The following is a 693,882-nucleotide window of genomic DNA, read 5'->3' as shown; positions in this document are numbered from 1 at the left end:
ATGGATTTATGGTTTGTTGCTTTTTGCAGTCTTATTAATTAGTTATGTTCCTGCTTTCTTTGGTTTAATGCTTATAGATTCTTCGCTTCGCTCTGAAACTTGAGGTTCGACGTTGTCAATGACATCCTAACTTCGAATTGAATATTTCAATTATTAATTGAAATTCTAAACTGCTCCTCCTTTTAGTTAAAGGGAGGTGGCTAGCTTGACGAAGGAGAGCTAGACGGAGGGTTTGGGGTTAGTGATTAGTGATTGGTGATTAGTGATTGGTGATTAGTGATTGGTGATTAGTGATTGGTGATTAGTGATTGGTGATTAGTTGTTAGTGATTAGTTGTTCGTTGTTAGTGATTAGTAATTAGTTATTAGTGATTAGTTGTTAGTTGGTAGTGGACAGTTAGACGTGAAAGACTAAAAGTGAAAAGCTAAAAGGGCATGGATTTATGGTTTGTTGCTTTTTGCTGCCCTGTTACTTAGTTATGTTCCTGCTTTCTTCGGTCTAATACTTATAGATTCTTTGCTTCGCTCTGAAACTTGAGGTTCGACGTTGTCAATGACATCCTAACTTCGAATTGAATATTTCAATTATTAATTGAACCACTAAACTGCTCCTCCTTTTAGTTAAAGGGAGGTGGCTAGCTTGACGGAGGAGAGCTAGACGGAGGGTTTGGTGTTAGTGATTAGTGATTGGTGATTAGTGATTGGTGATTAGTGATTGGTGATTAGTGATTGGTGATTAGTGATTGGTGATTAGTTGTTAGTTTTTAGTTGGGAGTGGAAAGTTAGAAGTGAAAAGCTAAAAGTGACTGGATTTATGGTTTGTTGCTTTTTGCAGTCTTATTAATTAGTTATGTTCCTGCTTTCTTTGGTTTAATGCTTATAGATTCTTCGCTTCGCTCTGAAATCTTAGGTTCGACGTTGTCAATGACATCCTAACTTCGAATTGAATATTTCAATTATTAATTGAACCACTAAACAGCTCCTCCTTTTAGTTAAAGGGAGGTGGCTAGCTTGACGGAGGAGGGCTAGACGGAGGGTTTGGTGTTAGTTGTTAGTTGTTCGTTGTTAGTTTTTAGGGATTAGGGATTAGTTATTAGTGATTGGTGATTAGTTGTTAGTGATTAGTTGTTCGTTGTTAGTGATTAGTAATTAGTTATTAGTGATTAGTTGTTAGTTGGTAGTGGAGAGTTAGACGTGAAAAACTAAAAGTGAAAAGCTAAGAGTGCATGGATTTATGGTTTGTTTTTTGCAGTCTTATTAATTAGTTATGTTCCTGCTTTCTTTGGTCTAATGTTTATAGATTCTTTGCTTCGCTCTGAAACTTGAGGTTCGACGTTGTCAATGACATCCTAACTTCGAATTGAATTCACCAATTATTAATTGAAATACTAAACTGCTCCTCCTTTTAGTTAAAGGGAGGTGGCTAGCTTGATGGAGGGGTTAGTTGTTAGTTGTTAGGTGTTGGTAACTAGTGATTAGGGATTAGTGATTAGGGATTAGTTGTTAGTAATTAGTTATTAGTGAAAAGTTATTAGTGAAAAGTTTAAAGTGACTGGATTTATGGTTTATTGCTTTTCGCTGTCCTGTTACTTAGTTATGTTCCTGATTTCTTCGGTGTTAGGCTGTAGATTCTTCGCTTCGCTATGAAACCTGAGGTTCGACGTTGGTAATGACATCCTAACTTCGAATTGAATATTCCAATTATTAATTGAACCACTAAACTGCTCCTCCTTTTAGTTAAAGGGAGGTGGCTAGCTTGACGAAGGAGAGCTAGACGGAGGGTTTGTTGTTAGTTGTTAGTTGTTAGGGATTAGGGATTACTAATTAGTTGTTAGTTGTTAGTTGGTAGTGGAGAGTTAGACGTGAAAGACTAAAAGTGAAAAGCTAAAAGTGCATGGATTTATGGTTTGATGCTTTTTGCTGTTCTATTACTTAGTTATGTTCCTGCTTTCTTCGGTCTAATGCTTATAGATTCTTTGCTGCACTCAAAATAACAGTTGTGTTTCAGGTATTTAGACCTTAAGATTAAAAAGGAGACAAACTTCAAGGAACGCTAAAAAACATTTTGAACGGCTAAAAATTAAGTTTGCAAAGTCTTAATCCAGAAGAACATATATACCTAGATATTCTATACTCTAATGTTTTAGTATCTTTATGGAATTACTATATTTACCCAACTAAAAACATGTCTACTCTTGAGTAAAATAGATGACCAAGACTGGTTATACACCATTTCTTCCAAACGAAAATTAATAGATTTTAATTTCCAAGAGATTTGGCGTTATCGTGATTTGTTATTCTTGTTTGTAAAACGAGATGTCGTCACCGTTTATAAGCAAACGATACTTGGACCTTTATGGTATTTGATACAGCCGTTATTTACGGCATTGACCTTTACCTTGATTTTTAATAAAGTTGCTAATATAGAAACTGGAACCGTGCCTCCGTTCTTGTTTAACTTGGCTGGAGTTTCTATATGGAATTACTTTAATACCTGCTTAACTTCTACGAGTGATACTTTTAAAACCAATGCAGCCATATTTGGTAAGGTGTACTTTCCACGTATTATTGTGCCTTTATCTATTATCATTTCGAACTTGATGAAGTTCGGGATTCAATTACTCATATTTATAGCCTTTTATATCTTTTATTATTTCAACGGAGCTGCTATACATTTAACCTCTAGTGTTCTATTTTTTCCACTAATCGTTATGCTCATGGGGCTGCTAGGTTTAGGACTAGGAATGATTATTTCGAGTATGGTGACCAAGTATCGTGATTTGAAATTCTTAGTAGGTTTTGGCGTTCAGTTGCTTATGTATGTGTCGGCCGTTATGTATCCACTAGCCTTAATGCGAGAAAAATTACCAAAGATTGCCTGGGTGGTGGAGTACAATCCTTTAGCTTATATTATAGAAACTGCACGTTATATGTTGTTGGGCACTGGAACCTTTAGTTGGTTTGGGATAGTGTATACGGTGGGAGTTACGATAGCTGTTCTTATGTTGGGAATTGTAATTTTTAATCGGACTGAGAAGACTTTTATTGATACAGTTTGATTAGGTGGTAGATGGTAGTTGGTAGTTGGTAGTTGGTGGTTGGTAGTTGTTAGATGTTAGTTGTTAGATGGTGGTTGGTAGATGGTAGGCGGTAGTTGTTGGTAATTGGAGTTATAAATTTTTATTTATATGGAATCTATAAAAGCACATTTTAGTTTTGAAGATTTAAAGGTTTATCAGAAGTCTTTAGATTTCGTGGATGTGGTTTACGACTTGACTAAAGCATTTCCAACGCATGAACAATACAATTTATGTTCTCAGTTTAATAGAGCAGCGGTTTCTATATCTTTGAATATTGCAGAAGGTCATGGTGACTCGAATGCACAGTTTAACCGCTTTTTACAAATTGCAAGAAACTCGGTAAACGAATGCGTGGTTTGTAGTACTATTGCATTTAGACGTGGTTATATAGATAACGATACGCATGAGGAAAACCGTAATCTACTGTCTGAATTATCAAAAATGATTAGTGGATTAACAAAATATCTAAAGTCCAATAACTAAAAACTAAAGACTAACACCTAAAGACTAACACCTAATGACCATCCTTAAAGCCGAAAACATAAGCAAACAATACCGACTAGGCCTCGTAGGCACTGGTACTCTAAGTCACGATTTGAATAGATGGTGGGCGAGTATTCGTGGGAAGGAAGATCCGTATTTGAAGGTAGGTTCTGTGAATGATAGAAGTACGAAGGCCGATAGTGAGTATGTCTGGGCTTTGCGTGATATCAATTTTGAAGTGAAACAAGGGGAGGTATTAGGGATTATTGGTAAAAACGGCGCAGGGAAATCGACTTTACTGAAGATCTTATCACGTGTGACGATTCCGACTACAGGCGAAATAAAAACCAAAGGCCGTATTGCGTCTTTATTGGAAGTAGGGACTGGGTTTCATCCAGAGCTTACCGGACGTGAGAATATTTATTTGAATGGGGCTATTTTGGGCATGACCAAAGCCGAAATAAAAAGTAAGGAAGCGGAGATTATCGAATTTTCTGGTTGTGAGCGTTATATTGATACACCTGTTAAACGCTATAGCTCCGGTATGCGTGTGCGTTTGGCTTTTGCTGTAGCTGCATTTTTAGAGCCTGATATTTTAGTGATAGATGAGGTGCTTGCCGTTGGGGATGCCGAGTTTCAGAAAAAGGCGATTGGGAAAATGCAGGATATTAGTAGAGGCGATGGGCGAACGGTTTTGTTTGTGAGTCATAATATGGTATCTATTCTTAATTTATGCAGTCGTGTGATTTGTATGGAGCATGGGAAAATTATTGCTGATGGTCCAACAGAAGAAACCATTGATTTTTATTTAAATAATCAGCAAGATAAGATTGCAAATGAAAACTTTAAAAATATAGATTCTAATAAAGAAATAAGTGTTAAAGAATTTAATATTATGTCTAAAGTTAAAACAGGACATGTATTTAATTCTGAAATAATTATTCATTCTAAGATTGAAGTTCTAATACAAATAGCATTCACCATAAGTACAGCTGAGTCACAACCTATATACCAAATCTATTCTGGTCATGTAGGAGAAAGTTTTAAGATGAAAGTTGGGGATAATAAAGTGAAAATTGTAGTTGATTCTTTGCCTTTAGTTCACGGTAGCTATCTTGGAAACCTATGGGTTGGTACTTCTTCTTTAACTTATGATTTTCATAAAGAAGTTATTAACTTTGAAGTCCAAGAAGGAGCAATACGTTGTGATGGTCCTATTTCAAGTAAAAACGGGTATCCAATCATAGAAAATGCAAATTGGGAATTTTATGAATAAAAATATATATTATACACATAAGAGAGAACCGTTTTTTGAAATAGCAAATAGCTATATTTCAAAAGATTCAAGAGTTTTAGATATTGGTCCTGGTGTAGGATCTTTTCCAGAGTATTGCGAACGCGACGATTTTTATTTGTTTGAAGGGAATCCAGACACAGCAGATATACTGAAAAAGAACTATAAAAATGTTTTTTGTGGTTTATTGCCTAAGCTTCCATTTGATTCTAACTTTTTTGACGTTATTCATTGTAGTCATGTTGTAGAACATTTAGAGCCACAGATTTTTTACGAAACACTTGTAGAAATGGATCGTTGTTTGAAGGTTGGAGGATGTTTAGTGATTTCAGCTCCCCTTATGTGGAGTGGGTTTTATAATGATTTGTCACATGTTCGCCCGTATAACCCGAAAGTATATCGCAATTATTTGTGTGGAGAGCAGAAGAATTCTCGAACGCGTAACTTGATTTCTACTTCATATAAGCAGGAGGAATTAGTATACAGGTATATAGCTAGTGATAATGTAATCAATTATTATAACGCTAAAGGAGGTGCGTTAGTTGGGTATCTTGTAAAAGCTATAAATAAAATAAAGAACAAAGGTTTTTTATTTATGGAAAAAACAGGATATACAGTGGTTTTAAAAAAATATTAAAAGAATAAATTTATTATACAGATACTATTGTTTTTTATGTCGTAACTTTTTAAAAGGAAAGTTGCTTAATAATGTAAATTCCAGAAATAAAAACGGACACCAAAGGTGTCCGTTTTTTTGTTAGAGCTCTACTGCTATAACACATTCAGGATTTGTAAGGCATTAAAAGCTCCGTTTTTAAGCGGATACTGTAAATTGTTAATTTCCTGAAAGAAGGCCACTTTTAATAAGTAAAAGCTTTGCCCTGTTCCGGCAGCTGGTGCAGCAGGTGTTAGCGTTATTGTGGTTGATATACCATTAATCGCTAAGTTCTCCACATTGCTTATTTGCATATCCTTTTCTTGCGTCGCCAAATCCAGATTAAGAAAGCCTGCTGTAAACTCTACATGCGTTGCTCCTTCCGGGATAATTAGCTTTTGTGTGGGGATGAAATTGCTAATTACGATTTCTCCCGTAGCTGTGCTTAAGCTGTAATCGGATTGGAATACCTCTGAAAGACTCGATCTTCTGTTGAAATTAAATCCTATCAAAGGTATTTTACCGTCTGGTGTTAGTATGCCAACTGCTGCATTTCGCTGTCCTCTAGGTGAGGTGAGATCGAAGTTTTTAACTTGACTCATTACTTGAGTTACGCGCGATGCGAGTTTGTTGTCTTTTGCATTAGAGACCATGTCAATAATTGCGCGACGCAGTATTTTACCACTGGTTGCTGCATTGCCAAACTCGTTGTTGTTTTCACGAGTTCTTTCGAAGGCTGGATCAGATTTAAGTCGTGCTTTGTCTAAGCTTGATTTGGATCTGATGCCGTATCCATCTTCTGTCTTGTAAAAACTCACATCGTCGATGGAGCCTCTTACTTTAAATAGGCTTTTATATTTTGCCATAATTTTAAAATTTATGTATGCTATTTTGTTTTAATAAGCATACTGGTTCAACACTAAATTTTAATTGCTAAACAGCTGTTTCGAAAAGGTGCACTTAAGCATGAGCTCCTGCTTAAAAATTTCAGATGTCACAGCTGTTGTCACAATCATAAGGCTAAATTATGGCTGATTTTAGAATGCTGTTTTGGTTTTGGTTGTTTTGGGTTGTTATTGTTTAAAGTTGTTTTAAATTTCTGTTTTCTAGTGATTTGAAGGTTTTTGGTGTTATGGTTTAGTATGGTTGTTTTTAATGTTTTTTAATGTTTTTTAATGTTTTTGGCGGTTTTGGTGCTTTTTTATGTTTTTAGTGTTTTCTGTTTTTGTAGAAGTTAGATACGGAGTTAGTACGGAGTTAGTACGGAGTTAGTACGGAGTAAGTACGGAGTAAGTACGGAGTTTGAACACCCCTTTCTTTGCCTTCGTTTCACTATGGCAAATTCTGCCCATGCGCCAGCTCGCTCCTTCGCTAAAATAGTCCACTGGACTATTTTTTAACGCTTGGTCGTCCTTTTTTTTAAAAGAGGGGAGTTGGGAATGGGTTTCGACTGGGTGCAACCCGACGATTGATTACTTTGGTACGCTTCGCTTTATTAATATAATAATCTTCTTATTTTTGTAGGGAAAACCCTGTTAACGTTAATGTTTAAGAAAAACCATCCGTTTTGATATTATAAGCCGTATTACATGTAGATAGTTAGTTTTTTTAACACAAAATGAAACAAATATGCATATACCCTAAAGAAGTCACTATTATTTTAGGTAAGTCCCAATCCGACGCACAAACCCTATTTCGTATCATGAAGGATGTTTATAATAAAAAGAAATATTAGGCTGTTACTATACGTGAGTTTTGTGAGTATATGGCATTACCCTTTGATGATGGTTTTGTTATTAGTAGTTCAACTCATGTTTTATCGATTATATTAAAGCATTTGTCTGATAAAACTGATAATTATTTATATTATAAATCTTACAAATAAAACCGTCTCATCGAATATAAGAGCGCTTTAAGCCTTTTTTGTTAATTTCCTTATAACTTTAAGTCATTAATTAATTTTTCTATAATACCCTCAAAATCATGAAATTAAAACTTTTTATCAATTCTTTAACTGATAACGACATCATCGGATCCTTGCAAGACAAGCACTGCTTGTATTATGGTAAGACAATACTTTTAATGGCACAAGCTATATTGTTATCATTTTATACAATTATTAAATAGTAGTAAAATTGTAAGAAATAAGATATTTATTGTTCAGAACTTTTAATAACGTTTAATGTTTTAGAACTGTTATGGACTGATAACCAGTTAGATTTGTATGAATTAAACTATTAAAATCAGATAATTATGGAAGTATTAACAAGTAAAAATCAGCACAGCGTCTTTAAATTATTATTAACACATGAAACAAATATGCATATACCCTAAAGAGGTTGCCATTATTTTAGGTAAGTCCCAAACCTATGCACAAACCCTACTTCGTACCATGAGGGATGTTTATAAAAAAAAGAAACATCAGGCTGTTACTATACGTGAGTTTTGTGAATATATGGCTCTGCCCTTCGACGATGTTTTTAATATGGTAAATGGCATTGAAAAACGGTCTTAGTGCCGATGATTACCTGCTTAGCTTGCCTAATTACTCTCCATGTATGTCGTTGTAATTTGTCGACTCCTTTTGTTTAACTCCGTTTTGATTGCTTTAATAACGATCAAAGGCCTTGTCTTCTTTCTTTTTTATTCACTTACCACTCTTATTTTATCCTTTCTTTGATTTTATTGGCTGTATTTCTTATGGCTTTGTATCTTAGTAGCGTAAATTCTACTGATGCCAGAACAAACACTTGTTTCTATTATTATCCCTACTTATAACCGCGCGCATTTAATTGGTGAGACGTTGGATTCTGTATTGGCACAAACCTACACCAATTGGGAATGTATTGTGGTGGATGATGGGAGTACAGACTCAACTACTAGCGTTCTAACAGAATACGCTCAAAACGATAAGCGAATAAAACTTTTTAAAAGACCTGACACAAAACCTAAAGGTGCCAACGCCTGTAGAAATATAGGTTTAAATAAAGCACAAGGTGATTATGTTGTTTTTTTTGATAGTGATGACTTAATGACTGAAAATCATTTGGAGATTAAAGTTGATGCTATCCAAAAATTTAATTGTGATTATATTATAACAAAAACACAATATTTTAATTACACTAATGAAGTCATCAATAGGTATTATAAATTTGATGAATTTTCCATTACGCTGCATAATTATTTAACAAAAAAATTAAACTGGTTAACTTTAGATGTTTGTATAAAAAGTTCAATCGCAAAAACTATAACTTTTAACGAGAATTTACAGTCTGGACAAGAGTATAATTATTTTAGTAAATTGATACAGCAATCAAACTGTGCTGAATTTGTTAATAAGGTTGTGTCGTTACGACGACATCATGATAGTTCGATCCGGTCGAACTTGAAAACCAATTTATTAAAGAATGAAAGTTCTTTTAGAGTAAATTGGTTTACCTATATGGATTTAAAGTTTACAGCTGAAAAACAAGAATTGGATTTTCTTTTAGTCAATTGTATTGCGAATGTATATGCTTTGAGACTTATCCCAATTTCGAATACAACTAAATTTTTAAAAGAAATTTTTAGTATGTACGGTTTTCAAGGCTGCTATTTCGTTTTAATGTTACTATTAATGAAATACAGTAATAAAGGCTATTATTTTCGAAATAAATTAGTGCAGAAAAGAGCAGATTAATCTGTTATACATAAAATGATATAATCTTGTGTTTGTTCCAGTAGCTTATAATACCTTATTCCTTATTTTAGTCCATTAAACGGATATTATGTCAACGCAATCTTTAGTTTCTATCATCATGCCAGTTTACAATCGTGCAAACTTAATAGCCGATACTTTAGATTCTATTAAAGCGCAAAGTTATCTTAATTGGGAATGCTTAATTATAGATGATGGTAGTACAGATAAAACCGAGAATGTCGTGGTTAACTATAGACATCTTGACAAAAGAATAAAATTTTATAAAAGATCTGACGCCAAACCCAAAGGTGCCAACGCCTGTAGAAATATAGGTTTAAATAAAGCTCAAGGTGATTATGTTGTTTTTTTTGATAGTGATGATTTAATGACTGAAAACCATTTGGAAGTTAAAGTTAATGCCATTAAGAAATTTAATTGTGATTATGTGATTACTCGAACGGAATACTTCAACCATACGTCAGTAAAACTTAAGGATTATTATAATTTCGAAGATTTCAAAATATCAAAATATAATTATGTCGCTCAGAACATTAATTGGTTGACATTAGATGTTTGTATTAAACGAGATATAGCAACTCGTATAAGATTTAATGAAGCTTTACAATCTGGACAAGAGTATAATTATTTTTCTATTTTAGTGCATTATTCAACCCATGCTTTTTTTGTAGATAAGGTTGTTAGCTTACGGAGACATCACACGGATTCTATACGAGGACGTATAGATAATGAGCAAAAGTTGCTTTCAGGCGCTTTTAAATCAAAATGGTTAACTTATTTGGATTTAAAAGAAATTGCCGAAAAGGAAACACGGATTTTTCTGATAAAAAAGTGTCTTTTTTACATGGCCAAAGGTCGAAATACGAGCTATGCACCTAAAAAAAGTATTTTTATAAAGGCGCTATTTAGTGAGTTACATGTTAAAGCCTTCTATTTTTTTCCCATGTGGTTAAGTTTTAAGGTTAGCGAGGATAAAGGTTATTTTTTCTATAGAAAGCTAATTGGTCATAGTGTTTAAAGTTTGACATAAAATGTTAAATTAGTATCCTTTAAAAAATATAATTTTATAAAAAACACCCATTGCGTTGAAAGAAAATCCATTAGTTTCTATTATTATACCTACCTATAATCGTGCTCAATTGATAGGAGAAACTTTAGATTCAGTAGTTTCTCAATGCTATCAAAACTGGGAGTGCATTGTTGTAGATGATGGTAGTGAAGATAGAACCGAAGCGGTTATAATGGGTTATGTAAACCAAGATAATCGATTCAAGTTCTTTAAACGTCCAGATGCTCATAAGCCTGGCGGCAATGGTGCCAGAAATTATGGGTTTTTAAAAAGCACTGGTGATTTTATAAATTGGTTTGATAGTGATGATGTTATGGCTCCAGACTTTATTGCTACTAAAATGCAGTGTTTTATTAAAGAGGCTGATACAGACGTCGTTTTTTCCGCATTTGAAAATGTTAATAAAATGGGTAAACGAACCCGTATAGCCAATAAGAGTTTTAGCGGTGACATACTTAACGACTTGGTAAATGGAGACGTGTCTTTTGGGCCTTATTCTTATATGTTACGAAGAAACCAAATAGCAAACATTCGCTTTGATGAATCTTTAAAAAAAAACCAAGATCTCGATTTTTTCTTTCGGTTTTTTACAGCATCTAATTCATTAAAAATTGTCCATGTTAACAAGATACTTTTTACTGTAAAAACTCATGACGGTTCCATGAGCTATCGGTCGGATATGGATATTTTAAAAATGGCTTCCATTTATCAAGTATATCTTATGGTTTTGAATTATTTTGCGGCACAAAAGCACACAAAAGGTATTAATAGATATAAAAAACACTGTTTAAATAGTTTAAAAGTAATGCTAAGAAATGGTCACTATCAAGAGGTTGTTAAACGATTGCTTGCTTTTCCATATTTAAGCATAGGCCAAAAGCTTTATTTAATGGGCTGTACTGTTTCTCAATTTTTAATAAAGCGCGGTGCTAACCAATTTGTTGTAATTGATTCGTAAAATATCATAAACCACTTTAAAAGTGATTGACTAAACGAGTATCATTAGATTTTTTTTTTTTAACAAAAACACGCAACCTAAAAACTGAATTGATGTCATTTAATCTCAAAAAAAAACTACAAACCTATATTAAGGATCGCATAAAGGAAATTGGTATAAATCAACAAAAAAGCGAGCAAGTTGTGTTGGATTATGCTCATATAAGCAGATTGTTCCCAGAGCCTAATTTTATTCCATTTACCGACTGGTCTATTTCGCCAAGTGTTATTTTGCACATTTTAAATGATATTGTCATTAATAAACGACAGCATATCATTGAATTTGGGTCTGGAGCGTCAACACTATATATTGCCCAATTAATAAGAACTTTAAATTTACCTGCTCAACTCTATTCCGTAGAATCTAGTGAAGAATGGTTATCTAAGATGTAAATGGATGTTTCACGTCATGGTCTTGAAGATATAGTTACGTTCATTCACGCGCCAATGACGGCTGTTCCAAATGATTTGAAAATTCTGAATCAAGAACTTTGGTATGATTCGGCAAAAATAGCGACTGCCCTACAGGATGAGCAAAAGTTTGATTTGATTATTGTAGATGGTCCTTTTGGAGGCAGCACACCATTTGCGCGTTATTCCGCAATACCTTTTCTTGAAAATAGATTATCCAATACATACGGCGTGTTTCTGGATGACGCACAAAGGGAAGATGAACTTCAAATTTCTGAACGTTGGGCTCAAATACTAAAAATCAAACCTCAATTTATGGAGAGATATACTTATTTTAGGAGTAACAAGTCTTTCGATACGTTACCCTTTATGATTTCAAACTTTTAAATAATTTATTAGAATAGCCGATCAATACTGTTTTTTTTTAAACAATAATATCACTTAATGATATTGACTTCAATTAATAGGTCTCATTTTAAAACCGGTCAGATTTTATTTCTGCTTTAATACAAATTTTCTCTTGTGAATAAATATTTAGTTTCCATAATCATCCCCACGTATAACCGAGCACATATAATTGGTGAAACTCTTGATTCAATTATTGCACAAACCTATAGTAATTGGGAATGTATTATAGTTGATGACGGAAGTACTGATACTACAGAACAACTTCTTAAGGATTATATGGCTAATGAAAGTCGGTTTCAATACTACAAACGTCCAGACACACATTTGCCTGGTGGTAATGGCGCTCGTAATTATGGATTTAAATTAAGTAAAGGTGATTATATTCAGTGGTTTGATAGTGATGATCTGATGGTTCCAGAAAAGTTAGCGTTAGAAGCCAAGGCTTTGGCTGAAAATGATGTTGACTTTGTTGTTAGTAAAACCAAGTACTTCAATAAAAAAAATAATTCTTTTTTTAATTATGACTTTAAAGCTTCAGATGTTACATTTGAAAGATATGCTATAGATTATATTAGATGGCATACCCCAGATTTAATGGTAAAACGATCCGTTATTGAAACTATTCAATTCAATGAACTCATGACAGCAGGACAAGAGCATAACTTTAATTGTAAGCTCTTATTGAAAACTACTAATTTATTTTATTTAGATGTTTTTTTAACCTTAAGAAGATACACGACAAGTTCCATCCAAGGACAGCGTGATCAATCCACTGAAATTCATCTAAAGAAAATGTTCGAATCAAATTGGCATAATTATATGGATATAAAAGATCAAGCCAATTCATCCAAATTTAATAGATACTCCTTATTGCAATGTGTGCATTGTTATTTGCAACTAAACAATAACATAGATTTACCGAAGGGCTTTACGGACGAATTAAAGAGTGTTTTTCCCAAACACTATTATTATTATTATATAGCAAAGATTTCGAATTCTATTTCTGGAAAGTATTATAAGTTTTATGAGTTGATGAAACAAAATGAAGTTTTTAATACTTATGGTTTAAAGAAAATTTAAAACTTTTAATTTTTATTGATGTTATTATGTTTGTTAGAGTTAATTAATTAGAAGAGGTTAGGCGTGTAACGGCATTCGACATGTACAGCATATATTAAAGTATAAGAATAAGCTGAGTATCTTAGTTATTTTGAATATTTTTGAATCTCATTTTTATTCAAGAATCTACTATCACAAAAAGTAATATGATTCATTTCTTATACAACTATTTTTTAACTCGAAAACCTCTAAAGAAGGCTAATCGGGTAAACCATTGGTTACATTGGCAGCTTTATAAATATTTAAAAGTCAATTTAGTTGCTCACTATAAGACCGTGTCTATAAATTCTTTGGAAGTGGATGACGCTAGTACTATTATAGTAAGCTTAACTTCCTTTCCTGGAAGAATAGATGTGGTTTATTTAGCCATACGCAGTATTCTAAATCAAACGCTAAAACCTAAAAAGATTGTATTGTGGCTAGGTAAAGATCAGTTTCCGTTAGGTGAAGAAGAATTGCCACAGGCCTTATTAGAATTGATACCCTTAGGTTTGGATATTGAATTTTGTGAAGATATTGGGGCACATACTAAGTATTATTATGCCTTTCAAAAATATCCAGATAATTTAATTGTGACTGTAGATGATGATATTATCTACCCTACGCAGATGTTGTCCCGATTAATGGAAACCCATCACAAACACCCGCATTGCGTGGTGGCTAATCGCATTCGTTATATGGAAATAAAGGATCATCACATAAAACCTTACCGCCAATGGAAAATTAACATTGTGGGTAGTAGCAATCCTTCAAAAATGTTGTTTGCAACAGGTGTTGGTGGTGTGTTATACCAACCTCGTTTTTTTCAAGATTCATTTTTTGATTTAGAAGGTATAAAAAAGACTAATTGTATAGGTGATGATGTATGGTTAAAAGCAGGCCAAATAGCAAGTGGTATTCCAGTCGTATTTACTGATTTTTATTTCGAACAGTTTCTTGAAATTCCTGAATCTCAAAAAGAAACCTTATTCTCAAAAAATGTCTTTGATAACGATAATGATCGACAAGTTAAAGAAGTTTTTGAGTACTTTGGAATCACAGAAAAATCTTTCGACTAGAGAATGAAATGTGGTCAATTGTATTTAAAACATATGTGAACTAATAAAGTGTAATTGTATGCGACCTTCATTTTATGAATCTAAAATGATAATCGATAGTACAAAAATGAGAATTTAAAGTTTCAATTTTAAACAACCTTTACAAAAGTCCTAAAATATATTATCTTCGATTACTATATAGAATGAAAACAACAAGAGTACCAATTATTCCTAAAAAACAAACCTTTGCTAAGGTGGATGCACCTCATGCGATAGATTTTAAGGCCATTTGTGTTTTTGCAGCCACGGGATTTTTTTTGGAAGACGATAGTTTTTTTAAGGATGAAAAGATCTTGCAACCAGGAACCGAATATGTTTTGAATGCTAATGGACAGATACAAGAGCAAAATTCATTTTTTAAATGGTATTCAAAACCTCGAGATATTTCTTTTAAAACAGCACTAGCCGAGTTCACTGATTTATTTGAAATGATTGTAAAGGAACAAACGGGAAATAACCGAGTTTTATTACCCTTATCTGGTGGTTTGGATAGCAGGACTCAAGCTGTTGCTTTAAAACATTTAAAAGCCGATGTGCACAGTTATTCTTATTCGTTTAAAGATGGCTTTAAAGAACATAAGATAAGCGAGTTGATGGCTAAAGCCTGTGCGTTTCCTTTTGATCCTTTTATTATTCCATCCCATTATTTATGGGAGGTTTTAGATGATGCGGCTGCAATTAATAATTGTTATTCAGAGTTTACACACCCTAGGCAAATGGCAGTTTTAAAAGAGTTTAAAGCTATGGAAGGCGAATTCTCTTTAGGTCATTGGGGCGATGTGTTTTTTGATCGTGGTATTGCGGAGCAAGATGCTCATTTAACGGAATTGGACCTTATTTATAAAAAAGTGATTAAGAAAGGTGGCTTGGCTGTAGCCAGTGCCCTATGGAAGTCCTGGGATTTGGATGGTGATTTTGAAAGTTATTTAAAAATGCGTATTCAAAAGTTATTAAACCAAATAGATATTGATGACAAAGGAGCTAAAATACGTGCCTTTAAGAGTTTGTATTGGGCGCCACGCTGGACTAGTGTTAGTTTGTCGTTTTTTCAGGAAGCCCAGCCTGTTAATTTGCCGTATTATGATGATCGTATGTGTCAGTTTATTTGCGAAATACCGGAGCAGTACTTAGCGGATCGGAAATTACAGATAGAGTATATCAAAAATAGAGATGCAACATTAGCGCGCATTCCTTGGCAAGAACAGATGCCTTTTAATTTGTATAATTATGAAAACAACAAGTTGCCTTATAATTTGCCTTATCGTATTAAAAATAAAATAAGTAGAAAGATGAATGCGATTGCTGGAAAAAAGTATATTCAGCGAAATTGGGAGTTGCAGTTTTTAGGAGAAAGCAATGATGAAAATTTACGCAGTTATTTATACGATGCTTCTTTTTTAGAGTTTGTTGATCAGGAGGTGATCGATAGTATGTATAATAAGTTTAAAGCTGAAGATCCTGTGTTTTATTCCCATGCCGTAAGCATGCTTTTAACCTTATCTGTTTGGAATTCTAAGTTTAATAAGTCTTAAATGGTGAGAAATCCCATTAGCAATAAATGTGTTGATTATATGATAAGCGTTATTATTCCAATTTATAATGGTGCGCCGTTTATTGAGAATGCGTATAAAACTTTAATTGATCAGAATATAGGGGTACTTGAAATAATTTTTGTTGATAATAACTCTCTGGATAACTCTGTAGCTATTATTACGAGTATTCAAGCAAAAGACGACCGCGTACGTTTATATAGAGAACCCGTGCAAGGGGCGGCATCGGCTAGAAATGCGGGGTTAGAACAAGCCAAAGGTGAGTTTGTTTATTTTTTTGATGTGGATGATGAGTTGTTTGAAAATGCCTTAAATAGCTTATTAGAAGTGCTTAAAATAGATTCTAGTTTAGATAGTGTTCATGGTAATACTATCAAATCTAACATGAAGCTAAGGGAGACGAAAGTTAGTCTTAAGGATACTTATAAATTAACGGTACCAGAATATCATTATTGGGGTATTCGATGGATGAATTATGGAACTTTACCTGGTACGCCGAGTTTTTTACACAGAAGATCAGTTTTTGATAAAATAGGTTGTTTCAATCCACTTTTAAAGCTAGGAGAAGATGCTGCATTTCATGTTAAATTGGGGATGGAATGTAAGGTTGCTCATTTAGATAAAAAAATATTACTTTATTACAGACATGACTCTTCTACTGTAAGCGCTCAAAATAAAAAAGCGCTGTCAAGGGAATTTACCTATTGGGAACCTCTAATTCATGAGCATATTCCCTATCTATTAGAAAATGAGGTACCATTAGCATTTAAAAAAGAAGTTCTAATTAGAGCTTATGGTTATATACCTAAAATGCTAAGTGTTACAGTAGGCTATTCTCAAAGAAAATTGCTTAAAAAAAAGCTACTAAAAGACATTCAACCTTTAGGAATCCCAGTTATTACTAGTTTGTTTATTCATTTAACAATAGTAACAGGAAGTAGGAATTTGTATAAATTTTATGCTTACTATGTATTGAAGTATTATATGCGGTATATTGTAAAATGATATAAGGCATGTGCACTGTTTTTGAGAAGAAAAACTTAATAAATACAGCGAAAATTTAAAACCAAGTAAAAGCATATATGTGTGGATTTTTAGTCGAATATAATTTATCAACTCAAACCGACCTAAACAAGGATCACTTCTTAGATTTATTGTCCTTATCACGCAAGCGGGGTCCTGATAGCAGTGGCTATATGTTTATTTCGCCTAATGTGCAAATGGGATTTAATAGATTGGCCATTCAGGATGTTTCAGCCGCTGGAGATCAACCTATGCAAAGTGCTAATAAGAAATTCACGATCGTTTTTAATGGCGAAATATATAACCATTTTGACCTGCGAAAAAGACTCAATTACAACAATTTTAGTGGACATAGCGATACGGAAACTATTGTGGCTTGTTTGGAGGCTTGGGGAGTAGAGAAAACCATAAAAGCTCTAAATGGCATGTTTGCTATGGTCATATTTAATCATCAAACTTTAGAGTTAAGTTTGGTTCGAGATTTTGCAGGCATCAAACCTTTGTTTTATGGATGGGATGGTAAGGCATTAGTAGTAGCAAGTCAGTACGACCAAATAAGAGGACACGCTTTATATTCTAGTAAATCTATTAATTCGCAGGTTTTAAAACTCTATTTAGAACAACACTTTATGCCTGCACCTTTTGGACTTTATGAAGATACGTTTCAAGTTTTGCCAGGTGAGATCATTACGTTTAGTAGTGAAGGTGTAAAAACCCATCAACGCTATTGGGAACTGCCAGTCAACCAATCTTCATTTATAACAGATTCTTCTGAAGCCGAATACTATATTGAAACCGTATTGGATAAGGTTGTAGAACGGCAACTGCTTTCGGATGTTCCTGTAGGTGCTTTTTTGTCGGGAGGTGTTGATTCCACTTTAATAGGAACTTCTATAAAGAAATACCATAAAAACACTCAATTATTCACCATAGGTTCTGATAGTAAGATACATGACGAATCTGAACGCGCTCAACAGTTTGCTGAAGCTTTAGATCTGCAACAAACTGTTTGGAATTTGGACGCTAAAGAGATGCTGTCTTATTGGGATGAGGCTATGAATGCGTTGCATGAGCCCATGGCCGATTTTAGTATTTTACCAACCTATTTAGTTTCTAAATTAGCAAAGAAGCAAGTTTCTGTTGCTTTAAGTGGTGATGGCGGTGACGAATTGTTTTTTGGCTATGAACGGTTTTGGAGTGTTGGTAAAAACATTCGCTTTCAGCATTATCCTAGTTTAATACGTAAGGGCTTATATGGTTTTGATAAGTATGCCAGCGGAAATAAAAACTTAAATGCGGTGCTTTTAGCTTCAAGTCAGGCAAGCGCACAACAAGGCTTACATTCTAGGTTTAGAAAAGAATGGTTGGATGCCTTAGCACCTCAATTAGCAGCTGTATCCTTGCCGGAAAGCTACCAAGTGTATAGTTACGAGAACTCAGGGGATATAAGAACCTTATTGCAGCATATGCGGCATGCTGAGTTTTATGGGATGATGCAAAAAACCTTGAGAAAGGTAGATTTGGCCAGTATGGAAAACAGTTTGGAAGTACGCGTGCCTTTTTTGGATAAACAGATGATTGAGGCGAGTTTACAAATAGATCCCTTGTTGAGTTACGGTAAAAACAAAAGTAAGCAAGTGTTAAAGCAGGTATTACATAAACGGATTCCATCTGTACCAATGGAAACTGTAAAAAAGGGCTTCTCTATACCTTTGAGTGGCTGGCTTCGTGAAGATTTAAAAACGTTATTTACAGAGCGTTTGTTGGATGCAGACTTAACAAGTTTTGGTTTTGAACGCCATGCCATAGAACAGATGCTACAGCGACATGCTGATAAGAAGCAGGATTTTAAATGGCCTTTATTTACTTTATATGCTTTAGTGAAATGATTAAAATTTTATTTACTATTCCCAATTTTGATACTGCTGGTAGTGGTAGAGCCTTATTGCAGGTGGCAAAACGACTAGATCCAAAACGCTTTGAGGTGCATATTGCTTGTATGCACAATCGTGGTACGTTTTTTAAAACGGTAGAAGAGTCTGGTATTCCTATTCATATTATTCAATATACCACGCCCATGAAGCCCTATTTAAAAGGTATAAAGGCCTGTTATGATATTAGTAGGAAATTAAAAGCCATCGCACCAGATATTATCCATAGCATGCATTATGCAGCAGATTACTCAGAACCTTTAGCGGCAAAAATGGCGGGTATTACATGGGTTTATACTAAAAAAAATATGAATTGGGGAGGCGCTTCAAAAAACGCCTGGTTGGTAAGAACATTTTTAGCTAGTGCTATTGCGGTTCAAAATACCGATATGCTTCAGGAGTTTTTTAAGAATTCGAAGAAAACGACTTTAATTCCGCGTGGCGTTGATGTTGCCGTTTTTAAACCTGTAATTCGGAATGAAGATTTAGTTAAGCACTGGCAATTAGATTCCAAACAGCGTATTGTGATGTGTGTGGCTAATTTAGTACCAGTAAAAGGTATTGAAGTACTTTTGCAAGCATTTCAATTGGTTTGTGAACAGCTAGATGATTGGATTTTAATGCTTGTAGGAGATGCTACAAGTGATTATGGTCTTGAAATGATTAAATTAACCCAGACATTAGGTTTGAAAAATCGGGTGTTATTTTGTGGTAAACAAGGGCGTATTCAAGATTATTTAAGTTTAGCTGAACTATTTGTTTTGCCAACATTGGGCAGCGGTGAAGGCTCTCCGGTGTCTTTATTGGAAGCCATGGCTGCGGGTAAAAATGTTTTAGGGGCGGCTGTTTCTGGCATAAAAGATCAATTGCAACCATTTCCAGAGCATTTGGTTGTAGCTGGAAATGTTGCTTCTTGGGGAAAAGCGTTGTTAGCGTGTTGTTCTAAAACAAGAGCGGAAAATATACAAATAGGAAACAGGTTTAGGGATTATGTCGTGCAGAATTACCATATAGACAAAGAAGTAGCTACCTGTCAGGAATTATATCTCAAACTCACCAATTAATCAGATTGTATGCTATTTAACTCCTTAGATTTTGCGGTTTTTCTTCCCATAGTTTTTGTACTGTATTGGTTTGTAGTAAATAAGCAAATAAAGTATCAAAACTTACTAATTGTCATGGCTAGCTACGTGTTTTATGGTTGGTGGGATTGGCGGTTTTTATCTTTAATACTTTTTAGTACCCTTGTAGATTATACTATCGGCTTAGCATTATCAAAACAACGGGATTTAGGAAAACGTAAACTACTACTTTGGGTAAGTGTTATTGTAAATCTTGGATTTCTAGGCTTCTTTAAATATTATAATTTTTTTATAGATAATTTTGTACAGGCTTTTTCATTTTTTGGTAGAGATATACAGCCTAATACCTTAAATATTATATTACCCGTTGGGATTAGTTTTTACACCTTTCAAACGCTAAGTTACACCATTGATGTTTATAAGCGACAATTGGAGCCTACCAAGGACTTTATATCCTTTGCTGCTTTTGTGAGTTTCTTTCCACAATTAGTTGCTGGTCCCATTGAGCGCGCTTCAAATTTATTACCTCAATTTTATGTAAGAAGACAATTCAATTACAATAAAGCGGTTGATGGTTTGCGACAAATACTTTGGGGTTTATTTAAGAAAGTGATTATTGCAGACAATTGTGCAAACGTTGCAAATACCATTTTTAATGGTTATGAAACCTATTCTGCCAGTACTTTAGCATTGGGAGCTGTGTTTTTTGCCTTTCAAATTTATGGAGATTTTTCGGGGTATTCAGATATTGCTATAGGAACTTCTCGTCTTTTCGGATTCGACTTAAAACAGAACTTTGCCACGCCTTATTTTTCTAGAGATATGGCTGAGTTTTGGAGACGTTGGCACATCTCGCTGTCCACTTGGTTTCGTGATTATGTTTATATCCCTTTAGGAGGTTCTAGAGGTTCAAAATGGAATCAAGTCCGTAATGTGTTTATTATTTTTATTGTGAGTGGTTTTTGGCATGGTGCTAACTGGACCTTTATTATTTGGGGGGCATTAAATGCCTTGTATTTCTTACCTTTACTATTGCGGAATAAAAATCGGATGCATACCAATGTTGTAGCTCAATATACTATATTTCCTAATCTTACAGAGTTGCTTCAAATGTTAATAACGTTTGGTTTGACAGTTCTTGCTTGGGTCTTTTTTAGAGCAGAGAATGTCTCTATGGCCATTGATTTTATTTCTAAAATAGCGAATTCATCTTTATTTACATTGCCTCAAATTAGGCCAACTGATGTATTTGTTTTTTTACTAATTTTTGTTTTGATAGAATGGGCCGGAAGACGAAATTTATATGCCATAGAACGTTTGTGGTATGGATACCCTAAATTCATTCGATTATTTATATATTATACCATTGCGATGATTATCTTTTTTTATGGAGGTAAAACCCAAGAGTTTATTTATTTTCAATTTTAATGAAACGATTTATAATACATACAATCCTGTTTTTAGTTGTCTTGATAGCTAGTTTTCTTTTTGTGTTTAGTATGGCAGATGGTACAACCGATGCCTTTTATGGAAAGCTTTCATCACCAAAACAAACATCGCTTATAGTGGGGTCATCTAGAGCTAGTCAGGGTGTACATCCAAATATTATTGATTCTGTATATGGTTCAAAAGGCATATATAATTATGGGTTTACAATTTCAGCATCGCCATACGGTAAAGCATATTATAAAAGTATTTCAAGCAAACTCAAAAGGGATTATAAAAAAAATGTTTTTATAATTTGTGTCACTCCGTGGTCTTTAGCAGAAAATAAATTAACTAATAAAAATGAAATTGAGTATCCTGAAGATGCTGACTTTATTGGAAAAACAAATTTTGTTAATATAAATCCAAATATTGAATATCTTCTAGAATCTTTTATTCCTAAAAATGAGGCTATTATCAGAAACAAAAATCGAAAAGGCATGTATCAAACATTTTATGTGCAGGATAATGGTTGGTTGGAAGTAACTATAGAATCTGATATGATATCTAGGGAGTTTAGAACAAAAAATAAAATTGAAAGTTATAGAAAGAGATTAGTAAAGTACAATGGGATTTCTGAATATAGATTTGATTATTTAATTAAAACAATAAACTTATTTAAAGAACAGGGTGATGTATATTTAGTTAGGATACCTGTAATAGAAGCGATGTTAGAAATAGAAAATGAATTGATACCAGATTTTGATAAAAAAATGAATACGGTTGCAACAGATTATCAAATACCTTATATCAATATGATGCCATTTAAAGATGCTTATGAATATACGGATGGAAATCATTTAACTGTTGATTCAGGTAAAAAGTTTTCATTAGATTTAGCAATTCAAATGAAGAAACTGAAAAGCAATAATAATTAGAATGACAATAGGAATTGTACTTTCCCAAGCCCCAGCGTATTCTGAAACCTTTTTTAATTCAAAAATTAAAGGCTTGCAAGAAAATGGCCATGAGGTTACTTTATTTACTGGGCCTAGTCTAGAGACTTATAAACTTTGTACCCATAAAAAGAGTCGAGCTGTTAATCGGTTTTTAATACTACAAGTTTTTAACATGTTTATAGTTGGGTTTAGCTTGTTTCCAAATATAAGAGCGGTTCGGGAATTTATAAGATTAGAGCGTCAAGACGGTAGTTCTATGAGACGTATTTTGGAAAAAATTTATATTAATGCACAGCTCTTAAAATATAAAGGGGATTGGCTGCATTATGGATTTGGTACATTGGCGATAGACAAAGAATTAGTAGCGCAAGCCATAGGAGCCAAAATGGCGGTTAGTTTTAGAGGGTTTGATATTGGCGTTTATCCTTTAAAACATCCTAATTGTTATCATAAACTCTGGGATAACGTTTCGAAAATTCATGTCATTTCAAATGGTATTGCTGATCTGCTTTATAAAAATGGTTTTAAAGACCAAGCTCCTATTATTAAAATTACACCAGCTATAGATACGCTACACTTTAAAGCATCTACCTCTAATACGACCAATGAACCTATACAACTCATAACTGTAGCGCGTTTACATTGGATAAAAAATTTAGTTACAACTTTAGAAGCATTAGCGATTTTAAAAAAAAAGGGAGTTTCTTTTGAGTATAAGATTATAGGTACAGGCGAGGCCTACGAATCCTTAAAATTTGCTTGTTATCAATTAGAGCTTCTAGGGCAAGTGCAATTTTTAGGGAAATTGGAGCATAGCCAGGTGAAAGAACATTTAAATCGTTCTGATATTTACATACAATACAGTTTGCAGGAAGGTTTTTGCAATGCCGTTTTAGAAGCACAAGCTATGGGCTTACTTTGTGTAGTGAGTGACGCTGAAGGTCTATCAGAAAATGTAAAAGACAGCTATTCAGGCTGGGTAGTTCCCAAAAACAAACCAGAATTGTTAGCCAAAAAGATATTTGAAGTTATTCAATTACCTATGGAAGAAAAACTTAAAATCTCTGAACACGCCATAAAACGTGTGCAAGACCATTTTAATTTGGAGCAGCAAAAGGAGGCTTTTAATGCGTTTTATACAGACTAATTTTAAACTATTAAACAAGACTTTACTAAAATGCTATTTAACTCCATAGATTTTGCTATTTTTTTACCTGTTGTTTTTATTATTTACTGGTTTGTAGTTAACAAAAACCTGAAATTACAAAACTTCTTTATAGTTATTAGTAGTTATGTGTTTTACGGCTGGTGGGACTGGCGTTTCCTCTCTTTAATTCTTTTTAGTACGTTAGTAGATTATGCAGTGGGCGTGGCTTTATCGAAGCAAAATGATTTAAGTAAACGGAAAATTCTCTTATGGATTAGTATTCTTGTGAACTTAGGTTTTCTAGGTTTTTTTAAATACTATAACTTTTTCTTGGATAATTTTGTGACCGCGTTTTCTTTTTTTGGCACTGAGATTCAAGGCCGTTCCCTTAATATTATTTTACCTGTTGGTATTAGTTTTTATACGTTTCAAACTTTAAGTTATACTATTGATGTTTATAGAAGGCAATTAGAACCCACTAAGAATTTTGTATCCTTTGCCGCTTTTGTAAGCTTCTTTCCGCAATTAGTGGCTGGTCCCATTGAACGTGCGTCCAATTTATTGCCTCAGTTTTATGTAAAAAGGCAATTCAACTCTAAATTAGCTATAGATGGCTTACGGCAAATAATATGGGGTTTATTTAAAAAAGTGGTTATTGCTGACAACTGCGCACAATTTGCAAATGATATTTTTAATAATTACACAGACTATTCCTCCTCCACGCTTTTATTGGGTGCTATTTACTTTGCCTTTCAAATTTATGGTGATTTTTCAGGCTATTCAGACATTGCTATTGGAACCTCTAAACTCTTTGGTTTTAATTTAAAGCAGAATTTTGCCACACCTTATTTCTCTAGAGATATTGCCGAGTTTTGGAGGCGTTGGCACATCTCACTTTCTACATGGTTTCGAGATTATTTATATATTCCCTTAGGTGGATCTCGAGGTTCTAAAGGCAATCAAATTCGTAATGTTTTTATTATATTTATCGTTAGTGGCTTTTGGCATGGTGCGAATTGGACTTTTATTATTTGGGGTGCACTAAATGCCGTATATTTTTTGCCTTTGTTATTAAAAAATAAAAATCGGGTGCATACTAATGTTGTAGCAGAAAATAGTTGGTTGCCTAACTTAAAAGAGTTGTTTCAAATGGTTACGACTTTTGGGTTCACCATTTTCGCATGGATATTTTTTAGAGCCGAAAATGTAGAAATAGCATTTTTATACATTAAAAATATTTTTAAGTTTTCCATTGAGTTAAGTGACCGACTGAAATTAAACCGTTTTGCTTTTGAATTATTGCCACTATTAAGCATGCTAATACTGATTGAGTGGTTTTCGAGACAAAAAGAGCACCCTATTAAAAATGTGAAACACCCAACAGTATTTATGCTTTTAATTGTATTATTAATTGTTGTATTTGGTAGTTTTTCTAATATCCAAGAGTTTATTTATTTTCAATTTTAAGATTAAAACGTTTTCACAACTAAAAGTTAATACTCAAGTGCGTGATTATTTAGACATACTATATGACTTTTGAAAAACAACAACTATAACCGCATGAAAACATTTTTCAAACAATTTGTATTTGCTTTAACTGTTTTTTTTATCCTTTTAGTGATTTTGGATTTGGTGTACACCCAAATTTACAGTCATCCAGTATATGCAAGAAACAAAGTGAATTGGCTAATGAATAAGGAGCCCAATCAACAATTCGATTATGCTATTTTTGGATCTTCACGCGTCTTTTTTCATTTAAATCCGCAACAAATTAAATCTGAAACAGGCTTAAGCGGTATCAACCTTGGCTATCCTGGATCTAATAATTTTGAAATTAAATTGATGGTTAAAGAATTTTTAAAGCATCAAAAAACTAAAAAGATATTTATTCAAGTAGATGAACAATATAATAAAGAGCGTTTAGATCCCATAGCAATAATTCCTTGGATGCCATTTATAAAAGACGACTATATTTATAATGAGATTAAAACTGTTGATTCTGCAGCGGTTTATAAAAAGTACATTCCATTTTATCGTTATATGGTTTATGATTCTAAATTAGGATTTCGAGAAATTATGATGAGTTTTATAAACGCCAATAAGTTTGATTCTACTAATGGGTTTGCTGTACCTTCAGGAATCATGCAGAAGCGTAGAGAATTAAGTACTATAAAACTTGAAAACAAAAAAAATAATCAATTACAAATTATTATAGATATTTGTAAAAAAGAAAATATTGATTTATTCTTTTTTACAGCTCCCTATTATAATACTTCAATTAATACTGAAGTTTTAAAGGAGCAATTACCTAATTATCGTGATTTTTCAGGTGTTTTTAGGGAAATGGATTACTTTGGTGACCCTTCGCATTTAAGTAAAAAGGGTGCAGAAGCGTTTACAAGTTTGTTTAGTAATACCTATTTTAAAAACTGACAAGCGTTATTATTTTTGAATATGAAACTATACTATCCACCTGAACATTATAACGCTTCCTACCGTCGCCAAGTATTTCCTTTATTAAAACCCTTTATAAAAGATGCTAATTTTACTGATGTCCAAAGGATAAAAGGCTATGGTGTTAGTGCACGCAATTTTATTATAGTTGAAGCTATAGGTGACGCCGAAGTTGTTATTTTACCTATGTCTTGGAATTATTACGCCAATACTAAACAATTGGCTTTAGCATATGCTTTTATTGAAAAGGCACAAGGGCTGGGTAAACCAATATGGTCTATAAATAATGGTGATTTTGGTGTGAAATTACCGCCAATTAAAAATCTAAAAGTATTCAGACAGAGTGGTTATATCTCCAATAAACAACAAGGTCATGTTGGTTTTCCATCTATTATAGAAGATTATTTAACTAAGAATAAATTAAATAAAACGTATTTAAATATTGACTACAGTGCACAACCAATCGTCGGATTTTGTGGGTTAGCAATTGATTCTAAAAAAAATGCCATTCTAGAAGTTGCCAAACAGGTTTATAGAAATTTAAGAAGCTACTTACGATTTAATAGTCATGAGCCACAGGAAATTTTGTCAACAAGTTATTTACGAGCCTCTTTGTTAAAGCGATTGGAAATTAATGCAGCTATTGATAGTCGCTTTATTAAACGATTAAAATATCGTGCAGGTGTAACTAAGAATAAAGAAACAGATAGCACAACTGCGGATTTTTATAATAATATATTAGACTCGCAATACGTATTATGTGTCCGTGGTGCTGGGAATTTTTCTGTGCGTTTCTATGAAACCCTTATGATGGGACGTATTCCTTTATATGTGCATACTGATGGGTATTTACCCTTGTCCGATATCATTGATTGGAAAGACCATGTTGTTTGGGTGGACTATAAGGATAGACGTAACATATCACAAATTTTATTAGACTTTCATCAACAATTAGATCCGGATGCTTTAAGCGCTTTGTTTAAAAAAAATCGTAAGTTGTGGCGTGAAAAATTAACCTTATCTGGTTTTTTTGAAGCACAAGAGGTGAATATATAATAGAGTGGCTAAAAATAAAAGTGCTTCTGAAAGTTATAAATTATAGGAGTTGTAATATTAGATTTTCTAGACTGTATTTAAAAAAAAAAACAAATAAATGAAAACCTGTTTTCTTTCTTATAATATTATGTCAACTTCCACAGGTGATTATTTTATAACGTTGAGCAATAAATTATCACAGGATTATAAGGTTATAGTAATAGCAGGTAAAATTCGAGATACAAAAATTAAGCTAAATGAAAATATAGTTGTTTTAAAGTGGCCATCAGTACGGCCAACAACATGGAAAGATTTTTGGTTTCTTTTCAAATTAGTCCAAACTTATAAGCCAGACCTAATGATTTCTATGTTTGGTTTTGTTAATATGTTTTTAATTGTTGGTAGGCTGTTTGGTGTTAAAAATAGAGTTGCTTGGATAAGAACTTTAAGCTCTCAATATGCTCAAAAAAGATATAAGGTGCTAAGAAAGTCTTTTATTTATAGCTTAGCTACCACTATTATAACCAACTCCAATGCGACTAAAATAGATGTTGCCAATTTTTTTAAAATACCATCTCGTAAAATAACGGTACTTCCAAATTCAGTTAAAGATTATAGTTCCACATTACAAGGGGTAACCACGGATAATAAGAATTTATTATATGTTGGACGTTTGCATTCTAGCAAAGGCATTGATGTTTTAATCCGTGCGTTTTCTCAAATAGTTAAGAAATTCCCGATTATGCGTTTGGATATCATTGGTCAAGGTCCATTTTTAAATGAATTACTCGATCTTACAATAGCATTAGGTGTTTCTAACCACGTTTCATTTTTAGGTGAAAAAAACAAAGAATCTGTATTGAGCGCTTATAAAAAATCGTATTGCACTATTATTCCAAGTCGTTCTGAAGCCTTTGGCTTTACCGTTATTGAGGCTATGAGTACTGGCACTTGTGTAATAGGTGCGAATAATACAGGTATTAAAGAAATTATTATTCATGAAGAAACAGGATTATTATTTGAAACAGACCGTTCTGATGATTTGGTTAATAAATTAGAAACACTTTTAATGGATGAAAGTTATAGAAATTTCTTAGCAACCTCTGGTTACAAAAGGTTTATAAAATACTATGAAACTTCTTATGCGATAGATCGAGATGCTACTTTTTTCAAGAGCTTATAGAATCAATAAAAATACTATGAATGACGTTAAAAACCATATAACTCTTCTTTTGACCGGTACAATTACCCCTAATAGTTTTGATACTTTGGCATTAAAAGATCCTGATGTAAGAAGGAATCAATATATTGAAGCCATAAAGTTTTATTTGTCAACAACGAATTTAAGTATTGTTTTTACTGAAAATTCAGGATGTTCAATAGAAAATGAGTTTGACAATTTTAAGGACAAAGAGAGATTAGAATTTTTAACATACAAGTCAGAACCAACAACACCAGATAAAGGAAAAGGAGCCAAGGAACTTGAAATTATACACTATGCTATGTATCATTCTGAATTTATATCAGATTCTGATGCTATTATTAAAGTTACTGGTAGATTAAAGATTTTAAATATTCATAAATTACATAAGGATTTTTCATTTTTTAATAAAAACAAAAAAAATTTACTTGCCTGTAATATCTATAAATTAACAAGAATGGATTCACGTTGTTTTTTCTTTACAAAGGATTTTTGGCCATGTTTAGAAACGTTTGGTAAGCTTATTAATCTTAAATATTCATTTGAGCAGGCTCTATGGGACTCTGGATTGCAGTATTTAAGAGATGGAAGTGAATATAAACAGTTTAAAAGACCTTTAAGAGTAAGTGGGATTAGTGGTGGATTTGGAACGCCTTACGATGATAGTCCTTTAATTGCACAGATAAAGTGTGTTAGACATTATTTTAGAGCGCCATATTGTTATTTAAAACTAAAAAAAGACATTTAATTTATAACTAAACTGAATAACACTATAGTTATTAATTCATTAGGCTTAAAACAAAACTCTTTTTATAAAAATTTTTTCAAGAAAAGAACTTATAAGATTTATAAATATGGATATAATTAAAAATAATATAGTTATTCTTATGACCGGTACTATTAATCCCAATAGTTTTGCAACTTTGGCTTTAAAAGATCCTGATACAAGAAGAGCGCAGTATATTGAAGCTATAAAGTTTTATTTGGAAAAAACGAGCTTAAATATTGATTTTACTGAAAACTCAGGAACCTCAATTGAAAGTGAATTTGAACATGACGATAATAAGGATAGATTGGAGTTTTTAACATACAAATCCGAACCATCTATACCAGATAGAGGAAAAGGAGCAAAAGAGCTCGAAATTATAAGTTATTCAATTTTTCATTCTAAATTTATTTCAAAATCTGATGCTATTGTAAAAATTACTGGAAGACTAAAAATATTAAATATCATAGATTTAAATTCAAATTTTTTCGCTTTAACGAAGAGATATAAAAAAGTTTATTCTTGTAATATTTATAAAGTGACTAAAATGGATGCTCGGTGCTTCTTTTTTACCAAAGATTTTTTCCCTTATTTAGAACAGGTAGGACGAGCAATAAATCTCAAATATTCAATAGAGATGGCATTATGGGATTCTGTTTTTGAATATCTAAAATTTAATGGGACTTATAAGCAACTGAAACGTCCTTTAAGGATTGAAGGTGTCAATGCTGGTTTTGGAACATCTTATGAAGATAGCTTTATTTCTGCGACAGCCAAACGGGTAAGACATTTTGTTAAAGCTCCATATTATTATCGTAAAATATCACACAAAATAAAACTCGAACATAAAGGTTAAAACCATAAATTATTGAAAATATTAATTCTTTATACGTACAACAAAAGCCTATTATCTGAGTTTTTTCAAGAGCTTTCGGAAAAACTTTGTGCAGATGGTTTTGAGGTGGTCAATTTTTACTTAAAGCATGAAAAATCTCAATTTAAAATAAACAATGTGAGTTTTTATGGTGAAAAGCGAGGAAATTTAGTTGCAAACTATAGGGAGATCTATAAGATAATTAAACAAATTAAGCCTGATGTGGTCATTTCTAATTTTAGTTATATTAATCCCGCTATTTTATTTGGAAAGCTATTAGGGGTAAAAATAAATATTGCGTGGTTCCATACAGCTTTTGGGCACACCAAACCGAACTTGTTAAAAATATGGAATAAATCGCTCTACTTAAATTTGGCGGATGTTGTACTGACCAATTCAAAATCTTTACAAAGTGAAATGCATACGGTGTACAAGGTTCCAAAAGATAAAACTAGACGCATCCCTTTTTGGACATCTATTGAAAACTATAGCTCTAATCCCAATAATTTAAAAATATCAAAGCAAGAGTCGGTTGTAAACATTGGTTGCCCAGGACGGTTATTTGCCAATAAAAATCATGCTATGGTAATAGAAGCCTTATCTCAGTTAAAGAACAATAGAAAACAAACTGTTAGATTGTTCATTGCAGGAAACGGACCTTATAAAAAGCATTTACAGCAAATGGTAACGGATTTGGATATGGAAGACGATGTAATATTTTTAGGTTTGTTAAATGTAAATGAGATGACTTCGTTTTATAAAGCCATGGATGTGATAGTCTTACCGAGTTTTTATGAAGCTTTTGGGTTGGTCTTTATTGAAGCTATTGCATTGGGCACCTCCGTTTTGGTTTCAAATACTTTTGGAGCTTTGGATTTTATTAATAGGAAAAAATTCTCAATTGACCAATTTAGTTTTAATCCACATGACATTTCAGATTTAATTGATAAATTAGACCCTTATCTAAATTATACAGGATTAGAGTCCAATTATTTTAAAAGGATGTATGAGGAATCTTTTGAAAAGGAACTTATTTATAATCAAATAAAGACAGTCATTTTAAATTAAAACATCCGATTTTAAAATACTTTTCAGCTTTAAAACTATATTAGTAAACGCTATTAATGCCATTTGAATTTCTAAAATACTTACAGCCCACCAATTATTTTCGTTTGTTTATAAAAACAGGAGTCAGTGTATTCCCAAAAATTGAAGTTTTATCAGGTTCAGTTCTAAAACAACTTCATGAAGATTTTGGTTACGAGACAGCACTGGCAAGAGCCTATGATTTATCTTGGCAAGCGATTCAAAAAGGCTACATTGGAACAACCGAAACTTATACAGCGTTTGATAACTTACCTTTAACAGATGATTACCGTTTTATTCGAAAATATTTTCATATAGCCTGGGTTCTTTATGTTCTTTTTATCAGGCTCTTTAGTTTAAAAAACCCATTTAAAGAATTAAAAGCATTTTATGTTACCAGACATACAAAGCGAAGCACTTATTTAAAAACACCAATTCAATATCCTAATTGGGAGAATTTCCAATCTCCACTTATCAAAAGTCAACCGAAAATAACGGTCGTTATTCCAACCCTAAATCGATATATCTATTTAAAAGATGTTTTAAAAGATTTAGAACAACAAGACTATACTAATTTTGAAGTTATTGTAGTCGATCAGTCTGAACCCTTTCAAGAAAATTTTTATACGTCTTTCCAATTAGATTTACAGCTTATTTACCAAGAAGAAAAAGCACTTTGGCTGGCTAGAAACACAGCGATTAAAAAGGCTACAGGTGATTATCTATTACTATTTGATGATGATAGCCGTGTGGATCCCAATTGGATTTCTATGCATTTAAAATGTTTAGATTATTTTAATGCAGCTATTTCTTCTGGTGTTTCCATTTCGAAGCTAGGAGCAAAAGTACCAGAGAATTATGATTTTTTTAGACTTAGCGATCAATTAGATACTGGTAATGTTTTGATTAAAAAAGAGGTTTTTAAACGTATAGGTCTCTTTGATCGGCAATTTGAAAAACAACGTATGGGCGATGGGGAATTTGGATTACGTGCGTATTTACAGGGGTTTTTAAATATTTCCAACCCATATTCTGGCCGTTTGCATTTAAAGGTCGATTCTGGTGGCTTACGGGAGATGGGTAGTTGGGATGCCTTTAGAACTAAAAAATGGTTTGCACCAAGACCCATCCCTAGTGTCTTGTATTTTTATAGACGTTATTTTGGAAACAAAGCGGCTAAATTTGCATTATGTAGAACAGTGCCTTTATCTGTTATGCCTTACCAATTTAAAAAAAACAAACCTATGTTGGTGCTTGGGGGACTTTTGAGTGTCTTGCTGATGCCAATTGTGGTTTTTCAGGTGTTAAAAAGTTGGAGACTTTCTGGTAAGAAGTTGGATGAAGGAGCTATGATAGAAAGGGTTGATTGAAGATTGGAGATTGTTGATTGAAGATTGGAGATTGGAGATTGAAGATTGGAGATTGGAGATTGGAGATTGAAGATTGGAGATTGAAGATTGGAGATTGAGGATTTTTGATTTTTGATTGGAGAAGCGCTAAGTTGTTATATTAATTGACTTTTTAAAAGTGCTTCGCCTTTTAGGTCAAACCTTCCGATTTTTGTTGGCACAAAAACCACCTTCCTTCGGCTGAAGGAAGGAGCTGGGTTGGTATGGAGATTTGGGGTTGGAGGTTGTTGATTGGAGATTGTTGATTGAGGATTTTTGATTTTTGATTGGAGAAGCGCTAAGTTGTTATATTAATTGACTTTTTAAAAGTGCTTCGCCTTTTAGGTCAAACCTTCCGATTTTTGCTGTTGCAAAAACCACCTTCCTTTGGCTGAAGGAAGGAGCTTGGTTGGTATGGAGATTTGGGGTTGGAGATTGTTGATTGAGGATTTTTGATTTTTGATTGGGGAAGCGCTAAGTTGTTATATTAATTGACTTTTTAAAAGTGCTTCGCCTTTTAGGTGAAACCTTCCGATTTTTGCTGTTGCAAAAACCACCTTCCTTTGGCTAAAGGAAGGAGCTTGGTTGGGGTTGGAAAGGTTATGAATGGTTTGTTGTTGGTTGTGGAGGAGTTAAATTGACTTTTTAAAAGTGCTTCGCCTTTTAGGTCAAACCTTCCGATTTTTGCTGGCGCAAAAACCACCTTCCTTTGGCTAAAGGAAGGAGCTGGGTTGGGGTTGAATTTGAAGTTGGGATTGAAGTGATTGATTTGCTTTCAATGATGGTGACATAAAAAAACAAGAAAAATAAATAGTGTTGATTAAGAAGAATATTCTCATTGTGACCTCTGAATTTCCTCCGCAACCTGGGGGGATAGGGAATCATGCTTATAATTTAGCGTTGTACTTGGCTGAGAATGACTATGCAGTGACAGTGATTGCAGATCAGCGGGATGTGGATGCGACTGAGGAAAGGCGTTTTGATGGGAGTTTGCCTTTTAGGGTGAAGCGTATTTCTATGCGATCCTTACGGTTTTTGATGTATATTCAACGGATTATCACCACTTTTAAAGAGTTTAGGAACACAGATGTTGTTATTGCTACAGGGAAGTTCTCCTTATGGAATGTGGCCTTTGGTTCCCTATGTTTTAAACGCAAGACCATGGCGGTGATTCATGGGACGGAAGTCAATTTTAAGTCGGCTTGGCTAAAGAGATCTATAGACCTTTCTTTACAACGGTTTGACCAGATTGTGGCGGTGTCTCATTATACCAAATCCTTAGTCAGCCATTTGAATAAAGACGTTCAGGTTATTCCTAATGGAATTTCGATATCGGATTGGAAGCTACCCCAGTCAAGAACCAAGCTTAAAGGATCTCCAGTTTTAACGACGGTTGGTCGGGTGAGTTCTCGAAAAGGACAGTTGAATGTGATTCAGCAACTTCCCGAATTGCTGAAACATTTTCCAGAGCTTCATTACCATTGTGTGGGGATTCCCACTGAAGCGGATGACTTTATGGTCATAGCCCAATCTTTAGGAGTTGAAGACTATATTACTTTTCATGGAAGTGTGAGTGAGGAACGATTAAAGCAAGTGCTTCAAGCTACGGATATTTTTGTGATGTTAAGCTCAGAAAGCCGTTCTGGAGATGTGGAAGGTTTTGGTATAGCCATTTTAGAGGCGAATGCTATGGGCGTTCCGGCGATTGGTTCTAAAGGCTGTGGTATTGAGGATGCTGTTTTGGATGGCGCATCTGGTTTTCTCATATCCAATGAGAGTGACATTGAGTTTAAAAACGCAATCAATCGGATTATGGCATCTCCAATTAATTTTAAACAGGAGGCTTTAAAATGGGCAAACCAACATTCATGGAGTACTATTATTAAACGCTATGAAGAACTCATCGAAAACTAGTTTATGAACTTAGCAGTCATATCACATACCGAACATTATAAAAGGCCTGATGGCACCATTGTTGGTTGGGGGCCGACAGTAACAGAGCTTAATCATTTATTAGAAGTGTTCGATACTATATATCATGTAGCTATGTTGCATGATGAAGAAGCTCCCGCTAGTGCTCTACCCTATAGCTCAGATAAAATAGTTTTTATATCTCTACCCGCATTGGGAGGTCAATCCGTTGGTGACAAGTTGAAACTTGTATGGAAATCTCCTGAAGTATTAAGAATTATTAGGCAAACTTTAAAGAAGGTTGATTGGTTTCAGTTTAGAAGCCCTACAGGAATAGGGATGTATGTGATTCCTTATTTAACCTTCTGTGCTAAAACTCCTGGATGGTTTAAATATGCAGGGAATTGGAATCAGACAAATCCACCCTTAGGCTATCGTTTGCAACGCTGGATGTTAAAACGACAATCTCGAAAAGTGACTATTAATGGGCACTGGGAAAACCAGCCAGAGCATTGTTTAACTTTTGAAAATCCTTGTTTAACCACTTCAGAGTTGCAGCAAGGGGAGGTATTGAATAAGCAAAAATCATTTGATGGTCAATTAACTTTTTGCTACGTGGGGCGGTTGGAGAAGCCTAAGGGGGTTGAACGCATCATTCAAGCTATTACTGAATTGTCAGATGGAGAAAAGGAACAAATAAAGGTGGTTCACTTAGTGGGGGATGGTCCAGATAAAGCTGCTTTCATGACTTTGGCAGAAAACTCCGGTGTCTCTTTTATATTTCATGGTTTTTTATCAAGAGGACAGGTTTTTGAAATTTATAAAGAAAGTCAGGTGTTTTTAATGCCTACAACGGCTTCAGAAGGTTTTCCTAAGGCCATTGCCGAAGCTATGAACTTTGGATGTATGCCTGTGGTATCTAATATATCGTCTATAGGTCAATATATAAAACATAAGGAAACAGGACTCTGTTTATCTGAAGTAACCGTGGCAGAATTGACCGCTATGATTCGTGTATTAAAGTCGATTGACATGAATCTCTACCATAATATTTTAAATAACCAACGACCAATTGTTGATAAGTTCAGTTTTAAGCACTATAATAATCGTATAATTGCTGAAATAATTAAACTAGCATAGTGCGCTATTTTAGGAATATTTGTTAGAAGCAAAGACTATTTATAAAGAACATTCATGATATTGAACATGAAAATCAGTGAATTTTAAAATAGTTGACAAGAATTAAGAAAAAAATGATATTTTTAACTCAAACTAATTCTATGCTAATTCTTTAATGCTGCTTAAAAAACTTCGCTGGATTATAAAGCGCCATCCTTTCTTATACCTTACTCGATTTCGAATCTTGTCTAAGAATAGTAGTATAGAAGCCATTCAAGACCTATCTTATAATGATTGGAATGCTAAAGAAGATATACCACCCTATTTTTATGAGATAAATACTAAGATTTTTAAGGATGGGAAGCCTGATGCTGATTTGGAGCTTATTAAGCAGTTGGTGACGTGGTTGTATTCTCATTCTAAAGTAGGGCCTGGATTAAGTGAGCCATCGGATAAAGCTTTAGAAACGTTATTATATGGGAAGGGCGGTGTATGTAGTGATATGGCACAGGTATTTAATAATTTCTGTGTGATTAATGATATCAAAGTACGCGAATGGGGAACTACCAGTGCACCTTTTAGCAGAGATAATGGTGGCCACTCCTTTAATGAGGTGTTTATTAAAGAATTGAACAAGTGGGTATTGATTGATCCGTCTTGGGGGATGTTGTTTTTTGAGGAAAATAAAGAGCAGCCATTGTCTGTGCTCAAAGTTTTTGAATTTTCTAGAAAGCGGCAAAAGTTGGTGTTTTCATCCTTTATTCGAAACAAAGACATTACGAAGTCACAAGTCAATAAAAATTATTTAAACCCAGATATAACCCCATTCCTTATATGTGCCTATCGGAATAAAACTTATGACCGTTATTTAAAATTATATCGAGCTTATCTTCCTGTTTTTATTATCCACTTTCTTGTATATCTGACCAATAAAAGTTACCATTATAAATTTCCCTTAGATAATTATAAAAGTATATTTTCTTAAAATTGTTTCTTTAATTCGATATCAATAATCAAATTTTTAGATTTACGCTTTCACTCAAATAAGACCTTAAATAAATCCATTGAAAACCAATATTACCTATATCAGTGCCATCGGTTTACACGCCGTCATAGGTATGTTTATTTATTTTAATGAAAGTTTAGCGAAGCTTTATTTTTTTAGCGCTTTATTTTATTTTCTGTATCGTATTATCATGATTTCAGATGATAAAAAAACTTACGAAGTTTTAAAAGCTTGTGCGTATTTTGTTGGTATTGAAGTTTTTATGAGAACAACTAAAGGGTCTGTGTCTTATGAAGCGTCTAAATATTTAGTGATGCTTTTTGTAATGATAGGCATGTTTTATAAAGGTGTTTCAGGTAGAGCTTATCCCTATCTTTTTTATCTAATGTTCCTCATACCCTCTATTTTTGTGGCCTCTACCACCTTAAGTTTTGATGCCAACTTTAGAACCAATATCGCATTCGTATTGAGTGGGCCGGCTTGCTTAGGGGTTGCAGCACTATTTTGTTATGATAAAAAAGTGAGTCCAAATCAATTACATAAAGTGTTATTATATATGCTTTTGCCTTTAATTGCACATATGGTTTATAACTTCTTTTATACACCAGATCTTAGAGAAGTTATTACCAATACGGCGTCTAATACAGCGGCTTCTGGTGGATTTGGGTCCAACCAAGTGGCTACCGTGTTTGGTTTAGGCATGTTTATTTTAGCGGTGCGGTTTTTTGTAAAATCGCCAAGTATACCCTTGAAAATTTTGAATATTAGCCTTTTTGCCATGCTTAGTTTTAGAGCCTTAGTGACTTTAAGTAGAGGTGGTATTTATGCCGCTGTAATTGCTCTTATTGCATTTTTAGTCATGTATTACGGCTACGTTAACTATAGAAGGCGAAGTGAACTGATTATGTTATTAGGGGTTTTTTGTTTTAGTATTTTTGCAGTGTGGACCTATTCTTCTGTACAAACTAACAATATGCTTGATAAGCGTTATGCTAATAAGGATTCTTTAGGACGCGAAAAAGAGGATATAAGTACTGGGCGTGTCGATTTATTTGTTGAGGAAATTGAAGGATTTATATCAAGTCCATTTTTCGGAATTGGTTCCAGTCGGGCTAAGGATCAGCGGATTGAGGATTCTGGACAAGGGGTTATTTCTCATAATGAAGTAAGTCGTACCTTGGCAGAACATGGCGTCTTAGGCGTGGCTATACTGATTATTTTGATTTTTAAACCCTTATATTATCGGTCACAGAATAAAAATAACATCTATTTCTATGCCTTCTTATGTCTATGGTTTGCAACTATTAACCATTCAGGAATGCGAATCGCTATGCCGGCTTTTATATACGCCTTAGCTTTATTAAATGTCACTAATGAAAAACGTCCTTTACATAGGAAACAACTTAGCAGGTAAGGCTCATAATGTCTCTTATATTAAGATATTAGGTGGTTTATTGGAGCAGGAGGGTTATACCCTTTATTATGCCTCTAGTCAGACTCATAAGTTGTTACGCTTATTGGATATGCTTTTCCATGTTATCCGACTACGGTGTAAAGTTGATGTGGTCCTCATAGATACCTATAGTACTCAAAACTTTTATTATGCTTATGCAGTGAGTCAGCTTTGTCGTTGGCTTCAACTCGATTATATACCTATACTGCATGGTGGCAATTTACCGGCTCGTTTGGAAAGTCATCCTAAATTAAGCAGCGCTCTTTTCAATCATGCGAAACATATAGTATCCCCTTCGTTATACCTCAAAGAAGCCTTTGAAACTAATGGATATAAGCCTATTGTTCATATCCCTAATACGGTTCAGCTCCATAATTATACGTTTCAATCAAGAACTTATGAGACACTTCGATTGCTATGGGTGCGTTCATTTTCAAAAATCTATAATCCCCAATTGGCCATACACGTTTTTCAGGCTATCAAAAAGCGTTACCCAGACGCCACATTATGTATGGTTGGGCCAGATTCTGATGGGAGTTTAGTCGAGGTGCAAGAATTAGCAAAAGAACTTGACGTTGACGTGGAATTTACAGGCAAGCTCTCTAAATCCGAATGGATCTCACGTTCTCAGGATTTTAATATATTTATAAATACGACCAATTTTGACAATACGCCAGTCAGCGTCATAGAAGCTATGGCTTTAGGTTTACCCGTTGTATCCACTAATGTTGGTGGGATGCCTTATTTAATTTCAAACAATGTTGATGGCTTATTAGTGGCACCCAACCAAATTAATGAGATGGTAGATGCTATTGTACGACTTAAGCAAGATGAATCTCTGAGGCAGCAAATAGTCAAGAATGCGCGCTCTAAAGTGGAAAAATTTGATTGGAAAGTGGTTAAACCAAAATGGGATGCGCTGTTATCTTAAATATAAGTTAAAATTCATTTGGACTTATTATCTTTACTTTGTAGTTTTCCCACATAATGGTCAAGAATAAAGGTATACATTTTGAAGTTTCTGAGCGTAAAGTCCTTCTTAGACTTTTGGACTTGGTTATGGTATTCATAGGGGTCTATAGCTTAAGTCTGTATTTTGATTTTGAATATATCGCCGTTAGCTGGAGCAATAGTGTCGCCTTACTATTACTGGGGTTTTATGTAGCTGTTTTCGGAACTATTTTTGAATTGTATGATCTGGAAAGCGCAAGCCGTTTCGATGTGACGTTTAAAAACGTTGTGATAACTGCGTCAACTACCGTATTGTTCTACTTATTTACTCCTATTCTGTCGCCTATACTTCCTAATGAACGTATGCAAATCGTTTATCTGTATTTAAGTATCATTGTATGTATACTTTTATGGCGGATAGTGTATATCAACCTTATTGAGTCTCCTCGGTTTTATAAACGTGTGCTCTTGGTAGGAGACGGTTGTATGATTGAACGACTGATAAAAGCCTTAGGTAAATATGATAAAAACTATAAGATTGTAGGCTATATCAATAGTACAGATACCTGTTCAGCGAATGAAAAGTATGATAAGTTGACAGAATATGATTCTAAGGATTTATTACAAACGGTTAGACAAAAGGGCGTGTCTGAAATTTTGGTGGCCAGTTTTAAAACCGATGATATCAAATCTGAGGTTCATAATGATCTTCTCACCTTATTGCAACGTGGTTTTAAAATTAGAGATTATACGCAGGTGTATGAGGAATTACTGCATAAGGTGCCTATTCAGTTTGTAGGGAAGGACTTCTATAAATATTTTCCGTTTAGTCGAAGTAATGAGAATAAGCTGTATATGCTTTTTCAGCGAACTTTTGATATCGTATTTTCTATCATTGGCTTACTCTTAGGGTCGCTATTATTGCCTTTTATTCTTATAGGAAATGCCATTGGTAATAAAGGGCCTTTGTTTTATTCTCAAGATCGTGTGGGTAAGAACTCCGAGTTGTTTCGCATACTTAAATTACGAACCATGGTGGTTAATGCGGAAAAAGATGGGGCAAAGTGGGCACAGAAAAATGATGCTCGGATTACTAAGTTCGGCATGTTTTTGCGTCGCTCTCGGATTGATGAGATTCCTCAGTTTTATAACGTACTCAAAGGACATATGAGTATTATTGGTCCTCGTCCAGAGCGTCCTTGCTTTGTGCAGGAGTTAGCGGAAGCGATTCCGTTTTACGAAACCAGACATATTATTAAACCGGGCTTAACGGGTTGGGCGCAGGTGAAAACCCGCTATGGGTCTTCGGTTGATGAAAGCTTGACTAAACTTCAGTATGATTTGTATTATATAAAACATCGTAGTGCGTTTTTGGATCTAAATATTGTGATAAAGACTATGAGTACTGTTTTGTATTATCGTGGGCAGTAGGGGTGTTGGAAGCTGGAAGTTGGAGGTTGTTACGCGGAGATTCGCAGAGGAGACGCGGAGAGTCACGGAGGTTTGTTGGAAGTTGGAGGCTCGAAGCTAGAAGTTGGATGCTCGAAGTTGTTACGCGGAGATTCGCAGAGGGCACGCGGAGAGTCACGGAGGTTTGTTGGAAGTTGGAGGCTCGAAGTTGGAAGCTCGTTGCTAGAACTTTCCGACTAAAAACTAACGTCTACAAACTAAAGACTTTTTACTCTTCCCGTTTCACTTCAACTCCCTAATCCTTAATACCTATTTCCTAATACCTAATGCCTAATCCCATTCAAATCACAACAGTCGACACATAACTCAAATTTAGAATCTAGACGATTGGAAGTTGGAAGTTGGAAGCTGTTACGCAGAGAATTATAGAGGAGGCGCGGAGGTTCGCGGAGACTAAGTTTTTATGTAATTGCCTCTCGATACAAAATTCCAGTTGGAATTTCACTCGAGGTGACAGTGGGAAGTCATTAGGTGGTAGTATTTAGTTGGTAGTTGGGAGATACGGGTTCGCGGAGGTTTATTGGAGGTTGGATGCTCGAAGCTGGATGCTAGAAGTTGGAAGCTCGAGGCTAGAAGTTGGATGCTCGAAGTTGTTACGCGGAGATTTATAGAGGAGGCGCGGAGAGTCACGGAGGTTTGTTGGAAGTTGGATGCTGGAGGCTCGAAGTTGGATGCTCGCTGCTAGAACTTTCCGACTAAAAACTAACGTCTACCAACTAAAATTCTTTTCACACCACCTCACTGCATAACCAACTCACCGCATCACCCCCTCACTCCCAATTGACTCCGTATTGACTCCGAAGTGACTTCGAATAAAGGGTATGTTCGTTTTATGAGAAAAATAGCTTGTATTTTACCTTAAAATGAAGGCAAAAGTAAGTTGGCTGAGGGCTATACCACTAGGTTTTTGATATAGACTTCAGAGGGGAGAAAAGGTTAAAGTTGGAAAATGGAATAGGCTTATTTCGATGGTTGGTTATAGAATCGGACTAAGTAGATGTATCTTATCAGTAAAGCGATTAATAATGGCATCAGGCCTATGGCAAAGACTTGAACCCCGATGAGCCAATGCATCGTCATTAGACATAGCATGATGATAAGGAACTTCAAATAGCGGTTGAACCATTGGCTTGCTTTTGGTTTTAGCAACTGACTCATCGCAAAGAGGTTTAATGGAAAGGCCCATAAGACATTATAGTTATGTGCGGTTGCGGTATGGTCTGTAGCGAACCATAGGAATAAAATCAGGAAACCAATGAGGCCTGTTAGGGTGAAGAGCGTTAGGTCTAACCACTTGCTTCGACTGTTGTTTTTGAAGTCCTTATAGGTGATGAATAGGATAAGAATCGCTAATAGCCCCATAATCATCAATGGGCTAAATAAAAAGCTTGCGGAGTCTTGGTTTTCCTTTTTCTTGTAGAGTATGCTTGAACTTTGAACTAATTGCTCTGAACCACCAATAGTGGCATTTTCAAAATAGGTATTAATATAAGCAGGGAGGAACATGTGCTCGTAAGCCGAAGCTGGTCTATCAATCACAGAACCCAAGGCGATATCAATCCCGAAACTGCCCCAAGTGTTTAAGCCTACATGATCGTGAATTAAGGATCTGAAGGTCTTCAGCTCTGCATCGTCAGGCGCGTTGAACTTAATGTCTCTATCCGTTGCTTTTAAAGACACATCGCGGATTCGTGTGGCACAATTATCATAGAAGAAGTCGTATAAATAACGTCTGTTTTCTGGCTTATAATTGTTTTCAAGATAGTTGAATAGCTTTTGTTTTTCTTCCGTAGAAAGATTGAGCACCTGCTCTGTGATGGTTCTGTTAGCGGCTGAATAGTGGTTGTAGATGTTTGAAAAATGGTGTCTGCTAATCAGGTAGTTTAATTTCCCTTGGGCGAATTTAAGGTAGAAGTTAGGCGCATCGAAATCGTATTCGCCATAGCCATAGACCACATCTAAGCCGAGGTTTTTATCTGAAATTCTGAAGCCATTATGTCCGAAGGCATCGTTTAAAGATTCACCTGGTCCCATGGTTAACACCGAAACTTTTGCATCTGGAGATAATTGTATCTGTTGTGCAAATGCTGAAACCACCGTTAAAAGAAGGGTTATAAAAAGTAATTTTATTTTCATAAGGAAACTATCTAAAGACGCTGAAGTCTATGATTAGAGAAAACACATTAGAATATAAAGCCGCACTTTGGTCGCCAATGTCTGTAAAAGCATAGTCGATTTGAATGCCTTTGTATTTAAATCCGACTCCAAAGTTAGGTTGAAAGGTGAGTTGCTCTGAATTATCGATTTGTAGTTCGTTCTGAAAATTCCCTACACCACCTCTTAAAAAGACCAAATCGGTATAACCGAATTCAAAGCCTAAAGCGGGGTCAATACTGGCAAAGGAAGTGGAAATGATATCGTTATTTTCTACAAAACGCATATTTAAGTTGGCGGCCGCTAAAAGGGAGTAGTCGTAATTGAAGATCCATTTCTTCGACATGCCTAATTGCAACTTTGGAATGGTAATTTCGGTAGTTTCAGGTAGCTCCTGATTTTCACCTTCCACCGCGCCACTAATTTGTTCGAATTTTTCTTCGTCGATAGACCAGGCATTAAAGGTGGTTGTGATGTCTCTAGCCATCAAGCCGAACTTCCACCCGTTATTTCCTTCAAACTGAATACCGGCATCTAAACCAAATCCCCATGAAGAGGCAAAGTCTCCAATAATACGACGGATGATTTTTGCATTCACCCCAAAATTCAACCCATCTAAAGGGAGTTTTCTAGCGTAGGAAAAGGTAAGTCCGTAATCGGCTGTAGAAAAAGTACTTATTCGGTCGTAGTTAATATTCCCTTGATCGTCAATAAGCTGTGTGGTATCTAAAATATCATCTACACCAAACCGAATTAATGAGATGCCTACGGCGCTTCTATCATCTAAAGGCATGGCATAGCCGATATAGTTGTAATTGGCGATATTGGCAAAGTAACTGGAATGCATTAGGGAAAGCTGATTGTCTTCTAGGTGCACCAAACCGGCTGGATTCCAATATCCAGCATTTACGTCTGAGGTTTGTGATACAACAGCATTACTCATGCCCAAAGCGGCAGCATCGACCCCAATATTCATAAATTCATTTGAATATTTTCTTGCGGTTTGTGCCGAAGTGAAAAGCGTAGTAAGTGTTAAGAGAATTACATAGTAATTTTTCAACAGCAAAAATTTTTACAAAGATGCATAATATTTTCCTATCTATTTAACTGCAAATGCCTGTTCTTATTGTTTTCTTTTATGTCAAATTGAAAAATATTAAGATTAGACGCAAATACTTTTATATTTTTACAAAAATTAAAATTATGAGTCTTAAACGTCACATTCCTAATATTGTTACTCTTCTGAATTTACTTTCAGGTTGTATTGCTATCATTTTTGCGGTATACGGCAATTTTATCGCCGCTGCTATGTTCGTGTTTTTGGGTATATTTTTCGACTTTTTTGATGGGCTATTAGCTCGTAAACTAAATGTGCAAAGTCCCTTAGGGATTCAGCTGGACTCTCTGGCGGATTTGGTGACGAGTGGTGTTGTGCCCGGCATTGTGATGTTTAAATTAATTTCTTTAACAGTCGATGCTCCGGATTATTCAACCTATAGCGATAGTTGGAATTCTATTTTCCATTGGCAAGGGTTTAAGATGTCGGTATTACCGCTTATAGGCTTGTTTATTGCTTTGGCATCGGCTTATCGCTTGGCTAAGTTTAATTTGGATGAGGATCAGCAAAGTTATTTTAAAGGTTTGCCGGTTCCGGCTAATACGTTGGTGATTATGTCACTGCCTTTGATTTTAGAGTACCAGAATAGTGATTTGATGAATTCTATTATCATCAATAAATGGTTTTTAATCGGCCTGACACTGTTGAGCTGTTATCTACTTAACTCGAACATTAAGTTGTTTGCTTTGAAGTTTAAGAATTATGGGTTTCGAGATAATTCCATTCGTTATATATTTTTGATATTGAGTGTTATATTATTAGTCGTGTTGCAGTTTGCCGCGATTCCTTTAATTATAGCCTTGTATATATTGCTTTCGTTATTAACGGCTTCCAAAATCGCATAATTCCAATTTCAACTTTATACCTCACCTAAACACCTCACTAAATGGCTTCAGGATTTTTTGCATTATTAGACGATATCGCGGTAATTATGGACGATGTTGCTGCAATGACCAAAATAACGACTAAAAAAACTGCTGGGATTTTAGGGGATGATTTGGCGGTAAATGCAGAAAAAGCCTCAGGCTTTGTGTCGTCTCGTGAGATTCCTGTGCTTTGGGCGATTACTAAAGGTTCTTTTATTAACAAGCTGATTATTCTCCCTTTGGCTTTTCTGTTGAGTGCCTTTTTACCGTGGTCGGTGATTGTGATATTAATGATTGGTGGTTTGTACCTAGCTTATGAAGGTGCCGAGAAAATTTATGAATATATAGTGCCTCATGAAAAGGCGGTGGTTACGGATTTAAAAACGGATTACACGCCAGAAGAACGTTTAGAACAAGAGAAGGCGAAGGTGAAGTCGGCCATAATCACCGATTTCATTCTATCTGTTGAAATAGTCATTATTGCTTTAGGCACGGTGGTGAATATTCCATTGTTGAACCAAATTATTGTGGTGACTATTGTGGCCTTAATCGCTACCGTTGGGGTTTATGGGATTGTGGCTTTGATTGTTCGTATGGATGATCTTGGTTTGCGTCTGATAGAAAAGAGTGATGATAATAAAGGGTTTTTATTTAGTATTGGTACTTTTCTTGTTAATGCTTTACCATGGGTGATAAAGAGTTTGTCGGTTATTGGAACCATTGCTCTGATTTTAGTGGCTGGTGGTATTTTTGTTCATAATATTGAATACTTACATCATTTCTTGGAGGGGATTCCTTCGATTTTACGTGATTTTATTGTTGGCTTGGCTGCTGGTGCGGTTTGTTTGGTGGTGGTTAATGGGGTGAAGTGGGTTAGGCGGTGAGTTGTTAGGCGGTGAGTTGGTGATTCGGTGAGTTGGTGAGTTGGTGAGACGGTGATATGGTGAGGTGGTGATATGGTGAGGCGGTGTGAAAAGGGAAAAGTTAAAAGTGAGGAGTTGTTAGTTGTTAGTTGTGAGTTGTCTGTTGTGAGTTGATTAGTTGATAGTTTTTAGTCGAAAAGTTCTAGCTTCGAGCTTAGAGCTTCAAATAAAACTCCGTGAGTCTCTGTGTTCACTCTGTGGATCTCTGAGTAACAACTCCTAGTTTCGAGTTTCCGAGGTCTTTCTAGTTTTTAGGGATTGGGGATTAGGGAATAGTGGAATAGGTATTTGGGATTAGGGATTAGGGAGTGAGGCGGTAATGCAGTGAATCGATGATGCAGTGAATCGGTGATGCAGTGGAGTGGGGCGGTGAGGTGGTGTGAAACGTTAACCGATTTTAGCCATTAATGTTAGTTTTCTATGTCCAACTTCTAGCTTCGAGCATCCAACCTCTAGCTTCGAGCATCGAGCTTCCAACCTCCAACAAACCTCTGCGAAACTTTGTGTTCTTTCTGCGAGTCTCTGAGTAACAACTCCTAGGTTCAAAGATTCTTGATACATTTCTCGCTCAATCGGAGCACTGGGGCTGACATGCATTTACTACGTTCATTTTGCCTTGATGCAAAACGAACCAAAAAATCATATCAATTTGAGGAAATTACTCATATCGCTTATATTTATTTAAGGTATTCGCACCATTCGCTATCGATACTACATGCTTGAAGCTGCGCTTCGCAGTTCCGTTTCTTCGCTCTTTATTTCTGCAAATTGAGCTTTCGACGCTGTCGAAATTTGGGACTTTCTTATTTGCTTGGGTTGGTTTTTCTTCGAGGAGCTATGTGTGATTCTGTGTAACAGCTTGCTTTTAGTATCCGAGGTCTAGATTCTAGTTTGTAGTCATTAGTCATTAGTGATTAGTGATTAGGAATTGGGGATTAGGGATTAGGGAATGGGAGTGAAAAGGGAAAAGTGAAAAGTGAGGAGTTGTTAGTTGTGAGTTGTCTGTTGTGAGTTCTCTGTTGTGAGTTGATTAGTTGATAGTTTTTAGTCGAAAAGTTCTAGCTTCGAGCTTAGAGCTTCAAATAAAACTCCGTGAGTCTCTGTGTTCACTCTGTGGATCTCTGAGTAACAACTCCTAGTTTCGAGTTTCCGAGGTCTTTCTAGTTTTTAGGGATTGGGGATTAGGGAATAGTGGAATAGGTATTAGGTATTTGGGATTAGGGAGTGAGGCGGTAATGCAGTGAATCGGTGATGCAGTGGAGTGGGGCGGTGAGGTGGTGTGAAACGTTAACCGATTTTAGCCATTAATGTTAGTTTTCTATGTCCAACTTCTAGCTTCGAGCTTCCAACCTCCAGCTTCGAGCATCGAGCTTCCAGCTTCAAACAAATCTCCGTGAGACTCTGCGTTCTCTCTGCGAGTCTCTGTGTAACGGCTTAATTCCAATAGTTCTCGATACGAGATTCCTGTTAGAATTTTACTCGAACTGACAATCGGCGATGAGGTATTAGGGATTAGGGAATAGTGGAATAGGTATTTGGGATTAGGGATTAGTGGATTAGTAAAGTGAAAAACTAAAAGTGAAAAGTGAAAAGTGAGGAGTTGTTAGTTGTGAGTTGTCTGTTGTGAGTTGATTAGTTGATAGTTTTTAGTCGAAAAGTTCTAGCTTCGAGGTTCTAGCTTCTAGCTTCCAACAAACCTTCGTGAGTCTCTGCGTTCACACTGTGAATCTCTGAGTAACAACTCCTAGGTTCAATAGTTTTTGATACGAGATTCCTGTTAGAATTTTACTCGAACTGATAATTTTTTTGGTGTTACTTTGGGGGTGAAATGCCTTTAGTTTTTTAAGCTTAAAACTCTAGTTTCTTTTTTCTTAGTTCAAAGTTTTGACCTAAGTAGACTTTTCTAACCATTTCGTCTTCTGCTAGTTCTTCTGGTTTACCAGCTTTTAAAATGCCTCCTTCGAACATGAGGTAGGTTCTGTCGGTAATGGCTAAAGTTTCTTGTACGTTATGATCGGTAATAAGAATACCGATATTTTTCTTGGTGAGTTTGGCAATGATGCGTTGGATATCTTCAACCGCTACTGGGTCGACTCCCGCGAATGGTTCATCTAATAAAATGAAGTTGGGATCGGTAGCTAAAGCACGAGCGATTTCCGTACGACGACGTTCACCTCCAGATAGTAAGTCCCCACGGTTGGTTCTAATATGACCTAAGCTGAACTCTTCGATGAGTGATTCCATCTTTATATGTTGTTCTTTCTTGCTTAACTTCGTCAGCTGAAGAACACTTAGGATATTATCTTCAATACTTAATTTTCTAAACACAGAAGCTTCTTGAGCCAAATAACCAATACCATTTTGTGCACGTTTGTACATTGGAAATTTGGTGATATTGGTGTCGTCTAAGTAAATATTTCCGCCGTTAGGTTTAATAATCCCTACGATCATATAGAAAGATGTGGTTTTACCAGCACCATTAGGCCCTAATAATCCAACAATCTCCCCTTGATTTACCTCTAAAGAGACATCCTTTACCACTTTTCGTCCACCGTAGGACTTCATTAAATGTTCTGCTCTTAACTTCATAGTGTTTCTTAGAAGGCTAAAATTAATAAAATCATATAGATTCTATTCGCTTTGGCTATCATTTATTAAAAGTTTAACCTTAGGATTCTTGTTGTTCTAAGGCCTCCCAATATTCATGAGCGCGTCTTAAATGTGGAATGACAATGGTTCCGCCCACTAAAGTGGCAATGCCTAAAGCTTCACTAACTTCTTCTTTGCTTAACCCTTCATTATAAGATGCTTCAAGGTGGTATTTCACACAGTCGTCACAACGTAAAACTGTAGATGCGACTAAGCCTAAAAGTTCCTTTGTCTTTTTATCTAGTGCGCCCTCTTGATAAGCGTTGGTATCTAGGTTAAAAATTCGCTTTACTATTTTATTGTTATCGGCTAAGATTTTATCATTCATTTTAGCACGATATGCATTGAATTCTTTTACAATATCTGACATAGCTTCTTAGGTTTTAACTTTTAGATTTCTTCTTCGCTTTGGCTTCTTTTCGCTTTTGGTTTCTTACCACAATGGCCGAAATATAGATGCTTATTTGGTACAATAATAATATAGGAATGGCCACAATCACTTGACTCGCGATATCTGGAGGGGTAATGACTGCTGATAATATCAGTACAATTACTAAGGCAAATTTTCTATACTTTCTTAATACCTGTGGTGTTACAAGTCCAACTTTAGTTAAGAAGTAAATAATTATAGGTAATTCGAATACAAATCCTGAGGCAAGAGCGGAGGAACGCACAATGGCGATTACAGAGCTAATGTCGAACTCATTAGAGATTTGATCCGATATTTGATAGTTGGCTAAGAAGTTAATTGATAATGGTGTAATAATATAGTATCCGAAAAGCACGCCTAAAAAGAATAATAAGGATGCAATGATTAGGAAGCCTCTCGAGTTTTTACGTTCATTGGTCTTTAAACCTGGACTTATGAAACTCCACAGTTGGTAGAGAACATAAGGGAAAGCAATTATAAATCCTGCATAAATGGAGGTCCATATATGTGCTGAAAACTGTCCGGCAACGGTTCTGTTTTGAATGATAAATGGGAATTTTTCAGCACAAAAGGTGGTGTCCGACATGCCTAAGAATCGGGACATATTACATAAGGCTTCGTAAGTTGGGAAGCTCATATGTGTTGGGCCGAAAATGATTACATCGAATATAAATTTCTTAAATATAAAAGCTAAGATTCCGGCAATAACAATCCCTAAAGTTGCTCTTATTAAATGCCATCTTAATTCTTCGAGATGGTCTAGGAAAGACATCTCATCCACTTGTTTTTTCGCCATTATATAATGCCTTCTTTTATTAAATCATGAAGATGAACCACGCCTGAGTATTTTCCGTCGTGTTCTACTAATAATTGAGAAATCCCGAATTCTTCCATCACTTCTTTAGCATCCACCGCCATAGCGTCTTCAGAAATTCGTCTTGGATTTTTACTCATGATATCTTTTGCTTTTAAGCTCATGAAGTCGTCACTCTTACTCAACATACGTCTTAAATCACCATCGGTAATGATACCAACAATCTCATCATTGTCTACCACAGCAGTAACGCCTAACATCTTCTCGGTAATCTCTACAATCACTTCTTTTAAAGATGTTTCTAGTCCGACTTGAGGTTTCTGGTTTTGAGAAGACAAATCGTTTACTCTTAAATAAAGGCGTTTTCCCAAAGCACCACCTGGATGGTATTTAGCAAAATCTCTACTCGAGAACCCACGTAGCTCTAATAAACAAATAGCTAAAGCATCTCCCATAACCAATTGGGCTGTTGTGCTTGTTGTAGGTGCTAAGTTATTAGGACAGGCTTCTTGCTCTACGTATGCATTCAAAATATAATCTGCTTGCTGACCTAAAAAGGAGTCGATATTACCCGTTATGGCAATCATTTTGTTTTTTGCATTCTTAATAAGTGGTACTAAAACCTTAATTTCAGGAGTGTTTCCACTTTTTGAAATACAAATCACCACGTCGTTTTCTAGAATTAATCCGAGGTCACCATGAATAGCATCTGCCGCATGCATAAATACCGCAGGCGTTCCTGTTGAATTTAGTGTCGCCACGATTTTATTAGCTATGATAGCGCTCTTTCCAATTCCTGTGATTATCACACGTCCGGAAGAATTATATATCAATTCTACCGCTTTTGCAAAATCTTCTGTAAGTAAATCAGACAAATTTTCTATAGCTTTGCTCTCTAACTTAATGGTACTGTGTGCTGTGTTTAAAATGGATTGCGTAGTGTTCAAAACTTATTATTTATTGAGTTTTTTAGGTCTAAAGAATTTGTTATCTTTAAACTTGTTGCAAATGTATATAAAATACTAATAGGGATTAATGAGTATTGCAATACTAATAGGGATTAATGAGTATTGCAGAAATTGACTTACACTCCGCATTAAAAAAGCACTTTGGGTTTTCACAATTCAAAGGTCTTCAAGAAGAAGTTATAAAGAACGTAGTAGCGGGTAATAACACCTTTGTTATTATGCCTACAGGAGGCGGAAAATCGTTATGTTATCAACTACCAGCGCTAATAAAAGAAGGAACAGCTATTGTGGTTTCTCCTCTTATTGCTTTGATGAAAAATCAGGTAGATGCCATTAGAGCGGTGTCTGAACACGAAGGTGTGGCGCATGTTTTGAATTCGTCTTTGAATAAAACGGAGGTGAAACGTGTGAAGGATGACATTGTAAATGGCATCACGAAATTGTTATATGTGGCGCCCGAATCGCTGACAAAAGAAGAATATGTTGACTTTCTACGGACGGTTAAGGTATCTTTTATGGCTGTAGATGAGGCTCACTGTATCAGTGAATGGGGACACGATTTTAGGCCAGAATATAGAAATCTTAAAACGATTATTAAACGAATTGGTGACGATATTCCGATTGTTGGATTGACCGCAACGGCGACTCCTAAGGTTCAGGAAGATATCTTGAAGAGTTTAGGTATGTCTGATGCCGTTACGTTTAAAGCCTCGTTTAATAGACCGAACCTCTATTATGAGGTGCGTCCGAAAACAAAAAATGTAGATGCTGATATCATTCGTTTTGTGAAGCAGAATGAAGGAAAATCGGGTATCATCTATTGTCTAAGCCGAAAACGTGTTGAAGAATTAGCGCAGGTGCTACAAGTGAACGGGATTAAAGCCGTTCCGTATCACGCTGGACTAGATGCTAAGACACGAGTGAAGCATCAAGATATGTTCTTAATGGAAGATACGGATGTGGTGGTAGCGACCATTGCTTTCGGGATGGGTATTGATAAACCTGATGTTCGCTTTGTGATTCACCACGATATTCCAAAGAGTATAGAAAGTTATTATCAAGAAACCGGACGCGCGGGTCGTGATGGTGGCGAAGGTCATTGTTTGGCTTATTATGCTTATAAAGATATTGAGAAGCTTGAGAAATTCATGTCGGGTAAACCTGTTGCAGAACAGGAAATCGGTCATGCGCTATTACAAGAAGTGGTAGCCTTTGCTGAAACTTCGGTATCTCGACGTAAATTCATTCTTCATTATTTTGGTGAAGAGTTTGATAATGCGACTGGTGAAGGCGGCGATATGGACGATAATATGCGTCACCCTAAAAAACAGGTCGAAGCTCAAGATGATGTTAAAATTCTTCTGGATACGGTTCAGAAAACAAATGAAAAGTATAAGGCTAAGGATTTGGTTCAAGTTCTTATTGGAAATTCTAACGCCCTTATTTCATCACATAAAACTGATACTCAGGACTTTTTTGGAGTCGGTAAAGATAAGGACAAGCGCTATTGGATGGCCTTGATCCGTCAGGTGCTTGTTGCAGGTTACCTTAAAAAAGATATTGAAACTTACGGTGTTTTACGATTGAGCGACAGTGGAACTGAATTTATTAAGTCGCCACAATCTTTCATGATGGCTGAAGACCATGTGTTTGATGAAGAGTCTAATGATGGTATTATCACTGCTGCAAAAGGAGGAACGGCTGTTGCAGATGAGAAATTAATGGGAATGCTTAAAGATTTGCGTAAACGCAATGCTAAAAAATTAGGTGTACCGCCATTTGTGATTTTTCAAGATCCATCTTTAGAAGATATGGCTTTAAAATATCCTATTTCTTTAGAGGAACTATCTAATGTTCACGGCGTAGGCGAAAGTAAAGCTAAAAAATACGGTAAGGATTTTATTGCTATGATTGCTGAGTATGTTGAGGAAAACGACATTATGCGACCAGATGATTTGGTGGTGAAGTCGACAGGAACCAATTCGGCTATCAAATTATACATCATTCAGAACGTAGACCGGAAGTTGCCATTAACAGATATAGCCAGTTCTAAAGGGATGGAAATGCCTGCCTTTATAAAGGAAATGGAATCGATTGTGTTTTCAGGAACTAAGTTGAATATCGATTATTGGATTGATGATATTTTAGATGAAGATCAGCAAGAAGAAATCCATGATTACTTTATGGAGACTGAAAGTGATAAGATTGCCGATGCGATTGAAGAGTTCGATGGGGATTATGATGATGAGGAATTGCGCTTGTATCGTATTAAGTTCATGAGTGAGGTCGCGAATTAAAGTTTTAGTTTGTAGACTATATACTCTTTAATAGATAAGATTATTTGTATCGAGAACATGGTGTTGCATTGGCATCTTATTCTCGATATTTTTTTTGAGGCTATTTTATTTGAAATTCAATTGTGTTGACTATTATTAATAGCCTATTTATTCATTATCAATTGGAGCTGGTTGATTCTCGATTTAAAATTACTAGGGGAGTAGTGGAATAGTAATTAGTTATTAGTGATTAGTGATTAGGGATTTGGAATTAGGGATTAGGGGATTGGTGGGGTAGTGAGGTTAGGTGGGTTATGCATCTTATTACTTTAGTTAATATTGCGGTAACTGAGTTCATCCGTTTGTTATTCTTCCTCGTCGGAAGCATCAAGAACGACGTATTTGCTAAATACGATATCATGCTTTTTCACTATAAGTTGTATGCTTTTAAGTGTAGCTTTCTCTAATTTTTTGACATCAGATTCTTCGATAGCAAAATCGATTTTAGTGACGTGTCTTCCTTTAATATCAGAACCTTCGGATTCAAACTCTGGCATATCTGAATGGAGTTGGAGTTTAAAGTTATCCTCTCCTATAAAATAAAGTTCCGCACCGACCTTAGATTTCACTGAAAGCTGACCAACGATAACCGTTTGGAAAAAGAAATAGCCTCCTAATTCATTCAAACCTGCGTATAGCACATTGGATTCTGAAACCCCAAATGGTTTGTTTTGGACATCGTTTATGATGGCTTCAACGGAATCAGTGGTTTCTGTTTTAGAAGATTTGCCTAAAAGTTTCGATAAAGAAAATGCCATGAAATTTGATTTGTGCGAATTTAGGCTTTATTGTTAGAAGTACAAATTTGTAGGCGGTGGAATTGGGCTCGTGATATGGTGTTTCGACATTCATCTTAGTCTGTCTTAGGTGGGGTTCGTGCTTATTCGTGATCAAAGTGCCTCATTTTTATTCATTTCAAATTCGGCTAATCACTTTTAGTTTCAGACTTATAACTCAGTTCACTATCTTTGCAATCTTAAATAAAAACACAGATATACAATGCAAGACGGTTTATACGCAAAATTCAACACTTCAAAAGGTGAGATATTAGTTAGTTTAGAGTTCGAGAAAACACCTGGTACAGTAGGTAATTTCGTGGCTTTAGCAGAAGGAAATTTAGAAAATTCGGTAAAACCACAAGGAACTCCTTATTATGATGGATTGAAGTTCCACAGAGTTATTCCTGATTTTATGATTCAAGGTGGTTGTCCACAAGGCACAGGAACTGGAAATCCAGGTTATAAGTTTGATGATGAATTTCATCCTGAATTAAAACATGACGGCCCTGGAGTTTTAGCCATGGCTAATGCTGGTCCTGGTACTAATGGAAGTCAGTTTTATATCACTCATGTTGCAACTGATTGGTTAGATAATAAGCACACCGTTTTTGGTAAGGTTGTAGAAGGACAAGATGTGGTTGATTCCGTTGCACAAGGCGATGTAATTGAAACGCTTGAGATTATTAGACAAGGAGAGGCTGCGGAACAATTTAACGCGGTGGAAGCATTTAGAGTTTTTGAAGGATCTCGTGAAAAGCGTATCGCTGCTGAGCGTGAAGCTGCACGAGCTGAATTAGATAAATTAGCTGCAGGTTTTAAAGAAACTGAATCAGGTTTACGTTACCAAATCATTCAGAAAGGTGATGGTAAAAAAGCAGAAAAAGGAAATATGGTTTCTGTACACTATAAAGGACAGTTGGCTGATGGTACCGTTTTCGATTCATCATACAAAAGAAATTCGCCATTAGATTTTCAAGTTGGTGTTGGTCAGGTTATCGCAGGATGGGATGAAGGTATTTGCTTGTTGAACGTTGGTGATAAAGCGCGTTTGGTGATTCCTAGTGATTTAGGATATGGTGCTGCAGGTGCCGGTGGCGTTATTCCTCCAAATGCAACCCTTGTTTTTGACGTGGAGTTGATGGGAGTTAAATAAGACATTCATTTAAAATATATAGAACCTCTTAAATTAATTTTTAAGAGGTTTTTTTGTGGGTAAAATGAAGATGTTAATCTTCAAATATGTATTGGGTATTAAAGTCGATATTATAAGCCTTTAAGAAATCGATATATTCTTCTCTGAATGATTTTACCTTGTGGTGTTCTTCCTGATTCTTTATATAATTTGTGATTTTTTGGAGTTGAGATTGACTTACCGTAAATGCTCCGAATCCATTTTGCCATTGGAATTTCCCGTTGACGAATCGTTTTTCATTGATCCATTTCGAGGCATTGGTTTTAATGTCTCTTACTAAATCTGATAAGTTGCAATTTGGTTTTGTGCTGATGAGGAGGTGGAGGTGATTCGGCATGCCGTTTATGATCATTAATTTTTGATCCTTGTTTGTGATTATTCCTGAAATATATTTGTAGAGTTCGTCTTTTCAATGGGTTTTAATGAGGTTTGCTCTGCCTTTTACGGCAAAAACGATATGGAAATAGAGTTGTGAATAGGTGTTTGCCATGGTTATTTGGAAATATCATTTGTTGATTTCAATTGAGGTTATTAAAATACGAAATATGTGTTTGAAAATCAATAGGTTGTGTGTTGTTGTGGGTTTTGTTAATATATCGCCGCTCTGTGACTTCATGGTTAACGCCATGTTGCACCTGCTATTAATATGTCGCTCCTCTGGAGCTTTTGGTCATGGGGTATCTATATGTTCTATTAATATGTCGCCACTCTTTGGCTGACATTGGGATGCGCAATTGTATCTATGATTAATATTTATTGGTGTGGTTGAATTTGGGTTGTTAATATGTCGCTCCTCTGGAGCTTTTGGTTGTGTGTTATCCATATGATCTATTAATATGTCGCCACTCTGTGGCTGAAATATTGTCGCCGTATTGTATTTGCTATTGATATATCGCCGCTCTGCGGCTGACATTGGGATGCGCAATTGCATGAACGTTATTAATATGTCGCCACCCTGTGGCTTCATGGTTAACGACATGTTACATCTGCTATTAATATGTCGCTCCTCTGGAGCTTTTGGTCATGGGGTATCTATATGTTCTATTAATATGTCGCCACTCTGTGGCTGAAATTGGGATGCGTATTGTATATGTTATTAATATATCGCCGCTCTGCGACTGACATTGGGTTGGGCAATTGCATCTATGATTAATATGTATTGGTGTGGTTGAATTTGGGTTGTTAATATGTCGCTCCTCTGGAGCTTTTGGTTGTTGGTTATCCATATGATCGATTAATATGTCGCCACTCTGTGGCTTATTTGTTAACGACATGTTGCACCTGCTATTAATATATCGCCGCTTTGCGGCTGACATTGGGTTGGGCAATTACACCTATGATTAATATGTATTGTTGTGGTTGAATTTTGGTTGTTAATATGTCCCTCCTCTGGAGCTTTTGGACATGGGGTATCTATATGTTCTATTAATATATCGCCACTCTGTGGCTGACATTGGGATTTGCAATTGCACCTTGCACCTATGATTAATATGAATTGTTGTGGTTGAATTTGGGTTGTTAATATGTCGCTCCTCTGGAGCTTTTGGTTATGGGGTGTCTATATGTTCTATTAATATGTCGCCACTCTGTGGCTGAATTGTTGACGCCGTATTGTATATGTTATTAATATATCGCCGCTCTGCGGTAAACGTTGGGATGGGCAATTGCACCTATGATTAATATTTATTGCTGTGGTTGAATATGGAATTTATATATGTCGCTCCTCTAGAGCTTTTGGACGTGGGGTATTCAAATGTTCTATTAATATGTGGCCACTCTGTGGCTTATTTGTTAACGACATGTTGCACCTGTTATTAATATATCGCCACTCTGTGGCTGAAATGTTGACGCCTTATTGTGTCTGCTATCGATATATCGCCGCTCTGCGGCTGACATTTGGGTGTATTGATGTTAGTCGTAAAAATTGGATCAGAAAAATAGGTTTTAATCATTATCATTTTTTTTATTAATTAAAAGGGGTAATGGTCATGAGAAAATTTAGGGAGTGTTGTTTTTAGCTCCGTAGGAGCGTAATATTCGTAGATACCATGATTGGGTCATATAAAACAGCTCCATAGGAGCGGTATATTTTCATTACCGTCGATTGTTGGGTTTGTGTATTATAGAATTTTTCACAGAATGATGGGGTTTTGTTAAATCGGTTATTATTTCGTCTTGTTGTGCCTAAATTCGGGTTTTATATATGTCGCTCCTCTGGAGCTTTTGGTTGTGGGGTGTTTATATGTTCTATTAATATGTCGCCACTCTGTGGCTTAATTGTTAACGCCATGTTACATCTGTTATTAATATATCGCCGCTCTGCGGCTGACATTTGGGATTTGCAATTGCATGAACGCTATTAATATTCCGCCACTCTGTGGCTTATTTGTTAACGACATGTTGCACCTGCTATTAATATATCGCCGCTCTGTGGCTTAGATTTGGGTTTTGGTGTGAATTGCGATTTGTTTTTAATAGATGAGCTTTCTTATATGTGGCTTCCTAATTTGACCATTTTCCAGAATGTTTTTTCGTCTTTTGGATGGGGTATACTTGGGGTTTTTTGATTTTGATGAATCGTATCTGGGAGTGGTGTTGATTGGATAATTGCAGCTAAATAATTAAAGAGGTCTTGAGGCGTGAAGGTGGTTTTGTAATCATCTCGAAGCTCGTGACTTTTTATAAAGCAGACATTAGGGTCTTGAGATTCATTAGTCTCAAATGAAAGCTGAAATGACTTTTCTATATATAGAATCAAATAATGTAAATCGATATTTGAATCTGGAACTTTTGTTGTTCCAATTTCAGCCATTGCCTGAAGAATCGCTTTAACTTCTCTGCTATTCGAATGAAGTCGCGACTTATCTAGGTGGTAAATCTCTCTTATATATTCGAATATGTTTTCAATATGCATGTCTATTGTTGGCTTATGAGAACCGTAACTATTTATAGCTTACTAATCATATTGACTTTAGAATTTTCGCGTTACGACTTTTTTAATAATAAGGTCAACTGCTTTCCAAAAACTGCTGATATACCAGCTGCTAATCCGCCTACAACTCCCGTAACGATCATTAATAGATATGGATTGCCTCCTAAAGGAAGGAGCACGGCTATACGTTTTGCTAAGGTGAAATCATTCGCGCTGCTTAAGATATAACTGTAAACTATCCAAAATAGTAGAATGGCTAAAAACGGGATAAAAAATACAGCTGTCCTTTTTAAGGGGATGAATAAGGCTGTTGTTAAGGCTGCAGTCATTACCGACCACCAAGGCAGGAATAAGGATAAAAGAACAGCTAATATAATAGTGGCTATAAAATTGATACTATTTTTATTCATTACTTAGATGGTGTTAATATTTGTGTACCGACGATATCTTCTGTCGCTTCCTCTGATTGTAAAAAATTAAGACTATGATACTCGCCCGCAGCCCAATCGTCTATAAAATTATCATAGTATTTACTTCCTGGATTACCTGACTGTCCGCCTGGATAAATACCAAATGCTGTTGGGGGTGAGGTCATCTCTACAATCATTCTCCAAGACGCTCCATGGTTTTCAGAATTAGCATTTACAATATTTCGGTCGCCACCAACAGGAATGTCATATATAGAAAAAGCAGGTAGTTTTTGTAATAGATGACCGGCGTAAGTGGCTTTATATTTCATCCAGGTGTAGTCTCCTTTTTCCTTTTTTATCTCTAGTAGACCTTTGCTAGCTTGTTTAAAAGCTAATAAGAATAAATCTTTTGCTGTTTCAACCTTTGGTGTGTCTACAATATCCATAAAGGCATCATCACCTTTATGCTTTAATAAGTAAATAGTTTGATAAGTGAATGGTTTTTCTAAAGCTGTGTCTTCTACGTCAAATTCGTCCCAAACCATATCATAAAGTTTTTCATACCATAATCGGAATATACTCGGTCCAACTTCATCAATATCATTATTAAATTGCCAATCGCTTATTTCATCGTAGATGGCTTTTTCTTCGGAAGTTAATGTTGAGGTATCCATCTGCTCTAACATATAAGGAACAATTTCAGCCGCTTTTAGATTGTAGTTGTTATTATGCAAATCTTTAAAATCTTGAATACTGAATTTATCTTTAGAATTAAAAAAGTCGTTAATAACACGGTTTCTATAGGTTTCATAACCATCATTAAACACGTAATAAGGATAGGACTCATCTACGGGATGTTGGTTGGCAGAACTCACAAATCCGCGTGCTGGGTTTTTAGTATGTGCGTTAAAGGGTTGCGGAATAAAACTCTGCCAGTCATTTTCTGATTTGCTTCCGTCCATTACAAATTTTCCTTGACCTTCCCATTTATTAGGGAAAAGTCCTTGAATCCAAATCGCAATATCGCCTTCGGTTGAGGCAAACACGAAATTTTGAGCAGGAGCTACCCAATGTTGTAAAGCCTTTACGTAATCGTCATAATTTTTTCCTTTATTTAAATCCAAGAAGGTCTTTTGACCATTACCAGGAATATGTCCTGTCCACTTCATGGCATAACCGGCTAACTCTTCATTCGATTTAAAGTTTTTGTCGTAAACTACAGGGCCATGATGGGTATACAATACTGAGTCTCTATAGGTAGGTTGGCCTTTAATTTTGATTTCTTCAACTCTATGCTTAACATCGTTCCATTCGTTGTCGAACTTGTATTTTGTTCGGTCTTCGTTGAATTCAATTTTATACCAATCGATTACATCTCTTGTAGCATTTGTTTCTCCCCAGGCTATATTTTGGTTAAATCCTGATATAACAGCTAAAGCTCCAGGTAGTGTAGCGCCAAAGGCATTATGTGTAGGCGTACTTAATTGCATCACAAACCAAATGGAAGGGAGGTTGATGCCTAAATGAGGATCGTTGGCTAAGATAGGATGTCCGGAATAAGATCTCTCACCCGAAACCGCCCAGTTATTACTTCCATTATCTGGGTTTGGTTTTTCGATAGTTTCCGAAATAGAATCTAATAGGATTTCATTTTTTGGTGTTGGTGTTTGAGGGACGTCTATAAAACTCCAATCCGTTTCTTTTGGGATTATAGGATCGGTCACATCAAAGAAATCAGGGAAAAGTAAATCATAGCGCTCTTTACCAAATAATCGCAAGGCATTCGTGTTTTCCAAATCGTCATCGCCACCAGCCAACATTTTCGTCATATACATTAATAGTAAGGCTGTTTTTTTCGTTGTCCACTCTTCAGGAGCATAGTCTAACAACTTATATTCTACCGGATAATCCTTCGGATCTAGTTGATTGATATAGCTGTTAACGCCATCGGCATATGCTTGAGCAAGAGCTGTTGTATGTTCGTCTTCGGCCATTTTGTTAATGGTTTGTTCTGCGCCATACACCATGCCTCGTCTTCGTTCTTGCCTATCGTAGTCCAACGCAGCTTCTCCAATAATTTCAGAAATACGACCTCCAGCGGCAAAGGTTTGAAACTCCATTTGCCAAAGCCTGTGTTTGGCGGTTAGGTAACCTTGCGCTCTATATAAGTCCATTTCATTTTGCGCGAAGACATGCGGAATTAACTGTTCATCATAATGTATAGTGACTTTATCTTGCAATTCGGGAATAACAATTTCTCCGGTAATGGCTTCGTCGGTTTCATTTTGCCAGACGCCGGTATAGGGATTTAGGAATTTACCAATGGGTGGAATGGATCCGAATTTGGTGTTTAGAGCGAAAAATATCCCAATAGTGAGTACAAGGGATAGGGTGAATTTGAAATACTTCATGCAAAGACATTATATATGTTCTAAAAATACCAAATTATAAGTAAAACTCTGATACTATTTGCACGAATTTTCCCTAAATTAATAGGATTGTGATTTGTCGGTTGAAAATAAGTAATACGAATAAATAAGGTAGACTATTCGTTTAACGAAGTACTAGTTTTTTGACGACTTCTTTACGAAGGGACTCGTTAAGCATTTTAATGATTTTTTCTGTACCGTAACTCAGTTCTTCTCTTAGAACGCTTGAACTCAGTTGTACATATAAAGTATCATGTTTCAACTCGATTGCTGTGGTGTAATTATTCACACCATTTCCCATAAGGTTGGCCCAAGCTTCTCTCACATCGACCTTATCTAAACCCGATTGCAAGTTATTCACTTGAACAAATTCTTTAAGAATATCTTGAATAGGTTGGTTCTCGTTATTTCTCTTTTTCATGGTTTCTCGTCTGTTTCCAATAGGTGTGTAATTACTTCAATTTAATGCCGGAGTAACATTAAAATAAATTTACGAATTTTAAATCTAAACGTCTTATTCTCCTAAGTCAAGTTTAATGGATTCGTAACGCTTGTACAGGTATATCTTATCGTATTCGTTTATAACGCGAAGTTGGTCTGGAGTGGCTTCAAGAACCGTCTCTTTCCAATTTGCATAAGGAGTCGTATAATAAATGTTTAATTTATTGTCTTCAACTTTCAACTCTATGGATTCGGCATCACCCGAAGTGTAGTAAGTATCATTTATTCCTGGTTTTAATTTTTTTCTGAAGCCTTTTAAACTATCATTCACACTAATATAATCGATCACTTCATTAAACGTGTATTGTTTTTTACTGCCATCGGCCATAGTAACTTCTTCAATTTCCCAATAGCCTTGAACGTGTTCAATATACGATTCTGGATTTTTAGAACAACTTACGATAAGGAGGCCGAAAATTATAAGTAGTGTTGTTTTCATATTGAGGTGGTTTCTATAATCTAATAGGAAGGGAAAGTTATTAAAACTCATAATTTGAAAATTTTATAGGATTGATGGGTTTGTTTAATCACGTCTTCAGTACGTTCGGCATGGGTATCGCTAATGAAAATTTGTCCGAAATGATCATCATCGACCAAATTAATAATCTGTGCGACTCTGTTTTCGTCTAATTTGTCAAAAATATCATCTAATAGTAGGATAGGCGAGACTCCACTTTGTTGTTTTATAAAATCGAATTGCGCCAACTTTAAAGCAATTAAGAATGATTTCTGTTGACCTTGGCTTCCAAATTTCTTAATTGGGAAATCATCAATCAGGAATATCAAGTCGTCCTTATGTGTGCCAACACTTGTGTATTGCAGGGCTTTGTCTTTATTGATATTGTTCTTCAATAAATTGATCAATTCATTTTCAAACAAATCACTCTTATATTGTAAGTCAATTAGCTCTTTACTTTGACTAATGGCTTCGTAACGCGATTTGAAAATTGGAATGAAGGTCTTTAAAAAAGCATCTCGTTTTTTAAATATTTTAGAACCATAATCATGTAACTGTTCATTATATATAGAGAGTGTATCGGCATTAAACGTATTATTCAGGGCGAAGTATTTTAGTAATGCATTGCGTTGTGCTAATACCTTATTATAACTAATTAATTCTGTAAGATACATTTTGTCACTTTGTGAGATAACACTGTCAATGAATTTGCGTCGCGTATCACTACCTTCTATAATCAAATCGCGATCGGCTGGAGAAATAATAACCAGAGGAATAAATCCTATATGCTCACTAAATTTTTCATAGGCCTTACTATTTCGTTTAATTACTTTTTTTTGTCCTCGTTTTAAGGAAACGATGATTTTTTCGGTTTTATCGTTTTTAGTAAAACTCCCATCGACCACAAAAAACTCTGCATCGTGATTTATATTTTGAACCGCGATGGGGTTAAAATAACTTTTTCCGAAAGCGAGGTGGTAAATTGCATCTAAAGCATTGGTTTTTCCGATCCCATTGGCGCCAACAAAACAGTTGATTTTGGCGTCGAAATCGAAAACCTGACTTTCAAAATTTTTGTAATTAACTAAAGATAGCGTGTTTAGATTCATGAAAAGCGTAAGATTTGCTTGATTTTAGTGCTATTGCAGGGCTTTTGAGCTTGATTTTAAATATTCAAAAATAACAAATAAATAGGCTTTAGAATCTCAATAAAAATTTTATTTTTGCAGACGCACAAAATGACAAGTTATGGCAACGTATAAGAAAAGAGGCTACAAACCAAAAACGAAAAAAGAAAAGGAAGAAGTTGTTGAAGAAAACTCAACGACTGCTGAGGTGTTTAATTCCTTAGATGAAGGAGCTTCAAGAACTGAGGAATGGGTTGTAAGGAACCAAAAGTACATTTTAGGTGCTGTTGGTGCTATAGCTTTAATAGTTTTAGGTTACTTAGGCTACAATAAGATAGTAGCAGAACCAAAACAAAAAGAAGCAATGAACGAAATGTACATGGCTAAATCGTATTTTGATGATGCGGTTAATGGGATGTCTTCAGATTCATTATTCAGAATGTCTTTAGAAGGTGGTGAAGGTAAGTTTGGTATGTTAGATATCGTTAGTGAATACAGCGGTACACCTGCAGCTAATTTAGCTAACTATTATGCTGGTATGGCTTATTTAAATCTTAAGGATTACCAAAATGCGGTAACGTATTTAGGAAAGTTTTCTAGTGATGACAAAATGTTAAATCCAATTGCTAAAGGTGGTATTGGTGATGCGTTTGTGCAATTAAACCAAAAAGAAGAGGCTTTAGAGTATTACGAGAAAGCATTCAAAGCTAACGTTAATGACTTTACTACGCCATTATACTTAATGAAAGCGGCTCGCGTGGCTATTGATTTAGGTAAGAACGATAAAGCTTTAGGATATTTAAAGCGAATAAAGTCTGAATTTTCAGCTTCAACAGAAGCGTCTAAAGCAGATGTATTAATAGGAAAAGTAGAAGCAAGCTTATAGAGTATGGCAACTGCAAATCATAATTTATCGGCATACGATAAAGCTACAATCCCAAATGCGAAAGATTTTCGGTTTGGGATTGTTGTTTCAGAATGGAATGAAACTATTACCGAAGGTCTATGGCAAGGTGCTTTTGATGCCTTAATAGACTGCGGCGCAATTAAAGAAAATATTGTTCGTTGGAATGTGCCAGGAGCTTTTGAGCTTACCTATGGTGCTGCAAGAATGAGCAAAAGTTTCTATGCGGAATCAGGAATGTTGGATGCTATTATTGTTATTGGTTGCGTGATTCAAGGAGAAACGAAGCATTTCGACTTTGTCTGCGAGGGCGTTACTCAAGGGATAAAAGATCTAAATCTTAAAGGCGATATTCCTGTAATTTTCTGTGTACTTACCGATAATACGATGCAGCAATCTATTGATCGCTCAGGTGGCATTCATGGGAATAAAGGTACAGAAGCTGCTATTGCTGCTATTAAGATGGCGGAACTCAGGAAGAATAGTAAACTTTAGTTGTCATACTAAGTATTCAGTCTGTATTAATTCGTATTCGTTTAGCTTTTTAGGCTAATCCGATCTTCTCATATCTATCGTTAAATCCAGATCAGAAGTTTTGATGTGGTTTGATTTGAAGGCGGAAATCTTCAATATCATATTCGATTTCACTTTCCAACCTTTAGATTGGCATCCTTATTGTTTATAATTTTAAGGAATCCTTAAGCTATATTTCCTTGTATTTTCAGTACTTTTGAGATTAATATTGATTAATTCAAGGGTCACTTGTTTCAGCAAAGAAAAAATAAACGATTTTCATATAAATCTCGACTGCAGGATTCCGATGCAAGAAAGTCGAAGGACGACTTAGAAACTAAATGGAATGAATTAAGAGCTAGTGGCAAACGCCGTGGAAGTGTGTTTACTACTTTACCTGCTTTAATTGTCTTGTTAGTTTTTATTTTTGTTTTAATTTATATCCTTGAAGGATATATTTAATATAGATATTATGGGACCAATAAAATTTACCTTAATTAAAAAGTTACCTAAAAACAAAAGGTTTAATTATACACCGCGTTATTATAAGGGTAAAGAAGGTACCGATACCTCTCAATATTCTTCGAAGTTTGACGCTTATGCTGACACCTATAATAAAAATGATTTTTCGGGTCAATGGCACGATAGCAGAGTAGGTAATAGGAATAGAGCTAATAGCGGTTTTAACCGAACGATATTAGTTTTAATTGCCATTTTCGTTTTAATTTTTCTTTATATAATAGATTTCGACCTCACTATTTTCTACACTAATTAATGTCAGATATTATTCAACTTTTACCAGACCATGTTGCTAATCAAATCGCAGCAGGTGAAGTGGTGCAACGTCCTGCGTCGGTAGTTAAAGAGCTATTAGAGAATGCCATTGATGCAGATGCTACGGAAATTAAGCTCATTGTTAAAGATGCTGGAAAAACTTTAGTTCAAGTTATAGATAACGGAAAGGGCATGAGTGTGACAGATGCACGTTTGAGTTTTGAACGTCATGCCACCTCAAAAATTAAGGCTGCCGAAGATTTATTTCGCTTAAATACGAAAGGGTTTAGAGGTGAGGCTTTAGCTAGTATTGCGGCTATTGCGCATGTAGAGCTAAAAACAAAACAGGCAGAAGATGATTTAGGAACTTCGATAGAAATAGAAGGCAGTGTTGTGAAATCTCAAGAAGTTGCGGTTACGCCAACAGGAACCTCAGTTTCAGTAAAGCACTTATTTTTTAATATTCCTGCAAGACGGAATTTTTTAAAGTCCGATACCGTCGAGCTTCGTCATATCACCGATGAATTTCATCGTGTAGCATTGGCACATCCTAATATCGCCTTCGCATTTTACCATAATGGAAGTGATTTATTCAATGTGCCACAAGAAAATTACAGACAACGTGTTGTTCATATTTTTGGTACCAAAACGAATGAAAAATTAGTTCCTGTAGAAGAGGAAACGGAAGTATTGAAAATTTCAGGATTCGTTGGAAAGCCAGAATTTTCTAAAAAAACGAAGTCGGAACAGTTTTTCTTTGTCAATAATCGATTTATAAAAAGTCCGTATTTAAATCACGCCATAAATGCAGCGTTTGAAGGCTTATTGAAAGATAGTTACCATCCGAGTTATTTTTTAAATCTTACTGTAGACCCGAAAACTATAGATATCAATATTCATCCGACTAAAACTGAAATTAAGTTTGACGACGAGCATACTTTATACGCTATTTTGCGTTCAGCCGTAAAGCACAGTTTGGGTCAATTTAATATTGCACCTGTTTTAGATTTCGATCAGCAAGGTAATTTTGATACGCCTTATAGTTATAAAAACAAGGTGGCTGCTACTCCGGCTATTGAAGTGGACCGTGATTTTAATCCATTTGCCAATGATTTTGGAGGAGGAAGACAAAGTTCGAGTCGAAATACAGGATTTAAGTCAGCACCGACAGCCTCATGGGAAAGTATGTATGTTGGTTTAGAATCTAAGGGCAATGAATCTTCATCTGACTTTAGTCAAGTAACTTTTGAAAGTGAAACTAAGGATGAATCTATTTTTACAGATTCTTCCATAGAAACACGGAAAACGACTTTTCAATTACAACAGAAGTATATTGTTAGCACCTTGAAATCAGGAATGTTGATTATTGATCAGAATAGAGCACATCAACGAATCTTGTATGAAAACTTTTTAAAACATATCACCATAAAGGAAGCCACGAGTCAGCAATTATTGTTTCCTTTGCATCTACATTTTACGCCTAATGAGTTGAAAATCATTGAAGACCTTAAAACCGATTTAGGACATACAGGTTTTGTGTTTTCAGAAATGAATGCGAAGGAGGTGGTTATCACAGGAGTGCCTGTTGGCGTTCCAGAAAGTGAAGTCTCTATTATTTTAGAACAATTAATTAGCGATGTAGAAAATGATGTTCCAGATGCTAACTTTAGTGCGGCCGATTTATTAGCAAAATCGATGGCGAAGAGTTTAGCGATTAAAACTGGGCAATCATTAAATAGTACCGAGCAAGAACATATGGTAAACAGTTTGTTTGCCTGTAAGGAACCCAATGTATCCCCAACTAATAGACCTACGTTTGTAACTATGGGTGTTGATGATATTGAAAAAAAATTCATGTAAAGTATGAGACAAGGAATAACTGATGCTGTAAAACATTTATTGATATTAAACGTCATTATGTTCATCGGAACTCTGATCATTGGACAAGGTGAGGCATTTTACCAATGGTTTGCCTTATACTTTCCTCAGAATCCAAATTTTCAGCCATGGCAAGTGTTAACTCATATGTTTATGCATGGAAACTTTATGCATATTGCATTTAATATGTTTGCATTATGGATGTTTGGAACTGCCGTAGAACTGGTGTTTGGATGGAAGAAATTTGTTGTATTCTATTTGCTTTCAGGTTTTGGAGCCGCCATAATTCAGGTTGCTTTTTTATATTTTCAATTTAATACAGGCTTAACGACATTAATTGAGAATGGATTTGCCCAAGAAGAGATAGTAAGTATACTTAGCGAAGGCAAATACAATACTGGATGGGTGCCACTTCTAGGTGATGATTGGAAAAGTTTTGTTGGCGCGTTTAATAGTATGATGGTTGGTGCCTCTGGTGCTATAATGGGTGTTTTAGTAGCCTATGGCATGTTATTTCCTAATGCTAAATTGATGATGATATTCTTGCCAATACCTATAAAGGCGAAATATTTTATACCAGGTATTATTGCCTTAGATTTGTTTTCGGCTATATCTGGTAATTCATTTTTTAGTCCGAGTAATACCGCTTATATGGCACACGTTGGTGGTGCTTTAACAGGGTTTCTTTTGATGTATTTCTGGAAAAAGAATGAAAGAGATAAATACCGTTGGAATTAATTATGAGTACGATTCAAGATTTAAAATACAAGTTTAATAATCTCGATGTTTTTGGTAAAATTATAGCCATTAACGTTGTGGTTTTTCTTGTAGGTCTGATATTTAAAAGTCTGTTGAGATTCAATGTGTTTGGTTATTTTGAACTACCGTCAGATATCATGGACTTTGTGTTTCAACCCTGGTCCTTGATTACTTATGGGTTTTTACATAATGGTCTGTTTCACCTGGCTTTTAATATGTTATTCTTGTATTATTTATCACGAATGACAATGAATTTATTCAGACCAAAGATGGTTTTGAATATTTATTTCTTAGGAATTATCTGTGGTGGTGTAGCTTATTTAGCAGCAGCAAATCTACTTCCATTAAGCTTTTCAGGAGCAAAAGGAATACTTATTGGTGCATCGGCAGGTGTAAGTGCTATGTTACTCTTTGTGGCTGCTTATATGCCTAATAGTGAAATTAGACTGTTTGGTTCGTTTAATGTGAAATGGAAGCACATTGCTATGGTTATTGTAGGTCTAGATTTATTTAGAATGATGATGGGGCTTAATCAAGGTGGTTATATAGCTCATTTTGGAGGATATTTATTAGGTTATTTCTATGCGACTAACCTACTTAAGGGTAATGATATTGGGATTGGATTTGAACGTATGATGGATAGTTTTATGAGTTGGTTTAAGCCTAAGTCTCATCTTAAAACCGTTCATAAAACCAAAACTAAAACCAAAACTAAAGGTACAACGAGTACGAAGACTAAAACAGGGTCTGAAGCCTTAGATAAGCAAAAGAAGATAGATGCTATTTTAGATAAGATAAGCAAGAGTGGCTATGAGAGTCTAACCTCAAAAGAGAAGGAATTTTTATTTAAAGTCGGTAAGGACTAAAACCTACCCTTTTCATGGGGTAATATATATGAAAGGATTAAGATTCGGTAGTAAAATTATATTCATTATCAATTCGTTGGTTGCCTTTCTATTGCTTATTTCTTATATTTTGCCTTATATCCCACCGAAGAGTTTTGCTTCCTTATCCGTGTTGAGTTTAGGAGTTCCGCTTCTGATTTTATTTAATGCGCTGTTTTTTCTTTACTGGTTATTAAGAGTACGAAAGCAATTTTTATTATCATTAATTGTATTGCTTTTAGGTTGGAACTATATCAACTCCATGTACAAGTTTTCAAGAACAAAAGCTGTTGAAGATGAGGCTAATTTCACTGTAATGTCATTTAATGTACGGTTATTTAATAGATATGAATGGCTGCCTAGTAAAGAAGTGAAAGAGGATATTATAGAACTTATTTTAAACGAACAACCCGATATTTTAAGTCTTCAGGAGTATAGAACAGGTGATCCTATCGATCTTGAAGGTTATTATAATTTTAATGGTCGACATACCGAAGGTATAAAAGCTGGACAAACTATTTTTTCGAAATTCCCAATTGTAAATTCAGGATCATTAGAGTTTCCAAACACGTATAACAATGCCATATTTGCTGATATTGTGAAAGGAAAAGATACGATTAGAGTGTATTCTTTTCATTTACAATCGTCGGGAATTCAAACAGACGTAGAAAAGTTAAAAGACGAAACCTCAGGCCATTTATTTAAACAAGTACGTTCGACCTTTAGGGCACAACAAGATCAAGTGGAATTATTTTTAGCACATAAATCCAAATCCAATTATAAGACTATAGTGACAGGAGATTTTAATAATACTGCTTACTCCTATATTTATAGAATGATTTTAGGAGATGATTTAAAAGATAGCTTTGAGGAAGCCGGGAATGGCTTTGGGAGGACTTACGACTTTAAATTCTTCCCGCTACGAATCGATTTTATATTAGTCGATAAAGATTTTACCGTAAATGGCTTTAAGCTTTACGAGGAAAAACTATCAGATCATTACCCGATAAAAGCCACTTTAAAATTACATTAAGCCACAATCTGCCATATCTGCGATAATGTGAATGACTAAACCTAAGCCTAAGAGTCTTGTTTTTTTAGGAATTAGCAGCAGCAGATATATAACCATAGCATAATAGGTGTGGAGCGGATGAAAATTAATGCTACAACGGTTGGGGTCGAAAATTGGATTGGCCATTAAGTGGTCTAAATCAATCAACATGCCTAGTATCATAATGCCATAGGCTTTAAGCCAATACTTTTTATAAAACACTAGTGCCACTAGCAAGGGCAACCCGAAGTGTATACCATAATGAGCAGTTGATTGTAACATTTTTAATTTGAATTTAAACTAAAGTTAGATCTTGTCGTTTTAAATACAACTCTGTATTTGGCCCTTCATTAAATAATACATCTAAGATACTAAGATTCGGTATAAAGCCATGTTTTTCAGTAAATACTTGAGTGTATGGTTGAAGAGTAGGTGCTTCGAATTTGCGTTGCGCTAAATGTCTAAAATCTATTTTATTTACCGGCTCCTTTTCAAAAGTTGTAGTGTGTACCGGTGATAAGTCTAGCTGAAGGCTGTTCAATAGTACATCGAAGCATTTCAAATTAAGATCTAGGATATAATTGAATTCTTTTTCAAATAGCGGCATTAATTCATCTAAATAATATTCGAAAAAGGGCGACATACTATAGGCCGACTGCAAAGACTTTAGGTGTTGAATTTGCCATGGCTCTTCGTTCGCTATTTTTACATCCTTATACAATTGTCTATTCTTTTGAGAATAGCTCACAGGAACCGTCAGTGCCAGTTTACCATTGGCCGCATAGATTTCTGTTCGATTTCTAAACGATTGTTTTTGATAGTTATCACAAACCTCAAAATAAACCGAATCAGCATTTACAACCGTCCAAAAATGCGTAATATTTGGAAAGTATGTCGGATAGATGAGACTAGTCATAAGAATTATCTATGTCTATTTAAGACTGCGCTTTTTTCTTCTTTCTCCACTTATTGAATAAGGATAGCCCTAAAACAAGGATTATAAATGGAATAAAATAAGAGGTACGTTCGCCATCACCGCTTACCGTAGTAAATATTCTATCCCAACGGAAACTCCAGTTTTTAAGTCCGTCGTTAATGCCATCAATACTCATCCAGATAAACACTGGTTTTCCTATCACGTGATCGTAAGGTACGAAGCCCCAATTTCTTGCATCGATTGAATTATGACGGTTATCACCCATCATCCAATAGTAATTTTGCTTGAAAGTATAAGAGGTCGCAGGCTTATCATCAATAAATATTTGATTTCCTCGCGTTACCACTTCATGACCTTCATACTCAGAAATTGCACGTTTATATATAGAAATATTATCCATATTTAAATCTAACGTAGCACCAGCCTTCGGAATCCAGATAGGTCCGAAAAAGTTATAATTCCAATTGTGTATTAAATCATGTGGAAAAATTCGGTCATCTCTTATACCTTCATCTTCACCATGAAAGGTGATAGATTCTATATTTGGGTGAACAACAGCTTGTCTAGCGGCTTCTTCAGTAGCTTGTATAATAAACGTTTCACGTTGTTGGTCGTAACCAATACCGTCGGTGATATCATATTTTTTTAAGATCGGTTTTACCTTCTGAGTCAGTTCGTACATATTATTAGCCGAGATATTATTGAAGGCTATATCATATGAAAATTGCACTTTCGCTCTACTTGGTAATTGATTTTGTTTGCCATTAATGAAGACAACTCCATTTCTAATTTCAAGCGTGTCACCAGGAATTCCTACGCAACGCTTAACTAAATTTGTTTTCTTATCAATAGGCTTATAATAATTTCTATCTGGTGTGAAATTATTCATGTCGTATAAAGTGTCGGCAGGCTGCCCGAAAACGACAATATCATTTCTCTCAATTTTTTCGAATCCCGGTAATCTGAAATACGGTAATTGTAGTTTATTTAACCATGACGTATTTCGTTCTTCATATTTATCGCTAAATAAATAAGATTTCTTTCCTAAAACAGGAATCGTATCATGTACCATTGGAGCAGCAACGGTTGTCATCGGTGTACGCGCTCCGTAATGGATTTTACTAACAATTAGGAAATCTCCAACCAATAATGATTTTTCTAAAGATGACGACGGAATAACAAAAGGTTGAAAGAAGTAGGTGTGAACGATTGTGGCGGCAACTATAGCAAATAAGACCGAAGTAATCCATTCGCCCGTAGCGGTTTTTGGTTTTAGCTGTCTATTTTCAATGTAGTTTACATCTGCAGCATAATTGAGATAGTAGAGGTAAAATCCTAGAGTAACGATGCATAGGAGTGCATCTGTTTTAGTGTCTTTCCCAAATGCGCGAGCCGTTTCGACCCAAACAGCAGGAATCATAATAAGATTCACAATAGGTAAGAACATTAAAATAACCCACCACCATGGACGCGTAATAATCTTCATTAGAACTACGGCGTTATATACTGGAACAAAGGCTTCCCAAGCTTGTCTACCTGCTTTGACGTATAGTTTCCAGGTCCCTAAACCATGAATAATTTGTATAATGAGTAAAAAGATAAACCACTGTGTCCAGCTCATAACTTTAGTTTTTGTCTACTGTTGGTTGTAAATTATTTTATTTCGTTTCAAATTTTGGGTAAATTAACCAATGTTTAACACATCTTTCATGCTAAATACACCTTTTTTATCTTTAATCCATTCGGCGGCAATTATAGCTCCCATTGCAAAACCTTGGCGGCTATGTGCTGTATGTTTTATGCTTATTGAATCGATATCCGAGTTATAAGTGATTTCATGCGTGCCAGGAACATTATCTGTGCGAATAGAATTGATATAAAGGCCGTTTGGATTGCCCATTTCTAGAGACCAACTATTATATGCTGAAACATCAATAATTTGATCAGCCAAGGTAATTGCTGTGCCACTTGGTGAGTCTAGTTTTTGAATATGGTGGGTTTCTTCAATTTCTGGTTTGTATTCTGGAAAACCAGACATTAAATCACTTAACTTTTTATTGAGTTCAAAAAATAAATTCACACCTAAACTGAAGTTAGAGGCATATAAGAAGGTCCCGTTTTGTTCTTTACAATAGTCAACCATTGTATCGTATTGATCTAACCAACCTGTTGTGCCAGAAATCACTGGAACACCTGCATCTAAGGCTCGTTTAATATTTGTTACAGCAGTTGTTGGTACACTAAAATCTATAGCCACATCGGTATCTGAAAAATCGAATTCTGAGGTATGACTTGACACTTTTAAGGAAATACTATGATGTCTGTTAACGGCAATAGTTTCAATACTTTTTCCCATTTTTCCATATCCAAGTAATGCGATTCTCATATCTGATTTATTTGTGATTATTTATTATTACTTCAATAGCGATTATTAAAACTTAAGATTAAGGGTTAGTCCCATATCTGAAGTGTTCTCCCATTGGTTGTATTGGTAATGTGGTCTTAAACTTAGATTTTCATCGACATTAAATTGAAGCAGGTGAGCATCAACGTTAGCATCAATTATGTTTAAAGCGTATAATCCGAAGGTCACTAGTAATGACAATTCCTTATTACGTCTCGCCTGTTGTTGAGCTCTTACTAAAGCATCATTAGAAATTAGAGGAGTTGTCCCTGTTCCGTAGAATTCATCGTCTTTGAATCCCGCTAATCGTCTTTTGTAAGCGTCCCTGTACCTGTCTAGTTGTTTGTCGTTTCTAACATAAAAATAAACACCAGTTCCTATAGCTCCCCAAACGATTGGGACTTTCCAATATTTTTTATTGTAAGCTTGACCTAACCCGGGAAGTATCGCAGAATAGAAGGCTGCTTTAGAAGGTCTTAATGGATCAATTTCTTGTTTTACTAAACTTTCATTGACTAAGATAGGACTTTCCTCTATGGCCGTACTTGTGCTGTCTTTAACTTTTTGAGAAAAGGAAAAATGAATAGCAAACAAGCACAGTAAGAGGCTATAGAATCCTTTATTTGTCACGTTGTACTAGTTTTTTAATACGGTTGAAATCCTCTTCAGAATGGAACGGGATGGTAATTTTACCACTTCCATTTTTAGCGACTTTAACATCGATTTTATGACCAAAATATTTTGAAAATTCTTTCACACCTTTTTTAATGTGTTGAGGAATTTCAGGTGTTTTTTCTTCGGTTGGAGTAGGAGTCTCTGAGTTTAAACTTTTTACTAATTGTTCCGTAGCTCTAACTGATAATTTATTGCTGATGATTTTCTCGTAAACATTGAGCTGATCTGCTGGATCATCAATATTAACCATAGCTCTACCATGACCCATGCTAATGAATCCATCGCGCATACCTGTTTGGATTATAGGGTCTAATTTTAGCAAACGAAGGTAGTTTGCAATAGTCGAGCGTTTTTTGCCTACGCGTTCGCTCATCTCTTCTTGAGTTAATTGAATTTCGTCAATTAAACGTTGGTAGGATAAGGCGATTTCTATAGGGTCTAAATCTTGGCGTTGAATGTTTTCGACCAAAGCCATTTCTAACGATTCTTGATCGTTAGCAATTCTGATATAAGCTGGAATGGTTTCTAAGCCAATTAATTTTGAAGCTCTAAAACGTCGCTCACCAGAAACGAGTTGGTATTTGTTAAACTCCAATTTTCTAACCGTTATGGGCTGAATAACGCCAAGCTCACGAATAGAAGACGCTAGTTCTCTTAACGTTTCTTCATTAAAATTGGTTCTTGGTTGAAATGGGTTTACTTCAATACTTTCAATATCAAGCTCTACAATATTACCAACGACTTTATCAGCATTTTTATCTTCCGCTGAATTAATATCGTTTTCAGGGTCTTTCAATAAAGCTGAAAGTCCACGGCCTAATGCTTGTTTTTTAGTTGCTTTCGCCATTATAATTCATTTTTCTTAATCAGCTCTTTAGCTAAGCTTAAATAATTCACTGCACCTTTACTGCTCACATCGTAGTTGATAATGCTTTCGCCATAACTAGGGGCTTCACCTAAACGTACGTTTCTTTGAATAATTGTATCAAAAACCATATCGCTAAAGTGCTTTTGAACCTCTTCTACAACCTGATTAGATAAACGTAATCGCGAGTCGAACATCGTAAGTAACATACCTTCGATATCTAAGGCCTGATTATGGATTTTTTGTACACTTTTAATGGTGTTTAATAATTTACCTAAACCTTCAAGTGCAAAATATTCACATTGTATTGGAATAATTACAGAGTCAGCCGCTGTTAAAGCATTCAAGGTTAATAAACCTAATGATGGTGCGCAATCGATTAGGATATAATCATATTCTGATTTTAAGTCTATAATCGCTTTTTTGAGCATATACTCACGTTGCTCCTTGTCTACAAGCTCAATTTCGATAGCTACAAGGTCTATATGTGCAGGCATGATATCTACATTAGGTGCATTAGAAGCCATAATGGCCTCCTTTGCTTCAGCCGTATGTTCTAATACTTGATACGAGCCTATTTCAACAGCTTCAACATCAATACCCAAACCAGAACTAGCGTTGGCTTGAGGATCGGCATCTATTAATAAGACTTTTTTCTCTAGAGCTCCCAATGAAGCTGCTAAATTTACAGAGGTTGTTGTTTTTCCAACGCCTCCTTTTTGATTTGCTATTGCAATGATTTTACCCATTAAATGATTCTGTTTTTCTAAGGGCTTAAAATTACGATTATTTACGACTTTAGGAAATTGAAGTTGTTAACACTTGTATAAAAAAATAACAGCCTTGACAATGTGAGTGCTAAGGCTGTTATTGAATTTTAAGCTATGATTTATCCCTGTTATTAAAATTAATCGATTAATATTTCTAAGATTTGAATAGCCGCATCGCTAATTTTGGTACCTGGACCAAATACGGCAACGGCGCCGGCATCAAATAAATACTGATAATCTTGCTTTGGAATAACACCTCCAACAATAACCATGATATCCTCACGGCCGTAGTTTTTTAGCTCTTCTATAACTTGGGGTACTAAAGTTTTGTGTCCGGCTGCTAATGAAGACACACCGAGTATGTGAACGTCATTTTCTACTGCTTGTTTAGCCGCTTCTTTAGGTGTTTGGAACAATGGGCCTATATCTACATCAAAGCCAACGTCTGCGTATCCCGTAGCTACAACTTTAGCACCTCGGTCATGTCCATCTTGCCCCATTTTGGCGATCATTATTCGAGGTCTACGACCTTCTTGTTCGGCAAACTTATCAGCGAGGTCTCTCGCTTTTTGAAAACTTTGATCGTTTTTAATTTCTTTACTATACACTCCTGAAAATGATTTTATCTGTGCTTTATAGCGACCGAAAACTTCTTCTAAAGCATCGCTAATTTCACCTAATGTTGCACGTTTTCGTGCAGCATCTACTGCTAAAGCTAATAAATTATCTTCATTTGTTTTAGCCGCTTCGGTTAATTTTGATAAGGCTTCTTTAACGCTAGTGTTATCACGACTCGCCTTGATGCTATTTAATCGGTCAATTTGTTGTAATCTAACTGTTTGGTTGTCCACTTCTAATGTAGAAATTGGATCTTCTTTATCTAATCGGTATTTGTTAACACCTACAATGATATCTTGATTAGAGTCAATACGCGCTTGTTTACGTGCTGCAGCTTCTTCGATTCTCAGTTTTGGAATTCCGGCTTCAATGGCTTTAGTCATTCCACCTAATTCTTCGACTTCTTGAATTAGCTTCCAAGCTTTATGAGCAATCTCATCGGTCAGTTTTTCTACATAATAACTTCCTGCCCAAGGATCGACTGTTTTTGTAATATTGGTTTCTTCTTGTAAATAAATCTGTGTGTTTCTTGCGATACGCGCAGAGAAGTCTGTAGGTAAAGCTATCGCTTCATCTAGAGCATTGGTATGTAAACTTTGTGTACCACCAAAAGCCGCAGCAGCCGCTTCAATACAGGTTCTGGCCACATTATTAAATGGATCTTGCTCCGTTAAACTCCAACCAGATGTTTGAGAGTGTGTTCGTAATGCTAGAGATTTTTGATTTTTAGGGTTGAATTGCTTGACGAGTTTTGCCCATAGCATTCGAGCAGCACGCATTTTAGCAATTTCCATAAAGTGATTCATACCAATAGCCCAAAAGAAAGATAGGCGAGGAGCAAAAGTGTCTATATCCATACCAGCCTCAAGTCCTTTTCTAATATATTCAAGACCATCTGCAAGGGTATAGGCCAATTCAATATCACAGGTGGCTCCAGCTTCTTGCATATGATAGCCTGAAATACTGATACTGTTGAATTTTGGCATATTCTTGCTGGTATATTCAAAAATATCAGATATAATTTTCATTGAAGGTGTTGGTGGGTAGATATAAGTGTTTCGTACCATAAATTCCTTCAGAATATCATTCTGAATGGTCCCTGCTAGTTGTTCAGGCTTTACGCCCTGTTCTTCAGCTGCCACAATATAAAAAGCCATGATAGGAAGAACCGCACCGTTCATAGTCATGGATACCGACATCTTATCTAACGGAATTTGGTCGAAGAGTATTTTCATATCTTCAACGGAGTCGATAGCCACCCCAGCTTTTCCGACATCGCCAACGACGCGGTCGTGGTCAGAATCATAGCCTCTATGCGTTGCTAAATCGAAAGCAACGGATAACCCTTTTTGCCCTGCGGCAAGGTTTCTTCTGTAAAAGGCATTACTCTCTTCTGCAGTTGAAAACCCGGCATATTGTCTAATTGTCCATGGTCTTCGAACATACATGGTTGAGTATGGTCCTCGAAGGTTAGGTGCTATTCCTGCTACGAAATTAAGATGTTCTACATTTTGAATATCCTCTTTCGAATAGGTTGATTTTAAATTGATATCCTCCGCAGTAAGAAAATCGTGCGTTGATTTCGGCTTTTGGGTATTGGCCTTTGTATTTAGGTTTATATGTTGAATATTTTTTCGGCTCATAATATCATTTTTTCTAAGAAAGGATCAAAATTTACTTCAAATGGCGCCATCAGATTAATCATCAGTGTTTTTTGATTCGAAGAGATAAAATAGACGTGCTGATATGCTTGTTGTTTCTTTTTCTTATTTTCTATTTTGAAAATCGCTTTAAAAATTTGCGTCTTCCCATTGTCATTATGTTTCGCGGTAATTTTATGGTAATCGACATCTATTTCTTTGGATAAGGCCTCTTGATTCTGTCTAATCATTCCTAAAATTAACTTCGCATCTTGACGCGAAATTGGGGTATATGGAATTGCATTTACCGAGTAGGTGGCATTAATAGAATTGTCGAAATATAGATAATGATTTCCTTCCATATTTCTAATGGTTCGAAATCTAGCACGCTCTATTTCTAAGTCTTTGTTTTCTGTAATTAAAGAGTCCAATAGGTTTAAATATTCTACAGAAGAATATTTTTCAAAAGTCTTGGGAAGAAAGATTTTTACATTATCTTTCTCAAGTAAATGCATAGTGCTTTCTACCGTTTCTAAGTCCTCAGTCTCGGTCCAGTTGGCCATCTCTTTAGCGACCTCGACACAAGCGGTAGTGCTTAGTACTAAAACCGTTAAAATAGCTACTATAGATTTTCTCAATACCATGTTTTACTCTTTATTTAATCTGTTGAATTCCAGTTCTTGAGATAATCTCTTCTCAATTATAGGTTCAAGTAATGTTTTGCGTTTATTGATTTCTAGAAATGGACTTATTTCTAAGTCGTTTTTCATATTATCCTCCTTATTTGGATGTTTGTTTGTCCCTAAGAGCACTAACTTTCCGTCATTAAAATCAGCTTGTTCCTTAGCAGCACTCTCTTTAATTTTTCTCTGAATTGTGCCTTCTTTTAATTGACTTAAAAAACCTCCATTAGCTTCAATATCCTTAAAAAGTTCTAGAGCTTTTTCTGCTAATTGCTCTGTTAAACTTTCAATATAATAGGTGCCGTCAGCAGGATTATTAACCTTATCTAAATAACTCTCGTGCTTTAAAACCAAGAGTTGATTTCTTGATATTCGTTCGCCAAATTCATTTGGTTTATGAAACAAAGCATCATAAGGTAAGTTATGAATTAGGTCTGCTCCACCGAGAATAGCGCTCATGCATTCTGTTGTGGTGCGTAACATGTTTACGTTGTAATCGTATATCGTCTTATTGCGTTTGCTTGGCGTGGCTACTATTCTACAGGTGGTATTCACCCCATATTCTGTAGCTAATGCCGACCAAAGTTGACGTAAAGCCCTTATTTTAGATATTTCGAAAAAATAGTTTGACCCCACTGCCAAATTAAAAACTACAACCAAGGAAGCCTTATCTTCTTTTGAAAGCTTACCGTCTAAATGGTTTAAATACTCATTTGCATGAGCCATTCCGTAGGCTAATTGTTGAATCATTGTAGCACCTGCATTTTGATACAAGTCTATATGAACACTTAACTGGTTTGTTGTGGCTACAATATTTTCAAACTGCGAATGATCCTCTTTTAAGTTATGGTACCAATTACCAGATTTGGCTAAGTGACCAATGATATCCGTTTGAATATTTATTGAAGATACGTTCTCAGAGTTTAAGGTTGAATTATATAAATTTTCAACAAATGCTTGAGATAGGAACTGACATTTTATGTCGACCGTTGTAGCTTCTAAATCGATGTTTTGAACGAGCTCGTCAATGGAAACCGTTTCTGATTCTATATTGAATATGATGTTTTCTGCACCACGATTGATAGCTTCAATAGCTTTAGAATTAGCTGTTTTAGCATCAGTGACGTTAATTAACTGACCAATTTTCCATTCGGCTGATTTACTTTGTGAAACTTCAAGTAGGCTTTCAAACTCATCGGCGTGATAAAATGGTTTTACGTCAATACCTTCGTTAGAATTCCAGATTAAAGTCTCGTTATAGTCGGCACCTTTAAGGTCTACTTGTATCTTTTGTTTCCATGCTTTTGAAGACACGGGATCAAAGTCATTAAATAATGATTTACTCATTTTGTTTTTGTTTAGCAATACTGTCTTCGTATTCTATGATAAAAATATCTTCATTAGGCTTTTTCATATAGTAGGTTTCACGAGCTGTACGCTCTACACCTTCTTCCGTACTCAGTTCTTTTATTGCTTTTTCGTCTTTTGCAATTTCGTTTTTATAATGTTCTTTTTGATATTCTAATTCATTAATATCCGAATTCAATTCGTGATGAAATAGTAGGGAATGGGCATCAAAAAATAACATCCATATGACAAAGCCAATAAGAATATAGGTGTATAAGTTGAAATACTTAGAATATTTTTTGATGAACTTGAACATTATAAGCGATCGTTTATGATTGTTTTTACAATATCTACAGCAACCGTATTGTATTTATTGTTTGGGATAATGATATCTGCATATTCTTTCATCGGTTCTATAAACTGCTGATGCATTGGTTTTAACGTGGATTGGTAGCGTTGAAGCACTTCATTAATATCTCTTCCACGTTCTGTAATATCGCGTTTTAAACGTCGTATTAAGCGTTCGTCTGAGTCGGCATGAACAAATATCTTTATATCAAAAAGATCACGAATTTCTGGATTTGACAAGATAAGGATTCCTTCAACAATCATTACTTTTCTTGGATGCGTGACAATAACGTCTCCTGTTCGGTTGTGCTTAACGAATGAATAGACCGGTTGATTTATAGCGTTACCTTTTTTTAATTCAAGAAGGTGTTCTTTCAATAAGTCAAAATCTATAGATCTCGGATGATCAAAATTAATTTTAACACGTTCTTCAAAGCTTAGATGTGTTGTGTCTTTATAATAAGAATCTTGAGAGATTACCCCAACCTGACCTTCGGGTAATTCTTGTAAAATTGTATTTACTACTGTTGTTTTTCCGCAGCCTGTTCCACCTGCTATTCCAATAATGAGCATATTAAATCTTAGTTAGTTTGAGTGCTGCAAATTTAATTATTTAAGTATTAATGCACCTTTATAGCTCGGAAACTTTCTCGGGTGTTACAAAATTATCTATAGCATTTCCCCAGCTGTTATTTATATAATTCATAACATCGGCAACTTCAGTGTCTGAAAGCCCTAATGGCGCCATAGCGCTATTGTAAGTTATTCCATTTACTACAATTTCGCCTGACATGCCATGCTTAACTGCCTTAATACTCTCTGTTTGTTTTTCTCTAAGAAAATCAGAATCGGCTAAGGGAGGAAATGCGTTAGGTGTGCCTTTACCATCGGCTAAATGGCAGGTCATGCACATATCGCCATAGACTATTTTTCCACGTTCTACACTCGCTTTTAGTTCTGGGTCAAGTTGATTATTGGCTAAGTCCTTTGTGTTTTTATTGCTGTTATTACATGAAACTAGGGTGAATAAAGCCCCTATTAAGATTATAGCTTTTATCATTTTTTAATCATTTTTACAATTCCTAAATTCTCGACGCCTACATAAATATAACCGTCAGGACCTTGTTTAACGCTTCTCACACGACCGATATCTTCTAATAGCTTTTTTCTTTTTACCACAGTATTGTTTTCTAAAACTAAGCCTTCGAGATAATTGAATTTTAACGAGCCAACAAGTAAGTTGCCATTCCATTCTGGATAAATATCTGAGGTTACAAAGGTCATTCCACTAGGGGCGATAGAAGGTACCCAATAAAACAATGGGTCTTTCATTCCAGGCAGTGTGGTGTTATCTGTAAATGAAGTTCCACTATAGTTGACACCGTAACTCACCAATGGCCAACCGTAATTTTTTCCTTTTGCTATAATATTTATTTCATCACCTCCTTTTGGGCCGTGTTCATGTACCCATATTTCACCGGTTTCCGGATGCATCATCATTCCTTGAGGGTTTCTGTGACCATAACTGTAAATGGCTGTTTTTGCATTCGCTTCGTCAACAAACGGATTGTCGTCTGGAATTGAGCCATCGTCGTTAAGACGGTATATTTTTCCACCATCTCTTGTAATATCTTGCGGATTTTCATCTCTATTACCGCGATCTCCTATAGAGAAATAAAGATAACCGTCGTTATCGAATTCTATACGAGAACCGAAATGTTGCCCTTTTGTTGTATTTAGTTCCCCTTTATACAGTTGTTCTACATTGGTTAAGGTGTTGCCTTCCAATTTGGCTCTAATTAAGGCGGTGTTACCTCCATCGCCAGGTCCATCTGCAGAAGCATGGGTGAGGTATATCCAACCATTATCAGCATAATTAGGGTGAAGTTCAATATCTAATAAGCCACCTTGGCCGCGTACATAGATTTCTGGTAGTCCGCTGATTAATGTTTTAGTACCCTCTTTAAAATGAATGAGTTCTCCTGATTTTTCCGTGATTAGCATTGCACCATCAGGAAGAAAAACAAAGCCCCAAGGAATGCTAAGGTCGCCAACTACCACTTCTGAAACGTAATCATAGGAGGTTGTAGCTTCAGCTTTTACTTCTGATTCTTTTTGTTGAGCACATGCTAAAATTGAAATTGAGCATATAACGAGTAAAGTCTTTAAGTGTTTCATTTTTCAAGTGTTTATGCTATAAAGTTATGCATATTTGTTTATAAAGCATAGTTAATGTTTAATCCAGTGTAAAAATTAATCGGATGACCAGGATAATAATAGCGAGGTGCTCTTCCTCCAAAACCTGAAGCATTGATTAAAATTTGGGAAGCATAGGCTTTATCGAAGAGGTTGTCTAGACCCACATAGAGACTGAGAGTCATCTTTTTTACAAGTTCTGTTTTATAGCCTATTTTCAGGTTAGTTAGGTTATAGCTATCGCTGTAAAGACTGTTGCTGTCTGTGATTGGTTGACTTCCGATATACTGAAAATTGATATTACCATATATGCCGAAATTGGAGGTGATGTCTATTCCTGCATTAAAAATATCAGACGGTACTCCAGTTAAATCGTTGTCTGAAAAATTATCATCTCCATCTATAAATTCTTTAAATGTGAAATCATTTAAGGTATAGTTGATAAAGCTACTTAGTTGAATGGATTGATGATTTAACCAGTTATACTTGAATTCTAATTCCAATCCATCATGTTGTGTTTGGCCGGCGTTAATACCTATGTATTGGTCGGTTGAAACACGTTTAGAGACTACCAAGTTTTTTACATCCAAGCGGTACATCGCTAATTTGAATTGTAGTTTATTATTAAAAGCAGTGCCTCTTGTGCCAATTTCATAATTCCATCCCGTTTCAGGTTTAAGTTCTGTATTGATTTGGCCATCTGGTAATAAGGTTTCAGCCAATGAAATAGGGGAGAAGCCTTGACTTATGGAAGTATAGATATTGATGTATTTAGAAACCGCATATGATAAACCCAATTTAGGTGATAGAATGCCATCAAATTTATAATCTCCAGACTGATCGGGATTGGAGTCAGATACCGGAAAGTTATCCTTTAAGTCGTAAGAAGTTTTATTAAAGTTGATTCCCAATACGAGATTCATTTTTTGAGACAATTCATAATTCGTTTCAAAGAACAGATTATAGTAGTATCTATTCTCTTTAAAGTTGGAAAGTATAGAGCCTTCAACACTACCCGTTCCATCAGGAAAGTCCTGATATAAGTTTTCAAATGTTTTAGAAATATATCTGTCTTTAAAAAATTCAAGGCCCACCGTATAGTTTAGTGGTTGATCAAGTAATTTAGTTTTGCCCAGTAGTCGACTTCGAATGCCGTAGGCAAACGTATTTTCTGTGAGAATGTTAAATGGGCGAGGCTCGTAGGCCTTTGTAAATGACGTAAACACACTAGTGATTTGCTTAAGATTATCCGTGTATTTATGATCCCATTTTAATCCGAAAATACCACGTTTAGAATCCTCGTAACCTTTAGCTTTTCCCCAGGTGAAATCGGCGGCAGTAGGATTGTTTAGGTAAGTGTCTTCATTTAATGAGCTAGGTATATAAGCCATTAGGTCTACGTAACCCAAAAGTAGACTGATTTCGTTTTTTTCATTGAAATAATGATTGGTACTCAGTGTAAAAGTTTGTCTGTTATAAGTGTTGTTATCTCTGTAACCATCAGATTTCGTATTGCTATAAATAGCTCTGTAACTGTTTTTAGTGGTGCCATGATTCAAATTCACAGTTCCTTTTGTGAGTCCAAAGGAGCCGAGTGTTAATTCACTATTAATAGAGGATTGATTTAAATAGGCATTTCTTGGAGTTAAGTGAATGGTTCCGCCTAATCCTGCGCCATAAATACTCGATGCTGCACCTTTTATGACTTCTATCCTTGCTAAGGAGCCTAATTCAAAATCGTCGATATTGGTTTCTCCGCTACCATTGGTTAAGGGGATATCTTTAAAGTAGGCTCTTATATTTGAAGTTCCATAGAGGTTTCGAGACCCGATGCCTCTAATGGTGAATCGGTTTGTGTTTAGTGCTCCACTTTGCACAAAAATACCAGGAGCTCTGTTTAAGGTCTGAGAAATATCGGTACTATTTCCTCTGTCTATATCTTTTCTAGAAAGAATTTCAATGGTTGATGTCGTACTTTTTAGGGCTTTTGGGATTTGATTAGCGGTCACGATGACTTCGTTTAATTCTGAAGTCTTTATGTTTAGTTGAATAATTTGATAATCGAATGATGTTATGTTTAGGGTTTTAGGTTGGTAGCCTTCTCTTTTAAAGGTGTAACGGCCTTGAGATTTAAGCACAAATTGTCCAGAAATGTCAGATGAAAGCACCTCGTTATTCTCTAGATTAGTGATGAGCGTATGTGCTAATGGAAGATTAGTTTCGCTATCTATAACTTTTCCTTTTATCAGGTCTTGAGAATAGAGCAGGTGTGACGATAGCAAATAGAATAGAAAGATAAGTTTTAAAGCTATTTTAGTCATATTATGGATATAATTCTAGTTGGAAAAATAACGCATATATTATGTTGAATCAATTATTTTGAGCAATATTATCTCAGTCTTTGGTTGCTTCTAAATATTTATTAAATATTTAGACAAAGATGTTTGCTATACTGTTTGAAATATCTATATTTGCAGTCGAATAATAAAAACCATTGATTTTTGGTTTATTTTATTTAGAGTTTAAGTTCCCAAATGACTTAAATTTTATACTTATTCGGGGTGTAGCGTAGCCCGGTTATCGCGCCGCGTTTGGGACGCGGAGGTCGCAGGTTCGAATCCTGCCACCCCGACAAAAAAGTGATAACAACAGAAATAAAAACCTTGTAAGTCTTATGATTTACAAGGTTTTCTGGTTTTTAGGATATCGGTAAGATCTAAGATATCTATGGTTGTCTTTGTATTCATTTAGTATTAATCAGAATAAAATAGATCAAAGTGATGGTCGATTGGATCTTCCCCTGTCTTTTGTGGAACAACTCCTGTTTCTTATTCAGTGCGGATACAAATTATTATCTTGCAACCTATTGAAACCAACGTTCTTTAGACTAAAAATAATTAGATTAATTAATAGCATCTTAATTCATAAATTTTATGAGAAACAGTATATATCTACTCCTAGTATTTGTCTTCATTTATAGTTGTAACGAGACTAAGAAACAAGAAAACCAGCAACAGTCGTCCACCATAGAAATTGAAAAGAGCACCGAAGAATTAACAGATGATATTCAGGTAAAGAATATTCAGATAGGATCAGAAAGTTCAGCTGCTCAAGATAGATTTCATACCTCTTATCCAAAAACGACATATGATTTTATTAATGGGCATCAAGAGAAATTTGCTCAGGCTTATTTAGATGAGTTTCAGAATGCCATAGACAAAAATAGTGATCAAAAGAGAGTTGCAGGCTTAGATTTTGGTCAACATTTTGAAATTATAGAAAGCACAACTTCTATTATAGGGTTTTTAATAGAACGGTATACGTCTTATGGTAATAATTATGATACCCAGTATTTTACTCATATTTATGATTTAGAAGTACAAAAACGTTTAGAGTTTTCAGATCTGTTTTCGCCTCAAGAAAATTTCAATCAACTTGCAGAGCTTGTGAAAGCAAAGACTGAAGACGTAATGAAAGCGAAAATCAATGCCATGGAAGGTCTAACATCTCGTGATAGAAGTGCCCTTTGGAAAAGTTCTAAAGAGATGATTGAGGCGGGTACTAAGCCTTCCGACAAAAACTACCATGCTTTTATTTGGGATGACACTGGGAATCTCACTATTTATTTTGATAAGTATCAGGTTGCTTCGGGGAATTATGGAAACATTGAAGTAAGGCTTTCTCCAGCAGACTATAAGCATTTAGTAAGTAAAAAGTATGAACATATGCTGCACCTTCAGTCGGCCATAGAAGATAAAATAGTATCGGAAACACCAACGAGCGAATCAACTTCAAAGACTTTCGACATAGATTGTAGTCAAGTGCCTTGCGTTGCTATAACTTTTGATGATGGTCCGGCGACGCATACGACTCTACTTTTAGATATTTTAAAAGAGCACGATGTAAAAGCTACCTTTTTCGTTTTAGGAAAATCAGCCAAAGTGCAAAACAATACTTTGTTAAGAGCTTTTAAAGAAGGGCATCAAATAGGTAATCACAGTTGGGATCATAAGGATTTGAAAAAATTATCGGAAGACGAAATAATCAATCAAATCAATAAAACCAATGAGGTTATTTCAACGACTATTGGAGAAGATATACATGTGATGCGTCCGCCATACGGTTCTTTTAATGATGTTGTAAAAAACAATGTTGATATGCCTATAATTTTATGGAATTTAGACCCTATGGATTGGAAAGATCGTAATGCGTCTATAGTCGCTGAGCGAATAAGTGCGGCTGATAAAAATGGGATAATTTTAGCTCATGATATACATAAAACGACAGTGGAAGCTATGCCAGAGGTTATTTCAAATTTGAAAGATAAAGGATATCATTTAGTCACTGTAGAAAACTTATTTGCAGGTAAAGAGCTCAGTAATGGAGCGGTATACAACCGAAGAAAATAAATGTAATTACCTTAGTACTGTCCTTTAGCCTCATTGCACTTCATGCCATAAAACCTGATGAAGATATTGTCTTAATAGTATTGCTAGGTCATAGTATTAAGTGGTTGAAAACACACCTATTAATAAAATTCGTACCTTTATAATTAATTGATAACCAATTAAATATAGAGATATGAGAGCAAGGTGGATCATTGTAACGATTATGATTTTCGGAATTGTAATTACAAGTTGCAAACAAAAGGAAGAAAAAAAAGTCGTTGAAGAGGTGGCGGTTGAAGAAGTGACAGTAGATTTAATTCAGGATGAATTTCCTGAAGTAAAACAAGAAGTACTAGCAACTTGGGATGCTATTGTACAAAGTCTTAAGAATGGTGATATGGACCAACTCATTGCTTTTCATGCTTATGGCCCGAAGTTTACCGAATTTAAAAATGGAAAACCGCGCAATGGTAGTGAGGCCAATGAACAATTTGAACGCAATACCTTTGGTGCTGTCACTGAAGTTGTGAAATTTGATACTAATGATATGAAGGTGGCGGTTTATGGCGATGTGGCTAACTTAACCTTTCATTCTGATTTTCATCTCAAGTTTGGTGAAGACCGTGTTGTGGTGAACGACCAAATTTCTTTATTGTTCGTTAAAACAGATTCAGGTTGGAAAATAGTGAGTGAACATCATTCCCCTTTAAAAAAAGTTGAAAGTTGAAGACGTGTTTGAGCTTGAACTGATTTAGTAAGATATAACCTGCTTAACTAAAAATATATTTAAAATAAATGTTAGGTAAGCGGAATGTAGTATATATTGATTGAGGCGCTGTCATAGGGTCTTTATAATGGAAAATTGTAAAGGTGGGAGGGTATATCCGTTATGGGCTCGTTTATTTGAATACGTCTACTTTATCTAATAAGTATAACCGTCAGAAGATATTTTTAAAACCTTCTATAATCATTTTTTTTAAGTATCTATTAACCAATGTGGTTTTTGAGATTCATTCAGCTTAAATCTGGTACTAGTTATTCTTTTTAAGATCTAAGAGATTTTCGGTTTCTAAGAAATCAGTTAACCAAATGCTGAAGTCGGTCAGCATTGAATCCTCTTTTTTATAATGGAAATAGTTGACTACTGATTCAAGTAGCCAGTCCGAATTTGGATCTATATCCTTGAATGAATCCCTATCTAAATAATAGGGCAAGAGGTATTTATTTTCGTCAATTAATTCTAAAATTTTTTTCTTAGCTCGTTCTATTCGATTTGTTTTAAATAAGGTGAGCGCGTACTCAAATAAAAATGCGGCAGTACCTGGATCTTCTGGGAAGTTTTTCTCAAACCAATTAAAGTATCTTAATGCGCCGGTGAAATCTTGAATTTGAATATAAAGTTGAGGTTGTGCATAGCGTAAACCGCCTCCATCGTGATAAAAGCCTCCCCAATGTTTTTTTTCGGCAGCAAGCGCTTTTTTAATCTTTGTAATCTTAGCTTTTGTTCTGTTGATTTGTTTATCGGTCATGGTAGGTTTTATGTAAGTGCTAATCAACGGTCTTGTATATGGTTAGTAGCGTGTAAATTAGAAAATTATTTTCGGTTAAGCACGAGCCGAATTTTTAAATTTTACTATTTATCTTTTTTATTGGAAATCGTAAAATTTAAAAATTTGGCGACTTTCCAAATATGCCTTAACTTCGATTCAGCAACTAATTAGCTATGAGCTATATACGTTGTTACCACAAGTTATTTTTTCTCTTTCCAATTTTTGTCAATGGATTTCAGTTCTTTTAAAATTCCTTTAAAATGTCGAGCTCCATAGATTACGAAAATCTTGTTCGAATTGCTATTCGTTATTAGTTCAGCCAGATTTTCGTTTCTCATTCCCAACGTGAAGTTTTTCTTAAAGTCTTTCTTTAGTTTTTTGTTGAGAGCTTCACAAGAATAATCTGATTCAAGGCTTGTTTTTAGGTCACATTTGTTCAATTTTATAGTTCCATTCTTTTTCTCGAATGCACTAATAAGTTCTTCTAATTTTACATCAGCATTAATTGCTGACAACGAGTCAACACCCATTTCGAAAAATTTTGGTTGATTCATCATTTTGTATTTTTCATCGTATTTTATGCTTCCATAAATCTTATTGTTAATAGTATCTAAATATCCATTTCCAGCACCGAAATCACCGTGAATTTTTCTAAACTTTTTTGCGTAATTAATATATTCTGAACTGTCTTTTAAATCAGTAGTTACCGTTTCGTAAAACACAATATATTTGAGATTTTGTAAAGAGTCAATTTTCTTTGACATATCATCATAATATTCTTCTCGTCCAATGTGATGAAGCGGTAGGTAAGTAACATTTTTCTGTCCGTTTGAAATAACTTTTAATTTGGGTTTTTCATCTAAAACCCCAGAATATTTTAACCAAAGTGAATTGCACGATGTAATGCTAAATATGATTAATAACCCCAAAGTTATTTTGATAAATTTTATACTGTAATTCATTCGTTGAAGTTTGGTTTTAATTGGTGGCAACGGTTTTGTGTATGATTAGTGGCGTGTTTAAGCACCTAATTTAGCAAATAAAAACCGAATAGAAAATCCGCAAGGATTTTCGTAAGTAGGCGATTACCAGCCATTAATTATACACGTTGTTAGCACCAGTTTTTTATGTGTCAGTTGATATGTCGTCCCATTCCTCTTCATAAAAAGTGACCCAATTAATTGCATAGTGTCTTTCCATAACAATACTTGGATGAAATTCCAATGACTTTTCATTATTCAATTCCGCATTTCGAGTCGCCCAGTGAATTCTATAAGTCAAATCAGAAAAGTCCAAAATTTCACTTGTCGGTCTTATTGTTGCTGATTTAATATATTCAGTCGGATTAGACATAAACTTTGGTAATTTTGAAACTATTTCCATAATTTCTACTTGTTCAATTGGAAGTTCAATTTCCTCTACTTTGTTAATTGCCCATAATAATACCCAAATTGCCTCCGAACGCCAAGATATATTAATAAGCTCTTGTTCCGTCAATTCCTCACTTTTGAATAATAGCTTTTCATCAGGTGAAACTTTTTCCCAAAGTCCATTAGATTTTAAAAATTCAATTACCTCAATTTTAGAATCTGGTTCTTCAGCAATATAGTTCAGATAAGTCAATACTAAAATCCTTTTGGTAATTTCTGCGGGTTTTCTAATTCGTACTTCATTTTCCTCTTCAATCATTGGAAGATGTTCAATAAAAGGAACGTTAATTGATTTCAGGAACTTTTCCGTTTCTTTTTTTCTTTTTAGAGCGGTTTTTGGTTTTGAGTTTTCGGATTTGAAAATGTCTAAAATTCCCATTAATAGTTATTGTTTTTTCAAATTGGTGCTAACTAACTTATATAGTTATAAGTAGTGATATATTTGCAATACATACTTACAAATCTAATGGAATTAAGCACATATTAAAACTAGACTTATTAACAATAACCCACTATTAATAAACAAATTAGAGCAGTTTTCGTTTTCGGTGTGATGAGCAATCAGAGGTAGCGTATTGCACTAAATCTTAGAGAAACTTATGGACGTGACCCATATCAGTCATTGGACAATGCCCAAGCTGTTAATTTAATATGGTATTAGTAATTCGATATGTGTTGGTTATTCCTGGTGCGATTTCCGTTTAGAATTATTTTATTTTTTTGCTCAATTTTTCCATTTTATTAGATAATTCAAACAAATCGGTGAGCAACGTGTAGACAGCATCCTCACTTAAAACACCTCTTTTAAGGTCTTGTGGGATTTCATTTCTTTTATCGGCCATAACATCTTTCATATATTGCGATTCATAGTATGTTTTTAAAGTATTTAAATCATTCAAAGATTCTGCAAGTTCATTCATGGCTTTGTCAGATTTCTCAACAACTGTAGTGAGTTCGTCTAATATATTCTCCATTTTTGTAATTCGGTCTATTATATCATTCATAATTGGGTCATTTATCGTTTTTAATATGCAAATCTAAAATATAGATTTGTTGCATTGAATTATTGAATTGGGAATTCATTTCTCAAATTGATATGTAACAGCGTTGTGTATGGTTTGATTTTCTAGTTCGCTGCGCTCGTATGTAGTTTTGTTAAGCGAGAAAATAAGTTAAAAACAAGAAACATAATTAAACGTCGCTTTATGTAGTATTTTCTTATTTGAACCCTGCAAACTTTTTCGTTTCCGATATAATGCAACCTTGAAGAGAACATCTGAAAAAGTGAGTGTCTTTGACTACTTACAGTAATGGTTCTATTCATTTTTTTTAAATGGCATGGGGTTAGCAATTTTGGGAATTTCGGATTTTCGTTCCAATGCAAAATTCGATAAGGGAAATGAGCTATTTGTTAGATGCTTTGACCTTTAACTCATCTTTTTTGTACTTTTTGTGTTCAATTTTCTTTTTTTGTAATATAGCATAGAATTTACGAGGCGATATTTTCAAATCTTTCGTTATATCCCTCACTTTCTTCTTGCCTTTTTTATACAACTTTAAATTATCATTTACTTTTTTATCAAAGTAATAATTTTCGAGTTTCTCAACAATTTGTAATTCAGTTAGATTTGAGTCATTCGCATATTTTTCGATTTCAGACTTGATGTCTTTTAAACTACTCATAATTACCAATTTTAATGGGTGTTATCAATAATGCTAACATACTTATAATATCATAAATAGTTAGATGTTTATAAAATGTGCCTACAAATCTAAAGAATTAGATTACATATTGAAACAGCTCTTATCGTCAAAAGGTACTATTAAAAAATAAGTTAAGTCTGCTTTTGTATTAAATTTGGTAGGACGTACTATTCTTATAACGATTTTATAATTGCTTAAGCACATAATTCGCCTCTTAATTAAAGCATCCTCAGTCATCAATTAATCGGTGAAATTTTAATTCTTCAGGTATAGAATATACATAAAAAACGCCAGGATAATGAACCGGCAAGGCCTAGGTTTTAGAAAGAATCAATACAATTATGAGAGTATCATCTCTAAATGATTTTCCGTTGAATAACTTATATATATGTTAAAAAGATTTATATATCTAAACGATTGTTTAGATTTGTGAATCACTAGTAAATTAACTGGTTTATTGAATAAGAAGATGGCGAGAAAGAAGGAATATATTGAAGCGGAGGTGATAGACAGAGCCTTGTATTTATTTTGGCGTCATGGTTATGAAAATACGTCAATGCAAATGCTTGAAAAAGAAATGGGCATTAATAAGTTTTCTATCTATTCGAGATTTGGAAATAAGCATGGTCTATTTTTAGAGTGTTTAAAGTCTTATAAATTGAAGACAAAGGACCTCTTTGAAAAATTTAAAGCGTCTTCTAATGGTGTTGAGGACATTAAACAATTCTTTAAAGATTCCGTAGCTATATGTTTTAAAGACGGCAACGAAAAAGGCTGTTTATTAACCAATACCTATAATGAGTTTGCCCACCGTGAAGATGCACAGGTGCGTAATTTGTTAGACGATTTTATGCAGCAGCTAAAAGATATATGTATTGAAAAATTAAGAATGCATACCGTGAAGGATGACGAAACTATTCTTAAGGAAGCCAATTATTTAGTTCTTGCGAAGCATGGCTTAGCGGCAGCAACTCGTGTAAATAGTAGAGAAGAAATTGAGGATTATATTGAATTAACCTTCAAAAACATTAGTTAATAATAGATTATTATAAATAGAAGGCTTCGATATAAAAAACGAAGCGAGCATAAATTTTAAATAAATGAAAGAAAAATTAAAAATAGATGTGGTTTCAGATGTGGTTTGTCCATGGTGTACTATTGGTTATAAACGCTTAGAAAAAGCAATTTCAGAATTAGGTCTTCAAGATCAGGTAGATATAGAGTGGCAACCATTTGAATTGAATCCGAATATGCCTGCTGAAGGACAAAATTTACATGAACACCTTGCCGAAAAATACGGGGTAAGTGATGCGCAGCAGAAGGAATCACAGAACCATATGGAAAGGGTTGGTGCTGAGGTTGGATTTAACTTCGATTATTTTGACGATATGCGTATGGTTAACACTTTTGATGCTCATATTTTATTGGATTACGCCAAAGCATTTGGAAAACAAACCGCATTGAAAATGGCGCTGACCAAAGCCTTTTTCAGTGAGCGAAAGGATGTGTCAGATAGAGATGTCTTAAAACAGGTTTTATTAGACCTTCGTTTAAATGCAGAAGAGGCAATTTCAAAGTTAGATGATGAAACCGCGCGCCAAGAGATTCGATCTAAACAAAATTATTGGAAAAACTTAGGCGTAAGTTCAGTACCTACCATTGTTTTTAATAGACAAAGTGCAGTTACTGGAGCTCAGCCTGTAGATGTATTTAAACAATTGTTAACTGAGATTCTTGAACCAAAATAAAACATATATGATATCTTATTCAAAATTAAGTATAGCCATTTTATTAGCTATGTTAGTCGCAGCCTGTGCAAACGGAACCAAAGAGGGGAAATCTGAGGAGATTTCAGCGGTAGAATTGCCAAAGTTTCAGAATAAAGGACACGAATTAGTCTATGAAATGATTGAAAAAACAGGTAGTTATCAAGATCTTTTAGATTTAAAGGATGTTGTTTATGAGTATACCTACCGTACACCAGATCAGAAAGAGGATGTATCTATTGAATCTTATATTTTTGATGGCGAATTGTCTCATGCCAACTATTTAAAACACGAATGAACTTTGCCAAAATTAAAAGGTGAGATGGAGCAAGGGTATAATGGAAAGGATTTTTGGATTAAGATAAACGGACAAGAAGTATCAGAGACTGAAGCAATAGAAGCTGTTACTTTTACACGTAAAACTAATTTCTATTGGTTTGCTATGATGCAGAAATTATTAGACCCTGGAATCAATTACGATTATTTAGGGCAGAAGACGATTGAAGGCGATAACTATGAGGTTGTTAAAGTGAGTTTTGAGTCTCCTGAATCAATAGCTACCGATACTTATCAATTGTATATTAACCCAAAGACGCAATTGGTCGATCAGTTTCTGTTTACGGTAGTTTCAAAAGAAGTAACAGATCCCCTATTAATGCGTGTGAATTATGAACAGATTGATGGTGTCTATTTAACTACATATCGTAAATACACGAAATCGGATTGGGAGGCCAATGTGATTAACGATACATGGGTAGAGGAACTATCTAAAAATATAAAATTCAATCAAAATTTAAATAAGGATTTATTTAATAAATAGACGGAGAATCTTTTAGTTCTGCTGGAGCTTGCTCTAATTCTGACGATATAATATTTTGGAATTAATGGCCACCTTGAGCGTTGAAAAGCTATATTTAGCAGGTGAATTTAAAATTTTAGGACCTAGATTTTGTTCAGGGGATAGATGACCATGTAAAAGCAGAATGAACTTTAAATAGAATAGAGATGAAAAATATACTTTTAATACTCCTTGTAATTATTGCTATTGCAATGATTGGATTAGGTCTACGTGCGGATATTCTTCCTCCTGTGCTTACAGGAATTGGATTTTTAATAATCGCCGTTTTACTGTTTAAAAAAGAGTGAGATTCATCTTTATTTTGGGCGATACCTTAGTTTTGATTTTATTAATCAATCAAGGAGCTGTAGGCCTCATTTATAAATCAAGAATTAATTAATACATGAATATTAAGATTGATAAGTTTGTTCTTGGTATTATAATTACCATTGCTATAGCATACTTATTTCCACAATGGGGAACGGAAGATAGTATTGTACCCATCGATACTATTAGTGCCATAGGTATATCACTTATATTTTTCTTTTACGGACTCAAATTAAATGCTACACAGTTAAAAGAAGGTTTGAAAAACTGGAAACTGCATGTATTAGTGCAGTCGGCGACATTTCTAATTTTTCCCTTATTAGTATTAACGATCCATCCTTTCGTTCAAAATGAAGAACAAGAAACGATTTGGCTCGCGTTTTTCTTTTTAGCTGCATTGCCATCAACCGTTTCATCTTCGGTGGTTATGGTGTCCATGGCAAAAGGGAATATACCTGCCGCCATTTTTAACGCGAGTATATCGGGTATTATAGGAATAGCGATAACCCCATTGTGGATGGGACTGTTTATAAATGAAGCTCAGACCGATTTCGACTTTACAGACATCTATTTGAAACTTATCCTACAAATTTTATTACCCGTTATTTTAGGTCTTTTTCTGCAGCGATTTTTAGGAGGATTGGCACGTAAACATAGCAGCAAGCTAACGGTTTTTGATAAATCAATAATTCTACTTATCATCTATAAGAGTTTCGCAGAATCCTTTGAGAGCAATATCTTCAGCTCAGTTTCAATTTTGGACTTACTATTGTTATTTGTGGGTGTTATACTCTTATTTGTGGTGGCGTTTTATCTCACAGGGTTTCTCTCACGAAAATTACAATTCTCAAGAGAGGATCAGATTACCGCACAGTTTTGTGGTACAAAGAAGTCATTAGTGCATGGTACCGTATTTTCTAAAATACTATTCGGAAACATGGCCACCATAGGTATAGTGCTTCTACCATTAATGCTTTTCCACGCTATACAGATATTAATAATAAGTGTTATAGCCACCAAAAAATCTTAATAATCGATTATAGTCTAAGTTCGTGCTTAGAACCATTTAAAATGAATACCAGATGCTATTACTGCAGCAACCAATATGACTAGTACAATAATGATTATTAAAGCCCCTGATTTAGTCTTGGCATCATCTTGGAATAAATAGTCTTTTCTTTTGTCGTCTTCGTCTTTTACAAATTTCATAGCTTCTATTTTAGTTATTAATATATACTGTTTTTTTATTTACAAAGGCCAACATCCCTTCCTTAGAGAGTTCGCGGCCATAGCCAGAAATTTTTGTTCCTCCGAAAGGTAATCTCGGATCGGACTTTACCATTTCGTTAATGAAAAAGGCGCCGTCTTCTATTTCTGAAATTCGTTTTGAAGCTGCTTCGACATTTGCCGTAAAAACCATAGTGCCTAAGCCAAATTTTGAAAGTGCTGCCATTTTATAAGCTTCATCTTCAGATTTTACTTTAATTACAGCAGCTACCGGACCAAAGGTTTCTTCTTTGAATACAGGCATATCACTAGTCACTTCCGTAAGAATCGTAGGAGCAAAGTAAGCTGCATCCTGCTTATTCCCAACAAGTACTTTAGCACCAAGTTTAACCGATTTTTGAACTTGATCTGCTAGGGTTTCTGCTAAATCTTCACGAGCTAGACAAGACATTTTCGTATCTTCTTCTAATGGATTCCCATACTTTAAGTTCTCAACTTTTGATTTGAATTTGTCTATAAATTCCTCATATATTTTATCAACCACAATAAATCGTTTTGCTGCGATACAGCTTTGTCCCGAATTTTGCATTCGTGCTTTAACAATGGTATCTATATGTTTATCTAAATCGGCATCCTCTAAAATGATACAGGCATTATTACCTCCTAACTCCAATAGAGACGGTTTAAGGTGTTTTCCGGCAAGCTCTGCTATCTTTCGACCTGCTTTGTCACTTCCGGTTAATGAGACCGCTTTAACGATGTCGTTACCGATGATATCTTCAATAGCATTATGATCTGTAATTAACGTTTGAAAACAACCTTTAGGAAATCCAGCTTCTGTAAACAATCGTTCTATGGCAAGTGCACAGCCTGTAACGTTAGAAGCGTGTTTTAATAGGGCTACGTTGCCCGCAGCAAGTGTTGGAACGGCGAATCTTAGGACTTGCCAAAATGGAAAGTTCCATGGCATGACAGCCAATACGCAACCCATAGGATCATAACTTATAAAACTCTCAGAGGCATCAGTTTCAATAATATCGTCTCTTAAAAATTTTTCGGCATTTTTTATATAGAAGTCAATCAGGAAAATACACTTTTCTATTTCTGCATGACTTTCAGAAATAGGTTTCCCCATTTCATTGGTCATAAGTTCGCTTAATGATTTCTTCTCCTGAAATAATTGATCTGCTAATTTTTTGAAAAGAGCTACACGATCTTCGATGTCATCATCTTTCCAAGTTCTGAACGTTTTATCTGCTAATTGTAGTTTTTTATCTAAATCAGCCGGAGAATCTAATTGATAAGTTTCAAGCTGTTTTCCACTGTAAGGATTTGTAGTTTTAATAGTAGAAGTCATAATAAAAGAGTTTATACCAAATATAGCATTTATAAGGGTTTACCATTAGTTCTATCACTCAAAACTTTAACCCGTACACTAAATTGCTTTTCAGCTAAAATTGCTATCTAAAGAGTTAAGTTCTATGCTATAAGATTCGTATCTTTGTAACACAGCAAAACGCTGATAATCAAGTTTAATCATTTAAAACGTATAACAACATGAGTAATAACGGAAATACAGTATTAGGAATTTTAGCAGGAACAGCAGTAGGGGCAGTTTTAGGTATTTTATTTGCACCAGATAAAGGTAGTGAAACGAGAAGAAGAATTGCAGATGAGGCAGCGGCTACTAGAGATCAAGCGGCAAGAAAAGCTACTGAATTAAGAGATTCTTTAGGTCATACTATTGCATCAGGCAAGGAGAGTTTAGATCATCAAGTAGAATCTATCGTTTCTAACGCTAGTTATAAGGCAGAAGATGTTATTTCAACCTTAGAAGCTAAATTAAAAGACTTAAAAGATAGAAATAAAAATCTTCAGAAAAAAGCCTAAGCAATGAGCGTATTTGAAGATATGAGTAGTACAACCGGTAAGGCATCAGATATTGGTGAGCGTTATATTAGAGCGTCTCACCAATATTTGAAATTAAAAGTCTTTCAGCAATTAACTTTGTCGTTAACCTTAATGACTAAGGTTTTGGCTATAGGAAGTTTTCTTTTTGCAGGCTTGGTATTTTTATCCATTGCAGGTGCTTTAAAATTAGGAAACTCTCTAGGAAGTTTTTCGCTAGGATTTTTGCTTGTTGGTTTGATTTATTTAGTATTGGCCATCATCATCTATATGCTGAGGACTAAATTCAATTATTATATTATAAAGAAAGTCGGAAATAAATTTTTTAATTAATATGGAAGAGTACACATCATTCGAAGCTATTGAAAATGATTTAAAGCGCTATAAACTAGAGCGTGATATAGCATGGGAAGAACTCAAGTTAATTAAAAATGAGTACAAGGAAAACTTACAGCCAATGAATTGGCTAAGTACTGCACTCAAATTGACTGGTAAATACAGCTTTATAGCCGTCATAAAAAAATGGTTATTTAGAAGGTAACTACTGTACTTTTACCTTAGTAACGATTTGCTTTTTAAATTCATTAGGAGAAATGCCAAATTTCTCCTTAAATATTTTAGAGAAATAGCTTCGGCTCGTAAATCCTATGGAATAGACTACTTGAGAAATGTTTAGATCGGTAGTCTTCATTAAGTTTCGAGACTGTTCTAGTCGGATATGTCGGATAAACTCGGTAACCGTACGTTTGTAAAGGAATTTGAATCCATCTTGAAGCTTGGCTTGAGATAATCCGTAGTCTTCAGATAGCTGATCTAAGGAATACTGTTTAGCAGGGTCTTTTCGAATGATATCACAAATTTTCTTAACGGTTTTAAGCTCATTTTTGGTAAGTGATGTAGGCAATTTTTTTCCGCTATTTTGTCTGTCGTGTTGCTGAATATGTGAAGATAAGATTTCATAAACTTTAGCTTCGATTTTCAAAATGCGTAGCATGCCTTTAGACCTCACTTTTTGAATGGCCTTAACATCATCGGCGATTCTTAAATTGAGTTCACCAAAATGCATGTATTTATTATCTTGATCTTTATCTACAAAGACTTCATATAATTTTTTATTTAAAGAGGACACATTCGTGGTCCTTTTTTTCATGAACTCCTTTCTGGTAATTTGAATCACATTGATCTGAAGTTTTTCATTCTTTGGAAAATGCATGTAGTTGATACCTTCAGATTTATTAGTGAAAATTACAGATTGAAATTGTTCTGATTTACGTTCTAAATTTTGTTCACCAAAGCGATGATAAAAATAGCCCTTCAAGTTGTATATAAAACGTATGGGATTAAAGTCTTCATTATCTATTCTTAGAATAAAATCCTTATGAAACTCAATGTCGAAATCTAATAAATTTACTCCCCAATCAAATGGGATATAAGTGATTTTTCCCGTAGCATTTTGGTTGTCTATGCGCATTACATATTCTCCCCATTGCTCTTCTATTTGTCCACCTAAAAACTCGTTGATTTGAGTTAAAATATCCCTTGTGTTTGAGGGGTTCAAAGAAATTTCAATCATGCTAAATTAAAGCTGTTTAGATAGTTTAATATTATTGACAAATTGTGATTATAAACTTTTAAAATTGGTATGGGCATATTTTAACTCGCCTATATGCTCATACACTTCGTTACATTGGTTGAGTTCTGACCAGAATAATTTGGTTTCTACATCTTCAGGATCGTACTGATTAAGTAAGGTTTCAGAAAGTAAAATATACTCGTCTTGGTCAATATCGTTTTTAAGTAGCTTATACGCTATAACAACATCTTCACCTATTAATTTGATATGTTTACCTATGGATACAGCCTCTACATCAGAGCCGTAATGTAATATAATTTTTAAACCCAAAGACTTGATATCTGTATCTTCATTGGTTTCATCTTTAAATTTGTGATCCAATGATTTTAATTGTTTATAGAATTCAGAATAGAAAAAATTACACTGATCAATAAGTTTTTTAAGTGGAGGTAAGTCACCTCTTTTAAAAAATAATACCGCATCACCTTCAATCTCAGAAACCCTAAGACCTATTTCATTGGAATAGATGATTTTATTCAACAACGCAGGAATTACTTTAGAGCTTAAGTCTGCTTCTGCATCGCTCATAAATTTGGTGAATCCACTAATATCAGGAATACAGATTAACATATATTAGGTATTAAATTTTAAACAAAGTTGAAATGTAAAAATAACTTAATTTTAATTATATCATTCAATGCTTCAACAAATATGACAATTATTAATGAGTGCAAATTAATTATAATTGAATCCGATTAACCTTTCCACGTATACAGCAAAACTTTGCACCAGCTAAAAGTTATATTTACAATAATTGAAAAGATAAGAAATTATGACTATTTATGAAGCTATACGAAAGGATCACGACATTCAGCGCAATTTATTAGACAAACTCGTAGACACCTCTGGCGATACTAAAACGAGACAAGAATTGTTTAAAGAATTACGAAAAGAACTTACTTTACATGCTAATGCAGAAGAGCGGCATTTTTACAAACCATTAATTCCTACCGATATGATGCAGGAACATGCCCGTCATGGTATTGCAGAGCATCATGAAATAGATGAACTTATCGAGCAGTTGGAAGAAACTGAAATGGATTCTTCTGGATGGCTTAAAATAGCTAAGAATTTAAAAGAAAAAGTAGAGCACCACCTAGAGGATGAGGAGCATACCTTCTTTCAGTTATCCGGGAAAATATTAAGTGAAAAGGAAAAAGAAGATTTGGCGGTGAAATATAATGCCTATATGAAAGAGTATAGGTAGTATTTGAAACGCATATTTTGTAACGAAGAGAGCTATCGATTCAAAATTCTAAGCAGTTATTTAATTACTGGTATAGAGTTTTGGATTGGTAGTTTTTTTATTAACTAATGTGTAATTAGGGGTAAAGGTACTAGTATAAATTGCTTAAAGTCATAGAGTTAATTTCTTCCGTAATCGAACTAATGAAACCATAGAATGTTGATTAATTTTGAGTAGCAAAAGTAAGAGTCTTAACGACTTATAAAGATGTAGAATGGTGAATCATCTCAAAAGAAAATCACCTTAATTTTAAAATTATAATACAATGGGAACATACACAGAAGAAGTAGGAAGTAAATTAAACGGATTACTTGAAAAGAATTACGACGCGGAAAAAGGATACCAAAAAGCTGCTGAAAATGTAGAACACGCAGGTTTAAAAAATTACTTTAACCGTAAAGCGGAACAAAGACGTTCGTTTGGTCATGAATTAAAATCTGAAATCACATCTTTTGGTCAAGAAGTAGATAAAGGAGGAAGTATTAAAGGTGCTGCTCATAGAACTTGGATGGATGTGAAAGCTTTATTTTCTGCGGATGATGCCGAATCTATGTTAGAAGAAGCTATCAGAGGCGAGAAAGCTGCAGTAAGTGAATACAATGAAGTACTGCAAGAAGCTAGTTTACCAAGTAGTACTAAGTCGATTTTAATGTCACAGAAAAATCAAATCGACACGGATTTATCAGAAGTGAAGTCACTTGAGAGTTTGAGATAATAAGAGAACCCTATAGTTCTAATAAGAGCGTATTCTATACTTAATTAGAATGCGCTCTTTTTATTTGCGCTTTAAATGTTAAATATCGAATTCTTTTTGAGCTACTATTTTATGTGTATTCGATAATATAGTAGAACGGAAATGACGACATTGCAAACAAAAAAGAAATGTTTTATAAATTATCAAATACAACAGATCTTATGAGCATCGAGTCTACTTTTGATGCCAAATTTAAATTTCCTTTGCTATATAGAACTTCACCTATTATAAATGGCTTGTCCGAACAATCTTTACCCATAATTACTATGGATCAATCCCAGAGTATCGATTATGCTATTTGGGGTTTATTACCTCAGAATTTTAATGAAGGATGGGAGAGTTTTCAAAACCTAAGTAATACACTGAATATGTCTTTAGACAATGCGCAACAATTAGATTGGATTAACAATTTGTTAATGGATCAGCGCTGTGCTATTATTGTCTCTGGCTTTTTTACTTCTTATTACTATAATGGCGAGATATATCCATTTTATGTTTATGAAAAAGACCATAAACCTTTTGCATTAGCCGGAGTGTATTCCATATTAAATGATGGGTTTTTAACGGTAAGTCTATTGACGTCTTCATTAAAAGATGATTTAAAAGGAGTTCATAATTTAGGAAATGATTTTCCGATTGCTCTAAGTCATCATAATTATGAGGAGTGGTTGTCCCAGGATTTAGACCTATCTGACGAAGGGATAATTAATTTACAAAAGTTAGAATTAAAAGCACATACGATTTCAAAAGAGTTTTACAAAAATGATATTGTTTTTGACTCTATTTTAGAAAGAGCCCAATATAGTAAGGTCCCGGTTTTATCAATCAAGTAAGGTCTTTACTTTAGAGCTTTGTTTTAAATAATTACAATTTTGCTCCTTTTTTTTTTAAAATCTGATCAATTGAGTTAAACATTGATTCTTATGAGCAGAAGAGTGCTAATGAAGTCGGTTATATTTGTATCATAGTTAATAGCAATTTAAGTTTTATTACTTTAATTAGTTTAGTAAGGGTTGGTTACCCAAAAAGCGAATTCTCAACTTGAGGATTCGCTTTTTATTTGTTATAATACCTTAAGATTTAATACGGTTAATAAGCTTTTGGTATGAGCAAATAAGTATCAATCTTTAATCCGACCTTTATAAGGAAGGTTAGAAACTCTAAATAATAACTAAAAACCATTAATTATGTTACGTTGGACAATTACATTCGTTATAATCGCAATAATAGCTGCAATTCTAGGATTCGGTGGAGTAGCTGGAGCAGCAGCAGGAATCGCAAAAATCATATTCTTTATATTTATAGTATTATTTATATTGTCACTTTTAAAGGGTGTGGTTAAGAAATAGGTTTAAATTAGATGAGCTAATATGCAAAATAGCCTTGAAATTTTTAGAAAATTTCGAGGCTATTTTACGTAATGATAAGGTTTGTCTATTCAATTCGTATATAGTTTTCTGAGTAAATACGGTTCCCGTCTTCATCTAATTCAATCTGTTCAAAATTATCGGAACCTAAGGTGAGTTCAAACTTAAATTTTTTCTTTTCCTCAATAACCTTATTCATAACCTCAGAACCAAAATCTAAAACTTCCGTCAATGTATTGTCTTCAAATTTATAGGTACCATAACCGAACCACTCAGAAGAATCTGCCGGTTTAAATTTACACCACATCACTTTACTATCTGTATACATTTTTATTTGTCTGAAATGTGATGAAATATTAAAGGTATCAACAACTTTGTTATCTTTGTAATTATAAAACCCTACTAATTCCCATGTTCCATTTAGACTAGCAGTGTTTTTGTGTGAAGTTTCTTCTACTTCAGTGTTCATTTGTGTTTGATTTTGATTGTCTTTACATGAAGATATAAACACAAAGACAAGGCTTACGAGTAGGATTCTAAATGACATAATAATAGGGTTTAGAGATTAAACACCTATAAATTACGAAATTATAAGCTAAATCAAACTACGATTTAAATAAATTATATCACAATAAACAGTGTTAATAACTTATATGTAAGGTTTTAGTCAAAAAACCTACTTTTGCAATACGTTAAATTACAAGATATGTCGGATACAATAGAAAAATTAAAATGTTTAATTATAGGGTCAGGTCCAGCTGGTTATACAGCAGCAATTTACGCTTCTCGAGCGAATATGGCACCTGTTTTATATCAAGGAGAACAGCCTGGAGGTCAGTTGACTACAACTAATGATGTGGAAAATTTCCCTGGTTATCCAGATGGCGTAACCGGTCCTGAAATGATGATTCAATTACAGAAACAAGCGGAACGTTTTGGTACAGATGTACGTCATGGTTGGATTACTAAAGTTGATTTTTCTGGAGATATCCACAAGGTTTGGGTGAATGACGAGAAAGAAATTCACGCCCAAACAGTAATTATATCTACTGGTGCCTCTGCAAAATATTTAGGTTTACCATCAGAACAAAAATATTTACAGTTAGGAGGCGGTGTTTCTGCCTGTGCCGTTTGTGATGGATTCTTTTACAGAAATCAGGAAGTGGTGATAGTAGGTGCGGGAGATTCGGCATGTGAGGAAGCTCATTATTTATCTAAACTTTGTAAAAAAGTGACCATGTTAGTGCGACGTGATGAGTTTAGAGCTTCGAAAATTATGGCACAGCGTGTTATTAATACTAAAAACATCGAAATCTTATATAATACGGAGACTGATGAGGTTTTAGGAGATGGTCACGTGGTTACAGGCGTAAGAGCTTTTAACAATCAGACAAATGAAAAATTTGTGATTGAAGCGACTGGCTTCTTTGTAGCTATAGGTCATAAACCTAATACAGATATCTTTAAAGGTTACTTAGATTTAGATGAAACAGGATATATTATTAATGCAGTTCCAGGAACCAGTAAGACGAATGTCGAAGGTGTTTTTGTAAGTGGTGACGCGGCAGATCATGTTTACAGACAGGCGATTACTGCAGCAGGAACTGGTTGTATGGCAGCTCTAGACGCTGAACGTTATTTAGCGGCCAAGGATTCTGATTTTGAAGTAGCAACTTCTACATATAATTAGAAGTGGAAATCATATAATATAAAAGCCGAAGTAGATTTACTTCGGCTTTTTATTTAAGTATTAATAGGAATCGCATTCCTAACTAAATTATCTACTTTTCTTTTGAAGTTTAGTAGTACCTTCAAACTTCGTAATTGTAATGGCTGGATTTCCAAATAAATAGATTTCTGAATTACCTGAAGCCGCAATATTAATAGCATTGCTTGCAAATAAAGTTAAGTCACTGCTATCTTCGGTTGTAGCATCTGCAGACTTTACATCAAACTTAGATCCATCAAACTTAGCAGAACTGTTCAATCTAAATACAGAGCTATTGGCAGTTCCTTCTATTACGGCATTAGCTCTTTGGTATAAATCAAAATTGGCAACTTTACTATTTACCAAAGCATCTAACTTACTGTTGTCGCTTAGTTCTATTATTGTAGAATCTGCTGTAAGGTTTAAACGTGTTTTAGACTTTCCAGAACTCTTATAATTGAAGGATTTTGCATTAATATTTAAATAGGCTCTAGAATTATCAGAAGTGACTAAAGTGACATCTTTTAACTCCATAGATGTAAGAGATCTAATTTCTCCATCACCTTTGGTTTCAATATGTTTTAAGCCGTCACTGTAATTAACCGTAATATTAAGTCTCTTTTTAGACGTAATTCTCATAGTTTCTACAAATGTGAGTATACCGTCAACAACTTCAAACTGAATAACTTCATGTAAATTATCGTCAGCTTCAACATTGACAGAAGGCTTACTATTATAAATAACTTCAATAGAAAAATCACCGTCGACGACTATCGAGTGAAAATCGTCAATAAAGGTCTGTTTTATGGTGACATTTCGGTCGCCTTTAATTTTCTCTGCCGACTGAGCTGTTGCCATTGTTATAGCTGCTAGCATAAAAAGCAGAATAAGTAATGTTTTTTTCATATTCTAATATTTAGGGGCGTTTAAAAAATACAAAAGCTTAAAACTAAGTCGTTATTTTAAAGTATATCCGACTTACTCTAAGGCTTAAGATTGTCAATATAAATATTTTCTATTTAATAAGACCTACTTCTAAACGCTTAAACAAAGATATGCAAAAACCATCCCAAACTGTATTTAGAGTTTGAGATGGCTTTTAAATAACTGGTAATGAATGGTTTGTTTTTGGGTAAATAGTGTCTGTTTCTTGTTGACTTTATTGTTTTTTTACACTTCCAGAAGAGCTGTCTGATGCGTTAATTTTTTCAGGATTCCCGGTATAACGTATGTCTGCGCCACTGGTTGCATTTGCTGTTAATTCCTTAGAAACATTAACAGAAATATCCGCACCGCTTGTCGCATTAACCTCAGAAACTTCAGTCTTGAGTTCTGAAGCATCAATCTCACTACCACTCGTCGCTTTGGCAATAAATTCTTTCGTGCTTCCTCTTAATTTAATATCGCTGCCACTTGTAGTTTCGCAGCTTAATTGTTCCGTTTTTACATTCAGGCTCATATCTGCGCCACTAGTACAAGTGAGTTTTAAGTTTTTAACTTCTAGAGTATTTGTAGTGAATACGTCGCTTCCACTTGTTGCTTTAATAGCAGTTATATCGCTTATGCTTAACATAATTTTTCTTGAAGTCGCCGTTTGAATGTTTTCTGTAGTATAGATACGTAATTCGCCATCTTCTACTTCGGTCATAATAATCTCATGGAGATTGGAATCAGCTTCAACGGATAGAGATACGTCGTTGGACTGTGTAATATAAAGATCTAATCCTTGGCTGACTTTAATCGCATTAAAATTGCTTGGAATATTTCGAACTTCGCTGATGACATCGCCATTGCCTTTTATGCCTTTACCCATAACGCAGGAAAGCATTAATAAACTTAGAATACTAGTAACGATAATTTTTGTTAATGTGGTCATGATTTCTGTTGGTTTTTTGATTAATGATTATGTTATAAATTAAATTGACCACATTTTAATATGGTGAATTGGAAACTCACTGACTTCAATTGTCATTTACTTCGATATTTACACCATCTTCTCCGTTAATTTTGATGCTTACTTCTGGCTTGTCTATGGTAGTGTTAATGGTGTCATTTGATAATTTAGACGTATCATCGGACTTTTCTATTGCCTCTTCACAATCTAAACATTCAACCTTATTATTCATGATTTTGAAATAATGATTAGTTTCGGTTTTAGATAAAATATTATTAAGGCTGTTATAGTATTTTCTTTGGAATCGCTTCGTGTTTTTATCGGTATAAAGGATGGCGCCTTCAGGTAAGTAAACAGTAACTCGGACTTCTTGATCGCTGAATTTGTTTTTGGCATCAGTGATATGAAAAGCATCTAACTCTAAAGTGTTTTGAGTTGTATTAAAATTGTAATCAATTGCGCTTGCACGTTTTTTAGCTAATTCATAAGAACTTCCGCTGGCTTCTTTTTCTATGGTGATTTTAGCTAAGCTATCTGTTGTGGAGAATACCATAAGTTTCACGTTAGAGGACACGATACTTTGGCCATTGTCATCCTCTATTAACTTGAAATCGTTACCGTTATTAAAGTAATAATTTTTATAGCGATTCATGCCTGTCATTTGAATTTTTAAGGTGTCATTTGCTTTTATATTAAGTTCATTTTCAGCAATTACTTCAGCATCAAAAGTATATTCTGTAGCCTGCTTTATGCCAATGATAATGATGCCTATAATGGACATTAACCATAATCCTAATAGTGTGAATTTGGCAATTTTACCTATAGATTTAAGGTTGTTTACCAAAATTTTCAGACCTAAATAGAAGACAAAGAAAAACGGAATACTAAAGGCGAAGAACACTAAAGTAGACATGAGCCACATGGGTATGTTTGCGGCATTAGCTACATCGAGGAAATTCATTGGTGGAAAATGTACGGCATTGGTAATGCCAATCGTGAAATACGCGATAATTAACCCAATCAAGGTAGTAATACCAACAATGATTAAAATTATTCCGATAAACTTAGCAATGACCTTTAGAAAAAACATAATTAAAGAACCAATAGATTCAAAAAAGTCTTGAGATCCCGACTTTATTCTGTTTCCTTGTTTTTGAAAATCTACACCTTTTACAGTATCGGAAACCGTATCGAAACCTTCTTTAAGCTTATCTCCATGTTTTTTTAAATCGACATTTTTTACAGTTTCAGAGACGGTATCAATTCCGTCCTTGATTTTTTTTTCAATGTTACTGATGGTCACAGGATCGCCTGTCATGGTAAGTTTTTCAGCTGTTGTTTTAGCTTCAGGTATTAAGGCCCAAAGTAAAATATAAAGCAGAAACCCGGTACCAGCACCAAATATTAAAAAGAACCATACCAAACGAATCCATAAGGGATCAATTCCAAAATAATGACCTAATCCAGCGGAAACACCACCCACATAAGAATTATCTGTATCTCTAAATAAACGTCTAGTCGAGCTTGATTTTTGATTATACTGAGAACTTGGTTCGTCTTCAAAGATTTCGTCATCAACTAAATAATCTTCAGGTTGTCCCATAATGGCAATCACCTCGTCAACTAATTTTAGCCCTACGACTTGTCTGTCATTTTGAATGCGTTCTGAGAATAATTCAGCTATACGAGCTTCAATATCTGCTATGATTTCGGAACGTCCTTGAGAGTCTGTAAATGAACGTTTTATAGCCTCAAGATAGCGTGATAATTTTAGATACGCATCTTCATCTATATGGAAGAATATACCTGCTAAATTTATATTGACTGTTTTATTCATTTTTTTGATGTTTTTGATTGAGTAACTAGGTTAACGGCATTTTGTAATTCACTCCAAGTTGTATTTAATTCGTTAAGAAACAGTTTGCCTGTATCTGTGAGTCCGTAATACTTTCTTGGTGGTCCAGAAGATGATTCTTCCCAACGGTAATGCAATAAGCCGGCATTTTTTAATCTTGTTAGTAGTGGGTATATGGTGCCTTCTACAACAAGCATTTTTGCGTCTTTTAATGTGCTGAGTATTTCAGCAACGTATGCATCTTCTTCCTTTAAAATGGATAAAATGCAATACTCCAAAACACCCTTACGCATCTGTGCTTTTGTGTTTTCTATTTTCATTCTTTGTAATTGTTTGTTAAGGTGTTATGCTTTTTGAGCCAATAACTTAAGTTCTTGACTGTTGAATTGATTAGAGTAACGGTCATAATTTAAGTTTCTTTAATTTGATTAATCTGTTCATTTTTTTGATTGATATAAATAATGATGAATATGTTGATTTACTTTAAAAATTTAATAGTTAGTGGGTAGTTAAACATTTTACCATCTCGCGCAGACAAACTGGCCTTTATAATTAAGGCCAATTCTATGATGAAGGCTAATACGGCTAATACTCCTAAACCACCTCCTATATAAAGTAGAGGAGAAGGTTCTCCGATGTTTATATGGAAATTATGGAATCCATTAAAATCGATAACATCTAATCCTTTAAATAATTTGAATATAAAGAAGGGAACGCTGAGAGTTCCTATAATTATAGCGTATAGTAATACACTAATTTGAAAGTTAATGGCTTGTTTACCATGTTGATCTACAAATTCTGATTTGTCTTTATTTACAGACCATAGCACTATTGGACCTATAAAATTACCAAATGGAATTAGAAATCTTGAAAAGGTTGACAAATGAATAAATGTCGCTAAATTTTTATGGTGATTGTCTATCATTTTAAAAAGGATATAATAGTTGCTTATACAAATATATGTCTTTAGGAAGGTAGTATGTTACACATAGTACCTATAATTAACATTTTATTAACATTAGTTGGGTTAGATATTTTCACTTATTTTAGGCGTGAATTAGAAAATTTACACAAGGTTTAACTCCAATTTTATAACAATCACTAAGGCGTTTAATCTTATAGGAAAGACATAATATCCAATGAAAATATCTCCATCAAAACTCAACATGTTTCTATTATATAAGCTGCCTGCTGCTTATTTTACAGGTGTCCGTACCACACATTTAGATGATACATCCTGTCATGTTTCTGTAAAGCATCGTTGGATTAACCAGAATCCGTTTAATTCCATGTTTTGGGCGGTTCAGGGTATGGCTGCAGAATTAACCACAGGAGCTTTAGTGATGAAGAAAATTAAAGAAAGCGGTAAAAACATATCTATGTTGGTGGCTAACAATAATGCTTCGTTTACAAAAAAGGCAACAGGACGAATTACATTTACCTGTATAGAAGGTCATAAAATAGATGACACGATTAAAAAGGCTATTGAAACAGGAGAGGGGCAAACCGTATGGTTAAATGCTAACGGGGTTAATTCAGAAGGCGTAGAGGTATCTTCCTTTAATTTTGAATGGACGCTTAAAGTTAAGTCTTAGGTGTGGTATTTGATATTAAGTGCTGTGTGTTAATATATTATATAAAAAATATACTTTAAGTAAATTGTGTTTTGTAACAAATTACTAACTTATACTACAAATAAATAAACAACATTTTTAGTATGAAAGCACACGAAATAGACTACCGCATTTATGGGGAAGAAATGCAATATGTAGAAATAGAACTTGATCCTCAAGAAGGCGTTGTTGCCGAGTCCGGAAGTTTTATGATGATGGATGATGGTATTAAAATGGATACGATTTTCGGCGATGGTTCTGAGAAAGATTCAGGGTTTTTAGGAAAAATATTAGGAGCTGGTAAACGTATTTTAACCGGTGAAAGTCTGTTTATGACCGCCTTTTATAATAATCTTACAGGGAAACGAAATATCTCATTTGCCTCACCTTATCCAGGAAAAATAATACCTATTGATTTAACCAATTTTGGCGGAAAGTTCATTTGTCAAAAGGATGCATTTCTATGTGCCGCAAAAGGGGTGAGTATAGGGATTGAGTTTTCTAAGAAATTGGGAAGAGGGCTTTTTGGAGGTGAAGGGTTTATAATGCAAAAATTAGAAGGCGATGGAATGGCCTTTGTACATGCTGGTGGTACGATGGCCGAAAAAACTTTGGCAGCAGGAGAAATTTTACGTGTAGATACAGGCTGTATAGTAGGATTTACGCAAGGCATCGACTACGATATTGAATTTGTAGGTGGAATAAAGAATTCTATTTTTGGAGGCGAAGGTTTATTTTTTGCAAAACTACAAGGACCCGGAAAGGTGTATATACAGTCTTTACCATTTAGTCGATTAGCCGGTCGAGTTTTAGCTTCTGCACCACAAGGAGGAGGGAAGTCTAAAGGTGAAGGAAGTATTTTAGGTGGTATTGGAGATTTATTAGATGGTGATAATAGATTTTAGTCAATTATATAACATATTGAAAATCAGTATTTAAAATTGTAAGAATGCACCCCTGTCGAATATATTGTTCATCGTGTATTTCCTACTTTTAACATAGGAATTTGTTAAACTTCGATAGAAACAAAATTTGGTTAAAATAATTTGCTATCTTAGAGTAATAATTGAAACTATAGCGTATAGAGAAAAACTACTAAACTTTTTTTGTTAACCTAAAAACTTAAAATTATTATCTATGGCGCGAGCAATGTACGAGTACACGAAAACGGTACTTAGCAAAGTGAGTTTTGATGCGACATTATTCTGTAAAGAAGTGCAAAAAGCAGTAAGACGTTTACTGCCTCACGAACTTGAGGAACTTCGAATTTTTATTCAGTCACTTGTCAATCAAAATCCAGATTTAAATCAATGTTTAGTCTATCTTAAAGAATAGAATAAAAAAAAGCGACTCACGAGTCGCTTTTTCATTTGTAAGACTTATTTAGCCCGAGGACTAATAATTTCTACATTTTGAAAGGCAATAGCACCTCTAATTATTCCAGAAATCACATCATGTAATGCTTCAATAATTTGCATTTTTAATTCACTTTTGTGATAAATAATGCTCACTTCTCTTGCAGGAGAGGGCTCTGTGAAATGTTTTAAATTGGATTTGAGTTGGTCGTTAATATCTAAAGTGTGTAGATATGGTAGTAGGGTCATACCTAAACCTTCATTAGATAATTTTATGAGGGTTTCAATACTTCCGCTTTCTATTTGGAAATTTTCGTCCACTTGCTCCTTTAAGGCTTTACATAAATTAATAACACTATCTCTAAAGCAGTGACCATCCTCTAAAAGTAACATATCGTCTATATTTAAATCAGAAGGTTCAATACGCTTACTGTCTTTTAATCTGTGGCTATCTGGGACATAGGCTACGAATGGTTCGTAATAGAGCACTCGTTCTTTAATGTTGTCGCTTTCTAACGGCGTGGCCGCAATAGCAGCATCTAAATGACCCTCACTTAATCTTGCTAAAATATCTTCAGTCGTTAATTCTTCAATTTTTAATTTAACCTTAGGATATCTTTTAATAAAAGTCTTAAGAAACATAGGTAGGAGTGTGGGCATTATCGTTGGGATTATGCCTAATCTAAATTCTCCTCCAATAAATCCTTTTTGCTGATCTACAATATCCTGAATCCTGTCGGCTTCATTAACTATATTTCGAGCTTGATAGACAATTTTACGGCCTACTTCAGTTAATTCAATGGGTTTTTTGCCTCTGTCGAAAATAACGATATCTAATTCTTCCTCTAGTTTTTGAATTTGAGTACTCAAAGTAGGTTGTGTAACAAAACAATGCTCTGCAGCCTTGGTGAAATTCTTATGCTCTGCTATGGCTAAAACATATTTCAGTTGTGTAATTGTCATGTGTATTAATTTTGACTATAAAAGTATTAAAACTATTCATAAAAACTATGCTTTATGAAGCTTAAATGATTCGTAAATTTGAGTAACATTAAAAAACAGTAATCATGACAGTAAATAGTATAGGTTTAGATACCAAAAAGACCAAAATAATAGCAAAAGACTTGAACAAATTATTGGCTAATTTTCAATTGTATTATCAAAATTTAAGAGGTGTACATTGGAATATCCAAGGACCTGCATTTTTCGATTTACATGTGAAGTTTGAAGAACTTTATACCGACGCGAATATAAAGGTCGATGAAATTGCAGAACGTATTTTAACGCTAGGCGAGACACCATTGCACACTTTCGATGATTATACGAAAGCTGGAAAAGTGCCAGTAGGAAAAGATGTTTCTAAAGCAGATAAGGCGGTACAATTAATAGTAGACTCTCTTACAGAATTATTGAAAATTGAACGTAATATCTTAGATGCATCCGCTGATGCTAATGATGAAGGTACTAACTCTATGATGAGTGATTTTATTACTGAACAAGAGAAAACAGTTTGGATGCTAAAAGCTTATTTAGGCGAAACCGTTTAATACGTATTTTATATAAATTAAAAAAAGACTGCATTGAGCAGTCTTTTTTGTTTTAAGTATTATGGTATAGGAGTTTAGAATCGGATATGTAATTCTAAATTCTCATCAGAAACTGTAAATTCTGCATCTTCATAAACCGGAGGACCAAATGACATGGGATTATTAGACATTCCATACGATTCTTTAGGCATTCCGTTGTCAATAAAATCCATTCGTCCATTTTCATTTTCATCGTGTAAGGCCATAATAGCGTAATTACCTGGTTTCACATTGTCAAAAGTAATACTGACTTTTCCATCCTTTATTTCAGATGTACTATTCATTATTCCTGCACTTTTCATAAAGGTGTCTTTAGTATGAAGCCCCATGATCACTTTACCATTGTCGTTATTAACATTATCTATGGTGACGGTTATGCTAAGGCCAGAATCTTGAGAGAATCCAAATAATACAGTTAATAGCAATGCGCCGGTTAAAAACAAATTTTTAAACTGTTGGCTAATTAGTGATTCCATAAGATTTAAGTTTAAAGTGAAATTTAATATCGTTCGCTCAGTCGGGTGAATTAATGATCAGAGCGACAGACACTTTAAGGTACTTAAAAATAATGAATGGTGGATTGCTTCAATTAGATTATTTCAAAATAAATAGGAAATAGGACCGCTATCATAATGGCGGTTGGGAGGCTAAAGTATTATAAAAGCCCTCTCGCTTTAATTTCTAAATACTTATTAATTGTATTGATGGTTAGGTTTTCAGGAGTGGTTAATATAGACTGTATGCCGTGCTTTTGAAGTTCTTTGACCATTAATCGCTTTTCGTAAGCAAACTTTTCTGCGATGGTTTTATGGTAAATGGATTGTAAATCTTCGGCATGCTCTTTTAAGATGGTATCGAGTTCTGTATTCTCGAACAATACCACTACAAGCATATGCTTTTTAGAAATAGCTTGTAAGTAGGGCATTTGTCGCTTCAATGCACTAATATGTTCAAAGTTAGTATATAATAATAGTAAACTGCGATGTGTTACCTTTCGTTTTAATTGCGCATAGAGTAATCCGAAATCGCTATCGTTAAACTGAGTGTCTATATTATATAATGCTTCTAAAATTCGATTGAGATAAGTTAGTTTTTGTACGGCAGGTAAAAGTGTGTCAACCTTTTTTGAGAACGAGATCATTCCAACTTTATCATGTTTTTTAAGGGCAACGTTGCTAAAAGCTAAAGTTGAATTAATAGCATAGTCAAGCAATTTTAAACCGTTAAAAGGCATTTTCATTACTCTACCAGTGTCAATTATCGAATAAATAGGTTGTGATTTTTCATCTTGATACTGATTAACCATTAACTGTCCACGTTTGGCTGTGGCTTTCCAATTCACAGTTCTAAAATCATCGCCATTCACATAATCTTTAATTTGTTCAAATTCTGACGTATTTCCAATCCGCCTTATTTTTTTTAGACCAAATTCCGTAAGTGAATTGCTAATTGCTAAGAAATCATATTTCTGCATTTGAATAATAGAAGGGTATACCATTACCATTTGCTGATTCTGAAACTGATACTTACGTTTTATGATTTTTAATGCAGAAGACACAAATATATTGAGATGGCCAAAATAGTATTCACCACGATCTACAGGTTTCACTAAATAATCAAAGTCATGATTTTCATTTGGTTTTAAAGCAACTTGATATAAAAAATCTCGCCTTTGAAATTGTACTGGTAATTCGTCAATGACATCAATATAAGTTTTAAAACTATATTTATTTGAAATTGTTATAGGTACAGGATTATTATCGCTATTTGAAAATTTATCGGGTAAAATTCGACGCGCATTAATAGCATTTTTGGGTTGGTACAGTAGAAGTAAATCCAAAAATAATACCACGACAATAATACATATTAATATCCAGGCTAAAGGATATAATAAAGGCACCCAATAGGATATTAAGAAGCACACAGCGGTCACAGCTATATAAATATATAGTTGTTTGTGAATATATAATGATTTGATAAAATTCATATTAAATTTCCTTGCTGTGACTGTAAACTACAATTAACGAGGTACTTCTACCGACTGCACTATCATTTCAATTACCTTTTCAGTAGTCATTCCTTCCATTTCACGTTCTGGAGTTAGAATAAGACGATGATTGAGGACAGGGTTTAAGGATTTTTTGACATCTTCTGGTATAACAAAATCACGTCCATTTATGGCTGCAAACGCTTTTGAAGTATTTAGAATGGCGATAGAAGCTCTTGGAGAGCCACCGAGATATAAATGTGGGTGATTTCGAGTTTTTGAAACCACTTCAGCAATATATTTGATAATCTTTTCTTCTACGTGAATAGCCTGTGTTTTGTTTTTATAATCTTCGAGGGAGGCTGTATCTAGAACGGTGTTAATTTTGGTTTGAGGTTTCTCACCCTTACGCTCATGATGTGTAGCAATAATCTTTATTTCATCTTCTAATGATGGATAGTCAACTTTAATTTTAAATATAAATCGGTCTAATTGAGCTTCGGGTAATGCGTAAGTACCTTCTTGTTCTATTGGGTTTTGTGTTGCTAAAACCATAAAAGGATTGCTGAACGAATACGTATTTCCATCTATAGTAGCCTGACGTTCCTCCATGGTTTCAAATAAGGCAGCCTGTGTTTTTGCAGGTGCTCTATTGATTTCGTCAATTAAAACAATATTTGAAAAGATAGGACCTTTTTTAAACTCAAATTCTGAGGTTTTCATGTTTAGAACTGAAGTTCCTAATACATCACTAGGCATTAAATCTGGCGTAAATTGTATTCGGCTGAATTCCGTTTTTAAAACTTTGGCAAAAAGCTTTGCGGTAACCGTTTTTGCAATACCGGGAACACCTTCAATTAAAACGTGACCATCTGCTAACAAGGCTACAATTAATAATTCAACAAAATTATCTTGACCAATTATAACTTTTCGTAATTCGCTTTTAATGCTTTCTACGGCATTTTTTAATTCTTCTAACTGAATTCTATTGTCAAATAATGAATCGTTATTTTCTATATCGTTTTCTTCCATTTTTAAAGGGATTTATATTTTTCTATTAAGCTATTTAGCCTTTCTAATTCGACTTTGCTTATTTCAGTTTTATGATTAATGCTGTCAATAAATTCAAATAATTCTTGTGTGTCTTCAATCGTATTATTGCTTCGGGCTGCTAAGTTTTTAATGAAACTAGTGTTTATTTCCGCTGTTGAAAGATGTAAAGTGTTTCGTATATACTCTTGGAAATGTTGGATTTTATGATTTGAAATATCCTTATGTTTTCCACTTTCATAGTACATATTTGCAATAGTTCTAGTAAAACCTACGGTCTGATTCCTTAATGGTTTTACGACAGGTATAGCTCGTTGCTTCCGTTTTCCTTCAAAAATAATATAAATTACGGCACCTATTAGAACCATATAATATGCCCATTTGAGTGATTTTGTATTTAAGAACAAATACAAGGGTGAGGTATAAAACACCTTGCCTGATTTATGAAATGTATCTACATAAATGGGCTTCGAAGTATCTATATAAGATAAAAATCCGGCTGTATAATTTTGATTCGGCGTCTTAAGTATAAAGTAATTGCTAAAGGCTTGTGGGAAGGTGCTCAGCATAATCTCACCATCACCAAAAGGTTGTTTTATACTGTTGATTAAAGAGTCTTCTATAGGTTTGTTCTCACCTCTATAAGTGTCAATAAAACTCAGAACAGAAGTTTGTAAAGTGTCTATTTTGTTGAAGTGAAAAAAGGTTGTCGGTCTGTCGTATTTATAAGTTTTAGAATCGTCTAACAAAGGGTTCACAAGTTTTACTTGATATTCATTATTAAAGTTTCCAAAAGTATTTACTGATGTGGTCGTTAAGTTTAAAGTATCTAATAATTTCTTTTCAAAATTTGCAGAAGAGACCACGAGCGTATTTCCCTTATTCACCCAGTCTAATAAACTATTAAGTTCTTCCTTTCCGAACTCAATATCACCATTATAAAACAGATAGGTTCCTTCTATATTATTTTCATTTAAGTATTCAAAAGGAGGACGGTCAATAGAGGATACATTATCAGCCAACCGATTGAGTTCTTGATTAAATACATAAGAACCAAAGGGGATTTTATGATGCGTAGCGTATGAAGGAAACCAATTAATCTGTTTTGGTTTACTCATTTCTAATGCAACAATAACAAAAAGAGTTAGTGCCACGAGGATGATATATGTTTTTCCTTTTTTACTCATCGCGTTGTAAATGTTTTATTGAGATTTTCAAAAGGAAGTCTTAAGGTTTCGAACCTATTTGCGTCTACATTAAACTCACCATACCACACATAATCATAAATTCTTGTGATGTTTTTAAAGTCAGTTTTTAAGTGGTCTTTCTTTATTTCATTGATGTAATCGTCATTTGTTTTTTGGGGTTGCCACGAAATAACTTCGCTTTCGGCCATAAGTTTAAGCGAAAGAAGATAATAGTAGCGAATCGCTAACCTGTAATTATTTTGATTGATTGCTTCTTTAATTAATGCGGGAATATCTTCATTTTTAATGATTTGTTCTTCTTCTGAAAATGAAATAGAACCTTGTTCTTTGGCTTTAGAAATTAAGTTGTTAGAATTTACTTTTAAGAAAAAGCGAATTAATAGAAAGACTAATACGCCTAATATAATATAAGGCAACACCCTAAAGACAAAATACAGAAACCCTGACGCTGAGCCCACTCCAAAAATGGCTTCCCAGAATTGTTTTAATAGATTTTGAAACCAACGATAAGCCTTATCTAAGAAGTTTTCTTCAGCTATAGATTCTTCATAGTTAAAATCATCATCCGATTTATACTTGTCTAAATGGTCTTCAGAAATTATTTGCTTTTCAACTTCGGTATCATCAAAGATTACCGAATGCCCTTTTTGCTGCGCAACAGAAAATTGCCCAATACAAATACAAAGAAGTAACCATTTATAAACCAACATTTATTCTTCAGTTTTACCAATTTTGCTAATACGGTCGTAAGTACCTGTGAAGTTGACTTTTTCGTGTAGATGAAAATAAATAACAGCTCCCGCAACCATTAAGATAATATTTAATAGGAATTGAAAGAAGGTGTTTAATACATTTAGAAGAATAAGAATAGGGTCTGCAGAAATGCTACTTAAATTAGCAGGATCCACTTCACCAGAGAAAATACCTGAACTTACCATAGCATATACAACAGAAGGAATTGAAAATACCATTCCTAAAACATAGTATATTATTCCTAGGACAATAAATGCACCAAAGGCCGTCCAAAAGTCGGCATTAGCTAATGTAAAACTTTGGCTGAAGGCATCTGTTGTGGAACGTCTCGGTTCAAACACATAAACACTAAAGAGTATAGCCATGGGTATCATCGCATAAAGCACAGGGACTACGCAAAGCAATACTGCAATAAATAAAGTAGCACCTTTTAGAAAACTTAGTCCTAAAAAGGACCAAAACGACTGGTACACATTGGCTTTTATTTCTGATGCGTCTATTGCGCCTTTATTGTCCACGTAAGATTTGATATAATAAAGAACTGAAGAAACGGTGAAAATATAAGCAGCAATTGCAGACAGGAAGTACAATATTAATGCAGTAAAAATAGCAAAGGGACTACTAGTGTTTAGGCCAGAACCGCTATTAAATCCTGTGAAATTCATGATATCACCAGCAATGTAATTATAAGCGGCAAGAGACAGCATAAAGATGACAATCGCAGGTCCTGCAATATTAAAGACGGTTTTTATAAAAGGTTTAAATTCGTTTCTGATAAAACCAAATGTGTCGGTAAATATACTATTGAAATCGCGTTGTTTTCTAAATTCGATAAAAGTCTTACTCATGATAAATTGGTTAGATGGGGGTTGGTTAGTGTTGTGGTATTTTTAGATTGTTTATTTTGCTTAAGTTTTTTGTTTAATTGGATGGGGTAAATTACGTAGTAAAATATGATTAGCGCCAATGAACTTGAGATTATTAATATAGCTAGCCAATCTGGCATTTCGGTATGTCTCGTAACAAAACCTTCTAGGAATCCAGCAATTATAAAGAATGGTATGGTGCTCATTAAAATCTTTAAGCCATTGATAACCCCTCGCTTAAACGATTCAAGACGAGGGTATGTGCCTGTAAATAACATACTGTTACCCATAACTAGTCCTGCACATCCCGCAATAATAATTACAGAAATTTCAATGGTTCCGTGTATCCATATGGTTCTTGCGGATTCCCATAGTAACCCTTGATCGTAGAAAAAGTATTGGAAACTCCCTAACATAATCGCGTTCCGCATTAGAATATATAAAGTTCCTATACCTAATAAGATTCCATATCCAAAGGCAAAAAGTGCCACCTTTATATTGTTAAGTGTGATGCCAAGAAACATATTAAATTCACCCTGTTGCTTATATACAGCCATAGGATCACCATTGGCTATATTTTGCATCGTCATATTAACATAACCATCACCAAGGAATGAACGCACAAAATCGCCTTCACTTGCCGCTGAAAAAGCACCTACAATTACAAATAGAGAGAAAGTTAAGAAGGTAATAAGGAGTTCCCGGTGATGATTATAAAACATTGTTGGGAATTCAGTCTTAAAGAAAGTGAAAAGTCTGTTCTTGGCTTCTTTTTTTGTTTTATAAATGCGTTGATGGGCGGAAGATGCTATTTGGTTTAAGTAACGTTCGGTATTGCTATTGGCGTAAAAAGTTTGGGCATAACTTAGATGATCTGTGACTTCAATATACAGATCGGAAAGCTCATCGGGATCTATTTGAGTTTTATTTGATAGAATGTTTTCAAATTCTAACCATTTGTCTTTATTTTGCTTAACAAAAGCAGCTTCGCGCATTATAATCCCTTTTAGGTTTTCAAAGAAAAGAAAATATGGATGAATTTCAAATAGAAACAGCCCAAAATGTAGGGGTTAATCAAAATGTAGCTAGTATAGGCGACAGGATGTTAGGCTACCTAATAGATAGTGTTGTTATCATGCTTTATTCTATTTGCGCAATTCTACTTTTAATGCAGCTAAATTTAGATTTGGGAGACGCCTGGGCAATTTATTTGTTAGTTACTTTACCAGCATTTTTATACTATGTATTGCTTGAAACGTTCTGGAATGGCAAAACTGTTGGCAAAATGATAATGAAGACTCGAGTTGTAAAGCTTGATGGTTCTACACCAAGTTTTGCAAATTACTTTGTGAGATGGATATTACGTATAGTTGATGTGGCTTTAACCTCAGGAAGTGTAGCAGCCATTACTATTTTAATAAAAGGAAATGGACAACGACTTGGTGATATTGCTGCCGGAACTACAGTGATTAGTGAAAAGCAAAAATTAACAATTGAAGATACGCTTGTTACAGAGATCCCTGTAAACTATGTACCAACTTATAGTCAAGTAACGCTATTAAATGATAGTGATATGCAAACCGTTAAGAACTTATATGATGAAGCTATAAGAAAGGGGAATCACAATATTATTTTGAATTTGCATCATCGCCTAATAAAAGTTATGGCCATTGAAACCCAAGAAAAACCTATAGACTTTATTGCTACGGTTATAAAAGATTATAATTATTATACCCAAAACATGTAAGCAGATAACCAATTTTCATATTTTTGAAAATTTTACAAATTATTTATATAGAGCTTAGTTATTGTAGTTCTTATAATCGATTGAATATTTAAAAGACCTTCTTATCGCTGCGATAAATAAGGTGTAGATAAGGCAGAAATTAATAAAGAGACATGTTTTTTCAAATTACAGATATTATAGGAACTATTGCCTTTGCCATTTCAGGTGCACTCGTTGCTATGAATAAACGAATGGACCCTTTTGGTGTGCTAATTATTGCTTCGGTTACGGCTGTAGGTGGTGGTACATTACGAGATGTTATGGTTGGTGTGAATCCTGTCGTATGGATGAAAGACATCACCTATATCTACGTGATTGTTGGTTCTACTATTTTCGCCGTAGTATTTAGAAGATGGATTAGCTATTTGAGAAAATCATTGTTTCTATTTGATACTATCGGGATTGGTGTCTTTACAGTAATTGGTATTGAAACTGGTCTTCATGCCAATTTGCACCCAATTATTTGTATTGCCTTAGGAACTATGACCGCTTGTTTTGGAGGTGTTCTTAGAGATATTCTGTGTAATGAAATCCCTGTGATTTTTAGAAAAGAAATATATGCAACAGCCTGTATATTAGGTGGAGCAACCTATTTTCTTCTACGCGAGCATTTAGAGAGTCAAAATTACCTTTTTGTTATTGCTGGTCTTGTAGTTATCCTAGTGAGGATTTTGGCCGTAAAGTTTGAAATTAGTTTACCTAATTTATATAAGAAAGAAGACGTCATAGAGCCTTAAGAGATCCTTTGTTTCAAATTAGTGATATCAGAAACAGCTAGTCATGCCAGTCTGATAATGGTTAATCCGTTCCGTAAACAAGATTCAAAAACTCAGGCTTTTCTAACTTACCAAAATAGTTTTCAATAGCGATATTATCTATAGTTTTTTTGATTTCATCCTTATCGTATCGCACACCTTGAAGTAAATTTTCAAGGTCTTCAATTGGTTGTCTTCCAAAGAAATCGCCAAATATTTTAACTTCGGAAATATGACCTTTTTCAACATAAATACGAAGATCAATTTCGCCAACTGAAAAACGCTTATTACGCTGAATATTAAATTTAGGTGAACGCCCATAGTTCCACTCCCATAAATCGTATTTTTCAGCTTTTAAATCATGAACAGCTTGCCATTCAGCATCAGTTAGTTTGTAGGTTTCAAAAGGTTCACTAGCTTCATATAAACCAATCAGTAATTGCTGTTTAAAGGCCTGCATAGTCATCTTGGCCTTTAAAAACTCACTAATATTTGCAACACGACTCCGTACTGATTTGTGACCTTTCGACTCAATTTTACTCTGTTTCACTTGAAGAGCCTTAGCCACTTCGCTCATATCGGTGTCAAATAGGAGTGTGCCATGGCTTATCATTCGTTTTCCTGTAGAAAACTGTGCGGTTCCAGAAATTTTCTTATCCTCTACTAAAATGTCATTACGACCTTTTAGTTCTGCTGTAACTCCCATTTTGTTTAATACTCGAATAACTGGCGCAGTAAATTTTTTAAAATTGCTGATACTTTTTCCATCGTGATTAGTAATAAAACTAAAATTTAAATTGCCTAAATCATGATACACAGCACCTCCACCGGAAATCCGTCTCACCACATGAATATTATGACGATCTATATAGTCTTGATTAATTTCTTCAATCGTATTTTGATTTCTACCAATGATAATTGAAGGTTCGTTGATATAAAATAGAAGATAATCTGTTGACGTATCAAAATGTCTTAAGGCATACTCTTCTAAAGCAAGATTTAATTTGGGGTTGGTGTGGCCTTCATTGTCAATAAAAATCATAAGTATGTCTGTTAGATGATACACAAAGATAAAGAAATTGAACTAGCGTTTAAATAGGGTTTTCTGATTAATTGGATGGTGATATTTTTAAGGATAGAGTCAAAAAATATTATTTGTGATGGATTGATTTTCAATTAATCGAATATCTTTAGAAGATTAAGGTAATGATTGTCAATTTGTTTGTTGATTCTCAAAACTTGTAATATTGTAAAAATTATGAAGCAACTATTAAAACTAATCTCCATAGGTCTTATTGCTGGTATAGTATTAATGCTAATTCTAAAAATTGTTATTCTTCTAACGGGTAATACCGCGTATATTTTACTGTTTAACTTTGATTATATTCCTATCCTTAATGCTTTAAGGCCGGAATGGTTGTTTGGGTATGTGTTTCACTTTATAACTTGTATTGTAAGTGTAGTTGCCCTTTATCATATTTTAAAATCGTTTAAATTAGAAGAAAGGATTAGGCCTTATATTTTAGTGTATACCATTGGTGGAGGCGCCTTGTTTTTTTTAACAGCTTTGTCTGATCAACCACCAGCAGTTAATGATCTTATGGCTTGGGTGTATTGGACCTTTGCGCATGCGGTTTATGGCTACGTGGTGGGTTATTTAATTAAAAAATGGTTGTAGTCTGAGTCCATCGAAGTTAAGAGTATTGTTTCGAATTAGATATAAAAAAACACCTTAGAGTATCTTCATTAGTAGAAGTAATCTAAGGTGTTTGTAAATGTTATATAGTGTCCATTCAATTTTATCAATTGTATATAGACACGGTCAATGGTGATTATTTCTTTGTCACCGGAAATCCGCGATCGCGCATTAAAGCATCAATCTTAGCATCACGTCCTCTGAATTTTCTATAAGCTTCAGCAGGATCCATAGCATTACGAGGTGCGAACAAATACTTTACTAATTTAGCTGCAACTTCTTTATCATAGAATCCACCTTCAGCTTCTCTAAAAGCTTCAGAGGCATCACTTGTTAACACATCGGCCCACATATAACCGTAATAAGCTGTGGCATAACCTTCGCCAGAAAATACATGACCAAAATGTGGTGTTCTATGACGCATTGGTAATTCTTTAGGCATTCCTAATTCAGCTAATGTCTCACGCTCAAAATTAGCAATATCAATATCCGTTGGATCTGCTAAGTGGAGCTTCATATCAATTAATGCTGAAGCTAAATATTCTGTAGTGCCGAATCCTTGGTTAAAAGTTGAAGCATTTTTAATTTTTTCAACTAATGATGCTGGAATTGGCTCACCAGTTTTATAGTGCACTAAAAATTGATTGATTACTTTATCTGTAGATAACCAACGCTCTAATAATTGCGACTGGAACTCCGTATAATCTCTTACACCACCGTTAAGGGTTGGATACTTTACATCTGCAGAGAAGAAGTGAAGCGCATGTCCGAACTCATGGAAAAAGGTCGTTGCATCATCCCAAGACACTAATACAGCCTCTCCAGGTGCTGGCTTTACAAAGTTAGAGTTATTAGAGGCTAACACATTAGTTTCACCTTCAAACGAGGTATAGCTTCTGTACGTTGTAGCCCAAGCTCCAGAACGTTTTCCTTCACGAGAAAATGGATCTAAATACCAAAGTCCAATATGTTTTCCTGAGTCTTTATCCGTGACTTCCCAAACCTTAACATCTTCATGAAATACAGGTACTGAATCTTCTTCAACCGGTGTGAATTTATAGTTAAATAATTCACCAGCCGTAAAGAACATGGCGTCTGTTAATTTATCTAATTGGAGATACTGCTTAACTTCATCACTATCTAAATCGTATTTCTTTTTACGAACTTTTTCTGCGTAGTATCTGTAATCCCATGGTTCAATAGTAATTTTATCTCCTAATTCATTAGCTACCGTTTGCATATCTGCAACCTCTTCTTTTACTCTAGCTGTTGCCGCAGGCCAAACTTTAAGCATTAAATCCATTGCATTTTCTGGATTCTTTGCCATACGATCTTGCAATCTCCACTCCGCATAATTATCATAACCCATTAAACCAACACGCTCTTTACGCAGTTTTAATATCTCTGCAATAATCTCTTTGTTGTCGTATTCATCATTATTATCTCCTCTAGAGTAATAATTTGTCCATACTTGTTTACGTAATTCACGCTCTGTAGAGTAGGTAAGGAAAGGATCCATTGATGAACGCGTATTTGTGATAGCGTATTTACCTTCCTGACCTTTGTCTGCAGCAATTTTTGCAGCCGACTTGGTAAAGCCATCAGATAAGCCACCGAGCTGATCTTCGTTTAAATAGGTAATGTAATTTTCTTCGTCATGTAAGACATTATTAGAAAATTTCGTGTAAAGTTTAGATAGTTCTTTTTCTATTTCAGCATAACGTTTTTTCTTTTCGGTGTCAAGATTTGCACCATTCATTTCAAAACGCTTATAAATTAAATCGACAACACGTTGCGCTTGTGGCTCTAGAGGTGTCTTTTGAGAGGCGTCATAAACTGATTTTATACGTTGGAATAACTTCTCATTCTGAGATATTTTAGATCTAAATTCAGAAAGCTTTGGTGCTAATTCTGTTTGAACGTCTCTAAATTCTGGAGAAGATACATTGCTGGACATAATACCATAATAGGTAAATACACGATCTAATGTTTTACCTGCGCTCTCCATTGCAACAATAGTGTTTTCGAATGTTGGTGCTTCGGTATTATTAGCGATTTCTTCTATTTCTGCAAGATTAAGCTTCATAGCTTCTTCTACTGCAGGTTTAATAGCCTCAACAGAAATTTTGTCAAAAGCAGGAACCCCTTCGTAAGGACCTGTCCACTCTTGGAGAAGTACATTGTCATTCATGGTTTTTTCGGTTGTTTTGTTCGTCTCTTCATTACAACTTGAAAATAGAACAAGGCTACAGATAATAGTAGCTTTAAGTGATTTTGAAATCATTAGTGTTGGTTTTTAAGGTCTTAAAATTAGTTAATAATCAAGAAAACAAGATACTGAAATTGCAATGGAAGAATCTTAAATATTTTATAATTTATAGGGGGTTCCTCGTATTTCATGTCGGTTTATTATTATAAATATACTAGGGAATTAATACGACCTATTAATAATGAAGAATTTAAAAATTAATGTAGAAAAAAGGTTCATGTGACTTGTAAAACTAGCCTATTCGATCAATTCAATCTTTCTGATGTATACATTTTGTAGAGGCCATTCGCCGTCATCCGTTTTAACTTGAGCTATTTCATCTACAACGTCCATTCCGGAAATCACCTCACCAAAAACGGTATAGTCACCATCTAAGTATGCTGCGCCATTGGGACTTTGAACGATGAAAAACTGGTATGGCGAAGCTAATTTATAAGCGTTTTCAATTTCACTACTTGGCATGGATATGGCACCTCTTTTATGTGTGTAACCACGTTTAGTATCTGGAGGTAATAGGTAATGGCCAATATTTTTACGTCTGGTCATTATATTATAATCATCACTACTTCCTCCTTGTATTACAAAGTCTTTTACTACTCTGTAAAATTGTGTACCATGGAAATATTTCAGTTTAGTAAGATAAATGAAATTAGCTCTGTGGAATTTAGTTTTATCGTATAATTTAATATCTATAACACCAAAATCGGTAGTGATTCTCACCATATCTTCAGGGTTCTCTTTTTCGTATTCTAAAAAGAATTCCATGGCATTTTCATCCGTTAGTTTTGGGTATTTTCGTTCGTTTTTCTTTTTGGCCTTCGTTTTAGTTGTTATTTCAGTTGAATCTTTTATAACAGTATTCTGTGTTTTTTTTGAAGTTTGTTTATCTTCACAATTCAAAAATGTTAAGCTAAATCCAAGGGCAACCAATAACATTAATAAAAATCTCATAAATGCTTTTTAATACGTTTTTAGAATCGGTAGTAAAAATAAAACATCTTGAGCTCTTTGGCGAAGAGTCTCACGCAAAAATGTCTCCACCTTACAGGTTAGAACTTGCTAAAAAGATGAAAGAGAAAGCTAAAACGGCTCGAAAAGCAGGAGTTATGGCTTTATTTTACCCCAATACCGACGATGAAACTTACTTGGTTTTAATTCTGCGTAAAACGTATAAAGGCGTGCACTCGGCACAGGTTGGATTTCCGGGAGGAAAGTATGAAGAGGAGGATGGAGGCGACTTAATGCAAACGGCGATTAGGGAAACAGAAGAAGAAATTGGAGTGTCTAGAGCGCATATTGAAGTTTTAAAACCGATGTCGCCATTGTATATTCCACCTAGTAATTTTGTTGTACATCCTTATATAGGGATTTCTAAAGAGTATTTAATTTTTACAAAACAAGACGAAGAGGTTGAAGCTATAATAGAAGTAAAATTGACGGATTTTTTAAGTGAGGGTAGCACTTTAAACACAACTGTGCCAACATCTTTGGGTAAAGAACTAGAGGTTCCCGCATTTAAATTTAATGGACATATTGTTTGGGGAGCCACCGCAATGATGCTCGGTGAGATAAAAGACTTGCTAAAACAGGTTTTATAGCATTTCTAATTTATTACATTTGTAGTTACAAAAAATTGAAAATACTATGGGATTATTCAAAAAGAATCCTTTCGGACATATACTTTGGGTTAAAAAATGGTTGATTAGATTGTTAGGTGTGTTTACACACAGACGATTTAGAGGTTTTAACGAATTACAGATTGAAGGCTCTGAAATTATAAAGAATCTTCCTGATACTAACGTCTTATTTATTTCCAATCACCAGACCTATTTCGCTGATGTGATTGCGATGTTTCATGTGTTTAATGCCAGTTTAAGTGGGCGATTGGATAACATCAAAAACGTTGGTTATTTATGGAATCCGAAGTTGAATCTCTATTATGTGGCCGCAAAGGAAACGATGAAATCTGGTTTACTTCCTAAAATATTTGCATATACAGGCTCCATTAGTATTGAGCGTACATGGCGAGCAAAAGGAAAGGACGTTAATAGACAAGTGAAAATGAGTGATATTACCATGATTAAGACCGCATTAAATGATGGTTGGGTAATTACTTTTCCACAGGGAACTACAACGCCGTTTAAGCCAATTAGAAAAGGAACAGCTCATATTATAAAAACTTATAAACCTGTTGTTGTTCCTATTGTAATTGATGGATTCAGACGTTCGTTCGATAAAAAAGGTCTTAGAGTTAAAAAGAAAAACATTTTTCAAACTTTTGAAATTAAAGAGCCTTTAGAAATCGATTACGAAAACGAATCTATTGACAGCATAGTTGAAAAAATAGAATATGCTATTGAGCAACATCCTTCATTCTTAAAGGTAATTCCGCAAGAGGAAATTGAAGAAAAAGAGCGTTTGAATAGAGAGTTACGTGAGATGTAGGTTGATTTTTTAGTTGTTAGTCGTTTGTTGTTAGAGTTTAGACGTTTGTTGTTTAGTTGTTAAACTCAATATCAGACTTATGTATTTTCGGAATTAATTTTTACTAGCACTTAAAGGAACTGTCAATGCTAAGCTTTTTTTAAGCTGTGCCAACCTCACCATACATTAAACGCATAAAAACGGTTGGCTTCTCATCATATTATTTAGAATAAAAAATAATTTTCAGTTTCAAAAATTTTACATTTCTCAAAACTTCCAACTTTCAAACCTCAAGTTTCTTTAGTTCGTTATAATTTCTGTTTAAACGCTTTAAGAGAATTCCATATAGAAGTTTATAGAACAACCAGAAGAGTAATAAACATACACCAGTTAGCAAGGTTACGGAAGCATATAAGACAAACATTTGCTTCGTATTAAAAGCATCTATTTGGTCATGGAATACCATATTCTGATTATATTCTAGGTATAATGAAAAAGGAATGGAAATAAAAATCATAACTAAATTATAGATGACGTAATACTTAATTACCTTTCGAGTTCTTAAGATTTTTTCCATTAGTTTTTTTGCGTTATCTGTTACTGAAATAGCTTTGTGAGAAGCATATAATAAGTACACAAAAACAAAAATGATAACGAAACTTAATACAGAAAGCGTAGTGAACCATGGATCCTTATAGCTCTCGGCCATTTGCTCATTAAATTTCGATTTAAATAAATACGGCAGGGTACTTATTAATATCCAAAAACCTAATTCGGCAAGACTTATATAATACAAGGTTCTTACAATCGATGAGGACTTCTTATGTAGCATTGGATAAATATCAGCGTCTGAATAATTTTTATATTCTGTCGTCGCCTTTTTCCAATCTTTCTTTAATAATTCTAATTCATCCATAATATTACGGATTTAGTATGGTTTTTAATTTTTTCTTTACACGATTCATTTTTACTCGTGCATTCACTTCAGTAATACCCAAAGTCGCGCTTATTTCCCTATAGTCTTTGTCTTCTAAATACAAGAAAACTAAGGCTTTTTCAATATCGTTTAGCTGATGTACTGCTTGGTATAACAGTTTAAGTTGTTGTTCTTCGGTATCGTCATAGTCTTCTGCTTTAATCTTAAATTGTACCGTATCAAAAGCTTGGGTATTAATCCGTCGTTTTGATTTTCGATATAAGGTAATGGCCGTATTTAATCCTACTCTGTACATCCACGTACTAAACTTAGCATCTCCTCTAAATTTAGGGTAGGCTCGCCAGAGCTGTATGGTTATTTCCTGAAACAAATCGTTATGAGCATCTGCATTGTTGGTATATAATCGACATACCTTATGTACAATGTTTTGATGCTTTTGCAACTGTTCTACAAAACTATGTTCTAGTTCTTTGTTCAATTGGTAAATAGGTTGGTTGTCTAATTAGTAGTTAGAGTTTCTAATTTGTTACAAATTTATTCAACTATTGTTTTAAAGTAGGATTTTTGTTTTCAGAATCCCTACTTTTGTGGGCCTAACATCAATCTACATTTAATGAATATTCCGCAGACAAACTTACCCAGAGTTGTCATTATAGGAGGAGGTTTTGCTGGTATTAATTTAGTGAAATCTTTAGCGAATAAAAACTTGCAAGTCGTATTAATAGACAAGCATAATTATCATACATTTCAACCTTTATTATATCAAGTGTCGAGTTCGGGTTTGGAGCCAGACTCTATCGCTTACCCTTTACGTAAGATTATAAAGAAGCATAAAACGACATTTTTTAGATTAACTGAGGTTGAACAGATTCTACCAGAACAAAATAAAATTATCACAAGCATTGGTCATTTAAGTTATGATTATTTGATAATGGCTACGGGAACGAAAACCAATTATTTCGGAAATAAGGCTATCAAAAACTTCAGTATGCCAATGAAGACGGTACCACAAGCTTTAAATATTCGTAGCCTTATATTACAGAATTTTGAGAAAGCAGCTATAGCAGACACCGAAGAGGAACGAAAAGCCTTTCTTAATTTTGTAATTGTTGGCGCTGGTCCAACAGGTGTAGAGCTCGCAGGAGCTATTGCAGAGCTGAAAAATAATATTTTACCTAGGGATTATCATGATTTAAACCCTGATGATATGCATATATATTTATTAGAAGGATCAGATCGCGTTTTACCTCCTATGAGCGCCCATGCTTCAAAAAAAGCTGAGAAATTTTTAAAGAAGTTAGGCGTGAAAGTCTATTGTAACACCATTGTAAAACATTATGACGGGTCAACGGTTACGACAGATTCAGATTTAATAATGGAGTCTGAAACTTTAATTTGGGCAGCGGGTGTTACAGGAGCACCAGTTCAAGGTTTAAAAGCAGAAGCTTTAGTAGAAAGGGGCAATCGGTACAAGGTGAATCAATTCAATCAAGTTGAAGAATATAGCAATATTTTTGCTATTGGTGATGTTGCACTAATGTCTACAGATGCCTATCCTAAAGGACATCCACAAGTGGCACAACCGGCTATTCAGCAAGGTAAATTATTGGGTGAAAATCTATTGCGATTAATAGATAATAAACCATTAAAGCCGTTTGTTTATAGGGATAAAGGCTCTATGGCTACAATTGGTCGAAATAAAGCCGTTGTAGATTTAAAGCATTATAAGTTTAGTGGATTTTTCGCTTGGTTCATTTGGATGTTTGTTCACTTAATGTCTTTAGTTGGATTTAGAAATAGGGTGATTATATTATTTAATTGGACTTACAATTATATCAATTTTGATAAGGCAGCCCGACTTATTATTAGACCTTTTAAGAAGTAGTTACCATTGAAATTGAAATTGAAACTGAAATTGAAATTGAACTTGAAATTGAAGTTGAAATAGAAGTTAAAAAAGTGACTTATGACTTCGGTCTAAAAAAAGGTAAGACTGAGTGAGAAAGTTTTCTTTCTTCGGGAAGATGGAAAAGGGGAAACAACAATCAATCTAACTTCAGTTTTAAAATTCCTATTACAATTAAATATTGAGCTAAAGCATAAGTAATCATGATGCTATAGTCCGAAAAGGGGATAGGCTGATAAAACTTATTTAAGGCTAAAATACTGTCCGATACAACAAAAAATAATGCGCCTAAAAAAACAAGTTGGTAACTGATTAGCGAGATAGTTCCTTTTCTTAAATAGGCTGTTGTAGCCATGAATAAAATTACCAACATATACAGAATTACAGGTATAAGCATGGTTCCTAAATGATCGATTAGAAAATAAAATATAGCTAAGGCATATAGCAGCAGTATAGCCAATATGCCTAAAACAGAACGTTGTTTATTCCTGTGTTTTAAAAATGCCAGAATATACATGATATGTGCTGTTAGAAAAGCGATTAGTCCAAAGGTGAAGTAGTGTTCTGACTTATCTACAAACATCAATAAGGTGTCTCCCATAACAGAGAATAACAAACCTAGTACCGTTAAAGTTTTTATACGTTTTGGTATAGATGCTGCTGCTTTTAAGTAAAAAATAATAAGACTGATTACAATAGCAGGTTTGGCAAAATAATGCCAATTTCGCAGTGTATCTGAACTGCCAGTATATAGTTCTACTAGTACAATAATGACGAATAGTATGCTGAATTGTTTTTCGGTTTTGGTTAACATGTTGGTTGTACTTTAATTAATTCTTATTAGTTATAGAGCGATGGTCTGTCTGTGTATCATTTTAATTCTCTTTCAGGAATTTGTATTTATTGGTTTTGTGAATGTTTGCGATACCCGTTCGCTCCGCTCGTGAATGGCTTAGTTAAGAGGGGAGGTTAGCTAAAATAAGCAATTGATTAATCTAGGTGGATTGAGGCATTATTCCTTTACGATTTTTTTTAGCGATTTTTTAGCTTCTTTTTTTAGCCTACTGTTTTTAGCGCTTGTTAATTCAGTTAAACGATCTATAGATTTTTTTGACTTTAATTTTCCAAGAGCACTGATTGCGTGTAGAGCAACTTCATCGTCATGTGTTAAGTCTAGCAATAGTTTTTCTGCTTCAGAATAGTATTTTTTTGTTTTTCCAAGAGCCATAACGAACATCTGTCTTGACACTCCATTACTTTTATTTTTTGAAATTGTACTTATTTGGCCAAAGTAGGTGTCAGAATAGAAGCACTCAAACCAATTGCCAATGCTCCAACCAATAGAATCTTTTTCTAGTTTGGGTTTTAACCTACTATAATATTCTAGTAATATTTTTTCGGAAATTCCTTTGGCGTTTTTAACCGTAATCGCTCTTATAATTCCGCTTTTTATCCAAGTGTCGCTTAACCGATCAGATACCAAAATTTCAAGTAAGCGTTCTATGTAGTGGTAATTGGTTTGATTAAAATTAATTAAATCGAATAGGCTAGAAACTTTAAACCCAGCTTTTCTTAATTCCATAGTTATATACTCATTTTCTTTATTTCGAATCCGTTGCGTTTCGTCGAAATTTGTGGAATCTTGTTCCTCTTTGATTCTAATAATTTGCTCAACCCATTCATCATTATTTTTTTTCATCCTATCCAAATTTTTAGTTTTTCATTTGGTAATTCTTGTTTAAATAATCGAGTGATAAACAAATTCGAATGTTTTACTTTCAATTTCTTTTGATTTTTGAATTCAATATAATAGATTCCACGTTCTGCGTTGTCAAGGGTCATTATTTTTTTTGCCCTTTCCCCAAACTCATATGATTGGAATTTCCATTTCGTAAGTCTTGGCGTTATAGTTTTACCATTTTCTTTGTTCCTAAATTGGATTGAAAAATCACCGACAGAAACACTCCAGCCTCCAAGTACTTTAATGCTATAACTTCCGACAGGTAATTCTATGGCTATATTTGATTCATAAATACCAATTGGGAATCGCATTTCTGTATACCTCAAATCAGTATTTATTATTTCCATTTCTTTTAGAACTTTGCTTCGATGAAGGAAACCTAAAATCTTTTTGTTAGGTGTTAGTTGATTATAACTATTCTTGACGTAAGGTCGTGCTCCATCTGTTGGCTCAAATTCCGTTTGCAAATATTCAATTTCGTCTTTATTTAATTCACGCACTGTTCCGTCATTCTCAACATAGACATATTTAAATTTTTCCTTTCCTGACTTCAATTTTCAGTACTGTGTTAAATATTATACATGGTATTTTTAGTAGAGTTTTATAATTCAGATGTAAATGGATTTTCAGTCACTTTTTTCATAGTGGTAAATTCATTTACAGTCCCATTATCAACTTTAATCCACATCGTGTCCTTTGTTTTATTTAGTTCATATTCATAATTCAAGTTGTTTTTTAAAATTATGTCTTTATGTTGAACCTGTTTGAGATAAATTTTACTTTCATCAACCTTCCATTTAGAATTCGTACGCATTTCTCCTCCGAAAGATTCCGTACTGACTGAATCCTTGTAAAAAGTCAAAGCAACTTTCGTGTGATGAGTTTCGTATGATTCCCAAATTCCGATTAAATTATTTTTCTGGTCATTGGTTCCACACCCAATCAGCGTTATGAATCCAATTGTCAATATAAATATTTTCGTGAGTTTCATCGAGTTACTGTTAACACTCAAATATATTCAATTCAACACAGAATACTTAAATTTTGCTTAAAACTGATTTTTATTTTGGACGGAAATTCAATCGCACTTAATAGATTCAGTTCCATGGCAAAGTTTATTTGTTGCTATATATTTTAAAAAAATGATTTTCAAACAAATATTATGTTGTAAAGTGTTGATTTTGAGTTAAACATGACGGATATCATATCTTTTAAGGCTTATGATGATTAATTTAATAGTAAAAAATAAAGGTCATGGAACTCAAGAAAAATATCAAAGCCAATGTAGGTCGGAATAGCAGTTTATACTTTGCTGTTGGCCTTAACGTTATGTTGCTCTTAACTTATTTAGGGTTAGAACATAAAACTTACGACAGAGGATCCACTAAGATTGATGTCTTAATGATTGATGAAATAGCGGATGAGGATATACCAATCACAACAATTAATATTCCGCCACCACCTCCACCGTCGCCACCACAAACTTTTACAGAGACTATTAAAATTGTAGACGATGTTGAAGATGTGGAAGAAACGGTCATTGAAAGTACAGAAATTAGTCAAGAAGATGTGATTGAAGAACGAGAAATTGAAATTGAAGAAGTAGCTGTTGAAGAAGTTGAAGAGGATATAGAGGTGCCGTTTGCCGTAATTGAAAAAGTACCACAATTTCCTGGCTGTACAGGAGATAATGAAGCCTTAAAAGCTTGCTTTCAAAAGAAAATGACTGAACATTTATTGAAAAATTTTAGATATCCTGAGACCGCTATAGACTTAAATATTCAAGGGAAAGTTTTTGTTTTCTTTTTAATTGACAAGAATGGGTATGTCACCAACGTGAAAAGTAGAGGCCCCGATAAATTATTGGAAAAGGAAGCGGAGCGCATTATAAACCTCTTACCTAAAATGGAGCCAGGGCAACAAAGGAATCGGAATGTAGGCGTCCCTTATAGCGTCCCTATCACTTTTAAGTTAAGAGATCAATAGTTGGCCACCAAAAAAAGCAACGTGTATAATAGTTATATGCTTTAGAGGTATGGATTTTTCTTAACGTACCAATTAAGCCAATCACCATTATATTCGAACGTACTTTCAACCTGCATTCCTATTTTTGTTAAAATAGTATTAGAAGCCATATTTTTGACATTGGCAACGGCGCAAATTTCATTAAGTTTTAGGTTTTTAAAACCGTATTCTAAGGAGGCCATTGCGGCTTCAGAAGCATAGCCTTTTCCCCAATATTGCTCTTTAATTCTAGTGCCTAAGTCGTAGTACGGAGTTGTAGATTTAAGCCCCTTGGCATACTTCAAGCCCGTCCAACCGATAAAGTGGTCCGTTAATTTATCAACAATGGCTAAACGTCCAAATCCCGAAATATTATATTGCTCCATAATGCTTAAGATCATGGCTTGAGATTGTTCAATTCTAGTAATAGGGCGTTGTCCAAGAAATGTATGAACATCAGGATTAGAATCTAATTCAAAGAAGTCAAGTGTATCATGCTCAGTGATGGGTCTTAAATAAAGACGCTCAGTTTCTATAATTTTGGAAGAGGTAATTGTATTATTGTACACTTGGTTATATTTATTTGGGATAATAAAAAAATGATCGGTCAGTACCTGGTAGTAATTTTTAAGCTATACGTTTGTAATCGGTAAGCAGTAATGGGTCTTAAACAATACATTTTGCCGCAACCCAAGCAGCTCGTGATTTGGTAGAGTTTTCAATTTACCCCGAAAACCACACCAAACAAAAAGGGGCTGGCACTCGCCCCGATCATTCCGCCTTTCGGCTTAATCTTTAAGCTCAGTGAGCCAATTAATTTCTTGAATCTTACTATCAATCTCTCTAAAAGCTCGACCTGTTTGATCCATTTCACTTTGTAGCTTTTTTATGTCAATAGTGGTTTTAAGGTTTTTCTCTCCACTATTATTTATTTGTGCTGCAAATCTTATGTTTCTTAACTTTTCCGAAAGCATTTTTAATGAATCGCGTTTAGCTAGCGCTTCCATAAGTGTGCCTTCGCCTTCAACATTAGTTTCGTTATTTGTTTTGTTTATTCGAATGATTAAGGTTTCTAAATCTTGTATGGCCTTTCTTAATTGTGCAAGTAGCTTATCTGGGTCTTCTTGAGGCAGCTTATCGTCAGATACTATTAATATAGGTCTTATTCTATTTTGAAGATGTTCAATTTTCTTCAATAGGTCTGCTCTTAATAAAAGTCCTTCAGCAAGTTTCATTTTTAAAGATTTAGTTTGTTATACTTCGAATAAGTCACATTTGAATTTCAAATCGGAGTCTGTTTAACCTTCGATTAGAAGTTCCACAAATTAAAGGTGTAAAGATACAAGAAATTGAAACTCCAATTACAGAATTGAAAAATGTATCTATAATACTTTGAAATTTTAAAATGTTTAGAGTACTAAAAATCTCTAGTATTTATTCAATAGGCCTAAAGTCTTGATTGCTAAAAGGAGAAGTTTCAGGTGTCTTTACTCTATTAAACTCATAACCTGTGGCTTGATGACATTGATTACAGGTATTAGTAAGAAAAGAAAAACTACTTTCAAACACATCGGTATTTTGCTGTGCAATAGCATTATTCACACTATCTAGAGCAGGTTTTATCATGTTTATCATTTCGATATCTTTTCTTCCAGCATGAAAAGTCTCAATATCTTCAACGGTCTCCATGAGTTCGTGAATTTCAAAATCGGCGAGTTTCCAATTTTCATTTTTTCCAGCAAACCATAGTTTGGAATGGTGGTATTGAAGAGTTTCCATAAAATCACCTAAACCAGGTTTGTAGGTGTCTGCCAATTTAATTTCTAAACTGTCTATTTTGCTTTGTAATGTTTTGATTTGATCCGTTTGTTGATTATTACAAGCGACAAGTCCAAAGCTGAATTAAATTAAAAAAGTGCGTTTCATTTCAGAGATTATTTTATGTTAACACTAATTAGAAAGCAATACATTTATCTATTGCTCACAACGATATCTATCATTTTTTACTAAGTTAACGAATATAATGTGAAAAGAAAATTTACAGGAATACTTAAAGCGTTCTGGGTAAAATAGCTAAAGAAAACAGTTCTTAATTATACGATTTCTAACTTCTGATAATATCGTTATATTCCTCAAAAAAGGCTTCAAATAAAGACATATTATCATTGAAGAATATCATAACATCTTGCCAGGTGTTTTTGTTATGAATGGATACTTTCTGATGTAGTGGTAAATAAATTCGTGATATTTCTTTACCATTTTCTAGAAAGTAAGCTTCTTCATATATCACCTCTGGCAAATATTCACCTTGTAAAATTCCTTTTAAAGCGACTAACTTTTCCCAACAATTAATACGGTTTTCGAGATCATCTTCAAGGTCTAATGCAACTAATGCCGACTTCGTGTCGAAATGAAATTTAAATGAAAGCCCTTTAATTTTAGTGTTATATAGGAGCCATTTCCTTGGAAAAGACTTTCCAAAACTGGTCCAAAATTCTTGTCGTATCTGTCTTGATTCTTCTTTTGAAAACAAAGCTTAAAGTTTTGAATTGATTAGATAAAATAAGCAATTAAAATTCCTAACGAGATGGCTACTAACTTAGATAAATTAAATTTATGACCTTCTCCAGTTTCAAATAAAATAGTTGTAGAGATATGTAGAAAAATACCTATTACAAAAGCATTTATCACATCAACGTAATTGACCATAATTGTAGCATGATGAGAAATATAAGTTCCTAGTGGTGTCATCGCTGCAAATGCTACTAAAAACGCTATAATCTGAAATCTGCTATAACTAGATTGTAATAAAAACGTAGTGATTAAAATGGCGATTGGAATTTTATGAACTAGAACACCATATACCATATCATTGTGTTGATGAATAGGAAAGCCTTCTAAAAAGCTATGAATACACAAGCTTACAAATAGCAACCATGGAAATTCGGTACTATCTTTATGGATGTGTATATGACCGTGTTCGGCTCCTTTGGAGAATAACTCCAAAATAATCTGAAGTAAAATCCCACACATGATATACAAGCCTGTATGTTTAGCATCTAAATGGTGATAAACTTCAGGAAGTAAATCGAAAAAGGTAAGCGCTAATAAAAATGCGCCACTAAAAGACAAGAGTAGTTTGGTATAGGTTGAATTTTGCTTTTTTGTTATTACAGCGATTATAACTCCAATAACAACGGCTAATAATGGTAACAAATAGCTTTTCATTCAGCGTTTACTTAAATATCATAATAAGTCGTTCGGATGTTTGCGGGTGATACTTACGTAATTTATAATCTCCAAAAACATCTAATAAATGTACTCCAGCTTTTTCAAAAAGAGCTTCAAAATCTTCTAAAGTAAACGCTTTTACACGCTCTTGAAATTGAAAAGACTCTCCGTCAGCTTCAAAACTTATATCTTTAATTATATATCCATCTTTATGGCTTCGTTTTTGGTGGAAGTCAATGCCTTCAACTGTTTTAACGTCTTCAGGAACTAAATTATCTATCACATAATTGACGTTCATAAAGTCAATAACTCCGAAACCAAAATCACTTAGTGCATCTCTTATCGACGCAATAGTGCTTAGGTTGCAACTCTCATCTTCAAAATACCCAAAGCTAGTAAATAGGTTAAAAACGGCATCAAAAGTATCAGGATATGGTTTGCTCATATCGTGTACGTCAAACTTTAAGGTTTCGTTCTCAAATTGCTTGGCGTGAGCAATACTTTGTTCAGATAAATCAATTCCAGTTACATTGAAACCTAGAGAATTTAAATAGATGGAATGTCTACCTTTTCCACAAGCTAAATCTAATATTTTACCTTTCTCTGGAATGTTGAGGTAGTTGGTAAGATTGTCCATAAACACTTGTGCTTCGGCGTAATCTCTATCTTTATATAAAATATGGTAGTAAGGTGTATCAAACCATGAAGCGTACCATTGTTGCGTTGATTGTGTCATTATTTATTTCCTACTTATGCAGGAATTCTATTTTTAATTAATTGTTGTTTGTATGAGACCTATAAACTCATCATATTTGATATCGAAACGAATAATTTCTTCATTTAGATTCGTAAAAACCTTGTAAAGGTATGCACAACTTTTAATTAAAGTTGGGTTGCGAGGCATCCAAAGTAAAAAATTAGGATTGCATCCTGCAAAAATACTGTATTTTTGCAATTTATTTAGAGGAACAGATGGACAATAATTTTAAGATGGTCGCCAAAACTTTATTTGGCTTCGAAGATATTTTAGCAAAGGAACTTACACAGCTTGGAGCCATGAATGTGGAGAAGGGTGTTAGGAATGTGAGTTTCGTTGGAGACAAAGGCTTTATGTATAAAGCGAATCTCGGCATTAGAACTGCCATAAAAATCTTAAAACCTATACATTCCTTTAGAGTTAATAGAGAAGAAGACCTCTATAAAAATGTAAAAGCTATTAAATGGGAAGATTATTTAAAACCTACTGGTTCTTTAGCTGTTGATGCTACAGTACATAACAGTGTTTTTACCCATTCACAATACACCGCTTTAAAAACAAAGGATGCGATTGTTGATAGATTTAGAGAAAATGGAGGTGTGCGTCCAGATGTTGATTTACGTTTTCCGGATTTAAAAATTAACGTACATATAGATCGTAGAGTTTGTACAATTTCCTTAGATACATCTGGGGAATCTTTGCATCGACGTGGGTATAAATCAGCTACAAATATTGCACCTATTAACGAGGTTTTAGCAGCTGGTTTAATTATAATGAGTGGTTGGGACGGACAAACGGATTTTATGGATCCTATGTGTGGTAGTGGAACCATGTTGGCCGAAGCCGCTATGATTGCTTGTAATATTCCACCAAACCTAATGCGCAAGGAATTTGCTTTTGAGCGTTGGGAAGATTGGGATGTGGATTTGTTTGAAAAGATCGAGGATTCTTTAATGAAGAAAGTGCGTGATTTTCATCATAAAATTATTGGTTACGACAAGTCGCCGTCGGCAGTAGCTAAGGCAAAAGAAAACATAAAGAATGCACATTTAGATGAATTCATTCATATTCAGCATGAAGATTTCTTTAAAACTCAAAAAGGTGGTGACGAAAAACTTCATATGGTTTTTAATCCTCCATATGGAGAGCGATTAGAAAACTTAAATGTTGAAGAATTTTATGCGAATATTGGTTCGACATTAAAGCACGGTTACCCTAATACGAATGCTTGGTTGATTACATCTAATCTGGAAGCTTTAAAATTTGTTGGACTTAGACCTTCAAGAAAAATAAAAGTATTTAACGCGAAGCTTGAGGCGAGATTAGTGAAATACGAAATGTATGAAGGAAGCCGAAAGGCCAAGAAACAATAGGTAGTATTGAGTTATAGTTGATTTAGTAAAAGTTTTTATAGAATTTCTTGCTTAAAATTGCCTTAAGACTCTAATTCTTCTAATTGCATATTATAATCATACTGCAAGTCTTCATGTAATACGCTTATCTTTTTCTTAATTGAAAGAATTTGGCGTTCATACAAATTACTCAAAGTGATGTTTTTATGTATTGACGGTTTTAATTCATTTAAACGTTCACAGAAATAGAGAAGAAGTTCAACTTCCGTAGTTTTCTTTAGAGAATAGCGACTATAAACCCGTATTTGTCTTAATATCTTTCGAATTGTTTTTTTCATATAGAAATAACTATCGGTATTGATGCCTTCAAACAGTTCGTCTAAACTTAATTTAACGCTTGCAATATAACCGTCTTCATCATGAGCTTCGAACAGTAAATAGGTGAGGAGTGCTTTATTTTCTTTCTTGAATTTTCCTAGACGTAAACACAATTCCAAAAGCTCTTCCTTAGGAAGGTGTTTTAATTCCTTTTTTATAGTAACTATTGATTCAATCTTCATAATATAAAATTAAACTATTTTCTAAGATTTAGAAGTTAGGATAAGCCAAAAATAAAAGCAGTCTATTACCAATGAATAGACTGCTTTTTTATGTTTATTTCACCAAGTGAAAATTATCTCAATTTCGGGAAATTAGTAGGATTTGTTTCGTGCATAACATTGTAAACTGCTTCAAAAATATCTTCTGTAGAAGGTTTTGAGAAGTAATCACCATCAGATCCATAAGCCGGTCTGTGTGGCTTAGCCGCCAATGTTTTAGGTTGACTATCTAAAAACTGATAGGCATTTTGTTTGTTTAATACTTGGTCTAGAATATAGGCTGAAGCACCACCTTCAACATCTTCGTCAATAACCATCACACGATTTGTTTTAGCAATACTCTTTACAATATCATGATTAAGGTCAAATGGTAATAAAGACTGTACATCAATAATTTCAGCATCAATACCAACTTCCTGCAATTCTTTAGCCGCTTCCTCTACTAATCGTAGGGTAGAGCCATAAGAGATTAAAGTAATATCTTCACCTTCTCTAAGTGTTTCAACGACTCCAATAGGTGTTTTAAATTCGCCAATATTATTAGGTAATTTCTCTTTAAGTCTATAACCGTTTAAGCATTCAACTACTAAAGCAGGTTCATCGCTCTCTAATAATGTATTATAAAAACCAGCAGCTTTAGTCATGTCACGTGGTACTAATACGTGTATTCCTCTAACTAGGTTCAATATACCACCCATTTGAGAACCTGAATGCCAAATACCTTCTAAACGGTGTCCGCGAGTTCTTACAATTAATGGTGCTTTTTGACGACCTTTAGTTCTATATTGAACCGTTGCCAAATCATCACTCATAATTTGAAGCGCATACATGATATAATCTAAGTATTGAATTTCAGCAATAGGTCTTAATCCACGCATGGCCATTCCTATTCCTTGACCAACAATAGTCGCTTCTCTAATTCCTGTATCAGAAACTCTTAGTACACCATATTTTTCTTGCAAACCTTCTAAACCTTGGTTCACATCGCCAATATATCCGGCGTCTTCTCCAAAGATTAATGCTTCAGGGTATTTATTGAATAGTGCATCAAAGTTGTCTCTTAAAACAATACGTCCATCTACGACTTCAGCATTTTCATCATAAGTAGGAACAACTTCCGATTGATTTAAAGCATTTAATTCAGATTCACTATGTAAGTGAGAACTGTATTTAGGTTGAATGGTATTTATATAATTCGTAATCCAATTTTGAAGTGCTGTTTTTTCATTTGAATCTTCAGAAATCACATAACGCAGTGCCTTACGCGATATAGAAAGAACATCTTTTCTCAGAGGCTCGCCTATCTGTGCTAAATCATTTCTTAGTTTCGTGATAAACACGGCATTTGCACTTGTGGCGGCTAATTGATCTAATAGAGCAAGTGCTTCTGAACGCTCTTCTATTATTGGGTTGATGAAAGCAGACCAAGCGGATTTTTTGCCATCTCTTACTGCTTTTTTAATTGATTTTTCTAATTCCGTAAGCTCTTCATCCGTAGCAATATTATTTGCAATCATCCACTGACGCATCTGTGCATTACAGTCGTACTCAGTTTCCCAAGCTAAACGCTCTTTAGATTTATAACGCTCATGAGACCCTGATGTTGAATGGCCTTGAGGTTGAGTTAACTCTTGAACATGAATCATAACAGGAACATGTTCTTTACGAGCAATTTTCGCAGCGCGTTGGTAAGTATCAATTAACTCAGGGTAATTCCAACCGTCAACTCTAAAGATTTCATAACCTTTAGCGTTCTCATCACGTTGGAAACCTTTTAATATTTCGGATATATTTTCTTTAGTTGTTTGATGTTTAGCATGTACAGAAATACCGTAGTTATCATCCCAAATACTAATTACCATTGGGACTTGTAGAACACCCGCAGCATTTATAGTTTCAAAAAATAGGCCTTCACTTGTACTGGCATTACCAATAGTTCCCCATGCTATCTCATTTCCTTCTTTGGAAAAATTAGTTGTATCTATACCTTTTACTTTTCGGTATATTTTAGATGCTTGTGCCAATCCTAATAAGCGAGGCATTTGTCCTGCAGTAGGAGAAATATCAGAACTTGAATTCTTTTGTTCGGTCAAGTTTTTCCAATTGCCATTATCGTCTAAACTATGCGTAGAAAAATGGCCACCCATTTGTCTTCCAGCAGACATTGGTTCATCTTTTAAATCGGTATTGGCATAAAGACCAGCGAAAAACTGTTCAATTGTTAACTCGCCAATGGCCATCATAAAGGTTTGATCTCTATAGTATCCAGATCTAAAGTCACCATTTTTAAAAGATTTTGCCCAAGCCAATTGTGGAACCTCTTTACCGTCTCCAAAAATTCCAAATTTCGCTTTACCAGTTAACACTTCTCTACGACCTAAAAGACTACATTCTCGACTGGTTACAGTAAGTTCATAATCCTTTAAAACTTCAGCTTTAAAATCTTCAAAAGTAATCTCAGTTTTTGTGTTAGGGTTTGTTTTCATTTAGGCAGAATTTAAGTGTTAATCTTGATAAACTTCAAAGTAACCGCATAAGTCGATTACTTCTCTTTTAATTTAAATTATAAACAACACTATGGTTAGGGTTGAGCTTTTAGTTTATAAAGCTTAAAAGAATTATATCAGGTTTTAAAAACCTTCATTTTAGAATTTTATTAAGCCCAACAAAAGTACGAAAATTTATAATTTGGTGCAATAGTCTTTGGTGTTATAATATTGTATTATTCGTAAAGAAATTGTTGTTTTATTGATAATTATGCAACTGAGTTAGGTATTTTAACATTTCAGTACGAATCTGTTAATACCACTTTCTTCTGAAAAGACCTAGGAGAACTTGAGGGTCTACTGTAAACATAAAACGTATACTTTGATCGTAGTTAGGTTGACCAATTTCCCAGCCAAGGTTGGAATAGATAGGGAAGTAAACTTCAAAATAATCTTCGACTAAACTTAATCTGATCCCAGAATCATACATGAATTTTGGGTTGCTGAATTTATTTTTCACCATACCTAAATCTCCATATACTTGGATATAGCGCCATATAGATGTGCTAAAATTGGCAGTGGTCATCCATTGATTAGCGAAGGGCGTTTCTAATTTTGATTTAAAACCACCTTCAGCAATGATAATCTGTTGACTAAATATTCCAGCATTTTCAGAACGTCCTAAATAATTTAAATCGAATAAATAATCTGTAGGACGGTCTAAGGCAAAGCTAAAATAATCTGAATTTGGATCTGAGTTATTTCCTAAAAAGACACCTGCAAAAATTCTTAAATTTATATTTCTATTGCTTTTCGTAAGTTTTCTGAATTCATAATTAACGGAAAGCTTACTAAATTTATCAGCTAATTGAAAGTCTGTATTAAACCTGGAGTAATTTATAATTCCAGGATTGGAATGGGTATAACGAAGGTTGAAAACTCCGTAATCTGGTTCATCAATAACCACGGTTGCCAAATCACCAATTTCCCTATCGATACTCACATATCTGGCCATAATTTGATCAACTTTATTTGATCTAAAGTCTGTATCATCTCTAAAGCTAAATGTTATAGATGGTCGTATTCTTGTAAAGTAGGCATCTTTCGCAAAGGATTGATAACCTGCAGAAATCCCATAAGTTATATCAAAGAGATTTCTGTTTTCAAGATTGTGAGTATAATATATAGAGGTTGAACCAGTTAATGATTTTGATCGTGTTCCATATTGTGGTGAAAATCTATAATTTAATTTTTTACGCAATAGCGTCTTGTTATACACTTTAGCTCCTAAAGTTAGTCCATCATAAATATTATTGAACTCTACTAAAGGCATAAAGAAAAGCTGATTGTAGTTAGGGTCTTCAACATCTTTAAATAATCTAACTTGTAATGGTTTATCGTTTAGAAAAGAGCCGTTGACCGCTTTGTAATTATCACGCTGATTATATTCTGGTATCACATTATCGTAGTCTAAGGCAAACTTTTCAGTATCGTCTTTTGGAAGACTAATGGTTTTAGTTCCTATAATGTTCTCAACCCACAAGACATCTGTAACCGTATCATTTTTTAGCTTATAAACAGAAACCGGCATGCTGTTGTTTCTCTTGTTTCTTAATGTGAGTATTATTGAGTCTTCTGTGGTTTCTACAGATTTAATTTTAAAATCAATCTTTTTCCGAGTGTTTACGTAGTCGGTAAAAAACCAATTAATGTCTTTATTTGTCTTTGAACTTATAAATTTTCTAAAATCATTAATAGTAGTGGGTTTCAATTGATTTTTATGAACAAATTCTGTTATAAGATCAGATAAGTTGATGTCTTCTGTAAACTGGTCTAAGTAATTTAACCCAACTCCAGCCTTATATTTACCCGCAATATTGCTATTAAACTTGGTTAAAGAATCTTTTGCCGTTGTTAGCGGTTGGTCTCTATTCTTTCGAGCAATTTCCATGGAATATAAGAAATACTGAAAGTTGAATTTTAAATCGGCCGCATGAAATGAACGTATTCCCCATATATCAGCTAAAGATCCAAATAATTTCATATCGGGATAATATTCTTCAACATATTTGATGAGATAATAGATTTGCAAGCCTTCGCTCAACCAATGTTCATCTCTAGGGTGAAGAAGTAGAACATTGTCTATGTATTTTTTTAAGGCTGTTTTAAGAAGTTTTAACTCGTATTGAAAATCGTCCGGAAAGGGCCTGAAAAAATCAGGTAATTGATTAAGACCGTATAGCGGATTTTTATTGTAATCTATAGCAGTTACCAATAGTTGCTTATGTGGATATTCACCGAGATGTGTGCTGAGATATCGCGTTATTTTGTCTGTTAATATGGCTTTAGCAGTGCTTGTTAATCCTTTTTCACTAATATCTGAAATTAGTATAAAATCATCGGTTTGTACAAAACGATATGGTGGAAATTTGTGTAAAGATAAATAGGTGTCAATACGATCCTTTCCTGATAATATTGTGGTTTGCGCTCTATTATCGTTATTAACTTCCATTGATTTAAAATCCAACTCAGAAGTTACTCTATAATTTCTTGGGTGTGTGATGCTAAGAACGATGTCAGATTTTGGGATAAAGAGATCATCCAAATTTTTATTACTGTAATAATGCCATTTGCCATCATATACAGCAGGTGTGATATACCAATATTTTAGGTCGAAATCTTTTGATTTAGTATAACCGTAACCTGTAAATGATGCATCAGGAATCATAAGTAAGAAGTTGAGACTTATGGTATAAGATTCATTAGGCAATAAAGGAAGGTCTAATTTGACTTTTAATACATCGGGATGCTCTTTTAAGCGTTCAAATTCTAAAGGAATATTGGTGATATTATCTTTCATTGAAGTAACTACGGTGAAACCACGTTCTTCACTTTTAGCTAAATGAAATTTGGTGCTAAATTCTTCTTCAAAGCGCTTTGCTAGAGGTGTGGTTTTGGTCGAATAACTATTATTCCAATCATTTAAATAGATGGTTTTGAGGGTGTCTGAAGTGGTGTTTTTATAAATAATAGACTGCTCAACGGAAATCGTTTTCGTTTCTACTTGAATATTGGCCTTTATCTCCATACGGTTTTGAGCCACAATAGAGCAGCTGAAAAAAAGAAAAAGGACTGCAATAAACTGATAATTATTCAATTAGAAACTATAAATTTAATTGGATTGGTATTGCTGTTAGAGACGTTTAGAAAATACATCCCATCACTCAAATCTGAAACATTAATTTGTTGTGTAACGTCTGAATTTAATTGAACTGATTTCACCATTTGTCCTAAATTATTATAGATAAACAAACCTTGATTGTACAATTCAGAAGCTTCAATAGTGAGTATTAAATTTTCATTTATAATAGTAGATTCTAAAGCGAAACGATTTGATGGAGTAAACTCGTGAACACTTAAAAATGTAGCTTCTGTTTCTAAAGACAAGGTCACTGGAAGATGATCGCTAAAGTTATGAATTGCATTTCTGAGTTCATAAGAAAACGGTGAATCTGCTGTGCCACAATCAGTGGAATTGATCGCTCGATTTCTACAGGATTCTAGTTCGTTATTTCCGTAAGATTGATAAGACTCTGGAACATAAGTTATATTTGAATTATTAATCATGTTTTCGGAGGTTAAGATAAAATCAAAACGATCGTCGAAACCACCTGAAGCACCACCCATTCCAGACTGTGTACGAGTAGATTGTGTAAACACATCAATATAACTAGAATTATTATGCCAGTTTCCAAGTCTGTTGACTGGATCTATTAGTGCAATATTGTTACTATCACTTAGTAATGTTTGGAAAGCGGGTTCCGAAACTGTATAAACATTCAGATCTCCACCTAAAAGGATATTAGTATCTGCAGGTAAGGTGGTTAGAAAGTCTTGTAAGTCTAAAACCATCTCAAAACGTTTTTGAGCGTTATAGGTGCCACTTGAAGCTTTCAAGTGGCAAACTATAACGTAAATCTCAATAGGGTCTGTATCCTGATTAACTGTATTTAATTTAATGCGATAAACATTAAAGTCCCTTAAGTAGGTGGGAACAATAATTTGTTCTTCCAAACTAAATTTCGAGCTATTATAGAAGAACATGTTCTGTAAATCATTTTGATCCCCACTCAAATCATCGGATGAATTCGGAATGAAATTTGCCATTTCAAATTCAGAACTAACTACTGTTTGTGTGATATTTAAAATATCTATCGCTCCTGTCAAATTGTTTAGCTCACAGACTAAAAATAAATCCGGCTGATAAAATAAATCCGGCTGATAGTCAGCTAATATATAAGCTAAATCGACTTCACGATTAGGCACTGCATCTTCTAAAGGGTAGTTTAGTAAATTATAAAACATAACCTTTACTGTTTCTTGTGCAGGAACATGAAAAATAGCACATAAAAACAAAGTAAAGAAAACTAACCTTTTCTTTTTCATAGCAGTGAATTTCAATAAGATAGTTTTCTTAGAAATTTGGACTTAAGTCATATTCTTTATAGAAATCGTTTAGGATATCAATTACCTCATCTGTGGTATCTACTACGTGAATTAAATCTAAATCAGACGCACTAATATTTCCAGCATCTAGTAAAGTTGTTTTAATCCATTCAAATAAACCACCCCAAAATTCTGTACCTACAAGTATGATAGGGAATGTTTCAATTTTATGTGTTTGGATAAGCGTGATAGCTTCGAATAATTCATCTAAAGTACCAAAGCCTCCAGGCATTACAACGAAGCCTTGAGAGTATTTAACAAACATAACCTTACGTACGAAGAAATAGTCAAAGTCTAAGCTTTTATCTGAATCTATATAAGGATTGTCATGTTGTTCAAAAGGAAGTTCTATGTTTAAACCAACAGATGTACCACCTGCGATATGAGCACCTTTATTTCCAGCTTCCATAATTCCAGGTCCGCCACCTGTAATTACACCATAACCATTATCTACTATTTTTTGAGCAACTTCTTCCGCTAGTTTGTAGTATTTATGATCAGGTTTGGTTCTAGCTGACCCAAAAATAGAAACGCAAGGTCCGATTTTGCTTAGTTTTTCATAACCATTGACAAATTCACCCATGATTTTAAAAATCGCCCAAGAGTCATTTGATTTTATTTCGTTCCACCTTTTACTGTTAATTTCTTTATGCATAAAACTTATATGATTTAATATTACACTATAAAAGCCATAAGTTACTATGGCTTTATCTAAAAAATAAGACTTCCAAAGTTAAGGTAAATTGAGCTAATTTGTAGAATAATAGCAAAAAAATAAGCGTACCGAAATAAATCGATACGCTTATAATAAAAATCTTTATGGGTTTATAGTGGTTTTCTACCCGATATAATGTTGTACAAAATAATGATTACTGCAATTACAAGTAAGATGTGGATTAAACTACTAGATCCTAATCCAGGAACAATTCCTAATAATCCTAATAACCATACAATGATTGCGATTACTGCGACTAGCCAAAGAATATTTTTCATAATGTTTAAGGTTTTTGTTGTTAATACCTACAAGGTATGAAATATATCCGTACATTCATGAGTGTTAATCAATTGCGTTAATGATATTAGTAAATCAATTAATAATGATGCCGAAATCTAGAAGAATTGATTTTTTAAACAAATTCTTAGATCTAGTTAATACTTATTTAGCTTCTAATTCTTTTTTCAAGAATTTGGCGGTATAGCTTTTTTTATTCTTTACGATTTCCTCCGGTGTTCCTTTGGCAACAACTTTTCCGCCACCTTTTCCGCCTTCATAACCTATGTCAATAATATAGTCTACCGTTTTAATGACGTCTAAATTGTGTTCAATAATCAATACTGTATTTCCTTTATCCGCTAGCTTATTCAGAACTTTCATTAAGACTCTGATATCTTCAAAATGTAATCCCGTCGTTGGTTCGTCTAATATATAGAAGGTATTACCTGTATCTCTTTTACTTAATTCAGTCGCGAGTTTAATACGCTGAGCTTCTCCACCCGAAAGTGTGGTACTTTGTTGACCTAATGAAATATAGCCTAAGCCAACATCTTTAATAGTTTTGAGTTTTCTGTGGATTTTTGGAATATGTTCAAAAAAGCCTACAGCTTCTTCAATGGTCATATTTAGAACATCACTAATCGATTTTCCTTTATATCGAATTTCTAGAGTTTCACGATTAAAGCGTTTACCTTGACAAGTTTCACATTCTACGTAAACATCTGGTAAGAAATTCATTTCTATTACTCTTAAACCACCACCTTGACAGGTTTCGCAACGACCTCCTTTAACGTTGAAACTAAAACGCCCGGGTTTATAACCTCGAATCATTGCCTCAGGTATCTTGGCAAAAAGGCTTCTGATCTCGTCGAAAGTCTTCGTATAAGTTGCTGGATTACTTCTTGGAGTTCTGCCAATTGGAGATTGATTAATGTCAATCACTTTGTCTAAATGCTCTAAACCTGTTATGCTTTTGTAAGGCATTGGTTTTTTAACGCCATTAAAATAATGTGCATTTAGAATAGGATAGAGGGTTTCGTTGATTAAGGTCGATTTACCACTTCCCGAAACTCCCGTGACGCCAATCATTTTACCTAAAGGAATCTCAATATCTACATTTTTTAAATTGTTTCCTGTGCAGCCTTTTAAAACTAAAGATTTGCCGTTTCCTTCTCGACGCTTTTTAGGGATTTCAATTTCTTTGGTACCGTTTAAATACGCCGCCGTAAGCGTGTTTTCTTTTAGAAGTTCTTTTGGAGTGCCTTGACTAATTATTTCACCACCATGTTTTCCTGCAAATGGTCCAATATCTATCACATGATCGGCACGTTCAATCATATCCTTATCATGTTCAACCACAATGACGGAGTTACCAACATCTCTAAGTGAAATTAAGGAATTGATTAATTTTTCATTATCACGTTGGTGTAAACCAATACTTGGTTCATCTAAAATATAAAGTACGCCTACCAATTGCGAACCAATCTGAGAGGCCAATCGAATACGTTGTGCTTCACCACCTGAAAGTGATTTGGAGCTTCGGTTTAAACTAAGGTAGGTTAAGCCCACACCTAATAGAAACTGAATTCGATTTCGGATTTCTTTAATAATTTCAGCAGATATCTGTTGTTGCTTAGAAGATAATCGATTGGTTAATCCTTCAAACCATTGTTCTAATTCAACAATATCCATATTTACTAAATCGCCGATGTTTTTACCATCTACTTTAAAATAAAGCGATTCTTTTCGCAATCGTGTTCCTTCGCAAACAGGACATTCTATCTTGTCCATATACTCTTTAGCCCATCGGACTAAGGAGGTTGTATTGGAGTTGTATTGATTCTCTATAAAGTTGGCAACACCTTCAAAGTCGATATTGTAATCTCTGGTGACTCCTAATATTTTACTCTCAACTGTAAATTTATCTTTTCCACCGTAGAGAATAATTTGCTTAGCTTCATCCGGAATTTCACTCCAAGGATCACTTAATGAGAAATCAAATCGTTGTGCAATTATTTCAAACTGTTTGAAAATCCAACTTTTCTTTTGTGGACCTTGAGGTGCTAGTGCTCCAGCTTTGATAGAAAGAGATTCATCTGGTACAAGCTTACGTTCGTTTACCACATATAATTCACCAATACCATTACAATTTAAACAAGCGCCTTTGGGTGAATTGAAAGAGAAATTATTAGGTTCCGGGTTGGGATACGAAATGCCAGAAGTTGGACACATTAAGTTTCGACTAAAATAGCGAGGTTCATTGGTGTCATGATCAATTACCATTAACACATCGTCTCCATGATACATGGCGGTGTTTATGGATTCTATTAAGCGTTTTTCGTTATCTTGATTATCATCTATTTTTAGTCGATCAATTACGATTTCAATATCATGAGTCTTGTAGCGGTCGAGCTTCATACCTTTTGTGATATCCACTATTTCGCCATCAGTTCTAACTTTAACAAAACCTTGTTTGGCGATTTGCTCAAATAATTCTCTGTAATGCCCTTTACGAGAACGAATAACAGGCGATAGTATATTAATTCGTTTACCTTTATAAGACTCTAGTATAAGGTCTTTGATTTGCTCATCGTTATAGCTCACCATTTTTTCTCCAGTTTCAAAACTGTAGGCATCAGCAGCTCTTGCGTATAACAATCGCAAAAAGTCGTAAATTTCAGTAATTGTACCTACTGTAGAGCGAGGAGATTTGCTGGTCGTTTTCTGTTCTATAGCAATAACAGGAGAAAGTCCATCGATTTTATCTACATCGGGACGTTCTAAACTCCCTAAAAACTGACGTGCATAGGCCGAAAAAGTTTCAATATAACGACGTTGCCCTTCGGCATAAATGGTGTCGAAAGCCAATGATGATTTACCACTCCCAGATAAACCAGTTATTACCACTAATTTTTCTCTTGGAATAGTTACATCAATATTTTTCAGGTTGTGAACTCTTGCTCCTTTAACCTCAATAGAATCATCGAATTTGCTCATAAATGAATAAACCTCCTGTTTTTTTTTTCAAGAGTGCAAAGGTACAAATTATAGTTGTTAATTTAATGTTAGCGAATATCACATCAACAATGCTCAATTTGTGAAATGAGCACTCTTTTAATCGATTACAGTACATAACTTCAGTAATTCCTGTATAAATTTACCATTGAGTTGAAATAGAAAATAAAAACAGTAATATGGAACGAATTTTAAAATTTATTGGAGCCGCCTGGGGCGCAAAGAAAATTGGAGGAGGAAAGTGTGGTTGTATTGGAACCATTGTTGTTTTCTTGATCCTCTATTGGTTATTAGGTTTTGTGTTTGATATGTTTTAATACTTCAGAAAGATAGGCTTGTAGATGAAATTACATATTGCTTTCATAAAGGATAATAGGTGAGTTTGTATTTATAATGGTCAGATGTTTTGTTTCATCTCATCTTTTTATATTTTACATTCTTTAAATTGAATTTAATTTTATCCTCATTAAAAGAGTGTATTAATATGTCAGATAATAAAAAGCCAGATTCGATAGTTTTTAATGAAGAGACACAAGGTTATGATGCGGCTCTAAAACCTTATGGAACTAATATTGGAGCACCAGCTATACAAGTCACCGATAATTCTACATGGAAAACAAGAAATATCAATAAGGCCAATAAACAGATAAAAGCTAAATATTTAGAATTAAAGGCGGAGTATGAAAAAATGATGAAAGAGCTCGAGTACAATAATCTTGTTTATAATTCGCGCTATAGTTTTGAACCATTAATTGGTGAGACCTATCATTTATATCGGGATAAAAACGACCAGCCATTTTTATCTATTATTGCTCCAAGCAATTGTAACTTTGATTATATAGGTAGTTTTTTATTAAACAGTGAGCTTATTTGGAAGAAGGTTGAGGAATAGTTCATTTGAGTTTGAAATAATTGTATTTCAATAAATGGTATTGAAGACCTTAGAATAAGTTTTGTGCCATTATTTTCACTACATTTAGACTATAATTTAAAGCGTAAGCGTAAAACTTCAACACCATGGCAAAATCACAAGATGCTAAGAAATCAGTAAAAAAAGAGCCAGCGAAAACGGCTAAAGAAAAAAAGGCTGATAAAATTGCTAAAAAAGCGAAACGAACCTAAACACAATACTAAAGATTAATAAAACCACTCGAAATCGAGTGGTTTTTTACTTTAAAGCTACTATATTTAAGGCTTAAACAATATTTTGAAAAATTTATGGATTTAAAATTAGCGGTACTTATTGATGGTGATAATATTCCATCGGCATATGTAAAAGAAATGATGGAGGAAATTGCGAAATACGGCAATCCAACTATAAAACGAATTTATGGCGACTGGACAAAACCTCATTTGTCTAAATGGAAAAATTTATTGTTAGAAAATGCTATTACTCCAATTCAGCAATACGGTTATACCACAGGAAAAAATGCTACCGATTCTGCCATGATTATCGATGCTATGGATATTTTATATTCAGAAAAGGTAGATGGTTTTTGTTTAGTGTCTAGTGATAGCGATTTTACACGTTTAGCCACTCGTTTACGTGAGGCTGGAATGGCAGTTTACGGAATTGGAGAAAAGAAAACACCTAATCCGTTTATCGTTGCTTGTGATAAATTTATTTATATCGAAATTTTAAAATCTTCAAGTGAAGAAAATAATTCCGAGTCAACCGCTAAATCTTCAAATTCTAAAAGTGATGTCGATAAGATAACACCTAAAGAAATCAAATTTATAGCTACTACCATAGATGACGTGGCTGATGATGACGGTTGGGCATTCTTAGGAGATGTTGGAAGTTTACTTCAAAAGAAACAACCTAATTTCGATTCCAGAAATTATGGTTTCCAGAAATTAACCCCCTTGATTAATTCCATTCCTGAGTTTGAAATTGAAAGACGTGAAGATTCAAAAGGACGATTAAAGTTAATCTATGTAAAAATTAAAGAGGAAAAATCAAAAGGAAAGAAAAAGTAGGTATTTTATAAATACAGTCAATATATAGAATTAAACACATGAAATTACTTGGTATAGGTTCAAGAATTAACCATTCAGAATTTGGAAAAGGCGTTGTGACTAATGTGACCTCGAAGCACTATTGGGTAACGTTTATTGAGAACGGATTAGAAACGATAGAAATAGATGCGGAGTTTGAAATTATTGAAGCGGCTGAAGACGAAGTGGATACGGTCAGCTTCTTTGAAGTAGAACGTAGTTTGAAATCAATTTTAAAGAAATGGTCGGATGTTTCTGAAGTAGTAACAATTGCCGACAAATGGAAAGGAGGAAAGCTTATAATGGAGCCAGGAGATACGAGTTTACAAGGTAAGGAGATTCCAATTGATACGTTTTTTCATAAAATTACTATGGTTCGTGATCGTCTGCGCGTTATGGAGCAAAAGATCAACTCGAGTAATTTAGAGGAACAAGAGAAGATTGACCTTCAGCAATATATTACAAGGAGTTATGGGAGCTTAACTAGCTTCAATGTGTTGTTTAAATTAAAGAGTCAGCAATTTGTAGGGCAAAGGTCTAAATAGACTAAACCATTAAATAGATTTAGAAATTAAGGCTTGTAGTTTATAACTGCAAGCCTTTTATATTATCTAGCTCTAATCCGAAGAGTAAGAATTTATGAAAGGTTGGAAGTTCTGCTCCACTTTCTGTGGTTATCCAATTCTCCCATGTTGCCTCAAGTCCTTCAATAGGTAAAATATCTACCCACATTTGAAAGCTTTTCGGTTTTCCTTGATCATCAAAATGCCATAAATAAGAGTCTCCAGGTGTAGTTCCGCCAGACTTATAAGTAACTAGAAGTGCTTCTTTATTATCTTCAGTTTTAACCAAACGACGCTCCGTACCATTATCAAAAGCTTTATATGGAGCTACTAACCAAAAAGAATCGTTGTTAAAGTAGTTTTCAGCTTTTTTAATATAGTCTTGTTTTTCAATCCCGTTGTATTCTTGGTCTGCGACAAAAACTTTCGAGTTTTTGGAGTTTTTTAAATCTAATATAACGGTAAAGTGCTCCCAAGAGACTTCACATGTATGTTCCGACTTATACCATTTATAATGGTGTTTGCCTTTAAATGTCCACTCTAAATAATCCGTGTTTAAATAGGCTTCTTCATTTAAGGCATTTAACATTTGTGTCGCTAATTGATCTGCTTTTGGACCTTGTTGGCCTGTTGGTATATCTTCATCGTACTTTAGGTATAAAAACCCGAAAAACAAGAGTGATGGTAAGGTAAAGAATACGATTAAACCTCCTATTATTTTTAAGGTCTTTTTTAAGGTTGATTTCTTGGCCACTTATGTATGAATTGATTGTTGCAAAACTAAATGAATTATTCCATAGGAGATACCTCAGTTAAATAATTCTCGAATACTCAGTCCTAAGATATTATATAAATGATGCTTCTTTTACGGCTTTAGCTAAAACATTTGCGGCTTCAGGATGTTTTCTAAACCAAAGTTCTGGCTCTATAAGTTCTACTTCTGAAACAGCTAATTGATCGGTATTATCTGTAAACACATCAACTCGCGCATATAAAGGCATTTCCGGACAGGCCTTAACCACTTGTTCTGCAAATTCGATTTCCGCTGCAGTTGGTAAATACTCATAGATAGAACCACCAAAATCATCTTGAACTCTAAAATCACCTGCTTTAGCTTGTTTCAAAATAGCGTGGGTATATTGGCCATTAAAAACCATCATTGAGATTTCACCTTCTGACACGATTTTATGTTGAAATGGCTGTAACATCATGGCCTCAGATTGTATCAACTCTGAAAAGATAGTTTCATGTTCCTCTAAATTTTCTGAATTCAACTTATAGGTATGTCTAGCTGCACCAGATACACAAGGTTTTAAAACCGTATCAGTCCATCCTAATTCTTCATGCAACTTTTGTAGTGAATCGCTTGTGCCAACTTCTAAAAACTTAGTTTCAGGAATGTGAATTCCATTTTTATTTAAATCTAAAAGATAGTGTTTATCAATATTCCAACGAATGAGTTGTTCTGAATTGATTAAGGTGGTTTGGGTTTTAACTTTATTTAGCCATTTTGAAAATTCATCAAAACGATCGAAATAATCCCAAGTACTTCGAAACATTACAGATTTGGTGGTTGACCAATCGAAAGAGGCATCATCCCAAGCTTTTCTATCCACTATTAAACCTTCAGCTTCTAGTGCTTTTAAAACCAAAGAATCTTCGTAGAAGACATTGTGTTTATACGGTTCGTTACTGTCATTGAGGTAGCGATGATCTGTTAGGACGATGACGTCAAATTGTGTCATAAATAATTCAATTTAAGAGTTGTTATAAAGTAGGTATTTATGATTAAAAACCAACGGCAGTATCGTCTCCACGATGATCGGCGCCACCTTCAAGAGTTCCGTCTTCGAGCATTAAAATACCGTTTACAATTCCTATAATCGGTGAGCGCGATTCATTCACATGATAACCAAGTGCGGTTAAATCATCAACTAATTTACGGTCAAAAGAATTTGGTTCCATACGAATTTCATCTGGTAACCACTGGTTATGAAAACGAGGAGCACTTACGGCTTCTTGCATGGTTAATTCAAACTCATGAACATTTAAGATGGTTTGAAGGACAGAAGTAATTATTGTCGATCCACCTGGTGTTCCAAGCGTCATATAAAACTCCCCGTCCTTTTCTAAAATAGTAGGCGTCATAGAGCTCAGCATACGTTTTTCAGGAGCAATACTGTTAGCTTCAGCACCAATTAATCCATAATAATTAGGAGTTCCTGGTTTACTGCTAAAATCATCCATTTCATTATTTAGAAAGAAACCTAATTCATCAACGTATAGCAGAGAGCCATAACCACCATTAATTGTAGTGGTCACCGCAATGGCATTTCCAAAAGAATCTACGATAGAGTAGTGGGTAGTTTCGTCACTTTCGTAGCCTTCAATTTTACCATGCGAAATAGAATCGATAGGAGTCGGACTTTTAAACGAAAAGTTTTGCATTCGCTCTTGAAGATAGACGTCGCTGGTTAAAGTTTCCAAAGGAATTTCAACAAAGTCTGGATCACCTAAATAGTAACCTCTATCGGCATAAGCTCGTTTTTCAGCCTCAACCATCACCTGAATAGTTTTCAGGGAATTATGTCCGTATTCCTTTAGGTTAAATGGTTCAATCATCGTCATGATTTGATTTAAACAAATTCCACCAGACGAAGGTGGCGACATAGAAGTTACCGTTAAATTATCATATTGAAATGAAACAGGATCTCTCCATTTAGCTTCGTATTTGGCTAAATCCTCCATGGTAATTATACTTCCTTTAGCTTGAAAATATTTTACTAGTTTCTTCGCGGTTTCACCTTTATAAAACTCATCACGACCATAGTCTGAAATGCGTTGAAGAGTACTTGCCAACTCTTTATTTGAAATCTTATCGCCAGCTTTTAAACTGTTGTTATATAGAATGGTTTTTCCATTCACGGCTTTAAACAAACTATCATAACTTGCTATACGTTTCTCTTGTTTTTCTGTGATATGATAGCCGTTCTTAGCTAATTCAATAACAGGTTTTAAAATCGTGGCCACCTCAAGTTTTCCAAAACGCTTTTGTGCTTCAAAAATACCAGCTATGGTTCCAGGAATCCCAACGGCCATACTTCCGATTGTACTTTTGTTTTTAATGACTTCACCATCTTCGTCGAGATACATGTTTTTAGTAGCTGCTAATGGTGCTTTTTCTCTATAATCTAATGCGCCTTTTGTTCCATCAGCTAAACGATAAACTAAAAAGCCTCCTCCTCCAAGGTTTCCGGCATAAGGATAAGTAACCGCTAAAGCCATTTCTGTAGCCATCATAGCATCAAATGCATTTCCTCCCATTTTTAAAATGTCAGAGCCAATTTGTGAAGCTTCTTTTCTAGCACTAACTACCATGGCATTTTGAGTAATTATACCTCGTTTGTTCGCTACAGGTTCTGGTGTTGTTACATTCTCTTTACAACTTGTAAAGCATAAAGTACTGAGGAATAATAGGGTAAATAAATGTTTCATAAGTTAAATTGTTTTTCAATCTCTAAACGTTTCTGGGTACTATAATCGATAAGCTCTTCAAAAAACAAAGTAAATTCTTTTTCAAAGTCTTCATAATGTTCTTGGAGTTCTTTTGTGGCTTCATTCATTTTAGAACGCCCTTTTGTTCGACGGTTCATACCATTTAAAACAAGTTGAATACCTTCAATTGTGGCATAACTCAATAACCAATTACCTTCAATCATAATTGGTGTGAGTTGCTGAAATCGTTGTGGTAGAATATCAATATTTTCGTTTAAACTTTTATAAAAATCAGCGACATAATCGGCTAAAGGAATATCGGAGTATGTCTCCCAGTTTTTGGCTAAAAAATGATCGTAAAAAATATCTATGATGACACCGCTATAATGTCCATAAGCGGGATGAAGTCGTTTAGTGCTCTGTCTAAAAATAGGATGCGCATCTGTAAAGGTATCTATATGACGATGTAGAACTATGCCAGCTTGAATTTCGGGAGGATACAATTTGTATTTATTGCCTCTTACTCCATCACTAACAAAGTTGCCGATTGTGACTAATTTATTATCTCCTGAAAGGTATATATGCGCGAGAAAATTCATGCTTCGAATTTACAAATTCATAATCACAAAATAGTTATAAAGCGTATATCTCTTTATATTTGCTAAAAACTAATTATTTATGACACTAATAAAATCTATATCAGGAATCAGAGGTACAATTGGAGGTCCAGTTGACGAGAATTTAACGCCTATAGATGCGGTTAAGTTTGCCGCTGCGTATGGCACTTGGATAAAACAACAACGCAATAAAGATACTTATAGAGTGGTCGTTGGACGTGATGCTCGTATTTCTGGAGAAATGATTCAGAAATTAGTTATGAATACCTTAGTTGGTTTAGGAATTCACGTGATTGATTTAGGGTTGTCGACAACGCCAACGGTTGAAATCGCTGTACCTATGGAATATGCTGATGGTGGTATAATTTTAACAGCAAGTCATAATCCAAAACAATGGAATGCTTTAAAGCTTTTAAATGCGAAAGGAGAGTTTTTGAATGGTGCCGAAGGACAAAAGATTTTAGAAATCGCTGAATCTAATACCATGAATTTCGCTGAGGTGGATGATCTTGGAAAAATCACAAAAAACGACGCTTATATCGATATACATATTGATGAGGTTTTAAAGTTGCCATTAGTAAATACAAAGGCCATTAAAGATGCTAATTTTAAAGTGGTGGTTGATGGTGTCAACTCAACAGGAGGAATCGCTATTCCATTATTATTAGAGCGTTTAGGTGTGGAGCCTGTGAAATTGTATTGTGATCCAACAGGACATTTTCCTCACAACCCGGAACCTTTGAAAGAGCATTTAGGTGACTTAGCAAAAGCAGTGGTTGACGAGCGTGCTGATTTCGGAATTGTTGTAGATCCAGATGTAGATCGTTTGGCATTTATGGACGAAAATGGCGAGATGTTTGGTGAAGAATACACACTTGTAGCCTGTGCAGATTATGTATTGAGTAAAACTCCAGGAAGTACAGTGAGTAATATGAGTTCTACAAGAGCGTTAAGAGATATTACCGAAAAGCATGGTGGCACCTATGAAGCCAGTGCTGTTGGAGAAGTGAATGTAGTTGCTTTAATGAAGAAAAACAATGCCATTATTGGTGGTGAAGGCAACGGAGGAATCATTTATCCAGAATCTCATTATGGACGTGATGCTTTAGTTGGCGTGGCTTTATTTTTAAGTTTACTTGCCGAAAAAGACATGAAAGTTAGTGCGCTTAGAGCAAGCTATCCAAATTACTTTATGAGTAAGAAAAAAATAGAATTGACGCCTGGATTAGATGTTGATGGGATTTTAAAAACTATGGAAGCGAATTACAGTCATGATAACATAAACACGGTAGATGGTGTTAAAATCGACTTCGCTAATAGTTGGGTGCATTTACGTAAGAGTAATACCGAACCAATAATTCGAATCTATACAGAAGCGCCATCACAAGTGGAAGCAGATAATTTGGCCGATAAAATTATAGCTGAAATAAAAGCTGTGGCTAATATTTAGGATTTCGATGTTATAGAGCAGAATTGAACTAACCTTGTACTTTGCTCTATTAGATGATACGAATTCCATAATTTTGAAAGTTATTACATAAAAAAGAAAGCATAATGATTTCTGAAACTATTACAACTGAAAACACTGATTTAGAAGCCTACTTTAAACAGTTCAGAAAACATATTATTGGTCAAGACCAAACCTTTGTGTCCCCTTATGGCGAACAAAAAATTATATATACAGATTGGACAGCTTCAGGTCGTTTATACAGGCCTATTGAAGAACGTTTGACCAATAGTTTTGGTCCTTTTGTGGCAAATACGCATACGGAAACTACGGTTTCTGGGACTGCCATGACCAAAGCATATCATAAGGCTAAGCACATTATTAAAGAGCATGTAAATGCCAATGAAGATGATATTCTGATTGTTTCAGGTAACGGAATGACGGGTGTTGTCAATAAATTTCAACGTATTTTAGGATTAAAAGTTCCTGAAAACTTAAAAGAATTTACCCAAGTTCCTGAAGAATTGCGTCCTGTGGTTTTTATTTCACATATGGAGCATCATTCTAATCAAACCACTTGGTTAGAAACAATAGCGAGAGTTGAGGTAGTGCCACCAGATGAAGATGGTTTATTCTGTTTGAAGAATTTAGAAGTTTTATTAGAGCAATATAAAGAGTGTACCTTGAAAATCGCTTCAATTGTTGGAGGCTCTAATGTTACAGGAATTGAAATTCCGCATCATGATGTCGCAAGATTAATGCACAAGCATGGCGGTGTTTGTTTTGTAGATTTTGCTTGTTCAGCACCTTATGTCAATATCGATATGCATCCTGCTGATGAGGATGCGCAATTAGACGCGATTTTCTTTTCACCTCATAAATTCTTAGGTGGACCAGGAACTTCAGGAGTATTGGTGTTCAATAAGAAACTGTATAAAAATATGATTCCTGATTGTCCGGGAGGAGGAACCGTAAGTTGGACGAATCCTTGGGGCGAACATAAGTATATCGACAATATTGAAGATAGAGAAGATGGAGGAACTCCAGGATTTCTTCAAACTATAAAAACCGCACTTTCCATCCGATTAAAGGAACAAATGGGAGTAAATAATATGTTGAAACGTGAGCATGAACTGCTTCAAATTATATTCAACAAATTAGATGATATTCCTAATATTAATATTCTTGCGGGTCAGCATAAGAATCGTTTAGGTGTAATTTCATTTTATATAGACGATTTACACTATAATTTAGGTGTGAAACTCTTAAATGATAAATTCGGAATTCAAACTCGTGGCGGTTGTAGCTGTGCAGGTACTTATGGTCACTTTTTATTGCATGTAGATCAGCAAACATCCAACGAATTAACAAATGAAATTTCTATTGGAGATTTAGTACGCAAACCAGGTTGGATTCGTATGTCTATTCACCCTACAACGACGAATGAAGAAATTGAATATGTTTGCGATAGTATTATTGAACTAGCAAAGAATCATAAATCTTGGGCAGAAGACTACGAATATTCAAGATCGAACAACGAGTTTATTCATAAGTCACTTGCTAACAAACCTTGCACGGTAACTGATGTTGATGTGTGGTTCGATTTGTAATAGTATACGAGATATTATCACGACATTTTAAGACAAAAAATAACCTTTAGCATTAGTTAAGGGTTGTTTTTTGTTATTATAATTTATTGGAATTCAGCAGGAACTTTGTCTCTATGTTTCCAACGTCTGTGCGTCCATAGATAGTATTGAGGAGCTTCAATAATTTGCTTTTCAACTAATTTGAAATAGGCGTCTGTGATTTCGTAATCTTTTATATCCTTCGGATGTTCGGTAATAGTTGTAAAGGTCGTTTCGTAATAACCACGTTTTAGTCGCTTCACTGCAAAAAACACTACGGCCATATCTAAGCGTTTCGCCATTAATTCGGCACCAGTATACATTGGCACCTTTATGCCCATAAACTCGTTCCAATGATGCGCTTTATTTGGTTTTGGGGATTGGTCTGCTGCAAAGCCGTTAATAGTTAGTTCACCTTTTTTCTTTGATTTGTTTAATACTTCGAAAGTTTCCTTTGTCGTAATTAAATAAGAATTATGTTTTGCTCTAATTCGCTTTACTAATCGATCAAAATATTTATTAGCTAAGCGTTTGTAAACGGCATAACCTTTATGTTTTATTTGTTTCTGTAATATAAATACCCATTCCCAGCTTCCATAATGGCCACACATTAAAATGATACTACGTTGTTTTTTTTCAAGATCGTGGATAAGGTCAACATTGGTAAACGTATAACGTTTTCTTAATTCCGCTTCAGAAATGGTCATCGATTTTATTGCTTCCACCATCATATCACAAAAATGATGATAAAATTGACTCGTAATTTTATTGATTTCTTCCTCAGGTTTATCAGGAAAAACTAGTCTTAAATTCTCTTTTACAGTGGCTTTTCTATAACCAATTAGCCTGAACATGATAAAGTAAACAACATCAGAAAAGGCGTAAAGCAATCTAAAAGGTAGAATAGAGATTAACCAAAGAATAGGATAAGTTATAATATAAGCAATAAGTTGCATCGAAGTATGTTAGCTTTGAAGCACAAATATATATTATATTTGATTTATAAGATTAGAGTTTATGTACAATTTAGGTTTAGTAACCATAGTGATTATTGCAGCCAATGTTATGATGTCCTTTAAAGGATTTAGTGACCGTGGCTTTTTTGAAAAATATAAATTTAATGTAGGAAGCATTAAAGCCGGAGAGCAAATTAGAATGCTGAGTTCAGGATTTTTGCACGCAGATGTCACGCATCTGTTGTTTAATATGTTTACACTTTATTTTTTTGCGGGTTCGGTGGTTAGTGTGTTAGGCTCATTTAAATTTATAGTGATATATTTTGCTAGTCTTATTTTTGGTAACCTTCTATCTCTTTATTTTCATAAAGATGAACCTTGGTATAGTGCGATAGGAGCGAGTGGGGCAGTAACTGGAATATTATATGCAGCGATACTTTTACAGCCAGATATGAGCTTGTATATGTTTTTTATTCCTATACCAATTCCAGGTTATGTTTTTGGTATTGGGTATTTGCTATATTCTATTTACGGAATGAAAAATAAAGTCGGTAATATTGGGCATGATGCTCATTTTGGTGGAGCCATTGGTGGGTATGTCGTGACTTTAATAATGATGCCGAGTTTATTTCAAACAGACCTCGGATATATTGCTTTATTGGCCATTCCAATTGTTATACTCTTCGTTCTACATAAAACAGGAAAATTGAATTAAATAGTAAGGCAAAGTGCAATTGATATATAGATTTCAACTTTAAAATACTCAGGCTTTAAATCTTGGCAATCATATATTTTGCAATACTTTTGCAGTAAAGAATTGAATCATGCATAACGATACTATTGTAGCTTTAGCAACACCATCAGGAAGCGGTGCCATTGCCGTTATACGATTATCAGGGAAAGACGCTATTGCGAAGGCTTCAAAATGCTTTAAATCGGTTTCTAATAAAAATTTAGAGAAGCAAGCAACGCATACGATACACTTAGGGCATATCATTGATAATGATAGAACCGTCGATGAGGTTTTAGTCTCCGTTTTTAAAGATCCTAATTCTTATACCGGTGAAAATGTTGTGGAAATATCCTGTCATGGATCCTCTTATATTCAACAGGAAATTATTCAATTATTTTTAAGACAAGGCTGCCGAATGGCAACTCCTGGAGAGTTCACTTTGCGAGCATTTTTAAACGGTAAACTTGATTTAAGTCAGGCTGAAGCTGTAGCTGATTTAATATCGAGTGATAATGAAGCTTCGCACCAAATAGCTATGCAGCAAATGCGTGGTGGCTTTTCTTCGGAAATCGCCAAGTTACGAGAGGAGTTATTAAATTTTGCGTCTTTAATTGAATTAGAATTAGACTTTGCCGAGGAGGATGTTGAATTTGCAGACCGAACGCAATTTAAAGCATTGATAGAGCGTATCGTTTTTGTTTTGAAGCGCCTGATAGATTCATTTGCTGTTGGAAATGTTATTAAAAATGGAATTCCGGTAGCGATTGTTGGAGAACCTAATGTGGGAAAATCTACTTTACTAAATGCGCTGCTGAATGAAGATAGAGCTATAGTTTCGGATGTCGCCGGAACCACGCGAGATACAATTGAAGATGAAATTTCCATTGGAGGAATTGGTTTCCGATTTATTGATACAGCTGGAATTCGTGAGACCGAAGATGTCGTAGAAAGTATTGGAATTAAGAAGACTTTCGAAAAGATTGAGCAAGCTCAGGTGGTGATGTTTTTAGTTAACAGTCAGTTTTTAGCGCTTGGTGACGAAGCGATAAAGACAGTTTCTATCGAAATTGAAAAAATAAAAAATAGATTTCCTCAAAAACAACTTTTGGTTATTTTAAACAAAATCGATCAAATTACGGATTCAGACTTAGCAGATATTACTTCCGCATTAAGCTCAGAAACGTCTACTTTAATTCCAATATCTGCAAAAACTGGATTTGGAGTAGAACAATTAACAAATAAGCTTCTCAATTTAATAAACACTGGCGCTTTAAGAAATAATGAGACTATCGTTACCAACTCCCGTCATTATGATGCCTTATTAAAAGCTTTTGAAGAAATTCAAAAAGTACAATACGGTCTTGAAACGGATCTTTCGGGCGATTTATTAGCAATTGATATTAGACAAGCATTATATCACTTTGGTGAAATAACAGGTGAGATAACAAATGATGATTTACTGGGGAATATTTTCGCTAATTTCTGTATCGGAAAGTAATCACCCTCCTCTTTCTTAGTCAATCCTTTGGATTATAGGTGTTTATAGGAATTTAACTTCTTTTTCTTGTTGCTAAACATCTCTTTTTTACGTACCTTTCGTTTCTAATTTGTTGTTATAGAAACAAATTTTGTTGCTAACAACAATTTTGCTGTTACAGAAACAACCGTAAAACTTTTGGAGATATGAAGGTGACATTAAGAAAACGCAATCAAGGTGGTAAGACAAGTTTATACTTGGATTACTACCATAAGGGGAAACGTAAAACAGAGTACTTAAGACTCTATTTAGAACCGAATCCAAAATCCAAGGATGAAAAGAAGGTCAACAAGAAAACCCTTCAATTAGCAGAAACAATTAGAGCACAGCGACAAATAGAAATTCAAAATGGAGTTTATGGGTTTCGGGATAATGAAAAACTAAAGGCAAGCTTTATAAATTACATACAGCTACTTACGGAAAAGCGAATAGACAGTAAGGGAAATTATGGTAATTGGGATAGTATGCTTAAACACTTAAAAGCACACATACCTATGGACATCACTTTTGCGGAAGTTGACAGGAAGTTTGTCCAAGGATTTAAAGAGTACCTTGATAAAGATGCTAAAACAAAGAGTAATCAGAACCTATCTCAAAACTCAAAATATTCTTATTTCAACAAACTTAGAGCAGCATTAAAACAAGCGGTAAAAGATGGCTTTATTCCAATCAATCCAGCAGAAGGTGTTGATGGTTTTAAACAAGGAGAACCTCAACGTGAATTTTTAACTCTCGAAGAATTACAAGCCGCGGTTAAAGAAGAATGCGAAATTCCACAACTCAAAACAGCATTTATATTTTCTTGTCTTACGGGGTTACGTTGGTCAGATATAAATAAGTTGCTTTGGTCCGAAGTTCAGCATTCAAATGAAATGGGTTACTATATCCGTTTCAGGCAGAAGAAAACCAAAGGAGCAGAAACGCTTCCTATTTCAGAACAAGCCTTTGGCTTGCTTGGAGAGCGTCAGGATAAGGATGAAAGAGTCTTTAAAGGCTTAAAATATTCCGCTTGGCACAACTTGAAGTTGCAACAATGGATGATGAGAGCAGGAATATCAAAAACGATAACTTTTCATTGCGCAAGACACACTTATGCTACATTACAGCTTTCAGCTGGAACAGATATCTATACAGTTTCAAAATTACTTGGTCACAGAGAATTAAAAACCACTCAGATTTATGCTAAGGTAATCGACCAAAAAAAGCAAGAGGCGGCTAACCGAATAAAACTGGATTTATGAGTAATCAAAATAACACCTTAGATAAAATCCTTCATTATGAGTTAAGACCTTGGCTGCCTCAAAATAGCATTGATGATGTATTTGCTTCTAAATTCAGAAGCTTAAAAGAATATACACCTCAACTGCCTTTGCAGTTTGAAATTGATTTTTACCGACCGTTTAACAACAAGACTAAATATTATTCAAGGCTTATTCTGAATTCTGTTAAAGCTGATTTCGAGAAGTTGTACTATACAATTGATGAAGATAGAAACGAGAACCTGATTCGTTACTATCTAAACGATACCCTTAACAAACGAATAAAAACAAGGCTGAAAGACCTTGGAAGACTTATAAAGGTGAAGGATTATGTACTAACGTACATCAATCCTAAAAACACCTACTATCAATTAGATCAGAATCATAAGTCGAACACCTTTATAATGCAGTTTCTTAAACTTGCCTATATACAATTATACTTAGAGGTTCAGGAGGCTTTTATAGATTGGGTTGATGATGTTTTAATTACGGAGGACTTTTACACGCAACTATTAAACGAGCCAATTCCCGAAAAACTACCGATCAAAAAGCTACAAGTTATTGAAGTTGTTCCAGAACCAATCAAGAAACCTAAACCAAAACAACCATCCAAACCCATTCAGTTTAATTCTTTCACTTACAAACAGTACAACACCAGTCCTCATAAACTTGGTGATTTATGGGATAGCTTAAAGCTCAACAATTTCATAAGTACTGATACTCCATTGGCAACTTTTAAAAAAGTTTTCTCAGGTACAGAAATCAATACTCCTGTTGTTTGGACTGGTAATATCAGTGAACTTTATTACTTCGTAAAGTGCATTCACGGTGATTTAAAACTGGTTGAAGGTTTAAAACAAAAGCAATGGGAAGTAACCTGTATTTGCTTTGTTGATGAAAATGGGGAACCGTTCGACCGTTCAAAATTCAGGTCATTAAAACGTCCAAAACTCACAGGTGATAAAATTGATAACATCGTAAACCTATTAAAATAGGTAACTCTGCACTTTACACTTACTATTCTTTTTCAGTTTTTATTTAGCCCTTGTTCTAACCCAACAAGGGTTTTTGCTTTTGTTTGTCCGCTCTGCACTCTGCACTCTACACTGCGCCCTAAAACAGCACCCTATAACAGCTTGTACATCAGTCTACCTTAGCACTGTATTCGGGAACCGGATATGACTTTTGGCCAAAGGTCTTTTATAAATTTTTAAACACAATATAAGATGGAAGAAATTTTAAAAAGGCTTGAAATTATAGAAAAGCACGTATTAGATCGGAACATCATTCTGAAGAATGTACTCAACTTCAATGAAGCTTGTAAGTACTTGGAATTATCACAGTCACACCTGTATAAACTTACAAGTGCAGGAACTATTCCTTATTACAAACCTAATGGTAAAAAGCTCTATTTCAATAGAGCAGAACTAGACCAGTGGTTATTGCGAAACCGCAACACCACCCAGGAGGAAATTGATAAGAAAGCAGCAGATTATTTAATTAAAAAAGGGAGGGTAAAGTTATGACTGAAATAATCGATTTACTCTTGGCACTCTCCCAAGAGATTAAGGATTTGAAAGCACGTATCGAATTATTAAAAGAATCGAGAGCAGAACGATTAAAAGGTATGTGGATGGATAACCAAGATGTAATGCAATTGCTTCATATAAGCCAACGCACTTTGCAAACATTACGATCTAACGGTACTATTCCTTACAGTAGAATTCGTGGTAAATTCTATTATAAGGTAGATGACATAGATGAGCTTCTTCAAGATAATTATTACAACCAAAACTTTAAGTGCGATGGAAGTAAATAAGGAAGCCATATTAAGCAAAACACATTACGGCCTAAATATTTATGCCTATGTATTACGACAGTACTATTCGGGCGAAACCGAACCTGGAGATTCGCACACACTGAATGGAGAAATCAGAAATAGTGGACAAACAGTTCTTTCCCTTTCGGGAAGGAACTGTAAACCCACTAAAAACCCATTTAATTCGGATAAATCTACATTAATGGTTAAGGTAGTAGATAATTGTGCAGTACATACAGATTGCGAAAAAGCTATTGAAGATGGTAATGTATTTGATTTCGCAGCTCTATATTTTAAGCTTTCTGGTAAAGAACTACTCGATAAGCTGAATGAAGTATTGCATTTGCAGATTGGTGAGAAAAACGGTTTTTATAATCAGGATGAAGTAATATTTACGGAATTAGAACCTGAAATAGTAAAACCGAAAGCGCCAGTATTTAGCTATTATAAAAAACCTGTTACCAATGTAGTGCCCACAAAAGAAATAACCTTGATAGAGGTTTACAACCTCATCCAAGGCAATGAATATGCTTCGAGTACAAGTACACTACGTAGCATTCAAGATGAAAAGGAAGCCCGAAAATATAAAGCGTTCAATTTCGATTATGTAACCTTCTCAGGTGCATTCTCAAAGCGTAACGATAAACATTTAAAAAAGCACTCAGGACTTCTAACCATTGACTTTGATCACATCAGTAATATTTCCGAAATAAAAGAAGAACTACTCAAAGATAATTACTTTGAAACGGAGCTTCTTTTTACATCCCCCTCTGGTGATGGATTAAAATGGATTATTTCTATGGAGCTAACAAAAGTCAAACATCAAGATTATTTCAAGGCGGTTGCCAATTACATCCAGCACACATACAATTTGGAAGTAGATGGTTGCGGTAAAGACATTTCAAGAGCTTGTTTTTTACCTCACGACCCCAATGTGTTTATTAATCCAAAATATTTATAGATGATGGATGAGAAACACAAAACACACCTAATTAAAACCCTTGGCACCATTGTGTTTTGGGTTCGAATACCATAATTTAAAATAGATAAGAGATGAGTAAAACGTTTAATCCGTTGGAATGGATGGAAATCCCAAACCAACAACAGCAAAATACAGAACAGAATTACCAACTAGATACAGACAATAATTCAGAAGTGGAGAAGGTCATTAAAAACATAGAAGCAAAACAAATTGATATTGCTCCTAATTATAACGATTGGATAAGCATAGGCTTTGCATTTGCTGATGAATTTGGAGAGTCTGGAAGAAGTTTGTTTCATAGAGTAAGCCAATATTATTCAGGTTACAATATTAAGGAGTGCAACAAGCAATTTGATAATTGCCTAAAATCTAAAGGTCAAGGTGTATCGCTCAAAACCTTTTTTTTCCTTGCCAAACAAGCAGGTGTTTCAATTATAACGCAGTCAAGTGACCAGTATAATGTTAATAGTAGAAATTTCAAATCATCCAAAGTTCCAGGTGTTCAAGACAACCAAGAAGAAGAATCGATTACGGAGCTTATGCCAACATTCCCAAAATCCTTATATTTTGATATACCCGAATACTTGCAACAAGTGGTTGAGGTAGCAACATCAGATGAAGAAAGAGATATATTACTCTTAGGATCTTTGGCGGCCATTAGTGCGTGTTTTCCCAAGATTTACGGTATTTATGATGGTAAAAAAGTGTTCTCCAATCTATTCCTTTTTGTAACTGCACAAGCATCCGCAGGAAAAGGTCGTTTGGTGCATTGTCGCCAATTGGTTAATCCAATTCATAAGGAATTACGAGAGGAAGCTAAATTGCACAAACAACACTTTGAAATAGAAATGGCCGAATACAATGCTAATAAAGGAAAAGTTGAAGGAATCGAAAAACCCGCTCGACCACCAGAGAAAATGCTCTTTATACCTGCAAACAATAGTTCAACAGGAGCATATCAATTACTGGGCGATAGTGATGGCAAAGGGTTAATTTTTGAAACCGAAGGAGATACATTAGCACACGCATTTAAAAGCGATTACGGAAATTATAGTGATGGTTTCAGAAAAGCATTCCACCACGAAACTATTTCCTATTATCGAAGAACGGATCGTGAATTTGTAGATATAGAAAGTCCTTGTCTTTCTACGGTCCTTTCAGGTACACCAAAACAAGTTTCGGCTTTGATACCAAGTGCAGAAAATGGTTTGTTCAGTCGCTTTATTTTTTACTATATGAATGTGAAACCTGTATGGAAAAACGTATTTGCAAGTACAACAGAAAACGGACTGGATGATTACTTTGAAAACTTAGGCAACCAGTTCTACGAATTATATAAGTTGCTTAAAGTCAATGGAGATTTCCAATTTCACTTAACCGCAGACCAACAAGAACAATTCAATCAGTTCTTTAGTGAAATACAAGTCAAATACCTCAATCTTCAAGGTATGGACTATATGGCTACCATTAGAAGGTTAGGTTTAATTGCATTTCGTTTCTGTATGCTCTTTTCAGCCTTAAGAATTTTAGAAATGCCACACATCCAATTCAATAATAAAGGTGTGGCATTCGATGGCTCCACAGGAGAAATATATAATTTAGGCCATCAAACTGGAGACACTTCTAATAAACTCATTTGTGAGGAAAGGGATTTTCAAGCTTCATTGGCTATGATTAAAGTATTGGTAAAACATTCAAGCAAAGTCTTTGGTGAACTCCCACAAGAAGAAACCAAGCCCACCCGAAAGAACCGTAAAGAAAAATTCTTATATGCTTTACCTAGAAACTTCAATCGTCAGAAATATTTAGAAGTAGCCAAAAAGCTTAACATTCCTGCAAAAACAGCCGAAGGCTATATAACCAGTTTTATTAAGGCAAACCTAATCCACCGTGAACAAAAGGACACTTATATAAATCTAGCTATTGAGGAAGTTGAGGAAATGGAAGATTCCAAGGAGGTGTAAATTATATATTTGTCAGGCCATAGCCTGACAAATCAGTTAGTGCAGTATAGTTTATTAACCCAACTGAGTTTTGCATATTCCATATCCTTCGTATCCGCTGTTTCCTTTAATTCCTGAAAGGTATCACGAACTCCCTTGATATGAAATAGAAAAATCTGTGTGTAAATCCTTAATTCAACAAGCACATTACAAGCAAATTAACCCTCTTTATTTTCTTTTCCTTTTTTACGGTTTTCCTTATTCTTTTTCTACAATTTTTTCTTACATTGGACAATATTTGACAAGTCAAAATTTAAAAGATTAAAAAAATTCCCCCTATGAATTATAAAAAATCATTTATTAAATCTAAAACAATACATCTTACTGTGGAGAAATTAATAAACACTGAAAGATGAAATTAGCCAATCGCATTAAAGAACTTAGAGAAAGTCAAGGGTTACTCCAAAGGCAGCTCTCGGCTCAGTTGGAAATTGACACACCTATGTTTAGCAAGATTGAACGTGGCGAACGCAGAGCAAAACGGGAACAGGTGCTAAAGATAGCAGAAATACTCAACGAAAATAAAGATGTGCTTTTATCGCTTTGGCTTACAGATCAATTATTAGATGTAGTTAATGGTGAAGAACAAGCATTACAAGCCTTAAAAATGGCAGAAAAGGATATTAAAGCAAACAAAAAATAAGAAATACACATATATGGTTATGAAGAAATGAGCTTGCTCATTCACGAATACCGTTGAAAAAACATTAAAATAAATGAGTAAAACCGAAAAAACCAAATCCATAGAAGAAACCCTTTGGCAGTCTTGTGATAAATTAAGAGGTTCTGTTGAGCCCTCAGAATACAAACACGTAGTATTAGGGTTGATTTTTCTGAAATTTACCAGTGATAAATTTGAAGAGCGTAGAGAAGAACTAATTGCTGAAGGCAAAGAGAAATATGTAGAAATGAAAGACTTCTACAATATGAAAAACGTATTCTTCTTAGAGGAAATTTCTCGGTGGTCGTACATCAGTAAAAATGCAAAGCAAAATGATTTAGCCTTAAAAATAGATACGGCACTTCATACCATTGAAAAAGATAACCCTGCTTTACAGGGGGCTTTACCAGATAACTATTTTTCTCGCTTAGGCTTAGACCGCACCAAATTGGCATCATTGGTTGATAAAATCAATGAAATAAACACTTTAGAAGATGAATCTCAAGACATCATAGGTAGAGTTTACGAGTACTTTCTTAGGAAATTCGCCATCAAAGAAGGAAAAGGAAAGGGAGAATTTTATACCCCTAAAACCATCGTAAACCTTATGGCAGAATTAATAGAACCTTACAAAGGGATTATCTATGACCCTGCTTGTGGCTCTGGTGGTATGTTCGTACAGTCTATTAAGTTTATAGAAAGCCACCAAGGAAATAAAAAGGAAGTATCTATCTATGGTCAAGAATCTTCCCCTACTACCTATAAACTGGCTAAGATGAATTTAGCCATTAGAGGTATTTCCGCAAACTTAGGAGACAAGCACGCTGATACATTCTCAAACGACCAACACAAAGATTTAAAAGCCGATTTTATTATGGCAAATCCACCCTTCAATCAAAAAGATTGGAGAGGTGCAGATGAGTTACAAGACGACCCTCGTTGGAGAGGTTATGATGTACCACCAAAAAGCAATGCCAACTATGGTTGGATTTTGAATATGGTAAGTAAACTTTCCGAAAATGGTGTAGCAGGATTTATTTTGGCTAACGGAGCTTTATCTGGTGGTGGTGAAGAATATAAAATCCGAAGAAAGCTGATTGAAAACAACTTGGTTGAAGCTATCATCATCATTCCACGAGATACTTTTTATACTACAGATATAAGTGTAACACTTTGGATTTTAAACCGCAATAAAAAGCAACGTACCATTACAATTAATGATAGAGTTAAAAACTATCGTGACCGTGAAAAGGAAACCCTTTTTATAGATTTAAGACGTTGGGGAAGTGAATATGAAAAGAAGTTTATTGAGCTAACTCCTGGAGATATAGAAAAAGTAGCCGAGAATTATCACAATTGGCAACAAACAGATTGGGAAACGACCTATAAAGATGTTCCTGAATATTGCCAATCGGTACATTTTGACAAAATTGCTGAAAACGATTTTTCTTTAGTTCCAAGCAAATACATCCAGTTTGTAGACGGCGATAGCGGTATTGACTTTGATACTGAAATGAAGCGTATTCAGGGTGATTTTAAAGAGCTATTGCAAGAAGAAAAACAAAGTCAAGAACAACTCATAAACGCATTTAAAACTTTAGGATATGAGTTATAAACCCATTGGTAAATATATACAGCTGGTTGATAACCGCAATAAAAATTTGTCGGTTACCAATTTACTGGGTATAAACATTACCAAGAATTTTATGCCTTCTGTTGCAAATGTTTCAGGAACAGATTTGTCTAAGTACAAGATTATTCAAAAAGGGCAATTTGCTTATTCTGCAATGCAAGTTGGAAGAGACGAAACCATAAGAATAGCTCTTTATACAGATGATGAACCTGCCATTATTTCACCCGCCTATTCTGTAATAGAGGTAATTGATGAAAATGAGTTGTTGCCTGAGTATATGATGATGTGGTTTCAAAGACCCGAATCTGATAGGTATGGATGGTTTATTAGTGATAGTAGTGTTAGAGCAAGTTTAGATTACGAACGCCTTTGCGAAATTGAAATCCCTATTCCCGATATAGATGAGCAACGCAAATATGTAAACCTCTACAAGGGATTGCTTAACAATCAAAAGACCTATGAAAATAGCTTAGAAGATTTACAGCTTATTTGTGATACCTACATTGAAGATTTAATAAAAAAAGGACCTCTTGAAGCCTTAGGTCCGAATATAAAGCCAATTGATACAAGAAATTCGGATGAAAGTATAACCTTATTTCAGGGTATCAGTAACAACAAGCATTTTATGACACCCAAGCAGGTTGGTAAGAACATCAAATCAGCTAAGGTCGTTTTACCAGGTCAATTTGCTTATAATCGTGCAACCACAAGAAATGGAGAGAAAATATCAATTGCCTATAGAGATTTAAGCGATAAAGCTTGTGCAGTTTCATCAGCATATCAAGTTTTTGAAATCACAAAAAAAGAAAAACTTCTACCAGAATATTTACTAATGTTCTTTAAAAGAAGTGAATTTGATAGATATGCAAGGTTTAAATCGGAAGGAAGTGCCCACGAATTTTTTGATTTCGACAATATGTGTAGGGTACAACTACCTATTCCAGACATAAAAGTACAAGAAGCCATTGTTACCATTTACCACACCTTAGAAACCCGTAAACGCATCAATGAGCAGTTAAAAGCCTGCATCAAACCATTATGCCCTGTTTTAATGCGTGGTGTTGTGGAGAATATGAACAATCAAAAAGCACCAGCACATAGCCTATGAAAAATTGGATACCAAAAGCAATAAGCTATTTAGATAAATCTTTAGGTAAAGTACCTTCAGAACTCAATGAAATAGATTGGAAAGAAACCCTTTCGCCAAAAAACGACAAACTATGTCAACATATTTCGGCATTTGCAAATATGCCAGGTGGTGGTTTTTTAGTGTTTGGCATTAACAACAAAACGGCAAGTATTATAGGTATAAAAAGAAATGAAGCAGATAATATAGTAGAGCGTTTGGCATCACTTTGTCGTGATGGAGTTGACCCTTTAGTAAAAATAGACCATAGCATAGAAACCTTTAGAGGCGAAGAATTATTGTTTGTTTACATTACAGAAAGTGCGGTAAAACCTGTGCATCTTTCAGGAAAAACCATAGAAGATAGTTTTATAAGAAGTGGTGGCACAACACGTAAAGCATCAAGAGCAGATGTAGGTGCTTTAATGCTAAACAGTAAAGCCCCAACTTGGGAAGAGTTGCACGCTTCTAAATTACTAAATGAGGTAGAAGTAATTACGCTTTTAGAGTACGATAAAATTTTAGAACTACTTGGTAAACCCATACCATCAGACATTAAAGAAATTCTAAAATGGTTAGAGGATGAAAAGATGTTGGTAAATGTTGATGGTAAAGGCTATTACATCACCAATTTTGGAGCAATTGCAGCAGCTAAAGATTTAAACAAGTTTGACGGTTTAGCAAGAAAAGTTGTTCGGCTAATTAAATATGAAGGAAAAAATAAAGCAGGTGCAAGCAAAGAATATCCAGGAAGAAAAGGATATGCTGTAGGCTTTGAGTCGCTTATTGTCTTTATCCAAGGACTGCTGCAAGATAGTGAGGTGATAAAAAATGCATTAAGAGTAGACACATCCATTTATCCTGAACAGGCACTTAGAGAATTAATTTCAAATATTTTAATTCATCAAGATTTTACAATTAGAGGTTCTGGACCAATGATTGAAATTTTTGACGATAGAATTGTTTTTAGTAATCCTGGAAAGCTATTACCGTCCAAAAAGATAGATAGACTTATTCGCACAACACCTGAATCAAGAAATGAAATATTAGCATCAGCATTTAGAAGATATAACATTTGTGAGGAAAGAGGCTCAGGATTTGAAAAAGCAGTAATTGCTATTGAACTGTTTGGCTTACCACCTTTAAAATTTGAAGAGTTAGAAAATTCATTTAAAGTCACAATGTATGCCCCTAAAAAATATGCAGATATGACTAATGATGAACGTATAGAAGCGTGCTATCAACATAGTATCATAGAATATTTTGGAAATGGAGGCTTTAATAATGCTTCACTAAGAAAGCGTTTTGGTATGCACGATAAACAGGCATCCCAAATTTCATTATTAATAAAAGAGGCAATAGAATCAGGTAAAGTAAAACCGAAAGATGCTGATAATGTGTCTAAAAAATTCAGTTTATATGTTCCTTATTGGGCTTAATAGTTTATTTAATTAGAAAATGGAAAGAGTTATTAACATACTGAAAATCAAGCGTTCCTTATTTAATTCTAATTCGGAAAACAAAAATGGTTTATTTAACTCTAATTCGGAAAAATGCCGTAATATACTGATATACAAGGGTTTTTTATTTAATTCTAATTCGGAAAAGCTATTTATATGAGCAAACAGGAAAATCAAATCATACTAAAAACAATCACCGAGTTATTGGGGCTTCATTTTTATATACCCGATTACCAACGTGGTTACAGATGGACCAGCCACAATGTAAGCCAATTGCTCAATGATATTTGGGAATACAGACAAGACCCTGCAAAGGTCAATTCCTTTTACTGCCTTCAACCCATAGTGGTACGTAAAAAAACGTGGGTTTCAGAAAATGGAGATACTGTTGATGGTTATGAATTAATTGATGGTCAGCAAAGATTAACCACTATTCATAGAATCCTAACGTATCTGAGGATAGAACACTTACGAATAGATAAATTCAGTGATGAATATAAAGAAGACATCTATACCATAGAATACCAAACACGACCAGAAACACGCCAATTCTTAAATCAAACAGAAAGTAATCTCACTAAACCTGATTTGTATTACCTAAGTAAAGCCTATGATACTGTTAAAGATTGGTTTGAAAATAGTGGTAAGATTGAAGGGCGTTCCGATAAAAACAACTTTTTAGATACGCTACTTCCGAGTGTAAAGAAAGATGCAGAAGGTGATACCATAATGCCAGAATGGAGTACGCAAATTATTTGGTACGAAATAAACGATAACTCACAGAAAAGTGAAGAACTATTTACCCGACTTAACAGAGGTAAAATTCCATTGAATAGTGCAGAACTAATCAAGGCAAAGTTTGTAAATCAAGAAAGCTTCAAAGAGTTTGGAGAGCAAGAAAAGGTAAAAAGACGTACCCAACTTATACAGTTATGGGATGAGATTGAAAACCACCTCAACAACCCTAAATTCTGGGCATTCATATCCAATAAAAAGATGGATAGTTATGCTTCCAAAATAGAATACTTGTTTGATATAGCGACTCAGAAAAAAGATAGTAGCAAAGACAATCTATACAGCTTTATACACTTCTTTGATGATAAAGAGAATGCAGAATCCCTTTGGGAAAAGTGGTTAAGTATAGAAGAAATATACCGTTCATTAAGTTACTGGTACACTCATAAAAATTACTATCACAAGGTAGGTTACCTCATTGCTATTGGCACTAACATTATGGATATCATCCAGCTTAAAAAAGAGAATGACAAAGACCTTTTTGAGCAAGAGATAAACCGTTTAATAGCAGAGAGTATTCCTAACGATTGGGACGATTTAAGTTACGACAACCGCAACGACCACAAAAAGCTGATAGAAATTCTGTTATTGGTAAATACAGAGCTTACGCGAAAGAATAATAACAACAACGATTTCTTCCCTTTTGAAATATACAAGAATATCAATAAGAGCTTAGAGCATATTCACGCTCAAAATATCATAGGCATAAATGAGAACAAAAGGGAGCAATGGTTCTCTTGGTTAGATATGCACTTAAACGTGCTTCCCTCAATAACTACCAATACTAAAAAAGCAGCTGAAATCATTGAGCAAGCCAAAACCATTGATAGAGAAAAATACACCTATGCTCAGTTTCAGGATTTAAGTGCATCCATTATAGAAATACTTCCAAAAGATGATGAAGATGAAAACCTGTATCTGCACAATATTAAAAACTTGGCTCTTTTAGGACTAACAGAAAATATCTCATTGAGTAATTCCATTTTCGAAATTAAGCGAAGAAAAATTATAGAGATGGATAAGAAAGGTGCATTTATTCCTATTGCAACCAAAAGAGTATTTCTAAACTATTATCAAAAAGAATCTTATGCTCAATCATCCATCTGGACAAAAGTGGAAAGAGAAAACCACTTAGAAGAAATTGGCGAGTGCTTAAACCATTATTTAAACAAAACACCAGTACTCAATGAAGCTTAAATTTACAAACATACTAGCCGATAAAGTTGAAATACCAATCATTCAACGAGATTTTGCACAAGGCAGAACAGATAAAAACACCAGTAAAATAAGAAGGGATTTCTTAGATGCCATTTTTGATACCATTATTAAAAACAAAGAAGAAGTCACACATAAAAACTTAGAGTTAGATTTTATATATGGTAACAAAACACAAGATGATAATCCAATCTTCTCACCTATTGATGGCCAACAAAGACTAACTGTATTATGGTTGTTGTATTGGTTTGTTACATCAAAGGAAAATGTACCTAAAGAGGAAAAAGAAACGCTACAAAACTTTGTTTACGAGACAAGGCATAGCACCACCATATTTTGCAAAAAGCTAATAGCTTTTAATCCTCAATTCACAAGTAGTAGTATATCAGATGAAATTAAAAACCAATCCTGGTACTTTGAAACTTGGGATTTTGACCCAAGCATTCAAGCAATGCTTGTCGTGTTAGATGATATTGAATTTCGATATGATGATTATGGTCTGGAAGATACTTGGCAGGTTCTAAAAGGCGACAACTGTCCTTTTGAGATGTATCAGTTGGTATTAAGTGAGTTCAAATTATCCGATGATTTGTACATCAAAATGAACTCAAGAGGTAAACCTCTTACCGAGTTTGAATACTTCAAAGCCAATTTTTCTGAGATTATTACAGATGAAGAACTAAAGCAAAAATTTGAAAAGCAAATTGACCAAGATTGGTTTGATTGTATTTGGAATCTACTCTTAGAAACTGAGGAAGCTAAGAATGTGAAAGATATTGCCTTATTAGTGGACAATAGCTTCTTAAACCTCTTCAACTTTATCACCTACGTTATAGGTCTTAAAAATGATATACAATACTCTGATACTGTAGAATCCTCTAAAGAGCTTAAAAGTATCTACGGTAACATAGATAATGTAAAAGAGCTCTTTTCCATATTAGATAACTTGGTACTTAGCAATGAGATAAATCCTGATTTTTGGAGGAATACCTTTTATTTCGATAAAGCCAGTTTTAATGAAGATAAAACAAGATTATTCTTCCCTCATAAAGAGCATAACTTATTAGTTCGCTGTTTACTGTACTTTGATAAGGATAGAGGTTTTAGCTTACCAGAGCAACTGTTACTGCATAGCTATTTATTCCAAAACATCCACCAAACAGAAGACTTTGCTCGGAAATTAAGAATTGTAAGAAACCTTGTTGCAAATTCAGAATTTGAGTTACGTAGAGAAACCTTGGTAGAAAGCATCACAGAATTAGAAACCTTCTTACTGAGTTTTGATTTTGATGCCTTAAAGAGATTTAAAACCGACCAAATACAAGAGGAAAAAGAGAAAGAAGCGTTTTACCAAACCCGAGAATCTCTTGATACTTTCTACCGTATAGAGGATAGCGACATTTTTAGAGGTAACATATCCATATTTGAATTGGACGACCATACAGAGGATAGGGCTTCTCAGTTCTTAAAATACTTTGATGAAGATGTACTAATTCAAGACTTCTCTAATACAGCTAATTTCTTACTCTGCTTTGGTGACTACACCCAACACGATAGCGGTAATGAAGAGAGAAAAGAAGGCTGGTACAATATTCTTTCAGGAAATAAGAAGGTCATTAGAAAGTTTTTCACGACACCAGGTTACGGAAAGAAGAAAGATATTTTTTCACATACTCGGCCAGTACTGATGAAGTGCTTAGACTTCTTAGCAGAAAATCCTAATACAGATATTGCAGAACACATTAGCACAGAACTTGCAGCTTACGAAGAAAAGCCTAAGGATTGGAAATATTACTTTATCAAATATCCTTCATTTAGATGGGAATGCAATAGAGGCTACTACTGGAAAATAAAGGATTATGTGTTTAATAAGATGCGTCAAAAGCAATTCAATGGTTTTAACTGGTGTCCGTTTTTTTATGAAGTAAATCAGCAGATTAAGACCAAAAAACTAACACTTGGAGAATACGACAAGCCACTCTTTCTGAAAATCAAGAAGAACATTTTAAGTATCGTTAGAGATAGCAATCATTTTGTTATTAACAATGAAAACACAGAAGGTGCTGTAAACCCAATTTATGATGATCTTATAGCTAATGAAGTGATTGATAAAGAAGGCATATTAAAAATAGAGCAAAATGCTGAAGGGTTGGATACAGAAGATAGAGTTGTAAGATTAATTGAGTGTATCAAGTATATCATTAATCAATATTAAAAACCCAATTTATAAAAAAACTTATTTTTTATGACAGAAACCAACCGCATAGAATACAAAGCACAACTCACCAAAGATTTAGATTTGGAAAAAGAAGTGGTAGCCTTTTTAAACTACCACGAGGGCGGTTTGGTCTATATCGGTATCGATAAAAACGGCAACACCCTTGGTGTAGCAGACCCGGATGCCGATATGCTTAAAATAAAAGACCGCATTAAAAACAACATCGTTCCTTCCGCTATGGGCTTGTTTGATGTGGTGTCAGAAGAAAAAGACGGTCAGCCTATCATTAAAATCATTGTGGCGAGCGGTAGCGAAAAACCCTATTTCAAGAAAAAATACGGAATGACCGAAAAAGGCTGTTACCTACGTATTGGTACAGCGGCAGAGCCTATGCCTCAAAAAATGATTGAGGAATTGTTCGCTTCTCGTACCCGTAATTCTATCGGTAAAATAAAGGCGAACCGACAAGACCTTAGTTTTGCCCAACTGCGTATTTATTACGAAGAAAAACGCAAACCACTCAACCAACAGTTTAAAAAGAATTTAGAGCTGCTTACCCCACAGGGCGATATTAATTACGCAGGCTATTTGTTGGCAGACGAAAACAATGTATCGGTAAAAGTCGCAAAATACAAAGGCACTACCCGTGCAGATTTAGCTGAAAGCAATGAATACGGTTATGGTTCACTCATTAAAGCCACCAAAAGCGTACTCGATAAAATAGAACTGGAAAACCGTACCCTTACCCAAATTACCAGTAAGGAGCGTTTAGAAAAAAGGCTTTGGAATGGTATTGCCTTACGTGAAGCTATTATCAACGCTTTTGTGCATAACGACTATACGCGAGAAATAGCTCCCAAGTTTGAAATATTCCAGAACCGTATAGAAATTACTTCAGCTGGTGCTTTACCCGAAGGCTTGAGTGAATCTGAGTTTTTTGAAGGCTATTCCGTTCCTCGCAACAAGGAGTTAATGCGAGTTTTCAAAGACGTGGACTTGGTAGAACAATTAGGTTCGGGAATCCCAAGAATACTGGAAACCTATGGTAAAGAATGCTTTCAGTTCTCCGCTAATTTCCTGCGTATGGTCTTTCCATCGGCAGAACCGGTCAACACTACCGAACAAGTACCTGAACAAGAAACCGACCAAGCTATCGACCAAGCTACCGACCAAGCTACCGACCAAGTCAAAGCCTTGTTGTCTGTTATGATAAATGAGCACAACAGAAGTGAATTAATGGATTTCTTGAATTTATCGCATAATCATACATTCAGACAAAACTACTTGCATCCAGCTATTGAAAAAGGGCTTATAGAATTAACCATTCCCGATAAACCCAATAGCAGCAAGCAAAAATACCGTCTTACAGCAAAAGGTAAGCAACTTAAAGAACATATAAAATGAGTTTAATATCTACCAAAATAGCGAACAGAAATATCCAGCAGGGTACATTAATATTCACCTTAATACTAAGGTGGGTAGATAAGTTGGTAGATGGGTTGGTACTAAACTTGGTACAAGATTTGGCTCTACAGAGAAAGCCAGCATTAACCGTTAACCATTAAGAATTAACCATTATTGATGAAATTTACAGAAGCAAAATTAGAGGAAGCATTTATAGAGTTATTGGGTAATGAAGGTTATCCACATTATTTGGGCAATACTATTAGCCGTATGCCCGAAGAAGTGTTGATTGAAGAAGATATAATCGAGTTTCTATTAACACAATACAAAAAAGAAGGACTCACCCTTACCGAGGCTAAATCCATTGTATTGCAGCTAAAAACATTACCTGCTTCTGATTTATATGAAACCAATAAAAAAATAATCCAGTGGCTGTCTGATGGCTTTATTCTAAAGCGAGAAGACCGTAACCAAAAGGATATTTGGGTATCATTAATTGACTATGCAGGCTTAGACCGTCAAATTCAAGGAAAAAACTTAGATACTCTATCAGTAGCCGAACCTCAAGAAAAATATGGCGACAATAACATCTACAAATTTGTTAACCAACTTGAAATTGTAGGCACAGAAAAGCGTATTCCTGATGGTATTATTTACATCAACGGAATACCAGTGGTAGTGTTTGAGTTTAAAACGGCTATTCAAGAGAATTGCACCATCCATAACGCTTATGTACAGTTAACAACACGTTACAAAAGAGATATTCCAGAGCTTTTTAAATACAATGCATTCTGCGTTATAAGTGATGGAGTAAACAACAAAGCAGGTTCATTTTTTGCACCCTATGAATTTTATTATGCGTGGCGTAGAATATCAGGCTTAGCTAAAGACGTAGATGGCATCGATAGTATGTTTACCCTTATTCAGGGAATGCTGCACCAAAACAGATTAAGGGATATTATTCAAAACTTCATTTACATACCCGATACGTCTAAAAAAGATGAGAAAATAGTATGTCGTTATCCACAATACTATGCCGCAAAAGCTTTATACGACAATATTAAAAAAGCTCAAAAACCAGAAGGAGACGGAAAAGGTGGAACATACTTTGGTGCTACTGGTAGCGGTAAGAGTTATACAATGCTCTATCTCACAAGACTATTGATGAAGAGTGAGTATTTTGAAAACCCTACAATCGTTCTAATTACAGACCGTACCGATTTAGATGACCAACTTTCAGGACAGTTTACCAATGCTAAAATTTACATCGGTGATGATACGATAACAAGCGTAGAAAGCAGAGCTGAATTAAGAGAGCTATTACAAGGTCGTGCAAGTGGTGGTGTATTCTTAACCACCATTCACAAGTTTACAGAAGATATTGAGTTATTGACAGAACGCACCAATGTGATTTGTATTTCTGATGAAGCACATAGAAGTCAAACCAACTTAGACCAAAAAGTTAGAGTTACCGAAAAAGGTGTAAAAAAGTCTTATGGCTTTGCCAAGTACTTACACGACTCGTTACCCAATGCAACCTATGTCGGTTTTACAGGAACACCAGTGGATGCGACTTTAGATGTATTTGGTAAGGTAGTAGATGCCTACACAATGACCGAATCGGTTAAGGATGAAATTACTGTTCGTATTGTGTATGAAGGTAGAGCAGCAAAAATAGCTTTACAGAATAGCGAGTTAGAAAAGATTGAGAAATATTACGAAGAAGCTGCGGAAGCTGGAGCCAATGAATACCAGGTAGAAGAAAGTAAAAAGCAATCTGCAAATATGAATGCCATTCTTGGCGACCCGGACAGACTGAAAGAATTGGCAGCCGACTTTGTTCACCATTACGAAAACCGAGTTACAGAGGGAGCTACCATAAAAGGGAAAGCAATGTTTGTAAGTAGTTCTCGCAGTATTGCTTATGAATTTTATAAGAATGTTTTAGAATTAAGACCTGAATGGAACGAAGTAAAAGTTGCAGAAGAAGGTGCAGTGCTTTCAGATAAAGATAAGAGGGAAATCAAACCTATGGAGCGTATCAAAATGATAATGACTCGTGGTAAAGACGACCCCAAAGAATTATATGATTTATTAGGTACTAAAGAATACCGTAAAGAATTAGATAGGCAATTCAAAAACGAAAAATCAAATTTCAAAATAGCTATTGTCGTTGATATGTGGCTAACAGGCTTTGATGTTCCTTTCTTAGATAGTATCTACATAGACAAGCCAATTCAGCAACACAACTTAATACAAACCATTTCTCGTGTAAACCGCAAGTTTAAAGGCAAGAATAAAGGCTTGGTGGTAGATTACATTGGTATTAAAAAGCAAATGAATTTAGCCCTTAAAAAATACTCAGAGGGAGATAAAGATAATTTTGAAGATATACAACAATCCTTAATTGTAGTAAGAAACCATTTAGACCTATTAGCGAAGCTTCTTCACAAATTTGATACCTCAAAATACTTTAACGGTTCTGCGTTAGAACAATTGAATACACTTAATACGGCCGCTGAATTTGTACAGTTGACCAAAGAGATGGAAACTCGATTTATGGGCTTAGTGAAAAGGCTAAAAGCGGCCTATGATATATGCGCAGGTAGTGAAGAACTAACACAGAAAGAAAGAGATTACACGCATTTCTATTTAGCGGTTCGATCCATTGTATTTAAGCTAACCACAGGAGATGCACCAGACACTGCTCAAATGAACGCCAAAGTAAGGGAAATGATTAAAAATGCCTTACAAAGTGATGGTGTAGATGAAATCTTTAAAATGGGCGAAGAAACAGAAAAGGAACAAGACCTTTTTGATGAGGATTACTTAGCTAAAATCGATAAGATCAAACTACCTAACACAAAAATTAAACTACTACAACAGTTACTTGCTCGAGCTATTGGTGAAATGAAAAAAGTCAATAAAGTTAAAGCTGTAGACTTTTCTAAGAAAATGGAATTTCTAGTTCAAAGATATAATCAACGCGATGAAAATGACATCTTAAGAAGTGAGGTTTATGAAGATATGGCAGAACAATTAACTAATCTTATTTGGGATGTATATAAAGAATTTAAATCCGGTGACGATTTAGGGATTGATTTTGAAGAAAAAGCCTTTTATGATATTCTAAAAGAATTATGTACTAAATACGATTTTTCCTATCCAGAAGATAAATTAATAAATCTAGCGAAAGCAGTAAAAGACTTAGTAAATGGCCAAGCCAAGTTTCCAGATTGGAACAAAAGAGAGGATATAAAATCAGCATTAAAAGTGGGTATTATACTTTTGTTAGATGAACACGGCTATCCACCAGTAGAACGAGATGAAGTGTATAAAGAAATCTTCGAACAAGCTGAAAATTTTAAAAAGCATAGCAAAACAAAATAGAAATATAAAACTGATATATGATCTGATAAAACCCAATGAGTAATTATGCAAAATCACTGTTTCAACATATTAGCCTTTGCCCATCCCCAAAATGAACTAACATGCTACTTTACCAATGTAGAAGATGAAAAACTTACAAGAGTTTATCATAGCATAGTTCCTGATGAGGTTATGCAGGAGTTTGGAGAACAGGAACATTATTACACATCATTCACAAAAGCGGTAGAAGGCCTTTATCCAGTTACTAAGGCGGTTAGTCCAAGTTATGAGATAAAGGAAGATGAAAACGGTGAGCAACGCTCATATAGAATACACAATTCAAGTGTGTCAATTTCACTTTTAAAACGTTACTATAACGCACGTATACACGAATATTTCCAAGTTAAAGGCTTTTTAGTTAAGCCTAATTTTATCAGCGATACAGAAATTTGGCTACCAAGTAAGAAGTACGATAAAACAGGACAATTTAATCTATTCGACCGCTATTCGCTAAAAGTGCAGTATAAAACTGTAACCAAACAAATGGAGTTACTTGTAACCTCAGGAGGAACTTCTAAAGTCTATAAACAGTCGGTTGAAGAACTACAAGAGTCTGTTTCTCCTAAGGCTTTTAATTGGGTAATTTTTGAAAATGCTCTGTATAAGTTTGATGAATTGCCAAGTGCAGGTAAAAGAGCTTACCACAAAGTATTTCCTGTTTGGAACTTTGACATTCGGGATGCTTTGGGTGAAACCACGGAAGCACCTGATAAATCCAACAAGTACATAAAGTTTAAAGCAGCTATTGATTTCTTTTACAAAACCTACTTAAACACGGAGGAATTTAAAAAGCTTATTCCTATCCATTCAAATGGATATATACCTGTTGAAGAAATTAGATTGGGTAGAGTTAAAAGCAATAGCAACCAGTTGTTGTTTGGAGAAGGTAAAACCGATATTGTTCCAATGAACGGTATGAAAAATCACGGTCCTTTTGATTTTAGCGATACTTCAAAAATTCATTTCTTCTTCATTTTTCATAAAGATGATGTTAAGGTAGCTAAGAAAATGGATAGTTTTTTTAGAGGTACTGAAAGAGGTTTTGGAGGCTTATCAAAATTCATTCATACACCTTACCACACCGAGAAAGGTTTTAGTATAATGTTTGAGGACAGAGAAAATCCTTATTCTGAAATCTACCAAAAAGTAACGGAAAAGCACTTTGAACCCGATATCCAGTATATAGCCATTTACATTAGTCCTTTTTCTAAAAACACCTCAGATAAGGAAAGTCGAAAAGTCTACTACAAAGTAAAAGAGTTATTACTCAAAAAAGGAATTTCCTCTCAGGTAATAGATGCAGAAAAAGTACTTTCTAACGAAAAATACTTTTACAGCCTTCCTAACATTGCCATAGCCATATTAGCCAAATTAAACGGTATTCCTTGGCGTTTGGACAATACAGTAAAGAAAGAATTAATAGTTGGAGTAGGGGCTTTTAAGAACCCTGAATTTAATATTAAATACATAGGAAGTGCATTCAGTTTTTCTAACAATGGTAGATTTAATCGGTTTGAATGTTTTCAACAAGACCAGATAAAAGAATTGGCGGGTTCCATTATTAAGTCCGTGAAGGATTATGCGGACCTAAATCCTGATATAAAACGCTTGGTAATTCATTTCTATAAGACAATGAATCGAGACGAGTTACAACCCATAGAAATGGGATTAAAACGATTAGGATTAGAAATACCAGTGTTCATTGTTTCAATCAATAAAACAGAATCATTAGATATTGTAGCATTTGATGTAAGTTGGAAAGATTTAATGCCATTAAGCGGAACATACATCAATATTGGTTACAACAAATTCCTATTGTTTAATAACACCAGGTACAGCAATAACAATTTCAATTTTTATGATGGTTTCCCATTCCCAATAAAATTAAAAATTGAGTGTACTCAAAAGGAATTGGTAGACGACATAAAAACAGTTAGAGAACTAATAGACCAAGTATATCAATTCAGTAGAATGTATTGGAAATCGGTACGCCAACAAAACCTACCAGTGACCATAAAGTACCCTGAAATGGTTGCAGAAATGCTCCCACACTTCGAGGGCAACGAAATACCCGAATTTGGAAAAGATAACCTTTGGTTTTTGTGAATACAGGACTTAAATTATCTTAAAAACATCAAAACCTAATCAAATAATTAAGCTGACTTAAAACTTATGATTAAAAATAGAAAGCAAGGAGGGAAAGTGAATTTTATGCAAGATATATGGAAAGTGCATACAGATGTTCAAGAGCAAATGTTACAACTACGTTCTGTTCCTGTAAGTATTATTCCAGAATCAGCAAAAATAGTAGGTGAAAAACTTTTTCTTAAAGTCAATGAGAATGACAAAACGGATAGGTTCTTGGAAAGAATAAAAAAACATTTCAATATTGAGTCAAAGGATATAGATATTATAGGAGGTTTTTTTTGTGTCGATTTAAAACATTCATCTAAAGTCAGTTTCGAGCTAAAAAGTCAATTATCACAGAAGGCCGCGGCAAACTTTATCGAATTCTTGCCAAATCCAATTATTGATGGGTATATAAATAAACTAAAATCCCCTATTAGTGATTTAAAGGATATTTTGGATAAATCAAATTTTGACTATGATTTTGATAGAAATGGCAGGTTGCAAATTTCTATTAACGATTTGAAGTTGTTAAATAAAATGTGTTCAGATGAAAATTTGAATATTCAAATTCCAGAGCAATCGAGTATAATAATGCCCGTTTATCCTAATCCGTTATATTTTATAAAAAAAAGTCTTCCTTCTTTATCAGCAATACATAAATCTAAGGTCTCTATACATAACGATGGTAATGTTACCTGGAATAGAACTATTGAAATATCTAATGTATATTTAAAGGAAGCATTCGTTGAAAGACTTAATAAAGAATTTGGCCTAACATTAATAGGTTATGATTTTATATTTTATATAGATTCAAGTGTGGTTGGAAAATATATTCGAAAAGAATCTCCTTATGTTTTGCCTAAATTAATTAAGGAAAATAATTCATTTGTTTTTCATACCAATCTTAATATTAAAGCAAGCAATAGTTATATGATGGCAGCATATAACGATGAGAAGTGGAATCTAGGTATAAAGTATAAACGTTTAATAAAGTTTTTTAACGCATTTTTTGGTTCAGAGAATGTCCGTTTTGAATCAAAATTCATTTATAGTTATGATATATTTAAGTACACAAAAGAATTCTTACCTTCATTAGAGTATTCGAAAGAGGATTTACGTCAAGAAGTTTTCAATTCCATGATTTCAGAATCAGTTTCTGTAAGTGATAATATGGAGACTATCGGTATTGATTTCGATTGGAGAAATGAAGATTTAAATTCTTTACTAGAAGATACAAGCAACAAATGTCAGTTTTTAAATTTATCTATTTTCAATAATCATAGATGTAATATTGATTTTCAAATACAAGATGTATCGTTAGATGAAACAGAAAACATGTTACGGGAAAAATTCCCATCTATAAAAACGATACGAAACAATAAAAAAGGAACTTTTTATTTTTATCAAGAGTATCAATCACAAGAGCAAGCAATACTTCTAAAAGATATGATTCAATCTGAGCTTGATAAAATAGACTCAAGTAATTTTGAAAAGGGACTGTATAACATTGACAAGGATAAAGAAAAATATAGACTTGATGTAGATATTTCAGCTAAAAAGGATTCGCAAGTATCTGCATTAAAAGAAATTAGAGGGTCTGACTTTAATGTAAATGAAAATTATTTAGGCAGATTAATTCGAGTTAATTTTCCTGAAATGATTTTTGATATTTCAGGTGATTTTTTTGAAAAAAATAAGACATTATTTGAGAGAAAAATTATTGATACGATTGAGCCGAATTTAATAGGGGATATAGAGAAGGTTAATCGTTTAAAGGATTCATTAGATAATATTGTAAATGGGAAGAACCTACAAAACCCTAATTTAAAGGACTTTATTTTTGATGCTTCAAAAGCTAAGATAACTGAAGACATTGAGTCTCATACTCATTGTAATAGTCAGACTTATGCAGATTTAGAAACTCATTTAATGAATAATAGAGTTAATGAACCACAAAAAATAGCAATTATAAAAAGCTTGCTTGCAGAAGATTTAGCACTAATTCAAGGGCCTCCTGGTACTGGTAAATCAACTGCGATAGCTGAAATTATTTGGCAACATATTCGTAAAGATTCTGAAGAAAGGATATTACTTACCTCAGAAACTAATTTAGCTGTTGATAATGCAATAGATAGGATTGTTAATGATTATCACAATTTAGTGAAACCTATTCGATTTGGTAGTGAAGACAAACTAGAAATTGAAGGGCGTCAATTTTCTATTGAAACTATGAAGAGATGGGTGGAGACTAACTCGATTGATATAAATGAAAATGAAGCAACAGAGGATGAAGAATGTTTACCTCAGAAATTAATTTTATTAAATTGGATTGATAATATTAAAAAACGTACTGAAGAAAGCCAAATAGATAAAGATATTAATGAATTGTGGAAAAACTTTTTATCAAACCCTTCCAAAAATACTAGAGAAATATTTTACACTGCTTATGTGAATAACTGTAATGTAATTGGTGCTACCTGTAGCTCCATTGGAGAGAATAATACACGTGCTAATCCTACAAGTTTTTTTAGGAGCTTTTGTGAAATATTTGGTTCTGTAGAGAAAAGGTTTAATAGAGAAGGTAAAGAATATACTTTGTACAATGGAGATTTAAAGTTCTCAACGGTAATACAAGATGAGTCTAGTAAAGCAACTCCAGCTGAACTTTCTTTGCCTCTTATTTATGGTAAGAAAAATATTATTATTGGAGATCATAGACAATTACCTCCTCTGTTAGACAAAGAATCCTTTATGATGTCTTTCGACTTCCTATTAGACAGGGTAGATAGTGATGAACAAAGCAAGCAAATCAATAAGTTAAAAAACTTTGCTAGCAAGCATTTTGATGTATTAGAGATTTCACATTTTGAACGGTTATTTGAAAAAATAGATGACAGTTTAAGAGGGGTGTTTAATATGCAATATAGAATGCACCCTGATATTAATGAAGTCATAAAACAATTCTACATTAGTGATGGTGGTTTACAATGTGGACTAATTGAGCCAATAGATTTAGGGGTTAATGATCCAGATATGTCAAATCCTGCATCTCGATACCACGGGATTGAAGTAGATGGTTTAGTGTCAAAAGATAATCATGTTATATGGATTGATACGGACTCACCAGAGTTATTAGATGGAACTTCAAGAGTTAATTATGGTGAAGTAGAAGCAATAAAGGACATATTAACTAAATTTCGTAATTCTGAAAGTTTTAATAATTATCAAAGATTTTGGAGTAACCCGGAAGACCAGCAAATAGGATTAATAAGTTTTTATGGAAAACAAATTCGTTTATTAAAAGATTTAAGAAAAGAATTTAATGATATCCCTCTACGTGTCAGCACTGTTGATCGTTTTCAGGGTATGGAACGTAATATTATAATTGTATCAATGGTACGTAGTAATCGTATTGCAACTGACAAAAACCAAAAACCAGACAAAGCAATCTATGGAGATTTAGGGTTCCAAGAGCAAAAGGAGTTGGGATTTGCAAAATCGCCAAATAGATTAAATGTAGCCCTTTCGCGTGCTAAACGTTTATTAATTATTGTAGGAAATAGTGAGTTGTTTAGACAAATGGAAATTTACGATAACGTTTACCAATCGATTGTTAGTAACCCTAATGGTAAAATAATAAAATACGAAACTAAATGAATTGGAAAGATATTAAAGATAAAGCAGAATTAATTTATGCTTCAATTGAAGAGGATAAAGGATTTCGTACTTGGAGTTTAAAAAGAACTACCTGTAATATTTTTTTCTATGAAGAATTTCAAATTGAAGATATTGATAAAATAGCTTGTTCAGTTCTTAGTAAGCATGGAGGCATTCTTGATGAGGTACGATTTGCTACGATATTAGGGTTTAATGTGGTAGAGAACTATCAAGTAACTCCTAAGAAATATGCAGATAAAGCAGAGCTTGAAGTTTATAAAGCGCTAATCCAACAAGTTATGAGTTGGGGCTTAGTTAATTATATTGACAATAGTTATGTCTTATCAAAGCTAGGAGAAAAGGCGTTAATTAAAGGGAAGAAATATAGGTTCTACTCAGGAAAAAAAGTATTGTTTGAAAACTCAAATATCAAACCTATTAATTCACTTAAAAATCTGTTTTTCCCATTTAATTCAGCAATAGGTGTATACTCTGATGTGACAAATAAATTAATACTTGATTATAATAACCTAAATGTTGAAGAAGTGTTTTCTGCTAAAGAGACTGACTTGATTAAACGTCATAAATTACAGTCTAAAGAGGAATACTTTATTTACTATTCAGAGGAAACACGTCACTTTAGTTTTGATAGTTGTCAAGTAGATATTCGTTTATATAAAAACGAAGGAAATTATATTCCTATTATTTTTCATAAAGGCATTATAAGCATACCTGCAACGGAATTGTTACATAGTTCTGAAAATAAAGAACAAAAGGAAAAAAAAATAGAATGGGCGTTGTACTTGAAATTAATTAAAGATCCTAATGCTAAATTAGATTATGAAACAATTATTCCATTTGAAGATTTAGTAGAACTAGATTCGCTGATAGAGGATAAACGTTTGGTTTGGAGTGATGGTAAATTATTTGATTTTATTGCTCAAAAAGCTGATGCAAATCAGTGGTATTCTATTTCAAATAGATGCCCAATTGAAACTTTGAAAAATTATTTGACTGAATTTATTACAGAATTAGATTGGACATCTTTATCCTTACGTATAGATGACAGTTATTTAATTCAAAATGCAACCAAGTATCCCTGGAACTTTGAAGTAATAACCTCAAAAGAGGATCTAAATATTGAGGTTATTAAAATGTTATTGCTTATCCCTAGTTTGAAGGATGAAGATTGGGATTGGGATGTAATAATGCCTCAATTAGATTTTGAGTACATAAAGTCTAACATAGATAAGATAAATTTTGAGCTTTCAGAATTAACAATTAACAATATTAGTAGTGTTAAACCTTTAATTAAACAATATCCATCAAAAAAATGGAATTGGACATATATCTCAAAGGAATATGATTTACCATTTATTTTAGTAAATATAAGTAGTTTTAGTAGTTATCTAAATCTTACAATGACTTTAAATCGTGCATTTAAATCAGAAGACCATGTTGTTTCCTTTTGTAACTCTAATGAGGTGCAAAAAGTGCTAACCGATGAGAAAGATAATAAACTCAGCAGTTTCTCTCCAAATCAATTAAATTATGTGTGGTCAACAACCTTAATTGATTTATTAGAAAGCACAGGATATTTGACATGGAAAAGTGGTAAGTATGCTTTAGGCTTTGAATGTAATCCATATTTAGAATGGACTTATGAATTATTTAATAAATATCATACAAAGATTACAACTGATAAAGGTTTAGACTTCTTGTCATCACATGTTTCAAGCACTCAGATAGTTACATCTTTTAGTCAGTTTAATTGGAATTGGCATTTAATATCCTCAAATACTAAGTTAATTAATGATGCATCTTTTGTATTGAAATATAAAGATAGATTAGATTTTAATATTCTGTTAACTGAAATTAATGGGGAATCCTTGGAGTTAATTTTTGAAGAAGCAAATATTTTAAAATTTCTTGAAGACAATCAAAATAAATGGTCAGAAGTAACAGAAAAAATTTCAAAAGAATTTATTCAAAAGAATATTAATTTAAGTTGGGACTGGAAGGTTTTAACAAAACGTTTTTGTTCAACAATAAAAATAGAGTCCTTAGGTAATGAAAATTGGATTGATAAATGGGATTGGAAATATCTTACCCAAAATCTTGATTTTAATGAGGTTTTGGACAGGTTGGATTTATATGTTGACCGATGGGATTGGAATTATATTTCACAAGAAGCTGACAAACATTTTATAATTAGTAATTTATCTGTTTATCCAAGCTATTGGAATTGGCAAATATTATTAAGGGATCGTTTAGAAAAAGAAGATTTAAATGTTTTAATCTTAGCAGAAATAGCTGCATGTATTTCAGTTTATGAAGAAGAAGCTAATGCTTATCTATGGGAACTCATTACAAAAAAGTTTGAATATGAGGAGTTAAGTGCATTGGTTTCTAAAACTTCGAATGAGACAGTTTTTAATTGGGATTACAACTATTTTTACAATTTACCAGATTTTAATCCATTAAATTATCTAGATGAGAATTTTGATATTATAAATTGGGATGCCTTTTCGAGTTCTGATTCTCTAAATAAGTCATTAAGAAGGAATAAAGATTTATTTAGTTATGGTGTTTGGATTGATATAATTTTTAAACTGCTTAAAACAAAAAACTATAAATGGAATTTCAAGTCTTTATCAAAATTAGATAGCATTAATTGGAACACATCTATTTTAAAAGTAAAATCGTCTCGTTGGGATTGGAAATATTTATCAGAAAACAGTAGTTGTTTCAAAAAAGACAGTGGTTTCAGAGAGAGGTTTAATGAGTTTGTTGAATTTATTGATTTTCAATCATTTTCTAAACGTACAGACTCTGATATTTCAGAAGAGTTAATAGATGATTTAATACACAAAAATTGGGATTGGGAATCACTTTCGAATAATCATTCAATTAAGATTTCCCTTGATTTTATATGTAAACATAAAGACAAGAAATGGGATTGGGAAAATTTATCATTTAGAAAAGATATCGTGTTTTCAAACGAACTGTTCATTAAGTTATTTGACAAAGAATGGAATTGGCAAGAAATATCTCAGCGGAAAGATTTAGAATTTAATGAAGATTTAATTAGAAGTTTAAGTAGCAGGTCTTTAGATTGGGAATTGGTTTCCAAAAATAAAACGTTTGTGCCCAATGTAAATGTTTTATCACTATTAAAAAGTAAGAAGTTAGAATGGAACTACATTTCAAAAAATCCTCAATTATCAATCGAGGTACTTTGGGATTATAAAGAGCTTTTAAATTGGGAGTTTGTAACTCAAAATAATGTAGTTGAATTTTCAGATATTTCTTTTTTAAACAAATATAAAGATTACCTAGATTGGGATTATATTTCAGATTCTAAAAAATTTATTTTGTCACATGAAAATCTCACACAATTTAAAAATAAACTTAATTGGGCTAAAATATGTGAGAGAGAGGATTTTGAAATCTCCGAAAAATTATTAGAACCTTTTAAAGATGTATTAAATTGGTCACAGGTATCTAGTTCAATGAATATCCAATTTACAAACGAGTTGATTGGTAGATATCGCGAAATGTGGGATTGGCAAAAATTAAGAAAAAATCCTCTAGTAATTGAACGTCTAGATTCGGTTTTAAGTAAATATAAAGAAGAATTTAATTGTGTAAATTTTTTAGAAAAATTTGATAGAGAGCCGTTTATTTATCATTTTACTCATTTATTCAATGCTGTAAGTATTATCAAAGAGCGAAAAATAATGAGCAGAAACAAAGGAAAAGGGAGCTTTTCGGATGCCGCAGGGAGTCTTGTAGAAAGGAGAAATACGGCACATAATTTTGCTCGATTTTATTTCCGACCTAAAACACCAACTCAATTTTATAATGAATGTTTAGGGTGGGATACCTCACTAACAACACCGTATGGGAAGTCATATTATAATAAGGCAAAGCAAATGGGGTTGCCTAAATGTCCAATTCCAATATTTTTTAAATTCGATTTAAAGGAGGTTTTGATGAAAATGCCTAAAAAATGTTATTATAGCACGGGTAATATGCAATCTAATAGCTCACAAATTAGAAAAGTTTCAGATGACCCTAATTCTTTAAATGTATTGCATTTATATGCTAGAGCTTCTGACTATGAAAACTACAAACAATATGCACAGCAAGAATTTCTAATAAAAGACGAATTTGATTTTTCAACTTTAGATTCATTTCAAATTTTATGTTATGATGATGAACACGTCAAAATTCTTAAATCTCAACTAGGAGATGATCCTATTTCTAAGAAAATAAGTTCAGCAGAATGGGGGGTATTTCACAGGGAAAACCGAGAGTTACACATAACTCAAACTGACTCTGAAATTTCAATTGCTTCAGATTATGGAGGTAGTGCTTATTTTGCGATTAAAGGTGAAGGCTTGACAGAATTACAAATTTTAGAAACAGAATGCATACAAAAAGAAACAAATTCTGAAATTTTAGCATATCCTAAGATTAAGTTTGTTAGAACAATTAAACCTATTGAAGTGTATTTTGTAGATACCTCATTAGGCAAAAAAGATTGGTTAATTTATAAAAATTAAAATATGGCGATAAAATATATAAACGGAAATATTTTTAATTCTAAGTGCCAAACAGTTGTGAATACTGTCAATTGTGTCGGTGTTATGGGTAAGGGAATTGCGCAAGTTTACAAATTGAGATATCCGTTAATGTATAAAGAGTATAAAGCGCATTGTAATAATAAGTTAATTAAGCCAGGAGTCCTTTGGATATATAATAAACAGAACAATGCACCATGGATTTTAAATTTTCCAACAAAGTTCCATTGGAAGTACCCGAGTAAAATAGAATGGATTGTTTTAGGATTAGAAAAATTTGTTGAAACATATGAGAAAAAAGGTATTACTTCAATTGCTTTTCCTTTGTTAGGTACTCATAACGGTGGTTTGGATACGAACGAAGTCAAATCTTTAATGGATAAATATTTAGGAAAGTGTTCAATTGAAATAGAAATCTACAATTATGATCCATACGCAAAGGATGATTTATTCCAAGAATTCAAATCAAAATGGAATAAGTTAAATCCCGAGGCAGTAAAAAAAGAAACTGGTATTCAGCCTCAGTATGCTAGAAAAATTACTGAGATAATAAATTTAGATGAAGTTAATTCTATGATAGCTTTAGCAAACTATAAAGGAATTGGAAATAAAACATTAGAGAAAGCTTTTAATTATGTATTAAATAACTCAGATCGAAACCATGGGCAATAAATTTTTTTTAAGCTAAAATGATTAATATAAAATATTTAAATTAAAATAATGAACGGAGAGATTAGACTTAATAATATTTGTAATAAAGTACCTGCTTTCAAACTTTTATATAATGCTAGAGTAAGACATTATATAATTAAAGAGCATACCTTAAATGTCTATAACCAATTTCAATTGTATTTTATTGAAAAATTCCCAGAAAGTAAAATCGAAGAATTTATTACTTTCTTACTATTACATGATATTGGAAAGTCTATTTCATATAAAAATGGTAACCGATACAACCAATATCATGATTCTTTTAATGAAATACAAAAACATAAAAGTGAATTAAATATCTCCGATGATAATTTAGTTTTTTATAACGCACTTTTACGAACTAGCTCTATAGGCAGGTATATGGAAAATAAGATTCCTTTGGAAGATATATTTTCTTTAATTGTAGAAGAAAGTAAAAAAACTAAAATACAATTAAGAGACTTTTTTTATTTACTATCTGTGTACTATCAATGTGATGTTGCTAGTTATACAAAGGATGCAGGAGGACTTCCATATTTAGAGCATCTTTTTGAATATGAAAATGGTTTAAAATCTTATTGCTCAAAAACTAATTTACTTGTATTTAGTGCTATATTTCAAGAGAGATATAATCGACTCTATTCAAGAATAAGTGAGTATTCCGATAATCATACTGAAAGTAATCATAAGTTGGTGGAGCCAAATAAAACAAAACATGTGGATGTGAAAATTCTTGGTAAAATTGACCTTTCCAAGTTTGAAAAGCCAAAAAAAGAAATCAAAAAAAATAAAGAAAATCTTTATATAATTGATACAAACGTTTTTATAGATTATCCAGATATTATATCCAAAATCAACAAGAAATATCCAGTAATCTTGTCTGCTAAAGTTATAGATGAATTAGATAATTTAAAGTCTAAATTAGATAACGAAGGAAAAAGAAATGTACAGAAAGCATTAAAGTCAATAAACGGACATTTAGATATCAGAAATTTAAGAATGGAAATATCGGATACATCTTTATTACCGATTGATTTTAACAAAAGGTCTCCAGACAATCAAATTTTATCTGTTGCTTTAAAATTCAAATCTGAAAATCCAATTATTTTAACTTCAGATAATGGATTACAGGTAAAAGCAAAAGGCTTAAAAATCACAACTATTACACTCAAGGATTTTCTTAATCAAAAAAGAAAACGTTAAAACTGCAATTGTAAGCTTAAACTTAACAATGAACTCAAACGAATTAACCCTTTATATTCTATGGCAAAAACCACTTTTACAAGACAAGAATTGTATGATTTAGTTTGGAGCAAGCCAGTAAGTCATATCGCAAAGGAATATGGCTTTTCAGATAATGGAATCCGTAAGATTTGTAAAAAGTATAATATTCCATTGCCTAATTCAGGTTATTGGTCAAAGTTGAAATTTAACAAGAAAGTAGTAAAAACAAAACTTCCTAAACAAGATGATAATCCTCAAATATCATTAGAGAAAACCAACCCGCAACTTTATGCTGGAGATAATCCCTTATCAAAATTAGCATTAAGAAAAAAGGAAATTCTACAAGCTGGATTAAACATCACAGTCCCAGAGCAATTATCCAATCCACACCACCTTATTAAATCAACAAAAGAATATTACAAGCAAGTAGAAATTGCAAGAAAAAAAGGAGGTTGGGGCCACGATGTAGACAGTTCAAAGGCGCTAAGTATAAGTGTGGCCAATAATTTATATCCAAGAGCATTTCGGTTTATGGATACTCTATTAAAGCTAATAGAAAAACGAGGCCATAAAATAGAATGTAATAAATACAATACCAAAGTTATCATTAAAGGGCAGAGCTATTCCATAAGATTAATTGAAAAAAGTAAAAGAGTAAAACGAGAAACTTCATATTCCTATGATACCTTCGACCTTGAGCCCACAGGAAATATATGTCTTAAAATCGATCACAGCTATCCAATAAAAGAATGGTCAGATGGCAAAATTAAAAAATTAGAAGATCGTCTAGTCGATATTCTAGCCTGGTTAGAAATCAAAGGAGAAGAAGACGAACAACGCTCTATAGAAAATGCTATCCGACAAAAGAAACGCGATGAAGAAAGAGAAATAGAAGAAGCGCTTCAAAAACAAAAAGATGAAGAATTAGCCAATTTTGAAGGCCTTTTCAAATCAGCAGAGCGTTTTCAAAAATCCCAATATCTTCGGAATTTCATTCAAGAATTTGAAGATTACGCAATCAAATCCAAAACCCTAAATCCTGAAAAACAAGAATGGATCAATTGGGCAAAAGAAAAAGCAGATTGGTATGATCCATTTATTGAAAGAGAAGTCCCGCTTCTTAATGATATTGATAGAGATACCTTAAAACCGAAGAAACGAAGCTATTGGTAAATAATCAAACGCCCCACCTCCGGCACTTACTCATTCTTTCGTTCCGCAGGCTACACTCCTTCAATCGCAAGAGCCTATGGTTCCCCGCAGCATAAGCAATAATTGAATAAGCATTAGGGGTTTCAATTAAAGTAAAATCGCATTATTGCCTATGCTTTTTGCCTTTGCCCTCAGTGCAACAAATCACAACAACTTAGTTAAATCATTAACCTCTAGGAACGCAGGTAAAGCGGCGTTCCGCCTTCGGTCGTCAGCAAATAAAATCGCCAAGCCATTACAGCACATTTTTTGGAAGACTTCAATTTTTTAAATGTCAAAAAAAGAGCTGCAATGCCCTATGGGTGCTTCGCTAAAGCTACGCAGCTTGTCACTTTTATTGCGTTCCTCTGTCAGTTGTCACGGTAGTTCCTTTGTCTTTTTTGCCACTTCCTTACGTTCCTTCAGTCAGTCGCAAAAAATCCAATCACTACCCATAATTTTGCTCGCCTGCAGGTCGCTGCGGGCTGCGGCTTATAGTTGATTATTTTGCCTCCGCTATCGCTCTGGCCATTAAAGCGGTAAGCCTTGTGTAAGTTCCGTTGCGCTCCGCCTTTTTGTGTAAATAAAAATTACAAAAAGGCTACGTTCCACTTCACACATAGCTACAAACCACCCTAAAAAGGGTTGCCTTTTGTACCACCCTTGCTCCACTCGCAGGCGGCTCGCGTTGCTTGTCCAATGTCCGCAAACCGTTCGTGCCTCACTATTTGCAGCCATTGTCCAGCCGATTAGCTCAAGGCTGTTTTTACCTGCGTTTACGCACGATTTGACTAACGTTACAATATGGAATTTTTCATGGAACAGAAAGTTATATAAGTTTCCTTTTTTTAAAGTTTAGCTTCAATTAATATAATCTCATACAGTCAGAATTATACCGAATTACATTTTTAAGTAATAAAAAACTCAAACACAAAACAAAGGTACAGGCGTGCGGATGCGAGAGTCGCAAGGGTGCGCTTTGCCTGTTGGATAAAAAAATCTCCACCTTATAGGTAGTATTTTTTTTCCACAGCCCTTGCACCAATCGCACCGTTCCTGTGATGTGGTATTATGTTTAATTTAATTAGTATCAATATGTATAAAACATTTTTTTCTGTCCGTTGTGGTAACCGGTGGTTATTAGCGGGCGTTCGGTTGTCAGGTAGTCCATTTTTTGTGGGTATTGTCCGTTGTGGTGTTGTAGATTATACAGTTCGCCTATTTTGGTTAGAGCTTACCTTATCAGAGCTTCCATTCTAGGAGGCTCTTTTTTTACTCGTAAACGGTTAAATATAAAAAGAGTACAGCAAAAATAGTCGGGTACGCACCAGCCCACTGCTCTAACGGATTGTAAAGGTCAAGCCCCATGGGTTTTGATGAAAATCTCCACCCTACGGGTAGTATTTTCAACAAAAACCTTGACAACCCTGCCATACCCGCCTTAAAAAGTGCTTTCTTTTTCATTTTTCTTTTCTCTTTTGAAAAAATAAATGAGAAGAAAAGGGAACAAAATTTTGTGGTTAATTAGTTTAAAATATTTCCTGTCATAAGCCACTGACTGCTGAGAACTTATTCTGAAATCCAATACTTTATATTAAATAAAGGATTGAGTAGAGTACAGTCCTTAAATGAAACTTGTCTGAAATGCTTTGTCTGCATTACGATCAATGAAACCGATTAAGAGTTTATATGGTGGCATTCCTTTGAATTATGGAAATCTAAATTATTCCATTTATATCTTAAAGGCTCCCTAATTCAATTTTTTATACTTAGTTAATCTTAAAAATCATTTTCGGGGTACTGAATGTATTACAAAAAAATATCCTTTAGTTATTTAACCAGTCAATTAACTATCTAAAAAAAATTAGTAATCAATTAGTGAAAAAATCTAACCCTCATTGAAGATTATTGATTTTGCCAAAAAGAAATCTTTATATAAGTCGATGAATAAAACAGGAGTGAATTAATTATAGTCAATGTCATAAAATCAAATTTTTATAAGAAATAAAGAGCAAATAAAGGCAACAGAACCCCTGACGAAACTATTGCATATATATTGAAGTATATTATAAATATTAGGACAAAGCCGAGACAAGTCCGTGCCAAGTCCGAACATTTGTTTAACCCTAAAAATATTAGAAAATATGGGAATAATTAATCAAGGTATTCTCGGTGGCGTATCAGGTCAAGTAGGGAATGTAATCGGTGCATCATGGAAGGGCATTGATTACCTAAGAATTAAACCTTCCAGTGTAGCGAACCCAAGAACAGAAGGTCAGGTTGATCAGCGTTCAAAGTTTTCAACCGTGCTTCGCTTCTTGCAAACAATGACAGACTTCTTACGTGTTGGTTTTAAATTGTATGCAAACAAAATGACACAGTTCAACGCTGCTATGTCTTACAATTTGAACAATGGAATAACAGGCGCATACTCTAACTATTCCATTGATTATGCAAATGCATTGGTTACACGTGGTAATCTTACAGGAGCATTTGGAGGAGCAGCTACTTCCCCAAATGCTGCAACAGTAGATGTAACTTGGACAGATAACTCTTCGAGTGGTAGTGCAATGGCTACTGACAGAGCATTAATCTTACTATATAATGCAGTCAGAGGAGAAAGTGTTTTTACAACTGCTGGACCTGCAAGATCAGTTGGTTTAGAAAGTATTACTGTGCCTTCTGAATACACAGGTGAAGATGTACAGGTGTTCTTATCGTTTGTCTCAGAAGATGGTTCTAAAGTGGCGAATAGTACTTATTTAGGTTCAGTAACGGTTGCTTAATAGCGATTTACGTTTTCTTTAAAAACCGTCCTCATTTGAGGGCGGTTTTTTTTATATTTAGATATCTTAAATTTCCTATCATTAGTTCTTAATTAGCTTTAAATCAATGCTTTTTGTTGCTAAGACGTGTCTGGCATTAGTTAAGTGGCTGATAATCAATGACTGATAACATATTGTATCGGAAAGTAAATAAGACCCGTTAGATATCTTCTTATTTTTTCGAGAAAAATAATCTTACAATTTTTGACTGGTGAAGGAATTAATCGATTATATATTGAGTTTTTTGACCATAACATGATATAAAATCTCAATTACTTATAAGAGTCCTTTGATGTGTAGTTTCATTTGTGAATGTTAATCTTTCTCCTCAAGCCGCTTAATCATTTTTTTCATCTCTGCGATTTCCTTTTCTTGAGCTATAATAATCTCATTTGCTAATTCCTTAACTTCAGGATCTTTTAATTCTGCTCTACCACTAGTGAGGATAGCTATAGAATGATGTGGAATCATTGCTCGCATCCATTTGACGTCATCTATTGATATCTGTTTTCTAACTAAATAGGTTGAAATGACCATGAGCAATACACTTCCAACAATGATTGCTGTGTTTTTGAGTTTGTTGCTATACATGTTTCGCATAAATAGGAACATTATAATGGCCATACCTCCAATGCCAATAAGGGTCATGTACATTCTTGTCCAACTAAAAAAGACGTGACTAAATTCGTAGGTGTTAAAATACATGGTCACGTACATCGAAATTGCTGAACATACCAGCATTAAAATAAATTTTGTGTAGTTTGACTTTTTCATACTTTCTAGGATTACGTTAAATAGGGCTAATCGTCCTTTCCTGCTGCACCACGTCTTTTACGATCTTCACCTTGTTTTCCATACTGATTGTAATGGTCTTTCTTTTGAGCTCCTTTTTCATCAGTCGCATTCTGATGTAACTTTTTTTTATGTTCTGTTTTCGGGTTTTCTCTATCTTTTGTCATCATAAAATCTTTTAATTAATATTACTCTAATTTAAGGTGCTCTTCCTTAAGTATGTTGTCCATATAATTTTATATTTAGCTCATTACCATTTGTTTGGTGTCGTCTGTTATAACTAAATCAGCTAGTCAAAAATCCATTCGGGTTAATGAAATGGATTCTGCTTTTATACTTTTAATAAATCAAAACTTAGATATGACACTCACAGAATCCTTATGGTTAATTTCTTCAGTATTTGGAATTTTTTCCATCATAATTATTTTAACTAGGGTTTTTGGATTACGAACATTTGCAAAAATGTCTAGTTTCGATTTTGCATCCACTATTGCTATAGGTTCTGTTTTAGCATCCATTATATTAAATAGTAGTTACTCGCTTTATAAAGGAGGCTTAACATTATTGACGATAATTGTTTTTCAGACCTTATTTTCTTTTTTAGTGAGACGTAGTGCAATTTTTAAAAATTGGTTTACAAATAAGCCGCAGTTAATAATGTGGAAGGGTCAAATTCTATACAAGAAATTACAGAAATGCAATGTGGGAGAAGATGATCTTTTGGCGAAATTACGCGAAGCTAATGTGCATGATTTTGGTGAGGTGAAAGCTGTAATTTTTGAAAGCACGGGTGATGTGTCCGTAATTCATAATAGTGAAAATAAGGATGTGGCGGACCAACTATTAAAAGACGTAGATATAGAAGGATATGATTGAGCTTTTAAAAAATAATAAAAATGCAATTTATGGAGGATTAATTGCTACTCTTTTTACAGGATTAGGAATTTTTCTATTAGGTAATATTTCAGGTTATGAAGCCAAGCATTTAATGAAAGTTTCCCTTGATGGTCTAAATATGTTGTGTAATACGATTGTATTAGCCTCTGCAACAATTCTAGCGTTGTTATTAACGCTTTTAAGTGTTAGTCACGGATCTCAAAATAAAATCAAGAGAAAACATTACCAACAAGTATCCGTTATAGCCAAGTTCGATGTCATTCTATTTATATCAGCGCTAATTTTATTTCAGTTTTTTAACTTACCTATTGCCGAATCAGAAAATGTTCCAACCACATGGTTTAGTATTATTTATTGGGCCACATTAGGATTTACTTCTATTATTAGCGGAATGATGATTACTGTTATGCTTATGCTATATAATGCAGTGACTAATTTAATAGTTATTATTGGATTAGGAGAAGATCACCCAATGATTTCAAAAGAGGACTCTGAAGAAAAAATCGACTAGGATGTTTTTAGTCTAATGGTTGAAATCATATTTATTTAGAATACTGTAAGAGTGAATAAACTAGATAGTATTAGTTTTGCGGATCAATAAAAACCTCAGAAATTACAGGATTGTGGTCTGAAAAATCAGCCTTACCTAAATAGGTATTGGAGACCTTAAATTGATGTGTTGTATAAATATAATCGATTCGAAATGGTAAAACTCCGGCCCAATATCTTGTAGCTCCAGCGCCATTTCCGCCTTCTAACCATGCATCAGATAGTGATTTTCTAAGCGTAACGTGAATAGGTAACTGATTAGTGGAGTTGAAGTCACCTGCAATAATCGTAGGATCTTTAAAACTACTGACGAGCTTGTTTATTTTATCAATTTGCTTATTCTGTTTCTTAGCTTGTAGAACATATCGCTGTAACACTTCTTTAAAAGGTGCTATATCACCATGAAACAATTTTTTAACAGCAATTTCCATATGTAAATCGGTCACTTTTGGTGGAGCGATATGAACTCCCATCACATTAATAGTTTGCCCAGATTCGTGCTGCATTTCTGTAAAAATACATTTCCAAGACGGAGGAAGGTTTGTAATCTGCTTATTAATCAAAGTCCAAGAGGAATTATTTAAAAGTAATACTGCTAAACCACCATACGCACCTTTATAATAGCTTGTCCATTGATAGTTTTCAGGAGACAGGTTAAGGTTTTGACCAAGTTGTTCAATTTGCTTCTTACTGATCTCTTGAAGTATAAGAACATCAGTTTTATTAGAATCAATATTGCTAATTAACTTTTCAATATTGGAAGTTGACGCCTTCGGATTGTCTAGAACTCCTAACCGTTGGAGGTTCCAAGTCATGACTTTAAGATCAATAGCAGTTTCGCTAGGTGTAGCTCCAGAAGAAATCCAATGATTTGTATATTTAAAGGCACAAATAATGAGAACAAGGGAAAATAGGATTACATTTTTCTTTGATCGCTTCATAAGAATTCGCAGCAAGTAAAATCCAAAAATAATTACGGATACGAATGGAATTATTGCAACAATTAACGCGAAAGCCTGATGAAATCGTACTATAAAAGATTCCGTAAGAATAAGAAGTAACCAAATGGAAAATGGAAACGAAATCAGTATTGTTGTTAAAATGGATGTTATTCTTTTCAAAACTTAGTCTAGCTATGATACTGAAATGGGCATAATGCCTTTTGGTATATTCTTTAAAATGTAATTATCGGAATTATTGGTTGAATTTCGAACATAATTCTATGAAAAAATTATGGCGGCCAAATAGTTTCAGATCAGTTTGACTATTATGTTTTCGACCGTAATTCAAACTTAACTTTTCGAATGCCAAATTCTGTATCCCATTGCATCACTTCTGTAAAACCGAAATTCTTATAAAGTTTTATAGCAGGTCCATTATCAACTCCAGTTTCAACGATAAATAAGTCTGATTCAAAAGTTTTAAAAACAAATTCAATAAGAGCACTTGCTATACCTTGCCTGAAAAAAATCGGATCCACAACTAAACTTCTTATTAAGGTATAGTCTTGGTTATTATCAATTTCAACAACGCCTGCTAATCTTTGATTTTTATAATATCCAAAAAATTGAGTTTTGCTATTGATGTAATTTTCTAGAGGTCGATTTAAAGGAGGGAAATCAGAGGCATTTAACAATTTAGCTTCGATGGCGTAAGATGCACGAAACACCTTAAGTATATTTTGAGATATTTCAATATTGGAGTTTTGAAGTTTTTTAATCATATGTGTTATATACCTAATTATACTTCTGCAAGATACATATTCTCTATATTTATAGAGATGCCATTTCTATCTAAATAACTGTTAAACAAAATCAAGTAATATTAAAATTCCCTATCTTTGTTACTTATATGAAACAACTAATCCATAAAATAGTGTCTTTGTCGATGGCGATTGTAGTGTTATTCTCTACAATGTCATTTACTATTGATATGCATTTTTGTGGAGATACATTAATGGATACAGCCATTTTTCAACAAGTGAAAACTTGTGGTATGGACATGGAGAACCCGTTAACGGAAGGTTGTTCTGTTACTAAAAAGAACTGTTGTAGTGATGAGCAGGTTGTTGTAGACGGTCAAGATGAATTACAACTTCATGCGGAGCAAATCACGCTTGAGCAACAAGTTTTTATAGCTTCATTTGTATACAGCTATATCAACCTTTTTGAAAGTGTTGATAAAAAGAAAACGTCTTTCGAGGCCTATAAACCACCCCTCGTCGCCAAAGAGATCTTCAAACTTGACGAGACTTACTTAATTTGATTTTTAAACAATAGACTGTGTTATCCAGTGATTCAATTCATTAGGATGATTTCTTGTATTCGGTGTTTTCTATACGCCAATGTCTAACTGTTTAATTATCAAAACTCATGCTGAATAAAAGCATTAAATTTCTAATAGAGAATAAACTCGTAGCCGTTTTATTACTTGTCCTTTTTATAGGTTGGGGAACAGTAAACGCACCTTTTAATTGGGATACTGGATTTTTACCAAGCAATCCTGTAGCCGTAGATGCTATTCCGGATATTGGTGAAAACCAACAAATTGTATTCACCAAATGGGATGGTATTTCACCTCAAGATATCGAGGACCAAATTACCTATCCTTTAACTACAACCTTGCTTGGAATTCCAGGGGTAAAAACCATTCGTAGCTCGTCTATGTTTGGGTTTTCTAGCATCTATATTATTTTTGAAGAGGATGTAGAATTCTATTGGAGTCGTAGTCGGATTTTAGAAAAACTGAATTCCCTACCTAGCGGATTGCTGCCAGACGGTGTTATGCCAACATTAGGTCCAGATGCAACCGGTTTAGGACAAATCTATTGGTATACCTTAGAAGGTCGTGACGAAAATGGAAATGTAACTGGTGGTTGGGATCTACACGAACTGAGAAGCATTCAAGATTACTATGTAAAATATGCCTTGTCATCTGCAAGTGGTGTTTCTGAAGTAGCGTCTATTGGTGGTTACGTCCAGGAATATCAAATTGATGTGAACCCCGAATTGATGCGTCAATACAATATTGGTTTAAACCAAGTGGTAATAGCAGTCAAGGATAGTAATAAAGATATTGGAGCTCAAACTTTAGAAATTAATCAAGCCGAATATTTAGTCCGTGGTTTAGGCTATGTAAAGTCTGTATCAGATATTGAAAATGCTGTGGTGACTTCGGAAGATTACAAATCTATTCGAATTAAAGATATTGCTAAAGTAGCTTTAGGTCCTGAAGCACGAAGAGGGATCTTAGATAAAGAAGGTGCTGAGGTCGTTGGTGGTGTTGTAGTGGCACGTTATGGAGCCAACCCAATGGAGGTCATTAATAACGTTAAAGAAAAAATTAGTGAATTAAGTACAGGGTTACCTTCTAAAGTTTTAGCCGACGGCAGAACGTCTCAGCTAACCGTTGTTCCTTTTTATGATCGCTCCGAGCTGATTCAAGAAACTTTAGGAACCTTAAACGAAGCGCTAACCTTGGAGATTTTAATTACCATTTTGGTGATTATCATCATGGTGTTCAATCTGCGTGCTTCCATTTTAATTTCCGGACTGCTACCTGTTGCGGTGCTCATGGTATTTATAGCCATGAAACTCTTTAATGTCGACGCCAATATTGTTGCTTTATCAGGTATTGCCATTGCTATTGGTACTATGGTTGATGTGGGGGTGATATTATCCGAAAACATTATTCGACATCTAGATGATGATGACGGTAAAGAGTCTATAAATACTGTCGTTTATAATGCCACAGCAGAAGTTTCTGGAGCTATCGTAACCGCAGTAATGACCACTATTATTAGTTTCATTCCTGTATTTACGATGATTGGTGCCGAAGGAAAATTATTCCGACCATTAGCATTTACAAAGACTTTTGCTTTAGCGGCTTCCATACTTGTGGCTTTATTCTTAATTCCGCCGTTTGCAGCATTTTTATTCAGAAGAAAAAGTATTAAAAAGAGTTTCAGCTATATTTTAAACACAGCTTTAATCCTCGCGGGAATAGCTGGGCTTTTCTACGGCTATTGGTTGGGAATTGTTTTAATAGCATTTGGAGTTACGGGTATTTTAAAACTTCAAGATATTGTTGATGCAAAACGAGCAAACCTGATTAATATTATTATTTCAGCATCCGCTATCGTCTTTCTTTTAGCGGAATACTGGAGACCGTTAGGTGTCGATAAAAGCATCTTCTGGAACCTGATTTTTGTTGGAGTCATTTGCTTCGGACTATTAGGTGCATTTTCACTATTCATTAAATTCTATACTCGGATTTTGAGATGGTGTTTAGATAATAAAGCATTGTTTTTATCTGTTCCAACCGCAATTATTGTGGCAGGATTCTTCATTATGAAAAACACAGGTAAAGAGTTTATGCCATCATTAAATGAAGGTTCCTTTTTACTAATGCCGACATCCATGCCGCATTCTGGAGTGGAAGAAAACAAACGTGTTCTACAACAATTAGACATGGCAGTTGCTAGTATTCCAGAAATCGAAACGGTGGTTGGAAAAGCCGGTAGAACAGAGTCTGCTTTAGATCCAGCGCCACTATCTATGTACGAGAATATTATTCAGTATAAGCCAGAATATATGCTGAATGAAGATAGCGAACGTCAGCGTTATAAAGTGAATGATGATGGATTGTTTGAATTGAAAGATGGACGATTGGTTTATAATGAAAATTTAGTTGAAAGTTCAAATGAAACCATCAACAAATCGGTAATCAATTTCACCTCAACCAAAATCACGAACGCGCAACTCATTCCAGATAAGGATGGTGAATTCTTCCGCAATTGGCGACCAGAAATAAAATCACCTGATGATATTTGGGATGAAATTGTAAGAGTAACTAAATTACCAGGAGTAACGTCTGCACCTAGATTGCAACCTATTGAAACCCGATTGGTAATGCTTCAAACAGGAATGCGAGCACCAATGGGAATAAAAGTAAAAGGTCAAGATTTAAAACAGATTGAAGCTTTTGGAGTGCAATTAGAAGATATTCTTAAACATGCCGAAGGTGTAAAACAAGAAGCTGTTTTTGCCGATAGGATTGTTGGTAAACCGTATTTGTTGATTGATATTGATAGAGAGAAAATTGCGCGTTACGGAATTTCCATTGCCGATGTGCAGGAGGTTTTAAAAGTCGCTGTTGGTGGTATATCGCTTACCCAAACGGTCGAAGGTAGAGAGCGTTACGGAGTTCGTGTACGTTACCCAAGAGAATTACGAGGAAATCCTTCCGATTTAGAGCAAATTTATATTCCTGTTGAAAAAGGAAATCCAGTGCCTTTAAGTGAATTAGCGAGTATTCGTTATGAGCAAGGTCCGCAAGTAATTAAAAGTGAAGACACCTTCTTAGTTGGTTATGTATTGTTTGACAAATTAGAAGGTTTCGCTGAAGTTAATGTGGTTGAAAGTGCGCAAGCGTTGATTCAAGAGCATATTAAATCCGGAAAGTTAATCGTTCCAAAAGGAATTAGTTATGAGTTTACTGGAACTTATGAAAATCAGCTGCGTGCAGAAAAAACACTATCGGTTGTGGTTCCTTTAGCTTTAGCCATTATATTTTTAATTCTGTACTTCCAATTCCGTTCGGTAACCACCTCATTAATGGTGTTTACGGGAATTGCTGTGGCATTTGGTGGCGGATTTATTATGATTTGGCTTTATGGTCAAGACTGGTTTTTAAACTTCAATTTCTTTGGTGAAAACCTGCGAGATTTATTTCAAATGCACGCCATTAATTTAAGTGTGGCTGTTTGGGTTGGGTTTATTGCACTTTTCGGAATTGCTACCGATGATGGTGTGGTTATGGCAACGTATTTAACGCAAACTTTCGATAGAAATTCACCTGATACCAAGAAAGAAATTAGAGCATCGATTGTAGAAGCAGGAGAAAAACGTATCAGACCATGTTTAATGACAACAGCTACAACCATTTTGGCATTACTACCAGTATTAACCTCAACAGGGCGTGGAAGTGATATTATGATCCCAATGGCTATTCCAAGTTTCGGTGGAATGCTTATCGCGCTAATAACTCTGTTTGTTGTACCTGTGTTGTATAGTTGGAGAGCGGAGATGAAAGTGAAAAACGAAAAGTGATTAGTGAAAAATTAGATGTTCGAAGCCCGAAGCTCGACGTTGGATGCTGGAATTTGGTGTATTATAAATTAGAATTTAGAAAAGATTTAGAAATATGATAAAGTCTTATAAAGATTTAGAAGTTCATAAGTTAGCTTTCGATTTGGCCATGGATATTTTTTGGGAAACCCGAAAATTTCCGAAAGAAGAGGTGTATTCCTTGACTTCTCAACTTGTTCGTTCTTCTCGTTCTGTAAGTGCAAACATTAGTGAAGGTTGGGCTAAGAGGAGTTATGATTCTGTTTTTAAGCAACACTTAATTCACTCATTAGGTTCCAATTCTGAAACTGAAGATTGGTTGAATTACGCTCACTCCTGTGGTTATTTGTCTACAGAAAAATATAAAGAGCTTACAGAAAGAAACGATAGAGTAGGTAAAATGTTAACGAAGCTTCATCAAAATTGGAGAAATTATGAGAAATAAAAAATCAAATATTAAAATAAGGAAAGCAATTAGCATGTCTACTAGTTCGTTTTTAATTTCCAAGACCCAAAATTTAGTACGTAGCTTCCAGCTTCCAGTTTCTAGCTTCCAGCCTCGAATTTTGCTATTAATATGTTTTTTACTTTTCACTTTTCACTCTATGAAAGGTCAAGAATTAGGCGTGTTAATTAACGAAGCACTAGAAAACAATCCTGAAATTCAAAAATTCGATTTTCAGCATAAAATTGCTTCAGAGAAAGTTAACGAAGTCAATAGTATTCCAAATACAGAATTTAATTTCGGTTTCATGGCGGTATCACCAGAAATGAACATGCCAATGGAACGTTTTAGAGTATCGGTAATGCAAATGTTGCCTTGGTTTGGAACCATTAACGCAAGAGAAAATTATGCCTCTTCTATGGCCGATGTGCAGTACATAGAAATAACTATAGCGAAACGAAAGTTAGCGCTTTCAGTTTCGCAATTGTATTATCAGCTTTATGAAATTGACGCCAAGCAAAAGGTTTTAGAAAAGAATATTAGCCTTTTGCAATCCTATGAGCAGATTGCATTAACCTCTTTAGAAGTCGGCAAGGCATCGGCAGTAGATGTTTTAAAACTTCAGATTAGACAAAACGAGTTACAAGAACAAAAAGAAGTGTTGACTCAGAAATCCGAAGGCTTACAAGCAGCTTTAAATAGTTTACTGAATCGCGATTATGATAGCAAGGTGTCTGTGCTGTCTACTTTAGAAATTCCGCAAGACGATAGCTATTATAGCTATGATAGCTTACAGGTTAATCCGGAATTACTTAAATACGACAAGTTGTATGAATCGGTAAATCAGTCAGAATTACTGAATAAAAAAGAGGGAGGACCAATGATTGGTTTTGGAGTGGAATATATCAATCAAGAAAACAGTCCGATGATTACCAGTTCTTATAAGGATATGGTCATGCCAATGGTTTCAGTATCAATTCCTATCTTTAATAAAAAGTATAAATCGCAGACCATTCAAAACGATTTGCGAAAACAAGAAATTCAATCGCAAAAAGCTGAACGATTGAATATGTTGAAGTCCGAATTAGCGAAAGCCATTTCTCAACGTAATCAATCGCGAATTTCTTTTGATACGCAAGTTCAAAACTTAAAACGCGCAGAAGATGCAGAAGAAATTCTAATTAAAAATTACGAAACAGGAACAATTGATTTTAATGATGTTTTAGACATTCAAGAATTGCAATTGAGGTTTCAAATGAATCAAGTGGAATCCGTAAAAAACTATTTTGTGCAATCCACTTTAATAAACTATTTGACACAATGAAACACACATATCATATACACGGAATGACCTGCAATGGTTGCCGGAGTCACGTTGAAAAAACGCTTTCCGAAGTGGAAGGTGTTTCAAAAGCAACGGTGAATTTAGAAAAAAAGGAAGCTGTTATTGAAATGGCATCTCATATTCCTTTGGAGACTTTTCAAGAGGCTTTAAAAAAGGAAGGAGACACCTATTCCATTCACAAGCTAAATGAAGGCGCTATGCTACATACGTATCATATACACGGAATGACCTGCAATGGTTGCCGGAGTCACGTTGAAAAAACGCTTTCCGAAGTGGAAGGTGTTTTAAAAGCAACGGTGAATTTAGAAAAGAAGGAAGCGCTTATTGAAATGGCATCTCATATTCCTTTAGAAACTTTTCAAGAGGCCTTAAAAAAAGATGGCGGGAGTTATAGTATTCACCATCCAGGAGAACAACCTAAGCACGAAGAAAAAGCGGCAAAACCAAAGGGAGAAGGAACCGGTACATTTTATTGTCCGATGCATTGTGAAGGTGATAAAACCTATGACAAGCCTGGCGATTGTCCGGTATGTGGAATGGATTTGGTGGAAGAACAAAACTTGTCAGCAATCAATTCCGAACAATGGACCTGCCCAATGCATCCTGAAATAGTTGAAGACGAAGCAGGAGCTTGTCCTATTTGCGGAATGGATTTAGTGCTCATGCAAGCCGATTTGTCTTCTGAAGAAAAGACCTATAATAAGCTGCTGAAAAAGTTTTGGATTGCCTTGGCATTCACACTACCAATTTTCATTATAGCTATGAGTGAGATGGTTCCAAATAATCCGCTGTACGATATTATGGAGCAACAAAACTGGAACTGGATTCAGTTTGCATTATCTATTCCAGTGGTGTTTTACGCCACATGGATGTTCTTTGAACGTGCTTATAGAAGTATCAAAACATGGAATCTAAACATGTTTACACTGATTGGAATTGGAGCAGGAGCTGCGTGGCTGTTTAGTGTATTTGGCATGTTGTTTCCTGGAATTTTTCCGGAGCAATTTGTATCAGAATCAGGAGCTGTTCACGTGTATTTTGAAGCGGCAACGGTTATATTAACCTTGGTGCTTTTAGGTCAGCTTTTGGAAGCTCGTGCCCATAGTAAAACCAATTCGGCAGTAAAAGAGTTGTTAAAACTAGCACCTAATAAGGCAACCAAAGTTGTTGATGGTGAAGATGTTGAGGTGAGTATCGATAAGATAGAATTGGGCGATATTCTTAAAGTAAAACCAGGAGATAAAATTCCTGTAGATGGTTCTATAACTGAAGGTGAAACTACCGTTGATGAATCAATGATTTCTGGAGAGCCAATTCCTGTAAATAAAGCGGAAGGTGATAAGGTGAGTAGTGGAACTATAAATGGGAATCAGGTATTTCTTATGAAAGCTGAAAAAGTAGGTAGCGACACCTTACTGTCTCAAATTATTCATATGGTCAATGATGCGAGTAGAAGTCGTGCGCCAATTCAGAATCTAGCGGATAGAGTATCGGGTTATTTTGTGCCTGCCGTAGTCCTGATTTCTCTAATAACCTTTGGGGTTTGGGCTATTTGGGGACCAGAACCTGTTTATGTTTATGCCTTTGTTAATGCCATTGCGGTGTTAATTATTGCTTGTCCTTGCGCTTTGGGATTAGCAACGCCCATGTCTGTTATGGTTGGTGTTGGAAAGGGTGCTCAAAATGGCGTGCTGATTAAAAATGCGGAAGCTTTAGAGAAATTGGATAAAGTAGATACCCTTATTATTGATAAAACTGGAACGATAACAGAAGGACGACCAACCGTTGAAAAAGTTGGTGCTTTTGGGACCGATTATACCGAAGAGCAAGTGCTTCAATATATAGTGTCTTTAAATAGTAATTCTGAACACCCTTTAGCTGAAGCTACGGTAAAATTCGGAAAGGAAAAGAAAACGGAAGTATTAAAATCAGAGGCTTTTAGTGCGGTTACTGGTAAAGGTGTTGAAGGTAAAGTGAATGGTAAAACCACAGCTTTAGGAAACCCAGAAATGATGAAGTATGCGAACGCTATCATCTCGTCTGAAATGGAGGCTGAAGCTAAAACCTATCAAAAACAAGGAAAGACCGTGTCTTATTTAGCCGTAGACAAAATGGTTGTTGGTTATGTGGTTATTGGCGATAAAATTAAAGCAACTAGTGCGAAGGCAATTAAAGAACTTCAAGATAAAGGTATTGCTGTGATTATGCTTACAGGTGATAATCATGATACCGCTCAAGCCGTTGCTTCTGAATTACATCTTGCCGATTTTAAAGCCAGTATGTTACCGGAAGACAAGTTGAAGGTGGTAGAGAAATTACAGAACGAAGGAAAAGTAGTTGCTATGGCAGGTGACGGGATTAACGATGCGCCTGCATTGGCGAAAAGTGATGTCGGAATTGCTATGGGAACGGGGACTGATGTCGCTATAGAAAGTGCAGAGATTACGCTTGTAAAAGGTGATTTAAATGGCATTGTAAAAGCGAAGAATTTAAGTCACGGTGTGATGAAAAACATCAAACAAAACTTATTTTTCGCGCTAATTTATAACACTTTAGGTGTGCCCGTTGCTGCAGGTGTTTTATTTCCTGTTTTCGGATTGTTATTATCCCCAATGATTGCAGCTTTAGCCATGAGTTTTAGCTCGGTTTCGGTAATTGCTAATGCTTTAAGATTAAGAACTATTAAAATTTAAAACCATGAAAAAATATATAATTTATATTGGAATTTTAGCCGTTGGCCTTCTTTTAGGATGGTTCTTGTTTGGCGGTTCAACCAACACAGAAAACGAGCATAACCACGATGCTGTTGCAGAATCAAATCAAATGTGGACTTGTTCTATGGATCCACAAATTATGCAGCCAGAACCTGGCGATTGTCCTATTTGTGGAATGGATTTAATTCCTGCCGAAGCAGGAGCAGATGGCTTGGCTGCCGATCAATTTAAACTAACAGAAAATGCTATGGCTTTGGCTAATGTGCAAACAGCTGTTGTTGGTAGTGGTAAAGCTGAAGATAATGCCATTAAATTATCTGGAAAAATTGTAGAAAATGAAGAAGCTAACGCTGTGCAAGTGAGTTATTTTTCAGGACGTATAGAACGATTGAATGTGAGTTTCACAGGAGAAGAGGTGCGTAGAGGTCAGTTGTTGGCTACAATATATTCTCCAGAATTGTACGCAGCACAACAAGAGTTGCTTACTGCTTCCTCTTTAAAAGAATCACAACCTGCTTTGTATAAAGCGGTTCGTAATAAACTAAAACTTTGGAAGCTTTCAGAGAATCAAATCAGTCAGATAGAATCTTCAGGAAAAGTGCAAGAAAATGTGCCTATTTATGCTACGGTTTCAGGAACGGTGACTGAAAAACTCATCGAGCAAGGGGATTATGTAAAGCAAGGTCAGCCATTGCTTAAAATCGCTAATCTGTCTACTGTTTGGGCGAATTTTGATGTTTATGAAAATCAAATTGAAGTACTAAAGAAAGGTCAAGAGGTTTCTGTCGTAACAAACGCGTATCCTAATAAAGAATTCACAGGAAAAGTAGATTTTATAGATCCAACTTTAAATACGAAAACACGTACGGTAACTTTAAGAGTGGTGTTGAGTAATAAGGATAATTTGTTTAAGCCAGGCATGTTTGTTTCGGGTAAAATAAAAGGCGTTGCTTCAAACACGAAAGAAGTGCTGACTATTCCGTCGACGGCTGTGTTATGGACTGGAGAGCGTTCGTTGGTGTATTTAAAACCGGATCCCAACGAAACTGTTTTCGAAATGCGTGAAATTACCTTAGGTTCTAAAATGGGTGAAAATTATCAGGTTGTAGACGGATTAGAAAATGGCGATGAAATTGTAACCAATGGAACATTTACCGTTGATGCGGCAGCTCAATTACAAGGTAAAAAGTCTATGATGAATCATAAATCAGATAAAAATGAATCCAAAGAAGCGCACTTCAATTTAAATGAAAGAGTTACGGTTTCAAAAGACTTTCAGAACCAATTAAAAGCAGTTTTTAACGGTTATATTCAACTAAAAGATGCCTTGGTAAAAGATGATGCCAATAACAGTGCAGAGGAAGCTAAAAAGTTATTAAGCCATTTATCAAAAGTAGATATGAAATTGGTAAAAGATAAGGATGCACATGAGCATTGGATGGTTTTAGAAAAAGAAATAAAAGATTCTGCGACATCCATTTCAAATACAAGTGATTTAGTAGATCAAAGGCGACGTTTCAAAAGCCTTTCAACACATTTAACCAATGCTATTGAAGTATTCGGTATAAATGAAAAGATGTATCATCAATATTGCCCAATGGTAGATAATGATACAGGCGCTTACTGGTTGAGTAAGGAAGAAAAAGTTTTAAATCCGTATTTTGGCGACGCTATGTTGCGATGTGGAGAAGTGAAACAAGTTATAGAATAAGTAGAACCAATTATTAATAATTAAATATTTAAACATGAAAAGAGTAATTTTAAGTGTAGCGGTAGTAGCTGCAATGGGCTTAACAAGTTGTAAAGATGAGGCCAAAAAAGAAGTAGAAACAACAGTAACGGAAGTAAGTTCTGAAGTGTCAAAGGAAATCGCTTTGGCAGAGATGTCTTTTGGAGTAAGAGGAAACTGTGGGATGTGTAAAACAACCATTGAAAAAGCTGCAAACAGCGTAGAAGGTGTTGCGGAAGCGAATTGGGATGTAGACAAAAAGAAAGTTGAGGTTTCTTTTGATGAGACTAAAACAGATGTGATGTCTATTCATAAAGCTATTGCTGCTTCAGGATACGATACTGAAAAAGTAGCAGGTGACTTAGCTGCATACGAAAATTTACCTGGATGTTGCAAATACGACCATAACATGCAAATGAATCAGTCAGGTGAAGTAAAAGCTGAAGTACATTAATTAAATGTTCATTCGGTAATAGAAAAAAGAGTCCTTCTAAAGGGCTCTTTTTTTTGTTTGATATTTCGAAAGATGGTTTTGTAAATGATTTGGAATTATAAGGTTTAGTAAGTACATCATCCAACGAGATGTTGAAGAACTTAATTTGTACGTTTTACAAACCCATTGATAGTAGAAATGTTCCGGCAATCCATAATGTAAGTGATAGAATACCACCAATTATCAGAAAGTGTTTGAATTTATAGATGCCTGTTCCATAAATCAACGCGTTAGTTTGATAGCCTACTGGAGTGAAAAAGCTAAAATTTGCACCAAACATGACAGCTAATAAGAACGGTTTAATATCTAATCCTAAACCGCTTGCAACAGCGATAGAAATAGGGGTCATAATAATAGCGGTTGCATTATTAGAAATCACACCAGATAAGAGCATAGTGGTACCAAATAATAATCCTAAAACGATAATGGGTGCTTGGTCGCTAACTAAGGCAAGTAAGTTTTTAGAAAGCCATACATCGGCACCACTATTTGTCATGGCAACCCCTAAAGGAATCATACCTGCCAATAGAAAAATAATCTGCCAATTTACTTTTTGGTAAACACTTTCAAGCTGAATAATATTAGCAAGTAACATGGCACCAACACCGGCAATTGAGGCGGCCAAAATACTTAAAGTTCCACTGGCAGCAAGACCTATGACTCCTAATAAAATTAAGAGTGCTAAGATTCGTTTTTTATTAGAAGCAACAGGTTTAAACTCATGTTCGTTTAATATGGCGATATTTTCCATATCATATAAATTGGAAATTTTATGTTCTTCAATTTCTAGCAGAACACGATCTCCAGGTTTAAGATTGATGTCCTTGATGTTCTTTCGAAGTAAACGTTCTTTAGTGTTTCTTAGGTTTCTTCGTTTTTTTATGGCTATGGGATAGGCTCCTCGAAATGAAATTCGACGTAATACCTTAAGTGTTTTGCCAATGAGGTTGGATCCAGGAAGAATAAGAATTTCAACATAGGTTAACTCCCTTTTTAATTCATCGGTGCTCTCGTCTTCAATATCTTTTTGTCTTTTTCGTTTTTCATTTAGAATAAGACCGTTTTTCTTCATTAATGATTGAAAATTTTCCAAGTTACTCATCAAAATCAAGTCGTCATGAGCCATTAATTTAATATACTTTCCAGGATCGTTAATGACTTGTTTAGCTCTTATGAGTTTCAATAACTTCACTTCTTCGTTATCAAAAATATCAATGGAACCGAATGTTTTTCCAATTAAGGGTGAATCTTCAGATACTTTAATGGAAAAAACATAAGATTCTATATCATAAGATTTTCTTAAGTCGCTATGTTTACTGGTCGGTAAAAAGCGTGTGGCAATGGTCATAATCACCAATCCTATAATAAAGAATATGATTCCATACTTCGTAAACTCAAAAAAGCTAAACGATTCAACACCATGATTTTTCGCAACCGCGTTCACAATAAGGTTGGTAGATGTACCCATCAATGTACAGCTTCCACCTAAAATACCCGCAAATGAAATCGGCATTAATAAGCGAGAAGAAGAAAAGTTATATTTTTCGGATAACTGGGTAACAATTTTAATGAATATGATCACAACAGCTGTGGTGCTAATAAAAGCTGAAATACTTGCTGAAATTAACATGAAAGCTGGTGTGATTAATATAAGTGGTAATGTCTTTAGTTTTTTCACATTATCGGAAAGCAGTTGAATGACTCCATTTTCTTCTAATCCAACAGCTAATATCATTAAGGCAAGAATAGTTATGGTAGCCGGATTAGCGAAGCCACTAATAGCCTCTTCAGGAGATGTTAATTGTAATAAAACAAGAGCAACAATAATGAAGAAGGCAATCTTATCAATAGGAAATAACTCAGTTATAAACAGAACAATACTAATACCAATAATTATAAAAACTAAAAGAATAGAGAGTTCCATATTTGCAATAGTATTGGGTTAATCCTGAAATCTTACCTCAATTTACGGAATAATGACTGATGTATTAACTTATTATAATATTGTTTTAACTCTGATAAATTGATATTTCGAATTGCGAGCCTTTTGATATTCTTTATGAACACGTATACAATGGCTGAAGCTTATTTAAATAGTGTTCGGGTCTGTTGTATTAAAAATGTTTTATCATTTTTGCATTTTATAATTTTATAGACCAGCCATTATGAAAGATTTTAAAATGAGCACATTTAAATTCACTACACTACTCATGTTTTTAGGTTTTTTCTCCTATAATTCGTTGTATTCACAAGCTTATACGCGCGAACAATTACAGGATTCTATGGCTCAAATGCCCTATTTTTCTATACATAAGGATAATTATTTTATAACAGGAGTTCCAGCAAATACAGCCATTAATAGCTCCACGGCCAATGCTAAATATCAGATAAGTTTTAAGCAGATACTTACAAGAAGTAGACTTCCTTTAGACACCTATTTATTCATGACGTACACGCAAAAGTCATTCTGGAACATTTACAAAGAATCTTTACCTTTTAGTGATATTAATTTCAATCCATCCATAGCAATAGGGAAAGCCATTTACGATAAAGAGGATCGCTTAAGTGGATTGGCAACCGTCTCCTTTGAACACGAATCTAACGGAAGAGATAGTATAGCTTCAAGGAGTTGGAATCGCTTTAGTTTAGAATATACCACTAATATTTTTAAAAGAACAACCGCAAGTTTTAAGGTGTGGTTACCATTCGGTTATAAAGAAGGAAATCCAGATCTCTTGGAATATGTTGGATTAGGCCAAGTTAATATGTCACATATATTTAAACAAGATAAGCTTGTTTTTGATTTAAGAGTTAGGAAAGGACTCAATTTTGATGGCAAAGGCTCAATTAGAACTCGTATTTATTTTAATCCGTTTGATAATAATATCTCTAACCAATATGTGATGTTTGAATGGTTTGTTGGTCAAGCTGAAGGTTTACTTAATTATCAAGAATCAAAAAGTATGATACGCATTGGTTATGTTATAAGAACTAATGAATTTAGATGGTTTAAGGGGAAAAAATAATGATGCAATGAGCAGATAACTTTTGGTGATTAAATTCCTTTTAAGCGATTCCACAAATCACTTATCAGTTTTTTACCATCCCGTTTCGATTTTTCTTGCTCTACAAAGTTCACGTTCCCATTTTCATCCACATCTATGCGGTATTGAAAAACAAATTCTTGTGATTGAGGTTCCATACTTAGCAGGCCAAAACGTAAATCGTTATAATATAGTTTACCATCCTTCTTTATTATGGTGTGCCATCCTTCAGAAATTGAAATCATTCGTTGTACTTTCTCATTTTCGATGAGGTCACCTAATAATTGATGGTTTTTCGGAAAGGCTTCAAATCGAGTTTGTTGCGTGTCAAAAAATGAATAGTAACCTAAAAGATAAGCGTCTTTAGTATCTACATTCGCACTCCAAAGAATAGTATTAAGTGGAGCAGGTCGGGTATCTATTTGCTCGTAAATAATATTTTGGTCGAGTAGGGCATCTTCAAATTGTGTTAGTGCAAGGTGTTTTAGCACAAAAGTTAAAGCTAAATATGCCGTACTAATGGTAAGTCCAAGACCATTGTAAAAACGACGTTTTTCCGAAGTTCTTTTTTGAAACATGGTCAGAATCAGACAAATTAAAAATGGAAGTGTGTATAATGGATCAATAACAAAAATAGTTTTAAAGGCTAATCTTAAATCGAAAGGCCAAAAAAACTGAGTTCCCCATGTGGTATGTGCATCTAATATAGGATGTGTTATCAATGCCCAAAAAAATAACCAGGACCATCCTTTCCAATCTTTATAAGATTCAAACCGTGAGACGAGCCAACCAAATAAGGGGGCAAACAATACGCAAAATACAATGGAATGCGTAAATCCACGATGAATAGCTAAAGCCGTAACCGTATCGGTAAAATGTGAGGCAAAAATATCTAAGTCGGGAATAGTGCCTGCAATAGCTCCATATAATATAGCTTTATTGCCAACCTTTTTACCTAAAACAGCTTCGCCAACGGCAGCTCCTAAAACGATTTGAGTAAGTGAATCCATATTGTTTTCAAAAGTAAGGTTTCGCTAATAATGAATCAATAGATTCTATTCTAAAATGAGAAAATGAAAGAATTTAATGGAATTTTTAAAAATTTAATAGTAAATTACACAACCTAATCATTTTAAAATCATTAGTATAAAGTATCTTTATGAGTGAAAAATTGAAAAAACTGGCATATAATTTTCTCGTCTTGCCGGTTGGTAATATGCTCGTTCTTCTTCAACCAGAAAAAGCACGCCAACTATCAGAAAATAGAATTACACTAGTCCATAAACCTAAAAGAGATATGAGTTTGTCGGATAGAGTAATGCGAAGTTCCCTTTTGCACAAGCTTGATAAAATACAAGATTATAGCGCTATAGCTGAACAAAATCGAAATTTTTGGGTTAATAGTAAAGCTACTGAATTGTTTTCAGATCTAGAGGATACCTTTAAAACCGATTTTATACCACATTGCACATTTATATTTGATTTGCTTAAAAAAGAGTTATCTGAGACGTCAGTAGAATTTAATACATTGGTTGAAATCGGAACTGGGAATGGAGATGTTCTCAATTATCTCAGTGCTGAGTTCCCCAATATTAGTCGTTTCGTGGGTATCGATCTTAGTCCGGATCAAATAGAATTAAATAAGGACAGATTTTCAAATAATGAAAAACTTGAGTTTGTAGCTGCTGATGCTTTTGATTGGGTGAAAGAAAATGGTCATGGAAATACTGTTTTTGTTACATCAAGAGGTGTATTAGAATACTTTTTACAGCCTCGACTTCAGGAACTATTTAATATGATTAATGGCTTAGGTAAAACTATTTTTATAGCAATAGAACCTAATGGAGCTGACCATGATTTTGATGCCCATCCGGAGACTCAACTTTATGGACATGAACCTTCGTTTTCACATAATTACCCTTTGCTATTTAAAAACGCTGGTTTTGATATTTGGCATTTTTCCCAAAAAGTTTGGTATAAAGCTTCAGATATGCAGACGTTTGTTGGTGCTAAAAATTAAAAATTTAAGAGACCAAAAGCACTCTCATCAAAGTATTGGTTTCAATATATATTATGAAAGAGTTTATTAGAAAATATGAAATTTGGGTGTTTCTTGCCCTAGGTCCAGTGTTAAACGTCTTTTTTGTATATTTCAGGTCTATTGGATTAATTCCTAAACCGTTATATAATACGGGCCGATTTACATTTCTTCTCATATTCTTAATTATATTAGTTTTTTATACTAGAGGATTCGCTGGAGTGAAAGACATATTTAAACCTATGCTTAATTGGAAGGTTCATCCTAAATGGTATATTTTTAGTTTTGTATTTGCATTTGGTGTTGGCGTTACAACACTACTATTAAAAGGCATTTATTCGGGAGGAGAACTCACCGCATATTTAAAAACGAATTTTGGAGTTTTAACCTTTAGAGGGATTGTAGCTCTATTTGTTTGGGCTTTTTTAGGAGAGGTGGTATGGGTTAGCTATTGCATTCGAGAACTCTCAAAAATCACCAAACCGTTCTATGCTAGCCAAATTGTAGGCTTTGTTTGGACTTTATGGTGGATTCCCATTATCATTCGCGGGGAAGGAGTGCTTCCTGGGATTCCAATAGTCTCTTTAGGAATATTTATGCTGGGAATTGCAGGTATGTGTACCATAGTATATGGTCATTCCAAAAGTGGATTATGCGTATTGGTTTTGCAGTTTATGGTAAACATTTCTCTAAATGCATTATCAGTATCTCCAAGTACCGGAGGTGTTAATACATTCACAGCATTTTCAATTGTTTATTTTATTACAATGCTATGTTTTATGTATTTTATGAATCCCGCAAAAAAGTTTAAAAGCTATAATCAAAGTATTAGAAGTTAAGTCCGTATCCGAAATCATTACACCATATCTAAATAAGGTTTGTTTGCTTAGATCTATGACATGCTTTATCTACCATAAATAAGCGTGGATATTGATGATTAGATGAACTACTCTTCGTTAATCTTAATTATTCTACTTCTGTAGGTCACCAACTTTGTGACTATTAATAATTGTTTTTTTTCTAATTAATAGTAAGAAGTCTAAATCCAATACAATTTATCGAAGGAAAAAAGATACTTCACCACAAACAGTATTGCCACTAATTTGTCTCTAAGATCATATTTTTTCGACAGATTAAGAATTTTAAAAACAGTGATATAGTGGTTTTGAAAGATGAAAGGAACAATTTGTCATAAATTTTGAATCAATATCAATTTTTTTTCTAAATTGGTTTAAAAATCCCCCCTTATAAGCTTTTGTAACCAATTCGTTTTTGAGCTTATTCAGTTTTTTTGTATTAAATTAGGATAAACCTCATTTCTAGTGGTTTAGTCTTTAATAATTCATGGAAATTGAATAGGTTTGAAAGCACATTTAATTAAATTAGAGGAAAATGTATAGCCCAAATCAAATTTATTTGCTATTCAAGGAGGCTGTGAAATTATATCCAGACGAAGATTGTATTATTACTGAAACAAAAAGTCTTACTTATAAACAAACAGAGCAGGAGGTTTCTAAAGTTTATGCCGAGATTGTAAGGAGTGCTAAGGATGAAAAAAATATCGGGGTACCAACCACTAGGTGTGCCGAGCAGATAATTTTTTTATTAGCAACATTAAAAGCTGGTAAAGCTTATGTCCCTATCGATTTTAGTTATCCAAAACAGAGACTTGCAAGAATTATTAGTAATTCTAATCTCAAATATTGTCTCACAACAAATAACGATGAAGAAAAGCTTACCGAAAATGGTCTGAAACCACTAAAAGGTAGAGAGTTTGAACAGTCCTTAAATGGTGAATTTATAGAATCTTCTTCACAAAATTTGCCGACTTACATTTTATATACTTCAGGATCCACAGGTGAACCAAAAGGTGTCTGTATGGGTGAGAAGGCAATGTTAAATCTCCTAAAATGGCAGAGTGAAAAATCAATTTGTAAAAATGGTTCAAGGACCTTACAATTTGCACCTTTAAGTTTCGATGTTTCTTTTCAAGAAATTATGTCTACTCTAAGTACGGGAGGAACACTTGTATTAATAACGGAAGATCAGCGTTTAGATATGTTCGCGCTAATTAGACTGATTGAGAAGCATTCTATAAATAGATTATTTCTTCCATTTGTAGCACTACAGGCCCTAGCCGAAGCTGCTATTAGTTTAGATGTTTTTCCTTCGAGTTTAAAGGAGGTTATGACGGCAGGAGAACAGTTAAAAACGACGAATCAATTACGAACATTTTTCAAAACTCTGAAGGCTTGTAATTTATATAATCAATATGGACCTACAGAATGTCATGTAGTGACAGAATTAAGACTTGAAGGCGATCCGGATAATTGGCCAGCTTTACCAACCATAGGAAAACCTATTGATAACGTAAAGATGCATATTCTTGATAAGGATCAGAAACCAGTACCTGAAGGCGAACTTGGAGAACTGTGTATTTCTGGTTTATGCCTTGCTGAAGGTTATGTAGGAAACGAGGAATTGACCAAGGAAAAGTTTACATTTATACAATTACCAAACCTTGGAGCTATTAGAATGTATCGCACTGGTGATATCGCTCGAATTTTGCCTGATGGTAATATCGAATTTTTAGGAAGAGAAGATGATCAGGTTAAAATTAGCGGCCATAGAATTGAATTAGGTGAAGTTGAATTAGCACTTAATAAGTTACCTAATATTCAACAAGCTGTGGTTATAGCAAGTAAGCATTTTTCTGATCAAGCTCAGTTAATTGCGTATTTACAATCAGATAAGCCACCAATAGACAACTCAGAATTTAGAGTACAAGTTAGTGCTGTTCTTCCTGAATATATGGTGCCTTCACATTATGTATGGGTTAAGGACTTTTCAAAAACAACGAGTGGTAAAATTGATAAGAAAAACTTACCACTTCCAGAATATAGTAGACCAAGTAATGCACCATTATTAAAAAAGCCTACCACTAAAATTCAGAAGGATTTAGCCAAAGTTTGGGCCGAATTATTACGTGTACCTGAAATAGGTGTTTTAGATAACTTTTTTGAAATGGGAGGTACGTCATTATTGGCACAAAAAACGGTGGCCACTTTACGACGAACTTACAATTATGAGATACCAATTATAAAACTATATCAGCATCCAACAATTTCAGAATTGTCGAGCTATTTAGAACCCAAAAAAGAAAATAAATCAAAAGTTAATGTTGCTCGTAAAAGAAGTAATTCCTCTTCAGATGTAGCCGTAATAGGAATGGCTGGCCGTTTTCCGGGAGCTAAATCCATACAAGAATTATGGAGTGTTTTAAGAGAAGGTAAAGAGACAATTTCTTTTTTTACACCTGAAGAATTAGACCCTGCAATCCCTGAAAGTTTACGTAACGATCCTTTATATGTGGGAGCACGAGGAGTGGTGCCTTCTGTTAAAGAATTTGATGCTTCTTTTTTCGGATTAAATCCTAAGGTCGCAGAAGCTATGGATCCCCAACAGAGGCTATTTTTAGAAATAGCATGGGAAGCCTTAGAGCATTCCGGACACCTTCCTACGCATTATGATGGAACTATTGGGGTATATGCAGGAACAGGTACCAACACGTATTATAAAAACAATATTCTTCCAAATAAAGATATAATAGATCGAATTGGTGGTTTTCAAGCGAATACGGTTAACGAAAAAGATTATATATCCTCTAGAACCGCTTATCATTTAAATCTTAACGGACCCGCTGTTAGTGTTCATTCGGCATGTTCTACGTCACTACTTGCAATAGCCGAAGCAACTGATGCTATTAGACAAGGCCGTTGCGATGTTGCTTTGGCTGGTGGCTCTAGTATAACGACACCTATATTCAGTGGTCATTTATACCAAGAAGGTTCAATGATGAGTCCTGATGGTCATTGTAGATCATTTGACGAAAACGGAAAAGGAACTGTTTTTAGTGATGGAGCGGGCGTCGTGCTTCTTAAGAATTTAGAAGATGCGAAGGCAGATGGAGATATTATTTATGGGGTTATTAAAGGAATTGGTATTAATAATGATGGCGGGAATAAAGGTAGTTTTACGGCTCCAAGTGCTGAAGGGCAAGCTGGTGCTATCGCCAATGCCTTATTTGATGCGAATATTGATCCTTCAGAGATTAGTTATATAGAAACGCATGGTACGGCAACGCCTGTTGGTGATCCAATTGAGCTTGAGGGTTTGCAAATGGCTTTTGGAAAGCAGGCTGAAAATGGCTATTGTGCCATAGGTTCTATAAAAAGTAATATGGGACATTTAACCGCAGCGGCTGGTGTAACAGGATTCATAAAAACTATATTGTCACTAAAAAATCGAGAGATTCCAGCGTCATTAGGTTATGAGCGACCAAATCCATCTATAGATTTTGAAAATAGCCCATTCTACGTTAATAATAAATTATCGCCGTGGAACTCAAAAGGAACGAGAAAAGCCGGAATCAGTTCTTTTGGTGTTGGTGGAACAAACGTTCATATTATTGTCGAAGAATACGAAAATAAACAACTTAAGTCTGATGAAGGCCGTCCAGTTCAACTTCTAACCTGGTCTGCTAAAAAGGAAAATAGTTTAGTCGGTTATCAAGCGGCATTAGGGGATTTCTTAAAATCGTCTAACGCATATAATTTGGCCGATGTTGCACATTCATTAATTAAGACTAGAGATTTATTTACACATAGAGGGTTTGTAATCGCTGGCAATACACCTGAGGCAAGTGAGAAGTTGTTGTCTTCAGAAAATAAAGGTGTTAAAACAAATTCATTAAAAATTGTACCAGGCGAATTAGCTTTTTTATTTCCAGGACAGGGTTCTCAGTATTTACAGATGGGTAAATCCCTTTATGATGGAGAAAAAGTATTTAGAGATGCTGTAGATCATTGTGCTGAGTTTTTAACTTCAATTTTAAAAAAGGATATTAGACAAATAATTTTTCCTGATGAAAATTCACCTGAAACTGAGCTTCAATTAAAAGATACCAAATACACACAACCGTCATTATTTGTAATTGAGTACGCTTTATCTCAACTATGGATGAGTTGGGGAATAAAACCGACTTTAGTATGTGGACATAGTATTGGTGAATTTGTAGCAGCACATCTAGCTGGAGTATTTACATTAGAAGATGCTTTACGTCTCATTACAATTAGAGGACAACTTGTGAGTGACTTACCTGGGGGCAGTATGTTATCGGTAAGAACCACAATCGATGAGCTTCAAAAGTTAATTCCTGAAAATCTTTCAATTGCAGCAATTAATTCTGATAATTTGATTGTTGTTTCAGGTACTGATCAGGATGTTGAACGTTTCGCTAAAGAATTAGAGGCTGCAGGCATTGCAAATAAGCTTTTACTAACAAGTCATGCGTTTCATTCTACGATGATGGATCCTGTATTAGATATCTTTGAAACCGAAGTAAAAAAACTGCAACTAAATATTCCACGATTACCAATTGTTTCTACGGTGACGGGAGATTATTTGACTGATGCGGAATCGACTAGTTCTACATATTGGGCAAACCATTTAAGAGCTACTGTGAATTTTTCGGGAGCGATGGATACCGTTTTAGGTTTAGAAGACCCTGTATTATTGGAGGTAGGGCCAGGTAGAGCTCTAACAACCTTGTCAATGCAAAAGAAAGGTTTAAAATCACTAGCCTCAATTTCTAGTTTAACTTTTCCTAAAGACAATGAAAATGCCTATCACACTATTTTGACTGCGTTAGGAGACTTATGGTTGCATGGTGTTGAACCTGATTGGGACTCTTTTTATGGTGATCAAAAACGTCAAAGGCTGTGGTTGCCATCTTATGTTTTTGATCGCAAACCTTGTTGGGTAGACCCAATTAATAAAAAACTTATTCAAAATAATCAGGAAATTAATAAAACACAAATTGCAGGTCAAAGCACCGATCCTGTACTAAATACCAATACAAAATTTATGAGAAAGCCTATTATTCTTAATAAAATATCAGAGATAATTGAAGAGAACTCCGGAGTAGAAATAGAAGCTAGTGATTATGGTCAAAGTTTTCTAGAACTTGGCTTAGATTCATTAGTCTTAACACAAATGGCCATTACTTTTAAAAAAGAATTTAATACACCAATCACATTTAGACAGTTAAATGATGAGTTTGGGTCACCTAACTTATTAGCGGACCATATTGATAAGGTATTGCCTAAAGAGGTCTATGCACCGGAACCAGCTGTAAATCATGTTCAGACTCAGAACCCTATTCAAAATACAGTGACGAGTACGTCAAACCAACAACTAGTTCAACCATCCGTAAATACTGTAAATAATCCTAATCAAAATACCGCTTTAGGTCTAATTGCACAGCAATTACAGCTTTTAGGAAAACAAATGGAATTGTTGCAAGGAACGAGTAATACAGCGGCTCCTACTGTGACGGCTCAAGAGCATCAGCCCATAATGACACAAGCTCCTGTGAATTCAGTAACAGATGATTTATCTGAAGATGAAAAAAAGGAGCATCAAAAACCCTTTGGAGCATCACCTCGTATTGAAAAAAAGGCCACAGGGTTAAATACGAATCAAAAAGAGTTTTTAGATAATCTTGTCCTTAATTATAATAAGAAGACAGCAGGAAGTAAGGCATATACACAAAAACACCGTAAACACATGTCGGACCCAAGAGTAGTTTCGGGATTCAAACCTGAAACAAAAGAACTTATTTACCCGATTGTAGTTGAAAAATCCTCGGGCAATCGCCTTTGGGATATAGATGGGAACGAATACCTTGATACTTTAAATGGATTTGGTGCCTGTTTATTTGGGCATCAGCCTGATTTTATTAAAGAAGCAATACATAAGCAAGTAGAGCTAGGTTTTGAAGTTGGACCTCAACATCCATTGGCGGGAGAGGTTTGTGAATTACTTTGTGAGTTCACTGGTCACGAGAGAGCTGCATTGTGTAATACAGGGTCAGAAGCCGTGCTAGGAGCAATGCGTATTGCGCGAACAGTCACAGGACGATCATTAATTGTGGCATTCTCGAGATCTTATCACGGTATTAATGATGAGGTTATTGTAAGAGGGTCACGAAAATTAAAGTCTTTTCCAGCTGCTTCAGGTATTTTACCAGAAGCCGTTCAGAATATGCTCATATTAGATTATGGAACTGAAGAAAGTTTAGCAATTATAAAGGAGCGAGCCAATGATATAGCAGCCGTTCTTGTGGAACCTGTTCAAAGTAGACGACCAGAGTTTAGACCAATAGAGTTTTTAAAAGAGGTTAGGAAAATTACTAAAGCATCTGAGTCTGTATTAATTTTTGATGAAATTATTACTGGTTTTAGAATGCATCCTGGCGGAGCACAGGCTTTGTTTGGTGTTAAAGCAGATTTAGCAACTTACGGAAAAGTTATAGGAGGTGGAATTTCTATCGGAGCAATTATAGGTAATAAGAAATGTATGGATGCCTTAGATGGCGGATTTTGGCAGTATGGTGATGATTCTTTCCCAGAAGCAGGAGTTACTTATTTTGCAGGGACATTCGTTCGTCATCCATTAGCCTTAGCTTCAACTAAAGCATCACTCTTATATATGAAAGAAAAAGGGGTGAAACTTCAAGATGAGTTGGCAAAAAAAACAGATCGTTTTGCGTCTGAATTAACGGCGTACTTCAAATCTAAAAATCTTCCATTAGAAATTGCCTATTATAGATCGTTATGGCGATTAAAAGTACTAGAAGACATTCATTATTCAGAATTGTTTTTCGTGCTTATGCGCCATAAAGGAATTCATGTTTGGGATGGCTTTCCATGCTATATGACAGAAGCCTATTCAGAAGATGATGTTACTCATTTAATTAAAACCTTTATTGACTGTGTAGAAGAACTTGTTCAGGTTGGGATATTCGGAAATGAATTGATTGACGTATCAAATGGTAATGGGAGTGTGCCAAATTCGAAAGCATTGAATCAACCACCCGTTCCGGGAGCACGATTAGGTATGGATGAGCAAGGTAATCCCGCTTGGTATATAGCAGATGAAAAGAGCGACGGAGCTTATAAAAAAATAGAATTATAGGTCTTCGTTAATAATGGCGAATGTTTAATTTATAAAAAAATGATTATAAATTGATGAATGAATCAACCATCAAATCAGAAAGTAAACCTACTTTAAATCCCTTTGCAGGTCCAGAGCTAGAAAAGGTCATCTTAACAACACCTTCTCAGGCAGAAATTTGGATTTCCTGTAAAATAGGAGATATAGATGCTAATAGAGCTTATAATGAATCTGTTACATTAGTATTAAAAGGACGTCTTAATAAAGAGGCCCTACTTAAAGCTGTAGTGGGGTTGGTAGAGCGACATGAATCTTTACGCTCAGTTTTTAGTACAGATGGTCGCTTTATGTCTATTTTTAAACATCTTCATATAGATGTTGATCAACAAGATTTATCTCATTTAAACCAGTCGGAACAAAATGAAGCTATAAAAGATTATATATCAGGTGAGGCCAATCATGTTTTTGATTTAGTTAAAGGACCACTTTTTAAAGTGGGACTAATTAAATTGTCAGAGACTGAGCATCATTTAGTTCTTACAGCGCATCATATTATTTGTGACGGCTGGTCTTTAGGCATCATGCTTGAAGAACTTGGTAATATGTATTCTGCAATTATTAATAATAGCGATCATACGCTTCCTAAAGCAGAGAGTTTTGGGGATTATGCAGATGAACAACAGCTGTATTTAAATAGTAGTGATTATAAAGTTAATGAAGCTTATTGGTTAAATCAATTTGCCGATTCTGTACCACAATTAACTTTACCCACAGATTTTTCAAGACCTAAGCTTAGAACCTACAAAAGTGAGCGATTAGATCTGCCAATGGGAATTGATTTAGTAAATGCTCTTAAAAAAACAGGGATAAAAGCAGGGTGTAGTTTGGTGACCACACTATTATCTGCCTTTGAGGTATTTATTTATACACAAACCGGTCAGGATGATGTGGTTTTAGGTCTTCCTTCAGCCGACCAAGCGGCAAGTGGAAAAACCCAAATGATAGGTCATTGTGTGAATTTATTACCGCTTCGAAGTAAAATAAATGCCAATATTAGCTTTAATGACTATTTAAAAAAACGCAAGTCTGAGCTGTTTGATGCTTATGATCATCAACAGTTAAGTTTTGGTCAATTATTGCAAAAATTAGCAATTGCTAGAGACCCATCGCGAGTACCATTGGTGCCAGTGGTATTTAACATAGACATGGGCATGTCTTCTGCAGTGTCATTTTCAGGATTAGATTATGAATTGAGGAGTAATCCGAGGGCCTATGAATCTTTTGAAATATTTATGAACGCTACGGGATCGGATAAGGATCTCATCTTAGAATGGTCTTATAACTCAAATTTATTTAAGCCAAGTACCATCAAGCAAATGATGCGTACTTTTCAGGTAATTTTAGATACCATAGTAGCAAATCCTGATGTGAAGATTGGGGAAATCATAAAAGTTGATATTTCTGATTATTCAGAGTTAAATACTACTGAAAAATCTTATCCAAAAGAACCATTGCATGAATTACTATTTAAACAAGCTCAAATTAATCCATCAAAGAATGCAATTAAGTTTGGGGAAGATCAAATAGCCTATAGTGATTTAGCAAAGCAAGTTCATCAAGTAGCACATTACTTGAAAGCTCATGGTGTTAAGAATGGTGATTTTGTAGCCGTTTCATTACCGAGATCCACCGAAATGATAATTACCTTAATCGCAATTATGGAATGTGGTGCGGCCTACCTGCCTTTAGATCCAACTTATCCTTCTAAGCGTTTGGAATTTATGTTAGAAGACTCTGAGTCGAAATGCATGATTACAACTAAAGCATTATCTACGTCATTAGAAGCAGGTATTAATATCATACATTTACAAGATCTCTTTTCAAAACTTGAAGATTATCCAGAATCGCCACTTAATGAAACTATAGACATCAATAACACCGCTTATTTGCTCTATACATCTGGTTCGACAGGGAAACCTAAAGGTGTTCCTATTTCACATAAAAACTTGGTAAATCTATTATTTAGTGTATTAGATAAACCGAGCATCAAAGCTAGTGATGTATTAATTTCAATCACGACGATTTCATTTGATATCGCCATGGTAGAACTATTTGCTCCTCTTTTAGCAGGTGCTAAATTGATAGTTACTAATGAGGAAACATCAAAAGATACACGTTTGCTGCTCAATGTGATGAAGGAAGAGGCCGTAACAGTGATGCAGGCTACGCCAGGAACTTGGCAGATGTTAATGTATTCAGGATGGAAGGAACACCTTCCAATTAGAGCTATATCTACCGGAGAAGCACTTCCAATAGTATTAGCTAAAAATATCTTGGACAGGGTAGATGTACTATGGAACATGTATGGGCCAACAGAAACGACAATTTGGTCTGCTATGAAAGAAATTTCTAAGTCAGATGATTTAATAACCATTGGTCGTCCAATGGCCAACACCCAATTTTATATTGTAAATGAACAAGGTAAATTGGTTGAATCAGGAAAAACTGGGGAGCTTTGTATTGCGGGAGATGGCGTTGCAAAGGGCTATTGGAAAAGAGATGATTTAACCACCGAGAAATTTATTAAAAATCCATTTGAATCGAGGCTAGGGCCAGTTTTATATCGAACCGGAGATTTAGCCAAGTTGCTTCCTTCGGGTGATGTCCATTGTTTGGGACGCATAGATCAACAGGTTAAAATACGAGGTCATCGTATCGAGTTGGGCGAAATAGAGCAGGCTTTAGATTCATTAAAGGGAGTGGATTCATCAGTAGTATTAGTTAATGATGATCAATTAATAGCTCATGTGATTGCACAAAATATAGGTAACGATAATTCAAATCAAGGGCGTTTTTGGAAGGAAGAACTAAAAAATTATCTACCTACACACATGATTCCTAATCAGTTTATTTTTGTTGATGAATTTCCTAAAACATTAAGTGGGAAAATCGATAGAAAAGCGCTCTTACAAAATGTTCCAACTAAGAAAACTAAGCAGGAATTTGCAGCACCTACTACTGAATCCGAAAAGATAATAGCTTCTATTTGGGAAGATTGTTTAGATATAGAAAAAATAGATGTAAATAGTGATTTTTTTGAGATTGGAGGACATTCCATTGTAGGGGTTCAGGTGATGGCTCGACTTGAGAGTGAAACTGGAAATAGAGTACCTCTTGTTGCACTGCTTAAGCACCCAACTGTAAAAGGATTAGCCGCATACATGGATAGTGAGTTTTTTGTTTGGGACTCTTTAATTCCATTAAAGCCTGAAGGCTCAAAGCCTCCGTTATATATTGTTCATGGAGCTAATCATCATGTATTAATGTTTAATGATTTAGCACAAAAACTTGATAAAGAACAACCTGTTTATGGGCTTCAATCAAGGGGAATAGATGGCGTGTCTGAACCTCATGATTCTATTCATCAAATGGCTGCAGATTATATATCTGAAATTGAAGCATCAAATCCTACAGGACCTTATGCCTTAGGAGGTTTTTCTTATGGAGGTATTGTGGCTTTTGAAATGGCAAGACAATTAATAGCTAAAGGTAAAGAGGTCACACTACTCGCTCAATTTGATACCTATGTTTTCCCATCGTATTACTATAAAAATCCGATTAAGAAAAAAGTGCTTTCATCCTTATATCTTATTGGAAAAGTTGGTTATGTTATCTTAAATATGTTCAGTAATAAGAAGAACTTTTTAAGAAGAAAGGAATTGATCAAATTACAACTTTCAGGATTCTATTTACGACTAAAACATGGCCACGCGAAACAATATGAAATACAGTTCAATGTCCCTATTAAGCTGTTGAAAAATCACAATAAGGCTACCGAGAGATATACTATTATTCCTCAGGATATTGTTATAGATTTATTTAGGGCCAAAGAAGAAGTTAACTTTGTTCATGATCACAAATATCTTGGATGGCGAAAGATGAGTACAAAAGGTATAAGAAGGCATATGGTACCAGGTAACCATGTAGATATGTTTGAAAAACCTCATGTTGATGAGCTTGCCAAGAGTCTCCAAGAAGTGTTGAATACTAAGAATATACATCGTGTCTAGTAAATTATATTGCGGAAATTCGGAAGTCATTCAGGAAGGAGAGTCGGCAGGGAATTTGTTGAATTCGGACGTGAAATTATTTAAAATTGTACTGTCCGATTATTACAAAGTTATTGATGCCCTTAGTAATTCATTAACGATTGCCGAAAAAGAGCGCGCTGAGAGGTATAGGCAAACTAAAGATAAAAATAGATTTATCGTTAGTCGTAGCCTTTTGAAACACCTATTAGCGGAAGAATCAGGTGCAGATATTGCAAAAATTACCTTGGAAAAACATACCAATCATAAGCCATATTTGCCATCCGATAAGTCCTTACATTTTAACGTGTCTCATGCGGGAGATATTGCACTAATTGCGATTAGTAAATATGAAATTGGTGTAGATATCGAGTTTATAGATAACGAATTCAATTATACTGAAATTTTACCAACTGTTTTTTCTAAGGAAGAGATAAAACTTATTCATGAATCAAAAAATAAACGACACTCATTTTATAAATTCTGGACAAGAAAGGAAGCAATCGTAAAGGCTATAGGGCGAGGGATTGACGATGCTTTGATTAAAATTCCGGTGATAAATCAACTCCATACAGTTCCATTAAATCTAATGGCTGGTTATGATATTGTACGAGTCCTCAGCTTCGATATTAGCGAGAATTATGTAGCTTCATTGGCAGTGTGTGCTCCTATTTATGATTTTCATAATTTACATATCCACGAAGCACCTATCGCTGAAGAATTCCTTGTTTAAATTAATGGTTTCCTGCGCAATAAGCCATTGTAACATAAGTTACTTATTATAATATATCTGATTGGTATCTTTATAGAAATCAAATTTCTAATGAGAAAGACAGTAATAATTTATTTTATTATAGCAATCGTTTTTACCAGCTGCACATTAGGTAAGAAAAATAACGATTCTTATAGTAGTGTTGACAACTTAAGTGTTGTAGACAATAAAAATCATCCAGGTAAAAAGTTAATGGAAACCAACTGTTATGTATGTCATAGTCCAACAGCCGACCATCAGGATAGAATAGGGCCTCCTATGATTGCGATTAAAAAACATTATATAGGTGAGAATACAACCAAAGAAGAATTTGTAAAAGCGATGCAAGCATGGATAAAAAATCCAGTTGAATCGAATGCAAAAATGCATGGAGCTGTAAAACGTTTTGGTATCATGCCAAAACAACATTATCCAGAAGAAACTATTGCGCAAATTGCTGAATATATGTATGATTACGACATTGAACAACCAGAATGGTTCGAAGGTCATTTTAATGAAAAAAAAGGGAATCATAAAGGAAATGGGAAAGGAAGTGGAAAGGAGAATGGTCAAGGTAAAAAACATGGCATGCAACAAGCCCAAAATGATTTTCAAGATTTACCTTATGGAGAGCGTGGTTTAAAATATACATTATCTACAAAAAAGGTTTTAGGTAAAAATTTAATGGAAACTATTCAAAAAAAAGGAATATTGGAAGCTTTGGATTTTTGTAATGTACAAGCTTATCCATTAACAGATAGTATGTCCGTAGTGCATAATGCATCAATAAAACGAGTTACGGATAAGCCTAGGAATCCCAACAATAAAGCGAATGCTGATGAGCTAGTTTATATGGAGAACTTTAAGAAAGTTGTTGCAAATGGAGAAGAAGCAAAACCAATAGTGAAAGAATTAGACAACAAAGTGAAAGTTTATTACCCAATTACGACCAATGCCATGTGTTTACAATGTCATGGTAATCCTAATGATGGAATAAACCCTTCAACATTAGCACGAATTAAAAGGTTGTATCCTATGGATAAAGCCATTGGTTACGATATTAATGAAGTGAGAGGTATATGGAGTATAACTTTCAATAAATAAAAAATAATATCAAGTATGAGTAAATTTTCAGAACTAATAAATCAAGATAAACCTGTTTTAGTTGATTTTTTTGCAGAATGGTGTGGACCATGTAAAATGATGAGTCCTATTTTAAAAGATGTAAAAGATAAATTAGGCGACGATGTGTCGATTATAAAAATTGACGTTGATAAGAATCAGTCTTTGGCTTCTAAGTATCAAGTTAGAGGAGTTCCAACGATGATTTTATTTAAAAATGGAAAACAAGTTTGGAGACAATCTGGAGTGCTTCAAAAAGATGATATCATTTCTATTATAAACACCCATTAATTTATATAAATAATAGAGGTTTCTCTGTGTTTAGTAGATTAAGGTTATAAAATGCTGATAAATATCATATGTGTTTGTAATCACGCATATTATATTTACATTTATTAAACACAAACATTTTTATTATGATGATACTAAACAGCATTGCATTATATAGTTGGACAAACGGAGTGATTATGATTGTCATCTTTGCCTTAGTTTGTATAACCTTAGTGGGTATTTTGATTAACTTTATGATGAGCGGCAAAAAAGAAGCCTCCGAAGAACATAGTGATCTGACTGATAGTCTTAATAAAAATAATGAAGAGAAATAGAGATAATAAATTATAGATAAATAGAGGATGTTTTAATTCAAAGCGTCCTCTTTTTTTATGCTGTAAAACGAAATAAGTAATACTCAGCATTATTGAAATTGTTTCTCCATCGAAGTTACTCGATTTGGTTTTTATGGATTATTACTGATTATAAAAATTTTAAAAATTGGTTTCGTATATTTATAAAGGTCAACTGAACTGAAAAATCATCGCTCTTCTAAAGACTTGTTTCATTTCTACCGTTAGACTTAAATTAATTGATTTAAAGAATATAATCATGACAATTAAACAATTTAAAGACGAACCCTTAGCACATTATTCTTACGCTATAATAAGCGACGGCAAAATGGCCTTAGTGGATCCTTCGAGAAGTGTACAGCCTTATTACGAATTGGCAGAAAAGCATAATGTACAAATTGTGGCCGTTTTTGAAACCCATCCTCATGCCGATTTTGTAAGTAGTCATTTGCAAATACACAAAGAAACAGGAGCAGATATTTATGTAAGTAAACTTGTAGGAGCAAGCTATCCGCATAAGACTTTTGATGATGGCGATACATTTAAAATGGGTAAGATCTCGTTTAAAGCCATAAATACGCCGGGTCATTCTCCTGATAGTATTACAATAATTGCGAAAGATGATAAGGATAAGCACGTGATGTTTTCTGGTGACACCTTATTTATTGGAGATGTTGGTAGACCAGACTTGAGAGAAAAAGCTGGTAATATGAAAGCTAAGCGAGAAGAATTGGCAAAAAGCATGTACCACACTGTTAAAAATAAATTTAATGATTTGCCAGATAGTACAATTATTTATCCAGCTCATGGAGCAGGCTCGTTATGTGGAAAAAATTTAAGTACCGACCCTTCCAGTACCTTAGGGAGAGAAAGAAAAGAAAATTGGGTGTTTAAAAATTTATCGGAAGCAGATTTTATAGAACATATTTTAAAAGACCAACCTTTTATACCATCTTACTTTGGCTATAATGTAGATATAAATAAGGAAGGCGCCGATAATTTTGAAATAAGTATTGCAAAACCAAGTTTCCAATTTCAGGTAGATAAACTAGAAGTAAGTGAAACTTTAATAGTAGATATTAGAAATCAAGACGACTATAATAAAAATCATTTACCAAAAAGCATCAATATTATTGCAGAAACAGAAGACGATAAATTTGAAACCTGGTTAGGTGCTATTGTAAAACCAGAAGAGCCTTTCTATGTAGTTTTAAACTCTGTAAAAGACAGAGAGAAAGTCTTAAGCCGAATAGCCAAAATAGGCTACGAAAAGCAATTAAAAGGCATGATGACCTTAGGAAAAGCAACTTTTGCAGATTCAAAACCTTTTAATCTAGAAGATTTTAAAAATAACAAGAATAAATACACCATAGTAGATGTTAGAAATAAAAGTGAAGTAGAAGAGCAAATGTTTTTTAAGGATGCCATCACTATTCCATTAGATCAATTAAGAGATTCGGAAGCTAACATACCAACAGATAAGCCTATCGTGGTACACTGTGCAGGAGGTTATAGAAGTGCTACTGGTAGTAGTATTATTTCCAATTTAACAAATAAAGTTCCTGTTTATGATTTAAGCGATGCTGTAGAAAACTTTAAATAAACACCAATATAAAGTGGAGGTTTTATTTTTAATTTTCTGTAATATATGTTACATAGTAAGAGATTAGTACTGTGTATTTTTATATAATAAAATTTACAGATGGAAGACATGCTATTTTATGATAGAATGCAGTTTGCATTTACTATCACATTTCACTATTTATTTCCGCAATTAACAATGGGATTATCTTTAATGATAGTCTATTTTAAGTGGAAATTCCTCCGAACAAAAATCGATAAGTACAACGATGCAGCAAGATTCTGGATGAAAATTTTTGCACTCAATTTTGCCATGGGAGTCGTTACCGGAATACCCATGGAGTTTCAATTTGGTACAAACTGGGCAAAGTTCTCGGAGCTTACGGGAGGAATTATTGGTCAAACTCTAGCCATGGAAGGCATGTTTTCCTTTTTTCTAGAATCTTCCTTTTTAGGACTCTTTCTGTTTGGTGAAAAACTACTTGGGCAAAAATTACATTTCTTAACTGGTTTTTTAGTCTTTTTAGGCTCTTGGGCTAGTGGTTATCTAATTATTGCCACACATTCCTGGATGCAATATCCAGTAGGATACGAAATATTAGAAAATGGCAGATTTGTACTCAACAATTTTGGAGCATTATTTTCTAACCCTTGGTTAATGCCAGCATTTTTACATAACCAAATGGGTTCTGTAATTACATCTTCCTTTGTGGTTGCTGCGGTTGGTGCTTTTTACTTATTAAATAATAAACATAGTGAATTTGGAAAACTCTTTGTAAAAACAGGTGTTATCTTCGGATTGATATCTAGTATTTTAGTTGCTTTTCCTACAGGAGATTGGATGGCAAAAAATGTAGCAGAACATCAACCTGTAACTTTTGCAGCCATGGAAGGAATTTTTGAAACAGAAGAAGGTGGTTCTGAAATTATCTTAATAGGACAACCAGATGTTGAAAATAAAAAACTAGATAATAAAATTGCAGTTCCTAATATATTAAGCTTTTTAACCTATCAAAGTTGGGATGCAGAAATAAAAGGACTTAATGAGTTTGATGAAAGTGTTTATCCTACAAATATTCCTGGTCTATACTACGCATACCACATTATGGTAGGCTTGGGAACTATTTTTATAGCTCTGATGCTAATTGCAAGTATCCAATTATTCCGAAAAAAACTATATAAAACAAAGTGGATTTTATGGATACTTATGCTCATGTTGCCATTTCCATATATTGCTAATACAACCGGATGGTATACTGCAGAACTTGGTAGACAGCCTTGGCTAGTTTATGATCTCTTACGAACTGCTGACGGAATTTCACCAACTGTTTCCTCTGGAAATACACTTTTCACTTTGCTTGGCTTTATTGGTCTTTATCTTTTATTAGGACTGTTATTTTTAATGCTTGCAGGAAAAATTATAAATAAAGGACCTGAAACAACTAAACTCAACTAACTATGGAATTATTTTGGTATATCGTATTAATGACCATGCTAACTATTTATGTAATTTTAGATGGTTACGATTTTGGAGCAGGGATTATTCATCTGTTTTTTGCAAAAACAGAAAAAGATAAAAAAGCTATTACAAATGCCATTGGTCCATTTTGGGACGCAAATGAAGTTTGGCTAATTGCAGTAGGAGGTGTGTTGTTTTTTGCGTTTCCAACACTATATGCATCTTCCTTTAGTGGCTTTTATTTACCATTAATAATGATTTTATGGTTGCTTATTTTTAGGGCTATTGGTTTAGAGTTACGCGGACAAGTACAAAATAAAATGTGGGAAGCTATTTGGGACAAAGCCTTTGGAATAGCAAGTTTACTTCTAGCCTTGTTTTTTGGAATAGCTTTAGGAAATGTAGTAAGAGGCGTTAATCTAGGTATGGTAACAGATGGCGTTTCGGCACACGAGCCACATTATTTTTTTCTGCCTCTTTGGAATCCAACTTTTAGCCCACAAGCCGAACATTTAGGAATTATAGATTGGTTTACCTTATTACTAGGGGTTATTGGAGTGGTAGCTTTGGCAATTCATGGTGCTAATTGGATTATTTTCAAAACCAATTCTAAATTAAATGCCAAACTAAAAAAAGTGGTGTTTAATCTAAATTTTGTCCTATTAGCTTTGGTAATAATTTCCTTGTTAATTTGGCATATAATCGAACCAAAACCGTTTCATAATTTTATACAATATCCTTGGCTCTGGGTTTTTCCAATAATTACCTTTATTGGTATATTTGGTTTGTTTAAAGTAAAATCTTTCCAAAAAGATGGTAAAGGATTTTTATTTTCATCCTTGTTCTTATTTGGCGGATTAACCTCTACCGTTGCATCTATTTTCCCTAAAATGTTGCCTTCAACTAATACAATAAATCCAGATTTAACTATTTATAATGTTGCAGCACATGAATACGGATTACAGGTAGGCGTGTACTGGTTTGTTATAGCTGCAGTTTTGGTTGCCGCTTATATGGTGATTCAATATAAAGTTTTTAAAGGAAAAATGGACGATGTTGGCTATGGCGAACATTAAACCAATTTAAAACGCATGACAGGAACATTAATTTCTTTAATTAGTATTTTTATAGGAATAATTGCTGCAAACCTATTTGGGCTTTTTAAGAACAAATATTCTTTTGGATTTACAGGAAATACATTAATTGGTGTTTTTGGAAGTATTTTATTAATTAAATCTTTCGGAAGATTGGGTTTTAATCCTTGGTCTATTATGAATAATGGAGATTTTAATAGTCTTTTATTAACAATAAATTTAATAGTTTCTGCTTTAGGTGGTGTTTTAGGACTTGTTTTTACTAGATTTATATATAATAAAATGAATAAATAATATAAAAATAATCAAACCAGATTGGAGTTTGATTATTTTTTGTACATTTGTTAACCAAATGGTTAAACCGCATAGTTGAAAATGAAGAAAACAAAAGACGAAAATACCGAAGAGCAAATTTTAGATGCCGCAAAAGATATATTTCAATCGAAAGGAATGGATGGCGCACGAATGCAAGAAATAGCAGATAAAGCAGGAATTAACAAAGCCATGCTTCATTATTATTATAGAAGTAAACAATTACTTTTTGAAGCTGTTTTTAAAAATGCATTTTCCTTATTAGCTCCACAATTAAATGCAATTTTAAATGATGATTCTTCCTTAGAGGATAAAATTAAAAACTTCACAAAAGATTATACTTCTTTTATGATGAAACATCCTTATTTACCAAATTTTATCATTCAAGAATTAAACAGAAATGAAGATTTTATTCTGAAAATAAAAGAGAACACAGCATTTCCTAATCTTAAAAAATTCAAAGAAAAGGTTGATGATGAAATTAGTAAAGGACTAATAAAACCAATTGATGCCGATCAATTGTTTGTAAATATTATTGCGCTTAATATTTTTCCTTTCTTAGGAAAACCATTAATAAAAGCGTTTACAGACAAGGACGACAAAACTTATAAAACATTTGTGGAACAACGGAAAACAGAAGTTTCTAGTTTTATTATTAATTCTATAAAGAACGCATAAAATGAAGAATATATTTATCATTCTTATTGCAATGGTTACATTTTCAAGTGTTGCCCAGCAAAGCATTACACTAGAGGAATGTTATCGTTTAGTAACAGAAAATTATCCTTTAGCAAAACAAATACAGCTATTAGAAGATCAAAATAAATTAGACTCAGAGGTTCTTGCAAATACAAAAATGCCACAATTATATGTAGATGCGCAAGCTACTTATCAATCGGATGTGATAGAAGTTCCTATTCCTAATTCTAATATAGAAGGCTTAAACAAAGACCAATATCGTGCAACACTTTCTGTAAACCAATTAATTTATAATGGCGGTATTACAGATGCTTCCATAAAAGTAAAATCTGCTCAATTACAAACTAAACAAAAGCAAGTTGAGGTAAACCTGTATCAGCTAAAACAACAAATTAATCAACTGTATTTTTCTATTTTATTATCGCAAGAATCGGAGTTGTTATTACAAAGTAAAAAAGCACAATTACAATCTAAATTAAGTGAAGTGCAATCTGGAATTAAACATGGAGTACTTTTACCTGCTTCCGATAAAGTTTTAGAAGCCGAATTATTAAAAATTAAACAACAGTCTCAAGAGTTACTAAGCAATAAAATAGTGTTAATAGAAACGCTTTCCGATTTAGTAAATAAACCATTAGATCTTTCTACGCAATTTGAAAGTCCATTATTAAAAGTTCCTCTAGAAAGTCAATTAAACAGACCAGAATTAGAATTATTTCAATTTAAAAAAGAAGAAATAGCAAGTTCAGAAAGCTTAATAGCAAAGCAAAATGCACCTAAATTATTAGGTTTTGCAACAGGAGGTTATGGTAACCCTGGTTTAAATATGCTAGATAACTCTTTTCAAACTTTTTATACGGTGGGTATTAAATTGAATTGGAATGTATTCGATTGGAATTCGAATAAAAAACAACGACAATCCTTAGCAATTCATAAAGATATTATTGATACAGAAGCCGAAACTTTTAAGTTAAATACAAATATAAAATTAAATCAACAACAAAAGGAAATCGATAAAATTGAAGGCTTTATTCTTTCCGATTTAGAGATTATTAATCTTAGAAAAGAAGTGCTTCAGTCAGCAGATTCGCAACTTAAGAACGGCGTGATAACTTCTTCGGCATATATTACAGAGCTCACTAATTTATACGAAGACGAAAACACTTTGCTGAAACATAAAATTCAGTTACAATTAGCAAAAGCAAATTATAATATTATTAAAGGGCAATAAAATAATTCAACAAATTTTACAGTTACGAGCAGTAAATTACGAGTAAATAATAATCTGCGGAAAAATAAATAGAATATGAAAAAACACAAGTATATATTAGGATTAAGCATCCTTGCAACCAGCTTTTTCTCCTGCGGAAATGACAATGGAAAAGCGGATGGTTACGGTAATTTTGAAGCAACAGAAATTACTGTTTCAGCCGAAAATAGCGGAAAACTTTTACAGTTTGATCTTAAAGAAGGAGATTTGCTTACCAAAGAACAATTTATAGGCTATATTGATACTATTCCACTTGCTTTAAAAAGAGAGCAACTAGAAGTTTCTAAAGCCGTGATTAGTTCTAAATCTAAAGGAGTGCTGTCTCAAATTAATGTTTTAAACGCTAAATTAAAAACAGCGAACACGAATAAAAACCGAATTCAAAACTTGATAAAAGACAATGCTGGCACTCAAAAGCAACTAGACGATATTTCTGGAGAAATAGATGTTATTAAAAATCAAATAACCAGTGTAGAAATTCAAAATGCACCAGTTGTAAATGAATTAAAGTCTATTGATGTACAATTAAAACAAATAGATGACCAAATCCAAAAAAGCAAAATTGTAAATCCTATAAAAGGAACGGTTTTAACTAAATACGCCGAGCCAAATGAAATTACCGCTTTTGGAAAACCACTGTATAAAATTGCCGATTTAAGTACTATGCAATTACGAGTTTATATTAGTGAAACACAGTTAGCTAGTATAAAAATAGGGCAGGAGGTTACTATTAAAATCGATGATGCAGATGCAATGAAAACCTATAAAGGAAGGGTAAGCTGGATTGCTTCGGAAGCAGAATTCACACCAAAAATAATTCAAACAAAAGAAGAACGAGTTGCTTTAGTGTATGCAGCAAAAATAGATGTTACCAATGATGGAAGTCTAAAAATAGGAATGCCTGCAGAATTATGGATAAATAACTCAGAAAACAATAATAATTAATAAATAAAAACCAAAAACAATGAAACATCTAATTTTAACTTTTAGCCTTTTGGCTATAGTAAGCTGTAAAGACAATAAACAGCAAGACACAAAAACAGAAACAGTAGAACATGCTACAGAAACACATAATGAACATCATGAGCATGAAGCTTCTAGTGTTTATGCAAATGCTTGGACAAACGACATACTATTAAATAATGGTAGCAAATGGCAAGCAGATAAAACTACTAATGAAGGTGTTCAAAAAATTCAAAACACTATTAATACTCATACTGCAAGTACCTTAGAAGAGTTTCACAAATTAGCACAACAGCTAAATGATGAAAAAAACTATGTGGTTAAAAACTGCTCTATGGAAGGTCCGTCACACGATAATTTACACGTTTGGTTACATCCATTAATTGAGAAAATTAATGCACTTTTAAAAGTAGAAACTGTTGAAGATGCTTCTAGATTAGAAAAAAGTATCAAAGAGAATGTGAATGCATATAGCACTTATTTTCAGTAATCTATATAATATAATATCATGGAAAAACACACGTATAATGTTAATATTAGTTGGACACAAGACCGTAAAGGTGTAATGTGTTCACCAGAACTTCATAATAAAGAAACCAATGAGTCTAATTGCTTAGAAGTTGCAACACCTCCAGAATTTCCAGGAGGTATGCCAAATATTTGGTCGCCAGAACATTTATTTACAGCAGCGGTAAGCAGTTGTTTAATGACTACTTTTTTAGCAATTGCAGAGTATTCAAAGCTAGATTATGTAAGCTTTAAATGTGATTCAAAAGGTGTTTTAGAAAAAGTAGATGGCAAATTTGTAATGAGTGAAATTTTACTGTTTCCAGAAGTTGTAATTACAGACGAGTCTAAAAGAGATCGTACAGAACGTATTGTAGAAAAATCTGAAAAAGCCTGTTTAATTTCAAATTCCATAAAGTCGAAAGTTACAATGGAAACTAAAATAATTGTTCAAAACTAAAGACACGTGGGTATTTCTGTTAAACATATCAGTAAATCTTATAAAAATGTAAAAGCCTTACAGGATATTTCTTTTGAGGTAAAACCAGGTGAGCTTTTTGGACTAATTGGGCCTGATGGCGCTGGAAAAACAACTTTGTTTAGAATTTTAACCACGCTATTAATAGCAAATGAAGGCACAGCAACTGTTGCCGGATTTGATGTGCTGCATGATTATAAAAGTATTAGAAAACATGTGGGGTACATGCCTGGGAAGTTTTCACTTTATCAAGATTTAACAATAGAAGAAAATTTAGAGTTTTTTGCTACTATTTTTGGAACTACTATTGAAGAAAACTATGATTTAATTAAAGATATCTATGTACAGATAGAACCTTTTAAAGACCGTAGAGCAGGAAAGCTATCTGGAGGAATGAAGCAAAAGTTGGCATTATGCTGTGCTTTAATACATAAACCCAAAGTTTTGTTTTTAGATGAACCAACAACAGGAGTAGACCCAGTTTCTAGAAAGGAGTTCTGGGAAATGCTAAAAAGATTGCAAGAAAAAGACATCACTATACTAGTTTCAACACCATATATGGATGAAGCTGCTTTATGTGATAGAATAGCACTGATTCAAGATGGAGAAATTCTGCAGATTGATACACCAGAAGCAATTGTAAAGCATTACCCAAAACAAATTTATAATGTGCGTGCAAACAATATGTATCAGCTAATTAATAACTTAAATGCATACAAGTATAATCATAGTGTGTATCCTTTTGGCGAGTTTATTCATTATACAGACAGTAGAGAAGATTTTGAGCCTGCAGATTTGGTTGCCTATTTAGAATCTAAAAATCTATTGCATATAGAAATTGAAAAAACAGAAGCAACCATTGAAGATACCTTTATGGAATTGGCTAAATAAGAATGTAACCTAACAGATTTTATCCCGAAACGTCGGGACTGTTAGGTTTAAAAATTTCCAGATGGTTTCAATCACGAAATTTTGGGAATTGGTAATAATAAGTATGTTACTTCGAGTGATTTTAGATAGAAAACCGTATCGAGAAGTTTTCAATATTTCGGCTTAAGCCGCAACTCGAACTCACAAAACAGCAATATAGAAATGAGCAACAACAAAGTAATACAAGTAGAAGGATTAACCAAAATGTTTGGAGATTTTGCAGCAGTAAATGCTATTACTTTTGAAGTAGAAAAAGGTGAAATTTTTGGCTTTCTTGGAGCAAACGGAGCAGGTAAAACAACCGCTATGAAAATGCTAATTGGTATTTCTAATCCAACATCTGGTAAAGCTACGGTTGCAGGTTTTGATGTGTATACACATCCCGAAGAAATCAAAAAAAACATTGGTTATATGAGTCAGAAATTTGCTTTGTATGACGATTTAACCGTTAAAGAAAATATTGCTTTTTTTGGTGGAATTTATGGCTTATCCAGAAAACGAATAAAGGAGAAATCAGCAGTTTTAATTGAAGAATTAGGCTTAGAAAAAGTGGCTAATAAATTAGTTGGCGCTTTACCATTAGGTTGGAAACAAAAACTATCCTTTTCTGTGTCTTTGCTTCATGATCCTAAAATTGTGTTTTTAGATGAACCAACAGGAGGCGTAGATCCTATTACGAGACGACAGTTTTGGGAAATGATTTATAAAGCTGCCAATCAAGGAACAACCGTTTTTGTAACCACGCATTATATGGACGAAGCAGAATATTGCGACAGAGTTTCTATTATGGTTCATGGTAAAATTGAGGCATTAGATACCCCTAAAATGCTGAAAAAGCAGTTTAAAGTGGAGAATATGAATGATGTGTTTTTGAAATTGGCTCGTGGATGAGAAAAGAGTTTACAGTTGCAGTCACACAGTTTGCAGTTTAAAAACTCTGTGTTTTCTATGTGCAGCTCTGTGTAACAGTACAAAAGAATCAGGGGAAATCAGCATGATAATAATTTATAACTTAAAATGAGATTCCTGCCTTTGCAGGCACTAAAGATGAAAAGATTTATAGGCTTCATAAAAAAAGAGTTTTACCATATCTTTAGAGATAGACGTTCGTTGTTTATCCTCTTCGGAATGCCAATTGCTCAAATTTTACTCTTTGGTTTCGCTATTACCAATGAAATCAATAATGTAGATATTGCCATTTTAGATCATTCAAAAGATGCAACTACTAAAGAAATCATCAATAAAATAGCCGCTTCCGAATACTTCAGTATTAAACAAATTATTGAAAAAGAATCTGATATTGAATCTATCTTTAAAAAAGGCAAAGTAAAAGCAGTTCTAAATTTCGAAAAAGACTTCAGTAAAAATCTCATTAAGGATAGTAAAGCAACTGTTCAAATTATTACAGATGCTACAGATCCAAATACAGCAAATACCATTAGTAATTTTATAAATGCGATTCTTCAAAAATATCAAAAAGAATTAAATAAAGACATCACTTTTGTATACCAAATAGTTCCAGAAACGCGCATGGTTTACAATCCAGAATTAAAGAGTGTTTATATGTTTGTTCCTGGGGTAATGACTATTATTTTAATGTTGGTTTCTGCCATGATGACCTCTATTTCTATTACTAGAGAAAAAGAATTAGGCACTATGGAAATCCTTCTAGTTTCGCCAATCAAACCCTTTCAAGTAATTGTAGGTAAAGTGTTTCCATATATCTTTTTGTCTATTATTAACGCTATTGTAATTGTAGTTTTAAGTATTTTCATATTTAACATGCCAGTACAAGGAAGCTTACTGTTATTGGGATTAGAAAGTGTATTATTTATTATTACATCTTTGGCTTTGGGAATCTTAATTTCAACAATTTCGGCAACCCAACAAACCGCTATGATGATTTCTTTAATGGGACTTATGCTGCCTGTAATTTTATTATCAGGATTTATTTTTCCAATATCAAGTATGCCTATTCCATTACAAGTGATTAGTAATATCATTCCAGCAAAGTGGTTTATCATTATCATTAAGGGAATTATGTTGAAAGGTGTAGGAATACAATTTATTTGGAAAGAAACGTTGATTTTATTAGGAATGACCGTGTTTTTTATAGGATTAAGTGTGAAGAAATATAAAATACGATTAGAATAAAACAGAATAGAAAAAGATGAAAGAAAAAAGACCAAATAGTACTTAAAGCGTCTTTATTTTCGGTTCTATTCTCTTAATAATATGAAAAATAAAACGTAAAACACACCCCTAAAGTCCCCTCAAGGGGACCAATCGTCCGATTTAAACGAATGCGTTGTCCCCTTTAGGGGACTTTTGGGGTGTAAAATATAATAAAGCAAAGGTTACTTTTTATGGAGCTATGTTCTAATTAAAAAAAGATTCCTGCTGAAGTTTAGGTTGAGCGGAGTCGAAAGACAGGAAGTTATATGAAAACAATATTCTACATCATACAAAAAGAGTTCAAGCAAATCTTTAGAAATAAAGGCATGCTTCCTATTATATTTGTGCTACCATTACTGCAACTCATTATTCTATCTAATGCAGCAACTTTTGAAGTAAAAAACATTAAGTTTGGTTATATAGATAATGATCATACTTCAACATCAAGAGCATTAGTAGAACAATTTAACGCCTCCACTTATTTTAAAGTATTAACAGATTTTCCTTCGGAAGCATTAGCAAGTTCTGCCATGTTAGAAGGCGAAGTAGATGTTGTTTTAGAAATTCCGCACTATTTTGAACGCGATCTTCAAAAAGAAAAACACAATAGTTTAGGTGTAACCATTAATGCGATTGATGGTGCAGCAGCTGGTGTTGAAAATGTATATGTTACGCAAATCATTCAACGTTTTAATCAACAATTGAAGGTCGATTTATTTCAAGTTTCAGATAAGCAAATTCAGCCATTAACTATCGAAACAATTCCGCTTTTTTGGTACAATGAAACCTTAAACTATAAAACCTTTATGGTGCCTGGAATATTGGTTTTATTGGTAACCATGATTACTTTATTCTTATCAGGAATGAATATTGTGAGAGAAAAAGAAATTGGCACTTTAGAGCAAATCAACGTAACCCCAATTAAGAAAAGTCAATTTATCATTGGTAAACTCTTTCCGTTTTGGGTGATAGGAATGGGCTTATTAACCATTGGTTTAATTATAGCCAAACTCATTTTTGATGTTCCCATGTTAGGCAGTTTATCGCTCATGTATTTATACACTTCTATTTATATTTTAGTGGTTTTGGGAATAGGTTTATTCATTTCTAATTTTACAGATACCCAACAACAAGCCATGTTTATTGCTTGGTTTTTTACCGTGATTTTCATTTTAATGAGTGGTTTATTCACACCCATTGAAAGCATGCCAGAATGGGCTCAGCTCCTTACAGAATTTAACCCGATTAAATACTTTGTAGAAGTAATGCGAATGGTGATGTTGAAAGGTTCAGGATTTATGGATATATTACCACAACTATTAAAAACATTTCTATTCGCATTAATTATGAATGGATTAGCAGTTTGGAGTTATAAGAAAACGAATTAGATATGCGTTTTAAAAGAGTCTGAGCCATTAAAACATATAGACGATGTCACAAAATGAAATATTTGTAAAGAAAAGTTCCGAAGGAATGGAACCATTTTCAATCGAAAAATTAAAGAATTCACTGAAGTCTTGTAGTACTACAGATGAGCAAGTTGATGCTATTATTGCTCAAATACGTCCTTCTATATACGATGGTATTTCATCAAATGAAATCTATAAGAAAGCCTTTGCATTATTAAAAAAACAGAATAAGATATCAGCCTCTCGCTACAGTTTAAAGCGGGCTATTTTCGAATTAGGCCCTACGGGCTATCCATTTGAACGTATGATTGCGGCTTTATTAAAAGAAAATGGGTATAAAACGAAAGTCAGCATTATTTTAGAAGGAGCGTGTGTTACTCATGAAATAGATGTCTTGGCTGAAAAAGAGGGCAATGTTTACGCAATAGAATGTAAGTTTCATTCCGATGCTCGAGGGTCGAGTAGTGTGCAAGTCCCATTGTACATTAATTCAAGATTCTTAGATATTCAGAAGCAATGGAATTCAAATCCTAAAAACAAAACCCATTTAAAACAAGGCTGGTTGGTCACTAATACAAGGTTTTCAAAAGATGCTTTAAATTATGGCAGATGTGTTGGATTAACCATGTTAGGTTGGGATTATCCTAAAAACAATGGTTTAAAAGCTAATATAGACTCTTTGGCTTTGTACCCTGTAACCACCTTAACCTCATTATCTAAAAAAGAAAAGCACTTACTTATTAAAAAGGACGTTATTTTGGTGAAAGAGTTACTAGATGCCACTCATGAAATGAAAAGCATAGGGATTTCAGAAAAACGCATTAATCGTGCTTTAGATGAAGTGAAACGACTATGCAATTTTTCAAAACATGCTTCCTTAGATGATTAAATAGAATCCGAAGTTACAATTTGGATACCCATATTAATTAATTCCTTCTTTTGTTTTTCAAAGCCTTCAAGGTCTAATGCCTTGGAAGCGTCTTCGATAAAATAACATTTGAAGCCTTCCTTTTTTGCATCGTAAGCAGAAAAATAAACACAGATGTCCGCCGCTAATCCACATAGGTAAAGTTCCGTAGTTCCTTTTTCTTTTAAATAACCGGTTAATCCGGTGGACTTTAAATGGCCATTGTCAAAGAAGGCACTGTAACTATCTATCTCTTTGTCTGTTCCCTTTCTAAAAATAGTTTCAAATTTATCTGTTATTAAGTCAGGATGAAATTCAGCACCTTTTGTCCCTTGAACACAATGATCAGGCCATAAAGTTTGTGGTTTTCCATGAAGTTGAATTTCTTCAAAAGTAGATTTCCCATCGTGATTACTGGCAAAACTCACATGATCTTGAGGGTGCCAATCTTGTGAAGCGATTACTAAATCAAATTTATCTTGAAGATCATTAATTATAGGAACAATTTTTTCACCATCTGGTACAGAAAGTGATCCGCCAGGTATAAAATCGTTCTGAACATCAACTATTAAAAGAGTTTTCATAAAAAAGAATTATTAGTAAATCTATGCTTTAGGTTTTGTGTTGACGAACTAAGGTATCACGTTCTTGTTTAAGTTTATTGCTAAGTCCAATTTTGTAAATATGTGGATTTTGAAAACGTTTGTATTCCTCAGGGAGTTTAGCCATTCTCGATTTTGAATACTCAGCGATTTCACTAACTGTTCTAAAAGGAACTACGCGTTTGCCATTTTCCATTACACTTTCTAGAAGCGGTTCATGCTTAAGAGCACTTATGTCTAAATTTTTAGTTGAATCAAAAGGATGGACCATTTCGTTCACTTTGTCCTCAGAATAAATACCTACAGCATCGGCACCATAGAACAAGCCATTCTGATCTATCATTCGATAAACTTGCTTTTTATAAGGAAGAGAGACCTTAATGATGTTTTCAGAAAGTTTAATTCTAGGTTCTCCTTTATATTCAGATAATTTGTAAACTCCACCTAATGACGCATCCGGTTTACCTGTAACTAGATTGGTACCTACTCCAAAAATATCAATCTTCGCACCTTGTTCTTTTAAACTTTTTATGACGTATTCGTCCAATTGATTAGAAGCCACAATTTTCACATAACCCAATCCTGCTTCATCTAAAATAGTTCGCGTTCTTTTTGATAAATAAGCCAAATCACCACTGTCTAATCGAACTCCCATTAACTGCTCTCCTCGGCTTTCCATTTCTTTAGCTACAGTTATAGCGTTTGGTAGTCCAATTTTAAGCGTGTTGTACGTATCAATTAATAGAACACAGTTCTTAGGTCTGACTTTTGCAAAATCTCGAAAAGCCTCTAGTTCATCACCATAGCTTTGTATAAAAGAATGTGCCATGGTTCCTGAGGCAGGAATATTATAAGCCTCCGCAGCCTTGACATTACTTGTTCCATCAAAACCACCAATAATAGCAGCTCGTGAAGCATAATAACCTCCTGTTGCATGCGCTCGACGTAAGCCCATGTCTAATAACACGCCATCTTTTGCACTATGTCTAATTCGACTAGCTTTTGTGGCTATCAGAGTCTGGAAATTAAGAATATTGAGCAAAAGGGTTTCTATAATTTGTGCTTCAATAATATTAGCTTCAACTTGTAAAATAGGACGTGTTGGGAAAACTACATCACCTTCTTTACTCGAACGAATATTACCTTGGAATCGGAAATCTCTTAGGTAGTCCAAAAACGCTCTTTCAAATCCGTGCTGTTCTAAAAAAAGCAAGTCAGAAGATGAAAATTTTAAGTTTTCAAGAATATCTAATAAATCTTCTAACCCTGCAAAAATTGAATAACCACCATCAAATGGATTATTCCTATAGTAATAATCAAAGACCACACGACCATCGTGCTTTGTGCTAAAATAGACTTGCGCCATGGTGAGTTGATAGAGGTCGGTATATGCTGCAGTAATATTCATAAGACTTTAATTTAAAAGACCAAGATATTTAAAATTTGAAAGATTTATGTTAAAGAATCCGAAAGATATTGTAGGAAACAGCGTCTTATTGTTCTTAGAATTTTTATATAGAAGCTAATAATCAGTTATTTCAGTCTAATACATGGTCAATGTGCCATATTTAGTAACATTAGTTACTTAATATTAACTCAAATGGTCTTAACTTTGCAACGTCAATGATGTAAATTATTGGATTCAATAGTTCAGTTTTCTTAAAACATGGAGTATTGGGACATAATGCTGATGTGGTTATCAGTGTTTTTGGTTGGTTGTTAAAAGGCACATATATGTATTTATAGGTGCCTTTTTTCTTAGGTAACCTTTGTTACTAACCGTGGCTTTTCTTAGGTCTACATTTGTACTACTAAATAGAATACAAATGAAAAGAACCTATTACTTACTTATAATTTTTTTGACTTTGGGCTTTTCACTCCAAGCGCAAGATTTGGTGCCTATCACTAAAGAAGAAGTTTTAGCCAAAGTTTCAGAAAAAAACACAAGTATTAAGATTTCTCAGGAAGAGTTTAAACAAGCAAAAGCAGATTACAGTCAGACTAACGCTATTTTTTTACCAAACATTAGTGCTAGTCATACAGGAATTGCAACAACCAATCCGTTAATGGCATTTGGTTCTAAATTGAATCAAGAAATACTAACGCAAAACGATTTTAATCCTGCCTTATTAAATAACCCTTCGCAGATTGAAAACTATACTACAAAGTTTGAAATCTTACAGCCACTAATCAATTTAGATGGTATTTACCAACGCAAAGCAGCCAAGTCTAAAATGGAAGCCATGTCTTTAAAAACTGAGCGCACACAAGATTATTTGGCTTTTGAAGTAGAAAAAGCTTATATGCAATTACAACTAGCTTATAAAGCAGTTGCGGTTTTAGAAAAAGCGCATGAAGCAGCAAATGCCAATAAAGAGTTAGCTGATAATAGTTTTAAACAAGGCTATTTACAACGTGCAGATGTTTTGAATGTGGAAGTGCGAGTGACTGAAGTTCAAAACCAATTACAAGCAGCAAAAAGTAATGTGCAAAATGCATCTAACTATTTATCTTTTTTAATGAATGATGAATCGTATGTGCTTTATACACCAACCGATAGTTTAACGGTAGCAACTTTTAATGTTGCAGATAAATCTATTTCTGAAAACCGTTCAGATATTAAAGCAATGCAGTTAGCAACAAATGCTTATGAAGCAATGAATAAAGCAGATAGAATGGCTTTTTTACCAAGATTAAATGCTTTTGGAAGCTATGAGTTACATGACGATCAAATTTTTCAAGGAGATGCAAATGGGTATCTATTTGGAGCGCAGTTGAGTTGGGATATCTTTCAAGGATCTAAACGTTTTGGGAAAGCTAAAAAAAGTAAATCCGAATTGGAGCAATCTAAATTAGAATATACACAATATGTATCACAAAGTAATTTAGAATTAAACAAAGCAAAACGAGCATTTTTAGATGCAGATAATAAATTAAAGCTAACAACTTTAGCATTAGAACAGTCGGAAGAATCTTTAAGAATTCGTACCAACAGATTTAAAGAAGGTTTAGAAAAAACATCCGATTTATTGTTAGCTGAAACGCAATACGCACAAAAGCAATTGGAATATTATCAAACCATATTTGAATACAATTACGCACAAGCTTATTTACAATTTTTAACTAAGGGCTAAAACTTCTCGACTGTGCTTGAGGAGACGAATATTGACTAATCTATTTTAGACGAAAACACATTGCGAAGCAAACAGGACCTAAATAATAAACAATTTTAAAAATGAAAAAAATATATACCATCTTAACATTATCTATAGCATTGCTATTAGCCAGTTGCGGTAGTGAAGACAAAAAAGCGGTTGCAGATAATTCACCTGCAATTGTTGTAAAAACGAGTCAGGTAGAAGCAAATTCTAATTCGCCGTTTTTATCGGTAAGCGGAAAAATTCAGGCCACTAATAGTGCAGATTTAAGTACTAGAATGATGGGTTATGTAAACAAAGTACACGTTAATGTTGGTGATAAAGTGCGTAAAGGACAATTATTGGTGTCTATTAATAATACCGATTTACAAGCTAAACGTGCACAAGTAAATGCTGGAATTACAGAAGCAACAGCTGCTTTTAATAACGCACAAAAAGATTACAACCGTTTTAAAAATTTATTTGCAGAAAACAGTGCATCTCAAAAAGAAATGGATGACATGACGGCTAATTTTGAAATGGCAAAAGCACGATTAGAATCGGCCAAACAAATGAAGAACGAAGTGAATGCTCAATTTACGTACAGTAATATTACAGCACCTTTTAACGGCACTATTACTAGTAAAAATGTAGAAGCTGGTAATATGGCAAATCCAGGAGTGCCGCTAATTAGCATAGAAACACCAGGACATTTTGAAGTGATGGCTATGGTACCAGAATCTGAAATTTCTGAAATTAAAAAAGGAACTACGGTTGACGTATTGGTAAAATCTATTAACCAAACCATCAAAGGAAAAGTAACAGAAGTAAGTACGTCAGCAAAAAATACAGGCGGACAATATTTAGTGAAAATAAATTTAGATAAAACAGATGCCAACATTTTATCTGGCATGTTTACAACGGTTCAATTTCCTGTAGAACGTAAAGCTAAATCAGAAATGGTTTTAGTACCAACAGAAGCTATTATAACTAACGGCCAATTATCTGGTGTGTATACCGTAAGCCAAAGTAATACAGCATTATTGCGTTGGTTACGTTTAGGAAGAACTTTTGGAGACCAAGTAGAAGTATTATCGGGTTTAAATGCCAATGAAGCTTATATCGTTTCTGCTGAAGGAAAGCTTTATAATGGTGCTAAGGTAAGTGTACAGTAGGTAGTATTTAGATTATAGTCGCAGTATTCAGTATTCTGCAAGGCGAAGTGCTGAATTCATTTCAGTATCTAAAAACCTTGTAGGTATTATAAAGAAGAGTAAATCACATAAGAGTAAGCGCGTTAAGGATAGAAGTAGAAATCCTTTTTTTGCTGCCATATATGGCAAAAAAAGATTGTAACGGATAGCCTGTTAAAACGCCCAAAATAAATAAACAAAATGAAAGAAGGAATCGCAGGTAAAATCGCCAAAGTCTTTATGCAATCGAAGCTCACCGTGCTTTTAATGATTGTATTTATGGTGATTGGTGTATATAGTTCGTTTTTAATTCCGCGTGAGGAAGAACCACAAATTGATGTGCCAATGGCAGACATTTTTGTAGGATATCCTGGAGCAAGTCCTACGGAAGTAGAGTCGCGCGTAATTAAGCCGTTAGAGCAATTAATCTCAAATATTAAAGGTGTAGAATATGTGTATTCAACGTCGATGAAAGAGCAAGGTATGGTTATCGTGCAATTTTATGTAGGCGAAGATATTGAGCGTTCGTTTGTGAAATTATACAACGAAATCAATAAGCACATGGACCAAATGCCTGATGGTGTAACGTTTCCTTTAGTAAAAACACGTGCTATTGACGATGTGCCAATGTTGGGATTAACCTTATGGAGCGAAAATTACGATGATTACCAATTAAGCCAAATGGCATTAGAGCTGGAAGCCGAAATTAAAAAGGTACATGATGTTTCAACAACGCATAAAATTGGTGGAAGAGACCGTCAGTTACGTGTGGTTTTAGATAAAGATAAATTAGCGGCAAGTGGATTGGACTTCTTGTCTGTCTCTGAAATGATTAAGGCAAACAACAGCCAATTAAGCGCTGGAAGTTTTGATAAAAGCGATACGGAATTCCTTGTAAATACTGGGACGTTCTTAGAATCTGTAACAGATGTTGAAAACTTAGTGGTTGGTGTACAGCAAAATCAACCTATTTATTTGAAGCAGGTGGCTAAGATTATTGATGGTCCAGAAGTACCACAGAATTACGTGAGTTTAGGTTTTGGAGCAGGAAGTGAAAAGGCTTCAGATTATAAATCAGAATATCCTGCTGTGACCATTTCGGTTGCTAAAAGAAAGGGTGCAGATGCTATGAAAATTGCTGAAGTTATTATAGATAAGGTAGATCATTTACGAGCGACTTTAATTCCGGATGATGTACAAGTAGAAATCACTAGAAATTATGGAGAAACTGCATCGCATAAAGTTTCAGAGTTATTGTTACACCTTATAGGATCTATTGTTGCAGTTACTATTGTTGTAATGTTGGCGATGGGTTGGCGTGGTGGATTAGTGGTGTTTTTATCAGTACCAATTACGTTTGCATTAACGTTATTGAGTTACTATATGATGGATTACACGCTTAATCGAATCACACTTTTCGCATTAGTATTTGTTACAGGTATCGTCGTCGATGATTCCATTATTATTGCCGAAAATATGCATAGGCATTTCAAAATGAAACGCTTGCCATTTAAACAAGCGGCTTTATATGCGATTAATGAAGTTGGAAACCCGACCATTTTAGCTACGTTTACAGTAATTGCTTCGGTATTACCAATGGCTTTCGTATCTGGATTAATGGGACCATATATGGCACCAATGCCAATTGGAGCGTCTATCGCCATGATTTTGTCCTTATTTGTAGCCCTAACGATTACACCTTATTTAGGTTATATTTTCTTGAGAGAAAAAGATAAAAAGGGTGCTGAAGAAAAACCAGAAAAAGCAATAGAAGATACGCGTATTTATAAGATCTATAATAAGATTGAGAGACCTCTTTTAGAAAATAGTGGAAAACGTTGGTTATTTTTACTAGGAACTTTTGCCGTATTACTTGGCACGTTTGCTTTGTTTTTTACCAATTCGGTAGCTGTGAAAATGTTGCCATTTGATAACAAGAATGAATTTCAAGTTGTCATTGATATGCCTGAAGGAACAACGCTAGAGCGAACTGGAGTTGTGGCACAAGAGATTTCACAGTATTTATCTACACGACCAGAAGTAGTGAATTATCAAAACTATGTTGGTACGTCTGCACCAATTACGTTTAATGGTTTGGTGCGTCATTATGATTTACGTGGTGGATCTAATATGGCAGATATTCAAGTGAATTTATTGGCTAAAGATGATCGATCATTGCAAAGTCATGATATCGCTAAATTATTACGACCAGATATTCAGAAGATTGCTTCAAAGTATAATGCCAATGTGAAGTTGGTTGAAGTGCCACCAGGACCACCTGTATTATCGACTATTGTTGCCGAAGTTTATGGACCTGATTATGATGAGCAAATGAAAATTGCAAATCATATTCAAGGTATACTTAGAAATACAGACGATGTGGTAGATGTCGATTGGATGGTTGAAGATGATCAAATTGAATATCAGTTTGACATCAATAAAGAAAAAGCTATGTTATATGGTGTTGCTCCACAGCAAATTGCTTATACCATGAATATGGCATTGTCTAATAGAGCTGTTACACATTTGTATGATGAAGATGCTGTTAACCAGATTGGTTTAGTATTAGCTTTAGATGAAAAGGAAAAATCGACTATTACAGATATTTCACAATTAAAAGTAAAATCGAAACAAGGTAATATGGTGCCTATTGCAGATTTGGTATCTATTAGTGAGACTACTGCAGCGAAGAGTATCTATCGTAAAAATCAAAAACGTGTGGTTCATGTTTTGGCTGATATGGCTGGGGAGTTAGAGAGTCCTGCGTATGCGATTTTAGGAATGGAGAAGAAGTTAAAAGAAATTCCATTACCAGCAGGATATGAGATTAACGAAATGTATTTAGGTCAACCTGAATTTGAAGATGATTACACCGTAAAATGGGATGGAGAATGGCAAATTACTTTAGAAGTCTTTAGAGATTTAGGAATAGCTTTTTTAGGTGCTATTATCTTAATTTATATTTTAATTGTAGGTTGGTTCCAAAACTTTAAAGCACCAATCGTTATGATGGTTGCGATTCCATTATCCTTAATCGGAATTATCCTTGGACACTGGTTAATGGGAGCATTCTTTACTGCCACCTCATTTATAGGCATGATTGCTTTAGCAGGAATCATGGTTAGAAACTCAGTATTGTTGATTGACTTTATCAATTTAAGAACTGCTGAAGGAGTACCGTTAAAACAAGCTGCCATTGAAGCAGGAGCCGTTAGAACCACACCTATTTTATTAACCGCAGGAACCGTTGTTATTGGAGCTTTTGTTATATTATTTGACCCAATTTTCCAAGGTTTAGCCATTTCATTAATGGGTGGTACAATAGTTTCAACAGTGTTAACATTATTGGTAGTGCCATTAGTGTATTACATGATAGAGAAGAAGAATTATAAATACTAACAAATCGTCACTTCGAGTGATTTTTGAGGGACGAAAAAATTGTATCGAGAAGGTTTATAGGTTCTCAATACAATTCCGAAAGTATTCGGAATCACTCGAACTGACGCCGTTAAAACCAAAAGACATGAAATTAGTCATAGTTACAGCAGTAGAAGAATTTCAAAATGACGTTTTGAAACTTTTCAAAAAAGCAAATATCGAAAACTTTAGTAGTTCGGAAATTGATGGATATAAAAATGGTTCATCTGTATTAATGACATCAAGTTGGTTTGCAGGTCAAAAATCGGGTAATGAGTCCAGTTTATTTTTCTCATTTACGGAAGAGGAAAACATTGATACATTATTCGATGTTATAACAGAATTTAATTCAAATTTAGAAACTAACAATCCTATAAAAGTGGTTGTAGTTCCTATTGAAAGATGCATATAAGCGCATTTACTAACAGGTTTTTAAAACCTATTAAATACAAAAGCAATAATCAAAACTACAGGGCATGTGCTGAACTCGATTCAGTATCTAAAACCTTGTAGGATAACAATAGAAATTAAAAAATTAAACAAAATGTTAAATACATATTTTAGAGTTATAGTTGGTACAATGGTATTATTGAGTGTCGTATTAACCGTTTACGTAAACCCAAATTGGATGTGGTTTACGGTTTTTATTGGAGTTAACTTAATACAATCGGCATTTACTAAATGGTGTTTGTTAGAAACAATTTTGGTGAAGTTGGGTGTTAAGAAAGAAGGTGGAAGTTGTAAAACGTGTTAATTGAGTGTAATAGTGTAACATTTTATCACAATTTGCGTCCTATAAGTATAAAATCATTAATCATGGAATCAAATTATCACACGCTTAAACGTTCGGACAACCAATTATTGGTAATCACACATTTATCTCAATTACTGACTTATGTTACAGGATTTGGTGGACTAATGGCTCCACTTATTATCTGGGCAACACAAAAAGAGCAAGTTGATGGTATGGACGCTCATGGAAAATCAATATTAAATTTTCAAATTAGTATACTTTTATATTCACTTATAAGTATACCGTTAATTTTTATAGTTGGTTTAGGAATTTTAACGTTAATATTAGTTGCAATTTTGGCATTTGTAATGCCTATTGTAAACGCTATAAAAGCTAGTAATGGCGAATTACCTAGCTATCCATTATCTCTTAATTTTATTAGTTAGTAAAGTCCTTTTTGGAAAGAATTTTTAAGAGACAAAGAAAAACGCTTACAGAAATGTAGGCGTTTTTTGTTTTTTAGAAAAAAATTACATTGTTACAGAAAAAATGACGGCTACAAAATGATTAAATATTTAAGTTTGTGAATCCTGTACCACTTTATGTCTCATTATAAAACATATATAGTTGCAATGGCTTTATTTTTAATGGAGTGCATTGTATATGCTCAAAATCCAGTATATGAAAATATGTCTGAGGTGTCCACATTACCCGATGTAGAATTTTATGATATACTCGAAGATAAGGATAACTATATATGGTTAGCGGCGGATAAAGGCTTGTTCCGGTACAACGGCAAATCATATCAACGTTTTAGTCACCCTGATCAAAAATCTAATTCTCTATTTCAATTAAAGTTTGATGTTGATAACATCGTATGGTGTAATAACATCTATGGCCAAATTTTCTATGCGGAAAATAATAAACTAAAGTTGTTTTATGACGCAAGCGATTTAGTAAAGGGACAGTTAGCTGCTTATACAATTTTAAAAAATCATATCCGATTGTTTACCGTTAAGGGTATTTATGATATTCATAAAAGCACTAAAAAAATTACGAAAGTGTTTGATGGCTTTTGCATAAGTAATGCTAATAGTAAAGACAGCGATTATGTATTTGTGGTGAATAATGAGAACCAAATTACAAATCACAGAGTCTATAAAATTAATGGCACTGAGACTAAATTGTTATTTAATATTGAGGGTTTAGAATATATACAATCTCCTAAGTTATTTGCCTTTAAAACCCATGTGTTTTTAACTTATAAAAGAGACAATCGTAATTTATTATATCTAATAAATAAATCAGATGATTCCCTAAAGAAACTAATCACACCCAAGCACTTAAAGTCCCAAACCATTTATAATCTTTTAAGTTTTAATAATGAGTATTGGTTTTTAACAACGGCTGGTGTCTTTGTATATAAGTATGAGGAGGGACAATTACATTTTAAAGAACAATTTTTTAAGTCGGAATCTATTACAGATGTAGTGGAAGATTTTAATCAGAATTATTGGTTCGCAACCTTAAATAATGGTGTATTAGTTTCGCCTAATCTTAATATTAGGCAAGTAAATTTAGATTATATAAATGCTAAAGTTACAGCATCAATAGGATTAGATGGTAATAGGTTTGTACTAGGAACTAATAATGGAAAATTACTATTTTATAATAAAAATCAACTCGAAAAAACACTACAATTACCGAGTAAAAACATTATTGGAAAACTTTTTTATGATACTAATAAAGCACAATTAGTAGTGAGTGTTAATGCTTCAGGATCTATTATTGTCGATTTAAAATCCTATCAATTCACTCATGTAGACAATAGGTTTTCAGTCGCTAAAGCATTGTCTAAAATAGATAATAGTACCCTGTTTTATGGTAATTATCGACAAGGTATAGTATATAAAGATCCCTTTAATAACCCTGTAGAAAAGATATTAAAAGAAAGTCGGGTAAAAGCTTCAGCAGTTTTAGGCAAGCAATTATTTGTCTCTTATATAGAAGGGTTATATGTATACGATACTAATAATTTTGATTCCTTAGAATTAAAATACAAATCCAAAAGTCTATTAGTAAATACTATAACCAAAAGTGAATCTGCGGTTTGGTTCGCTACACAACATAATGGTTTACTTAAATTTGAGAACGATCAATTAGAAAAATTTGAAATAAATCTGCCAGACGGTCTTCAAATTAACAACATGTACCACGATGGTAACATATTATGGATTTCTACAGATGGAGGCTTATTTCAATATCAATTAACAGACAAGTCTCTTAAACTACTTAGTGCTCAAGATGGATTAAATCTAGCAGTAAACGATTTTTTGATACTAGAAGATCAAGTTGTAGTTACGCTACCCAAATTAATTTATTTGCTTCCTAAGTCGAAAAATTTATTTAAAACCTATAAAACATCAGATATTAGCATAGGGTCGGTTACAATAAATGATCGGGATACTTTAGTGCAAAGCCATTATAAATTGCCTTATAATTTTAATAAAATAGGACTGACATTCAATTCTAATGGTTTTCAATCTAACCGACATGTCAATTATCGCTACCGTGTAAAGCAGATCGATTCCAATTGGCAAAGTATACCATTAAATACGCACTTTATTAATTTCAATAGTTTAGCTAGTGGCACATACACATTAGAACTTAAGGCGCAAAATATCAGTGCTAAAAATCCGGTGTATGCCGCACCAATTACCTTTAGTATTGCAAAACCATTTTGGGAAACCTACTGGTTTTATGGTTTAGTTGTACTCACAATTTTTGGGTTAATTTGGCTGTACTTTAGATGGAGATTGCAACAAAAAGAAGCTCAACGTATTACAGAAATTGATAAAATTTTAATGGATAAAAAAATCACGAACTTAAGATTGGAAAATCTACGTTCGCAAATGAATCCGCATTTTATATTCAATGCTTTAAATTCCATTCAAGATTATATTGTATCGAATGAAAAGGTATTAGCAAGCTCGTATTTAGTAAAGTTTAGCCGATTAATCCGCATGTATTTAGATTACAGTCAGCAAAACGAAATTACTTTAGAAGAGGAATTAAACGCTTTAAAACTATATTTAGAATTAGAAAAAGTGCGTTTTGAAGACGAATTGGAATATACTATTTCGGTTGATAATCAATTGAAGACAAAACAGATAAAAGTACCGTCGTTATTTATTCAACCTTATGTTGAAAATGCTTTAAAACACGGATTATTACACAAATTAAACGACCGAAAATTACATATTGAAGCGAAAATTATTCAACAAAATAAATTAGAAATTACGGTTGAAGATAACGGAATTGGTCGCGCACAATCCGAAAAATTAAAACGACCAAACCAACAACACAAACCGTTTGCTACTAAAGCTAATGAAGAACGTGTGCATCTTTATAAAAACAAATTAAAACGTGATATAGCCATAACTACAACCGATTTGTATGACGAGAACGACGTCCCTGCAGGTACAAAAGTGGTCATCACCATGCCAATACATTAAGATATGAAAGCGATAATTATAGACGACGAAAAACGCGCTAGACATTTACTATCAAACTTGCTAACCGAACATTGCGCAAGTATTACTAGCATTGAAGAAGCGCAAGATTTAGCATCTGGTGTCGATTTGATTAAAACCAGTAAACCTGATGTTGTCTTTTTAGATATTGAAATGCCAAATCAGTCTGGATTAGACATTTTAGAATACTTTCCAAATCAGATTGATTTTAAAATCATTTTCGTTACGGCATACAACCAATATGCGATTGAAGCTTTCAAATTATCAGCAGTAGATTATTTGTTAAAACCAGTAGATACAAATGAGTTAAAAGAAGCAGTAACAAAAGCTGAAGAAGCCATAAAAGCCAACAATTTAAACGACCAACTTAACAAGTTACGCGACTCGTTAAAGCAACTATCCATGGATAAAATTGCTTTAGAAATTCCTAAAGGAATTATGTTCGCATCGCATAATAATATCGTCTATTTTGAAGCTGATGGTATGTATACCAACGTGCAACTTATTGATGGCAAACAAAAAACCATTTGTAAACCCTTAAAGCATTTTGTAGAGCAACTTGAGCACAACACCATGTTCTTTAAATGTCATCGTTCCTATTTAATCAACCTAAAATACGTGGACGAATTGGTAAAAGATGATGGCGATTATCTATTGATGACGAATACAAAAAGAATACCTATTTCAAAATCTAAACGCGATCAGTTTTTAGAAGTCATTAGGGAAACGTTTTTGTGATATTAGCTTAAAATTTGGTTTTCATTCAGAAAAAAAATCTACAGCTTTAGAAAAATCACTATTAAGAATGGTAGTTGAATTACTTCTTTTGAAGTCTATATAAACACAATTCTTATGAAAAAAATAATTCTATTATTCGTTTTAGCATTATGCTACAATACATCTAATGCCCAATTTGGTAAAATGCTAAAGAAGAAAGCCAAAGCTGCGGTAGAGAAGAAGTTAGATAAAAAAGAAAGTAGCAGTTCATCTTCAAAATCTGAAAATGCTTCAGGAATGGTTGGCAGTTCTTCAACTGAAAATTCATCAAAAACAGAATATACCGATGAAGAATTTAAAGCAGAATTAGCCAAAAAATATCCAAACGACCAGGCAAAGCAAGATTTATACTATCAAAAGTATCTTGAAAAAAAACAACAAGAAGCCGAAGCAAATAAGCCTAAACCAGCTAATACAGTAAGTGATGAGTTTTTATACATGTCATATCCATTTGCAATGACAAAAGGTATGAGTGCAGTTGGTGTTGATCGTGTAAAAATAAGACGTCAGATGACAGACAGGGGTGATAATGTAGATATATTACCAGCGCAGGATCCAGAATATTCATGGTTACGCTTTTTAACAACACCAGAACTAGTCGCCATGTCACCAGAAGGTTACATAGGTTACGAGTTGGTTTCAGGAATGTTTACAACCAAAGTAGGTGCAGACCGATCGCAAACTTTAGGGCTTGGTACAGGTATGCCAATTTTAGTAAGAGGCATGTTAATTGCAGACGATATATTTGTTATTTATGCCGCATCGCATCAAGGCGGACATGCATTTAACGTACCATCGTATATGCATGAAAAAGATATTACTATTCTAAACGTAATAGGTAAAGGCGATCAACAATTTCATTTAGAGTGGTTAGAAAAAGCGAAGCCAATTGTAAAAGAATTTGAAGCCACGTTAAAAGCAAATTATGATGCTGCTGCAAAATCAACCATGGATGCTATAAAGATGCCAAAAGCAGGTAGCATGAATAGTAATGCTTCATTAGTGAGTTTTGCTAAAGAAAATGTATCTAAAACCATTGCAAAAGATGGTGCAAAACTTCTAAAACTAAACATAGAATCTAACGACTGGAGTATTGTAAAAAACAAGTATACAGGTCGTATTTTATACCGTTGGATTAAAGGGGCTTTTACGGAGAAAAATAAAAATAACGACTGCTATTTACAAGGTTTTTTAATCAAGCAACAGTACAATGGAAGTGGTTATGGCAGTTCACAATTTGGAGGTGTTATTCACGGACAAATGCCTTACGGACAAAAAATGAACTGCGAATAATTAATATACGCTATTAATCATAATTTTTAAAGTCTGCTTATTTAAGCAGGCTTTTTTATTTGATTTAAAAAGTAAGAATAATCTTTATTATTTATTCAGAAAGAAATTAGACCTATTCAGAAAAAAGCACATTGAAAACCTTTAAAAATGAAGTTATTTTGTTGTTGAATATTAATCTCAACTACAATGAAAAAAAAATTACTCTTATTTTCCACCTACTTGTGTTTAGGTTTGTTTTCGGCGATGGCCCAAAACGTGAACATTCCAGATGCAAATTTTAAAAGCTATTTATTAGCAGACGCAGCCATTAACACCAATAACGACTCAGAAATTTCTGTAGCTGAAGCACAGGCTTTTACAGGAACTATATCGGCAACAGGACTTGGAATTACAGATTTAACAGGAATTGAAGCCTTTATAAATATTACCATTTTAGAGGTGTATTCAAATAGCCTAACATCTTTAGACGTTAGTAATAACACTAATTTAACACGATTACATTGTGCAGATAACCAAATAACCCAATTAGATGTTAGTAACATTCCAACATTAAATCAAGTTCATTGCCAAAACAATCAGTTGGTAGAGTTAAACATAGCCAATGGTCGAGGTGCTGCGTTTACATACATGAAATCTTATAATAACCCTAGTCTAACTTGTATTCAAGTTGATGCAGGTACTGTGCCACCGGATAACGTAGGTTTGTATGATTTTGGTTGGACTAGAGATCTAGAAACTAGAGTTGTAGAAGACTGTAGTTCAAGTATTTCTTATGTAACTATACCAGATGCAAATTTTAAATCTTATTTAGTTAACAGTGCAATTAACGTAGATTATGATCAAGAAATATCTGTTGCAGAAGCTCAGGCGATTACCGGAACATTAGATGTAAGTAGTTTGGCAATTTCAGATTTAACTGGTATTGAAGCTTTTATTAATCTAACCGCTTTAGATTGTAGTGATAACACAATCGCCGCTTTAGATGTGTCCAATATTACCGGGCTTACTAATTTAAATTGTAAAGAAAATAATATTGCTAATTTAAATGTACAAGGGACTTCTTTAGTAACTTTAGATGCTGAAGATAACAGTTTAACGAGTTTAGATGTATCAAATTTAGTAACCTTAACAACTTTAAATACCAGATCAAATAATATTTCAAATTTAAATCTTCAAGGTGCAACAGCTCTCGAAGTTTTAGATTGTAGCGATAATAGCTTATCTACCTTAAATGTAAGTTTAAATACAAACCTTATTGATTTAAATTGCAGTGGTAATAACTTAACGACTTTAGATGTTACTAACTTAACGTCGTTAACAGATTTAAATTTTGGTGATAATACCATCTCATCAATTATACTTATCACGAATTCAAATTTAAATACATTAATAGCAAACGATAATAATTTAGCTAGTATTGATGTTTCTAATAATACAATGTTAACTGATTTAATTGTGGCAAGTAATAGCTTAACAAGTATAGATATTACTAATAACACAATGCTTACGGCTGTAGATTTTCAAGATAATTCAATTAGCAGCCTAGATATTAGTAACAACCCTAATTTAACTAGGATTCACGCTGCTTTTAACCAATTTACAACTTTTGATATTAGCGCTTATCCTCAAATTAATCAATTGTTAATATATAACAATCAGCTTACTAGCTTAAACGTGGCTAATGGTAATAATTCTAATTTTGTATATATGAAGGTATACAACAATCCTGATTTAACATGTGTACAAATAGATTCAGGATTTACACCAAACCAAGTAAATATATATGATTACGGTTGGACTAAAGATGCAACTACAAATTATAGTGAGAATTGTACTCCTACAGTGTATTATGTTAATGCAAATGCTTCTGGAAATAATGACGGAAGCTCTTGGACAGATGCGTTTACTAGCATTGAAGATGCACTTAATAATGCATTATTAAATGATGAAATTTGGGTGTCTAGTGGTGTTTATACGCCGGCAACAGCCGCTTCCGTATTAACATTAGATTTAGAAAACTTTGAAATCTATGGTGGTTTTGATGGTACTGAGTTAACCTTAGCAGACCGAGATTTAACTAAGGTATTTACGGATAATGCTACTATTATTTCTGGAGATATTAATGGTGATGATATTGAAGGTAATTTCACAACTAATAAAACCGATAACGCCACTACATTAGTAAGTGTTGAGGCGGATAACGTAATTTTTGATGGTTTTGTACTTCAGAATGCGTATACCTCTGGTTCTAGTCCAGTAATAGCGGCTAATACCGATGTTACCAATTTTACATTAAGAAACACATGGATTGCAGAGAATTATAGTAATGGATTGCTTTTAGATTGGAGAGATTTTTCTGGAGACTTGGTGGTTGAAAATGTAGCAATAACCAACAATGCTACCAATAATGGTGTTATTTTATTAGAGCATAGCGCTACAAATTCAGATGAGTTAACATCTCATTGGTCAAATATTTTATTTACAGATAATACCTATAATTCAGATTTTGGTGCAATTTGGTTTAGAAGAAGTACGTCTTCAAATGGTAACAGAAGTATAGTTCACTTTTTAAATAATGCTACCATTGTAAATAACGTGAACAACCACGCAACCGCTGAACACGTTATTAATGTTAGTGGAAGTGGTTGGATACGTCTAGAAACAAGAAATAGTATTTTTTGGCAAAATAAATATAATGGAAGCCAATTCAGTACGGTAGATATTGAAAACAGTAAAACAAGTGAAGGTGATAGCCAAACAATCAATGTATATAACTCAGTTATACAGGTAACTTCAGCTGCTACTTCAGGCACTTATAATGCTTTAGATATTACACAATTAGATCCATCTACAGATAACTTAAATTTAGATAGTAATTACAAACCAACATCAGCTTCAAATTATATCATAGACCAAGGAGATAATGCGTATTATGATACAGCAATTTTTGCAAGCTTGGATTTATCTGGAAACGACAGATTTTTCAATACTACGATAGATTTAGGTGCTTATGAGTATAATTCTACATTAGGATTCGAGGATGAAACTTTCACCTCAAATACTGTAAAATTATATCCAAATCCTGTAACTGATAAATTATATATTAAATCGACTGCACAGATTGAGAGTGTAACCATTTATACCATAAATGGGCAATTTGTTAAACAATCTCAGGGTACAGATAATGGTATCAATGTGTCTAATTTACCAGCAGGATTATATCTTATTCAAATGCAAACTGCTACAAAAACTGTAAACCAGAAGTTTCTTAAAAACTAGGTTGTTAGCTTATTAATAGTATTAAGCGCTCACTACTGTGGGCGCTTTTGTTTACCAAATCACATAAAATATATAATATGAAATCACTTAAATATTTTGCAATAGCGTTATTTGCCTTAGTAATGACGGCTTGTACTTCAGATGATAGTTCAGATGCTAATTCTTATGAAAATAATATTACAATAGAAGCTTCTACATACCCAATGAACTCTGCTCTTGTAGAGACTTCATTTAATAGTGTGTTTTTGAGTTTAACTAACATCACAGAGGGACAAATAGAAGACTCTTTTACTGGAGCTACAATTAATAATGTCGATTTGTTTTCACTTCAAATTAATGATTCTGATTTCACACCTAATAGAACTTATGATTTTTCTGAAATTACGAGTTTAGAATTCATAGTAAATGGAAGTATTGTCAATGGAGAGTATGAAGAAGGTTTTTTTCAGTTTTATAAAAGCGGAAGCAATTCAAACTTAGAAATAACAGACGGAAGTCTCACCATTATAGATTATGATGTAGATAATATTCTGTTAACGTTTACGTTTACAAGGGCAGATGGTGAAGCAATTACCGGAGCTTATGAAGGTGCGTTTATTTATATAAATAACACAGATTTAGATTAATAATAGCAAAGTCATGATACAAAAAAAGCTCACTAATCTAGTGAGCTTTTTTTATAAGTAAATATAATGAGTAATTGAAATTTTAGCTATTAAGCATCACTGGCATCACAAGCATAGTTACATGCTCACCTTCATCTAAACCATCTATTGGTGTTAGAATTCCAGCTCTGTTTGGTAAACTCATTTCTAACTGTACATTATCTGAGTTTAAATTATTGATCATCTCTGTTAAGAATCGAGAGTTAAAGCCGATTTGCATATCGTCTCCTTGATAATCACAAGTTAAACGCTCTTCAGCTTTATTTGAGTAATCTATATCTTCAGCAGAAATATTTAATTCAGCACCAGCAATTTTTAAACGAATTTGGTGCGTTGTTTTATTAGAGAAAATACTAACACGACGTACAGAGTTTAAAAACTGCGTTCTATCAATTACTAACTTATTTGGATTTTCTTTAGGGATTACTGCTTCATAATTTGGATATTTTCCATCGATTAATCGACAAATCAATACAGAATTTTCAAAGGTAAATTTCGCATTAGATTCATTGTATTCTACTAAAACGTCATCATCACTTCCTGCTAAAATACCCTTTAAAAGATTTAAAGGTTTTTTCGGCATAATAAATTCGGCAGTCTCAGTTGCGCTTACATCGTTTCTTGTATATTTTACCAATTTGTGAGCATCAGTTGCTACAAAGGTTAAATTCTCTTGAGTAAACTGAAAAAACACACCACTCATTACAGGTCTTAAGTCATCATTACCAGCTGCGAATATCGTTTTGCTAATCGCTGTCGCTAAGATATCGCCCATGATTGTTGTTTTGCTGGCATCGTCAATAGATACTGCATTTGGAAACTCCGCTCCATCGGCATAAGCTAATGCGTATTTACCGTGGTTAGAGCTAATTTCAACCGTGTTATTATCTTCAACAACAAAAGTTAAGGGTTGCTCAGGAAATGTCTTTAAAGTGTCTAAAAGTAATCTTGCAGGCAAAGCAATGCTTCCTTCTGAATCGCTTTCGACATCTATTGTAGATGACATAGTGGTTTCTAAATCACTTGCCGAAATCGTTAATTTTGATTCGCTAAGTTCAAATAAGAAATTATCTAAAATCGGTAGAGTATTGCTGTTATTAATAACCCCTCCTAAAACTTGAAGTTGCTTTAATAAATAGGTACTTGAAACAATGAATTTCATACTGAATATATGTGTTTTATACTTTTAATTGGTCTTACAAATATATCCTAATAGAAGGGTTTTATAAAACAAACTTATTAACAAATTAACCTATAGTAGGCCTAAATTCAATACGGAAGATTTTGGGGGCTACGATGCGTATTTGCGTTTTCTAAAATAGTTGAACACAAATCCAAAGAGCGCTAACACAATGAGAGGCAGGGCAATATTGATAAATTGCCAAGTCCCTTTTTCTTCTTTAATTTTTTCAGCATCTAAAAATGCGACAGAAATTTCCTTTGCTCTTATGTTTATAAGTCCATTATCGTCCAAAAGGTAATTGACCGAATTAAGCAAAAACTCTTTGTTTCCAAACGATTTTCCTGTAAGCTGATCGAAGCCTAATTCTTGAGGACGATTTCTTATGACTGCGTTTTTTATAACATCACCATCAGAGATAACAATCATTTTCGTTGCCTTACTTTTTGGTTGATAATTGTCGACTTTAAATGGTAAAACGCGTTGGTCGTAAACCGATGAGAATTCACCTTCTAATAATACGGCTAAGTTTTGCGGACCTGCATTATAGGTAGCTTCGTCCGGTGATTTTGTAACGTCAGCTAAAGAAATTGAAGTTGGTGCGCCTTCCGTTTTTGATCGTGGAGAACTCTGTAATAAAATTGATTTTTTAATTCCGTTTTTCAAGGTATCGATTGGGGATGCAAAATCAAATTTCACCAAATTCAAATTTTTTGTGATTGGATGATTAGGATTGGAAGCCGCCAATGGAGAGTACTGCCATTGAATAGGCTGCATTTGTGCTTGGCTGCCTTCTCCTATGGCTAACATAATAGGCGCAGAGAATAAATCTTTCACTAATGTCGGATTTACTCTAACACCGTATTTGAAGAAAAAATCATTCAAATGTAAGTCGCGCATAATTGAAACTCCTGAACCTGTATCGTTATATAAACTGTCCTTGTCCATGATTACAGATTCTGTGAGCCAAAGACTTTTACCACCACTCATAGTGTATTGATCTAAAACTAACTTTTCGTTTTCTGTAAATGGTTCACTCGGCTTCGCGACAACAATTAAATCGTAGTCCCTTAATGAGTCTAAGGTGCCTCGTGGATTGGTGGCCACACTATCTAAAGTAAAAGGTGCAATATTATAATATGGTTGTACGGTTTTTAAAAAGTCGGCCATATACATATCACCTAACTGACCGTTTCCTTTTAAAATTGCAATTTTCTTTTCTTTAGCTTTTACTAATTTACTGAATCCATCTGCAAAAGCATATTCTAAAGATTGAATTGAATTGGCAATCTGTTCTTGTAATCCTTGAGTAATGCTACGCTTTAAAAGTGGAATTTTTACGGTTTGGTCTTTATAACTTGCAAAAGCCCAAGGGAAAATAATGTCTTGGGTGACTTTACCTGTGCTGTTATCTGTGTTAATATATGGTTCTAATCCTGATTTAGTTAATTCTTCAATATTTCGTTGACGCGTAGTTTCATCCTCAATAGGATTGATATAGTTAATGAAAATTTGATTGCTGCTTAGTTTAAATTCATCTATAATTTGTTTGACTTCCGTTTGAAGTAACCTGAATTCCGAAGGGAAATCGCCCTCTAAGAACACGTCAATGACTAATGGTGAATCTAATTCGCTGATCAAAGATTTCGATACCTCAGAAAGCGTGTAGCGCTTGTCTTTTGTCAAGTCGAAACGTTGGTAGACAGAACTTGAAATGGCATTCACAAGAATGAGCCCAACAACAATAACAACAATATATATAATGGATTTCTTATTTTTCATTTTCGTATGTTAGTTCTTCTTGATACGTTTTCAATGCAATGACTTTATCGTTTTCAAAAGTAATTTCTACACATTCTTTATTCGTGGTGAAAGCACCAGGTTTTATGCCAAGAGCGTAATTCCATTTATTAGTATCGTGTGCTTTCTTAGCGTCATCCCAAGTTAACCATTCTTCTTTTCCTAAAAGTGATGTTATTTGTTCTTTACTAACTCCAATCAAGGTATCAGAAGCTATAGTGTTATCTATCATCTCGTATCGTAAAGCAGGATTTTCTGTCCAAGCTTCACTGTCAAAATACTTCTGATGATGATAATTGCTAATGATATTTAGAATGGGATAAAATAAAAAGAAATACACAAACGGCGTTAATACGACGCTGATTAATGCAGATAGCCATTTGCGATGATCTACTGTATTTAAAAACAAAAACAGAAGGACAAATACTATAACTAAGAATATAACTAATAAAGGGGTAATAATCATTTTATTGGTTTTGGATTCTAAGTTTTGTAAAAAATAAAAACGCTAAGGCAATACTTATAAAATACACTAAATCTCTTGTGTCAATAACACCACGACTCATACTATTATAATGCGCAGACATTCCAAGGTTTTCCATATATACGAGGTCGCCTAAAATATTGTAGTTTGAAAGTCCTTCAAATCCAAAATAGAAAAAGAAACAAATAAATATAGCAATGATAAAAGCCACAATTTGATTATCGGAAAGGGTAGAGGCAAACACGCCAATTGCCGTATAAGCACCAATTAAGAATAATAAGCCAAAATAGGAACCAATAGTACTTCCCATATCGAGATTGCCTTCAGGATTCCCTAATTGTGAAACCGTATAAACATATAATAGCGTAGGGATTAAAGCCATTAAAATGAGTGCAAAAGCACCAAAATACTTCCCTAATACGATTTGGAAGTGAGAAATTGGTTTGGTTACTAATAATTCTAAAGTACCTTGTTTCTTTTCATCACTAAAACTCCGCATCGTTACTGCTGGAACTAGAAAAATAAGAATCCATGGCGCTAATAGGAAAAACGAGGATAAACTGGCTTGGCCACTATCGAGAATATTAAACTCTCCTTTAAATACCCATAGAAACAGGCCGTTGAGTAATAGAAATACACCAATAACCAAATAACCTATAGGAGAGGCGAAGAAGGTGTTTATTTCTTTTTTTAGAATGGCTAGCATAGTTGTTTTGTTTCAATTTTTACTTTAATGAAGCTATTTTGTCAACGCTCCATGCTTCGGGTTTGGCGTTAAACTTAGGTTTGGTGTTTGCCCAAACACTTTTAAACAGTTCAGAATGTCTGTAGTTATTTAAATCGGCTTCTGAATTCCAATAACTATAGGTAAAAAAGATATTGGTATTATTTTGATCCCGATAAAGTTCTAAAAACTTACAGCCTTCAAAATTGCGTATCTTTTCTTTAATAGTCTCAAAATTAGCTAAGAATTCTTCAATTTTAGACGGCTCAAAACTCATTTTTACAATTCTTACTAACACAATTTAAGGTTTTAAAAAATTAACGGTTACGGTATCCATGGTGTTTAGTCCCATTAGGGTAGATGCACTTCCGACCGTGCTATTGTTACTCTTATAAACAGCAATTTCTAAATAGCCAGACGAATTAAAGACCACCATGCCTTTACCTTCAACATTACGTTTAGAGTCTTCATCGTCGTCATAATTTAAAATATCACTGTATTTATTAAATATAGTTTTAAATTTATGACTTCGTGCCGAAACCTCAAAAGGTCGGCCTTTCTGAGTCGCTTCAAAAAACTTTCGCTTAATATTTGTAATCACATTTCCGTAGTTATCGATGTAAATAACACTACCAATTATTTGTGTATTTTCATCATTTACGAATGGATTTAAATTTTTAATTGGCTTAATAGTGTTAATAACTTTTCCAATGACTTCTAAAGTTCCACCTCTTGCAATATGGCAAGCCACTTTCACAAAAATGTCTAAAACAGGAAAACTAGTTTCAACTCTATCGTGAATATTAATTTCAACAATTTTATCTGGAGAGATCTCAGAACAAATCATACTCATAATTCCATTATTTGCACATATAAAGTAATGCTCGTTCAAATAGACTGCAACATGCTTGTTTTCAGGACTTAACTCGGAATCAATACCGATAACATGTATGGTTCCTTTAGGAAAACTAGAATAGGCATTTTGAATCACGTAAGCCGCTTCAGATATGTTAAATGGTGAAATGGAATGTGATATATCTACAATGTTTATCTCATCAAGTTCGCTATAAATAGCTCCTTTTATGGCTCCTGCAGAGTGGTCTTTTTCCCCAAAATCAGTCGTTAAAGTGATTATCGCCATGGATTGATTGTTGATATTTTTTTAAGATTTATGATTGTAAAATTGTTAGATTTGTGTGTGCACAACAGAATCACAAAATTAAGAAAAGAAAACAGATTAACGCACTAAATAAAGCACGCTTTTGAACGAACTTATCCTTGAACTTGAAGAAATTACTCCTAAAGAATTCTTTGGAGCGCAAAACGCTAATATTGATATACTAAAAAAATATTATCCCAAACTTAAAATTGTAGCTAGAGGCAATAAAATTAAGGCCTATGGCGATGAAGATATGTTAGAGCAGTTTGAGCAACGAATGACTATGCTCATGCAACATTTTGTGAAGTATAATAAGTTAGATGAGAATGTCATAGAGCGTGTACTCACCAGTACTAGTAGCGATGATTATAATGCTTCAGATAAAAGTTCAGAAGTTTTAGTACACGGAGTTGGAGGAAAATTAATCAAGGCACAAACTGCAAATCAACGTAAGTTGGTTGAAAGTATGCGCAAAAACGATATGGTTTTTGCTATTGGTCCTGCAGGAACAGGTAAAACTTATACAGGAGTAGCTTTGGCAGTTCAAGCTCTAAAAAACAAAGAGGTAAAACGTATTATTTTAACCCGTCCTGCGGTAGAAGCTGGTGAGAATTTAGGATTTCTTCCAGGCGATTTAAAAGAAAAGTTAGATCCTTATATGCAACCTTTGTACGACGCGCTTCGCGATATGATTCCTCATGAAAAATTAGAGAGTTATATAGAAAAAGGCGTGATACAAATTGCTCCTTTGGCTTTTATGAGAGGTCGTACGCTAGATAACGCTTTTGTGATTTTAGATGAAGGCCAGAATACAACGCATGCGCAAATGAAGATGTTCCTAACTCGAATGGGTAAAAATGCCAAGTTTCTTTTGACTGGAGATCCTGGTCAAGTAGATTTACCAAGACGAACTATTTCAGGATTGAAAGAAGCATTATTAGTATTACAAAATGTTGAAGGTATTGGAATGATTTATTTAGATGATAAAGATGTGATTCGTCATAAATTAGTGAAGAAGGTCATTGCAGCCTATAAGAGCATAGAAAACAATTTATAAAATTATACAACCAACAATTTCCCCAAAATAAAAACATACGTAATGTCAAAAACCATAATAGATACCAACTTTAATTTTCCGAATCAGAAAAGTGTTTACAAAGGAAAAGTAAGAGAAGTTTATAATATCAACGATGAGCAATTAGTTATGATTGCAACGGATAGATTATCTGCTTTTGATGTGGTGATGCCTAAAGGAATTCCTTATAAAGGTCAAATCTTAAATCAGATTGCCACTAAGATGATGAAGGAAACCGAAGACTTAGTCCCTAATTGGTTGGTTGCTACTCCAGATCCTAACGTTGCAGTTGGTGATTTATGTGAACCATTTAAGGTTGAAATGGTGATTAGAGGTTATATGTCTGGACATGCAGCAAGAGAGTACAAAGCAGGAAGACGTATGTTGTGCGGTGTTGCTATGCCTGAAGGGATGAAGGAAAACGATAAATTTCCAGAGCCGATAATCACGCCGGCGACAAAAGCTGAAATGGGAGACCATGACGAAGATATTTCAAGAGAAGATATTTTGAAAAGAGGCATTGTATCTGAAGAAGATTATCTTGTCCTTGAAGATTATACAAGAAAACTTTACCAACGTGGGACTGAAATCGCGGCAAAGCGAGGTTTAATTTTAGTAGATACTAAATACGAATTTGGTAAAACTAAAGATGGCAAAATAGTATTAATTGATGAAATTCATACACCTGATTCTTCACGTTATTTTTATGCTGATGGTTACCAGGAACGTCAAGATAGAGGAGAAGAGCAAAAGCAATTGTCGAAGGAGTTTGTAAGACAATGGTTAATTGCTAATAATTTTCAAGGACTAGAAGGACAAACGGTTCCCTTTATGACTGATGAGTATATTGATTCTGTAAGCGAACGCTATATTGAACTTTACGAAAATATTACCGGAGAGAAATTCATTAAAGCTGATGTGTCAAATATTCAAAATCGAATTGAAACGAATGTGTTGGCGTATTTGAGTTAGGATCTGTTAAGTCATATTAAATAGAAACGAGATTATTTCTTGCTCACTATTTGCTCTGTCGAAATGACAAATGCTAAGCGCTTTTTTAATATAGAATTAAGGATATGACACGTAGGTTATGTCGAATAGGAGAGAGACATCTCCACGACTCTGACATCTTAAATATTTTGCTGAAAAATCAGATTTAGCTTAATAAGGATAATCACGTTTTAATATGCGAGTATGATGTTCTGCATGATGTGCTGTCCACATAATAATTTCTCGAACAGGCATTTTACCCAAAATAGGATGTGGCAATACTACAGTGTCCAAATTAACCTCACTGATTCTTTTAACCTTGTATTGAAGCTTTTTATGCTCGGTTTGAAGTCGATTTAATAAGTAATGCTTATCTAAAAGTGTTGGCACTTTCATATTCCGAGAGGGCTTATATATAAATCCTTTTTTTTCTTTTAGTTGCTTTTGGTAGTCTGCGACAAGCACATCATAATCTTTAAATACTCTTTTCGCTTTACCATATTTTAAACGCAATAACCATTTAGGCATAGACAAGGCATCGTTAAGCGGTTTGATGCTTTGAAGTAAATGAAGTGCTTGCTGACCTGTAGTCCATTTATTTTTTGGTCCTTTTGTCCAATATTCGTCTGGTTGATTCTCAAGCCAAGTCATTAACTCTGAGTACTTTTCTTCTATTAAATCGGCAATATCATTTTTATGCATAATATTAGATTTGAATAAGAAAAGATAGCAATTTATTTCAACAGCGTCAATACTTTTTAGAGCTAAACGTGAGATTTTACAAAGAATTAATCTTCCACTTCTCGCTCTTGGACTACAATCTTATCTTTCTTGAAAATAGGGATTAAATAGGATAAATTAAAACCATAACCTGCACCAAAAGCACTACTATCGTAGGTTCTATTAAAGCCTGGGACATAAAGGTTTTCATAACCATTAGGTTCGGTTTCAGATAGCAAAACTTTTAGTTGAACATTTATTCCAGCGAATAAATTATTGAAAATTTCGGCTTTTATACCAACTTTTAGTTCTGTCCAAAGTGCTGTTAAGCCACTAAATTCGGTGCCAGCTTCTACAGCGTATTGTTGATCCCAATATTGGTTATTTACATTATAAATACTGTAAGAATTTAATGTTTGACTAAAAGTAGCTGCACCAACACGGAAACCGGCATATATCATATTTTCCATATCGAGCCAATTCTTGTAAAAGTTGATGTCAATTCCACCTTTAAAATAACTTCCTTTTGTGGAGTTGCTTAATACTTCGTTCTCTAGTGTTCGTTCTTCATTGCCAATTTCTCCAGCAATATAGATGCGTTTTGTGAGTCGGTAATCACCTAAAATTTCAAAACCAGTATAGTTATCGTCAAGGAATGAACGGCCTAGCTTACTTAGGTCGGCGCCAATTCTAAGTCCATATTTTTGTTTGTAGACTAAAGTATCGTTAACCTTTTTCTTTTCTTCTTGTGCGAATGCCATTGCTGAAAACAACAGCACTATTAAAACGCTTCTAGTGCAAGATGCGAACATGTGTTGTAAATTCATTTTCTACAGTGGTTTCTAAAGTTTCTATATTGCTTATCCATGTTTCAGAATCATCCGGATCAACTACTACACCAATATTATTAAAGTGACTTTTGTATCCACATGCTCTTGATACATAGATAAATTCAGTATTGTATGTGATTTCAATTATATCAACATTGGAAGTTTCGGGTGTGTCTGTATCTAATCGTAAGTTAGTGTCTCTTTCTAAAATGAAGCGTGTTGTTATAAGATCCCCTTCAGGACCTATTAAAAGAGGTAATTCTACTTTGTTTTTATTGTCATTAAAAATAAGAGTTTCATTACTGAAATTTTCTGGAGCTTCGTCGAGTAAGCCCTCACCATAGACGGTAAGTCGTGGTACGTTTTTTAATTCTGTTGGATTATCAACATCATAAAATTCAATAACTAAACGTGCAGTAGTTTGAGTGGTTTCGGCACAAATGTCATCGCGTTCGCAACTAATTAATGCAATGGCTATAAATAGGATTAAGAATTTGATGTTTTTCATTTAACTCTTTTCAAATAACACAACAGTTTCAATATGTGCAGTATGTGGAAATTGATCGACTAAGCTTAGCTTTTTGATCTCGTAACCAGCTTGCATTAATTGCTCTGTATCCCTTGCTTGGGTTGCTGGATTACAAGATACATAAACCAAACGTTCTGCATTGAGGTTTATTATTTTATTCAGTGTTTTCGGAGAAATTCCCGCTCTTGCTGGATCTAAAATAATAGTTCTAATTTTATTGGTGTACTCTGGGTGCTCATTTAAAAATTTACCAACATCTGCAGCGTAAAATTTTAAGCCTTCTATATTGTTTCGTTTAGCATTCTCCTTTGCGTCATTAATTGCTGAAGCAACAATATCGACACCTACAATTTTGGCGTTTTCCGATTTGCTTGCAATTATCTGACCTATAGTTCCTGTTCCGCAGAATAAATCTAATACCACAGTATTGTCAATAGCTTCCTTGTTTTCTAAAGCATAATCAACGACTTTAGAATATAGTTTTTCAGCGCATTTTGGATTGGTTTGAAAAAAGCTTTTCATACTGATTTCAAAGTTCAATCCTAAAAGCTCTTCAACAATTTTATCATCACCATAGACTAAGGAAATACTTCCTGTGGTGGCAATAGTTCTATCGCCGATCTCATCATTAATAGTATGAAGTAGACCTGCAACGCGATCACCAAATAATTCAACTAAATAATTCGCAAATTTATCTAAATCGAATTTAGGTAAATCGGCAGATGTGGTTACTAAATTGAATAAAAGTTTATTCGTTTTATAAGATTTTCGAACGACGAAATATCTGAAAAAGCCTTCCTTTTTAGGAGCATGCCAAGGATCTAAACCGGTTTCGATACAGTATTGCCTAATATCTTTTAGCTGATTCTCAAATTCGGCATCAAATAATCCTGAATCCTGATTTAAGTTATCGCCACACCACCATGTGCCACGTTTTTTAAAACCAAGGGTAAACTCATCTACATCGGTTTTTAATTCGTGATTATAGCCAATGGCAGAAAAGCCGTATTCCATTTTGTTTCGGTAATGGAAGGTGTTTGGAGAGCTAACAAACTCATCAAACTTATCTTCAATATCGGCAACTTTACCTATACGTTTAAATAACTCTAATGTACTTTGAGTTTTGTATTCGTGTTGTTTTTCAATAGGTAGATTGATGTATGGCGCACCAGGAATACTTTGGTAGGGCATATCTACTTCATCTTCAGAGCGCTCTAAGACTTCAAAAAGCTTGCATTCTGCATACTTTTTACTGCTCTTTTTTACCTGTGCCTTTACAAATTGTCCGGGTAGTGTATTAGGAACAAAAACAACAAATTCGCCATGTTCATTTCTAATTCGGCCAATGCCTTTACCACCAAAAGCGTAGTCTTCAATTAATATGTCAATGACTTGTCCGCGTTTCACAAATTTATTTCGTTCTCTTTTTGGCATTTTTTTCAGATCGTTTGGCTGCAAAGATATCTTTATTTTATAAATAGTTTGGTAGAAATTGGGCCTTAAGCGTTCGGGCTGTTTTTATTTTTTTTTCTTAACTTGCAACTCTTCAGGGATGATTTCTCTCCCACGCTGCTTTTTCGAAGATTTCCGAAAGAATAAAGGTACAGAAGGAATAGTTTTTTATTCATTTATTAAATTATTTAAAATGGCTGTTTTAGACCAAGTAACATCGCAACAAGCGATAGATTTAGAAGACAAATATGGAGCGCATAATTACCATCCACTACCTGTTGTATTAAGTAGAGGAGAAGGTGTACATGTCTGGGATGTAGAAGGTAAACAATATTACGATTTCCTTTCTGCTTATTCTGCTGTAAACCAAGGGCATTGTCACCCGAAAATTGTAGAAGCAATGACTGCACAAGCAAAAACATTAACCTTAACCTCTCGTGCTTTTTATAACGATATGTTAGGTAAGTTTGAAAAATATGCTTCAGAAACATTCAATTTCGATAAACTTTTACCTATGAACACAGGAGCAGAAGCTGTTGAGACGGCTTTGAAAATCTGTAGAAAGTGGGCATATGAAGTTAAAGGTTTGGATGAAAACGAAGCAGAAATTATTGTTTGTGAAAACAACTTCCACGGAAGAACTACAACGATTATTTCGTTTAGTAATGATCCTGTTGCTCGTAAAAACTTTGGACCTTATACCAAAGGTTTTATAAAAATAGAATACGATAATTTAGAAGCTTTAGAACAAGCACTTGAAAATAATAAAAATGTAGCAGGATTTTTAGTGGAGCCTATTCAAGGTGAAGCTGGAGTTTTTGTGCCAAGTGAAGGTTATCTTACAAAAGCAAAAGCTTTATGTGAAAAGCATAATGTATTGTTTATTGCAGACGAAGTGCAAACAGGTATTGCAAGAACAGGTAAGATGTTAGCCGTAGATCATGAAAATGTAAAACCAGATATCTTAATCTTAGGTAAGGCATTGTCAGGTGGAGCCTATCCAGTATCGGCAGTTTTGGCGAATGATCACATTATGAATGTAATTAGACCTGGAAATCATGGGAGTACTTTTGGAGGAAATCCAGTGGCTGCTGCAGTAGCTATTGCTGCTTTAGATGTAATAAAAGATGAAGATTTAGCAAATAACGCACAAAAATTAGGTGAATTATTTAGAGCTGAATTAACAAAATTTATTGAAACATCTTCTATCGTTAGTGCCGTTCGTGGTAAAGGTTTATTGAATGCGATTTTAATAAACGATTCTGAAGATAGTGATACAGCTTGGAATATTTGCTTGAAACTAAGAGATAACGGTTTGTTGGCAAAACCAACACATGGGAATATTATCCGTTTTGCTCCACCTTTAGTAATGACTAAAGAGCAGTTACTAGACTGTGTGTCAATTATTACAAAGACTTTAAAAGAGTTTGAAAAATAAATTCAATTAGAATTTTGAACATAAAAAAAAGCGATTTTCTTAATTGAAAATCGCTTTTTTAGTTGGTATGAATATGATTATTGTTGGTTCTTCTGCATTTCTTCGATCATTTCCATGTACTGCTCCATCATTTGTTCATATTGTCCAGTTGATAGCATATAAATGTAAACAGCTAAAATTATTAAACTCAACACTAATGAAATAATAGCAATAATTTTAGCTGTTTTTACTTGGCTAAAATTTGTATACCACTCCGGATTTTCAGCATATTTCTTCTCATCTTTATTTGCCAGGAATAGAGCAATCCCTGAAAGAATAACTCCACCAATTCCACTTGTACAACAACAAGCAATTAAAGATAGTATGGCAAGGACCAAACTAATAGTTGCATTAGGTAATTTCTGATTTTCCATAATAGTGTTTATTTAAAATATAGTTTTAGAAAGTAGCTACCTATAATGATAGCAACGTTGGTTATGGCCAATATAATAATAATTTTAGAGCCGGATTTATAATTTTTAAAATGATTGACAGCGATAAAACCAAAAAGCAAGATAATTGTATAAATAGCAGGATACATAAAAAAGGCTTCAATAAATTCTCCTTTTAGTATCAAGGACGTGGAGCGTTGAAGTCCACAACCCATACATTCAAAGCCAAACAGCTTTTTATTAAAGCATGGCAACATATAGTCCTCTATTCCATTAACGAAGTTTAGCATGATGCTAATTTAAGAATTTGCTAATTACTTTACTTATTGCGCGGTTTAATTTTTCTAAACCTTATTTTTGTTCCTGTATATTATTTATCAAAATTATGAACGTATCAAGAATTATAAATATAATTAGCATTGTTGCTGGTGGAGTAGTAGCTATTTATGCACAAGCTCAAGAGCGACAAAACACCTATATATTAATGGCGGGGATTATGTTGTTGATGTTTGGTATTTATCGAACCTCTAGAAATACACCGAGTAAGTTCGAAAAAGAAGAAGAATCTTTTATAAAAACTGAAAAAGAAAATGAAGTTTAAAGTTGGCGATAGAGTAGAAACCATTGATGATGCCATTTCAGGAACTATATCTAAAATTACTGGTACGTCAATAACCGTTGAGGATAAGGATGGTTTCGGATTAGAGTTTGAAGAAAATGAATTAATGTTATCTGCTTCAGGCAGAACCTTAAGAAGTGCTATTTATGATGCCGATATTGAAGCCGTAAAAAGTGAAAAGGAGATTAAAAAACGACGATCAGCCCCTTCGGTAAAACCGAAAGAAAGGAATGCTCCCAAGTTTGAAGTCGATTTACATATTCATCACCTAACAAAATCAATAAAGCATATGTCGAGTTTCGACATGTTAAACCTTCAGCTTGATACAGCAAGAGGACAATTAGAGTTTGCCATTAGAAAACGAATACCAAAAGTTGTTTTTATTCACGGTGTAGGTGAAGGTGTGCTTCGTCAAGAATTAGAAACACTCTTTTCTCGTTATAGAAATGTAACTTATTATGATGCCGACTTTAAAACCTACGGATTAGGTGCTACTGAAGTAAAAATCTTTCAGAATGTAGAGCCTTAATCGCCATCCGATTAATTTTGTTCTACTTCTATGATTGTAGTTAAGGTTCCTAAGTCTATATAATCCGTTCTTAAAATTTCCAAATCAATATCTTTAACAATAAAGTGCGTCCTTACTGTTTTCGTATAGGTATTATCATTAGTATATCCAGGGAAGTCATAAGGTGTGGTTTCATCTGGGTTAAGATAGTGTGGAACTAGTTCTCCTGCAGCATTATTAGCCATATCATTTCTAGGATTTTTATCACCATTCGCATCTTCAAGGCGTGTTAAAACACCGTCTCCATCGTCATCTTCATCTAAATAATCAGGAATACCATCACCATCTGAATCTAATGGGTTATTCGCTGGATTTCCGTCACCAACAGGGTCGTTAATTTCGAATTTCGTCTTTACATTGTCATTATCATCATCCTCATCTAAATAATCAGGTATTCCATCGCCATCCGAATCTTTTGGGTTTTCAATTCCTCCAGGACCATATTCAAATATATTAGGAATCCCATCATTGTCGTCATCTTCAATAGTAACAGTTACTTCTACAGTTCCTTGATTAGCAGGGTAATCTTCTCTAATAATCAAGTCGGAGTTAGGTAAGACATCGCATAAGAGTCCATCCGGATTAATATTGTACGTTCGATAGTTAAATCGCGCTTGAGTTGGAGAAATATCAATGATAACGGGCTCGCCTTCCGGTGTTGGATTTAAAAATAAATCTTCATATTGGGGTTTTGGAAGAACTAAAGTCAGGGACTCGTTGGGATCGGTTCTCGTATCGAAAATTAAGTATGAGTTTTCAAAATCATCGCAAATACCTAATTCTTGGTCGAAATCTAAATCAACGGTCAAAATATCACCATCATCACAAGCGACTAAAAACACAGCACAAATAAGAATATAAAAACGACGTATCATAGTTTCAATTTTGAACAAAAATAAAGGATTTGTTAATTTATAACGATGCATTAACTAAATAATTTTATTTGCAATATTTTTGCCGGATGACACAAGTATATTTAGATAACGCAGCAACGACAGCCCTACGACCAGAAGTTGTAGAACGGATGACGAAAGTATTAAATGAAAATTACGGGAACGCATCGTCCACACATAGTTTTGGACGTTCTTCTAAGGCTCTTTTAGAACAATGTAGAAAAAGTATAGCCTCTTATTTTAATGTGTCTGCTTCAGAAATTGTATTTACTTCAGGCGGCACTGAAGCGGATAATTTAGCTTTGCGTAGCGCAGTTAGAGATTTAGGCGTCACAGAAATTATCACCTCTAAAATTGAACATCACGCCGTATTACATACTGCTGAACAATTACAGAAGGAATACGGGATTACCATCACTTATGTGAATTTAGAGAAAGATGGCTCTATTAATAAGTCTCATCTTGAAAGTTTGCTGACTAATTCAAATAAAAAGCAGTTAGTCTCATTAATGCATGTGAATAATGAAATTGGTAATGTTTTAGATTTAGAACGCGTTGCTCAACTTGTGAAATCGAATAATGCCTTATTTCATTCGGATATGGTGCAATCAGTTGGACATTTTAAAGTGGATTTGAAAGAAATTCCAGTGGATTTTATGGCGGCAAGCGCACATAAATTTCATGGGCCAAAGGGTGTTGGTTTCTGTTTTATAAGAAAAGAATCAGGATTGAAACCTTTGATATTTGGAGGAGAGCAGGAGAGAGGTTATAGAGCAGGAACAGAATCGACGCATAATATTGTAGGTATGGATGAGGCTTTGAAAATAGCCTATACTAACCTTAAAGAAGAGAAAGCCTATATTTCTGAATTGAAAGCTTATTTCATCCAAGAGATAAAGACACATTTACCAAACTCAAGCTTTAATGGTTGTTGTGGACACAGTGAAAATAGCACGTATACTTTAGTGAATGTATGTTTACCTATAGCTCCATCTAAAGCGCCAATGTTACAATTTCAATTGGATTTAAAAGGAATTGCTTGTTCGAGAGGTAGCGCCTGCCAAAGTGGAAGCAGTCAGCAGTCACACGTGCTCACGGAAGTTTTAGACGAAGATAAATTGAAGCAACCTTCTGTTCGTTTCTCTTTTAGTAAGTTTAATACTAAGGCTGAATTGGATTACGTGGTAAACGTTTTAAAGGAATTTGTAAATTCTTAAAAACGAGCAGATAACCTAACATTAAAAACGCGAGGTGTTAAGTAGTTAGGAATAGCAAACTGACGTTTTGAGTACACATCTCTAACCCAAGTATTTGTGATAGCGTTTTGATTATTAAACATATTGTAGATTTCAAAACCAATAGCCAATTCTCTGAAAGATTTTTTCCATTTCGAGTTGTAAGTCTTTTCAGAATTAATTATTTGGTACGAAATTCCTAAATCGGCACGTCTATAATCTCTTAAACGAAGTTGATAAATATAAGGATCGGCATAACTAGGTGATCCTCCTGGAACTCCTGTATTGTAAACTAAGTTTAAATACATTTTTAAGTCCGGCATATTTGGTACATAATCTTGAAACAAAGCACCAAATTTTAAACGTTGATCCGTTGGTCTAGCAATAAAACCACGATTGTCAATGTTTTCTTCTGTTTTTAAATATCCAAAGCTAAACCACGATTCTGTTCCTGGTACAAACTCACCATTTAATCTTAAATCTAAACCATAAGCATAAGCTTCGGCATTGTTTTTAGCACTGTAACGCACTCGTACATTTTCTAAGGTGTATGGATTTACATCAGTCATTCCTTTATAATAGGCTTCAGTAACCAACTTAAATGGTCTTTCCCACATTTCGAAACTGTATTCGTTACCTAATACCACGTGAAATGATTTCTGTGCCTTAACATTAGGCTGAACTGTACCTGAAGAATCTCTTAATTCTCTATAAAAAGGAGGTTGATAATATATACCAGCTGCTACTCTAAATAGCATATCCTTATCCCAATTAGGTTTTATTGCAAATTGTCCTCTTGGACTCACAACCGTCTGTGTTTTGCTATTTGAGATATTATCTCCACTAACATTCCAACTATGGGATCTCACACCAGCGTTGTAAAACACTTCATGACCATTCCAGTCTGTGCGTCTACTGTATTGAGCAAAGGCTTGCATTCTATTAATTTGCACGCGGTTAAGAGCTCTAATATTTTCAAAAGCTGTAATGGGACCTGAAAAAGATTCGTATGGTTGGTAATTAGGTTGATTAAATCGTGGAGGTCTAATAGAGAAACCAGCGGAATCAATCATTTCGTATTCCATCAATCGGTCTCTGATATCCTCGTTAGTGTATTTTACAGACCACTCAATTGTACTCTCTTTATCAATTTTATAATCACCTCTGTGTTCTGCATTTACAATAAAAGCATCTAAATCGTTACGAGCGTGAGTTAATTGTGAGCCAATACCTTCACTAAATTCTACATCACCTAAATTTTCGTCACCAATATTAGTGTTTATTTCACCTAATCTGTATTGCGCCAATATATCGAAGTATTCCTGCTCTGTGGTATGATATGCTGAAGTGACGAGTTTAAGAGTTAAATCATCGTTCACAAAATAATTGGCTTTGAAGGCTCCGAAATAAGTTTTATACTGGTCTTTTTCTTGACCTTCATAAAATACTAATAAGGCTACCGGATCTTCTAAAGTACCGAAATTGGTTTGTCTATTATTAGGTTGAAAGTTGTATTTGTTTAAGGAAATATTTCCTAAGAAGTTCAAATGAAACTTACTTGAAAAGCGATACGTTAAATAGGTTTGCGCATCGGCAAAAACAGGTTCAACATTACCTTCAGTCTCTAAGCTATTCAATAACAGACTATTATCTCTATATCGAACACCTGCTATTCCAGAGAACTTACCATCTTTCGAAATGGTTTCAGCTGTTACACTACCTCCTAATAAACTTAAATCGGCTCTGATTCCAAAATCAACAGGATTTCTATAGGTGATATCTAAAACCGAAGCCAATTTGTCGCCATATTTAGCTTGAAATCCCCCAGCTGAGAAATCGACATTATGAACCATATCAGTGTTTACAAAACTTAAGCCTTCTTGATTTCCTGAGCGAATTAGAAAAGGTCTATACACTTCTATTTCATTAACATACACGAGGTTTTCATCAAAATTACCACCTCTTACTGAATACTGCGTACTTAATTCATTAGAAATGTTGACTCCAGGTAAGGTTTTTAAAATGTTTTCAACTCCAGGTTGTGCGCCCTTGATAGTTCTAATCATTTGGGGTGAAATTGAAGTCACACCATCTACAGACTGTCTTGTATTGGTATTAATTACAACTGTGGCGATTTGCTCAAATTCAATTAACATCACAGGATTATATTCTATTTCCTGACCGTTTTTTAGGTTAAATTTTTGTTCTATGCGTTTGTGGGAAACGTGTGTGAATACAACTGTGACTTCAACATCATAAGGCACCTTAAGTTCATAAAAACCATTTTTATTGGTTGCTGTTCCTTCTCCTGTATTGGTTGTTATATTTACACCTTCAATTGGACTATGCCCTTCGTCTAAGATGACTCCTCTAATAATTGCAGACTGTGAAAAGGAAAGCGCACTAAAAAGTAAGCTTAGTACGACTGTAAAATGGATGCGTTTCAAATGATATTGTTTTTTATATAGGATGAAATATGGTCTTATAATTCTATCTTAATACGTGTAAACGGCTCGTGTATATTCAGTAAAACGATCATTGACCTTATATTAAAAAATAAATAACTAATGAGTCGTAGGCTGAATTTTAAGTCTAAAATAAATTATTTTCTGAAAAACGTTGCTTCAAATGTAGAACTATTTCCAACATTATCTGTTACAATTATTTTTAATTCGTTCTTAGTGTCTTTAACGATATTGTCGTTAAAGTCGTGAACCAGCATGTTGGTTTTATAATCGTACTCCATTAAAATCCACTTACCATTAACAGTTGCTCGGTATTTACTTATACCAGATAAGTCATCTTCAATCTTCACCTTGAGATAACGATATTTACTCATCCATTTTTTATTTTGAAAGTTAACCGGAGTTATTTTAGGTGGAATGGTATCTACGGCCAAAGCAAAACGGCCTAGAGCTCTTGAAGTTCCTGTTAAAACATTTCCCTTTCGTGACGAAGAGACGTAATAAGGTTTTTTGTAATCACCATAAAATCTCGCTACAAAAAGTTTGCTTTGGTCTTCATCTTTATAATGACTCAAATCGTAGTTGATATAAAAGTTCTTTTGTAAGGGAATATTGTCTTCGTGCAAGAAAATGGTGTCGGCACTTACTCTATAATCTATAAAAGCATCTTCATATAAAGTGTTTTTATAAAAATTAACAGTAGTGTAACCAGAAGTTAATGTCGTTGCTTTATCAGCGTAAAGACGCGTTTTATTAGAAAGGTCTTCGACTTGCTCATTTAGAATAGTTTCACTTTTTCCATTGATTGGAATCGTGACCCAAGTTTCGTTTTGGTGATAATCGCTAATTCTGATTTTATAAACGGAAGCTGTACTGTCTTCAACTCTAACATAACCTTTATTGTTAGCATCTTTAAAGAGACTTAAAGGATTATTTTTCTCTATAAAAAGTTTTTGAATTTTAGCTTTTTGAGTTTTATAGTGTTCATAATCTACATAGCGTTTTATATGTTTTGTTTCAGAAAAACTAAAGCGTTTGAAATCGACTTCTAAACTTTTATTTCCATTAAAAAAGGTTTGAATATTGCTTACACCATTATTATTAGGTGCTAAATCTTGTTTGTCGTTTGAAACCACACCAAAACCAATTTCGCCATGTGCTGTTATTTGTTCAACTTCGTAATCTCCCGATTTTTGAGGAATCAAGCGTAATTGCAGTCGTTTGTTTTTCCCATTGATAGTAGCGTCTTTGTTTTTCGGGTAAGCAAAAACTCCAGATACGTAAGGCGCGGTGGTGTCTTGAACTTCTAAACCAAAAAGCAAAGGGTTCATTGGACGTTCTTGATTGTCTCTAATTTCGAAATGTAAATGAGGACCACCTGAACCTCCAGTATTACCTGAATAAGCGATCACTTCATTCGGTGCAATAAGCAGTTCTTCATTATGAGGGAAAACTTCCACCTCAAAACTTTCTCTATCGTATTGGCAGTATTTAATATATTCTTCTAGTCGTTTGGAAAATTTCTGAAGATGCCCGTAAACCGTAGTGTATCCATTTGGATGAGTTATATAAATGGCTTTGCCATAGCCATAGTGAGAAATTTTAATTCTACTAATATAACCTTCAGCTGCGGCATAAACCTTTAAGCCTTCACGCTGCTGCGTTTTAATATCTAAACCGCCATGGAAATGAGATGATCGCAACTCAGCAAATGTCCCAGAAAGTACCAAGGAAATATCTAAAGGATTTCTAAAGTAATCTTGTGGATAATCGGTTTGTGAATAAACAGAACAACTAAGTAAAAAAAGAAGCAAAAAATGTTTCATAGCAATGGACAATTGGGGCTAAATTATTAAATAGAAATCAATTTCCAAACCTAATGAAACTTAATCTTTTTTATTGTAAAGACTTAAGGTGAATAAAGAAGTTTTATTAACACTAATCTAAACATTATCGCATTATTGAGAAACTCAGATTTCTGAAACTAATAGGTTCTTTTCTGAAAGAAAACGAGTTGATAAATAAAAATTTACGAAATGAAATTTTGATGAATTAGCTGTTGAATTTGGTTGAATGCAATCGCATGTTTAGAATGAGGTTGAGATATTTAAAGTAGGATGAAATCCTATGGCTGAAAATAGGTTCTAAATGAAAGCTTTAGCATTGGATATAAAATTTGAAAAATAATCGGAAAAGAATTGTATTTTTTCAATTGGTATGTTAACTTTGTTTCAATAGTATTGAATTGCTTTAATGAGTAAAATAGAAGACATTGTTGATGCGTTAGAGAATAAAATCAGTAAGATTTTACACAAGCAGGAGGTTTTGAAACAAACGAACGCTAGGCTCTCTGAACAATTAGAGCAACAACAACAAAAGCTTTTGGAACAACAGGAAGAAATTGCTAGTTGGATAGAAAAACACGACACTCTTAAAATGGCTAATTCAATGCTTGGTAGTGACGAAAATAAACGAGAAACGAAGCTCAAAATAAATGCACTTATAAGAGATATTGACCATTGTATAGGCCAACTCTCGGAATAAAGTTGTAAATTAAGACGTATATGTCAGAACAATTAAAAATTAAACTTTCTATTGCAAATAGGGTCTATCCGTTAACGATAAATCCAAGTCAAGAGGAAGGTTTACGTAAAGCCACAAAAAAAATTGAGGCTATGATTGGGCAATTTGAGCAGAATTACTCTGTAAGAGATAAGCAAGATGTTTTAGCGATGTGCGCTTTGCAATTTGCGGCTCAAGTAGAGCAAAAGTCAATAGAAAAAGAGTATGTTAATGAAGAAGTTCAGGAAAAGTTAGAAGCTTTAAATGACCTTTTACAGCAACATATTTAACTCGTACGTTCTTTAAAATAAAAAGGTTACTGCCTACATTAGTTATATTTTTTGATAAACTCAACGATCAATTCTTTAAAAAGGGTGAGTTGAAGTTGTAAAATCGTGCTGTTAGTACTGAACTTGTTTCAGTGTCTTAGACAGATTTTTGATCAGCTTGTTAGCCCTAAACTTGTTTTAAGGAGTTTATACAGAATCCAAAACTGATGTAGGCTTTTTTTTTAGCATAACTTTAGTTCTAGCAAAACTAATTAGTTGACATACTTCAACTTTAAGTTGGAGTTTTTATAAAATTACCTAACATATAATAACTAAATAATTAACATGGACACTAACACAATTTTTTATATTGTTGGAGGAGTAGTAATAGGAGTAGTACTCGGATATATCATAGCAAAAGCCTTAGAAAAAGGTAAAGCTTCTAAAATAATTGAAAATGCAGAAAAGGAATCTCAGTCGATTTTAAGACAAGCAAAAGCTGATGGAGAATCCATAAAGAAAGATAAAATACTTCAAGCCAAAGAAAAGTTTATAGAGCTAAAGTCAGAACATGAAAAAGTGATTTTGTCTCGCGACAAAAAAATGGCTGAAGCCGAAAAACGAATTAGAGATAAAGAGTCTCAAATTTCAAATGAATTATCTAGAACTAAAAAATCGAATCAGTCTTTAGAGGATAAGATTAAAGACTACGAGTTTAGATTAGAATTCTTAGATAAAAAACAAGAAGAAGTTGAAAAAGCGCATAAGAGCCAAATTAAACAACTAGAAGTTATTTCTGCATTATCAGCAGAAGAAGCTAAAGCGCAACTTGTAGAGTCTCTTAGAGAAGAAGCTAAGGCAGATGCCATGGCTTATGTTCAAGATCGCGTGGAGGAAGCGAAACTTACTGCGCAGCAAGAAGCTAAGAAGATTATTATAAATACAATTCAACGCATTGGAACAGAGGAAGCAGTAGACAACTGTGTGTCTGTATTCAATATTGAATCTGATGATGTCAAAGGACGTATCATTGGTAGAGAAGGTAGAAATATTAGAGCTATTGAAGCGGCTACAGGCGTAGAAATTATTGTCGATGATACTCCTGAAGCAATTATTCTTTCTTGTTTTGATTCAGTAAGACGTGAAATAGCACGCTTGTCTTTACACAAATTGGTAACAGATGGTCGAATTCACCCAGCTAGAATTGAAGAAGTTGTTAGAAAGACTGAAAAACAAATCGAGCAAGAAATTATTGAGGTTGGTAAGCGTACGGTGATTGATTTAGGTATTCACGGATTACATCCTGAGCTTATCAAAATGGTAGGTCGAATGAAATACCGTTCGTCTTATGGACAAAACTTATTACAGCATTCACGTGAAGTAGCGAAACTTTGTGGGGTGATGGCCGCAGAACTTGGATTGAATCCAAAATTAGCGAAACGCGCAGGTTTACTGCACGATATTGGTAAAGTGCCTTCGTCTGAAGTAGATGTTGAAACACCTCATGCTATTTTAGGGATGCAATGGGCAGAAAAACACGGTGAAAAACCAGAAGTTTGTAATGCAATTGGAGCCCACCACGATGAAATTGAAATGACTACATTGCTAGCGCCGATTATACAAGTTTGTGATGCAATATCGGGAGCAAGACCAGGGGCAAGACGTCAAGTGTTAGATTCGTACATTCAACGACTTAAAGATCTTGAGGATGTTGCCTTTGGATTTACAGGTGTAAAGAAAGCCTATGCTATTCAGGCAGGTAGAGAATTAAGAGTTATTGTTGAGAGCGAAAAAGTATCGGATGATAAAGCGGCTAGCTTATCGTTTGAAATCTCACAAAAGATTCAAACAGATATGACTTATCCAGGACAAGTTAAAGTCACTGTGATTAGAGAAACTAGAGCTGTTAATATTGCGAAGTAATACTTAACAAAATAAAATATACTAAAAAGGCAATTCCGAAACGAATTGCCTTTTTCTATTTTCTAGGGTGATATTTGTTTAAAACCTCACTGAGGTGAGAGCGATCGACATGCATATAAATTTCCGTTGTAGTTATACTCTCGTGACCAAGCATCATTTGTATGGCTCTAAGGTCGGCTCCGTTCTCTAGTAGATGCGTCGCAAATGAATGTCTAAAGGTATGTGGAGATACGTTTTTTTTGAGGCCCGTTTTTTCAACTAATTGCTTAATAATGGTAAAAACCATGGCTCTAGTTAGCTTCTTACCTTTGAAGTTTAAGAAGAGAATATCTTTTGATTCAGATTGTACATCTATATGGTTTCTTATACCCATCCAGATAGTGATATACTTTTGAGTAGATGCTCCTATGGGGACAAAGCGTTGTTTATCACCTTTTCCCGTAACCTTTATAAATCCTTCTTCAAAGAATAAATCTGATACTTTTAATTCTATTAGTTCACTTACCCGTAAACCACAACTGTATAAAGTTTCAAGAATCGCTCTGTTGCGTTCACCAAGGTTAACACCATTGTATTGGTAACTTAAATCAATAGCATTGATTAGTAAATCAATATCGGAAAGTGATAAGGTGTCAGGTAACTTTCTACCAATTCTTGGAGACTCAATTAAATCTAAGGGATTTGTAGTTCTATAATTTTCAAATATTAGATAATCGAAAAAATTACGTAACCCCGAAATTAATCGTGCTTGTGAGCGCGGGTTAATGGTTTTTGAAATAGAATAAATAAAATCCTTTACAGTACTTGTTTCTATGGAAATTGGAGTCGCCTTTATATCATGGCTCTCAATATATAACATGAGTTTCTTAATGTCGTAACTATAGTTCTCAATAGAGTTTTGAGACAATCCACGTTCGATTTGAAGGTAGTGTTTATAGTCGGAAAGTGCTTGTTGCCAATTCATGGTTAAAAATAGGAATTAATAGTTTAAAATTATATAAAAAAGACTTCTCTGAATAAGTATAAGTAAGTTGAAATTGTTAATAACTTTGTTTGGTAAAAGATTAAAAACAAGAGGCTTAAAATTTATTTGTGTATAAAATTGTTAATAACTCTAGGCTAAAATTTACATAATAGCAAATAAAACCTTAGATTCGATTAATCAATTTTTAAAAACTTAATGATTATGAGAAAATTAATTTTATGTGCATTTGCAGTAATTGCATTTGCAACTGTTGAAGCGCAAGATTTTAAATTAGGTGTAAGTGCTGCACTGCCGATGGGTGATTCAGGAGATATTTCTTCTTTTGGTATTAACCTAGATGCCAATTATTTATGGGGTGTGTCAGATGAATTTAGTGTTGGTCTAGCAGCTGGATATCATCATTATTTTGGTAAGGATTATGAGGATTCCTTTGGTGGAGTGACATACACCTATGAAGCTGAAGATGCTGGGTTCCTGCCTATTGGAGCTGCGGCACGTTTTAATGCCTCAGAAGAATTTACAATAGGATTAGATTTAGGTTATGGTATTGGAATTAGCCCAGATGGAAATGATGGAGGTTTTTATTATGCTCCAAAAGTACAATATAGCGTTAGTGAAAGCTTAGATATTGTTCTTGCTTATAAAGGTGTAAGTTTAGATGGCGGTAGTTTCGATGCTTTATCTTTAGGCCTTGAGTTTGGGTTGTAATTTAATGTTAAGAAATATTAGTGAAAAGAGGTCATTTATGGCCTCTTTTTTTATTAGATAAGATGTTTATCACTAGAATGATTTTGCGTTGAGCTAATCAAATAGAAATAGGTAAAAGAATTTTTGAAAGTTAAAAAAAACATAAAATATCGATGAAACGCATAATATTTTAACCAAGTGTAGATTTACGATATGACTGTAATGTATACATTTGCCGACCAATTTAAATATAAAATAAATTCAAATTATGAAAAAATTATTGTTTATGGCTGCTGTTGCAGTTTTCGGATTTACAAATGTTAATGCACAAGAGAATGACCACGGTGGTATCCAAGAAGGCAAATGGTTAATTGAAATTAATACAGGCTCTTGGACTACAGGTAGTACGGCATTCTCTTTAACGTCTTCGGATGGGGAGACAATGTGGTCTGCAGGTTTAGAAGGTGGATACTTTCTAAAAGAAAATTTAGCTATCAAAGCGGGATTAGGATATTCAGATAACGGTAATGACGGAATTGGTTCTTCAGCATTTAATTACAAAATTGGTGCTAAGTACTACATCGCTAACGAATTCCCTGTAGGCATTGATTATACTGGCTCTAGCATTAAAGATTTCGATGAAAATCCGTCTTATATTGGTTTAGAGGGTGGATACGCTTGGTTTATTTCTCCAAAAGTAAGTATTGAGCCTAAACTTAGATATAATGTATCTATGAATAGCGATTTTTATGATGATGCATTTCAATTCTTAGTTGGATTTGCGATACACTTATAGTATTTTATAATTCAATATACTAGAAACCGAAGCGAACGCTTCGGTTTTTTTATACACTTAATTTAATATATTTACTCCTTGACGCGAACAACACTCAAAACCTATATATTTAGGTGCAATTTTATAGAGTTCAGTGTGAGTCGACTTAGTTAAAAGTAATACATGAAGAAGCTTATCATCATCAACGGACCTAATCTAAATTTATTAGGTAAACGTGAACCAGAGATTTATGGTCATCAAAGTTTTGAGGATTATCTGGACCTATTAAAAGTTAAATTCCCAGACGTTAAAATCGATTATTATCAGTCTAACGTAGAGGGGGAGCTAATCAATAAACTTCAGGAAGTAGGTTTTTCCTATGATGGTATTATTTTAAATGCCGCGGCTTATACACATACTTCAGTGGGTATTGGTGATGCTGTAAAAGCAATAGAAACGCCTGTAGTGGAAGTTCATATCTCTAATACCTTTTCGAGAGAAGCCTATAGGCATCAATCATATATTTCTTCAAATGCCGCAGGTGTTATTTTAGGTTTTGGCCTAATGAGCTACGATTTGGCCATCCATAGTTTTAGTTAATTTTTATCTATTTTAATTGATTGGATTAGTTTTTAATTGAATAGAGCATAGCGATGTTCTATAGATTATATATAATTTTTTGTAATATTTTCTTACATCGTTAAATCCTTGTTAAGCCTTTGTTTATGGGGAAAATCTCATGTTAACTTTGTGGTATTAACCCAAAAAAAACATAAAATAACATGAGAAATTTAATTCTATTTATGGCAGTATTTTGTTCTGCTTTAACAACGATTAATGCACAGTCAGATTCAAAAGCTTTACAATTAGGAGTAAAAGGTGGTGTGAATTTATCGACTATAGGAGGTGATGATTTTGATGATGCCGATTCTAGAACAAGTTTTAATGTTGGACTCTTCGCGGAATTACCAATTTCTGAGCGCTTCTCTTTTCAACCAGAGGTTTTGTATTCAGGACAAGGTTTTGATATCAAAGAAATAGATCAAGACAATATCTTTGATACTGGAGATAACGTAGAATATCAGTTAGATTATCTACAAGTTCCTTTAATGTTTAAAGTTTATTTAATTGAAGGATTAAGCATTGAAGCCGGTCCGCAATTAGGTTTTAAAATCAATGAAGAGATTGATTATAAGCCAAATTCTGACGGTGGAGATATAGACATTAATAGTGATGATTCTTATATCAAAGATTTTGATACAAGTGTAGCATTTGGTGCCGCCTATAAGTTTGATGGTGGATTCTTTATCAACGCTCGTTATACTTACGGTTTGTCAACAATTTTCAAGGATGATACTATTTTTGAAGGTGTAGATGCAAAGAATAGAGTTTTACAATTTGGTGTCGGTTTTGCTTTCTAATATTAAAGCCATCAATTTTTATATAAGTATATAAAACAAAAAAAATGCGATTCAATATTGAATCGCATTTTTTTTTATCATTTACCTTTACTGTTTAATTATAGGTGAATCACTTCATCATAAGCAGCTGCTACAGCTTCCATAACCGCTTCACTCATTGTTGGGTGAGGGTGAACTGCTTTTAATACTTCATGCCCCGTAGTTTCTAATTTACGGCCTAATACAGCTTCAGCAATCATATCAGTAACACCTGCACCAATCATATGGCATCCTAACCATTCACCGTATTTAGCGTCAAATATTACCTTTACAAAACCGTCTTTAGCACCACTAGCACTTGCTTTTCCAGAAGCAGAGAATGGGAATTTCCCAACTTTAATATCGTAGCCTTGTTCCTTTGCTTGTGCTTCGGTTAAACCTACACTTGCAATTTCAGGAGAAGCATAAGTACAACCAGGAATATTTCCGTAGTCTAATGCTTCAACATTCTGACCTGCGATTTTTTCAACACAAAGAATTCCTTCAGCAGAAGCTACGTGAGCTAAAGCTTGTCCAGGTGTTACATCTCCAATCGCGTAGTAGCCAGGAATATTTGTTTGGTAGTAATCGTTAACCAAGATTTTATCTCTATCTACAGCGATACCTACATCTTCTAATCCAATGTTTTCGATATTAGATTTAATACCAACTGCAGATAATACGATATCGGCTTCTAGTACTTCTTCGCCTTTTTTTGTTTTTACCGTTGCTTTAACGCCATCGCCAGATGTATCAACAGAAGTGACTTCCGAAGAGGTCATTATCTTGATACCTGATTTTTTAAAGCTACGCTCTAATTGTTTTGAAACTTCTTCATCTTCAACAGGAACAATTCGATCTAAATACTCCACAATAGTCACTTCAGTGCCTAAAGCATTGTAGAAATATGCAAATTCAACGCCAATAGCTCCAGAACCAACAACCACCATTTTTTTAGGTTGCTTCTCTAAAGACATCGCCTCTCTGTAACCAATAACTTTCTTCCCATCTTGAGGTAAGCTAGGTAATTCGCGCGAGCGAGCTCCAGTAGCAATAATGATATGGTCTGCAGAATACTCTTTGCCATCTACATCTACTTTCTTTCCAGTTTTAAGTGTTCCATAACCTTCGATAACGTCAATTTTGTTCTTTTTCATTAGGAACTTAACACCACCACTCATGCCTTCAGCAACACCACGACTACGCTTAACAACAGCATCAAAATCATAATCCGCATCCTTAACCTTCAGACCGTAATCTTCAGCGTGCTTAAGGTATTCGAATACTTGAGCAGATTTTAAAAGGGCTTTTGTTGGGATACAACCCCAATTTAAACACACGCCACCAAGACTTTCTTTTTCTATAACAGCGGTTTTAAAACCTAATTGGGACGCTCTAATTGCAGTAACGTAGCCACCAGGACCACTACCTAAAACTATAATATCGTATTTACTCATGAGTAAGTTTTTATAATTGATTTTTTTGAAGTTACAAAAATAGGAAATTCAAATAACAATAATGAAATAAGAAAATGCAAATTAGAACTTCAAGTTTAACCTCAGAAAAACTGAGGTTTTTAATATAAAGAGCAGCGCGAAGTCCTAAAGTAATCGCCTAATTGAAAAATTCGGTTTAAGTATTAAATCCTTTAATTATTCTTCGGCGGGTACAAATACTAAAGCTGCGCCATTTATGCAGTGGCGTTTTCCGGTGGTTTCTTTTGGGCCATCATTAAAGACATGACCTAAGTGACCTCCGCAATTAGCACAATGTTCTTCATCTCTTACATAACCTATTTTTGTGTCGGTACCAAAGGCTACATTACCTTCAATCACCCTATCAAAACTTGGCCAGCCTGTTCCGGAATCAAATTTATGTTCACTTTTAAAAAGAGGCGAATCACAAGCCGCACAATGATAGGTTCCTTTTTTGTGATTTTTATTTAATGGACTTGAAAAAGGACGTTCTGTTCCTGCTTCTCTTAAAATATGATATTGTTCTTTTGTGAGTTCTGCTTTCCATTCAGCTTCACTTTTAGTGATAGGGAAACTTTCTTTCACTTCAGTCGTTTTTTTTTGTGCTGATGAGTCACAGCTAAAAGAAAGGCTTAGAAGGGCTAATATTAAGAGCTTTTTCATGATATTACTTTTAGGTAAAGTTAAGAAATATGTATTTGTACTGACGAGATTTAACGCAATCTTATAAGAATGGCATTTGGGATTAATGAATGGGATGAAAGGTCTTTATAGTGTCTTATTTATAAATCTATTTATAAAGTAAAACGACTTTATTATTTTTGGCACGATATTTACAGAGTTACAGATTATAGGAATAAAGTCAAAGGGTCAGTGACCAAAAGACTATTTTAGTGTCCTAAATAAATACAAGCTTAGTATTGTATTTATATTATAACAAATAAAAACTAATAGATATGAAAATTAATAAAATAGCGACAAGCGTTGCCATAGGTGCTATGGTCTTTTCATGTGCTACAAATCCATTCACAGGTAAAAAAACTATGGCATTTGTAAGTAATGACCAGTTGTTCCCTTCGGCTTTTGCGCAGTATAATCAAGTATTATCAGAGAATAAAGTGATAACAGGTACTAAAGACGCTGAAATGATTACTCGTGTTGGTCAGCGAATAGCAGTGGCTGCTGAACGTTATTTAGATGCCAATGGATTTCAAGGGTATTTAGAGGATTATCAATGGGAATATAAACTTATTGAATCAGAGCAAGTAAACGCGTGGTGTATGCCAGGTGGTAAAATTGCTTTCTATACAGGCATCTTGCCTATAGCAGCAAACGAAACAGGAATTGCTGCAATTATGGGGCATGAGGTGGCCCATGCTTTAGCAAATCACGGACAACAACGTATGAGTTCAGGTATTTTGCAACAAGCAGGGGGCGTTGCAGTAGCAGTAGCTACTGGTAATGAAAGTCCAGAAAAGCAACAAATGTGGATGCAAGCTTACGGATTAGGAACCACTTTAGGAGGGGTCTTACCATTTAGTAGATCTCACGAAACCGAAGCAGATGAAATTGGACTTTACTTAATGGCTATTGCAGGATATAATCCAGAAGAAGCTGCGGAATTGTGGAAACGTATGAAAGCGAATAGTGGAGGCGAAGCACCACCAGAATTTATGAGTACCCACCCAAGTAATGATTCAAGAATTAAAAACTTACAGTCCTTAGCGCCTAGAGCTAAGGCTGAAGCGAAGAAATTTGGTGTGACCTCATTTAGACCTATATAAATTAAGAAGTCAGATAATAATATTAATTATATTTGTTTACTTTCGAAGCTGCTCAATTAGAGCAGCTTTTTTATTTATTTGTTAGCGCATTGAAAATGATTTATTTGCGTATAAACAGCGTATAATTTAGATAGTAAAAGACAAGACAATTCACCTAATTTTATGAGTGAGATTCAAAAAGGAAGTAAAAAACTTCTTAATGCTTGGGCGTTTTATGACTGGGCAAATTCGGTATACACCTTAACTATTGCATCATCCATTTTCCCTATTTTTTATTCGGCACTATTCATTTCTCAAACTGAAAAAACAGTTGCTGCATTTGGAATCGTTTTTAAAAGTACGGCGTTAATTACTTATGTAACAGCATTTACATTTTTGGTAGTTGCTTGCATGTCTCCACTTCTCTCCGGAATTGCTGATTATATTGGAAATAAAAAGAATTTTATGAAATTCTTTTGCTACGTTGGAGGTTTGGGATGTATCGGGTTGTATTGGTTTAACCTTGAAAGTATCCATATTAGTCTCTTGTTTTATTTTATGGGGTTGATTGGTTATTGGGGCAGTTTGGTGTTCTATAATTCATACTTGCCAGATATTGCTTTTCCCGAACAACAAGATCGCGTAAGTGCTAAAGGTTTTAGTTTAGGCTATTTAGGTTCTGTTCTTTTATTGGTGGTGAATTTGGCTATGGTGATGTACCCGGATACTTTTTATATTAAAGAAAATATAGACGAATCTGGAAAGGTTATTGAAACAGCAGCACAAGTGGGGATGCGATATTCATTTGTTATGGTTGGGCTATGGTGGATTTTATTTAGTCAATACACCTTCGCTATTCTTCCAAAGGGAACGTCACAGGGCAAAGAAGTCACAAAAGATGTGGTTTTTAATGGAATTAGGGAATTGAAACAAGTTTGGATTCAGTTAAAACAAAATCTCCGACTTAAGCGTTACCTATTGGCGTTTTTCGTATTTAGTATGGCCGTTCAAACCATCATGTTAGTTGCTGTTTATTTCGGAGAAGAAGAAATCAATTGGGGTGGTGACGACGCTAAAACTTTTGGACTAATTACTAGTATTTTAGTGATTCAATTAGTCGCTATTATTGGTGCGCTTTTAACGTCGCGTTCCTCTGAGAAATTTGGGAATATAAAAACACTTATTGTAATTAATTTCTTTTGGATGGCCCTGTGTTTTTATGCTTATTTTATGGAATCTCCTTTCCAATTCTATGTCGCAGCTGGTTTGGTTGGTTTAGTAATGGGAGGTGTTCAGTCTTTAGCGCGATCTACCTATTCAAAGTTCTTACCAGAAACCGAAGACACAACATCTTATTTTAGTTTTTACGATGTCGCAGAAAAGATAGGTATTGTTATAGGAATGGTCATTTTTGCTACCATTGATCAAGTGACTGGAAGTATGAGAAACGCTATACTGTTTTTGGTTATTTTCTTTATAATGGGAATCGTACTTTTATTTAGAGTGCCTAAGAATTAACGTTATCAATCACAGGAGAAAACACACGGACTTTGGCACTATGATATTTTTGTTAAACAGGGTAAATACTTGGCATTGCGTCTATCTCGGTATTGTTTTTGTATTGACAATGCTGTAATGTTCAGTCTAAATAGGTGTTAATCACAACATGTGTAAAAGCAAAACTGTCATTTTATGCTAATGGCACAACAATTGAAATTAGATGAATGTGAATAACTTTGAATACTCTATAACTACGTGGTATTCAGCGTGAAGTTAATTATTAATGCATTTAAACAAATGCTATTCTGTTGAAATTAATGACAGAATGGCTAAAAAATATATATGGGAAAATCAAATTTTTTAAATTTTGACAATTTGTCATTTCAGGATTTTGATGAGAATTCAGAATTAATTCCGTTAATGACGCCAGAAGATGAAGAGTTAATCAACAACGAATCTTTACCGGAATCGTTGCCAATACTACCGTTGCGAAATACGGTATTATTTCCTGGGGTAGTTATTCCAATTACGGCAGGAAGAGATACATCTATCAAGTTAATCAATGACGCTAATAAAGGCGGAAAAGTGATTGGTGTAGTGGCGCAAATGGACGAAGCTGTTGAAAATCCAACGGCTGCGGATATCTATAAAACCGGAACAGTGGCAAGAATTTTAAAGGTTCTTAAGATGCCTGATGGTAATACTACGGTAATTATTCAAGGAAAGAAACGTTTTGCTATTGATAAAGTGATTTCAGAAAAGCCTTATTTAACAGCGACCATTTCTGATATTACTGAGGCTAAGCCTGCTCCAGATAATGTGGAGTTTAGAGCGATTATTGATTCAATTAAAGATCTGTCTTTAGAAATCATCAAGCAAAGTCCTAATATTCCTTCGGAAGCGAGTTTCGCGATTAAGAATATTGAAAGTGATTCGTTCTTAATCAACTTTGTTTCTGCAAATATGAATCTAAGAGTCGATGAAAAGCAGGAGTTGTTAAAGATAAATGATCTTAAGGAGCGAGCGCTTCAAACTTTGAAATTCATGAATCTTGAATATCAAAAGCTTGAGCTTAAAAATGATATTCAGTCGAAGGTTCAAAGTGATATGAGTCAGCAACAACGCGAGTATTTCTTACACCAACAGATGAAAACCATTCAAGAAGAATTAGGTGGAGGTGTGTCTTCTGGGGAAGAGATTGAAGAAATGAAAGCTCGTGCGAAGAAAAAGAAGTGGGACGATAAAGTAAAAGAGCATTTTGATAAGGAATTATCTAAGATGCAACGAATGAATCCACAGGTTGCGGAGTATTCAATTCAACGTAACTATTTAGATTTGTTCTTGGATTTGCCTTGGAATGAATTTAGTAAGGATAAATTCGACCTTAAGCGAGCCATGAAAATTTTAGATCGTGACCATTTTGGATTAGACGATGTAAAAAAACGAATTATAGAATATTTAGCGGTATTGAAACTTCGTAATGATATGAAATCGCCAATTCTATGTTTATATGGACCTCCAGGAGTTGGTAAAACCTCTTTAGGGAAATCAATTGCTGAAGCCTTAGGTAGAGAGTATGTAAGAATTTCTTTAGGTGGCTTACGCGACGAAGCTGAAATACGTGGACATAGAAAGACCTATATTGGAGCTATGCCAGGACGTATCATTCAGAGTTTAAAAAAGGCGGGTACATCGAATCCTGTATTTGTTTTAGATGAGATTGATAAGTTGTCTACAGGTAACCAAGGTGATCCATCATCGGCGATGCTTGAAGTTTTAGATCCAGAACAAAACAATGAATTCTACGATAATTTCTTGGAGATGGGGTATGACTTGTCTAAGGTGATGTTTATTGCAACATCAAATAGTTTGAATACCATTCAGCCTGCATTGAGAGATCGAATGGAAATCATTAATGTTACAGGTTATACTATTGAAGAAAAAGTAGAAATCGCAAAGCGTCATTTATTGCCAAAGCAATTAAAAGAACATGGCTTAGATAGCAGCGCATTAAAAATAGCTAAACCACAACTTGAAAAAATAGTTGAGGGATATACACGTGAATCTGGAGTTCGTGGACTGGAAAAGCAAATCGCGAAAATGGTGCGCTATGCGGCTAAGAATATCGCAATGGAAGAGGATTATAATATCAAAATCACTAATGACGATGTGGTTGAGATTTTAGGTAGTCCAAGAATGGAACGCGATAAATATGAAAATAATAATGTTGCAGGTGTCGTTACTGGATTAGCGTGGACTAGTGTTGGTGGAGATATTTTATTTATAGAATCTATTTTGTCTAAGGGTAAAGGTACCTTGAGTATTACAGGGAACTTAGGTAAGGTTATGAAGGAATCTGCAACCATTGCTATGGAATATATTAAGTCCAATGCGGAAGAGTTTAGTATCAATCCAGAAGTTTTTGACAAGTATAATGTTCATATCCATGTGCCAGAAGGAGCAACTCCAAAAGATGGACCAAGTGCAGGTGTAACTATGTTAACTTCTTTAGTATCTTTGTTTACACAACGTAAAGTGAAAAAGAGCTTAGCGATGACAGGTGAGATTACCTTACGCGGTAAAGTGTTGCCAGTTGGCGGAATAAAAGAAAAGATTCTAGCGGCTAAACGAGCACGTATTAAAGAAATTTTACTTTGCGAAGATAACAGAAGAGATATTGAAGAAATTAAACCTGAATATCTAAAAGGGCTAACATTTCATTACGTAACTGAAATGAGCGATGTATTAAAAATAGCTATTACAAAACAAAAAGTAGATAATGCTAAAAAGCTTTAAACTAATAATCACAACTTTGTTAACTCTGTTCTTGAGCATAGTATTATATGCTCAAGAACAAACAGAGTTTAAAGATGTGGTGTTAGACGGGAAGCCTGCTAAGTTAAATATTTCTACAGGAGAAGTTACAATTGTAGAAGTAGATAAAAAAGATGAGGATAAAGTAGAGCCGACGAAGTCGGCCATCGAAAAAGATATAGTTGCTGTAAAATCGCCATCAGAAGCTGAAGTTGAATTTGAGTCTGATTTTCACATAGTTAAAGAGGGAGAAAATCTCTTTCAGATTTCAATAAAATACGAAACAACTTTAGCTGCATTGCAAAAGGCCAACAAACTCGAAACTACTTTAATTCAAACAGGTCAAAAGTTAAGAATTAGAAATTTTGATACCGATTCAGCAGAGATTGATAAACTAATTTGGACGGTTAGAAAAGGAGATACCTTGTATCGCATTGCATTAAATAATGATTTAACAGTCGAAGAACTCAAACGCTTAAATGGATTAACTAGTAATACCATTAAAATAGGTCAAGAACTTAGATTGAAATAGAAAACAACTTCACTTAAAAAATAAAAAAATCATATCATCGTTTTAAGATAGATTTAGTTATTTTGCAAAATCTATGATTAAGCGGATTTCCACCTTTTATTTCCTATTAATAGCAATTCCGGCGTTCGCGCAATTAGGTGGGGAAGCAACCTATCAATTCTTGAATTTAGTGTCATCGCCAAGACAAGCTGCTTTGGGCGGAAAGATTATTACTAATTTCGATTACGACGTTACGGAAGCTCTATATAATCCAGCTTCCATCAATCATGATATGCATAATCAGTTAGCCGTTAATTACTCTAGCTATTTAGGTGGGGTTAGTTATGGAACTGCAGCCTATGCTTATACTTGGGACAGGCATATTCAAACCTTTCATTTTGGGGTTACCTACGTTAATTACGGTTCTTTCGATGGCTATGATTTAGATGGGAATTCCACAGGGGCCTTTAATGGTAATGAAACAGCAATTTCAGCGGGTTATAATTATTATATCGCAGGGACCGATTTTTATGTAGGTGTAAATGCTAAGTTGATAACGTCTGCATTGGAACAGTATAATTCTTTTGGTGGAGCTCTAGATTTTGGAGTAATGTACATTAATATGGATTTAGATTTTCATGCTGCCCTAACGGTTAGAAACGTTGGAACACAATTTTCTACCTACGCAGGGCAACATGAACCTTTACCCTTGGAGGTCAATTTTGGGATGTCTCAAACTCTAGAAAATGTGCCAATTCGTTGGCATTTAACTTTAGAGAATTTACAGAAATGGCCTATTGGAGTTTCTAATCCTGCAAGAGCAACCACAGATTTAGAAGGAAATCAAACACAAGAAAAAGTCAGTTTCTTTAACAAAGGTTTACGCCATCTCATATTAGGAGCAGAATTATTTCCAGGTAGAGGTTTTAATGTCCGTTTAGGTTATAATTTTAGACGAGCGGAAGAATTGCGAATTGTTGATCAACGAAATTTTTCAGGACTCTCAGTGGGTGTAGGAATTAAATTGAATAAATTACGATTTAGTTATACGCATGCAAGATATACCAGTGCTTCGAACACTAGTTTTTTTGGACTGCAAATTGATTTGGATGGTAGATAATGGGGCGTCAGAAAGTATCTTAATGCTCAACATAAAATTATCTTTATTTTAGTAAGGTAGATTCAATAGTAAAGTCGCCCATTTAAGAGTTAAAAGTGATGCATAAAAGTGTATTCTTTTAATTGAACTTACAATTAATAAATTAAAAAGATCCCCGATTTAACGGGACATTCATATGAAAAAAATTGTCATTGCTATAGACGGATTTTCTTCCACAGGAAAAAGCACAGTTGCTAAATTATTAGCAAAAAAACTCAACTATATATATGTAGATACTGGAGCCATGTATAGAGCAGTTACATATTTTGCTTTAGAAAACGAATATATAGGAGAAGGGTTTTTTAAGGAGGAAGAACTAGTTGGCAGATTAAAAGAGATTACAATTACTTTTAAGTTGAATGAGGACTTAGGTTTTGCTGAAGTGTATCTAAATGGGAAGAATATTGAATCAGATATTAGAACACTTAAAGTTTCGAAATATGTGAGTCCTGTAGCCACTTTGTCTGAAGTGCGACGTAAATTGGTAGAGCAACAGCAGCTCATGGGTAAAGATAAAGGCATAGTGATGGATGGAAGAGATATTGGAACTGTAGTATTTCCCGAAGCCGAATTAAAAATATTTATGACCGCATCTGCAGAAACACGAGCTAAACGTCGTTATAAAGAATTATTAGATAGAGGTCACGAGTTAAGCTACGACGATGTATTAGAGAATGTGACAACGAGGGATCATATAGACTCCACAAGGGAAGATTCACCGTTAATTAAGGCCGATGATGCTGTTGAAATTGATAATTCTCATCTCACTATCGAAGAACAGTTAGAAACTATAGTGGATATGGCAGAGGAATTAATTGCTAAAGCATAAAGTTCTAAATTATTTAAAACTAAAAAAGCGACCATTGGTCGCTTTTTCTGTATGTCTTTATAATCTCAATTATAAGTTAGGAATAATCAACTCCTGACCTGGATGGATTAAATCTGGGTTCTTTAATATATCAGTATTGGCTTGAAATATTTTTTGGTATTTTCCAGGTTCACCGTAATATTGTTTAGCAATTTTACCTAAGGTTTCACCAGAAGCAACGGTATGTCTTGCATAAACTGATTCGTCTTCAACTTTAATGTCAGCCATAATATCAGTTGGGTTTTCGCCACCGATTCTTTTGATTTCATCCCAAAGTAAGTTTTTTTCGTATTGCGTAGATGCAGTTCCCCAAACTTTAAGTTTTCCGTTTTCTTCTTCTACTTTACCTTCTTTTATGTTTAATTTCTCACCTAAGTCTAAAACATCTTGATATTTAGCTCTAACCATAATTTTAAATTTTTAATTTGTTAATGAATAATGTAAAGATACCAAAATATGTGCCATTTCAATAGCTCTATCGAGCAGAATCTTAATGCATATTAAAGGAATGAGTGTCAATACCTTATTTTTTTAAAGTTTTTGGTAAAACTATAAATATGTTGTACTTTTGCACACCTTTTAGCGGTTAAGGAAAATTAAAAGGAAATAATAAATAAACAAACGCTTCTATAGCTGGTACTGCAATATTTTCTAATCAAGTCTGTAGAATACAAATTATTATTCAGCACATGTCTGATAAACAAACAAAACAAGCTGAGGTTGAGGCAACTGAAGCAAAACAAGTTGATGCTCCAGTTATTTCTGAGGCTCAAGCAAACCCAGAAAAATTCTTAAAAGAGTTCGATTGGCACAATTACGAAGAAGGAATTGAGCAAGTAGCGGACAAAAAATTAGAAGAATTTGAAAAATTAGTATCTGAAAATTTCGTTGATACTTTAGATGACGAAGTTGTAGAAGGTACTGTTATCACTATCACAGATCGTGATGCTATTATTGACATTAACGCTAAGTCTGAAGGTGTAATCTCTCTTAATGAGTTCCGTTACAACCCAGATCTTAAAGTTGGTGACAAAGTTGAAGTATTAATTGATGTTCGTGAAGACGCAACTGGTCAATTAGTATTATCACATAGAAAGGCACGTGTTATTAAAGCTTGGGATCGTGTGAATAATGCACATGATACTGGTGAAATCGTAAATGGTTTTGTAAAATGCAGAACTAAAGGTGGTATGATCGTTGACGTATTTGGTATTGAAGCATTCTTACCAGGTTCTCAAATCGATGTGAAGCCTATTAGAGATTACGATCAATATGTAAACAAAACTATGGAATTTAAAGTGGTGAAAATCAATCACGAATTCAAAAACATAGTGGTTTCTCATAAAGCGTTAATTGAAGCTGATATTGAAGAACAAAAGAAAGAAATCATTGGCCAATTAGAAAAAGGACAAGTATTAGAAGGTATTGTGAAAAACATTACTTCTTATGGTGTGTTCATCGATTTAGGTGGTGTAGATGGTTTAGTTCATATTACAGATTTATCTTGGTCTCGTATCAACCATCCAAATGAGATTGTTGAGTTAGATCAAAAATTAAATGTGGTAATCCTTGATTTTGATGAAAACAAATCAAGAATCCAATTAGGTCTTAAGCAATTATCTAAGCACCCTTGGGAAGCTTTAGGTGAGAACGTAAAAGTTGGAGATAAAGTAAAAGGTAAAGTTGTTGTAATCGCTGATTACGGTGCTTTTGTTGAAGTAGAAGAAGGTGTTGAAGGATTAGTTCACGTTAGTGAAATGTCATGGTCTACACACTTACGCTCAGCTCAAGATTTCGTATCTGTAGGTGATGAAATCGATGCGGTTATCTTAACTTTAGATAGAGAAGACAGAAAAATGTCTCTTGGTATTAAGCAATTAACGCCAGATCCATGGACTGATATTACATCTAAATATCCTGTAGGTTCTAAGCATTCAGGTATTGTACGTAACTTTACAAACTTTGGTGTATTTGTTGAATTAGAAGAAGGTATCGACGGATTAATTTATATCTCTGATTTATCTTGGACTAAGAAAATCAAGCATCCATCTGAATTCTGTAACGTAGGTGATACTTTAGACGTAGTTGTATTAGAGTTAGACGTAGAAGGACGTAAATTATCTTTAGGTCATAAACAAACTACTGAAAACCCTTGGGATAAGTACGAAACTGAGTTCGCTTTAGATACAGTTCATAAAGCAGCTATTACAGAGATGGTAGATAAAGGAGCAACTATTGAGTTTAACGAAGATATCGTTGCCTTTGTACCAGCACGTCATTTAGAGAAAGAAGATGGTTCTAAACTTGCTAAAGGTGAAGAAGCAGAATTCAAAATCATTGAATTTAATAAAGAATTCAAACGTGTTGTAGCATCTCATACAGCAGTATTTAGAGAAGAAGAAGCGAAAATCGTTAAGCAAGCTGTTAGAAAACAGGAAGCTCAAGCGGCAGAAGCTAAACCAACTTTAGGTGATGCAAATGATGCTTTACAAGCTCTTAAAGATAAAATGGACGGGAAAAATTAATTCCTAACTCCTGCGAAAGTAGGAACTTCATTAATCTATATAAAAAGCCTCTCGATTTTCGGGAGGCTTTTTTTATGCGTTCTAATTTTGAGAGTTTTGAGATTGAATTAGGCATACCGATGCCTGCATTTTACTTATTAAAATTATATCAATTTCTAAAAGTTTGACTCCTCTTTCCGTGATTCTCAGTGCTTAAAAATACATTATCTTAACAATTTAAAATATACATTGCAATCAAATAATTTTATCCTAACTTTGTAAACCAACCAGGTTTGGAAACACTATGAGTCACAAAGTACTACTTAACTCTAAAGAAGTCAATATTACCCTACACAGATTGGCTTGTCAACTCATTGAAAACCACGATGATTTTTCAGAAACAGTGCTTATTGGTATTCAACCAAGAGGCGTATTTTTAGCCGATCGCTTAGCACAAATGTTAAGGGAAGATTATGGTATTAATAATATTCAATTAGGGCATTTAGATATCACCTTTTTTAGAGATGATTTTAGACGAGGTGAAAAACCTTTAGAAGCTAATAAAACAACTATAGATTTTATCGTTGAAGATAAGAACGTAGTCTTCATTGATGATGTTTTATATACAGGACGAAGCATAAGGTCTGCTTTAACAGCTATTCAATCTTTCGGAAGACCCAAGAATGTTGAATTACTAACATTAATTGACCGACGATTTAGTAGACATTTACCAATTCAACCTAATTATAGAGGTCGACAAGTAGATGCTATAGATAAACAGAAGGTGAAGGTGAATTGGATAGAGAATGATGGCGAAGACTCTGTTTATTTGGTAGATAAATAGCACGTATTCGGTATACTATATAATTCGAATATATAGTTGAAATTATAATAGAAATAAAGTGAATCGCTAAAAGCCACGAGCTAATAGCTAAAAGCGAAAAAGAATGAGCGAATTAAGTGTCAATCACTTATTAGGAATTAAATATCTCAGTAAGGAAGATATCGATCTTATTTTTGAAACTGCAGACCAGTTTAAAGAGGTTATTAATAGACCTATTAAAAAAGTGCCTTCACTACGTGATATTACCATTGCGAATCTGTTTTTTGAAAATTCTACTCGAACTAAATTATCTTTTGAGTTAGCCGAAAAACGACTTTCTGCAGATGTTATTAATTTTTCAGCATCTCAGTCTTCGGTTAAAAAAGGAGAAACCTTAATAGATACTGTAAATAATATTTTATCCATGAAAGTGGATATGGTAGTTATGCGCCACCCGAATCCAGGAGCTGGCGTGTTTTTATCTAAACATGTTAACGCAAGTATTATAAATGCAGGAGATGGTGCCCACGAGCATCCGACACAGGCGTTATTGGATTCGTATTCCATACGAGAAAAACTGGGTAGTGTAGAAGGAAAAAATGTAGTAATTGTTGGAGATATTCTACATAGTAGAGTCGCACTTTCAAATATTTATGCCTTACAATTACAAGGTGCTAATGTAATGGTGTGCGGTCCAAAAACATTACTGCCTAAATACATCAAAGAATTAGGAGTTAAAGTAGAAACCAATCTAAAAAAGGCTTTAGAATGGTGTGATGTTGCTAATATGCTTCGAGTTCAAAATGAACGTATGGATATCAGTTATTTTCCTTCAACAAGAGAATATACACAACAATTTGGAGTTAATAAAGAACTTTTGGATAGCTTAGACAAAGAGATTGTAATTATGCACCCTGGACCAATTAATAGGGGAGTGGAAATTACAAGCGACGTTGCCGATTCTAAACAAGCCATTATTCTAAATCAAGTAGAAAATGGAGTTGCAGTTAGGATGGCAGTGATTTATCTTTTAGCTTCTAAAATAAAACAATAGATTATGATTATAGATAGAGACGGTAATATTACTGTAATTACACAAGAGCATCCTTCAATCAAAGATTTTGTTAAGGATATTGAAAAATCGTATGATAAGTTTAAAAACAATCATCTTGTCGTGAAGTTATCTAGTTTAGGTAAAATTGCATTAGAAGATGTTGTGGAATTTTTGTTATTAAGCAATAATCATCGCGCTGAAAAAAAGAGTTTCGTCTTAGTGTCTGAAAAAGTAGATTTAGACAAAGTGCCAGTTGAAATTGTTGTGGTCCCAACAATGCAAGAAGCTTTGGATATCATTGAAATGGAAGATATTGAGCGCGACTTAGGAATTTAAAATCTTAAGCTGATTGTCGCTGGTTGTTTAATTGAAGATTCATCTTTAATAACACAACGAGCGACGTCATGCTTTAAAGATAAGTTATAATGAAACTCACCATATTAGGTTGCCATAGTGCAACACCCCGTACCAATACCAATCCTACATCACAAGTCTTAGAGATAAAAAATCACATGTTTTTAATAGATTGTGGTGAGGGAACACAGGTGGAGTTGAGACGAAATAAGATAAAGTTTGCTAGAATTAAGCATATTTTTATCTCTCATCTTCACGGTGACCATTACTTTGGTCTGGTGGGACTAGTCAGTACCTTTAGGCTTTTAACACGAGAAACAGAACTTCATATTTACGGACCCAAAGGTTTGAAAGAGGTTATTACTCTTCAATTGAAATTATCAGATAGTTGGACCAATTATCCCCTAATTTTTCATGAGTTGTCATCTAAAGAGTCAGAACTGATTTTTGAAGATGATAAAGTGGAAGTATATACAATTCCATTAAAGCACCGTATTTATACCAATGGGTTTTTATTTAAAGAAAAGGAAAATGAACGTAAATTAGATATCAACGCGATTACCGAAGCTAATATTAATAAAGCATATTTTCGAAAACTAAAACAAGGCTTCGATGTTGAAAATGAAGATGGTGTTTTAATTAGTAATGAAAAAGTAACTAAGGATGCCATACCAGCTAAAAGCTATGCCTTTTGTAGCGATACAGTTTATAATGAAGCCATTGTACCTATAATTAAAAATAGTACAGTATTGTATCACGAGTCTACTTTCTTAGATAAAAATGAAGCACTTTGTATCCCAACCAAACACAGTACCGCACGACAAGCTGCTACAATTGCCAAAAAAGCCAATGTAGGCACGTTAATATTGGGCCATTATTCAACAAGGTATAACGGTTATGACCAATTTAAGCAGGAGGCTAAAACTGTTTTTGATAATGTACTATTGGCAAAAGATGGTAAAGAATTTAGTTTTGACTAAACTCTTTTTTGAATTCTTTTAAATTGAGCATCCACTCAATGGCTTCCTCTAAGCTTCTGCAACGCTTTAAGCTTTTGCTAAAAAATTGTTTTTCTAATGAAGCACTGAGATAGCTGAAATTTGAATAAGAAACAATGGCACAGGCTACTAGAAAATCATATTCGTCGTTAAACTCTACCCATAGTTGAGGGTCAAAAGAATAAGAATTAAGTCGATTAGCAATATAGCCTACCTTTCTTCCCGAAGGTAAATTCTTTAAATATAGGGATACTAGTTCGCTCGCAATATGATGGTCAACATGCACACCTTCATTTAATTCCGATAGGATAAATTGTTTTGTTATGTATAAATTTCCAAATGGAAATTCCTTTTTTACGTAAGGAATTTCTTCGGAATATTTACTGTCTTCAAATTTCATTTAAGTTTATTATTGCTTAAATTTATGAGTATTAAAACAATTGAAAAAATAATTTTACATTAAAAATTTTAAATTATAGCTAATGAATTCAGACCTAAGTGATTATAGGAAATCATATGAAAAAGGGGAGTTGCTTTTAAGTAACGTACCAGATAATCCGATGGAGTTGTTTAGAAATTGGTTTGTGGAAGTGGATACGCATTTCAATATAGAAGAAACTAATGCTATGACTGTTTCAACAATTGGAGTAGACGGTTATCCTAGAAGTAGGGTGGTACTTTTAAAAAAGTATACGGATGAAGGATTCATTTTTTACACCAATTATAAAAGTGAAAAGGGTAGAGCAATTGAAGCTAATCCAAATATTTGCCTGTCTTTTTTTTGGCATTCTGCAGAGCGACAAATAATTATTAAGGGTAAGGCCGAAAAAATTGCAAAGAATTTAAGCGATGGTTATTTTGAGTCTCGACCTCGAGGGAGTCAGTTAGGTGCAATTGTATCTAATCAAAGTGAAGTGATTAAGGATAGAGAGGAGTTAGAGGCTAAATTAAAGGCTTTAGAAACTGAGTTTGAAGGTCGGGAAATAGAACGCCCAGATTATTGGGGAGGATACATAGTAAAGCCTGTAGAGATGGAGTTCTGGCAAGGCAGACCAAATCGACTTCATGATAGAGTGAGATATCAGTTACAAGAAGATTATAACTGGAGAATTGAACGATTAGCTCCTTAATTTAGAGTGTTGACCTTATATATATAAATGAATTACACTTAAAATGGTTAGAAATTGAATGCTATAAAATCAGAATTTCACACGTATTTTTAACGCTTGATAAACATATTTGTAAAAAACCATTTACCATTGGTGTTTTGCTCCGCTGAAATTTCAAAATCGGAGTAATCACCTTCAATATTGTCTTTATGACTAGGACTCGCTAGCCAGGCATTGACTACGGATTCTGCTGAGTTAAAACCATAAGCTACATTTTCAGATACAATGCTAGCACTAGTATTAGCTTGCAACGTTTGTTTTCTTATAAAGAAATTATCATGAGAAACACTATTAGTTTCAATCATATATTCAGTATGGGAATGAGAGACCGCTTTTACAGTGTCATGATTTAATAATGGATTTAAACCTTTGTTAATTCTGTATTCGTTGATCAACTCCATAATTTCAATTTCAATTTGTTTGGCTGGAGGTGTTTCAAGCAGATCAATTGAACTTGTATCTACTTCTTCAATATTATCCTTAGTACAGGACGTAAAACTAAAAACGGCAACAAAAGCCATTAAGAAGAGGGACTTTGGTATTCTCATAATGTAGGTTAATAAGGTTTGGGACTACTAAATTAACTGTACGATTGGCTCAGAATGTTAATAAAATGTTAAAATCGACAAACAACATGTAGTTTGTCGGTAATTACCGCAAATAATCGATGAAATGCACTGAATTTTGAAAAATTATTGAAGTTCAGCGTCAAAATATTACATTTGGTCGAAGATTAAGTTGTGGTGTTTTGAGTATTTATTAGGTCGGTAAATTGTTATAATGAACAATATATTATCGGAAATATTAGTATTCGAATTTTAGAACAATGGCACTAAGATTAAGACTAAGAAAATAACATTAGCTGAAGCTAAAGTTTATAAGACAGCCAAAAAAAAAGCAAGCTCAATTTGAGCTTGCTTTTTCTATTATTTAAGTTGTTAGGGTAACTATTTTTCTGTTTGATCTAATATATAGAAGTACGAACGTCTATTAAGTTGATGTTCCTCTTCTGAGCATTTTACGCCATTAGAGCATTTATTTAAGAGTTGTGTTTCACCAAAACCTAAGGCACTTTCAATTCTACTTGGATGAATTCCTCGGGATAAGATGTAATCCCTGGTAGACTTCGCACGTCTATCGGACAGTTTTAAATTGTATTTATCACGACCTCTACTATCTGTATGAGATTCAATTTTTATGACCATATCAGGGTGTTTTCGCATCACATCAACAATATTTTCTAATTCATATTGGGCATCAGTTCTAATATTCCATTTATCGAAATCAAAGAATATTGGATTGATTACAATTTGATTATCCTTAATTAAAGGTGTTAAAAGGAGATCAACAACATGTGCTTTTTCATTTTCATCCGTTGTTTTAATAGATTTTTGATCCTCTTTATAATCAGGTTTAGTGCCAACAATAGTATAAGTTTTGTTACAATCAACATCAAAGGTGTATGAGCCATCTTCTAAAGTGACAACTTCCTCAATGACTTTCCCTGTTACATCAATTAGTTGAACTTTCACATCTGCTAGTATGTTGTTTGTTTTAAATTCTCTAGCTGTACCATTAAGTTTTTGACTACATTCATTCATATTGAAAGCATAGATATCATCGCCACCTTTACCACCTGGTCTATTAGAAGAGAAGTAGCCAATACCAGTTACATTATCAATGTAAAAAGCAAAATCATCATATCCACTGTTAAATGGTGTTCCTAAGTTTTCAACGGCACCTGGAACATCATACTTTAAAATGTCTGACTTAAAAATATCAAGTAAGCCTAGGTTTAAATGGCCGTCTGACGAGAAGTATAGGGTATTATCCTTACTTACAAATGGAAACATTTCACGCCCTTCTGTGTTAATTTCTGGCCCGAGATTTTCAGGTGTGCCATAAGTGCCATCTTCATTTATGGAAACAGAATAGATGTCCGTTTGTCCAATACCACCTTCACGATCAGATACAAAATAAAGTGTAGTATTATCTGGACTTAAGGCTGGATGTCCCGTAGAAAATTTATCATCGTTAAATGGTAATTCGGTAGCTTCAGTCCACTGGCCATCAATTAAGATCGCTTTATAAATTTTAAGGTGTGTTGTACCTTCTTTATCATAATTCAATCTATTACGTTTATTCACGTTATCTCTTGTAAAGTATAAAGTCTTACCGTCGTTAGTAATGGCAACAGAGGCTTCATGATAATCAGTATTCACTTTATAGCTTGCAAGTTCTGTTGGAGAGCCAAAAGACATTTTAGGACCTTCTTCAATAATTTCAACTTGGAATAGATCTAAAAAAGGTTCTTTATTCCAACTATATAATTTTTTATCGTCGGCTTTCGCGGAAGCATAGTAAAGGATATTATTACTAACATAACCTCCAAAATCTGAATTCTCTGTATTAAATGGTACATTCTCAAGTGTCACAACGATACCGTCGTTCTTTGATGTGAACTTTTCTAATAGGTCCACTTCATCAGGGTTGTACCCCTTGAGTCTGCTATCACCTTTTTGAGCATCACTTAATTCTTTAAACCATTTATCAGCTTCTTCATAGTTACCAATACTTCTCAAAGATTGAATATATTTATAGATATATTCTGCCTCAATGTTCTTATGTTCTTTTAAAGCTTCACCGTACCAATAAACAGCTTTGTCAGATATCGAATTATTATAATATGCGTCACCTAATCGAGTAAGGACATGTGCACTTTTATCACCATTTTCTACGGCTTTCTCATATAATTCTATTGCTTTTACATAGCCGTAATTTTCGAAAAATTTGTCAGCCAATTTCGTTTGTGAATAAGACAACGAACTGCTTAATAATAATATGAATGTTATAAATTTGATTTTCATAATGCGCTGCTGTTTTAGAAATATCTTGGCGATTTAATTCGTTTACTTTTAAAAACTTCAAACATGAGTAATACTTCATGAGTACCACTGGTGTAAGGTCTTATATCCGATAGCGGATATTCGTAGGCATAACCAACTCTGAGTTGCTTAGATACTTGGAAGTCGGCAATACCACCAATTGCGGCTGCATGTTGATTAACTCTATACGCTCCTCCAATCCAAAATTTTTCATTGAATAGAAAATTAGCAGATGCATCAAATGATAAAGGAGCACCGTTTGTTGCCTTAAGTAATACTGATGGTTTTAATTTTGTTGTTTCACTCAAATCGAATACATACCCACCGGTTACATAGTAACTAATTCTTTCTAAAGCAACATAGTCTACACTACCATTGCGACCTTTATTATAATCTGTATTTAATATTCTTGGTGTTGAAAGTCCAACATACCAACGATTAGAATGTAAATAAAGTCCTGCACCAACATTTGGGCTCCAACGATTTGAAACATCGTTAAAAAATGGGTCATTTACTACAGACGGATCATTTAATAAGTCTTCATCTAAAGTGTAATGTGTAAACCCTCCTTTTAAACCGAAAGCTAGTTTTGTGGTTTCATCTACCTTAATGGTATAAGAATAATCAGCATAGAGATATGAGAAATTTTCATACCCTAATTTGTCATTAATAAATGAAATTCCTAAGCCCATATTTTCATTTCTTAATGGTGTATGGACAGACAATGTTTGCGTTTCTGGTCCACCTTCTAATCCAACCCATTGGCTTCGATGTAAACCTACAATACTTAATGTTTCTCTACTTCCGGCGTATGCAGGATTAATAGAAATGGTGTTAAACATGTATTGCGTGAATTGTGGTAACTGCTGTGCGAAAGCAGTAGAAACACTCATAAAGAGTATAGCAATAGTTATAAATTTTGATAACTTCATAGGTCAAGTTTTAATTTGTTGCTACGTAGATAGGACCAGCGATTGGTGCTAAACCACTATTTCTTAAATTAATAATATAATAATAAGTACCGGTTGGGACTTTTCCAGAACTTCCTACAGAAGAACGGTGAGCTTCTCCATTCCAATCATTCTTATAATTGTTAGATTTATAAATCTCAGCACCCCAGCGGTTGAAGATTTGAAGTTCGATAACAAAACCACAATCTTCAATTCCAGTGATCTCAAAAGTGTCATTGAATCCGTCACCATTAGCTGTTACGGTTTTAGAAATTACAACATCATCCTCACCACAAGCTAACACGACACAATCATCATCTAAGGTTAAAGTTACCTCGACTTGTGTTGGACAAGCTCCTTCCGTAATATTATACATGAATGTGTAAACACCAACCTCAGCAGTAGCAGGATTGAATAAGCTACCGTCAAGTGAAACTTCACCTGAAGTCACAGTCCAAGTACCATTCATATCATAATCACCTGACAACAATTCAAATAAATCAAGCTCAGGATCTAATACACATCGGTTTGCGTTAGTTGGCGTAATTACATTAGCCATTGTAACAAATATTGTCTGTGTGAATACGGCCTGATTACCACAGTCATCTGTAACAGTCCAGGTTCTAATTAAACTGTAGTCTTCAAATCCAGTGGTCTGAGTAGACTCTTCATTATATATAACATCTATATTATCTGAACATGAATCCTCAAAAACTAAGTTTGGTACCTCAGGAATATCGTCACATAAAACGGTGATTTCTGCTTCTAAAGGTGTTAAGATGGTTGGTGCCGTATTGTCTTCAACTGTAATTAGTTGTGTGTGCACCGAATTATTACCACATTCATCAGTCGCCGTCCAGGTGCGTTGGATAATATAGTCTCCATTGCAGCTTCCATTAATGATTTCCTCATCAAAAACTACTTCTGAAGTACTACAGTTATCAGTTGCTGTTAAAACTTCAGCAGAAGGAACATCATTACATTCTACATTAATGTCCACAGGTAAATTTTCATTAAAAGATGGTGCAGTGGTGTCTTCAATTGTAATAGTTTGAACAAAAGAAGTTGTATTGTCACAATCATCTGTTAAAGACCATGTACGTGTAATTACTGATGTCCCAGGACAAGTTCCTTCCATTATACTATCGGTAAATACAGCTTCTAATTCCGTAGAACAGTTATCAGCTTCGTCTGTTACGTTTCCAGTAATACTTAAGTCGCTTGGATCCTCTCCGCATTCTATAGTAATATCCGAAGGAACTGAGAATGTTGGAGGAGTTGTATCTATTACTGTGATGATTTGATTTGCGGTTACTGTATTGCCGCAAGCGTCAACAGCTGTCCATGTTCTTGTGATGGTTTCAGTATTTCCACAAGCGCTCACTGTTGCATCTTCATAAGTAATTGAAGTATCACCACAAGTATCAAACGCTGTTGCAACTCCAGTTTCAGATGGTTCAGTGCTTTCTCCACATTCAACAATAATTTCATTTGGTATTGTTAAAGAAGGAGGAGTGGTATCTGCAACCGTTATAGTTTGGTTTGCAGAAACTGTATTTCCACATGTATCCGTTGCTGTCCAAATCCTTGTAATGATCTCTGTATTTCCACACTCGGTAACCGTTGAATCCTCAAAAGTAATAGTAACATCACCACACGTATCAATTGCTGTTGCGTTACCTGTAAAAGAAGGCTCAATACTCTCTCCACATTCAACAGTTTGTGAGTTAGGCACTGTTAGAGTAGGAGGTGTTGTATCTTGAATTGTGATAGTCTGGTTTGCAGAAACAGTATTCCCACAAGTATCGGTTGCCGTCCAAGTTCTTGTAATAGTTTCTGTATTTCCACACTCAGTAACCGTTGAATCCTCGAAAGTAATTGTGACATCACCACAAGTATCTGTAGCGGTAGCTATACCTGTTTCTATAGGGTCAATACTTGAACCACATTCTACAGTTTGTGCATTAGGAACTGTAAGAACAGGAGCAGTGGTATCTTCAGCAGTGATAATTTGATCTGCAGAAACTGAATTTCCACAGGCATCAGTAGCGGTCCATGTTCTTGTGATTGACTCGGCATTTCCACAAGTGGTAATTGATGAATCTTCAAAAGTAATTGTTACATCACCACATGTGTCAATCGCTGTTGCTTGTCCAGTTTCAGAAGGTTCAATACTAGCACCACATTCAATAGATACATCATTTGGAACCATTAAAGTTGGTGGTGTTGTATCTTGAACTATAATGGTTTGATCAGCAGTAGCTGAATTTCCACAGGCGTCTATAGCTGTCCAAGTTCTAATAATTGTTTTTGCGTTACCACACGACGAAGTCTCTGTATCAGTATAGGTGATATTTGGCGTTGCACAATCATCCGTAGCTTGAGCCATTCCTGTATTGGAAGGATCTGTTGATTCGTTACACTCGATAGTAATATCAGCAGGTACAGTTACTATTGGAGCAACTGTGTCAATTATAGAATATGATGCTGTTGTTGAAGCTGTATTTCCACATTCATCAGTTGCGGTAAATGTAACGGTGATTGCTCCGTTTTCGCAATTGAGATCAGTTTGAGCTCCAAAATCATTTGTCCAAGAAACAGTACCACATGTGTCATGTGCTGTAGCTCCAGCGTTGCTATTTAACCAATTTTCAAGAGTACCATCTGGTGTTACTCCACATTCAATTGTTATGTTTTCTACAGCTGAGTCATTGATTATAGGAGCGACTGTATCTTGTATAGTTATAATTTGGTCTGCAGAAGTGGTATTACCACATTCATCTGTAGCCGTCCATGTTCTAGTAATAATTTCGGTATTACCACAAGTACTAACAGCTGAATCTTCAAATGAGATTGAAACAGCACCACAACTGTCAGTTGCCGTTGCGTTACCAGTATTCATTGGATCTGTACTATCATTACATTCGATAGTAATATTTTCAGGTACTGATAATATAGGAGCTGTCTTGTCGTAAACGGTTATAGTTTGGGTGCCACTTACAGAATTCCCACAATTATCTGTTACTGTCCATGTTCTAAAAATTGTCATAGCATTTCCACAAGATTCTCTTATGTCATCATGTTCAGATATTGTTACTCCACCGCAAGTATCCTCACCTTTAGCCAAGCCAGTATTAGCACTTGATGTGTCTTCTGAACACTCTAAATATAGATCGTTTGGTAAGGTTAGTATTGGAGGTGTGGTGTCTTCTACAGTGATTATTTGTTCTGCGCTAGTAACGTTTCCACATTCATCTGTTGCAGTCCATGTTCTCAAAATAGTTTTGGTATATCCGCAATTACCAGGAATTATCGAATCAGATTGACTAATCACAACTTCACCGCAACCATCGTTAGCGGTAGCGATACCTGTGTTTGCACTAGATTCGTCATCATTACATTCAATGGTAATGTCTGCTGGCACATTTAAAATTGGTGCCGTAGTGTCTTGAATTGTTATGGTTTGATTATCAGAAACTGAATTACCACAAGCATCAGTTACGGTCCATGTTCTCGTAATAATTTGAGTATTACCGCAAGCTTCAACAGAAGCGTCTGCATAAGTGATTGTAACATCACCACAAGTATCCGTTGCAGTAGCTTCACCAGTTGCTGAAGGATCAATGCTCGCACCACATTCTACAGTTGCATTAGCAGGAACTGTTAAAGTAGGAGGCGTTGTATCTCCAACTGTAATGATTTGATCGTTAGAAACCGTGTTTCCACAAGCGTCAGTTGCTGTCCAAGTTCTGGTAATAACTTGAGTGTTACCGCAAGCTTCTACAGAAGAGTCTTCAAAAGTAATTGTAACATCGCCACAAGTATCCGTTGCAGTAGCTTCACCAGTTGCAGAAGGCTCAGTACTCGCACCACACTCTACAATTACATTAGTAGGAACTGTTAAAGTAGGAGGCGTTGTATCTTCTATTGTAATGATTTGATCGTTAGAAACCGTGTTTCCACAAGCGTCAGTCGCCGTCCAAGTTCTAGTGATGACTTGAGTGTTCCCACAAGCTTCAACAGAAGAGTCGTTATAAGTGATTGTAACATCACCACAAGTATCCGTTGCAGTAGCTTCACCAGTTGCAGCAGGATCAAAACTAGCATCACATTCTACAGTTGCATTAGCAGGAACTGTTAAAGTAGGAGGTGTTGTATCTCCAACTGTAATGATTTGATCGTTAGAAACCGTGTTTCCACAAGCGTCAGTTGCTGTCCAAGTTCTGGTAATAACTTGAGTGTTACCACAAGCTTCAACAGAAGCGTCGTTATAAGTGATTGTAACATCACCACAAGTATCTGTTGCAGTAGCTTCACCAGTTGTAGAAGGCTCAGTACTCGCACCACATTCTACCGTTGCATTAGCAGGAACTGTTAAGGTAGGAGGTGTTGTGTCTTCAATCGTAATAATTTGATTCGCAGAAGTTGTGTTTCCACAGGCGTCAGTCGCGGTCCACGTTCTCGTAATAATTTGTGTGTTTCCACAAGAGTCCACATTACTATCCGTATACGAGATGTTAGGTGTTGCACAGTTATCTGTCGCTGTTGCCATTCCTGTAGAAGCAGGGTCAGTAGATTCTCCACATTCAATAGTGGCATTTTCTGGTACAGAAATTTCAGGAGCAATAGTATCAACAATAGCATAAGTTGCCGTTATTGAAGCATTATTTCCACATTCATCAGTAGCAGTAAATGTTACCGTAATAGCACCATTATCACAATCTAAATCAGTTTGGGTTCCAAAGTCATTAGACCAGGTAACATTCCCACAAGAATCTGTTGCAGTTGCGCCAGCGTTATTAGCTAACCAATCTTCAAGAGTTCCATCAGGAGTAATTCCGCATTGTATAACAATGTTTTCTACATTAGTAGTATCAATAATAGGATCAGTTGTATCATCCACTGTAATCACTTGATCAGCAGAAGCTGTGTTTCCACAGGCGTCAGTTGCTGTCCAAGTTCTAGTAATAACTTGGGTGTTACCGCAAGCTTCTACAGAAGAGTCTTCATAAGTAATTGTAACATCGCCACAAGTATCAGTTGCAGTAGCTTGACCAGTTGCAGAAGGATCAAAACTAGCATCACATTTTACAGTTGCATTAGCTGGCACTATTAAAGCAGGAGGTGTTGTATCTTCCACCGTAATGATTTGATCGTTAGAAACCGTGTTTCCACAAGCGTCAGTTGCTGTCCAAATTCTAGTGATGACTTGAGTGTTACCACAAGTTTCAACTACAGAGTCTTCAAAAGAAACTGTAACATCACCACAAGTATCCGTTGCAGTAGCTTCACCAGTTACAGAAGGTTCAATGCTCGTACCACATTCAACAGTTACACTAGTTGGAATTGTTAAATTAGGAAGCGTTGTATCTTCCACTGTAATCACTTGATCAGCAGAAGCTGTGTTTCCACAAGCGTCAGTCGCAGTCCAAGTTCTAGTGATGACTTGAGTATCACCACAAGCTTCAACAGAGGAGTCGGTATAAGTGATTGTAACATCACCACAAGTATCCATTGCAGTAGCTTCACCAGTTACAGAAGGTTCAATGCTCGTTCCACATTCTACAGTTTCATTAGCTGGTGCAGTTAAAATTGGCGGTGTAGTATCTTCAATTCTAATGACTTGTTCTGCAGAAACTGTATTGCCACAAGCGTCAGTTGCTGTCCAAGTTCTAATGATTGATTCAGTATTACCACAGGTAGCGGTTGTTGAATCTAGGTACGTAACTGTTACGTCTCCACAAGTATCTGTCGCTGTAGCAAGTCCGGTATTAGTTGGATCAATTTCTTCACCACATTCTATCGTTTTATTATCAGGAATAGATAAAGTAGGTGCTTTAGTATCTTCAATTGTAATGATTTGATCTCCAGAAACCGTATTACCACAATCGTCAGTAACCACCCAAGTTCTTGTGATTACACCTGTATTTCCACAAGCCGAATCTAAGGAATCTTGATATGTTATAGTTGCATTTCCACATTGAGCTGTAGCACTTGCCTCCCCAGTATTTGAAGGGTCAGTACTATCATCACATTCTAAAGTTGTATCTGCAGGAATAGTTAGTACAGGAGGATTCGCAGCTACAAATATAGTTTGAGTTGCTGTAGTTGAATTACCACATGCATCAGTGGCAGTCCATGTTCTAATAATTGATTCAGTTACACCGCATTCTATTAGTGCTGAATCTTCATAAGATATTACAACGCTACTACATGTATCGGTTGCTGTTGCCGTACCCGTGTTTGGAGGATCGATGCTTTCATTACATTGAACAGTAACATCGTTAGGTACAGTAATATTAGGAGTGATATCATCTACAATAGATATAGTTTGAGTATTTGAGATAGAGTTACCACAGTCATCAGTTGCAGTCCATGTTCTTGTAATAGTCTCTGTATCTCCACAATTAGTTTCTGTCGTGTCAACATAAGTAATCGTTGTATTTCCACAAGAATCTGTTGCTGTTGCTGTCCCTGTGTTTTCAGGTTCTATACTATCTCCACATTTTAAAATTTTCGAAGTTGGAACATTAATAACAGGATCGGTACTATCTATAACGGTGATAATTTGTATGTGCTCATTCGTGTTGTTGCATTGGTCTGTTGCTGTCCATACACGCTCTAATTGGAATTCATTTGCACAATTACCATTTGTTTTTATTTCGTTATAAGAAACTGTCGACGTACCACAATTAACCGAAGCAGATAAAGTTGGAGCCACAGGAATGGCATCACACTGAACAGTTATATTATCTGGTAGAGTTTCGTTAAAATCAGGGCCATTTGGGTTTCCTATGGTTATAACTTGAACGTATTCCTCGCTTGTTCTTCCACAGGCATCCGTAAAAGTCCAGGTATTAGTATACGTTCCTGTATTTGCACAATTAGGATTAGCTACGAATTCTCCTGAGACTTTATTGTATTCAAAGTCGCACTTATCTGCAACTGGTTCTAAACTTTGAGCAGCTGCTAATGCATCAGGATCATTACAATCAATTGATCTGTCTAGTTCATTTATTGCTGTTACCCAAACGGCTTGATCCGGTTGCTTAACTCTAATTTCAGTGGGCTTCTGATTTCCAATACTACATTCGCTTGATGCTGATGAACTGATTGTGCTTTGCGCGGAAGGGTTATTAATACCATTATAAGTAGCTTCGAACTGCAGTGGTATTACTAGATCACAATTTTCTTCTAGAAAGTAACACTCTTCTTTAACCTTCAAATTAAAATCCACATTTAGAAGGGGGCTTCCAACACTTACTAAGTTGTCATCAATAGAAAAAGTAAGTTTTCTAGTAGTACTATCGTATGTGGCTACTACTCCATTCGGTAAATTTCCAGGAAAGTATTCCAATTGAGATGGCAAAGTTGTTGAGAACTCTAGGTTTACAGCACTATCATTTCCAGTATTATGTAAACTAAAAGTGAACCCAATATTTGAACCAGGATTAACAGGATTGGAAATGGTATTAGAGACAACATTAATTGGGTCAAAATTAGGTGCCCATACATCTACAGACATACCTAATAAATACAGACCATATGTTTCTTGATTAGAAGTTAATCTTACTGTTGCGGAAGTTTGATTATTTCCTATAATGGAATTGTTTATGTTATTTAAGTTAAAAACTGCTGCATCGAAACCTAAAGTATTTGTACTCGCAGGAGATCTGTCTGTAAAATTATTACCGTCAATAGTGATTTTACTATTAAAAAAGTTATACGATGATCTTTGAGAGGTGCTGATATTTACAAAATTTCCATTAGTGTTTTTTATTTGTAATCTATCACCACTTAAGTCTCTATCTCCTTCTAATGCTCCTATAACAAGTCGAGTACTTACAGGGCCGGAAGGAATGGTTTGGAACCCACTGAACTCTATATTAAAATCTTTATCTACACCAGAAACACCATTTCTGACATGAGCGTACCCATCAAAAACACTCACATTCTTAGAAGGTAGTGTTGGGCTTTCATAGACAAAAACAATTTGCCATCCGCCTGAAGTTCCAGTGTTTAAACCGTCATGATCAGTTAATCGGCCAGTCTTTGCCTCCACATTGGCCACTTGATATTTTCCATAAGGATTTGTAATAGCAGTTACTTGATCAGTAATATCCTTAATACAGATATAAGGATCATTACTAAAGTGCGTATCTCTTCCTCTAAATATAACTTCATCGGCTGTTAAAGTGGAGTAAGTTGTTTCTCCAGGAAGCATCAGTTTTACATCATTAAAGTTCCAATCTGGTTCATTTTCAGAATTTGGATTAAGGGAGTTAGGTTCTTTATCGGCTGCGGCCCAGTATAGATATGCTTTTCTAATAGTTAGACAAGAGACATCTGGCTCTGGATTAGAAAAATTAGCACTACTTGAATTGAATGTAGTGTTGTCCTCATCTATATCAACATATACGTTATTTGAGTAATCATGGTTTCCCCAAGAGCCATTGTAATTTCCTGTGGCGCTTCGCGAAATCATATTATTTGCTATTATAGTAAAGTCACCCTTTATATTACTGTTGAATCGTGGTGAAAAAGGCTGTTTGACCTGTGCAAAAGTAGAAATACACAAGACTAGGGAAAGCCCTAATATTATGTTTTGAAACTGGAAGAGTGGAGTAATTTTTTTCATAAACCCGTAAGCTTAGTTACTATTAAGTAGGATTAATTAAAATCTTTTGGATCTGGTATAAATGAAACAATAGTTAAGGCATTGCTCAGTACTTTATTATCATTGGAGGTCGCTATAATTTCAGTACAATTCCAAGTATTGAGTTGTGTGTTATTTGCTCTTGATAATTTTACGTAAACTTCAATAGTCTCACCAGGTTTGATATTTAATGGTTTAGGTTGAATGCTTTTATTCTTAGATAGCACGTCATGGGAAAAGTCAATTTGAGGTGAGTTTTCTTTAGCGCAAAGCTTGTTATTAGCAGTTATTGAAAACGATGAGTTCTTTTTACTGCTGTTTGTGACTCCTATTACATAGAAGTGCTCGGTCATAGAATCTGGTTGATCAGTTTCTTTAATTATAGAGAGATTCAAGTCTTGTCCATAGGTGGAAACTAAACTGAACCCTACAATGATGATTGTAATAATTGTTTTCATACTTAAAAGTGTTTAATAAATTAAAGCTCGCTTCGCGATGTCATATTATTTCAGTAATTTAATATATTAACCGGATGTTAAGTACAGCTTACTTAACGACATAATCAAAATATTTTGAGGGAGGGAAATTGGTGGTATTGCACCAAAAATGGATTTATTTAAATTTATAATTTGGGGTATTTACATTAAATTTATACTTCAAATTAAACTCAACCAAAATTCTTACACAAACTTTTGTGTCGAAGAGCTAAAATACTCGTTAAAACGGATATTTGCAACATTTAATCGATAAAAAGTGTATTTAAACGATAGTGTATGAGAACAATAGTACTAATGAGACATGGAAAATCCTCGAGGAAGCATGATGTTGAAGATCGTGAAAGACCTTTAAAATCAAGGGGTTTAAGAGATTCTGAGCTGGTCGCAAAACAACTTATAAGAAAAGTTAATTTACCTGAAAGAATTTTCTTTAGTCCAGCAAAAAGAGCATTGAATACCTGCAAAAATGTCTTAAAAACGATTCAAACTTCTGATAAACATGTGGTTGTAGACGAAGATTTATATGATTTTCATGGTGAGAGTGTCATAAATTTCTTAAAAAAATTACCAGACGATTATCATGAGGTAATGATTTTTGGTCACAATCATGCTTTCACATCTATTTCTAATATATTTGGTGATCGATTAATTGAAAATCTTCCTACAAGTGGATTGGTAAAAATTAATATAGATATTCAGAATTGGAAAGACTCAAAGCAAGGAACTACTGAATTTATAATTATACCGAAGGAGTTAAAATAATGGCAAAAAACAAAAATATTTATATAAATAGAGAATTAAGCTGGTTAAAGTTTAATGAACGTGTTCTACAGGAGGCCTCGGACAAGAATGTTCCTCTTATTGAGCGGTTGAGGTTTTTAGGGATTTTCTCAAATAACTTAGATGAGTTTTTTAAAGTCAGATATGCTACTGTCAAGCGAATTTATGAAGCAGGGAAGGGCGGTAAGAGTGAGCTAGGTGGTATTAAAGCTGGTGATCTTTTAGAAGAAATCACTCAAATTGTTATAGAACAACAGAGCTTGAGTTTAGAGATTCTTGAAGAGATTGATAAAGAATTAGAAAGAGAAAATATTTTTATTATTGACGAAACGGAAATAGATGAAGATCAGCATGAGTTCATTAAAAACTATTTCTATCAAGAAGTTAGTCCGGCGTTGGTTGTAATCATGTTAAATGAAGATGTTGCCTTACCGGAACTTATGGATATCTCCGCTTACTTAGCAGTAAGAATGTCTAATTCAAAATCTAAAGACCAAGTCGCACTTATTGAAATTACCTCTACAATGGATCGCTTCGTCGTGCTACCAAGTAAAGATGATAAGCACTATATTATTATGATAGACGATATCCTGAGGTATTGTTTAAATGATATATTCAATATATTTCATTATGACAAGATTAGTGCACATATGATTAAGATTACTAGAGATGGTGAACTTGATTTTGACAGTGATTTGAGTAAGAGTTTTATTGAAAAATTGTCAGAGAGTGTTAAGGATAGACAGAGTGGAGCTCCCGTTCGATTTGTATATGATATGAATATTGATAATTCTACCTTGAATTTCCTACTAAAACGAATGTCTATAGAAGAGAAGGAAAGTATCATACCTGGAGGACGCTATCATAATCGACGAGACTATATGAGCTTCCCTAGTTTAGGGAGAACAGATTTACTTTATAAAAAAATCGATCCTCTACCGGTTAAAGGACTTAGTTTAGAAGAAAGTATATTTAAAACCATAGCAAAAAAAGACTATTTAGTCTATACGCCATATCATACCTTTTCATATATCGTTAAATTTCTAAGGGAAGCTGCTTTAGACCCTCAAGTCAAAACGATTAAAATTACCATATATAGATTGGCTCAAATTTCGCATGTAGCTAGTTCACTGATTAATGCGGCAAAGAATGGCAAAAAGGTGACGGTTTGTATTGAGTTAAGAGCAAGGTTTGATGAGGCTGCAAATATTAATTATGCAGAGGAGATGCAGGACGAAGGTGTTAATATGCTCTTTGGTGTTGATGGGTTAAAAGTACATAGTAAAATCTGTGTCATTGAACGTGAAGAGAAAAATAAGCTTGTACGTTATGGTTTCATTAGTACCGGAAACTTTAATGAATCTACGGCTAAAATATATACCGATTTCACCTTAATGACAGCAAATGCAAAAATCCTGAAGGATATTAATAAGGTGTTCGACTTTTTTGAAGTCAATTATAAAGTAAATAGGTATAAACATATCATAACCTCCCCGCATTACACGAAATCAAAACTATTCGCACTTATAGATGCTGAAATTGAAAATGCTAAGCAAGGAAAACCGGCTTATATCAAACTAAAAATGAATAGTATCAGCAGCTATAAGATGATTGATAAACTTTATGAGGCGAGCCGAGCAGGTGTGAAAATCAAAATGATTGTAAGAGGGCTTTGTAGTTTAGTTCCTGGTGTTGAAGGGATGAGTGAAAATATAGAAATCATTAGTATTATAGATAAGTTTTTAGAGCATACCCGATTGTATATTTTTGGAAATCAAGGTAATCCGAAAATTTATATATCTTCTGCAGATTGGATGACGCGAAATATTGAACATAGAGTTGAAGTGAGTTGCCCTATCTACGATGAGGAGATTAAAACTGAATTACAAGATTTATTTGATATTTGCTGGAACGATAATGTGAAAGCGCGTATAATCAATGAAGTACAAGATAATACGTATCGTAGAAATGATAAACCTAAGGTTAGGGCTCAATTTGATACCTATAAGTATTACTTGAACAAATTAGAAAGTTAATTTATGTTGAAAATTCAAAAATATGCCGCTATAGATATTGGGTCGAATGCTGTGAGATTATTAATATCGAACATCATCGAAGAAGAAGGACAGTCTGTTATATTTAAAAAAAACTCATTGGTTCGTGTGCCCATTAGGTTAGGGGCTGATGTGTTTTTGAAAGGTGAAATATCAGATTATAACCAAGAACGTATGATAGACACTATGAAGGCGTTTAGTCTTATTATAAAATCTCATGGTGTAACGCGATATAAGGCTTGTGCAACCTCGGCAATGAGAGAGGCACGTAATAGTGCTGAATTATCAGAAAAAGTAGCAGAATCTAGCGGAATCAATATTGAAATTATAGATGGTGAAGAAGAGGCTGCCATTATTGCTGCAACCGATTTGCATTCCTTTATAAACCCCAATAAAACATATTTGTATGTTGATGTAGGAGGTGGTAGTACAGAATTTTCAATTATTCATAACGGAACTAAAATCAAATCAAAATCTTTTAAAATTGGGACCGTCCGATTACTAAATGATATTGTTAGTAACGATACTTGGCGGGAAGTTGAGGCGTGGATTAAAGAAAACACCAAATATTACGAAAAAATAGCCCTTTTAGGTTCTGGGGGGAATATTAATAAGATATTTAAAATTTCAGGAAAGAATATAAATAAACCGTTGACCTATTTTTACCTTACTAACTATTATAAAATGCTTCAAAATTATTCCTATGAGGAGCGTATTACAAAGTTAAATCTTAATCAAGATAGGGCTGATGTTATCATACCTGCCACACGAGTTTATTTATCTGCGATGAAATGGAGTGGAGCAAAAGATATTTATGTTCCAAAAATTGGATTATCGGATGGCATTATAAAAAGTATGTATTACGAAACTGTTTCAAGTGTTAATGTATAAGATTTAATTTTGTATTCGTCTAATTTTTCGCTCTAAACATCTATTTTTTGACGCGAACTTTAAGATTTACCATATCTTCGTTATCTCAAATCAAGAACTATGAAAAATTATGTATTGGCTTTGTTATTGGTCTCATTTACAACACTTAGTTTAGCGCAAGATGTTAAATATGGGGTCAGAGGAGCACTGAATGTATCGAACTTAGATTTTGAACCTGATGCCGGCTTTGATAATCAACATCGAAACGGATTTGCTTTTGGTGGATTTGCCGATATAGGGCTGTCTGAAAGTTTATACCTATTGACAGAGTTGCAATGGTCTGCAGAGGGAGGACGTGATGAATCTATTCGCGCTGATTATATTAAATTGCCGATTCTTTTACGTTATGCCTTGTCCGAGAACTTTACTTTTGGATTAGGTCCTCAAGCCGCATTGAAAACTTGGGGACATAACGATGGTTTTGCTACGTTTGCGTTTGCTGGTGTAGCAGGCTTAGAATATATGATTACAGATGATTTGTTTTTTGATATAAGATATACCTATGGTTTATCAGATATTTTAGACGATCAAGCGGGAGACCTAGAAGCGAAAAACCATGTAATGCAATTTGGATTTGGAATTAAAATTTAAATAGCTGAGAAACAACAGAAAAAAAGCCTCAATTTTTATTGAGGCCTTTTTTATCCGTGGATTGTTTCTTTGTTTCCGAGATTTTTCATAATCTCAGCTTCATAATCTAAAAGTGCGTTCCACTTTTCATCAACTTCTTGACGATCACCATATTTTCTGGCGAAATTCAAAAACATCGTATAATGTCCAGCTTCGCTAATCATTAATTTTCGGTAAAACTTAGCTAATTTTTTATCTTCTAGTTGTTCTGAAAGTAAGCGAAAACGTTCACAACTACGTGCTTCAATTAAGGCAGCGTATAATAGCCTATGTACTAATTGTGTTGTTCTGCTTCCTCCTTTAGGGAAGAATTTCAACAATGCAATGACGTAATCGTCTTTACGATCTCTGCCAAGTGTCCATCCTTTTTCCAAAATTTTATCATGTACCATTTTAAAATGGCTCATCTCTTCGTTCGCTAATTCAATCATTTCCTGAACAAGCTCTGTATATTCAGGGAAACCTACTATTAATGAAATTGCTGTACTTGCTGCTTTTTGTTCGCAGTAAGCATGATCAGTTAAAATTTCTTCAATATTCTTTTCAACTATATTAACCCATCTTGGGTCTGTTGGTAATTTAAGTCCTAACATAATTATTTTACTTCAACTTGAATAATATTCGATTGACCGTCTTCGTCGATATTTAACCTATATAATGCATAACGGTCAGTTTCTGGTACGCCATACATAATATCTATTCCAACCCTATCACTTTCAGAAGATTCCTGATTCACCTGAATCGACTTCAGAACAGCTAAGGTATCAAAATTATATAATGATGAATCATGTGGTAAGTTAGCCTTGAATTGAAATGCTTCATTCACGGATTGCTTATTAAAACTCTGATTGTATAGCTCCTCTTCATTTCTTGTGACGGTGATATCAAATTTAAAATTTCGATAATGTGTTTGATGATTAATGGTGTCTTTAATTTTTGAAAAACGAACACTATTCATCATGTCAGAATAGGTTTTAATCGTTACACGAAAATCATTCGACATTAAGGTGTCAACCTCGCGTTCAAGATAGGTTTCAGGAATATAGACATTGGTTTCAAAATCAACGTTCTTTTTGAATTTTTCAATGCTTTCTGCTAGAGATTGTTGGACTGTTTTTCTGTTATCGCAACTTGTAAAACAAATGACTAAGATGACTAATATTCCGAATATAGGTTTCATAAGATTAAATATCTAATCCGAAGGTTTGTCGAAGTAATTCAATATTCGGGTTTTTCTCCTTTAGTTTTTCGTATTTTTCTAATGGAGTAAAAGCGTATTTCTTGGCTACTTCCTCATTAACGGTAATATGCAAATGCAAATCATAATTAAGAAGTTTTTTCTTAAGAAATGCCATTAAGGGGAATTCTGCGCGCTCTAATTCAATCTTATTGGTATTATTAGAGTAAGTGAGATGAATAGTGGTGCCTTCTAATTTAGGCTGATCCATTTGAAGTATAGAAGCCATAATTTTTTCACCCTTCCTATCCATTTGATCTGTATAAATTTTCCAAGCTTCATTTAAGGCTTCTTGCGTTACAGGCTCTGTAGGTAGGTCGTCTTCATCAATAACAACATCCATTTGTCTTAATTGATGCTCTTTCTTCTCTCTGATGCTTTTTAGAGATAAACCAGAGGTTGAAGTTTTGGGTTTGTTAATGGATATTTTTGGAATACTTACAGGTTTTTCACTTCTTGAAACCGTCTTTTTAGCTTCTAATTTTACTTCAGGTTTATTCGATGATTCAGCAGATTGTGAAGGCTGTGTTTTCGGCTTTTCAACCGGAATAGGAGTAATACCTCTTGATTTAAAATAAGATGGTGGAATTATGAAATATCTACCTTTTTTTTTTTCTCCATCGAAAGTGATAGAGGCAAGTTGCATAAGCGTTAATTCAACGAGTAATCGTTGATTTTTACTCGTTTTATATTTGAGATCACAATCATTAGCAAGTCGAATCCCTTCCATAAGAAAACTATGAGACGTTTTCTGCGATTGAGCCATGTATTTCTGACTGGTTTCTTCACCAACTTCTAGCAAAGGAATTGTTGAAGGATTCTTACAAACCATCAAATCTCTAAAGTGAGATGCCAGGCCGGCAATATAATGGTGCCCATCAAATCCTTTTGAAAGAATAGTGTTGAACTGTATTAATAAGTCAGGAATTTTATTCTCTAAGATTAAATCGGTACTTGTAAAATAGGTTTCGTAATCAAGAACGTTTAGGTTCTCTGTAACTGCTTGTCTTGTTAGATTTTTTCCTGAAAAACTAACAACACGATCAAAAATAGACAAGGCATCACGCATGGCACCATCGGCTTTTTGAGCAATGATATGAAGTGCATCATCCTCAGCATCGATTCCTTGTTCTTGTGCAATATATTTTAAGTACTCCTTAGCATCTGAAACTGTGATTCGTTTAAAATCAAAAATCTGACAACGTGATAAGATCGTTGGAATGATTTTGTGTTTTTCAGTTGTTGCTAAAATGAAAATACAGTGTTTAGGTGGTTCTTCTAATGTCTTTAAAAAAGCATTAAAAGCAGATGAAGATAACATATGTACCTCATCAATAATATAAACCTTATACTTTCCAACTTGAGGTGGAATTCTAACCTGATCCGTTAAATTTCTAATATCATCTACTGAGTTATTAGAAGCAGCATCAAGTTCAAAAATATTAAAAGCAAAATCTTCATCTTCCTTAGTATTGCCATCACTGTTAATCATTTTTGCAAGGATACGCGCACAAGTTGTTTTACCTACACCACGAGGTCCTGTGAATAATAGAGCTTGCGCCAAGTGATTATTTTCAATAGCATTAAGTAGCGTATTGGTAATAGCCTGCTGGCCTACAACATCCTTAAAGGTTTGTGGTCTGTACTTACGAGCCGATACTACGAAATGTTCCAACTTTTGCCGAACTAGATTTAGCATCATAGGATGCTATTAAACTTATAATTGAAAAATGAATTACAAATTTAGCAATAACCTATGAATTGCCATTTTTTATCGTTTAAATTTAAGATGAGTTATTAACAATTTATGTACTTTTGCACGAAGTAGATCGCCTTATCGATTCTAAATTTATTTAGAGTAGGAAAGTCCGAACACCGTAGTGCAATCATAGTGGTTAACAGCCACCAGTCGAAAGGCTAGGAAAAGTGCAACAGAAAGTATGTACAGGTTATGCTGTAGTGAAACCAGGTAAACTCTATGTGGTGCAATGTCATGTATACCAACGTTTGAGGGCTGCACGCTCGATTGTTGGAGGGTAGACAGCTAAAGTTTGCTAGTAATAGTAAACGCAGATAAATGATAAGGGCTCTTCGGAGTACAGAATTCGGCTTATAGATTTGCTTAAATAAACAAGCTCTTTGCATTTGCAAAGAGCTTTGTTATTATCTGCTAAAGTATAAATGTTTTATTCCTTCTTATAATAGTAGCTTAAGTCTGGTCGAGATCGTCCATTAACTTGATCATATTTTGTAGTCAAATTAATAAGATTACTAATCACTTCATTTCTATCGTCACCTAAAATCTCATCATTCTCTTTACTCATTTGTGCTAAATCTAACTCATCTGTACCTGCAATGGAAACCATATAATAACTTTCTAAATTTCCAAAACCGCTGTGATAAATTTTATAACCGGTCTTAACCCCTTTGGTTTTATATAAGTTTTTAATGGCTTCGATGCTTTCTCTCATGGCTTTTGCATTTTTTGGTGAATAATAAAGGAAATGAAATTCCCGAGCGTTTTTACCATCTGTGCTATAACCTTCAGGCATATAAGATAGATTTTGGCTGTAATAAATTACAGAGTCACTATGCGAATCATAGCAAGTATTCATCTCATCTATTAATTTCTTAAAGGCTTCTTTTCCTACGTTATCATCTAAATCTCCTAAGGTGCTTTTATCTAAATCAGCCATTTTTTCTATGGAAGAAACATAAATATAACGTCCATCTTCAATGGTGTAGGTGGCGTAATCAATTCCTTGAATATTGTACTTTTCACAGTAAGTTTTGAATTCCTTGGAAAGGTCTTCGTATTTTTTAAGCATGTCAAAATTGACATTATCTGTGTGTAAAGCGAACATTTTAGGCTGTTCGTCTTGTGCTATTGCTGTGTTGAAAGCAAATAACAACATCACTAAAACTAAAATACTGGTTTTGAAATTTCTCATAATTGTTTGGTTTAAATTAGTATTTAACCAAAAACAACTGTAGAATTCGAATGTAGAAGTGAAAACAGATAAAATCTGTTAAGGCCTATAAAGGTAGTGATTATAATTGATTAGGAATTGCACTACAATACAGATAGTCAGTTAATACTCGAAAAAACTGAACATATTTCCTCCGTAATTTTTCGAATGAGAATAATGATCTAATTCGCTTAAATCGGTGTGTTTTGAGTGTTCCACAATTAGTACGCCTTCATCTTCTAATAGGGCATTTTGAAATACTAATTCTGGTAGTTTAGAAAACGCGTTTTCATCAAAATTATAAGGAGGATCTGCAAAAATAATGGTGTATTTCTGTGCTGATTTTTCCAAAAATTTAAAGACATCACTTTTTATAGTGGTGATAGACATATCAAAAGCTTCAGCCGTTTCGTTCACAAATTTAATACAGCCAAAGTTAGCATCTACAGCGGTAATTTGATCGGTTCCTCTCGATGCAAATTCGTAACTGATGTTTCCCGTTCCCGTGAATAAGTCTAATACCGAAATATCTTCAAAATAATACTGATTATTTATAATATTAAACAAAGCTTCCTTAGCCATATCTGTAGTTGGTCTTACAGGTAACTTTTTTGGAGCAGTAATTCGTCTGCCTTTGTACAAACCGGAGATAATACGCATTAAAAGGAGTTTAGGATTAAAAAATCTTGATATAAGTATCGGTTATCTATGCTGCTATTAAAGGCGAAATTGTATTCTTTTTCAATAAAATCAACATGTCTTATATATCTGTATAAGATAATATAAAGTTCATCACCTAAAGTGATTTTCCCAGCCAATTCAATAGGAACCGTTTCAACATCCAACTGTAATTGTTCAAATACGAATAAGACGTAATATATGAAGTCTTCCTTGCTGTGAAATTCGAATACATTAAACAATTGTAGTTTTTTGTCTGCAACAACTATGACTTCTAGACTATCTTTATTGACATTAATAAAAACTTTTGTGTCTTCTGTGTGTTCTATAAGCTCTAGGTAAGCAGTGATTAGTATGCTTGATGAATGCTTATAGACAAACGCTCCAAACGTATCGAAAATGTAATTATTTATATTGACGTATGGTACATATACGTTTATACTTTTATTAATAGGAATGGCATCTTCTGTAATAAAGTCATTTCTTAGAATTTTAGAATTAAATTTCAAGTAATCGGCTTTGTGTTCAGCGTTATATAAGGCTTCAGGAACTAAAGTAGATAACTCATTTTGGTGTATTACTGTAACCTCATTAAAATCTTCCGAGAAGGCCGTATTACTACTTAACTCTAATTTTAATTCTTCTAAAACTTCAATAGGCGTTAAGTCCTGTTTAAAATAGTAAGACTTCAGAAACTCAATTTCGTTTTGCGTTCTATTTAGTATACAAAAAGAAAGCCCATTCAAATGAATTTGAATGGACAGTTCTTTAATATCGTTTGTTCTCAAACTATTCTTTATTTGTATAGCTCTTTGGCCAGTTTCCTTTTGTGAAGACTTCGTCCATAGAACCTACTTTTAAAGTAGGGCCATTAACACCATCTACAGAAACTACTTGGTTTTCTTTTTCAATTAAGTATGGTTCTTCACCATCTAAAATAACAGCTTTATCTACACTTGCTTCAAAGACTGGGATATTATCAATTTTTCCAGCTTTCATTACAAATTTAGCACCTTCTTTTCCTACACCAACATTCATCATGTTTTTATAACGATCACTTCCTTTAAAAACAGAATCTTTAACTGAATAGAAGCTTAAGGTGTCAATTAGAGTAAGTGTTTTCATTGTTTCAACACCACCGAATGCACGTGTACGCTCTTCGTCTAATACTAATGTATCACGTCTTTGAGTAATTGGCACTTTTCCATTTTCAACAAAATCAATAAGTTTTGCGAAATCATCAGTGTACTCTCCATTAACATCTTTATAAGCTAACTGTGAATCTCTAATATCTATAAGACGATCAATTACTACTTTGTAGCGGTCTACTTTAAGTTTGTTGAATTGTATTTCTTTGTATACAGACATATATGTGATGTACCCTAAGAAAATAATTAATCCCCATAGTAATATATTAAGAACAGGCTTTAACTTCTTAGGAACAAATTTATCTATTACCCATACAATTCCTATGGTCAATAGTATAATAACTACAATAGCAATAATTACGTCTAACATATTTTTATTTATTAATTAGGTCTATCGCAAATCTACAATTTTTTTTTGTTCACAAAAACTATCTAAAATAAAAAACACTATTTTTAGTGAACTTCATGAAATTAGGGCATAAAAATAGAGATTATTGCTATCTTGCTCCTAATTAATATTCCTTATGATTACTAATGCTTCTGCATTCTATTCGCTGTTAAAATCCAAGTTTCCACATACGCCAACCTCCAAGCAGGACATGGTGTTAATGCAATTATCTCAGTTTATATTCGATGGTAATAAAAATTCGATTTATCTTCTTAAAGGATATGCCGGAACTGGTAAAACAAGTATAATTGGCACAATTGTTACAAACTTATGGCAGGCTAAAAAAAGTGCTGTTTTATTGGCTCCAACAGGTAGAGCTGCTAAGGTTATCTCCAATTATTCAAAGAAAGAAGCTTTTACGATACATAAAAAGATCTATTTTCCTAAAAAAGATAAGGGTGGAGGCGTCAACTTTGTAATGCAACCTAATAAACATAGAAATACTATTTTTATTGTAGATGAGGCTTCCATGATATCGGACGCGCCTACAGACTCAAAGTCTTTTGAATCTAATTCGTTATTGGATGATTTAATGCAGTTTGTCTATTCGGGTCATGAGTGTAAACTCTTATTAATAGGAGATAAAGCGCAATTACCACCTGTAAAGTCTGATTTAAGTCCGGCTTTAGACGAAAACAAATTAAGTCTTAATTATAATAAAGATGTTATTGGCATTGAATTAGATGAAGTGGTGCGGCAAGAACAAGACTCAGGAATTTTGAGTAACGCCACAGAACTGCGTGCCGTATTGGAATCGGAATTTTACGAGAGTTTTAAATTCAATGTAAAAGGGTTTGCAGATATTGTTAGGTTGATAGACGGATACGAAATAATGGATGCTATTAATGATGCCTATAGTGCAGACGGCTATGAAGAAACGGCAATTATTGTACGAAGTAATAAACGTGCTAATATGTATAATCAGCAAATTAGACAACGTATATTATTTAATGAGACAGAACTATCTGCAGGTGATTACTTAATGGTGGTTAAGAATAATTATTTCTGGCTAAAAGCTACAAGTGAAGCAGGGTTTATAGCTAATGGTGATATTATTGAAGTATTAGAAATTTTTAGCATAAAAGAACTGTATGGATTTAGGTTTGCTGAGGTGAAAATAAGAATGGTCGATTATCCCAATATGAAACCTATTGAAACTGTTCTACTTTTAGATACCATTGAAGTAGAAAGTGCCTCTTTGAGCTATGAAGAGTCCAATCGTTTATATCAAGAAGTTTCGAAGGATTATGAAGGCGAGACCAAATACAAACGCTTTTTAGGAGTTAAGAACAATAAATTCTTTAATGCCTTACAAGTGAAATTTTCTTACGCGATTACTTGTCATAAATCTCAAGGAGGTCAGTGGAACACTATATTTGTTGAGCAACCTTATTTGCCTAATGGAATGGATAGAGATTATATCAGATGGTTATACACAGCCATAACGAGAGCGAAAGAAAAACTTTACCTTATAGGCTTTAAAGATGAAATGTTTGTTGAAAATGAATTATAAGACAATGCTTTACCTTTAAAGGTGTCATGACAAATACAATGAAATGATGATAGAAACTATTCTTAGTATTTTTTTAGGTATCGGACTTTCCGCATCTGTAGGTTTTAGGGTATTTTTACCATTGTTCGCTTTAAGTTTAGCGGCTTACTTTAATGTGTGGGAACTCAATGAATCTTGGCTTTGGATAGGGAGTACCACCGCAGTTGTTACTTTAGGGATTGCCACAGTTGTAGAAATTATAGCCTATTATATTCCTTTAGTTGATAATGCTTTAGATACCATAGCAATACCGTTGGCCACAATAGCAGGAACCGCCGTCATGGTTTCTACGGTTGCAGATTTAAGTCCCGTAATCACTTGGGCTTTAGCCATCATCGCAGGAGGAGGAACGGCAGCTGCTGTGAAAAGCACAACAAGTGCAACAAGATTAGGCTCAACAGTTTCAACAGCAGGCTTTGGTAATGCTGTGGTGTCTACTATTGAAACGGGAACATCGGTAGTCATGTCTATAGTATCTATCTTTCTGCCAATTTTAGCTATTATACTCGTCTTCTTAATATTTTACATGATATTTAAAGTCTATAAAAAGTTAAGGCGAAATTGACCTAAATCATCTTTTAAATCTTATTTTTGAATTCACACAAATCACAGAGATGAAAATTATTTCCATGATTCCAGCACGCTATAGTGCATCGCGTTTTCCAGGCAAGCTTATGCAGAATTTAGCCGGAAAATCAGTAATTCTAAGAACTTACGAAGCTACGGTAGCTACTAATTTGTTTAGTGATGTTTACGTGGTAACGGATAGTGAAATTATCTACGACGAAATTGTCTCTAATGGAGGTAAAGCCATTATGAGTATAAAAGAACACGAGTCTGGCAGTGACAGAATTGCAGAAGCTGTGGCTAATGTAGATTGCGATATTGTGGTAAATGTGCAAGGCGATGAGCCATTTACAGAGCGTGAAAGCTTAACTAAAGTGTTAGAGGTTTTTAATGATGATGTCGATAAAAATATTGATTTGGCCTCTTTAATGGTTGAAATTAAAGACTTGGAAGAAATCAATAATCCTAATACGGTTAAGGTCATTGTGGATCAGAATAATTTTGCATTGTATTTTTCAAGAAGTCCAATTCCTTACTCAAGAGATAAAAATGTAGGAGTTCGATATTTTAAACATAAAGGAATTTATGCTTTTAGAAAACAGGCATTGTTAGACTTTACCATATTACCAATGCAGTTTCTTGAAGCTTCTGAGAAAATAGAATGTATCAGATATTTAGAATATGGCAAACGCATTAAAATGGTTGAAACTGAAGTTCAGGGCGTTGAAATTGATACTCCAGAGGATTTAGAGAGAGCAAAACGTTTATGGAAATAGAATATGCTGAAATGTTTCAGTATATCACAAATTAATAATAATTGAATAAATCATATCAAGATATAAAAGTAATAGGCTTCGATGCCGATGATACGCTATGGGTTAATGAAACCTATTTTAGAGAAGCAGAAGAAAAGGTAGGACTCTTATTATCGCATTACGAAACACCTAATAAAATAGATCAAGAACTTTTCAAAATTGAAATTAAAAATCTTGCGACCTATGGTTATGGTGTAAAAGGTTTTATTCTTTCAATGATTGAGTTAGCCGTTGATATTTCCAATGGAACTGTTTCTAATAAAGTCATAGCTCAAATTTTGGAGATAGGTAAAGATATGATCAATAAACCTATTGAATTGTTAGAGGGTGTAGAAGACGTGCTTAAAACCTTGTCTAAAGATTATAAATTAATCGTAGCGACCAAGGGAGATTTATTAGATCAAGAACGGAAATTAGAAAAGTCAGGATTACTGAAATATTTCCATCATATTGAGGTTTTAAGTGAAAAGCATGAAGAAAATTATAAACAAGTTTTAAAACGCTTAGATATAGAACCTGAAGCTTTTTTAATGATTGGAAACTCATTAAAATCAGATGTATTACCATTAGTGAATTTAGGGTGTAAAGCTGTACATGTGCCATTTCATACGACCTGGCAACATGAAAGAGTTTCTAAGAAAGAGGCAAACGGTGCTAATTACGACACGGTGAGTGACCTAACAGAGGTTTTAAATTTGTTCAGTTGAAAGCTCGAGGGTTCTCGATATATAGACTAAGATTAAATTAAATTTGATAATCAAATTACAATGAATGCTTATCAATTTAGACGGTTTAAGGTGAAACTATAATTTCATTTGAATCGTCAAGAATTATAAACTAAGTTGTTATTTTTGTTAAAGATATTAAGTAAATGATATACAAGAATTATCCAATGGTGTCCCGAGTTGTTTTTGGACGTGGAAGTTTCAATCAACTCGATGAAATTCTAAGTCCAAAGCGAAAGGGCCGAAATGCACCATTTATTTTCTATGTCGATGATGTTTTTAAAGGCAATCATTGGTTGACTTCAAGAATTACGTTATCCTATAAGGATAAGATTATTTATATACCAACTAAAGAAGAGCCAAAAACCGATCAAATAGATCAATTAGTAGAAGATATTATATTAGAATATAGTGAGTTGCCTTCTGGAATTATTGGTATTGGAGGTGGAATTGTTTTAGATACCGCAAAAGCCGTATCTCTAATGTTAACCAATAAAGGCGAATCTAAAGATTATCAAGGATGGGATTTAGTGAAAAATCCTGCTATTTATCATGTTGGTATACCGACTCTATCCGGAACTGGCGCTGAGGTTTCTAGAACTACTATTCTTACTGGCCCTGTTCGTAAACTAGGTATTAACAGTGATTATACACCTTTCGATCAGGTTATATTAGATCCAGAATTAACAAAAGACGTTCCTAAAGATCAATGGTTTTATACAGGTATGGATTGCTTTATTCATTGTGTAGAATCTTTAACAGGAACTTATTTAAATGCGTTTAGTCAAAGCTATGGTGAAAAGGCTTACGAACTTTGTAAAGAAATCTTTTTAGAAGATACCCTTACTAAAGAAGAAGCGCAAGACAAGTTAATGATGGCTTCTTGGCATGGTGGAATGAGTATCGCTTACTCTCAAGTGGGAGTGGCACATGCTATGAGCTATGGCTTAGGTTATCTTTTAGGAGTTAAACATGGTATTGGAAACTGTATTGTATTCGATCACCTAGAGGAGTATTATCCAGAAGGAGTGGCGATTTTCAAACAGATGAAAGCCAAGCATAATATTGAATTGCCACAAGGTATTTGTGCTAATTTAGCACCTGATGAATTTGATAAAATGATTGATGTCGCATTAAGCTTAGAGCCACTTTGGGAAAATGCCATTGGTAAGAATTGGAAAAATATAATCACTCGTGAAAAGCTATTAGAGCTTTACAAAAAGATGTAATATGCGCTGGTTAGCTAAATTTATATATTTCAAGCTCTTAGGTTGGAAAATAGTAGGGAATACGAATTTTTCCAAGGATACCATTAAAAAGTCGGTGCTTATTGCTTTTCCACATACGAGCTGGCATGACTTTTATATAGGGATTATGCTGCGTAAAATTGTAGGCGTAAAAACCAACTTTGTAGCCAAGAAAGAACTGTTTAAATGGCCATTCGGTTATTACTTCAAAGCTGTTGGAGGTAAAGCCTTAGATAGAACTTCAGGACAGAACAAAGTTCAAGCTATTGCAAAATTATATGAAGAGGCCGACGAGTTTCGTTTAATGTTGGCACCAGAAGGGACACGTAAAAAAGTGGAGGAGTGGAAGACAGGATTCTACTATATCGCTAAAGCGGCTAATGTGCCCATTATAATGTTCACCATGGACTTCAAGAATAAACAGAATAAGGTGTCAGAACCTTTTTATCCTACAGATGACATTGAGGCCGATTTTAAGTTTATGAAAGGCTTTTTTGAAGGCGTTGAAGGAAAAGTGAAAGAAAATAGTTAATAAAAATCCTATTTATAACTTATTAAATATTATTGAGTTGTTTGGCATACAATTTGACTTTGTGATAATGCAGTGAAACATAAAGTAAACATCGTCGTTTTGTCGTGTCCCTAAAAAGAAACATTGCCCCAAAAGCTATCTGATATGATCTGATAGCTTTTTTCTTTTTAACAATTTAACCAAAGAGCTTTACTCCGTTACTAAGTTTTTAGCCGATTTCTTAATCTTCAATTGAAGTAATAAAACCATTGCTACAAATGATACAAGAATAATTAAAACCAGAGTATTTATTTCACCTTGAATTGAGGCCAAGTCTCCGCCATAGAAAGCAATTCTTCTAAATCCACTTAAAAACTGTGTCACCGGAATAAACTGCGCTACATTAGTAATGAATGAAGGGATTGCCTCAGTTGGCCATGTAAATCCACTTAAAATAAATGCTGGCGTAGAAATAACCATTAATAATTCTGTAGCTTTTAATTGGCTAGGTATGGCAATAGAGAATAGCATACCAATTCCCATTGAAGCTAAGGTTAATAGAATAGTTAAAACTAACATCGGGAAATTAAAGATATCTGCTGTAATATTAAAGTAAACGAATATCAGACAGATAAATAGCCAAATAAACGGAAGCATTAATAAAAACGGTGTAGCTTTTAAGAATATATGATAAAATGAGGATTTGCTCTTTTGAACAAGTGTATTAAAATAGCCATCTTCAAAATCTCTTGAAAACACTAATGCCATAGCTAAAAATATAATCTGCTGCATAATGGCAGCGAGAATTCCTGGTAGCATAAAGTTGACATAGTTTCCTGCAGAATTGTAGAGCTTATTAAAATTGATTTTAAAACTTTCATAAGACATAGCGGCTTGAGCAGGATGAAGTCCTTGTTTTTGCAATCCTTGTATTTCCATCCCAGCATTCAAGGTCATTAAAACCGTATTAATATTATTGCTAGCGGTGTTGGCATTTAGAATATTTGCCATATTCAAATCCACACGTATTTCAGGATGTTTTTTCTGTAGTAGATTCTTTTCAAATCCAGAAGGAAATGTGATTACCGCAACGTACTGCTCTCGAGGCATTTCATGAATGATATTCACATCCATTGACCTTACATCAACAACTTTTAGACCTTCGTTATCCTCAAAAGCATCGATGATTAGATCGGTTGTAGGACTTCTATCTTCATCTATAATTACAATCGGAAGATCTACAACTTTTCCTTGTTGATACACAAATCCAAAGAGAATTCCATAGCCAATTGGAGCGCCAAAAAAGATGGCGAGTAAAACGCTATTCGAAAATATACGTTTAAATTCTACCTTAAGTAAGCTTATAAAATTCTTCATTATTTAATAAGTATAGTAGCGTTGATATAAAACTTCTGATCAGATACGTCTGAAGTAGGAACTACTTTTAATTCATAAATAGATTCAGATAACTTGTATAACGGTGCTGTACTCGTAATGTTTGCATATTGTGCTAATTGTTTTATGGATACGATTTTTGAAGAGGATTCCTCTTTGGTGTATGGGTTAACTAAGGTTAGTTCTTGACCAACTTCAAAGTCATAAATCTTTGATTCAGGAATTGTAAATCTAAAATACAAACTATCCGATTTATAACCATTGAACAACGTAAAACCAGGCGTTAGCAATTCGCCTTCTTCCAAAGTAATTGTTTCTATAGACATATCGGCAGGAGCAATTAAATACTGTTCGTTTGAAGCAGATAAGACTTCCTCTTTTGCACCAAGGGCTCTATCTAATTGACCTTTCGCCTGCTCAATTTGTTCAGATCTTGCACCTTTTTTCACCTCAAGACGCTTCGCTTCTAAGCCGTCAACTTGTGCTTGAGCCATATTAAGTTTCATTTTAACTTCATCAAATTGTTGTTGACTAATCAATGAATCTTGATACATGTTCTTTAATCGGTTATAAGATTCTTGCGCAAATTGTAACTGAGCTTTTCCTGCGTTTAATTGCCCTTCAATCTGACTTAATTGTTCAGCAGTTGCACCATTGTACGCCATGTTTAGTTGACCTTTTGCTGCAGTAATTGCACCTTCAGCTTGCATCATTTTTGCAGTAACTTCAGGAATATCTAATTCGGCAAGAGTATCTCCTTTTTTTACGGTTTGCCCTTCTTTAACGAATATTTTCTGTACTCTTCCTGGAACTTTTCCACTTACAGAAATCGTTTCAAATTTTACTTTTCCTCTGTTTGTAGTTATTTTATCGTCTTGACAAGAGTTTAAAGCCAGTAGAGCAAAACAGCCTAATATTAAGTTTGTATATGTGTTCATTGTAATGTTTTTTGTTGAATTAGTAAGACAATATTCCTTTAGCGTGAAGTAATTCTGATACTGCTCGACGCTCATTATAGAATGATTCTTGTAATTTGAAATTTGCTTTTTCTACATCGTTTAAGGCATCGAGAACATCAGTAATAGATGCTAAATTATTTTTGTATTGCTTGTTTACCAAATCGTATGTGTCGTTAGCAATTTCAATTTCTTTTAAAACTATTTCCTTGTTTTGTTGTGCCGATTGATAATTCAACTCAGCTTTTGTGATACTTAAAGCAATCATTTCTTTTGCCTCTTCAATTTGCTCTCGATACTTTTCACTTTCAAGTTGTGCTTTTTTACTTTTTAATATAGAGTTATTCCCATCAAAAATATTCCATTGTACACCTGCACCAATAAACCATTTTGGATCTAAAAGCGATAAATCATCTTCAATAAACTCATAATGTCCCTTTACTGCCACCTTCGGAATAAAATTACTTTTTTCCATTTTCACCTGATATTGAGTTGCTTTTTCAGCTTCCTCTAAGGCTTTAATTTCATTTCGGGTTTCATTAGAAGTTGAAGGTGACCAATTAAATGGATCTAATTGTGGGTTAAGCAACCTTAAGTTTTCTCTGGTTTCACCTGTCAACTGATGAAGCACTTCTATTAATAGCGTACTATTCTGTTCAAACTCTAATTGCTTAGCTTCTAGTTGATGTTGTGCGAGTTCAATTTTTTTTCTACTAATAGGTGTAGCTAAACCGTTTTCAATCGCTTTCCTTACATAAAACTCTTGTTCTTTTAAGTAATTTTCTGTGGTAGTTAATACTTGTTTAGACGCGTTAACTAGGGCCAATTTATCGTAGGCTTCAATAATTTTTAGAGCGAGTTTATCTTGCTCTGCCATTCCAACATAATTTAGCGAGGTTTCTTTGTGTCTACTCGCTTTTAAAGCATTAGAAGCTTGCATTCCACTAAACAAAACCCAATCAAGTTCTACCGATGATTTTAAAATATCTTTATTTTGAAGATTTGGTGCGTCTTTTAAAGGAATATGATCTGGAAAAGGGGAATTAAAGGGTAAGCCAACAGCTTCTTTAATCACAAGCTTTTGAGTTTCTAATAATAAGGTTTTGGTGTCGTCATCAAAGGTAATATCGTCATTTAGTCGCGTGTAACTACCTTTTAATGTGATTTTAGGTAGAAATACAGATTTCGCTAATTGCTGATCTACTTTAGCCTGTTCCGACTCTAACCGATTGCTATTAAGGCCATGATTCTTTTCAAGTCCTTTTTGAATTAAGCCTTTTAAAACAGGATCTAATTCTTGAGCCGTACTTACAGTTGAAACTGAAGCCATAAGCACAAGCATTAAAACTTTAAATCCAACGTTATGTATGTTCATTGTATATCAGTTTATTAAATACTTTGCAAATATCGTATTCTATTTAAAATTTCCTTTTGACATATATCAAAAAAACATAGAGATTTTAGGTTTGTTAAGACTTTATGTTTTTGATTAAGTGTGCGTTAAGTTTGTTTAAAATGAATTTTTAAAGAAGAAATTAAGGATTTAAATGCTTTACATGATTTTTGGTTCATTCTTTCTAATTCTACTTAATGTTTCTTGGCTCATTCCTAAATAAGAGGCAATATGCCCTAAGGGAACTTGGTAAACAATATCTGGAAATTCGGCTAGCATATAATCGTAACGTTCCTTTGCTGTTTGAAATTGAATGGCGTTTAGTTTATTGACGACTCGAGTTAGCATTTCAATAGAAGCGAGTCTTCCCAGTTTTTCCATTTTAGGGTATTTTTCAAATAGCTTGTCAATATTGCTTTTCGATATTCGATATAAAACAGAGTCTTCAAGAACTTCTAAATAATATAGACTAGGACTTTTTTGAAAAAAGCTATCAGCACTCGTCATAAATTTTCCAACACCAAAAAACCACTGTGTAATTTCCCTTCCACTTTCGTTGAGATAATAACTTCTTCCCATTCCTTGTTCTACATAATACAGATAATTGCAAATATCACCTTGTTGAACTAGGACTTCATTTTTTAAAACCGATTCTTTTTCAAAATGATTAAGAATATCATTCAATTCATCTTTAGAAAAAGACACTAGAGACATTAAGAAATCGGAAATATTCATAAGTATGATTAAGTTATAAAGGTATCTAAAATTAACAAAAAGTATTCAAGAAGTTAAAATTGAATTTTGAAGACACTTAATGTGTATATCTTTTAACTTTATCTATAAACTTTTCTGTTATAGAGTACACGAAGGCATTCGTCTTTGCATAATAAAACGAGATAAAACATACTACAGATAAAAATATTAAGGCTCCAATGATAGCTTCCCACGGATTTAATGTTTTACCGATAAGTTGATGTAAGCCAATACCTGTGAAACTTCCGTAGATGATAATAAAATGAATCACGTAAATAGACAATGTTTTTTGTCCAATTTTAAGAATCAATGGTTGTTTAATGTATTGTTCTGCAAAATAAAATAACGAAAACAAAATCAACACGTTACCAAGTCTTGTAAATAAGTAGTTATAATAGGCAACATCTTTAAATAATTCAATATTAAGCCAGTGATGAAGTTGCATAAATAACCAAGACGATTTAAAAATCAATGCCATACCGAATAGAAGAAAGCCTAAAACAATGGCTGTTTTAAATTTAGGACGTTCCACATAGCGATAAAACAAGGTTGAAATAAAGGCTCCAAATGCGACATAGCCAAACCAAGGAATAATGGTGAAAATTGAACCATTGGCTTTTGTTAGATAGTTAGAAAGCAAATTAGGAACCTGTGGTAATTCTAAATATCTGTATAAAGGTTCTGTAAGGAAAATAGTCCAACCTAAAATCAACATTAGAATTGAGAATATTAAAGTTTTTTTGAATGTTATTCGGTAAAAAAACACAATTAAAATGAGTGATAAACCGATACATTGCAATACGTCTACAACTAAGAAATAAGAACTGAATCTTCCCATTAACCATTCAAAAACAGGAATTCGTAACAAGTATCCAACACCAATCAGCATTAGTCCTCGAGTTAAACCTTTTCGCATTCGTTGGTTAACGTTACCATTTTTTTTAGCTCTTATCAATAAGTACGAAAATATAAGTCCAGAAATCGTGAAAAATGTTGGGGCTGTAATCCCTCTAAAATATTCCCAAGTTTTAAATGCGATATGCTCTTGATCCCTGTAAGATACGTCGAGTAGCGTGTCTATAAAATGCCCTTGAAGCATCATTAAAATGGCAAATGCTCTAACAGCATCAATGAAATATAAACGGTTTGCGCTCAAGCTATAATTGGTTGGTCTGCAAATGTACTATTTTAGAGTTGTAATAAAATATTAAGTTAGATTTTTGAATGGAGTTAGTTTAATTTGTAAATCTTTTCAAGCATTAATCCTTAAAAAGAAGTAAAGTCACTTTTATCGGTCTTTATATTCAAAGGAATAATGATTCGATTATAAAATATTTTTAAACATTAGGCGATAATTTTAATGGGTTTACTACATTTATAAACTATGGAATTCCTTGATCAATTACTTTCAGACTTTTCATCCTTAGCATGGGGATTACCTTTACTAATTCTATTAATTGGTGGCGGTTTATATTTATTAGTTCGTTCTCATTTTTTACCGTTTCGCTATTTAGGACATGCCTTAAATGTTCTACGAGGAAAATATGATGATCCCGATGATCCTGGAGAAATTTCTCATTTTCAAGCTTTATCGACGGCGTTGTCGGCAACGGTTGGTATGGGAAATATTGCCGGTGTGGCTGTAGCCATATCCATTGGTGGGCCAGGTGCTGTGTTTTGGATGTGGATAAGTGCTGTAGTGGGAATGTCTACCAAATTCTTTACATCAACCTTAGCAATAATGTATAGAGGAAAGGATAGTGCAGGCGAAATTCAAGGTGGGCCAATGTATTTTATAATGGAAGGTCTGGGTAAATCGTGGAAACCTCTAGCTGTTTTTTTTAGTCTTTGTGGCTTGATTGGAGCTTTACCTGTGTTTAATGTAAATCAGTTAACACAAGCTTTAAACGATATTTTATTAATTCCAAATGGCGTAGAAGTAGGACTTAAGTCGAACCTAGTTATTGGAGTCGTCTTGGTTGGTATAACATCCTTAGTCATATTAGGCGGAATTAAACGCATAGGAAATGTGGCATCTCGATTAGTACCGTCTATGGTGGCTCTTTATTTTGTGCTAGTCATTATTATTTTGATCGCACATAGTGATGTCTTGTTCTATTATTTAAAACTCATATTTACCGACGCTTTTGCGGCAAATTATTATCCTGAAGGCGATACGTTTTTAGGTGGTGTTTTAGGCGCATTAATTCTACATGGAATTAAACGTGGCGCATTTTCAAACGAAGCTGGTATTGGAACAGCACCAATGGCTCATGGTGCGGCAAAAACCGATGAACCTATTCGTGAAGGTTTAGTTGCTATGCTTGGTCCTGCAATAGATACTTTAATCGTTTGTACTTTAACGGCATTAGCCATTTTGGTGACTGGAGTTTGGGAAACTACCTCTAATAATGGTGTAAGTTTAACAGCTTCAGCCTTTGCAGATGTGATGCCTACTTACGGAAAGTATTTATTACTAATTTGTATTGCGGTATTTAGCATGAGTTCCTTATTCTCATATTCCTATTATGGTACAAAATGTATGTCTTTTCTATTTGGAGCCGATAAAAAACATTACTACAATTATTTCTACATTTTAAGTATTCTTATTGGAGCAACAACAAGTTTAAGTATGATGATCAATCTCATAGATGGTGTGTTTGCTTTAATGGCTATTCCAACAATGCTTGCTACCATTATCTTAGCGCCAAAAGTAATTAAGGAATTGAAAAGTTATACCAAGCGATTAAAAACTGAAAAGGAATAGAAGTTTAGGTCGGTTTTGCTCAACTAAAGCGGATTTTGATAAAAATATTTTATTAAATTACGACGTAATTAAAAATCAGCCTATTCATGAGTAATTATCACATCAAGCAGTTTGAAGAATATTTTCAAGTTTATAGAAAGTCAGTAAGAAATCCAGAGCAGTTTTGGGAAGAGATTGCTGAAGAGCATTTTCTATGGAGAAAGAAGTGGTCTAATGTTTTAAGTTTCGATTGGGAGACAGCCGATTTCAAATGGTTTGAAGGCGCTAAAGTTAATATTACAGAAAATTGCCTCGATAGACATTTACAAACAAGTGCAGATAAAACGGCAATTTTATTCGAGCCCAACAATCCAAATGAAGAAGCCGAGCATATTTCATATAAAGAACTTCATGAGAGAGTTTGTCAATTCGCCAATGTTCTAAAAGATAAGGGCATTAAAAAAGGAGATGTGGTTTGTATTTACTTACCTATGATTCCCGAATTAGCCATTTCACTTTTAGCTTGTGCAAGAATAGGGGCCATTCATTCCGTTGTGTTTGCTGGTTTTTCTTCAACAGCGGTCTCTTCCAGAATAAATGATTGTAATGCTAAAATGGTGATTACTTCAGATGGTTCTTATCGTGGATCAAAAACAATCGACTTAAAAGGCATTGTAGATGAAGCTTTAAACGATACTCCGGGAATAGAATCTGTTTTAGTAGTTAAACGAACTAATTCAGATATAGATATGAAAGAAGGTCGTGACCATTGGTTACAACCACTTTTAGACAATGCAAGTACAGAATGTGTAGCTGAAGTTATGGATGCTGAAGATCCATTATTTATTCTATATACTTCTGGTTCTACAGGAAAACCGAAAGGAATGGTTCATACTGTGGGTGGATATATGGTGTATACGGCTTATACGTTTAAAAATGTATTTCAGTATCGTGATGACGATATCTTTTGGTGTACTGCAGATATAGGTTGGATTACCGGACATAGTTATATTGTTTATGGTCCTCTAGTAAATGGTGCAACATCAGTGATGTTTGAAGGCGTTCCTAGCTACCCAGATTACGGAAGATTTTGGGATATAGTTGAAAAACATAAAATCACGCAGTTTTATACGGCACCAACAGCGATTAGAGCCTTGGCAAAACAAGGAACTGAATTTGTTGATAAATATGATTTGTCTTCCCTAAAAGTTTTAGGATCGGTTGGGGAACCAATTAATGAGGAAGCTTGGCATTGGTATAATGAAAACGTAGGAAAAAAGAAAAGTCCGATTGTTGATACATGGTGGCAAACCGAAACAGGTGGAATCATGATTACGCCAATACCGTTTTCTACACCAACAAAACCGACTTATGCTACCTTGCCATTTATTGGAGTGCAACCAGCTTTGATGGGAGAGAATGGAGAAGAGTTAAAGGGAAATCAAGTTGAAGGACGATTATGTATCAAATTCCCTTGGCCAGCAATGGCAAGGACGATTTGGGGCAATCACCAACGTTATAAAGAAACCTATTTTTCAGCTTATAAGAATATGTATTTCACAGGAGATGGTGCCTTACGAGATGAAGTTGGTTATTATAGAATTACCGGCCGAGTAGATGATGTTATTATTGTTTCTGGACATAATCTAGGAACGGCTCCAATTGAAGATGCTATAAACGAGCATCAAGCGGTTTCTGAATCGGCCATTGTAGGTTATCCTCATGATGTAAAAGGAAATGCTTTATATGGTTATATTTCTTTAAAAGATAGTGGAGAAGGTAGAGATCATGATAACTTAAGAAAGGAAATCAATCAACTTATTACGGATAGGATAGGACCTATAGCGAAATTAGATAAGATTCAATTTACGGATGCTTTACCAAAAACAAGATCAGGAAAAATTATGCGTCGTATTTTAAGAAAGATTGCTTCAAATGAAACCGATCAGCTTGGAGATACAAGTACGCTTTTAAATCCAGAAGTGGTACAACGTATAATTGATCATAAGAAGTAAACAGAAAACAACTCTAAATATAAACGTGGTTTGCATTACATTTAGTATTTGTGAATCACGTTTTTTTATGTGAAATCTATTGTTTTGCCTTAGCTAACTCTACAATAGCTTTAAGTCGTGCTTTGCGTTCTTCAGCTTTAGATTTCACTTTATTCTTTTTCTGAGCGATAAGTTTACTGTGTTTGGCTTTATTGGCTGTGTTCTTTTCGCGTCCTTTCTTGGCCATGATGGTTTGTTTTATACCGTACAAAGTTAGTTGATAATTTGACTTATAAACCTAATCATTGAATTCAATTGGTATTTGGCTTGAGTTTTATAATTTAGCCAAAACTTGAAAAACCTATGCTTAAAGCAGTATTATTTGATATGGATGGTGTGATTGTAGACACCGAACCTTTACACCATAAAGCGTATCACCAAATGTTTAATGACGTGAATATTAATGTGAGTGACAACTTATACGAATCTTTTACAGGTCAGTCCACTATTAATATCTGTAAACGCTTGGTAGAACAATTTAGTTTAGAAGATAAGCCGGAACAATTAGTCAGCTTAAAACGTAAACACTTTAAGTATTTATTTGAAAACGATTCTAGTTTGACTTTAATTGATGGTGTTTTAGAACGTATTAAGGATTATCATGAGAATGGATTAAGCTTGGTTGTGGCGTCTTCAGCATCGATGCCAAATATCAATCGAATCTTCGATAGGTTTGAGTTGAATCAATATTTTATCGGAAAATTTAGTGGAGCCGATTTAAAACAATCGAAACCACATCCTGAAATCTTTTTAAAAGCAGCGGAATTCACAGGTTTTGAAAAATCAGAATGTATGGTGATTGAAGATTCGACTAATGGAATTCAAGCTGCACATGCTGCTGGAATCTTTTGTGTAGGATTTAAAAGTCCACATTCAGTAAATCAAGATTATTCAAAAGCGGATATTGTGATTTCTAATTTTAAAGAGATTGCCTATTCGAAAAATGAGATATTTTTTAGAATGTAAAGTGAAGATAATTGTGAATTAAAAAAGGTTGCTAATTACTTAGCAACCTTTTTATTAAGTTATAAATTTAAAGTCTATCCTTCAAATTCCATTTCTTCTCCGTTACCGTTTTGTCTAGAGCGCTCTCTCTTTTTCTGTTGGTTGAATCTATATGTAAATGATAGATTAAAACTACGCTTTCTCCATTGGAATTCACTTGTACTGAAAAAAGTAGCTGTATTTGTCTCCATAGTACGTTTTCTAGAATTGAACAAATCACTTACAGTAAAAGCAATAGAGGCTTTTTCGTTAAATACATCTTTACTAAATGCTAAGTTGGTAGAAAATACACCTTCACGTTTGTTCTGAGCATCTTCACTTGGTCCACGGTAGAACATACTGGTCTGCCATTCGATATTTCCAGGTAAAGTATATTTTGTATTTAATCTAGCGAACCAACTTGTGTTTTCGCTACCTAAATCAACTCCATTTGGATCAACTCCTTCTGATTTTGACTTAAAGACATTAAAGTTTGCACTTGTGTTAAACTTATTTGAAGCTCTGTAGCTTAAAGTAAACTCAAACCCATATCTGTCTTCGCTTGAAAGGTTAATAGGAGTACGTTGAATAACAGGAACGTCTTCACCATTAACTTCTACAGTTTCTCCAGTATCAAAGCTTACAAAGTTAAATACATCTGTTGCATGCTGATAATACGCTGAAGAGTTAAAATTAAATTTACCAAATCTAGTGATATAGCCTAAATCGAAAGTTCCAGAATAACTTGGATCTAGGTCTGGATTTCCTTGGAAGATACTAGTAACACTAGAGCGAGAAGGGAATGGGTTAATAAACCAAGAACGAGCTCTACGTAAACGTCTGCTATAACCTAATGTTAAACTTTCGTCTTCACTTAATTCGTAGTTTAAGTTCACCGTTGGAAATAAACCTGTGTAGTTTTTCTTTTTGAAATCTCCACTCGTAGGTTGGTCTATTGTAACCTGTGTGTTTTCTAAACGCAATCCTAATAAGTATGAGAACTTTCCATGCTTACTTCCGTATTGAGAGTAAACTGCGTTAATGTATTCTTTGTAATTTAATAGGTTAGATAAATCAGTGTCTACAATGAAGTCGTTTGTATCTTCATCTAAAATTTCAACAGTATAATCTGTTGATTGGTTGTTAAAGTTTCCGCGATAACCTAATTCAAATTGTGCATTTTCACCTAGAGGTAAAACATAATCACCTTGTAAAAGTATTTTACTCTGGTCTTCCAAAGTTTCAACCATTTCACTGGTTAAACCATCAACAGTTACTAGAGAGTTTTTATCTTCTGTACTAATTTCATACTGAAAGTCAAAAGTCAATTTATGTCCACTCTTGTCAAAGTTTTTAGTAAAGTTTGTTGAGTACTGAATCGTTTTGTCAGTTTGAACTTCTGGGTCAAAACGAAGGTTTTCACCTATTAAATTGTAATTACTATCAAATTGTAAAAATTCATTTGTAGTATTACTTTCGTTATCACTATCTCTGTATAAAATAGAAGTCGTTAATGAAGCAGAATCATTGATATACCACTCAACACCTAAGTTAGTATTTAATCCTTTACGAACTCTATCAAACTCTCTTGTTTCTTCGGTGATATTTCCAGTTGATTTATAAGTTGTATTCGTATACGAATTACCAGGTACTTCTCTGTAGCTATATCCTGTAGTATTGAAGATATTTACATCTCCTGTTCTGTAGTTAATGTTTCCTGAAACTCCTGCTGAAGGATCATACCCAACATTTGTAGTAATGGCTCCATTAAAGCCTTGAATTTTACTTCGTTTTAAAATAATATTTAAAATACCAGCTGTTCCTTCTGAATCATATCTTGCCGATGGAGACGTAATTACTTCCACTTTCTCAATAGATTCTGCTGGCAATTGACGAAGCGCTTCTGTTGAATTTAAACCAACTAATCCAGAAGGTTTTCCGTTGATTAATATGCGAACGTTATCTTGTCCACGCAATGAAACGTTACCTTCAACATCTACAGCAACCGAAGGGACATTATCAAGTACATCACTTACCGTACCTCCACGAACGGTAAGGTCTTTACCAACACTATATATTTTTTTATCTAATCTTATTTCAACCGTAGTTCGTTCGGCAACCACCATAACCTCGTCTAAAGAAGCAACGTCCATAGCAAGTTTGATGACTCCTAAATCTGTGTTTTTAGAAATGTTTTGGTCTGGATATGATTTAGTTTTGTAAGAAATATACTCCACATAAATTTCGTAATTACCAACGGGTACATTGATTTTAAATTTACCTTCAGTATCGGTAATACCACCAGTAATAATTTTATCGTCATTTTTAGTCTTAATAACGACCGTTGCGTATTCTAAAGGAATGTTGCTGCCTTCTTCTAGAACTGTTCCTTCGATTTTCACTTCTTTTTGTGCAAAGGCAAAAGTGAAACTGAACATTAAGAAAAGCGAAGTTAAAAATTGTAATCTCATCACAGGATATTAGTAGTTAATTTTAATCTTTGAAATCGCAAAAATAAACTTACTTGTACTGTATTTGGTTAATCTTATGTTAAAGACTAAAGTTTTAACTTTTTAATAAGGAATGAAGAAAATAATTTATTTTAATCCTTTTTTCGGTTCTTCTTTTTCTTGTTTTTTCTCTTCTTTTTTACCACTTCTTTTTCATTAAAATCGCCTTGAATCATATCTTTGATTTTAAGCATATCTCCTTCAGAAATTAAATCCTTTAGTTCTGAAAAATGAGTGTCATCTAAATTTTTAATGGCTTTTTCACGTTTAAATTCACGCTCAAAACGCATTTTGTAAAGTGCCATTTTAGCTTCATAGTAGCTATTGAGATGTTGCTTAATAATTTCCTTTTGAAAATCATCAGCCTCTAAAGTTGTAAGAAAATTAGCTATATACTCTTGCTTGCGTTCCTCTCTTTCACGTTCAAATTTAGCAATTTCCTGCTCAGTAGGTTCACGATTAGTTTGAGGAATATTATTCATGTTTCTACGTCGTTGGCCATAAACATTGAGACCAATAAATAATGCAAAAACAATTAATATAAATTTCTTCATGTGTCTAAATTATATAATAGATTCTATTGATTCTGGTGGTCTCCCTACAACAGCTTTATTTCCGTTAGTAACTATTGGTCGTTCTATCAGTTTTGGATTGGTTACCATCGCTTCAATAACCTGATCGTCGGTAAGCTCTTTTCCTTTAAACTCTTCCTTCCAAATGGCTTCGTTTTTACGGACTAAATCGATAGGCTTGATTTCTAATTTTGAAATTATTGCCTTCAATTCAGAAGCTGAAAGTGGAGTCTCGAGGTACTTAACCGTTTCAAATGGTTTATTGGAGGCTTCTAAAATAGCTAATCCTTGTCTCGATTTTGAACATCTTGGGTTGTGATAAATTGTAATCATAGTTCTGTTTATTGCAATTACTGTGCCGTGTCTTTTTGGCCCATCATCATTAAATATGCTTTAAGAAATGGTTCTATTTCGCCATCCATTACAGCATCTACATTTCCTGTTTCGTGAGACGAACGAACGTCTTTCACTAACTTATAAGGATGCATGACGTAATTTCGAATTTGGCTTCCCCATTCAATTTTCATTTTACTGGCTTCAATATCGTCGCGCTGAGCCATTTGTTTTTGAAGTTCTATTTCGTATAGTTGAGATTTCAACATCTGCATGGCTCTGGTTCTGTTATCATGTTGAGAACGTGTTTCAGAACATTGAATTTGGATACCAGACGGTTTGTGTAATAATTGAACTTTAGTTTCAACCTTATTCACATTTTGTCCGCCTGCACCACTTGAACGTGCCGTTGTAATTTCAATATCTGAAGGATTGATCTCAATTTCAATGGAATCATCAACTAATGGGTAAACATATACTGAAGCAAAACTGGTATGACGTTTAGCATTACTATCAAATGGCGATATTCTCACTAATCTATGCACTCCGTTTTCACCCTTAAGCCAACCGAAAGCAAAGTCTCCGTCTATTTCCAGTGTTACCGTTTTAATTCCTGCTACATCACCTTCTTGTAAGTTTAGTTCTTTTACTTTGTAGCCATTTTTTTCGGCATACATTAAATACATACGCATTAACATGCTCGCCCAATCACAAGATTCGGTTCCGCCTGCACCAGCAGTAATCTGAAGAACTGCGCTTAAACTATCGCCTTCATCAGAAAGCATATTTTTGAATTCCAACTTTTCAATAGCATTAATTGCCGCGTCATAACGTTCTTCAACGTTCTCCAAAGTTGCCTCATCTTCCTTGTAAAATTCGTAAATAACTTCTAAGTCTTCAAACAAGGATTTGGCACTATTAAAATCTTTGACCCAACTTTTTTTCTCACGAATCGACCTCATGACTAACTCGGCCGCTTTAGAATCGTTCCAAAAATTAGGATCAAAGGTTTGTTCTTCTTCGTTTGAAATTTCTATGAGCTTAGCATCTAAGTCAAAGATATTGTCTAAGTGCGTCTAGACGGGTATTGAAATCTTTTATTTGATCTGATGTTATCATATATATAATAATTTATACAAATATAAGATGCGTTGTTAAAGTGCCATAATTTTGTATCGGTTTTTTAGAAATTACATAGTTTTAGCATTCGAAGCAAAAGACACTATTTTTGCTATAGTTTAAGAGTTGAAATGGAGACTTTAAGTGGAAATCCATAGATTAATGTGTAAAAACGAAAAAAAAACATGACAATAGATTTAAGAAGTGATACAGTTACCAAGCCAACTAAGGAGATGTTGAATGCCATGATGTCGGCACAAGTTGGTGACGATGTTTATAAAGAGGATCCTTCTATAAATGCATTAGAAGAACGGATCGCTGATATGTTTGGGATGGATGAAGCCTTGTTTTTTCCTACAGGCACAATGGCAAATCAAACTGCTTTAAAATTACATACCCATCCAGGGGAACAAGTTATTTGTGACAAATATGCCCATATCTATAATTACGAAGGAGGAGGAGCATCTTTCAATAGTGGCTTATCGTGTCAACTCATCGATGGCAATCGTGGAATGTTCACAACAGAACAAGCTGAAGCCGCAATAAATCCACCAGATTTCTATCACAGTCCGTTAACTTCTTTAATTGCAGTAGAAAACACAACCAATAAAGGAGGAGGTGCTTGTTGGGATATTGAAGAATTAAAGAAAATAAGACAGGTTGCAGATAAACATAATTTAGGGTATCATTTAGATGGAGCACGACTTTGGAATGCATTAATTGCAAAAAAGGAAAATCCGAAATCTTATGGTGAACTCTTTGACACTATATCTGTTTGTCTAAGCAAAGGCTTAGGTTGCCCAATGGGCTCTGTACTTATTGGAAATAAAGACGTGATGAAAGGCGCCTTAAGAGTACGGAAAATTTTAGGCGGTGGTATGAGGCAGGTAGGTTTTGCCGCAGCGGCCGGTTTGTATGCTCTTGATCATCATATAGAGCGTTTGGCTGAAGATCATGTGAAAGCAAAGGAAATTGGAGAGGGCTTAGCATCACTTTCAATGATAAAACAAGTAGAGAAAATCGAAACCAATATTATCATATTTGAATTAAATTCAGATGTTAATGAAACCTCCTTTTTAAACCGACTATCAGATCATGGGATTCGTATAAGTAGTATGGGAAGTCAGAAACTTCGCATAGTTACTCATCTAGATTATACTAATTATATGCACGAACAATTTCTTTTAAAACTCAAACAATTTTAATGGATGATTCCGTCTGAAATTTCTTGATTATTTTGCTTATTTATTAACCAAGTTGCTTGTATTTTTGCTACCTTATAAGGTGTAAAAAATTAAGCGTTAAATTGTTATGAATTTAAGTGTTATCATTCCTCTATATAATGCTGAAAGGGATATAGGTCGCTGTTTAGATAGCTTAATTGACCAAGGTCTGTCTGAAAATGAGTATGAAATTATTGTAGTGAATGATGGATCTTTAGATGATAGCTTAAAAATAGTGATTAGTTATGCTAAGAAATATAGTCAAATAAAAGTTCTTGATAAAGAAAATGGTGGTGTTGGAAGTGCGAGGAACTCTGGAATAGATTGCGCTAAGGGAAAATATATTTATTTTTTAGACTCAGATGATTTTCTAGTACCTAATCGTTTGGGGTATTTGGTTGAATTGTCTGATAAACACGAATTAGATATTTTAACTTTTATGTCAACCCCACATTATACGAAATCTTTGGAGGGAAAGTCAATTTCTAAAAATCGAGAATTTGATGTTACTTTTGGTGATAATCATTTATCGGCAATTGTTACGGGTGAAGAGTATGTTGCTAAGGTAAAGTATAGAGGTGAGGTATGGTGGTTTTTAATTAATCGAGAGTTTTTACTCAATTCAGGTATTCGATTCGTAGAAGGGCGATTTTTAGAAGATTTACCCTTTTCTATTTCATTAATTTTAGATGCAAAACGGATTGCACATATAGATTTAGATGTCCATAGGTATAGAATTGCTCCAGGTTCAATTTTGACCAGTACAGAGCCACAACATTTTCTGAAAGTTATACGGGATCTTCAATACGCAGCCACAGCTTTTGGTCCTATTATAGAAAAATTGGAAAGGAATGAAGCGTCCACAGAATGTATAAGACGCATTAAAGCGCGTCAACAATCCTTAGTATTCTTTTCTATGGTACGAACTTTAAAATCAACTATGCCATTTAAAGAAGTCAAGTTGAGACTCAAAGATATGAAAGCTAAAAATGCATATCCGTTAACTTCATTTTTAGGAAAGGATTACAACGGACTTTCATATCAGGTATTAGTTAGACTTTTTAACCAAAAATATGTCTATTACGCTTTATTTTTAATTCTAAATCCATTACTTCGATTCAAAAATAAATAATAGAGGCTCAACTTGAAGAACAGCTTACAAGCTATTATTTAAACATATCCATTCCTGGAATGTTAGGCATTCCTTCTTTAGCGACTGCAGCTATTTCAGCTTCATGTACATTAGTAGCTTTTTCAATCGCTTTATTAAGGGTAAGAATAAGATAGTCTTCTAACATATCTTTATCTTGTAATAACTCGTCATCAATATCAATTGATTTTATAGTTCTATTAGCTGTAATGGTTACTTTTAACTTATCGTCATTACTTTTCTCATCAATTAATACAGTATGAAGTCGTTCCTTTGTTTCTTCAACTTTTTTCTGAGCTTCTTTCAATTTGCCCATCATACCCATCATATCTCCAAACATAATCTTGTTTTTAAATTAATACGCTGCAAAATTAGTAAATTGCGCCACTTTTAGATTAAAATTTTCTTAAAACAAATGATAAAGACTACCAATATACTTCCGCCTAAGGCAAAAAAGATTCCACATCAATTAGAAAAGCATGGCGACGTTCGGGTTGATAATTATTTTTGGATGAAAGATAGAGAGCATCCAGAAGTTATTAATTATCTCAATGCCGAAAATGAGTATTGTGATAAAGAAATGGCTCATACTAAAAGCTTTCAAAATGATTTGTTTGAAGAAATGAAAACTAGAATTAAGGAAGATGATTCTTCAGTTCCATATAAGTATAATGGCTATTGGTATATTACAAAGTTTGAAAAGGGAAAAGATTATCCAATTTATACTCGAAAAAAAGAGAGTTTAGACAATCCTGAAGAACTTCTATTTGATTGTAATAAAATGGCAGAAGGTCATAGCTATTTTAAATTATCAGGAATTAGTATTAGCCCAGATAATAAATTAGTGTCATACGGTATTGATACTACAGGAAGGCGAAACTATACCATTCATATTAAGAATTTAGACACCCATGAAGTGGCTACAGATCGTGTGCAAAACACAACTGGCTCTTCGAGTTGGGCTAATGATAATAAAACCTTGTTTTATACAAAAAAGGATGATGTAACTCTTAGAGCCTATCAAATCTACAAACACCGATTAGGCGATGATAAAGAAGATGAACTTGTTTTTGAAGAAGGTGACGAAACTTTTGGTGTAGCGGTCTATAAATCAAAATCGAAAAAATATATCATAATAGCCTGTTATAGTACACTTACTAATGAATATCACATTTTAAATGCAGACGATCCTGATGGGAAGTTTAAGGTTTTTCAAGAACGTATAAGAGGTCTAGAATATAGTATTTCGCATTACGATGATCATTTCTATATATTAACCAATAAGGATAAGGCTACTAACTTTAAGTTAATGAAAACCCTAGAATCTGATACCAACATCGAGAATTGGACAGAGGTTATTGCCCATAGAGACAATGTACTCATTGAAGGTATCGATATTTTTAAGGATTATTTAGTGGTCAGTGAGCGTCAAAACGGTTTAAATGAAATACGGATAATGCGTTGGGATGGCAGCGAAGACTATTATTTACCATTTAATAATGAAACTTATACGTGTTATACAAGTGTTAATGTAGAATTTGATACTGAACTGCTGAGGTACGGTTATAATGCGCTGACGACTCCAACTTCAGTTATTGAGTTTAACATGCGTACAAAAACTAAAACAATATTAAAGGAGCAAGAAGTTTTAGGAGGTAAATTTGATAAAGAAAATTATACATCGGAACGTATTTGGGCCACTGCGGAAGATGGAACTAAAATTCCAATGTCTGTAGTGTACAAAAAAGGTATTAAAAAAGATGGAACAAATCCGTTGTTACAATATGCTTATGGAAGTTATGGCTCTACTGTAGATCCATATTTTTCTACTATAAGATTGAGTTTGTTAGACCGTGGATTTATCTACGTCATTGCTCATATTCGAGGTGGAGAATATTTAGGTCGTGAGTGGTATGAAAAAGGAAAATTACTTAATAAGAAAAACACTTTTTCCGATTTTATAGCATGTTCAGTACACTTAATAAAAGAGCGCTATACATCATCTAAACACTTATATGCGATGGGAGGAAGTGCTGGTGGTTTACTTATTGGAGCAGTCATAAATCAAGCGCCAGAACTATATAATGGTGTTATAGCAGCTGTTCCCTTTGTTGATGTTATAACCACTATGTTAGATGATTCTATTCCTTTAACTACAGGTGAATATGACGAATGGGGAAATCCTAATGACAAGATGTATTATCATTATATCAAATCCTATTCGCCTTACGATAATGTTGAAGCTAAAGATTACCCAAATATGTTAATCACCACAGGACTTCATGATTCCCAAGTGCAATATTGGGAGCCTGCTAAATGGGTTGCAAAGCTTCGAGAGATGAAAACAGATAACAATAAATTGTATTTCAAAACCAATATGGACGCAGGTCATGGTGGAGCTTCTGGACGTTTCGAAAGCTTAAAAGAAGATGCTGAAGAGTTCGCATTTTTACTTGACTTAGAAGGGATTTCGAGCTAGTTCAAAAAAAAATGTTACTTTTGCGAGGTTTTAGGTGTCTAATTAATAGAAATAGGTTACTGAAAAATAACGTTTATGAAACAAAACAAAAATGTATTTGATAATGTGCTTCAGTTAATAGGAAGTACTCCCCTTATCAAATTAAATAGATTGACTGCGGACTTTGATGGTGAGTTTTATGCTAAAGTTGAAGCGTTTAATCCAGGTCATTCGTCAAAAGATAGAATTGCATTACATATTATAGAAGAGGCTGAACGTCAAGGTATTTTGTCGCCAGGTGATACAATTATCGAAACGACTTCAGGTAATACTGGATTTAGTATCGCAATGGTAAGTATTATTAAAGGCTACGAGTGTATTTTGGCTGTAAGTTCTAAATCCTCTCCAGATAAAATAGACATGTTAAAGTCTATGGGAGCCAAGGTTTATGTTTGTCCAGCACACGTAAGTGCAGATGATCCTCGATCTTATTATGAAGTTGCAAAGCGTTTACACGAAGAGAATAAAGGTTCTATTTATATCAATCAGTATTTTAACCAATTGAATATTGATGCGCATTATAATACAACAGGTCCAGAAATTTGGGATCAGACGGATGGAGAGATAACTCATTTAGTAGCTTGTAGTGGTACAGGAGGTACAATCTCTGGTATAGCCAAGTATTTAAAGGAACAAAATCCAGATGTTAAAGTTATTGGTGTTGATGCTTACGGTTCTGTATTACAAAAATATCATGAAACTCGTGAGTTTGACGAAAAAGAGATTTATCCATACAGAATTGAAGGTTTAGGTAAAAATCTTATTCCTACAGCAACAGATTTTGACGTTATAGACAAGTTTGTAAAAGTTACTGATGAAGAAAGTGCGCATACAGCACGTGAAATTTCTAATACTGAAGGACTTTTTGTTGGTTATACAAGTGGAGCAGCAATGCAAGCCATAAAACAACTTCAAGAAGAAGGTGAGTTTAAGCCAACAGATAAAGTAGTTGTTGTATTCCCAGACCATGGTTCTCGTTATATGAGTAAAGTTTATAATGATAAGTGGATGGAAGAACAAGGCTTTTTTGATAGCGAAACCGCTGTACAATCTACAATCGAATATATAAAATAAGGTATAAAAGAAAGAAATTAGCCTATCATAACTAACACGTGATAGGTTTTTTTTTGTTCAAAACTTGGTTAATAGATAGAATAAATAAATTATGCTGTCATAATATTATTAACTAATTTTGCAAGCACTAACTATTTTAAATTAATAATTATTGACAGGTATTTCTATACGCTATAAAAAGTAGAAAAAACCATTGATAGCAAAGCACACGCATGAAGGATTTATTTGAAAAAATTTATAGAGATAAAGGGCCGCTTGGAAAATGGGCTGCTCAAGCTGAAGGATATTTTGTTTTCCCTAAATTAGAAGGTCAAATTTCTAATAGGATGAAATTTCAAGGTAAAGATGTGATCACTTGGAGTATCAATGATTACTTAGGTTTAGCGAATCATCCTGAAGTTAGAAAAGTAGATGCAGAAGCAGCTGCTCAATACGGCTCGGCATACCCAATGGGAGCCCGTATGATGTCTGGTCACACAGATCTTCACGAAAAATTACAAAACGAGCTTGCATCTTTTGTCAAGAAAGAAGCAGCTTATTTATTAAACTTTGGCTACCAAGGGATGGTTTCTACCATTGATGCTTTGGTATCTAAAGATGATATTATTGTTTACGATGTTGATGCACATGCTTGTATTATAGATGGTGTGCGTTTACATATGGGTAAACGATTTACTTATAAGCACAACGATGTAGAAAGCTTAGAGAAGAATTTAGAGCGCGCTACTAAAATGGCTGAACAAACTGGAGGTGGAATCTTAGTGATTTCTGAAGGAGTGTTTGGAATGCGAGGTGAGCAAGGTCGATTAAAAGAAATTGTTGCGCTAAAGAAAAAATTCAATTTTAGACTTTTCGTTGATGATGCTCATGGATTTGGTACTTTAGGTGCAACAGGAGCTGGAGCAGGTGAGGAGCAAGGTGTTCAAGATGATATCGATGTTTACTTTGCTACGTTTGCAAAGTCTATGGCGAGTACAGGAGCTTTTATTGCTGCTGATCAAGAAATCATTGATTATTTAAAATATAACTTACGTTCTCAAATGTTCGCTAAGTCCTTACAAATGCAACTTGTTGTAGGTGCATTAAAACGTTTGGATATGTTGCGTACAATGCCAGAATTAAAGCAAAACCTATGGACAATAGTTAATGCTTTACAATCAGGATTAAAAGAACGTGGTTTCGATATTGGAACAACTCAAAGTTGTGTAACGCCAGTATATTTAGAAGGAAGTATTCCTGAAGCTATGGCTTTAGTTAGAGATTTACGTGAAAACTACGGAATATTCTGTTCTATTGTAGTTTATCCTGTAATTCCTAAAGGAATGATTCTATTAAGAATGATTCCTACGGCAACTCATACTTTAGAAGATGTAAGAGAAACATTAGATGCTTTCGATGCTATTAGAGAGCGTTTGGTTAATGGAACATATAAAAGAATGTCTGCGGCTATAATGGCTTCAATGGGTGAGTAATTATCGACACATAAGATCATAAAAAAACGGCTATCAAATTCAATTTGATAGCCGTTTTTAGTTTTAGGAGATTTATTTTTTTATAGGTCCTTAACAAAAGTTTTTCGTCTTGCATAAACTTTAGGATCAAAATGTTTCCAAATTTGTTTTATAGCTAAATTGTCTTCAAGTTCTGGAGTTCGGTAACAGGTTTGAATTCCTTTTTCTGTAAAGGTTTCATAGTATTCATTAAAGATGACCGCATGAATCCCTTTGTTCTGATAATCGGGATGAATTCCGATTAAATAGAAGATGACATCCTTACTATGCTTTTTGGCCTTCAGAATGTGTGTAAATCCAAGAGGAAACAGTTTTCCTTTAGCTTTCTGCAGAGCTTCGGCAAATCGAGGCATTACTATAGCAAAACCAATGAGATCATCATTATCATTTACCACAAACTGGATGTATTCTGGATTTATAAAACTGATAAATTTCTTTTTAAAATATTCCTTCTGAATTTCGGTGATTTCCACAAATGAGGATAGGGCAGAATAACTTTCATTGAATAAATCAAACATTCGATCAGCGTAAGGCATAACTTCTTCCGTTGTAGTCAGTTTTAAGGCTCTTATCTTATAACGACGTTTAATTAACTCTTGAGCTTTTTTGAAGAATTCTGGCTTTACATTTGAAAAAGGAAAACTGCTTTCTGAATATTCCTTTTCAATTTTATAACCTAATGCTTTATAATGATCGACATAATAAGGGTGATTATACCATGTTATCATCGTAGCAATATGATCAAAACCTTCAGTCATAACACCAACCTTATCTAGGTTAGAGAATCCAACAGGACCTTCAGAATAAGATAGATTGTGCTCTCTTCCAATATTTTCAACCGTAGCTAATAAAGCTTTACTAACTTCTAAATCATCAATAAAGTCGAACCAACCAAAACGCATTTTCTTAATGCCTTGCTTGTCAACTTCTAGCCAATTGATTATGGCAGCAACTCTACCTACAATTTCCTTGTTTTTATAGGCGAGAAAAAAACGAGCATCGGCATCTTTAAAAATGGGATTTTTATCCTTATTAAAGGTTTCTAATTCTTGTTTTATAATAGGTGGAACCCAATATTTTGAGTCTTTATATATTTTAAAAGGAAATTGCACGAAGGCCTTTAAATCCTTTTTTGAAGTGGCTTCTTTTATTGTTATCATTTATTTAGGGAAAGCTGTTTTAGGATTCAAAATCATCTACTTTTTTCTTCTTCTTGTTTTTTCTCATTTTTCCATTGCCATCACGTGCGGAATTACCGTTGTCAATCTTTTTATCTTTATGGAAATCTAATCGATATGAGGCGCCGAAGGCTAAACTGAATACTGTAGGCGTATCTTTAGCATTAAATGCAATATTTGTATCTAATTGAAAATTCTTCGTCCATAAATAAGCGCCACCAAATCTGAAAATATTATCGGCATAAAAATCACTGCTAATTCCATGAGCTTCACCAAATACTACCCATTGCGGAGAGAAAGAATGGGTTAAAGTAAATATATATTGAAAATCGGAATATTCAGAACCGATTCTGTCTTTGATTAAATTCATGACAAAAACCCAACCTCCATTAAAGTTGTTTTGAGTTGAAATCATAACCTTTGGACTAAATCCTTCAACATCTGGTGCTGTATACGGATTATTTTTAGTATCGAAATTAGCACCTACATAGACAGCTACAGCTGGAAGTAAAGACTTCCAACTGAATTTATTGTTCGCATGAAAGCTATATAAATTCGGTTTTTCTTCTTCAGAATTTTTATACGGATCGTAAACTAAATATTTTGCGCCTACGGTTAGATTTTTGAAATTAGCCCGCTTATCTTCAACTGGAATTGAACTACTGTTAAAAGTAATATTATCATTTTGATAAATACCTTCTACAGACAATTCTAATTCTTCCAATAATAAGCCAGCTCTTAAAGCGAAGTCAAGACCAAATCCTGAAACTTCATAGTTCATAAGCGAGTGTTCTTCATTTACGGTAAAAGCTCCTGCTTCAAACTGATAGACTCCAGTTCCTACGGAGAAAGCACTTTTAGAGACTCCAGGACGATTAGAATTAATCACTTCGGTATACTGTGCATAAGCAGATGTGATAAAGATTGAAAATATAAATACAAGCGTTGATTTGAGTTTCAGCATGTTATCAGAGTTTAATAAACTTCTTATTATTTAGGTTATCAAATCCATTCGGATTGTAGAAGTTTAAAGTCAAATATAGATATTTTATAGTTTTTTTAAGGAATAATAACGGATTATAAATGAGTATAATTGTATTTTTGACTATTCATTATGTTTATCATTCAAGAAGCTTAGTCCATGGGATTATTGAGAACTATTTTAATTATATTACTTTTTTACTTCGGCTTTAAGATATTAGCTCGATTGTTTGCACCATTATTATTGCGTTTTGTGGCTAAAAAAGCTGAACAAAAATTTGGTGAGCAATTTGGTGGTTTTCAAAATCCAAATCAACAAAAGCAGCAACAAAGGCATAAGGAAGGAGAGACGGTAATTGATAAAATGCCAAATAAATCTAATACATCTAATGATAAAGTAGGGGAATACATCGATTACGAAGAAATCGAATAACTACTTTGATACTTGCTTCTATCAACTTATAGAAGGTCTTCTCTAATAATGTTTCAAAAAAATTAACTACTTTTCAGAATCATTTAATTTAAAGCATTCTCATGTCATTTTCTATTAAACGTTTATTACCACATGTCTTAATTTTAATAGGATTTGTAGCATTATCCTTAGCTTATTTCAGCCCTGTTTTACAAGGTAAGAAAATCAACCAAAGTGACATTATGCACTATATTGGTATGGCTCAACAACATAAAGAGTTTGCCAAGACTACTGGTGAAGAAACTTATTGGACCAATAGTGCTTTTGGGGGAATGCCTACCTATCAATTAGGAGCAAAGTATCCCCATAATTACATAAAAAAGTTAGATTTAACATTACGATTTTTACCTAGACCGGCTGATTATTTGTTCCTTTATTTTATTGGTTTTTATATCCTGTTATTGTCGTTAAAAGTCGATTTTAAACTTGCCGCTCTTGGCGCTTTAGCCTTTGGTTTTTCTACTTATCTCATTATAATACTTGGTGTTGGACATAATGCAAAAGCTCATGCTATCGCATATATGCCATTAGTTTTAGCCGGGATAATCCTCACCTTTAGAAAAAAGTATATTCTCGGGTTTTTACTGACGACCATAGCACTAGGCTTAGAAATTGTTGCTAATCATTTCCAGATGACTTATTACCTATTGCTATTAGTTTTAGTTCTAGGACTAGCTTATTTGATAGATGCCTATAAGAAGCAACTTTTACCTCATTTCTTCAAATCTGTTGGTTTATTATCTATGGCAGCTATTATCGCCGTTGGTTTAAATGCAACTAACATAATGGCCACTCAAGAATATGTTAAAGAAACCACTCGTGGCAAAAGTGATTTAACCATCAATCCCGATGGTTCTCCTAAGGAAGCGACTTCAGGACTAAGTAAAGATTATATTACAGAATATAGCTATGGTATTTTGGAGACATTTAACCTTTACATTCCAAAATTTATGGGAGGTGGAAACTCTGAAGATGTTGGTAAAGATTCTGAAACTTACAAAGCCTATATTCGTTTAGGAGCTTCGCCAATGGAAGCTTTAGATGCGGCGAGACATGCGCCAATGTATTGGGGAGATCAACCCATAGTTGAAGCGCCTGCTTACGTCGGAGCAGTGATTATTTTCCTTTTTGTATTAGGTTTATTTTTGGTAAAAGGTAGATTAAAATGGTGGCTTGTCGGAGGTACTGTTTTGTCACTACTATTATCTTATGGAAAGAATTTTGGACTATTAACTGACTTCTTTATTGATTTCGTGCCTTTATACAATAAGTTTAGAGCCGTGAGTTCTATTCAAGTTATTCTAGAGTTGTGTATTCCTGTTTTAGGCATTTTCGCATTAGTTAGATTGTTTAATGATTATGAGAAAGACGAAGAGAAACTAAAAGCTCTACTGTACTCGGTGGGTATAACTGCTGGCTTAGCTTTAACCTTTTTACTGTTTAAATCTACATTATTCGATTTTGAGAGTTTTAGAGACGACCAGTATATTCAGGCTTACGGACCACAATTTATAGATGCTGTTATTGAAGATAGAAAAGCTCTAATGACTTCAGATACCTTAAGAACCTTAGTTTTAGTATTACTTTCTGCAGGAACCGTTTACTTATTCTTAAAGAAGAAGTTATCAGAGACCTTAGTAGTCGTAGTCTTCGCAGCACTTATTCTTTTCGATTTAGTTCTAGTAGACCGCCAGTATGTAAACAATGATAATTTTGTTTCCGCAATTAATGTCGATAAGCCTTATCAGCCTAATAGTGCCGATTTAGAAATCATGAAAGACAAAGGGCACTTCAGGGTATTTGATATGTCTTCTCAAGGTCAAAGAATGCCAGCGAAAGCGGCTTATTATCATAATTCACTATTAGGGTATCATGCGGCGAAATTAGGTCGTATGAATGAGTTATTAGAGTTTCATGTTTATCAAAATAATATGAATGTTCTTAATATGCTTAATACGAAATACATCATTGCTGAAGATCAAAATACTATTTTTCCTTATACAAATACTGATGCTAACGGAAATGCTTGGTTTGTTTCAAGCTTGAAAGTGGTTGAAAGCGCAAACGAAGAAATTGTAGCTTTAGATAGTTTAAACACGAAGACAACTGCTGTTTTAGAGAAGTCTGTGCAGACAGAAAATAAATTGAAACCGAGTTATCTATTAGATTCTTTAGCTTCAATTGAATTAAAGGAATTTAAACCGAATTATTTAAAATATGAATCAAACAATTCTAACGACGGTTTAGCAGTATTCTCTGAAGTTTATTACAGTCAAGGTTGGAATGCATATATAGATGGTAACTTAGTACCGCATTTCCGTGTGAATTATGTATTAAGAGCCTTAGAAATTCCTAAAGGAGCTCATGCTATAGAATTTAAGTTCGAACCGAAAGTGGTTGAAACTGGTAGTAAAATTGCTTTAGCAAGTTCAGCTGTCCTAGGTTTACTACTATTGTTTGGCGTTTTCTATGAATTAAAACGACGAAATGCGAAAGCTTAGTTATGGCTTCAAAAAAAGTACTTATTATCACTTATTATTGGCCACCAGCAGGAGGTCCTGGCGTTCAACGTTGGTTGAAATTTGTGAAGTACTTACCGGAATTCGGTATTGAGCCTATTGTCTATTGTCCTGAAAATCCCAACTATCCCATTATTGATGAAAGTTTAGTTGATGAAATTCCTAAGAACATATCTATTTTAAAACAACCCATTAGCGAACCTTATGGTTTAGCTAATTGGTTTTCAAAAGGAAGTGCTAAAAAAATTAGTTCGGGAGTGATTCCTAAAGCTAAAAAGCAATCCTTGATAGAAAAAGCGATGCTTTATGTAAGGGGAAATTATTTTATTCCAGATGCACGTAAAAATTGGATACAACCTTCGGTGAAATTTTTGGCGGAATACATTAAAGAGCATCAAATAGAAACTATAATAACCACAGGTCCACCTCACAGTTTACATCTCATCGGACTTCAGTTAAAAGCGCGAATAGGAGTAAAATGGTTAGCAGATTTTAGAGATCCGTGGACAACTATAGGTTATCATAAAGAATTAAAGCTCACAAGTGCTTCTAGAGCTAAACATCTAGAATTAGAGCAGTCCGTATTTAATACAGCCGATGAAATTATCGTTACGAGTAATTATACGAAAAACGAATTTCAAGTCAAAACCAAGCAACCTATTACAGTAATTACGAATGGATATGATTCACATTCGGTGAGAGTAGAGGGGAAGGATGATTTATTTACGCTTTCTCATATTGGTTCGTTATTATCGGAAAGAAATCCAGTGGTATTATGGAAAACGCTTTCAGAATTGATTAAAGAAAATGATGAGTTTTCAAAAGTATTCCAATTGCAACTTGTTGGTGTGGTTAGTGATGATGTCGTAGAGTCAATCCATCAAAATGGGTTAAAACAACATCTAAGTATTGTTGGATATGTTAGTCATGATGAAGCGATTAAGTTTCAAATGAAATCGCAAATTTTATTATTAATTGAAATTGATTCAGCAGAAACAAAAGCGATTATTCCTGGAAAAATTTTTGAATATATGATTTCAGAAACTCCAATTTTGGCTTTAGGTCCAAAGGATTCGGATGTGGAACATATTATCAAATCTACCAATACAGGAAGCTATTTTAATTATCATCAAAAAGCTGAGTTAAAATCTCAAATTTTAGGCTATTTTGAGGCTTTTCAGAATCATAACTTAAAGGTTCACGCCATCGGACTACAACCTTATAGTCGACGAGCCTTAACTCAAAAATTAGCTGAGTTGATTCAATCATTATAATTATTGACTTATCATTTTATCTAAATTTTGAAATTAAGTATTTGTCACTACTCAATTTGTAATAAATAGAGTTGTAATTTGTAGCACTATGGGAATCGTATTAAACCAATCTTTTAAAAATACCATCACTACATATTTAGGCTTTGGTATTGGCGCTATTAATACGCTGTTTCTTTACACTAACTTTTTAACGGATGAATACTATGGCCTAGTGGCCTTTTTGCTCTCAGCGGCCAATATTATGATGCCCTTTATGGCATTTGGCGTACATAATTCTATTATTAAGTTTTATTCAACTTTTAAAACCAAAAATAGCATCAACAGTTTTCTAACCTTGATGTTATTGCTTCCAATGCTATTTATTATACCAACTGCTTTTATTGGCTATTTGGCTTATGATAGTATTGTTCATTGGCTAACAAATGAAAATCAAATCGTTGAAAATTATGTCTGGCATATTTTCATCTTAGCGATTGCAATGGCTTATTTTGAAATATTTTTTGCTTGGACCAAAGTGCAGCTTCAAACGGTGTTTGGGAATTTAATGAAAGAGATATTTCATAGAGTATGTATAATGATTTTACTTTTTGCCGTCTATTTCGATTGGTTATCAGTAGATGATTTTATAGTTGCAATGGTTGGAGTATATGTGTTGCGAATGATTATTATGAAGTTTTATGCGTATACAGTCCGATTTCCTAAATTAAAATTTCAGCCTATTGAAAACCGAGCGTCTATTTTAAAATATTCTGGTTTAATGATTATCGCTGGATCAGTAGCCATGCTTATTTTGGATATTGATAAGTTTATGATTGGTTTAATGTTACCAGATATTGAACAAGTAGCTTATTATAGTGTTGCTATTTTTATTGCCACTGTCATTGCCGTTCCGCAACGTGCAATGCACCAAATAATGCTGCCTTTAACGGCTAAATACCTTAATGAAAAGAATAAGGTAGCTTTAGAAGATTTATACAAACGTAGTTCTATGACCCTGTTGGTAGTAAGTGGTTTTATATTTCTATTGATTATTCTCAATATCAATCAACTTTATGAAATTCTTCCTGAGAAATTTACAGGTGGACTTTTTGTAGTGCTTATTGTAAGTTTAGCGAAACTCTACGATAATAGTTTAGGGAATAATAACGCCATATTATTTAATAGCGATTACTACCGTATGGTTCTATTTTTTGGAGTTCTATTAGCTATAATGGCTATCGTATTAAATGCCATATTTATTCCTGTTTTTGGTATTGAAGGATCAGCGTTTGCAACATTTTTAGCGGTATTTATTTATAACACTATCAAAATTTTATTTGTTAAACAAAAATTTAACATGTTGCCTTTTACAATTGGCTCATTGAAAATAGCCGTAACATTGATTTTGTTAGTAGTAGGATTATATTTTTGGGAATTTCCATTTCACCCTGTTATCAATATCATTTTAAAATCGAGTTTAATAGGTGTTATCTATTTTGGTCTAATTTATAAGTTGGATGTATCTGAAGATATTTCATATCAAATTAAGAAGTACCTAAGATTGAAATAGTAGATATGTTTTAATCATGAACTTTTAAAATTGAATAAAAAAAAGATTCCCACTTGCGCAGGAATCTTTTGAGAAATCCAGTAAAAGTGCTTTGAGGCACACATTTCACTGGATATTCTACTAACCAACCAAAATTTTATTATCCTCTTGTTCGTCTTGTATTAGATCTAGTAGATTTTTGATTCGTATTTCTACTTGAAGTAGACCTATTACTTACTGACGATGACTTTCTTTTATTCTGAACGGTACTTCTTTGCCTTGTGTTCTGTGACTTCGGCTTACTATAAGTACGAGCTTGTGTAGCTTGTGGCTTTCTTGAAGAAGTACCTTGTGTTCTTTGTACTTTTCTATTAGACACAGCTTTATTTGTTCTGGTCACATTACTACGCGAATTTCTTGTTGTAGATGTTTTGCTATTATTTACTGTTCTTGTTGGAGTTGTTACTCTATTTGAACGCGTACTAACAGCTCTGTCATTTCTCGTTGTACTTGATTTCGTTGGTGATTTTACTCTCGCATTAGAAGATCTTGTACTTGTTGCCCTATCCGTAGAGCGTGATATGTTAGATCTGGTGCTTACATTTGAGTTACGCGTTGCCCGAGCAGAATTGTCTGTACGTAATTGTGACGATCTAGTACTTGCTATTGCAGCACGATCACGTTGTACACGTGCTCTAAGACTACGCTCTTGTTTATTTCTAGGCGTCTGTACATATCTATCACTAATTCGTGTTGAATTTGAACGTCTTCCAATATCTCGGTGCCCACGTCTTCCAATATTATAATGTCTTACGTTGTTTTTATAAGGTCTATAATAAATATGTCTTACTGGAACATAATGTTGTCTGTAAGGAATAGTTTGAACAACACAATAGTTTACATGTGGTACAGCGTAATACCTGTGCCATGGTCTATAAACATAAGATCTGTTATAAACGTTAATATATCCATCATATCTCCAAAAGGCATTATTTCTATAATAAACGTTAAGTCCACCAATCCTATTGATTCTGCCGAATCCATTATAGCTAATGAAAATATTTCCTATTTGATTAACACGACCATAATAATCGTAAAAAATAGGCGTGTTTTCAATTTGGATAATGGCCCCAAAACTATCATACTGTACATATGGGTTATAATCGTAACCAGAATTAAAACTCAAGCTGAATCCAGGTGTGTTAATCCCAACATTTACATTTGGTCCATAATCTGGAATGTAAAAATCAAATTGACCATCTCGGAAAACTGAAAATTCAATACCTCCCTCAGTAAATATGAAAGAATTACTATAACCTCTCACGTAATTATGAATGGAAGCATCTGCTTCAGTTGCTGTGTTGGTTGATGCGAATGCAGTAGTGCTTAAAGCAACTAGACCTGCAAATAAAAATAGTAATCGTTTCATAATGAATGGGTTTTAAATTAAACTCACTTCGTATAAAACAAACAACGTGCCAAAAACCGAAACTATTAATTGTCAAATGGACTAGATTAGACTTAAGTAATTGTTATGTAGTGATTTATGTTGGGTGATTTGGGGTTTTTAAAATTTAGTAAATTTTAAAACGGAAAGAATAGAAGCAATTTTATGATTTTTATAGACTCATTAATTCTCTTAATCTTAATGCCATATTGGGATATTTAGAAACTCACTTAAGCGTTCAGCATCTCGGATTATAGCTTTTAAATTGCCGTGGTCTACAACATTTCTTCTTGTCCCGTCTTCTAAGACTAAATTCAATTCAAAACTTTTAAAAGACCCTTTGTCGTTACTAACATGCTCTCCTATAATTTGAATGGCTTTAATTGATTTTAAACGAATCGGTTTGTTTTTATTGTTTTTACTTTTTTGATTGGGATCGAGTTTATAAGATTTATAATAAAATCCCAACTGCTTATCAAACACTCTAGGTTTATAAAAGTTGTAAAACATAAAAACACCAGCACCTGTAAATAATAATCCGAATAAAATAAGGAACCATTGGGTTCCCATAATTTGTGTACTACCTTTAATAATAGGTAGAATACTAAAAAATAACACACCCAAACCTACGGCCAAAAATGAAAAACAGAAGATTGCGACTCCATGCGATGGTTTGTAAACTAATTTGGAGCTAGAAACTTCTAAGAGAACATTGGTTTTAAAATTGGCACCGCCGATTTTCAATGGGGAAGTATCAACTTTAAGTTTGAGTTCTTCTAATTCGGTAGTGCTTACAATTGGTTTCATATCACAATTTATCTTTCAAATATTTTCCAGTCACCGAATCCTTGTTTTTTACAATTTCTTCAGGTGTTCCCGAAGCTACTAATTTTCCGCCATATTTCCCACCGTCAGGGCCTAAATCAATAATATAATCAGCACATTTTATGAGGTCTATATTGTGTTCAATCACAATGATCGAATGTCCTTTGGCAATTAAGGCTTGAAAGGATTTGAGTAGTTTCTTTATATCATGAAAGTGTAAACCAGTTGTAGGTTCATCAAAGATAAATAAGGCGTTATCACTTTTGCTTCCCTTTCCTAAGAAAGTAGCGAGCTTTATACGTTGTGCTTCACCACCAGAAAGCGTAGAGGAGGATTGACCTAAAGTAACATATCCTAACCCAACATCTTGAAGCGGCTGTAATTTATTTTGGATTTTTGTTTCATTATGCTTGCTGAAAAAAGCAATCGCATCATCAATGGTTAGATTTAAGATATCGTCAATAGACTTTTCTTCAAATTTAACTTCTAAAACTTCTTTTTTAAATCGTTTACCATTACAAACATCACAGGTCAGATGTACATCGGCCATGAACTGCATTTCAATGGTGACTTCGCCTTCCCCTTTGCAAGTTTCGCAACGTCCACCATCGACGTTGAAACTAAAATGTTTGGCTTGATAGTTTCGGATTTTGCTTAGCTTTTGAGAAGCAAACAACGAACGAATATCGTCATAAGCTTTAATATAAGTAACAGGGTTAGAACGTGAGGAACGTCCAATTGGATTCTGATCTACAAATTCTATATGCTGAATATTACTAAAATTGCCTTTTACTTCAGAAACTTGCCCGATTTTATCGCTAAAACCGGTAAGTTTTTTTTGAATAGAAGGATAAAGAATGTTTTTTACTAGAGTACTTTTTCCACTTCCAGAAACACCAGTTAGAACAGTTAACATTTCTAGAGGAAAACTAACATCTATATTTTTTAAGTTGTGTTCACGAGCACCAATAATGTCGACACTATATTTGGAGGTTCGTCGTTTCTTAGGGACTTCAATTTCTAAATCGCCATTAAGGTATTTTGCTGTTAAGGTATCTGCTTTTAAAATACTTTTAAAATCACCAACAGCAACGACTTCGCCACCTAAAGTTCCCGCCTCAGGACCAATATCTATAATAGCATCGGCAGCTTTCATAATATCTTCATCGTGTTCTACTACGATTACCGTATTTCCTAAATTACGTAAGGATTTTAAAACTTCAATTAGACTTTCTGTATCTTTTGGATGCAAGCCAATACTTGGTTCGTCTAAAATGTACATGGAGCCTACTAAGCTACTGCCAAGAGACGTTGCTAAGTTAATACGCTGACTTTCTCCACCGGATAAGGTGTTCGATTTTCTATTTAAAGTTAAATATCTTAAACCGACATTAGATAAGAATTCCAATCGTGTATTAATTTCTGTAAGAAGGCGTTTGGCAATTTTAGCATCACTTTCGCTTAATTCTAATTTAATAAAGAAAACACTCAATTCATCTAAAGGCAAGTCCACTAAATCAGTGATGGTTGCGTTTCCAACCTTTACATAATTCGTCTCTTCCCGTAAACGTTTTCCTCTACACAAGCTACACTTGGTTTTGCCGCGATATCGGGATAACATCACGCGATTCTGAATTTTATAAGCCTTGGATTCTAATTCTGCGAAAAAGCTATCTAAGCCTTCAAAATATTGATTTCCTGTCCAAATAAGCGCTTTATGTTCATCACTGAGTTGGAAATAGGGTTTGTGAATTGGGAAATCGAATTTATGTGAATTGTTCACCAATTGATCTTTATACCAACTCATGGTTTCTCCACGCCATGGAAAAATAGCATTTTCATACACCGATAATGCGGTATTGGGAATCACTAAGTCTTCATCTATACCTACAATATCGCCATAACCTTCACATTTAGGACAGGCGCCATAAGGATTATTAAAGCTGAAAAAATGAGCATTCGGTTCTAAAAACGTCATACCATCAATTTCAAACTTATTATTAAATACCGTTTGTTCGTTGTCGGTAAGGGATTCTATGATACAAGTACCAACCCCTTCAAAAAATGCGGTTCCTATTGCGTCTGCTAATCGATTTAAAAAGTCTTCTTCATTTTTAAAAATGATTCTATCTACAACTAAGAACAAATCTTGGTCCGATTTAATCTCTTGTTTTAAGGCATCATCAATTCTAAGAACATCTCCTTTAAGTTTGATACGAGCATAACCTTGCTGTTGAAGCGTTTGAAGTTTGTTCTCAATAGTTCGTCCTTCTTCTAAGATGATAGGCGCTAAGAGAAGTAGTTTGGTGCCTTCTTCAAATTTAGACACAAAATTTATAACGTCTGATACCGTATGTTTTTTAACCTCTTGTCCTGAAATAGGAGAGTAGGTCTTACCTATACGAGCGAAGAGTAATTTTAGATAATCATAGATTTCTGTGGTTGTACCAACTGTTGAACGCGGATTCGTAGAATTTACCTTTTGCTCAATAGCAATAGCAGGTGCAATTCCTTTAATATAATCTACTTTAGGTTTATTTAAACGACCTAAAAATTGTCGTGCATAACTACTAAGGCTTTCTACGTAACGCCGTTGACCTTCAGCATAAAGTGTGTCAAATGCTAAACTCGATTTACCTGAACCAGACAGTCCAGTTATAACCACCAATTTATTTCTCGGAATAACAACATCGATATTCTTAAGATTATGGAGTTTTGCTCCTTTTATTATGATGTTTTCCTTTGGGTTTACGTCTAAATTAGTACTGTTCATAAATTTCTTGGCTATCTAATTTGGCAAAGATACTATAACTATCCCATCTATTAAAGGAACTGTTTATCCGACAAAATGTTAAATTTTAAGACTAAATTTTGCTAATTCGGATTCTTTGTTGTTATATTTGAGACTTATTCATAAAAAGACAACTGCGTATCATATAAAATTACTTTAAAAAAATTAGCTAGAAACCCCAAACCTTAGCAGGCAACTGTTAGGTATTAAAGTAATTTGTATGAAAAAAGAACTTATCCAAGACGCTGAGTTGGTTAGTAACTATATTAACGGTGACGAGAGTGCACTATCGGTTTTAATCGAAAGGCACAAGCAGAAAATTTACAGCTTTATTTACTCTAAAGTTTACGATAGAGATATAACTGAAGATGTTTTTCAAGACACTTTTATAAAAGTGATAAAAACTTTGAAAAGAGGAAAATATAATGAAGAAGGTAAGTTTCTTCCATGGGTCATGCGAATAGCTCATAACTTGGTTATTGACCATTTTAGAAAGAATAGTCGTATGCCTAAATTTGATAATACAGGTGAGTTTAGTATTTTTTCTGTTTTAAGTGATTCAACCTTAAATGCAGAGAAGACCTTAATTAAAGACCAGGTAGAATCTGATGTAAGACGTATTATTGAAGAGCTACCCGAAGATCAAAAACAAGTGCTTATGATGCGTATGTATCAAGATATGAGCTTTAAAGAAATTTCAGAACGTACAGGTGTAAGTATTAATACGGCATTAGGAAGAATGCGCTATGCATTAATTAATATGCGTAAGGTTATTGAGCAAAATAATATAGTATTAACCAATTGATACAATAAATGAATATTAGTAACGTTTTTGCTATGTAGTAACTTATAATTAGAAAACATGGCGAAAATTTACTCTAATGCTTCTCATAAACCTTATAATTTAAAACCAAAGGACGAAACGATTAGTTTTCTTTTGAATTACTCAAAAGCTTTAAGTGTTATGAATTATAATAAAATGAAGTTTGAAGCACTTCTGAATTAAATTCTAAAGAAAATCCTGATTTGATAAAATCAGGATTTTTTTGTGAATAATAGTTCCTCGTAATTGTGGGTTGTGAGGTACTCTTTCTTTAAATCTTCTAAATACTTTAGGGTATGGTCCTTTAATGGATGATGGTCTCTAAGGCAATTTTTAAGGTTTTTATCATAAATTGTAATGATAATATACCAATGACCAGTTCTAGTCGTATAATTATTTTCAAACAGACGAGAGTTTCCATTACTATCTCGTTTAGCATCGACGAGAACAAAGGGAAGGTTGACAATTTCATCCGTTCGCTCTGCTTCGTAATAAGTTAAATACAAGGTTTCGCCTTTAAGTTTAAAAGGCGTATTAATTCCGACCTCAATATTATCTAAATTGTATTTTTTATTAATGTAGTTGTAAAACTCATCCGCATCTTTCGGGTCTTTAAAAATAAAAGAGGTTTCTCTCGGTAATTTACGTTGAAATTTTTTGGCCTGCATCACCTTATAATCTTGGTTTTTAAATTTAGGAGCTATCTTATAAGGAATACATGAAGTCAATACTAGAACTAAAACTAAGATAATGAACTTTTTCATTCGGAATTGGTTTTAAATTAGGCCGCAATAATTGTACCATTAAATACGGTTATTCGCAATACTATTGAAAGGAAAAGCTAATGGAAATAGTTAGATAACTGAGTGTTATTGAACCTGTGATAATGAAATCCTATTTCTTCATTTTTTTGTAATAGTCATCTAATACCGATTTCCGACCTATAGTTTTAGTAATAATATCTTTCTCTAAATCCCAACCTCGAGCAGGAGAGTATTCTCTACCATACCATATAATTTGAAGGTGTAAATCATTCCAAAGTTCTTTTGGAAATAATCGTTTCGCGTCTTTTTCAGTTTGCACCACGTTTTTTCCGTTAGATAAGTTCCAACGATACATTAAGCGATGTATATGTGTGTCTACAGGAAATGCTGGAATATCGAAAGCCTGAGCTAATACAACTCCTGCTGTTTTATGTCCGACCGCAGGTAATTCTTCTAATTCTTCAAAAGTTCTTGGGACTTCTCCATTGTGTTTGTCAATTAATATTTGAGATAAGCCGTGAATTCCTTTACTTTTCATAGGAGACAGCCCGACAGGCTTTATAATTTCCCGAATTTCTTCAACACTTAACTTTACCATATCGTAAGGGTTATCTGCACGCTCAAATAATAAGGGCGTAATTTGATTGACACGAACGTCTGTGCTCTGTGCCGACATCAATACTGCGATTAATAAAGTATAAGGATCCTTGTGATCTAGAGGTGTTGGAATTTCAGGATAGAGCTGATTTAACGTATTTATAACAAATTCTACCTTTTCTTGCTTAGTCATTCATTGTATTTTTACAGAAACACAAATTTAAACAATTATGACACACTTAAACGTAGGAGATAAGGCGCCAGATTTTTCAGCCAAGGATGAACAAGGAAATACGATTTCATTATCGGATTATAAAGGCAAAAAATTAGTCATTTTCTTTTACCCAAAAGCGAGTACACCAGGTTGTACAGCCGAAGCTTGTAATTTAAATGACAATTACGAGCGATTTAAAGCTCAAGGCTACGAAATTTTGGGAGTAAGTGCAGATAGTGCCAAAAGACAATCTAACTTTAAAAATAAATACGATTTTCAATATCCGTTATTAGCTGACGAAGACAAGTCGGTTATAGAAGCATTTGGAGTTTGGGGACCAAAAAAGTTTATGGGAAGAGAATACGATGGCATTCACAGAACAACCTTTGTGATTGATGAAAATGGAGTTTTAGTGAATGTCATTACTAAAGTAAAAACTAAAACGCATACAGATCAAATCTTAACAGATTAAAATTTAAGTGATATAAATAAAAAAAAGCGACCTCATTTTTAATAGGGTCGCTTTTTTATTTGTTATCGTAAAAACTTAGTTCTTATGTAACACTTCTTCAGATTCACATCCGAATAAGCTTTTCTCTTTAATTAGTTTAGATACACCTTCGGGCAGCATCTTTTCCCATCCTGGTTCATTGTTCGCAATCATTTTAAGAACAGTTCTCGAGAAAACAGATAGGTTAGAAGCATCGTAGTCTGAGATGTCTACAACTTTTCCATTGTATTTAAAGAACTTATAAAGTTCTTTCATACGAGGGTGAACTTTCAGATTTTCACTATTAGTTATACTGCCATCATCATTTTCCATTGGATAAAGATACACTCTTAAATCCTTATAGAACAGTTTTCCGAAGGCCTCTAGAATTCCACCACTTAAGTGACGATAATATTTCTCGTCGAAAATATCAATGAGGTTATTAACGCCCATGGCTAAGCCCATTCTCGCTCTTGTATATTGTGAGAAGTACTCTACCAGTTTATAGTATTCTTGGAAGTTTGAAATTAGTACTGTTTGTCCCAAAGAGCACAGAAGCTTCGCACGATCCATAAAATCTTGTTCGTCAATTTCTCCTTCGGCCCTAAGGTTAGATAGGGTAATTTCGAAAATAACCTGTGTTTTATCTTTTTCTACCTTATTTTCCTTTACGAACATTTCATAAGATTTCTCAAACATGTCCATATTAACTTTAGTTACTGGCCTAAAGCTACCTCTTAAGGTAAGGATATTCTTTTTGTAAAGTACACGAGCAGGTAAAACGTTGTTTCCATCTGGCGCAAACATTACGGCGTCAGTCATACCATTCCTTACAAGTTGTAAACTCATTAAACGGTTATCAACATCTTTAAATACAGGGCCAGAGAAGTTTATTGTGTCAATCTCTAGCTGATCTTTATCTAAATGATCGTATAAATAACGAAGTAATTTACGAGGTTGATTGTACTTATAAAAAGCACCATAAATTAAGTTAGTTCCTAATTTACCAAGAGTTTCTTGTTGTAAGCGCGCATCGTTCTCTTTAAATCGGATATGTAGAACAATTTCATTATATTCTTCATTAGGTCCAACTTGATACTTAATACCAACCCAACCGTGACCTTTGTATTTTTTAGCAAAATCAATAGTCGCCACAGTATTGGCATAAGAGAAAAATATTTTATTAGGATGCTTATCTCTTGTAATACGCTCCTCCATTAAATTCACTTCGTGATTTAACATCTTACGAAGTCTTGCTTCCGTTACATATCGTTTGTCATCTTCAATTCCGTAAATGGCGTCACTAAAATCCTTGTCGTAAGCAGACATTGCCTTCGCTATAGTTCCAGATGCTCCTCCAGCTCTAAAAAAATGGCGAACAGTTTCTTGTCCAGCTCCAATTTCGGAAAAAGTACCATAAATATCGGCATTAAGATTAATACGTAAAGCCTTGTCTTTTAAAGACGGAATATTTTCGAAATCACTGTCGCCAGTGTAAGTTATATCCTCCATAGAAATTGGGTTTGAATCGTAAAAGCAAAGGTACTCTTTTACTATTGTAAACAAAAAAATAACCTTATTTTTGTTTCAAACTCATTAGGATTGAAAATTACATTTTTAGGTACTGGAACATCGCAGGGCATCCCCATAATAGGTAGCGATCACCCTGTGTGTTTAAGTGAAAATCAAAAGGATAAACGACTTCGTGTTTCTGTTCTTGTTGAGTGGGACAATTATACTTATGTCATTGATTGTGGCCCAGATTTTAGGCAACAAATGCTGAACGCAAAAGTTTCAAGAATCGACGGTATTATTTTTACCCATGAACATGCAGATCACACCATGGGATTAGACGACATAAGGCCTTTTTTCTTTAGACAAGGTGATATTCCTCTGTATGCACATGAACGCGTATTTAAGGCTTTAGAAAGGCGTTTCGATTATATATTTACTACTGGAAAGAAATACCCTGGAGTGCCGAGTGTTACTAAGACCGAAATAAAGAATGAACCTTTTATAGCTGGAAATTTGAATGTTATACCTATTAATGGTTGGCATTATAAACTTCAGGTATTTGGATATCGTTTTCGTGATTTTGCCTACCTAACAGATATGAAAACTATAGAAGAGGCCGAAATTGATAAACTTCACAATTTAGAAGTTTTAGTGGTGAATGCTTTACGAAAAGAACCACATATGGCGCATTTCAATTTAGAGGAAGCTTTAGAACTCATTGAGAGAGTGAAACCTAGACAAGCCTACTTAACTCATATTAGTCATCATATGGGTTTCCATGATGAGGTTCAGAAAGAATTACCAGAAAACGTTTTTTTAGCTTACGATAACCTTCAAATTACGATATAAATATGAAGAATAGAATTTTTATATACTTGTTTATTTTTTCAGTATTGTTAATCATATTTCAATACGTGAATTCAAAAAGTATCATCGATTTATACGAAAAAGATATTGTGACTTTAAAATCACAAAAATCTGAATTTAAAGAGACTATAAAAGAATTACAGGATAAAAACTTTGAATTAAACTATTTCAACATAGATGGAAATGAAGATGCGCAAAACTATTTTGAAGCTCGAGGTTACGATACGGATGAATTAATTCCGGCAGTAATTGATGGTGTTTATGCCATGAATAATTATGAAGGCGATGAACATCCTATAGTACCTTATGTATCTATGACCGATAATAAACTTTTAATTAATAAAGTGCGAGTTTTAAATCACAGATGGATAATAGCAAATTTTACAGACGGTCAGTTTTGGGGTGAAATTTTTGTGATGTACACCATTGACAAAGACAATAAAGTTAATTACAAGTTAGTGGAACACCTATTATATCCGAATGTGAATTAGATATAACTTTCTAACCAAGTTTTTAAATCATAAAAGTTTTGAGGTGCAACACCATGGCCAACCGGATATTCTGAATAGCTATAATTGATACCTAATTTTTCTAAAAACACAGGCGCTTTCCTTGCCCAATCAACAGGAATAACTTGGTCTACAGAACCATGCGAACAGAAAAAATTAAGATGAGCGACATCACCTTTTTCGATCGTCTCTGGCAGTATGTCTTCATTAATATAACCGCTTAGTGCGATGATGTTTTTAACTTTAGATGGAAAATTTAATGCTACTGAGTAACTTAAAATTGTGCCTTGACTAAAACCTAATAGAGTCACATTGTTTGAGTCTACATCATAAGTTTTACAAGCGTAATCAATAAAGTCTGAAATTAACGTTACAGATTGTTTCGCTTGTTCATTATCACTCCATTTTCCTTTATCTGCATCAAAATTAATGGCATACCATGCGTTTCCATAAGGTTGCATAGCGTAAGGAGCTCTTAAAGACACGATAAATAATTCTTCTGGCAATTCTGAAGCAAAAGAAAATAGGTCGTTTTCATCACTACCATATCCATGGCACATGATAAGTAGTGGTGCATTTTCCTTTAGTGAAGAAGGTCTTGTGATATAATGTAGTTTCGACATAATTATTGGCCAATAGGTTTAAAGAAATTTTGAAAAAAGTCACCAAGCAAAGGAATTTTATTCAATTTCCCTGTGATAGCGCCAAAGATGCCATAAATATATAAGACGGCAAAAAATAACCAAAAGGACATGCTTATCACAAAGCTATCAAAACTGCTTACGAGAAAACCTAATAGAATATAAGTTAAACCTAGACCTAAACCTTGTCTGATATGAAAAGAAGTGAAAGGATTACGCTTTTCTTGATTCATGAAAAAGGAAATTAAAGTTCCTAATAAGGTCAAGTAAGCGACTAAGGCTAAAGTCTTTCCTTCTTCAACAGTTTTATTATTCATTATCGTAAAATAATTTTGTTATTAGCTACAATGCCATAGGTTTTACCTTTTAATGTCATTCCTAAAAAGGCACTATTCTTTGATTTTGATGATATATGTTCAGTTTCAAACGTATAGCTAGAGTCTGGATTGAATAAACTTAAATTTGCTACTTCACCTTCATTAATAGAAGATTCTGCAATTCCAAATCGTGATTTGCCTTGAGTTAATAGGCTAATGGTTTTCTTGGTAGTAAATAGTGTTTGTAAAGCTCCAAATGCCGATTCCAATCCAATAGTCCCGTATTTAGCATAATCGAATTCTATTTTTTTTCCCTCAATATCGATAGGATTATGATCTGTGGTTACCATGTCTATAGTTCCATCCTTCAACCCTTCAATTAAAGCCTCACAATCAGATGTTGTTCTTAAAGGTGGTAGCACTTTATAATTCGTATCAAATTCCTGTAAAACATCATCTGTAAATACTAAATTATGAATAGCTACACTGCAAGTTACATTGAGTTTCTTCGCTTTTGCAGCTCTAATTAACTCTACAGACTTTGCTGTTGAAATGGTTGGAATATGTAGTTTTCCTTCGGTATATTCTAATAAAAATAAATCTCTTGCTACTTGTAATTCTTCGGCTAAAGCAGGATTTCCTTTTAAACCTAGTTTGGTACTATTGATATGTTCATTAGCTACACCCAATCCTGAAATTTTAGATTCTTGTGGAAACGAAAAAACCAATCCATCAAAATTACTTGCATATTGCAAAGCTATTTTCATCAGATTCGGATTCGAAATTGGTTTTTGATAATCGTAAAACGCCACAGCACCTGCGCTAGACATATCATATAACTCAGCTAAATCTTCGCCATTACTTAAGTGTGTTAAAGCGCCAATAGGATAGAGACTTACCCCATTATTTTGAGCTTTAGATTTAACAAAAGTAATATCGGCATAGCTGTCAATTACAGGATTAGAGTTAGAATTAAGTGCTACAGCTGTAAAACCAGAATAGGCTGCTGTTTTTAGACCGTTAGAAATGGTTTCGCGTTCTTCGTATCCAGGTTCTCCAAAAGAGACACTGCTATCAAACCAACCTTGAGAGACATGTAAATTGTCTAACTTAATTTCTTTAAAATTTTGAGAGTTGGGAATGTTCTTGGCGATCTTAGAAATACGACCTTTTTCAATTAAAATATCAACCGTTTCATTGTGAAAATCACTTTTAGAATCAACTATGGTTGCAGATTTTATGAGTGCGTTCATTTAAGATATTTTAGGAGTAACATTTCAATTATTAAAAATGCTAGTGCAAAAATAACAAACCATTTCCATAAGGCATTAACATTTGTGTTACTTTTTATAGCGTTTATAGTTGTTTCTAAACTAGATTCTACACTCGTATTTTTTAAGCTGCTTAAATCATGATACTTGAGGTTGCTTTCCGATCTATTGTAGTTAAAACTTAAATTCTGCAATACAGTTTCTTTGTTTTTTACATTGAGTATTCCTGCAACGCTAGGAAAATCATTTGTTTCTAAAACCACAGATTTGCTATATGTTTTTTGAAGTGGTATCACAGAAGTTTCTTCAGTATCTAGAGTTAAAATATCGTCTTGACCAATAGACGTTTGAATGGCAATAGAATTAGGTTGCCCAATCGTATAATATAATTGAGGAAGCTTTAAACTTTGTAACCCCATATTATATAGCACAGGAACTATTAGTTGTGAATTTTTAAAGTTGGAATTATCAGAGTTTAAAGCTGAAGAAAACACGTAAACATTGGCCGTTCCTATTATAAAAGGAGAGCCGTCTTCATAAGATAATACCGCATTCGCATTTGATGAAAACTGATAGGACGTCGTAACTTTTGGGTATTGAAAATTAGTCACTTTAGAATAGAATGCATTTTCTAATAGCGGATGTTCATAGTTAATGCTTGTGACGCGTTTTTCATTGGTATTTTGATTCGTATAAGTATTTAATTGTAAGTCTTGAAATAATCGATTATAGGTGTTTAAATCGGATTGACTCGAAGGAATTATTAGAATATGACCTCCATCAGATTTAAATGCAAGTAATGCTGTTCTTAGAGCGTCGGTAATAAGACCCAATTCATTTAGAATGATGAGATTTTGCTCTGGGATTAAATTAAAATTAAGCTCATTAAGTTTAAAACCTTTATAGTCGAATTCATCTTCGGTATAGATTCGTTTTAAATATGAATCATCAGCATGTTCATTTATTGCGAGAACTTTAATATTTGGTTTCGAATTAATATTGAAATAAAAAACGTTGTCATATTGTAAACCATCATCATCAATCATTAATTTTCCATTGATCTCCTCAGTACTGGAAATTGTAAATGTAGTTTGCGATTCTTCGTCAATATCAATAGCACTTTTAGTTACTAATTCATCATTATTAAATAATGAAATAGAAACATTTTCAATGGGCTCTCCTTGGTTTGATAATTTTACGTTAAGCTCTAAGGTTTCAGCTGTTGAGCTGGACACATATAAACTATCAATGCTAATATTAGAAAGCATTGAAGATTTCGGTTGAACCAAATTTAGTTGTAGAGTACTATCTGCCTGAAAATTTAATGGACTTTCATTTTGTTGAAAATCTGAAACCAAAACTAAATTTCGCGTAGCGGAGCCTTGATTAGAAAACAGTTGTTTTCCCTTTAAAAAAACAGCCTCGTAATTGAGTTGGGTTGGTGAATGTGATAATTGAATTAGTTCATTTTTTAGCGCCTTTACCGTCGAGTTTCTAAAGGTTTTGTCATTTGTAAACAAACTGATGGTTTCATCCTCAGGCAACGTGTTAATGATGTCCTGAATAGCTTCGTTTAGCAATGTGCCATTGCTGCCTTTCGCTTGCATACTAAAGGAATTGTCTAAATAAAGAACCGTTTCTTGAGCTTCGTTAAAATTTGAAGTTTTAGGGATGAAAGGTTGAGCAAAAGCAATTATAACACAGGCTAACAACAGCATTCGCGTTAAAAGCGTTAGCCACTTTTTAATTTGAGAACTTTTACGAGTTTGAAGTTTTACAGATTTTAAAAACTTAACATTTGTAAACTCTACTTTTTGAAAACGGCGCAGTTGAAATAAGTGGATTAAAATTGGAATAACCAGCAAAAAGAGCGCATAAAGAAATTCCGGATGTTTAAACTGCATTGCTGTGATTGGGTTTATTATTTAAAACTTTATGAATATATTCGTTTAAGCCAAGTCGAAAATCATTTTATTCGTAAGATTAAAGCATTTCGTCTTCGCTTAATTAGACATGAGGTTCTATATTAAACTTAATAGCTTCAAATATATAGAATACAATGTCATTAGTTCGTTTCGGTTTTGAGAATTTTAACAGAAAAAGAAATAATCAATCATCGATTGCATATTTTGTGTTTCAAAATACTGTTTAATTTCTTTTTGAGCTTCAGCATTGGCTACAGAGACTATACTTTGAGGCTGATTTAACTCTCCTAAATAATCAAAGTTAAACAACTCTTGACCATATATATGTTTTCCTATTTTTTTTGGATTATCGCATATCCAGTAAAATGGAATTTCTTCGTGTAAAAGAAGTTTTGCGATTGTCTTTCCTTTTGTTCCAGCTCCCCAAATGGTTAATGGACGTGAGGAATCGTAATTTAAATCTAAAAAATAATGCACCTTAAGATCTAAAAAAGTATTCTGCGCATAATGCTCATGAGTTCTTGAAGTACGCGAGCTGTAATCTCTCCAATGAAGTAAAACAGTATCGCAAGGAATGCACTTATATCCTGCTTTATAAAAGCGGAATGTTAGGTCGTAATCTTCAGGATAACGGTTTGGGCTGAATCCTTCACAAGCTTCAAAATCATCACGATGAATCATCCAGCAAGGGGATGGGATTACACATTCTTTATAAATTTCTAAATAGTTATCTCCGGTTTTAGTCAAACGATTTATCCATTTTTCGTATTTGGCATAACCATCACTTACGCCATCGGCTCTAAAGTACTTTACTTGGCCGACTGCAAGGTGTTTTTTGCCATAAGTTTCAAGAGAATTCAGCATTACTTCAAGTCGATTTGAAACCATTAAATCATCACTGTCCATACGCGTAATATATTCCCCATTACTGTACGAATAAGCTGTTTGAAGTGCTGATATAATACCTTGACCTTTGTTCTTATAAAGTTTAATTCGTGCATCCTTTTCAACATAAGATTTAACAATATTAAAAGAATCATCGCTAGAGGAATCATCTATAAAAATAGCTTCCCAATTGCTATGAGTTTGCGCGAGAATAGACTCCATACAGTCGGCTATAAAGGCTTCTGTATTTTTGAAGGGTGTGATTATGCTTACTAAGGCTTTTGACATGCTGCGAATTTAACAAAACCTTTAGGTATTTAATAGTAACAGATTGTAGTTTTGTTCGTCAAGTAAAAAACAAACATTTAAACATGAGAAAATTTATCGCCATTCTTGGATTAAGTACACTATTGGTAGCTTGTGGAGCTGCAAAGGTTAACGTTGATGATTTAGCGGTGAGCAATCCTATCGAAACTGCATTAGATTTAACAGCAGTAGTAGATGATAGAGTGCCTGTTGTTATAAATCCAGGACGTTTTACAAGTGAAACAGTAACGTATAGATTACCAAGAGTTGTACAAGGAACCTATTCTATTAGTGACTTTGGAAAATATGTCGATGATTTTAAAGCTATAGATTATGAAGGGAACGAATTAAGCGTAACCAAAATAGATGATAACTCATGGACGATTTCTGAGGCTACACGATTAGATAAATTGGAATATTATGTGAATGATACTTTTGATATAGAAACTGAAGGTGGCATAGGAGGTGAGCGACCATTTTCGCCTGCAGGTACAAATATTGAAGAAGATAACTTCGTATTAAATCTTCATGGTTTTATTGGCTATTTCGATTCTTTAAAGAATAATCAATATGCGGTAGACATAACGGCTCCTGCAGATTTCGTAAGAACTTCGGCATTAGAAGAAGAAGGAACAACAATAAGTGAAGATGGTAAAACCATGGTCACAAGCTATTTTGCACAACGTTATTTTGATATTACAGACAATCCAATGATGTATGGCGACCTAGATGTCGAAGAGTTTATGGTTGGTGATATCAAAATAGTATTAAGTGTGTATTCACCTAACAAAATTCATACAGCAGCAAGTCAGAAAGAGACGGTCTTCAAAATGATGCAAGCTCAAAAAGCTTATTTAGGTGATATTAATACAACACCTCGATATGATATTTACTTGTATTTGTCCGATGGAAGTGAAACTTCTCCAAAAGGAATGGGAGCTTTAGAACATCATACATCAACTGTGGTGGTTTTACCAGAATCGTCGACTAAAGAAAGTTTGGCTGCATCTATTATTGATGTCGTAGCTCATGAATTTTTCCATATTGTAACGCCGCTTTCTGTACATTCTGAAGATGTTCATTATTTCGATTATCACAAACCAACGTTTTCTAAGCATTTGTGGATGTACGAAGGTGTAACTGAGTATTTTGCGCAACATTTTCAAGTGTACGAGGGATTGGTTGATGCTGAGACTTTTTACAATACAATGATGTCTAATATCTTAATGTCACAACGTTTAGACGATGCGATGAGCTTTACCATAATGAGTGAAAATGTCTTAGACGAACCTTATGCTTCAAACTACTATAATGTGTATATGAAAGGAGCATTAATAGGAATGTGTATTGACATATTAATGCGTTCTGAAAGCGATGGACATAGAAGTATGTTATCTTTAATGAAAGAGTTATCTGCAAAATACGGAAAAGATAAACCTTTTGAAGACGATAAGCTTATTGCTGAAATAACGGAAATGACTTACCCAAGTGTAGGAGAGTTTTTAAGAACACATGTTGAAGGTGATGTACCAATTAATTATAATGAGTTTTTAGCATTAGTTGGTCTAAAAACAGGAACAACGCAAGTAGAAACGAATTATATTTTCGCAGGCGGACAGAATATTATTTTTGATGCTAATCAAGAACAAGGTACAATTTTCTTCTCAGAAATGGCTTTAAATAATTCATTTTGGAAAGCACAAGGCATTCAAGCAGGCGATGTGATTAAGAAAGTTGATGGAACGGAATTATCACTTATGAACGCTCAACAAGTAGTTGGTGGAATGTACACATGGCAAGCTGGCAAAGACATCACGATGGAGTTAGAACGTAATGGAGAACCTGTAATTATAAAAACGACGTTAACCAAAGCTTATGCGGAAGACGAATCAATTGTAGAAGATTCAAATGCTACTGAAGCTCAGAAAGCATTAAGAGAAGCTTGGTTAAGAGGTTAATTCTCTAAAGAAACAATTATATAAAAAAGCCGATGCTGTTGTAAGCATCGGCTTTTTTGTTTATTGTAAAACTCAATTTAATATTTAGCAGATTTTCCTTTTGAAAGTGAATTTTCAATAAACTCACGTAAATCGTCATTAGCTTGAATTAAATCTTCATTTCTAAGGTACATCATATGTCCACTTCTGTAACCTTTAAAGGAGAAACGATCTTTCATTTTTCCGCTTGGATCTACTTGCCATTGTGTGTACTTTGCTGCGAAATAAGTGGTTGCGCCATCATAATAACCAGATTGGGTCAATACCTTTAAATAAGGATTCTGAGCCATCGCTTGACGTAAGTTGTCACGCGTATTATCGTTAGAATTATCCCAGCGTCCTGTATTTCCAAATACATTATACTTTACATCAGTTTTAAAACCTAATTCATTCTGAATATAATAATTGATCGCCGGAGTAAAGGAATGTAACCATGAAGTGAGTTCAGCACTATAATCTGGACTTGTGCCTGTTTCAACCTTATCAATTCCAATATATCTAGAATCTAAACGACCAACAGTTTCGCCGGTTTTATCACGTAACAATTCCTTCCAAAAAAAGCGGTTAGGAACATCTAAGTTTTGTTGTAAAATCACCTTTTCAGATAATCCTGAATAATGACTCATTTGCTTGGCAATAACTTGCTTTTCGGAATCTGTAATAAAACCACCTTTTGCAATTGCAGGCATTAAATCGTTAATAGCAAAATGCTCCACTTCTGGTAAAATGTCTAATAAATCTTTGCTTTGAAGTGTTGAAGGAAGCATCTTATGATACCAAGCCGCCGCTGTATAATAAGGTAAATTTAAACTTGAGGCTAAAGGGCCGCCAACTCTAAGCACTTTATAATCGGCAGGTGAAACTAAAATAACACCATTTAAATACATCCACTGTCTGTTTTGTAACTCTAAGGATAGTCCCATCACTCGAGTTCCTCCGTAACTTTCACCTATAATGTATTTAGGCGATTGCCAACGGTTTTTTCTCGTGGTAAACGTGTTCATCCAACTTGCGAGATATTTGATGTCTGCATTAATACCAAAGAATAATTTATCATCTGGCATTTTTCCATCTTTATCAGCGATTTTTCTTGAATATCCAGTGTTTACAGGATTGATAAAAACAATATCAGCAACATCTAAAATAGAGTTAGGATTGTCTTTTACGCCGTAGGGTTGTATAGGATAACCTTCTTCATCTATATTCAAAACTTTGGGACCTGTATATGCAATATGCATCCATAACGACGCTGAACCTGGCCCGCCATTAAATGAATATACAATAGGTCGGTTGTTGCCTTTTGAGTCATTTGTTCGTTTGTAATAGGTATAATACAATGAGGCAATCATTTTTCCTTGATCATCCCAAACCGGTTGAAACCCAGTTTCTGCTTTATAATTAATTTGTTTTCCTTTAATGGTAACCGAATGATTCGTGATGACGGTTGTGTCTACCGGAATCTTTAAATCTTGAGAAAAACTAAATGCAAAACACGCGGTTAGAAGTAATGTTAAATGAAATTTCATTGAAGAAAATTTAGTGGGTTTGAAGTTGATTTAAATTTAAAATATTGATAATTCAAGTGCATTTTTTTCAACTTTAACTTGATTAAATTATGTTGAAAACGCCCTGAAGTAGTAAAGGTATGAATAACCAAATGAATTAGAAAGCTTCAAATACACCCAAACCGAATAAGGCAAAGTCATATTTCACGGGATCATTTGAGTCTAAATCTCTTAAAGCTCTGTCTAATTCTGCTAAAGCTTTGCCATCATTTTGTTTTCGTTTTAGTACGCCGAGCTTTCGAGCGACGTTTCCAGAGTGAACATCTAATGGGCAGCTTAATTGTGATGGCGATAGCGATTTCCATATACCAAAATCTACGCCGTTATTGTCGTTTCTTATCATCCAACGCAAATACATGTTAATTCTCTTTGCGGCAGAATTTTTAAGAGGATCGCTAACGTGCTTTTGTGTCCGATTTAAATGTGGAATCTCAAAGAATATCTTTTTGAACTGATGAATACTCGGTTGAAGTGAATCGGGCTCCGCAAATTTTCCGAACACAGCCTCCAGACCATTATGACTTATATAAATATGATTTAAACTTTTTACAAATTGAATTAAATCATTTCCATTAAAAGTCCTGTGAACAAACGAACTGAGTTTTTCTAAATCAGATTCTTCATGCTGCGTAATAAATTCGAAAGGAGCGTGGTCTAATAGCTCCATCATCTTATTAGAATTATTGATAATGCTTTTTCGATTTCCCCAAGCGATGGTTGCAGTTAAAAAACCAGCGATTTCTATATCTTCCTTTTTAGAGAATTTATGTGGAATTTGTATCGGATCGCTCTCAATAAACTTTGGATTGTTATAGAGATTAACTTTTTCGTCGAGAAATTCTTTGAGTTCTGCCTTTGTAAGTTTCAATGGTACATGTTTGATTAAAAATTGAAATTAATCATTCTTCATACAATTAAAAAAGACTTAACAATTACTTCACAGCAATCATACTAATTTCAACATTCACAAATCTAGGAAGGTTTGCGACTTCTACAGTTTCCCTTGCTGGAGCAGTGGCTTCATCGAAATACTTACCATAAACTTCATTAATTTGTTTGAAGTTATGCATATCACTAATAAAAATTGATGATTTGATTACATTTTCAAAAGTCATATCTGCAGCTGCTAATACTTCTTTCATATTTTCCATGACTTGTTTAGTCTCAGTTTTAATATCGTCTAAAACCAATTCCATGGTTTCAGGGTCTAAGGCTATTTGTCCAGAAGTATATAAGGTGTTTCCAACTAAAACGGCTTGATTATATGGTCCGATTGGAGCAGGTGCTTTTGAGGTATTTATAATTTTTTTCATAGTAAGTTCCCACTGAAAAGGGCGTCGTATTTAAGATTAGTATTAAAACAAATTTAAGGTAATTTTTTCTAAAGCTAATATGGAAATGTGATAGAAAAAATGGTGTGAAAGTTGGTGAAATCAGGTTTAATTGGAATAAAAAGAGCTTGTAACAACATCAACCTAAGTTGTGTTCACTTAATTACCAACACGTCTATCGGCTTGGCGGCGTTTATCGTATTTTAAATCTTTAAGTAAGTTAGATTTAATACCAATAAAGAAATTCCAAGAACTACGATCACTAAAAGGAATCCAAGAGAAGTTCATACGCCAACTCAATAGATCGCGCTCAAAACGCAGTTGAGTATATGTGAATCCTTGATTTAAGAAATCGTAACCAGAGGAAGCACCAACACTCCAACGTGGAGACAATTCTATATCACCAGAAAACATTAAAGAGTGAGATGATATTTTATTTTCTCGTCTTGTGTTTCCGTAGTTCGCGGCATAAGCCAACCTTAAGTTCCAAGGCATTTTGTAATTATAGAACTCATTATTTTCGTTTTTCTCTTTGTTTTTGTCGTCATCTGAGAGGCGTTTATCTGCATAGTCTTCAGATCGTCCAAATAAACCATCTGTTCGCCCTCCAGATCTTGCAGCTTCTTGTGCGGCAGCCTTGTCTTCAGCAGACTCCTTACCTGAAAAACTTTCATTAGATAAGGTATAACTCATATTTATGTTAGCTGAGGTTAATCTGAATAAACTTCCGCCATTATTCACATTAAATTCGTTAACAAGATTGTTATTACTATCTAGAGCATACGGGTTCAAGGTCATCCCAAAATTAATGCTCATTTTTTTATTCAAAATCTGCGTGCCTCCACTTACACGAACAGGACTCCAGTTTAAAGAATCTGCAGCAACATCGTAAGATGTTGAAAAGTTGAGGTTGTTTAGTATGAAAATTTTCTCTGGTTCTGTATTTGTAGAATCTTTAGAGCGAACTTTAGCTTCAATATTGTTTCCTAATGAAATACCAACACTACTTGAATAACGATCACCAGGCCTTCCAAATAAAGACTTTTCAAAACGTGTATATTTTACTTGGTCGGTAGTAGTTCCGTCGGCAGAAATGACATCATACGTTTCATAGTACTGGTCAAAAGCTGGACTAATAGAATAACTCAAAGATGGTCGCATTACATGACGTATGGCCTGAATATTTGGATTTTTTCCTTCTTTTTTAAAGTCATACATCCCATAAATTGTAGTTCCAATACTTGCTCCGACGTTGTATGTTAAAAAACGGTCAAATCCATTTTGGTCAATAGTAATAACTTCGTCAGCTGCTTGATCATAAAAACGACGAATAGTTTTAAGAGTCCAAGTTTCTTCAAAATTAGCGTTGGCACTTACACTAAAATGATCAAACACTTTGAAGTTAGTTGTGACAGGAATACTGTGTTTCATTCCAGTAATAGCATCGTCAAACATTTCAGCCTTACCAAAAACAGAGTCATTAGTTTGAATTCGGTATTCTCCTCTAGAGCTTACCTGAAAATTAATATTATGTATGGCTCCTTTTTTAGTACCTGTTTTAGGAGCGAACGGATAAATTCGTCCCATAGATGCCTGCATGGTTGGCAAGGTTAAATCTATATCACCAGTATTGGTGTTTTGTCTGTGAGAGGCTGTTAAACTGACATTAACCTGAGGTTCTCCTGAAAAAGTTTTAGAATAGGATACGGAAGAAGCTAAAGTGTTATTTAAGAAATTCGATTGATTCAATTGGTTAACTGATTCTTGATAATACGAACTACTACCTAAGTTCACTGAAGCAGAGAACCTGGAGTTTGGATTTGCTTTTCCATCTTGACTGTGTGACCATCTTATGTTATAAATGGTGCTTTTGCTAAAGTCGGGGAAGCCTCGTTCACTATTTAATAGGTTTTCATATCTAAAACTGAGATTACCTCGATATTTATAACGTAGAGCGTAATTGGATTCTAAACGCAAACCATAACTACCATTGGTATAATAATCACCAAGAGCTGCTAAGTCTAAATAATCACTAATAGCAAAATAGTAACCTCCGTTTTGTAAAAAGTATCCTCTGTCGTTTCCGGTGTCTTCACCAAATGATGGGAATATAATACCAGAAGTTTGCTTTTTAGTCATTGGAAAAAAGGCAAATGGTAAAGCAATCGGTGTAGGAACACCATAAATTTCCATATAAGTAGGTCCTACAATGACCTTCTTGTTAGGAACCATTTTCATTTTAGAGGTCACAAACTGATATTCTGGATCATCTTCATCTTCAGCTGTTGTAAATCGGCCGTTTTTCATGAAGTAAACAGAGTCGTTTTCCTTTTTGGTAATCGGAGAATAGACTTTAAAGCCTTGTTGCTCAGTTCTAGAATTAAAAACTAAGGCTTTTTTGGTCTCCGTATTAAACACAATAGAATCTGGTTCAATAACATTAGCACCTTGTTTAAAATATGGTCTTTGTGTATAACCAGTAGAGTCTTTTATTCGACCTGCGTAGACTAAATTCTTACTATAATCGATAACAATAATTCCAGCTTTAACCTCCATGTCTTGGTATAAAACCTCTGCTTCGTCGTATAAATAGATCTTTTGCTTCTTCTGATTTATAGAAACGTAATCCTTAGCTTTGTACTTTACGATGCCCGACAAAAATTCTTTCTTTGCAATCGTATCTTGCTGAGTGCTATCAACTAACTTGGAATTTAAGGGTTTGTTGAGTGTGGAATCTATTGAAATAGAGGTAGAGTCTTGTAGCTGCTTAGCCGGAATTGAAACCGTCTTTTTAGGTAATTCTTGGGCGAAGCTAAAAGTGTTGATAAACACTGTAAAACTCAAGGTAAAAAGTATGTGTAAGCTTTTTGTACGCAATCCTTTTAAATGTATTTTTGTAAAAGTATGGCTCGGTTTTTGAAACGCCAAAAGTACAGATATTTTTTTGTGATTAATTTATATAAAATCATAAAGTTGAAAATTACTGAATTTAGCGAAAACTTATGTGTAATAAACCGAGATTATAAACCGTTAATTTATTTATGCAAACGAAACACAATACACTCATAGTATTTCTTACTCTTTTATTTATAGGTTATTTAACATCTAATACATCATTACAAGCCCAATCAGATAAGTTTGTGGTGGTTTTAGATGCAGGTCATGGAGGTCATGATTCTGGTAATGTTGGTAATGGGTATAGTGAAAAAAACATTGCACTAAATATAACTTTAGATGTAGGAAAGGAGCTTGAAAAGAATCCTGATATAAAAGTGATTTACACACGAAAGACAGATGTGTTTATTCCTTTACATGAACGTGCTAATATTGCTAATAAAGCACATGCCGATTTATTTGTCTCCATTCATTGTAATGCTCATCATTCACAAGCTAGCGGAACTGAAACCTTTGTTTTAGGTGAAAAAAATACAGGACGAAATTTCGATGTTGCAAAACGTGAGAACGAAGTGATCTTTTTAGAGGAGAATTATGAAGAGAATTATGCTGGTTTCGACCCAAGTTCTCCAGAGTCAACCATAGCCATTGGTATCGAACAAGAAATATATGTTGAACAAAGTATTGTTTTAGCTCGAAAAATAGAAGATAACTTCATCGGTAAAGCAAAACGTAAGAGTAGAGGTTTGAAGCAAGCTAGTTTACTTGTAATTCGTAATACATATATGCCAAGTGTATTAGTAGAAGTTGGTTTTTTAACCAATAAAGAAGAAGGTAAGTATTTAAATTCAAGCGCAGGACAGACAAAAATGGCTGCGGCTATTAAAACCGCTGTCTTAGACTATAAAAAAGAACTCGATCAGAATGTTGGAAACAAAATTGTAGGAACTAACACAAGAACGATGTTAGAAGAAGAGGAAGCACCGAAACTTATAGAAGGTGTGATTTTTAAAGTGCAAATAGCAGCGAGTTCTAGAGCTTTAGATCCTAAGCCTTATAATTTTGAAGGACTTTCCGACATTTCAAGAGAGAAAGCTGGTAATATCTATAAATATTTTAGCGGAAGCACTTCTGATTATAATGAAGTAAAAAGACTACAGGATAAAGCGAGGTCAAAAGGTTTTCCAGGAGCTTTTGTTGTTGCTTATAAAGAAGGTAAAAAGATTAGTGTTTCTGAAGCTTTGAAGTCAGTACCAAACTAAATTGAGCCTAATTTTTATTCAGTCTATAGACTTTAGCTTTTCTGTTGAAATTCAATTGGTTTTAATTTACTCATGTTAAATGCTAATGATTAAAATGAGAATTTTGCAGCTAAATGCGTTAACATGATGAGTAATAACAAACTTTATTAATATATTTATCCCTAATTTTGTTGAAAAACTAAAGAGAAGCCCATTGAAAATTTCAAGAGAAGTAAAAACAGCAATATTGGTTCTATCTGGTATCGCTTTGTTTATATATTTATTCACCTATCTAAAAGGTGAAGATCTTTTTTCAAGTTCTAATACCTACTATACAGAGTTTGATTATAATTCTTTAAGTATGTCGTCTCCTGTAACTGTTAAAGGGAATAAGATAGGAAAAATAGAAGACATTAAGTACGACTTTGAATCGGGTAAAACTAGAGTGTCTTTTTCTGTAACTCCGGAACTTAAATTTTCAAAAAACAGTAAAGTCAGATTATATCAAGATGGTTTAATGGGCGGAAACGCTTTAGCTATCGTTGATGCCAATAACGGAGTTATAGCCCAATCAGGTGACTTTATAAAATCGGAAGTAAAGCCAGGCATGATCTCATCTTTAGAAAAGAACTTCTCAGGCATTAGTGAAGATTTAGGTACAACGCTTCGATCTTCGGATACTTTAATAACGAATCTAAACGCCTTAATTGTTGATGAATCTGATAACGGACTTAAAAACGCCATCGCAGAATTGAATACAACATTAAAGTCATTTAAAAATGTAGCATCTTCGGCGAATAATCTTATTAGTCAAAATGATGAAAAAATTGCTTCACTGCTAGAAAATTTTGATAAGACTAGTTCTGAATTAGCGATTCTTATTAAAGATTTAAACGATGCGAATCTTTCTAATACGGTAAAGAATTTAGATGCCATGGTTGCTAAACTTGATCAATTAGCATCAGGACTTGCTGCAGGTGAAGGTTCAATAGGGAAACTTTTAAAAGACGATGCGCTTTACGAAAACTTAGAAAATGCATCAAAAGAATTACAACTATTACTTTTAGATATAAAACTTCATCCTGCGAGATACAGACGTATTTTGTCTAAAAGAGAAATACCTTACGAGGAACCCACTGAAGCTCAAATTAATAATAATTAGATCCATTAATCAACCATGGAATATTTACCAAATATCATTTTTGTTATACTATTAGTTGCTGGAATTGGCTATTTCGTTAGAAATATACAAAAGCTAATTCGTAATATTAAACTCGGACGCGAAGTCGATGCTAGTGACAACAAATCACAACGTTGGAACAATGTCGTAAAAATTGCATTGGGTCAGAGTAAAATGGTAAGACGACCAGTTTCTGGATTTTTACATGTTGTGGTTTATGTGGGATTCATAATAATCAATATGGAAGTTTTAGAAATCATCATTGATGGTATCTTCGGTACTCACCGTATTGGTCAACAAGTTCTTCCGACATCACTATACGGATTTTTAATAGGCGCTTTTGAAATTTTAGCAGTTTTAGTTTTAGTAGCTGTAGTTGTTTTTTGGTTACGAAGAAATATTATTAAGGTTAAGCGTTTCTTGAGCTCAGAAATGAAGGGATGGCCAAAAAGTGACGGTAATATTATCCTTTATTTTGAAGTGGTATTGATGTGTTTATTCTTAGTAATGAATGCGACGGATACAGCATTTCAACAAGTGGGATCAGGTAACGTCATTTCTCAATTTATAGCACCATGGTTTGAAGGTTTTACACCTGATACTTTAGCTATTATTGAGCGTTCGGCTTGGTGGTTACATATTGTTGGTATTCTTATTTTCTTAAATTACTTATACTTTTCTAAACATTTACATATCCTATTAGCATTTCCTAATACGTATTTTGGAAGTGTTGAACCTATGGGTAAATTTGACAATATTGAGGCGGTGACTAAGGAGGTGAAATTAATGATGGATCCGGATGCTGATCCGTTTGCTGCACCTGCTGAAGACGCAGAGGAAGAAGTTCCGGCTAAGTTTGGTGCGAGCGACGTTATGGATCTTACACAGGTTCAATTACTCAATGCCTATACATGTACAGAATGTGGTCGTTGTACCTCGGCTTGTCCAGCGAATCTTACAGGTAAGAAATTATCACCACGTAAGATTATGATGGATACTCGCGATCGTCTAGAAGAAGTTGGTAAGAACATCGATGCGAATAACGGCGAATTTAAGGATGACGGCAAACAATTGTTAGGCGATTATATTACTGCAGAAGAATTATGGGCGTGTACCACATGTAATGCTTGTGTTCAAGAATGTCCTGTAAGTATTAGTCCATTATCTATTATTATGGATATGCGTAGATTCTTGGTAATGGAGCAAAGTGCAGCACCAATGGAATTGAACAATATGATGACCAACATAGAAAATAACGGAGCGCCATGGCCTTATAACCAAATGGACCGTTTAAATTGGAAAGATGAATAGGTTTTTTGAGCGACTAACTTTAAATCAGAGATTAGTAATAGGAATAGTATCTAGTATAATATGGATCTCACTATTATATATGGAATCTGGTTTTATAATAGGTTTTATTAGTGGAATCTTTATGGCAATTTCTCTTTTCACGTTGGTAACCTATATTCAATTAAAACTATTTAAACATCAGGAATAAGGTTTTGAATAACGTAACAGCTTTTTCAAAAATCAATTTAGATTAAGACAGATACAAAAATTATGAGCGAGCAACTAAGAGTGCCAACAATGGCAGAATATATGGCAGAAGGGAAGCAACCAGAAATTTTATTTTGGGTGGGTTCTGCTGGTAGTTATGACGATAGAGCAAAAAAAATCACTAAGGCTTTTGTTAAAATCTTAAATAAAGCTAATGTCGATTTCGCTGTTTTAGGAACAGAAGAGAGTAATACAGGAGATGTCGCTAAGCGTGCAGGAAACGAGTTCTTATTTCAGATGCAAGCGGTCATGAATATTGAAGTTTTAAATGGCTATGGAATCAAACGTATTGTAACTTGTGATCCGCATTCATTTAACTGTCTTAAAAATGAATATCCTGGTCTTGGTGGCAACTATGATGTTATTCACCATACACAATATATTAAAGAACTTATGAGTGCTGGTCGTTTGACCTTAGATGGTAATACCTATAAGGGAAAACGAATCACTTTCCATGACCCTTGTTATTTAGGTAGAGCGAATAGTGTTTATGAAGCGCCTAGAGATGTGCTTAAAAAAACCAATGCGACTTTGGTTGAAATGAAACGTCATAAAAGTACAGCTTTGTGTTGTGGAGCAGGAGGAGCACAAATGTTTAAAGATGCCGAACCAGGAAATAAAGAAATTAACGTTCTTAGAACTGAAGACGCACTAGAAACACAACCAGAAATTATAGCTACAGGTTGTCCTTATTGCAACACCATGATGACGGATGGTGTAAAATTTAAAGAAAAAGAATCTGAAATTTCAGTAATGGATATCGCTGAATTGATAGCCAACGCCTAATTCAAAAAGTTGTGGGTAACGAGATTGAGAAAGTCCCTTTGAAAAAAAGGATTATTCCAGGTTTAATAGGCGGATTAGCTTATGCAATAATAATGGCTGGTTATGATCTTTATATTGGTGAACCATTCTCCTTGACAAAATTCGTAATCAACACATTGCTTTTAGGATTTCTGATGAGCGTTGTATTCTCTTTTAAAAATCCTAAAAAGAAGAAATAGTTTTTTACATCGGCACATAATCAGCAAATCATTTTTTAATAATGAATTTCACAAATCTTCAAATAGAAACGGAAAACATACCTCAGCTTGAAGATATTGTTTTAAAACCAATTTCAAAATCCTATTTCAAAATTATTGTACTTAATCAATTATTGCTTTATGCATTATTGGTGAGCTTAGTTTTTATTGGAAAATATATTACAGAAAATGATGAGCATGTCATAATTAATTTCTGGTATCTCCTTTTAGTTGTTATAGTGTTTTGTATCATTAACTTTATATATAGTTATTTAGCTTTTAAAAAACGAAAATATGCTATTCGAGAGCACGATGTAGTATATGCCAAAGGATTAATTGTGCATTCAATTATTGCTGTTCCTATTTCTAGAATTCAACATGTTGAAGAATCTAGAAGTTGGCTTGCAAGACATTTTGGATTATCCACGTTGAAACTCTTTACCGCTGGTGAAGCCGGAAGCGACCTAAGTATTAAAGGGCTGCCACATCTTGAAGCTAAAAAAATAAAGGAAATCATTAGTGCCAATATTAATGGAAGTAACTGATTTTTCGCAACCTATACGGCAGTCTTCAAAAGGCATTATCATTATTTTCGCTTTTAATGCTTTTAAATTTTTCAAAAAGTTTTTTGTGCTTTTAATTGCATTTGGTTTGTCTTTGATGAAAGGTAAAACCATTGGAAGTTTAACACCTACAATGATTTGGTTAGGATTCATAGGAATTTTAATAGTCATATTTATCATAGCCATATTAAAATATCTCAATTTCAAATTTCATTTGAGTGAAGACGATTTTCATTTATCTACTGGCATCATTAATAAAGACACGACCATCATTCCGAAATCTAAAATTCAGAATGTATATATCAAACAAAATTTCCTTCAACAATTGATTGATGTGGTTTCTGTTAAAATAGAAACTGCGGGTGATAAAAAAGCGGAAATAGAAATTAGTGCTTTGGATAAACCGACAGCTTTACTTCTGAAAAAAAAGTTATTTACTAAAGCAAACGTTGATGAGCATAGTGTCGAAGTAACAGATGGACGTGATGTTTTCTTTAAGGTCACTCCAAAACGTCTCTTATTAGAAGGTCTATCTCAAAATCACTTCAAAAGTTTTACGTTAATACTGGCTTTTGGGTTTGGTCTGTATACAGAATTTCAACAATACCTCGAAGAATTAGAAGTCATAGAATATGCTAAAGACTATGTGAAAGTTGAAGAAGGGACGTTAATTAACCTTCTAATTACTAACATACTTATTGTGTTGGTTTTTGTAGTGGTTTCGTTTTTGTTTTCAATTATAAAAACTTTCATCATCAATTTCAATTTAGAGGTTGTAGAGCATCAAAAAACTATTGAAATCAATAAAGGTTTATTTAATAAAGTGTCCTTAAGTCTAACACCAAGTCGCATTCAGAATATCGTAATTACGACTAATCGAGTGAAACAATATTTAGGACTTCATAGCTTAGCCGTAAGACAAGCCATGACCGATCAAAAGCAGCAAAAAAACTTCAATATTGTCGCTTTAGAAAAAGATCAAGTCAACTATTTAATTGATAAATTATTAGTCGATTATGATAGGGAAGGTGAGTTGTCTAAGCCTAGACCTTATTTTATGCGTATTTCAACTTACCACATGTTATTATTTTTAGCAGTAACAAATGGATTGGCGTTCTTCATCTTTGGGACTGAACTTTGGTGGATAAATGTGCTAATTGTTCCTTTAGCAGTGTTATATGTGTACTATGCTTATAAAAAAGCCTATTACAAGATAAGTAACAATTATATCACCATTGGAAGTGGCGTTATAGATACGACAACCAATATTCTTGAAATTCATAAAATTCAAGGCATCAAATTAAAGCAAAGTTTTTTTCAGAAACGTCGTCACATCGCTTCAGTGGTTATTTCTACGGCTTCAAAAAAAGTCACCATCCCTTATGTCTCAAAAGCGGAGGCCTTATCCATTTATAATTTCCTCCTATTTAAGGTGGAATCTCAAGATAGAGATTGGATGTAATATTGTACTTTTGCTATTTAGAAAAATAGAATACTATGTTAGTAGATTTTAATGCATTACCAGAAGAATCTCGTATTTGGATATACCAAGCGAATCGTTCGTTTACGGATCAAGAAATTGAGCAGTTAAAGGGGCAACTTGAGACCTTCATTGAATCTTGGACAGCACATGGAAAAGATCTTCAAGCGGGTTATAAGATTGTTTATAAACGCTTTATTGTTCTAGCTTTAGATCAGAGTTTTAATGATGCCACAGGATGCTCAATTGATTCTTCAGTGAGTTTTATTCAACAATTAGAGCAACAATACAATGTTGATTTAATGGACAAAATGAATGTGTCTTACAAACAAGGCGAATTCATTGCTTATAAATCTTTGGTTGATTTTAGAAAAATGGCGAAACAAAAAGCGGTTTCTAAAAACACTATTGTCTTTAATAATTTGGTGACAAATATTGCTGAATTTAATGAGAATTGGGAAGTACCGGCAAGTGAAAGCTGGCACAATAGATTTATCAAATAAAAGGCAGATAATTCTTTAAAGCATTACAAACGTGGCAACTGACATTTTCTTATTAAATATAACAGGGCAGGATAAACCCGGTTTAACATCGAGTTTAACAGGAGTTCTCGCGGAATATGACGCCAAGGTTTTAGACATTGGTCAAGCTAATATTCACGATACTTTGTCTTTAGGTATTTTATTTGAAATTAAGTCAGGAAAGGATTCAGCAGCAGTTCTAAAGGATTTATTATTCAAAGCTTATGAACTTGGTATTACGGCTAAATTTTCACCAATTTCACTTGACGATTATGAGGAATGGGTAGATCAGCAAGGGAAAGATCGCTACATTGTAACCATTATGGGCGAAAAACTTGCTGCTAAGCAAATTTCTGAAGTCACTAAAGTCATTTCAGCAAAGAACTTAAACATAGACTCCATAAAACGTTTGACTGGTCGTACATCTCTTGTAAAGCAGGACGACTACCCAAGAGCTTCCATTCAGTTATCTATAAGAGGAAAGATAGGTGATAAGGTAGATTTTACTCGTAAATTTATGGAGATATCGAGTGAATTAGATTTCGATATTGCCTTTCAGGTTGATAATATATTTAGAAGGAACCGTCGATTAGTTTGTTTTGATATGGATTCAACTTTGATTCAAACCGAAGTGATAGACGAATTAGCGGAACTGGCAGGCGTAGGAGACCAAGTGAGAGCCATTACAGAATCTGCTATGCAAGGTGAAATAGATTTCAATGAGAGTTTTAAAAGACGGATGAAACTATTAAAAGGCCTTAGTGAAGATGTTTTACATGATGTAGCCGTAAATTTACCAATAACTAAAGGTGCGAAACGACTTATTGATACACTTCATTATTACGGATTTAAAACGGCAATTCTATCTGGAGGTTTTACCTATTTTGGAAAATATTTACAGAAAGAACTCGATATCGATTACGTCTATGCCAACCAATTAGAAATCAAAGACGGTGTTTTAACCGGTGGATATATTGGTGAAATTGTAGATGGGAATAAGAAGGCTGAATATTTAAAATTGCTCGCCGAGAAAATGGAAATTGATATTGGACAAACGATTGCTGTTGGCGATGGTGCCAATGATTTACCAATGTTAAATCTCGCCGGATTAGGAATTGCTTTTCATGCAAAGCCAAAAGTTAAAGATAACGCTCAAAACTCTATTTCAAGTATAGGGTTAGATGGCGTTTTATACTTATTGGGTTATCATGATCGCCAAATTGATTTACTGCATAAATAAATTATTAGAGACTGATTTTAAGATTGTAAATCTATCTTAAAGTCTTTTTACTTCCTTTTAATTATGCTAATTTGGCACAATAATCGTTAACATAGTATCAGCTATAGTAGATTTCTAATAGCCTTAGAATATTTTTCTTTTAAAGACTTGAGTTAAACCTATAAAATATAAAAGATTACCAATGCGTTACCTTTTACTTATATCTCTATTTGCTTGTTTTCAAGTAAATTTCGCACAAAACCTCGGCGATAATCCATTACAATCTAAAGATCCAATTCAACAACAGAAATGGGTGGATAGTGTTTATAATTCCATGACAGTTCAAGAACGAATTGGACAACTTTTCATGGTTCAGGTGTTTTCTAATAAAAGTAAGGTACATGAAGCTAGTATCGCTCGATTAATTAAAAATCAGCATATAGGTGGATTAATTTATTCTAATGGAGGACCAGTTCGTCAAGCACAACTAAATAATGAATTACAAGCGGCTTCTAAAATTCCACTTTTAATAGGAATGGATGCCGAATGGGGATTGAGTATGCGTTTAGACTCTACTTATGCTTTCCCTTGGAATATGACACTTGGAGCAATTCAAAATGATAAATTAGTTGAAGAAACAGGCAGATATATTGGCGAACATTCTAAACGATTAGGAGTTCATTTTAATTTTGCACCAGCTGTAGATATTAATACCAATCCTAAAAACCCAATAATAGGAAACCGTTCCTTTGGTGAAGATAGAGATAATGTGACTGCTAAAGGTTTAGCCTTCATGAGAGGTATGCAAAGTGCAGGAACATTAGCTAATGCTAAGCATTTCCCTGGCCATGGCGATACAGAGGGAGACTCTCATCACATGTTACCAACTATCAATTTTAGCGCAGAACGAATTGATTCTATTGAACTTCATCCGTATAAAAAACTAATAAAAGAAGGTCTAGCTAGTGTTATGGTAGCGCATTTAAATGTGCCGAGTTTAGAAAAAAGGAATGGATTTCCTTCTTCATTATCTAAACATATTGTTACCGATATTTTAAAGGAACGTTTAGGGTTTAATGGTTTAATATTTACGGATGCTTTAACCATGAAAGGTGCTGCAGATTATATAAATAAAGGATCGACATCAAAAGGTAGAAATAAAGGAGGAGAAATTGATTTAATGGCATTTTTAGCAGGAAATGATGTCATGTTAATGTCTGAAGACCCAGTGACAGGTATTTCAAGGTTTGTTGAAGCCTATAATGATGGAACCATTACTGAAGATCGTTTAGCACATTCGGTGAAGAAAATTTTAATGGCTAAATATAAGGTTGGTTTGAATAACTATTTACCAATTGGAATTGCCAATTTAGAGTCAGATTTAAATAGGTTAAAAGACGATTTACTGTACGAAGAGTTGATGGAAAATGCTATTACAGTGGTAAAAAACACAAACTCATTATTACCACTTAGAAACTTAGAAACTAAGAAAATAGCCTATGTGTCTTTGGGTGATGATGATGGTTCTGTATTTTTAGATGAATTAAAAAAATACACTAAAGTCCACGAAATAAAAGGAGATAAACTAGACGATGTCATAGCAAAACTTCAAAATTATAATACGGTGGTTGTTGGATTTCATAAGTCTAATGCCAATCCATGGAAAGGCTTTAAATTCTCTCAAAGAGAAATGGCTTGGTTGTATGAAATTGCAAGAACAAATACTATTATTTTAGATGTTTTTGCGAGACCTTACGCTTTAAACGATTTGCAATCTGTTGAAAATATTGAAGCGATTGTAATGAGTTATCAAAACAGTAAAATTGCTCAAGAAAAGTCAGCTCAAATTATATTTGGAGCAGTAGGTGCGAAGGGTAAGCTTCCAGTTAGCGCTGGACCTTATTTTCCTGTCGGAACTGGAGAAACCTATAATTCGTTATTGAGTTTGGGGTATAGTCTACCTGAACGTGTTGGAATAGATTCTAAATTGTTAAGCCGAATCGATTCTGTAGCTAATTATGCAGTAGAAAAAAAAATGACACCCGGAATCCAACTATTAGTAGCGCGGCAAGGTAAAGTTGTTTATAATAAGAACTTTGGATACCATACGTATGAAAAAAAAAACAAAGTAGATTTTGATGATGTTTACGACGTTGCTTCTTTAACAAAGATATTAGCTACCCTTCCGGTTTTAATGGAACTCGAGGAAAAAGGTTCTGTTTCTTTAGATGATAAGCTAGGAGACTTACTTATTGAATATAAAAAAACGAATAAGAAAAATGTAACCTTAAAAAAAATGCTATCTCATTATGCTCAGCTTAAACCATGGATACCATTTTACTATGCAACGTTAGATTCTGTAACAAAGAAACCTGATCCTAAATACTATAGAAGATCACCAATCAAAGGATTTGAAGTGGAGGTGACGAATACACTCTATATGCGCAATGACTATATGGATTCTATTCAGAAAGTTATAAGAGATAGCGAATTATTATCAAGTCTGCGTTACCGTTACAGCGACTTGCCGTATTATATTCTAAAAAAGTATTTAGAAGATTTTTATGATAAACCTTTAGATGAAATTGTTGAAGATCGGTTTTATAAATCTTTAGGAGCGAATTATACGACGTACAATCCTCGAAATAAATTTAGTTTAAAAGATATTGTTCCTACTGAAGTAGATAATTATTACCGTTACAATGAAATTCACGGATACGTTCATGATATGGGAGCTGCAATGCAAAATGGAGTAGGAGGACACGCAGGTATATTTAGCAACGCCAATGATGTTGCTAAAATTATGCAGATGTACTTACAGAAAGGATTCTACGGCGGTAAGCGCTACTTTAAAAATGAAACAGTAGATAAGTTCAACTACTGTTATTATTGCAGTGAAAACAACAGACGAGGAATAGGTTTTGATAAACCCCAATTGGGTGAGGAAGGCCCAACTTGTGGCTGTTTATCAATGACCAGTTTCGGACATTCAGGCTTTACTGGAACTTACGCCTGGGCAGATCCCGAAGAAGAATTGGTCTATGTGTTTTTGGCGAACAGAACTTATCCGGAAGCGGGAAAAAATTTATTATTAAGAGAGAACATTAGAACAGAAATACAACGTCTTATCTACGAGGCAATTATTGATTAATTGTAGGTGTTTCTTGTAATGAGCGCGTTAAAAAGAACTTAAAGTATAAATCTACAGTTGAAAAAAACTTAACTTTAAGGACTTTAAAAAATATAAAACTTTAGATGAAAATAGGAATAGTTTGTTATCCAACCTTTGGCGGAAGTGGCGTCGTGGCTACAGAATTGGGCTTAGAGCTTTCAAAACGAGGACACGAAATTCATTTTATTACTTATAGTCAGCCTGTTCGTTTAGAATTGTTGAGTAACAACGTTCATTTTCATGAAGTACATGTTCCAGAATATCCTTTATTTCTATACCAGCCTTATGAGCTCGCCTTATCGAGTAAATTAGTGGATATGGTAAAGTTACATGGTATTGAATTGCTACATGTTCATTATGCCATTCCTCATGCCTATGCGGCTTATATGGCGCAACAAATGCTTAAAGACGAAGGGATTAATGTGCCCATCGTTACCACCTTACATGGAACAGATATTACCTTAGTGGGAAGTCATCCGTTTTACAAGCCTGCAGTAACATTTAGTATTAATAAATCTAATGCTGTAACTTCAGTTTCGGAAAGCTTGAAGAAGGAAACCATGAGATTATTTGATATTAAAAGAGACATTCATGTAGTGCCTAACTTTATCGATTTAGAAAAACATGTCCATAGTTATACGGATTGTCAGAGAGGAATGATGGCAGAAGATCATGAGCGTATCATCACCCATATAAGTAATTTTAGGGAAGTGAAACGTATTCCTGATGTCATTACAATATTTTATAATATTCAAAAAGAACTACCTGCCAAATTAATGATGGTTGGAGATGGTCCAGAAAAGGAGAAGGCCGAATTATTAGCTGAAGAATTAGGAATATCTGATCGCATAGTATTCTTTGGAAATAGTCATGAAATTGACCGAATTTTATGTTTTAGTGATTTGTTTTTGTTACCCTCACAAACTGAAAGTTTTGGATTAGCAGCTTTAGAAGCAATGGCTAGTAATGTTCCTGTGATTTCTACTAATTCCGGTGGTTTGTCTGAAGTTAATGAAGATGGATTTTCTGGATATTTAAGTGATGTAGGTGCTGTTAATGATATGTCTAGGAATGCTCTAAAAATCTTAACAGATTTGGACACTTTGGATCAATTTAAAGCGAATGCAAAATCGCAATCTCAAAAATTTGACTTACACAACATTGTTCCTATGTATGAAAAGATTTATGAAGAAACCTTAAAGGAATTTTTAAAGCTTAGTTAAACCAAACGGCGTATCCTTCTCTTCTTAATTCTAAAGAAATTTGTTCTTCTGCAACTAAAGCTTCGGCTCTGTTGAAAAAAGGATCAATATGATTATATAAACTCGGACGTAAATACGTACCGTATTTTTCAACAATATTTGAAGATATTTTATAACCTTTTTTATTCCTATAACCCGATTTATGCTGTAAAAATCGTTCTTTCGGTGATTTACTAGTCATGCCTACATATAAACATTCTAACACCCCATTAAACTGAGGATTGGCGTTTCTAAATTTTGCATTTTCTGTGAATACGCGTTTCGATAACTCTATAACACATATAGTGTATTGAACCTTTGACATTATGAATACTTCTTTTTATACCTCAAATTGAATTTCAGTATTAATTATTAAAAATAACTCTCTAATAGATGGCTTTTTAAATGGCCATACGAATTTATTTTTATGGATTGCTTTTGGCCGTCCATTATAGATGAAATTTGGGGTGGAAGTGGTACATCTCGCTTAATCACTTTGCTAATGGTGTCTAAAAATTTGGTCGGATGAGCCGTTTCTAAAAATACGACATGACCATCATTATTTTCTAAATACGATTTAGCACCTAGAAAACCAACGGCCCCGTGAGGGTCTGCAACATAATTATAATCATTATATAATTCAAATAGTGCAGTTTTAGTGTCGTCATCTGTAAAGCTAAATGATGAAAAATTACCTTTTAGAGCCTCAAAGTTATGCTGATGTAATTCTAATATTCTCACAAAATTACTAGGGTTTCCAACATCCATGGCATTACTAATGGTTGAAACCGATGGTTTAGGTTTATATGATTGCGTAGCCATATAATTAACAACAGTATCATTAGCGTTGTTAGCGGCGATAAAATGTTTTACAGGTAAACCTAACTTCTGAGCAACCATGCCAGCGCATATATTTCCAAAATTGCCACTTGGAACAGAGAAAGAAATACTATTGTATGTTGACTTTAATTGTTTGTATGCAAACATGAAGTAAAATAGTTGTGGCAACCAACGTGCTATATTAATAGAATTAGCCGAAGTTAATTGTATTTTGCTAGTTATATCTTCATCCAAAAATGCACGTTTTACCATGTCTTGACAATCGTCAAAGACGCCATCAACTTCTAAAGCTGTGATATTCTGACCTAGTGTCGTTAATTGTTTCTCCTGTATATCACTTACTTTTCCACTTGGATAGAGAATAACTACATTGACACCTTTCACGCCTAAAAAACCATTAGCAACTGCACCTCCTGTGTCACCTGATGTGGCAACTAAAACTGTGACATCCTTCGTGTTTGATTGATTAAAATAGCCTAAGCATCTCGCCATGAAGCGGGCACCAACATCTTTAAAAGCCATCGTTGGTCCATGAAACAATTCTAATACTGAAACTTTATTATTAATTTCTACCACAGGAAAATCAAAATTTAAAGTCTCCTCAATAATACTTTTAAGAATGTCTTCAGGAATCTCAGGAACAACAAACTGTTTTATTGCTTCAAAAGCTATTTCCGTATTTGACTTCTCTTCAATAGTTTCAAAAAAGCTTGCATCTAAAGGTGTAATAGATTCCGGAAAATATAACCCCTTATCAGGAGCGAGTCCTCTTATAACAGCCTCTTTAAATGTTGCCTTAGGCGCTATGCGGTTTAAACTATAATATTTCATATGTTTTTTAATACTTTAAATACTGAGACTATTCTAAATCAAAATAATTTCCGTGCTTAAACACGAAACCTTTGGGAGCCACTATGTTTACTTTGTACGGACTTTTGTAACAGTTTATATTTTATATATGCCTTCTACATTAATTTTGGAAACATAAGTTTCAAATTCTATTTCTGTATTGGAGTACACAATTCGCATCGCCGATTCCACTGCAGTCGCAGTTTTTTTACCTTTGCTCAATGCAAATATGGAAGGTCCAGCTCCAGAAATTGCGCAACCTAATGCTCCAGCGTTTAAAGCAGCCGTTTTGACAGCATCAAAATGCGGAATTAATTCTTTTCTGTGCGATTCAACTACACTATCAATCAATGACTCTTTTATTAAATCATAATCGGCGGTATGTAGCGCATGAACTAAACTACCAACATTTGCCCATTGAGAAATAGCATTCTGTAATGGAATTTCCTTTGGAAGAATTGCTCTTGACTCTGATGTTTTTACTTCTATTTGCGGATGTATTAATGTCGCATAGAGTTCTGAAGGTGTAGGTAATTGTAAAATATGTAATGGGTCAATTGACTTCACTAAAGTGAATCCTCCAAAGATGGCTGGAGCTAAATTGTCTGCATGTTCACACTGACTAGCTAATGCCTCACCTTTCATGGCATAATAGGTGAGTTGAGTTTGATTTAAAGGATTTCCCAGTAATTCATTCATTCCCCATACACTTCCTGCAGCACTTGCAGCACTACTTCCAATGCCACTTCCTGGTTTTATTTTCTTATAGATTTCAATCTCAAAACCACAATCTGGTTCTAACGCAGTATACATAGCATGAGCTGAAACTCCAGCTACATTTTGTTCAATTTCATAAGGCAAATCGTAACCTTCTACTTTTGTTATTTTGAGGCCTTGAGCTTCTGTTTTCCTAATAATCATTTCATCACCGATGGAATCTAAACAAAAACCAAGCACATCAAAACCACAGGCGACATTCGCGACCGTTGCAGGTGAGAAAATCTTTATTTCATTTTTCATAATTAATTATTAGCGATTCTAATGATATCGGCAAACAAGCCAGAGGCAGTAACGTCTGCACCAGCACCAGCACCTTTTATAATTAAAGGCTGTTCGGAATAACGTTGTGTGTAAAACATAACTATATTATCTTTTCCTTCTAAATTATAAAAAGGATGCCCTTCTGGGATTTCTTTTAGTCCAACCTTGGCTTTACCATTATCTAACTCAGCTACGAACTTTAATTGGCAATGAGATTTTTGAGCGGATTTTAATAAATGTTGGTAATGGCCTTCATCTTCAATTAATGTTTTAAAAAAATCTTCTACCGACTCCGAACTGTTAGCCTTAGGTGTTAAAAATGATGCACTTTCAATATCTGATAATTCCAAAGCATTGCCACTTTCTCGAGCTAATATCAAAATTTTACGAGCCACATCAATTCCGCTTAAATCAATCCGAGGGTCTGGTTCTGTATAACCTTCTTGTTGAGCTTGTTTTACAACGTCATGAAAAGTGGTATCCGCGTTAAAATTATTAAAAATAAAATTCAGACTCCCAGATAAAACAGCCTGTATCGTGTTTATTTTGTCTCCGGAAGTGATTAAATGATTTAAGGTGTCTATTATGGGTAAGCCGGCGCCAACATTGGTTTCAAATAAGAATGATGCATTATATTTTCGAGATAATGTTTTCAATTCATTATAATAATTGATATCACCAGAACAAGCAATTTTATTACAAGCTATAACAGACATACTTTCTTTAAGGTAGTTAGCGTAACTGTTTGCGACGGCTTCGTTAGCTGTGATGTCTATAAAAACTGAATTTCTTAAGTTTAGGTTTTTAGCATGCTCGAAAAATTCTTCTAAACTTGCTTTCTCACCATCTTTCAGTTCGTCTTTCCAATGCTTCAAATTGATGCCATCATCATTAACAACCATGGTCCTTGAATTGGATAAGCCAATAACTCGTAAGTTGATTTTAAAATTTTCTTTTACGTAGGCTTTTTGTTGTTTTATTTGCTCTAATAAACGTTCTCCAACATTACCTACACCAGTAATAAATAAATTCATTTGTTTGGTTTTAGTTTCAAAAAACTGCTCGTGCAAACAGTTTAATGCTTTTTTGACATCGTTTTTATTAATTACAGCTGAGATATTTCGCTCGGATGCTCCTTGAGCGATTGCTCTTATATTTACATTGTTTTTTCCTAAGGTACTAAACATTTTACCGCTAATGCCTTGGTGATTTTTCATCTTATCTCCAACAACGGCGATGATAGATAAGTTAGTTTCAATAATAATTGGATCAATTTTTTGAAGTTGAATTTCATATTCAAATACTAAATCTATAGCTTCTTTTGCTCTAGCCGCATCTTCTTCTAAAATACCGAAACAAATGGAATACTCTGAAGACGATTGTGTAATTAAAATACTGTTGATTTTTTCTTGAGCAAGTATTTCAAATAAACGTTTACTAAAACCAGGGACACCAACCATTCCATTACCCTGTAAGGTCAATAGAGCAATTTTATCGATATTACTAATGCCTTTAACAGGTGAACCTCCATTGGGAACAACGATTTCGGTTATAGTTGTTCCGATAGCTTTTGGTGCTTGTGTGTTTTTAATTACAATCGGAATATTCTTCTTAAGCACTGGCAGAACAGTAGGTGGATACAATACTTTAGCACCAAAATGCGATAGCTCTATAGCTTCTTGATATGAAAGCTGAACTATTGGTGCTGCCTGTTTAACCAATTTCGGGTTCGTGGTGTACATGCCGCTTACATCTGTCCATATTTGTAATTCTTTTGCTTCTAAATTGGCGGCAATTATAGCTGCCGTATAGTCCGAACCTCCACGACCTAAAGTTGTAAATTCGCCTCTTAAGGATTTTCCTATAAAACCGGGAAGTAGTACTATAGCACTTGAACTAGAGTCAAAGTAGGTTTTAATATTCTTATCTGTAATTCCAAAATTGACGATTGCATTATTGAAGGTAGAATCAGTTACAATTAAATCTTGTGAATTTTTAAAACTTACATCAATCTGTCTTGATTTGAGGGTGTGATAGATAATCGTTGAAGATAGTCCCTCACCAAAACTTAATAATTTATCCTTTGTTTTAGGTGATAATTCATTGATAAGATAGATGCCATCTAAAAGACGACTTAGTTCACTGAGTTTTTCTGAAACTATTTGGTGGAGTTGTGTATAATGCGTTTGAATAGTTAAATTCTTTTCAGAATTTAAAAATAACTCATCAATGATTGTCTTATGAATCAAACATATAACCTCATAAGCAGGTTTATAGTCTAAATTCTTATCGCAGGCTAAATTTGCTGCTTCTAATAATTTATCGGTTATGCCTCCAACAGCAGAAACTACAACGACAATATTATCACTTTTAGATTTTTCATCTAAAATGTTAATTACTTTATTTATGTTATCAGCTGAACCGATAGAGGTTCCACCAAACTTAAGTACTCTCATATTCAAAATGTTTTAAAAAGATTATACGCTACATCATGGATGTTTCATATAAATGGAAATGAAAAAAGTAAAAGTGTCTGAATAGACTAAATAGGACGGATTATAGTTTATAAATTACCCCAAGGGGTAATCATAGTAGAAATAAAAATAATAGACATAACTGCATAGTTAGAACTATGAGATGTGTTGAATGATATGTCTTTAATTTTCTTCATTACCTTTCAAATGTATTATTTTTACAACGAAAAAAAAAACTTAAAGCAGCTTTTTATAGAATTAATTATATAGAGGCTATTTTATTGTTTAATTCTAACTTATTAGACATTATATTGGGATGTTCAATATTCTAAGTTGTTGAAGTTGAGTATAAAGAGTGAAATTTAAACCTGTTTACATGTGTCTGAATTATATTTAACCGTAATTATGGTCCACGTGTATATCATAAAATGAACAAGAAAAAACACATGAAATTATTATCTAAAGAACAAATTTACGAAGGAGATAAATTAACCACTGAACGTCAAAATATCTCATCAACTGATTTAATGGAGCGTGCAGGGACTCAAATTTTCAATTGGATTCATTTACGAATGCAAGGAGCTCAAGTGCCAATTCATGTGTTTTGCGGAATTGGAAATAACGGTGGAGACGGTTTGGTGTTGGCAAGACATTTAATCACTCATGGTTATAATGTAATTACCTACATAGTTAACTGCAGTGACAAGCGAACAAAGGATTTCTTAATCAATTACGATCGTATTAAGAATGTTTCTAAGGATTGGCCAAAAATGTTGAGTTGTAATAATGACTTTGAAGACATAGTAATCGGTGAAGAAGATATCATTGTTGACGCGGTTTTTGGTATAGGAATTAATCGTCCACCGCATGAATGGGTGCAAAAATTATTTCAGAAATTTAGAGAATCGAAAGCCTTTACCTTAGCAATTGATCTTCCTTCAGGATTATACCCAGATAGACCCGTAGAAGATGAGGATGCCGTTGTACATGCTAGTTATACCTTAAGTTTTCAATCTCCGAAATTGGTTTTCTTTTTACCAGACACCGCTAAGTATACGGCTCATTGGGAAGCATTAGATATTGGTATCGATAGAGACTATTTAATCCAAACAGAAACTGAAGCAGAGTTGATTGCTAAGCTTGAAGTAATACCACTTTATAAGCCAAGAGAAAAATTCTCTCACAAAGGTATGTTTGGTCATGTTTTAATTATTGGTGGTTCATATGGTAAAATAGGAGCTGTAAATTTAGCGAGTAGAGCAGCATTGAGCTCTGGCGCTGGTTTAGTAACCGCTTACACTCCTAAATGTGGGTACCACAGTTTACAAACAGCCATTCCGGAAGTAATGGTTATTACGGATGATGAAGAAAAGTTTATTTCAAATATCAATTTTGATATAAAACCAAGCGTTGTTGGAATTGGAGTAGGACTCGGAACTTCAGAAAAAACAATGCAGGCGTTCCAAACGTTTTTGAAATCAAATAAACTACCATTGGTCATTGATGCTGACGGTCTAAACTTACTAGCTGAAAATAAAAGTTTACTCAAGCTACTCCCGGCTCAGACAATACTAACACCACATCCTAAGGAGCTAGAACGTTTGGTGGGTAAGTGGTCTGATGATTTCGAAAAATTAAAGAAAGTAAAAGCCTTTTCCAAAAAATATAATGTAATAGTGCTGATAAAGGGCGCACATTCTATAACCGTATATCACGATAAACTTTATGTAAATACAACCGGAAATCCAGGAATGGCAACTGCTGGAAGTGGAGATGTCTTAACAGGTGTAATTTCAGGATTAATAGCTCAAGGTTATGAGCCCTTAGCGGCCACAATTTTTGGTGTTTATCTTCATGGAAAATCTGCGGATATTTCTTTAGAAGATTACGGCTATCAAAGCTTAATTGCAAGTCATATTATAGAAACAATTGGTGAAGCTTATATCGATTTGTTTAAACAACCAGAACAGCCACAGCAAGAAGAAGAACAGAAAAAGTAAGTTCTTTAAACAGAAAAAGCCTGTCTTAAACTAATAAGACAGGCTTTTTTTATTGTTGAGTATTTTTAAATACCTAATTCTGTGAATAATTTTACCAATTCAGGGCTTGATGGTCTTGGAGCATCTGCACTCACAATATTTCCATCAGGATCTACCAAAATAAATCTTGGGATACCATTGATCTTATAGTTTCTAATGAATTCTGAATTAAAGCCGTTATCAGCCATAAGTTGAATTCCACCTAAATCTTTATCGGCAATCATTTTCTTCCATCCTTCGTAAGCTGCCGCTTTATCTCCTCTATAACCTCTTCCTTCGTCGACAGAGATACTTACAATTTCAATATTTTTTCCTTTATATTTTTTTTCAATTTCTTTAAGGAAAGGAATTTCTCTAATACATGGTCCACACCAAGTGGCCCAAATATCAAAATAAACATATTTTCCTTTGAAATCTGAAAGTGACATAGTTCCACCTGCATAATTTTCATAATTTTCAAAAGTAGGAGATGCAGATCCTTTTGGGAATGCGGACAGTGTAGCAAATTTTCTTGACATAAAGTTTGTCAATTGCTGTACCGTAGTATTAATGTTTTTATCCATCATAGCAACATGAGAAGAATCAACATTTTTATATTTATTTTTTAATTCATTATAAGCTGATTTGTAATCTTCTATAGCTTTGTCGAATTCTTCTTTTGATCCAGAGCTAACTAATTCGTCTGTAAAAAAGTCTTTAGAAATTAAAGCAGATTTTAATGATAAGTTGTTGATATCAGAACCTTCTCCCTTAAAAACCATAGATTCTGGAAAATTCTTATAATCCGTTTCGAATGTTATATCATCACCATTTTTTAGGAAAATTCGTCCATGTTGTTGTCCGTGTTGAAAGTTGTAATTTCCTTCCTCAATCTTTAAGGTGTCTTTAAACGTACCATCGTCATTAAGTTGAATAATTTTGGTATAAGTCTTTGCATTGAAAATTGTAATTGTTTTACTGTCATCAAAATTTTCAATTTTTCCAGAAAGTGTAGCGTAATCTTTAGGTTCTCCTTTGCATGCTACTATAGTTGCAGCAATACAGAGTGTTAATATTCGTTTCATAAATAATTTTTTGTTCAACCTCAAAAATAAACATTAAAAAGCAAATTCAAAGACAGAATGAATTATTAACAAAATCTTGTGGAATCCAAAATTATTATCAATTTTTGAACAATTAAAATTAGACCTCATGGAGAATTACCATTTAATATCATCTGAAGAGTTAGACATCGTAACTATTTATAAGATTTTTTATGAAAATAAGAAGCTTAAACTATCTGATGAGTCAATAAATAACATACAGAAATGTAAAACTTATTTAGACGCTAAATTAGCTAATAATGAAAAACCTATTTATGGTATTAATACGGGATTTGGTTCATTATATAATGTTAAGATTTCCAATACTGATTTATCTCAACTTCAAGAAAACTTAGTTATGTCTCATGCTTGTGGAACTGGTGATAGAATGCCAGTATCTGTGGTTAAAGTGATGTTGCTTTTAAAGATTCAGTCGCTAAGCTATGGTCATAGTGGTGTTCAGTTACAAACTGTAAATCGGTTAATTGAATTTTTTAATAATGATATATTTCCTTTTGTATACACACAAGGTTCTTTAGGAGCTTCAGGAGATTTAGCGCCATTAGCACATTTAGCTCTTCCATTGTTAGGTAAAGGGAAAGTGGTTCATAATAATAAGGAGTACGATGCAGCTGAAATTTTAAAAGAGTTTAACTGGAAACCAATTAAACTTGAAGCAAAAGAAGGTTTAGCTTTATTAAATGGTACGCAATTTATGAGTGCTTACGGCGTATCTCTTTTACTAAAATCTCATAAGATATCCTATATGGCAGATCTTGTAGCGAGTATATCTTTAGATGCATTTAATGGAAGAATAGACCCATTTCACGATTTAGTTCATGCGGTTAGACCTCACCCAGGGCAACGTAAAGTAGCGAGGCGCTTTAATGAGTTTTTAGATGGGAGTGAAATTATAACCCAAGAGAAAGAGCATGTTCAAGATCCATATTCTTTCCGATGTATTCCGCAAGTTCATGGCGCTACGAAAGACACATTAGATTTTGTAGAGAGCGTGATTTTAACTGAAATAAATTCGGTAACTGATAATCCGAATATATTCCATGAAGAAGACTTAATTATATCGGGAGGGAATTTCCACGGTCAACCACTAGCATTAGCATTGGATTACTTAAAAATTGCTATGGCTGAAGTTGGTAATATTTCAGAAAGAAGAATATTTCAATTAGTTTCTGGTTTAAGAGGATTACCAGCATTTTTGGTGGATAATCCAGGACTAAATTCAGGCTTTATGATTCCGCAGTATACAGCGGCGAGTATCGTAAGTGCCAATAAACAAATGGCGACTCCAGCGAGTATAGATAGTATAGTTTCAAGTAATGGTCAGGAAGATCATGTTAGTATGGGAGCTAATGCCGCTACACAAGCTTATACATTGGTTACAAATGTGGAACGCGTGATTGCGATTGAACTTATGAATGCTTCACAAGCACTAGAATTTAGAAGACCATTAAAAACATCTCCATTATTAGAAGCGTTTTTAGAACAATATAAAGATGAAGTACCTTTTATGAAAGTAGATGAGGTGTTACATGACTCTATTGAAGCTTCAATCCAGTTTTTAAAGGATTTTGATATACAGATTGAGGAATTGTTTCTAAATCATTATGATTTAAAATAAGAAAAGGTGGATAAGTTAATTAGTGAGACTACTCTTTGTCTCCATTAATCAACTTATCTGCCCATTCAATAGCATCATCCAATTCAGAGAAAATCTCAAAAGGTTTACTGAAAAACATTTTCTCTAATTGAGCGTTTGTCTTTGCTAAGTATCGATTAGATACAACAGCAACGCCTTTTAAAGTTTCTACTCGAGCTGTCTGATAATAAACTTTAGGATCTACAGAATATGAATTTACTCTGATGGATATGTATACAAAAGGTGTGTCTTTGAAATAAGTTTCACTAAGCTCTAAGAGCTCTTTATTTTGCTCGTAAGTTACATCCACACCTTCATTTACAACAACTATAGCATAGAAGTCGTAAATTCTAAGTTCACAAAAGTCTAGGGTTAGGGCCTCTTTCATGATTAAGTGTTTTAAAAATAATTGTATAAAAAACAGGAAGCTCTTTTGTAGTAAAAAAGCTTCCTGTTTTATTAAATTTATTTATGACTCTGTTGTTTCGCTTGAAGATTTAATCTCAATGCTTAATGCATCTTTTTCCTTATCAAAATCCATAGTGATAGTATCACCTTCATGGAGTTTAGAGTTGATGATTTCTTCAGCAAGAGCATCTTCTACATATTTCTGAATAGCTCTGTTTAAAGGTCTAGCGCCATATTGCTTATCAAAACCTTTTTCTGCAATATAAGATTTGGCTTCGTCTGAAAGAATAAGCTCGTAACCTAAATCTTTAATTCTATCGATAAGCTTTATCAATTCGATATCGATAATCTTATTGATATCTTCTTTTTCTAAAGCGTTAAATACAATGACGTCATCAATTCTGTTTAAGAACTCAGGAGCAAAAGCTTTTTTTAGTGCATTTTCAATAATTCCTTTTGCGTAATCTGACTCTTGCGCTGCTCTTGCAGAAGTCCCGAATCCAACACCAGTACCAAAATCCTTTAATTTTCTAGCACCAATATTTGAGGTCATTATTATGATTGTATTTCTAAAATCAATTTTTCTCCCTAAACTATCAGTTAAATAGCCATCATCTAACACTTGAAGTAGCATATTGAAAACATCAGGGTGTGCTTTTTCAATTTCATCTAATAGAACGACAGCATATGGTTTACGTCTAATTTTTTCGGTAAGCTGACCACCTTCTTCGTATCCAACGTATCCTGGAGGTGCTCCGATTAAACGAGAAATAGCAAACTTCTCCATATATTCACTCATATCTATTCGAACAAGAGCGTCATCACTATCAAATAACTCACGAGCTAAAACTTTAGCTAATTGAGTTTTACCAACACCAGTTTGTCCTAAAAAAATAAATGAACCAATCGGCTTATTAGGGTCTTTAAGTCCGGCTCTGTTTCTCTGAATAGCTTTAACAACCTTGGCAACGGCTTGATTTTGACCTACAACTTTACCTTTAATTAAATCAGGTAATTGTGCCAATTTATTAATTTCGGTCTGAGCAATTTTATTAACAGGAATGCCTGTCATCATAGAAACTACATCTGCAACATTATCTTCAGTTACAACTTCTCTATGTTGTTTAGTTTCTTCTTCCCATTTTGTCTGAGCTGTAGCTAATTCTTTTTCTAAACGTTTTTCATCGTCTCGAAGTTTTGCAGCTTCCTCATATTTCTGTTTCTTAACCACACTATTTTTTGTTTCCTTAACCTCTTCGAGTTTTTTCTCTAACTCTAGAATCTGTTTCGGAACATCAATATTTGTGATATGTACACGAGAACCAGCTTCATCTAAAGCATCGATAGCTTTGTCTGGAAGGAAACGCTCAGTCATATAACGATTGGTTAGCTTTACACAAGCCTCAATCGCTTCATCTGTATAATCTACATTATGATGCTCTTCGTATTTTCCCTTAATATTATTAAGAATTTCAATTGTTTCCTCAACTGTGGTTGGCTCGACAATTACTTTTTGGAAACGACGCTCTAAGGCACCATCTTTTTCAATATACTGTCTGTATTCATCTAAAGTAGTGGCGCCAATACATTGTATTTCGCCTCTTGCTAAAGCTGGTTTAAACATATTAGAAGCGTCTAAACTTCCGGTTGCGCCACCTGCACCAACAATGGTATGAATTTCATCTATAAAAAGAATAATATCGTCATTCTTTTCAAGTTCATTCATAACGGCTTTCATTCGCTCTTCAAACTGTCCTCTATATTTGGTTCCCGCAACTAAACTTGCTAAATCTAAAGTTACCACACGCTTGTTAAATAAGGTGCGAGATACTTTACGTTTAATAATTCGTAGTGCAAGTCCTTCGGCAATAGCAGATTTACCAACTCCTGGTTCTCCTATTAATAAAGGGTTGTTTTTCTTTCTTCGACTTAATATTTGAGATACACGTTGTATTTCTTTTTCTCTACCTACAACAGGGTCTAATTTGCCTTCTTCGGCAAGTACTGTTAGGTCTCTTCCAAAATTGTCTAAAACCGGTGTTTTTGACTTTTTGTTCGTTTTTCCAGATGGTCCACCAAATGGATTCTGCTTAGCTTCTTCCTCTTCATTCATATCATCATCAGAAAACGACTCTGCTTTTGGAGTGTCTAAATAATCATCTTCGCTAGTTATCATAGATTTAAATTCTTCTTTTACGTTATCATAATCCACTTTAAGCTTATTTAATAGCTTAGTTGTTGGATCATTTTCATTTCTTAAGATGCACAATAATAAATGTGCTGTATTGATTGAGGTGCTTTGAAACAACTTAGCTTCTAAAAACGTTGTTTTTAGTGCACGCTCTGCTTGTCTTGTTAGGTGCAAGTTCTTCTTTTCGTTAGAAGATGTTATAATATTCGGGTTTGCTGGACTTAATATCTCAACTTTACGTCTTAAGTGATTAAGATCTACATCTAATGCACTTAAAATATCTATAGCTTTACCGTTACCATCTCTTAAAAGACCCAACATTAAATGTTCGGTTCCAATAAAATCATGACCTAAACGTAAGGCTTCTTCTTTGCTGTAAGCAATAACATCTTTAACTCTTGGTGAAAAATTATCATCCATATCTAAATTCCTTTCTGCTTTAAAAATAGTAAAAACATATTGAGTATAGGTCAAAAACTGTACCTAAACATTATGATTTTTAAAATGTGTCTTAAATAAACGAAATAAGACCGCACATTCATTAGTAGCTAAATAGCTGTATAACTTACGGTTTGCTTTCATTTAGTCATGAAAATAGCACTTTTTATTTTGGTGATTATCGGCGCAATTCAATCTTTTAATAAGACTTATGTTAATTATTTAATTGTTTTCAATAAAATGAAAGAAACGAATAGACTAAAAAAGCATTTCAATTCAAAGAAAATAAGCATATACTTATTAACGAAAAGCCTATCCGTTATTGTTAATAAAAATTACCAAAAATCACAGGTTTTTAGCTTAAAACAGTAGTATTTTGGTTATATTAGCACGTTATGAAAATTTTCAAAAAAACTAATTAATTTTATATATGGCAGAAGGAGAAAAACTCATTCCAATTAACATTGAAGATGAAATGAAATCGGCCTACATTGATTATTCAATGTCGGTCATTGTGTCACGTGCTTTACCAGATGTAAGAGATGGTTTAAAGCCTGTTCATAGACGTGTTCTTTATGGAATGCATGAGTTAGGTATTAGGGCAAATTCAGCACACAAGAAATCAGCTAGAATTGTCGGTGAAGTATTAGGTAAGTATCATCCACATGGTGATACGTCGGTATACGACGCTATGGTACGTATGGCTCAAGAATGGAGTTTACGTTATATGTTGGTTGATGGTCAAGGTAACTTTGGTTCTGTGGATGGAGATAGTCCGGCAGCAATGCGTTATACAGAAGCAAGAATGCGCAAGATATCTGAAGATATGTTGGCAGATATTGAAAAAGAAACCGTAGATCATAAATTAAATTTCGATGATACGTTAGAAGAGCCAACTGTATTGCCAACTCGTATACCTGGATTATTAGTAAACGGAGCATCTGGTATTGCTGTAGGTATGGCAACTAATATGCCACCACACAACTTGACAGAAGTTGTAGATGGTACAATTGCTTATATCGATAATAACGACATTGAGATCGATGAGTTAATGCAGCATATTAAAGCACCAGATTTTCCAACAGGAGGAACCATTTATGGTTACGATGGTGTAAAGGAAGCGTTTCATACGGGACGTGGACGTATTGTAATGCGTGCTAAAGCAAATATTGAAGAAGTACAAGGTAGAGAATGTATTATTGTTACTGAGATTCCATATTTAGTTAACAAAGCAGACATGATTAAAAAGACTGCTGATTTAGTTAACGAAAAGAAAATGGATGGTATCGCTTCTATTCGTGATGAATCGGATAGAAATGGAATGCGAATAGTATACGTATTAAAACGTGATGCTATTCCAAACATTGTACTTAATAAGTTATTTAAATATACAGGACTACAAACTTCTTTTAGTGTAAATAATATTGCACTTGTAAATGGACGTCCAGAATTGTTAAACCTAAAGGATTTAATTCACTATTTCGTAGAACATAGACATGAAGTTGTCGTTAGACGTACAACTTATGAATTGCGTAAAGCTGAAGAGCGAGCGCATATCTTAGAAGGTTTAATTATTGCTTCAGATAATATTGATGAAGTGATTAAAATAATTCGTGCATCTTCTAATGCTGAAGAAGCAAGAAATAGTTTGATTGAGCGCTTTAAACTTTCAGAAATTCAAGCGAAAGCAATTGTTGAGATGCGTCTGCGTCAGTTAACAGGTCTTGAGCAAGATAAATTACGTTCTGAATACGAAGATATCATGAAGACAATAATTGACTTGAAAGATATCTTAGCAAGAAAAGAGCGTCGTATGGATATCATTAAAGAAGAACTTCAAGTTGTTAAAGAGAAGTATGGAGATGAGCGTCGTTCTATTATTGAATATGCTGGTGGAGATTTAAGTATCGAAGATATGATTCCGGATGAGCAAGTAGTAATTACTATTTCTCATGCAGGTTATATTAAACGAACTTCGTTAAACGAGTATAAAACTCAGAATAGAGGAGGTGTTGGACAGAAAGCGTCAACAACTCGTAATGAAGATTTCTTAGAGCATTTATTTGTTGGTACTAATCACCAATATATGCTATTCTTTACGCAAAAAGGAAAATGTTTCTGGATGCGAGTTTACGAAATCCCTGAAGGATCTAAAACATCTAAAGGTAGAGCTATTCAAAACCTTATTAACATCGAACAAGATGATAAGGTAATGGCATTTATCTGTACTCAAGATTTAAAAGATGAAGAGTACATTAATAGTCATTATGTTATTATGGCTACTAAAAAAGGTCAGGTTAAGAAAACTGCTTTAGAGCAATACTCTAGACCAAGATCTAATGGTATTAATGCCATCACAATTAGAGAAGGTGACGAATTATTAGAAGCAAAATTAACAACAGGTGAAAGTCAAGTGATGTTGGCACTGAGATCTGGTAAAGCAATTCGTTTCGAAGAAGCTAAAACTAGACCGATGGGTAGAAATGCTTCTGGTGTTAGAGGCATTACTTTAGCTAATCCAAACGACGAAGTAGTTGGCATGGTTACTGTTGAAAATCCACAAGAAGAAACTGTATTAGTTGTTTCAGAAAATGGTTACGGTAAACGTACCTATATTGACGATCCAGAAGATGGTGAAGCTGTTTATAGAATAACTAACAGGGGTGGAAAAGGTGTCAAAACCATCTCTATATCAGAAAAAACAGGAAATTTAGTATCTATTAAATCTGTTACGGATACAGATGATTTAATGATCATAAACAAATCAGGAGTCGCTATACGTATGGCTGTTGCAGACTTACGAGTTATGGGAAGAGCTACTCAAGGTGTAAAGTTAATTAACCTTAAAGGGAATGACTCTATTGCGGCTGTCGCTAAAGTAATGAAAGATGAAGAAGAAGTTGAAGAATCAGAAACTGACGATAATTCAACAACTGCGGATGGTGGCACGACTATTGATAATACAGACAATGAAAACTAAAAATTAACAAAAAAACTATTTATTACGAGATGAAAAAAATGATAACACTCGTGTTAGTCTTAGCTGTTTCGTCTATGTCTATCGCGCAAAAACGAGAGATAAGAGAAGTTGAGAAAGCACTTAAAAATTCAAATTATGCAGATGCTAAATCGGCAGTTTCTGCTGCTGAAGCTCTAATGGGAAATATGGATGAGAAGCAAAAAGCTCAATTCTATTTCGTAAAAGCACAAGCACTTTATGCAGACGGCAAAGGTACAGACGCTAATATAGATGAAGCAATCTTAACTTTAGATAAATTGAGAGAGCTTGAATCTAAAATGGGTAAATTAAAGTATACCAAGGAGGCGAATGATATGACTACTAATATGAGTAATACGTTTCTTACAAGAGCTAATGAAGCTTTAACTGCTAAGAATTATAAATTAGCAGCCAAAGGTTTCGATAAAGTATATAAATTATCTCCTAAGGATACATTATATCTTTACTATGCAGCGTCATCTGCAGTAACTGCGCAAGATTATGATACCGCTTTAGATTATTACCTGAAGTTGAAAAATATGGGTTACACAGGAGCAGAAATGAACTATTATGCTACTGATAAGGAAAGTGGTCAGGAGGAATCATTTGCTGATAAGGCTGGTAGAGATTTTTCTGTTAAAACGCTTAAAACGCATATTAAACCGAGAGATGAAAGAAGTGAGCCAAAAACAGCAGAGATTGTTAAAAACATCGCTTTAATCTACGTATCTCAAGGAGAAAATGAAAAAGCTTTAGGGGCGATGGCAGATGCTAGAGCAGAAAACCCAGACGATTTAGGTTTATTATTATCTGAAGCTAATGTTTACTTGCAAATGGGAAATAGAGAAAAGTTTAAAGTTTTAATGGAGGAAGCTACAGAAAAAGACCCTAACAATCCGGAGTTGTTTTATAACTTAGGGGTTTTAGCTGCGGAAGCAGGTAACTCTGAGGAATCAGTAAAATATTATGAGAAAGCTATTTCGCTAGATCCTACTTATGTTGATGCTTATAACAACTTAGCTGTTGTTATCCTAGAAGGTGAGGCTGGTATTGTAGAAGAGATGAATAGTTTAGGAACTAGTGCTGCTGATAACAGAAAATATGATCAGCTTAAGGAAAAGCGAATAGATTTGTTCAAGTCAGCTATTCCTTATTTAGAGAAGTCTTTAGAATTAAAGAAGACTAATGTAAATGCAGCGAGAACACTAATGAACATTTATAGTGCATTAGGTGAGATGGATAAATTTAAAGCAATGAAAGCTAAAGTTGAGGAAATGGAAGCTTCAGCAAAAGGTAACTAATATTGCAGATTATATTCAAAATTAAAAAAAAGCGACTAATTTAATTAGTCGCTTTTTTTATATAATCTTTTTAATAACTCTTAATTTATGGGTGTGCATTTTGGTATCAATATTATAAATACCACTATGATCAAGCCGATCGATTCTCACTTTACCATGGGCATGTATAATGTAGTTATCTTTCATAATTATGCCAACATGCGTAATAGTACCTTCATCATTATCAAAAAATGCTAAATCACCTGGTTCACTTTCTTCAATAAAGCTTAAGGCTTCTCCTTGAGTAGCCTGCTGAGAAGCATCTCGTAATAATTTATAACCATTGAGTTTATAAACCATCTGTGTAAAGCCAGAACAATCGATTCCAAAAGGTGTTTTTCCTCCCCATAAGTATGGAGAATTCAAATATAAGAATGATGTCTTTACAAGATTCTCTTTAACGCATTTTGAAGTTAAAACAGTTCCATCAAATTGATGATTAAGTAGGTTTAAACCATTTAAATCCGAACCTGCTGGAATAGGATATAAATTATTTGAAGTATCTGAAACAAAATCAACTAAATCTTGAGATAGTTTAATATCAGCAGAAGCTAGCTCCGTATATTCTGATTCTTCAATTTCTATAAACTGTTTGTTATCTATCCAGCCTTCATAATTATCGAATGCAAAACGAATACGACTCCATTTTTTTCGCTGTTCAAGTACCTTAAAAATATCACCATAAATAGATTGCGTTACCATTTCGCTAGTATCGCTAGGTTCTAATCGAATAGGTACAATTCCAAGATTGCAAATGCCGTATTGCATAAGATTTGGTTAAGCGCGTTCTAATACCATTGCAGAAGCACCACCACCACCATTACATATAGCGGCTGCACCTAATTTAGCATTATTTTGATTTAAAACATTGATTAATGTCACTAGAATTCTTGCGCCAGAACATCCTAATGGATGACCTAAAGAAACAGCTCCACCGTTAACGTTTACGTTGCTATCGTTTAAACCTAATAGTTTCATATTTGCTAAACCTACAACTGAAAATGCTTCGTTAAATTCAAAGAAATCAACATCGCTTAATTCAACATTTGCCTTTGCTAATGCTTTTGGTAAGGCTTTAGCAGGAGCAGTAGTAAACCACTCTGGCTCATGCGCCGCATCAGCGTACCCTTTTATAGTTGCAATTGGTGTTAAACCTAATTCATTTGCTTTTTCTCTGCTCATTAATACTAAGGCAGCAGCACCATCATTAATGGTTGATGCGTTAGCCGCTGTAACCGTACCGTCTTTTGTAAATGCAGGACGCAAAGCAGGAATTTTATCCATTCTTACATTGGTGTATTCTTCATCTGTTTCTACAACAACAGGTTCTCCACGACGTTGAGGAACTTCTACGGGTATAACTTCTTCTTTAAATTTACCTGCTTCCCATGCTGCTTTTGAACGCTCATAAGATTGAATAGCAAAAGCATCTTGATCTTCACGTGAAAATTTATATTCTGCAGCACATGCATCAGCACAAACACCCATTGCATTTTTATCGTAAGCATCAACTAAACCGTCTTTTTGCATGCCATCTTCTAGAGTAGCAGGTCCAAATTTAGTAGCAGATCTTGCGTGGTAGTAATGTGGAATTAAACTCATGTTTTCCATTCCACCAGCAACAATAATTTCTGCATCACCTAATTGAATCGATTGAGCAGCTTGCATTACAGCCTTCATACCAGAAGCACAAACTTTATTAACCGTAGTACAAGGAACAGTGTTTGGTAATCCAGCATATATTGCAGCTTGTCGTGCAGGTGCTTGCCCTGTTCCGGCTTGTACAACATTACCCATTATTACTTCGTCTACCATTTCAGGTTTCAGATTAATTTTGTCTAAAGCTCCTTTGATAGCAGCAGCTCCTAATCTCGGTGCTGGTACTGTAGATAAACTTCCTAAAAAACTTCCTATTGGTGTTCTCACCGCTGAAACGATAACGACGTCCTTATTCATTGTATTTCTGTTTGATGTTAATAGATGCGAAATTAAACATTTTTTGAGAGATTTGAGAATGAATTAATGATATTAGCAGTCTAAAATTCTAATATTTATTACATTTGATTGTATATGAATGTATTCCTAAATAAATGGTATAAGAATCACGCTCTTGTCTACAAGATTTTGTTGTTCGTGGTGACCACATTGTTTATTGTTTATTTATTTCCTAAAACCGGTAAATTCAGATATTCTTTCGAAAAGGGAAAACCTTGGCAATCTGAAAATTTATATGCTCCTTTTAATTTCGCTATTAAAAAATCTCAAGAAGAAATAAAAAAAGAACAAGTTGAAATTGAGAATAATAGCCTTGTGTATTTTGATGTAACTACCGGAATTAAAGAAGCTGTGCTAACCGATTATTCAGCGCGGTTTAACCAAGTATTCAATGACTCTACTCATTTTAATATTGAAAACTCGGTCTTATTTAAAAAGGGAGAAGCTCTAATCAATAATCTATATAATGCTGGTGTATTAAATTTAGATTACAATTATGCCGACGATAGACCAGTAATTCTTGCAAATTCTAATAAGGTTCAGAAAAAAATACAATATGGCCATTTATTTGAGTTAACAAAATTGCGAGAACATGTAGAGAATAATTTAGGTAATGCCATATCTGTGGATGCGAAAAAACGAATGGTATCTATCTTTTTTGATGTGATTCAGCCTAATATAAAACTCAATAAGACTTTAACAGAAAAGGCATTAGAAGAAGAATTGTCAAGAGTTTCGTTAACTCGAGGTCGTGTAGAGAAAGATCAACTTATCATATCAAAAGGTCAAGTTATTGAAGAAAATCAGTATGATATATTAAGCTCATTAAAATCTGAATATGAATCTCAAATTTGGAATACCTCTAACTACAATTGGGTACTCGTAGCTTATACCTTATTAGTGGCATTAACACTTCTTATGCTGCTCTTATTCTTGAGTAAATATAGACATGAAGTATATTTAAACAATACTAAAGTTACTTTCATATTTTTCAATATTGCCTTAATGGTTTTATTAACCACATTGGTTATAAATTTTAACTCGCAATACATTTATGTAGTACCATTATGTATTATGCCTTTAGTCTTAAAAGCGTTTTTCGATGCAAGGTTGGGCTTATTTACACATGTTTTAACGGTGCTGCTCTTAGGTTTTATTGTACCTAATAGCTATGAGTATATGTTCCTTCAGATTATTGCAGGAATGGTGACCATCTTAACAGTTTCAGAACTATATAAGAGAGCTAATCTTTTTATATCAGTCGGACAGATTACCTTTATTTACATCATTGCCTACTTTGCATTTTTTGTTATTCATGAAGGGCAATTAACTGGATTGAAACTTGAAACTTTTGGTTTATTTATATTGTGTGGTTTGGCTACACTTTTCGTTCAGCCTTTAATTTATATCTATGAAAAGATATTTGGGTTAGTATCGGACGTGTCGTTATTAGAGCTTTCAGACACCAATTCTAAGTTGTTAAAAGAATTGGCTAATAGAGCGCCCGGAACATTTCACCATTCGTTAAACGTCGCTAATTTGGCGGAAGCCTCCGCTAATGAAATAGGAGCAAATGCTATGTTAATACGTGTTGGAGCATTATATCATGATATAGGTAAAATGAAAAACCCAACCTATTTTACGGAAAATCAAAGCACTGGAATTAATCCTCATGATGAACTATCGTATAAGGAATCTGCGAAAATTATTATAGAGCATACTTTAGATGGTATTGAAATTGCTAAAAAATATAATTTACCAGACAGGGTTATTGATTTTATAAGAACGCATCACGGAACGAGTTTGGTATATTATTTTTATATGAAAGAGAAGGCTAGGGAAGAAGAGGTCGATGTAAAAGATTTCTCCTATCCTGGACCTAAACCTTTTAGTAAGGAAACTGCAATTCTTATGATGTGCGATAGTGTTGAAGCGGCGTCGAAAAGCCTGAAAGAACCAACAAGCACGAAGATTAACGAATTTGTTGAAAATATTATTGACAAGCAAGTCGAAAGTGGTCAGTTTTTAAATGCAGATATCACATTTAAAGAAATTCAATCTATAAAGAAAGTTCTTAAACGCAAGCTGGCTAATATTTATCACCTTCGAATAGAGTATCCTGAATAGTCGTTCCATTTTAATTATGCATCACGGATTATGCAATCTGCATAAATTCTTTTGATTAACGCGCTTGCGAATCTTGATAGCATAAATTAGAATTCAGTATTCCGAATCTAAAACTTTATAAAACAAAAAAGCCTTAACATTTCTGTTAGGCTTTTTGTGATGGCACTAGGATTCGAACCTAGGACCGCCTGCTTAGAAGGCAGGTGCTCTATCCAGCTGAGCTATGCCACCATTAGAGATTACTCTCTTAAGTCGGGGTGGCAGGATTCGAACCTGCGACCTCCGCGTCCCAAACGCGGCGCGATAACCGGGCTACGCTACACCCCGAAAAATCGGTTATCATTAAAAATTGCGGAGAGACAGGGACTCGAACCCTGGCGACAGTTACCCGTCGACAGATTAGCAATCTGCTCCATTACCACTCTGGCACCTCTCCAATAAATTAAAGAACAATCTCTAAATTGCGGTTGCAAATGTAACCCAACATATTAAAGAACGCAACAATTTTGATGAGTTTTTTATAAAAAAAGCACGATTTTTTTATATTGATTATTTAATCCCATATTTATCAAGCTTATACAGAATCAAATTTTTATTTTCCTACATGAAAAAAATAGAGTTTTAATATCCGACTGCCAGATTTATCAAAAAAAACACTATTAAATTTTCGAACAAATGATAATTATTTTGGAGTCATTGAAATCCGTTGTAAAGAACAAGTAGATTTCTCCACCATCTTTTACCTTTAATTTTTTTCTGATGTCATTTACAGAAAGGGGAAAGTTTCTTGTGGTGATATTTGCTTTCGATATGTTTTCCTTCAGGAAGGCTTTTTTGTTGAAAGGAATCTGCTTTTCAATTTTAAATCGTCGACCGGGAAAGTCTAAAAGATAATCTGATGTGTATAAGTGCGAATGTTTGTGAAGCTTGTCAATATGCAATATGTCACTTACCATATTGAAGCCACCAGATTTTAATATGGCTGAATTTGGTTCATACAAATAGGAGAGTGGCTCTTTTAATGTAGCAATAACTTTGCTTTCATGGTTAAAATTAAATTCGAAATGCTGAGACTTGTTACTTTGAAGATTAACTGTTTTAATAATAGTGTCGTCAATATAACCACGTTCCAAAATCCACAGTAGCTCTTTAACTTCATTATTCACGGCAACTATATGTATCTCTTTGACTTGAGGTAAAACGGATAGTGTGGCTGTTATATCAAGTAAAGGTGATGTCTTAATCATCACGTTTTTAGAGTATTTTAATAATAAATCGTGATGTGTTTCAATATTTGGTTCGCAGTCGGCTAAAAGAAAGACTTTTTGTTTAGAATTGTCTCTTCGTGACGGATCAATATAAATCCAATCTAGAGGTTCGTTTATATCTTGTAAAGCGTCAATTCCGTTTTCATTAAGGCAGGAGATATTTGAAACATTTAAAGCTTTAAAATTATGACTAACTATTTCTGATAGTTCCGAATTAATTTCACAATGGGTAACATGTTTAACGCGTTTAGAAAAGTAAAAGGCGTCAACACCGAATCCTCCAGTTAGGTCAATGATGTGGTTTCCTGAAATTAATTTCGACTTAAAGTCTGCGGTTATTTCGGAAGACGTTTGTTCTATGTTCAGCTTATTTGGGTAGTAAATATTTTCCGAATTAAACCATGTAGGCAACTTTTTCTGACATCGCTTTTTGGCTTCAATTTGCTCTATGATTAATTTTGAATCTACAGTATCAAAAGGTACACCTTTTAGCAATAATGAGGCTGGATCTGATTTTAAATTATTATTTATAAAATCTTGAATTTCAGTATGTAGTAATGATTTGTTCAAACTAAAACTATAAACCTTTGGTTAACTTCTTTACGATATTATAATCCGATAAAAATTCTTTCAGAATTACCTTTATGGCTGTGTAAGTTGGTATGGCCACAATCATTCCAACAACACCAAATAGAATTCCTGCAATGATGATAATTAAGAAAATTTCAAGTGGATGAGATTTTACACTTTTTGAAAATATAAAAGGCTGACTGAAGAAATTATCTACCAATTGCGCAAAAATAAAACCAATCATCACATACATCGTTTTTGGTAAAATTACCTCACTAAAACTCTCACCTAAATTGCTGGACATACTTAGTAAAAGCATTAAAAAACCGCTCACTAATGGGCCAATATATGGCACAAGGTTCAGAAGAGCACATAGAAAAGCAATCACTATGGCGTTATTTATTCCAAAAATTAATAGAACTATCGTATAAATTACAAATAGAATTAAAATTTGAAATATGAGTCCCACAAAGTAACGAGACAGCAAATCTTTAATTGTGTTTATTGAGCGTCTTGAACGTTCTTCCTTTCCGCTTGGGATAAATGTCATAAGGCCTTCTTCAAACAATTTACTGTCTTTCAAGAAAAAGAAAGAAATAAAGAGTACTGAAAATAACCCAATACTGAAACTACCTAATCCACTGACTAAACTATTCAAAAAGTTAGGAATTATCGCAAAATCTAACATGGAGACTAGGTTGGAGTCTTTAATAGACTGCTCGACATCGAAATTGTTAATTTGAAAATAGGTAATAATTTGATCATATAGTCTTTCAATATTGGACTGTAATTGTTCAATATTGAGAAGGGCTAAATTATGACCTTGTTCTATAATAAGTGGAATAAATAGTCCTATGAGGCCTATCAAAAGTCCTAAGAGAAGTATTATAGTTGTAATAACCGCAACAATATTGTTGAATTTTAATCGATGTTTTAAAAATATGATAATAGGTCTTCCTATAAGAGAAATTACAACGGCAATAGCGATGTATACAATTACGGATTGAATTTTATATAAAAAAAACAAAACTAGAGCAGTTGCTAGGATAACACCTAATGCTCTTAGTATGCCGTTGGCTATAATTTTTGAATTCATGCGTTAAAGATAGTTAAAGATGCTGAAATAAAACCCTGTAGGAAGTCGAAGCAGCAAATTAGCTATTCAGTTGTTTTGTTATTTCGTATAAGGTAATACCTGTGGCTTGCACAACATTCATGCTGCTATTATTTCCAAACATATTTATGTGAATTATGGCATCGACTTGTTTTAAAATGGTTTCGGAAATGCCGAATTTTTCATCACCAAGAATTATAACAATGGGTTGCGTTGTTGTTAATTTAAATTCAGTTAGAGGTTGACTGTTTTCTGTGATTTCTAAAGCGATAAGATAATGTCCTTGGTCTTTCAAATCTTTAACTACGGTTTCAATATCATCTTTTACACTATGACTTACGTACTTTTCAGTTGAGCGTGATGTCTTTGTCATACGTTTTCCCAAGGGGATATCTGAACCGCAGAAAATAAGCTGGTCTATACCGAAGGCGTCTGCTATTCTAAACAAACTACCAATGTTTGGTGCATTAGTCACATTATCACAAACCAATGTAATAGGGTGTTTTTGTTTTTTAAAATTGGTGTTATAGTGATTTAGCTGCAAGGGAGTATTTGATTTAAGATTTATGTTTTTGAGAGCAATTAAAAATCAATAGAGTTTTCAAAGTTAAATATAGAATGATATGAAGGCGAACTTAAACAACATATAACTATACCTAAGTATTCGTCTTATAAATTAGATAGTTCAGTTGATAATATATGATTATTTAAAGTTTCCAAAAATTGATAGGTATATGCCTTCATAATTATCTAGTTCTTTTAAACTTCCAACTCCCATCAATTCTCAAAAGCATACTTTATGATATTCGCTCCCATTTTAAGAGCTTTCTCTCTAACATCTTCAGGATCGTTATGAACTTCTTGATCTTCCCAACCATCACCTAAATCACTTTCATAGGTAAAAAGAAGCACTAATCTATTGTCGTGAAAAATCCCAAAAGCTTGTGGTGGTTTCCCGTCGTGCTCATGAATTTTTGGTAAGCCATTAGGGAATTCAAAAGCTGTTTTGAATATGTCATGATTCTTAGGAAGTTCAACCAATTCACTATTTGGGAATACTTTTTTTAGTTCTTTCGTAATATAAGGCTTCATCCCATAATTGTCATCAATATGTAGAAATCCTCCAGATACCAGATAGTTACGTAAGTTTTCAGCATCATCGTCGCTAAAAAATACATTCCCGTGGCCAGTCATATGTAGAAAAGGATATTGAAAAATGTCAATACTACCCACCTCAACAGTCTGAGTGTTTTCGTTAATATTTGTGTCAATATTGGTGTTGCAGAATTTTACCAAATTAGGTAAAGCCGTGGGGTTACTATACCAATCACCACCACCTTTATATTTTAAGATGGCTACATCTTGAGAAAATAAAATGAGAGAAAAGAAAAATAAGAGAATTGAAAATAAATTTTTCATTGGCTTATTCGTTTAAAAACGCAACAGAATGGCAAGCTGCAATTGCGGCTGTTTCTGTGCGTAATCGTGTTTCTCCCAAAGTTACAGGAATAAATCCGTGTTCCAATGCTATTTCAATTTCTTTAAGGCTAAAATCACCTTCGGGGCCAATTAATATAGTGCAATCTGATTTTGGATTTAATTGAGATTTTAAGGACTTTTTATCAGTTTCTTCGCAATGCGCAATAAACGTTTGTCCTGAAAACTCTTGACTCATAAAATCTTTAAAAAGGACAGGCTCATTCAACCGTGGCATATAAAACTGTAAGGATTGTTTCATTGCAGACTGAATGATTTTTTCAAAACGTTCTATTTTTACAACTTTCCTTTCGCTATGATCACATATAATGGGTGTGATACTTTCTACACCAATTTCGGTGGCTTTTTCTAAAAACCATTCATAGCGGTCGTTCATTTTAGTTGGTGCTACCGCTAGATGTAAATTAAATCCTCGTTTAGGTTTTGTTTTTTTTGATTTGATTGAAACCACACAATTCTTTACGTCTGCAATGGTTAATTCACCTTCAAAAAGCCAGCCTTTGCCATTGGTGATGTGCAACACATCTCCAGCTTTTTTGCGTAAAACCTTAGAAATATGACGACTTTCATCTTTGTCGAATTTAAATTCGGAATCGTCTTCAGATATATTTGAATTGTAGAATAATTGCATTATTTGGCTTCCTCAGTAAACTTTAAAACTGTAATTTCCTCAATAGGAGTTCTGTCTTTAGTTTTTATAGCAAGATAAAACTTTTTGTTTTCAATATCATCTATACTGAAAATTGTGTTTAGTTCGCGATTTTCATTAAAAGCAGCTTCATCAAATGCGGAAGAAATATCACCAGGTTTTATCCATCCTGTATCGCCTCTCATTTTAGCCGTTGGGCCAGTAGAGTGGTGTTTAGCTAAATCTTTAAACCTGTAGCCTTCGTTATATTGGGATAGTATTTTAGCTCTAATTGCTTTAGCTGCAAAATCAGAAGTTTTAGCGGCGTCAATTACAATAATATCAAACCTATAATAAGTAATCTCCGACTTATCTAATACTTTATAATAGGTTTTGTTATAGTTTGTTCGAATTATTTTTTTACTCCCTTTAGACAATTTGAACAAATCGTCTGCTAATCTCGTTTTGTGTTTTTCTTTATTAAAAGTAAAAACCTGACCATCGTATTTGCTTTTTTTTATAAATGATAAGGCGTCCTCTGATGAGTTAATTGAATCTAATTGTCTTTCAATATTATTTTGAGAAAAACTGAGTATTGGGATGAAAATTAAAACTATAATAAACCGTTTCATATGGCAGAAGTTTAGTTTGTTTGGGGCTTTTGCAAAGCAACTAAATTTTAAGATAAAATAGAAGTAAAGTCTAATAGAATATTCAGATTTTTTGAAGTCTTAGACGAATACACTTTCAGCCTGATTTGAGTTCTGTTTATAAAGTTGTCAATCTTTCTTGTTTAGGAGAATTTTAAATTTTTAATCTTGCTGTAGCCATCACGTCGAAATCGGAAAAATCATTTTCTAAATACTTCAAATAACCAACAATAGCTATCATGGCAGCATTATCTGTCGTATATTCAAATTTTGGGATATATGTCGTCCAACCAAACTTTTGTTCAGCATCTTTTAATGCTTTTCTTATTCCTGAATTGGCAGAAACACCACCGCCTATGGCAATATGCTTAATGCCCGTTTGTTTTACAGCTAACTTCAGTTTATCCATTAAAATTCCAATAATGGTGTATTGAATAGATGCACAGATATCATTTAGGTTTTCTTCAACAAAATTCGGATTTGCTTTTACTTCGCGCTGTACAAAATAAAGAATGGCTGTTTTCAACCCTGAAAAGCTGAAATTTAAACCATCGACTTTTGGTTTAGTAAATTGATAAGCTTTAGGGTCTCCAAGCTGTGCACGTCTGTCAATTTCAGGACCGGCTGGATAACCCAGACCTAATACTTTTCCACTCTTGTCATAGGCTTCACCAACGGCATCATCAATCGTTTCACCTAAAACTTCCATTTTAAAATGATTAGTGACTTTCACAATTTGAGTATGACCACCAGAAATAGTCATAGCCAAGAAAGGGAATGGTGGTTTTTTATGGTCTTTTTCGTCGATAAAATGCGCTAAAATATGAGCTTGCATATGGTTAACATCAATTAACGGAATGTCTAAACCATAAGCTAATGATTTAGCGAAAGACGTTCCTACTAATAATGAGCCCATTAATCCCGGTCCTCGAGTAAAAGCAACAGCACTTAACTGTTCTTTTGAAATTCCAGCTTTTTCAATTGCTTGGTGAACTACTGGAACAATGTTTTGCTGATGTGCACGAGATGCTAATTCTGGGACGACACCACCATATTCTGTATGGATCTTTTGATCCGCCACAATATTGCTTAAAATTTGGTCGTTGCACAGTATAGCAGCCGAAGTATCATCGCAAGATGATTCAATGCCGAGGATGTAAATATTTTCTTTTTTCATAGTCGATATTAGGCACAATAATTGTTAATTTTACCACTTATAGTCCAATGCCATAAAATACAACGTATTGTAGGGGCAAAGGTAATAAGAATTCATCATTTTAACTCATAAATTCTATCAAACGGATACTCAAAATATTAGGTAAAGTACTAGCGATTATATTGCTATTATTTTTCATTTTGTTTTTGGTACTTTCTATACCTGCGGTACAAACCCAGTTAGGAAGGTATGCGACAGATAGAATAAACGACGATTTTAAAACTAATATTAATATTGGTCGTATAGGACTTCAACTTAATGGTGATATTGAGCTAAAAGGCATATTAATTAGAGATTATAAAAAAGATACTTTGATAAGTATCGGGAAGTTAAATAGCTCTATTGTCAGTTTTAAAAACCTTGTTAATAGCAAGCTGAATTTTGGAGATATAGATATTCAAGATGCTATTTTTAATCTAAGAACCTATGAAGGAGAAGAAGATACGAACTTAGATGTTTTTGTTGCTAAATTCGATGATGACAATCCGAGAGTTGGACCAAGCGAATTTTTATTTTCTTCAAGCGACGTTTCTATTGAAAATGGAAAGTTCAGGATGATTGATGATAACTTAGATACGCCTAAAATATTTGAGTTTACGGAATTAAAAACCAATATCACGAACTTTTTAATTAATGGCCCAGAAGTAAGTACACGAATCAATAAATTTAGTTTTGTTGATAGTCGAGGGATTGCCGTGAAAAATTTAATGGCGAATTTCGAGTACACTTTAGAGTACATGGTTTTTAGTGATTTAAATATTAGAACGGAGCTGTCTGAATTAAAAGGTGATTTAAGATTTAATTATAAACGAGAAGATCTTAAGGACTTTACAGATAAAGTAAATATTGAAGCCAGCTTTAGAGATTCAGACGTTTCCCTTACCGAACTTAATGTGTTTTTTGATGAATTTGGTACGAATCAACATGCCAGCTTAAATGCCGATTTATCAGGAACATTAAATAATCTTGAAGCTACCAATCTAAATATTAGCACCACTAGAAACACGAGAATAATTGGCGATATTACCTTCAAGAATTTATTCAGTAAAGAGGATGATACTTTTGCCTTACGTGGTAATTTTCAAAATTTAGCTTCAAACTATAATGATTTAACAGCTCTATTACCAAGAATTTTAGGAAAATCTATACCAACCGTAATTTCTAAAGTTGGTAATTTCAATATACAGGGAAATTCGTTTATTACAACCAAACGCGTTGAAGCCAATATTAAAATTGATACAGATTTAGGTTTGATTAATTCAGACTTAGAAATCACTAATATCGATGATATTGATAATGCCAACTATATTGGGAATATTGTTTTAGACAAGTTTGATATTGGGAAGTTGCTCAATGATCCTTTGGTGCAACGAACCTCATTGAATTTAGATGTAGATGGAAAAGGTTTCACTATTGATAACTTAAGGACAGATGTTCGAGGTGATATATTTACTTTGGGTTACAATGGTTATACCTATAGAGATATTGAATTGTCTGGAGATTTAGGAAATAAAATTTTTAATGGAATTCTTAGTGTTGAAGATCTTAACTTACAGCTCGATTTTAATGGCTTAGTTGATTTTTCTGAAGCCATAAAAAAATTCAATTTCCAAGCCAACGTAGGTTATGCCAACCTTAATCGTTTGAATTTTGTTAGTAGAGATAGTATTTCAGAATTTAGAGGGTTGGTAACAATGGATGCTACAGGTTCTACCTTAGATAATGCGGTTGGAGAAATTAATATAAAAAACACCACATATAAGAATCAAGACGGAAACTATGGATTTGAGGATTTTGAAATTGTTTCTTCCTTCGAGAATGAAGAGAGAACTATTACTATAAACTCTCCAGATATTATTAATGGACATGTTACAGGCAAGTTCAGAATTAAGGATATTATAGGCTTGGTGGAAAACTCGGTTGGGAGTATTTATACCAATTACTTACCTAATGTCGTAGATGAAGGACAGTATTTAAATTTTAAATTCAATATTTACTCTAAAATAGCAGCCGTGTTTTTTAAGGATTTAACCTTAGGGAAAAACACCTTTATAGAAGGTAGAATTGAAACTGATGAAAAAGGATTTGATCTCACTTTTAATTCTCCTGAAATAAAATTCAGAGATTATTTTGCTAACAATATCAACTTAACTGTAGACAACAGTAATCCTTTATATAATACCTATATTGAAATTGACAGCCTTAAAACAGGAGTTTATAATGTCTCTCAGTTTAGTTTAATTAATGTGACCAAGCGGGATACCCTGTTATTTAAAACCGAATTTAAAGGCGGTAAGAATAATAGCGATAATTTCGACCTTAATTTATTTTATACCATTGACGAAACAAATAAATCGGTACTTGGATTTAGGAAATCTGATGTAAAGTTTAAAGGTTTCGATTGGCTACTTAATGAACAAAAGGATACATTAAATAAAGTCCGATTTGATAGAAAGTTCGAAACCTTCGATATTTCCCCAATTAATATAACTCAAGGCGATGAATCTATCTTAGTTTCTGGACAAGTTTCAGACTCGTTAAATAAAGATTTTAATGTCGACTTTAAAGATGTTCAATTAGTTAAGATTACCCCTAGAATAGACAGTTTGGCTTTGCAAGGCTTGGTGAATGGAAAGTTAGATATTGTTCAGGCTAATGGAGTTTATTTACCAAAATCTGATGTAGAAATCAGTGGTCTTTTTGTGAACGATTTTGATTTAGGTAACCTTAAAGCAAAAATCGAAGGGAATAACTCTATCACCAATTATGATGTTGATGTTACTTTAATTAATGATAATTTAAAGTCCCTTGATGCTAAAGGTAATATTGATGTTGGCGAAGAAAACCCAACCATAGATTTAGATGTTTCGTTTGAAGAGTTTTTACTAGACCCGCTCAACCCTCTAGGTGAAGGCGTGATTAGTAATATTAGAGGTTTAGTATCTGGTAATGCGAAGGTATCAGGGAGTTTGCGAAAACCAAGTATAGATGGAGAGCTGTTATTAGATAGAGCAGGACTGTCTATTCCGTATCTCAATGTCGATTATGGCTTCGACTTTGATTCTAAAGTAACCTTAAAGGGACAGCAATTTATATTCAATGATGTTACCATGACAGATTCCAAATATTTTTCCAAAGGAAGTCTGAATGGTTTTATTGAACACAATAATTTCTCAGATTGGAAATTAGGTCTAATATTAAACACAGATAGATTGCTTGTTTTAAATACTGAAGAATCTGAAGATGAATTGTATTATGGTACAGGCTTTATTTCTGGAACTGCCGAGATTAAAGGACCAACAGACCAGTTAGTAATTCAAGTAAAGAATGGAAGAACGGAATCAGGTACGGAATTTTTCATTCCGTTAAACGATTCAGAAAGTTTTGGTGATAACTCCTATATTCACTTTTTAACTCCTGAAGAAAAAGCAGCAAGAATCAATGGTGAGATTACAGAAATTATAGAAGTTAAAGGCTTGGTTTTAGATTTTGATTTAAATGTGAACCAAAATGCGACTATTGAAATTGTAATAGACAAAGAGGCAGGTAGTACAATAAGAGGACGAGGAGAAGGGACCCTTAATTTTTTAATTAATACCAACGGTACTTTTAATATGTGGGGCGATTTTGCCGTGTACGAAGGTTATTATAATTTTAAGTACGGTGGAATTGTAGAAAAGAAATTTAAAGTTGAGCAAGGTGGGAATATTGTTTGGGAAGGAGATCCCTTAGCAGCAGAGTTAAACCTTAAAGCGGTTTATGAAGGCAGTGCTAACCCTTCAGTACTTTTGGATAATCCGATTAACCAAAGTATCGATGTGGAGGTGGAGATACATCTTACAGGTCAATTAGAGCAACCGGATCCGCAATTTGATTTCAGATTTCCTAATGTAAGTTCTACTGTGAAATCGGAGTTAGATTATAGGCTGTCTTCAAGAGACGAACGAAACAACCAAGCTTTGATTTTCTTAGCGACTGGAGGTTTTTCAAACGGGGTGAGAGGTGCGAATTTTACAGGTACTATCTCTGAGCGACTCACCGGAATTGTAAATAATTTGTTTGGATCAAGTGATGGAAATTTAGATGTTGGTTTCGATTTTGAAATAGGTCAAGATACTCCAGAGCTACAAACAAATAATAAGGTAGGTGTTACACTTCAAACTAAAATAAGCGATCGAGTACTAGTTAACGGAAAGGTGGGAGTGCCGTTTGGAAGTGCTAGTCAAACAGTTATAAGTGGTGACGTTCAAATTGATTTACTTTTAAATGAAGATGGTACTTTACGTGCTAAGGTTTTTAATAGAGAAAATAGAATTAGAAATTTTGGTGAAGAGATAGGTTATACACAAGGTGTAGGTTTATCTTATAATGTAGAATTTGACTCGTTTAAAGAATTACTTCGAATTATCTTTTCAGGTAAGAACAGAACAGATAAAAAGGAAGAGAAAAAAGATGAAAAGCGAAAAGGTAAAGCCGACGGGTTTTTACCGGAATTCATCACAATTAAGGAAGAAAAGACAGAAAATAAGTCTTAAAAACTCAATATTCTTCCCATTTCAAAAAATACTTATTAACGAAAACGTTTGAAATTATTTATAGGTATGTATTTTATGACAATAGTCATTTAATTCTCTCTATTGTTTCTTAAATTTACTTATAAATAATTTTTAAATGCAACGTACAATTAAAAAAATAGGTGTATTAACATCTGGAGGTGATGCGCCTGGAATGAATGCAGCAATAAGATCTGTTGTTAGAACTTGCGCCTATCATAATATTAAGTGTTACGGAATATATAGAGGCTACGAAGGCATAATTGATGGTGACTTTGTAGAAATGGGACCACGTAGTGTTAAAGGACTTATTAATAAAGGTGGAACTATGTTAAAGTCTGCACGTTCCAAAACGTTTAGAACTAAAGAAGGAAGGCAACTAGCCCATGACAACCTGATAAAAGCGGGTATTGAAGCCTTGGTGGTTATTGGAGGTGACGGTAGTTTTACCGGATCTATGGTTTTTAATGAAGAATATAATTTCCCAGTTATGGGAATACCAGGTACAATAGATAATGACATCTTTGGGACGTCTCATACCTTAGGCTATGATACCGCTTTAAATACGGTTGTAGAAGTTATAGATAAAATTAGAGATACAGCAAGTTCACATAACAGACTATTCTTTGTGGAGGTTATGGGGCGCGATGCTGGTCATATAGCTTTAAATGTTGGAATTGGAGCAGGAGCTGAGGAGATTTTAATACCTGAAGAAGATTTAGGATTAGAGCGACTTTTAGAGTCGTTAAGGCGAAGTAAACAATCCGGTAAATCCTCAAGTATTGTCGTTGTGGCTGAAGGTGATAAAATAGGTAAAAATGTTTTTGAGCTTAAGGATTATGTTGAAGAAAATATGACAGAATATGAAGTGCGAGTTTCTGTTTTAGGACATATGCAACGTGGTGGTCCTCCGTCTTGCTTTGATCGTGTTCTTGCAAGTAGAATGGGAGTAAAAGCTGTAGAAAGCTTATTAGAAGGAAAGAGTAACTACATGGTAGGTATAAAAAATGATGTCATGGATTTAACGCCTTTTGATCAAGCGGTGAAAGGAAAATCAAAAATAAATAAGGAACTTTTAAGAGTTTCTGATATTATGTCAACATAAAATAAAAATAATAAAATTTAAAAAATAAATATAGATATGGCAAATTTGAAATTAGGAATTAATGGTTTTGGTAGAATAGGAAGGCTTGTATTCAGAGCTGCAATGAAGCGTAATGATGTAGACGTAGTTGCTATTAACGATTTATTAGATGTAGAGCATTTGGCTTACTTGTTAAAATATGATTCCGTCCACGGGAGATTTGATGGAACTGTAGAAGTTGAAGAAGGACACTTAGTTGTAAATGGGAAGAAAGTAAGAGTATCTGCTGAGAAAGATCCTAAGAGTTTGAAATGGGATAGTGTTGGTACTGATGTCGTTGCCGAATGTACCGGAATTTTTAAATCGATGGAAACAGCACAGTATCATATTGATGGTGGCGCTAAGAAAGTTGTGATTTCTGCACCAAGTAGGGATGTGCCAATGTTTGTAATGGGTGTGAATTCTGATAATCTTACGGCTAATGATAAAATTGTATCAAATGCATCATGTACCACCAACTGTTTGGCTCCTTTAGCTAAAGTGATTGAAGATAACTTTGGAATTGAAGAGGCCTTAATGACCACTATACACGCAGCGACCTCCTCGCAACTGACAGTAGATGGACCTTCTCGTAAAAATTACCGCTTAGGCCGTTCGGCTATAAACAATATTATTCCAACAACTACTGGTGCAGCAAAGGCTGTAGGTAAGGTGATCCCAAAATTAGATGGAAAAATTACAGGAATGGCATTTAGAGTACCAACGGCTGATGTTTCTGTAGTAGATTTAACGGTGAAAACTAAGAAAGCAACCTCTTTAGAAGAAATTAAAGAAGTAATGAAAAAAGCTTCAGAAGGTTCATTGAAAGGAATAGTAGGATATACTGAAGATGCTGTAGTTTCTCAAGATTTTGTTGGAGAAATAAAAACTAGTGTTTTTGATGCTGATGCATCTATTGAATTAAATCCAACATTCTTCAAATTAGTATCTTGGTACGATAACGAATTTGGATATTCAAACAAAATGATTGATTTAGCTTTAAAAGTTAATAGTTTATAATTAGATGTTTTAATTCTAAAATTCCGTAGGCTTATGAATTGGTCATACCTACGGAATTTTTAATTTATAGTCAATATGATTTTAATAACAGATGGTGGTTCTACAAAATGCGATTGGATTGCATTAGATTCAAATGGAAAACAAGCGGCTGATAAAATCCGAACGAAAGGATTAAATCCTGCAATTATTTCAGAAAAAAAACTGCATAAAACTATTCGCAAGAATAAAGAGTTGATGGCAATAGCCGATAAGGTTACACATATTTATTTTTATGGAGCTGGCTGTGGAACAGAAAAACCGAGACTGCTATTGAAATCAATCATTGAGTCATTATTTAAAAATGCTGAGGTTGAAGTAAGAGAAGATACTTATGCTGCCGTAAGAGCCTGTATAGATAGCAATAATGAAGCAGCAATCGTTTGCATTTTAGGAACGGGATCTAATTGTAGTTATTTTGACGGTCAAGATTTACACCAACGAATTTCTAGTCTAGGTTTTATATTAATGGATGATGCCAGTGGAAACTATTTTGGGAAGCAATTAATCAGAGATTATTATTTCGAAAAAATGCCAGACACGATTAGAGTTGCATTTGCTCATAAGTACAATTTAGATGCGGATTTTATTAAATACAATTTATATAAGCAAACGAATCCAAGTGCATATTTAGCAGATCACGCTGAGTTTATGTTTTTGAATAAGGACTCTGAGTATATAAAAACTATGATTACCAAAGGAATTCGATTATTTACAGAAAATATGATTCTTCAGTTTAAAAAAGAATTAGACGAAGGTGTACCTGTTCACTTCGCAGGTTCTATAGCCTTTTTTGCCAAGGAGGAAATAAAACAAGTAGCGAAAGAATACGGATTTAAAGTTGGGAATTTTGTAAGACGACCAATAGACGGTTTAGTCGATTATCATATAAAAAATATTTAATACAATGGAAATTGCTATTATAGCACATGACGGTAAGAAAGCTGAAATGGTTCAGTTTTTAAACGAGCATCGGGAAATTTTACAACAAAAAAATATAAACTTAGTATCTACAGGAACAACAGGAGAGAAAGTGAGTAAGGCTGGATTTCAAGTAACGGCTATGCTTTCTGGACCTTTAGGAGGAGATGCACAAATTGCAGCAAGAGTAGCAGAAGGAAAGTGTAACATGGTGATTTTCTTTAGAGACCCATTGGATAAACACCCACATGAGCCAGACATTTTAATGCTAATGAGATTATGTGATGTTCATAATGTAGCTTTAGCTACAAACCCAACAACAGCCGAATTATTAATTAAAGCTATATAATTTTTAATAACCTGTTAATAAAAGTAGAGGTAGCTATTGTAAAACTTAGAATTTGGTTATATCTTTGTGCTAACAAAAACGTAAACGACTAAACAACTATGTTCGACTTTGATCAATATTTAGGATTTTTAGCATTCTTAACCATTTTAACAATTGGATTTTGGTTAATGATTTTCCTGTTAACTTTTGTAGTGCCTTATTGGATTTTTGGGGCGTCAATGGAACGTTTAAAAGAAATTAAAGAAGAAAAGAAAGCTGAGCGTGAAAGCTTAACGCACTAGATTGATAGCTTTTTATTTAATATTGAAGAGAGTGCTTTGTGCACTCTTTTTTTTTGCCGTATTCTACCATAATAAATAACGTCACGTATAATCTAGATTTAAGTAAATTAAAAGCCTCTGAAGTAAATATGAGTTTACAGCAGAGGCTTTTGAATTGTTTTTTGTTCTATTATTAATTTACACCTGTAGGACACCCATATTAAAAGGCTTTTCAATAGGAGCGTGGTTTGCTGCTTCAATTCCCATTGAAATCCATGTTCTTGTATCTAGAGGGTCAATAACAGCATCTGTCCAAATTCTTGAAGCCGCGTAATAAGGAGACACTTGGTTATCGTATCTGTCTTTAATCTTACTATATAGTTCATCTTCTTTTTCTTTTGTGATTTTTTCACCTTTCTTTTTTAGTGAAGCCGTCTCAATTTGAAGTAAAACCTTAGCAGCCGAATTTCCACTCATAACAGCGAGTTCAGCACTTGGCCAAGCAGCAATTAATCTTGGGTCGTACGCTTTGCCACACATAGCGTAGTTTCCTGCACCATAACTATTGCCTAGAATAATAGTGAATTTTGGCACTACGGAGTTACTTACGGCATTTACCATTTTTGCACCGTCTTTAATAATCCCGCTGTGCTCAGATTTACTACCAACCATAAACCCTGTTACATCTTGTAAAAATACCAAAGGAATTTTTTTCTGGTTACAATTTGCTATAAAACGCGTCGCTTTATCGGCTGAGTCATTATAAATCACACCACCAAACTGCATTTCGCCTTGTTTCGTTTTAACAAGTTTGCGTTGGTTGGCAACAATGCCAACAGCCCAACCATCAATTCTAGCATAGGCTGTTATAATGGTTTTTCCATAACCCTCTTTGTATTCATCAAATTCAGAATTATCCACCAAACGCTTTATGATTTCTTTCATATCATATTGGTCCGCTCTACTCTTTGGAAGGATACCATAAATATCATCTGGATTTTCTTTAGGCTTTTTAGAATCAGCTCTATTAAAACCAGCTTTATCATAATCGCCAATCTTATCAACAATCGATTTAATTTTATCTAAAGCATCTTTGTCATCTTTTGCTTTATAATCTGTAACACCAGAAATTTCGCAATGTGTGGTAGCTCCTCCTAGTGTTTCATTATCAATAGTTTCGCCAATAGCTGCTTTTACTAAATAACTTCCAGCTAAAAAGATACTTCCCGTTTTTTCCACTATAAGAGCTTCATCACTCATAATAGGTAGATACGCACCACCTGCCACACAGCTTCCCATAACGGCTGCAATTTGGGTAATTCCCATACTGCTCATTACAGCATTATTTCTAAATATACGACCGAAGTGTTCTTTATCAGGAAAAATTTCATCTTGCATAGGTAGAAAAACACCTGCGCTGTCCACTAGATATATGATTGGTAATCTATTCTCAATAGCTATTTCTTGGGCTCTTAAATTCTTCTTTCCTGTTATAGGAAACCAAGCTCCAGCTTTTACAGTCGCATCATTGGCCACAACAATACATTGTTTGCCACTTACGTAGCCTATTTTAACTACAACACCTCCAGAAGGGCATCCACCATGCTGCTCGTACATACCATCTCCAGCGAAAGCACCAATCTCAATAGATTTTGATTTAGAATCTAATAAATAATTAATTCGCTCACGAGCGGTCATCTTACCCTTAGCTTTATGCTTTTCAATACTTTTTTCACCGCCTCCTAATTTTACAGTAGCTAAGCGTTTTTTTAAGTCAGAAAGTAGGAGTTTATTGTGGTCTTCGTTTTGGTTGAATTTAATATCCATATGTCTTGCCCAATGATTTGGGTATTGTTATTAGTTAAAACTTTGTTTTTAATCGCGTACGAATTTACAAAAACCAATCGATGTATAGAAAGTGAAAACTTTGTAAAATTACATTACATGGAAATATCTTCCATGGTACTTAAATTATTTTATTGTATTTTTGCCCTAAATAAACAAATAATAAGATGAAAAGAGATAGAATTATTTATTACGTAACAACAGGTTTACTAACATTATTAATCTTGTTCTCAGCGAGTATGTATTTTTTCGATTATGAAAATGTAAAATTAGCTTTTGAGAGTTTTGGTTATCCAACTTACTTAATCTACCCTTATGCTACAATAAAACTTATAGGTTTGGCCGTTTTGTGGTTGCCAGGATTAAAAACTTTAAAAGAATGGACCTATGCTGGATTTCTTTATGCCTTTGTATTGGCCTTTTTTGCACACTTCAATATTGGAGACGGTGAGCATTTGGCAGCAATATTAGCAATAGTATTATTACTCACTTCATATATCTTTTATAAAAGAGTGTATTAATATGCTTTTCTAGTCGAGGTTTAGAATTTTAAATTAAATCGCTCACAATGATTTTTTTTATATTGGAGCTCTACAATTTAAACAACATAATAATTACGAATAATAGATGAAAAACATCATTGCATTTGCAGGAAGTAATAGTAGTACTTCAATTAATAAAAAATTAGCGACCTACACATCAGAATTAGTAAAAGATGTTAACGTGACCATCTTAGATTTAAACGATTTTGAAATGCCTATTTATAGCTCACAACGAGAAAAGGAGTCAGGTTTTCCAAAACAAGCTATTGAGTTTGTTAAATATATAAATGATTCAGATGGTATTATAGTTTCCTTAGCAGAACACAATGGTGCTTATTCAACAGCATTTAAAAATATATTTGATTGGGCTTCGAGGGTAGAGCAAAAAACATTTTTAGGTAAGCCTATGTTATTAATGGCAGCCGCTCCAGGAGCACGAGGAGGTAAATCCGTTTTAAGCATGGCATCTGATCGCTTTCCACGCCACAATGCTAACATTGTAGGGAAATTTTCATTGCCATTTTTTAGTGATAATTTTTCCGATGGAAAAGTTATAAATGAAGAGTTGAATAATCAACTTTTAGAAGAAGTTGAGCAATTTAAAAACAGCCTATAAGTGTTGTTTATAGAAGTAATATTTATATAAAATTAGGAGGTTGAAGCCTAAACGTTTCGAACTAAAGTCATGGGTGATTTATCAAAGGATATAAATTCAAAATTTGAGAATAATCGCATTAAAGCGATGATCAATATATTGTATACGGCGAATTGGATTTCGGCTGCGCAAATCGAATTCTTGAAACCCTTTGGTATTTCACCACAACAATATAATGTTCTTAGAATATTAAATGGCGCAGGTGTAGCATTGAACGTTCAGACGATTAAAAGTCGAATGATTGATCGCTCCCCAAACGTCACCCGTCTAATGGATAAATTATGCGCTAAAAATTTTATTGAGCGTTTACCTTCAGCAACGGATAGGCGCGTCGTGAAAATTAAAATAACCAAAGAGGGTAAAGACTTACTAGAATCTATTCCTAAAGATTTCAATCACGATTTAATTAAAAACCTTACTGAATCTGAAGCTCTTCAGCTAAGCGATTTATTAGATAAGATGCGCTAAACTATTGTTCCCATAGTGCTAAAATCCTTATCTTCAAATTAACAAATAATCGAGATTCGGTATATACTAAATAATTCTGTTTTATAACTAAAACTGCCCTTGTGTCAACTTATCAGAACACTAAAAGCTCCTGATTTTTGACTGTTCTTTTCGTTTAATTCACGATATTTGTAAATTGACTAACTTTAAAATTAAGATTGACTATGGCAATGAATAAAAATACAGTGTTAGCTTGGGCTACATGGATTATGTTATTTGTAGGTTTTGGATTAATAGCACTTGGTGCGTTTAGATACGATGATGTAGCAGGCTGGGGATTCGCAGCCGTTGGCGGTGGCTTTTTCTGTATTGCTTGGGTATTTAATGCCTTAAAGGGAAGAGTTTAAATAAATCGACCTATATCAATAACAAAACTATTAACAATCGTAAATTATAAAAAACAATGTCTGACGATAAAAAGGTAATTTTCGCAATGTCAGGTCTTACTAAGACCTTTCCAGGAGCAAATACTCCTGTCTTAAAAAATATTTATCTGAGCTTCTTCTATGGCGCTAAAATCGGTATTCTTGGTCTTAATGGCTCAGGTAAATCTACGCTATTAAAAATTATTGCAGGTGTAGATAAAAACTACCAAGGTGATGTGGTTTTTCAACCAGGTTATACGGTTGGCTACTTAGAACAGGAGCCGCAATTAGATGATGAAAAAACGGTTATGGAAGTTGTGCGTGAAGGAGCTGCTGAGACCGTTGCTATTCTTGATGAATATAATAGTATTAACGATCAGTTTGGTTTAGAAGAAGTTTATAGTGATCCGGATAAAATGGAAAAACTAATGAACCGACAAGCAGAACTTCAAGATCAGATAGATGCCTCTAATGCCTGGGAATTAGATACTAAATTGGAAATTGCAATGGACGCTTTGCGTACACCTGAAGGTGATAAGAAAATTGGTGTGCTTTCAGGTGGTGAACGTCGTCGTGTGGCATTATGTCGCTTGTTATTACAAGAACCAGACGTATTATTATTAGATGAGCCTACAAACCACTTGGATGCTGAGTCTGTACATTGGTTAGAACATCACTTAGCACAATACAAAGGAACTGTAATTGCTGTAACTCACGATAGATATTTCTTGGATAATGTTGCTGGTTGGATTTTAGAATTAGATAGAGGAGAAGGTATTCCGTGGAAAGGTAACTACTCATCTTGGTTAGATCAAAAATCTAAACGATTGGCCCAAGAAAGTAAAACAGCCTCTAAACGTCAAAAGACATTAGAACGAGAGTTAGACTGGGTTAGACAAGGGGCTAAAGGAAGACAAACCAAGCAAAAAGCACGTTTAAAGAATTACGATAAGCTAATGAGTCAAGATCAAAAACAACTTGACGAAAAATTAGAAATCTACATACCAAATGGTCCAAGATTAGGAACTAATGTTATTGAAGCCATTGGTGTGGCCAAGGCTTATGGTGATAAGTTGCTATATGACGATTTAAATTTCAATCTTCCACAAGCAGGTATTGTTGGCGTTATTGGACCAAATGGTGCTGGTAAAACAACCATATTCAAGATGATTATGGGAGAGGAAACCCCAGATAAAGGTGAATTTAAAGTCGGTGAAACAGCAAAAATCGCTTATGTCGATCAGAAGCACTCCAATATAGATCCTGAAAAATCAATTTGGCAAAACTTTAGTGACGAGCAGGAACTCGTTATGATGGGAGGAAGGCAAGTGAATTCCAGAGCATACTTAAGCCGTTTTAACTTTTCAGGAAGTGAACAAAATAAGAAAGTGAAATTACTTTCAGGTGGTGAACGAAACCGTTTGCATTTAGCTATGACTCTCAAGGAAGAAGGTAACGTTTTACTTTTGGATGAGCCTACCAACGATTTAGATGTTAATACATTACGTGCTTTGGAGGAAGGTTTAGAAAACTTCGCAGGATGTGCAGTGGTTATTAGTCACGACAGATGGTTTTTAGATAGAATCTGTACGCATATCTTAGCTTTCGAAGGTGATTCACAAGTTTATTTCTTTGAAGGTGGGTTTAGTGAATATGAAGAAAATAAGAAGAAAAGACTTGGAGGGGATTTAATGCCTAAGCGAATTAAATATAAAAAATTAGTGAGATAGGTAACTTTACAACTAGTATAATACATAAAAAGCCAGCTAAATGCTGGCTTTTTCTATAGATAAACTATTTTCAATATTAGGGTGAAAAAACACTAATTATCACCGTAAAGGTGACCGCTTGTGAAATCTTTATAAGACTTATCGGCATCTTTGAAAACATCGGTCTCCATAAGTTTCTTATTTTCAGCTTTTAATTTATACATCTTAATTATAGCAATTAATATAAAAATTAGAAATATAGTCGCTACAGCGATTAGTATCATAGTAAGTTGAGTGGTCGTCACAATTACAGCCTTTGAAATCAGATTAATATGCATATTCGTAGGTTTTAGAAATGGGTTCTAAGTAGCTAAGATAGGAAAATTACTATATGTTAAGTGCTTAATTGTAAAATAATTACAAATTAAGGCTTTATTGTTTATCGATGAACAGGTCTTAAATGTCGATAAACCACAGTGTTTTTAAGGAAAAAACAAAAGACAAGTTATTTAAAAAAAGAAGATTTTTTAGGAAGTTAATCGTACCATTTTAGCAACTGTACAACGATGGACTTATTCTCCTTATTAACCAATTTCTTAAACTTTTCAACATCACTTAGGCCATCAGTTCCTCTATAATGATAAGGATAAACACGTTTAGGTTCAAAATCCAAAACGGCACTTGCAGCACTTTCAACCGACATGGTATAAGGAAGATTCATGCAGATAAAGGCCTTATCAATATTTTCTAAATTCCGCATTTCTGGAATGTCTTCAGTATCTCCTGAAATATAAATGCGTTCACCATTAAGATTCAGGAGGTAACCATTTCCTCGGCCTTTAGGGTGAAATTTTAGAGCTTCTTCTCGCAAATTATACATTGGTATAGCTTCAATACTAACGGTTTCAATTTCATACGATTCACCATTGTTTAAAGTTGTAATTGCTTTACTCATAGTCTCAGGTAATAACTCTACAACGGCGGCAGGTGCAATAATAGGTATATTGGCAATCTCTAAAGCTTTTAAGGTTTCAACATCAAGATGATCGCTATGGATATCTGTAATCAAAATTAATGTAGGTGCTTTTTGATTACTAAATGCTTCTTTCCCACCAGTTGGATCAATATAAATAACACGATCTTCTGACTCTAATATAAATGTCCCATGAGAAATAGGTATTACGTTTACTGAAGTCTGACTAGTTTCGATAACAGTTTCATTCTGAAGGATGTCGGTATCTGTCTTTGAATTTTCATTTTTACAGTTGAAAATCACAAGAGCTAAACTAAATAGGAGTATTAATTTTTGACGATTCATTTGTTAAATATTTATAATAAATATAAGGATAATAGAATTTAATTTAACCAACTGTAACATTTTTAAGAATCTTGCTACATATAAATAAAGAGCTAAAGTTTTTATAGTCCTAAAAAAAAACCGAAATTGCTTGTCAAGAAATAATGTCCAACTAAAAAACAACACACCATATGTCTGATGATTTTGATTTATTAGAAACAAATTCCAACGAAAAAACCGAGAAAGTCGATGTAAATTGGGGAAAAGCCATTGACCAAATGAAGTCTAAATTGGCACAGGAAGATGATCCTGAAAGTCGTCAGAAAATATTGAATGCTACATTAGATAATGTGGTAGATATGGCCGAGAAGGACAGAAGCACCTTATTAGATGCTATTAAAGATCTAACCGATTATCAAGATGAAGTTGGTATTATGTTCGAAGGCTTTTCGGCCTTAAATGAAGCGGAACAGAAAATAATCGATGACGCCATTAAGCGTCTAGAACGTGCTAAAGTAGAATTAGAAGATGCTCAAAATAAACCAGATACTTGGTGGAATAATCTTTGGGGTAGAAAAAGTAAAATAAAAGAAGCTGAGGAAGAACTTAAAAAAGCTCAGAAAGCTCGTGATGCTTCAGATAACGAAGCCAAAGCAATGTTTCAACAACGTATTGAAACTGCAGATGTTCAAACCTTATTAAACGAATTGTCTTTTAAAAGTCAGGCTGCTATTAAGCGTTTAAAAGACAGAGAACTTGAAATAAAAGAGGTTGAAGAAAGTCTAAAAACTGCCATTGTTGAAGCAAGTAACAACCATACCAAAGCACTTCAGAAGAAAAAAGAAGTTGAAGATAAGCTCGAAGAACAATACGCTTTACTCAAGCAAGCCCGTCAAGCTTTAGAAGAAGTTTCAGATAAGCAGTCAACTGAATATTCAGACGCCTTAAGTCAAGTCACTACCTTAGAACAAAAAGTAGAAGAATTAGAGGGACTTAAAAACGCTTATACCACATTAGCAGCCTCTAAAGATAGTTTTGTGCACAAGCATAACTTAACAATTAAAGTATTAACCTCTTTACGTAGTAATTTGCAAACTCATCGTGCAAAATTAAAGTCAGATACAGACGAACGACTTAAATATTACGATGGTTATGTTGTGGCATTAAAAGCACGTACAGATCAAGAGTTTGCTGCAATTTTAGAGCATTTAGGTGTTAAAACCGATGAACATATTGGTGAAACGTTAGCCGCTATGCACACAGCAAGTGCAAAGGCACGTCAAGAAATGATGGATAATATTCCAGTTCACGAAAAAGTAATGCAAGGTGTTTACGGAAGTTATGCTGAGGCCTTACAAGAAATTAGAGCAAAAGATAAGTCTATTCAGAAGAATTTTGCAGAGCGTTATGGGATTGATATGAAGGAGATTTTTGAAGATTATTACGCTGCCGATGCTAATGCACCAAGTGGAGGTGAGGAAGCGGCAGGTGAACCAAAACCAAAAGCTAACGAAGACGATTTGTTAGGTTAATCTATTAATGATGGCGTTACCTACTTTTGTTTTTATGACAAAAGTAGGTCAGGCTTTCACTACTCGCTCTCTCCGAGGAGCTCAAACAGACCGTTCAATCCTTAACGCAAATTCAAATTGTATTATGACAAATAAGGGAATATTAATCTTTATGCTAATTTTTTTTATAGGGACTTCTATATTTAATTATTTCGTTCTTTACGAACAAGATTTAACTCGAACCCTAACGACTTCCATAATATCATCCGTATTACTGCTTATATTTTTAATAGTAAAACGAAATTGGAATAAGAGACAGGAAACCGAATCAAAATAATAATTAATCTTAAAATCAATATTGCCAACTGCCAATTCAAATGATAGTTACACCTCTAGATTCCGCAATTTTAGATTCCAAAGAGCAATATGTGTTCTATCACAAAATGATAGATTTTGCACTAAAGGAGCTAATCGTTGCGGTTCAACAAAAACAAATATTGAACCAACAAGAAGTGCTTCTGTTTAAGCAGTACAGTGACCTATTATTATATTCTATCGAAGCAATGCGTGTGAAATACATGTATGACGAGGAAGAAAATATGAGGGTAGATTTAACAGATTCAGGATTTCCTAATTACTTAGAATTTAGATATCTATTTAACGATTTAGAACTGCGAAAAGATTATCTAGATAAGCTTACTAGTATTGATGTTTTAAAGGAAGAGTTTCTTGATACTTTAATGAGAAAGAAAGAACCTATTTCGAAACGAAAACTCTTTCAAGCCGCCTCAATCGTTTATTATACATCGGCGAAGAAAGAATACATTTTTAATCGCTTTGTACAAGGTAAAATCATTTCAGTAACAGAAGGCTCTCCTGCAGCACATTTAGTGAGTTGGAGCTTTTATGATGTCTCTCATAACAGGCCCTTTATTTGTTATATGTATTTCAATTACGATGGTAAAAATGTGCAGGATCATAAGGATGAGATTTATGCTGTTCTTAAAAATGTAGCAGATCGTGATATGAATTTAGACACTATGGCCTATGCGATTGATAAACGCTTACCTAAAGTATTCCCAAAACGTATTAGACGTGTAGATTTAGGACCGCTACACAATGTTTTTGCCAAGGACGAAAATAAAGTTACACATGTTATTCTGGAAGGTATCGCTAACAAAAATGTGCCCTTAGATTCATATGCCATTTCATTTCAAATTGATGAATTAGATTCGGCGAGCGAGTTTAAAGAAGGTAGTTTTTTTAGCAAGCAAACCTTCCAACGTTGGGATGCTATTTTCGGAACACGTTATGTTTTTGCACCACACAGAATTATACAATTATTGTATAATAAAACACCAGAAGTGATGAATAATTTGGCTTTAGCCCCAATTCAAGTTTCTGAACTTAAAACGAAATAAGTTTACCGTCGCAGTCTCAGTTTGCAGACTTGCGACAACATTAACTAAATAAGAACACACAGTTTTAGGTGAAATAAGCAGAGTTCTATGAGCAACTGTTTGCTGCTACCAAGACTGAAGACTATAAAAAATGGAACACAATTCTACTTTCCCTATAAAACAAAATGAACTTGATATGCTTCGTGATGAAGCAACGTCATATTTGAAATCCATACAGTGGGAGCAAAGTCAGCGTGCAAAAAGAAAAGATGGTGACGCAAAGGATGAATCAATTTTGTTGTATTTATCCCGAGCAAATAATGGAAGTAATGTGAGTATAACTTCGGTTTCAAAAACTGTTTTAGCCTTAAAAAAACGATTGGTGCCAGAGTCTGTCGCATTGCCTGTTTTTCTCAATCAAACTTTATTTGCTGTACAAGAAGCTTTAACTCTAGGGATTTGGATAAAAGATTCCTTTTCAGATGCATCAGGATTATCGAGTTTAAGCGAAAATAAATCGGCATTAGATAGCTCAGGAAGACGAGAATACGAAAGTAAAATGCATACGGCCACAGCCTTTATGTTGTTTGCTACGGCTTATAAAATTTTACACGACTTAAAACCACATGCTTCAGACGATTTATCAGTGATGAAACAAAAGTTCGCCGGAATTCCTGAAGTATCATTGCTAACACCTCTAAAAGGGGTTTCATGTCAGTTATTTTATTACGATAAGTATTTGGGTCACCCTGAAATTATCAAGTCTGATCAGGATGTTATTGATTTTACGGTGGTTTATTTTGAGGCCTTAATAGGAGAAATTCAATTACGAAAAAGTAGTTTAGAATATACTGAAACGATTTCAGACCGAACTTATAAGTTAGAAAACAGTGATTTTGTGGTTTCAGGTTGGGAAAATGTGTTTCAAGGCACCGCAAAAAGTATCGAATTTAATAAAATTAAATTCGAACAAATTGTTGGAAATAGAGATGCTAAACATTTTGCTCACCGTTTAACAGAACGCATGTTGAGTTATGATTTTGAAGCCATGAAAAATCCATTTCAAGAATTAGGTGGATTCATGCCTGTGTTTATGGGCTACGGAATTCCAGGAACAGGAAAAAGTATGTTAATCGCAGCTATAGCAACGCGTTTAAAAGAACATTCTGATAATTTAGATATTCCGTTTTTATTTCATCCTATGCCTGACACCTTGATTAGCACATTTCAAGGTGGATCTGCGGAAAAAATGGTAGAATGGATGAAGCCTTTGCAAGATCCAACGAAATTGATTTTCGCCCCAATAGATGATGCTGAAAACAACCTTCAAGAACGTACAACCCAAGGTGTTTCTGCAGGTGTCAAAGAAGTGATTGGTGTGTTTTTAAGATATACTGAAGGTGCTTATGCTGTAAATTATGGAAATAGTTCCATTGGGTTATTTACCAACCTACCTGAAATGTTAGACAAAGCTGTAATTTCTCGTGTACAAGGTCGATTTAAAATTGATGGAGCACGAACGGAACACGACTTTGTTGATCAAGATTATATATGGTGGCGAAAGTTGCAAGAAACAATGCCCGATTTCGTAAATATGAAAGATCCAGCAAGCTATAAATATCTTTCAGATCAAGGTTTAGCGAAAACAATGGGAGAAATTCTTCAAACGGTTGAAAGCCCAAGTGAGGAAAGAATTCATGATACTTTTGACAAGGTAGAAAAACTTCATCAACCAAATGATCATATGTTTTATGCGACCTTATATAAAGAGATCCAAAAGATATTTCCGTTTTTCTCTTCTAGAGATGTACGAAATATTCAGTCGGCAATTTCTTTACGCTTAACTGATTTCGATTTAGAACAAGATTGGTTTGAGCATCCTGAAAAGTATTTCAAAAAGGATTATCAAACAAAATTCAATATGCTTCAAGAGTTGATGAAATCTAATATGAAAGGCTTAAACTTCTCAGATATCAGAAGGCAGGAAGTAATTCGCTATTTAGACAATGTCGCTACTATCGCAGATACAGATTTCAAACGAAAAGTCGATGAAAGAGTTAATCAGTTAAATATAGAAACAGAGGCAAGAGAACAGTTTGGAAAGCGGGGTTAATTGTGATTCTATTAGTGCTAATAAGTGAAATTCGTTTCAAATTTATCTAAATGCAAAATTTAAAAAATATAAAAAAGACCACCCTTTCAAAACAATGGGCCACATTAGAGCGTGTTGATTACGATTATCAATTCAAAACGGGTGAATGGAAATCGGTATCAAGAGAATGTTATAATCGTGGTGATGGTGCGGCAATTTTGTTATACAGTCCTGAAAAAGGAACCGTGCTATTAACCAAACAATTTAGGATGCCAATTTATCAGAATAATAAAGAAGAAGGCATGTCTATTGAAGTTTGTGCTGGTGCGATAGATAATAATGACCATCCGCTTGAAACGATTCTACGAGAAACTGAAGAGGAAGTGGGTTACAAAATAACCAATGCTAAACAAGTTTTAACGGCTTATACCTCGCCAGGAGCTTTAACCGAAAAGATGTACTTGTTTGTAGCAGAATACAAGAATGCCATGAAAATTAACGAAGGAGGCGGTTTAGATAGTGAAAATGAAGAAATCGAAGTGATGGAGCTTCCGTTTTCAAAAGCTATTGAAATGATGAATAAGGCTGAAATTATTGATGCGAAAACAATTATGTTATTGCAATACGCTCAAATAAATAACTTGATAATTCCTGTGAAAGTAGGAATATGATAATTTGAAAGATGAAGATCTAATTAAGAATCGTTGAGTTTTTTTTAGAATTTTCAAAATTTGAGATTTAATTATAAAAAATGAGATTCCTGTGTGCGCAGGAATGTAAAAGATGAACAAATTAGAAGAAGCAAAACTATATAGAAGTGAACTCATTCCCATCAGTGGGAAATTAATTGAGCGCTATAACAAATGCTTAAAAACCTTAGGATTTACAGAGACTAACCTGACGTCGTTTTTTATAGATGGCATAGGTTGGAGTCCAGAAGTTGCTGAGGAAAAAAAGAATATGCATTACCTAAATCATGGCGATGCTAATCCGCACGGCATTATAATCACACCTTTACAAAAGGGAAAACCAGTATATCTGCCATTCCATTCTTTTGATAAAGAAATGATGCAACATGTATTTAGAACGCATGGTGCTAAAATCAATGATATAACAAGAGATTCTGCCGTTTGTATTGATTTCGATCAAAATATCGATGTATTTTATGAACCATTAGATGTCTTAAAATATGATAATGTCGATATCACCTTTAGGCTGATAGATAATTTAGAACAGGTTCAAAAAGACCAGTTATACCTTGTAGAAAAGTTCAATAGAGATACTAACTTCATAGATGAAAATATTCATCAAGAATTATTGAATTCTGCTAGAACCTATGGAGATTTACGTGAAAGAGATTTAGATCTTCATCCTTTAAATTTTACAACAGGCTCCTTTTATACAAGAGCATTTGATGGTGTTTATCTTTTAAGGGACTTTATTAAACCTATTGTGATTTTTGAAAGTGAGGCCTCTTATAAAGAAGCTATAAAAGATACAATTCATGATGTTTTGATATATCATATATCTCAACCAGAATTAGTAGCTAAGCTAAAAGACCATATCATCATTGAATGTGATTTAGAGCATATGGTGAGCACTTCAACATATGAAAGAGTCAAGAAATATGAATTAGCACAATTTTTAAAAGAAACCCAGCATCCTATAAAAGATATCTTGAATGATAAAGTGCTGTTCAAAAGCTACTTAAATAAAATAGATATCGAATCTAGAAAAAGAGTAATGAGTGTTGAATTATATCTAGAAAAATTAGAAAGAAGTAATGCTTATAAAATTGAAGACATTGTAGATCAAGAATTTTATTTCGCTTTGCACCAACCGCATTCTTCATTATCCGCAGAGCATCGTGATTTAATTCATAAGTTGCTGATTAATATTGCGCCTTTAGATGTGTTGTTCCTATATTGGTACGATAAAGAGCAGTTTTACAAGAATTATGAAACTTGGGATGACTCCTTTAAGGATTGGGTAATTGAGAGAATTCGTAACAATATCTAAGTTTTTTAGACTAATTTAGTAGAGTACTTGTTTCTCTCCCAAGTCTAAAAACAAACAAGAAACAAAAATTATATAAAAAGCAATGGGCTTCATACTTAGTGCTTTGTTCTAAAACTATAGACTATGACACTCGAAATAATAATTTTTATAGCTTCAATATTGTTTGGAATTCTACTGTATTGGAGAGAGTCTAAAAGCAATAAAATTTACCGTTTTTTCAATAAGATTTTCTATTCTAAAGAATTGCAAATGGACCCAAATAGTACCAAAGGATTTCTTTACGAGCAATCCTTTCTAATGCGTTTGGTATATATAGGATTTTTGTTTCTAATAGGAATTGTGGTGGTAAGATTTATAATCCCTATTGATTTAGCTACAGTGTCCTTGTTCGCATCGAGCATTTTTGGTACTTTATTAGGTACTTATCTCGCGGCATTTGTTTTTAAAACTTCTGAAGTAGTAGAAGAACAAAGCGATTCTATTGGGGATTTGGTCGAAGATGCTGTTGAAAAAGGAAAAGGGTTTATTGAAGACTTAAAAACGAGAGAGCCAAAGGTGGTCGAAGAGGCTAAAAAAGAAATTGAAAAAGAGCCAGAAGTAAAGAAGCCAAGTGCGAGAGAACGTTTAAAAGATAAGGGGTTGATGTAGACCTTTTAAGAATTAGAGAAATTCTATTAAGCATAGTTCTTGTGCTTAAGGTGGAAAAAATAACAAAAAAAATACGCAAAGCGAAAAACAGAGTTTAGCAGATTTAAAAAATAACATATGATTAAAAATTACTGGAACAAAGGAGGTAAGCAAAAACGAATCACCATTTTCATTGGCTTGACACTATTAGTGGTATTGTTTTATTTCAGAGACGATTACCAACCTGCTTTATTATTTGTACGTAAATACATTTTTATAATATTACTTAGTGCACTGGTATTATTCTTAGGCTTACGTAAATTTAGGAACTCTTCCGGTGTCGGTGGACGATTAGGTATTTTAGCCTTACTCATCCTATTCTTCGGTGTATTATATGTTTTCGGTTGGCATTTAAAAATGTACGATTACATGAAAACCTATAATGTTTATAATAGTTTGAACAAAATCGAGATTCACGAATTGCCTTTAACTCAAAACGAACGAATTCAACCCTTAAGAAATATCTTTTCTATGGCTAACGAAAGTGTTGGCGAAACAAAAGATGTATCCTTGCCACATTTGGTTAGAGTAGATCATCAGAATAAATGGACAATGGCGATTCAACCGAGTGAAAAATACATCATGCAGCGTATTAGTGATAATACAGAAGAAGTATTTTCAGTGAGCAGTACAACCCCTTTTCCGCGCTTTTCTAATGAAAACCGTATAGATGTTACCTTTTCAATTGGAGAGTCCTTAAAGTTTAGTCGTAACACCTATAATGCTGTGGTGCAACGTTTCAATCCATGGATGTTGTTTAATCACGAGCCTAGTGACACGTTTTATATGAAAGATGATAATGACGAATGGGTCCAGGTAGTAAGCTTAATTAAATGGAAAGGTTTTTTCTTTCCTTACCCAAGTTTTGGAGGTGTAATGATCATTGAAAATGGAGAGCATGATTTTAACGATTATATAGAGCGAATTCTAATTGGAAAAGGAACTTATGTCAGTCCAGATGAAATTAAAAACTATCCGTTTTTAATGAAACAAAATACCTTATCTGAAAAAGTTTCACAATTAGAAGCAGAATCTTTAAAGTTCTTAGGTGGATTTAGTGATCCTTTACCTTGGAATATGAAAACTGCCGTAAAAATTCCTTTAATGCCAAAAGACCAAAATCAGCAGCCATATGTTACTGATTTCGACTTTTCAGGCTCTAATACAGATGCGTATAGCGGATTGTATCATTGGTTTGGTTTAGAGCCGGTAGGCGATGAGCGTACAAGTTTAAGTTATAGTGTATTTGTTCCAGCGGACGGAACAGATAAATTATATTATTACGATCATGCCACCAAAAAACAAGGTTATGCTGGTGTTTCGGCTATGCCTTTAAAAGTGAAAGAATCTAAAAAAGAATACGATTGGTCCGCGAGTACACCTGTAGAATTCAGACCTTATATAAAAAATATAGCAGGAAGAAAACGTATGTTTTTCTTAGGAACTATTTCTTCCATAAGTTCTTCCGATGCACAACAATTTGATGGTGCAGCAACACCAGATTTAGTTTTAATTGATAGCGAATATAGAGATGTCATTTGGATAGATGTTAAGCATCCAAGCACTTGGGATCAGGAAGTATATTATCAATTAAATGAAGCTTGGAGAGCCAGCGAAGGCATTGGTTATTATTATAACGAGCAACCAAAACAAGATGAGGATATCATGGAACGTGCTATGGATTCCTTAATGAGTATTCCTAAGGTTGATGATAACACTGATAAAATAAATGCTTTACAAAGACAATTGGATTCGTTGAAAGCAGCGAGTCAGCAATAGAAAAGTTTAGTAACTAATAACTTAAAAGACCTTTTAGAATTATAACTCTTAAAGGTCTTTTTCGTATACAATAAAGTTATGAGTAGGTCAATAGCATCTTTATATCCGAGCGTTTATAAATAACATCAGGTTCCAAGTCTACCTCTTTGAATCCGTATTTTCTATATAGGTGAATTGCATTTTCTAATTTAGTAGAAGAATAGAGTAGAAGGCCTTTTAAATTTTGTTGTTTGCCAAAGTCTATACAATATTGAAGTAATTGTTGCCCAATTTTTTGACCACGTTCTTCAGGTGAAACCGCCATTTTAGTCAATTCTAAAATTCCCTCTTCTCTGGTAGGCATCAAAGCAACGGTTCCAACAATTTTATCAATTTTCTTAGCAAAAAATATATAACCACCTTTATCAATAATATATTTGCTTGGATTACTTAATACAGCCTCATCGATAGGCTCTACATCGAAATAGGTTTTCAGCCATTCGATATTTAAATCATAGAAGCTTTTATCGTATTCTGCCTTATAATGAATGATCTTAATTTCCATTTGCTCTCATAAAATCTGTTATCATATAGGTAATTAATTTACCAACTTTGGTTGCCGTCTTTTTGGTTGGAGCAGCTTCACAAATATGTAAATAAGCCGCATTTTCATGTTTTCCAAAATAATGTACAAACTGTCGGGCTTTCTTTGCACTAAATCCACTTGGCGTCATGGCGCTACTTGGAATATTTCTAATAGCATCGCAATCAATTTCAATTCCGAAGGATTTGCCAGAAACATGTTCTAAGGCTATTTTCATCTCAGATTTAAAGTCAAGTTCTTTCCTTACTTCAATAGCTTCATAAGTATTGAATTTAATAGATTTGATTTTCTTAATAGTTTTAAAAATAGTATCGGAAGTATAATTTTCGTGAAGTCCAAAAATGAAATAATTTTTTAAGAAGCCTTCAGCAAATGCATAAGTAAATCCATTCCCACTATGTCTACCTTCTTCAGCTCTAAAATCTGTATGTGCATCAAAATTGACGACGTTTATTTTATCATTCTTACCTAAAGAAGTCCCTTTTATATTGCCATAAGCATTGTTATGACCTCCACCAATAATTATAGGATTTTTCCCAGCCTTAACAATGGTTGCTACAATATGCGACACATCTTTATCTATATTTTCAACGAAGTCCCTAACTTGAAAGCGTTCTTTTTTCTTTGATAAATCTAGCTTTAATAACTCCTCTCGTTTTTCAGAATAGTCTAAATGACCTAAGATTAATACACGTTTTGGATTTGTAAGACTATTCTCTTGAATATTTAACAAAACTTTTAGAGTAGCGTCCCAGGCCTTAGAAGTGCCCGGATTTCCGAGGTTTCCATAAACTCCTATATCCTCTTTAATACCAAACAGGACATAGTCAACGTCTAAATTGTTAATATCCTCGTATATATTAGTGAGGTTAGTAGGTAACTTAATATGTTCTCCAAATTTTGATTCTGATTTGCGTTTATTTAAAAGAGCTCGTTTTTCTTTTTCTGTAAATAATATGAGATGTTGCATTTGGATAGTTAATTTTAATAAATAAAAGTACAGTTTTATTACTTACATTGACCTCAAATTTAAAAATTATAACAAGTATTAATACTACTTTAAAACAAACAGTTTATGGAAGGTTCACAAAAATCAAATACAGGATTAAAAGTTGGATTAGGTATACTTTTAGTATTGTTCTTAGGTACAGCATTTTATACATCAAAGCTTTATAATGATAAGCAAGAGAATGAAAAAGTGTTGACTAATGAGAAGCAACAAGTAATGAATGATCTTAATAATATGGCCAAAGATTATGATGAGGCTATAGCAGAGAGCGAAATAAAAAATCAAGATTTAATTGAGGCGAGAAATCGTATTCAAGTACTAATGGATTCTCTTAAAGTATCACAAAATAGTGTAGGTAGTTTATGGAGGTATAAAAAGAAGTATTTAGCCTTGCAGGAAGAAATGGATGTGTTATTAGCAGAAAATGATCGCTTGAAGGTTGAAAATAAATATTTAGCAACGTCTTTAGATAGTACGCAAACGCAGTTAGCCGAACGTACTATGTTTACGGATTCACTTTTAGTACAAAACACAGAATTGTCTACTGTTGTAAAAGATGCAGCAGCACTACAGACTGTTGGTTTAGTTGGTATGGGAGTTATTGAAAGAAGCAGTGGAAAGCAAATTCCAACAGAACGTGCAAGACGAAGTGACAAAATTAAAGTTTGCTTTACGGTAGCTAAAAATATGCTTGCAGAGGCAGGTGATAAAGAATTATACGTTCAGGTTATAGACCCTAAGAACAATGTACTAGGTTCTAATGATCAGATTGAATTTGAAGACCAAATATTGAATTATAGTTTGATTAGTAGATTCAACTATGAGAATAAAAACTTAAATATTTGTGAGTATATCAACGAATTAGATGATTCTAAGTTTGAAACTGGACGTTATACAGTAAATGTGTTTAATGAAAAAGAATTAATCTCTTCTACGGAGTTTGAATTGAAATAATTTCGACTAATTGAATTAAAAAAAAATCCGAAAGACAACTTTCGGATTTTTTTATTTTTAATAGTTCTTATTGCTCAGAATGCTTGACTAAAACCTGACCATTAATTATGACTTGTTCCACGGGATTGTGAGCAAATGCATAAGGAATCTCACTATAGTGGTTCATTGGCTTGGTAATTATCAAGTTGGCTTTCTTCCCTCGCGTAATGCTTCCGTACATATTACTTATTCCCATAGCATAGGCACCATTTACAGTGGCAGCGTTAATAGCCTCCTCTGGAGTTAATCTCATTTTAACACAAGCTGCACTGACAACAAAATTCATATTTCCACTAGGTGAAGAACCCGGATTGTAATCCGTCGCGATTGCTAAAGGTAAGCCTGCGTCTATAATTTTTCTACCTTGAGTGTAAGGAATGCTTAAAAAATAAGAGCAACCAGGTAAGGCAACTGAAATGGTTTCACTGCCTTTTAATGCTTCAATATCGTCATCATTTATTTCCTCTAAATGATCTACAGAAAGGGCATTGTGTTTAACTCCTAAAGCAATCCCACCAACAATATTGAATTGATTTACATGGATTTTTGGTCGAAGATTATATTTATTTCCAGCCTCTAAAATAGCCTCAGTGTCATTAATATCGAAATATCCTTCTTCACAAAATACATCTACATAATTAGTGATATTAAGTTCGGCAGCCTTAGGTATTAATTCGTCTGTGATATACTTAATGTACTCTTGCTTATTAGAATGGTATTCTTCGGGAATAGCATGTGCAGCCAATAGAGTAGGGATGATAATGGCTAAACTCTCTTGCTTCATACGCTTTATAACTCGAAGCATTTTTAATTCCGCTTCAACCGTAAGACCATAACCTGTTTTAATTTCAACAGCTCCAGTTCCCATTGCGATCAAATCATTTAATCGCTTTACGGATTGTTGATACAATTCTTCTTCAGAGGTTTCTTGTAATTTTTTAGCAGAATTTAAAATACCTCCGCCTTTATTGGCAATATCAGCATAACTTAAACCATTAATCCTATCTACAAACTCAGAAGTTCTATCTCCGGCATAAACAATATGTGTATGTGAATCGCACCAAGAAGGTAAAACAATTTTTCCGGTGGCATCAATTACCGTTTCAGCATCTATGCTGTAGTGATCTTCCATTAATCCATATTCTATGATTGTATCATGTTCCATATAGATATAGGCATTTTCTAAAATTGGAAGTTCTTTCATTTCACTACCTTTTAAAATTGTAGTATTTACATCACGGACTTGAATTAACTGTTTAATGTTGGTAATTAGTATAGACATAGTGGTTGGTGTTTTTGTAAAGATTAGCTTTTTTTTTCAAATTAAAAAACAAATCCAAAGAATGAAAATGCTGAATAAATGAAAATTATAGAAATGTAAAAATAAAAAAAGCGTTGGCAGATAGCCAACGCTTTAGTTTTATAATGTGTATAAAATTATTGTTTTACAAATTTGAATGTTGACTTATTATTATTATTATTATCAAGTTTTATAAAATACACGCCATTACTTAAGTTAGAAACATCTAAACCGTGAATTGCACTTAAAGTACTATTAAAAACTTTTTCACCTAAAATATTATATACAGATACCTTCATATCTTCAGTTTTATTACTCTTTAAATATAAAGTGTTTTTAACAGGATTCGGGAATAATACGATTTCTGTTGTTTCAAAAGATGGAGTCGATAACGTCGTATTATTAAAGAAAACATTAAGGTCGTTTAATAAATAGCTTATTGTAGCGATGTCTAATTTTTCATCATTATTGAAATCGGCCAATGCCATAGAGAATATGGTACCTGTAGTATCGTCTAAAATAAGTTCTTCACCTAAAGAACCATCTTCGTTTCCTTCAAAAACTATTAAATCTACACCAGAGGAATAGCTGTTTCCTAAAATTAAATCGTTGTATCCATTGTTGTTTATATCCGCAACATTTACGGCTCCACCATGTGAAAAACTAGTAGGGACTACTGTTTCTGTAAACGTAGTTTCAATACCTGCTGTGTCACTTGAGTACCAAGCTAATGTAGCATTGCCTGTAGTTGGTTCAGAATCAGACTTTACAATGTTTAAGTTCCCATCATTATTTACGTCAGCAAAAATTACAGACCATAACCATCCATTATCTGAATCTACAGTAGTTGTGTACGGTTCAAAAGGAACATCACCTGAAGTATCTAAACCATCCTGAACAAGTTTATTGTCATATAGCTTAATGAAGCCACCTGAAGTATAACCAACAACCACATCTAAGTCGCCATCACCATCAAAATCAGCAATATCGAATGATCCAGGACCTGAATTAGCAGCTTCTTGTGCTAAAATTTTCATTGGTCCAAAAGTGCCATCACCATTCCCTAAAAAGTAAACAATTCCATCTAAATAATATCCAGATACAATAATATCTAAGTTACCGTTAGGGTCATTGTCTATATTCGCTACTTTAACAGCGCCAGCTCCATCAATTTCGGATGAGATTAATTGAGCAGGTTGAAAAGTTTCGTCTCCATTATTTTGAAACCAAACTAGGTTGTTACTTCCACCTCCAGTCGCAATTATATCATTAAATCCATCATTGTTTAAGTCTGCAATTGCAATACTTTCTATAAAAGATAATGCAGCTGTGCCTGTTGCTTCAAGTATAACTCCTGGAGAGAAGGTTTCATCTCCATTGTTTTTATACCATGCCACTTTGCTGCCATTGTACGTGCCAATAGCTAAATCTGTATTGCCATCACCCGTTAAGTCTGAAGCAGCAACAGCATATGGTCGTGCGCTTGTGTTGCTATCAATTGTGCTTTTAATAAACTCAATTTGTGCGTTACTAGTCAAGCCTATTAAAAGTAAACTTGAAAATAAAAGTAATTTTTGTTTCATAATTATGTGAATTGATTAATAGTTTATTGATTAATTGAGGCTTCCAACCATATTTTCTGGTTTAACCCATTCGTCATAATCCTCTGCAGAAACATAACCTAGATTTATAGCTTCTTCTTTCAAAGTCGTGCCATTTTTATGTGCTGTATTAGCGATTTCAGCTGCCTTATAATAACCAATCTTAGTATTTAAAGCTGTTACTAACATTAAAGAGTTGTTTAGTAATTCTTTAATTACTTGATGGTTTGGCTCAATACCTATTGCACAATGCTCATCAAAACTTACACATGCATCACCTAGTAACTGTGCCGATTGTAAAAGGTTAGCTGCCATCATTGGTTTGAAAACGTTAAGCTCATAATGACCTTGTGTACCACCTACAGATATCGCCACATCGTTACCCATTACTTGTGCACAAACCATAGTTAAAGCTTCACATTGTGTTGGATTAACCTTTCCTGGCATAATAGAACTTCCTGGTTCGTTGGCTGGAATAATAATTTCTCCAATTCCAGAACGTGGACCTGAAGCCATCATTCTAATATCATTAGCGATTTTGTTTAAAGAAACGGCTAATAATTTTAAGGCTCCATGAGTTTCTACAATGGCGTCGTGTGCAGCTAATGCTTCAAACTTATTCTCTGCAGTAATAAATGGTAAACCTGTAAATTCTGAAATATATTTAGCAACTAATACGTCGTAACCTTTTGGTGTGTTTAAACCAGTTCCAACTGCTGTACCTCCTAAAGCTAGTTCACTTAAGTGAGCTAAAGTATGTTCTAAAGCTTTAAGTCCATGGTCTAATTGAGACACATATCCAGAAAACTCCTGACCTAAAGTTAATGGTGTTGCATCCATTAGGTGAGTACGACCAATTTTTACAACATTCTTAAATTCAAGTGATTTTTTGTGTAAGGTATTACGAAGTTGAATAACTCCAGGAATAGTCGTTTCTACAACTTTTTTATAAGCGGCTATATGCATTCCCGTTGGGAACGTATCGTTAGATGATTGTGATTTATTTACATCATCATTAGGTTGAATGGTTTTTTCACCTTCACCAATAATTTTCCCAGCGATTTGGTGTGCGCGATTAGCAATAACTTCGTTAACGTTCATATTACTTTGAGTTCCAGATCCCGTTTGCCATATAACTAACGGAAATTGGTCATCATGTTTTCCTTCTAAAATTTCATCGCAAACTTGTGCAATTAAATCGCGTTTTTCTTTAGGTAAAACCTCTAACTCACAATTAGTATAGGCTGCTGCTTTTTTAAGGTATGCAAAACCATAAACAATCTCTAAAGGCATTGATGCTGGAGCACCAATTTTAAAATTATTTCTTGAACGTTCTGTTTGCGCTCCCCATAATTTGTCGGCTGGTACTTTTACCTCGCCCATTGTATCTTTTTCAATTCGGTAATCCATAATATATAATGTATTTAAAGCTTTTGCAAAATTAAAGTTTTTGTAGGTTTAATCGTGTATTATACAAGGAATTATTACACGAGTTATCCCTACAATAGTTAAGAATTTATTTTCAGATTAAAATTATATTTTTTATTTCACTACAGAGAAAAATCATCACCATCAACTTACAATCCGTCCATCAACCATAGTCAGTTTTCTGTCCGCCATAGCTGCTAACTCTTGATTATGAGTTACAATAACAAAGGTTTGATTAAATTCATCTCGAAGTTTAAAAAATAAGTTATGTAATTGTTCTGCCGATTCACTATCCAAGTTCCCAGAAGGTTCGTCAGCGAATATAATGTTTGGGTTGTTGATCAATGCTCTTGCCACAGCTACACGTTGCTGTTCACCACCAGACATACTATTGGGTTTGTGATGAATACGTTCACTCAAGCCTAAATAAGTTAAAAGTTCTTTAGCCCGTTTTTCGGCTTCTATTTTTGGTGTATTATTTATAAAGGCAGGAATACAAACATTCTCTAATGCCGTAAACTCAGGCAATAACTGATGAAATTGGAATATAAATCCAATATTCTTATTTCTGAACTTCGCTAAGGATTTGTCATTAAGAGACTTTATAGATTGCTCATTAATAATTAATTCTGTTGCCGTATCATAATCTGGTTTGTCTAAAGTCCCTAAAATTTGAAGTAGCGTCGTTTTACCAGCACCTGAAGCACCAACAATTGAAATAACTTCACCTTCATTTATTGTTAAATCAACACCTTTTAAAACTTGTAGATATTGATAGGCTTTTTTAATTTGTTTTGCGGAAATAACAGTCTTGCTCATAAGAGGTGAAAATAATACTTAATACATAAACCTACAATACTAAGTAGCAGATTTATTGGATGTGAAAATTGATTTAATTCCATTAAAGTCGATAAAGTATTGTACTCGTAGAGAAAAGGTGTGCTGAATAGGTTGAGCAAATAAGTGGTCTAAACTTTGAGAGTAGTTGTCTTCAATATTTACCCCTGCATTAAATAGTTGGTTTCTATACAAGGCTGTTAAGAAGCTTCCGGGTGCAAATTGCCAGGAGTAGCTTAAATCAATATTCCAAGTGCTAAAATTGATATTGGGGTCCGTACTCAAATTATTTAAGGTATAGCCAGAATCGCTGGTTAAATCTCCGGAATCTAATAATGTAAATAGAGTCTGATCATATATTACAGTGTCCCAATAGTGTCTAAAGCTTAATGCTAAAGAATTATAAGGATTAAAACCATAATTTGCAGAGACACTATTGGTTATAATTTGCCTATTGCGTTCTCCGAAAATAGGTTGGTCATCTTGTTGTGACGCATATCCGCGATCATTATTAGTAAAATCGAAATAAAACTGGTAAATCAATAGTAAATTGTCATTCAACCTTAAGCGCGGTTCTACTTCAAAATTATAGGAAAATAAATCTCTGTCTTTTTCGAATAGTGTTCCAACATTAGCTCTTAAATCTAAAGCAAGTTTCCTATTATAACTTGTAGAAACCCATCCACCTGTACTAAAAGAATTTTCATAGGTAAAAGGTCTGCCGTCTCGCGATTCAAAATAATCATGTTGTTTGCCAGGTTCAAAACTAAGATTAAATCCATATGAATCTAATTTAGTGGTTGTGGCTCTGTAATTGAATCCGATACTAGATTGTGAATAGACGTTCGGAGTGGCTAATCGGTTATAATTAAAATAGGCGTTTATATAATAACTGTTTAAATTTCCGCTAGGTTCATAGGTTTCATATGAAATATTAGAACTAAAATTATTATAATTATTTCTAAGAAGAAGTCCTAGATCGTTAATATCAAATTTGGTGTCAGCAAAACGATGTTCTAAACTATATTTTAAATTGCCATGAATTTTAGCAAGCTCTAAATAACTACTGAATCCCGTTTCATTGTTTGATTGTTGGTGATTAACATTGCTCATTTTTAATTCTGAAGAAATGCGGTAGGTATTTCTTTTATTAATCAAATTGGCAACTATGGCTGTAGCATTTGCATCTCTAAAATGTCCTTCACGCATCACATTGGTATTAATGATGCCTATTGAAGAATTACCGTTAAACTGTTGATCAACAACAAGGATGTTGTAATTAGTCAAAGGTTCTACAACTTCTTTTCGTTCTTCATTGGTAACACTGTTCGTTATGGTAGCTCGTGTTTTTTCGGTAATGGCGTTGAACAGACCTATTCCTAGCCCGTTTTTTGTTCTACCTGATACTTTCAAAGCATTTAGAACTTTCGTCTTATTTGGAATTTCTGCTTTTTCATTTTCATGAAGGCTAAGTTTTCCACTAGGTGCGCTACCTATTCGCCTTGAGAAAAACAAATCACCTTTTGAAAATAGATCGATACCTTCTGTAAAAAACTGGCGTTGCTCAGAGAAGGTTTGTTCAAAGGGACCGAGATTTAAAACCACATCATCAAATCCAGCCTGGCTAAAATCGGGGACTAATGTGGCATCTAATGTAAAATTATCTGTAATTCCATACTTGACATCCATTCCAAATTTTAAATCTGTATCCGTTTGGCCATCATAAGTATTAATTAATCCTGTTGAAAAAGGGTAGAGGTTAAGTCGAACAGGAGGTTCAATGTTTTTTAAACCTAAAAGTTCTCCACTGTATAATCCTGCATAACCTTTTTTAGGGTTGATGGCATTCCAACTAAAATTTGCTCTTGATCGTCTATAGTGTCTTAGAAACTGTAATCCCCAAATTGGTTCTTCTTGATCTGCAAAACGTAATGTTCTGTATGGAATTTTCATTTCAACAATCCATCCATCATCTACTAGCGTCACAGCGCTATCCCAAACGGCATTCCATCCAAAATCCTCACCATTATTAGGATTAGAAAGCGCGTCTGCTTGAGTACCAGAGCTAAACACAATGAACTCGGTATCATTCTGCCCATCATTATTTGGGTTTATAACAACCATGAAATAGTCATTATGTCCAAAGTTGTCTCTACTCGTTAGCTGCTTCATTATATTAGTTGGATCATCATAAAGGTATGCGGCAACGTATAAGGCTTTATCGTCGTAAGACATTTTAACTACCGTGCGTTCGTTATGAGGCACGACTTTGCCTATTTCAGGTGTGTAAGAGGTGAAATTAGTAGCGGTTTGGGCATTTTGCCATGCAGCATCGTTTAGAATACCATCAATCTTTGGAGCTTGGTCTGTACGCTGTATAGATAATGCTTTCTTATTTTGAGAATAAATTGTGCTCGTTAAGCTAATAGCAATTATGATTAAGTAAAACGAGCGAACGGTCATAATTTTTATGGATATTAAGGAATTTAAAATGTAAATAATTAAGCGCTTTATACATTCTAAGCGCTACAAAACTACGTGCTCACATTTTGCAGTCTTCTTAATTAAATGTTAAAAAAGATGCGACTAACAAAGATTTTGACATCCAAAATGGCAGTTATAGTATTTGGAATAATTTTTGTCTTACATTAAGTAATTAATGCAATTTATGAATAAATATAAAAAATTAGGTTTAGGCCTTTTGTTTGACGCCTTGGGATTTGTTTCATTTTTAATTCCAGGAATTGGAGAATTCTCGGATGTCATTTGGGCACCAATTTCTGGTTGGTTAATGACGAAGCTGTATCCTGGAAAAACTGGAAAAATAGCAGGTATAATTAATTTTGTTGAAGAATTATTACCTGGATTTGATGTCATTCCAACTTTTACTTTAACGTGGATATATACTTATGTAATTAGTACTGAAAAATCAGTAAGCAAAGTTCAATAAGTTATGTTATAAAAGTCAGATAGAGCACAAAGAATGATTTTGTCTGTGCTCTATTTGGCATTTTACTCTTTGTTGAGGTTATAATGAATAGGTCACTCCGACGTTTATGTTTCGTCCCATATTCAGAATTCCATCAGGTTTTAATCGTGATAAATGATGGACATACTCAGTGTTTAATAGGTTAGTAGCAGAAAGCGTGACTGTCATTTCATTGTTAAGCAGATTAAATGTACCGCCTATACCTGCGCTTAATAAGTTATACGCATCAGAAGTCGTTTCAAAAGCATTTACATTTTTCTGTGCGAATGTAGAGCGTAACTTTATAAAAGCGTAGCTACTTTTTACTGATTTTGTATCCAATTCTACTCGAAGTATATTGGTTAAAGAGTTCGCAGGAATCATAGGTAAATAGTCATCATTTTCTAGTTGACCTACAACCGTTTCAAAACTAGATTCTAAATGTAACCAATGTATAGGGTGAGGGTGGAGGTGAAGTCCAAATTCTCCACCATATAAACGAGCATTATCTTGTTCATAGGCAAAAACAGGATCGTTATTAATCATTTCTCCATTTGGATTAAGGAAGATATAATTGTTTACTTTATTGTAAAAAGCATTAGCAAATAATTCTATATGCTCATTTCTGTATTCTAAAGCTAAATCGATTTGAAAATTCTGTTCATTAGACAGGTTTATATTCCCAATTTCATAACGATTAGTGCCTTCATGAGTTCCATCTGAAGCTAATTCAGCCAAATTTGGTGCTCGGAATCCAGAGGCTAGATTTAATCTCGCTGTGATATTCTTAAAAAGATTCGTTTTAAATCCTAAGGCTCCATTAACGGAATTAAAGGTTTTGTTTTCAGAATTTTCTATAGAAATAGATCTATGATCGAAGCGTGCGCCTAATTGTACATCAAGGGCTTCGAAGTGAATATGTGAAGTTGCTAAAATGCCTAGGTCATTTGTTGTAGCATCTGGAATTAAAATTTCTTTGCCATAATTCAAATTTTTCTGGTTCATTCCTTGAATACCCAAGATTGTCTCAAATCTTCCGAAATCTGGAAGATTATATTTTACATCGTAGCTGAAAGTTTTAAGCTTCATCTGTAATGCAGCTTCTAAATTTTCAAGTTCGTTGGCATGTTCATCGTGTTCGTCATCGTGTTCATCATGATCATGTTCATCGTGACTACCATGATGATGTTCTACTTCAAATTCTTTTCTATTATTAAAGACATAACCTAAAGTAATATCTAGACTAGAATCGTCAAAAAATATAGTTGATTTTGAGCTAAAAATATGATTGTTAATGTTTTGATACGGGAGCATTGGAGTTTTACTTAAACTCTGTATTCCAATCTCTTCAGGTAAACCTAATTTCGCATTATTCATATTATAACGAAATTCAGTTTTAAAATTAGAAGATTGATAACCTAATCCTGCCTTAAAATCTTGCTCTCTATACCGTGTATTGGTAACTCTGTATTTATTGGTGTTATAGTCTGAATGTTCAGTTAAACTTCCTCTAAATAAAAATTTAAATCCATTATTTGAAGATTTATAACCGACATTAGTAGAGTAGCCTTTAGTATTACTAAAATAATTTAATGACGCATCTGCAGCAGATTCATTTTCCTGCGCAAATCGTTCAGGGTTTAAATATAATACGCCGCCTAAAGCATCACTACCATAAAGTAAGGACGCAGGGCCTTTAATAACCTCGACACTTTCTAATCCGGCATCATTGATACCAAGACCATGTTCATCACCATACTGTTGGTTTTCTAATCTAACCCCTTGTGTGTAAACTAAAACGCGATTAGAACTTAAACCTCTAATTACAGGTTTGCCAATACTGTTTCCTGTACTTACGCTTTCTACACCTGCTATGTTTGTTAAACCTTCAGCAAGTGTAACTGCTCCCGAAGCTTTGAGTTCTTTTAACTTCATCTGCTCCACCTTCATGACATTTTCGCTTTGTAATTTATGGAATGGCGTAGAGATAATAACTTCTTTCATTTCCATAGCAGATTCAGCTAAAATGATAGTCAGTGAGTCTGATAAAGGAACAGAAATGGATAAGGCTTGTGATTGAAAACCAATAAATGAGACAACGATTTTATAGGTTCCTTTTTTGAGGTCTATAGTAAATTTACCGTCTTCATCTGTTGTTGTACCTGTTTCTAATTCTGGTAGGTAAATGGTAGCATAAGGGATTGGGGAGTTTGTAGCTTTGTCTAAAACTTTTCCGCTTACACTGTTTTGTGCATAAATAGTTGTGCATAAAATGCTGAATACTATGAATAGTAATCGATTCATAAATAAATGATTTAATAATTAATGAAATAAAAAAAATGATTTCTAAATATTAAATCAATGCAGGAGGTCCGCGAAGTGTGGTTTGGAGTTTTTGGAATTTACTAACAAATTCGTACTGTGAAGCACTTATTTTGTAGTTGTCTTCAGAAGGAATAAAGAGGTCTAAATTGTTTTGAAAATGAAACTGAGTGGTGAGTTTGAATTTATAAAACTCACAGTCCATATCAGTTTGGTGAAAGTGAGTTTGACCTGAATCATCATTATGACAAACGATGTGGGTGTGATGTGAAAAAGTATGATTTAATTTTACAACAGAAGGGAATAGCACAGCCATAACCAGCACAAGTGCTAGCGCTTGAAATGCTACTGATATAAAATTTACTTTCTTCAATCTAAAAAACGTTTTAGCCCAAATCTACTTAGCATTTTCTTTTCAAACTCCCAGAAAAATTTAAATTGTCCAAATAACCAACCAAAGCTGACTAATAGAATTTGGTAGAAAATGAGGCCAATGATAAGAAATAAAAACCAGTAAAGAATAGGGTTTAAGTTTTCTTTAGTAATTCCCATCATAGCTATAATAGGCCTTCCTATAAATAAAGAAGATGAACCTGTAATAGCAAAAACCATAAAAACACGAATCATTTCCCATTTATAATCTAGAACCCATTTGTTTTCTAGTTTCTTAAAGATGATTAAGATGAATTTTAATAAAAGGAAGAAAAGAAGTAGGGAAGTGACTATACTTAGAAGTAAGCCATAGTGGCCAAATAAAGCATTTGAAATCTTAAAAGCTGAATAGCCTAAAATTGCTAATCCAAAAAATGGAAACAACAATTGCCAGTTGTGTTTAATTTCCCAATATGTTTTAAATTTTTCCATAGCACATTTTCAGTGCGGCAAAATTAGTAAAATATGATGTATTTCCGACTTAAATTCTTGGCGTAAAAGAAGAGAGTCGTTGTTTGTATTTGATTTGAAAATATAAGAAGTAGTTATATAGCTTGTAATTAACTTCATAACCATAATCAGTTCGAGTGTCATAATCAATTCGAACTTCATATAAATTGGGATCGTAGTTAAACGGTTGAGAGTTTCTTTGATTCCAAGCTTGAACCAAAATAGCATTTCTGTTTTCTAGCCACTGCTGTGAATGATAACCTTCTGGTCTTGCAGAGGAGGCCAACCAAGCATTAAAACCGGGTTCAATTATAATGATTCTATAATCAGATTCGTCACTGCTTATTTCAACGGTGTCGCTTTCAACCAAACCAATATCATTACCATTATTAATTGTTGGAGTGCTATTGTAGGATTTACAACTTGCAATTAAAATAAGAACTATTATAAATGGAATTAATTTTTTCATAAGTATTAAAGGTATTAAAAATTGAATGAGATGATTAGATTTTTACTTCTATTTAACACTGTAAAACTATATTAAGTTATAGGTGTTTGAAACCTGCAATTCGTGAACAGAGGGTTTCGTTGCGTTGGTCTAGAGGAATAGAAAGTAAAGTCATAGTACGAAAAAAGCAGCTCTTTTGAGCTGCTTTTAAATTATAACTTATTTATAAAACTATTTTCCGAATAGTCCTCCTAAAAGACCACCGAGGCCACCTTTCTTTTTATCTCCTCCTAAGAACATTCCAGCTACATCATCTATAACACTACCGTCACCGTCTGCATCTAAAATCTTTTCTAAGAAGCTTTGTTCATTTGAAGCAGCACTTCCGCCAAGTAGACCTCCTAAAAGACCATTTAAATCAGATTGAGAGCTTACGTTATTTTGTTTTGCCTGTTTTCCTAAAACACCCATTAAAATTGGTGCTGCCACTTTTAGAATATTGTCTACAGAACCTGCATCTAATCCAGCTTTTTGACCAATTACTTGCTCAACTCCTTGTTTTTTGGAACCAAGAACATGGTTAAGGATCTTAGCGCCATCATTTTTTACATTGTCATCAACACCACCGCCAAATAAACCTCCAAGGTTGTCTAGAATACTGCCATCGTGTTTGCTATTGATTGCATTCATTAGGCCACTAGCACCTTCTTCTGTTGAAGCATTACGTTCCATGGCTTTCATAAGTACAGGTAGAGCCATTGTTAAAACACTAGCTGTTTTGTTTTGGTCTGTTCCTGTAGAACCTGCTACACCATTAATGATGTTTTTTCCTAAATCACTGTTTAATAAATCTAATATTCCTGCCATTTTGTATTTTATTTTTTTTTTTTAAAATAATAAGCATTGAAGGTACAAAAAAAGTCCCACATTATATAGGACTCTTTTTTATTGATTTGGTCACATTAAAAATGTTAACCTAATATGCTTATGATTTGTTCAGCAAGCTCAAGACCAATTCTATCCTGCGCTTCATTTGTTGCAGCGCCGGTATGTGGTGTCAATGACAGAGCAGGATTCATCAATAACTGTATTTCTGGTTGTGGTTCTTTTTCAAATACATCCAACGCGGCTCTTGATACTTTTCCGCTTTTAATGGCATTTAATAGGGCTACTTCATCAACAACACCGCCACGCGCAGCGTTGGCGATAATAACGCCATCTTTCATTTGGCTAAACTCTTTCTCTCCAATAACGTAACTATCCTGAGCGGGAACATGAAGAGTTACGAAATCAGATTGTTTTAAGACTTCTTCTTTCGAAATGGTTTTAATTTCAAAATCAACCTTTTGACCATCAAAGAAATCTAATTGTAAATTAGCTTTTTCTAAAAATGGATCAAAAGCTACAACTTTCATTCCAGCACCAATAGCAACTTTCGCTGTGGCTTGGCCAATGCGTCCAAAACCAAGGACTCCTAGTGTTTTTCCTTTTAATTCTGTTCCTTTAGCGTATGATTTTTTTAAGGCTTTAAAATTAGCATCACCTTCTAAAGGCATATCACGATTAGAATTATGTAAAAATCGCGCTAAACCGTAGAAATGTCCAAAAACTAATTCTGCTACGGAATGTGAGGAAGCAGCAGGAGTATTGATAACGTGCAATCCCTTACTACGAGCGTAGTCCACATCTATATTATCCATGCCAACTCCACCGCGACCAATTATTTTAAGGCTAGGGCAATTGTCGATTAAGTTTTTTCTAACAGTTGTAGCGCTTCTAACTATTAAAACAGTAATATTATGTTTATTGATATAATTTTCCAATTGTTCTTGTGCTACGGTAGTTGTAAGAACTTCAAAACCCGCAGCTTCTAAAGCTTCGATACCGCTATTTGAAATGCCGTCGTTTGCTAATACTTTCATTGTTATATAATTTGTCATTGTGAAAATGAATCAGGGTAGTGTTTGAATTTGATGCCTTCGATTCTTTCTTAATGACGTTTATTAATTATGCTTTACTTTCTAATTCACTCATAACTTCAACCAATGCTTTAACACTATCTAAAGTTAGAGCGTTATACATTGAAGCCCTATAGCCACCAACACTTCTGTGACCATTTACATTGCTAATTCCTGCTTCGACCAACATGGTTTCAAACGTTTCTTTTAGATTTTCATTTTCTAAGGTAAAGGTTGCGTTTACGTTTGAACGGTCTTCTTTAGCTGCAAAACCTTTGAATAATGGGTTTAGGTCTATTTCTGAATAAATTAAGCTTGATTTTTTTTCATTTTCTTTTTCTATAGCTTTAATTCCGCCTAAATCTTTCAACCATTGCATTGTTAACATAGATACGTAAACTGCAAAAACAGGAGGTGTGTTAAACATACTTCCTTTACTGATGTGTAACTTATAATCCATCATTGAAGGGATTTTTCTGGAAACTTTACCAAGAATATCTTCTTTAACAACTACAAGTGTTGTTCCTGCAGGTCCCATATTTTTCTGTGCACCAGCGTAGATTAAATCAAATTGAGAATAATCGATTTGACGTGTGAAAATATCACTACTCATATCACAAACCATAGGAACAGGTGATTTAGGGAAATTTTTCATCTGTGTTCCAAATATGGTATTGTTAGAAGTGCAATGAAAATAATCGTAGTCCTCAGGAATTTCGTATCCTTTAGGAATGTAATTGTAATTAGCACTCTTTGAGGAAGCTACTTCATAAATATCATCATATATTCTCGCTTCTTTTATAGCTTTATCTGCCCAAGTCCCTGAATTTAAGTAGCCTGCTCTTTTTTCTAGAAGATTAAGCGCAACCATTAAAAATTGCGTACTTGCTCCACCTTGAAGAAATAACGCCTTATATCCCTTGCCCTCAAGTCCTAATAGTTCTAAGGCAAGCGATCGTGCTTTGTCCATAACCTCGACAAATGATTTACTTCTATGAGATATTTCTAATATTGATAAGCCATCGTCAAAATTTAAAACAGCTTCTGATGCTTGTTTCATTACGGATTTTGGCAATACACTAGGGCCGGCACTAAAATTGTGTTTTATCATGAAAGATTTTTTTAATTCCGATTGTTAAAAGTGGCTCTTTTAATTTTTCGCTTATTTAAGAGTTCTAGTTGCTATTTCGGAAATCAATTTTTAATTGTATTAAACAGCTACAAAGATGGTAATTAAATAATAATTCTGTATTGTTAAATAGATAATTTTTGGGCTAAATTTTCAACAAGAAATCAACAGTGTCAACATTATCTGCATACTCCCAAAGTTGAGGGTATTGGGTGGTTCCAAATGGAATTTCAGAATCAGAAAATCCATTGGCTACAACACATTGAATTCGGTCCTTATTAGTTATTATTTTATTTTGAAGATCAGTAATATTTTCATAGTAATCATAAAATAAGGTAGCGATAGGAGAGGCGTAAGCTTCGTCTTGCTTTATCATGAGAAATCCATTTTCTAAAATATCGAATTCACTCATAATATATACGGCCTTATTGTAATCATAATTATTGGCGTATTTAGCTTCATTTATTATAGGATGCCATTTGTAGACAGCATTAAAGAAGGCATCAAAATTATAGCCTTTTGGTAAAAACATTTTAGAAACATTTCTGCAACCTAATCCATAATATCTAAAAATATCATCAGATAAAGCCTCGAGCTGTTCGTGGGTTTCATTCCCAGTTAGAATTGCTACAGAATTTCTGTTTTTTCGAATTATAGATGGTTTATTTTTGAAGTAATATTCAAAATAACGAGCTGTGTTATCACTTCCTGTTGCTATGACCGCATCGAAATCTTCCAGTTTTTCTTCAGTAAATTTAATTTTACCTTTAAAATCAGGTTCAATAACTTCTAAATACTTGGCTAAAAATGGAAGTAGGTGTTTGTCATTAGAGGATTGTTTCACTAAAACATTATGCCCTGAAATCAGTACTGATAAAAAGTCATGAAAACCAACTAATGGAATATTTCCTGCCATAATTATCGCAACTCTCTTAGGGTTTTCAAGGTTAAAGTTATACTTCTCAGTCCATAACTTAATATTCTTGTCTGTTAATGCATTAGACCAATTCTCCAAAGCAAATAAAACATTTTTATTTGTAAACCAACCGTTATGTTCTTGAGCTAGTTTTATTTGATGTTTGAAACCATCAAAAAATAGGTCATTCGATTCAATAGCGTCATTTTTTTTAATTCCATTTTGTTGAAATTGACTTAAAAAGTGACCTAATTTTACAAAAGCGTTAATTCTTTGTTGTAAATCCATAAAGTGTTTGGTTATACGATGTTTTGGCTTTATTTTTGCACGCCAATTCACGAGGAATTTGTGACGTGAATGCAAAATTACGGAATTAAAAGAAAAATGAGCTTGAGAATAAGTTTTAGATGGTTTAAAATTGAATTACAACTGGAAATTAACTTATCGGATAGTTAGACAAAATAAATTAAAACAATTATGGCAATTATAATCACAGACGAATGTATTAATTGTGGAGCTTGTGAGCCAGAGTGTCCAAATAACGCTATTTATGAAGGTGCCGATGATTGGCGCTATTCAGATGGGACGAGTTTAACAGGCAAGGTGGTTTTACCAAACGGAAAAGAGGTAGATGCCGACGAAACACAAGAGCCAATTAGTGATGAGGTTTATTATATAGCTCCAGATAAATGTACAGAATGTATGGGCTTTCATGAAGAACCACAATGTGCTGCTGTATGTCCAGTAGATTGTTGTGTGCCAGATGAAGATCATGTAGAGACTGATGAAGTTTTATTGGCTAAACAACGTTTTATGCATCCTGATGGGCATTGATACATATAGATTTTGAAAATAAGAATCCTGAGCTCATGCTTGGGATTTTTTTGTATTAAGAAGGGTTGTTGTGCTTGTAAAAGTGGCAATTTAGATGAAAATAAGTATTAGGTCTTGCCTTGATTTTTTATTTAAATTGACTTCGGAATTATTCCAATATCTTTTATTAAAAGTATTGTGTTAATTAACTACATTTGCAATCGCAAATTTTGCAACTTAAATTAATAAGATTCTCACAATAGTGGGAGTATAAAAATACACTTTTCGATGAAAGCAGGAATCGTAGGCTTACCTAATGTAGGAAAATCAACTTTATTTAATTGTTTATCTAACGCAAAGGCACAAAGTGCTAACTTTCCGTTTTGTACCATAGAACCTAATATTGGTGTAGTAAACGTTCCAGATCCGAGATTAGAGAAGTTGGAAGAGTTGGTGAAGCCAGAACGTGTTCTGCCTGCAACGGTAGAGATTGTAGATATTGCTGGACTTGTAAAAGGTGCTAGTAAGGGGGAGGGTCTTGGGAACCAATTCTTAGCTAACATTAGAGAAACAGATGCTATTCTTCACGTTTTACGTTGTTTTGATAATGAAAATATAGTTCATGTGGATGGTTCAATTGATCCGATTAGAGATAAAGAAACTATCGATATGGAGTTGCAGCTTAAGGATTTAGAAACTGTTGACAAAAAGCTAGATAAAGTTAAGCGTGCTGCAAAAACTGGAAATAAAGAAGCTCAGAAAGAAGAAGCTATTCTTCTTAAGATTAAGGAAAATTTAGAGGCAGGTATTTCTGTACGTGCTTTAGAATTTTCTGAAGAAGATTACGAAGATTACGTAAAACCATCGCAATTTATTACAGATAAACCAGTAATGTACGTTTGTAATGTGGACGAAGGCGCTGCCACTACTGGAAACGCTTATGTAGATAAGGTGAGAGAAGCAGTGAAAGATGAAAACGCTGAAGTTTTGGTTTTAGCTGTTGGAACTGAGGCAGATATTAATGAGTTAGATGATTATGAGGAACGTCAGATGTTTTTAGCTGATATAGGTTTAGATGAACCGGGTTCTGCAAAATTAATTCGTTCAGCGTACAAATTATTAAATCAACAAACCTATTTCACAGCGGGTGTAAAAGAGGTGAGAGCTTGGACAATTAACGTTGGTGCTACAGGACCACAAGCGGCTGGAGTAATTCATTCAGATTTCGAAAAAGGATTTATTAGAGCAGAGGTTATAGCTTACGAAGATTTCGTGCATTACGGAAGTGAGGCAAAAGTGAAAGAGGCTGGTAAAATGCGTGTAGAAGGAAAGAATTACGTGGTAAAGGATGGTGATGTTATGCACTTCTTGTTTAACGTATAGTCTTTGTGCATCAGTCGGGTATAGTATATTCTATAACCTTAATTATATTTTCAATTCAGTTAAGAGATTTCTTAGAGCTAAGGTTTTTTAATCTTGGTGTGATATTTTTGTGTCTATATTGAAACAAAAAAAACGGTTTTGATAAATGGAATAGGAGTAAATTTTTACTAAAAAGCTTTATCGATATCATCACAATTTTGATTCCGTATTTTTTTTGTTAAATTATAGCGTCACATTATGTTGTGGTGTGCCTATAATTAATTAATTTAACCCTTTGAAAGGATATTAAGACTTAAGTGGTTATTAAGCGCTATTGTTAATTACTTTGTACAAAGCGTATTTCATTTTTTAACGTTTAGTCTTATATTAGCCCTTTATCTAAATTTCTACAAATACCTATGTCAGAACAGTCTACTTATACTGAAGATAATATACGTTCACTTGATTGGAAAGAACACATCCGAATGCGACCTGGTATGTATATCGGAAAGCTTGGTGATGGATCATCTCCTGATGATGGTATTTATATTTTGCTCAAAGAGGTTTTAGACAACTCTATTGACGAGTTTGTTATGGGAGCTGGTAAGACTATTGAGATCTCGATACAAGGTGAACGTGTAATTGTTAGAGATTATGGTCGTGGTATTCCTCTTGGGAAAGTTGTAGATGTGGTTTCTAAGATGAATACTGGTGGAAAGTATGATTCAAAAGCGTTCAAGAAATCTGTCGGGTTAAATGGTGTTGGTACCAAGGCTGTTAATGCACTTTCTTCTTATTTTAGAGTAGAATCTACTCGTGATAGTAAGTCGGCTTCAGCAGAATTTGAGCAAGGAAATCTTGTGAATCAAGAGATGTTAGATGAAACCAGCAGAAGGAAAGGAACCAAGGTAACTTTTATTCCTGATGAAGTTATATTTAAAAATTACAAGTACCGAAGCGAGTATATCGTAAAGATGCTTAAGAACTATGTTTACCTAAATCCAGGTTTAACAATAGTATATAATGGTGAAAAGTATTTTAGTGAAAATGGCTTAAAAGACTTACTGTCTGAAAACATAAAAGATACAGATCTTCTTTATCCAATCATTCATCTGAAAGGTGATGATATCGAAATTGCTTTAACGCATAGTAAAACTCAGTATAGCGAGGAATACCATTCGTTTGTAAATGGGCAAAATACCACTCAAGGAGGGACGCATTTGTCAGCATTTAGAGAAGCCTTGGTAAAAACCATTAGAGAGTTTTACGGTAAAAACTACGAAGCTTCAGATGTTAGAAAATCGGTTGTGTCTGCAATTGCCATAAAAGTTATGGAGCCTGTTTTTGAAAGTCAGACGAAAACTAAATTAGGATCTACTGATATGGGTGGTGACTTACCAACTGTAAGAACTTATATCAATGACTTCGTTAAAACGTATTTAGATAACTATTTACATAAGAATCCAGATACTGCTGAAAAGATTCAGCGTAAAATTCTTCAAGCGGAAAGAGAGCGTAAAGAATTATCTGGAATAAGAAAATTAGCAAAAGATAGGGCGAAAAAAGCCAGTCTTCACAATAAAAAATTAAGAGATTGTCGTGTTCATTTTGGAGATACCAAAAACGAACGATATTTAGAAACCACGTTGTTTATTACGGAGGGTGATTCGGCATCTGGTAGTATCACAAAGTCTCGTGATGTAAATACTCAGGCTGTTTTTAGTTTGAAAGGGAAACCTTTGAATAGTTATGGGTTAAGTAAGAAGATTGTTTACGAGAATGAAGAGTTCAACCTGCTTCAAGCAGCCTTAAATATTGAAGAGTCTCTCGAGGATTTGAGATATAATAATGTTGTAATCGCAACGGATGCCGATGTCGATGGAATGCACATTAGGTTGTTGTTGATTACATTCTTCTTACAATTCTTTCCAGAAGTTATAAAAGAAGGGCATTTGTATATCTTGCAGACGCCATTATTTAGAGTTCGAAATAAAAAAGAAACAATTTATTGTTATTCTGAAGAAGAAAGACGTGAAGCTATAGATAAATTAAAACCGAAGCCTGAAATTACTCGATTTAAAGGTTTGGGTGAGATTTCACCCGATGAATTTGTTCATTTTATTGGTGAAAATATTCGATTAGATCCTGTAATGTTAGATAAAGATATGTCTATTGAGGAACTGTTGTCATTTTACATGGGGAAAAATACACCTACGCGACAAGAATTCATTATAGATAATCTTAGAGTAGAGCTTGATGTGATTGAGGAAACAATATGAGAACAGATAATAGAAAGGTAAAAAATACCATTATTTCCACTTATTTTGTATTAATACTTTTGGCGGTATTGTTAGGTACGGTCTTTAATTCGTATCAGCTATTTGAAAGTAGTTCACTGTATGTGTTAATTGGTTTATTAATAACCGTGGGAATTGTTCATTTTGTAGCAAGATATTTTGAGTATGATAGTGATGGTGCAAAGATTATTATTACCAATAGTGGCTTAATTCTAAATGATTTTTTCAATTATAGAGAGCATAAGGTTGAAATTTCTAAGGAAAAATTATCAGGGTTTAAAATCAAAAATTATCTATTTTATAAAAGTCTTATAATTTACACGACTCAGAGCAATGGTAAAATTGCTACGGAACGTTTTAATATCACACTTTTGAAGCGAAAAAAGACAAAATTTATAAAGCAGTCTTTGATAAAAATTATTAAGGAAAACAAAAAGAATAAACAAGGATAAATGGCTGGAGAAAATGACGAATTGTTGAACGGCGAAAATGGTAGCCAAGAAACGATTAAGAAGGTTACCGGAATGTATAAGGATTGGTTTCTAGATTACGCATCTTATGTGATCTTAGAGCGTGCTGTACCGGCGATTGAAGATGGTTTTAAGCCAGTTCAACGTCGAATTATGCACTCCATGAAAGACCTTGATGATGGTCGTTATAATAAAGTAGCGAATATTGTTGGTCATACTATGCAATACCACCCTCACGGTGATGCCAGTATTGCAGATGCCATGGTACAAATTGGTCAAAAGGATTTACTCATAGATACCCAAGGAAACTGGGGAAACATTCTAACAGGAGACCGTGCGGCAGCCTCTCGTTATATTGAAGCAAGACTTTCTAAATTTGCTTTAGATGTGGTTTATAACCCTAAAATAACAGAATGGCAAGCTTCATATGATGGTCGTCGTAAAGAGCCTATAAACCTACCTGTAATGTTTCCTCTGCTTTTAGCGCAAGGAGGAGAAGGTATTGCAGTAGGCTTGTCTACAAAAATATTACCTCATAATTTTATAGAGCTTATTGATGCTTCTGTAAAACATTTAAAAGGTAAGCGATTTACACTTTTACCAGATTTTCCAACTGCAGGAATAGCCGATTTCACAAATTATAATGATGGAATGCGTGGAGGTAGAGTTCGAGTGCGCGCTAAAATCTCTCAACGCGACAAGAATACTTTAGTCATTACCGAAATACCTTTTGGTACAACTACATCTTCACTTATTGATTCAATTCTTAAGGCTAATGAGAAAGGAAAAATAAAAATCAAGAAAATTGAAGATAATACAGCGGCCGAAGTAGAGATTTTAATCCATCTCCCTTCTGGGTTGTCTCCAGATAAGACAATTGATGCTCTATATGCATTTACGAGTTGTGAGACTTCTATTTCACCATTAGGATGTGTTATTGAAGACAATAAACCATACTTTGTTGGGGTCTCAGAAATGTTACGTCGTTCAACGGACAATACGGTTCAGCTTTTAAAAAGTGAATTAGAAATAAAACTAGGTGAGCTTCAAGAGCAATGGCATTTTGCGTCTTTAGAGCGAATCTTTATTGAAAATAGAATTTATCGTGATATTGAGGAAGAAGAAACTTGGGATGGTGTTATAAATGCTATTGATAAAGGGCTACAGCCTCATATAAAACATTTAAAACGAAAAATCACAGTCGATGATATTACGCGTTTAACTGAAATCAGAATTAAACGTATTTCTAAATTCGATATAGATAAGGCACAGCAAAAGATTGACGCATTAGAAGAAGAAATAGCTAAAGTAAAACATCACTTAAACAATCTAATCGATTATGCTATAGCGTATTTTGAAAGATTGAAAAAGGATTACGGAGAAGGAAAAGAACGTAAAACTGAGATAAGAATCTTTGATGATGTTGATGCAACAAAAGTAGTTATTCGCAATACAAAACTTTATGTAAATAGAGAAGAAGGCTTTATCGGGACGGCGTTAAAGCGCGACGAGTATGTCTGTGACTGTAGTGATATCGATGATATAATTGTGTTCACCAACGACGGTAAAATGATGGTCACAAAGGTGGATTCTAAAACCTTTGTAGGAAAGAATATAATACACGTTGCTGTCTTTAAGAAAAAAGATAAGCGTACCATTTATAATATGATTTATCGTGATGGAAAAGGAGGGCCTTCTTATGTAAAACGTTTTGCGGTGACGAGTATAACTCGAGATCGCGAGTACGATTTAACGAACGGAACAAAAGGCTCAGCTTTGTGGTATTTCTCTGCGAATCCAAATGGGGAAGCTGAAGTGGTAACTATTATGTTACGTCAGGTGGGTAGTATTAAAAAATTGAAATGGGATTTAGACTTTGCAGATATTCTTATTAAAGGTCGATCTTCAAAAGGTAATCGAGTTACTAAATACGCTATAAAGCGTGTTGAGCTTAAAGAGAAAGGGGTTTCTACTCTAAAACCTCGCAAAATATGGTTTGATGATACGGTTCAGCGACTTAATGTTGATGGAAGAGGTGAATTAATAGGTGAGTTTAGAGGTGAAGATAGGTTGTTAATAATTAACCAATCAGGTGTAGTTAAAACAATCATTCCAGAATTAACAACGCATTTTGACAATGACATGATTGTCTTAGAAAAATGGATTCCTAAAAAGCCGATTTCAGCAATTTATTTTGATGGCGAAAAGGAGAGGTATTATGTTAAGCGTTTTTTAATTGAACAAGAGGGAAAAGAAGAGTCTTTTATCTCCGACCATCCAAATACACAATTAGAAGTTGTTTCTACCGATTGGAAACCAATGGCAGACGTGGAATTTACGAAAGAAAGAGGTAAAGAGCGAAAGCCAAATATGGAGGTTAATCTTGAAGAGTTTATTTCAGTAAAAGGGGTTACTGCATTAGGAAATCAGCTTACTAAGGATAAAGTGAATCAGATTAATTTGATGGATCCATTACCATACGACGCTCCGGAAGAAGTGCCTGCTAATGATATAGAGGTGGTAGATGAAGAAACGGTATCTAAAGGTTCTAGTGATAGTAATAATAATCAGGATGATGATGATTCCAAACTAGATGATAAGGGTCAGGTGACTTTGTTTTAGAAGAGTGTTAAATAAATTATCGTTTTATCTAGTACTTTATAGCTTAGATATGCAGTGAAATGTTAAACGTAATATATCTGTTCTTTTGGTCAGTATTATAGATCGGTTAAAGGACTTTGTGTTTTATAGTTGATAATGCTTAAGGGATTGTGGTGAACCATGTGATTAACGGTATTTTAATATGTGAAATCGACCTAATTATGTCATACTTCTAATAACGTAAATATCACCTATTGAGTGGTGTTAATAATACATTAAGCCAATTTTAAATAAAAGGAGGTTAAGAGCACCAAATCGTGTTGTAAGGCTCTTGTATTGACTGCTATTCTACGCAGACTAGATTAAGCGTTCATAATGTTAAAGAGATTGACGGTTTTGCAGTGCCTAAAGTCGTCAGAAATGGGAATGGTCCGTTAATCCACCTTTTTCGCAACTCCTTTTTCAACTCGTAAGGGTTTATTTGGTCTTTTTACCGCGAGTTTATATTCAAACGTATATGTATCCTCAGTGGTTGAAAGTATTTTCATGTGAATAGCATCTTTTTCAGAATTAGTTTGTGGATTGAGTTTCTTTAAAATGAACTCACAATCATTTATCCATCGTATAGACGATGAATCAGCCTTGCCTTCATAATAGTCTATATTGTAGTTTTCGGTACGTGTAAAACGTCCTGTTTCTTCTATTCCGTCAATAACGTAAGTGAATTCAAATGTTCCTGTTTTGTAGTCTGTGCAATTGCGCTCTACGGAATAACAACTTGTGAATAATATCAATAAAAGCAAACCGCCAAATAGTTTCATAGTAATCTTTTTGCAAAGGTAGTAAATAGTGCAATTAATATTAAGGCTTATAGCTCTTAAAAGTACCGTCTTTATAGAAGATGACAATTTTTTCAATATCGGCGTCAGATTCTGAATTTGAAAGCTGTTGGTTTTGGGGAGGGGCTGTGGTATTTGAATTTGGTGATTCTGAAATTTTGGATATCTGTGGAAAACTTCCTTTGCCATTCATCAACCAATATAATTCAACTTCTGGATAAGCGTGAAGAACCTTCATGACGAAGTCTAAACTAGGTTTGTTTCTACCGCTTAAAATATGAGAAATACTAGAGCGCTGCACGCCAATTTTTTCAGCAAAACTAGAAGCTGTTTCGCCATAGTGATCTATCACTTTTTGAAGTCGTTTAGTAAATTCTACTGAGTTTATCATTGTAAACTTTATATTTTCTTGCTTATCGTCACAAATGTAAACAATTGTGTGCTTATAATAAGAACAAAAACAATAAATCCATGATATTAGTTAAAGTATTAGTTTGATAAAAAAGTTAATATTACTGATAATCAAATTAAAAACTATTCAAAATGATGTTCATTGAATTATTTTCAATCTGTATCAAATAATAAATTGAGAGTGAGCAGTTGTGTGTTTAAGATTGTAACAAAGGGGGTGGGTTTAGTTGTTTACAAATGTAAAATATCAAATGATTACATTTGTAACTTGTAAATTTGTTATATGAATTTAGAGCTTTTAAATAGTCTGTTTTTTAAAGTAAAAACAGCTGACTTATTTGGTCGGTATATTACCAATTCTGATATTGAAAAATCACTGGAGGATCTATCGAAATCGAAAATATCTATAAAAGGATATTCTGTTGAAAACCGACCTATATATAGTTTGAAATTTGGTCATGGTCCCATAAAAATTTTACTATGGTCTCAAATGCACGGAAATGAATCGACTTCCACAAAAGCGCTTTTGGATTGTTTTAATTTATTTGAAATTGATAATGAAATATCTAATGCAATTTTAAATCAGTGCACATTAGTTGTTATTCCAATATTAAACCCTGACGGTGCGGAATTGTATACACGATTGAATGCTAATCAAGTCGACTTAAATAGAGACGCACAAGATTTATCCCAACCAGAAAGTAAAGTACTAAGAAGCGTATACAACGATTTTAAACCAGATTTCTGTTTTAATCTTCATGGGCAACGTACCATATTTGGAGCTGGAGAAATGGGTAAGGTTGCTTCATTATCGTTTTTATCTCCTTCGCAAGATGCTAATCGCTGGTTAACACCAAATAGGAAGGTGGCTATGTCAATTATAGCTGTTGTAAACGAATTGCTTCAAAAGGAAATTCCGAATGGTGTAGGTCGGTACGATGATGGATTTAATTTGAATTGTGTAGGTGATACATTCCAAAATTTTGGTGTTCCAACTTTATTGTATGAAGCGGGACATTTCCATCAAGATTATAAAAGAGAGGAAGTACGACGATTGATGTTTATCGCCATTATTAAAGGATTACATGTCATAGCAACTGGAGTTTCTGAAATAGCATATGAAGCTTATTTTCAAATTCCAGAAAACACTAAATGTTTTTACGATATTATAATAAGGAATGCAAAGCTATCAGAGGCGGAAAATGATATAATGGATATTGCTATACAATATCAGGAATCATTAATAGATGGTGAAATAAAATTCGTTCCTAGAGTTGAAAAGATATCTATACTAGATATGAAATTTGGGCATAGAGAAATTAATGCCAAAGCTGGTTTGGTAGTAACTTGCGAAAATTTAGAATTGAAGGAAGGTTACGAAAACGATTTCGTAATGATAAATAATGAAAGAATCTCACTAAAACCTTAAAAGGTTTAACTTATAATGCATAATTGTTAGTGAAATTGTTTTATTTTTGCATTTAATCTAAAGATAATATAATTATGGCAAAGTTTAAATTGGATGAAGTTGATCACCAAATACTTGATATGCTTATTGATAATACGCGAATTCCATTCACGGATATTGCTAAAAAATTACTGATTTCTGCAGGTACAGTTCACGTCCGCGTAAAGAAAATGGAGGAAGCGGGAATAATAAAGGGGTCGTCTCTAACTTTAGATTATCAGAAGTTAGATTACTCGTTTATAGCTTATGTTGGTGTATTCCTTCAAAACACGTCTCAAACTAAATTTGTATTAGAGCGAATCAATCAAATTCCATACGTTACTGTGGCGCATATCACTACAGGTAAATTTAATATCTTTTGTAAGATCAGAGCAAAGGATACTATGCATGCTAAAGATATCATCTTCATGTTAGATGATATAGACGGCGTGTACAGAACGGAGACTATGATTTCTTTAGAGGAAAGTCTAAATGATAAAAAACGATTAATGCACACCATTTTTAATGAGTTATAATCAAGTCGATATAAAATTTGAAAAAGCCCTTAGTAAATTACTACGGGCTTTTTTTATTTAAATATGTAAATTATGAATTCGATAAAACCCACGGAATATGATTTTTATTATCAAATTTATATTGAAAAAGGATATTCAAAGTCCAGCATAGTGGAAGGATTGTTGTTAAATTTAGATAAAATGATGTCTTTTTATTCATCCATTCCATATGAAAAACACAATTATGCTTACGCTATGGGTAAATGGACTATTAAAGATATTTTACTACATACTATAGATACCGAAAGAATTTTTGCTTATCGAGCATTACGAATCGCTAGACGTGATAAAACCCCAATGGTTGGGTTTGAACAAGACAATTATGTAAGTAATGGCTTTGCAAATAATAGAACTATGGAAGATTTACTAGATGAATATCAATCGATGAGACACTCAACAATAACATTATTTCAAGGATTTAGCTCATCAGCCTTATTGGAAATAGGAGAGGCTAGTGGTTGTCCTTTTTCCGTACGAGCGTTAGGTTATATGATTGTTGGTCATGAAAATCATCATATTCAAATTATAGAAGAGCGTTATCTTTAATTTGAATAATAGTCAAAGGCTTCAAGGATCTGTTCATTCGTTACAACACAATCAATTTTTGGTTGGCCAATGGCTTCGAGGAGAACAAATTTTATAACACTATGACTATTTTTTTTGTCATATCTCAAAAGGTCCATAATATATTTCTGATCTTCTTTAGTGATTTCAACTTTAGAGAAAGTTTTTAAAATTCCGCTGTTAATTTCTTCTAAAGCTTCATGACTAAGGCCGCAAACTTTGGTAGATAAATAGGTTTCTAGAATCATACCAATAGCAATCGCTTCTCCGTGTAGTAAAGGTGTTTTATCCCCATTTTCCAAGAAATAACTTTCAATAGCATGACCTAATGTATGTCCGAAATTTAGAATTTTTCGTAAACCTTTTTCTTTCGGATCTTTAGTAACTACGTTGTTTTTAATAACAATAGAGTCGTAAATTAATTGATCTAAATCCGATAGATCTAATTGTTCTAAATGAGTTAAAGTGTACCAGTAGTTCTTGTCGGATATTAATCCGTGTTTTAGCATTTCAGCAAAACCAGAAACCATTTCGTTTCTTGGTAATGAATCTAAGAATGAAGTATCAATACCTACCATAGCTCCTTCATTTATAACTCCGACTTGATTTTTTAAACCGCCCAAGTCAATACCTGTTTTTCCTCCAACAGATGCGTCAACCATAGCAAGTAAGGATGTTGGGATGTTAATATAGGTAATGCCACGCATAAAGGTGCTAGCTACAAACCCACCTAAATCTGTTACTACGCCTCCTCCTAGGTTTATAAGAATACTTTGACGGTCTGCATTATATTCCGATAGAGCTTCCCAAACGCCTATGCAAATATCTAAGGTTTTATGTTCTTCGCCATCTGGCATTTCCATAACTTCAATTGGAATGTCTCCAGATTCTAAACGTTGCTGAAATTGTGGTAAGCAATAGTCGTGAGTATTAGTATCGACTAAGATAAAAATGATAGAAGGCTGTTTTTCTTGAATAAATTGATTTAACTCTGAATATACGTCAGAATTAAAAAATATATTGGTGTTATTTGTGCGAATTGCTTTCATCGTAAATTGACTAATATTGAACTGTGAAAATAGTTTCTTTTTTTAGAAAAAAGTAAACCTTATAATAAATATATTTGCAAAAATAACCCATTGATAATGATTGATCGCTCACTCTTTGAAAATACACGGACAGCTTTTATCTTAAAGTCTGATTCTGAGCTAGAACGTGCTTACTTTTTATTTAAATTAATTTCATCTGAACCTTTAGTTAGGATTGGAACCGCTGTAACTAATTTTGCTTTAAAAGCACATTTACCGGTCGAAAAGTTGATTCGTGCTACGGTTTTTGATCACTTTTGTGGTGGTGTAAGTGAGGAAGATTGTTTGCCAGTTATTGATAAGCTTTATACAGAAGGAGTTAGTTCTGTTTTGGATTATTCTGTAGAAGGGAAATCTGTAGAAAATCAATTTGATAATGCTCTGGAGAAAATTTTAAAAATCATCCAATTCTGTGAAGATAGAGAAGCAATGCCTATTGTGGTCTTTAAGCCATCGGGATTTGGTAGGTTTTTATTGTATAGAAAAAAAACGGAAGGTATTAAGCTAAACGAATCTGAAAAGGCAGAATGGGAAAGAATAGTAGGTAGGTTTGATGCGGTCTGTAAATTAGCCAAAGAAAAAGATGTTGAAGTGTTAATCGATGCTGAAGAGAGTTGGATGCAAGATGCAGCGGATGATTTAGTGGAGGAAATGATGCGTCGATATAACAAAGATGTGACTATTGTGTATAATACACTGCAGCTGTATCGTTGGGATCGTTTTGATTATTTAAAACAATTACATAAGCGTGCAAAGGAAGGTGGTTTTAAAGTAGGTATGAAAATTGTTCGCGGTGCATATATGGAGAAGGAACGAGAAAGAGCACTGGAGAATAATTATAAATCGCCAATCTGTGATAATAAAAAAGCTACTGATGATAATTTCAATAATGCTCTTAATTATATTCTTGAAAATTTAAAAGACATTTCCGTATTTATTGGTACACATAATGAAGAAAGCTGTTATTTGGCTATGGAGCTTATGAAAACTCATGGTGTAGATAAGAAAGATAATAATGTTTGGTTTGGTCAGTTGTATGGAATGAGCGATCATATTAGTTTTAATTTAGCAGCTGAAGGTTACAACGTAGCTAAATATATTCCTTTTGGTCCGGTCAAAGACGTTATGCCTTATTTAATTAGAAGGGCAGAGGAGAATACTTCAGTCGCAGGGCAAACCAGTAGAGAATTGACATTGCTTAAAAAAGAAAGGAAGAGACGTAAGTTGTAAAGACACCCTCTATTTTCTAATTTTTTCTAAAATCATTAGACTTAATTTATGAGCGTAGTACATAGTTTTATGTAATGCACTTCCTTCATGGGATTTAAACATGCTCACTAAATAATTAGGTCGATTAACATAGTGATGTGATTTTGACGTGGTGATAAATGACCCCATTGGAAAACGTTTAATTCGTTTATAATCTTTATTCTTATTCAATTCTGTGAGATTGTATCTAGGGGTTCCTGTAGATGCTTTATACCCAGCCTCAATGGATAAATTGACACTAAGTTCATTATATCCACCTCCTGGCCAACATAAAAAATCCACACTCTTATTAAATTTATTCTCTAATATTTTTTTACTTTCAAAAAGTTCATAGCGATACCTCTTCTCCATATCTTCATCTGACTCAAATTTACCAGGATAATCTTGAAGAATACGGTTTAATTTACCTAAAAGCTCCGTTTTATTATTTTTGTCTGTTTCATATAATCGTATGGCCTGATTCACAAACTCATCATCTGGAAAATAACGTCTAAGACCTAGGGCTCTCCCAAATTCAAAAATCGGAGTACCAAAAGGAATAAAACCTTTCTGATTTTCAGTGATATAGTATGGTTTTCGATGTGGTTTCTTAATCCATGCAAGCCAATCATAATTTGCTTGTCCATTATAAATATCTTTAAGAATATTGGAATGATAATAGAAATTATGGCTCATACTATGAGATTGAACATCTAATACCCCAGATGAATCCATTTCATTTAGTTCTGACCAATTAACAAACCCAAGTGGAGCTAATTGGCTCTTTTCAATTTTGCCCTTCCATACGTCGATTAAATTACTTCTAACCACTTGTGAATCTTCGATAAACTCAGGGTTAACAAATATGGTTCCCTTTAAATTGTACTTTTTTAATATAGGATAAACATATACCCAATTATCTAAGTAACCATCATCGAAAGTCAGAACAACTTTCTTCTCACGTCCATTTTTTTTATTTGATGAATTTCTATACCATTCTTCTAACAGAATAGTTTCGTAATTTTCTTTTACCAAAAATTTACAGAAGGTTTCGAAATGATTTAAAGAGACTGATAGCCAATTACGATACCAATTTTCCTTTTCGCATCCAACACTATGAAACATCAATACCATGTCTATGCTATATTTTTATCATTAATATTTTTAAATAAAGTCGAAGGTGAATTTAATAATATTCGCTAATTACCTTTTTTAAATATTGAGGTTTTAGTGGCTGTAGGATTATGGCCATAACCGTAACCATAGCCATAACCTTTATTACCAGAAATAATTCCATTTAATAATAAGGTCATTCGCGGCAGCCTATTTTCCTCCCATAATGGCTGGGCTACGTGAACCAATTGTCTTTTATCAATATTATTTGCGCTAACCACATAAATGAACATGTCCGCGTATTTTGATATTAACATGGTATCACTAACTAGGCCAACCGCTGATGTGTCTACAATGATATAATCGTATTTATCATCAAAATAATTAAAGAGATCACCAACGCGATCACTCATTAATAGCTCTGAAGGATTTGGAGGTATCGTGCCTGAAGGAATAATATCTAAGAATTCATTTTCTTTATTTTTAATCACAATATCTGTAGGTTTAATAGATTTATCTGCTATATAATCTGTTAACCCTTTAGGAGATTTTTCTTTTCCATTTATATATTCCATGATTTTCGGCATTCTAATATCTGTTTCAATTAAAAGTACAGATTTTTCAGAGTAAGATATTGATAGAGCTAAATTTGTGCTTGTATGAGATTTACCTTCTTGTGCTCGCGTAGAGGTTACGAAAAGTTTTTTGGACTTATTAGATGTATCTGATAGTAAAAAATCAATATTTGAGCGTAGAATCCTAAAAGCCTCTGCTTTAGGTGAGTAATCAACTTTTTTGACAACTTTATCTTTTTTACTGGTTTTTGGGATATCACCTAAATAAGGAATATCTAAGATTTTGACTAAATCTTCCTTCTTGTGAATTTTATTATCTAATAGACTTTTAATATAAATAAATCCAATAGGAATTGCTAAACCAAACAAGATGGCCCCTAAATAAGTTAACATTACATTAGGTGCTACTGAACGATACGAAGAATAACCTTTATCTATAATTTTAGCGTTAGGCGAGAACATTCCTAATCTTATGGCGGATTCTTCTCTCTTTTCTAAAAGATATAAGTATAGTGATTCTTTTATGCCTTGTTGGCGCTCTATATCTCTAAACTGTCTTTGTTTGGTAGGGGCTGAGTAAAGTTGTCCTCTTATTCTAGCGTCTTCTCTGTTCAGATTTGTTAAAGTGATTTCACTTGATTTTTTTAAATTATTTAGGGAGTTTTCTAAGTTTTGTTTTAAGGCATCAATTTGATTATTGAGATTGATTACAATAGGATTTTTCTCACTAGAATTCTTTAAATATCTATCCCTTTGTGCAACTAATTCGTTATGTGTTTTGGTTACTTGAGAAATATTTGCATCTTCGATTATATTTGGTGGTAGTAAATCAGAGCTTTTGTTTTTCTGTTTTATTTCATCTCGTAAATAATCTATGAGCTGTATGGTATTAGACGTGGCATTAATTTTATTCTCTGTTGCTCTTTCACTTTCTAAATATAAATTTGCTTGAGAGCCTAACGCTGTAAGTTTATTTTGTTTCTGTAATTGTTCAGCTGTAAAATCAACTTCTTCAAGTTCTTTAGAAACAACTTGAAGTCTATTGTTTATAAAATCAGAGGTTACCTTGATTACTGATTCTTTGTCTAATATGACATCGTTGTTATATTCCTTAATTATTTCATTTAAAATATCGATTGCTCTTTCAGGTATATTGTCTTGCATATCAAGTTTCACCATACTCGAGCCGGTTTCTGTTGAAATTTCAAGTTTTCTTTGGTAGGAGTTTACCCGTTTTCTTACAGGTACAATAGTTACCCGTAAATTACTCCCTATCACTGGAGCATGTCTCCCTATATTAGGCACTATAATCATATCTCCAAAACTTGTTTTAAGTCTATCACCAAAGTTGTAAGCTTTGCCTAAAGCGTTATCACGTTCGATTAAGGATTTACCGTCATCTTCAAACACTAAGAATTTAGATGGGGATACAATTTTAATGAAAAGCGTTGTATCTACAGTGTGAATTACAGAGTCGGAAGCAAAGAAGTTGAGTTTAACAGGTGGATTTTTATAAATTTCTTTCTCTTTAATTTGCCCTTGAGCGAAATACTCAATGTTTAAATTTAAATTTTTAATGACATTGGTCATTAAGGATCTTGATTTAATCACCTCAATTTCATCAAGAATTTGGTTTGATCCATTGGCAAATAAGCCCTTACTTGATATATCTTCTAAATTAGGCAATTTTTGCGACTGCTTTTCATCTTTTATTTTTATTGTAGCACTCGCATTATATTTAGGGTCTTCGTATCTTAAATAGGTGTAAGCGAGGAATATGGCAATTATTAAGCTTAATGATATTAACACCCAATGGGATAATATTAATTCAATTTGCTCTTTTAATTCGTTATTGGCAGATTTAGATTTCATAAACTCTAATAATTAATTACTTTACAATGAAAATAGCTAAGATTGTGGTTAAAGTACCAATTGCGGAAATTAATACCCCGTTATTTTGATTGTATGTTGATGAACGTACTTTTGCGTTATTAGGTTCGACGTAAATAACATCATTTTGCTGAAGATAATAAACCGGTGAATTGATGGCGTTTATCGAAGTTAAATCAATTAGCGCAATTTTCTTTTGACCATCAACCTCTCTGATTAACTTTACATTTTTACGTTTACCAAATATTGTGAGGTCGTTCGCAAGACCAAGGGCTTCTAGTAAAGTTATTCTTTCGTCTTGGATGGTAAATGTTCCTGGTCTGGATACTTCGCCAATAACAGTAACTGTAAAATTTGCTAAGCGAACGTTGACAATTGGGTTATTAGCCATCTCCTTAATTTGGTTTACCAATAATTCAGTGAGTTCTGATCTTGTGAGCCCTTCGACCTTGATAGTACCCAATACAGGAAATTCGATATTTCCATTATAATCGACTAAATAAGTTTGTTGTTTTAATGCGCCTTGAGCACTAGTTAAATCATTAAAATTGTTAGAAACTAAAGGGAGGTTAAACGGGGCTACCGTTGCAGGATCTAAAGCAGAAACATTTATGGTTAAAATATCATCGGGTTTATAAGTTAATTCTTTAGGGGTGGAGGCTATTACGGTCTCATCAAGAAGCTCATCTTGAAAATAAACCAAGTTTTTTCTAGATACACAAGAAGTAGCCATTATTATTGATAATAGTGAAATTAATAGAGATCGTGTATTCATCAGTATAGGAGTTTGATTGTTATAATTATTATTTTTTAATATCTAATACTTCATAAGTAGAGTTGTTAGATATGTATTCAGGAATTAAAATTTTTATCAAGGATACAATTTCTAAAGGTTGGGTTAATATACTGACATTAGAAAGTTTGTTTATTTTCTTTTCTACTTCGATCGTATCAACATATCTTGATTTAGCTATCATTATTTTTTCATGGTAAGTTTTTTTCGTGTTTTCACCATCTGCAAGAAGCTCTTCATAAATCTTTTCGCCAGGTCTTAAACCTGTAATTTTAATATCTATATCTTCAGGGTATCGTAAACCTGAAAGGATAATCATATTAGTAGCAAGATTAAAAATCTTTATTGGCTCTCCCATGTCGAATACAAATATTTCACCACCGTTTCCCATGGCTGCCGCCTCTAAAACGAGCTGACATGCTTCAGGGATTGTCATAAAATAACGTGTTATGTCTTTATGAGTGACAGTTAAAGGTCCACCTTTTTCAATTTGCTTTTTAAATAGAGGAATTACAGATCCATTTGAACCTAAAACATTTCCAAACCTCGTTGTAATAAATTTAGTATGACCTTTTCCTTTTAGACAGGTCACATATAGCTCAGCAATTCGTTTGGTGGCGCCCATTACATTCGTTGGGTTTACGGCTTTATCAGTAGAGATGAGTACGAATTTATCTACGCTATGTTTAACCGCAATATCTGCAACATTTTTTGTGCCACCAATATTTACACTCACAGCTTCATAAGGGTTGTTTTCCATTAAAGGAACGTGTTTATATGCCGCCGCATGGAAAACTACCTTAGGTTTATATAGATTGAATATCTGATCGATTCGGACTTTGTTACGAACGTCTGCAACAACTATTTCAATATTCTCAATATTTTGTTGTTTGAACTCTTGTTGAATGTCGTACAATGCAGATTCTGCATTGTCTACAAGTATTAATTTTTTAAAGTTATAGAGGCTGATTTTTCTACATATTTCACTTCCAATTGATCCTGCAGCTCCAGTAACTAAAATAACTTGATTGTCGTATTGGTCCTCTAAAGTAGGGTTTTTGATGCTGATAGGATCTCTACCTAATAAGTCTTCAATTTTAACTTCCTTTATTTGACCTACACTTAAATCACCATCAATCCAGTTTTGGACTGGAGGTACTATTTTAACTTTAAGTCCTAAAGAAAACAAACTAGTAGTGATTTGTAATAATCTTGTAGGTTCTATACTTTGAATAGAGATAATAACATCTTCAACCTTATTTTTCTCAATAAAGTCTAGGTCAATAGATTCTAAATTATAAACCCTTAATAGATTAATCTTTTTATCTATTTTTCGTTCATCATCATCAATAAAACCTACAACTTCAAGGCCATTTTTAGAATCATTTTGAATAGCATCATATGTCAACATTCCAGAGTTTCCAGCACCAAAAATTAACACATTTGATACATCTTTAAAATCTTGAATTATATAATGGTATATAGATTTTATAAATAATTTAGCTCCTATTAAAAATAGAATATTTAATAATAAATGAATATAAATTATTGAGCCAGAGACATCAAAAATGCTTTCTTCATAAAAAAAACGTCTGCTAATAAAAGTAAAAAAGATAAGTATTGTGGCTAAAATATTCGCACCGATAATAATATTAACAATGTCTTTAAAGCCAGTAAATCGAACAACCCCTTTATAGGATCCAACGGCAATAAAACTAATTGCTGATATTACTACTACATACGGAATTTGATAGATAACAGTAATTAGATCAAATTCGATTTGAAAATTAAACCTAATTAAATAAGCCAAAAAAAACGTAACTATAACAATAGCTATATCAAATAGCAATACAAGCCATTTTGATGCATATTTTTGGGATATTTTATTAAGAAAATTTATTAACATGTTACAAAATACGTATTTATGGTAGAAATAACTCTATCAATCTCATTATCTGTTAAATTTGATCCACTAGGTAAGCACAATCCTCTTTCAAATAACTCATCTGATACTCCATTGATATAGCTTACCGAGTTTTTAAAAACAGGTTGTTGATGCATTGGTTTCCAAAGCGGCCTTGATTCTATATTTTCTTTTTGTAGAGCAAGTCTAACACCTTCACGATTGGTTTTTGAATCTAAAAGTATACAGCTCAGCCATCGGTTTGAAAAATGACCTTCAGGCTCGTGAACAAAATTAATGTTACGATTGTTTCTAAATGCAGTTACATAGGTTTCGTGGTTCATTCGTCTTTTTAAAACGTGACTTTCTAAAATTGTCATTTGACCACGACCTATCCCGGCGACGATATTAGACATTCTATAATTGTAACCAATATGTGAATGTAAATAATGAGGAGCATCATCTCTAGCTTGAGTCGCTAAAAAAACTGCTTTTTGTTTCTGTTCTAATGTCCGTGTTACTATAGCACCGCCTCCTGAAGTTGTTATAATTTTATTTCCATTAAACGAGAGTATAGATAAATCACCAAAGGTGCCGCAATTCTGATTTTTATAGTGGCTACCTAATGATTCTGCACTATCCTCAATTACAGGGATATCAAACGCTTTAGCGACAGCGTTTATTTCTTCTACTTTATAAGGCATACCATATAAATGAACTGCAATAATAGCTTTTGGTTTTTTTCCTTGTGAAATCCGGTCTTTAATTGCGGTTTCTAATAACATTGGACACATATTCCATGTTTCCATTTCACTATCTACAAACACGGGAGTGGCTCCTTGATAAACTATTGGATTAGCCGTAGCAGAGAAGGTCTTGCTTTGACAAATTACTTCATCCCCCTGTTTCACACCTAATAATATAAGACTTAAATGAAGTGCTGAAGTACCAGAAACTAATGCGGCAACATGTCTCTCTTCATTAAGAAAAGATTGCAGGTCGTTTTCAAAACCGGTTACGTTAGGACCTAATGGAGCAATCCAATTGGTTTCAAAAGCTTCGTTTATGTAGTTTTGCTCATTACCACTCATATGTGGTGATGATAGCCATATTTTTGATTTCATAAGTAAAAAATTGTTAAGTAACTTTCAATAGATTACTATTCAATTTCATGTCGATCGAGGGATTTGGGACATGATTTATTTGTGTTAAATATGCGTTTTATCTCGTGTGACCCCAAATTAATACGATAAAAAGTAAATAATTACGTCGTTAACAGTAGTATACAGTTTACAGATTCACTTTTTAAGATATTAGCACATCTTTACAATTTATTTTAGAGTTGTCATGTCGAGGTTTAATTCTATTAATGAATTTTATTATTAAGACAATCAGTTAAATAGGGGTGTTTTGTGATTAATTAATAGTATAAGCATTCTTCAAAGTGTTATATTTGTACTTATATAAAATTATACTAGATAATGTAGCGAATTAAACCTACCGAATGAATATTTTAATAACGTCAGCTGGTCGCAGAGTATCATTGGTAAGATCTTTCCAAAAAGAAATAAAGAAGATCTATCCGGAGGCGAAAGTTTATGCATCAGATTCTAATCCTGAATTATCAGCCGCTTGTCAAATAGCAGACGGCCTTCTTAAGGTTCCCTTATTAAATGAGCCTCAATACTTAGAAGAATTAATCGATTTTTGTAAGTCATGCAAAATACGTTTAATAATTCCAACTATTGATACAGAGTTGTTATTGCTTGCGCAAAAAAAACAATATTTTAAAGAGCATGGTATTGTTGTTGTTATTTCGTCAGAAGAATTTGTCTCAAAGTGTAGAGATAAACGTGAGATTCATAAGTTTTTTGAAGAAAATAATATTAATGTAGCCAAAGAGTATACAAAAGAAAACTTTAAACTTCCAATATTTATAAAACCATTAGACGGTAGTAGAAGTGTGGATACTTTTATAATTAAGTCTAAAAAGGACCTAACAGAATACCACTACACTAATGAGAAATTAATGTTCTTAGAGTATATAAACCCTGAATATTATGACGAATTTACATGTGATTTATATTATTGCAAAGCCAACAAATTGAGATGTGTGGTTCCAAGAAAAAGGTTAGAAGTTAGAGGTGGTGAAGTATATAAAGCTTTGACTGTTAATAATAGTATAGTTTCTTATATAAAGAAAAACTTAAAGCATATTGAAGGGGCAATAGGCTGTCTTACCACACAATTTTTTGTGCATAAAAACAATGAAGATAAAATAATTGGTATTGAAGTTAATCCTCGTTTTGGTGGAGGCTACCCTTTAACATATCATTCAGGGGCCAATTATACTAAATGGATTATCGAGGAATATCTTTTAGATAAACAATTATCTGATAAGTTTGATTCCTGGGAACAAGATTTACTAATGGTAAGATATGATGATGAAATTTTAGTTCATGGATATAAAGGTTAATGAACATACTGTTGTTGTATTTGATTTAGATGACACATTATATAATGAATTAGATTTTTTAAAATCTGCCTATACTGAAATAGCCCAATCTTTGGAGCCTAAGAATTGGATATATTTATATATTCAAATGTTTTCCATGTATAGATCAAATTCTAATGTATTTAAGTTTCTTTCAAATACATATGCTAAGGATATTCAATCTTTAATTGAAATATATCGAAATCATTCACCTGACATAACTCCGTTTGAAGGAGTGCTGGATGTCTTTAAGGCTATTAAGGATAATAATGGGATAATAGGAATTATCACAGATGGTAGATCTATAACTCAAAGGGCTAAATTAAAGAACTTGGGATTGTTAAGCTACATTGATAAAATAGTTATTTCTGAGGAACAAGGCTCAGAGAAACCAAGTTTGGATAATTTTAAAGCAATAGAAAATGCATTTCCAGCATCCGAATATTTTTATATCGCAGATAATTTAAAAAAAGATTTTATTGCTCCTAATGTGTTGAATTGGAGGAGTGTTGGAGTGATTGATAATGGTAAAAACATCCACCACAGCGCATTTAAATTCTTAAATCCTGCCAACATGCCTCTAGATTTTATTTTCAACTTTAAGGAATTATCCATTATCTAAATTATGGTATAACTATTCTTTAGTGCCTTTAAAAATGGGCATATTTACGCTGTCTGAATTGTTAATATCCTTTCTATTTATGACTTTGTCTATGGTTTTAATCAGAATTTTAAAATCTAGTGCAATTGATTGATTGTCTACGTAATAGACATCGTATTCAAATTTTTTCTCCCAACTAATGGCGTTTCTACCATTTACTTGTGCCCAACCTGTAATTCCAGGCATCACTTCATGTCTTCTATTTTGTGTTTTATTATATAATGGTAAATAGCTTGGTAATAGAGGGCGTGGTCCAATCAGGCTCATATCTCCTTTAAGAATATTTATTAATTGCGGAATTTCATCCAAGGAGTACTTTCTACATATATCACCAACCTTAGTTATCCTTTGGATTTCTGGTAAAAGTTGACCGTTTGAATCAGTTTTATCCGTCATGGTCTTTAACTTAATTATTGTAAAAATATGACCATGCTTACCGGTTCTTTTTTGGTAAAAAAAGGGTTTACCATTATTTGTAATAGTGAGTATAATTATAAGTACCAGTAATAGAGGAGCTATAATCAATAGACCAATAAGAGCTGCTAAAAAATCAAAGGTTCTTTTAATAATGTTTTGATATAATTTCATATTTAGAACTAGCACTATTTATTATAGTTAACCATTTAATTGGATAAGGTTTGATTAATAAAACTTAATAAATTAGAATTTATAATGTTTACATCGAAACGTTCTTCAGCGTATTTTCTACTATTTTCTCCCATTTCAATTATTTTTTCAGGATGTGTTATGAAAAACTCCATTGCATTAATTAAAGCGTTCAAATTTCGTGGTTCTATTAATAAACCATTAATACCGTGTTTCACAGATTCTCTACAACCTACAGAGTCTGTAGTTATAATTGGGTTTCCACAGGCACATGCTTCTAAATTAGTTCTAGGTAAACCTTCCCGATAATAACTTGGAAGTACAAAAACATCCCGCTGATGCAGATGTTCAGCTATATTTTTCTGAAGACCATGGTAATTAATAATATTTTTATTGTGTAGGTCGTTAATTTCGTCTTCCGTAATTGCGGTTGGGGCCGATTCAATTGGGCCAATTAAGTGAAACTCTACTTTAGGGTATTTCTTCTTTAATATCGTGGCAGCCTCCATGTATAAGGAAATCCCTTTTTCTTTAATTAATCGTGCAACTAATAGAAAGCTAACTTCTTCTTTAACCTTCTTTTTTAGGAATTTGTATTCGTTGAGGTTTACACCAGACCCGCTAACAAATTCAACTTTTTGACTTTTGGCTATAATTTTGCGATTTAAAAACAATTCATGATCATCTTTATTTTGAAAGACAATGATTTTGTTTTTTCGGATGGAAAATTTATATAAAATTTCGTTTAGCCATTGTAATAATTTTGCTTTGGTAGTCACTCCTGAAAAGGTGTAACCTAATCCAGTAATTAAGGATATTACAGATGTTTTATTAAGGTTACTAGCTATAGAACCGTAGATTACAGGTTTAACGGTGTATGGAAATACTAAATCAATTTTATTATTTTTAATAATTGATTTTAATTCCATAATCGTTCCAAAGTCTTTGAATGGGTTAAGCCCAGTACGTTGTAACTTATATTCTATTGGTTTTGCCCCCATTTCTTTTAGTTGTCTAGAGACCTTTTCTTTAAAATTAGGCGCGGCAGCAAACACTTCGAATTGATTGGCTATTAAGTGCTTTATAAAATCCCCTCTAAAACTAATAAGTGAGCCATCATAGGAGGCTATAAGTAGTATTCTTTTTTTATTCATTCAATTTAATTTTTATTAAGGTAATTGAACTTATACCACTTTTGAAAACAATAAAATGACCAAACTCTAAAAGTACTATCTTTTTTGCTATCTAGATGGTCTTTAACTAATTTGGTAATTACTTCTATATTAAATAAGCCTTGTGATTTTAATAAATTTGGTTCTACGTAGCTTTCAAGTTCTTTTCTTAAACTTTGTCTTAACCAATCTCCCGTTGGTGAGCCAAATCCACTTTTACTTTTTTCTAAAAACCCTGTAGGGAACTGATCTCTAAAAGCTTCTTTTAGAATATGTTTTTTGTTCCAACCTTTCATTAAATAGTTTTCTGGTAAAGTATTTGCAAACTCCCAAATTTCTCTATTTAAGAAAGGAGCTCTGCATTCTAATGAGTTCATCATACTAGTTCTATCTACTTTAACTAGCATGCCTCCTTCTAAACTAAGTATTTTATCTACAAGTCTAAAGTCGGTTAGTGTTTTTATTTTTTGTTTGCCTAGTGTTTCTTTGTATTCTTCGAAAATAGACTTGTCATAATAATCAGGAGACATGATTTCCTTCAATTGATTATTTGTATTTGCTAATGAAATAATATCCCAATAAAAGTTGCCTTCATAGTTAATAGCATTTAAAAGTTTATTTATTTGGAATTTTTTCCCTCGAGCATCATCTTTATTAATAAGGTGTTTGTTGCTTAAACTTAATATTGATTTATGAAGTACTTTAGGTATTAAGCTAGTGTACCTATTATTCATCTTACCAATATAGTATTTATTATACCCGCCAAAAACTTCGTCTCCACCATCACCGGTTAATGCTACTGTAACGTGTTCTTTAGTTTTTTCGGAAAGTAAATGCGTTGGTAGAGATGCCGTATCAGAAAATGGTTCATCAAAATTGACTAAAATTTCGTGAATATTATTTTTAAGATCATCTTCATCTATAATAAACTCGTGGTGATTACTATTTATCATTTTTGCAACCACTCTAGATTTATCCGTCTCATCATAAGATGCCTTTTTAAACCCTATAGAAAAAGTATCAATTTTCTTATCTGTAGCTTGCGAAAGACAAAGTGAAATAATTGAAGAATCTACACCTCCGGATAAAAATGTTCCTAAGCCTACGTCTGCAATGGATCTACTATTAACACTATTATAAACAAGTTCTTTAGTCTTAGCTTTAGCGTCTTTAAAAGAAATGTTTGAAGCTTGAGGTTTTATTTCAGCGTTTATTTTATGAATCGTTGAGGTGTGAGAGGCTAAATTATATTCAATATAGTGATTGGCTTCCAACTTAAGTATGTTTTCGTAAATTGTATGCGGAGCAGGAATATATGTCAACCTAAAATAAAGGTTGAGTCCTTTTTTTGAAATATTAGGAGTGAAATCTATAGTTTTTATAATAGATTTTAATTCTGAAGCCCATATAAATTCGTTATTGGTATGAGTGTAATACAATGGTTTTTCACCAAAGAAGTCTCGAGCAATATAGAGTTTGTTAATATTTTTATCATAAATACTAAAAGCATACATACCATCCAGCCACTGAAATGATTGTGTTCCATACTTTTCATATGCTTTTAATATCACTTCAGTGTCACTTGATGTGCTGAAAGTCATACCTTCAGATTCAAGTTTAGATTTTATTCTTTTATAGTTATAAATTTCTCCATTAAATACAATCACTATTTGATTATCATCAGAAATAATAGGTTGTTTACCGGATTCTAAATCAATTATGGATAATCGTCGCATTGCCATGCCAATCGAAAACTGTTCGTTTTCTTCGGAAAACAATCCATCATCATCTGGACCTCTATGAGTAATGAGATTATTCATAGTAATTAAGACATTTGTAATTATATCTTTTTTCCTATTAGTTTTGGTTATAATGCCGTTGATTCCACACATTAATTGATATATGATTTAGAGTTGTATAAATGTTTTAAACCTCGAATATATGCTATCTAGTTGATATTCTGAGGCTTTTTGTAAGCTTAATGCACTGAATCTTTCTCGTTCTGTAGGATTATTTCTAAAGAACTCCAAGGCTTTACTTAAACCTATATGGTCATCATTATTAACCAATAGTCCATATTTACCTATGTAAAAATCTCCATCCGTCAGTTCAATGTCTTCATTATCATTTAATAGTTCTAATGGGCCAGAAAGACAATTTGTAGATATACAGGGCAGCCCAATAGCCATGGCTTCCATTAAGGCATTTGGGAATCCTTCTGTAAAAGATGAAAGAACGAAGCAATTGCTTTGTAATAAGTAAGAATTAACATTTTTCACATTTCCTTCAAGGAAAACTTGATTAGTTAATTTACGCTTGGCAATTTCATTGGTTAGATAGCCCAATAAATGGCCTTCCCCTAAAATAGTAAGCTTATCATTTGTGTTGTTCTCATTTAAAGCTCGAATAATCATAATTTGATTTTTTCTCGTATTTAAGGTTCCAGCAGTAATTATGTTTAAATGCTTGTCAGTAGTGATTAACTCTTTGGGATCAATCAGTTTTTTAGGTATTTCTATAGGATTATATATGACCTCCATGGGAATCGTTATCCCGAAGTTATCCTTTAAATCTTTGTTGATATGAATTGAGTTTGAAAACAGTTTATCACATTTATTATAAAAAACAGGGTAGGAGAGTTTAGAAATATAATAAGATAGTTTGCTAGTAGTGTTGTCAGAAGGAAAGCCACGTTCGCTAATAATAGTTTTTAATTCTTTATTACGCGTTGATATTACTCCATTAACAAGATTAGGAAAGGCTAGGAAAGATATTGAAATAGAAATGTCTTCTTGTTTAATAATTCGATTGTAAGTTCGAATAAACTTAAACAAGTCTACTAATTTCATGAAGTGAGTATTGTTTTTGCCTTCTTCATTTAAAGCTATAACATTTACTTCATCGGGAATAGGGAAGTGGATAGTATTATAAAACAAGACTAACGTTACATTATAATCATGGATTAGCCTATGTAGAAGTAGGCTTATAACTTTTTGAGCACCACCACTTCCTAAAGAGGTGCAAAGTATACTTATTTTGGTTTTAGATTCTGTTAGCATAGTTTATAAAAAAAAGATAAAGTTATTTGATTAGCTTTTCCCATCCTAAGCCTTTAAAACATGGACCTTGTACCATTTCATTAAAGCTGATTCCATTATGTCCTCCATTTAGCTCTATTATTTTAACCTTATTATATTTGTCTAAAATTATATCCCAACCAATACATCTAATGAATGGAATATGATTATGTAGCCTTTTAACTACGGTTAAACAATCCTCAAATGCTGGTAATGATCTTCCAGAAAATTCCATAGTATTACCTGGTAAGTGCTGTGTGCTTTGAGATTTTGGAAAAAAAGCTGTTCCAAAAAGTTTACCTGTATTAATTTCGATCGGTATTCTCATTTGTCGATTAGATATTACATGTGTATCATTTCCTCGTCCAAATCTTAAATAGCCTGCTTTAACATTAATATTTCCATAATCATCACACGTTGATGTAAGACGAATTGTTGCAACTGACGTCTTATGAAACTCCGCAAAAAAGGGATGTTGTTCTATATATTCTTGGAAAACTCCATTCCCTAACTTTTTAATTGTATTTATGTCAAAGGACTTCTCGTTGAAAAAATACACTCCTTTTCCTTGTAATGAATTCTCAATTTTATAAACAATTTTATCGTTTTTTGCGAAAAGTATATCTTTTAATTTTGTTTCATGCATAATTTCATGTTGTGCATTTAAAAATAATCGATTCACGTAATAACCAATATCTAACGAGTCAGTTCTTTTTAATATTTTATTTATAATGGCATTTCTATCACATAGTTTACCATACTCACCCTTCAAATTTGGTACAACATATTCTCCATAAAAATTATCCGGAATCCATCCTTCTTTAAATTCTCTAGCGTATGCGCTGTAAACATATAGCCAAGGCGCATATTTTTTATCCCCAAATACATCAAGAGAATATTCGTTACAAATATTTCTAATATAAGGGTCAAGTCTATTGCCTTCGGTCTCTACGATTTTCAGTATTCTTTTAGCTTCTTCGTTTTGCTCCTTGTGGTAAATATAGGTTTGACCTTTGTTAAGGATGTTTTTAGCTAACTTTTTTATGCTCATTTTAGAAGATTAAGATTAGAATTTGCAATGAGATTCAATCATATCAGATTAGTTTAAAACCTTGGATAAGAATTGCTCATAATCGCGAATGATGTTATCTTTATTAAATTTTTTATAAACGGAGTCTCTTACGGTTTCTGGGTTCCAAATTCGCTGATCATGCAAACATTCCAAAAATTCATCCGGCGTGTTTACCAAAAAACCATTAACTTCATGTTCAATTATTTCTTTCGTGCCACCCGGAACATCAAAAGCTATAGCGGGTGTACCTACGGAACAACTTTCCAATAAAGCATTTGGAAATCCTTCAGAATAGGATCCTTGCAAAAACATATCGTGTTCAATTAAGTACTGAGATACATTCTCAGTGTAATTTATAAATTCGACCTTTTCCTCTAAGCCCAGTTCATGCACCTTAGCTACTATGTCGTTAAAAAAATCTCCGTCACCAATTATGGTATAATGAAATGGAAAATTTACTTTGTTAAGTATTTCTAATATTCTTATATGACCTTTGAGTCGGCTTAATCTACCTACAGTAATGTATTTTTTAATTTTATGTTGTGACTGATTTGCTTTAAAAAATGTAGTCTCTGTTATAGGATTATTGATTACTGTAATTTTATCTTTATGGATACCATATACATTGATAAGCCCTTGTTTCATATCTTCAGATTGACATATAAAATAATCTAAATTTTTATTTCCAAAGTCCCAATAATCAAAAATTGATTGAAAAGTCGATTTATTACTATTCTTGGCTTCCTTTAAAATAAATGTGTGTCTACCTATAAATATTGTTCGTGGAAATAATACAGATATAAGCCCCATCATAACGTTTAAATTCGATATGGAACTTATAACAACTTGTGGCTTATTTAATAGGATTATTTTACATATATCAAAAACACCATTTAAAGTACGGGATTTATTTAAGTAAGTGACATTTATTCCATTAATTCTATATTTGTTGTCTTTCTCAAACCCGATAATTATTAAACGCACATCAAATTTTGCATCATCAATATTTTGAGCAACGAAAGATATCACACGCTCCGCCCCGCCAGCTGAAAGAGTTGGTAAAATAAAGAATACTTTAATTTTATCTTCCATTAGTCTAAATTTAGCAGTTGGCCGAATTTATAATCGCATTCATCCGTATAAAATTTTTGAAACCCTGAAGCATGATGAAAGGTTATCTCACCAAAATATATATGGCCTTTAACCAAATAGAAGTCCACCCTTACATATTTGAAATCTTTTGCTAAGGTTTCTGCTAGAAATTTTAACTCTTCAAAATTTTCAGGTCTTGGTACATCTCTGCCATAAGGGCGTCCCCAATTACAAGGTATTAAGTTCCAATTCGAATCGTATAAATTACGAGTGCGTTTATTGGTATGACGATCAAAATCTATCATTACGAACTCTAATTTACCGTTAAAGCAATGACACTTATAGTCGTCTGGTATGCTACCGTCATCATTGGTAAGTAATTTTTCGACAATAATTCTTGGTTCAATATTCTTATATTGCCATTCAATGGTGCTATAGTAATGATTTTCTTTTAGTAACCTTTTAAATCGTTTTCTAGTCGAATTCCAATCTATCTCGGATGACTCTCTAACAATTACCCCTCCAGAACTATCGTGGTTAGTCTTAATTATATAATTATTGTCAGGTAGGTTTTCAGGTCTTATATTATTCGAATCTTTTGTTTGATAAAGTAGGGGAATGAGGTATTTTGCGCCAATCTTTTTCTCAACATAAGCTCTCACTTTATACTTATCCGCAACTAGTGTATGTAGTTCATCTCTATCATAGAGTTTAAGCCAATTAATTTTTTCATTTAATGTTTGTGGATTATCAAGATCCAAAGTGTACCCCATATGCTTTTTAAAGCTACTTTTTATAATAAACTTATCAGGAATTATTTTAAGCCCCAAGGTGTACAGCAAATAAAACGGTCTCAATAAATAATAACCCCAATCAGATTCTCTATAAATGTCCGAGATTCTGTCTCTAATATTCTTTCCTTCTCGGTTATACATATTTTATAATTTTCTTTATATCTACTTTACCAATTACCTTTGCTGGAATTCCGGCAATTATGGTGTTCTCTTCACTAAATGATTTATTAACCACAGCGTTGGCACCTATAGCGGTGTTGTTTGGAATCGAAATATTTCCGTATATTTTGGCTCCAGGAGCTATATATACATTATCTCCAAGTTGGGGCCCTTGAACCTCACCACCAGATGCACCAATGTTCACACAGGCATGCATTCTGCAATTAGCACCAACTCTTGAGGTGAAGTTAATAACAATAGTTCCATAATGGACAATTGATAAGCCTGGGCCGAAAACATTGATCGGAATGGAAAAATTTAATTTTATTGATATTTTTCGGTAACGATACTTAAGGTAATAAATATAGAGTTTATATAAACCATAGTTTTTGCAATTGGTATAATACTCTAGTTTTCGCATTCGTTTTTGAAATGTCCAGATAGGGTTAGGAAAAAATAAATTTTTAAGTTTATTTATGATTCCATCATTATAAATCTCTAGAGCAAGTCTGTCGCGTTTTAAATATTGCTTATATTCTTTTTTATTGCGTATCATTCAGTAACATGTAATAAATAAATTAATTAATTAGATTTGGAAAATCACGAATTAGAGCTAATTTAATCTGGTTTGCAACCCTCTCATGACCGTAACACGTCCAATGTGAGTCATAATCAAAAGTCCAACTCGATTCTTCTGATGAATCTAGTATAATTGTATTTAAACCTAAAGATTTAAACATGTCAACCAAATCTTTTTCACTGCTTGGCTTAAACACAAAAATCTTATTATCTAAATTATAATGATCTTTTATATAATCCAGAAGAATTCTTACTCTAGTTTCATGAATTTCAAATTTACTCCTCACAATTGTTCTATTTTCAGTGGATTTAGTAGAATTTATAGTTAAATTTAATGGAAATCTATTGTAGAAATAATAGAGAAGTTTCCAAGAGTACAATACTTTTTTCAAACCAGGTGATTTTAATTTACCTCGTTGTAATACTTTATCATCAGTACTTAATTGAGTAACATCCGTTTGATATTTAATCTCAGATATGCTTTCATAAATATCACTACTACCAGTATGAATTAAAATTGTTTTAGGATTTAATGTGTCTATATGTTTACTAATTTCCAATGATTCAATAAGTGTGACTCCTGACCTTGCTGCTTCTAAAAAGTTATAAGCTGGCATTTCTTTTTTTAAAATGAAGGATTGATGACAGGCGCTTGGATTCATAAAGTTTTCAATGAAGGAGTCTCCAACAATTGCAATAAGATTATCATATGAATTCGGAAGTTGACCAGGCCAACCTAATTTGTTAATCATCCATTGATGACTTCCACCTTGCCAATAACCTGTCTGATTAGGATAATATTTTTGAATACCAAATTTATCAATTGTTCTTCGTGGTATATCAGATGTAGCATGCGTCATCCGCACCACCACTTCACCAAAAACTAGGGCTATGAGAAAAAAGATAATTATATTAATTATAAACTTTTTCATATTAAAACTGAAAATATATAAATTGTTGCTCTTCTCCGGTAAAACTGAACATTAGTATAATTAACAAGATATAAAAGGCCCAACGTAGAGGTTTAAACAAAAAGTCAATTTTTTCTAGTGCATAGTTTCCGCTTCTTCCCAACCACTCAGTAATTAAAAAGAACATCACCAGTATTAGAATGGTGCTAGGAAATATTTCAAATTTAAAGAATAATGAGGAAGAAAATATATGCTGTAAATAGGAAATAGCATGACCGACAGAGTCAGCTCTAAAAAAAACCCAAGCTATGGTTGTCAACAAAAATGTTAAGAACATTTGACTTGCTTCCTTAAGGCTTGGAAAATAATTTCCTTGAGCAATCAAATCGGTATTCACTCTATTTCTATTTGTCAATAAAAGAGGTAAAAAATAAAAGGCATTTAAGGCTCCCCATATGATAAAAGTCCAATTAGCACCATGCCATAAACCACTTACAATGAATATGATAAAAGTATTTCTTATTTTCATTTTAAGGCCGCCTTTGCTTCCTCCTAATGGAATGTATAGGTAATCTCTAAACCAAGTTGATAGGGAGATATGCCAGCGTCTCCAGAATTCAGCAATGTCTCGAGAAAAATAAGGATACGCAAAATTTCTCTTTAAATTAAAGCCAAATAATCTTGAAATTCCAATAGCAATATCAGAATAGCCTGAAAAATCACCATAGATTTGGAAGGCAAAGAAAAACGCACCTAATAGGAGGGTACTGCCATTATAATCCGTATGATTATTAAATATCAAATTGGCATATTTAGCACAGTTATCAGCAATAACAATTTTCTTAAAAAGACCCCAAAGGATCTGTCGAAGACCGTTAACAGCGTCACGGTAAACAAATTTACGTTCAATCGAAAATTGTGGCAGTAAATTTGTCGCGCGCTCAATAGGACCAGCAACTAGTTGTGGAAAGAAACTTACAAACGCCATGAATCCCACAATATCTTTAGTGGGTTTCAATTTTTTATTGAAAACATCAATGGTATAGCTTAATGTTTGAAAGGTATAAAAACTAATGCCTACCGGTAGAATTATATTTAATGTCGAGATGTTTAAATCCGCTCCAAAAAATGTAAAAGAATCTCTTAAGCTATCAATAAAGAAGTTGTAATATTTGAAAAAACCTAGAAACCCAAGATTTACGCTTATACTAATCCATAATAGTGTTTTTCTATAAGATGACTTATTCTGCTTGTCTAATGCCAAACCGATAGAATAATCAACAATTGAGCTAAATAGTATTAGGGAAAGAAACCTCCAATCCCACCATCCATAGAAAACATAACTAGCTAAAACAATAAGAAAGTTTTGGGATTTTATATTTTTTGCACCGATGAGCCAGTATAGACTGAATACGATAGGCAAAAAAATAAAGAATTCTATTGAGTTAAAAAACATATTGGTGCATAGTTCGATTGAGGTATTGCCCAAGAGGTATTTAGAATAGTAAATATGTTATATAATTATCTAATAATCAAAATTACTCTATGAATAGTTAATAATTTACTTTAACTGTCATGAAATTAGTATAACCATCGGTTTATAATGCTATCGTAGGTTTTGACTATTTCTTATATCTCAAAATTTATTTACGATATAAAAAATCTAACTGCCCATCATTTGATTTTCTATAATCTATAATGTAACCAACAAATATGAATAATACTACTAAATAAGGTTGGTTTATAACCGTCTGTAAACTAATCATAAAAATGTACAAGGCTATTAAAAGCGACAGAGCAAAATAGCGAATTTGCATATTTAAAGTAAAAGTTTTAGCGAGATAATAACAAAGCATAAATACAAAAAACAGGAAAGTAAAAACACCAGCATCAACCCAGATTCCAACATAGGTATTATGTCCTTTCATGGAAACTGCGAAATCTACACCATTCCCAATGAATGGACTTTCATAGAGGTAATATAAAACATTTATCAATAAATCATCTCTTCCGGAGCTGTCTACTTTGTCCAAGTTTAAGGTTAATACATTTATAATATTGTCAATTTTATAAATTTGGGCGTCTGATAAATTTAAGTCTTTAGTTTGGGATTTTAATGCGAATACCCCCATATAAAATAAAACAATTACGACTCCAAATAAAATAAGTCTAATTCCCGTAAAAAACTTGTAGTTTGTAAGAAACAATATAATGGTAAATACAAACAAACCAGTTGTGGAAAAGGTTAAGAATAAGCTATAAAAAATTATAGCAAGGATTAACATTTTAATTAATCTATATATTGGTTTTGATGGATAGTAGAGTTTATGAAATAATATAAAAGCAATAATATTAGCTAAAGCTGCATTGTTAGCGTCACCATAGACACCTCCAGCTCGATCTAAATCAAAAGTTGCAAATTGACCTGAGCCACCTAAACTGAAATTTATTTTGAATAAAATTATGGTGAGAAAAGAGGAAATCACAAAACTCACTGTTATAACTTTAAAGAATAGTCGAAATTGTTCTTTGTTGCTTAGAAGGAAAAAAAAGCCGATGAAATAAATGAGGGGCACTAATGTGGCAATTATAGAAGATCTAACACCATTAATCCCGGTGGCCAAAATCGCAAAAGAATAGTACATAAAATAAAAGACAAACCAAAGTTTATTAGTTTTAGACAAAGTTTCTACTTTATCCTTAAATAGTACTACACCTATAATAATCAGTGTAAGATTGCCATACGCAAACAGTTGCGCTATATTTGGAGAAATAAACTTGGATACAATTCCTTGGAGCTGGAGGCAACTACTAAATAAAGGAAAGTAAAAACAAATAAATACAATTATTTTATTCATGGTGTCGGTTAAGTTCAGTAAACATGGCGTCATATCTTTCTGTAATTGCTGAAATTTGATATTTATTAAGGGATTTAATGCCGTTATCAGAAAGCTTTTTCCTTAATTCATTATCATTTATAAGTTTGTCTAAACCTTTTCGCATTTCTAGCATATTCTGATCCTCTATAAGTAAGCCATTTATATCATTATCAATTATATCCGATGGCCCAGTTTTACAATCAAAAGATATGCATGCCATACCTTGAGACATAGCCTCAAGCAGTACCATAGGTAAACCTTCATATCGTGATGCTAAAATAAAAATCGAGGATTTATACATAACCTCTGCAATGTTATCTATAAAACCGGTGAAAATAACCCTATCTAAAATCTTATTTTCCTGAGCTAGGATTTTTAAATATTGTAAACCTTCATTTCCAGAACCTGCAATTTTTAATCGCCAATTAGGATATGCTAGTAATACGGGTGCAATTAATTTAATTAAATTATCGAAGCCTTTATGATGATACCGATTCAAATTTCCTGCGGCTAATATTGTTTTTTCCCTTTCATGATTATTAACACTAATAGCATGAAAACTACAAGGATTGGGTAGAACCTTTACATTTACCCCATAATTTTTATAAAATTCTATATCGAAAGAGGTTAGAACAGTTAAGACATCCGCTCGTTTATAAATATGTTTTTTTGTGAAATTTGTAATTCGTTCTCGACCTTCCATAAATCTCAAATATGAATTATGCTCTTGAGCAATAATTTTTATTTTAAACATTTTAGCTACTACTATGGTTATTAGGTTAGTGAGAGTGACAAATGATATGATTATATCGGGTCTATTAGACTTTGTTTTATAATATCGACTTAAACCAATAATACTTCTCAGCGTATGACTTGGTATAACACTGCTAGGTTTTAGTTTTACTCTTTTTACTCGAGGGTTGAGTTGGTACTCTCCTTCTCGGTCAAAAAAAGTAATGACTCTTATTTGATATTTTTTATCTTTAGCTAAACTATTCACCATTAATGCAAGAACCCGTTCAGCACCTCCACCACCTAATGACGATATAACAAAATCTAATTTCATTTTTTCATTTTTATAAGACTTAACAATCGTTTTGTAACATGTCTAAAACCTGAGTTTAAGGCGTAAATAAATGGTGTATAAATTGCAAATGCTAAACTTGTAATTTTTAGTGCATATACAATTAAACCCCATAAGTTATTGTTAGTGAGTGTTATATGCTTCTGCAGCAGAAAACATAGATAAAAAGGTACAACAAATGATAGTATTAATATAAAAAAACCTTTCCAATAACGCCATACAGTTACCTTAAAACCATGTTTATAGAGGAAGTAAGGGCGCCACATCAAAATTACAATTGAAAAAGCAATTGTTGTCCCCATTAAAATACCTGCTAAGTCAAAGTATTGCAATAGAATTATTGAAGATCCGAGATTTATTAAACTTTGGATTACGGGTGCCCAAACATCTTGATACAAACCATAGGCATCCTTGAAATGATCGACTGGAATTCTAATTTGCATAATAAACATATTTGTTAAAAATAAGGATAAGACGTAATTATTTAAAATATACTTTTCACCGAGCCAAACGATTATAAATGGTTCAGTAACAAAATACAATACAATAATTGCAATTCCACCTATATAAAATCGAAGTGACATCATTTCCCAAAATACTTTATTTATGTTATCCTTATTGTTTTCTGCAACTAAATTACCAATGCCTGCCGCCGTACCAGCAAAAGCTGTATTTACAAATTGTAATAATCGACTGAATAACATTTCGTAGTTAGCAAAAAAGGCAACACTTTCAATACTTATAAAGGAGAAAATTAATATTTTGTCTGTACCGCCGGTAACAAAAGCACCCAATTTATGGAAAGAGATTTGTTTTACTTTTTTAATGATTTCAGGATTGCTCTTTAAAATAGAATTGGTGGTTTTTTGATTAATATGTAACCAGGGATAAAATTCTTTAACCTTTTTTCTAAGGATATAACTGTTTATAATATAATACAGTAATTCCAAAGTAATCCAGCCGTATATACTTTCAAAATAATATACTATAACACATTGTACGATAATTTTAAGTAAGTTTATAGACTGCGAACTTGAAGTGATCACATAATCTTTCTGATCGGCTTGAAGCAATAAAATATGATAATTAAAAAAAAAGTTTAAACACATTCCTAAAAGGAAGGTGTAGTAGGTGTAGTAAACTATAGATAATGATGCGTTAAGGTCATCGAAAATGACAGGAAAAAATGCAGATAAGATAAGACCCGCCATTAAGATGAATGAACCTATTTTTTTATATAAATGTCCAAATAAGCTGATTAATTCATTAATTCGCTCATACTCCTTATTAAATATAGGCTTATATAAACTAAAACCAACGGCAGCTCCAATGCCTAATTCAGCTAGATTTAGGAAACTAAGAAAACTGCGGAGTGTACTAGACAGCCCCATAAACTCATCACCTAAATTATCTAAGAATAATTTTCGAGAAACAAATTGTAAGACTAAAAATATTAGATAAAAAAACATGCTAAACTTCATGTTTTTTATAGCATGATTAACTCTAGACATTTTTAATTATTTGATAGATTTTAGATTGGATTTTTATTCTGTTTTTATTAGTGATTAAGAATAATTTGTAAAATAATGGGGGTAATAGTATAATTGCATACCCGTAAAAATGAAAATTTTTATGACTATAATTTTGTTTTATAGTTTCGCGAATATTTCTACGATATTTACCTTCTTTATCAAGATAAGAGTTAAGATACAAAGCATCGTAATGATAGGATAAAAAATCAAATAAATAGTGTTTCGCTATATCTTGTATTTCTTTAGAATACTGTTGTGTATGCTCTACAACATAACTAGCTGCACGTATAGATTTTAACTTAATTAAAGAATAATTGCTTCTTATAACACTCTTAGGGTTTTGTACATTATATATATAATATGCATTTTCAATGTATCCTAACTGCGGAATCTCATTAATTATATCTAATGTATAATAGACGTCCTGATGAAGAATTCCTTCTATAAAAAAGCGATCCTTAACTATTGAATGATGATATAAGCGTCTCCAAACAGCGAATCGTTTATGTTTAATTATTCTTTTTAAGGCGGTTGCCTTATCTTCAATAGTGGCATTAACAGATGTATCATTTAGGTTTTGACTGTCTGCTAGATGCATATTTTTAGAACCTATTTCAACAACCTTTAGGTTATTTGTGATGGCAAAATTAAGTAGTTCTTCATACATTTCTGGGCGAATCCAATCATCACTATCAACAAAGCCAATATAGTCGCCTTTACTCTCTCTCAAACCATGATTTCTTGCAATACTTGAACCTCCATTCTCTATATGAAAAACTTTAATTCTCTTATCCTTCTGTTCAAAATTGTCACAAATAGCACCACTACGATCTGTAGAGCCATCATTTACTAGTAAAATTTCTAGATGGTCATAAGTTTGATTAATGATAGACTGTATACATCTTTCTAGGTATTGCTCCACATTGTATACAGGAACTATAACAGATATTAGAATGTCCATTTAATTGATTTAGAATAATTTATTAAAATACTTATAATTAGAACAATAACCACAATATTTTGATTATGGTTTTCACTATAGTCTATAGAATAAGAGTTGTCCTTTACAAAACAGGATTATTTTTTATAGAAAACATAATATTTATGACAAGTAAAGGTTTTTTGCGATGAAATCCACTCTAATTATATATAATTCTAAAAGTATCGACAAACTGCATTGGGATCTCTAAAATGTTGATTATGAATTTATAAAGAAGTCTAATTCAGAATTAGCTATGTAGTAAATTACGGCAAAAGGTTAAATCTGTTAGTTTAAAAGTCTAAATCTAGACGTATTACGTACTTAGAACAGATTAATATGCATTTAATCGGCTTTTTTTTATAAACTAATTAACTACATGAAAAATGAATACATTAAAACTCATAAATAGATTGGAAATTCTTACAAATCAATGCGTTACATCGAAATTTATCGCCTCTTGTCTTTAAATTAGCGTATACTTTTTTAAATTAGCATCTGTGCTTAAATGCATGTCCCCAAATTACTAATAAACTTTTATTTCCTTATGACTTACTTAATTAAACCTATTCAATGGAGAGTTACCCTATTTATGCTCTTCATATTTTTATTCTTAAATCAAATCGTATCAGCACAACAATTGGCATTCCCTTCTGCTTATGGAGCCGCTGCACATATTACAGGTGGTCGGGGTGGCACGGTTATTCATGTAACGAATTTGAATGACAGCGGACCAGGCAGTCTTAGAGAAGCATTAACAGCATACTCAGAAAATAGATATATTGTTTTCGATGTATCTGGAGTTATTCAATTACAATCTAAAATTCAAATAATAGGACCTGCTAGTGGAGGTTCCGGTGCTGGGAATTTTACAGTTAATGGTTTTTCAGCTCCATACGGAGGTATAACAATTATCGGTTACCCAATCGTTCATAGAGATGTTGAAAATTATATTTATCGAGGTATTCGTTTTAGAAATGGGTACAAGAATCAAGTTAATGGAGAGAGATCAAACCAAACACAGTTATCCAATGGATACTCTATAAATTTTATTGTTGATAGGTGTTCATTTGCTTATTCAAAAGGAATGAATACTGGAGGAGGGAGTCCGACGTCTAATGGAGAAGTTGGAGTGTCAACTTTTCAAAATAATTTATTCGGTGATAGTGATCGAGGGATATTATGCGGTAGACAAGGAGTGCAGGAGATCTCCGATATTTCAGTTTTGCGAAATGTTTTTAGTGATGTTAGGTATCGAACCCCCAATTCTGGCGGTGAGGTAACGATGGACATTATAAATAATTTTATATACAATTGGTCTACTAGGACAACTAGAGTTAACGGATGGGACTCTGAGATAAACATGATTGGAAATTATTACCAAGGTGGTAAGGCTACTAGACTTTCAGATAGAACCGATAAAGCTTTTATAGGAATTACAACTAATTCATCTATGAACCCCAAAATATGGGATGAAGACAACTATATAGATGAAGATGCTAAACCAACTGGTTATCCTGCTAACCCAGAAAAAGCATGGTACCAATTTCCTAACTCAACCGTTAGTCCTGACCCAGTAAAACCTGAATGGTTTGTAAATAACAGATTACCTATAATAGGACGAGAAGTTCCAATTTTGTCTAGCTCTCAGTTAAAAACTGAACTATTTCCAAAAGTAGGAGCTAGTGAATATATTGATAATAATGGAAATGTTCAATATTTTAGAGATAATTTAGATGCTCAGTTAATCGAAAAGGCTATTAATGATATCGAGCAGGACTATGTACCACAAAGTAGTTATGAGGCATTAGCAGAAAATTTAGTAAACACAATGCCTAGCGAATCAAGACCAGACAATTTTTACGTCTCAAACCCACATATCCCAGAAATTTGGTTTCAAGCAAACGTACCAGAAGGTCAAGATCATAATGATATTGCACCTAGCGGATATACCTGGCTAGAAGAGTATTTAAATCAAGTGGATTATGCTAATACTAGTAACGAGGTAGTTTCTGTCGAAAGCATAGAAGTAACTCCGGACAGTGCAGAACTGCAACCAACTGAAACAATTCAATTAACAGCTACTTTTACTCCAGCAAATGCGACAAACCAAAATGGTGTGTGGAGTACTAGTGACAATACTATAGCAACCGTAGATTCAAATGGATTAGTAACAGCAATTGGACCTGGTGAGGTGACAATTACTTTTACGAGTGCCGATGGTGGATTTACAGATACCTCTCAAATAACAGTTTTTCCTGAAGCGCTCCAAGCGAGCGCAGGTACTGACCAACAAATCTGTCAAGGCGAAAGCGCTACTCTTACTGCAAGTGGAGGGACAGGTTATGTTTGGAGTACAGGCGAAACTACTGAAACTATTGAGGTAACACCTGATACAACTACGACTTATATAGTTACCGTTTCAGATGTCTTTGGTCAGTCTGAAGATGCTGAAGTTACCATAACGGTTAATTCTTTACCCGTAGCTGCTGCAGGTGCAGATCAATCTATTTGTCTAGGTGAATCAATCATTCTTACAGCTTCAGGGGGTGACTCTTATTTATGGAACACGGGAGAGACAACCGCTTCAATTGAGGTAAGTCCTAATGTTGAGACAACTTATAGTGTTGAAGTTAGTTCTAACAATTGTTCTAGTGCAGATCAAGTTACTGTTTATGTTAATGAATCACCAAATATTACTATTTCTGAAGATCAGGTAATTGTAGATGGTGAATCGACTACATTAAGTGTTAGTGGTGGTGATAATTACGAATGGAGTACAGGTGAAACATCTGAAACTATAACGGTAAGCCCGAATGTTACAACAATATATTCAGTAAGTTCTACAAATGTTAATGGATGTGTTACTAATGAGAGTGTTACTGTAACGGTAGTACCTGGTGTTACTGCTAATGCAGGTGAAGATGCTACTATTTGTAGTGGAGAGAGTTATACTTTAACGGCCACTGGAGGAACTACTTATGTTTGGGATACTGAAGATTCAGGATTTGAACTAGTAGTTAGCCCTACGATTACTACGACATACACAGTTACTGTTGAAGATGAATATGGTAATTCAGATTCCGATAGTGTGACAGTTTTCGTTAATGAATCGCCAAATATTACAGTTAGTGAAGATGTTTATGTTATTCAAGGTAACTCGGTGAGTCTTTCCGCAAACGGAGGGGTATCTTACTCTTGGAGTTCTGGCGAAACTACCGCTGAAATTTCGGTAAGCCCAGCAGAGACAACGACCTATGTGGTGACTGGCTTTTCGGAGAATGGTTGTCAGAGTACGGCAGAAGTAACCGTAATTGTTGTTGATGAATTAGTAGCAAATGCTGGTCAAGATGTTTCTGTTTGTGTTGGCGAAAGTGCAATATTAACAGCTAGTGGAGGAACAGGTTACGTTTGGAATACTGGTGAAACGACAGCGAGCATAGAAGTGACTCCAGAAGTTACAACAACTTATACAGTTACCGTTACAGACGACTATGGGAATTCTGATTCGGACGAAGTAACAGTTACAGTAGATTCTCCACCAACTGCTTACGCAGGAGAAGATCAAATAGTATGTGAAGGAGAGTCTGTTATATTAATAGCAGAAGGTGGTGATTCTTACTTGTGGAGTACAGGTGCTACAACCGCTTCTATTTCTGTAAGCCCTTCAGAAGATACGATTTATAGTGTTGAGGTGTTTTCTAATTCATGTTCAGATACAGATGACGTAACAGTTTACGTTACTCAGAGTTCTAATTTAACAATTAGTGAAGACCTTGCAATTGTAACAGGAAATTCGACACTATTAGAAGTGTCAGGAGCAGAGTCGTATTTATGGAGTACAGGTGAAACTTCAAACTCAATCGAAGTTAGTCCTTCTGAAACTACTACTTATTCAGTGATTGGTTATACTACTAATGGGTGTGAAAGCTCCGCAGAAGTAACGGTTACTGTAATTCCACAACTTCTTGCAAACGCAGGAGAAGATGTTTCAATCTGTAATGGGGAAACAGTTACTTTAAATGCTTCGGGAGGAGTTAACTATTCTTGGAATACAGGTGATACAGGAGCATCGCTTACCGTCACACCTACTGAAACAACAACGTATATGGTTACGGCTACTGATGACTATGGGAATTCAGATTCTGATAGCGTTACGGTTACGGTTAATGAATCACCTAGTTTAACTCTAAGTGATAATGTTACTATAACTGAAGGTGAAAGTACTAATCTTATTGCTAATGGTGCTGCAACTTATTTATGGAGCACAGGAGAAACTTCAAATACAATCGAAGTTAGTCCTACTGAAACAACAACTTATAGTGTTACTGGATCTTCAGAATTTGGATGTGAAAGTTCGGCTGAGGTAACGGTTACTGTAGTTCCACAACTTCTTGCAAATGCAGGAGAGGATGTTTCAATCTGTAATGGGCATACAGTTACTTTAAATGCTTCGGGAGGAGTTAACTATTCTTGGAATACAGGTGATACAGGATCATCGCTTATCGTCACACCTACTGAAACAACAACGTATACGGTTACTGTGACTGATGACTATGGGAATTCAGATTCTGATAGTGTTACGGTTACGGTTAATGAATCGCCTAGTTTAACTCTAAGTGATAATGTTACTATAACTGAAGGTGAAAGTACTAATCTTATTGCTAATGGTGCTGCAACTTATTTATGGAGCACAGGAGAAACTTCAAATACAATCGAAGTTAGTCCTACTGAAACAACAACTTATAGTGTTACTGGAACTTCTGCATTTGGATGTGAAAGTACAGTAGAGGTGACCGTGTCAGTTTCGTCTTTATTCCAAGCTTCAGCGGGACCAGATCAACATGTTTGTGATAATCTTGAAAATGAAGTGGTGTTAACGGCTAGCGAAGGAGATAGTTATTTATGGAGTACCGGAAAGACCACTCAAAGTATCGTGGTGAGTCCGCTTTCAACAACTACTTATACAGTTACAGTATCACAAGGCGATCAGTCAGACTCGGCAGATGTAATCGTTTATGTTGATCCTAGTCCAAGTATCACGATTGCCAATGGAGAGGAAATTGAAATTCTTAATGGGGATTTTGTAACCTTATCTGTTTCAGGAGCAAATACGTATGAATGGAATAATGGAGCAACACAACCTAATATTGCAGTAAGTCCTTCGGTAACGACAATCTATTCTGTAAAAGGTTTTATTGGAAACTGTTACGATGAAAAGCAAGTTAAGGTTAAGGTTCTTCAACCAGTTGTAGCTGATGCAGGAAGTGATGTTCAGATTTGTTTAAACGAAACGACGGCCTTAACAGCAACTGGTGGAGATGAATATGTTTGGAGTACAGGTGAAACTACAGCAACTATTCATGTGTCTCCGACTGAGACTACGGAGTATACTGTAACGGTATTTAATTCTTTAGATTTTGATGAAGATTCAGTCGTGGTTGAGGTAGATTCTAATTGTACAGATCAAGTAATTAATCCGAATGACCCATATAACCCTAATGATGAACGTGTAGAATTCACGATGGATATTTATCCTAATCCTGCATCAAACATTGTAAATATTAAGTTATCAGGTACTCAGAATGAGTCTCAGGTATTAATATATGATGTAACAGGAAAATTAATAATAGAGAATAGAATATCCAACGAAAGTTTAAATATTAGTACGACAACACAAATGGATATTAGCTCGCTTCAAGCAGGTGTGTATTTTGTAAAAATTATTGATCAAGGTCGAGATATTACTAAAAAATTAATTGTTGAATAAGTTAAATAGATAGTAAAGTAAAAAGCGTCAAAATCATATGATCTTGACGCTTTTTTTATTGTTCTAATAGATCAATAAATTATTGGCCTATAGAAGAATATTCAAATCCTATTTTCGTCATTTCATCCTTATTTAGGATATTTCTACCATCAAAAATGAAAGCTGGTTTTTTCATCTGGTCGTAAATCTTTTTCCAATCATAAGTTTTAAACTCATCCCATTCGGTCATGATAGCTACAGCGTGGGCATCTTTTGTAGTTTCATAAGGATCGTTATAAGATATTACCATTTCTTCATTTTCTTCCTTAGACCTAGTCTTTAAGTAGTTTAAATCAGATTGAACCTTTTCACCATTTACTTTTGGATCATATACGGCAATATTGGCCTGTTCATTTAATAAATGATCCGCAACATAGATAGCTGCTGATTCTCTCGTGTCATTTGTGTCTTTCTTAAAAGCCCATCCTAACATGGCGATTTTTTTGCCAGAAACCGTATTGTATAAGGTACTAATTAACTTGTCTGAAAAACGACGTTTTTGATGATCGTTTAAAATTATTACTTGTTCCCAATAATCAGCTACCGCATGTAGATTGTAACTTCTAGCTATATAAACGAGGTTTAAGATGTCTTTTTGGAAGCAAGAACCACCAAAACCAATTGAAGCATTTAAGAATTTAGGACCAATTCTTGAATCCATGCCTATAGCTTTTGCAACTTCATTTACATTCGCTTCCGTATGCTCGCATAATTCTGAAATAGCATTAATAGATGAAATTCTTTGAGCTAAAAATGCATTTGCCGTTAATTTAGACAGCTCGGAAGACCAAACATTAGTTCTTAAAATTCTTTCTTGTGGAACCCAACTTCCGTAAATATTAGCCAAACAATCTATAGCCGATTCAGATTCACCTCCGATTAATACTCTATCTGGATTTAATAAATCTTGAATCGCAGTTCCTTCGGCTAAAAATTCTGGGTTGGACAGTATGTCGAATTTCACATCACTACCTGTATTGTGTAAAATACTTTTAATGGCTTGAGCTGTTCTTACTGGTAGGGTAGATTTTTCAACAACAATTTTATTGGTTGTGGCAACTTCTGCAATATTTCTAGCACAAAGTTCCACATATTTTAAGTCGGCAGCCATCCCTTTTCCTTTTCCGTAAGTTTTAGTTGGAGTGTTCACCGAAATAAAAATCATTTCAGATTCCTGTATCGCTTTATCTATTTCTGTAGAAAAGAAAAGATTTTTGTTTCTTGTTTCTCCAACTATTTCAGCTAAACCTGGTTCGTATATAGGGAGTTTAGATAAATCTTCATCATTCCAAGCAGCAATACGCTCTTCATTTATATCAACAATTGTAACTTGTATATTTGGATTCTTTTTTGCTATAACAGCCATTGTAGGTCCACCGACATAACCAGCTCCTATGCAACAAATCTTTGTAATTTTCATGTTTTTTTCTTTTGGTACGAATCAAATTTTAATACGACAGCAAATGTGAAGAAATTAATTCAATTCAGATAATATTTTATATTAACGGTCTTTTTTTAGGATAAGATTCAATCTAATGATGAAAACAGAAAGTTTTAGTTATAATAGTTTTTGTACCAATCAATAAACGACTTAACTCCGTGTTTTATTGATGTATTAGGTTGGTAATCGTAATCTTTAATTAGCTCATCTACGTCTGCCCAAGTTCGTTCAACATCTCCTGGTTGCATGGGCAACATTTGTTTTTCAGCTACTTTATCTAGATTGAGTTCAATCTCATTAATAAAATCTAATAATTTTACCGAATTGTTATTTCCAATATTATATATTTTATAAAGAGATTTAGTGTTTACTCTAGTGTTAGTAGGTTTTTCAATAATTCTAACCACACCTTCTACAATATCATCTATATACGTAAAGTCACGTTCCATTTGACCATGGTTAAAGACCTTTATCGGCCTATTGTTTACTATGGCATCTGTAAATAAAAACATTGCCATATCAGGTCTGCCCCAAGGGCCATATACGGTAAAAAAGCGCAGTCCTGTCGTTGGAATATTAAAAAGATGACTATAAGTATGGGCCATCAGTTCATTACTTTTTTTAGTTGCAGCGTATAAACTAATTGGATGGTCCACATTATCATCTGTAGAGAACGGAATTTTTTTATTCAAACCATACACGCTAGAGCTACTTGCATATACTAAATGTTTAATATTAAAATTTCTACAACATTCTAATATATTCAAAAAGCCAACTAAGTTGGAATCTACATATGTTTCAGGACTTTCAAGACTGTATCTAACCCCTGCTTGTGCCGCAAGATTGCATACAATATCAAACTTTTCTTTCTCGAATAATTTAGGAAGTTCGACACGGTCTTCTAAATTCATTCTTACAAATTTAAAATCGTTAGAATTACTCTTACAAAGACTATTGAACTCAGAAGCTTCCTCTTTACTGATACCTAATTCATTTAGCCTTGCATATTTTAGGTTAACATCGTAGTAGTCGTTAATGTTATCTAAACCAATAACTTCATGTCTTTTTGAAATGAGAACTTTAGAAGTATAAAAGCCTATAAATCCTGCCGCTCCTGTAACTAATATTTTCATTTAAGTTGTTTTACTTATTGTTATCAAAGATGTAAAATCAGAATGGAACTTCTAAACTTTATCTTTTAAAATCCAAAAAATCAGACCGCCTTATACTTTATTTCGAGAAGAGTTGCTATAGAGTCACAATTTTTAATGGTTAATTCCATATCTCGCTCTTTATAAATATTATCTATATGATATACTTTGCAAGAATCTAATTTTGTTTTGCTCTTAGAAAAATCTACACTACCGAACTTAATTAAATTTTTAATAGTGAGTGAGTCTAACGTATGGTCCGTTATAAATTCTGAGGCTTTATCGGAATATTCGATAGGTTTAGAATTAATATTTTTTACTGTTCTAGCATTAGGCCCATAATCACAGGATGCATCTTTTCCATTTAAAAAAAACAAAAGGAATATAATGCCAAGGGCAAAACCACCAAGATAGTAGCCTAAACGATGTATAAATTTCATAGTAATAAATATGCTCCTATACGATTAAGTATCATTAGGAAGGAATTAAAAAATCAATAAGTTGGCATCATTATAATTCAAACCAAACCATTCTGCAACAGATTTATTGGTTAGAATGCCGTGGTAAAAATACAACCCATTTTTTAAACCTCTATCAAATCGAAGCGCATTTTCTATCCCACCATACTCTCCAATTTCTAATAAGTAAGGTGTAAAGATGTTGCTTATTGAAACTGAAGCCGTTCTAGAATAACGTGCAGGAATATTAGGAACACAGTAATGAACAACGCCATTATGGTCAAAAGTTGGACGGTCATGAGATGTAACTTCGCTTGTTTCAAAACAACCACCCATATCTATACTCACATCAATTACCACAGATCCAGCTTTCATATGATCTACCATTGTTTCAGTAACTATAACTGGAGCACGATTTGTTCCTCTAACAGCACCTATAGCAACATCGCAACGTTTTAAGGCTTTTAAAAGGTTTTTTGGTTGCATGGTCGACGTATAAATATTTTGACCTAAATTAGTTTGTAGACGACGTAATTTAGTTATTGAACTGTCAAAAACTTTTATGTTAGCACCTAAGCCTAAAGCAGAACGAGCGGCAAATTCGCCAACTGTTCCCGCACCCAAAATAACAACTTCTGTTGGTGGTACACCATTTATATTTCCCATCATTAACCCATTTCCACCGTTAACGTTAGACATTATCTCAGATGCAATTAATATGGAGGCTGTTCCTGCGATTTCACTTAAAGAGCTTACGGCAGGATATTGGCCATCTTCATCTTTTATATATTCAAAAGCTAAAGCTGTTATTCGTTTTTTAGCCAATGCTTCGAAATAAGATTTCTTTTGAGTTTTTATTTGAAGCGCAGAAATTAATAGGGTTTGGGGGTTTATTAGTTTAATCTCATCTAAAGATGGTGGTTCAACTTTTAGTATGATAGGGCAGGAGAAGACCTTGGCTGTGTCTTTGGTTACTTCAGCTCCAGCTTCACTATAAGTTTTATCTTTAAAATTAGCACCTTCGCCTGCGCCTGATTCAAATAATACACGATGACCATTTGCCGTTAAGGCTGAAACGGCGTCGGGTGTTAAACAAACACGACGTTCTTGAAAATGAGTTTCTTTAGGAATCCCAATAAAAAGCTCTCCTTTTTGTTTAAGAATCTCTAAGGTTTCTTCTTGAGGTAATAATTGGGCTTTGGTGAATGGTGACAGAGATATACTCATTGAAGTTATTTACGTTAATATTACCAATGCAATATAGCAAAATAGACTATATAAAAGGCTATCGAAAACTTACTTCAAAGTACGAAAAATAATTTAAAAATAAGAGTTACTAAAAATACTGCTTTACTTTACCCCAAACCCCTTTCGGTTTGATCATAAATTCTTCTTCAAGCTCCTCTAGAGTTTTATCAACATTATTAATTTTGTTGAACATTTGAGCTCTTATAAGATAAATGGAAGGGAAAATAATAGCCATTATAGGTAAAAGATATAGGATATGAAACTCATCCATAAATCTGACATCGTCATTCAATGCTCCGATACATTGGAAGGAGAACATTGTAATTGGTATAATTAGAACATGATACCACCAATGTCTACAAGTGAAAAACCACACCAGTGATAAAACTAATGGAATGATTTTCATTGAAAATACCCACATTGCAACATTCGCATCACCGTATTGTTTGCTATGATAGGTACCAAGAATAGTGTCCCATTTTTCTGTGCTCGGAACATATTCATATAGGTAAAATAAAAAGGGAGTCGCACCTACTACTGTAGCTGCGATACTCCCAATTAATATTTTGCGATAAAATTCTTTTTTATCCCCAGGTTGGGACTTTAAGTTTTCTTTTGTCAACTTGAATTGTGGTTTGTCCATCTAAGTCAATAATGTTTGTAGCTTGTACAGTAAATAACATTCCTCCGAAGATAGCAATTGCTAATAATAATGTTTTTTTAGATTTCATAATTTAAAGGGATTTAATTAATTAATACTACAAATGTAAAGGCATTGATACCTGCTTACAAATGAAGAATTGTTAAAATCCAATGAAATTTGAAATTTTAATTACGGTTTTTCCGTAATTCAACAATCTTCTTAAAGGGAAATCAGTCTTTTTTTTATAACTTTCTTACTGTTACGCTGTTTTGTCGGTTAAATAATTTTGTTTATATCAATCTAAGGATTCTCTCACTTTGCCCTAAAACTGATATATTTATGTGTTGAGCTTCAGTTGGAATTAAATCCTCAATACGTTCAGACCACTCTATAAATAACCAATGATCACTACTTAGATAATCTTCTATACCAAAATTATAAACTTCATCAATCGATTCTATTCTGTAAAAATCAAAATGATAAACTTTATCATTTGGTATACTATATTCGTTCACAATCGAAAAGGTGGGACTAGTTGCCTTATCTTTACCATGCATTGTTTTTAATAACGCATTGATAAAAGTGGTTTTGCCAGCTCCCATATCACCATTAAAGCAGACGATCTTAGAGGTTAAATTTTCTAAAACTTTTGCTGCAATAGCATCAATATCATCTAGATGATAAGTAAACTCAAGTACTTTCACTAATTGTTTTAATTATTTACACAGACAATGTTACTAATAAAAGTCGAGATAACCTAAAAAAAGATGTATTTCATCGGATTTTTGTGTCACTTTAAAGGTTTTTCCTGCAGAATACTACCTTTGTTATATAGTGAATAAAAAGACTGCCGTCTAAAAACTTAGACAAGGATTATATTAACCTTATTTGTAAAATACATCAAATGAATATTTTAAGTTATTTGGGGTCTAAGACTATAAAAGGTATAATCATTTCTTCTAATGAAACACCTCCATGTTGATAGGTGTTTCTATAATAACTCACATAATGATTATAATTGTTTGGATAGGCTAAGAACATATCGCCTTTAGCGAACACAAAAGAACTGCTCATTGTCAAAGCTGGTAAATGAATAGATTTGGGATCCTTAATCGCTAATACATCCTTTTCTTGGTAAGTTAAACTTCGCCCAGTTTTGTATCTCAAATTCAAACTTGTATCTCTGTCTCCAATAATTTTAGATGGTGTATTTACATTGATAGTACCATGATCTGTGGTTAAAATAAGTTTAAATCCAAGTTGTTGACTTAGTTGAATCATCTCTAATAATGGCGAATTCTTAAACCAACTAACAGTAAGGGATCGATAGGCTTTGTCGTTAGAAGCTAATTCCTTAACTACTTCCATTTCAGTTTTTGAGTGAGAAAGCATATCTACAAAGTTGTATACAATAACAGATAAATCATTATCCTTTAAAGATCTAAAGTTTTCAAGAAGTTTTTTTCCTGACTTAAGATTCGTGATTTTGTGATATTCGTGTTTTATGTGTCCTAAACCTAATCGTTTTAATTGTTCTCTTAAGAAATCGCCTTCATGCAAGTTTTTTCCGCCTTCATCTGTGTCGTTTTTCCAATATTGTGGAAATAAACTTTCCATATCAGAAGGCATTAATCCAGAAAATATAGCATTACGTGCATATTGCGTTGCTGTTGGTAGTATACTATAAAATGCTAATTCTGAAGCTTTTTTGTAATAATTATTCACAATAGGCTCAAAGGCTTTCCACTGATCGTATCGTAGATTATCAATGACTACCATTATGGTGGGTTGTTTATCGCTTATTTCAGGAACAACCTTTTCTTTAAACAGAGTATGTGACATTATCGGTGCATCTGCTTTAGGCTGAAACCAATCTTCATAATTATTTTCAATAAACTTCCCAAATTGTAAATTAGCTTCAGTTTTTTGGGATTCTAAAATCCCTGTCATACCTGCATCCTCAATACCTTCTAGTTGCAATTCCCAATAAATAAGTTTTTGATATAACTCTACCCATTCTTCATAAGAATTAACCATGGATAAATCCATAGCAATCTTTCTAAATTCTTGTTGATAGTTCGATGTCGTTTTTTCGGAAATTAAACGGGAATGATCCAGATTCTTTTTCAAACTCAACAAGATCTGATTAGGGTTTACAGGCTTGATTAAATAATCTGCAATTTTACTGCCAATTGCTTCCTCCATAATATATTCTTCTTCACTTTTGGTAATCATTACAATTGGTAAATTGGCACGTCTTTCTTTTATTTCGTGTAAGGTTTCAAGTCCTGTTAATCCTGGCATGTTTTCATCCAAGAAGACCATATCAAAGTTCGTATCGTCTATAATTTCTAAAGCTTCGGTACCACTTTGACACGTAGTGACATTATAACCTTTTTGCTCTAAAAATATGATATGTGGCTTTAATAAATCGATTTCATCGTCAACCCAAAGAATATTTATCATGTTGTGGTATATTTGTTTCTTAATTATTGAATTTTAAAATTTTGCCTACAAAAAATAAGCTTAAAATCTTTAACGATCCAATTTACGGATTTATTACTATTCCAAATTCGTTAATCTTTGATATTATTCAGCATAAATACTTTCAGAGATTACGTCGAATTAGTCAAATGGGATTGTCTTATTTAGTTTATCCTGGAGCTCATCATACGCGTTTTCATCATGCCTTGGGTTGCATGCATTTAATGCAAAAAGCTGTCAATGTACTGCGTTTTAAGGGGGTGGAGATTTCTGATGAAGAAGAAAATGGATTATTAATCGCGATTCTCCTTCACGATATTGGTCATGGACCTTTTTCACATGCCATGGAGCACAGTATTGTGAACGACGTTTCTCATGAGGAAATTTCACTAAGATTCATGGAAGAGCTCAATAAAGAGTTTAACGGAAGTTTAACGTTAGCTATCTCCATTTTTAAAGGAGAATATCCTCGACGATTTATGTGTGAACTTATTTCGAGCCAATTGGATATGGATAGAGCCGACTATTTAAAACGAGATAGTTTTTATACAGGTGTTGCTGAAGGGAATATAAATAGTGAACGTTTAATCACTATGCTTAATGTAGTTGATGACCAATTACTGATTGAGGAGAAAGGGATTTTAAGTGTAGAAAAGTTTTTAATTGCACGTCGGTTCATGTATTGGCAAGTGTATATGCATAAAACAGGTGTGGTAGCTGAGCAGTTATTAATGGGAATCTTAAGAAGAGCGAAAGAATTAGTTCTGCAAGATGTAAAATTAAATTGTAGTCAGGCTTTATATTATTTTCTTCATTCTGAAATAAATGAACAAACCTTTAACGCCAAGACTTTAACAATATTCTCTAAATTAGACGATTTTGATATTGTGGCAGCTATGAAAGATTGGGCGAATCATGAGGATTTTGTATTGAGTAATTTGTGTCAAATGATACTAAATAGAGATTTATTGAAGATAAAAGTGAAGAACAAGCCAATGAAAATATCTGATTTAAATTCGCATTCTCAAGCTTTGATGAATAAGTATAATATTTCACAACATGAAGCTGATTATTTTGTATTTACAGGCGAATTAACCAACCAAGCTTACCAGAATACTTCTCAAAAAATCAATGTTTTATTTAAGTCGGGAAAAATAAAAGATATAGTGAAAGCATCTGATCAATTAAACCTAAAAGCATTGAGTAAACCCATCACTAAATATTATATGTGCTATCCTAAAAAGAAAATGTAATCCTTTTTTTCTATTTTTGCGCAAACCTCTATGACTATAAAAATTAATCGTTGAAATTTACAGCAGAACAAATCGCAGATATTTTAGAAGGACAAGTTGTTGGTGATCCTCATATAGAAGTTTCTACACTATCTAAAATAGAAGAAGGAACAGAAGGCTCTTTGACGTTCTTATCAAATTTAAAATATACACCTTATATATATACAACTGAAGCATCTATAACAATTGTAAATGCTGATTTTGAACCGGATAAACCAATAATGACAACTCTCATAAAGGTAGAAGATGCTTATGAAGGGTTTTCAAAACTATTACAATATTATAACCAAATAAAATCTGAAAAATCAGGAATAGAGCAACCATGCTTTATTTCAGAGTCGGTAAAAATTCCCGAAACTATCTATATTGGTGCTTTTGCCTACATAGGGAAAAATGCAGTAATTGGAGAGAATGTGAAAATTTATCCAAATGCTTATATCGGAGATAATGTCAAAATTGGAGATAATACTACTATATTTTCAGGCGCTAAGATTTATTCAGATTGTATTATAGGAAAAAGCTGTGTCATAAACTCTGGTGTTATAATAGGAGCAGATGGTTTTGGTTTTGCTCCGAATAAAGAAGGTGGATATTCTAAAATTCCACAAATTGGGAATGTTATATTAGAGGATGAAGTAGATATTGGCGCAGGAACAAGTATAGATAGAGCTACGATGGGCTCCACGATAATTAGATTTGGTGTAAAGTTAGATAATCAAATTCAAATTGCTCATAATGTTGAAATCGGTAGAAATACGGTAATTGCTGCGCAAACAGGTGTTGCAGGTTCAACAAAAATTGGTGAGCATTGCCAAATAGGTGGTCAAGTAGGTATAGCTGGACATTTATCGATTGGTAATAATGTAAGAATACAAGCGCAATCTGGGATTGCAAGAGATATAAAAGATAACGAAAAACTACAAGGGTCTCCGGCCTTTGGTTATGGTGATTTTAATAAGTCTTATGTTTATTTTAAAAATTTACCTAAGATTGTAAAAAATATGAACCTCATAGAAAAAAAAGTAGATGGCAATAATTAAAACGGAAACGAAGCAAAAAACCATTGAAAAAGAAGTTACACTTTCAGGTGTAGGGCTTCACACTGGTGCAGAAGTAACAATGGTATTTAAACCAGGTGCAGAAAACTCTGGATTTGTTTTTCAACGTGTTGATCTTGAAGGTAGCCCTAAAATAGAGGCTGATGCAAACTTCGTGACCAATACTCAACGTGGTACATGTTTAGAGAAAAATGGCGTAGTTATTCAAACAAGTGAACATGTTTTAGCTGCTTTAGTAGGTTTAGATATAGATAATGCAATCATTGAATTGAACGCTTCTGAACCTCCAATTATGGATGGTTCTTCTAAATTCTTTGTAGAGGCTTTAGAAGAAGCCGGTATAGTAGAGCAGGAAGCTTTTAGAGAGGAGTATGAAGTCACTAATGTGGTTTCTTATACTGATGAAGAAACTGGAAGTGAAATTATTTTGATGCCAGCAAATTCATATCAAGTGACCACGATGGTCGACTTTGGTACAAAGGTATTAGGAACCCAAAATGCAAATCTTAATAATATTTCAGATTTTAAAGATCAAATTGCTAATTCTAGAACATTTAGCTTTTTACATGAAATAGAAATGCTTTTAGAGCATGGTTTGATAAAAGGAGGTGATTTAAATAATGCTATCGTATATGTAGATAAAGAGCTCTCTCCAGAAACTATGGAAAAATTAAGAGTGGCTTTCAATAAAGATAATATTGCCGTTAAACCTAATGGTATTTTAGATAACCTTACTTTACACTATCCAAATGAAGCTGCACGTCACAAATTATTAGATGTGATTGGTGATTTAGCCTTAATAGGTATTCGCTTGAGAGGTAAAGTAATTGCCAATAAGCCAGGGCATTTTGTGAATACACAGTTTGCTAAAAAAATGTCTAAGTTGATTAAAAACGAAAGACGTAATAATGTGCCTCAAATTGATTTGCATTCGGAACCATTAATGGATGTGAATCAGATCATGGAAATGTTGCCACATAGACAACCGTTCTTGTTAATTGATAAAATTTATGAGTTAACAGACACTGATGTGATTGGTATGAAAAATGTGACTATGAACGAAGAGTTCTTTAAAGGTCATTTTCCAGGTGCACCAGTTATGCCAGGTGTTTTAATTGTTGAAGCTATGGCACAAACAGGAGGGATTTTAGTGCTAAGTACAGTGCCAGATCCTGAAAATTATTTAACATTCTTCATGAAAATGGATAATGTAAAATTCAAACAAAAAATAGTTCCTGGAGATACTTTAATCTTTAAATGTTCGTTAATTTCACCAATACGAAGAGGGATTTGCCATATGCAAGGCTATGCTTATGCTAATGGTAGGTTATGTGCGGAGGCCGAATTAATGGCCCAAATATCAAAAGTAAAGTAGAATAAAGTTTGAATACTTTATTTTCAAAATAATATAAAATTAAAAGAATGAACCAACCGTTAGCTTATGTACATCCTGGCGCCAAAATTGCTAAGAATGTCGTTATAGAACCGTTTACAACGATACACAATAACGTAAAAATTGGAGAAGGCACTTGGATTGGAAGTAATGTAACTATTATGGAAGGTGCTCGTATCGGAAAGAATTGTAATATTTTTCCAGGAGCTGTAATTTCAGCTGTACCACAAGATTTAAAATATGATGATGAAGACACGACTGTAGAAATTGGTGACAACGTTACTATCAGAGAATGTGTAACCATTAATCGTGGAACTTCAGATAAAATGAAAACCGTTATAGGAGATAATTGTCTAATTATGGCCTATTGCCATATAGCACATGACTGTGTCGTAGGAAACAATTGTATTTTCTCTAATAACAGCACACTTGCGGGACATATTACTGTAGGTGATTATGTGGTTTTAGCAGGAATGACAGCTGTACATCAATTTTGTTCCATCGGAAATCACGCTTTTGTGACTGGTGGTTCTTTAGTTCGTAAAGATGTTCCTCCTTTTGTAAAAGCAGGTAGAGAACCCTTATCTTATGTTGGAATTAATTCCGTAGGTCTAAGACGAAGAGGATATAGTACAGAGAAAATTAGAGAGATTCAAGATATTTATAGAATCTTATATCAGAAAAACTATAATAATACTCAAGCTTCAGATTTAATTGAAGCTGAAATGGAAGCCACTCCTGAACGCGATGAAATTTTACAGTTTATTAAAAACTCGCATCGTGGAATTATGAAAGGCTATTTTAAATCAAATTAAATTATTAACTATTAAAAGACACCCACGATTGTGGGCTATATTATGGCAAATACTTCAGACATTAGAAATGGATTGTGTATCAGATATAATGATGATATTTATAAAATTATAGAATTCCTTCATGTGAAACCTGGAAAGGGTCCTGCTTTTGTTAGAACTAAAATGAAAAGTGTGACTACTGGAAAAACGATAGATAATACGTTTTCAGCGGGACATAAAATTGATGATGTTCGTGTAGAGACGCACAAATTTCAATATTTATACAATGATGGTGAGTTCTATCACTTTATGAATGAAGCGGATTATTCACAAATCAGACTTTTGGAAGCGGCTATAGATAGAACAGATTTATTAAAAGAAGGTGAAGTGGTTACTATCTTAATTAATACAGAAGATGATATGCCATTATCTGTAGATATGCCAGCGACTGTGGTGTTAGAAGTTACTCATACTGAGCCAGGAGTTAAAGGTAATACAGCAACAAATGCAACTAAGCCTGCAACGGTAGAAACAGGAGCAGAGGTTAATGTCCCATTATTTATTAATGAAGGTGACAAAATCAGAGTAGAGACTGAAAAAGGTACTTATAAAGAACGCATTAAGGAATAAGGAATTCTTAATAGACTCTATTTAACTTCTAAATTAAAAAATGAAATTCCCCAAACCTTATACGTTAAAAGAAATCGCAGGTCTTATAGACTGTGAATTCAGAGGTCCTGAAGATTTTGAAATTTTGGGAATGAACGAAATTCATGTGGTTGAACCAGGTGATATCGTCTTCGTAGATCATCCAAAATACTACGACAAAGCACTTCAATCAGCCGCAACTATAGTACTTATAAATAAAGATGTTGAATGTCCGGAAGGAAAAGCGCTGTTAATCTCAGATGATCCATTCAGGGATTTTAATCAATTAACGCAACACTTTAAACCATTTAGACCGGCTAATAGCGCTATAGCTGCCGATGCCGTTATAGGTGAAGGTACCATTATTCAACCAAATTGTTTTATTGGAAACAATGTAAAAATCGGTGAGAATTGTGTAATTCACTCTAATGTGAGTATCTATGACGATGCCATTATTGGAGATCATGTAACGATTCACGCAGGAACGGTTTTAGGAGGAAGCGCATTTTATTATAAAAACAGACCAGAAGGTTATGATCAGCTAAAATCTGGTGGACGTGTAGTTATAGAAAATAATGTAGATATTGGTGCTGCTTGTACTATAGATAGAGGTGTAACAGGAGATACAACAATAGGAGAGGGGTCTAAATTAGATAATCAAATCCAAATTGGTCACGATACCATCATCGGTAAAAAATGTTTAATCGCTTCACAAACAGGAATAGCAGGTTGCGTTGTGATTGAAGATAACGTTACCATTTGGGGACAAGTTGGTGTTAAAAGTGGAATCACCTTAGCTAAAGGAACTGTGGTATATGCGCAAAGCGGCTTATCACACTCTACAGAAGAAGGTAAAACCTATTTTGGTTCGCCAGCTTCTGAAGCTAGAGCATTTTTTAAGGATATGGCTTATGCTAAAAAAATTCCAGAAATACTTCAAAAATTAAAAAACATATAATGTCAGCAAAAGAAGTTGTTAAAGCATTTTATGAGTCAGATGTAGCCAATGACGCTACTTTAGTTTCAAGACTCTTTCATAAAGATTGTGAATTACATTGGACAGGCAGTCAAGGCTTTGTTCTGTACGACTATAAAGGTGTCGAAGGTTTTTTTGAAGGCACACGTCAATCTTATAATAGCCTTCGATTTGAGTTTACTCATTTTATGGAGGTCAATGATACCGTTGTTACAAGGCATACCATCTACGGTCGTACGATTGAGCATTCAGATGATGAAACTATTTTAGCTCATGTATCTTCCATTTGGGAGATAAAAGACGGTAAGATTTTTCGCTGTTACGAAATCAGTCAACAAGCAGATGAGAGTAACGAAGCTAGTATGAAATCCTACAAAGAAATAAAATTATAAAAGAGGTCGCTTTTGCGTATTAAATCTCTTATTTTTGCATAATAAAATTTAAATCAACAATATAAAATGAGCGTTTTAGTTAATAAGAATTCTAAAATTATAGTTCAAGGATTTACAGGTAGTGAAGGTACATTTCACGCTGAGCAAATGATTGAATACGGTACTAACGTTGTTGGAGGTGTGACTCCTGGGAAAGGTGGTCAAACTCACTTAGACAGACCAGTTTTTAACACAGTTCAAGAAGCTGTAGAAAAAGCAGGTGCAGACACAACTATTATTTTTGTACCACCAGCTTTTGCTGCAGATGCTATTATGGAAGCTGCAGATGCTGGAATTAAAGTGATTATCACTATTACAGAAGGAATTCCTGTTGCAGATATGATTAAAGCTGCAGATTATATCAAGGATAAAGATTGTCGTTTAATTGGACCTAACTGTCCTGGAGTTATCACTCCTGGTGAAGCTAAAGTTGGTATTATGCCAGGTTTCGTTTTCAAAAAAGGTAATGTTGGGATCGTTTCTAAATCTGGTACTTTAACATACGAAGCTGCTGATCAAGTAGTGAAACAAGGTTTAGGTATTACAACTGCTATCGGTATTGGTGGAGATCCAATTATTGGAACTACAACTAAAGAAGCTGTAGAGTTGTTAATCAATGATCCAGAAACTGAAGCTGTGGTTATGATTGGTGAAATTGGTGGACAATTAGAAGCAGATGCTGCACAATGGTATAAAGCAAGTGGATCTAAGAAGCCTGTTATTGGTTTTATCGCTGGTGAAACTGCTCCTGCTGGGCGTACAATGGGGCACGCTGGTGCTATTGTAGGTGGTTCTGATGACACTGCTCAAGCAAAAAAGAAAATTATGAGAGAATGTGGAATTCACGTTGTGGATTCTCCTGCTGAAATTGGAAAGAAAGTTGCTGAAGTATTAGGCTAATCTTTCCCACATAAAACTGTTAAAAACCTTACAAAATCTTGTGAGGTTTTTTTATTTCTTGCAACTTGTAATTGCTATCTTTGAATAGAGCCTTTCGGCTGAAAATTAAGATTAGTCTGAAGTTTATTTCAGAAAATTAGTAATTGATTTAAGAGAATATCGAGAACCATTCAATTAAATTTTATTTTCGTTTCTTGAAAATGAATAATGAGTTGTTCCGAGCGACAGAATAAAATTATAAACACGAACACATGAAACTATTAGAAGGAAAAACAGCCATCATCACAGGAGCAAGTCGTGGTATTGGTAAAGGTATCGCTGAAGTTTTTGCTCAGCATGGCGCTAATGTTGCATTTACATACAGTTCATCTGTTGAAGCAGCAAACCAACTTGAAAAAGAATTAAACGCACTTGGTGTTAAAGCGAAAGGCTACCAAAGTAACGCTGCAAACTTTGATGAATCTCAAAAATTAGCTGAAGATGTTTTAGCGGAATTCGGCTCTATAGATATTCTTGTAAATAATGCAGGAATCACTAAAGATAATCTCCTTATGAGAATGGGTGAGGCTGATTTCGATAAAGTTATCGAAGTTAACTTAAAATCGGTTTTCAACATGACTAAAGCAGTACAACGTACAATGTTGAAGCAACGTAAAGGCTCTATAATTAATATGAGTTCTGTAGTTGGTGTTAAGGGAAATGCTGGTCAAACCAACTATGCAGCCTCTAAAGCTGGAATAATTGGGTTTTCTAAATCGGTGGCTTTAGAATTAGGGTCAAGAAATATTAGAAGTAACGTTATCGCTCCAGGTTTTATTGAAACAGAAATGACGGCGAAGTTAGATGAAGAAACGGTTAAAGGTTGGAGAAATGCCATTCCTCTAAAACGAGGTGGTACTCCTGAAGATATAGCTAACGCTTGCGTTTTCTTAGCAAGTGATTTAAGTGCTTATGTTACAGGACAGACACTTAATGTGGATGGTGGAATGTTGACTTAATAAAATTGAATGGTCGCTGAACATTTTAAAGCGATAACAATTAATGAATTCAGAAACCATTATATATATAATTATAGCTGCAATAACAGCGCTTTCATTAGCGCTGTTTCAGTATTTATATAAATCGAAATTAAATTCTAAGCTCAAATATGTTCTTGCTGCGCTTAGGACCATTTCAATATTTTCTATTCTTCTTTTACTCATAAATCCAAAATTTGAGTCTTTTACTTATTTTGATGAAAAACCAACTTTAGTCGTTGCTGTCGATAATTCTGAATCCATCTCATACTTAAAACATGATGAAAGTGCTAGACAAGTGGCTAGTGCATTAATCGACCATACAGAATTAAATAAACGATTTAATATTCAATCGTACAGATTTGGAAAATCTGTAAACACCTCAGATAGTTTAAACTTTAGAGAAAGACAATCTAACATATCCCTAGCTTTAAAACAGTTCGGTGAAGTTTATGCGAACCAAACAGCTCCAATAGTTTTAATAAGTGATGGTAATCAAACTTATGGCTCAGACTATAGTTATACAGCAAAAGGAATAGAGCAATCGATCTACCCAATGATTCTTGGGGATTCCGCAGTGTATGCTGATCTCAGTATTAAACAGCTTAATGTAAATCGCTATGTGTATCTAAAGAATAAGTTTCCTGTAGAAATCATAGTCAATTATAGTGGAAGTGAAACGGTGAACACAGAACTTAAAATCTGGTCTGGTAATACGGTTGTTTTTAGAAAAAACCTTCAATTTGATGTTTCAAAAGCATCTGAAATTATTTCAACCGCTCTAACGGCAAATAGCGTTGGTGTAAAAACTTATCGTGTTGAATTAGTCGCTTTAGAAAACGAAAAGAACACGGTAAATAATTTCAAAAATTTTGGAGTTGAAGTGATTGATCAGAAAACAAATATAGCTCTTGTTTATGATCGAATGCATCCTGATTTAGGAACGCTAAAAAAAGCGATTGAAAGTAATGAACAACGCAGTGTGTCTATATTGAAGCCAAAAGATTACTTGAGCAAAATAAATGATTTTCAATTGGTTATACTGTATCAGCCAAATAGAAAATTTAAATCTGTAATCGACGAAATTAAACTTCAGAAATTAAATACATTTATAATTACTGGGGCTACAACAGATTATGCTTTTCTGAATAGTGCGCAGTTAAAATTTAACCAAATAGTCACTAGGCAAACCGAAGATTTTCAACCTGTTTTAAATCGAAATTACGGAACTTTTATTATTGATAATTTAAGTTTTAGTAATTATCCACCTTTAAAATCGGAGTTTGGTAATATAGAATTTTTAAGCGCTCATGATATTGCACTTTATAAATCGGTAAATGGTATTGAAACCGAACAAGCAATGCTTACAACCATAGAGTATGAGAATACAAAGCATGCATTATTATCAGGTGAAGGGATTTGGAGATGGAGAGCACAATCGTATTTAGAGACAAATAGTTTTCATGATTTTGATAACTTCATTAATAAATTGGTGCAATACCTGAGTTCGAATAAAAAACGAAACCGGATTAATATTGATTATAAATCATTCTATAATGGTAATGACGATGTGGTTATTAAAGCACAATATTTCAATAAAAATTTTGAATTCGATAATTCAGCTTCCTTAGGTATTGTATTGAAAAATACGAAGTCTAATAGTATTAGAGAGATTCCTTTATTATTAAACAACGGAAATTACATCGTAGATTTAAGTGGTATTGAGGCGGGATTGTACGACTTTACGATTAAACATAATTCTGAAGCAGTTTCTGCCTCAGGAAGTTTTGAAATATTAGAATATAATGTAGAGCAACAATTTTTAAACGCAGATTTAACAAAGTTAAATACTATAGCAGATAATAGTGGTGGAGCAGCTTATTTTACGACGCAATTGGATTTGCTAATAGAGAGCTTACTGAGCGATAAACGCTACAAAATCATACAAAAGAGCAGTAAAAATATTGTACCTTTGGTAGATTGGAAATATTTACTCGGCTTAATCGCTTTAAGCCTTTTTACTGAGTGGTTTATTAGAAAATATAACGGATTAATTTAAAAAAAATAGAATGGAAAAATTACCAAAAGTTGGATTGCCGATATTAATCGGATTTATTATTTTAATTGTAATCATAGCAAAATCTGCTGTAACTATAGACTCTGGAGAAGCCGGTGTGTTATTTAAAACTTTTGGAGAAGGAGTAGTAGTAGATGAGCCGCCAATGGGTGAAGGATTTCATATAGTTGCCCCATGGAATAAAGTATTTGTCTACGAAGTGAGACAACAAGAAATTCTTGAAAGAATGAATGTCTTATCTTCTAATGGTTTAGATATTAAATTAGAAGCTTCTATTTGGTTTCAACCAGATTTTAAACAGTTAGGAAAATTACATCAGGAAAAAAGCGAAATGTATAAGGAACGTGTGTTGCTTCCAGCTATCCGTTCTGCAGCGAGAAGTGTTGTAGGTCGTTATACTCCAGAACAGTTATATTCGAGCAAGCGTGATGCTATTCAACAAGAAATTTTTGAAGAAACTAAGAAAATTGTTGAAGACCAATACATTCAGTTAAATGAAGTATTAGTTAGAGATGTAACGTTACCTCCAACGATTAAAGATGCGATTGAGCGAAAATTAAAGCAAGAACAAGAGTCTTTAGAATATGAATTTAGATTAGTTACTGCTGCAAAAGAAGCGGAAAAGCAAATCATAGAAGCGCAGGGTAAAGCTGATGCAAACAGGATTTTAAGTGCTTCTTTAACGGATAAAATATTACAGGATAAAGGTATTGAGGCAACTATAAAACTATCGGAGTCACCTAACAGTAAGGTTATTGTTATTGGTTCTGGTGATTCTGGAATGCCTATTATTCTTGGAAATCAATAGAATTAAATATTCTTAAGGGATTAAAAACCGTTTGAGTTAATCAAACGGTTTTTATATTTTAAGTCTGTTTTTAAGGCTTAAAAAATAGACTATTTCTATAGGACTATTAACGAAGTCATTTCTCTCGTATAGAATTACAATTACCAAAGCAAAATGTCTGACGTTTTAGATACTTAATTCTTTATTTACTGAACTTTACGCCATATAAAACAGGTGTGGATTAGAGCAATACAGTTAGATTAAAAGCATGTAAATCAGACAAACGGTAGGTAGTTGTAGGTTAATTTACAAGTTTTGCGCAGTTGGTCGAATAAATGTTTATTTCGTCGGATTTTTTTGATTTATGATATAATTTTGAAGCCACAACAACTAAATAAACAATTAAATTAACCCCAAATCTTATGAAAAACTTTAAACCTACACTAGTTTTTTTGTCAATGGCTTGCGTTCTTAATTTATCGAACGCACAAGAAAAACTTCAAGGAGATACGTCCTTGAAAAATGAAATTCCTATTTCTACAAATGATAGTTTATCTCAGACAGATAGCGATTTACTATTAACATCAATGAACGCAGGAAGTACGTACACTTATAATAATGAATGGGACATGGAGCCTAACTTCGGTAGTCTAACATCTAATGATGTTCTTAATATCGAAAAAGGACATGTAATGATTGGTGTGCCTTTAACTTGTCAAGTGATTAATGTGAGTCCTGGCGCATCTTTATCTATAGACCACGTTGTTACTGTGACTTCAGATATAGTATTAAGCTCTACAGATACTGAGTTTGCAAGTTTAATTACAGATGGTATCATCACTGGTACTGTAAAATATCATCGTTTTACAGCTAAAGCAAATCCAAACGAATTAGTTTCATCTCCTTTACCAGGAGAAAGTTTTGGTGACTTTATGTCTGAGTCTGGTACTAATAAAGACTCTATAGCTACTCATCCTTATACGCCTACTATAAAGGCTTATGCGATTTACGACATGAATCAAAGACTATATCGTAATTACAATCTAGCTACTGATAGTACTGAATTTTTGTTAGCAGGAAAAGGTTATCGTGCAGCTACGGTTTCAGGTAATGCATTAACTTATACTTCAACTAATCCTACTCAAGGAGATGTTTCTATAGCTATAACCAACGCTGGTGATGCATGGAACTTAGTTGGAAATCCTTATGCCTCATTTCTAAATTTAGGTGATTTTTTAAATTTAGATAATAATTCAGATGTATTTACAACAGAGCAAAAATCTGTTTATTTCTATACAGGAAATTCTCATGATAAATGGGATGTATGGAACCGTGCTAAATTGGATCATACCCCAACAAAATTAGTTGCGCCAGGTGAAGCTTTTTTTGTTAAAGCTAGCAGTGATGCCAATCTAGAGTTTACCAAGGTGATGCGTAGCCATAATTCTGGTTCATCAGCAAGGTCTGAGAACTCCCCACATTATGGTCATCTTAAATTAAAAATAAGCTCAGGAACTGCCAGTTTTAGTACTGATTTGTATTTTAATAGTAATGCCTCTGATGGAATAGACCCAGGTTATGATGCCGCTTTGTATAGCCAAACGCCTCCTGCTGTTTCTATTTACTCTCATTTGGTAGAAGATAGTTCAGACTTAGCGCTTGCTATTCAATCTTTACACAATACAGCCATGAATAACGCAGTAATTCCTTTAGGAGTTCATGCCTATCAAGGAGAGGAAATTACTATTAGTATTGAAGAAAATGATATGTCAGATGATATAAAAATTTATTTAGAAGATAGGTTGAATAATACGTTCACCTTATTAAATTCTGAAAACTTTGTATATGTCCCTGATACTAATTTATCTGGAGCGGGAAGGTTTTATTTAAATTTTGAAAATGTTTCCCTTAGTGTAAAAGATACTAATTTCGAAAAATTAAGTATTGTTTCTAATAATGCTGAAAACACGATTGTTATAAACGGTCTTGTACAAGTTGGTACAAATGCAAAATTATATGATGTAAATGGTCGTGTTGTTTTGTCACAACCTTTAAGTGTGAATAGTTCTAGTCAGGAAATAAATGTGAGCCAACTAACTGCAGGCGTTTATATCATGGAATTAAATAGTAACACCAATGAAAGAAGAATAGAGAAATTAATTATAAACTAATTTAATAAGCGTATTAGACTATAATTTACTCATTATTAAAGCAACCATAGTATTACACCGCTATGGTTGCTTTTTTTTATTTATAAAAGTTTTTAAAACCAATAAGAGAGTTAGGAAAATTAAACTAAGTTTTTGGAATCATAAATAAAATAGCGTTCTTGCCACTATGTTTAATAAGCGCTACTATTACCTTATAAAAATTCAATATTTAGGGTATCGTTTTCACGGTTGGCAAAAACAACCAGATGTAAAAACGGTGCATTTAATGATTGATCGAACTCTAAAATTTATTCTTCAAGATACAAAGTTTAAATCCTTAGGAGCTGGAAGAACAGATGCTATGGTTTCAGCAAATGAAGCCGCATTGGAACTTTTTATATATAATGAGCCTATACAAGATTTCGACGCCTTTTTAGAATTGTTCAATCATAATTTGCCTCAAGATATTAGAGCATTGTCTATTGTCGAAGTAGATAAATCGTTTAATATTATTCAAGATTCCAAGCTAAAAGAATATCATTATGTTTTTTCTGAAGGCCAAAAAAATCATCCGTTTTGTGCACCAATAATGACTACCATTCTAGAGCCACTAGATGTCGAGTTAATGAAGCAAGGCGCTAAATTATTTGAAGGCAGACATAATTTTAAGACTTATTGTTATCGCGCGACAAATAAAGGTGAGTATACTCGAGAGATAGAATCTTCAGTTATTGTAGATAACGATATGTACACCGCAAATTTCTTTCCTGACAAGTCTTATGTGCTAAAAGTTGTAGGGAAAGGATTTATGAGAAACCAAATTAGATTAATGTTTGGAGCTCTTATAAAATTGGGTAGAGGAGAGGTGACATTAGAATATATTGAAAATACTTTAAAAGATGATAGTACCGAAGTGATGGATTATATAGCGCCAGCTTCGGGATTAATATTACACGCCATAGATTTCGAATAAAAAAAAGAGGATCTAAAATTCATCCTTTTATGCAATCCAAAATTTTGAGATGGCTTGCTTAGTAAAACGAATTAATAATAAGCACACTACTATAACCATAATGGGCATGATTAGTTGTGCTAAGGTCATTTCAATATTAATAAATAAATAGATATGTTGTGTAATAGCGGCAAAGGCTGAAACAATAAAAAAGGGAAGTGCCCACTTCGTTCTAATTAATAAGGCAATACATCCTAAAGTTCCGCCAAATACAGCTAAAGCAAATGCTGCTGTGTACCATACAGGGAACTCCATTAAAAACTCGGATTGCTGTTCTTTAGGAAGTTTTGCAATTAAATCTTCCGTCATAAAGGCTCGGCCTAAATAAGCCATAACTCCAGCGCCATTCCATAATAAGGCAAGTATACTAATTACCCAAAACCAAATCGGAGGTTTAGATTTTATAGTTCCCATGGGCTTGTATTTGTTTTAGTTAAAAAAAAGCTCAAGAATCCTGTTTCTAGACTTATCAGAAATATAAAATTCTAAATAATAGGTGTTTATAAGAACTTAAATGTAAAAAAGGTGGAGCGGATTTACTCTGCTACATGAAGTTTAGGTTCTTTATCCACAAACTTACCATCGACAGATTCTCCTAAGATAATCACTTCTTTAGAGCGCTCGTACATTTTAATGGCACGATGCATCTGTAACTTAGTTCCACTATAAAGTTTTACGCCTGATTTTGAGCCCTTATTTCTAATCTCAATGTAGAAACCGTCCTTTAATTTGGTTGGTCTTGTTGCTGGTCTTCCCATAAAAGTAATGTCTGTTTTAAAAGAAGTGCATAATAGGGAAAATAAACCTAACTACCAAGCTTCTGCTATGACAAATTAAAAATCAAACTATTTTTAAGAATAAATTAACTAATACTAAGTGTATTATCTATCAAATCTTAAAGTTCCTTGCTAAGAATAAAAGTTATGATCTTAATGTCATTTGCCCAACTTTAGTGGCTATTTTCATTTGTCTTATCAAATTTATATACGTCAAGAGTTATTGGTTTTGAGCAAATATTTTCTGTCAAACCTAGAGATATTTGTATGAATAATTCAAATTTAAAAATGAAAGATCAATTTAATACAGCATTAGGGAATCTCATTGATAAACTTTTAGGATGGTTTAACGCAATTATAGAAAATATACCAAATTTTATTTTAGCCGTCTTAGTATTGATAGCTTCCTATTATGCGGCGAGACATATAAGTAGGTTCGTTAGAAAGCTTGTGGTTAAACGTGTAGAACAACATTCTATTGCCAATGCTATATCGAGAGTAACTACAGTTATTGTGGTAGCATTTGGCTTGTTTATAGCACTAGGTGTTTTAAATTTAGGTAAAGCATTAACCTCATTATTAGCAGGTGCAGGTGTTGTTGGATTAGCTATTGGTTTGGCTCTTCAAGGCACATTAGCTAACACCTTTGCAGGGCTTCTCTTGTCGTTTAGGAAGAGAATTAAAATTGGCGACTGGGTTGAGACTACAGGTTTTTCAGGAGAAGTAATGGATATCAATTTGAAAGACTTCACTCTAAAGGAAGCGGACAATAATATAGTCATCATTCCAAATAAAACCATTTTAGATAATCCGTTAAAAAACTATTCTTTGACTACAAGAATGAGAATATTCTTAGAATGTGGAGTAGGATATGAATCGGATTTAGAGGAAGTAGAAAAACTGACTCGTGAAACTATAGCAAATACCTTCGACCAAGTTGAGTCTGCAGAAGATGTAGAGTTTTATTATACCGAATTTGGAGATAGTTCAATTAATTATTTATGTCGATTTTGGATTGAGGCAGATAGTATACTAGAAAAACTAAAAGCTAAAACTAGAGCAATTATAGAAATCAAGAAAGCTTATGATAAGGCTGGTGTTAATATTCCATTTCCTATTAGAACCGTACAATTTGACAACAAGTTAAACATCAATAATGCTAGTTCAAATCAAAAGTCTTAAATTATCGCATTATTGTAATTAGTTAACAATAAAAATGCGAATTCTATAAAATAATGTGGAACTTTAAGAGATAATTGTATATTGTTCATTGAATTAGTCACAACATCTGTAATCATGAAATGTTTAAGGTTTAGTGGTCGATTCAAAAATATCTTATGTAATTGAGTTAATAGTCATAGGATAAGAGCAAACTAAATCAAAGTAACAAACCGATATTTGTAATATTAATAACCACTAAAACCTAATCACAATGAAAAAATTAAGTTATTTATTTATAGCCTTATTTAGTTTAAGTCTACTAACAACGAGCTGTAGAGAACAGAAGTCTACAGGTGATAAAATAGAGGACGCAATTGACGATGCTGGAGATGCAGTGGAAGATGTTGCTGATGATGTTGAAGACGCAGTAAACTAATATATTTAGACGAATATTTACATGTAAAGAAAGCCATCAATTTTGATGGCTTTCTTTATTTTTATAGAAATTTTAAATATAATGAGTCAATCAATTCCAGAAGAACTATTTGTCTTCCTAAAGAAAATTGAAAAAAATAATAATCGTGAATGGTTTAATGAGCATAAACCTGAGTTCAAAGCTATCGAATTAGAAATGAAAGCGGTCTTTAATCACCTCGGTGATCTGATGAATGCTCATGATCAAATTGAAAAAATAAAGGTTTTCAGGATTTATAGAGATGTCCGTTTTTCTAAAAACAAGTTGCCATACAAAACCCACTTTGCAGGATCTTTCGCTAGAAAGAAACCTGAATTAAGAGGAAATTATTACGTGCATCTTCAACCGAATAATAAATCATTTATAGCAAATGGCTTTTGGGATCCTAATAAAGAAGATCTTTTACGAATTAGAAAAGAATTTGAAACGGACGATAGTGAAATTCGTGACATTCTAAACCACTCGGCTTTTAAGTCGGTTTGGGGAGATTTTAAAGGAGAGGCGTTAAAAACAGCGCCCAAAGGATTCGATAAAACACATCCTGCAATTGATTTAATTAGACGGAAACAGTTTACATTCACTAAAGAATTTACAGACCAAGAGGTGTTATCTGAAGACTTCATTAGTCAAGTTAATGAAGCCTTCAAACTAGTACGGCCTTATTTTGATTATATGAGTGATGTGCTCACAACGAATTTAAATGGTGAATCAATTTTATAAAACTTCCTGTATAATATAACGCTTTTCGTTAAACTGAAATTCATCGTCTTTTTTACGATTTCTCAACAATTGACCAAGTGGAGAAGCAAGTGAAATTATATAATATTCAGAGCCTTCGACTATAACCTTTCCCATACTTAGAGCAATGAAAAACGTGATACTATCCGTTTTAACCAAGCTGCCTAAAACTACAGAATCCGAAACTAAATTAGGACGCATGAGTTTGAGCTGTTCACGCATTTTATTAGCATCATTAAGGTAATTCATGTTTTTTTCTAAATCATCTAAGAGTTTAGAGTTTCCAGAATCATCTTCCTCGTTGCTTACTTTATCATTGTTCTCAATAGATTCCTTAATAAGTTCTATTTCGTTTTTGTAGCCTAATACGCGCTTATCGGCACATTGGGTACAAAGTTCTAAAAGTTGTTGCTTAATTTTCATTGAAACGGCCTTAAATAGCCTCTAGAGTTTCTGGTTTTGTGAATAATTGAATACTATGGATTAATCGCTCTTTAACTATGTTCATCATACGTTTATTTAATGCTGAAGAATTCTGAATATATAACTTGTATTCTTCAACCGTAAATTGACCGATAATCATTCCTTTTAATGAATTCCTGAACTTAATATCCTTTTGAATCGCATTCTCTATATAACGAAGTTGATCATCTAAATTTAAGTTGTGAAATGCATTTTTATGTTTCACTATATAATTACTAAATACAGCGATTAATAAATTGTGCTGCATCTTGATAATTGGGCGTAAAGTCGTATTTTGAAATGCTTCTTGGTCCGTAATTCCATCATAGACTTTCGCGGTTGAAATTTCGGGTCTTATAGATAGAAGGCTTTGGTTTCTTGTAGACATGGTAAAGTGATTATTGATTAATCTGTTATTAAAATTACGTAATAAGCGAATAACTAATGGTGGACTTAAATCATATTGTTAACGTTCTTATTAACATTTTCCATTTTAATATTCAGAAAATTAATGTGCTTTACTTAATTCAAAATGAAGTATAGCTTATCTTTAGGTTTCAACATAATTAAATAAATTATACACAAATACATATGAGATTCCATACAAGAAAATGGGTAAAACCCGAAGATTTAAATCCTAATGGTACTTTATTTGGAGGCCGTCTTTTAGCCTGGATAGATGAAGAAGCTGCACTGTATACAACAATTCAGCTTGAAAATTCTAAAGTTGTCACCAAGTATATGTCTGAAATCAATTTTACCTCTTCAGCCAAACAAGGCGATATTGTCGAAATAGGAATCGACGTTAAAAAATTCGGTAATTCTTCTATTACGCTTAAATGTGAAGTAAGAAATAAAATGACAAGAGAAACCATCATAACCGTTGATAATATTATCATGGTTAATTTAGGACCGAATGGAAAACCAGCACCTCATGGAAAAACAAAAATAGAATTCGTTAAAGACCGATTAGGCGAATAGTTAGATATGTTTATCTAAGGATAACTCGTAAATTTCTAAGTCAAAGAATTTTACTGAAGCTAAGATATGGTCAAAAATATCTCCTAATATATATTCGTAATTAGCCCAACGTTGATCTTTACTAAAGGCATAAACTTCCATAGGAATACCTTGTGGAGTTGGCTCTAATTGACGAACCATTAAGGTCATATCTTTATTTAAGGCTGAATGATTTTCTATATAAGTTTGAAGGTATTTTCTAAATACTCCAAAATTCGTCAAGTTTCTTCCGTTGATTAAAACCGACTTGTCAATATTGTTTCTACTGTTGTGAGCTTTAATATCCTTAGCTCTCGTTTCTAAATAATCTGTAATTAACTGAATCTTGCTAAAGCGTTCAATATCTTCATCAGTTAAGAATTTAATAGTAGATGTCTTTACAATTACAGAACGTTTAATTCGGCGTCCACCAGAGTCTAGCATGCCTCGCCAATTCTTAAAAGAATCTGAAATTAAAGCATAAGTTGGGATAGTGGTTATTGTTTTGTCCCAGTTTTGAACCTTAACAGTGGCTAAGTTAATTTCTATAACGTCACCATCAGCACCATATTTATCAAAAGTAATCCAATCACCAATTCTAACCATATCATTGATAGATACTTGTATACTGGCCACAAAACCCAAGATTGTATCCTTAAAAATAAGTAGGATGACGGCTGAAGCAGCTCCTAAAGTCGTTGCAAATTTTATAAAAGAAACTCCCGTAATAATGGCAATAATGGAGAAGAATCCAAGTAACCAGGCAAAAATCATAAATACTTGAACATAGCTGTCAATAGGCTTGTCCTTATATCTAGATAATGTTTTGAGATAGTCTTTAATAGAACTTAAGATGCTTCGAATGATCTGAAGCGTAAGTACTATGGCTATAATTTGAAGGGTTTTTTCAATTATATTTTTAGCGTATTCAAAATCTGTAAATACCTGAGGAACAAATTCAATAAGAATTAAAAGAGGAATAATATGTGCTATATTCCTTGGTAATTTATTCGTGATTAGAATATCATCGAATCCTGTTTTTGTACGTTTTGCAATTCCGGCTGAAAAATGCCACAAAAAGCGTTTGGTAATATAGTCTACAATAAAAGCAAGTAATAACAGAGCAAGAAGAAGACCTAACATATTAAGATACTTCGCAGTATCCTCTGTTAAACCATTCTCAATGAAAAAGTCATATAAAAAATGTCTCAGGTTAAGCACGTTTCGACTTGTTTAAATATTTTTTCTCTATATAAAAAGTTCCAAAAGGGATCACTGATGCTAGAAGAACTACCCATAATGTGCGGTTTGGCCATTTCATATCTGAGCTAATTAATACAGCCATAATTACATAGGCAATGAATAAAATACCATGAGGCATTCCTAACATTTTAACGTATTGCGGATCTTCATAAAGATACTTAATTGGTGTTGCAATGAACAGCAATAAGATATATGAAACACCTTCTAATAAGGCTGTAATTCTAAAAACAGGTAATAAGTTTGGCATCTCGTTAATTTTTGTGCAAAAGTACAGTGAATAAAGTAATAAGAGAAGAATTTAACAGCTTTTAAGAAATTACTAAACTAACTAAAATCTATTAATTATATTTATCAGTATTTTCAACTAATCAACCATAATATTCATGAGAAAAACGCTAACATTAATAGTGAGCACTTGCGTTCTACTATCTTGTGCTACAGTGCAATCAACCGGAAACAAAAAAGATAATACGTCAAGAGCACAAACACAATCAACAAGTCCTAAAAAAAATAACGGAAAAATAAAACCTTACGATAAGGTGATTACGGCCGATGCCATTTCTGATGTAGGCTTATTCGACGTGCATTTAGTTGATGAAAAGTATTATTTCGAAATTCCGTTGGAACAACTGAATACAGATATGTTATTGGTGAGTCGTTTTTCTAAACTACCTGCAAATTTAGGTGGTGGATATGTCAATGCAGGAACAAAAACCAATACTCGATTGATAAACTGGGAACGTTTTAAAAATAAAATACTGATTAAAGAAAAATCACATAGTGCAGTAGCAGCAGATAGTTTGCCAATTCATGTATCAGTCAAAGCGAATAATTATGAACCAACCTTATACGCCTTTGATATTGTTGCTTTTTCAAAAGACTCTTCAGCTGTTGTAATCGATGTCACTAACTTTTACGGTTCAGATGTAAAAGCCATTAGTGGTTTATCTTCACGTTTACGATCTACGTATAAGGTGAAGAATTTAGATAAGTCCAGAAGCTTTATCAATTCAATTAAAAGTTTCCCTGAGAATATTGAAGTGATTCAGGATTTTACATATAATGCGTCTAATCCACCTGTAAACACAGGAGATGAAACGATAAGCGTTCAAATGAATCAATCTATGATTTTATTACCAAAAACACCAATGCAACCGCGTTATTTCGATGAAAGAGTGGGTTGGTTCACCTTGAGTAAATATGATTATGGAAGTGAAGAATTGAAATCTGACAAGAAGACCTATTTAAGACGATGGAAATTAATTCCTAAAGATATTGAGGCTTATAATAGAGGTGAATTAGTAGAACCGATAGAGCCAATAGTGTATTACCTAGATCCAGCAACGCCAATGAAATTTAGATCCTATATGAAAGAAGGTATCGAATTGTGGCAAAAAGCTTTTGAAGCTGCTGGTTTTAAAAATGCGATTATAGCAAAAGATCCACCATCGAAAGAAGAAGATCCAGAATTTAGTCCAGAGGACATAAGGTATTCCGTAGTGCGCTATGTAGCGAGTACAACTAGAAATGCGACAGGACCAAGTGTGGCCGACCCAAGAAGTGGTGAGATTATTGAAAGTGATATTATTTGGTATCATAATCATCTACGATCCTATAGAAATCGCTACTTATTAGAAACTGGTGCGGCAAATCCTTCAGCTAGAACTTTAAATACACCTGATGAGGAGATTGGTGAAATGATGAAAATGGTAATTGCTCATGAGGTAGGACATACCTTAGGTTTACCACATAATATGAGTGCAAGTTATGCTTATGATGTAGAAGATTATAGAGATGGGGAATTCACTCAGAAAAACGGAATAGCGGCTACTATAATGGATTATGCTCGATACAATTATATTGCACAACCAGGAGACGAAAATATTCGTTTTGTGAGACAATTAGGTCCTTATGACGAATATGCCATTAACTATGGCTATAGATATATTGATGAAGCAAAATCTCCAGATGATGAAAAAGAGATTTTAAATCGTTGGATTATGGAAAAGGCGGGTGATCCAATTTATAAATTTGGAAAACAAAGTAGTCGTTTTGATCCTACAGCTCAAACCGAAGATATTGGGAACAATAGTATTAAAGCAAGTACCTATGGTCTCAAAAACTTAAAGATTGTCGCTAAGAATTTACCGAGTTGGACGAGTGATAAAACGGATAACTACGAAGACCTAGAAGAACTTTACGGAGAATTGCTTAGTGTTTGGAGTCGTTATATAGGACATGTTGTAACGCATGTTGGTGGAGTAGTTGAAGATACGAAAAATCCATCCCAAGAAGGAGTGGTTTACACTCCTGTTGATAAAGATTATCAAAAATCTGCTATACAGTGGTTGCACAAAAATGCATTTGAAACTCCTGAATGGTTAATAAATAAGGATATTCTTCAAAATATCAACTATGCTGGTTATACAGATCGAATGAGAAGTTTACAAGTGAGACATTTGACTAATTTATTAAACTTTGAGCGTTTAGGTAGGCTTATCGATCATCAAGCATTGGATAATAGAAATTATTCAGCATTAGAAATGTTAAGTGATTTACGCCAAGGTATATGGTCCGAAGCTAAATCAGGTTCCAATGTTTCAGTTTTTAGACGTAATTTGCAGCGTGCGTATTTAGATGCAATGTTCGATTTAATGACAAAAGACTTGGATCCAAAGCGAAGCAGACAGTATTTTAACGTGAATCAATCTGATATTAGAGCCTTGGTAAGAGGAGAGTTAAATGTGATTAAACAATTACTAATTTCAGCATCTAAAGCCAATGTAAATACCGAGACAAAATATCATTATAAAGATGGCATTGAAAGAATAAATTTAATTTTAGACCCAAAATAACATGAAGAAACTAGTTTTATTAACTTTACTTATTAGCCTTTCTGCAGTATCATTTGTTACTGGACAGACAAAACAATCTCAAGAGGAAATGTTTCAGGCCACTTATAACAATTCTAAATCTTTAGTGATTTCAAAGCAATTTCAATTTATTTCTGAAGCGGTTTTTAATGATGAAAAACGACAACTTGTAGATGGTAAGACAAATAGGTTAAAATTTAATAAGGCGAAAGTTTCAGGAAAATTGGCGTCTTTTAGTTCTTTTGACAAAACAGTTAATTTAGATGGAAGACTTAAAAACTATAAAAGTTCTTTTAATGATGCTAAGTATGAAATCCTAATCTTATTTAATATTGGAACAGATGAATACCAAATAAAAATCAATAAAATTGGTAAAGCTTTTCTATCATTAAACTCAGGTAATAATAATATTACGCAACTAGGCAGGATTGAAAGGATATAAGTTGTATCTTTGTGGTCAGTTTATTGAAAATATACTACACAAATAACTTTAATCCTTAAGTTGTTTTTTTAGATTTTAATACTATTCATTGTTAAGTTAGTTAACTTGTCTGCATTATAAATATTTTCAAAAGCACACATATATAATTAATTTTTAAAACTACGAATGGCTAAATCACAACAGACTTTTAGTAAAAGTGAAAAAGAAAAAAAACGATTAAAAAAACGAGAAGACAAGCGCAAGAAAATGGAAGCGCGTAAGCTCGAAAAAGATGAAAATGGAGCAGGAGGGATTCCTATTGCTTATGTAGATCATAATGGAAATCTAACAGACACGCCACCAGATCCTTCAATGAAGGTAAAGGTTAAGGCCGAGAATATCGAAATTGGAATTCCAAAGAAAGAAGAAGGAGACGAAGAAGAATTTGATCCAATCAGAACCGGAAAAGTATCATTCTATGATAATTCTAAAGGATTTGGATTTATCATCGATTTAGAAACTAACGAAAAGCATTTTACGCACGTTAGTGGTATCATTGACGATATTGCAGAAGATGACAAAGTAACTTTCGAACTAGAGAAAGGACAACGTGGAATGAACGCCGTAAGAGTTAAGCAAGCTTAATTTTTAGTTGTTATAAAATAATAAAGCCATTATCTTAAGATAGTGGCTTTTTTTTATGGAATATATTCTAAGAATTAAAAGTTGCTTCGGAAATCGCAACCTGTCTTATAATTGCTGCAGCCAAAAGCTGTTTTTCCTTTTAGTATTTTACCAGTTTTACATTTCGGACAGGTATCACCAGCTTTGATAGCTCCTTCTTTCTTGGCCACTTTCTTCGGTTCAAATTTTAGTTTGAAAGCCTCATCAAATCGCAGTAATCCTTCTTGTGTCTCACCGTTAATTTTGAAGCCTTTAAGATTCACCGTAGAGCCTTTACTTAGAAGTCGGATGAATTGTTTTTCAGAAATCTTCTTTTCTCCATAAGTAAACGGTAGCGTAAAGTCACACGACTTTCCATACAGATTACAGCCATAAGCAGATTTTCCTTTAATTAGTGAGCCCGATTTACATTTAGGACAAGAACTACCAACCAATTTTTTTGCAGTTTTCCCCTTAGATTTTGATTTTCCTTTGGACTTCTCAACAGGTTTGTTATTTATTGCTGAAATGCGCGTTTCAACCTTTTCACTTCTTACTTCGTACACTAAGGCGTCGACCATGCGTTTCATGCCTTTAATAAAGGTGTTTGCACTAATTTCCCCCTTTTCAATATCTTTTAATTGCTTTTCCCAAGTTCCCGTAAGTTCTGCGGATTTTAAAAGTTCGTTTTGGATAATATCTATCAGTTGTATTCCTGTAACGGTTGGTAAAATCTGCTTTTTATTACGCTTAATATATTTACGTTTAAATAGTGTTTCAATAATATTAGCACGTGTAGAAGGTCTACCAATACCATTTTCCTTCATTAAATCTCTCAACTCATCGTCTTCTACTTGCTTTCCTGCTGTTTCCATGGCACGTAAAAGAGAAGCTTCGGTATATTGATTTGGTGGCTTGGTTTGTTTCTCTAAAAAGGAAGGCTCGTGTGGCCCTTTTTCACCTTTAACAAAGGTGGGTAATAAAGCATCTTCCTTCTTATTTGATTTTTCAGATTCAAAAATAACACGCCAACCCTTAGATAAAATTTCTTTTCCGGTGGTTTTAAAATTAACATCAGAAGCTTTTCCGATTACAGTGGTATTTGAAACTTTACAATCGTCATAAAACACAGCAATAAATCGCTTTACAATTATATCGTAGACTTGTTGCTCATTGTATTGCAAATGCGTTTGCATGCCTGTTGGAATAATGGCGTGGTGATCTGTTACTTTTTTATCGTTAAACACACGAGAAGACTTCTTTATCTTTTTCTCTAAGACTGGAGCCGTCAGAGCTGAATAATCCGTTAGTTTAGATAAAATTCCTTTTACTTTAGGGTAAACATCATTTGGTAAAAATGTGGTATCAACTCTAGGGTAAGTCACCACCTTTTTTTCATATAATTTTTGTGCAATCTTAAGAGTATCGTCTGCTGAGAAACCAAACTTAGTATTGCAATAAACTTGTAATCCCGTTAGGTCAAATAATTTGGGAGCGTATTCTGTACCTTTCTTTTTGGTTATAGAAACAATTTCAAACTCATGTTCTTTAACTTTATTGGCTAAAACCTCGCCATCTTCCATTTTGAGAAAACGCCCTTCTTCATAGCTAAAAAGTGTATCTCTATAAAGCGTTTGCAGTTCCCAATAGGGTTGTGGTACAAAATTTTCAATCTCCTTAAATCGATTAACTAGCATAGCCAAAGTTGGCGTCTGCACTCTTCCTACCGACAAGACCTGCTTATAGCCGCCATGTTTTACGGTATATAATCGTGTAGCATTTATTCCTAAAAGCCAATCGCCAATAGATCTAGAGAAACCAGCATAATACAGGTTGTCGTAATCTTCAGAAGGTTTTAGATTTTGAAAGCCTTCTTTTATAGCTTCAGTAGTTAAAGATGAAATCCATAAGCGTTCAACTTTTCCTTTATAGTTGGCCTTGTTAATTACCCAACGTTGAATTAATTCTCCTTCCTGACCCGCATCACCACAGTTTATAACAACCTCTGCTTTATCAAATAGACTTTTTACAATATTGAATTGTTTTTTTATGCCATCATTATTTGCGACTTTAACCTTAAACTTTTCAGGAAGCATTGGTAAGTTGTTTAAATCCCAACTTTTCCAATACGGTTTATAATCTACAGGTTCATATAATGTACATAAATGACCAAAAGTATAGGTAACTGCATAGCCATTGCCTTCATAGTAGCCATCTCGTTTTGTAGTGGCTCCTAATACTGATGCAATTTCTCTTGCAACACTGGGTTTTTCGGCAATACAGACTTTCAAATTTATTGGTTTTTATAAAGACGCAAAGTACTTAAATTTCTATGTACATGGCAAGAAAAATGACAGTGGTTTCACTGCCGAATTGAACCAATTTAAATTCGAATTTAGAATTATAGGAAGTTATTTATAGTTGTAAGCTAGTATTATTGAATTGTGATTATAGATCTAAAACCAATTTCTGTCCAATCTTCAAAGGAGAATTAGGCTTAATCCCGTTAGCACTACAAATTGCACTTAACGACAAATGATTACGTCTAGAAATATCATACAGTGTATCTCCTTTCTTAACGACATAAACTCTTTGTTGAACTTTTAAACTAGCTAAAGCATCTTCTTCAGATTCTAAAAGATTCACTTTGCTCGCATACCTAGAATTATGAAATCTTGGGTGCGTCCATTTTTGAGTTACCCAAACCTGTTGAGATCTAATGGCGTTTTTAGAAGAAAAATCAAATAAATATTCAGGGTGAATAGATTCACCTTTATAGCTAAGCTCTAAATGTAAATGACTTCCTCTAGAATTTCCAGTATTTCCACCTTTACCTAAGAATTCACCTTTAGCAATAGAATCATTCGCTTTTACTCCAATATGTGATAAATGGGCGTATGTAGATTCTAATCCGTTATAATGTCTAACTACTACGGTATTTCCAAACCCGTTAATATATCTAGCAACTCGTACTATTCCGTCTAAAACGGAAACAACAGTATCTCCAGTTACTAAATCGATATCTATTCCCTTATGAGGACGTCCTCCTCTCCAGCCATAGCGAGAAGTTACAACTTTGGTATGAGGAACAGGCGAAGCATAAGTGCTGTCATCAAAATGTAATTGCAGAGGGAAGTTTTGATTCTTATTTAAATAAGGATTATGCGTGTAGTTATCCCAATATTCTGCTTTTATATCTATAGGTACTTTGGTGGGAGTTGGCGTTTCAACAAGTGGAATTTCTACCGAATTTGCTATAATACCACGATTAAATTTCGCCGTTGGTAATTCTATGGTTAAGGAATTTGAACCTAAGCTGTCCTGAGAATAAATAAATAACGTACTGCTAACAAGTGCAATACACAAAAAAATGTATTTCATATAGGTAAATAAAAATCTAACAACTTTGGAAACGTAAATATATAATTAACATTGTGCACTTAACCCTTACGAATTAAAAGTTGACTCTGGACGTTAAAGTAAGCGCTTTTTATTCAATTTGTATATAATTTTAACAATTGGCAATAACGAAATTATAATTGTAATATGGTTTTAAGAACTTATTATTAACGAGATATGGATGAATTATCCACATTTCGTTTGTAGTTTAAGTGAAGTCGAAAAAGCATCAATTCTGTTGATGCTTTTTTAGTGTCTTAAAGTGTTGTAAATTTGCACCTTCAAATAATAACCCGAAACTATATATATGTCTAATACAACTCAAGCTATTCAAGAGAAAAAAACGGATAAAGAATTATATGACTACCAACAAGGTGCTATAAGCCAAATTTTTGAAAAATTTGAAACTGAACGCGACGATTATCATCTTCTGTATCAGTTGCCTACAGGTGGTGGTAAAACTGTTATTTTCTCGGAAATTGTTCGTCAGTACTTAAAAAATCACAATAAAAAAGTGATTATTATGACGCATAGAGTTGAACTTTGTAGTCAAACCTCTAAGATGTTAACCAGCTTTGGAGTGACTAATAAAGTGGTTAATAGTAAGGCTAATTTAGATGATCAAGGCGATTATTCTTGCTTTGTAGCTATGGTTGAAACCTTAAACAACCGTTTAAATGACGATAAATTAGATATTTCTGATGTCGGATTAGTTATTATTGATGAGGCGCACTACAATTCATTTACTAAGCTTTTCAAATTCTTTGAAAAATCATTTATTCTTGGCGTAACTGCAACGCCTTTAAGTTCAAATAAAGAGTTACCAATGAAGGATAACTACGATGAGCTTATTACAGGTGAGACCATTGAAAATCTTATTGAAAATGAGTTTTTGGCGCGAGCAGAAACTTATGCTTACGATATGAGTTTAACCTCACTAGAAGTAGGTTCTAATGGCGATTATACGGTAAAATCTTCCGAAGATTTATACTCTAGTCCTGCCATGTTACAAAAGCTAATTGATGCCTATAAAAAGCATTCCTTAGGAAAGAAAACATTGATCTTTAATAATGGTATTAATACATCTATTAGTGTGTATTACGCCTTTAGAGAAGCAGGTTTGCCTATTATGCATTTAGACAATACCGCAACTAAAAAACAACGTAAACAAATTTTACAATGGTTTCATGAAACTCCTGATGCGATTCTTACTTCTGTGAGTATTTTAACTACAGGCTTTGATGAGCCAACAATCGATACAATTATCTTAAACAGAGCAACTAAATCTCTGACTTTATATTACCAAATGATTGGTCGTGGTTCTCGTATTTTGAACAACAAAACGAAATTTACCACTATAGATTTAGGAAACAACTTATATAGATTTGGTCCTTGGGGAGCGGATTTAGATTGGCAATTGATTTTTAAATCACCGAATTGGTATGCAGATAGGATTAAGGATGATGTCGCAATTGAGGCTAATTTCAAACATGATTTAGCAGATGAGATTAAAGAGGAATTTTCTAAGTCTGAAGAAACTTATTTCGATATTACTCAAACTTATAAAGATGCAGTAGCTAAAGGAGAATCTTCAAAAGTAGTTTTAGAGCGTTCTATTGAGCAACATGCGAAAATCTGTATAGAAAATAGTGAAGATGTTTATGACGCTTTGGCCTTGGCTAAATTACTTAAAGATGATATCAACCAACGTATAGAAACTTATGCTAAATGTATTAGTAAAAGTACTTATAACTTCTTAAAATGGTTGAAAGATGACTATCAGAAAAAATTAAACACCTATTTAAGGACTAATTTTGATGAAGTTTTCGAGCAGATTCACGGCTATCCGCCAGAAGATTAGAGGATTTTTTAAGACGAAATTATAATGAAAATAAATAGCTCTTCGTCTTAAAATATAGCGTAATTTCGCGCCTCAATTTAAAGCACAAATAATGAAACGCATCAACCAGTACAAAAAACTATTTTCTATAGAAGATTCAATAGTTTTAAAAGACTTAAAGAAATCGTATAGAAACTTAGTTAAAGAATGGCATCCTGATAAATTTCAAGATGGAGATTCTGGTCAAGAGGAAGCGGAAATAAAAAGCCGTGAAATCATTGATGGTTATCATTTTCTTGTAAGCATAGCACCTGAAACTAAAGCAGCAAATCTAGAGGAATATACTAGAACAACATCGGAATCTAACATTTTAGATTTTCAACATAAGGGACAACTTTTAGAAATTACTTTTTTAGACGGAACAACTTATGAATATTTTGGTGTACCAAAGCATGTATTTATTAAGTTTGTTAATTCAGATAAACAAATGCGATTTGCCAGACGAAGTATTTTCAATTCGTATATATACCGAAAGTCTAAGAAAGAACTTCAAGAGGCTTAATTTAGAGTAGGAGTAGTTCCTAATAATTATGAGTAAAGATAATTTGAATACAGAGGACATCTCGATAGATGAGATTGAAAAATGTATTGCTACTTTAGAACGTTTAGTTGCAGATACCAATCAGATTTTTGAAATTCCTAAGGAGAAACGTACCGCTTTATTAAAGGCATCCGGACAATTATCTCGTCCAAGCAGAGAAGAATTTTCTCGTCGAAAAAAAGATGCTAAAAAAGCAGCGAAACGAAAGCAAGCAGCAAAAGATAGAAGTGCTAGAAAAGAGACAGGAATACGTAGTGCGAGAGAGGCACATGTATTTGTTGCGCCTAAACTTTTACCTGAAGCCGATTTAAAAGATAAGGAACTGTTAGAGTTAGAAACGCCACGAAACTGTTATGTATGTAAAACGCTCTTTACCAAATTACACCATTTTTACGATACAATGTGTACCGAATGTGGTGATTTTAACTATGCGAAACGTTTTCAAACAGCAGATGTAAAAGGGCAAGTTGCGGTTATTACCGGGTCGCGATTGAAGATTGGTTATCACATCACATTAATGTTATTGCGCGGGGGAGCAACAGTTATTGCAACAACACGATTTCCTGCAGATTCTGCATTGCGTTTTTCACAGGAAGAGGATTTTACAGAATGGGGACACCGTCTAAAAATTCACGGTTTAGATTTAAGACATATTCCTAGTGTCGAAATTTTCTGTAATTTTATAGAACAACGGTACGAAAAATTAGATATTCTTATCAATAATGCCGCACAAACGGTGAGACGTCCTGCAGGATTTTATAAACATCTTATGCCAAATGAGGAACGACCTATTGAGGAACTTCCAAAATTTGCGCGCGATTTATTAAAAGATCATTCCGAATGTTTATCGGAATTAAAGCATTTAACATCAGGGGCTTCTTCTAATAAAAACATGCCGGTAACTTGGCATGGACCAGAACCTGGAATTGGGTTGAGGGCCTCAGCTAAATTATCACAGATTCCATATAGTTTTGATAATACTTTAGTTCCGCAAGAAGTCTTTCCAGAAGGAAAACTTGATGCCGATTTACAACAAGTCGATTTAAGAAAAACGAATAGTTGGAGATTAAAACTCGGTGAAATTGAAACCACAGAAATGATTGAAGTGCAATTGGTAAACTCGGTTGCACCATTTGTATTATGTAATCGTTTGTCTGAAATGATGAAAAAAGACCATACGGGTCAGAAGCACATTATTAACGTTTCTGCAATGGAAGGGAAGTTTCACTCGTTTTTCAAGGAAGATCGTCATCCACATACCAATATGGCAAAGGCCGCTTTAAATATGTTAACGCATACAGCAGCTGGCGGTTTAGCCAAAGAAGGCATTTTTATGAATGCTGTTGATACAGGTTGGGTTACTGACGAAGATCCAGCAGAATTAGCAAAACGAAAACAAGAATTGCACGATTTTCAACCACCTTTAGATATTGTAGATGGTGCTGCTCGTGTATTAGATCCGCTTTTCGATGGTATTAATTCAGGAAAACATTGGTCAGGTAAATTCTTAAAGGATTATCGTCCTATCAGTTGGTAGTTAAGAAAGAAAACCAAGCCGAATTTGAAATTGAATCGAAGGATTTAATTAAAAGTTCAAACAATCAATTTTGTATTGACAACATTAAGGCTAAAGAAAATTAGTGTCTTTAAGAGTTTTTAGCTGTTAGTTCAAAGTATTTAGATAATTAGTAGCATTCATCACTTAATATATTCGTTAGAATTCTTGAAATTAGTGTCTTTAAGAGTTGGTAGCTGTTAGTTCAAAGTATTTAGTCGATTAGTACAATTCAATACTTAATATGTTTATTAGACTTATAGAAATAAGTGTCTCGATCTCAGTTCAACCAAAACTAATAGATATCTAAAATACATTTAGGCTAAAAAAATTTGTGAAATTAGTGTCTTTAAGAGTTGTTAATTCAACCTATTCAGTCAATTAGTGGCATTCATCACTTAATATATTCGTTAGGATTTTAGAAATTTGTGAAAATTCGAGAAATTAGTGTCTTTAAGAGTCGGTAGCTGTTAGTTCAAAGTATTTAGATAATTAGTAGCATTCATCACTTAGTATATTCGTTAGGATTATTGAAATTTGTGAATATTAGTGAAATTAGTGTCTAAATCCGTATTTCCGTAACTACTCATTAAATGTTCAGAAAACAAATAAGTGAACCCTTAGTAATAATTCATGAAATTAGTCTCTATTTTTCTAATTTAACCAGCATTCAATATATCTTTGCACAATAATTAGGTAAATTTCCTATTAAAATTAAACCTTATAGGTAGTATTTCTGAACAAGAAATGGCCTAATTAAAACAATACAACAGGTCGAATGTTCAAATTTCGCCCTAAATCATTACAATAAAACAATAACATGAAAACATTTTCAGAATTAGGAATTCATAAATCATATATAAAGGGATTAAAAGAACTTAACATTGTTAAACCAACGGAAATACAAGAGATGGTAATTCCCATTCTTCTTGAATCTAAAACAGATTTAATTGGCTTAGCACAAACAGGAACTGGTAAAACTGCCGCTTTCGGTTTACCTGTATTACACGCCATTGACAAAAACTCAGATGATGTTCAGGCTTTAATTATTGCTCCAACACGTGAGTTAGTTCAACAGATTCAAAAACAACTATTTAGATTTACTAAATACATAGACGGAAAGATTTTTTCTGAAGGTGTATATGGCGGCGAAAAAATAGATAAGCAAATAAAAGCTTTGACAAGAACCACACATATTGTCGTGGCAACTCCAGGTCGATTGTTAGATTTAGTAGAACGAGGTGCTGTAGACATATCTAAGGTGAAAATCTTAGTTTTAGATGAAGCCGATGAAATGCTAAGTATGGGCTTTAAGGAAGACCTTAATAAAATTTTGAAATACAATACTAAAAAAAGAAACACGTGGTTGTTTTCGGCGACAATGCCAGAGGAAATCAAGAATATTGTAAAAAATTATATGTCGCCAGATGCCGTTAAAGTAGAAGTCAATAAAAATGCTTTGGTGAATGAGAATATTTCGCATCACTTTGTACATACAACCATAAAGGATAAGTTGAATATGATCATTCGAATTTTGGATAAACGCCAAGATGAAAGAGGCATCATTTTCTGTAGAACAAAAGCAGGAACTAAAACCTTAGCAGAGCAACTTCAAAACGAAGGTTATGCTGTTGGAGCTTTAGAAGGTGATATGCAACAAAAGGACCGTGACAAAGTCATGCGCGCATTTAAAAACGAAAGTTTACAGGTCTTAATTTCAACAGATGTTTCAGCGCGAGGAATTGATGTCAACAACTTAGCGTATGTCTTACACCACCAATTACCAGAACAATTAGATTATTATACACATAGAAGTGGACGAACCGCAAGAGCAGGAAAAACAGGTCAGTCTATCGCATTAATCATTCCTGGTGAAATGCAAAAAGTAATTGATATACAAAATGCACTGGGTATTACTTTTAGAGAAATTTCCATGTAATCTTTAACTAAAAAAAGGAATTTTTTGTTAGTCGAAAGGAACAAGATATAACAAATTTGTATTGTAAAATTATAGATTTTTAGTAATAGGTCTAGAATTATAAGTATCAAATATTCGACTCTTAATAGTACCAAATCTTTATTTTCAATTTTTAGTATTATATTGTTAGCTCATAAAATTTAATTCAAAAACACATTAATGAAATCATTCTCAATAGAAGACATCAACGCCATAATTAACGGTGAGGTTGTAGGTGAAACCAACAAAAAAATAACTGGATTAGAACAAATTCAAAAAGCAACTGAAAATCAGGCTACCTTTATTGGAAATCGAAAATTTGCAGGCTTATGGAAAGATTCGAAAGCGAGTTTAGCTATTGTGAATGATAATATAGATATCGATCCGGGAGAAAATCGAGTCTTTATTAAAGTAAAAAATGCCGATTTAGCGATGGCTAAACTACTCGAGACATTTGCACCTGATAATTTACATTTTGAAGTAGATATTCATCCTTCTGCAACTATTGATAAAACAGCAAAAATCGGTAAAGGAAGTCGAGTAGGAGCGGGTTGCTATATTGGTAAAGACGTAATTATTGGAACTAATGTGACTATTTTTCCTAATGTTACCATTATGGACGACACTACTATAGGTGATGGAACAACGATCTGGTCAGGAACCGTGATCAGAGAACGTACGGTAATTGGAAATCATTGTTTATTTCACACCAATGTGAGCATCGGCGCCGATGGCTTTGGCTATCGACCAAGTGATGATGGTAGAGGTTTAGTTAAAATACCACATATAGGCAATGTAGTTATTGGTAATGGAGTTGAAATCGGAGCGAACTCTTGTGTAGATAGAGGTAAATTCAGCTCAACAATTATCGGTGATGGTTGTAAGATTGACAATTTAGTGCAAATTGCACATAACTGTGTTCTTGGTCGTTCATGTATTATGGCAGGAAGTTCAGGTCTCGCGGGTTCTGTTACTTTAGGAGATGGTGTTATCATAGGAGGAAGTGCATCTATCAAAGATCATACAACCATCCACTCAGGAGCAACTGTTGGAGCTGGATCTGGTGTAATGAACGATGTGCCTGCTGGTAAAACCGTATTAGGATATCCTGCTGTCGACTCTAGAGAAATGCTAAAGCAATGGGTAGCCCTTAGGAAATTAGCCAGACAATAAAACGGCGAATAAAGAATCGGGTTTTATTAGTTGTCACCCTTTAAATTTGTTTATAATTTAAGCGGATTTTTGTTCAACACTTTGCTTTAGATGCAGGAGACCGGCAACCATTCCGTCTAATTCGTTTTCCAAAAAATTAGTATTCCTTTTGCTAAATCCCGAAATAGTATTGGCATAAAGCTCAACACCACCATGGGTGATATGAACACTGTAGGTGTCTTTTTCGGCGTCTAGCTTCACCGAAGTTCTATAATCACTTGAAACTAACAACCAGTAGCATAAACTATTAATCTGGTTAAATAATGAGAATTTTGTTTCCATAGTATTTAATTTTAATAGATTGAGGGGATTGTTTAACTAAGATATCAGCTAAATCTATGGCGGTCAAACTTGTTTGTTCTATGGGAAGGTTTTATCGGTAAAGTGTTGGTTATGAGTGTAAAAAACGGATAAGCAACCAAGTTTAAAAGATGGCATCATTATTGATTACTATTAAGTAATTATTAAAATTAAATACAATACAATGACTAAAGGAACAGTAAAATTCTTCAACGATGATAAAGGCTTCGGCTTCATAACAGAAGAAGGTTCAAACACAGAACATTTTGTCCATATTTCTGGATTAACTGATGAGATTCGTGAAGGCGATAATGTCGAATTCGATCTAGCAGAAGGCAAAAAAGGATTAAACGCAGTAAACGTAAGAGTTATCTAATATATATTGCATAAAATAAAAAGCCCATCACGACGTGATGGGCTTTTTTTATTCTCTACATTAAAATAATTAGTTTAATTAGGAAGCATTATAGATTTTACATTCACAAATTCCTTCATCCCAAAACCGCCATGTTCTCTTCCGAATCCAGAGTTTTTAACCCCTCCAAATGGCATATTAGGTTCTGCTAATCCAAACTTATTAATAAATACCATGCCCGTATCAAAATGCGTCATAGCTAATTCTATAGCGTGTTTTTCGTTTTTAGAGAATATACCACCGCCGAGACCAAATCGACTGTCATTGGCTATACGCATAGCATCATTTTCATCTTTTGCTTTGATCAAAGAGGCTACAGGTCCAAATAGTTCGTCGTCATAGGCGGGTTGTCCCGGAATTACATTCTCTAATACCGTTGCAGGATAATAAAAACCTTCACCTTTAGGGATCTGTCCGCCACATAATATTTTAGCACCATGTTTTACACTTTTTTCCACCTGTTGATGCAGTGTTTCTCTCAAATCCTCTCGAGCAATTGGTCCCATTTTTGAAGATTTATCTTTTGGGTCTCCAATTGTTATGTTTTCCATTGCCTTTACAAAACCATCTCTAAACTTATCATAAATAGATTCAACTACTACAAAACGTTTAGCGGCAATACAAGTTTCTCCGTTATTATAGATTCTACCCATAACACAGGTCTTTACAGCGAGATCAATATCAGCATCTTCTAATACAATATAGGCATCATTACTACCTAATTCTAAAACTGATTTCTTCAAGGCTTGACCTGCTTTTTTTCCAATTATCTCTCCGGCTTCAGAGCTACCGGTAAGCGTAATTCCACGAACTAATTCATGATTAAGCACCTTGTCAGATTGCTCATGAGAAATGATAAAAACACTGAATAAACCATCGGGTAATCCCGCCGCTTTAAATATAGATTCTAATAATTTTGCAGAACCGGTAACGTTAGAAGCATGTTTTAATAATACACTATTACCAGCCATAAGGTTAGATATGGCGTAGCGAATGACCTGATAACACGGGTAATTCCAAGGTTGAATTCCATAAATTATTCCAATTGGCGAGTAGGTAATAATGCCTCTTCCTCCATTAGATAATTCACGTTCTTCATTTTTAAGTATATCCGCAGCCTTCTGCGCAGAAATTTCACAAATGCTAAAGCACAAATCAACTTCTTGATAACTTTGTTTTAATAGTTTTCCCATTTCATTGGTCATCATTTCAGATAACTCGGATTTCTGGTTCTGAAGTTCAGCGCCAATGGCTTTGATAATTTTTGCGCGGTCTTCAAATGTAGTCTTTCTCCATTCTAAAAAGGATTGATGTGATTTCTGTATAATCGTCTCAACGTCTTTGTCAGTCATATAATTATACGTAGCTAATGTTTTTCCGTTTGCTGGATTTATAGTGCTAAAACTTTTATTCTTTTTTTGCGAATTCATAATGTCGTTTTAATATTTTTTATAAGTTCCAAAAAAAACAGCATAGATGTTAACTGATTTCTTAAGAATATTAACCTAAATCAATAGAGTACGGACGAGGATTGAAAAAATATATTTTCACCCAAGCTTTTAAAGAGCATCATTTCTAGCGATAAGGTTAATTAAACCGCTAATCATTTTATACATTTGGTTAATACAACTATAAATGAGCACAATCAAAACATTTAGAATACAAGACTTCCCACGATTGTTATTGGATGCTCTAAAGGCGTGGTTTGATGGTGAGCCTTTCCAACGAAGTGCCATCGTAGCCTATTATGCTATTCTGTCTTTACCAGCCTTGATTATCATTATTCTTAAAGTCGTAGGCGGATTCTGGGGAGAAGACTTGGTGCAAGGTGAATTATTAAATGAAATTTCGCATGCTATAGGTCCGGATGCGGCAGATGCCATAAGAACGATGATTGATAACCAAAGTGGCGAAAAAACATCAGTGTTCGCCACGATTATAGGGGTAGGTACATTGATCTATGGATCAACAGGCGTATTTTTTCAATTACAGTCGGCATTAGATACCATTTGGGAGCAAGAACCACCCTATAAAAACAGTGTGATAGCTACTCTAATGAGTCGAGTAAAGAGTTTTGGTTTTATTTTGATTCTTGGCTTTTTATTATTGACCAGTTTCGTTTTAACATCAATTTTAAGTACGTTTAGCAAACAATTGAACAGAGTTTTACCCGATGATCTCTTTGATTATTTATTTGTTGTGGACTTTTTGGTATCTGTAGCTTTTATCTTTATTCTGTTTGCAACGATGTTTAAATATTTGCCATCGGCGAAAATTAAATGGCAGTCTGTTAGAGTAGGGGCCGCACTAACAACTTTTTTGTTTATGATTGGTAAATATTTATTAGCCTTGTACTTTAATACTATGGAACCTGGTTCAACTTATGGCGCCGCCGGTTCAATTATTTTAATTATGCTTTGGGTGTCTTATACTAGTCTTATTCTTCTGTATGGTGCCTATTTTACAAAAAAATATGCCGATAAATATGTACAGGACGATTATATTTCTTAAATTTTTAAGAGGTTATTCATACTTATAAAATATTTTCAGATACAGATAATATTTCAACTTTATCTTAATGATGTAATTTTTTCAACACAGCTCTAAAGCAGGCATTAGATCGTTGTAGAATTCGCTTATATTCTTGATACGCTATCAAAACAAAGGCTTACTTTTGTAGCCTTTTTATATTATGGACACAAAAGATGAAAATGGCTTAAATAAAGCGTCAAGAACCCTATTATTAGTTGGTGTTTTGTTCATATCCGTGAATCTAAGACCCGCATTATCGAGTATTGGACCGCTGATTGATATGATTCGTCAGGATATTGGACTTTCAGATACATTATTAGGACTATTGACAACCTTACCACTTATCGCCTTCGGCATAGTTTCTACTATCACGCCATTATTTACTAAACGTTTTGGTATAGGGAACACCATATTGGGTGCTATGGTTCTGCTCACCAGTGGAATTATTATTCGTTCTTTTGGTAGTATTTTTGAGTTGTATTTAGGTACTATATTATTAGGTATAGCCATTGCTTTTGGTAATGTTTTAATTCCTGCTATTATAAAACGGAACTTTCCTCATAAAGCAGGATTTGTTACGAGTTTATATTCAGGAATAATGTCGCTTGGTGCTGCTATTGCAGCGGGCCTAAGTGTACCTTTAGCTGTGGAACTAAACTTAGGTTGGCGCGGCTCCTTGGGAGTATGGGCTGTATTAGCTATTATCGCTATGGTTATTTGGATTCCAAACCTTAAACGAATTAATCGCACACCACCACGTAGAAGTTTTAAAGAAGCTATGAGAAAATTAAGCGGTACTGTTTTGGTGTGGAAATTGGCACTCTATATGGGCTTTCAGTCTTTAGCTTTTTATGTAATTCTAGCTTGGTTGCCAGCCATATTAATAGATCGTGGTTATGACGCTTCTTATGCTGGTTGGATGTTATCTTTATCACAAGCCACAGGAATTATAGGAGCTATCATAATTCCAATTTGGGCAGGATCACGTAAAGATCAACGCTTGGTTATTGTAAGCTTAATTATTATTGAAGTATTAGCATTGATAGGTTTAATGCTTCCTGGAATAGGAATGGTGGAACTGTGGGTAGGTCTCATTGGAATGGTCTTAGGAGGTACATTTGGATTGGCTTTATTACTTATTGTTTTGCGCTCAAAAGATGCCGAAACAGCCGCCGAACTTTCAGGTATCGTTCAGTCAATAGGGTATTTTATTGCAGCTTCAGGTCCTTTTATCGTAGGCCTGATATACGATTTAACGCATGTGTGGAATTATGGGTTGATGTTATTAGTTGTTATTTCAATTCTTAAATTGTTAATGGGTATCGACGTTGGTAAAAACCGAAAAATTTAAGTTTTTAAAAAGAAATTTAAATCGACCTAAGGATAACTACGTGCAACAGTTACGATGGAGTAGTGGATAGACCAATTGAAAGCCAGTCGCAAATTTAAAGGAAAGCGTTTCGATCTGAATATAAGTTGTTATTCAGCAACTAATAAAACCCTAATCAGTTCAAAAAAAAAAATAAAAAAATCTTGCTAACTCCTTGTTATGAAGGCTTTTCATCACTAACCAACTCAAAACAGGTAATTAATTTATGTAACGTTATAATTATGGACGAGGAATATTTTTGCTATCAGCGTCAATAAAGGTCAAAACCTCTGTCGGATTTGTAATTAATTTAGCTTTATTTTCAGTGAATACTATAGCGCCTCTAAGGGCCGACGGATTTTCCCTTAAAATGGTAATGCAATCGGTTTCGCTAAAACTTCTAATATCGCCTGAAATTTCTTTATCATCTATCAGCGTATTTATGGAGGTTCCTAATCTTTTAGATAACTCAACCCATTGCGTTCCTGTAGGCTGTTGTTTTGATATATCCAGACTCAATAAACTTTTTTCTGATGCTTGTAAATAAGAAAGTGTCTGTTTATCGGAACGATCCTTACTATTATAAATACATGTAATTTCTCTTTTATCGTCGCTAAATACACCCATAATTAATAATTTTTCATCATGTCTTTTCGTTTCTTCAATTGTATGGTTAATTGTCTGATACTCTCAGTAACCGCTTCTTGGAAATTATCATGTGAAGATTCCGCAAATAAACGTGGGCCAGGCGCACTTAAGCGAATACCGCATATTTTTCCAGTGTCGTCAGACGAGGTGTTCTCAATCTTAAAAAATACATCTGCACGAATTACAAAATCAAATTTCTTAAAGACATCATTTAATTTTTCCTTCGTAAATGCCTCCAGGCTATCACTTGATGTTACATCGTGGTATTCAAATATAATGGTGTTATTATTCATGGTGCTTTGTTTTAAATAAGTTGTTTTTATTCAAAGTTATGGTATTCACTTTCAAAGTGTTGACTGATATCAATGAGTCCTTAACTTTATTAAGTAAAGATTTCTTTCAATAAAAATATGCTTGGCTTTATATTATGTCAAATAGAATTCGGAGTATTAAAAGGTCTAGTAGTCTTATAAAGTTATTTAAGTTTTGCTAACTCTTATAAATCGTCTATATGATTTTATATCGTACATTTTGTCGTTTATATGAGTTTTAGTGGAAGGAAATAAATAGCTTTTATTGTGAAGCTGGAAATTATTCGCAAGAGCCCAGGAATGTTGGGTATTAGAGTTTAAAAAAATAATCAAGCATTTGACCTCCGACATTTTAAACAATTAAAAACTGATGATCCAGTGGATGATTAGTTTTTAATACTCATGGAAACTATATTTAGATTATTGATGAACTTGGTTTGGTGTTATAGTTTAAAACCCACAATTAGCTTGTACATAATTCTCATCGATATATAACAACGATGCTGCTGTCATAGATCTAGAATTATGTCAAATATCGCCCAAAAGCGCTATTAAGCTAATTGCTATAGTTTGTCCTATAATTTATATTATGTAAAATAGAAGTTGAAAAGTGCATTTATCTTATAGACTTATATCCTCTGCTTCTGATTTATAATTTCGACTTAACCAATACTAATTATACGTTCTTCTTAAACCGGTTGAAAATCGTCAACATCTTTTTTGTATTGATAAAATATACACCAGTAAGAAGAATTCCCGCAGCAATAATTGACTGTGTCGTTATAGATTCATCTAAAAAATACCATCCTAAGATTAATGCGATTAGCGGATTCACGTACGTTGATGTGGCTACTTTTTCTGGGGAAACCACTCGTAATAAATAATTAAATGATGTGAACGCGACAATACTACCAAATACGATTAAAATCACCATTGATAATTGTACGTCTAGATGCCATGAACTTACAGTTAACCATTGTTCACCTACTATAAAACTTCCTAAAAGTATAAACAATCCGCCAAATATCATTTGATAACCGGTATTGATAAAAAAGTTAGATGGTAAATCGGCTTTAGACACAAATATGCTACCTAAAGCCCAACTAAGCATACAGAAAAAAATCATTACTAAACCCAAAACGGTGTCTTCACTACTAATTAACTGTTTTTGGCTGATTAATAGATAAATACCAATTACTCCTAAAATGACTCCAATAATAGACATGGCCTTTATCTTTTTACCGTCTATTAATCGTAATAAAAGAATAACCACCAAAGGTTGCGCAGATATTTCTAAGGCCGCCAATCCACTATCCACGTACTTTAAGGCCCAAACCAATACGCCGTTCCCTCCTGCTAAGAATAAAAAACCGGCTATGACGGTATTTAACAATTGTTTTCTTGTAATCTTCAAAGAATAGCCTGAGAGCTTGGCAATAATGAAAATCAATATGCCTGCAATCAAAAACCGAATAGCACCTATTTGAAATGGTGGCAATTGTGTAACCGCAATTTTATTTAATAAATAGGTTGAACCCCAAATAACATAAATGGAAAAAAAAGAGGCTATTATTAATAGTGGAGTTTTAGATTTCATGGTCTTTGGTGTGCTTATTATTGTTCTGTAGCGCACCGCAAATTAACGGAATTAAAAAGTTTTATAAATTACTTTTTAAGGATTGATTTTAAAAAATTAGCCAATTGATGAGTGATATAATCACAGATTGGCCCATCAGTATTTTAGCCACGGTGTATAGTGCTAATTTGTGTCATTAAGTCCTCCATCATTTCAACTTGAACTTGCTGAATGTTTAGCAACTCTTGTTGCTGATGAATAATTAAATGATCAATTTTTTCATGCAACATTCTAATCTCTAATTCCGATTTCAAATTAACGATATAATCTTGCTTAGCACGTTCTCTGTCCTTCTCCTCTTGCCTATTCTGGCTCATCATAATTACAGGTGCTTGTAATGCGGCTAAACAGGATAATATTAGATTTAAAAGAATAAAAGGATAAGGATCAAATCCTTCATTTACTAAAAAAACAATATTTGAAATTATCCAGACTAATATAAAAAGACCAAAAAAGATGATAAATTTCCAACTGCCTCCAAATACGGCAATTTTATCCGCTAAGCGCTGACCAAAGGTAAAATTTAAAGAAGCATCCGATTCCCTCTTTGTTGACAATCGTTCTTCGCTCTCAATGGTTTTTAAAACATCATTTTCCAAACTACTCAATTCGCCTACTTCTTTAATAAGATAATGTGCAATATATTTTTGTCTATATTGATTGAGTTCTGAAATGGAAATGATGCTTTCCGTGTTGAAATCTGAGTATTCGGATTTTATTAAATCAAAAATTGACTTTCTAATACTTTTGCCAATAACCTTTTCTGAGATTTGATATTCTATGTTAGAAATGCTGCTAATAAAGTTTCTCATAATCGTATGTGTATAATAAAGACTAACTTTAACTACGTTTAAACTAACTTTATCATTACTAAGTTATGAAAAAGAAGCTAAATCAACTCGCGGCAACTGCCATTTGTGGAAACGATATTAGTTCTTCTTGCTTATACGTATCAGCCATAACTATAGTATATGCAGGTAAATATGCATGGGTTTCCTTACTTATAGTTTCTTTTATTCTTTACTTATTCAGAAAAATTTACGGCGAAGTGGTTGGTGCACTACCATTAAACGGTGGGGCTTATAATGCCTTGTTAAATACCACTAAAAAATCTACAGCGTCTTTTGCGGCGTCATTAACTATATTATCCTATATGGCAACTGCTGTAATTTCGGCAAGTGAAGCTATAAAATATGCGCATAGTTTATGGGATAGTATTCCTGTAATTTTGGCCACCATTATTTTACTAATCCTTTTCATGGGCTTAGTCATTTTAGGGATTGGTGAATCCTCAAAAGTCGCAATTGCTATTTTTGTCTTTCACTTAGCTTCTTTGCTAGTCCTTTGCTTTGGGAGTATCTACTTTCTCTTTCAATCTGGTTTTGATACCCTTATAGCCAATTTTAAACTTCCGGTAGAAGGTGGATTTACCAAGGCCTTATTCTTTGGTTTTGCAGCTGCTATGCTTGGTATTAGCGGGTTTGAAAGTTCGGCTAATTATGTTGAAGAACAACAAAAAGGAGTATTTCCAAAAACTCTAAGGAATATGTGGATCATAGTCACGGTTTTTAATCCGCTCTTGGCATTTTTAGCTTTGGCTATTATTCCTATAGAAACTATTACAACGAATGAAGAAACACTCTTGTCTTTTATGGGAAAAACCACTGGTGGTAATTGGCTGTTTTATTTGATTTCTATTGACGCTGTTTTAGTATTAAGCGGAGCTGTTTTAACGTCTTACATAGGTGTTGGCGGACTAGTAGAACGTATGGCATTGGATCGAATTTTGCCTAAGGTATTATTACGAAAAAATAAAAGACGAAGCTCATATCTTATTTTTATAAGCTTCTTTTTACTCTGTGTCTCTGTTTTATTAATTACTGAAGGAAATTTAGAAGCATTAGCTGCTGTTTATACCATTGCGTTTTTAGGAGTTATGATTTTATTTGCTTTAGGGAATATGCTTTTTAAAGTGAACAGAGAAAAGCTCCCACGACCAGAAGTTGCGAGTTGGCCTTCACTTTTTATCGCTATTTTAGGAATAACCTTAGCACTCATTGGGAATTTAATACTTAACCCAGAAGAGTTTGTTGTCTTTGTAAAATATCTTGTACCGACAGTTTTAGTTATTGGCTTTATGCTGCATCGTGTGGTTATTTTAAAAGGATTATTATTGCTTATAGCTTATATAACTCCAGAAGAGAGTAACTTATTTAAAGGACTAAACCGTAGGATTAAAAAGGCTATCTATAGAATAAACTCACAACAATTTGTGTTCTTTACCAATCATGATGATGTCGCTACGTTAAATAAAGTCTTGCAATATATTGAGACTAATGAAAATACAAGAAAATTAAAAATAGTATCGGTTTTAAATGCTAATGAATCTATAGCTACGAATTTAAGAAATGATGTAAAAGTATTAGATAGAGCCTATCCCAAAATAGCTATTGAATTTATTGAAGAACAAGGTGTCTTTGGTCCAGATAAAATTAGAGAATTGTCTAAACGTTGGAATATCCCAGTGCATTTTATGTTTATTGGCGCTCCAGGAAATAAGTTTTCATATCGTATTGAAGAACTGGGAGAAGTGCGACTAATTATATAAACATACTTTATTAGTGTAAACTGAAAGAAGTAATTGTAAATGTATAGAATTATTTTCCATATCTAATAGTCAAATACAAAGGAATTGATTTCACTGTTGTCGTATGGGATATCAGAGCTAAAACCGTCGGTATGAACACCATTTTTAGTCATATACCATCGAATTTTAAAGTGGGTAGCCGATTCAGGAACACTGTAATATATATTTGAATTCACATCAATTCCAGTCCATGAGGTTTCTTCTACAGGACCTATGGAACCACCTCCAGGAAGTTGTTCTACAGGGATATAGGTATTATCAATACCAAAATTTTCAATAGCGGTAGTGACCACATTAGAGAGACCAGCGAAAAATCCAACCTTTATAAAATCATTTTCATCGAAAGGATTCGTATGAGTTATAGATATTTTAAACTTAATATATTTATCAACCTCTATTATAACTAGTTCATCCAATGAATAATCTGTATATATTCCGGTGCCTGAATAATCATCATCCCCTTGATGCACTATAGTAACAAAGGCATCTTGATCACTTTCTAGATCTACGGAAAAATCACCATTTATATCCGTGACAATTTCTTGACGGTCTAACTCTTTTATAGTTGAGAACAGTCCAGAGCCCGTCGCCTTTCTCGTCATGACGGTCACTGAATGATCAGCAACACCAACTCCATTTAGTGCTCGTTGAACTCTACCATTAATGGTAGTTTGACTGGCATCATCAGAAGAACAGCTCATTAACATTAAGAGACTGACCCACAATACATATGAAATTCTCATAATCGATATGAGTTATAGTTCTAATAAAGATAGTGAATTCGCAAGTCTAATACTATGATAAATGTCAAGTACAACAAACTATTAATGTTATAAGCATCCGAGTAAACCTTTGTATTTTTACGCTTTATAACAATTATTAGATATCATCATGATTATACCTAAACTCCATTATATATCTCAAGGAAATTCACCAAAAGAACATTTAGATCATATTCAAAAAGCCTGTACCTCTGGTGCAGAATTAGTACAGTTGAATCTATCTACTGTTTCAGAAAAGAAACTTTTAAGGATAGCTAAAGAAGCAAGAGAAATTACGGCTCATTTTCAAACACGACTACTTATTAAAGGCAATTATAATATTGCAAAAACAATAAAAGCAGATGGCATTCATTTAGATCATACCGATGTCTGCCCTACTCTAGCAAGAACGCACTTATACACTTGGCAAATGATTGGAGGTACAGCCCATACTCTAGGAGACTGTGAGGATCTAATTAAAAAAAATATTGATTATATAAGTTTAGGACCTTATAAAAATATAGTATCTGAAGATCCAGCATTAGGTTTAAAAGATTATGCCGCTATTCTAGATGTACTTGCAGCGCATATTCCCATTTTAGGTTTTGGTGGCATTACTCTTGAAGAGGTTAAAGACATTTTGCATACTGGTATTTCAGGTTTAGCCGTGTCTGATGCGATTACTTGCGATTTTAACAGCATAAAAACATTTAACCAATTGCTAAATGCTTCTGCAACAGCTGAGCAGAGACATTCCTTTAAATAAAAGAGTTGTTTGAAATTAAAAAATCCCACGAGGGTGGGATTTATCATTAATTTCTTGTCAAAAGTGTTTAATACTTAAGATCATTTAGAAAATCATTTACTTTCTCTTTTGATTCACCGGTGCGTTTTTGGATTCGTCCTAGCAGTTCATCTTCCTTACCTTCCATATAATCTAAATCGTCATCAGTAAGTTCTCCCCACCTTTGCTTCAATTTACCTTTAGCAATATTCCAATTGCCTTTTACTTTATCTTGCCATGGTTTCGACATAATGTTTGAGTTTTAAAATGTTTGTGTAAATCACTCTGATTCACTATTATAAAGATAATATTCTAGCTCCTTATTACTTGTCTCATTAAATATAATGTTTGATTCATTTAGTGAGTATTACAGTAAGACTCCTCTGTTTTCAATCCTTAACAATTTTTCTGCATTAACCTAAACCTTTGTTAAAAAAAAGAATGAACGTTTATTTTTGTAATTATTTAGGTATATTTGCAGTAGAATTAAAAACAACATGGCTAAACTTCAAAAAAGTATTGATAAGCGTAATGCTTTAATTAAAGCAACTATTGAGTTGGTAAACAATAATGGTTTTCACGCTACTCCTATGAGTAAAATTGCTAAAATGGCAAACGTGTCCCCTGCTACTATTTATCTATATTTTGAGAACAAACAAGATTTAGTTAATCAAACGTATATAGAAGTGAAAACTGAATATTCAGAATATGCATTTGCTACTTATAATAATGACATGTCTGTGGATGAGGGATTTGAAATTATATGGAAACGTATTGCCGATTTTAAACTTAATGATTCAGAAAACGCCATGTTTTTAGCGCAGTGTGACAATACACCTATAATTGATGAGCCGAGTCTTCAGGAAGGTATTAAGCATTTACAGCCCCTACTCGACCTTTGGAAACGTGGAAAAGAAGAAGGTATTATAAAGCCTATATCAGATTATTTATTGTACGCCTATGCCATAAATCCATTATCTTTTTTAATGATGACTCAAAAACGAAGTGCTTTTAAATTAGATGAAACACATATTGAAGCTGCGTATCAGGTTGCTTGGGATAGTATTAAAGTGAATAAGTAACATGAATAAAACAGCCATAATATTAGGAGCGACAGGTTTAACAGGAAGTATTATACTTCAGAAATTAATTAAAGATAATCGCTATGGCACTATAAAGTTATTTTCTCGTTCTAAGATCGAAGGCTTGCCAAACAAAGTCACGCAATTTATTGGTAATCTTTTGGAGTTAGAACAGTTTAAAGCAGATTTCACAGGTGATGACGTATTTTGTTGTATCGGAACAACAAAAGCAAAAACACCAGATAAATCATTATACAAAAAGATAGATTACGGTATTCCTGTTGCAGCGGCAAAAGTATCTAAAGCTAATAATATTGACAGTTTTTTAGTGATATCAGCAATGGGTGCTAATAAAAATAGTACTGTATTTTATAATAAGACAAAAGGCGAAATGGAACAAGATGTGTTGCAGCAGAACCTTAAAAACACATTTATTCTAAGACCTTCTTTAATTGCTGGTAATCGTAACGAAAATAGAACATTAGAAAAAATAGGTCTAGTAATTTTTAAAGTCATTCAGCCATTATTTATCGGTAAACTAAAGAAATATAAATCTATAGAGGCTGAAACCATCGCTGAGGCTATGATAAATTTAGCAAATGATAAAAATCATACTGAAGTAATTATCACTTCAGATCAAATTAATAAACTAGGAAATCCTAAATAAAAACAGAATATACAGATGGAATTATTAGATAAATTAAACTGGCGTTATGCTGCAAAAGCAATGAATGGTGAACCTGTGCCAGAAGATAAAATTGAACGCATTTTAGAAGCTGCAAGATTAGCACCTACATCAAGTGGTCTGCAACCTTTTGAAATTTTAGTAATTAAAAATCAAGAAGTAAAAGAAAAAATTAGACCAGTCGCTTGGAACCAATCGGTGATTACAGACTGCTCTCACCTACTCGTTTTTGCAGCTTGGGATACTTATACTGAGGATAGAATTAATTACATGTTCGACTTAACTAATGAAATTAGAGGTTTTAAAAATGAAGGTTGGGAAAATTACCGCCAGATGCTTCTAAGCTCTTATCCGCAGCAAGATTCCAATGAAAATTTCCATCACGCCGCTAAACAAGCTTACATCGCATTTTCCCAAGCTATTATAGCAGCCGCTTTTGAAGGTGTAGATGCTACTCCTCTTGAAGGTTTTGATCCAGATGCAGTTGATGAAATTTTAGGACTTCGTGAAAAAGGCCTACGTAGTGCTGTTTTATTACCAATTGGATATAGAAAAGAAGAAAATGATTGGCTGGTAAATCTTGTAAAGGTGAGAAAACCTATGGAGGATTTAGTGACCGTAATCGATTAAAAATAACAATCATGATAAAATCAATAGTATTAAAGAAAAGACCTGAAGGACAACCTATAGTTTCAGACTTTGAGTTTAAATCAGAAGATCTTGAATTAGAATTAAAAGAAGGAGAACTTCTATTAGAAACCTCTTATGTTTCGGTAGATCCGTATTTAAGAGGTAGGATGAGCGACGCTAAATCTTATATTCCACCATTCGAACTCAATCAACCGATTCAATCTGGAGTTATAGCCAAAGTAATTGACTCTAAGAATGACGATTTTAAAGAAGGTGATTATGTGTCCGGTATGTTAGATTGGAAAACCAAACAGGTTTCTAATGGCGAAGGCTTATTAAAAGTGGATGGTAATATAGCGCCACTAAGTGCTTATTTAGGTATATTAGGAATGACGGGATTGACGGCTTATTGCGGACTAATGCAAATTGGTAAGCCTAAATCAGGTGAAACTTTAGTCGTATCCGGCGCTGCTGGAGCTGTAGGATCTGTAGTTGGTCAAATTGGTAAAATACTTGGGCTAAGAGTTATAGGAATTGCTGGTTCAGATGAAAAAGTAGAACTATTAAAATCTAAATTCGGTTTTGATGAAGGCATCAATTATAAAACCACCAAAAACATGGCTGCAGCTATTAAAGAAGCAGCTCCAAAGGGTGTTGATATCTATTTTGACAATGTAGGTGGACCTATTTCAGATGCCGTTTTATTTAATATTAATCGTTTTGCTAGACTGGTTATTTGTGGTGCAATTTCTGTTTATAATAATACCGAATTGCCAACTGGATTAAGTGTGCAGCCGTTCTTAGTTAAAAACAGCGCATTGATGCAAGGTTTCATTGTATCTAATTATGCTGAAATATTCCCGGAAGCTATAAGCGAATTATCAAAATGGTTGAAAGAAGATAAACTCACCTATTCTGAAACTATCGTAGAAGGTTTTGACAATATTCCATATGCTTTTATCGACTTATTCGTAGGAAAGAACAAAGGGAAAATGGTTGTTAAAATTTAAAACGCTGAAACATTATAACCTTATGATCTCCAAGAGTTGATGAAGGTGTTTGAATACAACATATTACTAAAGAAAATAACACAAAAAAAAGGAAAAGAAGATGAACAATTTTGAATTTAAAAACCCAACCAAAATCATTTTTGGAAAGGACACAATAGAAAAACTAGAAACCGAAATACCTAAAGATGCTAAAGTCCTATTGCTTTATGGTGGAGGAAGCATCAAGAAAAATGGTATTTACGATCAAGTAAAAACGGCATTAGCTAAAGTTGAGGTTATTGAGTTTGGCGGGATTCCTGCAAACCCAGAATATTCGACATTAATGGATGCTTTAAAAGTTATTAAAGACGAGAACATTACCTATTTATTAGCTGTTGGTGGTGGCTCTGTTATTGATGGTACCAAATTTTTATCGGCTGCGGCATTATATGAAGGAGATACACCTTGGGATATTTTAACCCAAAATATCAGAACTGAAAAAGGTATGCCTTTTGGAACGGTTTTAACCTTACCAGCAACAGGTTCTGAAATGAATTCAGGTGCTGTAATTACAAGAGCAGAAACTAAAGAAAAACTCGCCATGGGTGGACCTGGATTATTTCCTGAGTTCTCAATTTTAGACCCTCAAGTAATTAACTCTATTCCAGAGCGTCAGTTAGCTAACGGTTTAACCGATGCGTTTACTCACGTATTAGAACAATATATGACCTACCCAATTGAAGCATTATTACAAGATCGTTTTGCAGAAAGTATTTTACAAACTATAATAGAAGTGGCTCCAAAGGTGCTTAAAGATCCTACGGATTATAAAGCCGCATCTAATTTTATGTGGAGCTGTACTATGGCCTTAAACGGATTAATTCAAAAAGGAGTTCCTGGAGATTGGGCCGTACATGCTATGGGACATGAGTTAACAGCTATGTTTGGTATTGATCACGCGCGTACTTTAGCAGTAATTGCACCAAGCCATTACAAGTTTAATTTTGAAGCTAAGAAAGAAAAATTAGCACAATATGCAGAGCGTGTTTGGAATATTACCGAAGGAAGTATAGACGATAAAGCTTATGCTGCTATTCAAAAAACTAAAGCTTTTTTCCACGAATTAGGTATCGATACTAAGTTATCAGATTACACTAAAGATTACGAAGGTACAGCCGAAACCATTGCAAAACGTTTTACTGAGCGTAAATGGATGGGATTAGGTGAACACCAATCGTTATCGCCAGATATGGTAGAAAAGATTGTAAAAATGGCTTACTAAGTTTAGCTGTAAAGATAAGTTCAATCAGGTATTAATGTCTTTTTGAGCGCTGTCGAAAGATCTTCAACTTTAATAAATGAATGAGTTTTCGACGGCGTTTTACCGACATGATATTAACCTAATAAGAATGAAAATACTAAAAACATTAGCCATAGCACTAACAGTCATTACAGCTTCAAGCTGTAAAGACACTATTAACAAAGTTATTTCTGAAAACGTTTCAGAAGCACAAACAGAACCTAAAAAAGAAAAGACAATGAACGTATTATTCGTATTAACATCTCATGATAAATTAGGAGATACAGGAAAGAAAACAGGATTTTGGGTAGAAGAATTCGCCAGCCCTTATTACACCTTATTAGATAAAGGCGCCACAATTACAATTGCTACACCAAAAGGTGGTGCAGCTCCAATAGATCCATCAAGTGATTCTCCAGATGCTGCAACAGAAGCCACTAAACGTTTCGACAATGATGCTGAAGCTAAAGCAAGAATCGCAAATACTAAAGTATTAGCAGATATAAACCCTGATGATTTTGATGCTGTATTTTATCCTGGTGGTCATGGTCCTTTATGGGATTTAGCAAACGATGCTACATCTATAGCATTAATTGAGAAATTCAACAGTCAAAACAAACCAGTGGCCTTCGTATGTCACGCACCAGCGGCATTGAAAGATGTTAAGAGTACTGACGGAACACCTCTAGTTAAAGGTAAAAAAGTAACCGGATTCACCAATACTGAAGAAGCTGCTGTTGGCCTTAAAGATGTTGTTCCATTTTTAGTAGAAGATATGTTAACTGCAAATGGAGGTATTTACTCTAAAAAAGAAGATTGGGCTGCTTATGCTATTCAAGATGAAAATCTAATAACCGGACAGAACCCAGCATCATCTGAGTTGGTTGCAGAAAAATTATTAGAAGCTTTAAAGTAATTTTAAGAATTTATAATAATGAAGGCCTGCTTACATGATGTGAACAGGCCTTTTTTAATTTCATCAAATTAAAAAATCAACATGGCTATATACATTTAGAGTCAGCTTATTTTTTTGTTTCATTGACCATTTAAAACCAACGCAACTTATTAATTAAAAATTCATCACTACTTTCCGTTTGCAGTTCTAACCAAATAGGGAGATGATCACTCATCTGATTTCGCTTCCAATACTTATTAAAATAGGATTTAAACTTGGCATCGCTAATTAAGGTGCTTGGATCATCTTTATGCTCAAGCATTAACGTATGATATTTTGTAATTTCTGCTGCAGAATTTTTGTAAACATAATCGAACAAATTGAAAACACCTCCCTTCTCAGTGCCATCGTCATTAGTAGCAATTTTGAAATAGGTGTCCACATTAAGAAATACCCTATCGTAAATTTGATTTAAACTAGTGTTAGTAAACTTTCCTTTTAAACCATCACTTTCCACAAATTTTTGATCGGTTATAAGCTTAACAATATCTTCATCATCTTCATAAAGATTAGTATCACCTAAAATAATCATATTGCGATTTTCAAAAGCAGAAGATTTTAACTTCTTTTTTAATATCTCCATTAATAAGCGAACTTCTTCTTTTCTAATGGCCTTGTTAAGAGGACCATTTCCCGGATGTAAATGAACACTTACGATGGAGAATTTCCGCCATCCACTTTCAAATCCAGTAAAAGTTGGTGTTCGTTTTAATTGGCTAATAATAGGATTCTCATCAATGAGTTCTGGTGAGATTACAATTTCACCAGATAAGCCAGAATGTATAACCCGCCGGGAATCATAAATAAAACCAAAGCGTTCGTCATTTCCTGAACTACCCTCTGTGACATCACTTAAGGTGTATTTCCAATGACTTCCTAAGACTCTAAGTACCTTTTTAAAATCATCTAAATTTCTATTCACTTCTTGTACTGCAACTATATCAAAAGCATTGATAATTTCAGCAATATAAAAGAGAGATTCAACCGTCCTATCTTTAAGGGTTCCAAAGTTTTTAATATTCCAAGAACATAGTAGAAGATTAGTGTCCACTGTTTTTTTAGGAATGTGGTCTCTTAAGCCTTGCCGTAAAGCTAAAAGATTGGTCATGGTCCTATTTTTGTCGGCATCACTCATCATGCGTCTATACTCATCTTCTGAATCCAGCATTATTAAAGCGTACTTATCATTAATAAGCTCTTTATCTGGCCTTAAATCATTATACCACATAGCGATAATTTTATAAGTTATATACAACAATAGACTAGACACCACGAAAGGCGTATAGTTATTAAAAGACAAAGATTATTCTTAAAAGGGAAAGTTTAGTTGTTGATAGTTAGGCGGCTAGATAAATATAAGAATAATAATTAAGTTTAATTCTCTACAAGAAATTAAAAGATATCAGTTTAATCTAAAGAGGCTTAAGAATTTAAGCCGTGATAAGATTAAAGGCTAGTTTAATACCGTTGATAATCATTCCTGTTCCGATGATGGCAATAATTAGACCCATGATTTTGCCAATTACTGAGATGACGTTATTCCCTACAATTTTTACAATAAGATCACTTAGCCTAAAGGTGATATAAGCCAATATGCTCATTAGGCCAAAAATAGCAATCACTAAGAAAATTTGAATAGTGCTCACATTAGCTACAAAGTTCATTGCCGTCACAATGGTACCCGGACCAGCTAAAATTGGTATAGCTAAAGGTGATACAGCAATATCTTCATCAATATCTACGTGTTTTATATTTTTTACATTGGATTTCTTGGATTGAAGCATCTCAAAACCAATAAAGAAAATTAGAATTCCACCTGTAATTTTAAAGGCTGGTATACTAATATTAAAGAGTTCAAAAATGAATTTACCTAGGAGAACAAATACGGTGACAATAATAAAAGCAATGAAATTGGCTTTTTTATTGATGATGTTTTTAGTTTTTTCATCCAATCCTTGTGTTAAGGATACAAAAACAGTCATGTTTGATATTGGGTTAGTTATAGCAAAGAACCCAGTAAATACTGTAATCGCGAATGTAATTAAGTTATCCATTTATCACAAAATTTGAGTCGCGTAAGAAATTCATTTCAATCATTATATCCTAAGTAATATTTGTGTTTTTTAAATTATTCATAATTTGATTACAGATGAGAAATTAAATCAGGTTATAATATAAGAAATGTTGAGAAGAAATAAATCATTTCACTAAACATTTCAAAAAAACATTTCAAATTTTAAAGATTAGCTTGTTTTAATCTTCCTCACTCGGATCTCCTTCAGGCAACTCTAAAGCTTTAACGGATTGTATCGCATTTCCGGCAATTCCTTTAACGGAACCATACATATCTATCGTATTAATAATAACTTTTTCAATTTGCTTTTCTCGTTGTTTCCAAATACGTTGCATTGAGCGTTTCTCACTATCTAAGTCAGATTTCATTTGAGTAAAGCCTTCAACAATAGCTTCAATAGACATTCTAAACGTACTACTGGTTAAATAATCATAAAGCAAATCCATTTTGTCTCCTTTATTTTCCTGAGTCACAATGGCATTATTTACTTGAATAATACCTTCTCTTAAAACGGTACATAAGCCTTTAAATTCTTCGTAATTACAAATCCAAATCCCCTCTCTTAATCCCATCCTATCCATATCAGAAGGCATCACTTCTGTAACTAATACACCAATATTAGCCCCTCGATCTCGTATATCTGCTTTAAATTTCTCTATCCATGAAGGTTGAAAATCTTTGGTACGTTTACTTTCATAATAAATACTTCCGCAGTTTTGCTCCGTACGAGTATGAACAATTTGTATACAATCTCCTCCTCTAGCCCCTTTCTTAATTTCTTCAATAGTATCTAAAGGAAATTTAGCGGCTAACCATTCCTCTATGGCTAATTCTTGAACTTCTCCTTGTAATTGCATTGAACCTTGCTCTTGCTTACGTTTCATTTCTTCTGTAAGCTTTTTTTGATCTTCTAATTGCTTTTGCATCTCTTTAAAACGCAACTCATTTTTGTCTTCCTCTGCTTTTTTTATCTTTTCACGTTCCGCAATGAGAATGTCATTTAATTTTTTCTGAGCTTCAGCTTCAGCCGCTTCTTTTAATTCCCCTTTCTCACGCTTCAACTTTTCTATTTCAGCCTTAGAACGATTGAGTTCTTTAACTTGTTCCGACTTTTCATTGAGTTCTTTTTGTAAAGCATCAAATTGGTCTGACTGCTCTTCTTTTAATTTTAGTTTTAATTTGGCTTCAATTTCTCTTTTACTCGATTTAAGTTGATGTTCTAATCGTTCTTGGAAAAGTTCATTTTCTTTCTTCTTCTTTTCCTCAAAATCAAGTTTTGCTTGCTTCAATTTTTCCTGTTCCTGCTCATATTTCTTCTTCTCTTCGGCAATTCGAGACTGATATTTTTGTTTGATTTCTTCTTCTAATTGATGTGATAAAATATCTTGAACATCTATAGAGGTCCCACAATTCGGACATTTTATTTGAGTTTCATTTTTCATGGCGGCAGTTTTCGATTATACTGAACCTCAAATTTACTAATTACAAAAACTATAAAAGCAAGTTCGCGTTTAATTAATAGAGATCACTTTAGGTTCTACTGTTTATGATTCATTATTCATCTAGCAAACACAATTATAAGATTGTTTAACACAAGCTACTGAAGTGAACTTATTTTAGAAATACCAATGATTTTAAACTAATTTTGTAATATCCAATTCCCTTCAAAAATGAACGCAAAAATAGGCGCGATATTAGTCAAAGACCTAGATGGCAGTCCGGTTGATTTAATGACAATTTATGCCAATCAAATATTGCTATTAATTATTTATAATAATGATTGTCTAGGCTGTACGGGTAGAGCGATTCCATTAGCTTATGAATTTCAGCAACAATATCCAATGATACAAGTAGCTGCTATTCATTCTGATTTTCCAAATCGAGAAGGTTCTAAAGCGTCCATTAAGAGTATTTTCACGAGTGGCGAGATACCTTTTCCAATTTATATAGATGAACATCATAAGGTGTTTGATCAATTCAATGCTGAAGGCACGCCACAGTGGTTGTTAATTACAGAAAATAAAGAACTTTTTCGATCTATTTTTGGCTCTCAAGACAATGCACAAAATAGATTATATTATGCGTTAGAAAGTCTTGTGACCCATAAGGATGAAGAGAAGTAAGTTTTCTAAATTTCGACTTTTATGCTAGAGAATCTTAGGCCACATCAATTCGATCTATATCCAGTGAAAGATTGAATATTCCAATTAGTACAAATAAGGTATAGGTCTGTCCATCTTAAAATTGGAATAATACTTGAAGGATAGAATTAAAAATAGCGAGAAAAAGAATATGATTTATACCATCATTGACGTCGAAACTACAGGACGAACCAATCGTATGACTGAAATTTCAGTATTTAAGTACGACGGTAATTGTGTTATTGATGAGTTTACATCCTTGATTAATCCAGAATGTTTTATTCCTACACATATTACGGCGCTTACAGGCATTGACAATGGTTTAGTGGCCAATGCTCCACGTTTTGAAGAGATTGCTCAAGATATTTTAAATATTACAGAAGATGCTGTGTTTGTGGCTCATAATGTCAATTTTGATTATAGTATTATAAGTGGTGAGTTTCAGCGGATTGGCATAAAATTCAATAGAAAAAAGCTATGTACGGTTCGGCTATCGCGTCGCTTATTACCTGGGTATCGATCCTATAGTTTGGGTAAATTATCTAGAAGTTTACAGATAGATTTAGTAGATAGGCATAGAGCACGTGGAGATGCCGAAGCTACTGTAACCCTCTTTGAATTACTTTTAAATCAGCCACAAGCTTCAGATGTATTTACAGAGTTTTTAAATAAGAATTCTAGAGAAGCGACTTTACCTCCTAACCTACCTAAAGCCACTTTTGAAGCCTTGCCCAATTCTGCTGGAATTTATTATTTTAAGGATAAAAAAGGACAGGTAATTTATGTGGGAAAAGCTATAAATATTAAAAAACGAGTACTGAGTCACTTTTATAGTAAGACCAAAAAATCTTTGGACATGGTGCGTGAAACAAGGGATATCGATTTTGAATTATCAGGTAGTGAATTAGTCGCCTTATTGATGGAAGATGCTGCTATAAAACACCACTTCCCTATTTATAATAAAGTTTCAAAAAGAACGATTCAGTCTATAGCACTCTTCTCTTATCAAGACCGAAAAGGAATTTTGCATTTAGCTTCCAATAAAGGACGCTTGGTGCCAGATCCTATTGTCAGTTTTTATTCGATTAGAGAGTTGAGGAAATTTGTTGAGAAACTATGTGCAAAGTATAAGCTCTGTCCGAAATATTGTCATTTACAAGAGTCTGTATCCGAATGCTCACACTATAGCATTAAAAACTGTAATGGTATTTGTCGAGATGAGGAAACCGTTGAGGATTATAATAATAGAGTTCTCGAAGCGATTTACGATATCTCCAATCAGAAAGATGATATCATTCTAAAAGAAAAAGGCCGACATGCTAATGAGGAAGCCTTTGTAATGATAAAAAGTGGTGAATATATGGGCTATGGTTTTCTAGAGAAAGAGGAACACATCAACCATATAGAAGACTTAAACAACTTCCTGATTCCACAGAAGGATAATATAGACATACAAAAAATATTAAGTCCTTACTTACAGAAAATCTGATTCAGAGCATTATTTTATATACCTGTTATCGTTAATTTTTTGATAGGTTTTAAGAGCGATTTTCTTAATTCATCTTATTAACTACTGTTTTATGATATTAGTCATCATTTCTTCTCTGCTTTCTCCACATAAAATAAAAGAAAATAAGCAATATGGGAAGAATTATAAAGACGATGATATCAAATGGACTTGTAAAGTCTAAAGGCGCATTACTGCCAGGGTTTGGCGTTCCTGTAGGTGATTGTAAGCTTAATAAATAAAGTGTATGTAGTAGCATTTTCGTTTTTTAACTGGTTTCTATTACTCAAGATACGAAAAAAATTAACCAAGTCCTCGCTAAAAATCAAACACCTCTTCGCAATACTTCTAAAGGTGAACTGTTTAATACGGTTCTTATATTAGATAAACCTATCGCTAAGACCAATACCGTTATTCCTGGTAAGAACACCAAAAACGGAATGCCCGAAGGTACAAAAGGCTCTTTAAATACCAAGAGCGCTAAACTTAAGCTGCCTAATAAAGCTAACAAAATACCTACTAAACTACCAAGTAAACCAAGGAATAGGTATTCAAATGCTGAGATTTGTAAAATCTGCGTATTCTTAGCACCGAGTGTTCTCAATAACACGCTTTCTTTTATGCGTTGGTATTTACTCGTGCGTACAGACCCTATTAAAACAATAATTCCTGTAATAATACTGAAGAAAGCCATAAAATTAATCACCCAAGACACCTTGTCTAAAATGTCTTCAACAATGGTGTACACCTGTCGTAAATCGATAATTGACACATTTGGAAATTTTGACACCAAATCCCGTTGTAACGCCGCGGAACTTGCCTCATCTTTTACTCTGGTTGAAATCACATTGAATTGTGGTGCTTGTTCTAATACTCCTTTTGGGAACACTATGGTGAAATTAGGTTGTAATTGACTCCAATCGACGGTTCTAATGCTACCAACCGTAGTTTCCATTAAAACGCCTTGGACGTTAAATACCAATTCATCTCCTATGCCGATTTGAGCATCTTTTGCTAGATTGTCTGATATCGAAATAACAATGGGTTCATTAGGTTTTAATTGAGCTGTCCATGTGCCTTCCTCAATTTCTTCAGAATTAATAAGCGAATCACGATAGGTCGTTCTAAACTCGTGATTTAAAATCCATCGACGAATTTGATTGGTAGAATCTTGTCGTAATTCGTTCACCAAATTGCCTTTAATTTTATGCATTCGCATGGTTACCAAAGGAATGTTGGAAACAATTGGTAAACCATTAGATCTAATTTGTTCTTCTACGGCTTCTCGTTGTTCCGATTGCACATCTAAAATAATGATATTGGCATTATCGGAACTTTGCTCAATCTCTGTTTTAGCTAAGAGAATACCTTTGGTAAAATACAAAGTGCTTATTAAAAATGTTCCTAAACCAATAGCAACCACCAGAACAACGGTTTGATTGTTTGGTCTAAATAAATTCAACAAACTCTGTCTAGTTGTAAAACTCCAGTTTTTCGGGAAAAACTTTCTAATTCCATTTATACTTAACAAAGCAATACCTGCTAAAACGGCAAAAGTGATTAATGTTGCTAGTACAAATCCGAAAGCGTAAAGGATGTCATTCAACAGCCAGAACGAAAACAAGACTAGAAATGCTAAAATAGCTGAGAACACTACTATTCGTACTTTTAAAGGCTCTTGAGTGGCTTGTTCATCAACTCGTAAGACTTCTAATGGCGATACATACCAGGTTCTAAGCAAAGGAAGTAAAGCAAATAGAACGGACATAAACAGTCCTAGGAACACCCCGATAATTATTGGTTGAGCCGAAATAGAAATTTCAACTGAAAATGGCAAAAAGTCCTTTAAAAAATATGGAAATAATTCTTGTACGCCTATGCCAATCAAAGCCCCAATTAAGCCTCCAACAATACCAATTCCTGCAATTTGAATCAGGAAAATTAAGAAACTTTGCAGGCGTGAAGCCCCTAAACATTTTAAGACAGCAATGGCACTTAGTTTTTCTTTAATATAAATATGAACCGAGCTTGCAATACCAATACAGCCTAGTAATAAAGCGATAAAAGCAGCTAGATTAAGAAACTTAGCAACATTATCATATCTACGGCCCAAACGTCTACTCGTGCTTGTATGTGTATCTAAGTCCGCATTTTCAAGTTCTAATTCAGGTTGTAATTGCTTTTCTAATAATTCTAAATCTAAGCTTTCTTCCGTTTTATAGAAGTATTGATATTCTTTACGACTGCCAAACTGTAGCAATCCTGTTTCCTCAATAAGTTGGAGCGGTATCACAATTGGTGGTGCCACGGATGTTGAAATTGCCGTACTTCCAGGAATGGCTTTTAGGGCTCCTAATATTGGAATTGTAAGCTCTCCTACTTTTATAGAATCTCCAGGTTTTACATTAAATTGAAGCATTAAAGTAGCATCAACTAATGCTCCATTTAACCCTTGGTAAGTACTTGCAGCTGAGGAAGGTTGTGTATCCATTTTTCCATAAAAAGGAAAGTCCCCTTCAAGACCTCGTACCTTCACCAATTTGGTGCCTCCATTTTTAGGAAAAGCAACCATGGACACAAAATTTACTTCTGAAGCATCCGGCACTAGCGAGTCAATTATAGCTTGTGCACGAGCTGTTGGTGCTTGTCTGGTATCAATAATAAAATCGGCACCCATTAAGGCTTTAGATTGTAATTTGATATTGTCTTTAAGGTTGGCGCTAAATAGTTGTATGGATACCACTGCAGCGATACCTAAGATGATTGAGGCCATAAACAACAGCAATCGTACCCTACTTGCTTTGGCATCACGCCAGGCCATTTTAAATAACCAAGTTGTATTTCTATTCATAATGTGTAGTCAAGAATTACAGTACCTCAGTAGGTTCGTTGGTTAAAATTCGTCCGCCTTTTAAACGCAGGATTTGTTGAGTGCGGTTCGCTAAATCTAAATCGTGAGTTATAATCACTAATGTGGTACCAGCTTCTTTATTCAGTTCAAATAAAAGCTGAATGACCTTCTCCCCTGTTTCTTCATCTAAATTTCCTGTAGGTTCATCTGCAAACAGTATGGAAGGTGCATTTGCAAAGGCACGAGCTAATGCCACACGTTGTTGCTCACCTCCTGAAAGTTGTGATGGATAATGATGAAACCGATTCCCTAGTCCTACTTTTTCCAATAAAGCCATACTTGTTTTAACGGCGTCCTTAGCCCCTTGTAGTTCTAAAGGAACACTCACGTTTTCAAGAGCTGTAAGGGTTGGAAGTAACTGGAAGTTTTGAAATATAAATCCCACTTCCTTATTTCGTAATTGGGCGCGTTGGTCTTCATTTAATCCACTTAAATCTTCCCCACATAATTCTACACGACCTGCATTGGGTTCATCTAGACCTGCACAGAGTCCTAATAAAGTCGTTTTACCAGATCCCGAAGGCCCTACAATAGAAAAAGTTTGTCCTTTTTCTACTTCGAAGTTAATGTCTTGTAAAACCGTTAATTGTTTATTACCGCTAGTATATGTCTTTTCTAGCCCAGTAATCTTTAATATCTTTGGCATATAATTTAAATTTAAGAAGACCATTTATGTCTAAGGCTCAAAATAACCAAATACATTCAATTTTACCAAAATCAGCAAGTGCTATACTCATAAAGTTTTGTTATTTTATTCTAGCCTTTGCAGCACTGTCTTGCGGAAATGATAAGACGGAAAAAAAGACAAATGTGGAAACTGAAAACCAAACTGAAGAAACAACTATAGCTAAAGACCAAACTAAAACTATTTTATGTTTTGGCGACAGTATTACAGCAGGTTATGGCTTGGATGATAATAAAGATGCCTACCCAGCGGTTTTACAAGAAAAAATTGATTCGTTAAATTTAAATTATACGGTTGTTAACTCTGGTTTAAGTGGAGAAACTACTGCGGGTGGAAAAGGGAGAATCGATTGGATTTTAAATCAAGATATCGATATATTTTTATTAGAACTTGGGGCGAACGATGGTTTACGAGGTGTACAACTTGCAGAAACACGTGCTAACTTACAGTCTATCATAAACACCGTTAAAGAAAAAAGTCCAGAAACAACGATTATTCTTGCTGGTATGGAATTGCCACCAAATATGGGTAAAGAATATACAGATGAGTTCCGACAACTCTTTTCAGACTTAGCCAAAGAAAACAACTTAGAATTTATACCATTTATATTGAAAGATGTCGGTGGAATTGCGGCGCTCAATCAAAACGATGGTATTCACCCTACAGCTGAAGGTCATAGAATCGTAGCTAATACGGTTTGGGAGGTGCTAGAGCCGTTGTTGTTAAATTAAAGAATACCGATCGACGAATGATTAGTTCGATGAAAGTTCTGTGTACAAACGGCTTCAATCCTAGTTCATGGAAGGCTTTTACTAGTTGATTTTAAATGAACATCTAATTGAGGGAAAGAAATTACTATATTATTTTCATTAAATTTTCGAAGAATAATACGTCTAATATCACTTTTTACTGAACCAATTCTGAAGGTGTTTTTACTAAAGAATAATAATTGAAAATCAATTGACGATGGGCCAAACCCCATGATTCTACCTTCCGCTAATTCGCGCTCATAAACCTCAGGGTGCTCATTGGCACTTTCTTCAAGTATTTTTATCACTTTGTCGACATCACTTCCATAGGCTACACCAACATCTATCCTAAATCGTGTTTTATCTGATTGATGACTCCAATTAATTACTTTGCTCGTTGTAATAAGAGAATTAGGGATTATAATTGAAATATTGTCTGTATTAAGTCCTTTGGACGTGCGAATGCCTATTGTTTGAATTTTAACAACATCATCATCGATTTCTAAAACATCGCCTATTTTAATAGAGCGTTCTGTAAGCAAAATAACACCCGAAATAACATCATTAAAAGTCTGTTGTAGTCCAAGACCAATACCTACTAATAATGCGGCAGAACCCGCAAGTAGTAAGGTCACTTTTATGCCCATGGTTTCCAGTGCTAATCCAAACGCGATAAGCCATCCTATGTATCGAAGTATTTGATATATGGCTTGAATATTTCCTTTCTCATGCTCATCAATTTCAGATCGTCTAAAGAGCATCTTTTTTATAAACCACAAGATGATTAGGGTTATAAATATGATCAAGAGCACATTAACTATCGCTAATAATTTTAACGAATAGTCACCCATCCTGAAAATAACTCGATCTAATAATTCATTTATTGCTTGCATATTAAAGTATAGCCTAAGGTAAATATAATGCATATTGACGCATTTCTATCTTAGATTTATGCAAAACCTCTTAACAGGTTGAATTACGGTAAATGAAATTTTTTTAGAAGACGTATACTGTTTCAAATATTAGATAACACTGACTCTTACCTTCTTTTTCTTTAGTCGTGAATTATTAAGTTTAGCCGCTAAATCTTCAGACAATTCTCTCGGTACAGCAACAAAAGCGCAATCAGACTTCAATTCTATGATACCCAATTGGTCTTTGTTTAATTCACCTTGTTTAAAGAATAATCCTGCAATATCTCCTTTTGAAATTTTATCTTTTCGACCTCCAGAAATAAATAGAGTTTCCCAATATCTTGGTTTTTTTACTGATTTTATAGAAATATCTGCAGTGTCAGTCATTTCTATAAATTCGGGTAAACGTTGATCTTTCCATTTAAGTACATAAGCGGTACCTTCGGCTGAAACTCTTGCTGTACGTCCATTTCTATGAATAAATTCCTCTTCATGTAACGGTAATTCATAATGGATAATAAACTCCATTTCAGGAACATCAATACCTCTTGCGGCTAAATCTGTAGCAATTAATAATTGATAGGTACCATTTCTAAATTTGATTAAAGAACGTTCTCTATCTTTTTGTTCCATCCCTCCGTTGAAACAACCATGTGCAATTTTATGTTTTCTTAGAAAATCGCTTACAGTTTGAATGCTATCTTTTAAATTACAAAACACAATACCTTGCTGATTGCCTAAGTGATTAAGCAATTCTAATAAGGTGCTCAGCTTACTTTTATCCGGTGAGATAACCGTTTTAATTTCCAATTTAGAAACTTTGGTGGCTGAATAATCAATGATAGTTGGATTCTTCATTCCAACAAATTCCGGAATACTAACCCCTTGTGTAGCAGAAGTTAATATGCGTTTATTTAAAGCGGTTAAATCTTTGATGATGCCTCGCATTTCATATTCGAACCCAACCTCTAAGGACTTGTCAAATTCATCTAAAATTAAAGTTTTAATAGCTTCTTTAGTAAATCGCTCGTTTGCAAAATGGTCATCAACCCGACCAGGTGTTCCAATTAAAATCGCAGGTGCATGTTTTAAATCTAACTTGTCTTTAGACATTGCTCTACCTCCATAGACCGCATTTACTTTATAACCTGAACCCATGGAACGAATTACCTGCTCTATCTGAATAGCTAGCTCACGAGATGGTACCAAGATTAAGGCTTGAATGTGCTCACACTCCGGATCTAAACTATCGATTAACGGTAAGGCGAAAGCCAAGGTTTTCCCAGTTCCAGTAGGTGAAAGTAGTATGGTATTCTCCGTCTTAGGAATAATTTCCAAAGCTTCCTTTTGCATGGGGTTTAATTCCGAAATATTGAGTTTTTCTAATATTTCTGCTTGTGACTTTATTAGTTCTGCCATAATTACTTCTTTTTCTTTGGTTTCGAAGTTTCAGATTTTGCCAAGCTACTTTGCGTTTCTACTAAATAATTAGCAAGTATTTTATCTACCAATTCCTCTTTGGTTAAGTGATGAAAAATGGTTTTTATTTTTCCTTTTAATTCTTCCGAAACCTCACGATTAGGTTTGGTTTTAAATATTTTTTTGGCCCATAATAAGGTGTTATTTTCTTCAATACTCTTAGCATCAGCCTTTTTATATTCTTTAAACACAATTCCTAATTCATCTTCAAAATCAGCAATATCAACAACTTCTTCTTGTTGTAGGATAGTTAATGAAAGTCCCTTTGCTCCTGCTCTTGCGGTTCTTCCGCTCCTATGTACATAAGCATCATAAGTATCTGGTAAATGGTAGTTTACTACGTAGGAAAGGTCTTTTACATCAATTCCACGTGCAGCTAGGTCTGTAGCGACAAGAATTGAAATATGCCCTTCTCTAAATTGCCCCATAATTCGATCTCGAATGCCTTGAGATAAACTTCCATGAAGAGCGCCTGAAGAAAACTTATTAATCGCTAAGTTTTTGGCGAGTTTATTAACTGCTGCTTTGGTTTTACAAAAGATGATGCCGCGTTCACCTTCTCTTGAATTTAAGAAATGAAGTAAAACTTCTAATTTCTCAATAGGTTCTACAACGACATATTGATGCTCAATACCTTGATGACCAACAGTTTCCATATCAGCATCAACTTGCACCACATGTTTAGACATGTAGTTTTGAATTAATTGCTTAATAGCACCTGGCATTGTAGCTGTAAATAACAAGGTCCTTCTTTTCTTAGGAAGTCCTTTAATGATTAGATCTAAATCGGTTTTTAAAGCACTGACCATTTCATCGGCTTCATCTAAAACCAAATACTTTATAGATTTTAAATCAACAGCGCCACGTTCAATTAAATCTACTAATCGACCTGGTGTGGCTATGATAATATGTGTCGTTTGTTTTAAGCTTTCTACTTGCGGTTTAATTGGGTTTCCTCCAAAAGTCGCCTGTATCGAAATGGCAGCACTATGTGTTGAATAATCTACGAGGTTGCTATGGATTTGTTGTCCTAATTCACGGGTTGGTGCAAGAATTACAGCCTGAACACTAGCGTCTTCCACATCAATCAATTGCAATAAGGGTAAGCCAAAAGTGGCTGTTTTTCCAGTTCCTGTTTTGGCTAAGGCAACAACATCTTCTGTTTGATTAAGGATAATAGGTATCGTTTTACGCTGGATATCCGTAGGTTCTGTAATATTTAACTCGGATAAGCTTTGTTGAATTTGTGCGTTGATTCCTAAGTCAGAAAAGTGTGTTGGCATAGTATTATATTTTTTGCAAAGATAAGTCTCTTTTAGAGCTTAAAGGTAATAAAACCCACTAATCTAAATAGTGAGAATAATCTCGTTCAGTTAAGCTTTTATCTTTCCTAATGCTCAATTGAATCATTATCTTTGTCATCTCAACAATCAAGAAAAATAAATTGGAGCAGATTAAAGCCCACTTAGATCAAATAGCAGAAATATCTCAGTCAGATTGGGATTTTTTCACGTCGAAATTAGAGCGTCGTATCATTAAAAAGAAAACCACCTTTTTAAAGTTGAATGAGATTGAAAACCATATTTCCTTTATTGAATCTGGAGTGGTTCGTTTGTTTATTCCTAAAGATAATCCTGAGAAAGAAATTACTTTCGGATTCAGCTTTAAAGATCAATTTGTGAGTGCTTATGATTCTTTTTTAACTCAGAAACCTTCTGCGTATGAATTGCAGACACTAACAGACACGGTGTTGTTGAGTATTAGTTACGACGACTTACAGGATGTTTATAATACCACAAAAATCGGAAATCTTATAGGTCGATTAACGGCCGAGCGACTCTTTTTATTAAAGTCGAGTCGTGAACAAAATCTCTTAAATCTCTCCGCTGAAGAGCGTTATCTAAAATTATTTAAAGAGCGTCCGGAGCTTTTAAAAGTGATACCACTAAAATATATAAGCTCTTATATAGGTGTGACGCCTCAAGCTTTAAGTAGAATTAGAAAACGGGTCTAAACGTGTTCTTTATTAGATTCGATATGAAACTACCCTATTTGATTAAGATAGGCCTTCCTTATTTGTATTGTTTTTAGAATTAAACCGCAGTTTAATTGATTTGGGTTCATTGTTTCGAGTTGAACATCAATATACCTTTGTAAAAAAATTATTATGGTTATTATTCTCTTCGTTCTGATACTTTGGTATGGAGGCTTATTTTTTCAATCTTTTTTTCTGCATCGTTATGCGGCACATCAAGTATTTACCATGTCTAAACCCATGGAACGAATTACATTTATCTTAACATGGATATTTCAAGGCTCAAGTTATTTGAGTGCTTATGGTTACGGAATTATGCATCGTATGCATCATGCTTATACGGATACCGAAAAAGATCCACATTCACCATCCTACGATGCTAATTTGTTTGCAATGATGTGGAAGACTAAAACCATCTATCAAGATATAAATACCGATAAAATTGATGTTGATCCGCGTTTTACTAAAAATGTTCCTCAGTGGAAATCATTCGACCGATTTGCTGGCTCACGTTTTTCTAGATTACTTTGGATGTCTCTTTATGTATTGTTTTTTGTGTTTTTTGTAACCGCATGGTGGCAATGGTTGTTATTACCTATAACATTTTTAATGGCTCCAATTCACGGTGTAATTATAAATTGGTTTGGTCATATTTATGGCTATGTCAATTATCAAATGAAAAACACGAGTAAAAACTTATTCCGATTCGATTTTTTAATGATGGGAGAAGGCTATCATAATAACCATCACAAACATGCCAGTAGAGCTAATTTTGGCGTAAAATGGTACGAAATTGATATGACTTATGTGGTTATCAAAATATTAGATGCTGTAGGTGTAATAAAATTAAAACCTATACGAATTAAGAAATAATTCGATATAAAAACTGCTTCAATTTATACTTTAAAAGCCTATCACATTTGATGGGCTTTTTTTTATCAAAAATTTTAAGTCTAAAAATTTATACTGAATAATAAGCTTGATTCTCAACTTAAAATGAAACCTAATTTCATTGCTATACTAGGCTAAATGGTTAACTTTGCGCCTATTCTTACAAAAGTCAATAATCAGATTAGTTCTTCAAACAGATGAATATGAAAGTAACCAATAAAGCCATCTATATTGCTACGATGGAACCCAATAGTGGTAAGTCTATAATTTCTTTAGGATTGATGCAATTGTTATTAGGGAAAGCAGCTAAAGTTGGATATTTTAGGCCGATTATTGATGATATCAAACCTGGAGAGATTGATAATCATATCAATACCATTATCACTTATTTTAATCTCGATTTAAAATTTGAAGATGCCTACGCTTTTACTCGAAGTGAAGTCATAAAAATGAAAAACGAGGATAAAGAGGATCAAATAATAGGTCGTATTATCGACAAGTTTAAAGCTATAGAAGACCGATATGACTTTGTGTTGGTGGAAGGTACTAGCTTTGATGGTGAAGGTCATATTATGGAATTCGATACCAATATATTAATTGCTAAAAACCTTGGAGTTCCTGCAATTATTTTAGCAAGTGGGGTTGGAAAATCATTAGACGAATTTGTTGGGAATTTACATATGGCTTATGATTCATTTAAGGATAAAGGTGTTGAAGTTTTATCTGTTATAGCAAATAAGGTAGAACCACAAAACCAAGCGCTAATTATTGCGGAATTGGAAAAGGATTTACCTTCTAGTGTTATTGCAAATGCAATTCCACTTAACCCAGTGTTGGCGCATCCTTCAATAAAGGAAATTGTAGAAGTTCTAGATGCTGAAATTCTGTTTGGAGAAGCACATATCAATAATCAAGCAGGTACCTTTAGCGTTGGTGCCATGCAACTTCGAAATTATTTAACTCATATTAAAGAAAACGGATTAGTTATTACACCAGGTGATAGAGCTGATATTATTTTGGGAGCTTTACAAGCACATATTTCAGAGAACTACCCTACTATTTCGGGAATTGTTCTCACTGGAGGATTAAAACCTGAAGATTCAATCAACAAATTGATAGAAGGTCTTTCCGACATCGTTCCTATTATTTCGGCAAAAGAGGGAACGTTCTCTGTAGCGAACCAAATTGGGACTATTAAATCTCAGATTTATGCTGAAAACACTCAGAAAATCTCCGTATCCATAAAAGATTTTGAAAAATACGTTAAGGTAGATGAACTTATAGAGCGACTGATCACTTTTAAAACGAATGGTATTACACCTCGAATGTTTCAGTATAATTTATTAAAAAGAGCAAAATCGAATAAAAAACATATTGTTCTACCTGAAGGATTAGACGAGCGGATTTTAAAAGCTACTAAACAATTAATTGATGTCAATGCAGTGACCATCACTTTGCTAGGGGATAGGAAACAGATTGAAGAAAAAGTGATTGCCTTAGATCTTGGGTTGGATTTAAATAATGTAAACATTATTAATCCTGTGAAGTCCGAGAAATTTAATGAATATGCCGAAACGCTTTTTGAATTAAGAAAACATAAAAATGTAAACCTTGCTATGGCTAAGGATTTAATGGAAGATGTGTCCTATTTCGGGACGATGATGGTTCATAAAGGTGATGCAGACGGTATGGTTTCTGGAGCCGTTCATACCACACAGCACACTATTCTTCCAGCATTACAATTCATAAAAACTAGACCGGAAACATCTATCGTATCGTCCGTATTCTTTATGTGTTTAGAAGATCGTGTTTCGGTATATGGCGATTGTGCCATAAATCCAAATCCAAATTCTGAACAATTGGCAGAAATAGCCATATCATCAGCGGCTACAAGTGTGGCTTTTGGAATAGAACCAAAAATTGCGATGCTATCCTATTCTTCTGGTACTTCAGGTGTTGGTGAAGATGTAGAGCGTGTACGTGAAGCGACAAGAATTATAAAAGAAAAAAGACCCGATTTGAAAGTAGAAGGTCCTATTCAATATGATGCTGCAGTAGATCTTAAAGTGGGACAATCTAAACTACCAAATTCCGAAGTCGCTGGTCAAGCTAACGTATTTATATTTCCTGATTTAAATACTGGGAACAATACGTATAAGGCCGTTCAACGAGAAACAAAAGCATTGGCCATTGGTCCAATTATTCAGGGTTTAAATAAACCGGTTAACGATTTAAGTCGTGGCTGTACCACGGACGACATTTTCAATACAGTAATTGTAACTGTAATTCAGGCTCAAGGCCTTTAATAATTTAAAAGAATGAACATTTTAATCATCAATTCAGGAAGTTCGTCAATAAAGTTTCAACTGATTCAGATGCCTTCCGAAACCATGGTTTGTAGCGGATTGGTAGAACGTGTTGGACATCATGATGCTATTCTTAACTATAAGAAAGAAGGTATAGATTTAAAATATACAGATCATATTGAGTCTCATAAAGAAGGTTTACAAAAAGTGGTCGATCTTTTATTGGATCCTGATAAAGGCGTCATTAAGAACACCGATGAAATTGATGCTGTGGGTCACCGTGTGGTTCATGGAGGAAACGCATTTACTGATACTACTCTAGTTACGGAACAAGTGAAACAACATATTCAAGACTTATGCCCTTTAGCTCCCTTGCATAATCCACATAATCTTGAAGGCATCCTAGTTGCAGAAAAATTATTTTCTTCAGCAAAGCAAGTCGCTGTTTTTGATACAGCCTTTCTTTCAACCTTACCTGAAAAAGCAAAAAAATATGCCATTCCAAATAAACTTTACGAGGAACAGAATATTCAAGTTTATGGTTTTCATGGTACAAGTCATAAATATGTTTCAGAAAAAGCTATTGACTATCTAAAGATTCAGAATTCAAAAATTATTACGATTCATTTGGGTAATGGATGCAGTATGACCGCTGTTCAGAATGGGATAAGTATAGATCATAGTCTAGGATTTACACCGTCTAATGGTCTTATCATGGGAACCAGAAGTGGTGATATTGATCATGGTGTGATTTATTACTTAGCCAATAAATTAGGATATACAATGAATGAGATAAGTCATTTATTAACTAAAGAAAGCGGAATGCTTGGTCTTACTGGCTATAGTGATTTAAGAGATATTCAAACCGAGGCAGAAAGAGGAAATAGAGACTGTATTCTTGCCTTGGAAATGAATGCCTATAGAATTATAAAATACATTGGTGCTTACAGTGCGGCTATGAATGGTTTAGATAGTATTGTATTTACTGCAGGAATTGGGGAAAACTCTGATGTCATTAGAAAATTAGTCTGTGAGGATATGAGCTTTTTTGGTATTGAATTAGACCAAAATAAAAACAGCTTAAGATCTAATGAGCTACGAGAAGTCAGCACCTTAAATTCTAAGGTCAAGGTATTGGTAATTCCGACTAATGAAGAATTAGAAATTGCTAAACAGGCCTTTAATTTAATAAGCTAAATCTAACAATTATGAAACTAAAGGCTTACCGTTATAGTAGATGTAAGCCTTTTTAATTTCATATCTATTTTATTGCGGAAGAGATTTTGGACTTTGCTCTATTAAGTCGCGAGGATCTTTACGAACTCGTAATGGAATGTCTTCTTCATTACCATATAATTTAAGTTCTGTAATATCTGCAGGTAAGTTGAATCCTTTTTCGACAAGAACTTCTTTAACTTGTTTGATCACATTTCCCCTTAGTATACGTGAAGATTTTCTGTAATCTAACGTCTCTACCCAGAAGAACACTTTTAAATTAACAGTACTCGCTGCTAGTTCATTTTCGATAACGAAATTATCGTGTATGTCATCATGAACTATTTCAGGATGATGATCTAAAATATCGTTAATAGCTTTTTTAGCTTCTTCTATATTGTCTTCATATCCAATACCTACTATGAAATCATTTCTATAAAACCCATCGGCGGTATAATTTTCAACAGCTTTGGTGAGCACATCACTGTTTGGAATAAAAATATCACGTCCGTCTGATGTTTTTATATGGGTATATCTAAAATTCAGTGCTTTCACCTTTCCAAATAAATCAGCAACCATTATGGTGTCATTTATATTGAAAGGCCTATTAAATGCAAGAATGATTCCTGCTAAAAAGTTTTTACCGATATCTTGAAAAGCAAAACCTAATACTATGGCTGCACCACCAGCCGCCGTTAAAATTCCCGTAGCCACACCACTTAGTCCAGCCACTTGAAGAGCCAGCAATATGGCAATTAACGTTAATATAATCTTTATGGCCTGAGCTAAAAATTTAGCCATCAAAGGATCTTCAGCTTTTTTTAAAATTCTTTTTTTATAGAAATTAGTGACAAATTTAGCAATGAGTACACCTGCTATAATGACTAGTATACCGAGTGCAATTCTGGGTAATACTTCTAAAAAACTATGATAGTAGTTTTCAAGGGATGAGTTAATGGTTTCGGAAGCTGATGTTTGGATGAATAGCATAGGTGAAAATTATGTTACGGTTTAACTGTGGTCTTTAATCTATATGCTTAAAGAAACAATTAAATTTATTTAAATCTTAACGCTATCCAAATAGATTCTAATTCTTTGGGTAAAATTGAACATAAAAAACGTCCAAAACTTAATGTAGGACGCTCTTTTTGATATTATTTGTTAAATACTAAAAATTATAAATTGGCCAAATCTTGATCTCCTTTAAGTATAATATTGCGCTCCGCAACTAACATACCGTCAACCATCTTAGGGCTTAAAATCCGTGTCGTATCACCTTTTTTAGCCATGCGTTTTCTACATGTTTTAGTGAGTAAAGGGTCGTTTTCAAATAAAAAGGAATCTAAGACGTATTCTTGTTTTGAAGGTGCTTTAATCAGCGGAAATATTTGCTGTAATTGATTATGTCTTCTATCGCCACCAGGCACAAAGGTGTAGAATGTATATCTTCCATCTGCATCTGTTTTAACCCAACTTCTGTGAAACACATAGCGTTCTTCACCAGATTTTCTTAATTCAAAATCCCCATGTTCATTAGGTTGTTCTATGTAGAGAATAATGTCTTTCGCCGGCGTGACGCCATCACTTTGGTAAATTATCCCAGTTAATTTTAATGGGTTCTCTTTTGATTTAAAATCCGGAATCGTGTCTGTAGGACTTATAAGAGCTTCATCACGATCGTAAATTGGACTGTTGTATTTTAAGATGTTTTTTTGAGCAGCCGCAGAATTAATTCCGCTAAATAAGCCAACTAAACATATAAAAGCGATAATATTTTTCATAAGATTAAGGGTTTTGTCATATCAAATTTCAGACTTTGAATCGGTAAACCCCTAAAAATCACTTCAATGCTAAAAAAATCACGATGAACTGTGGAAAGAAACCTAATTTTTCGACGAACGACCTAATTCAAATTGTAAATACCTAGAATTATGTGCGTTATGATAAAAATGTAATGTGTGTTTAGTTAAATGTTTCTAAACCTGTATACATTTTCCCTTGCTCTTGATCCATAAAAAGTGGAAAAATTTGTCTTTGTTAAGGAGCCAAATTGTAAAATGAGCTGCTCGAAAATGTCTTTGTATATTTACGTGTATTTCGTCGAAAAAAAATGCGCTTTATCAAGCAAACACGTCGTTTATCCAAGAAATTTGCATTTCGTAAGTGGTTTTTTTTACAAATAATATTCAAATAAAGTTGCTTTTTTTAATAAATTGTATAGATTTGTTGCACTAAGATTAATTTAAAAGCGTGAATATGAAAACAAAAATTACTTTATTTTGTGCTGTTTTTTTTCTAATGATGTCAATGAGTTTCGCTCAAAAAAAGAAAGACTCTCAAAGCATTATTAGTGGAAAAGTAAGTATTTCAAAATACCACAGCCGTGAAGAGCTCAAAAAGATGCCTAAAGGAGATTTACTTGTCCTATATATAGAGCGTATTGAGGTAATTGTAAATATTCTTCCCAATATTGCTTTTGCAACGAAACCTGGAGTAACTATGGAGTCGTTAGGAATTCCAGATACGAAAGACAATACGAAAGCATTAGAAGAAAATATTAAAGCATCTTCTACCTACTTTGATAGTACGATGGAATTTCAAAGACGAGTATTACCATATTCTGATACTACAGATTTAATTGCGGCGATACTTTTCTACGAATCTACTTTAAAGGCATTACATACTTATGATGATTATAAGAAAGACTAACTAAAATCTTTATCAATAATTTATATATAAAACCTTGACAATTTACTGTTAAGGTTTTTTTATCGAAATGTTGAAAAACCTGACATAAAAAACATTAATAAAAACCGGGTATAATTCTCGATTAGTAGTGGGTTTATGTAGGAAATAGATTAATAATTATATAATATAGTGTATTTCATCGATATTATTTGTGTTTCGTAGTGAAAATGTATATGTTTGATTCATTAGATAAAATGCCCTTTTTACTCAATATAAAGAATATGACTATTATGAAAAAAATTACTTTAACATCATTTTTCTTTCTTTTAACGCTTGGTAGCTGCATGTTTGCTCAACAAGAAAAAGGAATTACAGGCTATAACAACTGGTTAAATCCATGGACGGATTTCAGACCTAATAATCCAAACTATGGAGAACCGACTCAAATCCTTACTGGTGAAATTACAGAGAACACGGTTTTAACAAAGAGGAATATTTATCTTCTTTTGGGTGATGTTTTTGTAACGGATAGTACCACTTTAACTATTGAACCTGGAACTGTCATATTAGGAGATTTCAAAACTAAGGGATCTTTGACAATTAGTAGAGGTTCAAAAATTATCGCAGAAGGCTTGGTAACCGACCCAATTATTTTTACCTCAAGTAAGACTGATAAAAAGCAAGGTGATTGGGGAGGGTTATTTATTCTTGGCGATGCACCTATTAATACTTTCGGGAATGTCTCATCTTTAAATTATGGTTTAAATCCTGCTTTAACTGAAACCATCAGTTATGGAGGTGATGATCCGTTCAGTAATTCAGGTGTGCTTAAGTATGTAAGAGTAGAATATGCAGGAAAACACACGAAAGATTTCGGAAATTTTAGTGGAATTACTCTAGCTGGTGTAGGTTTAAAGACTACAATTAATAACGTTATGGTGAGCTACTGTCAAGGTAACTCATTTAACGTATTAGGTGGTGAGGTTGTTTTATCACAAACCATATCATATAGATCAAGTAAAAATGATTACTACTTCAATTATGGTGCTCAATGTCATATAGATAATTCTTTAGCTGTACGCTCTCCTTACATCTCTAGTCCAGATGGCTCAAGATGTATTTATGTTAGTTCATACGATTTAAAGGAAAATGCAGATACCACTAAGAAAGAAACATTTGTAAATGCTGAAAACTTAACTTTAGTAAATGTAAGTAAAGATATTAAGTCAGATATACAAGTCGGTTTAGTGCAAGAAGCCATCTTTATTGGTCCGGACGTATCATTTTCAATTGATAAAAGTGTCATCTCTGGATTTAAGCCAGCTGTTATTCTTGATGATAATATCGCAATTAATAGTGAGAACTTAGAGAAAATACAATTTCAGCAATCATACTTCAATAATTGTAGTGGTAATATTTTTAGAAAAGGTTATTCAAACAATGATGATTTAGAGAGCTGGTATGGTAGCAGAGCTTTTGATAATGTATATTCAAAAGGGCCTGACTCTGAAACATTCATTGATTCAGAAAACTCTAGATATCCAGATTTTAGACTTCGAATTAATAAAATTATAGCTTCAAACGAAGTGATTGAAGAAGGCAATAATGAATAACCGTTTTCAAACTGCGAAAATAAATTTAAATACTACTTGAAATAAATTTTTCATCTTTAAAATAGCTTATTGATAATAACTTTACACCCCTGACTACCAATGCTTAAACCAACCCGCTTGAACCATTTACTATTTGGAATGTTCTTTCTATCTCTAATTATGATGGAAAGAACAAGTGCGCAGATAGTTATAGGTACACCAAACCTTGGCTTTAGTCAGGCTTGTGCGAGTGAAACGTTTAATACTTATAACACAACATTTGTATTTTCTCCTGAATCAGCTTTAAGCGCGTCTAATCAGTTTACGATTGAAATGTCGGATGCCGATGGAGATTTTTCAGATCCTTCTATAATTTATACATCCAATCCGGGAGAAGTAACTACATCACCAGCAACGCTGACCTTTTCAATACCTAATACAACAGCTGGTGAGAATTATAGAATCCGTATAAAAACGAGTGCTCCTTCAGCAACAAGTTCTAAATCAGTTCCTTTTGCTGCATATTATAAAAGTCAAGATTCACCTTTTACAATAAACAATCTAGTATCTACAGGTGCCTATTGTACAGGAGGAAGTTACTTATTAACGATTGATAATCCAGGAACAGGTACTAACGATTCTCCACTACTCTACCCTAACTTAACTTTTAATTGGTACAAAGAAACCAGTCCAACAACCTCGATATTTATATCGGAAGGCCCAACATTATCAGTTAGTGAAGAAGGAACATATTTTGTTAAGACAAATTATGGTACTTGTACATCAAGTTCATTTTCTAATCGAGTTACCATTAGTGAAGCAGTATCTGGCGAAGCTAATGCCACTATCGCCTCTAGTTTGGGAAATCCATTTTGCCCAGACCAAGGTTCAACAATATTAAGTACAATTGGAGGGAATTCTTATCAGTGGTTTAAGGATGGTAATTTAATTCCAGGAGCTATTAATCAAATGTACCAAACTAATGAGTCAGGAACTTTTTCTGTTCAAGTCGATTTAGGAGAGTGTTCAGCTTCAGGATCTATTGAATTGGTAAGTGAAATATTTGATAGTGAAATTGACGTAGATGACACGATTGAAATGCTTGAAGGCGAATCCTTATTTGTAACAGTTACTACTACTGCTTTAAATCCAATTTTCGAATGGTATTTAAATGGTTCGTTAATAGCTGGCGCAAATGCCGCTTCGTTTGAAGCTACAGATTTTGGAACATATAAAGTGATTATTACAGAGGCTTCAGGATGTATGGCTTCAAGAGAACATGAATTTGAAATCAATGAAGGGCTTGATTTATTTCCTGAAGTGTCACAAATTCCCAATATGATAAGTCCTAATGGAGATGGGATTAATGACACTTGGGTTTTACCATCAGCTTATGTGAGTGGTACAGACACAGAAGTTACCATAATGACTAATCAAGGTAAGATAGTACTTCAAACTCAGGAGTACCTCAATAATTGGCCAGAGAATAATCTAGAATTAACTAGCATAAATCAGGTGTATTATTACATCATTACAACAGCTGATTACGAAACAAGAAAAGGATCAATAACCGTAGTAAGATAATATGAAAGCGCATCTTTTAGTCTTAATATTATTTACCTGTTCATATCAGGCTCTCTATTCTCAGGATACTGATGGTGTGGTTGCTTTAGACTTACCAACAAGAAACTCCTTGACCTTTAATAGTTATACAATAAATCCTACTTTTAGTTTTGTGCGGTCACAATCAAAATTTATTAGTATTTATAATAAACGCGAATGGGTTCAGTTTGAAAATGCACCACTCACCTATTTAGCAAGTTACTCTGGGCGATTTGGTGAAAACATTGGCGCTGGAGTTGGTTTGTTTCAGCAGAACTATGGAGTTTTAACAACATTCGGAGGTATATTAAACTTCGCTTATAATGCAAGGTTAGGACGTGATAGTAACTTAACTTTTGGTCTAAATATTGGCGCTTATAAAAGTGGAGTTAATACTTCAAATGTAGTCACTAATTTTGAAGATCCAGCTTTACAAAATGTTCCTGAAAATTTTTTATTAACCGTTAATCCAGGAATTAACTACGGTACTGAGTTTTTAGACTTCGGTTTGTCAATCAACAATTTAGCTTTATACAACTTTGAATCTTCAGAATTAATACAGGATAATCCTAAGCAAAGCGTCCAAGCACATATAATGTATACTGGTTATATGGATAGCCGAGGTTTTTTTGATGAAAGTAAGTTTTCGGGATTAATCCGTTCCGAATTTCAACAAGATGAAACAATAATTTCAGGAGTAGCAATGTTAACGGTTCCTAAAGGTATTTGGGGACAAGTTGGTTATAATACTCTTTATGGGGCATCTGCTGGTCTTGGCCTTAATATTACAACCCAGATTGCTATAGAATATAATTTTGAAAAAGCATTGGGAGATTTAAGTAATTTCGGGCCGTCACATGAGATTACTTTAGCCTATCGATTCAAAAACAATAACTATTATGATTATAGTCGCGAGGATGAAGTGAGTGGAATTCTTTCAACTAATGGTTACAAAAGACGTCGTGTTAATAAATCTAAAGTAGCAAGTAGCAAATCTTCTAATAAGACGAAAGCTAAGAAAGAGACTGAAACACAAGCGAAGATAATAGCAGAACAAAAAGCTAAGGAAGATGCTGAAGCACAAGCTAAGTTATTAGCAGAACAAAAAGCTCAAGAAGAAGCTGAAGCACGAGCTAAGTTATTAGCAGAACAAAAAGCTCAAGAAGAAGCTGAAGCACAAGCTAAGTTTTTAGCAGAACAAAAAGCTCAAGAAGAAGCTGAAGCACAAGCTAAGTTATTAGCAGAGCAAAAGGCTCAAGAAGAAGCTGAAGCACAAGCTAAGTTATTAGCAGAGCAAAAAGCTCAAGAAGAAGCTGAAGCACGAGCTAAGTTATTAGCAGAACAAAAAGCTAAGGAAGAAGCTGAAGCACGAGCTAAGTTATTAGCAGAACAAAAAGCTAAGGAAGAAGCTGAAGCACAAGCTAAGTTATTAGCAGAGCAAAAAGCTCAAGAAGAAGCTGAAGCACAAGCTAAGTTATTAGCAGAACAAAAAGCTAAGGAAGAAGCTGAAGCACAAGCTAAGGTATTAGCAGAGCAAAAAGCTAAGGAAGAAGCTGAAGCACAAGCTAAGTTATTAGCAGAGCAAAACGCTAAAGAAGAAGCTGAAGCTCAAGAAAAGCAGAACTTTATTAATGCTCCGACTGACGAATTAGCAAAGACTATGCAAGTCCTAGCTCAATCAACAGAAGAATCAAAGACTGTTCAGAATGAGCTTCTGGAACAATTCAATGAAATTGTTGAAATAAAAGACCAAGACCTTAAAGACTTAAAGGAGGAAAATGATTTAAGTGACCAAGGTATTACTGTAAAACCTAAACCATTTAAAAGTGTAACGGCAGAAAATAATACACTAAGAGCAATTAGATCAGACTTAGATAATGTAATTAAAGCTCGAAGTGAAAAGATTAATCAATTAAGTAATATTTATAATAAGCGTGCAGCAGATAATGCTTACAGCAGTACCGATGAAGTTATGCTTTATTATGACAAAGAAATTAAGCGTCTTAAAGCTGAGCAATTAAAAGCTGCTCAATTAAGATCACAATTAGATGCGCAGTTAACGGCAATTCAAGAAGCTACTGAATATGAAAAGAGACGTCGTATTAAACGTGCCGCTTTTGATAATGATGAAGTTCAATATAAACAAGATAGAACCTTCCTGAAAAATGTAAAGTTAACAACGCCATTAAGTTCTACTCCATTAACAGAAGAGGACTTTGATTTTGGTGAAGATCAAGGAAACAATATCCAAATCTTAAAGAATATTAAAAACATTGAGAGTGGATATTATTTAATAATTGCTGTTCATAGTGATATTAAACGAAGAAATGAATTTGTGACGAATGTGGTAGCTTCAGGACAATCTGAAGTCGATTTCTTCCATGATGTAAATACAAGTAAATATTATATATACTACGAGAAATTTGAAGATATAGGGAGTGCGAACAATGCTTTAAAAGCAAAGGGAAATAAACCTTATAATGGAAAAATGTCTATAGTTAAAATTGAAAATTAATAGAGTTAAGCCCCAATTCGTTTCCTTATTCTGCCCCGGATATTGAAATGAAGAACTAAATTAAAGTATCATGAAAAAACCTACTTTTTCAAGAATAGCAGCAATTTTTGTATTGTTTCTTCTTTGCTATCAGTCCTATGGACAAAATTATCAACCCTTTACACCTCGATATAATAGCGATATAAAAGGTGATATTGTTCTTATTGGTAATAATATACTAGGACCAAACAACAATGCTTTTAACGATAATACGAAATATAACCATCAAGTCAATATGACCTATATTGATATAGATAACGATGGCTCTACGTTTAGTTCGTCAAGTGCAGATTTAGAAATTCCAAACCCGAATTGTTATCAAATTGTATATGCTGGATTGTATTGGGGGGCAGTGAATCCTGGGGATGCTCCTATCACCAATGTGAAATTTAAAGGGCCTGTTGGAGATTATAACGATATCCAAGGAACAGTAATTTATGATGCCGGAAATAATTCTGTTGATGGTGGCGATAGTTTCTCTTATGCTTGTTTTGCTGATGTTACATCAATAGTTACGAGTTATGGATCTGGAGTAGACTTAGGTACCTACACCGTAGCAAACGTATCTTCAGCAGAAGGAAGAAGTGCTTCATACAGTCCATATAATGGCACTGGTGAATCTGCAGGTTGGTCATTATTTGTAGTTTATAAAGACCCTACTTTACCAGGAAAATCGATAACAAGTTTTGATGGTTTTAGTTCTATTAGTGTTGCTGGAAACAATCCTAATGTAGATATACCTGTTGATGGGTTTAGAACAGTCCCTGCTCCTGCTCCTGTACGAGCTAATTTTGCTTTCGCAACCTTAGAAGGAGATAGTCCTATTTTAGGGGATCGCTTAAGGTTAAATGGTGTGAGTTTATCGGCTGCCGACCGTCCGGTTTCTAACTTTTTTAATAGCTCAGTGACACAACTTGATGCCACCCCTGTTTTAAATAGAGTACCTAATAGTTCCAATACTTTAGGTTTTGATACTGGTGTTATGCAAGTTCCTAATCCTGGGAACTCAGTTATAGATAATGACGCCACTTCTGGTGTTATTACATTAGAAACAAGTGGGGATACTTATTTTCCATACTTCTTCGCTTTTGCGGTTGAAATTATAGAACCGAATATTGTGCTTACAAAAATTGTTGAAGATGATGCCGGAAATAATATTGGTGATCAATACGTTGATTTAGGGGCATCATTGAATTATGTTATTGGTTTTCAAAATACAGGAAACGATCATGCCACAAATTTGCAAATTAGAGATATACTTCCAGTAAATATAGAATTCAATTACCCAGACGACCTTGTACTACCACCTGGAGTTACCGTTTCAAGTTATAACCCAGATACAAGAGAATTAGTTTTTAATGTCGATAATTCTTTAGTTGAAGAAAATGATCCTGTTTATGAGATTCGTATTGAAGTAAAAGTTGTTGAGTCATGTAATTTACTAGTAGACGCTTGTTCTAACATTATTAGTAACCAAGCCTATGCCTCTTATAATGGATTCTATAATCCTAATTTTGCTATAACAGACGATCCAAGTTTAAGTAGTAATACAGGATGTTTATTATCTCCACAAGCTACTAACTTTTTAGCTGATTTAAACTGTACATTCTCTGAGAGTGTGGTATTATGTGGTGATAGCGTAGAACTTACGGCTGCTAACGGATATGATTCTTATGCGTGGTCAACAAGTCCTACAGGAACACCGGTCATTGGAAATTCGCAATCGGTTACGGTTACTGAAACTGGTACGTATTATTCATTTAATACAGCTGTAGCGCCTTGTCAGTCTATTATTCAAGAATTTGATGTACAGCTATTTGGTGCAAACACAGTAAACCCAGTTATTCCATTTGCAGATGAAGTTGTTACGTGTCCAAACGATGGAAAATTATTACCTAATATATTTTTATGTGGAGCTGAAGATTCAAGACTGATTGAAACAAATATCTCAGACTCCACTTCTCTTATATGGGAAAAGCTTGATGAATCGAGTTGTGCAGCTGTTTCAAACACAGATTGTGCTAATGAAAATGACTCCTGTTCATGGAACCAAGTCGGAACGGGTTCTAATTTCTTAGCTGATACTTCTGGTCAGTACAGAATCACAATCAACTATCCAGGAGGGTGTTTTGTTCAGTTTTATTTTAACGTCTATGAAAATTTATTAAATGCTACAGTAAATTCCTCAGATATCATTTGTGAGACACCGGGAAGTATTATCGTTAATGGAGTTCCATCTGGTTATGAGTATAGTTTAGATGGCACAAACTTTCAAGACAGTAATATATTCACAGTAAACACAGCAGGAACATATTCAGTTTATATCAGACAGGTTGGAATTGACACAAACCCTTGTGTATTTACAGTTCCAGATGTTCAAATTAGGGATAGAGAATTTACCGCGTCGACCATTGTTACACAACCCCTTTGTCACGATGATAAGGGAAGTATTTATTTAGCGGCCAATGATGTTGATCCACAATATTCATTTTCAATTTCTCAATCAGGAACTTTAGTGAATAGTGTCGGTCCTATAATGGATAATAGTTATACTTTTCAGAATTTAAATCCAGGAACTTATACTGTAATTATAACTTCTGAAAACGGATGTACTTTCTCTGAGGACATCACGATTGTTGAGCCTCCGTTACTTACAGCTACGGCAGCTTTAACAAGTCCTTTGAACTGTACTGATGGAGAAATTACCGTATATCCAGAGGGTGGAACTCCTCCTTATTTTTATTTTGTAAATGGTAATTCAGAATTTCAAACTGTCCCAGAAATAATTGTTACTTCTGCTGGTGTCTATGAAATTACCGTTGTAGATTCTAATAATTGTAGTGCTGAAGCTACTGTCACCGTAGAAGCCATTGCTCAACCTGAATTTAATATTAGTTCTACAGATATTGCTTGTGCAGATGCAACTAATTCAGGAAGTATAACTATTAATGTTACTAACCCTAATGGAAATAGTGTTAGTTATAGTATTGATGGTGGTACTACATTTGTAAATTCAAATGTCTTCACTAATCTTATAGAAGGAAGCTATGAAGTGGTGGTTCAATATACTTCAGGTTCAGATGTATGTGAAACGAGTTCACAAACCGTAATAATAAATGCTAATGATCCTATTGTAGGAACAGCAGAACTTACATCTCCTTTAACATGTACAGCAAATGGTACAATTACCGTAACAGATGTTACTGGTGGTGATGCGCCATATACATATAGTATTGATGGTGTAACTTTCCAGTCAAGCCCTGTTTTTAATAATTTAAATCAAGGTACATACACTGTAATAGTAAAGGATGGTAACAATTGTACATCTGCCTCAAATGAAATTACGATTGATCAGTTAAATCCTCCTACAGATGTAATATTTGATAGTTCACCAATAACTTGTCCTACTAATACATCTACCGTAACTATAATTGCTACTACTGGTGGAATAGGAACTTTAGAGTATCAGATTATAGCGCCTGCTTCTTCAGCCACTGCTTATCAAACATCGACATCATTTTCAGGATTAGAACCAGAAACCTATACTTTTCAAGTAAAAGATGAAAACGACTGTACTTATAGTGAAACTTATACTATAGATCCTATCCCAACCCCTACTTTATCTGTAGTTCTAACAGAAGACTTAGATTGTACAACACATCCAGATGCTGTAATAACTGGAACTATTTCTGGTCCGGCTCCTTATACGTATTCGGTGTCAATAAATGGTGCGGCATATTCTAATTTGGGAAGTACAGGTTCAAATTTCAGTTATTCAACACCTAATGCTGGAACTTATCAATTCATGATTACAGATGCTAACGGTTGTACTGCAGAATCATCAATAATTACAGTTAACCCACTGTCCTTACCTGCTTTAGACTTTGTAACGGAAAGTAAACCTATTCAATGTAATGGAGACACAAATGGAGCGATTAACGTATCTATTGATACTTCAGTAGGAACACCTCCTTTTGTAATTAATGTAACTAATGATACCACTGGAACTGATTTTGGTACACAAACTACAGGATTACCAGCAGGAACGTATACGGTAACGGTAACGGATTCTAAGTCATGTACGGCATCAGAAGTAATTACAATTAATCAGCCAGACCCTATAGTTATAGATTACGAAGCGGTTGACATTACTTGTACTACAGGTGGAGTTTCACAAGGTTCAGTAATTATCAATTCTGTAGTAGGTGGTACTGCTCCTTATAATTATTTTGTAACTGGATCAAATGGGTACGCTAATTCAGAATTAAATAATATTGGATCGACATCAGTTAGTTTTGATGTGGTTGATTTTGGATTGTATGAAATAAACGTTGTAGATGCGAATGGATGTTCAGTTTTAGTACAAGATGTTTTAGTAGCTTCTCCTCCAACTGATTTAGATATAGATGTCATTTCTACGGTAGATTGTTCTACAGGTGGTACTGCGGAAGTTAGTATTGGTTCTTCTTTAACAAGTGCAGGTCCATTCTTTTTTAGTATTTATCAAGGTCCAATTTCAGATTATCCAAACCCAGTGGGGTCTTGGATACCAGAAGATGCTCCAGGAAGTCAATCAGCAACTTTTACAGGATTAACTCCAGGTGTGTTATATACTTTTATAGTATATGATCAATCTACAAACTGTAGTTATTATGAGCCTTCAACTGTTCCAATTCCTACTAACTCAACCTTAACAGCTACAGCGGTAAGTGAAAACAATATCACTTGTACAGGAAGTGCTGATGGAAACGTTTCTTTCACTATCAATAGTATTTATACTAGTTCAGTTAGTGTGAATTATGAAATCTTTGATTCATTAACTTTAGAAAGCACAGGAATTACGGGTTCAGGTACAGTTCCGGCAAACGGTTCGTTAGACGTTTCTAATTTAGGTCCGTTATCTTTTGGGAATTATTTTGTGTCAATTACTGAAACTTCTGGCCCTTATTCGGGTTGTGGAATAGTCACTATTCCTTTTAATATTACGGAGTCTGCTTTCGCTTTAGAACTAGAAGTGTCTAATGATAAAAATGCAAACTGTAATGCAAATTCAGGAGTAATTAGTGCAGTAGCTTCAAACGGAACAGCTCCTTATGAATATCAAGTAACAACATCAGCTACTGCTCCTCTTTCAACAGATACGGCTTGGAATTCTTCAAGTACTTTTAATTTAGATGCTGGCAGCTATTATGTTCATGTTATTGATGCTTACGGATGTATAGTTACAAGTCCGGTTCGAGTTTTGGATATGGATGCTTCACCAGTAATTTCGGCAGCAATAAATGATCAATGTACGGTTACTGAAGGAGAGTATGTTATCGATGTAAATTTAGATACAGCAGGTACTCCACCATATAGTGTGAGTGTTAATGGAGGTGCTTTTCAAACTCAAACTTTCCCTTTTAGTGTATCAAATTTATATTCAGGAACGCATACTATCGCAATTCAAGATGTTAATGGATGTGGAAATACAGTATCTATAGACGTATATGCACCTCTTACTATAACACCAGAAATAACCAATTTACCTTCATGTAATAATGATGATGGTGTAATTAACGTTACTGGTTCTGGAGGATCAGGTTCTTATGCTTATAGTATAGCTCCAACATCAGCTTCAATTACTTTAAGTGGAAATGTGTTTTCGGACGTACCTTCAGGTACTTATAACATTACAATTACTGATACTGTGACATCATGTACTGAAGAGGTGTCTGTTACGGTTGCTGAAGCTACTCTTCCAACTTTCACTTTAACACCAAACGAAATAACTTGTTTTGGAGACAATTCAGGATCTTTTGAAATTAATATTGAAAACTATACCGGAGCTTATACTTATGAAGTTTTTGATAGTACAGGAACTTCGGTTACTGGATTAGTCAATGCTAATACTGCTTCTAATCCTGAAACGGTAACAGGAATGTTAGGAGGAACTTATTCAGTAGAAATAACTGAAACAGACGTACCGTTCTGTTCTGCGACATCAAATGTTATAATTGTTTCGCCGTCAGAGGCATTGTCACTAAATATTTCAGAAACATCTAATGTGACTTGTAATGATAATGAAGGTACTATAACAGCTGTTGCGACAGGTGGTTGGGGATCGTTTGAATATGAGCTAACAGGAGATGCTAATGTTGCTTATTCTACAAATGGTTCTTTCGCAGGACTTTCTGCAGGTACTTATATTGTTAATGTGAAAGATGCTGGCGGTTGTATTGTTTCGGAGTCGATTACTTTAGAAACCCCAGAACCAATAAGTGCTACTTTTACACCGAGTACAACAGACTTAGCTTGTTTTGGAGATCAAAATGCAAGTATAACGATCACTAATGTTACAGGCGGTCAAGGTAGTAACTACACATTTACGTTAAACACCGTTTTACCAACACCTAGTTCTTCAGGCCCTCAAACATCTAATGTATTTTCAGATTTAGGTCCTGGGACTTATAATGTAACCATTAAAGATGGTTTTGATTGTGAAGTAACATCAACCGATATTGTTATTGCCGAACCTGCTCCTGTTCAGTCTAACTTAGTAAGAGCAACAACGCAAACATGCTTAATGCAGTCTACCTTAACATTGTCTGCTACTGGCGGAACAGGAACATATACTTATAGTGATAACCCTTCATTTACACCAGTATTAGGAACGTTTACAACTTCGACTACATTTACAGTTTCAGATGGGACTTATTCTTACTATGTAAGAGATGCCAACGGTTGTGTTACAAGTGTGTCAAATGAAATAACGATTGACCCTTTACCAACCTTAGAAGTTACTCTAGAGTCTACAAACCCAACGATTAACTGTGCTGGTGATAATAACGGATCTGTTTTGGCTACAGCAATTGGCGGTCTAGGAAATTATACCTACACGTTACAAGATAGCGCAGGAAATGCTGTTACGGCAGTACAAAACACTCCTGGTTATTTTACAGAGCTTTTAGCTGGAGATTATACAGTTTATGTTGAAAGTGGTGATTGTGTCGCTACGTCTGCTCCTATCAGTATAACAGAGCCAGATGCTCCCGTTGAAGCTACTTTAATAGTAAATAATGTGTCTTGTGCTGGAAGCAATAATGGTTCTATTCAAATTAATGCTACTGGTGGTACAGGAACAATCAAGTATGCGATTTCTCCACAGTTAAATCAATTCTTTGAAACAAATACCTTCGAAAATTTAGCACCTGGAGATTATGATATTATTGTACAAGATGAATTAGGTTGTTATTTAACATTTAATGTAAATATTTCAGAACCAAGTCCTGTTATTTTAAGTATCGTTCCAAATTCATTCTTCCCTGAAGTGTGTCAAGGTGATGTTGATGGAGAATTTAGTATTGCGATTTCTGGAGGAACATTACCATACAGCGTAAGTTTAGATGATTATGATGGTGTTTATACTACAGGTGATGCGACACAAACTGAATTTGATTTCACCAATTTAATGGGTGGTGATCATATAGTATATGTTAGAGATGCGGAAGGATGTGAGTCTGAATGGAATATTACATTCCCAGAGTCGGTAAATATTTTACCGGAAGTTATAATTGAAGCTACCTGTGAAAATAATGTTCAAGGTAATATGGTCACAGTAACTGTAGATGCTTCAATTGAAGACCTTACTCAACTAGACTACTCATTAAATGGTGGAGCCTATCAAGCAAGTAACATTTTTACAAATGTACCTGAAGGAACAAATCACTATATAGAAGTAAGACATACAAATGGTTGTATTCAATCTACAGAGTTCTTTGATATAGAAATGAATGATCCTATAGCGCTTAATCTAACAGAAGGTGAACTTAATGAGTTTATTGCTAATGCCTCTGGAGGATCGGGTGATTATGAATATACAATGAATGGAGAGGACTATGGAAATCAAAATTCATTTATAATCACTGAGTCAGGGTTATATACAGTTATTGTAACAGATAGCAGTGGTTGTACTGCAACAGCTCAAATAGAATTAGAGTTTATAGATGTTTGTATTCCTAATTGGTTTACGCCTAACGGTGATGGTGAATACGATACGTGGGCACCAGGTTGTACCGAAAACTATCCAAACCTAACATTCGATATTTTTGATCGCTATGGTCGTAAAATTGCCACATATCGTGTAGGTGAAGTTTGGGATGGAAGATATAAAGGTAAAGAGTTACCTACTGGAGATTATTGGTTCGTGGTAAAAACTAATGATTCTACTTATGATAAAGAATTTGTCGGACATTTTACATTATACAGATAAAAGCATAGCACTTAAAAAGACAGCATTATGAAAAAACTAACACTATATATTCTTTTTTTGGTCGCTGCTTACGGATATGGCCAAGAATTAAATTTACCAGTATTCACACAGTATTTAGCTGATAATGATTTTGTAATTTCTCCGACTTATGCTGGTATTGGAGATAATCTAAAAATTCGAGCTAATGGGCTAACTCAATGGGTAGGAATAAAAAATGCACCAGACAATCAATCGGTATATGCAGATTTTAGAATCTCCGACAGATCTGGTGTGGGAATTTCAGCCTACAACGATAAAAATGGAAACACAAGACAGAAAGGTGTGAAATTTTCATTCGCTCACCATATCACGTTAGATTATAAAACAAAGCAATTTCTATCTTTTGGAATATCTTATAATATAAATAGTTTTAGAATTGATATAGAAAATTTTAATACGACTTATGATATTCCAATCCTAGATCCTGCCATCACAGACGATAGGTCAATCTCAAATAATAATTTTGATGCAGGGATTTTATATAGATGGAAAGCTTTTTATCTAAGTTTTAACGCAAACAATATCATGAAAAAAGATATTGATCCTTATACAGGCATAGAACCTAGTCAGCTATTAAACTATCAAATTTATACTGGTTTGGTTATTAAGAGCAAGCAAAATAAGGATGTGGAGTTCGAGCCGTCTTTGTTCTATCAAATGTTTGATAGTGATAAGCGTTCAAGTACCGATGTCAATTTTAAATATCGAAAGTTTAACCGACGAGGGGATTATTATTTCTTAGGAGGGTCTTACCGTTTTCTTAATGACCAGTTTTTTAAGCCGCTAAACCTTGGGCCAATGGCAGGTATCACCTTCAATCAGTTTTTCTTTGCTTATTCTTATCAGTTTACTATAAATGATCTATCAGGATATAATTCAGGTACTCATATGGTAACCATAGGTTTAGATTTCTTACAAGGTATTAGTAATTGTGAATGTACAAAAGGAACAAGTCAAAGTTATTATAGATAAACTGGTTATTATTTAATATTGAAATTCTAACTTATGAAATAGAATATATAATGAAAACAAACTTGTATGGTATTCAGTAATAAAACTGAATACCATTTTTTTTGATTGTGAATTCTGATTTTTAAGGTTTTAACGATTTAAATACGTTTATAACGATGTTATAAAGCTTAATGTGATTTTTAGTGTTAAGTTGTTAGTGCTATTAATCATATTCAAACCAAATGAAAAATTATTTATCCATCAAATCAAAGGCATGGGCAGGTCTCCTCATGGAATTGAACGTAATTAAATTAAAAACCCTACTCCTTCTCTGTACTTCTTTACTCATTTTAGGCGTATCTCCTATTCCTGAATTAAAATCGAATCTCCCACCATTAGATTTATCTGCTGAAGATTTCGCTCTATCTCAAGGTTTAATTTGTAACTCAGACCTTAGGGTACTTACAGATATGAATTCCTATTTAAAAAAACAAACAGAAAACTCACCTCATGTTGGTTATTTAAAACTGGAGTTGATTTCTGAAGAGGCTCAATTTTATACAGATATATATTTTAATACTAATGCCACATCTGGTCTTGACCCTGGCTACGACGCAGCACTTTATGGCGGAAGTCCTCCTGCATTTTCAATATATACAATTTTGCAAGATGGTGAGTCTAGTATGCCATTAATGATTCAAGCTTTAAGTGGATCTGCCATAGACGATGTAACCTTAAGCTTAGGTATTCACGCTATTCAGGGACAAGAAGTAACTATTAGTATCACCGAAACTGATATTACAGAAAATATTGAAATATTTTTAGAAGATAATGTAAATGAAACTTCAACTTTATTAACAGAGAACGACTATGTTTTTACTGTAGATAACGATTTAACTGGAACAGGACGATTTAGTCTTAGGTTTAACAATACTGCTCTTAGTATTGAAGGACCAATTACAAATAACCTCAAAATGATAAGTAATTACAATAATCACACTATTGAGGTATTTGGTTCACTAGACACTGAATCAGACTTAAAACTTTATAATATTAATGGTCAATTGATGTTAACTCAAAAATTAGACATAAGTTCTGATTACCAAACAATAGATGTAAATTATATAAACCCAGGCTTATATATATTAAAATTAGAATCGATATCAGGACATCAGAAAGTACAAAAGTTGATAATAAAATAAGAATCATCACATTTAAAAAATGATTATTTGGTGAAAATAATTACTACTTTTAAATCCCTATGGATAAAAGTACTTTCTTACGCTTTCAAGGTTATTCCAAAACACATTCATTGTTTAATAGTAATAGTTTTACTGAATTTAATCTGTTACAATTTAACAGCGCACCTAAGATTTTAAAAGACCCAATTGAATTCAGAAATCACAGATTAGGAAAACTTGTTGAAGAATTTGTTTTTTATCAACTTCATCAACAAGATAATGTGGAATGGATTGCAGAGAACATTCAAATCCAGAGGGGAAAACAAACTATAGGAGAAATGGATGCTTTGTTCTACTTGAACAATCAGCCTATTCATTTAGAGGTCGTTTATAAATTTTATCTCTATGACACTCTTAATACATATCAGGATCCGCTCGCCTATTGGATTGGGCCAAACCGGAAAGATTCACTGCTTTATAAATTAGACAAATTAAAGAATAAACAGTTTCCTTTGTTGTATAAAGAAGAAACTCAGCAACATCTTAAAACTTTCGATATAGATATTTCCAAAGTCGAACAGCAAGTCTGTTTTAAAGCTCAACTATTTCTGCCTTATAATCAATCTAAAACAGATGTAGAATTAGTAAATAAAAAATGTGTGAGAGGGTTTTTTATATCCTATGAAGATATTTCTATTTTTGAAGAGGCTAAATTTTATGTTCCTAATAAATTAGATTGGTTAATTATACCTCATAATCATGTAGAGTGGTTGACATTTGTTGAGGTAAAAGAAAAAATTGAAAAACAAATTAAAGATATGCGTTCTCCCTTAATTTGGATAAAACATAATGATGATGTGCCAATTGAAAAATGCTTTATAACATTTTGGTAGCTATGTCTGAACACCAGCATTTTAAAATATATAAACCTTATGGTTATTTAAGCCAATTTGTTAATCATCAAAGTAAACGAAGGTCTAAGAAATTATTAGGCGAATTACCTTATGATTTTCCTGAAAACACCATGGCCGTTGGTCGCTTAGATGAAAAATCTGAAGGTTTATTGCTCTTAACCACCGATGGTAAATTCAGTAATCATATTACAAGTTCGAATATTGAAAAGGAATACCATGTCATGGTTGATGGACTTATAACTCCTGAAATTATTTCAGAATTAAGGTCTGGTGTCGAAATCTCAGTTCAAGGAAGCCTTTATAAAACAAAACCATGTAAAGCTGAAATTTTATTAGATACCTCACATATTTTTGAACGATTTGTTCGGGATGAACGTCATGGTGATACGTCGTGGTTGTCAATAACTCTTACAGAAGGTAAATTTAGACAAGTACGTAAAATGACAGCTAAAGTTGGTTTACCAACATTACGACTAGTAAGAGTAAGAATTGGCAATTATAAATTGGAAAATATGCAGCCTACAGACGTGATTCCTATTTCTGATTAGAAGTTGTTTCAGATTCCTCGGCACCTTTCTCTTTGATAGTCACCTTTTCATTATGAAAAACGATTGAGGCCTTAACCCCAGTTAAAAGGTTCCATTCTTTAGATGAGATTACTGTACCTTTATCATCATAAACAATGAATTCGGCTGTATTCGGACCAGACTCTCCTTGGTTTAATGCTACAATATCAACAACATTACGTCCGTCTGCTAGGTTTACTTCTACCCTTCTATAACTTGAAGTTAAAAGTAAATTCTCTTTAACAACCTCACCATTCACAAGTATCTGAACACGATCCCCATCCGGGTATTGATGATCTCTACAAACAATATTTACAAACTTAGTATCTACTCTATGTTCGCCTAAAAATTGATCAGACATTGTTCTTACAATCCCACCTTTTACAGCCTCTTTTTTCCAACGTTCTTCAAATATTTGACCTGGATTTTTCAAGCCATCATTTTCGGTCATTGAAAATGGTTTTTCGGTTTCCCTTATTATAAATCGTTTTTCCGCTTCTTCCTTACTACCACTTGACTTCTCTTCTTCTTTTTCAAGAATAGGGGCTACTTTAACCTTCACTAAAGCTGAATCTACTTTCTTCTTAGATTCTTCAGCTGGAATACGAATCGTTTTATTTTCCTTATCTGTGATTTGTGCAAAAACCGTCGTGCCGCAAAGAATGCAGAACAGAAACGCTATGATTTTAATGGTTTTCACTTTTATTGATATAAATTTAATTTTCGATAAATTATGATACAATAATCATACCCATTTCAAAATAAACATATAATAGCAGAAAACTCTGCAAAAAAACGTTAAAACTTTCCGTTGAAACTAATTCTTAACTTTCTATTATATTCTTCAAAAAGCCAATCCTTATAGTTTTGCGTACTATTCATTATGCAGTAACAATACTGTTTAATTCTATAAGCTATTTCATCTTGAAGGTCTTTGATCAATTCACGAGCTTCATAAACGTCTTCACTATTTTCAATACATAATTGGGAGTGCTGCTCAATTGAACGCTCTATAACGGTAAATGATTTTTTCCCTGCATTGATAACATCCTTGTATTCGGCCTTCACGTCAAAATCTAAATTATAAGACTTTTTGAATTTCACCTTTAATGAATCTGGCATGGTATAAACGAAATCTCGCTCTAACAATTCATCATCAACAATATTTTCTAAATAATAATCGGGATGCTTAAAAATATGATTCCAATCTACAGGCTGATTCCAAGGTCCAAAACGTGCTATGTTGTTACCTAAATCTATAACTTGAAATGTTGTTCGGTCTTTATAAATACGACTCCCACGGCCAATCATTTGGAAATATAAGGTCAACGATCGTGTGGCTCTATTCAAAATAATAGTTTCAACTGAAGGTTCATCAAACCCAGTAGTGAGAATACTAACCGAAGAAAGAACAGCATCTGGAGTGTTCTTAAACCACTTTAAAATTTCTTTTCGTTCTTGTTTGCCAGCGGTATTATCTAAATGACGCACATTGTAGCCAGCTTTCTCAAAGGTGTAAAAAACTTCTTTGGACGTATAGATTCCGTTATTAAAAATTAGCGTTTTTTTTCCTTTAGCTACTTCTTCGTAAGCTGCTAAAAGTTTAGACTGCATTAAACTATTGGTGTATAATGCTTCTGACGATTTAACGGTATAATCACCATTAATTCCAATTTTTAAAGAAGTAAGTCCTACATCGTAATGGAATACATCGGCATTTGCTAAAAACCCATTTTTAATTAAGGTAGAAATATCATCGCCAACAATAAGTTTATTGTAATTATCCTTCATAGGAAGTTTAATATTGCTACTTAAAGGTGTTGCGGTAACTCCAAGTATAAAGCATTTTTCAAAAAACTTAAACAGCTTTCTAAAAGAGTTATAATGGGCTTCATCAATAATAACTAATCCTACATTTTTAAGTTCAAAATCCTTGTCCGACAAACGATTATTCAAGGTTTCAACCATTGCCACAAAACATTGATAATCATCTTGATCAGGCAATGTTTTTACTTTACTGTTTATGACTTTATTTTTAACGTTAAATCCTGATAAGACATTAGAGGTTTGCTTACAAAGCTCAATTCTATGTGTAAGAATTACAACTTTCTTTTGATGCTGTTCAATATAACGTCTTACTATCTCAGAAAAAATAACCGTCTTCCCTCCTCCTGTCGGTAATTGATATAAAAGGTTAAAATCATCAGCCTCTTCTCGCATGACATCAAAAATGCGATTAAGGTCTCTGACTTGATAATCGTAAAGACTTTTTTCGGTAGATTTTTGTTGTATGATATCAGTTTCTGATGACATAAAGTAGTTTTATCATTAGGTTAATTTTGCAAAAATAGCATATTGTAAGGGTTTAAAAGATTATTTGCTCACAAGATTTTAAAACAATGGTACTGTTATTGTGATTCACAATTCATTGTTAATCAAATCTTAAGAATTATGAAAAAATTTAGAAGACATTCAGAAACCGTTAATGCAGGGTCAATGGCAGATATAGCCTTCTTATTACTTATTTTTTTCTTAGTAAGTACTACTATTTCGGCTGAAAAAGGGATTTTAAGAAAATTACCTAGCATTTGTGAAACTGGGAATTGTACTGAAGATATTCATGAACGAAATTTGTTGCGAATTTCTATGAACGAAAAACAACAAATTATGATTGAAGACCAATTGGTTAAATTAAAAGATGTAAAGACAGTAGTTGAAAAATTTTTAGATAATAATGGTAATAATAGATGTGATTATTGTGACGGTGAACAATTTAAAAACTCATCTGATCATCCCAAAGAAGCTGTAATTTCTTTAAGCCATGACGCTTTAACAAGTTATGATTTATTTGTGTCGGTTCAAGATGAGATTACAAAAGCTTATTACGATTTACGAGAGCGCTATGCCAAACACATTTTTAACAAAACGCCAGACCAATTAAGTAAGGAAGAATTAGGAATAGTTCAAAAAGCGTATCCTTTTAAAGTTTCGGAAGTTATGGTAAAACGTTTGATTGAGGAATAGAATCTTTTAGAGGAATGCAATACTCGATATAGATTTTCTTTTTGCCCCACTTCTTAGCTTTTTTTATGTCATTATCCATGTAGATATCTATACGATTTCGCCAACGACGATTCATTTTGTCTTTGACGATAAACAAGCTGTCAAAACCTTGAATTTTCACTTCTGTATTATGAACCAAACCCGAATCAATTAAGTCTCTAGATACGGCAATATATCTTAATCCAGGTTTTAAACTATCTCCAAATGCAGTGATGTTGGGGTTGGAATTAGTTTGGTAAGCTAATGAATTGTAGGCCGTTGCAGTGACCTGAATTTTTTTCAATGTACAATCGTTTTCATCAGTAGTTTTACAGCTATAAAAGCTGATTATAAAGTATAAGATTATGTGAAATTTGATTTTCATAATATTAAATATAGTGAAAATCAAATAACAATATTGTCAATATTAGAGTTGAGAAACACTAATTTCTAAATTTATTAAAATGAAAAAAGTCAGCTTCATAATCAATGAAACTGACTTTTTATAATGATAGAATTTTAAATTATTCTTTTATTATTTTTTTTGTAAAAGAATTACTACTTGTAGATAATTTCACAAAATAAACTCCTCTTTCAAATTGTGACATATTAACCGTATGCGTTCTATTTGATGTTAGATGGCCATTCGTGATTTGTTGACCTAATGTGTTAAAGATTTCATAGTTCACATCTTCAGCTAAATTGTTCAATTCAATTCTTAAATTATCACGCACTGGATTAGGGTGAAATTTAATGAGATGACTTAAATCATATTTATCTATACTCATTGGATTTACCACGCTGAATGTCACCGATTCACTACTTCCAAATTCGCCACCTGTAATAATTACATTACCATTTTCATCTTGTAAATTGTAATTACCGTTACCCCAAAATCCACAACAAATCCCGTCATCTTCTGAATCGTAAATTGTAAAAGTATAACATTCATCAAAATCTGGAATTGTTATTGTTTCTTGATATGTAGTTTCTTCAGTATAAGGAATTATTGGTCCACTCATTACGATTGATCCATCACTCTTTCGAAGGTCCCAAGTAGTTTCATTTCCAAAGTAATCCGTTAAAATATTAAAAACAACAGTAGACGTAGAATAAGCTTCAGTGATTGCAAAATTGAAAACAAATGTGTCGTTAGTTGGATTTTCATCTGTTATCCCATTAGGATTTGTCACGTTTATATTAAATGAATGACTTCCTGGATCTAAATCAGAATAAGTTGGTGTAGCTACAACAACACTTTCACCACTTGCTAAATTACCAGTCCAATTCACAGTAGTGCTTGTTTCAGAATCTAAGTTATAAGATATAGTTGCTGATGTTAAAGCTAATTCTCCAGCGTTAAACAAAGTAACTTCAGGTGTAAAATCTTCACCACAAAATTCTGTATTATTGTTAGCTCCTGCTGTGACTCTTGCATCAGTATCATAAGTTTGAACTGGTGGATACTGATCCAAAACTTCAATTCCCGTGTTAGAAGGATCTAACCATTCTTTAAGACGTGATGACGTAGAGCTTCCAAAATCCCAAGCTACATCAAAACGACCATAAATGTCGTAACCACCATTATCTGTTGTTCCACTACAACTTGCGGTTCCACCAGACAACATGCCTATTAAGTGGCCAGTCTCATTATATAAGGCAGAACCTGAAGACCCTCCTTCTGTAACACCTAAATCCCAGTCATTGACTCTCCACATTTGTGCATTGCTATTCCCATTAAAAGATGTTGATGTTCTAAAGGCACCATCATCATCTCTACTCACTTTCTGAATATCTCCACTAGGGTGATGAATTCCGAAATTCATATTAGGAACTTGAGTGGTTGAACGATTCCAACCTGCCCACACTACATCTGGATTATTGGCAAAAAAGCTTGCATCGTTAATTTCAACTAATTCCATATCAGATTGTGAGCTATTCGCTCTTAAAATCGCACCACTAACCGTTTGGTTATATGAGCCATTTCCACTGTTGGTTGTCGTTCCACAAGAAGGACTATCACTTCTCCAATTGAATCTAAAGGCCCATGACCCTTCTCCTCCGCCACAGTGATTTGCAGTCATAAAATATGGTGTTCCGTCATTATTAGTGTTATTAACTAATGTTCCTGAACAAAATCCACCCCCAGAAACCAACATAGCTGCTGACTTTTTTACATTTTCTTTTATTTCATTAATACCATAAGGATCAACGGCAGGTGTAATATCGCAATCTACATCGTGATTACAAGATCCTGATTGACCGAATGCTTTTTGGTAAGTGTCTGCGGTTCGGTAACCGTGAACCACTGCGCCAACAGTTAGTTTAGCTTCTCCTACGACATGTGCTGGTTGGTAGTATTCTATATAAGCATGATTTCCTTTAATTAACCATGTTCCCAAAACTTCTTCAGGGTTGTTATTATGATGAGTAAAAGGTCTTAGTAAATCATCCCGCTCGTTATTATAAACATAAAGTTTTGCTCCTTCTGGAATTTTAAAAACATCGAACATAAAATTCAATGAATACGCATTTTTGGAAGTATAGGCCATTCGCCAAATACGATCTCCATTGTCTAAGGTTGTCCATTCGCCTACCTCATTGAAATCGTGATCCACATAAATTTCGTAACCAAAACGCCATGGAATTGATTTGTCCTGATCGTTAATTCTATCTTCCTCTTGAAGCTTTTTTAAATTAAATGGAGGAAGATTGTGAGGTAACACGTCAGAAAGTTCAGATAAGCTCCAGCTAGGAGGTTGTATTTCTTTTGGTATCTCTTGAGCAAAAGATATGGTCATAAAAAATAAAAAGGTAAAGAGTAAATAGTGTTTCATAATTTGAAAGTTAGTTTTTGAGTTCTTAAAAATAAGAATTAATGACAGAGAATCATTTTTTATTTTATTTCTAAAAAAGAAACAGACGCTAAAATTCAATTTTATCCGATAAAGAGTAAAACTTTAATCTAAAATTTACAATTTTTGTTTTGAAGTTTTATTCTATCTATTTTTAAAAAAAACATAATAAATATGCATTATAAATCTTTACTCTATTTAGGACTATTTCTAATCCTTTTTTTGAATTGTAAATCAGAAAAGCCATCTGAAGAGGATCAACTTTTAGCTAAGGCTAAAGCCATTCATGATCGTGTTCTCACGTTAGACACACATTGTGATATTAATGTTGCTAACTTCACAGACTCTATAAATTACACTCAAGACTTAGATACTCAGATAACTTTACCTAAAATGAAGGCTGGCGGATTAGACGTCGCTTGGTTTATTGTATATACAGGGCAGGATTCGTTAAATGAAACTGGTTACAAGAAAGCTTACGAAAATGCGATGTCTAAATTTAATGCCATTCATAAACTTGTCGATGATATTGCTCCAGAAGAAATTGAGTTAGCTGTGACTTCAGAAGAAGTTAGAAAAATTGCAGCTAAAGGAAAAAAAGTGGCGATGATCGGAATTGAAAATGGCTACCCAGTAGGATTAGATATTACTAATGTTGAAAAGTTTTATAATCTCGGGGCACGTTATATGTCTTTATCTCATAATGGTCATAGTCAGCTTTGTGACAGTAATACTGGCGAAAGTGATGATGTATGGCTTCATAATGGATTAAGTGACTTAGGAAAACAAGTGGTTGTTGAAATGAACCGATTGGGAATGATGATAGATGTGTCGCACCCATCAAAAGAAGCAATGAAACAAATGATTGAATTATCTAAAGCACCAATTATTGCTTCTCATTCTTCAGCAAGAGCACTATGTAATCACAGTCGAAATTTAGACGATGAGCAATTGGAATGGATGAAAGAAAATGGCGGAGTCGTACAAACCGTTGCCTTTAGATCGTATTTAAATACTGAAAAAAATGAAGCTAGAACCGAAGCGTTAAAAGATGTCGAAAAGACAGTAATGGATTCTTTAGGCTCAAAATGGATGAGTATTTCTGAAATACGTCAGTTACCTAAAGGCGAAGAGCGTGACTCTTATATTGACACGTATAGAACAATGAAAAAGATAGTTAAGGAAAAAGCAAAAACTATGACGGATTTACCACCTGATGTTGCTGTTACAGATTTTGTAGACCATATTGATTACTTGGTAGAAAAATTGGGCTTAAATCATGTTGGTATTAGTAGTGACTTTGATGGTGGAGGTGGAATTGAAGGTTGGTCTGACGCTTCAGAAACGTTTAATGTGACTTTAGAGTTGGTAAAACGAGGTTATACCGAAGAAGAAATAGAGAAGTTATGGAGTGGCAATTTGCTAAGAGTATTAGATGAAGTTGAAGCTGTCGCTAAGCAAATTCAATCTGAAGCTTAACCTATAGAATATTTAAAATATAAAAAGCCAGCATTTGCTGGCTTTTCTATTTCAATATTATAAAGAATTTAAAAGATTTCTATTTAATAAGATAGTAAGGCCTTTAAAGCACCTTCAAACTTTCCTTTGGCTAAGTATTGTTCTTCTAATTGTCCAATGAATGGTATTGGTGTTTCCATACTAGCGACGCGTTTCACAGGCGCATCCAAATATTCAAAACACTGTTCCATTAACATTGCAGAAAGATCACTCGCTATTCCGCCAAACATAGAATCTTCTTGTAATATTATGGCTCGTCCTGTTTTCTTTACAGAATTTAGAATAGTTTCCTTGTCTAAAGGTTGAAGTGTTCTTAAATCGATTAAATCAGCTGAAATATCTTGATTGTTATTTAAAGTTTCTAAAGCCCAATGTACTCCAGCTCCATAAGTGATTATTGTTACAGCGTCTCCTTCTTTTAAAAGAGCCGCTTTACCAAAAGGAATTGTATAATAATTTGTTGGAACCTCCTGACGTATACTTCTATATAATGCCTTGTGCTCAAAATATAACACTGGGTTTGGATCGTTAATAGCTGTAGCTAAAAGTCCCTTAGCATCATATGGGAATGCTGGATAAACGACTTTTAAACCTGGGGTTTTCGTAAACCAAGCTTCATTGGTTTGTGAATGAAATGGGCCTGCAGCAACTCCTGCTCCACATGGCATACGAACAACCACATCTGCTTCTTGTCCCCATCTATAATGTGATTTCGCTAGATAGTTCACTACAGGATTAAATCCTGAGGTCACAAAATCTGCAAATTGCATTTCAACTACAGACTTAATTCCTGAAATAGATAGTCCCATGGCTGTTTCAACAATTGCCGATTCACAAATTGGAGTATTCCTAACTCTGTCTTTTCCGAACGCTTCAACAAAGCCATCTGTGATTTTAAAAACACCTCCATACTCAGCAATGTCTTGACCCATTATAACAAGATCTTTATGCTTCTCCATGGATTGCTTTAATCCTTCAGAGATAGCGTCTATTAAACGAAGTTCTTTCGTCTCTGTATTAGGTGTGAAATCTGTATATTCAAATGGTTTGTAAACGTCATTTAATTCAGTTGTTTCGTTAGGAACAATATCTTGTTCTGCGTAAGCTGACTCTAAAGCAGTATCAATTTCGACCTTTATCTTAGCTTTATAAGCTTCATCTGTTTCGATATTTAAAACCTTTTTACTTAAAAGAAAACTTCTGAAGTTGTCTATAGGGTCTTTTTCCTCCCACTCATCCATCAAGTCTTGAGGAACATATTTTGTTCCACTCGCTTCTTCATGTCCTCTACGTCTAAACGTTTTAAATTCAATTAAAATAGGTCGAGGGCGCTTTCTGATACTTTCAGCTAGTTTCTGAACCTTAGTATAAGTCTCGATAATATTATTTCCATCTAAAATAAATGATTCCATACCATAACCTTTACCTCTATCTGCTAGGTGCTTACAATTATATTGCTCGCTAGTTGGTGTAGAAAGTCCATATCCGTTATTTTCAATACAGAATATAACTGGCAGCTGCCAAACAGAAGCTACGTTTAAAGCTTCGTGAAAATCACCTTCACTAGTACCTCCTTCTCCAGAAAATACTGCGGTAACATTTTTATTTTCTTTTAAAAGGTTTGCTAAGGCTATACCATCTGCAACTCCTAATTGTGGTCCGAGATGTGAAATCATTCCAACAATATTGAATTCTTGAGTTCCAAAGTGAAACGAACGATCTCTACCTTTAGTAAATCCACTCGCTTTTCCTTGCCATTGGCAAAAAAGACGATGCAACGGAATCTCTCTAGTCGTAAACACACCAAGGTTACGGTGCATTGGCAAGATGTATTCGTCAGGTTTTAATGCCATAGTTACTCCAACTGAAATAGCTTCTTGGCCTATTCCTGAGAACCATTTTGAGATTTTACCTTGACGTAATAAAATGAGCATCTTCTCTTCTATTAGTCTAGGTTTTAGCATATTATAATAAAGCTCTAAAAGAGTTTTATCACTTAAATTTCTTTTATCGTAAGCTATATTGCTTTTTGTAATAGTAGGCATAGAATATGATTTCTGTAAGTACCCAAATGTATATAAAATTGCATGAATAAACCATTATAGAGTTTAAATTGTCAATAATTTCAACCTAATTTTTTAGCACTATAATTGTTACCTTTGTATATTGACGAAAATAAAAATTCTAATACAATGGATAAAATACCTAGCGTAGATTTAAAGGATTTCATTTCTGGAGATCCAAAACGAAAGCAAAAATTTATTGATGAAATAGGGAGAGCTTATGAAGAGATAGGATTTGTAGCTTTAAAAGGACATTTTCTTGATGATGCCTTAGTGGATAAATTATATAGCGAAGTCAAGAATTTTTTTAATTTACCATTAGATGTAAAGAAAAGTTACGAAATTCCAGGGATTGGAGGTCAACGTGGTTATGTTTCATTTGGAAAAGAAAGTGCAAAAGGTAAAAAGGAAGGTGATTTAAAAGAGTTTTGGCATTTTGGACAATATGTTGAAGATGATGAAGAGAGACGAAAGGAATACCCGGAAAATGTTCAAGTTAAAGAGTTGCCTGCGTTTAATAAAGTAGGAAAAGAAACCTATCAAATGCTAGAGAAAACGGCAAAATACGTCTTGCGTGCTTTGGCCCTTTATTTGAATTTAGAAGAAACTTATTTCGATAATTATATTCATAATGGTAATTCTATTTTAAGACCAATTCATTATCCACCAATCACTGAGGAGCCTAAAAATGCAGTAAGAGCTGCAGCACATGGCGACATTAATTTAATTACATTACTTATGGGGGCTCAAGGGCGTGGCTTACAAGTTCAACGTCACGATGGCGAATGGATAGATGCTATTGCAGAACCTGATGAATTAATGATTAATGTTGGTGATATGTTATCAAGACATTCAAATAACAAATTAAAATCAACCATTCATCGTGTTATTAATCCACCTAGGGAACTTTGGGGAACATCGCGCTACTCTATTCCATTTTTTATGCACCCTATCAGTGAAATGAAATTAGATGTATTAGAAAGTTGTATCGATGAAGATAACCCTAAGCAGTTTGACGATATCACCGCAGGCGAATTTTTAAACGAACGTTTAGTAGAATTAGGACTGATTAAAAAATAGATTTTAGTAGACCGATAACTTTTAATTTACCATTCTAAATTATTAGCTATTCCCATCAACTGTGATTCTAAACAAAACCTATGGATTTACAAGATCAATTAAAAAACTTATTTCCAGACCATACACCAGAACCTGAAGAGTCTAATGAATCTTCTAACGAAAGTATTTGGTTACAAGATGATCCGATACTTTGTAAGTACGAGAAACGAAAAGGAAAACCTATAACGATTCTAGAAGGTTATACAGGGGCTTCCGAAGATTTTAAAAAATTAGCAAAGGATATAAAAACAACCCTTAGTGTTGGCGGAAGTTTTAAAGATGATAAAATTATTATTCAAGGTGATTTTCGTGATAAAATCATGACTATTTTAAAAGACAAAGGATTTAATGTTAAACGTGTTGGTGGTTAAATTATATGGCTAAAAACTGTTTACATATAACTAATGGTAGTCATCTTACTAACTATTTAAGAGAATTAAATTTCAAGGAAGATATCTTTACTTGGCAAGAAATGTTATGTGAAGGCCCCACTATTGCACATATTAACTCTAAAGCGTTTTTTTATACAAGAGTTCGGTTTCTTAAAGCTTATTATGATATAGAAGTTGATAATAAGGAATTTCGAACTGAATTGTCAATGCTAGATAATATTGATGAATACTCGGAAATCAATTTATGGTTTGAGTATGATTTATTTTGTCATATTAATTTGTTAGGCGTTATAAATTTATTACATCAGAAAGAAATTGATAAGCCGCTTTATTTAATTTGTAGTGGACGTGTAAAAGGTGAAAAGAACTTTAAAGCATTAAGTGAATTAAGCCCAGAGCAACTAAAAACACATTATTCAGAAAAAGTTCTATTAACTAAAGAAGACATTGATTTAGCCATCATGCTTTGGAGAACATATTGCGGTAAGGATCACAATATTTTAAAACCTTATATAGTCACAAAGTCGAATTTTAAATATATGGGCAGTTGCTTGAAAGCGCATTTAAAGCGTTTTCCAGATCAGAAAAGTGGACTTGGAGCACTTGAAACGAATGCCTTAAAAATTATTAAAGAAAATAAAGTAAAATCTGAAAATCATTTGTTGGGCTATTGTTTAAACTACCAAGGATATTATGGGTATAGTGATATGCAATTAGCGCGAATGATAAAAAGTCTATCCATTTTTTACGACATATCAGAAGAAGGATTATCACTTAATAGAAAAGGACACGAGGCCTTATTAAAACAACATAATTTTGCTGCAGAAATTAATAATCATATGGATTATGGAGGTGTAAAACGTTTAGATTATCAATTTAGCGAAGAGCAAAATAAATTAATTAAAACCGTACCTAATGCCAATTAAAGATTCAGAACTTATATTAAATCCCGATGGTAGTGTTTATCACTTAAATTTAAAGCCAGAAAATATATCGGATACCATCATTTTTGTTGGAGACCAAGATCGGGTTGAAAAAATCACTAAACATTTTGATAGTATCGAATTTAGTACTCAAAAACGTGAATTTAAGACACAAACAGGATATTATAAAGACAAGCGATTAACCGTAATTTCTACAGGTATTGGTCCAGATAATATCGACATTGTTTTAAACGAGCTTGATGCTTTAGTTAATATTGACTTAAAAACACGGGAAATAAAGCCAAAATTATCAAGTTTAAATATTGTTAGAGTTGGTACATCAGGTTCTTTACAAAGTGATATTCCTGTAGATGGTTTTGTGTTGAGTTCTCATGCCTTAGATATTAATGGTATGCTTCACTTCTATCAAATTGATGCTATATCCAATCCTGAAATAGAAGATGAATTTATTAAGCATACCAATTGGGATAAGAATAAGGCACGTCCTATTATTATTGAGAATAGTAAATATTTAGAAAAGTACTTTGAAAGCGACACTATGTATAAAGGAATGACGGGCACAGCTGGTGGTTTTTATGGTCCTCAAGGCCGTGTCCTGCGCTTAGCTTTACATGATGCTAATCTCAATCGTAAGTTGGATAACTTTAGCTATAAAGATTTTAGGATTACTAATTTTGAAATGGAAACTTCTGTAATCTACGGACTTTCAAAACTATTGGGGCATGAAGCCGTGTCGTTAAATGCGATTATTGCGAATAGAGCAAATGGAACTTTTAGTAAAGATCCAAAAAAATTGGTTGAAAACTTAATCACTTATGCATTAGACCGTATTGTGAATATTTAGAAAAACTCATATTTGGAGTTAGAATTATAATAAAAGAAAGAGCCACTATTGTGGAATTAAGATGAAACAAGTTAATATTGGTGGAGTACCAGAACACTTTAACCTTGGATGGTATTTAGCGCTTAAAAACGGTGAATTTAAAGACGAAAACATTAATCTAAGATGGCACGATTACCATGGTGGTACAGGTGCTATGTCTAAGGCCTTGCGTTCTGGTGAAATTGATATGGCCGTTATTCTAACAGAAGGCATTGTAAAGGATATCATCGAGGGAAACCCGTCTAAAATCGTTCAAACCTTTGTAGAGACACCTCTAATTTGGGGAATTCATGTTGCAGCGCATTCTAATTTTAAGTCCATTAAGGATCTTAAAGGAACTAAAGCCGCGATTAGCAGATATGGCTCTGGTTCACATTTAATGGCCTATATTAATGCTAAGAATAATGATTGGGATCTTGATAAAGACTTACACTTTGAGGTTATAAAGAACTTAGATGGAGCTGTTGAAGGATTAACAGAAGGTAAAGCTGATTATTTTATGTGGGAAAAATTTATGACAAAACCCTTAGTTGATAAAGGCACCTTTAGACGAATTGGCAATTGCCCATCCCCTTGGCCGTGTTTTGTGATTGCTGTACGACAAGAATTCATAGATAATAATAAAGCCGAATTGAAAACGATTTTAGATATCATTAATCAGACAACATCGGATTTTAAATCAATACCAAGTATTGATAAAACAATAGCAAATCGTTATGAACAGGAATTGGAAGATGTGCGCGAATGGTTATCGTTAACTGAATGGTCGCAAGATGTGATGGATGAAAAGACAATTCAGAATGTCCAAAACCAACTTTATTACTTGAATATTATACCTAAAAAAGTAAATTATTCAAATTTAATTTACAAGGTCTAACTAGACTTAAGTATATGGGTTTTTAAGTGACTAACTTTATATTGGAAAAAACAGTAAATCATCAATTTATTTGAGATAAGATCAAATTACTTTCGCTCATTTAGAATTAATTACGGGACTATTTGTCCATATTTTTGAGGTATTTCATAAATTTAATTACATTTGCATTAACCAAGTCTTATAATCTACTTATTAAATACACAAACAGAAAAATATGATACTAAATATTATATTCATATTAGCCGCATTAGTTGCACTTAATTTTCTGTTGTTAATATTTAGCTGTAATCGAACTTCTAAAACTGATACTACTAAAGCTTCAGTCCCAATTTTAAAGAAAGAAGAACCTAAGGTAATTTCCAATCAATTGCCGAAACACCAACTTGCTCCAACTGGGAGTTAATCTTACTGAAATGTTTATTTCCAAACCAATATCCTCTATTAGCACTTAATGGAGATGGGTGTCCACTTTCAAAAATAGTATGTTTAGAAGTGTCAATGAGCTTTCTTTTCTTTTTAGCATAGCCTCCCCAATGAATAAATATCACATTCTCTTTTTCTGAACTTATTGTTTTTATTACCGAATCAGTGAATTGTTCCCATCCTTTTTTTTGATGAGAACCTGCTTCGTGTGCTCTAACAGTTAAGGTTGCATTTAACAGCAATACGCCTTGGTCTGCCCAAGGTGTTAAGTTTCCACTTTTTGGATATGGGATTCCTAGGTCGGTCTCCATCTCTTTAAAAATATTTATTAAAGAAGGTGGGTGAGCTATTCCGTCATTTACCGAAAAACATAAACCATTTGCTTGACCCACGCCATGATAAGGATCTTGCCCTATAATAACGACTTTTACATCATCAAAAGCACAGTGATTAAAGGCATTAAATATGTCAGTTTTTTTGGGGAAACAGGTGTGATTTTCATATTCCTCTGCTATATTTTTCAATAAATCTTGAAAGTATGATTTTTCAAATTCAGTATTAAGATACGTCTTCCAGCTATGCTCTATTTTTATAGTCATATTTTTAAATTAAATTAAAATCAATTAATGTTACCTTTGCCGCCAAATTTATAGCAATGAAAAATCTAAAATTTCCTTCGGCACAAACTATTCTATTTATTATCGCAGGACTGGTTACGCTTTTAACATGGTTTGTTCCAGCAGGAAAATACGACACCTTAAGTTACGATTCATCCACAGACAAATTTACACGTTTGAGTTTAGATATCGAAACAACATTACCAGCATCACAAGCATCTTTAGATGAATTAAATATTAAAATACCAATTGAAAAATTTACGAATGGAGATATTTACAAACCCATAAATATTCCAGCGACATACCACCAATTAGAGTCAAAACCACAAAGTTTTTTCGACTTTGTAAAATCACCAATTAAAGGAATTATTGAAGCTGCTGATATTATATTCCTTGTATTAATTATTGGTGGATTAATTGGTGTTTTAAATCGTTCTGGAGCTTTCGATGCGGCTATTGCACAACTGGCCGAAGCATTAAAAGGTAGAGAGGCCATTCTTATTGTTTTGGTAACTACTTTAGTTGCTTTGGGTGGAACTACGTTTGGATTTGCAGAAGAAACTATTGCCTTCTACCCTATTCTAATTCCTGTATTTATTGCGGCTAGATATGATGCCATAGTTGCTATTGCTTGTATTTTTCTTGGTTCTTCAATAGGGACCATGTGTTCAACCATAAACCCATTTTCTACCATTATTGCAAGTGATGCGGCTGGTATTAGTTGGACAACAGGTTTAGTTGGTCGTGTTTTTATGTTCTTTTTATGCTTAACCATAACCATTCTTTATATTATTCGTTATGCTAAACGCATTCAAAACGACCCTAGTAAATCGTTAATTTACGATCAGCGCGACGAAATTTCTAAGATGTTTTCAACTAAAGACACTTCAAATATTGATTTCAATTGGAGGTTGAAATTAGCATTATTAGTGTTCACTAGCTGTTTTGTCCTTATGATTATTGGCGTTTCAATTTTAGATTGGTGGTTTGTAGAAATGACCACGGTGTTTTTAATAGGTGCGATTATTATTGGGATTATCGTTCAAATTAGTGAAATGGATTTTATAGATACTTTCGTTAAAGGCGCTGGTGACTTATTAGGTGTCGCTCTTATAATTGGTATAGCTAGAGGCGTTACTGTACTGATGACCGAAGGCCTTTTAAGTGATACTTTGTTATATTATGCTTCAGATTTAACAACAGGGATGAACAAAGGAATTTTTGCAGGTGCATTAACTATGATATACTCTGGTTTATCATTCTTTATCCCAAGTTCGTCAGGTATGGCGGTTTTGACTATGCCAATTATGGCACCTTTAGCAGATACTGTAGGTGTTGGCCGTGAAATTGTTGTGAACACTTACCAATATGGATTAGGTCTTTTTGCACTATTGAATCCTACAGGGCTTATATTAGCCTCTTTAGCGGTAGCAAGAATAAATTTTAGCAAATGGCTAAAGTTTATACTTCCTTTATTCATCATACTTATAATTGTTACATTAATAGTATTAGCGATTTCATCATATCTATAAGACATTAAATGTCTTAAATTTGCAATTGCATATTCAAGGATTATTAAATGATAAACATTCATGAAAAAACCTTAAATGACCTCGAGTTTTTTACGGTTTTAAATCAAGTTGGCGACCATACATTAACAGCTTTAGGGAAAGAAGTGGTGCTGTCTATTCTTCCTTTTAAAGATGAAGCACAATTATTGCGCGAACTTATTTACGTGAACGAATATTTGTCATCTTATGAAAATGATAATAGAATTCCGAATCACGGATTCGATACCATCGCTAAAGAATTAAAACTTTTAAAGATAGAAAACACCTATCTCGAAGTTTTTAGTTTAAAGAAATTAGTGAGTATCTCACTTACAGTTAATTCGATATTAAAGTTTTTAGAAAAGTTTAAAGAATACTATCCAAAATTATATGAGTTTAGTAATCATATAAAAGTCACTACGGCCATCATTGAACAAGTAGATGCTATTGTAGATCGGTTTGGCGATATAAAAGATGATGCTTCTCCTCTACTTTCAGAAATCCGAAAATCAATTAGTTTACTCAAAGGTAAAATTAACAGCAGCTTTGCTTCAGCATTAAACACGTATCACAACTTAGATTATTTAGATGATATAAGAGAGTCTGTAGTAGATAACAAACGGGTTCTTGCTGTAAAGGCAATGTACCGTCGCAAAGTTAAAGGAGCCATAATGGGTGGAAGTAAAACAGGTAGCATAGTTTATATCGAACCTGAAACCACATTACAGCATACAAGAGAACTTAATAATTTAGAATACGAAGAGAAGGAAGAAATCATTAAGATTCTTAAAGAGTTAACAGACTTTATTCGAGGGTTCTTACCACTGCTAAGAGATTATCAAGAGTTTTTAACTCAGATGGATGTAATTTCTGCAAAAGCGAAATATGCGCAAAGTATGAATGCCATATTGCCAGAAATATCTAAAGAGCGCAAAATGGACTTACGAGATGCTTATCATCCTCTACTCTATTTAACAAACAAAGAAAAAGGAGCAAAAACATTTCCTCAGACTATCGGTTTGGAAAAAGATAGTCGGATCATTGTAATTTCAGGCCCGAATGCGGGAGGTAAAAGTATTACTCTAAAGACGGTTGGTTTATTACAAGTGATGTTACAAAGTGGGATGTTAATTCCGGTTCACGAACGCAGTTATGTCTGTTTATTTGAAAGAGTTCTTAGTGATATTGGAGATAATCAGTCCATAGAAAATCACTTGAGTACATATAGCTACCGACTCAAGCAGATGAATTATTTTCTTAGAAAATGTAATAGTAAAACACTTTTTTTAATTGATGAATTTGGTACGGGTAGTGATCCTGAATTAGGTGGCGCATTAGCTGAAACATTTTTAGAGGTATTTTATGAACGAGAGGCATTCGGCATTATAACCACACATTACTCTAATCTTAAATTGTTAGCCAATGAACTGCCGTATATGGAAAATGCTAACATGCTTTTTAATGAAAAAACATTAGAGCCAATGTACAAATTGATGATTGGTCAAGCTGGTAGTTCATTCACTTTTGAAGTGGCACAGAAAAATGGAATTCCATATAGTTTAATCAACAAATCAAAAAAGAAAATTGAACGCGGTAAAGTTCGATTTGATGCAACCATAGCTAAACTTCAAAAAGAAAGAAGCAAGCTGGAACGGACAGAACGATCTCTCAAAGAAAATGAAAAGAAAAAGATAACTGAAGCAGATAAACTGGAAGAAATCAATGCTAAGGTTCAAAAAAAATTAGAGAGTTTTCAAGAACTATACGATTCTAATCAACGATTGATTTATTTAGGACAAAAGGTAAACGATATTTCAGAGAAGTATTTTGAAAATAAAAAGAAGCGTGAGATGATGGCTGAATTATTTAAGCTAGTTCAGATTGAAAACTCAAAACGAAAGAAAGTACCTGCGAAACAGAAGCGCGCTGAAAAAGCTAAGGAAAAACAAATAAAACTAGAAGCGGAAAAGAAAGTTGATGTTATCCGTAAAAAGAAAAAAGAAGCCAAGAAGAAAGAAGTCAAGGTTGAAAAGCCTAAACCTATTATAAAAGTTGGTGATCGAGTGAGAATGCAAGATGGACGAGCAATTGGAACTATAGATGTGATTGAAAAGAAGAAAGCTATTGTGAATTACGGCATGTTTACGACTAACGTTAATTTAGATCTTCTAGAATTGGTGGAAGCTAAAAAGAACTAATTAAGTCTATAAATTAGTGAAGTCTGATAATTAGACCTTAACTTTAAAACCTCATGCTGAATATTCCAAAAGACAAACAACTGATTCTCTTCGATGGTGTATGCAATCTATGCAACAGCAGCGTTCTTTATGTGATTAAACGAGATAAAAAGGATAAATTTTTATTTGCACCTCTTCAAAGTGATATTGGAAAGTCGGTCATAAAGATATTCAAAATAAATACCGTTGAAACCGATTCCATTCTTCTCTACAATCCAAAAACTAATAGTTTAAATACTAAATCTACAGCGGCATTATTGATTGCTAAACATTTAGGGTTTCCCACTAATGTATTAACAGTTTTCTTATTAACACCAACTTTCATCAGAAACTGGGTTTATAATATTATAGCTAAAAACAGATATAAATGGTTTGGAAAAAAAGAATCTTGTATGATACCAACTCCCGAATTGCAATCTAAGTTTATAGCATAAAAAAGCCCTTTCTAAGCAATTAAAAGGGCTTTTCTTAGTTTACATCTTAACTTAAACTAATCTAAAAAAAAAATAATTCCTCATTGAGGGATATAATGAGTTGATTAATAGCATATTATTTTGATATTGTAAATATATAACCAAATCTAATAAGTGAATGATATACTCGATTAAAGTCAGCAATTATTTGTTCAAACAATTAAACCTGCAAATTATATCTATCAATTACATGAAGTCCTCTTAGTTAATATGTTAGAAGTAAGATCTTCTAATCCCACTCAACAACCGTTTAATATACACAGGTTGTGAAGTCGATTTAGTTTTGAGGTTTTTTATTTTAAACTCTTCAGTATAAAATCAAAGTTTGGATTACTATTATCATTCTGGTGATAGGCATCCGTATAATGTTTCGGCGGCATGGCCAAACCTAATTCTTGCATCTTTTTAATGGTAGGAATGTATTCTTGGCTAACTTTTCCAGTTAATAAAACCCCTAAATCATTTCCTTCCTGTGCATATTTATAAATATTACTCAGGCCAGATAAGTATAAATGATCTTTTGTAAAGCCTCCTCCTCTATGAACTCTAATGGTAATCGCAAATGCTTTATCTCTATCTAACTTATGCTGATTATGCAATAAGTGAAAGGTGTCAGAGAAATTATAACCTTTGCTTAAACTATCTGCAGCAATTACTCTAAACGCTAATTCCTTAAGTCGCTCAATGGTTAAGCAACCGCTCATATATTCTGAATAAACGGCTAATCCTTCTTGTGTTTCAACATTATTAGGTAACCCATTAGAAAACACATGAAGTGGATGTGATTTTCCATTAAAAGTCGTTACCATATGAACACCGATTTCGTGATTGCTCAGAACCTTCAGCTGATTTAAACTGTATTTATGACTCTTTTTTAAGACTAAAGTCTGGGTATGATTAAGGACCATCGCAGCGGCCGATAAATTATTGGAAATTCTAATCGTATAGTCAAAATCATATCGTTTTGAGTAGTCTTCAAAATAGCTTTTCGCTTCTAAGGCGTCAAATTTGGGAACTAAATCTTCATTGAGTTCCGAATCGTCAAAACGCAGGATAAATTTAGCATTTTCAAGAGCATTTTCAGTTGGAGTTCCAAAACTCTTCAAACTATTATAATAGAACTTTCTACCCTTACCGATGGTTTCAATACACTCTATTAATCCGGAATATTCATAGATAATATCTTTGTACAACTTCCTAATATCGTCATCTTTAATCCGCTCTAAACGTTGAGAAAAAAATAAACGATGAAGCTTATATCCATTAAATTTTTTCTTCGGATATTTAAATTCTGGCTCGTAATTGTATTTGGCCGAATAGAATCTCTTCTTTTCTGCAGCTGCGTTAAGAGGATTAATATAATTCAGTAATTCGATATTTTTAACCAAGCGATTAAGATTGGAATCGATATCGAATAAATCTTGATATTCTTCTTTAATTTGAGCTTCGGACATTATTTTTTGAATGTATTATAAAACGATTGAGCGTGTTTTGGCAATTCAATTTTTAGTTGCTGTTCTACAGCTGAAACCACTTCAGGATAAATAATCTGATGATATTCATCGCAATAGACTTTCGCAATTTCAGTGGCTAAAACTAAAGTGTTTTTAAAATTATTGGTAATATATTTTAGAAAATAACCAACGCCTTGAAAGGTGTCATTAACTTTAGCCGTCTGTTTAATCCCATGTGGTAACTCAATATTTGCTAGTGTTTGTCTCCAAGCTTCAACTTGATTTCCAAAACGATTACTATCTATATTAGATGTTCCTAAGTTCCAAGTTGGTACTTCTCTATCCCAACGCTGCCAATTGTAGCTGTGCATGTCGTAAACTATACAAGTCCCAAACTTATCTTCTAATTTTGAAATTAAAGCATGAACGATCTTGTAAAAGTTGGTATGCTTTTCTAAGCTCTTTTCCTTTTCGCTTTTTGGTAAAGGCTTTTTCCATAACTGTTTTCCCCATGCTGTTTCAAAAACGGCTTCCTCAGGCGTGCGATTTAAATCATATTCAAATCGAGAATCGCAACCTGCAATTAGTATAGGATGAGAAATAACCATGTTTTTAGTCTCAGGATCTTCTTCATACCAACGATCATATTCGGAATGTAAACAGTTGTCCCAAAGATCCTTTCTAAATTGATGTCCGTCATGAACTGCTGCACAGGCATAAGGGACATACGATTCAATTTTTAAGGTGAACGAGTAATTTTCCGCAACAGCGTGAAACGTTTCTTCCGAATTGATTTTTGAAATTATATCTTGAATAGAAAGTCTTTCCATTTATACTGTTTTGAATAAGCGCTTGAGCGACTTTAACATAATTCGTTCCGTGATGTCAAAGTCATCATCAATGAAAAACATAGCCTTAATATCTTCTAATAATAGATCAATATCTTCCTTATCGTAATTATGCTGTTCTAAGCTAATCATAATTTTTTTTAGCCCTTGATAGTCATTATCAAGTTTGAATTCTTCATGAATTTCGTTAAATGTTTGCTTATCTACTTTAGAGATAATAAAATCACGTTCTTCAGCAGACTCTTTGAAATCGGCATTGGCTGCATAAAGTAAAATGTAAGCGACGAGTTCATCTTTCGTCCAGTCGATAGTTTTCATAGGTTAATCAGTTAAACTTCCATATTCTGTCCACGATCCATCATAGACAATTAAATTTTTATAATTGCAAAGTGTGGCTGCTAAAGCTAGAACACAGGCTGTAATTCCCGAACCACAACTAAAAATCAAAGTTTGTTCTTGTGCGACTAAGTTTTTAAAAAATAGTGATAATTCTTCAACAGGTTTCATTGTATTTCCGTCGAATAAATCTGTAAAAGGTAAGTTTTTTGAATTCGGAATAGTTCCTCGACGTAATCCTTCTCGAGGTTCGTCTACCAAACATTTGAAGCGTGATTCAGAACGCGCATCAATAATTAAAGCTTTTTTGTTTTCTGAAAATTGATTAACGCCTTCAAAATCTGTCATTAAATTGGGATTGAATTTGGCTTCAAAATCCCCTTTCTTTAGTTGTTCTTTTGAGTAGTTCTCTGTTGGTAATCCATGATGAATCCATTCGGGTAAACCACCATCTAAAACGGCAACTTTTTCAAATCCAAATACTTTAAATAACCACCAAGCTCTTGCACTTGAGTAAATGCCTTTATCATCATAAACGACTAGAATAGAATCTTTGTTGATACCTAAATTTTGAGCTTCAGTTTGAAACTGCTCTACTGAAGGTAAAGTACTTGGGAATGGTGCAGATGTATCGCTAAACTTTTGTTTAATATCGAAAAAACGAGCCTTAGGAATTCTTGACGAAGAAGAGTCAACAACTTTGTTTATCGTAGAATCTAGGACGATTAAACCTGTTGCGTTTCTGTTGGCATTAAGCCAATCTACAGAAACTAAGTTAGAATTTAAATTTGTTTTCATTTTCAAGCTTCATCAACAGCTTTTCTCAATCTTGTACGTCTATCAAAAGCTTGAAGTTGATCGATCACCTTACTTTCTAAAAAGTCGATGACCTTCTCTTCTACTCTTACTTTATTCTTATAGACTTTATTAATATAGGTAATTCCACCAGGTGACATCACGTTAACTTCCACCAGTTTTCCACCAATCACATCAATTCCTACGAAGTATAATCCATCTTTAACTAGTTTTGGACCAATTTGCTTACACAATGCTTTTTCGGCCTTTGTTAAAGTATGTTTAGCTATACTTCCTCCAGCTGAAACATTAGATCGATGATCATCAGAACCAGGAATACGTTTCATAGCACCAACCGGTTCACCATTCAACATTAAAATTCGAACATCGCCTTGATCTGCGCCTTCGATATAATCTTGAAGAATCACATAGTTAGATGTGCCATCTCCTGAAGAAATATAGAAGTCTAAAAGCGAGTTAATATTGTTCATAGCTGATTTTTCAATCAAAATTACTCCAGAACCACCATAACCATTTAATGGTTTTAATATCATCTTATCAGCCTTAGATTCTTTGATCTGCTGAATTAAGTATTTTTTGTTTTTAGACACATGTGTATTCGGAATAATATTACTGTGTCTATCGCCAAATGCAGCTGTATAAAGTTTGTTGTTAGCCTCACGCATGCCTTCTAAGGAGTTGACTATAAAGACATCATCCTTAACGGAATCCAAGAAGTTAAGCATTATGGGATCTAATGGAGGATTTGCTCTAAAGAAAATAGCATCGAAACCCGCCAGTGGTAACATTTCCTCTCGCAATTTCACTTTGCTATAAAAACCTTTTAAGGTTGATGGTACTTTGTCCATTCTACCTACAACATTACAGAACGCGTTTGTAACACTATCTCTTATGGTAAGATTAGCCGGAGTACACATGGCGACTCCATGTCCACGTTTAGCACACTCTTTAATTAAGGCTAAACTTGTATCATTTTCAGGATCTATTTCATCCCAAGGGTACATTATAAAACAAACATTCATGCGTTAAGGTTTAATTGTTTCTTTAAAGTTAAAAATATTTTCTCATTAATTAGCAATTGCGTGATTTATGAGTCTAAATCAAAGGTCTCTGTTGGATTTTCGTGTTCTTTATAATCCAAGAGATTTTCTCCATCTGCAATGATAGAACAAACTGTAGCATCCCCTGTAACATTTACAACCGTTCTAAACATGTCTAAAATTCTGTCAACCGGAAAAATAATAGCTATCCAAGCAGGATTAAGACCCACAGAACTAAGAACTATAATTAACATGACTAATCCGGCACTAGGCACCGCTGCCGAACCAATAGATGCTAAAGTGGCTGTTAAAACAACAGTTATTTGTTGACCAATAGTTAGGTCTATCATGTGCATTTGTGCTAAAAACACCACAGCTATGGCTTGATACATACTCGTTCCATCCATATTTACGGTGGCACCAATAGGTAAAACAAAACTACTCACTTTCTTATCCACACCTAAGTTTTGCTCTACACACTCCATGGTTACAGGAAGTGTTGCAGCACTACTCGATGTAGAAAATGCTAGCGTTTGCGCTGGACTCATGGCTTTAAAGAAGCCTTTGTAAGATATTTTTTTGACGAACAATTTTAATACTGCCGGATAAACCACAAAAATCATTAATAGCAAGCCTAATAATACGGTCAGAGAATACCAACTTAAGCCTTTAAAGATTTCTAGTACCTTACCAATGTCATTACCTGCCATTTTACTTACTACTCCCGCTAACAGAGCGAATACAAAAAATGGTGCAGCCTGCATTACAATGTCCACCATTTTTAAAAACACTTCATTGACACCATCTACTAATTTTAAAACGGGATGTGATTTTTCTGAAGGAATAAATAAGAGACAAACACCAAAGAATACCGCGAAAAATATGATTTGCAACATTAAACCATTATCGGAAAGTGAATGAAAAAAGTTACTAGGAACAATGTCTACTAAAGGCTGTAAAGGTGAGGTTTCTTTTCGTTTTTTTACCGTTTCCATTTTATCTTGTACTGCGGCTTCTTGAAGTTCACTATTCGATAATTCTGAAATTTCTTGAGCACGCTCCATAAATTCTGGTTGCTGAAGATAATTGATGCCATCTTTTATCACATGTCCTTCATCATCTGCCCAAATTTCATAGCTTATTCTGTTGTCTATTCTGCTTTGTTCATCGATAAGTTCTCCTGGCTTAATAAAATTAACCAAGACTAAGCCTAGAGAGATAGCCATAATGGTTGTGAGTAAATAAATACCTAAAGTTTTACCACCCATTCTACCTAAACTCTTAGGATCACCAATATTTGCAACACCTCCAATAATTGAAAACAACACTAATGGAACTGCTATTAACTTCAACAAATTTATAAATATAGTTCCAAATGGATCAATCCAATTAATAGTAAATTCACTCCATCCCATTGAGCTAGAAACTAAAGCCCAAATGATTCCGAGTACCATTCCTATAATAATCTTCCAGTGTAATGCTATTTTCTTCATATGTTATTCTCGTTAAAACAAGAAAGTTTTTAATTAATTATTAGTGTTTTGTAAAATAAATACTTTTGAGTTTAACCTATAATCAATATTCTAATTACCAATTTTGAGTCTCTTGTCTACGCAAGAGTGTAAAGTCTGCTAAAACTAGTGCTGCCATAGCTTCTACTATAGGAACAGCTCTTGGGACTACACATGGATCATGTCTTCCTTTTCCTTGCATTTCTACTAATTCACCGGAGCTATTTAATGCTTCTTGCTTTTGAAGAACAGTAGCTACAGGTTTAAAAGCCACTCTAAAGTAAATGTCCATGCCGTTAGAAATCCCTCCCTGAATGCCTCCCGATAAGTTGGTTTTCGTGGTTCCATTGACATTGAACAAATCGTTGTGCTCACTACCTTTCATTTTCGCTCCACAAAACCCACTTCCATATTCAAACCCTTTAACGGCGTTGATAGATAGCATTGCTTTTCCAAGCTCGGCATGAAGTTTATCAAACACCGGTTCTCCCAATCCTACAGGAACATTTTGAATAACGCATGTAACAGTTCCTCCTATAGTGTCTCCTTGTTTTTTAATCTCTTCAACCTTAGCGATCATTTTTGCGGCTGTCGCTTCATCCGGACAACGAATGACATTGGATTCTGTTTTGCTAAAATCTAGTTCTTGGTAAGGTTTATCAATAAAAATTTCACCTACTGAAGAGGTGAACGCATTTATTTTAATGTTAGAAAGGAATTGTTTAGCAATGGCTCCTGCAACGACTCGAGTTGCTGTTTCGCGTGCAGAACTTCGTCCTCCTCCTCTATAATCTCTGATGCCATACTTTTTTTCATAAGTATAATCAGCATGGCTTGGACGGTAAACATCTTTGATATGAGAATAGTCTTTTGGTTTTTGATTGGTGTTTTTAATCACAAAACCTATTGGAGTACCTGTTGTAACTCCTTCAAATATACCAGAATAGAACTCTACGAGATCCGATTCTTTTCTCTGTGTAACGATTTTAGATTGACCTGGTTTTCTTCGGTCTAATTCATTTTGAATTTCTTCAAAATCGAGTTTTAGTCCTGAAGGACAACCGTCGATAACTCCACCAATCGCAACTCCATGAGATTCTCCAAAAGTGGTCAGTTTGAATAATTTTCCGTAAGAATTTCCAGCCATTAAGGTTTAATTTACGCTAATGTAATTGTATTATTATAAAAATGAAAATCCAAATGCGGATTTTAGAGTAAAGCTTCTCTAAGAATAGATACAGGATGTACGGCTTTTCGGTTTGTTCCATCTGCTATTTGATGTCTACAACTCGTTCCGTTTGCAGCGATAATTGTGTCTTCAGAGGCTTTTCTAATCGCAGGAAAAAGTGTTTGCTCTCCAATCTGCATACTCACTTCATAATGCTCTTTCTCGTAACCAAAACTTCCAGCCATCCCACAACAACCACTAGGAATAATAGTCACTTTATAGTTTTTTGGTAAATTAAGTATATCAAAGCTAGACTTCTGATTAGATAATGCTTTTTGATGACAGTGTCCATGAAATTTAATAGCTCTTGCCTCTGTTGTAAATTGCTCCGAACGAATGTTTCCATTTTGGATTTCCTGTTGAATAAATTCTTCAATCAAATAGGTGTGCTTTGCTATTAATTTAGCGGACTCCTTATTATCTGCAAGTCGAATATACTCATCCTTAAAGGTTAAAATAGCCGAAGGCTCAATACCGATTAAAGGCGTGTTTTCTGTTATAATATTGTTGAATTTTGAAACGTTTTCATTCGCAACTTTTTTGGCGTCTTCAAGTAGTCCTTTAGACAACATGGCGCGTCCAGATTCTGAATGCGAAATGATAGTAACTTTATAATTCAAGGCATTTAAAAGCTCTATAGCATCAAGCCCAATTTGAGTGTCTAAATGATTGGTGAATTCATCATTGAATAAATAAACTTCTTTTATATAGTTTTGTTTAACTTTCTCTTGTTTAGTTTTTTCTAATATTTTACTTAAACTTCTACTTGAAATTAAAGGTAGATTCCTTTCTCTTGCGACGCCTCCAATGGATTTAATAATTGAACCTGTAATTTGGTTCGAAAACATAAAGTTTGATAGCTTAGGAAATTGACTTATATAGCCATTAATTTTGTTATTATACGCAAATAATTTAGTGCGTAAAGAAACCCCATTTACCTTTTGATATTGGTATAAAAACTCTGCTTTTAAACTTGCAACATCTACACTACTTGGACACTCAGATGCGCAAGCTTTACAACTCAAGCATAATTCGAAAACGTCTTTCAATTCCGTATGATTGAACTTATTTGCTTTTTCTGAATTTGTAAGATAGTCACGTAAGGCATTTGCCCTAGCTCTCGTTGTATCTTTTTCGTTTCTGGTTGCTCTATAACTCGGACACATAGTGCCTCCAAATTCAGGTAACTTTCTACAGTCGCCAGATCCATTGCATTTTTCAGCTTCTCGTAAAATTCCTTGAGCGCTAGAAAAGTCTAAAAGGGTTTCAATCTGAGGTTCTTTTCTATCTACCTTATAACGAAGGCTCTCATCCATAGGATAAGCTTCTACTATTTTCCCTGGATTGAATATGTTTTCAGGATCGAAAGCTGATTTTATTCGTTTTAAAATTTGATAATTTTCTTCACCTATCATTAACGGAATAAATTCTGCTCTTACAATGCCATCTCCATGTTCACCTGACATTGAGCCATTATATTTTTTTACTAATTGAGCAACTGCCGTTGTGATTTTCCTAAAAAGAATAACGTCTTCCGACTGCTTCAAATCTAGAATTGGTCTTAAGTGCAACTCTCCTGCACCAGCATGGGCGTAATAAACAGCTTTTTGATTGAAAGACTTCATCAAGTTAGTAAACTCCGAGATATATGCGTCTAAATCTTCTAAAGCAACTGCCGTATCTTCAATACATGCCACTGCTTTTTTATCACCTATAATATTACCTAAAAGCCCCAAGCCGGCTTTCCTTAGCTCAATCGCTTTATCAATCTCTTCTCCTTTTAGTACAGGATTAGCAAAACTGAGGTTTATTTCTTTAACTGTTTGTAAAAACGACTCTATTTGATCTTGAAGTTCTTCGGAGGTTTCAGCTTTTAACTCACACATTAAGATAGCTACAGGATTTCCTTGAATAAAAGACCGGTTTTCTTGTTGAGTTTTATTATGTTTTGTCAGATTCAAAATGGAATCATCCATCATTTCGCAGGTATGTAAATGATGTTTCATAACATGAGAAACCGATTTTAAACAAGTTTCTATGCTATCAAAATGAAGGGCAATCATCGCACTTTTAGTGGGCGGTAAATCATCTAATTGTAAAGTGATTTCTGTGGTAAAGGCTAAAGTTCCTTCGCTTCCAGATAAAAGCTGACACATATTGAATTCAGGACCAACAGACGAGTCAGAAGTTGAATATTGAAGCACATTAGACTTAATTAGTTCGTCAATAGCGTATCCTGTATTTCTTCTATGTATGCTTGGTTTTGGAAAGCTATGTTTAATTTGGTCTTGAGTAGTTTTAGACTTTAGTTCATCATAAATTGTCCTATAAATATCACCTTCAAGTGTGGTTAACTCTAATTTACTCTGAAATTCTTCTATAGTTAGAGAACTAAACTCAACTTCACTTCCGTCACTTAATAAGGTTTTTAGATTTAATACTTTATCACGTGTTACTCCATATTGTATGGATGTGGTACCAGATGAATTATTACCAACCATCCCACCAATCATGCAGCGATTAGAGGTTGATGTGTTTGGGCCAAAAAACAAACCGAAGGGTTTTAAGTAATTGTTTAACTCATCTCTGACAACTCCGGGCTGTACGTTTACTGTTTTTTTAGTCTCATCAATATTTAAAATTCTTGTGAAATGCTTCGAGACATCGACAACAATGCCATCTCCAACACATTGACCGGCTAAAGATGTACCTGCTGTTCTTGGAATTAAAGAGGTCTTATATTGTTTTGCAAAATGAATAAGCCGCTTTATATCTTCTTTGTTTTTTGGGTAAGCTACAGCCAAAGGTAGTTTTCTGTAAACAGAAGCATCTGTAGCATAAATTCTTCGCATTAAATCATCAGAATGCAACTCGCCATCTAAGGAAGATTTTAATTTTATGAATTCGCTGCGATCAAGGTTGTGCATTAGGGTTAAGAATAGGTTGAAACGAGTTATAATTTTGTCTTAAAATTAAGATTAATCTTTCAAAGATTATCTAAATTTGCCTTTACAAAAGAAGCAATTTTATATTGCTATAACTAACAAATTTAAAACTCAATTTTATTATGAAGAAATTATTTTTATTAGGTGCGCTACTTATTGGTTTTACAACGGTAACTACAGCTCAAGAAATAGCTAAGAATGCAATTGGATTAAGAATAGGTGACAGCGATGGTTTTGGAACAGAAGTTTCTTACCAACGCGGATTGGGTGACAATAATAGATTAGAGATTGATTTAGGATGGAGAGATGGCAAACATTACGATGGTTTTAAATTAGCCGGTCTATACCAATGGGTTTGGAATATTGACGGTGGATTTAACTGGTATGCTGGAGCCGGTGGTGGTCTTGGCTCTTTCGGCTATGATGACGATTACAAAGGTAAAAATGATTATAACGAAACTTTTGTGTTTTTAGCAGGTGACATTGGAATTGAATACAATTTTGACTTTCCATTATTACTATCTTTAGACTTTAGACCAGAGCTTGGATTCGGAGATTTTAATGACGATTTAGATTTTGATATTGCTTTAGGAATAAGATATCAATTCTAATACTTAATAAATATTTAATAAAAAACCACCTTTAACGAGGTGGTTTTTTTATTTTTAATACTTATGAAAAAACTTGCTATTATAGGAATAGGACCTAGAGGTCTTTATGCTTTAGAAAATTTACTTATCGAATTAGAGAAAGCAAATAAAAATATAGAGATTCTTCTTTTTGAACTGTCGGATAATCCAGGTGCTGGTCATGTTTGGCACATTAATCAATCAGACTCTAATTGGATGAACATCACTGAGCGTGCGTTAATTGGGATAGTTGGAAGGCCTAAAATAAAATATGATAATATCTTCATTGAAGCCTTCCCTTCCTATCACGAATGGTCCCAATTTTCTCAAGCAGCAACCAATCCTGATACCTTTCCTGCAAGAAAAAAATTGGGTAAGTATCTCCATGAACGGTTTAATTCTTTACATAAGGCACTTAATACCTCTAAATCCAACCAGCTTATAGCTTCTAAAGTTCTGAGGTTAGATATTGAAAGCAGTCATATTAAAATTCTTACAGCTAGTAACACTTATATCTGCGATGATGTTCTTCTTAGCATTGGTCATCAATCGACAGAATTAGATGACCAGTTAGAGAGTTGGACATCCCATACCAAGAACAGTCCGAAACGAGAACTTTATACAGACCCCTATCCTCTACAACAGTTTAAACATTTAAAAAATAATTTTATATCCTATATTGGCATTAGAGGTTATGGTCTAGCGATGATTGATGTGATGCGTTATCTTACAATCAATAATTATGGAAATTTTAAGGTAATTGATAGTTCCACTTTTGAAACGGTTTACTATAAAACTAAAGAGCAACACTTAAAATTGATTCCGTTTTCTTTAGATGGATTGCCCATGGTGCCTAAACCACTAAATGAAAGTATAGATAATTGGTACAAGCCAAGTTCTAAGGAAATCGAACAATTTAAGTCTGAAGTTGAAAAGGTTTCACGTAAAAATAATGATGTCAATTCCATCGCTTTTCTAATGAAACCTTTTGCTAAAATTACAGCACGAATATTTTTAGACTTAAAAGACAAAGCTATTCAGCATGAATTGAATGCTGAACAATTAGAATCGGTTGTTTTAAACTGGTCGAAAGATGAAGAATTTTCACATTCACTTTTTCAAGATGAAACTTTAGCTCCATACCATTTAATTCAGCACTATGTAAATATGGCTTTAGGTAAATCGCCTATAACATTAGACTATTGTATTGGTCAAGTTTGGCGTCATTGTCAACCTACATTGTACAAAGCCTTTTCTCATGCGAAGGTGAATAACGAAATTATTGAAACCGTAATAGCCTTAGATGAATTTAGTAAGCGCTTCTCCTATGGGCCACCAATTGAGAGTATGCAACAGGTTTTAGCCTTAGTCGATGCTGATATTTTAAATCTAGACTTTATTAAAGATCCAAATATAGAAATGGTCGATGAGGGATGGAAATTTGAAAATTCCCAAGGTAAATCTGAAACCTGTTCTGTAATCATTAATAGTGTTTTAGATGCGCCAAAACTACTCGATGTAAATACATCTTTAATAAAAGATCTTTTAAACAATGATTTAATAAAACCAATACATTCGAAATTGGGCATTGAAACATCTAAAGATGGTTATGTGAACTCTGAACTTGAAGGCTCTCATCCAAACATTGCTGTTCTAGGACGATTAGCCAAAGGAAGCGTCATTGGTGTAGATGCGATATTAGAATGCTTTGGTCCACGAATTGAAGATTGGGCAAAATCGTATGTTCATAATATTTCAAAGGAATAGAACATATTGTAACTCAAAAAAATAAATCATATCTTACTTATAAATATTTTATAAAAAGCCACCTTATACGAGGTGGTTTAATTATTTTTAATGGTTATGAAACAACTCGCAATAATTGGTATGGGCCCACGAGGACTCTATGCATTAGAAAACCTTCTAATGCACTTAGGTCAATTACAGCTGCAAGTCGGTATCAGAGTTTTTGAACCATCAGATCAACCTGGAGCTGGACAGGTTTGGCATAGTAAACAACCTGATTCAAATTGGACAAACACCTCCGAACGAGGATTAGGAAGAGTAACTTCGAGGTCACAAATTACTTATGGCAATTGTACTATTGAAGAGTTTCCTTCTTACAGTACATGGTATCGTATTGAGCAACATGATAAAGCGATAGATACGTTTCCGCCACGTCATAAACTGGGTAAATATCTTCATGAGCGTTATAAGAGTATGGAAAAAGTGCTCATCAACCTAGATAGTTTTAACTTTATTAATGCGGAAGTACAGAATATTAATTTCGACAATAATTCGTTTTATATCAGTACTAATGATTCTACTTGGACAAGCGATGATGTTTTGTTAACTATTGGTCATCAGCCCACACAACTTTCAGACGATATACTAAGATGGCAAAACCATTCCATAAAAGACCATCAATTATTTTTTATTGAAGACACCTACCCCATTAGTCAGCTAAAGGATATCAGAAATAATACAGATATAAATATTGGAATTAGAGGCTTTGGATTAACAATGATAGATGTTATGAGATACCTAAGTATTAATAAGTTTGGTGACTTTAAAGTCATTAATAGTAGTACGCTTAAGACGGTATATGATAAATCCGAAGAGCAGAATTTAAAATTAATCCCATTCTCCTCTTATGGGTTACCATTGGTCCCTAAACCTCTAAATAAAGCTATTGATTCTTGGTTTGCACCTACTATAGGTGAACTCAACAAATTTAAGACTGAAATTGAAGCTATTTCTAAAACATCATGTACAACGCATTCAATTCGTTTTTTAACAGAACCATTTGCTGAGATTACAGCTCGAATATTTATAGATTTAAAAGAAAAAGCAATTCCTCATTCGCATACTAAGTCGGAAATTAAAGTCATAATTCTTAATTTACTTGACGATATCAACTATACACATCACTTGCTTCAAGATGAATCAATTCCTACTTATCCATTAATCGAGCGATACATTGCCATGGCATTAGGCCAAGCACCCTTAACATTGGATTATTGTATTGGACAAGTTTGGAGACATTGTCAGCCCACCTTATATCAAGCGTTTTCCCATGCAAACGTCGATACAAAGATTATTGAACAAGTTTTAAGTTTAAACGATCGAAGCAAACGTTATTCTTACGGACCACCAATTGAAAGTATGCAACAAATTTTAGCTTTGGTAGACGTTGGTATTTTAACGTTCGATTATATAAAAGATCCCGATATCACTTTAGTGACAGATGGATGGCGAATGAAAAATGATAAAGGTGATTCTACCATTTGCGCCATGATGATTAATAGTGTCTTGGACGAGCCAAAATTACTAAACACGACAAGTCCAATTTTTAAGCAGTTGCTTCACGACGAGCTAATTCGTCCAATCCATCCAGAGTTTGGGGTTCATACTTCTAAAAACGGTTATATAAAACTATTACCTAACCAGCCTCAAATTCCATTAGCTATTTTGGGAAGAATGGCCAAGGGTAGTGTTATTGGTGTGGATTCGATTTCGGAATGTTTTGGACAACGAATTGAAGATTGGGCACAGTACTATATAAGCTCCTTGCAGTCTTAATCTGGTTGTTTTTCACTCAAATATTTCCAATAGCGTTTAGGTACATGCCTAATATGTAACTTCATATTTTTTCTCGATTGAATGTTTGTCGCTTTAAAGTAATCCTGCCATAGTTTTTGAAATTCAAATTCTTGCTTGGCAAAAAACGCATCTTCTGTCTTTGTAAAATCGAAATTTTTAGGAAAATCTAAGGTGATGATTTCTACATTTTCCAAATCGTAAAACAAACCATAACCACGTTTAATATCATAAATCACCCATAGTTGATCGGCATAACGTCTTTTGAAATGTTTTTCTATTAAGGGCAGTACATTAAAGTCGGGTTCTATATTAGCAAAGAAAATTTTGTCTTTAGTTAAACGAAATCTAACAAAAGCTTCCATTCGGTGTTTTTCGCGTCCAACCGATTTAGCAATTTGCGCAATTTTTAAAACCGAAGGATGGGCAAAGTCTTTATCTACTTTTTTTACATTAGAAAAAGCGTATGTTATATAATCTAAAAGCAAGTTCTCAATACCATTTTGTTCACTTAAGAAGGCATAGTATAATTGATAACTTCCTTTTGAGGATAATTTTGATTTCACTCCATTCCATACACGATTTGCCTTATCCTCATCGGTATGAATCCTTTCATTTTCACAGAATAATCCTTGTTGTATTGAAAATTCATTTTGAATAGTGACTTTCTCCAATTTATGTTCGAAAACATAAAATATTGTAGAAAGAAATCCATCAAAGGTCCCGTCATATATAAGATTTTTACTGGTCATCTATCCAAATAAACTTAACTGATTACTTAAACTTTTACCATATTTACTTGTCGAATTCTGTAGTATAAGTCCCTTTATTTTTTCTGAAGTTAAATCGCGTTTTTCAAACTGATTGCTATCACAAACCATAAAATACTGAGCTCTATTTAGGGCCACTCCAATTTTTTTCAGATGCTCCCAATTTAATTTTCTAAATCGACGAGCATTTAAAATTTTATATACAGAGCGCATACCTAAACCTGGTATTCTAGCTAACATATGCTTTTCTGCGGTATTCACATCTATAGGAAATTCATGAAGATTCCGTAGTGCCCAACTTAATTTGGGATCGATATCTAAGTCTAAATTTTGATGATGTTCATTTAAAATCTCACTGACATCAAAGCCATAAAATCGCATTAACCAATCCGTTTGATATAATCTGTTCTCACGAAGCATGGGTACTGCCGAGCCAATTTGTGGCAAGCGATTATCGTAGCTAATAGGTACGTAACCGGAATAGTACACGCGTTTCAAATTATAATTTTTATAGAAATGATTAGAGGTTTGCATAATTTGAAAATCATTTTCACCACTAGCCCCAATAATCATTTGTGTACTCTGCCCTGCTGGTGCAAATTTAGGCGTGTTTTTAATAATTTTCTTTTCGGCCTTATACTGAATAATTTCGTTTTTAACCTTAACCATAGGTTTAATAAAATCTTCACGCTTTTTATCTGGTGCTAATTTTTTAAGTCCAGCTTCGGTCGGAATTTCAATGTTTACACTTAACCGATCAGCATAAAGTCCGGCTTCTCGCATTAATTCATCTGAAGCGCCAGGTATCGATTTTAAATGAATATAACCATTGAAGTTCTCCTCTAAACGCAATTTTTTAGCGACATCGACTAAGCGTTCCATGGTATAATCGGCACTTTTAAATATTCCTGAACTTAGAAATAAACCTTCGATATAATTCCTTCGATAAAAGTTAATGGTTAAATCAACAACTTCTTGAACTTTAAAAGCCGCACGTTTTATATCATTACTTTTTCGTGTGACACAGTAAGCACAATCAAAAATGCAATAATTTGTTAGTAATATTTTAAGCAATGAGACGCAGCGACCATCTTCCGTATACGAATGGCAAATACCCATTCCTGTAGCATCTCCCAATCCTTTATTTGTATTAGCGCGTTGACTTCCACTTGAAGAACACGATACATCATACTTGGCAGCATCTGCCAGTATTTTTAATTTTTCTTGAGTTCGTTGAAATGACAAATTTTTCTTCTTATATTATAGTGTTAAATTCTATTTGACAAAAATACTACAAATAGTAGCTGGATATTGCTTTCATTTGTAGCAATATGAAAACTAATCGTTTATGCCTGATTCATAATTAATCTAATGAGATAAGATAATTATGATATCCTCTAATAATACCTATATAGAAAGCTTAGATTACAGCCTTATGAAATCTTTCATAATTTTAATAATTCTATCAATTCATCCTTATATGAGTGCTCAGCATTTTATACCTGAAGATATTCGTGATAATGTGACTACGGCATTATCCTACTATCCTCAATTAGATACTATTAATATCGAATTCCGATTTAAAAAAAACATTAAGAAATCGACCATGCAAGCCAGACCTACGTTTGACAGTTTTTTCAAAACAAGGAATAATAGAAAATATGTAGTTTTAATTAGCGAGAAGTTTAAAATTGCAGATAAAGAATATCTCACAAGGCATATTCCTGATGACATTTTTATTGGTTGGATTGGTCACGAACTTGGACATATTATGGATTACCAAGATCGAAGCAAATTAAACCTGCTTTGGTTTGGAGTGAAATATCTTTTATCTTCCAATCATATTGTCGAAGCGGAACGTGCCGCTGATTCTTTTGCGGTAGCTCATGGGATGGAAGATTATATATTAAAAACCAAGGATTTTATTTTGAATAATGCTGAAATTAATCAGACCTATAAAGAGCGAATCATTCGGTATTATTTATCTCCAGAAGAAATTATGGAACTTGTAAAAGAACGTGAAGCTGAAGCCTCCAAAGACTAAGCCTCAGACACGAAATCTTCCCATTCTTTAAATTTATCTTCGCTCATAACACGTTCCATCTTAACTTGGCCACCTTTTTTCTTATTTTGCTCATTCCAGTCGTAAAATAATTCAGGTGAAATTACTTTTACTTTCACGCCCTTTAAAGCTTTGCTTCGTGCGACTTTGTAGTTTTTATTAGCTGTTTTTAAACTTTCATCCAAAGCCTTTGCCACAGCCTCGCAATCTGCATTTTGCAGTTCTGATCCTAAATACCAATAATGGTAAAATTCATCATCTTCTCCACGTTTAGCACATATTGTATATTCTGGAAACGTTGTATCGAATTTCTCTTCCAATTCCCTCATCGCTGCATCCATTTTATTTACGGATAATTGGGAGCCCACGGTATTCAGAAAGAATTTCGTCCGACCTGTAATTTTTATTTCAGCACGTTCAACATTAGTAAATTCTATAGTGTCTCCAATTAAATAACGCCAAGCGCCACTAACCGTACTAATGATTAAAACATAATCTTGATCGCGTTCAACCTCCTCAAGAGTTAATGAAGGGGCTTCATTTTTTAGAGAACCATCTTCGTTTATATATTTAGGTTTAAACGGAACGAACTCAAAATAGATACCATTATCAGTATTCAGCTGCATGGCATCCGTTTCTGGGCGAACTTGTGTGGCTATATAACCTTCGGAAGCTAAATAGGTGTCAATAACTGTAATTGGCTTACCTAATAAGGCATTAAAGCTCTTTTCATAAGGGCCAAACGCTACGCCACCAGAAGTATAAACTTGGAGGTTAGGCCAAATTTCATGAATATGATTAAGCTTATGATATTCAATCACCTTTTGGAGCATTAACTCTATCCAAGACGGAATACCGCTTAATGCCCCAATATCCCAATCTTTAGCGCGTTCTGCAATTCGCTGAACACGTTCGTCCCAATCTTCAATTTGAGAAATTTCTATACCTGGTTTATAATAACCTCTAAACCAGGAAGGAATATTGCTAGCCGAAATCCCACTAATTTCACCTTCTAAATGATCATCTTTTTCTGCTAAATCAGTAGAACTTCCTAACATCATAATTTCCTTTTCGAAGAAATCAGCAGGAAGGTCAAAATTATTCAAAGCAAAAACCTGTTTGATTCCCGCCTGTCTAATCGCTTCAATCATTTCGTCCGTAACGGGTATTCGCTTACTGGTTTTACCCGTCGTACCAGAACTCAATGCAAAATAGGATGGATTTCCTGGCCACGTCACATCGGTTTCACCATCGTGTAACTTATGCCACCACTGATCGTTGATTTTGTTATAATCAAAATATGGTACGGCATTAGCAAACGCCTTCTGAACATCAGTAGACTCTAACAGTTCTTCAAACTTATAGAATTTTCCAAATTGAGTTTCTTTTGCTTTTTTAAGTAAGTCGATTAGCACTTCTCTTTGTGCTTCGGTATGCACGACTTCCGATGAAAATGTGTCTTTTAATCCAATTACTCCTTTAATTATATTTCCTAATATGGCCATTCTGTATATTATAAATTGTTTATCTCTTCTAATCTGATTAAGCTGCAAGTTTCATACAAGCTTCTGCACATTCTCTACATGATTTAGCACAAGCTTGGCAGTGATTGTGATTATGTTCTTCACAATGATCTGCACAGTACTCACAAATTTCAGCACATAATAGTGCGTATTGTTTGATATAAGCACTATCTGAAGTTATCATTTTAATTAGGACATCACAAGCGTCCATACACTCAATACAGCACTTAGGACAATCATTCACACTTTCTCTTCTTGCCATTTCGGTTAGACAAACTCTACAATCTACTAGACATTTCTGACATGCTTCAATGACTTCTTTATATAAACTTTTCATGCTAAATGGATTTAAAATTAATTTTCAACAATATCTCAAATCGTTTTAAAAGAAGCTATTGCGATAACTAAAAGCTTTAACCCATTTAATTAAATCATATTTAAAAATTAAAAGCAATAATCTTGAATTCTTTGAGTTTTCCTATCATGAGATATTTTAAAAAATTCAGCTAAATTCTCATAAATAAATGCCGTATAGAATTTGAGATAAACGTATAAAATTTATGTAATTTAGCACTTCAAAATCGAAGTTAAACGGCTTTCCTGCTCACCAATTAAAGGCGCAGGCCAAAACAATTACAAATGAAACAAATTCCATTATTATCTACTCACGAAGCACTTGGTGCAAAAATGGTTCCTTATGCTGGTTTTAATATGCCTGTACAATACGAAGGTGTAACTATAGAACACGAAACGGTTAGAAAAGCTGTTGGTGTTTTTGATGTCTCTCATATGGGAGAATTTATAATTGAAGGACCGCATGCCTTAGAATTGATTCAAAAAGTATCGAGTAATGATGCTTCTAAATTAGAAATAGGAAAGGCTCAATATACCTGCTTACCAAATGAAGATGGTGGTGTTGTAGATGATTTAATTATTTATAAACTTGAAGATGAAAAGTATTTATTAGTGGTAAACGCTAGTAATATTGAAAAAGATTGGAAGTGGATATCATCAAAAAATGATGTCGGTGCTAAGATGACGAATCTGAGCGACGATTATGCACTATTAGCAATACAAGGGCCTAAGGCTATTGAAGCTATGGAGCCTTTATCAAGTCACGACTTATCAGCTATTAAATTTTACAATTTCGTGGTAGGCGATTTTGCAGGTGTTGAGGGTGTGATAATTTCTGCGACTGGTTATACAGGTAGTGGCGGGTTTGAAATTTATTGTAAAAACGCTGATGTAAAACAAATCTGGGATAAAGTATTCGAAGCTGGAGCTGATTACGGCATTAAGCCAATTGGTTTAGCGGCTAGAGATACCTTGCGTTTAGAAATGGGCTATTGCTTATACGGAAATGATATAGACGAAACCACTTCTCCGATTGAAGCAGGTTTAGGTTGGGTTTGTAAATTCAATAAGGAATTCACAAATAGTGAAGCATTAAAAGCTGAAAAAGAACGTACTCCAGATAACAAATTAGTTGCATTTACCTTAGATGAGCGCGGAATTCCACGTCATGGCTATGATATTGTAGATAGCGATGGAACTAAAATTGGAAGAGTAACCTCCGGAACTATGAGTCCTAGCTTAGGCATAGGAATAGGTTTAGGGTATGTTCCTCAGGCATTTGCGAAGCTTGATAGTAAAATATATATTCAAGTGCGTAAGAAAGCTATTCCAGCGACAGTTGTAAAACCACCTTTTTACAAAGGATAAGGATTTGATGCAAGATTGATTGAATGAAGAAGGAGACAGCGTATAAACATCGTATATTAATTCTAGGTGCCAGTGGTTATATTGGAAATGCTATTTATAAAGAGTTAGGTCCATATTTCAGAACCTTTGGCACCTATAGAACACCTAAGCGTGAATATGAAGAGAATCATCAGTTCTTTCACTATAATGTTGAAGAAGATGATGTCTATGAAATTTTAGAGGCGTGTAAACCCTCTATTATAATTTCTGCTTTACGTGGCGATTTTAATGCGCAAACTATTGCACATCAGCATATGGCTGAATATGTAAAAATATCGGGGTGCAAAATTATATTTCTGTCTTCGGCAAACGTTTTTGATTCTTATAGTAAGTATCCTAGTTATGAATTAGATAAAACTTTAAGTCATAGTGTTTACGGGCACTTTAAAATAAAAATTGAAAACTTACTGTTGAGGTTGCCAAAGAAGCAGGTGGCGATATTAAGACTACCAATGGTATTTGGCACAAGCTCTCCGCGAATTCAAGAAATGAAGCAAGCTATTTCTGAAAATGAAGCTGTAGAAGTATTTCCAAATTTGATAATGAATGTTTCGCTAGATAAGAAAATTACGCAGCAAATTCACTATATCATAAATCGGAATAAACATGGCATATTTCATTTGGGTAGCACAGATTTAGTCCATCATGACGAATTTACAAGTGATATTTTAGCCTTAATCACTGATAAGAAAGTAGTGCTAAAACAAGTGTATACGACTAATGAAGATCGCTACTTGGCAGTGCTCCCAAGATTTAATAAATTACCAAAACACCTACAGTTTACAAGTCAAGAAATATTAGAAGAACTTAATACTTAAACTTGTAATAGTCTTGCAAATAACTTATGTTTAGATAAATCAAAAAAAGATATATTATGAAATTAGATGATGTAACTATTGAAAAGAAATTATTGCGTTTCCCAGATTGGGATTATTATGATAATGCCCTTCATTCGGAATTCGAATTTGATAATTTTAAAGATTGTTTTTCAGCTATGAGCAGAATAGCTTTTGAATGTGAAGCATTAAATCATCATCCAGATTGGAGTAATTATTATAATGTGCTAAAAATTTCATTATCAACTAAAGATGCCGAAGGTGTTACAGATAAAGATTTTAAATTAGCTGAAGCTATAGAAGCTATTGTAGAAGTTGAAGAATAGACTCTAAGTATATATGAGTATTTTATGCTATCAAAAATTAGTCTAAGTCATAGAGCTGCAATTTTATAATTTTCTTAAATTTGTTTTGCTTAAAACAAGCATTCGTTAGACTTAAAAAAGGATTATTAACAGGTACTCACTTTTGTGGGAACTAAAATAAATTTTAGATGGGAAGAGCTTTTGAATTTAGAAAAGCAAGAAAAATGAAACGTTGGTCTGCTATGAGTAAGGCTTTTACGCGAATTGGCAAGGACATTGTCATGGCCGTTAAGGAAGGAGGACCAGATCCAGATACCAATGCTCGACTTAGAGCTGTTATACAGAACGCTAAAGCTGTAAACATGCCAAAAGACAATGTTGAACGTGCTATAAAACGTGCGAGCGACAAAAGTTTAGGCGATTATAAGGAGGTAATTTTCGAAGGCTACGCGCCTCATGGGATTGCTGTCTTAGTTGAAACGGCTACTGATAATAATACAAGAACAGTGGCAAATGTTCGTAGTTACTTCAACAAGTGCGATGGAAGTTTAGGAACATCTGGTTCTGTTGTATTTATGTTTGATCATACTTGTAATTTTAGAATTAATGCTGAAGGTTTAGACCCGGAAGAATTAGAATTAGAGTTTATTGATTTTGGAGCTGAAGAAGTTTTTGCTGATGACGACGGAATTTTAATCTATGCACCTTTTGAAAGTTTCGGGGCCATACAATCGGAATTAGAAAGACGTGAGATAGAAATTCTTTCATCTGGTTTTGAGCGAATTCCTCAAGTGACAAAACAATTAACGCCTGAACAAGCTGAAGATGTTGAAAAGCTTTTAGAGAAGTTAGAAGAAGATGATGACGTTCAAAACGTCTATCATACCATGGAAGAGATTTAAAGGCAACATCTTATAAAAAAAATAAAAATCCCAAATTCTACATCGTATTAGAATTTGGGATTTTTTGTTGAAATCCTTTAGGTTATTTATAATCCACCTTTACGATTCGGTTCTCTTGGTGTTGGCCATTGCTGTGGTTCACCTGTTTTTTTGTTTATCGGTAAACTAATTTTTTCTCGTGACGTTCTCGTCTCATCTTCAGAAGCCATATAGGTCATGATTGCTGCTAAAATGACATTGTTTTTCACTTCATCAAAAACAATTTTATCATAAGTATCACGGTTGGTATGCCACGTATAATTCCAATAATCCCAGCTCAATGAACTTAAATTAAATGCCGGAGCTCCAGCCATTACAAATGAGGCATTATCAGATCCTCCACTTGAAGGCGACCCCGGAAAAGAAGTTTCAATATGTGTAGTTATAGTATCTGGTACAGCCGATAGCCAGCGTGAAATATATTCATAAGAATGTAAAAAACCTGCACCATTAATTTTTACGACGCGTCCAGTACCATTATCTTGATTAAAAACGGCCTGAATATTCTTAACGATATTAGGATTATCTTCAACATAAGCTAAAGAACCATTTAAGCCTTGTTCTTCACTGCCCCAGTGACCAGCTATTATAGTACGTTTCGGGTTGGGATATAATTTTTTTAAAACTCTCATGGCCTCCATCATTACTAAGGTACCAGTTCCATTATCAGTGGCTCCTGTTCCACCATCCCAAGAATCAAAATGTGCGGATAGAATAATATATTCGTCAGGTTTCTCTGTTCCTTTTATCTCAGCTATGGTGTTAAATGTGGGTTGCATTTCTAAGTCTTTAGACTGGGCTACAATGCGTAACTTAGGCTTGTCGCCATGCTCCACCATTCTATAAAGCATGGTATAATGCTCTAACTCAATATCTACTGTTGGGATTTTTTTTGTACGAGCACCAAATATCTTATGAGCACCAAATCCTTTAGACCAATACGAATCTACAATTCCAACAGCTCCAGCATTTTCTAATACTTCAACTATGGTTCTTTTGTTATAGCCCATATTTCTCATATTTTCTCTCCAAGCCAAGGTTTGGGCTTTCCGTTCATCTTTCATTTTTTGAAAAGATTCTGGAGTTGCGTATTTTTCCCAGTTATAATCTGGTCTTCCCGTGTCTTCTTTCATCGCAATCATAACAAGCTTTCCTTTTACATTAGGAAGCCAATTTTTAAATTCCGTTTCATTTTTTACTTCTGGAAGAACAATAAGTTCTGCAGTAACTCCTTTGGAAGACGTGCTTGGACTCCATGCTAATTGCGTACCCACCAAGGTCTGAATTCGCGGATGTACCATATCAATATGTGTAATACCACGCTCCCAGCCTTTCCATTCTCCCCATTTTTGGTTTTCTGCGCTAATTCCCCAACTGTTGTATTTTGCTACTGCCCAATCATGTGCTTGTTGCATTTGAGGTGTGCCTACTAATCGCGGACCTATGTCATCCATCAACTCATGGCCTAGAGCTTCTAGTTGGGAGTTTTCATAAACCTCCTTTACAATACCATCAATAATCTCATCTTTTTCCTGTGAAAAGCTTGAGAAGGACATAAGAACCAGCAAGGCCAAGCCAAGTGAAAATTGTTTTTTCATAATAATTGTATTTGATTATCTTTTCTCTAATAGATGAAAATACAATTAAATTTAGATGAAAAGAAATAAAGTACAGTTACACCTAAAATAGCCTGTAAAAGATGGATTAAGTGTTTAAGTGAAATACATTTCAGAACATCCCCAAATTTCAATTCGAGGCATTACAACTTAGAAGTAATCTATGAGCAGAAACTTAAATACTGATTATCTAAAAAAGCAAGATGCTTTAAGGGTTGTATTATATCTGTGTTAAATATTTGTAATTAAGATAATATCTTGACTAATAACTCCTTAAGAATGTCGCCTTCAGGTAAAGCATTAGCCCCAACTCCTTTGCCTTTTACATCGGCGTCTCGTAATAAACCAATCACATAGCTTACTTTTTTCATTGGATAGTTTTTAGCCGCAGTAAAGTACTCATTTACAAAATACGGATTGACTTTTAAGGCAGTTGCTACACTTCGTGGATTTCTATCCGTCATGCCATGAAGGTGTAATAGTTGGGAAAAGAAATTAAACAATAAAGCCACCGTGACAATCATTGGGTTATCCTTAGGATTTTCAGCAAAATATTTAGCAATTTGGTGAGCCTTTACAACATCTCGCTCTCCAACGGCTTTACGTAATTCGAAATTATTATAATCCTTACTGATGCCTATATTTTCCTCAATATGTTCTGGTGTGATTTGAGTGCCTTCTGGTAAAACTATTTTAAGTTTATTAAGCTCGTTATCAATTTTACTTAGGTCAGTTCCTAAAAACTCTACTAACATTTGAGCCGCTTTTGGAGATATTTGATAATTCTGACCGGCTAAAACACGTCTAATCCAATCGGCAACCTGATTTTCATATAGCTTTTTGCTTTCGAAAACAACACTTCCTGTTTTTTTGATTGCTTTATATAAGGCTTTACGCTTATCTATTTTCTTGTACTTATAGTTGATGACTAAAACTGTCGTGGGTTGCGGATTATTGACATAATCCACTAATTTTTCTATAGTTCTACTTAAGTCTTGGGCTTCTTTAACTATGACTAATTGGCGCTCTGCCATCATAGGATAACGTTTAGCGTTGCTTACAATATCGTCTATCGTAACATCTCTACCATAAAGCACCATTTGATTAAAACCCTTCTCAGTTTCATCTAAAACATGCTCTTCAATAAAGTCAGAAATCTTATCAATATAATAGGACTCCTCTCCCATTAAGAAATAAATCGGTTTTGGGTCGCCCTTTTTAATTGCAGTTACTAATTGTTTTACTTCGTCCAAAATTTATAAAAAATTCCAAGTTAAAAATTCCTTATTTCAACCTATCTAATATGGCTTTAGACCAAATAAATTGGAAATTAGGAATCGAAAATTGTGATTTGTGGTATTCTGCTTTAACTTTGGAGAAAATTCCATTTTACAATAGTGCAAGAGCTCAACTTTCCAAAGTTTGAATACCGTTTCAAAAGTACAGAAAATAAAGTATCTATTTTTGATGTCATTCGGAAAAAATTCTTCATTCTTCAACCTGAAGAATGGGTAAGACAACACTGTGTTCATTATTTAATAAACGAGAAGAAATTCCCTAAATCATTAATCAATGTAGAAAAAGAGCTGATCATAAACGGTTTAAAAAAGCGTTATGATATCGTTGTTTTTAACTCTGATGGAAGTATTCATTTAATTGTAGAATGCAAGGCACCTAAAATTAAAATAGATCAGACTACCTTTGATCAAATCGCTAGATATAACTTAGTCTTAAATGCATCGTATTTAATGGTGACGAACGGTTTAAATCATTATTATTGCGAAATGGATTTGGAGGCCGAACGCTATGCGTTTTTAAAAGATATTCCAAGTTATACCCAAAAATAAATGCTGAATACTCAAGACATTGCGATAGTCATATTAAACTGGAACGGAAAAGCTTTATTAGAGCAATTTTTACCATCTGTTATTAAATTTTCAAATGACGCGGTAATTTATGTTGCAGACAATGCTTCAACAGACGATTCGGTGTCTTTTGTTTCGGAACAATTTCCAAGTGTGAAAATCATTCAGAATAGTGAAAATGGTGGCTATGCTAAAGGTTATAACGAGGCATTAAAACAGGTTAAAGAATCACTACTCTGCTTACTTAATAGTGATATTGAGGTAACTGCAAATTGGCTTCACCCCATTTTATCGGAATTCAATGCAAATTCAAATACAGCGATTATTCAACCTAAAATATTGGATTTTAAGAATAAGTCTCGTTTTGAATATGCTGGAGCTGCGGGTGGATTTATAGATAAATTTGGTTATCCTTACTGTCGTGGTCGAATTTTTGAAACTATTGAAGAAGATTATGGTCAGTATAATGATACGACACTTATCTTTTGGGCTTCGGGCGCTTGTTTGTTTATCAGGAACTCGGTCTTCAAAGAGTTAAAAGGTTTTGATGAGTCTTACTTTGCTCATATGGAAGAGATTGATTTGTGTTGGAGAGCTTTTAATAATAACTACAATTCTAAATACGTTGGAGCGACAACTGTTTATCATGTAGGTGGAGCGACTTTAAGCAATTCCAATCCTAAAAAAACTTATCTTAATTTTAGAAACAGTTTATATACACTGTTGAAAAATTCAGATTCGAATGTAGGATTTAGAGTGTTAACCAGAATGGTTCTAGATGGTGTTGCGGGTATAAGATTTTTATTTCAACTTAAACCTTTGTTCTTATTTGCAATTTTAAAGGCACATTTCTCATTTTATAAGAATTTACCTCGTCTTTTAAAACAGCGTAAACAACTCTCAATGCGCCCAGGTTACTACGAAACCAGTTCTATTGTATGGTCTTATTTTATTAAAAACAGGAAAAGGTTTTAGTCCTCTCGAAAACTGTTAAAATTTATGTTAATCGTAGTCTATTCCTCTATTGTTTTGCATAATTTTGTTTATGTTAAAACTAACAATTTAAACTAGAAATCAATTATGAAAAAACTAATGTTATTAAGTGTTTGCTCAATGATGTTTTTAGCATCGTGTGTATCTAAGAAAGAACATGCTGCGCTTCAAGCTAAACACCAAGAAACCCAAGATTTATTAAATACTGCAACCGTAAAACTTAATAGCTGTCTTTCTGATGTAGCAGCTGCTAATGCTAGAGTTGAGACTATGAAAGATCAATTATCTGATTTACGTAAAGCAAATCAGGATTTAATTGATACCAAAGGTGACTTAACTATTTTAACTAAAAAAGGTTCTGAAAACCTTGAAAAGTCTTTAGAAAGTTTAAAAGAACGTGATTTAAAAATTACAAGATTACAAGATGCTTTAACTAAAAAGGATAGTGTTACTCTTGCAATTGTAACGAGCCTTAAAAAAGCAGTTGGTATCAACGATCCAGATATCGAAATTAACGTAGAAAAAGGTGTGGTATTTATCTCTATCGCAGATAAACTATTATTCCAAACAGGTAGCTATACAGTGACAAACCGAGCTAAAGAAGTTTTAGGTAAAGTTGCTAAAGTAATTAATAGTAAACCTGATTTTGAAGCAATGGTTGAATCTCATACAGACAACGTACCTTATAGCAGACCACCATTATTAGACAACTGGGATTTAAGTGTAAAACGTGCTACTTCTGTAGTTAGAGTTTTAGAGAGCTTAGATGTAAACCCTCAACAATTAATTGCTGCTGGACGTAGCCACTATGTTCCTTTAGTAGAAAATGATACTGCTGAGAATAAGGCTAAAAATAGACGTACTCGCATTGTCGTAATGCCTAAAATTGACCAGTTCTACGAAATGGTTGAAACTGAAATGAAAAACTTATCTGAAGGAAAATAATCCTGTCAGAGTTTTGATATAAAAAACCCAATGCGAAAGCATTGGGTTTTTGTTTTTTAATCAATCTTTGATTATTGCTATGATTTCTGGGAGTATAGCAATGGCAGTTAATACAATGGCGTTACTTTTTTTCTTTTTCGTCTCTTTAGTATTAACTGATTCTGTTGCTACAACTTCAGCGGTTCTGTTTGGTATACGTATCATGACTACAGAGTTTTCGGCTTCTTCTATAAAGTTTTCCTTAGTGAACTCATAAGCTAATTCAATACCATCTTCTTGAAAAGTTTTAACGCTCGACTTGGGATGCTCAATAGTGTACAGTAACTTCGTTAAATCGGTAGCTGCAGTTTGACCTAAAGCAATGCCGTTAAAATTTGAATACATTACCATACTAATAAGATCATCTTCAGTAACTCTTTTAGAGAGTAATTTAAATGCTTGCTTTAAGATAACACTATCCTCTGTGGTAAATTTATCTGCATAAGTTTCAATTAGAAATGTCATATTTCTCGTTTTGTCTGAATCTGAATCAATGCTATAATTCTCTACAACAAATGTGATGAGATTATCTAAGGCTACAGACTCTGTTTCGATGTTCTTTTCTTGGGAATGGCTTGCTATTGAAATCATCAGTACAAGCGCTAAAAATATTGCTCTTTTCATTGGTGTGGTTTTTAGTTACTTAAATTTAAATAACTTATACAAAGCATAAAACCAATAATGAGTGAGCCATGTACTTGAGTGAGTAAAGCCACTGCAGTTATTCTAGAGGTTGGTTATAATATAGACATTGGCTTGTTCAAACGATATTGGAATAACTAAAAAAGCCTTAAGGGTATTATCCTAAAGGCTCTTTTAACATTCTAAAATTATAAAATAATATGCTCTAGTTTAAAGTTTGATACGAATTAACTAGTCGGATAAATTCAGCTCTATAACCATCTTTATCTTCTCCTCTTCCACTTTCAGCCAATTCAATCACTTTTGAAAGTGATGCATTATTAAAATATTTTGAATTTCTCAATTGCATTCCAAATAAGGCTACAGAAGAAGCAAAATTCATATCGTTAGAAGCTTCAGATATAATATCTTTCTGAACGTGTATCATTTCAATACTTTGATCTTCACTTGGCTTTTTATATCTGAATTTTACGGTAAATAATTCATCAACATAATTAGACTTAACTCCTGTTTTTGTGTACTTTAAATTTGAAACCTTTTTTAGATAATCACTAGCTACTCCAGCAGGAATTATTTCATATAGAGCTGTGACTGTATGACCACTGCCTAATTCACCAGCATCTTTGGTGTCATCGATAAAATCTTCGTCAGCTAGTAACCTGTTTTCATACCCAATTAATCGATAAGCTTGAACTTTGTTAGGATTGAATTCAACTTGTATTTTCACATCTTTAGCAATGGTATAAAGTGTCCCACCAAATTCTTTCCCAAAAACTTTTTGTGCTTCCTGCATCGTATCAATATAGGCATGATTACCATTTCCTTTATCTGCTAAAGTTTCTAATTTTGAATCTTTATAATTGCCGTATCCAAAACCTAAAACAGATAGAAACACACCTGATTTACGCTTTTCCTCAATTAAGGATTGCATATCACTATCACTAGATGCTCCTACATTAAAATCACCATCAGTTGCTAAAATCACACGATTATTTCCGTTCTTTTTAAAGTTTTTCTCAGCTAGTTTATAAGCCAGTTCAATTCCGGCGCCACCTGCGGTTGAACCTCCAGAATTTAAGTTGTCTAAAGCAGCTAAAATTTTCTCTTTATGCTTCCCTGAAGTTGGTTCTAAAACCACACCTGCTGCTCCCGCGTAAACCACTATCGAAACTTTATCTTTTTCACGTAATTGATTTACTAAAACTTTAAATGCACTTTTTAATAATGGGAGTTTGTTAGGTGAACCCATTGAACCAGAAACGTCAATTAAGAAGGTTAAATTTGAGGCAGGAAGTTCATCATTATTATAAGTTTTACCTTGCAAACCAATTCTTACTAATTGTGTATCATTGTGCCATGGCGTTTTAACAACCTCAGTAGTTATAGAAAATGGATGTTCATCGGTTGGTTGAGGGTAATTATAGTTAAAATAATTTACCATTTCTTCAACTTTAACAGCATCTGAAGGAACTGATTGGCCATTGTTTATCATTCTTCTTATATTACTATACCCTGCTTTATCTACATCTATAGAAAAAGTTGAAAGAGCGGCTAAATTTGTGCGCTTAAAATCATTTTCTTCGATTTTAGAATAAGATTCATTAAGAAAGTTATTTAAATTGTCGAGATCAACTTTATTCTTTCGCCCTTTAGTTCTTAGAATTACCACGCCTTTTGTGCCTTGATATCCAAAAACTACGCTGCCTTGTTGAGCATTAAGAATTTCAATGTCCTTAATTTTATCGGCTTTTATACTTTTGAATTTATCTTCGCTAATAGGTTTACCGTTTAAAATATAAAGTGGTTCATTTGATAAGGAAGAGTCTACACCACGAATGATAGTATTGCGATGTCTTCCGTTGCGATGAGATACACCAACAACTCGACCTGAAAGTTTAGAGCCTAGTGTTGGTTTAGTAATACTGACAGCACCCGTTATACCACGTCTTGTATAAGTTCCATAACCTACTACAATCACTTCATCTAATTGAGAAGCTGCTTCTAAAGCAACATTATAAATTAGACTTGATCCAATAGTGACTTCTTTTGAGGTCATCCCCACATAAGACACGACAATAATTTCTCCGACTTTTACATTGATTTTGTAATTTCCATCAAAATCTGTTTGAGCACCTCTGGATGTACCTTTTACAATTACACTTGCTCCTGGTAATGGCAGCCCATCAGCGGAAGATGTTATAGTTCCTGATATTGTCTTTTCTTGCGCATTTAATGACAGAGACGACAGTAAAATGCATAAAATGAATACTAGATTTTTCATAATAGTTGAGTTATAAGTTTACGTAAACCTAAACACCACACATATCTTTTAAAACCTAGAATGAGTAAAGTACAACTTTGAATGAGTTAACTAGCCAATAACTGATTTTATAGTTTTCTTACGTTGAATTTTACCATTAACCGTTTCAGCAAACTGATCTACGCTATAGATTTTCTTCGGAATTTCGAACTTATCTAAAGTAGCTAAACTTTCGATTTCTTTTTTAAAGACTTCTAAATCGGTCGACGGTTTTTCAATAATCAGAATTAGTTTTTCTCCTAAAGAAGCATCCTCTTCACTTGCTACAATAAATCTTTCCTTGATAATTGGCTGTAGTTTATCTTCAATTTGTTCTGGAAATAATTTTACACCACCAGAATTCACCACATTATCAAACCTTCCATATAATTTAAAACTACGGTCAGATTTTAAATCGACAATATCATTTGTAATTAAAGGTTCATCAACAAGTTTTGGCGCATGAATAATTAAGCAGCTTCTATCATCTTGTGTAAAGTGAATATTCTCTAAGGCTTGAAACAGAGGTTCTCGTTGAGCAGATTTAGATTCTAATTGTCTTATCGCAACGTGAGTAACCGTCTCTGTCATTCCATAAGTTTCATAGAATTTTGGCTGCAGATCTTTGATTTTTTCTAACAATGGTCTTGTCACTTTAGATCCACCTACAATTATAGTTTTAACATTATTAAGATATCCAATAGTATGTTTTACTTGTAGTGGAATCATAGCACAGAAATCATAGGTCTTTTCATAGTCGAAAATAGGATGCGCTGTTGGCTCAACAAAGTCAAGTTCAAGACCCAAGACTAAAGCGCGAACAAACATCATTTTACCTGCAATAAAATGACTTGGCAAGCAATGTAATGCTGTGTCTCCTGGTTCTAAACCAAAGAAATTACCTGTAGCAATGGCTGAATTAACCATAGCCTGTTTCATCAATTTAATGTTTTTTGGTTGCCCTGTAGAACCTGAAGTTTTTACATATAAATAATCGTCATTATTTAACCAATCAATTAGAAAACTACCTGTAACTTTCTCGTAAGGTTCACCTTCTTTAATTAGACTATAGGCCACTTCTTTTAAGTCTTCATGACTAAAATTCAGCCCATTAAATTTAAAACGGTTATGTACTTTATCGTATGTAGGTGTCATAATTAATCTAAGATTTTATAATTTTCCCTTGATTCTATGGTTTGAAAATCATCTTCTACAGGCAATTCTACTTTACCAAATAATTTCTCTTTCCAATTTGTCCAACCATATTTTTTAGAAAGTATAATAAGCAAAATAGGATAAACAATAACAACAGGTGCAACAATCTCTGTAATTGCCATTTCAGCTGGATCGGCTGTTAAAGTTAGTAAAGCGTCTGTTTGTAAGGCAGACCAATCTGAAGTTACTAATAACGCCGTGAACATATTATTTGCGGCATGGAAACCTAGAGCTAATTCTAAACCGTCATCCATGAGTGTCATTATGCCCAAAATTAAGCCAGTACCAATATAAAAGACCATCATGATTGGGCCTAGTTTATCGACTTCAGGATTCATTCCGTGCAATAATCCAAATCCAACTGAAGTAAGAAGTAATGGTGCCCATCTATTTTTAAATAACACACCTATTCCTTGCATTAAATAGCCTCTAAATAAGTATTCTTCAAAACTGGTTTGCAATGGCATCAAAAAGATGATTAAAGCGCAAAGAATTAAAAAAGGTTTAAGATTAAAGTTAAATATGTAGTCTTCCGGAGAGAAATAATAAGATAGATAGGTAGTACCTAAAGAGAATACGCCCCAAACTATGAATATAAACCAAAATCGACTCCAATCAATCTTAGGTCGAGTTGTTGTTAATTGACGAAAGGATTGCTTATGTAAAAATTTAGAGGATAGAATAACACCTACTAATCCTACAGCAAATGAAAATAACATTAAAAATAAAAATAGATTATTTCCAAGCAATGCCGCCATTTGTGCGATATCTGTAGTGATACTCATATCAGCTCCATTAAAAACTTCTATACCAATAAAAACAAGTAAAGGAATCATTCCTATAATTTGCCAAAAAGCAAATATTATAATGATGCCCACTAAATAACGCCACCAATCATAGAGTCCTGTATACGCTTGTTGAATGTAGTTCATATTTATAAATTAAATTTCCAATGTTTATTTTTTTCGTAATGTAAATGACCTTGTTTCACGTACAATGGAGAAGTGAAATTGTTGGTATACAAACTCCCTGTACCTAGGCCTTGTGGCATTTTATTATTTAGTAAGTAGGTCCATTGAGATATCGCATTTAAACCCACATTACTTTCAAGTGCACTGGTAATCCACCACTGTATATTTAACCGGTCAGCAGAATTAATCCATGCCTGACTTCCCGAGAACCCTCCAACTAAACTCGGTTTTAGAATAATGTATTGGGGTTGTATGGTTTGCAGTAAGGTTTGTTTATCTTCTTTTAAGAGGACACCAATTAATTCTTCATCTAAAGCAATTGGTAATGGCGTTTTTTCGCAAAGATCAGCCATCGTTTCTAATTGCTTAGGTTTGATGGGTTGTTCTATTGAATGTAGTTGATATTCAGATAATTGTTTTAACTTTTCTAAAGCATCGTCAGGAGAAAATGCACCATTAGCATCTACGCGTAATTCAATATCGGAAACGGAAAACTCTTTTCGAATGGATTTTAAAATATCTAATTCCGTTTGAAAATCAATTGCTCCAATTTTCAACTTGATACAATCAAACCCTTCTTTGATCTTATCTTTTATTTGGGATCTCATAAAAGCTTCAGTTCCCATCCAAACTAATCCATTGATTGGAATGGCATCTTCTTCTTTTGTGAAATTTGAAGGAAATAATTCAAATTGATTTTCCGACTCTATAGATTTAAAAGCCGTTTCCAATCCAAATTGTATACTTGGAAATTCAATTAATTCCGGTAAAAGCTGCTCTAATCCATGATGAATGTTCTCACAAGTCCATTTTAGTTTAGCTTCATAATCTGGTCGATCATCAATAGATAAGCCTCTTAAAATGCCGCACTCACCCACTCCAGTTTTCCCGTCATTTTCTAGTAAAATAAACCAAGTCTCTTTAGTGGTCATTACACCTCTCGATGTCCCACTTGGTCGTTTAAAATCTAAAATATATGATTGGTAAGTTGCTTTCATAATAGAAGTCAAAAATAGTCATTTATTTTCGTAAATTAGAACTCTAATACTTAGTCGAAATGCCCGATTTTCCAAATATTATCCTTTATGCTATTCCGTTTTTTGTGCTTGCTATGTTGCTAGAACTATATATTTCTGCAAAACAGCAAATTAAAACTTATGAAGCTAAAGATTCATTGTCTTCAATAGCGATGGGATTAGGGAATGTAATTCTAGGTTTTGGAGCTAAGGCTGTGGTTATTTTAGCCTTCTTTTTTGTTTATGACAATTTTAGAATATTTACTATTCCTGTGGTTTGGTGGTCTTTTATATTGATTTTCTTCGCAGACGATTTTGCTTACTATTGGTTTCATAGGGTATCACATGAATGTCGCTTATTTTGGGCATCACATGTTGTACATCATTCTTCTGAACATTATAATTTGAGTACAGCCTTACGTCAAACTTGGTCTGGTGGTTTTTATACCTTTATATTTTGGTTATGGCTACCCTTATTAGGGTTTCATCCTGCAATGATTCTATTACAAATGTCTATTAGTTTATTATATCAATTTTGGATACATACTGAAGCTATAAACAAAATGCCGAAATGGTTTGAAGCTGTTTTTAATACGCCGTCTCACCATAGAGTTCACCATGGCAGCAACCCTATTTATTTAGATCGAAATCACGCGGGAATTCTAATCATATGGGACAAAATGTTTGGCACGTTTCAAGAAGAACTAGAAGAGGAAAAAGTAATTTATGGTCTGGTTACCAATATTGAAACTTTTAATCCAATTAAGATTGCCTTTATTGAATGGTATCATTTATTTAAAGATGCGTTCACAGGAAAAAAATCTTTTAAAGACAGAATACTCTACATTTTTAAACCACCTGGATGGAAACATGATGGCACAGGAAAATCAAGTGATACCTTAAGAACTGAATGGTTAAAGACGGTTAAATCAAACCAAACAAAGTAAGAATATTTTATATGACTTTTACAAATAAAATAATTTGGATCACTGGAGCTTCAAGTGGCATAGGAAAAGCAATAGCACTTCAGTTAGCTGAACAAAATTGTAAATTGATCCTTTCATCTAGGCGAACTTCTGATTTGCAAGAGGTTAGATTGTTGTGTGCCAATCCCAAAAATATAGAAATTCTCCCTTTTGATTTGGCAGATTACCTGCAAATGAAGCCCATTGTTAAAGAGGCCATATCTAAATTTGGAAAAGTAGATATTCTCATAAATAATGGTGGTGTTAGTCAGCGTTCGTTAATAATAGAAACGGACATTTCAGTAGATAAAAAGTTAGTGGAAGTTAATTATTTAGGTACCATAGCTTTAAGCAAAGCGCTGTTACCTCATTTTGTTTCTAATCAATCTGGTCACTTTGTTACCGTATCTAGCTTGATGGGGAAATTTAGCTCACCTTATCGTTCTTCTTATTGTGGAGCAAAACATGCGCTACATGGCTTCTTTGATTCTTTAAGATTGGAACATGACAAAGACCAAATAAAGGTAACCATGATTTGCCCTGGATTTGTAAATACAGATGTGGCTCGAAACTCTTTAACAGGTGATGGATCTCTTCAGAAAACACAAGATAATGCAACAGACAACGGAATGGATGTGAACCTATTCGCTCAAAAAATGTTAAAAGCTATTGAAAAAGAAAAATTTGAAGCTTATATAGGTAAAAGTGAAACTCTTGGAATTTATTTAAAACGTTTTTTTCCAAAATTGCTTCACAAACTCATATTAAAGCGTGAGGTAAGATAGGTTATATTAAAACTTCTTAAGAACCAAGCCCTTGGGTTGGAGTGTCGTGCTTTCAATAATTTCGAAATCAATAACTCCTAAAATCAGTTCTTCTTCAGTTATAACTTCAACTTGCCAAAACCCTTCTTTAGTATTGTTTTTATACGAATAACCGCGATAACCATTGTCTCTTCCTCCGACAATATCAAATCCAATATCATCTGCAATCTCCCATTCCCCTGTAGTTTCATTTAGCCATTTCCAACGGTGAAACACAGATTTCTCTATACTGGTTGGTCCAAAAATGGATGTAAACACATAAACAGGTTCATTGGGTCTACTGATGAATTTATCTCGGTGATCTCTCCAAAACACATACCATTCATCTGTTTCGTACGATACGATATACTTCCCATTTTCAACCTTAACATTATGTGCTACAACACCTTCTTGGAGCGCTAGAGGAACAGGGGGAATTAAATCAAAATAGTAAAACACATTAATAAGGGCATATAAACCAAAGACAATTCCTATTATTTTCCCAAGTTTCATTTCAGCTCTAGTACTTGGGCTTTTTATATAGATAATAGTTATTAAGCTCAGGGTCACTGCCAAACTCACTAAACCTGAGATCATAAAAATGGTGGTTCCCATTTCTTTTATAAATACAGGAATTATGAAAGTAAAAAAGGTGAAACTCAGAAAAAAGTATACGCTAAACTGTAAGTACTTATTTGAAATACGTTTTTTAAGCAATTCGTTTGCAAATAATATCGCTAGAAGAATAACAAAGAAGGACATTGTTTTTGATAGTGAAACACTTCTTGAAAAATAGATAACATAGGCACTTGAGAGCGCTCCGAAGAAAAACTGAATAGCTAGAGGGAAATATTCCTTATAGCGTTCCAAAAATGTATTTCTCCATTTTCCATCATCAGAAAGGTTGAACAGAAATAGCGTAATGCTTAATAGAGTCATATGAGAGCATAGAACTACCAAATCGTAAAGTCGATCAATTCGTCCAAGCGTCAATGAATCGAAAATGAATCCACCAATAAAGAAAATAATTGGTGCATACTTTTCGTGCTTCCGAATGAATTTTCGAAACTTGCTATTTCTGAGTTTTACTAAAGTTCTTTTCATAAGACGTTTGGAAAGCGTTGTAAGAAGTGGAAATTATCACAAATTATAATTCCATACTTTCACCAATGTCCAATAACATCAAATCCTTATTTCTAACATAGAATTTTCGCTTAGCCTCTTCATGATCAATTTCAATATAACCGAAAGTATCATAGTGATAGCCCAAGACTTTATCACATTCAACAAAATCACTCGCAAGAATAGCATCTTCTACTCCCATAGTAAAATTATCTCCAATTGGAAGAATTGCTAAATCAAGATTCGTTTGCATTGGAATGATCTTCATATCCATAGTTAACGCTGTATCACCTGCTATATAAATATTTTTGTGCTCTCCTTCAATAATAAACCCTCCTGGTTGTCCGCCATAGCTTCCATCGGGAAAAGAGGACGTATGAATTGCATTAACATACTTTAGATTTCCAAATTCGAAGTCCCATGATCCACCATGATTCATTGGATGACCTTCCAAGCCTAAGTTTTGAAAATGTGTTACGATTTCAAAATTAGAGACAATGACAGCTCCAGTTCGTTTGGCAATAGCTTCAACATCTAAAATATGATCTTGATGTGCATGTGTCACTAAAATATAATCGGCTTTTAATGAATTTATATCTATTGCAGAAGCTTTTTCATTCCCTGAAATAAATGGATCTACTAAAATGTGAATATCTTTAATCTGAATTCCTAAACTAGCATGTCCGTAGAATGTGATTTTCATTTTTATAGTGTTTTAAGTTGGTTAAAAGATACTAAATTTTACCTTAAATGTAGGTTCTTAAAATACTAAGAAGCTGCGAATAATTTATCATCTTCTAAATAAGAATCTTTAACTTAATATAGAATATACCCTACACCTAGAAGAATAGAAAACAAAAATGTAGAAAGTGCAACTACCTTGAGCTGACTATCAAAATCATCGGGATGAACAGCTGCTTTTACTTTTTTTAAGTGGATGATTAAGGGAATATAAGTCAGTAAATACAAAAAGTTATATGGTTCTACATAATACAATATTGAAAAAACTAAAGCGAGTATCATAGCTCCAATTATCAATGCGAAATGATATTTCTTCGCCCGTCCTAATCCTAATTTTATGGCCAATGTGATTTTTCCCGCATTGGTATCGGATTTAATATCTCGCATATTATTTAAATTCAATACACCCACGCTTAAAAGTCCTACTGCAATTGCTGGAAGAATCACTACATGATCTATAGTGTGCATATATAAAAAGTAAGTTCCGATTGTACTTACCAATCCGAAAAACAAAAAAACGAAAACGTCTCCCAAAGCACGATAGCCATATGGAGTGTCTCCCATAGTATAATTTAATGCGGCGTAGACCGAAAATCCACCTAGTCCAATAAACAGTAAAACGTATAGTATGTTTCCACTACCAAAAGCAGCCCACAATAAAGCCAATGTTAAACCTATTACTATGAGGGTGTTCATTTTTATTCCTTCAAGCATTTGGTTTGGAGTAATCTCACCACTTTGAATAGCGCGTTGTGGACCAACACGTTCATCATTATCAGTTCCTTTAACTCCATCGCCATAGTCATTTGCTAAATTAGAAAGCACCTGTAAACTTACTGTAGTTAATAACGCCAGTATTAGAATCCAGATATTAAAATGACCATTGTAGAAAGCAAAACAACTTCCTAATATTATTCCAGAAACCGAAAGAGGTAAAGTTCTTAAGCGCATGGCAGATAGCCACGGTTTAATTTTATCCATGTATGAGACTTAAATTAAGGAATCCATTTCTTTTCAAAATTAGGCTTACGTTTTTCTAAAAAGGCATCTCTTCCTTCTTTTGCTTCATCGGTCATATAAGCTAAACGAGTAGCTTCACCTGCAAAAACCTGCTGTCCTACCATTCCGTCATCGGTAAGGTTCATGGCAAATTTCAACATTTTTATCGAAGTTGGTGATTTTGCTAATATTTCTTGTGCCCATTGGTAGGCAGTATCTTCAAGCTCTTCATGAGGGATAACAGCATTGACCATTCCCATTTCATAAGCTTCTTGAGCTGAATAATTTCGTCCTAAGAAAAATATTTCTCTGGCTCTTTTTTGTCCAACCATTTTAGCTAAATAAGCAGACCCATATCCACCATCGAAACTAGTAACGTCTGCATCCGTTTGCTTAAAAATAGCATGTTCTTTACTTGCTAAAGTTAAATCACAAACAACGTGCAAACTATGTCCACCACCAACAGCCCAACCTGGAACCACAGCGATAACTGCTTTTGGCATAAAGCGTATAAGACGTTGAACTTCTAAAATGTTTAATCGATGATAACCATCGTCTCCAACATAACCTTGATGACCTCTCGCAGTTTGATCTCCTCCAGAACAAAAACTCCATATGCCATCCTTTGACGAAGGACCTTCAGCACTAAGAAGTACAACTCCAATATTTACATCTTCATTAGCATCATAAAATGCATCATAAAGTTCTGCCGTAGTTTTAGGCCTAAAGGCGTTTCTTATATCTGGTCGGTTAAAAGCAATTCTTGCGACGCCATTAGACTTTTTGTAGGTAATATCCTCATAAGTCTTGGCGGTTTTCCATTCTATATGGCTCATTTTTATTCAAATTTTGAAAAACAAAAATAAGCAATTAAAAATAATCTCTTCTAAAGAAAATAATTTTCGTTAATCCGTGGAAGGTTCTGTGTTTTCCTAATTAAACCTTTGATGTAATACGATAGATTTAATTATCCTATTTTAAGGTGTTTATAAAACAAAATATGTTAATAAATATTAGACTTTGAATAGAATTAAAATAATTTATTTTAGATGAATTCCATCGTCCTTTATTTCGATTTGTCTTTCCTTATAAAGAGAGCCTATTGCTTTTTTAAAACTCTTTTTGCTCATTTGGAGACGATCTTTAATATCTTCTGGATTGGACTTATCATGAAGAGGAATAAAGCCACCAGCATCATGCAGCTCATTTAAGATATGTTCTGCATTAGGTTCTATATTTCTATAACCTATTTGGTTTAAGGAAATATCTAATTTATTATCAGGACGAACTTTCTTCACAATTCCCTTTAAACGGTCACCTACGCTAATATCTTGAAAGATATCATCGCTAAAAACTAGTCCTAAATGTGTTTTGTTTACAATAACGTTCATTCCTAATTCCGAAGGATGAGAAACAATAAGGTCTACTTCATCAAATTGAGCTACTGTTAACTCCTTATTATCTAAGAAACGGTTAGTTTTACTTGAAGCCACCAAACGCTCTGATTCTTCATCTAAATAGCAGTGTACTAAATACCAACCGCCTGGCTTCATTTTGAAGGCTTGCTCTCTAAATGGGCAGAACAACTCTTTCACCAATCCCCAATCTAAAAATGCACCAAAATCAGTTACTTGGTTACAACGCAATAGAGCGAAATCCCCCTTTTTAATATATGGTTGATCTGTTGTAGCAACTGGTCGTTCTTCGTTATCTAAATAGACAAAGACTTCAATTTTATCACCAATTTCAAATACTTCTGGCACATATCGATTTGGTAATAATACCTCATTATCTGCACCGTCACCTAAAAATAATCCAGGTTCTGTATCTCTTAAAATTTCTAACGTATTGTATTCGCCTAAGTTTATCATATTGCAAAGGTAAATATATTTTATTGAGATTTATTAAAAAGTATGAATGTAATCCAAATCGTTCTTTTATCAAAAATATCCGAATTACAAGTTCTAAAATATTGAATAAAAAAAGCGTTATAACTCACTTGTTATAACGCTTTTTTCTTTTTTATAATTTCTACTTATGAATAAATAGATTCTTTTTTGAAATGCTTAGCTAATAAATAATAAACTACAGCTCTATACTTATTTCTGTTAGATTTACCGTAAGTTTCCATTACTGCATCGATACCTTTATCTAAATCAGCACCATCTTTTAATCCTAGTTTTTTGATTAAAAAATTATTCTTCACTGTGGCTAATTCTTTTGGGTCAGAACCAGACACTGTTGATGAATCTGCATTGTAAATTGAAGGACCTAAACCAACTGTAACTTTTGTTAATAAATCCATATCTGGATTAACACCACATTTGTCTTTTAAATCTGCCGCATATTTTGCGATTAGTTCATCTCTTTTACTCATGTTATTATTTATTTTAAATTATACATCAATAGCTGAAAGGTAGTACTTTTTTGACACATTAAAAACCAAAAAGTCACTTCTTAACAATATTTAAGAATTTGATCACTTTATATACTTAAAGAAATCTATAAGTATCTTATCATTTGTACGTGAAGGCGTAAAAATCTCTAATAACCTTGGTCGATTGGAAACAGAATAAAATGATTCTAATTGTTCATCTAATTGTTGTTGGTCTTTCGCCATAACATAATCAAATCCGTACATTTCACTGAGCTGTTTTGCAGTTAGTTTATGTTTCGTTTCAAAGAAATAATCAAAATTTCCTGTGTCTTTTTGTCCAGGTAAGATTCTAAATATCCCTCCTCCTTCATTATTAACTACAACAATTCTAAAGGTATTAGGAATGTAATTATTCCATAGTGCGTTACTATCGTAAAAGAAACTAAGATCACCAGTAATAAAAGTGGTACGTTGTTTTGCGACTACAGCCGAGCCAATCGCGGTACTTGTACTACCATCAATTCCACTTGTACCTCTATTACAAAATACATCTATGCTTTTTGAAAGTTGAAATAACTGTGTATAACGTATAGCAGAGCTATTTCCTACCTGTAACACACTGTTTTTAGGTAATTTTTTTAATACCGAATTAAAAACCGTAAAATCAGAAAACGGAATTTCTTTCAAATATTCATCTTGTTTCTTTCTACGTTTTTGACGTACAGTTAACCAATTTGTTTTATAATCACTTTTTGCGTGATGAGTTACTTGAGGTAGAAACTCAGCTAAGAACGTATTAGGTCTTAACTTAATATGCTTATCTAAACAAAAGAATGTATCATTCGCTTTATTTAAATCAACGTGGCAATGGTACTTAGGTTTATAAGATCTTAAGAACGCTTTTATTCTTTTCGAGACGATTAAACCACCAAACGTAAGAAGAACTTCGGGCTGAAGAGCTTTAAATTCTTCTTCATTTAAAGGAGAAATCAATTTATCTATTCCTGGAAAAAAATCAGGATGGTGTATATTTGAAGTTGTTTCAGTAAAAACAATCACACTATCGTCGTCTGCAATTTCCTGAATCCATTTAGCTTCAATGGTATTAGGTTGCAGCACTCCTACCAAAATCATTTTTCGTTCGGCATTTTGCCAAATATCTAAAAAGCTTTTAATTTCAAAAGCATCCACTCTATCTTCTCTGTTTTGAATTTTGAATGGCTTTGGGTTGATTGATAACTCAGCAACAGTGTCATATAAAGGTTCATCAAAAGGAATATTGATATGAACGGGTCCTGAATTCAATTTTGCTTCAGTTAAAGCGTCGTGAATTTCAGATTCATTATAAGTTTGAATATCTTTTTGAACTCCTAAAAATCTTTCGAGTCTTTGTTCTAAACTTTTAAGCGTTGGCATTTCACCAGTACCCATTGTACTATCACTTTCTTTTAAGTCTAGTTTTAAGTTAGCACTATATATAACGTGTTTCCCAAAAACATTTTTTTGCCTGATGGTTTGTCCGTCTCCTATATCTATTCGGTGCTCGGGTCTATCTGCAGATAAAACTACAAGTGGTATATGACTGTAAAACGCTTCAGCTATGGCCGGATAATAATTCAATAAAGCACTACCAGAAGTACATACTACTGCAACAGGTTCTTGTAATTGTTGCGCTATTCCCATGGCGAAAAATGCTGCGCAACGCTCATCTACGATGCTATAACACTTAAAAAAGTCGTCATGTGTGAATCCTATAGTTAAAGGTGCATTTCTACTGCCTGGCGAGATTATAATATGTTTCACATTATGCGTCTTACATAAAGTGACCACCGTTTGGGATAAAGGAATTTTAGAATACGTCATATAGGGCAAATTTACCTAATAAAAAGGGCTAAAAAAAATTCAATTAAGAATATAAATTAGCTTAAAACAGCATTAATTGTAGATGTTTTATTCACAGTTTCCTCCCATTCATGTTCTGGGTTAGAGTCTTTAGTAATTCCACCACCTACATAAATAAGAGCGGATTCGTCTTGAAGCTGCATAGAGCGTAAATTAACAAAGAAATTAGACTCTGTTTTAACTACAGAATAGGCATTATTTTCAACATTTCGGCGGTTACTATTTCTACTTTTAAACGTTTTCAAATTTAATTCTCCTAAAAAGCCTGTATAGAAATCGCGATCGTAATGTTCATGCTGAAGGATGTAATTTTTGGCTTTATCTTTTGGAAATCCGCAAACTGCAGGGGTTGGATGCAAAGCTTCGATAATTGGTTTTAATTCTGAATTATCGCTAATTATACTTGAAATTCTAGTTCTCAAGTGTAGTAGTTTTCCTGCCTGAATGGTTTCGACTTCAGAAACATTTATTGATTTGGAATAAGGTTGAAGTTGATTGACGATAAAATCAGTTACAATTTGTTGCTCTTCATATTCTTTTGGTGTCCATTCTATCTCTAAATCCTCATAAAATGATTTCGTGCCCGCTAAAGACATTGTTGTTAGTCGTTTGCCTTCTACTTGAAATAGTAATTCTGGTGTAGCTCCAATCCAAAGTCCCACTTTAGGATGATACCAACAATAAACCATTGCCGTTTTATAGGTATTGAAAAGTCGTTTAAAGATCGTTAGGGGATTGCTATTTTGAAGAGATTTTGTGACGCATCGTGATAATACTACTTTTTGTAAACCTCCTTTTTTAATCGCATCTATGCCTTTTGAAACCAGATTAATGTGTTGCGTTTTATGATTATTATCATAAATAATATCAGAAGGTGTTGAAAACTCGACTTCTAAAACATCTGTATTCAGCTCAGAAATCACACATTCAGATACTGGAAACAGAATACTTTTGTCTTTTAAGTTGAAGGGAGCAAATACAAATCCGCTTTCTAAAAACGAATCTGTTTTATGCAATTCAGCATCTTTTTGCATCCAAGACCTTAAAACCGAACTATTTGGTTTTCGATATACAACAAAAGGTAGATTTTTGGCATAATGTTCCTCTAAAGCATCGAAAAATGATGTTACATCCATTCCTTATTTCTTTTTTGGAAGTGAGATAGTAGATAGTCTGCAAATAGAAATCAAATTATCATCTTCATCGGTAACTTTAATATCTAATAACTGGGTGGTTCGACCTTTATGTAGGAAAGTTGCTTTGGCGTAAACATAACCTTCTTTAACACTTTTTAAATGATTAGCTGTAATTTCTAAACCACGAACAAACATTTTTTCGGTATCTATAAAAATATGAGAAGCAAAACTACCGACGCTTTCCGCCAAAGCAGCTGTGGCACCACCATGTAAAACTCCATCTGGTTGATGTACTTTTGGTGTTACTGGCATTCTTGCTACCAAAAAGTTGTCTCCAAAGTCCACCATCTCAATATCTAAGGTTTCCATTAAGGTGTTTTTACTAGCAGCATTAGCTTTTTGTAGTACGTCTTCTTTAGTCATTTGCATAGAAAAATAGTATTTTTGAATCGAAAACAAAGATACAGAAACCACTAGGAATAATGAATTCACAAGAGAAAGAAATCACATACACAACGAGTAATTCCTACTCTACTTTAAATAAGCTTACAGAGAAAACCAATACCGTTTGGTTTGTCTGTCATGGTATGGGGTATTTGAGTCGATATTTTCTAAGGTACTTTAAAACTTTAAATTCTGAAGAAAATTATATTATCGCACCACAGGCTCCTAGTAAATACTATATTCAACCTAAAATGCACGTTGGGGCGAATTGGTTGACACGAGACAATACAGCGTCTGGAACAGAGAATATTATAAATTATTTTGACGCTGTTTTAGAAGCTGAAAACTTACCAGATGATATCAATTTAGTTGTATTGGGTTATTCCCAAGGTGTGAGTGTTGCTATGCGATATTTAGCAAAGCGAAAATTACAATGCAGTCAGTTAGTGCTACATTCTGGTGGTATACCTAAGGAATTAATAGCGGAGGATTTTGAATATTTATCTAAAAACACGAAAGTGAAATTAATTTACGGTACAGAAGATGAGTATTTAAATAAGGAAAGAATTGAACAAGAATCTAAAAGAGTGGGTGAAATTTTTGGAGACCGAATTACTATTATTCCATTTAAAGGGAAACATGAAGTCAATGTTGAACTTATAGAGAACTTGATTTGAAAGTATCACTTATACAATTAAAAAAAGCTAACTTTTTAGGTTAGCTTTTTTTTATATCTCCTCTGTAAATAAACGTATTAGCTCGTTTTTTGCAGGGTTCTATTTTTCTCTTTTAAGATGGCTAATTGCTTTTCAATAAACGATATAGCCTCTTCTGTTTTATAACTTGTTTTAGACGTAATATCCTCAAAGTCTTCTCTAAATTTTTCTCGTCCTGAGGCTGTTGCCTTAGATAAATCGTCTTTAACTTCAGATAAGTCTTTAGTTAACTGATCTTTAATATCCTTACCTTCTTTTTTAAGACGATCTCTTGTAACACTTCCTTTTTCCGGTGCTAATAATACGCCTGCTGCAGCTCCTAATAAAAGGCCTCCTAACACTAATGCTCCTTTGTATATCATAATAGTTTTTCTTTTAATTAAACTTGTTTACTTATATGTCGTTGAACATTTAGATTTGTTACAAACAAATTCATCTTTAGCGATTTAGGTAGTCTAAACGTTATTGAATACTTGATATTTCTAATTATCCTTCGCACACTCAAAACATCCTATAAATTCTTTACTTAATTCCAAGTCTTCCGAACCTTTTAAAGGTGCAGTGACCAATCCTTGTTTTTGAATGATATTGTAGAATTGAATAGCGTAATCTTTTATATTGTTTCTTCGTTCTTTCATTTTACTTAGAATTTCTTTTTCATCGAGCTTTCGAATATTTTCAGGCCATACAGCAAAAGCTGATTCTAATTCAGAATCCTTAAGTAAGTTCTGTAAATTTTCTGCCTCTTCAATAAAAACAGACTCTTCAGTTTGCGATAAAAAATAATTATCAAAAGGATATACCAAACCCTCCATATAGTCTATATCGGATTTAAATGGTCTTAATTCTTTGACCACATGTTTATTTGATAAAATAGAAGGAACAAGACCTTCAATATTGAAAAACGCATTATCACGATCGCCAGCAACAGGAATAGCTTTATAACCATCGCTTGATTTTTGAACAGCCCAAGCCCACTGCTTAGTGTGCCTGTCCCAATCGCCAATAATCATATCAAACAATCGACTTCTTACTAAGGCATGCTCATCGATATGTAAAGAATCTTTAAGTTCAAGTTTTAATTCTTGTAGATTATCGGTATCTATAATTTCTACAATATTATTGTGTTTGGTATAATTGACTTTACTCTTGGTCTCATACTCCAATAAATAAAGTCGATTTCCGAACTTTTCATTAAACTCACCCAAACGGGATTGTTTTGGCACAAAAACCATTTGTGGACTCGTGTGAAGCACATTAGCTTTTTCGGCTAATTCCGCTGCTAAAATTGCAGCAAAGGGATGCTGTGCAGATATACCATCTACTACGATATTCTCCAATTTCAAAATTTCTAAAAACTTAGGTACTAAAGGTCTTGTATCTTTATTAACACTACGTAAACTATAGGTGAAGCCATCAGCTCCACGCATTTCTAGGGAGTGCGTTTGATTGCCACCACCTTCTTCTATGATCGTCATCCCCCCTTTAAGTGTATCTAAGAAAACGATGGGAACTTTCACCTTAGCCGACCAAGCTTCACGGTATTGTTTACCTTGAATAAGCTTCTTTAATTCATCTGCTTTGTAAATATCTGTTGGTGACAATTCTACAGAATCATAATCTTTAAAATTGACGGTTTCCGCATCATCTATATTATACAGTATTGATTTGCTGTAGATTTGATCTGTACTTTGTGTAGACCAATATAAGGCAACAAAGAAGGCAGTGATTATAAGAGTGCAGCCGATTAAAATTTTACGTAAGGACATAATTCTAAATTTAAACATTTCAAAATTAAAGCTTTAAACTATTAAGCCTTAACTGTAAACATAAATTCTAGAACTTATTTGCCTAAACGTAAATCGTTTTTAAGTATTAGTATATTAAGTTGGAAACAATATCTTTTACAGGAAGAATTTCTTTAGTATGTTCTATACTTGGTCCTGCAACCCAAACCGTTTTATAGGTCGCTTTTTTAGCTGCTTTCTCTGTGGCTTTCATTCCTATCGAAAAGCGAACCATTTTTACCCATTTTTTTAGTGATTTATTTTTGTTGAGCAGATTTTCCAACCAAGTCGCTTTAGTACCTATCTTTTGAAGATAAGGCGTGTTAATTACAGTACAAGGCGTACCTGATATACGTTCTGTCATGATAATATCATCCGCACCATAATCTACACAAGCTTGTTTATATTCATCGGTAACTCCAGCTTCAATGGATGCAATAAATGGACTTCCCACGGAAACACCTTCTGCTCCATAACTTAACATCTTATCAATATCGGCCTTACAACCTACGCCTCCAGCCGAAATTACTGGAATGGATAATTCTTTATTTAATAAACTAGTTAATTCTTGAGGAGATAAGTTTCCTCTGTGTCCTCCAGCTTCATTATTTACTGCAATGGCAGCATCGGCTCCTAATTGTTCTACTTTTTTTGCAAACCTTAAGTCGGTTACATCACAGAATACTTTAATGCCTGCCGCATGTGCTTGTCTTATGGTTTCTTCTGGACTCCCTAAAGAGGTGATTATAAAATCACAACCTTCTTCACATAAAACTTCTAACTGTCCTTTATACTTTACGTTAGATTTATTGACTATAAGGTTAAACCCGAAAGAACCACCCTCAACTTTTGCTGCTTTTAATTCATTTATAGCCGCTCGCAATTCTTCTAAAGTTCTATAATTTAATGCCGGAATACAACCCGCAATTCCAGCCTTCATAGCTTCCTTGACCATTGCCACATTAGATACCAAAAACATTGGCGCTTGAATAATTGGGTACTTTATATTAAGTAATTCTGTGAGTTTAGTTTGCATAGTTAAGATCTGTTGAGTTGATTTTGATTCAACTAAATTTGAAGGGTAAATATAAGAAATATTATTATGCATGCATAGTAGTTGGATTAAAATTCGAAAAGCATAATACGGGAATATCTTATTCTAGAAATTGATAGTAAGCACATTTTAAATAGGCGCCTTCTTCAAATGCTATGGGGTGATCTATATCGTGTTTCGTTTTTAATACCGTTTCAAAAAGACGAGGCTTAGAGTTTAATACATCTGTGTTTAAATCGAAAAATGATTGCGCCGTCACTCTTGAAGAACAAGAAGCTAGTACTAAGGTGCCATTTTTGGCTGTTAGCTTCTCTCCTAGCTCCGCTAATTGTGCATATTTCTTTTTAGCTAATTCAATTTCTGACTGTTGTTTAGCAAAACTCGGTGGATCTATAACTACAACGTCATATGTTTTTCCTTTTTCAATTAAAGACTTCATTTCTTGAAAGGCGTCACCAGAAATAGTTCTATGAGTTCCAGAATATGGATTCAATTTTCCATTTGCCCGAGCCATGTCTAAGGCCTGTTTGCTAATATCTAAACTAGTCACTTCGGTAGCATCATTCGCTAATGCATGAACCGAAAATCCGCCAGCATACGAAAACACGTCTAAAACGGTTTTTCCTCTGCTCAATTCTCCAACACGTCGTCTATTCGCTCTGTGGTCTAAAAAATAACCTGTTTTATGGCCTTTAATAACATTGGCTGAAAATTTAACATCGTGTTCTACAAATTCAACTACAGGATTGTCAAGGGTTCCATAAATAACTTCTCCATCCTTAAGATTATGATTTTTACTTTGCTGTAAGTTTCGGCTTAATCTCATAACAATAGTTTCTGCACTTGAAACTTCTTGCAGACCTTCTAAAATTGGTAGTAAATAGGGTAACCAAATTTCGGAATAAAGCTTAACTACTAAGACCTTATCATAAACATCGGCGATTAATCCTGGAAAGCCATCGTTCTCTCCAAAAAGTAAGCGATAGCTATTCGTATTTGTCTTTAGTAATTCTTCTCGTCTATCGTAAGCCAATTCAATTTTATATCTAAAAAAGGCAGCATTGATAGTTACTTTATTTTCTGCATTATGAATGACTTTAATCCGGATAGGCGAATCAGAATCATACAGACCTATACCAATAACCTTATTCTTATTCTTGCTAAAAATTATAGCGAGGTCGCCAGTTTTTGCATCCTCATTAATTTTTACAATACTATTTGAAAATACCCAAGGATGTCCTTTAACGACGAATTGCTCGCCTTTTGCGCTAAGTTTTACCGCTAAGTTTTTAGTATTATTTTCTGGAAATTGAATATTAAAATTCATTTAATTTATGAGCTTTTTGAATCGAGAGTTTAAAAGAACAAAATTAACTTTAAATTTTTTACTGACTCAATTAATATCAACAGAACAGTCTCCTAATCTATTTTAATAATGATTAACAGGAATTTACCTATATTTGGAAGGCAATAGCTAAATCACTATTTTGGTAATTGCTCTCAAAAGTAGTTTTATTTAATGGAGAACATTCTGATTTATGGTGCATCCGGTCATGCTAAAATGATTATAGATATTGTTCAGAAGAATAATAACTATACAATAAAAGGTTTTATTGACTCATATAAACCTATAGGTAAAGTTATAAAGGGTTATAAAATTCTTGGTTGTCTAGAACAACTTCCTGCATTAGTTGAAGAATTAGATATAAACGCTGTAGTTGTAGCTGTAGGCGACAATTTTACTAGGCATAGAGCCTATAACAAAATTAAGAACCTTGTGCCTCACGTCAAATTTGCATCTATTATCCATCCTAGTGCTATTCTAGCTAGCGACGTAAAAATCGAAGAAGGCACAGTGATAATGGCTAATGTAATTATCAACGCTAATGCTAAAGTAGGTAAGCTATGTATTTTAAATTCGGCTTCAAGTTTAGGTCATGATTCTACAATGTCTGACTTTTCTAGTCTAGCCTCACGTGCAACCATTGCAGGTAATGTTCAAATTGGGTTTTGTTCAGCTATTTGCTTAAGCGTTACAGTAATTCAAAATATTAAAATAGGAAATAATACGGTAATAGGTGCTGGATCGCTTGTTATAAGGTCTATAGGGGATTTAAAATTAGCATTTGGGAATCCAATAGATGTGGTAAAACACAGAGGAGCCGACTCAAAGTATTTGAGTTAAACAAAAAATAATATGAGTATTAATAAAATACGTAGCAATTTCTATTGGCTTATAGATGCCTTAAAAGGTAAAACCATCAAAAGTCAATTGAAAGATATTGAATTCTGCCTAGAAAATGCTCACACCCCACAAGCGAAAGAAATTCAAAAAGCTCATATTCAGCGTTTACTTAAACACGTTACTCAAACTACTCCTTTTTATAAAAAGTTCAAGGGTTTAAACGATATTCACAGTTTTCCTGTGATAAGAAAAACAGTAATTCAAGATGACTTTGAGAACTTTAAATCTAGTTCTTATAAAGATAAAAAGAATTTTAAAGTTTCCACTAGTGGATCTACAGGAGTCCCCTTCCTCTTATATCAAAATCAAGAAAAACGAAATAGAAACCATGCAGATCTAATCTATTACTATAAACAATCCAATTTTAAAATTGGGAATAGGTTATATGAGCTTGAGGTTTGGAGAAATCATAATAAAAAAGGTAAATTAAAATCTTGGCTGCAGAACATTGTTCAGTTCGATATTTCAAGATTAACTGACGACAGAATACAGCAATTTCTAAAATTATTAAAGTTAGATAAACAATCCGATAAAACCATGTTAGGCTTTGCTTCTGCCTACGAATTAATAGCTCAGTATCTAGAAAATAATAATATTATATTAGATAATGTTGGGTTAACATCTGCTATAGCTAATGCTGAATATCTAAATCATTATACTAAAACAACTTTAGGGAAACATTTAAATACCGTAGTGCTTTCCCGATATTCAAGTGAAGAAATTGGTGTTGTGGCTCAACAAACCCTTTCATCACCTAATACCTTTGTACTTAATCATGCGAGTTATTACGTTGAGCTATTAAATTTAAACAGTGATATCCCTGCTAAACCTGGGGAGTTTGGAAGAATTGTAGTAACTGATTTATTTAATTATGCCATGCCTATAATTAGATATGATACCGGAGATATTGCTGAATTCGGTGTAAATAAAAATGGTGTAATGGAGTTTGCTAAAATAGAAGGTCGTCAAATGGATCTTATTTATGATACCAGTGGGAATATGATCTCATCTTTTGTGGTATACACGAAGTTTTATAAATATTACCATCTATTAAAACAGTATCAATTCATACAACAAGAAGAAGATCGATATGAAATCAAATTAAACCTTAAAGGTGATAATTTTGCATTTGAGGACGAGTTGATAGCTGATATAAAATTAGATTTTGGTAACAATGCTAGAGTGGATATTACTTATGTTGATGAAATCCCCGCACTAGCTTCAGGTAAAAGAAGGAAGGTGATTAATAATTTCAAGAAGTATTAAATTAATTTAAAAGCTTAATTCTATAATTTCGCCAGTAAATTTTCCAAATAACGGACTATTTACTATTTGATGAAGTTCAGTTGACTGATTATAGGTGTTGACCTCAATAAATTTCGGATCTTCATTCTTATTAAAACCTACATTCCAAGAAACAATTTTAAAATAGGGAACTCGAGTGTGTATGCTTTTAACCATTTTATAAACAACATTAGAATTCGTTTTAGTATAAACTCGCCATACTTCGTATATCCTTTTTCCTTTAAAAAACCGTCATTCCTTATTCCGTAGACCATACCTCCTTCATGAAAATTATCTATATGACTGTTTGGCTGACCAATTCTCAGGACTGAAGATAAGAAATGAACGCCATCTTCTTGTAAGTAACTCATTACTCTTAAACTATTAATTGAAGTTGGATTTAAAGACTTCAAAATATCGCTTTGAGAGAGAAACTCTTGAACTATAAAATTGTGATTCGTTGAGTAGAAATTCTATTAAGATAAAAATAAACATCCATGTCATAAGTTTTATAACCTTAGAGAAATTTTATGGGCTACAACTTTCTAATCAATGAGTATCGTTTGATAAAAAGTATTAGTGGTATTGTTAAATTATGAATGATAACAATAATAATGACCAAAAGTTAATAGCTTTTTAGTGTAAAGTTTTTTGTCCACTTTTTAAAGAGTACAACACTGAGATATAATTTAACAGGTTCTGAGTTTAACTTTTTTTTGAATTTAATTGTGGACTTATTAAAATATTCACTTACACTAAAGAAATGTTCTATTCCTAGACCTTGT

At 33.9% G+C, this 693,882-nt stretch carries 601 protein-coding genes, 4 tRNA genes, 2 other RNA genes and 3 pseudogenes (1 of these 610 only partly in view); 326 read left to right on the top strand and 284 right to left on the bottom strand.

The genetic code is table 11. The features are described from left to right. Positions 1-2,194 precede the first annotated feature (2,194 nt). The 4 genes from DFQ11_RS08910 to DFQ11_RS08895 all read left to right on the top strand — a co-directional run bounded on the left by DFQ11_RS08910 (position 2,195) and on the right by DFQ11_RS08895 (position 5,493). On the top strand, positions 2,195-3,058 hold the full coding sequence (locus tag DFQ11_RS08910) for an ABC transporter permease (RefSeq protein ID WP_110475500.1): 864 nt from the start codon (positions 2,195-2,197) through the stop codon (positions 3,056-3,058). A 129-nt stretch (positions 3,059-3,187) separates the two neighbouring features. After that, complete coding sequence (locus tag DFQ11_RS08905) at positions 3,188-3,562, top strand: four helix bundle protein (RefSeq protein ID WP_110475499.1); 375 nt, start codon at positions 3,188-3,190, stop codon at positions 3,560-3,562. A 34-nt stretch (positions 3,563-3,596) separates the two neighbouring features. Continuing rightward, positions 3,597-4,838 (top strand): ABC transporter ATP-binding protein, encoded by a 1,242-nt coding sequence (locus DFQ11_RS08900; protein WP_110475498.1) that lies wholly within the window; start codon positions 3,597-3,599, stop codon positions 4,836-4,838. Then, positions 4,831-5,493 (top strand): class I SAM-dependent methyltransferase, encoded by a 663-nt coding sequence (locus DFQ11_RS08895; protein WP_158524996.1) that lies wholly within the window; start codon positions 4,831-4,833, stop codon positions 5,491-5,493. The genes DFQ11_RS08900 and DFQ11_RS08895 overlap by 8 nt, the downstream gene beginning before the upstream one ends. 134 nt (positions 5,494-5,627) lie before the next feature. On the opposite strand, the gene DFQ11_RS08890 is transcribed toward DFQ11_RS08895, so the two are convergent. Next, positions 5,628-6,377 (bottom strand): hypothetical protein, encoded by a 750-nt coding sequence (locus tag DFQ11_RS08890; protein ID WP_110475496.1) that lies wholly within the window; start codon positions 6,375-6,377, stop codon positions 5,628-5,630. Positions 6,378-7,819: 1,442 nt separating this feature from the next. Between DFQ11_RS08890 and DFQ11_RS08885 the strand changes: the two genes are divergently transcribed. From DFQ11_RS08885 to DFQ11_RS08740, 29 genes are all read left to right on the top strand, one after another. Further along, positions 7,820-8,026, top strand: coding sequence for a hypothetical protein (locus DFQ11_RS08885; RefSeq protein WP_110475495.1), 207 nt, complete (start codon positions 7,820-7,822; stop codon positions 8,024-8,026). A 219-nt stretch (positions 8,027-8,245) separates the two neighbouring features. After that, on the top strand, positions 8,246-9,190 hold the full coding sequence (locus DFQ11_RS08880) for a glycosyltransferase family 2 protein (RefSeq protein ID WP_110475494.1): 945 nt from the start codon (positions 8,246-8,248) through the stop codon (positions 9,188-9,190). Positions 9,191-9,278: 88 nt separating this feature from the next. Continuing rightward, entirely contained in the window at positions 9,279-10,226 is a 948-nt protein-coding gene (locus tag DFQ11_RS08875) for a glycosyltransferase family 2 protein (RefSeq protein ID WP_110475493.1), read from the top strand. A gap of 67 nt (positions 10,227-10,293) precedes the next feature. Next, a complete protein-coding gene (locus DFQ11_RS08870; protein WP_158524995.1) occupies positions 10,294-11,235 on the top strand; it encodes a glycosyltransferase family 2 protein in 942 nt (313 codons plus the stop codon). 92 nt (positions 11,236-11,327) lie between these two features. Next, positions 11,328-11,666: a hypothetical protein gene (locus DFQ11_RS08865; RefSeq protein WP_146221516.1), complete on the top strand. Its 339-nt coding sequence runs from the start codon at positions 11,328-11,330 to the stop codon at positions 11,664-11,666. Beyond that, positions 11,667-12,071 carry a hypothetical protein gene (locus DFQ11_RS08860; protein ID WP_110475490.1) on the top strand — a complete coding sequence of 135 codons (405 nt, stop codon included), beginning with the start codon at positions 11,667-11,669 and terminating at the stop codon, positions 12,069-12,071. A 135-nt stretch (positions 12,072-12,206) separates the two neighbouring features. Then, the gene (locus DFQ11_RS08855) at positions 12,207-13,172 is read left to right on the top strand and encodes a glycosyltransferase family 2 protein (protein WP_110475489.1); all 966 of its coding nucleotides are present in this window, start codon (positions 12,207-12,209) and stop codon (positions 13,170-13,172) included. 185 nt (positions 13,173-13,357) lie between these two features. Next, positions 13,358-14,269 carry a glycosyltransferase gene (locus DFQ11_RS08850; protein WP_146221515.1) on the top strand — a complete coding sequence of 304 codons (912 nt, stop codon included), beginning with the start codon at positions 13,358-13,360 and terminating at the stop codon, positions 14,267-14,269. Positions 14,270-14,451: 182 nt separating this feature from the next. Then, complete coding sequence (locus tag DFQ11_RS08845) at positions 14,452-15,840, top strand: asparagine synthase-related protein (protein ID WP_110475487.1); 1,389 nt, start codon at positions 14,452-14,454, stop codon at positions 15,838-15,840. Between the two features lie 39 nt (positions 15,841-15,879). After that, the gene (locus tag DFQ11_RS08840; RefSeq protein WP_158524994.1) at positions 15,880-16,863 is read left to right on the top strand and encodes a glycosyltransferase family 2 protein; all 984 of its coding nucleotides are present in this window, start codon (positions 15,880-15,882) and stop codon (positions 16,861-16,863) included. A gap of 77 nt (positions 16,864-16,940) precedes the next feature. Next, positions 16,941-18,770, top strand: coding sequence for an asparagine synthase (glutamine-hydrolyzing) (gene asnB / locus DFQ11_RS08835; RefSeq protein ID WP_110475485.1), 1,830 nt, complete (start codon positions 16,941-16,943; stop codon positions 18,768-18,770). Further along, positions 18,767-19,876: a glycosyltransferase gene (locus tag DFQ11_RS08830; RefSeq protein WP_158524993.1), complete on the top strand. Its 1,110-nt coding sequence runs from the start codon at positions 18,767-18,769 to the stop codon at positions 19,874-19,876. The genes asnB (DFQ11_RS08835) and DFQ11_RS08830 overlap by 4 nt, the downstream gene beginning before the upstream one ends. Positions 19,877-19,885: 9 nt before the next feature. Next, a complete protein-coding gene (locus tag DFQ11_RS08825; protein ID WP_110475483.1) occupies positions 19,886-21,322 on the top strand; it encodes an MBOAT family O-acyltransferase in 1,437 nt (478 codons plus the stop codon). Then, the gene (locus DFQ11_RS08820) at positions 21,322-22,257 is read left to right on the top strand and encodes a hypothetical protein (protein ID WP_146221514.1); all 936 of its coding nucleotides are present in this window, start codon (positions 21,322-21,324) and stop codon (positions 22,255-22,257) included. Before DFQ11_RS08825 ends, DFQ11_RS08820 begins: the two co-directional genes overlap by 1 nt. A gap of 1 nt (position 22,258) precedes the next feature. Next, positions 22,259-23,425 (top strand): glycosyltransferase family 4 protein, encoded by a 1,167-nt coding sequence (locus DFQ11_RS08815; RefSeq protein ID WP_110475481.1) that lies wholly within the window; start codon positions 22,259-22,261, stop codon positions 23,423-23,425. A gap of 30 nt (positions 23,426-23,455) precedes the next feature. Then, positions 23,456-24,892 (top strand): MBOAT family O-acyltransferase, encoded by a 1,437-nt coding sequence (locus tag DFQ11_RS08810; RefSeq protein WP_110475480.1) that lies wholly within the window; start codon positions 23,456-23,458, stop codon positions 24,890-24,892. 93 nt (positions 24,893-24,985) lie between these two features. Then, positions 24,986-25,858 carry a hypothetical protein gene (locus DFQ11_RS08805; RefSeq protein ID WP_110475479.1) on the top strand — a complete coding sequence of 291 codons (873 nt, stop codon included), beginning with the start codon at positions 24,986-24,988 and terminating at the stop codon, positions 25,856-25,858. 21 nt (positions 25,859-25,879) lie between these two features. Next, positions 25,880-26,935, top strand: coding sequence for an exostosin domain-containing protein (locus DFQ11_RS08800; RefSeq protein WP_110475478.1), 1,056 nt, complete (start codon positions 25,880-25,882; stop codon positions 26,933-26,935). A gap of 160 nt (positions 26,936-27,095) precedes the next feature. Then, complete coding sequence (locus tag DFQ11_RS08795; RefSeq protein WP_189342987.1) at positions 27,096-28,097, top strand: glycosyltransferase family 4 protein; 1,002 nt, start codon at positions 27,096-27,098, stop codon at positions 28,095-28,097. A gap of 16 nt (positions 28,098-28,113) precedes the next feature. Further along, positions 28,114-28,863, top strand: a complete 750-nt coding sequence (locus DFQ11_RS08790) for a hypothetical protein (protein ID WP_146221513.1) — start codon at positions 28,114-28,116, stop codon at positions 28,861-28,863. Positions 28,864-28,969: 106 nt separating this feature from the next. After that, on the top strand, positions 28,970-29,737 hold the full coding sequence (locus tag DFQ11_RS08785) for a hypothetical protein (protein WP_110475475.1): 768 nt from the start codon (positions 28,970-28,972) through the stop codon (positions 29,735-29,737). A gap of 12 nt (positions 29,738-29,749) precedes the next feature. After that, positions 29,750-30,823: a glycosyltransferase family 4 protein gene (locus DFQ11_RS08780; RefSeq protein WP_110475474.1), complete on the top strand. Its 1,074-nt coding sequence runs from the start codon at positions 29,750-29,752 to the stop codon at positions 30,821-30,823. A gap of 56 nt (positions 30,824-30,879) precedes the next feature. Further along, a complete protein-coding gene (locus DFQ11_RS08775) occupies positions 30,880-32,211 on the top strand; it encodes a glycosyltransferase family 2 protein (RefSeq protein WP_110475473.1) in 1,332 nt (443 codons plus the stop codon). Between the two features lie 831 nt (positions 32,212-33,042). Next, positions 33,043-34,143, top strand: a complete 1,101-nt coding sequence (locus DFQ11_RS08765) for a glycosyltransferase family 4 protein (RefSeq protein ID WP_110475471.1) — start codon at positions 33,043-33,045, stop codon at positions 34,141-34,143. Positions 34,144-34,146: 3 nt separating this feature from the next. Next, the gene (locus DFQ11_RS08760; RefSeq protein ID WP_110475470.1) at positions 34,147-35,280 is read left to right on the top strand and encodes a glycosyltransferase; all 1,134 of its coding nucleotides are present in this window, start codon (positions 34,147-34,149) and stop codon (positions 35,278-35,280) included. A gap of 223 nt (positions 35,281-35,503) precedes the next feature. Continuing rightward, on the top strand, positions 35,504-36,244 hold the full coding sequence (locus DFQ11_RS08755; RefSeq protein ID WP_158524992.1) for a transglutaminase-like domain-containing protein: 741 nt from the start codon (positions 35,504-35,506) through the stop codon (positions 36,242-36,244). 79 nt (positions 36,245-36,323) lie between these two features. After that, positions 36,324-37,679 carry an O-antigen ligase family protein gene (locus tag DFQ11_RS08750; protein ID WP_229791246.1) on the top strand — a complete coding sequence of 452 codons (1,356 nt, stop codon included), beginning with the start codon at positions 36,324-36,326 and terminating at the stop codon, positions 37,677-37,679. After that, positions 37,639-38,649, top strand: coding sequence for a glycosyltransferase family 4 protein (locus DFQ11_RS08745; protein WP_110475468.1), 1,011 nt, complete (start codon positions 37,639-37,641; stop codon positions 38,647-38,649). Before DFQ11_RS08750 ends, DFQ11_RS08745 begins: the two co-directional genes overlap by 41 nt. Positions 38,650-38,705: 56 nt before the next feature. After that, a complete protein-coding gene (locus DFQ11_RS08740; protein WP_110475467.1) occupies positions 38,706-40,100 on the top strand; it encodes an exopolysaccharide biosynthesis polyprenyl glycosylphosphotransferase in 1,395 nt (464 codons plus the stop codon). A 999-nt stretch (positions 40,101-41,099) separates the two neighbouring features. On the opposite strand, the gene DFQ11_RS08735 is transcribed toward DFQ11_RS08740, so the two are convergent. Together DFQ11_RS08735 and DFQ11_RS08730 are read right to left on the bottom strand one after the other, a co-directional pair. Beyond that, complete coding sequence (locus DFQ11_RS08735; protein ID WP_110475466.1) at positions 41,100-42,275, bottom strand: lipoprotein N-acyltransferase Lnb domain-containing protein; 1,176 nt, start codon at positions 42,273-42,275, stop codon at positions 41,100-41,102. A gap of 7 nt (positions 42,276-42,282) precedes the next feature. Beyond that, complete coding sequence (locus tag DFQ11_RS08730; RefSeq protein WP_110475465.1) at positions 42,283-43,353, bottom strand: putative type IX sorting system protein PorV2; 1,071 nt, start codon at positions 43,351-43,353, stop codon at positions 42,283-42,285. Positions 43,354-43,496: 143 nt separating this feature from the next. Between DFQ11_RS08730 and DFQ11_RS08725 the strand changes: the two genes are divergently transcribed. Together DFQ11_RS08725 and DFQ11_RS08720 are read left to right on the top strand one after the other, a co-directional pair. Further along, positions 43,497-44,255, top strand: coding sequence for a CDP-alcohol phosphatidyltransferase family protein (locus DFQ11_RS08725; RefSeq protein ID WP_110475544.1), 759 nt, complete (start codon positions 43,497-43,499; stop codon positions 44,253-44,255). A 41-nt stretch (positions 44,256-44,296) separates the two neighbouring features. Then, a complete protein-coding gene (locus tag DFQ11_RS08720; RefSeq protein ID WP_110475464.1) occupies positions 44,297-45,160 on the top strand; it encodes a DUF808 domain-containing protein in 864 nt (287 codons plus the stop codon). A gap of 1,887 nt (positions 45,161-47,047) precedes the next feature. On the opposite strand, the gene lptB is transcribed toward DFQ11_RS08720, so the two are convergent. The 4 genes from lptB to DFQ11_RS08695 all read right to left on the bottom strand — a co-directional run bounded on the left by lptB (position 47,048) and on the right by DFQ11_RS08695 (position 50,039). Beyond that, positions 47,048-47,788, bottom strand: coding sequence for an LPS export ABC transporter ATP-binding protein (gene lptB / locus DFQ11_RS08710; protein WP_110475462.1), 741 nt, complete (start codon positions 47,786-47,788; stop codon positions 47,048-47,050). 79 nt (positions 47,789-47,867) lie between these two features. After that, the gene (locus DFQ11_RS08705; protein ID WP_110475461.1) at positions 47,868-48,218 is read right to left on the bottom strand and encodes a carboxymuconolactone decarboxylase family protein; all 351 of its coding nucleotides are present in this window, start codon (positions 48,216-48,218) and stop codon (positions 47,868-47,870) included. A gap of 13 nt (positions 48,219-48,231) precedes the next feature. After that, a complete protein-coding gene (gene tatC / locus DFQ11_RS08700) occupies positions 48,232-49,074 on the bottom strand; it encodes a twin-arginine translocase subunit TatC (protein ID WP_110475460.1) in 843 nt (280 codons plus the stop codon). Continuing rightward, entirely contained in the window at positions 49,074-50,039 is a 966-nt protein-coding gene (locus DFQ11_RS08695; RefSeq protein ID WP_110475459.1) for a KpsF/GutQ family sugar-phosphate isomerase, read from the bottom strand. Before DFQ11_RS08695 ends, tatC begins: the two co-directional genes overlap by 1 nt. A 116-nt stretch (positions 50,040-50,155) precedes the next feature. On the opposite strand from DFQ11_RS08695, the gene recQ reads away from it, so the two are divergent. Further along, positions 50,156-52,357, top strand: coding sequence for a DNA helicase RecQ (gene recQ, locus DFQ11_RS08690; RefSeq protein WP_110475458.1), 2,202 nt, complete (start codon positions 50,156-50,158; stop codon positions 52,355-52,357). A gap of 344 nt (positions 52,358-52,701) precedes the next feature. Here the strand turns inward: recQ and DFQ11_RS08685 are convergent, their stop codons facing one another. Further along, entirely contained in the window at positions 52,702-53,154 is a 453-nt protein-coding gene (locus DFQ11_RS08685) for a hypothetical protein (protein ID WP_110475457.1), read from the bottom strand. Between the two features lie 241 nt (positions 53,155-53,395). On the opposite strand from DFQ11_RS08685, the gene DFQ11_RS08680 reads away from it, so the two are divergent. Further along, positions 53,396-54,328 carry a peptidylprolyl isomerase gene (locus tag DFQ11_RS08680; RefSeq protein ID WP_110475456.1) on the top strand — a complete coding sequence of 311 codons (933 nt, stop codon included), beginning with the start codon at positions 53,396-53,398 and terminating at the stop codon, positions 54,326-54,328. Positions 54,329-54,401: 73 nt separating this feature from the next. On the opposite strand, the pseudogene tnpA reads toward DFQ11_RS08680, so the two are convergent. The 8 genes and pseudogenes from tnpA to recF all read right to left on the bottom strand — a co-directional run bounded on the left by tnpA (position 54,402) and on the right by recF (position 62,205). Beyond that, positions 54,402-54,857 (bottom strand): annotated as a pseudogene (gene tnpA, locus DFQ11_RS08675) (IS200/IS605 family transposase). Positions 54,858-55,037: 180 nt separating this feature from the next. Next, positions 55,038-55,346 carry a hypothetical protein gene (locus tag DFQ11_RS08670; RefSeq protein ID WP_146221512.1) on the bottom strand — a complete coding sequence of 103 codons (309 nt, stop codon included), beginning with the start codon at positions 55,344-55,346 and terminating at the stop codon, positions 55,038-55,040. 1,509 nt (positions 55,347-56,855) lie between these two features. Then, the gene (locus DFQ11_RS08665) at positions 56,856-57,281 is read right to left on the bottom strand and encodes a hypothetical protein (protein WP_110475454.1); all 426 of its coding nucleotides are present in this window, start codon (positions 57,279-57,281) and stop codon (positions 56,856-56,858) included. Between the two features lie 71 nt (positions 57,282-57,352). After that, on the bottom strand, positions 57,353-57,709 hold the full coding sequence (locus DFQ11_RS08660) for a hypothetical protein (protein WP_110475453.1): 357 nt from the start codon (positions 57,707-57,709) through the stop codon (positions 57,353-57,355). After that, complete coding sequence (locus DFQ11_RS08655) at positions 57,709-60,120, bottom strand: penicillin acylase family protein (protein ID WP_110475452.1); 2,412 nt, start codon at positions 60,118-60,120, stop codon at positions 57,709-57,711. The genes DFQ11_RS08660 and DFQ11_RS08655 overlap by 1 nt, the downstream gene beginning before the upstream one ends. Positions 60,121-60,262: 142 nt before the next feature. Further along, positions 60,263-60,559 (bottom strand): DUF721 domain-containing protein, encoded by a 297-nt coding sequence (locus DFQ11_RS08650; protein ID WP_110475451.1) that lies wholly within the window; start codon positions 60,557-60,559, stop codon positions 60,263-60,265. Positions 60,560-60,652: 93 nt separating this feature from the next. Further along, a complete protein-coding gene (locus DFQ11_RS08645) occupies positions 60,653-61,078 on the bottom strand; it encodes a lipocalin family protein (protein WP_110475543.1) in 426 nt (141 codons plus the stop codon). Between the two features lie 47 nt (positions 61,079-61,125). Beyond that, positions 61,126-62,205: a DNA replication/repair protein RecF gene (gene recF / locus DFQ11_RS08640; protein ID WP_110475450.1), complete on the bottom strand. Its 1,080-nt coding sequence runs from the start codon at positions 62,203-62,205 to the stop codon at positions 61,126-61,128. 139 nt (positions 62,206-62,344) lie between these two features. On the opposite strand from recF, the gene DFQ11_RS08635 reads away from it, so the two are divergent. From DFQ11_RS08635 to DFQ11_RS08600, 7 genes are all read left to right on the top strand, one after another. Beyond that, positions 62,345-63,109: a tetratricopeptide repeat protein gene (locus DFQ11_RS08635; RefSeq protein WP_110475449.1), complete on the top strand. Its 765-nt coding sequence runs from the start codon at positions 62,345-62,347 to the stop codon at positions 63,107-63,109. 3 nt (positions 63,110-63,112) lie between these two features. Further along, the gene (gene ribH, locus DFQ11_RS08630; RefSeq protein ID WP_110475448.1) at positions 63,113-63,622 is read left to right on the top strand and encodes a 6,7-dimethyl-8-ribityllumazine synthase; all 510 of its coding nucleotides are present in this window, start codon (positions 63,113-63,115) and stop codon (positions 63,620-63,622) included. 490 nt (positions 63,623-64,112) lie between these two features. After that, the gene (locus DFQ11_RS08620) at positions 64,113-64,415 is read left to right on the top strand and encodes a hypothetical protein (RefSeq protein ID WP_110475446.1); all 303 of its coding nucleotides are present in this window, start codon (positions 64,113-64,115) and stop codon (positions 64,413-64,415) included. Further along, on the top strand, positions 64,415-66,274 hold the full coding sequence (gene mutL / locus DFQ11_RS08615; protein WP_110475445.1) for a DNA mismatch repair endonuclease MutL: 1,860 nt from the start codon (positions 64,415-64,417) through the stop codon (positions 66,272-66,274). Before DFQ11_RS08620 ends, mutL begins: the two co-directional genes overlap by 1 nt. Before the next feature lie 3 nt (positions 66,275-66,277). Beyond that, positions 66,278-67,030, top strand: coding sequence for a rhomboid family intramembrane serine protease (locus tag DFQ11_RS08610; protein ID WP_110475444.1), 753 nt, complete (start codon positions 66,278-66,280; stop codon positions 67,028-67,030). A 2-nt stretch (positions 67,031-67,032) separates the two neighbouring features. Beyond that, positions 67,033-67,917, top strand: coding sequence for a rhomboid family intramembrane serine protease (locus DFQ11_RS08605; RefSeq protein ID WP_110475443.1), 885 nt, complete (start codon positions 67,033-67,035; stop codon positions 67,915-67,917). A 28-nt stretch (positions 67,918-67,945) separates the two neighbouring features. Continuing rightward, the gene (locus DFQ11_RS08600) at positions 67,946-68,968 is read left to right on the top strand and encodes an endonuclease/exonuclease/phosphatase family protein (RefSeq protein WP_110475442.1); all 1,023 of its coding nucleotides are present in this window, start codon (positions 67,946-67,948) and stop codon (positions 68,966-68,968) included. Here DFQ11_RS08600 and DFQ11_RS08595 read toward each other — a convergent pair. The 15 genes from DFQ11_RS08595 to DFQ11_RS08525 form a co-directional block, all read right to left on the bottom strand. Beyond that, entirely contained in the window at positions 68,960-69,268 is a 309-nt protein-coding gene (locus DFQ11_RS08595; protein ID WP_110475441.1) for a DUF6122 family protein, read from the bottom strand. The two genes, DFQ11_RS08600 and DFQ11_RS08595, sit on opposite strands and share 9 nt — an antisense overlap. A 13-nt stretch (positions 69,269-69,281) precedes the next feature. Next, positions 69,282-69,902, bottom strand: coding sequence for a WbqC family protein (locus DFQ11_RS08590; RefSeq protein ID WP_110475440.1), 621 nt, complete (start codon positions 69,900-69,902; stop codon positions 69,282-69,284). Between the two features lie 19 nt (positions 69,903-69,921). After that, complete coding sequence (gene lepB / locus DFQ11_RS08585; protein ID WP_110475439.1) at positions 69,922-71,544, bottom strand: signal peptidase I; 1,623 nt, start codon at positions 71,542-71,544, stop codon at positions 69,922-69,924. Positions 71,545-71,607: 63 nt separating this feature from the next. Further along, positions 71,608-72,309 (bottom strand): 4-hydroxy-tetrahydrodipicolinate reductase, encoded by a 702-nt coding sequence (gene dapB / locus DFQ11_RS08580; protein ID WP_110475438.1) that lies wholly within the window; start codon positions 72,307-72,309, stop codon positions 71,608-71,610. A gap of 45 nt (positions 72,310-72,354) precedes the next feature. Next, complete coding sequence (locus DFQ11_RS08575; RefSeq protein WP_110475437.1) at positions 72,355-72,957, bottom strand: DUF5683 domain-containing protein; 603 nt, start codon at positions 72,955-72,957, stop codon at positions 72,355-72,357. After that, entirely contained in the window at positions 72,947-73,849 is a 903-nt protein-coding gene (locus tag DFQ11_RS08570; protein WP_110475436.1) for a ParB/RepB/Spo0J family partition protein, read from the bottom strand. The genes DFQ11_RS08575 and DFQ11_RS08570 overlap by 11 nt, the downstream gene beginning before the upstream one ends. After that, positions 73,849-74,616, bottom strand: a complete 768-nt coding sequence (locus DFQ11_RS08565; protein ID WP_110475435.1) for a ParA family protein — start codon at positions 74,614-74,616, stop codon at positions 73,849-73,851. The genes DFQ11_RS08570 and DFQ11_RS08565 overlap by 1 nt, the downstream gene beginning before the upstream one ends. A gap of 158 nt (positions 74,617-74,774) precedes the next feature. Further along, positions 74,775-76,898 carry a methylmalonyl-CoA mutase gene (scpA, locus tag DFQ11_RS08560; protein WP_110475434.1) on the bottom strand — a complete coding sequence of 708 codons (2,124 nt, stop codon included), beginning with the start codon at positions 76,896-76,898 and terminating at the stop codon, positions 74,775-74,777. Continuing rightward, positions 76,895-77,539, bottom strand: a complete 645-nt coding sequence (locus DFQ11_RS08555) for a hypothetical protein (RefSeq protein ID WP_110475433.1) — start codon at positions 77,537-77,539, stop codon at positions 76,895-76,897. Before DFQ11_RS08555 ends, scpA begins: the two co-directional genes overlap by 4 nt. Before the next feature lie 3 nt (positions 77,540-77,542). After that, a complete protein-coding gene (locus tag DFQ11_RS08550) occupies positions 77,543-78,925 on the bottom strand; it encodes a methylmalonyl-CoA mutase subunit beta (RefSeq protein ID WP_110475432.1) in 1,383 nt (460 codons plus the stop codon). Next, a complete protein-coding gene (locus DFQ11_RS08545; protein WP_110475431.1) occupies positions 78,918-79,241 on the bottom strand; it encodes an FtsB family cell division protein in 324 nt (107 codons plus the stop codon). Before DFQ11_RS08545 ends, DFQ11_RS08550 begins: the two co-directional genes overlap by 8 nt. Continuing rightward, positions 79,241-79,846, bottom strand: a complete 606-nt coding sequence (udk, locus tag DFQ11_RS08540; protein WP_110475430.1) for a uridine kinase — start codon at positions 79,844-79,846, stop codon at positions 79,241-79,243. The genes DFQ11_RS08545 and udk overlap by 1 nt, the downstream gene beginning before the upstream one ends. 58 nt (positions 79,847-79,904) lie before the next feature. Further along, complete coding sequence (locus DFQ11_RS08535) at positions 79,905-80,333, bottom strand: c-type cytochrome (RefSeq protein ID WP_110475429.1); 429 nt, start codon at positions 80,331-80,333, stop codon at positions 79,905-79,907. Next, a complete protein-coding gene (locus tag DFQ11_RS08530; RefSeq protein WP_110475428.1) occupies positions 80,330-81,451 on the bottom strand; it encodes a PQQ-dependent sugar dehydrogenase in 1,122 nt (373 codons plus the stop codon). The genes DFQ11_RS08535 and DFQ11_RS08530 overlap by 4 nt, the downstream gene beginning before the upstream one ends. 38 nt (positions 81,452-81,489) lie before the next feature. Then, positions 81,490-83,790 carry a TonB-dependent receptor gene (locus DFQ11_RS08525; protein WP_110475427.1) on the bottom strand — a complete coding sequence of 767 codons (2,301 nt, stop codon included), beginning with the start codon at positions 83,788-83,790 and terminating at the stop codon, positions 81,490-81,492. A gap of 236 nt (positions 83,791-84,026) precedes the next feature. Here DFQ11_RS08525 and DFQ11_RS08520 point away from each other — a divergent pair. The 3 genes from DFQ11_RS08520 (at position 84,027) to DFQ11_RS08510 (ending at position 86,584) form a co-directional block, all read left to right on the top strand. Continuing rightward, a tRNA-Pro gene (locus DFQ11_RS08520) sits at positions 84,027-84,101 on the top strand. Between the two features lie 301 nt (positions 84,102-84,402). Then, positions 84,403-85,878, top strand: coding sequence for a polysaccharide deacetylase family protein (locus DFQ11_RS08515; protein ID WP_110475426.1), 1,476 nt, complete (start codon positions 84,403-84,405; stop codon positions 85,876-85,878). 172 nt (positions 85,879-86,050) lie between these two features. After that, a complete protein-coding gene (locus tag DFQ11_RS08510; RefSeq protein WP_110475425.1) occupies positions 86,051-86,584 on the top strand; it encodes a YybH family protein in 534 nt (177 codons plus the stop codon). A gap of 304 nt (positions 86,585-86,888) precedes the next feature. Here the strand turns inward: DFQ11_RS08510 and DFQ11_RS08505 are convergent, their stop codons facing one another. The 5 genes from DFQ11_RS08505 to DFQ11_RS08485 all read right to left on the bottom strand — a co-directional run bounded on the left by DFQ11_RS08505 (position 86,889) and on the right by DFQ11_RS08485 (position 90,520). Further along, positions 86,889-87,386: a tetratricopeptide repeat protein gene (locus DFQ11_RS08505; RefSeq protein WP_110475424.1), complete on the bottom strand. Its 498-nt coding sequence runs from the start codon at positions 87,384-87,386 to the stop codon at positions 86,889-86,891. Between the two features lie 221 nt (positions 87,387-87,607). Next, positions 87,608-88,369: a hypothetical protein gene (locus DFQ11_RS08500; RefSeq protein WP_110475423.1), complete on the bottom strand. Its 762-nt coding sequence runs from the start codon at positions 88,367-88,369 to the stop codon at positions 87,608-87,610. Between the two features lie 163 nt (positions 88,370-88,532). Next, a complete protein-coding gene (locus DFQ11_RS08495) occupies positions 88,533-89,216 on the bottom strand; it encodes a DUF4272 domain-containing protein (RefSeq protein WP_110475422.1) in 684 nt (227 codons plus the stop codon). A 328-nt stretch (positions 89,217-89,544) separates the two neighbouring features. Beyond that, complete coding sequence (locus DFQ11_RS08490) at positions 89,545-89,841, bottom strand: DUF4298 domain-containing protein (protein WP_110475421.1); 297 nt, start codon at positions 89,839-89,841, stop codon at positions 89,545-89,547. 400 nt (positions 89,842-90,241) lie between these two features. After that, positions 90,242-90,520 carry a hypothetical protein gene (locus tag DFQ11_RS08485; RefSeq protein WP_110475420.1) on the bottom strand — a complete coding sequence of 93 codons (279 nt, stop codon included), beginning with the start codon at positions 90,518-90,520 and terminating at the stop codon, positions 90,242-90,244. A 490-nt stretch (positions 90,521-91,010) separates the two neighbouring features. On the opposite strand from DFQ11_RS08485, the gene DFQ11_RS08480 reads away from it, so the two are divergent. The 6 genes from DFQ11_RS08480 to DFQ11_RS08460 all read left to right on the top strand — a co-directional run bounded on the left by DFQ11_RS08480 (position 91,011) and on the right by DFQ11_RS08460 (position 94,502). Next, complete coding sequence (locus tag DFQ11_RS08480) at positions 91,011-91,577, top strand: TetR/AcrR family transcriptional regulator (RefSeq protein WP_110475419.1); 567 nt, start codon at positions 91,011-91,013, stop codon at positions 91,575-91,577. 64 nt (positions 91,578-91,641) lie between these two features. Next, a complete protein-coding gene (locus tag DFQ11_RS08475; RefSeq protein WP_110475418.1) occupies positions 91,642-92,289 on the top strand; it encodes a DsbA family oxidoreductase in 648 nt (215 codons plus the stop codon). 7 nt (positions 92,290-92,296) lie between these two features. Next, positions 92,297-92,605: a hypothetical protein gene (locus DFQ11_RS08470; protein WP_146221511.1), complete on the top strand. Its 309-nt coding sequence runs from the start codon at positions 92,297-92,299 to the stop codon at positions 92,603-92,605. A gap of 3 nt (positions 92,606-92,608) precedes the next feature. Next, entirely contained in the window at positions 92,609-93,127 is a 519-nt protein-coding gene (locus DFQ11_RS08465) for a DUF6503 family protein (protein WP_146221510.1), read from the top strand. A 185-nt stretch (positions 93,128-93,312) separates the two neighbouring features. Further along, the gene (locus tag DFQ11_RS15295; protein WP_189342989.1) at positions 93,313-93,453 is read left to right on the top strand and encodes a hypothetical protein; all 141 of its coding nucleotides are present in this window, start codon (positions 93,313-93,315) and stop codon (positions 93,451-93,453) included. Positions 93,454-93,548: 95 nt separating this feature from the next. Continuing rightward, positions 93,549-94,502, top strand: a complete 954-nt coding sequence (locus DFQ11_RS08460; protein ID WP_110475415.1) for a bile acid:sodium symporter family protein — start codon at positions 93,549-93,551, stop codon at positions 94,500-94,502. Positions 94,503-94,528: 26 nt separating this feature from the next. Here DFQ11_RS08460 and DFQ11_RS15290 read toward each other — a convergent pair whose 3' ends face one another. Together DFQ11_RS15290 and DFQ11_RS08455 are read right to left on the bottom strand one after the other, a co-directional pair. Continuing rightward, entirely contained in the window at positions 94,529-94,681 is a 153-nt protein-coding gene (locus tag DFQ11_RS15290; protein ID WP_189342990.1) for a hypothetical protein, read from the bottom strand. 10 nt (positions 94,682-94,691) lie between these two features. Then, positions 94,692-96,056 carry an NAD-dependent succinate-semialdehyde dehydrogenase gene (locus DFQ11_RS08455; protein WP_110475414.1) on the bottom strand — a complete coding sequence of 455 codons (1,365 nt, stop codon included), beginning with the start codon at positions 96,054-96,056 and terminating at the stop codon, positions 94,692-94,694. A 200-nt stretch (positions 96,057-96,256) separates the two neighbouring features. On the opposite strand from DFQ11_RS08455, the gene DFQ11_RS08450 reads away from it, so the two are divergent. The 3 genes from DFQ11_RS08450 to DFQ11_RS08440 are packed head-to-tail and all read left to right on the top strand — an operon-like array spanning position 96,257 to position 97,148. Further along, on the top strand, positions 96,257-96,589 hold the full coding sequence (locus DFQ11_RS08450; RefSeq protein ID WP_110475413.1) for a YtxH domain-containing protein: 333 nt from the start codon (positions 96,257-96,259) through the stop codon (positions 96,587-96,589). 3 nt (positions 96,590-96,592) lie between these two features. Next, positions 96,593-96,940 (top strand): hypothetical protein, encoded by a 348-nt coding sequence (locus DFQ11_RS08445; RefSeq protein WP_110475412.1) that lies wholly within the window; start codon positions 96,593-96,595, stop codon positions 96,938-96,940. A gap of 1 nt (position 96,941) precedes the next feature. After that, positions 96,942-97,148: a DUF6327 family protein gene (locus tag DFQ11_RS08440; RefSeq protein ID WP_110475411.1), complete on the top strand. Its 207-nt coding sequence runs from the start codon at positions 96,942-96,944 to the stop codon at positions 97,146-97,148. On the opposite strand, the gene DFQ11_RS08435 is transcribed toward DFQ11_RS08440, so the two are convergent. Next, positions 97,149-98,180, bottom strand: coding sequence for a helix-turn-helix domain-containing protein (locus tag DFQ11_RS08435; RefSeq protein WP_110475410.1), 1,032 nt, complete (start codon positions 98,178-98,180; stop codon positions 97,149-97,151). It lies immediately after the preceding gene. A 48-nt stretch (positions 98,181-98,228) separates the two neighbouring features. After that, positions 98,229-98,810, bottom strand: coding sequence for a DUF2652 domain-containing protein (locus DFQ11_RS08430; RefSeq protein ID WP_110475409.1), 582 nt, complete (start codon positions 98,808-98,810; stop codon positions 98,229-98,231). A gap of 202 nt (positions 98,811-99,012) precedes the next feature. Between DFQ11_RS08430 and DFQ11_RS08425 the strand changes: the two genes are divergently transcribed. The 4 genes from DFQ11_RS08425 (at position 99,013) to DFQ11_RS08410 (ending at position 101,589) form a co-directional block, all read left to right on the top strand. Next, positions 99,013-99,447: a hemerythrin domain-containing protein gene (locus DFQ11_RS08425; RefSeq protein WP_110475408.1), complete on the top strand. Its 435-nt coding sequence runs from the start codon at positions 99,013-99,015 to the stop codon at positions 99,445-99,447. 304 nt (positions 99,448-99,751) lie between these two features. Continuing rightward, positions 99,752-100,201 carry a ferritin-like domain-containing protein gene (locus DFQ11_RS08420; RefSeq protein ID WP_110475407.1) on the top strand — a complete coding sequence of 150 codons (450 nt, stop codon included), beginning with the start codon at positions 99,752-99,754 and terminating at the stop codon, positions 100,199-100,201. Between the two features lie 200 nt (positions 100,202-100,401). Further along, the gene (locus tag DFQ11_RS08415) at positions 100,402-101,073 is read left to right on the top strand and encodes an SOS response-associated peptidase family protein (protein ID WP_189342991.1); all 672 of its coding nucleotides are present in this window, start codon (positions 100,402-100,404) and stop codon (positions 101,071-101,073) included. Positions 101,074-101,427: 354 nt separating this feature from the next. Beyond that, positions 101,428-101,589, top strand: a complete 162-nt coding sequence (locus DFQ11_RS08410; RefSeq protein WP_110475405.1) for a DUF1328 family protein — start codon at positions 101,428-101,430, stop codon at positions 101,587-101,589. 85 nt (positions 101,590-101,674) lie between these two features. Here the strand turns inward: DFQ11_RS08410 and DFQ11_RS08405 are convergent, their stop codons facing one another. Further along, positions 101,675-102,154 (bottom strand): hypothetical protein, encoded by a 480-nt coding sequence (locus tag DFQ11_RS08405; protein ID WP_146221509.1) that lies wholly within the window; start codon positions 102,152-102,154, stop codon positions 101,675-101,677. A 159-nt stretch (positions 102,155-102,313) separates the two neighbouring features. Here DFQ11_RS08405 and trxB point away from each other — a divergent pair, with 159 nt between their 5' ends. Continuing rightward, the gene (gene trxB, locus DFQ11_RS08400; protein WP_110475403.1) at positions 102,314-103,297 is read left to right on the top strand and encodes a thioredoxin-disulfide reductase; all 984 of its coding nucleotides are present in this window, start codon (positions 102,314-102,316) and stop codon (positions 103,295-103,297) included. Positions 103,298-103,384: 87 nt separating this feature from the next. Here trxB and DFQ11_RS08395 read toward each other — a convergent pair whose 3' ends face one another. From DFQ11_RS08395 to DFQ11_RS08375, 5 genes are all read right to left on the bottom strand, one after another. After that, on the bottom strand, positions 103,385-104,221 hold the full coding sequence (locus tag DFQ11_RS08395; protein WP_229791247.1) for a GIN domain-containing protein: 837 nt from the start codon (positions 104,219-104,221) through the stop codon (positions 103,385-103,387). Positions 104,222-104,474: 253 nt separating this feature from the next. After that, positions 104,475-105,191 (bottom strand): head GIN domain-containing protein, encoded by a 717-nt coding sequence (locus DFQ11_RS08390; RefSeq protein ID WP_110475402.1) that lies wholly within the window; start codon positions 105,189-105,191, stop codon positions 104,475-104,477. Between the two features lie 85 nt (positions 105,192-105,276). Then, positions 105,277-107,046: a PspC domain-containing protein gene (locus DFQ11_RS08385; protein WP_110475401.1), complete on the bottom strand. Its 1,770-nt coding sequence runs from the start codon at positions 107,044-107,046 to the stop codon at positions 105,277-105,279. Continuing rightward, positions 107,043-107,384, bottom strand: coding sequence for a PadR family transcriptional regulator (locus DFQ11_RS08380; RefSeq protein ID WP_110475400.1), 342 nt, complete (start codon positions 107,382-107,384; stop codon positions 107,043-107,045). The genes DFQ11_RS08385 and DFQ11_RS08380 overlap by 4 nt, the downstream gene beginning before the upstream one ends. A 158-nt stretch (positions 107,385-107,542) precedes the next feature. Further along, on the bottom strand, positions 107,543-107,989 hold the full coding sequence (locus DFQ11_RS08375; RefSeq protein WP_110475399.1) for a DUF4870 domain-containing protein: 447 nt from the start codon (positions 107,987-107,989) through the stop codon (positions 107,543-107,545). A gap of 214 nt (positions 107,990-108,203) precedes the next feature. On the opposite strand from DFQ11_RS08375, the gene DFQ11_RS08370 reads away from it, so the two are divergent. From DFQ11_RS08370 to DFQ11_RS08360, 3 genes are all read left to right on the top strand, one after another. Next, positions 108,204-108,659: a DUF4442 domain-containing protein gene (locus DFQ11_RS08370; RefSeq protein WP_110475398.1), complete on the top strand. Its 456-nt coding sequence runs from the start codon at positions 108,204-108,206 to the stop codon at positions 108,657-108,659. A gap of 122 nt (positions 108,660-108,781) precedes the next feature. Further along, positions 108,782-109,582: a TIGR00266 family protein gene (locus tag DFQ11_RS08365; RefSeq protein WP_110475397.1), complete on the top strand. Its 801-nt coding sequence runs from the start codon at positions 108,782-108,784 to the stop codon at positions 109,580-109,582. A gap of 232 nt (positions 109,583-109,814) precedes the next feature. Next, the gene (locus DFQ11_RS08360) at positions 109,815-110,012 is read left to right on the top strand and encodes a hypothetical protein (RefSeq protein WP_110475396.1); all 198 of its coding nucleotides are present in this window, start codon (positions 109,815-109,817) and stop codon (positions 110,010-110,012) included. A 44-nt stretch (positions 110,013-110,056) separates the two neighbouring features. On the opposite strand, the gene DFQ11_RS08355 is transcribed toward DFQ11_RS08360, so the two are convergent. Further along, the gene (locus DFQ11_RS08355) at positions 110,057-110,995 is read right to left on the bottom strand and encodes a LysR substrate-binding domain-containing protein (protein WP_110475395.1); all 939 of its coding nucleotides are present in this window, start codon (positions 110,993-110,995) and stop codon (positions 110,057-110,059) included. A 104-nt stretch (positions 110,996-111,099) separates the two neighbouring features. Between DFQ11_RS08355 and DFQ11_RS08350 the strand changes: the two genes are divergently transcribed. Then, on the top strand, positions 111,100-111,579 hold the full coding sequence (locus DFQ11_RS08350; RefSeq protein ID WP_110475394.1) for a Dps family protein: 480 nt from the start codon (positions 111,100-111,102) through the stop codon (positions 111,577-111,579). A gap of 74 nt (positions 111,580-111,653) precedes the next feature. On the opposite strand, the gene DFQ11_RS08345 is transcribed toward DFQ11_RS08350, so the two are convergent. The 7 genes from DFQ11_RS08345 to DFQ11_RS08315 form a co-directional block, all read right to left on the bottom strand. Next, positions 111,654-112,094, bottom strand: a complete 441-nt coding sequence (locus DFQ11_RS08345) for a DUF2141 domain-containing protein (RefSeq protein ID WP_110475393.1) — start codon at positions 112,092-112,094, stop codon at positions 111,654-111,656. A 179-nt stretch (positions 112,095-112,273) separates the two neighbouring features. Next, a complete protein-coding gene (locus DFQ11_RS08340) occupies positions 112,274-113,605 on the bottom strand; it encodes a DUF58 domain-containing protein (protein WP_110475392.1) in 1,332 nt (443 codons plus the stop codon). A gap of 33 nt (positions 113,606-113,638) precedes the next feature. Continuing rightward, complete coding sequence (locus DFQ11_RS08335; RefSeq protein WP_110475391.1) at positions 113,639-114,637, bottom strand: AAA family ATPase; 999 nt, start codon at positions 114,635-114,637, stop codon at positions 113,639-113,641. A gap of 2 nt (positions 114,638-114,639) precedes the next feature. Then, entirely contained in the window at positions 114,640-115,842 is a 1,203-nt protein-coding gene (locus DFQ11_RS08330) for a DUF4350 domain-containing protein (protein WP_110475390.1), read from the bottom strand. Continuing rightward, positions 115,839-116,573, bottom strand: coding sequence for a DUF4129 domain-containing protein (locus tag DFQ11_RS08325; RefSeq protein ID WP_110475389.1), 735 nt, complete (start codon positions 116,571-116,573; stop codon positions 115,839-115,841). Before DFQ11_RS08325 ends, DFQ11_RS08330 begins: the two co-directional genes overlap by 4 nt. Next, a complete protein-coding gene (locus DFQ11_RS08320; RefSeq protein WP_110475388.1) occupies positions 116,574-117,464 on the bottom strand; it encodes a hypothetical protein in 891 nt (296 codons plus the stop codon). Further along, positions 117,461-118,477: a stage II sporulation protein M gene (locus tag DFQ11_RS08315; RefSeq protein WP_110475387.1), complete on the bottom strand. Its 1,017-nt coding sequence runs from the start codon at positions 118,475-118,477 to the stop codon at positions 117,461-117,463. Before DFQ11_RS08315 ends, DFQ11_RS08320 begins: the two co-directional genes overlap by 4 nt. A gap of 35 nt (positions 118,478-118,512) precedes the next feature. Between DFQ11_RS08315 and DFQ11_RS08310 the strand changes: the two genes are divergently transcribed. Next, complete coding sequence (locus DFQ11_RS08310) at positions 118,513-119,229, top strand: RDD family protein (RefSeq protein ID WP_110475386.1); 717 nt, start codon at positions 118,513-118,515, stop codon at positions 119,227-119,229. 152 nt (positions 119,230-119,381) lie between these two features. Then, a complete protein-coding gene (locus DFQ11_RS08305; protein WP_110475385.1) occupies positions 119,382-120,005 on the top strand; it encodes a trimeric intracellular cation channel family protein in 624 nt (207 codons plus the stop codon). A gap of 61 nt (positions 120,006-120,066) precedes the next feature. Here the strand turns inward: DFQ11_RS08305 and DFQ11_RS08300 are convergent, their stop codons facing one another. Next, a complete protein-coding gene (locus DFQ11_RS08300; RefSeq protein ID WP_110475384.1) occupies positions 120,067-121,065 on the bottom strand; it encodes a lipoate--protein ligase in 999 nt (332 codons plus the stop codon). 216 nt (positions 121,066-121,281) lie between these two features. Here DFQ11_RS08300 and DFQ11_RS08295 point away from each other — a divergent pair, with 216 nt between their 5' ends. Further along, complete coding sequence (locus tag DFQ11_RS08295; protein ID WP_110475383.1) at positions 121,282-121,701, top strand: hypothetical protein; 420 nt, start codon at positions 121,282-121,284, stop codon at positions 121,699-121,701. A 154-nt stretch (positions 121,702-121,855) separates the two neighbouring features. On the opposite strand, the gene DFQ11_RS08290 is transcribed toward DFQ11_RS08295, so the two are convergent. Together DFQ11_RS08290 and DFQ11_RS08285 are read right to left on the bottom strand one after the other, a co-directional pair. Then, positions 121,856-124,003 carry a M3 family metallopeptidase gene (locus tag DFQ11_RS08290; protein ID WP_110475382.1) on the bottom strand — a complete coding sequence of 716 codons (2,148 nt, stop codon included), beginning with the start codon at positions 124,001-124,003 and terminating at the stop codon, positions 121,856-121,858. A 222-nt stretch (positions 124,004-124,225) separates the two neighbouring features. Further along, complete coding sequence (locus tag DFQ11_RS08285; protein ID WP_110475381.1) at positions 124,226-124,939, bottom strand: peptidylprolyl isomerase; 714 nt, start codon at positions 124,937-124,939, stop codon at positions 124,226-124,228. A 2-nt stretch (positions 124,940-124,941) separates the two neighbouring features. On the opposite strand from DFQ11_RS08285, the gene DFQ11_RS08280 reads away from it, so the two are divergent. Further along, positions 124,942-125,586 carry an NUDIX hydrolase gene (locus DFQ11_RS08280; RefSeq protein ID WP_110475380.1) on the top strand — a complete coding sequence of 215 codons (645 nt, stop codon included), beginning with the start codon at positions 124,942-124,944 and terminating at the stop codon, positions 125,584-125,586. A gap of 46 nt (positions 125,587-125,632) precedes the next feature. Then, positions 125,633-126,433: a lysophospholipid acyltransferase family protein gene (locus tag DFQ11_RS08275; RefSeq protein WP_110475379.1), complete on the top strand. Its 801-nt coding sequence runs from the start codon at positions 125,633-125,635 to the stop codon at positions 126,431-126,433. Between the two features lie 262 nt (positions 126,434-126,695). Here DFQ11_RS08275 and DFQ11_RS08270 read toward each other — a convergent pair whose 3' ends face one another. Both DFQ11_RS08270 and DFQ11_RS08265 read right to left on the bottom strand, forming a co-directional pair. Further along, positions 126,696-127,328 carry a hypothetical protein gene (locus DFQ11_RS08270; RefSeq protein ID WP_110475378.1) on the bottom strand — a complete coding sequence of 211 codons (633 nt, stop codon included), beginning with the start codon at positions 127,326-127,328 and terminating at the stop codon, positions 126,696-126,698. Positions 127,329-127,332: 4 nt separating this feature from the next. Then, positions 127,333-127,827, bottom strand: a complete 495-nt coding sequence (locus DFQ11_RS08265) for an RNA polymerase sigma factor (protein WP_110475377.1) — start codon at positions 127,825-127,827, stop codon at positions 127,333-127,335. A gap of 135 nt (positions 127,828-127,962) precedes the next feature. Here DFQ11_RS08265 and DFQ11_RS08260 point away from each other — a divergent pair, with 135 nt between their 5' ends. Further along, positions 127,963-129,234 (top strand): NAD(P)/FAD-dependent oxidoreductase, encoded by a 1,272-nt coding sequence (locus DFQ11_RS08260; RefSeq protein ID WP_110475376.1) that lies wholly within the window; start codon positions 127,963-127,965, stop codon positions 129,232-129,234. A 160-nt stretch (positions 129,235-129,394) separates the two neighbouring features. Here the strand turns inward: DFQ11_RS08260 and DFQ11_RS08255 are convergent, their stop codons facing one another. The 4 genes from DFQ11_RS08255 to DFQ11_RS08240 form a co-directional block, all read right to left on the bottom strand. Then, positions 129,395-130,069 carry a lysoplasmalogenase gene (locus DFQ11_RS08255; protein ID WP_110475375.1) on the bottom strand — a complete coding sequence of 225 codons (675 nt, stop codon included), beginning with the start codon at positions 130,067-130,069 and terminating at the stop codon, positions 129,395-129,397. 198 nt (positions 130,070-130,267) lie between these two features. Beyond that, positions 130,268-130,954: a HEAT repeat domain-containing protein gene (locus tag DFQ11_RS08250; protein WP_110475374.1), complete on the bottom strand. Its 687-nt coding sequence runs from the start codon at positions 130,952-130,954 to the stop codon at positions 130,268-130,270. After that, a complete protein-coding gene (locus tag DFQ11_RS08245; RefSeq protein WP_110475373.1) occupies positions 130,951-131,550 on the bottom strand; it encodes a hypothetical protein in 600 nt (199 codons plus the stop codon). Before DFQ11_RS08245 ends, DFQ11_RS08250 begins: the two co-directional genes overlap by 4 nt. A 47-nt stretch (positions 131,551-131,597) precedes the next feature. Next, positions 131,598-131,987, bottom strand: coding sequence for a hypothetical protein (locus DFQ11_RS08240; protein WP_110475372.1), 390 nt, complete (start codon positions 131,985-131,987; stop codon positions 131,598-131,600). Positions 131,988-132,250: 263 nt separating this feature from the next. On the opposite strand from DFQ11_RS08240, the gene DFQ11_RS08235 reads away from it, so the two are divergent. After that, positions 132,251-132,982 (top strand): energy transducer TonB, encoded by a 732-nt coding sequence (locus DFQ11_RS08235; RefSeq protein ID WP_110475371.1) that lies wholly within the window; start codon positions 132,251-132,253, stop codon positions 132,980-132,982. A gap of 41 nt (positions 132,983-133,023) precedes the next feature. Here the strand turns inward: DFQ11_RS08235 and DFQ11_RS08230 are convergent, their stop codons facing one another. The 6 genes from DFQ11_RS08230 to DFQ11_RS08205 form a co-directional block, all read right to left on the bottom strand. Then, the gene (locus DFQ11_RS08230) at positions 133,024-133,569 is read right to left on the bottom strand and encodes a GNAT family N-acetyltransferase (RefSeq protein ID WP_229791248.1); all 546 of its coding nucleotides are present in this window, start codon (positions 133,567-133,569) and stop codon (positions 133,024-133,026) included. Positions 133,570-133,788: 219 nt separating this feature from the next. Next, complete coding sequence (locus DFQ11_RS08225; RefSeq protein ID WP_110475370.1) at positions 133,789-134,235, bottom strand: DIP1984 family protein; 447 nt, start codon at positions 134,233-134,235, stop codon at positions 133,789-133,791. Positions 134,236-134,434: 199 nt separating this feature from the next. Next, positions 134,435-134,815, bottom strand: a complete 381-nt coding sequence (locus DFQ11_RS08220; RefSeq protein ID WP_110475369.1) for a hypothetical protein — start codon at positions 134,813-134,815, stop codon at positions 134,435-134,437. A 289-nt stretch (positions 134,816-135,104) separates the two neighbouring features. Continuing rightward, positions 135,105-135,533 (bottom strand): DUF4268 domain-containing protein, encoded by a 429-nt coding sequence (locus DFQ11_RS08215; RefSeq protein WP_110475368.1) that lies wholly within the window; start codon positions 135,531-135,533, stop codon positions 135,105-135,107. A 20-nt stretch (positions 135,534-135,553) separates the two neighbouring features. Next, positions 135,554-136,228: a ZIP family metal transporter gene (locus DFQ11_RS08210; protein ID WP_110475367.1), complete on the bottom strand. Its 675-nt coding sequence runs from the start codon at positions 136,226-136,228 to the stop codon at positions 135,554-135,556. A 7-nt stretch (positions 136,229-136,235) separates the two neighbouring features. Continuing rightward, positions 136,236-136,967, bottom strand: a complete 732-nt coding sequence (locus DFQ11_RS08205; RefSeq protein ID WP_110475366.1) for a class I SAM-dependent methyltransferase — start codon at positions 136,965-136,967, stop codon at positions 136,236-136,238. 236 nt (positions 136,968-137,203) lie between these two features. Between DFQ11_RS08205 and DFQ11_RS08200 the strand changes: the two genes are divergently transcribed. After that, entirely contained in the window at positions 137,204-138,361 is a 1,158-nt protein-coding gene (locus tag DFQ11_RS08200; RefSeq protein WP_110475365.1) for a THUMP domain-containing class I SAM-dependent RNA methyltransferase, read from the top strand. A 62-nt stretch (positions 138,362-138,423) separates the two neighbouring features. Here DFQ11_RS08200 and DFQ11_RS08195 read toward each other — a convergent pair whose 3' ends face one another. The 7 genes from DFQ11_RS08195 to uvrA (DFQ11_RS08165) form a co-directional block, all read right to left on the bottom strand. Further along, positions 138,424-138,900 (bottom strand): hypothetical protein, encoded by a 477-nt coding sequence (locus DFQ11_RS08195; RefSeq protein WP_110475364.1) that lies wholly within the window; start codon positions 138,898-138,900, stop codon positions 138,424-138,426. Positions 138,901-139,013: 113 nt separating this feature from the next. After that, complete coding sequence (locus tag DFQ11_RS08190; RefSeq protein WP_110475363.1) at positions 139,014-141,425, bottom strand: alpha-ketoacid dehydrogenase subunit alpha/beta; 2,412 nt, start codon at positions 141,423-141,425, stop codon at positions 139,014-139,016. Between the two features lie 313 nt (positions 141,426-141,738). Beyond that, entirely contained in the window at positions 141,739-144,513 is a 2,775-nt protein-coding gene (locus tag DFQ11_RS08185; RefSeq protein ID WP_233487599.1) for a gluzincin family metallopeptidase, read from the bottom strand. Positions 144,514-144,578: 65 nt separating this feature from the next. After that, positions 144,579-145,871 (bottom strand): T9SS type A sorting domain-containing protein, encoded by a 1,293-nt coding sequence (locus DFQ11_RS08180; protein WP_110475361.1) that lies wholly within the window; start codon positions 145,869-145,871, stop codon positions 144,579-144,581. A gap of 28 nt (positions 145,872-145,899) precedes the next feature. After that, entirely contained in the window at positions 145,900-146,586 is a 687-nt protein-coding gene (locus DFQ11_RS08175) for an LOG family protein (protein WP_110475360.1), read from the bottom strand. Positions 146,587-146,756: 170 nt separating this feature from the next. Then, complete coding sequence (locus DFQ11_RS08170) at positions 146,757-146,924, bottom strand: lmo0937 family membrane protein (RefSeq protein ID WP_110475359.1); 168 nt, start codon at positions 146,922-146,924, stop codon at positions 146,757-146,759. 163 nt (positions 146,925-147,087) lie between these two features. Further along, a complete protein-coding gene (uvrA, locus tag DFQ11_RS08165) occupies positions 147,088-149,922 on the bottom strand; it encodes an excinuclease ABC subunit UvrA (RefSeq protein WP_110475358.1) in 2,835 nt (944 codons plus the stop codon). A 197-nt stretch (positions 149,923-150,119) separates the two neighbouring features. Between uvrA (DFQ11_RS08165) and DFQ11_RS15285 the strand changes: the two genes are divergently transcribed. From DFQ11_RS15285 to DFQ11_RS08145, 4 genes are all read left to right on the top strand, one after another. Then, positions 150,120-150,257: a hypothetical protein gene (locus tag DFQ11_RS15285; RefSeq protein ID WP_189342993.1), complete on the top strand. Its 138-nt coding sequence runs from the start codon at positions 150,120-150,122 to the stop codon at positions 150,255-150,257. A 167-nt stretch (positions 150,258-150,424) separates the two neighbouring features. Next, complete coding sequence (locus DFQ11_RS08160; protein WP_110475357.1) at positions 150,425-150,832, top strand: DUF2452 domain-containing protein; 408 nt, start codon at positions 150,425-150,427, stop codon at positions 150,830-150,832. Positions 150,833-151,158: 326 nt separating this feature from the next. Continuing rightward, on the top strand, positions 151,159-151,920 hold the full coding sequence (locus tag DFQ11_RS08150) for an NYN domain-containing protein (RefSeq protein WP_110475355.1): 762 nt from the start codon (positions 151,159-151,161) through the stop codon (positions 151,918-151,920). Between the two features lie 38 nt (positions 151,921-151,958). Beyond that, positions 151,959-152,483 (top strand): hypothetical protein, encoded by a 525-nt coding sequence (locus DFQ11_RS08145; RefSeq protein WP_110475354.1) that lies wholly within the window; start codon positions 151,959-151,961, stop codon positions 152,481-152,483. A gap of 40 nt (positions 152,484-152,523) precedes the next feature. On the opposite strand, the gene DFQ11_RS08140 is transcribed toward DFQ11_RS08145, so the two are convergent. The 4 genes from DFQ11_RS08140 to DFQ11_RS08125 form a co-directional block, all read right to left on the bottom strand. Continuing rightward, on the bottom strand, positions 152,524-153,255 hold the full coding sequence (locus tag DFQ11_RS08140; RefSeq protein WP_110475353.1) for a hypothetical protein: 732 nt from the start codon (positions 153,253-153,255) through the stop codon (positions 152,524-152,526). A gap of 91 nt (positions 153,256-153,346) precedes the next feature. Then, complete coding sequence (locus DFQ11_RS08135; RefSeq protein WP_110475352.1) at positions 153,347-154,246, bottom strand: ATP-grasp domain-containing protein; 900 nt, start codon at positions 154,244-154,246, stop codon at positions 153,347-153,349. Between the two features lie 43 nt (positions 154,247-154,289). Next, positions 154,290-155,996, bottom strand: a complete 1,707-nt coding sequence (ggt, locus tag DFQ11_RS08130; protein WP_110475351.1) for a gamma-glutamyltransferase — start codon at positions 155,994-155,996, stop codon at positions 154,290-154,292. Then, on the bottom strand, positions 155,993-156,595 hold the full coding sequence (locus tag DFQ11_RS08125) for an acyl carrier protein phosphodiesterase (RefSeq protein WP_110475350.1): 603 nt from the start codon (positions 156,593-156,595) through the stop codon (positions 155,993-155,995). Before DFQ11_RS08125 ends, ggt begins: the two co-directional genes overlap by 4 nt. 79 nt (positions 156,596-156,674) lie before the next feature. Here DFQ11_RS08125 and glmM point away from each other — a divergent pair, with 79 nt between their 5' ends. Together glmM and DFQ11_RS08115 are read left to right on the top strand one after the other, a co-directional pair. Continuing rightward, positions 156,675-158,063, top strand: coding sequence for a phosphoglucosamine mutase (gene glmM, locus DFQ11_RS08120; protein ID WP_110475349.1), 1,389 nt, complete (start codon positions 156,675-156,677; stop codon positions 158,061-158,063). A 104-nt stretch (positions 158,064-158,167) separates the two neighbouring features. Continuing rightward, a complete protein-coding gene (locus tag DFQ11_RS08115; protein WP_110475348.1) occupies positions 158,168-159,670 on the top strand; it encodes an aminotransferase class V-fold PLP-dependent enzyme in 1,503 nt (500 codons plus the stop codon). Positions 159,671-159,753: 83 nt separating this feature from the next. Here DFQ11_RS08115 and DFQ11_RS08110 read toward each other — a convergent pair whose 3' ends face one another. Beyond that, complete coding sequence (locus tag DFQ11_RS08110) at positions 159,754-160,644, bottom strand: lysophospholipid acyltransferase family protein (protein ID WP_110475347.1); 891 nt, start codon at positions 160,642-160,644, stop codon at positions 159,754-159,756. Between the two features lie 61 nt (positions 160,645-160,705). Between DFQ11_RS08110 and DFQ11_RS08105 the strand changes: the two genes are divergently transcribed. From DFQ11_RS08105 to DFQ11_RS08000, 22 genes are all read left to right on the top strand, one after another. Further along, a complete protein-coding gene (locus tag DFQ11_RS08105; RefSeq protein ID WP_110475346.1) occupies positions 160,706-161,359 on the top strand; it encodes a rhomboid family intramembrane serine protease in 654 nt (217 codons plus the stop codon). 106 nt (positions 161,360-161,465) lie between these two features. Continuing rightward, positions 161,466-162,875 (top strand): tRNA uridine-5-carboxymethylaminomethyl(34) synthesis GTPase MnmE, encoded by a 1,410-nt coding sequence (mnmE, locus tag DFQ11_RS08100; RefSeq protein WP_110475345.1) that lies wholly within the window; start codon positions 161,466-161,468, stop codon positions 162,873-162,875. A gap of 185 nt (positions 162,876-163,060) precedes the next feature. Continuing rightward, positions 163,061-164,155 carry a site-specific integrase gene (locus tag DFQ11_RS08095; protein ID WP_110475344.1) on the top strand — a complete coding sequence of 365 codons (1,095 nt, stop codon included), beginning with the start codon at positions 163,061-163,063 and terminating at the stop codon, positions 164,153-164,155. Further along, positions 164,152-165,168: a DUF6617 family protein gene (locus tag DFQ11_RS08090; RefSeq protein WP_110475343.1), complete on the top strand. Its 1,017-nt coding sequence runs from the start codon at positions 164,152-164,154 to the stop codon at positions 165,166-165,168. Before DFQ11_RS08095 ends, DFQ11_RS08090 begins: the two co-directional genes overlap by 4 nt. Before the next feature lie 231 nt (positions 165,169-165,399). Beyond that, complete coding sequence (locus DFQ11_RS08085; RefSeq protein WP_110475342.1) at positions 165,400-165,699, top strand: helix-turn-helix domain-containing protein; 300 nt, start codon at positions 165,400-165,402, stop codon at positions 165,697-165,699. Next, entirely contained in the window at positions 165,696-165,992 is a 297-nt protein-coding gene (locus DFQ11_RS08080) for a helix-turn-helix domain-containing protein (protein ID WP_110475341.1), read from the top strand. The genes DFQ11_RS08085 and DFQ11_RS08080 overlap by 4 nt, the downstream gene beginning before the upstream one ends. Then, complete coding sequence (locus tag DFQ11_RS08075; protein ID WP_110475340.1) at positions 165,979-166,953, top strand: BT4734/BF3469 family protein; 975 nt, start codon at positions 165,979-165,981, stop codon at positions 166,951-166,953. Before DFQ11_RS08080 ends, DFQ11_RS08075 begins: the two co-directional genes overlap by 14 nt. A 92-nt stretch (positions 166,954-167,045) precedes the next feature. Further along, a complete protein-coding gene (locus DFQ11_RS08070) occupies positions 167,046-168,938 on the top strand; it encodes a DUF3987 domain-containing protein (protein ID WP_110475339.1) in 1,893 nt (630 codons plus the stop codon). A gap of 391 nt (positions 168,939-169,329) precedes the next feature. Further along, entirely contained in the window at positions 169,330-169,620 is a 291-nt protein-coding gene (locus tag DFQ11_RS08065; RefSeq protein WP_110475338.1) for a helix-turn-helix domain-containing protein, read from the top strand. A 73-nt stretch (positions 169,621-169,693) separates the two neighbouring features. After that, complete coding sequence (locus tag DFQ11_RS08060; RefSeq protein WP_110475337.1) at positions 169,694-171,253, top strand: type I restriction-modification system subunit M; 1,560 nt, start codon at positions 169,694-169,696, stop codon at positions 171,251-171,253. Next, on the top strand, positions 171,243-172,379 hold the full coding sequence (locus DFQ11_RS08055; RefSeq protein ID WP_110475336.1) for a restriction endonuclease subunit S: 1,137 nt from the start codon (positions 171,243-171,245) through the stop codon (positions 172,377-172,379). Before DFQ11_RS08060 ends, DFQ11_RS08055 begins: the two co-directional genes overlap by 11 nt. Beyond that, positions 172,376-173,836, top strand: coding sequence for an ATP-binding protein (locus DFQ11_RS08050; RefSeq protein WP_110475335.1), 1,461 nt, complete (start codon positions 172,376-172,378; stop codon positions 173,834-173,836). Before DFQ11_RS08055 ends, DFQ11_RS08050 begins: the two co-directional genes overlap by 4 nt. 177 nt (positions 173,837-174,013) lie before the next feature. Continuing rightward, the gene (locus DFQ11_RS08045; protein WP_110475334.1) at positions 174,014-175,849 is read left to right on the top strand and encodes a DUF262 domain-containing protein; all 1,836 of its coding nucleotides are present in this window, start codon (positions 174,014-174,016) and stop codon (positions 175,847-175,849) included. Beyond that, positions 175,839-178,082, top strand: a complete 2,244-nt coding sequence (locus DFQ11_RS08040; RefSeq protein ID WP_110475333.1) for a GmrSD restriction endonuclease domain-containing protein — start codon at positions 175,839-175,841, stop codon at positions 178,080-178,082. Before DFQ11_RS08045 ends, DFQ11_RS08040 begins: the two co-directional genes overlap by 11 nt. A gap of 30 nt (positions 178,083-178,112) precedes the next feature. After that, complete coding sequence (locus DFQ11_RS08035) at positions 178,113-179,489, top strand: Fic family protein (RefSeq protein WP_110475332.1); 1,377 nt, start codon at positions 178,113-178,115, stop codon at positions 179,487-179,489. Between the two features lie 177 nt (positions 179,490-179,666). After that, a complete protein-coding gene (locus DFQ11_RS08030) occupies positions 179,667-182,879 on the top strand; it encodes a type I restriction endonuclease subunit R (RefSeq protein WP_110475331.1) in 3,213 nt (1,070 codons plus the stop codon). A gap of 45 nt (positions 182,880-182,924) precedes the next feature. Further along, positions 182,925-185,024 (top strand): Piwi domain-containing protein, encoded by a 2,100-nt coding sequence (locus DFQ11_RS08025; RefSeq protein WP_110475330.1) that lies wholly within the window; start codon positions 182,925-182,927, stop codon positions 185,022-185,024. Between the two features lie 66 nt (positions 185,025-185,090). Further along, complete coding sequence (locus DFQ11_RS08020) at positions 185,091-188,705, top strand: AAA domain-containing protein (RefSeq protein ID WP_110475329.1); 3,615 nt, start codon at positions 185,091-185,093, stop codon at positions 188,703-188,705. Then, positions 188,702-193,273, top strand: a complete 4,572-nt coding sequence (locus DFQ11_RS08015; RefSeq protein WP_110475328.1) for a DarT ssDNA thymidine ADP-ribosyltransferase family protein — start codon at positions 188,702-188,704, stop codon at positions 193,271-193,273. Before DFQ11_RS08020 ends, DFQ11_RS08015 begins: the two co-directional genes overlap by 4 nt. Positions 193,274-193,276: 3 nt before the next feature. Further along, positions 193,277-193,963: a macro domain-containing protein gene (locus tag DFQ11_RS08010; protein WP_110475327.1), complete on the top strand. Its 687-nt coding sequence runs from the start codon at positions 193,277-193,279 to the stop codon at positions 193,961-193,963. 48 nt (positions 193,964-194,011) lie between these two features. Further along, positions 194,012-195,184, top strand: a complete 1,173-nt coding sequence (locus DFQ11_RS15335) for a PIN domain-containing protein (protein WP_229791250.1) — start codon at positions 194,012-194,014, stop codon at positions 195,182-195,184. A 60-nt stretch (positions 195,185-195,244) separates the two neighbouring features. Further along, positions 195,245-196,378, top strand: a complete 1,134-nt coding sequence (locus DFQ11_RS08000) for a hypothetical protein (protein WP_110475326.1) — start codon at positions 195,245-195,247, stop codon at positions 196,376-196,378. 1,290 nt (positions 196,379-197,668) lie between these two features. On the opposite strand, the gene DFQ11_RS07995 is transcribed toward DFQ11_RS08000, so the two are convergent. After that, positions 197,669-197,860 carry a hypothetical protein gene (locus DFQ11_RS07995; protein WP_110475325.1) on the bottom strand — a complete coding sequence of 64 codons (192 nt, stop codon included), beginning with the start codon at positions 197,858-197,860 and terminating at the stop codon, positions 197,669-197,671. Between the two features lie 94 nt (positions 197,861-197,954). Here DFQ11_RS07995 and DFQ11_RS15450 point away from each other — a divergent pair. Both DFQ11_RS15450 and DFQ11_RS07990 read left to right on the top strand, forming a co-directional pair. Then, a pseudogene (locus DFQ11_RS15450) lies at positions 197,955-198,173 on the top strand (DUF6943 family protein). A gap of 367 nt (positions 198,174-198,540) precedes the next feature. Then, positions 198,541-199,182 (top strand): DUF6266 family protein, encoded by a 642-nt coding sequence (locus DFQ11_RS07990; protein ID WP_110475324.1) that lies wholly within the window; start codon positions 198,541-198,543, stop codon positions 199,180-199,182. 354 nt (positions 199,183-199,536) lie between these two features. On the opposite strand, the gene DFQ11_RS07985 is transcribed toward DFQ11_RS07990, so the two are convergent. Both DFQ11_RS07985 and DFQ11_RS15165 read right to left on the bottom strand, forming a co-directional pair. Then, complete coding sequence (locus DFQ11_RS07985) at positions 199,537-199,995, bottom strand: DUF305 domain-containing protein (protein WP_110475323.1); 459 nt, start codon at positions 199,993-199,995, stop codon at positions 199,537-199,539. Between the two features lie 26 nt (positions 199,996-200,021). Further along, entirely contained in the window at positions 200,022-200,183 is a 162-nt protein-coding gene (locus tag DFQ11_RS15165) for a hypothetical protein (protein ID WP_158524991.1), read from the bottom strand. Positions 200,184-200,373: 190 nt separating this feature from the next. Between DFQ11_RS15165 and DFQ11_RS07980 the strand changes: the two genes are divergently transcribed. Both DFQ11_RS07980 and DFQ11_RS07975 read left to right on the top strand, forming a co-directional pair. Beyond that, complete coding sequence (locus DFQ11_RS07980) at positions 200,374-200,889, top strand: DUF421 domain-containing protein (protein ID WP_110475540.1); 516 nt, start codon at positions 200,374-200,376, stop codon at positions 200,887-200,889. Further along, positions 200,882-201,421 carry a hypothetical protein gene (locus DFQ11_RS07975; RefSeq protein ID WP_110475322.1) on the top strand — a complete coding sequence of 180 codons (540 nt, stop codon included), beginning with the start codon at positions 200,882-200,884 and terminating at the stop codon, positions 201,419-201,421. The genes DFQ11_RS07980 and DFQ11_RS07975 overlap by 8 nt, the downstream gene beginning before the upstream one ends. 70 nt (positions 201,422-201,491) lie before the next feature. Here the strand turns inward: DFQ11_RS07975 and DFQ11_RS07970 are convergent, their stop codons facing one another. After that, positions 201,492-202,400, bottom strand: coding sequence for an endonuclease/exonuclease/phosphatase family protein (locus DFQ11_RS07970; protein WP_110475321.1), 909 nt, complete (start codon positions 202,398-202,400; stop codon positions 201,492-201,494). Positions 202,401-202,726: 326 nt separating this feature from the next. After that, positions 202,727-203,182: a GNAT family N-acetyltransferase gene (locus tag DFQ11_RS07965; protein ID WP_110475320.1), complete on the bottom strand. Its 456-nt coding sequence runs from the start codon at positions 203,180-203,182 to the stop codon at positions 202,727-202,729. A 128-nt stretch (positions 203,183-203,310) separates the two neighbouring features. Between DFQ11_RS07965 and DFQ11_RS07960 the strand changes: the two genes are divergently transcribed. The 7 genes from DFQ11_RS07960 (at position 203,311) to DFQ11_RS07930 (ending at position 214,274) form a co-directional block, all read left to right on the top strand. Continuing rightward, positions 203,311-203,724: an HYC_CC_PP family protein gene (locus DFQ11_RS07960; RefSeq protein WP_110475319.1), complete on the top strand. Its 414-nt coding sequence runs from the start codon at positions 203,311-203,313 to the stop codon at positions 203,722-203,724. A gap of 107 nt (positions 203,725-203,831) precedes the next feature. Continuing rightward, complete coding sequence (locus DFQ11_RS07955; protein ID WP_110475318.1) at positions 203,832-207,569, top strand: efflux RND transporter permease subunit; 3,738 nt, start codon at positions 203,832-203,834, stop codon at positions 207,567-207,569. Positions 207,570-207,663: 94 nt separating this feature from the next. Continuing rightward, positions 207,664-208,032 (top strand): four helix bundle protein, encoded by a 369-nt coding sequence (locus DFQ11_RS07950; RefSeq protein WP_110475317.1) that lies wholly within the window; start codon positions 207,664-207,666, stop codon positions 208,030-208,032. A gap of 160 nt (positions 208,033-208,192) precedes the next feature. After that, positions 208,193-209,356: a TolC family protein gene (locus DFQ11_RS07945; RefSeq protein WP_229791251.1), complete on the top strand. Its 1,164-nt coding sequence runs from the start codon at positions 208,193-208,195 to the stop codon at positions 209,354-209,356. Further along, on the top strand, positions 209,353-212,070 hold the full coding sequence (locus DFQ11_RS07940) for a heavy metal translocating P-type ATPase (RefSeq protein WP_110475316.1): 2,718 nt from the start codon (positions 209,353-209,355) through the stop codon (positions 212,068-212,070). The genes DFQ11_RS07945 and DFQ11_RS07940 overlap by 4 nt, the downstream gene beginning before the upstream one ends. Before the next feature lie 4 nt (positions 212,071-212,074). Beyond that, complete coding sequence (locus DFQ11_RS07935; RefSeq protein ID WP_110475315.1) at positions 212,075-213,802, top strand: efflux RND transporter periplasmic adaptor subunit; 1,728 nt, start codon at positions 212,075-212,077, stop codon at positions 213,800-213,802. 34 nt (positions 213,803-213,836) lie between these two features. Continuing rightward, positions 213,837-214,274, top strand: a complete 438-nt coding sequence (locus tag DFQ11_RS07930; RefSeq protein WP_110475314.1) for a heavy-metal-associated domain-containing protein — start codon at positions 213,837-213,839, stop codon at positions 214,272-214,274. Positions 214,275-214,428: 154 nt separating this feature from the next. Here DFQ11_RS07930 and DFQ11_RS07925 read toward each other — a convergent pair whose 3' ends face one another. Next, positions 214,429-216,237 carry an SLC13 family permease gene (locus tag DFQ11_RS07925; RefSeq protein ID WP_110475313.1) on the bottom strand — a complete coding sequence of 603 codons (1,809 nt, stop codon included), beginning with the start codon at positions 216,235-216,237 and terminating at the stop codon, positions 214,429-214,431. 241 nt (positions 216,238-216,478) lie between these two features. Between DFQ11_RS07925 and DFQ11_RS07920 the strand changes: the two genes are divergently transcribed. Beyond that, positions 216,479-217,339 (top strand): phospholipase A, encoded by an 861-nt coding sequence (locus DFQ11_RS07920; protein ID WP_229791252.1) that lies wholly within the window; start codon positions 216,479-216,481, stop codon positions 217,337-217,339. Positions 217,340-217,368: 29 nt separating this feature from the next. Here the strand turns inward: DFQ11_RS07920 and DFQ11_RS07915 are convergent, their stop codons facing one another. After that, complete coding sequence (locus DFQ11_RS07915; RefSeq protein WP_110475312.1) at positions 217,369-218,367, bottom strand: metal-dependent hydrolase; 999 nt, start codon at positions 218,365-218,367, stop codon at positions 217,369-217,371. Between the two features lie 149 nt (positions 218,368-218,516). Between DFQ11_RS07915 and DFQ11_RS07910 the strand changes: the two genes are divergently transcribed. The 22 genes from DFQ11_RS07910 to DFQ11_RS07805 all read left to right on the top strand — a co-directional run bounded on the left by DFQ11_RS07910 (position 218,517) and on the right by DFQ11_RS07805 (position 247,761). Continuing rightward, positions 218,517-219,377 carry a class I SAM-dependent methyltransferase gene (locus DFQ11_RS07910; RefSeq protein WP_110475311.1) on the top strand — a complete coding sequence of 287 codons (861 nt, stop codon included), beginning with the start codon at positions 218,517-218,519 and terminating at the stop codon, positions 219,375-219,377. A 53-nt stretch (positions 219,378-219,430) separates the two neighbouring features. Beyond that, entirely contained in the window at positions 219,431-220,234 is an 804-nt protein-coding gene (locus tag DFQ11_RS07905) for a hypothetical protein (protein ID WP_110475310.1), read from the top strand. A 553-nt stretch (positions 220,235-220,787) separates the two neighbouring features. Next, complete coding sequence (locus DFQ11_RS07900) at positions 220,788-227,432, top strand: polyketide synthase (RefSeq protein ID WP_110475309.1); 6,645 nt, start codon at positions 220,788-220,790, stop codon at positions 227,430-227,432. A gap of 53 nt (positions 227,433-227,485) precedes the next feature. After that, on the top strand, positions 227,486-231,481 hold the full coding sequence (locus DFQ11_RS07895) for a non-ribosomal peptide synthetase (protein ID WP_110475308.1): 3,996 nt from the start codon (positions 227,486-227,488) through the stop codon (positions 231,479-231,481). Beyond that, complete coding sequence (locus tag DFQ11_RS07890; RefSeq protein ID WP_158524990.1) at positions 231,474-232,232, top strand: 4'-phosphopantetheinyl transferase family protein; 759 nt, start codon at positions 231,474-231,476, stop codon at positions 232,230-232,232. Before DFQ11_RS07895 ends, DFQ11_RS07890 begins: the two co-directional genes overlap by 8 nt. A gap of 90 nt (positions 232,233-232,322) precedes the next feature. Then, positions 232,323-233,354 (top strand): c-type heme family protein, encoded by a 1,032-nt coding sequence (locus tag DFQ11_RS07885; RefSeq protein WP_110475306.1) that lies wholly within the window; start codon positions 232,323-232,325, stop codon positions 233,352-233,354. A 15-nt stretch (positions 233,355-233,369) separates the two neighbouring features. After that, entirely contained in the window at positions 233,370-233,663 is a 294-nt protein-coding gene (trxA, locus tag DFQ11_RS07880) for a thioredoxin (RefSeq protein WP_110475305.1), read from the top strand. Positions 233,664-233,788: 125 nt separating this feature from the next. After that, the gene (locus tag DFQ11_RS07875) at positions 233,789-233,977 is read left to right on the top strand and encodes a hypothetical protein (RefSeq protein WP_229791253.1); all 189 of its coding nucleotides are present in this window, start codon (positions 233,789-233,791) and stop codon (positions 233,975-233,977) included. 277 nt (positions 233,978-234,254) lie between these two features. Then, positions 234,255-235,598: an MBL fold metallo-hydrolase gene (locus tag DFQ11_RS07870; RefSeq protein WP_110475304.1), complete on the top strand. Its 1,344-nt coding sequence runs from the start codon at positions 234,255-234,257 to the stop codon at positions 235,596-235,598. A gap of 99 nt (positions 235,599-235,697) precedes the next feature. Next, positions 235,698-237,032, top strand: a complete 1,335-nt coding sequence (locus DFQ11_RS07865) for a cytochrome ubiquinol oxidase subunit I (RefSeq protein ID WP_072349375.1) — start codon at positions 235,698-235,700, stop codon at positions 237,030-237,032. A 2-nt stretch (positions 237,033-237,034) separates the two neighbouring features. Further along, entirely contained in the window at positions 237,035-238,111 is a 1,077-nt protein-coding gene (gene cydB, locus DFQ11_RS07860; protein WP_072349373.1) for a cytochrome d ubiquinol oxidase subunit II, read from the top strand. A gap of 15 nt (positions 238,112-238,126) precedes the next feature. After that, positions 238,127-238,423, top strand: coding sequence for a hypothetical protein (locus DFQ11_RS07855; protein WP_110475303.1), 297 nt, complete (start codon positions 238,127-238,129; stop codon positions 238,421-238,423). 81 nt (positions 238,424-238,504) lie between these two features. Next, positions 238,505-239,119 carry a TetR/AcrR family transcriptional regulator gene (locus tag DFQ11_RS07850; RefSeq protein ID WP_072349369.1) on the top strand — a complete coding sequence of 205 codons (615 nt, stop codon included), beginning with the start codon at positions 238,505-238,507 and terminating at the stop codon, positions 239,117-239,119. Between the two features lies 1 nt (position 239,120). Further along, the gene (locus DFQ11_RS07845) at positions 239,121-240,371 is read left to right on the top strand and encodes a TolC family protein (RefSeq protein ID WP_110475302.1); all 1,251 of its coding nucleotides are present in this window, start codon (positions 239,121-239,123) and stop codon (positions 240,369-240,371) included. A 75-nt stretch (positions 240,372-240,446) separates the two neighbouring features. After that, positions 240,447-241,355, top strand: a complete 909-nt coding sequence (locus DFQ11_RS07840; RefSeq protein ID WP_110475301.1) for an HlyD family secretion protein — start codon at positions 240,447-240,449, stop codon at positions 241,353-241,355. A gap of 19 nt (positions 241,356-241,374) precedes the next feature. After that, a complete protein-coding gene (locus tag DFQ11_RS07835) occupies positions 241,375-241,863 on the top strand; it encodes a hypothetical protein (RefSeq protein ID WP_072349364.1) in 489 nt (162 codons plus the stop codon). An 18-nt stretch (positions 241,864-241,881) separates the two neighbouring features. Continuing rightward, positions 241,882-242,340 carry an OsmC family protein gene (locus DFQ11_RS07830; RefSeq protein ID WP_072349362.1) on the top strand — a complete coding sequence of 153 codons (459 nt, stop codon included), beginning with the start codon at positions 241,882-241,884 and terminating at the stop codon, positions 242,338-242,340. 6 nt (positions 242,341-242,346) lie between these two features. Beyond that, positions 242,347-243,249 (top strand): ABC transporter ATP-binding protein, encoded by a 903-nt coding sequence (locus DFQ11_RS07825; protein ID WP_072349360.1) that lies wholly within the window; start codon positions 242,347-242,349, stop codon positions 243,247-243,249. A gap of 201 nt (positions 243,250-243,450) precedes the next feature. Next, complete coding sequence (locus DFQ11_RS07820) at positions 243,451-244,179, top strand: ABC transporter ATP-binding protein (RefSeq protein WP_072349358.1); 729 nt, start codon at positions 243,451-243,453, stop codon at positions 244,177-244,179. A gap of 156 nt (positions 244,180-244,335) precedes the next feature. Beyond that, the gene (locus tag DFQ11_RS07815; protein WP_110475300.1) at positions 244,336-245,442 is read left to right on the top strand and encodes an ABC transporter permease; all 1,107 of its coding nucleotides are present in this window, start codon (positions 244,336-244,338) and stop codon (positions 245,440-245,442) included. A 287-nt stretch (positions 245,443-245,729) separates the two neighbouring features. Continuing rightward, on the top strand, positions 245,730-246,851 hold the full coding sequence (locus DFQ11_RS07810) for an ABC transporter permease (protein WP_110475299.1): 1,122 nt from the start codon (positions 245,730-245,732) through the stop codon (positions 246,849-246,851). 43 nt (positions 246,852-246,894) lie between these two features. Further along, positions 246,895-247,761 (top strand): restriction endonuclease, encoded by an 867-nt coding sequence (locus DFQ11_RS07805; protein ID WP_110475298.1) that lies wholly within the window; start codon positions 246,895-246,897, stop codon positions 247,759-247,761. Here DFQ11_RS07805 and pncA read toward each other — a convergent pair. Both pncA and DFQ11_RS07795 read right to left on the bottom strand, forming a co-directional pair. After that, positions 247,758-248,363 (bottom strand): bifunctional nicotinamidase/pyrazinamidase, encoded by a 606-nt coding sequence (gene pncA, locus DFQ11_RS07800; protein ID WP_110475297.1) that lies wholly within the window; start codon positions 248,361-248,363, stop codon positions 247,758-247,760. The genes DFQ11_RS07805 and pncA overlap by 4 nt on opposite strands. Positions 248,364-248,391: 28 nt before the next feature. Then, a complete protein-coding gene (locus DFQ11_RS07795; RefSeq protein WP_110475296.1) occupies positions 248,392-249,789 on the bottom strand; it encodes a nicotinate phosphoribosyltransferase in 1,398 nt (465 codons plus the stop codon). A 418-nt stretch (positions 249,790-250,207) separates the two neighbouring features. On the opposite strand from DFQ11_RS07795, the gene DFQ11_RS07790 reads away from it, so the two are divergent. From DFQ11_RS07790 to DFQ11_RS07740, 11 genes are all read left to right on the top strand, one after another. After that, positions 250,208-251,515, top strand: a complete 1,308-nt coding sequence (locus DFQ11_RS07790) for a TolC family protein (RefSeq protein ID WP_110475295.1) — start codon at positions 250,208-250,210, stop codon at positions 251,513-251,515. Positions 251,516-251,616: 101 nt separating this feature from the next. Then, positions 251,617-252,693, top strand: coding sequence for an efflux RND transporter periplasmic adaptor subunit (locus DFQ11_RS07785; protein ID WP_110475294.1), 1,077 nt, complete (start codon positions 251,617-251,619; stop codon positions 252,691-252,693). 219 nt (positions 252,694-252,912) lie between these two features. Then, positions 252,913-256,110, top strand: a complete 3,198-nt coding sequence (locus tag DFQ11_RS07780) for an efflux RND transporter permease subunit (protein WP_072349328.1) — start codon at positions 252,913-252,915, stop codon at positions 256,108-256,110. Positions 256,111-256,234: 124 nt separating this feature from the next. Beyond that, complete coding sequence (locus DFQ11_RS07775; protein ID WP_072349326.1) at positions 256,235-256,540, top strand: hypothetical protein; 306 nt, start codon at positions 256,235-256,237, stop codon at positions 256,538-256,540. Positions 256,541-256,672: 132 nt separating this feature from the next. Next, the gene (locus tag DFQ11_RS07770) at positions 256,673-256,882 is read left to right on the top strand and encodes a YgaP family membrane protein (protein ID WP_110475293.1); all 210 of its coding nucleotides are present in this window, start codon (positions 256,673-256,675) and stop codon (positions 256,880-256,882) included. A 62-nt stretch (positions 256,883-256,944) separates the two neighbouring features. Continuing rightward, complete coding sequence (locus DFQ11_RS07765; RefSeq protein WP_110475292.1) at positions 256,945-257,307, top strand: DUF4870 domain-containing protein; 363 nt, start codon at positions 256,945-256,947, stop codon at positions 257,305-257,307. A gap of 156 nt (positions 257,308-257,463) precedes the next feature. Beyond that, complete coding sequence (locus DFQ11_RS07760; protein WP_072349320.1) at positions 257,464-260,376, top strand: sensor histidine kinase; 2,913 nt, start codon at positions 257,464-257,466, stop codon at positions 260,374-260,376. A gap of 3 nt (positions 260,377-260,379) precedes the next feature. Then, positions 260,380-261,132: a LytR/AlgR family response regulator transcription factor gene (locus tag DFQ11_RS07755; RefSeq protein ID WP_110475291.1), complete on the top strand. Its 753-nt coding sequence runs from the start codon at positions 260,380-260,382 to the stop codon at positions 261,130-261,132. 114 nt (positions 261,133-261,246) lie between these two features. Then, positions 261,247-262,464, top strand: coding sequence for a hypothetical protein (locus DFQ11_RS07750; protein WP_110475290.1), 1,218 nt, complete (start codon positions 261,247-261,249; stop codon positions 262,462-262,464). Between the two features lie 186 nt (positions 262,465-262,650). After that, positions 262,651-265,743 (top strand): T9SS type A sorting domain-containing protein, encoded by a 3,093-nt coding sequence (locus DFQ11_RS07745; RefSeq protein ID WP_110475289.1) that lies wholly within the window; start codon positions 262,651-262,653, stop codon positions 265,741-265,743. A gap of 77 nt (positions 265,744-265,820) precedes the next feature. Next, the gene (locus DFQ11_RS07740; RefSeq protein ID WP_110475288.1) at positions 265,821-266,369 is read left to right on the top strand and encodes a hypothetical protein; all 549 of its coding nucleotides are present in this window, start codon (positions 265,821-265,823) and stop codon (positions 266,367-266,369) included. An 82-nt stretch (positions 266,370-266,451) separates the two neighbouring features. On the opposite strand, the gene dnaN is transcribed toward DFQ11_RS07740, so the two are convergent. The 6 genes from dnaN to DFQ11_RS07710 all read right to left on the bottom strand — a co-directional run bounded on the left by dnaN (position 266,452) and on the right by DFQ11_RS07710 (position 271,737). Then, positions 266,452-267,570: a DNA polymerase III subunit beta gene (gene dnaN, locus DFQ11_RS07735; protein ID WP_110475287.1), complete on the bottom strand. Its 1,119-nt coding sequence runs from the start codon at positions 267,568-267,570 to the stop codon at positions 266,452-266,454. A 129-nt stretch (positions 267,571-267,699) separates the two neighbouring features. Then, positions 267,700-269,370 carry a gliding motility-associated ABC transporter substrate-binding protein GldG gene (gene gldG / locus DFQ11_RS07730; protein WP_110475286.1) on the bottom strand — a complete coding sequence of 557 codons (1,671 nt, stop codon included), beginning with the start codon at positions 269,368-269,370 and terminating at the stop codon, positions 267,700-267,702. Beyond that, positions 269,360-269,854: a hypothetical protein gene (locus DFQ11_RS07725; RefSeq protein WP_110475285.1), complete on the bottom strand. Its 495-nt coding sequence runs from the start codon at positions 269,852-269,854 to the stop codon at positions 269,360-269,362. The genes gldG and DFQ11_RS07725 overlap by 11 nt, the downstream gene beginning before the upstream one ends. Position 269,855: 1 nt before the next feature. Beyond that, positions 269,856-270,578: a gliding motility-associated ABC transporter permease subunit GldF gene (gene gldF, locus DFQ11_RS07720; RefSeq protein WP_110475284.1), complete on the bottom strand. Its 723-nt coding sequence runs from the start codon at positions 270,576-270,578 to the stop codon at positions 269,856-269,858. Between the two features lie 19 nt (positions 270,579-270,597). Beyond that, complete coding sequence (locus DFQ11_RS07715) at positions 270,598-270,894, bottom strand: putative quinol monooxygenase (RefSeq protein WP_110475283.1); 297 nt, start codon at positions 270,892-270,894, stop codon at positions 270,598-270,600. Positions 270,895-270,897: 3 nt separating this feature from the next. Beyond that, entirely contained in the window at positions 270,898-271,737 is an 840-nt protein-coding gene (locus DFQ11_RS07710; protein WP_110475282.1) for an SAM hydrolase/SAM-dependent halogenase family protein, read from the bottom strand. Positions 271,738-271,858: 121 nt separating this feature from the next. On the opposite strand from DFQ11_RS07710, the gene DFQ11_RS07705 reads away from it, so the two are divergent. Together DFQ11_RS07705 and DFQ11_RS07700 are read left to right on the top strand one after the other, a co-directional pair. Then, positions 271,859-272,812, top strand: a complete 954-nt coding sequence (locus tag DFQ11_RS07705; protein WP_110475281.1) for a PhoH family protein — start codon at positions 271,859-271,861, stop codon at positions 272,810-272,812. Positions 272,813-272,854: 42 nt separating this feature from the next. Further along, positions 272,855-273,802 (top strand): phosphoribosylaminoimidazolesuccinocarboxamide synthase, encoded by a 948-nt coding sequence (locus DFQ11_RS07700; RefSeq protein WP_110475280.1) that lies wholly within the window; start codon positions 272,855-272,857, stop codon positions 273,800-273,802. 189 nt (positions 273,803-273,991) lie between these two features. Here the strand turns inward: DFQ11_RS07700 and DFQ11_RS07695 are convergent, their stop codons facing one another. The 4 genes from DFQ11_RS07695 to rlmD form a co-directional block, all read right to left on the bottom strand. Next, a complete protein-coding gene (locus tag DFQ11_RS07695; protein ID WP_110475279.1) occupies positions 273,992-274,522 on the bottom strand; it encodes a DinB family protein in 531 nt (176 codons plus the stop codon). Between the two features lie 86 nt (positions 274,523-274,608). Then, complete coding sequence (locus DFQ11_RS07690) at positions 274,609-275,367, bottom strand: DUF6048 family protein (RefSeq protein WP_229791255.1); 759 nt, start codon at positions 275,365-275,367, stop codon at positions 274,609-274,611. After that, positions 275,333-275,878 (bottom strand): DUF6452 family protein, encoded by a 546-nt coding sequence (locus DFQ11_RS07685; RefSeq protein WP_110475277.1) that lies wholly within the window; start codon positions 275,876-275,878, stop codon positions 275,333-275,335. The genes DFQ11_RS07690 and DFQ11_RS07685 overlap by 35 nt, the downstream gene beginning before the upstream one ends. Beyond that, positions 275,879-277,333 carry a 23S rRNA (uracil(1939)-C(5))-methyltransferase RlmD gene (rlmD, locus tag DFQ11_RS07680; RefSeq protein ID WP_110475276.1) on the bottom strand — a complete coding sequence of 485 codons (1,455 nt, stop codon included), beginning with the start codon at positions 277,331-277,333 and terminating at the stop codon, positions 275,879-275,881. Positions 277,334-277,544: 211 nt separating this feature from the next. On the opposite strand from rlmD, the gene rocD reads away from it, so the two are divergent. After that, positions 277,545-278,789, top strand: a complete 1,245-nt coding sequence (gene rocD, locus DFQ11_RS07675) for an ornithine--oxo-acid transaminase (protein ID WP_110475536.1) — start codon at positions 277,545-277,547, stop codon at positions 278,787-278,789. Positions 278,790-278,866: 77 nt separating this feature from the next. Here the strand turns inward: rocD and DFQ11_RS07670 are convergent, their stop codons facing one another. Then, positions 278,867-279,202: a CCC motif membrane protein gene (locus tag DFQ11_RS07670; protein ID WP_110475275.1), complete on the bottom strand. Its 336-nt coding sequence runs from the start codon at positions 279,200-279,202 to the stop codon at positions 278,867-278,869. Between the two features lie 8 nt (positions 279,203-279,210). Next, positions 279,211-279,477, bottom strand: a complete 267-nt coding sequence (locus tag DFQ11_RS07665) for a DUF2752 domain-containing protein (protein ID WP_317047120.1) — start codon at positions 279,475-279,477, stop codon at positions 279,211-279,213. Between the two features lie 128 nt (positions 279,478-279,605). Here DFQ11_RS07665 and DFQ11_RS07660 point away from each other — a divergent pair, with 128 nt between their 5' ends. After that, positions 279,606-279,821 carry a hypothetical protein gene (locus DFQ11_RS07660; RefSeq protein WP_110475273.1) on the top strand — a complete coding sequence of 72 codons (216 nt, stop codon included), beginning with the start codon at positions 279,606-279,608 and terminating at the stop codon, positions 279,819-279,821. After that, positions 279,811-280,368, top strand: coding sequence for a Smr/MutS family protein (locus DFQ11_RS07655; protein WP_110475272.1), 558 nt, complete (start codon positions 279,811-279,813; stop codon positions 280,366-280,368). Before DFQ11_RS07660 ends, DFQ11_RS07655 begins: the two co-directional genes overlap by 11 nt. 11 nt (positions 280,369-280,379) lie before the next feature. Here the strand turns inward: DFQ11_RS07655 and DFQ11_RS07650 are convergent, their stop codons facing one another. Beyond that, positions 280,380-281,282 (bottom strand): hypothetical protein, encoded by a 903-nt coding sequence (locus DFQ11_RS07650; protein WP_146221508.1) that lies wholly within the window; start codon positions 281,280-281,282, stop codon positions 280,380-280,382. A gap of 86 nt (positions 281,283-281,368) precedes the next feature. Between DFQ11_RS07650 and DFQ11_RS07645 the strand changes: the two genes are divergently transcribed. After that, a complete protein-coding gene (locus DFQ11_RS07645) occupies positions 281,369-282,517 on the top strand; it encodes a cysteine desulfurase family protein (protein WP_110475270.1) in 1,149 nt (382 codons plus the stop codon). Here the strand turns inward: DFQ11_RS07645 and DFQ11_RS07640 are convergent. After that, positions 282,514-284,982, bottom strand: coding sequence for a TonB-dependent receptor (locus DFQ11_RS07640; protein WP_110475269.1), 2,469 nt, complete (start codon positions 284,980-284,982; stop codon positions 282,514-282,516). The two genes, DFQ11_RS07645 and DFQ11_RS07640, sit on opposite strands and share 4 nt — an antisense overlap. 155 nt (positions 284,983-285,137) lie before the next feature. Continuing rightward, positions 285,138-286,826 carry a M23 family metallopeptidase gene (locus tag DFQ11_RS07635; protein ID WP_110475268.1) on the bottom strand — a complete coding sequence of 563 codons (1,689 nt, stop codon included), beginning with the start codon at positions 286,824-286,826 and terminating at the stop codon, positions 285,138-285,140. Positions 286,827-287,253: 427 nt separating this feature from the next. On the opposite strand from DFQ11_RS07635, the gene DFQ11_RS07630 reads away from it, so the two are divergent. The 4 genes from DFQ11_RS07630 to rny all read left to right on the top strand — a co-directional run bounded on the left by DFQ11_RS07630 (position 287,254) and on the right by rny (position 289,754). Continuing rightward, on the top strand, positions 287,254-287,544 hold the full coding sequence (locus DFQ11_RS07630) for a hypothetical protein (RefSeq protein WP_110475267.1): 291 nt from the start codon (positions 287,254-287,256) through the stop codon (positions 287,542-287,544). 20 nt (positions 287,545-287,564) lie between these two features. After that, on the top strand, positions 287,565-287,852 hold the full coding sequence (locus DFQ11_RS07625; RefSeq protein ID WP_110475266.1) for a cell division protein ZapA: 288 nt from the start codon (positions 287,565-287,567) through the stop codon (positions 287,850-287,852). Positions 287,853-287,910: 58 nt separating this feature from the next. After that, positions 287,911-288,040, top strand: a non-coding RNA gene (gene ssrS, locus DFQ11_RS07620) — 6S RNA. 136 nt (positions 288,041-288,176) lie between these two features. Next, positions 288,177-289,754, top strand: a complete 1,578-nt coding sequence (gene rny, locus DFQ11_RS07615) for a ribonuclease Y (protein WP_110475265.1) — start codon at positions 288,177-288,179, stop codon at positions 289,752-289,754. A 55-nt stretch (positions 289,755-289,809) separates the two neighbouring features. Here rny and xerA read toward each other — a convergent pair whose 3' ends face one another. After that, the gene (gene xerA, locus DFQ11_RS07610; RefSeq protein ID WP_110475264.1) at positions 289,810-290,718 is read right to left on the bottom strand and encodes a site-specific tyrosine recombinase/integron integrase; all 909 of its coding nucleotides are present in this window, start codon (positions 290,716-290,718) and stop codon (positions 289,810-289,812) included. 222 nt (positions 290,719-290,940) lie between these two features. Here xerA and DFQ11_RS07605 point away from each other — a divergent pair, with 222 nt between their 5' ends. The 4 genes from DFQ11_RS07605 to DFQ11_RS07590 all read left to right on the top strand — a co-directional run bounded on the left by DFQ11_RS07605 (position 290,941) and on the right by DFQ11_RS07590 (position 293,622). Next, positions 290,941-291,447: an outer membrane beta-barrel protein gene (locus DFQ11_RS07605; protein WP_158524989.1), complete on the top strand. Its 507-nt coding sequence runs from the start codon at positions 290,941-290,943 to the stop codon at positions 291,445-291,447. Between the two features lie 247 nt (positions 291,448-291,694). Then, entirely contained in the window at positions 291,695-292,222 is a 528-nt protein-coding gene (locus DFQ11_RS07600) for a hypothetical protein (RefSeq protein ID WP_110475262.1), read from the top strand. Between the two features lie 162 nt (positions 292,223-292,384). Continuing rightward, positions 292,385-292,801, top strand: a complete 417-nt coding sequence (locus tag DFQ11_RS07595; protein ID WP_110475261.1) for a type II 3-dehydroquinate dehydratase — start codon at positions 292,385-292,387, stop codon at positions 292,799-292,801. Positions 292,802-292,983: 182 nt separating this feature from the next. Further along, positions 292,984-293,622: a porin family protein gene (locus DFQ11_RS07590; RefSeq protein WP_110475260.1), complete on the top strand. Its 639-nt coding sequence runs from the start codon at positions 292,984-292,986 to the stop codon at positions 293,620-293,622. Positions 293,623-293,720: 98 nt separating this feature from the next. Here DFQ11_RS07590 and lpdA read toward each other — a convergent pair whose 3' ends face one another. Both lpdA and msrB read right to left on the bottom strand, forming a co-directional pair. Beyond that, positions 293,721-295,097: a dihydrolipoyl dehydrogenase gene (gene lpdA / locus DFQ11_RS07585; protein WP_110475259.1), complete on the bottom strand. Its 1,377-nt coding sequence runs from the start codon at positions 295,095-295,097 to the stop codon at positions 293,721-293,723. Positions 295,098-295,292: 195 nt separating this feature from the next. Next, a complete protein-coding gene (gene msrB / locus DFQ11_RS07580; protein ID WP_110475258.1) occupies positions 295,293-295,778 on the bottom strand; it encodes a peptide-methionine (R)-S-oxide reductase MsrB in 486 nt (161 codons plus the stop codon). 293 nt (positions 295,779-296,071) lie between these two features. Between msrB and DFQ11_RS07575 the strand changes: the two genes are divergently transcribed. From DFQ11_RS07575 to cmk, 6 genes are all read left to right on the top strand, one after another. Beyond that, positions 296,072-296,899 carry a M48 family metallopeptidase gene (locus DFQ11_RS07575; protein ID WP_110475257.1) on the top strand — a complete coding sequence of 276 codons (828 nt, stop codon included), beginning with the start codon at positions 296,072-296,074 and terminating at the stop codon, positions 296,897-296,899. A gap of 162 nt (positions 296,900-297,061) precedes the next feature. Continuing rightward, positions 297,062-298,396 (top strand): MFS transporter, encoded by a 1,335-nt coding sequence (locus DFQ11_RS07570; RefSeq protein WP_110475256.1) that lies wholly within the window; start codon positions 297,062-297,064, stop codon positions 298,394-298,396. Between the two features lie 324 nt (positions 298,397-298,720). Further along, positions 298,721-301,174, top strand: coding sequence for an endopeptidase La (gene lon, locus DFQ11_RS07565; RefSeq protein WP_110475255.1), 2,454 nt, complete (start codon positions 298,721-298,723; stop codon positions 301,172-301,174). A 31-nt stretch (positions 301,175-301,205) separates the two neighbouring features. Further along, positions 301,206-301,724 carry a LysM peptidoglycan-binding domain-containing protein gene (locus DFQ11_RS15330; protein WP_158524988.1) on the top strand — a complete coding sequence of 173 codons (519 nt, stop codon included), beginning with the start codon at positions 301,206-301,208 and terminating at the stop codon, positions 301,722-301,724. Between the two features lie 73 nt (positions 301,725-301,797). Then, the gene (porQ, locus tag DFQ11_RS07555; protein ID WP_110475253.1) at positions 301,798-302,823 is read left to right on the top strand and encodes a type IX secretion system protein PorQ; all 1,026 of its coding nucleotides are present in this window, start codon (positions 301,798-301,800) and stop codon (positions 302,821-302,823) included. 175 nt (positions 302,824-302,998) lie between these two features. Next, positions 302,999-303,691, top strand: a complete 693-nt coding sequence (gene cmk, locus DFQ11_RS07550; RefSeq protein WP_110475252.1) for a (d)CMP kinase — start codon at positions 302,999-303,001, stop codon at positions 303,689-303,691. 69 nt (positions 303,692-303,760) lie between these two features. On the opposite strand, the gene DFQ11_RS07545 is transcribed toward cmk, so the two are convergent. Continuing rightward, a complete protein-coding gene (locus DFQ11_RS07545; RefSeq protein ID WP_189342995.1) occupies positions 303,761-304,138 on the bottom strand; it encodes a LysM peptidoglycan-binding domain-containing protein in 378 nt (125 codons plus the stop codon). Between the two features lie 281 nt (positions 304,139-304,419). On the opposite strand from DFQ11_RS07545, the gene rpsA reads away from it, so the two are divergent. The 5 genes from rpsA (at position 304,420) to DFQ11_RS07520 (ending at position 309,445) form a co-directional block, all read left to right on the top strand. Next, positions 304,420-306,255, top strand: a complete 1,836-nt coding sequence (rpsA, locus tag DFQ11_RS07540; protein ID WP_110475250.1) for a 30S ribosomal protein S1 — start codon at positions 304,420-304,422, stop codon at positions 306,253-306,255. Between the two features lie 283 nt (positions 306,256-306,538). Then, on the top strand, positions 306,539-307,078 hold the full coding sequence (gene pyrR, locus DFQ11_RS07535; protein WP_110475249.1) for a bifunctional pyr operon transcriptional regulator/uracil phosphoribosyltransferase PyrR: 540 nt from the start codon (positions 306,539-306,541) through the stop codon (positions 307,076-307,078). 103 nt (positions 307,079-307,181) lie between these two features. Further along, positions 307,182-308,111 (top strand): aspartate carbamoyltransferase catalytic subunit, encoded by a 930-nt coding sequence (locus tag DFQ11_RS07530; protein ID WP_110475248.1) that lies wholly within the window; start codon positions 307,182-307,184, stop codon positions 308,109-308,111. Between the two features lie 3 nt (positions 308,112-308,114). After that, a complete protein-coding gene (locus DFQ11_RS07525; RefSeq protein WP_110475247.1) occupies positions 308,115-308,447 on the top strand; it encodes a ribonuclease Z in 333 nt (110 codons plus the stop codon). A gap of 89 nt (positions 308,448-308,536) precedes the next feature. Next, positions 308,537-309,445, top strand: coding sequence for a ribonuclease Z (locus DFQ11_RS07520; RefSeq protein ID WP_110475246.1), 909 nt, complete (start codon positions 308,537-308,539; stop codon positions 309,443-309,445). Here the strand turns inward: DFQ11_RS07520 and DFQ11_RS07515 are convergent. After that, positions 309,432-309,863 (bottom strand): hypothetical protein, encoded by a 432-nt coding sequence (locus DFQ11_RS07515; RefSeq protein ID WP_110475245.1) that lies wholly within the window; start codon positions 309,861-309,863, stop codon positions 309,432-309,434. The genes DFQ11_RS07520 and DFQ11_RS07515 overlap by 14 nt on opposite strands. An 82-nt stretch (positions 309,864-309,945) precedes the next feature. On the opposite strand from DFQ11_RS07515, the gene pdxH reads away from it, so the two are divergent. Continuing rightward, a complete protein-coding gene (pdxH, locus tag DFQ11_RS07510; protein ID WP_110475244.1) occupies positions 309,946-310,593 on the top strand; it encodes a pyridoxamine 5'-phosphate oxidase in 648 nt (215 codons plus the stop codon). 89 nt (positions 310,594-310,682) lie between these two features. On the opposite strand, the gene DFQ11_RS07505 is transcribed toward pdxH, so the two are convergent. The 5 genes from DFQ11_RS07505 to DFQ11_RS07485 all read right to left on the bottom strand — a co-directional run bounded on the left by DFQ11_RS07505 (position 310,683) and on the right by DFQ11_RS07485 (position 323,581). After that, positions 310,683-311,180 carry a CAP domain-containing protein gene (locus DFQ11_RS07505; RefSeq protein WP_110475243.1) on the bottom strand — a complete coding sequence of 166 codons (498 nt, stop codon included), beginning with the start codon at positions 311,178-311,180 and terminating at the stop codon, positions 310,683-310,685. A 399-nt stretch (positions 311,181-311,579) separates the two neighbouring features. Next, positions 311,580-313,499, bottom strand: a complete 1,920-nt coding sequence (locus DFQ11_RS07500) for an OmpA family protein (protein ID WP_110475242.1) — start codon at positions 313,497-313,499, stop codon at positions 311,580-311,582. Between the two features lie 14 nt (positions 313,500-313,513). Next, positions 313,514-314,449, bottom strand: a complete 936-nt coding sequence (locus DFQ11_RS07495; RefSeq protein WP_110475241.1) for a PorP/SprF family type IX secretion system membrane protein — start codon at positions 314,447-314,449, stop codon at positions 313,514-313,516. Between the two features lie 10 nt (positions 314,450-314,459). Further along, positions 314,460-323,105 carry a gliding motility-associated C-terminal domain-containing protein gene (locus tag DFQ11_RS07490; RefSeq protein WP_110475240.1) on the bottom strand — a complete coding sequence of 2,882 codons (8,646 nt, stop codon included), beginning with the start codon at positions 323,103-323,105 and terminating at the stop codon, positions 314,460-314,462. Between the two features lie 32 nt (positions 323,106-323,137). Further along, the gene (locus DFQ11_RS07485) at positions 323,138-323,581 is read right to left on the bottom strand and encodes a hypothetical protein (RefSeq protein WP_110475239.1); all 444 of its coding nucleotides are present in this window, start codon (positions 323,579-323,581) and stop codon (positions 323,138-323,140) included. Positions 323,582-323,896: 315 nt separating this feature from the next. On the opposite strand from DFQ11_RS07485, the gene DFQ11_RS07480 reads away from it, so the two are divergent. From DFQ11_RS07480 to DFQ11_RS07465, 4 genes are all read left to right on the top strand, one after another. Then, positions 323,897-324,382, top strand: coding sequence for a SixA phosphatase family protein (locus tag DFQ11_RS07480; protein ID WP_110475238.1), 486 nt, complete (start codon positions 323,897-323,899; stop codon positions 324,380-324,382). Beyond that, complete coding sequence (gene ppk1, locus DFQ11_RS07475) at positions 324,382-326,436, top strand: polyphosphate kinase 1 (protein WP_110475237.1); 2,055 nt, start codon at positions 324,382-324,384, stop codon at positions 326,434-326,436. Before DFQ11_RS07480 ends, ppk1 begins: the two co-directional genes overlap by 1 nt. Before the next feature lie 3 nt (positions 326,437-326,439). Then, on the top strand, positions 326,440-327,345 hold the full coding sequence (locus DFQ11_RS07470; RefSeq protein ID WP_110475236.1) for a Ppx/GppA phosphatase family protein: 906 nt from the start codon (positions 326,440-326,442) through the stop codon (positions 327,343-327,345). Between the two features lie 99 nt (positions 327,346-327,444). Continuing rightward, the gene (locus tag DFQ11_RS07465) at positions 327,445-327,975 is read left to right on the top strand and encodes a porin family protein (RefSeq protein ID WP_110475235.1); all 531 of its coding nucleotides are present in this window, start codon (positions 327,445-327,447) and stop codon (positions 327,973-327,975) included. 50 nt (positions 327,976-328,025) lie between these two features. Here DFQ11_RS07465 and miaE read toward each other — a convergent pair whose 3' ends face one another. The 3 genes from miaE to DFQ11_RS07450 are packed head-to-tail and all read right to left on the bottom strand — an operon-like array spanning position 328,026 to position 330,926. Beyond that, the gene (gene miaE / locus DFQ11_RS07460) at positions 328,026-328,607 is read right to left on the bottom strand and encodes a tRNA-(ms[2]io[6]A)-hydroxylase (protein ID WP_110475234.1); all 582 of its coding nucleotides are present in this window, start codon (positions 328,605-328,607) and stop codon (positions 328,026-328,028) included. 2 nt (positions 328,608-328,609) lie between these two features. After that, the gene (locus DFQ11_RS07455; RefSeq protein ID WP_110475233.1) at positions 328,610-329,194 is read right to left on the bottom strand and encodes a hypothetical protein; all 585 of its coding nucleotides are present in this window, start codon (positions 329,192-329,194) and stop codon (positions 328,610-328,612) included. A 4-nt stretch (positions 329,195-329,198) separates the two neighbouring features. After that, entirely contained in the window at positions 329,199-330,926 is a 1,728-nt protein-coding gene (locus DFQ11_RS07450) for a DNA polymerase III subunit gamma/tau (RefSeq protein ID WP_110475535.1), read from the bottom strand. A gap of 146 nt (positions 330,927-331,072) precedes the next feature. On the opposite strand from DFQ11_RS07450, the gene rnpB reads away from it, so the two are divergent. Further along, an RNA gene (gene rnpB / locus DFQ11_RS07445) (RNase P RNA component class A) lies at positions 331,073-331,380 on the top strand. Between the two features lie 57 nt (positions 331,381-331,437). On the opposite strand, the gene DFQ11_RS07440 is transcribed toward rnpB, so the two are convergent. The 4 genes from DFQ11_RS07440 to DFQ11_RS07425 all read right to left on the bottom strand — a co-directional run bounded on the left by DFQ11_RS07440 (position 331,438) and on the right by DFQ11_RS07425 (position 334,416). Then, a complete protein-coding gene (locus DFQ11_RS07440; RefSeq protein ID WP_110475232.1) occupies positions 331,438-332,202 on the bottom strand; it encodes a hypothetical protein in 765 nt (254 codons plus the stop codon). Positions 332,203-332,343: 141 nt separating this feature from the next. Next, a complete protein-coding gene (gene rsmD / locus DFQ11_RS07435) occupies positions 332,344-332,880 on the bottom strand; it encodes a 16S rRNA (guanine(966)-N(2))-methyltransferase RsmD (RefSeq protein ID WP_110475231.1) in 537 nt (178 codons plus the stop codon). Continuing rightward, on the bottom strand, positions 332,880-333,686 hold the full coding sequence (locus DFQ11_RS07430) for a DUF3822 family protein (RefSeq protein ID WP_110475230.1): 807 nt from the start codon (positions 333,684-333,686) through the stop codon (positions 332,880-332,882). Before DFQ11_RS07430 ends, rsmD begins: the two co-directional genes overlap by 1 nt. Position 333,687: 1 nt before the next feature. Continuing rightward, positions 333,688-334,416, bottom strand: coding sequence for a hypothetical protein (locus tag DFQ11_RS07425; RefSeq protein ID WP_110475229.1), 729 nt, complete (start codon positions 334,414-334,416; stop codon positions 333,688-333,690). A gap of 154 nt (positions 334,417-334,570) precedes the next feature. Between DFQ11_RS07425 and DFQ11_RS07420 the strand changes: the two genes are divergently transcribed. The 6 genes from DFQ11_RS07420 to DFQ11_RS07395 all read left to right on the top strand — a co-directional run bounded on the left by DFQ11_RS07420 (position 334,571) and on the right by DFQ11_RS07395 (position 339,932). Continuing rightward, on the top strand, positions 334,571-336,007 hold the full coding sequence (locus DFQ11_RS07420; RefSeq protein WP_110475228.1) for an ATP-dependent DNA helicase: 1,437 nt from the start codon (positions 334,571-334,573) through the stop codon (positions 336,005-336,007). A gap of 43 nt (positions 336,008-336,050) precedes the next feature. Beyond that, positions 336,051-336,611, top strand: coding sequence for a DUF4126 domain-containing protein (locus tag DFQ11_RS07415; protein WP_110475227.1), 561 nt, complete (start codon positions 336,051-336,053; stop codon positions 336,609-336,611). 49 nt (positions 336,612-336,660) lie between these two features. Beyond that, entirely contained in the window at positions 336,661-337,389 is a 729-nt protein-coding gene (gene kdsB / locus DFQ11_RS07410) for a 3-deoxy-manno-octulosonate cytidylyltransferase (protein ID WP_110475226.1), read from the top strand. 41 nt (positions 337,390-337,430) lie between these two features. After that, positions 337,431-338,135: an HAD family hydrolase gene (locus tag DFQ11_RS07405; RefSeq protein WP_110475225.1), complete on the top strand. Its 705-nt coding sequence runs from the start codon at positions 337,431-337,433 to the stop codon at positions 338,133-338,135. A 164-nt stretch (positions 338,136-338,299) separates the two neighbouring features. After that, positions 338,300-339,382: an iron-containing alcohol dehydrogenase family protein gene (locus DFQ11_RS07400; protein ID WP_229791256.1), complete on the top strand. Its 1,083-nt coding sequence runs from the start codon at positions 338,300-338,302 to the stop codon at positions 339,380-339,382. 1 nt (position 339,383) lies between these two features. Beyond that, positions 339,384-339,932, top strand: a complete 549-nt coding sequence (locus DFQ11_RS07395; protein ID WP_110475224.1) for a 1-acyl-sn-glycerol-3-phosphate acyltransferase — start codon at positions 339,384-339,386, stop codon at positions 339,930-339,932. Positions 339,933-340,121: 189 nt separating this feature from the next. Here the strand turns inward: DFQ11_RS07395 and DFQ11_RS07390 are convergent, their stop codons facing one another. The 5 genes from DFQ11_RS07390 to DFQ11_RS07370 form a co-directional block, all read right to left on the bottom strand. Next, complete coding sequence (locus tag DFQ11_RS07390) at positions 340,122-341,288, bottom strand: ABC transporter permease (RefSeq protein WP_110475223.1); 1,167 nt, start codon at positions 341,286-341,288, stop codon at positions 340,122-340,124. Continuing rightward, positions 341,288-342,244: an HlyD family secretion protein gene (locus DFQ11_RS07385; protein WP_110475222.1), complete on the bottom strand. Its 957-nt coding sequence runs from the start codon at positions 342,242-342,244 to the stop codon at positions 341,288-341,290. Before DFQ11_RS07385 ends, DFQ11_RS07390 begins: the two co-directional genes overlap by 1 nt. A gap of 19 nt (positions 342,245-342,263) precedes the next feature. Next, a complete protein-coding gene (locus DFQ11_RS07380) occupies positions 342,264-343,637 on the bottom strand; it encodes a TolC family protein (protein WP_110475221.1) in 1,374 nt (457 codons plus the stop codon). Positions 343,638-343,814: 177 nt separating this feature from the next. Then, positions 343,815-344,390 (bottom strand): Crp/Fnr family transcriptional regulator, encoded by a 576-nt coding sequence (locus tag DFQ11_RS07375; RefSeq protein ID WP_110475220.1) that lies wholly within the window; start codon positions 344,388-344,390, stop codon positions 343,815-343,817. 76 nt (positions 344,391-344,466) lie between these two features. Further along, a complete protein-coding gene (locus DFQ11_RS07370) occupies positions 344,467-345,564 on the bottom strand; it encodes a heparan-alpha-glucosaminide N-acetyltransferase domain-containing protein (RefSeq protein WP_110475219.1) in 1,098 nt (365 codons plus the stop codon). A 228-nt stretch (positions 345,565-345,792) separates the two neighbouring features. On the opposite strand from DFQ11_RS07370, the gene DFQ11_RS07365 reads away from it, so the two are divergent. Both DFQ11_RS07365 and acs read left to right on the top strand, forming a co-directional pair. Beyond that, complete coding sequence (locus DFQ11_RS07365; RefSeq protein ID WP_110475218.1) at positions 345,793-347,175, top strand: alanine/glycine:cation symporter family protein; 1,383 nt, start codon at positions 345,793-345,795, stop codon at positions 347,173-347,175. A gap of 86 nt (positions 347,176-347,261) precedes the next feature. Next, the gene (gene acs / locus DFQ11_RS07360; RefSeq protein WP_110475217.1) at positions 347,262-349,169 is read left to right on the top strand and encodes an acetate--CoA ligase; all 1,908 of its coding nucleotides are present in this window, start codon (positions 347,262-347,264) and stop codon (positions 349,167-349,169) included. Between the two features lie 76 nt (positions 349,170-349,245). Here acs and DFQ11_RS15270 read toward each other — a convergent pair whose 3' ends face one another. Next, complete coding sequence (locus DFQ11_RS15270; protein WP_189342996.1) at positions 349,246-349,395, bottom strand: hypothetical protein; 150 nt, start codon at positions 349,393-349,395, stop codon at positions 349,246-349,248. 116 nt (positions 349,396-349,511) lie between these two features. On the opposite strand from DFQ11_RS15270, the gene DFQ11_RS07355 reads away from it, so the two are divergent. Then, positions 349,512-350,174: an HAD family hydrolase gene (locus DFQ11_RS07355; RefSeq protein ID WP_110475216.1), complete on the top strand. Its 663-nt coding sequence runs from the start codon at positions 349,512-349,514 to the stop codon at positions 350,172-350,174. Between the two features lie 74 nt (positions 350,175-350,248). Here the strand turns inward: DFQ11_RS07355 and DFQ11_RS07350 are convergent, their stop codons facing one another. The 4 genes from DFQ11_RS07350 to prfB form a co-directional block, all read right to left on the bottom strand. Beyond that, the gene (locus DFQ11_RS07350; RefSeq protein ID WP_233487598.1) at positions 350,249-352,630 is read right to left on the bottom strand and encodes a TonB-dependent receptor domain-containing protein; all 2,382 of its coding nucleotides are present in this window, start codon (positions 352,628-352,630) and stop codon (positions 350,249-350,251) included. Positions 352,631-352,794: 164 nt separating this feature from the next. Further along, positions 352,795-353,256 carry a hypothetical protein gene (locus DFQ11_RS07345; protein ID WP_110475214.1) on the bottom strand — a complete coding sequence of 154 codons (462 nt, stop codon included), beginning with the start codon at positions 353,254-353,256 and terminating at the stop codon, positions 352,795-352,797. Between the two features lie 9 nt (positions 353,257-353,265). After that, positions 353,266-353,607 carry an arsenate reductase (glutaredoxin) gene (gene arsC, locus DFQ11_RS07340; RefSeq protein WP_110475213.1) on the bottom strand — a complete coding sequence of 114 codons (342 nt, stop codon included), beginning with the start codon at positions 353,605-353,607 and terminating at the stop codon, positions 353,266-353,268. A 17-nt stretch (positions 353,608-353,624) separates the two neighbouring features. Then, positions 353,625-354,726 (bottom strand): peptide chain release factor 2 gene (prfB, locus tag DFQ11_RS07335; RefSeq protein ID WP_110475212.1). Its coding sequence is split into 2 segments (ribosomal slippage): positions 353,625-354,662 and positions 354,664-354,726, totalling 1,101 coding nucleotides; the frame shifts between segments, so codons are not numbered across the junction. 185 nt (positions 354,727-354,911) lie between these two features. Here prfB and DFQ11_RS07330 point away from each other — a divergent pair. Further along, positions 354,912-355,931 (top strand): threonine aldolase family protein, encoded by a 1,020-nt coding sequence (locus tag DFQ11_RS07330; RefSeq protein ID WP_110475211.1) that lies wholly within the window; start codon positions 354,912-354,914, stop codon positions 355,929-355,931. 106 nt (positions 355,932-356,037) lie between these two features. After that, the gene (locus DFQ11_RS07325) at positions 356,038-357,081 is read left to right on the top strand and encodes a glycosyltransferase (RefSeq protein ID WP_110475210.1); all 1,044 of its coding nucleotides are present in this window, start codon (positions 356,038-356,040) and stop codon (positions 357,079-357,081) included. Between the two features lie 34 nt (positions 357,082-357,115). On the opposite strand, the gene DFQ11_RS07320 is transcribed toward DFQ11_RS07325, so the two are convergent. Next, complete coding sequence (locus DFQ11_RS07320; RefSeq protein ID WP_110475209.1) at positions 357,116-357,439, bottom strand: YbaB/EbfC family nucleoid-associated protein; 324 nt, start codon at positions 357,437-357,439, stop codon at positions 357,116-357,118. Between the two features lie 75 nt (positions 357,440-357,514). Between DFQ11_RS07320 and DFQ11_RS07315 the strand changes: the two genes are divergently transcribed. From DFQ11_RS07315 to DFQ11_RS07305, 3 genes are all read left to right on the top strand, one after another. Further along, a complete protein-coding gene (locus DFQ11_RS07315; protein ID WP_110475208.1) occupies positions 357,515-359,578 on the top strand; it encodes a S9 family peptidase in 2,064 nt (687 codons plus the stop codon). A 75-nt stretch (positions 359,579-359,653) separates the two neighbouring features. Further along, positions 359,654-360,691, top strand: a complete 1,038-nt coding sequence (locus DFQ11_RS07310) for a PLP-dependent cysteine synthase family protein (RefSeq protein ID WP_110475207.1) — start codon at positions 359,654-359,656, stop codon at positions 360,689-360,691. 212 nt (positions 360,692-360,903) lie between these two features. Beyond that, the gene (locus DFQ11_RS07305) at positions 360,904-362,163 is read left to right on the top strand and encodes an aminotransferase class I/II-fold pyridoxal phosphate-dependent enzyme (protein WP_110475206.1); all 1,260 of its coding nucleotides are present in this window, start codon (positions 360,904-360,906) and stop codon (positions 362,161-362,163) included. Between the two features lie 80 nt (positions 362,164-362,243). Here the strand turns inward: DFQ11_RS07305 and DFQ11_RS07300 are convergent, their stop codons facing one another. Together DFQ11_RS07300 and DFQ11_RS07295 are read right to left on the bottom strand one after the other, a co-directional pair. Then, on the bottom strand, positions 362,244-363,362 hold the full coding sequence (locus tag DFQ11_RS07300; RefSeq protein ID WP_110475205.1) for a GNAT family N-acetyltransferase: 1,119 nt from the start codon (positions 363,360-363,362) through the stop codon (positions 362,244-362,246). A gap of 19 nt (positions 363,363-363,381) precedes the next feature. Then, a complete protein-coding gene (locus DFQ11_RS07295) occupies positions 363,382-364,344 on the bottom strand; it encodes a transporter (protein ID WP_110475204.1) in 963 nt (320 codons plus the stop codon). 177 nt (positions 364,345-364,521) lie between these two features. On the opposite strand from DFQ11_RS07295, the gene DFQ11_RS07290 reads away from it, so the two are divergent. From DFQ11_RS07290 to DFQ11_RS07275, 4 genes are all read left to right on the top strand, one after another. Continuing rightward, positions 364,522-364,794: a DUF4834 family protein gene (locus DFQ11_RS07290; protein WP_189342997.1), complete on the top strand. Its 273-nt coding sequence runs from the start codon at positions 364,522-364,524 to the stop codon at positions 364,792-364,794. A 101-nt stretch (positions 364,795-364,895) separates the two neighbouring features. Then, positions 364,896-367,334 (top strand): YfhO family protein, encoded by a 2,439-nt coding sequence (locus DFQ11_RS07285; protein WP_110475203.1) that lies wholly within the window; start codon positions 364,896-364,898, stop codon positions 367,332-367,334. A gap of 2 nt (positions 367,335-367,336) precedes the next feature. After that, positions 367,337-368,626, top strand: coding sequence for a glycosyltransferase (locus tag DFQ11_RS07280; RefSeq protein WP_110475202.1), 1,290 nt, complete (start codon positions 367,337-367,339; stop codon positions 368,624-368,626). Between the two features lie 88 nt (positions 368,627-368,714). After that, entirely contained in the window at positions 368,715-370,175 is a 1,461-nt protein-coding gene (locus DFQ11_RS07275; protein ID WP_110475201.1) for an oligosaccharide flippase family protein, read from the top strand. 139 nt (positions 370,176-370,314) lie between these two features. On the opposite strand, the gene DFQ11_RS07270 is transcribed toward DFQ11_RS07275, so the two are convergent. The 3 genes from DFQ11_RS07270 to uvrA (DFQ11_RS07260) all read right to left on the bottom strand — a co-directional run bounded on the left by DFQ11_RS07270 (position 370,315) and on the right by uvrA (DFQ11_RS07260) (position 375,199). Continuing rightward, the gene (locus DFQ11_RS07270) at positions 370,315-371,583 is read right to left on the bottom strand and encodes a hypothetical protein (RefSeq protein ID WP_110475200.1); all 1,269 of its coding nucleotides are present in this window, start codon (positions 371,581-371,583) and stop codon (positions 370,315-370,317) included. Positions 371,584-371,799: 216 nt separating this feature from the next. Further along, a complete protein-coding gene (locus DFQ11_RS07265) occupies positions 371,800-372,408 on the bottom strand; it encodes a hypothetical protein (protein WP_110475199.1) in 609 nt (202 codons plus the stop codon). A 1-nt stretch (position 372,409) separates the two neighbouring features. Further along, the gene (uvrA, locus tag DFQ11_RS07260) at positions 372,410-375,199 is read right to left on the bottom strand and encodes an excinuclease ABC subunit UvrA (protein ID WP_110475198.1); all 2,790 of its coding nucleotides are present in this window, start codon (positions 375,197-375,199) and stop codon (positions 372,410-372,412) included. Between the two features lie 238 nt (positions 375,200-375,437). Here uvrA (DFQ11_RS07260) and DFQ11_RS07255 point away from each other — a divergent pair, with 238 nt between their 5' ends. Both DFQ11_RS07255 and DFQ11_RS15265 read left to right on the top strand, forming a co-directional pair. After that, positions 375,438-376,022: an RNA polymerase sigma factor gene (locus tag DFQ11_RS07255; RefSeq protein ID WP_110475197.1), complete on the top strand. Its 585-nt coding sequence runs from the start codon at positions 375,438-375,440 to the stop codon at positions 376,020-376,022. A gap of 57 nt (positions 376,023-376,079) precedes the next feature. Beyond that, positions 376,080-376,223 carry a hypothetical protein gene (locus DFQ11_RS15265; protein WP_189342998.1) on the top strand — a complete coding sequence of 48 codons (144 nt, stop codon included), beginning with the start codon at positions 376,080-376,082 and terminating at the stop codon, positions 376,221-376,223. A 29-nt stretch (positions 376,224-376,252) separates the two neighbouring features. Here DFQ11_RS15265 and DFQ11_RS07250 read toward each other — a convergent pair whose 3' ends face one another. Further along, the gene (locus DFQ11_RS07250) at positions 376,253-376,804 is read right to left on the bottom strand and encodes a hypothetical protein (RefSeq protein ID WP_110475196.1); all 552 of its coding nucleotides are present in this window, start codon (positions 376,802-376,804) and stop codon (positions 376,253-376,255) included. A 130-nt stretch (positions 376,805-376,934) separates the two neighbouring features. Next, complete coding sequence (locus DFQ11_RS07245) at positions 376,935-377,594, bottom strand: endonuclease III domain-containing protein (protein ID WP_110475195.1); 660 nt, start codon at positions 377,592-377,594, stop codon at positions 376,935-376,937. Positions 377,595-377,631: 37 nt separating this feature from the next. Between DFQ11_RS07245 and bcp the strand changes: the two genes are divergently transcribed. Beyond that, positions 377,632-378,087 (top strand): thioredoxin-dependent thiol peroxidase, encoded by a 456-nt coding sequence (gene bcp, locus DFQ11_RS07240; protein WP_110475194.1) that lies wholly within the window; start codon positions 377,632-377,634, stop codon positions 378,085-378,087. 75 nt (positions 378,088-378,162) lie between these two features. On the opposite strand, the gene DFQ11_RS07235 is transcribed toward bcp, so the two are convergent. Beyond that, positions 378,163-379,617 (bottom strand): TonB-dependent receptor, encoded by a 1,455-nt coding sequence (locus tag DFQ11_RS07235; protein WP_110475193.1) that lies wholly within the window; start codon positions 379,615-379,617, stop codon positions 378,163-378,165. Between the two features lie 90 nt (positions 379,618-379,707). Here DFQ11_RS07235 and DFQ11_RS07230 point away from each other — a divergent pair, with 90 nt between their 5' ends. Further along, positions 379,708-380,469: an MBL fold metallo-hydrolase gene (locus DFQ11_RS07230; RefSeq protein WP_110475192.1), complete on the top strand. Its 762-nt coding sequence runs from the start codon at positions 379,708-379,710 to the stop codon at positions 380,467-380,469. A 2-nt stretch (positions 380,470-380,471) separates the two neighbouring features. Further along, complete coding sequence (locus DFQ11_RS07225; RefSeq protein WP_229791257.1) at positions 380,472-380,978, top strand: hydrolase; 507 nt, start codon at positions 380,472-380,474, stop codon at positions 380,976-380,978. Here DFQ11_RS07225 and DFQ11_RS07220 read toward each other — a convergent pair. The 5 genes from DFQ11_RS07220 to DFQ11_RS07200 form a co-directional block, all read right to left on the bottom strand. Then, on the bottom strand, positions 380,975-381,619 hold the full coding sequence (locus tag DFQ11_RS07220; RefSeq protein WP_110475191.1) for an alpha/beta hydrolase: 645 nt from the start codon (positions 381,617-381,619) through the stop codon (positions 380,975-380,977). The genes DFQ11_RS07225 and DFQ11_RS07220 overlap by 4 nt on opposite strands. Before the next feature lie 2 nt (positions 381,620-381,621). Further along, a complete protein-coding gene (locus DFQ11_RS07215; RefSeq protein WP_110475190.1) occupies positions 381,622-381,954 on the bottom strand; it encodes a hypothetical protein in 333 nt (110 codons plus the stop codon). Next, positions 381,954-383,207, bottom strand: coding sequence for a dihydroorotase (locus tag DFQ11_RS07210; RefSeq protein WP_110475189.1), 1,254 nt, complete (start codon positions 383,205-383,207; stop codon positions 381,954-381,956). Before DFQ11_RS07210 ends, DFQ11_RS07215 begins: the two co-directional genes overlap by 1 nt. Continuing rightward, the gene (locus DFQ11_RS07205) at positions 383,204-385,129 is read right to left on the bottom strand and encodes a BatA domain-containing protein (RefSeq protein ID WP_110475188.1); all 1,926 of its coding nucleotides are present in this window, start codon (positions 385,127-385,129) and stop codon (positions 383,204-383,206) included. Before DFQ11_RS07205 ends, DFQ11_RS07210 begins: the two co-directional genes overlap by 4 nt. A gap of 186 nt (positions 385,130-385,315) precedes the next feature. Beyond that, the gene (locus tag DFQ11_RS07200; protein ID WP_110475187.1) at positions 385,316-386,323 is read right to left on the bottom strand and encodes a glycosyltransferase family 2 protein; all 1,008 of its coding nucleotides are present in this window, start codon (positions 386,321-386,323) and stop codon (positions 385,316-385,318) included. Positions 386,324-386,406: 83 nt separating this feature from the next. Here DFQ11_RS07200 and DFQ11_RS07195 point away from each other — a divergent pair, with 83 nt between their 5' ends. Continuing rightward, on the top strand, positions 386,407-388,299 hold the full coding sequence (locus DFQ11_RS07195) for a M61 family metallopeptidase (protein ID WP_110475186.1): 1,893 nt from the start codon (positions 386,407-386,409) through the stop codon (positions 388,297-388,299). A 77-nt stretch (positions 388,300-388,376) separates the two neighbouring features. Here DFQ11_RS07195 and DFQ11_RS07190 read toward each other — a convergent pair whose 3' ends face one another. The 4 genes from DFQ11_RS07190 to DFQ11_RS07175 form a co-directional block, all read right to left on the bottom strand. Then, on the bottom strand, positions 388,377-389,864 hold the full coding sequence (locus DFQ11_RS07190) for a S10 family peptidase (RefSeq protein WP_110475185.1): 1,488 nt from the start codon (positions 389,862-389,864) through the stop codon (positions 388,377-388,379). Between the two features lie 136 nt (positions 389,865-390,000). Then, on the bottom strand, positions 390,001-390,771 hold the full coding sequence (locus tag DFQ11_RS07185; protein WP_110475184.1) for a TIGR02757 family protein: 771 nt from the start codon (positions 390,769-390,771) through the stop codon (positions 390,001-390,003). A gap of 64 nt (positions 390,772-390,835) precedes the next feature. Next, positions 390,836-391,216, bottom strand: coding sequence for a RidA family protein (locus DFQ11_RS07180; RefSeq protein WP_110475183.1), 381 nt, complete (start codon positions 391,214-391,216; stop codon positions 390,836-390,838). 177 nt (positions 391,217-391,393) lie between these two features. Continuing rightward, positions 391,394-394,162, bottom strand: coding sequence for a putative LPS assembly protein LptD (locus DFQ11_RS07175; protein WP_110475182.1), 2,769 nt, complete (start codon positions 394,160-394,162; stop codon positions 391,394-391,396). 113 nt (positions 394,163-394,275) lie between these two features. Here DFQ11_RS07175 and DFQ11_RS07170 point away from each other — a divergent pair, with 113 nt between their 5' ends. From DFQ11_RS07170 to bshA, 10 genes are all read left to right on the top strand, one after another. Then, the gene (locus DFQ11_RS07170; RefSeq protein WP_110475181.1) at positions 394,276-395,391 is read left to right on the top strand and encodes an N-acetylmuramoyl-L-alanine amidase family protein; all 1,116 of its coding nucleotides are present in this window, start codon (positions 394,276-394,278) and stop codon (positions 395,389-395,391) included. 193 nt (positions 395,392-395,584) lie between these two features. Then, positions 395,585-396,532, top strand: a complete 948-nt coding sequence (locus DFQ11_RS07165) for an MlaD family protein (protein WP_110475180.1) — start codon at positions 395,585-395,587, stop codon at positions 396,530-396,532. Positions 396,533-396,547: 15 nt separating this feature from the next. After that, positions 396,548-397,861 (top strand): (Fe-S)-binding protein, encoded by a 1,314-nt coding sequence (locus tag DFQ11_RS07160; protein WP_110475179.1) that lies wholly within the window; start codon positions 396,548-396,550, stop codon positions 397,859-397,861. 249 nt (positions 397,862-398,110) lie between these two features. Continuing rightward, entirely contained in the window at positions 398,111-398,893 is a 783-nt protein-coding gene (locus DFQ11_RS07150) for a (Fe-S)-binding protein (RefSeq protein WP_110475177.1), read from the top strand. Between the two features lie 259 nt (positions 398,894-399,152). Then, complete coding sequence (locus tag DFQ11_RS07140; RefSeq protein ID WP_110475175.1) at positions 399,153-399,674, top strand: PH domain-containing protein; 522 nt, start codon at positions 399,153-399,155, stop codon at positions 399,672-399,674. Next, entirely contained in the window at positions 399,661-401,154 is a 1,494-nt protein-coding gene (locus DFQ11_RS07135; RefSeq protein ID WP_110475174.1) for a PH domain-containing protein, read from the top strand. The genes DFQ11_RS07140 and DFQ11_RS07135 overlap by 14 nt, the downstream gene beginning before the upstream one ends. A 35-nt stretch (positions 401,155-401,189) precedes the next feature. Continuing rightward, on the top strand, positions 401,190-401,675 hold the full coding sequence (locus DFQ11_RS07130; protein ID WP_110475173.1) for an ABC transporter ATPase: 486 nt from the start codon (positions 401,190-401,192) through the stop codon (positions 401,673-401,675). Between the two features lie 31 nt (positions 401,676-401,706). Beyond that, positions 401,707-402,933 (top strand): phosphoserine phosphatase SerB, encoded by a 1,227-nt coding sequence (serB, locus tag DFQ11_RS07125; RefSeq protein WP_110475172.1) that lies wholly within the window; start codon positions 401,707-401,709, stop codon positions 402,931-402,933. 181 nt (positions 402,934-403,114) lie between these two features. Beyond that, positions 403,115-406,063, top strand: a complete 2,949-nt coding sequence (locus tag DFQ11_RS07120) for a glycoside hydrolase family 3 N-terminal domain-containing protein (protein ID WP_110475171.1) — start codon at positions 403,115-403,117, stop codon at positions 406,061-406,063. 104 nt (positions 406,064-406,167) lie between these two features. Beyond that, positions 406,168-407,307 (top strand): N-acetyl-alpha-D-glucosaminyl L-malate synthase BshA, encoded by a 1,140-nt coding sequence (bshA, locus tag DFQ11_RS07115; protein WP_110475170.1) that lies wholly within the window; start codon positions 406,168-406,170, stop codon positions 407,305-407,307. Here bshA and DFQ11_RS07110 read toward each other — a convergent pair. The 4 genes from DFQ11_RS07110 to thrA form a co-directional block, all read right to left on the bottom strand. Then, entirely contained in the window at positions 407,300-407,650 is a 351-nt protein-coding gene (locus tag DFQ11_RS07110; protein WP_110475169.1) for a ribose-5-phosphate isomerase, read from the bottom strand. The genes bshA and DFQ11_RS07110 overlap by 8 nt on opposite strands. A 47-nt stretch (positions 407,651-407,697) precedes the next feature. Then, positions 407,698-408,996: a threonine synthase gene (gene thrC, locus DFQ11_RS07105; protein ID WP_110475168.1), complete on the bottom strand. Its 1,299-nt coding sequence runs from the start codon at positions 408,994-408,996 to the stop codon at positions 407,698-407,700. A 114-nt stretch (positions 408,997-409,110) separates the two neighbouring features. Further along, the gene (locus tag DFQ11_RS07100; RefSeq protein ID WP_110475167.1) at positions 409,111-410,034 is read right to left on the bottom strand and encodes a homoserine kinase; all 924 of its coding nucleotides are present in this window, start codon (positions 410,032-410,034) and stop codon (positions 409,111-409,113) included. A 2-nt stretch (positions 410,035-410,036) separates the two neighbouring features. After that, positions 410,037-412,511, bottom strand: a complete 2,475-nt coding sequence (gene thrA, locus DFQ11_RS07095) for a bifunctional aspartate kinase/homoserine dehydrogenase I (protein WP_110475166.1) — start codon at positions 412,509-412,511, stop codon at positions 410,037-410,039. A 464-nt stretch (positions 412,512-412,975) separates the two neighbouring features. Between thrA and DFQ11_RS07090 the strand changes: the two genes are divergently transcribed. Next, positions 412,976-414,529, top strand: coding sequence for an NAD(P)H-hydrate dehydratase (locus tag DFQ11_RS07090; RefSeq protein ID WP_110475532.1), 1,554 nt, complete (start codon positions 412,976-412,978; stop codon positions 414,527-414,529). A gap of 65 nt (positions 414,530-414,594) precedes the next feature. Here the strand turns inward: DFQ11_RS07090 and DFQ11_RS07085 are convergent, their stop codons facing one another. Next, on the bottom strand, positions 414,595-415,632 hold the full coding sequence (locus DFQ11_RS07085) for a TlpA family protein disulfide reductase (RefSeq protein WP_110475165.1): 1,038 nt from the start codon (positions 415,630-415,632) through the stop codon (positions 414,595-414,597). Between the two features lie 127 nt (positions 415,633-415,759). On the opposite strand from DFQ11_RS07085, the gene hutH reads away from it, so the two are divergent. Beyond that, positions 415,760-417,289: a histidine ammonia-lyase gene (hutH, locus tag DFQ11_RS07080; RefSeq protein WP_110475164.1), complete on the top strand. Its 1,530-nt coding sequence runs from the start codon at positions 415,760-415,762 to the stop codon at positions 417,287-417,289. A 28-nt stretch (positions 417,290-417,317) separates the two neighbouring features. Here the strand turns inward: hutH and DFQ11_RS07075 are convergent, their stop codons facing one another. Together DFQ11_RS07075 and DFQ11_RS07070 are read right to left on the bottom strand one after the other, a co-directional pair. Further along, entirely contained in the window at positions 417,318-417,695 is a 378-nt protein-coding gene (locus DFQ11_RS07075; RefSeq protein WP_110475163.1) for a hypothetical protein, read from the bottom strand. A gap of 81 nt (positions 417,696-417,776) precedes the next feature. Continuing rightward, positions 417,777-420,326, bottom strand: a complete 2,550-nt coding sequence (locus DFQ11_RS07070) for an ATP-dependent Clp protease ATP-binding subunit (protein WP_110475531.1) — start codon at positions 420,324-420,326, stop codon at positions 417,777-417,779. Positions 420,327-420,774: 448 nt separating this feature from the next. Here DFQ11_RS07070 and gyrA point away from each other — a divergent pair, with 448 nt between their 5' ends. Together gyrA and DFQ11_RS07055 are read left to right on the top strand one after the other, a co-directional pair. Further along, the gene (gene gyrA / locus DFQ11_RS07060) at positions 420,775-423,324 is read left to right on the top strand and encodes a DNA gyrase subunit A (protein WP_110475161.1); all 2,550 of its coding nucleotides are present in this window, start codon (positions 420,775-420,777) and stop codon (positions 423,322-423,324) included. A gap of 38 nt (positions 423,325-423,362) precedes the next feature. Then, positions 423,363-424,643: a tetratricopeptide repeat protein gene (locus DFQ11_RS07055; protein ID WP_229791258.1), complete on the top strand. Its 1,281-nt coding sequence runs from the start codon at positions 423,363-423,365 to the stop codon at positions 424,641-424,643. Between the two features lie 57 nt (positions 424,644-424,700). Here DFQ11_RS07055 and DFQ11_RS07050 read toward each other — a convergent pair whose 3' ends face one another. Together DFQ11_RS07050 and DFQ11_RS07045 are read right to left on the bottom strand one after the other, a co-directional pair. After that, positions 424,701-425,450 carry a C40 family peptidase gene (locus DFQ11_RS07050; protein ID WP_110475159.1) on the bottom strand — a complete coding sequence of 250 codons (750 nt, stop codon included), beginning with the start codon at positions 425,448-425,450 and terminating at the stop codon, positions 424,701-424,703. Between the two features lie 9 nt (positions 425,451-425,459). Beyond that, entirely contained in the window at positions 425,460-426,638 is a 1,179-nt protein-coding gene (locus DFQ11_RS07045; protein ID WP_110475158.1) for an acetyl-CoA C-acyltransferase, read from the bottom strand. A 114-nt stretch (positions 426,639-426,752) separates the two neighbouring features. On the opposite strand from DFQ11_RS07045, the gene DFQ11_RS07040 reads away from it, so the two are divergent. Beyond that, a complete protein-coding gene (locus tag DFQ11_RS07040) occupies positions 426,753-428,804 on the top strand; it encodes an HD family phosphohydrolase (protein ID WP_110475157.1) in 2,052 nt (683 codons plus the stop codon). Positions 428,805-428,961: 157 nt separating this feature from the next. Here the strand turns inward: DFQ11_RS07040 and DFQ11_RS07035 are convergent. From DFQ11_RS07035 to tsaD, 10 genes are all read right to left on the bottom strand, one after another. Then, a tRNA-Arg gene (locus DFQ11_RS07035) sits at positions 428,962-429,035 on the bottom strand. Positions 429,036-429,056: 21 nt separating this feature from the next. After that, positions 429,057-429,131, bottom strand: a tRNA-Pro gene (locus DFQ11_RS07030). A gap of 25 nt (positions 429,132-429,156) precedes the next feature. Further along, positions 429,157-429,240 (bottom strand) — tRNA-Ser (locus tag DFQ11_RS07025). Between the two features lie 223 nt (positions 429,241-429,463). Next, positions 429,464-430,642: a THUMP-like domain-containing protein gene (locus tag DFQ11_RS07020; protein WP_110475156.1), complete on the bottom strand. Its 1,179-nt coding sequence runs from the start codon at positions 430,640-430,642 to the stop codon at positions 429,464-429,466. Between the two features lie 7 nt (positions 430,643-430,649). Then, entirely contained in the window at positions 430,650-431,738 is a 1,089-nt protein-coding gene (locus tag DFQ11_RS07015) for an AI-2E family transporter (RefSeq protein ID WP_110475155.1), read from the bottom strand. A gap of 58 nt (positions 431,739-431,796) precedes the next feature. After that, the gene (locus DFQ11_RS07010; RefSeq protein ID WP_110475154.1) at positions 431,797-432,300 is read right to left on the bottom strand and encodes a TrmH family RNA methyltransferase; all 504 of its coding nucleotides are present in this window, start codon (positions 432,298-432,300) and stop codon (positions 431,797-431,799) included. A 233-nt stretch (positions 432,301-432,533) separates the two neighbouring features. Beyond that, on the bottom strand, positions 432,534-433,175 hold the full coding sequence (locus tag DFQ11_RS07005) for a DUF4159 domain-containing protein (RefSeq protein WP_110475153.1): 642 nt from the start codon (positions 433,173-433,175) through the stop codon (positions 432,534-432,536). A 4-nt stretch (positions 433,176-433,179) separates the two neighbouring features. Beyond that, positions 433,180-433,884: a 16S rRNA (uracil(1498)-N(3))-methyltransferase gene (locus DFQ11_RS07000; protein WP_110475152.1), complete on the bottom strand. Its 705-nt coding sequence runs from the start codon at positions 433,882-433,884 to the stop codon at positions 433,180-433,182. Then, a complete protein-coding gene (locus DFQ11_RS06995) occupies positions 433,884-434,513 on the bottom strand; it encodes a peptidylprolyl isomerase (protein WP_110475151.1) in 630 nt (209 codons plus the stop codon). The genes DFQ11_RS07000 and DFQ11_RS06995 overlap by 1 nt, the downstream gene beginning before the upstream one ends. 172 nt (positions 434,514-434,685) lie before the next feature. Then, positions 434,686-435,708, bottom strand: a complete 1,023-nt coding sequence (tsaD, locus tag DFQ11_RS06990; protein WP_110475150.1) for a tRNA (adenosine(37)-N6)-threonylcarbamoyltransferase complex transferase subunit TsaD — start codon at positions 435,706-435,708, stop codon at positions 434,686-434,688. Between the two features lie 185 nt (positions 435,709-435,893). Between tsaD and DFQ11_RS06985 the strand changes: the two genes are divergently transcribed. From DFQ11_RS06985 to DFQ11_RS06960, 6 genes are all read left to right on the top strand, one after another. After that, a complete protein-coding gene (locus DFQ11_RS06985; RefSeq protein ID WP_229791259.1) occupies positions 435,894-440,282 on the top strand; it encodes a translocation/assembly module TamB domain-containing protein in 4,389 nt (1,462 codons plus the stop codon). 136 nt (positions 440,283-440,418) lie between these two features. Next, on the top strand, positions 440,419-441,405 hold the full coding sequence (pfkA, locus tag DFQ11_RS06980; RefSeq protein ID WP_110475149.1) for a 6-phosphofructokinase: 987 nt from the start codon (positions 440,419-440,421) through the stop codon (positions 441,403-441,405). A 36-nt stretch (positions 441,406-441,441) separates the two neighbouring features. After that, on the top strand, positions 441,442-442,443 hold the full coding sequence (gene gap / locus DFQ11_RS06975) for a type I glyceraldehyde-3-phosphate dehydrogenase (RefSeq protein WP_110475148.1): 1,002 nt from the start codon (positions 441,442-441,444) through the stop codon (positions 442,441-442,443). Between the two features lie 75 nt (positions 442,444-442,518). Beyond that, positions 442,519-443,382 carry an N-acetylglucosamine kinase gene (locus tag DFQ11_RS06970; protein WP_110475147.1) on the top strand — a complete coding sequence of 288 codons (864 nt, stop codon included), beginning with the start codon at positions 442,519-442,521 and terminating at the stop codon, positions 443,380-443,382. Between the two features lie 4 nt (positions 443,383-443,386). Continuing rightward, positions 443,387-443,749 (top strand): methylglyoxal synthase, encoded by a 363-nt coding sequence (locus DFQ11_RS06965; RefSeq protein ID WP_110475146.1) that lies wholly within the window; start codon positions 443,387-443,389, stop codon positions 443,747-443,749. Between the two features lie 98 nt (positions 443,750-443,847). Continuing rightward, the gene (locus DFQ11_RS06960; RefSeq protein WP_110475145.1) at positions 443,848-444,030 is read left to right on the top strand and encodes a hypothetical protein; all 183 of its coding nucleotides are present in this window, start codon (positions 443,848-443,850) and stop codon (positions 444,028-444,030) included. 177 nt (positions 444,031-444,207) lie between these two features. On the opposite strand, the gene DFQ11_RS06955 is transcribed toward DFQ11_RS06960, so the two are convergent. Next, positions 444,208-445,836: an acyl-CoA carboxylase subunit beta gene (locus DFQ11_RS06955; protein ID WP_110475144.1), complete on the bottom strand. Its 1,629-nt coding sequence runs from the start codon at positions 445,834-445,836 to the stop codon at positions 444,208-444,210. A 185-nt stretch (positions 445,837-446,021) separates the two neighbouring features. Between DFQ11_RS06955 and DFQ11_RS06950 the strand changes: the two genes are divergently transcribed. The 5 genes from DFQ11_RS06950 to ettA all read left to right on the top strand — a co-directional run bounded on the left by DFQ11_RS06950 (position 446,022) and on the right by ettA (position 449,653). Further along, positions 446,022-446,375: a DoxX family protein gene (locus DFQ11_RS06950; RefSeq protein WP_110475143.1), complete on the top strand. Its 354-nt coding sequence runs from the start codon at positions 446,022-446,024 to the stop codon at positions 446,373-446,375. A 106-nt stretch (positions 446,376-446,481) separates the two neighbouring features. Beyond that, positions 446,482-447,012 carry an NADPH-dependent FMN reductase gene (locus tag DFQ11_RS06945; protein WP_110475142.1) on the top strand — a complete coding sequence of 177 codons (531 nt, stop codon included), beginning with the start codon at positions 446,482-446,484 and terminating at the stop codon, positions 447,010-447,012. 69 nt (positions 447,013-447,081) lie between these two features. Then, complete coding sequence (locus DFQ11_RS06940; protein WP_110475141.1) at positions 447,082-447,519, top strand: MarR family winged helix-turn-helix transcriptional regulator; 438 nt, start codon at positions 447,082-447,084, stop codon at positions 447,517-447,519. Between the two features lie 203 nt (positions 447,520-447,722). Continuing rightward, positions 447,723-447,905: a CAL67264 family membrane protein gene (locus tag DFQ11_RS06935; protein WP_110475140.1), complete on the top strand. Its 183-nt coding sequence runs from the start codon at positions 447,723-447,725 to the stop codon at positions 447,903-447,905. Positions 447,906-447,961: 56 nt separating this feature from the next. Continuing rightward, positions 447,962-449,653, top strand: coding sequence for an energy-dependent translational throttle protein EttA (gene ettA / locus DFQ11_RS06930; protein WP_110475139.1), 1,692 nt, complete (start codon positions 447,962-447,964; stop codon positions 449,651-449,653). Positions 449,654-449,745: 92 nt separating this feature from the next. Here the strand turns inward: ettA and DFQ11_RS06925 are convergent, their stop codons facing one another. After that, positions 449,746-449,970, bottom strand: a complete 225-nt coding sequence (locus DFQ11_RS06925; protein ID WP_110475138.1) for a hypothetical protein — start codon at positions 449,968-449,970, stop codon at positions 449,746-449,748. 197 nt (positions 449,971-450,167) lie between these two features. Continuing rightward, positions 450,168-450,950 carry an MBL fold metallo-hydrolase gene (locus DFQ11_RS06920; protein WP_110475137.1) on the bottom strand — a complete coding sequence of 261 codons (783 nt, stop codon included), beginning with the start codon at positions 450,948-450,950 and terminating at the stop codon, positions 450,168-450,170. A gap of 170 nt (positions 450,951-451,120) precedes the next feature. Here DFQ11_RS06920 and DFQ11_RS06915 point away from each other — a divergent pair, with 170 nt between their 5' ends. The 7 genes from DFQ11_RS06915 to DFQ11_RS06880 all read left to right on the top strand — a co-directional run bounded on the left by DFQ11_RS06915 (position 451,121) and on the right by DFQ11_RS06880 (position 460,417). Next, the gene (locus DFQ11_RS06915; protein ID WP_110475136.1) at positions 451,121-452,461 is read left to right on the top strand and encodes a coiled-coil domain-containing protein; all 1,341 of its coding nucleotides are present in this window, start codon (positions 451,121-451,123) and stop codon (positions 452,459-452,461) included. Positions 452,462-452,817: 356 nt separating this feature from the next. Continuing rightward, the gene (locus tag DFQ11_RS06905) at positions 452,818-453,861 is read left to right on the top strand and encodes a hypothetical protein (RefSeq protein WP_110475134.1); all 1,044 of its coding nucleotides are present in this window, start codon (positions 452,818-452,820) and stop codon (positions 453,859-453,861) included. 130 nt (positions 453,862-453,991) lie between these two features. Beyond that, the gene (locus tag DFQ11_RS06900; RefSeq protein WP_110475133.1) at positions 453,992-455,953 is read left to right on the top strand and encodes an AAA family ATPase; all 1,962 of its coding nucleotides are present in this window, start codon (positions 453,992-453,994) and stop codon (positions 455,951-455,953) included. A gap of 50 nt (positions 455,954-456,003) precedes the next feature. Further along, positions 456,004-456,603 (top strand): NUDIX domain-containing protein, encoded by a 600-nt coding sequence (locus tag DFQ11_RS06895; RefSeq protein ID WP_110475132.1) that lies wholly within the window; start codon positions 456,004-456,006, stop codon positions 456,601-456,603. Between the two features lie 112 nt (positions 456,604-456,715). Continuing rightward, a complete protein-coding gene (locus DFQ11_RS06890; protein WP_110475131.1) occupies positions 456,716-457,951 on the top strand; it encodes a DUF6638 family protein in 1,236 nt (411 codons plus the stop codon). 123 nt (positions 457,952-458,074) lie between these two features. Next, positions 458,075-458,599, top strand: a complete 525-nt coding sequence (locus DFQ11_RS06885; protein WP_110475130.1) for a hypothetical protein — start codon at positions 458,075-458,077, stop codon at positions 458,597-458,599. A gap of 117 nt (positions 458,600-458,716) precedes the next feature. Then, complete coding sequence (locus DFQ11_RS06880) at positions 458,717-460,417, top strand: hypothetical protein (RefSeq protein WP_110475129.1); 1,701 nt, start codon at positions 458,717-458,719, stop codon at positions 460,415-460,417. A gap of 76 nt (positions 460,418-460,493) precedes the next feature. On the opposite strand, the gene DFQ11_RS06875 is transcribed toward DFQ11_RS06880, so the two are convergent. Together DFQ11_RS06875 and DFQ11_RS06870 are read right to left on the bottom strand one after the other, a co-directional pair. Next, the gene (locus tag DFQ11_RS06875; RefSeq protein WP_110475128.1) at positions 460,494-460,961 is read right to left on the bottom strand and encodes a GNAT family N-acetyltransferase; all 468 of its coding nucleotides are present in this window, start codon (positions 460,959-460,961) and stop codon (positions 460,494-460,496) included. Continuing rightward, a complete protein-coding gene (locus tag DFQ11_RS06870) occupies positions 460,951-461,970 on the bottom strand; it encodes a formimidoylglutamase (protein WP_189342999.1) in 1,020 nt (339 codons plus the stop codon). Before DFQ11_RS06870 ends, DFQ11_RS06875 begins: the two co-directional genes overlap by 11 nt. Before the next feature lie 105 nt (positions 461,971-462,075). Here DFQ11_RS06870 and DFQ11_RS06865 point away from each other — a divergent pair, with 105 nt between their 5' ends. Then, complete coding sequence (locus DFQ11_RS06865) at positions 462,076-462,963, top strand: chromosome partitioning protein ParA (RefSeq protein ID WP_110475126.1); 888 nt, start codon at positions 462,076-462,078, stop codon at positions 462,961-462,963. Positions 462,964-463,030: 67 nt separating this feature from the next. Here DFQ11_RS06865 and hutI read toward each other — a convergent pair whose 3' ends face one another. The 5 genes from hutI to DFQ11_RS06840 form a co-directional block, all read right to left on the bottom strand. Beyond that, a complete protein-coding gene (hutI, locus tag DFQ11_RS06860) occupies positions 463,031-464,284 on the bottom strand; it encodes an imidazolonepropionase (RefSeq protein WP_110475125.1) in 1,254 nt (417 codons plus the stop codon). A 155-nt stretch (positions 464,285-464,439) separates the two neighbouring features. After that, on the bottom strand, positions 464,440-465,885 hold the full coding sequence (locus DFQ11_RS06855; RefSeq protein WP_110475124.1) for a T9SS type A sorting domain-containing protein: 1,446 nt from the start codon (positions 465,883-465,885) through the stop codon (positions 464,440-464,442). A 30-nt stretch (positions 465,886-465,915) separates the two neighbouring features. Beyond that, positions 465,916-467,313, bottom strand: coding sequence for a class II fumarate hydratase (fumC, locus tag DFQ11_RS06850; RefSeq protein WP_110475123.1), 1,398 nt, complete (start codon positions 467,311-467,313; stop codon positions 465,916-465,918). A 162-nt stretch (positions 467,314-467,475) separates the two neighbouring features. Then, on the bottom strand, positions 467,476-468,150 hold the full coding sequence (locus DFQ11_RS06845; protein WP_110475122.1) for an ABC transporter ATP-binding protein: 675 nt from the start codon (positions 468,148-468,150) through the stop codon (positions 467,476-467,478). A gap of 39 nt (positions 468,151-468,189) precedes the next feature. Continuing rightward, the gene (locus DFQ11_RS06840; RefSeq protein WP_110475121.1) at positions 468,190-470,631 is read right to left on the bottom strand and encodes a DUF5916 domain-containing protein; all 2,442 of its coding nucleotides are present in this window, start codon (positions 470,629-470,631) and stop codon (positions 468,190-468,192) included. Positions 470,632-470,836: 205 nt separating this feature from the next. On the opposite strand from DFQ11_RS06840, the gene DFQ11_RS06835 reads away from it, so the two are divergent. Next, a complete protein-coding gene (locus DFQ11_RS06835) occupies positions 470,837-471,118 on the top strand; it encodes a hypothetical protein (RefSeq protein WP_110475529.1) in 282 nt (93 codons plus the stop codon). 78 nt (positions 471,119-471,196) lie between these two features. Here DFQ11_RS06835 and DFQ11_RS06830 read toward each other — a convergent pair whose 3' ends face one another. The 8 genes from DFQ11_RS06830 to DFQ11_RS06795 all read right to left on the bottom strand — a co-directional run bounded on the left by DFQ11_RS06830 (position 471,197) and on the right by DFQ11_RS06795 (position 479,079). After that, positions 471,197-473,440, bottom strand: coding sequence for a TonB-dependent receptor (locus tag DFQ11_RS06830; RefSeq protein ID WP_110475120.1), 2,244 nt, complete (start codon positions 473,438-473,440; stop codon positions 471,197-471,199). A 49-nt stretch (positions 473,441-473,489) separates the two neighbouring features. Beyond that, positions 473,490-473,831 (bottom strand): hypothetical protein, encoded by a 342-nt coding sequence (locus DFQ11_RS06825; protein WP_110475119.1) that lies wholly within the window; start codon positions 473,829-473,831, stop codon positions 473,490-473,492. Then, the gene (locus DFQ11_RS06820; RefSeq protein ID WP_110475118.1) at positions 473,828-474,322 is read right to left on the bottom strand and encodes a DUF6787 family protein; all 495 of its coding nucleotides are present in this window, start codon (positions 474,320-474,322) and stop codon (positions 473,828-473,830) included. Before DFQ11_RS06820 ends, DFQ11_RS06825 begins: the two co-directional genes overlap by 4 nt. 49 nt (positions 474,323-474,371) lie before the next feature. Further along, on the bottom strand, positions 474,372-474,809 hold the full coding sequence (locus DFQ11_RS06815; protein WP_110475117.1) for a DUF6146 family protein: 438 nt from the start codon (positions 474,807-474,809) through the stop codon (positions 474,372-474,374). 210 nt (positions 474,810-475,019) lie between these two features. Beyond that, a complete protein-coding gene (locus DFQ11_RS06810; RefSeq protein ID WP_110475116.1) occupies positions 475,020-475,655 on the bottom strand; it encodes a DUF937 domain-containing protein in 636 nt (211 codons plus the stop codon). Between the two features lie 104 nt (positions 475,656-475,759). Further along, positions 475,760-476,710 (bottom strand): D-2-hydroxyacid dehydrogenase, encoded by a 951-nt coding sequence (locus DFQ11_RS06805; protein ID WP_110475115.1) that lies wholly within the window; start codon positions 476,708-476,710, stop codon positions 475,760-475,762. An 85-nt stretch (positions 476,711-476,795) separates the two neighbouring features. Further along, on the bottom strand, positions 476,796-477,857 hold the full coding sequence (gene serC, locus DFQ11_RS06800; RefSeq protein ID WP_110475114.1) for a 3-phosphoserine/phosphohydroxythreonine transaminase: 1,062 nt from the start codon (positions 477,855-477,857) through the stop codon (positions 476,796-476,798). A 163-nt stretch (positions 477,858-478,020) separates the two neighbouring features. Continuing rightward, complete coding sequence (locus tag DFQ11_RS06795) at positions 478,021-479,079, bottom strand: acyl-CoA reductase (RefSeq protein WP_110475528.1); 1,059 nt, start codon at positions 479,077-479,079, stop codon at positions 478,021-478,023. A gap of 189 nt (positions 479,080-479,268) precedes the next feature. On the opposite strand from DFQ11_RS06795, the gene DFQ11_RS06790 reads away from it, so the two are divergent. The 5 genes from DFQ11_RS06790 (at position 479,269) to DFQ11_RS06770 (ending at position 486,355) form a co-directional block, all read left to right on the top strand. Beyond that, a complete protein-coding gene (locus DFQ11_RS06790) occupies positions 479,269-479,625 on the top strand; it encodes a 4Fe-4S dicluster domain-containing protein (RefSeq protein ID WP_110475113.1) in 357 nt (118 codons plus the stop codon). 267 nt (positions 479,626-479,892) lie between these two features. Continuing rightward, the gene (gene ychF, locus DFQ11_RS06785) at positions 479,893-480,987 is read left to right on the top strand and encodes a redox-regulated ATPase YchF (protein ID WP_110475112.1); all 1,095 of its coding nucleotides are present in this window, start codon (positions 479,893-479,895) and stop codon (positions 480,985-480,987) included. Positions 480,988-481,385: 398 nt separating this feature from the next. Next, complete coding sequence (locus tag DFQ11_RS06780; protein ID WP_110475111.1) at positions 481,386-483,245, top strand: DNA topoisomerase IV subunit B; 1,860 nt, start codon at positions 481,386-481,388, stop codon at positions 483,243-483,245. Further along, positions 483,242-483,715 carry a hypothetical protein gene (locus DFQ11_RS06775; RefSeq protein ID WP_110475110.1) on the top strand — a complete coding sequence of 158 codons (474 nt, stop codon included), beginning with the start codon at positions 483,242-483,244 and terminating at the stop codon, positions 483,713-483,715. Before DFQ11_RS06780 ends, DFQ11_RS06775 begins: the two co-directional genes overlap by 4 nt. Further along, positions 483,716-486,355, top strand: a complete 2,640-nt coding sequence (locus DFQ11_RS06770) for a DNA gyrase/topoisomerase IV subunit A (RefSeq protein WP_110475109.1) — start codon at positions 483,716-483,718, stop codon at positions 486,353-486,355. Positions 486,356-486,768: 413 nt separating this feature from the next. On the opposite strand, the gene DFQ11_RS06765 is transcribed toward DFQ11_RS06770, so the two are convergent. Together DFQ11_RS06765 and DFQ11_RS06760 are read right to left on the bottom strand one after the other, a co-directional pair. After that, a complete protein-coding gene (locus DFQ11_RS06765; RefSeq protein ID WP_110475108.1) occupies positions 486,769-487,155 on the bottom strand; it encodes a hypothetical protein in 387 nt (128 codons plus the stop codon). Positions 487,156-487,195: 40 nt separating this feature from the next. Next, positions 487,196-487,564: a helix-turn-helix domain-containing protein gene (locus DFQ11_RS06760; protein ID WP_110475107.1), complete on the bottom strand. Its 369-nt coding sequence runs from the start codon at positions 487,562-487,564 to the stop codon at positions 487,196-487,198. A 303-nt stretch (positions 487,565-487,867) separates the two neighbouring features. On the opposite strand from DFQ11_RS06760, the gene DFQ11_RS06755 reads away from it, so the two are divergent. The 3 genes from DFQ11_RS06755 to DFQ11_RS06745 all read left to right on the top strand — a co-directional run bounded on the left by DFQ11_RS06755 (position 487,868) and on the right by DFQ11_RS06745 (position 490,152). Beyond that, on the top strand, positions 487,868-489,013 hold the full coding sequence (locus DFQ11_RS06755) for a M14 family metallopeptidase (RefSeq protein WP_110475106.1): 1,146 nt from the start codon (positions 487,868-487,870) through the stop codon (positions 489,011-489,013). A gap of 74 nt (positions 489,014-489,087) precedes the next feature. Then, complete coding sequence (locus DFQ11_RS06750) at positions 489,088-489,567, top strand: Lrp/AsnC family transcriptional regulator (protein WP_110475105.1); 480 nt, start codon at positions 489,088-489,090, stop codon at positions 489,565-489,567. A 180-nt stretch (positions 489,568-489,747) separates the two neighbouring features. After that, positions 489,748-490,152 carry a DinB family protein gene (locus DFQ11_RS06745; RefSeq protein WP_233487597.1) on the top strand — a complete coding sequence of 135 codons (405 nt, stop codon included), beginning with the start codon at positions 489,748-489,750 and terminating at the stop codon, positions 490,150-490,152. Here DFQ11_RS06745 and aroB read toward each other — a convergent pair. Then, complete coding sequence (gene aroB / locus DFQ11_RS06740) at positions 490,149-491,219, bottom strand: 3-dehydroquinate synthase (RefSeq protein WP_110475103.1); 1,071 nt, start codon at positions 491,217-491,219, stop codon at positions 490,149-490,151. The genes DFQ11_RS06745 and aroB overlap by 4 nt on opposite strands. 96 nt (positions 491,220-491,315) lie before the next feature. Between aroB and DFQ11_RS06735 the strand changes: the two genes are divergently transcribed. Continuing rightward, positions 491,316-492,488, top strand: coding sequence for a proline dehydrogenase family protein (locus tag DFQ11_RS06735; RefSeq protein ID WP_110475102.1), 1,173 nt, complete (start codon positions 491,316-491,318; stop codon positions 492,486-492,488). Positions 492,489-492,497: 9 nt separating this feature from the next. Here DFQ11_RS06735 and DFQ11_RS06730 read toward each other — a convergent pair whose 3' ends face one another. The 5 genes from DFQ11_RS06730 to DFQ11_RS06710 all read right to left on the bottom strand — a co-directional run bounded on the left by DFQ11_RS06730 (position 492,498) and on the right by DFQ11_RS06710 (position 499,904). Beyond that, on the bottom strand, positions 492,498-493,541 hold the full coding sequence (locus tag DFQ11_RS06730) for a polysaccharide deacetylase family protein (protein WP_189343000.1): 1,044 nt from the start codon (positions 493,539-493,541) through the stop codon (positions 492,498-492,500). A 164-nt stretch (positions 493,542-493,705) separates the two neighbouring features. Next, on the bottom strand, positions 493,706-496,066 hold the full coding sequence (locus DFQ11_RS06725) for a GumC family protein (RefSeq protein WP_110475100.1): 2,361 nt from the start codon (positions 496,064-496,066) through the stop codon (positions 493,706-493,708). Between the two features lie 16 nt (positions 496,067-496,082). Then, entirely contained in the window at positions 496,083-496,859 is a 777-nt protein-coding gene (locus DFQ11_RS06720) for a polysaccharide biosynthesis/export family protein (protein WP_110475099.1), read from the bottom strand. Between the two features lie 28 nt (positions 496,860-496,887). Further along, a complete protein-coding gene (locus DFQ11_RS06715; protein WP_394346951.1) occupies positions 496,888-498,726 on the bottom strand; it encodes a polysaccharide biosynthesis protein in 1,839 nt (612 codons plus the stop codon). Positions 498,727-498,776: 50 nt separating this feature from the next. Continuing rightward, on the bottom strand, positions 498,777-499,904 hold the full coding sequence (locus tag DFQ11_RS06710; protein WP_110475097.1) for a DegT/DnrJ/EryC1/StrS family aminotransferase: 1,128 nt from the start codon (positions 499,902-499,904) through the stop codon (positions 498,777-498,779). A gap of 380 nt (positions 499,905-500,284) precedes the next feature. Between DFQ11_RS06710 and DFQ11_RS06705 the strand changes: the two genes are divergently transcribed. Together DFQ11_RS06705 and DFQ11_RS06700 are read left to right on the top strand one after the other, a co-directional pair. Next, on the top strand, positions 500,285-501,256 hold the full coding sequence (locus DFQ11_RS06705) for an ATP-grasp domain-containing protein (protein ID WP_110475096.1): 972 nt from the start codon (positions 500,285-500,287) through the stop codon (positions 501,254-501,256). Then, positions 501,240-501,896 (top strand): HAD family hydrolase, encoded by a 657-nt coding sequence (locus tag DFQ11_RS06700; protein WP_110475095.1) that lies wholly within the window; start codon positions 501,240-501,242, stop codon positions 501,894-501,896. Before DFQ11_RS06705 ends, DFQ11_RS06700 begins: the two co-directional genes overlap by 17 nt. A gap of 12 nt (positions 501,897-501,908) precedes the next feature. Here the strand turns inward: DFQ11_RS06700 and DFQ11_RS06695 are convergent, their stop codons facing one another. From DFQ11_RS06695 to DFQ11_RS06630, 14 genes are all read right to left on the bottom strand, one after another. Next, the gene (locus DFQ11_RS06695; RefSeq protein ID WP_110475094.1) at positions 501,909-502,523 is read right to left on the bottom strand and encodes a sugar transferase; all 615 of its coding nucleotides are present in this window, start codon (positions 502,521-502,523) and stop codon (positions 501,909-501,911) included. 35 nt (positions 502,524-502,558) lie between these two features. Further along, a complete protein-coding gene (locus DFQ11_RS06690) occupies positions 502,559-503,695 on the bottom strand; it encodes a glycosyltransferase family 4 protein (protein WP_110475093.1) in 1,137 nt (378 codons plus the stop codon). Positions 503,696-503,700: 5 nt separating this feature from the next. After that, positions 503,701-505,605 carry an asparagine synthase (glutamine-hydrolyzing) gene (gene asnB, locus DFQ11_RS06685; RefSeq protein ID WP_110475092.1) on the bottom strand — a complete coding sequence of 635 codons (1,905 nt, stop codon included), beginning with the start codon at positions 505,603-505,605 and terminating at the stop codon, positions 503,701-503,703. 15 nt (positions 505,606-505,620) lie between these two features. Then, positions 505,621-506,772 carry a glycosyltransferase gene (locus DFQ11_RS06680; RefSeq protein WP_110475091.1) on the bottom strand — a complete coding sequence of 384 codons (1,152 nt, stop codon included), beginning with the start codon at positions 506,770-506,772 and terminating at the stop codon, positions 505,621-505,623. Positions 506,773-506,794: 22 nt separating this feature from the next. Further along, entirely contained in the window at positions 506,795-507,841 is a 1,047-nt protein-coding gene (locus tag DFQ11_RS06675) for a sugar-transfer associated ATP-grasp domain-containing protein (RefSeq protein WP_110475090.1), read from the bottom strand. A 48-nt stretch (positions 507,842-507,889) separates the two neighbouring features. Beyond that, positions 507,890-508,954, bottom strand: a complete 1,065-nt coding sequence (locus DFQ11_RS06670; RefSeq protein WP_110475089.1) for a glycosyltransferase — start codon at positions 508,952-508,954, stop codon at positions 507,890-507,892. Next, complete coding sequence (locus DFQ11_RS06665) at positions 508,954-509,889, bottom strand: ATP-grasp fold amidoligase family protein (protein ID WP_110475088.1); 936 nt, start codon at positions 509,887-509,889, stop codon at positions 508,954-508,956. The genes DFQ11_RS06670 and DFQ11_RS06665 overlap by 1 nt, the downstream gene beginning before the upstream one ends. Beyond that, positions 509,882-510,463, bottom strand: coding sequence for a serine O-acetyltransferase (locus DFQ11_RS06660; protein WP_110475087.1), 582 nt, complete (start codon positions 510,461-510,463; stop codon positions 509,882-509,884). Before DFQ11_RS06660 ends, DFQ11_RS06665 begins: the two co-directional genes overlap by 8 nt. A gap of 22 nt (positions 510,464-510,485) precedes the next feature. After that, the gene (locus DFQ11_RS06655; RefSeq protein ID WP_110475086.1) at positions 510,486-511,418 is read right to left on the bottom strand and encodes a hypothetical protein; all 933 of its coding nucleotides are present in this window, start codon (positions 511,416-511,418) and stop codon (positions 510,486-510,488) included. 1 nt (position 511,419) lies between these two features. Beyond that, a complete protein-coding gene (locus DFQ11_RS06650; RefSeq protein ID WP_110475085.1) occupies positions 511,420-512,853 on the bottom strand; it encodes an MBOAT family O-acyltransferase in 1,434 nt (477 codons plus the stop codon). A 187-nt stretch (positions 512,854-513,040) separates the two neighbouring features. After that, positions 513,041-514,255, bottom strand: a complete 1,215-nt coding sequence (locus DFQ11_RS06645; RefSeq protein WP_110475084.1) for a hypothetical protein — start codon at positions 514,253-514,255, stop codon at positions 513,041-513,043. Then, positions 514,248-515,342, bottom strand: coding sequence for a glycosyltransferase family 4 protein (locus tag DFQ11_RS06640; RefSeq protein WP_110475083.1), 1,095 nt, complete (start codon positions 515,340-515,342; stop codon positions 514,248-514,250). Before DFQ11_RS06640 ends, DFQ11_RS06645 begins: the two co-directional genes overlap by 8 nt. Beyond that, the gene (locus tag DFQ11_RS06635) at positions 515,339-516,871 is read right to left on the bottom strand and encodes a lipopolysaccharide biosynthesis protein (RefSeq protein ID WP_110475082.1); all 1,533 of its coding nucleotides are present in this window, start codon (positions 516,869-516,871) and stop codon (positions 515,339-515,341) included. Before DFQ11_RS06635 ends, DFQ11_RS06640 begins: the two co-directional genes overlap by 4 nt. Continuing rightward, positions 516,864-517,853 (bottom strand): glycosyltransferase, encoded by a 990-nt coding sequence (locus DFQ11_RS06630; RefSeq protein WP_110475081.1) that lies wholly within the window; start codon positions 517,851-517,853, stop codon positions 516,864-516,866. The genes DFQ11_RS06635 and DFQ11_RS06630 overlap by 8 nt, the downstream gene beginning before the upstream one ends. Before the next feature lie 565 nt (positions 517,854-518,418). Here DFQ11_RS06630 and DFQ11_RS06625 point away from each other — a divergent pair. Then, on the top strand, positions 518,419-523,641 hold the full coding sequence (locus DFQ11_RS06625; protein ID WP_158524987.1) for an Ig-like domain-containing protein: 5,223 nt from the start codon (positions 518,419-518,421) through the stop codon (positions 523,639-523,641). Positions 523,642-523,720: 79 nt separating this feature from the next. Here the strand turns inward: DFQ11_RS06625 and DFQ11_RS06620 are convergent, their stop codons facing one another. The 8 genes from DFQ11_RS06620 to porX form a co-directional block, all read right to left on the bottom strand. Beyond that, complete coding sequence (locus tag DFQ11_RS06620) at positions 523,721-525,100, bottom strand: nucleotide sugar dehydrogenase (RefSeq protein WP_110475079.1); 1,380 nt, start codon at positions 525,098-525,100, stop codon at positions 523,721-523,723. 134 nt (positions 525,101-525,234) lie between these two features. Next, on the bottom strand, positions 525,235-526,254 hold the full coding sequence (locus DFQ11_RS06615) for an NAD-dependent epimerase (protein ID WP_110475078.1): 1,020 nt from the start codon (positions 526,252-526,254) through the stop codon (positions 525,235-525,237). Between the two features lie 80 nt (positions 526,255-526,334). Next, positions 526,335-526,712 (bottom strand): hypothetical protein, encoded by a 378-nt coding sequence (locus DFQ11_RS06610; protein ID WP_110475077.1) that lies wholly within the window; start codon positions 526,710-526,712, stop codon positions 526,335-526,337. Between the two features lie 45 nt (positions 526,713-526,757). Next, on the bottom strand, positions 526,758-527,957 hold the full coding sequence (locus tag DFQ11_RS06605) for an alanine dehydrogenase (protein ID WP_110475076.1): 1,200 nt from the start codon (positions 527,955-527,957) through the stop codon (positions 526,758-526,760). 109 nt (positions 527,958-528,066) lie between these two features. Further along, on the bottom strand, positions 528,067-528,600 hold the full coding sequence (locus tag DFQ11_RS06600) for a hypothetical protein (RefSeq protein WP_229791260.1): 534 nt from the start codon (positions 528,598-528,600) through the stop codon (positions 528,067-528,069). After that, positions 528,563-528,709: a hypothetical protein gene (locus tag DFQ11_RS15260; RefSeq protein ID WP_189343002.1), complete on the bottom strand. Its 147-nt coding sequence runs from the start codon at positions 528,707-528,709 to the stop codon at positions 528,563-528,565. Before DFQ11_RS15260 ends, DFQ11_RS06600 begins: the two co-directional genes overlap by 38 nt. Before the next feature lie 202 nt (positions 528,710-528,911). Then, positions 528,912-529,325 (bottom strand): tRNA (adenosine(37)-N6)-threonylcarbamoyltransferase complex ATPase subunit type 1 TsaE, encoded by a 414-nt coding sequence (gene tsaE, locus DFQ11_RS06595; RefSeq protein WP_110475075.1) that lies wholly within the window; start codon positions 529,323-529,325, stop codon positions 528,912-528,914. 214 nt (positions 529,326-529,539) lie between these two features. Further along, a complete protein-coding gene (porX, locus tag DFQ11_RS06590) occupies positions 529,540-531,087 on the bottom strand; it encodes a T9SS response regulator signal transducer PorX (RefSeq protein ID WP_110475074.1) in 1,548 nt (515 codons plus the stop codon). 41 nt (positions 531,088-531,128) lie between these two features. Here porX and DFQ11_RS06585 point away from each other — a divergent pair, with 41 nt between their 5' ends. The 13 genes from DFQ11_RS06585 (at position 531,129) to truA (ending at position 545,600) form a co-directional block, all read left to right on the top strand. Further along, positions 531,129-532,358 (top strand): HD domain-containing protein, encoded by a 1,230-nt coding sequence (locus tag DFQ11_RS06585; protein ID WP_110475526.1) that lies wholly within the window; start codon positions 531,129-531,131, stop codon positions 532,356-532,358. Positions 532,359-532,408: 50 nt separating this feature from the next. Beyond that, entirely contained in the window at positions 532,409-533,437 is a 1,029-nt protein-coding gene (lpxD, locus tag DFQ11_RS06580) for a UDP-3-O-(3-hydroxymyristoyl)glucosamine N-acyltransferase (RefSeq protein ID WP_110475073.1), read from the top strand. Beyond that, on the top strand, positions 533,424-534,830 hold the full coding sequence (locus DFQ11_RS06575; RefSeq protein WP_110475072.1) for a bifunctional UDP-3-O-[3-hydroxymyristoyl] N-acetylglucosamine deacetylase/3-hydroxyacyl-ACP dehydratase: 1,407 nt from the start codon (positions 533,424-533,426) through the stop codon (positions 534,828-534,830). The genes lpxD (DFQ11_RS06580) and DFQ11_RS06575 overlap by 14 nt, the downstream gene beginning before the upstream one ends. Before the next feature lie 47 nt (positions 534,831-534,877). Next, positions 534,878-535,663 (top strand): acyl-ACP--UDP-N-acetylglucosamine O-acyltransferase, encoded by a 786-nt coding sequence (gene lpxA, locus DFQ11_RS06570; protein WP_110475071.1) that lies wholly within the window; start codon positions 534,878-534,880, stop codon positions 535,661-535,663. A 42-nt stretch (positions 535,664-535,705) separates the two neighbouring features. Further along, a complete protein-coding gene (gene efp, locus DFQ11_RS06565; protein ID WP_110475070.1) occupies positions 535,706-536,272 on the top strand; it encodes an elongation factor P in 567 nt (188 codons plus the stop codon). A gap of 40 nt (positions 536,273-536,312) precedes the next feature. Next, positions 536,313-537,248 (top strand): UDP-3-O-(3-hydroxymyristoyl)glucosamine N-acyltransferase, encoded by a 936-nt coding sequence (locus tag DFQ11_RS06560; RefSeq protein ID WP_110475069.1) that lies wholly within the window; start codon positions 536,313-536,315, stop codon positions 537,246-537,248. Beyond that, positions 537,248-537,658 carry a nuclear transport factor 2 family protein gene (locus tag DFQ11_RS06555; protein WP_110475068.1) on the top strand — a complete coding sequence of 137 codons (411 nt, stop codon included), beginning with the start codon at positions 537,248-537,250 and terminating at the stop codon, positions 537,656-537,658. Before DFQ11_RS06560 ends, DFQ11_RS06555 begins: the two co-directional genes overlap by 1 nt. A gap of 66 nt (positions 537,659-537,724) precedes the next feature. After that, complete coding sequence (gene sucD / locus DFQ11_RS06550; RefSeq protein ID WP_110475067.1) at positions 537,725-538,597, top strand: succinate--CoA ligase subunit alpha; 873 nt, start codon at positions 537,725-537,727, stop codon at positions 538,595-538,597. Between the two features lie 251 nt (positions 538,598-538,848). Further along, positions 538,849-539,595, top strand: coding sequence for a 3-oxoacyl-[acyl-carrier-protein] reductase (fabG, locus tag DFQ11_RS06545; protein ID WP_110475066.1), 747 nt, complete (start codon positions 538,849-538,851; stop codon positions 539,593-539,595). A 43-nt stretch (positions 539,596-539,638) separates the two neighbouring features. Then, positions 539,639-541,672: a VWA domain-containing protein gene (locus tag DFQ11_RS06540; RefSeq protein ID WP_110475065.1), complete on the top strand. Its 2,034-nt coding sequence runs from the start codon at positions 539,639-539,641 to the stop codon at positions 541,670-541,672. A gap of 10 nt (positions 541,673-541,682) precedes the next feature. Further along, entirely contained in the window at positions 541,683-542,498 is an 816-nt protein-coding gene (locus DFQ11_RS06535) for a prohibitin family protein (protein WP_110475064.1), read from the top strand. Between the two features lie 401 nt (positions 542,499-542,899). Continuing rightward, entirely contained in the window at positions 542,900-544,648 is a 1,749-nt protein-coding gene (locus tag DFQ11_RS06530) for a T9SS type A sorting domain-containing protein (protein ID WP_110475063.1), read from the top strand. A gap of 166 nt (positions 544,649-544,814) precedes the next feature. After that, positions 544,815-545,600 (top strand): tRNA pseudouridine(38-40) synthase TruA, encoded by a 786-nt coding sequence (gene truA / locus DFQ11_RS06525; protein ID WP_110475062.1) that lies wholly within the window; start codon positions 544,815-544,817, stop codon positions 545,598-545,600. A 27-nt stretch (positions 545,601-545,627) separates the two neighbouring features. On the opposite strand, the gene DFQ11_RS06520 is transcribed toward truA, so the two are convergent. Continuing rightward, positions 545,628-546,053: a hypothetical protein gene (locus DFQ11_RS06520; protein ID WP_110475061.1), complete on the bottom strand. Its 426-nt coding sequence runs from the start codon at positions 546,051-546,053 to the stop codon at positions 545,628-545,630. A gap of 122 nt (positions 546,054-546,175) precedes the next feature. Beyond that, a complete protein-coding gene (locus DFQ11_RS06515; protein ID WP_110475060.1) occupies positions 546,176-546,397 on the bottom strand; it encodes a hypothetical protein in 222 nt (73 codons plus the stop codon). A 285-nt stretch (positions 546,398-546,682) separates the two neighbouring features. Here DFQ11_RS06515 and DFQ11_RS06510 point away from each other — a divergent pair, with 285 nt between their 5' ends. The 3 genes from DFQ11_RS06510 to DFQ11_RS06505 all read left to right on the top strand — a co-directional run bounded on the left by DFQ11_RS06510 (position 546,683) and on the right by DFQ11_RS06505 (position 548,771). Further along, positions 546,683-547,597: a mechanosensitive ion channel family protein gene (locus DFQ11_RS06510; protein WP_308425337.1), complete on the top strand. Its 915-nt coding sequence runs from the start codon at positions 546,683-546,685 to the stop codon at positions 547,595-547,597. A 250-nt stretch (positions 547,598-547,847) separates the two neighbouring features. After that, positions 547,848-548,012 carry a hypothetical protein gene (locus tag DFQ11_RS15255; RefSeq protein ID WP_189343003.1) on the top strand — a complete coding sequence of 55 codons (165 nt, stop codon included), beginning with the start codon at positions 547,848-547,850 and terminating at the stop codon, positions 548,010-548,012. A gap of 81 nt (positions 548,013-548,093) precedes the next feature. Then, entirely contained in the window at positions 548,094-548,771 is a 678-nt protein-coding gene (locus DFQ11_RS06505) for a DUF2461 domain-containing protein (protein WP_110475524.1), read from the top strand. Here DFQ11_RS06505 and DFQ11_RS06500 read toward each other — a convergent pair. Both DFQ11_RS06500 and DFQ11_RS06495 read right to left on the bottom strand, forming a co-directional pair. Continuing rightward, entirely contained in the window at positions 548,766-549,212 is a 447-nt protein-coding gene (locus DFQ11_RS06500; RefSeq protein ID WP_110475059.1) for a hypothetical protein, read from the bottom strand. The two genes, DFQ11_RS06505 and DFQ11_RS06500, sit on opposite strands and share 6 nt — an antisense overlap. A gap of 10 nt (positions 549,213-549,222) precedes the next feature. Further along, a complete protein-coding gene (locus DFQ11_RS06495) occupies positions 549,223-549,639 on the bottom strand; it encodes a glyoxalase (protein WP_110475058.1) in 417 nt (138 codons plus the stop codon). Positions 549,640-549,842: 203 nt separating this feature from the next. Here DFQ11_RS06495 and DFQ11_RS06490 point away from each other — a divergent pair, with 203 nt between their 5' ends. After that, entirely contained in the window at positions 549,843-550,232 is a 390-nt protein-coding gene (locus DFQ11_RS06490) for an acyl-CoA thioesterase (RefSeq protein ID WP_110475057.1), read from the top strand. On the opposite strand, the gene DFQ11_RS06485 is transcribed toward DFQ11_RS06490, so the two are convergent. Beyond that, on the bottom strand, positions 550,233-551,471 hold the full coding sequence (locus DFQ11_RS06485; RefSeq protein ID WP_110475056.1) for a mechanosensitive ion channel family protein: 1,239 nt from the start codon (positions 551,469-551,471) through the stop codon (positions 550,233-550,235). Then, positions 551,464-551,760 carry a DUF3817 domain-containing protein gene (locus tag DFQ11_RS06480; RefSeq protein WP_110475055.1) on the bottom strand — a complete coding sequence of 99 codons (297 nt, stop codon included), beginning with the start codon at positions 551,758-551,760 and terminating at the stop codon, positions 551,464-551,466. Before DFQ11_RS06480 ends, DFQ11_RS06485 begins: the two co-directional genes overlap by 8 nt. 136 nt (positions 551,761-551,896) lie before the next feature. Between DFQ11_RS06480 and DFQ11_RS06475 the strand changes: the two genes are divergently transcribed. The 3 genes from DFQ11_RS06475 (at position 551,897) to DFQ11_RS06465 (ending at position 555,452) form a co-directional block, all read left to right on the top strand. Further along, complete coding sequence (locus DFQ11_RS06475; RefSeq protein WP_110475054.1) at positions 551,897-554,368, top strand: zinc-dependent metalloprotease; 2,472 nt, start codon at positions 551,897-551,899, stop codon at positions 554,366-554,368. 1 nt (position 554,369) lies between these two features. After that, a complete protein-coding gene (locus DFQ11_RS06470; RefSeq protein WP_110475053.1) occupies positions 554,370-554,828 on the top strand; it encodes a hypothetical protein in 459 nt (152 codons plus the stop codon). 165 nt (positions 554,829-554,993) lie between these two features. Next, on the top strand, positions 554,994-555,452 hold the full coding sequence (locus tag DFQ11_RS06465; protein ID WP_110475052.1) for a cold-shock protein: 459 nt from the start codon (positions 554,994-554,996) through the stop codon (positions 555,450-555,452). Positions 555,453-555,526: 74 nt separating this feature from the next. Here DFQ11_RS06465 and DFQ11_RS06460 read toward each other — a convergent pair whose 3' ends face one another. Both DFQ11_RS06460 and DFQ11_RS06455 read right to left on the bottom strand, forming a co-directional pair. After that, complete coding sequence (locus DFQ11_RS06460; protein WP_110475051.1) at positions 555,527-557,761, bottom strand: type IA DNA topoisomerase; 2,235 nt, start codon at positions 557,759-557,761, stop codon at positions 555,527-555,529. Between the two features lie 157 nt (positions 557,762-557,918). Next, on the bottom strand, positions 557,919-558,851 hold the full coding sequence (locus DFQ11_RS06455; protein ID WP_110475050.1) for a peptidoglycan DD-metalloendopeptidase family protein: 933 nt from the start codon (positions 558,849-558,851) through the stop codon (positions 557,919-557,921). Positions 558,852-559,176: 325 nt separating this feature from the next. Here DFQ11_RS06455 and DFQ11_RS06450 point away from each other — a divergent pair, with 325 nt between their 5' ends. The 5 genes from DFQ11_RS06450 (at position 559,177) to lpxD (DFQ11_RS06430) (ending at position 565,995) form a co-directional block, all read left to right on the top strand. Further along, positions 559,177-560,730: a DEAD/DEAH box helicase gene (locus tag DFQ11_RS06450; protein WP_110475049.1), complete on the top strand. Its 1,554-nt coding sequence runs from the start codon at positions 559,177-559,179 to the stop codon at positions 560,728-560,730. A gap of 91 nt (positions 560,731-560,821) precedes the next feature. Continuing rightward, entirely contained in the window at positions 560,822-561,271 is a 450-nt protein-coding gene (locus tag DFQ11_RS06445; RefSeq protein WP_110475048.1) for a KTSC domain-containing protein, read from the top strand. Between the two features lie 28 nt (positions 561,272-561,299). After that, positions 561,300-562,847, top strand: a complete 1,548-nt coding sequence (locus DFQ11_RS06440; protein ID WP_110475047.1) for an SDR family NAD(P)-dependent oxidoreductase — start codon at positions 561,300-561,302, stop codon at positions 562,845-562,847. 838 nt (positions 562,848-563,685) lie between these two features. Continuing rightward, entirely contained in the window at positions 563,686-564,804 is a 1,119-nt protein-coding gene (locus tag DFQ11_RS06435) for a DEAD/DEAH box helicase (RefSeq protein WP_110475046.1), read from the top strand. Between the two features lie 198 nt (positions 564,805-565,002). Further along, positions 565,003-565,995: a UDP-3-O-(3-hydroxymyristoyl)glucosamine N-acyltransferase gene (lpxD, locus tag DFQ11_RS06430; protein WP_110475045.1), complete on the top strand. Its 993-nt coding sequence runs from the start codon at positions 565,003-565,005 to the stop codon at positions 565,993-565,995. Between the two features lie 57 nt (positions 565,996-566,052). Here lpxD (DFQ11_RS06430) and DFQ11_RS06425 read toward each other — a convergent pair whose 3' ends face one another. Beyond that, entirely contained in the window at positions 566,053-566,316 is a 264-nt protein-coding gene (locus DFQ11_RS06425) for a hypothetical protein (protein WP_110475044.1), read from the bottom strand. Positions 566,317-566,518: 202 nt separating this feature from the next. Between DFQ11_RS06425 and DFQ11_RS06420 the strand changes: the two genes are divergently transcribed. Beyond that, the gene (locus tag DFQ11_RS06420) at positions 566,519-566,710 is read left to right on the top strand and encodes a cold-shock protein (RefSeq protein WP_110475043.1); all 192 of its coding nucleotides are present in this window, start codon (positions 566,519-566,521) and stop codon (positions 566,708-566,710) included. Between the two features lie 74 nt (positions 566,711-566,784). Here the strand turns inward: DFQ11_RS06420 and DFQ11_RS06415 are convergent, their stop codons facing one another. Then, positions 566,785-568,179, bottom strand: a complete 1,395-nt coding sequence (locus DFQ11_RS06415) for an NAD-dependent succinate-semialdehyde dehydrogenase (RefSeq protein WP_110475042.1) — start codon at positions 568,177-568,179, stop codon at positions 566,785-566,787. A gap of 205 nt (positions 568,180-568,384) precedes the next feature. Between DFQ11_RS06415 and DFQ11_RS06410 the strand changes: the two genes are divergently transcribed. Both DFQ11_RS06410 and DFQ11_RS06405 read left to right on the top strand, forming a co-directional pair. After that, entirely contained in the window at positions 568,385-569,260 is an 876-nt protein-coding gene (locus tag DFQ11_RS06410; RefSeq protein ID WP_110475041.1) for a YihY/virulence factor BrkB family protein, read from the top strand. A gap of 181 nt (positions 569,261-569,441) precedes the next feature. Beyond that, positions 569,442-570,632, top strand: a complete 1,191-nt coding sequence (locus DFQ11_RS06405; protein ID WP_110475040.1) for a CynX/NimT family MFS transporter — start codon at positions 569,442-569,444, stop codon at positions 570,630-570,632. 258 nt (positions 570,633-570,890) lie between these two features. Here DFQ11_RS06405 and DFQ11_RS06400 read toward each other — a convergent pair whose 3' ends face one another. The 4 genes from DFQ11_RS06400 to DFQ11_RS06385 all read right to left on the bottom strand — a co-directional run bounded on the left by DFQ11_RS06400 (position 570,891) and on the right by DFQ11_RS06385 (position 574,057). Further along, a complete protein-coding gene (locus DFQ11_RS06400; RefSeq protein WP_110475039.1) occupies positions 570,891-571,277 on the bottom strand; it encodes a thioredoxin domain-containing protein in 387 nt (128 codons plus the stop codon). 2 nt (positions 571,278-571,279) lie between these two features. Then, a complete protein-coding gene (locus DFQ11_RS06395; protein ID WP_110475038.1) occupies positions 571,280-571,591 on the bottom strand; it encodes an HPF/RaiA family ribosome-associated protein in 312 nt (103 codons plus the stop codon). Between the two features lie 694 nt (positions 571,592-572,285). Then, positions 572,286-573,206 carry an EamA family transporter gene (locus DFQ11_RS06390; protein ID WP_110475037.1) on the bottom strand — a complete coding sequence of 307 codons (921 nt, stop codon included), beginning with the start codon at positions 573,204-573,206 and terminating at the stop codon, positions 572,286-572,288. Positions 573,207-573,349: 143 nt separating this feature from the next. Then, the gene (locus tag DFQ11_RS06385) at positions 573,350-574,057 is read right to left on the bottom strand and encodes a DUF1003 domain-containing protein (protein WP_110475036.1); all 708 of its coding nucleotides are present in this window, start codon (positions 574,055-574,057) and stop codon (positions 573,350-573,352) included. Between the two features lie 65 nt (positions 574,058-574,122). Here DFQ11_RS06385 and DFQ11_RS06380 point away from each other — a divergent pair, with 65 nt between their 5' ends. After that, positions 574,123-575,853: an APC family permease gene (locus tag DFQ11_RS06380; protein WP_110475035.1), complete on the top strand. Its 1,731-nt coding sequence runs from the start codon at positions 574,123-574,125 to the stop codon at positions 575,851-575,853. 62 nt (positions 575,854-575,915) lie between these two features. Here DFQ11_RS06380 and DFQ11_RS06375 read toward each other — a convergent pair whose 3' ends face one another. Beyond that, positions 575,916-576,635 carry a hypothetical protein gene (locus DFQ11_RS06375; RefSeq protein ID WP_146221507.1) on the bottom strand — a complete coding sequence of 240 codons (720 nt, stop codon included), beginning with the start codon at positions 576,633-576,635 and terminating at the stop codon, positions 575,916-575,918. A 148-nt stretch (positions 576,636-576,783) separates the two neighbouring features. Between DFQ11_RS06375 and DFQ11_RS06370 the strand changes: the two genes are divergently transcribed. Beyond that, positions 576,784-577,419 carry a thiamine phosphate synthase gene (locus tag DFQ11_RS06370; RefSeq protein WP_110475033.1) on the top strand — a complete coding sequence of 212 codons (636 nt, stop codon included), beginning with the start codon at positions 576,784-576,786 and terminating at the stop codon, positions 577,417-577,419. Positions 577,420-577,486: 67 nt separating this feature from the next. Here DFQ11_RS06370 and DFQ11_RS06365 read toward each other — a convergent pair whose 3' ends face one another. Beyond that, positions 577,487-577,687 (bottom strand): CsbD family protein, encoded by a 201-nt coding sequence (locus tag DFQ11_RS06365; RefSeq protein WP_110475032.1) that lies wholly within the window; start codon positions 577,685-577,687, stop codon positions 577,487-577,489. A gap of 247 nt (positions 577,688-577,934) precedes the next feature. Between DFQ11_RS06365 and DFQ11_RS06360 the strand changes: the two genes are divergently transcribed. The 6 genes from DFQ11_RS06360 to DFQ11_RS06335 all read left to right on the top strand — a co-directional run bounded on the left by DFQ11_RS06360 (position 577,935) and on the right by DFQ11_RS06335 (position 583,039). Then, positions 577,935-578,519 carry a TetR/AcrR family transcriptional regulator gene (locus DFQ11_RS06360; RefSeq protein ID WP_110475031.1) on the top strand — a complete coding sequence of 195 codons (585 nt, stop codon included), beginning with the start codon at positions 577,935-577,937 and terminating at the stop codon, positions 578,517-578,519. A 1-nt stretch (position 578,520) separates the two neighbouring features. Continuing rightward, entirely contained in the window at positions 578,521-579,186 is a 666-nt protein-coding gene (locus tag DFQ11_RS06355) for an NAD(P)H-binding protein (protein ID WP_110475030.1), read from the top strand. 15 nt (positions 579,187-579,201) lie between these two features. Then, on the top strand, positions 579,202-579,834 hold the full coding sequence (locus DFQ11_RS06350) for an NAD(P)H-dependent oxidoreductase (RefSeq protein ID WP_110475029.1): 633 nt from the start codon (positions 579,202-579,204) through the stop codon (positions 579,832-579,834). Positions 579,835-579,845: 11 nt separating this feature from the next. Next, positions 579,846-580,844, top strand: a complete 999-nt coding sequence (locus DFQ11_RS06345; RefSeq protein WP_110475028.1) for an NADP-dependent oxidoreductase — start codon at positions 579,846-579,848, stop codon at positions 580,842-580,844. A gap of 100 nt (positions 580,845-580,944) precedes the next feature. Then, the gene (locus DFQ11_RS06340; protein ID WP_110475027.1) at positions 580,945-582,105 is read left to right on the top strand and encodes an iron-containing alcohol dehydrogenase; all 1,161 of its coding nucleotides are present in this window, start codon (positions 580,945-580,947) and stop codon (positions 582,103-582,105) included. 127 nt (positions 582,106-582,232) lie between these two features. Beyond that, complete coding sequence (locus DFQ11_RS06335) at positions 582,233-583,039, top strand: type 1 glutamine amidotransferase domain-containing protein (RefSeq protein WP_189343004.1); 807 nt, start codon at positions 582,233-582,235, stop codon at positions 583,037-583,039. 130 nt (positions 583,040-583,169) lie between these two features. Here the strand turns inward: DFQ11_RS06335 and DFQ11_RS06330 are convergent, their stop codons facing one another. The 3 genes from DFQ11_RS06330 to DFQ11_RS06320 form a co-directional block, all read right to left on the bottom strand. Next, the gene (locus DFQ11_RS06330) at positions 583,170-584,378 is read right to left on the bottom strand and encodes an endonuclease/exonuclease/phosphatase family protein (protein WP_146221506.1); all 1,209 of its coding nucleotides are present in this window, start codon (positions 584,376-584,378) and stop codon (positions 583,170-583,172) included. 130 nt (positions 584,379-584,508) lie between these two features. Beyond that, entirely contained in the window at positions 584,509-585,132 is a 624-nt protein-coding gene (locus tag DFQ11_RS06325) for a MarC family protein (RefSeq protein WP_110475025.1), read from the bottom strand. Between the two features lie 199 nt (positions 585,133-585,331). After that, positions 585,332-586,594 (bottom strand): DUF2130 domain-containing protein, encoded by a 1,263-nt coding sequence (locus tag DFQ11_RS06320; RefSeq protein ID WP_110475024.1) that lies wholly within the window; start codon positions 586,592-586,594, stop codon positions 585,332-585,334. Positions 586,595-586,822: 228 nt separating this feature from the next. Here DFQ11_RS06320 and DFQ11_RS06315 point away from each other — a divergent pair, with 228 nt between their 5' ends. Both DFQ11_RS06315 and DFQ11_RS06310 read left to right on the top strand, forming a co-directional pair. Then, positions 586,823-587,275, top strand: coding sequence for a TlpA family protein disulfide reductase (locus DFQ11_RS06315; RefSeq protein ID WP_110475023.1), 453 nt, complete (start codon positions 586,823-586,825; stop codon positions 587,273-587,275). Between the two features lie 169 nt (positions 587,276-587,444). After that, entirely contained in the window at positions 587,445-588,782 is a 1,338-nt protein-coding gene (locus DFQ11_RS06310; protein WP_110475022.1) for an exonuclease domain-containing protein, read from the top strand. Between the two features lie 97 nt (positions 588,783-588,879). Here DFQ11_RS06310 and DFQ11_RS06305 read toward each other — a convergent pair whose 3' ends face one another. The 3 genes from DFQ11_RS06305 to DFQ11_RS06295 all read right to left on the bottom strand — a co-directional run bounded on the left by DFQ11_RS06305 (position 588,880) and on the right by DFQ11_RS06295 (position 592,357). Then, positions 588,880-589,059, bottom strand: coding sequence for an adenylosuccinate synthetase (locus DFQ11_RS06305; protein WP_110475021.1), 180 nt, complete (start codon positions 589,057-589,059; stop codon positions 588,880-588,882). 66 nt (positions 589,060-589,125) lie between these two features. Further along, on the bottom strand, positions 589,126-591,621 hold the full coding sequence (locus DFQ11_RS06300; RefSeq protein ID WP_110475522.1) for an ABC transporter permease: 2,496 nt from the start codon (positions 591,619-591,621) through the stop codon (positions 589,126-589,128). Between the two features lie 46 nt (positions 591,622-591,667). Then, on the bottom strand, positions 591,668-592,357 hold the full coding sequence (locus DFQ11_RS06295; protein WP_110475521.1) for an ABC transporter ATP-binding protein: 690 nt from the start codon (positions 592,355-592,357) through the stop codon (positions 591,668-591,670). Positions 592,358-592,383: 26 nt separating this feature from the next. Here DFQ11_RS06295 and DFQ11_RS06290 point away from each other — a divergent pair, with 26 nt between their 5' ends. Continuing rightward, the gene (locus DFQ11_RS06290) at positions 592,384-593,127 is read left to right on the top strand and encodes an arylesterase (RefSeq protein ID WP_110475020.1); all 744 of its coding nucleotides are present in this window, start codon (positions 592,384-592,386) and stop codon (positions 593,125-593,127) included. A 65-nt stretch (positions 593,128-593,192) separates the two neighbouring features. On the opposite strand, the gene DFQ11_RS06285 is transcribed toward DFQ11_RS06290, so the two are convergent. The 3 genes from DFQ11_RS06285 to DFQ11_RS06275 form a co-directional block, all read right to left on the bottom strand. Next, entirely contained in the window at positions 593,193-594,038 is an 846-nt protein-coding gene (locus DFQ11_RS06285; protein ID WP_110475019.1) for a mechanosensitive ion channel family protein, read from the bottom strand. 129 nt (positions 594,039-594,167) lie between these two features. After that, a complete protein-coding gene (locus tag DFQ11_RS06280; RefSeq protein ID WP_110475018.1) occupies positions 594,168-595,478 on the bottom strand; it encodes a DEAD/DEAH box helicase in 1,311 nt (436 codons plus the stop codon). Positions 595,479-595,480: 2 nt separating this feature from the next. Then, on the bottom strand, positions 595,481-596,821 hold the full coding sequence (locus tag DFQ11_RS06275; RefSeq protein ID WP_110475017.1) for a DEAD/DEAH box helicase: 1,341 nt from the start codon (positions 596,819-596,821) through the stop codon (positions 595,481-595,483). 161 nt (positions 596,822-596,982) lie between these two features. Here DFQ11_RS06275 and DFQ11_RS06270 point away from each other — a divergent pair, with 161 nt between their 5' ends. The 4 genes from DFQ11_RS06270 (at position 596,983) to DFQ11_RS06255 (ending at position 601,967) form a co-directional block, all read left to right on the top strand. Further along, positions 596,983-597,552 (top strand): Crp/Fnr family transcriptional regulator, encoded by a 570-nt coding sequence (locus DFQ11_RS06270; protein WP_110475016.1) that lies wholly within the window; start codon positions 596,983-596,985, stop codon positions 597,550-597,552. 153 nt (positions 597,553-597,705) lie between these two features. Then, on the top strand, positions 597,706-598,446 hold the full coding sequence (locus tag DFQ11_RS06265) for an acyl-CoA desaturase (RefSeq protein ID WP_110475015.1): 741 nt from the start codon (positions 597,706-597,708) through the stop codon (positions 598,444-598,446). Between the two features lie 221 nt (positions 598,447-598,667). Next, the gene (gene pta, locus DFQ11_RS06260) at positions 598,668-600,770 is read left to right on the top strand and encodes a phosphate acetyltransferase (RefSeq protein ID WP_110475520.1); all 2,103 of its coding nucleotides are present in this window, start codon (positions 598,668-598,670) and stop codon (positions 600,768-600,770) included. Positions 600,771-600,782: 12 nt separating this feature from the next. Next, entirely contained in the window at positions 600,783-601,967 is a 1,185-nt protein-coding gene (locus tag DFQ11_RS06255) for an acetate/propionate family kinase (RefSeq protein WP_110475014.1), read from the top strand. Positions 601,968-602,036: 69 nt separating this feature from the next. On the opposite strand, the gene DFQ11_RS06250 is transcribed toward DFQ11_RS06255, so the two are convergent. After that, a complete protein-coding gene (locus tag DFQ11_RS06250; protein ID WP_110475013.1) occupies positions 602,037-602,975 on the bottom strand; it encodes a mechanosensitive ion channel family protein in 939 nt (312 codons plus the stop codon). A gap of 185 nt (positions 602,976-603,160) precedes the next feature. Further along, on the bottom strand, positions 603,161-603,766 hold the full coding sequence (locus tag DFQ11_RS06245) for a peptidase associated/transthyretin-like domain-containing protein (RefSeq protein ID WP_110475012.1): 606 nt from the start codon (positions 603,764-603,766) through the stop codon (positions 603,161-603,163). 475 nt (positions 603,767-604,241) lie between these two features. Between DFQ11_RS06245 and DFQ11_RS06240 the strand changes: the two genes are divergently transcribed. From DFQ11_RS06240 to DFQ11_RS06200, 9 genes are all read left to right on the top strand, one after another. Further along, positions 604,242-604,694: a hypothetical protein gene (locus DFQ11_RS06240; protein ID WP_110475011.1), complete on the top strand. Its 453-nt coding sequence runs from the start codon at positions 604,242-604,244 to the stop codon at positions 604,692-604,694. A 269-nt stretch (positions 604,695-604,963) separates the two neighbouring features. Further along, a complete protein-coding gene (locus DFQ11_RS06235) occupies positions 604,964-606,286 on the top strand; it encodes a hypothetical protein (protein ID WP_110475519.1) in 1,323 nt (440 codons plus the stop codon). A gap of 117 nt (positions 606,287-606,403) precedes the next feature. Further along, a complete protein-coding gene (locus tag DFQ11_RS06230) occupies positions 606,404-607,849 on the top strand; it encodes a T9SS type B sorting domain-containing protein (protein ID WP_229791261.1) in 1,446 nt (481 codons plus the stop codon). Position 607,850: 1 nt separating this feature from the next. Next, positions 607,851-610,382, top strand: a complete 2,532-nt coding sequence (locus DFQ11_RS06225) for a PorP/SprF family type IX secretion system membrane protein (RefSeq protein ID WP_110475009.1) — start codon at positions 607,851-607,853, stop codon at positions 610,380-610,382. Between the two features lie 70 nt (positions 610,383-610,452). Continuing rightward, positions 610,453-618,672: a T9SS type B sorting domain-containing protein gene (locus DFQ11_RS06220; RefSeq protein WP_110475008.1), complete on the top strand. Its 8,220-nt coding sequence runs from the start codon at positions 610,453-610,455 to the stop codon at positions 618,670-618,672. Positions 618,673-618,699: 27 nt separating this feature from the next. Next, positions 618,700-619,683: a PorP/SprF family type IX secretion system membrane protein gene (locus tag DFQ11_RS06215; protein WP_110475007.1), complete on the top strand. Its 984-nt coding sequence runs from the start codon at positions 618,700-618,702 to the stop codon at positions 619,681-619,683. Positions 619,684-619,904: 221 nt separating this feature from the next. After that, complete coding sequence (locus DFQ11_RS06210; RefSeq protein WP_110475006.1) at positions 619,905-620,864, top strand: T9SS type A sorting domain-containing protein; 960 nt, start codon at positions 619,905-619,907, stop codon at positions 620,862-620,864. Positions 620,865-620,923: 59 nt separating this feature from the next. Next, positions 620,924-621,736, top strand: coding sequence for a DUF1853 family protein (locus DFQ11_RS06205; protein ID WP_110475005.1), 813 nt, complete (start codon positions 620,924-620,926; stop codon positions 621,734-621,736). Then, entirely contained in the window at positions 621,715-622,305 is a 591-nt protein-coding gene (locus DFQ11_RS06200) for a pseudouridine synthase (protein WP_233487596.1), read from the top strand. Before DFQ11_RS06205 ends, DFQ11_RS06200 begins: the two co-directional genes overlap by 22 nt. Here the strand turns inward: DFQ11_RS06200 and DFQ11_RS06195 are convergent. Then, entirely contained in the window at positions 622,292-623,023 is a 732-nt protein-coding gene (locus DFQ11_RS06195) for a hypothetical protein (RefSeq protein ID WP_146221505.1), read from the bottom strand. The two genes, DFQ11_RS06200 and DFQ11_RS06195, sit on opposite strands and share 14 nt — an antisense overlap. Before the next feature lie 98 nt (positions 623,024-623,121). Next, the gene (locus DFQ11_RS06190; protein WP_110475003.1) at positions 623,122-624,636 is read right to left on the bottom strand and encodes a DEAD/DEAH box helicase; all 1,515 of its coding nucleotides are present in this window, start codon (positions 624,634-624,636) and stop codon (positions 623,122-623,124) included. 138 nt (positions 624,637-624,774) lie between these two features. Between DFQ11_RS06190 and DFQ11_RS06185 the strand changes: the two genes are divergently transcribed. Next, entirely contained in the window at positions 624,775-625,347 is a 573-nt protein-coding gene (locus DFQ11_RS06185; protein WP_110475002.1) for an ExbD/TolR family protein, read from the top strand. Here DFQ11_RS06185 and DFQ11_RS06180 read toward each other — a convergent pair. Then, positions 625,319-625,669, bottom strand: coding sequence for a 3D domain-containing protein (locus tag DFQ11_RS06180; RefSeq protein WP_308425341.1), 351 nt, complete (start codon positions 625,667-625,669; stop codon positions 625,319-625,321). The two genes, DFQ11_RS06185 and DFQ11_RS06180, sit on opposite strands and share 29 nt — an antisense overlap. A gap of 220 nt (positions 625,670-625,889) precedes the next feature. Further along, positions 625,890-628,202, bottom strand: a complete 2,313-nt coding sequence (locus DFQ11_RS06175; protein ID WP_110475001.1) for a T9SS type A sorting domain-containing protein — start codon at positions 628,200-628,202, stop codon at positions 625,890-625,892. 192 nt (positions 628,203-628,394) lie between these two features. Between DFQ11_RS06175 and DFQ11_RS06170 the strand changes: the two genes are divergently transcribed. Continuing rightward, the gene (locus DFQ11_RS06170) at positions 628,395-629,699 is read left to right on the top strand and encodes a dipeptidase (protein WP_110475000.1); all 1,305 of its coding nucleotides are present in this window, start codon (positions 628,395-628,397) and stop codon (positions 629,697-629,699) included. An 83-nt stretch (positions 629,700-629,782) separates the two neighbouring features. Here the strand turns inward: DFQ11_RS06170 and DFQ11_RS06165 are convergent, their stop codons facing one another. Further along, on the bottom strand, positions 629,783-631,783 hold the full coding sequence (locus tag DFQ11_RS06165; protein ID WP_110474999.1) for an alpha-ketoacid dehydrogenase subunit alpha/beta: 2,001 nt from the start codon (positions 631,781-631,783) through the stop codon (positions 629,783-629,785). A gap of 147 nt (positions 631,784-631,930) precedes the next feature. On the opposite strand from DFQ11_RS06165, the gene DFQ11_RS06160 reads away from it, so the two are divergent. The 5 genes from DFQ11_RS06160 (at position 631,931) to DFQ11_RS06140 (ending at position 636,016) form a co-directional block, all read left to right on the top strand. Then, positions 631,931-632,881, top strand: a complete 951-nt coding sequence (locus DFQ11_RS06160) for an isopenicillin N synthase family dioxygenase (RefSeq protein WP_110474998.1) — start codon at positions 631,931-631,933, stop codon at positions 632,879-632,881. 80 nt (positions 632,882-632,961) lie between these two features. After that, positions 632,962-633,291, top strand: a complete 330-nt coding sequence (locus DFQ11_RS06155; protein ID WP_110474997.1) for a translation initiation factor — start codon at positions 632,962-632,964, stop codon at positions 633,289-633,291. 5 nt (positions 633,292-633,296) lie between these two features. Beyond that, positions 633,297-634,238, top strand: a complete 942-nt coding sequence (locus tag DFQ11_RS06150; protein WP_110474996.1) for a DUF1835 domain-containing protein — start codon at positions 633,297-633,299, stop codon at positions 634,236-634,238. Beyond that, positions 634,228-635,100 (top strand): nucleoside phosphorylase, encoded by an 873-nt coding sequence (locus DFQ11_RS06145; protein ID WP_110474995.1) that lies wholly within the window; start codon positions 634,228-634,230, stop codon positions 635,098-635,100. The genes DFQ11_RS06150 and DFQ11_RS06145 overlap by 11 nt, the downstream gene beginning before the upstream one ends. 61 nt (positions 635,101-635,161) lie before the next feature. After that, positions 635,162-636,016, top strand: coding sequence for a substrate-binding domain-containing protein (locus DFQ11_RS06140; protein WP_110474994.1), 855 nt, complete (start codon positions 635,162-635,164; stop codon positions 636,014-636,016). A gap of 347 nt (positions 636,017-636,363) precedes the next feature. Here the strand turns inward: DFQ11_RS06140 and DFQ11_RS06135 are convergent, their stop codons facing one another. After that, complete coding sequence (locus DFQ11_RS06135) at positions 636,364-637,038, bottom strand: uracil-DNA glycosylase (protein WP_110474993.1); 675 nt, start codon at positions 637,036-637,038, stop codon at positions 636,364-636,366. 56 nt (positions 637,039-637,094) lie between these two features. On the opposite strand from DFQ11_RS06135, the gene DFQ11_RS06130 reads away from it, so the two are divergent. From DFQ11_RS06130 to DFQ11_RS06120, 3 genes are read left to right on the top strand one after another with little or no spacing between them, the layout of a single operon-like run. Continuing rightward, positions 637,095-638,588 (top strand): YfcC family protein, encoded by a 1,494-nt coding sequence (locus DFQ11_RS06130; RefSeq protein WP_110474992.1) that lies wholly within the window; start codon positions 637,095-637,097, stop codon positions 638,586-638,588. Positions 638,589-638,635: 47 nt separating this feature from the next. Next, positions 638,636-640,804, top strand: a complete 2,169-nt coding sequence (locus DFQ11_RS06125) for an endonuclease MutS2 (RefSeq protein WP_110474991.1) — start codon at positions 638,636-638,638, stop codon at positions 640,802-640,804. A gap of 53 nt (positions 640,805-640,857) precedes the next feature. Next, a complete protein-coding gene (locus DFQ11_RS06120) occupies positions 640,858-641,277 on the top strand; it encodes a thiol-disulfide oxidoreductase DCC family protein (protein ID WP_110474990.1) in 420 nt (139 codons plus the stop codon). Positions 641,278-641,609: 332 nt separating this feature from the next. On the opposite strand, the gene DFQ11_RS06115 is transcribed toward DFQ11_RS06120, so the two are convergent. The 8 genes from DFQ11_RS06115 to DFQ11_RS06080 all read right to left on the bottom strand — a co-directional run bounded on the left by DFQ11_RS06115 (position 641,610) and on the right by DFQ11_RS06080 (position 651,476). Continuing rightward, positions 641,610-642,770, bottom strand: coding sequence for a flavohemoglobin expression-modulating QEGLA motif protein (locus DFQ11_RS06115; RefSeq protein ID WP_110474989.1), 1,161 nt, complete (start codon positions 642,768-642,770; stop codon positions 641,610-641,612). Further along, positions 642,770-643,600: an N-formylglutamate amidohydrolase gene (locus DFQ11_RS06110; protein WP_110474988.1), complete on the bottom strand. Its 831-nt coding sequence runs from the start codon at positions 643,598-643,600 to the stop codon at positions 642,770-642,772. Before DFQ11_RS06110 ends, DFQ11_RS06115 begins: the two co-directional genes overlap by 1 nt. Next, entirely contained in the window at positions 643,601-643,936 is a 336-nt protein-coding gene (locus DFQ11_RS06105; RefSeq protein WP_110474987.1) for a hypothetical protein, read from the bottom strand. It abuts the gene before it with no gap. A gap of 3 nt (positions 643,937-643,939) precedes the next feature. Next, positions 643,940-644,752: a sulfurtransferase gene (locus tag DFQ11_RS06100; RefSeq protein ID WP_110474986.1), complete on the bottom strand. Its 813-nt coding sequence runs from the start codon at positions 644,750-644,752 to the stop codon at positions 643,940-643,942. A gap of 2 nt (positions 644,753-644,754) precedes the next feature. Then, positions 644,755-645,792 (bottom strand): glutathione synthase, encoded by a 1,038-nt coding sequence (gshB, locus tag DFQ11_RS06095; RefSeq protein WP_110474985.1) that lies wholly within the window; start codon positions 645,790-645,792, stop codon positions 644,755-644,757. A 65-nt stretch (positions 645,793-645,857) separates the two neighbouring features. Further along, positions 645,858-647,303: a dicarboxylate/amino acid:cation symporter gene (locus DFQ11_RS06090; protein WP_110474984.1), complete on the bottom strand. Its 1,446-nt coding sequence runs from the start codon at positions 647,301-647,303 to the stop codon at positions 645,858-645,860. Between the two features lie 94 nt (positions 647,304-647,397). Then, on the bottom strand, positions 647,398-648,468 hold the full coding sequence (gene aroC / locus DFQ11_RS06085; RefSeq protein ID WP_110474983.1) for a chorismate synthase: 1,071 nt from the start codon (positions 648,466-648,468) through the stop codon (positions 647,398-647,400). Between the two features lie 62 nt (positions 648,469-648,530). Next, positions 648,531-651,476: an FAD-binding and (Fe-S)-binding domain-containing protein gene (locus DFQ11_RS06080; protein WP_110474982.1), complete on the bottom strand. Its 2,946-nt coding sequence runs from the start codon at positions 651,474-651,476 to the stop codon at positions 648,531-648,533. Positions 651,477-651,616: 140 nt separating this feature from the next. Between DFQ11_RS06080 and DFQ11_RS06075 the strand changes: the two genes are divergently transcribed. The 3 genes from DFQ11_RS06075 (at position 651,617) to DFQ11_RS06065 (ending at position 655,705) form a co-directional block, all read left to right on the top strand. Then, positions 651,617-652,105: a hypothetical protein gene (locus DFQ11_RS06075; protein WP_110474981.1), complete on the top strand. Its 489-nt coding sequence runs from the start codon at positions 651,617-651,619 to the stop codon at positions 652,103-652,105. Positions 652,106-652,168: 63 nt separating this feature from the next. After that, positions 652,169-653,890 (top strand): FAD/NAD(P)-binding protein, encoded by a 1,722-nt coding sequence (locus tag DFQ11_RS06070; RefSeq protein WP_110474980.1) that lies wholly within the window; start codon positions 652,169-652,171, stop codon positions 653,888-653,890. 96 nt (positions 653,891-653,986) lie between these two features. Continuing rightward, positions 653,987-655,705, top strand: a complete 1,719-nt coding sequence (locus DFQ11_RS06065; protein ID WP_158524985.1) for an FAD/NAD(P)-binding protein — start codon at positions 653,987-653,989, stop codon at positions 655,703-655,705. Here DFQ11_RS06065 and DFQ11_RS06060 read toward each other — a convergent pair. After that, positions 655,702-656,475: a TIGR03915 family putative DNA repair protein gene (locus DFQ11_RS06060; RefSeq protein ID WP_110474978.1), complete on the bottom strand. Its 774-nt coding sequence runs from the start codon at positions 656,473-656,475 to the stop codon at positions 655,702-655,704. The genes DFQ11_RS06065 and DFQ11_RS06060 overlap by 4 nt on opposite strands. After that, positions 656,476-657,738: a putative DNA modification/repair radical SAM protein gene (locus DFQ11_RS06055; protein ID WP_110474977.1), complete on the bottom strand. Its 1,263-nt coding sequence runs from the start codon at positions 657,736-657,738 to the stop codon at positions 656,476-656,478. It abuts the gene before it with no gap. A gap of 190 nt (positions 657,739-657,928) precedes the next feature. Here DFQ11_RS06055 and DFQ11_RS06050 point away from each other — a divergent pair, with 190 nt between their 5' ends. Next, positions 657,929-658,537: a hypothetical protein gene (locus DFQ11_RS06050; protein ID WP_229791262.1), complete on the top strand. Its 609-nt coding sequence runs from the start codon at positions 657,929-657,931 to the stop codon at positions 658,535-658,537. Here DFQ11_RS06050 and DFQ11_RS06045 read toward each other — a convergent pair. Together DFQ11_RS06045 and DFQ11_RS06040 are read right to left on the bottom strand one after the other, a co-directional pair. Then, entirely contained in the window at positions 658,534-660,060 is a 1,527-nt protein-coding gene (locus DFQ11_RS06045; RefSeq protein WP_110474975.1) for a GH3 family domain-containing protein, read from the bottom strand. The genes DFQ11_RS06050 and DFQ11_RS06045 overlap by 4 nt on opposite strands. A 37-nt stretch (positions 660,061-660,097) precedes the next feature. After that, positions 660,098-660,415, bottom strand: a complete 318-nt coding sequence (locus DFQ11_RS06040) for a four-helix bundle copper-binding protein (protein ID WP_110474974.1) — start codon at positions 660,413-660,415, stop codon at positions 660,098-660,100. Positions 660,416-660,717: 302 nt separating this feature from the next. Here DFQ11_RS06040 and gcvT point away from each other — a divergent pair, with 302 nt between their 5' ends. The 4 genes from gcvT (at position 660,718) to DFQ11_RS06020 (ending at position 663,882) form a co-directional block, all read left to right on the top strand. Continuing rightward, on the top strand, positions 660,718-661,800 hold the full coding sequence (gcvT, locus tag DFQ11_RS06035; protein WP_110474973.1) for a glycine cleavage system aminomethyltransferase GcvT: 1,083 nt from the start codon (positions 660,718-660,720) through the stop codon (positions 661,798-661,800). Between the two features lie 23 nt (positions 661,801-661,823). Beyond that, a complete protein-coding gene (locus DFQ11_RS06030) occupies positions 661,824-662,657 on the top strand; it encodes a sugar nucleotide-binding protein (RefSeq protein WP_110474972.1) in 834 nt (277 codons plus the stop codon). Positions 662,658-662,713: 56 nt separating this feature from the next. Further along, on the top strand, positions 662,714-663,001 hold the full coding sequence (locus DFQ11_RS06025) for a 4a-hydroxytetrahydrobiopterin dehydratase (protein ID WP_189343006.1): 288 nt from the start codon (positions 662,714-662,716) through the stop codon (positions 662,999-663,001). Positions 663,002-663,168: 167 nt separating this feature from the next. Beyond that, complete coding sequence (locus DFQ11_RS06020) at positions 663,169-663,882, top strand: YebC/PmpR family DNA-binding transcriptional regulator (RefSeq protein WP_110474970.1); 714 nt, start codon at positions 663,169-663,171, stop codon at positions 663,880-663,882. Between the two features lie 86 nt (positions 663,883-663,968). On the opposite strand, the gene DFQ11_RS06015 is transcribed toward DFQ11_RS06020, so the two are convergent. Both DFQ11_RS06015 and holA read right to left on the bottom strand, forming a co-directional pair. Next, a complete protein-coding gene (locus DFQ11_RS06015; RefSeq protein WP_110474969.1) occupies positions 663,969-665,519 on the bottom strand; it encodes a M20/M25/M40 family metallo-hydrolase in 1,551 nt (516 codons plus the stop codon). A 263-nt stretch (positions 665,520-665,782) separates the two neighbouring features. Next, the gene (gene holA, locus DFQ11_RS06010; protein WP_110474968.1) at positions 665,783-666,790 is read right to left on the bottom strand and encodes a DNA polymerase III subunit delta; all 1,008 of its coding nucleotides are present in this window, start codon (positions 666,788-666,790) and stop codon (positions 665,783-665,785) included. Between the two features lie 144 nt (positions 666,791-666,934). Here holA and DFQ11_RS06005 point away from each other — a divergent pair, with 144 nt between their 5' ends. The 3 genes from DFQ11_RS06005 to DFQ11_RS05995 all read left to right on the top strand — a co-directional run bounded on the left by DFQ11_RS06005 (position 666,935) and on the right by DFQ11_RS05995 (position 669,340). Then, entirely contained in the window at positions 666,935-667,384 is a 450-nt protein-coding gene (locus DFQ11_RS06005; protein WP_110474967.1) for a type I restriction enzyme HsdR N-terminal domain-containing protein, read from the top strand. Next, complete coding sequence (locus tag DFQ11_RS06000; RefSeq protein ID WP_110474966.1) at positions 667,385-668,377, top strand: glycosyltransferase family 2 protein; 993 nt, start codon at positions 667,385-667,387, stop codon at positions 668,375-668,377. A 105-nt stretch (positions 668,378-668,482) separates the two neighbouring features. Continuing rightward, the gene (locus tag DFQ11_RS05995; RefSeq protein ID WP_110474965.1) at positions 668,483-669,340 is read left to right on the top strand and encodes an OmpA/MotB family protein; all 858 of its coding nucleotides are present in this window, start codon (positions 668,483-668,485) and stop codon (positions 669,338-669,340) included. Between the two features lie 60 nt (positions 669,341-669,400). On the opposite strand, the gene DFQ11_RS05990 is transcribed toward DFQ11_RS05995, so the two are convergent. The 5 genes from DFQ11_RS05990 to DFQ11_RS05970 form a co-directional block, all read right to left on the bottom strand. Continuing rightward, the gene (locus DFQ11_RS05990) at positions 669,401-670,003 is read right to left on the bottom strand and encodes a vWA domain-containing protein (protein ID WP_110474964.1); all 603 of its coding nucleotides are present in this window, start codon (positions 670,001-670,003) and stop codon (positions 669,401-669,403) included. Positions 670,004-670,226: 223 nt separating this feature from the next. Continuing rightward, positions 670,227-672,302, bottom strand: a complete 2,076-nt coding sequence (locus tag DFQ11_RS05985) for a vWA domain-containing protein (protein ID WP_110474963.1) — start codon at positions 672,300-672,302, stop codon at positions 670,227-670,229. A gap of 90 nt (positions 672,303-672,392) precedes the next feature. Next, on the bottom strand, positions 672,393-673,475 hold the full coding sequence (locus DFQ11_RS05980) for an AMP-binding protein (RefSeq protein ID WP_110474962.1): 1,083 nt from the start codon (positions 673,473-673,475) through the stop codon (positions 672,393-672,395). Positions 673,476-673,477: 2 nt separating this feature from the next. Then, positions 673,478-674,467, bottom strand: coding sequence for a CPBP family intramembrane glutamic endopeptidase (locus tag DFQ11_RS05975; protein ID WP_110474961.1), 990 nt, complete (start codon positions 674,465-674,467; stop codon positions 673,478-673,480). 2 nt (positions 674,468-674,469) lie between these two features. Beyond that, positions 674,470-675,504, bottom strand: coding sequence for an o-succinylbenzoate synthase (locus DFQ11_RS05970; RefSeq protein WP_110474960.1), 1,035 nt, complete (start codon positions 675,502-675,504; stop codon positions 674,470-674,472). 59 nt (positions 675,505-675,563) lie between these two features. On the opposite strand from DFQ11_RS05970, the gene DFQ11_RS05965 reads away from it, so the two are divergent. Together DFQ11_RS05965 and DFQ11_RS05960 are read left to right on the top strand one after the other, a co-directional pair. Continuing rightward, positions 675,564-676,469 (top strand): sterol desaturase family protein, encoded by a 906-nt coding sequence (locus DFQ11_RS05965; protein WP_110474959.1) that lies wholly within the window; start codon positions 675,564-675,566, stop codon positions 676,467-676,469. 11 nt (positions 676,470-676,480) lie between these two features. After that, positions 676,481-677,272 (top strand): SDR family oxidoreductase, encoded by a 792-nt coding sequence (locus DFQ11_RS05960; RefSeq protein ID WP_110474958.1) that lies wholly within the window; start codon positions 676,481-676,483, stop codon positions 677,270-677,272. Between the two features lie 6 nt (positions 677,273-677,278). On the opposite strand, the gene DFQ11_RS05955 is transcribed toward DFQ11_RS05960, so the two are convergent. From DFQ11_RS05955 to DFQ11_RS05915, 9 genes are all read right to left on the bottom strand, one after another. After that, positions 677,279-678,394, bottom strand: a complete 1,116-nt coding sequence (locus DFQ11_RS05955) for a DUF2914 domain-containing protein (protein ID WP_110474957.1) — start codon at positions 678,392-678,394, stop codon at positions 677,279-677,281. A gap of 43 nt (positions 678,395-678,437) precedes the next feature. Then, a complete protein-coding gene (locus tag DFQ11_RS05950; RefSeq protein ID WP_110474956.1) occupies positions 678,438-679,115 on the bottom strand; it encodes a metal-dependent hydrolase in 678 nt (225 codons plus the stop codon). 113 nt (positions 679,116-679,228) lie between these two features. Further along, entirely contained in the window at positions 679,229-680,134 is a 906-nt protein-coding gene (menA, locus tag DFQ11_RS05945) for a 1,4-dihydroxy-2-naphthoate octaprenyltransferase (RefSeq protein WP_110474955.1), read from the bottom strand. 14 nt (positions 680,135-680,148) lie between these two features. Continuing rightward, entirely contained in the window at positions 680,149-680,988 is an 840-nt protein-coding gene (locus DFQ11_RS05940) for a 1,4-dihydroxy-2-naphthoyl-CoA synthase (protein WP_110474954.1), read from the bottom strand. A 204-nt stretch (positions 680,989-681,192) separates the two neighbouring features. Then, positions 681,193-682,023 (bottom strand): CvfB family protein, encoded by an 831-nt coding sequence (locus tag DFQ11_RS05935; RefSeq protein WP_110474953.1) that lies wholly within the window; start codon positions 682,021-682,023, stop codon positions 681,193-681,195. A 164-nt stretch (positions 682,024-682,187) separates the two neighbouring features. Beyond that, the gene (locus tag DFQ11_RS05930; protein WP_110474952.1) at positions 682,188-682,529 is read right to left on the bottom strand and encodes a DUF2853 family protein; all 342 of its coding nucleotides are present in this window, start codon (positions 682,527-682,529) and stop codon (positions 682,188-682,190) included. Positions 682,530-682,631: 102 nt separating this feature from the next. Continuing rightward, a complete protein-coding gene (menD, locus tag DFQ11_RS05925) occupies positions 682,632-684,392 on the bottom strand; it encodes a 2-succinyl-5-enolpyruvyl-6-hydroxy-3-cyclohexene-1-carboxylic-acid synthase (RefSeq protein ID WP_110474951.1) in 1,761 nt (586 codons plus the stop codon). A 56-nt stretch (positions 684,393-684,448) separates the two neighbouring features. Continuing rightward, on the bottom strand, positions 684,449-685,567 hold the full coding sequence (locus DFQ11_RS05920) for a chorismate-binding protein (RefSeq protein ID WP_110474950.1): 1,119 nt from the start codon (positions 685,565-685,567) through the stop codon (positions 684,449-684,451). 3 nt (positions 685,568-685,570) lie between these two features. Then, positions 685,571-685,996 (bottom strand): PaaI family thioesterase, encoded by a 426-nt coding sequence (locus tag DFQ11_RS05915; protein WP_110474949.1) that lies wholly within the window; start codon positions 685,994-685,996, stop codon positions 685,571-685,573. Positions 685,997-686,049: 53 nt separating this feature from the next. Here DFQ11_RS05915 and DFQ11_RS05910 point away from each other — a divergent pair, with 53 nt between their 5' ends. Next, a complete protein-coding gene (locus tag DFQ11_RS05910; RefSeq protein WP_110474948.1) occupies positions 686,050-686,688 on the top strand; it encodes an alpha/beta hydrolase in 639 nt (212 codons plus the stop codon). Positions 686,689-686,765: 77 nt separating this feature from the next. On the opposite strand, the gene DFQ11_RS05905 is transcribed toward DFQ11_RS05910, so the two are convergent. The 4 genes from DFQ11_RS05905 to DFQ11_RS05890 form a co-directional block, all read right to left on the bottom strand. Beyond that, the gene (locus DFQ11_RS05905) at positions 686,766-687,089 is read right to left on the bottom strand and encodes a YtxH domain-containing protein (RefSeq protein ID WP_110474947.1); all 324 of its coding nucleotides are present in this window, start codon (positions 687,087-687,089) and stop codon (positions 686,766-686,768) included. 120 nt (positions 687,090-687,209) lie between these two features. After that, positions 687,210-688,496 carry a hypothetical protein gene (locus tag DFQ11_RS05900; RefSeq protein ID WP_229791263.1) on the bottom strand — a complete coding sequence of 429 codons (1,287 nt, stop codon included), beginning with the start codon at positions 688,494-688,496 and terminating at the stop codon, positions 687,210-687,212. Between the two features lie 106 nt (positions 688,497-688,602). Further along, on the bottom strand, positions 688,603-689,622 hold the full coding sequence (locus tag DFQ11_RS05895) for an NAD(P)H-dependent flavin oxidoreductase (protein WP_308425343.1): 1,020 nt from the start codon (positions 689,620-689,622) through the stop codon (positions 688,603-688,605). Between the two features lie 46 nt (positions 689,623-689,668). Next, the gene (locus DFQ11_RS05890) at positions 689,669-690,895 is read right to left on the bottom strand and encodes a class I SAM-dependent rRNA methyltransferase (protein ID WP_110474946.1); all 1,227 of its coding nucleotides are present in this window, start codon (positions 690,893-690,895) and stop codon (positions 689,669-689,671) included. A gap of 192 nt (positions 690,896-691,087) precedes the next feature. Between DFQ11_RS05890 and DFQ11_RS05885 the strand changes: the two genes are divergently transcribed. Both DFQ11_RS05885 and DFQ11_RS05880 read left to right on the top strand, forming a co-directional pair. Then, the gene (locus DFQ11_RS05885; protein ID WP_110474945.1) at positions 691,088-691,753 is read left to right on the top strand and encodes an acetyltransferase; all 666 of its coding nucleotides are present in this window, start codon (positions 691,088-691,090) and stop codon (positions 691,751-691,753) included. Positions 691,754-691,765: 12 nt separating this feature from the next. Beyond that, positions 691,766-693,079, top strand: a complete 1,314-nt coding sequence (locus DFQ11_RS05880) for an acyl-CoA synthetase family protein (protein ID WP_110474944.1) — start codon at positions 691,766-691,768, stop codon at positions 693,077-693,079. Between the two features lie 137 nt (positions 693,080-693,216). Here the strand turns inward: DFQ11_RS05880 and DFQ11_RS05875 are convergent. Both DFQ11_RS05875 and DFQ11_RS05870 read right to left on the bottom strand, forming a co-directional pair. Then, positions 693,217-693,546 (bottom strand): annotated as a pseudogene (locus DFQ11_RS05875) (sugar-transfer associated ATP-grasp domain-containing protein); the annotation flags it as partial. Between the two features lie 176 nt (positions 693,547-693,722). Further along, a protein-coding gene (locus DFQ11_RS05870; protein ID WP_110474942.1) for a GNAT family N-acetyltransferase crosses the window boundary here: on the bottom strand, positions 693,723-693,882 show its final stretch. 482 nt of this gene lie beyond the right edge of the window; the window shows 160 of its 642 coding nt (coding positions 483-642); its start codon lies off the right edge, out of view; the stop codon is at positions 693,723-693,725.

The sequence above is a fragment of the Winogradskyella epiphytica genome, assembly GCF_003217215.1.
Classification (GTDB): domain Bacteria; phylum Bacteroidota; class Bacteroidia; order Flavobacteriales; family Flavobacteriaceae; genus Winogradskyella; species Winogradskyella epiphytica.
Note: the sequence above shows the minus strand (reverse complement) of the source record. Positions and strands in the feature narration are given on the sequence as shown.

Excerpts from the sequence above, each read along its gene's own strand:
- DFQ11_RS08530 (WP_110475428.1), bottom strand. The coding sequence starts at position 81,451 with ATGAAACACTTAAAGACTTTACTCGTTATATGCTCAATTTCAATTTTA.
- DFQ11_RS08815 (WP_110475481.1), top strand. The coding sequence starts at position 22,259 with ATGACAATAGGAATTGTACTTTCCCAAGCCCCAGCGTATTCTGAAACC.
- lpxA (WP_110475071.1), top strand. The coding sequence starts at position 534,878 with ATGAACCAACCGTTAGCTTATGTACATCCTGGCGCCAAAATTGCTAAG.
- DFQ11_RS07220 (WP_110475191.1), bottom strand. The coding sequence starts at position 381,619 with ATGTCGAAACTACATTATATCACAAGACCTTCTTCACTAAAGGAAAAT.
- DFQ11_RS07935 (WP_110475315.1), top strand. The coding sequence starts at position 212,075 with ATGAAAAAATATATAATTTATATTGGAATTTTAGCCGTTGGCCTTCTT.
- DFQ11_RS07085 (WP_110475165.1), bottom strand. The coding sequence starts at position 415,632 with ATGAAACGAATATTAACACTCTGTATTGCTGCAACTATAGTAGCATGC.
- DFQ11_RS07760 (WP_072349320.1), top strand. The coding sequence starts at position 257,464 with ATGTCTCATTATAAAACATATATAGTTGCAATGGCTTTATTTTTAATG.
- DFQ11_RS06025 (WP_189343006.1), top strand. The coding sequence starts at position 662,714 with ATGAAATTAGATGATGTAACTATTGAAAAGAAATTATTGCGTTTCCCA.
- DFQ11_RS08025 (WP_110475330.1), top strand. The coding sequence starts at position 182,925 with ATGCAAAATCACTGTTTCAACATATTAGCCTTTGCCCATCCCCAAAAT.
- xerA (WP_110475264.1), bottom strand. The coding sequence starts at position 290,718 with ATGAATTGGCAACAAGCACTTTCCGACTATAAACACTACCTTCAAATC.
- DFQ11_RS06205 (WP_110475005.1), top strand. The coding sequence starts at position 620,924 with ATGGATAAAAGTACTTTCTTACGCTTTCAAGGTTATTCCAAAACACAT.
- DFQ11_RS08210 (WP_110475367.1), bottom strand. The coding sequence starts at position 136,228 with ATGAAAAGCTATTTGTTACCATTATTAGCCGTTGTTATTGGAGTTATA.
- DFQ11_RS07215 (WP_110475190.1), bottom strand. The coding sequence starts at position 381,954 with ATGAATAATAAAACTGTTGAAGAAGGAAAGACTTTAGCCTTAGTCGCT.
- DFQ11_RS06760 (WP_110475107.1), bottom strand. The coding sequence starts at position 487,564 with ATGATAAACTCAGTAGAATTTACTAAACGACTTCAAAAAGTGATAGAT.
- DFQ11_RS06630 (WP_110475081.1), bottom strand. The coding sequence starts at position 517,853 with ATGGACATTCTAATATCTGTTATAGTTCCTGTATACAATGTGGAGCAA.
- DFQ11_RS07050 (WP_110475159.1), bottom strand. The coding sequence starts at position 425,450 with ATGCAATACGGCATTTGCAATCTTGGAATTGTACCTATTCGATTAGAA.
- DFQ11_RS07375 (WP_110475220.1), bottom strand. The coding sequence starts at position 344,390 with ATGAATATTTCCGATTTCTTAATGTCTCTAGTGTCTTTTTCTAAAGAT.
- DFQ11_RS06705 (WP_110475096.1), top strand. The coding sequence starts at position 500,285 with ATGAATATTTTAATAACGTCAGCTGGTCGCAGAGTATCATTGGTAAGA.
- DFQ11_RS08600 (WP_110475442.1), top strand. The coding sequence starts at position 67,946 with ATGAAAGGATTAAGATTCGGTAGTAAAATTATATTCATTATCAATTCG.
- DFQ11_RS08055 (WP_110475336.1), top strand. The coding sequence starts at position 171,243 with ATGAGTTATAAACCCATTGGTAAATATATACAGCTGGTTGATAACCGC.
- DFQ11_RS07250 (WP_110475196.1), bottom strand. The coding sequence starts at position 376,804 with ATGAAAAAGTTCATTATCTTAGTTTTAGTTCTAGTATTGACTTCATGT.
- DFQ11_RS05960 (WP_110474958.1), top strand. The coding sequence starts at position 676,481 with ATGACTTTTACAAATAAAATAATTTGGATCACTGGAGCTTCAAGTGGC.
- DFQ11_RS07840 (WP_110475301.1), top strand. The coding sequence starts at position 240,447 with ATGAAAAAACACAAGTATATATTAGGATTAAGCATCCTTGCAACCAGC.
- DFQ11_RS06665 (WP_110475088.1), bottom strand. The coding sequence starts at position 509,889 with ATGTATAACCGAGAAGGAAAGAATATTAGAGACAGAATCTCGGACATT.
- DFQ11_RS07530 (WP_110475248.1), top strand. The coding sequence starts at position 307,182 with ATGAGCGAATTAAGTGTCAATCACTTATTAGGAATTAAATATCTCAGT.
- DFQ11_RS06310 (WP_110475022.1), top strand. The coding sequence starts at position 587,445 with ATGATTTATACCATCATTGACGTCGAAACTACAGGACGAACCAATCGT.
- aroB (WP_110475103.1), bottom strand. The coding sequence starts at position 491,219 with ATGAAAGCAATTCGCACAAATAACACCAATATATTTTTTAATTCTGAC.
- DFQ11_RS07670 (WP_110475275.1), bottom strand. The coding sequence starts at position 279,202 with ATGGAAAATCAGAAATTACCTAATGCAACTATTAGTTTGGTCCTTGCC.
- serC (WP_110475114.1), bottom strand. The coding sequence starts at position 477,857 with ATGATAAAACACAATTTTAGTGCCGGCCCTAGTGTATTGCCAAAATCC.
- truA (WP_110475062.1), top strand. The coding sequence starts at position 544,815 with ATGTTTAATAAGCGCTACTATTACCTTATAAAAATTCAATATTTAGGG.
- DFQ11_RS06575 (WP_110475072.1), top strand. The coding sequence starts at position 533,424 with ATGGCAATAATTAAAACGGAAACGAAGCAAAAAACCATTGAAAAAGAA.
- DFQ11_RS06650 (WP_110475085.1), bottom strand. The coding sequence starts at position 512,853 with ATGTTTTTTAACTCAATAGAATTCTTTATTTTTTTGCCTATCGTATTC.
- DFQ11_RS07525 (WP_110475247.1), top strand. The coding sequence starts at position 308,115 with ATGATTATAGATAGAGACGGTAATATTACTGTAATTACACAAGAGCAT.
- DFQ11_RS06210 (WP_110475006.1), top strand. The coding sequence starts at position 619,905 with ATGAAAAATTATTTATCCATCAAATCAAAGGCATGGGCAGGTCTCCTC.
- ggt (WP_110475351.1), bottom strand. The coding sequence starts at position 155,996 with ATGAAACATTTATTTACCCTATTATTCCTCAGTACTTTATGCTTTACA.
- DFQ11_RS05915 (WP_110474949.1), bottom strand. The coding sequence starts at position 685,996 with ATGCAAATGACTAAAGAAGACGTACTACAAAAAGCTAATGCTGCTAGT.
- DFQ11_RS15255 (WP_189343003.1), top strand. The coding sequence starts at position 547,848 with ATGAAAAAATTAAGTTATTTATTTATAGCCTTATTTAGTTTAAGTCTA.
- DFQ11_RS07090 (WP_110475532.1), top strand. The coding sequence starts at position 412,976 with ATGAAATTATTATCTAAAGAACAAATTTACGAAGGAGATAAATTAACC.
- DFQ11_RS06950 (WP_110475143.1), top strand. The coding sequence starts at position 446,022 with ATGAAAAGAGATAGAATTATTTATTACGTAACAACAGGTTTACTAACA.
- DFQ11_RS07295 (WP_110475204.1), bottom strand. The coding sequence starts at position 364,344 with ATGCTGAAACTCAAATCAACGCTTGTATTTATATTTTCAATCTTTATC.
- dapB (WP_110475438.1), bottom strand. The coding sequence starts at position 72,309 with ATGAGAATCGCATTACTTGGATATGGAAAAATGGGAAAAAGTATTGAA.
- DFQ11_RS06470 (WP_110475053.1), top strand. The coding sequence starts at position 554,370 with ATGAAGAAACTAGTTTTATTAACTTTACTTATTAGCCTTTCTGCAGTA.
- DFQ11_RS07345 (WP_110475214.1), bottom strand. The coding sequence starts at position 353,256 with ATGAAGAAATTTATATTAATTGTTTTTGCATTATTTATTGGTCTCAAT.
- DFQ11_RS06770 (WP_110475109.1), top strand. The coding sequence starts at position 483,716 with ATGGCTGGAGAAAATGACGAATTGTTGAACGGCGAAAATGGTAGCCAA.
- DFQ11_RS07595 (WP_110475261.1), top strand. The coding sequence starts at position 292,385 with ATGAAGAAGCTTATCATCATCAACGGACCTAATCTAAATTTATTAGGT.
- DFQ11_RS08535 (WP_110475429.1), bottom strand. The coding sequence starts at position 80,333 with ATGATAAAAGCTATAATCTTAATAGGGGCTTTATTCACCCTAGTTTCA.
- gcvT (WP_110474973.1), top strand. The coding sequence starts at position 660,718 with ATGAAACAAATTCCATTATTATCTACTCACGAAGCACTTGGTGCAAAA.
- DFQ11_RS07275 (WP_110475201.1), top strand. The coding sequence starts at position 368,715 with ATGGGAATCGTATTAAACCAATCTTTTAAAAATACCATCACTACATAT.
- DFQ11_RS06680 (WP_110475091.1), bottom strand. The coding sequence starts at position 506,772 with ATGCTAACAGAATCTAAAACCAAAATAAGTATACTTTGCACCTCTTTA.
- porQ (WP_110475253.1), top strand. The coding sequence starts at position 301,798 with ATGATTAAGCGGATTTCCACCTTTTATTTCCTATTAATAGCAATTCCG.
- DFQ11_RS08090 (WP_110475343.1), top strand. The coding sequence starts at position 164,152 with ATGAGTAATCAAAATAACACCTTAGATAAAATCCTTCATTATGAGTTA.
- DFQ11_RS06120 (WP_110474990.1), top strand. The coding sequence starts at position 640,858 with ATGCTGAATATTCCAAAAGACAAACAACTGATTCTCTTCGATGGTGTA.
- rny (WP_110475265.1), top strand. The coding sequence starts at position 288,177 with ATGGACACTAACACAATTTTTTATATTGTTGGAGGAGTAGTAATAGGA.
- DFQ11_RS06220 (WP_110475008.1), top strand. The coding sequence starts at position 610,453 with ATGAAAAAACCTACTTTTTCAAGAATAGCAGCAATTTTTGTATTGTTT.
- DFQ11_RS08570 (WP_110475436.1), bottom strand. The coding sequence starts at position 73,849 with ATGGCGAAAGCAACTAAAAAACAAGCATTAGGCCGTGGACTTTCAGCT.
- DFQ11_RS06365 (WP_110475032.1), bottom strand. The coding sequence starts at position 577,687 with ATGTCGAAACCATGGCAAGATAAAGTAAAAGGCAATTGGAATATTGCT.
- DFQ11_RS08435 (WP_110475410.1), bottom strand. The coding sequence starts at position 98,180 with ATGATTGAAATTTCTTTGAACCCCTCAAACACAAGGGATATTTTAACT.
- DFQ11_RS08145 (WP_110475354.1), top strand. The coding sequence starts at position 151,959 with ATGAAATTACTTGGTATAGGTTCAAGAATTAACCATTCAGAATTTGGA.
- DFQ11_RS15285 (WP_189342993.1), top strand. The coding sequence starts at position 150,120 with ATGGAACGAATTTTAAAATTTATTGGAGCCGCCTGGGGCGCAAAGAAA.
- DFQ11_RS06855 (WP_110475124.1), bottom strand. The coding sequence starts at position 465,885 with ATGAAACAAAAATTACTTTTATTTTCAAGTTTACTTTTAATAGGCTTG.
- DFQ11_RS08340 (WP_110475392.1), bottom strand. The coding sequence starts at position 113,605 with ATGAATTTTATCAAATCATTATATATTCACAAACAACTATATATTTAT.
- DFQ11_RS07815 (WP_110475300.1), top strand. The coding sequence starts at position 244,336 with ATGAAAAGATTTATAGGCTTCATAAAAAAAGAGTTTTACCATATCTTT.
- DFQ11_RS07395 (WP_110475224.1), top strand. The coding sequence starts at position 339,384 with ATGCGCTGGTTAGCTAAATTTATATATTTCAAGCTCTTAGGTTGGAAA.
- DFQ11_RS07900 (WP_110475309.1), top strand. The coding sequence starts at position 220,788 with ATGTATAGCCCAAATCAAATTTATTTGCTATTCAAGGAGGCTGTGAAA.
- DFQ11_RS07820 (WP_072349358.1), top strand. The coding sequence starts at position 243,451 with ATGAGCAACAACAAAGTAATACAAGTAGAAGGATTAACCAAAATGTTT.
- DFQ11_RS07505 (WP_110475243.1), bottom strand. The coding sequence starts at position 311,180 with ATGAGAATACCAAAGTCCCTCTTCTTAATGGCTTTTGTTGCCGTTTTT.
- DFQ11_RS06920 (WP_110475137.1), bottom strand. The coding sequence starts at position 450,950 with ATGAATCGTCAAAAATTAATACTCCTATTTAGTTTAGCTCTTGTGATT.
- DFQ11_RS08270 (WP_110475378.1), bottom strand. The coding sequence starts at position 127,328 with ATGGATGAATTAGAATTATTAAAGAAAGATTGGAAAAAGGCGACGACA.
- DFQ11_RS07000 (WP_110475152.1), bottom strand. The coding sequence starts at position 433,884 with ATGCAATTATTCTACAATTCAAATATATCTGAAGACGATTCCGAATTT.
- DFQ11_RS08110 (WP_110475347.1), bottom strand. The coding sequence starts at position 160,644 with ATGCAACTTATTGCTTATATTATAACTTATCCTATTCTTTGGTTAATC.
- DFQ11_RS06250 (WP_110475013.1), bottom strand. The coding sequence starts at position 602,975 with ATGCTATTCATCCAAACATCAGCTTCCGAAACCATTAACTCATCCCTT.
- DFQ11_RS06390 (WP_110475037.1), bottom strand. The coding sequence starts at position 573,206 with ATGAAATCTAAAACTCCACTATTAATAATAGCCTCTTTTTTTTCCATT.
- DFQ11_RS07495 (WP_110475241.1), bottom strand. The coding sequence starts at position 314,449 with ATGAAGTTATCAAAATTTATAACTATTGCTATACTCTTTATGAGTGTT.
- DFQ11_RS08485 (WP_110475420.1), bottom strand. The coding sequence starts at position 90,520 with ATGAGTAGTTTAAAAGACATCAAGTCTGAAATCGAAAAATATGCGAAT.
- DFQ11_RS06050 (WP_229791262.1), top strand. The coding sequence starts at position 657,929 with ATGAAATCTTTCATAATTTTAATAATTCTATCAATTCATCCTTATATG.
- DFQ11_RS06795 (WP_110475528.1), bottom strand. The coding sequence starts at position 479,079 with ATGGATTTACAACAAAGAATTAACGCTTTTGTAAAATTAGGTCACTTT.
- uvrA (WP_110475358.1), bottom strand. The coding sequence starts at position 149,922 with ATGAGCAAATTCGATGATTCTATTGAGGTTAAAGGAGCAAGAGTTCAC.
- DFQ11_RS06350 (WP_110475029.1), top strand. The coding sequence starts at position 579,202 with ATGGAATTATTAGATAAATTAAACTGGCGTTATGCTGCAAAAGCAATG.
- msrB (WP_110475258.1), bottom strand. The coding sequence starts at position 295,778 with ATGAAAAAGCTCTTAATATTAGCCCTTCTAAGCCTTTCTTTTAGCTGT.
- DFQ11_RS06170 (WP_110475000.1), top strand. The coding sequence starts at position 628,395 with ATGCATTATAAATCTTTACTCTATTTAGGACTATTTCTAATCCTTTTT.
- DFQ11_RS06285 (WP_110475019.1), bottom strand. The coding sequence starts at position 594,038 with ATGCAAGCAATAAATGAATTATTAGATCGAGTTATTTTCAGGATGGGT.
- DFQ11_RS07645 (WP_110475270.1), top strand. The coding sequence starts at position 281,369 with ATGACACAAGTATATTTAGATAACGCAGCAACGACAGCCCTACGACCA.
- DFQ11_RS07875 (WP_229791253.1), top strand. The coding sequence starts at position 233,789 with ATGATGATACTAAACAGCATTGCATTATATAGTTGGACAAACGGAGTG.
- DFQ11_RS08610 (WP_110475444.1), top strand. The coding sequence starts at position 66,278 with ATGAGACAAGGAATAACTGATGCTGTAAAACATTTATTGATATTAAAC.
- DFQ11_RS06775 (WP_110475110.1), top strand. The coding sequence starts at position 483,242 with ATGAGAACAGATAATAGAAAGGTAAAAAATACCATTATTTCCACTTAT.
- DFQ11_RS06455 (WP_110475050.1), bottom strand. The coding sequence starts at position 558,851 with ATGAAATACATTTTTTTGTGTATTGCACTTGTTAGCAGTACGTTATTT.
- DFQ11_RS07570 (WP_110475256.1), top strand. The coding sequence starts at position 297,062 with ATGAGTGAGATTCAAAAAGGAAGTAAAAAACTTCTTAATGCTTGGGCG.
- DFQ11_RS07635 (WP_110475268.1), bottom strand. The coding sequence starts at position 286,826 with ATGAAACATTTTTTGCTTCTTTTTTTACTTAGTTGTTCTGTTTATTCA.
- bshA (WP_110475170.1), top strand. The coding sequence starts at position 406,168 with ATGAAAATAGGAATAGTTTGTTATCCAACCTTTGGCGGAAGTGGCGTC.
- DFQ11_RS06150 (WP_110474996.1), top strand. The coding sequence starts at position 633,297 with ATGGCTAAAAACTGTTTACATATAACTAATGGTAGTCATCTTACTAAC.
- DFQ11_RS08315 (WP_110475387.1), bottom strand. The coding sequence starts at position 118,477 with ATGCGCGAAGCTGCTTTTGTTAAGCAAAATAAAGACAAATGGTTAGAA.
- DFQ11_RS06355 (WP_110475030.1), top strand. The coding sequence starts at position 578,521 with ATGAATAAAACAGCCATAATATTAGGAGCGACAGGTTTAACAGGAAGT.
- DFQ11_RS08650 (WP_110475451.1), bottom strand. The coding sequence starts at position 60,559 with ATGAAAAAGAGAAATAACGAGAACCAACCTATTCAAGATATTCTTAAA.
- DFQ11_RS08555 (WP_110475433.1), bottom strand. The coding sequence starts at position 77,539 with ATGGTATTGAGAAAATCTATAGTAGCTATTTTAACGGTTTTAGTACTA.
- DFQ11_RS15290 (WP_189342990.1), bottom strand. The coding sequence starts at position 94,681 with ATGAAATTTGTAAAAGACGAAGACGACAAAAGAAAAGACTATTTATTC.
- ppk1 (WP_110475237.1), top strand. The coding sequence starts at position 324,382 with ATGGCAAAAAACAAAAATATTTATATAAATAGAGAATTAAGCTGGTTA.
- DFQ11_RS07515 (WP_110475245.1), bottom strand. The coding sequence starts at position 309,863 with ATGAAATTTGAAGACAGTAAATATTCCGAAGAAATTCCTTACGTAAAA.
- DFQ11_RS06720 (WP_110475099.1), bottom strand. The coding sequence starts at position 496,859 with ATGAATACACGATCTCTATTAATTTCACTATTATCAATAATAATGGCT.
- DFQ11_RS07055 (WP_229791258.1), top strand. The coding sequence starts at position 423,363 with ATGATAACACTCGTGTTAGTCTTAGCTGTTTCGTCTATGTCTATCGCG.
- DFQ11_RS08285 (WP_110475381.1), bottom strand. The coding sequence starts at position 124,939 with ATGAGATTTTTATTAATGTTATTGGTTGCCCTTGGATTTAGCTTAACA.
- DFQ11_RS07135 (WP_110475174.1), top strand. The coding sequence starts at position 399,661 with ATGGAAGTAACTGATTTTTCGCAACCTATACGGCAGTCTTCAAAAGGC.
- DFQ11_RS08095 (WP_110475344.1), top strand. The coding sequence starts at position 163,061 with ATGAAGGTGACATTAAGAAAACGCAATCAAGGTGGTAAGACAAGTTTA.
- DFQ11_RS08125 (WP_110475350.1), bottom strand. The coding sequence starts at position 156,595 with ATGAATTTTCTCGCGCATATATACCTTTCAGGAGATAATAAATTAGTC.
- fabG (WP_110475066.1), top strand. The coding sequence starts at position 538,849 with ATGAAACTATTAGAAGGAAAAACAGCCATCATCACAGGAGCAAGTCGT.
- DFQ11_RS08065 (WP_110475338.1), top strand. The coding sequence starts at position 169,330 with ATGAAATTAGCCAATCGCATTAAAGAACTTAGAGAAAGTCAAGGGTTA.
- DFQ11_RS06315 (WP_110475023.1), top strand. The coding sequence starts at position 586,823 with ATGAACGCAAAAATAGGCGCGATATTAGTCAAAGACCTAGATGGCAGT.
- DFQ11_RS07725 (WP_110475285.1), bottom strand. The coding sequence starts at position 269,854 with ATGATTATTACCCCTTTATTAGTTATATTCTTAGTTATAGTATTTGTC.
- DFQ11_RS08905 (WP_110475499.1), top strand. The coding sequence starts at position 3,188 with ATGGAATCTATAAAAGCACATTTTAGTTTTGAAGATTTAAAGGTTTAT.
- DFQ11_RS08320 (WP_110475388.1), bottom strand. The coding sequence starts at position 117,464 with ATGAGTAAGACTTTTATCGAATTTAGAAAACAACGCGATTTCAATAGT.
- DFQ11_RS06140 (WP_110474994.1), top strand. The coding sequence starts at position 635,162 with ATGAAACAAGTTAATATTGGTGGAGTACCAGAACACTTTAACCTTGGA.
- DFQ11_RS08205 (WP_110475366.1), bottom strand. The coding sequence starts at position 136,967 with ATGACACAATCAACGCAACAATGGTACGCTTCATGGTTTGATACACCT.
- DFQ11_RS08880 (WP_110475494.1), top strand. The coding sequence starts at position 8,246 with ATGCCAGAACAAACACTTGTTTCTATTATTATCCCTACTTATAACCGC.
- thrA (WP_110475166.1), bottom strand. The coding sequence starts at position 412,511 with ATGAGAGTACTTAAGTTTGGTGGAACCTCTATCGGTTCAGCTGATAAC.
- DFQ11_RS07225 (WP_229791257.1), top strand. The coding sequence starts at position 380,472 with ATGAAGAATAGAATTTTTATATACTTGTTTATTTTTTCAGTATTGTTA.
- DFQ11_RS08425 (WP_110475408.1), top strand. The coding sequence starts at position 99,013 with ATGACTATTTATGAAGCTATACGAAAGGATCACGACATTCAGCGCAAT.
- DFQ11_RS06765 (WP_110475108.1), bottom strand. The coding sequence starts at position 487,155 with ATGAAACTATTTGGCGGTTTGCTTTTATTGATATTATTCACAAGTTGT.
- DFQ11_RS08300 (WP_110475384.1), bottom strand. The coding sequence starts at position 121,065 with ATGATTTTTATTGACAATGAAGGCCACACCAACCCCAAATTAAATCTT.
- DFQ11_RS06400 (WP_110475039.1), bottom strand. The coding sequence starts at position 571,277 with ATGGGTGTATTTAGCGACGATAAAAGAGAAATTACATGTATTTATAAT.
- DFQ11_RS07835 (WP_072349364.1), top strand. The coding sequence starts at position 241,375 with ATGAAACATCTAATTTTAACTTTTAGCCTTTTGGCTATAGTAAGCTGT.
- lpdA (WP_110475259.1), bottom strand. The coding sequence starts at position 295,097 with ATGAGTAAATACGATATTATAGTTTTAGGTAGTGGTCCTGGTGGCTAC.
- DFQ11_RS08470 (WP_146221511.1), top strand. The coding sequence starts at position 92,297 with ATGATATCTTATTCAAAATTAAGTATAGCCATTTTATTAGCTATGTTA.
- DFQ11_RS05930 (WP_110474952.1), bottom strand. The coding sequence starts at position 682,529 with ATGAGTAAAAGAGATGAACTAATCGCAAAATATGCGGCAGATTTAAAA.
- DFQ11_RS07130 (WP_110475173.1), top strand. The coding sequence starts at position 401,190 with ATGTTAGTAGATTTTAATGCATTACCAGAAGAATCTCGTATTTGGATA.
- DFQ11_RS07745 (WP_110475289.1), top strand. The coding sequence starts at position 262,651 with ATGAAAAAAAAATTACTCTTATTTTCCACCTACTTGTGTTTAGGTTTG.
- DFQ11_RS08760 (WP_110475470.1), top strand. The coding sequence starts at position 34,147 with ATGAACTTAGCAGTCATATCACATACCGAACATTATAAAAGGCCTGAT.
- DFQ11_RS08195 (WP_110475364.1), bottom strand. The coding sequence starts at position 138,900 with ATGAAGATTGAATCAATAGTTACTATAAAAAAGGAATTAAAACACCTT.
- DFQ11_RS07895 (WP_110475308.1), top strand. The coding sequence starts at position 227,486 with ATGAATGAATCAACCATCAAATCAGAAAGTAAACCTACTTTAAATCCC.
- sucD (WP_110475067.1), top strand. The coding sequence starts at position 537,725 with ATGAGCGTTTTAGTTAATAAGAATTCTAAAATTATAGTTCAAGGATTT.
- DFQ11_RS08890 (WP_110475496.1), bottom strand. The coding sequence starts at position 6,377 with ATGGCAAAATATAAAAGCCTATTTAAAGTAAGAGGCTCCATCGACGAT.
- ychF (WP_110475112.1), top strand. The coding sequence starts at position 479,893 with ATGAAAGCAGGAATCGTAGGCTTACCTAATGTAGGAAAATCAACTTTA.
- DFQ11_RS08775 (WP_110475473.1), top strand. The coding sequence starts at position 30,880 with ATGCCATTTGAATTTCTAAAATACTTACAGCCCACCAATTATTTTCGT.
- DFQ11_RS08290 (WP_110475382.1), bottom strand. The coding sequence starts at position 124,003 with ATGATTTCAAAATCACTTAAAGCTACTATTATCTGTAGCCTTGTTCTA.
- DFQ11_RS07195 (WP_110475186.1), top strand. The coding sequence starts at position 386,407 with ATGAGAAAATTTATCGCCATTCTTGGATTAAGTACACTATTGGTAGCT.
- DFQ11_RS06905 (WP_110475134.1), top strand. The coding sequence starts at position 452,818 with ATGATAGTTACACCTCTAGATTCCGCAATTTTAGATTCCAAAGAGCAA.
- ettA (WP_110475139.1), top strand. The coding sequence starts at position 447,962 with ATGTCTGACGATAAAAAGGTAATTTTCGCAATGTCAGGTCTTACTAAG.
- DFQ11_RS07885 (WP_110475306.1), top strand. The coding sequence starts at position 232,323 with ATGAGAAAGACAGTAATAATTTATTTTATTATAGCAATCGTTTTTACC.
- DFQ11_RS08830 (WP_158524993.1), top strand. The coding sequence starts at position 18,767 with ATGATTAAAATTTTATTTACTATTCCCAATTTTGATACTGCTGGTAGT.
- DFQ11_RS06660 (WP_110475087.1), bottom strand. The coding sequence starts at position 510,463 with ATGATACGCAATAAAAAAGAATATAAGCAATATTTAAAACGCGACAGA.
- DFQ11_RS05990 (WP_110474964.1), bottom strand. The coding sequence starts at position 670,003 with ATGAAAAGAGCAATATTTTTAGCGCTTGTACTGATGATTTCAATAGCA.
- DFQ11_RS05985 (WP_110474963.1), bottom strand. The coding sequence starts at position 672,302 with ATGAAAAATCTAGTATTCATTTTATGCATTTTACTGTCGTCTCTGTCA.
- DFQ11_RS06115 (WP_110474989.1), bottom strand. The coding sequence starts at position 642,770 with ATGTCCGAAGCTCAAATTAAAGAAGAATATCAAGATTTATTCGATATC.
- DFQ11_RS05920 (WP_110474950.1), bottom strand. The coding sequence starts at position 685,567 with ATGGATGTAACATCATTTTTCGATGCTTTAGAGGAACATTATGCCAAA.
- DFQ11_RS06405 (WP_110475040.1), top strand. The coding sequence starts at position 569,442 with ATGGACACAAAAGATGAAAATGGCTTAAATAAAGCGTCAAGAACCCTA.
- recQ (WP_110475458.1), top strand. The coding sequence starts at position 50,156 with ATGAGTATTGCAGAAATTGACTTACACTCCGCATTAAAAAAGCACTTT.
- DFQ11_RS07700 (WP_110475280.1), top strand. The coding sequence starts at position 272,855 with ATGTCAAAAACCATAATAGATACCAACTTTAATTTTCCGAATCAGAAA.
- mutL (WP_110475445.1), top strand. The coding sequence starts at position 64,415 with ATGTCAGATATTATTCAACTTTTACCAGACCATGTTGCTAATCAAATC.
- DFQ11_RS08045 (WP_110475334.1), top strand. The coding sequence starts at position 174,014 with ATGAGCAAACAGGAAAATCAAATCATACTAAAAACAATCACCGAGTTA.
- DFQ11_RS08050 (WP_110475335.1), top strand. The coding sequence starts at position 172,376 with ATGAAAAATTGGATACCAAAAGCAATAAGCTATTTAGATAAATCTTTA.
- DFQ11_RS07625 (WP_110475266.1), top strand. The coding sequence starts at position 287,565 with ATGTCAGAACAATTAAAAATTAAACTTTCTATTGCAAATAGGGTCTAT.
- asnB (WP_110475485.1), top strand. The coding sequence starts at position 16,941 with ATGTGTGGATTTTTAGTCGAATATAATTTATCAACTCAAACCGACCTA.
- DFQ11_RS08475 (WP_110475418.1), top strand. The coding sequence starts at position 91,642 with ATGAAAGAAAAATTAAAAATAGATGTGGTTTCAGATGTGGTTTGTCCA.
- DFQ11_RS07150 (WP_110475177.1), top strand. The coding sequence starts at position 398,111 with ATGAGCGAGCAACTAAGAGTGCCAACAATGGCAGAATATATGGCAGAA.
- ribH (WP_110475448.1), top strand. The coding sequence starts at position 63,113 with ATGGCAACTGCAAATCATAATTTATCGGCATACGATAAAGCTACAATC.
- DFQ11_RS07365 (WP_110475218.1), top strand. The coding sequence starts at position 345,793 with ATGGAATTCCTTGATCAATTACTTTCAGACTTTTCATCCTTAGCATGG.
- DFQ11_RS07380 (WP_110475221.1), bottom strand. The coding sequence starts at position 343,637 with ATGAACATACATAACGTTGGATTTAAAGTTTTAATGCTTGTGCTTATG.
- DFQ11_RS08645 (WP_110475543.1), bottom strand. The coding sequence starts at position 61,078 with ATGAAAACAACACTACTTATAATTTTCGGCCTCCTTATCGTAAGTTGT.
- DFQ11_RS07910 (WP_110475311.1), top strand. The coding sequence starts at position 218,517 with ATGAGTGAAAAATTGAAAAAACTGGCATATAATTTTCTCGTCTTGCCG.
- DFQ11_RS06620 (WP_110475079.1), bottom strand. The coding sequence starts at position 525,100 with ATGAAAATTACAAAGATTTGTTGCATAGGAGCTGGTTATGTCGGTGGA.
- DFQ11_RS06840 (WP_110475121.1), bottom strand. The coding sequence starts at position 470,631 with ATGACCGTTCGCTCGTTTTACTTAATCATAATTGCTATTAGCTTAACG.
- DFQ11_RS07775 (WP_072349326.1), top strand. The coding sequence starts at position 256,235 with ATGAAATTAGTCATAGTTACAGCAGTAGAAGAATTTCAAAATGACGTT.
- DFQ11_RS06505 (WP_110475524.1), top strand. The coding sequence starts at position 548,094 with ATGAGTCAATCAATTCCAGAAGAACTATTTGTCTTCCTAAAGAAAATT.
- DFQ11_RS08515 (WP_110475426.1), top strand. The coding sequence starts at position 84,403 with ATGAGAAACAGTATATATCTACTCCTAGTATTTGTCTTCATTTATAGT.
- DFQ11_RS06515 (WP_110475060.1), bottom strand. The coding sequence starts at position 546,397 with ATGGGAAGACCAGCAACAAGACCAACCAAATTAAAGGACGGTTTCTAC.
- DFQ11_RS05940 (WP_110474954.1), bottom strand. The coding sequence starts at position 680,988 with ATGAGCCATATAGAATGGAAAACCGCCAAGACTTATGAGGATATTACC.
- DFQ11_RS08370 (WP_110475398.1), top strand. The coding sequence starts at position 108,204 with ATGAAAATATCTCCATCAAAACTCAACATGTTTCTATTATATAAGCTG.
- DFQ11_RS06235 (WP_110475519.1), top strand. The coding sequence starts at position 604,964 with ATGAAAAAAATTACTTTAACATCATTTTTCTTTCTTTTAACGCTTGGT.
- DFQ11_RS06745 (WP_233487597.1), top strand. The coding sequence starts at position 489,748 with ATGATGTCTTTTTATTCATCCATTCCATATGAAAAACACAATTATGCT.
- gap (WP_110475148.1), top strand. The coding sequence starts at position 441,442 with ATGGCAAATTTGAAATTAGGAATTAATGGTTTTGGTAGAATAGGAAGG.
- DFQ11_RS06655 (WP_110475086.1), bottom strand. The coding sequence starts at position 511,418 with ATGAAAAAGTTTATAATTAATATAATTATCTTTTTTCTCATAGCCCTA.
- DFQ11_RS05975 (WP_110474961.1), bottom strand. The coding sequence starts at position 674,467 with ATGAACTACATTCAACAAGCGTATACAGGACTCTATGATTGGTGGCGT.
- DFQ11_RS06155 (WP_110474997.1), top strand. The coding sequence starts at position 632,962 with ATGGATTTACAAGATCAATTAAAAAACTTATTTCCAGACCATACACCA.
- rocD (WP_110475536.1), top strand. The coding sequence starts at position 277,545 with ATGGCTGTTTTAGACCAAGTAACATCGCAACAAGCGATAGATTTAGAA.
- DFQ11_RS06105 (WP_110474987.1), bottom strand. The coding sequence starts at position 643,936 with ATGAAAACTATCGACTGGACGAAAGATGAACTCGTCGCTTACATTTTA.
- DFQ11_RS06200 (WP_233487596.1), top strand. The coding sequence starts at position 621,715 with ATGCTTTATAACATTTTGGTAGCTATGTCTGAACACCAGCATTTTAAA.
- DFQ11_RS08445 (WP_110475412.1), top strand. The coding sequence starts at position 96,593 with ATGAGCGTATTTGAAGATATGAGTAGTACAACCGGTAAGGCATCAGAT.
- DFQ11_RS06880 (WP_110475129.1), top strand. The coding sequence starts at position 458,717 with ATGATTAAAAATTACTGGAACAAAGGAGGTAAGCAAAAACGAATCACC.
- DFQ11_RS07305 (WP_110475206.1), top strand. The coding sequence starts at position 360,904 with ATGAAGGATTTATTTGAAAAAATTTATAGAGATAAAGGGCCGCTTGGA.
- DFQ11_RS06070 (WP_110474980.1), top strand. The coding sequence starts at position 652,169 with ATGAAAAAACTTGCTATTATAGGAATAGGACCTAGAGGTCTTTATGCT.
- DFQ11_RS06530 (WP_110475063.1), top strand. The coding sequence starts at position 542,900 with ATGAAAAACTTTAAACCTACACTAGTTTTTTTGTCAATGGCTTGCGTT.
- DFQ11_RS06245 (WP_110475012.1), bottom strand. The coding sequence starts at position 603,766 with ATGAAAAATATTATCGCTTTTATATGTTTAGTTGGCTTATTTAGCGGA.
- aroC (WP_110474983.1), bottom strand. The coding sequence starts at position 648,468 with ATGGCTGGAAATTCTTACGGAAAATTATTCAAACTGACCACTTTTGGA.
- DFQ11_RS07685 (WP_110475277.1), bottom strand. The coding sequence starts at position 275,878 with ATGAAAAACATCAAATTCTTAATCCTATTTATAGCCATTGCATTAATT.
- DFQ11_RS07665 (WP_317047120.1), bottom strand. The coding sequence starts at position 279,477 with ATGTTGCCATGCTTTAATAAAAAGCTGTTTGGCTTTGAATGTATGGGT.
- gshB (WP_110474985.1), bottom strand. The coding sequence starts at position 645,792 with ATGAATGTTTGTTTTATAATGTACCCTTGGGATGAAATAGATCCTGAA.
- DFQ11_RS06465 (WP_110475052.1), top strand. The coding sequence starts at position 554,994 with ATGGCTAAATCACAACAGACTTTTAGTAAAAGTGAAAAAGAAAAAAAA.
- DFQ11_RS08745 (WP_110475468.1), top strand. The coding sequence starts at position 37,639 with ATGAAAAACGTCCTTTACATAGGAAACAACTTAGCAGGTAAGGCTCAT.
- DFQ11_RS06520 (WP_110475061.1), bottom strand. The coding sequence starts at position 546,053 with ATGGGAACTATAAAATCTAAACCTCCGATTTGGTTTTGGGTAATTAGT.
- DFQ11_RS05935 (WP_110474953.1), bottom strand. The coding sequence starts at position 682,023 with ATGATAAACTTAGGCGAATACAATACGTTAGAAATTTTAAGAGATACA.
- DFQ11_RS06480 (WP_110475055.1), bottom strand. The coding sequence starts at position 551,760 with ATGCCAAACTTATTACCTGTTTTTAGAATTACAGCCTTATTAGAAGGT.
- DFQ11_RS08185 (WP_233487599.1), bottom strand. The coding sequence starts at position 144,513 with ATGGAGATAAAGGCCAATATTCAAGTAGAAACGAAAACGATTTCCGTT.
- pncA (WP_110475297.1), bottom strand. The coding sequence starts at position 248,363 with ATGAAAACTCTTTTAATAGTTGATGTTCAGAACGATTTTATACCTGGC.
- DFQ11_RS07415 (WP_110475227.1), top strand. The coding sequence starts at position 336,051 with ATGATGATAGAAACTATTCTTAGTATTTTTTTAGGTATCGGACTTTCC.
- DFQ11_RS08280 (WP_110475380.1), top strand. The coding sequence starts at position 124,942 with ATGCTTTTTAATACGTTTTTAGAATCGGTAGTAAAAATAAAACATCTT.
- DFQ11_RS05910 (WP_110474948.1), top strand. The coding sequence starts at position 686,050 with ATGAATTCACAAGAGAAAGAAATCACATACACAACGAGTAATTCCTAC.
- DFQ11_RS08480 (WP_110475419.1), top strand. The coding sequence starts at position 91,011 with ATGGCGAGAAAGAAGGAATATATTGAAGCGGAGGTGATAGACAGAGCC.
- DFQ11_RS07970 (WP_110475321.1), bottom strand. The coding sequence starts at position 202,400 with ATGAAGCGATCAAAGAAAAATGTAATCCTATTTTCCCTTGTTCTCATT.
- DFQ11_RS06640 (WP_110475083.1), bottom strand. The coding sequence starts at position 515,342 with ATGAAATTAGATTTTGTTATATCGTCATTAGGTGGTGGAGGTGCTGAA.
- DFQ11_RS07300 (WP_110475205.1), bottom strand. The coding sequence starts at position 363,362 with ATGATAACAATAAAAGAAGCCACTTCAAAAAAGGATTTAAAGGCCTTC.
- DFQ11_RS08295 (WP_110475383.1), top strand. The coding sequence starts at position 121,282 with ATGAAGCAACTATTAAAACTAATCTCCATAGGTCTTATTGCTGGTATA.
- DFQ11_RS07805 (WP_110475298.1), top strand. The coding sequence starts at position 246,895 with ATGTCACAAAATGAAATATTTGTAAAGAAAAGTTCCGAAGGAATGGAA.
- DFQ11_RS07280 (WP_110475202.1), top strand. The coding sequence starts at position 367,337 with ATGGCTTCAAAAAAAGTACTTATTATCACTTATTATTGGCCACCAGCA.
- DFQ11_RS07985 (WP_110475323.1), bottom strand. The coding sequence starts at position 199,995 with ATGAAAAAGTCAAACTACACAAAATTTATTTTAATGCTGGTATGTTCA.
- DFQ11_RS08200 (WP_110475365.1), top strand. The coding sequence starts at position 137,204 with ATGGACAATAATTTTAAGATGGTCGCCAAAACTTTATTTGGCTTCGAA.
- DFQ11_RS08460 (WP_110475415.1), top strand. The coding sequence starts at position 93,549 with ATGAATATTAAGATTGATAAGTTTGTTCTTGGTATTATAATTACCATT.
- DFQ11_RS08345 (WP_110475393.1), bottom strand. The coding sequence starts at position 112,094 with ATGGAATCACTAATTAGCCAACAGTTTAAAAATTTGTTTTTAACCGGC.
- DFQ11_RS06675 (WP_110475090.1), bottom strand. The coding sequence starts at position 507,841 with ATGAGCATAAAAAAGTTAGCTAAAAACATCCTTAACAAAGGTCAAACC.
- DFQ11_RS06965 (WP_110475146.1), top strand. The coding sequence starts at position 443,387 with ATGGAAATTGCTATTATAGCACATGACGGTAAGAAAGCTGAAATGGTT.
- DFQ11_RS07075 (WP_110475163.1), bottom strand. The coding sequence starts at position 417,695 with ATGAAAGAGGCCCTAACCCTAGACTTTTGTGAACTTAGAATTTACGAC.
- DFQ11_RS07755 (WP_110475291.1), top strand. The coding sequence starts at position 260,380 with ATGAAAGCGATAATTATAGACGACGAAAAACGCGCTAGACATTTACTA.
- DFQ11_RS08490 (WP_110475421.1), bottom strand. The coding sequence starts at position 89,841 with ATGAATGATATAATAGACCGAATTACAAAAATGGAGAATATATTAGAC.
- glmM (WP_110475349.1), top strand. The coding sequence starts at position 156,675 with ATGACACTAATAAAATCTATATCAGGAATCAGAGGTACAATTGGAGGT.
- DFQ11_RS08150 (WP_110475355.1), top strand. The coding sequence starts at position 151,159 with ATGGATTTAAAATTAGCGGTACTTATTGATGGTGATAATATTCCATCG.
- DFQ11_RS07350 (WP_233487598.1), bottom strand. The coding sequence starts at position 352,630 with ATGTTCAGTTTCACTTTTGCCTTTGCACAAAAAGAAGTGAAAATCGAA.
- DFQ11_RS15270 (WP_189342996.1), bottom strand. The coding sequence starts at position 349,395 with ATGGCCAAGAAAGGACGCGAAAAGAACACAGCCAATAAAGCCAAACAC.
- DFQ11_RS06560 (WP_110475069.1), top strand. The coding sequence starts at position 536,313 with ATGAAATTCCCCAAACCTTATACGTTAAAAGAAATCGCAGGTCTTATA.
- DFQ11_RS06605 (WP_110475076.1), bottom strand. The coding sequence starts at position 527,957 with ATGAGTATATCTCTGTCACCATTCACCAAAGCCCAATTATTACCTCAA.
- DFQ11_RS06190 (WP_110475003.1), bottom strand. The coding sequence starts at position 624,636 with ATGTCATCAGAAACTGATATCATACAACAAAAATCTACCGAAAAAAGT.
- DFQ11_RS06830 (WP_110475120.1), bottom strand. The coding sequence starts at position 473,440 with ATGAATCGATTACTATTCATAGTATTCAGCATTTTATGCACAACTATT.
- DFQ11_RS07920 (WP_229791252.1), top strand. The coding sequence starts at position 216,479 with ATGAAAGATTTTAAAATGAGCACATTTAAATTCACTACACTACTCATG.
- DFQ11_RS08010 (WP_110475327.1), top strand. The coding sequence starts at position 193,277 with ATGGCGATAAAATATATAAACGGAAATATTTTTAATTCTAAGTGCCAA.
- DFQ11_RS07005 (WP_110475153.1), bottom strand. The coding sequence starts at position 433,175 with ATGAAAAATTTATTTTCAATTCTCTTATTTTTCTTTTCTCTCATTTTA.
- DFQ11_RS06805 (WP_110475115.1), bottom strand. The coding sequence starts at position 476,710 with ATGAAAGTATTAGCAAACGACGGCATTTCAAATAGCGGTATCGAAGCT.
- DFQ11_RS08455 (WP_110475414.1), bottom strand. The coding sequence starts at position 96,056 with ATGACTTCTACTATTAAAACTACAAATCCTTACAGTGGAAAACAGCTT.
- DFQ11_RS07285 (WP_110475203.1), top strand. The coding sequence starts at position 364,896 with ATGTCATTTTCTATTAAACGTTTATTACCACATGTCTTAATTTTAATA.
- DFQ11_RS08620 (WP_110475446.1), top strand. The coding sequence starts at position 64,113 with ATGGGACCAATAAAATTTACCTTAATTAAAAAGTTACCTAAAAACAAA.
- DFQ11_RS06935 (WP_110475140.1), top strand. The coding sequence starts at position 447,723 with ATGGCAATGAATAAAAATACAGTGTTAGCTTGGGCTACATGGATTATG.
- DFQ11_RS07845 (WP_110475302.1), top strand. The coding sequence starts at position 239,121 with ATGAAGAATATATTTATCATTCTTATTGCAATGGTTACATTTTCAAGT.
- menD (WP_110474951.1), bottom strand. The coding sequence starts at position 684,392 with ATGACGTATTCTAAAATTCCTTTATCCCAAACGGTGGTCACTTTATGT.
- DFQ11_RS07695 (WP_110475279.1), bottom strand. The coding sequence starts at position 274,522 with ATGCATAAAAATGATATTGCCGATTTAATAGAAGAAAAGTACTCAGAG.
- DFQ11_RS06820 (WP_110475118.1), bottom strand. The coding sequence starts at position 474,322 with ATGGAAAAATTTAAAACATATTGGGAAATTAAACACAACTGGCAATTG.
- DFQ11_RS05980 (WP_110474962.1), bottom strand. The coding sequence starts at position 673,475 with ATGACACCTACATACGATAAAGTACATAACCGTTTTAAATTTAATGGG.
- pdxH (WP_110475244.1), top strand. The coding sequence starts at position 309,946 with ATGAATTCAGACCTAAGTGATTATAGGAAATCATATGAAAAAGGGGAG.
- DFQ11_RS06670 (WP_110475089.1), bottom strand. The coding sequence starts at position 508,954 with ATGGAAGATAAAATTAAAGTATTCTTTATTTTACCAACTCTTTCAGCT.
- DFQ11_RS06275 (WP_110475017.1), bottom strand. The coding sequence starts at position 596,821 with ATGCCAACACACTTTTCTGACTTAGGAATCAACGCACAAATTCAACAA.
- DFQ11_RS06325 (WP_110475025.1), bottom strand. The coding sequence starts at position 585,132 with ATGGATAACTTAATTACATTCGCGATTACAGTATTTACTGGGTTCTTT.
- DFQ11_RS06040 (WP_110474974.1), bottom strand. The coding sequence starts at position 660,415 with ATGAAAAGTTTATATAAAGAAGTCATTGAAGCATGTCAGAAATGTCTA.
- DFQ11_RS06610 (WP_110475077.1), bottom strand. The coding sequence starts at position 526,712 with ATGAAATTTATACATCGTTTAGGCTACTATCTTGGTGGTTTTGCCCTT.
- DFQ11_RS08595 (WP_110475441.1), bottom strand. The coding sequence starts at position 69,268 with ATGTTACAATCAACTGCTCATTATGGTATACACTTCGGGTTGCCCTTG.
- uvrA (WP_110475198.1), bottom strand. The coding sequence starts at position 375,199 with ATGAACAGTACTAATTTAGACGTAAACCCAAAGGAAAACATCATAATA.
- DFQ11_RS06450 (WP_110475049.1), top strand. The coding sequence starts at position 559,177 with ATGTCTAATACAACTCAAGCTATTCAAGAGAAAAAAACGGATAAAGAA.
- DFQ11_RS06780 (WP_110475111.1), top strand. The coding sequence starts at position 481,386 with ATGTCAGAACAGTCTACTTATACTGAAGATAATATACGTTCACTTGAT.
- DFQ11_RS07140 (WP_110475175.1), top strand. The coding sequence starts at position 399,153 with ATGAATTTCACAAATCTTCAAATAGAAACGGAAAACATACCTCAGCTT.
- DFQ11_RS08500 (WP_110475423.1), bottom strand. The coding sequence starts at position 88,369 with ATGAATTACAGTATAAAATTTATCAAAATAACTTTGGGGTTATTAATC.
- DFQ11_RS06635 (WP_110475082.1), bottom strand. The coding sequence starts at position 516,871 with ATGTCTAGAGTTAATCATGCTATAAAAAACATGAAGTTTAGCATGTTT.
- acs (WP_110475217.1), top strand. The coding sequence starts at position 347,262 with ATGAGTAATTATCACATCAAGCAGTTTGAAGAATATTTTCAAGTTTAT.
- DFQ11_RS07440 (WP_110475232.1), bottom strand. The coding sequence starts at position 332,202 with ATGAGAAATTTCAAAACCAGTATTTTAGTTTTAGTGATGTTGTTATTT.
- DFQ11_RS08790 (WP_146221513.1), top strand. The coding sequence starts at position 28,114 with ATGAATGACGTTAAAAACCATATAACTCTTCTTTTGACCGGTACAATT.
- lptB (WP_110475462.1), bottom strand. The coding sequence starts at position 47,788 with ATGAAGTTAAGAGCAGAACATTTAATGAAGTCCTACGGTGGACGAAAA.
- DFQ11_RS07710 (WP_110475282.1), bottom strand. The coding sequence starts at position 271,737 with ATGGCGATAATCACTTTAACGACTGATTTTGGGGAAAAAGACCACTCT.
- DFQ11_RS08495 (WP_110475422.1), bottom strand. The coding sequence starts at position 89,216 with ATGGGAATTTTAGACATTTTCAAATCCGAAAACTCAAAACCAAAAACC.
- DFQ11_RS08365 (WP_110475397.1), top strand. The coding sequence starts at position 108,782 with ATGAAAGCACACGAAATAGACTACCGCATTTATGGGGAAGAAATGCAA.
- DFQ11_RS08900 (WP_110475498.1), top strand. The coding sequence starts at position 3,597 with ATGACCATCCTTAAAGCCGAAAACATAAGCAAACAATACCGACTAGGC.
- DFQ11_RS08415 (WP_189342991.1), top strand. The coding sequence starts at position 100,402 with ATGAGCATCGAGTCTACTTTTGATGCCAAATTTAAATTTCCTTTGCTA.
- DFQ11_RS06000 (WP_110474966.1), top strand. The coding sequence starts at position 667,385 with ATGCTGAATACTCAAGACATTGCGATAGTCATATTAAACTGGAACGGA.
- DFQ11_RS05965 (WP_110474959.1), top strand. The coding sequence starts at position 675,564 with ATGCCCGATTTTCCAAATATTATCCTTTATGCTATTCCGTTTTTTGTG.
- DFQ11_RS15260 (WP_189343002.1), bottom strand. The coding sequence starts at position 528,709 with ATGAAATCTAAAAAAACATTATTATTAGCAATTGCTATCTTCGGAGGA.
- DFQ11_RS06030 (WP_110474972.1), top strand. The coding sequence starts at position 661,824 with ATGAAGAAGGAGACAGCGTATAAACATCGTATATTAATTCTAGGTGCC.
- DFQ11_RS06710 (WP_110475097.1), bottom strand. The coding sequence starts at position 499,904 with ATGAAATCAAAAATATGGCTATCATCACCACATATGAGTGGTAATGAG.
- DFQ11_RS06280 (WP_110475018.1), bottom strand. The coding sequence starts at position 595,478 with ATGGCAGAACTAATAAAGTCACAAGCAGAAATATTAGAAAAACTCAAT.
- DFQ11_RS06915 (WP_110475136.1), top strand. The coding sequence starts at position 451,121 with ATGTCTGATGATTTTGATTTATTAGAAACAAATTCCAACGAAAAAACC.
- DFQ11_RS06255 (WP_110475014.1), top strand. The coding sequence starts at position 600,783 with ATGAACATTTTAATCATCAATTCAGGAAGTTCGTCAATAAAGTTTCAA.
- DFQ11_RS06445 (WP_110475048.1), top strand. The coding sequence starts at position 560,822 with ATGAAACGCATCAACCAGTACAAAAAACTATTTTCTATAGAAGATTCA.
- DFQ11_RS07605 (WP_158524989.1), top strand. The coding sequence starts at position 290,941 with ATGAGAAAATTAATTTTATGTGCATTTGCAGTAATTGCATTTGCAACT.
- DFQ11_RS06110 (WP_110474988.1), bottom strand. The coding sequence starts at position 643,600 with ATGGAAAGACTTTCTATTCAAGATATAATTTCAAAAATCAATTCGGAA.
- DFQ11_RS06225 (WP_110475009.1), top strand. The coding sequence starts at position 607,851 with ATGAAAGCGCATCTTTTAGTCTTAATATTATTTACCTGTTCATATCAG.
- DFQ11_RS06895 (WP_110475132.1), top strand. The coding sequence starts at position 456,004 with ATGCAAAATTTAAAAAATATAAAAAAGACCACCCTTTCAAAACAATGG.
- DFQ11_RS07940 (WP_110475316.1), top strand. The coding sequence starts at position 209,353 with ATGAAACACACATATCATATACACGGAATGACCTGCAATGGTTGCCGG.
- DFQ11_RS08255 (WP_110475375.1), bottom strand. The coding sequence starts at position 130,069 with ATGTTAACCAAAACCGAAAAACAATTCAGCATACTATTCGTCATTATT.
- DFQ11_RS08840 (WP_158524994.1), top strand. The coding sequence starts at position 15,880 with ATGATAAGCGTTATTATTCCAATTTATAATGGTGCGCCGTTTATTGAG.
- DFQ11_RS08665 (WP_110475454.1), bottom strand. The coding sequence starts at position 57,281 with ATGCATATTGAAAACATATTCGAATATATAAGAGAGATTTACCACCTA.
- DFQ11_RS07200 (WP_110475187.1), bottom strand. The coding sequence starts at position 386,323 with ATGTCAAAAGCCTTAGTAAGCATAATCACACCCTTCAAAAATACAGAA.
- DFQ11_RS06015 (WP_110474969.1), bottom strand. The coding sequence starts at position 665,519 with ATGAAAAAACAATTTTCACTTGGCTTGGCCTTGCTGGTTCTTATGTCC.
- DFQ11_RS08720 (WP_110475464.1), top strand. The coding sequence starts at position 44,297 with ATGGCTTCAGGATTTTTTGCATTATTAGACGATATCGCGGTAATTATG.
- DFQ11_RS08240 (WP_110475372.1), bottom strand. The coding sequence starts at position 131,987 with ATGAAACTCACGAAAATATTTATATTGACAATTGGATTCATAACGCTG.
- DFQ11_RS08175 (WP_110475360.1), bottom strand. The coding sequence starts at position 146,586 with ATGCATAAAGAAATTAACAGTAAAAGGTGGAACGAAATAAAATCAAAT.
- DFQ11_RS07425 (WP_110475229.1), bottom strand. The coding sequence starts at position 334,416 with ATGTTAGACGTAATTATTGCTATTGTAGTTATTATACTATTGACCATA.
- DFQ11_RS07465 (WP_110475235.1), top strand. The coding sequence starts at position 327,445 with ATGAAAAATTATGTATTGGCTTTGTTATTGGTCTCATTTACAACACTT.
- DFQ11_RS05890 (WP_110474946.1), bottom strand. The coding sequence starts at position 690,895 with ATGAATTTTAATATTCAATTTCCAGAAAATAATACTAAAAACTTAGCG.
- DFQ11_RS07545 (WP_189342995.1), bottom strand. The coding sequence starts at position 304,138 with ATGGTTAGAGCTAAATATCAAGATGTTTTAGACTTAGGTGAGAAATTA.
- DFQ11_RS06415 (WP_110475042.1), bottom strand. The coding sequence starts at position 568,179 with ATGAATTCGCAAAAAAAGAATAAAAGTTTTAGCACTATAAATCCAGCA.
- DFQ11_RS06160 (WP_110474998.1), top strand. The coding sequence starts at position 631,931 with ATGGATAAAATACCTAGCGTAGATTTAAAGGATTTCATTTCTGGAGAT.
- DFQ11_RS06420 (WP_110475043.1), top strand. The coding sequence starts at position 566,519 with ATGACTAAAGGAACAGTAAAATTCTTCAACGATGATAAAGGCTTCGGC.
- DFQ11_RS08020 (WP_110475329.1), top strand. The coding sequence starts at position 185,091 with ATGATTAAAAATAGAAAGCAAGGAGGGAAAGTGAATTTTATGCAAGAT.
- DFQ11_RS07855 (WP_110475303.1), top strand. The coding sequence starts at position 238,127 with ATGACAGGAACATTAATTTCTTTAATTAGTATTTTTATAGGAATAATT.
- DFQ11_RS06380 (WP_110475035.1), top strand. The coding sequence starts at position 574,123 with ATGAAAAAGAAGCTAAATCAACTCGCGGCAACTGCCATTTGTGGAAAC.
- DFQ11_RS06240 (WP_110475011.1), top strand. The coding sequence starts at position 604,242 with ATGAAAACAAAAATTACTTTATTTTGTGCTGTTTTTTTTCTAATGATG.
- DFQ11_RS06125 (WP_110474991.1), top strand. The coding sequence starts at position 638,636 with ATGATAAACATTCATGAAAAAACCTTAAATGACCTCGAGTTTTTTACG.
- recF (WP_110475450.1), bottom strand. The coding sequence starts at position 62,205 with ATGAATCTAAACACGCTATCTTTAGTTAATTACAAAAATTTTGAAAGT.
- DFQ11_RS07040 (WP_110475157.1), top strand. The coding sequence starts at position 426,753 with ATGAATGTATTCCTAAATAAATGGTATAAGAATCACGCTCTTGTCTAC.
- DFQ11_RS08115 (WP_110475348.1), top strand. The coding sequence starts at position 158,168 with ATGATTTCTGAAACTATTACAACTGAAAACACTGATTTAGAAGCCTAC.
- DFQ11_RS07270 (WP_110475200.1), bottom strand. The coding sequence starts at position 371,583 with ATGAAACGATTACTATTTTTATTTGCAGGTCTAGTTGCTTTAAGCACT.
- DFQ11_RS06090 (WP_110474984.1), bottom strand. The coding sequence starts at position 647,303 with ATGAAGAAAATAGCATTACACTGGAAGATTATTATAGGAATGGTACTC.
- DFQ11_RS07660 (WP_110475273.1), top strand. The coding sequence starts at position 279,606 with ATGAACGTATCAAGAATTATAAATATAATTAGCATTGTTGCTGGTGGA.
- DFQ11_RS06790 (WP_110475113.1), top strand. The coding sequence starts at position 479,269 with ATGGCAATTATAATCACAGACGAATGTATTAATTGTGGAGCTTGTGAG.
- DFQ11_RS06540 (WP_110475065.1), top strand. The coding sequence starts at position 539,639 with ATGAATTCAGAAACCATTATATATATAATTATAGCTGCAATAACAGCG.
- DFQ11_RS07690 (WP_229791255.1), bottom strand. The coding sequence starts at position 275,367 with ATGAATTTACAACACATGTTCGCATCTTGCACTAGAAGCGTTTTAATA.
- DFQ11_RS08810 (WP_110475480.1), top strand. The coding sequence starts at position 23,456 with ATGCTATTTAACTCCATAGATTTTGCTATTTTTTTACCTGTTGTTTTT.
- DFQ11_RS07600 (WP_110475262.1), top strand. The coding sequence starts at position 291,695 with ATGAAAAAATTATTGTTTATGGCTGCTGTTGCAGTTTTCGGATTTACA.
- trxA (WP_110475305.1), top strand. The coding sequence starts at position 233,370 with ATGAGTAAATTTTCAGAACTAATAAATCAAGATAAACCTGTTTTAGTT.
- DFQ11_RS05900 (WP_229791263.1), bottom strand. The coding sequence starts at position 688,496 with ATGTCCTTACGTAAAATTTTAATCGGCTGCACTCTTATAATCACTGCC.
- DFQ11_RS08850 (WP_146221515.1), top strand. The coding sequence starts at position 13,358 with ATGATTCATTTCTTATACAACTATTTTTTAACTCGAAAACCTCTAAAG.
- DFQ11_RS07485 (WP_110475239.1), bottom strand. The coding sequence starts at position 323,581 with ATGAAAACAATTATTACAATCATCATTGTAGGGTTCAGTTTAGTTTCC.
- DFQ11_RS06700 (WP_110475095.1), top strand. The coding sequence starts at position 501,240 with ATGGATATAAAGGTTAATGAACATACTGTTGTTGTATTTGATTTAGAT.
- DFQ11_RS07160 (WP_110475179.1), top strand. The coding sequence starts at position 396,548 with ATGGAATATTTACCAAATATCATTTTTGTTATACTATTAGTTGCTGGA.
- DFQ11_RS08820 (WP_146221514.1), top strand. The coding sequence starts at position 21,322 with ATGAAACGATTTATAATACATACAATCCTGTTTTTAGTTGTCTTGATA.
- menA (WP_110474955.1), bottom strand. The coding sequence starts at position 680,134 with ATGGATAAAATTAAACCGTGGCTATCTGCCATGCGCTTAAGAACTTTA.
- DFQ11_RS07315 (WP_110475208.1), top strand. The coding sequence starts at position 357,515 with ATGATAAAGACTACCAATATACTTCCGCCTAAGGCAAAAAAGATTCCA.
- asnB (WP_110475092.1), bottom strand. The coding sequence starts at position 505,605 with ATGTGTGGAATCAACGGCATTATAACCAAAACTAATAGGAAAAAAGAT.
- DFQ11_RS06305 (WP_110475021.1), bottom strand. The coding sequence starts at position 589,059 with ATGCTACTACATACACTTTATTTATTAAGCTTACAATCACCTACAGGA.
- DFQ11_RS08740 (WP_110475467.1), top strand. The coding sequence starts at position 38,706 with ATGGTCAAGAATAAAGGTATACATTTTGAAGTTTCTGAGCGTAAAGTC.
- DFQ11_RS08225 (WP_110475370.1), bottom strand. The coding sequence starts at position 134,235 with ATGAAACTTGCTGAAGGACTTTTATTAAGAGCAGACCTATTGAAGAAA.
- DFQ11_RS05955 (WP_110474957.1), bottom strand. The coding sequence starts at position 678,394 with ATGAAAAGAACTTTAGTAAAACTCAGAAATAGCAAGTTTCGAAAATTC.
- DFQ11_RS06945 (WP_110475142.1), top strand. The coding sequence starts at position 446,482 with ATGAAAAACATCATTGCATTTGCAGGAAGTAATAGTAGTACTTCAATT.
- DFQ11_RS06135 (WP_110474993.1), bottom strand. The coding sequence starts at position 637,038 with ATGACTATAAAAATAGAGCATAGCTGGAAGACGTATCTTAATACTGAA.
- DFQ11_RS05880 (WP_110474944.1), top strand. The coding sequence starts at position 691,766 with ATGAGTATTAATAAAATACGTAGCAATTTCTATTGGCTTATAGATGCC.
- DFQ11_RS08875 (WP_110475493.1), top strand. The coding sequence starts at position 9,279 with ATGTCAACGCAATCTTTAGTTTCTATCATCATGCCAGTTTACAATCGT.
- DFQ11_RS06100 (WP_110474986.1), bottom strand. The coding sequence starts at position 644,752 with ATGAAAACAAATTTAAATTCTAACTTAGTTTCTGTAGATTGGCTTAAT.
- DFQ11_RS08440 (WP_110475411.1), top strand. The coding sequence starts at position 96,942 with ATGGAAGAGTACACATCATTCGAAGCTATTGAAAATGATTTAAAGCGC.
- DFQ11_RS06340 (WP_110475027.1), top strand. The coding sequence starts at position 580,945 with ATGAACAATTTTGAATTTAAAAACCCAACCAAAATCATTTTTGGAAAG.
- DFQ11_RS08015 (WP_110475328.1), top strand. The coding sequence starts at position 188,702 with ATGAATTGGAAAGATATTAAAGATAAAGCAGAATTAATTTATGCTTCA.
- DFQ11_RS05970 (WP_110474960.1), bottom strand. The coding sequence starts at position 675,504 with ATGAAAGCAACTTACCAATCATATATTTTAGATTTTAAACGACCAAGT.
- DFQ11_RS08160 (WP_110475357.1), top strand. The coding sequence starts at position 150,425 with ATGTCAGATAATAAAAAGCCAGATTCGATAGTTTTTAATGAAGAGACA.
- DFQ11_RS08635 (WP_110475449.1), top strand. The coding sequence starts at position 62,345 with ATGGCAACGTATAAGAAAAGAGGCTACAAACCAAAAACGAAAAAAGAA.
- DFQ11_RS07385 (WP_110475222.1), bottom strand. The coding sequence starts at position 342,244 with ATGAACACATATACAAACTTAATATTAGGCTGTTTTGCTCTACTGGCT.
- DFQ11_RS07955 (WP_110475318.1), top strand. The coding sequence starts at position 203,832 with ATGCTGAATAAAAGCATTAAATTTCTAATAGAGAATAAACTCGTAGCC.
- DFQ11_RS08685 (WP_110475457.1), bottom strand. The coding sequence starts at position 53,154 with ATGGCATTTTCTTTATCGAAACTTTTAGGCAAATCTTCTAAAACAGAA.
- DFQ11_RS07015 (WP_110475155.1), bottom strand. The coding sequence starts at position 431,738 with ATGAATTCAAAAATTATAGCCAACGGCATACTAAGAGCATTAGGTGTT.
- udk (WP_110475430.1), bottom strand. The coding sequence starts at position 79,846 with ATGCTCATTATTGGAATAGCAGGTGGAACAGGCTGCGGAAAAACAACA.
- DFQ11_RS06370 (WP_110475033.1), top strand. The coding sequence starts at position 576,784 with ATGATTATACCTAAACTCCATTATATATCTCAAGGAAATTCACCAAAA.
- DFQ11_RS08655 (WP_110475452.1), bottom strand. The coding sequence starts at position 60,120 with ATGAAGTATTTCAAATTCACCCTATCCCTTGTACTCACTATTGGGATA.
- DFQ11_RS08080 (WP_110475341.1), top strand. The coding sequence starts at position 165,696 with ATGACTGAAATAATCGATTTACTCTTGGCACTCTCCCAAGAGATTAAG.
- DFQ11_RS08660 (WP_110475453.1), bottom strand. The coding sequence starts at position 57,709 with ATGAATAAAAATAGTATCAATTTTATAGCCACTATTATATTAGCTGTT.
- DFQ11_RS08135 (WP_110475352.1), bottom strand. The coding sequence starts at position 154,246 with ATGACACAATTTGACGTCATCGTCCTAACAGATCATCGCTACCTCAAT.
- gldG (WP_110475286.1), bottom strand. The coding sequence starts at position 269,370 with ATGAAAAATAAGAAATCCATTATATATATTGTTGTTATTGTTGTTGGG.
- DFQ11_RS08895 (WP_158524996.1), top strand. The coding sequence starts at position 4,831 with ATGAATAAAAATATATATTATACACATAAGAGAGAACCGTTTTTTGAA.
- DFQ11_RS15295 (WP_189342989.1), top strand. The coding sequence starts at position 93,313 with ATGAAAAATATACTTTTAATACTCCTTGTAATTATTGCTATTGCAATG.
- miaE (WP_110475234.1), bottom strand. The coding sequence starts at position 328,607 with ATGTTAGGACTTAAATTACCAACAGACCCAAGATGGGTTAATATAGTT.
- DFQ11_RS08805 (WP_110475479.1), top strand. The coding sequence starts at position 24,986 with ATGAAAACATTTTTCAAACAATTTGTATTTGCTTTAACTGTTTTTTTT.
- DFQ11_RS08510 (WP_110475425.1), top strand. The coding sequence starts at position 86,051 with ATGAGAGCAAGGTGGATCATTGTAACGATTATGATTTTCGGAATTGTA.
- DFQ11_RS06165 (WP_110474999.1), bottom strand. The coding sequence starts at position 631,783 with ATGCCTACTATTACAAAAAGCAATATAGCTTACGATAAAAGAAATTTA.
- DFQ11_RS08390 (WP_110475402.1), bottom strand. The coding sequence starts at position 105,191 with ATGACCACATTAACAAAAATTATCGTTACTAGTATTCTAAGTTTATTA.
- DFQ11_RS08170 (WP_110475359.1), bottom strand. The coding sequence starts at position 146,924 with ATGAAAAATATTCTTTGGCTAGTCGCAGTAATCGCAATCATTGTATGG.
- DFQ11_RS06375 (WP_146221507.1), bottom strand. The coding sequence starts at position 576,635 with ATGAGAATTTCATATGTATTGTGGGTCAGTCTCTTAATGTTAATGAGC.
- DFQ11_RS06755 (WP_110475106.1), top strand. The coding sequence starts at position 487,868 with ATGAATTTAGAGCTTTTAAATAGTCTGTTTTTTAAAGTAAAAACAGCT.
- DFQ11_RS07630 (WP_110475267.1), top strand. The coding sequence starts at position 287,254 with ATGAGTAAAATAGAAGACATTGTTGATGCGTTAGAGAATAAAATCAGT.
- DFQ11_RS08420 (WP_110475407.1), top strand. The coding sequence starts at position 99,752 with ATGGGAACATACACAGAAGAAGTAGGAAGTAAATTAAACGGATTACTT.
- trxB (WP_110475403.1), top strand. The coding sequence starts at position 102,314 with ATGTCGGATACAATAGAAAAATTAAAATGTTTAATTATAGGGTCAGGT.
- DFQ11_RS08085 (WP_110475342.1), top strand. The coding sequence starts at position 165,400 with ATGGAAGAAATTTTAAAAAGGCTTGAAATTATAGAAAAGCACGTATTA.
- DFQ11_RS07915 (WP_110475312.1), bottom strand. The coding sequence starts at position 218,367 with ATGGATTCACTTACTCAAATCGTTTTAGGAGCTGCCGTTGGCGAAGCT.
- DFQ11_RS06075 (WP_110474981.1), top strand. The coding sequence starts at position 651,617 with ATGAAGAAATTATTTTTATTAGGTGCGCTACTTATTGGTTTTACAACG.
- DFQ11_RS07255 (WP_110475197.1), top strand. The coding sequence starts at position 375,438 with ATGAAAAAAGAACTTATCCAAGACGCTGAGTTGGTTAGTAACTATATT.
- DFQ11_RS08070 (WP_110475339.1), top strand. The coding sequence starts at position 167,046 with ATGAGTAAAACGTTTAATCCGTTGGAATGGATGGAAATCCCAAACCAA.
- DFQ11_RS15335 (WP_229791250.1), top strand. The coding sequence starts at position 194,012 with ATGAACGGAGAGATTAGACTTAATAATATTTGTAATAAAGTACCTGCT.
- DFQ11_RS06750 (WP_110475105.1), top strand. The coding sequence starts at position 489,088 with ATGGCAAAGTTTAAATTGGATGAAGTTGATCACCAAATACTTGATATG.
- gyrA (WP_110475161.1), top strand. The coding sequence starts at position 420,775 with ATGGCAGAAGGAGAAAAACTCATTCCAATTAACATTGAAGATGAAATG.
- pta (WP_110475520.1), top strand. The coding sequence starts at position 598,668 with ATGAAAGTAACCAATAAAGCCATCTATATTGCTACGATGGAACCCAAT.
- DFQ11_RS07420 (WP_110475228.1), top strand. The coding sequence starts at position 334,571 with ATGATTACTAATGCTTCTGCATTCTATTCGCTGTTAAAATCCAAGTTT.
- DFQ11_RS07870 (WP_110475304.1), top strand. The coding sequence starts at position 234,255 with ATGACAATTAAACAATTTAAAGACGAACCCTTAGCACATTATTCTTAC.
- DFQ11_RS08505 (WP_110475424.1), bottom strand. The coding sequence starts at position 87,386 with ATGACCGATAAACAAATCAACAGAACAAAAGCTAAGATTACAAAGATT.
- DFQ11_RS07770 (WP_110475293.1), top strand. The coding sequence starts at position 256,673 with ATGTTAAATACATATTTTAGAGTTATAGTTGGTACAATGGTATTATTG.
- DFQ11_RS07975 (WP_110475322.1), top strand. The coding sequence starts at position 200,882 with ATGATTGAGCTTTTAAAAAATAATAAAAATGCAATTTATGGAGGATTA.
- DFQ11_RS06890 (WP_110475131.1), top strand. The coding sequence starts at position 456,716 with ATGAACAAATTAGAAGAAGCAAAACTATATAGAAGTGAACTCATTCCC.
- DFQ11_RS07310 (WP_110475207.1), top strand. The coding sequence starts at position 359,654 with ATGAAACAAAACAAAAATGTATTTGATAATGTGCTTCAGTTAATAGGA.
- DFQ11_RS07045 (WP_110475158.1), bottom strand. The coding sequence starts at position 426,638 with ATGAATAAGGACGTCGTTATCGTTTCAGCGGTGAGAACACCAATAGGA.
- DFQ11_RS07355 (WP_110475216.1), top strand. The coding sequence starts at position 349,512 with ATGCTTAAAGCAGTATTATTTGATATGGATGGTGTGATTGTAGACACC.
- DFQ11_RS08670 (WP_146221512.1), bottom strand. The coding sequence starts at position 55,346 with ATGTCGTTAACCATGAAGCCACAGGGTGGCGACATATTAATAACGTTC.
- DFQ11_RS07490 (WP_110475240.1), bottom strand. The coding sequence starts at position 323,105 with ATGAAAAAAATTACTCCACTCTTCCAGTTTCAAAACATAATATTAGGG.
- DFQ11_RS08385 (WP_110475401.1), bottom strand. The coding sequence starts at position 107,046 with ATGAATAAAACAGTCAATATAAATTTAGCAGGTATATTCTTCCATATA.
- DFQ11_RS07980 (WP_110475540.1), top strand. The coding sequence starts at position 200,374 with ATGACACTCACAGAATCCTTATGGTTAATTTCTTCAGTATTTGGAATT.
- DFQ11_RS06690 (WP_110475093.1), bottom strand. The coding sequence starts at position 503,695 with ATGAATAAAAAAAGAATACTACTTATAGCCTCCTATGATGGCTCACTT.
- DFQ11_RS15265 (WP_189342998.1), top strand. The coding sequence starts at position 376,080 with ATGGCGAAAATTTACTCTAATGCTTCTCATAAACCTTATAATTTAAAA.
- DFQ11_RS08335 (WP_110475391.1), bottom strand. The coding sequence starts at position 114,637 with ATGGAAGAAAACGATATAGAAAATAACGATTCATTATTTGACAATAGA.
- DFQ11_RS07765 (WP_110475292.1), top strand. The coding sequence starts at position 256,945 with ATGGAATCAAATTATCACACGCTTAAACGTTCGGACAACCAATTATTG.
- DFQ11_RS08350 (WP_110475394.1), top strand. The coding sequence starts at position 111,100 with ATGACAGTAAATAGTATAGGTTTAGATACCAAAAAGACCAAAATAATA.
- DFQ11_RS08860 (WP_110475490.1), top strand. The coding sequence starts at position 11,667 with ATGGATGTTTCACGTCATGGTCTTGAAGATATAGTTACGTTCATTCAC.
- DFQ11_RS07480 (WP_110475238.1), top strand. The coding sequence starts at position 323,897 with ATGAGAACAATAGTACTAATGAGACATGGAAAATCCTCGAGGAAGCAT.
- DFQ11_RS08430 (WP_110475409.1), bottom strand. The coding sequence starts at position 98,810 with ATGTTAATCTGTATTCCTGATATTAGTGGATTCACCAAATTTATGAGC.
- tsaD (WP_110475150.1), bottom strand. The coding sequence starts at position 435,708 with ATGAAAAAAGAAAATATTTACATCCTCGGCATTGAATCATCTTGCGAT.
- DFQ11_RS07245 (WP_110475195.1), bottom strand. The coding sequence starts at position 377,594 with ATGACTAAGCAAGAAAAGGTAGAATTTGTTATAAATACGTTAAATCAG.
- DFQ11_RS08825 (WP_110475483.1), top strand. The coding sequence starts at position 19,886 with ATGCTATTTAACTCCTTAGATTTTGCGGTTTTTCTTCCCATAGTTTTT.
- rsmD (WP_110475231.1), bottom strand. The coding sequence starts at position 332,880 with ATGCGTATTATCTCCGGTTTGTACAAAGGCAGACGAATTACTGCTCCA.
- DFQ11_RS06145 (WP_110474995.1), top strand. The coding sequence starts at position 634,228 with ATGCCAATTAAAGATTCAGAACTTATATTAAATCCCGATGGTAGTGTT.
- DFQ11_RS07110 (WP_110475169.1), bottom strand. The coding sequence starts at position 407,650 with ATGTCAAAGGTTCAATACACTATATGTGTTATAGAGTTATCGAAACGC.
- DFQ11_RS06510 (WP_308425337.1), top strand. The coding sequence starts at position 546,683 with ATGAATAATTCAAATTTAAAAATGAAAGATCAATTTAATACAGCATTA.
- DFQ11_RS08410 (WP_110475405.1), top strand. The coding sequence starts at position 101,428 with ATGTTACGTTGGACAATTACATTCGTTATAATCGCAATAATAGCTGCA.
- DFQ11_RS07590 (WP_110475260.1), top strand. The coding sequence starts at position 292,984 with ATGAGAAATTTAATTCTATTTATGGCAGTATTTTGTTCTGCTTTAACA.
- DFQ11_RS07520 (WP_110475246.1), top strand. The coding sequence starts at position 308,537 with ATGAAACTCACCATATTAGGTTGCCATAGTGCAACACCCCGTACCAAT.
- DFQ11_RS06410 (WP_110475041.1), top strand. The coding sequence starts at position 568,385 with ATGAGCACAATCAAAACATTTAGAATACAAGACTTCCCACGATTGTTA.
- DFQ11_RS08190 (WP_110475363.1), bottom strand. The coding sequence starts at position 141,425 with ATGAAAACAAACCCTAACACAAAAACTGAGATTACTTTTGAAGATTTT.
- DFQ11_RS08375 (WP_110475399.1), bottom strand. The coding sequence starts at position 107,989 with ATGATAGACAATCACCATAAAAATTTAGCGACATTTATTCATTTGTCA.
- dnaN (WP_110475287.1), bottom strand. The coding sequence starts at position 267,570 with ATGAAATTCATTGTTTCAAGTACCTATTTATTAAAGCAACTTCAAGTT.
- thrC (WP_110475168.1), bottom strand. The coding sequence starts at position 408,996 with ATGAAATATTATAGTTTAAACCGCATAGCGCCTAAGGCAACATTTAAA.
- DFQ11_RS07325 (WP_110475210.1), top strand. The coding sequence starts at position 356,038 with ATGAATTTAAGTGTTATCATTCCTCTATATAATGCTGAAAGGGATATA.
- DFQ11_RS06940 (WP_110475141.1), top strand. The coding sequence starts at position 447,082 with ATGGGTGATTTATCAAAGGATATAAATTCAAAATTTGAGAATAATCGC.
- DFQ11_RS07210 (WP_110475189.1), bottom strand. The coding sequence starts at position 383,207 with ATGAACGCACTCATAAAATCTGCAACCATAGTTGATTCTAAAAGTGAT.
- DFQ11_RS06320 (WP_110475024.1), bottom strand. The coding sequence starts at position 586,594 with ATGAAAAATGAAACTCAAATAAAATGTCCGAATTGTGGGACCTCTATA.
- DFQ11_RS07795 (WP_110475296.1), bottom strand. The coding sequence starts at position 249,789 with ATGAATATTACTGCAGCATATACCGACCTCTATCAACTCACCATGGCG.
- DFQ11_RS06500 (WP_110475059.1), bottom strand. The coding sequence starts at position 549,212 with ATGAAAATTAAGCAACAACTTTTAGAACTTTGTACCCAATGTGCCGAT.
- DFQ11_RS06335 (WP_189343004.1), top strand. The coding sequence starts at position 582,233 with ATGAAAATACTAAAAACATTAGCCATAGCACTAACAGTCATTACAGCT.
- DFQ11_RS06290 (WP_110475020.1), top strand. The coding sequence starts at position 592,384 with ATGTCTAAGGCTCAAAATAACCAAATACATTCAATTTTACCAAAATCA.
- DFQ11_RS15165 (WP_158524991.1), bottom strand. The coding sequence starts at position 200,183 with ATGATGACAAAAGATAGAGAAAACCCGAAAACAGAACATAAAAAAAAG.
- pyrR (WP_110475249.1), top strand. The coding sequence starts at position 306,539 with ATGAGTCACAAAGTACTACTTAACTCTAAAGAAGTCAATATTACCCTA.
- DFQ11_RS08545 (WP_110475431.1), bottom strand. The coding sequence starts at position 79,241 with ATGTTCAAGTTCATCAAAAAATATTCTAAGTATTTCAACTTATACACC.
- DFQ11_RS08305 (WP_110475385.1), top strand. The coding sequence starts at position 119,382 with ATGTTTTTTCAAATTACAGATATTATAGGAACTATTGCCTTTGCCATT.
- DFQ11_RS08250 (WP_110475374.1), bottom strand. The coding sequence starts at position 130,954 with ATGAAAAAAAATAATGATGAATGGGTTGAGCAAATTATTAGAATCAAA.
- DFQ11_RS06295 (WP_110475521.1), bottom strand. The coding sequence starts at position 592,357 with ATGCCAAAGATATTAAAGATTACTGGGCTAGAAAAGACATATACTAGC.
- DFQ11_RS06900 (WP_110475133.1), top strand. The coding sequence starts at position 453,992 with ATGGAACACAATTCTACTTTCCCTATAAAACAAAATGAACTTGATATG.
- DFQ11_RS06360 (WP_110475031.1), top strand. The coding sequence starts at position 577,935 with ATGGCTAAACTTCAAAAAAGTATTGATAAGCGTAATGCTTTAATTAAA.
- DFQ11_RS06425 (WP_110475044.1), bottom strand. The coding sequence starts at position 566,316 with ATGGAAACAAAATTCTCATTATTTAACCAGATTAATAGTTTATGCTAC.
- lpxD (WP_110475045.1), top strand. The coding sequence starts at position 565,003 with ATGAAATCATTCTCAATAGAAGACATCAACGCCATAATTAACGGTGAG.
- DFQ11_RS08260 (WP_110475376.1), top strand. The coding sequence starts at position 127,963 with ATGAATATTCCGCAGACAAACTTACCCAGAGTTGTCATTATAGGAGGA.
- DFQ11_RS06185 (WP_110475002.1), top strand. The coding sequence starts at position 624,775 with ATGAAAAAATTTAGAAGACATTCAGAAACCGTTAATGCAGGGTCAATG.
- DFQ11_RS06960 (WP_110475145.1), top strand. The coding sequence starts at position 443,848 with ATGTTCGACTTTGATCAATATTTAGGATTTTTAGCATTCTTAACCATT.
- rpsA (WP_110475250.1), top strand. The coding sequence starts at position 304,420 with ATGTCTGATAAACAAACAAAACAAGCTGAGGTTGAGGCAACTGAAGCA.
- DFQ11_RS08550 (WP_110475432.1), bottom strand. The coding sequence starts at position 78,925 with ATGAGTAAATCATTATTTAATGACTTTGATCCCGTGTCTTCAAAAGCA.
- cydB (WP_072349373.1), top strand. The coding sequence starts at position 237,035 with ATGGAATTATTTTGGTATATCGTATTAATGACCATGCTAACTATTTAT.
- DFQ11_RS07190 (WP_110475185.1), bottom strand. The coding sequence starts at position 389,864 with ATGAAATTTCATTTAACATTACTTCTAACCGCGTGTTTTGCATTTAGT.
- DFQ11_RS07950 (WP_110475317.1), top strand. The coding sequence starts at position 207,664 with ATGATAAAGTCTTATAAAGATTTAGAAGTTCATAAGTTAGCTTTCGAT.
- fumC (WP_110475123.1), bottom strand. The coding sequence starts at position 467,313 with ATGGATTACCGAATTGAAAAAGATACAATGGGCGAGGTAAAAGTACCA.
- porX (WP_110475074.1), bottom strand. The coding sequence starts at position 531,087 with ATGATAAATATTCTTTGGGTTGACGATGAAATCGATTTATTAAAGCCA.
- DFQ11_RS08680 (WP_110475456.1), top strand. The coding sequence starts at position 53,396 with ATGCAAGACGGTTTATACGCAAAATTCAACACTTCAAAAGGTGAGATA.
- DFQ11_RS05905 (WP_110474947.1), bottom strand. The coding sequence starts at position 687,089 with ATGATATACAAAGGAGCATTAGTGTTAGGAGGCCTTTTATTAGGAGCT.
- DFQ11_RS07400 (WP_229791256.1), top strand. The coding sequence starts at position 338,300 with ATGATATACAAGAATTATCCAATGGTGTCCCGAGTTGTTTTTGGACGT.
- DFQ11_RS06970 (WP_110475147.1), top strand. The coding sequence starts at position 442,519 with ATGATTTTAATAACAGATGGTGGTTCTACAAAATGCGATTGGATTGCA.
- DFQ11_RS05950 (WP_110474956.1), bottom strand. The coding sequence starts at position 679,115 with ATGAAAATCACATTCTACGGACATGCTAGTTTAGGAATTCAGATTAAA.
- DFQ11_RS08310 (WP_110475386.1), top strand. The coding sequence starts at position 118,513 with ATGGATGAATTTCAAATAGAAACAGCCCAAAATGTAGGGGTTAATCAA.
- DFQ11_RS07390 (WP_110475223.1), bottom strand. The coding sequence starts at position 341,288 with ATGAAGAATTTTATAAGCTTACTTAAGGTAGAATTTAAACGTATATTT.
- hutI (WP_110475125.1), bottom strand. The coding sequence starts at position 464,284 with ATGTCTATACTAATTACCAACATTAAACAGTTAATTCAAGTCCGTGAT.
- DFQ11_RS06265 (WP_110475015.1), top strand. The coding sequence starts at position 597,706 with ATGGTTATTATTCTCTTCGTTCTGATACTTTGGTATGGAGGCTTATTT.
- DFQ11_RS07780 (WP_072349328.1), top strand. The coding sequence starts at position 252,913 with ATGAAAGAAGGAATCGCAGGTAAAATCGCCAAAGTCTTTATGCAATCG.
- DFQ11_RS08800 (WP_110475478.1), top strand. The coding sequence starts at position 25,880 with ATGAAACTATACTATCCACCTGAACATTATAACGCTTCCTACCGTCGC.
- DFQ11_RS06555 (WP_110475068.1), top strand. The coding sequence starts at position 537,248 with ATGTCAGCAAAAGAAGTTGTTAAAGCATTTTATGAGTCAGATGTAGCC.
- DFQ11_RS08525 (WP_110475427.1), bottom strand. The coding sequence starts at position 83,790 with ATGACTAAAATAGCTTTAAAACTTATCTTTCTATTCTATTTGCTATCG.
- DFQ11_RS05995 (WP_110474965.1), top strand. The coding sequence starts at position 668,483 with ATGAAAAAACTAATGTTATTAAGTGTTTGCTCAATGATGTTTTTAGCA.
- DFQ11_RS08380 (WP_110475400.1), bottom strand. The coding sequence starts at position 107,384 with ATGAAAATAGAAAACACAAAAGCACAGATGCGTAAGGGTGTTTTGGAG.
- DFQ11_RS06080 (WP_110474982.1), bottom strand. The coding sequence starts at position 651,476 with ATGCACAACCTTGATCGCAGCGAATTCATAAAATTAAAATCTTCCTTA.
- arsC (WP_110475213.1), bottom strand. The coding sequence starts at position 353,607 with ATGATTACAATTTATCACAACCCAAGATGTTCAAAATCGAGACAAGGA.
- DFQ11_RS07470 (WP_110475236.1), top strand. The coding sequence starts at position 326,440 with ATGTTGAAAATTCAAAAATATGCCGCTATAGATATTGGGTCGAATGCT.
- DFQ11_RS06475 (WP_110475054.1), top strand. The coding sequence starts at position 551,897 with ATGAGAAAAACGCTAACATTAATAGTGAGCACTTGCGTTCTACTATCT.
- DFQ11_RS06955 (WP_110475144.1), bottom strand. The coding sequence starts at position 445,836 with ATGGATATTAAATTCAACCAAAACGAAGACCACAATAAACTCCTACTT.
- DFQ11_RS08725 (WP_110475544.1), top strand. The coding sequence starts at position 43,497 with ATGAGTCTTAAACGTCACATTCCTAATATTGTTACTCTTCTGAATTTA.
- DFQ11_RS07830 (WP_072349362.1), top strand. The coding sequence starts at position 241,882 with ATGGAAAAACACACGTATAATGTTAATATTAGTTGGACACAAGACCGT.
- DFQ11_RS08845 (WP_110475487.1), top strand. The coding sequence starts at position 14,452 with ATGAAAACAACAAGAGTACCAATTATTCCTAAAAAACAAACCTTTGCT.
- DFQ11_RS06835 (WP_110475529.1), top strand. The coding sequence starts at position 470,837 with ATGAATAAATATAAAAAATTAGGTTTAGGCCTTTTGTTTGACGCCTTG.
- DFQ11_RS06440 (WP_110475047.1), top strand. The coding sequence starts at position 561,300 with ATGAGTAAAGATAATTTGAATACAGAGGACATCTCGATAGATGAGATT.
- kdsB (WP_110475226.1), top strand. The coding sequence starts at position 336,661 with ATGAAAATTATTTCCATGATTCCAGCACGCTATAGTGCATCGCGTTTT.
- DFQ11_RS05895 (WP_308425343.1), bottom strand. The coding sequence starts at position 689,622 with ATGCATAATAATATTTCTTATATTTACCCTTCAAATTTAGTTGAATCA.
- DFQ11_RS08180 (WP_110475361.1), bottom strand. The coding sequence starts at position 145,871 with ATGAAAAAGAAAAGGTTAGTTTTCTTTACTTTGTTTTTATGTGCTATT.
- DFQ11_RS07990 (WP_110475324.1), top strand. The coding sequence starts at position 198,541 with ATGGGAATAATTAATCAAGGTATTCTCGGTGGCGTATCAGGTCAAGTA.
- DFQ11_RS08885 (WP_110475495.1), top strand. The coding sequence starts at position 7,820 with ATGAAACAAATATGCATATACCCTAAAGAGGTTGCCATTATTTTAGGT.
- DFQ11_RS06615 (WP_110475078.1), bottom strand. The coding sequence starts at position 526,254 with ATGAAAATATTAGTTACAGGAGCGGCAGGATTTATAGGCTTTTATACT.
- bcp (WP_110475194.1), top strand. The coding sequence starts at position 377,632 with ATGACACACTTAAACGTAGGAGATAAGGCGCCAGATTTTTCAGCCAAG.
- DFQ11_RS07575 (WP_110475257.1), top strand. The coding sequence starts at position 296,072 with ATGAAAATTAATAAAATAGCGACAAGCGTTGCCATAGGTGCTATGGTC.
- DFQ11_RS07500 (WP_110475242.1), bottom strand. The coding sequence starts at position 313,499 with ATGAAAATCAAATTTATAACATTCATATTATTATTAAGCAGTTCGTTG.
- DFQ11_RS07865 (WP_072349375.1), top strand. The coding sequence starts at position 235,698 with ATGGAAGACATGCTATTTTATGATAGAATGCAGTTTGCATTTACTATC.
- DFQ11_RS06385 (WP_110475036.1), bottom strand. The coding sequence starts at position 574,057 with ATGAGAAACTTTATTAGCAGCATTTCTAACATAGAATATCAAATCTCA.
- hutH (WP_110475164.1), top strand. The coding sequence starts at position 415,760 with ATGGAGAATTACCATTTAATATCATCTGAAGAGTTAGACATCGTAACT.
- DFQ11_RS07455 (WP_110475233.1), bottom strand. The coding sequence starts at position 329,194 with ATGAAACCTATATTCGGAATATTAGTCATCTTAGTCATTTGTTTTACA.
- DFQ11_RS08075 (WP_110475340.1), top strand. The coding sequence starts at position 165,979 with ATGGAAGTAAATAAGGAAGCCATATTAAGCAAAACACATTACGGCCTA.
- DFQ11_RS08355 (WP_110475395.1), bottom strand. The coding sequence starts at position 110,995 with ATGACAATTACACAACTGAAATATGTTTTAGCCATAGCAGAGCATAAG.
- DFQ11_RS08040 (WP_110475333.1), top strand. The coding sequence starts at position 175,839 with ATGAAGCTTAAATTTACAAACATACTAGCCGATAAAGTTGAAATACCA.
- DFQ11_RS08060 (WP_110475337.1), top strand. The coding sequence starts at position 169,694 with ATGAGTAAAACCGAAAAAACCAAATCCATAGAAGAAACCCTTTGGCAG.
- DFQ11_RS07100 (WP_110475167.1), bottom strand. The coding sequence starts at position 410,034 with ATGAAAAATGAAATAAAGATTTTCTCACCTGCAACGGTCGCGAATGTC.
- DFQ11_RS08785 (WP_110475475.1), top strand. The coding sequence starts at position 28,970 with ATGGATATAATTAAAAATAATATAGTTATTCTTATGACCGGTACTATT.
- DFQ11_RS08865 (WP_146221516.1), top strand. The coding sequence starts at position 11,328 with ATGTCATTTAATCTCAAAAAAAAACTACAAACCTATATTAAGGATCGC.
- DFQ11_RS07995 (WP_110475325.1), bottom strand. The coding sequence starts at position 197,860 with ATGAAAAAGAAAGCACTTTTTAAGGCGGGTATGGCAGGGTTGTCAAGG.
- DFQ11_RS08105 (WP_110475346.1), top strand. The coding sequence starts at position 160,706 with ATGTACAATTTAGGTTTAGTAACCATAGTGATTATTGCAGCCAATGTT.
- DFQ11_RS07960 (WP_110475319.1), top strand. The coding sequence starts at position 203,311 with ATGAAACAACTAATCCATAAAATAGTGTCTTTGTCGATGGCGATTGTA.
- DFQ11_RS07330 (WP_110475211.1), top strand. The coding sequence starts at position 354,912 with ATGACAATAGATTTAAGAAGTGATACAGTTACCAAGCCAACTAAGGAG.
- DFQ11_RS07750 (WP_110475290.1), top strand. The coding sequence starts at position 261,247 with ATGAAAAAAATAATTCTATTATTCGTTTTAGCATTATGCTACAATACA.
- DFQ11_RS06495 (WP_110475058.1), bottom strand. The coding sequence starts at position 549,639 with ATGTCTACAAGAAACCAAAGCCTTCTATCTATAAGACCCGAAATTTCA.
- DFQ11_RS07810 (WP_110475299.1), top strand. The coding sequence starts at position 245,730 with ATGAAAACAATATTCTACATCATACAAAAAGAGTTCAAGCAAATCTTT.
- DFQ11_RS08605 (WP_110475443.1), top strand. The coding sequence starts at position 67,033 with ATGAGTACGATTCAAGATTTAAAATACAAGTTTAATAATCTCGATGTT.
- DFQ11_RS06060 (WP_110474978.1), bottom strand. The coding sequence starts at position 656,475 with ATGACCAGTAAAAATCTTATATATGACGGGACCTTTGATGGATTTCTT.
- DFQ11_RS06885 (WP_110475130.1), top strand. The coding sequence starts at position 458,075 with ATGACACTCGAAATAATAATTTTTATAGCTTCAATATTGTTTGGAATT.
- DFQ11_RS07120 (WP_110475171.1), top strand. The coding sequence starts at position 403,115 with ATGCGTTACCTTTTACTTATATCTCTATTTGCTTGTTTTCAAGTAAAT.
- DFQ11_RS08330 (WP_110475390.1), bottom strand. The coding sequence starts at position 115,842 with ATGAGTAAAAAAGGAAAAACATATATCATCCTCGTGGCACTAACTCTT.
- DFQ11_RS07235 (WP_110475193.1), bottom strand. The coding sequence starts at position 379,617 with ATGGAGGATATAACTTACACTGGCGACAGTGATTTCGAAAATATTCCG.
- DFQ11_RS07930 (WP_110475314.1), top strand. The coding sequence starts at position 213,837 with ATGAAAAGAGTAATTTTAAGTGTAGCGGTAGTAGCTGCAATGGGCTTA.
- DFQ11_RS06870 (WP_189342999.1), bottom strand. The coding sequence starts at position 461,970 with ATGCAACATCTCATATTATTTACAGAAAAAGAAAAACGAGCTCTTTTA.
- cmk (WP_110475252.1), top strand. The coding sequence starts at position 302,999 with ATGAAAAAAATTGTCATTGCTATAGACGGATTTTCTTCCACAGGAAAA.
- DFQ11_RS07265 (WP_110475199.1), bottom strand. The coding sequence starts at position 372,408 with ATGAAACCAATTGTAAGCACTACCGAATTAGAAGAACTCAAACTTAAA.
- DFQ11_RS06215 (WP_110475007.1), top strand. The coding sequence starts at position 618,700 with ATGAAAAAACTAACACTATATATTCTTTTTTTGGTCGCTGCTTACGGA.
- DFQ11_RS06925 (WP_110475138.1), bottom strand. The coding sequence starts at position 449,970 with ATGCATATTAATCTGATTTCAAAGGCTGTAATTGTGACGACCACTCAA.
- DFQ11_RS06865 (WP_110475126.1), top strand. The coding sequence starts at position 462,076 with ATGGAAGGTTCACAAAAATCAAATACAGGATTAAAAGTTGGATTAGGT.
- pfkA (WP_110475149.1), top strand. The coding sequence starts at position 440,419 with ATGCAACGTACAATTAAAAAAATAGGTGTATTAACATCTGGAGGTGAT.
- scpA (WP_110475434.1), bottom strand. The coding sequence starts at position 76,898 with ATGAGCCGAAAAAATATTCAACATATAAACCTAAATACAAAGGCCAAT.
- DFQ11_RS07905 (WP_110475310.1), top strand. The coding sequence starts at position 219,431 with ATGAAAGAGTTTATTAGAAAATATGAAATTTGGGTGTTTCTTGCCCTA.
- DFQ11_RS08565 (WP_110475435.1), bottom strand. The coding sequence starts at position 74,616 with ATGGGTAAAATCATTGCAATAGCAAATCAAAAAGGAGGCGTTGGAAAA.
- DFQ11_RS06725 (WP_110475100.1), bottom strand. The coding sequence starts at position 496,066 with ATGAAATCTAAATCTGCCAATAACGAATTAAAAGAGCAAATTGAATTA.
- gldF (WP_110475284.1), bottom strand. The coding sequence starts at position 270,578 with ATGCTAGCCATTCTAAAAAAAGAAATAAACACCTTCTTCGCCTCTCCT.
- DFQ11_RS07785 (WP_110475294.1), top strand. The coding sequence starts at position 251,617 with ATGAAAAAAATATATACCATCTTAACATTATCTATAGCATTGCTATTA.
- DFQ11_RS06490 (WP_110475057.1), top strand. The coding sequence starts at position 549,843 with ATGAGATTCCATACAAGAAAATGGGTAAAACCCGAAGATTTAAATCCT.
- DFQ11_RS07320 (WP_110475209.1), bottom strand. The coding sequence starts at position 357,439 with ATGTTTGGAGATATGATGGGTATGATGGGCAAATTGAAAGAAGCTCAG.
- DFQ11_RS08395 (WP_229791247.1), bottom strand. The coding sequence starts at position 104,221 with ATGAAAAAAACATTACTTATTCTGCTTTTTATGCTAGCAGCTATAACA.
- DFQ11_RS07205 (WP_110475188.1), bottom strand. The coding sequence starts at position 385,129 with ATGCAGTTTAAACATCCGGAATTTCTTTATGCGCTCTTTTTGCTGGTT.
- DFQ11_RS07945 (WP_229791251.1), top strand. The coding sequence starts at position 208,193 with ATGAAAGGTCAAGAATTAGGCGTGTTAATTAACGAAGCACTAGAAAAC.
- DFQ11_RS08030 (WP_110475331.1), top strand. The coding sequence starts at position 179,667 with ATGAAATTTACAGAAGCAAAATTAGAGGAAGCATTTATAGAGTTATTG.
- DFQ11_RS07790 (WP_110475295.1), top strand. The coding sequence starts at position 250,208 with ATGAAAAGAACCTATTACTTACTTATAATTTTTTTGACTTTGGGCTTT.
- DFQ11_RS06845 (WP_110475122.1), bottom strand. The coding sequence starts at position 468,150 with ATGAGCAAGACTGTTATTTCCGCAAAACAAATTAAAAAAGCCTATCAA.
- DFQ11_RS07070 (WP_110475531.1), bottom strand. The coding sequence starts at position 420,326 with ATGGATGATAATTTTTCACCAAGAGTTAAAGATGTTATTGCTTACAGC.
- DFQ11_RS06045 (WP_110474975.1), bottom strand. The coding sequence starts at position 660,060 with ATGGCCATATTAGGAAATATAATTAAAGGAGTAATTGGATTAAAAGAC.
- DFQ11_RS08735 (WP_110475466.1), bottom strand. The coding sequence starts at position 42,275 with ATGAAAATAAAATTACTTTTTATAACCCTTCTTTTAACGGTGGTTTCA.
- DFQ11_RS06020 (WP_110474970.1), top strand. The coding sequence starts at position 663,169 with ATGGGAAGAGCTTTTGAATTTAGAAAAGCAAGAAAAATGAAACGTTGG.
- DFQ11_RS06300 (WP_110475522.1), bottom strand. The coding sequence starts at position 591,621 with ATGGCCTGGCGTGATGCCAAAGCAAGTAGGGTACGATTGCTGTTGTTT.
- DFQ11_RS07925 (WP_110475313.1), bottom strand. The coding sequence starts at position 216,237 with ATGGAACTCTCTATTCTTTTAGTTTTTATAATTATTGGTATTAGTATT.
- DFQ11_RS07180 (WP_110475183.1), bottom strand. The coding sequence starts at position 391,216 with ATGAAAAAAATTATAAATACCTCAAAAGCACCTGCTCCAATCGGACCA.
- DFQ11_RS06815 (WP_110475117.1), bottom strand. The coding sequence starts at position 474,809 with ATGAAAAAATTAATTCCATTTATAATAGTTCTTATTTTAATTGCAAGT.
- DFQ11_RS06875 (WP_110475128.1), bottom strand. The coding sequence starts at position 460,961 with ATGGAAATTAAGATCATTCATTATAAGGCAGAATACGATAAAAGCTTC.
- DFQ11_RS06065 (WP_158524985.1), top strand. The coding sequence starts at position 653,987 with ATGAAACAACTCGCAATAATTGGTATGGGCCCACGAGGACTCTATGCA.
- DFQ11_RS06130 (WP_110474992.1), top strand. The coding sequence starts at position 637,095 with ATGAAAAATCTAAAATTTCCTTCGGCACAAACTATTCTATTTATTATC.
- DFQ11_RS08325 (WP_110475389.1), bottom strand. The coding sequence starts at position 116,573 with ATGTTGGTTTATAAATGGTTACTTCTTTGTATTTGTATTGGGCAATTT.
- DFQ11_RS08235 (WP_110475371.1), top strand. The coding sequence starts at position 132,251 with ATGGAACTCAAGAAAAATATCAAAGCCAATGTAGGTCGGAATAGCAGT.
- DFQ11_RS07170 (WP_110475181.1), top strand. The coding sequence starts at position 394,276 with ATGCAAACGAAACACAATACACTCATAGTATTTCTTACTCTTTTATTT.
- DFQ11_RS08035 (WP_110475332.1), top strand. The coding sequence starts at position 178,113 with ATGACAGAAACCAACCGCATAGAATACAAAGCACAACTCACCAAAGAT.
- DFQ11_RS06345 (WP_110475028.1), top strand. The coding sequence starts at position 579,846 with ATGATAAAATCAATAGTATTAAAGAAAAGACCTGAAGGACAACCTATA.
- DFQ11_RS06435 (WP_110475046.1), top strand. The coding sequence starts at position 563,686 with ATGAAAACATTTTCAGAATTAGGAATTCATAAATCATATATAAAGGGA.
- DFQ11_RS06735 (WP_110475102.1), top strand. The coding sequence starts at position 491,316 with ATGATTGATCGCTCACTCTTTGAAAATACACGGACAGCTTTTATCTTA.
- lepB (WP_110475439.1), bottom strand. The coding sequence starts at position 71,544 with ATGAGCTGGACACAGTGGTTTATCTTTTTACTCATTATACAAATTATT.
- DFQ11_RS08000 (WP_110475326.1), top strand. The coding sequence starts at position 195,245 with ATGGCAAAAACCACTTTTACAAGACAAGAATTGTATGATTTAGTTTGG.
- DFQ11_RS07290 (WP_189342997.1), top strand. The coding sequence starts at position 364,522 with ATGGGATTATTGAGAACTATTTTAATTATATTACTTTTTTACTTCGGC.
- DFQ11_RS07655 (WP_110475272.1), top strand. The coding sequence starts at position 279,811 with ATGAAGTTTAAAGTTGGCGATAGAGTAGAAACCATTGATGATGCCATT.
- DFQ11_RS06625 (WP_158524987.1), top strand. The coding sequence starts at position 518,419 with ATGACTTACTTAATTAAACCTATTCAATGGAGAGTTACCCTATTTATG.
- DFQ11_RS08450 (WP_110475413.1), top strand. The coding sequence starts at position 96,257 with ATGAGTAATAACGGAAATACAGTATTAGGAATTTTAGCAGGAACAGCA.
- DFQ11_RS06645 (WP_110475084.1), bottom strand. The coding sequence starts at position 514,255 with ATGAATAAAATAATTGTATTTATTTGTTTTTACTTTCCTTTATTTAGT.
- DFQ11_RS07740 (WP_110475288.1), top strand. The coding sequence starts at position 265,821 with ATGAAATCACTTAAATATTTTGCAATAGCGTTATTTGCCTTAGTAATG.
- DFQ11_RS07965 (WP_110475320.1), bottom strand. The coding sequence starts at position 203,182 with ATGATTAAAAAACTTCAAAACTCCAATATTGAAATATCTCAAAATATA.
- DFQ11_RS05885 (WP_110474945.1), top strand. The coding sequence starts at position 691,088 with ATGGAGAACATTCTGATTTATGGTGCATCCGGTCATGCTAAAATGATT.
- DFQ11_RS06175 (WP_110475001.1), bottom strand. The coding sequence starts at position 628,202 with ATGAAACACTATTTACTCTTTACCTTTTTATTTTTTATGACCATATCT.
- DFQ11_RS06535 (WP_110475064.1), top strand. The coding sequence starts at position 541,683 with ATGGAAAAATTACCAAAAGTTGGATTGCCGATATTAATCGGATTTATT.
- DFQ11_RS07850 (WP_072349369.1), top strand. The coding sequence starts at position 238,505 with ATGAAGAAAACAAAAGACGAAAATACCGAAGAGCAAATTTTAGATGCC.
- DFQ11_RS06395 (WP_110475038.1), bottom strand. The coding sequence starts at position 571,591 with ATGAATAATAACACCATTATATTTGAATACCACGATGTAACATCAAGT.
- DFQ11_RS08405 (WP_146221509.1), bottom strand. The coding sequence starts at position 102,154 with ATGTCATTTAGAATCCTACTCGTAAGCCTTGTCTTTGTGTTTATATCT.
- DFQ11_RS06995 (WP_110475151.1), bottom strand. The coding sequence starts at position 434,513 with ATGAAACGGTTTATTATAGTTTTAATTTTCATCCCAATACTCAGTTTT.
- DFQ11_RS06810 (WP_110475116.1), bottom strand. The coding sequence starts at position 475,655 with ATGGCAGGAATATTAGATTTATTAAACAGTGATTTAGGAAAAAACATC.
- DFQ11_RS08705 (WP_110475461.1), bottom strand. The coding sequence starts at position 48,218 with ATGTCAGATATTGTAAAAGAATTCAATGCATATCGTGCTAAAATGAAT.
- rlmD (WP_110475276.1), bottom strand. The coding sequence starts at position 277,333 with ATGCCAAAAAGAGAACGAAATAAATTTGTGAAACGCGGACAAGTCATT.
- DFQ11_RS07650 (WP_146221508.1), bottom strand. The coding sequence starts at position 281,282 with ATGATACGTCGTTTTTATATTCTTATTTGTGCTGTGTTTTTAGTCGCT.
- DFQ11_RS08590 (WP_110475440.1), bottom strand. The coding sequence starts at position 69,902 with ATGACTAGTCTCATCTATCCGACATACTTTCCAAATATTACGCATTTT.
- tatC (WP_110475460.1), bottom strand. The coding sequence starts at position 49,074 with ATGGCGAAAAAACAAGTGGATGAGATGTCTTTCCTAGACCATCTCGAA.
- lon (WP_110475255.1), top strand. The coding sequence starts at position 298,721 with ATGGGAAAATCAAATTTTTTAAATTTTGACAATTTGTCATTTCAGGAT.
- DFQ11_RS08360 (WP_110475396.1), top strand. The coding sequence starts at position 109,815 with ATGGCGCGAGCAATGTACGAGTACACGAAAACGGTACTTAGCAAAGTG.
- DFQ11_RS06695 (WP_110475094.1), bottom strand. The coding sequence starts at position 502,523 with ATGAAATTATATCAAAACATTATTAAAAGAACCTTTGATTTTTTAGCA.
- DFQ11_RS08275 (WP_110475379.1), top strand. The coding sequence starts at position 125,633 with ATGGGATTATTCAAAAAGAATCCTTTCGGACATATACTTTGGGTTAAA.
- efp (WP_110475070.1), top strand. The coding sequence starts at position 535,706 with ATGGCAAATACTTCAGACATTAGAAATGGATTGTGTATCAGATATAAT.